811 protein-coding genes, 18 tRNA genes, 2 other RNA genes, 11 pseudogenes, 2 riboswitches and 2 other annotated features are annotated in these 885,072 nt (G+C 54.7%); of the genes and pseudogenes, 326 read left to right on the forward strand and 516 right to left on the reverse strand.

Annotation, left to right across the window (positions count from 1 at the left end; genetic code table 11):
* Window positions 1–345: 345 nt before the first annotated feature.
* From paaY to paaA, 13 genes are all read right to left on the reverse strand, one after another.
* On the reverse strand, window positions 346–942 hold the full coding sequence (gene paaY / locus B3511_RS10570; RefSeq protein ID WP_286782255.1) for a phenylacetic acid degradation protein PaaY: 597 nt from the start codon (window positions 940–942) through the stop codon (window positions 346–348).
* Window positions 943–952: 10 nt separating this feature from the next.
* A complete protein-coding gene (gene paaX / locus B3511_RS10575) occupies window positions 953–1,888 on the reverse strand; it encodes a phenylacetic acid degradation operon negative regulatory protein PaaX (protein ID WP_286782257.1) in 936 nt (311 codons plus the stop codon).
* An 87-nt stretch (window positions 1,889–1,975) separates the two neighbouring features.
* The gene (gene paaK / locus B3511_RS10580) at window positions 1,976–3,292 is read right to left on the reverse strand and encodes a phenylacetate--CoA ligase PaaK (RefSeq protein ID WP_286782259.1); all 1,317 of its coding nucleotides are present in this window, start codon (window positions 3,290–3,292) and stop codon (window positions 1,976–1,978) included.
* Window positions 3,293–3,318: 26 nt separating this feature from the next.
* Window positions 3,319–4,524 (reverse strand): 3-oxoadipyl-CoA thiolase, encoded by a 1,206-nt coding sequence (pcaF, locus tag B3511_RS10585; protein WP_286783679.1) that lies wholly within the window; start codon window positions 4,522–4,524, stop codon window positions 3,319–3,321.
* Window positions 4,524–4,946 (reverse strand): hydroxyphenylacetyl-CoA thioesterase PaaI, encoded by a 423-nt coding sequence (gene paaI / locus B3511_RS10590; RefSeq protein ID WP_286782261.1) that lies wholly within the window; start codon window positions 4,944–4,946, stop codon window positions 4,524–4,526. The genes pcaF and paaI overlap by 1 nt, the downstream gene beginning before the upstream one ends.
* Window positions 4,936–6,363: a 3-hydroxyacyl-CoA dehydrogenase PaaH gene (gene paaH, locus B3511_RS10595; RefSeq protein ID WP_286782263.1), complete on the reverse strand. Its 1,428-nt coding sequence runs from the start codon at window positions 6,361–6,363 to the stop codon at window positions 4,936–4,938. Before paaH ends, paaI begins: the two co-directional genes overlap by 11 nt.
* A 2-nt stretch (window positions 6,364–6,365) precedes the next feature.
* Window positions 6,366–7,151 carry a 2-(1,2-epoxy-1,2-dihydrophenyl)acetyl-CoA isomerase PaaG gene (gene paaG / locus B3511_RS10600; protein ID WP_286782265.1) on the reverse strand — a complete coding sequence of 262 codons (786 nt, stop codon included), beginning with the start codon at window positions 7,149–7,151 and terminating at the stop codon, window positions 6,366–6,368.
* Window positions 7,152–7,153: 2 nt separating this feature from the next.
* Window positions 7,154–7,921 (reverse strand): 2,3-dehydroadipyl-CoA hydratase PaaF, encoded by a 768-nt coding sequence (gene paaF, locus B3511_RS10605; protein WP_286782267.1) that lies wholly within the window; start codon window positions 7,919–7,921, stop codon window positions 7,154–7,156.
* The gene (gene paaE / locus B3511_RS10610) at window positions 7,918–8,988 is read right to left on the reverse strand and encodes a 1,2-phenylacetyl-CoA epoxidase subunit PaaE (RefSeq protein WP_286782269.1); all 1,071 of its coding nucleotides are present in this window, start codon (window positions 8,986–8,988) and stop codon (window positions 7,918–7,920) included. The genes paaF and paaE overlap by 4 nt, the downstream gene beginning before the upstream one ends.
* Window positions 8,989–8,995: 7 nt before the next feature.
* The gene (gene paaD / locus B3511_RS10615; protein ID WP_040075424.1) at window positions 8,996–9,493 is read right to left on the reverse strand and encodes a 1,2-phenylacetyl-CoA epoxidase subunit PaaD; all 498 of its coding nucleotides are present in this window, start codon (window positions 9,491–9,493) and stop codon (window positions 8,996–8,998) included.
* A 14-nt stretch (window positions 9,494–9,507) separates the two neighbouring features.
* The gene (gene paaC, locus B3511_RS10620; RefSeq protein ID WP_046885252.1) at window positions 9,508–10,254 is read right to left on the reverse strand and encodes a 1,2-phenylacetyl-CoA epoxidase subunit PaaC; all 747 of its coding nucleotides are present in this window, start codon (window positions 10,252–10,254) and stop codon (window positions 9,508–9,510) included.
* 8 nt (window positions 10,255–10,262) lie between these two features.
* The gene (gene paaB / locus B3511_RS10625; RefSeq protein WP_040075422.1) at window positions 10,263–10,550 is read right to left on the reverse strand and encodes a 1,2-phenylacetyl-CoA epoxidase subunit PaaB; all 288 of its coding nucleotides are present in this window, start codon (window positions 10,548–10,550) and stop codon (window positions 10,263–10,265) included.
* 11 nt (window positions 10,551–10,561) lie between these two features.
* Window positions 10,562–11,491, reverse strand: a complete 930-nt coding sequence (gene paaA, locus B3511_RS10630; RefSeq protein ID WP_040075421.1) for a 1,2-phenylacetyl-CoA epoxidase subunit PaaA — start codon at window positions 11,489–11,491, stop codon at window positions 10,562–10,564.
* A gap of 284 nt (window positions 11,492–11,775) precedes the next feature.
* Here paaA and paaZ point away from each other — a divergent pair, with 284 nt between their 5' ends.
* The 3 genes from paaZ to B3511_RS10645 all read left to right on the forward strand — a co-directional run bounded on the left by paaZ (window position 11,776) and on the right by B3511_RS10645 (window position 17,139).
* The gene (gene paaZ, locus B3511_RS10635; RefSeq protein WP_286782273.1) at window positions 11,776–13,821 is read left to right on the forward strand and encodes a phenylacetic acid degradation bifunctional protein PaaZ; all 2,046 of its coding nucleotides are present in this window, start codon (window positions 11,776–11,778) and stop codon (window positions 13,819–13,821) included.
* Between the two features lie 175 nt (window positions 13,822–13,996).
* Window positions 13,997–16,273, forward strand: coding sequence for a primary-amine oxidase (gene tynA / locus B3511_RS10640; protein WP_286782274.1), 2,277 nt, complete (start codon window positions 13,997–13,999; stop codon window positions 16,271–16,273).
* A 143-nt stretch (window positions 16,274–16,416) separates the two neighbouring features.
* Entirely contained in the window at window positions 16,417–17,139 is a 723-nt protein-coding gene (locus tag B3511_RS10645; protein WP_286782276.1) for a DUF6216 family protein, read from the forward strand.
* A 31-nt stretch (window positions 17,140–17,170) separates the two neighbouring features.
* Here B3511_RS10645 and B3511_RS10650 read toward each other — a convergent pair whose 3' ends face one another.
* Complete coding sequence (locus B3511_RS10650) at window positions 17,171–18,670, reverse strand: aldehyde dehydrogenase family protein (RefSeq protein ID WP_286782278.1); 1,500 nt, start codon at window positions 18,668–18,670, stop codon at window positions 17,171–17,173.
* 236 nt (window positions 18,671–18,906) lie between these two features.
* Here B3511_RS10650 and feaR point away from each other — a divergent pair, with 236 nt between their 5' ends.
* Window positions 18,907–19,815, forward strand: coding sequence for a transcriptional regulator FeaR (gene feaR, locus B3511_RS10655; protein WP_046885471.1), 909 nt, complete (start codon window positions 18,907–18,909; stop codon window positions 19,813–19,815).
* Here the strand turns inward: feaR and B3511_RS10660 are convergent, their stop codons facing one another.
* Genes B3511_RS10660 through B3511_RS10670 form a run of 3 tightly spaced genes read right to left on the reverse strand, consistent with a single transcriptional unit; the run spans window position 19,816 to window position 22,971 of the window.
* Window positions 19,816–20,136 (reverse strand): YdbL family protein, encoded by a 321-nt coding sequence (locus B3511_RS10660; protein ID WP_046885247.1) that lies wholly within the window; start codon window positions 20,134–20,136, stop codon window positions 19,816–19,818.
* 7 nt (window positions 20,137–20,143) lie between these two features.
* Complete coding sequence (locus B3511_RS10665; RefSeq protein WP_212475786.1) at window positions 20,144–20,335, reverse strand: YnbE family lipoprotein; 192 nt, start codon at window positions 20,333–20,335, stop codon at window positions 20,144–20,146.
* Window positions 20,332–22,971, reverse strand: a complete 2,640-nt coding sequence (locus tag B3511_RS10670) for a YdbH family protein (protein WP_286782281.1) — start codon at window positions 22,969–22,971, stop codon at window positions 20,332–20,334. Before B3511_RS10670 ends, B3511_RS10665 begins: the two co-directional genes overlap by 4 nt.
* Window positions 22,972–23,285: 314 nt before the next feature.
* Here B3511_RS10670 and B3511_RS10675 point away from each other — a divergent pair, with 314 nt between their 5' ends.
* Together B3511_RS10675 and hslJ are read left to right on the forward strand one after the other, a co-directional pair.
* Window positions 23,286–24,275 carry a 2-hydroxyacid dehydrogenase gene (locus tag B3511_RS10675; protein ID WP_040075411.1) on the forward strand — a complete coding sequence of 330 codons (990 nt, stop codon included), beginning with the start codon at window positions 23,286–23,288 and terminating at the stop codon, window positions 24,273–24,275.
* Between the two features lie 133 nt (window positions 24,276–24,408).
* Window positions 24,409–24,822 carry a heat shock protein HslJ gene (gene hslJ / locus B3511_RS10680; RefSeq protein WP_286782284.1) on the forward strand — a complete coding sequence of 138 codons (414 nt, stop codon included), beginning with the start codon at window positions 24,409–24,411 and terminating at the stop codon, window positions 24,820–24,822.
* Here hslJ and B3511_RS10685 read toward each other — a convergent pair whose 3' ends face one another.
* Window positions 24,823–25,089, reverse strand: coding sequence for a DUF333 domain-containing protein (locus B3511_RS10685; RefSeq protein WP_286782286.1), 267 nt, complete (start codon window positions 25,087–25,089; stop codon window positions 24,823–24,825). It abuts the gene before it with no gap.
* Between the two features lie 268 nt (window positions 25,090–25,357).
* Between B3511_RS10685 and nifJ the strand changes: the two genes are divergently transcribed.
* The 3 genes from nifJ to B3511_RS10700 all read left to right on the forward strand — a co-directional run bounded on the left by nifJ (window position 25,358) and on the right by B3511_RS10700 (window position 30,756).
* The gene (gene nifJ, locus B3511_RS10690; protein WP_286782288.1) at window positions 25,358–28,882 is read left to right on the forward strand and encodes a pyruvate:ferredoxin (flavodoxin) oxidoreductase; all 3,525 of its coding nucleotides are present in this window, start codon (window positions 25,358–25,360) and stop codon (window positions 28,880–28,882) included.
* Window positions 28,883–29,245: 363 nt separating this feature from the next.
* Window positions 29,246–30,355 (forward strand): porin OmpC, encoded by a 1,110-nt coding sequence (gene ompC, locus B3511_RS10695; protein ID WP_286782290.1) that lies wholly within the window; start codon window positions 29,246–29,248, stop codon window positions 30,353–30,355.
* 188 nt (window positions 30,356–30,543) lie between these two features.
* Window positions 30,544–30,756, forward strand: coding sequence for a KTSC domain-containing protein (locus tag B3511_RS10700; RefSeq protein WP_046885240.1), 213 nt, complete (start codon window positions 30,544–30,546; stop codon window positions 30,754–30,756).
* A 37-nt stretch (window positions 30,757–30,793) separates the two neighbouring features.
* On the opposite strand, the gene B3511_RS10705 is transcribed toward B3511_RS10700, so the two are convergent.
* The gene (locus tag B3511_RS10705; protein ID WP_046885239.1) at window positions 30,794–31,216 is read right to left on the reverse strand and encodes a GFA family protein; all 423 of its coding nucleotides are present in this window, start codon (window positions 31,214–31,216) and stop codon (window positions 30,794–30,796) included.
* A gap of 531 nt (window positions 31,217–31,747) precedes the next feature.
* On the opposite strand from B3511_RS10705, the pseudogene B3511_RS10710 reads away from it, so the two are divergent.
* Together B3511_RS10710 and ttcA are read left to right on the forward strand one after the other, a co-directional pair.
* Window positions 31,748–31,989, forward strand: a pseudogene (locus B3511_RS10710) (hypothetical protein); the annotation flags it as partial.
* Window positions 31,990–32,000: 11 nt separating this feature from the next.
* A complete protein-coding gene (gene ttcA / locus B3511_RS10715; RefSeq protein WP_040075403.1) occupies window positions 32,001–32,936 on the forward strand; it encodes a tRNA 2-thiocytidine(32) synthetase TtcA in 936 nt (311 codons plus the stop codon).
* A 43-nt stretch (window positions 32,937–32,979) separates the two neighbouring features.
* Here the strand turns inward: ttcA and dbpA are convergent, their stop codons facing one another.
* From dbpA to B3511_RS10735, 4 genes are all read right to left on the reverse strand, one after another.
* Complete coding sequence (gene dbpA, locus B3511_RS10720; RefSeq protein ID WP_046885238.1) at window positions 32,980–34,353, reverse strand: ATP-dependent RNA helicase DbpA; 1,374 nt, start codon at window positions 34,351–34,353, stop codon at window positions 32,980–32,982.
* Between the two features lie 28 nt (window positions 34,354–34,381).
* Window positions 34,382–34,564, reverse strand: a complete 183-nt coding sequence (locus B3511_RS10725; protein ID WP_072039506.1) for a hypothetical protein — start codon at window positions 34,562–34,564, stop codon at window positions 34,382–34,384.
* A 274-nt stretch (window positions 34,565–34,838) separates the two neighbouring features.
* Window positions 34,839–35,822: a zinc transporter ZntB gene (gene zntB, locus B3511_RS10730; protein WP_040078480.1), complete on the reverse strand. Its 984-nt coding sequence runs from the start codon at window positions 35,820–35,822 to the stop codon at window positions 34,839–34,841.
* Window positions 35,823–35,945: 123 nt separating this feature from the next.
* Window positions 35,946–37,088, reverse strand: coding sequence for a methyl-accepting chemotaxis protein (locus tag B3511_RS10735; RefSeq protein WP_286782295.1), 1,143 nt, complete (start codon window positions 37,086–37,088; stop codon window positions 35,946–35,948).
* 776 nt (window positions 37,089–37,864) lie between these two features.
* Between B3511_RS10735 and B3511_RS10740 the strand changes: the two genes are divergently transcribed.
* Entirely contained in the window at window positions 37,865–39,097 is a 1,233-nt protein-coding gene (locus B3511_RS10740; protein WP_286782297.1) for a GGDEF domain-containing protein, read from the forward strand.
* Between the two features lie 73 nt (window positions 39,098–39,170).
* Here B3511_RS10740 and B3511_RS10745 read toward each other — a convergent pair whose 3' ends face one another.
* Window positions 39,171–40,787 (reverse strand): peptide ABC transporter substrate-binding protein, encoded by a 1,617-nt coding sequence (locus B3511_RS10745; RefSeq protein ID WP_212475774.1) that lies wholly within the window; start codon window positions 40,785–40,787, stop codon window positions 39,171–39,173.
* A 185-nt stretch (window positions 40,788–40,972) separates the two neighbouring features.
* On the opposite strand from B3511_RS10745, the gene mpaA reads away from it, so the two are divergent.
* Window positions 40,973–41,686 (forward strand): murein tripeptide amidase MpaA, encoded by a 714-nt coding sequence (gene mpaA, locus B3511_RS10750; protein WP_207291833.1) that lies wholly within the window; start codon window positions 40,973–40,975, stop codon window positions 41,684–41,686.
* Here the strand turns inward: mpaA and ycjG are convergent.
* The gene (ycjG, locus tag B3511_RS10755; protein ID WP_286782300.1) at window positions 41,677–42,642 is read right to left on the reverse strand and encodes an L-Ala-D/L-Glu epimerase; all 966 of its coding nucleotides are present in this window, start codon (window positions 42,640–42,642) and stop codon (window positions 41,677–41,679) included. The genes mpaA and ycjG overlap by 10 nt on opposite strands.
* A gap of 105 nt (window positions 42,643–42,747) precedes the next feature.
* On the opposite strand from ycjG, the gene tpx reads away from it, so the two are divergent.
* Complete coding sequence (tpx, locus tag B3511_RS10760; protein WP_286782302.1) at window positions 42,748–43,254, forward strand: thiol peroxidase; 507 nt, start codon at window positions 42,748–42,750, stop codon at window positions 43,252–43,254.
* Window positions 43,255–43,298: 44 nt separating this feature from the next.
* On the opposite strand, the gene tyrR is transcribed toward tpx, so the two are convergent.
* The 7 genes from tyrR to pspA form a co-directional block, all read right to left on the reverse strand.
* The gene (gene tyrR, locus B3511_RS10765; protein ID WP_212475773.1) at window positions 43,299–44,840 is read right to left on the reverse strand and encodes a transcriptional regulator TyrR; all 1,542 of its coding nucleotides are present in this window, start codon (window positions 44,838–44,840) and stop codon (window positions 43,299–43,301) included.
* 112 nt (window positions 44,841–44,952) lie between these two features.
* Window positions 44,953–46,008, reverse strand: coding sequence for a YcjF family protein (locus B3511_RS10770; protein WP_286782305.1), 1,056 nt, complete (start codon window positions 46,006–46,008; stop codon window positions 44,953–44,955).
* A complete protein-coding gene (locus B3511_RS10775) occupies window positions 46,005–47,402 on the reverse strand; it encodes a YcjX family protein (RefSeq protein ID WP_212475769.1) in 1,398 nt (465 codons plus the stop codon). Before B3511_RS10775 ends, B3511_RS10770 begins: the two co-directional genes overlap by 4 nt.
* Window positions 47,403–47,510: 108 nt before the next feature.
* On the reverse strand, window positions 47,511–47,729 hold the full coding sequence (pspD, locus tag B3511_RS10780; protein ID WP_040075390.1) for a phage shock protein PspD: 219 nt from the start codon (window positions 47,727–47,729) through the stop codon (window positions 47,511–47,513).
* Between the two features lie 14 nt (window positions 47,730–47,743).
* Window positions 47,744–48,103: an envelope stress response membrane protein PspC gene (pspC, locus tag B3511_RS10785; protein WP_040075388.1), complete on the reverse strand. Its 360-nt coding sequence runs from the start codon at window positions 48,101–48,103 to the stop codon at window positions 47,744–47,746.
* Window positions 48,103–48,327 (reverse strand): envelope stress response membrane protein PspB, encoded by a 225-nt coding sequence (gene pspB, locus B3511_RS10790; RefSeq protein ID WP_040075387.1) that lies wholly within the window; start codon window positions 48,325–48,327, stop codon window positions 48,103–48,105. The genes pspC and pspB overlap by 1 nt, the downstream gene beginning before the upstream one ends.
* A 57-nt stretch (window positions 48,328–48,384) precedes the next feature.
* The gene (gene pspA, locus B3511_RS10795) at window positions 48,385–49,053 is read right to left on the reverse strand and encodes a phage shock protein PspA (protein ID WP_040075386.1); all 669 of its coding nucleotides are present in this window, start codon (window positions 49,051–49,053) and stop codon (window positions 48,385–48,387) included.
* Window positions 49,054–49,204: 151 nt separating this feature from the next.
* Here pspA and pspF point away from each other — a divergent pair, with 151 nt between their 5' ends.
* The 10 genes from pspF to pdeR all read left to right on the forward strand — a co-directional run bounded on the left by pspF (window position 49,205) and on the right by pdeR (window position 61,973).
* A complete protein-coding gene (gene pspF, locus B3511_RS10800; protein ID WP_286782309.1) occupies window positions 49,205–50,194 on the forward strand; it encodes a phage shock protein operon transcriptional activator in 990 nt (329 codons plus the stop codon).
* 88 nt (window positions 50,195–50,282) lie between these two features.
* Window positions 50,283–51,923: an ABC transporter substrate-binding protein SapA gene (sapA, locus tag B3511_RS10805; protein WP_286782311.1), complete on the forward strand. Its 1,641-nt coding sequence runs from the start codon at window positions 50,283–50,285 to the stop codon at window positions 51,921–51,923.
* Complete coding sequence (gene sapB, locus B3511_RS10810; RefSeq protein WP_286782312.1) at window positions 51,920–52,885, forward strand: putrescine export ABC transporter permease SapB; 966 nt, start codon at window positions 51,920–51,922, stop codon at window positions 52,883–52,885. The genes sapA and sapB overlap by 4 nt, the downstream gene beginning before the upstream one ends.
* On the forward strand, window positions 52,872–53,762 hold the full coding sequence (gene sapC / locus B3511_RS10815; RefSeq protein ID WP_046885227.1) for a putrescine export ABC transporter permease SapC: 891 nt from the start codon (window positions 52,872–52,874) through the stop codon (window positions 53,760–53,762). The genes sapB and sapC overlap by 14 nt, the downstream gene beginning before the upstream one ends.
* Window positions 53,762–54,754 (forward strand): putrescine export ABC transporter ATP-binding protein SapD, encoded by a 993-nt coding sequence (gene sapD, locus B3511_RS10820; protein WP_286782313.1) that lies wholly within the window; start codon window positions 53,762–53,764, stop codon window positions 54,752–54,754. Before sapC ends, sapD begins: the two co-directional genes overlap by 1 nt.
* A 1-nt stretch (window position 54,755) precedes the next feature.
* The gene (gene sapF, locus B3511_RS10825) at window positions 54,756–55,562 is read left to right on the forward strand and encodes a putrescine export ABC transporter ATP-binding protein SapF (protein WP_040075381.1); all 807 of its coding nucleotides are present in this window, start codon (window positions 54,756–54,758) and stop codon (window positions 55,560–55,562) included.
* 125 nt (window positions 55,563–55,687) lie between these two features.
* Complete coding sequence (fabI, locus tag B3511_RS10830) at window positions 55,688–56,476, forward strand: enoyl-ACP reductase FabI (protein ID WP_040075380.1); 789 nt, start codon at window positions 55,688–55,690, stop codon at window positions 56,474–56,476.
* Window positions 56,477–56,646: 170 nt separating this feature from the next.
* Window positions 56,647–57,636 carry a CMD domain-containing protein gene (locus tag B3511_RS10835; RefSeq protein ID WP_286782317.1) on the forward strand — a complete coding sequence of 330 codons (990 nt, stop codon included), beginning with the start codon at window positions 56,647–56,649 and terminating at the stop codon, window positions 57,634–57,636.
* An 87-nt stretch (window positions 57,637–57,723) separates the two neighbouring features.
* Window positions 57,724–59,658, forward strand: a complete 1,935-nt coding sequence (locus tag B3511_RS10840) for an exoribonuclease II (protein ID WP_046885224.1) — start codon at window positions 57,724–57,726, stop codon at window positions 59,656–59,658.
* A 323-nt stretch (window positions 59,659–59,981) separates the two neighbouring features.
* On the forward strand, window positions 59,982–61,973 hold the full coding sequence (gene pdeR, locus B3511_RS10845) for a cyclic di-GMP phosphodiesterase (protein WP_046885223.1): 1,992 nt from the start codon (window positions 59,982–59,984) through the stop codon (window positions 61,971–61,973).
* Here pdeR and B3511_RS10850 read toward each other — a convergent pair.
* The gene (locus B3511_RS10850; protein ID WP_286782318.1) at window positions 61,970–62,839 is read right to left on the reverse strand and encodes a crotonase/enoyl-CoA hydratase family protein; all 870 of its coding nucleotides are present in this window, start codon (window positions 62,837–62,839) and stop codon (window positions 61,970–61,972) included. The genes pdeR and B3511_RS10850 overlap by 4 nt on opposite strands.
* A gap of 192 nt (window positions 62,840–63,031) precedes the next feature.
* Here B3511_RS10850 and B3511_RS10855 point away from each other — a divergent pair, with 192 nt between their 5' ends.
* The 3 genes from B3511_RS10855 to osmB all read left to right on the forward strand — a co-directional run bounded on the left by B3511_RS10855 (window position 63,032) and on the right by osmB (window position 64,544).
* Entirely contained in the window at window positions 63,032–63,214 is a 183-nt protein-coding gene (locus B3511_RS10855) for a hypothetical protein (RefSeq protein WP_040075375.1), read from the forward strand.
* 88 nt (window positions 63,215–63,302) lie between these two features.
* The gene (locus B3511_RS10860; RefSeq protein ID WP_212475757.1) at window positions 63,303–64,055 is read left to right on the forward strand and encodes a DNA-binding transcriptional regulator YciT; all 753 of its coding nucleotides are present in this window, start codon (window positions 63,303–63,305) and stop codon (window positions 64,053–64,055) included.
* Between the two features lie 270 nt (window positions 64,056–64,325).
* Window positions 64,326–64,544 carry an osmotically-inducible lipoprotein OsmB gene (gene osmB, locus B3511_RS10865; RefSeq protein WP_040075373.1) on the forward strand — a complete coding sequence of 73 codons (219 nt, stop codon included), beginning with the start codon at window positions 64,326–64,328 and terminating at the stop codon, window positions 64,542–64,544.
* A 70-nt stretch (window positions 64,545–64,614) separates the two neighbouring features.
* Here osmB and yciH read toward each other — a convergent pair whose 3' ends face one another.
* The 5 genes from yciH to pgpB form a co-directional block, all read right to left on the reverse strand.
* A complete protein-coding gene (gene yciH / locus B3511_RS10870; RefSeq protein ID WP_286782321.1) occupies window positions 64,615–64,941 on the reverse strand; it encodes a stress response translation initiation inhibitor YciH in 327 nt (108 codons plus the stop codon).
* On the reverse strand, window positions 64,941–65,678 hold the full coding sequence (gene pyrF / locus B3511_RS10875; protein WP_286782322.1) for an orotidine-5'-phosphate decarboxylase: 738 nt from the start codon (window positions 65,676–65,678) through the stop codon (window positions 64,941–64,943). The genes yciH and pyrF overlap by 1 nt, the downstream gene beginning before the upstream one ends.
* Window positions 65,679–65,865: 187 nt before the next feature.
* On the reverse strand, window positions 65,866–67,035 hold the full coding sequence (gene lapB / locus B3511_RS10880; RefSeq protein WP_040075369.1) for a lipopolysaccharide assembly protein LapB: 1,170 nt from the start codon (window positions 67,033–67,035) through the stop codon (window positions 65,866–65,868).
* 6 nt (window positions 67,036–67,041) lie between these two features.
* Window positions 67,042–67,350: a LapA family protein gene (locus B3511_RS10885; RefSeq protein WP_040075368.1), complete on the reverse strand. Its 309-nt coding sequence runs from the start codon at window positions 67,348–67,350 to the stop codon at window positions 67,042–67,044.
* 151 nt (window positions 67,351–67,501) lie between these two features.
* Complete coding sequence (gene pgpB / locus B3511_RS10890; RefSeq protein ID WP_207291846.1) at window positions 67,502–68,266, reverse strand: phosphatidylglycerophosphatase B; 765 nt, start codon at window positions 68,264–68,266, stop codon at window positions 67,502–67,504.
* A gap of 176 nt (window positions 68,267–68,442) precedes the next feature.
* Between pgpB and ribA the strand changes: the two genes are divergently transcribed.
* Window positions 68,443–69,033, forward strand: coding sequence for a GTP cyclohydrolase II (ribA, locus tag B3511_RS10895; protein WP_040075365.1), 591 nt, complete (start codon window positions 68,443–68,445; stop codon window positions 69,031–69,033).
* A 49-nt stretch (window positions 69,034–69,082) separates the two neighbouring features.
* On the opposite strand, the gene acnA is transcribed toward ribA, so the two are convergent.
* From acnA to topA, 6 genes are all read right to left on the reverse strand, one after another.
* Window positions 69,083–71,758, reverse strand: coding sequence for an aconitate hydratase AcnA (acnA, locus tag B3511_RS10900; RefSeq protein ID WP_286782325.1), 2,676 nt, complete (start codon window positions 71,756–71,758; stop codon window positions 69,083–69,085).
* Window positions 71,759–71,932: 174 nt separating this feature from the next.
* Window positions 71,933–72,031, reverse strand: a complete 99-nt coding sequence (gene ymiC, locus B3511_RS10905) for a small membrane protein YmiC (RefSeq protein WP_327061775.1) — start codon at window positions 72,029–72,031, stop codon at window positions 71,933–71,935.
* Between the two features lie 133 nt (window positions 72,032–72,164).
* Entirely contained in the window at window positions 72,165–72,335 is a 171-nt protein-coding gene (locus B3511_RS10910; protein ID WP_207291848.1) for a hypothetical protein, read from the reverse strand.
* 2 nt (window positions 72,336–72,337) lie between these two features.
* Window positions 72,338–72,499 (reverse strand): YmiA family putative membrane protein, encoded by a 162-nt coding sequence (locus B3511_RS10915; protein ID WP_080346611.1) that lies wholly within the window; start codon window positions 72,497–72,499, stop codon window positions 72,338–72,340.
* Window positions 72,500–72,804: 305 nt separating this feature from the next.
* Window positions 72,805–73,779: an HTH-type transcriptional regulator CysB gene (gene cysB / locus B3511_RS10920; protein WP_040075362.1), complete on the reverse strand. Its 975-nt coding sequence runs from the start codon at window positions 73,777–73,779 to the stop codon at window positions 72,805–72,807.
* A 187-nt stretch (window positions 73,780–73,966) separates the two neighbouring features.
* Window positions 73,967–76,564 (reverse strand): type I DNA topoisomerase, encoded by a 2,598-nt coding sequence (gene topA / locus B3511_RS10925; protein ID WP_040075361.1) that lies wholly within the window; start codon window positions 76,562–76,564, stop codon window positions 73,967–73,969.
* A gap of 398 nt (window positions 76,565–76,962) precedes the next feature.
* Between topA and B3511_RS10930 the strand changes: the two genes are divergently transcribed.
* Complete coding sequence (locus B3511_RS10930; RefSeq protein WP_040075359.1) at window positions 76,963–77,214, forward strand: YciN family protein; 252 nt, start codon at window positions 76,963–76,965, stop codon at window positions 77,212–77,214.
* A 31-nt stretch (window positions 77,215–77,245) separates the two neighbouring features.
* Here B3511_RS10930 and sohB read toward each other — a convergent pair whose 3' ends face one another.
* Complete coding sequence (gene sohB / locus B3511_RS10935) at window positions 77,246–78,292, reverse strand: protease SohB (RefSeq protein WP_286782331.1); 1,047 nt, start codon at window positions 78,290–78,292, stop codon at window positions 77,246–77,248.
* A 247-nt stretch (window positions 78,293–78,539) separates the two neighbouring features.
* On the opposite strand from sohB, the gene B3511_RS10940 reads away from it, so the two are divergent.
* Window positions 78,540–79,301, forward strand: coding sequence for a YciK family oxidoreductase (locus B3511_RS10940; protein ID WP_286782333.1), 762 nt, complete (start codon window positions 78,540–78,542; stop codon window positions 79,299–79,301).
* Entirely contained in the window at window positions 79,298–79,888 is a 591-nt protein-coding gene (cobO, locus tag B3511_RS10945) for a cob(I)yrinic acid a,c-diamide adenosyltransferase (RefSeq protein WP_046885212.1), read from the forward strand. Before B3511_RS10940 ends, cobO begins: the two co-directional genes overlap by 4 nt.
* A 32-nt stretch (window positions 79,889–79,920) precedes the next feature.
* Here cobO and rluB read toward each other — a convergent pair whose 3' ends face one another.
* The 3 genes from rluB to rnm form a co-directional block, all read right to left on the reverse strand.
* Window positions 79,921–80,796: a 23S rRNA pseudouridine(2605) synthase RluB gene (gene rluB / locus B3511_RS10950; protein ID WP_040075355.1), complete on the reverse strand. Its 876-nt coding sequence runs from the start codon at window positions 80,794–80,796 to the stop codon at window positions 79,921–79,923.
* 102 nt (window positions 80,797–80,898) lie between these two features.
* Window positions 80,899–81,519 carry an L-threonylcarbamoyladenylate synthase gene (locus B3511_RS10955; protein ID WP_040075354.1) on the reverse strand — a complete coding sequence of 207 codons (621 nt, stop codon included), beginning with the start codon at window positions 81,517–81,519 and terminating at the stop codon, window positions 80,899–80,901.
* Window positions 81,516–82,397: an RNase RNM gene (gene rnm / locus B3511_RS10960; protein ID WP_263616837.1), complete on the reverse strand. Its 882-nt coding sequence runs from the start codon at window positions 82,395–82,397 to the stop codon at window positions 81,516–81,518. Before rnm ends, B3511_RS10955 begins: the two co-directional genes overlap by 4 nt.
* Window positions 82,398–82,556: 159 nt before the next feature.
* Window positions 82,557–82,652 (forward strand) — a sequence feature (Trp leader region).
* A gap of 23 nt (window positions 82,653–82,675) precedes the next feature.
* Here rnm and B3511_RS10965 point away from each other — a divergent pair.
* The 7 genes from B3511_RS10965 to yedF all read left to right on the forward strand — a co-directional run bounded on the left by B3511_RS10965 (window position 82,676) and on the right by yedF (window position 90,807).
* Window positions 82,676–84,238 carry an anthranilate synthase component 1 gene (locus tag B3511_RS10965; protein WP_286782335.1) on the forward strand — a complete coding sequence of 521 codons (1,563 nt, stop codon included), beginning with the start codon at window positions 82,676–82,678 and terminating at the stop codon, window positions 84,236–84,238.
* On the forward strand, window positions 84,238–85,833 hold the full coding sequence (gene trpD, locus B3511_RS10970; RefSeq protein ID WP_040075349.1) for a bifunctional anthranilate synthase glutamate amidotransferase component TrpG/anthranilate phosphoribosyltransferase TrpD: 1,596 nt from the start codon (window positions 84,238–84,240) through the stop codon (window positions 85,831–85,833). The genes B3511_RS10965 and trpD overlap by 1 nt, the downstream gene beginning before the upstream one ends.
* Window positions 85,834–85,836: 3 nt before the next feature.
* Entirely contained in the window at window positions 85,837–87,195 is a 1,359-nt protein-coding gene (gene trpCF / locus B3511_RS10975; protein WP_286782336.1) for a bifunctional indole-3-glycerol-phosphate synthase TrpC/phosphoribosylanthranilate isomerase TrpF, read from the forward strand.
* A 10-nt stretch (window positions 87,196–87,205) separates the two neighbouring features.
* Window positions 87,206–88,399, forward strand: coding sequence for a tryptophan synthase subunit beta (trpB, locus tag B3511_RS10980; RefSeq protein WP_040075347.1), 1,194 nt, complete (start codon window positions 87,206–87,208; stop codon window positions 88,397–88,399).
* Entirely contained in the window at window positions 88,399–89,205 is an 807-nt protein-coding gene (gene trpA / locus B3511_RS10985) for a tryptophan synthase subunit alpha (RefSeq protein WP_040075346.1), read from the forward strand. Before trpB ends, trpA begins: the two co-directional genes overlap by 1 nt.
* Window positions 89,206–89,365: 160 nt before the next feature.
* The gene (yedE, locus tag B3511_RS10990; RefSeq protein WP_212475725.1) at window positions 89,366–90,577 is read left to right on the forward strand and encodes a selenium metabolism membrane protein YedE/FdhT; all 1,212 of its coding nucleotides are present in this window, start codon (window positions 89,366–89,368) and stop codon (window positions 90,575–90,577) included.
* Complete coding sequence (yedF, locus tag B3511_RS10995; RefSeq protein WP_040075344.1) at window positions 90,574–90,807, forward strand: sulfurtransferase-like selenium metabolism protein YedF; 234 nt, start codon at window positions 90,574–90,576, stop codon at window positions 90,805–90,807. Before yedE ends, yedF begins: the two co-directional genes overlap by 4 nt.
* A gap of 31 nt (window positions 90,808–90,838) precedes the next feature.
* Here the strand turns inward: yedF and ompW are convergent, their stop codons facing one another.
* Complete coding sequence (ompW, locus tag B3511_RS11000; protein ID WP_286782340.1) at window positions 90,839–91,471, reverse strand: outer membrane protein OmpW; 633 nt, start codon at window positions 91,469–91,471, stop codon at window positions 90,839–90,841.
* Between the two features lie 219 nt (window positions 91,472–91,690).
* Here ompW and B3511_RS11005 point away from each other — a divergent pair.
* The 4 genes and pseudogenes from B3511_RS11005 to yciA form a co-directional block, all read left to right on the forward strand.
* A pseudogene (locus B3511_RS11005) lies at window positions 91,691–91,786 on the forward strand (YkgJ family cysteine cluster protein); the annotation flags it as partial.
* Window positions 91,787–91,811: 25 nt separating this feature from the next.
* Complete coding sequence (locus tag B3511_RS11010) at window positions 91,812–92,555, forward strand: YciC family protein (protein ID WP_286782342.1); 744 nt, start codon at window positions 91,812–91,814, stop codon at window positions 92,553–92,555.
* 54 nt (window positions 92,556–92,609) lie between these two features.
* Window positions 92,610–93,149: a septation protein A gene (locus B3511_RS11015; RefSeq protein ID WP_207291870.1), complete on the forward strand. Its 540-nt coding sequence runs from the start codon at window positions 92,610–92,612 to the stop codon at window positions 93,147–93,149.
* A 215-nt stretch (window positions 93,150–93,364) separates the two neighbouring features.
* Window positions 93,365–93,760 (forward strand): acyl-CoA thioester hydrolase YciA, encoded by a 396-nt coding sequence (gene yciA, locus B3511_RS11020; RefSeq protein ID WP_286782344.1) that lies wholly within the window; start codon window positions 93,365–93,367, stop codon window positions 93,758–93,760.
* Between the two features lie 38 nt (window positions 93,761–93,798).
* On the opposite strand, the gene tonB is transcribed toward yciA, so the two are convergent.
* On the reverse strand, window positions 93,799–94,524 hold the full coding sequence (gene tonB / locus B3511_RS11025; RefSeq protein ID WP_040078476.1) for a TonB system transport protein TonB: 726 nt from the start codon (window positions 94,522–94,524) through the stop codon (window positions 93,799–93,801).
* Window positions 94,525–94,745: 221 nt separating this feature from the next.
* On the opposite strand from tonB, the gene B3511_RS11030 reads away from it, so the two are divergent.
* Window positions 94,746–95,042: a YciI family protein gene (locus B3511_RS11030; RefSeq protein ID WP_040075339.1), complete on the forward strand. Its 297-nt coding sequence runs from the start codon at window positions 94,746–94,748 to the stop codon at window positions 95,040–95,042.
* Between the two features lie 31 nt (window positions 95,043–95,073).
* Here B3511_RS11030 and leuE read toward each other — a convergent pair whose 3' ends face one another.
* The 3 genes from leuE to B3511_RS11040 all read right to left on the reverse strand — a co-directional run bounded on the left by leuE (window position 95,074) and on the right by B3511_RS11040 (window position 96,231).
* Window positions 95,074–95,709: a leucine efflux protein LeuE gene (gene leuE, locus B3511_RS11035; RefSeq protein ID WP_040075279.1), complete on the reverse strand. Its 636-nt coding sequence runs from the start codon at window positions 95,707–95,709 to the stop codon at window positions 95,074–95,076.
* Between the two features lie 82 nt (window positions 95,710–95,791).
* On the reverse strand, window positions 95,792–95,923 hold the full coding sequence (locus tag B3511_RS20665; protein ID WP_212475710.1) for a KPN_01571 family protein: 132 nt from the start codon (window positions 95,921–95,923) through the stop codon (window positions 95,792–95,794).
* A gap of 134 nt (window positions 95,924–96,057) precedes the next feature.
* The gene (locus B3511_RS11040; protein ID WP_154298803.1) at window positions 96,058–96,231 is read right to left on the reverse strand and encodes a YciY family protein; all 174 of its coding nucleotides are present in this window, start codon (window positions 96,229–96,231) and stop codon (window positions 96,058–96,060) included.
* Window positions 96,232–96,372: 141 nt separating this feature from the next.
* Here B3511_RS11040 and cls point away from each other — a divergent pair, with 141 nt between their 5' ends.
* Entirely contained in the window at window positions 96,373–97,833 is a 1,461-nt protein-coding gene (cls, locus tag B3511_RS11045) for a cardiolipin synthase (protein ID WP_040075278.1), read from the forward strand.
* Window positions 97,834–97,866: 33 nt separating this feature from the next.
* Window positions 97,867–98,196 (forward strand): HI1450 family dsDNA-mimic protein, encoded by a 330-nt coding sequence (locus tag B3511_RS11050; RefSeq protein ID WP_040075277.1) that lies wholly within the window; start codon window positions 97,867–97,869, stop codon window positions 98,194–98,196.
* Between the two features lie 45 nt (window positions 98,197–98,241).
* Here B3511_RS11050 and oppF read toward each other — a convergent pair whose 3' ends face one another.
* From oppF to B3511_RS11080, 6 genes are all read right to left on the reverse strand, one after another.
* Complete coding sequence (gene oppF / locus B3511_RS11055) at window positions 98,242–99,246, reverse strand: murein tripeptide/oligopeptide ABC transporter ATP-binding protein OppF (RefSeq protein ID WP_040075276.1); 1,005 nt, start codon at window positions 99,244–99,246, stop codon at window positions 98,242–98,244.
* Window positions 99,243–100,256, reverse strand: coding sequence for an ABC transporter ATP-binding protein (locus B3511_RS11060; protein ID WP_046885200.1), 1,014 nt, complete (start codon window positions 100,254–100,256; stop codon window positions 99,243–99,245). Before B3511_RS11060 ends, oppF begins: the two co-directional genes overlap by 4 nt.
* An 11-nt stretch (window positions 100,257–100,267) precedes the next feature.
* Entirely contained in the window at window positions 100,268–101,176 is a 909-nt protein-coding gene (oppC, locus tag B3511_RS11065) for an oligopeptide ABC transporter permease OppC (protein ID WP_040075274.1), read from the reverse strand.
* Window positions 101,177–101,190: 14 nt separating this feature from the next.
* Entirely contained in the window at window positions 101,191–102,111 is a 921-nt protein-coding gene (oppB, locus tag B3511_RS11070) for an oligopeptide ABC transporter permease OppB (RefSeq protein ID WP_040075273.1), read from the reverse strand.
* 85 nt (window positions 102,112–102,196) lie between these two features.
* Window positions 102,197–103,828: an oligopeptide ABC transporter substrate-binding protein OppA gene (oppA, locus tag B3511_RS11075; protein ID WP_046885199.1), complete on the reverse strand. Its 1,632-nt coding sequence runs from the start codon at window positions 103,826–103,828 to the stop codon at window positions 102,197–102,199.
* 773 nt (window positions 103,829–104,601) lie between these two features.
* A complete protein-coding gene (locus tag B3511_RS11080; protein ID WP_046885198.1) occupies window positions 104,602–105,249 on the reverse strand; it encodes a YchE family NAAT transporter in 648 nt (215 codons plus the stop codon).
* Between the two features lie 476 nt (window positions 105,250–105,725).
* Here B3511_RS11080 and adhE point away from each other — a divergent pair, with 476 nt between their 5' ends.
* On the forward strand, window positions 105,726–108,401 hold the full coding sequence (adhE, locus tag B3511_RS11085) for a bifunctional acetaldehyde-CoA/alcohol dehydrogenase (RefSeq protein WP_046885197.1): 2,676 nt from the start codon (window positions 105,726–105,728) through the stop codon (window positions 108,399–108,401).
* A 74-nt stretch (window positions 108,402–108,475) separates the two neighbouring features.
* Here adhE and tdk read toward each other — a convergent pair whose 3' ends face one another.
* Window positions 108,476–109,090, reverse strand: a complete 615-nt coding sequence (gene tdk, locus B3511_RS11090) for a thymidine kinase (RefSeq protein ID WP_212475703.1) — start codon at window positions 109,088–109,090, stop codon at window positions 108,476–108,478.
* A gap of 523 nt (window positions 109,091–109,613) precedes the next feature.
* Between tdk and hns the strand changes: the two genes are divergently transcribed.
* Complete coding sequence (hns, locus tag B3511_RS11095) at window positions 109,614–110,027, forward strand: histone-like nucleoid-structuring protein H-NS (RefSeq protein ID WP_040075269.1); 414 nt, start codon at window positions 109,614–109,616, stop codon at window positions 110,025–110,027.
* Window positions 110,028–110,192: 165 nt separating this feature from the next.
* On the opposite strand, the gene galU is transcribed toward hns, so the two are convergent.
* From galU to rssA, 3 genes are all read right to left on the reverse strand, one after another.
* Window positions 110,193–111,101 carry a UTP--glucose-1-phosphate uridylyltransferase GalU gene (gene galU / locus B3511_RS11100; RefSeq protein WP_040075268.1) on the reverse strand — a complete coding sequence of 303 codons (909 nt, stop codon included), beginning with the start codon at window positions 111,099–111,101 and terminating at the stop codon, window positions 110,193–110,195.
* A gap of 199 nt (window positions 111,102–111,300) precedes the next feature.
* The gene (gene rssB / locus B3511_RS11105; protein WP_040075267.1) at window positions 111,301–112,314 is read right to left on the reverse strand and encodes a two-component system response regulator RssB; all 1,014 of its coding nucleotides are present in this window, start codon (window positions 112,312–112,314) and stop codon (window positions 111,301–111,303) included.
* 93 nt (window positions 112,315–112,407) lie between these two features.
* Window positions 112,408–113,310 carry a patatin-like phospholipase RssA gene (gene rssA / locus B3511_RS11110; RefSeq protein ID WP_207291874.1) on the reverse strand — a complete coding sequence of 301 codons (903 nt, stop codon included), beginning with the start codon at window positions 113,308–113,310 and terminating at the stop codon, window positions 112,408–112,410.
* Window positions 113,311–113,423: 113 nt separating this feature from the next.
* On the opposite strand from rssA, the gene B3511_RS11115 reads away from it, so the two are divergent.
* The 5 genes from B3511_RS11115 (at window position 113,424) to B3511_RS11135 (ending at window position 115,410) form a co-directional block, all read left to right on the forward strand.
* Entirely contained in the window at window positions 113,424–113,882 is a 459-nt protein-coding gene (locus tag B3511_RS11115; protein ID WP_072039561.1) for a YchJ family protein, read from the forward strand.
* A gap of 47 nt (window positions 113,883–113,929) precedes the next feature.
* Window positions 113,930–114,772, forward strand: a complete 843-nt coding sequence (gene purU / locus B3511_RS11120) for a formyltetrahydrofolate deformylase (protein ID WP_040075264.1) — start codon at window positions 113,930–113,932, stop codon at window positions 114,770–114,772.
* 156 nt (window positions 114,773–114,928) lie between these two features.
* Window positions 114,929–115,013, forward strand: a tRNA-Tyr gene (locus B3511_RS11125).
* A gap of 138 nt (window positions 115,014–115,151) precedes the next feature.
* A tRNA-Tyr gene (locus B3511_RS11130) sits at window positions 115,152–115,236 on the forward strand.
* A gap of 43 nt (window positions 115,237–115,279) precedes the next feature.
* Window positions 115,280–115,410, forward strand: a non-coding RNA gene (locus B3511_RS11135) — RtT sRNA.
* A gap of 60 nt (window positions 115,411–115,470) precedes the next feature.
* Here the strand turns inward: B3511_RS11135 and B3511_RS11140 are convergent.
* Window positions 115,471–115,914, reverse strand: coding sequence for an Lrp/AsnC family transcriptional regulator (locus tag B3511_RS11140; RefSeq protein WP_046885195.1), 444 nt, complete (start codon window positions 115,912–115,914; stop codon window positions 115,471–115,473).
* A 106-nt stretch (window positions 115,915–116,020) separates the two neighbouring features.
* Between B3511_RS11140 and B3511_RS11145 the strand changes: the two genes are divergently transcribed.
* The gene (locus tag B3511_RS11145; RefSeq protein ID WP_286782351.1) at window positions 116,021–116,917 is read left to right on the forward strand and encodes a DMT family transporter; all 897 of its coding nucleotides are present in this window, start codon (window positions 116,021–116,023) and stop codon (window positions 116,915–116,917) included.
* On the opposite strand, the gene narI is transcribed toward B3511_RS11145, so the two are convergent.
* From narI to B3511_RS11170, 5 genes are all read right to left on the reverse strand, one after another.
* Window positions 116,914–117,591 (reverse strand): respiratory nitrate reductase subunit gamma, encoded by a 678-nt coding sequence (gene narI / locus B3511_RS11150; RefSeq protein WP_286782353.1) that lies wholly within the window; start codon window positions 117,589–117,591, stop codon window positions 116,914–116,916. The two genes, B3511_RS11145 and narI, sit on opposite strands and share 4 nt — an antisense overlap.
* A complete protein-coding gene (narJ, locus tag B3511_RS11155) occupies window positions 117,591–118,301 on the reverse strand; it encodes a nitrate reductase molybdenum cofactor assembly chaperone (RefSeq protein WP_040075259.1) in 711 nt (236 codons plus the stop codon). The genes narI and narJ overlap by 1 nt, the downstream gene beginning before the upstream one ends.
* On the reverse strand, window positions 118,298–119,833 hold the full coding sequence (gene narH / locus B3511_RS11160) for a nitrate reductase subunit beta (RefSeq protein WP_040075258.1): 1,536 nt from the start codon (window positions 119,831–119,833) through the stop codon (window positions 118,298–118,300). The genes narJ and narH overlap by 4 nt, the downstream gene beginning before the upstream one ends.
* Window positions 119,830–123,573, reverse strand: coding sequence for a nitrate reductase subunit alpha (locus tag B3511_RS11165; protein ID WP_286782356.1), 3,744 nt, complete (start codon window positions 123,571–123,573; stop codon window positions 119,830–119,832). The genes narH and B3511_RS11165 overlap by 4 nt, the downstream gene beginning before the upstream one ends.
* A gap of 382 nt (window positions 123,574–123,955) precedes the next feature.
* Window positions 123,956–125,353, reverse strand: a complete 1,398-nt coding sequence (locus B3511_RS11170) for a NarK family nitrate/nitrite MFS transporter (protein ID WP_286782358.1) — start codon at window positions 125,351–125,353, stop codon at window positions 123,956–123,958.
* A 308-nt stretch (window positions 125,354–125,661) separates the two neighbouring features.
* Here B3511_RS11170 and narX point away from each other — a divergent pair, with 308 nt between their 5' ends.
* Together narX and narL are read left to right on the forward strand one after the other, a co-directional pair.
* Window positions 125,662–127,458 (forward strand): nitrate/nitrite two-component system sensor histidine kinase NarX, encoded by a 1,797-nt coding sequence (gene narX / locus B3511_RS11175; RefSeq protein WP_040075255.1) that lies wholly within the window; start codon window positions 125,662–125,664, stop codon window positions 127,456–127,458.
* Window positions 127,451–128,101 carry a two-component system response regulator NarL gene (narL, locus tag B3511_RS11180; RefSeq protein WP_040075254.1) on the forward strand — a complete coding sequence of 217 codons (651 nt, stop codon included), beginning with the start codon at window positions 127,451–127,453 and terminating at the stop codon, window positions 128,099–128,101. Before narX ends, narL begins: the two co-directional genes overlap by 8 nt.
* On the opposite strand, the gene B3511_RS11185 is transcribed toward narL, so the two are convergent.
* The 7 genes from B3511_RS11185 to nasR all read right to left on the reverse strand — a co-directional run bounded on the left by B3511_RS11185 (window position 128,102) and on the right by nasR (window position 140,462).
* Entirely contained in the window at window positions 128,102–129,508 is a 1,407-nt protein-coding gene (locus tag B3511_RS11185; protein ID WP_046885189.1) for a YchO/YchP family invasin, read from the reverse strand.
* A gap of 75 nt (window positions 129,509–129,583) precedes the next feature.
* The gene (locus B3511_RS11190) at window positions 129,584–132,133 is read right to left on the reverse strand and encodes a nitrate reductase (RefSeq protein ID WP_286782361.1); all 2,550 of its coding nucleotides are present in this window, start codon (window positions 132,131–132,133) and stop codon (window positions 129,584–129,586) included.
* Window positions 132,130–136,116 (reverse strand): nitrite reductase large subunit NirB, encoded by a 3,987-nt coding sequence (nirB, locus tag B3511_RS11195; protein WP_286782363.1) that lies wholly within the window; start codon window positions 136,114–136,116, stop codon window positions 132,130–132,132. The genes B3511_RS11190 and nirB overlap by 4 nt, the downstream gene beginning before the upstream one ends.
* Before the next feature lie 9 nt (window positions 136,117–136,125).
* Window positions 136,126–136,914, reverse strand: a complete 789-nt coding sequence (locus B3511_RS11200) for an ABC transporter ATP-binding protein (protein ID WP_040075250.1) — start codon at window positions 136,912–136,914, stop codon at window positions 136,126–136,128.
* A gap of 9 nt (window positions 136,915–136,923) precedes the next feature.
* Window positions 136,924–137,805: a nitrate ABC transporter permease gene (gene ntrB, locus B3511_RS11205; protein WP_040075249.1), complete on the reverse strand. Its 882-nt coding sequence runs from the start codon at window positions 137,803–137,805 to the stop codon at window positions 136,924–136,926.
* A gap of 1 nt (window position 137,806) precedes the next feature.
* Entirely contained in the window at window positions 137,807–139,054 is a 1,248-nt protein-coding gene (locus B3511_RS11210) for a CmpA/NrtA family ABC transporter substrate-binding protein (RefSeq protein ID WP_286782366.1), read from the reverse strand.
* 229 nt (window positions 139,055–139,283) lie between these two features.
* Window positions 139,284–140,462 (reverse strand): nitrate regulatory protein NasR, encoded by a 1,179-nt coding sequence (nasR, locus tag B3511_RS11215; protein ID WP_286782368.1) that lies wholly within the window; start codon window positions 140,460–140,462, stop codon window positions 139,284–139,286.
* Window positions 140,463–140,535: 73 nt separating this feature from the next.
* Here nasR and B3511_RS11220 point away from each other — a divergent pair, with 73 nt between their 5' ends.
* From B3511_RS11220 to B3511_RS11230, 3 genes are all read left to right on the forward strand, one after another.
* The gene (locus B3511_RS11220) at window positions 140,536–140,889 is read left to right on the forward strand and encodes a DsrE/DsrF/TusD sulfur relay family protein (protein ID WP_040075245.1); all 354 of its coding nucleotides are present in this window, start codon (window positions 140,536–140,538) and stop codon (window positions 140,887–140,889) included.
* A gap of 107 nt (window positions 140,890–140,996) precedes the next feature.
* Window positions 140,997–142,781 carry a methyl-accepting chemotaxis protein gene (locus B3511_RS11225; RefSeq protein WP_207291886.1) on the forward strand — a complete coding sequence of 595 codons (1,785 nt, stop codon included), beginning with the start codon at window positions 140,997–140,999 and terminating at the stop codon, window positions 142,779–142,781.
* A 211-nt stretch (window positions 142,782–142,992) separates the two neighbouring features.
* Window positions 142,993–143,235 carry a DUF1883 domain-containing protein gene (locus B3511_RS11230; protein WP_040075243.1) on the forward strand — a complete coding sequence of 81 codons (243 nt, stop codon included), beginning with the start codon at window positions 142,993–142,995 and terminating at the stop codon, window positions 143,233–143,235.
* A gap of 31 nt (window positions 143,236–143,266) precedes the next feature.
* Here the strand turns inward: B3511_RS11230 and B3511_RS11235 are convergent, their stop codons facing one another.
* Window positions 143,267–143,962 (reverse strand): gamma-glutamylcyclotransferase, encoded by a 696-nt coding sequence (locus tag B3511_RS11235; protein ID WP_040075242.1) that lies wholly within the window; start codon window positions 143,960–143,962, stop codon window positions 143,267–143,269.
* Between the two features lie 197 nt (window positions 143,963–144,159).
* Window positions 144,160–144,390, reverse strand: coding sequence for a putative cation transport regulator ChaB (gene chaB / locus B3511_RS11240; protein ID WP_046885183.1), 231 nt, complete (start codon window positions 144,388–144,390; stop codon window positions 144,160–144,162).
* A 270-nt stretch (window positions 144,391–144,660) separates the two neighbouring features.
* On the opposite strand from chaB, the gene chaA reads away from it, so the two are divergent.
* The gene (gene chaA, locus B3511_RS11245) at window positions 144,661–145,755 is read left to right on the forward strand and encodes a sodium-potassium/proton antiporter ChaA (protein WP_046885182.1); all 1,095 of its coding nucleotides are present in this window, start codon (window positions 144,661–144,663) and stop codon (window positions 145,753–145,755) included.
* 51 nt (window positions 145,756–145,806) lie between these two features.
* Here the strand turns inward: chaA and kdsA are convergent, their stop codons facing one another.
* From kdsA to hemA, 6 genes are read right to left on the reverse strand one after another with little or no spacing between them, the layout of a single operon-like run.
* Complete coding sequence (gene kdsA / locus B3511_RS11250) at window positions 145,807–146,661, reverse strand: 3-deoxy-8-phosphooctulonate synthase (protein ID WP_040075238.1); 855 nt, start codon at window positions 146,659–146,661, stop codon at window positions 145,807–145,809.
* Window positions 146,662–146,697: 36 nt separating this feature from the next.
* Complete coding sequence (sirB1, locus tag B3511_RS11255) at window positions 146,698–147,507, reverse strand: invasion regulator SirB1 (RefSeq protein WP_040075237.1); 810 nt, start codon at window positions 147,505–147,507, stop codon at window positions 146,698–146,700.
* 2 nt (window positions 147,508–147,509) lie between these two features.
* Window positions 147,510–147,899, reverse strand: coding sequence for an invasion regulator SirB2 (gene sirB2 / locus B3511_RS11260; protein WP_286782373.1), 390 nt, complete (start codon window positions 147,897–147,899; stop codon window positions 147,510–147,512).
* On the reverse strand, window positions 147,896–148,726 hold the full coding sequence (gene prmC, locus B3511_RS11265; RefSeq protein ID WP_286782375.1) for a peptide chain release factor N(5)-glutamine methyltransferase: 831 nt from the start codon (window positions 148,724–148,726) through the stop codon (window positions 147,896–147,898). The genes sirB2 and prmC overlap by 4 nt, the downstream gene beginning before the upstream one ends.
* Window positions 148,726–149,808 carry a peptide chain release factor 1 gene (prfA, locus tag B3511_RS11270; RefSeq protein WP_286782377.1) on the reverse strand — a complete coding sequence of 361 codons (1,083 nt, stop codon included), beginning with the start codon at window positions 149,806–149,808 and terminating at the stop codon, window positions 148,726–148,728. Before prfA ends, prmC begins: the two co-directional genes overlap by 1 nt.
* Before the next feature lie 42 nt (window positions 149,809–149,850).
* On the reverse strand, window positions 149,851–151,107 hold the full coding sequence (hemA, locus tag B3511_RS11275) for a glutamyl-tRNA reductase (protein ID WP_040075233.1): 1,257 nt from the start codon (window positions 151,105–151,107) through the stop codon (window positions 149,851–149,853).
* A gap of 200 nt (window positions 151,108–151,307) precedes the next feature.
* Here hemA and lolB point away from each other — a divergent pair, with 200 nt between their 5' ends.
* The 4 genes from lolB to dauA all read left to right on the forward strand — a co-directional run bounded on the left by lolB (window position 151,308) and on the right by dauA (window position 155,655).
* Window positions 151,308–151,919: a lipoprotein insertase outer membrane protein LolB gene (gene lolB, locus B3511_RS11280; RefSeq protein WP_040075232.1), complete on the forward strand. Its 612-nt coding sequence runs from the start codon at window positions 151,308–151,310 to the stop codon at window positions 151,917–151,919.
* Complete coding sequence (gene ispE / locus B3511_RS11285) at window positions 151,916–152,785, forward strand: 4-(cytidine 5'-diphospho)-2-C-methyl-D-erythritol kinase (protein WP_286782380.1); 870 nt, start codon at window positions 151,916–151,918, stop codon at window positions 152,783–152,785. The genes lolB and ispE overlap by 4 nt, the downstream gene beginning before the upstream one ends.
* A 125-nt stretch (window positions 152,786–152,910) precedes the next feature.
* Window positions 152,911–153,858 carry a ribose-phosphate diphosphokinase gene (gene prs, locus B3511_RS11290; RefSeq protein WP_040078464.1) on the forward strand — a complete coding sequence of 316 codons (948 nt, stop codon included), beginning with the start codon at window positions 152,911–152,913 and terminating at the stop codon, window positions 153,856–153,858.
* A 120-nt stretch (window positions 153,859–153,978) separates the two neighbouring features.
* Window positions 153,979–155,655 carry a C4-dicarboxylic acid transporter DauA gene (gene dauA, locus B3511_RS11295; RefSeq protein WP_286782383.1) on the forward strand — a complete coding sequence of 559 codons (1,677 nt, stop codon included), beginning with the start codon at window positions 153,979–153,981 and terminating at the stop codon, window positions 155,653–155,655.
* Here the strand turns inward: dauA and B3511_RS11300 are convergent.
* On the reverse strand, window positions 155,650–156,684 hold the full coding sequence (locus tag B3511_RS11300; protein WP_286782384.1) for a MerR family transcriptional regulator: 1,035 nt from the start codon (window positions 156,682–156,684) through the stop codon (window positions 155,650–155,652). The two genes, dauA and B3511_RS11300, sit on opposite strands and share 6 nt — an antisense overlap.
* A 115-nt stretch (window positions 156,685–156,799) precedes the next feature.
* Complete coding sequence (ychH, locus tag B3511_RS11305) at window positions 156,800–157,075, reverse strand: stress-induced protein YchH (RefSeq protein WP_046885176.1); 276 nt, start codon at window positions 157,073–157,075, stop codon at window positions 156,800–156,802.
* A 273-nt stretch (window positions 157,076–157,348) separates the two neighbouring features.
* On the opposite strand from ychH, the gene pth reads away from it, so the two are divergent.
* Together pth and ychF are read left to right on the forward strand one after the other, a co-directional pair.
* Complete coding sequence (pth, locus tag B3511_RS11310) at window positions 157,349–157,933, forward strand: aminoacyl-tRNA hydrolase (protein ID WP_040075229.1); 585 nt, start codon at window positions 157,349–157,351, stop codon at window positions 157,931–157,933.
* Window positions 157,934–158,059: 126 nt separating this feature from the next.
* Window positions 158,060–159,154, forward strand: a complete 1,095-nt coding sequence (ychF, locus tag B3511_RS11315; RefSeq protein WP_040075227.1) for a redox-regulated ATPase YchF — start codon at window positions 158,060–158,062, stop codon at window positions 159,152–159,154.
* 57 nt (window positions 159,155–159,211) lie between these two features.
* Here the strand turns inward: ychF and B3511_RS11320 are convergent, their stop codons facing one another.
* Together B3511_RS11320 and B3511_RS11325 are read right to left on the reverse strand one after the other, a co-directional pair.
* The gene (locus B3511_RS11320) at window positions 159,212–161,206 is read right to left on the reverse strand and encodes a TonB-dependent receptor domain-containing protein (protein ID WP_286782388.1); all 1,995 of its coding nucleotides are present in this window, start codon (window positions 161,204–161,206) and stop codon (window positions 159,212–159,214) included.
* A 10-nt stretch (window positions 161,207–161,216) separates the two neighbouring features.
* Complete coding sequence (locus tag B3511_RS11325; protein ID WP_286782389.1) at window positions 161,217–162,275, reverse strand: YncE family protein; 1,059 nt, start codon at window positions 162,273–162,275, stop codon at window positions 161,217–161,219.
* Between the two features lie 266 nt (window positions 162,276–162,541).
* Between B3511_RS11325 and B3511_RS11330 the strand changes: the two genes are divergently transcribed.
* From B3511_RS11330 to B3511_RS11340, 3 genes are all read left to right on the forward strand, one after another.
* A complete protein-coding gene (locus B3511_RS11330) occupies window positions 162,542–164,830 on the forward strand; it encodes an FdhF/YdeP family oxidoreductase (RefSeq protein ID WP_286782391.1) in 2,289 nt (762 codons plus the stop codon).
* Window positions 164,831–164,930: 100 nt separating this feature from the next.
* Window positions 164,931–165,668: an AzlC family ABC transporter permease gene (locus B3511_RS11335; protein WP_263617498.1), complete on the forward strand. Its 738-nt coding sequence runs from the start codon at window positions 164,931–164,933 to the stop codon at window positions 165,666–165,668.
* Window positions 165,669–165,723: 55 nt separating this feature from the next.
* On the forward strand, window positions 165,724–165,990 hold the full coding sequence (locus B3511_RS11340; protein WP_286783680.1) for an AzlD domain-containing protein: 267 nt from the start codon (window positions 165,724–165,726) through the stop codon (window positions 165,988–165,990).
* Here the strand turns inward: B3511_RS11340 and B3511_RS11345 are convergent.
* The 3 genes and pseudogenes from B3511_RS11345 to B3511_RS11355 all read right to left on the reverse strand — a co-directional run.
* Window positions 165,988–166,770 (reverse strand): annotated as a pseudogene (locus B3511_RS11345) (phosphate/phosphite/phosphonate ABC transporter substrate-binding protein); the annotation flags it as partial. The gene B3511_RS11340 and the pseudogene B3511_RS11345 sit on opposite strands and share 3 nt — an antisense overlap.
* Window positions 166,733–166,957, reverse strand: a pseudogene (locus B3511_RS11350) (fatty acid desaturase); the annotation flags it as partial. The pseudogenes B3511_RS11350 and B3511_RS11345, both read right to left, overlap by 38 nt.
* A gap of 30 nt (window positions 166,958–166,987) precedes the next feature.
* Window positions 166,988–168,190, reverse strand: a complete 1,203-nt coding sequence (locus B3511_RS11355) for an MFS transporter (protein ID WP_046885153.1) — start codon at window positions 168,188–168,190, stop codon at window positions 166,988–166,990.
* Window positions 168,191–168,305: 115 nt separating this feature from the next.
* Between B3511_RS11355 and B3511_RS11360 the strand changes: the two genes are divergently transcribed.
* Window positions 168,306–169,262 carry an AraC family transcriptional regulator gene (locus B3511_RS11360; protein WP_286782394.1) on the forward strand — a complete coding sequence of 319 codons (957 nt, stop codon included), beginning with the start codon at window positions 168,306–168,308 and terminating at the stop codon, window positions 169,260–169,262.
* A gap of 52 nt (window positions 169,263–169,314) precedes the next feature.
* Here the strand turns inward: B3511_RS11360 and B3511_RS11365 are convergent, their stop codons facing one another.
* On the reverse strand, window positions 169,315–170,064 hold the full coding sequence (locus B3511_RS11365) for a phage antirepressor KilAC domain-containing protein (protein WP_040075218.1): 750 nt from the start codon (window positions 170,062–170,064) through the stop codon (window positions 169,315–169,317).
* A gap of 141 nt (window positions 170,065–170,205) precedes the next feature.
* Window positions 170,206–170,991 (reverse strand): OBAP family protein, encoded by a 786-nt coding sequence (locus B3511_RS11370; RefSeq protein WP_286782396.1) that lies wholly within the window; start codon window positions 170,989–170,991, stop codon window positions 170,206–170,208.
* A gap of 227 nt (window positions 170,992–171,218) precedes the next feature.
* Between B3511_RS11370 and B3511_RS11375 the strand changes: the two genes are divergently transcribed.
* A complete protein-coding gene (locus B3511_RS11375; RefSeq protein ID WP_207291901.1) occupies window positions 171,219–172,895 on the forward strand; it encodes an alpha,alpha-trehalase in 1,677 nt (558 codons plus the stop codon).
* A 39-nt stretch (window positions 172,896–172,934) separates the two neighbouring features.
* Here B3511_RS11375 and B3511_RS11380 read toward each other — a convergent pair whose 3' ends face one another.
* Window positions 172,935–173,189 (reverse strand): GlsB/YeaQ/YmgE family stress response membrane protein, encoded by a 255-nt coding sequence (locus B3511_RS11380; RefSeq protein ID WP_040075214.1) that lies wholly within the window; start codon window positions 173,187–173,189, stop codon window positions 172,935–172,937.
* Between the two features lie 204 nt (window positions 173,190–173,393).
* Here B3511_RS11380 and ycgR point away from each other — a divergent pair, with 204 nt between their 5' ends.
* Complete coding sequence (ycgR, locus tag B3511_RS11385; protein WP_286782399.1) at window positions 173,394–174,125, forward strand: flagellar brake protein YcgR; 732 nt, start codon at window positions 173,394–173,396, stop codon at window positions 174,123–174,125.
* A 36-nt stretch (window positions 174,126–174,161) separates the two neighbouring features.
* On the opposite strand, the gene emtA is transcribed toward ycgR, so the two are convergent.
* Complete coding sequence (emtA, locus tag B3511_RS11390) at window positions 174,162–174,773, reverse strand: membrane-bound lytic murein transglycosylase EmtA (RefSeq protein WP_040075211.1); 612 nt, start codon at window positions 174,771–174,773, stop codon at window positions 174,162–174,164.
* 113 nt (window positions 174,774–174,886) lie between these two features.
* Between emtA and ldcA the strand changes: the two genes are divergently transcribed.
* Together ldcA and B3511_RS11400 are read left to right on the forward strand one after the other, a co-directional pair.
* Window positions 174,887–175,801, forward strand: coding sequence for a muramoyltetrapeptide carboxypeptidase (gene ldcA / locus B3511_RS11395; RefSeq protein ID WP_286782401.1), 915 nt, complete (start codon window positions 174,887–174,889; stop codon window positions 175,799–175,801).
* Window positions 175,802–175,898: 97 nt separating this feature from the next.
* Window positions 175,899–177,632 carry a potassium/proton antiporter gene (locus B3511_RS11400; RefSeq protein WP_286782403.1) on the forward strand — a complete coding sequence of 578 codons (1,734 nt, stop codon included), beginning with the start codon at window positions 175,899–175,901 and terminating at the stop codon, window positions 177,630–177,632.
* Window positions 177,633–178,097: 465 nt separating this feature from the next.
* Here B3511_RS11400 and dadX read toward each other — a convergent pair whose 3' ends face one another.
* Together dadX and B3511_RS11410 are read right to left on the reverse strand one after the other, a co-directional pair.
* On the reverse strand, window positions 178,098–179,168 hold the full coding sequence (gene dadX / locus B3511_RS11405; RefSeq protein ID WP_207291904.1) for a catabolic alanine racemase DadX: 1,071 nt from the start codon (window positions 179,166–179,168) through the stop codon (window positions 178,098–178,100).
* Between the two features lie 13 nt (window positions 179,169–179,181).
* On the reverse strand, window positions 179,182–180,480 hold the full coding sequence (locus tag B3511_RS11410) for a D-amino acid dehydrogenase (RefSeq protein WP_040075206.1): 1,299 nt from the start codon (window positions 180,478–180,480) through the stop codon (window positions 179,182–179,184).
* 323 nt (window positions 180,481–180,803) lie between these two features.
* On the opposite strand from B3511_RS11410, the gene B3511_RS11415 reads away from it, so the two are divergent.
* Window positions 180,804–182,336 (forward strand): SpoVR family protein, encoded by a 1,533-nt coding sequence (locus B3511_RS11415; protein WP_040075205.1) that lies wholly within the window; start codon window positions 180,804–180,806, stop codon window positions 182,334–182,336.
* Window positions 182,337–182,367: 31 nt separating this feature from the next.
* On the opposite strand, the gene fadR is transcribed toward B3511_RS11415, so the two are convergent.
* Window positions 182,368–183,087 carry a fatty acid metabolism transcriptional regulator FadR gene (gene fadR, locus B3511_RS11420; protein ID WP_040075204.1) on the reverse strand — a complete coding sequence of 240 codons (720 nt, stop codon included), beginning with the start codon at window positions 183,085–183,087 and terminating at the stop codon, window positions 182,368–182,370.
* Window positions 183,088–183,283: 196 nt separating this feature from the next.
* Here fadR and nhaB point away from each other — a divergent pair, with 196 nt between their 5' ends.
* Both nhaB and dsbB read left to right on the forward strand, forming a co-directional pair.
* Window positions 183,284–184,822: a sodium/proton antiporter NhaB gene (nhaB, locus tag B3511_RS11425; RefSeq protein WP_046885142.1), complete on the forward strand. Its 1,539-nt coding sequence runs from the start codon at window positions 183,284–183,286 to the stop codon at window positions 184,820–184,822.
* Window positions 184,823–184,966: 144 nt separating this feature from the next.
* Window positions 184,967–185,497: a disulfide bond formation protein DsbB gene (dsbB, locus tag B3511_RS11430; protein WP_040075202.1), complete on the forward strand. Its 531-nt coding sequence runs from the start codon at window positions 184,967–184,969 to the stop codon at window positions 185,495–185,497.
* A gap of 42 nt (window positions 185,498–185,539) precedes the next feature.
* Here dsbB and B3511_RS11435 read toward each other — a convergent pair whose 3' ends face one another.
* The 3 genes from B3511_RS11435 to B3511_RS11445 form a co-directional block, all read right to left on the reverse strand.
* Window positions 185,540–185,980, reverse strand: coding sequence for a YcgN family cysteine cluster protein (locus tag B3511_RS11435; protein ID WP_040075201.1), 441 nt, complete (start codon window positions 185,978–185,980; stop codon window positions 185,540–185,542).
* Between the two features lie 94 nt (window positions 185,981–186,074).
* On the reverse strand, window positions 186,075–186,734 hold the full coding sequence (locus B3511_RS11440) for a fumarylacetoacetate hydrolase family protein (protein ID WP_286782407.1): 660 nt from the start codon (window positions 186,732–186,734) through the stop codon (window positions 186,075–186,077).
* 46 nt (window positions 186,735–186,780) lie between these two features.
* The gene (locus tag B3511_RS11445) at window positions 186,781–187,056 is read right to left on the reverse strand and encodes a YcgL domain-containing protein (RefSeq protein ID WP_040075199.1); all 276 of its coding nucleotides are present in this window, start codon (window positions 187,054–187,056) and stop codon (window positions 186,781–186,783) included.
* 124 nt (window positions 187,057–187,180) lie between these two features.
* Here B3511_RS11445 and minC point away from each other — a divergent pair, with 124 nt between their 5' ends.
* From minC to minE, 3 genes are read left to right on the forward strand one after another with little or no spacing between them, the layout of a single operon-like run.
* Window positions 187,181–187,888 carry a septum site-determining protein MinC gene (gene minC, locus B3511_RS11450; RefSeq protein ID WP_286782410.1) on the forward strand — a complete coding sequence of 236 codons (708 nt, stop codon included), beginning with the start codon at window positions 187,181–187,183 and terminating at the stop codon, window positions 187,886–187,888.
* Window positions 187,889–187,911: 23 nt separating this feature from the next.
* Window positions 187,912–188,724, forward strand: a complete 813-nt coding sequence (minD, locus tag B3511_RS11455) for a septum site-determining protein MinD (protein WP_040075197.1) — start codon at window positions 187,912–187,914, stop codon at window positions 188,722–188,724.
* A gap of 3 nt (window positions 188,725–188,727) precedes the next feature.
* Window positions 188,728–188,997, forward strand: a complete 270-nt coding sequence (minE, locus tag B3511_RS11460; protein ID WP_040075196.1) for a cell division topological specificity factor MinE — start codon at window positions 188,728–188,730, stop codon at window positions 188,995–188,997.
* Between the two features lie 42 nt (window positions 188,998–189,039).
* Here minE and rnd read toward each other — a convergent pair whose 3' ends face one another.
* The 5 genes from rnd to B3511_RS11485 form a co-directional block, all read right to left on the reverse strand.
* Window positions 189,040–190,167 carry a ribonuclease D gene (gene rnd / locus B3511_RS11465; protein ID WP_286782413.1) on the reverse strand — a complete coding sequence of 376 codons (1,128 nt, stop codon included), beginning with the start codon at window positions 190,165–190,167 and terminating at the stop codon, window positions 189,040–189,042.
* Window positions 190,168–190,241: 74 nt separating this feature from the next.
* Window positions 190,242–191,927 carry a long-chain-fatty-acid--CoA ligase FadD gene (gene fadD / locus B3511_RS11470; RefSeq protein WP_154298797.1) on the reverse strand — a complete coding sequence of 562 codons (1,686 nt, stop codon included), beginning with the start codon at window positions 191,925–191,927 and terminating at the stop codon, window positions 190,242–190,244.
* Between the two features lie 203 nt (window positions 191,928–192,130).
* On the reverse strand, window positions 192,131–192,715 hold the full coding sequence (locus B3511_RS11475) for a Slp family lipoprotein (RefSeq protein ID WP_286782416.1): 585 nt from the start codon (window positions 192,713–192,715) through the stop codon (window positions 192,131–192,133).
* Between the two features lie 37 nt (window positions 192,716–192,752).
* On the reverse strand, window positions 192,753–193,448 hold the full coding sequence (tsaB, locus tag B3511_RS11480) for a tRNA (adenosine(37)-N6)-threonylcarbamoyltransferase complex dimerization subunit type 1 TsaB (RefSeq protein WP_212475639.1): 696 nt from the start codon (window positions 193,446–193,448) through the stop codon (window positions 192,753–192,755).
* 66 nt (window positions 193,449–193,514) lie between these two features.
* Entirely contained in the window at window positions 193,515–195,425 is a 1,911-nt protein-coding gene (locus B3511_RS11485) for an ATP-dependent DNA helicase (protein WP_286782418.1), read from the reverse strand.
* 126 nt (window positions 195,426–195,551) lie between these two features.
* Here B3511_RS11485 and B3511_RS11490 point away from each other — a divergent pair, with 126 nt between their 5' ends.
* Window positions 195,552–195,896, forward strand: a complete 345-nt coding sequence (locus B3511_RS11490) for a RidA family protein (protein WP_286782420.1) — start codon at window positions 195,552–195,554, stop codon at window positions 195,894–195,896.
* Between the two features lie 8 nt (window positions 195,897–195,904).
* Here B3511_RS11490 and B3511_RS11495 read toward each other — a convergent pair whose 3' ends face one another.
* Complete coding sequence (locus tag B3511_RS11495) at window positions 195,905–196,087, reverse strand: YoaH family protein (RefSeq protein ID WP_040075189.1); 183 nt, start codon at window positions 196,085–196,087, stop codon at window positions 195,905–195,907.
* A 61-nt stretch (window positions 196,088–196,148) separates the two neighbouring features.
* On the opposite strand from B3511_RS11495, the gene pabB reads away from it, so the two are divergent.
* From pabB to B3511_RS11515, 4 genes are all read left to right on the forward strand, one after another.
* Complete coding sequence (gene pabB, locus B3511_RS11500; protein WP_286782422.1) at window positions 196,149–197,510, forward strand: aminodeoxychorismate synthase component 1; 1,362 nt, start codon at window positions 196,149–196,151, stop codon at window positions 197,508–197,510.
* Between the two features lie 3 nt (window positions 197,511–197,513).
* Window positions 197,514–198,092, forward strand: coding sequence for a CoA pyrophosphatase (locus tag B3511_RS11505; protein ID WP_212475635.1), 579 nt, complete (start codon window positions 197,514–197,516; stop codon window positions 198,090–198,092).
* Between the two features lie 183 nt (window positions 198,093–198,275).
* Window positions 198,276–199,640 carry an L-serine ammonia-lyase gene (gene sdaA / locus B3511_RS11510; protein ID WP_286782424.1) on the forward strand — a complete coding sequence of 455 codons (1,365 nt, stop codon included), beginning with the start codon at window positions 198,276–198,278 and terminating at the stop codon, window positions 199,638–199,640.
* Between the two features lie 131 nt (window positions 199,641–199,771).
* Window positions 199,772–201,370, forward strand: coding sequence for an EAL domain-containing protein (locus B3511_RS11515; RefSeq protein WP_286782426.1), 1,599 nt, complete (start codon window positions 199,772–199,774; stop codon window positions 201,368–201,370).
* Here B3511_RS11515 and yoaE read toward each other — a convergent pair whose 3' ends face one another.
* Window positions 201,371–202,930 (reverse strand): CNNM family cation transport protein YoaE, encoded by a 1,560-nt coding sequence (yoaE, locus tag B3511_RS11520; protein ID WP_040075182.1) that lies wholly within the window; start codon window positions 202,928–202,930, stop codon window positions 201,371–201,373.
* Between the two features lie 463 nt (window positions 202,931–203,393).
* Between yoaE and manX the strand changes: the two genes are divergently transcribed.
* The 5 genes from manX to mntP all read left to right on the forward strand — a co-directional run bounded on the left by manX (window position 203,394) and on the right by mntP (window position 207,530).
* Complete coding sequence (gene manX / locus B3511_RS11525; RefSeq protein ID WP_286782428.1) at window positions 203,394–204,356, forward strand: PTS mannose transporter subunit IIAB; 963 nt, start codon at window positions 203,394–203,396, stop codon at window positions 204,354–204,356.
* A gap of 47 nt (window positions 204,357–204,403) precedes the next feature.
* Window positions 204,404–205,204 (forward strand): PTS mannose transporter subunit IIC, encoded by an 801-nt coding sequence (gene manY, locus B3511_RS11530; protein ID WP_040075179.1) that lies wholly within the window; start codon window positions 204,404–204,406, stop codon window positions 205,202–205,204.
* 12 nt (window positions 205,205–205,216) lie between these two features.
* Window positions 205,217–206,068, forward strand: a complete 852-nt coding sequence (locus tag B3511_RS11535) for a PTS mannose transporter subunit IID (protein WP_040075177.1) — start codon at window positions 205,217–205,219, stop codon at window positions 206,066–206,068.
* A gap of 55 nt (window positions 206,069–206,123) precedes the next feature.
* Window positions 206,124–206,582, forward strand: coding sequence for a DUF986 family protein (locus tag B3511_RS11540; protein WP_046885132.1), 459 nt, complete (start codon window positions 206,124–206,126; stop codon window positions 206,580–206,582).
* 197 nt (window positions 206,583–206,779) lie between these two features.
* Window positions 206,780–206,915: riboswitch (yybP-ykoY riboswitch) on the forward strand.
* Between the two features lie 48 nt (window positions 206,916–206,963).
* Complete coding sequence (gene mntP, locus B3511_RS11545; protein ID WP_040075175.1) at window positions 206,964–207,530, forward strand: manganese efflux pump MntP; 567 nt, start codon at window positions 206,964–206,966, stop codon at window positions 207,528–207,530.
* Here mntP and rlmA read toward each other — a convergent pair.
* The 7 genes and pseudogenes from rlmA to mgrB all read right to left on the reverse strand — a co-directional run bounded on the left by rlmA (window position 207,527) and on the right by mgrB (window position 212,755).
* Complete coding sequence (gene rlmA, locus B3511_RS11550; protein ID WP_233802935.1) at window positions 207,527–208,342, reverse strand: 23S rRNA (guanine(745)-N(1))-methyltransferase; 816 nt, start codon at window positions 208,340–208,342, stop codon at window positions 207,527–207,529. The two genes, mntP and rlmA, sit on opposite strands and share 4 nt — an antisense overlap.
* 66 nt (window positions 208,343–208,408) lie before the next feature.
* The gene (gene ftsI, locus B3511_RS11555; RefSeq protein ID WP_212475631.1) at window positions 208,409–210,127 is read right to left on the reverse strand and encodes a peptidoglycan glycosyltransferase FtsI; all 1,719 of its coding nucleotides are present in this window, start codon (window positions 210,125–210,127) and stop codon (window positions 208,409–208,411) included.
* A 219-nt stretch (window positions 210,128–210,346) separates the two neighbouring features.
* The gene (cspE, locus tag B3511_RS11560) at window positions 210,347–210,556 is read right to left on the reverse strand and encodes a transcription antiterminator/RNA stability regulator CspE (protein WP_001062678.1); all 210 of its coding nucleotides are present in this window, start codon (window positions 210,554–210,556) and stop codon (window positions 210,347–210,349) included.
* Between the two features lie 12 nt (window positions 210,557–210,568).
* Window positions 210,569–210,713: pseudogene (locus tag B3511_RS11565) on the reverse strand (DUF2627 domain-containing protein).
* 523 nt (window positions 210,714–211,236) lie between these two features.
* The gene (locus B3511_RS11570) at window positions 211,237–212,226 is read right to left on the reverse strand and encodes an MBL fold metallo-hydrolase (RefSeq protein WP_286782442.1); all 990 of its coding nucleotides are present in this window, start codon (window positions 212,224–212,226) and stop codon (window positions 211,237–211,239) included.
* A 20-nt stretch (window positions 212,227–212,246) separates the two neighbouring features.
* Complete coding sequence (locus B3511_RS11575) at window positions 212,247–212,537, reverse strand: YebO family protein (protein ID WP_046885127.1); 291 nt, start codon at window positions 212,535–212,537, stop codon at window positions 212,247–212,249.
* Window positions 212,538–212,611: 74 nt separating this feature from the next.
* Entirely contained in the window at window positions 212,612–212,755 is a 144-nt protein-coding gene (gene mgrB / locus B3511_RS11580; protein WP_046885126.1) for a PhoP/PhoQ regulator MgrB, read from the reverse strand.
* 161 nt (window positions 212,756–212,916) lie between these two features.
* Here mgrB and B3511_RS11585 point away from each other — a divergent pair, with 161 nt between their 5' ends.
* Window positions 212,917–213,156 (forward strand): YobH family protein, encoded by a 240-nt coding sequence (locus tag B3511_RS11585; protein ID WP_040078461.1) that lies wholly within the window; start codon window positions 212,917–212,919, stop codon window positions 213,154–213,156.
* Between the two features lie 50 nt (window positions 213,157–213,206).
* Here B3511_RS11585 and kdgR read toward each other — a convergent pair whose 3' ends face one another.
* Window positions 213,207–213,998 (reverse strand): DNA-binding transcriptional regulator KdgR, encoded by a 792-nt coding sequence (gene kdgR, locus B3511_RS11590; RefSeq protein WP_040075168.1) that lies wholly within the window; start codon window positions 213,996–213,998, stop codon window positions 213,207–213,209.
* 177 nt (window positions 213,999–214,175) lie between these two features.
* On the opposite strand from kdgR, the gene B3511_RS11595 reads away from it, so the two are divergent.
* Window positions 214,176–215,546 (forward strand): MFS transporter, encoded by a 1,371-nt coding sequence (locus B3511_RS11595; protein ID WP_286782444.1) that lies wholly within the window; start codon window positions 214,176–214,178, stop codon window positions 215,544–215,546.
* A 48-nt stretch (window positions 215,547–215,594) separates the two neighbouring features.
* Here the strand turns inward: B3511_RS11595 and htpX are convergent, their stop codons facing one another.
* The 4 genes from htpX to B3511_RS11615 all read right to left on the reverse strand — a co-directional run bounded on the left by htpX (window position 215,595) and on the right by B3511_RS11615 (window position 220,019).
* The gene (gene htpX, locus B3511_RS11600; protein WP_046885124.1) at window positions 215,595–216,476 is read right to left on the reverse strand and encodes a protease HtpX; all 882 of its coding nucleotides are present in this window, start codon (window positions 216,474–216,476) and stop codon (window positions 215,595–215,597) included.
* 193 nt (window positions 216,477–216,669) lie between these two features.
* Entirely contained in the window at window positions 216,670–218,718 is a 2,049-nt protein-coding gene (gene prc, locus B3511_RS11605; protein ID WP_207291951.1) for a carboxy terminal-processing peptidase, read from the reverse strand.
* Window positions 218,719–218,737: 19 nt separating this feature from the next.
* On the reverse strand, window positions 218,738–219,424 hold the full coding sequence (gene proQ / locus B3511_RS11610; RefSeq protein ID WP_040075164.1) for an RNA chaperone ProQ: 687 nt from the start codon (window positions 219,422–219,424) through the stop codon (window positions 218,738–218,740).
* 97 nt (window positions 219,425–219,521) lie between these two features.
* Window positions 219,522–220,019 carry a GAF domain-containing protein gene (locus B3511_RS11615; protein ID WP_040075162.1) on the reverse strand — a complete coding sequence of 166 codons (498 nt, stop codon included), beginning with the start codon at window positions 220,017–220,019 and terminating at the stop codon, window positions 219,522–219,524.
* Between the two features lie 131 nt (window positions 220,020–220,150).
* Between B3511_RS11615 and yebS the strand changes: the two genes are divergently transcribed.
* From yebS to B3511_RS11640, 5 genes are all read left to right on the forward strand, one after another.
* Complete coding sequence (gene yebS, locus B3511_RS11620) at window positions 220,151–221,434, forward strand: membrane integrity lipid transport subunit YebS (RefSeq protein WP_046885122.1); 1,284 nt, start codon at window positions 220,151–220,153, stop codon at window positions 221,432–221,434.
* Complete coding sequence (locus tag B3511_RS11625) at window positions 221,403–224,036, forward strand: PqiB family protein (RefSeq protein ID WP_046885121.1); 2,634 nt, start codon at window positions 221,403–221,405, stop codon at window positions 224,034–224,036. The genes yebS and B3511_RS11625 overlap by 32 nt, the downstream gene beginning before the upstream one ends.
* Before the next feature lie 76 nt (window positions 224,037–224,112).
* The gene (gene rsmF, locus B3511_RS11630) at window positions 224,113–225,555 is read left to right on the forward strand and encodes a 16S rRNA (cytosine(1407)-C(5))-methyltransferase RsmF (RefSeq protein WP_286782450.1); all 1,443 of its coding nucleotides are present in this window, start codon (window positions 224,113–224,115) and stop codon (window positions 225,553–225,555) included.
* 103 nt (window positions 225,556–225,658) lie between these two features.
* Window positions 225,659–225,898, forward strand: coding sequence for a YebV family protein (locus tag B3511_RS11635; RefSeq protein ID WP_040075156.1), 240 nt, complete (start codon window positions 225,659–225,661; stop codon window positions 225,896–225,898).
* 102 nt (window positions 225,899–226,000) lie between these two features.
* Window positions 226,001–226,192 carry a YebW family protein gene (locus B3511_RS11640; RefSeq protein WP_040075154.1) on the forward strand — a complete coding sequence of 64 codons (192 nt, stop codon included), beginning with the start codon at window positions 226,001–226,003 and terminating at the stop codon, window positions 226,190–226,192.
* Here B3511_RS11640 and pphA read toward each other — a convergent pair whose 3' ends face one another.
* The 4 genes from pphA to yobA form a co-directional block, all read right to left on the reverse strand.
* Window positions 226,193–226,837 (reverse strand): protein-serine/threonine phosphatase, encoded by a 645-nt coding sequence (gene pphA, locus B3511_RS11645; RefSeq protein WP_286782452.1) that lies wholly within the window; start codon window positions 226,835–226,837, stop codon window positions 226,193–226,195.
* A gap of 531 nt (window positions 226,838–227,368) precedes the next feature.
* Window positions 227,369–227,707: a YebY family protein gene (locus B3511_RS11650; RefSeq protein WP_040075152.1), complete on the reverse strand. Its 339-nt coding sequence runs from the start codon at window positions 227,705–227,707 to the stop codon at window positions 227,369–227,371.
* A gap of 16 nt (window positions 227,708–227,723) precedes the next feature.
* The gene (copD, locus tag B3511_RS11655) at window positions 227,724–228,596 is read right to left on the reverse strand and encodes a copper homeostasis membrane protein CopD (RefSeq protein ID WP_046885116.1); all 873 of its coding nucleotides are present in this window, start codon (window positions 228,594–228,596) and stop codon (window positions 227,724–227,726) included.
* 1 nt (window position 228,597) lies between these two features.
* Window positions 228,598–228,963 (reverse strand): CopC domain-containing protein YobA, encoded by a 366-nt coding sequence (gene yobA, locus B3511_RS11660; protein WP_207291957.1) that lies wholly within the window; start codon window positions 228,961–228,963, stop codon window positions 228,598–228,600.
* Between the two features lie 137 nt (window positions 228,964–229,100).
* On the opposite strand from yobA, the gene B3511_RS11665 reads away from it, so the two are divergent.
* Window positions 229,101–229,331 (forward strand): DNA polymerase III subunit theta, encoded by a 231-nt coding sequence (locus B3511_RS11665; RefSeq protein WP_040075148.1) that lies wholly within the window; start codon window positions 229,101–229,103, stop codon window positions 229,329–229,331.
* A 325-nt stretch (window positions 229,332–229,656) separates the two neighbouring features.
* Window positions 229,657–230,319 carry an exodeoxyribonuclease X gene (exoX, locus tag B3511_RS11670; protein ID WP_207291958.1) on the forward strand — a complete coding sequence of 221 codons (663 nt, stop codon included), beginning with the start codon at window positions 229,657–229,659 and terminating at the stop codon, window positions 230,317–230,319.
* Here exoX and ptrB read toward each other — a convergent pair.
* The 3 genes from ptrB to yebF all read right to left on the reverse strand — a co-directional run bounded on the left by ptrB (window position 230,316) and on the right by yebF (window position 233,556).
* Window positions 230,316–232,376: an oligopeptidase B gene (gene ptrB, locus B3511_RS11675; protein WP_233802921.1), complete on the reverse strand. Its 2,061-nt coding sequence runs from the start codon at window positions 232,374–232,376 to the stop codon at window positions 230,316–230,318. The genes exoX and ptrB overlap by 4 nt on opposite strands.
* Before the next feature lie 89 nt (window positions 232,377–232,465).
* Complete coding sequence (locus tag B3511_RS11680) at window positions 232,466–233,116, reverse strand: tellurite resistance TerB family protein (protein ID WP_286782457.1); 651 nt, start codon at window positions 233,114–233,116, stop codon at window positions 232,466–232,468.
* A gap of 92 nt (window positions 233,117–233,208) precedes the next feature.
* Entirely contained in the window at window positions 233,209–233,556 is a 348-nt protein-coding gene (yebF, locus tag B3511_RS11685; protein ID WP_286782458.1) for a protein YebF, read from the reverse strand.
* Between the two features lie 149 nt (window positions 233,557–233,705).
* Here yebF and purT point away from each other — a divergent pair, with 149 nt between their 5' ends.
* Window positions 233,706–234,884: a formate-dependent phosphoribosylglycinamide formyltransferase gene (purT, locus tag B3511_RS11690; RefSeq protein ID WP_286782459.1), complete on the forward strand. Its 1,179-nt coding sequence runs from the start codon at window positions 233,706–233,708 to the stop codon at window positions 234,882–234,884.
* A gap of 44 nt (window positions 234,885–234,928) precedes the next feature.
* Here the strand turns inward: purT and kdgA are convergent, their stop codons facing one another.
* From kdgA to zwf, 3 genes are all read right to left on the reverse strand, one after another.
* Window positions 234,929–235,570, reverse strand: a complete 642-nt coding sequence (gene kdgA / locus B3511_RS11695; RefSeq protein ID WP_040075141.1) for a bifunctional 4-hydroxy-2-oxoglutarate aldolase/2-dehydro-3-deoxy-phosphogluconate aldolase — start codon at window positions 235,568–235,570, stop codon at window positions 234,929–234,931.
* A 39-nt stretch (window positions 235,571–235,609) separates the two neighbouring features.
* Window positions 235,610–237,421 (reverse strand): phosphogluconate dehydratase, encoded by a 1,812-nt coding sequence (edd, locus tag B3511_RS11700; protein WP_286782461.1) that lies wholly within the window; start codon window positions 237,419–237,421, stop codon window positions 235,610–235,612.
* A gap of 232 nt (window positions 237,422–237,653) precedes the next feature.
* On the reverse strand, window positions 237,654–239,129 hold the full coding sequence (gene zwf / locus B3511_RS11705; RefSeq protein ID WP_040075139.1) for a glucose-6-phosphate dehydrogenase: 1,476 nt from the start codon (window positions 239,127–239,129) through the stop codon (window positions 237,654–237,656).
* A 360-nt stretch (window positions 239,130–239,489) separates the two neighbouring features.
* Between zwf and B3511_RS11710 the strand changes: the two genes are divergently transcribed.
* On the forward strand, window positions 239,490–240,359 hold the full coding sequence (locus B3511_RS11710; protein WP_046885109.1) for a MurR/RpiR family transcriptional regulator: 870 nt from the start codon (window positions 239,490–239,492) through the stop codon (window positions 240,357–240,359).
* A 108-nt stretch (window positions 240,360–240,467) separates the two neighbouring features.
* Window positions 240,468–241,910, forward strand: coding sequence for a pyruvate kinase (gene pyk / locus B3511_RS11715; protein WP_046885108.1), 1,443 nt, complete (start codon window positions 240,468–240,470; stop codon window positions 241,908–241,910).
* Window positions 241,911–241,956: 46 nt separating this feature from the next.
* On the opposite strand, the gene lpxM is transcribed toward pyk, so the two are convergent.
* From lpxM to znuA, 3 genes are all read right to left on the reverse strand, one after another.
* On the reverse strand, window positions 241,957–242,928 hold the full coding sequence (lpxM, locus tag B3511_RS11720; RefSeq protein ID WP_040075134.1) for a lauroyl-Kdo(2)-lipid IV(A) myristoyltransferase: 972 nt from the start codon (window positions 242,926–242,928) through the stop codon (window positions 241,957–241,959).
* 118 nt (window positions 242,929–243,046) lie between these two features.
* Entirely contained in the window at window positions 243,047–244,366 is a 1,320-nt protein-coding gene (gene mepM / locus B3511_RS11725) for a murein DD-endopeptidase MepM (protein WP_286782464.1), read from the reverse strand.
* Window positions 244,367–244,381: 15 nt separating this feature from the next.
* Window positions 244,382–245,326: a zinc ABC transporter substrate-binding protein ZnuA gene (gene znuA, locus B3511_RS11730; protein ID WP_286782466.1), complete on the reverse strand. Its 945-nt coding sequence runs from the start codon at window positions 245,324–245,326 to the stop codon at window positions 244,382–244,384.
* Window positions 245,327–245,403: 77 nt separating this feature from the next.
* Here znuA and znuC point away from each other — a divergent pair, with 77 nt between their 5' ends.
* A complete protein-coding gene (znuC, locus tag B3511_RS11735) occupies window positions 245,404–246,159 on the forward strand; it encodes a zinc ABC transporter ATP-binding protein ZnuC (protein WP_040075130.1) in 756 nt (251 codons plus the stop codon).
* Window positions 246,156–246,941 (forward strand): zinc ABC transporter permease subunit ZnuB, encoded by a 786-nt coding sequence (znuB, locus tag B3511_RS11740; protein WP_040075128.1) that lies wholly within the window; start codon window positions 246,156–246,158, stop codon window positions 246,939–246,941. The genes znuC and znuB overlap by 4 nt, the downstream gene beginning before the upstream one ends.
* 39 nt (window positions 246,942–246,980) lie before the next feature.
* On the opposite strand, the gene ruvB is transcribed toward znuB, so the two are convergent.
* The 6 genes from ruvB to aspS form a co-directional block, all read right to left on the reverse strand.
* Window positions 246,981–247,991, reverse strand: coding sequence for a Holliday junction branch migration DNA helicase RuvB (gene ruvB / locus B3511_RS11745; RefSeq protein WP_040075127.1), 1,011 nt, complete (start codon window positions 247,989–247,991; stop codon window positions 246,981–246,983).
* Window positions 247,992–247,999: 8 nt separating this feature from the next.
* On the reverse strand, window positions 248,000–248,611 hold the full coding sequence (gene ruvA / locus B3511_RS11750; RefSeq protein WP_040075126.1) for a Holliday junction branch migration protein RuvA: 612 nt from the start codon (window positions 248,609–248,611) through the stop codon (window positions 248,000–248,002).
* A gap of 81 nt (window positions 248,612–248,692) precedes the next feature.
* The gene (ruvC, locus tag B3511_RS11755; protein WP_040075124.1) at window positions 248,693–249,214 is read right to left on the reverse strand and encodes a crossover junction endodeoxyribonuclease RuvC; all 522 of its coding nucleotides are present in this window, start codon (window positions 249,212–249,214) and stop codon (window positions 248,693–248,695) included.
* Between the two features lie 34 nt (window positions 249,215–249,248).
* Window positions 249,249–249,989, reverse strand: coding sequence for a YebC/PmpR family DNA-binding transcriptional regulator (locus tag B3511_RS11760; protein ID WP_040075122.1), 741 nt, complete (start codon window positions 249,987–249,989; stop codon window positions 249,249–249,251).
* A gap of 27 nt (window positions 249,990–250,016) precedes the next feature.
* Window positions 250,017–250,460 carry a dihydroneopterin triphosphate diphosphatase gene (gene nudB / locus B3511_RS11765; protein ID WP_040075121.1) on the reverse strand — a complete coding sequence of 148 codons (444 nt, stop codon included), beginning with the start codon at window positions 250,458–250,460 and terminating at the stop codon, window positions 250,017–250,019.
* A 1-nt stretch (window position 250,461) separates the two neighbouring features.
* Window positions 250,462–252,234, reverse strand: a complete 1,773-nt coding sequence (aspS, locus tag B3511_RS11770) for an aspartate--tRNA ligase (protein ID WP_207291967.1) — start codon at window positions 252,232–252,234, stop codon at window positions 250,462–250,464.
* Between the two features lie 264 nt (window positions 252,235–252,498).
* Between aspS and B3511_RS11775 the strand changes: the two are divergent.
* From B3511_RS11775 to cmoB, 5 genes and pseudogenes are all read left to right on the forward strand, one after another.
* A pseudogene (locus B3511_RS11775) lies at window positions 252,499–253,065 on the forward strand (hydrolase).
* The gene (locus tag B3511_RS11780) at window positions 253,062–253,880 is read left to right on the forward strand and encodes a DUF72 domain-containing protein (protein WP_040075117.1); all 819 of its coding nucleotides are present in this window, start codon (window positions 253,062–253,064) and stop codon (window positions 253,878–253,880) included. The pseudogene B3511_RS11775 and the gene B3511_RS11780 overlap by 4 nt, the downstream one beginning before the upstream one ends.
* 50 nt (window positions 253,881–253,930) lie before the next feature.
* The gene (locus B3511_RS11785; protein ID WP_040075115.1) at window positions 253,931–254,326 is read left to right on the forward strand and encodes an MAPEG family protein; all 396 of its coding nucleotides are present in this window, start codon (window positions 253,931–253,933) and stop codon (window positions 254,324–254,326) included.
* A 40-nt stretch (window positions 254,327–254,366) separates the two neighbouring features.
* Window positions 254,367–255,110 carry a carboxy-S-adenosyl-L-methionine synthase CmoA gene (cmoA, locus tag B3511_RS11790; RefSeq protein WP_040075113.1) on the forward strand — a complete coding sequence of 248 codons (744 nt, stop codon included), beginning with the start codon at window positions 254,367–254,369 and terminating at the stop codon, window positions 255,108–255,110.
* Window positions 255,107–256,078 (forward strand): tRNA 5-methoxyuridine(34)/uridine 5-oxyacetic acid(34) synthase CmoB, encoded by a 972-nt coding sequence (gene cmoB / locus B3511_RS11795; protein WP_207291970.1) that lies wholly within the window; start codon window positions 255,107–255,109, stop codon window positions 256,076–256,078. The genes cmoA and cmoB overlap by 4 nt, the downstream gene beginning before the upstream one ends.
* 145 nt (window positions 256,079–256,223) lie before the next feature.
* Here cmoB and cutC read toward each other — a convergent pair whose 3' ends face one another.
* Together cutC and B3511_RS11805 are read right to left on the reverse strand one after the other, a co-directional pair.
* The gene (gene cutC / locus B3511_RS11800; protein WP_286782472.1) at window positions 256,224–256,967 is read right to left on the reverse strand and encodes a copper homeostasis protein CutC; all 744 of its coding nucleotides are present in this window, start codon (window positions 256,965–256,967) and stop codon (window positions 256,224–256,226) included.
* Window positions 256,968–257,052: 85 nt separating this feature from the next.
* Window positions 257,053–257,613, reverse strand: coding sequence for a VOC family protein (locus tag B3511_RS11805; RefSeq protein WP_286782474.1), 561 nt, complete (start codon window positions 257,611–257,613; stop codon window positions 257,053–257,055).
* 173 nt (window positions 257,614–257,786) lie between these two features.
* Between B3511_RS11805 and argS the strand changes: the two genes are divergently transcribed.
* Window positions 257,787–259,520 carry an arginine--tRNA ligase gene (gene argS / locus B3511_RS11810; RefSeq protein WP_207291972.1) on the forward strand — a complete coding sequence of 578 codons (1,734 nt, stop codon included), beginning with the start codon at window positions 257,787–257,789 and terminating at the stop codon, window positions 259,518–259,520.
* A gap of 35 nt (window positions 259,521–259,555) precedes the next feature.
* Here the strand turns inward: argS and B3511_RS11815 are convergent, their stop codons facing one another.
* From B3511_RS11815 to flhD, 24 genes are all read right to left on the reverse strand, one after another.
* Window positions 259,556–260,695: a glycoside hydrolase family 88/105 protein gene (locus tag B3511_RS11815; RefSeq protein WP_286782477.1), complete on the reverse strand. Its 1,140-nt coding sequence runs from the start codon at window positions 260,693–260,695 to the stop codon at window positions 259,556–259,558.
* A gap of 10 nt (window positions 260,696–260,705) precedes the next feature.
* Window positions 260,706–262,283: an MFS transporter gene (locus B3511_RS11820; RefSeq protein WP_286782479.1), complete on the reverse strand. Its 1,578-nt coding sequence runs from the start codon at window positions 262,281–262,283 to the stop codon at window positions 260,706–260,708.
* 257 nt (window positions 262,284–262,540) lie between these two features.
* Window positions 262,541–263,071, reverse strand: coding sequence for a DUF805 domain-containing protein (locus B3511_RS11825; protein ID WP_286782481.1), 531 nt, complete (start codon window positions 263,069–263,071; stop codon window positions 262,541–262,543).
* Between the two features lie 37 nt (window positions 263,072–263,108).
* Window positions 263,109–263,537, reverse strand: coding sequence for an arginine:ornithine antiporter (locus B3511_RS11830; protein WP_286782483.1), 429 nt, complete (start codon window positions 263,535–263,537; stop codon window positions 263,109–263,111).
* A 204-nt stretch (window positions 263,538–263,741) separates the two neighbouring features.
* On the reverse strand, window positions 263,742–264,134 hold the full coding sequence (gene flhE / locus B3511_RS11835) for a flagellar protein FlhE (protein ID WP_212475592.1): 393 nt from the start codon (window positions 264,132–264,134) through the stop codon (window positions 263,742–263,744).
* On the reverse strand, window positions 264,134–266,212 hold the full coding sequence (gene flhA, locus B3511_RS11840) for a flagellar biosynthesis protein FlhA (RefSeq protein ID WP_046885092.1): 2,079 nt from the start codon (window positions 266,210–266,212) through the stop codon (window positions 264,134–264,136). The genes flhE and flhA overlap by 1 nt, the downstream gene beginning before the upstream one ends.
* Window positions 266,205–267,353 carry a flagellar biosynthesis protein FlhB gene (flhB, locus tag B3511_RS11845; protein WP_207291976.1) on the reverse strand — a complete coding sequence of 383 codons (1,149 nt, stop codon included), beginning with the start codon at window positions 267,351–267,353 and terminating at the stop codon, window positions 266,205–266,207. Before flhB ends, flhA begins: the two co-directional genes overlap by 8 nt.
* A gap of 145 nt (window positions 267,354–267,498) precedes the next feature.
* A complete protein-coding gene (cheZ, locus tag B3511_RS11850) occupies window positions 267,499–268,143 on the reverse strand; it encodes a protein phosphatase CheZ (protein ID WP_040075096.1) in 645 nt (214 codons plus the stop codon).
* A gap of 10 nt (window positions 268,144–268,153) precedes the next feature.
* Window positions 268,154–268,543: a chemotaxis response regulator CheY gene (cheY, locus tag B3511_RS11855; RefSeq protein ID WP_046885090.1), complete on the reverse strand. Its 390-nt coding sequence runs from the start codon at window positions 268,541–268,543 to the stop codon at window positions 268,154–268,156.
* 16 nt (window positions 268,544–268,559) lie between these two features.
* Window positions 268,560–269,609 carry a protein-glutamate methylesterase/protein-glutamine glutaminase gene (locus B3511_RS11860; RefSeq protein ID WP_286782487.1) on the reverse strand — a complete coding sequence of 350 codons (1,050 nt, stop codon included), beginning with the start codon at window positions 269,607–269,609 and terminating at the stop codon, window positions 268,560–268,562.
* Window positions 269,606–270,472 carry a protein-glutamate O-methyltransferase CheR gene (gene cheR / locus B3511_RS11865; RefSeq protein ID WP_040075093.1) on the reverse strand — a complete coding sequence of 289 codons (867 nt, stop codon included), beginning with the start codon at window positions 270,470–270,472 and terminating at the stop codon, window positions 269,606–269,608. The genes B3511_RS11860 and cheR overlap by 4 nt, the downstream gene beginning before the upstream one ends.
* A gap of 19 nt (window positions 270,473–270,491) precedes the next feature.
* On the reverse strand, window positions 270,492–272,093 hold the full coding sequence (gene tap, locus B3511_RS11870) for a methyl-accepting chemotaxis protein IV (protein WP_046885089.1): 1,602 nt from the start codon (window positions 272,091–272,093) through the stop codon (window positions 270,492–270,494).
* A 44-nt stretch (window positions 272,094–272,137) separates the two neighbouring features.
* Window positions 272,138–273,805, reverse strand: a complete 1,668-nt coding sequence (gene tar / locus B3511_RS11875; RefSeq protein WP_286782489.1) for a methyl-accepting chemotaxis protein II — start codon at window positions 273,803–273,805, stop codon at window positions 272,138–272,140.
* Window positions 273,806–273,888: 83 nt separating this feature from the next.
* On the reverse strand, window positions 273,889–274,854 hold the full coding sequence (locus tag B3511_RS11880; RefSeq protein ID WP_286782491.1) for a Csu type fimbrial protein: 966 nt from the start codon (window positions 274,852–274,854) through the stop codon (window positions 273,889–273,891).
* Window positions 274,851–277,232: a fimbria/pilus outer membrane usher protein gene (locus tag B3511_RS11885; RefSeq protein WP_286782492.1), complete on the reverse strand. Its 2,382-nt coding sequence runs from the start codon at window positions 277,230–277,232 to the stop codon at window positions 274,851–274,853. Before B3511_RS11885 ends, B3511_RS11880 begins: the two co-directional genes overlap by 4 nt.
* Window positions 277,208–277,966, reverse strand: coding sequence for a fimbrial biogenesis chaperone (locus tag B3511_RS11890; protein ID WP_414671874.1), 759 nt, complete (start codon window positions 277,964–277,966; stop codon window positions 277,208–277,210). Before B3511_RS11890 ends, B3511_RS11885 begins: the two co-directional genes overlap by 25 nt.
* Window positions 277,967–277,981: 15 nt before the next feature.
* Window positions 277,982–278,530 (reverse strand): Csu type fimbrial protein, encoded by a 549-nt coding sequence (locus B3511_RS11895; protein WP_207291982.1) that lies wholly within the window; start codon window positions 278,528–278,530, stop codon window positions 277,982–277,984.
* A gap of 11 nt (window positions 278,531–278,541) precedes the next feature.
* A complete protein-coding gene (locus tag B3511_RS11900; RefSeq protein ID WP_040075084.1) occupies window positions 278,542–279,111 on the reverse strand; it encodes a Csu type fimbrial protein in 570 nt (189 codons plus the stop codon).
* 453 nt (window positions 279,112–279,564) lie between these two features.
* Window positions 279,565–280,068, reverse strand: a complete 504-nt coding sequence (cheW, locus tag B3511_RS11905; protein ID WP_040075083.1) for a chemotaxis protein CheW — start codon at window positions 280,066–280,068, stop codon at window positions 279,565–279,567.
* Between the two features lie 21 nt (window positions 280,069–280,089).
* Window positions 280,090–282,108, reverse strand: coding sequence for a chemotaxis protein CheA (cheA, locus tag B3511_RS11910; protein WP_286782495.1), 2,019 nt, complete (start codon window positions 282,106–282,108; stop codon window positions 280,090–280,092).
* 4 nt (window positions 282,109–282,112) lie between these two features.
* Window positions 282,113–283,042 (reverse strand): flagellar motor protein MotB, encoded by a 930-nt coding sequence (gene motB, locus B3511_RS11915; protein WP_046885083.1) that lies wholly within the window; start codon window positions 283,040–283,042, stop codon window positions 282,113–282,115.
* Complete coding sequence (gene motA / locus B3511_RS11920; RefSeq protein WP_040075080.1) at window positions 283,039–283,926, reverse strand: flagellar motor stator protein MotA; 888 nt, start codon at window positions 283,924–283,926, stop codon at window positions 283,039–283,041. The genes motB and motA overlap by 4 nt, the downstream gene beginning before the upstream one ends.
* Window positions 283,927–284,049: 123 nt before the next feature.
* Window positions 284,050–284,628, reverse strand: a complete 579-nt coding sequence (gene flhC / locus B3511_RS11925) for a flagellar transcriptional regulator FlhC (RefSeq protein WP_040075079.1) — start codon at window positions 284,626–284,628, stop codon at window positions 284,050–284,052.
* Window positions 284,629–284,630: 2 nt separating this feature from the next.
* Window positions 284,631–284,981 carry a flagellar transcriptional regulator FlhD gene (gene flhD / locus B3511_RS11930; RefSeq protein ID WP_040075078.1) on the reverse strand — a complete coding sequence of 117 codons (351 nt, stop codon included), beginning with the start codon at window positions 284,979–284,981 and terminating at the stop codon, window positions 284,631–284,633.
* An 803-nt stretch (window positions 284,982–285,784) separates the two neighbouring features.
* Here flhD and uspC point away from each other — a divergent pair.
* On the forward strand, window positions 285,785–286,213 hold the full coding sequence (uspC, locus tag B3511_RS11935; RefSeq protein ID WP_046885082.1) for a universal stress protein UspC: 429 nt from the start codon (window positions 285,785–285,787) through the stop codon (window positions 286,211–286,213).
* A gap of 19 nt (window positions 286,214–286,232) precedes the next feature.
* On the opposite strand, the gene otsA is transcribed toward uspC, so the two are convergent.
* From otsA to B3511_RS11965, 6 genes are all read right to left on the reverse strand, one after another.
* Window positions 286,233–287,657, reverse strand: a complete 1,425-nt coding sequence (otsA, locus tag B3511_RS11940) for an alpha,alpha-trehalose-phosphate synthase (protein WP_046885081.1) — start codon at window positions 287,655–287,657, stop codon at window positions 286,233–286,235.
* Window positions 287,632–288,438, reverse strand: a complete 807-nt coding sequence (gene otsB, locus B3511_RS11945; protein WP_207291986.1) for a trehalose-phosphatase — start codon at window positions 288,436–288,438, stop codon at window positions 287,632–287,634. The genes otsA and otsB overlap by 26 nt, the downstream gene beginning before the upstream one ends.
* 173 nt (window positions 288,439–288,611) lie before the next feature.
* Complete coding sequence (gene araH, locus B3511_RS11950; RefSeq protein WP_040075074.1) at window positions 288,612–289,592, reverse strand: arabinose ABC transporter permease AraH; 981 nt, start codon at window positions 289,590–289,592, stop codon at window positions 288,612–288,614.
* A 14-nt stretch (window positions 289,593–289,606) separates the two neighbouring features.
* Window positions 289,607–291,121: an L-arabinose ABC transporter ATP-binding protein AraG gene (araG, locus tag B3511_RS11955; protein ID WP_212475588.1), complete on the reverse strand. Its 1,515-nt coding sequence runs from the start codon at window positions 291,119–291,121 to the stop codon at window positions 289,607–289,609.
* A gap of 69 nt (window positions 291,122–291,190) precedes the next feature.
* Window positions 291,191–292,180: an arabinose ABC transporter substrate-binding protein AraF gene (gene araF / locus B3511_RS11960; protein WP_046885078.1), complete on the reverse strand. Its 990-nt coding sequence runs from the start codon at window positions 292,178–292,180 to the stop codon at window positions 291,191–291,193.
* Window positions 292,181–292,496: 316 nt separating this feature from the next.
* Window positions 292,497–293,054, reverse strand: coding sequence for a DJ-1/PfpI family protein (locus tag B3511_RS11965; RefSeq protein ID WP_212475586.1), 558 nt, complete (start codon window positions 293,052–293,054; stop codon window positions 292,497–292,499).
* Between the two features lie 534 nt (window positions 293,055–293,588).
* Here B3511_RS11965 and B3511_RS11970 point away from each other — a divergent pair.
* Window positions 293,589–294,092, forward strand: a complete 504-nt coding sequence (locus tag B3511_RS11970; RefSeq protein ID WP_040075070.1) for a non-heme ferritin-like protein — start codon at window positions 293,589–293,591, stop codon at window positions 294,090–294,092.
* A 167-nt stretch (window positions 294,093–294,259) separates the two neighbouring features.
* Entirely contained in the window at window positions 294,260–295,603 is a 1,344-nt protein-coding gene (locus B3511_RS11975; RefSeq protein ID WP_233802901.1) for an anaerobic C4-dicarboxylate transporter, read from the forward strand.
* 78 nt (window positions 295,604–295,681) lie between these two features.
* Here the strand turns inward: B3511_RS11975 and B3511_RS11980 are convergent, their stop codons facing one another.
* Window positions 295,682–295,933, reverse strand: coding sequence for a DUF2766 family protein (locus tag B3511_RS11980; RefSeq protein WP_046885075.1), 252 nt, complete (start codon window positions 295,931–295,933; stop codon window positions 295,682–295,684).
* 108 nt (window positions 295,934–296,041) lie between these two features.
* Window positions 296,042–296,125, reverse strand: a complete 84-nt coding sequence (gene azuC, locus B3511_RS11985; protein ID WP_154298819.1) for a stress response protein AzuC — start codon at window positions 296,123–296,125, stop codon at window positions 296,042–296,044.
* Between the two features lie 211 nt (window positions 296,126–296,336).
* Between azuC and B3511_RS11990 the strand changes: the two genes are divergently transcribed.
* Complete coding sequence (locus B3511_RS11990) at window positions 296,337–297,758, forward strand: MFS transporter (RefSeq protein ID WP_286782504.1); 1,422 nt, start codon at window positions 296,337–296,339, stop codon at window positions 297,756–297,758.
* Window positions 297,759–297,799: 41 nt separating this feature from the next.
* On the opposite strand, the gene B3511_RS11995 is transcribed toward B3511_RS11990, so the two are convergent.
* The gene (locus B3511_RS11995) at window positions 297,800–298,438 is read right to left on the reverse strand and encodes an RpiB/LacA/LacB family sugar-phosphate isomerase (RefSeq protein WP_286782506.1); all 639 of its coding nucleotides are present in this window, start codon (window positions 298,436–298,438) and stop codon (window positions 297,800–297,802) included.
* A 249-nt stretch (window positions 298,439–298,687) separates the two neighbouring features.
* Between B3511_RS11995 and B3511_RS12000 the strand changes: the two genes are divergently transcribed.
* From B3511_RS12000 to ftnA, 3 genes are all read left to right on the forward strand, one after another.
* Entirely contained in the window at window positions 298,688–300,865 is a 2,178-nt protein-coding gene (locus B3511_RS12000) for an HD domain-containing phosphohydrolase (RefSeq protein WP_286782508.1), read from the forward strand.
* A 97-nt stretch (window positions 300,866–300,962) separates the two neighbouring features.
* Complete coding sequence (gene yecR, locus B3511_RS12005; RefSeq protein ID WP_040075065.1) at window positions 300,963–301,301, forward strand: YecR family lipoprotein; 339 nt, start codon at window positions 300,963–300,965, stop codon at window positions 301,299–301,301.
* A gap of 208 nt (window positions 301,302–301,509) precedes the next feature.
* Window positions 301,510–302,007, forward strand: a complete 498-nt coding sequence (gene ftnA / locus B3511_RS12010) for a non-heme ferritin (protein WP_286782510.1) — start codon at window positions 301,510–301,512, stop codon at window positions 302,005–302,007.
* 38 nt (window positions 302,008–302,045) lie between these two features.
* On the opposite strand, the gene B3511_RS12015 is transcribed toward ftnA, so the two are convergent.
* Together B3511_RS12015 and B3511_RS12020 are read right to left on the reverse strand one after the other, a co-directional pair.
* Window positions 302,046–302,285, reverse strand: coding sequence for a YecH family metal-binding protein (locus B3511_RS12015; protein WP_286782512.1), 240 nt, complete (start codon window positions 302,283–302,285; stop codon window positions 302,046–302,048).
* 66 nt (window positions 302,286–302,351) lie between these two features.
* Window positions 302,352–302,693, reverse strand: a complete 342-nt coding sequence (locus B3511_RS12020; RefSeq protein ID WP_286782514.1) for a hypothetical protein — start codon at window positions 302,691–302,693, stop codon at window positions 302,352–302,354.
* A gap of 250 nt (window positions 302,694–302,943) precedes the next feature.
* Between B3511_RS12020 and tyrP the strand changes: the two genes are divergently transcribed.
* Entirely contained in the window at window positions 302,944–304,155 is a 1,212-nt protein-coding gene (tyrP, locus tag B3511_RS12025; RefSeq protein WP_286782516.1) for a tyrosine transporter TyrP, read from the forward strand.
* Window positions 304,156–304,637: 482 nt separating this feature from the next.
* On the opposite strand, the gene B3511_RS12030 is transcribed toward tyrP, so the two are convergent.
* Entirely contained in the window at window positions 304,638–305,306 is a 669-nt protein-coding gene (locus tag B3511_RS12030) for a YecA family protein (RefSeq protein ID WP_286782517.1), read from the reverse strand.
* Window positions 305,307–305,730: 424 nt separating this feature from the next.
* On the opposite strand from B3511_RS12030, the gene B3511_RS12035 reads away from it, so the two are divergent.
* The 5 genes from B3511_RS12035 to B3511_RS12055 all read left to right on the forward strand — a co-directional run bounded on the left by B3511_RS12035 (window position 305,731) and on the right by B3511_RS12055 (window position 310,731).
* Window positions 305,731–306,852 carry a branched-chain amino acid ABC transporter substrate-binding protein gene (locus tag B3511_RS12035; protein WP_286782519.1) on the forward strand — a complete coding sequence of 374 codons (1,122 nt, stop codon included), beginning with the start codon at window positions 305,731–305,733 and terminating at the stop codon, window positions 306,850–306,852.
* Between the two features lie 97 nt (window positions 306,853–306,949).
* A complete protein-coding gene (locus tag B3511_RS12040; RefSeq protein ID WP_040078459.1) occupies window positions 306,950–307,864 on the forward strand; it encodes an ABC transporter permease subunit in 915 nt (304 codons plus the stop codon).
* Between the two features lie 10 nt (window positions 307,865–307,874).
* The gene (gene livM, locus B3511_RS12045) at window positions 307,875–309,146 is read left to right on the forward strand and encodes a high-affinity branched-chain amino acid ABC transporter permease LivM (RefSeq protein WP_040075058.1); all 1,272 of its coding nucleotides are present in this window, start codon (window positions 307,875–307,877) and stop codon (window positions 309,144–309,146) included.
* Entirely contained in the window at window positions 309,143–310,018 is an 876-nt protein-coding gene (locus B3511_RS12050) for an ATP-binding cassette domain-containing protein (RefSeq protein WP_286782522.1), read from the forward strand. The genes livM and B3511_RS12050 overlap by 4 nt, the downstream gene beginning before the upstream one ends.
* Window positions 310,015–310,731, forward strand: coding sequence for an ABC transporter ATP-binding protein (locus tag B3511_RS12055; RefSeq protein WP_040075056.1), 717 nt, complete (start codon window positions 310,015–310,017; stop codon window positions 310,729–310,731). Before B3511_RS12050 ends, B3511_RS12055 begins: the two co-directional genes overlap by 4 nt.
* A 71-nt stretch (window positions 310,732–310,802) precedes the next feature.
* Here B3511_RS12055 and B3511_RS12060 read toward each other — a convergent pair.
* The 6 genes from B3511_RS12060 to uvrY form a co-directional block, all read right to left on the reverse strand.
* Window positions 310,803–310,889: transfer RNA gene (locus tag B3511_RS12060), tRNA-Leu, on the reverse strand.
* 12 nt (window positions 310,890–310,901) lie between these two features.
* Window positions 310,902–310,975: transfer RNA gene (locus B3511_RS12065), tRNA-Cys, on the reverse strand.
* Between the two features lie 50 nt (window positions 310,976–311,025).
* Window positions 311,026–311,101 (reverse strand) — tRNA-Gly (locus B3511_RS12070).
* 151 nt (window positions 311,102–311,252) lie between these two features.
* The gene (pgsA, locus tag B3511_RS12075) at window positions 311,253–311,801 is read right to left on the reverse strand and encodes a CDP-diacylglycerol--glycerol-3-phosphate 3-phosphatidyltransferase (protein ID WP_040075055.1); all 549 of its coding nucleotides are present in this window, start codon (window positions 311,799–311,801) and stop codon (window positions 311,253–311,255) included.
* Between the two features lie 56 nt (window positions 311,802–311,857).
* Window positions 311,858–313,690 (reverse strand): excinuclease ABC subunit UvrC, encoded by a 1,833-nt coding sequence (gene uvrC, locus B3511_RS12080; protein WP_040075054.1) that lies wholly within the window; start codon window positions 313,688–313,690, stop codon window positions 311,858–311,860.
* Entirely contained in the window at window positions 313,687–314,343 is a 657-nt protein-coding gene (uvrY, locus tag B3511_RS12085; RefSeq protein WP_040075052.1) for a UvrY/SirA/GacA family response regulator transcription factor, read from the reverse strand. Before uvrY ends, uvrC begins: the two co-directional genes overlap by 4 nt.
* Window positions 314,344–314,703: 360 nt before the next feature.
* On the opposite strand from uvrY, the pseudogene B3511_RS20740 reads away from it, so the two are divergent.
* Both B3511_RS20740 and B3511_RS12090 read left to right on the forward strand, forming a co-directional pair.
* Window positions 314,704–314,775: pseudogene (locus B3511_RS20740) on the forward strand (hypothetical protein); the annotation flags it as partial.
* A 35-nt stretch (window positions 314,776–314,810) separates the two neighbouring features.
* Window positions 314,811–315,035 carry a DUF2594 family protein gene (locus B3511_RS12090; RefSeq protein ID WP_040075051.1) on the forward strand — a complete coding sequence of 75 codons (225 nt, stop codon included), beginning with the start codon at window positions 314,811–314,813 and terminating at the stop codon, window positions 315,033–315,035.
* A 68-nt stretch (window positions 315,036–315,103) separates the two neighbouring features.
* On the opposite strand, the gene sdiA is transcribed toward B3511_RS12090, so the two are convergent.
* From sdiA to fliA, 7 genes are all read right to left on the reverse strand, one after another.
* A complete protein-coding gene (sdiA, locus tag B3511_RS12095; RefSeq protein WP_263616079.1) occupies window positions 315,104–315,826 on the reverse strand; it encodes a transcriptional regulator SdiA in 723 nt (240 codons plus the stop codon).
* Between the two features lie 222 nt (window positions 315,827–316,048).
* Window positions 316,049–316,801: an L-cystine ABC transporter ATP-binding protein TcyN gene (gene tcyN / locus B3511_RS12100; protein ID WP_207291998.1), complete on the reverse strand. Its 753-nt coding sequence runs from the start codon at window positions 316,799–316,801 to the stop codon at window positions 316,049–316,051.
* On the reverse strand, window positions 316,798–317,466 hold the full coding sequence (gene tcyL, locus B3511_RS12105) for a cystine ABC transporter permease (protein ID WP_046884874.1): 669 nt from the start codon (window positions 317,464–317,466) through the stop codon (window positions 316,798–316,800). Before tcyL ends, tcyN begins: the two co-directional genes overlap by 4 nt.
* Window positions 317,467–317,486: 20 nt before the next feature.
* Window positions 317,487–318,473, reverse strand: coding sequence for a D-cysteine desulfhydrase (dcyD, locus tag B3511_RS12110; protein ID WP_046884873.1), 987 nt, complete (start codon window positions 318,471–318,473; stop codon window positions 317,487–317,489).
* A gap of 104 nt (window positions 318,474–318,577) precedes the next feature.
* Window positions 318,578–319,378 (reverse strand): cystine ABC transporter substrate-binding protein, encoded by an 801-nt coding sequence (tcyJ, locus tag B3511_RS12115; RefSeq protein WP_286782528.1) that lies wholly within the window; start codon window positions 319,376–319,378, stop codon window positions 318,578–318,580.
* A gap of 87 nt (window positions 319,379–319,465) precedes the next feature.
* On the reverse strand, window positions 319,466–320,017 hold the full coding sequence (fliZ, locus tag B3511_RS12120) for a flagella biosynthesis regulatory protein FliZ (protein WP_046884871.1): 552 nt from the start codon (window positions 320,015–320,017) through the stop codon (window positions 319,466–319,468).
* A 55-nt stretch (window positions 320,018–320,072) separates the two neighbouring features.
* Complete coding sequence (fliA, locus tag B3511_RS12125) at window positions 320,073–320,792, reverse strand: RNA polymerase sigma factor FliA (protein ID WP_040075043.1); 720 nt, start codon at window positions 320,790–320,792, stop codon at window positions 320,073–320,075.
* A gap of 456 nt (window positions 320,793–321,248) precedes the next feature.
* On the opposite strand from fliA, the gene B3511_RS12130 reads away from it, so the two are divergent.
* The 10 genes from B3511_RS12130 to B3511_RS12175 all read left to right on the forward strand — a co-directional run bounded on the left by B3511_RS12130 (window position 321,249) and on the right by B3511_RS12175 (window position 330,315).
* Window positions 321,249–321,893 carry an acetyltransferase gene (locus B3511_RS12130; RefSeq protein ID WP_286782530.1) on the forward strand — a complete coding sequence of 215 codons (645 nt, stop codon included), beginning with the start codon at window positions 321,249–321,251 and terminating at the stop codon, window positions 321,891–321,893.
* 104 nt (window positions 321,894–321,997) lie between these two features.
* The gene (locus tag B3511_RS12135) at window positions 321,998–322,240 is read left to right on the forward strand and encodes a hypothetical protein (RefSeq protein ID WP_046884869.1); all 243 of its coding nucleotides are present in this window, start codon (window positions 321,998–322,000) and stop codon (window positions 322,238–322,240) included.
* Window positions 322,241–322,243: 3 nt separating this feature from the next.
* Complete coding sequence (locus B3511_RS12140) at window positions 322,244–322,987, forward strand: SDR family NAD(P)-dependent oxidoreductase (RefSeq protein WP_046884868.1); 744 nt, start codon at window positions 322,244–322,246, stop codon at window positions 322,985–322,987.
* 11 nt (window positions 322,988–322,998) lie between these two features.
* Window positions 322,999–323,742, forward strand: coding sequence for an SDR family NAD(P)-dependent oxidoreductase (locus tag B3511_RS12145; RefSeq protein ID WP_046884867.1), 744 nt, complete (start codon window positions 322,999–323,001; stop codon window positions 323,740–323,742).
* Window positions 323,739–324,566, forward strand: a complete 828-nt coding sequence (locus tag B3511_RS12150; RefSeq protein WP_286782534.1) for a transketolase — start codon at window positions 323,739–323,741, stop codon at window positions 324,564–324,566. Before B3511_RS12145 ends, B3511_RS12150 begins: the two co-directional genes overlap by 4 nt.
* Entirely contained in the window at window positions 324,559–325,521 is a 963-nt protein-coding gene (locus tag B3511_RS12155) for a transketolase family protein (protein ID WP_233802785.1), read from the forward strand. The genes B3511_RS12150 and B3511_RS12155 overlap by 8 nt, the downstream gene beginning before the upstream one ends.
* A gap of 3 nt (window positions 325,522–325,524) precedes the next feature.
* The gene (locus B3511_RS12160; RefSeq protein WP_286782536.1) at window positions 325,525–326,904 is read left to right on the forward strand and encodes an AMP-binding protein; all 1,380 of its coding nucleotides are present in this window, start codon (window positions 325,525–325,527) and stop codon (window positions 326,902–326,904) included.
* A complete protein-coding gene (locus B3511_RS12165; protein ID WP_286782538.1) occupies window positions 326,888–327,973 on the forward strand; it encodes an acyl-protein synthetase in 1,086 nt (361 codons plus the stop codon). Before B3511_RS12160 ends, B3511_RS12165 begins: the two co-directional genes overlap by 17 nt.
* 13 nt (window positions 327,974–327,986) lie before the next feature.
* Window positions 327,987–329,204 (forward strand): acyl-CoA reductase, encoded by a 1,218-nt coding sequence (locus B3511_RS12170; RefSeq protein WP_286782540.1) that lies wholly within the window; start codon window positions 327,987–327,989, stop codon window positions 329,202–329,204.
* Window positions 329,188–330,315 (forward strand): FkbM family methyltransferase, encoded by a 1,128-nt coding sequence (locus tag B3511_RS12175; RefSeq protein WP_286782542.1) that lies wholly within the window; start codon window positions 329,188–329,190, stop codon window positions 330,313–330,315. Before B3511_RS12170 ends, B3511_RS12175 begins: the two co-directional genes overlap by 17 nt.
* 35 nt (window positions 330,316–330,350) lie before the next feature.
* Here the strand turns inward: B3511_RS12175 and B3511_RS12180 are convergent, their stop codons facing one another.
* Window positions 330,351–331,490 (reverse strand): DegT/DnrJ/EryC1/StrS family aminotransferase, encoded by a 1,140-nt coding sequence (locus tag B3511_RS12180; RefSeq protein WP_286782543.1) that lies wholly within the window; start codon window positions 331,488–331,490, stop codon window positions 330,351–330,353.
* 257 nt (window positions 331,491–331,747) lie between these two features.
* On the opposite strand from B3511_RS12180, the gene B3511_RS12185 reads away from it, so the two are divergent.
* Window positions 331,748–332,572, forward strand: a complete 825-nt coding sequence (locus B3511_RS12185) for a methyltransferase domain-containing protein (RefSeq protein ID WP_233802775.1) — start codon at window positions 331,748–331,750, stop codon at window positions 332,570–332,572.
* Between the two features lie 84 nt (window positions 332,573–332,656).
* On the opposite strand, the gene B3511_RS12190 is transcribed toward B3511_RS12185, so the two are convergent.
* The 3 genes from B3511_RS12190 to B3511_RS12200 form a co-directional block, all read right to left on the reverse strand.
* Window positions 332,657–336,013 (reverse strand): methyltransferase regulatory domain-containing protein, encoded by a 3,357-nt coding sequence (locus B3511_RS12190; protein WP_286782546.1) that lies wholly within the window; start codon window positions 336,011–336,013, stop codon window positions 332,657–332,659.
* A 45-nt stretch (window positions 336,014–336,058) separates the two neighbouring features.
* The gene (locus B3511_RS12195) at window positions 336,059–337,453 is read right to left on the reverse strand and encodes a hypothetical protein (RefSeq protein ID WP_286782548.1); all 1,395 of its coding nucleotides are present in this window, start codon (window positions 337,451–337,453) and stop codon (window positions 336,059–336,061) included.
* A gap of 201 nt (window positions 337,454–337,654) precedes the next feature.
* Entirely contained in the window at window positions 337,655–338,491 is an 837-nt protein-coding gene (locus B3511_RS12200; RefSeq protein ID WP_046884856.1) for a flagellin, read from the reverse strand.
* Between the two features lie 379 nt (window positions 338,492–338,870).
* Here B3511_RS12200 and fliD point away from each other — a divergent pair, with 379 nt between their 5' ends.
* Genes fliD through amyA form a run of 4 tightly spaced genes read left to right on the forward strand, consistent with a single transcriptional unit; the run spans window position 338,871 to window position 342,627 of the window.
* Entirely contained in the window at window positions 338,871–340,289 is a 1,419-nt protein-coding gene (gene fliD, locus B3511_RS12205; RefSeq protein WP_046884855.1) for a flagellar filament capping protein FliD, read from the forward strand.
* Between the two features lie 13 nt (window positions 340,290–340,302).
* A complete protein-coding gene (fliS, locus tag B3511_RS12210) occupies window positions 340,303–340,707 on the forward strand; it encodes a flagellar export chaperone FliS (RefSeq protein ID WP_046884854.1) in 405 nt (134 codons plus the stop codon).
* 5 nt (window positions 340,708–340,712) lie between these two features.
* Window positions 340,713–341,087 carry a flagella biosynthesis regulatory protein FliT gene (gene fliT / locus B3511_RS12215; protein WP_046884853.1) on the forward strand — a complete coding sequence of 125 codons (375 nt, stop codon included), beginning with the start codon at window positions 340,713–340,715 and terminating at the stop codon, window positions 341,085–341,087.
* Between the two features lie 52 nt (window positions 341,088–341,139).
* A complete protein-coding gene (amyA, locus tag B3511_RS12220) occupies window positions 341,140–342,627 on the forward strand; it encodes an alpha-amylase (RefSeq protein WP_263616168.1) in 1,488 nt (495 codons plus the stop codon).
* 41 nt (window positions 342,628–342,668) lie between these two features.
* On the opposite strand, the gene yedD is transcribed toward amyA, so the two are convergent.
* On the reverse strand, window positions 342,669–343,082 hold the full coding sequence (yedD, locus tag B3511_RS12225) for a lipoprotein YedD (RefSeq protein WP_286783682.1): 414 nt from the start codon (window positions 343,080–343,082) through the stop codon (window positions 342,669–342,671).
* Between the two features lie 69 nt (window positions 343,083–343,151).
* Complete coding sequence (gene fliE, locus B3511_RS12230; RefSeq protein WP_040074974.1) at window positions 343,152–343,466, reverse strand: flagellar hook-basal body complex protein FliE; 315 nt, start codon at window positions 343,464–343,466, stop codon at window positions 343,152–343,154.
* Window positions 343,467–343,695: 229 nt separating this feature from the next.
* Between fliE and fliF the strand changes: the two genes are divergently transcribed.
* From fliF to rcsA, 14 genes are all read left to right on the forward strand, one after another.
* The gene (gene fliF / locus B3511_RS12235; protein WP_046884852.1) at window positions 343,696–345,378 is read left to right on the forward strand and encodes a flagellar basal-body MS-ring/collar protein FliF; all 1,683 of its coding nucleotides are present in this window, start codon (window positions 343,696–343,698) and stop codon (window positions 345,376–345,378) included.
* Window positions 345,371–346,366, forward strand: coding sequence for a flagellar motor switch protein FliG (gene fliG / locus B3511_RS12240; RefSeq protein ID WP_286782550.1), 996 nt, complete (start codon window positions 345,371–345,373; stop codon window positions 346,364–346,366). The genes fliF and fliG overlap by 8 nt, the downstream gene beginning before the upstream one ends.
* On the forward strand, window positions 346,359–347,069 hold the full coding sequence (gene fliH / locus B3511_RS12245; RefSeq protein ID WP_046884851.1) for a flagellar assembly protein FliH: 711 nt from the start codon (window positions 346,359–346,361) through the stop codon (window positions 347,067–347,069). The genes fliG and fliH overlap by 8 nt, the downstream gene beginning before the upstream one ends.
* Entirely contained in the window at window positions 347,069–348,439 is a 1,371-nt protein-coding gene (gene fliI, locus B3511_RS12250; protein ID WP_046884850.1) for a flagellar protein export ATPase FliI, read from the forward strand. Before fliH ends, fliI begins: the two co-directional genes overlap by 1 nt.
* A gap of 21 nt (window positions 348,440–348,460) precedes the next feature.
* Window positions 348,461–348,904 carry a flagellar export protein FliJ gene (fliJ, locus tag B3511_RS12255; protein ID WP_040074969.1) on the forward strand — a complete coding sequence of 148 codons (444 nt, stop codon included), beginning with the start codon at window positions 348,461–348,463 and terminating at the stop codon, window positions 348,902–348,904.
* Window positions 348,901–350,112, forward strand: a complete 1,212-nt coding sequence (gene fliK, locus B3511_RS12260) for a flagellar hook length control protein FliK (protein ID WP_286782553.1) — start codon at window positions 348,901–348,903, stop codon at window positions 350,110–350,112. Before fliJ ends, fliK begins: the two co-directional genes overlap by 4 nt.
* Window positions 350,113–350,218: 106 nt before the next feature.
* Entirely contained in the window at window positions 350,219–350,686 is a 468-nt protein-coding gene (fliL, locus tag B3511_RS12265) for a flagellar basal body-associated protein FliL (RefSeq protein WP_286782555.1), read from the forward strand.
* A 4-nt stretch (window positions 350,687–350,690) separates the two neighbouring features.
* Window positions 350,691–351,695, forward strand: coding sequence for a flagellar motor switch protein FliM (gene fliM, locus B3511_RS12270; protein ID WP_040074966.1), 1,005 nt, complete (start codon window positions 350,691–350,693; stop codon window positions 351,693–351,695).
* The gene (gene fliN / locus B3511_RS12275; protein WP_040074965.1) at window positions 351,692–352,105 is read left to right on the forward strand and encodes a flagellar motor switch protein FliN; all 414 of its coding nucleotides are present in this window, start codon (window positions 351,692–351,694) and stop codon (window positions 352,103–352,105) included. The genes fliM and fliN overlap by 4 nt, the downstream gene beginning before the upstream one ends.
* Window position 352,106: 1 nt before the next feature.
* Window positions 352,107–352,481: a flagellar biosynthetic protein FliO gene (gene fliO, locus B3511_RS12280; RefSeq protein ID WP_040074964.1), complete on the forward strand. Its 375-nt coding sequence runs from the start codon at window positions 352,107–352,109 to the stop codon at window positions 352,479–352,481.
* A complete protein-coding gene (gene fliP, locus B3511_RS12285) occupies window positions 352,481–353,218 on the forward strand; it encodes a flagellar type III secretion system pore protein FliP (protein ID WP_040074963.1) in 738 nt (245 codons plus the stop codon). Before fliO ends, fliP begins: the two co-directional genes overlap by 1 nt.
* Before the next feature lie 9 nt (window positions 353,219–353,227).
* A complete protein-coding gene (gene fliQ / locus B3511_RS12290) occupies window positions 353,228–353,497 on the forward strand; it encodes a flagellar biosynthesis protein FliQ (protein ID WP_040074962.1) in 270 nt (89 codons plus the stop codon).
* Window positions 353,498–353,505: 8 nt separating this feature from the next.
* Window positions 353,506–354,300, forward strand: coding sequence for a flagellar biosynthetic protein FliR (gene fliR / locus B3511_RS12295; RefSeq protein ID WP_286782559.1), 795 nt, complete (start codon window positions 353,506–353,508; stop codon window positions 354,298–354,300).
* Between the two features lie 283 nt (window positions 354,301–354,583).
* Window positions 354,584–355,207 (forward strand): transcriptional regulator RcsA, encoded by a 624-nt coding sequence (gene rcsA, locus B3511_RS12300; protein ID WP_046884848.1) that lies wholly within the window; start codon window positions 354,584–354,586, stop codon window positions 355,205–355,207.
* A 78-nt stretch (window positions 355,208–355,285) separates the two neighbouring features.
* Here rcsA and dsrB read toward each other — a convergent pair whose 3' ends face one another.
* A complete protein-coding gene (gene dsrB, locus B3511_RS12305) occupies window positions 355,286–355,474 on the reverse strand; it encodes a protein DsrB (protein ID WP_046884847.1) in 189 nt (62 codons plus the stop codon).
* 126 nt (window positions 355,475–355,600) lie between these two features.
* Here dsrB and yodD point away from each other — a divergent pair, with 126 nt between their 5' ends.
* Both yodD and B3511_RS12315 read left to right on the forward strand, forming a co-directional pair.
* Window positions 355,601–355,828: a YodD family peroxide/acid resistance protein gene (gene yodD, locus B3511_RS12310; protein WP_040074957.1), complete on the forward strand. Its 228-nt coding sequence runs from the start codon at window positions 355,601–355,603 to the stop codon at window positions 355,826–355,828.
* A gap of 298 nt (window positions 355,829–356,126) precedes the next feature.
* Window positions 356,127–356,939 carry a mannosyl-3-phosphoglycerate phosphatase-related protein gene (locus B3511_RS12315; RefSeq protein WP_286782561.1) on the forward strand — a complete coding sequence of 271 codons (813 nt, stop codon included), beginning with the start codon at window positions 356,127–356,129 and terminating at the stop codon, window positions 356,937–356,939.
* Here B3511_RS12315 and dgcQ read toward each other — a convergent pair.
* The 3 genes from dgcQ to B3511_RS12330 all read right to left on the reverse strand — a co-directional run bounded on the left by dgcQ (window position 356,924) and on the right by B3511_RS12330 (window position 359,890).
* Complete coding sequence (gene dgcQ / locus B3511_RS12320; protein WP_286782563.1) at window positions 356,924–358,612, reverse strand: cellulose biosynthesis regulator diguanylate cyclase DgcQ; 1,689 nt, start codon at window positions 358,610–358,612, stop codon at window positions 356,924–356,926. The genes B3511_RS12315 and dgcQ overlap by 16 nt on opposite strands.
* Before the next feature lie 116 nt (window positions 358,613–358,728).
* Window positions 358,729–358,911 (reverse strand): YodC family protein, encoded by a 183-nt coding sequence (locus B3511_RS12325; protein WP_040074953.1) that lies wholly within the window; start codon window positions 358,909–358,911, stop codon window positions 358,729–358,731.
* A 67-nt stretch (window positions 358,912–358,978) separates the two neighbouring features.
* Window positions 358,979–359,890 (reverse strand): DUF808 domain-containing protein, encoded by a 912-nt coding sequence (locus B3511_RS12330; protein WP_286782565.1) that lies wholly within the window; start codon window positions 359,888–359,890, stop codon window positions 358,979–358,981.
* A 178-nt stretch (window positions 359,891–360,068) separates the two neighbouring features.
* Between B3511_RS12330 and yedA the strand changes: the two genes are divergently transcribed.
* On the forward strand, window positions 360,069–360,983 hold the full coding sequence (gene yedA, locus B3511_RS12335) for a drug/metabolite exporter YedA (protein WP_233802756.1): 915 nt from the start codon (window positions 360,069–360,071) through the stop codon (window positions 360,981–360,983).
* On the opposite strand, the gene B3511_RS12340 is transcribed toward yedA, so the two are convergent.
* The 3 genes from B3511_RS12340 to B3511_RS12350 are packed head-to-tail and all read right to left on the reverse strand — an operon-like array spanning window position 360,943 to window position 363,606.
* Window positions 360,943–361,446, reverse strand: a complete 504-nt coding sequence (locus tag B3511_RS12340; protein WP_286782568.1) for a very short patch repair endonuclease — start codon at window positions 361,444–361,446, stop codon at window positions 360,943–360,945. The two genes, yedA and B3511_RS12340, sit on opposite strands and share 41 nt — an antisense overlap.
* On the reverse strand, window positions 361,427–362,860 hold the full coding sequence (locus B3511_RS12345; protein WP_172657807.1) for a DNA cytosine methyltransferase: 1,434 nt from the start codon (window positions 362,858–362,860) through the stop codon (window positions 361,427–361,429). The genes B3511_RS12340 and B3511_RS12345 overlap by 20 nt, the downstream gene beginning before the upstream one ends.
* A 50-nt stretch (window positions 362,861–362,910) precedes the next feature.
* Window positions 362,911–363,606: a phosphohydrolase gene (locus tag B3511_RS12350; protein WP_286782570.1), complete on the reverse strand. Its 696-nt coding sequence runs from the start codon at window positions 363,604–363,606 to the stop codon at window positions 362,911–362,913.
* A gap of 620 nt (window positions 363,607–364,226) precedes the next feature.
* Here B3511_RS12350 and B3511_RS12355 point away from each other — a divergent pair.
* The 3 genes from B3511_RS12355 to dcuR all read left to right on the forward strand — a co-directional run bounded on the left by B3511_RS12355 (window position 364,227) and on the right by dcuR (window position 367,755).
* Window positions 364,227–365,303, forward strand: a complete 1,077-nt coding sequence (locus B3511_RS12355; protein WP_046884839.1) for a porin — start codon at window positions 364,227–364,229, stop codon at window positions 365,301–365,303.
* Window positions 365,304–365,434: 131 nt separating this feature from the next.
* The gene (locus B3511_RS12360; protein ID WP_286782573.1) at window positions 365,435–367,033 is read left to right on the forward strand and encodes a sensor histidine kinase; all 1,599 of its coding nucleotides are present in this window, start codon (window positions 365,435–365,437) and stop codon (window positions 367,031–367,033) included.
* Window positions 367,030–367,755, forward strand: a complete 726-nt coding sequence (gene dcuR / locus B3511_RS12365) for a two-component system response regulator DcuR (RefSeq protein WP_286782574.1) — start codon at window positions 367,030–367,032, stop codon at window positions 367,753–367,755. The genes B3511_RS12360 and dcuR overlap by 4 nt, the downstream gene beginning before the upstream one ends.
* 519 nt (window positions 367,756–368,274) lie before the next feature.
* Here dcuR and B3511_RS12370 read toward each other — a convergent pair.
* From B3511_RS12370 to B3511_RS12380, 3 genes are all read right to left on the reverse strand, one after another.
* On the reverse strand, window positions 368,275–368,541 hold the full coding sequence (locus B3511_RS12370) for a hypothetical protein (RefSeq protein ID WP_286782575.1): 267 nt from the start codon (window positions 368,539–368,541) through the stop codon (window positions 368,275–368,277).
* Window positions 368,542–368,923: 382 nt separating this feature from the next.
* Window positions 368,924–369,538 (reverse strand): hypothetical protein, encoded by a 615-nt coding sequence (locus B3511_RS12375; RefSeq protein WP_286782577.1) that lies wholly within the window; start codon window positions 369,536–369,538, stop codon window positions 368,924–368,926.
* 849 nt (window positions 369,539–370,387) lie between these two features.
* On the reverse strand, window positions 370,388–370,828 hold the full coding sequence (locus B3511_RS12380; RefSeq protein WP_286782579.1) for a VOC family protein: 441 nt from the start codon (window positions 370,826–370,828) through the stop codon (window positions 370,388–370,390).
* Window positions 370,829–371,312: 484 nt separating this feature from the next.
* Here B3511_RS12380 and B3511_RS12385 point away from each other — a divergent pair, with 484 nt between their 5' ends.
* Window positions 371,313–372,494: a diguanylate phosphodiesterase gene (locus tag B3511_RS12385; RefSeq protein ID WP_286782582.1), complete on the forward strand. Its 1,182-nt coding sequence runs from the start codon at window positions 371,313–371,315 to the stop codon at window positions 372,492–372,494.
* A 549-nt stretch (window positions 372,495–373,043) separates the two neighbouring features.
* Here B3511_RS12385 and B3511_RS12390 read toward each other — a convergent pair.
* On the reverse strand, window positions 373,044–373,463 hold the full coding sequence (locus B3511_RS12390; protein ID WP_349676214.1) for a tail fiber assembly protein: 420 nt from the start codon (window positions 373,461–373,463) through the stop codon (window positions 373,044–373,046).
* 177 nt (window positions 373,464–373,640) lie between these two features.
* On the opposite strand from B3511_RS12390, the gene B3511_RS12395 reads away from it, so the two are divergent.
* A protein-coding gene (locus B3511_RS12395; RefSeq protein ID WP_286782584.1) for an IS3 family transposase occupies window positions 373,641–374,788 on the forward strand; the annotation gives its coding sequence in 2 pieces (ribosomal slippage) (window positions 373,641–373,878 and window positions 373,878–374,788; 1,149 coding nt in all).
* Window positions 374,789–374,944: 156 nt separating this feature from the next.
* On the opposite strand, the gene B3511_RS12400 is transcribed toward B3511_RS12395, so the two are convergent.
* From B3511_RS12400 to B3511_RS12425, 6 genes are all read right to left on the reverse strand, one after another.
* A complete protein-coding gene (locus B3511_RS12400) occupies window positions 374,945–375,166 on the reverse strand; it encodes a hypothetical protein (RefSeq protein WP_286782585.1) in 222 nt (73 codons plus the stop codon).
* Window positions 375,167–375,290: 124 nt separating this feature from the next.
* Entirely contained in the window at window positions 375,291–375,488 is a 198-nt protein-coding gene (locus tag B3511_RS12405) for a hypothetical protein (protein WP_263616120.1), read from the reverse strand.
* 2,111 nt (window positions 375,489–377,599) lie between these two features.
* On the reverse strand, window positions 377,600–377,869 hold the full coding sequence (locus tag B3511_RS12410; protein WP_286782586.1) for a hypothetical protein: 270 nt from the start codon (window positions 377,867–377,869) through the stop codon (window positions 377,600–377,602).
* 7 nt (window positions 377,870–377,876) lie between these two features.
* Complete coding sequence (locus tag B3511_RS12415; RefSeq protein ID WP_286782588.1) at window positions 377,877–378,506, reverse strand: glycoside hydrolase family 19 protein; 630 nt, start codon at window positions 378,504–378,506, stop codon at window positions 377,877–377,879.
* Window positions 378,507–378,661: 155 nt separating this feature from the next.
* Complete coding sequence (locus B3511_RS12420; RefSeq protein ID WP_286782590.1) at window positions 378,662–378,943, reverse strand: phage holin family protein; 282 nt, start codon at window positions 378,941–378,943, stop codon at window positions 378,662–378,664.
* Window positions 378,930–379,214: a putative holin gene (locus B3511_RS12425; RefSeq protein ID WP_414671875.1), complete on the reverse strand. Its 285-nt coding sequence runs from the start codon at window positions 379,212–379,214 to the stop codon at window positions 378,930–378,932. The genes B3511_RS12420 and B3511_RS12425 overlap by 14 nt, the downstream gene beginning before the upstream one ends.
* Here B3511_RS12425 and B3511_RS12430 point away from each other — a divergent pair.
* Window positions 379,128–379,679, forward strand: a pseudogene (locus tag B3511_RS12430) (tyrosine-type recombinase/integrase); the annotation flags it as partial. The gene B3511_RS12425 and the pseudogene B3511_RS12430 sit on opposite strands and share 87 nt — an antisense overlap.
* Before the next feature lie 113 nt (window positions 379,680–379,792).
* Here B3511_RS12430 and B3511_RS12435 read toward each other — a convergent pair.
* Window positions 379,793–379,882, reverse strand: a tRNA-Ser gene (locus B3511_RS12435).
* A 93-nt stretch (window positions 379,883–379,975) separates the two neighbouring features.
* On the opposite strand from B3511_RS12435, the gene mtfA reads away from it, so the two are divergent.
* Together mtfA and B3511_RS12445 are read left to right on the forward strand one after the other, a co-directional pair.
* On the forward strand, window positions 379,976–380,773 hold the full coding sequence (mtfA, locus tag B3511_RS12440) for a DgsA anti-repressor MtfA (protein ID WP_286782592.1): 798 nt from the start codon (window positions 379,976–379,978) through the stop codon (window positions 380,771–380,773).
* Window positions 380,774–380,873: 100 nt separating this feature from the next.
* Window positions 380,874–380,949, forward strand: a tRNA-Asn gene (locus B3511_RS12445).
* A 61-nt stretch (window positions 380,950–381,010) separates the two neighbouring features.
* Here the strand turns inward: B3511_RS12445 and B3511_RS12450 are convergent.
* From B3511_RS12450 to nac, 3 genes are all read right to left on the reverse strand, one after another.
* Window positions 381,011–382,018 carry a hypothetical protein gene (locus B3511_RS12450; RefSeq protein WP_286782593.1) on the reverse strand — a complete coding sequence of 336 codons (1,008 nt, stop codon included), beginning with the start codon at window positions 382,016–382,018 and terminating at the stop codon, window positions 381,011–381,013.
* Window positions 382,019–382,335: 317 nt separating this feature from the next.
* Window positions 382,336–383,286, reverse strand: a complete 951-nt coding sequence (cbl, locus tag B3511_RS12455; protein ID WP_040074944.1) for an HTH-type transcriptional regulator Cbl — start codon at window positions 383,284–383,286, stop codon at window positions 382,336–382,338.
* Window positions 383,287–383,382: 96 nt separating this feature from the next.
* A complete protein-coding gene (nac, locus tag B3511_RS12460) occupies window positions 383,383–384,300 on the reverse strand; it encodes a nitrogen assimilation transcriptional regulator NAC (protein ID WP_040074943.1) in 918 nt (305 codons plus the stop codon).
* 322 nt (window positions 384,301–384,622) lie between these two features.
* On the opposite strand from nac, the gene B3511_RS12465 reads away from it, so the two are divergent.
* A tRNA-Asn gene (locus B3511_RS12465) sits at window positions 384,623–384,698 on the forward strand.
* A gap of 116 nt (window positions 384,699–384,814) precedes the next feature.
* Here B3511_RS12465 and B3511_RS12470 read toward each other — a convergent pair.
* From B3511_RS12470 to B3511_RS12485, 4 genes are read right to left on the reverse strand one after another with little or no spacing between them, the layout of a single operon-like run.
* The gene (locus B3511_RS12470) at window positions 384,815–385,342 is read right to left on the reverse strand and encodes a fimbrial protein (RefSeq protein ID WP_046884834.1); all 528 of its coding nucleotides are present in this window, start codon (window positions 385,340–385,342) and stop codon (window positions 384,815–384,817) included.
* A gap of 42 nt (window positions 385,343–385,384) precedes the next feature.
* Window positions 385,385–386,338, reverse strand: coding sequence for a fimbrial protein (locus B3511_RS12475; RefSeq protein WP_286782595.1), 954 nt, complete (start codon window positions 386,336–386,338; stop codon window positions 385,385–385,387).
* A complete protein-coding gene (locus B3511_RS12480) occupies window positions 386,322–388,856 on the reverse strand; it encodes a fimbria/pilus outer membrane usher protein (protein ID WP_286782596.1) in 2,535 nt (844 codons plus the stop codon). Before B3511_RS12480 ends, B3511_RS12475 begins: the two co-directional genes overlap by 17 nt.
* 34 nt (window positions 388,857–388,890) lie before the next feature.
* Window positions 388,891–389,565, reverse strand: a complete 675-nt coding sequence (locus B3511_RS12485; RefSeq protein WP_286782597.1) for a fimbrial biogenesis chaperone — start codon at window positions 389,563–389,565, stop codon at window positions 388,891–388,893.
* Between the two features lie 332 nt (window positions 389,566–389,897).
* Between B3511_RS12485 and shiA the strand changes: the two genes are divergently transcribed.
* The 3 genes from shiA to B3511_RS12500 all read left to right on the forward strand — a co-directional run bounded on the left by shiA (window position 389,898) and on the right by B3511_RS12500 (window position 394,573).
* A complete protein-coding gene (shiA, locus tag B3511_RS12490; protein ID WP_286782599.1) occupies window positions 389,898–391,211 on the forward strand; it encodes a shikimate transporter in 1,314 nt (437 codons plus the stop codon).
* Between the two features lie 113 nt (window positions 391,212–391,324).
* Window positions 391,325–392,779 (forward strand): AMP nucleosidase, encoded by a 1,455-nt coding sequence (locus B3511_RS12495; protein WP_286782600.1) that lies wholly within the window; start codon window positions 391,325–391,327, stop codon window positions 392,777–392,779.
* An 18-nt stretch (window positions 392,780–392,797) separates the two neighbouring features.
* Entirely contained in the window at window positions 392,798–394,573 is a 1,776-nt protein-coding gene (locus B3511_RS12500; protein ID WP_286782602.1) for an aminopeptidase P family protein, read from the forward strand.
* 53 nt (window positions 394,574–394,626) lie between these two features.
* On the opposite strand, the gene B3511_RS12505 is transcribed toward B3511_RS12500, so the two are convergent.
* Both B3511_RS12505 and B3511_RS12510 read right to left on the reverse strand, forming a co-directional pair.
* Window positions 394,627–394,702 (reverse strand) — tRNA-Asn (locus B3511_RS12505).
* Window positions 394,703–394,782: 80 nt separating this feature from the next.
* Window positions 394,783–396,246 carry an EmmdR/YeeO family multidrug/toxin efflux MATE transporter gene (locus tag B3511_RS12510; RefSeq protein WP_212475523.1) on the reverse strand — a complete coding sequence of 488 codons (1,464 nt, stop codon included), beginning with the start codon at window positions 396,244–396,246 and terminating at the stop codon, window positions 394,783–394,785.
* Window positions 396,247–396,439: 193 nt separating this feature from the next.
* On the opposite strand from B3511_RS12510, the gene B3511_RS12515 reads away from it, so the two are divergent.
* Window positions 396,440–396,515, forward strand: a tRNA-Asn gene (locus B3511_RS12515).
* Window positions 396,516–396,632: 117 nt separating this feature from the next.
* Here the strand turns inward: B3511_RS12515 and B3511_RS12520 are convergent.
* The 4 genes from B3511_RS12520 to dacD form a co-directional block, all read right to left on the reverse strand.
* Complete coding sequence (locus B3511_RS12520) at window positions 396,633–396,968, reverse strand: DUF496 family protein (protein ID WP_040074937.1); 336 nt, start codon at window positions 396,966–396,968, stop codon at window positions 396,633–396,635.
* Window positions 396,969–397,135: 167 nt separating this feature from the next.
* A complete protein-coding gene (locus B3511_RS12525) occupies window positions 397,136–398,194 on the reverse strand; it encodes an FUSC family protein (protein WP_046884829.1) in 1,059 nt (352 codons plus the stop codon).
* A gap of 101 nt (window positions 398,195–398,295) precedes the next feature.
* The gene (sbmC, locus tag B3511_RS12530; RefSeq protein WP_286782606.1) at window positions 398,296–398,769 is read right to left on the reverse strand and encodes a DNA gyrase inhibitor SbmC; all 474 of its coding nucleotides are present in this window, start codon (window positions 398,767–398,769) and stop codon (window positions 398,296–398,298) included.
* A gap of 119 nt (window positions 398,770–398,888) precedes the next feature.
* Window positions 398,889–400,061, reverse strand: coding sequence for a serine-type D-Ala-D-Ala carboxypeptidase DacD (gene dacD / locus B3511_RS12535; RefSeq protein WP_207293849.1), 1,173 nt, complete (start codon window positions 400,059–400,061; stop codon window positions 398,889–398,891).
* A gap of 203 nt (window positions 400,062–400,264) precedes the next feature.
* Here dacD and sbcB point away from each other — a divergent pair, with 203 nt between their 5' ends.
* A complete protein-coding gene (gene sbcB / locus B3511_RS12540; RefSeq protein ID WP_286782608.1) occupies window positions 400,265–401,689 on the forward strand; it encodes an exodeoxyribonuclease I in 1,425 nt (474 codons plus the stop codon).
* 33 nt (window positions 401,690–401,722) lie between these two features.
* On the opposite strand, the gene tsuB is transcribed toward sbcB, so the two are convergent.
* The 6 genes from tsuB to B3511_RS12565 form a co-directional block, all read right to left on the reverse strand.
* Window positions 401,723–401,950, reverse strand: a complete 228-nt coding sequence (gene tsuB / locus B3511_RS12545; RefSeq protein ID WP_040074933.1) for a thiosulfate utilization sulfurtransferase TsuB/YeeD — start codon at window positions 401,948–401,950, stop codon at window positions 401,723–401,725.
* 18 nt (window positions 401,951–401,968) lie between these two features.
* The gene (tsuA, locus tag B3511_RS12550; RefSeq protein WP_286782610.1) at window positions 401,969–403,024 is read right to left on the reverse strand and encodes a thiosulfate utilization transporter TsuA/YeeE; all 1,056 of its coding nucleotides are present in this window, start codon (window positions 403,022–403,024) and stop codon (window positions 401,969–401,971) included.
* 157 nt (window positions 403,025–403,181) lie between these two features.
* On the reverse strand, window positions 403,182–404,540 hold the full coding sequence (locus B3511_RS12555) for an APC family permease (RefSeq protein ID WP_046884827.1): 1,359 nt from the start codon (window positions 404,538–404,540) through the stop codon (window positions 403,182–403,184).
* Entirely contained in the window at window positions 404,530–404,592 is a 63-nt protein-coding gene (gene yoeI, locus B3511_RS20670; RefSeq protein WP_414671879.1) for a membrane protein YoeI, read from the reverse strand. The genes B3511_RS12555 and yoeI overlap by 11 nt, the downstream gene beginning before the upstream one ends.
* A 219-nt stretch (window positions 404,593–404,811) precedes the next feature.
* Window positions 404,812–405,741 (reverse strand): LysR substrate-binding domain-containing protein, encoded by a 930-nt coding sequence (locus tag B3511_RS12560; protein ID WP_040074930.1) that lies wholly within the window; start codon window positions 405,739–405,741, stop codon window positions 404,812–404,814.
* A 38-nt stretch (window positions 405,742–405,779) separates the two neighbouring features.
* Window positions 405,780–406,604, reverse strand: coding sequence for an SDR family oxidoreductase (locus B3511_RS12565; protein WP_286782614.1), 825 nt, complete (start codon window positions 406,602–406,604; stop codon window positions 405,780–405,782).
* A gap of 174 nt (window positions 406,605–406,778) precedes the next feature.
* Here B3511_RS12565 and hisL point away from each other — a divergent pair, with 174 nt between their 5' ends.
* The 9 genes from hisL (at window position 406,779) to hisIE (ending at window position 413,994) form a co-directional block, all read left to right on the forward strand.
* Complete coding sequence (gene hisL, locus B3511_RS12570) at window positions 406,779–406,829, forward strand: his operon leader peptide (protein WP_154298781.1); 51 nt, start codon at window positions 406,779–406,781, stop codon at window positions 406,827–406,829.
* Window positions 406,805–406,927: a sequence feature (His leader region), on the forward strand. Its footprint overlaps the gene before it by 25 nt.
* A 45-nt stretch (window positions 406,928–406,972) precedes the next feature.
* Complete coding sequence (gene hisG / locus B3511_RS12575; RefSeq protein ID WP_040074928.1) at window positions 406,973–407,872, forward strand: ATP phosphoribosyltransferase; 900 nt, start codon at window positions 406,973–406,975, stop codon at window positions 407,870–407,872.
* Window positions 407,873–407,877: 5 nt separating this feature from the next.
* Complete coding sequence (gene hisD / locus B3511_RS12580) at window positions 407,878–409,182, forward strand: histidinol dehydrogenase (protein WP_286782616.1); 1,305 nt, start codon at window positions 407,878–407,880, stop codon at window positions 409,180–409,182.
* Window positions 409,179–410,240, forward strand: a complete 1,062-nt coding sequence (hisC, locus tag B3511_RS12585) for a histidinol-phosphate transaminase (RefSeq protein WP_286782617.1) — start codon at window positions 409,179–409,181, stop codon at window positions 410,238–410,240. The genes hisD and hisC overlap by 4 nt, the downstream gene beginning before the upstream one ends.
* On the forward strand, window positions 410,237–411,304 hold the full coding sequence (gene hisB / locus B3511_RS12590; RefSeq protein WP_212477803.1) for a bifunctional histidinol-phosphatase/imidazoleglycerol-phosphate dehydratase HisB: 1,068 nt from the start codon (window positions 410,237–410,239) through the stop codon (window positions 411,302–411,304). The genes hisC and hisB overlap by 4 nt, the downstream gene beginning before the upstream one ends.
* Window positions 411,304–411,894 (forward strand): imidazole glycerol phosphate synthase subunit HisH, encoded by a 591-nt coding sequence (gene hisH / locus B3511_RS12595; protein WP_286782619.1) that lies wholly within the window; start codon window positions 411,304–411,306, stop codon window positions 411,892–411,894. The genes hisB and hisH overlap by 1 nt, the downstream gene beginning before the upstream one ends.
* On the forward strand, window positions 411,894–412,631 hold the full coding sequence (gene hisA, locus B3511_RS12600; protein WP_286782620.1) for a 1-(5-phosphoribosyl)-5-[(5-phosphoribosylamino)methylideneamino]imidazole-4-carboxamide isomerase: 738 nt from the start codon (window positions 411,894–411,896) through the stop codon (window positions 412,629–412,631). The genes hisH and hisA overlap by 1 nt, the downstream gene beginning before the upstream one ends.
* A complete protein-coding gene (hisF, locus tag B3511_RS12605) occupies window positions 412,613–413,389 on the forward strand; it encodes an imidazole glycerol phosphate synthase subunit HisF (RefSeq protein ID WP_040074922.1) in 777 nt (258 codons plus the stop codon). Before hisA ends, hisF begins: the two co-directional genes overlap by 19 nt.
* Window positions 413,383–413,994 carry a bifunctional phosphoribosyl-AMP cyclohydrolase/phosphoribosyl-ATP diphosphatase HisIE gene (gene hisIE, locus B3511_RS12610; protein ID WP_286782622.1) on the forward strand — a complete coding sequence of 204 codons (612 nt, stop codon included), beginning with the start codon at window positions 413,383–413,385 and terminating at the stop codon, window positions 413,992–413,994. The genes hisF and hisIE overlap by 7 nt, the downstream gene beginning before the upstream one ends.
* A 41-nt stretch (window positions 413,995–414,035) precedes the next feature.
* Here the strand turns inward: hisIE and wzzB are convergent, their stop codons facing one another.
* From wzzB to B3511_RS12795, 37 genes are all read right to left on the reverse strand, one after another.
* Window positions 414,036–415,016 (reverse strand): LPS O-antigen chain length determinant protein WzzB, encoded by a 981-nt coding sequence (gene wzzB, locus B3511_RS12615; protein WP_286782624.1) that lies wholly within the window; start codon window positions 415,014–415,016, stop codon window positions 414,036–414,038.
* A 232-nt stretch (window positions 415,017–415,248) separates the two neighbouring features.
* Complete coding sequence (ugd, locus tag B3511_RS12620; protein ID WP_286782626.1) at window positions 415,249–416,415, reverse strand: UDP-glucose 6-dehydrogenase; 1,167 nt, start codon at window positions 416,413–416,415, stop codon at window positions 415,249–415,251.
* A 253-nt stretch (window positions 416,416–416,668) separates the two neighbouring features.
* The gene (gndA, locus tag B3511_RS12625) at window positions 416,669–418,075 is read right to left on the reverse strand and encodes an NADP-dependent phosphogluconate dehydrogenase (RefSeq protein ID WP_286782628.1); all 1,407 of its coding nucleotides are present in this window, start codon (window positions 418,073–418,075) and stop codon (window positions 416,669–416,671) included.
* 192 nt (window positions 418,076–418,267) lie between these two features.
* A complete protein-coding gene (locus tag B3511_RS12630; protein WP_286782630.1) occupies window positions 418,268–419,686 on the reverse strand; it encodes a phosphomannomutase in 1,419 nt (472 codons plus the stop codon).
* Window positions 419,687–419,691: 5 nt separating this feature from the next.
* The gene (locus B3511_RS12635) at window positions 419,692–420,438 is read right to left on the reverse strand and encodes a glycosyltransferase family 2 protein (protein WP_286782631.1); all 747 of its coding nucleotides are present in this window, start codon (window positions 420,436–420,438) and stop codon (window positions 419,692–419,694) included.
* A complete protein-coding gene (locus B3511_RS12640; RefSeq protein WP_286782633.1) occupies window positions 420,438–421,844 on the reverse strand; it encodes a mannose-1-phosphate guanylyltransferase/mannose-6-phosphate isomerase in 1,407 nt (468 codons plus the stop codon). The genes B3511_RS12635 and B3511_RS12640 overlap by 1 nt, the downstream gene beginning before the upstream one ends.
* Before the next feature lie 5 nt (window positions 421,845–421,849).
* A complete protein-coding gene (locus tag B3511_RS12645; RefSeq protein ID WP_286782635.1) occupies window positions 421,850–422,311 on the reverse strand; it encodes a GDP-mannose mannosyl hydrolase in 462 nt (153 codons plus the stop codon).
* A gap of 3 nt (window positions 422,312–422,314) precedes the next feature.
* Window positions 422,315–423,280, reverse strand: coding sequence for a GDP-L-fucose synthase (fcl, locus tag B3511_RS12650; RefSeq protein ID WP_286782637.1), 966 nt, complete (start codon window positions 423,278–423,280; stop codon window positions 422,315–422,317).
* A gap of 4 nt (window positions 423,281–423,284) precedes the next feature.
* Complete coding sequence (gene gmd, locus B3511_RS12655; RefSeq protein ID WP_286782638.1) at window positions 423,285–424,403, reverse strand: GDP-mannose 4,6-dehydratase; 1,119 nt, start codon at window positions 424,401–424,403, stop codon at window positions 423,285–423,287.
* Window positions 424,404–424,418: 15 nt separating this feature from the next.
* Window positions 424,419–424,982 carry a CatB-related O-acetyltransferase gene (locus B3511_RS12660; protein ID WP_286782640.1) on the reverse strand — a complete coding sequence of 188 codons (564 nt, stop codon included), beginning with the start codon at window positions 424,980–424,982 and terminating at the stop codon, window positions 424,419–424,421.
* On the reverse strand, window positions 424,954–426,084 hold the full coding sequence (locus tag B3511_RS12665; RefSeq protein WP_286782642.1) for a glycosyltransferase family 4 protein: 1,131 nt from the start codon (window positions 426,082–426,084) through the stop codon (window positions 424,954–424,956). The genes B3511_RS12660 and B3511_RS12665 overlap by 29 nt, the downstream gene beginning before the upstream one ends.
* Window positions 426,085–426,092: 8 nt before the next feature.
* Window positions 426,093–426,638, reverse strand: a complete 546-nt coding sequence (locus B3511_RS12670) for a hypothetical protein (protein WP_286782644.1) — start codon at window positions 426,636–426,638, stop codon at window positions 426,093–426,095.
* Between the two features lie 341 nt (window positions 426,639–426,979).
* Window positions 426,980–427,717 carry a glycosyltransferase gene (locus tag B3511_RS12675; protein ID WP_286782646.1) on the reverse strand — a complete coding sequence of 246 codons (738 nt, stop codon included), beginning with the start codon at window positions 427,715–427,717 and terminating at the stop codon, window positions 426,980–426,982.
* A gap of 5 nt (window positions 427,718–427,722) precedes the next feature.
* Window positions 427,723–428,889, reverse strand: a complete 1,167-nt coding sequence (locus tag B3511_RS12680) for an O-antigen ligase family protein (protein ID WP_286782648.1) — start codon at window positions 428,887–428,889, stop codon at window positions 427,723–427,725.
* Window positions 428,882–430,105 (reverse strand): hypothetical protein, encoded by a 1,224-nt coding sequence (locus B3511_RS12685; protein ID WP_286782650.1) that lies wholly within the window; start codon window positions 430,103–430,105, stop codon window positions 428,882–428,884. The genes B3511_RS12680 and B3511_RS12685 overlap by 8 nt, the downstream gene beginning before the upstream one ends.
* Entirely contained in the window at window positions 430,095–430,697 is a 603-nt protein-coding gene (locus B3511_RS12690; protein WP_286782652.1) for a CatB-related O-acetyltransferase, read from the reverse strand. The genes B3511_RS12685 and B3511_RS12690 overlap by 11 nt, the downstream gene beginning before the upstream one ends.
* 333 nt (window positions 430,698–431,030) lie before the next feature.
* Window positions 431,031–431,924, reverse strand: a complete 894-nt coding sequence (gene galF / locus B3511_RS12695) for a UTP--glucose-1-phosphate uridylyltransferase GalF (RefSeq protein WP_286782654.1) — start codon at window positions 431,922–431,924, stop codon at window positions 431,031–431,033.
* A gap of 169 nt (window positions 431,925–432,093) precedes the next feature.
* Window positions 432,094–433,479, reverse strand: a complete 1,386-nt coding sequence (wcaM, locus tag B3511_RS12700; protein ID WP_286782656.1) for a colanic acid biosynthesis protein WcaM — start codon at window positions 433,477–433,479, stop codon at window positions 432,094–432,096.
* A 12-nt stretch (window positions 433,480–433,491) separates the two neighbouring features.
* On the reverse strand, window positions 433,492–434,712 hold the full coding sequence (wcaL, locus tag B3511_RS12705; protein ID WP_040074903.1) for a colanic acid biosynthesis glycosyltransferase WcaL: 1,221 nt from the start codon (window positions 434,710–434,712) through the stop codon (window positions 433,492–433,494).
* Window positions 434,709–435,989 carry a colanic acid biosynthesis pyruvyl transferase WcaK gene (wcaK, locus tag B3511_RS12710; RefSeq protein ID WP_040078439.1) on the reverse strand — a complete coding sequence of 427 codons (1,281 nt, stop codon included), beginning with the start codon at window positions 435,987–435,989 and terminating at the stop codon, window positions 434,709–434,711. The genes wcaL and wcaK overlap by 4 nt, the downstream gene beginning before the upstream one ends.
* A 49-nt stretch (window positions 435,990–436,038) precedes the next feature.
* On the reverse strand, window positions 436,039–437,517 hold the full coding sequence (gene wzxC / locus B3511_RS12715; protein WP_286782659.1) for a colanic acid undecaprenyl disphosphate flippase WzxC: 1,479 nt from the start codon (window positions 437,515–437,517) through the stop codon (window positions 436,039–436,041).
* Between the two features lies 1 nt (window position 437,518).
* Window positions 437,519–438,913: an undecaprenyl-phosphate glucose phosphotransferase gene (gene wcaJ / locus B3511_RS12720; RefSeq protein ID WP_040074900.1), complete on the reverse strand. Its 1,395-nt coding sequence runs from the start codon at window positions 438,911–438,913 to the stop codon at window positions 437,519–437,521.
* Window positions 438,914–438,994: 81 nt separating this feature from the next.
* Window positions 438,995–440,365, reverse strand: a complete 1,371-nt coding sequence (gene cpsG / locus B3511_RS12725; protein ID WP_040074899.1) for a colanic acid biosynthesis phosphomannomutase CpsG — start codon at window positions 440,363–440,365, stop codon at window positions 438,995–438,997.
* A 111-nt stretch (window positions 440,366–440,476) separates the two neighbouring features.
* Window positions 440,477–441,913, reverse strand: coding sequence for a mannose-1-phosphate guanyltransferase (cpsB, locus tag B3511_RS12730; protein WP_040074898.1), 1,437 nt, complete (start codon window positions 441,911–441,913; stop codon window positions 440,477–440,479).
* Window positions 441,914–441,916: 3 nt separating this feature from the next.
* Window positions 441,917–443,140 (reverse strand): colanic acid biosynthesis fucosyltransferase WcaI, encoded by a 1,224-nt coding sequence (gene wcaI, locus B3511_RS12735; protein WP_046884803.1) that lies wholly within the window; start codon window positions 443,138–443,140, stop codon window positions 441,917–441,919.
* Window positions 443,137–443,616, reverse strand: a complete 480-nt coding sequence (locus B3511_RS12740) for a GDP-mannose mannosyl hydrolase (RefSeq protein WP_040074896.1) — start codon at window positions 443,614–443,616, stop codon at window positions 443,137–443,139. The genes wcaI and B3511_RS12740 overlap by 4 nt, the downstream gene beginning before the upstream one ends.
* Window positions 443,617–443,618: 2 nt before the next feature.
* Window positions 443,619–444,584 (reverse strand): GDP-L-fucose synthase, encoded by a 966-nt coding sequence (fcl, locus tag B3511_RS12745; RefSeq protein WP_207292053.1) that lies wholly within the window; start codon window positions 444,582–444,584, stop codon window positions 443,619–443,621.
* Between the two features lie 2 nt (window positions 444,585–444,586).
* Entirely contained in the window at window positions 444,587–445,708 is a 1,122-nt protein-coding gene (gmd, locus tag B3511_RS12750) for a GDP-mannose 4,6-dehydratase (protein ID WP_040074894.1), read from the reverse strand.
* Between the two features lie 19 nt (window positions 445,709–445,727).
* A complete protein-coding gene (gene wcaF, locus B3511_RS12755) occupies window positions 445,728–446,282 on the reverse strand; it encodes a colanic acid biosynthesis acetyltransferase WcaF (RefSeq protein WP_040074893.1) in 555 nt (184 codons plus the stop codon).
* 15 nt (window positions 446,283–446,297) lie between these two features.
* The gene (gene wcaE, locus B3511_RS12760) at window positions 446,298–447,044 is read right to left on the reverse strand and encodes a colanic acid biosynthesis glycosyltransferase WcaE (protein WP_046884800.1); all 747 of its coding nucleotides are present in this window, start codon (window positions 447,042–447,044) and stop codon (window positions 446,298–446,300) included.
* 12 nt (window positions 447,045–447,056) lie between these two features.
* Window positions 447,057–448,277: a colanic acid polymerase WcaD gene (gene wcaD / locus B3511_RS12765; RefSeq protein ID WP_040074890.1), complete on the reverse strand. Its 1,221-nt coding sequence runs from the start codon at window positions 448,275–448,277 to the stop codon at window positions 447,057–447,059.
* Entirely contained in the window at window positions 448,252–449,469 is a 1,218-nt protein-coding gene (gene wcaC, locus B3511_RS12770; RefSeq protein ID WP_212477787.1) for a colanic acid biosynthesis glycosyltransferase WcaC, read from the reverse strand. The genes wcaD and wcaC overlap by 26 nt, the downstream gene beginning before the upstream one ends.
* Window positions 449,466–449,957 carry a colanic acid biosynthesis acetyltransferase WcaB gene (gene wcaB / locus B3511_RS12775; protein WP_040074888.1) on the reverse strand — a complete coding sequence of 164 codons (492 nt, stop codon included), beginning with the start codon at window positions 449,955–449,957 and terminating at the stop codon, window positions 449,466–449,468. The genes wcaC and wcaB overlap by 4 nt, the downstream gene beginning before the upstream one ends.
* Window positions 449,957–450,799 carry a colanic acid biosynthesis glycosyltransferase WcaA gene (wcaA, locus tag B3511_RS12780; RefSeq protein WP_207292057.1) on the reverse strand — a complete coding sequence of 281 codons (843 nt, stop codon included), beginning with the start codon at window positions 450,797–450,799 and terminating at the stop codon, window positions 449,957–449,959. The genes wcaB and wcaA overlap by 1 nt, the downstream gene beginning before the upstream one ends.
* A gap of 74 nt (window positions 450,800–450,873) precedes the next feature.
* On the reverse strand, window positions 450,874–453,036 hold the full coding sequence (gene wzc, locus B3511_RS12785) for a tyrosine-protein kinase Wzc (protein ID WP_286782666.1): 2,163 nt from the start codon (window positions 453,034–453,036) through the stop codon (window positions 450,874–450,876).
* Window positions 453,037–453,038: 2 nt separating this feature from the next.
* Entirely contained in the window at window positions 453,039–453,482 is a 444-nt protein-coding gene (gene wzb / locus B3511_RS12790; protein ID WP_040074885.1) for a low molecular weight protein-tyrosine-phosphatase Wzb, read from the reverse strand.
* A gap of 6 nt (window positions 453,483–453,488) precedes the next feature.
* Window positions 453,489–454,625, reverse strand: a complete 1,137-nt coding sequence (locus tag B3511_RS12795; protein ID WP_040074884.1) for a polysaccharide export protein — start codon at window positions 454,623–454,625, stop codon at window positions 453,489–453,491.
* 691 nt (window positions 454,626–455,316) lie between these two features.
* Between B3511_RS12795 and B3511_RS12800 the strand changes: the two genes are divergently transcribed.
* Window positions 455,317–456,900, forward strand: coding sequence for a TerC family protein (locus B3511_RS12800; protein WP_233801770.1), 1,584 nt, complete (start codon window positions 455,317–455,319; stop codon window positions 456,898–456,900).
* A gap of 40 nt (window positions 456,901–456,940) precedes the next feature.
* Here the strand turns inward: B3511_RS12800 and asmA are convergent, their stop codons facing one another.
* The 3 genes from asmA to udk all read right to left on the reverse strand — a co-directional run bounded on the left by asmA (window position 456,941) and on the right by udk (window position 460,126).
* The gene (gene asmA, locus B3511_RS12805; protein WP_286782670.1) at window positions 456,941–458,785 is read right to left on the reverse strand and encodes an outer membrane assembly protein AsmA; all 1,845 of its coding nucleotides are present in this window, start codon (window positions 458,783–458,785) and stop codon (window positions 456,941–456,943) included.
* 26 nt (window positions 458,786–458,811) lie between these two features.
* The gene (gene dcd, locus B3511_RS12810; protein ID WP_040074881.1) at window positions 458,812–459,393 is read right to left on the reverse strand and encodes a dCTP deaminase; all 582 of its coding nucleotides are present in this window, start codon (window positions 459,391–459,393) and stop codon (window positions 458,812–458,814) included.
* Between the two features lie 91 nt (window positions 459,394–459,484).
* Window positions 459,485–460,126 carry a uridine kinase gene (udk, locus tag B3511_RS12815; RefSeq protein WP_040074880.1) on the reverse strand — a complete coding sequence of 214 codons (642 nt, stop codon included), beginning with the start codon at window positions 460,124–460,126 and terminating at the stop codon, window positions 459,485–459,487.
* 342 nt (window positions 460,127–460,468) lie between these two features.
* On the opposite strand from udk, the gene B3511_RS12820 reads away from it, so the two are divergent.
* A complete protein-coding gene (locus B3511_RS12820; RefSeq protein WP_286782672.1) occupies window positions 460,469–463,795 on the forward strand; it encodes a diguanylate cyclase in 3,327 nt (1,108 codons plus the stop codon).
* On the opposite strand, the gene alkA is transcribed toward B3511_RS12820, so the two are convergent.
* The gene (gene alkA / locus B3511_RS12825) at window positions 463,760–464,632 is read right to left on the reverse strand and encodes a DNA-3-methyladenine glycosylase 2 (protein WP_286782674.1); all 873 of its coding nucleotides are present in this window, start codon (window positions 464,630–464,632) and stop codon (window positions 463,760–463,762) included. The genes B3511_RS12820 and alkA overlap by 36 nt on opposite strands.
* 134 nt (window positions 464,633–464,766) lie before the next feature.
* Here alkA and yegD point away from each other — a divergent pair, with 134 nt between their 5' ends.
* The 7 genes from yegD to baeR all read left to right on the forward strand — a co-directional run bounded on the left by yegD (window position 464,767) and on the right by baeR (window position 477,292).
* The gene (gene yegD, locus B3511_RS12830; RefSeq protein WP_207292063.1) at window positions 464,767–466,119 is read left to right on the forward strand and encodes a molecular chaperone; all 1,353 of its coding nucleotides are present in this window, start codon (window positions 464,767–464,769) and stop codon (window positions 466,117–466,119) included.
* A 207-nt stretch (window positions 466,120–466,326) separates the two neighbouring features.
* Window positions 466,327–467,559 carry an MdtA/MuxA family multidrug efflux RND transporter periplasmic adaptor subunit gene (locus B3511_RS12835; RefSeq protein ID WP_286782676.1) on the forward strand — a complete coding sequence of 411 codons (1,233 nt, stop codon included), beginning with the start codon at window positions 466,327–466,329 and terminating at the stop codon, window positions 467,557–467,559.
* Window positions 467,559–470,681, forward strand: coding sequence for an MdtB/MuxB family multidrug efflux RND transporter permease subunit (locus B3511_RS12840; RefSeq protein WP_286782678.1), 3,123 nt, complete (start codon window positions 467,559–467,561; stop codon window positions 470,679–470,681). The genes B3511_RS12835 and B3511_RS12840 overlap by 1 nt, the downstream gene beginning before the upstream one ends.
* The gene (gene mdtC, locus B3511_RS12845) at window positions 470,682–473,774 is read left to right on the forward strand and encodes a multidrug efflux RND transporter permease subunit MdtC (RefSeq protein WP_046884787.1); all 3,093 of its coding nucleotides are present in this window, start codon (window positions 470,682–470,684) and stop codon (window positions 473,772–473,774) included.
* Entirely contained in the window at window positions 473,758–475,173 is a 1,416-nt protein-coding gene (locus B3511_RS12850; protein WP_286782681.1) for an MFS transporter, read from the forward strand. Before mdtC ends, B3511_RS12850 begins: the two co-directional genes overlap by 17 nt.
* Entirely contained in the window at window positions 475,170–476,573 is a 1,404-nt protein-coding gene (gene baeS / locus B3511_RS12855) for a two-component system sensor histidine kinase BaeS (RefSeq protein ID WP_286782682.1), read from the forward strand. Before B3511_RS12850 ends, baeS begins: the two co-directional genes overlap by 4 nt.
* On the forward strand, window positions 476,570–477,292 hold the full coding sequence (baeR, locus tag B3511_RS12860) for a two-component system response regulator BaeR (protein WP_046884784.1): 723 nt from the start codon (window positions 476,570–476,572) through the stop codon (window positions 477,290–477,292). The genes baeS and baeR overlap by 4 nt, the downstream gene beginning before the upstream one ends.
* 74 nt (window positions 477,293–477,366) lie before the next feature.
* On the opposite strand, the gene B3511_RS12865 is transcribed toward baeR, so the two are convergent.
* Entirely contained in the window at window positions 477,367–478,110 is a 744-nt protein-coding gene (locus tag B3511_RS12865) for a MerR family transcriptional regulator (RefSeq protein ID WP_046884783.1), read from the reverse strand.
* Between the two features lie 114 nt (window positions 478,111–478,224).
* Window positions 478,225–479,445 carry a diguanylate phosphodiesterase gene (locus B3511_RS12870; RefSeq protein ID WP_286782684.1) on the reverse strand — a complete coding sequence of 407 codons (1,221 nt, stop codon included), beginning with the start codon at window positions 479,443–479,445 and terminating at the stop codon, window positions 478,225–478,227.
* Window positions 479,446–479,771: 326 nt separating this feature from the next.
* Here B3511_RS12870 and ycgZ point away from each other — a divergent pair, with 326 nt between their 5' ends.
* The 5 genes from ycgZ to yegS all read left to right on the forward strand — a co-directional run bounded on the left by ycgZ (window position 479,772) and on the right by yegS (window position 484,023).
* Window positions 479,772–480,011 carry a regulatory protein YcgZ gene (gene ycgZ / locus B3511_RS12875; RefSeq protein WP_040074864.1) on the forward strand — a complete coding sequence of 80 codons (240 nt, stop codon included), beginning with the start codon at window positions 479,772–479,774 and terminating at the stop codon, window positions 480,009–480,011.
* 139 nt (window positions 480,012–480,150) lie between these two features.
* Complete coding sequence (locus B3511_RS12880; protein ID WP_046884781.1) at window positions 480,151–480,474, forward strand: hypothetical protein; 324 nt, start codon at window positions 480,151–480,153, stop codon at window positions 480,472–480,474.
* A 50-nt stretch (window positions 480,475–480,524) separates the two neighbouring features.
* On the forward strand, window positions 480,525–480,791 hold the full coding sequence (locus B3511_RS12885) for a biofilm development regulator YmgB/AriR family protein (protein ID WP_040078438.1): 267 nt from the start codon (window positions 480,525–480,527) through the stop codon (window positions 480,789–480,791).
* 173 nt (window positions 480,792–480,964) lie between these two features.
* Window positions 480,965–482,326 (forward strand): tRNA 5-hydroxyuridine modification protein YegQ, encoded by a 1,362-nt coding sequence (gene yegQ, locus B3511_RS12890; RefSeq protein WP_286782686.1) that lies wholly within the window; start codon window positions 480,965–480,967, stop codon window positions 482,324–482,326.
* Between the two features lie 797 nt (window positions 482,327–483,123).
* Window positions 483,124–484,023 (forward strand): lipid kinase YegS, encoded by a 900-nt coding sequence (gene yegS, locus B3511_RS12895; RefSeq protein WP_040074859.1) that lies wholly within the window; start codon window positions 483,124–483,126, stop codon window positions 484,021–484,023.
* Window positions 484,024–484,055: 32 nt separating this feature from the next.
* On the opposite strand, the gene B3511_RS12900 is transcribed toward yegS, so the two are convergent.
* From B3511_RS12900 to thiM, 9 genes are all read right to left on the reverse strand, one after another.
* Window positions 484,056–484,829 (reverse strand): ABC transporter ATP-binding protein, encoded by a 774-nt coding sequence (locus tag B3511_RS12900; RefSeq protein ID WP_286782688.1) that lies wholly within the window; start codon window positions 484,827–484,829, stop codon window positions 484,056–484,058.
* A 9-nt stretch (window positions 484,830–484,838) separates the two neighbouring features.
* A complete protein-coding gene (locus B3511_RS12905; protein WP_040074857.1) occupies window positions 484,839–485,702 on the reverse strand; it encodes an ABC transporter ATP-binding protein in 864 nt (287 codons plus the stop codon).
* The gene (locus B3511_RS12910; protein WP_286782691.1) at window positions 485,674–486,579 is read right to left on the reverse strand and encodes an ABC transporter permease; all 906 of its coding nucleotides are present in this window, start codon (window positions 486,577–486,579) and stop codon (window positions 485,674–485,676) included. Before B3511_RS12910 ends, B3511_RS12905 begins: the two co-directional genes overlap by 29 nt.
* A complete protein-coding gene (locus B3511_RS12915; RefSeq protein ID WP_046884775.1) occupies window positions 486,576–487,613 on the reverse strand; it encodes an ABC transporter permease in 1,038 nt (345 codons plus the stop codon). The genes B3511_RS12910 and B3511_RS12915 overlap by 4 nt, the downstream gene beginning before the upstream one ends.
* Window positions 487,610–489,226: an ABC transporter substrate-binding protein gene (locus tag B3511_RS12920; RefSeq protein WP_040074854.1), complete on the reverse strand. Its 1,617-nt coding sequence runs from the start codon at window positions 489,224–489,226 to the stop codon at window positions 487,610–487,612. The genes B3511_RS12915 and B3511_RS12920 overlap by 4 nt, the downstream gene beginning before the upstream one ends.
* A 33-nt stretch (window positions 489,227–489,259) precedes the next feature.
* Window positions 489,260–490,414, reverse strand: coding sequence for a mandelate racemase family protein (locus B3511_RS12925; RefSeq protein WP_263617274.1), 1,155 nt, complete (start codon window positions 490,412–490,414; stop codon window positions 489,260–489,262).
* 267 nt (window positions 490,415–490,681) lie between these two features.
* Window positions 490,682–491,734 (reverse strand): class I fructose-bisphosphate aldolase, encoded by a 1,053-nt coding sequence (fbaB, locus tag B3511_RS12930; protein WP_040074852.1) that lies wholly within the window; start codon window positions 491,732–491,734, stop codon window positions 490,682–490,684.
* Window positions 491,735–491,917: 183 nt separating this feature from the next.
* Window positions 491,918–492,718: a bifunctional hydroxymethylpyrimidine kinase/phosphomethylpyrimidine kinase gene (thiD, locus tag B3511_RS12935; RefSeq protein WP_207292076.1), complete on the reverse strand. Its 801-nt coding sequence runs from the start codon at window positions 492,716–492,718 to the stop codon at window positions 491,918–491,920.
* On the reverse strand, window positions 492,715–493,485 hold the full coding sequence (gene thiM, locus B3511_RS12940; protein ID WP_286782694.1) for a hydroxyethylthiazole kinase: 771 nt from the start codon (window positions 493,483–493,485) through the stop codon (window positions 492,715–492,717). Before thiM ends, thiD begins: the two co-directional genes overlap by 4 nt.
* Before the next feature lie 36 nt (window positions 493,486–493,521).
* Window positions 493,522–493,618, reverse strand: a riboswitch (TPP riboswitch).
* Window positions 493,619–493,972: 354 nt separating this feature from the next.
* Here thiM and B3511_RS12945 point away from each other — a divergent pair.
* Entirely contained in the window at window positions 493,973–495,358 is a 1,386-nt protein-coding gene (locus B3511_RS12945; protein WP_040074848.1) for a diaminobutyrate--2-oxoglutarate transaminase, read from the forward strand.
* Between the two features lie 18 nt (window positions 495,359–495,376).
* Window positions 495,377–496,843: a pyridoxal phosphate-dependent decarboxylase family protein gene (locus B3511_RS12950; protein ID WP_040074847.1), complete on the forward strand. Its 1,467-nt coding sequence runs from the start codon at window positions 495,377–495,379 to the stop codon at window positions 496,841–496,843.
* Window positions 496,844–496,880: 37 nt separating this feature from the next.
* Here the strand turns inward: B3511_RS12950 and B3511_RS12955 are convergent, their stop codons facing one another.
* From B3511_RS12955 to B3511_RS12985, 7 genes are all read right to left on the reverse strand, one after another.
* Complete coding sequence (locus B3511_RS12955) at window positions 496,881–497,384, reverse strand: protein disulfide oxidoreductase (protein WP_046884770.1); 504 nt, start codon at window positions 497,382–497,384, stop codon at window positions 496,881–496,883.
* Complete coding sequence (locus B3511_RS12960; protein ID WP_212477770.1) at window positions 497,374–497,973, reverse strand: DsbA family protein; 600 nt, start codon at window positions 497,971–497,973, stop codon at window positions 497,374–497,376. Before B3511_RS12960 ends, B3511_RS12955 begins: the two co-directional genes overlap by 11 nt.
* Window positions 497,973–499,979: a protein-disulfide reductase DsbD family protein gene (locus tag B3511_RS12965; protein ID WP_286782696.1), complete on the reverse strand. Its 2,007-nt coding sequence runs from the start codon at window positions 499,977–499,979 to the stop codon at window positions 497,973–497,975. Before B3511_RS12965 ends, B3511_RS12960 begins: the two co-directional genes overlap by 1 nt.
* 48 nt (window positions 499,980–500,027) lie before the next feature.
* Window positions 500,028–500,372, reverse strand: coding sequence for a copper resistance protein (locus tag B3511_RS12970; protein ID WP_212477820.1), 345 nt, complete (start codon window positions 500,370–500,372; stop codon window positions 500,028–500,030).
* A gap of 113 nt (window positions 500,373–500,485) precedes the next feature.
* Window positions 500,486–502,687 carry a polysaccharide biosynthesis tyrosine autokinase gene (locus tag B3511_RS12975; RefSeq protein ID WP_040074841.1) on the reverse strand — a complete coding sequence of 734 codons (2,202 nt, stop codon included), beginning with the start codon at window positions 502,685–502,687 and terminating at the stop codon, window positions 500,486–500,488.
* Window positions 502,669–503,145: a protein-tyrosine-phosphatase gene (locus B3511_RS12980; protein ID WP_046884766.1), complete on the reverse strand. Its 477-nt coding sequence runs from the start codon at window positions 503,143–503,145 to the stop codon at window positions 502,669–502,671. Before B3511_RS12980 ends, B3511_RS12975 begins: the two co-directional genes overlap by 19 nt.
* Entirely contained in the window at window positions 503,136–504,272 is a 1,137-nt protein-coding gene (locus tag B3511_RS12985; protein ID WP_286782699.1) for a polysaccharide export protein, read from the reverse strand. Before B3511_RS12985 ends, B3511_RS12980 begins: the two co-directional genes overlap by 10 nt.
* Before the next feature lie 456 nt (window positions 504,273–504,728).
* Between B3511_RS12985 and B3511_RS12990 the strand changes: the two genes are divergently transcribed.
* Together B3511_RS12990 and B3511_RS12995 are read left to right on the forward strand one after the other, a co-directional pair.
* Complete coding sequence (locus B3511_RS12990; RefSeq protein WP_040074836.1) at window positions 504,729–505,061, forward strand: RcnB family protein; 333 nt, start codon at window positions 504,729–504,731, stop codon at window positions 505,059–505,061.
* Window positions 505,012–505,494, forward strand: coding sequence for a GNAT family N-acetyltransferase (locus B3511_RS12995; RefSeq protein ID WP_286782702.1), 483 nt, complete (start codon window positions 505,012–505,014; stop codon window positions 505,492–505,494). The genes B3511_RS12990 and B3511_RS12995 overlap by 50 nt, the downstream gene beginning before the upstream one ends.
* 15 nt (window positions 505,495–505,509) lie before the next feature.
* Here the strand turns inward: B3511_RS12995 and apbC are convergent, their stop codons facing one another.
* The gene (apbC, locus tag B3511_RS13000; protein ID WP_286782704.1) at window positions 505,510–506,619 is read right to left on the reverse strand and encodes an iron-sulfur cluster carrier protein ApbC; all 1,110 of its coding nucleotides are present in this window, start codon (window positions 506,617–506,619) and stop codon (window positions 505,510–505,512) included.
* A gap of 166 nt (window positions 506,620–506,785) precedes the next feature.
* Between apbC and metG the strand changes: the two genes are divergently transcribed.
* Complete coding sequence (gene metG, locus B3511_RS13005) at window positions 506,786–508,819, forward strand: methionine--tRNA ligase (RefSeq protein WP_040074833.1); 2,034 nt, start codon at window positions 506,786–506,788, stop codon at window positions 508,817–508,819.
* Window positions 508,820–508,965: 146 nt separating this feature from the next.
* Complete coding sequence (locus tag B3511_RS13010) at window positions 508,966–509,421, forward strand: DUF1307 domain-containing protein (protein ID WP_040074832.1); 456 nt, start codon at window positions 508,966–508,968, stop codon at window positions 509,419–509,421.
* Window positions 509,422–509,465: 44 nt separating this feature from the next.
* On the opposite strand, the gene B3511_RS13015 is transcribed toward B3511_RS13010, so the two are convergent.
* Genes B3511_RS13015 through B3511_RS13025 form a run of 3 tightly spaced genes read right to left on the reverse strand, consistent with a single transcriptional unit; the run spans window position 509,466 to window position 512,382 of the window.
* A complete protein-coding gene (locus B3511_RS13015; RefSeq protein ID WP_286782706.1) occupies window positions 509,466–509,933 on the reverse strand; it encodes a DUF1456 family protein in 468 nt (155 codons plus the stop codon).
* Between the two features lie 47 nt (window positions 509,934–509,980).
* Complete coding sequence (btsR, locus tag B3511_RS13020) at window positions 509,981–510,700, reverse strand: two-component system response regulator BtsR (protein ID WP_040074830.1); 720 nt, start codon at window positions 510,698–510,700, stop codon at window positions 509,981–509,983.
* Window positions 510,694–512,382: a sensor histidine kinase gene (locus B3511_RS13025; RefSeq protein WP_286782707.1), complete on the reverse strand. Its 1,689-nt coding sequence runs from the start codon at window positions 512,380–512,382 to the stop codon at window positions 510,694–510,696. Before B3511_RS13025 ends, btsR begins: the two co-directional genes overlap by 7 nt.
* 219 nt (window positions 512,383–512,601) lie before the next feature.
* On the opposite strand from B3511_RS13025, the gene mlrA reads away from it, so the two are divergent.
* The gene (gene mlrA / locus B3511_RS13030) at window positions 512,602–513,336 is read left to right on the forward strand and encodes an HTH-type transcriptional regulator MlrA (protein WP_046884757.1); all 735 of its coding nucleotides are present in this window, start codon (window positions 512,602–512,604) and stop codon (window positions 513,334–513,336) included.
* Between the two features lie 59 nt (window positions 513,337–513,395).
* Complete coding sequence (locus B3511_RS13035) at window positions 513,396–513,509, forward strand: protein YohO (protein WP_072039489.1); 114 nt, start codon at window positions 513,396–513,398, stop codon at window positions 513,507–513,509.
* Here the strand turns inward: B3511_RS13035 and B3511_RS13040 are convergent.
* From B3511_RS13040 to bglX, 5 genes are all read right to left on the reverse strand, one after another.
* Window positions 513,484–514,221 (reverse strand): ABC transporter permease, encoded by a 738-nt coding sequence (locus B3511_RS13040; protein ID WP_286782708.1) that lies wholly within the window; start codon window positions 514,219–514,221, stop codon window positions 513,484–513,486. The genes B3511_RS13035 and B3511_RS13040 overlap by 26 nt on opposite strands.
* A complete protein-coding gene (locus B3511_RS13045; protein WP_286782710.1) occupies window positions 514,205–515,155 on the reverse strand; it encodes an ABC transporter ATP-binding protein in 951 nt (316 codons plus the stop codon). The genes B3511_RS13040 and B3511_RS13045 overlap by 17 nt, the downstream gene beginning before the upstream one ends.
* Window positions 515,148–516,305 carry an ABC transporter permease gene (locus tag B3511_RS13050; protein WP_040074825.1) on the reverse strand — a complete coding sequence of 386 codons (1,158 nt, stop codon included), beginning with the start codon at window positions 516,303–516,305 and terminating at the stop codon, window positions 515,148–515,150. Before B3511_RS13050 ends, B3511_RS13045 begins: the two co-directional genes overlap by 8 nt.
* Window positions 516,306–516,327: 22 nt before the next feature.
* Window positions 516,328–517,245 carry a glycine betaine ABC transporter substrate-binding protein OsmF gene (gene osmF, locus B3511_RS13055; RefSeq protein ID WP_286782713.1) on the reverse strand — a complete coding sequence of 306 codons (918 nt, stop codon included), beginning with the start codon at window positions 517,243–517,245 and terminating at the stop codon, window positions 516,328–516,330.
* A 144-nt stretch (window positions 517,246–517,389) separates the two neighbouring features.
* Window positions 517,390–519,687 carry a beta-glucosidase BglX gene (gene bglX / locus B3511_RS13060; RefSeq protein ID WP_046884753.1) on the reverse strand — a complete coding sequence of 766 codons (2,298 nt, stop codon included), beginning with the start codon at window positions 519,685–519,687 and terminating at the stop codon, window positions 517,390–517,392.
* Between the two features lie 187 nt (window positions 519,688–519,874).
* Here bglX and dld point away from each other — a divergent pair, with 187 nt between their 5' ends.
* Window positions 519,875–521,623 carry a D-lactate dehydrogenase gene (gene dld / locus B3511_RS13065; RefSeq protein ID WP_286782715.1) on the forward strand — a complete coding sequence of 583 codons (1,749 nt, stop codon included), beginning with the start codon at window positions 519,875–519,877 and terminating at the stop codon, window positions 521,621–521,623.
* A 110-nt stretch (window positions 521,624–521,733) separates the two neighbouring features.
* On the forward strand, window positions 521,734–522,288 hold the full coding sequence (locus tag B3511_RS13070) for a GNAT family N-acetyltransferase (RefSeq protein WP_207292092.1): 555 nt from the start codon (window positions 521,734–521,736) through the stop codon (window positions 522,286–522,288).
* On the opposite strand, the gene pbpG is transcribed toward B3511_RS13070, so the two are convergent.
* From pbpG to B3511_RS13085, 3 genes are read right to left on the reverse strand one after another with little or no spacing between them, the layout of a single operon-like run.
* Complete coding sequence (pbpG, locus tag B3511_RS13075; RefSeq protein ID WP_286782718.1) at window positions 522,289–523,236, reverse strand: D-alanyl-D-alanine endopeptidase; 948 nt, start codon at window positions 523,234–523,236, stop codon at window positions 522,289–522,291.
* Between the two features lie 17 nt (window positions 523,237–523,253).
* The gene (locus B3511_RS13080) at window positions 523,254–523,403 is read right to left on the reverse strand and encodes a hypothetical protein (RefSeq protein WP_154298770.1); all 150 of its coding nucleotides are present in this window, start codon (window positions 523,401–523,403) and stop codon (window positions 523,254–523,256) included.
* Complete coding sequence (locus B3511_RS13085) at window positions 523,404–523,991, reverse strand: Yip1 family protein (protein ID WP_040074817.1); 588 nt, start codon at window positions 523,989–523,991, stop codon at window positions 523,404–523,406.
* Window positions 523,992–524,107: 116 nt separating this feature from the next.
* Here B3511_RS13085 and B3511_RS13090 point away from each other — a divergent pair, with 116 nt between their 5' ends.
* On the forward strand, window positions 524,108–524,674 hold the full coding sequence (locus B3511_RS13090; protein WP_040074816.1) for a DedA family protein: 567 nt from the start codon (window positions 524,108–524,110) through the stop codon (window positions 524,672–524,674).
* A gap of 6 nt (window positions 524,675–524,680) precedes the next feature.
* Here B3511_RS13090 and B3511_RS13095 read toward each other — a convergent pair whose 3' ends face one another.
* From B3511_RS13095 to B3511_RS13125, 7 genes are all read right to left on the reverse strand, one after another.
* Complete coding sequence (locus B3511_RS13095) at window positions 524,681–525,454, reverse strand: SDR family oxidoreductase (RefSeq protein WP_286782720.1); 774 nt, start codon at window positions 525,452–525,454, stop codon at window positions 524,681–524,683.
* Window positions 525,455–525,691: 237 nt separating this feature from the next.
* Window positions 525,692–527,086, reverse strand: coding sequence for a glycoside hydrolase family 1 protein (locus tag B3511_RS13100; RefSeq protein WP_286782722.1), 1,395 nt, complete (start codon window positions 527,084–527,086; stop codon window positions 525,692–525,694).
* A gap of 14 nt (window positions 527,087–527,100) precedes the next feature.
* A complete protein-coding gene (bglF, locus tag B3511_RS13105) occupies window positions 527,101–528,957 on the reverse strand; it encodes a PTS beta-glucoside transporter subunit IIABC (protein WP_286782724.1) in 1,857 nt (618 codons plus the stop codon).
* A gap of 135 nt (window positions 528,958–529,092) precedes the next feature.
* On the reverse strand, window positions 529,093–529,926 hold the full coding sequence (gene licT / locus B3511_RS13110) for a BglG family transcription antiterminator LicT (protein ID WP_286782726.1): 834 nt from the start codon (window positions 529,924–529,926) through the stop codon (window positions 529,093–529,095).
* 248 nt (window positions 529,927–530,174) lie between these two features.
* Window positions 530,175–531,107, reverse strand: a complete 933-nt coding sequence (gene dusC / locus B3511_RS13115; protein WP_207292097.1) for a tRNA dihydrouridine(16) synthase DusC — start codon at window positions 531,105–531,107, stop codon at window positions 530,175–530,177.
* A 66-nt stretch (window positions 531,108–531,173) separates the two neighbouring features.
* Window positions 531,174–531,953, reverse strand: a complete 780-nt coding sequence (gene map, locus B3511_RS13120) for a type I methionyl aminopeptidase (RefSeq protein ID WP_286782728.1) — start codon at window positions 531,951–531,953, stop codon at window positions 531,174–531,176.
* Window positions 531,934–532,152 (reverse strand): ParD-like family protein, encoded by a 219-nt coding sequence (locus B3511_RS13125; protein WP_004868736.1) that lies wholly within the window; start codon window positions 532,150–532,152, stop codon window positions 531,934–531,936. The genes map and B3511_RS13125 overlap by 20 nt, the downstream gene beginning before the upstream one ends.
* Window positions 532,153–532,337: 185 nt before the next feature.
* Between B3511_RS13125 and B3511_RS13130 the strand changes: the two genes are divergently transcribed.
* The 4 genes from B3511_RS13130 to sanA all read left to right on the forward strand — a co-directional run bounded on the left by B3511_RS13130 (window position 532,338) and on the right by sanA (window position 535,288).
* Window positions 532,338–532,736, forward strand: a complete 399-nt coding sequence (locus tag B3511_RS13130; RefSeq protein ID WP_040074808.1) for a CidA/LrgA family protein — start codon at window positions 532,338–532,340, stop codon at window positions 532,734–532,736.
* Complete coding sequence (locus B3511_RS13135; RefSeq protein WP_040074807.1) at window positions 532,733–533,428, forward strand: CidB/LrgB family autolysis modulator; 696 nt, start codon at window positions 532,733–532,735, stop codon at window positions 533,426–533,428. Before B3511_RS13130 ends, B3511_RS13135 begins: the two co-directional genes overlap by 4 nt.
* Window positions 533,429–533,556: 128 nt before the next feature.
* A complete protein-coding gene (gene cdd, locus B3511_RS13140; protein WP_286782737.1) occupies window positions 533,557–534,441 on the forward strand; it encodes a cytidine deaminase in 885 nt (294 codons plus the stop codon).
* A 127-nt stretch (window positions 534,442–534,568) separates the two neighbouring features.
* Window positions 534,569–535,288, forward strand: a complete 720-nt coding sequence (gene sanA / locus B3511_RS13145; protein WP_046884742.1) for an outer membrane permeability protein SanA — start codon at window positions 534,569–534,571, stop codon at window positions 535,286–535,288.
* A gap of 168 nt (window positions 535,289–535,456) precedes the next feature.
* Here sanA and B3511_RS13150 read toward each other — a convergent pair.
* From B3511_RS13150 to B3511_RS13165, 4 genes and pseudogenes are all read right to left on the reverse strand, one after another.
* Window positions 535,457–535,671: pseudogene (locus B3511_RS13150) on the reverse strand (VapC toxin family PIN domain ribonuclease); the annotation flags it as partial.
* A gap of 48 nt (window positions 535,672–535,719) precedes the next feature.
* The gene (locus tag B3511_RS13155; RefSeq protein WP_286782739.1) at window positions 535,720–536,979 is read right to left on the reverse strand and encodes a glycerate kinase type-2 family protein; all 1,260 of its coding nucleotides are present in this window, start codon (window positions 536,977–536,979) and stop codon (window positions 535,720–535,722) included.
* A gap of 2 nt (window positions 536,980–536,981) precedes the next feature.
* Window positions 536,982–538,070 (reverse strand): tartrate dehydrogenase, encoded by a 1,089-nt coding sequence (locus B3511_RS13160; RefSeq protein WP_286782741.1) that lies wholly within the window; start codon window positions 538,068–538,070, stop codon window positions 536,982–536,984.
* Between the two features lie 14 nt (window positions 538,071–538,084).
* Window positions 538,085–539,395, reverse strand: a complete 1,311-nt coding sequence (locus B3511_RS13165) for an MFS transporter (protein ID WP_286782743.1) — start codon at window positions 539,393–539,395, stop codon at window positions 538,085–538,087.
* A gap of 129 nt (window positions 539,396–539,524) precedes the next feature.
* Between B3511_RS13165 and B3511_RS13170 the strand changes: the two genes are divergently transcribed.
* Window positions 539,525–540,433 carry a LysR family transcriptional regulator gene (locus B3511_RS13170; protein WP_286782744.1) on the forward strand — a complete coding sequence of 303 codons (909 nt, stop codon included), beginning with the start codon at window positions 539,525–539,527 and terminating at the stop codon, window positions 540,431–540,433.
* A 145-nt stretch (window positions 540,434–540,578) separates the two neighbouring features.
* On the opposite strand, the gene B3511_RS13175 is transcribed toward B3511_RS13170, so the two are convergent.
* From B3511_RS13175 to B3511_RS13225, 11 genes and pseudogenes are all read right to left on the reverse strand, one after another.
* A complete protein-coding gene (locus B3511_RS13175; RefSeq protein WP_286782746.1) occupies window positions 540,579–540,932 on the reverse strand; it encodes a hypothetical protein in 354 nt (117 codons plus the stop codon).
* Window positions 540,933–541,003: 71 nt separating this feature from the next.
* Complete coding sequence (locus B3511_RS13180) at window positions 541,004–542,212, reverse strand: MFS transporter (protein ID WP_286782748.1); 1,209 nt, start codon at window positions 542,210–542,212, stop codon at window positions 541,004–541,006.
* A gap of 170 nt (window positions 542,213–542,382) precedes the next feature.
* Window positions 542,383–543,285: a LysR family transcriptional regulator gene (locus tag B3511_RS13185; protein ID WP_286782750.1), complete on the reverse strand. Its 903-nt coding sequence runs from the start codon at window positions 543,283–543,285 to the stop codon at window positions 542,383–542,385.
* Between the two features lie 15 nt (window positions 543,286–543,300).
* A pseudogene (locus tag B3511_RS13190) lies at window positions 543,301–543,587 on the reverse strand (hypothetical protein); the annotation flags it as partial.
* A 273-nt stretch (window positions 543,588–543,860) separates the two neighbouring features.
* Window positions 543,861–544,871, reverse strand: coding sequence for a galactose/methyl galactoside ABC transporter permease MglC (mglC, locus tag B3511_RS13195; RefSeq protein ID WP_040074800.1), 1,011 nt, complete (start codon window positions 544,869–544,871; stop codon window positions 543,861–543,863).
* Between the two features lie 15 nt (window positions 544,872–544,886).
* A complete protein-coding gene (gene mglA, locus B3511_RS13200; RefSeq protein WP_046884740.1) occupies window positions 544,887–546,407 on the reverse strand; it encodes a galactose/methyl galactoside ABC transporter ATP-binding protein MglA in 1,521 nt (506 codons plus the stop codon).
* Between the two features lie 81 nt (window positions 546,408–546,488).
* Window positions 546,489–547,487, reverse strand: a complete 999-nt coding sequence (gene mglB / locus B3511_RS13205) for a galactose/glucose ABC transporter substrate-binding protein MglB (RefSeq protein WP_046884739.1) — start codon at window positions 547,485–547,487, stop codon at window positions 546,489–546,491.
* A gap of 295 nt (window positions 547,488–547,782) precedes the next feature.
* Window positions 547,783–548,805: an HTH-type transcriptional regulator GalS gene (gene galS, locus B3511_RS13210; protein ID WP_286782753.1), complete on the reverse strand. Its 1,023-nt coding sequence runs from the start codon at window positions 548,803–548,805 to the stop codon at window positions 547,783–547,785.
* Between the two features lie 155 nt (window positions 548,806–548,960).
* Window positions 548,961–550,118, reverse strand: coding sequence for a DUF418 domain-containing protein YeiB (yeiB, locus tag B3511_RS13215; RefSeq protein ID WP_286782755.1), 1,158 nt, complete (start codon window positions 550,116–550,118; stop codon window positions 548,961–548,963).
* Between the two features lie 17 nt (window positions 550,119–550,135).
* On the reverse strand, window positions 550,136–550,804 hold the full coding sequence (folE, locus tag B3511_RS13220; RefSeq protein ID WP_046884737.1) for a GTP cyclohydrolase I FolE: 669 nt from the start codon (window positions 550,802–550,804) through the stop codon (window positions 550,136–550,138).
* 106 nt (window positions 550,805–550,910) lie between these two features.
* Window positions 550,911–552,056, reverse strand: a complete 1,146-nt coding sequence (locus B3511_RS13225; RefSeq protein WP_286782757.1) for a YbfB/YjiJ family MFS transporter — start codon at window positions 552,054–552,056, stop codon at window positions 550,911–550,913.
* 137 nt (window positions 552,057–552,193) lie between these two features.
* Here B3511_RS13225 and fghA point away from each other — a divergent pair, with 137 nt between their 5' ends.
* Window positions 552,194–553,030: an S-formylglutathione hydrolase gene (fghA, locus tag B3511_RS13230; RefSeq protein ID WP_286782760.1), complete on the forward strand. Its 837-nt coding sequence runs from the start codon at window positions 552,194–552,196 to the stop codon at window positions 553,028–553,030.
* 255 nt (window positions 553,031–553,285) lie between these two features.
* Window positions 553,286–555,271 (forward strand): ligand-gated channel protein, encoded by a 1,986-nt coding sequence (locus B3511_RS13235; protein WP_286782761.1) that lies wholly within the window; start codon window positions 553,286–553,288, stop codon window positions 555,269–555,271.
* A gap of 54 nt (window positions 555,272–555,325) precedes the next feature.
* Here the strand turns inward: B3511_RS13235 and B3511_RS13240 are convergent, their stop codons facing one another.
* Both B3511_RS13240 and yieE read right to left on the reverse strand, forming a co-directional pair.
* Window positions 555,326–556,795 (reverse strand): amino acid permease, encoded by a 1,470-nt coding sequence (locus B3511_RS13240; protein ID WP_040074787.1) that lies wholly within the window; start codon window positions 556,793–556,795, stop codon window positions 555,326–555,328.
* Window positions 556,796–556,950: 155 nt separating this feature from the next.
* Entirely contained in the window at window positions 556,951–557,817 is an 867-nt protein-coding gene (gene yieE, locus B3511_RS13245) for a DNA-binding transcriptional regulator YeiE (RefSeq protein ID WP_212477739.1), read from the reverse strand.
* A gap of 125 nt (window positions 557,818–557,942) precedes the next feature.
* On the opposite strand from yieE, the gene B3511_RS13250 reads away from it, so the two are divergent.
* Both B3511_RS13250 and nfo read left to right on the forward strand, forming a co-directional pair.
* Complete coding sequence (locus B3511_RS13250) at window positions 557,943–558,989, forward strand: YeiH family protein (RefSeq protein ID WP_286782763.1); 1,047 nt, start codon at window positions 557,943–557,945, stop codon at window positions 558,987–558,989.
* A 76-nt stretch (window positions 558,990–559,065) separates the two neighbouring features.
* Complete coding sequence (gene nfo / locus B3511_RS13255) at window positions 559,066–559,929, forward strand: deoxyribonuclease IV (protein WP_286782765.1); 864 nt, start codon at window positions 559,066–559,068, stop codon at window positions 559,927–559,929.
* Window positions 559,930–560,008: 79 nt separating this feature from the next.
* Here nfo and B3511_RS13260 read toward each other — a convergent pair whose 3' ends face one another.
* Entirely contained in the window at window positions 560,009–561,262 is a 1,254-nt protein-coding gene (locus tag B3511_RS13260) for a NupC/NupG family nucleoside CNT transporter (RefSeq protein WP_286782767.1), read from the reverse strand.
* A 115-nt stretch (window positions 561,263–561,377) separates the two neighbouring features.
* Window positions 561,378–562,310 (reverse strand): ribosylpyrimidine nucleosidase, encoded by a 933-nt coding sequence (gene rihB, locus B3511_RS13265; RefSeq protein WP_207292115.1) that lies wholly within the window; start codon window positions 562,308–562,310, stop codon window positions 561,378–561,380.
* 126 nt (window positions 562,311–562,436) lie between these two features.
* On the opposite strand from rihB, the gene B3511_RS13270 reads away from it, so the two are divergent.
* Window positions 562,437–563,135 (forward strand): transcriptional regulator YeiL, encoded by a 699-nt coding sequence (locus tag B3511_RS13270; RefSeq protein ID WP_046884729.1) that lies wholly within the window; start codon window positions 562,437–562,439, stop codon window positions 563,133–563,135.
* Window positions 563,136–563,327: 192 nt separating this feature from the next.
* Here B3511_RS13270 and fruA read toward each other — a convergent pair whose 3' ends face one another.
* From fruA to fruB, 3 genes are read right to left on the reverse strand one after another with little or no spacing between them, the layout of a single operon-like run.
* On the reverse strand, window positions 563,328–565,013 hold the full coding sequence (gene fruA / locus B3511_RS13275) for a PTS fructose transporter subunit IIBC (protein WP_040074778.1): 1,686 nt from the start codon (window positions 565,011–565,013) through the stop codon (window positions 563,328–563,330).
* Window positions 565,014–565,029: 16 nt separating this feature from the next.
* A complete protein-coding gene (gene fruK / locus B3511_RS13280) occupies window positions 565,030–565,968 on the reverse strand; it encodes a 1-phosphofructokinase (protein ID WP_040074777.1) in 939 nt (312 codons plus the stop codon).
* Window positions 565,968–567,098, reverse strand: coding sequence for a fused PTS fructose transporter subunit IIA/HPr protein (gene fruB, locus B3511_RS13285; RefSeq protein ID WP_286782769.1), 1,131 nt, complete (start codon window positions 567,096–567,098; stop codon window positions 565,968–565,970). Before fruB ends, fruK begins: the two co-directional genes overlap by 1 nt.
* Before the next feature lie 66 nt (window positions 567,099–567,164).
* Here fruB and B3511_RS13290 point away from each other — a divergent pair, with 66 nt between their 5' ends.
* Window positions 567,165–567,377, forward strand: coding sequence for a hypothetical protein (locus B3511_RS13290; RefSeq protein ID WP_233801643.1), 213 nt, complete (start codon window positions 567,165–567,167; stop codon window positions 567,375–567,377).
* 88 nt (window positions 567,378–567,465) lie between these two features.
* Window positions 567,466–568,647 (forward strand): sugar efflux transporter SetB, encoded by a 1,182-nt coding sequence (gene setB / locus B3511_RS13295; protein WP_207292117.1) that lies wholly within the window; start codon window positions 567,466–567,468, stop codon window positions 568,645–568,647.
* On the opposite strand, the gene B3511_RS13300 is transcribed toward setB, so the two are convergent.
* Window positions 568,644–568,898, reverse strand: a complete 255-nt coding sequence (locus tag B3511_RS13300) for a YkgJ family cysteine cluster protein (RefSeq protein ID WP_046884725.1) — start codon at window positions 568,896–568,898, stop codon at window positions 568,644–568,646. The genes setB and B3511_RS13300 overlap by 4 nt on opposite strands.
* A 164-nt stretch (window positions 568,899–569,062) precedes the next feature.
* On the opposite strand from B3511_RS13300, the gene yeiP reads away from it, so the two are divergent.
* The gene (yeiP, locus tag B3511_RS13305; RefSeq protein WP_040074772.1) at window positions 569,063–569,635 is read left to right on the forward strand and encodes an elongation factor P-like protein YeiP; all 573 of its coding nucleotides are present in this window, start codon (window positions 569,063–569,065) and stop codon (window positions 569,633–569,635) included.
* A 33-nt stretch (window positions 569,636–569,668) separates the two neighbouring features.
* Here yeiP and uxuA read toward each other — a convergent pair whose 3' ends face one another.
* On the reverse strand, window positions 569,669–570,859 hold the full coding sequence (uxuA, locus tag B3511_RS13310; RefSeq protein WP_040074771.1) for a mannonate dehydratase: 1,191 nt from the start codon (window positions 570,857–570,859) through the stop codon (window positions 569,669–569,671).
* A gap of 206 nt (window positions 570,860–571,065) precedes the next feature.
* Between uxuA and B3511_RS13315 the strand changes: the two genes are divergently transcribed.
* From B3511_RS13315 to yejF, 9 genes are all read left to right on the forward strand, one after another.
* Window positions 571,066–572,538, forward strand: coding sequence for a mannitol dehydrogenase family protein (locus B3511_RS13315; protein ID WP_286782773.1), 1,473 nt, complete (start codon window positions 571,066–571,068; stop codon window positions 572,536–572,538).
* Between the two features lie 119 nt (window positions 572,539–572,657).
* A complete protein-coding gene (locus B3511_RS13320; RefSeq protein ID WP_286782775.1) occupies window positions 572,658–573,644 on the forward strand; it encodes a CobW family GTP-binding protein in 987 nt (328 codons plus the stop codon).
* Window positions 573,645–573,677: 33 nt separating this feature from the next.
* On the forward strand, window positions 573,678–574,394 hold the full coding sequence (locus B3511_RS13325; protein WP_212477817.1) for a phosphatase PAP2 family protein: 717 nt from the start codon (window positions 573,678–573,680) through the stop codon (window positions 574,392–574,394).
* 411 nt (window positions 574,395–574,805) lie between these two features.
* On the forward strand, window positions 574,806–575,375 hold the full coding sequence (gene mepS, locus B3511_RS13330; protein ID WP_040074767.1) for a bifunctional murein DD-endopeptidase/murein LD-carboxypeptidase: 570 nt from the start codon (window positions 574,806–574,808) through the stop codon (window positions 575,373–575,375).
* Window positions 575,376–575,572: 197 nt separating this feature from the next.
* Window positions 575,573–577,129, forward strand: a complete 1,557-nt coding sequence (locus tag B3511_RS13335) for a cyclic di-GMP phosphodiesterase (RefSeq protein WP_286782777.1) — start codon at window positions 575,573–575,575, stop codon at window positions 577,127–577,129.
* Between the two features lie 77 nt (window positions 577,130–577,206).
* The gene (locus B3511_RS13340; protein ID WP_286782779.1) at window positions 577,207–579,012 is read left to right on the forward strand and encodes an extracellular solute-binding protein; all 1,806 of its coding nucleotides are present in this window, start codon (window positions 577,207–577,209) and stop codon (window positions 579,010–579,012) included.
* Window positions 579,013–579,020: 8 nt separating this feature from the next.
* Window positions 579,021–580,115, forward strand: coding sequence for a microcin C ABC transporter permease YejB (locus B3511_RS13345; protein WP_040074763.1), 1,095 nt, complete (start codon window positions 579,021–579,023; stop codon window positions 580,113–580,115).
* Window positions 580,115–581,140 (forward strand): ABC transporter permease, encoded by a 1,026-nt coding sequence (locus B3511_RS13350; protein WP_233801635.1) that lies wholly within the window; start codon window positions 580,115–580,117, stop codon window positions 581,138–581,140. The genes B3511_RS13345 and B3511_RS13350 overlap by 1 nt, the downstream gene beginning before the upstream one ends.
* A gap of 1 nt (window position 581,141) precedes the next feature.
* Complete coding sequence (yejF, locus tag B3511_RS13355; protein WP_286782781.1) at window positions 581,142–582,731, forward strand: microcin C ABC transporter ATP-binding protein YejF; 1,590 nt, start codon at window positions 581,142–581,144, stop codon at window positions 582,729–582,731.
* Between the two features lie 3 nt (window positions 582,732–582,734).
* Here the strand turns inward: yejF and B3511_RS13360 are convergent, their stop codons facing one another.
* The 3 genes from B3511_RS13360 to rsuA form a co-directional block, all read right to left on the reverse strand.
* Window positions 582,735–583,079, reverse strand: coding sequence for a YejG family protein (locus B3511_RS13360; protein ID WP_040074760.1), 345 nt, complete (start codon window positions 583,077–583,079; stop codon window positions 582,735–582,737).
* 333 nt (window positions 583,080–583,412) lie between these two features.
* A complete protein-coding gene (locus B3511_RS13365) occupies window positions 583,413–584,609 on the reverse strand; it encodes a Bcr/CflA family multidrug efflux MFS transporter (RefSeq protein ID WP_046884717.1) in 1,197 nt (398 codons plus the stop codon).
* Window positions 584,610–584,623: 14 nt separating this feature from the next.
* Window positions 584,624–585,331: a 16S rRNA pseudouridine(516) synthase RsuA gene (rsuA, locus tag B3511_RS13370; RefSeq protein WP_040074757.1), complete on the reverse strand. Its 708-nt coding sequence runs from the start codon at window positions 585,329–585,331 to the stop codon at window positions 584,624–584,626.
* A gap of 150 nt (window positions 585,332–585,481) precedes the next feature.
* Here rsuA and B3511_RS13375 point away from each other — a divergent pair, with 150 nt between their 5' ends.
* On the forward strand, window positions 585,482–587,242 hold the full coding sequence (locus tag B3511_RS13375; RefSeq protein ID WP_286782784.1) for a DEAD/DEAH box helicase: 1,761 nt from the start codon (window positions 585,482–585,484) through the stop codon (window positions 587,240–587,242).
* 124 nt (window positions 587,243–587,366) lie between these two features.
* The gene (gene rplY / locus B3511_RS13380) at window positions 587,367–587,651 is read left to right on the forward strand and encodes a 50S ribosomal protein L25 (RefSeq protein WP_040074755.1); all 285 of its coding nucleotides are present in this window, start codon (window positions 587,367–587,369) and stop codon (window positions 587,649–587,651) included.
* A 53-nt stretch (window positions 587,652–587,704) separates the two neighbouring features.
* Here rplY and yejK read toward each other — a convergent pair whose 3' ends face one another.
* Window positions 587,705–588,712: a nucleoid-associated protein YejK gene (gene yejK / locus B3511_RS13385; protein ID WP_040074754.1), complete on the reverse strand. Its 1,008-nt coding sequence runs from the start codon at window positions 588,710–588,712 to the stop codon at window positions 587,705–587,707.
* A gap of 134 nt (window positions 588,713–588,846) precedes the next feature.
* On the opposite strand from yejK, the gene B3511_RS13390 reads away from it, so the two are divergent.
* The 3 genes from B3511_RS13390 to B3511_RS13400 all read left to right on the forward strand — a co-directional run bounded on the left by B3511_RS13390 (window position 588,847) and on the right by B3511_RS13400 (window position 591,003).
* The gene (locus tag B3511_RS13390) at window positions 588,847–589,074 is read left to right on the forward strand and encodes a YejL family protein (protein WP_040074752.1); all 228 of its coding nucleotides are present in this window, start codon (window positions 588,847–588,849) and stop codon (window positions 589,072–589,074) included.
* 19 nt (window positions 589,075–589,093) lie between these two features.
* Window positions 589,094–590,854: an LPS biosynthesis-modulating metalloenzyme YejM gene (gene yejM, locus B3511_RS13395; protein WP_040074751.1), complete on the forward strand. Its 1,761-nt coding sequence runs from the start codon at window positions 589,094–589,096 to the stop codon at window positions 590,852–590,854.
* Window positions 590,855–590,926: 72 nt separating this feature from the next.
* Window positions 590,927–591,003, forward strand: a tRNA-Pro gene (locus B3511_RS13400).
* Window positions 591,004–591,352: 349 nt separating this feature from the next.
* On the opposite strand, the gene B3511_RS13405 is transcribed toward B3511_RS13400, so the two are convergent.
* Window positions 591,353–591,613: a DUF2534 family protein gene (locus B3511_RS13405; protein WP_040074749.1), complete on the reverse strand. Its 261-nt coding sequence runs from the start codon at window positions 591,611–591,613 to the stop codon at window positions 591,353–591,355.
* 206 nt (window positions 591,614–591,819) lie between these two features.
* Between B3511_RS13405 and eco the strand changes: the two genes are divergently transcribed.
* Complete coding sequence (gene eco, locus B3511_RS13410; RefSeq protein ID WP_286782788.1) at window positions 591,820–592,296, forward strand: serine protease inhibitor ecotin; 477 nt, start codon at window positions 591,820–591,822, stop codon at window positions 592,294–592,296.
* Window positions 592,297–592,342: 46 nt separating this feature from the next.
* On the opposite strand, the gene B3511_RS13415 is transcribed toward eco, so the two are convergent.
* Both B3511_RS13415 and mqo read right to left on the reverse strand, forming a co-directional pair.
* The gene (locus tag B3511_RS13415; protein WP_286782790.1) at window positions 592,343–593,731 is read right to left on the reverse strand and encodes a DUF1996 domain-containing protein; all 1,389 of its coding nucleotides are present in this window, start codon (window positions 593,729–593,731) and stop codon (window positions 592,343–592,345) included.
* Window positions 593,732–593,872: 141 nt separating this feature from the next.
* Window positions 593,873–595,531, reverse strand: coding sequence for a malate dehydrogenase (quinone) (mqo, locus tag B3511_RS13420; RefSeq protein WP_046884713.1), 1,659 nt, complete (start codon window positions 595,529–595,531; stop codon window positions 593,873–593,875).
* 177 nt (window positions 595,532–595,708) lie between these two features.
* On the opposite strand from mqo, the gene B3511_RS13425 reads away from it, so the two are divergent.
* Window positions 595,709–597,007 carry a SulP family inorganic anion transporter gene (locus B3511_RS13425; protein WP_046884712.1) on the forward strand — a complete coding sequence of 433 codons (1,299 nt, stop codon included), beginning with the start codon at window positions 595,709–595,711 and terminating at the stop codon, window positions 597,005–597,007.
* On the opposite strand, the gene mgtE is transcribed toward B3511_RS13425, so the two are convergent.
* The 6 genes from mgtE to B3511_RS13455 form a co-directional block, all read right to left on the reverse strand.
* Window positions 596,970–598,406, reverse strand: a complete 1,437-nt coding sequence (gene mgtE / locus B3511_RS13430) for a magnesium transporter (protein ID WP_207292126.1) — start codon at window positions 598,404–598,406, stop codon at window positions 596,970–596,972. The two genes, B3511_RS13425 and mgtE, sit on opposite strands and share 38 nt — an antisense overlap.
* Window positions 598,407–598,546: 140 nt before the next feature.
* The gene (locus B3511_RS13435) at window positions 598,547–600,190 is read right to left on the reverse strand and encodes a multidrug ABC transporter permease/ATP-binding protein (RefSeq protein ID WP_207292127.1); all 1,644 of its coding nucleotides are present in this window, start codon (window positions 600,188–600,190) and stop codon (window positions 598,547–598,549) included.
* Between the two features lie 76 nt (window positions 600,191–600,266).
* Window positions 600,267–600,917 carry a DNA oxidative demethylase AlkB gene (alkB, locus tag B3511_RS13440; protein WP_286782793.1) on the reverse strand — a complete coding sequence of 217 codons (651 nt, stop codon included), beginning with the start codon at window positions 600,915–600,917 and terminating at the stop codon, window positions 600,267–600,269.
* A complete protein-coding gene (ada, locus tag B3511_RS13445) occupies window positions 600,917–601,981 on the reverse strand; it encodes a bifunctional DNA-binding transcriptional regulator/O6-methylguanine-DNA methyltransferase Ada (protein WP_286783684.1) in 1,065 nt (354 codons plus the stop codon). Before ada ends, alkB begins: the two co-directional genes overlap by 1 nt.
* A gap of 72 nt (window positions 601,982–602,053) precedes the next feature.
* Window positions 602,054–603,112 carry an FAD:protein FMN transferase ApbE gene (gene apbE / locus B3511_RS13450; RefSeq protein WP_286782795.1) on the reverse strand — a complete coding sequence of 353 codons (1,059 nt, stop codon included), beginning with the start codon at window positions 603,110–603,112 and terminating at the stop codon, window positions 602,054–602,056.
* Window positions 603,113–603,230: 118 nt separating this feature from the next.
* The gene (locus tag B3511_RS13455) at window positions 603,231–604,361 is read right to left on the reverse strand and encodes a porin OmpC (protein ID WP_286782797.1); all 1,131 of its coding nucleotides are present in this window, start codon (window positions 604,359–604,361) and stop codon (window positions 603,231–603,233) included.
* A 744-nt stretch (window positions 604,362–605,105) separates the two neighbouring features.
* Between B3511_RS13455 and rcsD the strand changes: the two genes are divergently transcribed.
* Both rcsD and rcsB read left to right on the forward strand, forming a co-directional pair.
* The gene (gene rcsD / locus B3511_RS13460; RefSeq protein ID WP_286782799.1) at window positions 605,106–607,778 is read left to right on the forward strand and encodes a phosphotransferase RcsD; all 2,673 of its coding nucleotides are present in this window, start codon (window positions 605,106–605,108) and stop codon (window positions 607,776–607,778) included.
* Window positions 607,779–607,794: 16 nt separating this feature from the next.
* Window positions 607,795–608,445, forward strand: a complete 651-nt coding sequence (rcsB, locus tag B3511_RS13465) for a response regulator transcription factor RcsB (RefSeq protein WP_001061917.1) — start codon at window positions 607,795–607,797, stop codon at window positions 608,443–608,445.
* 66 nt (window positions 608,446–608,511) lie between these two features.
* On the opposite strand, the gene rcsC is transcribed toward rcsB, so the two are convergent.
* Window positions 608,512–611,355, reverse strand: coding sequence for a two-component system sensor histidine kinase RcsC (gene rcsC / locus B3511_RS13470; protein ID WP_040074731.1), 2,844 nt, complete (start codon window positions 611,353–611,355; stop codon window positions 608,512–608,514).
* A gap of 135 nt (window positions 611,356–611,490) precedes the next feature.
* Window positions 611,491–614,127: a DNA topoisomerase (ATP-hydrolyzing) subunit A gene (gene gyrA, locus B3511_RS13475; RefSeq protein WP_286783219.1), complete on the reverse strand. Its 2,637-nt coding sequence runs from the start codon at window positions 614,125–614,127 to the stop codon at window positions 611,491–611,493.
* Between the two features lie 146 nt (window positions 614,128–614,273).
* Between gyrA and ubiG the strand changes: the two genes are divergently transcribed.
* The 4 genes from ubiG (at window position 614,274) to yfaE (ending at window position 619,126) form a co-directional block, all read left to right on the forward strand.
* Complete coding sequence (gene ubiG / locus B3511_RS13480) at window positions 614,274–615,002, forward strand: bifunctional 2-polyprenyl-6-hydroxyphenol methylase/3-demethylubiquinol 3-O-methyltransferase UbiG (RefSeq protein WP_040074727.1); 729 nt, start codon at window positions 614,274–614,276, stop codon at window positions 615,000–615,002.
* 348 nt (window positions 615,003–615,350) lie between these two features.
* Complete coding sequence (gene nrdA, locus B3511_RS13485) at window positions 615,351–617,636, forward strand: class 1a ribonucleoside-diphosphate reductase subunit alpha (RefSeq protein ID WP_040074725.1); 2,286 nt, start codon at window positions 615,351–615,353, stop codon at window positions 617,634–617,636.
* 105 nt (window positions 617,637–617,741) lie between these two features.
* A complete protein-coding gene (gene nrdB / locus B3511_RS13490) occupies window positions 617,742–618,872 on the forward strand; it encodes a class Ia ribonucleoside-diphosphate reductase subunit beta (RefSeq protein WP_040074723.1) in 1,131 nt (376 codons plus the stop codon).
* Window positions 618,872–619,126 carry a class I ribonucleotide reductase maintenance protein YfaE gene (yfaE, locus tag B3511_RS13495; protein ID WP_040074722.1) on the forward strand — a complete coding sequence of 85 codons (255 nt, stop codon included), beginning with the start codon at window positions 618,872–618,874 and terminating at the stop codon, window positions 619,124–619,126. Before nrdB ends, yfaE begins: the two co-directional genes overlap by 1 nt.
* A 6-nt stretch (window positions 619,127–619,132) precedes the next feature.
* Here the strand turns inward: yfaE and inaA are convergent, their stop codons facing one another.
* From inaA to glpT, 3 genes are all read right to left on the reverse strand, one after another.
* On the reverse strand, window positions 619,133–619,783 hold the full coding sequence (inaA, locus tag B3511_RS13500; RefSeq protein ID WP_286783220.1) for a lipopolysaccharide kinase InaA: 651 nt from the start codon (window positions 619,781–619,783) through the stop codon (window positions 619,133–619,135).
* Window positions 619,784–620,015: 232 nt separating this feature from the next.
* Complete coding sequence (glpQ, locus tag B3511_RS13505; RefSeq protein WP_286783221.1) at window positions 620,016–621,077, reverse strand: glycerophosphodiester phosphodiesterase; 1,062 nt, start codon at window positions 621,075–621,077, stop codon at window positions 620,016–620,018.
* A gap of 11 nt (window positions 621,078–621,088) precedes the next feature.
* Complete coding sequence (gene glpT, locus B3511_RS13510; protein WP_040074718.1) at window positions 621,089–622,441, reverse strand: glycerol-3-phosphate transporter; 1,353 nt, start codon at window positions 622,439–622,441, stop codon at window positions 621,089–621,091.
* Between the two features lie 250 nt (window positions 622,442–622,691).
* On the opposite strand from glpT, the gene glpA reads away from it, so the two are divergent.
* The 3 genes from glpA to glpC are packed head-to-tail and all read left to right on the forward strand — an operon-like array spanning window position 622,692 to window position 626,714.
* Entirely contained in the window at window positions 622,692–624,320 is a 1,629-nt protein-coding gene (glpA, locus tag B3511_RS13515; protein WP_286783224.1) for an anaerobic glycerol-3-phosphate dehydrogenase subunit A, read from the forward strand.
* Complete coding sequence (gene glpB / locus B3511_RS13520) at window positions 624,310–625,527, forward strand: glycerol-3-phosphate dehydrogenase subunit GlpB (protein WP_286783225.1); 1,218 nt, start codon at window positions 624,310–624,312, stop codon at window positions 625,525–625,527. The genes glpA and glpB overlap by 11 nt, the downstream gene beginning before the upstream one ends.
* Window positions 625,524–626,714, forward strand: coding sequence for an anaerobic glycerol-3-phosphate dehydrogenase subunit GlpC (glpC, locus tag B3511_RS13525; protein ID WP_286783226.1), 1,191 nt, complete (start codon window positions 625,524–625,526; stop codon window positions 626,712–626,714). Before glpB ends, glpC begins: the two co-directional genes overlap by 4 nt.
* A gap of 33 nt (window positions 626,715–626,747) precedes the next feature.
* Here the strand turns inward: glpC and B3511_RS13530 are convergent, their stop codons facing one another.
* From B3511_RS13530 to B3511_RS13575, 10 genes are all read right to left on the reverse strand, one after another.
* The gene (locus B3511_RS13530) at window positions 626,748–627,947 is read right to left on the reverse strand and encodes a nicotinamide mononucleotide deamidase-related protein YfaY (RefSeq protein WP_286783228.1); all 1,200 of its coding nucleotides are present in this window, start codon (window positions 627,945–627,947) and stop codon (window positions 626,748–626,750) included.
* A gap of 94 nt (window positions 627,948–628,041) precedes the next feature.
* Complete coding sequence (locus B3511_RS13535) at window positions 628,042–628,581, reverse strand: YfaZ family outer membrane protein (RefSeq protein WP_046884697.1); 540 nt, start codon at window positions 628,579–628,581, stop codon at window positions 628,042–628,044.
* A gap of 245 nt (window positions 628,582–628,826) precedes the next feature.
* Window positions 628,827–630,188, reverse strand: a complete 1,362-nt coding sequence (menE, locus tag B3511_RS13540; RefSeq protein ID WP_286783229.1) for an o-succinylbenzoate--CoA ligase — start codon at window positions 630,186–630,188, stop codon at window positions 628,827–628,829.
* Window positions 630,185–631,150, reverse strand: coding sequence for an o-succinylbenzoate synthase (menC, locus tag B3511_RS13545; protein WP_286783230.1), 966 nt, complete (start codon window positions 631,148–631,150; stop codon window positions 630,185–630,187). Before menC ends, menE begins: the two co-directional genes overlap by 4 nt.
* Window positions 631,150–632,007: a 1,4-dihydroxy-2-naphthoyl-CoA synthase gene (gene menB, locus B3511_RS13550; RefSeq protein ID WP_029740930.1), complete on the reverse strand. Its 858-nt coding sequence runs from the start codon at window positions 632,005–632,007 to the stop codon at window positions 631,150–631,152. Before menB ends, menC begins: the two co-directional genes overlap by 1 nt.
* A complete protein-coding gene (menH, locus tag B3511_RS13555; RefSeq protein WP_286783232.1) occupies window positions 632,004–632,780 on the reverse strand; it encodes a 2-succinyl-6-hydroxy-2,4-cyclohexadiene-1-carboxylate synthase in 777 nt (258 codons plus the stop codon). The genes menB and menH overlap by 4 nt, the downstream gene beginning before the upstream one ends.
* Window positions 632,777–634,447: a 2-succinyl-5-enolpyruvyl-6-hydroxy-3-cyclohexene-1-carboxylic-acid synthase gene (gene menD / locus B3511_RS13560; RefSeq protein WP_207292142.1), complete on the reverse strand. Its 1,671-nt coding sequence runs from the start codon at window positions 634,445–634,447 to the stop codon at window positions 632,777–632,779. The genes menH and menD overlap by 4 nt, the downstream gene beginning before the upstream one ends.
* Before the next feature lie 88 nt (window positions 634,448–634,535).
* A complete protein-coding gene (menF, locus tag B3511_RS13565; protein ID WP_286783233.1) occupies window positions 634,536–635,831 on the reverse strand; it encodes an isochorismate synthase MenF in 1,296 nt (431 codons plus the stop codon).
* A 92-nt stretch (window positions 635,832–635,923) separates the two neighbouring features.
* A complete protein-coding gene (gene elaB, locus B3511_RS13570; protein WP_040074693.1) occupies window positions 635,924–636,229 on the reverse strand; it encodes a stress response protein ElaB in 306 nt (101 codons plus the stop codon).
* Between the two features lie 62 nt (window positions 636,230–636,291).
* The gene (locus B3511_RS13575) at window positions 636,292–636,744 is read right to left on the reverse strand and encodes a GNAT family N-acetyltransferase (RefSeq protein WP_286783234.1); all 453 of its coding nucleotides are present in this window, start codon (window positions 636,742–636,744) and stop codon (window positions 636,292–636,294) included.
* Window positions 636,745–636,815: 71 nt separating this feature from the next.
* Here B3511_RS13575 and rnz point away from each other — a divergent pair, with 71 nt between their 5' ends.
* Both rnz and B3511_RS13585 read left to right on the forward strand, forming a co-directional pair.
* Window positions 636,816–637,733, forward strand: coding sequence for a ribonuclease Z (rnz, locus tag B3511_RS13580; protein ID WP_286783236.1), 918 nt, complete (start codon window positions 636,816–636,818; stop codon window positions 637,731–637,733).
* Between the two features lie 64 nt (window positions 637,734–637,797).
* Window positions 637,798–638,802 (forward strand): chemotaxis protein, encoded by a 1,005-nt coding sequence (locus B3511_RS13585; protein ID WP_040074689.1) that lies wholly within the window; start codon window positions 637,798–637,800, stop codon window positions 638,800–638,802.
* 172 nt (window positions 638,803–638,974) lie between these two features.
* On the opposite strand, the gene nuoN is transcribed toward B3511_RS13585, so the two are convergent.
* From nuoN to lrhA, 14 genes are all read right to left on the reverse strand, one after another.
* Window positions 638,975–640,432 carry an NADH-quinone oxidoreductase subunit NuoN gene (nuoN, locus tag B3511_RS13590; RefSeq protein ID WP_046884689.1) on the reverse strand — a complete coding sequence of 486 codons (1,458 nt, stop codon included), beginning with the start codon at window positions 640,430–640,432 and terminating at the stop codon, window positions 638,975–638,977.
* Window positions 640,433–640,438: 6 nt separating this feature from the next.
* The gene (gene nuoM / locus B3511_RS13595) at window positions 640,439–641,968 is read right to left on the reverse strand and encodes an NADH-quinone oxidoreductase subunit M (RefSeq protein WP_040074686.1); all 1,530 of its coding nucleotides are present in this window, start codon (window positions 641,966–641,968) and stop codon (window positions 640,439–640,441) included.
* A 76-nt stretch (window positions 641,969–642,044) separates the two neighbouring features.
* Window positions 642,045–643,886 carry an NADH-quinone oxidoreductase subunit L gene (gene nuoL, locus B3511_RS13600; protein WP_286783239.1) on the reverse strand — a complete coding sequence of 614 codons (1,842 nt, stop codon included), beginning with the start codon at window positions 643,884–643,886 and terminating at the stop codon, window positions 642,045–642,047.
* On the reverse strand, window positions 643,883–644,185 hold the full coding sequence (gene nuoK, locus B3511_RS13605) for an NADH-quinone oxidoreductase subunit NuoK (RefSeq protein ID WP_040074684.1): 303 nt from the start codon (window positions 644,183–644,185) through the stop codon (window positions 643,883–643,885). The genes nuoL and nuoK overlap by 4 nt, the downstream gene beginning before the upstream one ends.
* Window positions 644,182–644,736, reverse strand: a complete 555-nt coding sequence (nuoJ, locus tag B3511_RS13610; protein WP_286783241.1) for an NADH-quinone oxidoreductase subunit J — start codon at window positions 644,734–644,736, stop codon at window positions 644,182–644,184. The genes nuoK and nuoJ overlap by 4 nt, the downstream gene beginning before the upstream one ends.
* A 10-nt stretch (window positions 644,737–644,746) precedes the next feature.
* Complete coding sequence (nuoI, locus tag B3511_RS13615) at window positions 644,747–645,289, reverse strand: NADH-quinone oxidoreductase subunit NuoI (RefSeq protein ID WP_003861491.1); 543 nt, start codon at window positions 645,287–645,289, stop codon at window positions 644,747–644,749.
* A 13-nt stretch (window positions 645,290–645,302) separates the two neighbouring features.
* Complete coding sequence (nuoH, locus tag B3511_RS13620) at window positions 645,303–646,280, reverse strand: NADH-quinone oxidoreductase subunit NuoH (RefSeq protein ID WP_040074682.1); 978 nt, start codon at window positions 646,278–646,280, stop codon at window positions 645,303–645,305.
* A complete protein-coding gene (gene nuoG / locus B3511_RS13625; RefSeq protein ID WP_040074680.1) occupies window positions 646,277–649,000 on the reverse strand; it encodes an NADH-quinone oxidoreductase subunit NuoG in 2,724 nt (907 codons plus the stop codon). The genes nuoH and nuoG overlap by 4 nt, the downstream gene beginning before the upstream one ends.
* Before the next feature lie 145 nt (window positions 649,001–649,145).
* Entirely contained in the window at window positions 649,146–650,483 is a 1,338-nt protein-coding gene (gene nuoF, locus B3511_RS13630) for an NADH-quinone oxidoreductase subunit NuoF (protein WP_046884688.1), read from the reverse strand.
* Window positions 650,483–650,983 carry an NADH-quinone oxidoreductase subunit NuoE gene (gene nuoE, locus B3511_RS13635; RefSeq protein ID WP_006176513.1) on the reverse strand — a complete coding sequence of 167 codons (501 nt, stop codon included), beginning with the start codon at window positions 650,981–650,983 and terminating at the stop codon, window positions 650,483–650,485. Before nuoE ends, nuoF begins: the two co-directional genes overlap by 1 nt.
* A 2-nt stretch (window positions 650,984–650,985) precedes the next feature.
* The gene (gene nuoC / locus B3511_RS13640; protein WP_154298765.1) at window positions 650,986–652,788 is read right to left on the reverse strand and encodes an NADH-quinone oxidoreductase subunit C/D; all 1,803 of its coding nucleotides are present in this window, start codon (window positions 652,786–652,788) and stop codon (window positions 650,986–650,988) included.
* 90 nt (window positions 652,789–652,878) lie between these two features.
* Window positions 652,879–653,553 (reverse strand): NADH-quinone oxidoreductase subunit NuoB, encoded by a 675-nt coding sequence (gene nuoB, locus B3511_RS13645; protein ID WP_032612787.1) that lies wholly within the window; start codon window positions 653,551–653,553, stop codon window positions 652,879–652,881.
* A gap of 15 nt (window positions 653,554–653,568) precedes the next feature.
* Window positions 653,569–654,009 (reverse strand): NADH-quinone oxidoreductase subunit NuoA, encoded by a 441-nt coding sequence (gene nuoA, locus B3511_RS13650; RefSeq protein ID WP_032612789.1) that lies wholly within the window; start codon window positions 654,007–654,009, stop codon window positions 653,569–653,571.
* A 631-nt stretch (window positions 654,010–654,640) separates the two neighbouring features.
* Window positions 654,641–655,579: a transcriptional regulator LrhA gene (gene lrhA, locus B3511_RS13655; protein WP_286783245.1), complete on the reverse strand. Its 939-nt coding sequence runs from the start codon at window positions 655,577–655,579 to the stop codon at window positions 654,641–654,643.
* A gap of 943 nt (window positions 655,580–656,522) precedes the next feature.
* Here lrhA and alaA point away from each other — a divergent pair.
* Both alaA and yfbR read left to right on the forward strand, forming a co-directional pair.
* Window positions 656,523–657,737 (forward strand): alanine transaminase AlaA, encoded by a 1,215-nt coding sequence (gene alaA, locus B3511_RS13660; RefSeq protein ID WP_286783246.1) that lies wholly within the window; start codon window positions 656,523–656,525, stop codon window positions 657,735–657,737.
* 92 nt (window positions 657,738–657,829) lie between these two features.
* Window positions 657,830–658,429 (forward strand): 5'-deoxynucleotidase, encoded by a 600-nt coding sequence (yfbR, locus tag B3511_RS13665; RefSeq protein ID WP_040074673.1) that lies wholly within the window; start codon window positions 657,830–657,832, stop codon window positions 658,427–658,429.
* Between the two features lie 45 nt (window positions 658,430–658,474).
* Here yfbR and B3511_RS13670 read toward each other — a convergent pair whose 3' ends face one another.
* The 4 genes from B3511_RS13670 to yfbV all read right to left on the reverse strand — a co-directional run bounded on the left by B3511_RS13670 (window position 658,475) and on the right by yfbV (window position 662,097).
* On the reverse strand, window positions 658,475–660,307 hold the full coding sequence (locus B3511_RS13670; RefSeq protein ID WP_286783247.1) for an SLC13 family permease: 1,833 nt from the start codon (window positions 660,305–660,307) through the stop codon (window positions 658,475–658,477).
* A gap of 76 nt (window positions 660,308–660,383) precedes the next feature.
* Complete coding sequence (locus tag B3511_RS13675) at window positions 660,384–661,043, reverse strand: sugar phosphatase (RefSeq protein ID WP_233801585.1); 660 nt, start codon at window positions 661,041–661,043, stop codon at window positions 660,384–660,386.
* Between the two features lie 11 nt (window positions 661,044–661,054).
* Window positions 661,055–661,549: a YfbU family protein gene (locus tag B3511_RS13680; protein WP_040074667.1), complete on the reverse strand. Its 495-nt coding sequence runs from the start codon at window positions 661,547–661,549 to the stop codon at window positions 661,055–661,057.
* A 92-nt stretch (window positions 661,550–661,641) separates the two neighbouring features.
* Window positions 661,642–662,097 (reverse strand): terminus macrodomain insulation protein YfbV, encoded by a 456-nt coding sequence (gene yfbV, locus B3511_RS13685; protein ID WP_040074666.1) that lies wholly within the window; start codon window positions 662,095–662,097, stop codon window positions 661,642–661,644.
* 336 nt (window positions 662,098–662,433) lie between these two features.
* Between yfbV and ackA the strand changes: the two genes are divergently transcribed.
* Window positions 662,434–663,636 carry an acetate kinase gene (ackA, locus tag B3511_RS13690; protein WP_207292150.1) on the forward strand — a complete coding sequence of 401 codons (1,203 nt, stop codon included), beginning with the start codon at window positions 662,434–662,436 and terminating at the stop codon, window positions 663,634–663,636.
* Window positions 663,637–663,713: 77 nt separating this feature from the next.
* On the forward strand, window positions 663,714–665,858 hold the full coding sequence (gene pta, locus B3511_RS13695; protein ID WP_040074663.1) for a phosphate acetyltransferase: 2,145 nt from the start codon (window positions 663,714–663,716) through the stop codon (window positions 665,856–665,858).
* 45 nt (window positions 665,859–665,903) lie between these two features.
* Here pta and B3511_RS13700 read toward each other — a convergent pair whose 3' ends face one another.
* From B3511_RS13700 to B3511_RS13720, 5 genes are all read right to left on the reverse strand, one after another.
* Entirely contained in the window at window positions 665,904–666,857 is a 954-nt protein-coding gene (locus B3511_RS13700; RefSeq protein ID WP_286783248.1) for a transketolase family protein, read from the reverse strand.
* Window positions 666,850–667,680 carry a transketolase gene (locus tag B3511_RS13705; protein WP_286783249.1) on the reverse strand — a complete coding sequence of 277 codons (831 nt, stop codon included), beginning with the start codon at window positions 667,678–667,680 and terminating at the stop codon, window positions 666,850–666,852. The genes B3511_RS13700 and B3511_RS13705 overlap by 8 nt, the downstream gene beginning before the upstream one ends.
* Window positions 667,677–669,068, reverse strand: coding sequence for a PTS ascorbate transporter subunit IIC (locus tag B3511_RS13710; protein ID WP_040074659.1), 1,392 nt, complete (start codon window positions 669,066–669,068; stop codon window positions 667,677–667,679). The genes B3511_RS13705 and B3511_RS13710 overlap by 4 nt, the downstream gene beginning before the upstream one ends.
* 22 nt (window positions 669,069–669,090) lie before the next feature.
* Window positions 669,091–669,363 carry a PTS sugar transporter subunit IIB gene (locus B3511_RS13715; protein WP_040074658.1) on the reverse strand — a complete coding sequence of 91 codons (273 nt, stop codon included), beginning with the start codon at window positions 669,361–669,363 and terminating at the stop codon, window positions 669,091–669,093.
* Window positions 669,364–669,442: 79 nt separating this feature from the next.
* Window positions 669,443–669,886, reverse strand: coding sequence for a PTS sugar transporter subunit IIA (locus B3511_RS13720; protein ID WP_046884681.1), 444 nt, complete (start codon window positions 669,884–669,886; stop codon window positions 669,443–669,445).
* 250 nt (window positions 669,887–670,136) lie between these two features.
* Here B3511_RS13720 and B3511_RS13725 point away from each other — a divergent pair, with 250 nt between their 5' ends.
* Window positions 670,137–671,156: a LacI family DNA-binding transcriptional regulator gene (locus B3511_RS13725; protein ID WP_040074654.1), complete on the forward strand. Its 1,020-nt coding sequence runs from the start codon at window positions 670,137–670,139 to the stop codon at window positions 671,154–671,156.
* Window positions 671,157–671,159: 3 nt separating this feature from the next.
* Here the strand turns inward: B3511_RS13725 and yfcD are convergent, their stop codons facing one another.
* Genes yfcD through yfcF form a run of 3 tightly spaced genes read right to left on the reverse strand, consistent with a single transcriptional unit; the run spans window position 671,160 to window position 673,020 of the window.
* The gene (gene yfcD / locus B3511_RS13730) at window positions 671,160–671,714 is read right to left on the reverse strand and encodes an NUDIX hydrolase YfcD (RefSeq protein ID WP_040074653.1); all 555 of its coding nucleotides are present in this window, start codon (window positions 671,712–671,714) and stop codon (window positions 671,160–671,162) included.
* A gap of 56 nt (window positions 671,715–671,770) precedes the next feature.
* Window positions 671,771–672,322 (reverse strand): phosphodiesterase, encoded by a 552-nt coding sequence (yfcE, locus tag B3511_RS13735; RefSeq protein WP_286783250.1) that lies wholly within the window; start codon window positions 672,320–672,322, stop codon window positions 671,771–671,773.
* A 53-nt stretch (window positions 672,323–672,375) separates the two neighbouring features.
* On the reverse strand, window positions 672,376–673,020 hold the full coding sequence (gene yfcF / locus B3511_RS13740) for a glutathione transferase (protein WP_286783251.1): 645 nt from the start codon (window positions 673,018–673,020) through the stop codon (window positions 672,376–672,378).
* A gap of 136 nt (window positions 673,021–673,156) precedes the next feature.
* Between yfcF and yfcG the strand changes: the two genes are divergently transcribed.
* From yfcG to B3511_RS13760, 4 genes are all read left to right on the forward strand, one after another.
* Complete coding sequence (gene yfcG, locus B3511_RS13745) at window positions 673,157–673,777, forward strand: GSH-dependent disulfide bond oxidoreductase (RefSeq protein ID WP_046884677.1); 621 nt, start codon at window positions 673,157–673,159, stop codon at window positions 673,775–673,777.
* A 69-nt stretch (window positions 673,778–673,846) separates the two neighbouring features.
* Entirely contained in the window at window positions 673,847–674,209 is a 363-nt protein-coding gene (folX, locus tag B3511_RS13750; protein ID WP_040074650.1) for a dihydroneopterin triphosphate 2'-epimerase, read from the forward strand.
* Window positions 674,210–674,228: 19 nt separating this feature from the next.
* Window positions 674,229–675,122: a TIGR01777 family oxidoreductase gene (locus tag B3511_RS13755; RefSeq protein WP_233801581.1), complete on the forward strand. Its 894-nt coding sequence runs from the start codon at window positions 674,229–674,231 to the stop codon at window positions 675,120–675,122.
* A gap of 56 nt (window positions 675,123–675,178) precedes the next feature.
* Window positions 675,179–675,703, forward strand: coding sequence for a GNAT family N-acetyltransferase (locus B3511_RS13760; RefSeq protein WP_046884675.1), 525 nt, complete (start codon window positions 675,179–675,181; stop codon window positions 675,701–675,703).
* A gap of 22 nt (window positions 675,704–675,725) precedes the next feature.
* Here B3511_RS13760 and hisP read toward each other — a convergent pair whose 3' ends face one another.
* From hisP to pdxB, 15 genes are all read right to left on the reverse strand, one after another.
* Window positions 675,726–676,499: a histidine ABC transporter ATP-binding protein HisP gene (gene hisP / locus B3511_RS13765; RefSeq protein ID WP_040074647.1), complete on the reverse strand. Its 774-nt coding sequence runs from the start codon at window positions 676,497–676,499 to the stop codon at window positions 675,726–675,728.
* 7 nt (window positions 676,500–676,506) lie between these two features.
* On the reverse strand, window positions 676,507–677,223 hold the full coding sequence (gene hisM, locus B3511_RS13770) for a histidine ABC transporter permease HisM (protein ID WP_040074646.1): 717 nt from the start codon (window positions 677,221–677,223) through the stop codon (window positions 676,507–676,509).
* Window positions 677,220–677,906 carry a histidine ABC transporter permease HisQ gene (locus B3511_RS13775; RefSeq protein WP_040074645.1) on the reverse strand — a complete coding sequence of 229 codons (687 nt, stop codon included), beginning with the start codon at window positions 677,904–677,906 and terminating at the stop codon, window positions 677,220–677,222. Before B3511_RS13775 ends, hisM begins: the two co-directional genes overlap by 4 nt.
* Before the next feature lie 82 nt (window positions 677,907–677,988).
* A complete protein-coding gene (hisJ, locus tag B3511_RS13780) occupies window positions 677,989–678,771 on the reverse strand; it encodes a histidine ABC transporter substrate-binding protein HisJ (protein WP_207292154.1) in 783 nt (260 codons plus the stop codon).
* A gap of 240 nt (window positions 678,772–679,011) precedes the next feature.
* Window positions 679,012–679,794 carry a lysine/arginine/ornithine ABC transporter substrate-binding protein ArgT gene (gene argT / locus B3511_RS13785; RefSeq protein WP_286783252.1) on the reverse strand — a complete coding sequence of 261 codons (783 nt, stop codon included), beginning with the start codon at window positions 679,792–679,794 and terminating at the stop codon, window positions 679,012–679,014.
* 287 nt (window positions 679,795–680,081) lie between these two features.
* Window positions 680,082–680,651 carry a UbiX family flavin prenyltransferase gene (locus B3511_RS13790; protein ID WP_040074642.1) on the reverse strand — a complete coding sequence of 190 codons (570 nt, stop codon included), beginning with the start codon at window positions 680,649–680,651 and terminating at the stop codon, window positions 680,082–680,084.
* Between the two features lie 89 nt (window positions 680,652–680,740).
* Window positions 680,741–682,258 carry an amidophosphoribosyltransferase gene (purF, locus tag B3511_RS13795; protein WP_040074641.1) on the reverse strand — a complete coding sequence of 506 codons (1,518 nt, stop codon included), beginning with the start codon at window positions 682,256–682,258 and terminating at the stop codon, window positions 680,741–680,743.
* A 36-nt stretch (window positions 682,259–682,294) separates the two neighbouring features.
* A complete protein-coding gene (cvpA, locus tag B3511_RS13800) occupies window positions 682,295–682,783 on the reverse strand; it encodes a colicin V production protein (RefSeq protein ID WP_040074640.1) in 489 nt (162 codons plus the stop codon).
* 198 nt (window positions 682,784–682,981) lie between these two features.
* On the reverse strand, window positions 682,982–683,689 hold the full coding sequence (dedD, locus tag B3511_RS13805) for a cell division protein DedD (RefSeq protein ID WP_286783253.1): 708 nt from the start codon (window positions 683,687–683,689) through the stop codon (window positions 682,982–682,984).
* Entirely contained in the window at window positions 683,679–684,947 is a 1,269-nt protein-coding gene (gene folC / locus B3511_RS13810) for a bifunctional tetrahydrofolate synthase/dihydrofolate synthase (RefSeq protein ID WP_286783254.1), read from the reverse strand. Before folC ends, dedD begins: the two co-directional genes overlap by 11 nt.
* A 69-nt stretch (window positions 684,948–685,016) precedes the next feature.
* Complete coding sequence (gene accD, locus B3511_RS13815; RefSeq protein WP_040074637.1) at window positions 685,017–685,922, reverse strand: acetyl-CoA carboxylase, carboxyltransferase subunit beta; 906 nt, start codon at window positions 685,920–685,922, stop codon at window positions 685,017–685,019.
* A 154-nt stretch (window positions 685,923–686,076) separates the two neighbouring features.
* Entirely contained in the window at window positions 686,077–686,736 is a 660-nt protein-coding gene (locus tag B3511_RS13820; RefSeq protein WP_040074636.1) for a DedA family protein, read from the reverse strand.
* A gap of 28 nt (window positions 686,737–686,764) precedes the next feature.
* Window positions 686,765–687,577, reverse strand: a complete 813-nt coding sequence (gene truA / locus B3511_RS13825) for a tRNA pseudouridine(38-40) synthase TruA (protein WP_046884671.1) — start codon at window positions 687,575–687,577, stop codon at window positions 686,765–686,767.
* Window positions 687,577–688,590: an aspartate-semialdehyde dehydrogenase gene (locus tag B3511_RS13830; RefSeq protein ID WP_286783255.1), complete on the reverse strand. Its 1,014-nt coding sequence runs from the start codon at window positions 688,588–688,590 to the stop codon at window positions 687,577–687,579. Before B3511_RS13830 ends, truA begins: the two co-directional genes overlap by 1 nt.
* Before the next feature lie 63 nt (window positions 688,591–688,653).
* Window positions 688,654–689,790, reverse strand: a complete 1,137-nt coding sequence (pdxB, locus tag B3511_RS13835; RefSeq protein ID WP_286783256.1) for a 4-phosphoerythronate dehydrogenase PdxB — start codon at window positions 689,788–689,790, stop codon at window positions 688,654–688,656.
* A gap of 114 nt (window positions 689,791–689,904) precedes the next feature.
* Between pdxB and flk the strand changes: the two genes are divergently transcribed.
* Complete coding sequence (gene flk, locus B3511_RS13840) at window positions 689,905–690,909, forward strand: flagella biosynthesis regulator Flk (RefSeq protein WP_212477659.1); 1,005 nt, start codon at window positions 689,905–689,907, stop codon at window positions 690,907–690,909.
* A gap of 41 nt (window positions 690,910–690,950) precedes the next feature.
* Here flk and B3511_RS13845 read toward each other — a convergent pair whose 3' ends face one another.
* Complete coding sequence (locus tag B3511_RS13845) at window positions 690,951–692,126, reverse strand: MFS transporter (protein WP_263617382.1); 1,176 nt, start codon at window positions 692,124–692,126, stop codon at window positions 690,951–690,953.
* 206 nt (window positions 692,127–692,332) lie between these two features.
* Window positions 692,333–693,550, reverse strand: a complete 1,218-nt coding sequence (fabB, locus tag B3511_RS13850; RefSeq protein WP_286783257.1) for a beta-ketoacyl-ACP synthase I — start codon at window positions 693,548–693,550, stop codon at window positions 692,333–692,335.
* A gap of 158 nt (window positions 693,551–693,708) precedes the next feature.
* On the opposite strand from fabB, the gene mnmC reads away from it, so the two are divergent.
* On the forward strand, window positions 693,709–695,709 hold the full coding sequence (gene mnmC, locus B3511_RS13855) for a bifunctional tRNA (5-methylaminomethyl-2-thiouridine)(34)-methyltransferase MnmD/FAD-dependent 5-carboxymethylaminomethyl-2-thiouridine(34) oxidoreductase MnmC (RefSeq protein WP_286783258.1): 2,001 nt from the start codon (window positions 693,709–693,711) through the stop codon (window positions 695,707–695,709).
* Window positions 695,710–695,747: 38 nt separating this feature from the next.
* Here mnmC and B3511_RS13860 read toward each other — a convergent pair whose 3' ends face one another.
* The 6 genes from B3511_RS13860 to prmB form a co-directional block, all read right to left on the reverse strand.
* On the reverse strand, window positions 695,748–696,026 hold the full coding sequence (locus tag B3511_RS13860; protein ID WP_040074625.1) for a YfcL family protein: 279 nt from the start codon (window positions 696,024–696,026) through the stop codon (window positions 695,748–695,750).
* Window positions 696,027–696,035: 9 nt separating this feature from the next.
* A complete protein-coding gene (locus B3511_RS13865; protein WP_040074624.1) occupies window positions 696,036–696,584 on the reverse strand; it encodes an elongation factor P hydroxylase in 549 nt (182 codons plus the stop codon).
* The gene (locus tag B3511_RS13870) at window positions 696,584–697,393 is read right to left on the reverse strand and encodes a sulfite exporter TauE/SafE family protein (RefSeq protein WP_040074622.1); all 810 of its coding nucleotides are present in this window, start codon (window positions 697,391–697,393) and stop codon (window positions 696,584–696,586) included. The genes B3511_RS13865 and B3511_RS13870 overlap by 1 nt, the downstream gene beginning before the upstream one ends.
* Window positions 697,393–698,217, reverse strand: coding sequence for a penicillin-insensitive murein endopeptidase (mepA, locus tag B3511_RS13875; protein ID WP_286783259.1), 825 nt, complete (start codon window positions 698,215–698,217; stop codon window positions 697,393–697,395). The genes B3511_RS13870 and mepA overlap by 1 nt, the downstream gene beginning before the upstream one ends.
* Window positions 698,218–698,219: 2 nt before the next feature.
* A complete protein-coding gene (gene aroC / locus B3511_RS13880) occupies window positions 698,220–699,305 on the reverse strand; it encodes a chorismate synthase (RefSeq protein WP_040074620.1) in 1,086 nt (361 codons plus the stop codon).
* Window positions 699,306–699,366: 61 nt separating this feature from the next.
* Window positions 699,367–700,299 (reverse strand): 50S ribosomal protein L3 N(5)-glutamine methyltransferase, encoded by a 933-nt coding sequence (prmB, locus tag B3511_RS13885; RefSeq protein ID WP_286783260.1) that lies wholly within the window; start codon window positions 700,297–700,299, stop codon window positions 699,367–699,369.
* Window positions 700,300–700,456: 157 nt separating this feature from the next.
* On the opposite strand from prmB, the gene smrB reads away from it, so the two are divergent.
* Window positions 700,457–701,008, forward strand: a complete 552-nt coding sequence (gene smrB, locus B3511_RS13890) for an endonuclease SmrB (RefSeq protein WP_040074618.1) — start codon at window positions 700,457–700,459, stop codon at window positions 701,006–701,008.
* Between the two features lie 43 nt (window positions 701,009–701,051).
* On the opposite strand, the gene sixA is transcribed toward smrB, so the two are convergent.
* From sixA to B3511_RS13910, 4 genes are all read right to left on the reverse strand, one after another.
* On the reverse strand, window positions 701,052–701,537 hold the full coding sequence (gene sixA, locus B3511_RS13895; protein WP_207292163.1) for a phosphohistidine phosphatase SixA: 486 nt from the start codon (window positions 701,535–701,537) through the stop codon (window positions 701,052–701,054).
* A gap of 206 nt (window positions 701,538–701,743) precedes the next feature.
* Window positions 701,744–703,891 (reverse strand): fatty acid oxidation complex subunit alpha FadJ, encoded by a 2,148-nt coding sequence (gene fadJ / locus B3511_RS13900; protein ID WP_286783261.1) that lies wholly within the window; start codon window positions 703,889–703,891, stop codon window positions 701,744–701,746.
* The gene (fadI, locus tag B3511_RS13905) at window positions 703,891–705,201 is read right to left on the reverse strand and encodes an acetyl-CoA C-acyltransferase FadI (RefSeq protein ID WP_286783262.1); all 1,311 of its coding nucleotides are present in this window, start codon (window positions 705,199–705,201) and stop codon (window positions 703,891–703,893) included. Before fadI ends, fadJ begins: the two co-directional genes overlap by 1 nt.
* Before the next feature lie 161 nt (window positions 705,202–705,362).
* Window positions 705,363–705,647, reverse strand: a complete 285-nt coding sequence (locus B3511_RS13910) for a YfcZ/YiiS family protein (RefSeq protein ID WP_040074614.1) — start codon at window positions 705,645–705,647, stop codon at window positions 705,363–705,365.
* 371 nt (window positions 705,648–706,018) lie between these two features.
* Here B3511_RS13910 and fadL point away from each other — a divergent pair, with 371 nt between their 5' ends.
* On the forward strand, window positions 706,019–707,365 hold the full coding sequence (fadL, locus tag B3511_RS13915) for a long-chain fatty acid transporter FadL (RefSeq protein ID WP_040074613.1): 1,347 nt from the start codon (window positions 706,019–706,021) through the stop codon (window positions 707,363–707,365).
* 45 nt (window positions 707,366–707,410) lie between these two features.
* On the opposite strand, the gene mlaA is transcribed toward fadL, so the two are convergent.
* Window positions 707,411–708,163, reverse strand: a complete 753-nt coding sequence (gene mlaA, locus B3511_RS13920; protein WP_040074612.1) for a phospholipid-binding lipoprotein MlaA — start codon at window positions 708,161–708,163, stop codon at window positions 707,411–707,413.
* A gap of 314 nt (window positions 708,164–708,477) precedes the next feature.
* On the opposite strand from mlaA, the gene B3511_RS13925 reads away from it, so the two are divergent.
* The 4 genes from B3511_RS13925 to ypdK all read left to right on the forward strand — a co-directional run bounded on the left by B3511_RS13925 (window position 708,478) and on the right by ypdK (window position 711,349).
* A complete protein-coding gene (locus B3511_RS13925) occupies window positions 708,478–709,410 on the forward strand; it encodes a formate/nitrite transporter family protein (protein WP_286783263.1) in 933 nt (310 codons plus the stop codon).
* Window positions 709,411–709,494: 84 nt separating this feature from the next.
* Window positions 709,495–709,569: transfer RNA gene (locus tag B3511_RS13930), tRNA-Arg, on the forward strand.
* 431 nt (window positions 709,570–710,000) lie between these two features.
* Window positions 710,001–710,921, forward strand: coding sequence for a kdo(2)-lipid IV(A) palmitoleoyltransferase (gene lpxP, locus B3511_RS13935; RefSeq protein WP_154298761.1), 921 nt, complete (start codon window positions 710,001–710,003; stop codon window positions 710,919–710,921).
* Between the two features lie 338 nt (window positions 710,922–711,259).
* Complete coding sequence (gene ypdK, locus B3511_RS13940) at window positions 711,260–711,349, forward strand: membrane protein YpdK (RefSeq protein WP_207292170.1); 90 nt, start codon at window positions 711,260–711,262, stop codon at window positions 711,347–711,349.
* 58 nt (window positions 711,350–711,407) lie between these two features.
* Here ypdK and alaC read toward each other — a convergent pair whose 3' ends face one another.
* Window positions 711,408–712,646: an alanine transaminase gene (gene alaC / locus B3511_RS13945; protein WP_212478500.1), complete on the reverse strand. Its 1,239-nt coding sequence runs from the start codon at window positions 712,644–712,646 to the stop codon at window positions 711,408–711,410.
* A gap of 385 nt (window positions 712,647–713,031) precedes the next feature.
* Between alaC and B3511_RS13950 the strand changes: the two genes are divergently transcribed.
* Together B3511_RS13950 and B3511_RS13955 are read left to right on the forward strand one after the other, a co-directional pair.
* On the forward strand, window positions 713,032–714,729 hold the full coding sequence (locus tag B3511_RS13950; protein WP_046884659.1) for a sensor histidine kinase: 1,698 nt from the start codon (window positions 713,032–713,034) through the stop codon (window positions 714,727–714,729).
* A 12-nt stretch (window positions 714,730–714,741) separates the two neighbouring features.
* On the forward strand, window positions 714,742–715,482 hold the full coding sequence (locus B3511_RS13955; RefSeq protein WP_040074607.1) for a LytR/AlgR family response regulator transcription factor: 741 nt from the start codon (window positions 714,742–714,744) through the stop codon (window positions 715,480–715,482).
* Between the two features lie 41 nt (window positions 715,483–715,523).
* Here the strand turns inward: B3511_RS13955 and glk are convergent, their stop codons facing one another.
* Complete coding sequence (glk, locus tag B3511_RS13960; RefSeq protein WP_040074606.1) at window positions 715,524–716,489, reverse strand: glucokinase; 966 nt, start codon at window positions 716,487–716,489, stop codon at window positions 715,524–715,526.
* 204 nt (window positions 716,490–716,693) lie between these two features.
* On the opposite strand from glk, the gene B3511_RS13965 reads away from it, so the two are divergent.
* Window positions 716,694–717,929: an ion channel protein gene (locus B3511_RS13965; protein ID WP_207292171.1), complete on the forward strand. Its 1,236-nt coding sequence runs from the start codon at window positions 716,694–716,696 to the stop codon at window positions 717,927–717,929.
* Here the strand turns inward: B3511_RS13965 and ipdC are convergent, their stop codons facing one another.
* Window positions 717,930–719,585: an indolepyruvate decarboxylase gene (gene ipdC, locus B3511_RS13970; RefSeq protein WP_212478496.1), complete on the reverse strand. Its 1,656-nt coding sequence runs from the start codon at window positions 719,583–719,585 to the stop codon at window positions 717,930–717,932.
* 183 nt (window positions 719,586–719,768) lie between these two features.
* On the opposite strand from ipdC, the gene mgrA reads away from it, so the two are divergent.
* Both mgrA and ypeC read left to right on the forward strand, forming a co-directional pair.
* Window positions 719,769–720,767: an L-glyceraldehyde 3-phosphate reductase gene (gene mgrA, locus B3511_RS13975; protein WP_046884655.1), complete on the forward strand. Its 999-nt coding sequence runs from the start codon at window positions 719,769–719,771 to the stop codon at window positions 720,765–720,767.
* Between the two features lie 126 nt (window positions 720,768–720,893).
* A complete protein-coding gene (gene ypeC, locus B3511_RS13980) occupies window positions 720,894–721,235 on the forward strand; it encodes a DUF2502 domain-containing protein YpeC (RefSeq protein WP_046884654.1) in 342 nt (113 codons plus the stop codon).
* Between the two features lie 43 nt (window positions 721,236–721,278).
* Here the strand turns inward: ypeC and B3511_RS13985 are convergent, their stop codons facing one another.
* On the reverse strand, window positions 721,279–722,517 hold the full coding sequence (locus B3511_RS13985) for an Nramp family divalent metal transporter (RefSeq protein WP_286783264.1): 1,239 nt from the start codon (window positions 722,515–722,517) through the stop codon (window positions 721,279–721,281).
* Between the two features lie 348 nt (window positions 722,518–722,865).
* Here B3511_RS13985 and B3511_RS13990 point away from each other — a divergent pair, with 348 nt between their 5' ends.
* Complete coding sequence (locus B3511_RS13990; protein WP_046884653.1) at window positions 722,866–724,053, forward strand: NupC/NupG family nucleoside CNT transporter; 1,188 nt, start codon at window positions 722,866–722,868, stop codon at window positions 724,051–724,053.
* Between the two features lie 44 nt (window positions 724,054–724,097).
* Here the strand turns inward: B3511_RS13990 and B3511_RS13995 are convergent, their stop codons facing one another.
* From B3511_RS13995 to B3511_RS14005, 3 genes are all read right to left on the reverse strand, one after another.
* Complete coding sequence (locus tag B3511_RS13995; protein WP_046884652.1) at window positions 724,098–726,287, reverse strand: sensor domain-containing phosphodiesterase; 2,190 nt, start codon at window positions 726,285–726,287, stop codon at window positions 724,098–724,100.
* 212 nt (window positions 726,288–726,499) lie between these two features.
* Window positions 726,500–726,575, reverse strand: a tRNA-Ala gene (locus tag B3511_RS14000).
* A gap of 43 nt (window positions 726,576–726,618) precedes the next feature.
* Window positions 726,619–726,694 (reverse strand) — tRNA-Ala (locus tag B3511_RS14005).
* Window positions 726,695–726,913: 219 nt separating this feature from the next.
* On the opposite strand from B3511_RS14005, the gene B3511_RS14010 reads away from it, so the two are divergent.
* Both B3511_RS14010 and B3511_RS14015 read left to right on the forward strand, forming a co-directional pair.
* Window positions 726,914–727,267 (forward strand): YfeC-like transcriptional regulator, encoded by a 354-nt coding sequence (locus B3511_RS14010; protein ID WP_040074598.1) that lies wholly within the window; start codon window positions 726,914–726,916, stop codon window positions 727,265–727,267.
* 6 nt (window positions 727,268–727,273) lie between these two features.
* A complete protein-coding gene (locus B3511_RS14015) occupies window positions 727,274–727,669 on the forward strand; it encodes a YfeC-like transcriptional regulator (RefSeq protein ID WP_286783265.1) in 396 nt (131 codons plus the stop codon).
* A gap of 45 nt (window positions 727,670–727,714) precedes the next feature.
* Here the strand turns inward: B3511_RS14015 and gltX are convergent, their stop codons facing one another.
* Complete coding sequence (gltX, locus tag B3511_RS14020) at window positions 727,715–729,130, reverse strand: glutamate--tRNA ligase (RefSeq protein ID WP_212478492.1); 1,416 nt, start codon at window positions 729,128–729,130, stop codon at window positions 727,715–727,717.
* A gap of 257 nt (window positions 729,131–729,387) precedes the next feature.
* Here gltX and B3511_RS14025 point away from each other — a divergent pair.
* The 6 genes from B3511_RS14025 (at window position 729,388) to B3511_RS14050 (ending at window position 730,488) form a co-directional block, all read left to right on the forward strand.
* Window positions 729,388–729,463 (forward strand) — tRNA-Val (locus B3511_RS14025).
* A gap of 40 nt (window positions 729,464–729,503) precedes the next feature.
* A tRNA-Val gene (locus tag B3511_RS14030) sits at window positions 729,504–729,579 on the forward strand.
* A 29-nt stretch (window positions 729,580–729,608) separates the two neighbouring features.
* Window positions 729,609–729,684 (forward strand) — tRNA-Val (locus B3511_RS14035).
* A gap of 4 nt (window positions 729,685–729,688) precedes the next feature.
* Window positions 729,689–729,764 (forward strand) — tRNA-Lys (locus tag B3511_RS14040).
* A gap of 29 nt (window positions 729,765–729,793) precedes the next feature.
* Window positions 729,794–729,919, forward strand: a non-coding RNA gene (locus B3511_RS14045) — RtT sRNA.
* A 227-nt stretch (window positions 729,920–730,146) separates the two neighbouring features.
* A complete protein-coding gene (locus B3511_RS14050) occupies window positions 730,147–730,488 on the forward strand; it encodes a FlxA-like family protein (RefSeq protein ID WP_233801547.1) in 342 nt (113 codons plus the stop codon).
* Here B3511_RS14050 and B3511_RS14055 read toward each other — a convergent pair.
* Window positions 730,485–731,420 carry a LysR family transcriptional regulator gene (locus tag B3511_RS14055; RefSeq protein WP_286783266.1) on the reverse strand — a complete coding sequence of 312 codons (936 nt, stop codon included), beginning with the start codon at window positions 731,418–731,420 and terminating at the stop codon, window positions 730,485–730,487. The genes B3511_RS14050 and B3511_RS14055 overlap by 4 nt on opposite strands.
* 89 nt (window positions 731,421–731,509) lie before the next feature.
* On the opposite strand from B3511_RS14055, the gene B3511_RS14060 reads away from it, so the two are divergent.
* The gene (locus B3511_RS14060) at window positions 731,510–732,508 is read left to right on the forward strand and encodes a bile acid:sodium symporter family protein (RefSeq protein WP_046884647.1); all 999 of its coding nucleotides are present in this window, start codon (window positions 731,510–731,512) and stop codon (window positions 732,506–732,508) included.
* Here the strand turns inward: B3511_RS14060 and B3511_RS14065 are convergent.
* From B3511_RS14065 to zipA, 3 genes are all read right to left on the reverse strand, one after another.
* On the reverse strand, window positions 732,505–732,720 hold the full coding sequence (locus B3511_RS14065; RefSeq protein WP_003861328.1) for a DUF3820 family protein: 216 nt from the start codon (window positions 732,718–732,720) through the stop codon (window positions 732,505–732,507). The two genes, B3511_RS14060 and B3511_RS14065, sit on opposite strands and share 4 nt — an antisense overlap.
* A gap of 1 nt (window position 732,721) precedes the next feature.
* Window positions 732,722–734,737 (reverse strand): NAD-dependent DNA ligase LigA, encoded by a 2,016-nt coding sequence (gene ligA, locus B3511_RS14070; protein WP_286783267.1) that lies wholly within the window; start codon window positions 734,735–734,737, stop codon window positions 732,722–732,724.
* 67 nt (window positions 734,738–734,804) lie between these two features.
* Window positions 734,805–735,812 carry a cell division protein ZipA gene (zipA, locus tag B3511_RS14075; protein WP_286783268.1) on the reverse strand — a complete coding sequence of 336 codons (1,008 nt, stop codon included), beginning with the start codon at window positions 735,810–735,812 and terminating at the stop codon, window positions 734,805–734,807.
* 230 nt (window positions 735,813–736,042) lie between these two features.
* Between zipA and cysZ the strand changes: the two genes are divergently transcribed.
* The 5 genes from cysZ (at window position 736,043) to crr (ending at window position 740,888) form a co-directional block, all read left to right on the forward strand.
* Complete coding sequence (cysZ, locus tag B3511_RS14080) at window positions 736,043–736,804, forward strand: sulfate transporter CysZ (protein WP_286783269.1); 762 nt, start codon at window positions 736,043–736,045, stop codon at window positions 736,802–736,804.
* 153 nt (window positions 736,805–736,957) lie between these two features.
* A complete protein-coding gene (gene cysK, locus B3511_RS14085; protein WP_046884645.1) occupies window positions 736,958–737,929 on the forward strand; it encodes a cysteine synthase A in 972 nt (323 codons plus the stop codon).
* 379 nt (window positions 737,930–738,308) lie between these two features.
* On the forward strand, window positions 738,309–738,566 hold the full coding sequence (gene ptsH, locus B3511_RS14090; RefSeq protein WP_000487600.1) for a phosphocarrier protein Hpr: 258 nt from the start codon (window positions 738,309–738,311) through the stop codon (window positions 738,564–738,566).
* Between the two features lie 44 nt (window positions 738,567–738,610).
* Window positions 738,611–740,338, forward strand: a complete 1,728-nt coding sequence (gene ptsI, locus B3511_RS14095; RefSeq protein ID WP_286783270.1) for a phosphoenolpyruvate-protein phosphotransferase PtsI — start codon at window positions 738,611–738,613, stop codon at window positions 740,336–740,338.
* Between the two features lie 40 nt (window positions 740,339–740,378).
* Window positions 740,379–740,888, forward strand: coding sequence for a PTS glucose transporter subunit IIA (gene crr, locus B3511_RS14100; RefSeq protein ID WP_003861316.1), 510 nt, complete (start codon window positions 740,379–740,381; stop codon window positions 740,886–740,888).
* Between the two features lie 44 nt (window positions 740,889–740,932).
* Here crr and pdxK read toward each other — a convergent pair whose 3' ends face one another.
* The 10 genes from pdxK to B3511_RS14150 all read right to left on the reverse strand — a co-directional run bounded on the left by pdxK (window position 740,933) and on the right by B3511_RS14150 (window position 749,226).
* Window positions 740,933–741,769, reverse strand: coding sequence for a pyridoxine/pyridoxal/pyridoxamine kinase (pdxK, locus tag B3511_RS14105; protein WP_286783271.1), 837 nt, complete (start codon window positions 741,767–741,769; stop codon window positions 740,933–740,935).
* A 5-nt stretch (window positions 741,770–741,774) separates the two neighbouring features.
* Window positions 741,775–742,686, reverse strand: coding sequence for a cysteine synthase CysM (gene cysM, locus B3511_RS14110; protein WP_040074584.1), 912 nt, complete (start codon window positions 742,684–742,686; stop codon window positions 741,775–741,777).
* 67 nt (window positions 742,687–742,753) lie between these two features.
* Window positions 742,754–743,848: a sulfate/thiosulfate ABC transporter ATP-binding protein CysA gene (cysA, locus tag B3511_RS14115; protein WP_286783272.1), complete on the reverse strand. Its 1,095-nt coding sequence runs from the start codon at window positions 743,846–743,848 to the stop codon at window positions 742,754–742,756.
* The gene (gene cysW, locus B3511_RS14120; RefSeq protein WP_046884643.1) at window positions 743,838–744,713 is read right to left on the reverse strand and encodes a sulfate/thiosulfate ABC transporter permease CysW; all 876 of its coding nucleotides are present in this window, start codon (window positions 744,711–744,713) and stop codon (window positions 743,838–743,840) included. Before cysW ends, cysA begins: the two co-directional genes overlap by 11 nt.
* On the reverse strand, window positions 744,713–745,546 hold the full coding sequence (cysT, locus tag B3511_RS14125; protein WP_040074581.1) for a sulfate/thiosulfate ABC transporter permease CysT: 834 nt from the start codon (window positions 745,544–745,546) through the stop codon (window positions 744,713–744,715). The genes cysW and cysT overlap by 1 nt, the downstream gene beginning before the upstream one ends.
* Window positions 745,546–746,562 (reverse strand): thiosulfate/sulfate ABC transporter substrate-binding protein CysP, encoded by a 1,017-nt coding sequence (gene cysP, locus B3511_RS14130; RefSeq protein ID WP_233801539.1) that lies wholly within the window; start codon window positions 746,560–746,562, stop codon window positions 745,546–745,548. The genes cysT and cysP overlap by 1 nt, the downstream gene beginning before the upstream one ends.
* A 171-nt stretch (window positions 746,563–746,733) precedes the next feature.
* Complete coding sequence (locus B3511_RS14135) at window positions 746,734–747,633, reverse strand: Dyp-type peroxidase (RefSeq protein ID WP_286783273.1); 900 nt, start codon at window positions 747,631–747,633, stop codon at window positions 746,734–746,736.
* Window positions 747,634–747,726: 93 nt separating this feature from the next.
* Entirely contained in the window at window positions 747,727–748,302 is a 576-nt protein-coding gene (locus B3511_RS14140; protein WP_040074578.1) for an RpoE-regulated lipoprotein, read from the reverse strand.
* Window positions 748,303–748,364: 62 nt separating this feature from the next.
* The gene (locus tag B3511_RS14145; RefSeq protein ID WP_040074577.1) at window positions 748,365–748,814 is read right to left on the reverse strand and encodes a DUF2919 domain-containing protein; all 450 of its coding nucleotides are present in this window, start codon (window positions 748,812–748,814) and stop codon (window positions 748,365–748,367) included.
* On the reverse strand, window positions 748,801–749,226 hold the full coding sequence (locus tag B3511_RS14150; protein WP_040074576.1) for a GNAT family acetyltransferase: 426 nt from the start codon (window positions 749,224–749,226) through the stop codon (window positions 748,801–748,803). The genes B3511_RS14145 and B3511_RS14150 overlap by 14 nt, the downstream gene beginning before the upstream one ends.
* Window positions 749,227–749,439: 213 nt before the next feature.
* Between B3511_RS14150 and amiA the strand changes: the two genes are divergently transcribed.
* Window positions 749,440–750,312, forward strand: a complete 873-nt coding sequence (gene amiA / locus B3511_RS14155) for an N-acetylmuramoyl-L-alanine amidase AmiA (protein WP_286783274.1) — start codon at window positions 749,440–749,442, stop codon at window positions 750,310–750,312.
* Entirely contained in the window at window positions 750,312–751,211 is a 900-nt protein-coding gene (hemF, locus tag B3511_RS14160) for an oxygen-dependent coproporphyrinogen oxidase (RefSeq protein ID WP_286783275.1), read from the forward strand. The genes amiA and hemF overlap by 1 nt, the downstream gene beginning before the upstream one ends.
* A 156-nt stretch (window positions 751,212–751,367) precedes the next feature.
* Here the strand turns inward: hemF and maeB are convergent, their stop codons facing one another.
* Complete coding sequence (gene maeB, locus B3511_RS14165; RefSeq protein ID WP_286783276.1) at window positions 751,368–753,647, reverse strand: NADP-dependent oxaloacetate-decarboxylating malate dehydrogenase; 2,280 nt, start codon at window positions 753,645–753,647, stop codon at window positions 751,368–751,370.
* Window positions 753,648–753,939: 292 nt separating this feature from the next.
* On the opposite strand from maeB, the gene tal reads away from it, so the two are divergent.
* The gene (gene tal / locus B3511_RS14170) at window positions 753,940–754,890 is read left to right on the forward strand and encodes a transaldolase (protein WP_207292182.1); all 951 of its coding nucleotides are present in this window, start codon (window positions 753,940–753,942) and stop codon (window positions 754,888–754,890) included.
* A 19-nt stretch (window positions 754,891–754,909) separates the two neighbouring features.
* On the forward strand, window positions 754,910–756,898 hold the full coding sequence (gene tkt, locus B3511_RS14175; RefSeq protein WP_040074571.1) for a transketolase: 1,989 nt from the start codon (window positions 754,910–754,912) through the stop codon (window positions 756,896–756,898).
* Here tkt and B3511_RS14180 read toward each other — a convergent pair.
* The 3 genes from B3511_RS14180 to aegA all read right to left on the reverse strand — a co-directional run bounded on the left by B3511_RS14180 (window position 756,895) and on the right by aegA (window position 760,669).
* A complete protein-coding gene (locus B3511_RS14180; protein ID WP_233801532.1) occupies window positions 756,895–757,938 on the reverse strand; it encodes a DUF1176 domain-containing protein in 1,044 nt (347 codons plus the stop codon). The two genes, tkt and B3511_RS14180, sit on opposite strands and share 4 nt — an antisense overlap.
* Before the next feature lie 124 nt (window positions 757,939–758,062).
* The gene (nudK, locus tag B3511_RS14185) at window positions 758,063–758,638 is read right to left on the reverse strand and encodes a GDP-mannose pyrophosphatase NudK (protein WP_046884635.1); all 576 of its coding nucleotides are present in this window, start codon (window positions 758,636–758,638) and stop codon (window positions 758,063–758,065) included.
* Window positions 758,639–758,704: 66 nt separating this feature from the next.
* Entirely contained in the window at window positions 758,705–760,669 is a 1,965-nt protein-coding gene (gene aegA / locus B3511_RS14190) for a formate-dependent uric acid utilization protein AegA (protein ID WP_286783277.1), read from the reverse strand.
* Between the two features lie 215 nt (window positions 760,670–760,884).
* Here aegA and narQ point away from each other — a divergent pair, with 215 nt between their 5' ends.
* Both narQ and acrD read left to right on the forward strand, forming a co-directional pair.
* Complete coding sequence (narQ, locus tag B3511_RS14195; RefSeq protein WP_286783278.1) at window positions 760,885–762,558, forward strand: nitrate/nitrite two-component system sensor histidine kinase NarQ; 1,674 nt, start codon at window positions 760,885–760,887, stop codon at window positions 762,556–762,558.
* Between the two features lie 220 nt (window positions 762,559–762,778).
* A complete protein-coding gene (gene acrD / locus B3511_RS14200) occupies window positions 762,779–765,892 on the forward strand; it encodes a multidrug efflux RND transporter permease AcrD (RefSeq protein ID WP_286783279.1) in 3,114 nt (1,037 codons plus the stop codon).
* 107 nt (window positions 765,893–765,999) lie between these two features.
* Here acrD and ypfM read toward each other — a convergent pair whose 3' ends face one another.
* A complete protein-coding gene (gene ypfM, locus B3511_RS14205) occupies window positions 766,000–766,059 on the reverse strand; it encodes a protein YpfM (RefSeq protein ID WP_001386977.1) in 60 nt (19 codons plus the stop codon).
* Window positions 766,060–766,447: 388 nt separating this feature from the next.
* On the opposite strand from ypfM, the gene B3511_RS14210 reads away from it, so the two are divergent.
* The 3 genes from B3511_RS14210 to B3511_RS14220 are packed head-to-tail and all read left to right on the forward strand — an operon-like array spanning window position 766,448 to window position 768,159.
* A complete protein-coding gene (locus tag B3511_RS14210) occupies window positions 766,448–766,804 on the forward strand; it encodes an ArsC family reductase (protein WP_040074564.1) in 357 nt (118 codons plus the stop codon).
* A gap of 3 nt (window positions 766,805–766,807) precedes the next feature.
* Window positions 766,808–767,935 (forward strand): succinyl-diaminopimelate desuccinylase, encoded by a 1,128-nt coding sequence (dapE, locus tag B3511_RS14215; protein ID WP_040074563.1) that lies wholly within the window; start codon window positions 766,808–766,810, stop codon window positions 767,933–767,935.
* 26 nt (window positions 767,936–767,961) lie between these two features.
* Window positions 767,962–768,159, forward strand: coding sequence for a YpfN family protein (locus tag B3511_RS14220; RefSeq protein ID WP_040074562.1), 198 nt, complete (start codon window positions 767,962–767,964; stop codon window positions 768,157–768,159).
* A gap of 36 nt (window positions 768,160–768,195) precedes the next feature.
* Here B3511_RS14220 and ypfH read toward each other — a convergent pair whose 3' ends face one another.
* From ypfH to dapA, 6 genes are all read right to left on the reverse strand, one after another.
* Window positions 768,196–768,891: an esterase gene (ypfH, locus tag B3511_RS14225; RefSeq protein WP_286783280.1), complete on the reverse strand. Its 696-nt coding sequence runs from the start codon at window positions 768,889–768,891 to the stop codon at window positions 768,196–768,198.
* 73 nt (window positions 768,892–768,964) lie between these two features.
* Entirely contained in the window at window positions 768,965–770,980 is a 2,016-nt protein-coding gene (locus tag B3511_RS14230; RefSeq protein ID WP_286783281.1) for a tRNA(Met) cytidine acetyltransferase TmcA, read from the reverse strand.
* Window positions 770,980–771,843, reverse strand: a complete 864-nt coding sequence (locus B3511_RS14235; RefSeq protein WP_040074560.1) for a KPN_02809 family neutral zinc metallopeptidase — start codon at window positions 771,841–771,843, stop codon at window positions 770,980–770,982. The genes B3511_RS14230 and B3511_RS14235 overlap by 1 nt, the downstream gene beginning before the upstream one ends.
* A 124-nt stretch (window positions 771,844–771,967) precedes the next feature.
* Entirely contained in the window at window positions 771,968–772,681 is a 714-nt protein-coding gene (gene purC / locus B3511_RS14240) for a phosphoribosylaminoimidazolesuccinocarboxamide synthase (protein WP_046884628.1), read from the reverse strand.
* 109 nt (window positions 772,682–772,790) lie between these two features.
* A complete protein-coding gene (gene bamC, locus B3511_RS14245) occupies window positions 772,791–773,825 on the reverse strand; it encodes an outer membrane protein assembly factor BamC (protein ID WP_040074558.1) in 1,035 nt (344 codons plus the stop codon).
* Between the two features lie 16 nt (window positions 773,826–773,841).
* Window positions 773,842–774,720, reverse strand: a complete 879-nt coding sequence (gene dapA, locus B3511_RS14250) for a 4-hydroxy-tetrahydrodipicolinate synthase (protein WP_040074557.1) — start codon at window positions 774,718–774,720, stop codon at window positions 773,842–773,844.
* Between the two features lie 145 nt (window positions 774,721–774,865).
* Between dapA and B3511_RS14255 the strand changes: the two genes are divergently transcribed.
* Together B3511_RS14255 and bcp are read left to right on the forward strand one after the other, a co-directional pair.
* Window positions 774,866–775,435 (forward strand): glycine cleavage system transcriptional repressor, encoded by a 570-nt coding sequence (locus B3511_RS14255; RefSeq protein ID WP_286783282.1) that lies wholly within the window; start codon window positions 774,866–774,868, stop codon window positions 775,433–775,435.
* The gene (gene bcp / locus B3511_RS14260) at window positions 775,435–775,905 is read left to right on the forward strand and encodes a thioredoxin-dependent thiol peroxidase (RefSeq protein WP_040074555.1); all 471 of its coding nucleotides are present in this window, start codon (window positions 775,435–775,437) and stop codon (window positions 775,903–775,905) included. The genes B3511_RS14255 and bcp overlap by 1 nt, the downstream gene beginning before the upstream one ends.
* 51 nt (window positions 775,906–775,956) lie before the next feature.
* Here bcp and B3511_RS14265 read toward each other — a convergent pair whose 3' ends face one another.
* Window positions 775,957–777,018 (reverse strand): AI-2E family transporter, encoded by a 1,062-nt coding sequence (locus B3511_RS14265; protein WP_046884627.1) that lies wholly within the window; start codon window positions 777,016–777,018, stop codon window positions 775,957–775,959.
* A gap of 220 nt (window positions 777,019–777,238) precedes the next feature.
* Between B3511_RS14265 and bepA the strand changes: the two genes are divergently transcribed.
* Window positions 777,239–778,702 (forward strand): beta-barrel assembly-enhancing protease, encoded by a 1,464-nt coding sequence (gene bepA, locus B3511_RS14270; RefSeq protein ID WP_286783283.1) that lies wholly within the window; start codon window positions 777,239–777,241, stop codon window positions 778,700–778,702.
* A gap of 12 nt (window positions 778,703–778,714) precedes the next feature.
* A complete protein-coding gene (gene arsC, locus B3511_RS14275) occupies window positions 778,715–779,074 on the forward strand; it encodes an arsenate reductase (glutaredoxin) (protein ID WP_040074551.1) in 360 nt (119 codons plus the stop codon).
* Between the two features lie 29 nt (window positions 779,075–779,103).
* Here arsC and B3511_RS14280 read toward each other — a convergent pair whose 3' ends face one another.
* The 4 genes from B3511_RS14280 to B3511_RS14295 all read right to left on the reverse strand — a co-directional run bounded on the left by B3511_RS14280 (window position 779,104) and on the right by B3511_RS14295 (window position 783,501).
* Window positions 779,104–779,805 (reverse strand): DnaA inactivator Hda, encoded by a 702-nt coding sequence (locus B3511_RS14280; protein WP_216595799.1) that lies wholly within the window; start codon window positions 779,803–779,805, stop codon window positions 779,104–779,106.
* A gap of 95 nt (window positions 779,806–779,900) precedes the next feature.
* A complete protein-coding gene (gene uraA, locus B3511_RS14285; protein ID WP_040074549.1) occupies window positions 779,901–781,190 on the reverse strand; it encodes a uracil permease in 1,290 nt (429 codons plus the stop codon).
* A gap of 87 nt (window positions 781,191–781,277) precedes the next feature.
* Window positions 781,278–781,904 carry a uracil phosphoribosyltransferase gene (gene upp, locus B3511_RS14290; protein WP_040074548.1) on the reverse strand — a complete coding sequence of 209 codons (627 nt, stop codon included), beginning with the start codon at window positions 781,902–781,904 and terminating at the stop codon, window positions 781,278–781,280.
* Window positions 781,905–782,067: 163 nt separating this feature from the next.
* Window positions 782,068–783,501, reverse strand: coding sequence for a 6-phospho-beta-glucosidase (locus B3511_RS14295; RefSeq protein WP_286783284.1), 1,434 nt, complete (start codon window positions 783,499–783,501; stop codon window positions 782,068–782,070).
* 280 nt (window positions 783,502–783,781) lie between these two features.
* On the opposite strand from B3511_RS14295, the gene purM reads away from it, so the two are divergent.
* The 4 genes from purM to ppx all read left to right on the forward strand — a co-directional run bounded on the left by purM (window position 783,782) and on the right by ppx (window position 789,275).
* Window positions 783,782–784,819: a phosphoribosylformylglycinamidine cyclo-ligase gene (purM, locus tag B3511_RS14300; protein ID WP_207292193.1), complete on the forward strand. Its 1,038-nt coding sequence runs from the start codon at window positions 783,782–783,784 to the stop codon at window positions 784,817–784,819.
* A complete protein-coding gene (purN, locus tag B3511_RS14305; protein WP_046884623.1) occupies window positions 784,816–785,457 on the forward strand; it encodes a phosphoribosylglycinamide formyltransferase in 642 nt (213 codons plus the stop codon). Before purM ends, purN begins: the two co-directional genes overlap by 4 nt.
* Before the next feature lie 212 nt (window positions 785,458–785,669).
* Window positions 785,670–787,730, forward strand: a complete 2,061-nt coding sequence (gene ppk1, locus B3511_RS14310; protein ID WP_040074543.1) for a polyphosphate kinase 1 — start codon at window positions 785,670–785,672, stop codon at window positions 787,728–787,730.
* A gap of 3 nt (window positions 787,731–787,733) precedes the next feature.
* Window positions 787,734–789,275: an exopolyphosphatase gene (gene ppx, locus B3511_RS14315; protein ID WP_286783285.1), complete on the forward strand. Its 1,542-nt coding sequence runs from the start codon at window positions 787,734–787,736 to the stop codon at window positions 789,273–789,275.
* A gap of 9 nt (window positions 789,276–789,284) precedes the next feature.
* Here ppx and B3511_RS14320 read toward each other — a convergent pair whose 3' ends face one another.
* Window positions 789,285–791,525 carry an EAL domain-containing protein gene (locus B3511_RS14320; protein ID WP_286783685.1) on the reverse strand — a complete coding sequence of 747 codons (2,241 nt, stop codon included), beginning with the start codon at window positions 791,523–791,525 and terminating at the stop codon, window positions 789,285–789,287.
* 351 nt (window positions 791,526–791,876) lie between these two features.
* Between B3511_RS14320 and B3511_RS14325 the strand changes: the two genes are divergently transcribed.
* Window positions 791,877–792,065, forward strand: a complete 189-nt coding sequence (locus tag B3511_RS14325; RefSeq protein ID WP_046884620.1) for a YfgG family protein — start codon at window positions 791,877–791,879, stop codon at window positions 792,063–792,065.
* A 44-nt stretch (window positions 792,066–792,109) separates the two neighbouring features.
* Here B3511_RS14325 and B3511_RS14330 read toward each other — a convergent pair whose 3' ends face one another.
* Window positions 792,110–792,988 (reverse strand): LysR family transcriptional regulator, encoded by an 879-nt coding sequence (locus tag B3511_RS14330; protein WP_286783286.1) that lies wholly within the window; start codon window positions 792,986–792,988, stop codon window positions 792,110–792,112.
* A gap of 97 nt (window positions 792,989–793,085) precedes the next feature.
* Here B3511_RS14330 and B3511_RS14335 point away from each other — a divergent pair, with 97 nt between their 5' ends.
* The 4 genes from B3511_RS14335 (at window position 793,086) to B3511_RS14350 (ending at window position 796,078) form a co-directional block, all read left to right on the forward strand.
* On the forward strand, window positions 793,086–794,249 hold the full coding sequence (locus B3511_RS14335) for an MFS transporter (RefSeq protein ID WP_286783287.1): 1,164 nt from the start codon (window positions 793,086–793,088) through the stop codon (window positions 794,247–794,249).
* A gap of 317 nt (window positions 794,250–794,566) precedes the next feature.
* Window positions 794,567–795,028 (forward strand): DUF6130 family protein, encoded by a 462-nt coding sequence (locus B3511_RS14340; RefSeq protein WP_286783288.1) that lies wholly within the window; start codon window positions 794,567–794,569, stop codon window positions 795,026–795,028.
* Between the two features lie 35 nt (window positions 795,029–795,063).
* Window positions 795,064–795,318, forward strand: coding sequence for a DUF1471 domain-containing protein (locus B3511_RS14345; RefSeq protein WP_286783289.1), 255 nt, complete (start codon window positions 795,064–795,066; stop codon window positions 795,316–795,318).
* Between the two features lie 10 nt (window positions 795,319–795,328).
* Window positions 795,329–796,078, forward strand: coding sequence for an alpha/beta fold hydrolase (locus B3511_RS14350; protein ID WP_286783290.1), 750 nt, complete (start codon window positions 795,329–795,331; stop codon window positions 796,076–796,078).
* Window positions 796,079–796,138: 60 nt separating this feature from the next.
* Here the strand turns inward: B3511_RS14350 and guaA are convergent, their stop codons facing one another.
* Entirely contained in the window at window positions 796,139–797,716 is a 1,578-nt protein-coding gene (gene guaA / locus B3511_RS14355) for a glutamine-hydrolyzing GMP synthase (RefSeq protein WP_040074536.1), read from the reverse strand.
* A gap of 63 nt (window positions 797,717–797,779) precedes the next feature.
* The gene (gene guaB / locus B3511_RS14360; RefSeq protein ID WP_286783291.1) at window positions 797,780–799,246 is read right to left on the reverse strand and encodes an IMP dehydrogenase; all 1,467 of its coding nucleotides are present in this window, start codon (window positions 799,244–799,246) and stop codon (window positions 797,780–797,782) included.
* 158 nt (window positions 799,247–799,404) lie between these two features.
* Between guaB and xseA the strand changes: the two genes are divergently transcribed.
* Window positions 799,405–800,781: an exodeoxyribonuclease VII large subunit gene (gene xseA, locus B3511_RS14365; RefSeq protein WP_286783292.1), complete on the forward strand. Its 1,377-nt coding sequence runs from the start codon at window positions 799,405–799,407 to the stop codon at window positions 800,779–800,781.
* On the opposite strand, the gene B3511_RS14370 is transcribed toward xseA, so the two are convergent.
* Entirely contained in the window at window positions 800,778–801,920 is a 1,143-nt protein-coding gene (locus tag B3511_RS14370; protein WP_286783293.1) for an MFS transporter, read from the reverse strand. The genes xseA and B3511_RS14370 overlap by 4 nt on opposite strands.
* A 159-nt stretch (window positions 801,921–802,079) precedes the next feature.
* Here B3511_RS14370 and B3511_RS14375 point away from each other — a divergent pair, with 159 nt between their 5' ends.
* Window positions 802,080–803,099, forward strand: coding sequence for a M4 family metallopeptidase (locus tag B3511_RS14375; protein WP_286783294.1), 1,020 nt, complete (start codon window positions 802,080–802,082; stop codon window positions 803,097–803,099).
* The gene (locus B3511_RS14380; protein WP_286783295.1) at window positions 803,100–803,450 is read left to right on the forward strand and encodes a protealysin inhibitor emfourin; all 351 of its coding nucleotides are present in this window, start codon (window positions 803,100–803,102) and stop codon (window positions 803,448–803,450) included.
* Here B3511_RS14380 and B3511_RS14385 read toward each other — a convergent pair.
* From B3511_RS14385 to B3511_RS14445, 13 genes are all read right to left on the reverse strand, one after another.
* Window positions 803,447–803,668, reverse strand: coding sequence for a zinc ribbon domain-containing protein (locus tag B3511_RS14385; RefSeq protein ID WP_286783296.1), 222 nt, complete (start codon window positions 803,666–803,668; stop codon window positions 803,447–803,449). The two genes, B3511_RS14380 and B3511_RS14385, sit on opposite strands and share 4 nt — an antisense overlap.
* Before the next feature lie 50 nt (window positions 803,669–803,718).
* The gene (locus B3511_RS14390) at window positions 803,719–804,798 is read right to left on the reverse strand and encodes an oxidoreductase (RefSeq protein ID WP_286783297.1); all 1,080 of its coding nucleotides are present in this window, start codon (window positions 804,796–804,798) and stop codon (window positions 803,719–803,721) included.
* 69 nt (window positions 804,799–804,867) lie between these two features.
* Window positions 804,868–806,421 (reverse strand): peptide MFS transporter, encoded by a 1,554-nt coding sequence (locus tag B3511_RS14395; protein ID WP_212478463.1) that lies wholly within the window; start codon window positions 806,419–806,421, stop codon window positions 804,868–804,870.
* A gap of 310 nt (window positions 806,422–806,731) precedes the next feature.
* Complete coding sequence (gene der, locus B3511_RS14400) at window positions 806,732–808,204, reverse strand: ribosome biogenesis GTPase Der (RefSeq protein WP_286783298.1); 1,473 nt, start codon at window positions 808,202–808,204, stop codon at window positions 806,732–806,734.
* A 110-nt stretch (window positions 808,205–808,314) separates the two neighbouring features.
* Window positions 808,315–809,493, reverse strand: coding sequence for an outer membrane protein assembly factor BamB (gene bamB / locus B3511_RS14405; RefSeq protein ID WP_040074524.1), 1,179 nt, complete (start codon window positions 809,491–809,493; stop codon window positions 808,315–808,317).
* Window positions 809,494–809,503: 10 nt separating this feature from the next.
* Window positions 809,504–810,124: a YfgM family protein gene (locus tag B3511_RS14410; protein WP_040074522.1), complete on the reverse strand. Its 621-nt coding sequence runs from the start codon at window positions 810,122–810,124 to the stop codon at window positions 809,504–809,506.
* A gap of 13 nt (window positions 810,125–810,137) precedes the next feature.
* The gene (gene hisS / locus B3511_RS14415; protein ID WP_040074520.1) at window positions 810,138–811,412 is read right to left on the reverse strand and encodes a histidine--tRNA ligase; all 1,275 of its coding nucleotides are present in this window, start codon (window positions 811,410–811,412) and stop codon (window positions 810,138–810,140) included.
* Between the two features lie 92 nt (window positions 811,413–811,504).
* Window positions 811,505–812,623, reverse strand: a complete 1,119-nt coding sequence (gene ispG / locus B3511_RS14420) for a flavodoxin-dependent (E)-4-hydroxy-3-methylbut-2-enyl-diphosphate synthase (protein WP_286783299.1) — start codon at window positions 812,621–812,623, stop codon at window positions 811,505–811,507.
* 26 nt (window positions 812,624–812,649) lie between these two features.
* On the reverse strand, window positions 812,650–813,645 hold the full coding sequence (gene rodZ, locus B3511_RS14425; RefSeq protein WP_286783300.1) for a cytoskeleton protein RodZ: 996 nt from the start codon (window positions 813,643–813,645) through the stop codon (window positions 812,650–812,652).
* 292 nt (window positions 813,646–813,937) lie between these two features.
* Entirely contained in the window at window positions 813,938–815,104 is a 1,167-nt protein-coding gene (locus B3511_RS14430; protein WP_040074516.1) for a bifunctional tRNA (adenosine(37)-C2)-methyltransferase TrmG/ribosomal RNA large subunit methyltransferase RlmN, read from the reverse strand.
* A 169-nt stretch (window positions 815,105–815,273) separates the two neighbouring features.
* The gene (gene ndk / locus B3511_RS14435; RefSeq protein ID WP_003860625.1) at window positions 815,274–815,705 is read right to left on the reverse strand and encodes a nucleoside-diphosphate kinase; all 432 of its coding nucleotides are present in this window, start codon (window positions 815,703–815,705) and stop codon (window positions 815,274–815,276) included.
* A gap of 161 nt (window positions 815,706–815,866) precedes the next feature.
* The gene (gene pbpC / locus B3511_RS14440; protein ID WP_286783301.1) at window positions 815,867–818,191 is read right to left on the reverse strand and encodes a peptidoglycan glycosyltransferase PbpC; all 2,325 of its coding nucleotides are present in this window, start codon (window positions 818,189–818,191) and stop codon (window positions 815,867–815,869) included.
* A 1-nt stretch (window position 818,192) separates the two neighbouring features.
* Window positions 818,193–823,157, reverse strand: coding sequence for an alpha-2-macroglobulin family protein (locus tag B3511_RS14445; RefSeq protein WP_286783302.1), 4,965 nt, complete (start codon window positions 823,155–823,157; stop codon window positions 818,193–818,195).
* Window positions 823,158–823,443: 286 nt separating this feature from the next.
* Here B3511_RS14445 and B3511_RS14450 point away from each other — a divergent pair, with 286 nt between their 5' ends.
* The 4 genes from B3511_RS14450 (at window position 823,444) to B3511_RS14465 (ending at window position 828,077) form a co-directional block, all read left to right on the forward strand.
* A complete protein-coding gene (locus B3511_RS14450) occupies window positions 823,444–824,988 on the forward strand; it encodes a PTS transporter subunit EIIC (RefSeq protein WP_040074512.1) in 1,545 nt (514 codons plus the stop codon).
* A gap of 12 nt (window positions 824,989–825,000) precedes the next feature.
* A complete protein-coding gene (locus B3511_RS14455; RefSeq protein WP_046884554.1) occupies window positions 825,001–826,365 on the forward strand; it encodes a 6-phospho-alpha-glucosidase in 1,365 nt (454 codons plus the stop codon).
* A 93-nt stretch (window positions 826,366–826,458) separates the two neighbouring features.
* Window positions 826,459–827,307 (forward strand): 3-mercaptopyruvate sulfurtransferase, encoded by an 849-nt coding sequence (gene sseA / locus B3511_RS14460; RefSeq protein ID WP_040074510.1) that lies wholly within the window; start codon window positions 826,459–826,461, stop codon window positions 827,305–827,307.
* The gene (locus tag B3511_RS14465) at window positions 827,307–828,077 is read left to right on the forward strand and encodes a MurR/RpiR family transcriptional regulator (RefSeq protein ID WP_040074508.1); all 771 of its coding nucleotides are present in this window, start codon (window positions 827,307–827,309) and stop codon (window positions 828,075–828,077) included. Before sseA ends, B3511_RS14465 begins: the two co-directional genes overlap by 1 nt.
* 18 nt (window positions 828,078–828,095) lie before the next feature.
* On the opposite strand, the gene sseB is transcribed toward B3511_RS14465, so the two are convergent.
* The 11 genes from sseB to trmJ all read right to left on the reverse strand — a co-directional run bounded on the left by sseB (window position 828,096) and on the right by trmJ (window position 836,891).
* Entirely contained in the window at window positions 828,096–828,872 is a 777-nt protein-coding gene (gene sseB / locus B3511_RS14470) for an enhanced serine sensitivity protein SseB (protein ID WP_212478458.1), read from the reverse strand.
* A 112-nt stretch (window positions 828,873–828,984) separates the two neighbouring features.
* A complete protein-coding gene (gene pepB / locus B3511_RS14475; protein WP_040074503.1) occupies window positions 828,985–830,271 on the reverse strand; it encodes an aminopeptidase PepB in 1,287 nt (428 codons plus the stop codon).
* Between the two features lie 53 nt (window positions 830,272–830,324).
* Entirely contained in the window at window positions 830,325–830,525 is a 201-nt protein-coding gene (gene iscX, locus B3511_RS14480) for a Fe-S cluster assembly protein IscX (protein WP_040074502.1), read from the reverse strand.
* Window position 830,526: 1 nt separating this feature from the next.
* Window positions 830,527–830,862 (reverse strand): ISC system 2Fe-2S type ferredoxin, encoded by a 336-nt coding sequence (gene fdx / locus B3511_RS14485; protein WP_040074501.1) that lies wholly within the window; start codon window positions 830,860–830,862, stop codon window positions 830,527–830,529.
* A gap of 1 nt (window position 830,863) precedes the next feature.
* The gene (hscA, locus tag B3511_RS14490) at window positions 830,864–832,714 is read right to left on the reverse strand and encodes a Fe-S protein assembly chaperone HscA (protein WP_286783303.1); all 1,851 of its coding nucleotides are present in this window, start codon (window positions 832,712–832,714) and stop codon (window positions 830,864–830,866) included.
* 14 nt (window positions 832,715–832,728) lie between these two features.
* Window positions 832,729–833,244 (reverse strand): co-chaperone HscB, encoded by a 516-nt coding sequence (gene hscB / locus B3511_RS14495; protein ID WP_046884550.1) that lies wholly within the window; start codon window positions 833,242–833,244, stop codon window positions 832,729–832,731.
* Window positions 833,245–833,321: 77 nt separating this feature from the next.
* The gene (iscA, locus tag B3511_RS14500) at window positions 833,322–833,645 is read right to left on the reverse strand and encodes an iron-sulfur cluster assembly protein IscA (RefSeq protein WP_040074497.1); all 324 of its coding nucleotides are present in this window, start codon (window positions 833,643–833,645) and stop codon (window positions 833,322–833,324) included.
* 15 nt (window positions 833,646–833,660) lie between these two features.
* A complete protein-coding gene (gene iscU, locus B3511_RS14505; protein ID WP_004866383.1) occupies window positions 833,661–834,047 on the reverse strand; it encodes a Fe-S cluster assembly scaffold IscU in 387 nt (128 codons plus the stop codon).
* Between the two features lie 24 nt (window positions 834,048–834,071).
* The gene (locus B3511_RS14510; RefSeq protein WP_040074495.1) at window positions 834,072–835,286 is read right to left on the reverse strand and encodes an IscS subfamily cysteine desulfurase; all 1,215 of its coding nucleotides are present in this window, start codon (window positions 835,284–835,286) and stop codon (window positions 834,072–834,074) included.
* 170 nt (window positions 835,287–835,456) lie between these two features.
* Complete coding sequence (gene iscR / locus B3511_RS14515) at window positions 835,457–835,948, reverse strand: Fe-S cluster assembly transcriptional regulator IscR (protein WP_040074494.1); 492 nt, start codon at window positions 835,946–835,948, stop codon at window positions 835,457–835,459.
* Between the two features lie 214 nt (window positions 835,949–836,162).
* A complete protein-coding gene (trmJ, locus tag B3511_RS14520) occupies window positions 836,163–836,891 on the reverse strand; it encodes a tRNA (cytosine(32)/uridine(32)-2'-O)-methyltransferase TrmJ (protein ID WP_040074493.1) in 729 nt (242 codons plus the stop codon).
* Window positions 836,892–837,016: 125 nt separating this feature from the next.
* On the opposite strand from trmJ, the gene suhB reads away from it, so the two are divergent.
* Window positions 837,017–837,823 (forward strand): inositol-1-monophosphatase, encoded by an 807-nt coding sequence (suhB, locus tag B3511_RS14525; RefSeq protein ID WP_286783304.1) that lies wholly within the window; start codon window positions 837,017–837,019, stop codon window positions 837,821–837,823.
* Between the two features lie 193 nt (window positions 837,824–838,016).
* Here suhB and B3511_RS14530 read toward each other — a convergent pair whose 3' ends face one another.
* Window positions 838,017–838,997: a nickel/cobalt transporter gene (locus B3511_RS14530; RefSeq protein ID WP_286783305.1), complete on the reverse strand. Its 981-nt coding sequence runs from the start codon at window positions 838,995–838,997 to the stop codon at window positions 838,017–838,019.
* The gene (locus B3511_RS14535; protein ID WP_286783306.1) at window positions 838,988–839,626 is read right to left on the reverse strand and encodes a DUF1007 family protein; all 639 of its coding nucleotides are present in this window, start codon (window positions 839,624–839,626) and stop codon (window positions 838,988–838,990) included. Before B3511_RS14535 ends, B3511_RS14530 begins: the two co-directional genes overlap by 10 nt.
* Window positions 839,627–839,750: 124 nt before the next feature.
* Here B3511_RS14535 and csiE point away from each other — a divergent pair, with 124 nt between their 5' ends.
* A complete protein-coding gene (gene csiE, locus B3511_RS14540; RefSeq protein WP_286783307.1) occupies window positions 839,751–841,028 on the forward strand; it encodes a stationary phase inducible protein CsiE in 1,278 nt (425 codons plus the stop codon).
* Here csiE and B3511_RS14545 read toward each other — a convergent pair.
* Window positions 841,025–842,161: a 3-phenylpropionate MFS transporter gene (locus tag B3511_RS14545; protein ID WP_286783308.1), complete on the reverse strand. Its 1,137-nt coding sequence runs from the start codon at window positions 842,159–842,161 to the stop codon at window positions 841,025–841,027. The genes csiE and B3511_RS14545 overlap by 4 nt on opposite strands.
* A gap of 144 nt (window positions 842,162–842,305) precedes the next feature.
* The gene (locus B3511_RS14550) at window positions 842,306–842,803 is read right to left on the reverse strand and encodes a DUF2569 domain-containing protein (RefSeq protein WP_263616553.1); all 498 of its coding nucleotides are present in this window, start codon (window positions 842,801–842,803) and stop codon (window positions 842,306–842,308) included.
* Between the two features lie 158 nt (window positions 842,804–842,961).
* Between B3511_RS14550 and B3511_RS14555 the strand changes: the two genes are divergently transcribed.
* On the forward strand, window positions 842,962–843,384 hold the full coding sequence (locus tag B3511_RS14555; protein WP_286783309.1) for a DoxX family protein: 423 nt from the start codon (window positions 842,962–842,964) through the stop codon (window positions 843,382–843,384).
* A gap of 68 nt (window positions 843,385–843,452) precedes the next feature.
* Here B3511_RS14555 and glyA read toward each other — a convergent pair whose 3' ends face one another.
* Window positions 843,453–844,706: a serine hydroxymethyltransferase gene (glyA, locus tag B3511_RS14560; RefSeq protein ID WP_046884544.1), complete on the reverse strand. Its 1,254-nt coding sequence runs from the start codon at window positions 844,704–844,706 to the stop codon at window positions 843,453–843,455.
* A 304-nt stretch (window positions 844,707–845,010) separates the two neighbouring features.
* Here glyA and hmpA point away from each other — a divergent pair, with 304 nt between their 5' ends.
* Entirely contained in the window at window positions 845,011–846,201 is a 1,191-nt protein-coding gene (gene hmpA / locus B3511_RS14565; protein ID WP_286783310.1) for an NO-inducible flavohemoprotein, read from the forward strand.
* A gap of 64 nt (window positions 846,202–846,265) precedes the next feature.
* Here the strand turns inward: hmpA and glnB are convergent, their stop codons facing one another.
* The 5 genes from glnB to purL form a co-directional block, all read right to left on the reverse strand.
* A complete protein-coding gene (gene glnB / locus B3511_RS14570; protein ID WP_003860685.1) occupies window positions 846,266–846,604 on the reverse strand; it encodes a nitrogen regulatory protein P-II in 339 nt (112 codons plus the stop codon).
* A 79-nt stretch (window positions 846,605–846,683) separates the two neighbouring features.
* Window positions 846,684–848,018 carry a two-component system response regulator GlrR gene (glrR, locus tag B3511_RS14575; protein WP_040074483.1) on the reverse strand — a complete coding sequence of 445 codons (1,335 nt, stop codon included), beginning with the start codon at window positions 848,016–848,018 and terminating at the stop codon, window positions 846,684–846,686.
* Complete coding sequence (gene qseG, locus B3511_RS14580) at window positions 848,015–848,716, reverse strand: two-component system QseEF-associated lipoprotein QseG (protein WP_286783311.1); 702 nt, start codon at window positions 848,714–848,716, stop codon at window positions 848,015–848,017. The genes glrR and qseG overlap by 4 nt, the downstream gene beginning before the upstream one ends.
* Complete coding sequence (gene qseE / locus B3511_RS14585; RefSeq protein WP_286783686.1) at window positions 848,713–850,146, reverse strand: two component system sensor histidine kinase QseE/GlrK; 1,434 nt, start codon at window positions 850,144–850,146, stop codon at window positions 848,713–848,715. The genes qseG and qseE overlap by 4 nt, the downstream gene beginning before the upstream one ends.
* A 544-nt stretch (window positions 850,147–850,690) precedes the next feature.
* The gene (purL, locus tag B3511_RS14590) at window positions 850,691–854,578 is read right to left on the reverse strand and encodes a phosphoribosylformylglycinamidine synthase (RefSeq protein ID WP_286783312.1); all 3,888 of its coding nucleotides are present in this window, start codon (window positions 854,576–854,578) and stop codon (window positions 850,691–850,693) included.
* 36 nt (window positions 854,579–854,614) lie between these two features.
* Here purL and B3511_RS20675 point away from each other — a divergent pair.
* A pseudogene (locus B3511_RS20675) lies at window positions 854,615–854,698 on the forward strand (hypothetical protein); the annotation flags it as partial.
* 147 nt (window positions 854,699–854,845) lie between these two features.
* Window positions 854,846–856,396, forward strand: a complete 1,551-nt coding sequence (mltF, locus tag B3511_RS14595) for a membrane-bound lytic murein transglycosylase MltF (protein WP_233801473.1) — start codon at window positions 854,846–854,848, stop codon at window positions 856,394–856,396.
* On the opposite strand, the gene tadA is transcribed toward mltF, so the two are convergent.
* From tadA to murQ, 4 genes are read right to left on the reverse strand one after another with little or no spacing between them, the layout of a single operon-like run.
* Entirely contained in the window at window positions 856,284–856,823 is a 540-nt protein-coding gene (gene tadA, locus B3511_RS14600; RefSeq protein WP_046884539.1) for a tRNA adenosine(34) deaminase TadA, read from the reverse strand. The genes mltF and tadA overlap by 113 nt on opposite strands.
* A gap of 24 nt (window positions 856,824–856,847) precedes the next feature.
* The gene (yfhb, locus tag B3511_RS14605) at window positions 856,848–857,483 is read right to left on the reverse strand and encodes a phosphatidylglycerophosphatase C (protein ID WP_207292223.1); all 636 of its coding nucleotides are present in this window, start codon (window positions 857,481–857,483) and stop codon (window positions 856,848–856,850) included.
* 3 nt (window positions 857,484–857,486) lie between these two features.
* Entirely contained in the window at window positions 857,487–858,839 is a 1,353-nt protein-coding gene (locus B3511_RS14610) for a PTS transporter subunit EIIC (RefSeq protein WP_286783313.1), read from the reverse strand.
* A gap of 10 nt (window positions 858,840–858,849) precedes the next feature.
* The gene (murQ, locus tag B3511_RS14615) at window positions 858,850–859,743 is read right to left on the reverse strand and encodes an N-acetylmuramic acid 6-phosphate etherase (protein ID WP_286783314.1); all 894 of its coding nucleotides are present in this window, start codon (window positions 859,741–859,743) and stop codon (window positions 858,850–858,852) included.
* Between the two features lie 118 nt (window positions 859,744–859,861).
* Between murQ and B3511_RS14620 the strand changes: the two genes are divergently transcribed.
* On the forward strand, window positions 859,862–860,710 hold the full coding sequence (locus B3511_RS14620) for a MurR/RpiR family transcriptional regulator (RefSeq protein ID WP_046884535.1): 849 nt from the start codon (window positions 859,862–859,864) through the stop codon (window positions 860,708–860,710).
* Window positions 860,711–860,766: 56 nt separating this feature from the next.
* On the forward strand, window positions 860,767–861,027 hold the full coding sequence (locus B3511_RS14625; RefSeq protein WP_286783315.1) for a YfhL family 4Fe-4S dicluster ferredoxin: 261 nt from the start codon (window positions 860,767–860,769) through the stop codon (window positions 861,025–861,027).
* On the opposite strand, the gene acpS is transcribed toward B3511_RS14625, so the two are convergent.
* The 13 genes from acpS to B3511_RS14685 form a co-directional block, all read right to left on the reverse strand.
* Window positions 861,024–861,404, reverse strand: coding sequence for a holo-ACP synthase (gene acpS / locus B3511_RS14630; RefSeq protein WP_286783316.1), 381 nt, complete (start codon window positions 861,402–861,404; stop codon window positions 861,024–861,026). The genes B3511_RS14625 and acpS overlap by 4 nt on opposite strands.
* On the reverse strand, window positions 861,404–862,135 hold the full coding sequence (pdxJ, locus tag B3511_RS14635; protein ID WP_286783317.1) for a pyridoxine 5'-phosphate synthase: 732 nt from the start codon (window positions 862,133–862,135) through the stop codon (window positions 861,404–861,406). The genes acpS and pdxJ overlap by 1 nt, the downstream gene beginning before the upstream one ends.
* A gap of 24 nt (window positions 862,136–862,159) precedes the next feature.
* Window positions 862,160–862,870, reverse strand: a complete 711-nt coding sequence (gene recO / locus B3511_RS14640; RefSeq protein WP_046884533.1) for a DNA repair protein RecO — start codon at window positions 862,868–862,870, stop codon at window positions 862,160–862,162.
* 18 nt (window positions 862,871–862,888) lie between these two features.
* Window positions 862,889–863,794 (reverse strand): GTPase Era, encoded by a 906-nt coding sequence (gene era, locus B3511_RS14645; RefSeq protein WP_286783318.1) that lies wholly within the window; start codon window positions 863,792–863,794, stop codon window positions 862,889–862,891.
* Window positions 863,791–864,471: a ribonuclease III gene (gene rnc / locus B3511_RS14650; RefSeq protein ID WP_040074467.1), complete on the reverse strand. Its 681-nt coding sequence runs from the start codon at window positions 864,469–864,471 to the stop codon at window positions 863,791–863,793. The genes era and rnc overlap by 4 nt, the downstream gene beginning before the upstream one ends.
* A gap of 223 nt (window positions 864,472–864,694) precedes the next feature.
* Window positions 864,695–865,669 (reverse strand): signal peptidase I, encoded by a 975-nt coding sequence (gene lepB / locus B3511_RS14655; RefSeq protein ID WP_040074466.1) that lies wholly within the window; start codon window positions 865,667–865,669, stop codon window positions 864,695–864,697.
* A gap of 15 nt (window positions 865,670–865,684) precedes the next feature.
* Window positions 865,685–867,484: a translation elongation factor 4 gene (lepA, locus tag B3511_RS14660; protein ID WP_046884532.1), complete on the reverse strand. Its 1,800-nt coding sequence runs from the start codon at window positions 867,482–867,484 to the stop codon at window positions 865,685–865,687.
* Between the two features lie 186 nt (window positions 867,485–867,670).
* Window positions 867,671–868,147, reverse strand: coding sequence for a SoxR-reducing system protein RseC (gene rseC / locus B3511_RS14665; protein ID WP_046884531.1), 477 nt, complete (start codon window positions 868,145–868,147; stop codon window positions 867,671–867,673).
* A complete protein-coding gene (rseB, locus tag B3511_RS14670) occupies window positions 868,144–869,097 on the reverse strand; it encodes a sigma-E factor regulatory protein RseB (RefSeq protein WP_040074462.1) in 954 nt (317 codons plus the stop codon). The genes rseC and rseB overlap by 4 nt, the downstream gene beginning before the upstream one ends.
* Window positions 869,097–869,747 carry an anti-sigma-E factor RseA gene (gene rseA / locus B3511_RS14675; protein WP_207292227.1) on the reverse strand — a complete coding sequence of 217 codons (651 nt, stop codon included), beginning with the start codon at window positions 869,745–869,747 and terminating at the stop codon, window positions 869,097–869,099. The genes rseB and rseA overlap by 1 nt, the downstream gene beginning before the upstream one ends.
* A gap of 31 nt (window positions 869,748–869,778) precedes the next feature.
* Window positions 869,779–870,354: an RNA polymerase sigma factor RpoE gene (gene rpoE / locus B3511_RS14680; RefSeq protein WP_032613187.1), complete on the reverse strand. Its 576-nt coding sequence runs from the start codon at window positions 870,352–870,354 to the stop codon at window positions 869,779–869,781.
* Entirely contained in the window at window positions 870,351–870,419 is a 69-nt protein-coding gene (gene rseD / locus B3511_RS20625; protein WP_231313890.1) for a rpoE leader peptide RseD, read from the reverse strand. Before rseD ends, rpoE begins: the two co-directional genes overlap by 4 nt.
* Complete coding sequence (locus tag B3511_RS14685; protein ID WP_233801463.1) at window positions 870,407–870,688, reverse strand: hypothetical protein; 282 nt, start codon at window positions 870,686–870,688, stop codon at window positions 870,407–870,409. The genes rseD and B3511_RS14685 overlap by 13 nt, the downstream gene beginning before the upstream one ends.
* A gap of 86 nt (window positions 870,689–870,774) precedes the next feature.
* Between B3511_RS14685 and nadB the strand changes: the two genes are divergently transcribed.
* Entirely contained in the window at window positions 870,775–872,394 is a 1,620-nt protein-coding gene (nadB, locus tag B3511_RS14690) for an L-aspartate oxidase (protein ID WP_286783319.1), read from the forward strand.
* Here nadB and trmN read toward each other — a convergent pair.
* A complete protein-coding gene (trmN, locus tag B3511_RS14695; protein WP_263616566.1) occupies window positions 872,379–873,116 on the reverse strand; it encodes a tRNA(1)(Val) (adenine(37)-N(6))-methyltransferase TrmN in 738 nt (245 codons plus the stop codon). The genes nadB and trmN overlap by 16 nt on opposite strands.
* Before the next feature lie 132 nt (window positions 873,117–873,248).
* Between trmN and srmB the strand changes: the two genes are divergently transcribed.
* Window positions 873,249–874,577 (forward strand): ATP-dependent RNA helicase SrmB, encoded by a 1,329-nt coding sequence (srmB, locus tag B3511_RS14700; protein WP_046884527.1) that lies wholly within the window; start codon window positions 873,249–873,251, stop codon window positions 874,575–874,577.
* 48 nt (window positions 874,578–874,625) lie between these two features.
* Here srmB and grcA read toward each other — a convergent pair whose 3' ends face one another.
* Entirely contained in the window at window positions 874,626–875,009 is a 384-nt protein-coding gene (gene grcA, locus B3511_RS14705) for an autonomous glycyl radical cofactor GrcA (RefSeq protein WP_286783322.1), read from the reverse strand.
* 313 nt (window positions 875,010–875,322) lie between these two features.
* Here grcA and ung point away from each other — a divergent pair, with 313 nt between their 5' ends.
* The gene (ung, locus tag B3511_RS14710; protein ID WP_286783324.1) at window positions 875,323–876,012 is read left to right on the forward strand and encodes a uracil-DNA glycosylase; all 690 of its coding nucleotides are present in this window, start codon (window positions 875,323–875,325) and stop codon (window positions 876,010–876,012) included.
* A 47-nt stretch (window positions 876,013–876,059) separates the two neighbouring features.
* On the opposite strand, the gene B3511_RS14715 is transcribed toward ung, so the two are convergent.
* The gene (locus tag B3511_RS14715; RefSeq protein ID WP_040074454.1) at window positions 876,060–877,130 is read right to left on the reverse strand and encodes a tRNA/rRNA methyltransferase; all 1,071 of its coding nucleotides are present in this window, start codon (window positions 877,128–877,130) and stop codon (window positions 876,060–876,062) included.
* Window positions 877,131–877,335: 205 nt separating this feature from the next.
* On the opposite strand from B3511_RS14715, the gene trxC reads away from it, so the two are divergent.
* The 5 genes from trxC (at window position 877,336) to B3511_RS14745 (ending at window position 883,058) form a co-directional block, all read left to right on the forward strand.
* On the forward strand, window positions 877,336–877,755 hold the full coding sequence (gene trxC, locus B3511_RS14720; RefSeq protein ID WP_040074452.1) for a thioredoxin TrxC: 420 nt from the start codon (window positions 877,336–877,338) through the stop codon (window positions 877,753–877,755).
* Window positions 877,756–877,826: 71 nt separating this feature from the next.
* A complete protein-coding gene (locus B3511_RS14725; RefSeq protein WP_286783326.1) occupies window positions 877,827–878,525 on the forward strand; it encodes a tRNA-uridine aminocarboxypropyltransferase in 699 nt (232 codons plus the stop codon).
* 35 nt (window positions 878,526–878,560) lie between these two features.
* Window positions 878,561–881,224: a bifunctional acetate--CoA ligase family protein/GNAT family N-acetyltransferase gene (locus tag B3511_RS14730; RefSeq protein ID WP_286783327.1), complete on the forward strand. Its 2,664-nt coding sequence runs from the start codon at window positions 878,561–878,563 to the stop codon at window positions 881,222–881,224.
* 110 nt (window positions 881,225–881,334) lie between these two features.
* Window positions 881,335–882,690: a CDP-diacylglycerol--serine O-phosphatidyltransferase gene (gene pssA, locus B3511_RS14740; protein WP_040074448.1), complete on the forward strand. Its 1,356-nt coding sequence runs from the start codon at window positions 881,335–881,337 to the stop codon at window positions 882,688–882,690.
* Between the two features lie 44 nt (window positions 882,691–882,734).
* Complete coding sequence (locus B3511_RS14745; RefSeq protein ID WP_046884524.1) at window positions 882,735–883,058, forward strand: YfiM family lipoprotein; 324 nt, start codon at window positions 882,735–882,737, stop codon at window positions 883,056–883,058.
* Here B3511_RS14745 and B3511_RS14750 read toward each other — a convergent pair.
* Both B3511_RS14750 and B3511_RS14755 read right to left on the reverse strand, forming a co-directional pair.
* Entirely contained in the window at window positions 883,055–884,362 is a 1,308-nt protein-coding gene (locus tag B3511_RS14750; protein WP_212478437.1) for an MFS transporter, read from the reverse strand. The two genes, B3511_RS14745 and B3511_RS14750, sit on opposite strands and share 4 nt — an antisense overlap.
* 152 nt (window positions 884,363–884,514) lie before the next feature.
* Entirely contained in the window at window positions 884,515–884,970 is a 456-nt protein-coding gene (locus B3511_RS14755; RefSeq protein ID WP_286783328.1) for a DUF4385 domain-containing protein, read from the reverse strand.
* Window positions 884,971–885,072 lie beyond the last annotated feature (102 nt).

Below are 885,072 nucleotides of genomic sequence, written 5' to 3' on the forward strand. Positions count from 1 at the left end.
CAGTTGGTTAATTAATGAAAATATACACATACTAAACACATGGTTATTTAAACCAGCAGCTAATGAGTATAGTTGGTTTTTCAGGCGGGTGGGCTTTGGGGAGTGGCCATTCAGGGCTTGTCAGGCGGCCAGATGCCCATTCTCGCACCTGTCGCCCTCAGAGTTTACCCACGCAATCTTCTGTCATTGGCGTAAAGTGGGCGACTTCACGGGATCCAATGTCCGTTATCAGCATGAGCGTTTATTGCACTACAATTCATCGACGCGCTCAGATTTATGGTTGGGAACACCAGACGCCGACTTTCGAATAGCCGACGATGGATTCACGCGGGATAAGGGTGATCGTTAGCGGGATGATTTTGGCCGCAGGTTTTCATCAAACACCAGCCGCTGACGTCCCGGCTCCACTTCCCGCAGCGGTTCCACCTGATGCAGGGTACGCTTACAGCGATCCACCAGCACCTGATACTCCCGGGTGCCCTGCTTCTTCCAGGCCATTTCCTGCTCCGTCAGCGCGCGGATGGCTTTCGCCGGGCTGCCGATAATCAGGTGCCTGGCGGGCATTTCCGCCTTCGCTTTCACAAAGGCCGCCGCGCCGACAATGCTGTTTTCGCCAATCACCGCACCGTCCATGATCACCGCATTCATTCCCACCAGCGCATTCTTGCGGATAACGCAGCCGTGCAAAATGGCGCTGTGGCCGATATGTCCGTCCTCTTCCACAACGGTATCCTGCTCGGGAAAGCCGTGCATCACGCAGTTATCCTGCACGTTAGCCCCGTCTTTCACCACAATGCGCCCGAAGTCGCCGCGCAGGCTGGCATTGGGCCCGATATAGACCCCTTTGCCAATAATCACATCGCCAATCAATACCGCAGTCGGATGAACATAGCTCTCTTGCGCCACGACCGGCGTCAGACCATCTATTTGATATACAGGCACATAACCTCCGTTACGCGCTGGTCAGGCCGCCAAAGCGTTGCCAGTAAAGCGAACCCGGCGCAGGCAGTTCACCCACCGTGGTCTCGCCCTTTTCACTGACAAACGCCAGCGCGCCGGGCGCCACGCGTTGATAAATGTTGATGCAGAGTTGTCGCGCCGTTTGCCCCGCCCAGTGCGGTGGGAGCAACTCCTCCGGCAACAGCGGATCTTTAAGGATCACGCGACGGTAAAAATGGATCAGTAACAGCTGAATCTGAAAACAGCGCTCAGGCGTTAACGCCTCCGCAGAGGCTTCGCGCAGCAACGGCAGTAGCGGCCTGAACGAGTCGATAAAGCTTTCGTACATCAGGTTCTGTTCGCTTAAATGCCAGCACTCTTCGACACGGGCGCGCAGCGCGGCACGAGAAAGCGCCAGGGGGGTGTGCGCTTCAAAACAGATGACGTTATCTGCCACCCCCGCTTCATGCAGCAGCGACTGCACGTCGGCCAGTTGCTGGGATGGCGAGGCCATCAGGCTCGGTGCCAGCGTGCCAAACCCCTGCCAGATGAGCTGCTTTTTCACCTCATTGAGGGTGGATTTATCCAGCCCCTCCGACAACAACAGCAGCCACTTGCCATCCCAGGCGGGCTGTTCCGCCCGGTAAATTTTGTGTTCCGCGCGGCGGGTTAAACGCAGCCCCTTGTCGCTCAGTCGATAAAAACTGCGACGTCCAATGCGCGCCACGTCCAGCCAGCCCTCTTTGTTCAGGCGAAACAGCGCGGTACGCACAAAACGTTCACCAAATCCCATTCCTTCAAGCAGCGCAGCCAGGCTACCCAGCCAAATTTCCCCGCCACGATGGGAGAGCGCATCGCCATACAGGGAAGCGATCAGTGAGGTTCCGCTCACGGGTACACAACTGACCGCATGCTGGATAAAGTCGTCGAGTTTACTCATGTGATTCATTCTGCAGTTATTATGAGTGAGGATGAATCATAGCACAGCCGAAAAGCGTCTGGCCCGCCCCTAAAAGAGAGAGGGCCAGCGTCAGGATTAGCCGTTGGCGGCCATTTTCCGCAGGTCGAATACGCGACAGGCTTTTCCTTCGGAACGTGGGATGCTGCCACAGTTCACGATAGTAACATCGGTCGAGATCCCCACCATTGATTTAATACGATGGCGCAACTGGTGGCACACCTGGCAGCGCTGTTCATGGCTGAGCGTCAGACTGCTCTGTTTCAGCTCGACCTTCACGCAAAGTGAATCAAGATGGCCGTTACGGTTTACTTCCAGCTGGTAATGCGGCGAAAGATGTTCAAACTTGACGATCTCCTCTTCCAGCTGGGACGGGAAGACGTTAACGCCACGAATGATGAGCATGTCATCACTGCGTCCGCTAATGCGATCCATCCGCCGCATGGTGCGCGCCGTCCCCGGCAGCAGGCGCGTCAGGTCACGGGTGCGATAGCGAATCACTGGCAGCGCCTCTTTGGTCAGGGTAGTGAACAGCAGCTCGCCCTGCTCGCCGTCCGCCAGCGGGGTACCATCGTTCGGATTGACGATTTCGGGATAGAAATGATCTTCCCAGATGGTCGGACCGTCCGCAGTTTCAATGCACTCCATCGCCACTCCGGGCCCCATCACTTCCGACAGACCATAGATATCCAGAGCGGTAATGCCGAGGCGTTTTTCGATTTCGCAGCGCATCGCCTGCGTCCACGGCTCGGCACCAAACACCCCGACCCGCAGGGAGCACTGACTGGCGTCGCCACCCATTTGACGCTCCAGCTCTTCGATCAGATTCAGGCAGTAGGAAGGCGTGACCATAATCATATCCGGCTGGAAATCACGGATCAGCTGGGCCTGTTTTTCGGTCTGGCCGCCGGACATGGGGATCACCGTTGCCCCTAAGCGCTCGGCGCCATAATGGGCACCCAGCCCGCCGGTAAAGAGCCCGTAGCCGTAGGCGACGTGAATTTTATCTTTTGCGCTGCCGCCCGCTGCACGCAGCGAGCGCGCAACCAGGTTGGCCCAGTTATCGATGTCATTCTGCGTATAGCCCACGACCGTCGGCTTTCCGGTCGTGCCGGACGAGGCGTGGACGCGCACCACCTGCTCCATCGGCACGGCGAAGGTGTCGAACGGATAGTTATCACGCAGATCTTGTTTAGTGGTGCAGGGGAACTTGCGGATATCCGCCAGCTCTTTGAAATCATCAGGGTGAACGCCCGCCGCATCGAATTTGCGTTGATACATCGGGACGTTGTCGTAAGCGTGTTTTAGCGTCCACTTCAGACGCTGGGTTTGCAAAGCCTGCAGTTCATCAACGGAGGCGGTTTCAATCGGATCAAGCTTTGTTGTCGTTGTCATTGTAGGGTGCTCACAGTAAGAGTTGATCAAACACGCTCAAGGATCATGGCAATGCCCTGACCCACGCCGATACACATGGTGCAGAGTGCATACCGCCCGTTGCGGCGGTGCAGCTCATGAGTGGCCGCCAGCGCCAGTCTGGCCCCGCTCATCCCCAGCGGATGGCCTAACGCAATCGCCCCGCCGTTCGGGTTGACGTGGGCGGCATCATCCGCCAGACCCAGTTCACGCAGAACGCCCAGCGCCTGCGCGGCAAACGCCTCGTTTAGCTCAATCACGTCCATATCGTTGATGCTTAAACCGGCACGCTCCAGAACTTTGCGGGTGGCTGGCACCGGGCCAAGCCCCATCAGACGCGGCTCAACACCGGCGGTGGCCATCGCCACAATGCGCGCGCGCGGGGTTAAGCCCTGGCTGGCCGCCATGTCGGCGCTGGCGACGATCAGCGCCGCGGCGCCATCGTTCACCCCGGACGCGTTCCCGGCGGTCACCACCCCATCAGCACGGAAAGGGGCTTTCAGGCCAGCCAGCATCGCAGGCGTGGTGTCCGGTCGCAGGTGCTCATCGTGCTGCACTTCGGTCACGGCCCCTTTTTTGCCTTTCAGAACCACCGGCACAATCTCCTGCGCCAGAATGCCGCTGGCCTGCGCCTGGGCGGTGCGTTGTTGGCTGCGGTAGGCAAAGGCGTCTTGATCCTCACGGGAAATATTTAACAATTTGGCTACATTCTCTGCCGTTTCGGGCATGCTGTCAGTACCAAATTGCTGTGCCATGAGCGGGTTCACAAAACGCCAGCCGATGGTGGTATCAAAAATCTCGTTCTGGCGCTGAAAGGCGCTGGTGGCTTTGCCCATCACAAAGGGGGCACGGGACATCGACTCCACTCCCCCGGCGATCATCAGGTCGGCATCCCCGGCACGAATGGCGCGGGCCGCGAAGCCCAGTGCGTCAAGGCCAGATCCGCACAGCCGGTTCAGCGTCGTACCGGAGACGGTCTGGGGCAGCCCGGCCAGCAGCAGCGACATGCGCGCCACGTTGCGGTTATCTTCCCCCGCCTGGTTGGCACAGCCGTAAATCACATCATCAATACATCCGGCATCCAGACCGGGATTACGCGCCAGCAACTCGCGCAGCGGGATGGCCCCCAGATCGTCGGTGCGTACGCCTGATAAGGCGCCAGCGTAGCGGCCAATCGGAGTGCGGATCCCGTCACAAATATAGGCGTCACGCATCATGCTTCTCCTGTGATAGTGCCGCCGATGCGGTGGGATTTCCCACGGAAGAAGGCGACGGTTTTCTGTTGTTGATTAACGATTTCGATGTCGTACACGCCGGTCTGTTTGCCCTGGTGACGAACCTGCGCGGTGGCGGTCAGCCTGTCGCCGGCAAAGGCCGGGCGGATAAACTCGATGGCGCAGCCGGACGCGACCGCCACCAGCCCCTGGCTGTTACAGGCGTAGGCGAAGGCGGTATCGGCCAGGGTAAACAGCTGGCCGCCGTGGCAGCTTTGATGGCCGTTCAGCATTTGTGGCGTGACCTGCATGGTCAGTACGGCATAACCGTCATTCATCTCGATAATGTCGATGCCATACGCCTGGGCGCAGGCGTCTTTTTCATACATGGCTCGGGCGTTACGCCAGGCGTTATGACTCATAGCTACTCTCCAGAAGCGCACGCTGGCGCAGCAGGGAAGATGGGCGATAGCGCTCTTCGCCGTAGTGTCGTTGCAGGTTTTCCAGCAGGATCAGCACCCGTTGCCAGCCGAGTTGTTCACCCCAGGCCAGCGGGCCGCGCGGGTAGTTCACCCCCAGCCGCATCGCGGTATCGATATCCTCTTCCCGGGCCACCCCTTTTTGCAGCGCGTCCAGGGCTTCGTTGATGATCATCGCCAGGGTGCGCCAGATAATCAGCCCCGGATAGTCTGCGACTTGCAGGACGCGCTTGCCCCGCTGTTGCAGGTAATGCACCGCTTTACGCGTCGCCGAAGCCGGGTTGCTGGCGGCGCTGGCGATGACCGCCACGTCCCCTTCAAGACGATCAATCACCACCACCGGGCAGGCATAGCGCGCCGCTAAGGCCTGCGCCGTCTCCCCCTGCGTCTCAATGAGCAGCAGGTCGTCAATTTTAGTGACACCGTCACTTCTCTTTTCACTGTAACCGGCGCTGTCGCCATCGCTTACCGCCTCATACCAGCCCACCGTCGGCTTATCGCTGCGCCAGTTGTAGACGCCCTGTCCGCTCTTCTTGCCAAGACGGCCGCCCAGCACCAGCTCCTGCTGCATCAGCGAGGGGAGAAAACGGCGCTCTTGCCAGAAGGCGTTAAACACGGAACAGGTCACGGCAAAGTTGACGTCCTGGCCGATCATGTCGGTAAGCTCCAGCGGTCCCATGGGGAAGCCCGCCCCTTCACGCAGGGCAGCGTCCAGATCCTGCGGGGCTGCCACCTGCTCCTCCAGCGCACGCCAGGCTTCGGCGTAGTACGGACGCGCCACACGATTGACAATAAAACCCGGGGTAGACTGGCAACGCACCGGCTGTTTACCCCAGCGGATCGCCAGGTCGCACAGCTGCTCAACCACTTCGTTCGAGGTAGCCAACCCGCTTACCACCTCCACCAGCTTCATCACCGGTGCTGGGTTGAAGAAGTGCAGACCCGCCACGCGCTCGGGGTGAAGCACGCCTGCGGCAATGGCGGTAATTGAGATCGAAGAGGTGTTACTGGTCAGCAGGGTCTGCGGCGGGCAGATCTCAGCCAGCTGGGCAAACAGCGCCTTTTTCACTTCCATACGCTCGGACGCCGCTTCAATCACCAGATCGGCGGCGGCCAGCGCCTGAATATCGGTGACCGGCGTCAGTCGGGAGAGCGTCTTTTCGCTCGCTTCGGCGCTGAGCTTGCCGCGGGCCACGCGCGATGCCAGACGACTGCGGATGCCCTCAATGGCGCGGGCAATCGCCCCGGCGTCGATGTCATATACCAGCACCGGGTGGCCCTGACTGGCCGCCACTTCAGCGATCCCGGCCCCCATGATGCCGCTGCCGATGACCGCGACGGTTTGAACAGATAGCGTCATGATTATTTCCCCGTGAAGTGCGGCGCACGTTTGTTGAGAAACGCACTGACCCCTTCGCGATAGTCGGCGCTTCGGCCCGCTATGCGCTGATAATCACGCTCCAGATCGAGCTGAGCATCGAGGGAGTTGCTTTCCGAGGCGTTGATGGCCTGTTTAATTAACCCCAGCCCGAAGGTGGGCTGGGCGGCCAGATGCACCGCCAGTTGCTGTGCGGTATCCACCAGCGCGGCATCGTCCACCACCTGCCAGATCATCCCCCAGGTGTGCGCCTGCTCTGCGCTGAGCTTTTCACCCAGCAGCGCCAGCCCCATCGCCCGCGCCCGGCCCGCGACGCGCGGCAGCAGCCAGGTACCACCGCAGTCCGGCACCAGCCCCAGCTTGCTGAATGCCATGACAAAGTTTGCCGAACGCGCGGCAATCACGATGTCGCAGCCCAGCGCGAGGGTAGCGCCTGCGCCAGCGGCTACGCCGTTCACCGCGCAGATCACCGGTTTTGGCAAGGCCGCCAGACGACGAACCAGCGGGTTGTAAAAACGCTCAACAGACATCCCGAGGTCCGGCGCAGGGCCGTTCGGGTCAACGTTACGGTCGTTCAGATCCTGCCCGGCGCAAAACCCGCGTCCGGCCCCGGTGATCAGCAGGCAGCGGATAGTCTCATCGCGTTCAGCCTGCTTCAGACATTCCGCCAGCTGCTGGTGCATCACATCGTTGAAGCTGTTAAGCCGATCCGGGCGGTTGAGGGTAAGGGTCATCACCCCGTGTTCAACGTGACTAAGAATGAAATCCATGGTTAACGTCCTTTAAATTCGGGGCTGCGTTTCTGCAGGAAGGCGGCGATCCCTTCGCGACGATCTTCGGTGCCGGCCAGCAGCGTAAAGAGCTGACGCTCCTCTGCAAGCCCCGCCTGCAGAGGAACTTCCTGCGACTGGCGCAGCGCCTGTTTCGCCGCCTGCAGTGCCAGCGGCGAGTGGCGGGCCATCTGTGCGGCCTGCTGCAGGGCGTATTCCAGAGTCAGGGCATCCGGGTGAATATCACTCACCAGCCCTGCCGCCAGCGCCTGCCGGGCGGTGATGCTTTCGCCGGTCAGCACCATTTTGCTGGCCAGCGATTTGCCAACGCAGCGGATCAGACGCTGGGTGCCCCCGGCGCCCGGCATAATCCCCAGGGTGATCTCCGGCAGCCCAAAACGGGCGCTTTCACCGGCAATCACCACGTCACAGAGCAGGACCAGTTCGCAGCCAGCTCCCAGCGCGTAACCGTTCACGGCGGCAATCAACGGTTTACTGAAGGTGTTGATACGCGCCCAAAGCTGGGGGCGAACGTCGTTGAGGGTGGCGGGCAGATCTTTTTCCGCCATCTCGTTCAGGTCGGCCCCGGCGGCAAAGAAGCGGGCATCGCCGGTGATGACGCATACCGAAATCGTGTTATCTACGGCGGCGGCTTCCAGCGCCTCCGCCAGCTGGCCGAGCAGCGCATTATTCAGGGCGTTGCGCGCCGCGGGGCGGTTTAGCGTCAGCTGCAATACGTGGCCATGACGGGTCTGGATCAGTTCGCTCATGCCATCCCCTTCGCGTCGAAGTCGACTACCACGTCAGGCGTCAGCGGCAGGGCCTGGCAGCTCAGCACATAGCCTGCGGCCAGTTCGTCCGGCTCCAGGCTGTAGTTGGTGGTCATCTCGACTTTTCCGCGCACCACTTTGCACTTACAGGTGGCGCAGACGCCCCCTTTGCAGGCATACGGCAGGTCAGCACCCTGACGCAGGGCCGCATCAAGAATGCTTTCATCTTCCGCCCCGAGGGTGATTTCCCGGTCGCGGCCATCCTGGCGGACGGTCACTTTCTGTCCCTGCGCCTGTACGCTATAGGCGCGTTTGACCGCCGTACCCGGGGTGTTAAAACGCTCCAGATGGATCGCTTTTTCCGGCATTCCCAGCGCTTTCAGCGCGTTTTCAGCGTCATCCATCATCGCCGTAGGGCCGCAGATAAAGGCCTGATCAAACTGGCTGAAATCAATCAGTCGTTGTGCCAGCGCGTGCAGCTTTTCGCCGTCGATACGCCCGCTCAGCAGCGCGCTGTCCAGCGTCTCCTGGCTGAAGATATGCACCAGTTGCAGGCGCGACGGGTAGCTGTCTTTCAGGTCCGCCAGCGCCTGGCGGAACATCATGCTCTGGCTACTGCGGTTGCCGTAGATCAGCGTGAATTCGCTGTCGGGTTCGGTTTGCAGAGTCGTGGCGATAATCGCCAGCATCGGGGTGATACCGGATCCGGCGGCAATCGCCAGATAGCTCCCCTGCTGTCCCGCCTGCGGCTGATAGCCAAAGTGGCCCTGCGGGACCATCACCTCCAGCGCCATCCCCTGCTTGATCTCCCCCTGGGCATAGCGCGAGAAACGCCCGCCGTCGATGGCCTTCACCGCCACGCTGATCTCCCCCGGATGAACGCTTCGACAGATGGAGTAGCAGCGGCGCAGCTCCTCATCACCGAGGCGAGCCTTCAGGGTCAAATGTTGACCGGGACGGAAGCGATACGCCTCCTGCAGCGTGGGTGGGATAGCGAAGGTGATGGTCACCGCATCGCGGGTTTCGGGCTCCACTTTTGCCACCGTTAAGGAATGAAACGTTGTCATGGCAACCTCAAATACATTTGAAATAGTCGAAGGGTTCACGGCAGCTATCGCAGCGGTAGAGCGCCTTGCAGGCCGTGGATCCAAATTCACTGATAAGGGTGGTCGAGGTGCTGGCGCAACGCGGGCAGGTCACCTCGGCCGCCAGATGGGCGTGGCAACTGTGTCCGGCGGGTGGGCTAATGCCATACTGACGCAGACGCTCGCGGGCATCCGGGGTCATCCAGTCGGTGGTCCAGGCCGGGTCGAGCTGAATGGCGACCTGCACCGGCGCAAAGCCGTGCGCGGTCAGGGTGTCGCGGATCGCGCCGATCAGATGATCCGTTGCCGGACACCCCGAATAGGTGGGGGTGAAGCCGATCGACCAGCCGTCGCCCTGGGCTTCAACGCTGCGCACCATGCCCAGGTCAGTAATGGTTAATACCGGGATCTCCGGGTCCGGGATCTGGCTTAACAGCGACCAGATTTGCGGGACTTCGGCGGGGGCCAGTTCAGCGAAACGTTGCATAGCGTCCTCCTCTGTTACCACTGCTGACCGGGATAGACGCGTTGCAGATATTGCATCTCTGCCAGCATCGGCCCCAGATGTTCGGTATGCAGACCCTGCCTGCCGCCGCTGCGGTAGGCCGCCTCTTCTGGTACCGTAAGGGCTGCATCCTTGAGACCGGTCATGATTTCCGCTTCCCAGGCGTCGCGCAGCGTACGCGGATCGACCGCGATGCCCTCTTCGCTCAGCGCCAGGTCAACGTCGTCGGCCTCAAACAACTCCCCGGTAAAGCGCCACAGTTCGTTGATGGCCTGCTGCATTCTTTCAGCGGAGAGTGCTGTCCCGTTGCCGAGGCGCTCCAGCCAGCCGCGGCTGAAACGCAGGTGGTAGCGCACCTCTTTCAGCGACTTGGCGGCGATCGCGGCCAGCTGCGCATCGCGGCTCTGCACCAGACGGCTATACAGCGCCACGTGCCAGGCATCGATGAAATACTGGCGCGCGATGGTATCGGCAAAGTTACCGTTCGGTTGCTCCACCAGCAGCAGATTGCTGAACTGACGTTCATCTCGCCCGAAGGCCAGCGAATCTTCATCGCCGTCCCCTTCCAGCTCGGCGGCATAGGTTAAGAAGTTGCGCGCCTGCCCCAGCAGATCGAGGCCGATATTGGCCAGCGCCAGGTCGATCTCCAGCTCTGGTGCATGGCCGCACCACGCGCCAAGGCGCTGGGAGAGCACCAGCCCGTTATCACCCAGACGCAGTACATAAGCCGTTAATGTTTTCATCCCTGACCTCACATATGCTCGATGCCATCAGGGATGGTGTAGAAAGTGGGATGGCGATAGACCTTGCTCTCAGCCGGGTCGAAGAACTCGCCGCGTTCTTCCGGCTGGGAGGCGACAATTTCGCTCGCCTTCACCACCCAGATTGAGCAGCCTTCGCTGCGGCGGGTATAGGCATCGCGGGCATTCTCCAGCGCCATGCGTTCATCGGCGGCATGCAGGCTTCCCACGTGACGGTGAGACAACCCCTGTTTGGTGCGGATAAAGACTTCGTATAACGGCCAGTATGTTTTGCTCATTGTGCTACCTCCTACGCGACGTTGCGGACGTGCTGTTTTTCGGCGTGCGCCAGTGCGGCTTCGCGCACCCACGTCCCCTCTTCCCAGGCTTTACGCTTGGCGGCCAGGCGCTCGTGGTTGCACACGCCGCGGCCGTTGATCACGTCGTCAAATTCTTGCCAGTTGATTTCGCCGAAGCGGTAGTGGCCGCTCTCTTCGTCCAGATGCAGATCCGGGTCCGGCACGGTCATGCCCAGCATCTCAACCTGCGGCACGGTGTTGTCGACAAAGCGCTGACGCAGTTCATCGTTACCAAAACGTTTGATTTTCCAGGCCAGACTGCGTGCGCTGTTCGGTGAGTTATCATCGTTGGGCCCAAACATCATCAGCGCTGGCCACCAGAAGCGGTTGATGGCGTCCTGCAACATCTGCCGCTGCGCCTCGCTCCCCTGTGACAGCGCCATGCAGGCTTCAAAGCCCTGACGCTGGTGGAAGCTCTCTTCTTTACAGATTTTCACCATCGCCCGGGCGTAGGGGCCATAAGAGGTTCGGCAGAGCGCTACCTGGTTCACAATGGCCGCCCCGTCCACCAGCCAGCCAATCACCCCGATATCCGCCCAGCTCAGAGTGGGATAGTTAAAGATGGAGGAATATTTCATTTTGCCGTCGAGCATCTTTTGGTAGATGTCTTCCCGGGCGCAGCCCAGCGTTTCTGCCGCACTGTAGAGATAGAGTCCGTGACCCGCCTCGTCCTGCACTTTCGCCAGCAGAATGGCTTTGCGGCGCAGCGTTGGCGCACGGGTGATCCAGTTACCTTCCGGCAACATGCCAACAATCTCAGAGTGCGCGTGCTGGCCAATCTGACGGATCAGCGTTTTACGATAGGCTTCCGGCATCCAGTCTTGCGGCTCAATGGCCGTCTCCTGCGCGATGCGTTGCTCAAAACGTTGTTCTTCTGTCACATCATCACCTTTATGATTCGTGAATCTATCAAGTGACACCAATTAGCGAATCACTTTGTTTTCTAAAAGTTACACAAAGGTTAAATATAACCCCAAGAGTTGTTTGTCTATTTTGTGATGGCGCTCGCAACCCTTTTGTTTAACTCGCGTCACGCCTGGATCGATGCGCAGGACATTCGTCAGACAAGATCACATTGTTAACAAATCATTAAAACATTCCTTGCATTTTATGATTCGCGATCAAACTATCTATAGTGAAATCACGAAACACTTGGAGAGAAGAAATGCAGCAGTTAGCCAGCTTCTTATCCGGCACCTGGCAGTCTGGCCGGGGCCGTGAACGCAGCATTTATCACGCCATTACGGGCGAACCGCTCTGGCAGGTCACCAGCGAAGGGCTGGATATGGCCGCCGCGCGGCGCTACGCCATTGAGAAAGGCGGTGAGTCACTTCATGCGATGACCTTTATCGAGCGCGCCGCGATGATCAAAGCGGTGGCGAAGCATCTGCTAAGCCAGAAAGCGGAGTTCTATGCCCTCTCGGCACAGACCGGGGCAACCAAAGCCGATAGCTGGGTGGATATTGAAGGGGGCATCGGTACCCTTTTCACCTATGCGAGCCTGGGTAACCGCGAGCTGCCGGACGATACTCTGTGGCCGGAAGATGAACTGATACCGCTCTCTAAGGAGGGAGGCTTTGCGGCTCGTCATGTACTGACGTCGAAATCGGGCGTGGCGCTGCATATCAATGCCTTTAACTTCCCCTGCTGGGGGATGCTGGAAAAACTGGCGCCAACCTGGCTTGCCGGAATGCCCGCCATTATCAAACCGGCCACCGCTACCGCTCAGCTCACCCAGGCGATGGTAAAATCCATCGTTGAAAGCGGCCTGGTGCCCGAAGGGGCAATCAGCCTGATATGCGGCGGCGCGGGCGATCTGCTTGACCACCTGGACAGCCAGGACGTGGTGACCTTTACCGGCTCGGCAAGCACCGGCCAGATGCTGCGGGTTCACCCCAACATCGTCGCCAAATCCATCCCCTTCACCATGGAAGCCGACTCGCTAAACTGCTGCGTACTGGGGGAGGACGTTACGCCGGAGCAGCCGGAATTTGCCCTGTTTATTCGCGAAGTGGTGCGTGAAATGACCGCCAAGGCCGGACAAAAATGTACCGCCATTCGCCGTATCATCGTGCCGCAGGCTCAGATCAAGGCGGTGAGCCAGGCGCTGATCGCCCGGCTGGAAAGCGTGGTGGTCGGCGATCCGGCGCAGGAGGGGGTAAAAATGGGGGCGCTGGTCAACGCCGAACAGCGCGCCGACGTGCAGGAGAAGGTTGATGCACTGGTGACGGCAGGCTGTCAGGTGCGCCTCGGCGGCAAAGCCGATCTCAACGCGGCCGGCGCATTCTTCCCGCCGACGCTGCTCTTCTGTCCGCAGCCGGATGAAACCCCGGTGGTGCATGCCACCGAAGCCTTTGGCCCGGTCGCTACTCTGATGCCGTACCAGGATGCTGAACACGCGATGGCCCTTGCCCGGGCGGGTGAAGGGAGCCTGGCGGGCACGCTGGTAACCGCTAATCCGGCGCTGGCGCGGCAGTTTATTGCCGGCGCGGCGCGGGCGCATGGCCGTATTCAGATCCTTAACCAGGAGTCAGCCAAAGAGTCTACCGGCCACGGCTCTCCTCTGCCCCAGCTGGTTCACGGCGGGCCGGGACGTGCCGGGGGCGGCGAGGAGTTGGGCGGCCTGCGCGCGGTGAAACATTATCTGCAGCGTACGGCGATCCAGGGCAGCCCATCAATGCTGGCAGCCATCAGCAAACAGTGGGTACGCGGCGCCAGCGTGCAGGAAGATCGCGTTCATCCGTTCCGCAAATACTTTGAAGAGTTACAGCCAGGGGATAGCCTCCTGACGCCGCGCCGTACCCTGACCGAGACCGACATCGTCAATTTCGCCTGCCTGAGCGGGGATCACTTCTACGCCCACATGGATAAAATCGGTGCTGCCGAGTCGATCTTCGGCGAGCGCGTGGTGCACGGTTACTTTGTCATTTCTGCCGCTGCCGGTCTCTTTGTGGATGCGGGCGTTGGCCCGGTGATTGCCAATTACGGCATGGAAAATCTGCGCTTTATCGAACCGGTCAAACCGGGCGATACCATCCAGGTACGCCTGACCTGTAAACGTAAGACGCTCAAGAAACAGCGTACGGCGGATGAGAAACCGACGGGCGTAGTGGAATGGGCGGTGGAGATCTTCAACCAGCATCAGCAGGCCGTGGCTCTCTACTCCATTCTGACCCTGGTCGCGCGCCAGCACGGGGACATTGACCTCTGACCCTCCTCTTCCGGATAACGCAGCCTGCGTTATCCGGCTTCTGGCACATCTGACAAATAATCTGGCAAACGCAGGCAAACAGTGTCCATGGCGATATTGCTATGTTGGCGATGAGTAAACCGCGCGCAGAACAGCGGTCCCGAGTGCACAACGACACAACAATACGAGGTTAATTATGGGAAGCCCCTCTCTTTTTTCCCCGCGTAAAACGGCAGTCGCTCTGGCCGTCGCGGCCCTTTTACTTGGCCAGGCGCCGGCGATGGCGCATGGCACCGCCGCACACATGGTGCCGATGGACAAAACCCTGGCCGACTTTGGCGCGGATGTGCAATGGGATGACTACGCCCAGATGTTTACCATCAGCAAGGATGGCGCCTTTGTGAAGGTGAAACCCGGCGCGAAACAGGCGATGGTCAACGGCAAGCCGGTGACGCTTCAGGTGCCGATGGTGATGGAAGGCCAGACGGCGATGATCCCTGAAACCTTTATTAACGACGTCTTCCAGTCAGGGCTGGACCAGACTTTTCAGGTGGAAAAGACCCCGCACCCGCTGAACGCCCTCTCGGCCGACGAGATCAAGCAGGCGGTGGAAATTGTTAAAGCCGCGCCGGATTTCAAACCTAACACCCGCTTTACCCAGATTGCGCTGGTTGAGCCTGAAAAAGCCAAAGTATGGGACTTTGTCCTCAATGGCACCGCCGTTGATGCGCCTCGTCAGGCCGCCATCACCATGCTCGACGGGAAACATATCGTCGAAAGCGTGGTGGATCTGCAAGAGAAAAAAGTGGTCAGCTGGGCGGCCATTAAAGATGCGCACGGCATGGTGCTGCTGGATGACTTTATGACCGTACAAAGCATCGTCACCTCCAGCCCGGAGTTTGCGCAAGCGCTGAAAAAGCACGGCGTGGATGACCCGAGCAAGGTGGTGACTACGCCGTTGACGGTCGGTTACTTCGACGGTAAAGACGGCCTCCGGCAGGAAGATCGCCTGCTGAAGGTGGTGAGCTATCTGGATGTCGGTGACGGTAACTACTGGGCCCACCCGATTGAAAACCTGGTGGCCGTGGTCGACCTGGAGCAGAAAAAGATCCAGAAAATTGAAGAGGGTCCGGTGGTGCCAGTACCGTTGACGCCGCGTCCGTATGATGGCCGCGACCGCGTGGCGCCGAGTCTGAAACCGCTGAATATCGTGGAGCCGGAGGGTAAAAACTACACCATTACCGGCGACATGGTGCACTGGCAGAACTGGGATTTCCACCTGCGGCTGGACTCCCGCGTGGGGCCGATTTTGTCGACCATTACCTATAACGACAACGGTAAAAAACGCCAGGTTATGTACCAGGGATCGCTTGGCGGAATGATTGTGCCTTACGGCGACCCGGATGTGGGCTGGTACTTCAAGGCTTATCTGGACTCCGGCGATTACGGCATGGGCACCCTGACCTCCTCGCTGGTGCGCGGTAAAGATGTGCCTTCAAATGCGGTGATGCTCAACGAGACCATTCCGGACTATACCGGGGCACCGATGGAGATCCCCCGCGCTATCGCTATTTTCGAACGCTATGCCGGGCCAGAGTACAAGCACCAGGAGATGGGTAAACCCAACGTCAGCGCCGAGCGGCGGGAGCTGGTGGTGCGCTGGGTCAGTACCGTAGGGAACTACGACTACATCTTTGACTGGATCTTCCACCAAAATGGCACCATCGGAATTGATGCCGGGGCAACCGGTATCGAAGCGGTGAAAGGGGTGCAGGCGAAAACCATGCACGATCCGAGCGCCAAAGATGACACTAAATATGGCACGCTGATCGACCATAATATTGTTGGCACCACCCACCAGCATATCTATAACTTCCGCCTGGATATGGACGTAGATGGCACTAACAACCGCATGGTGGCCATGGATCCTGAGGTGAAGCCAAACACCGCGGGCGGCCCGCGTACCAGCACCATGCAGGTGAATCAGTACACCATTGATACTGAACAGCAAGCGGCACAGAAGTTCGACCCCGGCACCATCCGCCTGCTGAGCAACACCACTAAAGAGAACCGCATGGGTAACCCGGTGTCTTACCAAATAATCCCTTACGCCGGGGGCACCCACCCGGTCGCCACCGGAGCGAATTTCGCGAAGGATGAGTGGATCTACCATCGTCTGAGCTTTATGGATAAGCAGTTGTGGGTGACCCGCTACCATCCTAATGAGATGTACCCGGAAGGTAAATTCCCGAACCGCTCCATTCACGATGAGGGGCTGGGCAAGTACAGTAAAGATAACGAAAACCTGAACGACCAGGATAACGTGGTCTGGATGACCACCGGTACCACCCACGTGGCGCGTGCGGAGGAGTGGCCTATCATGCCAACCGAGTGGGTCCATACCCTGCTCAAACCCTGGAACTTCTTTGACGAAACCCCCACGCTTGGCAAGAAGAAAGACGGGAGTAAATAACCGTGAAGCCGGGCGTGATGCCCGGCTTTTTTTGCCATGGTTAACACGATATGACCACCGCCTCCCGGGACGTAACGCTTCCTAATTCACTATCAGGCTGCTAATAATGTGCCAGTGGATGATGATCGACCGAAGAGGACGCTATGGAAAATAATATTTCTTTCATCGACTTAATTGGCAAGGAGTTCAGCGGATCGCCAATCGGAACGCTGGCTGCATTTATCGCGATTTTTGGCGCCATCGTAGCGCTCATGAAGGTCTGTGCCAGGCGGAACCCCACTTCGGCACATGAAATTTACCAGAAGAATGGAATAAGCCGGTTTCTGTTGTTCCTCTTCGCAATCAATCTCCCTTTAAACAAAACCCCCTCGATATCCAGAACTGAGCTGATTGGATCATGCTTAATCGCCGCTATCTCGCTGAGCGCCTGCGGTTTTATGGGCAACATGCTGTTTAAGGTCGCGAATACGCCAAAAGGCGCGGCATCGCTTTTTTACAAGCCTACCGATGAGAACTTTTATCTCTCCCCGCAGGGCGGTTCAGAGGCTTTTGCAGTCATCCGTAAAGGGCGTTGGTCGATCACCCCGGCCACCTGCCAGGCTCCCGCAGAAATGCCGCTTACCCCCTCCCACGGCCTGGTACAAATGATTTGCGAGACCTTTGTTAATGAGGAATATAAGCAGTATGTGATTAAGGCGGTAAAACAGTTCGAAAAAGACAAGCCGGTTATCTACACCATGGTCACGTTGCTCAGTATGTTGCTGTTCTGGATCGCCGCAAGCCTGCTGCTCTCGCTTATCTATAAAAAGCGACTCCACAACTATGTTAAGAACGAGCACAAGATTGCTGAAAGCTACGTGATGTGAAAAAGCCCTCTGACGAGGGCTTCAGCTAACTTCAATACCGTACACAAACCGATTTGGTTTCACACCAGCCTTCCAGCCAGTCGGGGCCAAAATCACGCCCGGTGCCGGACTGCTTCATGCCACCGAACGGCAGGTTGGCGTCAATCAGGGTATGGCTGTTCACCCAGACGGTACCGGCCTGCAGTCGATCGCTGTACGAAAGCGCATGGCTGATGTTTTGCGTCCAGATGCTGGCGGTCAGGCCATATTCGGTGTCGTTCGCCAGCTTCAGCGCCTCTTCCCCGTCGGCCACCCGCACTAAATTGACGACCGGGCCAAACACCTCTTCCCGCGTCAGGCGCAGGCTGGCATCCGGGTTCACCACCAGCGTTGGCGAGACATAGTAGCCCTTACCGTCCGGCCCACGATTGCCGGTAATCAGCTCCGCGTGCCCGGATTGCGCTTCATCAAGGAAGGTCTGAACCTTGTCGCAATGGGCGCGGGAGACCAGCGGGTTGATATGTGCTTGCGGAGACATGCCCGGCCCGACGCTTAAGGACTTCACCGCCTGCTCAAACCCGCTTACCAGGGTGTCGAACAGCGGCGCTTCGATATAGATACGCGAACTGGCCGCACACACCTGGCCCTGGTTGAGGAAGCTGCCGGTCATTAACCCTTCGATAACCCAGGCCGGATCGGCATCTTTCAGCACGATGGCCGGGTTTTTGCCACCCAGCTCAAGGGTGACGCCCATCAGACGCTCCGCCGCGGCGCGGGCAATTTGCTTGCCGGTTGCGGTAGAGCCGGTAAAGCTTACCTTAGCGATATGGGGATGGCTGGTCAGGGCGGCGCCGCACACTGCCCCGCTGCCCGTGACCACGTTAAACACGCCGTCGGGAATACCCGCTTCGCTTGCCAGCTCGGCCACCCGCAGCATGGTCAGCGGCGTGGTTTCCGAAGGCTTGATCACGATCGAGCAGCCTGCCGCCAGCGCGGGCATCACTTTCCACATACCAATCATTAGCGGGAAGTTCCACGGCACGATGCCCGCCACGACGCCGACGGGCTCTTTGCGTGTCCAGGCCTGGTAACGCGCCCCCTGGGGCATTGGAATAGAGAGGTCGAGGGTCTTGCCGGTAATTTTGGTGGTAAGTCCGGCGGTATAACGCATCCAGTTCAGAGTGCATCCCACTTCAAAGGCGCGGGAGATATTAATGGATTTGCCCTGCTCCAGGGTTTCAAGCTGGGAAAGCGCCTCACTGTGCTGCTCCACCAGATCGGCAAAACGCAGCAGAATGCGTTCACGCTCGGCGGGCAATTTACCCGCCCAGCTACGGCCCACAAAGGCGCGCCACGCGGACATGACCGCGCGATCGACATCCTGGGCGCTGGCGTCGGCGGTGGTGGCAATCACCTCGCCGGTCGCCGGGTTGAACACATCCAGACGATTATCGCTATCGGAGGCAGTCTGCTCTCCCTCGATCCAGAGACCGTGCTGGCGGTCTAAAAATTGCTGCACGCTTTGCAGTACGGCGACCTGAGTATCAGACATACCTTCTCCTTATCTTTCGCAGGGTGTCACAGCAGTCTAAGGTGGCTTTGGCAAATCTGCTTTTATCTCTATGACATTCACTTTGTCACCTGTGACAGGCACCGCAATTCGTGATAATTCCCGCTTATTACACTATTCCCGGTAAGTGTTCTTTCCTATAGTCAGCGCAATGCCCGTGGAATTTGGCAACATAAATGCAACAATGCTTAAACATTAACGGCGTGACGGGAATGAATATGGCGTGCGTAAGCGAACAGGAAAGATTTCAGCACTGGCTGGCGCAAATTAACGCGGTTTGCGGCAGTTTCGCGGCCCGGCCAATGAACGGTGAATTTTTTGGCGAACTGGAATCGACCTGGACCGGTAACCTGAAGCTGAGCACCGTGACCGCCGGTGGCGTGAATCTGTTTCGCACCCGCCAGGAGATTAAGCACAGTAACGACGCCTGGTTCTATACCGTTTTCCAGCTGGAAGGCGTGGCGGGACTGGAACAGGATGACCGTCAGATCACCCTGGCAGCCGGGGATATTAGCTTAATCGACGCCTCGCGCCCCTGCTCGCTTTACTGGCAGGAGAAGTCTCGCCAAATCTCCCTGCTGCTGCCCCGACAGATCCTTGAACAGCACTTCCGTTTTCAGGAGGTGAGCTGCGCACAAAAACTCTCCCATACCCTGCCCACGGTACAATTAAGCCACCGTCTGATGCAGGAGAGCATGAGCAACCCGACGCTTAGCGAGCAAGAGAGCGAAGCGGCGCTGGAGGCGATGGTCTGCTTACTGCGCCCGGTACTACAGCAGCGTGAAAGCACCCTGCCGCGCAAGGAGCGCCAGTTCAAAAGCGTGCTGTCATTGATTGACGATCATATTCAGGCAGAACATCTGCGCCCCGAGTGGATTGCGGCAGAGAGCGGTATGTCAGTACGCAGTCTCTATCGTATGTTTGCCGATAAAGGACTGGTGGTCGCGCAGTACATTAAAAACCGTCGTCTCGATCTCTGCGCGCAAATGCTGCGCGCAACCCGCGATGAAGAGAAGCTGGCGGGCATTGGTTACAGTTGGGGCTTTACCGATCACAGCCATTTTTCTACCGCCTTTAAGCAACGATTTGGCATCTCACCCGGCGAATACCGCAAACGCCACCGTTGATCACTTCTTTAGCCACTTGCCGTTAATGCCTTTGACATACTCACCGGGGCGGGCGCGCTCCACCAGCTTGATGCCGGCCATTTTGGCCACTTCGTCTACCGGAATATTGTTACTGTCCGCCAGTTTTTGATAGCTGTCAGTACGCGCCTGGTTAATTTGCGCCACCAGCGCCAGCGTCTCGCGATCCTGAGCCACGGGCGCCAGGTAGCCGTCCAGCGTCTCCCCTACACGCCCCTGGCTGCGGGCTTCGTTCAACGTGAGCGCCGAGGCCTGCGCGCAGAGTCCCAGCGTAAGCAGAATGATGGCTAAGGATTTCTTCATGACCACCTCAGAATAGATCGCTGCGGGATTTCAGCAGCGCTTCCACGTCTTTATCCACTTTAATGTGAATTTCGTGTTCGATCTTCACGTTCATATTGATGGTGATGGGCTCTTTTGGGGCCGCCACTTCGATACGCGGCGTACAGCCCGTCAGCAGCATAACGACCACGGCGGCGACGCCACCGGCCAGTGTTCTCATTGTTGTTCCTCACATTCCTTGCCCTTCGGGCAGTGGGTTGCTGGTAAGGTGGCGTTCTGTTCAAGCCACGCTTGCAGGTTGTCGCCAAAGCGCAGGCTGCGCCAGAGAGTAAACACATTTTCCTGATGGGTGTAGTTCAGGTTAACGGCATTCGATTTGCCATCCACGCGGCTGATGCCTTTCAACGTTGACGATAGCGTCAGCTCCCCCAGGTTATCTACATTGAGTTTTGTCCACGACTGAGAAATTTCCATGTAGCGCAGCCAGTCAATAGCGACGCCGGCGGCCATGTTGTCTTTTACGATCGCGTCTGCCGTGTTTTTATCGATACGCAGGGTCATTGGCCCGGCGTTAGAGAGCCAGCCATCTTTGATAATCCACTTATCGTTATCCAGCCAGAACGGCAGCGCCCCGCTCACTGGTCCGGAGAGGGTAAACTGCTTCGGATTCACGGCGCTGATCAGCTCGCTGGAGGAGATGTTCTGCACGCGTAATAATGCCGCATCATGCTGGGGCATCCGCAGTTGCTGCATGGTGACCTTGCCCCCCAACAGTTCGACGTTGACGTCGGTCAACAGCAGCGGCGCCTCTTCGCGCCAGGGGTAATCGCCCTGCAGGTCGGCGGTGATGTGGTGCATCGTCACCTGGTTTTTCACCTCCGCGATACGCAGCGTAACCGGGCCGTGGGTGCCCAGCGACCAGACGCCCTCGCTGAAGCGGAATGGCAGGACAAAATCGACGCCGTTGATCTCGTTGTCGGGCATCCAGACGCTGCCGTTTTTTAGCACGCCATGTCCTCCCGCCTCAAAACCTTGATCCGCCGCCGCAGAAAAGGCGACCTGGGCATAGAGCTCCCCATCCCGCAGCTTCATTTTCCAGTCAGGCGGGACCAGGGGCTGAAAGACGTTTAACGACTGCTGCGGCCACCACGCCTGCCCGCGTAGACGTTCGCCATCCCAACGGCCATTCACCTGTACCGGGCCGATAGCCCCGGCGTGCAGCGCTCCTTTAAACTGGAAGAGCGTGGGATCGGTGCCATCGACGCTGAACGTCAAGGTGGAGGGCGGCAGCACGCTGCCGCCGGTAAAGGTCGTCTCTTGTGCATTGAAGGCCAGCGCGCCGCTAAAATGGGGATCGGCAGGGTCTCGCTGCCAGCGCACCGGGCTTTCCAGTACCAGCCGTGGCTTGCTGGCGAGCATAGAGCCGTATTGCAGTTTATCAAAGCCGGTGGAGAGCACGTCCAGCGCAATCACCGTGTCGCGCCATTCGCCCTTACCTGCTACATCCCAGCGCGCCTGCATGGGCAGAAAATTGCCCTCGCCCCAGTAACGCCACTGCCACAGCCCCTTATCCGGCAAAAAGTTGTTCGCCTGGCCGTCAAGATGGAGGGTGAAGTTACCCATCTCATTTTCATGCGCGCGCAAAATGGCCTGTAAACGTCCATCAATGCCATTACCGGTAAGCGTGACCCCGGCCAACGGCCACCGCACTTCATCAATATTCAGCGCGTTGATGAGACGGCCACGCGAACGTAGCAGCGCCCCGGGGGCAAAAGCCAGTTTAGGATCGGCCAGGCTGCCCGTCAGCGTTGCCGGGAGCCCGGCGTAGAAAATGAGATCATCCTGCTTGGCCTCACCGTTAAGATGCAGCGGCATATTGCTGTTATCCATACTTAACGTGCCGGGGCCAAAGCTGAGCACGGCGTTACCCTTTCCGGCATCACCGGAGGTGACCACGTTCATCCGGCCAGAAATAATGGCCTTGTCGATGCCCTGCTGCCAGTTTTCAATTCGCACCCCCAGCCGACCACCAAGCGGAATGCCCGATTGCGTCCAGCTCCAGCGGCCATCGCTGATGGAGAATTGCTCCGGGGTGATCTGCCAGGGAAGATCCAGCAACGGCTCGCCGCTTTCACGGGCAATCATCACCAGTTGGCCTCTGTTATCCTGCCACTCCAGCTCGGCATCGACCGGAGAGTTAACCTGGGGCACCGAGAAGGTGGTCACGGCATGCCCCTGTACCGGCAGGCCGTCCGGTACGAGCGGAAGCGTGAATTCGCCCACCAGCTTCACCGGCTGGGGCGAGTCTGGCAACTGGATCTCAACATCGCTGACGGTAAGATTTTGACCGCGCAGCGTACCACGCAGCTTGATTGATTCACCGTCGTAATGGATTTCCTGCACTTTCGGGGTCAGTGAAGCGGTAATTCTGCCTTGCCACTGCTGCCAGGGCGCCAGGGTCAGGCGATCAATACTCAGCCAGGTGTTGGGCAGTAATGATTGCCACTCCGCAAGGGTCTTCGGGGCGGCTGCGCTCGGCGCGCTTTGCGGAATTTTGCTGAAACAGGCGCTATTAAGCGTGACCGCAGCGGCGTCGAACTTCCAGCGGCTGGGGTGAGAGAGCGTGGCATTTTCGATGCGCGCGATTTCGCAATCTTCTACCAGATAGCGCAGATCGGGGATGACCAGGGCGTGGCGCGTCAGGTGCGGGCTTTTTTCGAAGGCAATGCGGGTCCCCACCGGCAGCCAGATCCCGGCCAAGGTCGGAACCCACTGGGCAAGGGTCATCAGCAGCGTCAATGGCAGCAGTAACAGCAGCAGAAGGAGCGCGATGGCGGCTTTGTATTTACCCTTCATGGGTAGTTAATATCCTGATTTAGCGAAAATATTTGCCGGCAATGCCGGTCATTGTGGCACGTTTAGCCGCCAGATTGAAGCCAGGTGCGTTTTAAGGATAGTTGCTCTGACCCGAAGCGGTAAACCGCGTGTGCTGATGCGTTAGGGTAAAGCGAGAGTGGTAGAATAAAACCCTGTTGTTTTAATCTGATAGAGTTCAGGCGCCAAGATGCTCTAGAATTATTCATAGAAGATATTGATTTCAATAATTTTTCATAAAATGTAAAATTATTTTAATTACGCTACTATGAAGTTAAATCACTGGAGAAAGTCCTATGAAACTCGCGGTATATAGCACAAAGCAGTACGATAAAAAGTACCTGCAACATGTTAACGAGGCGTATGGCTTCGAGCTTGAATTTTTCGACTTTCTGCTGACTGAAAAAACGGCCAAAACGGCGCACGGCTGCGAAGCCGTCTGCATTTTCGTCAATGATGACGGAAGCAGACCGGTGCTGGAAGAGCTGAAGAAACAGGGAGTGAAGTATATCGCCCTGCGCTGTGCGGGCTTCAATAATGTGGACCTCGATGCCGCCAAAGAGCTGGGGCTGAAAGTGGTTCGCGTCCCGGCCTACTCTCCGGAAGCCGTGGCTGAACATGCCATTGGCATGATGATGTCCCTCAACCGTCGTATTCACCGGGCCTATCAGCGCACCCGTGATGCGAATTTCTCCCTCGAAGGTCTGACCGGCTTTACCATGTACGGTAAAACGGCGGGGGTGGTCGGTACCGGTAAAATTGGCGTAGCGGCACTGCGTATTCTGAAAGGTTTCGGTATGCGCCTGCTGGCGTTTGATCCCTATCCGAGCGCAGCGGCGCTGGATCTCGGCGTTGAGTATGTTGATCTGCCGACGCTCTTCTCCCAGTCCGATGTGATCTCCCTGCACTGCCCGCTGACCCCGGAAAACTACCACCTGCTCAATCAGAGCGCTTTCGACCAGATGAAAGACGGGGTGATGATTATCAACACCAGCCGTGGCGGTCTGGTCGATTCTCAGGCCGCGATCGAAGCGTTGAAAACGCAGAAAATCGGTGCGCTGGGGATGGATGTTTACGAGAACGAACGCGATCTCTTCTTTGAAGACAAATCAAACGACGTGATTCAGGATGACGTGTTCCGTCGCCTGTCGGCCTGCCATAACGTGCTGTTCACCGGCCACCAGGCCTTCCTGACGGCCGAAGCCTTGATCAGCATCTCTGAGACCACCCTTGGTAACCTCAGCCAGCTGGCCAAAGGGGAAGAGAGCCCGAACGCGCTGGTATAATGTCCCGCAAGGCATTGTTCATACATAGATATGGACAATGCCTTTTCGCTTTCAGATTAAGCCCGATGATATTTTTCACATCCTTTATAGAATGTGAGTTAGGCATTTCGCAGTAATAATGTTGAGAACCAAAATGAAAACGCTCGTTGCAGTAACGCTGTTAAGCCTGACCCTGACCGGCTGTGTAAACCCAGGGAAAGCCTCAGTGCAAAAAGATCAGTTACAGAACCAACGCTTTGTGCTGGAAAGTGTTAACGGCACCGTCGTAAAGCCCTCTGCCACGCCACCTGAAATCGCGTTTGGTGAGAAAATGGCCGTATCCGGGGTGATGTGTAACCGCTTCAGCGGTGAAGGGAAGCTCTCTGAGGGCGAACTGAAGGTCAAAGAGATGGCGATGACGCGCAAACTCTGTACCGACCCTCAGCGGAATGAGCTGGATAATACGCTCAGCACTATGCTGCGCAAAGGCGCGCAGGTTGACCTCACCCAGGATCAATTAACCCTGGCGACGGCAGAAACGACGTTGATGTTTAAACGTGTGGAGTAATCAGTAACTTCCGCACGATCCGCCGGCAAGCGATTGTTCACTGCAACGTTTGCCGTTGGGCAAGGCACACATGCCGATGGCCGAGCCATCCAGTTGACGTGCAATCGAGAGCGAGCCGCCAATCATGGCGCAGTTCGCTTGTCCCGAGTTGGACATCGCCGCTCTCATCCCCGGCGCGACATGCGCGGCGGTGGCCTGCTGAACAGGTTCATTGCTACAGGCCGACAGTAACAAGGCGGCACACCCTACCCAAAATGCTGCACGCATAACTTCTCCCCACATGAATTGGCAAAACCTAACCATCATAGGCACCCACTCCGCTCGCGTCGAGACCGCATACGCGTATTTATGCGTCCGCGAAACATTTTCTCGCAATTTTTTGGCAAAACCTTGATCTGATCGGGGACGCAGCCACTCCGCAGGACACAAAAGCGAAAATTGAAAAACCCTACCTTTGCTAACATTAAAGGATAATTACAGGGCTCGTCATCGCGCGCGAGTCCCCTCTTTTTTGCGCAATGTAAGGGTGTCTCCTATGCAAACTATTGACGGTAATGGCGCAGTTGCGTCCGTCGCGTTTCGCACCAGTGAAGTGATCGCCATTTACCCTATTACCCCCAGCTCCACGATGGCTGAACAGGCCGATGCGTGGTCGGGTAATGGTTTAAAAAACGTCTGGGGCGATGTGCCCCGCGTTGTTGAGATGCAGTCAGAAGCCGGGGCGATCGCCGCGGTACACGGGGCGTTACAGACGGGGGCGCTGTCGACCTCGTTTACCTCTTCTCAGGGGCTGTTGTTGATGATCCCGACGCTTTACAAACTGGCCGGACAGTTAACACCATTTGTACTGCACGTGGCGGCCCGTACCGTCGCCACGCACGCCCTGTCGATCTTTGGCGACCACTCCGACGTTATGGCCGTACGCCAGACCGGCTGCGCCATGCTCTGCGCGGGCAGCGTCCAGGAAGCGCAGGACTTTGCCCTGATCTCACACATTGCCACCCTGAAGAGCCGCGTGCCCTTTATTCACTTCTTTGATGGGTTCCGCACTTCGCATGAGATCAACAAAATTAAGTCGATTACGGACGACACCATCCGTAGCCTGTTGCCGCAGGCAGAGATCGATGCCCACCGGGCCCGGGCGCTGAATCCGGAACACCCGGTGATTCGCGGTACATCGGCAAACCCGGATACGTATTTCCAGTCCCGGGAGGCCACCAACCCGTGGTACAACGCGGTGTACGACCACGTGGAGCAGGCGATGAACGACTTTGCCGATGCCACCGGACGGGCGTACAAGCCCTTCGAGTATTACGGTCACCCGCAGGCGGAGCGCGTGATAGTGATCATGGGATCGGCCATCGGGACCTGTGAAGAGGTGGTCGATGAGTTGCTGACCCGTGGCGAAAAAGTGGGCGTGCTAAAAGTGCGTCTTTATCGCCCCTTCTCGGCCCGACACCTGCTGGCCGCACTGCCCGAGAGCGCACGCGCCGTGGCGGTGCTGGACCGCACCAAAGAGCCCGGCGCGCAGGCGGAGCCGCTGCATCTGGATGTGATGACCGCGCTGGCGGAAGCCTTCAGCAGCGGCGAGCGCGAAACACTGCCGCGCGTCATTGGCGGGCGCTATGGCCTTTCATCAAAAGAGTTTGGCCCGGATTGCGTGCTGGCAATCTTTAACGAACTGCAGGCCAGCAAGCCGAAGCCGCGCTTTACCGTGGGGATCTACGACGACGTAACCCACCTCTCTCTGCCATTACCGGAAAACACCCTGCCCTCGCGTGCGAAGCTTGAAGCGCTGTTTTACGGTCTGGGCAGCGACGGGAGCGTGTCGGCCACCAAAAACAACATCAAAATCATTGGTAATTCCACCCCCTGGTATGCCCAGGGCTATTTTGTCTATGACTCGAAAAAAGCAGGCGGGTTAACCGTCTCGCACCTGCGCGTCAGCGAGGAGCCGATTCGCTCTGCCTATCTGGTGTCGCAGGCCGATTTTGTTGGCTGCCACCAGCTGCAGTTTATCGACAAATATCAGATGGTGGAGCGCCTGAAACCGGGCGGCATCTTCCTGCTGAATACCCCCTACAGCGCCGATGAGGTCTGGGGGCGTCTGCCGCAGGACGTGCAGGCCATGCTGAATCAGAAAAAAGCGCGCTTCTTTGTGGTGAATGCCGCAAAAATTGCCCGCGAGTGCGGTCTGGCGGCGCGCATTAACACCGTGATGCAGATGGCGTTCTTCCACCTGACAAATATTCTGCCAGGCGACAGCGCCCTGATGGAACTGCAGGGGGCGATTGCCAAAAGTTACAGCAGCAAGGGGCAGGAGCTGGTGGAGCGCAACTGGCAAGCGCTGGCGCTGGCCCGCGAATCGCTGGCGGAAGTGCCGTTGCAGGCGGTAAATGCCAGCAGTCCGCACCGTCCACCGGTGGTATCGGATGCGGCACCAGACTTTGTTAAAACCGTCACCGCCGCGATGCTGGCAGGTCTGGGTGATGCCCTGCCCGTCTCCGCGCTGCCGCCGGACGGCACCTGGCCGTTGGGCACCACCCGCTGGGAAAAACGCAATATCGCCGAAGCCATTCCGATCTGGAAAGAGGAGCTCTGTACGCAGTGCAACCACTGCGTCGCTGCCTGTCCGCATTCGGCCATCCGCGCTAAAGTGGTCTCGCCTGAGGAGATGGAAACGGCACCGACCAGCCTCCATTCACTGGATGTGAAATCCCGCGACATGCGTGGACAGAAGTATGTGCTGCAAGTCGCGCCTGAAGATTGCACCGGCTGTAATCTCTGCGTTGAGGTGTGTCCGGCTAAAGATCGCCAGAACCCGGAGATCAAGGCCATCAATATGATGTCCCGGCTGGAGCACGTCGAGGAGGAGAAAACCAACTACGACTTCTTCCTTAACCTGCCGGAAATTGATCGCAACCAGCTTGAGCGGATCGATATTCGTACCTCACAGCTTATTACGCCGCTGTTTGAATACTCCGGCGCCTGCTCCGGCTGCGGTGAAACGCCCTATATTAAGCTGTTGACCCAGCTCTACGGCGACCGGATGCTCATCGCCAATGCCACCGGCTGCTCCTCTATTTACGGGGGGAATTTGCCCTCCACGCCGTACACTACCGATGCCAATGGCCGCGGGCCGGCCTGGGCAAACTCTCTCTTTGAGGATAATGCCGAGTTTGGTCTGGGCTTCCGCCTGTCCGTAGACCAGCACCGGGTGCGGGTTATGCGCCTGCTGGAACAGTTTGCCGATAACATCCCGGCTGATCTGAACGCGGCGCTGCACGCTGACGCGACGCCAGACGTGCGTCGTGAACAGGTTACTGCGCTGCGCAGTGCGCTTCAGGGCGTTGCGGGGGCTGAACAGCTCCTTACCGATGCCGACGCGCTGGTGGAAAAATCGATCTGGCTTATCGGCGGTGATGGCTGGGCCTACGACATCGGCTTTGGCGGGCTGGATCACGTGCTCAGCCTGACGGAAAATGTGAACATTCTGGTGCTGGATACTCAGTGTTACTCCAATACCGGCGGTCAGGCATCGAAAGCGACGCCGCTGGGCGCTGTGACCAAATTTGGCGAGCATGGCAAGCGCAAAGCGCGCAAAGACCTGGGCGTCAGCATGATGATGTATGGCCATGTGTACGTGGCGCAAATTTCGCTGGGTGCCCAGCTTAACCAGACCGTGAAGGCGATTCAGGAGGCGGAAGCGTATCCAGGCCCGTCGCTGATTATCGCCTACAGCCCGTGCGAAGAGCATGGTTACGATCTGGCGCTGAGCCACGACCAGATGCGCCAGCTTACCGCAACCGGATTCTGGCCGCTGTATCGCTTTGATCCGCGTCGCGCCGATGAGGGTAAACTGCCGCTGGCGCTGGATTCACGTCCCCCGTCTGACGCGCTGGCCGAGACGCTATTGCAGGAGCAACGCTTCCGGCGTCTTAACGCACAGCAGCCGGAGGTGGCAGAGCAGCTCTGGAAAGACGCCGCCGCCGATCTACAAAAACGCTATGATTTCCTGGCGCAGATGGCCGGTAAAGCGGAGAAAGCGCCGAGCGAGTAATCCCTATTTAGCGGTATAAAAAAAGCCCGAAGATTTGTCTTCGGGCTGTTCCATTTGGAAAACGATAGGATTTAAAATTTTAAATCGTATTCTCAACGAATTGAAATAACAACGGGCATATAACGCAGCCTATTCTAATACAGTTAACGGAACAGGTATAATTCCTATTTCACATAGCTCCACTTCAATATATTCATGTAACTTATCATTATTTCCCCTGCATTATATCCTTGAGATTTTACTTACATAGTAACAATTATACTTTGTGACTCCGCAAGCGAGTGAATTAGCATGAGACACCTTTCCAGCCGGGAAGGTTCAGCACGTATTAAATAATAAAATATAGCTTGAGGATTCGTCATCATGAAAAGAAAAGTTTTGGCTTCGATCATCCCTGTCCTTTTAATGGCTAGCACAGCTCATGCGGCAGAAATATATAACAAAGATGGCAACAAATTAGATCTCTACGGCAAGGTTGATGGCCTGCACTATTTCTCTGACGATAAAGGGGCTGACGGCGATCAAACTTATATCCGTCTGGGCTTTAAAGGCGAAACCCAGATTAACGATCTGATGACTGGCTACGGTCAGTGGGAATATAACGTCCAGGCCAATAATACCGAAGGGTCTGAAAATCAGTCCTGGACGCGTCTGGCCTTTGCGGGCCTCAAGTTCGGCCAGTACGGTACCTTCGACTACGGTCGTAACTATGGCGTGCTGTACGACGTTGAGGCCTGGACCGATATGCTGCCAGAGTTCGGTGGCGACAGCTATTCCAAAGCAGATAACTTCATGACCAACCGTGCCAACGGCGTGGCGACTTATCGCAATGCGGATCTGTTTGGCCTGGTTGAAGGCCTGAACGTAGCGCTGCAGTATCAGGGTAACAACGAAGATGAGGGCAACGGGAACGAAGGCACCAATAACGGTCGCGACATTCGTCATGAAAACGGGGACGGCTTCGGTATCTCTTCTACCTACGATTTCGGGATGGGTATCAGCGCCGGCGCGGCCTACACCACCTCTGACCGTACCAACGCGCAGATTAACCGTACTACGGCGGGCGGTGACAAAGCGGATGCCTGGACCGCCGGCCTGAAATACGACGCCAACAACATTTATCTGGCGACCATGTACTCTGAAACCCGTAATATGACCCCGTATGGCAAATTTGATGACGCGGTCGCCAATAAAACCCAGAACGTCGAAGTCACTGCCCAGTATCAGTTCGATTTCGGTCTGCGTCCGGTCGTCTCTTATCTGCAGTCAAAAGGGAAAGATTTGGGCCACGGCTGGGGCGACCAGGATCTGGTGAAATATGCTGAAGTGGGTGCGGTTTACTACTTCAACAAAAATATGTCTACCTACGTTGATTATAAAATCAACCTGCTGGATGAAGACAACGCCTTCTATGCTGCCAATGGCATAGGTACCGACGATATCGTCGCCACCGGTCTGGTTTATCAGTTCTGATAACAGCCGCCCGCGTATCCTCGCGGGCGATTATTTTATAGCAGTCCATCAGTTTTGCTTATTTCACACCCACCGTTCATAACCTTATATTTAGGCTTAACACGTAAGCACTCTTTTTAGTTGCGTCAACCGGGGGAATTGAGCCAGGATTACTATCACCTCTGCCTCGAAGTAAAGGGGACCTTGCTATGAATCATCACACCGTCAAATCTTCACGCATCGCGTCTATTGCTTACGATACATTTAGCGAAACGCTGGAGATTCGTTTTCTCGATCGCAGCGCGTACCGTTATCAGCGTGTGCCGGTACGTATTTATAACGACTTTTTAAGCGTCGTCTCGAAAGGTCGCTTCTATGATGGCGTCGTAAAAGGGAAGTTTAAAGAGACGAAGCTTCGGTGAACGCACCTCCGCTGTGCGTCTGCCCTTAACCTCCAGGCTAATCCGCCAGCCTGCGGACCGGGCGATAGGTGAGTATTCCCGCCAGCCCACCGCCGCCGTCGTTCGGATGTACGGTCCCTTCCGAAACCTCCACTTCCGGGAAGTCGAACGGCGAAACATACTCAATGCAGGCCACGTTCACGCCATATTGATCGGGCCTGGAACGACGCTGATGGAAGGTGTAGATGCCGCATACTGAACAAAAATAGTGCGCCGCCGTCCGCGTGTTAAATCGGTACTCTGTCAGTTTATCTTTGCCTTTCAGCACCGTCACGCCCGACAGCGGTGCCGAGACCACTACCGCGCCGCGCATACGGCAAAAGGAGCAGTTACAGCGGCGGATGGTGTTAAACCCATCCGACAGTTCAACCGTAAATTGCACCGCGCCGCAGTGGCACTGCGCTGACACTTTATTTGCCATAGGATCCCCCTCGTTGAAACTCTGCTAAAAATGCGCACCCTGTTATGACAGGCCCCACCGGTACGGGTTAAGTGTAAGACGCGCTGGCGATTACTGCCCGCCTGCAGGGCATGACATAACGCCTTCTTGTACTTTGGCTGGGCAAGGCATTGCCGCTCAGGTGCTTAATTTGTCGTAATTAATGGGCTTGGGGGCTAATGTGTGAGGTTCTACGTAAGGAAAGTCCTAATCACCAGGCCATACGCTTGTTGTTGGTGGCCAGGCTGCCAGGCTATTGATGACTCTGATGCGGAGAATGCCAACTCCGGGGAAACATCAATAAAAAGAGCGTTAAGACTGAGACTCCTGTAGCCCTCCTTGTGGGGGCTTTTTTTTATCATGGTGCCCCTTAAAGCGCGCTTTTTAGCAGACCTCGATCACGTATTTTTACCCGCTACGCGTGAGAGAAAATAGAGGCGATGCACGCTCTTTACCCTTTATGCGTTCCTGAAGCGTTTACAAATTTTGCTGCGCAGGAAGCAAGAGTGACGTTCTGCGCTAAAACATGCTGGCATTCGTCGCCGCAATCCGTACCATACACGGCACACTTTCGCATGCTGGTGATGACCAGCAGGCGCTAACCCGTCTTTTATTGTTAATCGGATGGGGCACATTCATGCGCAGAGGGTGTACGAAATCTTTGCTTTCTTGAAGATGAGAGCAATAGCGAACAGGCGGTAATGCTGAAGACCAGACCGGCGCTTTACCCCACTGGTGCCCCATTTGATATCTGAGTAACTTTTAAATGCAACAGAATCAAGATATTAGTAAAAAAGAACAGTACAACCTGAACAAGCTGCAAAAGCGTCTGCGTCGTAACGTCGGCGAAGCCATTGCGGATTACAACATGATTGAAGAAGGCGACCGCATCATGGTCTGCCTGTCAGGTGGTAAAGACAGTTATACCCTGCTGGAGATCCTGCGAAACCTCCAGCAGAGCGCCCCGGTTAATTTCTCGCTGATCGCGGTCAACCTTGATCAGAAACAGCCGGGCTTCCCGGAGCATATCCTGCCGGAATATCTGGACCAGCAGGGTGTGGAGTATAAGATTGTTGAAGAGAATACCTACGGCATTGTGAAAGAGAAGATCCCGGAAGGCAAAACTACCTGCTCGCTCTGCTCTCGCCTGCGCCGCGGTATTCTCTACCGTACTGCCACCGAACTGGGTTGCACCAAGATTGCCCTCGGCCATCACCGCGACGACATCCTGCAAACCCTGTTCCTGAATATGTTCTACGGTGGCAAGATGAAAGGCATGCCGCCAAAATTGATGAGCGATGACGGTAAGCACATTGTGATCCGTCCGCTGGCCTACTGCCGCGAGAAAGATATCGAGCGCTTTGCCGAGGCTAAAGCCTTCCCGATTATTCCGTGTAATCTCTGCGGCTCGCAGCCTAATCTGCAACGCCAGGTGATTGCCGACATGCTGCGTGACTGGGACAAACGCTATCCAGGTCGCATTGAAACCATGTTCAGCGCCATGCAGAACGTGGTGCCGTCGCACCTTAGCGATATCAACCTGTTTGACTTTAAAGGCATTAAGCACGGTTCGGAAGTGGTGAACGGCGGCGATCTGGCCTTTGACCGCGAAGAGATTCCGATGCAGCCGGCGGGATGGCAGCCGGAAGAAGATGACGCACAGCTGGATGAGATGCGCCTGAACGTCATTGAAGTGAAATAAAAACAACGCGTCTCAGACAAGCGCTGAGACGCGATTTCCCTGCTTATTTCAGCAGGCGAACGCGGCAGGTTTTGCCTTTAATCTTTCCGTTTTGCAGCTGTTTCCAGGCTTTCTGCGCTACCGACTGACGTACTGCCACATAAACGTGAGCGGGATGGACAACGATTTTCCCGATATCGGCACCCTCCAGCCCAATGTCACCGGTTAACGCCCCCAGCACATCACCCGGACGCATCTTGGCTTTTTTCCCGCCATCAATGCACAGGGTGGCCATCTCCGCCGCCAGCGGCGTAATACTGACATTCGCCGGGGCTGTGACCCAGTTCAGTTTGATTTGCAGCATCTCCGCCAGGATGTTGGCGCGCTGCGCCTCTTCCGGTGCGCAGAAGCTGATGGCTAACCCGCTGTTTCCCGCACGCGCAGTACGCCCGATACGGTGGACATGGACTTCGGGATCCCATGCGAGCTCGTAGTTCACCACGAGCTCCAGCGATTTGATGTCCAGGCCTCGCGCCGCCACATCCGTCGCCACCAGCACGCGCGCACTACCGTTGGCAAAACGCACCAGGGTCTGGTCACGATCGCGTTGTTCTAAATCTCCATGCAGGGAGAGCGCGCTTTGGCCCGCCGCGGTCAGGGCGTCACACACCGACTGGCAATCTTTTTTAGTATTACAAAACACCACGCAGGAGGCGGGTTTGTGAATGCTCAGCAGCTTCTGGAGCAGCGGGATTTTGCCCTGCTGCGTGGTATCAAAGAACTGCTGTTCGATGGCGGGTAACGCGTCCACAGTGTCGATCTCGATCGCCAGTGGATTTTGCTGCACCCGGCCACTGATCGCCGCAATGGCTTGTGGCCAGGTCGCCGAAAAGAGAAGGGTTTGTTTAGAGGCAGGAGCAAAACGGATCACCTCGTCGATGGCCTCGCTGAATCCCATGTCCAGCATGCGGTCGGCTTCATCAAGCACCAACGTTTGCAGGGCCTCCAGCGACACCGTCCCTTTTTGCAGGTGATCCAACAGACGGCCCGGCGTGGCAACGATAATGTGCGGCGCATGCTGCAAGGAGTCGCGCTGGGCGCCGAACGGCTGACCGCCGCAGAGGGTTAAAATTTTGGTGTTAGGCAAGAAACGCGCCAGACGGCGCAGCTCGCCAGCCACCTGATCAGCCAGCTCCCGGGTCGGGCAAAGTACCAGCGACTGCGTCTGGAACAGCGAGGCATCAATGTGCTGTAACAGGCCAAGACCGAATGCAGCCGTTTTACCACTGCCGGTTTGCGCCTGCACGCGTACATCTCGTCCCTCAAGGATCGCCGGAAGCGCGGCAGCTTGTACAGGGGTCATCGTCAGGTAGCCCAACTCGTTGAGATTATCGAGTTGGGCGGCAGGCAGTACGTTCAGTGTAGAAAAGGCGGTCACAATTATTCTCGCGTTAAAAAAGTCACAGTCAGCAGGCGCGTATCCTCGCAGATCTGCCCTTACGATGCGACATTTTAATCGGAACTTCATCAGGGGGTGGATCCGGCATCGGTTGCGGACGCGGAATAGGTTCGGGCACAGGTACCGGGTCGGTAGGCACCGGGTCCGATTGTTGTGGCTGCCAGAGCAGCAGTGTTAACAGACAGGTCATTTTACCCTCCGGGCATTGGGAGTGACTCTTTTAGGGTAGACGCTGCTGTACGACAGGCAAAAAAAAGCCGACTAATTTAGTCGGCGTCGTACGAATCAATTGTGCTATGCAGTAATTCAAAAAAGGAAGTAAGACAATATGGAGCGCAACGCCCATCGCTTGACGTTGCATTCACCTGCGAAACGAATAGTGCACCTTTACGACAGGCAGTTTCTTGACCTCGCTCAAGTAAAATGGCGTTTTAAGCTTTTCACAACCTGAGAAATGCGTAAATTTACAGCCATTTACTGCGATGCAACCACCATGCAACACCGCCGATTAAAACCACTAACATGATACAAAAAACTGAAAAACCGAAGCGGTATGCCCCTCCGGGAATGCCACCCAGATTGACGCCAAACAGGCCGGTTAAAAAGGTACTGGGTAAAAAGACCATCGCCATCAGCGACATCGTGTAGGTGCGCCGGGATAGCGACTCCTGCATCACCTGCGCAATCTCATCGGACATCACCGCGGTTCGCGCGATGCAGGCGTCAATCTCATCCAGCCCGCGGCCAAGACGGTCAGCGATATCCTGCATCCGCCGGCGCTGATCGTCATTCATCCAGCTCAGGCGCTCACTCGCCAGCCGCGCATAGACATCGCGCTGCGGAGCCATATAGCGCCGCATCACAATCAGTTGCTTGCGCAGGAGCGCGAGAAAACCGCGCGGGGGAATTTGCTGATCGAGCAGATTGTCTTCCAGATCGATAATTTTATCGTGCAGCTCTTCAATAAACTCGCTGGCGTGCTCGGTCAGGGCATCGCAGACATCCACCAGCCAGCCACCACAATCTTCCGGCCCGGTCCCCTCTTTCAGATCATTAATGACATCGTCCAGCGCCAGTACCTTGCGCTGACGCGTCGAGACAATGAGCCGCTCATCCATATACACGCGCATCGCTACCAGCTGATCGGGACGTTCATCGGTGCTGCCATTAATACACCGCAGGGTGATCAGGGTACCCTCACCCATTCGCGTAACGCGCGGGCGCAGACTTTCCCCAGCCAGCGCATCGCGCACATAGTTGGGGAGTAATGGGGTCGATGCCAGCCAGTCAGCACTCTCAGGTTGCGTGTAGTTCAGGTGAAGCCAGCAAGGGTGTTCACGATCGATGATATCGTCGTTTTCCAGCGGCCTTGCTGCCCCCTTTCCGTCAAGTATCCACGCAAATACCGCGTCAGGAACGTTAACTTCAGATCCTTTAATGCCTTCCACAGCGCCTCCGCCTTTCATCTATCTTGTTGTCAGTCTAGCCACCCTGGCATGTTAAGCAACAATTTACATTGGCATCGCGCTGAATTTGCTCATAAAAAATGCCTGGCGAACCAGGCTTTATCTTTAGTAAGAGTGCCCCATTCGCGAGGTTAATCGTCGACCATCCATGCCATAGTTTTCCGTATTCTCTTGCTCGAGACGGAAGTTACGCGTGCGGGCCTGCAGCTCAATCACCTGATTTTTTAACACCGCAGAGGAGCCAGAGAGTTCATCGACCATCGCCACGTTGCTCTGGGTCACGTTCTCCAGGTCGCTCAGCGCAAGGGTGATTTGCGCAATGCCCATCTCCTGTTCGCTGGTGGAGTTCGAAATCTCATTCATTAGCTGGCTCACCTGACCCGAGCCGCTCACGATATCGCGCATGTTCTTTTCTGCCTCCGACACCACCATCGCCCCCTGGTTGACGTTATGGCTGGTCACGTCGATGAGCGATTTAATGTTTTTGGCCGCTTCCGCACTGCGATGGGCCAGGCTACGTACCTCACCCGCCACGACCGAGAAGCCTTTACCGTGGTCGCCGGCGCGTGCGGCCTCTACGGCCGCGTTCAAGGCCAGAATATTGGTCTGGAAAGCGATACCGTCAATCATGGAGATAATTTCGGTCATCTGCTGAGCGCATTCGGTTATCGAATTCATATTATTCGCCACCTGCCCCATCAACTCGCCCCCCTTTTTCGCCTGCTGTGTGGCAGCATTCGCCCGCTCGCTGGCCAGACGGGTGTTGTCTGCCGTGTTACGCGTGGTGGCGGCCATCTGCTCCATGCTGGCCGCCGTTTCTACCAGCGAGGCCGACTGCTGCTCTGTTTTGGCCGACAGGGCCGCGCTGCGCGCCGCCAGTTGATCCGACAGGCTCATCGCCGTTTGTGAAGAGGCACGAATTTCACTTACCAGCGTCGCGATATTGCCGGATAGCGTGTTAATGCCCGGGATTAATCGCCCGGCGCAATTATTACCGAACTCAGGAATGATTACGCCCAGTTTGCCCGCGGTAACTTCTTCAATACTTTTTTTCACAGTATTGATCGGCTTCACAAGAAATTGTGTCAAATAGGTGAATAACAGTAAAAAAGCGACGATGAAGAAAATGTTCAACGCGATCAGTAGAGTGAATTTACCGGGAGACACTGCAACCAGGAAATTGGATATTAAAAAGACGCCCACGAGATAAACAAGAACAAATGTTCTTACGCTAATGTTTTTAAGCATAATAGAGTCCGCAATCGATATTTTTGTCGATATTGAGTTTATAGCACCCGCCTTTTTATTTTTCATCTCAAATTTAAGGTCTTGCTTCCTTTGGTGGTCATACCAGTTAATTTGCGTTAGGTAAGAATATAATCTGTCATTAATAAATACTAACCGGCAAAAACTCCAGCACGCATGCGCTCTATATACTATATCGTTATTTTTTAACAACGTAGTTTTTAATTGTGCTACGTCTCACTGATGAAAATAATCAGGGTTGATTAAACCTAATTTAGTCACGCTTAAGTATTATCGAGACGGCGTGTTTCTTCAGTACTGCTACAAATAATGATAAAGATTTTTCGCTGAATACCGATAACGTATAGACCCAGAAATAATATTTTGACCGAATGGTCAATTATTTGCCAGACTGTTTCGACTTCTGCTGGCCAGAGATGCAATAATTTATAAAACAGTGTTTTTATTCCGGTTCTCATCCACCACCCCGTTCTATCCTGACTCCCTGCTAATCATCTCGTGATTGCGACCCTGTACGGACCCAACGTTTTACCGCGAACGCGCGTTTATTGATTAATTACGTGGCGATGGAGACCCGGTTTTCAGCTCCGATCGTGGCGACAGCAAAACGTTAGCCGTCAGTAAAATAAATAAGAATCATGCGCGGGTCTCACAAAAAAATCATGCCTGATGGTATGAAGTAGAGTATGTTGCAAAGAAACCCGTGCGTGTCGTTTCCGTTATGGTCCAGGCTGCGTGCCGATAAATGGGACTTAATTATGTCGCTACCTGAGTTTGATGCGCTTAATATTCTTAAAACGCCCGTCTGGTTGATCTCCGCGGAAACAGAAACCCTGCTTTTTGCCAATACGGTGGCGAAAACGTTTATGCAGGGGGCAACGTTTGACGCGCTGCGTAAGGGGAATTACTGCGCCCATGCGCAAACGTCGCTGGCCATGTATGTTCCAGATTTGAAAGCGCAGCAGGAGATTGTTGAGGTCTGGACTATCCTGCTTCGCGACGAACAGATCACCCTGAGCTGCCGGCTGTCGCTGGCCTTCTTTGCCCCTTATGGCGAAGTGATTGTCTTCGAAGGTCTGCCTCCCCAGCCTGCGACGGGGCTTAAAGCCACCCGCTCGGCCACCTATCAGCGCAAAAAACAGGGTTTTTATGCACGCTTTTTCCTCACTAACAGCGCGCCGATGCTGCTGATCGATCCTGCCCGTGACGGCCAGATCGTAGATGCCAACGTCGCGGCCCTCAATTTCTACGGCTATAACCATGACGAGATGTGCAGCAAACACACCTGGGAGATCAACACCCTTGGCCGGAACATCTTGCCAGTCATGAACGAAATCGCCCGCTTGCCCGGCGGACATAAGCCGCTGAATTTTGTCCATCGCCTCGCAAACGGGACCACCCGCCACGTACAGACCTACGCCGGGCCAATTGAAATCTATGGCGATAAGTTGATGCTGTGCATCATTCACGATATTACCGAGCAAAAAAGGCTGGAGCAGGAACTTGAGCATGCCGCCCTTCGCGATTCGCTCACGGGGCTGCTGAACCGCCGTCAGTTCTATAGTTTGACCGACAAAACGACCGCCGCCCAGTTGCCGCTTCAGCAGGAGTTTAGCCTGCTGCTGGTGGACACCGATCACTTCAAAGATATTAATGATATGTTCGGCCATCAAAAGGGGGATGAGGTATTGATTGCCCTTGCAAGGATGCTGGAGAGTTGTTGCCGCAAAGACGATTACGTCTTCCGCTGGGGGGGCGAAGAGTTTGTCCTGCTGCTCCCCCGCACTTCACTGGAAGCGGCGTTACAACTGGCAGAAACTCTTCGCGTCGCTATTGCTCACATCGCCCTTCCCGGCTTGCCGCGCTTTACTGTCAGTATTGGTGTCGCACGTCACAACCCGGACGAGAACATAGATGAACTTTTCAAACGGGTGGATGATGCGCTCTACCGCGCAAAAAACGATGGGCGTAACAAGGTGCTTGCCGCCTGAAGGGGTAGCCCGGTTCCACGCCCCCCTTCTGATTAGGCGCGGTTGCCTGACCTTCACAGGCAACCGCTACGCATCAGTGCTTCTCAATATACATCGTGCGGCTGTAGGCCACGTCTTCCGGGTTATTGATTGGGTAGCCCTTCACCCAGGGCTTGATCAAGCGGCCATTGGTGTATTGATAAATCGGGGCCACTGGGGCTTTTTCGGCCAGAATTTTCTCTGCGGCGTTGTAATCCGCATTCCGCGCCTTCGCGGTGGTCTCCATGGATGCCTGGTTAATCACCTTGTCATACGCCGGGTCGTTGAAGCGTGAAATATTCCCCGTGTGGGTGGAGGTCAACAGCGAGAGGAAAGTCGACGGCTCGTTATAATCCCCTACCCACGAGGCGCGGATCACATCGAAGTTGCCGGTGTTACGACTGTCGATGTAGGTTTTCCACTCCTGGTTTTGCAGCTTCACATCCACGCCGAGGTTCTTCTTCCACATCGACGCCACCGCGATGGCGATTTTCTGGTGGTTTTCAGAGGTGTTGTACAGCAGCGTCAGCTTCAAGGGGCGCTGAGGATTATAGCCTGCCGCCTGAAGCAGGGTTTTCGCCTGGGCGTTAAGCTCCTCTTGCGACATCTGCTCAAACGGCGACGGCTCCGGAGTAAAGCCCGCCGTCACATCCGGGGTGAAGTGCCAGGCGGGTTTTTCGCCCGTACCCAGGACTTTCTCGGCCATAATGCGCCGGTCGATGGTCATACTCAGCGCCAGACGCACCCGGGCATCGGCGGTCGGCCCTTTCTGGGTATTAAAGGCGTAGTAATAGGTACCTAGCTGAGGGGGCGTATAGACTTGCCCTGGAATATCTTTCAGTAACTTTTGATAGAGGTTTTTCGGGAAAGATTCAGTAATGTCGATATCGTTCGCCAGGTAGCGCTTGGTGGCAGAAGACTCCTGATTGATCGGCACAAAGGTCACCTTCTTCAGTACCGTTTTGCCATTGTCCCAGTAATGCGTATTGGGCTCGACCACCAGCTTCTCGTTCACCACCCGATCTTTCAGCACGAACGCGCCGTTGCCTACCAGCGCACCAGGGCGGGTCCACTCTTTACCGCTTTCGACGTTGGCTTTTTGTACCGGATAGAAGGCGAAACTGGCGGTAAGGTTGGCAAACCACGGCAAGGGTTTATCCAGTTGCACGCGCAGGGTGTGGTTATCTACCGCCGTCACGCCGAGCTTGTCTGGCGTGGCTTTCCCGTCAATGATCGCCTGAGCGTTGGTCACGCCCGCCAGCGCAGCAAACCATGCAAAAGGCGATGTGGTTTTCGGATCAACCAGACGCTGCCAACTGTAAACAAAATCTTGTGCCGTGACCGGGGTGCCGTCTGACCACCGGGCATTATCGCGCAGGGTGAAGGTCCAGACCCGGTTGTCATTGCTCTGCCAGCGGGTTGCAACGCCCGGTACCAGCTCGCCTTTCTCGTTCTGGTTTACCAGGCCTTCAAACAGATCGCGTATAACCTGAATTTCAGGCAGCCCCACGGCTTTGGCGGGATCGAGTGATGCAGGTTCATCTTTAATATGGCGAACCAGCTCCTGTCTCGGCGCCAGCTGCGTGCCGGAAGGAATATCCGCCGCAAAGGACCAGGATGACAGGCCGCACAGCAACAGGGCAGAAGTAAGCAGCGAAACAGGATGCTTCATGAGATCCTCTCTGGAATAGTGGCTAACAAGCAGATGGCTAATTATTTGTTTCAGAACAGTGAAATGCAAATAACTTACGCCGGAAACATGATATGCGCCAGTTTTCCCGGGCTGGCGAAACTATTTGATTAAGCGGATGTTTTGCACAACACTGCCAGTAAGCACCATTATCATCAGGATCCCCTATGACCCTTACTCGCCCCCGAACAGAACGTGGCGCTTTTCCTCCCGGCACCGAACATTATGGTCGCTCACTGCTTGGCGCGCCGCTTATCTGGTTTCCCGCGCCCAATGCCGATCGTGAAAGTGGCCTTATCATCGCCGGCACCCATGGCGATGAAAATTCCTCGATTGTCACCCTCTCCTGCGCGCTACGCACTCTGGCGCCCGAACAGCGTCGGCATCACGTGGTGTTGACGGTTAATCCGGATGGGTGTCAGTTGGGGCTGCGCGCCAACGCGCGCGGGGTGGATTTAAATCGCAACTTCCCGGCAGCAAACTGGCGCGCAGGCGAGACGGTTTATCGCTGGAACAGCGCGGCAGAAGAGCGGGATGTGGTGCTGCTAACCGGCGAAAAGCCAGGTTCAGAGCCCGAAACCCAGGGGCTGTGCAAGTTGATACACAAGCTGCACCCGGCATGGGTGGTCTCGTTTCACGATCCGCTCGCCTGTATAGAGGACCCCGGCCATACGGCGCTGGGACGCTGGCTGGCAGAGGCTTTCTCCCTGCCACTGGTCACCAGCGTCGGCTATGAAACGCCAGGCTCGTTTGGTAGCTGGTGTGCGGACCTGGGTCTGCACTGCATCACCGCAGAGTTCCCCCCCATCTCCTCTGACGAAGCCAGCGAGAAGTATCTGAAAGCGATGGTGGGCCTGCTGCGCTGGGAAGCTCAAAGATAGAGGGTACCGGCGCGAAATTGCAGGGCGGGTGAGACATCAACCGCCAGCCACGTGGGGCCATCCAGGTCGGCGAAGCTGACCTCTGGCACCAGCGGCAGCGCGGCGCCGATGGCTCTGGAGGTGCAGAGCATGCAGCCCAGCATCAGGGCGAACCCCTGCTGCTGCGCCTCAGTAGCTAACGCCAGCGCCTCGGTCAGCCCACCCGTTTTATCGAGTTTTATATTGACCATCTCATAGCGCCCTTTTAGCTCACTCAGGCTTGCGCGCGTGTGGCAGCTCTCATCGGCACAGATGGGCAGCGGATGAATAAAGTTCGCCAGCGCCGCATCTTCCCCCGCGGGGAGAGGCTGTTCAAGCATCGCCACTCCGAGGTCTGCCAACAGCTGGCAGCGCGCCGCCAGCCCTTCAACGTGCCAGGATTCATTAGCATCGACAATCAGCGTAGCCTCTGGCGCTGCCGCACGGATCGCAATCATCCGTTCGCTTATCAGGCGATCGTCCAGTTTGACCTTCAGCAATCTTGCTCCGGCCGCGCTGAGCGCCTGGGCGCTGGCGGCCATCTGCTCGGGCTCGCCAATGACCACTGTCTGAGCCGTTATGAGGCTTTGGGGGAGCGTGGCACCCGCCAGATGCGCCAGGGGCATCTCCTGCTGACGGGCAGCAAGATCCCAGAGTGCGCAGTCCACGGCATTACGAGCCGCCCCGGGGGGCAGCGCAGCCTGCAGCGCTTCGCGCGTCATACCCTGCTCGATTTCTGGCCCCAGGGCCATAATTTGCGCCATCACAGAGGCTGGCGTTTCGCCGTAGCGCGGATAAGGCGTACACTCCCCCACACCTTTAATGCCCTCCTCCTCGATTTCAACGACCACGACGCAGGCTTCGCTGCGTGCACCCCGGGAGATGACAAAGGGTGAATGCAGAGGCCAGGCTTCTTCGTAAACCTTGAGGGTTTTCATCACTCGCTCCTGTAATGCGACTTATCGTAAATAGGGTTTGCCGTGTTATTCGCTGTTGTCATACACTAGCGGCGACGTTAACTATATGTAAACAGGAAGATATCCATGTCACAACTCGTTCATTTCCAGGGCAACCCGGTTGCTGTTGCTGGTGCCATTCCGCAGGCGGGTAGCAAGGCACAGGCTTTTACTCTCGTAGCAAAAGACCTGTCCGACGTCGCGTTGAGCCAGTTTGCTGGCAAACGTAAAGTCCTGAACATTTTCCCAAGCATCGACACTGGCGTGTGTGCCGCATCAGTGCGTAAATTCAACCAACTGGCCACTGAAATGGACAACACCGTGGTGCTGTGCATTTCCGCCGATATGCCGTTTGCCCAGTCTCGCTTCTGCGGCGCAGAAGGTCTGAGCAACGTCATCACCTTGTCTACGCTGCGTAACGCAGATTTCCTGCAGAACTATGGCGTGGGCATCGCCGAAGGCGCGCTAAAAGGCCTGGCCGCACGTGCTGTTCTGGTCATTGATGAAAACGACAATGTCGTCTTCAGCCAGCTGGTGGATGAAATTACCACCGAGCCAGATTACACGGCTGCGCTGGAAAGCCTGAAAGCCTAAGCGCTACGGCAAAATAAGAAAGCCTCCGCAAGGAGGCTTTTTTGTTACTCGTCACCTTTTTTCTGGCTCAGTCCATACTCGCGCAGCTTATTGGCGATTGCGGTATGCGACACGCCCAGACGCTTCGCCAGCTTACGGGTGCTAGGGTAATCGCGATAAAGCTGGGTGAGTACCGAGCGTTCAAAACGGCTGGTGATATCATCCAGCGAACCTTCCATCGCCTCCTCACCCACTGACACCGTACCGGCGTCATAGTCCGGCAGCAGAATGTCCTGTGGGCGGAGCTCATACCCTTCCAGCTGACTGAGGGCCCGGTAGATCGCGTTTTTTAACTGCCGCACATTGCCCGGCCAGCCGTAGCGCGTCAGCACGTTACTCAGATCGGCCGAGAATTTAGGACGCGGAATGCCTTGCTCATCGGCAAAGCGAGCGACAAAGAGTTCCGTTAACGGCATGATGTCCTGCGGACAATCACGCAGCGGCGGAATATTCAGGGTCAGCACGTTCAGACGATAGTAGAGATCTTCCCGGAACAACCCTTTTTGTACCAGCTCCACCAGGTTTTTTTGGGTCGCGCAGATGACGCGCACATCCACGTGAACCTCGTGATCTTCCCCCACCCGGCGGAACGTACCGTCATTAAGGAAGCGTAGCAGTTTGGCCTGCATGCGCGGCGACATTTCGCCAATCTCATCCAGCAGGACCGAGCCGCCGTTGGCCTGCTCGAAGAACCCTTTTATCCCCTCCGGCGCGTGGCCGAACAGCTCACTCTCGACCGCATCTTCCGGAATCGAAGCGCAGTTAAGCGCAAGATAGGGTTTTGCCGCCCGCGGGCTGGCCAGGTGGACAGCATGCGCCAGCAGATCTTTACCGGTACCGGTATCGCCGGTGATCAGCAGCGGCGCGGTGAGGTTTGCCAGCTTACGGGCCTGGTCAACGACGTGACGCATCTTCGCGCTGACAGCGATGATCTGATTGAACGCACTCATATCCTGGCTGCTGAGGTCCTGCAGCTGACGTCCCATTCGCACCGTAGAGCGCAGCATAATCACCGCCCCGGTTAGCACGCTGACGTCATTTTCACCCTTCAGATAAAATGGCGTAATCTCCATCAGGAAGTTTTGCCCGTGGATCACCACGTGTTCGCTGTGGGTGGACTGCGGGTTGCTCTCGAGCCAGCGCTGGAAATTAAAACCCGGGATCAACTGGGGCGCCGTATGGTTACGCAATTTGTCTGCGTCAAGACCGAAAAGCTGACAGCCTGCCTGGTTGGCACGCTCGATTTTGCTTTTCATATCAAGGGATAAAAACGGTTCCGGCATCGCCTGCAACAAGGCGTTCAGCGCCAGATGTTCACGTTCGGAAGGCATCCACGGCACTGTGCGCACATCCGTAACGCCAGCGATACGGCGGATTTCAGCCATCAAACTGCTGAATGTATCGAATTCGATTTCGGCGAAATTGAGGTAAATCTTCCCGATGGGATCGATCTCAATGCCGCGCAGATCAATGCTACGCAAAACAAGGAGATCAAGTAACTCGCGAGTCAGGCCGAGACGGTCCTTACAAAAAACTTCCAGACGCATGGGAAAATCACTCTATAAGCCAGTAACCTACAAATGATAAGCCAGATATCGCTATTCAGGAAGATGGCTGTCAACAAATATTGACAGCCTGCGGAAATAACACGCAGTCCGACTATGACTGCGGCTTTTTATTCAACGTCTCTTTCAACTGGCCGATCAATTCGCGGCGGAAATCACCGAGCCGCGGTTTATCCCCCTCGATCCACGGCAGCGGACGGCAGAGTTCCATGGCTTTGATCCCCAAACGTGCAGTCAGTAAACCAGCGCCGATACCCTGGGCGGCGCGGGTCGAGAGACGCGCGGCCAGATCCTGAGACATCCAGTCCATACCCACCTCACGTACCAGTTCAGTGGCGCCGGCAAACGCGATGTTGAGCAGTACCAGGCGAAACAGTCGCAGCCGACTGTAGTACCCTAGCTCAATGCCGTAGAGGGTGGCGATGCGGTTGATCAGCCGTAAATTACGCCAGGCAATAAAGGCCATATCCACCAGCGCCAGCGGACTGACGGCAATCATCAGCGTGGACTCAGCGGCCGAGCGGCTGATTTCACGTCGCGCCTGCGAGTCGAGTACCGGCTGTACCAGGTGTGCGTACAGTGAAACCACTTCCCGGTCATTCTGCGTTTCGTGAATCGCGGCATACCAGCGCTGCAACGCCGGATGAGAGTGATCCAGCCCCGCCTGTTGCGCTAATTTTTCACAGAATGCACGCCCTTTGCCCGTGGCATGGCTGTGTAGCAAATCGCGGGCTTCGTCGCGCTCGTGCGCACGCTGACGCAGGCGCCAGAGTCGACGCCATTCGGTGGCCAGCGATCCGACCCCTGCGCCAATAATCAGGGCGCCCGCCGCGCAACCTCCCAGTGCCACCCAGTCTTGCGTCTGCCAGGCGTGCATCGTCCACTGAACGCCCTGGCCCACCACGCTTATACCAAAGAGCGCCAGCCCGGCGGTGACCATTTTGCGCCACAGGCTGCGTTTAGGCCGCAGGGCCTGCTCCACAACCGCTTCCGCCTGGCCCTCTTCTTCAGCGAGCAGCGTTTCTGTTAACGCCGGTGCGAAGTTGTCCGCCTGGGGGCCGTTAAAGGTCTGCGCAGAGCGAAACGCTTCGGTGCGGTCCGGCTCCAGCGGTCCGGAGAAATCAATACGGGGTTTGAGCGGTTCCGTCATCGCAATTTATCTCCAATTAAAAACTCCAGTGCAGCATCCAGGCGTATATGCGGTAGCGGTTGATCGACATTCATCGTCTGAGGACGGAATGCTTCAAACTGAAAACCCTGATTTTGCCAGAACGCCTGGCCTGGCAAGCGAGCGGGCACCTCTCCGGGATAGACCGTTAGCGGTTCGCCATCGCTCAGACGATGCCCGCGCAGCGCCGGGATTTTCTCACCGTTTACGTCAATCAGCCCACTCTGCGTAGCCTGAACCGACGCCAGCCCCAGACAATCCATGCTGATCCCCTCGAAGGCGGCGTTCTGCCAGGCATCCTGCACCAGCTGTTGCAGGAGTGAGACCATATTGGCGTGCTGATCTACCGTCACGTGATCGGCTTTGGTAGCGGCAAACAGCAGCTTATCAATGACCGGGGAGAACAAGCGCCGAAACAGCGTTCGCTGGCCGTAGTGGAAACTTTGCATGAGCTGGGTGAGCGCCAGGCGCATATCGTTGAAAGCTTGCGGGCCGCTGTTGAGGGGTTGCAGACAATCAACCAACACGATCTGGCGGTCGAAGCGCAAAAAGTGGTTGGTGTAAAAGCCCTTGACCACTTTGTCACAATAATAGTTAAACCGCTCGCGCAGCATGCCGGCGTTGGTCTGTTTATCGGCCTGCGCCAGCTTAGATTCGCCGTAGGTCTCCACATCCGGCCAGGGGAAGAACTGCAGCGCGGGTGCACCCGCCATATCCCCGGGCAGCACGAAGCGGCCCGGCTGGATAAAGTGCAGCCCCTCTTTTTTGCACTGATGCAGATAGTCGGTCCAGGCTTCGGCGATGGCGGCCAGGCGGTTTTCATCAGCCGGTGCCAGCGGATCCAGCCCTTCACAAAGGCTGCGCCATTTGGCTGACCACTCGGCCCTGTGACCCTGTAACAAACCGGTCATCTGCCGGGACCAGCTCAGGTAATCCTGGGTCAACATGGGCAGGTCCAGCAGCCATTCGCCGGGGTAATCCACGATTTCCAGATAGAGGGTAGACGTCTCTTTGAAGTGGCGCAGTAGTGAGTCATTGGAGCGAAAACGAAGCGCCAGGCGGATTTCGCTAACCCCACGGGTCGGCGTCGGCCAGGTGGGAGGCGTACCGTACAGCTGCGCCAGCCCTTCATCATAGGTAAAACGGGGGATACCGAAATCGCGTTGGGGCACGCGTTTTACGCCTAACAGACGCTCTTCGCGCACGGCGCTCAGAAGCGGCAGACGCGCCCCCGCATGAAGATTGAGCAGTTGGTTGACCATCGCCGTGATAAAGGCGGTTTTGCCGCTGCGGCTCAGTCCAGTGACCGCCAGGCGCAAATGCCGGTCAACCCCGCGGTTGACCAAAGCGTTGAGTTCATTTTTAAATCGCTTCATCGCCATCCTGTATCGTCTGAAGGAATTATTGTTCTTAAATATATGACATGGGGTTAACAAGAAGGGAATAAAAGCCCCGAAGGGCAACGGCACATCATTGATGTGCCGTTATTTTAGTTTGCCGGAAAGGCGAGTCGCCAGTTTTTTCAGTAAGGGTTCGAGGGCCACCGCCAGCAACAGTCGGACGGGTTTACGTGCGACCGACTTGATCGCCCAGCCCGCAACCCCTGCCGGGCCGTAGCGCAATGCGGTGAGTAGTACCAGCTTCCCTGCGATTTTGAGGCCTGGTTTAACACTCTGCCCGGCCTTGTGCCAGCGTTGATTCATCTCTGTTCTCTCAGTTAAAGCTGACGAAAACGGCTTCGCAGCGTAAAGGTATCGGAGGTGACATACCGTTCCATTTCGCGCAGGCGCTGTTCGCCTGACGCCAGTTCGGCATCCACCGCATCCAGTAATTCAGAACTGGTGGGGACGTTTTCCCCCTCCATCGCTCCCTCCGGCATCGGATCCAGCACGAAGGACAAAATGATATAGGCCACTAACGTAATAAAGGCCAGGCCAAAGAAGATGGAGAGCACAGTCACGACGCGCACCAGCTTAACCGGGACATCAAGGTAATGCGCAAGACCCGCACACACCCCACGAACCATCCCCTGTTGAGGAATACGCCACAACTTTTTATTCAGATTCAATCCGGCCATTAACGATCCCTCCACTGTGGATGTTCCGCATCCAGGATGGCTTCCAGCGCCTGAATACGCTCACGCATTTTTTTCGCATCGAGGGTTAGCTGACTCAGTCGCTGCTGCTCGCTTTGGGATAATTCGCTACGTGAAGAGCGGTTGCTGTAGTGAAGCCACAGCCAAATCGGCAAAACAAACAGCACGAAAATGGTCAGTGGAATGGCAAGAAAAAGCGCGCTCATGTCTACTCCTTGTCTTACGATGAGTGGCGGTGCCGCCTGTGGGCACCGCTAACGTTATTATTGATTATCGACTTTCATTTTGGCTTTCAGCGCAGCCAGCTGCTCACTGATTTCATCATCCGCTTTCAGTTCTGCAAACTCTTGATCCAGGGACTTCTGTTTGCCAAAGCTGTGGCTTTCGGCCTCGGCTTCCATTTGGTCAATGCGACGTTCGAATGATTCAAAGCGCGCCATCGCTTCATCCAGTTTTCCGCTGTCGAGTTGACGACGCACATCGCGGGAAGAGTTGGCCGCCTGATGACGCAGCGCCAGCGCCTGTTGACGGGCACGGGTTTCGCTCAGTTTGTTCTCCAGCTCAGCGATCTCTTTTTTCATGCGCACCAGGGTTTCATCAACCAGGGTCACTTCATGTTCAAGCGTCGCGACGATATCGGTCAGCTTCTGTTTTTCGATCAGTGCGGAGCGGGCCAGATCGTCTTTCTCTTTACGTAACGCCAGCTCGGCCTTCTCTTGCCACTCGCTCTGCTGTGCGGTCGCTTGCTCAATGCGGCGAGTTAACTGTTTCTTTTCTGCCAGCGCACGAGCAGAGGTGGAGCGCACTTCTACCAGCGTGTCTTCCATCTCCTGAATCATCAGACGCACCAGCTTTTGCGGATCTTCCGCTTTTTCGAGCAGTGAGTTGATGTTGGCGTTCACGATGTCGGCAAAACGAGAAAAAATACCCATAATTCAATCCTCACAATGTAGTTATCGGGCGATGCCCTGCTGAATGACTAATACAAATAGCGTGCCAGTTTTATATCTTATTGATTTTCAACATTGTGATTGCTTTTTGGTCAGTTACATCCTACTCTCGCTTAGTGAATCACACCACTAAATGGTTAATTTCATCATGGCTGAATTTAAAGACACGCTGTTGGGCGAAGCCAACAGTTTTCTCGAGGTACTTGAGCAGGTCTCGCGGCTGGCCCCTCTCAATAAACCGGTACTGATTATTGGCGAACGCGGGACCGGTAAAGAGCTGATTGCCAACCGCCTGCACTACCTTTCCGGGCGCTGGGATGGCCCCTTTATCTCGCTAAACTGCGCCGCGTTGAATGAGAACTTACTTGATACAGAACTGTTTGGGCATGAGGCTGGCGCCTTTACCGGCGCGCAAAAACGTCACCCCGGCCGCTTTGAACGTGCCGATGGTGGCACCCTGTTTCTTGACGAGCTGGCCACTGCGCCGATGCTGGTGCAGGAGAAACTGTTGCGCGTGATTGAATATGGCGAGCTGGAGCGTGTGGGTGGCAGCCAGCCCTTGCAGGTAAACGTGCGACTGGTTTGCGCCACAAACGCCGATTTGCCGGAGATGGTGGCACAAGAGAAATTCCGCGCCGACCTGCTGGACAGGCTGGCGTTTGATGTAGTGTTACTTCCGCCGCTGCGCGAACGACGCAGCGATATCATGCTGATGGCCGATCAATTTGCCATCCAGATGTGTCGCGAGCTTGGCCTGCCCCTCTTTCCCGGCTTCAGCGAGCGCGCCCGCGAAACCCTGATGGGATACCGCTGGCCAGGCAACATTCGTGAGCTGAAAAACGTGGTGGAACGTTCGGTTTATCGCCATGGCACCAGCGAGACCGAACTGGACGATATCATTCTCGATCCGTTCTTACGTACGCAGCGGTACGAGAAGGAGCCCGTTCAGCCCAGCGATCACGCTCTGCCGCTTGATTTACGCCAGTTTCAGCTTGATCAGGAAAAGCAACTGCTTGAGCAGAGCCTGAACGAGGCAAAATATAACCAGAAACGCGCCGCTGAACTGCTGGGCCTGACCTACCATCAATTAAGGGCATTGCTCAAAAAGCATCAAATGCGCTGACATTATCAGCACTTACCCGCAGACATTTTTACCTGGCAGGCGTAAGTGCGATACACTTTGCAGATTGAATCTAAAAACCCTAAAAATTATGCGTCTGGTTTTCTCGTCCCTGATTGCACTCGGCCTGTTCAGCAGCCAGGCATTCGCCGTCCCCTCCCCTGCGGATCGCACTGATATTCGCGAAAGCGGCTTTGTCTACTGCGTAAGTGGCCAGGTCAATACCTTCAATCCGCAGAAAGCGAGTAGCGGGCTGATCGTTGATACGCTCGCCGCTCAGCTCTACGATCGCCTGCTGGACGTCGATCCCTATACCTACCGGTTAGTGCCTGAACTGGCTGAAAGCTGGCAGGTGCTGGATAACGGCGCGACTTACCGTTTCCGTCTGCGCGACGACGTTGATTTCCAGACTACGCCGTGGTTTAAACCGACCCGCAAACTCAACGCGGACGACGTGGTCTTTACATTCCAGCGGATCTTTAATCGCCAGCATCCCTGGCACTATATTAACGGTGAGGCTTTCCCGTACTTCGACAGCCTGCAGTTCGCTGACACCGTTAAGGATGTGCGAAAAATCGATGCCCATACGATTGAATTTTCACTCTCCCGACCGGATGCCTCTTTCCTCTGGCATCTGGCGACGCACTACGCCTCGGTGATGTCTGCTGAATATGCCACCGTTCTGGCACAGCGCGATCAACAAGAGTTGCTGGACCGCCAGCCCGTGGGAACCGGCCCCTTCCAGTTGGAGGAGTATCGCGCTGGCCAGTATATCCGCCTGCAGCGACATGCTCACTTCTGGCGTGGGACACCACTGATGCCTCAGGTGGTGGTCGATTTGGGTTCCGGCGGTACGGGCCGACTTTCAAAATTGCTGACCGGTGAGTGTGATGTTCTGGCCTGGCCGGCCGCCAGCCAGTTAACGATTCTGCGTGATGATCCGCGCCTGCGCCTGACTCTGCGCCCCGGCATGAACATTGCCTACCTGGCCTTCAATACCAACAAACCGCCGTTGAATAACCCGGCGGTGCGTCATGCCCTGGCGCTGGCTATCAATAATCAGCGTTTAATGCAGTCTATCTATTATGGTACCGCTGAAACGGCAGCATCGATCTTACCGCGCGCCTCGTGGGCTTATGATAATGAGGCTAAAATTACGGAGTACAATCCGGCTAAATCGCGCGAGCAGTTAAAAGCGCTGGGTGCCGAGAATCTCACCCTGCAGCTGTGGGTCCCCACCAGCTCGCAGGCCTGGAACCCCAGCCCGCTGAAAACCGCCGAATTGTTGCAGGCGGATCTGGCGCAGGTGGGGGTGAAAGTGGTGATTGTGCCGGTCGAAGGGCGTTTCCAGGAGGCGCGCCTGATGGATATGAATCATGACCTCACGCTCACGGGCTGGGCGACGGACAGTAATGATCCGGACAGCTTTTTCCGCCCGCTCATGAGCTGCGCAGCGATCGATTCGCAAACCAACTACGCGCACTGGTGTAATCGGGAATTCGACGCTGTGCTGCAGAAAGCGTTAGCCACCCAGCAACTTGCGGCGCGCATTGATGCCTACGACGAAGCCCAGAGTATTCTGGCGAAAGAACTGCCGGTGTTACCGCTGGCTTCTTCCCTGCGTCTGCAGGCTTACCGCTACGATATGAAAGGTCTGGTACTCAGCCCGTTTGGCAATGCGTCCTTTGCGGGCGTCTCTCGTGAGAAACCGGAAGAGGTGAAAAAACCGTGATTATTTTTACCTTACGCCGGCTGGTATTGCTGCTTATTACCCTCTTCTTCCTGACCTTTATTGGCTTCAGCCTGAGCTATTTCACCCCTCATGCGCCGCTGCAGGGGGCATCGTTATGGAATGCCTGGCTATTCTGGTTTGACGGCTTATTGCACTGGGACTTTGGTGTCTCCAGCATTAATGGTCAGCCCATTTCCGAGCAGTTAAAAGAGGTCTTCCCGGCGACCATGGAGCTCTGTATCCTCGCTTTCGGTTTTGCGCTGATGGTTGGTATTCCCGTGGGGATGCTGGCCGGGATCACCCGCAATAAGTGGCAGGATAAGCTGATAAGCGCTTTCGCACTGCTGGGCTTTTCGGTGCCGGTCTTCTGGCTGGCTCTGTTGCTGACGCTGTTCTTCTCGCTGACCCTCGGCTGGCTGCCGGTATCAGGGCGCTTCGACCTGCTCTATAACGTGAAAACCGTCACCGGTTTTGCCATCATCGACGCCTGGTTATCTGACTCCCCGTGGCGCCACGAGATGATCGTCAGCGCCGTGAGTCATATGGTTTTACCAGTGCTGACCCTTGCCGTGGCCCCCACCACGGAGGTGATTCGCCTGATGCGTATCAGTACCATTGATGTGTTTGATCAGAACTACGTCAAAGCCGCGGCGACGCGCGGACTATCGCGCCTGACGATTCTGCGCCGCCATGTGCTGCATAATGCGCTGCCGCCGGTAATACCGCGTCTGGGCTTACAGTTTTCGACCATGTTAACGCTGGCGATGATCACCGAGATGGTCTTTAGCTGGCCGGGTCTGGGTCGCTGGCTGATTAACGCTATTCGCCAGCAAGATTACGCCGCCATTTCTGCGGGCGTGATGGTAATAGGTGCACTGGTAATTATTGTGAACGTGATCTCCGATATCCTGGGCGCTATGGCTAACCCACTGAAACATAAGGAATGGTATGCCTTACGATAGCGTTTACAGCGAAAAACGCACCCCCGGTGCGCTACGCACCGCGTGGCGTAAATTCTACGGAGACACGCCGGCAATGGTCGGCCTTTACGGCTGTGGTGGCCTGCTGCTGCTCTGTCTGTTAGGCGGCTGGTTTGCACCTTATGGTATTGATCAGCAGTTCCTCGGTTATCAGTTGTTGCCGCCGTCCTGGTCGCGCTATGGCGAGGTCTCGTTCTTCCTGGGGACCGACGATCTGGGGCGCGATCTCCTGAGCCGTTTATTAAGCGGCGCGGCCCCTACAGTGGGTGGTGCGCTTATTGTCACGCTTGCCGCCACCCTGTGCGGTCTGGCGCTGGGCATTCTGGCCGGGGCGACGCATGGCCTGCGCTCGGCGGTGATGAACCATATTCTCGACACCCTGCTGTCGATTCCGTCTCTGCTGCTGGCCATTATCGTGGTGGCCTTTTTCGGGCCTCATTTGAGCCACGCCATGTTTGCCGTCTGGCTGGCGCTGCTGCCGCGCATGGTGCGCTCGGTCTACAGCCTGGTACATGACGAACTGGAGAAAGAGTATGTTGTGGCGGCGCGTCTTGATGGCGCCACCACCCTGAACATTTTATGGTTCGCCGTGCTGCCCAACATCGCCTCGGGGATGGTGACAGAGATCACCCGCGCCCTGTCGATGGCGATTCTGGATATCGCGGCCCTCGGCTTTCTTGATCTTGGCGCGCAGCTCCCTTCACCTGAATGGGGCGCGATGCTCGGCGACGCGCTGGAGCTTATTTACGTGGCGCCCTGGACGGTGATGCTGCCCGGCGCGGCGATTATGGTTAGCGTACTGCTGGTCAACCTGCTGGGTGACGGCATTCGCCGTGCGATTGATGCGGGGGTGGAATAATGCCATTACTGGATATTCGCAATTTAACGATCGAATTCAAGACCAGCGAAGGTTGGGTCAAAGCCGTCGATCGGGTCAGCATTACCCTGAGCGAAGGCGAGATTCGCGGACTGGTAGGAGAATCCGGTTCTGGTAAAAGCCTTATTGCCAAAGCCATCTGCGGCGTGGCAAAAGACAACTGGCGGGTCACGGCCGACCGTATGCGCTTCGATGATATAGACCTGCTGCGCCTTTCCGCACGCGAGCGGCGTAAGCTGGTGGGCCATAACGTATCGATGATCTTCCAGGAGCCGCAATCCTGTCTCGATCCGTCTGAACGAGTGGGTAAACAGCTGATGCAGAACATCCCCGGCTGGACCTATAAAGGTCGCTGGTGGCAGCGTTTTGGCTGGCGCAAGCGCCGTGCCATTGAGTTACTGCACCGGGTCGGGATAAAAGATCATAATGATGCCATGCGCAGTTTTCCTTACGAGCTGACTGACGGCGAATGTCAGAAGGTGATGATTGCCATCGCGCTGGCGAACCAGCCACGTCTGGTGATTGCCGATGAACCCACCAACGCGATGGAGCCCACCACGCAGGCGCAGATTTTCCGCCTGCTGTCGCGGCTGAATCAAAATAACAACACCACCATTTTGCTGATCAGCCATGATCTGCAAATGCTGAGTAAATGGGCAGATAAAATTGGCGTGATGTACTGCGGTCAGACAGTAGAAACCGCATTCAGTGAAGATCTGGTGACCACACCGCATCACCCTTATACGCAGGCGCTGATCCGCGCGATTCCCGATTTTGGTAGTGCGATGCCGCATAAAAGCAGGCTTAACACCCTGCCCGGCGCGATTCCTCTGCTGGAGCATTTACCCATTGGCTGTCGCCTTGGGCCGCGCTGCCCCTATGCGCAGCGTAAATGTATTGAGACGCCGCGCCTGACCGGGGCCAAAAACCATCTGTTCGCCTGCCATTTCCCGCTGAACATGGAGAGAGAGTGACATGGTCGATACACTGCTGGAAGTGCGCAATCTCAGTAAAACCTTTCGCTATCGCACCGGTTTATTCCACCGCCAGAACGTTGAGGCAGTCAAGCCGCTGAGTTTCGCGCTGCGTGAAAAGCAGACGCTGGCGATTATTGGGGAGAACGGTTCGGGTAAATCGACGCTGGCAAAAATGTTGGCCGGAATGATTGAACCCACCGACGGTGAGATCCTGATTGACGATCATCTGCTGAAGTTTGGCGACTACTCTTTCCGTAGCCAGCGCATCCGCATGATTTTTCAGGATCCGTCGACCTCGCTCAACCCGCGCCAGCGCATTTCACAAATTCTGGATTTTCCGCTACGTCTGAATACCGATCTCAGTGCCGAAGCGCGGCGCAAGCAAATTATCGACACCCTGCGTATGGTGGGTCTGTTACCGGATCATGTGAGCTATTATCCACACATGCTGGCACCGGGGCAGAAACAGCGTCTGGGCCTCGCCCGCGCCCTGATCCTCCGCCCGAAGGTGATCGTTGCCGATGAAGCATTGGCCTCGCTGGATATGTCGATGCGTTCCCAACTGATTAATCTGATGCTGGAGTTACAGGAGAAACAGGGGATCGCCTATATTTATGTGACCCAACATCTGGGCATGATGAAACATATCAGCGATCAGGTGCTGGTGATGCACGAGGGCACCGTGGTTGAGCGTGGTAGCACGGCGTCGGTGCTCGCTTCTCCGCTGCATGACCTGACGAAACGGTTGATAGCCGGGCATTTTGGCGAAGCATTAACCGCCGATGCGTGGCGAAAAGACAGGTGATTCCTCCCTGTTTGAGTGGTCGGATTAACTAACTTCGCGACACATGCTATTATCGCCGCGTTTTAACGACGGTCGTCCACAAATGATGACGATCGCCACAACAATGAATATAAGGATTAAGAGCTATGGGTTTTCTTTCCGGTAAGCGCATTCTGGTCACTGGCGTTGCCAGCAAACTGTCCATCGCATACGGTATCGCACAGGCTATGCACCGTGAAGGCGCTGAGCTGGCGTTCACCTACCAGAACGAGAAGCTGAAAGGCCGTGTGGAAGAGTTTGCCGCGCAGCTGGGGTCAAGCATCGTTCTGGAATGTGACGTTGCTCAAGATGAAAGCATCGATGGCATGTTCGCTGAGCTGGCAAAAGCATGGCCGAAATTTGACGGCTTCGTGCACTCTATCGGTTTCGCACCGGGCGATCAGCTGGACGGCGACTACGTCAATGCCGTAACCCGTGAAGGCTTTAAAATCGCGCACGACATCAGCTCCTACAGCTTCGTGGCGATGGCGAAATCCTGCCGCACTATGCTGAATCCAGGCGCTGCCCTGCTGACCCTCTCTTATCTGGGCGCAGAGCGTGCAATCCCTAACTACAACGTTATGGGTCTGGCTAAAGCCTCTCTGGAAGCGAACGTACGCTACATGGCGAACGCAATGGGTCCTGAAGGCGTGCGTGTTAACGGCATCTCTGCGGGTCCAATCCGTACGCTGGCTGCCTCCGGTATCAAAGATTTCCGTAAAATGCTGGCGCACTGCGAAGCGGTTACCCCGATTCGTCGTACCGTTACCATTGAAGACGTGGGTAACTCTGCGGCCTTCCTCTGCTCTGACCTCTCTGCAGGTATCTCCGGCGAAGTGGTTCACGTTGATGGCGGTTTCAACATCGCAGCAATGAACGAGCTGGAAATCAAATAAGCTTGTCCTGTTACCCGGCGGCGCACGCCGCCGGGTGCTTCCTTCCCTTCTCCCTCGCTTCACCCCGACCTTATATACCGTTCTGCTATTTGTTATCACTTAACAATATTTTTCCCTCCGTATGGGTTACGCCAGGATATTGATCGCCATTTTGAGATCAAGGAACGCCCATGGAACAACGCCGTCTTTCTGGTAAAGGCCACTGGTATCACGAAACCCAGTCTAATCACTGTCCGGCTGATGTTCTGCCCCTGGTGCCTGAAGCCGCTTACGTCGACGACCGTTTTTTGCTCGATTTAGCCCTTTCTGAAGAGACCCTGTCCGCGCATGAAGGCTGGCTGGCGCCTGCGCGGGAGCTCTGTAGCTTGCTGTTCCCTCTGCGGGTACCGGTATCGCGATTACGAACCCTGAGCGCATATGACCGCCTGAGCACCGCCCTGACGGTCGCTCAGGTCTGTGGCGTGCAACGTTTATGCAATCACTACGCAGCCCTTCTCGCCCCGCTCCCCGGCCCGGACTCCTCGCGTGAAAGTAACCGCCGCCTTGCCGAGATTACCCAGTACGCCCGCCAGCTTGCCAGCTCGCCCGATGTCATCGACACCAAAGCCCAGCAGCAACTGGATGAAGTGGGTTTAACCACCTATGACGTGATAGTGATTAACCAGATTATCGGCTTTGTCGGCTTCCAGGCGCGCGTCGTCGCTGCGTTTCAGGCAATGCTGGGCCACCCGGTACGCTGGTTGCCAGGCCACCCTGATTCGTCGCAACCGCTGATTGAGGAGACGCAGCTGAGCGACTGGCAGGCGATTCTGCCGGTGGTGGCGCTTCCTGACGCCAGCGCACAACAGCTGGAGTCCCTGGCCCGCTGGCAAAACCAGCCCGCGTTACAACACCTGGCACCGGTGCTATGCCATGAGCCGGCGCTGCTGGAACGCACCGGTCAGATCCTGACAAGCGGAGTAGAGACCGTATCGACCTGCCCCGCCGCAGTCACCGCAGTCGAACTGCTGAGCTGCTCGCCAGACCGCTTTAGCGCTGCGCAATTCGCCCCGCTTATCCGGGAAGACGTTACCGCAACCCGGGCGATCAACCTGCTCGCCTGGAGCGCATTTTGTGGCTGGCTAAACCGCCTGAAGATCGCGCTACGTAAGGTCGAATAACCCTTCTTTTTACCGAAAGAGCGCTTGCTGAAGACCTAAGAATCGCGTAAAACTGTCAGCCGCTCATTGGCTACGAAAATAGACACTATGCTTCAGGACAACCCGCTGCTTGCGCAGCTAAAACAGCAGCTTCATTCTCAGACGCCCCGCACTGAAGGGGTTGTAAAAGCCACGGAAAAAGGCTTTGGCTTCCTCGAAGTCGATGCGCAGAAAAGCTACTTCATCCCGCCTCCGCAGATGAAGAAAGTGATGCACGGCGACCGTATCGTCGCTGTGATTCATACCGAAAAGGAACGCGAATCCGCCGAGCCGGAAGAGTTGATCGAGCCGTTCCTGACCCGTTTCGTTGGTAAGGTTCAGAGAAAAGACGACCGTCTTTCTATTACGCCGGACCATCCCCTGTTAAAAGATGCCATTCAGTGCCGTGCCGCACGGGGCGTTGAACACGATTTCAAAGAAGGCGACTGGGCCGTTGCTGAAATGCGCCGCCATCCGCTGAAAGGCGATCGCTCCTTCTATGCTGAACTGACCCACTTTATCACCTTCGGCGACGACCACTTCGTGCCGTGGTGGGTAACCCTGGCGCGCCATAATCTTGAAAAAGAGGCGCCAAACGGCGTGGCGACGGAGATGCTGGATGAAGGTCTGGAGCGTCAGGATCTGACTGCCCTGAACTTTGTCACCATTGATAGCGCCAGCACCGAAGATATGGACGATGCGCTGTACGTCGAAGAGCGTGCCGATGGCAAACTGGCGCTGACGGTGGCCATCGCCGACCCTACCGCCTGGGTTGCCGAGGGGAGCAAGCTGGATGACGCGGCCAAGATCCGTGCGTTCACCAACTATCTGCCGGGCTTTAATATCCCAATGTTGCCGCGTGAACTCTCTGATGACCTGTGCTCTCTGCGCGCCATGGAAGTTCGCCCGGTGCTGGCCTGCCGTATGACCATCGCGACGGATGGCACCATCGAAGATGACATCACCTTCTTCGCGGCAACCATCGAATCGAAAGCGAAGCTGGTATATGACAACGTCTCAGACTGGCTGGAAAATAGCGGTAGCTGGCAGCCTGAAAACGACGCCATTGCCGACCAGATTCGTCTGCTGCACCGCGTATGCCAACGCCGTAGCGAATGGCGTCAGACCCATGCGCTGGTCTTTAAAGATCGACCAGACTATCGCTTTATTCTGGGCGATAAAGGCGAAGTGCTGGATATCGTGGCAGAACCGCGCCGCATTGCTAACCGTATCGTTGAAGAGTCAATGATTGCGGCCAACATCTGTGCAGCCCGCGTATTGCGCGACAAACTTGGTTTTGGCATCTACAACGTCCATACCGGTTTCGACCCGGCCAACACCGAAGCGCTGGCGGCTCTGCTCAAAACCCACGATGTGCATGTTGATCCGCAAGAGGTGCTAACCCTCGAAGGTTTCTGCAAATTGCGTCGTGAGCTGGATGCCCAGCCGACCGGCTTCCTCGACAGCCGTATTCGTCGCTTCCAGTCATTCGCGGAAATCAGCACCGAGCCCGGTCCCCACTTTGGCCTTGGCCTGGAAGCCTACGCGACCTGGACCTCACCTATTCGTAAGTATGGCGACATGGTGAACCATCGTCTGCTGAAGGCTATCATCAAAGGCGAAACCATTGCCCGTCCCGGCGATGAGACCACCCTGCAGATGGCCGAGCGCCGCCGCCTGAACCGCATGGCCGAGCGCGATGTCGGTGACTGGCTGTATGCCCGCTTCCTCAACGATAAAGCCGGAACGGAGACGCGTTTCCCGGCCGAAATTATCGATGTCAGCCGTGGCGGCATGCGCGTACGTCTGGTGGACAATGGTGCGGTGGCGTTTATCCCTGCACCATTCCTGCACGCCGTTCGCGACGAGTTGGTCTGTAGCCAGGAAAATGGCACAGTGCAGATCAAAGGCGAAACGGTGTATAAGGTCACCGAAGTGATCGATGTCACCATTGCGGAAGTCCGTATGGAAACCCGCAGCATCATCGCCCGTCCTGCGGTCTAATATCCCGCTGAAATGTCGGCTGCACCTCTTTCAGGGCAGCCGACATTTTTTATTCTGCGTTAAACCTCGCATTCATCACTTTTCCTCGCTCTTTTCCCCCACAATCCGCCAAAAGCGATCACAATTATCTATAGCTTCGGTGCGGTAGCTTCACGATATTGTAGAATTTTCATTCACTTTTATCCCTTTTCATTATTCTCGTTCTAATATAAGAAAACAGGGAAAAAACAATAATTTCATCTCGTGAATACCTTTCTGGACTGATGGTGTACGCGAATGAAAATGCGCATTGTGAGCGCTATTAAGCGGGCCCGGGAGAGAACATGATTGACGATCTGGAGCAAAATTTGCTGTTTCGTTATATGGGCACCCTCAGTCCCTGGTGGCGCCTGACAGCCGACAGTAACGCGCTCCACCTTGCTGCCAGCGAGAGTTCCGATACCACGCAGGTGGTCGCCCTGACGGATGAACAGGCCGACAGCATTCGCGAGATGACCGTTATTACCTCCAGCATCACCATGACACTTTCGCTCTATGGCACCGACGTCCCGGTGCATCTGGTTGGCCGTAAAATCAATAAAAAAGAGTGGGCTGGCACCGCCTCTGCCTGGAATGACACCCCTTCCGTTGCGCGGGATCTGGCCCAGGGGCTCTCTTTTGCCGAGCAGGTGGTTTCTGAAGCCAACTCCGTGATTGTCATTCTTGACCGACACGGCAATATTCAGCGTTTCAATCGTCTGAGCGAAGAGTATACCGGCCTGAAAGAGCAGGAAGTCATCGGCCAGAACGTCTTTAAACTCTTTATGAGTCGCAGCGAAGCGGCTGCCTCACGGCGTAATATCAGCGGTTTTTTTCGTAACGGCAGCTCCTATGAGGTGGAACGCTGGATCAAGACCCGCAAAGGTCAGCGCCTGTTTCTTTTTCGTAATAAATTCGTCCATAGCGGTAGCGGAAAAAATGAGATCTTCTTGATCTGCTCAGGTACGGATATTACGGAGGAGCGCCGCGCCCAGGAACGACTGCGCGTGCTGGCGAATACCGATACCATTACGGGCCTGCCTAACCGAAACGCCATCCATGAAATGATCAGCGATGCTATTGCGCAGCGCGGAGAGGGTCAGGTGGGCGTGGTCTATCTCGACCTGGATAATTTCAAAAAGGTGAACGATGCCTACGGGCACATGTTTGGCGATCAGCTCCTACAGGCCGTCGCGCTGGCGATTTTAAGCTGCCTTGAAGAGGGGCAGGTTCTGGCGCGCCTGGGTGGGGATGAGTTTATTGTTCTGGCGACTGACACCTCCCAAAGCTCGCTGGAGGCGATGGCCTCACGCATTTTAACCCGTCTGCGGCAGCCCTTTCGCATCGGTCTTATCGAAGTCTACACGGGTTGCTCACTGGGTATTTCCCTTGCGCCTCAGCACGGCACCGATCGCGAGAGCGTGATCCGTAACGCCGATACAGCGATGTACACCGCCAAAGAGAGTGGCCGTGGTAAATTTACGGTCTTCTCGCCGGAGATGAATCAGCGCGTATTTGAGTACCTGTGGCTGGATACCAACCTGCGCAAAGCGCTCGATAATGACCAGTTAGTGATCCACTACCAGCCCAAGATTACCTGGCGCGGAGAAGTCCGGAGCTTGGAGGCGCTGGTGCGTTGGCAATCGCCCGAACGCGGGCTGATCCCTCCCATGGAGTTTATCTCCTACGCGGAAGAGTCCGGGCTCATTGTGCCTCTCGGGCGCTGGGTGATGCTCGATGTGGTGCGCCAGGTGGCCAAGTGGCGTGATAAGGGAATCAACTTACGGGTGGCGGTTAACGTCTCAGCGCGGCAGCTCGCGGATCAGACCATTTTCAGCGATCTGAAACAGGCCCTGAAAGATTTGAATTTCGAATACTGTCCGATTGATGTAGAACTCACCGAAAGTTGCCTGATTGAGAATGAAGAGCTGGCGTTATCAGTGATCCAACAATTCAGCAAGCTGGGATCGCAAATTCATCTGGATGACTTTGGTACTGGATACTCATCCCTCTCTCAGCTGGCGCGTTTTCCCATTGACGCTATCAAGCTCGACCAGGCCTTTGTGCGGGATATTCATAAACAGTCCGTCTCTCAATCGCTGGTACGTGCCATTGTGGCCGTGGCGCAGGCCCTGAATCTGCAGGTGATCGCTGAAGGGGTGGAGAGTGCGAAAGAAGACGCCTTTCTGACAAAGAATGGCGTCAATGAACGACAGGGATTTCATTTTGCTAAACCTATGCCCGCGACTGCCTTCGAGCGTTGGTTTAAACGCTACCAGTCACGCAATGCCCGCTAGCTCGCTTTACGCAATCCGGAGGCGGTGTGACGATCCTGCAGCTGAACCAGCCGTTCCATATAGGCGATATCTTTCGGTTGCAGGCAGAATGCGGCATCCACCCAGTCCTCGGTGATATCCATCAGTTCGCTACGGGGTAACTGCATCACGCGCTGCCGGGCCCGCAACATCGCCCGAACACCATTCATTTTGGGCTGCAGGGTATCAATAAAGGTCCGTGTCGCCACATAGCCTTGCCCCGGCTCAAAAAGCACGTCCACCAGCCCATGCTGCTGGTACCACTCCGCCGTGTGTGATTCCCCTTTGTAAATCAGCTCTTCGGCCAGTTTCATGCCGGAACGACGCGCAACCAACGAGTAGCCGCCCATCCCCGGAAAGAGGTTGAAGGCGATCTCCGGGAACCCTAAGCGCACATCTCGCTGGGCCATCAGAAAGTGATGGGCCAGCGCCGCCTCAAAGCCGCCACCCAGCGCGCTCCCTTCGACCATCGAGAGGGAAATCGCCCCAGTATCAAAGCCCCTTGAGGCCGCATGGACACAATCAACGCAGGCGCGAGCGTAAGCGCGTAAGGCTTCGCGTCGGCCATGCTGGATACACTCCACGAAGAAACGTAAATCACCTCCTGCATTGTACATATCCGGTACCAGCGAGCCGGTCACCCAAAAGTCGACGATAAAGCCCGATTGCCGCACCAGCCATGACATATTCATGATCTCTTCGATCAGCGCATGATTAAAACAGGGTCGCGGCTGAGCGCGCAGCATCATCCAGACGGTACGTCTCTCCTCCTCGTAATATCCCGCCAACTGCGTGAATCGTTCCGTATCAGTAAAGAGTTTACAGGTCACCTGATTGATAATAGTCATACTCTATTTCCTCTTGGAAAAAAGCGCGTTGCGCGCAGAGTTAGACTAATCCACTGCTAAAGTACCCATCATGTTGAGCGTTAAAAATATCACTTTCATTTATGTCATTTGGTGAGAACACATTTTCCCTTCTCTTTTGCCCTCATTTTCTGCATCATTGAATTTATTCACTTTTCATTTAAGGATGAGATTATGTCTGATATCAATGCACTGAAAGTGGCTCAACGTATTGATACCGTGCTGGATATCCTGGTCGCAGGCGATTATCACTCTGCTATTCGTAATCTCGAGATTTTAAAAAGCGAATTACTGACCCAGGCGGGGAGCGAACCCGCTTCCGATGCCCCTCAGCCGAAAGCGCCATGGGAGGTGTGAGGTATTCACGACCTCATGCGTGCTCCGTAGTGAGTTATCTCTGTTTTAACCATTAACCAACGGTGCTTACCGTTTTGATATGGATGCTATGAATTCCCGACAACAACAAATTCTGCAGATGGTGATCGACAGAGGGCGCGTCAGCGTCGTCGAGCTGGCGAAAACAACCGGCGTGTCGGAAGTGACCATCCGCCAGGATCTCAACCTGCTTGAAAAAATGAGTTATCTGCGCCGCGCGCACGGCTACGCGGTTCCGCTCGACAGTGAAGATGTTGAAACGCGGATGATGAATAACTATGCCCTGAAGCGTGAACTGGCGGAGTTTGCCGCCTCACTGGTGAATAACGGCGAAACGGTCTTCATTGAGAATGGCAGTAGCAATGCCCTGCTCGCCCGGACGCTGGCAGAGCAGAAAGAGGTGACTATCGTCACCGTCAGCAGCTATATCGCCCATCTGCTTAAGGAGACGCGCTGCGAAGTGATCCTGCTGGGCGGTATCTATCAGAAGAAGAGCGAAAGCATGGTTGGCCCGCTGACGCGGCAATATGTTCAGCAGGTGCATTTCAGTAAAGCCTTTATCGGCATCGATGGCTGGCAGCCTGAGACCGGCTTTACCGGGCGTGACATGATGCGTTCCGATGTCGTTAACGCAGTGCTGGAGAAAGGCGGCGAAGCGGTGGTACTGACCGATAGCACCAAGTTTGGTGCTGTTCACCCTTATATGATGGGCCCCATCTCGCGCTTCAGCCGGGTCATTACGGATAACGGCCTCAAAGCGGAGCATCAGCAGCAATTAGAACGTGACGGACTCATCGTCGATATCGTAAAAAAACCTGAATGACCGCCTCCTCTTCGCCCGATTATTCGGGCGAATTATCCCCTCGCGTTGTATGAGACTATTCCGACTATTTCTTTAAGACTATTTACCTGTCTGCTGAATGATTAAGACGTAAAATTAATGTTAGCGATATAACAGGAAGTAACTATCACCTGCGTGATTTTGTAACGCCTGCGCGACAAGGTTTCATGGATAACGGCAACTGAGTATGTAAATAAGCTATACTTAGATTGATTATGTGTTCCATGAATCAATAATTCAGGAGAACGTATTATGTCTTTACTTACCAGCAAGAAATTAACTGCTGCCGTGGTGGCAGTGACTCTGGCAATGTCTTTGAGCGCATGTTCAAACTGGTCCAAACGCGATCGTAACACCGCTATCGGCGCGGGTGCTGGTGCTATCGGTGGTTCAGTCCTGACCGATGGCAGCACGCTGGGTACCTTAGGTGGTGCAGCAGTGGGCGGTATTATCGGCCACCAGGTAGATTAATTAAGTTAGTCGGCTTCACGCTATTGAATTTAATGCCACGGCCAATGCCGTGGCTTATTTTTTGCCTTTTTTAACCGCCTGCCAGTTTGACTTTCATCCCTTTGGCTTCCAGCAGCGATTTAATAAGATCGCGTTTATCCCCCTGGATTTCTATTACGCCATCTTTTACTGCGCCGCCACAGCCACATTTCTTTTTTAATTCCGCGGCTATCTGCACCAGCGTAGCATCGTCGGCATCAATACCGGTAACCAGACATACGCCCTTCCCTTTCCGCCCGCTGGTCTGGCGCTGAATACGCACAATACCGTCCCCTTTCGGTCGTACTGGGGAAGATTTGGGTTCATCGATACGCCCGGTTTCAGTTGAGTAGACCAGACGACTGTTTGTATCGCGCATTACGCCCCCTTATTCAGTGATGCGTTGATGGCACGCAGGGTTTGCGCCGGATCGGCAGACTGGGTCACCGGACGCCCAATAACCATATAGTCTACGCCGGCAGTCTGCGCCTGTTCCGGCGTCATGATACGACGCTGGTCGCCCGCATCGCTGCCCACCGGACGAATCCCTGGCGTCACCAGCTTGAAGGACTGACCCAGCTCGCTCTTAAAGCGAACAGCTTCCTGAGCGGAACAGACCACGCCATCGAGGCCACAGTTTTGGGTCAGGCGTGCCAGACGTTCTGCGTGCTCCGCTGGCGTGAGCGTAATGCCCAGATCGAGCAAGTCGCTGGCTTCCATGCTGGTGAGCACGGTAACCGCAATCAAGAGCGGGGCATCGTTGCCAAACGGTATCAGCGCTTCGCGCGCTGCTGTCATCATTCGTGCACCGCCGGAGGCATGAACGTTCACCATCCATACACCCAGATCTGCAGCTGCCGCTACGGCATGCGCGGTGGTGTTAGGAATGTCGTGAAATTTAAGGTCGAGGAAGATTTCAAACCCGCGCTGCTGCAGGTCACGGACGATTTGCGGCCCGAACAGCGTAAACATCTCTTTACCCACTTTCAGACGGCAGTCGCGTGGGTCGATGCGATCAACAAAAGCCAAAGCGTTATCACGATTGTTGTAATCAAGGGCGACAACAACAGGAGAGGATGTAAATACGCGGGAAGATGATGAAGCTAAAGACGTCATGACCTGGCCTTCTCGTCGATGGGCGCCGCACCGGCGCGGGATAGATAAACGGCGAGCATTCTACCTGTGAGTGCTAAAAAATAACAGAAAGCATTTAAATCCTGTCAGGCCACAGGCCGCGCGGAGTCAAAGGGCGGCAGATGAACCGCCAATAGTATGTTGTAACTAAAGTGAGGTTTTTTAAAAATTACTGTCCATCCAGCCCGCGAATCGGCTTAATGGTATTCCATGCCCGGCACGACGGACAGTGCCAGTAAAGGGTATAGGCCGTAAAACCACACTTCTGACAGCGAAAACGCGGCTTGCTGCGTACCTGTTCACCCACCATGTCGCGCAGCACCATCAGACTCTCTTTGGCGCGCCCCTCTTCGGCATCATGAAGGTGATAGTCCATCAGTTTATGAAACACGCGCATGGTTGGATGGCGCTGTAGCTGACGGTTTATATAGAGCTGCGCAGTGTCGCTACCTTCATGCTGTTCGATGACATCTGCCAGCATCAGCTCGGCGCTGGCCCCGGTGTTCTCTTCCACGCAGCGGCGCAGGAAAGCGACCCACTCCTCGGGTTTGCCCAACTGCTGATAGCAGGTTTGCAGCATCTCTAAGGTTTCGCTAACTAACTCTTTATCTTGATCAATGACGCGCAGTAAGCTCTCTACGGCTTTGTTATATTCGCCTTTGGCCATAAACACCCGGCCGAGCATGATGGAGATACGCGCGCTATTACGATCCGCCGCGGCGCCTTTTTTCAGCAACGCAATAGCGCGATCCATGTCCTCGCTGCCCATCTGCTGCAGCGCAAGCTCGCAGTAGAAATGAGCAATTTCGCCGCGCTGTTTATCTTTACCCAATTTCACCAGCCGCTCAGCCACCTCAATCGCTTTTTGCCAGTCACTGGTGGCCTGGTAAATTTGCAATAACTGTTGCAGGGCGCTGATACGGAAATCGGTTTCGTCCACCAGTTGGTTGAACATATCTTCCGCGCGGTCATAAAGCCCGGCGGCCATGTAGTCACGACCAAGCTGTTGAACGGCAAGCAGGCGCTGGTCGTAGGTTAACGACGCGCTCTCCATTAAAGTCTGGTGAATACGAATTGCACGGTCAACTTCTCCGCGGGAGCGGAAGAGGTTACCGAGGGTGAGGTGAGCCTCAACGGTGCCAGTATCTTCTTTCAACATCTCAAGGAACAGGTCTACCGCTTTATCCTGTTGATTGCTCAGCAGGAAGTTAACCCCTGCCACATAGTCACGTGACAGGCGGTTGGCTTCATCCTGTTTTGTCTGTTGCGCACTTCTGCGGCCCATATACCAGCCATAGGCTGCGGCGACAGGCAAAAGCAGAAACAACAACTCCAGCATCTTCGATTATTCCTTCGCGACCGGCACACCTGAAGTTACCGGAACGTCGGCCGTGGGCGCGATCTGATATTCAAGACGTTTAATTTTTCGTTCAGCACGGGCCAACGAGACGCGTACTTTAAGCCAGAATAGCCCGCAAATTAGCCAGCCGATCGCAAAGCCTGCTGCAAAAAGCACCGCCAGCAGACTTGAAATTCGATACTCGCCCTGCGCCAGCAGATAATTGAAAGTTACCTGTTGATCGTTTTGCGCACCTAATGTGACGGAAATGACAAAAATCGCCAATACCAGTAAGAAAATGAGTAAATATTTCACATTACTTCCCGTTATGTGGTTTGAGCGAATAAAGTGTGTTCAACATACCGCAATCAGCCTTATAACCTATCATTTTAAGGGCTGGCGCGAAACGGAAAAAGTCGCGCGCCAGATTAGGATCTGCGGGTTAAATCGCGATTTTCAACCGCGGTCAGCTTTCCGCGTCCCGGGTGGCGATTTCTCGCTCTTCTTCTTTCGGCGGCATCAGCGGTCCACAGACTCGCTCAGCAATCCAGGTGGCAAGCGTCACCAGCAGCCATGATATAAGCGTAGCGACGATCAGATCGACCGGCCAGTGCATTCCCAGGAGCAGACGGCTGCCCATCACCCCTGTGGCCCAGGCCAGCAGAACGACGATGGTGATGGTGCGCCGGCGTGGCCATAACAGCCCAACGCCCAGCAACGCCCAACTGGCGGCAAACATGGTGTGGCCCGAAGGAAAGGCAAAACCCGTCTCTTTTTGCCAGTGCTTGCGTAAGAATTTCGGAATATCCGTCTGCTCGGCAAGCTGCTCTTTCACCAGTTCACCGCGCGCCTTACGCTTTAAATTGTAGAAGTCGTTTACCGGCACCTGGTGCTCTTTTTCGAGCCAGACAACATAAGGACGCGGTTCTTGCGCGCGTTCTTTAACCCAGGATTTCACCCCCTGCCCCACGGCAATCGATCCCCCGAGAATGGCAAACAGCATGATGGCGGCACGTAGACGAAAGCGCAGACACCATAAGAACCAGAGACAGAGTAGCGTATGGGTAATAATGCCCCAGGGTTGGGTGACGGTTTCGGTTACCCAGAACAGGGTTTTCAACCAGGCGCTGCTGCCTCCTGGCTGCCACTGCCAGCCGGAGATCCAGACGGCGGCGGGCATAATGAGCAATATCCCTGCTCCTACCGCCGTACGGCGGGCAATTGAAAGCATGTCGACTCCTTTTATCGGTAAGCCCAACAATCATAACCGAAAATTCATCGACAGGTAAAAATGTCGGATTGTGCGTTTAACGTTCGTATAGCGGGCGTGGATTAGGTGAACCTGCGCAGCTTGTGGCAAAATAAGCAGATAAAGAGAGCCGAACAGGCACATTTCTGGAGAATCACATGCAGCTTAAACGTGTGGCAGAAGCCAAACTGCCTACCCCCTGGGGCGATTTCCTGATGGTGGGTTTCGAAGAACTGGCAACCGGGCAGGATCATGTTGCGTTAGTCTACGGAGACATTTCCGGTCAGACGCCGGTACTGGCACGCGTGCACTCTGAATGTCTGACGGGCGACGCGTTGTTTAGCCTGCGTTGTGACTGCGGGTTCCAGCTCGAAGCTGCCCTCTCGCATATTGCTGAAGAGGGGCGCGGTATACTGATGTATCACCGCCAGGAAGGACGTAACATTGGCCTGCTGAATAAAATACGGGCCTATGCACTGCAGGATCAGGGTTACGATACCGTCGAAGCGAACCATCAACTGGGCTTCGCGGCCGATGAGCGTGATTTTACGCTGTGCGCGGATATGTTTAAGCTGCTGGGCGTAGACGAAGTGCGTCTGTTGACCAACAACCCACGTAAGGTCGAAATTCTGAGCGAAGCGGGCATCAATATCGTGGAGCGCGTGCCGCTGATCGTCGGACGTAACCCGAAAAACGCCCATTACCTGGATACGAAAGCCGCCAAGATGGGCCATCTCCTCGGCGAATAAACGCGATAAAAATGAATGCCCGGCCATCGCTGCCGGGCATTTTTTTGCGTTAGTTAAGCATGTTTCGAATGACGTAATGCAGGATGCCGTCGTTCTGGTAGTAGGTTAACTCGGTTGCGGTATCAATACGGCAGCGGCATTCCAGCACTTCCGTTTTGCCGTCGGCACGCGTCAGCGTAACTGGCACGTTCGCACCCGGTTTCAGATTTTGAAGATCGCGAATATCGATCTTCTCCTCACCCGTCAGCCCCAGCGTTTTCCGTGATTCGCCCTGCGGGAACTCCAGCGGCAAGATGCCCATCCCAATCAGGTTTGAACGGTGGATACGCTCGAACGACTCGGCAATCACCACCCGCACGCCTAACAGACGTGGCCCTTTCGCCGCCCAGTCACGGCTGGAGCCAGAGCCATACTCTTTCCCGGCGATAACCGCCAGCGGCGTGCCTTCCTGCTGATAGGCCATGGCCGCATCGTAGATCGACACCACCTCGCTGCCCGGCAGGTGACGGGTCATGCCCCCTTCAACGCCCGGAACCATCTCGTTACGAATGCGAATATTGGCAAAGGTACCGCGCATCATCACTTCGTGGTTACCCCTGCGCGAACCGTAGGAGTTAAAATCACGACGCTCTACACCGCGGCTTTGCAGATAACGTCCTGCCGGGCTGTCGGCCTTAATGCTGCCCGCCGGGGAGATATGGTCCGTGGTCACCGAGTCCCCCAGCATTGCCAGGATCCGGGCACCGTGGATATCCTCCAACGGTTTTGGCTCGGCACCCATATCGTCAAAGAATGGGGAGAGGCGAATATAGGTTGAGTCGCTCTGCCAGCTATAAGTATCTGAGCGTGCCACTTCGATATTTTTCCACTCGGGCGTGCCTTCAAAGACTTCAGCATACTCTTTGCGGAACATATCGGTTGAGACCTGCTCAACCGCGCGGGATATCTCCTGCGCCGATGGCCAGATATCTTTCAGGTAGACCGGGTCGCCTTTGCGGTCATGCCCCAGCGGATCGGTTGCCAGGTTGATATTCATGTTCCCCGCCAGCGCGTAAGCCACCACCAGCGGCGGCGAAGCCAGCCAGTTCGTTTTTATCAGGGGATGAATACGACCTTCAAAGTTACGGTTGCCCGACAGCACCGCACCAACGGTGAGGTCACCCTGCTTAATCGCCTGTTCGATAGGCTCCGGCAGCGGCCCCGAGTTGCCGATACAGGTCGTACAACCGTATCCCACCAGGTTAAAGCCCAGCTCATCGAGGTATGGGGTAAGTCGGGCCTGCGCCAGGTAATCTGATACCACTTTCGAACCCGGTGCCAGCGAGGCTTTGACCCACGGCTGACGCTTCAGGCCCAGCGTGACGGCTTTTTTCGCCAGCAGCCCGGCGGCCATCAGCACGCTGGGGTTGGAGGTATTAGTACAGGAGGTGATCGCCGCGATAGCCACCGCGCCGTCCGGCAGCTGATAGGCGTGGCCGTTCATGGAATAATCGACGGGACGGCGATCTTTCTGCGCCGTATTGACCTCAAGCTCGGTGCTGGCGGCAAAGGCTTTCGGTACATCCCCCAGAGCAACACGATCCTGAGGGCGTTTTGGTCCGGCCAGGCTCGCCTCTACGCTGCCCATGTCCAGCGCCAGAGTACTGGTGAAGACGGGCTCATCTCCCGCATTACGCCACATACCTTGCGCCTTAGCATAGGCTTCTACCAGTGCCACCTGCTCCTCGCTGCGGCCACTCAGACGCATATAGTCGAGGGTGACGCCATCGATAGGGAAGAAGCCGCAGGTTGCGCCATATTCTGGCGCCATATTGGCGATGGTGGCGCGGTCCGCCAGCGGAAGAGAATCCAGTCCGTCCCCATAAAATTCGACGAATTTGCCCACTACCCCGTGCTTACGCAGCATCTGAGTGACGGTCAATACAAGGTCAGTGGCGGTGATGCCCTCGCTGAGTTTGCCGGTCAGTTTGAAACCGACCACATCAGGAATAAGCATTGATACCGGTTGACCAAGCATCGCCGCTTCGGCTTCGATACCGCCGACGCCCCACCCCAATACCCCAAGGCCGTTGATCATAGTGGTATGCGAGTCCGTGCCAACCAGCGTGTCCGGATAGGCCACCCACTCTTTATCCTGAAGTTCGCTCCAGACCGCTCTGCCCAGATATTCAAGGTTTACCTGATGGCAAATCCCCGTTCCGGGCGGTACGACACTGAAGCGGCTAAATGCCTGTTGTCCCCACTTCAGGAAGACGTAGCGCTCGTGGTTGCGCTCCATTTCCAGACGCACGTTCTCTTCAAAGGCATCGTCGTCACCAAAGTGGTCAACGGTAACGGAGTGGTCGATAACAAGGTCAACGGGGGAGAGAGGATTCACTTTTGCGGTATCACCGCCCAGGCGTTTAACGGCTTCACGCATGGCGGCCAGGTCAACAACGGCAGGCACGCCCGTAAAGTCCTGCATTAAAACCCTGGCGGGGCGGTAGGCGATCTCCCGGTCAGCATGGGCGGTTTTCAACCAGCCGGCGAGCGCGCGAATATCTTCAAGCGTGACGGAAGTTTCGTCCTGCCAGCGCAGCAGGTTTTCCAGCAACACTTTTAACGACTTGGGTAGACGCGCAATATCCCCAAGTTCCCTGGCAGCCAGCGGCAGACTGTAGTAATGGTAAGTTTTATTCTCAGCCTGCAATGTGTCCTTACTGGCTTCGCGTAGGGTTAACGACATAAGCTCCTCCTTAATTACAGGGATTGCGATGTCCTGACAGTTATCAGGGCTGTAATTAAAGATAACACAAAGAGAACGTAACGTTTTGATAACAACCCAAATTGATAAATTAGCGGGATAAATCTGAATAAAGACGCATAAAAAACCCCGCACACAGGCGGGGTTTTTAAGCAATCAGTTGATTGTCATCCAGATTAGCTGGCACCAGAAAAGGATCGACAGTGAAAACGCGCCCATCCAGGACCAGTATTTGATACTGCGCATATTATTCATCATTGCGACACCAGTCATATATTTATTCGTAAGGGTTGAGGTTTTACTCAGTAATATTGCTGATGTGTATTTATTAATGAGTACAAAAGCGCGGCGAGTAATTGGACAATTACGCGGAGCGGCAAAAACTAAATTATTGTTTTTTCGGTTCGTCTTCTGCGAACGCGTCAATAAAAGCTTTCTGCTGCGGCGACAGCTTCCAGGAAGCCGGCACGTTAGCCTTTTCAGGTTTACGCGTATCGCGCGCTGTGTCACGGTGCTGACACATTAGCTTGATGGTTTCAAACCGCTCCTGAACAGCCATAGTTAACCCCAAAAGTGCCAGACGAGGAGCGCAACAACCACCCAAAACAGTGCTGAGCCAAGGAATACGGCCAGCCAGGCTTTACGCTTGAGCTGCGGGTCCCTTTGCGGTTCTTCACTTCCTGATGGCATTGCTATCCTCTTGCAATCGATTTCGCTTATCATTTCGATACCAAACAATCGGCATAAGTAATCATGGTTGAGATAAATCCTAAAAGAACTTTAGACGAAAATCCAGTGAATTTACGAATCCTAAGCCATTAAATAGTTAATCTTTTGACCGGAAATAAATAATTGAAACGAAGAATTTGCGAAGCGGGATAATATTTTCTACTTTTGTCGCAAATTTGCGACAGTTTAGTCTGGCGAAGGGTGAAATTGGGCGGGTTAAACGAAGATGATGATAATTCTAATTTAGGTTAAGCCATTAAAGACGGTATCTTTCCGCAGGGGAAAGATACCGGATGTGATTATTTTTCCGGAAGTTTAATATCTTTAAACATCGCTTCGATATCTTCATTCGAGCGTAACGCGACAGCGGTATCCACCACATCGCGCGTCAAATGCGGCGCGAAACGTTGAATGAAATCATACATGTAACTGCGCAAGAAGGTGCTTCGACGGAAACCGATTTTGGTTGTACTGTGGCTAAATACGCCCTGCGCATCCAGACGGACTAAATCCGGATCGGAGACGGGATCGACCGCCATACTGGCAATCACCCCTACCCCAAGCCCCAGACGAACGTAGGTTTTAATGACGTCGGCGTCAGTAGCGGTAAAGACGATACGCGGCGTCAGCCCGGCACGATTAAATGCGGTATCCAGCTCTGAGCGCCCGGTAAAGCCAAAGGTGTAGGTCACCAGCGGGTACTGGGCCAGTTCCTCAATAGAGACGGAGCTCTTCGCCGCTAAGGGGTGATCCGGGGTCACTACGATAGAGCGGTTCCAGTGATAGCAAGGCAGCATGACCAGATCGTCGTACAAGTGCAGGGCCTCCGTGGCAATCGCAAAGTCAGCATTGCCTTTCGATACCGCCTCAGCAATTTGCGTAGGCGACCCCTGGTGCATATGCAGTGATACGCGCGGATAACGCTCAATGAAGCCCTTAATAACGCCTGGCAGTGCATAACGCGCCTGGGTGTGGGTCGTCGCAATATAGAGCGAACCTTTATCAGGCCAGGTGTGTTCGCCCGCCACGGATTTGATGGCATCCACTTTGGATAGCACTTCGCGCGCAATACGAATAATTTCTTGCCCGGCGGGAGTGACCTGCGTCAGGTGTTTACCGCTACGGGCAAAGATTTGGATGCCCAGCTCATCTTCAAGCATACGCACCTGCTTGCTGATACCGGGCTGGGAGGTATAAAGACCTTCTGCGGTCGAAGAGACATTGAGGTTGTGATTAACGACCTCAACAATATAGCGAAGCTGCTGTAGTTTCATGCCAGACCATCCGATTTAACGCACACGGGCAATCGCTTAAGACGATTTGATAATAAGAAAGGGGTTAACTATAACCACTATATCATTTATATCATCACTGTATAGTACGGAACTAAAAATAATAAGAATGTAATAAAAAAGGGCCGGAGATCCGGCCCTTTTACAGGTAAGTTACGGTATGTAAAGGTTATTTCTTACCTTCAACCCATTTACCGTCAACGAAGAATGCAGACCAGCCAGTGGCTTTGCCCTCTTTTTCCGCTGCAACATACTGCTGTTTCGTTTTACGGCTAAAGCGGACCACGGTCTTGTTCCCTTCTGGATCCTGCTGCGGCGCATCAGCCAGATAACGCAGTTTTTCCGGCAAGCGGTCGCGGAAGCGGTACAGCTCTTCCACTAATGGCGCGCGAGTTTCGCGAGATTTCGGGAAGGTGTTAGCCGCCAGGAAGACCCCTGCAGCACCGTCGCGCAGTACGAAGTAAGCGTCCGATTTCTCGCATGGCAGTTCAGGCAGCGGAACCGGATCTTCTTTCGGCGGCGCCACTTCACCGTTACGCAGAATCTTACGCGTATTTTTACACTCGTCGTTTGTACAAGCCATGTATTTGCCAAAACGACCCATTTTCAGGTGCATTTCAGAACCACATTTTTCGCACTCTACAATCGGGCCGTCATAGCCTTTGATACGGAACTCGCCCTCTTCGATCTCGTATCCATCGCAGGTTGGGTTATTACCACACACGTGCAATTTGCGTTTCGGATCGATCAGGTAGCTGTCCATCGCCGTGCCACATTTCTGGCAACGACGTTTGGCGCGCAACGCGTTGGTCTCTGCGTCATCACCTTCCAGTACGTTAAGAACTTCGTTCTCTGGCACCAGGTTAATGGTGGTTTTGCAACGCTCTTTCGGCGTCAGCGCGTAACCGGAGCAGCCCAGGAAGACACCGGTGGTCGCAGTACGGATACCCATTTTGCGGCCACAGGTCGGGCAATCGATGCTGGTCAGCACCATCTGGTTCGGCTGCATGCCGCCCTCTTCCGGCGCCTTTTCCGCTTTATCCAACTGAAGGGTGAAGTCGCTGAAGAAGCTATCGAGCACCTTCTTCCATTCCGCCTGATGGTTCGCCACCTGATCGAGACGATCTTCCATCTGGGCGGTAAAGTCGTAGTTCATTAGCTCGCGGAAGTTGTCTTCCAGACGGTCGGTGACAATTTCTCCCATTTTCTCGGCGTAGAAACGACGACTCTCAACGCGTACATAGCCGCGGTCCTGGATGGTGGAGATGATTGACGCATAAGTCGACGGACGACCAATACCGCGTTTTTCTAACTCTTTAACCAGTGACGCTTCGCTAAAACGTGCCGGCGGCTTAGTAAAGTGCTGAGCCGGGGTTAATTCAACCAGCGAGAGTGTGTCGCCCTTATTCACTGCCGGCAGAGTGCGGTCTTCATCACCTTTACGCAGCGCAGGCATCACTTTAGTCCAGCCGTCGAAGCGCAGAATGCGACCGCGCGCTTTCAGGCGGAAATCACCCGCAGCAACGGTCAAGGTTGTGGAGTCGTACTGGGCCGGGTTCATCTGGCAGGCAACAAACTGACGCCAGATCAGTTGATAAAGTTTCTGCGCGTCTGCTTCCATATCTTTCAGCGATTCAGCGGAGACGGCTACATCAGAAGGACGAATCGCTTCGTGCGCTTCCTGAGAGTTTTCTTTGCTCGCATACTGGTTGGCACTCTCCGGCAGATATTTCTTACCGAAGTTATCGCTGATGTAATCCCGCACCATGCTCACAGCATCCTGACTGAGGTTCGTCGAGTCAGTACGCATATAGGTGATGTAGCCTGCTTCATACAGACGCTGCGCCATCATCATGGTTTTCTTCACGCCGAAGCCCAGACGGGTACTTGCCGCCTGCTGCAGGGTGGAGGTGATAAATGGTGCGCCAGGCTTGCTGGAGGTCGGTTTGTCTTCACGCTCCACCACGTCGTAACGTGCTTTTTCCAGCAGCGCCACGGCAGCCATGGTCTGGTCGCGGTTTTCCGGACGAAACGGCTTGTCGTTCTGATGCGTGACTTCCAGCGGCAGTTCATCGCCAGCCGGGGTAGTAACGTTGGCATTGATATCCCAGAACTCTTCCGGGACGAATGCTTTAATCTCACGCTCGCGCTCTACGACCAGGCGTACCGCTACTGACTGAACACGTCCGGCGGACAGCCCACGGGCAATTTTTTTCCACAGCAGCGGAGAGACCATGTAACCCACAACGCGGTCCATAAAACGACGGGCCTGTTGCGCATTTACACGATCGATATTCAGTTCGCCCGGCTTCTCAAACGCCTGACGAATCGCATTCTTGGTAATTTCGTTAAATACGACACGGCTATAGCGTGTCTCGTCGCCACCGATGATCTCCCGCAGGTGCCATGCAATGGCCTCCCCTTCGCGGTCAAGGTCGGTTGCGAGATAGATGTGGTCTGCTTTTTCAGCCAGCTGTTTCAGCTCGTTGACAACTTTCTCTTTTCCTGGCAGCACTTCATATTGTGCCTGCCAGTCATGCCAGGGATCGACCCCCATGCGGTTGACGAGCGCACTACGTTCATCCTTTTTAGGCTTTTTAGCCCCTTTGGTGGAGGTAGAGTCTGCGCTCTTTTTACTGGCTGAGCCACTGGTCGGCAAATCGCGGATATGACCGACGCTGGACTTAACCACGTAGTCACTACCCAGATACTTATTGATCGTTTTGGCTTTTGCCGGGGACTCAACGATAACGAGAGCTTTACCCATAATCACCTTTACCTAATTTGTTTCTTCCAGGAATACGTCGCACGTAATTTCACCTTCCACTGGCGACGAGCCATTTATATTGCGACATCCCCGGTGGATATCAACCCCCTGTGGTTTCCGGACGACTACGCGTCTTTCTCCAGGCGGTTGAGTTAACGGGCTTTTTCTCGCATCAACGTGACTGCACGACGAAGTTTAGGTCGAATGTCAAGCAAATCTATTGCCAGAATGACGAAAGCGCACACTCTACCTGATATAATTCGTTACGCAACTTTATTAGCATGCAAAAGCAAATCTCGCCAGCGGGGTCAGCAGGATAAACCCACTGCTAAAACAGGGAAAATTTGCCCACTTCATCGCTGCGGCGTAGACTATTGTCACTGTTTAAGGAGTGGATTATGCAGCAAACGACCCAACCTGTTGATCGAGCCACGTTGCTCGCAGAAGCAAATAAACTGATTCGTGAACATGAAGACACCCTGGCCGGCATTGAAGCCACGGGCGTCGAGCAGCGCAACGGCGTGCTGGTGTTCAGCGGTGAGTATTTCCTTGATGAACAAGGGCTTCCGACCCCAAAAAGCACCGCGGTGTTTAATATGTTTAAATACCTGGCGCATACGCTCTCGGAAAAGTATCACCTTGTTGATTAAAAAAACGCGAGGCCTGGGCCTCGCGTTTTAGTTACAGCAGCGGTTTTTGACCGCGCTGAAGCCAGCGTAGCAGAAGGCGATCGGCGCTCTCAGCCGCGCTGTTGGTGAAGCGGTCAGTCAGGCGTTTACGCTGGACAAACCGTACCCCTACCAGTTCATGGTTTTCCATCAGGCCCAGCAGCAGATCGTCGCTGTTCCCCACTTCGTCAACCAGCCCTTTCTCCTGCGCCTGGACACCGTACCAGTGCTCACCGGTTGCAACCTGGTCGATATCCAGTGATGGACGCATCTGCTTAACGAAATCTTTAAACAGATGATGGGTTTCATTAAGATCTTCGCGAAACTTCTGCCGTCCCTCTTCGGTGTTTTCACCTAACAGCGTCAGGGTACGTTTGTACTGCCCCGCCGTGTGCAACTCGATATCAATATCTTTGCTTTTCAGAAAACGGTTGAAGTTAGGGATCTGCGCTACCACGCCAATCGACCCGATAATCGAGAATGGCGCCGCGACAATTTTGTCCGCCACGCAGGCCATCATGTAGCCGCCGCTTGCCGCGACTTTGTCGACCGCAATCGTCAGAGGGATCTGCTTGTCACGTAAGCGCTGCAGCTGCGAGGCTGCCAGGCCATAACCGTGCACCACCCCACCCGGGCTTTCGAGTCGTACCACCACTTTATCTTGCGGTTTGGCAACGGCAATAACAGCAGTTACCTCTTCACGCAGGGAAGCCACCTCATGCGCATCCATACTCCCTTTAAAATCCAGCACATAGACGCGCGGTTTTGTCGGCTCGTCTCGCTGTTCCTGTTTAGCCTTCGCTTTAGCGGCTTTGGCTTCCTGCTTGTGTTTCTTCTTCTGGGCTTTATGCCACAGCTTTTGCTGATGTTTGTCGAGCAGGGAGACCGACATATCTTCCTGCATTTCGCTGTACTGCTCGCTCAAACGGGTAATACGTAACTCGCCGCGCTGACGCTTGCGCTGCGTCAGGTTAACAATGAGAACTGCGATTATCGCAATGGCAATTACCACCGTTGCGATTTTCGCCAGAAATAAACCATATTCAGAGAGTAATTCCACGCGTCCACCTTGATTTAACCACTTGTTTTCGCACCCAGTGTACAACAGCCATGGCCGGGCGTCTCGCTTGTGAAGTTACCCTTGCGATCGCGCTTCCGGAATGGTTAAACCGCCGCGAAATGTTTGCAAATTGTTAATTTCACTACCAAGTCTCCGGTAGACTGATTGAAATCACGCGCGCTTTCGGGCATAAATCCGAAAAGCGTAGAGAGCAGACGCAGAAAACATGCGTGCCAGAGGAGTTACCGTGCACTATCAACCGAAAAAAGATCTACTGCAAAACCGTATTATTTTGGTCACCGGCGCCAGCGACGGCATTGGCCTTGAAGCAGCCTTGACCTATGCCCGCCACGGCGCCAGCGTGATCCTGCTGGGTCGTAACGAAGAGAAATTACGCGCTGCGGCCGACGATGTCGCCCAGGTGAGCCCGCATCCGGTGCGCTGGTATACACTGGATCTCCTGACCTGCACCCCTGAGAGCTGTCAGGCCCTGGCGCAGCGCATTGCCGCCCGCTACCCTCGCCTCGACGGTGTGCTGCATAACGCCGGTTTACTGGGGGAAGTGCGCCCGATGGATGAACAGGATCCGGTGTTGTGGGAGCACGTGATGCAGGTCAACGTCAACGGTACTTTTTTCCTGACTCAGGCATTGCTTCCTTTATTACTGAAGTCAGACTCTGGCTCGCTGGTCTTTACCTCTTCCAGCGTTGGCCGTCAGGGGCGTGCCAACTGGGGCGCTTATGCCGTCTCGAAATTCGCTACTGAGGGGATGATGCAGGTTCTGGCAGAAGAGTATCAGAGCCGTCATCTGCGCGTGAACTGTATTAACCCAGGAGGTACGCGTACTAAAATGCGTGCCAGCGCATTCCCGACGGAAGATCCGGACAAACTCAAAACACCTGCCGACATTATGCCGCTCTATTTATGGCTGATGGGCGATGATAGCCGCCGGAAAACCGGTATGACTTTTGATGCCCAACCGGGCCGTAAACCAGGGATTTCCCAATGAGTGATGATCGTCATCAGCAGCGCCAGCAGCGGTTAAAAGAACAGGTCGATGCCCGCGTTGCCGCCGCTCAGGACGAGCGTGGAATTATTATTGTCTTTACGGGCAATGGTAAGGGTAAAACTACCGCCGCGTTTGGCACCGCCACTCGCGCGGTCGGTCACGGTCAAAAGGTCGGCGTAATCCAGTTTATTAAAGGCGAATGGCCAAACGGCGAGCGTAATCTGTTGGAACCGCATGGGGTAGAGTTTCAGGTGATGGCAACCGGGTTTACCTGGGACACGCAAAACCGGGAGACTGACACCGCCGCCTGCCTGGCGGTCTGGCAGCATGCCGAGCGGATGCTGGCTGATCCCAGCCTGAACATGGTGCTGCTGGATGAGATTACCTATATGGTGGCCTACGACTATCTGCCGCTTGAAAGGGTCATCACCGCGCTGCAAAACCGGCCAGCTCATCAGACGGTGATCGTGACCGGGCGTGGTTGTCACAGAGATATTCTGGAGATAGCAGATACCGTTAGTGAGCTACGTCCGGTCAAACATGCGTTTGATGCCGGGGTGAAAGCGCAAATCGGTATCGACTATTAAGAAAAAACCCGGCAATGCCGGGTTTGTTGTTTTTAACCGTTGTTGTTACGGCTGCCTGAGCGGCGACCGGTGCTCACCTGGCTGTGGCGCTTCACCGCACGGCGGATCTGGTTCGCCTTCATGCGACGGCGATCTTTCTCAACCGCCACCTTGGAGGTGGTTTCTGGCGTCAGCCCCACCAGCTCGCGCAGGTAGTTCGTCTGGGTTAAATCCAGCTCGGTGTAACCACCGCGAGGCAAACCTTTCGGCAGGAGGATGTCGCCGTAGCGCACGCGAATCAGGCGGCTGACCTGCACGCCCACGGCTTCCCACAGACGGCGCACTTCACGGTTACGGCCTTCGGTCAGGGTCACGTTGTACCACTGGTTGATGCCTTCACCGCCGGTGAATTTGATGGTTTTAAATGCTGCCGGACCATCTTCAAGCTGCACACCGCGCGACAGGTCGCGCACTTTATTGTCGTCGACTTCACCAAACACGCGCACCGCGTATTCACGCTCAACTTCACGACTTGGGTGCATCAGACGGTTGGCCAGTTCACCATCGGTAGTGAACAGCAGCAGCCCGCAGGTGTTAACGTCCAGACGGCCCACGGCAATCCAGCGCGCACCGCGCAATTTCGGCAGACGATCGAAGACGGTAGGACGCCCTTCAGGATCGTTACGGGTACAGAGTTCGCCTTCTGGCTTATAGTAAGCCAGCACGCGGCAGATCTGCTCCGCCGACTCTTTTACCGAGATCAGATGTCCGTCGATACGGATCTTCAGCCCCGGTACGATCTCAACGCGATCGCCCAGCGTAGCGATTTTGCCGTCTACACTGACGCGACCTGCTTCAATAATGGTTTCGATTTCACGGCGTGAACCGTGGCCAGCACGCGCCAGCACTTTCTGTAATTTCTCGCTCATTGAGCTTCCTTCAGGTGTCGCCTTCACAGGCGTCGAACAGGATTCATTATAGCGGGATAACACCGCAATAATGATGGCCGCGTAGTATAGCGGCTTACATCCTTACAAGAAAGGCTTAACGTCACCCACACCTTCACGGATAACAGTTGGCCCTTCGTCGGTTAAATCGATCACCGTTGTCGGCTGTTGACCCAGGTAACCGCCGTGAATAATCAAATCCACCACTTTCTCCAGACGGTCTTTGATCTCTTCCGGGTCTGACTCGGTAAATTCGCTACCCGGCAGCATCAGGGATGTCGAGAGCATCGGCTCGCCCAGTGTTTCAAGCAACGCCTGTGCAATGGGGTTCGACGGCACACGCATACCGATTGTTTTACGCTTCTCTTGCAGAAGACGACGGGGTACCTCTTTAGTCCCTTTCAGGATAAAGGTGTAGTTGCCCGGGGTGTTATTTTTAATCAGGCGAAACGCCACGTTGTCCACATAGGAGTAGGTGGAGAGCTCCGAGAGATCGCGACACATCAGGGTAAAATTGTGCCCGTCCGGCAGCTGGCGAATGCGGCAAATACGCTCCATCGCCCCTTTGTCTTCGATCTTGCAGCCCAGCGCGTAACCGGAGTCCGTGGGATAGACGATAACGCCGCCCTTACGCACAATCTCCACCGCCTGGTTAATCAACCGCGCCTGCGGGTTATCCGGATGGATATAGAAAAATTGACTCATACTTCCCTCTCTTTATTTGGCTCGGGCTGTTCCCAGAGCTGCCACACCGGCTCGACGCCTGCGGGTAACCACAGCTTGCGGCCCAGCTCTATCCACGGACAAGGCTGATGAAAATCGGAGCCTTGCGAGGCCAGTAAACCGAACTGTCGGGCATAAGTTGCAAGTTGTGTACGCTCATTGGGGGCTTGCTGGCACTGCGCGACTTCCATCGCATCGCCGCCCTGTTCCGCGAACCAGGCCAGCAGCCTTTTCAGCCACTTGGCGGAGAGGTTATACCGTGCCGGATGGGCCAGTACCGCCTTACCGCCAGAATGATGAATGACATCAATAGCTTGTTCTATTGTACACCACTGAGGAGGAACGTATCCGGTTTTCCCCCGCGCCAGGTATTTTTTGAAAACATCAGCGATGTTATTGGCCTTCCCCGCTTCCACCAGAAAACGGGCGAAGTGCCCCCGGGTTACTGCCCCGCCTCCCGCCAGCCGAAGCGCCCCTTCCAGGGCGCCTGGGATATGTGCTTTTTCCAGGCGTTCGGCAATCAACGCAGCCCGCTGGTTACGGCGGTTTTTTTGCTCGTCCAGAAATTCGCACATCAGCGGGTTCTCAATGTCGATATTCAGACCAACAATGTGAATCTCATGATTTTCCCAGAGAGTGGAGATCTCCACGCCTGAGATTAAGGTTAACGGCAGTTGGCTGCGGGTAATTTCCGCCCGTGCTGCCGGGATCGCCTCGGTGGTATCGTGATCGGTTATTGCCAGGGTGCCCACGCGCATCTCATGGGCGCGATGAACTAACTCTTCGGGCGTAAGCAGGCCGTCTGAGGCCTTTGTGTGGCTATGTAAATCGTAGATCACTGCATAATTCGTGTCGCTCAAAGCGGCTCCCGTCACTATTTTCATCTCTTTGCGCTCACTATGATAACGGTATGCCGTGAATAACTGAAATCGGGGGTTGACATTCAACCATCGAACTAGTTAACTAGTACGCAAGTTCACTTTTTAAGGTATCTGCAAATGACCCTCTCTTTCTCTCAGCATGGTTGGTGGCGCACTTCCTGAATTTATGGGCAGTGTCAGACGTTTGCGTCGCGCATACAGATACCAGGCCCGCCACAGAGCGGGCTTTTTATTGAACAGAATATGAGAACACACTAATGCAAACAGCCAAATCAACCCTCGAACTGCTTACCCGGGACGCAGCCTATCGCCATAACCCAACGGCCCTGTTTCATCAGCTCTGCGGCGCCCGCGCGGCCACCCTGCTGCTGGAATCTGCCGATATCGACAGCAAAGATGATCTAAAGAGTTTGCTGCTGGTAGACAGCGCTTTGCGGATCACCGCCATGGGTGACGTTGTCACTATCCAGGCGTTATCGGCTAACGGCGCGGCATTGTTACCTTTACTGGATAGCGTCCTGCCCGCTGGCATTGAAAATGAACAACGCCCGGACGCCCGCGTTCTGCACTTCCCGCCGGTAAGCCAGCTGCTGGATGAAGATGCCCGCCTCTGCTCATTATCGGTCTTTGATGCCTTCCGCCTGTTGCAAAACCTGGTCAATGTGCCGGAAGACGAGCGTGAAGCGATGTTCTTTGGCGGGCTGTTTGCCTATGACCTGGTCGCCGGTTTTGAAAATCTGCCTGACGTTGAACAGGGAAATCGCTGCCCGGATTACTGCTTCTACCTCGCAGAAACCTTACTGGTGATCGACCACCAGAAGAAAAGCACCCGTATCCAGGCCAGCCTTTTTACTCCCCTGACGGCTGAAAAAGAGCGCCTCGAGCAGCGTATCGCCCAGCTACAGCAGCAGATGACGGAAGAGCCTGCTTCTCTGCCGGTGCAACGCGTTGAGCAGATGCGCTGCGAATACAGTCAGACCGACGACGAATTTGGCGTGGTCGTACGCCAGATGCAGAAAGCGATCCGCGCAGGCGAAATTTTCCAGGTGGTGCCATCCCGTCGCTTCTCGTTGCCGTGCCCTTCTCCGCTGGCAGCCTATGATGTCCTGAAGAAGAGCAACCCGAGCCCGTACATGTTCTTCATGCAGGACAACGACTTTACGTTGTTCGGCGCCTCGCCGGAAAGCTCCCTGAAATATGACGCCACCAGCCGTCAGATTGAAATCTATCCGATCGCCGGGACTCGCCCGCGGGGTCGTCGTGCGGACGGCACGCTTGATCGCGACCTGGACAGCCGTATTGAGCTGGAGATGCGTACCGATCAAAAAGAGATGTCTGAACATTTGATGCTGGTTGATCTGGCGCGTAACGACCTGGCGCGTATCTGCACGCCGGGCAGTCGCTACGTGGCGGATTTGACCAAGGTCGACCGTTACTCTTTCGTGATGCACCTGGTCTCCCGCGTGGTCGGCGAGCTGCGGAGCGATCTGGACGTGCTGCACGCCTATCGGGCCTGCATGAACATGGGCACCCTGAGCGGCGCGCCAAAAGTCCGCGCCATGCAGCTTATCGCTCAGGCAGAGGGACGACGCCGCGGTAGCTATGGCGGCGCGGTAGGTTATTTCACGGCCCATGGCGATCTGGATACCTGCATCGTCATCCGCTCCGCTTACGTTGAAGATGGCATCGCCACCGTTCAGGCTGGCGCTGGCATCGTTCTTGATTCCGTACCGCAGTCTGAAGCCGACGAAACCCGCAATAAAGCCCGCGCCGTACTGCGCGCGATTGCCACCGCACATCACGCACAGGAGATTTTCTGATGGCTGACATTCTGCTGCTCGATAATATCGACTCCTTTACTTACAATCTGGCGGATCAGCTGCGTGCCAACGGCCACAATGTGGTGATCTACCGTAATCACGTCCCGGCTCAGACCTTAATTGAGCGCCTGGCCACCATGCAGAACCCGGTGCTGATGCTCTCTCCGGGCCCGGGTGCGCCAAGCGAAGCAGGCTGTATGCCAGAACTGCTGACCCGTATGCGCGGTAAACTACCGATTATCGGTATCTGCCTCGGCCATCAGGCGATTGTGGAAGCCTATGGCGGCTACGTCGGCCAGGCGGGCGAAATTCTGCACGGCAAGGCATCCAGTATTGAACACGACGGCCAGGCGATGTTTGCCGGGCTGATGAACCCGCTGCCGGTCGCGCGTTACCACTCGCTGGTGGGCAGCAACATTCCGGCGGGGCTGACCATCAACGCCCATTTCGAGGGAATGGTGATGGCTGTTCGTCATGACGCCGACCGCGTCTGCGGCCTGCAGTTTCACCCGGAATCCATTCTGACCTCACAGGGGGCTCGCCTGCTGGAGCAGACGCTGAACTGGGCGCTGCAAAAACTGGAGCAGACGAATACCCTGCAACCTGTTCTGGAAAAACTGTACCAGGCGCAGACCCTGAGCCAACAAGAGAGCCACCAGCTGTTCTCCGCCGTGGTACGCGGTGAGCTGAAACCCGAGCAACTGGCAGCCGCGCTGGTGAGCATGAAAGTCCGTGGTGAAAGCCCGCAGGAGATCGCTGGCGCAGCAACCGCCCTGCTGGAAAACGCTGCGCCTTTCCCGCGTCCGGATTATCGCTTTGCCGATATCGTGGGTACCGGCGGCGACGGCAGTAACAGCATCAATATCTCCACCGCCAGCGCCTTTGTGGCTGCCGCCTGTGGTATCAAGGTGGCTAAACACGGCAACCGTAGCGTCTCCAGCCGTTCCGGCTCATCCGATCTGCTGGCCGCATTTGGCATTAACCTCGACATGAATGCTGAAAAGTCTCGCGCTGCGCTGGACGAGCTGGGGGTCTGCTTCCTGTTCGCACCGAAGTACCACACCGGTTTCCGCCATGCTATGCCGGTGCGTCAGCAGCTGAAGACCCGTACCCTGTTTAACGTGCTGGGGCCGCTGATTAACCCGGCACACCCTCCGCTGGCGCTGATTGGTGTTTACAGCCCTGAACTGGTACTGCCCATAGCTGAAACACTGCGCATGCTGGGATATCAGCGTGCAGCCGTGGTTCACAGCGGCGGCATGGACGAGGTATCACTGCATGCCCCTACCCTGGTGGCAGAACTGAACGATGGCGAAATCAAGAGCTATCAGCTTGAGGCGAGCGATTTTGGCTTAACGCCTTACCATCAGGAGGCGCTGGCAGGCGGTACCCCGGAAGAAAACCGTGACATTCTCACCCGCCTGTTACAAGGTAAAGGTGAAGCCGCTCATGAGGCTGCCGTCGCCGCCAATGTCGCCATGCTGATGCGTCTGCACGGCGAGGAGGATCTTAAGGCGAATGCGCAAAAAGTTATCGACGTGTTGCGCTCTGGCGCAGCATATGACCGTGTGACCGCACTTGCGGCAAGAGGGTAATTCATGCAGACCGTTTTAGCGAAAATCGTTGCCGATAAGGCTATCTGGGTAGAAGCCCGTAAGGCGCAGCAGCCGCTCGCCAGCTTTCAGAACGAGGTGGTCCCCAGCAGCCGTCGATTCTACGAAGCCCTGCAGGGCGCACGGACGGCATTTATCCTGGAGTGCAAAAAAGCTTCTCCGTCCAAAGGGGTGATCCGCGACGACTTCGACCCGGCCACCATCGCCGGAATCTATAAACACCATGCGTCGGCGATTTCTGTTTTGACGGATGAGAAGTATTTCCAGGGCAGCTTTGATTTTCTGCCTGTCGTTAGCGGTATTGCCCCGCAGCCGATTTTGTGCAAAGACTTTATCATCGATCCTTATCAGATCTGGCTGGCGCGTTTCTATCAGGCCGACGCCTGCCTGTTGATGCTGTCGGTGCTGGATGACGAGCAGTATCGTCAACTGGCGGCCGTCGCCCACAGCCTGAACATGGGCGTGTTGACGGAAGTGAGTAATGAAGAGGAGCTGGAGCGCGCCATTGCGCTGGAGGCCAAAGTGGTGGGGATTAATAATCGCGATTTGCGCGATCTCTCCATCGACCTCAACCGTACTCGCCAGCTCGCGCCGCGCCTGGGTGCCGGGGTAACGGTCATCAGCGAATCGGGGATCAATACCTATGCCCAGGTGCGTGAGCTGAGCCACTTTGCCAACGGTTTTCTGATTGGCTCCGCCATGATGGAGCAGGCCGACCTGAGCGCCGCCGTGCGCCGGGTGCTGTTAGGTGAGAATAAGGTTTGCGGACTGACGCGCCCGGAAGATGCCGCTGCGGCACATGCTGCTGGCGCGATCTATGGCGGACTCATTTTCGTCGCCTCCTCCCCGCGGGCGGTAGATATCGCGCGCGCCCGTGACGTTATGGCCGCCGCGCCGCTGCGCTATGTTGGCGTATTCCGCGATGCCGCTATTGCCGACGTTGCCGCAACAGCCAGAGCGCTGAACCTGACCGCCGTTCAACTGCACGGCAGTGAAGATCAAGTTTATATAGACGCGCTGCGCGAATCGCTGCCCGAACAGGTCGACATCTGGAAAGCGCTGAGCGTGGGTGATGTTCTGCCCGTACGCAACCTGCAACACGTGACCAAATATGTGCTGGATAACGGCCAGGGCGGTACCGGGCAACGTTTCGACTGGTCACTGCTAACCGGCGAGAAGCTCGACAATGTTCTTCTCGCGGGGGGTTTAGGTCCGGATAACTGTGTAGAGGCCGCTAAAGCGGGCTGTGCAGGACTCGATTTCAATTCAGGCGTCGAATCGCAGCCTGGCATTAAAGATGCCAGCAAACTGGCTTCGGTGTTTAAAACGCTGCGTGCATATTAAGGAAGAGAAGATGACAACATTACTTAACCCCTATTTTGGTGAGTTCGGTGGCATGTATGTGCCACAGATCCTGATGCCCGCGCTGCGCCAGCTGGAAGAAGCCTTTGTCAGCGCGCAAAAAGATCCTGCGTTTCAGGCCGAATTTACCGACCTGCTGAAAAACTACGCCGGACGCCCGACCGCGCTGACCAAATGCCGCAACCTGACGGAAGGGACGAAGACGACCCTCTACCTGAAGCGTGAAGATCTGCTCCACGGCGGCGCGCACAAAACCAACCAGGTGCTGGGACAGGCGCTGCTGGCAAAACGGATGGGCAAAACCGAGATTATCGCCGAAACCGGTGCCGGTCAGCACGGCGTTGCCTCTGCCCTTGCCAGCGCCCTGCTCGGCCTGAAATGCCGCATCTATATGGGGGCTAAAGACGTGGAGCGCCAGTCACCGAACGTCTTCCGGATGCGTTTAATGGGTGCGGAGGTGATTCCGGTACATAGCGGCTCTGCAACCCTGAAAGATGCCTGTAACGAAGCGCTGCGCGACTGGTCTGGCAGCTACGACACCGCCCACTATATGCTGGGCACGGCGGCGGGCCCTCACCCGTTCCCGACCATTGTGCGCGAATTCCAGCGCATGATTGGCGAAGAGACCAAAGCGCAGATCCTCGAAAAAGAGGGGCGTTTGCCGGATGCGGTCATCGCCTGCGTTGGCGGTGGGTCTAATGCCATCGGCATGTTCGCCGACTTTATTGATGAAACCAGCGTCGGACTGATTGGCGTTGAACCGGCCGGGCACGGTATTGAAACCGGCGAGCACGGTGCGCCGCTGAAGCATGGCCGCGTGGGGATTTATTTCGGTATGAAGGCGCCGATGATGCAGACTGAGGAGGGGCAGATCGAAGAGTCCTATTCTATCTCTGCCGGGCTGGATTTCCCGTCCGTGGGGCCGCAGCACGCGTTCCTGAACAGTACCGGTCGTGCGGATTACGTCTCTATTACCGATGACGAAGCGCTGGAAGCTTTCAAAACGCTCTGTCGCAGCGAAGGTATTATCCCGGCACTGGAGTCCTCGCACGCGCTGGCCCATGCCCTGAAAATGATTAAGGAAAACCCGGAAAAAGAGCAGCTGCTGGTGGTTAACCTTTCCGGTCGCGGTGATAAAGATATCTTCACCGTTCACGATATTTTGAAAGCACGAGGGGAAATGTGATGGAACGTTACGATAACGTATTTGCTGAGCTCAAAGCACGCAAGGAAGGCGCATTTGTTCCCTTTGTGACCCTGGGCGATCCGTCGCCTGAACACTCTTTAAAAATTATCGACACGCTGATTGAGGCCGGTGCCGATGCGCTGGAGCTGGGGATCCCCTTCTCCGATCCGCTGGCTGATGGTCCGACCATCCAGAACGCGACTCTGCGCGCCTTTGCCGCCGGTGTCACCCCGACCCAGTGTTTTGAAATATTGGCCACCGTTCGTCAGAAATACCCGACCATTCCAATTGGCCTGCTGATGTATGCCAACCTGGTCTTTAGTCGCGGGATTGACGCGTTTTATGCCGAATGCGCTCGCGTGGGTGTGGACTCGGTACTGGTGGCAGACGTGCCGGTGGAGGAGTCTGCGCCGTTCCGTCAGGCGGCGATGCGTCATAACGTGGCGCCGATTTTTATCTGCCCGCCTAATGCCGACGACGAACTGTTGCGCCAGATTGCCTCTTATGGCCGCGGCTATACCTATCTGCTCTCTCGTGCGGGGGTAACCGGCGCAGAGAATAAAGCCGCGCTCCCTCTGCATCACCTGGTCGCAAAACTGGCCGAATATCATGCGGCACCGCCGCTGCAGGGCTTTGGCATCTCTTCACCGGACCAGGTTAAAGCGGCCATCGAGGCGAAGGCCGCAGGGGCGATCTCCGGCTCGGCGATTGTCAAAATCATCGAGAACAACCTCAACAGTCCTGACCAGATGCTCAGCGAGCTGAAAACCTTTGTTAGCAGCATGAAAGCGGCAACACGAGGCTGATAACCTCTTCGCCGTCTGAAATTTTCAGGCGGCGTTTCGCATAAATTGATCCCGTCGAGCTTTACGGCTTTTTTCTCTTTTCAAACGCCATTCCCGGCGTATCATCCCCTCTTCTTTTACGGCTAACGCCCCTAATCCTTCTGAGTTCAGAGGTTTATCCATGTCATGGCATGACTTCAAACAGGCTTATCTTATTAAGTTCTGGTCACCTGTCCCTGCGGTTATCGCAGCGGGCATTCTCTCTACCTATTATTTCGGCATCACCGGCACCTTCTGGGCCGTGACGGGTGAATTCACCCGCTGGGGCGGGCAGTTGCTCCAGTTAGCGGGGGTGCATACCGAAGAGTGGGGATATTTCAAACTGATCCATCTTGAGGGTTCGCCTCTGACCCGCATCGACGGCATGATGATTATCGGGATGTTTGGCGGCTGCTTTGCCGCCGCACTGTGGGCCAATAACGTGAAGCTGCGTATGCCGCAAAACCGGATTCGTATTGCGCAGGCCGTCGTCGGGGGCATTATCGCCGGTTTTGGGGCCCGTCTGGCGATGGGGTGTAACCTGGCGGCCTTTTTCACCGGCATTCCACAGTTTTCGCTGCACGCATGGTTCTTCGCCCTGGCCACCGCTGTCGGCTCGTACTTCGGCGCGCGCTTCACGCTGTTACCGATGTTCCGTATCCCGGTCAAAATTCAAAAAGTGAGCGCAGCCTCGCCCCTGACGCAGAAACCGGAAAAGGCTCGACGCCGCTTCCGCATGGGGATGCTGGTCTTCTTCGGCATGCTGGCCTGGGCGCTGTGCACGGCACTGAATCAACCCAAATTAGGGCTGGCGATGCTCTTCGGCGTGGGCTTTGGGTTGTTAATTGAACGCGCGCAAATCTGCTTTACCTCCGCCTTCCGTGACATGTGGATCACCGGACGGACCATGATGGCGAAAGCCATTATTGCCGGGATGGCAGTGAGCGCCATCGGCATCTTTAGCTACGTACAACTTGGCGTCGAACCGAAAATCATGTGGGCAGGCCCGAACGCCGTGATTGGCGGTTTGCTGTTTGGTTTTGGCATCGTGCTGGCCGGCGGCTGTGAAACCGGCTGGATGTATCGTGCCGTTGAAGGCCAGGTTCACTACTGGTGGGTGGGGCTGGGTAATGTTATCGGCTCAACGTTGCTGGCCTACTACTGGGATGATCTCTCGCCTGCGCTCGCGACAAACTGGGATAAAGTCAATCTGCTGAATACCTTCGGTCCGCTGGGGGGATTACTGGCAACCTATATAATGTTGCTGGCCGCCTTTTTACTGGTGCTGGCCCAGGAGAAACGCTTCTTTCGCCGCACGTCCCGGCAAACAGCAACCTGTAAGGAGATCGCATGAAACAGTTTATTCCTGATTATCGCCTGGACATGGTGGGTGAGCCCTGTCCGTATCCCGCCGTGGCCACGCTGGAGGCCATGCCGCAGCTGAAGAAAGGCGAGATCCTGGAGGTAGTGAGCGACTGTCCGCAGTCGATCAATAATATTCCGCTGGACGCTAAAAACCATGGCTATACCGTACTGGATATTCAGCAGGACGGGCCGACCATTCGCTATTTGATTCAGAAGTAAAGTGAGGGTGGCCTTGCGCCACCCTTTTCTCTTAGAAGCGATAACCCGCTGAGAACATAAACACCCACGGATCCAGACGGGCACTGATATTTTGTTGCTCGCCGCCCGCCTTGAATTTCACTTCAGTGTCGATATCCATGTACCAGACGGACATGTTGATCAGCCAGTCGCGGTTGATGAGGTAATCCACCCCCGCCTGTCCCGCCATACCCCAGGAGTCTTTCAGGCTCAGATCCGACAGACCGGCCTCTTTCCCTTTGTCATTAAACTTCTCGTCAAAGAAGGTGGTGTAGTTCACCCCGGCGCCGATATACGGGCGAACCTTGCTACCTGCATCGCCAAAATACCACTGGGCCATTAGCGTTGGCGGAAGATGGTGAACCGTGGCGATATCGCCCGTTGGCCCAAGCCCCACTTTATGACGGAACGGGGTGGCGGCCAGAAGCTCAACACCGACATTGTCGGTGGCCATCCAGGTGAAGGTCATACCCAGTTGCGTATTGTTATTGACGTTGAAGCCGCCCATTCCCAGCACGTTGTCAGAGCCTTCCGTTGGGCGAACCGTGGCGGAGCCCGCCCGGAAGAAGAATTCCCCTGCCTCATGGGCATAAGCGCCGCCTGACAGACTGCCTAAGATAAGTGCTGCAACCACTGCCTTTTTCATATCCACTCCCTCGTTATGGTTTTAACTGCGAGGGGGAATATACCTACAAATAATTACGAAGTGATCTTACTCAGATCACATTCATTTCAGTAATTTAACATTCATTGATCTACATTAATTTTTCTTGTGGTTCGTTAAAAAGAGTATTGGTAAGCAGATCAATTTTGCCGATAAATGCCAAATTCAAAAATGTGCGCGTCTTGAGGGGTAAAAACCTGTCATGGATTACTGATGCTTTACAAAGATATGCTTTTCCATACAAGCCTTGATGCTGCCACCGCAGAGTTATCCAGGGTACAATTGCCCGCTAATTAATACCTGCAATACTCAAGGAGAGTGCATGTCTATCACGGCGAAGTCTGTCTACCGTGACACGGGGAATTTTTTCCGCAATCAGTTCATTACTTTTTTACTGATTGCCTTGTTATGCGCATTTATCACGGTGGTGCTGGGTCATGCTTTTTCGCCGAGTGAGGAGCAGATTGCCAGCCTGAGTCAGGGTGACAATCTGGCCGGTAGCGTTGGGTTGTTTGAGCTTGTACAGAATATGACGCCCGAGCAGCAGCAGATTTTACTGCGCGCGTCGGCGGCCTCTACCTTCTCTGGTCTGATTGGTAATGCCATTATGGCGGGTGGCGTGCTGCTGATGATTCAGTTGGTCTCTGCTGGTCAGCGGGTGAGTGCTCTGCGCGCTATCGGGGCCAGCGCTCCGGTGCTGCCAAAACTCTTTATCCTCATCTTCTTAACGACCCTGCTGGTGCAGATGGGTATTATGCTGGTCGTGGTGCCTGGTGTGCTGCTGGCCATTGTTCTGGCCTTTGCGCCGGTCATGGTGGTACAGGATAAGATGGGCATCTTTGTCGCCATGCGCAGCAGTGTGCGTCTGGCCTGGGCGAATATGCGTCTGGTGGCGCCCGCCGTGATCGGCTGGCTGCTGGCTAAAACCGCCCTTCTGCTGTTTGCCCCCAATTTTGCTGTATTAACACCTAATGTGGGCGCCGTTGTTGCCAACACGCTGAGCAACCTGATCTCCGCGATTTTGCTGGTATACCTGTTCCGTCTGTACACGCTGATTCGCCAGTAACCTCCCTGACGGCCTGGGTCATGCTCAGGCTGTCGCAGATAATGGAATCGAAGAATGAAGCAGTTTCTTGATTTTTTACCGCTGATTGTCTTTTTTGCGTTCTATAAGCTCTACGACATCTATGCCGCTACCACGGCGTTGATTGTTGCTACCGCTGTTGTGCTTATCTACAGTTGGGTGCGCTATCGCAAAGTAGAGAAGATGGCACTCATCACTTTCATCCTGGTCGCCGTGTTTGGTGGTCTGACGGTCTTCTTCCATAACGACGAGTTTATTAAATGGAAGGTGACGGTCATTTACGGTCTGTTCGCTGGCGCACTGCTGGTTAGCCAGTTTGTCATGAAGAAGCCGCTGATCCAGCGCATGCTGGGTAAAGAACTGGCGCTGCCGCAGGAGGTCTGGTCACGCCTGAATATCGCCTGGGCGGTGTTCTTTATTCTTTGTGGGCTGGCGAATATCTATATCGCTTTCTGGTTGCCGCAAAATATCTGGGTGAACTTCAAAGTCTTTGGTCTTACCGCACTGACGCTGATTTTTACGCTGTTGAGCGGTGTCTATATTTATCGCCATATGCCGCAAGACGATCAGCAATAATCTCTGCGCCAGGCTGCTCTGCGGCCTGGCTTTCATTCTGAAACGTTATAGAACCCTTACTGCTTGTGACCCCTTCAGGGCGAGCCATTTCTGACGACATCCGTTGCTTATTCCCGCCATTCGCTCCAGCAAAATGGACGCTATCACCTGTTCTCCTCGGCTGGAAATCATAGTAGCATCCCGCCTGAAGTCCTCCGTAATGAGTAGAGTACATAATGACAACAACGAACGTCCCACAGGGCGAACTGGTTTTACGCACACTCGCCATGCCCGCAGATACCAATGCGAATGGCGATATTTTTGGCGGCTGGCTGATGTCGCAGATGGATATGGGTGGTGCAATTCTCGCGAAAGAGATTGCCCATGGCCGCGTGGTGACGGTCAGAGTCGACGGCATGACCTTTCTGCGCCCGGTCGCCGTCGGTGACGTGGTGTGCTGTTACGCGCGCTGCGTGAAGCGGGGTAATACCTCGGTGTCGATCAATATTGAAGTGTGGGTGAAGAAAGTCTCTTCCGAGCCAATTGGTCAGCGTTATAAAGCGACCGAGGCGCTGTTTATTTATGTGGCCGTAGACAACGACGGGAAACCGCGTCCTTTGCCCAAGATCTAACGAACAGACAAAAAAAAGCCTCCTTACGGAGGCTTTTTTTATTCCATCGTCGCACCGCCGTTCAGGCGGAAGACAATATTGACAATTAAACCGCTGCCCGGTTTGCCCGCTTCGTAACGCCATTTGCGCATCGCGTTTTTCACTTCGCGCTCGAACATATTTGATGGCTGGGCGGAAAGCACCTGCACATTTTCAACGCGCCCGTCAGGCGTAACGTCGAATTTCACGCGAACGCGGCCTTCAATACGCAACGCCTGTGCGCGTGCCGGATATTGCGGCTGATTACGGCTCAATGCGCGCGGCCCTGAAGGTGCAGTGACTACCGGCTTCGCGGTGCTCGGCGTGTTACTGACTAATGGCCGCGATGGGGCCGTATTCTGCAACGGTGCAGTACGTGGCTCAACCGGACGTTCTTCACGTTTCGGACGCTCTTCGACCTTCTTCACCGGTTTCGGCTTTGGCTTCGGCTTGGGTTTAGGCTTCGGCTCGGGTTTATGGATCACCACCGGTGCTTCTTTAGGTGGCTCCGGAATGGGTTCCGGTTCGGGTTCTGGCTCAACAACAGGTTCCGGTGGCGGGGGCGCAACCTGGACAGGCTCCAGCTCTGCAGGCGTAACCATGGTCACGGAAATAGGCTGCGCAGGCGCTGGCATTTCAATAACCTGATGTACCGATGTGTATAGCAGACCCGCCACGACGGCTCCGTGAATACCGACTGACAGCAATGTCGGCCAGGGAAAGCGGCGAGGTAAATCAAGGGTCATTGAAGTCATAATCGTTTCAGTTAAAAAACCAGACCTCGATTTTAAATGCAAATAGCAATCATATTCAATAAGCCAGTTCATCTTCAGGCAATTTAAGCCCACTGACGCTGAAAAAAGGCACGCATTTGTTACGGTTTTAACATTGTTTATATCTTTACATTGCAGTCATATGACGTTTCACTTAACGTAATTAACTCTTTTATCGCTTCAGGAGCTCCACCGTGCTTTACGTGATTTACGCTGAAGATATTGCTGATTCCCTGGAAAAACGTCTTTCCGTCCGCCCTGCCCATCTGGCCCGTTTGCAACTACTGCACGATGAGGGCAGATTGCTGACTGCGGGTCCACTGCCTGCTGTTGATAGTAACGATCCGGGCGCTGCAGGATTTACGGGTTCAACGGTCATTGCGGAATTCGAGTCGCTGGAGGCCGCCAAAGCCTGGGCGGAGGCGGATCCCTACGTTGCGGCGGGAGTGTATCAAAAGGTCGCGGTCACGCCTTACAAGAAAGTCTTCTAAAAGTAGTCAAGGCTCCCGAGGGAGCCTTGAATCACTGCAGCGATGCCAGCCTGGCGGCAAAACCAACAAACAACAGTCCGATTAAACCGTTGCCCAGTTTGGCCAGTTTCTTTTTGGTTTTCAGATAACGGGTGACAAATGCCCCTGAAAAGATCAAAAAGCTCATATAAATAAAGCTAATCAGCTCCAGTGTCAGTGCCAGAATCATAAAAGAGACGCCGGTATGTTTGGCGTTGACATCAATAAACTGTACAAAGAAGGAGACATAAAACAGAATCGCTTTCGGGTTGGTCATACTCAATACCAGCGAGCGTTTCATGATCATTTTTGCCGGCTCCGCGCCGCCGGATTCGCCCTGCTGCTTATGCGTAATAACTGACCAGAGGATTTTTCCACCGAGCCACAATAAATAAAAAGCGCCCAGATAGCGAACCACGTTAAAGAGAACCGGGGTCGTCTGAATCAAGGCTGCCACGCCCGCCCAGGCGAGGAACATCAGTACCGCATCACCAATAAAAACGCCACTTGCCGCAAGGTATCCCTTCTTCACACCGTGCCCAATTCCGGTTTTCAACACAAACAGCGTATTAGGCCCGGGCACCAGTACGATAAAAATCGCACCGACGACATAAGTCCAAAAATTCACCACACCAAATTCTGCAAACACCTTTCACTCCTGTTGAAATTGCATAACCCGGCTATCTCCGGGTGACACCTGACTGACGAAGAGACGTTTTTTAACAACGCGCTTATATCGTCATGCAATGCGCCGAGAGGGTCAAAATATAGTCAATAAAGGCCGGTAAAGATGGCTGTTGTGTATATTCCCTCAACGCATCCACGATAAATAACGCAATAATTACCCAGAGAAATGGATTCATTGTTGTTATATCTGCGATACGGGGGCTATATCATACAGCAGCGGGCAAGGAAATTAACCCGATTAAGCGAAACGGTGGGAAAACTTAAAGGGTGAAGAGAACATCGGGCACCGCAGAGGGTGCCCTGGTATCGTTCACTGAATCTGAACGGCGAACAACAACGAATTTCGTTGACGGTTCACACTGCATTTCCTGATGGCGTGGATACGCATATTGCGGCGGGATTGTGCTTCCAGCCACCGCGACTTGCGGCGGCTGCTCTGTCGCAACATGCGCCAGCGCCCTACTTCAGTTTTACTGCGCTTCATGTTTACAACTCTTGCCTTAACAGAGGCGCCATTATAGACCCTTACCAGACGCAAACCAGCGCTTTTATCTGCCGTTTTTATTTGCCAGAAAAATCCTGATGCGTAAACTCATAACAATACGCTTTCAAAAGGATTTTTTTTATGACGACCTTCTACACCGTGGTGAGTTGGCTGGTCATTCTGGGATACTGGCTGGTGATAGCCGGGGTAACGCTGCGCATACTGATGAAGCGCCGCGCCGTGCCGTCCGCGATGGCCTGGCTGTTGATTATCTATATTCTGCCTCTGGTGGGGATTATCGCTTATCTCTCCGTCGGGGAGCTGCACCTGGGGAAGCGTCGCGCCGAGCGTGCCCGTGCCATGTGGCCCTCGACGGCAAAATGGCTGAACGACCTTAAAGCCTGCAATCATATCTTTGCCGAAACCAACAGTGACGTGGCGTCGTCCCTGTTTAAATTGTGCGAACGTCGCCAGGGGATCGCCGGCGTCAAGGGCAATCAGCTGCAGCTGCTGACCTCTTCCGACGATGTCATGAACGCGCTAATCAGAGACATTCAGCTCGCCCGGCATAACATCGAAATGGTCTTCTATATCTGGCAACCCGGCGGTATGGCCGACCAGGTGGCGGAGTCGCTGATGGCCGCGGCCCGTCGAGGCATCCACTGCCGCCTGATGCTCGACTCCGCAGGCAGCGTCGCCTTCTTCCGTAGCCCCTGGGCTGCGATGATGCGCAATGCCGGCATCGAAGTCGTGGAGGCGCTGAAAGTCAACCTGTTGCGTGTGTTCTTACGCCGCATGGACCTTCGCCAGCATCGAAAAATGGTGCTGATCGATAATTACATCGCCTATACCGGCAGCATGAATATGGTTGATCCCCGCTTCTTTAAACAGGACGCGGGTGTCGGCCAGTGGGTCGATTTGATGGCGCGTATGGAAGGCCCCGTCTCCACGGCCATGGGGATTGTCTACTCTTGTGACTGGGAAATCGAAACCGGTAAACGTATTCTGCCCCCGCCGCCAGATGGCAACATCATGCCCTTCGAAGAGGCCAGCGGGCACACCATTCACACCATCGCCTCCGGCCCCGGCTTCCCGGAAGATCTGATTCATCAGGCCCTGCTTACCGCCGCCTACTCGGCGCGTGAGTACCTGATTATGACGACGCCCTACTTCGTGCCGAGCGACGACCTGCTGCATGCCATCTGTACCGCAGCGCAGCGCGGGGTTGATGTGAGCATTATTCTGCCGCGGAGAAACGATTCGGTTCTGGTGGGCTGGGCCAGCCGCGCCTTCTTCAGCGAACTGCTGGCCGCCGGGGTGAAAATCTATCAGTTTGAAGGCGGCTTACTGCATACCAAGAGCGTCCTGGTCGATGGCGAACTGAGCCTGGTGGGGACGGTGAACCTCGATATGCGCAGTCTGTGGCTCAATTTTGAAATCACGCTGGTCATTGATGACGCCGGTTTTGGTGGCGATCTGGCGGCTGTCCAGGACGACTACATCTCCCGCTCTCGCCTGCTGGATGCGCGCCTGTGGATGAAACGTCCGCTGTGGCAGCGAATTGCCGAACGACTGTTTTACTTCTTTAGTCCGTTGCTGTAAAACGTGCCCAACGATGTTAAACAGGTAGTCATCATGGAAATGGATCTGAACAATCGCCTGACCGAAGACGAAACGCTCGAGCAGGCTTACGATATTTTTCTCGAACTGGCGGTTGATAACCTCGATCCCGCAGACGTTATTCTTTTCAATCTGCAGTTCGAAGAGCGCGGCGGCGCAGAGCTGTTTGATCCGTCAGAAGACTGGGCCGAGCATGTCGATTACGACCTCAACCCGGACTTCTTCGCCGAAGTGGTGATTGGCCTGGCAGATGAAGACGGCGGCGAAATTAACGATATTTTTGCCCGCGTTCTGCTGTGCCGGGAAAAAGACCATAAGCTTTGCCACATTCTCTGGCGCGAATAAAAGAAAAAGGCTGCTATAGCAGCCTTTTTTATTGATGGTGTTCGCTTAGAGCGGGTCAACCTTCAGACAAGAGACCGCGTGGCGGAAGCTACCTTCCAGCACCGGGCGCGTTTTAGCACACTCCGGCCCGGCAATCGGGCAGCGCGTACGGAACACGCAGCCAGACGGCGGGTTGATCGGGGATGGCAGTTCACCTTCCAGCAACTGAATACTTTTGTTCTTCTCCAGATCCGGATCGGGTACCGGCACCGCCGACATCAGCGCTTTGGTGTAAGGGTGCAGCGGATTGTGGTACACCTCATCGTAGGTGCCCAGCTCAACGGCGTGGCCTAAATACATCACCAGAACGCGGTCAGAGATGTGCTTCACCACCGCCAGGTCGTGGGCAATGAAGATCAACGACAGCCCCATCTCGCGCTGCAGTTTTTGCAGCAGGTTAACCACCTGCGCCTGAATAGAGACGTCCAGCGCCGACACCGGTTCATCACAGATAATCAGCTTCGGCTCAAGGATCAGCGCACGGGCAATCCCGATACGCTGACACTGGCCGCCAGAAAACTCATGCGGGTAGCGGTTGATCAGGTTTGGCAGCAGCCCTACTTTCATCATCATCGCTTTTACGCGGTCACGCACTTCGGTGCGCGGCATTTTTGGATGATAAGTACGCAGCGGCTCAGCGATGATTTCGCCGATGGTCATACGCGGGTTCAGCGAGGCCAGCGGATCCTGGAAAATCATCTGGATATCGCTGCGCACATTGCGCCACTCTTCCGGCTTCATTCCCAGCAGATCTTTACCCAGCCAGGCAACCTTGCCGTCGGTAGCTTTCACCAGGCCAATGATGGCACGGGCGAACGTCGATTTACCGCAGCCCGACTCCCCTACCACGCCCAGGGTTTCGCCTTCATACAGACGCAGCGTGACGCCATCTACCGCTTTCAGCGTTTTTGGCGGCTGCCAGAACCACTGTTTGCCATCCTTGATGTCGAAGTGCACCTTCAGATCGGCGATTTCGAGCAATACGTTTCTTTTTTCGTCGATAGCGTTCATACCAGCTCCTCGTACGGCTTAAAGCAGGCGCGTAGACGGCCTGGTGCAAATTCCACCAGCGGTGGAGCGCTGTTACAGATCTCCATCGCATGCGGGCAGCGCGGCTGGAACGGACAGCCTTTCGGCAAGCGCAGCAGGTTTGGCGGGTTGCCCGGGATGGTTAACAGAGATTCACCCTCTGCATCGAGACGTGGCACAGCATTCAACAGACCGATAGAGTAAGGGTGCGCAGGTTGATAGAAGACATCGCGCGCTTTGCCATACTCCATGGTACGGCCGGCATACATCACCAGTACCTTATCGCAAATACCTGCCACAACCCCCAGGTCGTGGGTGATCATGATGATCGCGGTATTGAACTCACGCTTCAGTTCATTCAACAGGGTCATGATCTGCGCCTGCACGGTCACGTCCAGGGCTGTTGTCGGTTCATCGGCAATCAGCAGCTTAGGCCGGCAGAGCAGTGCCATAGCGATCATCACACGCTGACGCATCCCGCCAGAGAACTCGTGCGGGAACATGCGCATACGCTTACGTGCTTCGGGCATTTTCACCGCATCAAGCATTTTGACGGACTCTTCAAACGCTTCGGCTTTGCCCATCCCTTTGTGCAGCATCAGCACTTCCATCAGCTGCTCGCCCACACGCATGTAGGGGTTCAGGGAGGTCATCGGATCCTGGAAAATCATCGAAATCTGCTCGGCACGGAGCTTATTCAACTCCTGCTCTGGCAAATTCAGGATCTCCCGGCCGTTGAATTTAGCAGAACCGCCAATAACGCCGTTCGCCGCCAACAGGCCCATCAGCGCAAATGCCGTCTGGGACTTACCGGAACCCGACTCACCTACGATGCCCAGCGTCTCACCGGCGCGCAGGCTGAAATTGAGATCGTTTACTGCAGTCACATCGCCATCAGGCGTTTTGAAGGTGACGCGCAGATCTTTGACGTCCAGCAGCGCGTTATCCTGCTGCTGTGCAATGGGTGCAGATGCCGTTTCAATAATTGTCATCACGGCGCTCCTTAGCGGTCTTTCGGATCGAGGGCATCACGCAGGCCATCGCCGATAAAGTTGAAACAAAACAGCGTCACGACCAGGAAACCAGCCGGGAACAGCAGCAGCCACGGTGAAACCTCCATGGAGTTGGCGCCATCGCTAAGCAACGCGCCCCAGCTGCTAAGCGGCTCCTGGGTACCCAGGCCGAGGAAGCTCAGGAAAGATTCGAACAGAATCATGCTTGGCACCAGCAGCGAGGCGTACACCACCACCACGCCGAGCACGTTCGGCACAATGTGGCGCACCACGATGTTGCCGGTAGAAACACCGCCAACCTGGGCCGCTTCGATGAACTCTTTACGCTTCAGGCTCAGGGTCTGACCACGCACAATACGCGCCATGTCCAGCCATGACACCATTCCGATCGCCACGAAGATCAGCAGGATGTTCTGACCAAAGAAGGTCACCAGCAGGATCACGAAGAACATAAACGGGAAGGAGTTAAGAATTTCCAGCAGACGCATCATTACCGAGTCCACTTTTCCGCCAAGATAGCCAGAAAGTGAACCGTACAGGGTACCGAGGATCACCGCGACGAAGGCTGCGGCAATACCCACCATCAGCGAGATACGACCCCCGATGGCTACGCGCACCAGCAAATCTCGCCCGGAGGAGTCGGTACCAAAATAGTGGCCCGATTCCGCATCAGGGGCGCTGGACATCATGCCCCAGTCGGTATCGAAATAGGTGAATTGCGACAGCATTGGCGCCAGCGTGACGAACAGGGCAATGAGCACCAGCACAATCAGACTGGCAACCGCCGCGCGGTTGTGCATAAAGCGACGGCGAGCATCCTGCCACAGGCTGCGTCCTTCCACTTCCAGCTTCTCACTGAAGTTTTCCAGCGCCTCGCTATTTTTCTTACTTAACATCATCGCGAGCTCCAGGATCAATAGCGAATTTTCGGATCGATAACGGCATAGAGCACATCGACGATCGCGTTAAAGAGAATAGTCAGCGCACCGACGAGAATGGTCAGGCTCAGCACCAGCGAGTAGTCACGGTTAAGCGCACCGTTAACAAACAGCTGACCGATACCCGGCAGACCATAAATGGTTTCGATAACCATTGAGCCGGTAATAATGCCGACAAACGCCGGACCTAAGTAGGAGAGCACGGGCAACAGCGCAGGTTTCAAAGCGTGACGGAAAATGATCCGACGCATTGGCAGCCCTTTCGCACGCGCAGTACGGATGAAGTTAGAGTGCAGAACTTCAATCATTGAACCACGGGTGATACGCGCAATACTGGCGATATAAGCCAGTGACAACGCCACCATTGGCAAAATCATGAATTTCAGTGCCCCGCCGTTCCAGCCGCCGCCGGGCAGCCATTTCAGCGTGATAGCGAATATCATGACCAGTAACGGCGCCACGACAAAGCTCGGTATGACGACCCCGGTCATTGCCACCCCCATTACTGCATAATCCCATTTTGAGTTTTGTTTAAGCGCGGCGATGACGCCGGCAGTGACGCCGAGAACCAGAGCCAGCAAGAATGCTGCAGCGCCTAATTTAGCCGAAACGGGGAAGCTCGAGGCCACCAGATCGTTTACGGAATAGTCTTTATATTTAAATGACGGTCCAAAATCGCCGTGCGCCAGCTGCTTCAAATAATTGAAGTACTGGGTGGAGATCGGATCGTTTAAATGATATTTCGCCTCGATATTGGCCATTACCTCTGGCGGTAATGTACGTTCACCGGTAAATGGACTCCCCGGCGCGAGACGCATCATAAAGAAGGAGATCGTAATAAGAATAAATAGTGTTGGAATCGCTTCAAGACAGCGACGTAGGATAAATTTCAACATTGCCCGTACCTTCTGGCGTGTGCCTATATAGTGTCACGATGATTAGACACAGTGGGGCGAGCGCTGCCCGCCCCACTTATTGCCATTAATGCTTGATAATATACAAGTTTTTAACGTAGATATTATCCATCGGGTCTTTACCGGTATATCCACCTACCCACGGTTTCACCAGACGGGCGTTCACGTAGTAGTAGACCGGCACAATCGCGGAGTCTTTATCCAGTTGCTGTTCAGCTTTGGAGTAGAGCTCGGAACGCTGGGCTTCGTCAGTCGCTTTTAGCGTATCGCCAATCAGCTTGTCGAACGCTGGGCTCTTATAGTGCGCCGTGTTGTTCGAGCTGTCGCTCAGCATTGTGTTCAGGAAGGAAGTCGGTTCGTTGTAGTCTGCACACCAGCCAGCACGCGCCACATCGAAGGTGCCCTGATGGCGGCTATCCAGGAAGGTTTTCCACTCCTGGTTTTCCAGCTTCACGTTCGCACCCAGGTTCTTTTTCCAGATGGAAGAGACGGCGATAGCCAGTTTCTTGTGCAGGTCAGAAGTGTTGTACAGCAGGCTGAAGGACAACGGCTTGTCAGCGGTAAAGCCCGCTTCGGCCAGCAGTTTCTTCGCTTCTTCGTTACGTTTTTCCTGAGACCAGCCAAACCACTCAGGCTGAGTCAGTTTCGCGCCATCAGTATACGGAGGGGTGTAGCTGTATGCCGGCAGATCGCCCTGGTTTTTCACCTTGTTAACGATGATGTCGCGATCCAGCGCCAGTTTCAGTGCGGTACGAACACGAACGTCATTGAATGGCGCTTTCTGGTTGTTGATTTCGTAATAGTAAGTACACAGATACGGGTCAACATGGACTTCAGCCGGGATCTCTTTCTTCAGTTTCTGGAACAGTTCGATCGGCATGTTGTTATAGGTCATGTCGATTTCACCGCTGCGATAGCGGTTAACGTCAGTCACTTCTGAAGAGATTGGCAGGTAAGTTACCTGGTTAATAACGGTCTTGGCGTTATCCCAGTAGTTAGTGTTACGCACCAGGTCGATACGTTCGTTAACAACCCAGTCTTTCAGCTTATAGGCGCCGTTGGTCACGATATTTGCTGGCTGAGTCCACTTATCACCAAATTTCTCAACCGCAGCTTTTGGAACCGGGGAGACGGATGGGTGAACCAGAAGTTTGTAGAAGTAAGGAACCGGCTCGCTCAGAGTCACTTCGAAAGTATTATCATCAAGCGCTTTAACGCCCAGATCGGTGACCGGTTTTTTGCCAGTGATGATGTCATCAATGTTGGCAATATGACCGTACTGCAGATAGCTCGCATACGGAGAGGCAGTGTTTGGATCTGCCAGGCGCTGCCAGCTATAGACGAAATCGTGTGCGGTAACAGGAGAGCCATCTGACCATTTCGCATCTTTACGCAGATGGAAGGTCCAGACTTTACCGTCTTTGTTTTCCCATTTTTCAGCCACACCCGCTACCGGGTGGCCGTTTACATCAGAGACCAGCAGACCTTCGAAGAGATCGCGGTTAACGTTGGACTCAGGTACACCTTCAATTTTGTGCGGATCCAGAGACTGAACCTCGGCACCGTTGTTACGCACCAGCGTCTGTTTTTCCGCCAGTTGTACTCCAGCAGGAACGTCTGCAGCCATTGCAACGTTGCCTGCGATTAGCGCAGTCAAAATTCCCGCCGCTACCAGACTTTTTTTTGTGATGATGGACATTGTGTTGGTACTCCACTCATTATAATTACTGGTTTTTACCAGCCTGTTTAATTCCCCTGTTGGGGTTTCCTGACAACCCAGGAGTTTATGTGGCTGTCAGGTGTTTTTACTGCCTGCTATCACCGACTTTACTATTACCGGTGGTTCGTTCGACCACCTTATGTCGATTTTTCACACCCCTCTCCTGTCAGAGAGATGTATTTTTTTGTGAAAACGAAAACCTCAAATACAAATGATTCTCATCTTCGTGATATCTGCTGAAATTATAAGGCCGGAAAGTACCAAATGGCTGTAACCGGTGCCAATACATTTTGCAAATTTGTTAAGCAATTCTCTTTTACGAAAGATAATGACGCTTTGTGGGCTACCCTGCCGCGCATCGAAACCAGACAAATAATGCCAACTTTCAATGGGATAAAGAATGATGATGCACCCCGATCGTTACGAATCCAGAGGTGAGAGGAAATTTGTACAAAAAATTAACAACTGTCTATTTTTTAGCACATTCATCTACATGAATCATCAAATTACTAATATCATTTCATTAATCCCTCAGCAAGCCCCAGAGTATGGTGTGAGTAAAATAACAGGCTGGTTGCGTGCAATGTGAGCTTCAGAAGTGAGGATGTATAGACAAACTATTGAAAGTTAAGGGAACAAAATGATGAGTGGAAGTTCTTATCTTTCATGAAATTTTCAACTTTTATTATAGGATTTACTAATAATGATGAAAAAAAGCGAAGCCATTAGCTCCGCTCTTTCGTATGAAATAGTTATGACAAGAGTCCAGGGAATATCGACTTAATTCCGGTGACAATAAATTCAATACCCAGGGCCATTAACAATAACCCCATTATACGGGTGATCACGTTAATACCGGTCTGGCCCAGCAGACGAACCAGCCAGGGTGCCATGCGGAAGACGCCCCAACAACATAACGCAAACAGCGCAATGGCGAGGGAAAAGCCGATTAAGTGCATCCAATTATGGTATCGGGTTCCCCAGACTATCGTTGAACTGATTGCCCCAGGCCCCGCCATTAAGGGCAGCGCCAGCGGCACCACGCCAATACTTTCGCGTATTGCGGTTTCTGATTTCTCTTGTTTGTTCTGCTTATCTTCCCCGAGCTTGCCGCTGATCATCGACATCGCAATGGTAACCACCAGAATCCCCCCGGCGATCCTGAACGAATCGATGGAGATGCCGAAAATCTGCAATATGGAATCGCCAAGATAGAGCGAGGTCAGCAGGATGATCGCCACCGACAAGTTTGCGGTGAGGTTAGTTTTGTTCCTCGCCACGGCCGACTGGTAGCTGGTCATGCTGATAAACACGGGAATGATACCGACCGGGTTAACTAACGCGAAAAGACCAATAAAAAATTTAAAATAGGTTTGAAAATCAAAGAGCGATAGATCCACTGTTAGCTCCGGTAAAACGCAGTGCCTGATAAATAAGGGTGGGAATAATAACCGCGCTGAAGATACGCTTTTTAGACCCAGACTTCATCACAATATTGCTTAATCCCTGCATTTGGGAATGTAAAATATTTGTATACTGAATGAGTCATTATGGTTCAATAATTTACAGAACTCATTAACACCTGATGAAATCACACAAAATGCCCCTGCTGAAAGGTATCAGCTTATGGATAAATTGATTTGGATCATGATTTTCGTACTCAGAAGTGAGTAATCTTGATTACGCCACCAGGGAGTTTCAATACTACTCAATAAGGTGTTGAAAGGAGGCTCTTTTAGTAAGTCAGGGGTTGCATAAACAAGATAAACCATTGATTTCAATGTGAGTTAAGCAAGTCACTTGCGCACTGTCTATACTGTTTGTCGTGTCGAGCAGCTGATTTACTAAAAGAGTTTAACTTTATCAGGAGAGCATTATGGCTGTTACTAATGTCGCTGAACTTAACGCACTTGTAGAGCGCGTAAAAAAAGCCCAGCGTGAATATGCCAATTTCACCCAAGAACAGGTTGATAAAATCTTCCGCGCCGCCGCTCTGGCTGCTGCAGATGCTCGAATCCCTCTCGCTAAAATGGCCGTTGCCGAATCCGGTATGGGTATCGTTGAAGATAAAGTGATTAAAAACCACTTCGCTTCAGAGTATATCTACAACGCCTATAAAGATGAGAAAACCTGCGGGGTGCTGTCTGAAGATGACACCTTCGGCACCATCACTATTGCAGAACCTATCGGCATCATTTGCGGTATCGTTCCAACCACCAACCCAACCTCTACCGCTATCTTCAAATCGCTCATCAGCCTGAAGACCCGTAACGCAATTATCTTCTCTCCACATCCGCGTGCTAAAGATGCGACCAATAAAGCTGCAGATATCGTATTGCAGGCCGCTATCGCAGCGGGTGCACCGAAAGATTTAATCGGCTGGATCGATCAGCCTTCTGTTGAACTGTCCAACGCGCTGATGCACCACCCGGACATTAACCTGATCCTCGCGACCGGTGGTCCAGGTATGGTTAAAGCCGCTTACAGCTCTGGTAAACCTGCCATCGGTGTAGGTGCTGGTAATACTCCGGTCGTTATCGACGAAACAGCGGATATCAAACGTGCTGTGGCATCTGTACTGATGTCTAAAACCTTCGATAACGGTGTTATCTGTGCGTCTGAACAGTCTGTGGTTGTTGTTGATTCAGTATACGATGCCGTTCGCGAACGTTTTGCCAGCCACGGCGGCTACATGCTGCAGGGTAAAGAGCTGAAAGCCGTTCAGGACATCATCCTGAAAAATGGCGCGCTGAACGCGGCTATCGTAGGTCAGCCAGCGTATAAAATTGCTGAACTGGCAGGCTTTACCGTTCCGGCTTCTACCAAGATTTTGATTGGTGAAGTCACGGTTGTTGATGAAAGCGAGCCATTTGCGCACGAAAAACTTTCCCCTACTCTTGCCATGTACCGCGCAAAAGATTTCGACGACGCGGTAGAAAAAGCAGAGAAACTGGTGGCAATGGGCGGTATCGGTCATACCTCTTGCCTGTACACCGACCAGGATAACCAGCCAGAACGTGTTGCTCACTTCGGTCAGAAGATGAAAACCGCACGTATCCTGATCAACACCCCGGCTTCTCAGGGTGGTATCGGTGACCTGTATAACTTCAAACTCGCGCCTTCCCTGACTCTGGGTTGTGGTTCCTGGGGTGGTAACTCCATCTCTGAAAACGTTGGTCCTAAGCACCTGATCAACAAGAAAACCGTTGCTAAGCGAGCTGAGAACATGTTGTGGCATAAACTTCCGAAATCTATCTACTTCCGTCGTGGCTCACTGCCAATCGCGCTGGATGAAGTGATTACTGATGGCCACAAACGTGCGCTCATCGTGACTGACCGTTTCCTGTTCAACAACGGCTATGCAGACCAGATTACCTCGGTACTGAAAGCGTCAGGCGTTGAAACGGAAGTGTTCTTCGAAGTTGAAGCGGATCCAACGCTGAGCGTGGTTCGTAAAGGTGCTGAACTGGCCAACTCCTTCAAACCAGACGTGATTATCGCGCTGGGCGGCGGTTCCCCGATGGACGCAGCAAAAATCATGTGGGTGATGTACGAGCATCCTGAAACCCACTTTGAAGAACTGGCGCTGCGCTTTATGGATATCCGTAAACGTATCTACAAGTTCCCGAAAATGGGCGTGAAAGCGAAAATGATCGCGGTAACCACCACGTCCGGTACCGGTTCAGAAGTGACTCCGTTTGCGGTTGTTACCGACGATGCAACTGGTCAAAAATATCCACTGGCTGACTATGCCCTGACCCCGGATATGGCGATTGTTGACGCCAACCTGGTGATGGACATGCCGAAATCGCTCTGCGCATTCGGCGGTCTGGATGCGGTCACTCACGCTCTGGAAGCATATGTCTCCGTACTGGCTTCCGAGTTCTCCGACGGCCAGGCTCTGCAGGCGCTGAAACTGCTGAAAGAGAATCTGCCAGCCTCGTATAATGAAGGGTCTAAAAACCCGGTAGCGCGCGAACGTGTCCACAGTGCAGCAACCATCGCCGGTATCGCGTTTGCTAACGCCTTCCTGGGTGTTTGCCACTCTATGGCGCACAAACTGGGTTCGCAGTTCCACATTCCTCACGGTCTGGCGAACGCCCTGTTGATTGGCAACGTTATCCGCTATAACGCCAATGACAACCCAACCAAGCAGACTGCATTCAGCCAGTACGACCGCCCACAAGCGCGTCGTCGTTACGCTGAAATTGCAGACCATCTGGGTCTGAGCGCACCGGGCGACCGCACTGCCGCTAAGATCGAGAAACTGCTGGCATGGCTCGACAGCATCAAAGCTGAGCTGGGTATCCCTAAATCTATCCGCGAAGCCGGTGTTCAGGAAGCTGACTTCCTGGCTCACGTGGATAAACTGTCTGAAGATGCTTTCGATGACCAGTGTACTGGCGCTAACCCGCGTTACCCGCTGATCGCTGAGCTGAAACAGATTCTGCTGGATACTTACTATGGCCGCGAATACACCGAAGGTGAAACTGCTGCGCCTAAAGTTGAAATGCCAGTCAAGGCCGATAAGAAAGCGAAGAAAAGCGCTTAATTAACGGCCCAACAAAAAACCCGCCTTCTGGCGGGTTTTTTTATATATGGGGTTAACTGAGAATTGATTAAGTATTAACGGCGGTAGGCTTCTTGAATTGCGGTCAGGGAGCCCACTACAAGTGCATCCTTATAATGCTTGCGGCAGACCGATACGTAACGTTCGTTCCCCCCTATTACCACCTGCTCCCCTTCTGCATAAGGTTTACCATGCTGATCCAGACGCAGCACCATGCTCGCCTTACGTCCGCAGAAACAGATGGTTTTCAATTCCACCAGTTTATCTGACCATGCCAACAAATACTGACTGCCAATAAACAACTCCCCGCGGAAATCCGTACGCAGGCCATAACAGAGCACGGGAATATCCAGTTCATCGACCACTTCTGAAAGTTCATGAACCTGCTGACGGGTTAAAAATTGGCTCTCATCGACCAGCACGCAGTGGATGGGCTGACGCGCATGTTCGGCGCGGATATCTTCCAGCAGGCAGGTCTGCGGGTTATAAAGCCGGGCGGGAGAAGAGAGTCCAATTCGTGAACTGACTTTACCGCTGCCAAAGCGATCGTCAATCTCAGCGGTATAGACGACAGTCCGCATCCCACGTTCCTGGTAATTGTAGGAGGATTGCAGCAGCGCCGTCGACTTACCGGCGTTCATTGCTGAATAGTAAAAATACAGTTGTGCCATTGGCCGTAAAACCCTAATGAATGTGTATTATTCCCGATGCGGCATTGTACCATATTTTGTCGGGGCATCTGTCTGGCCTTGCAACAGGCGGCATAGCCGCGCCGCGATGGAGTTGCTATTAAAATCTAAAATAAAGCGAATGGCATGTAACAAGAACCACTGTAAGTTCTGGAAAATGCAGTTATTTATTGCTTAATGTAATGCAGAAAAAATCCGAAATTAATTAAGAATTCCTAAGGATTACTGTCTATAACGCGCTAATACAAATGGTTGATATTTATCCCTGGAAACTATAATGCTGTGGGAACCGTCACAAAAGAAAGCGATTACCGTCAGGTTAAATCCGCATCTTTTGATAACTAACGTCGCTTTCAACTGAGTAAATTTAAGTTAGCGTATTTAATAATATCGTCAGATATTGGCTATTTTTTGAATTCCTTACATTCTGCCCTATTGCACATATCAATTTATGCCTCTATTATTACCTCAACAAACCCCACAATATAAGTTTGAGATTACTACAATGAGCGAAGCACTTAAAATTCTGAACAACATCCGTACTCTTCGCGCGCAGTCAAGAGAATGCACACTTGAAACGCTTGAAGAAATGCTGGAAAAATTAGAAGTCGTAGTTAATGAGCGTCGTGAAGAAGAAAATGCTGCTGCTGCAGAAATCGAAGAGCGTACTCGTAAACTGCAACAATATCGCGAAATGCTGATTGCTGATGGTATTGATCCTAACGAATTACTGAACAGCATGGCTGCGGCTAAATCTGGCACCAAGGCTAAACGTGCAGCTCGTCCGGCTAAATATAGCTACATCGATGAGAACGGCGAATCTAAAACCTGGACTGGCCAGGGCCGTACCCCAGCTGTTATCAAGAAAGCCATGGATGAACAAGGCAAACAGCTGGACGACTTCCTGATCAAGGAATAATCCAGAACGCTTTATAAAAAATCCCGCTTAAGGCGGGATTTTTTTATGCCCCTCTTTTATTGACAGAGACATCAGGTTACAGATTGTCTTATTAAGACTCATCCTGGTGGGCATAAAAAAACCGGAGCCATGACTGGCACCGGTTTCAGAGGGGATAAAGCGAGCTTAGTTTTTAATACCCAGTGTCTCTTTCAACCAACCCTTGAATTCTTCACCCAGTGACTGGTGACGAATCCCATATTCTACAAACGCCTGCATGTAACCGAGTTTATTACCGCAGTCATGGCTCTTACCTTTCATATGGTAGGCTTCAACGGTCTCTTTCTCGATCAGCATATCGATACCGTCGGTCAGCTGAATTTCATCACCGGCGCCTGGAGGGGTTTTAGCCAGCAGCGGCCAGATTTCCGCACTCAGGACATAACGCCCTACCACCGCCAGATTAGACGGCGCTACGTCGGCTTTAGGCTTCTCTACAACGCCTACCATAGGTACGCTCTCGCCTGGCTGCAGCGCAATGCCTTTGCAGTCTACAACGCCGTATGCGGTTACGTCTTCGACAGGCTCAACCATAATCTGGCTGCTGCCGGTATCGTCGAAACGTTTGATCATTTCAGCCAGGTTATCCTGAGAAAGATCGGATTCAAATTCATCAAGGATAACGTCTGGCAGAATAACCGCGACAGGTTCATTACCTACAACCGGGTGTGCACACAGTACGGCATGACCCAGACCTTTTGCCAGACCCTGACGCACCTGCATAATAGTGACGTGAGGCGGGCAAATAGACTGAACTTCTTCCAGCAGCTGGCGCTTAACACGTTTTTCCAGCATGGCTTCAAGTTCAAAACTGGTATCGAAATGGTTTTCGATAGAGTTTTTGGATGAATGCGTTACCAGCACAATTTCAGTAATGCCAGCGGCAATACATTCATTGACCACATACTGGATTAATGGCTTATCAACGAGTGGCAGCATCTCTTTTGGAATTGCCTTCGTTGCCGGCAGCATACGGGTTCCTAACCCAGCAACCGGGATAACGGCCTTTGTGACTTTCGAATTTAGGGCAGCCATTGAAACTCTCCTGAACTGTTCAAGTTTTGAACTTATCTGCATAAATAACGCGTTTAGTATATCAGTCTCAGTTACCAGTCCGGGTCTGAAAAGGACGCGCTACCGATTAATTAGGATAAATACGAATGAAACTGGCAGTGATAGTAGCACTGCCCTTGAAACGACGGTAAAGCTATCTGTGGAGATATATTACAAATGCTTATTCCGTAGACAACATTAAGCGTAAACGGCCGCCTGCCCCCCAAATTTGACACTGCCAGGATGCGCAGCGGTGACTTATTTGGTTTAGATAGGTATTTCCTAAAGTACCTAAAGGGACGCCATTACTGACCTGAATATGATGCTCTCCAGTATTAAGCGTGGCATTAAGCCCAGCGGAGACCAAAATCAAATTTTTTAAACCGCTATGGTAATAACCTACCAGTAACGGGAATTGTCCCGGTAAATTTGCCTGCCGCAGCAGCTGATTAACCTGTTTAAGCAAGCTGCCCAACTCGGGGAGCCGCTGCCGCTGATGAGAAAGCTGCTCTTGCAATAAACCGTTAAACAATGCGCGCAACAATAAAGCGGCCAGGACGCCATTATCCCCTGCGCGGGTAACATCCAGACAATAAAATGCCAGATCGTTATCCGATAACGGTGCAATATCCAGCACCAGTCCCGGCTTGTCGGCAGCAACCAGCTGGCGATAATTAACCTTGCACTCGGCGATGGTCTGCTGAACCGGAGGCTGTAACTCTTTCAGTAATTTCGCTGCCGCATGGGGGTTATTGACCAGTGCATCCCAGTCCTGGAAGAGACGTTCTTCCTCTTCCACACGTGAATTGAACATATTGGGATAAAGGCAGGCGAAGACGGTTTCCCGCAGACGATTGAGATCTTTCACTGGTTTGAGCAGTACGTCCTGCACGCCCAGACGAAGCGCTTTCGCGATGTCAGCCATATTCTCGGTGGCTGAAATCACCAGCACGGGCGTCTGATCGCCTTCGTTGCGGAGGTGCTCGACGAGCGCCAGGCCATTCATACGCGGCATGGCGAGATCGCAGATCATCAGATCGGGCTTCATGCCCATCATAATTTCCAGTGCGTCGATACCATCACCGGCCAGTGCTGTTGTTGCACCTAACGATGAGAGCCAGGAGTCAAGCAGTGAACGGAAAACGGGCTCGTCTTCGACAATCAGGATATGTTTTCCGGCCAATGGTTGCGTCATGTTTTCTCCCCGGGCTGACAGTAGATCAATAGTGGCACGCTATCGGTACTATCGCCTGTCAGATTTTGCTGAAGTAATCAAAAAAAGGGGCGCTCAGTGTGTCGTGCGCACCAAAGGTATCAATTCATCCATTTTCTTTTCGACAGCTTGCACGCCTGCCGTAATGGCTGCTTCTGCCCGATGAAAATCGAGCGTCGAGATTTGCGGACAAAAAGGTTGAATCAGAATATCAGGTGGATCGCCCGCCATGCGGTTGCGTTTTAGGCGATTTTCTAGCACCTGGATGGAGGTCGTCATAATTTCCATTGCCGTAGGTGCCGCAACCAACTTACGCGCAGTAAAGCGTCCTAACCGTTCACGAAGGCGTTCATGCCATACTCGCTCCTCGCTACTGGTTTCATCAGAATGCGTGTTTACTGGCATCAGGTCTTGCTGCATAAGATGGGCATCATGCTGGAGATCAACGGCAATAACGATATCCGCGCCCATGGCGCGCGTCAGGGAGATAGGAATGGGGTTAACGACACCGCCATCCACCAGCCAATAACCATTGTGCGGGACCGGTGCCATTAAGCCCGGCATACTGCAGGAGGCGCGCACGGCCAGGTGGATATCCCCTTCGGTGAACCAGAGTTCCCGGCCGGTGCTAAGGTTGGTGGCAACGGCGCCGAAGGGACGTTGGCAATCGGCAAAGTCGCTCAGCGGCATAACCTGACGGTAGTGGTTGAAGACACGTTCACCGCGCAGTAACCCGCCACGCTGCCAGGAGAGATCCATCAGGCGCAGCACGTCCCAGTAACTGAAAGAACGTACCCAGGTTTCCAGCTCGGGTAATTTGCCACAGGAGTACGCAGCACCCACCAGAGAACCAATCGAACAGCCTGCAACTATATCAATTTCGATACCAAGACGTTGTAAGGCATTGATCACACCTATATGCGACCAGCCCCGGGCCGCACCCGACCCTAAAGCCAGTCCAATTTTAACCTTTCTCATTCTTACCGTTTAGCGTCCCCTGGACTCCTGACAATGGCGTCATTGCAACCGCTCAGTTAACATAGTGCCACCCTGGCGTTTTCGCCGTTATTTTAGCTTTCAGGAAGAGAATGGTGTCTCAACTCTGTCCCTGTGGTAGCGCTCTCGAGTATAGCCTATGTTGCCAGCGATATCTTTCTGGTGAACAGGTTGCTCCTGATCCGTCACACCTTATGCGTTCACGTTACAGTGCTTTTGTGAGCCGTGACGCAAACTATCTGATAAAAACCTGGCATCCATCCTGCCAGGCTGAGACTTTTCGCCAGGAGATTGAAGCCGGTTTTGCTCATACCGAATGGCGCGGCCTCACCCTTTTTGACACGGCCACAGGCCATGACGAAAACGAAGGTTTTGTCAGCTTTGTCGCCCGATTTTCCGAGCAGGGAAAAGCCGGGGCGATTATCGAGCGTTCCCGTTTCTTAAAGGAAGGGGGACAGTGGTACTATATTGATGGTACTCGTCCGCAGTTTGGCCGTAATGACCCCTGCCCCTGCGGATCAGGTAAAAAATTTAAAAAGTGCTGCGGGCAGTAGTCCCTGGCCACCTATAACAAGCCAACAATCAACAGGATTTACCGGCAATGCAATCAATTCAACGCAAAGTCTTGCGCACTATTTGTCCTGACCAGAAAGGTCTCATCGCCCGCATTACCAACATTTGTTACAAGCACGAACTGAATATTGTGCAAAATAATGAGTTTGTTGATCATCGCACCGGCCGTTTCTTTATGCGTACCGAGCTGGAAGGGATTTTTAACGACGCCACGCTGCTGGCAGATCTGGATGGTGCGTTGCCGGAAGGTTCGGTTCGCGAGTTAACCCCAGCGGGTCGTCGTCGCATTGTCATTCTGGTCACTAAAGAGGCGCATTGTCTGGGTGATCTGCTGATGAAAGCGAACTACGGCGGGCTGGATGTGGAGATCGCTGCGGTAATTGGCAACCATGATACCCTGCGCACGCTGGTTGAACGTTTTGATATTCCTTTCCAGTTGGTCAGCCACGAGGGGCATACCCGCGAAGAGCATGATGCGTTAATGGCAGATGCCATTGATGCCTATAACCCGGATTACGTGGTTCTGGCGAAATATATGCGCGTATTAACCCCCTCTTTCGTGGCGCGTTTCCCGAACAAGATTATCAATATTCACCACTCGTTCCTGCCTGCCTTTATCGGCGCGCGCCCTTATCATCAGGCCTATGAGCGTGGTGTTAAAATCATTGGCGCCACTGCACACTACGTGAACGATAACCTGGATGAAGGTCCTATCATCATGCAGGACGTGATTCATGTGAATCATACCTATACCGCAGAGGATATGATGCGTGCCGGACGCGATGTTGAGAAAAACGTCTTAAGCCGCGCGTTGTATCAGGTGCTGGCGCAACGTGTGTTCGTCTACGGTAACAGAACAATTATTCTTTAATCCTTTGGGAAATGAATTGATTAGCTTTGCACCTTTACGGATAAAAAGCAGTCAAACAATGTCATTTACCTAAAGGAATGCTTTACAGGGGCGTCTCATTTGATATGATGCGCCCCGCTTCCAACAGGAAGCAGGCCAGTAATAGCATTACCCCGTGGTGGGGTTCCCGAGCGGCCAAAGGGAGCAGACTGTAAATCTGCCGTCATCGACTTCGAAGGTTCGAATCCTTCCCCCACCACCATTATTCACCACAGCAATGTGGTAACACCGGTGAGTTAACGTAAAGTTTGCGCTTATCGGGAAGGGTGAGGAGCGAAGCGACGAATAATCCTTCCCCCACCACCATCTTCACGCAGCACCTCAAAATAGTATTACCCCTGGTGGGGTTCCCGAGCGGCCAAAGGGAGCAGACTGTAAATCTGCCGTCATCGACTTCGAAGGTTCGAATCCTTCCCCCACCACCATCACTTACCTGTCGCTACAAACTTTCTCTTAGTTCAGTGCTCCATATTCTCCGAAGCGGGAAGGATGAGAAGCTTCGACCAAGGTTCGATTCGAGCGAAGCGAGAAAGCGTTGCCGCAGGCAACGACCCGAAGGGCGAGGCGCAGCGCGCCGAGTAATCCTTCCCCCACTACCATCACTTACCTGTCGCTACAAACACTCTCTCAATTCACTGATGCACCATTAGCAGCTGCAGTTACATCGGCGGCAACCGGCGTTTCACCGGCGAACTCTTCACAATTGACGTATTGCACTGGGCATGTTCGGCCAGACCGTCCAGCAGCGTATCCAGCTGACCGATAGAGCGCACCACCAGCCTGATCACAAAGCAATCCTCCCCCGTGACCTTATCGCTTTCAATGCACTCAGGCATGGCCTGAATATATTTATCAACCTTGTGCAGTAACCCTGGCAATGGCCGCACGCGCACCAGCGCCTGCAAGGTATACCCCAACGCCGCGAGATCCACGCGTGCGCCATAACCCTGAATCACGCCACGCTCTTCGAGCCGCTTCAGACGTTCGGCCGTGCTGGGCGATGTCAGTCCAACCCGGCTGCTAAGCACCTTTAACGACATGCGCGCATCTTCAACCAGACAGGCCAGTATTTGCCGATCGATTTCATCAAGCAGGCTTTCCATCAGTTTCACCTTATTTAAAAAAGCATTTAACCCAATTCGCCTTATTTCCTCTCTGTAAAACATATCAGACTTTTTCGACAATAGAGTCTCAATCAGGAGGTGTGCGATGCAAGATATTCATAAAGGCGTCTGGCAGATGGGTCTGGCGATGCTCATTTCAGGCTCAATTGGCGCGTTTGTTCTTCTTTCTGGTCTGCCGGTGACGGACGTCGTTTTCTGGCGCTGCGCGATCGGCGCCGTAACGCTGCTGGCTTTTATTCGGATCGGCAATAAACCGTTCAGCACCCTCACCCGCACTGCACTGGCGCTGGCAGTTATCGGCGGGGTCGCCCTGGTGGTGAACTGGTTACTTCTCTTCGCGGCCTATACGCGCATCTCGATAGGGCTGTCGACCGTGGTCTATAACACTCAGCCTTTCATGCTGGTAATGATGGGGATGTTTTTAGGAGAACGCGTCAGTCTGGTGAAATGGGGGTGGCTGCTGCTCGCTTTTACGGGCGTGGTGATTTTGCTCTCCAGTGAACTTACCGGTGGCCATAACGCTGAATGGCTTACGGGCATCGGGCTGGCGCTCGGCGCGGCTTTTTTCTATGCGCTTACAGCAATCATTACCCGTAAGCTCTCCTCCGTCACGCCGCAACATATTGCCTTTATCCAGGTACTGGTGGGGGTGGTGATGCTGTTGCCGATGGCGCATATGCCAACGTTTTCGGGCGACTTCCCGTGGCCCATTTTGCTCACCCTTGGGGTCGTCCATACCGGCATCATGTATCAGTTGCTCTACAGCGCGATTCAGAAACTACCAACGCCCATCACCGGCTCCCTCTCTTTTATCTATCCGGTAGTGGCTATCCTGGTCGATAACCTGGTGTTTGGTCACTCACTGAATCTGACACAGCTGGCGGGCGGCGCACTGATACTGTTTGCGGCGGCGGGTAACAATCTGGGCTGGGGCGAAAAAAAACCCCGCGAGTGCGGGGTTGATATCAAAACGGTGGATTAGCGACGGGCACGTACCAGCTGGTATCTGCGCGTCAGATACTCAACCGGCGCGCTCCAGATGTGCACCAAACGTGAGAACGGGAACAGCACAAACAGCGTCATCCCCAGCACCAGGTGCAGGCGGAAGACAAAGGCCACGCCGTCCAGATGCTCAGAGGCCCCGCCGTGGAAGGTCACCACGGATTGGGCCCACCCCACGAGCTTCATCATCTCACTGCCGTCCATATGCTGCGCAGAGAACGGAATGGTCAGCAGGCCGAGCGCACACTGCACCATCAGCAGGGTAAGGATCAGAATATCCGCGCCGGTAGTCGTCGCACGCACGCGTGGGCTAAACAGACGGCGTTTCAGCAGTAATAAGCCCCCCACCAGGGTCATCACCCCGCAGGCGCCGCCTGCCAGCATCGCCATTTTCTGTTTCACTTCGATCGGCAACCAGGCTTCATACATCCAGTGCGGCGTTAGCATCCCCAGGAAGTGACCGGCGAAAATCCCCAGGATCCCGATGTGGAACAGGTTAGAGGCCAGGTTCATCCCTTTGCGGTCCAGCATCTGGCTGGAGGCCGCACGCCAGCTATATTGGCCATAGTCATAACGCAGCCAGCTTCCCACCAGGAATACGGTGCCCGCAATGTACGGGTAGATGTCAAAGAAGAACATATTCAGGAAGTGCATTATTGCTGTCCTCCGTTAGAGATATTCAAATATTGCGGGGCAACGGCTCCGGCAAAACGACGCTGGTGAGCCGAGATTTCAGACTCGCCGCAATTCTGGTCAGCAAAGAATTTCACCTGCTCCTCTTCCCAGACGGCATCCAGCGCCTGTGGAGTATCATCGCGGGCTTCGTCCGCGATTTTTTCCGCCACTTTCTCACTGTCGATTGCCGCTTTTGCCAGTTTCACCAGCAGTTCGAACAGAACGGCATACGCACTTTCACGCTGTTGCAGACGCGCGTTCAGCAACGCCAGAATCGGCGCGATATCCTGCAAACCGCCCAGCGCCTCTTCTTTCGGCAACTGCGCCAGATACTCCAGATAGAGCGGCAGATGATCCGGCAGCTCACGGCTGTCGAGCTGCAGGCCATGCTGCTCGTACTGCGCCATCAGATCCACCATCGCCTGACCGCGGTCGCGGGATTCACCGTGTACGTGCTCGAACAGCAGCAGCGAGGTTGCGCGGCCACGGTCGAACAGCTGGCTGTAGTCTGCCTGCGCATCAAGCAGATCGCGCGCAAGCAGATCGCGCAGGAACACGCCCAGCTTCTGGGCATCGGCTTTATCCAGATTTTCAGATGACGCGAGTGCATCGAAGAGTTCCTGTTGATGCTGCGCAAGCGCAGCATCCGGGTACTCGAGCAGACGCGAAACAATGACAAGTTCAATCATTGGTGCGGCTCCGTTTTGCTGGTCACATCCATGGCATCGATGCGGCGGCTGTTGAACAGGTTGAATTTGGTGTCAGACCCGTGGCAACCATCACCAAAGGTAAAACCACATCCGCTTTTTTCCGGGAAGGCTTCGCGCGCCTGCTCACGGTGGCTGCTCGGCACCACGAAACGGTCTTCGTAGTTCGCAATCGCCAGATAGCGGTACATCTCCTGCGCCTGCGCTTCCGTCAGACCTACCTCTTCCAGGGCACGGGTATCAATCACACCGTCCACGGTTTCAGTACGTTTGAAGTGACGCATTGCCAGCATACGTTTCAGCGCCAGCAGAACCGGCTGGGTGTCCCCTGCGGTGAGCAGGTTCGCCAGATACTGAACCGGGATACGCAGGCTTTCTACGTCCGGCAGAATGCCATTGCTGCCCAGTTCACCTGCGTCAGCCGCAGACTGAATCGGAGACAGAGGCGGAACATACCAGACCATCGGCAGCGTGCGGTATTCCGGATGCAGCGGCAGCGCCAGCTTCCAGTCCATCGCCATTTTGTACACCGGCGATTGCTGCGCCGCGTCGATCACGCTCTGCGGTACGCCATCTTTCAGCGCCTGCGCAATCACTTTCGGATCGTTCGGATCGAGGAACACATCCAGCTGGCGCTGATACAGATCTTTTTCGTTTTCGGTGCTGGCTGCAGTTTCAATCGCGTCCGCGTCGTACAGCAGCACGCCGAGGTAACGGATACGGCCCACGCAGCTTTCGGAACAGACCGTCGGCATACCGGCTTCGATACGCGGATAGCAGAAGATGCACTTCTCGGATTTACCGCTCTTCCAGTTGAAGTAGATTTTCTTGTACGGGCAACCAGTGATACACATACGCCAGCCGCGGCACTTGTCCTGGTCAATCAGTACGATGCCGTCCTCTTCACGCTTGTAGATAGCACCGCTCGGACAGGTCGCCACACATGCCGGGTTAAGGCAGTGTTCGCACAGACGCGGCAGGTACATCATGAAGGTGTTTTCAAACTGGCCGTACATCGCCTTTTGCATGTTCTCGAAGTTTTTGTCTTTCGACAGCTTCTCGAACTCACCGCCCAGATCGTCTTCCCAGTTCGGACCTTTCTCGATCTTATTCATGCGCTGCCCGGTGATCAGGGAGCGAGGGCGTGCAATCGGCTGGTGCTTACCTTCTGCGGCGTTATGCAGGTTCTGATAGTCAAAATCAAACGGCTCGTAGTAATCGTCGATGCCCGGCAGATGCGGGTTTGCGAAGATTTTACCCAGCAACATGGCACGGTTACCCATGCGCGGCTGAATTTTGCCGTTGATTTTGCGGATCCAGCCGCCCTTGTATTTTTCCTGGTCTTCCCAGTTGGTCGGGAAACCGGTGCCTGGCTTGGTTTCAACGTTGTTGAACCAGGCATATTCCGTACCTTCACGGCTGGTCCAGACGTTTTTACAGGTGACTGAGCAGGTATGACAGCCGATGCATTTATCCAGATTCAGCACCATGCCGACTTGTGAACGAATTTTCATTTTACGCTCTCCTGTACCTGGTCATTACCTTCGCCATCTAACCAGTTAATATTCTTCATCTTACGAACCACCACGAACTCATCGCGGTTAGACCCTACCGTACCGTAGTAGTTAAAGCCGTAGGCCAGCTGCGCATAGCCGCCGATCATGTGGGTTGGCTTCGGCGTAATACGGGTGACGGAGTTATGGATACCGCCGCGCTGCTCGGTAATTTCTGAGCCAGGAATGTTCACGATACGTTCCTGCGCGTGGTACATCATGGTCATACCTGCCGGTACACGCTGGCTCACTACCGCACGGGCGGTTAATGAACCGTTGCTGTTGAACACTTCGATCCAGTCGTTATCTTTAATGCCCAGATCCTTCGCATCCGCCTCGCTCATCCAGACAATTGGCCCACCACGACCCAGCGTCAGCATCAGCAGGTTGTCGCTGTAGGTGGAGTGGATACCCCATTTCTGGTGCGGCGTCAGGAAGTTCAGTGCTTTCTCAGGGTTGCCGTTGGACTTCTCACCCATCACCGCTTTTACCGAACGGGTGTCGATTGGTGGACGGTAAACCAGCAGGCTTTCACCGAAGTCGCGCATCCACTGGTGATCCTGATAGAGGGACTGACGTCCGGTCAGGGTGCGCCATGGGATCAGCTCGTGAACGTTGGTATAACCCGCGTTGTAAGAAACATGCTCATCTTCCAGGCCTGACCAGGTCGGGCTGGAGATGATTTTACGCGGCTGGGCCTGAATATCGCGGAAGCGGATTTTCTCGTCTTCTTTATTCAGCGCCAGATGAGTGTGGTCACGACCGGTGAACTCGCTGAGCGCAGCCCAGGCCTTCACGGCCACCTGACCGTTCGTTTCCGGTGCCAGCGTGAGGATCATCTCTGCAGCATCAATGGCGGTGTTAAGCATTGGCTGGCCTTTGGCCGGGCCCTCTGCTTTGGTGTAATTGAGCTTACGCAGCAGGTCCATTTCGCTCTGGGTATTCCAGGCAATCCCTTTCCCGCCGTTACCGATTTTCTCCATCAGCGGGCCGATAGAGGTAAAGCGCTCGTAAGTTGCCGGGTAGTCACGTTCCACCGGAATGATGTGCGGCGCGGTGACGCCCGGGATCAGGTCGCACTCGCCTTTTTTCCAGTCTTTTACGTCCAGCGGCTGCGCCAGTTCGGCAGCAGAGTCATGCTGGATTGGCAGCGTAACCACGTCGGTCTCTTTACCCAGATGACCCACGCACACTTCGGAGAATTTCTTCGCGATGCCTTTGTAGATTTCCCAGTCGCTTTTCGATTCCCAAGCCGGGTCAACGGCGGCAGACAGCGGATGAATAAACGGATGCATATCCGAGGTATTCATGTCGTCTTTTTCGTACCAGGTCGCGGTTGGCAGAACGATATCGGAGTACAGGCAGGTGCTCGACAGACGGAAGTCCAGGGTCACCACCAGATCCAGCTTGCCGTCCAGACCGTTATCTTTCCATTCCACTTCTTCAGGCTTCACGCCGCCCTGCTTGCCGAGATCTTTGCCCTGGATACCGTGGTCGGTACCGAGCAGGTATTTCAGCATGAACTCGTGACCTTTACCGGAAGAGCCCAGCAGGTTAGAGCGCCAGATAAACAGGTTACGCGGATGGTTTTTACCGTTTTCAGGCTGCTCCGCCGCAAAGCGGATAGCGCCCTCTTTCAGTGATTTGACGGTGTAATCCACCGGCGACATACCCGCTCTCTTCGCCTCTTCTGCGATACGCAGCGGGTTGGTACCCAGCTGTGGCGCAGACGGCAGCCAGCCCATACGCTCAGCGCGCACGTTGAAGTCGATCAGGTGGCCGCTATAACGGGATTTATCCGCCGTTGGCGACAGCAGTTCCTGCGCGGTGACCGTCTCGTAGCGCCACTGGCTGGAGTGGTTGTAGAAATAGGAGGTGCTGTTCATATGACGAGCCGGACGCTGCCAGTCGAGAGCAAACGCCAGCGGCTGCCAGCCGGTCTGCGGACGCAGTTTTTCCTGGCCAACATAGTGTGCCCAGCCGCCGCCGCTCTGACCGACACAGCCACAGAAGACCAGCATGTTGATCAGACCGCGATAGTTCATATCGAGGTGGTACCAGTGGTTCAGACCCGCACCGACGATAATCATTGAACGGCCGTGCGTTTTGTCGGCGTTCTCCGCAAATTCGCGGGCAATGCGAGTGATCTGCGCGGCTGGTACGCCGGTGATCTGTTCAGCCCAGGCCGGGGTATAGGCTTTCACTTCTTCATAGCCGGTGGCGCAGTTTTCATCGTTCAGACCGCGCTCCAGGCCATAGTTGGCCATGGTCAGATCGTAAACGGTGGTCACCAGGGCAGTTGAACCATCTGCCAGCTGCAGGCGTTTCACCGGCAGTTTGTGCATCAGGACGTTGTTCAGCTCAACCTTATTGAAATGTTCGGTGCCTTCGCCGCCAAAGTACGGGAAGCCAACGTCAGCGATCTCATCCTGGCTGCCCAGCATGCTGAGACGCAGCTGGGTTTCTTCGCCGGAGGTGCCGTCGCGCTGCTCCAGGTTCCATTTACCCTTCTCACCCCAGCGGAAACCGATAGAGCCGTTAGGTGCAACCAGCTCACCATTGCTGTTACAGGCAACGGTTTTCCACTCCGGGTTATTTTCCTGACCAAGCGCATCCACCAGATCGGCGGCGCGCAGCATGCGGCCTGCCGCATAGTAGCCATCGCGCTCTTCGAGCATCACCAGCATCGGGAAATCGGTGTAACGACGCACGTAGTCGGTGAAATACTGGCTCGGTTTATCGAGATGGAACTCACGCAGCATAACGTGGCCCATCGCCAGCGCCATCGCGGCATCGGTACCCTGCTTCGGTGCCAGCCACAGGTCGCACAGTTTAGCGATTTCTGCGTAGTCCGGCGTGATGGCAACGGTTTTGGTGCCTTTGTAACGCACTTCAGTAAAGAAGTGGGCATCCGGGGTACGGGTCTGCGGTACGTTAGAACCCCATGCCAGGATGTAGCTGGAGTTATACCAGTCAGCCGATTCAGGCACGTCGGTCTGCTCACCCCAGGTCTGCGGAGACGCTGGCGGTAAATCGCAGTACCAGTCATAGAAGCTCAGGCAGGTGCCGCCAATCAGGGAGAGGTAGCGGGCGCCGGAGGCGTAAGAGACCATCGACATCGCCGGGATCGGCGAGAAGCCAGCCACGCGGTCCGGACCGTACGTTTTCACGGTGTAGACGTTAGACGCGGCAATCAGCTCGTTCACCTCTTGCCAGGAAGAGCGAACAAACCCGCCGCGACCACGCGCCTGTTTAAAGCTTTTCGCTTTGTCAGCGTCTTCAATAATAGAGGCCCAGGCATCAACCGGATCGCTGTGCTGAACCTTCGCCTCACGCCACATTTTCATCAGGCGTTTACGCATCAGCGGGTATTTCAGACGGTTAGCACTGTAGAGGTACCAGGAGTAGCTGGCACCACGCGGGCAGCCGCGCGGCTCGTGGTTTGGCAGGTCCGGGCGGGTGCGCGGGTAATCGGTTTGCTGGACTTCCCAGGTCACCAGACCATTTTTAACGAAAATTTTCCAGCTACATGAGCCAGTGCAGTTTACGCCGTGGGTAGAACGCACAACTTTGTCATGCTGCCAGCGTTGACGGTAACCGTCTTCCCAGTCCCGGTTGGTCTCCAGAACCTGGCCGTGCCCATCGGCAAAAGTTTCGCCCTTCTGTTTGAAGTAGCGAAACCGGTCCAAAAATTTGCTCATCGGGTATCTCCTGTGTGGAGCCTGTGGCTCTCTAAATCGACATTGCTGATTTGCCGCGAAGGTAACGCTATGAAAGATGGTGAGAATTGATAACGATCAAGGCGAAGGGGGTCTGGAGCAAAGGACAAACGAAGCCATACCACCAAAGCGGTATAAAGATAAATCTATTAATTATTTGTTTTTAAAGGATATTATTTATTTATCGTACAATATGCAAGGGGTCATTTCTGCCCGGAGGTATTAAGGGGTAGGTAGCCCTGTCAGACGATGGCGATCACACTGCTGCATGGGCTACCCGACTGCCCACACCGTTAAGTATGTTGTAACTAATTACGGCTAAAAAAAAGCGCGGCATCGAGCCGCGCAAACGGATAATCAAATATTACTTATTTTTATTGGAATTACGGCCATATACCAGCCAGGTCACCAGGACGCAGACGATATAGAAAACAAGGAAGATTTTCATGGCACCGGCCGGTGAGCCGGTCAGCTCAAGGGAGATACCAAAGGCTTTAGGGATAAAGAAGCCGCCAATCGCGCCAATCGCCGAGATAAAGCCCAGCGCCGCGGCGGTGTCGGTACCCGCTTCACGCATCGCCTGCTCTTCACTGCCGCCCTGGGCTTTGACGCGATCCATGGTCAGCTTACGGAAAATAACTGAGATCATCTGGAACGTTGAAGCGCTTCCCAGTCCGGCGGTCAGGAACAGCACCATAAATACCCCAAAGAAGGCAATAAAACTGCCCCCTTCCCCGTGCGATGGCAGTGTCATGAACAGCAGCGCACAGAAGATGGCCATCACCACAAAGTTCACCAGCGTTACGCGGGTGCCGCCCAGTCGGTCAGACACCATACCGCCCAGAGAACGTGCCAGTGCGCCAATGAATGGACCAAAGAAGGCGAAGTGCAGGATCTGGACTTCCGGGAACTGCGTTTTTGACAGCATGGCAAAACCCGCAGAGAAACCGATAAAGGAGCCGAAGGTCGCCAGATACAGTAATGCCATCACCCACAGGTGCGCGCGCTTCAGCACCGGCAACTGCTCGCTCAGAGAGGCCTTCGATGCTGACAGATCGTTCATAAAGAACCACGCCGCCAGGGTAAAGACCACGAGGAAGGGTACCCAGATCCAGGCAGCATTTTCGAGGTACAGAGAGGAACCATCCGGTTGCTCAACCCCGGTTCCGCCGAAGACAGCGAAGATGGACATGGAAATAGCCAGCGGAGCAAGCAGCTGCATCACGCTCACCCCCATGTTCCCCAGTCCACCGTTAATGCCCAGCGCACCACCCTGCTTGGCTTTCGGGAAGAAGAAGCTGATATTCGCCATACTGGACGCGAAGTTTGCGCCGGCAAAGCCGCACAGCAGTGAGATGATGACAAAGACGCTAAACGGCGTAGAGGTGTCCTGCACCGCAAAACCCAGCCACACGCAAGGAATGATCATGATGCCGGTGCTGAACGCCGTCCAGCGGCGGCCACCAAACACAGGCACCATAAAGGCATAAGGAACGCGCAGCAGCGCCCCGGACAACGACGGTAAGGCCGTCAGCATAAAGAGTTGATCGGTGGTAAAATTAAAACCCACTTTGGGTAAGTTAACCGCTACCGCACTGAACAGCATCCAGACGCAGAACGCCAGCAGCAGACAAGGCACGGAAATCCATAAATTACGACTTGCAACACGTTGACCGCGCTGTTGCCAGAATGCCGGATCTTCCGGACGCCATTCTGTAATAACAGCCCCTGTTGCCCGCTTTGGGGCAGATGAGTGACTCATAGACACCTCTGATTATCAAAAGATGCTGCAAACATTAGGGTTTTAAGCTGGCGGTAAGTTGATGCAAATCAAAGGAAAAGTGGGCGAAAATTTGTTAAAAATTTCCACATCACTCGAAGTGAGTAGTATTTAACGCTTAAAAAGGTGTGGTTTTTCACGCTACTGCTCATACCGCCCTCGCGTCTCCTCCCATTCATCATACTTATGGCAATTTGTGGGTAATCCTTTAGAGGTATGGGTATACTCCAGGGTATGCCCGAGAATAAGGCTCCTCCGAGTCCAGGCATTGTCAGGAGCCACACCGCCCTATGTTTAAACGCTGTTTTTCGCCGCTCACCCTGGTTAATCAACTGGTGCTGATTGTGTTGCTGTCTACCGCTATAGGGGTGACCGGCATGGCGATCTCTGGCTGGCTGGTACAGGGCGTGCAAGGCAGTGCGCATGCGATAAACAAAGCCGGATCGTTGCGGATGCAGAGCTACCGGCTACTGGCGGCCGTACCGCTCGAAGAGAAAGATCAACCGCTACTCGACGAGATGGAGAAAACGGCCTTCAGCAAAGACCTGCAAAGAGCGGCACAACGCGACGGGCAACAAGCCCAGCTGCAGGCGCTGCAGGGTTACTGGCACGGCCAACTGGCTCCGGGGCTTAAGCAGGCGCAAAGCGCAGACAGCGTGGCCGGGGATGTCGCGACCTTTGTCGGGCGCATCGACGCTCTGGTCACCGCCATCGATCTGAGTACGGAAAAACGCATTGAGCGAGTGGTATTCCTGCACCGGCTGATGACGGTATTTATGTGTTTGCTGCTGGTCTTTACCATCATCTGGCTACGTGCAAAGTTGCTGCACCCCTGGCGGCAATTGCTGGCTATGGCGCGCGCCGTCACCGAGCGCGACTTTACTCGTCGCGCGAATATTAGCGGTCGTAACGAGATGGCGATGCTGGGCGATGCCCTGAATACCATGTCTGCTGAACTGGCAGAGAGCTATGCGGTGCTCGAACAGCGGGTACGCGAAAAGACCGCCGGCCTTGAACAAAAAAATGAGATCCTCTCTTTCCTCTGGCAGGCCAATCGCCGCCTGCACTCCCGGGTACCGCTGTGCGAACGTCTGTCGCCGGTACTGAATGGGTTACAGAATCTGACTTTGCTGCATGATATCGAACTGCGCGTCTACGACGTGGAGGATGAAGAGAATCATCAGGAGTTTACCTGCCAGTCGGACATGAGTTGCGACGAAATCGGCTGTCATCTCTGCCCGCGACATCTCCCTCCCCTGACCACCAGCGGCACCCCGCTTAAGTGGCGGCTGGCCGATAACCTCTATCAGTACGGGATCTTACTGGCGACGCTGCCCGCTGGCCGCCATCTCAGCCACGATCAGCAGCAACTGGTGGATACGCTGGTCGAGCAGCTGACGGCTACGCTGGCCCTCGACCGACATCAGGAAAAACAGCAGCAGCTTATCGTAATGGAAGAGCGCGCTACCATTGCGCGCGAACTGCACGACTCTATTGCCCAGTCGCTCTCCTGTATGAAGATGCAGGTGAGCTGCCTGCAGATGCAGGACGAGGGGCTGCCTGAGAGCAGCAAACAGCTGTTGAGCCAGATCCGCAACGAGCTGAATACCTCCTGGGTACAGCTTCGCGAGCTGCTCACTACCTTCCGCCTGCAGCTGACTGAGCCAGGCCTGCGCCCGGCGCTGGAGGCCAGCTGCCAGGAGTATAGTGCCCGACTCGGTTTCCCGGTGCAGCTCGATTACCAGTTGCCGCCGCGCTTTGTCCCCTCCCATCAGGCGATCCATCTGCTGCAAATTGCCCGGGAAGCGTTAAGCAATGCGTTGAAACATTCCGGTGCCACGGCGGTGACGCTGACCGTGAGTCAACATGAAAATCAGGTTCGACTCCGGGTCCGCGACAACGGCTGCGGCCTGCCGGAAAATGCCGAACGAAGTAACCACTACGGTTTAATCATTATGCGAGACCGTGCGCAGAGTCTGCGCGGGGATTGCCAGGTACGTCGGGTCGACACCGGCGGTACCGAAGTGGTGGTGACCTTTATTCCCGAAAAGCCCCATTTATCTTCTCAAGGAGAACATGATGACTAACCAGGAGCCAGCCACAATCCTGTTAATCGACGATCATCCGATGCTGCGCACCGGCGTGAAACAACTGATCAGCATGGCGCAGGACATTACGGTGGTCGGTGAGGCCAGCAATGGCGAGCAGGGTATTGAACTTGCCGATGCCCTCGACCCGGATCTGATCTTGCTCGATCTCAACATGCCGGGGATGAACGGTCTGGAGACGCTGGATAAGCTGCGTGAACGCTCGCTCTCAGGCCGCGTGGTGGTCTTTAGCGTCTCCAATCATGAAGAAGATGTCGTTACCGCGCTCAAGCGTGGTGCGGATGGGTATCTGCTGAAAGATATGGAGCCGGAAGATCTGCTCAAAGCGCTGCAGCAAGCCGCCGCCGGTGAAATGGTTCTGAGCGAGGCTCTTACCCCGGTGCTGGCCGCCAGCCTGCGCGCCAACCGCGCCACCTCAGATCGTGACGTCAGCCAGTTGACTCCACGTGAGCGCGATATCCTGAAGCTGATTGCCCAGGGGTTGCCGAACAAAATGATTGCTCGTCGTCTGGATATCACCGAAAGCACGGTAAAAGTGCATGTAAAACATATGCTGAAAAAGATGAAGCTGAAATCCCGCGTTGAAGCGGCGGTATGGGTCCATCAGGAGCGTATTTTCTAATCACTCTTCCGGCAGCAAGTTCCAGCGCGGGTCATCTGCAGGCGCCGCCAGCAGCGGTTCCGTCAGCGCGAGCGTGATCTCATTGGAGGAGACACGCTGCCCCTTTTCATCTTCCACCACCACTGACAACCGCCAGCGGTTACTCGCCCCTTCGCTATCATCCCAGGCGGGCATAATGATGCTCCAGCCATCGCTGTCATTCGCGTTAGCCGGCGAGGTCAGACTCAGCGCCTGAGCATCTCCCTGCCAGTGCAATTGACGCACGCCGTGAGCACTGCGTATTTGCAATTTGAGCATCACCGTCTCGCCCGGCTTCAGATCCCAGGGGGGTGTAGCCAGCCAAACGGAGAGCGTCTTACGCTGGCGAAACTCCATCACCGGCAGGTTCTGGCGCTCAACCGGATCGTAGCGACTGCCGCGTAGCGATCGGCTCGCGGCGACTTCGCTGGCCGAGAGCTGTTTTTTTAGCGGTACGCCAAAGCGATAATTTACCTTCAGCCCAAGGTTGTTCTGACTTACGCCGCTCTCGCCCTGTTTATGGGCTGCGGTAAAGGTCAACAGCGGGATGGGGGTGTAATCCAGCCCCAGGTTCACCGCCAGCGGATTATGGTAGCCGGTACCGCTGTGAAACAGATCGACGTTATCGCCAAAATATTGTTCGAAGCTGACGCTGGTATTGAGGTGATGGTAGAACGGCAGCCAGGCTCTGGCGGTCACGTCGTACCCCCGCGCCATCCGCTGCTCCTCCAGCGCAGTGGCGTTGCGCCAGCTGGCCAGCGGATGATAGTAGTTGGCTGAAAGCCGCAAATATTCACCCCACGCCTCGGCCCCCACGCCCGCACGCTGCAGGTTTTCATCCAGCAGGTTGTCATAGAAAGTGTTGTAGCCCACCAGCCAGTTGCCGGCAATCCAACGCTGCCCCACCCCCGCATTACCGACCAGCCCGTCCTCCTGCTGGGTTAAACCCATCTGGCTATAGCTCAGAAAACGGTTGTTATCCTGCCAGGGAATAAACCAGCTACCGTGGCTGCCGGTGAAATTCCCCTCCTGATCTACCAGCAGATCAACGCTGGCGTTGCCCCAGGGCTGAAGCCAGGATTCGATTTGCTGATTGACCTGCTCGCTCACCACATCCCGCACCTGGCCGAAGGCAAACAGCCGGGCCTGCTCCTCGGTTGTCAGGCCGTTGTCGGTCATGCTGGCTTCACCAAAGGCTTTTGCCATCTCCGCCAGATGTTTCTCGCCCTCACCGGTAGGACGGGCGAGGCCGAGATCGGGTAAGCCATCGTTATTGTTATCGAAAGGATTTTGTGCCTGTTCAACGAAGGTGTTAGGCGCAGCAGTAACGCTTCCAGCGAGGGAAAGAAGGATCGGGATCAGGATTCTGACGCGAGGTAACACAGCCATTAATGTCGTAAAGGGGGCCCTGTGAAAATCAAAAACACCCCCATACTTTAACGTTTTGTGACGCCTTTTGCAGCCTTAAGGGGAATTTTCAGGAATAACCTGACACTGCGCCAGCAGCCCTTTTAGCTCCGGAATGCAGGAGCCGCAGTTGGTGCCACAGCGCAGTGCGGCGCCCAGGGCAACTGCCGACTCACATCCCCCGGCAATCGCCTGACGGATCGCCTCCTCCCCGACGCTAAAACAGCTGCAGACGATGCGCCCCTGCGCGGGGCGCTCGTTCGCCCCCTGCCCGCTGAGCAGAGCATGCCGGGCATCCAGCGTCCGGGGCGGCTGGTCAAAGGCTTCGCTAATGGCCTGATGCGCCAGTTCGGGGCGTTCGGTGCCGCTCCAGAACCCCAGCATCAGCGCGCCATTGTGCCAGGCCAGCAGGTTACTCTGCGTCCCGCTCTGGGCCACCTGCAGTTGCCAGCCGCGTGCGCTGCAGTGATTCATTAATTCCTCCAGCAGCGGTCGGTCCGCGGCCAGCGTAAACCGCTGCACACCGGTTGCCGCTTTACGCCACCAGGTGACATAACCGGGCAGTTCCGGCGCCTCGCGGCTGTAGAGCTCCCCCTGCCACCCGGGCTGCCAGGGCATGACCCGAACCGCAGTCTGTTTGCACTCTGGCTGACCGGAGAGCGGATCGCGCAGCCCTTCCACCAGCGCGTTGATCTTCCCCTGACGGGCAAAGACGCTGTTCCAGTGCATGGGGGCGAAGAGCTCGCCGTCGCGCAGGGCCTTGCTGACGCGGATCCGGGCCACCATCACCCCGCGAGGGGAGCTGATGCGGGCCAGCCGATCGTCGTGCAGCCCCAGGCGCGCGGCATCGCTGACGCTTACCTCCACCGTCGGTTCGTCGCAGTGCTGCATTAATCTGGCTACGTAACCGGTACGGGTCATGGTATGCCACTGATCGCGCACCCGCCCGCTGTTAAGAATGAAGGGGTACAGCGCCTCTGGCGTGGCGCCGTGCCGCTGCGGCGTAACCGCCACCAGTTGGGCCCGTTGCAGGCGCGCCCTGTCCAGCGGCCACTGCCAGGGGGTGAGCGTATCCCACTGTTCCCGGCTCAGATTTGCCAGCGCTCCCAGATTTAGCGCCCGCGTGCCCGGGTTTTCGAATGCCGTGAGCGCGGCATGTTCACAGAAGATTTCATGGGGATGTTGCCAGCTAAAGGCCGCGCCGTGCCCAAGCTGCTCTGCGATACGGGCGATAATCCACCAGTCGGGTTTCGCCTCGCCTGGGGCGGGCAAAAACGCCCGCTGGCGCGAGATACGCCGCTCGGAGTTGGTGACGGTGCCCTCCTTTTCGCCCCAGCCCAGCGCCGGAAAGCGTACATGGGCGAAACGGCTGGTGTCGGTGTCGCGCATCACCTCAGAGACGATCACCAGCGGACAGGCAGCCAGCGCCTGGCACACCGTGTGGCTATCGGGCAGCGACACCGCCGGATTGGTGCCCATGATCCAGACCGCCTTCACCTCGCCCCGGGCGATGGCATCAAACAACTCTACCGCCATCAACCCCGGCGTTTGCGCCAGCCGCTCTGTACCCCAGAAACGGGCCACCCGGCTAAGATCGTCCGGCTCAAAATTCATGTGTGCCGCCAGCTGATTGGCCAGCCCGCCCACCTCGCGGCCTCCCATCGCATTTGGCTGCCCGGTCAGCGAAAAGGGGCCGCACCCTTCGCGATCGATTTTGCCGCTGGCAATATGGACGTTGATGATGGCATTGCATTTGTCGCTGCCGCTGGCGGACTGGTTAATGCCCATGGTGTAGAGCGTAATGGCCCGCGGGGCGGCGATAAACCACTGATAGAAGGTCTCCACGACCCTGGTGGGCAGTTCGCAGAAGGCCGCCACCCGGCTCACAGGCCAGTCGCGCGCCCGCTGTTGGGCCTCGCTATCGCCCGCGCCAAGCGCATTAAGCAAGCCGACAAAGAGTCCCGCATCGCTGCCCGGCGCCAGATTAATATGCAGGTCGGCGATATCGCAGGTGGCGGTACGACGGGGATCGATAACCACCACCTTCAGCGCCGGATTCGCTGCGCGCGCCTGCACCAGACGTTGATAGAGCACCGGATGGGTCCAGGCGGCGTTCGAGCCTGCCAGCACCACCAGATCGCTGTTTTCGATGTCCTGATAACTGCACGGCACCATATCTTCCCCAAAGGCGCGCTTGTATCCCACCACCGCTGACGACATGCAGAGCCGTGAGTTGGTGTCGATGTTGCCGGCGCCGATGAATCCCTTCATGAGCTTGTTGGCAGCGTAGTAGTCTTCCGTCAACAGCTGGCCCGAGGCATAAAACGCCACTGCCTGCGGGCCGAAGCGGTCAATAATTTCACGCAGCCGCTGACCCGCCGCATCCAGCGCCCGGGGCCAGCTCACCGGCTGGTTATCCAGCTCTGGTTGCAATAACCGGCCTGCTAATCCCGTGGTCTCCCCGAGCGCAGAACCTTTGACGCACAGTCGCCCAAAGTTGGCCGGGTGCTGCTCATCACCCCGCACGGTGACGGAACCCGCCTCAACGCGGGCCACTACGCCGCAGCCTACGCCGCAGTAGGGACAGGTGGTTCGGGTTTCACTCATGAGGCCTCCGCGCGCATGAGCAGCGCTTCGCTGCTGACCCACACCTGATTGCCTTCGATTTTAACCGGCCAGGCGCGCACGGCCTGCTCACCGGTATCACACTGGCGGCCATCGCGCAGGCGAATGCGCGTTTTATAGAGTGGCGAAATCACCACCGGCTCGCCGCCCGCGTCGCCCAGAATACCGCGCGACAGCACATTCGCGCTGCTGCCCGGCTCCAGATCGTCCAGCGCATAGACCGCTTTGCCAAAGCGGAACAGCGCAATCTGTTGTTCACCCAGTCGGGCGCCAATCCCGGCCTGCTCGGGGATCTCGTCAATCCCGCAGATCGCCTGCCAGCGTTTGTGCTGAACCGGTGCCGCCTCGTTAACCTGACTGCGGAACAACGCCAGACGGTGAGGATCCGCAAGGGTGGTTTGCCATTCGCACTGGTAGGTATCCACCACGCGCGCCATCTCTTGCTCCAGCTCCGCGGCAATACCGAGGCTGTCTTCAATGATTACCTCACGAAGATACTCCAGCCCTCCTTCAAGGTTATCCATCCAGGTACTGGTACGCTGCAGACGATCGGCGGTGCGGATATAGAACATCAGGAAGCGATCCACCAGACGGATCAGGGTCGCGTCGTCAAGATCGCTGGCGAAGAGATCGGCATGGCGCGGCTTCATGCCGCCGTTACCGCACAGATAGAGATTCCAGCCCTTATCGGTGGCAATCACCCCCACGTCTTTGCTCTGGGCTTCAGCGCACTCGCGCGTACAGCCGGAGACGGCCATTTTGATTTTGTGCGGGGCCCGCAATCCCTTGTAGCGATTCTCCAGGGTGACGGCGAGACCGGTGGAGTTCTGCACCCCGTAACGGCACCAGGTCGACCCCACGCAGGATTTGACGGTGCGCAGCGATTTACCGTAGGCATGCCCGGTTTCGAAACCCGCCGCGACCAGCTCGCGCCAGATGTCCGGTAATTGATCCAGCCGGGCACCAAAGAGATCGATACGCTGCCCGCCGGTGATTTTGCTGTAGAGTTGATAACGTTTGGCGATCTGCCCGATGGCGATCAGCCCGTCCGCGGTCACCTCTCCGGCGGCCATCCGCGGCACTACCGAGTAGGTGCCATCTTTTTGAATATTGGCGAAGTAGCGATCGTTGGTGTCCTGCAGGGGCAGATGCGCCGGCTTCAGCAGGTATTCGTTCCAGCACGATGCCAGCACCGATCCCACCAGCGGTTTACAGATTTCACACCCGTGGCCCCTGCCGTAGCGGCTAATCAGCTGATCAAAGGTATGAATGCGGTTGACGCGAACCAGGTGGTAGATCTCCTGGCGTGAGTAGGGGAAGTGTTCACAAATATCTTTTTTCACCTCCACACCCTGGGCCGCCAGTTGGTACTCCATCACCTGCTTCACCAGCGCGCTGCAGCCGCCGCAGCCGGTGGCCGCTTTGGTGCACTGCTTGATGGCCCCCATATCGCCCGCGCCGCTGCTGACCGCCTGGCAGATATCCCCTTTGCTGACGTTATGACAGGAACAGATTTGCGCGCTCTCCGGCAGGGCCGCCACGCCGAGGGCTTTCGGCGCGTTCCCGACGCTGGCGGGCAGGATCAGGGTCTCCGGATCTTTCGGCAGCGCAATGCCGTTGAGCATCATCTGCACCAGGGTGGCGTACTCTGCTGCATCGCCTACCAGCACGCCCCCCAGCAGGGTTTTGTTGTCGGCGCTGACCACGATTTTTTTATAGATCTGCTGCGGGCCGTGCGTCCACTGATAGCACAGAGCGCCCGGCGTGCGGCCATGTGCATCGCCAAACGAGGCGACATCCACCCCCAGCAGCTTGAGCTTGGTGCTCATATCCGCCCCTGTAAAACCGCTTTCTTCACCGGCAAGGGTGGCGGCGGCCACGCGGGCCATCTGATAACCCGGGGCGACCAGCCCGTAGATCTTGCCCTCCCACAGGGCGCATTCACCAATCGCATAGATATCCTTATCCGGCGTGCGGCACTGGTTATCAATGCAAATTCCGCCGCGTTCGCCGAGCTGAAGCCCGCTCGCCCGGGTCAGGGCGTCCTGGGGGCGGATCCCCGCCGAGAAGACCACCATATCGGTCGCCAGCTCGCCGCCGTCGGCAAAGCGCAGCACCAGACCGGCCTGCGTCATGGTAATTTCGCTGGTCGCTTTGCTGGTGTGTACCCCTACCCCGAGGGCTTCGATTTTGCGTCGCAGCATGGCTGCCCCGTCGTTGTCGAGCTGCACCGCCATCAGATTGGGGGCAAACTCCACTACATGCGTTTCCAGCCCCAGCTGTTTCAGGGCGTTGGCGGCTTCGAGCCCCAGCAGCCCGCCGCCAATGACCACCCCGGTACGCGAATTTTTCGCCTGTGCGGCGATCTGGTCCAGATCGTCGAGGGTACGGTAGACAAAGCAACCCGGCAGATCATGCCCCGGCACCGGCGGCACAAAGGGATAAGAGCCGGTTGCCAGGACCAGCTTGTCCCAGTGGGTTTCATGCCCCGAGGCAGACCGCACAACGCGTGCATCGCGATCGATCGCCACCACCTGCCGGGAAAGGCGCAGTTCGATCCCATGATCGGCAAAGAAATCCCCCTCAACCATCGACAGAGAGTCGGCGCTGCGTCCGGCAAAATATTCAGAAAGATGGACGCGGTCATAGGCGGCGTATCGCTCCTCGCCAAAGACTACAATCTGATATTGCTGGTGCAGATTGTGTTTTACGCACTCTTCCAGAAAATGGTGACCGACCATACCGTGCCCTACCACCACCAACGTTGGTTTTGTCATAGCGTTCTGTCCTGCAACCTGCGGCTGCGTTGTGAATCGATCGAACAGCCAGTCCGCCTGGGCGGGTTCTGACTGAGCCAGTAAGTCCGTGAAGGTTGCCGCGCTGCGGCACTCTCCCAGCAACAGCACGCCCGCAAGCCTGCCGTCGCGAATCAGTAATCGACGATAGTGCCGGGTCAGGGGATCCCAGCTGGTCCAGAGGGCATCCCCCTCTCCGGCCGCGACCTGACCGGCGCTGAAGAGCTCTATCCCTGTCACCTTCAGGCGCATCCCGCTTTCAGTGGCGGCAAAGGGTGCGCAATATTCTCCTGCCAGCCGCGCCGCCAGCACCTCCGCCTGCGCCAGACAAGGGGCGACCACTCCCCAGGTCTGGCCGTCCAGTTCGCAACATTCGCCAATGGCGCTAACGCCCTCAATGGCACTCTGCATCTGCTGGTTCACCAGGATGCCGCGCCCGCACGGGACCCCGCTCTCCTGGGCCAGCGCGATGCGGGGTTTCACTCCCGTCGCCAGTAGCACGCGGGTGGCACAGAGGTCTCGCCCGGTGCTGAGCGTGACGTGCTGGGGGTGGATCTCGCGGATGGCGCACTCCAGCTCGCTGTGAATACCGCGCTCGCACAGGGCCTCTTCCAGCAAGGCTCCGGCCTGCTGATCCAGCTGCTGATCCATCAGCCAGGGGCCGCGATGCACCAAAGTGACGTTGTCACAGCTTCGTTTCAACGCCGCAGCGGCTTCAACGCCGAGCACCCCGCCGCCCAGCACCACCGCAGGGCCAGGGGTCGAGAGAATGGCTTCAACATCGGCCTGGGTACGAAAGGTAAAAACATGCGGCTGGTGACTGCCCGGGATCGGCGGCACGATAGGCTGCGAGCCGGTGGCGAATACAAGTTCATCCCACGCCAGGCTACGCGCATCGGTATGAAGTAAACGGGCCGCGATATCGACCCGAACCACCTGCTCGCCGTTAATGACCTCGACCCCGCGCTGTTGATACCAGTCGTCATCGTGATAACCGATGTCGGCAAACGCCTTCTCGCCCCCCAGTAGGGGTGAAAGCTGAATGCGGTTATAGGCGTGACACGGCTCATCGCCGATCGCGGTGATAGCAAAGCGACCTGGAGCACGGGCTGTCAGTGCCTCAATCAGCCGCGTTGCCGCCATGCCGTTGCCGATGATGACCAGTCGCATAGAGAGTCCTCAGGCCGCTTTCGGCTGTTTTTCGTAGAGGAAGTGCAGGATCTGCTGACGCATGTGGTGATACCGGCTATCGTCCGCCAGCTGCACCCGGTTGCGCGGGCGCGGCAGGTCGACGCGCAGGATCTCCCCCACCGTCGCCGCCGGGCCGTTGGTCATCATCAGCACCCGGTCCGAGAGCAGCACCGCCTCGTCGACGTCGTGAGTAATCAACACAATGGTGGTGTTAAGCGCCTGCTGAATGTTCATCACGGAGTCCTGCAGATGGGCACGGGTCAGGGCATCAAGCGCGCCGAACGGCTCATCCATTAGCAGGACTTTTGGCTTCATGGCCAGCGCCCGGGCGATGCCGACACGCTGCTTCATGCCGCCCGAGATCTCTCCCGGGCGCTTGTGCAGGGCGTGGCCCATCTGCACGCGGTCGAGATTGTGCTCAATCCACTCTTTACGCTCAGCCTTGCTCATGGTGCGGCGAAAGACCTGATCCACCGCCAGCGCCACATTGTCGAAGCAGGTGAGCCACGGCAGCAGGGAGTGATTCTGGAAGACCACCGCCCGCTCCGGTCCCGGCCCGGCGATTTCGCGGTTATCGCAAATCAGTCCCCCTTCGGTGGGCAACGTAATCCCGGCAATCAGATTTAGCAGCGTCGATTTCCCGCAGCCGGAGTGGCCAATCAGGCTGACGGTTTCCCCTTCGTGGATATCGAACGAGACATTCTGCAGCGCCAGAAACTCGCCGCTGGCGGTGGAAAAACGCTGGCTAACGGCCTGGACCTGAATTAATGGTTTCATTTGCGCTCCTTATTTATCCTGCCAGCTGAAGCGGCGGGCGATGAGCATCAGCCCCTGCTCCAGCAGTAACCCGACCACGCCGATAATGACGATGGCGATGAGAATGTTTTCAACATTGAGGTTGTTCCACTCGTTCCAGATCCAGAAGCCGATACCCAGTCCGCCGGTTAGCATCTCGGCGGCGACAATCACCAGCCAGGCAATACCAATTGAGAGGCGCACCCCGGTGAGTACCGCAGGCAATACGGCGGGGAAGAGAATGCGGCGCATCACGGTCCACTCGGAGAGTTGCAGCACCCGCGCCACGTTGAGGTAGTCCTCCGGTATGCGGCGTACCCCCTCGGCGGTGTTGATCACCATCGGCCAGATAGAGCAGATAAAAATGGTCCAGCTGGAGGCCGGTTCGGCTTTCTGGAATAGCAGCAGACCAATCGGCAGCCAGGCCAGCGGACTGACCGGCCGCAGCAGCGCGACAAGCGGGGTGAACATGCGTGAGAAGAAGACAAAACGGCCAATCAGGAAGCCAAGAGGGATCCCCACCAGCGCGGCGAGGCCGAACCCCACCGCCACGCGCTGCAGCGAGGCCAGCACATTCCAGCCGATACCCATGTCGTTTGGCCCGTCACGATAGAACGGATCTGCAAACAGGGTTCTCGCCGACTCCAGAGTGCTGAGCGGCGTAGGGAAACCTTTACTGTTGATGGCGGCCAGCTGCCAGCAGAGCACCAGCAACCCAAGACCCAGTACGGCCGGGATAAGCTGTTGTAAAAAACCGTTCATTCGGCGGGCAAATGCCGGGGCGCGCCGACGCACCTGAACCGGCGGCAGCGTAATGACTTCCCCGGTGACGGGCGTCTCCACCGCCGCTTTGGTGTTTTGCAGATGTTTCATATCAGGCCTCCGTACGGTGAATGGCAAAATTGCGGGCATAGGCTTTCGGATCGGTTCCGTTCCAGACGGTGCCGTCCATCAGGGTGCTGCTGCGCATGGGTGAAGTGGGTGCGGTGATCCCGCCGACCGCCGTGGCGGCCTCCTGCCAGATATCAGTGCGATTGATGCGGCTGGCGAGAGCGGCATAGTCCGGGTCGCTTTTCAACAACCCCCAACGGCGGAACTGGGTCAAAAACCACATGCCATCGGAGTGCCAGGGATAGCTGACTGCCCCCTCGTCAAAAAAGCGGATCGGGTGACTGTCCTGCCAGCGGTCGCCAAGGCCGTTGTCGTACGCCCCCAACATTCGGCCCGTGAGATACTGCTCTTTCGTATTGAGCCAGGCCCGGCGGGCAAGAATTTGCGCGGTTTCGCGTTTATTCTCCGGTGAGGCGTCGATCCAGCGTTGCGCCTCCATTACGGCACAGACCAGCGCCCGGGCGGTATTGGGGTGCTGCGCTACCCATGCGCTGCGGGTACCAAGAATTTTTTCAGGGTGATCCGGCCAGATCGCCTGGCTGGTGGCGGCGGTAAAACCAATTCGGTCGTTGATGGCGCGGGCGTTCCACGGCTCGCCGACGCAAAAGCCCACCATGTTGCCGATGCGCATGTTCATCACCATCTGCGGCGGCGGCACCACCACGGTGCGCACATCGTCAAAGGGGTTAATTCCTGCGCTTGCCAGCCAGTAGTAGAGCCACATGGCATGCGTGCCAGTGGGAAAGGTATGGGCGAAGGTGTAGGTCCCCGGCGCCTGCTGAGAGGCCTGCTTGTGCAGCCCTTCGGCATCCCGTATCCCCTGCTCCGCCAGATCCATCGACAGGGTAATAGCCTGGCCGTTCTGGTTCAGGGTCATCAGGTTCGCCATCGGCGTGGCCTTACCGGCAATCCCCAGCTCCAGGCCATACAGCAGGCCATAGAGAATGTGGGCCGCGTCCAGCTCGCCGGCGACCAGCTTGTCTCGCACCGCCGCCCAGCTCGCCTCTTTGGTGGGCACGATGGTGATCCCATATTTTTTATCGAACCCTTTGAGGGCCGCGATAGCCACCGGGGCGCAGTCCGTCAGCGGAATAAATCCGACGCGTACGGTTTCCAGTTCTGGCTTATCTGAGCCTGCAGCCCAGGCCGCCTGCATGATGCCGGGTAACATCATCGCCCCGCCTGCCAGCGCGCTGGCCTGTAAAAATCGCCGTCTCGTCCACTCCACCATGCCCACTCCTGAAAAAAAGCCAAAAAAAAAGCGTCCGACAGTGCCGAAGCACTGCAGGACGCCTTTATCCCGAAGACTGACGCGCCGCCGTTGGCTCGTCGTCGAAAATGGTTAATGAGTTAATGCAAAGGTGATGCCAGCTTTTAACGGCTTCATTTGCGGGCTTTTTCACGCCAGGCGGCAGCAAAACGCACCCCAACCATGCAGCAAATGCCCACAGACCGTGCAACTACTCCTTTGGTGTTACCTGCCAGAGTGCCTTCACGGTGAGCAGCGCCCGGGCGATATCAACCATGCGCTGGTTCTTGTCCATCGCCATCTTACGCAGCTGACACCAGGCTTGATCTTCGCTCATCTGCTGATGAGTCATCAGCACGCTTTTGGCTTTATCGATGATCTTGCGCTCCTCCAGGGTGTCGCGCATCGATGCCAGCTGCTGCGATAGTTGCTCAATCTCGCGCGCCTGCTGGCGAACCAGCGGTAAGAGTGGCTGAACAGGATAGTGGCCGAGGGGCTCACCGACCGCCGCAGCTTCCGGCGGGTAGTCGTCGGCGTGGGTAATCAGCCGATCGACGGCAATCATCAGATCGGCAATGAGCAGCTCTTCCTGGCTGCGCAGGTGTTCCAGCCGCTCGGTCAGCAGTGAAAACCAGTGCAGCGCCAGCACGCCGTTGTCCGCAGCAGGCTGTCGGGTGCAGGCCTGACGACGCAGCTGTTCCGCCTCCGCGCCGGGGGTGCTTAAGGTGAAATGCTCCTGCAACTGCTGAGGGGTAAGTGAGAGAAAAACGTCAAAGCAGGCCTGCTGACCGTCGATGCGGTCCACCAGCGTCTGGCGCATCTCGTCGCTGAAGAAGCCCTGCGTAAAGCCAATGGCGCCAAGCGCCCGCTCCTGCCCGACCAGCTCTTTGCCCTGCATCAGACTATAAAGGGCAACAAAACGGCCCGCGATTTGCGGATCGTCAATGCTATCATTGAGTTGCGGCACGATACTGAGCAGGTGGCGCAGCGTGCGGCTATAGTGCTCCATGGCGCGGTCAGCCGCCAGGGTGCGGGCCATGATCTGTTCGCGCAGCGTGGGCAACTGTTCAAAATGATGCAGGGCATGGGCTACGCGCTCACAGAGCGCGGCGCTGGCCATCAGCGGTGAGCCCAGCGCCTGCTGAAAAGCGAGCAGCTGTTCATCCACCAGCGCGCGGCTGGCTTTACACTCCGGGGCATACAGCGCACCCTGTGAACAGAGCCAGATATTCGAGGCGCCGCGTTCGCACTGGAGCATATGCGCCAGATGGCTAATGCGGCTGACCAGCGTACCCAGCTGTGCCAGTTTGCACAGCTGCTGTTTACGCATCAATTTTGCGTGCTGTAACCATTCGCTGGCGCCGGGTGGACTGCCCGTTATTTTCATCATGCTTACTCTCCCGGGTCGGTGGTATCAGGATCAGTAAGCAATAACCGTGCCTTATCATTTAACAGGAGAAATTATGCAGAAGATCGTGATTATCGCCAACGGGGCGGCCTACGGAAGTGAATCCCTGTTCAACAGCCTGCGTCTGGCCATCGCCCTGCGTGAACAGGACAACGCGCCGGAGCTGAAGCTGTTTTTAATGTCTGATGCGGTCACGGCAGGGCTGCGCGGCCAGAAGCCTGCGGAGGGGTATAACATTCAGCAAATGCTGGAGATCCTGACGGCGCAAAATGTGCCGGTTAAACTCTGCAAAACTTGCACCGATGGGCGTGGCATCACGGCGCTACCGCTGATTGACGGCGTGGAGATCGGGACGCTGGTTGAGCTGGCGCAGTGGACTCTGTCCGCCGATAAAGTATTAACTTTCTAATAATAACCTTCAGTAGATATATTTTTCTTATGGACGCGGTTGCAGCATCAAGTTTGCCTCTGGGTTGCCGATAGGCTCTTTACAATCACTCAGCAGGTATTTCACTTATGTTCAGGTCAATTCGCGCACGCATTATCGCGGCGGCAGTCGGGTGTCTGTTCGTCGCGTTACTTCTTAACACCGTAATCAACTACCAGGTCACCCGCCTGGATAACCTGCAAACACAGCGCGATATGCTCGCCAGCAGCGGCTCTAGTCATAGCCTCGCCATTGGCGACTGGGTTGCGACCAAAATGACCGCGATTACCTCCCTGCAAAGCGTGGCCCTGACCGAAGATCCAGTACCGGTCTTCAAACAGCTGGCGCAGGCAGCGGGTTTTAGTAACGTCTATGTGGGCTATGCGACGAAAACCGCGAAATTTTCTGACCCGACCGGCGTGCCCGCCGATTACGACCCCACCGTACGCCCGTGGTATCAGCAGGTGCTGAATGCCGACGCACCGGCGGTAACGGCTCCCTACGTGGATGCCGGCACCGGTAAACTGGTGGTCACCTTCGCAGTACCGGTTAAAGAGAACGGGACGCTGAAAGCCGTCGTGGCGGGGGATGTGGTGATGGACAGCGTGGTGGCGAACGTGCGCGAGATCCATCCCACGCCGGCCAGCAGCGGCCTGCTGGTCAACAGCGATGGCAGCGTCATTGCCGCCAGCGATCCGGCTCTGACGCTGAAACCCTTTGCAGAAGCCATCAGCGGTGCCGACCTCAATGCCCTGAAAAAAGGGGACACCTCTACCGGCCTGCTGAAAGGTGCCGAGAAGAACTTTGCCGCCACGCCGATCCCGGGTACCCAGTGGATGCTGGTGGTGGCTTTGGATCAGCACGATGCCACCAGCGGTATGCGCTCGATGCTGAAAGCCTCCGCCCTGTCGCTGGTGATTTTGATCCTGCTCGCCGGCGCGGTAGTGCACGTCACCATTGCCCGCCTGCTTAAACGCCTGTCGGAAATTCGCGACGCCATGCACGCCATCGCCAACGGCACCAACGATCTCTCCCAGCGCCTGCCAGAGCAAGGTCAGGACGAAGTGGCCGAGATTGCCCACGCCTTTAACGCCTTTAGCGACAAGCTGTCGGTGGTGATGGCCCAGCTGCGCGACGCCAGCGCGTCGGTGAAAACCGCCGCCCAGGAGATTGCCGCCGGGAACCATGACCTTTCTGGCCGCACCGAGCAGGCGGCTTCAAGCCTGCGTGAAACCGCCAGCGCTGTCGAGCAGATCACCGCCTCGGTGGCGCAGTCGACGGAGTCGGCGGTACAAGCAAACGATCAGGCCTCCCGCGCCACCGAAGCCGCCTCGCGCGGTGGCAATGTGGTGTCTCAGGCGATCACCACCATGCAGTCTATTGAGAGCGCCTCGGCCAAAATCGGGGATATCACCAGCGTCATCGACGGTATCGCCTTCCAGACCAATATTCTGGCGCTGAATGCCTCGGTGGAAGCGGCGCGCGCCGGTGAGCAAGGGCGTGGGTTTGCTGTGGTGGCGGGCGAAGTGCGTAATCTGGCCAGCCGCAGCGCCCAGGCGGCGAAAGAGATCAAATCCCTGATCGACTCAACCACCCAGAGTGTGGCTACCGGCTCGCGTTATGTGCACCTGGCGGGTGAGAGCATGCAGGAGATCGTGGCCAGTATCGGCAGTGTGTCCGGCATCATGCACCAGATCACCGTCGCCACTCACGAGCAGATGAAAGGGATTCAGGAGATTAACCACGCGGTGAATCATCTTGACCGGATGGTGCAGCAGAACGCCGAGCTGGTTGTACAATCTGCTGCTGCCGCCAGCGCACTGCAGGGCCAGGCGGGCGAACTGGCTGAGACGGCTGGGCATTTCCGCATTTAATCTTAATCTGACGCGCATTCACCGTGAAAATGCGCGTCAGTGAAGCCCTTTCAGAAAGATTGTCATTTTTGTTTAAGGCTTATTCTTTTTTTTGATCAAAATCAGCACTCCAACCCCACCCCTTTGGTGTTATGCAGCGAGTGGATTGTGAACAACATCACGCTCAGGATTAACCGCAGGGAGCGCGTTTTTTCGCATAACGGGGTAAAAAATGGCACTGGTGAAAACAAGTTTAAAACTTTTTGGTGGGGATACGGTGGTGGTGCGCTGCTCAGAGCGTTGTCATATCCATCTGATGAACAGCAAGGCGCCGCAGAAAACGCAGGCAGATATACTCAGCGTACAAAACCGGGATAATGCCTGGCTGACGGTGCCCTATACCGGCACCTGGGAGGTGTTAATCGATAGCCATAGCCAGTCGCTGGAGCATTCGATTAGTTTTGTGGCTGCTTAAAACGAAAACGCCCGGCTTCCCGGGCGTTTTTTCAGGCGTAGCCGGGGCGCAGATGGCTCTCCGGCGGAGTACAGTCCAGTAACGCTCGCACCTTCATTACCAGCTCATTCAGACACTCATCCTGCATTCCCAGACGCGTCAGCTCCTGGTCGAGTGAGAAGAGATATTGTGCGTTAGTGCCCAGCGGCCCGCTGGCGGCTGCGATCAATGGGGCGATAACTTGCGTGCGGGTATCAGATTCATACAGAGGATGACGCGGATCCATAATGAACACCAGCGCGTTAACGGTACGACCATCGTCGAGTTCCAGTTTGCACCAGCTCGGCATATAGCAGCCGGTGATCATCTCGCGTTTCCACAGCAGCGCCAGCTCCTCTTCAAGAGCGGTATCGGGTAGACGGTAGGCCACCCCCGTGGTGCGTCCGCCCTCTTTCAGTGCAAGCATGCGTCCCGGCTGACAGGCGCTGCCGCGTCCTGCCGTCAGGCGCAGACAGAACGCACGGTGCCAGCCCGGTAGCGTACCGGTGGCCGACTCGACAAATTCCAGCGCCGGGTTCCACATTAACGAACCATAGCCGAAGATCCAGACCGGACCCGCGTCCGGACGGCAGGCCAGCGTGGCCGCAAGCGACGCCGCACGCTGTTCAGCCGACCAGAGAAGCGACTCTTCAATCGCACCGAAGGCCGTTTTGCAATCGGCCTTCATTAAGAAATCTCGCGTTAACACATTGCACCTCCGCCACTGCATGCCTCCTTGCGACAACTTTTTTTGAACCATCCAGGTCTTTTTACTGCTCATTTAGAAAGCAGTTCCAGTGACGATATGCAATTCCCTCGCCGCTTGCAACCCGGCGGTAGATTAATCGCCTTATTCGTCAAAGTTTGCAGTGTTGCGGTGTGATAGCGCTCACGCCTGACGCGCGTTTAGCGCTTTTTATGCCACTTATCGTCCTCTCCCTTCTCGTAATCCTGTTTGACGGCGGCCCAGGCGACCTTATGCGCCGTCTCCTCCCGGCTGTCATCACCCCGGCGATCATCCTTATCTTTATATTGATCCCAGGCGCTATTGAAGGCCTCTTTATAGATCTCCTGCGCATGGGCAGGAAGCACATGCTGAACGCTATCGGGTAAATCGCTTTTTGATTTATAGGGCATAGTGAACCTCTCTTTTTCTGAACTTATTAAGTGTGGTAGACAACGCCAAATGGCGCCAGAAAAAGAAAGTAACTGTTCGAAAACGATTTATAATTAATTGTTATTCATTATTTATTTAGAAAAGATGCTGAATAATAGCTTCTTTGCTCTAAATATCTTAAAAACCGTAAAATCAAGTAAAGCATCATCAGAAATTGACTGAATTCTGTTAACTTATTGACCTTCAGTTTCTATCTATAATTACAAGCACCTGCATTGATGGAGAAACACATGACAACCACACATGAGGCGGTTAAGACCCGCCACAAGGAGACGTCACTCATTTTCCCGGTGCTGGCACTGGCTGTGCTGTACTTCTGGGGAAGCACACAGTCACTGCCAGTGGTCATCGGCATTAATATCCTGGCGCTGGTGGGGATCCTTTCTAGCGCATTCAGCGTGGTGCGCCATGCGGATGTTCTGGCCCACCGTCTCGGCGAACCTTACGGCTCGCTCATTTTAAGCCTTTCCGTTGTTATTCTGGAAGTTAGCCTGATTTCCGCGCTGATGGCGACGGGCGACGCCGCGCCGACATTAATGCGCGATACGCTCTATTCCATCATCATGATTGTGACCGGCGGCCTGGTGGGCTTTTCGCTGCTGCTGGGTGGGCGCAAATTTGCCACCCAGTATATGAACCTGTTCGGAATCAAACAGTATCTGATCGCCCTCTTCCCGCTGGCGATTATTGTGCTGGTCTTTCCGATGGCGTTACCGGGCGGCAACTTCACCACCGGGCAAGCCCTGCTGGTGGCGCTGATCTCGGCGGCCATGTATGGCGTGTTCCTGCTTATTCAGACCAAAACGCACCAGAGTCTGTTCGTCTATGAACATGAAGATGACGGCGACGATCCGCACCACGGTAAGCCTTCCGCCCACAGTAGCCTGTGGCATGCCGTCTGGCTAATCGTGCACCTGATTGCCGTGATTGCGGTGACCAAAATGAATGCCAATCCGCTGGAGGCGCTGCTCACTGAGCTGAACGCGCCGGTGGCCTTTACCGGCTTCCTGGTGGCGCTGTTGATACTATCCCCGGAAGGGCTGGGTGCGCTGAAAGCGGTATTGAATAACCAGGTGCAGCGCGCCATGAATCTCTTCTTCGGTTCAGTGCTCGCCACCATCTCCCTGACGGTACCCGTGGTGACCCTGATTGCCTTTATTACCGGCAATGAGCTGCAGTTCGCTCTGGGCGCACCCGAGATGATCGTAATGGTCGCCTCGCTGCTGCTGTGCCAGATATCCTTCTCTACCGGGCGTACCAACGTGCTGAACGGTGCCGCGCATATGGCCCTGTTTGCCGCCTACCTGATGACAATATTCGCCTGAGTGCGTGTCTGGCTTCAGGCCAAAAAAAACCCGCCGAGGCGGGTTTTTTTATTAGTTGCTGGTATCCAGCTCTTCAAAGTTCTTGACCAGATCGTCAATCGCTTTGATCTGTTTCAGGAATGGCTCCAGCTTATCCAACGGCAGCGCGGACGGGCCGTCGCATTTTGCGTTGGCTGGATCCGGGTGCGCTTCGATAAACAGACCGGCCAGACCGGTTGCCATCCCGGCGCGCGCCAGTTCAGTCACCTGGGCGCGACGACCGCCAGACGCGGCACCAAACGGGTCGCGGCACTGCAGCGCGTGGGTGACGTCAAAGATTACCGGCGACTGGTTAGAGACGTTCTTCATAACGCCAAAGCCCAGCATATCGACAACCAGGTTGTCATAACCGAAGTTCGCCCCACGGTCACACAGAATAACCTTGTCGTTACCGCCTTCGATGAACTTATCGACGATATTCCCCATCTGACCAGGGCTTACGAACTGCGGCTTCTTCACGTTAATTACGGCGCCGGTCTTCGCCATCGCTTCGACCAGGTCGGTCTGACGGGCAAGGAACGCAGGCAGCTGAATGACGTCAACCACGTCTGCGACTGGCTGCGCCTGTGCGGATTCGTGTACGTCGGTAATGATCTTCACGCCGAAAGTCTGCTTCAGCTCCTGGAAAATTTTCATCCCCTCTTCCAGGCCCGGGCCACGGTAAGAGTGAATAGAGGAGCGGTTGGCTTTATCAAAAGAGGCTTTGAACACATACGGGATGCCCAGCTTCTGGGTCACGGTCACGTAGTGTTCGCAGATGCGCATGGCGAGGTCACGAGACTCCAGAACGTTCATGCCGCCGAACAGCACGAACGGCAGGTCGTTCGCTACATTAATGTCGCCAATGCTAACCACTTTTTGTTTCATAGGATTGCCTTATTCAAAGGTGAATCGGAATTATGATTAATGCAGTGTAATCGGTTTGTGCGCGATGGAGTTGATCTGCGCGCGAATCATCTCGCTGATCGGATCTTCCGGGCACTGTTCCACGAAATAGCTCAGATCGTTCAGCGCGACGTGGTCGCACTCCAGTTGAACGTAAATCAGGCCACGATCGCGGATTTCATAAGGGTCTTCCGGATTGAACTGTAACAGCACTTCACTGGCCCGTAAGGCCAGCTCCATCTGCCGCTCTTCCATCAGTGCGGACTTGAGGGTATCCAGCAATTTGCGGATCACCTCGGCGTTGTCGGCTTCGTCCAGATCTTCATTGAACAGCTCAGCCACCGGGCTGATGTTCCCCTTTAACCAGACGTCGAGGGTGTGCTCGTTGAGCGTCTCGCCGTTAAAGGGATTGATTAACCACATTTCGCCGTCCAGCCACTCGCCGCGCAGGATCATCTGCGTCGGGAAAATGACCGGCACCAGTGGAATATCCAGACGGTGGGCCACCCACAGGAAAATGGCCCCCAGCGACACCGCGCTTCCCTGGCGGTGTTTCAGAACCTGGTCCAGCCACAGGGCATCCGACAGACGATAAACGCCACGTTTATCGCCGAATCCCCATTCGCCATAGAAAAGCGAAATCAGCTTTTCCAGTTGCCACTCCTGTGGACGTGCTTCGCTAATTTCTTCACGCGCCAGGCTGGCGAGATGTTCCAGTTCATCGTAGACATACTGCGCGTTGAAATCATCGCGGATTATCTCGGATATCTGGACCATTCCATCGCACAACGGCACTTTGTTAAATTCGAAATCGGCTAAGGACTTCATACTTACCCCAGTAACGGTATTCTTGTGGTGGCGAGTTTAATGATGATGTACAGCACCACCAGCCCCAGCAAAAAGGCGATAAACCCCGCCTGCTGGCTGCGCGGACGACGTCGCCCCAGCGCAATAAAACCCAAAACGATGTAGATGATAACGCCAAACAGCTTCTCAGTCAGCCATCCCCCTTCTTGCGTAAAGGGCAGATAGCCCGTTTTCCACATTAAACCGACCCCGGAAAGAAACAGGACGGTATCAACGCAGTGCGGCGCAACGCGTACCCAGTGGGCGTTTATCAGCGCATTATTGCTGTAACGCCACCAGTACCGCAGGATGAAAAAACTGATGGTGAGTACCACGGCAGAAATATGCAGGGTGATTAACAGACTGAAACTCATGCCCGTTTTCCCAGCGTCAGGCGTTCATTGCCGCCGTAGTCACGGCAGGTCTCCACCGAGGTATAGCCTGCCGCACAAAAAAGTTCGCGTACCGCTTCGCCCTGCGTCCAGCCGTGCTCCAGTAACAGCCAGCCGTCTGGCTGCAAGTGGTGACGCGCTCTGGTAATAATGTGGTCAAGATCGGCCAGCCCCGCATTGGCCGCCACCAGCGCGGTCAGCGGCTCAAAGCGCACATCGCCCTGCGACAGATGCGGGTCGAGCTCATCGATATAGGGCGGATTGCTGACGATCATTGAGAATGTCTGGTTGCCCAGCGCACTGAACCAGCTACTGCAAAGGACGGTGACGTTGCTTAAGGCGTGGCGGGCTACATTGCGTTGTGCCAGCGCCACCGCATCGGGCATCAGGTCGACGGCGGTGATAGCGCAATCGGGCCGCTCGCTGGCCAGGGCCAACGCGATGGCACCGGTACCGGTGCCGAGATCGAGAATCTCGCAGGGAGTTGCAGGCAGACGCGCCAGCGCCTGTTCCACCAGACACTCGGTATCCGGACGCGGGATCAGCGTGGCCGCAGAGACATACAGCGGTAGCGACCAGAACTCACGTTCTCCGACCAGATGCGCCACCGGCTCGCCGGTTTTGCGTCGGGCCAGCAGTTCGTCCAGCTGCGCCTGCTGTTCGGCCGTCAGTGGCGTTTCACCGAACGCGAGAATATAGGTGCGTGCCTTACCGGTCACATGCTCCAGCAGGATCTCGGCGTCGCGGCGGGGGCTTTCGCTCTCCGCCAGCGCTGCAATAGCCTGCTGTAGCCAGTGGTGAAAATCCATTAATCCTGCTCTGCCAGCGCCGCCAGCTGATCGGCCTGGTACTCCTGCACGATGGGCTCAATCAGGGCGTCGAGCTTGCCTTCCATGGTCTCATCCAGACGGTAGATGGTGAGGTTAATACGGTGGTCAGTCACGCGGCCCTGCGGGAAGTTGTAGGTGCGGTTACGATCGCTGCGATCGCCACTACCCAGCAGGTTACGACGGGTAGAGGCTTCGGCCTGCTGGCGTTTTGCCACCTCTGCCGCATGGATACGCGCACCCAGCACCGACAGCGCTTTGGCTTTGTTTTTGTGCTGTGAACGTTCATCCTGACACTCCACCACGATCCCGGTGGGCAGGTGGGTAATACGGATTGCAGAATCGGTGGTGTTAACGTGCTGGCCACCCGCGCCGGAGGAGCGGAAGGTATCGATACGCAGATCGGCCGGGTTGATGTCCGGCAGTTCCGCTTCAGGCAGTTCCGGCATCACCGCCACGGTGCAGGCGGAGGTATGGATACGGCCCTGAGATTCAGTCGCCGGCACGCGCTGCACGCGATGGCCGCCAGATTCAAACTTCAGACGGCCATAAGCACCGTCGCCGCTGATCTTGGCGATCACCTCTTTATAGCCGCCGTGTTCGCCCTCGCTGGCGCTCATGATCTCCACGCGCCAGCGACGGGACTCCGCATAACGGCTGTACATCCGGAACAGATCGCCGGCAAAAAGCGCCGCTTCATCACCGCCGGTTCCGGCGCGCACTTCCACAAACGCATTGCGTTCGTCGTCCGGATCTTTTGGCAGCAACAGCACCTGCAGCTCTTGTTCCATCTCTTCGGAACGGGCCCTGGCCTCCTGCAGCTCTTCCTGCGCCATTTCACGCATTTCCGGATCGTCGAGCATTATCTGCGCCGTTTCAATATCTTCCTGAACCTGCTGCCAGGCGGTAAAGCAACGCGCAACATCGCTCAGCTGCGCATATTCACGCGACAGAGCGCGAAAACGCTCCTGATCGGCAATGGTCGCGGCATCGCCGAGCAGAGCCTGAACTTCTTCATGACGCTCGTGCAGAGCTTCCAGTTTGGCGACGATAGAGGGCTTCATAGGCGTAAGTGCACCTTGTAATAAAATTGGGGGTAGAGGGCGCTATTCCAGCCCGAGGCTGTCGCGCAGAATATTCAGGCGTTCGTCATCCCCGTCACGGGCGGCCTGTTGAAGTGATTTGGTTGGTGCATGGATAAGACGATTCGTCAGTTTCCACGCCAGATCCTGCATGATGACCTGCGGATCGCCGCCCTGTTCGAGGGCTGCCATCGCTTTTGCCGTCAGTTCATTGCGAACCTGTTCAGCCTGGCCACGGTATTCACGGATAGTCTGGCTGGCGCTTTGTGCCCGCAGCCAGGCCATAAATTCGCTGGTTTCTTGCTCGACAATAGTCTCTGCCTGCACCGCCGCCGCCTTACGCTGGGCAAGGTTGTGCGAAATGATGCTCTGCAGATCGTCCACGCTGTATAAATACGCGTTAGCCAGCTTGCCTACTTCCGGTTCGACATCGCGCGGGACGGCGATATCCACCAGCAGCATCGGCTGATTACGACGCGATTTTAGGGCTCGCTCCACCATGCCTTTGCCAATAATAGGCAGCGGGCTGGCGGTAGAGCTGATAATAATATCCGCCTCCTGCAGGCGCGCGTCGATATCGCTCAACGAGACCACTTCGGCCCCGACCTCCTCTGCCAGCGCTTGCGCACGTTCGCGGGTGCGGTTGGCGATAATCATCTTTTTGACTTTGTGTTCGCGCAGGTGACGGGCGACCAGTTCAATGGTCTCCCCTGCGCCAACCAGTAAAACGGTGACCGTGGAGAGCGATTCAAAGATTTGACGCGCCAGAGTACAGGCAGCAAAAGCAACAGATACCGCACTGGCACCAATGTCGGTTTCGGTTCGCACTCGCTTGGCGACAGAGAATGATTTCTGGAACATGCGCTCCAGTTCGCTGGCCTTCAGATGCCCTTTCTGGGAATCCGCAAAGGCTTTTTTAACCTGCCCGAGGATCTGCGGCTCGCCAAGCACCAGTGAATCCAGGCCGCTGGCGACGCGCATTAAATGGCTGACCGCGTCGTTGTCGTGGTGCCAGTAAAGGCTATTTCGCAGCTCATCTTCGTTCAGATTATGGTATTCACATAGCCAGCGAATGAGCGCTTCGTGCAGGTTATCCTGCTCCTCTACGCTCAGGTACAGCTCGGTACGGTTGCACGTCGACAGCACCACGCCGCCCTGCACCATCGGTTGGGCAAGGAGGCTCTCCAGCGCCTGGTCGAGATTATCCGGCGAAAACGTAACGCGTTCTCGCAGTGAAACCGGGGCTGTTTTGTGGTTAATACCGAGTGCTAAAAGGGTCATGTGAGCGGGAGTAGTACCAGCGTTAATAAGGTTAGCAGGTCGCATCATACAGGATGCGCGAGATCAATAAAAGAGACAGCCCCCTTTCGGAGTAATAGCTTAGATCGCGCTTTGAGATAATTTGAACGTAGACGCTACCACGACGGGACGCTAGCATTAACAGTTATAACTGCCACGTATCTCAAGGATTTGTCATCATTATGACCAGAATGATTCGCCTGCTGCCCCTGGCCGCGCTGGTGCTTACTGCATGTTCGATTACTCCGCCAAAAGGGCCGGGTAAAAGCCCTGATTCGCCTCAGTGGCGCCAGCATCAGCAAGAGGTGCGTTCGTTAAACCAATACCAGACTCGTGGCGCCTTCGCCTACCTGTCCGATCAGCAGAAAGTCTACGCCCGCTTCTTCTGGCAACAGACCGGCCAGGATCGCTATCGTCTGCTGCTGCTGAACCCGCTGGGCAGCACCGAAATGGAGCTGCTGGCCCAGCCCGGTACCGTGCAGATCACCGACAATAAAGGGCAGAAATATAGCGGAACGGACGCGGAAGAGATGATTGGTAAGCTGACCGGCATGCCGATCCCCATCAGCAGCCTGCGTCAGTGGATCCTGGGTCTGCCGGGCGATGCCACCGATTACAAACTCGACGACCAGTATCGCCTGAGCCAGGTAAATTACAGCCAGAACGGTAAAAACTGGAAAGTGGTTTACGGCGGCTATGACAGTAGCGGCAAAACGGCGCTACCCTCCAGCCTGGAGCTGACCGAGGGCAGCCAGCGTATCAAGCTGAAAATGGATAACTGGATTGTCAAATGATGACCCACTGGCCCTCTCCTGCAAAACTGAACCTGTTTTTATACATTACAGGACAGCGTGCCGATGGTTATCACACGCTTCAGACGTTATTCCAGTTTGTTGATTATGGCGACACGCTCTCCGTTGCGTTGCGCCAGGATGGGCAACTCAACCTGCTGACCCCTGTTGACGGGGTGGAAAACGAAGACAACCTGATTGTGCGTGCGGCGCGCCTGCTGATGAACGCGGCGCAGCAGTCCGGTCGCCTGCCCGCCGGAAGCGGCGCGGATATTCGCGTTGAGAAGCGTCTGCCGATGGGCGGTGGACTGGGCGGCGGGTCGTCTAACGCCGCCACGGTGCTGGTGGTATTGAATCATCTTTGGGGCTGCGGGCTCTCTGACGATGAGCTGGCCGAACTGGGCCTGACTCTTGGCGCCGATGTCCCGGTCTTCGTGCGGGGTCACGCGGCCTTTGCCGAAGGGGTGGGAGAAGTGCTCACGCCAGTGAATCCGCCGGAAAAGTGGTACCTGGTGGCCCACCCCGGCGTCAGCATTCCGACGCCGGTCATTTTCAAGGATCCGGGGCTAACACGTAATACGCCGGTGCGGTCAATAGAAACGTTATTAAATTGTGAATTCAGCAATGATTGCGAGGATATCGCAAGAAAACGTTTTCGCGAGGTTGATGCGGCGCTTTCCTGGCTGTTAGAATACGCGCCGTCGCGCCTGACTGGCACAGGAGCCTGTGTCTTTGCTGAATTTGACACAGAGACTGCTGCACGTCAGGTGCTCGAGCTGGCCCCGGAATGGCTGCACGGTTTTGTGGCGCGAGGTGTGAACATCTCCCCGCTACGACAGGCCATTCTGGCGCAACCTGAGTTTCGGTGACAACGTCACCCTGTTCCAGACGTTGCATCGCGCTCTTTAATACACCGCCTGGATAGCGTTCGCCTGGCCCGCACAGTTTTTGGCGAAGGTTATCCACCACTGGACGCATGCCTGAGGTTCTTCTCGTGCCTGATATGAAGCTTTTTGCTGGTAACGCCACCCCGGAACTAGCACAACGTATTGCCAACCGCCTGTACACTTCTCTCGGCGACGCCGCTGTAGGTCGCTTTAGCGACGGCGAAGTCAGCGTACAAATTAACGAAAATGTACGCGGTGGTGATATTTTCATCATCCAGTCCACCTGTGCTCCAACGAACGACAACCTGATGGAATTGGTTGTTATGGTCGATGCCCTGCGCCGTGCTTCTGCAGGCCGTATCACGGCTGTTATCCCTTACTTTGGCTATGCCCGCCAGGACCGTCGCGTCCGCTCCGCGCGTGTGCCAATTACCGCTAAAGTTGTTGCTGACTTCCTCTCCAGCGTAGGCGTTGACCGTGTTCTGACGGTTGACCTGCACGCTGAGCAGATCCAGGGCTTCTTCGACGTTCCGGTTGATAACGTATTCGGCAGCCCAATCCTGCTCGAAGATATGCTGCATCTCAACCTGGACAATCCTATTGTGGTTTCTCCGGATATCGGCGGCGTGGTTCGCGCACGTGCTATTGCCAAACTGCTGAACGACACCGACATGGCGATCATCGACAAGCGTCGTCCGCGCGCTAACGTCTCTCAGGTGATGCACATCATCGGTGACGTTGCTGGCCGCGACTGCGTGCTGGTTGATGACATGATCGATACCGGCGGCACCCTGTGCAAAGCCGCGGAAGCCCTGAAAGAGCGTGGTGCTAAGCGTGTATTTGCTTATGCAACACACCCTATCTTCTCGGGTAATGCGGTAAACAACCTGCGCAACTCCGTTATTGATGAAGTTGTGGTTTGCGACACTATCCCGTTAAGTGATGAGATCAAGGCGCTGCCAAACGTGCGCACCCTGACCCTCTCCGGGATGCTGGCCGAAGCGATTCGTCGTATCAGCAACGAAGAATCTATCTCGGCTATGTTCGAACACTAATCGGACGCAGCCTGAAAACCCGCTACGGCGGGTTTTTTTGTCTGTGAGTTTCATTTGTATGATTAATGCCTCCTTCACCTGCCATTGATATGACAGATGATGCGCACACGGATGATGATTGTGAAAAACGCTTCCTCTCATGTTCTGCCCTTTCGCGCCCTCATCGACGCTTGCTGGAAAGAGAAGTACACCCTATCGCGCCTGACGCGTGACCTGATAGCCGGGATCACCGTCGGCATTATCGCCATCCCGCTGGCGATGGCGCTGGCGATAGGCAGCGGCGTGGCACCGCAGTATGGCCTCTACACCGCCGCAGTGGCGGGGATCGTTATCGCCCTGAGCGGCGGATCGCGCTACAGCGTCTCCGGCCCCACCGCCGCCTTTGTCGTGATTCTCTATCCGGTTTCCCAGCAGTTTGGTCTTGCCGGCCTGCTGGTTGCCACCCTGATGTCAGGCGGATTTCTGATCCTGTTTGGCCTGGCGCGCTTCGGCAGGTTGATTGAGTACATCCCCCTTCCGGTGACTCTGGGCTTCACCTCCGGGATCGGGATCACTATCGGGACCATGCAGATAAAAGATTTTCTTGGCCTGCAGTTAACGCATGTGCCGGAACATTACTTGCAAAAGGTGGGCGCGCTGGCGATGGCGCTGCCGACGGTCAATCTGGGGGATGCCGCGATTGGCATCGTCACGCTCGGCACCTTAATTCTGTGGCCACGGTTAGGCATTCGCCTGCCGGGGCATCTTCCGGCGCTACTGCTGGGCTGTGGGGTCATGGGCGTAGTGAACCTGTTGGGTGGGCAGGTGGCCACCATCGGTTCGCAGTTCCACTATCTTCTGGCGGATGGCACGCAGGGCAACGGTATTCCGCAGCTGTTACCCCAGTTAGTTCTCCCCTGGGATATGCCGGGTTCTGATTTCACCCTGAGCTGGGATTCCCTGCAAGCCCTGCTTCCCGCCGCGTTTTCAATGGCGATGCTGGGTGCTATCGAATCACTCCTGTGCGCCGTGGTGCTGGACGGCATGACGGGCACCAAACACAACGCCAACAGTGAGCTGATAGGCCAGGGGCTGGGGAATATCGTTGCGCCGTTCTTTGGCGGGATCACCGCCACGGCCGCGATTGCCCGTTCTGCCGCCAACGTACGCGCCGGGGCGACGTCGCCCATCTCTGCGGTGATCCACGCCCTGTTGGTGATCCTCGCCCTGCTGGTGCTGGCACCGTTACTCTCATGGCTGCCACTCTCGGCGATGGCTGCCCTGCTGCTGATGGTGGCCTGGAACATGAGCGAGGCGCACAAGGTGGTGAACCTGCTGCGCCGGGCCCCGAAAGACGACATCATCGTGATGCTCATCTGTATGTCCCTGACCGTCTTGTTCGACATGGTGATAGCGATTAGCGTCGGGATCGTACTGGCATCCCTGCTCTTTATGCGCCGTATTGCCCGCATGACGCGACTTGCCCGGGTAAATGTCATTGTACCCGACGACGTGCTGGTGCTGCGGGTTATCGGCCCGCTGTTCTTCGCAGCGGCAGAGGGGGTGTTTAATGACCTGGAGGCACGAATCGTAGATAAACGCGTCGTGGTGCTGGAGTGGGATGCAGTGCCGGTACTGGATGCGGGCGGTCTGGACGCCTTCCAGCGCGTTGTGCAACGTCTGCCGGAAGGCTGTGAATTACGGATCTGTAACCTGGAGTTCCAGCCGTTGCGCAGTATGGCGCGTGCGGGGATCCAGCCAGTTGCTGGCCGCTTGTCATTCTATCCGACCCGCGACGCAGCGTTAGAAACGTTATGAATAGCGGCGCTGCATCATGATGCCAATCGCCTGTTGTAGCCAGCCAAGCACTTCAGGCGTCATCCAGGTCCCTTTCATCAGATGGGGCTCCTGCTCCATCGCCTGGCGAAATTTCTGCTGCGTCACCGGGTCGGTCCCTGCATAGGACTGAAACAGTTCGAGCCACGTTTGCGCCAGAGCCTGCGCCTGCGGGCTCGCGGCTGACAGCCCTTCCCGACAGGCCTGGTGCAGTTTCGCCACCAGCGAGGGCCACTCCATCATCCGATCAAAGTAGTGGGCGCGGGTAAAGGCCATCTCCTGCGGGGTGAGATAGCGCTGCCAGATGGCGAGCTTGCTCTCGGCAAAGGCCCGGGTGATAAAATCGAGGATATTGGCGTTGATACCGGTCTGTTCGCGCATCTGCGGCTCCACGCTGTGCATCTCGTTCAGCCGGGTCAGAAACTCGGGCTTGCCGGCGGTATCTTGCTCCAGCTGCGTCATCCAGCGGGTGGCTAACGCTGTCGCACGCGGATCATCCACCCCAACGTTCTCTTCCAGCAACGCCTGCGCCTCGGCAACCAGCCCGCTCCAGATAGCGGCAAGCGCCTCTCCCTGTACGGCAAACGGTAACTGCTGTAACTCTTCTTTGCTAAACCAGCGATCGTACATATTCATTAACTCCAGCGTATGTAGCCAGGACTCCAGATCGGGCTCGCCGCCGGCGGCCAGTTCGCAGCGCAGGCCAGCCAGCTGCTCTCGCAGGGTATGAATGCTGCGTAGTTGCTTATCCAGCAAGGCAATTTGCCCATCAAGCAGTTCAGCCATAGAGTGCGTATCCCGATCGAGGCAATCCTTTATCTCAGCAAGCTCCAGCCCGGCTTTAGCCAGCACCTGAATACGGTGCAGGCGCTGAACATCCGCCAGGTTATAGAGTCGGTAGCCTGCCGCACTTCTGGCGGAGGGGAGCAGTAAGCCTGTTTGTTCATAGTGGTGAAGTGTCCGGACGGTGATCCCCGCTCGCGTTGCCAACTGCCCAACCTGAATTAACATTACTGCTCCTTTTTTCGCGCCATCGGTGACACTGTGGATCCTGACGTTACGTGAGGGTCAAGGCAAGGGGCAAAAAAAACGGCTCCCGCAGGAACCGTCTTGATGGCATCCCAGATTAACTGGGCTTATGTTGATCGCGGCGACAACGTTTGTCGTAGTGGCGTACCCACCAGTATTTGTCGCAGACCTGCTCATGGCCGCTGACGCGGGCTCCTGCGAGCCAGAGAACGGCGCCCAGGAAGATGCTCAGTATCGCGCCATGCGCAAAGTATTGTGGCAGGTTAAATTGCGGAAGCTGGTTTAAAATAGAGTAACCGACGCCCCCTACCATGACGATCAATCCCAACCCCATGAGCACGTTACCGAGTAACGAAGCGTTTCTGCGTTTCATGTGTCACCTCCGGAACTTTGGGTTGCAGGGTTAACTATCCCTAATCCTGATGTGCAAAGTATAGACAGCCCCCCTTTTAGTGATTGCGGGAGCGATCACATTTATGCACTTTGAGTCAACAAAACTTTACAAATAACCTATTGAGCTACTTGAAAATCTAATGATTCAGCGGAGCAATTATTCCATTCCCAAACATCGGGCGGCAGAATTTTGTCAAGCGGCGCGGCAGACAGTACACTACGCGCCAGACTTAGAACCCTCAGGAAGTTAAACGTGACGATTAAATTGATTGTCGGCCTGGCCAACCCTGGCGCGGAATATGCGGCAACCCGCCACAATGCGGGCGCATGGTATGTCGACCTGCTGGCTGAGCGGTTACGTGCCCCCCTGCGCGAAGAGCCAAAATTCTTCGGCTATACCTCCCGCATTAACCTTGCCGGGGCAGATGTGCGTCTGCTGGTGCCGACCACCTTTATGAATTTAAGCGGCAAAGCCGTGGCGGCGATGGCCACCTTTTATCGCATCAACCCGGACGAAATCCTGGTGGCGCATGATGAGCTCGACCTGCCGCCCGGCGTGGCGAAGTTTAAACTCGGTGGCGGCCACGGTGGCCATAACGGCTTAAAAGACATTATTAGCAAACTGGGCAATAACCCGAATTTCCACCGTTTGCGCGTCGGGATAGGCCATCCGGGCGATAAAAACAAAGTTGTAGGCTTTGTGTTAGGTAAACCTCCCGCCTCCGAGCAGAAATTGATCGACGACGCGGTTGACGAAGCGGTGCGTTGTACGGAGATCTGGATTAAAGAGGGCTTAACCAAAGCCACTAATCGTCTGCACGCTTTCAAAGCGCAATAAGCGGCGTCACGCCCCTTTTTTGCCCCGCGCGCTGCGGGTTACGTGTATAATAGGCGTAGTTATTTACTTTTCTTCGACTCGTTATGCTTAACGTGTTGAATATCAAGATATTAAGGTGATTCAGAAATGGGATTCAAATGCGGTATCGTTGGTCTGCCTAACGTTGGCAAATCCACCCTGTTCAATGCGCTCACGAAAGCGGGTATCGAAGCGGCTAACTTCCCGTTCTGTACCATTGAGCCAAACACCGGTGTCGTGCCGATGCCTGACTCACGCCTGGATCAGCTGGCAGAAATTGTTAAGCCACAGCGTATTCTGCCGACGACGATGGAGTTCGTGGATATCGCGGGGCTGGTAAAAGGGGCTTCTAAAGGTGAAGGTCTGGGCAACCAGTTCCTGACTAACATCCGTGAGACCGAAGCGATTGGCCACGTTGTACGTTGCTTTGAGAACGACAACATTATCCACGTGAACAACAAAGTGGATCCGGCTGACGATATCGATGTGATCAACACCGAACTGGCGCTGGCGGATCTGGATACCTGTGAACGTGCGCTGCAGCGCGTGCAGAAGAAAGCCAAAGGCGGCGACAAAGACGCGAAAGCGGAACAGGCTGCGCTGGAAAAATGTCTGCCACAGCTGGAAAACGCCGGCATGCTGCGTGCGCTGAAAAACTTGACCGACGAAGACAAAGCGGCGATCAAATACCTGAGCTTCCTGACTTTGAAGCCAACCATGTATATCGCAAACGTCAATGAAGACGGTTTCGAGAACAACCCTTACCTGGATAAAGTACGTGAAATCGCCGCTGCGGAAGGCTCCGTTGTGGTGGCGGTCTGTGCGGCTGTTGAATCCGACATCGCTGAGCTGGACGACGCCGACCGTGAAGAGTTTATGGCCGAACTGGGTCTGGAAGAGCCGGGTCTGAACCGCGTTATCCGCGCGGGCTACCAGCTACTGAACCTGCAAACTTACTTCACCGCTGGCGTGAAAGAAGTGCGCGCATGGACCATCCCGGTAGGCGCAACGGCTCCGCAGGCAGCTGGTAAAATCCATACCGACTTCGAGAAAGGCTTTATTCGTGCACAGACCATCGCCTTCGACGACTTCATCACCTATAAGGGTGAGCAAGGGGCGAAAGAGGCCGGTAAGATGCGTGCAGAAGGGAAAGATTACGTAGTGAAAGATGGCGACGTGATGAACTTCCTGTTCAACGTCTAATCTCTCCCCTGCCCAAATGAAAATCCACGCCCCGGCGTGGATTTTTTTTAGCTGTCCTTAAAACTCTACCCTTGCCCCAAGGTTGTAGCGGCGCCCTTCCAGGACCGACGCTTCGTTATATGAGGTGGTATGAAGCGGGTTCGCATCAAACAGGTTATAAATGCCCGCCATTAACGTCAGGTTCTTATTCACCCGATACCGCGTTCCCAGGTCCATCACAGCATAGGCTTCGGTCGAGGTGGATTTACCGATATCCGGCGTGTTGCTCCGCCAGCTCGCTTTCGTCCAGAGTTCCAGATCGTTCAGCGCTTCCCAGGTCAGGGAGATATTGGCCATGCTGGTCGGGAATTCGTTCAGCGCATCCCCTTTATACTGGCCGCTCTTCTGCTCGCTGTGGGTATAGGTGTAGTTGACGTTAGCCTTCAGGGTCGGCGTGGCCTGCCAGTCACCGTTCAGCTCCAGACCATAAATTTCCGCATCACTGACGTTAAAGTACTGGGAGACCGATTCGGCTTCATAACCGTTGTAGACACACATCTGCGTCGCGGTCGCGGTACAGATGGTGTAATCGCTGATCTTGTCTTTGAATTTGGTGTGGAAGACTGTGGCATCCAGCGCCAGCGTATCCTTCTGCCAGTAAACCCCCACCTCGGTGTTGACGCTCTTCTCCGGTTTCAGGTCGTCATTACCGATACCAATCTCAGAGTAGGGATAGCTGCCATACACGCTGGTAAAGCCGGAGTTGTTCTGACGAAGATCCGGCTTTTTATAGCCCGCAGAGACGCCGCCTTTTACTGCCCAGTTTTCATCGAGCGTCCAGTTGCCGTACAGTTTTGGCGTTACGTGGTAACCGAAGTAGCTGTCGTGATCCAGACGCGCCGAGGTGGTCATCGTAAAGTCCGGCACGATCATCCAGGCATCTTCAGCGAACACCGCCCAGCCATCGCGGCTGATCTTGCTTACCGGCGTCACCCCTGGCACCTCTTTATCGGCAATACCGAAGGTGTCGTCCAGCTCATTACGCGTATAGTTCGCTCCAAGGGTTAACTGGTGATCGCCCAGGGTGAAGGTGTTGGCGCTGTTGGCCTCAAAGTTATTCTGCTTGATGAATTGCGGTGACAAATACGGCACGCGGTACTCAGTCCGTGCTTTCTCATAGCTGACAAAGTTCTTCGACTCGAGGATATCACCGTACCAGGCGTGCTGAGACAGCGAGATCGCATCGCGATCGAAGCCCCAGTACCAGGGGTTACCGTGGCGGGTTTTCTCCTGATGCCCTTTGACCGCATTCAGATCCCAGAGCTGTGTGTCGGTCGGCGACATGGAGATGGTGGCATCCAGGTTGCCCGCCTCGTGCTTTACGAAGCGCTCTTTATCGGGGCTGTCATCATCGCGACGATCCAGATAATCCGCCGCCAGGCTAACGCCAAGCTTGCCGGGAATAATGGGCCCCATCAGGAACAGATTGGTCTGGTTGGTATTACCGTATTCGCTCTTTTCCTGCAGGAAGTAGTTATCCTCCAGCACGCCGGTCCAGCTATCAAGGTTATAGCCTTTTTTGGTGATCACGTTGACCACCCCACCGATGGAGTCCGAGCCATACAGCGAAGACATAGGTCCACGAATGACCTCTATACGCTCGATGGCCGCGATTGGCGGCATAAAGGCCGCTTCGGTACCAATGTGGTGACCATATGGACGAGATTCACGGGTCCCCTGCTTGATCCCGTTCACCATATACGACGTATAGGACGAGTCCATACCGCGCATCTGCACGTCACCGGTCGCCAGGCTACCGTTGCCGCTGCCCGTTAACACACCCGGCATCTCCCGGAGTGCCTCGGTAACGTTCTGGTTCGAGCGGGTGTTCAGCTCTTTCTCGTTGACCACCGAGATGGTGGCCGGTGCTTCGCGGCGCTCCTGGCTGAAACCGGTGGCGGTTACTACCAGCTGATCTTCGTTCGCCGGATCGCTGTCGGCGGCGATGACGGCTGGCGTTATGCCGGTTAAGGCGAGCGAAATCGCCACGGCCATGCGTGTCCTGGTTATCACGACGTATTCCTTAAAGTTGGGTTAAATCGATCTTGAGAACGTAGTCAGCTTTATTCGCCTTCTCATCCTGTTTCACGCTGACATACAACGTGTTGGCATCCGGAGAGAGCACCAGGCTGTTAGGCATCGCCGCCGTTGTAATGGTGTGTTTGACGGCGTTGGTTTTCGCGTCGATGACACTAATCTGGCGATCGTTACGATGGGTGACATAGACTTCGTTGCGCACGCCGTTGTAAAGCGCAGCAATGGAGTTCGGGGTGGCGATGCGTTGCTTTAGCTTGCCGGTCGCCAGCTCGACCACCAGCACATCGCGCGTATTGGTATCTGCGATATAGCCCACGCCCGCTGCGGGGTTAAGCGCAATATTGAGGAAGTAATGGTCGGTCTCTTTGGGATCCACTTTCACGCGCGAAAGCACCTCTGAACTCCTGCCATCCAGGGTCACCAGCTCGCCGCTTCCGGTTACGGCATAGACTTTGTCCGCTGCGGCATCCACCGCAAACCCAACCGGATCCATCCCTTCGAGGGTTTTCGTCAGTGCCTGTTTTTGCGTATCCACGACCCACAGCAGCCCTTTTCCTTTGCCGCCCATGCCGGAGATATAAAGACGCTGATGCTTCTTATCCAGCACCGCTTCGCGCGGATGGATCCGTTTCTTAGGATCGCTGGCGTCACTCAGTTGCAGGGTTTTGATCGCCTTGCCGCTGCGGGTATCCAGCGCGGTGATGGAGCCATCCAGCGCATTGCCCATCCAGAGCACGTGGTTCTCCTGATCGAGCGCCAGCGCAAAGATGCGCCGTTCGGTATCAATGCTCTTTTTCACCGCCAGAGAGTCTGCAGCCAGTTCGAAAAGGATGCCGGTGGTTTTGTCGGCCGCAAAAGAGGGGGAAGAGGCGGCATAGATCGTCTGCCGGGCGTTGTCATAGGCCAGTTCGTAAACCCCGTGCCCCAGCGCCTGCGAGTGAAAATCCTTTTCGCTAAACGTTTTTGCTAACGCTGATCCAGAGTACAGGGCCAGCGCCATAGCCACTGCGCAAAATGCTTGTTTCTTACGTTGTTGAATTGTCATGTCATTTTTCTTTACACTTAATTACGTAAAGCAAATGATAATTATTATTAATATCATATTCAATTGCACTGCAAGCTTAAATACCTACCAATACCTGCCTTAATTGCGCATTAATTAACCACCTGTTGTCAAAATGCAAACCCGGTCCCGCTTTTCCTCACAAAAGTACGGCGTCAGTGACCCAATGTTTACTTTTCTCCACGACTAAAAATGCTATTACTAATAAGCAACATTTATGTAGCAATTTAGATCAGTCAGGAGTTCCAATGAATAAGAAGAGACGCTCCGTTCCCGGTATTCGTCATTACGATGGCCCCGCCGGGGGATGGGGAGCGCTGAAAGCCACCGCCATCGCCGTACGCACTCAGATGGATGCCCTGGAAGCCCCTGCTACGCTGTTACGCACTAATCAGCCCGACGGCTTTGACTGCCCCGGCTGCGCATGGCCCGATAAAGAACACAAATCCACCTTCCAGTTTTGTGAAAACGGCGCAAAAGCCGTCACCTGGGAGGCGACCACCAAACGCGTCACGCCGGAGTTTTTTGCCAATAACAGCGTCTCCTCGCTGTGGGCTAAAAGCGATTACGAGCTGGAGGGCTATGGCCGCCTGACCCACCCAATGGTGTATGACAAAGCCAGCGACACCTTCCGCCCGGTTGAGTGGCAAGAGGCATTCAGGCGAATCGGTGAGAAACTCCGTCAGCTCGACCCCGACGCCGTTGAGTTCTATACCTCTGGCCGGGCCTCGAATGAAGCGGCGTTTTTACTGCAGCTTTTTGCCCGCGAGCTGGGCACCAATAACTTCCCGGACTGCTCCAATATGTGCCACGAAGCCACCAGCACCGGCCTGCCGCGCTCAATCGGCATCGGCAAAGGCACCGTATCGCTGGAGGATTTCGATAAAACCGAGCTGGTTATCTCTATCGGCCATAACCCCGGGACTAACCACCCTCGGATGATGGGCACCCTCCATGAGCTGTCGCGCCGCGGCGTGCCGATCATCGTCTTCAACCCGCTGCGTGAACGCGCTCTGGAGCGCTTCGCCGATCCGCAAAGCGTGGTTGAGATGGCAACCCTGGGTTCAACAGACATCGCGTCAACCTACTTTCAGGTCAAAGCAGGCGGCGATGCCGCCGCGCTAAAAGGGATCGCCAAACATCTGCTGGAAAGGGAAGTCCGCGAGGGCGGGATCCTCGACCAGCCGTTTATCGACGCACATACCCAGGGATTTGCCGATTTCGCCGCGGATATCGCGGCCACGGGCTGGGAAGAGATTGAGCAAGAGTCCGGGTTAACCCGTGAGGATCTGGACGCGGTAGCGCGCGCCTACGCCAAATCGAACGCCACTATCATTACCTATGGCATGGGTGTTACTCAGCACAACAAAGGCACCGCTAACGTGCGCCTGATTGCTGACCTGCTCCTGCTGCGCGGCAATATTGGAAAGCCCGGTGCGGGCATCTGCCCCCTGCGTGGACATTCAAACGTACAGGGCAACCGCACGGTAGGCATTACCGAAAAACCGACCGCCGCGTTCCTGTCCCGTATCGAAGAGGTGTTTGGCTTTACCCCGCCGACAAAACATGGCCACGATGCGGTGATGGCCACCCAGGCAATGATCGCCGGTGAAGCCAAAGCACTGATCTGCCTGGGCGGTAACTTTGCCGTGGCGATGCCCGACCATGAACAGGCGTTTCCGGCGCTGCAGAAGCTCGATCTTAGCGTCCACGTAGGCACGAAGCTAAATCGCACCCATCTGCTGGTGGCGAAAGAGACCTGGCTCTTCCCGTGCCTGGGACGCACCGAGCTGGATATGCAGCGCACCGGGCGTCAGTCGATAACGGTTGAGGACTCCATGTCGATGGTACATGCCTCGTCGGGAAAACTGCGTCCCGCCTCGCCTCACCTGCTCTCAGAGCCGGCCATTGTGGCCGGGATGGCGAGAGCCGCCCTGCCCGACAGCAAAGTCAACTGGGAGGAGCTGGTCGCTGATTACGATCTGATCCGCGATCGTATTGAGCAGACTATTCCCGGCTTTACCGACTACAACCAGCGCATCCGCACGCCGGGCGGTTTTCGCATGCCCTTACCGCCTACCGAACGCGTCTGGCCTACCCCAAGCGGCAAAGCGGTGTTCTCGGTCTTTGAGGGGGTTGATGAGAACGCCAAAGGGGTGGGCGAGAATGTACTGCGCCTCATAACCCTGCGCAGCCATGACCAGTACAACACCACCATTTATGCCATGGATGACCGCTACCGCGGGGTCTTTGGCCGCCGCGATATTCTCTTTATGAACGAAGAGGACATGACGGAACGTGGGCTGGAGCATGGCGACAGGGTAGATATCGAAACCGCGCTGCCGGGTCACGCCCAGCGTCTGGAAGATATTACGGTGGTCGCCTACAGCATCGCCCGGGGCTCGGTTGGGGCCTATTATCCGGAAGCCAACGTGCTGGTGCCGCTGGATTATCTTGATAAAGAGAGCGGCACCCCTTCTTATAAATCGGTACCCGTTCGCCTTACGCTGCGCTCGAAAGAGATCCGCCCGCTGTAGCGTTTATCATGCCGGGCAGTACGCCCGGCATAAATTTTACTGTCGCACATTCCCCGTTTTCTGAAGATAATCACCCGGTGACGATAAAACGGGACGCGCGATGTTAATGAAAACACAACCACTTCACAGGGATGCCGTTTTGGCGTTTCGCGCAGGCGTATCGGCCTGTTTACCAACCATTCCGGGCTACTGGAGCATTGGCTTTGCCGCCGGCGCCATAGGCACCCTTTCCGGTTTCACCACCCTACAAACCGCACTGCTGGCCAGCCTGCTTTACGCCGGGTCGGCGCAGTTTCTGTTTTACTCCCTCTGGGCGACGGGGGCAGAGGTCGCCTCGGTGGTGTTCAGCGTTCTGCTGGTCAACCTGCGTTATTTACTGATGAGTTCAGCCATGAGCGTCTTTTTTCGCGAACACACTACCCTACAAAAGATCGTGAGCGGCCTGCTGTTAACGGACGAAACCTTCGGCGTGGCGGTACAACATGGCAGCCAGCAAAGCAAAGTCCGCTTTGCCTGGATGTTCGGGCTGAACGTTGCCGCCTGGCTAAACTGGATCCTGGCCTGCGTGGTAGGGGCATGGCTCGCCGCCGCGCTGCCACCGGCATTGATGGAGGGGCTGAGCTTTAGCCTGGTGTCGATGTTTATTGGCCTGGTGCTGATGCTGTGGTTTGCCAGCCAGCGCAAAATTCTGGAGACCTTCAGCATTTCGGCGGCGGTTATCGTCACCCTCTTCACCGCCGGGCAGACCGATATCAGCATTGTTATTATCATTGCCGCCTCGGTGGCCGCGACCCTGTCGACCCTGGGTCTGCGCCTGTTCTACAAAGGAGAGCGCTAATATGGAGCGAAATATTCTGCTGGCGATCGTCGCGTCCGCCCTGGTGACCGCCCTGATGCGCACTATACCGATTCTGCTGCTGTCACGTTTCCGGCTCGCCCCGGTGGTGCAACAGTGGCTGAGCTTCATCCCCGCCGCGATCATGGCGGCGATCATCACCGCCGAGCTGCTGGGCAAACCGGCGCTTACCCCCTCCGGCATGAGTCTCTCCCTCGTGGCGGCCATCGTCGCTGCGGTGGCCGGGGTGGCGACCCGGAGCCTGTTTGCCACGGTCATCGTCGGCATGATGGCCTTCACCGCACTCAATTTCTTTTTCGGATAGACGCGTGACCCCGAGCCCGGCGGCGGCATCACGCCGGGTCAACAGCACCTGCCACGCCTCGCGCGCCATTGCGCTAAATCCCCTGATCAGCACCCTTTCCGCCGTCGGGCTGCGAGCGACCTCCCCCAGAGCGCCGCGTAATGCCGACACCGTCGCATCCGGCGTGCCTGCCGGGGTGATGAGCGGCAGCCCCGGCGCGAGCGGGCTACGGCCGATAATAGATAACCCCTGCAACAACCCCGGCTCATGACGCTGTAACAGCGCCCAGGTCACACAGTCGATCGCGGCAATATCCGCCTGCCCTTCGCGTAGCGCCACCAGCGACTGGCGATGGCTGCCGCTAAAGAATGTCGCGGCGAAAAAATGCGTTTCAACGCCGAGCCCGGCGATCATGCCCAACAGCACGTTATAACCGGACCAGGAGTCGGGGGCGTTACACACCACCCGTCGGCCACGAAAATCCGCCAGGGTTTTACCCTCATCCTCTGAGCGGGCCACCAGCCAGCTGCGGTAATAAACGCCTTCGCATCCCAGCGCCGAGTAATGAAACGCCCCCACCACCTGCACATCGGGTAGTTGGGTCATTAAAGGAAAGCCGCAACTCTGGCTCAGGAGCAGATCGGGGCTGCGCCAGTGGTGAAGAAGGTCCCTGGGCAAGACGGGTTGAAGATGATCGACCGCCAGCCCCTGCTTCACCAGTTGCGTTTTTACCGCCAGCCAGAAGGCCTGGTTGTCATCCGGATTAACCGCGTACATGGGAAAGGCGAGCGGACTGCTCATCCGCGCCTTCCGGATGGGCAGTGACATCCTCCTGGCGTTTCCAGAACTGGCGTAACCATTCGCTATCCCCCCTTACCACAATTTCCTGGTTGCGCCGGTGATAACGTACCCTGTCGCGCAGCCACACCGTGCGAAGACCGTACCAGGGCACCCCTGGCAGGTCGTGATGTAGAGAATGATAGTTGAGATTAAAAACCGCAGCCGCCGGTAAAGGAACTCACTCCGCTTGCCCGGTTACCGGTTTAACCCGCACGCCGGCAAAGACCATCACCATCGCAGCGACCAGCAGCACGCCGCTGGCGGTAAAGACGCCGCTGGCACCGTTAAGATCAAATACCGCTCCGCCCCCTGCCGCACCGGCGCTGATGGCCAGTTGAATGGAGGCCACCATTAACCCGCCGGCACTTTCCGCTTCATCTGTGACCGTAGTGGCAAGCCAGGTTGACCAGCCCACCGGCACCAGCCCAAAGGCAAACCCCCACAGCGCTACCAGCAGACCATCCAGCATCGCCAGGTGCCCGAAAGCCGCCATCAGCAGTGCCAGGATACCCATGGCAAACGGCACCAGAGCCAGCGTGAGACGGAGGTTTCGCGCCAGCAGGTGTCCGGCAATCGAGGTCCCCACAAAGTTGGCAATACCAAAACCGAGCAGGATCAGAGAAATGGTCTCGACGCTCGCCTGGCCAACGGTCTCAAGGAAGGGGCGCAGATAGGTGAAGAAGGCAAAATGACCGCTGAAGATGAGGATGGTGGCCAGCAGGCCGCCGACCATTCCCGGGCGGCGGAGTACATGCAGCAACGTGCGCAGGCTGCCGCTGTTTTCCGGACGCATAGCAGGCAGCACCCACAGCTGCCAAAGCAGCGCCAGGCCGCTGGGGATCGCACAGAGGATAAAGACGTTACGCCAGCCAATCAGGCTGCCAAGATAGCTGCCGAGCGGTGCGGCGACCACCGTGGCAATCGACACGCCGGAGAAGATGATCGCCAGCGCTTTTGGTACATCGGCGGGGGGCACCAGGCGCATGGCGGTGGCCGTGGACATCGCCCAGAATCCGCCTATCGCTACACCCAGCAGCAGACGGCCTGCCAACAGTACCTCCAGCGAAGGGGCAAATGCCACCAGCAAGCTAGAGACAATCTGCATGATGGAGAAGAACATCAATACCCAGCGCCGATCGATGCTTTTGGTCGCCGGGGTGATCAGCAACCCCGTCACCAGCGCCACCAGCGCAGTGGCAGTCACGGTCTGCCCTGCCACGCCCTCGCTAACGCCCAGGCTTGCCGCCATTGGAGTGAGCAGGCTGGCAGGCAAAAACTCGGCGGTAATGAGCCCGAAGACCCCCAGCCCCAGTGACCAGACCGCACGCCAGGCGGGTCTGGCAGGGGTTAAGGCCTGGCTGGCCGCGATAGATGAATTCATCTGTTATTCTCCGGTTATTAAAATGTGACATCTGTCGCAAATAATAGAAAGTTCACCCCGGACGATCTATGACATATAATCTCCAATTATTGATTAATCGTCCGGAGTTGCCGTTATGACCCTCCATGCCCCTGATTTGATCAGCGAAATGCTGCGCGGAATGCGCCTCTCCGGGGTGAAATATCGCCGTATCGAAGCCAGCACCCCCTTTGGCGTAGCGTTCAGCCATGCGCCCGGAAAGGCGCAGTTTCACTTTATTAGCCGGGGTCCGGCGGTACTGAAAATGGAGAGCGGCGCAACCTTTGCGCTGAACAGCGGCGATGCGCTGTTTATTCCCAACGGTAATTCACATGCCCTGCTCTCTGACGAACATGCCGACGTTACGCCGGTGTCGGCCTTCCCCAGCGAGCCGATTTGCAATTCGGTATGTGATATTCACTGCGAGCCGTGCCCGGACAGTGAGAATGTGATTATTTTCAGTGGATGTATGGATTTCGAACTGGGGGGGATGCAGCCGCTGATCCGCGCCATGCCGGAGGTGATGATGGTCAGCCGACTCATGTCCACCTGGCCTGAAATTCACCCGTTACTGGCCGCGATGGAACGCGAATCGACAGCCCAGCAGGTGGGTTTTGCCGGGATACTCGCCCGTCTGGCAGACGTGGTGGCTGCGCTGATCGTGCGCGGCTGGGTTGAATCCGGCTGCGGCAAAGCCACGGGTTGGGTACAGGTGCTGCGCGACCCACGCCTGAGCCGGGCGATTTATGCCATGCACCAGCAGCCAGGCATAAACTGGAGCGTGGCGGAGCTGGCCAGAGAGGCTGGGACATCGCGCTCGGTCTTTGCTGAGCGTTTTCTCTCCGCCACCGGCACGACGCCGGCCAAATATCTGGGCGAGCTTCGGATGCGGCTGGCGATCCAGTATATCGGGCAGGAAAATCAGGCCATCGAGACCGTGGCGCTGCGCCTGGGATACAGTTCGCTGGCGGCCTTTAGCCGGGCATTTAAGCGTATCGTCGGCCATTCGCCGGGGGCGCTGCGCGAGACAAGCCAGGTGCCTGAGGAGATTTGACCCTCTCGCCCCCGGCCTGGCGCCGGGGTACGAAGGGTGATGTATGCGGGGGTTACAGCCAGTTTTGCCCTGGGGTTGCCCCCTCGCTGCGCTCATCGCGCGGTACTTCAATCAACAGCGAAGAGAGGTGTTTTGCCCACAGTCCGGCAACCCATTTCACGCCGCGCGCCGTAAAGCGAGCCTGAGACCAGCTGTGCTGGTTTTCACCCACGCCGCTGTGCAGGGTAAAATAGCCCGCCTCAATGTGATGCTGCGGTGGTACCAGGGTTCCCCCCACGCGCTGCATGATATTACGCTCCAGTAAAAATGCCCGGAACGCAGGCTCTTTCGCGTTAAGCATTTTACAAAGCTGACGAAAGCCCAGCGATGTATTCACGCTAATGAACTGATCAAAAAAGGCGGCCTTTGGGGCGGAACGGGCAAGTTCCTCCTCCGCACGCTGGCGTTTTTCGTACTGCTCGGCCCACGCGCGCGCCGCCGCTGCCGGATTAGTGAAATCAGGAAGATTGACGCTTTTCTCTCGCTCCTGCCAGCGATCCAGCATGGTGGCGGTAAAGGCCGGAGAGATGCGCGACACCGTCAGCAGGGAGTCGCGTTTGTTCAGCAAAAACTCCTGCCGCATTTCACCTTCACGCTCATACACACTCGCCGTCACCGGCTGCGAAAGACGTTGCGCCGTTTCCAGGCTTTTAACCATGCGCTTCACCTCGGTATGGGTCATACCGATCACCTTCGCGATTTCACGGCTGCTGATGGTGGCAGGCTGCTCATAGGACGGGAAACTTTCAACAGGAATTACCATAGGATTCACCCCTCACTCATACAATACTCGGGTAATTTGCTCTAATAGTATACAAATACCTGTTTAAATATCCAGTATAATTTTTGTCCATTTTACGACGCGTGCTGGCCTACCACTAACCGGATCCCATCTTTATGATCTTTAAGGTGAATGCTGTTCAGACGTGCCGAAATGCGCGGTATCACCCTTGCCATGCTCTCCACTTCCCTTCACGCGCTGGAGCTGTATGACCTCCCCGTGCTGCCAGGCATTGGCCCCCTTCGCTACCGGGTGCGCGACGATATCAACGCGCTGACGTTTAATTTCCTGCGTATTGATCTTCAGACGACGATCGCGATCCGCCAGCAGCCCAGGATCGAGTTGCCCTTCTCCCGTGAAGCCCATCATCAGTGCCGGTATACCCAGCGGCAGGTTTTTATCCCGATCGGTATGCCAGGTGTGCCAGGTTTTGCCGTAGGTGTTCACTATTTTTTTCATTAACGCCTTATCCGCGACGGCAGGCAGCCCCGGTGCCACCAGACTCCCTGATTTCACTTCGTACTGATGGCTGTGCCAGAGTTTTTTCTCTTCTGGCGGTAAGGTATTAAAGAGACGTTCGCTGATGATGTACTCCACCCCCATCAGCCGGGCATCCCGGGTATTACCATCATAAATGACCGCCTGCATGACATCGTCATTCAGTACCGTCACATAATGATGGGCCTCCATTTGCCCATTTTTATCCCCGCTATAGAAATGGAAACCATCCAGATAAGCGCTAATGGCGTCAATAGGGGGACGAGACTGAATGACTTGCGCACCCGTTTCCAGCGTACTGAGAGTCGCAGAAGTCTTCTCTCCGGGGATCGGCGTTTGCGGCGGCGTGTTATTCGCCCCGCAGCCGACAAGCATCACCATGGCTGGAACGAACAGAGACAGAAATTTCATGAGCACTCCCTTTATGTTAACCCGGTTATGAAGGTAGTGCAGGCTCGGGAATTAATCCGGTGAAAAGGCAAAAAAGCGCACTTTTACTCTGGCCACTGCGCAGCGGTAAATTGTCTGTAACTGCGCAAAATGCCGTATCCGGCACGCGAAATGTCTCAGATTCGTCTAAGGTTTTCAGGTGATTGATGACAGCGGACACGCTGCTCAGCAACTTAAGGAGAATCACCATGATAACACCTCAACTGCGCCCTGCGCTGCGGCTGGCAATGGGTGGCATATTGCTTGGTTTTAGCGCCTGTAGCCTTGCCGACGATGCCCCTGCCGGGCAGCCGCAATCCCCTGATATCCTGTTTGGTCCGCTGTTTAATGATGTACAGAGCGCCAAGCTCTTCCCCGACCAGAAGACCTTTGCCGATGCGGTACCCAAAAGCGATCCGCTGATGATCCTGGCCGATTACCGTATGCAGCGAAATCAGTCCGGCTTCGATCTGCGCCATTTTGTGGATATGAACTTCACCCTGCCCAAAGCGGGCGAAAAGTATGTTCCCCCCGCAGGACAGAGTCTGCGTGAACATATCGATGGTCTCTGGCCCGTGCTGACGCGCACCACCGATACCGCCGGCAAATGGGACTCCCTGCTTCCGCTGCCTAAGCCGTACGTAGTGCCGGGCGGCCGTTTTCGTGAGGTCTATTACTGGGATAGCTATTTCACCATGCTGGGGCTGGCGCAAAGCGGCCACTGGGATAAGATTGCCGATATGGTGGCGAACTTCGGGCATGAGATCGACGCCTGGGGACACATTCCTAACGGCAACCGCAGCTACTACCTGAGCCGCTCCCAGCCGCCTTTCTTCTCACTGATGGTAGAGTTACTGGCGACCCACGATCCCGAGGCGCTGAAGCAGTACCGTCCTCAGATGGAGAAAGAGCATGCCTACTGGATGGAGGGCGTCGATGCACTCCAGCCGGGCCAGGCTAATCAACGCGTGGTGAAACTGGAGGATGGATCCATTCTCAACCGCTACTGGGACGATCGTGACACGCCGCGTCCGGAGTCGTGGATGGATGATGTGACTACCGCCAAAAACAACCCCGATCGACCGGCGACGGAGATCTACCGGGATCTGCGTTCTGCGGCCGCTTCCGGCTGGGACTTCAGTTCGCGCTGGATGGACGACCCGAAAAAGCTGGGCACCATACGCACCACCAGCATTGTGCCGGTGGATCTTAACGCCCTGATGTTCAAGATGGAAAAACTGCTGGCAAAAGCCAGCCAGGAAGCGGGTGACAGCGCCGCGGCCAGCAAATATGACGGCCTGGCGAGCGCACGTCAGAAGGCGATGGAGAGCCACCTGTGGAATGATAAAGAGGGCTGGTATGCCGATTACGACCTGAAAACCAAAAAGGTCCGTAACCAGCTGACCGCCGCTGCACTCTTCCCGCTGTATGTGAATGCGGCTGCGCAGGATCGCGCCGATAAAGTGGCGAAGGCCACCGCGTCGCGTCTGCTGAAACCCGGTGGCATTACTACCACTACCGTTAACAGCGGTCAGCAGTGGGATGCCCCAAACGGTTGGGCGCCGCTGCAGTGGGTCGCAACCGAAGGGTTGCAGAACTACGGGCATAAAAAAGTGGCGATGGATGTGACCTGGCGCTTCCTGACCAACGTACAGCACACCTACGACCGGGAGAAAAAACTGGTGGAGAAATATGACGTCTCTACCACCGGCACGGGTGGCGGTGGCGGCGAATATCCGCTGCAGGATGGTTTCGGCTGGACTAACGGCGTGACCCTACAGATGCTGAGCCTGGTCTGTCCGAAGGAAAAACCGTGCGATAGCCTGCCCGCAAACCAACCCGCGGCAAACGATGAGCCTGCCCCGCAGGCTCAGGCCGCGCAATAAAGAAAAAGGCCCTCAGATGAGGGCCTTTTTTTTACGACGTTATGCGCGACGTACTAATCTGAAGATACCCAGCACAACGATGGCGCCAACCACGGCGACCAGGAAACTGTGCAAATTAAAACCGGATACACTGCCGCCGATACCGAACATGGTGGCCAGCCAGCCGCCCACCACAGCACCCACGACGCCCAGGACACAGGTCAGAATAAAGCCGCCGCCATCACGGCCAGGCATAATAAACTTGGCGATAACGCCAGCAACCAGACCAAATACAATCCAGGCGATGATACCCATAGCGATGCCCTCTTGCTTTGAATGGTGCGCGAGACACCTGTCCGCGCAGGTAATGTAAGTATAGGCAATGGTGAGAAAATCATTTTCTTCTCACTGACTTAATTCGCCAGGCACAACGAAAAAAATCTCTGGTTTGTATTAAGTTCTGCGCTGGTGCTGCCGATAACACAGGGATAGTCTCTCAATATCGAGGAGCCCCAGGGCGTGAGTAATTACAGTGAGCAGTTCCTGAAAAACAATCCGCTGGCTGTGTTAGGTGTATTACGGGACCTGCAAAAAAATGATGTCCCGGTGCGTATTAGCTGGGGCAACAACCAGTTTATTAGCAAGATTCTCGACCTCTCACCTGATAACGTGATTATCGACCTGGGTAGCCAGGACTATGAAAACCGCGCGGTGCTGCGCGCCGAGAGCCTCTGCGTCACGGCAGATACCAAAGGCGCCAAGGTTGAATTCACGCTGCCGGCATTTGAAGAAGGAGAGTATCAGTCGCTGCCTGCTTTCGTTGCCCCCCTGCCCGATTCCGTCTGGTTTATTCAGCGTCGCGAGTTTTTCCGTATTCCTGCACCACTGCACCCTGCTTACTACTGCAGAGCCAAAATGCCGGACAAGAGTGAACTGCGCTTTCGCCTGTATGACCTCTCGCTGGGGGGGATGGGCGCATTAATGGAGGGCGCGAAACCGGAGTCGCTGGTCGAAGGAATGCGTTTTTCGCAGCTTGAGCTGGATATGGCGAACTGGGGGGTATTTCGCGTCGATGCCCAGCTGATCTCCGTGAGCGAGCGGCAAGTGGTGGACGGTAAAAACGAGACCATTTCTACCCCGCGTCTCAGCTTCCGCTTCCTGAACGTCAGCCCGGCGGTTGAGCGCGACCTGCAACGTATCATCTTCTCACTGGAACGCGATGCGCGCGAGCGCGCGAACAAAGTGCGCTGAGGATAACCGGGCAGCGTGGGGCTGCCCGGCCTGTTTTTACATCGCGTCCATCGCTTTCTGTACTTTCCAGATATAGCGCGGTGCCTGCGGAGCCGGATGGTTTTGCACCACGTGATCGTAAAACTCCTGCTTATTAAGATCGTTGATCTCGCTTATTGCCTTTTTACGATCCGACGAGAAGGTCCGCAGTAACGCGCCTGCCCCGTTCACGTATGAGACCACCAGCGCATATTGCATCACTTCCGGATCTTCGATTCCCTTCAGAATGCCGTGTTCGAGAATACTCAGATAGGCCGTGCCCATCGAGATATTGCGCTCCGGGTTTTTCAGCTCGCTGGTAGAGGGCTCACCCTTCCAGCCCATATAGCGATACACTTCGCGCCCGGCCGTGGAGGCTTTAAGCTGCATCAGCCCAACCGCGTTGGATTTACTCACCAGCGTCGGATTACCGCCCGACTCCACCGCGATAATTGCGGTGATCAGCCGTGGGCTCACCCCCCATGCCGCACCGGCTTTTTCGGTGATAGGCATCCACTGCATAGCGCGTTTGACCGGCACTTCCGGGTTCCAGGGTTGTTGTTTGTAATCCTGCTTCGACGAACAGCCCGCCAGCAATACCATCAAAAAAGCAAACCATCTCAATTTCACGTCATCTATCCTTATGGCCAGTCATCGCAGCTGCCCTCTCATCCACTTGCTGAAGGGCAATAACAAGCGGCATGATATATACATTTGGTTTTATAAGTCAGCAAGGAAATGCCATGTCTCAGTTTCATCTTATCGCTCCGTCCGGGTACTGCATAAACCAGGAGGCGGCGCAGCGGGGAATAGCGCGTCTCATTGAGAGCGGCCATAGCGTACAAAATCAGACAATTGTACCCCGCCGCCAGCAACGTTTTGCCGGCACCGAAGCGCAGAGACTGAACGATATCAATGCGCTAGCCACGCTGCCCGGCGCTGATCAAATTGTGATGGCGGTACGCGGCGGCTACGGTGCCAGCCGCCTGCTGGAGCAGATTGACTGGGCAGGGCTGGCGAGACGTCAGCAGCAGGATCCGCTGCTCATCTGCGGCCACAGTGATTTTACTGTGATTCAGTTGGGTCTGCTGGCACTGCACAATGTCATCACCTTTAGCGGCCCCATGCTGGCGGGCAATTTCGGCGCCCCGACGCTGGATGCCTTTACCATCGACCATTTCTGGCGGGCGCTGAGAAATCCTACCTTCACCCTGCACTGGCAGGGTCAGGGCCCCCGTTGCACCTGCGAGGGTCAACTCTGGGGCGGCAACCTGGCGATGCTGGTATCGCTGATTGGCACCCCCTGGCTACCCGCCATTGAGAACGGCATCCTGGTGCTGGAAGATATCAATGAGCATCCGTTCCGCGTTGAACGCATGCTGTTGCAGCTACACCATGCGGGTATCCTCGCGCGCCAGCGGGCGATTGTGCTGGGCAGTTTTAGCGGCGCAGCGGCCAATGATTACGATGCCGGCTACGATCTGCAAACCATGATCGATTACCTTTGTAGCAGAGTAGCGGTACCGGTGATCGCCGGACTCGATTTCGGCCACGAACAGCAGACGGTCACGCTGCCGCTGGGTGCGCAGGCAGTCCTTTTAAACGATGAAAAGGGCACCTCTTTGACGGTTAGCGGCCATCCGGTCATAAAGTCATAAAAAAAGGTGCTTAACCGCCTCATTTAAACGCTGTGAGTGTCGTTAATATGTTAGGGTTTTAATAACAGTCACAGCGTCAGGCGGGAGTAAGCAAACATTGGATGCCGCAGCAATAATCAGTCTCTTTATCCTGGGTTCAATTCTTGTAACCTGTAGTATTTTATTAAGTTCGTTTTCTTCCCGTCTCGGCATACCTATTCTGGTTATTTTCCTGGCTATCGGCATGCTCGCAGGCGTTGATGGCGTGGGCGGTATTCCTTTCGATAACTACCCCATGGCGTACATGATCAGTAACCTCGCGCTGGCAGTGATCCTCCTTGACGGCGGCATGCGCACGCAGGCGAGCTCCTTTCGCGTAGCGCTGGGCCCGGCCCTGTCGCTGGCCACGGTCGGAGTGCTTATTACCTCAGGCCTGACGGGAATGATGGCGGCATGGTTATTTAAGCTGGATATCATGGAGGGGCTGCTGATTGGCGCCATTGTCGGCTCTACCGACGCCGCCGCGGTGTTTTCTCTTTTGGGAGGCAAGGGGCTTAACGAACGTGTCGGCTCCACGCTTGAGATTGAATCTGGCAGCAACGACCCCATGGCGGTATTTCTTACCATCACGCTGATTGAGATGATTCAGCAGCACGAAACCGGCCTCAGCTGGATGTTCGCCTGGCACATCATCCAGCAGTTTGGTCTGGGGATCATTATCGGTCTCGCCGGGGGGTATTTGCTCCAGCAGATGATTAACCGTATTTCGCTGCCTGGCGGTCTCTACCCCTTACTGGCGCTCAGCGGCGGGATTTTGATCTTTTCCCTTACCACCGCGCTGGATGGCAGCGGCATCCTGGCGGTTTATCTGTGCGGCTTTTTGCTGGGTAACCGGCCTATCCGTAACCGGCACGCCATTTTGCAGAACTTCGACGGGCTAGCCTGGCTGGCACAAATTGGCATGTTCCTGGTGCTGGGGCTGCTGGTGACCCCGTCCGATCTGCTGCCAATTGCCGTACCGGCGCTGCTCTTATCGGCATGGATGATCTTCTTCGCGCGTCCACTGTCGGTGTTTGCTGGCCTGCTGCCGTTCCGCGGATTTAACCTGCGCGAGCGCATCTTTATCAGTTGGGTTGGTTTACGCGGCGCGGTGCCGATCATCCTGGCCGTCTTCCCGATGATGGCGGGGCTGGATAACGCCCGGTTGTTCTTCAATGTGGCCTTCTTTGTGGTGCTGGTGTCGTTACTCTTCCAGGGGACCTCGCTGGGCTGGGCGGCCAAAAAAGCCAAAGTGGTGGTGCCGCCGATCGGCTGGCCGGTCTCCCGCGTCGGGCTGGATATTCATCCGGAGAACCCGTGGGAACAATTTGTCTACCAGCTCAGCGCCGATAAGTGGTGCGTGGGCGCGTCACTGCGCGACCTGCACATGCCCAGCGAAACACGCATCGCCGCGCTGTTTCGTGATAACGCTCTGCTGCACCCTACCGGTAGTACCCGCCTGCGCGAGAACGATATTCTCTGCGTGATTGGCCGCGAGCGAGACCTGCCTGCGCTGGGCAAGCTGTTTAGCCAGTCGCCGCCGGTGGCGCTGGATCAGCGCTTCTTCGGTGATTTTATTCTGGAGGCCAGTGCCAAGTTTGCCGACGTGGCCTTGATCTACGGTCTTGATGAAGGTCTGGAGTATCGCCAACAGCAGCAGACGCTGGGTGAGATTATTCAGCAACTGCTGGGCGCCGCGCCGGTAGTGGGTGACCAGGTGGAGTTTGCGGGGATGATCTGGACCGTCGCTGAGAAGCAAGATAACGCAGTCCTGAAGGTGGGTGTTCGCGTTGCGGAGGATGGTGAAGAGTAGCGGTCTTGCTTACGGCAACCTGAAGTTTGTAATGCCGATCAGTTAAGCAATCCGGTATTTATATGTCACTGAAGTGGAGAGGTTCCGTTCACTAAGGCATCTCTGCTTTATGCCGGTTCCTCTGCGGTGAACGTGCCAGGGGGGCTCGCCGCCTCCCCCCTGGCTACCCCGGCTCCCGGCAATGAAAATCGCCGCTTCGCGGTACCCTCGGCTTTCTCCCTCCGGCTATCGGGTCGGGCGCGATCCTACATCCCTGTAGGTCACGCCCTCTCGGCGCATCCCTGCGCCTCGCCCCGGCCTGCGGTCAACGCCTCGGCGATTTTCTGCCGGACTGGCCCTCCCTCCGGCAACTCTGCGGTCTGACCGGGACACGGGTGTTGAGTCCTTGCTAAACATGAGGTGAACGAAACCATTCCGCCATGCTTAACTGACTGGCATGAAAATCCGCGTTACCTTTTTTAATAGTTACACCGTCACGACCGGTACCCGCGGCGCCAGGGCGCACATCAACTCGTAACCAATGGTGCCTGCCGCTGCGGCGACATCATCAATTTTTATCTCGTTGCCCCAGAGCTCAACCGGTGAACCGATACCCGCCTGCGGACACGGCGTTAAATCGATGGCCATCATATCCATTGAGATAGCGCCAACCGTGCCGGTGCGTACCCCGTCCACCCATACCGGGGTGCCGTTGGGGGCGATGCGCGGATAACCGTCGGCATATCCCCCCGCCACGATGCCGATCCGCTGCTCCCCGCTGGCGCGGTAGCGGCTGCCATAACCTACGGCATCACCCGCTTTCAGGGTCTGTACGCCGATAATTTCGCTGCGCAGGGTCATCACCGGTTTTATTCCGCTATTGGCTACATCCTGCCACTGACCCGACGGCGAGGCGCCGTACAAAATGATGCCGGGGCGCACCCAGTCGAAATGGGCCTGAGGATGCCAGAGCGTGGCCGCCGAGTTAGAGAGCGAGCGCGGGCAGTTAAGCCCCTCGGCCGCCTGTTCGATACGCGCCATTGGCGCGGTAATTCCGTCGGGCAGTTCCGATTCGGCGAAGTGGGACATTAAGGTCATTTCGCCCACATTCTGCATGGCGCGCAGCTGCTGCCAGACACTGTGCACCCGCTCAGGTGGGAAGCCCAGGCGATTCATGCCGCTGTTGACCTTCACGTAAATATCCAGCGGCGCGTGCAGTTTCGCATTTTGCAGAACTTTGACCTGCCAGTTGCTGTGAATGCTGGTGGTAAGACGATATTTATCCAGCAGGGGTAACTCATCCGCATGGAAGAACCCCTCGAGCAGCAAAATCGGCCCTTTCCAGCCGCGCTCACGCAGCAGGATCGCCTCTTCAAGATTGAGCAAGGCAAAACCATCGGTAGCGCTTAAGGCGCTCCAGATGCGATCCAGACCGTGGCCATATGCATTAGCTTTGACCACCGACCAGACGCGTGAAGCTGGCGCAGCGCGACGCACAACCTGCAGGTTATCCTTCAGGGCCTGCAAATCGATCTGTGCCAGAACGGGACGGGACATGACGACTCCTTTATTAGTTATGTGCGCCGTGCAGGTGTTGTGCGCGTGACGGAGAGTACCCCGGACGATAGCGCGCCACACTTAAATCATCAAACGGAATTGCCGGCGTCCGCCCGGAGATCAAATCGCTCAGCAGTTGACCAGAGCCACACGCCATGGTCCAGCCCAGCGTGCCGTGGCCGGTATTGAGCCACAGGTTTTTAAACGGCGTGCGGCCTACCACCGGTGTACCGTCCGGCGTCATCGGACGCAACCCGGTCCAGAAAGTGGCCTGCTCGATAACACCGCCGCGTGGGAAAAGATCCCCGACGACCATCTCGAGCGTTTCACGCCGCGGCTGCAGCAGCTCGGTGTTGAAACCGACAATTTCAGCCATGCCACCCACGCGGATGCGGTTATCAAAGCGGGTGATGGCGATTTTATAAGTCTCATCCAGGATGGTCGAAACCGGGGCGCCACTCTCCTCTTTCACCGGGATGGTGAGCGAGTAGCCCTTCAGCGGATAGACCGGAATGTCGACAATGCCTTTCAGCATGGCGGTGGAGTATGAGCCAAAGGCCATAACGTAGGCATCCGCTTTGACCACCTCTTCCCCGCATTTCACGCCGTAGATTTTTTCCCCTTCGTACAGCAGCTGATCGACAGCGGTGTTATAACGGAATTTCACCCCTGCCTGCTCCGCCATCAGTGCCAGGTTCTGGGTAAAGAGCTGGCAGTCGCCGGTTTCATCGTTAGGCAGACGCAGGCCGCCGGTCAGTTTATGCGCCACGTCCGCCAGCGCAGGCTCAATCTGGGCCAGTTGACTGGCTTCCAGCAGTTGATAAGGCACGCCCGCATCCTCCAGCACCGCAATATCACGGGTGGCGTTCTCGTACTGCTGCGCCGTGCGGAACAGCTGCAGGGTGCCGCCCTGCCGTCCTTCATACTGGATATTGGTGCTGGCGCGCAGCGCTTTCAGGCAGTCGCGGCTGTATTCGGCCAGGCGCACCATGCGGCCTTTATTCTCCATATAGTGGCGCGTGTCGCAGTTACGCAGCATCTGCCACATCCACTTCAACTGAGACTGGGTGCCATCCAGGCTTATCGCCAGCGGCGCATGGCGCTGGAACATCCATTTAATCGCCTTCAACGGCACACCGGGTGCCGCCCATGGCGCCGCATAGCCTGGCGAAATCTGCCCCGCGTTCGCGGCGCTGGTCTCCAGGGCCGGGCCCGGCTCCCGATCGATGACGGTCACATCATGTCCCGCCTGACTCAGATACCAGGCGCTGGTTACGCCAACGACGCCACTTCCCAGTATGACAACACGCATAGCCACTCCGTTAATAAGCAAAAGAACAATCTTCTGATTACAGATTGATAACTCAGATGAAAATATTATTCAACATACGGCTTTTTTATGGTGACTTACCTCACACCTTCCCCATCACGCGGGGATGGGCGTTATTTGGCATCTCCTGCTGCGCGTCATTTTTAACCAGTATAAAATACTGCCGGGACCCCATTTCACCCCGTATTGAAAACGGGAAATCGCAAAGAAAAAAATCCTGCGTCAGCACGCTTTTGAATGGGGTGTTCTATGCTTGAAAAGAGGTTCTCCAGACAGAGAGAGCTAATCACAATGAGGGCGCGCTAATGGCTACTATTGATTCGATGAATAAGGACAGCACACGTCTCAACGACGGACCCGACTGGACCTTCGAGCTGCTGGATGTCTATCTGGCGGAGATCGATCGGGTGGCAAAGTTGTACCGTCTGGATACCTATCCTCATCAGATTGAGGTCATCACCTCCGAACAGATGATGGACGCCTACTCCAGCGTCGGGATGCCCATCAACTATCCGCACTGGTCATTCGGCAAAAAATTTATCGAAACTGAACGCCTCTACAAGCATGGCCAGCAAGGGCTGGCGTATGAAATTGTGATTAACTCTAACCCCTGCATTGCCTATCTGATGGAAGAAAACACCATTACCATGCAGGCGTTAGTGATGGCCCACGCCTGTTACGGACACAACTCTTTCTTCAAGAACAACTATCTGTTCCGCAGCTGGACCGACGCCAGTTCGATTGTTGATTATCTGATTTTCGCCCGAAAATACATCACCGAGTGCGAAGAGCGCTACGGCGTGGATGAGGTGGAGAAGCTGCTCGACTCTTGCCACGCGCTAATGAATTATGGTGTGGATCGTTACAAACGCCCGCAGAAAATCTCTTTGCAGGAGGAGAAAGCCCGGCAGAAAAGCCGCGAAGAGTATCTGCAAAGCCAGGTGAATACGCTGTGGCGTACCCTGCCAAGACGCGAGGAGGAGAAGGCCATGCCCGAGGCTCGCCGCTATCCCTCCGAGCCGCAGGAGAATCTGCTCTATTTTATGGAGAAAAACGCCCCGCTGCTGGAGTCCTGGCAGCGTGAGATCCTGCGCATTGTGCGCAAGGTGAGCCAGTATTTCTATCCGCAGAAACAGACCCAGGTGATGAATGAAGGCTGGGCCACCTTCTGGCACTACACCATCCTTAATCATCTGTATGACGAAGGCAAAGTGACCGAGCGCTTTATGCTGGAGTTTCTGCATAGCCACACGAATGTGGTGTTCCAGCCGCCCTATAACAGCCCCTGGTACAGTGGGATCAACCCCTACGCGCTGGGCTTTGCCATGTTCCAGGACATCAAGCGTATTTGCCAGACGCCGACCGAAGAGGACAAGTATTGGTTCCCGGACATCGCCGGTTCAGACTGGCTGACAACGCTCCACTTCGCGATGCGCGACTTTAAGGATGAGAGCTTTATCAGCCAGTTCTTGTCTCCCAAAGTGATGCGCGACTTCCGCCTGTTCACGGTCATGGATGACGACCGCAATAACTATCTGGAGATTTCCGCGATTCATAATGAAGAGGGATACCGTGAGATTCGCAATCGCCTCTCCTCTCAGTACAACCTGAGTAACCTTGAGCCGAATATTCAGGTATGGAATGTGGACCTGCGGGGCGACCGTTCATTAACGCTGCGTTATATCCCGCATAATCGCGCGCCGCTGGATAAGGGACGCAAAGAGGTGCTGAAACATGTGCATCGTCTGTGGGGATTTGACGTCACGCTGGAGCAGCAAAACGAGGATGGCAGTGTGGAGTTACTGGAACGTTGTCCTCCGCGAATGAACACGCTGTAAACAAAAAAGCCTCTCGATGAGAGGCTTTTTTTTAGTGACCGTGAATGGCCAGATCGCCGGGCAGCGTCTTCTGCATACGGTGCCAGATCTCACCACTCTCATGACCGTAGCGGCGTACGGTTTCGTATACCTGATCGTGCTGGCTTTCTGAACAGAGCTCGCTGAGCTTGTGGTAAAAACCGAGCGCCAACGCGCGGGCTTCCGGATTGGCGAAGTAGTGACGCCCAATGCGGGTATACAGACCTTTCATTCCGTTCAGGATCAGCCCGTAAATTGGGTTGCCGGAGGCAAAGGCCAGGCCGCGGAAGATGTTGTAATCCAGGGTGGCAAAGGCATCGGCATGATCTTCAACTTCGGTTGCACGGGCCAGCACTTCCAGCGCCTGGTCCGGATGCTGGCGGAATGCCGTGCGGATGAAGATAGTCGAGATGTTCGTGCGCACAGAGAGCAGGTTATCGATCAACTGCGGTACACTTTCATGATCGAGGCGCGCCAGCGTTTCGAGGATGTTCAGCCCCGATGTCTCCCAGAAGTTATTCACTTTGGTCGGTTTGCCATGCTGGATCGTCAGCCAGCCATCGCGGGCCAGACGCTGCAACACTTCACGTAAGGTAGTACGGGTAACGCCAATCAGTTCAGAGAGTTCTCGTTCAGCGGGAAGGATCGATCCAGGTGGGAAACGGTTATTCCAGATGCTTTCGATGATGTACTCTTCCGCGAAACCCGCCGGGCTTTGCGCCTTAATGACCATAGTGAGATTTCCATTACACAGCTTTTTGCTAATGGACTCATCATACCAGAGGCAGGCAGAGGCAGATAGCGCAGCGACGCGAGAAAAAAGGGATCGCTGTTCTATTTTTGTCAATTTACGTCTGCCTCCATGCCCCCTGTACAGCTCAGTTGCGTATACTTAAATTGTAATTATGTGATGGGCAAGGAAATCTGCTGTGGAAATCTCTTATGGGCGCGCTTTTTGGCGCAATTTTTTAGGTCAGTCGCCGGACTGGTACAAACTGACTCTTCTCGCGTTTTTGATTATCAACCCGGTAATCTTTTTCATTCATCCCTTCACCGCGGGCTGGCTGCTGGTGGCGGAGTTTATTTTCACCCTGGCGATGGCGCTAAAATGTTATCCGCTGTTGCCCGGTGGGCTGCTGGCCTTCGAGGCGGTCGTGATCGGCATGACCAGCGCGGACCACGTGAAAACAGAGCTGGCGAATAATCTGGAAGTCTTGCTGCTGCTGATGTTTATGGTGGCAGGGATCTTCTTTATGAAGCAGTTGCTGCTGTTTATCTTCACGCGCCTGCTGCTGAGCATTCCGTCAAAGACCCTGCTCTCCCTTGCTTTCTGCTGCGCAGCCGCATTCCTGTCGGCGTTTTTGGATGCGCTGACGGTAGTGGCGGTGGTCATCAGCGTCGCCGTGGGCTTTTACGATATTTATCACCGGTTCGCCTCCTCGCGCCCGGCAGAGACGCTACAGGATGACAGCCATGTCGATGCCCAACAGCGCGATGTGCTGGAGCAGTTTCGCGCCTTTTTACGCAGCCTGATGATGCACGCCGGGGTGGGTACCGCGCTGGGTGGCGTCATGACCATGGTCGGCGAGCCGCAGAACCTGATTATCGCTAAAGCAGTGGGCTGGGGCTTTGGTGACTTCTTCCTGCGCATTGCACCCGTTAGCGTGCCAGTTCTGGTGTGCGGGCTCTTCACTTGCTGGCTGGTGGAAAAGAGAAAATGGTTTGGCTACGGGACTGAACTGCCTGCCCCGGTGCGCCAGGTGCTGCAGGATTATGATGCGAAAAGCCGCAGCCAGCGGACTCGTCAGCAGACGCTTAACCTGATTGTCCAGGGGGTGATTGGCGTCTGGCTGATCATTGCCCTGGCGTTTCATCTTGCTGAGGTAGGCCTGATTGGCCTGTCGGTGATTATTCTCGCCACCTCGCTCACCGGCGTGACCGACGAACACGCCATCGGCAAGGCGTTTACCGAGGCGCTGCCTTTTACCGCTCTGCTGGCGGTCTTTTTTGCGGTGGTGGCGGTCATTGTTGATCAGCAACTGTTTGCGCCTATTATCCACTTTGTTCTGCAGGCCGAGCCGGACGCGCAGCTCACGCTGTTTTATCTCTTTAACGGCCTGCTGTCGTCGATTTCGGATAACGTCTTTGTAGGCTCGGTCTATATTAACGAAGCCAAAGCGGCGCTGGAGAGCGGAGCCATTGATCGCCAGCAGTTCGAGATGCTGGCGGTGGCGATCAACACCGGGACTAACCTCCCCTCGGTTGCCACTCCAAACGGCCAGGCCGCCTTCCTCTTCCTGCTCACCTCTGCGCTGGCCCCACTCATCAGGCTCTCTTATGGCCGCATGGTATGGATGGCGTTGCCCTACACTGTGGTCTTAACGCTGGTTGGTTTGTTGTGCGTCAAAATTATGTTGATTCCTCTTACCCACTGGATGATCGGGGCGGGTATACTGGCCGCGCAATAAGTCAGTCAAACCGGGCAGTCAGATGCCCGGTTTGACTTTCCGCATGATAAATATCCGATTACGTTTTATTTTTCGCTGAGCAGGTGGCGTGTGAAATGAATTCGTTTACACTGCGCTTTCTAAGCATGTCCCAGGGAAATGATTATGTTGAGATTTTTGAACCAGTGCTCGCGCGGTCGCGGAGCGTGGTTATTGATGGCGCTGACCGCCTTTGCGCTGGAAATGGTCGCGCTGTGGTTCCAGCATGTGATGCTGCTGCAACCCTGCGTGATGTGTATCTATGAGCGTTGTGCGCTATTCGGCATTATGGGTGCCGGTCTGGTCGGCGCTATCGCGCCGAAGACGCCGTTACGCTACGCGGCTATCGCCATCTGGTTATACAGCGCCTGGCAAGGCGTTGAGCTGGCCTGGCAGCACACCATGATCCAGCTGCACCCCTCGCCGTTTATGACCTGCGATTTTGCCGCTCGCTTCCCAGGCTGGCTGCCGCTGGATAAATGGCTGCCGCAGGTGTTCGTGGCATCGGGCGACTGCTCTGTGCGTCAGTGGGAGTTTCTGTCACTGGAGATGCCGCAGTGGCTGGTTGGTATTTTTGCGGCTTACTTCATCGTGGCGCTGCTGGTACTGATTGCCCAACCCTTCAAACCGAAAAAACGCGATCTGTTTGGTCGGTAATGAATGCGAATAAAAAAACCCGCCTCGGCGGGTTTTTTATGCTTAACGATTGGGATGATTCAAAATGTGGTCTTCCCAGTCGCGCACCTCAGACTCTTTCACCGCAATATGGCGTACCGAAATACGCTCGCCGTGCATCGCCGCTTTCGAACCGGTCAATAATGGGTGCCACGTCGGTAAACCTTTCCCTTCCGCCAGCAGACGATAGGCGCAGGTATGCGGCAACCATTCGAAGGTTGGCAGGTTATCGCGGGTCAATTTTATGCAGTCCGGCTCAAGCTCGAAGCGACGCTCATAATTACGACACTGACAGGTTTTAATATTGAGCTGGTTGCAGGCGACGTTAGTGAAATAGATCTCATCAGAGTCTTCATCCATCAGCTTATGCAGGCAGCACTGCCCGCAGCCATCGCACAACGATTCCCACTCCGCGTCGGTCATTTCGTCGAGAGTTTTGCTTTGCCAGAAAGGGATTTCGCTCATAAGGATGTCCACACGTCAAAAAGAAAGCGCACCTTATAACCAGTCTGGCACGGGGATGCAAGTTTTGCCGCCCATTAGCGGCGGCAAGCTGTGCTTACAGCACGCGGGTTTTCAGCGACTGGCCGTTAAAAGCCACTTCCAGTTCATCCCCGCTGTTCAACGGCCCAACCCCATCCGGGGTGCCCGTCAGGATCACATCACCCGGTTTCAGGGTGAAGAAACGACTCATATAGGCAATAAGCGGGACGATTTTATGGATCATGTCTGCCGTGGTGCCTTCCTGACGCACTTCGCCGTTCACCTTGAGGCTGAGAGGGGTATTTTGTGGATCGTCAGGAAATTCAGAAACAGGCACAAATCCGGAGATCGGGCAGGAATTATCAAAACCTTTGGCTTTCTCCCACGGCTGACCGGCTTTTTTCATTTTGCCCTGCACGTCGCGCAGCGTCAGATCCAGCGCCACACCATAACCCGCTATCGCTTTCTGGACATGCTCTTCCGAAGCCTGACGAAGCGTTGCGCCAATCAGTACCGCCAGCTCAACTTCATGATGAACTGATCCCAGCCCCTGCGGCAGGGCCAGCGGCTGGCGAATATCGCAAAGCGCTGTTTCAGGTTTAATAAACAGCACGGGTTCGTCCGGAACCGCGCTACCCATTTCCTGAATATGCTTAGCATAATTACTGCCTACGCAAACTACTTTACTTACAGGATAATCGAGTAATGCCCCTTGCCAGTTATGATGCTGATACATAATCGTCCCCTAAAAGGTTAATGTGACGCTGACAGATAATTCTGAACTACTTTTTTCCCTGCTCCGCAAGATGCTGTTTAAGTAAATTCTCCGGAGGAGGAGGAAGTTGTAAATAATAGCCTTGCTCGGCCAGTGCGGTTTTTACTTTTTCGAGGTCGGCATTGATCAATTTTTTACGGCCATCCAGCGGCAGAAGCATCGCCAGCTGGCGTGGACCAAACTGCTTCAGTAATTCTTCAGGCACACGGGAAAAATCGTCTTTTTTTTCGACATACAGATAAGCCTGGTCGCGTTTGGTACTTCTATAGATCACACAAAACATACTTTTACTCTGAATTAATGGGTGGTTGCTTGCCTCAATATAATAGTGACTATAACATGCCTGATACTCTTCGGAATATCGCGTCGGATACGTCGCGGTTCAAAGCAAATTGAGTAAGGCCAGGATGTCAAACACGCCCATCGAGCTTAAAGGCAGTAGCTTCACCTTATCAGTGGTTCATTTGCATGATGCAAAACCCGAGGTTATTCGTCAGGCGTTAGAAGACAAAATCGCTCAGGCGCCCGCATTTCTAAAACATGCTCCCGTGGTCATTAATGTCAGCGACCTTGACGCACCGATCAACTGGCAGCGCCTGCAGCAGGCGGTGACCTCTACCGGACTACGGATCGTGGGCATTAGCGGCTGCAAAGATGCCGAACTGAAAGCTGAAATCGATCGGGCTGGCCTGCCGCTGTTGAATGAAGGCAAAGAAAAAGCCCCACGCGCCGCCCCCACCGAGGCCGTTCCGCCTGCCCCGCCGGTTGAAATTGATAGCACAGTCACAAAAACGCGATTGATTGATCTGCCGGTTCGTTCCGGTCAGCGCATTTATGCGCCAAACTGTGACTTAATTGTGACCAACCACGTTAGCGCGGGCGCGGAACTGATCGCGGATGGCAATATTCATATTTATGGCAGCATGCGTGGACGCGCGCTGGCCGGCGCCAGTGGCGATCGCGACGCGCAAATTTTTTGTACCCACCTGTCGGCGGAGCTGGTTTCCATCGCAGGGGTTTACTGGCTGAGCGATAAAATCCCGGCCGAATTTTATGGCAAAGCGGCGCGTCTGCAACTGGCAGATAACGCTTTGACTGTTCAACCGTTGAATTGATCCCTTTTTAACAAGGAATTTCTATGGCACGCATTATTGTTGTTACTTCGGGTAAAGGAGGCGTTGGCAAGACCACCTCCAGCGCGGCCATCGCTACTGGTTTGGCCCAGAAGGGAAAGAAAACCGTCGTTATCGATTTTGATATCGGCCTGCGTAACCTCGACCTGATCATGGGCTGCGAGCGTCGCGTAGTGTACGACTTCGTTAACGTTATTCAGGGCGATGCCACCCTAAACCAGGCGCTGATCAAAGATAAGCGCACGGAAAACCTTTATATCCTCCCCGCGTCTCAGACGCGCGACAAAGACGCGCTGACGCGTGAAGGCGTGGAGAAAGTGCTGGATGAGCTGAAAAAGATGGAGTTTGACTTCATTGTTTGCGACTCGCCAGCAGGGATTGAAACCGGTGCATTGATGGCGCTCTACTTTGCTGATGAAGCCATCATTACCACCAACCCTGAAGTCTCGTCTGTTCGTGACTCCGACCGTATCCTGGGTATCCTGGCGTCCAAATCCCGTCGTGCGGAAAATGGACAGGATCCAATTAAAGAACACCTGCTGCTCACCCGCTACAACCCGGGCCGGGTCAACAAAGGTGACATGCTGAGCATGGAAGACGTGCTCGAAATTCTGCGCATTAAACTGGTGGGCGTTATCCCGGAAGATCAGTCCGTGCTGCGCGCGTCAAACCAGGGTGAACCTGTTATTCTCGACGCCACCGCCGACGCGGGTAAAGCTTATGCTGATACCGTGGACCGTCTGCTTGGTGAAGAACGTCCTTTCCGCTTCATTGAAGAAGAGAAGAAAGGTTTCCTCAAACGCCTGTTCGGAGGATAAGTTATGGCATTACTGGACTTTTTTCTCTCGCGGAAAAAAAGCACCGCCAACATCGCGAAAGAGCGACTGCAAATTATTGTGGCGGAACGACGCCGCAGCGACGCTGAGCCGCACTACCTGCCTCAGCTGCGTAAAGACATTCTGGAAGTGATTTGTAAATACGTGCAGATTGACCCGGAAATGGTCTCTGTACAGCTGGAGCAACGGGACGGGGATATCTCGATTCTGGAGCTCAACGTCACCCTACCAGAAGCGGAAGAGTCACGTTCCTAGTGACGTATAGCGCCGGGCAGCGCGCTGCCCGGCCTACCCTTCTTACAGCGGATAGTTTTTCAGCAGTGCGTTCAGGCGTTCAGCCATCAACTCCCCGCGCCAGCCTGCCATCAGCTCCGGCAACCCGTTCTGCGGTTTTAACTGCCAGTGCCAGTTGAGCAGCTGATTGATTTGACGACGTGACGCCAGCAGCTCTGCGCTGAGTTTGCTCTCTGTCGCCACCTCCTGGACCAGCGCCTTGATCTCTTTAAACGCTTTACGGTAGCCAGGCATGTCCATCAGGTTTAATAGCGGTTCCGGCAGTTCGTCTTCCGGGATCTCCTGCGCTTTGGCCACCAGCGCCAGTAACGTTTTGCCGTGGAAACGGATCTCGCTACCGGAGAGGCCAATGCTGTCCAGCTCACCCATGCTGCCCGGCATAAAGCGCGCCACGCCCCAGAGATGTTCTTCCCGCACCACAAAATTCACCGCCATGTCGCGGTCGCGGGCTTTACGCAGACGCCATTCCGCCAGCAACTGCAGACAAGCCAGCTGGCGCGTACGCAGCTGTGAAGCATTATTGATGTCGCGCCAGGCGTCTTTCGGGTCGACGGTCTCCTGACGACGTTGCTGTGTAATCCGGCACTCGTCCAGCGCGGCTGGCAGCCAGCCAGAGGCTTCGGCCTCTTTCATCAGCTGTCCGGCAATGGGCAGCAGATAGAAAACGTCGGCGGCGGCGTAATCAAGCTGGCGCTCGGTGAGCGGACGCGCCAGCCAGTCAGTACGGGATTCGCTCTTATCGATAGCCAGTCCGGTGTACTCTTCGACCATCGCGGCAAAGCCCCAGGAGAGCGGACGACCGGAGAAGGCGGCCAGAATCTGAGTGTCGATAAGCGGTTGCGGCATAATGCCGAAGGTATTCAGGAAGACTTCCAGATCTTCACTCCCGGCATGCAGATATTTGGTCACAGCGGTGTTCAGCATCAACTCGCGCAGCGGCGCCCAGTCGGAGATGCCCAGCGGGTCAATTAAGGCCAGCCGATTGCCATCATACATCTGGATCAGGCCCAGCTGTGGATAGTAGGTGCGGGTACGAACAAACTCGGTATCCAGGGCGATAGCGGGTGCATCACGCGTGACATCGCACAGGGAGGCCAGCTCGTCGTTGGTGGTGATCATCTGGTAATTCAAAACAAGTTCTCTTTGGTTTGCGCCCATAAAAAAACGCCGGCTTAGCCAGCGTTTTGGGGTGACTCACACGAAGCTCAGGCCTTATTGTCGCTTTTGGCGCGCGCTTCGTCACGTAATTCTCGTCGTAATATCTTGCCGACGTTGGATTTTGGCAGTTCATCACGAAACTCAACCAGTTTCGGGACTTTATACCCGGTAAGCTGGCGTCGGCAGAAGGTAATCAGCGCCTCTTCGGTCAGCGATGGATCCTTTTTCACCACGAAAATCTTTACCGTTTCGCCGCTTGTGCCGGCCGGTACGCCGACAGCGGCTACCTCCTGCACCCCGTTGTGCTGCATAACCACTTCTTCGATTTCGTTGGGATAGACGTTGAATCCGGAGACCAGAATCATATCTTTCTTACGATCGACAATACGCAGGAAACCCTCGTCATCCATCACGGCGATATCGCCGGTATGAAGCCAGCCGTCTTTGATGATCTCATCGGTGGCGTCCGGACGCTGCCAGTAACCCAGCATGACCTGAGGCCCTTTCACGCAGAGCTCACCGGGCTCGCCTGGCGCCACTTCGTTATCGTTATCATCCACCAGTTTGGCTTCCGTGGAGGGCACCGGCAGGCCAATGCTGCCGCTGTGATAGTCAATATCGTGCGGGTTGACGCTGACCAGCGGCGAGCACTCGGTGAGCCCGTAGCCTTCAAGCAGATATTGGCCGGTCAGTTTCACCCAACGTTCGGCAACCGCCTGCTGCACCGGCATACCGCCACCGGCAGAGAGGTGCAGGGTTGAGAAATCGAGTTGCTGGAACTCTTTGTTGTTCAACAGCGCATTAAACAGGGTGTTGACCCCGGTCATGGCGGTGAAGGGGTATTTCGCCAGTTCCTTCACCAGGCCTGGGATATCGCGCGGGTTGGTGATAAGCACGTTTTGTCCGCCCAGTTCAATAAAGAGCAGGCAGTTCATGGTTAGTGCAAAGATGTGATACAGCGGAAGCGCGGTGATCACCAGCTCTTTGCCACGATGGAGCAGCGGGCCGTAGGTGGCGTTTACCTGTTCGAGGTTGGCCAGCATATTTCGATGGGTCAGCATCGCCCCTTTCGCTACGCCGGTGGTGCCGCCGGTATATTGCAGAAACGCCAAATCTTCCGGGACGATTTCGGGTTTCACATACTGCATGCGGTAGCCCGTCTGCAGGGCCCGGCGGAAGGAGATAGCATCTGGCAGGTGATATTTGGGTACCAGCCGCTTAACGTATTTGACGACGAAGTTCACCAGCGTACCCTTCGCGGTGGAGAGCTGATCGCCCATCCGCGTCAGGATCACGTGTTTGACCTGAGTTTTGTCCACCACTTTTTCCAGCGTGTGGGCAAAGTTAGAGACGATAACAATCGCCGCCGCACCGCTGTCATTCAGCTGGTGCTCCAGCTCACGTGGGGTATAGAGCGGGTTGACGTTAACTACGATCATGCCTGCGCGCAAAATGCCAAACAGCGCGACCGGGTATTGCAGCAGGTTTGGCATCATCAATGCCACCCGATCCCCTTTTTGTAACCCTAAGCCTTGCTGGAGATAGGCGGCAAAAGCCCGGCTGCGCTCTTCCAGTTTGCGGAAGGTCATGACCTCGCCCATGTTCACGAACGCGGGCTGGTCGGCATAGCGCGCCACCGAATGTTCAAACAGTTCAACCAGGGATTGATAGCGGTCAGGATTGATCTCCGCAGGAACATCCGCGGGATAACGGTTTAGCCAAACCTTATTCAATGAATCACCTCTGAAATGAGTATTTGTCGTCATCACAACCCCGGTTAAATACAAAGTGTTAACATTATATTAACTCAGCGTACCAGTTTATTAATTGTCCGCTTTTCGGGTTGCGAAGCACGTCACTATTTATTTTTGTTATATCCGTATAAAACGAGAAACAGCGGCGAGGCCGCTGTTTCTTTTTCAATAATAACAGTAAGTTACTCTGTTACTACGTTCTGAACGCGAGCTGGACCGGGGTTATACCAGCCCCAGCCACCGTAGCCGCCATAACGGTACGGATGGGGTCCCCAGTACCAGGGATCGATAGGCTGCGGCGGCATCATGACCTGTTGCGTAACATGCCAGCGTTTGTAGCCGTTGGTCTGCATGGTCATAAATTTATAGGGGGTGCTGCCCACCTTGCCTTCCGCCGTACCGGTGATAGGACCCACGACGGTGACCAGTTGCCCACGGAAATCAACCGGGTCGAGGAACCCGTTCACGTCCGCATAGATACGGCCACGTGACGCTTCGCCCAGTATCGGACGCGCGCCGCTATCGAGTGCGACCGTGGCAATCTCCAGCCGGGTTTTACCCTGCTGGTTGTACACCTCGACCACCTTACCGCCAAAACGCGCTTCCTGGCCGACGTAAAGTTCAGGTGCGTTCATCACCCGGACCAGATCTTGCTGCGGCGTCGGGCTGCTGCCTTTGATGGCGTCCGGTACCGATACGCATCCACTCAATGCCAGCGCCACCGCGCCGGCCGCCAGAAGGCGTACTACATAATTATGAACCGCCATGATGCGACCCCTTTTTCTCAGTTCCTGATACTGAGATTCACTCGCGGCCTGGAAGTTTCTTCCATGCCACCTCGTTTCGTAAATAAACTGGTTCGGCCTTCTCTACCGCCACCGTTTTGCCTGCTGCCAGCAGCTGGCAGGCGATGGGGAGCATGTCTTCGGCTTCAGGCAGCAACATCTCGCCCTCTTCCAGCGTTACGCCACTCTCCTGCGCCATATCCGGCCAGGCTTTCCAGCCCGTACCCACCGTAGCCCAGACGCCGGAAAGCTGCTTCAACCGTTCGCTGACGGCTTCCGGCTTGAGCACCGCTTCACTCTCTTCACCGTGCCAGACGCCCTGTTCATCACGGGTGTACTCCGCCCAATAAACTTCACCCATGCGGGCATCTATGGCGGCCAGCACGCGGGTGGCGCCGGTTTTACGCCAGGCGCCCTGCGCCATGGTTGCCAGGGTAGAGACGCCAATCATTGGCAGCCCTGCACCCAGCGCCAGCCCTTGCGCAATACCGATACCAATACGCACGCCGGTAAAGCTCCCCGGGCCGCGGCCAAAGGCCAGCGCGTCGAGGTCGGTTAAAGTGGTGTCGCCCTGAGTCAGGATCATCTTTACCAGCGGTAAAATGCGCTGGGTGTGTTCTCGTGGGCACTCTTCGAAATGAGCAGAGATGGCACCGTCATTCCACAGGGCAACAGAACAGGCCTCTGTGGCGGTATCAATAGCCAGAATTCGCATCAGTTGTCGCGCTCTCGCAGTGGGTCAATACAAAATGGCGCGCATCTTAGCACACTCCAGGGCAAATTACTCCGCCGATGGCGCCGCCAGGAAACGCACTGCTCGATTGATGTCCCGCGTACGCGGCGCGGGCGGCAGACTGGCTATAAAGGTCGCACCGTAAGGGCGCATCACCAGCCGGTTGTCGCAGATCACCAGCACGCCCCGGTCGTCTATATCGCGGATAAGACGCCCTACCCCCTGTTTAAGGGTGATCACCGCGTCCGGTAGCTGCACATCGTCAAAGGGATCGCCTCCGCGCAGGCGGCAATCCTCCATACGGGCTTTAAGCAACGGATCGTCCGGCGAGGTAAAGGGCAGCTTATCGATAATGACCAGAGAAAGCGCATCGCCGCGGACATCCACCCCTTCCCAGAAGCTGCTGGTTGCCACCAGCAGGGCATTGCCGTGGCTAACAAACTGCTGCAACAGTTGGCCTTTACTGGTCTCACCCTGTAACAGCACCGGCAGGGTCATGGTGGCGCGGAACTGCTCTGCCAGGTCGCGCATCATGGCGTGAGAGGTGCAGAGCATAAAGCAGCGCCCATTGTTCGCCTCGATCATCGGTTTAAGCATTGCCGCCAGGTGGCGCGCCGCGCCGGGCTGATTCGGCAGCGGTAAATTACGTGGTACGCAGAGCAGCGCCTGAGTCGCGTAGTCAAACGGGCTGGGTAGCAGCAGCGACTCCGCCTCGTTAATCCCCAGTCGTTCGGTGAAGTGGTGCAGGTCATCATTTACCGAGAGGGTCGCGGAGGTGAAAATCCAGCTCCCCGGCTTGTCGGCCATGACTTCTTTGAATTTGTCCGCCACGGTAAGCGGCGTAAGGGCCAGGGTGAAATGGCGCGAGTTACATTCGTACCAGTAGCTGTATCCCGGCTGGTTGATCTCTTTCAGGCGCTTAAGACGGGCACGGTAGAGGGTGGCGCGTTCAAAGGCGGCGTCCAGTAATGCGGAGCGGCCCAGAGATAATTTCGCCACGTCATAGCAGAGCTCCAGCGCATCATCCAGCAGCAGGAGCGCGCGCTGAATGGTATTGTCTGCCAGAAGTTCACGCAGATTGCCGCGAAAACCGGGATCGCCCAGCTGCATGCGGAAATCCTGTGTACTCTGCGCCAGACGGTCAGCGCATTTTTGTAACTGCTGGGTATCCTTCAGTTCGGTGCGGTAAGCGATAGTGAAATCTTTGGCCAGATCCAGCAGCTGACGGCTGGAGAGGGACTGGCCGAAATATTGACTGGCAATATCCGGCAGTTGATGGGCCTCATCGAAGATCATCACGTCAGCCTGGGGGATCAGTTCACCAAAGCCGCTCTCTTTTACCACCATATCGGCCAGGAAGAGGTGATGGTTGACCACCACGACGTCAGCGTCCATCGCCGTCTTACGCGCTTTCACCACGAAGCAGTCTTTATAGAGCGGGCAGTCGCTACCGAGGCAGTTATCGTTGGTGCTGGTGACCAGCGGCCAGGCGGCAGAATCTTCGGCCACGCTGGCGCAGGTGCTGATATCGCCATCCTGGGTCTGGTTGGCCCAGGCGCGAAGGATGATGACATCGCTCAGCGTTTGTACCGGCAGATCGCCCCCCGCCAGCGCTTGTTGCTCCAGACGTTCGAGGCAGAGGTAGTTTGAGCGACCCTTCAGTAATGCCAGCCGGCCTTTAAATTTGAGAGCCTTGGCCACGGTGGGCAGGTCGCGGCTGTAAAGCTGATCCTGCAGCGCTTTCGAACCGGTCGAGATAATGACCTTTTTCTTCGCCCGTAGCGCAGGCGCCAGATAGGCGTAGGTTTTCCCGGTCCCGGTCCCCGCTTCCACGACCAGCGGCTGCCCGTTATCGATCGCGCGCGCGACGGCATGCGCCATCTGGCGCTGGGGCTCACGCGGTTTAAAGCCAGGAATTGCTTTTGCTAACTGCCCGTCTGCTGCGAAATCGTCTGCCACTCTGCCCCCTGTAATTTTGCACAGGGGATTATGTCAGGCTGCCGGGCCTTGCGCCAGTCGATAGTGACGGCGGCGAGACAATATGGCAGTCTTGCCCGGCAATGAAAAAATAACGAGGAGACGTTTATGACAATTGTGCGCATTGATGCCGAAGCCCGCTGGTCTGATGTGGTGATCCACAACCAGACTCTCTACTACACCGGCGTACCGGAGAATCTGGATGCCGACGCCTTTGAGCAGACGGCCAACACCCTGGCACAGATTGACGCTATCCTGCAAAAACAGGGCAGCGATAAATCGAAGATCCTGGATGCGACCATTTTTCTGACGAATAAAGATGATTTTGCAGCCATGAACAAGGCCTGGGATGCGTGGGTAGTCGCGGGCCACGCGCCGGTACGCTGCACCGTACAGGCCACGCTGATGAAACCGCAATATAAGGTTGAGATTAAGATTATCGCCGCGGTATAACGCGCCGGTTACTCTTCTTCATCATCCTCAAAACGCGCCACGATCCGCTCGCCGGTATGGGTGGCGCGAAGTTCTTCTGCCACCTGCGCAATGGCCTGGCCGCTGCTCATCCCTTCGGACATTAACGTCTGAATGCGTTCAACTGCTTTCTGCTGCTGCTCGTGGCTCAGTGAAGGTAAACCTGCAAACATCATTAACTCCTGCTAAATTATCAGCGCTAATTATTTCACGCTGCCCGGTTGTTTGCTATAGATGAACTCGTTATCCCCCACCGTTATTTCATTACCCTGGCGTCCAGACGCCGCTGAAGCATGGTTTGCGCCGCTGAGCCATCAACCCTGGGCGATGCTGCTGCATTCCGGCCACGCTGACCATCCCTATAGCCGGTTTGATATTCTGGTGGCCGATCCCGTCGCCACGCTGGTTACCGAGAGTGAGCTTACCCGAATAACGCGGGAGACGGTGTTCGAATCGTCTGGCTGCCCATTGAGCTTGCTGCAGCAGACGCTGGACGACCTGGGCCTGCCTGCGGATGCGCACCCCGATCTGCCTTTTCAGGGCGGCGCGCTGGGGCTCTTTGGCTACGATCTGGGTCGTCGCTTTGAAACGCTGCCGCAGCAGGCAGTTGACGACATCAGCCTGCCGGATATGGCGGTGGGGCTGTACGACTGGGCGGTCATTGTTGATCACCATAAACAGGCCGTATCGCTGGTCTGCCATGGCGATGCGAAGTCGCGACTGGCGTGGCTGGAAGCACAGCGTCCCCCGACCGGGCAAACCCCGTTTCGCCTCACCTCTGACTGGCGCGCAAACATGACCGCGCTGGAGTATGACGCAAAATTCCGCCAGGTGCAGGCTTATCTGCACAGTGGCGATTGCTATCAGGTGAATCTTGCCCAGCGTTTTCAGGCTCACTATCAGGGTGATGAGTGGCAGGCATTTACTCGCCTGAATGCGCAGAACCGCGCCCCCTTCAGCGCCTTTATGCGCCTTGAACAGGGGGCGATTCTGAGCCTGTCACCTGAGCGCTTTATTCATCTGGCAGAGGGCGAAATACAGACCCGCCCCATTAAAGGCACGCTACCGCGTCTTACCGATCCCGATGACGATCGCCAGCAGGCGGAAAAACTGGCCGCCTCCCCGAAAGATCGCGCCGAAAATCTGATGATCGTAGATTTGATGCGTAATGATATCGGGCGCGTGGCCGAACCCGGCAGCGTGCGGGTGCCCGAACTGTTCGTGGTGGAGCCTTTCCCGGCGGTTCACCATTTAGTCAGTACCATTACCGCGCGCCTGCCCGCATCGCGCAGCGCCTGCGATCTGCTGCGGGCGGCATTTCCGGGGGGGTCGATTACCGGTGCGCCAAAGGTGCGGGCGATGGCAATTATCGACGAACTGGAACCCCAGCGCCGTAACGCCTGGTGCGGCAGCATCGGCTATATCAGCCTCTGCGGTACCATGGATACCAGCATTACCATCCGCACCCTGACCGCCTTTGACGGGCAGCTATACTGCTCTGCAGGCGGCGGTATCGTGGCTGACAGTGAGTCGGCGGCGGAGTATCAGGAAACCTTTGATAAAGTAAACCGCATACTGCAACAACTGGAGAGTTAAAGCGTGGAGACCCGCAATCTGACCCTGGATGATTTTTTATCGCGTTTTCAGTTATTACGGCCGCAGGTCAATAGCGCCTCGCTTAATCAGCGCCAGGCCGCGGTGCTGATCCCGGTGGTACGCCGCGAAGAACCCGGACTGTTGCTCACCCAACGCTCCCCGCTGATGCGTAAACATGCCGGTCAGGTTGCCTTCCCCGGTGGCGCAGTAGACAGCAGTGATGCTTCGCTGATTGCCGCCGCGTTGCGCGAAGCGCAGGAAGAGGTGGCGATTCCGCCCGAGGTTGTGGAAGTGATTGGCGTGCTCCCGCCTGTCGACAGCGTGACCGGGTTTCAGGTTACGCCGGTGGTGGGGTTGATTCCGCCAAATCTGCACTATCACGCCAGCGAAGACGAAGTGGCGGCAGTATTTGAAATGCCACTGGCGGAGGCCCTGCGTCTGGGTCGTTATCACCCCCTCGATATTCATCGTCGCGGCCACCATCATCGGGTCTGGTTATCCTGGTACCAGCATTATTTTGTCTGGGGCATGACGGCAGGCATTATTCGTGAACTGGCGCTGCAAATTGGCCTGAAGCCTTGACTATACTTTACATTCCCGACTTTTTACTACGTTTGCGATCGCTCTCTCGCTATTAGTAAAACCGCCGTTAGCCATTAGTTTAATTCATGTGAATAGTTGAGCTGACGATCAGGTTCCCTCTTACACTATGCGCAGTTATAACATCGTTACTGGAAACCCGGTAACCCTGTCAGGAGTGTTAAAGTGATTAGTATATTCGACATGTTCAAAGTGGGTATTGGCCCCTCCTCTTCCCACACTGTCGGTCCTATGAAGGCCGGTAAACAGTTCGTCGATGACCTGGTCGAAAAAGGATTACTGGAAAGCGTTACCCGTGTTGCCGTAGATGTCTATGGCTCGCTCTCTTTAACGGGTAAAGGCCACCACACCGATATCGCCATCATAATGGGTCTGGCCGGAAATATGCCGGATACCGTTGATATTGACGCCATTCCGGCGTTTATTCGCGACGTTGAAACGCGCGGCCGCCTGCTGCTGGCTAACGGCCAGCACGAAGTCGATTTCCCGCAGGATGACGGCATGCGTTTTCGCAGCGACAACCTCTCACTGCACGAAAACGGCATGCAGATCCACGCCTTTAACGGCGATAAAGTGATTTACAGCAAAACCTATTACTCCATCGGCGGTGGTTTCATCGTTGATGAAGAGCATTTCGGCAAAGATACGGGGGGTGACGTCAATGTCCCCTATCCGTTTAAATCCGCCCAGGAGATGCTGAACTACTGCAAAGAGACCGGCCTGTCGCTTTCCGGCATGGTGATGCAGAACGAACTGGCGCTGCACAGCAAGAAAGAGATTGAAGAGTACTTTGCGAACGTATGGCAGACCATGCGTGCCTGTATCGATCGCGGTATCAATACTGAAGGCGTGTTGCCTGGCCCACTGCGCGTGCCGCGTCGTGCCTCGGCGCTGCGTCGCATGCTGGTGACCACCGACAAATACTCCAACGACCCGATGAACGTGGTGGACTGGGTAAACATGTTTGCCCTGGCCGTCAACGAAGAGAACGCAGCCGGTGGCCGCGTTGTGACAGCCCCAACTAACGGCGCCTGCGGGATCGTGCCGGCGGTACTGGCTTATTACGATCACTTTATCGAATCCGTGAGCCCGGATATCTACATTCGTTACTTCCTGGCCGCGGGTGCGGTGGGTGCGCTCTATAAGATGAACGCCTCCATTTCCGGAGCGGAAGTAGGTTGTCAGGGTGAAGTGGGCGTGGCCTGCTCAATGGCTGCTGCCGGTCTGGCTGAGCTGCTGGGTGCCAGCCCGGAACAAGTATGCGTTGCCGCAGAGATTGGCATGGAGCATAACCTCGGTCTGACCTGTGACCCGGTCGCCGGTCAGGTGCAGGTACCGTGCATTGAGCGTAACGCCATTGCGTCCGTCAAAGCGATCAATGCCTCACGTATGGCGATGCGTCGTACCAGCGAGCCGCGCGTTTCACTGGATAAGGTTATCGAAACCATGTACGAAACCGGGAAAGATATGAACGCGAAATATCGCGAAACTTCCCGCGGTGGCCTGGCTATCAAGGTGCAGTGCGACTAATACTCCCTTTCGCCCATCTGCAACGGATGGGCGAAATTTCTCCCCTCGTCTCGTCTCCTTAATATTTCCCCACTACACTTGCTGTATTGCCTGCGGCATTGGGTGCCCTTGGCTTACCGGATGACCCCTGCATGCAAACTGCGCAAAGGATAATCACCCATTATCGTCGAAAACGCCTCGCGGTTTGCGTGGTGGTTGCGGTTCTCACCCTGATTACGACGCTTGGCATCCGCTTTATTTCACAACGTAATCTCAACCAGCACCGTACTGTCGCCTTTGTCACCCACGCCGTCGAGGCGCTGGATAAAATTTTGCTGCCGTTGCAAGCCAGCCGTGAAGCGCTGCTGCCGCTGGTAGGACGTCCATGCCTTTCTACCCACTTGCTGTTGCGCCGACATGCCGCCACCCTGCAGACCGTGCGCACGATCGGGCTGGTTAAAGACGGGATCCTTTACTGTTCCAGTATTTTTGGTCAACGCGATGTACCTGTTCGCCAACTCCAACCTGCGCTTCCCTTCCCGGAACCTTTACTGGTGCTGTCGACGGATCGGTCACTGCTGCATGGTAGCCCCATTCTGATCCAGTGGTATCCGCTGCCTGGTAACAGCCAGAACGGGGTCATGGAGGGGGTCAATATCGATCTGATTGCCCGCATGATCCTCGAACCGCAAGCCCCCCTGATTAACGAAGTTACCCTGAGCGTAGGCAATAAACACCTGCGTTACGGATCGAATGTCTCTGATACCCTGACACACAATGCTGGCGACAAAATTTATCGCCAGCCGTCGGGTAATTTCCCCTTTACCATCACCGTCAGCGGCCCGGGCCCTACGGCGTTAGCGTTAAAGGATCTTCCTGGCCAGTTGCCACTGGCTCTGCTGTTAAGCCTGCTACTGGGCTATATCGCCTGGCTGGCCACCGCAAACAGGATGAGCTTTACCTGGGAGATAAATCTCGGCCTTGCCGCCCGCGAATTTGAGCTGTTCTGCCAGCCACTGATGAATGCGCGAAATCAGGAGTGCGTCGGCGTGGAGATCCTGCTGCGCTGGAATAATCCGCGCCAGGGGTGGATCTCCCCTGACGTGTTTATCCCCCTGGCTGAGGAACACAATCTGATTATTCCCCTCACCCGCTATGTCATCACGGAAACCGTACGCCAGCTGACGGTATTCCCGGCGGATCCTGGCTTCCATATCGGAATCAATGTTGCCGCCAGCCATTTCCGCCATGGCGTGCTACTGCGTGACCTGAATCACCACTGGTTTAACGCCCGCCCTGTACAACAGCTCATAATTGAACTGACCGAGCGCGATGCCCTGCTGGACGTGGATTGCCGTCTGGTACGGGAATTACACCGAAAAGAGGTCAAACTGGCGATTGATGATTTTGGCACCGGGAATTGCTCGCTCTCATGGCTGGAAAAGCTGCATCCGGATGTCCTGAAAATTGATAAGTCATTTACGGCTGCGATAGGGACGGACGCGGTGAACTCTACCGTGACCGATATCATTATTGCCCTTGCACAGCGGTTGAACATTGAACTGGTGGCAGAAGGGGTAGAAACCCCTGAACAAGCGCGTCATCTTCGCCAGCGCGGGGTGCACATTTTGCAGGGATATTTTTATGCGCGACCGATGCCGCTAAGAGACTTTCCGGAGTGGCTGGCGGGGAGTTCGCCCCCGCCAGCGCCGCATAACGGGCAGATCATGCCCGCGATGCCGCTACATTAATTACTCGTCTTCTTCGTGCTCTGACTGCTCTTTAACAATACGCACCAGATCCACACGGTAGTCGTTCGCCGTCACAATGGTGATCTTCAGCGGCGGCAGTTCCAGAACATCACCGGTACGCGGGATCTGACCATTAATGGCAATGACCAGACCGGCTACGGTGGCGATATCGTCATCATGGTTAGTCAGGTGCTCCAGCCCCAGCGTGTGTTGCAGCGCATGCAGGTCGGTGGCGCCTTTTACCAGCCAGCCGTCGTTATCGGCAACGATTTCCGGCGTTTCGTCGGCATCCGGGAACTCACCGGCAATCGCCTCCAGCACGTCCAGCGGCGTAACCAGCCCCTGAACCACACCAAACTCGTTGGTCACAATAACAAAGCTACCGCGAGCACGACGCAATACGCCCAGCAGGTTAATCGGGTCGAGCGTTTCCGGTACCACAATGGCCGGCGACGCGGCGGCTATGGCCTCGACATCTACCCCCTCTTCCAGCGCAACCAGAAGCTCTTTAGCACGTACCACACCGATAATTTCATCCAGCTCGCCGCGACACACCGGGAACAGACTGTGTGGCGAAGAGAGCAGTTGCTGGCGGATTTCATCCATGCTCAGGCTGGCGTCAACCCAACTGATTTCACCGCGGGGCGTCATGATGCCACGCAGAGAGCGGGAGGCGAGCGACAGTACGCCGTTAATCATGTAGCGCTCTTCTTCAACAAAAGCACCTTCGGGTACCGGCACCGTCACATGGTTTTCGCTCTCCGGCTGAACCGTTGCCTGGCGACGACCGCCCATCAGACGCAAGATGGCATCCGCAGTACGCGCACGCAACGGCTGGTTAGATTGCTGACGAATGAAGTTACGTCGCGCAACCTGGTTGAAGAATTCAATGATGATCGAGAAGCCAATCGCCGCGTACAGGTAACCTTTCGGAATATGGAAGCCGAAACCTTCTGCGACCAGGCTCAAACCAATCATCAGCAGGAAGCTGAGACAGAGCACCACCACCGTCGGGTGTTCGTTGACGAATCGCGTCAGCGGTTTCGAGGCCAACAACATCACCGCCATGGCAATGACCACCGCGGCCATCATGACCGGAAGATGGTTTACCATACCCACTGCGGTAATGACCGCATCCAGGGAGAAGACCGCATCCAGCACCACAATCTGCATTACCACAACCCAGAAGCTGGCGTAGCCTTTACCATGCCCGCCATCATGCTGCCGGTTTTCAAGCCGTTCGTGTAGCTCAGTCGTGGCTTTGAAGAGAAGGAATAGTCCCCCCACTAGCATGATCAGGTCGCGTCCTGAGAAGGTAAAATCCCACACGCTGAAGAGCGGTTTGGTGAGCGTAACCATCCACGAAATAACGGAAAGCAGCGCAAGACGCATAATCAGCGCCAGCGACAGGCCGATAAGGCGTGCTTTGTCACGTTGTTTAGGCGGCAGCTTGTCCGCAAGAATGGCAATAAACACCAGGTTGTCGATGCCGAGAACAATCTCGAGCACCACCAGCGTGAGAAGCCCCACCCAGATTTGCGGGTCCATTAAGAATTCCATGACAAGCTCCTGCTGAAGGAATGACAAAACGGCGCCGCGTTAGAAACGGGCGAAGCGGTAAAAGACGATTTAAGTGTGTGGCGAGAATCGCCGGTGAGGCTGATCCAAAGGGATCGGGTAGGTGACTGACGTCGGTGACGGTCCATACAGTGGGCTATAGCCCATTACTCCTGACAATTAAACGGAAGGTAAACATATCAGAGACATGAGCTTTAAGGCAAAGATTTACTTTCCTTTGCAAACAGATGTTACCGTCTCCATTTCGCGCCGCAAATTATCCAACACGCTAAAGCTAAATTACGGATCTTCATCACATAAATTATTTTTTCACTGTCTAAAATAATTCGCTGAAGTCTGAGTTAGTTCTACTCTAACCCTTATCTGAATCGATTCGCTGTAATGAACACGATTTATGATGCCCTCGTCACACAGGTGCATAAACGATAATAAATGGAGGTAGCAAGTGACCATTGCTATTGTAATAGGCACACATGGTTGGGCTGCAGAGCAGTTACTCAAAACAGCAGAGATGTTGCTTGGCGAGCAGGAAAATGTTGGCTGGATCGATTTCGTGCCCGGCGAAAATGCCGAAACATTAATCGAGAAATACACGGCTCAACTTGAAAAGCTCGATACCCGCAGCGGCGTGCTGTTTCTCGTCGATACATGGGGTGGCAGTCCGTTTAACGCCGCCAGCCGCATTGTCGTCGATAAAGAGCACCATGAAGTCGTGGCTGGCGTTAACATTCCGATGCTGGTCGAAACGCTGATGGCGCGTGACGATAACCCGAGCTTTGACGAACTGGTAGCACTGGCGGTAGAAACCGGCCGCGAAGGCGTGAAAGCGTTGAAAGCTCAGCCAGTAGAGAAACCCGCGCCGGTGGCGGCAGCGCCGAAAGCGGCAACGCCTGCCAAACCGATGGGGCCAAATGATTATATGGTTATCGGCCTTGCCCGTATCGATGACCGTTTAATTCACGGCCAGGTGGCAACGCGCTGGACTAAAGAGACCAACGTACAACGCATTATCGTCGTCAGCGATGAAGTTGCCGCAGACACCGTCCGCAAAACCCTTCTTACCCAGGTCGCTCCACCGGGCGTAACCGCTCACGTGGTGGACGTTGCCAAAATGATCCGCGTTTACAACAACCCGAAATATGCGGGTGAACGCGTCATGCTTCTGTTTACTAACCCGACAGACGTTGAGCGTCTTGTTGAAGGCGGCGTGAAAATCACCTCCGTCAACATCGGTGGTATGGCTTTCCGTCAGGGGAAAACGCAGGTCAACAACGCGATTTCAGTCGATGAAAAAGATATCGAAGCCTTCAATAAACTGAATGCACGCGGTATCGAGCTGGAAGCCCGTAAGGTTTCTACCGATCAGAGACTGAAAATGATGGACTTGATCGGCAAAGTTGGGAAATAACCCGGCGCTGATTTTTCACACAAAGCTTATGTTATAGGAGAAGTACAATGGAGATTACCACTCTTCAGATTGTGCTGGTGTTCATCGTCGCGTGTATTGCGGGTATGGAATCCGTACTTGATGAATTTCAGTTTCACCGTCCGTTGGTCGCCTGTACCTTAATTGGTGCCGTACTTGGCGATATGAAAACCGGTATTATCATCGGTGGTACCCTGGAAATGATCGCCCTGGGCTGGATGAACATCGGTGCGGCCGTTGCCCCGGATGCGGCCCTCGCCTCCATCATCTCTACCGTTCTGGTTATTGCCGGGCACCAAAGTATCGGCGCCGGTATCGCGCTGGCTATTCCACTGGCCGCGGCAGGCCAGGTTCTGACCATCATTGTTCGTACTATCACCGTTGCCTTCCAGCACGCTGCCGATAAGGCGGCCGATAACGGCAACCTGACGGCACTCTCCTGGATCCACGTTTCATCCCTGTTCCTGCAGGCGATGCGTATCGCAATCCCGGCGGTTATCGTTGCTATCTCTGTCGGTACCAGTGAAGTGCAGAGCATGCTGAACGCCATTCCAGAAGTGGTGACCGGAGGTCTGAACATCGCCGGTGGCATGATCGTTGTGGTCGGTTATGCGATGGTTATCAACATGATGCGTGCAGGCTACCTGATGCCGTTCTTCTACCTCGGCTTCGTGACCGCGGCGTTTACTAACTTCAACCTGGTTGCTCTGGGTGTGATTGGCGCCGTCATGGCGATTCTCTACATTCAGTTGAGCCCGAAATACAACCGCGTAGCGGGTGCACCAGCGCAGGCGGCTGGTACTAACGATCTCGATAACGAACTGGACTAACAGGTGAGCGACATGGTTGATATGACTAAAACTACCCCAGAGAAGAAACTGACTCCGGGCGATATTCGTGGCGTGTTCATCCGTTCAAACCTGTTCCAGGGTTCGTGGAACTTCGAACGTATGCAGGCGCTGGGCTTCTGCTTCTCAATGGTGCCGGCGATTAAACGCCTGTATCCAGAAAATAACGAAGCACGACGTCAGGCGATTAAACGTCACCTGGAATTTTTCAACACCCATCCGTATGTTGCCGCCCCGGTTCTGGGCGTGACTCTGGCGATGGAAGAGCAGCGTGCGAACGGCGCAGAGATTGACGATGGTGCCATCAACGGTATCAAAGTGGGTCTGATGGGACCGCTGGCGGGCGTGGGTGACCCGATCTTCTGGGGTACGGTGCGTCCAGTCTTCGCCGCGCTTGGCGCCGGTATTGCGATGAGCGGTAGCCTGCTTGGTCCACTGCTGTTCTTCATTCTTTTCAACCTCGTCCGCCTGGCAACCCGTTATTACGGCGTGGCTTATGGCTATCGTAAAGGCGTGGACATTGTTAAGGATATGGGCGGCGGCTTCCTGCAAAAACTGACCGAGGGGGCCTCCATTCTCGGCCTGTTTGTGATGGGCGCGCTGGTTAACAAATGGACGCACGTTAACATCCCGCTGGTGGTCTCTACCATCACCGGTCAGGATGGTCAGACGCGCGTGACTACGGTGCAAACCATCCTTGACCAGCTGATGCCTGGCCTGGTTCCGCTGCTGTTGACCTTCGCCTGTATGTGGCTGCTGCGTAAGAAAGTTAACCCACTGTGGATTATCGTTGGCTTCTTTGTCATCGGTATCGCGGGCTATGCTGTTGGCCTGCTGGGTCTGTAAGACGTTGCGTTAAACGCCGGGGGCTTGCCCCCGGCTTTTTTTATCTGGAGGATGAATGACGATCACGGACATCGTACTGGTTTTGTTTATTGTTGCCCTTCTGGCTTATGCCATTTACGACGAATGGATCATGCCGCGACGTCATGGCGCGACGCTGCTGTCTATCCCCCTGCTACGTCGCGGCCGCGTTGATGCCTTCATCTTTGCCGGCCTGCTGGTGATTCTGATTTATAACAACGTAATGAACGGCGGTGCATTATTAACCACATGGTTATTATGTGCGCTGGCATTAATGGCGATCTATCTGTTCTGGATCCGGGCGCCCAAAATCCTCTTCAAAAAGGATGGGTTCTTTTTCGCCAATGTATGGATAGAATATAACCGTATTAAAGAGATGAATTTATCGGAAGATGGCGTGCTGGTGATGCAATTAGAACAGCGGCGTCTGCTCATTCGGGTACGGAATATAGACGACCTGGAAAAGATATACAAATTACTTGTTAAAACTCAATAATTTAAAATTATAGCACTGGCTATATTTGGACTGGTTTTCTCCGCACAATTATAGCCAAAGCTATATTAGACAATAAAATCCACTTATATTTATTAACGTTATTCTCACCAATAAACCCAAATGAAAATCGTTATCAAAAAGTTAGTGAAATTATAATTCCTGAATATTGTTTTAACGGCTAAAAATATGTTAAGGTTGCGCCCGTCGTTGGGGAGTAGCCGATTTCCTTTCAAGGAAATGTACGTGTCAACATACTCGTTGCAAAACGTGGCACGTACGGACAGTTCATATCAGAACTGTCAGGCGAGACCATAGATACATCTACTGCTGTTTACTGGGGGCAGTGATGTGTCATATGGAGATCCCGGTCTGGACGCACTTATGAATCTCTCAGCAACACTTCTACTGGCCTTTGGCATGTCGATGGACGCATTTGCGGCCTCGATGGGGAAAGGCGCCACCCTGCATAAACCTAAATTCTCTGAAGCACTGCGCACTGGCCTTATCTTTGGCGCAATCGAAACCCTGACGCCGCTTATCGGCTGGGGTTTGGGTATGCTGGCAAGCCAGGTTGTGCTGGAGTGGAATCACTGGATCGCCTTTGTGCTGCTGGTCTTCCTCGGTGGGCGTATGGTCATTGAAGGTTTTCGCAACGAGCGTTGTGAAGATGACGCGCCGGTTCGCCGTCACGGCTTCTGGCTGCTGGTGACTACCGCGATTGCCACCAGCCTGGATGCGATGGCGGTGGGCGTCGGTCTGGCATTTCTGCAGGTTAATATTATCGCCACCGCCCTGGCCATTGGCTGTGCGACATTCATCATGTCAACGCTGGGGATGATGATCGGTCGGTATATTGGCCCGCTGTTGGGTAAACGGGCCGAAATTCTGGGAGGCGTTGTACTGATAGGTATTGGTGTACAAATCCTCTGGAGCCACTTCGCAGGTTAATCGACACGCTGCCAGCAGTGGATGCTGAAATCCGTCTGGCAACGGAATACCTTCTCGTTCTTCAATGCGTCCCATACCGCCGGTTTTGCCCGCCAGGCAAACGGCGTCATCTGTAACAAGGCTACCGCCTCTTCTCCGCTCAGGTTCATCTCATACCCGAGTTCTTGCTCATCAGCCAGTCGGAAACCGCTCAGTTGCTCAGAATGCGGAGCGTGAAGCTGTACCTCATCGTAAATCAGACCTTTCAGCTCCATCAGATGGCGTGGCCCTGGCGTCACGGTGATCACCCAACCCCCTGCTTTCACCACTCGCGCCAACTCTTCGCCTTTGCACGGGGCATAGATGCGGATAACCGCGTCCATGCTGTTATCGTTAAACGGCAAGCGATGGCTGGAGGCCACACAAAAAGTCACGGCAGGGTAGCGTTTGGCGGCAGCGCGAATAGCGACCTTAGAGACATCGAGGCCAAACGTGCTTGCCCCCTTTTGCCGGGCGATATCTGCAAACGCGGCGGTGTAATAGCCTTCACCACAGCCGATATCCAGAATCGTGGCGGCGTTATCTGCCAGTTTCGTTGCCAGCAAGTGCCCAACCCGGTCGCGCAGTGGCTGATAATGGCTGGCGTCCAGGAAAGCCCGGCGTGCCTGCATCATCTCTGCGCTGTCACCCGGATCTTTAGAGCGTTTATGCTGTACCGGCAGCAAGTTAACATACCCCTCTTTCGCCAAATCGTAGCGGTGCCCCTGTGGGCAGGCATAGCTTTTATCGGTTAGCACCAGCGGCGCGTGGCAAAGTGGACAACAGAAGGACATGGTAACTCCGGGCAATCGTAAAGGGCGAGAGTTTACCGCTAATTGCCCGGTTATAAAACGCCTGACTTAACGCATCACAATGAGATGGCTCGATTCCGGAGCGAGGCCATCGGGTGGAATATTTTCGAGCCGAAGCACATCTCCCATGATCTGGCTAAAGACCGGAGCCGACACCGCCCCGCCATAGTAGGCGCCGTTCTGGGGATCGTTAATTACCACCGCCAGCGCAAAGCGCGGACGACTGGCGGGCGCAACGCCGGCAGTATAGGCCACGTACTTATCGACATACTTACCGCTCTCATCAATCTTTTTCGCGGTACCGGTCTTAACGGCAACCCGGTAGTCACGTACCGCCGCTTTCACGCCGCCGCCGCCCGGCAGCGCCACGCTCTCCATCATATGCTCAACCTCTTTAACGATCTCTGTCGGCATGACCTGGGTGCCCATTACCGGAGGATCGATACGCGTGATCGACAGAGGGCGCTCTACGCCGTAGCTACCAATAGTGGCATAGACGTGTGCCAACTGCAGTGGCGTGACCATCAGTCCATAGCCAAAGGAGAACGTAGCCCGATCCAACTGACTCCAGAATTTGCGCTCAGGTAGCAGGCCGCTGCTTTCGCCGGTTAGCCCCAGCCCGGTGCTGCGTCCAAAACCAAAGCCTTTATAAGTATCCAGCAGGCGCTGAATGGGCATCGCCAGCGAAAGGCGTGATACCCCGGTATCGCTCGATTTTTGCAAAATGCCGGTCATCGTCAGCTCAGGATAGTAACCTACATCGCGGATACGGTGTCCGGCCAGCGTATAGGGATGCGTATCGATTACGCTGTCAGGCTGTACCAGCCCTTGCTTCAGAGCGGTCATCAGCACCAGCGGCTTAACGGTTGAGCCGGGTTCGAAGGTGTCGCTAATGGCGCGGTTGCGGAAATCGTTCAAGGTTGCCCCTTCACGATTATTGGGGTTGAAGTCCGGGAAGCTCGCCATGCTGAGAATTTCACCCGTCCGCACGTCAATCAGTACTGCTGCACCGGATTCCGCTTTGTTCCAGGCGACGGCATTATCCAGGGCATCCTCTGTAATCGTCTGCAATCGTGCATCAATGCTTAGGTGAATAGTATGAGCGGGGACCGGTGGCTGCTCGGTGATATTTTCAATGACATGACCATATCGGTCTTTACGTACCTTGCGCAGGCCCGGTTTGCCAGTGAGCTGTCGATTAAAGCTCTTTTCAATCCCTTCTATACCCTGCCCATCAATATTGGTAAAACCAATTAAGTTGGCCGCTACGTGTCCTGAAGGGTAAAAACGGCGCGACTCATCTCGTAGGTTAATGCCAGGCAGATGCAGTTTCTCGATCCATTGCGCCTGCGCCGGATCGATCTGTCGAGCCAGGTAAATGAAACGACCACGCGGATTACTATTGATACGCTGCGACAAGGTGTCGAGCGAGAGATGCAGTGTGTTCGCCAGGGCTTGCCAGCGGTCATCAAACCCTACGCCCCCCTTCTCCCGCACCGTTTTGGGGTCGGCCCAGACCGCCTGAACCGGCACGCTCACTGCCAGCGGCCTGCCCTCCCGGTCAACGATCATTCCGCGAGGTGCATCGATGGGTACCTCACGCAAGGAGCGCCTATCCTCCTGCGCCACCAGCGTGTCCGGCTTGATTATTTGTAACCAGGCTACGCGAGCCAGTAGAAAAACGAGGCTGCAAAGTATGACAAAGCAGAGTAAAGCAAAACGCGTCGGGGTGAAATTTGCTGCGGGGTTGAAAGGTCTTTTTTTCACCGTGGCTCCAGGGCTATTAAACAACGCCCTGATTTAACGGGAAATTTGCACGGTGCGGGTAAAAACAATGCTAATAACCTCGCAGCTTTGCAACAAACTGCGAACAGATGGCCTTGTGTTAACACTTTGAAAAGCAGGCATTAAAAAGCCCCGCATTAACGCGAGGCTTTATGTGCTCAGCTGAAACGACCTGGCGTTTCAACGTTGGCAGGGGTTCGATCAGATAGCGGTTACGTTAACAGCAGCCGGACCTTTCTGGCCGTCCTGAATTTCGAACTCAACGTTCTGGCCTTCAGCCAGAGTTTTGAAGCCATTGCCCTGGATTGCAGAGAAGTGTACGAATACATCTTTGCTGCCGTCAGCTGGGGTAATGAAACCAAAACCTTTAGACTCGTTGAACCACTTAACTTGACCTTTAATCTTTGCCATTTGCAAAATTCCTTAGAGTGTTTTCATAGCCCGCAGGCATTAACTGAGATAAAACTGAGACATTACTGCATGAGGCACTAATATAAGGTTCGGCAGAGAAGCGGTATTCAACGACAACGTGTTTACTCAGGACTTCTTTACTGAAAATGCCACACATAAACAGAACTGTACCTCGTTTGACCCAAACCGTGTTATCACATACAACGTAAATAATGGCAAGCCATTTTTAAACGTGTCTCGATCAGTCGCACAAATTCCGAAGCTAACTTGCCACAATCTGCACGGTAAGCAACGTGTGCGGTATACCGGGCCTGAGTGGTGCTTGTCCAGTCACTGTCTTCATAAGCGCTGTAATCTAAGACTTTTTTACCATAGCTCAATAACTTCCGAACGTCCAGCCAGGCTATTAATTTTTCTGGATGAGGCTATTTTGTTAGAGCTTTTTCCGAAACGTTATGCACAAATGATCGTAACGGTAAAGTGGGTTGTCTTGATAAAACATTGTATATCGCTTCGTCTCTTTCTCTATTTACATGGGCAATTCTAATTTCTCTCTGCACCAAAATAATGAAACTTTTATGATCATGCCTCAAAAAAAGGCAAGCAAAACGTTTCGATAAAAATAAAACATTAATGGTACAGGTTAATATCAGAATAATAGTAAACGAAGCGATGAATAGTCATAAGGATAAATATTGACCGATGTTTAGTATTTTGAAGTTATTGTTAATTGTGGCTGTATGATTGAGTGCTTGCCGTAGTTCAGCCACGGGTTCATCAAGCGACTCATCGGCCAGTTCGAAGACGCCCCAATGAATGGGGATGGCAAGCGGCATACCTAGCTGCTGCCAGAGGGAGACTGCCGAACGCGGGTCCATATGGTTTGTCGCCATGAACCATTCTGGTGCATATGCGCCTATCGGGAGGGCGATCGCATCGAGTTTACCGAAACGCTGCGCAATGGTGAGTAACTCTGGCGTATATCCGGTATCGCCGCTGAACCAAAATCGCCGTTCACTGCCCTCGAATACCCATCCACACCAAAGCGCACAGTTCCGATCCCAAAAGCTACGCATGCTCCAGTGCTGGGCCGGAACGGCACTGTAGGTGATGCCTTGATGCACATAGCTTTGCCACCAGTCCAGTTCAACGATGTGCTTCGCGCCCCGACGTCGAAACCAGTCCCCCAGCCCCAGAGGGACAAACAGGGTAAGCTTTGGAAATCGTTGCAATAACTGACGAACGGTAGCGGAATCGAGGTGATCATAATGATTATGAGAGATGACTAGCGCATCGATGGGAGGTAGCCCAGCCACGCTAATCACCGCAGGGGTTTTGCGCAGCGGTCCGGCAAAACTTACGGGCGAGGCACGCCGGGAGAACACCGGGTCCGTGAGAATATACTGACCACTGATTCGCAGCAATAGACTGGCATGGCCCAGCCACCAGACAGCGTCTCCTTCGGGGGTAGTAAGATCGACAGGTTGGCACCAGTCATGGATAAATTTTTCATAGCCGCCGCGAGGAGGTTTCGGTAAACCGGCAGCTTTGCGCTCTTTGCGCCAGCGCTCAACGTCTCCAGGCTGGTGCCCAGTAGCAGAAGTATTGCGAAAACCCTGCGGGGTATGGTGAGGCAGGGAGGGGTTATACCAGGGATTTTTCCGGGTCATGTTCACCTCCCCAGATGCGATTAACGCTCAGCGACCAGACGAATAAAATCGTCGCTTTCATCTTTCACGGGCGCAGCAGCGGGTTTAACCTCTTCTTCGACGTCCGGTTCATTGGCTTCACACAGACGACGAAGCAGCGCATTTTGTCTTTTCTGGAGATCAACTAACGTCTCCAGTAACTCAATTTGTTCATTTGTCCGGGAGCTGGCGCGGTTGACGAAAAACCACAGTACCAAACCCACCACCAGCAACACGACGGATATGACCAGAGATGCCATGCTAAGCACTCCAGTATTCAACAACTCACCCATTTCACCACCTCACTAAAAACGGCTATTTTACCACTCGCGTTGAGGAAGGAAATCACTTGCCATAAAAATGCCTGCTACCAGGGGATAAACTTATTGATAGAACATATACCGCTAAAAAACTGTACATCCTGATCGCACATCACATTGATCATCTGCGTCCACATAACGACGCAGGCAATCAACACTACCACCAGAATGACCCAGCGTAATTTCTTCACTACACTCTCCGTCTACTCACTTAGGCTGCCAGGTTACCATGCTTAACTTAAACCGGGGCTAACTGTAACGCCATCGTCCCGTTTTCGGAATCATGTACTTGTTTCATATAGCTAACAGGATAGGCTTAGAGGCAGGAAGAACCATTATAAAAGAGGCAATGATGCGCTTAATTATTCGCACAGTTGTGATTTTAGCCCTTATCTGGATTGGTTTATTGTTGTCAGGCTACGGTATCTTGATTGGCAGTCATGAAAACGCTGCGGGGCTGGGTATCCAGTGTAAATACCTCACTGCACGTGGCACCAGCACGGCCCAGTACATCCATTCGGATAGTGGGATTATTGGCCTGACCAACTGCCCAATTTTGCGTAAAAGCGAAACGGTCGTTGATAACGGCTAACCATCGGTATTAGTGAAAAGCCGCTAACGTAGCGGCTTTTTTTTATGTGTTCAGAACGGATAGTCGTTATAGCCCATCTGTTCAGAAATTTTTCGCGCCGCGGTATGCAGCATTTCAACGTACTCATGTAGACGCTCTTCAGAGAAGCGTAGCGTCGGGAAAGAGATACTCAGGCCAGCGATCACCACACCAAAGCGGTCAAATACCGGGACGCCAATACAGCGCAGCCCTTCTTCCTGTTCCTCGTTATCTTCACCGTAACCCTGTTCACGTACCTTATCCAGTACCGTGAGTAACCCTTCCGTGGTGGTGATCGTACGCTCAGTGCTGCGTTTGTACTCGACACCTTCCAGAATTTGCTTAACCTCTTCGCGGTCACGCCATGCCAGTAAAACCTTACCGATGGCCGTGCTGTAGAGCGGATTACGGCGACCGATACGGGAGTACATACGCAGGTTGTACATCGAGTCGATCTTATGGATATAAACAATGCTGTCTTCGTCCAGCGCCCCCAGGTGCACAGTCTCTTTCGTCAGACGCGAAAGTTCACGCATCTGAATATCTGCGCTACGAATCAGGTCGACGTTTTGCAACGCGCGCGCGCCCAGTTCAAACAGCTTCAGGGTCAGAGAGTATTTTTCGGACTCCCCTTCCTGTGCAACATAGCCCAGTGATTTCATGGTCTGCAAAAAGCGATAAACGGTGCTTTTCGACATCATCACACGCTGTGACAGCTCGGTAATACCAATTTCGCGCTCTTCCCCAAGCGCCTGCAGGATGCCAAACACCTTCAACACAGAAGAGACAGAATCTGGTTGTTTATCCAAATCTGCGATTGCCATTTATCACCTCAAAGCAAGTGTTTTATAAAAATCAGAACTGGTTTTTATTATAAATTCGTACTGGCTTCGCTGCAATCAATCCTGGCTTACCTGGTTACAAATCTGCGACATATAACCAAAATAAGCATGTTAAAATAATTACCCTGAATATAATTACCTCTGACGCAGATCGATGACATGACCACGACTCCCCCTGATGGCCTGCCCTTACCGCAGCGCTATGGCGCGATAGCCACTATTATTATTGGCATCTCCATGGCCGTACTGGACGGGGCCATTGCCAACGTCGCGCTGCCAACCATTGCCAGCGATCTGCACGCCTCTCCTGCCAGTTCTATCTGGATTGTTAACGCCTATCAAATTGCCATCGTTATCTCGCTGCTCTCGTTCTCGTTTCTCGGAGATATGTTTGGCTATCGCCGCATTTATCAATGCGGCCTGGTGGTCTTTACCATTACGTCGCTATTTTGCGCTCTCGCAGATAACCTTCAGATGTTGACGCTGGCGCGTATTGCCCAGGGCTTTGGTGGTGCGGCGCTAATGAGCGTTAATACCGCGTTAATCCGGCTCATCTTTCCGAAGCGCCAGCTTGGGCGCGGCATGGGCATTAACTCGTTTATTGTGGCGGTCTCTTCCGCCGCGGGACCGACCCTCGCAGCGGCGATCCTCTCCGTGGCCTCCTGGCAGTGGTTATTCCTCATTAACGTACCGCTGGGCGTTGTGGCGCTGCTCTTTGCGCTGCGTTTTCTTCCCGCGAATGCGGCGAAGAGCAGCATGCCGCGCTTCGATCTGCCGAGCGCCGTCATGAACGCCCTGACCTTCGGTTTGCTTATTACTGCGCTCAGCGGCTTTGCTCAGGGGCAATCGCGGCTCTTAATCGCCGGTGAAGTAATGGCATTATTGATTATCGGCTTCTTTTTTGTCCGTCGTCAGCTCGCCCTGCCGGTGCCGCTGCTGCCGGTAGACTTACTGCGTATTCCGTTATTCTCCCTCTCTATTTGCACCTCGATTTGTTCATTCTGCGCGCAAATGCTGGCCCTGGTTTCGTTGCCCTTCTTCCTGCAAAGCGTGGTGGGACGTTCGGAAGTGGAGACGGGACTGCTCCTGACCCCCTGGCCGCTGGCAACCATGGTGATGGCCCCGCTGGCAGGCTACCTGATTGAGCGTCTGCATGCCGGATTACTGGGGTCACTGGGACTGGCCGTGATGGCATCCGGCTTATTTGCCCTGGCTTTGCTGCCCGCCGCCCCGGGCGATCTGGATATCATCTGGCGTATGATTTTATGCGGCGCGGGGTTTGGACTGTTTCAGTCGCCCAATAATCACACGATCATCACCGCCGCCCCACCCCACCGCAGCGGAGGAGCCAGCGGTATGCTCGGCACGGCGCGCCTGCTGGGGCAGAGTAGTGGCGCAGCGCTGGTGGCATTAATGTTCAATATGGCCGGCGATAAGGGTACGCATGTGGCTTTGATCACCGCAGGTGCCCTCGCGACGCTTGCGGCGGTAATAAGCGGTATGCGGATCACCCAGTCTAAACGCAGCTAATAAAAAAGCGCGTCGAATGACGCGCTTTATTTGTCTGCCCGGGCGGGCTTACTTCAGATATTCCCCACTACGTAACGCTTCGATACGTTTATCCAGCGGCGGGTGAGACATGAACAGCTCGCTCAGCGATTTAGATTTACCGTTGATGCAGAATGCCATCATGGTGTTTGCTTCCTGCGGTTCGTAGCTGGTTTTCAGACGCTGCAGGGCAGCAATCATCTTCTCGCGACCCACCAGTTTTGCCGAGCCCGCATCCGCGTGGAATTCACGGTGGCGGGAGAACCACATGGTGATAATGCTTGCCAGGATACCAAACACCAGCTCCAGCACCATTGAAACAGCAAAGTAGATCAGTGGGTTGCCGTTGTTACCTTCACCTTCATCACGGTTGCCGCCCATAAATCCGGCCGCGATCTGCGCCAGAATACGTGAGATAAAGATCACGAAGGTGTTCACTACGCCCTGAATCAGGGTCATAGTCACCATATCACCATTGGCAATGTGGCTAATTTCGTGAGCGATAACCGCTTCGGCTTCGTCACGGCTCATGTTCTGCAGCAGGCCAGTGCTGACGGCAACCAGTGAGGCGTCACGACGCGCACCTGTTGCGAAGGCGTTGATATCCGGCGCGTGGTAAATAGCCACCTGTGGCATTGCGATACCTGCCTGGCGGGACTGGTTTGCCACGGTGGTCATCAGCCACTGTTCCATATCATTGCGGGGTTGCTCAATCACTTCGCCGCCCACGGATTTGAGCGCCATCCACTTCGACATCAGCAAAGATACAAAGGAGCCACCAAAACCAAACAGCAGCGCCATAATTAACAAGCCCTGAACGCTGCTCGACTGAATTCCCGTCAGGCTTAGCACGAGCCCGAAGACCACCATCACCGCAAGGTTGGTGAGCAGGAAGAGCGCGATTCGCATCATAATTTTCTTTTAACCTCAGTTTAACAAAACGCACTATGCGATTACCCACATCGTATGGGTATTGCGGCTATTTTCAAGGATTCAGGGGGCGTAAGTCACCAGAAAGACACAACTTTACATTAGAAATGGACTCGCTTACCGCAGCATGCAGAAAGCAAAAAAACGGGCACAATTTCTTGTGCCCGTGGGGGAATTATTTTGTCGGAGCGGGCTCAGCCGCGGGCCGATCTTTTTCCTGTTTCGCCAGGTCAATGGCGATTTTTACCGTCTCGTCCAGATAAGGATCGGGCTCCTGGTAATCTTTGGGTAGATCGTCCAGTTTTTTGAGCAGCGGTTTGCCTTCGCGTTTGAAACGATCGTTAATGCGCGCCAGGCGGGTTGCATCATCTTCTTCGTTCTCTTTCTCACGCTGAGCGTAGTTCAGGGAGACAATATTTCGCTTCGCCTTCAGCGCATTGAAGCGGGCAATGTCCTTCATGATGTACTGGAATTCCGGATCTTTCGCGATACGTTCGTCATGCTGTTTTAACAGCGCCGGACCAAACTGCGTCATATCACCGGACTTCACGTAGGTGGCAGCGTTAATGCTATCCCACGGCAGTGCATTATCCTCGAACTTCTCGCCGGTTTCCGTCTCTTCATTGCCGGTCGGCATGATGATATCTGGCGTCACGCCTTTACGCTGCGTACTGCCACCGTTCACGCGATAGAATTTCTGAATGGTGTACTGTACAGACCCCAGAGCCGGCCATTCCGGACGGAGCATCTGATCGTAAATACGGTTCAGGGAGCGATACTGCTGTACCGTACCTTTTCCGAAGGTTGGCTCGCCGACCACCAGGGCACGTCCATAATCCTGCATTGCCGCCGCAAAGATTTCAGAAGCAGAGGCGCTGAAGCGGTCAACCAGTACGACCAGCGGGCCTTTGTAATAGACTACGCCATCGGTATCGGCATCTTCACGCACTTTACCGTTGTTATCACGAACCTGAACGACCGGGCCGGACGGAATGAACAGACCAGAGAGCGAAACCGCTTCAGTCAAGGCACCGCCGCCGTTAGTACGCAGATCAATGATCACACTGCTGACGTTCTGTTTTTCGAGCTTCTGCAGCTGCACTTTTACGTCGTCCGTCAGGCCGACGTAGAAACCTGGGATATCCAGTACCCCAACCTTCTCTTTACCGACGGTTTTCACCGACATTTTGACCGCGCGGTCTTCCAGACGGATACGCTCGCGGGTCAACGTAATGATACGGGTTTTCGTGCCTTTCCCGGCAGGCAAGATCTCAAGGCGCACTTTGCTGCCTTTAGGCCCTTTGATCAGGGCAACAACGTCATCCAGACGCCAGCCAATCACATCGACCATATTCTGGCCCGTCTGGCCGACACCAACGATGCGATCGCCAACGCTAATGGCCTTACTCTTGGCAGCAGGGCCACCCGCAACCATAGAGTTGATCACGGTATAGTCGTCATCCATCTGCAGCACCGCGCCAATCCCCTCGAGTGAGAGGCTCATCTCGGTATTGAACTGTTCGGTGTTGCGTGGGGAAAGATAGTTGGTGTGAGGATCAATTTCGTGCGCGAAGGCAGTCATCGCCAGCGAGAACACATCTTCGCTGTTGGTCTGCGCCAGGCGGCGAATAGCAAATTTGTAGCGGCGGGTCAGCGTTTCGCGGATCTCTTTCTCATCTTTACCGGTGAGTTTGAGGCTCAGCTGATCGTACTTCACTTTACCGTCCCACAGCGCATTCAGCTCGGCTTCATCTTTAGGCCACGGCGATTTGCTGCGATCGAGATTAAAGGTGTCGTTGCCGGTAAAGTCCATCGGACGCGCCAGCACCTTGAGCGCATATTCATAACGCTCAAAACGACGCTTCTGCGCCAGATTGTACAGGTCGTAGAAGAGGTCGAGTTTACCGCTGCGCAGTTCGTCGCCCACCACCGATTTACGCTTCGCAAACTGCTCGACATCGCTGGCCAGCAGAACGTTGTGGCTATAATCCAGCAGGTTCAGATAGCGGTCAAAGATTTTGCCTGAGAAAGCCTGATCGAGGTCGAACTGACGGTAATGCGAGCGAGTGAAGCGCGATGTAACGCGCTCACTGACCGTTGCGTGCTGGGTCTCTTCCTTCAGAACCGGAATTTGATCCACCCGCGTAATCTCGTCCACCGCAAAAGCGTGGCCTGTTATAGCAAACAGGCCAGCCAGCGCGGTGAGCTTAAAAAATGTGTTCATGCCGGGCCTGGCCTCCGTTTCAGAACAACAAGTGCTCTGCGCGTACAATCATTGACATACCAGAAGTCAGCTGTACTCGTACGCCATCTTTGGTGATTTCCGTTACGGTGGCGTCCATAGCGTTATTACCCGCTTTCACCTTCAGTGCCTGACCCACGCTCAGTGCGTTGATATCAGAAACCGGGGTGTGGCGCTGCTCTTCACGAGGCGCACGAGGGGCTTTCGCTGCTGGTTTATCAGCACGAGGCTTACGCTCGGTGTTGTCGGTACGACGCTGGGCCGGACGAGGTTTACGCTCACGACGTGGCGCCTCTTCCTGACCGTTCGCCGCTGCAGCTTCGCGTTTTTTCGCCTGCTGCTCAGCACGCTGAGCCTGTACGCGTGCTTTGGCTTCTTCGAGCTGCTTACGCGCATGTTCTACGTGTTGCTCATCCAGCACACCGCATGGGTTGCCATCAAGATCAACACGCGTTGCGCCCGCTTTGATACCGTACAGGTAGCGCCAGCTCGATGTATAAAGACGTAATGCGGAACGAAGTTGGGTCTTGCTGAGATTCAGCTCGCCCTCAACACGCGATACGAGATCCTGGAAGATACCAATCTTCAGGGGGCGTGCTTCGCCTTCGGCACTGAAACAGTGAGGAAAACGTTCGGCCAGAAATGCGATAACTTCTTTACTGCTATTCAACTTAGGTTGATTTTCCATGAAATTTCCTGATTACAACGGACGTTGCCAACTCGCCGCAGGCATGAACAGGCGTCATTATAATGACGCCATCGGTAAATGCTACGTTATCCGTTGATTATCCTGCGACACTCGCAAAGAATTTTTGATAATCGGTCGCCGCCAGCACGTTTTCGAGATTCGCCACCAGCTCGCGCAGCCCCTGCTCATCCTCGTGTGAGAAGCGGCCAAAGGCCGTACTGTCGATATCCAGTACGCCAATAATCTGATTTTTGACCTGCAGAGGCAGGACGATTTCAGAATTACTGGCTGCGTCGCAGGCAATGTGCCCGTCAAATGCGTGAACATCTTCCACACGCTGCACCTGATTTTGCGCCACGGCGGTACCACACACGCCGCGCCCTACCGGGATACGCACACAGGCCAGACGGCCCTGGAACGGCCCCAACACCAGGGTTTCGCCTTCCAGTAAATAAAATCCCGCCCAGTTGACTTCACTCAGACGCTCAAACAACAATGCACTGGTATTTGCCAGGGTGGCTAAAAAACTGGTTTCACCTGCCATTAATGCCTGAAAATCACGGTTGAGATCCGTGTAGAATTCTGTTTTGTTCATTATTCAATCACTTGGTTGACTTACAAAATTACAGCATAGCCTATTAAAATAAGCATTAAATGCGTTCATGCTCAAGATGAATCCATTCATGAGTTAAGATAACTATTAACTATCCTTTTCATGCGCGACCCATGGCACTTAAAACACCGAAAATAACGCCAGTAAAAAAGATAACCGTGCATTCCGTCGGCGACGCACTGCCTCGTGCACATTATCAGCGTTGCCCGCAATGCGATACGCTTTTTACGTTGCCAAAGATGAAATCGCACCAAAGTGCTTATTGTCCTCGCTGCGACGCTAAAATTCGTGATGGACGTGACTGGTCCTTGACCCGACTGGCGGCGATGGCGGTCACCATGCTGCTGCTCATGCCGTTCGCCTGGAGCGAACCGCTGCTGCATCTGTATCTTCTCGGAGTGCGCATCGATGCCAACCTCCTGCAGGGGATTTGGCAGATGAGTCAGCAGGGCGATCCCCTCACCGCCTCCATGGTGCTGTTCTGTACCGTCGGCGCGCCAGCGGTGTTAGTAGCGGCTATCGCTTATCTCTGGCTGGGCAACATCCTGGGAATGAATTTGCGTCCGGTACTGTTAATGCTGGACAGGCTTAAAGAGTGGGTCATGCTGGATATTTATCTGGTGGGCATTGGCGTGGCCTCCATCAAGGTCCAGGATTATGCCTTCCTCCAGCCAGGCATAGGTCTTCTGGCATTTATTGCTCTGGTATTGCTGAGTATCTTGACGATGATTCACCTCAACGTTGAGCAATTGTGGGAGCGATTTTACCCACAACGCCCTGCCACCCGCTATGATCCCGCATTGCGGGCCTGTCTCGGTTGCCACTTTACCGGGTTGCCGGATGCGCGCGGACGCTGCCCGCGCTGCCATATCCCGCTACGCCTGCGTCGCCATAATAGCCTGCAAAAGTGCTGGGCTGCGCTAATTGCCTCGATGGTATTGCTGTTGCCTGCTAATCTTTTGCCCATCTCGATCATTTATGTGAACGGCGAACGGCAGGCAGATACCATCATGTCTGGGATTATTTCGCTGGCAGACAGCAACATCGCTGTCGCCGCGATTGTCTTCATCGCCAGTATTCTGGTGCCCTTTACCAAAGTTCTGGTGATGTTTACCCTACTAATCAGCATTCATTTCAAATGTGAGCAAGGGCTGAAAACCCGTATCTTATTATTACGTTTCGTCACCTGGATTGGCCGTTGGTCAATGCTCGATTTGTTTGTTATTGCCTTAATGATGTCGCTGATCAATCGCGATCAGCTCCTCGCTTTTACTATGGGACCCGCAGCGTTCTATTTCGGCTCTGCGGTGATATTGACTATTCTTGCAGTGGAATGGCTGGACAGCCGCTTACTTTGGGACGCACATGAGTCAGGAAACGCCCGCTTCGCCGACTGAAGCGAGAATTAAAACGAAACGTCGTATTTCACCGTTCTGGTTACTGCCTGTCATCGCGCTAATGATCGCGGGATGGCTGATCTGGACCAGCTACCAGGATCGCGGCAACAGCATCACCATCGACTTCCAGAATGCGGATGGCATCGTGGCTGGCCGCACCCCTGTGCGTTTTCAGGGGGTGGAAGTTGGCACCGTACAGGATATTTCGCTGGATAAAAAACTGAACAAAATTCAGGTTCGCGCCAGTATTAAATCCGACATGAAGGATGCCCTGCGCGAAGAGACCCAGTTCTGGCTGGTCACGCCAAAAGCCTCTCTGGCCGGGGTCTCCGGGCTGGATGCGCTGGTCGGCGGTAACTATATCGGCATGATGCCGGGCAAAGGCGAGCCGCAGGATCACTTTACCGCGCTGGATACTCAGCCGCGCTACCGCCTGAACAATGGCGATCTGATGATTCACCTGCATGCGCCCGATCTGGGATCGCTGAACAGCGGTTCGCTGGTCTACTTCCGTAAAATTCCCGTTGGGCGCGTTTATGACTATGCCATCACCCCTAACAAGCAGGGGGTGACGATTGACGTCCTGATCGAACGCCGCTTCACGAACCTGGTGAAAAAAGGGAGCCGCTTCTGGAATGTCTCCGGGGTAGATGCGGATATCAGCCTGAGCGGCGCAAAAGTGCAGCTCGAAAGTCTGGCCGCACTGGTTAACGGCGCTATTGCCTTTGACTCACCGGAAGACTCCAGCCCGGCCAAACCGGAAGATAACTTTGGTTTGTACGAAGATCTGGCTCACAGTCAGCGTGGGGTTATTGTGAAGCTGGCCCTTCCCTCAGCTGAAGGTTTAAAAGCCAACTCCACGCCGCTGATGTACCAGGGTCTCCAGGTCGGTCAGTTGACTAAACTGACGCTGAACCCGGGAGGTTCCGTTACCGGTGAGATGACGGTCGACCCGAGCGTGGTGGATCTGCTGCGTGAAGATACTCGCCTTGAACTGCGCAGCCCAAAACTGTCGCTGAATAATCCAAGTATTAGCACCCTGCTGACGGGCAGCACCTTTGAGCTGATCCCCGGCGGCGGTGAGCCCACCAATACTTTCGTGATTGCCCCTGCGGATAAAGCCTTGCTACAAAAACCCGGCGTTGCCACCGTAACCCTGAGTGCGCCGGAAAGCTACGGCATCGAGGCCGGACAGCCGCTGGTTTTACATGGGGTTCAGGTCGGCCAGGTACTGGAGCGTAAGTTGACCAGTAAAGGCGTCAGCTTCTCTGTCGCCATCGATCCCGAGTTCCGGGAATTGATTCACGGTGACAGCAAATTTATCGTGAACAGCCGTGTCGATGTCAAAGTCGGGCTGGATGGCATTGAGTTCCTTGCCGCCAGCGCCAGCGAATGGGTCAGCGGCGGTATTCGCATTCTGCCTGGCGCCAAAGGGGAGCTGCGTAATAGTTACCCTCTTTACGCTAATCTCGATAAAGCGCTGGAGAACAGCCTCAGCGATCTGCCGACCACGACCCTCACGCTGACTGCCGACACCCTACCGGACGTGCAGGCAGGCTCCGTGGTGCTATACCGTAAATTCGAAGTGGGTGAAGTGATTACCGTGCGGCCAAGGGCCAATGCCTTTGATATCGATCTGCATGTCAAACCGGAGTACCGCAATCTGCTAACCGCCAATAGCGTGTTCTGGGCAGAAGGCGGAGCCAAAGTTCAGCTCAACGGCAGTGGGTTAACGGTGCAAGCCTCTCCACTTTCGCGCGCCCTGAAAGGAGCCATCAGCTTTGATAACTTAAGTGGTGCAGGCGCCACACAGCGTAAGGGGGATAAACGGATACTTTATCCATCCGAAACCGCCGCGCGCGCGGTGGGCGGGCAGATTACGCTCCACACCTTCGATGCGGGCAAGCTGGCAGAAGGGATGCCGATACGCTATCTGGGCATTGATATTGGCCAGGTCCAGTCCCTGAAGCTGATTACCGCCCGTAACGAAGTGCAGGCGAAGGCGGTACTTTACCCGGAGTATGTCGACACCTTCGCCCGGGCCGGTACGCGTTTCTCGGTCATCACGCCCCAGATCTCCGCTGCCGGTGTGGAACATCTCGATACTATTCTTCAGCCTTATATCAACGTCGAGCCAGGCCGGGGTAATGCGCGTCGTGATTTTGAACTGCAGGAAGCCACCATCACCGACTCGCGCTATCTGGATGGACTAAGTATCGTTGTGGAGGTACCAGAGGCAGGTTCACTGGGCATCGGTACACCGGTCCTGTTCCGCGGCATCGAAGTGGGTACGGTTACTGGCCTGACGCTGGGGACGCTCTCCGATCGCGTTATGGTTGGCCTGCGTATCAGCGAACGTTACCAGCATCTGGTGCGCAATAACTCCGTCTTCTGGCTGGCCTCCGGCTATTCGCTTGATTTCGGCCTGGTAGGCGGCGTGGTGAAAACCGGTACCTTCAACCAGTTTATCCGGGGCGGTATTGCCTTTGCGACTCCGCCTGGCACACCGCTGGCACCGAAAGCCCAGCCGGGTAAACATTTCCTGCTGCTGGAAAAAGAGCCGAAAGAGTGGCGTGAGTGGGGAACCGCCCTGCCGCGCTAAGCTGCACGCTCCGGTGTCAATCCACCGGAGCGTTTATGGTACACTGCGCGCCTCTTTGACTCCCTGTGGTGCGCCCGTGACTCAACGTCCCGTATATCTTCCTGAAGACTTCCTGGTGCAGATGCGCCAGGCCATGCCTGAACATCTCTCTTTCGATGCGTTTATCGCTGCCTGCCAGCGCCCTCTCCGGCGCAGTATTCGCGTAAATACGCTGAAGATAAGCGTGAGCGATTTTCTCACGCTGGTCGCCCCTTACGGCTGGCAACTTACGCCGGTTCCCTGGTGTGAAGAGGGATTCTGGATCGAGCGTGATGACGAAGAGGCCTTGCCGCTGGGCAGCACCGCAGAACATCTATCCGGTCTGTTTTACATTCAGGAAGCCAGCTCCATGCTGCCGGTTGCCGCCCTGTTTGCCGATGGCGAATCACCCACGCGGGTGATGGACGTGGCCGCTGCGCCGGGCTCTAAAACGACCCAGATTGCTGCCCGAATGGGCAACCAGGGGGCTATCCTAGCCAATGAGTTTTCTGCCAGCCGGATCAAGGTGCTGCATGCCAATATCAGCCGCTGCGGTATTAGCAACGTAGCATTAACCCATTTCGATGGCCGCGTATTCGGCGCAGCCCTGCCGGAGGCTTTCGACGCCATTCTGCTCGATGCCCCCTGCTCCGGTGAAGGGGTGGTCCGTAAGGATCCGGACGCCCTGAAAAACTGGTCAGTAGAGAGTAACCAGGCGATCGCGGCGACCCAGCGTGAGCTCATTACCAGCGCGTTTCACGCCCTGCGACCTGGCGGTACGCTGGTTTACTCCACCTGTACCCTTAATCGCGACGAAAATGAAGCGGTCTGCCTGTGGCTGAAAGCGCAGTATCCGAACGAGGTCGAGTTCCTGCCGCTGGATGGACTCTTTGCCGGGGCAAAAGAGGCCACTACCCCCGAGGGCTTCCTGCACGTCTTCCCGCAGATTTTTGATTGCGAGGGTTTCTTCGTGGCTCGCCTGCGTAAAATTGCCTCTGTCGAACCACTCCCGGCCCCGACTTTTAAGCCTGGCACCTTTCCTTTCATGCCAGTAAGAAACAAAGAAGCGGCGCTCATTACCGCGGCGGCAAATCGGAGCGGCCTGAACTGGGGCGACCATCTGCGTTTATGGCAGCGTGATAAAGAGATCTGGCTCTTCCCGGTAGAGATGGAACCGCTAATTGGTAAAGTGCGTTTCTCCCGCATTGGTATACGCCTGGCAGAAGTCCATAATAAAGGCTATCGCTGGCAACACGAGGCGGTAGTTGCGCTGGCAGGTGACAGCAACTGCTTTGAACTCAGCTGGCAGGAAGCCGAGGAGTGGTATCGTGGGCGTGATGTTTACCCAGAGGTGATGCCCACCGGAGACGATGCGATTGTCACTTTCCAGGGCATTCCAATTGGTCTGGCGAAAAAAGTGGGGTCGCGCCTGAAAAATAGCTATCCACGTGAACTGGTTCGTGACGGTCGGCTCTTTACCGGTAACGCTGAAAAAGGCTAAAAAAGGCACTTTTTTACTGGCGCGATTGCTTTTCCTTTACCAGGCTAAAAGATGGGTGACCATACTGGTCGTACCAGAATTAGCCTGTATACCGGAGAGCATTATGACGAAAACCAATGTGCGCATTGGCGCATTCGAAATCGATGACGCCGAGTTGTCTGGCGAAAATCAAGGCGATCGAACGTTACGGATCCCCTGTAAATCCGACCCGGATCTCTGCATGCAGTTAGACGCATGGGATGCCGATACCAGTGTCCCAGCGATTCTCGATGGAGAACATTCAGTCCTGTACCGTGAGCACTACGATCATCAATCTGATGCCTGGATCATGCGCCTTGCCTGATTCAAAGAGAACCCGCCCACAGGCGGGTTATTTATCTCATAATTACCTCTCCCTCCAATCATCCCCTACAATATCAGTACGGTAGTTAATTTTGAGGACGTGATGTTCGCACTGGTTCTGTTTGTGTGTTACCTGGACGGTGGTTGTGACGATATTGTGGTGGATGTCTATAACACCGAAGAGCAATGCGTTGCCTCCATGGACAATCAGCGAATACGCCACGGCGGTTGCTACCCGGTAGAGGATTTTATCGATGGATTCTGGCGGCCTGCGCAGGAGTATGCCGATTTCTAATCACTGCAACTGCGCCAGCGTCAAGGTGCCGCCAAAGACCGCGCCGGTATCAATATAGTGCAGGCTGGCAAAATCGATGCGTTTTTCCAGTGGCGTGTGGCCAAACCAGAAGTGGTCGGCGCCGCCAATCCCCTCCCCTTTTCCTGCCATCAGCTTGCTAATGCGGCTGCGATCCCACAGCAAGCTATGCTTATCCACGGGTTTATCCCGCACATAACAGGAGGCAGGGTAATCTGCATGGGCAATCACGTTCAGGCCGTTTCGGCAGGTGATTTCGATTACCCAGGGTAGTTTGTCGCAAGCAGCAAAGAGGGTCAGCGCCTGAGCTTTTGAATCATCGTCCAGTTCTGCAAACCATGCACCACCATTCATCAGCCAGAGCGCATAGGTCTGAGATGCAATCGCATCCAGTGCCATCTGCTCATGGTTTCCCCGCACGGCACGAAACCATTTTTCAGTGATAAGGTGCAGGCACTTCAGGCTCTCTGGGCCGCGATCGATAAGATCCCCTACAGAAATAAGGAGATCCTGATAGGGATTAAATTTCTGGCGCTTTAGATGCTGCATCAGCAGTTGATAGCAGCCGTGAATATCGCTGACCACCCAGACGTGCCGCCAGCGATGGCCATCAAGTGAAAGATACATAACGCCTCCTCGCGCACTGTATTGGCCCGTCAGACGAAAGGGAAAAATGGCCTTTGAAATTAAATAATTACTTCAGAAAATGATAATGTCGCGTTCAGATCGTAAGGGGCTAAAATGGGTTCTCGCCAACTCGCTGCTTCCATTACTATCGAACAAAAAATTAACAAAACGACTAAAAAGCGCTGGACTCCTGCATGCCCCGTTGTGGTATGGTTTAAAGAATTATCAGGGATGAAATCGATCTGCAGAAATATGCAATGGGAAAGAGCATTTATTTCAAGCAGATAAAAAGAGACCGAATACGATTCCTGTATTCGGTCCAGGGAAATGGCTCTTGGGAGAGAGCCGTGCGCTAAAAGTTGGCATTAATGCAGGCTAAAATCGCCTTGCACTATAAGAATAGATGACAGCGCCAGGTTTTCCAGTCCGCATCAAAAGTGGTCAGAAAAAAAGCGCTCGCCTGTTCTTAAACAAAAAAAACCGCAACGCTTCCAAAGAGAAGCCTGCGGTTTTTTTACTGGAAAGGCGTTATTAGCAGAGCTTGCTGGCACGCTCAATAAACGGGGCCAGACTCATCTTCTGTCCTGGGTTAGCCGGGTCATCAACCTGAATCACGCTGATTGGCTGACCACTACTTTTACCGCTTTTCACCTGCTGCTGTGCAACCTCGTTCAGGGGATACTGCACCAGAGTGCTGGGGTTGATGGCATAGAGCGCCTGACCCGGACGGCAGGTCAGCATGACCTCTTCACGGTTAAAAGCCCATTTATCTTTACCCACTTCAAACCGGCTAACGGTAATCACCTGCGGCGCAGCCATGGCGGTGGCGGAACAGGCCAGCAATAAAAGAGTAAGTACGGTTTTTTTCATCTGTTGATTCACCTTGTCAGAAGGGCTCCCAGGTAGCAAACAGGCTGACCATCGCCAGCACCAACGCCCCCAGCACAACCTCAGTCTGCGTCATTCTGATAAAAAACTGTTGCGCAGGCCCATGATGAGCAGTAAAACGCGGAACCAGAACATACCGGTTCACTAGCGCAATTGCCACCATCAACGCCACCAGCGCACATTTCAACAAAAGCATCTTTCCCCAGTCGCTGTTCAGGGGATTGGTCCAGCCCTGGATAAGCAGTGCATTATTCACACCGCTTATCACCACCCCGGCAACGGCATAGTGGCCATAACGGGAAAAACGCATCATGGTATGGATAGCTGCATTTTGCCAGCGTCCGCGCGTCAGGCGCAGACAAAAAAGCAGCGGCAGTAAACTGCCAACCCAACTGGCGGCGCAAAGCAGATGCAGGGCATGATTAATGCGTTGCGCTAACCCTGCCGCACCGTCGTTCATCGCCGAATGACCCGTTCCGGCCAGTAACACAAACTGTGCGCAAGCCAACAGTAGCAGTAAACGTGGGCCACTTCGGGGCTCCAGCCAGGCGATACAGGCGGTAATAACGGCCAGTAGAATCTGCCATAACCAGACTCGACCAAACTGCGTGCTGGCCACAGCCTGCCAAATATCGGGACGTATCACATCTTGCCAGCCATTCCCCATTAGCCCACCCTGCAGCATCATCATGAGTAGCGCCGAAATGGCGCTGACTAATACCGCATATTTCTGCTGGCGCGCAAAGCGACGGGTCATAAGCCGACGCAGCGACGAGGGTGCCAGCCATGCACTGTAAAGCGCGTTGCCGAATAGCATCATCAATGCGGCAAAATGGATAAAGCGCAGGGTGACGTAGCAAAGCCCCAGCATCTTATTTCACGCTAAAGCGGTAGCTGCCTTTTGTCTTATGGCCATCCACCGAGACCACATGCCAGTCCACTTTATAGCTGCCGGGCTTCAGGGGGGTTTCGAGCGGCACAATCAACTGAGTGTGATCCTTCTCGTTGCGTTTGATGGCGCCGGTTTTAATAATTTGCTCTTTATCCCCCGTCACCGAGACGCCACTAAAACCGGTCTCAACCCCTTCGGAAAAGTTCAGGGTCAGGGCCTGCGGTGCGGCAGTTACGGCTGCATCGGCGGCGGGATACTGGTGTTTAAGGTGCGCGTGGGCAAAAACGGCGGGGGCCGTCAAGGCCGCGAGCAAAACCAGCGCGGTGCGAAAAGCGGTGTGTGCCATAATGAGCATTCCTTTTGGTTATGACTGTTTGATAAAGAATAACGCTCTATAATGCTTGCGTCGAGGATCATCCCTTCCGGGCTTGCCAGCAGCCCAATCTGCAGGTAACGTTGCCCCGCAATATAAAGGAGACGGATATGCAAACCAATCTCGCCGCCCTCCCGCAGGAGGAGATGGACAAAGTGAATGTCGATTTAGCTGCGGCCGGCGTCGCGTTTAAAGAGCGCTACAATATGCCTATCGTGGCCGAAGTTGTAGAGCGTGAACAACCCGCCCACCTGCGTGACTGGTTCCGTGAGCGCCTGATTGCGCACCGCTTGAGCTCTGTCAATCTCTCCCGCCTCCCCTGGGAGCCGAAAGTTAAATAAGTATTTCCTTATACTGAGTATGCAGAATACAAGCCCCCTGATGACAGAGGGGCTTACTGGATTTTTGCGGCCAGGTGCATAAGGAAATCAGGATATCTCACCGGCTAATCGCCACGACCCGGTATCCCCCTCAGCATCATCGGGGAGTGGTTACTCCCCTCGTCCGTCATCATTTAATGACCCCGCCGTTCAGGGGCGCTGCCCTCTCTGGTCTGTTTTCCATAACAGAGCCACAGGTGATGCTCTGCCCCGGCGCTTTACGGCTCAGGGTTGGCAAGGGGATATCATTCCATTACGCTAAGCGTTTTAGGGCCAGGAGAGCGCCATGTTACGCGTCATCGATACCGAAACCTGCGATTTACAGGGTGGGATAGTAGAAGTGGCTTCTGTCGACGTTGTAAACGGACAGATCGTCAACCCCATGAGCCATCTGGTGCGTCCAGACCGGCCCATCAGCCCGCAGGCCATGGCAATCCATCGCATCACGGAGTCGATGGTCGCGGATAAGCCCTGGATTGAAGAGGTGATCCCGTTTTATCACGGCAGCCCGTGGTACGTAGCGCATAACGCCAGTTTTGACCGTCGCGTATTACCGGAAATGCCCGGCGAGTGGATCTGCACCATGAAACTGGCGCGTCGCCTGTGGCCTGGTATTAAATACAGCAATATGGCGCTCTATAAATCCCGTAAGCTAAGCGTGAAAACGCCGGAAGGGTTACATCATCACCGGGCTTTATATGACTGCTATATTACGGCCGCATTGCTGATTGATATCATGAACACCACGGGCTGGACGCCGGACGAGATGGTCACCATTACCGGCCGCCCCGCCCTGTTAACCACCTTTACCTTTGGTAAATACCGTGGAAAACCGGTCGCAGAAGTGGCGGATAAAGATCCGGGCTATCTCCGCTGGTTATACAACAATCTGGATCGGATGAGCCCGGAACTGCGTCTGACCTTAAAACACTATCTTGGCGAAGCCTAATCGGCCTCCCGGCCTGTCAGCGTCCCCTGTGCCAGGCCGATAATGAAGGCATACTCCAGGGCTACCCCTTCGTACGATTTAAAGCGTCCCGATTTACCGCCATGTCCAGCGTCCATATCCGTACAGAGCAACAGCAGGTTATCGTCTGTCTTCAGCTCTCTCAGCTTCGCCACCCACTTAGCCGGCTCCCAGTACTGAACCTGAGAGTCGTGCAGCCCGGTAGTCACCAGCATATGCGGATAGGCCTTAGCCTCGACGTTGTCATAAGGGCTGTACTCTTTCATGTAACGGTAATAGGTTTCATCCTGCGGATTCCCCCACTCTTCAAATTCGCCAATCGTAAGGGGAATAGATTCATCCAGCATGGTGGTCAGCACATCAACAAACGGCACCTGCGCAACCACGCCTTTGAACAGTTCAGGGCGTTGATTAATCACGGTCCCCATTAACATACCGCCGGCGCTGCCGCCCATCGCAAAACACTGCTCCCGATCGCCGTAGCCCTGAGCCAGCAGCCCTTCGCAGACGTCCAGATAGTCATTGAAAGTGTTTTTCTTCTTCAGGAATTTGCCATCTTCATACCAGTGCTGCCCGAGCTCACCGCCACCGCGTATATGGGCGATAGCATAGACAAAGCCGCGATCGAGCAGGCTTAAGCGGCTTCCGCTGAAGTCGGCGTCGATGCTGGAGCCATACGAACCATAGCCGTAAATCAGGATAGGATTTTTACCGGGCTGGAAGTGCTGCTTATGGTAGACCAGCGATACCGGCACTTCACTGCCGTCGCGAGCCACTATCCAGACGTGTTCACTGCGGTAATTTTCTGCATTGAAGCCCTTAACTTCAGCCTGCTTAAGCACCTTGCGTTCCCCGGTATCCATATCCAGTTCAAACAGGGTGTCAGGCGTGGTCATCGATGAATAACCGTAACGCAGGCGTGAAGTCTCCGCCTCAGGGTTATAGCCGATCCAGGTCACATAGGCCGGATCGTCAAACGCAATGCCGATCACCTCGCGAGTTTTGCGGTTGATCTGGCGAATACTGGTCAGCCCACGCTGGCGCTCCTCAACGACAAGCCAGTCGGTGAAGAGGGTAAACCCTTCCAGCATCACCTGTTCCCGCGCCGGGATCAGCACCTCCCACTTACGCTCATCGCGTACCCGGGTTTTGTAGAGACCAAAGTTTTTCCCTTCCCGATTCGATCGCAAATAGAAGGTGTGCTGGAAATGGTCAAGGCTGTATTCATGATCCTTGCGTCGGGGCAGGAAGCAGAGCGGCTGCGCGTCGGGCAATTCGGCATCCAGCAGCAACACTTCTGTGGTGGTCGCGCTGGCCAGAAAGATAATGATGTAGTGCTTCGAGGTGGTTTTATGCAGGCTAACGTAAAACGTTTCGTCTTTCTCTTCATACACCAGTTCGTCAGTGGCCGCAGGTGTACCGACGGTATGACGCCACACCTGATAAGGCAGCAGCGTTGTAGCATGTTTTTTAACGTAGTACACCGTTTCGGAATCGTTCGCCCAGACAAAATCTGGCGAGACATTATCCAGCATTTCCGGATACCAGTTACCGCTCTCCAGATTGCGAAAACGCAGGCCATACTGACGCCGTGAGAGGTAATCTTCTGCCAGAGCCATAATGGTGTTGTCTGGCGAGATGCCCATGCCACCCAGGGTGTAAAACTCGCTGTGCGCCGCACGCTTGTTGGCATCCAGCAGCGTTTCCCACTCTTCCCACTCAGCGCAAAGCACCGACTGACGCTGATAAATGGCGTACTCATTGCCCGGTTCGTAGACGTGACGGTATCGGTAGCCGTTTCTGCTCCACGGCGCAGAGACATCCCGCTGCGGTACGCGTTCTACCATCTCGCTGAGAAGGCGATCCTGGAGCGCCTGTTGCGAGGCCATGACCTTACGGCCATAGTCATTCTCCTGGTGCAGGTAATCCAGCACTTCCGGTTGCGAACGACTATCGTCCCGCAACCAGTAGTAGTTGTCGATACGCGTATCACCGTGGGCGGTGATCGCGTGAGGAATACGGCGGGCTTTCGGTGGCATGACGATTTTATTCTTCTGCGATTAACACCCTATAAGGTTGGCAAATCACACGAATGATGCAAGCGAAACGCGCGGTCATGCACAAAAATTTATCCCGGTAGTGCCTGTTTCTGCTGCTTTATATCCTGTTCAATGCCCTCCCGGACCTCCTGCGGGATCTTTAACGCATCGCCCAGCGCATTCAGATAGCTGCGCTCCATAAAATGGTCGATGTCGATGGCGGCACAGCTCAGGAAGTAGATCTCCAGCGCCTCTTCCTCGTTTTTGACCCCCTGGGCCAGGCGTGCGGGATCAAGAGGTTGTTCGATGGCGCGTGCGACCAGGGCCCGGCCCTGCTCTTCCACGCCGGCTTCACGCATCTGCTGCTCGATTGCGGCACGTTCGGTCGCATCAATATGTCCGTCGCTTTTTGCGGCAAACACCAGCGCAAGAATAAGGCGCTCACTGCGTTCATCGAGGGAGGATGACTGTTGACCAAACTGCGGCTCATCCTGATGCGCCCCTCGAATTTTGTCCTTATATTTATTCCACAGCACCGTACCAGCAACCGCTCCGCCCCCGGCCAATAACGCACCGGTGCCATATTTAGTCAGCAATTTTCGGGATGATTTATTGGCGACCAGCAGGCCGGCAAGCCCGCCCAGCGCACCGGGTACAAGCAATTTACTTAGCCCTTCACCCGAGCCGTTCGATGACTTCTGACCCAACATTGACTGTATTTGATTCAACCAGTTCGACATGATTCCCCTCGCATTTTAGTTCATCAATTTCACAGCCTAAGCGAGGGGATGTCAGGAAATGTCTGCGGCATAAAAAGAAGCGAAAATTCATATTACTGCGCGACGTACTGCGCGCTGCCGGCTGCGCAATCAATTTTTACCTGATAATGAATATCGGCGCTTTTACCGCGCACCGTCAGCGGCACGGTCCAGTGGTTATCCTGACTTTTGACCTGTTGAGGATTGATCCATGCGACCGGATCGGCCTGCCCCAGCTTCTGTTGATCGTCTGCCCAGCGGACAATACGATTTTGCAGGTAATCCCGTTTTACGCTGGCGGCGATACCTTCCGCATTTTGTCCTTCACAGACAGGAAATTTCACCGTTTTCTCACTTTTTGCCTGCGCGCCGACGCTGGCGACCAGTAGCGCGGCGACCATTACGACCCCTGTTTTGTTCATGCTCTTCTCCTGTGATTTACCACATTGACAAGCATGGACTAAAAATAGTGCTTTGCCAGTAACGCGCTGTAACAGAGGCAGATTCTGTAACAGAAGACAGACGCAAACGTTTTCGTTTATACTGCGCGCAACTTTTTCAGGGGGATGTTATGACTCGTTTAGGTACTGCGCTGCGTCCGGCAGCCACGCGTGTAATGCTGTTAGGCTCCGGTGAGCTGGGAAAAGAGGTCGCCATTGAGTGCCAGCGTCTGGGAATTGAAGTAATTGCGGTCGATCGTTATCCCGATGCGCCCGCCATGCATCTCGCGCATCGCTCGCACGTCATTAACATGCTCGACGGCGATGCCCTGCGCGCCCTGATTGCTAAAGAGAAACCGCATTTTGTGGTTCCCGAGATCGAAGCCATCGCGACCGACACCCTGCTGGCGCTTGAGGCCGAAGGCCAGCGCGTGGTGCCCTGCGCCCGCGCCGCGAAGTTGACCATGAACCGTGAGGGCATCCGTCGGCTGGCCGCCGAAGAGCTGGCGATCCCCACCTCCAGCTACCGTTTTGCCGACAGCAAAGAGGCCTTTTTACAGGCGGTGAACGAGATTGGCTACCCGTGCATCATTAAGCCCGTGATGAGCTCTTCTGGCAAAGGCCAAAGCTTTATCCGAACGGCTGAACAGCTCGATGCGGCCTGGGATTACGCGCAACAGGGTGGTCGCGCGGGAGCCGGACGGGTGATTGTTGAGGGCGTTGTGAAGTTTGATTTTGAAATCACGCTGCTAACCGTCAGCGCCGTCGACGGGGTGCACTTCTGCGATCCTATTGGTCATCGTCAGGAAGACGGCGATTACCGCGAGTCCTGGCAGCCACAGCAGATGAGTCCTCTGGCGCTGGAGCGCGCGCAGGAGATCGCCCGCAAAACAGTCTTAGCCCTGGGCGGTTATGGTCTGTTTGGCGTAGAGCTGTTTGTCTGCGGCGATGAGGTGATCTTTAGCGAGGTCTCCCCTCGCCCGCATGATACCGGCATGGTGACCCTGATATCGCAAGATCTGTCCGAGTTTGCGCTGCACGTGCGTGCTTTCCTCGGCCTGCCGGTGGGCGGAATTCGTCAGTACGGCCCGGCGGCATCGGCGGTGATTTTGCCTCAGCTTACCAGCCAGAATGTCATTTTCGACCATCTCGACGACGCGGTCGGTGCCGGTTTGCAGCTTCGTCTGTTCGGCAAGCCCGACATCGACGGATCCCGTCGCCTGGGGGTGGCGCTGGCGACCGGTGAGACCCTTGACGACGCGGTTACACGGGCGAAAGCCGCTGCCAGCGCGGTCAAAGTGGAAGGATAAAAAAAACGGGCCTGATGGCCCGTTTTTTTATGCTCTGACAGCGATTACTGCTGCGCACCCTCAACGGCTTCGCGCGCCAGTTTGGTGATACGATCCCAGTCACCCGCTTCCAGTGCATCAGCAGGAACCAGCCAGGAGCCACCGATACAAAGCACGCTTTTCAGCGCCAGGTAGTCACGGTAGTTGGCTGGAGAGATACCGCCGGTTGGGCAGAAACGAACCTGAGAGAATGGACCCGCAATTGCCTGCAGCGCTTTGGTGCCGCCGTTCGCTTCCGCCGGGAAGAATTTGAACTCTTTCAGACCGTAGTCCATGCCCAGCATCAGCTCGGAGACGGTGCTGATCCCAGGAATCAGAGGAATAGTGCCTTCGGTTGCTGCTTTCAGCAGCGGCTCAGTCAGGCCCGGGCTGATAGCAAACTGCGCACCGGCTTCGGTGACGTCGGCCAGTTGCTGCGGGTTCAGTACGGTACCTGCGCCAATGATCGCCTCGGGCACTTCTTTCGCAATGGCACGGATAGCATCCATCGCGCATGCGGTACGCAGGGTCACTTCCAGCACACGTACGCCGCCCGCGACCAGGGCTTTCGCCATCGGTACTGCGTGTTCAAGCTTGTTCACCACAATTACCGGCACAACCGGGCCCGTTTTCAGGATTGCTTCTGCACTTGTTTTCCAGTTTTTCATCAGAGTTTTTCTCTCGCCAGATCGATAATTCTTGTCGTCTTAAAACGTAATACAGGTCGCGCCCTGCTCCGCGCCGGAGAGTTTCTCGCGCAGCGCGCTGAACATTTCGCGCCCTGTGCCCACGCGCGATGCGCTCAGGTCAGGAATATGCGGCTTGCGTGCGGCAAGCACGTCTTCATCCACCAATAAGGTCAACTCACCGGTCTGGCCGTTTACGCGGATGATGTCGCCATCGTAAACCTTCGCCAACAGACCACCGTCATACGCTTCCGGGGTGACGTGGATAGCTGAAGGCACTTTACCTGATGCGCCGGAGAGGCGTCCATCGGTTACTAACGCAATTTTGAAACAGCGGTCCAATAATACACCAAGTGGCGGCATAAGTTTATGTAATTCTGGCATCCCGTTCGCCTTTGGCCCCTGATGGCGTACCACCACCACGCAGTCTCTATCCAGCAGACCTGCCTCGAAAGCAGGCAATACATCATGCTGGCTTTCAAAGACCACCGCGGGGGCTTCTATGATCTGGTTTTCTACCGGCACCGCAGAGGTTTTCATCACCGCCCGGCCCAGATTCCCACTCAGCACTTTAGTACCGCCGTGGAGAGAGAACGGTTTTTCGATGGTGGCAATGACGTTTTCATCCAGCGACGCGGTTGCGCCGTCGCGCCAGTCCAGCTCGCCATTATTCAGCCAGGGCTCCAGGGTGTAGCGCGTCAGGCCAAAGCCTGCCACGGTGTTGACGTCTTCATGCAGCAGGCCACCTTTCAGCAGCTCACGCATTAGCACCGGTACGCCGCCCGCGGCCTGGAAGTGGTTAATATCTGCCGGGCCGTTCGGGTAGAGGCGAGCCATCAGCGGCACTACTTCAGAGAGTTCGGAGAAGTCATCCCAGTTAATCACGATACCTGCCGCCCGCGCCATCGCCACCAGGTGCATGGTGTGGTTGGTGGAGCCACCGGTTGCCAGCAGGGCTACGATCCCGTTCACCACCACTTTTTCATCGACCATTTTGCCCATCGGCATCCATTCGTTGCCGTTGCCGGTAAGACGCGTCACCTGACGGGCGGCGGCTTCAGTCAGAGCCTGCCGCAGAGGCGCATCCGGTTGAATGAAAGATGAGCCCGGAAGCTGCATACCCATGAACTCCACCACCATCTGGTTGGTGTTGGCGGTACCGTAGAAAGTGCAGGTCCCCGGTGCATGGTAGGAGGCCGCTTCCGCCTCCAGCAGCGCGGCACGATCGGCTTTGCCTTCTGCGTAGAGCTGACGGACGCGGACTTTTTCTTTATTAGGTAAGCCGCTGGCCATCGGGCCTGATGGCACGAAGATTGCCGGAAGGTGACCAAAAGAGAGCGCCGCCATCACCAGGCCCGGGACAATTTTATCGCACACGCCCAGATAGAGCGCGCCATCAAACATATTATGAGACAACCCTACCGCGGCGGACATGGCAATGACTTCACGGCTCAGTAGCGACAGTTCCATACCGTCCTGCCCCTGGGTTACACCATCACACATAGCCGGAACTCCGCCAGCAACCTGCCCCACCGCATTGGCGCTGTGCAGGGCTTTGCGAATGATATCCGGGTAGCGCTCGTAAGGCTGGTGAGCCGAGAGCATGTCGTTATAGGAGGTGATAATCGCGATATTGTTACGCAGCATGCTCTTCAGCGAGGCTTTGTCTTCCGGCTGGCAGGCGGCAAAGCCGTGGGCCAGGTTGCCGCAGGCTAACTGCGAACGGTGTACCGTGTCACGCTTCGCCTGCTGGATGCGCGCGAGGTAGTCTGAACGGGTCTGTTTTGAGCGCTCAGCAATGCGTTGTGTTACCCGTAACAATGTCGGATTCATAGATGCTCCTCAATATTAATCTGTCCAGGCTCTGGGATTAACAAAGTGTTTCGCACTCTATAACATCGCGGAAACGCTTTATTGCCGGAGCTCAGGGGCAAAATCGCTTCCGGCAGTGTAATAAAAAAAGCTCCGCGGGGAAATCCACGCGGAGCTTAAATGATTAAAAATTACACCGGGCCTGAGTTAGATCATGTTACCGGTAAAATAACCCTCAAGGATTATCCTGACCTTACTCAAATTCGTTCCAGGAACGGCCATCGCGCGTGATCATCGCCACAGAAGCGACCGGACCCCAGGTGCCCGCCTGATAAGGCTTCGGCGCGTCCTGATCGGCAGCCCAGGCTTCGGTGATGGAGTCGACCCACTTCCAGGCCTCTTCCACTTCATCGCGACGCACGAACAGCGCCTGGATACCCCGCATGGTTTCCAGCAGCAGACGCTCGTAAGCATCGGCCAGATGAGTTTCGTTGAAGGTTTCGGAGTAGCTCAGATCCAGCTTGGTAGTCTGCAGGTTGTGTTTGTGATCCAGACCCGGCACTTTGTTCAGAACCTGGATATCCACGCCTTCGTCCGGCTGCAGACGGATGGTCAGCTTGTTCTGCGGCAGCTCCTGCCAGGACTCTTTAAACAGGTTCAGCTCTGGGTTCTTGAAGTAAACCACCACTTCAGAACATTTGGTCGGCAGACGCTTACCGGTACGCAGGTAGAATGGCACACCCGCCCAACGCCAGTTATCGATATCAACGCGGATCGCCACAAAGGTTTCGGTATTGCTGGATTTGTTGGCACCCTCTTCTTCCAGGTAGCCCGGCACTTTTTTACCCTGCGCAAAGCCTGCAGTGTACTGACCGCGTACGGTCTTCTCACGCACATTCGAGCGATCGATACGGCGCAGGGACTTCAGCACTTTCACTTTCTCGTCGCGAATATTGTCAGCAGAGAGATCGGATGGCGGCGACATGGCGATCATGCACAGAATTTGCAGCAGGTGGTTCTGGATCATGTCACGCATCTGACCAGCCTGGTCAAAGTAACCCCAGCGGCCTTCGATACCCACCTCTTCCGCCACGGTGATTTCCACGTGATCGATGGTGCGGTTATCCCAGTTGTTCGCAAACAGTGAGTTGGCAAAACGCAGCGCCAGCAGGTTCAGAACCGTCTCTTTACCCAGATAGTGGTCAATACGGTATACCTGACACTCTTCGAAGTATTCACCTACCTGGTCGTTAATTTCGCGGGAGGTATCCAGCGACGTACCCAGGGGTTTCTCCATCACAACGCGTGCCGGTTTGGCGTTCAGCTTCGCTTCGCCCAGACCTTTGCAGATTGCACCAAAGGTGCTTGGCGGCATGGCAAAGTAGTTGATGGTAACGCGGTTTTGCTGGTCCAGCATCTCGCCCAGGCGGGTAAAGGATGCCGTGTCATTCACGTCCAGGTTGCAGAAATCAAGACGTCCGCTCAGTGTATCCCACAAACTTTCATCGATCTTCTCCTTCATGAAAGTTTCCAGCGCTTCGCGAACGACCCTGGTGTACTCCTCTTTATCCCAGTCCGCGCGACCGACGCCCAGGATACGGGTTTCCGGATGGATCTGGCCCGCTTTTTCCAGTTGATACAGGGAAGGCAGCAATTTACGGCGTGCAAGATCGCCTTTCGCGCCGAAAATGACCAGGTCACATGCCTGGGCTGTTTGCGTTACCGCCATGTCATTCTCCTCAGTTGGATATGCTGGTGCTTTTGCCAGCATATCGTTGTAATTTTATTACAATGCACTGTACTGCTTTTACGTCATTCCCGAAACCATTAGCGCTTAACGACGCGTGCGATACGCTGTTTTTTCATCGCCTGGGCACATGCAGCACGGTAACGACTTATGAAACCGTTTAAAAATCGTCCTGGCTGCGGGAGGCTAAAACCCGACAGCGATCAAGTAATGAAAAAAAACAACAACATTTCTCAGCACGATTTGCCTTTTCCGGAAGTCACAGGCGTATATTCTTGCTAATTAGATCCATGATTTCACGTATTAATGAAATCGCTTCCACCCATGGGCGCCTTGTTAACAATGAACATGCTGGAAAAAATCCAGTTCCAACTGGAACACCTTAGCAAATCCGAGCGAAAAGTGGCTGAAGTCATTCTCGCCTCCCCCGCTCAGGCCATACACTCAAGCATTGCGGCACTTGCGCAGGGATCTGGGGTCAGCGAACCGACCGTCAACCGTTTCTGCCGCAGCATGGACACTCGCGGCTTTCCTGATTTTAAACTGCATCTGGCTCAGAGTCTTGCTAACGGCACACCTTATGTAAATCGTAATGTCGATGAAGACGATAGCGTGGAAGCTTATACCGCAAAAATCTTTGAGTCGGCTATGGCAACGCTCGACCAGGTGCGCCAGTCACTGGATATGACGTCGGTAAACCGCGCTGTAGACCTGCTTACCCAGGCGAAGAAAATCGCATTTTTTGGGCTCGGCTCATCCGCTGCGGTGGCACACGATGCCATGAACAAATTTTTCCGCTTCAACGTGCCTGTTATCTATTCCGACGACATCGTGTTACAACGCATGAGCTGTATGAATTGTAACGAAGATGACGTGGTGGTGTTAATCTCGCACACCGGTCGCACTAAGAGCCTGGTTGAGCTGGCGCAACTCGCGCGCGAAAATGATGCCATGGTCATTGCTCTGACCACCGTTGGGACACCGCTGGCGCGGGAAGCCACCCTGGCGATCACCCTCGACGTCCCCGAAGATACCGACATTTATATGCCGATGGTCTCCCGTCTGGCGCAGTTAACGGTGATCGACGTTCTGGCTACCGGTTTTACCCTGCGTCGCGGTGCGAAATTCAGAGATAACTTGAAGCGGGTCAAAGAAGCGCTCAAGGAATCGCGTTTTGATAAAGAGTTACTTATAAAGGGTGATATGCCCTAATCGTTAAAACAAGGTTGTTACTTTTTTCGCTATTCGGTAAGTTTCTGCACAGAGCGCCGAATCAATGTTCACGCAACACCAAAGTTGTTTCAGTCAACGGAGTATTACATGTCCAGAAGGCTTCGCAGAACCAAGATCGTTACCACTTTAGGCCCAGCCACCGACCGCGATAATAATCTCGAGAAAATCATCGCTGCAGGTGCCAACGTGGTACGTATGAACTTCTCACACGGCACGCCAGAAGATCATAAACTTCGTGCGGACAAAGTCCGCGAGATCGCGGCTAAACTGGGACGTCATGTCGCCATCCTTGGCGATCTTCAGGGACCGAAAATTCGCGTTTCGACCTTTAAAGAAGGCAAAGTTTTCCTCAATATCGGCGATAAATTCCTGCTCGACGCCAACCTGGGTAAAGGCGAAGGCGACAAAGAGAAAGTGGGTATCGACTATAAAGGTCTGCCTGCTGATGTGGTACCGGGCGATATTCTGTTGCTCGACGATGGACGCGTTCAGCTGAAAGTGCTGGAAGTCCAGGGAATGCGCGTCTTCACCGAAGTGACCGTTGGCGGCCCGCTTTCTAACAACAAAGGGATCAACAAACTGGGCGGCGGCCTCTCTGCCGAAGCGCTGACCGAAAAAGACAAGGCCGATATTCTTACCGCGGCCCAGATCGGCGTGGATTACCTGGCCGTCTCCTTCCCGCGCTGCGGCGAAGATCTGAACTATGCTCGCCGTCTGGCGCGCGATGCCGGCTGCGATGCGAAAATCGTCGCAAAAGTTGAGCGTGCTGAGGCGGTCTGCAGCCAGGATGCGATGGATGACATCATTCTGGCCTCTGACGTGGTGATGGTGGCGCGTGGTGACCTGGGCGTGGAAATTGGCGACCCGGAACTGGTCGGTATCCAGAAAGCGCTCATCCGCCGCGCCCGTCAGCTGAACCGTTCCGTGATCACCGCGACGCAGATGATGGAGTCGATGATCACCAACCCTATGCCAACCCGTGCGGAAGTCATGGACGTCGCCAACGCCGTGCTGGATGGCACTGATGCGGTCATGCTCTCTGCCGAGACGGCGGCGGGTCAGTATCCGGCTGAAACCGTAGCGGCCATGGCGCGCGTCTGTCTGGGTGCAGAAAAGATCCCTAGCATTAACGTCTCAAAACACCGTCTGGACATTCAGTTCGACAATGTGGAAGAGGCAATTGCAATGTCCGCGATGTACGCCGCCAACCACCTGAAAGGCGTAACCGCTATCATTACCATGACCGAATCTGGTCGTACCGCGCTGATGACATCCCGTATCAGCTCTGGTCTGCCCATCTTCGCCATGTCTCGCCATGAACGTACCCTGAATCTCACCGCACTCTATCGCGGTGTAACCCCGGTCTACTTCGACAGCAATAATGACGGCGTCGCCGCAGCTAACGATGCCGTTAATCTGCTGCGTGACAAAGGCTACCTGGTTTCCGGCGATATCGTTATTGTGACCCAGGGTGATGTGATGAGCACCATCGGCTCAACCAACACCACGCGCGTCATGACCGTCGAGTAATCTGTCGCGTTATCGTGATCTAAAAAAGCCCCTGACGGGGCTTTTTTTATTTCTTGCGATAGAGGTCGTTACGTTTGTAGGGCTGTATCTCCCCCGGCTTACGCGTCTTCAGTAACTTAAGGATCCAGGTATACTGCTCCAGATGCGGTCCCACCAGCAGTTCAACCTCTTCATTCATCCGGCGGGCGATGGTGTGATCGTCAGCGGTCATCAGGTCATCCATCGGCGGGCGCACTTCTATAGTCAGACGGTGGGTCTTGCCATCGTAAATAGGGAACAGCGGCACCACACGCGCGCGACATACTTTCATCAGGCGGCCAATTGCCGGTAACGTAGCTTTATAGGTCGCAAAGAAATCGACGAACTCACTGTGCTCAGGGCCGTGATCCTGATCGGGAAGATAGTATCCCCAGTAGCCCTGACGCACGGACTGAATGAAAGGTTTGATACCATCATTACGAGCATGCAGACGCCCCCCAAAGCGGCGTCGGACGCTGTTCCAGACGTAATCAAAGACCTTGTTTCCCTGATTGTGGAACATTGCCGCCATCTTCTGCCCCTGGGATGCCATCAGCATCGCAGGAATATCGACGCCCCAGCCGTGCGGCACCAGAAAGATGACCTTTTCGTCATGACGACGCAGCTCGTCGATAATCTCCAGCCCTTTCCAGTCAACGCGCTTTTCCAGCTTTTTTGGGCCGCGCATCGCCAGCTCTGCCATCATCGCCATCGCCTGCGGAGCAGTCGTGAACATGTCGTCAATGAGGGCTTCACGCTCTGCTTCACTCTTTTCGGGGAAGCAGTAGAGCAAGTTAATCTGCGCGCGACGACGCGCGCTTTTACCAAACTTTCCCGCCAGACGCCCTACCGCTCCCAATAGCGGATCGCGAAACGCGGCCGGAGTCAGCGCCAGGCCCGCAAATGCAAAAACACCGATCCAGGCGCCCCAGTGGCGCGGATGGCGAAAGTCTTTCTCAAACTCAGGAATGTATTCAATATTGTTTTTTCTGGTTTCCATGCTTTTTCCAGTGGCGGGTGACGCTGAAAAGAATAATGAGATAGTTTAGCGAGGCAGTGCGTAACGCACAAAAGAAAAAGCCGGCACAGTCACTGTACCGGCTTTGTCAGCAGAGAAATTAATCGATGCTGAGTTGTGGCAGCACCTGTTTCACCTGCGCCAGGTAATCGGTGCGGTCTTTACCGGTCAACCCTTCGGTACGCGGCAGTTTCGCCGTTAATGGGTTAACCGCCTGCTGGTTGATCCACACTTCATAGTGCAGGTGCGGGCCAGTAGAACGACCCGTGTTACCAGAGAGCGCAATACGGTCACCGCGCTTCACTTTCTGGCCGGGTTTCACCAGCAGTTTACGCAGGTGCATATAGCGGGTGGTATAAGTACGGCCATGACGCACTGCCACGTAGTACCCTGCTGCACCGCTACGTTTAGCGATCACCACTTCGCCATCACCGACTGACAGCACAGGCGTGCCCTGCGGCATCGCGAAATCAACGCCACGGTGCGGCGCAATACGCCCAGTTACCGGGTTCAGACGGCGTGGGTTGAAGTTAGAGGAGACGCGGAACTGTTTAGCGGTCGGGAAACGCAGGAAGCCTTTCGCCAGTCCGGTACCGTTGCGGTCATAGAATTTGCCATCTTCCGCGCGAACAGCATAATAATCTTTCCCATCTGAACGCAGTCGGACACCTAAAAGCTGGCTCTGCTCACGTTTACCGTCCAGCATTTCGCGGGACATCAGTACCGAGAACGCATCGCCTTTTTTCAGTTTGCGGAAGTCCATCTGCCACTGCATGGCTTTGATCACCGAGCTGATTTCACCGCTCGTCAGGCCGGCATCACGGGCGCTGGCAACAAAGCTGCCGCCCACGGTGCCTTTAATGGCGTTATTCACCCATTCGCCCTGCTGCATCTCACTGCTCATCTTGAAACCGTTTGCAGTACGATCGTAGGTGCGGGTTTCACGACGGGACATTTCCCAGGTCAGGCGTTGTAAATCACCGTTATCGGTCAGGGTCCAGGAGAGCTGCTGGCCAATTTTCAGATTACGCAACTCTTTATCGGAGGCAGCAAGCTGGCTGATTTCGCCCATCTCAATGCCATACTGATTAAGAATGCTGCTTAAGGTATCGCCGGTCGAAACGACGTATTCATGGACACCGGCTTCGTTTGCGGTTTTGTCATCGAGCTCATCCTGCGGGATGGCTTCCTCTTCCTGGGGGGCCTGGTCAATAGGCTCACTCGCTTCCGGCAGCAAAGAACGAATTTCACTTCGTTCAAGCTCAATGGTTTTAACGATAGGTGTCGAAACCGGGTGGTAAACGTAGGGTCGCCAGACGGCGACCGCTAAGGTGAGAACGGTAAGCGACCCCAGCATGACGCGGTGGGGCCGGGGCAAATTATTAAATGCCAGGGCGACAGAGCGGGCTATCTGTTGCACGTATTCACTTCCTCGTTAATCTCCTTTCAGGCAGCTCGCATACTGGTTCGCCAGTTGGCTGAGGAACTGCGAATAGCTCGCTTTGCTCAACTGGATATTCGTTCCTAGCGGGTCAAGGGTGCCCATGCGCACGGATGTTCCCCTTGCCACGGCTTCAACGACCGCTGGCCTGAACTGTGGCTCAGCAAAAACGCAGGTCGCTTTTTGCTCAACCAACTGTGTTCTGATTTCATGTAAACGCTGCGCACCAGGCTGAATGACAGGATTCACGGTAAAATGGCCAAGCGGCGTGAGACCGTAATGTTTTTCGTAATAGCCATAGGCGTCATGAAAAACGAAATATCCTTTACCTTTCAATGGTGCGAGCTCGGTACCTACCTGCTTATCGGTTGCGGCAAGCTGTGCCTCAAAATCCTTCAGGTTGGCGTCTAGTTTGGCTCGACTTTGCGGCATAAGTTCCACTAATTTTTCGTGGATTGCAACCGCAGACAACCGCGCTATCTCGGGTGACAGCCACAGGTGCATGTTGTACTCGCCATGATGGTGATGTGCATCACTATTTTCATCGTCACCCTCGCCGTGACCATGATCGTGATCGTGGTCCTCTGCCCCTTTCATGAGCAGCGGTTTAACACCAGACAGATCGGCGATGGCAACCTGATTAGCCGCAGGGACCTGTCTGGCAGACTTCTGCATGAAAGCTTCCATCTCAGGGCCAATCCACACAACTAAGTCCGCGTTTTGTAAGCGTTTTACATCAGATGGGCGTAAGGAGTAATCGTGTTCGGAAGCGCCATCCGGCAGTAAAACCTCGGTCTCGGTCACGCCATCGGCAATGGCGGAGGCGATAAAACCGAGTGGTTTAAGCGAAGCGACAACGGCGGCGTTAACATCTTGTGCTGCGGAACCCCACAGCGCAGCGGATAATGCTGCGAAAAGAAGCGTATTTTTATGTAACATAATGCGACTACTGTTCGTAATGAGTGTGTGGAATGTGATATTATAACATTCGATGACTTCTGCAAGCTTAAATTGACATGACTAATTTAGTTTCTCTCGAAAATGTATCGGTCTCTTTCGGTCAGCGCCGCGTCCTTTCTGACGTCTCTTTGTGCCTGAAACCCGGAAGAATACTGACGTTGCTTGGCCCCAATGGCGCCGGAAAATCCACGCTGGTTCGTGTGGTCCTCGGTCTGGTAGCACCGGACGAAGGGCTCATCAAGCGTGATGGAAAGCTGCGCATTGGCTACGTACCCCAGAAATTACATCTGGACTCCACCCTGCCGCTGACCGTAAATCGCTTTTTGCGGTTGCGTCCTGATACGCGTAAAGAGGATATCCTTCCCGCTTTAAAACGCGTGCAGGCCGGACACCTCATCGACGCCCCGTTGCAAAAACTCTCTGGCGGTGAGACCCAGCGCGTCCTGCTAGCCCGCGCTCTGCTGAATAATCCGCAGCTACTGGTGCTGGATGAGCCGACGCAGGGTGTGGATGTTAACGGCCAGGTTGCGCTTTACGATCTCATCGACCAGCTGCGTAAAGAGCTGAATTGCGCCGTGTTGATGGTCTCCCACGACCTGCACCTGGTGATGGCCAAAACCGATGAGGTGCTCTGTCTCAACCACCATATCTGCTGCTCCGGTACCCCGGAAGTGGTCTCTATGCACCCGGAATTTATCTCTATGTTCGGCCCACGCGGTGCGGAACAGCTGGGTATTTATCGCCATCAACATAACCACCGCCATGATTTGCAAGGACGAATTGTTCTGCGCCGGGGAAATGGTCACTCATGATTGAATTATTACTGCCCGGCTGGCTGGCCGGGATTATGCTCGCCTGCGCCGCTGGCCCGCTGGGTTCGTTTGTTGTCTGGCGTCGAATGTCCTACTTTGGCGATACGCTGGCCCACGCCTCGCTGCTGGGGGTGGCCTTTGGCTTGCTGCTGGATGTTAATCCATTCTATGCGGTCATCGTTGTTACCCTGCTGCTGGCAGCCGGTCTGGTCTGGCTGGAGAAGCGACCTCACCTCGCGGTGGATACCCTGCTGGGAATTATGGCCCACAGCGCGCTATCCCTGGGCCTGGTCGTGGTCAGCCTGATGTCCAATATTCGTGTCGATCTGATGGCCTATCTCTTTGGCGACCTGCTGGCCGTGACGCCAGAAGACTTAATCTCCATCGCCATCGGGGTGGTTATTGTCCTCTCCATCCTCTTCTGGCAATGGCGGAATCTGCTGGCCATGACCATCAGCCCGGACCTGGCCTTTGTCGATGGCGTAAAATTGCAGCGCGTGAAGCTGTTACTGATGCTGGTCACCGCGCTTACTATTGGTGTGGCAATGAAATTTGTCGGGGCATTAATTATCACCTCGCTGCTGATCATTCCGGCGGCGACTGCGCGCCGTTTTGCCCGCACGCCGGAGCAAATGGCGGGTGTCGCCGTTGTTGTGGGGATGGTTGCGGTTACGGGCGGGTTAACGTTCTCGGCCTTTTACGACACGCCTGCCGGGCCGTCGGTGGTGCTGTGCGCGGCGCTGTTATTTATATTCAGCATGATGAAAAAACCCGCCAGCTAGGCGGGTAGGGCCCCTCTCCCGCCGGGAGAGGGAGAAGCCTCACGGCATGGCGGGTGGGGTGATACCAAAGTGATTCCACGCCCGTACCGTCGCCATTCGCCCACGCGGCGTACGCTGTAAAAAGCCCTGCTGAATCAGATAGGGCTCCAGCACGTCCTCAATCGTTTCGCGCTCTTCACCAATAGCCGCCGCCAGGTTATCCAGCCCTACCGGGCCGCCGAAGAATTTATCCAGCACCGCCAGTAGCAGCTTCCGGTCCATATAATCAAAACCTTCCGCATCGACGTTAAGCATATCCAGCGCCTGGGCAGCGATGTCGGATGAGATCGTCCCATCGTGCTTGACCTCAGCAAAGTCACGCACGCGGCGCAGCAATCGGTTGGCGATACGCGGCGTTCCGCGGGAGCGTTTGGCGACTTCGAAAGCCCCCTCCTCGCTCATCTCCAGCCCCATGTACCGCGCGCTTCGACCCACGATGTGCTGCAGATCCGCGACCTGGTAAAACTCCAGACGCTGCACAATGCCAAAGCGGTCGCGCAGTGGTGAGGTTAATGATCCCGCACGGGTGGTGGCACCAATAAGGGTAAAAGGCGGTAAATCGATTTTAATGGAGCGCGCGGCCGGGCCTTCGCCGATCATGATATCGAGTTGATAATCCTCCATCGCCGGGTAGAGCACCTCTTCTACCACAGGGGATAAGCGGTGGATCTCATCGATAAATAAGACGTCATGTGGCTCAAGGTTAGTGAGCATGGCCGCCAGATCGCCCGCTTTTTCAAGCACCGGGCCAGAGGTGGTACGCAGATTCACCCCCATTTCGTTAGCAACGATATTGGCAAGTGTGGTTTTACCTAGCCCCGGGGGACCGAAAATGAGCAGATGATCGAGGGCATCTCCGCGCAGTTTCGCCGCCTGGATAAAGATCTCCATTTGCGAACGAACCTGAGGCTGGCCAATATACTCGTCCAGTAACTTTGGGCGGATTGCGCGATCCACTGCATCTTCTGTCTGAACGCTGCCTGCCGACACCAGACGGTCTGCTTCAATCATCCTTTACCTCACAATGCCGCGCGTAGCGCTTCACGAATCAGAGTTTCACTGTTGGCGTCCGGCTTCGCGATTTTACTCACCATGCGGCTCGCTTCCTGAGGTTTATAGCCCAGCGCCACCAGCGCGGCAACCGCTTCCTGCTCGGCATCGTCGGTTACAGGTGAGCCCGGAGAAGTAAGCACCAGATCTGCCGCCGGCGTGAACAGGTCGCCATGCAGCCCTTTGAAGCGATCTTTCATCTCAACGATCAGACGCTCCGCGGTTTTCTTCCCGATGCCCGGAAGTTTAATCAGCGCCGCAGGATCTTCGCGCTCCACGGCATTCACAAACTGCTGGGCTGACATGCCGGATAAAATAGCCAGGGCCAGCTTCGGTCCGACGCCGTTGGTTTTAATCAGTTCGCGGAACAGGGTACGTTCTTGTTTGTTATTAAAGCCATACAGAAGCTGAGCGTCTTCTCGCACCACAAACTGAGTAAAGACAATCGCCTCTTTGCCTGCGTCCGGCAGTTCGTAGAAGCAGGTCATCGGCATATGGACTTCATAGCCCACGCCTCCCGCTTCGAGCAGTACTAACGGGGGTTGTTTTTCAATGATGATGCCTCTGAGTCTGCCTATCACGTGACGCTCCTGCGTTAAGGGCTAAAAATTTCTGCTGCCATAATAAAAAAAGGCTGGATAAACATCCAGCCTGATTTGTCATTATCGTAACCTGCCTCGCGCCAGATTGAGCCGCGACTCGCTCATTTGCACGGCGTTCTGGCTAATATGGCAATGCGTAATCGCAATGGCCAGCGCATCGGCGGCGTCGGCCTGCGGATTAGCGGGGAGCTTTAGCAGAGTGCGCACCATATGTTGCACCTGGCTTTTCTCCGCGCTACCTATACCCACCACCGTCTGCTTGACCTGCCTCGCCGCGTATTCAAATACCGGCAAGTCCTGGTTCACCGCCGCCACGATGGCGACACCGCGTGCCTGACCGAGCTTTAACGCCGAGTCGGCGTTTTTCGCCATAAAAACCTGCTCAATGGCGAAATAGTCGGGCTGGAACTGAGTGATGATCTCCGACACGCCTGCGTAGATCAGCTTCAGGCGTGACGGGAGATCGTCCACTTTGGTGCGGATACAACCGCTGCCGAGATAGGTTAACTGGCGTCCCACCTGACGAATAACGCCATACCCGGTGATGCGTGAGCCAGGGTCAATCCCAAGAATAATCGACATCACGCCTCTCCTGTAATGGGTTTACACGCTCTCATCAGAGCGTCGCTGCAACCTCATCAGAGATTTCACCGTTGTGATACACTTCCTGCACGTCGTCGCAGTCTTCGAGCATGTCGATCAGACGCAGCAGTTTTGGTGCAGTTTCCGCATCCATGTCGGCCTTGGTAGACGGGATCATAGAGACTTCAGCGTTGTCCGCTTTCAGGCCAGCCGCTTCCAGCGCATCGCGCACGGCACCCATCTCTTCCCACGCGGTATAAACGTCGATAGCACCGTCATCGAAGGTTACGACATCTTCCGCACCCGCTTCCAGCGCAGCTTCCATAATCACGTCTTCGTCGCCTTTTTCGAAGGAGATGACGCCTTTTTTGCTGAACAGGTAAGCCACGGAGCCGTCGGTACCCAGGTTGCCACCGGTTTTGGTGAACGCATGGCGCACTTCGGCAACGGTACGGTTACGGTTGTCGGACAGGCATTCCACCATGACCGCCGTACCGCCAGGACCGTAACCTTCATAAATGATGGTTTCCATGTTCGCGTCTTCGTCACCGCCCACGCCACGTGCAATAGCACGGTTCAGGGTGTCACGCGTCATGTTGTTGGACAGCGCTTTATCAATAGCGGCACGCAGACGTGGGTTAGAACCCGCGTCGCCACCGCCCAGACGTGCCGCTGTTACCAGCTCACGAATGATTTTGGTAAAGATCTTACCGCGTTTGGCATCCTGTGCCGCTTTACGGTGTTTGGTGTTGGCCCACTTACTATGACCTGCCATAAAAAGTTCTCCAAAAATCGCGCCTTCTCAGGCAGCGTTAATTACAAATTCTTCAATCGCCTGCCGGTTGCTCCACGACTTGGTCAGTGCAGCGGCTTCCGTCGCATTGACCCAGCGGTAGGTCAGGTGTTCGGTGAACACAATCTCCCGTTCGCGGGGGAGCGCGAGACAGAACCAGGATTCTGTATTGCGCTCGGTACCCGGCGCATAGCGATGACGTAAATGGCTAAAAATTTCAAACTCCACCGTGCGCTGACAGTCCTTCAGGGTCAGTTGCTCGCAAGCAACATCGATGGCGACCTCTTCCTTTACTTCGCGCGCGGCGGCCTGCAGCGCGGTTTCTCCCGCCTCCAGGCTGCCGGTAACCGACTGCCAAAAAGCGGGATCATCGCGCCGCTGCAACATCAGCACCCGCTTCGTGTCCTGGGCATAAATGACAACTAAGACAGAAACGGGACGCTTGTATGCCATATCAGTTTTTCTCTTCCTTTTTCACCACTTCGATGCCGAGCTCAGCCAGAGAGGTCGGGTTGGCGAAGCTTGGCGCTTCCGTCATCAGACAGGCCGCGGCGGTGGTTTTCGGGAAGGCGATAACATCACGGATGTTATCAGTACCGGTCAGCAGCATGGTCAGACGGTCGAGACCGAAGGCCAGACCTGCATGCGGCGGCGTACCGTATTTCAGGGCGTCCAGCAGGAAGCCAAACTTCTCGCGCTGCTCTTGCTCTTCAATGCCGAGGATACCGAACACCGTCTGCTGCATTTCACCGCGGTGAATACGCACGGAACCGCCGCCCACTTCATAACCGTTAATAACCATATCGTAGGCGTTGGCAATGGCCGTTTCCGGCGCAGCTTTCAGCTCGTCTGCGGTCATCTCTTTCGGTGCGGTGAACGGGTGGTGCATCGCGGTCAGGCCGCCTTCGCCGTCGTCTTCAAACATCGGGAAGTCAATTACCCACAGCGGCGCCCATTTGGATTCGTCGGTCAGGTTCAGGTCTTTGCCAACTTTCAGACGCAGTGCGCCCATCGCGTCGGCAACCACTTTCTTGTTGTCCGCGCCGAAGAAGATCATATCGCCATCTTGTGCGTCTGTACGCGCGAGGATCGCTTCCACGATGTCAGCGTTCAGGAATTTCGCCACGGGGCTTGTGATCCCTTCGATGCCTTTCGCCCGCTCGGTTACTTTGATGTACGCCAGCCCTTTGGCCCCGTAAATCTTAATAAAGTTGCCGTAATCGTCGATCTGCTTGCGGCTGAGTGCGGCACCACCTGGTACACGCAGGGCAGCCACGCGACCTTTTGCATCATTAGCCGGGCCCGCGAATACCGCAAACTCAACCTCTTTCACCAGGTCCGCCACGTCCACCAGCTCCATTGGGTTACGCAGGTCTGGCTTATCGGAACCGTAACGACGCTCTGCTTCGGCGAAGGTCATGATCGGGAAGTCGCCGAGATCGACACCTTTCACGTCCTGCCACAGACCGCGCACCAGCGCTTCCATCACTTCACGCACTTGTTCAGCCGTCATGAAGGAGGTTTCGACGTCGATCTGGGTAAATTCAGGCTGGCGGTCAGCACGCAGGTCTTCGTCGCGGAAACATTTTACAATCTGATAATAACGATCGAAGCCTGACATCATCAGCAGCTGTTTAAACAGCTGAGGGGACTGCGGCAGCGCGTAGAATTTGCCTTTATGGACGCGGGAAGGAACGAGGTAGTCACGCGCGCCTTCCGGGGTCGCTTTGGTCAGCATCGGGGTTTCGATATCGAGGAAACCGTGATCGTCCATAAAGCGACGCACCAGGCTTGTGATCTTGGCGCGCGTTTTCAGGCGCTGAGCCATCTCCGGGCGACGGAGATCCAGGTAACGGTATTTCAGACGCGCTTCTTCAGTATTGACGTGGTTGGAGTCGAGCGGCAGCGACTCTGAGCGGTTAATGATAACCAGATCGGACGCCAGCACTTCTACTGCCCCCGTTGCCATCTCCGCGTTGACGTTTTTCTCGTCGCGCGCACGCACGGTACCGGTGACCTGAATGCAGAACTCATTACGCAGTTCAGAGGCCAGTTTTAACGCATCCGCGCGATCCGGATCGAAGAACACCTGCACAATGCCTTCACGGTCGCGCAAATCGATAAAGATAAGGCTACCAAGATCACGACGACGGTTGACCCAACCACACAGGGTAACCTGCTGCCCGACATGGGTCTGACGCAGCTGCCCGCAATATTCTGTACGCATGAGATATCCCTTAACTTAGCCGACGGCTAAATGTTGCCTGTGATGCAGGCTACTATGTCGCAGCTTTTTGTATGTCACAACTGGATGAAAAAAGGCGGCTATTATACTGGAAATTCCGCCGGACGATAAGAGCGAAGCACGGCCAGAAGCGCGATTGCTGCTCGCATCTTGCATATTCTCACAAAAATTAACAAAAATATCAGACCTGGAACAGGCCTCCACAGCGTAAGGTGTAGCGAAGCTATTTATTTGACTGGAGAAATTATGTTGAATCTCGACGCCACCAAAACCGCCCTTGTCGTGATTGATTTACAGGAAGGGATCCTGCCGTTCGCCTGAGGTCCTTACACGGCGGACGATGTGGTCAGTCGTAGTGCGCGTCTGGCCGACAAGTGCCGGGCCAGCGGGTCACCGGTAGTGATGGTACGCGTCGGCTGGTCTGCCGATTTTGCCGAAGCGCTGAAACAACCGGTAGATGCGCAGGCTCCGGCGCACGCCCTGTCCGATAACTGGTGGACTTACCCGGTTGCACTGGGTAAACGTGACAGTGATATCGAGGTGACCAAACGCCAGTGGGGCGCATTCTACGGCACAGATCTGGAACTGCAGCTGCGTCGTCGCGGTATCGACACCATTATTCTGTGCGGCATCTCCACCAACATCGGAGTGGAATCAACCGCACGTCATGCCTGGGAGATGGGCTTTAACCTGATTATCGCCGAAGACGCCTGCAGTGCCGCCTCAGCAGATCAACACCAGGGCAGCATGACGAACATCTTCCCGCGCATTGGCCGCGTGCGTAGCACCGACGAGATCCTTAGCGCGTTATGATCTATCTGGGCCTGCCCCAATGGTCGCACCCGAAATGGGTGCGGCTGGGTATCACCAGCCTTGAGGAATATGCTCGCCACTTTAACTGCGTGGAGGGCAATACGACGCTATACGCCCTGCCCCGGGCGGAGATTGTTGAACGCTGGCGTGAGCAGACGACCGATGATTTCCGCTTTTGCTTCAAGTTTCCATCCACCATTTCACACACCGCTGCACTGCGCAACTGCGACGATCTTACAGCGGAATTTTTTACCCGTATGGATCCCCTGGCGAACCGTATCGGTCAATACTGGCTCCAGCTCCCGGCAACATTTGGCCCGCAGGGGCTGCCGGCGCTGTGGCACTTTCTCGATACCCTGCCCAAAGCCTTTACTTACGGAGTGGAAGTGCGCCATCCTGCGTTCTTTAATAAAGGCGAGACGGAAAAGGCGCTCAACCGGGGGTTACATGAGCGCGGCGTGAATCGCGTGATCCTCGACAGTCGTCCCGTACACAGTGCCGTACCTCACAGTGAAGCCGTTATCGACGCCCAGCGGAAAAAACCGAAGGTGCCGGTGCATGCCGTGGTGACCGCCAGCAACCCGATGGTGCGCTTTATCGGCAGCGATAATATGCAGCAAAACCAGCAGATGTTCGCCGTCTGGCTGCAAACATTAGCGAAATGGCAGCAGACCACCACCCCCTATCTGTTTCTGCATACCCCGGATATTGCCCAGGCCCCTGAACTGGTCGATGCTCTCTGGCAGGCCTTGCAGGACGCGCTTCCGGGCCTGGGTCCTGCCCCTGCCATCCCACAACAATCTTCTCTTTTCTAGCCGCACCCCCTATCATAGAAGTGCCATCTGCCAGATAACAGGGAGTTTGTATGGTCAGCGCGCTGTATGCGGTTTTGGGTGCGTTACTGTTAATTAAGTTTTCGTTCGATGTTGTGCGTCTGCGGATGATGTATCGCGTCTCCTGGGGCGACGGTGGGTTTTCTGAGCTGCAAAGCGCGATTCGTGTGCATGGGAATGCCGTGGAGTACATCCCGGTTGCCCTGATCATGCTGCTTTTTATGGAAATGAACGGCGCTGAGACGTGGATGGTGCACGTTTGCGGTTTGTTGCTGATTGCCGGTCGCCTGATGCATTACTACGGCTTTCACAATCGGTTGTTCCGCTGGCGTCGCTCAGGCATGAGCGCCACCTGGTGTTCGCTTTTGCTGATGGTGCTGGCTAACCTCTGGTATATGCCGTGGGAGTTGGTTTTCTCCCTGCATTAGCGCACAATACGCCCCTTTATTTTTCCCGGATTTTAACGTTATGTCAGATCGCGACACGCTTTTTTCTGCGCCTATCGCCAGTCTGGGCGACTGGACCTTTGATGAACGGGTGGCTGAAGTCTTCCCGGATATGATTCAGCGCTCAGTGCCCGGTTACTCTAATATCATCTCCATGATCGGCATGCTGGCGGAGCGTTTTGTTCAGCCTGACACGCAGGTATACGATCTGGGTTGCTCGCTGGGCGCGGCTACGCTGTCGGTTCGTCGTAACGTTAATCAGCCAGGCTGCAAAATTATCGCCGTGGATAATTCCCCGGCCATGGTTGAGCGCTGTCGCCGCCACATCGACGCCTGGAAAGCCTCCACGCCGGTGGAGGTCATTGAGGGCGATATCCGTGATATCGAAATTCATAATGCCTCCATGGTGGTACTGAACTTTACGCTGCAGTTTTTAGAGCCCGCCGATCGTCAGCTGCTGCTGAATAAGATCTATCAGGGGCTTAACCCGGGCGGCGCCCTGGTGCTGTCAGAGAAATTTAGCTTCGAAGATGCCAACGTCGGTGAACTGCTGTTCAACATGCACCACGATTTTAAACGTGCCAACGGCTATAGCGAGCTGGAGATCAGCCAGAAACGTAGCATGCTGGAAAATGTGATGCTGACCGATTCGGTCGAAACGCATAAGGCTCGCCTGCGCAGCGCAGGTTTTGAGCATAGCGAGCTGTGGTTCCAGTGTTTTAACTTTGGCTCTCTGGTGGCACTGAAAGGCGGCGAAGCGGCATGATTGAATTCAGTAATTTTTATCAGCTGATTGCAAAGAATCACCTTTCCCACTGGCTGGAGACCCTGCCCGCTCAAATCGCCACCTGGCAGCGCGACCAGCAGCATGGCTTGTTAAAGCAGTGGTCTAACGCGGTGGAGTTTTTGCCTGAGCTTACGCCTTACCGTCTCGACTTGCTGCACAGCGTTACGGCAGAGAGCGAAACGCCGTTAAGCGCCGGGCAGACGAACCGGATCGAAACCCTGCTCCGTAACCTGATGCCCTGGCGTAAAGGGCCCTTCTCGCTCTATGGGGTGGACATTAATACCGAATGGCGTTCTGACTGGAAGTGGGATCGCGTTTTGCCGCACCTGTCTGACCTGTCAGGCCGCACCATTCTTGACGTGGGCTGCGGTAGCGGCTATCACCTGTGGCGCATGATTGGCGCCGGCGCGCATCTTGCGGTCGGTATCGATCCTATGCAGCTGTTCCTCTGTCAGTTCGAAGCGGTGCGAAAACTGTTGGGTAACGATCAGCGCGCGCATCTGTTGCCGTTGGGTATTGAACAACTGCCTGCCCTGAAAGCCTTCGATACGGTCTTCTCGATGGGGGTGCTTTACCACCGTCGCTCCCCGCTGGAACATCTGTGGCAGCTGAAAGATCAGCTGGTCAACGGGGGTGAACTGGTGCTGGAAACACTGGTAATTGAAGGTGATGAGAACGCGGTGCTGGTGCCAGGCGACCGCTACGCACAGATGCGAAATGTCTATTTCATTCCATCCGCGCTGGCGCTGAAAAACTGGCTTGAGAAGTGCGGCTTCGTGGATGTGCGTATCGCCGACGTCTGCGTAACCTCGACCGAAGAGCAGCGTCGTACCGACTGGATGATTACTGAGTCGCTGGAGCAGTTCCTGGATCCGGCTGACCAGAGCAAAACGGTGGAAGGCTATCCTGCGCCGATGCGTGCAGTACTGATTGCAACGAAGCCGTAATCTCTCCTCAATCAGGGCAAGCGAGGCGGCTAACGCCGCTGCGGCCTGAAATATGCAGGAGAAAAAAAGGCCCCTGTGTAAAAGGCAGGGGCCTGGTACAAAGAAGCATCATATTGGGCGACATGATGCGGCGGTAAAAACGTTGCTACACGTGATAACGGTCAATAATCGCTTTCATTACCGCAACCGACTCTCCATCAACGCTATAGCGGGAGTACTCATCCGCCTCGGCATCCGTCGACATAGACAACCCTGTATTGCGATAACGCATGGGCGAGGGTATCCATTTACCCGCTGAGCTATGCAGCTCCTTCACCCCTGCGTCGAGAAACTTATGCAGATTGCCGGCGCGCACGCCTGCCCCTGCCATGATTATTGGAACACCAGATCGGCCATTAAGTTCCGTAATTAATGAAAGACCTTTTTCTGCGGATGCTTGCTGCCCCGAGGTGAGGATCCGTGTGACGCCGAGTTCCGCCAGCTTTTCATAAGCTTGTCGTGGATCGGCACACATATCGAAGGCGCGATGAAATGTTACCGCCATCCCCTTCGCAGCCGCCATCAACTGGCGCATTGCCGGCATATTGACTTCGCCATCTTCATTGAGCAGGCCAATCACCACCCCCGGAAAGCCCAGCGCGTTGATATGCGCCACATCGTCCAGCATGGCGCTCAGCTCGCCTGAGCTGTAACAGAAATCGCCGCCGCGGGGACGGACGATGGGATGAACCGGAATAGTGACGGTCTCACGCACCGATTTCAGTACGCCATAAGAGGGGGTTAAGCCCCCCTCTTTCGGTGCCGCGCAGAGTTCGATGCGATCGGCCCCCTGTTGCTGTGCGGTCACGGCGCACTCCATGCTGTAACAGCAGATCTCCAGCACTGCCATGATTCCTCCTTAAAACATCATGAATACGGCATCATGCCATGCCCGAACAGGCCGGACACGGCGGTCGCTCACAAACTTCTACGCGTTATGCTTCGCTGGCGACGATCTGCTCGATAGTCCAGGGGTGAAACTTCACCGTCACGCTACCGTCCGTCACCGCCAGGGTGGGATTCGGCAGGCGCTCGCGCTCCCCTTTGGGTGAACTGCATTTCACAAAAATCCCCGGCTGGCTTAACCCCTCGTCAGAGAGCAGCGCCAGCGCGCGGGCATTCAGGCCGTCGGGGTCGCCGGGCAGAACGATCTCAATGTGCTCCCACCCTTCATGTGGATAGCGCTTCTCACCCGGCCATGGCAGCTCCACCACCTCAAATTGCCAGTGGGCGACGCAGACGGGCTCATGCAGTTTAAACAGGCAGATTGGGCGGCCATTAATGATGTTTTCTGAGAGCAGCTCGCCGCACTGCTCAAAACCTCGACGCCAGCGCTCGGCGGTGGCATTCTGGTGACAGCGCAGGGAGATATGGTCTGCCGCCAGCGGAGCGATCTCCAGCCCCAGGCGTTGAGTCAGCGCGTGAAAATCGCGGGTAAAGCGCGGCAGGTCGGTGCGGATGTCCTGCAGTTCGTCAATGGATTGCCAGTTCGCCATTATTATTACTCGTCCTATCGTACAAAACGGTTAATTTACTCTGTTGCGCGCCGCCCACCAACCGCTGATTTGTCCGGTGCTGACGGCAAGAGGCAATTGCAGTATACTCCCGGCCTCATTCTTAAACTGGCGCGGATGGTTGGTCTGCCGCAGCAAAAAAGTAAGGTATCCAGGTGAATATTCAGGCACTTCTCTCAGATAAAGTCAGTCAGGCACTGATTGCCGCAGGCGCGCCTGCGGATTGCGAACCTCAGGTTCGTCAGTCAGCTAAAGTACAGTTTGGCGACTATCAGGCAAATGGCGTGATGGCCGTAGCTAAAAAACTGGGCATGGCGCCGCGACAACTCGCAGAGCAGGTACTCACTCATCTGGATCTTGACGGTATCGCCAGCAAAACTGAAATTGCCGGACCGGGCTTCATCAATATCTTCCTCGACCCGGCCTTCCTTGCCAGCCACGTTGACGCGGCGCTGAAATCTGACCGTCTGGGCGTAAACCAGCCGGCAGCGCAAACCATCGTGGTGGACTACTCGGCCCCTAACGTGGCGAAAGAGATGCACGTAGGCCATTTGCGCTCCACCATCATCGGTGATGCGGCCGTGCGTACGCTTGAGTTCCTGGGCCACAAGGTAATCCGCGCTAACCACGTTGGCGACTGGGGTACCCAGTTCGGGATGCTCATCGCTTATCTCGAGAAGCAGCAGCAGGAAAACGCCGGTGAAATGGCGCTGGCGGACCTGGAAGGTTTTTACCGCGAAGCGAAAAAACACTACGACGAAGACGAAGCCTTCGCCGAGCGCGCGCGTAGCTACGTTGTTAAGCTGCAGGGCGGCGACGAGTACTTCCTGCAGATGTGGCGCAAGCTGGTGGACATCACCATGTCCCAGAACCAGATCACATACGACCGCCTGAATGTGACCCTCACCCGCAAGGATGTGATGGGTGAAAGCCTCTATAACCCTATGCTGCCAGGCATTGTGGCCGATCTGAAGGCCAAAGGGCTGGCGGTCGAGAGCGAAGGTGCGACCGTGGTCTTCCTTGATGAGTATAAAAACAAGGAAGGCGAACCTATGGGCGTCATCATCCAGAAGAAGGATGGCGGCTATCTCTACACCACCACCGATATCGCCTGCGCCAAATATCGCTACGAAACGCTGCATGCGGACCGCGTTCTTTATTACATTGACTCTCGCCAGCACCAGCACCTGATGCAGGCGTGGACTATCGTGCGTAAAGCCGGTTACGTGCCGGACTCCGTACCGCTGGAACACCACATGTTCGGCATGATGCTGGGTAAAGACGGTAAGCCGTTCAAAACCCGCGCTGGCGGTACGGTGAAGCTGGCCGATCTGCTGGACGAAGCGCTGGAGCGTGCGCGCCGTCTGGTGGCGGAGAAGAACCCGGACATGGCGGCGGACGAGCTGGAAAAACTGGCTAACGCGGTCGGTATCGGCGCGGTTAAATATGCGGATCTCTCCAAGAACCGTACCACGGACTATGTGTTCGACTGGGATAACATGCTGGCCTTCGAAGGCAATACGGCTCCTTACATGCAGTACGCCTATACCCGCGTGCTCTCCGTATTCCGTAAAGCGGCAGTGGATGAAGCGGCCCTTGCCGCCGCAGCGGTAGTCATCTCTGAAGATCGTGAAGCCCAGCTGGCAGCACGCCTGCTGCAGTTTGAAGAGACGCTCTCTGTGGTCGCCCGTGACGGTACCCCGCACGTGATGTGCTCATACCTGTATGACCTGGCTGGCCTCTTCTCTGGCTTCTACGAACACTGCCCTATCCTCTCTGCCGAGAGCGAAGCCGTGCGTAACAGTCGCCTGAAGCTGGCGCAGCTTACGGCGAAGACCCTGAAGCTGGGTCTGGACACCCTGGGCATCGAAACCGTCGAGCGCATGTAAAAAAATAAACCCGGCAATCGCCGGGTTTTTTCTTATCAGAAGTATTTTCGCAAATACTCCGTCAGACAGAGTATCGCCATGGCCTGGCCATACGGCATGGAGGTGAGCGGTATCTGGCGATAGAACTCCAGATCGCTGCCCATCCCGGTACCGAATGAGGTTTGCAGCAGCTCCCCTTCCGGCGAAATGTTTTTCACAATGCCGCGAATCGCTTTTTCTGCCACCCCGGCATACTCTGCGCCGACGTACCCTTTGCGCACCGCCTTCAGGATCCCGTAAGCAAAGCCTGCCGTGGCAGAGGCCTCCATATAGGAGTCAGGATCGTCGAGCAGCGTGTGCCAAAGGCCACTCTCATCCTGGCATTTAGCCAGCGCAGCGATTTGCGCATTCAATACCTGAACCAGATAACGGCGCACCGCATTCTGTTTCGGCAGATCCACCAGCTCCAGGAAATCCGGGATCACAATGGTTAACCAGCTATTGCCACGCGCCCAGCGCGCCCTGGCAAAGTTGTGCTGGCCGTCGTAATTCCAGCCGTGGAACCAGAGGCCGGTCTCCCGATCCATCAGGTTCTGTACGTGCAGCAGGAACTGGTAAACCGCCTCTTCCACATACTCGGGACGATTGAGCAGCTTACCGATTTTTGCCAGCGGCAGCACGGTCATCATCAGAGTGTCATCCCACATCTGCTGATGGTTCTCTTCCGCCAGCGTGATGTGCTGCATGCCACCGTGATCGGTACGCGGCATCTCGTTCATCGCCCACTCCGCCCAGCTCTCCAGCCAGGGCAACCAGGCCGGATTGCGGCTCTCTTCATACCGGTAGGCCAGGGTTAAAAAGGGTGACATCGTATTGACGTTCTTGGTGGTGGCCCCTTCGTTGAAGCGGTCGCGGAACCAGCTGTCGATAATATCGCGCATCCCTTCATCACCGGTCTGGCAGTAGTACTGCCAGATACCGTAGAGACCAACGCCGTGCGTCCACTCCCACCCCGCCCAGCCTTTGGTATCGATCACGCGCCCGTCGTCCAGCCGCAGTAAAAACTCACCGGTCTTATCGTGAATGTTCACCAGGTTATGCGTCACCTTTTCAATCAGCGACTTCAGTTCATCCCGGGCGATAAACCGCTCTGGCTGACGCAGTAATGGGCTATGTTTGACAGGCCAAACCTTCATATTCTTAACCTCAGTTAAATGTCGAATTCAGTGATGCACGATGTTTCAGAGACGGCGCAGCGGGCTTGTTGCGGTTCAGATAACCGATATTGTTGTTACCCCACAGACACTCGTAAGGCATACCGGCCAGCATTTCCACGGTGGCGCGCGCTTGCGGGGTTGCCGCTTCAGGCATTGCCCTGCCACTTTCACGCATTTTTGCCGTCTCTTCCCGCAGGACACTGTGGGTCTGCAGATTGAGTTTGAAGCGCAGAGAGACCAGGAAGCCGCAGATCAACACCAGAATGGTCCCCACGCTTAAGATCATCAGAATGGTATGACTCACCCCTTCAGCCTGCACTTTCTGGCCGCTGACGAAGCCGGACATCTGCATCACAATCCCCACCAGCATGACGGCACCCGCCTGGGACGCTTTACGGGTCAGCGTCATGATGCCAGCAAAGATCCCTTCGCGGCGTTGGCCGGTCACGACCTCATCCACATCGGCGATGTAGGTATAGGTATTCCATGGCACATAGTTGATCCCGCCGCGACCCAGGCCCGCAACCGCAGAGATCAGCAGCAGCAGAGAGTAGACGTCGCTTAAGCCGGCATAATAGAGACCCGCATAGGAGAGCGAGGCCAGACCAAAGAGCACAACAACCATGCGATACGAAGGCGCCGGTCCGAAGCGGATGCAGAGCGGGATCATGGCGATAACCGCGATGAACTGGAAGATAGCCATGGTGCCCAGCAGGTTAGAGGCCATGGAGGCTTCCTGCATCAGCACAAATACGACGTAGTAGGTGAATACGGCGTTGAACACATCCTGTGCGATATACCCCCCAAGGTACATCCCCAGATGCTGGCGGAAGATCTTGATGCGCAGGGTTGAGCTCAATTCTGTGATCAGGCGGCTCAGGCTCTGGCTCAGGGTCAGGCTCTTCTTCTCTTCTTCCGCACGCAGGGCCGCTTCGCTCCACTCTTCACGCGGTCGTTCCCAGGTGAAGAACCAGACGAAGGTCAGCATCAGGGCGCAGAGCACCGAGAAGACCAGGCTGGCATAGAAGAAGGAGATCGGGTTGTCTTTGCCAAATGCGGTCAGCAGGACACCCGGCAGGAACGAGGCGAGAATCGCTGACATCTGCGCCATAGAGATACGGGCACCAGAGAATTTGGTCTTCTGTTTGAAGTCATCGGTCATCTCCGGTACCAGGGTCTCATACGGCACCAGAATCATGGTGTAGACAATATCAAACACCAGATAGGTGAGCAGGTAGTACCAGAAGCTCATGTCACCGACCCACATCAGCGAGTAGCTGAAGACGCACGGGATACCCAGCAGAATAAAGAATTTGCGACGGCCAAAGCGTTTGCCAAGCCAGGTGGTGCCGAAGTTATCGGTGAGGAAGCCCATCAGCGGACTCACCACCGCATCCAGCACCCTTGCCGCGGCAAAAATAAAGGTGGCTTCGATAGGGGTAAGGCCACAGAAGGTGGTGTAGAAGTATAAAAGCCATGCGGCCGTCAGCGCGGTGGTGCCGGCCCCAAGAAAATCGCCTGATCCGTAGGCCAGGTAGTTTGTGAGTCCAATTTTACGTGTTTTCATTGCCGTCAACCCTGTAAGTTTTGGGAGACTCCCTGACAACCACATTCTTTACGGGAGTGATTACACGGCTACAGTAAGAGTATCACCAGTGGGATACCTTTCTGTTTCTGCCACCCGGGGAAACCATCTGGCAAAAATGCAAAGAGACTCACTACGCGTGTCACTGATTTATAAAACAGTGTTTCTTTTGCTTCAAAAGAGAGGGTCAGAATTGCGAGCCAGTCATCAGATTCGCCTGATGACTGGGCAAAAAGTGATCAGAGCAGTGCGCCTGGGCGGCGGGTATCAGGGCGGGGTTCATTACCAGGAACCGTCGGTTTACAGCATAGCCAGAGGAGAACACAGGACATCACGGTCCCCGCTAAGCTCGCCATGGGGATAACCCACAGGTTGACGGCATTAACTGGCAGGAGCCGCGAAGCCAGAGTAGTCAGCAGCGGCAAGCCAGCCAGTTTGGCGAAAAGCAGCCCGCCGAACCACCAGCCCGATTTACCGATATCGTGCATCCGGCGGATCCCCGCGGCTACGATCGGCGGCAGGAGCACCAGCGGGGCAAGACCGCCAAGCGGAAGTAAGACATACCAGCCCCACACCAGCAACATACCGCCACGACCGGTCTCGTCCGTCACGCTCAGGGTCAGACCCAAATAGGTCAGCACCGCTATAAATAATAAAATGATGATATTGAAGAATATAAATAACCAGAACGCACGCCGTGTCGAACGCCCCCGGTAATCCCCTATTTTCTTCCAGCCTTCGGTGTAGCATTCCATCGCCGTTTTATTCATTTTCCTTCCTTGTTTGTGTGTTAGTAAAAGAGAGCGCTCAGGTTTCTAGCCGTTTGGTTAATAACAGTGAGGCCACCTTCAGGATCTCCGAAGCAATTAACAGACTGAGCGCGAGGGCGACGCTGTGAATATTCAGGCCGTGCATAATCCAGGGTAAAAAAGAGACCGACGGGACAACCATCAACAGCCGCAACGGCGTTTGCCCCAGCGCCAGCCAGCGAGCGTAATGCGGCCGGCAGAACCACAGGGCGGCAGAGACCCCAATGGAGAGCGTGGTGACGAACGAGAGAATAAATCCCCCTATCAGCCAGCCACCTCCCCCATGCTGCGTATAGAGGTCGCTGAAGCTCATCACATCATCCACCAGCGGGATACGCTGCTGAACAAGATTTTCCGTTAAATACCCTGCGCAATATAACGCATCCATTGCGCCCCAAAACAGAGAGACCTTAGATAAATACCGCATTCCCTGTGCCTTTTTCGTCGTGCTAATTATTTTTGTGAGTTATCAAAAACAGAATATAGATAAATAAAATACCGGAACCTTAGATCGCCAGTATATTCGCAGGGGGACAATTATCCACTTAATTGCATTATTACCAGGGGCAGGCGGGGAAGCATGACAGAGGGAAATAGCGCTGCCGCACCTGAGTGGAGCGGCAGCAGCGGATTAGCGGTAGTTGACAATCACTTCGTTACGCTGAATTTTCAGGGCCGGGATCAGGCGACCACCGCCCGGCACTTCCCAGATAAACCGCAGCGGCTCGGCAGCCGGTACGTTATTGAAGGCATGGGTGGTGCCGCTCTGTCCGTCCAGCTCGGTACAACGGGATTGCGAACAGAGACGCGCCCGCAGCCCTGCGGGAATCGGGCCATTGAGCTCATAGCGCCAGGCCACCAGCGTCATCAGACCGGAGACCGGCTCACTGGCCGACAGTGGTCTGGAAGAGGCGGCCACTCCCCGGTGGTTCAGGGTCAGACCGATACTGCTGGCCTGCCAGCTCCCCTCACCCGCCGCCTGCGCCATAAAAGGTAAAACCAACAGCCAGAGTAATTTGCGCATTACTGGCCTCCAATGGTGGCGGTCATACGAATATGACGGTTGTCCGACAGTTCGAGATTCGACAGAACCACCAGCTGCGGCAGGCTGCGACGCAGGAAGCGCGAGAGCAGTGGACGTAGCGCATGGTTGACCAGCAGCACCGGCGGTGCCCCCAGCATCTCCTGACGGCGCAACGCTTCTTGCGACTGAGCCAGCAGGCGATCTGCCAGCCCAGGCTCCAGGCCACCGCCACCCTGCAATGCCTGAAGCAACAGACGTTCAAGCGGCGTATCAAGGCCAATCACTTGCACCTCGTCGTTGCCCGGGAACCATTGTTGAGTTATGGCACGACCCAGCGCCACGCGCACCACCGCCGTCAGTTCATGCGGATCGCTTTGCAGCGGCGCGTGCTCGGCCAGGGTTTCCAGAATGGTACGCATATCGCGGATAGGCACCTTCTCTTCAAGCAGATTCTGCAGCACTTTATGCAGCGTGGTGAGGGTCACTACACCCGGTACCAGATCTTCCGTCAGCTTCGGCATCTCCTGGGTGACGCGGTCAAGCAACTGCTGCGCCTCCTGGCGGCCGAACAGCTCGGCCGAGAACTGGCCAATCAGGTGGTTAAGATGGGTTGCCACAACGGTACTGGCTTCCACCACGGTGTATCCCTGAATTTGCGCCTGCTCTTTCAGGGCGCTCTCAATCCAGATTGCCGCCAGGCCAAACGCCGGGTCAGTGGTCTGCTCCCCTGGCAGCGTCCCCGCCGCCGTGCCTGGGTTAATGGCCAGCCAGCGCCCCGGATAAGCATCACCACTGCCAATCTCTACCCCTTTCATCAGGATACGGTAGCGAGCAGGCGGCAGATCCATATTGTCGCGGATATGCACTACCGGCGGCAGGAAGCCCATATCCTGGGCAAACTTCTTACGAATACTGCGAATACGCCCCAACAGCTCACCGTCCTGCTGGAAATCAACCATCGGGATGAGGCGGTAACCCACCTCCATACCCAGGGAGTCTTCCAGTTGAACATCATTCCAGGTCGCTTCAACCGCCTGGCTGTTCTCCGGCATTTTCACCGGCGCAGGCTCCGCCTTCGGTTTGGTTTCACGTCCGCGCAGCCACCACGCCAGCCCCAACAGCGCACCGGTGAAGAGCAGGAAGACAAAGTTAGGCATGCCAGGTACCAGACCCAGCAGACCCAGAACGGCGGCGCTCAGCAACATCACGCTTGGGTTGCTGAAAAGCTGGCCAACCATCTGCTGACCCACATCCTGGTCAGTAGCCACGCGGGTAACGATAACGCCCGCGGCGGTAGAGATAACCAGCGCAGGGATCTGTGCTACCAGGCCGTCACCAATGGTCAGCAGCGTATAGCTTTCGGCGGCATGTCCCATATCCATACCGTGTTGCAGAACCCCAACCAGCAGCCCCCCCACCACGTTGATCACCATGATCAGGATCCCCGCGATGGCATCGCCGCGCACGAATTTACTCGCCCCGTCCATCGAGCCGTAGAAGTCCGCTTCCTGGGTCACTTCCGAACGACGTTTTTTCGCTTCATCTTCGGCGATCAGCCCGGCGTTCAGGTCGGCGTCGATCGCCATCTGTTTGCCCGGCATTCCGTCCAGCACGAAACGCGCGCCCACTTCGGCGATACGTCCCGCACCTTTGGTAATAACCATAAAGTTGATGATAACCAGGATCACGAACACCACGATGCCGATGGCGAAGTTGCCGCCCACCAGGAAGTGGCCAAAGGCTTCCACCACTTTACCCGCTGCCGCAGCCCCCGTATGGCCATCCATCAGGATGATACGGGTTGAGGCCACGTTCAGCGCCAGGCGCAGCAAGGTGGTAAACAGCAGAATGGTTGGAAACGCGGCAAAGTCCAGCGTGCGCTGGGTGAACATCGCCACCAGCAGCACCATAATGGACAGTGCAATGTTAAAGGTAAAAAGCAGATCGAGGATGAATGCCGGCAGCGGCAGTACCATCATCGACAGAATTAGCAGGATGAGAATCGGGCCGGCAAGGATTTGCCATTGCGTCGATTTCAGGTTGCCGGGCAGGCGCAACATTGCCACCAGATTAGCCATCAGTGTCCTTCTCGTTCAAAAAATCCAGCGCTTCAGGCACTGGCAAATTCACCGGTTTCACAGGTTGTTGACCGCCGGCCAGACGCCAGCGCTTCAACTGCCAAACCCACGCCAACACTTCCGCTACCGCGGCATAGAGCTGACCTGGGATCTGCTGTCCAATTTCAGCGTGGCGATAGAGGGCACGCGCCAGCGGTGGCGCCTCCAGCATCGGCACGCGATTTTCACTACCAATCTCACGAATTCGCAGGGCGATAAGCCCCGCCCCTTTCGCCACCACCTTCGGCGCGCTCATTTTGTTTTCGTCGTACTGCAAGGCCACGGAGTAGTGCGTCGGGTTGGTGACAATCACGTCCGCTTTTGGCACATCCTCCATCATGCGGCGTCGGGCAGCGGCGCGCTGCATTTGACGGATACGCCCCTTCACGTGCGGGTCGCCTTCCATCTGCTTATATTCGTCGCGGATATCCTGGCGGGACATCCGCAGTTTTTTGATGTGGCTGTAAATCTGGAAGATGACGTCAAAGCCCACCATCGGAATGATCGACAGCACCACCAGCAGAGCGCACAAGCCAACCAGGTTGAGGGCATTCGAGATGGCGGTGACGGGCGATTCACTGATCAGCCGCATCATGTCAGGCCAGTGCAGCCACAGATAGAAGCCTGCGGCGCTGCCCATCAACGTCGCTTTCAGAATCGCTTTCAGCAACTCGGCGCCGGTCTGGGCGGAGAACATGCGTTTAATACCGGGCAGCGGGTTAAGCTTGGAAAACTTAGGCTGCAGCGATTTACCGCTAAAGACCAGCCCGCCGAGCAGAACCGGGGAGATAAGCGCCACCAGAACCACGCCGACAATCAGCGGCAACAGCGCCACCATAGCGCCTTTAATCAGCAGAATAATCTGCCCGAGGATCAGGTTGGGGTCGTTAACCATACTGTGGTCAAAACGCAGCCCGGCCGAAAGCATCCCTGCCAGCCTGCGGGCAAGAGACTCCCCGCCAAACCAGATAATGCACACGCCTACCACTAAAATGAGCAGGGAGGTGAGTTCTCTGGATCGGGGTATTTGCCCTTCCTCACGCGCTTTATCAAGTCGGTGGGGTGTGGGGGCTTCTGTTTTGTCGTCGCTGTCGTCTGCCACGGCAAGCGTCCCGCAGGTAGAAGTTTGGCAATATCATGCCAGCCGCCTGCAAAGCTAATGGGCAGAGTAAGGGTCAAAAAGGGCAGGTTTTTCGGATATAGGCAAAAAAGCTCCGGTTTCGTTGCCAAAACCGGAGCGATTCAGATTAGAAACCTAAGCTGTCCAGCAGGTCGTCGACCTGATCCTGGCTGGCAACCACACCGGCTTTGGTGGTGTCGAGCTGCGGGCCATTGAGCAGGCTTTCGTTTTCACGCTTCGGACGGGCGGCAGGCTCTGGCATATTTTCCAGCAGTACCATCAGCAACTGACGCTCAATCTCCTGGATCACATCCATCATCCGCTTGATAACCTGACCGGTCAGGTCCTGGAAATCCTGCGCCATCATGATGTCCAGCAGCTGGGCGTTAGTGAAGCTGGTATGACCCGGCACCGCTTTCAGATACTGACGGGTGTCCGTCACCAGCTCACGCGCATCAGAGAGCTCAATCGGGTCTTCGAACCACTCATCCCAGCGTTTGGTCAGGTCTTTGGCGCCCTTCTCCATTTCGTCCTGGTGCGGCTGAGACGCTTCAACGCTGTTCAGCGCACGTTCAGCCGCCTGAGCGGTCATCTGTACCACATAATCGAGACGGTCGCGCGCATCCGGAATCGCTTCCGCGGCTTCGGCAATCGCCTGATCCAGACCCAATTCGCGCAGACTGTCGCGCAGCATGCGCGTCAGGCTACCGATACGGGCGATGATTTCGCTGGGTGAATGCTCCTCAGCGGGTTTAATTGCAGGCTGCATCATATTCACCACCTTACATGCCGAGTTTCTCGAAGATCTTGCCGAGTTTCTCTTCCAGGGTTGCAGCAGTGAACGGTTTCACCACATATCCGCTTGCCCCCGCCTGTGCGGCAGCAATAATGTTCTCTTTCTTGGCTTCTGCGGTCACCATCAGCACCGGCAGCGCAGACATATTGCTGTCGGCACGAATGGTTTTCAGCAGCTCCAGACCGTCCATGTTAGGCATGTTCCAGTCAGAGATGACAAAACCGAAGCCGCCCGCCTGCAGTTTGTTCAGCGCATCTACGCCGTCTTCTGCTTCTTCAACGTTGTTGAAGCCCAGCTCTTTCAGCAGGTTGCGCACGATGCGACGCATGGTGGAAAAGTCATCCACAACCAAAAATCTGAGCTCTTTGTCCGCCATAAAACTACACTCCTCTTTAAATACGTATTGCCTGTCCGGCACTGATTTTTGCCAGCATCTGCTGGCTTACCTGGCTAAGATCGACCACTTCGCTCACGCCACCCATATTGATGGCCTCGCGCGGCATGCCGAACACCACACAACTTGCTTCATTCTGCGCAATCGTCCAGGCGCCAGCCTGGTGCATTGCAAGCATTCCGGCGGCACCATCGTTGCCCATCCCCGTCAGGATCACCCCAACGGCGTTGCGCCCCGCATGTTTCGCCACCGAATGAAACAGCACATCCACCGACGGACGGTGCCGGTTAACCGGCGGCCCGTCATGAATTTTGATTTGATAGTTTGCGCCACTGCGCGCCAGCTCCATGTGCTTATCGCCCGGCGCGATGTAAGCATGTCCCGGCAGCACGCGCTCGCCATCTTCCGCCTCTTTCACGCTGATTTGGCACAGTTTGTTCAGCCGCTCAGCAAAAGAACGGGTGAAGCCCGGCGGCATATGCTGCGTAATCAGAATACCGGGGCTGGAGAGCGGCAATGGCTGGAGTACATGGCGAATTGCCTCTGTTCCCCCGGTTGACGCGCCAATAACCAGCAGTTTTTCCGAGCTGAGCAGCGGCCCCACTTTCAGGGTTGCCGGTGCGGCAATCGGCTTATGCGCCGCGATCTGCGCCCGGGAGGCGGTGCGGATCTTCTCCGCTATCATCTCGCTGTAGGCCAGCATGCCTTCGCGGATCCCCAGTTGCGGTTTGGTAACAAAATCTACCGCCCCCAACTCCAGGGCTCGCAGCGTAATTTCAGAGCCCTTACCCGTGAGCGAGGAGACCATCACCACCGGCATCGGGCGCAGACGCATCAATTTTTCCAGGAAATCGATGCCGTCCATCCGCGGCATTTCGACATCCAGCGTCAGCACGTCGGGATTGTATTTTTTAATTAAATCCCGGGCGACCAGCGGATCGGGAGCCGTTGCCACCATCTCCATGTCACTGTGACTGTTGATAATTTCGGTCATGATCTGGCGCATCAATGCCGAATCATCGACTGACAAGACCCTGATTTTACTCATGCTTTATCCTTACTCAGCGCATATACCGTTTGCCCACGCAGGCTAAACTCACGCACGAGGTTGCTGAAGTTCTCCGAGTGCCCGGCAAACAGTAATCCGTCCGGCTTGAGCAACGGTACAAAGCGACGCAGAATCTCCTGTTGCGTCGTTTTGTCGAAATAGATCATAACGTTACGGCAAAAAATTGCGTCAAAGGGTCCCGGCACGTTGTACTGCTTATCCAGCAGGTTCAGCTGGGTAAACTCCACGTTGTTGGCCAGCTCCTGACGCACCCGCACCAGCCCCTCGTGCGGGCCGGTACCGCGCATGAAGTATCGCTGTAGCTGCTGGGGCGACAGCGTTTTCAGCTCATCCTGACGATAGATACCGCTTTGCGCCTTCTGCAGCACTTCGGTATCGATATCGCTGGCGAACACTTTCCAGCGCCCCGGCGCGGTGCCGAGCGTATCCGCCAGCGTAATCGCCAGTGAATAGGGCTCTTCTCCGGTTGAGGCCGCCGCGCTCCAGACCCGGTACTCTCCGCTACGCCGACGAGCATGCTCCGCCAGCACCGGAAAGTGATGGCCTTCGCGGAAAAATGCCGTCAGGTTGGTGGTCAGCGAGTTGATAAACGCTTGCCACTCCGCGCTGTTCGGGTTTGCTTCGAGCATGCCCAGGTAGCGGCCAAAATCGTCCAGTTCCAGGGTCCGCAACCGCCGAACCAGGCGGTTGTAGACCATGTCGCGCTTGTGATCGGCTAGCACGATCCCGGCACGCTGGTAGATTAACTGACATATCCGACGGAAATGCGCATCGGACAGCGCGAGGCGCTGTGTCATCTGCATAAGTAATGACGATTGCCCTGAGGGCAGAGATGATGTCATAGCGCCTTCTTTATCACTTTCAGGATCCCACTGGCACGGCTTGTGACCGTCCGACTTCTGTTACTTTTACGACCTGCTCACTTACATTAAAAACGGCCACCAGCGAGGTTAGGTGATCCGCCTGGTTGGCTAACTGGTCGGTAGCGGCGGCCGCCTCTTCTACAAGGGCGGCGTTCTGTTGCGTTACCTGATCCATCTGGCTTACGGCCTGGGCAACCTGTTCAATTCCCCGGCGCTGCTCATCCGATGCGGAGGCAATCTCTCCCATAATGTCGTTCACACGCGTCACCGAACTGACGATCTCCGTCATGGTCTTCGCGGCGGTGTCTACCAGTTCGGAACCCTGCTGAACGCGGGAGACCGACTCTTCAATCAGCACTTTGATCTCTTTTGCCGCGTTGGCGCTCCGGCTGGCCAGATTACGTACCTCACCGGCGACAACGGCAAATCCCCGTCCCTGCTCCCCGGCTCGGGCAGCTTCTACCGCCGCGTTCAGCGCCAGGATGTTGGTCTGGAACGCAATACCGTCAATCACGCTAATAATGTCGCCAATTTTCTGCGAGCTGGTGGCGATATCCGACATGGTGCGCGCCACGTGGGTTGCTTGATCGCCCCCTTTTTTCGCCGTCTGCGCAGCGCTCTGCGCCAGGCCAGATGCCTGGCGAGCGTTATCGGCGTTCTGGCTGACGGTCGCCGTCAGCTGTTCCATGCTGGCTGCCGTCTGCGCCAGCGAGGCCGCCTGCTGCTCGGTGCGGGAAGAGAGATCATTGTTGCCTTCGGCGATCTCTGAAATCCCCGTGTGCATGGCATAGCTACCTTGCCGCACATTACTCACCGTTTCGCGTAACGATCCCTGCATCGCCTTCAGGCTGGCAAAGATCGCCGATATTTCGTTTTTACCGTACACCGCCACCGGACGGGCAAGATCGCCTTTGGCGATACTGTCGAAATGGCTGCTGATGATCGCCAGCGGCTGCACGATCATCCTGCGCGACCAGAACAGCGCCGCGCTGGTCAGCAGCGCGGCCAGAATCACCACGGTGGTGAAGATCACACCAGACATGTGATAACTGGTGCGGCTGTCGGCCCCCGCCTTCTCGACGAAGTGGTTAATCTCCAGCTGCCAGGCATTGAAACTCTTATCAAACGCCGCCTGCGACTCCTGCACCGGCGCGGTGAGGAAGTCCGACAGCTGATTGTTTTCAAGCCATGTGGCCTGGTGCTCCAGATCGCCGTGCCACTGGGCATACCCTTTCTGCATGTCTGTACGCAGTTTTTTACCCTGCTCACTGAGGGTATCCTGCGCGATAAAAGCCTTAAACATCGTGTCAGCCTGCTTCAGGCTGTCGCGCGCGGTTACCATCAGCGCTTTAATGTCATCCGGCGGATAACTCAGCGCGGTTAAAGTTCCCGCCTTGTTGAGCGCGGTGCTGGCCTGTAAAAGCACGGCGCGGGTCTGCGCCAGTGCGGAGCGTTGTTGATTGCTGGTCTCGACTTCCTGCAAATTCTGATAGCCATCGCGAAACGCCCAAAAAGACAACCCGTTACTGCCAACCTGCAACACACCGCAAAGGATCAGAATCAAAAACAGTGTGGTCGAGATACGAATACGATTTAACATCCACGCTCCCATTCAGCGGCCAGCAGCCGCGGTTTAAAGTTCAGTCAAAATGTTTCCCAGTTCTCTTCTTGTCCGGCTGTCGGCACGCGCAAGCTGCCTGGCGCGGCGGCGGATGCCGTCGTACCAGGGTTTCTGCGGGCTGAAACCAATTTTGTAGGTGCTGCAGTAAGACGAAACGCCGAGACGGCCATCTTCAGACGACTCGCCTGGTCTTCCAGCGCAGCGGCCGCCGCAGCGGATTCCTGCACCAGCGCGGCGTTTTGTTGTGTTACCCGATCCATCTCTGATACCGCCAGAGCGACCTGATCGATACCCCGGCTCTGTTCATCAGATGCCGAGGCGATTTCACCCATGATGTCGTTTACGCGGGTCACCGCATTCACGATGTCATTCATGGTCTCGCCGGCGGTCTCGACCAGCACCGAGCCGGTATCCACACGCGAGACGGAGTCTTCGATTAACGCTTTGATCTCTTTGGCGGCATTGGCGCTGCGGCTGGCGAGATTACGTACCTCCCCTGCTACTACAGCGAAGCCACGCCCCTGCTCACCGGCGCGGGCAGCTTCTACCGCGGCGTTGAGGGCTAAAATATTGGTCTGGAAAGCAATACCGTCGATCACGCTGATGATGTCGGCGATTTTTCGCGAACTATCGGCAATCTCGTGCATGGTTTTCACCACGCCATCCACCACTTTCCCGCCGCGCTGGGCAGTTTCCGACGCACTTTCTGCCAGTTGCGAGGCCTGACGCGCATTGTCGGCGTTTTGTTTTACCGTCGCGGTCAGCTGTTCCATGCTGGCAGCGGTCTCCTCCAGCGCGGAGGCTTGCTGCTCGGTGCGGGAGGAGAGGTCATTGTTACCCATGGCGATTTCGCTGGTGCCGTCGTAGATGGCATCAGAGCCGTGACGCACGTTGGTTACCGTTTCGCTAAGGGAGCGCTGCATATGATCCACGCTGCTGGCCAGCTCGCTGATCTCGTTGCGCCCGGAAATCACCAGCGTCTGGGTCAAATCGCCGCTGGCAATGTCACGGATGTGGGTAATGACGCGCCCCAGCGGGTTGAGCAGAATATGGCGAATGCCGTACCAGACGCCGACCAGCACAATGACCAGCGCCAGTGCCAGCGATGCCATTTGCCATTTAGCAAACTGGTAGTCATTGGCGCTTTCGCTAAAGGCGGTGTGATACTGTTCGGCGCTGGCTTTGGCGTAGTCGCCAAGCGCGGCGCCGAGCGCGTTCTGCATCCCCTGCGTCGGCTGGGCAAAGTAGGCATCCATGTTCCCGCTTTCGAGGAACTGAATCAGCTCCGCCAGCGCGGCAGCATAGTTGCGGTACTTCTCTTCAATATTGTTACTGGCATCGACCATTGTCGGTAGCGGCGCGATAGCCTTAAAGGCCTCGTAGTGTTTACCGGCTTCATCCAGCGTGGTACGCGCATTCTTCAGCAGTTCCGTTTTGGCACTGCTCTGCTGGTTATTAGGATCCATCATCATCCGGGCGGAGGAGCGGCTGAGGTTGATGCGGGTTTGCAGCATCAGATCCCAGGTGGTGGTCAGCTCGCTTTGTTGCAGGCGTAAATCATTGGATGCGGCGAAGCTCTCCTGATTTTCCTTTAACGATGAGAAAAAGAGACCGCCGGAAATCAGCTGCAGAAGTGCGAAGACAACCAGCACTAACATCAGCATTGTGACAACGCGCATACGGTTCAACATACAACACCTTCTCCTGGATTGGTTATCGGTGTTATCGGCACAGCTGACGGGAACTTTACATTTGCGAAAGGGAAAAGCGCGGCTTAGAAGGCGACATCAACAATCAGGGTATCGGTGTAACTACCGGCGGGCGGGGTGGCCTGGGTCGTCAGGACTTTGGCGGTGTAATTATAGGTACGCAGCAGGCCATCGGCGCTGACCTGTGAGGAGGTGCCGCTGGACCAGCGCTCCGAACCGCTGCTTCCCCAGCGGTTGGCGGTGGCGCCTTTATAGATGTCATAGCTCATGCGGTTACTGCCGCTGGCCATTTGCCGCACGTTGTTAAGGGCGTTAGCGCCATTGTTAATGCCAATGGTGTAAACGCTGCCCTTGGTACAGGAGACAGAGATTGCCTGCGAGACCGTGGGGAAATTTTGCACCAGCGGCGCACTGTTGAAGTTGATATCCGGCGTGGTCATGGCGCTACAGTCGTTGGTGACATTGATATCCACCGCGATGCTGGTGGTGACCGTACCGGTTTGCGGCGTAAGGCATAATCCGGCCGCCCCCACCGAGCAGACGTTGTAATAGATGCTGAAATTGAGAGTGACCCGATAGGGTCCGGCGGTGACATTCTGCCCGGCCAGGGTACGAAAATAGAGCGGAATATTATACTGCCGGCTGCCCAGCAGACCCAGCAGCGTGTTGCCGCTCCAGGTGTAGGTTCTGCCGATCTGCACTTCGTTAGCGGTATTACACCCGGAGGCGCCGCACAGCCGGACAGGGATGACGTCGGTGATTGCCGCATTATCGGTGCGTTTCAGGGTCGCGCGATTCGACGCGGCAATCGTGGCTCCGGTGTACGTTAAGGTGATGGAGTCGTTGGTCAGCAAATTCAGTATTGCATCACAGTTCACGACCAGCGTGCCGGTAGTCTGCACTTCATTGCTACCGCTCAGCGCAAAAGAGGTCACGCTGCCAAAGTTGGCGTTCAGGGTGCTGGCAGTACAGGCTCCCCAGCTGGCGCCGGAGAGCATCAGCAGCACAAAGAGCAGTAGCAGGCGTTTCATGGCGTCAGCCTGCAGGTAAGTGGACCGTATGTTTGCAGCTTATGGTCCGGGTTGGCGGCCAGTGTGAGGGTGACCTTGCAGGTTTTGCCTTCCGGGGTGCGCACCTCTAGCGGATTGACGTCGTTCAGATCCTCGAGCCAGGCGATACCGTCATACCCCACGGTAGCGTTAGAGTGCGACGCCCGTCGAACCTGACTGCCCAACGGAATAGCATGCCCTTCCCCATCGTGCAGAATCACGCTGGCGACGCGCTCCTGCTCCATCGGAAAATCAACCAGATAACCGCTATTACGGCGCAGGGCGACCCGGCGTTCGGTCTCTTTCAGCCGGGTATCGGCTGGCAGATCGAGAGTGTTAATGCTGTAGCTGGCGGGATAATAGGCCGAGACGCCGCTAACCAGCAGATAGCCATTCCTGTTCGTTTTTCCGACCGGCTGGTTTTCATAGCTGACCGGCACGTCCGGCTGCCCGTCGGTGCTGATGACCACGAAGGCGTCGTTGATCTTATTGGCGGCAAAGAGTTCGCCATCCATCAGCACCACCGAACCTAACGCTTCGCCCCACCAGGTCATCATGTCACGTTCGCCGTAACCGCCGCCCTGCACTTCAATATTGTTATTGCGCCAGCCCAGCGACGCCTGCTGATAGTTGCTGGAGCGGGACTGCCGCGCCAGCGCCATGTTCCAGCTAAAGCCGCCGTCGGTCGGCATCGAATGGTTGTAGTTGAGACGCTGGGTACTGCCCGAATCCGGCGTATTCTCCAGGGTTACCGCAGCACTGTCGCGCTCGCCAAGCGGAATTTGCAACGACATGGCCACGGTCCAGTCGCCGCGCTGCTGATCCCGGCTGGCGGCCAGATAGATACTGCTGCTGCCCCAGAGATTGCGGCTCCAGGAGAGGTTAAGCAGCTCGGTTTTCTGGCTATCAAAACTCTCTACGCCAATCCATGCCGCACCGATGTTGCCGTAATCGCCAAGGTTAACGCTCACGGAGTATTGATCCGTGTTGCGGCTGAGACTGGCAATAGGCTGGTTGTATTCGTCATAAATCGTAGGCTGATCGTACAGCGCCAGGTTACCAAAGCCGCGATCGCGGCGGCTGTGCTGGGTAGCAAGACTGAATGCGCTGGTACTGTACTGATAACCCCAGTTGATCTGCTCCCCGTCGTCGCCGCGCATCCGGCTGTGAGACAAGGCGGTATTCACTACCCCAAAGCGACCCAGTTTAACCACCGTGCCTGCCCCGCCAAGAGCCAGCTCCTCCGCCCCCTCAACGTGTCCTTCAAGAGTGAGCCAGTCGGTCAAACCATAGCGGTAGGATCCGCTGCCCGCCGCCGGGCCGTAGTCGAAATTTTCAATCCCGTAGTTACGTCGCAGGCTCCCGAGGGTTATCGCCCCGTCGCTCAGCCCCTCTTTGAGCAGTTCGCTGGTGACGTAAAACGGAAGTGTGGTGCTTACCTGGCGACCAAGCGCATCGGTGGTGACCAGAACCGCATCACCCGCGCCGTTGATATAAGGAAGGTTGGTCAGGGTGAAGGGGCCCGGCTGTAATCGGGTGGAGCCAGCCCGGTAGCCATTCACAAAGAGATCCACCGACGTTGGCACCGCCGCCTCGCCGGAAAATTCCGGCAGTGGCCAGGTCACAAGGTCCGGGCGCAGCGAGAAGTCACGGCCGTAGCTGATACCGCCCATGCGCACGCTGCTGCTCCAGCTCAGGGCATCGCTGATCACATCCCCGGCGCTCCAGGTGATGGCGTCATCTTCATTGGTCACCAGCAGCGTCGTGTCGTAGCGCACATACCCCTCCTGCTGGCCACCGCCAGAGAAGTTTTGCCGGTAATAACCGGTCGAGGATAATGAACCCCGGTCGTCAAAATAGCGGAATTCATGCCAGAGAGAGGCTTGCCCGCCCGCGTGCTCGGTTTTGCTGGAGTAGAAGTCATAGTTCAGCAGCGCCCCTCTGCCGTAACGCGGTTTGCTCTGGGCAGGCGTGCCGCCGAAAGGGGTAACTCTGGCAGAGATCCAGTCTCGCGGCACGCTCAGCAGTAGACGCTGGCCGGCGCTATCATATTCGGTTCTGACGCCGGTTAGCTGCGCCAGATTGACCTCGCCTGGCGGCACTTTTTCCGGCGGTAGTCCGGCGCGCAGCAGATCGGCGCTGGAGATCCAGAACTCACCGTTACGCTGGCTCACAGGCACTACCTGTCCGGTGTCGTAATGGTTAACGATCAACCCCAGTTGAAATACGGCTTCGTCATTTAACGACTGCGGTGCAGGCGGCGGCGGTAAAGCGTCATCGCCGGTTTCTGCCCAGCTCGCGGTCGACAGACAAAGCAGCATCATCATGGTCGGTTTCAGTTGACGGGGGCCGACTGCCATCGCGTATCCCGGGCATTAATTTCCGCACTCATCTGTCCCGGCTGGCCAATCCCGGCAGGCAACGGCCAGCTGCGTTCGCTGCCCGGTAAAACATAGCCGAGCAAACCATCCGCGATAGTTCGTTGCTGCCCGCCCTGCGAAAGGGTGACCTTGCTTAAGCGAACATGCACGTCGCTGCGGTTACGCACCTGTAGCTGCGGTTGTCCATTGTCGCGAACCACTCGCCAGCTCAGGGCATTGGTATCGACCAGAGCGTGATGCTCACCCTCTTTAATGGTCGGGATCCCCTGTCCATAAACAAACAGCGGAATGGAGTAACGCATCTGCAGTTTCAGGCCCATTTGCGGCGTCGCGTTGTCCTGAGGCTGGGGAATTTCATCGACAATAATCCGGTAGGCCTGCTCAACGCCCACCGGCACATCACCTTGTTTAATCAGACGAATCAGCTGTTTACTGCCTTTCGCGATGGTGACGATAGGAGGGCTGGCGACCACATCCTGCTGCGCGGTGTAGCGCTCAAGGCCATTCTCCTGCCGCCAGCGCACAATCCGCACCTGCATGGTGGTGGCGCTGTTTCCCTGATTCTGCACCCACAGCTCGGTCGCTTTGGTATCCGCAGAGAGCCAGGGATCGATTGGCCAGAGTAGAATGGTTGCCGCGCCGTGCGCCGTGCCTGCCGTGATGCCCAGCGCCATGGCTAACGCCAGCGCCCTGCCGGATGCAAATATCCTCATCGTCCTTCTCCCTATTCACCATGACAAGGTCACGGTGAGTTGATCTGAATAGTTTCCTGCCGGGCTAAAGCCGGTCAGAAGCGCCACGCCAAAAAGTGGCAAGGCAATGTTATTGCTATTGGTATAGGCCACAGGAATGGCCTGGTTTACGCCGATTTCACTGTTGGCCCCAAGCGAACTGCTGCTGTAGAGACGGTACGCCACGCGCTGAGTTCCTCCGCTGCGCTGCATATTCCGTACCGAGGTGTAATACTGGCCGCCGTCGATAGTCATGCTCAGCGCCACGCCGGGTGTACAGGCAATGCTGAGCGCGCCGTTAGGGACAAAACTGGTGCTGACCTGGCCTCTCTCCACCCCGGAGCGGGTACCAAAGTTGAGCGTCCCTAACACACTGCCCGTTCCAGCCATCACCGAGCATCCGGGAGTGATGGTGGCGTTAACCCTGAACTGCTGGGTGGTGATCGCCTGAGCGCTCTGTGTTACCAGCAGCGCCAGGCTTAGGCAGAAAAATGTGCGCAGCTTCCCCTTACCCCGTGGCCGGAGCGATGCACTCTCTACGCGCATTGCGGGACAGCTTAATAGGTGACGCTAACGTTGATGGTATCGGTGTAGGTGCCGGGAACAACCGTCACGCTGTTGCCACCACCGGTAATTCGGCCATACAGCGTATAGCTGTTTACGCCCCCAGCGGTGGATGCAATCGGAAGCGGTGCGTTATTGGCAATGATGTTGTTGTACCCGCTGTCGCTAAACAGACTATAAGCCACGCCCTGTGCGGCATTGGCCGTATTCACCAGATAGCGCGTTGGGGTCCCTGGCGTACCCACTACCGTACCAGGGGCCGTGGAGTTGGTGTTGCCGGTAATGGCGACCGTATAACTGTCGGTGGTGCACTGGATGGTAAAGGTATTGCCGCCGCTGGCCCCGGTAAGCTGGGTAGTCAGGGTGGAGAAAGTCGCCGGGTGAGTACCGAAGTCCAGAGTACCGAAGTTAATGCCGTTTTGCGTTGGCGATCCGTTGATCAAGCATCCGTTGGTCAACGTCAGGGTTGCGCCAATCGTCCCGCTGCTGGTTACCGCCTGCGCCGAACCGGCACTTAACGCCAACAATGAACCTGTGAATATCGTGAGAAGTTTCCTGTTCATTTTCCACCCTCCAGAAAATGTTATCAGCCGTTGTCTATTTGGCTAACGCATAATTGGTGCTGACTCATTATTGTTATTTATGAGTCACTAAAATGAATTTAGTTTACGGAACGACAATCAGCCACTTTTATTGCACTCTATCGGAAAAAACGGTTATTAATTTTAATGTGCATCAAAAACAACGACTTAAGGTAATTATACTTTTCCTGAATCGCTGTTTTTTAGCGTTTTAGCGATTTAATTTATGATCATGTTCGCAATTCAGGGCGCTGAAAGCTTTCAGGATAAATAGCCTGAAGGGGTTATATTTAAATTCTTATAATAAACAGTTAAGGATAGCTAAATAATAGGCGGGCTATTTATTCGAAATATATTTTGCAGAAGCGTTTTTTTACGAGGAAAAAGCAGAAAAGGGGATAAAAAAAACGGGAGGGATTCCCCTCCCGTTACACATCAGGCTACGTGCGTCGCGGCAATGTCCAGCAGTGCCATCTCATCGCTGTTCAGTAACTTCTCGATGTTCACCAGAATCAGCATCCGCTCACCCAGAGCACCCAAACCGGTCAGGTACTCGGTTGACAGCGTCACCGCGAATTCTGGTGCCGGGCGAATCTGATCGGCAGTCAGGGAGAGGACATCAGAGACGCCATCCACCACAATGCCCACCACACGCTGACCAAGATTCAGTACGATCACGACGGTGTTATCGTCATAATCCACGTCGCCCTGGCTGAACTTCACGCGCAGATCGACGATCGGCACGATGACGCCACGCAGGTTCGTTACGCCTTTAATGAATTCAGGCGTGTTAGCAATGCGAGTGACCTGATCATAGCCACGGATCTCCTGCACTTTCAGAATATCGATACCGTATTCTTCGTCACCTAAAGTGAATACCAGGAATTCCTGCCCTGACGGCTCGCCGGCCAGCTTGGTTACATTACTCATACCGGTCATGTTATTACCTTCTTAACAGTATCAGGCGGCTGTGTACGCCACACGTTGTTCACGATTTAAACCCTGAAGCGCCGAAACATCGACGATCAGCGCCACGCTGCCATCCCCAAGGATGGTGGCGGCTGAAATTCCAGGCACTTTGCGGTAGTTGCTTTCCAGGTTCTTCACCACGACCTGGTGCTGGCCAATCAGCTGATCGACCAGCAGCGCATAACGACGACCCGCGCTCTGCAGAATGACCACAATCCCCTGCGTCGCCTCGGTTTTGGCCCCTGCCACATCGAACACTTTCCACAATTCCACCAGCGGCAGGTACTCGCCACGCACTTCCAGTACGCGCTCGCCACCCGCCAGCGGATGCAGATCTTCTTCGCGCGGCTGCAGTGATTCCATTACTGCGTTCAACGGCAGAATGAACACTTCGCCTGCCACTTTCACCGACATACCGTCGAGGATCGCCAGAGTCAGCGGCAGCAGGATACGAATGGTGGTACCCGTGCCCTGTTTAGACTGAATCTCAACGTGGCCGCCCATCTCCTGGATGTTACGTTTCACCACGTCCATGCCCACACCGCGGCCAGAGACGTCGGTCACCTGCTCGGCGGTAGAGAAGCCAGGGGCGAAGATCAGCATGCCCACTTCTTCGTCGGTCATGTTTTCACTGACTGCCATCCCCTGGGAGATCGCCTTCGCCAGAATACGCTCGCGGTTAAGGCCTGCCCCGTCATCGGTCACTTCGATGCAGATGTTTCCGCCCTGGTGTTCCGCAGAGAGAATCAGATTTCCGACCGGTGATTTGCCTGCGTTCACGCGGGTTTCCGGCAGCTCGATCCCGTGGTCGAGGCTGTTACGCACCAGGTGAGTTAACGGATCGATAATGCGCTCGATCAGGCTCTTATCCAGCTCGGTGGAGCTGCCCATCAGAGTCAGTTCGATCTGCTTATTCAGCTTGCCCGCGAGGTCACGCACCAGACGCGGGAAGCGGCTGAAGACGTATTCCATCGGCATCATACGGATCGACATAACCGATTCTTGCAGATCACGGGCGTTGCGTTGCAGCTGGCCCATGCTGGTGATCAGGTCACCGTGGTTGACCGGATCCAGCTCGTTCGAGCGCTGGGCCAACATTGACTGGGTAATCACCAGCTCGCCCACCAGGTTGATCAGCTGATCGACTTTTTCAACCGCCACGCGGATGCTGGTCGATTCGCTGGAGCGCGCCGCCGGTTTTTCCGCGCGGTTTGGCGCGGCCGCTTCGCGAGGCGCGGCTTTTACTGCCGGTGCGGCAGGAACGACGGCCGGTGCAGCCGGGGTTTCGGCAACCGCGACCACCTCAACGGCGGCTGGCTCGACGGCAGCTGGCGTTTCAAAGCTAATCTGATCCGGTTCAATCACGAAGCAGAGCACCGCCACAACATCATCTTTACCGATGTCGCCATTCAGGGTCGCGGCAAGAGTATCTTTCCCTTTCACCACGTCGCTCAGCGTAGCGAGGTTGCTCAGCTCTTCTTCGAGAAGGTTAACTTCGCTCTCTTTCAGACCAGACAGCACGATACGCAGACGATCGTCCTGGGCTGGTGCCGCGGCAGGGGCGGTCTCTACAACGCTCAGTTTCGCCGGCGCAACGGCAGGTACCGCCGCTTCGCCTTTGGCTTCCAGCGCTAACTGGCGCAGAGCGTTGCAGATATATTCAAAGCTGGCGGCATCCGGCTCTTGCGAGCTTTTATAGGCGTCGAGCTGTTCCTGCATAATATCTTTGGTTTCCAAAAACAGGTTGATAATATCGGTATTGAGCTGCATCTCACCGCGCCGCGCTTCATCCAGCAGGTTCTCCATTAAATGGGTCGTCTCCTGCAGAATGGTGAAACCAAAGGTTCCGGCGCCTCCTTTTATAGAGTGCGCAGCACGAAAGATGGCGTTGAGCTGCTCAGAGTCCGGTGCTTCGGGCACCAGGTCCAGCAGGTGTTGCTCCATATCAGCCAACAGTTCGTCGGCTTCATCAAAAAACGTCTGGTAAAAATCGCTAATATCCATGCTCACGCTATCACCTCGGATTGGCTGGTGGCGATGTTGGAACGGCAGCCGAAGGCAAGGCGCCAGGCTGTTTCAAATCATCCAGTGACTCACTCTGACTCTCGGCGTTTTCATGCAGGATGGCCTGCTCCGCCTGGTTGTTGAGCACTAAAAGACTAATACGACGGTTAATGGCATCATCCGGGCCGCGATCGCTCATGCGCATGGTTGCGGCCATGCCGACAACCCGCAGCACTTTGCCATCGTCCAGGCCACCTATCACTAATTCGCGGCGGGAGGCGTTAGCGCGATCCGCAGAGAGCTCCCAGTTGCTATACCCTTTTTCACCGTTGGCATACGGGAAGTCATCGGTGTGGCCGGAGAGGCTAATTCGGTTCGGGATCCCGTTCAGCACCGGGGCGATCCCGCGCAGAATATCGCGCATGTAGGGCTCCACTTCGGCGCTGCCGGTTTTAAACATCGGGCGATTCTGGCTGTCGATGATTTGAATACGCAGCCCTTCCTGCACCAGATCGATCTTCAAATGCGGACGCAGCGCACGCAGTTTCGGATCTGCCTCGATCAACTGGTCGAGATCGCCGCGCAGTTTTTGCAGGCGACTGCGCTCCATGCGTTTTTTCAGCTCGTCGATGTTCGGTTCGCGTTTCACTTCGCCCTTGGACTGGGTGTAGTCATCGCCCCCGCCAGGAATCGGGCTATCGCTATTGGAGATACGCTGCCCACCGGTCACCGCCGTCGCCAGCGGGGTACGGAAGTATTCGGCAATCTGAATCAGCTCTTTCGGGCTGGAGATTGAAATCAGCCACATCACAAGGAAAAACGCCATCATCGCGGTCATAAAGTCCGCATACGCGATTTTCCACGAGCCATGGGAACCGTGCCCATGGCTTTTGTGTTTGCGTTTTTTAACTATGACGATGGGATGGGACTGGTTTTTCATGCGTCCTCAGTGGTCGTCTGTTGGTTGGGGTTTTTCACCGCACGCACGTGTTCTTCCAGTTCGATAAACGACGGACGCTCGCTGGAGTAGAGGGTCTTACGCCCAAATTCCACTGCAATTGGCGGGGCATAGCCGTTAAGGTTGGAGAGCAGCGTGATCTTGACGCACTGCATCATCTTGGTGGTTTCGGCGCTCTTCTGACGCAGTACGGAAGCCAGCGGCGAGATAAAGCCGTACGCCAGCAGGATCCCGAGGAAGGTACCCACCATGGCGTGGGCAATCAGCGCCCCCAGCTCTGCCGCGGGACGATCCGCCGAAGCCAGGGCGTGTACCACCCCCATTACCGCGGCCACGATCCCGAACGCTGGCAGGGAATCCCCCACCAATGCCAGGCTATTCGCCGGCACTTCGGATTCGCTTTCATGGGTTTCGATCTCTTCGTCCATCAGGGCTTCGATCTCGAAGGTGTTCATGTTGCCGCTGATGATCAGACGCAGGTAGTCAACGATGAAATCGAGCATGACGGTATCCGCGATAATACGTGGATAGCTCGCGAAGATTTCGCTCTCTTTCGGGTTTTCGATATCCCGTTCAAGCGAGAACATCCCCTGCTGACGCGACTTCGCCATCAGGCGATACAGCAGTGCCAGCAAGTCCATGTACATACTTTTGGTGTATTTAGAACGACGGAACAGCAAAGGTAACGCCTTCAGCGTCCCCTTGATCGCTTTACCGTTGTTACCAACGATAAAGGCCCCCACCCCTGCGCCGCCGATAATGATCAGCTCGGCCGGTTGATAGAGTGCCCCAAGGTGCCCGCCGGTCATCATGTAACCGCCGAAAACTGTACCGAGAACAACCAGGTAACCTAATAAGATAAGCACGACATCATCCTTCCGCTAGTGACTTTCGCAGGATGCGCAGCTCGGGAGGTTTAGCCAAACGGCGGGTAAAAAAAAGCAGCGGTAATCACTTACCGCTGCTGGAATCTTGCCCACACGTAAGGGTTAAACAGCCTGTTCGATCTGTTCATCCAGCAGTTGTGGAATAATATCGGCAGCCTCCCGGGAAAGTTTACGTCTTTTTACGGCTCGGGATGGAGGCTGGCACAAACTACAGGCGAAGCTGCCTGCAGGCTGATGAGCGTGGGTGATAAAGTTGCCGCCGCAGCAGTTGCAGCGAGAGAGTTCCAGCATTCCGCTTTCAACGAAACGCACCAGTGTCCAGGCACGCGTCAGTGCCAGCAAAGGCCCCTCTTCCGGCTGTGGACACTGTTCTAGATAGAGTTTGTAGGCTTTGATAACGGCATCAACGCCGCTGCATAAGCCAGTCTTCAGTAAATACTGCCAGGCATTGCAGAACATCGAAGCGTGAATGTTCTGCTCCCAGGTCATAAACCAGTCGGTTGAGAACGGCAGCATGCCTTTCGGCGGAGGGCTACCGCGCAGCTCTTTGTACAGTTTGATAAGGCGACCACGGCTCAGCTGAGTCTCGCTTTCCAGCATTTGCAAACGAGCACCAAGCGTAATCAGTTCCATCGCTAACTGAATGTCTCGCGCTTCCTGAACAATGCTTTTTTCGCTCATTATCAGGCCCTTTTTTTCCTTGCCGCATCATCAGGCTGGCTGATTTCGTTGAGCAGGCGTGTCGAGAGTAAAATACCGGTATGGACCTGTTGCAGATCGTCAACACGGGATTCTTGAGTGAGACGCGTAATAGCCTGAGGATTATCGAAGCGGAACTGGCAAACCAGCTGATTCGTCTCGGCTAATTTAACCATCTGTGGCAGTGTTAATCCGCCCAGAGAGGTCGCCATCTCTTCGTTGATACCCAGTCGGAACATAGCGGACGCCTTGTCCTGGCTAATCAAGCGCTGTGCTAGCAATAAATATGACAAGTTGATGTCATAAACGTGTTTTAGCAACTCGGATGTATGCATTTTTCCCATCCCGAATAACCAACTAATATTTTTATGCGGTGTAACCGCACCCCGTGATGTCGCCGGGAAAAACCCCGGTAAAAAAGAAGAAAAGGCTAAAATGCATAGTTGAATTAAGGTTTGTATAGAGTCCGAACGACACGAAAAAATAGATTCCTTTTCTTCGCGTTTATCATTTCTTACAAATAACTAAGATTTTTCCTAATTCGACGCAACTGTACTCGTCCGGTTTGTCACATACAATGCAGCCCTCGCTGAAATTTAAAATAAATGTGATCCACGTCACATAATTTAAGTGAATTGGAGGCAGAAATCCATCAGTATGACTTCTAATTTGCCCTCTTTTTGAACGATTAAGGGAAGAATATATTCTGAATAGACGAATACTCATGCAGAAGTGTTAATAAGTCAGGCACGCATCTTGCCGAGAGCGTCCGTCATCGCCCCCTACGCAATATCAACCATTTCTATGTTAGAAACGTTAATAAAATACTCTTTAAATACAGCTGCATGGGGCATGTCAATAGGTAAACTATTACCTTGCGTTACCATTTTTTGGGTGGTTGATTTTGTTTAAAAGAGGTTGGCCGATGTGGATTGAATTTGTATGATTTCGGTTAAGTGCATGTTTTTTGACTTGCTATGCAGTACACGGATTATTCTTTCTATAAGAATAATTAATGAATAATTAATGAATAATTATGATTAGCGTCACACAATTGACATGTCTACCCCTTGCGCTGAAAACCATTCCGCGCTAAAGCTGATGAATAGACGGCTAACGCTCTAAAAAGGAGTGTCCAATGCGTTACTCCCATCTGCTTGTTTCTGTTGCTGTTTCTCCTGAAAGCCACTATCTCCTCGCCAAAGCGGTGGCCATCGCCCGCCCTTATCAGGCCAAAATTACAGTGGTTACGCTTGGGGCTGAACCGGAAATGTATAACCAACTGGCCGCGCCAATGCTGGAAGATATTCGTGGGGTTTTACAGGAAGAAACCCAGACATTTTTGAATGAACTTGTCGCGCAGGCAGAATATCCTCTCACTCGCGCAGTGATTGCAACGGGTGAATTGAGCGAATATATTCTCGATATTTGTGAAAAGCAGCAGGTCGATTTAGTGGTATGTGGCAATCATAATCAAAACTTTTTTTCCCGGACTACCTGTTCTGCTAAAAAAATTGTTAGCAGCACTAAAGTCGACGTGCTGTTAATACCGCTCGGCGGTTTATAAAACCACCGGCGGTATGACCTCAGGCCAGTTTAGGAAAAGTTGCGACCTTTTTTTGGAGATTGCTCTCCACGCTGCGAGCGGTTATTTGATTTAAATCGTCAATAAAACGCGCCTGCCAGCGATCAATATCGTTCTCTTTAATAATTTTCATCATTTCTGCATGACGCGAAATACGTTCCGTTAACGGCATCGTTAATGCGCGGTTGAGTGCGTTCGCCACATCATCGCGGTCATAAGGATTGACGATCAACGCTGAGGTCAATTCGTTCGCCGCGCCGGCAAATTGTGATAGCACCAGCACACCGGGATCGGCAGGATCCTGCGCGGCGACATACTCTTTCGCCACCAGATTCATCCCGTCTCGCAATGGCGTAACCAGACCGACCTCCGCATAGCGGAACACCTTCATCAGAATTTTGCGATCAAAATGCTGGTTGAGGTAGTAAAGCGGGGTCCAGCCCAGCTGACCATAGCGGCCGTTAATACGCCCTGCTTCGGTCTCCAGCTGATGGCGAATGTCCTGATAAGCCTGCACCTCTCCCCGTGACGTAGGGGCAATCTGGGTGTAACGAATTTTGCCATGATGCTGCGGGAACTTGTCCAACAGGGTTTCAAAGGCAAGGAAACGCTCCGGCAACCCTTTGGAATAGTCGAGACGCTCTACGGAGAAGATATTCTTCACGTTTTTCAGTTCGTTTTTCAGCTGCGCCAGTTTTGGCGGCAGAGGTCCGGAAGCGTCGGCGGCAATCTCGTCAGGTTCAATACCAATCGGATACACTTCGGTGCGGAATCGCTTACCCCAGGCGCTGTAAGAACCATCATCGTGGCTGGTCAGGCGCGTTTTACTGGCGACACAATCCAGGAAAGCCATCTGATCGTTATCGGTCTGGAAGCCCAGAAGGTCATAATCACACAGCGCTTCCAGCAGCTCTTCTGCAGGCGGCAGCGCGTTAAAGATCTCAGGGGTCGGGAAAGGAATGTGCAGGAAAAAACCGACCCGGTTGTTTACGCCACGTTTGCGTAGCTCACCGGCGAAAGGCAGCAGATGATAATCATGTATCCACAGCCTGTCGTCCTCTTCCACCAGCGGCAGCAGTTTGTCTGCCAGCATGCTATTTACCCGGGTATACCCTTCCCAGGACTCACGCTGGAACTTAACCAGATCCAGACGATAGTGAAACGCTGGCCACAGTACGGCATTTGAAAACTGACAATAGTACTCTTCGTAATCCTGCTCGCTAAGGTTAAACGATGCCCAGGTGATGTTCCCGCGCGTCTCCTTTTTAAGCGGCTGATCCTCGTTGCCTATGTCTCCGCTCCAGCCAAACCAGAGGCCGCCTGCGGCTTTTAACGCCCCAAGTACCCCTACAGCAAGACCACCCGCACTGGCTTTTTTATCGTCCGGCGGTGCGATTCGGTTAGAGACTACGACTAAGCGACCCATAATGATTTCTCCTGTTAGTTTGCGCTATTTCTTCTTCTTGTTTCTGGTTAGCGACTTGTTTAACCCATTCCCAGACGCTGGAGACGCCCTCCAGGCGCCATTTTGCCGCGGTGTGACCCGGGCCAACCTTCACAGATAAACCCTCCGCCTGGTTTACCACATTGAATCCGTACTCATCCGTCAGGTCATCGCCGAAAAAGACCGGCGTTTTACCCAAAAACGGCGGTTCTGCCATAAATGCAGCGATGGCCTCACCTTTGTTGATGCCTTTTGGCTTCAACTCCACCACGCATTTACCCGGCTGAAGTGACAGCTGAGGGGTTTTCTCCACCATACGGGACGCCAGCGCCATGATTTCCGCCTCATACTGCGGCGCGCGCCGATAGTGCAGCGCAAAGGCCATTCCTTTCGCTTCCAGCTCGGTTCCCGGCAATGCGGCAAGCGCGATGGCCAGCTCGGCATGCAGCGATTGAATCAAGCTGGTCGGGAGGGAAATAATATGAGAGTGATCATGGATGTCGCGGCGCTCTGCCCCGTGTACGCCGGCAAGCGGGAAACGGTATGGTGCGGCCAGCTGATCAAGCTCGGCCATTGAACGCCCTGATATCAATGCCAGTGCCCCCTGATTTTGTAGCGCAAGCTGATTAAGCGCCTGCAAGACATCAGGTGGAACAACAACCTCGTCCGGATGTGGTTTTATCGTCGCCAGCGTTCCGTCGAGATCAAAAAAATAAGCAAAATTTCCAGCTAACACAGGCGGTGCAGTTAACGTATCTGCCACACTTGTCCTCCTCACAGTTAATGAGATATCAAGTAACGGATATCTCTACAGCCATGTAAGTATAGACAGTGTGACGCTGCTCGCCATTTGAAGACCCCCTTCCCGCTGCGGCTGGAAGGGGGTTTTGTAGGCAACTACACTTAAAAGTTGGGTCGCCAGAGGGGGATTTTTGCTTAAACTGTGCGCTTCGCTTTTTGTTTATAACGGTCGAAGATCACCGCTGCCAGCAGGATGAGGCCGCGAACCACGTACTGCGAGAACGGGGAGATATTCAACAGGTTCATCGCGTTTTCCACCGTGCCGAGGATCAGGATACCGGCCACGACATATGAGATTTTTCCGATGCCGCCTTTCAGTGAAACCCCGCCTAAAACGCAGGCTGAGATGACAATCAGCTCATAACCGATGGAGGTCATCGGCTGGCCGCTGGTCATACGCGATGCCAGGATAATACCCGCCGCTGCCGACACCAGCCCCGAAAGAACGAAGATAATGATTTTGGTGCGTACAACCGGCACCCCGGCCAGACGCGCCGCCTCTTCATTACCGCCAATGGCGAGGGTATTACGGCCAAAAGTGGTTCTGTTGAGCAGGAAACCAAAGATAATCAGGCACCCGACCGTCAGCCAGATAGGCGCCGGCAGCCCTAACCAGTTGGCATAGCCGAGCGTAAAGAAGCGCTCGTCTTCAATACCCACCGCTTTACCATCCGAAATGATATAGGCCAGCCCACGCACAATCTGCATGGTGGCTAGCGTCGTGATCAGGGCATTGATTTTCAGGCGGGCGATGACAAAGCCGTTCACCAGCCCACTGGCCACGCCGAGCAGCAACCCGGCCGCGACGCCAATCCACAGACTTTCGGTCATATTGATGACCACCGCCGTGGTGACCCCGGCGCAGGCGATGACAGAGGCCACTGACAGGTCAAAATCACCGGATGCCAGACAGAACAGCATCCCGCAGGCGACCATCCCGGACATAGAGATAGCCAGCCCCAGCCCCTTCATATTGATAAAGGTGGCAAAGTTGGGCACGAAAATGGCGCAGCCGAGAAACAGTACGGCGAAGACCACCAGCATGCCGTATTGATCCCAGATACGCCCAAAGCTGAAGGCCGATTTTGGCGCTCCGGAAGTTGTGACAGAGGACATCATATTCTCCTTAATCAGGCGACTGCCTGGCTAACTTTAGGCATCGCAAGGCTTAACGCCTGCTGTTCATTCGCCTGTTCATGAAGTAATTCACCGGCGATTTCACCTTCCCGCATCACCACTACGCGGTCGGCAACCCCCAGTACTTCCGGCAGATCGCTGGAGGCGAAGAGCACCGCCACTCCGCGTTTTGCCAGCGCGTAAATCACGTTGTAGATCTCATGTTTCGCCCCAACGTCAATGCCGCGGGTCGGTTCATCCAGCAAGATCACTTTCATCTCTTCCGACAGCCAACGCCCAAGAATCGCCTTCTGCTGGTTACCGCCAGAGAGGTTCATAATCAGCTGTTCGGCACCCGGCGTTTTGATATTCAGAGAACGAATGTGATGGTCGGCATTGCTCACCTCCCAGCTATCGTTAATCAGGCAGCCGGCGCGGATGGTTTTACGGCGCGCGGAGATATTGATGTTATCGCGCACTGAATGCACCGGGATGATCCCCTCGGCTTTACGATCTTCGGGGCAGAGCATCATCCCCGCACGAATGGCGTGAGCAGGCTTCTGAATATCGATCCGCTGTCCGTCGATATAGACTTGCCCTTCGGTGATACGCGTTCCACCAAACAGCCCTTTCATTAATTCACTGCGCCCTGCTCCCACCAGGCCAAACAGACCGACGATTTCGCCGCTGCGCACCGTCAGGCTAATGGGCTTGCGTACGCCAGGGGCTTTAACCTCCTCCAGACGCAGCAATTCACCGCCATACTGACGCGGCTCCCAGTGATAGATATCCCCCAGGTCGCGGCCCACCATCGCCTGCACCAGTTGATCATGATTGACCTGCTGCATATCAGAGAAGGTGCGCACATAGCGGCCATCTTTAAAGACGGTGATGGCATCGCTGAGGGCAAAAATCTCTTCCATACGGTGGGAGACATATAAAATGACGCGCCCCTCTTTGCGCAACTCGCGAATCACGCGGAAGAGGTTGTCGATTTCGCGCGCCGAGAGCGAACTGGTCGGTTCATCAAAGGCGATGACTTTGGCATTTCGCGCCAGCGCCTTGGCGATTTCAACCATCTGCCACTGGCCAATGGAGAGATACTTAAGCGGCGTCTGCGGATCAATATCCAGGCCGAGATGCTTAAGCTGCAAACCCGCTTCGTAATTGAGCAAGGAGCGGTTCACAAAACCGCCTTTATGGGGCAACTGGCCGAGATAAATGTTCTCGGCGACTGTCATCTCCGGCACCAGATGCAGTTCCTGATAAATAATCGCCACCCCGGCATTCAGCGCGGCGGTGGTGTCAGCAAACGAGACCTGCTCCCCTTTCAGGGCCAGGCTGCCCGTGGTCGGGGCGTAGTTACCGCTGAGAATTTTCAGCAGTGTGGATTTTCCGGCGCCGTTCTCCCCCATCAGGGCATGAACCTGACCGGCATAGCAATCGAAGCTGATATCGGTAAGGGCATTAACACCGGGGAAGGTTTTGCCGATGCCGCGAAAAGAGAGATAGGGTTCAGACTGTTGCATAACGTCTCCGAAGATCGAGTAGTGAACGTCTGGCCCTCTGCACAGCGCAGAGGGCGCAATCACAGTAACTTATTTACCGCCCAGCCCTTTTTTCTCCAGCTCTGCTTTGAAGTTGTCGCGGGTGATCAGCACCACGTCGGTCACTTCGGTAAACTTCGCCGGCTCTGCATCTTTGGTCACCCAGTTGTAGAGCATTTCGCTGGATTTATAGCCATGCACGTCCGGGCTTGGCAGCAGAGAACCGTAGAAGCCGGTCGCCTTCGCTTTCGACAGTTCACTTACCGCATCCACGCCATTGATACCGATACCGATAACGTCTGCGGCTTTAAAGCCCTGACCTTCTGTCGCACGCACGCCACCCAGCACGGTGTTATCGTTCATCCCTAACACCAGCCAATGCTTCACTTCCGGGTGCTGTACCAGCATGGAGTTCGCGGCATCGAATGCCCCTGGGATATCGTTAGATTTGGTTGGCACTTTAAAGATCTGTTTTTCCGGGAAGCCTGCAGCCTTCAGCGCATCCATGGAGCCTGTAGTACGACGACGCGCCGTATCCAGCTCATCTGCGGTAATCGCCATTACGCCGGTCTCTTTCACGTCCCAGCCGCGCTTTTGCATCTCTTTGTATAACTCTTGCCCCTGACGCTCACCGATTTTGGTGGCGGCCATCATCACCAGCGGTACGGTCTCCATCGGTTGACCTTTGGCGTTGACGAACTGGTCATCTACCGCGATCACTTTCATGTCGTAGCCGCGCGCTTTCGCCATGATGGCCGAGCCCAGTTTGGGATCCGGAGTACAGATGACAAACCCTTTCGCGCCGCTGGCCGCCAGGCTATCGATGGCGTTCAATGTTTTCTCACCGTCCGGCACGGCAATTTTGATCACCTCGAAACCTAAATCCTTGCCGGCTTTGTCAGCAAATTTCCATTCCGTCTGGAACCAGGGCTCCTCTGGTTGTTTCACCAGAAAACCGAGCTTCAGATTCTCTGCCATAGCGGATTGTGACATAACCGCGGCCAGACCAATGGCCGCCAGCGCTTTAGTAAATTTGTGCATGGTAAACTCCAGCTTTAATGTTCTTTTCTGTAGGGAAAACGTATTCAAATTTAATTTTATCGGACTTAAAACAAGGCATTAGCGCCAGAAGGGATTAAAGCGCGTTTGCTTGAGATAGTTTTAGCGGGAAATTAATCATCCATAAGAGAGCGCCATCACACGGCAGAATTACAGTAATTGCGTACATAAATTCAGCGAAAAATGACATAAAAAAAGGGGGTTTTGTCAGACAAATCAAGAGGGGGTAAGCAGGATAATCCATAACTTCAGCTATGATATCCTTGTGAAATGGGCGCCATAGCGCCCGTAAGAAAAATTACCAGGCGTAATAGATATGGTCGGCGTGATCGCGTACCGGAGCTTCGTCTTTTAAAAGACGCGCCGCCAGCGTCAGGGCAAAATCGAACGCATGCCCTAATCCTTTGCCGCTAAGAAGGTGGCCATCTTCTACAACCGGGGCATCAATATAGACGCCATCTTTTACGTCCTGCCAAAGATCGCCTGAACAGACATAGCGGCGCCCTTTTAATAAACCATTGCCGCCCAGTACACGTGCCGCCGCTGAGCAGATGGGGCAGATATATTTACCCATCTCATCGTGTGCCGCCACAAAGCGCACCACCTCCTCACTGGCGGCCAGATTGACACTGCCCTGCGGCCCGCCGGGCAGGACAACGGCATCGTAGCGGGTCTCGCGCTTTTCGCTCAGGGTGCTGTCTGCCACCATGGGAATATTATGGTAACTCACTACCGCACGCGACTCAGCGCACGCCAGCGTCTCGACCTCAATATGCATGCGACGCAGGATATCAATGGTAATAATCGCTTCTGCTTCTTCAAAACCGGGTGCCAGTAGCACCGCCACCTTTGCCATAAACCACTCCCGTATCCAACAAAAGATAAAACAATGTTTCATTTTTACAGAAGTTTTGCCAGCAAACCTCATGATGGATCACATAACGGGCTAAAGCAGGGAAAGGCTTTTGAAGATGGCACTTAGCCGTCGTTGTGCTGAATAAATAATCAGCGCGTGTGAACTGAGACAGGGACACTGGTTTTTATTGTTTGGATCATTTTTCTCAAGCGCATAAAAACAGGGGGGATTGATAAAGACCCATCCGGATCACTAAATGGAAATAAATTTTATATATCAACATGTTATAAGAAAAATAACTACCAACTAAATTGTCAATATCTTCCCTGCGTTAAGTTTTATAAATTAAGAGTAATGAACGGTAAGAATATATTTATAAGGATTTTCTTATAAATGCGCCAGGGGTATTATAATTTGTGTTAAGTGCATTTAATGAATATTTCTCATCTTTCATCTTCTGAAGAGCAACTATATTTATAAGCCCTTCGAGGTGAAATTTACCCCGTTCAAGACCCCAAATAAAAGGAAGTTATTATGGTTGTTCAGGTCATGATGAAGAAACTTAACACCCAGATGAATCGGGAGTATTACGCTTCTAATCTTTATCTCCGCCTCAGTGAATGGTGCTCACACAACAGTCTGAATGGTACAGCAACATTTTTGCGTACCCAGGCGCAGAGCAACGTCACGCAGATGATGCGCGTATTTGACTTTATAAAAGCCTCTGGCGCCATGCCGGTACTTGAAGCCATTGATTTGTGCGACGAAGATTACTCCACGCTGGAAGCACTCTTTCAGCGAACGCTTGAAGATTATGAACAGCGCCATCATAACCTTGCGGAATTAACGCAGGATGCCAGAGCGCTGAAAGATAGCAGCACGCTCAATTTCCTGCAGGAAATTAAACAAGAACAGCAGCAAGATGGCCTGTTATTAAAAGCGGTACTCGACGAAGTGAAGAATGCCCGCCAGGCGGGCTTATGTCAGGAACAGACCGACCGACATCTCCTGAATATTGTCAGCCATCAGCACCATTAATCCTCCTGTTGCTTAAACGCCCGGCTCCGCCGGGCTTTTTTATGTTACGCAAAAGTTACTAACGCATTGCTTTTATTAACTTTTAATAAATCCGATCCCGCTCGCAATGAATACCCACACATCATGTAATGATTTGGCAAAATCTGTTTACATTGATGAGGGCGTTCATGATTACGATGGAATTTCTGGTCATTATCCTCTGCCTGCTGGCAGGTACGCGGTTTGGCGGTATGGGGCTTGGCCTGATAAGCGGCATTGGGCTGTTTATTCTCTGCTTTATCTTTGGTCTGCAGCCCGGTAAACCCCCGGTCGATGTGATGCTCACCATCCTGGCGGTGATCGGCTGTGCGGCCACGCTGCAAACCGCAGGCGGGTTAAATGTGATGATGCAGTTTGCGGAACGGCTGCTGCGCCGACATCCTCAGCACATTACCCTGCTGGCCCCTTTTACCACCTGGATGTTGACCTTTCTCTGCGGCACAGGGCATGTGGTTTACACCATGTTTCCTATTATCGCCGACATCGCACTGAAAAAAGGGATCCGCCCCGAGCGCCCGATGGCCGTGGCCTCTGTTGCTTCGCAGATGGCGATCACCGCATCGCCAGTCTCTGTGGCGGTGGTGTCACTGATCTCTATCCTTGCCCAGCATCACGGGGGCGGTCAGGCCTGGGGCATTCTGCAGATTCTGGCCGTGTCAGTACCCGCGTCGTTAGCGGGTGTGGCGATAGCGGCGCTCTGGAGCCTGCGCCGGGGCAAAGATCTGGCCGATGATGAAGCGTTTCAGAAGCGAATCAGCGATCCTGAGCAACGAAAGTTTATTTACGGTAGCACTGAGACCCTGCTAAACCAGCAATTTCAAAAACACGCCTGGTGGTCAACGTGGATCTTCTTTGCCGGTATTGCGCTGGTGGTTCTGCTGGGGGCGTTACCTGATTTACGGCCGGCATTTGAGGTGAAAGGCAAGCTGACCCCGCTCTCAATGAACCTGGTCATTCAGATGATGATGCTGATAGCCGGTGCGGTAATGCTGGTGGTATGCAAGGTTAACCCCTCATCCATTTCCAATGGCGCGGTCTTTAAAGCGGGTATGGTGGCCATCTTCTCGGTATTTGGCGTGGCGTGGATGAGCGATACCTTTTTCCAGGCCCATCTGGAAGAGTTAAAAATGGCCCTGGAGGGGGTAGTGAAGAACCATCCCTGGACCTATGCCCTCGTGCTGTTTTTAGTCTCAAAACTGGTGAACAGCCAGGCGGCAGCCTTAACCGCCGTCGCGCCGATGGGGCTTATGCTGGGCATCGATCCCAAAATGCTGATTGCTTTCTTCCCCGCTTCGTACGGCTATTTTGTCCTGCCTACCTACCCCAGCGACCTCGCCTGTATCGGCTTTGACCGTTCCGGCACCACGCGGATTGGCAGATTCATCATCAACCACAGCTTTATCTTACCGGGGCTGATTGGGGTAAGCTGCGCCTGCGCGGTCAGTTACATGCTGGTGCAGTTGTTCTTCTAAAAACCTTTCCGGGCGGCGCGCTGCCGCCCGTTTAAAAACTTCACAAAAACGTTTCTAAATTCAAAACATCGGTTTATTTTAATGGGATTCGCCCTGCGGAGTGAACTTAAGCTCAATCAACGCAATGGCTTTCTGGATGGCGCGCAGGGTGACCGGGTCGGCGGCGGCAGGATGGCTGCTAAAATCGATGTTTTTGAGCTGGGTGGTCATCTTCTCGCGAACTTCGACCGGGGCGATGACGTCAAGCACGTCCAGAATCTGTTTAATGACCAGCTGGCAGGCGACCACGTCAGAGACCAGCTCCTGATCGGCACTCAGGTTTTGAGACATTTGGCTTCTCCTTATTGAAAGGCGGCCATAGTAGCAAAACTCCTGCCCTTGCACCTTCCCGGATGCCGTTTTCGGGCATAAAAAAACCTGCCGCAGCAGGTTTTTTTATCAGAACATCGCGCCAGGCGGGACGTCTTTGAAGGTTTTGCAGTAGGTTTCCCACATGCTCTTCAGGATTGCGCGCAGTTTCATCGGTATGCTCCGGTTGTTTTTATGTGCAGGTGTTTTGGTTGATGCGCTTATAATATGACCTGCATCACAAAAATCAATGGTTTTGTGATGCCCATCACTCATGCAAATGCCAGATAAATGGCGCATTTGACCAAAAATTTAAGCAAAAACATGAGATTAAAATTAAACAAATCTCAGTAAAATTTAAAATTTTTTTAGTGGCAGAGGACAAATGGCAGAAAACAATACCGGTAAAGCCTCCGGTGGGCTCTCGCCCGCCGCGCTGTTGGTTGCCGGCGCCTTCTTTATGGAGTTTCTCGATGGCACCGTGATCGCCACGGCGCTTCCCGATATGGCCAAAAGCTTTGGTGTTCAGGCGGTTGATCTTAACATTGGCATTAGCGCCTATCTGATTACCCTGGCCGTGCTCATTCCGGCCAGCGGCTGGATTGCAGACCGCTTTGGCGCACGCAAAGTCTTTGCGCTTGCGTTAGCCATTTTCACCCTTGCCTCGGTATTTTGCGGGCTGGCCAATAGCGTCGATCAATTTGTCGCCATGCGTATTTTGCAGGGGATGGGCGGCGCCTTGATGGTACCGGTCGGACGACTGGCCGTACTGCGCACTACGCCAAAACATCAGCTCATTACCGCTATCGCCACCCTCACCTGGCCTGCGCTGGTGGCCCCCATTATCGGACCTCCGCTCGGAGGCTTTATTACCAGCTATGCCAACTGGCGCTGGATCTTCTTTATCAATGTGCCGCTGGGCTTGATAGCTATCGCCCTGGCCCTGCGCATTATTCCCGATATTCGCGAGGAGGCCCGCCGCCCGTTTGACACGCCAGGCTTTATCGCCACCGCCATTGCGATGGTAAGCCTGGTCTATGCCATGGAGTCGCTGGGCGTCGGGCAGATTGACCTGGCGTTGACCCTGGGTTTGCTGGCACTCGGCACCGTCACGCTGGTGTGGGCTCTGCGCCACTTCCTGCGGGCACCATGGCCCATGATCCGCCTCGATGCTATGCAGGTGCCGACGTTTCGCGTCACAATGTACGGTGGCTCATTATTCCGCGCCTCTATCAGCGCGGTGCCGTTTCTGCTGCCGCTGCTGTTTCAGGTGGGGTTTGGAATGGATGCGTTTCACTCAGGACTCTTGGTGCTGGCGGTATTCGTCGGTAACCTGACCATCAAACCGGCAACCACGCCGCTGATTCGCACGCTAGGATTCAAAAAATTGCTGCTCATCAACGGGACGCTGAACGTCCTGGCGCTGTTAGCCTGTGCCTTGTTGACCCCCGAGACGCCCGTCTGGCTTATTATGCTGATTCTCTATCTCGGCGGCGTGTTTCGTTCAGTGCAGTTTACCGCAATTAGCACCCTCGCCTTTGCAGATGTCCCTTCACCACAAATGAGCTATGCCAACACCCTCTTCTCGACCGCTACCCAACTGGCCGTGGGGCTGGGCATCACGCTTGGCGCAATCGGGATCCGCATTGGCGAGCTTTTTAGCGAGATGCTGGAGATTAACGCGCTGCCCGGCATTAGCTTCCGGCTGGCGTTTGTGGTGATTGCGCTGATCTGCCTGGCAGGCATGTTCGATACGCTGCGGCTGACGAAAAACGCCGGTAGCGCCGTCTCGGGTAAGCAGGCATAAAAAAAGCCAGCTGCTGCTGGCTTTTTATTACTACCTACAAATTAGCCAACAATACCGCGAACAAAGGCTTCGATCTCTTTATCCTGGCAGTTTTCAAAGAAGCACTGCTGGAAGCGCTGACCCGTTACTGCGGTTTTCACCAGTTCCGGATCGATGGCGCGCAGCGTGTCGAGATAGTTCTCTTTGACCACCGCCGCTTTCACCTGGTTAAGAATGCCGGCATTACGCACCTGCGGCTCTTTACGCTCTGGTGGATAGCCTTCGCCTTTACGCCCCGTGAAGGCTTTTTCAAAGATAAAGCGCACGTTCAGCTCTGCACCCCAGCCGAAGCCTTTCGCAAAAGGCAGCGCCAGCGCGTTACCGTTGTTAATCTGTGCAAACAGGAACGCATCTGCCGGATCGATGCAGTAGCCGCAGTTCACCCCCGGATGGATGTTCAGGGACATCAGTGCACCCTGGCCAGTGCCGCAGCCGGCGATAACAAAATCAACTGCTTTGGAGTTGAGCAGGATGCTCGCCATGATACCGAGGTGAATATAGGTCAGATGGTGATCTTGCTCATCGCTCATGCCGACGTTAAACACCGGGAAACCTTTCTCATCGGCAACGGCGTTTAATTCATTGAGGATGATGGCGTTTTTGCTCGCCTGGCTGTTTTCCATCATCAGTGCAATTTTCATTCTTCATCTCCTGAATGCGTGGCGGGCTTTCCCGCGGTGAATAGCTAACCTTTTCAACCTTACTACTTAGCAAACAGACTTTCAAATTAACTGAAAAATAGTTTTAAAAAATAAAGATGGGCTCACAGTTTCGTCCTTTAACCGTTTTGCTGCATGGATTCACAACCTGAAAAAAAGCTTAGTCGCCCTGCTCTTCTTTTGACTAGACTGCAAGAAAAAGACGACAAACCATCAGTTCGAGGTTTAACTGTGAATTTGCGCCGCCCGACGCTTCGTTTTACCGCTTTGCGTGTCGCCATCCTGTTTATGACGACATTATGGACCCCCTGGCTACTTGCCAGCTCAGAGCCTGCCGCTGACGCAGTGCCGGTCTGGATCTACAATGCGGACAGCTTCGAATTCTGGCACACGCCGCAGGGTGAGGCGCGCGGGTTTTATCCCATACTCGTTTCCGCCCTTAATCAACGTTTTAACCTCAATCTGCAACTCCGTCCGATTTCCGGCAGTGAAATTGGCCAGCGTTTTAATACCGACGCTTATGGAGTTTATGTGGGCGTCTTGCGCACAGAACAGCGAGCCCGCACCAAACTCCTCTCCTCCCGGCTATTTGATAATGAAGTGGTAGCTGCCAGCCAGACACAGCAGATTAGTACGCTGGAGCCGTTACGCCATGCCCGCGTCCTGTTTCGTGAAAACGACGCTACCCTGGCAAGCGTGAAACAGCGCTATCCCGATCTCACCTTCCGCTCTCTGCGCGAGGTGGCCAGCAGCGATGAAGCGTTTCGACTGTTGAGCGAGAATAAAGCCGATTTTTACGTTAACGACGCCAGCGAGATGGAGAATACGGCCCGCTATTATGTTATCTCCCGCCCCTTCCCCGAACTTCGAATTCCGGTGGTCATGGCCTTCAGCCCCGATCTGCGCCCGTTACGGGAGCAGGTCAACACGTTAATTAGCGAATGGTTTCGTAGCGGAAAGATGCGCCACCTGCTCGAAGAGAGTAAACGCGATTATCTCCTGAGCCGTATCACGCTGTCTGAGGCCGAGCGCGACTGGTTACAGCAGCATCATTTACAGGTCTGGCTGCCTAAAAATGAGAACTACGCCCCGGTGATCTGGAGAGAGGGTCAGGGTTATCATGGCATCGCCCTCAATATGATTAACGACATGCGCGAACTGCTGGGGATGAAAGTGGACGTGCAGTTTATCGATGATTACGCAACTGCCCTGCGAAAGCAGCAGTGGCCGGTGCGGCTACTCAATATCACTGAGTCGAAAGGTGATAATCTCACCCAGGGGCAGATTGGGCCCACCATTCCCTGGCACAATGCGTATTACAATCTTATCGGCCACCCCTTTTTGTGGGATGAAGAGAGTATCCGTAACCAGCGTATCGGGGTACTCACGGGCTCCTTTGCTCAAACCTATCTGCAACGTCGCTTCGGCGAGGACGTGACGATCGTTAACCGCGCCTCTGTCGACCAGTTGATCGCTGCCATAGAAGATAAAGAGATAGATTATATTCTCGGGGACCTCAGTACGCTGGAGTCCGCCCTTCGCGGAAATGAACTGTTCCGCGGCGTGCTCAAAGTGGCAGGGGTAACCCGGTCAGAGTTCGAGATCGGTCCCTGGGTCGCCCCCGACCATCCGCTGCATAATCTGCTGAGCCAGGTACAGCGGCTCTCCAGTTTCCGCACGCAGCTCGAACGGCAGGAAAAACCGGATACCTTACCGGAGCTGACGAAAAACAGCTGGAAGATGATCAGCGTAATACTGCTTATCGCCTCGCTATTCAGCCTCGGGATGCTGGTGATGATGTGGCGGCACATGCAGAAAAACCGGCTGGTCAATCGCAATATCGTGCAGGCGCTGGAGAAGGTCAACCGCGCACACGATGACGAAACCGGCAGCCATATTCAGCGGGTGGCGAAATATTGCGGGATGATGGCTCGTGAACTGGGCCTGCCCCGTCGTACTGTCCACGATATCGAACACTTCGCCTCACTCCACGACGTCGGCAAAATTGCGGTGCCCGATCGTATTCTGCGTAAACAGGGCAAACTCACCCCGGAAGAGTTCAGCGAAATGAAACTGCACGTGCTGAAGGGCTGGCGCGTTATTCAGGGGCTGGGACTGGGGCCCGTGGCGGAAAACATGATCCACTTCCATCATGAGAAGTGGGATGGCAGTGGCTATCCGCAGGGGCTACGCGGCGAGGAGATTCCAGTAGAGGCGCGTATTCTGGCGCTGGCGGACGTCTACGACGCCCTTCGTCAGAAGCGGATTTATAAGCCCGCTTTCAGCCATGAAGAGGCCTGCGAGGTGATCCTCGCAGGCAACGGACGCCATTTCGATCCCATGCTGGTTCAGTTATTTCGCCGTCACCATCTGGCGTTTCAGGCCATCTTCGACAGCATGGCCGATTAACTATGGGTAAAGAAAGGGGATAAACCCCGGCTATTCAGGCCATTGCGCGCGCAGGGTCACGGTAGGATAAGCTATTTCACCTCATGCAGAGTGTTCCATGAAGAAAGTATGCCTTAGTGCCCTGCTCTTATTGCTGACGGGATGTAGCGTAACCCGGCAGGCGGAAGTGAGTCGCGTCGATGTGCCGCAGGGCCTCGTCTGGATGAATTACGGTCAGGCCGCACTGCAAAATGCCCGCTACGACGCTTATGTGACAAACGGCACCGCCACCCGCGAATGCCAGGCGATGGGCTATAACACGGCCATGGCTTACGGACAGCCGGTTAAAACCTGTAGCGTGATTAGCGGCTCGCTGTGCCTGAACGAAACGGTGACCATTCAGTATCAGTGTCAGGGCTTTGCCCCAAATCCGGTGACGGCCCCCGCTTATTATTAATCTGATTGCCAGTTTACCCGGCTGGCAATATTTCTATTAAACACGAAACAGAATAATTCTCATTAATATAATTTAATAAGCCTCAATGCGTGTTATTCCCATTCGTATTATGATCATTTAATTATTTATTTTAACTTTTGCAAATACATAAATAACAAATTATAGTGGCGTTCGCGTTGACCAATGAATAATAAAACGGAGCGACACCATGCTTAAACCTGAAATGATCGACAAGCTGAATGAGCAAATGAATCTGGAGCTTTTCTCCTCTCTGCTTTATCAACAGATGAGCGCCTGGTGTAGTTACCAAAGCTTTGAAGGCGCTGCGGCTTTCCTGCGCCGCCACGCTCAGGAAGAGATGACGCACATGCAGCGCCTGTTCGATTACCTGACCGATACCGGCAGCCTGCCACGCATCGCACCGGTCGCCTCGCCCGTCGCTGAATATGGCTCACTGGACGAATTGTTCCGTGCCACCTATGAACACGAGCAACTGATCACCCAAAAAATTAATGAGCTGGTTCACTCTGCTATGATCGGCCAGGATTATCCCACCTTTAATTTCCTGCAGTGGTATGTCGCGGAACAACACGAAGAAGAGAAACTGTTTAAATCTGTTCTCGATAAACTGTCGCTGGCGGGTAAATCGGGCGAAGGTCTGTACTTTATTGATAAAGAGCTGGCAACGCTCGACGCACAGAAATAATTATTCCGCGGCGCCTTCAATGGGCGCCGTTATTATTTTCAGTGCTTACATATCTTACTTTCGTCTGTTGTGAACCCCGCCTCCAGCGGAATAAATTTCCCTTTCTCGGCCAGAAAGGCCACCAGCTCTGCCGCGGTCATCTGCGCGGCTGAACAGGTGTGAAAACGTGCCTTATCACCAAAACGCGCAATAATGGCCGCCACCAGGCTCTGCCGGGTGTAGCGCTCGCCGGATGCTATCATCATGGTTAATACTTCGTGACCGTGTATCGATGCCATAAACCCTCCAGATTAAAGCCGCAGCCTACCCGTTTCGTCCTACGCTTGCCTTGCGCTGGCGCAGGTTTACATGCAGCCTGCACAGCTGGTGCAGCGCCAGTCATGGCGATTCACGGCCTGGTAAAACTGGCGGTATAAACGGCTTTCCAGCGGTATGCCCTGGTCGTAAAAGAGGTCGGTTAGCCACTCCACGTTTGCAATGATCCACTCATCTTCTTCCAGACCCTGCGCAAAGGTCTCGTCCTCCGGATCAATGATGGAGTAGATGCCCCAGGTCCCCATCTCTTTTTCGCGTCGCGATTCGGGCAACGTCAGGGGCTGCCCTTGCCAGAGGATGGTCCAGTGTCCGTGACAGAGCAAATTACCTGAGCGGCTCCAGGATGCCTGAAATGGGTTGCTGTCCGTCATCACTACCTCATTTTTTTGATTATTTGCGGGATTTGTTTACGTTACGCCCGATTGTGTCCGGAAAACATTGCCCTTATGAAGTAGATGGATTTACCAAATTTGTTGGGCAAATGTCCGGAAAGCATATCCGTCGAGTTTTTCCGTAAAGAAATAATTACAGAGCATGTAACGCCGGTTTGACGAGGCGGCACTTTTCCCTTACTCTGCGCCGCAGATTGGTTCGCGGTATGGCAATGCTGTAGAGGAAAGAGTGAAAAACAGAACGCTGGGAAGTATTTTTATCGTCGCCGGAACGACGATTGGCGCAGGAATGCTGGCAATGCCGCTGGCGGCTGCAGGAGTCGGGTTTGGCGTTACGCTGGCGTTGCTGGGCGGATTATGGGCGCTAATGTGTTACACCGCCTTGTTGCTGCTGGAAGTGTATCAACACGTTCCTGCCGATACCGGCCTGGGTTCGCTGGCGGGTCGCTATCTTGGCCGCTATGGTCAATGGCTTACCGGCTTTAGCATGATGTTCCTGATGTATGCCCTGACGGCGGCCTACGTGAGCGGCGCCGGCGAGCTGATTGCTTCCAGCATTAATGACTGGTTCGGTGCGGATATCGCCCCCTCTACCGGCGTGATCTTCTTTACGCTGATTGGCGGCGCGGTGGTCTGCGTGGGTACCGCCCTGGTGGATCTCTTTAACCGCTTCCTTTTTACCGCCAAAATTATCTTCCTGGTGGTCATGCTTGCCTTACTGGTACCACACATTCATCAGGTCAACCTGCTCACGTTACCGCTGGAAAAGGGGCTAGCGCTTTCGGCTATCCCGGTTATTTTTACCTCATTTGGCTTCCATGGTAGCGTACCCAGCATTGTCAGTTACATGGATGGCAACGTACGTAAGCTGCGCTGGATTTTTATCACCGGTAGCGCGATTCCGCTGATTGCCTATATTTTCTGGCAGCTGGTCACGCTGGGCAGTATTAACGCGCCTACCTTTATGGGGCTGATGGCTAACCATTCCGGGCTGAACGGTTTCCTGCAGGCACTGCGGGAAGTGGTTGCCTCACCGCACGTGGAACTGGCCGTGCATCTGTTTGCCGATCTGGCGCTGGCAACCTCGTTCCTGGGGGTGGCGCTGGGGCTGTTTGATTACCTTGCCGATCTGTTCCAGCGTAGCCGGTCCGCTGCCGGGCGGATACAGACCGGGGTCATCACTTTCCTGCCGCCGCTGGCGTTCGCCCTCTTCTATCCGCGCGGATTTGTTATGGCGCTGGGGTATGCCGGCGTCGCGCTGGCGGTGCTCGCCCTACTGCTTCCGTCGATGCTGGCATGGCAGAGCCGCAAACAACACGCTGCTGGAGGGTACCGGGTGCCAGGCGGGAAACCGGCGCTCTGTCTGGTCTTTGCCTGCGGGGTTGGCATTATTCTGGTGCAGCTGGCTATTGCTGCCGGGCTGTTACCGGAACCCGGATAAAATAAAAGGGCTCATTGTGATGAGTAATGCCGATCTGTTAAGCAATTCGGAATTTCTATGTCACTAAAGTGGAAAGGTTCCGTTCGCCAGGGCATCTCTGCTTGATGTCGGTTCCTCTGCAGTGAAGGTGCCCTCCCTCCGGCCACTCTGCGGCCTGAACGGGGCACGGGTGTTAACTCCCCGCTGAAATCGGCGAACCGGAGACCGGATGACAAGGGCTGGACGCCAGGGATGGCGGCCAGAGGCGAAGCGAGACAGGGATGTCGAGTTGAGCCGACCGCAGGCAGCCGGTCGGGAGGTGAGCGCAGTGCGAAGCACCGATTTCGTCGCGGGGCCGCGGGGATTGACAAGGGGGACCCGGCGGTCCCCCTTGTCACGTTCACGGGTGGTGTAATGCCATATTCTGCTGAACATGAGGTGAACGGAACAATTCCACCGTGCTTAATATGTCGGCATTACATCTTTACGATAAGCCCACTTTATTAATGTAAGCAGCAGCTTTTAAACTTCTTACCGCTGCCACACGGACAGGGATCGTTACGCCCGACTTTGGTGCCATTAATCACCGGCTGCTGGCTTACTGGCTGCTGCGGATTCGCTGCCCAGTACGCATACAGACGCAGCGCCGCCGGGCGAATCTGCGCTACGCTTTCGTGGAACGCCTCTTCGGTCATCTCATCCAGACGGGAGAAGTTCTCTTCTGAGCCGTGCAGAGCAATAAGATCCAGATCGGCTTTCAGCGCCTCTGGCAGGGTTGACCAGTCGGTGAGTGCCACGCCGCGCATATAGCCGAAGCACCACTCTTCCACCACGGTGTACTCCTGCCCATCCATCTCGTTAAAACCAAACATCGGCTCAAACTGATCCGGATAGTCGCTCAGCCGTTCAGCAATGTCGTTCATGTGCTTAAAGCTGAGGTTAATGAAGCGGTTCATTTCGCGCTCATTTTTCCAGCGTGGAATGTTCTTCTCACCGCCCCATACGGCCACCAGCCAGCGATCCGGTTCAACCACTACCGGGCCGGAGAGCACGGCAGTCAGCATACCGTCGAGCTCTGAGACGTCCATAATCGACTCGTCGTCATGACCATAAGCCATTAACGTCTCTTCCAGCCACTCCATTTCGGATGCATTTAATGGGCCTTCGGACATGATTGTGCTACTCCTGAATAAAAATGTATTCCCTCGATCGTAACACATAACGCCCCACTACGGGCGCACGACCTTGCCTGGCTAACAGGGCCCCAAATCGTGACCGTTGCACAACTTACGGGCATTCATGTTAATGAGATGTGATCCCCGCTGGAATTTCACCTCGCCGCCTCAGGCGGCGTAAAACGGCGCTCTATACTCAGAATTGTCGGAACCCAGACGATGGGATTACGACCTGGCAACAATTTTGCTTATTTTTTCCTCGCGGCGATCTCGCCTCAGGAAACCTCGCCGTCATAAGCAGAGCCTTGCTGGTCTGTCGTTCAGAGCTTTGTGTTCTCATTAATGTGTTGGTATTGGGTGCGCCATCCGGCGTTCGGCTACACAGGGTTGCGCAAAAACCGCTCAGAAAAGGTACATCATAATGTCGCTTAAACTAATCAGAAGTCCTCTTTCGCTGGTGTTGGCAGGTTGTCTGGTGACGGCATTTTCCGCCCAGGCAGATATCGTTATCGGTGTGGCCGGGCCCTTTACCGGCCCGAACGCAACCTATGGCGACCAATACTGGCACGGCGCAACCCAGGCCGCCGAAGATATCAATGCCGCAGGGGGGATCAACGGCGAGAAGATTAAGCTGGTACAGGGGGATGATGCCTGTGAACCCAAACAGGCCGTTGCCGTGGCTAACCGCCTCGTTGATCAGGATAAAGTGAAGGCCGTGGTAGGCCATTTCTGCTCTTCATCGACCATGCCGGCCTCCGAGGTATATAGCGATGCCGGCGTCATCGCCATCACCCCCGGCTCTACCAACCCACTCATAACTGAACGCGGCATGAGCGATATGTTCCGCATGTGCGGGCGCGATGACCAGCAGGGTCAGGTGGCGAGTGACTTTATCATCGATAAGTTGAAAGCCAAACGCGTGGTGATCATTCACGACAAAGATACCTACGGACAGGGGCTGGCGGATGCGACAAAGGCCGCGCTGGCGAAACGCGGCGTGAAGGATGTGATGTACGAAGGGCTGTCGCGCGGTGAGAAAGATTTCAACGCGCTGGTCACTAAAATTGGCGCGCAAAAGCCAGACGTTGTCTTCTTTGGCGGCTGTCATCCTGAGGCCGGGCCGCTGGTGCGCCAGATGCGCGAGCAAGGGGTTCAGGCCAAATTCTTCTCCGGCGACTGTATTGTGAATGAGGAGATGGTTACCGCTGCCGGTGGCGCGCAATATACCAATGGCATCTATATGACCTTTGGCAAAGATCCGCGTCTTATTCCGGATGGCAAAGCGGTTATCGAGAAGTTCCGTACCGCCAAATTTGAACCTGAAGGCTACACCCTCTACGCCTATGCCTCTATCCAGGCCATTGCCGCCGCCTTTAAGGCCAGCGGTGGTACCGACTCGGCCAAAGCCAGCGCCTGGCTGAAAGCGAACCCGGTGGAAACGGTCATGGGTAAAAAGGCCTGGGACGAGAAAGGCGACCTGAAGGTCTCTGACTACGTGGTCTACCAGTGGGACGATAAAGGCAAATACCAGGAAGTGCCGTAACGGGACGGCGTCACGCTCATCGTCGGCAGGAACCTCTGTCGACGCACGATAACCAGAGGGCCGCACACCCTGCGGCCTGACACACGAGCGCGCGATGATGAGTACATTCTTTTTGCAACAGCTGGTCAATGGCCTGACGCTGGGTTCGGTCTACGGATTAATCGCCATCGGCTATACCATGGTTTACGGCATTATCGGCATGATCAACTTCGCCCACGGCGAGGTGTATATGATCTCCGCCTATCTGTGCGCTATCGGTCTCGCCCTCCTCGCCTTCTTTGGGCTGGAGTCCTTTCCTTTGTTGATCCTCGGCACGCTGGTTTTCACCATTGTGGTCACGGGGGTATATGGCTGGACCATCGAACGCATTGCCTATAAGCCGCTACGTAACTCTACCCGGCTGGCCCCCCTGATCTCTGCCATCGGGATGTCATTGATCCTGCAAAACTATGCCCAGCTTAGCCAGGGGCCGCGCCAGCAAGGGGTCCCTACCATGCTGGACGGAGTCCTGCGTTTCCATATTGGCGAAGGCTTTGTGCAGATCACCTATACCAAAGTGTTTATTTTGATCGCCTCATTTGCCGGCATGGCGCTGTTAACCTGGATCATCGCCCATACCCGGCTGGGCCGGATGTGCCGGGCGGTGCAACAGGATCGTAAGATGGCCTCGATTTTGGGTATCAATACCGACCGCATCATATCGCTGGTGTTTGTGATTGGCGCCGCGATGGCCGGTCTGGCAGGGGTATTGATTACCATGAACTACGGCACCTTTGATTTCTATGCCGGCTTTGTGATTGGGATAAAAGCCTTCACTGCCGCCGTACTGGGGGGGATTGGCTCGCTGCCCGGAGCGATGCTCGGCGGACTTATTCTTGGGATTGCTGAAGCGCAGTTTTCAGGGATGGTGAACTCCGACTACAAAGATGTCTTCTCGTTTGGCTTGCTGGTGGTGATCCTGATTTTCCGTCCTCAGGGACTGCTCGGCCGCCCAGTTGTGGCTAAGGTGTGAGGGACGAACAATGGCTGATGATTTCTCACTGAAGCGCTGTCTGCTGGATAGCCTGCTGGCAGGTATGATTGCCCTGATTATTTTTGGCCCCATCGTCGGCGTGGTGCTGGATGGCTACAGCTTTAATTTTGAAGGACGGCGGCTGGCATGGATTGTGGCGACCGTGGTGCTGGGGCGATTTTTACTGAGCGCCTTTCTGATGACCGCCGCCGGCAAGCGCCTGTTAGCGCGCTTCGACACCGACAACGCCGGGGTCTATGTTCGTCCGCCGGGGTATAAAAGCCGCCTGCGCTGGATAATTCCCCTGCTGCTGGCCCTGGCCCTCTGCTTTCCCTTTATCGCAACCAAGTACCTGCTGACGGTGGCGATCCTCGGGTTGATCTACGTCCTGTTGGGGCTGGGGCTGAACATTGTGGTCGGGCTGGCGGGACTACTGGACCTGGGCTACGTGGCATTTTACGCCATCGGCGCTTATGGCCTGGCGCTGGGGTATCAATATCTGGGTCTGGGATTCTGGACGATGCTGCCGCTGGCGGCGCTGATGGCGGCCGCGGCCGGCGCGCTGCTCGGTTTCCCGGTACTGCGGATGCACGGTGACTATCTCGCCATCGTGACGCTCGGCTTCGGGGAGATTATCCGGCTTATCCTCAACAACTGGCTCAGCTTTACCGGCGGCCCAAACGGTATATCTGCCCCGCCTCCGACCCTGTTTGGCCTGGAGTTCGGACGGCGTGCAAAGGATGGCGGCGTTCCATTTCACGAGTTTTTCCACCTCACCTATAACCCCAATCTGAAGTTCATCTTTATTTATGCCGTCCTCATACTGGTGGTGATGCTGGTTCTGTACGTCAAGCATCGGCTGACCCGCATGCCGATTGGCCGGGCGTGGGAAGCGCTGCGCGAAGATGAGGTGGCCTGCCGCGCGATGGGGTTGAATCACGTGCTGGTGAAATTGTCTGCCTTTACGCTCGGCGCCTCGACTGCCGGGATCGCAGGGGTGTTTTTCGCCACCTATCAGGGTTTCGTCAACCCCACCTCCTTTACCTTCTTTGAGTCGGCCCTGATTCTCGCCATTGTTGTGCTGGGTGGGATGGGATCGACGCTGGGTGTGGTGCTGGCGGCATTTGTTCTGACCGTCACCCCTGAACTGCTGCGCAGCTTCGCCGAATATCGCGTCTTGCTGTTTGGCATGCTGATGGTGGTGATGATGATCTGGCGGCCACGGGGCCTGATTCGCATCAACCGCAGCGGTTACGCCCCGCGCAAGGGAGTAGCACCATGAACGGGACCATACTGAGCGTGGAGCACCTGATGATGCACTTTGGTGGTATCAAGGCGCTTAATGACGTGAATCTCGAGGTGCAGCGCGGATCCATCACGGCGCTTATCGGCCCCAACGGCGCCGGAAAAACCACCGTGTTTAACTGCCTCACCGGTTTTTATAAAGCATCGGGCGGGAACATTCTCTTTCATACCCGGCAGAGATCCACCAATGTGATTCAGGTGCTGGGGCAGAAGTTCCAGCCCGGCGACTGGATCAACCCGGCCCAGCTGGGACAACGGCTGTTCTTTAAAATGTTTGGTGGTACCCATCTGGTCAACCGCGCCGGACTGGCGCGTACCTTTCAAAATATTCGCCTGTTTCGGGAAATGTCAGTGGTAGAGAACCTGCTGGTCGCGCAGCATATGCGCGTTAACCGCAATCTTCTGGCGGGGGTGCTCAATACCCCTGCTTACCGCCGGGCTGAGAGCCAGGCGCTGGACCGGGCCTTTTACTGGCTGGAGGTGGTGAATTTGGTGGATTGCGCTAACCGGCTGGCGGGTGAGATGTCTTACGGCCAGCAACGGCGGCTGGAGATCGCGCGCGCCATGTGCACCGGCCCGGAACTCATCTGTCTGGATGAACCCGCTGCCGGGTTAAACCCGGTGGAAACCCGTGCGCTGAGCAAAATCATTCGCTTTTTACGCGACCATCACCACATTACGGTCCTGTTGATTGAGCATGATATGGGGATGGTGATGGAAATCTCCGATCATATTATTGTTCTGGACCATGGAGATGTGATTGCTCAGGGGAAACCTGACCAGATACAGCATGATGAGAAAGTGATTGCTGCGTATCTGGGCACCGATGAATCCGAGGTAAATCTATGAGCCTGCCGATGCTGGAGTTTCGGGAAGTCGACGTTTTCTACGGCGCGATTCAGGCGTTAAGGCAGGTGTCGCTGCAGGTTAATGCGGGGGAGACCGTGGCGCTGATAGGCGCGAACGGCGCCGGAAAGTCGACGCTGTTGATGTCCATCTTTGGCCAGCCGCGCATTCGTCAGGGGCAGATCCTCTTTTGTGGCGAGGATATCAGCCATAAATCTACACACTACGTTGCGTCGGGCGGCATCGCTCAGGCACCGGAAGGACGGCGCATATTTCCGGATATGACCGTTGAAGAGAACCTGCTGATGGGCACCATTCCGGTCGGGAATCAGTATGCGGCCGAGGATCTGCAAAGCATGTTTGACCTCTTCCCGCGCCTGAAAGAGCGGCGTAGACAGCGGGCCATGACCATGTCCGGCGGCGAACAGCAGATGCTGGCCATCGCCCGGGCGTTAATGAGTCGCCCCAAATTATTGCTGCTGGACGAGCCCAGCCTCGGCCTCGCCCCTATCGTGGTGAAACAGATATTCCAGACGCTGCGCGAGCTGGCCCGCAACGGGATGACAATCTTCCTGGTTGAACAGAATGCGCACCATGCCCTGAAGTTGTCCGATCGCGGCTATGTAATGGTTAACGGGCAGATTCGCCTGAGCGGCAGCGGTGAGGCGCTGTTAGGGGACCCGGAGGTGAGAAAAGCGTATCTGGGTGGGGTGTAACAAAAACAAAAAAACCACCCGGAGGTGGTTTCACGACACTGCTTATTGCTTTGATTATTCTTTGTATCCCATGGTACCCGGAGCGAGACTTGAACTCGCACAGCGCGAACGCCGAGGGATTTTAAATCCCTTGTGTCTACCGATTCCACCATCCGGGCTCGGGAAGAAAGTGGAGGCGCGTTCCGGAGTCGAACCGGACTAGACGGATTTGCAATCCGCTACATAACCGCTTTGCTAACGCGCCTTAAATCTTCTGTCTTTCGACGGCATCCGCAACTGCCGATGCACTTAATTTGGAGCGGGAAACGAGACTCGAACTCGCGACCCCGACCTTGGCAAGGTCGTGCTCTACCAACTGAGCTATTCCCGCAATTATCAAGTCATTCGCTAATCACTTGATTTTGCTATCGACTGGCTGGCTGTGCCGCCGTTCGATGCGTTGCATTCTACTTATATGACGTTTTGAGTCAACGTTAATTTTCGTCAGTATTGTTCGTTTGCTGAAAATTACGGCGAAACGATCACTGTTCAAGCAAATCGCCACGTGCGGCGTTCAAATACTGCAACATAGACCAGAGCGTGAGCACCGCTGCCACCCACAGCAGACCGATGCCGGCCCACTCTACCCAGGCGTTCGGACGCCACAGCATCCAGACCAGCGAGGCCATTTGCGCAGTGGTTTTCACTTTGCCAATCCAGGAGACCGCCACGCTGCTGCGCTTGCCCATCTCAGCCATCCACTCACGCAACGCCGAGATGATAATCTCGCGGGCAATCATGGTTGCGGCTGGCAAGGTCACCCACCAGCTGTGATAGTGCTCGGCGACCAGTACCATTGCAATGGCGACCATCACTTTATCAGCCACCGGGTCAAGGAACGCGCCGAAGCGGGTGCTCTGATTCCAGCGGCGCGCCAGATAGCCGTCAAACCAGTCGGTGACGGCGGCGACAAGAAAAATAAGTGCACATGCGAATGGCGCCCAAATGAAGGGCAGGTAAAACGCCACTACAAAGAACGGGATAAGTACGACACGAAAAAGCGTGAGTAGCGTTGGAATATTTAATCGCATAGTGACGGTAACTGTTTGTTGGCAGTAAATATTAGCTCTATGTTGCTACAGAGCCCTCAATGTTTCAACGAGTAGTAGATCTTTTCTGCCAACGCTTGCGAAATACCCGGCACTTTTGCAATTTCCTCAACGCTGGCGTTGAGTAAACCTTGCAATCCGCCCATATATTTCAACAACATCTGGCGACGTTTTGGCCCAACGCCCTCAATGGTCTCCAGCGTACTGGTATTTTTGACCTTCGCCCGCTTTTTACGGTGACCACCGATCGCATGATCGTGCGACTCATCGCGAATGTGCTGGATGACGTGCAGCGCCGGTGAGTCCGGCGGCAAGCTGAATCCCTCCCCTTCCGGCTCCAGGAATAGCGTCTCCAGGCCCGCCTTGCGATCGGTACCTTTAGCGACACCCAGCAGCAGAGGATGATGCTTATCCCAGCTGACGTCCAGTTCGGCAAACACCGTTTTCGCCTGGCCTAGCTGCCCTTTGCCACCGTCAATCAGGATAACATCGGGGATCTTGCTTTCTTCAATCGCTTTGCCGTAGCGGCGGCGCAGGACCTGATTCATTGCAGCGTAATCATCGCCCGGAGTGATGCCGGTAATGTTGTAGCGGCGATACTCTGCGCGCAGCGGGCCGTTGGCATCGAAGACCACACAGGATGCGACGGTCTGCTCGCCCATGGTGTGGCTGATGTCGAAACACTCCATGCGTTTCACTTCCGGCAATTTTAACACCGTCGCCAGCGCGGCAAGACGCTGATGAACTGTAGATTGCTGTGACAGTTTGGTGGTCAGCGCCGTGGCCGCGTTGGTTCGCGCCAGCTTTAGATAACGGGCCCGATCGCCGCGTGGACGGGTCTGCACATTTACGCGACGCCCGGCCAGCTCAGAGAGCGACTCTGCTAACAGCGTTTTATCGGTAAGGTTGAAATCGAGCAAGATTTCCGAGGGGAGCGTACGCATCTGGCTTCCCTGCAGATAGAACTGCCCGACAAAGGTTTCGACCACTTCACCCAGCTCGGTGCCACCCGGTACTTTGGGGAAGTAGCTCCGGCTGCCCAGCACTTTACCCTGACGAATAAACAGCACGTGGACGCAGGCCATGCCCGCATCAAACGACACGCCAATCACATCCAGATCGTCACCATTATTGGAGACGAACTGCTTCTCTGTAACCCGGCGCACGGCCTGAATTTGATCGCGAATGCGCCCTGCCTCTTCGAAGGCCAGCGCCTGGCTCGCTTTTTCCATCCGCTCAATAAGCTGCGTGAGCACCTGGTCATCTTTACCGGCCAGAAACAGCCGCACGTACTCCACCTGCTGCGCATACTCCTCTTCGCTGACCAGCCCGGCGACGCAGGGCCCCAGACAGCGGCCGATCTGATATTGCAGACACGGGCGCGAGCGGTTGCGGTAGACGCTGTTTTCGCACTGGCGAACCGGGAAGATTTTTTGCAGCAAGGCGAGCGTTTCACGCACTGCGTAACCATTCGGGAATGGACCGAAATACTCCCCTTTCGCATGCTTTGCACCGCGGTGCATCGCCAGACGCGGGTGGGTGTCGCCGCTGAGGAAAATAAACGGATAGGATTTGTCGTCACGCAGCAGTACGTTGTAGCGAGGTTGATAGAGCTTGATGTAGTTATGTTCAAGCAGCAGCGCTTCCGTCTCCGTATGGGTGACGGTTACGTCAATTTGCTGGATTTGCGCGACGAGCGCTTCCGTTTTACGGGACGCAAGATTGCTACGGAAATAGCTGGAAAGACGCTTTTTAAGGTCCTTCGCTTTACCGACATAGATAACCGTACCGCCAGCATCGTACATCCGGTAAACGCCGGGCTGGCTGGTCACGGTTTTCAGAAATGCACTGGATTCAAACACATCACTCACTGACTGGTTAAGGTCTCAGCATTACACAGACCATGGCGAATGGCCAGGTGAGTGAGTTCGACATCACCATGAATGTTCAGTTTACTGAACATGCGATAGCGGTAGCTGTTCACCGTTTTCGGGCTGAGATTAAGCTGCTCGGAAATCTCATTCACCTTCTGGCCTTTGGTTATCATCAGCATAATCTGCAATTCGCGCTCAGACAAACTGGCAAAGGGTGATTCGGTCTTTTCTGGCTCAATCTGGCTTAGCGCCATCTGTTGCGCAATGTCAGAAGCGATATAGCGCTGCCCGGCGTGAACAGAGCGAATGGCGTTGACCACCTCTTGCGGCGCAGCACCTTTGCTTAAATAACCTGCAGCGCCTGCCTGCATAACGCGGGCAGGAAGGGGGTTCTCGGTATGCACCGTCAGCATAATAACTTTGGTGTCGACAAAGGCGCGGGCGATTTTTCGGGTTGCTTCAAGCCCACCGATCCCAGGCATATTCATATCCATCAGGACAACATCGGCGGTATTGGCGCGGCACCATTTTACGGCGTCTTCACCGCAGCAGGCCTCACCGGCAACTTTAATACCCTTAATATCTTCCAGAATGCGTCGTATCCCTGCGCGCACCAGTTCGTGGTCATCAACAAGAAGGACGTTGATCAATGGAAAGTCTCCAGAATAGGGATAACGCTATGGAATGCTAATGCCGTATATATTACCGTTTTTTACCTCAACTTTAAAACGTTAAAAATGCAGATAAGCGATACCGAACAAATTTTTGGAAATTAACCTATACAGTAACTGGAAACGATAAGAAGGCGCTTCAACGCTTGTCGCTAAATTTTAGCTCCCTTTTTTCAGAAGGTTACAATTGTTCTGGCGGGGTTGCGTTCACCAATATAATTTTCAAATTTTTGTAACAATAATTAACTGCATTAAAACTGCCGGTATATGTTAATTGTCAGTAAAAGCAAGATGAAGTTTATGCTTATTGATTGTTTATTCAATTAAACTGCATGCCAAAAGTACAAAAAACAACCGCTGCATTTTTTTGTCAAGCTTGTGGTATACTCCGCCGCCTTAACTAAGGTCTAAGCGCGTATGCGCCGTTTTTATAATGAGGAAAATGAATGAGCACACCTGATTTCGCCACTGCGGAAAATAACCAGGAACTGGCGCAGGAAGTCTCCTGTCTGAAATCCCTTCTGACCCTGATGCTTCAGGCAATGGGCCAGGCTGATGCGGGTCGTGTGATCCTTAAGATGGAAAAGCAGATCGCGCAAATGGAAGACCAGGCTCAGGCCGACGTATTTTCCAGCACGGTTAAGCAGATTAAACAAGCTTACCGTCAGTAAAAACAAAAACGGCTGAACGCATTGCATTCAGCCGTTTTTTCGTCTGGCACGCAGAACGTCAGAACGCGTCAGATAATGCCCGTCGCCGCCGCATAACAGGCTATCTGCGTTTTGTTTGGCGCATTGAATTTCTTCTGCATGTTCTTCTGATGGAAGTTCACCGTATTTTCAGAAATAGAAAGAATAATCGCTATTTCCGCTGAGGTTTTACCTTCCGCCGTCCATTTCAGAATCTCTTTCTCGCGCTTGCTGAATTTCATCTCAGGCGGCATCACCATTTCATGTTCCAGACGCAACAGCGTGGTCAGGGCCATCTGCACCAGCATTTGCAGACGCAACTCCAGCTCTTCTTTGCTGAACTTATTGATGCTTTGCACCGTGCTGGAGACGGACAGAAAACCGAGCGCATGATTCGGTAACATCAGGCACTGGGTAATTCCCTTGCGCAGCCCATGCTCCCGCGCGCCATCCCATAAGGGTTGCGCATCGGCAAACAACGCGTCATTCCAGGGTAGGTGGCCGTGCACAAAATTCTCTGGTTTGAGTACCGGATCGATGGCGAAATAATTCTCCGCCTGATAATGCGATAACCATTGTGCCGGATAATTACTCTGCAATGAGAGTTTAGGCCGGGTAAACGGCACGGGATGACGGACACAAAGCGAAAAATAATCGAACTCTAGTGCCTGTGTTTGTCGCAGAAGTTCGGAATATACCTCATCGGCCGAAGTCATTTCCTGAAACCGAAGATAGCAATCCCGTCGCCATGTGAAAAAGTCTGAATCCTTCATACTTACGGAATGAAGCCCCTGTAAAAGATAATCATTATTATGGATTGATTAAACTAACACATAAATCTTATTTATATGTATAAAATATCGACCACAAGGGGAATTTGTACAGAATTTATGTGGTTACAGCAATTCAGACAGAATAAAACAATATATGTAAAGACTTTCAGGGGGAATTATTTGCTCCAGATAATGTTTCTGGAGCAAAAAAGAACAAAGATTCTACTGAAGAAGGAATTTTTCCAGGAACTGTCGGGTACGTGGCTGTTGCGGGTCAGCGAATAACGCTTTTGCCGGCCCCTGCTCAACAATACGCCCCTGATCCATAAAGATAGCCCGGTCCGCCACGTCACGGGCAAAGCTCATCTCATGGGTCACGATCACCAGCGTGCGCTTCTCCTGAGCCAGTTGACGGATGGTATTTAATACCTCCCCCACCAGCTCTGGGTCGAGTGCGGATGTGGGTTCATCAAACAGAATCACCTCCGGGCGCATTGCCAGCGCGCGGGCAATAGCCACGCGTTGCTGCTGCCCGCCGGAGAGACGGCGCGGATAACTGGTCTCTTTCCCTGATAGTCCCACCTTGGCCAGCAGTTCGCGGGCGCGGGTTGTCGCCTCCTCTTTCGGCTCACCTTTCACGATAACCGGCCCTTCAATGATGTTCTCCAGCACCGTGCGATGAGGGAACAGATTGAAGCTCTGGAAGACGAAACCCACATGCTGGCGCAGACGGCGAATTAGCCCTTTCTGTTGCCCCATGGGTTTACCGGTATCAATAGTGATATCCCCTACCCGGATGGTGCCGCCTTCTGGCTGCTCCAGCAGGTTTATGCTGCGCAGTAAGGTAGTTTTACCCGAGCCGCTGGGGCCGATAATGGCCACCACTTCGCCCTGCTGCACCTCCAGATCGATACCATGCAGTACCGTTTGACCGTGGAATTTTTTAACCAGGTTTTTGACTTCGATAGCACTCATTTCGGATCACGCTCCTGGCGGTTCAGCTGGTTTTCAAAGTAATTTTGCAGCGCGGAGAGAACCGTCGCCATCACCCAGTAAATCAGAGAGGCCGCCAGATACATGGTGAATACCTCCAGCGTACGCGACGTAATCAGCTGCGCCTGACGGAACAGTTCCGGCACCTGAATCGTGGCCGCCAGCGACGTATCCTTCACCAGGCTAATAAAACTGTTGCTAAGCGGCGGTAATGCTACGCGCGCCGCCTGCGGTAGAATCGCCCTGCGCAGCGTCTGCCACGGCGTCATCCCGATACTGGCTGCGGCTTCCCACTGCCCTTTATCAATAGACGAAATGGCGGCACGGAGTGTTTCAGAAGTATATGCCGCCGTGTTAAGCGATAACCCAATCATGGCCGCCGGGATGGGATCCAGCTCAATACCAAACTGCGGGAGACCGTAATAGATCATAAACAGCTGGGCAATCAGCGGCGTGCCGCGGAAGACTGAGATGTAAAAACGCGCCAGCCAGCGCACCGGCAGAATCGATGACATGCGCATCAACGCCAGTATAAAGCCCAGCAGCAACCCAAAGAACATGCCGCCGATACTCAGTTGCAGCGTAAATACCGCCCCTTTGAGCAAGAAGGGCAAGGAGTCGATAACCAGTTGGATACTTTCTTGCATTCGAATTTTTCTACCCGCAGTTAAACATGAGGATGGTAGGCAAAAAGAGCCGGCGCTCCGCCAGTATGGACAAACAAAATAGGCCCTTCATCCTTAAAGCGTTTCTGGCTGATCCCATCGATAAGCCCTGCCATAGCTTTGCCCGTATAGACCGGGTCGAGCAGGATACCTTCCAGGCGCGCCAGCAGTTTGACGGCTTCCATCCCCTCATCATTCGGCGTGCCATAGCCTGGCGCAAAGTAGTCATCCCAGAGCGTGATGTCCGCGCTGGCCGTGACTTCCAGCGCTTGCGCCACCGCCTGTTGCAGCGTGACCACTTTCGGTTTTTGATCCGCAATGCTGCGCGAGACCGTCACGCCAATGAGCTCAACCTGCGGCATAAGCTGTTCCAGCCCTACCGCCAGCCCGGCATGCGTGCCCGCGCTACCCGAGGCCACCACTACCGACGAAATCCCTACCGCACCTTCACATTGCTGGGCAATTTCCAGCGCGCTCTCCACATAGCCCAGCGCGCCCAGTGCGTTTGAGCCGCCAACGGGAATGACATAAGGTCGGAACCCCTGCGCTTCAACGCGGGTGGCCAGTTCATCAAGCTGCGTGACAGGGTCGTGCAGGGCATCGCACATTTCAATCTGCACATTAAACAGGTCTAGCAGCAGGCGGTTGCCGTTGGTGAGATAGTTTTCCGCGCGGGTGCCAATCGGGTTTTCCAGCAAGGCCACACAGTGCAGTCCCAGCTTCGCGGCGACGGCCGCGGTCTGACGGACGTGGTTCGACTGAATAGCGCCGGCGGTGATGAGCGTATCGGCCCCCTCACGCAGGGCTTCAGCGGCCAGAAACTCCAGTTTGCGCAGTTTATTACCGCCCATAGCCATCGGAGTCACATCGTCCCGTTTGATCAGTATGTCGCGGCCCAGGTAATCCGATAAGCGAGGTAGATACTCGAGCGGCGTCGGTGCGCCAATAAATTCCAGACGCGGATAACGCGTTAAGTTTTGCAATGACATGGATTCCCCCGGCGGGTCTGTTTGATCTGTTATTATTTATTATGCACGTAGATCGGCAGGAAATAAAAAAGGCGCTGAATAAGCGCCTTTTTCTGAGCAAAAACTTATTGGGTGACGTCTGCGCCGAACCACTTCTCAGAGAGTTTCTTCAGCGTGCCATCTTTCTGCATATCGGCAATCGCGCCATCGATGGCTTTCACGAGGTCTTCATTGTCTTTACGCACGGCAACACCGGATTCCTGACGGGAGAACGCGTCACCGGCCACTGCCAGGGTGTCTTTGGTTTTCTTCACCAGATCCAGCGCAGCAAGACGGTCAACAAGGATGGCGTCGATACGGCCTACGCGCAGATCCTGGTATTTAGTCGGGTCATCATCATAAGTGCGGATATCCACGCCCTGTACGTTCTGGCGCAGCCACTCTTCATAGTTAGTGCCCAGACCAACCCCCACTTTCTTGCCTTTCAGGTCGGCGGCGGTTTTGATGCTGCCTTCATTCCCTTTCTTCACCAGCGCCTGAATACCTGAGACGGTATAAGGCGTCGAGAAGTCATACTTCTTCTTACGCTCGTCAGAGATGGTGACCTGGTTTATCACCACGTCGATACGTATAGAGTCCAGCGATGCCAGCATTCCGTCCCACTTGGTCGGCTTCAGCGAGGCTTTGACCCCGAGATGCTTCGCCAGCTCCTCGGCAAACTCCACTTCAAACCCGGTCAGTTTACCGTCGTCACCCTGGAAGCTAAACGGAGGATAAGTACCTTCCAGCCCAACCAACAGCGTACCGCGCTCTTTGACTTTATTTAACAGACCTTCGGCGGCGAAGGTTTTGACACTCATACCCGCAACCAGCGCCACGGCCATAACACCCATCAGCGCCTGACGACCCAGAAGTGCTAATTTCATAAGTACCCCGATATAGTGGAATTTTGACTGTAGTGTAGGGCGTTTGGCCCACAGGTCAAACACGACTGCGCTACATGTTATTCATTTTTAATATATATCAGAAGTTGTCTCGAGGAGGACTTTCTGCTTCTGCACCGCCGGCATTTGCGCCTTAAACTGTGCATATTTACGCAGCGCAATTCGGTAGTTGTTGGTGCTGGTGACGGGCAGCCACGGCTCCAGATTTTCATCCAGTAAACCGCTCTTCAGCAGATCGCGAGAAATCGCTTGTGTGGTCAGATGCTGGCCAAGACGACGCAGGCGCACGACATATTCGCGGACCGTGCCGTGGCTCATCTCGGTTTGCTCAAACAGGAACTGTTTGAAGCCGATGATATCAAAAAAGTCGCTCTGTTCTTTGCAGTGAAGATCGCCGCAGAAACGACATAACGCCACCCACTCTTTCTGCTCTTCTTGCCACGCGGCTTCGTCCATCAAGGTATCGAGGCGGGAAATCGCAATCTTGTTCACGATCTCACCGCGACGAACCAGCGTGATGCGGTCGAGCAATTTATGGCAATGGGCGCAATGCGTCTGGCTGTGTTTAAAGTCTTTCAGATAGCGGCTTAAAGGCCGTCTTTTAGATTGCTGCACCGTCATGATAACTCCTGGTTGTCAATACGTTGTGCGGCACTTTTCGGATGAAATGAATCACCTATAACTTACCCAGTTTGGTACGTAAGCGTTTAATGGCCTGACTGTGCAGCTGACTTACCCGTGACTCCCCGACTTCCAGTACCGCGCCAATCTCTTTGAGATTGAGCTCTTCCTGGTAATAGAGCGTCAACACCAATTGCTCACGTTCCGGTAAAGCTTCTATCGCTTCCATTACGCGCTGGCGTAAATTGCCTTCAAGTAATTGGTGTAACGGGTTTTCCTGCTGATGATCGTCAGTCACGAGCTCGATGCTATCGCCATGCTCTTCACGCCACTCGTCATAAGAGAAGAGTTGGCTATTATTGGTATCGAGCAACATCTGGCGATATTCGACAACAGCAATACCCAGACGCTCCGCCACTTCGGTTTCGGTTGCGTTACGTCCAAGCTCCTGTTCCAGCTGTCCCATCGCCTGCGCCACTTCGCGTGCGTTACGTCGGACGCTGCGCGGCACCCAGTCCCGGCTGCGCAGTTCGTCCAGCATCGCACCACGAATACGCTGTACTGCGTAAGTAGTAAATGCCGTTCCTTGCAGAGCGTCGTACCGGTCAACTGCATTCAATAACCCGATACCGCCCGCCTGTAGCAGATCGTCCAGTTCCACGCTCGCCGGCAACCGCACCTGTAGGCGCAATGCTTCGTGACGCACTAGTGGTACATAACGCTGCCACAGCGAGTGTTTATCCATTACACCTTCAGCGGTATAGAGTGAATTCACGATAAACAGCCCTGCGTTAATTGAGTTATCGGCATGATTATCCGATTCTGCAGGGCGTTCAATTGGATGAATAGTGGGTGAAATGAGGGGTTATTTAGAGTAATAAAGATATACCAAGATAGTAAGCCATTGTTGTATATAGCTATTCTAATTTTTCAGTAACAATTCTGGCAGCAATTTGTCGCTAAAGCTGAATTCCGCTTCCAATAAACCCGTCTGTTTTGTTACGCCTCGCTTTAATATATCTCTTACAAACCTAATGCCAGCACAGGATTTATTGAAGAAAAACCCGCCTTTTCCAATCCGCTAATTAACGAGAAAAAATGACGGCTATTCCTTCCCTGAAAGGTCTCGCGCCTGGTTTATATTAGGCCCAAAGTATTAATTCAGGCATCCTGGCTGTCAGAGAGCAAGGTTGCGGCGAGGCTCACTCAGCCTTAAGGCGTTGGGGATAAGATGAAACTGGCAATTTATGGCGCAGGTGGCCTCGGCAGAGAAGTGCTTGAACTGGCACAAGAGATAAACGCTACGGAATTGCGCTGGGATGCTTTGTGTTTTATCGAGGATAATCCCCGGGCCGATCAAATAAACGGCTGTCCCGTTGCCCCCCTGCACGCGCTGATACCCGACGAATATGAAATCGTCATCGCCGTAGGCGAACCCTCATTGCGTCATACTCTGGCACAACGGGTCATTGAGAGCGGGTTCAGGTTAGCCACGCTTGTTCATCCCGGTGCCCGCCTGAGCGCCTCCTGTACCCTCGGAGAGGGATGCGTAATCAGCTATGGTGCCTTCATCTCTTGCGACACCGTCATTAGCAATAATGTGCATCTTCAGCCTAATGCCAGCCTGGGACACGATTGCCATATAGGGCAGGACTCCATTATCTCTTCTTATGCCAATCTTGCGGGTAAATGCAGGATCGGCGAACGCGTCTTTATTGGTATGAACGCCGTTATCCGTGAAACCACATCCATTGGTGATGACACTATTGTCAGTATGGGAGCCGCCGTTTTTAACGACATCGCACCCGCAATGATTGTGATGGGTAATCCGGCGCGGGCGATTCGTCCGAATATGGATAATAAAGTATTTAAGTAGACCCTATTTTCTGGCGCCCAAAATAGCCTTCCCTTTTTGGCTATAACCCGGTCGCCAAACACATTTAGCTATTAAAAATTTCCTCGCCATCCTGGAGAAAAATGATGTCAAATTTGGAAACTTATAACCGTATCTTCACTGAAACCTTTGAAGTACCAGAAGATATTTTGGTTGGCTATAAATATCAGGATACCCCATCCTGGGATTCCGTCGGTCATATGACCATGATTGCATCACTTGAAGATGCCTTTGACATCATGATGGACACGGATGACATCATTGAATTCGCGTCATGGGAAAAGGGCAAAGAGATCCTGAAAAAATACGATGTAGAAATTCAGGGCTAAGTGATGATGCTTCACGCAAAAACGGCTGTGATCACAGGGTGTTTGCAGGGTATCGGTAAAGCTACGCTGGAAACCTTCGCCCGTTCGGGTGCGACAGTATTTGCTTGCTGCCAGGCCCCCGAGCCTGCCTTTACTGATTTCATCACAGAAATTAGCGAGAAATATCAGGCGGAAATCATTCCGATCTATTTCGACCTGCAGGATAACGAGGCAATAAAACAAGCCGCAATGACCATTCAGAAGACCAAAAAAAAGGTAGATATTTTGGTCAATGTGGCTGGTGCTAATTTTGATGCCAATTTCCAGATGGTCACGCTCGAACAGTTGCAAAAGACGTTTACTATCAACTTCTTCTCGCAAATCGCTTTTACGCAATATATTGCCCGTATCATGCTGCGCCAGAAAAAGGGCAGCATTATCAATATTTCCAGTATCTCTGCCCTTGACGGAAATCCGGGTCAATTGGCTTATGCCAGCGCAAAAGCCGCGTGGATTGCAGCCACCAAAACACTGTCTGCTGAGCTCGGCCCGCAGGGCGTGCGAGTTAACGCCATCGCGCCAGGCGTGATTAGTACAGCAATGACAGCCGCACTCTCAGAAGAAGTTATGGCACGGCAAATGGCGCGTTGCGAATTAAAACGCCCGGGTTTGCCTGAAGAAGTGGCGAACACGTTGCTGTGGTTGGCGTCCGATGCCTCCAGTTATACCACCGGGCAGGTTATCCGCATCGATGGCGGAATGGGTTGAGGGAAGCAGAAATGTTGATGCAGGGTAAAACCGTTTTAATTACTGGCTGCCGCCGCGGCATGGGTCTCGCTATGGTCGAGGTATTTGCCGCCAATGGCGCAAACATTTACGCCCATGCGCGGGAAGCTGATGATGCGTTTATTGAGAACATGGCGGCTATAGCAGACCGCCACCAGGTGGCGATCTGGCCTGTCTGTTTCGATATGACCGATTATGGCGCAATGAAACTGGCCATCAAAAACATCATGTCCGACAAGCGCCCGCTGGATGCGGTGATCAATAACGCCGGCATCACGTTGAATAGTCTGTTCCAGATGACCAGTGAAGCGCAGCTCCGTGAACAGTTTGAGGTGAACTTCTTCTCTGTTTATCTTTTCAACCAGTACATCGCCAGATTGATGGTTCGCAATCAGCGCGGCAGCATAGTAAATATTGCCTCGACGGCCGGCGAAGATGGTAATCCGGGTAAATCTGCCTACGGCGCATCAAAAGCCGCGCTCATTGCGATGACAAAATCCATCGCGGCGGAGCTGGGTGAAAAAGGGATCCGCGCCAACTGTATCGCGCCCGGCATTACGGATACGGATATGCTGCTGACGATGCCCGATCACGTGGTGGAAGAGGCCAAAAATAGCGCCGATCTGCGACGCGCAGGTACTCCGGCAGAAATTGCAGAGGCTGCCCTGTTCCTGGCAAGCGATCTCTCGTCCTACATTACCGGCCAAACGATCCGCGTAGATGGCGGTTTGAAATGATACATACGCACTCAGAGACAGAAAACGCCGCGCGTCGTATTAGAGAGCAAATTTTGCGCGTGGCTCATCATGCCCCAAGCGATGGTGTGCATATCTCGCCTGCCCTTTCGATGGTGGATATCCTCAGCGTTCTGTACGGCGAAGTCATGCGCTATGAAGCCAAAGACATCACCCGCTCAGATCGCGATGTTTTTATTCTGAGTAAAGGTCACGCCGCGTTGGGGCTTTACGCCACGCTGTGTGAGTTTGGCATCATGACCGAAGAGCAGCTCAACACCTTCGAGTTGAACGGTTCTGTCCTGCAAGTGCATCCTACCAAGCACCCCGAATACGGCATCGATTTTTCCGGCGGTAGTCTGGCTCAGGGACTCTCCTTTGCCACGGGGCTGGCGCTGGGCCGCCGTCTTAAAGGCGAACCCTGGCATACTTATGCCTTAGTGGGAGATGGCGAGTGCAATGAAGGCGCCATCTGGGAATGTGCTTTCATGGCCGCGCATCATCACGTGGATAACCTGACGCTGATTGTCGATCGTAATGGTTTACAGTCTGATGGTCACACTGAAGATGTCATGCGCATGGATCTCGAAGCCCTCTGGCGCGCCTGCCACTGGGAAACCCTTGTCTGTGACGGACACGATCTGGGGGAACTGGCTGACGCTTTTGCGCAGCCGCACAACGGCAAACCCAAGGTCATTATTGCCAATACCATCAAGGGTAAGGGCGTGTCCTTCATGGAGAATAATAAAGAGTTTCACCGCAACCGCATTTCTGCACAACAGCTCAGCGATGCGCTCGTTGAACTTAATGGGGCACACCATGCTTGAGTTTAAACCTGCCACCATCCGTTCATGGTCCATGCTTGGCTCACGCGGTACCTTTGGCATGGCGCTGCTGGAACTGGCACGCGAACACGAAAACATCGTGGCCCTTTCCGGCGATCTGTGTAAGTCCTCCGGTCTTGACCGCTTCACAACCACCTTCCCTGAGCGCTTCTTCAATGCCGGGATTGCCGAACAGAATATGGTCGGTGTGGCTGCGGGTCTTGCGGCCAGCGGCTTTGTCCCCTTTGTCACCTCGTTTCCCAATTTCCTGACCCTGCGTGCAGCCGAACAGGTGCGCTTAAACCTGGGCTATATGCAGGAAAACGTGAAGCTGGTCGGTCTGGCTTCAGGATTGGCAACAGGTATGTTTGGCGCCACCCATCACGGCATTGAAGAGCTGGCGATGCTACGTTCCGTTTCGAACATCACTATTTTCTCCCCGGCGGACTGTACGGCCACGGTGAAAATGACCCAGGCGGCTTTTGAGCATGCGGGGCCGGTTTATCTGAGGCTGACGGGCGGCATGCGTGCGCCCATCGTCTATAAAGAGGACTTCGAACTGGTGCCAGGCAAAGCCAATACGTTGCGTGAAGGTGGGGATATTGCCATTATCGCCACCGGCAGCATGGTCCATACTGCGCTCACCGCAGCCGGGCATCTGGCGGACCAGGGCGTGCAGGCCACGGTGATTGACATGCACACAATCAAACCTCTGGATGTGGCGACACTGCAACAACACCTGGATAAAAAACTGCTTGTAACGGTAGAAGAGCACAGCGTGACGGGTGGTCTGGGCAGTGCCGTTGCGGAGTATATTGCCGGGGAAGAGCGTCGACCGAAACTGATGATCGCCGGTATTCCTCAGGGCTATCCCCACGCTGGGGACTATGCCTGGATGCTTGAGCAAAGCGGGCTTACTGCAGCTCAGCTGACTGCCCGGATAGTGGGTGCATTATAAATTATGGCGTTCTGGCATACTGATAAGGTTTCACCTGACCATCTCGCTTTAGTCGACGATCGAGGAGAAACCCTTAGCTGGGGTGAGCTCACAGACCGTGTTCAGACGCTGGCTGATACCATCCCGCCTCGTACACTGGTCTTTATTTTCTGCAAAAATCAGTGTGACACCGTTATTGGTTATCTGGCTTGTCTTAAGCAAAATGCCGTGGCACTGATGCTTGACAGCGAGCTTAACGACGCCCTGGTTCAGTCGCTCATCGACACTTACCATCCCACGTTTTTATGGCGCGAAGAGCACGGTACTTTCCGCCTGCATGCTACCGGTCTTACGCCATTCCCGCTGCATGATGATCTCGCCCTTTTGATGACGACCTCAGGATCCACTGGCAGTCCCAAACTGGTGCGATTAAGTCAACGCAACCTGGAAAGTAATTCCACAAGCATTGCGAACTACCTTGCTATCGACGCTAAAGAGCGCGGGCTGGTCAGCTTGCCGCTGAATTACGTGTATGGGTTATCCATCGTCAATAGCCATCTGAAGGCAGGCGCCACGTTGCTTCTGACCAGCGCAAGCGTCATGCAGCGTGAGTTCTGGACATTTGTGCGTGATGAACGTGCCACCTCGCTTGCCGGGGTCCCCTACACCTGGGAGATGCTCAAAAAATTGCGTTTTATGCGCATGGATCTTCCTGATGTACGAACGCTAACCCAGGCGGGCGGAAAACTGGCCCCTGCGCTGGTGAAAGAGTTCACCGATTATGCCGACCAGCACGGAAAACGTTTTGTGGTGATGTATGGCGCAGCTGAAGCAACCTCGCGTATGGCCTGGCTTGCCCCAGAATTTGCGCAACGTAAAAGCGGCACCATTGGTACCCCCATCCCCGGCGGCGAATTTCTACTGCTTGACGAAAATGGCGACATTATCACCGCCCCCGATATTGACGGAGAGTTGGTCTATAAGGGGGAGAACGTGGCGCTGGGTTATGCAGAGCGTGGTTGCGATTTGGCATCAGGAGATACCTTTCAGGGTACTCTGCACACCGGCGATATTGCGCGCGTAGATACCGACGGGTTTTACACCATTGTGGGTCGTAAAAAGCGTTTCCTGAAGATTTTTGGCAACCGCGTCGGCATGGACGAGATGGAAACGCTACTGAAAACCGCATTCCCGGGCCTTCACTGCGCCTGCGATGGCCGCGATGATCTACTCTGTATTTTCATTACTGATGCCGCTCTTGAAAGCGCAGTAAAACAGTATGCAGCGGCGGCAAGCCAGCTCCATCACTCCGCGTTTCGCGTTATCACTCTGGATGAGATTCCCCAAAACGCCGCGGGTAAGACGATTTATCATGAGCTGAAAAATCATGTCCCTTCCGTTTGAAGCAATACTAACGCAGGCGCCCTACTCGCTCGCACGGGATGAGAAGCATGCGCTGCAACTGGCCAGGCTGCGCGCCCTTACCGCGCACCATTATGCCCAGTGCGAACCTTATCGTCGGATGCTGGATGCGCAATCCTTTGACCCCGCGACGCTTAACGATGTGGCCTCATTGCCGTTTCTTCCTGTTTCTCTGTTCAAGACACTGAAATTACAAAGCGTACCGGATAGCGACATTGTAAAAACCATGACCTCATCCGGCACGACCGGACAGCAGGTTTCGCGTATTTATCTGGATAAGGCAACCGCCTCCCACCAGCAAAAAACGCTGGTAAAAATTGTGAGTCAATTTACCGGCTCCGGGCGTTTGCCGATGCTGATTATCGACTCTCCTGAAGTGTTAAAAGACCGCCAGCAATTCTCTGCCCGTGGCGCCGGGATTTTAGGTTTCTCGTTATTTGGCAGCGATCGTGCCTGGGCGTTAGACGAGAACATGAAGCTGAATATGCCCGTTATTGAAGCCTTCTTAGAGAAGCATCAAGGGAAGCGGATTTTGCTGTTCGGTTTCACCTTTATGGTCTGGCAGCATTTCTATCAGGCATTAAAAGCCAGCGCTCAAAAGATTGACCTCAGTAATGCCCTGTTAATCCACGGCGGCGGCTGGAAAAAACTGCAAAGTGAAGCGGTGACCCCCGAGGTCTTTGCTGAAAGCCTGCATGCGCTTTGCGCCCTGCCGGCGGTACACGATTATTACGGCATGGTCGAACAAACCGGCTGTATTTACATGCAGTGCGAGCAGGGACATTTGCATACGTCGATTTTCTCAGACGTCATTATCCGTGACCCGCGCGATTTTTCCGTCCTGCCTCACGGCCAGTCAGGCATTATCCAGGTGATCTCCCTGTTACCCGAATCCTATCCCGGACACGCTTTGCTAACCGAAGATGAAGGCGTCATCCTGGGTGAAGATGACTGTAGCTGCGGACGAAAAGGCAAATATTTGCGTATCTCAGGGCGGTTGAAGAAAGCCGAATTACGAGGGTGTAGCGATACCTATGCAGCACAATCTTAGCGGTCTGAATTTTATGCTGGGAGATGAAACGCTCCTGCACAGCATGCCTGCGCAAAAAGCGTTACCCCTTTTTGCCCCGGAGGTTATCGCTTTTCTGGACACCTTTTCCCGCCTCACGTTAGCCGATAGCGAAGCGAAAAGCTGGCCGGACGTGGTCAGTCTGGGATTCTGGTGTCGTCCCTCATCTATTGCGCGTATGCAGTCTGAAAACCGTTCCGCTGCGCACCGTTGCGGCCGTGGCGTGGCGTTTCATATTGCTCCCGGCAACGTCGCGGTCAATTTTGCCTATTCGCTTATCACTGGGCTATTAACCGGTAACGCTAATATTGTCCGTCTACCCGGACGCGAGCACCCCCAGACGGCGATCGTCGTACGGTTAATCAAAAGTGCGCTCCAAAGCCACCCCATGATGCGGCCCAGAATTATTCTTGTCCGTTATGATCGACAGCGGCACATCAATGATGCGCTGTCGGCATTATGTGACACGCGCATCATCTGGGGTGGCGACAAGACCATAGCGGATTTGCGTCACTCTTCACTGCCGCCGCGGGCACTGGATATTGCTTTCGCCGACCGTTACTCCATCGCGGCGATTAACGCTGATGCGTATCTGGCGCATCCTGAAAAGGAACAGCTTGCGCGGGCATTTTACAATGACACGCTTTTAAACGATCAGAACGCGTGTACCTCTCCGTCTCTTATCGTCTGGCTGGGTGAGAATGTTCAGCAGGGACGCGCCCTGTTCTGGCAGAATTTTGAGGCGCTTGCCACCGCGCGTTATACGCCTGAGCCCATCTCTGCGGTAAATAAACTGACGCAGTTATATTTACTCAGTGCCCAGGTGGCTGGCGTGAGAAAAGTCTCGGGAGCACAAAATACTGTCGTGCGCGTTGAGCTCTCTGATCTTGAGGAAGGGACGCTCGACTGGCGCGGCAATGGGGGTTTTTTCATGGAGTATGTGGCGCGGTCGCTTGATGAAATCAATCCAGTTTGTCACTCACGATGCCAGACAATGGCCACCTTTGGCGTCTCGTCTGACGAGCTGAATAATTGGCTTGCTTCGGGGCTCAGAGGTGTGGACCGTATCGTTCCCCTTGGCCAGACGCTTGATTTTTCACTGCAGTGGGACGGCTATGATTTGGTCGCCATGTTAACGCGGGTTATTGCTCTTCCCCCCTCTTCCCCTTCCCTTGCGCCTAATGCTGGAGAAAATATTGAACGCCGTACTTGATATGCTCAGTGAAACCCGCAATCACTTCATCGATACGATGGCGCAGATGCAAACTAACGGTCACCCCATCGTGCTTTGTGGTGCAGGTTATGTCGCGCAAATCACCTGGGATTTTATGCAGCGTCAGGGAATGTCTGTCGATTATGTGGCGATAAGTGACGCGTGGCTAAAACCCGGGGATGAATTCAATGGCCACCGCATTGTGAGTGTAGAGTCTCTCACGGCTCAGGAATCGAAATATAACTACATTATCGCTATGCAGTTTATCGATGAGCCATTACGCGTCCAGCTTGAACGTACTGCCGGCGAAATCCTCTTTTATGATCCCACCTTTGTGGGCATTAATGCGGGTGAGCACTTTACGACGGCGTGGTGTGAAACGCATCAGGAGAGGCTTAATGCGTTTTATGCCAACCTGGCTGACGAAGCGTCAAAAACCACGTTAATTGCTTATCTGAACCAGCGAATTAGCGCGCGCGAAATCTATTACCACAGCGTCTATCATCCGGAACATTACTTCCCACGTGAGTTGATTCGCTTCGGTGCCGACGAGATCTTTGTGGATGGCGGAGCCTATAATGGCGACAGCATCGCCGCTTTTGTCAGCGCCCTTGAGCAGCAAAATGTTGCCCCTGCGGCGAAAATTTTCGCGTTTGAACCGGACAAAATGACCTTCGCACTCCTGGAGCAAAACACGGCGAATTTGCCCCAGTGCGTCTGCATCAATGCTGGAATATGGAATACCAATACTACGCTGCGTTTTAATGCCGGCCTTGCCCTCTCCTCCGCCATAACGGATGCGCCTGACGGCGATGAAATTGCGCTTAACAGTATTGATAACGTGGTTGCTGGCGAGAAAGTGACTTTTATTAAGATGGATATTGAAGGATCAGAACTTGAGGCATTAAAAGGTGCTCAGGCGACGATAGCGGAACATTACCCGATACTGGCAATTAGTCTTTACCATAAGCCAGCCGATCTCATCACCATTCCACAGTTTATTCATCAGATACAGCCTGGCTATCGTTTTTACCTGCGTGCTCACCATCCCAGACTGGCCTGTGAATTAGTGCTTTACGCCATTCCTGCGCACCGGCTCCCCACCCATTAATAAAAAAAGGCTTTGGTATCCAAAGCCTTTTTACATTAAGCAACCTGACGATTTAATGACGGGATCGTAGCGTAACGCCGTAGAGTCTCTATGACCCGCATTTGATCCTCGATTTTCAGGCCGGGATAGATAGGCAGACATAGTATCTGCTCGGCAAGTCGGCTGGCGACAGGCAATTTGTCTGATACCGCAGACGGCAGGTGATTATACATCGCAAACGAGCTAATGAGCGGGTAGAAATAACGGCGGCAATAGACATCCTCCGCTTTCAATGCTTCGTAGAGCGCATCCCGACTCAGTGGAAAACTGTCGTCAATAAGGATCGGATAATAAGAGTGATTCCATTCAAAACGGTCTTTTGGATCAAAGAAGGTTACGCCAGGAATATCTTTTAACGCCTCGCTGTACCGTTTTGAAATCGCTGCTCTTTCCTGTAAAGCACTATCAATATATTGCAACTGAAGCAGACCAAAGGCCGCTTCCATCTCATTCATTTTGGCGTTGATACCCGGCGCGACAACGCGCGTTTCACCGGCGAAGCCAAAGTTTTTAAGATAATCAATACGCTGTTTAGTACGGCTGTCGTGGCAAATTATCGCCCCGCCCTCAAAGGTATTAAACACTTTGGTTGCGTGGAAGCTTAATACCGACAGATCGCCATGGTTGAGGATACTGGTCTCGTTCTGGCGAACGCCAAAAGCATGGGCCGCATCGTAGATAACTTTTAACCCATAAATATCGGCAAGCTGCTGAATCTTATCTACATTGCAAGGAATGCCATAGCAATGAACGGGCATAATTGCTGTGGTTTGAGGCGTGATCAACTCTTCAATGCGCTCAGGATCGATATTAAAGGTGTGCGGGTCGATGTCGGCAAAGACAGGCGTTAAACCATTCCATAACAGGGTGTGTGATGTCGCGACAAAGGAGTACGGGGTGGTGATCACTTCTCCGGTGACCCGCAGCGCCTGAAGCGCGGTCAGCAATGCCAGCGTACCATTAGCAAAAAGGCACACGTATTTCACACCCAGATAGCGTGCCAGGGCTTCTTCCAGTTCCTGATGAAATTCACCGCCGTTAGTAAGAATTCGGTTCTGCCAGATTTTTTGAAGATAAGGCATGAACTCCTCTAAAGGAGGCAATAAAGGGCTGGTGACGAAAATTTTATCGCCCATGTGCAAACCTGCATGTAATGAAGACGTGATTCATCATAGCGAGCAAGACCGCCAGCTTATCGGTAAAATAACCGACATTTTACAGCCTATTTGAACTCACTTTATGCAGAGCCCCTGCCATCGTGAAAACAAGGGCTGAAAAAGGCATCTGTTTTGCGCCTGATCCTTTCAAAGATGTGCGACATTTATCAAGACGAGCTTTCAATCTCATTCATCACCTGCGCTGAATGGCAGCATATTCTATAACGTGGAGCATCATGACGAACTCATGCCTCATCTGTAACAGCGAAATGAAGTTCTATTTCGAAAAAGCCAAGTATCTTGCACCTTCAGCGGAAAAATTCACGCAAAACCTGATGCCGGTGCAATATTACCAGTGTCCTGAATGCGGGTTTTTCAGTTCGAAAACGCATCAGGAACTCTCCCTGGAGGAGTGGGAAAAATTCAACACGGATTTTCACCATTACAATGAGAATGGCGGGCGCGAAACGCTGGGCTTCAATCAGCCTCCCTATGCTGAACAGGCGCTGATGATTGAGTTGCTGGCGCGTAATAATATTATCGACGACAGCCGAATTCTTGATTATGCAGCAGGCTACGGTACGCTTAGCCATCTCATCCAGAAGTATTTCAATCGCAACACCTTTTGCTACGACAAATATGTCCAGAACCCGGACTTCACCTACATTGACGAACCCGAAGACAAAGGCTGGTCTTTAGTCATCAACTCCGCCATGTTTGAGCACGTGTTAACCCGTAACGATCTGGATAACGTTAACCGGTTGGTCTCAGATGCGGGCAGTTTATTTATTCATACCGTCGTTGTTGAGAAAGTCCCTGAAGATCCAAACTGGTTTTATATCGACGTCCCGGTACATACCTGCGTGCATACCAATAAAAGTATGAGCATTTTGATGGAACAGTGGGGATATCGCTCTTCGGTCTACAGTCCTAAAAGCAAATCGTGGGTTTTCCTGCGACAGCCTTACAAGGAAGTGAAGCCTGTTATCGAACGCATCAACCAGGAGCTGCAAACAACCTGGCTTTTCGGTAAAGATGGATTTCTCGATTACTGGAAATAATATTGCCGATCTAAAAGGCAGGTAGCCTGTTATTGCCACCTGCCCTTTCACTACCGACGCATTACTCTGTCATCAGTTTCATCATCATCCGTTTAATGTCTGACTGGTAATAATCAGCTCGTGGGGTTGTTCTCCACGACAATACATATGCCATGCTTCCCTGAGCGCTTTTTCTAAATTCGCCGCAATTTCATGACCAGACGCGTTCGCTACCGGGATTCTGGCACGCATTCCCTGGCGAATGACGGCAAGCTCAGCAATGTTGTCACCCCAGGCAACGGCTTTATCGATGTAGTCCTGTTCATCAACGGCAATAAACTGTTCAAGATGATATCCCCCCATAATATCCACACCCTGCAGACAAGGGATCGTTGGCCCGCTCAGAGTCAGGGTCGGGACGCCCATCCATGCGCCATGATGAGTCGTGGTCCCTCCGGTATACGGGAAAGTATCCAGTAAAATATCGATCTCATGGTGATAAGCAAGATACTCATCCAGCTCAGCTAAACCTCTGAAAATCAGTCTATCCTCGGTAATCCCCAGTTTCTGCATGCGCTTTGTCATTGCAGCAACCATATCCGCATCCGTCATGAATCCCATCAGCAGTTTTGATTCAGGATAGGCCAGCATGATTTTCGCCCATACGCCAAGCACATGGTCATTAAGCTTTTTAGCCCGGTTGAAGCTACCAAAGGTGATATACCCATTACGTCGCGCAGGAAGTTCATTTATCTCCGGGCTTTGAGGATGCGGCTCGAAGTGCTTACGCGTCTCGACAAACATGATCTTCTCAGTGAGCTGATCTCTGAGAACCTGTGACTGAGTCAGGGTCGTCGGCAATAAAATGTAGTCCATTTGACTGATGCCCGTCGTCCCGGGATAACCTATCCAGGTCAACTGGATCGGGGCTGGACGCAGCGCAAATGCGGGTAGACGGTTATAGGCCGTATGCCCGGATAAATCGAAGAGGATATCAATTTCATCGCCGGCGATGACATTGGCCAGTTCTATATCACTGAGGGCATCAACCTGACGCCATAACGTCGCGGTATCACGAAAGTGTCGATAAACGCTGTCTTCATTCATGAAAAGCGTACTGTAGGCCACCAGTTCGAATTTTTCACGATCCAGTGCGTTCCAGGTCGGCAGCAAAAAATTGGCTACGGGATGTTTACGTAAATCGCCGGAAACGAACCCTATTCTGAGCTTTCTGTCCGGTTCTTTCGTATTTTTTAAGACGGGTTTAAATTCGCACCCTTGCGCCCATTCATCAACCCGATGACCAAACTCGCGATGTTTTCGCAGCAACTCTTCAGGGGATACCGTAGCATCATGGCTCATGACAAAGAGTAAGTTACTAAAGTACCCGAAATTGTAATTACTCATCTCAACCGCTTTTTCCATAAAATAGCGAGCCTCTGCCATTTTATGATTATCGCTCAGGATGATACCGGTCAACCCAAGCGAGTTCGCGCCCGGATGCTGGAAGCGCATTATTTCACGGCAACATTTTTCAGCCAGGGTCATATCACCATAGGCGTGGTGAAGAGAAGCGAGACTAAGCCAGTAGTCTATATTTTTAGGGTTAAGCCGCGTCAATGTACGAATAATATTCCGCGCGCAGTAAAACTCCCGTTTTTTCTGTAAGACCGTCGCTAAATCGTAGTAAATATCGAGACTGGTAAAATAATACCCCATCAATTTGCACAGCGCCGCCAGCGCGTCATCCCATGAAGACGTCAACACGCATGCCCGGGAATAACAACGAAGAATATGAATATTATCAGGATCAATTTCTATTAATCCCTGCGCATACTCTCTGGCCTTTTGAGTTTGACCTTTTCTGATGAACTCATTCACGCGTTGATAGACAGAATCGACGTTGTAATCGGCTAGCGCAGGCTCATGGACATCATCCTGCAACAAGCCCCCTCGCTGATGATTAACGCTCAGCAGCAACAGGAAAGGTATTTGGGATTTTAATACATCCGTCATGCCTGCACGTAAGAAAAGCTGTAGCTGATTTTTCCAGGCCGCAGATGACCCTATCAACAGGCCTTTCATTTTTAACGTTGAATAATGTTCCCAGGCGGTCCGGCTCGCAACATTCATCTCAGCGTGTATAAAATTCCACTCTTCAGGGGTTAACGTCACGGATTCCCCCCAAAGATTAAGCACAGGGGTATTTTCAACCGGACATGCCGAAGGTAACGCTCCTACAAATCTCAGCTGTTCGTTCTGCGCACTATTATACGCTGACGGCGAAGCACTCCAGTAAAGCCCTTCGGGGGCGCTCATAAACAGCGACTTCAGCGACTCCCATACCGTCTCATGGATATCTTCTTTTGACTCGGGCGACTGGCAATTAAAGACCAGCTGCTCAAAACTTAATGACATCGGCCAGGCGCTACCCAGCAGCTCCATAATACGTATGATTATGCCGTTATCGCTGCGTATCACCTTTCCCTTGCTAGTTTTATAGAGATGGGAAGCTTTCGCCGCATCGACTTCTACCGGTAAGAAACATCCCGCCCAGTGCAGGTTTTTCAACTCACCCAGTTCAGGTTGATTCTGAGGCGTGGTTGCAGCCTGGTGGCAGAGCAGCGTAAAGCGCTCTCGCCGCTGTACAGCATAATCGAGATACTGCTGCGCCATCAGACGACTGGCATCGGCGCTGACGGCATTTAACATCTCTTCAATGGCAGGATTGTAAAAATGGCCCATCTCATACTGGGGCATGAGATCGCCGAGATACTGTAAGCCCACCTCGTGCGCCTGCGCATTGAATGCAGTCAGATTACAAGCCCCGTCTGTTGGAGTCAGATATCGCAACGCCAGCTCAGTATCGTCCATCTTTTCAGCGCTAAGTACTTCGTTTTTTAACGCTCCCTCTTCCAGCGTCACCAGCATAAAACTTAACATCGCGCGCGCTGTGGCAAGGAGATCGCTCCCCTCTTGCGCACGTTCCAAATGAAAACGCAACGCCTCACCCAAGGATAACTGGGTAACGCTCCCTGGCAGTACCGACCATTTTATAGCGATCACGCCTGTGGCGGATAAATGCGCTTTGCTCCACTGCAGCAATGCTTCACGCTCGGTTTTGCCAAGGAATGAAAAGGTCTGGTGAATGATAATGTAATCAAACTCACCAGGATCCGCGGCCAGAAGGTCGCCTAATCCAGCGGCAAAAACTTCAACGTTAGCGCATCCCTGGCTTGTAATATGTTGTTGGCCCTGAAGAATGGCCTGCTCATCGATATCAATGCCAATGGCGATACTTTGTGGATTAGCAACGGCTTGCGTAATAAGACGCAACGCCGAACCACAACCCAGTTCGAGAATACGTGCATTCGCAGGAGAGGTTGTCGCAAGATCGTTGATCTTTGCGGCGGCATGAATGGCCTCGGGAGTAATCCGATAGCCTGGATAATTTGTTGTCACATTCTCTTCCAGATCGTCGTTATGCTATTTTCCCTTTTGAGGGAATTAGTGATGATATTTATGCTTGAGCGACGCTAAATATTCTGCACTGGCGCGGTTATTTCTCTCATTAACCCAACAGAAAGCCTCAGTTTGATTCTTGCTGCTAAGTAGAGAGTCACAATCAACCCGGGAGATTTGCATCTGTTCCGATCCCGTGAAGGTGTCGAGAACGGCAAACAGTGCCACCGGATCAAGGCCGTATGTGGCGTTACCGCTTTTAAGATTGACGTCAATAAACCCGGCGACCCGATCAAGGTAACGTTGGGTCAGCTCAACAGGATTCGCATAGATAAAGCCTGGGGAAATCTCCTCCCAAAATGGTGCGGTTTCACTGTGTAATAACATGAGTGGCGTAGTTTGAGATGCCCAGCGTTGACGCATTAATGTATTGGCATTGAGAGCAATAATCGGCGTGGCGAATTTTTGCAGCGCATGTCGCAGGAAAACGATTCGACGGCAGTCGTAGTAAACGGACATCGCCTCATGATCTGGAATCTCTTCGTGGGTGGCAGAAATATGGAGTTCAGGCAGGCGCTCACGCAGTGACATTACGCTCTGTTTGACCTCCTCATCACAGTTGAAGAGATGAAGATGGACATCCAGCACATCGCGGTTGGTTTCATAAACCGAGTACAGCAGCGGTATCGCGTGTTCAAAATAGTCATATTTATCGCAGGCTACCAGAACCGTCGTTTTACTGTTCGACGTTTTTGCGATCCATTCTGCGTAATCGCCATCCGAAATTTGATGCTCGCGCTCATTGAGGGGTCTGAAATCGATATAGGAATCGGGTATCCCCCCCAGTTTGTAGATGCCGCAGGTGATCATTAACAACGCCATTGGGTCTTCGCCAATAAGCGAAGCATCTTCAGTCAGCGCCTGAATCACCACCATCGCCTGGTTGTAATCATTTTCCATCAAACAGATCAGCAACAATATTTTCAGAACCGGCCCTGACTTACTGACTAGCGAAAGATTATTATTGATTAAGAAAAGCGCAGAAGAAATTTCGTTAATGCGGAAAAGAATCTGAATAGCGGCAACCAGATAATTTACGTTACTGTCGCCTTTCAATGCGGCAACAACAAACTCAATAATTCGGGGATTTAATTCAGCAGAGAGCCGTTGACGCTCTTCTGATTCAGCATCGTCAAGGGCATAGTTCGCCAGTACGATCGCACAGAGAAGATGCTTCAACGCCTCTTCTTTTTCTGGCTCGAGCTCCGTCCTTACTGCGCGTATCTGGGGTTCGAGGCGCTCGAAATGGGGGCTTTTGAAACTGAAGATCTCCGCGACGATATGCGTAGGCATAACGTCTGTTTCGGGCAGCTCAATCAGTCTGGTAAATAAATTGCGATAAAACTGACGCATAGCCCGGCTTCGTGCAAATTCACTCATCGTAATAACTCATCGGTAAATGTCGTCAGACGACTAAAAAGAGGGTTTTACGCAGAGTAGCACCCGGCAATACGGGCCTATGAAAGGAAAACGCTGTGAATTGCAGTCTTGTTTTGCACATTACTGAAGCGGGTATTCGGACTCAATGCAATAAAAAAAGGTTGCTGTTTCCAGCAACCTTTTTTGCACTTACCGCGTCTATTAACGCAGCAGGGACAGCATTGCCTGTGGAACCTGGTTTGCCTGAGACAGTACAGAAGTACCAGCCTGCTGCAGGATCTGCGCGCGAGACATGTTGGAAACTTCGGTAGCGTAGTCTGCGTCCTGAATACGGGACTGTGCAGCAGACAGGTTAGAGATAGAGTTGTTCAGGTTGTTGATGGTAGATTCGAAACGGTTCTGAATCGCACCCATGTTTGAACGAGCAGTATCGATTTTGCTGATTGCGTTGTCAGCTGCAGTGATGAATGCTTTAGCAGAGCTGTTGTCGGTGATGGTACCGGTCAGGCCAGCGTCGAGGCTGGTAGCTTTAGCATTGATCAGCGCGCCAGTGGTGATAGAGATGGTGTCAGTTGCACCAGTACCCGCACCCACCTGGATGTTCAGAGACTGAGTCAGGCTACCATCAAGCAGTTTTTTACCGTTGAAGTTAGCTGCGCCAGCGATACGGTCGATTTCACCCAGACGCTGAGTAATTTCAGTGCTCACAGAAGCGTAGTCAGTAGTACCGTTGGTGTCGTTCGCGGCCTGAACAGCCAGCTCACGGATACGCTGTAAGTTGCTGTTGATTTCGTTCAGGTTGCCTTCAGCAGTCTGAACCAGGGAGATACCGTCGTTGGCGTTACGCGCCGCCTGGGTCATACCCTTAACCTGAGCGGTCATACGGTTAGCAATCGCCTGACCAGCAGCGTCATCTTTAGAGCTGTTGATACGCAGACCAGAGGACAGACGCTCGATAGCAGTGCCCAGGGAAGACTGAGATTTGTTCAGGTTGTTCTGAGTGGTCAGGGACAACAGGTTAGTATTGATAACGGCCATAATTTTAATTCCTTAAACAAAAATGGTTTCTAGGTCGGTGCCTAACACTCACGGCGTCTCTCACCGTCAACAAGGTTATCGACGTCCCGGCAACAGACTTTAGAAAATATCTTATAAAAAATTCAAATTATTGTTATTTAAGGTATTTTTTTATTTTATTTCTTATGAAGCCCCGTCCGCGGACATCGCCATAGCTCAAATCGTTCATTTTTCACGCTCAGAAAAAAACCGTAAAGCAGATAACGCGCGTTAAAAAACCTGACGCTATAAAAGCGTATAGAGGTGTTTTTTTTGCCCGATTAATTTTTTCCATACAGCGTAAACTTTTCATCATTTTGGCCGATATAGGTCTGAAACAACCATTGGAAAGGAATAAATTATGGCCACTATTAGCAACCTTGGGGTGGGGATGCCAGGTTTGCAAGATCTGTACGATAAGTTACAGGCTGCGGAAGAGACGAAGTTAACGGCTATTGCCACACAGAAAACGAAATATGATGCGCAGATTACCGGTTACGGCAAACTGCAAAGCGCGCTGACCACTCTGCAAACTGCTGCGGCTAAACTGGCCAAGACAGATACATGGAACTCAACATCTGTCACCAGCACCAATACTGCCTTCGCAGCCACCACGTCAACGAATGCCAACGTTGGCGAATTTACCATTAATGTCAGCAAAATTGCCAAAGGTCAGGTACTGACTACCGCACCGGGCACCATTGATAGTAATACCAAACAGCTGGGTGCAACCACGGCCGGGAACAGTCGTACCATCACCATCACCCAGGCTGGCGCCGACAGCAAACCCTTAACCGTGACGCTGGCCGATGGCGATACCTCCCTGAATGGTATTGCTAAAGCCATTAACGCGGCCAACGGCAACGTCTCTGCAAGTATTGTGAAAGCAGATACCGGCGATTACCGTCTGATGCTGTCATCAAAAACCACGGGTACCGACTCGGACATGACGGTTACCGTCACCGGGGACGATACGCTGAATGCGGTGATTGGCGGTGCGGCACTTAATGAACAAGTAGAATCACAAAACGCCGTCGTCAACGTCAATGGCATCGATATCATCCGTCAGAGTAACACCGTAACGGACGCACTCCCTGGGGTCACCTTAACCCTGAAGGCGCCAAGTACGGCCGATGAAACGCTGTCAGTCACCCGCTCTACCGACGACAACAAAAAAGCCATAACTGAGTGGGTTACTGCTTATAACTCCCTGCAATCTACCATTACTTCTCTGACCAAGTATGTACCGCCAGCAACAGGTGCAACGGCTCAAAACTCCGGTAACGGGGTGTTGATGGGTGACAGCACTATCAGGGGAGTACAGTCAGATCTGCGTGCTTTATTGACCAATGTCCAGACAGGTTCTTATGCGATTATGGCGCAACTGGGTATCACCCAGGACCCGTTGAAGGGCGCTGACGGCACGTTTGGTAATCTGAAGATTGACGATAAAAAGTTAACTCAGGCGCTGACAGACAATCCGGCTGGCGTTCAGGCTTACTTCGTCGGGGATGGTAAAACGACCGGTTTCGCTACCCAAATGAATAACAAACTGACAGATATGCTGAGCACCTCTGTGGGTAAAGAAGGTGTTATTCAGAACGCGAAAGACGGAATCAACGCCACACTGAAAACAATTGGCCAACGTTATGACGCGATGGAACTGTCTATTGAAGCCACAATGGCCCGGTATAAAAAGCAGTTCAGTGACCTGGATTCACTGGTCACTAAATTTAACAGCACTGCGTCTTACCTGACCTCGCAGTTCAGTAGCAAATAAGAAAGGAACCGATATGTATAGCAATTCTGGTGTACAGGCCTATCAAAAGGTAGGTCTCGAATCTGCCGTTTTGAGTGCCAGCCCGCACCAGTTGGTTGTCATGCTGTTTGACGGTGCTTATAGCGCGCTTGTAAGAGCGCGCCTTTTTCTTGAGCAGGGGGATATTCCTGCGAAAGGGGAGGCGCTTTCAAAAGCCATCAACATCATCGACAATGGCTTAAAGGCTGGCCTGAACATGGAAGTCGACAGCGACTTACCGGCTAATCTCGCCGCGCTATATGACTATATGGTACGCCGCTTACTACACGCGAACTTACGTAATGATGTCGAGGCGATTGTCGAGGTTGAGGGTTTATTGAATAACATTGCGGACGCGTGGAAACAGATCGGCCCCAATGCTACCTCCATTTCAGGATAATCTTGATGAATAATCCTAGCACTGCTCTTCACAACTGGCAGGCCCTACATGCCCTGAGTATTGCCATGCTGAATCTCGCACATTCCGGCTCCTGGGATGAGCTGGTTCAAAAAGAGACAGAGTACGTTAAGTTAGTCGAAAGCATCGGACAGAATTCGATCTCCTCCTGTCCGCCAGCGCAAATTGAGCAGGCACGTTTTCTGCTGGAAAAGGTGCTGCAAAATGAAACTGAATTGAAAGAGTTGTTATCGGCAAGAATGGATGAGCTGCGCAAGTTGATCACGCAAACCGGTAAACAACAATCTATTTCTACTGCTTATGGCAAACTCTCTGGCAATATTCTTTATCCAGAAAGCCTGACCCGCGACACCCAATTATGATTTCTTCATCCATACTCCAGAGGTCTGCCTAACGGCTTCTGGAGCACGGATGATGAAAAACCCCACCCTGTTACAACTCTTTCACTGGTATTACCCCGACGGCGGAAAACTCTGGTCTGAAGTAGCCGAACGTGCTGACGGTCTCAATGACATCGGCATCAATATGGTCTGGCTGCCTCCGGCCTGTAAAGGCGCCTCTGGCGGCTATTCCGTAGGCTATGACACCTACGACCTGTTCGATCTTGGTGAGTTTGACCAGAAAGGCTCGGTCGCGACCAAATACGGTGATAAAGCCCAACTCCTCGCTGCCATCGATGCGCTGAAACGCAACGAGATTGCCGTTCTGCTTGATGTTGTGGTGAACCATAAAATGGGCGCCGACGAGAAAGAACCGGTCCGCGTGCAGCGAGTGAATGAGCAGGATCGTACCCAGATCGACGATGAGATTATTACCTGCGAAGCCTGGACCCGTTATACCTTCCCCGCACGCGCCGGGCAATACTCGCGTTTTATCTGGGATTACAAATGCTTCAGCGGCGTGGACCATATCGAAAATCCGAATGAAGACGGCATCTTCAAAATCGTTAACGACTATACCGGCGAAGGGTGGAACGACCAGGTTGACGATGAAATGGGCAACTTCGACTATTTGATGGGTGAAAACATCGATTATCGCAACCGCGCCGTGACGGAGGAGATCAAATACTGGGCGCGCTGGGTCATGGAGCAGACCGGCTGCGACGGCTTCCGGCTCGATGCGGTGAAACACATTCCGGCGTGGTTTTATAAAGAGTGGATTGAGCACGTTCAGGAAGTGGCGCCAACGCCGCTGTTCATCGTGGCGGAGTACTGGTCTCACGAGGTGGATAAACTGCAGCAATATATCGATCAGGTTGAAGGTAAGACCATGCTGTTCGATGCCCCGCTGCATATGAAATTCCACGAAGCGTCGCTTCAGGGACGGGATTACGACATGAGTCAGATCTTTACCGGCACGCTGGTGGAAGCCGATCCCTTCCACGCGGTCACGCTGGTGGCTAACCACGATACCCAACCGCTGCAGGCGCTGGAAGCCCCGGTGGAAGCCTGGTTTAAACCTCTGGCGTATGCCCTGATCCTGCTGCGGGAAAATGGCGTCCCCAGCGTCTTTTATCCGGATCTCTATGGTGCCAGTTACGACGATACCGGCGGGGATGGCGAAACCTACCATGTTGATATGCCGGTCATTGAACATCTGGATAAACTCATTCTCGCCCGTCAGCGCTATGCACATGGGATCCAGACCCTCTGGTTCGATCATCCTAACTGTATCGCCTTTAGCCGCAGCGGCACGGAAGAAGATCCCGGCTGCGTAGTGGTACTGTCCAATGGCGATGAGGGAGAGAAAACAATCACCCTCGGCGAAAATTATGGCAACAAACAGTGGAAGGATTTTCTCGGTAACCGCGACGAGACCGTCATTACCGATGAAAGCGGCACCGGGGTCTTCACCTGCCATGGAGGCAGCGTCAGCGTGTGGGTGTTAGAAGAGGTGCTGTAGTAACGAGACCGGGTAGTGCTTGTGCCCTACCCGGCGCGGTTTTATGGCAGTTGGCTGGCGAGCGGCGCTTTCTCCAGCGCGTCAGCACACTCTACGGTAGGCCGGGTCACGCGTTCCAGCGTCATCCCATCGTACTCAAGCAGGCTGCCATCGCGTTCGAGAGAATAGATATCGAGCTTGCTGGTCACGTTGTAAAAATCATCTGAACGCAGCATGACTTTTCCCGGTACCGCAATCACCCGTTGCCACTGGCGACAATCCAGCGTATCGCCCTGCGGAGTCACCACCAGGGAAGCGATGGCCTCCGGACTGACCAGTTTGCTCTGTGGCCCTTTCGTCTGCCAGTAGCCCGCCAGACTGGCCGGGACCGGATGTTTAACCACATCCTGATAGTTATCAACCTGCACACATCCGCTTAAGGCCATCAGCGCACCAATAATTGCTATTTTTTTCATCATCTTTCTCACATGAGAAGAAAAAAATATTGTGGCATTAAAGCGATGAGGCCGCCAGCCTGATAAAACCTAAACCTGCATGGACATGACGTCCTGATAGGCCTGCATCAGTTTATTACGGACCTGAATACCCATCTGCATCGACACAGAGGCTTTCTGCATATCGGTCATCACGTCATTCAATGCTACGCCTGGCTCTCCCAGGGTGAATTTCTCTGCCTGGGTGCGGGCGGCAGACTGGGTTTCGCTAATGCGGTCCAGCGCGGCATGCAGCTGACCGGCAAAGCTCACGGTTGGCTGCACATCCGCCACGTTCTGATTACGGGCCGTCATTGCCGTTGCCTGCAACTGGCTGATAACGCCTTCAATACCCTGAATTGCCATGACTCTCTCCTGGATGGATTTTTACGCGCTCAAGAGTACCAGCCTGTCAATAAGATAAAGGCGCTAAATAGCGCGAAAAAACCAGGTTATTTGACGCATAGAAAATCCCGAATCATCAAATAATGACACAGCCATCAAATATGGAATTTTTGTCGTGTTTGCCGACCCGGGAGTCTGTTTTGTTTCTCTACACGAATAATGTAATCCACGAAGAGTCACGAGGTGCGCTATGAGTGCAACAGCAACAACAGCACCTCAAACTAAACCTCTCGAGTGGATGAGTCGCCTGCGCGCGAACCCAAAAGTACCGCTGATTGTCGCCGGTGCTGCTGCTATTGCTATCATTGTCGCCATGGTCCTGTGGGCCAAAGCCCCTGACTATCGCACCCTTTATAGCAACCTCTCCGATCAGGATGGCGGTGCCATCGTCACCCAGTTGACCCAAATGAACATCCCTTACCGCTTCGCTGATAATGGCGGTGCGCTGGAAGTTCCGGCAGACAAAGTTCATGAATTGCGCCTGCGTCTGGCTCAGCAAGGTCTGCCGAAAGGCGGCGCCGTGGGCTTTGAGTTACTGGATCAGGAAAAGTTTGGCATCAGTCAGTTCAGCGAGCAGGTCAACTACCAGCGTGCGCTGGAAGGTGAACTGGCCCGCACCATCGAAACACTGGGGCCGCTGAAAAGCGCCCGCGTTCACCTGGCCATGCCGAAGCCGTCGCTGTTTGTCCGCGAGCAAAAAGCCCCTTCCGCCTCCGTTACCGTAAACCTGGAGCCTGGCCGTGCGCTGGATGAAGGCCAGATCAACGCGGTTGTGCACCTGGTTTCCAGCGCTGTCGCCGGTTTACCGCCGGGCAACGTGACCCTGGTAGACCAGAGCGGGCACCTGCTGACCCAGTCCAATACCAGCGGTCGCGATTTGAATGATGCCCAGCTGAAATACGCCAATGATGTTGAAAGCCGCGTTCAGCGCCGCATCGAATCTATCCTCGGCCCTATTGTCGGTAACAGCAATGTCCATGCGCAGGTCACCGCGCAGATCGACTTTGCTAATAAAGAGCAGACTGAAGAGCAGTATCGTCCGAACGGTGAAGCGTCGCAGGCGGTAATGCGTTCACGTCAGGTTAACGAGAGTGAGCAGATTGGCGGCCCGAATGCGGGCGGCGTGCCGGGTGCGCTCTCTAACCAGCCTGCACCGGCCAACACTGCACCGATCACTACGCCGGCTCAGAACCAGCAGGGTCAGCAGAATAATCAGCAACAGACGACGTCAACGGCGGCGAATTCCGGCCCACGCAACAGCAGCCGTAATGAAACCACCAACTACGAAGTTGACCGTACGATTCGCCACACCAAACAGAATGTGGGCGACATCGAGCGTCTCTCCGTCGCCGTGGTGGTGAACTACAAAACCCTGCCAGATGGCAAACCCCTGCCGCTCACCGCAGAGCAGATGAAACAGATTGAAAATCTGACCCGCGAGGCGATGGGCTACTCCGAGAAACGTGGCGATACGCTCAACGTGGTCAACTCACCGTTCAGCGCAACGGACGAAACAGGCGGTGAACTGCCGTTCTGGCAACAGCAGACGTTTATTGATCAGCTGATGTCTGCCGGTCGCTGGCTGCTGGTTCTGCTTGTCGCGTGGCTGCTGTGGCGTAAAGCCATTCGCCCACAGCTCAATCGCCGTGCAGAGGTTATCAAGGCACAGCAAGAGATGCTCACGCAGCGTGAAGAGACCGAAGAAGCGGTGGAAGTCCGCCTCAGCAAAGACGAGCAGCAACAGCAGCGTCGTGCTAATCAGCGCCTGAGCGCCGAGGTCATGAGCCAGCGTATTCGCGAAATGTCAGACAACGATCCGCGCGTCGTGGCGCTGGTCATTCGCCAGTGGATGAGTAACGAAGAACATGAGTAACATTTCCGGAACGGATAAAAGTGTCATCCTGCTGATGACCATTGGCGAGGATCGTGCGGCAGAGGTGTTTAAACACCTCTCCCAGCGCGAAGTTCAGATCCTCAGTTCAGCGATGGCGAATGTACGCCAGATCTCGAACAAGCAGCTGACCGACGTGCTGGCCGAGTTTGAGCAGGAAGCAGAACAGTTTGCAGCGTTGAACGTCAATGCCAACGAATACTTGCGTTCAGTGCTGGTCAAGGCACTCGGCGAAGAGCGTGCCGCCAGCCTGCTGGAAGACATTCTCGAAACCCGCGACACCGCCAGCGGTATCGAAACGCTTAACTTTATGGAGCCGCAGAGCGCCGCCGACCTTATTCGCGACGAGCATCCGCAGATCATCGCCACCATCCTGGTTCACCTCAAGCGTGGCCAGGCGGCAGATATTCTGGCGCTGTTCGACGAACGTCTGCGTCACGATGTCATGCTGCGTATCGCCACCTTCGGCGGCGTACAGCCTGCCGCGCTGGCAGAGCTGACCGAAGTGTTGAACGGCCTGCTCGATGGCCAGAACCTCAAGCGCAGCAAAATGGGCGGCGTGAGAACCGCAGCCGAAATTATCAACCTGATGAAAACGCAGCAGGAAGAGGCCGTTATTTCGGCGGTGCGCGAGTTCGATGGCGAGCTGGCACAAAAGATTATCGACGAGATGTTCCTGTTCGAAAACCTGGTCGAAGTGGACGATCGCAGTATTCAGCGCCTGCTGCAGGAAGTGGACTCCGAGTCGCTGCTTATCGCCCTCAAAGGGGCCGAACAGCCGCTGCGCGAGAAATTCCTGCGCAATATGTCCCAGCGTGCAGCCGATATCCTGCGCGACGATCTGGCCAACCGTGGTCCGGTTCGTCTGTCTCAGGTGGAGAACGAGCAGAAAGCGATCCTGCTTATTGTTCGTCGTCTGGCCGAAACCGGCGAGATGGTAATTGGCAGCGGCGAGGATACCTATGTCTAACGAACTGCCGTGGAAGGTCTGGACACCGGATGACCTCGCCCCTCCCCTCGCGGAGTTTGTGCCTGCCGTAACGGCGACAGAGACGCCCGACGGCGAAGAGACCGACGTGCCCGAGCTTAGCGAAGAAGAGCTTAAGGCGCAGCAGTTAGCGCAGATCCAGATGCAGGCCCACGAGCAGGGTTATACCGCGGGCATGAACGAAGGCCGCCAGCAAGGGCACGACAAGGGTTACCAGGAGGGTCTGGCTCAGGGGCTGGAGCAGGGTCTGGCGCAGGCGCGTCAACAGCAAGCGCCTCTTCACGCCCGTATGCAGCAGCTGGTGAGCGAATTCCAGCATACGCTGGATGCGCTGGACAGCGTCATTGCCTCACGCCTGATGCAGATGGCGCTGGAAGCCGCGCGTCAGGTTATCGGCCACACGCCGCCGGTAGACAACTCGTCGTTGATAAAACAGATCCAGGGTCTGCTCCAGCAGGAGCCGCTGTTTAGCGGTAAGCCGCAGCTGCGCGTCCATCCGGACGATCTGCAGCGAGTGGAAGAGATGCTGGGTGCCACGCTTAGCCTGCACGGCTGGCGTCTGCGTGGCGACCCGACGCTGCATCACGGGGGCTGTAAAGTCTCTGCGGATGAAGGCGATCTTGATGCCAGCGTCGCTACCCGCTGGCAGGAGCTGTGCCGTCTGGCAGCGCCGGGAGTCGTCTGATGACCGCGCGCCTCACCCGCTGGCTCACCACGCTGGATAATTTCGAAACGAAAATGGCGCAGCTGCCTTCGGTTCGTCGTTACGGTCGTCTGACCCGCGCTACCGGCCTGGTGCTGGAAGCGACCGGCCTGCAATTGCCGCTGGGCGCCACCTGTATTATTGAACGTCAGGACGGCGCCGATATCCGCGAAGTTGAAAGCGAAGTGGTCGGTTTTAACGGCCAGCGGCTATTCCTGATGCCGCTGGAAGAAGTCGAAGGCGTTCTCCCCGGCGCCCGCGTTTACGCCAAAAGTTTAACCGGTGACGGTCTGCAGAGTGGCAAACAGCTGCCGCTCGGTCCGGCGCTGCTCGGTCGCGTACTGGATGGCGCAGGTAAACCGCTCGACGGCCTGCCTGCTCCAGATACCACCGAAACCGGGGCCCTGATCACCGCCCCCTTCAACCCATTACAACGTACGGCGATCGAGCATGTGCTGGACACCGGCGTGCGTCCAATCAACGCCTTGCTGACCGTCGGCCGTGGTCAACGTATGGGGCTCTTTGCGGGCTCGGGTGTCGGTAAATCGGTGCTGCTGGGCATGATGGCCCGCTACACCCAGGCCGATGTGATCGTGGTGGGGTTAATCGGCGAGCGTGGCCGCGAAGTCAAAGATTTTATCGAGAACATTCTCGGTGCAGAGGGGCGCGCCCGCTCGGTGGTGATTGCCGCCCCGGCCGATGTGTCTCCCCTGCTACGCATGCAGGGTGCCGCCTATGCCACCCGTATCGCCGAAGATTTTCGTGACCGCGGTCAGCACGTACTGCTGATCATGGACTCCCTCACCCGCTACGCCATGGCGCAACGTGAAATCGCCCTGGCGATTGGCGAGCCGCCGGCCACTAAAGGCTATCCGCCGTCGGTGTTTGCCAAACTCCCGGCGCTGGTAGAGCGTGCCGGTAACGGCATCACCGGTGGGGGCTCCATCACCGCGTTTTATACGGTCCTCACCGAGGGTGATGACCAGCAGGACCCTATTGCCGACTCCGCGCGCGCCATCCTTGATGGGCACATCGTGCTGTCGCGCCGCCTGGCCGAGGCGGGTCACTATCCGGCCATTGATATCGAAGCGTCAATCAGCCGTGCGATGACCGCGCTGATTAGCGAGAAGCATTACGCCCGCGTGCGTAACTTCAAACAGTTGCTCTCCAGCTTCCAGCGTAACCGCGATCTGGTCAGCGTCGGCGCCTATGCCAAAGGCAGCGACCCGATGCTCGACAAGGCGATTGCGCTCTGGCCACAGCTGGAGGCCTATCTGCAACAAGGTATTTTTGAAAAAGCTGACTGGGAAGATTCGATTCAGGCTCTGGAGCATATTTTCCCGCAGGTGTAACAGAGGTAGAGGGCGAAGGTCATGGCACAAAATAGCGCATTAACGACGCTGAAAGATCTGGCCGAAAAAGAAGTTGATAACGCCGCACAACAACTCGGCGCTATGCGTCGCGGCTATCAGCAGGCTGAGGAGCAGCTAAAAATGTTGATCGACTATCAGCATGAGTATCGCTCCAACCTCAACAACGATATGACACAGGGCATCGGCAGCCAGCGGTGGATCAACTATCAGCAGTTTATCCAGACGCTGGAAAAGGCGATCGATCAGCATCGCCAGCAGCTTGACCAGTGGAACCAGAAAGTCGATACGGCGCTCAATTTCTGGCGAGAGAAAAAACAGCGGTTACAGGCCTGGCAAACCCTGCAGGAGAGACAAGTGGCCGCCGCGACTCTGGCCGAAAACCGCCTTGATCAGAAAAAAATGGATGAGTTTGCCCAGCGCGCTTCAATGAGGAAACCTGAATGATCACACTGCAACAACTGCTCTCAAGCGATACCGACCTTACCGGCGGTGCGCTGGGCGGTAAAGCCGCCGACGGCGGGCAAGATTTTCTTGCTCTGCTGGCGGGTGCATTAACCGATGCGAAAGCGCAGGGCAAAGAGACGCCGCTGACGCTTAGCGATCTGCAGGCGGCAGGCGACAAACTGTCGAAAGCAGCGCTGTTAAAAGGCGACGAAAGCCTGGATGCCAGCGCCCTGAGCGATCTGCTGGCAAGTAAAGAGATTAAATTCACTGACGATAGCGTTCAGCAGGGCACGCTGCAGGGGCTGGTCTCTGGCTTAATGCCGGCGGGTAAAACCGACGTGCTGAAGACGCTGACGCAGGCGGTTAAAGAGGCCGATAGCAAAAGCGAGCTGAGCGATGACGAGCTGGCGGGCCTGAGCGCCCTGATGGCGATGCTGCCGCATCAGCAGCAGGCCAGCACCATCGCCGCGCCGAAAGCGATGAGCAGCGACGCCATTGCTGTTCAGGTTCCGCTGACGGGAGCGAGCGCCGGACGTCAACCTGCGCTGGAGACCGACGCCCAGCGCACAGGTAAACAGGTTGCTCAGGATCCGACCGTAGCGCTTCCGGGCAATAATCAGCTCTCCCCAGCCGTAGCGGCGGTCGCTACGAAGCACGAGGTGGATAGCACCCCTTCTCCGACGGTATCTGGCACGCCAACCGCCAGCATCGCCCCCGTACTGAATACCGCCAATGCCGCACAGCCAACCCTGGTTGCCGCGCCGGTGGTCAGCGCACCGCTGGGCAGCCATGACTGGCGCCAGAGCGTCAGCCAGCACATCACCCTGTTTACCAAAGAGGGCCTGCAGAGCGCCGAGCTGCGTCTGCACCCCGAAAATCTGGGTCAGGTGCAGATTTCACTTAAACTGGATGATAACCAGGCGCAGTTGCAAATGGTGTCAGCGCACAGTCACGTGCGGGCCGCACTGGAAGCCGCCATTCCGGTTCTGCGTACCAACCTGGCTGAAAGCGGTATTCAGCTTACCCAAAGCAGCGTGAGCAGCGAGAGCTTTGCAGGACAGCAAAATGCCTCGTCGCAGCAGCAGGGACAGGCTTCCCGCTCTGGTCATCAGGGTGGTTTTAATGAAGAGAGCGATGAGATTCTGCCAACCCCGGCCGCCTTGCAGTCTGCCGCCCGCGGTAATGGTGCGGTAGACATCTTCGCCTAAACGCCAGAGGTAGCGTGATTATCCTCGTCTTTTCCACGCTTTGACGCGGTAAGGACACGGGATAATCACTTTATTAGCAGTACCCGAAACAGGAAGCTCGTATCAGATGACTGACTCCGCTATCAGCAAAAAAAGTAAGCGTTCCATCTGGATCCCGCTGCTGGTGTTGATTACCCTCGCCGCCTGCGCGACCGCCGGTTATAGCTACTGGCGCATGAACAAGGCACCGACAGAAAAAGTAAAAGAAGAGATTCCGCCGCCACCTGCGCCGGTCTTCTTTGCGCTGGATACCTTTACCGTCAATCTGGGAGAGGCAGATCGCGTCCTCTATGTCGGTATCACGCTGCGTCTGAAAGACGAAGCGACCCGCACACGTCTGAGCGAATATTTGCCAGAAGTGCGTAGCCGTCTGCTGTTGCTGTTCTCTCGTCAGGACGCATCACAGCTCGCGACCGATGAAGGTAAGCAAAAACTGGTAGACGCTATTAAGCAAACGCTGGCCGTACCGCTGGTATCTGGCCAACCTAAGCAGGAAGTCACTGACGTTCTGTATACAGCCTTCATTCTGCGGTAAAGACATGGGCGATAGTATTCTTTCTCAGGCTGAAATCGATGCGCTGCTCAATGGCGACAGCGATAAGAGCGATGATCCAACGCCAGGGATAGCGGGTGAGAGCGATATTCGCCCCTATGACCCGAATACTCAGCGTCGCGTAGTACGTGAACGTCTGCAGGCGCTGGAGATTATTAACGAACGTTTTGCACGTCAGTTCCGTATGGGGCTCTTTAACCTGCTGCGTCGTAGCCCGGATATCACCGTTGGCGCGATCCGCATTCAGCCGTATCACGAGTTTGCCCGTAACCTGCCGGTGCCGACCAACCTCAACCTGATTCATCTGAAACCGCTGCGCGGTACAGGTCTGGTGGTCTTCTCGCCGAGCCTGGTGTTTATTGCGGTCGATAACCTCTTCGGCGGTGATGGGCGTTTTCCGACGAAGGTCGAAGGTCGTGAGTTCACCCATACGGAGCAGCGGGTCATTAACCGCATGCTGAAGCTGGCGCTTGAAGGCTACAGCGATGCCTGGAAGGCGATTCACCCGCTGGAAGTGGAGTATGTGCGTTCGGAGATGCAGGTGAAATTCACCAACATCACCACCTCGCCTAACGATATCGTCGTGAATACCCCGTTCCATGTGGAGATCGGCAACCTGACCGGCGAGTTCAATATCTGTCTGCCGTTTAGCATGATTGAGCCGTTGCGCGAAGTGCTGGTCAACCCGCCGCTGGAAAACTCTCGTCATGAAGACCAGAACTGGCGTGAGAACCTGGTGCGTCAGGTGCAGCACTCACAGCTGGAGCTGGTGGCGAATTTTGCTGATATCTCAATGCGGTTATCCCAGATTCTGAAATTACAACCCGGCGATGTTCTGCCGATAGAAAAGCCCGATCGCATCATTGCCCATGTGGATGGCGTACCCGTCCTGACCAGCCAGTACGGCACAATCAACGGTCAATACGCGTTACGAGTAGAGCACTTGATCAACCCGATTTTGAATTCGCTGAATGAGGAACAGCCCAAATGAGTGATATGAACAATCCGTCCGATGAAAACAGCGGAGATATGGACGATCTGTGGGCTGAGGCGTTAAGCGAACAAAAAGCACCGGCCAGCAAAAGCGCGGCGGATGCGGTATTCCAGCAACTGGGCGGCGGCGATGTTAGCGGCACCCTGCAGGATATCGATCTGATTATGGATATCCCGGTCAAGCTGACCGTTGAGCTGGGCCGTACCCGCATGACCATCAAAGAGCTGCTGCGTCTGACGCAGGGTTCCGTCGTGGCGCTGGAAGGCCTTGCCGGTGAGCCGCTGGATATTCTGATCAACGGTTACCTGATAGCCCAGGGTGAAGTGGTGGTGGTTGCCGATAAATATGGCGTGCGTATCACCGACATCATTACCCCGTCTGAACGTATGCGTCGTTTGAGCCGTTAAGATGACGACCCAGGCCACCGTATCACAGCCCTCTGCAGTTCCAGGCTCGCCGCTGTTGCAGGTGAGCGGCGCGCTGCTGGGGATTATCGCGTTTATCCTCGTGGTGGCCTGGCTGGCAAAACGCGTGGGTCTGGCCGGTAAAAACGCCGGTGCACGTGGCCTGAAGCTCAGCGCCAGTACCTCGCTGGGTCCGCGCGAACGCGTGGTGATTGTTGAGGTTGAAGATGCCCGGCTGGTGCTGGGCGTTACGGCGTCAAACATCCAGGTTCTGCACAAATTGCCGCCTGCGCCCGTTTCCACCGACGCAGCCGCAGAAGTTCCGGCGGATTTCCAGTCCGTTATGAAGAGTTTGCTTAAGCGTTCCGGGAGATCCTGATGCGCCGTTTGTTATCCCTTACGCTTGCAGGCCTTGCGCTGTTTGCTCCTTCCGTATATGCCCAGTTGCCCGGTCTGATCTCCACCCCGATGGCAGGCGGCGGCCAGAGCTGGTCGCTACCGGTACAGACGCTGGTTTTCATCACCTCGCTGACCTTTATTCCGGCTATTTTGCTGATGATGACCAGCTTCACGCGCATCATCATCGTTTTTGGTTTACTGCGTAACGCCCTCGGCACCCCGTCGGCACCACCCAACCAGGTGCTGCTGGGGCTGGCGCTTTTCCTGACCTTTTTCATTATGTCGCCGGTCATCGACAAGATTTATACCGACGCGTATCAGCCCTTCAGCGAAGAGAAAATCTCCATGCAGGAAGCGCTGGATAAAGGCGCCCAGCCACTGCGTGAGTTTATGCTGCGTCAGACCCGTGAAGCGGATCTGGCTCTCTTTGCGCGTCTGGCTAACGCCGGCCCAATACAGGGACCAGAAGCCGTCCCTATGCGCATCCTGTTGCCAGCCTACGTGACCAGTGAGCTGAAAACGGCTTTCCAGATCGGCTTTACCATTTTTATTCCGTTCCTGATTATCGACCTGGTGATCGCCAGCGTACTGATGGCTCTGGGTATGATGATGGTGCCTCCGGCGACCATTGCCCTGCCCTTCAAGCTAATGCTGTTCGTCCTGGTGGACGGCTGGCAGCTGCTGGTGGGCTCGCTGGCACAGAGTTTCTACAGTTAAGGGGCGGCCATGACACCCGAATCGGTAATGATGATGGGCACGGAGGCGATGAAGATTGCGCTTGCCGTTGCCGCCCCACTGCTGCTGGTGGCGCTGGTAACAGGTCTGATAATCAGTATCCTGCAGGCCGCTACCCAGATTAACGAAATGACCCTCTCCTTCATCCCGAAAATCATCGCTGTCTTCGTGGCGATGATTATCGCGGGTCCGTGGATGCTAAACCTGCTGCTCGATTACATGCGTAATCTCTTCAGCAACATTCCTTACATCATCGGCTAGCACAGGCGATGCTGCACTTTACCAGCGACCAGTGGATCCACTGGCTTAGTCTCTACTTCTGGCCGCTGCTGCGGGTGCTGGCGCTGATCTCAACGGCGCCTATTCTCAGTGAACGCTATATTCCAAAGCGGGTGAAGATTGGCCTCGGGTTTATGATTACGCTTATCATCGCCCCGTCGTTGCCCCCCGTAGAGGTGCCCATTTTTTCTGCCGGGGCGCTCTGGCTGGCGTTACAACAAATTCTGATTGGCGTGGCCATCGGCTTTACGATGCAGTTTGCCTTCGCTGCGGTGCGTACCGCAGGGGAAGTTATCGGGCTGCAGATGGGGCTCTCCTTCGCTACCTTCTTCGATCCCGGTAGCCATCTGAATATGCCGGTACTGGCCCGCATTATCGATATGCTGGCGATGCTGTTGTTCCTCACCTTTGACGGGCATCTGTGGCTCATCTCGATGCTGGTAGATACCTTCCATACGCTGCCAATCGGCGGCAACCCCGTTAACAGCAACGCCTTTATGGCGCTTACCCGCGCCGCCGGGATGATCTTCCTGAACGGTCTGATGCTGGCGCTGCCTATCATTACGCTGCTGCTCACCCTTAACCTGGCGCTGGGTTTACTCAACCGTATGGCACCACAGCTGTCAGTCTTTGTGATTGGTTTTCCGCTGACGCTGACGATTGGCATACTGCTTATTTCGCTGTTAATGCCGTTTATTGCGCCATTCTGCGAACACTTATTTAGTGAAATATTCAATCTCTTAGCCGATATAGTAAGCGAAATGCCAGCAAATACTAACCCGTAATTTTTATATTGTCTTTCTGAGGATATTCCTAAAATATTTTTAGAAAAACATCTTCCAGGATATATCTGGTGCGGTTTATTTGTTTTTATGCTCCTCACATTCCTCAACATTTACTTTACTTTGAGAAGATTCCTGGCAAATTATACGTAACTTTACGAGATAGTGAGTTCGCCTGAAAGTCCTTGTAATGCTCACAGGTTATTAGTTATTTCCATCCCGTATGGCTGTTTTGAGCTCTCAGGCTGGTGGTGAATTATCGTTACGCATTGAGTGAGGGTATGCCATGTCAACGATCATTATGGATTTATGCAGTTACACCCGGCTAGGGTTAACCGGGTACCTGGCTAGCAGAGGGGTAAAAAAGAGAGAAATCAACGACGTACACTCCGTTGACGAACTTGAAGCCGCTTGTGATGAATTGAAGCCAGGTGTGGTGTTTATTAATGAGGACTGTTTCATACACGATCCCGCTAACAGTCAGCAAATAAAGCAAATCATTAATCAGCATCCGAAAACTATGTTTATAGTTTTTATGGCGATAGCCAATATTCACTTCGACGAATATTTGCTGGTACGTCAGAATCTTCTTATAAGCTCGAAATCCATTAAGCCAGAATCTCTGGATGAACTTCTTGGCGATTATTTGAATAGAGCGATTAAGAATGTAGGAACAATTAATTTACCGACTTTATCATTAAGCCGTACTGAATCAAGTATGTTAAGAATGTGGATGGCGGGTCAGGGAACCATTCAGATATCTGACCAAATGAATATCAAAGCTAAAACGGTATCGTCACATAAGGGTAATATTAAAAGGAAGATTAAGACGCATAATAAGCAAGTGATCTATCATGTGGTACGTTTAACCGACAACGTGACCAACGGAATTTTCGTCAATATGCGTTAACCCTGTGCAATCTCTGGCTATGCCAGAGATTTTTATCTCTCCCCTTATCCGGGGCGGCCTCACTCCCCCGCGCAGCCTTTACTCATCGCGTTCAACAAAGATACCGTCGGGATGTCCCATCTCATTGAAGAACCAGATACCGAGCGGGTAATCCTCCAGCGAGACCAGATACATTGTCCCTTCATTAAAGGGTTCTACCGCCAGCACCACACCCGGGCGACGCGGCCCACCGTCCGTTTTTACCGTAACCCGATCGTTGACCTTCATACAATCCTCCTCTGGTTTTGAGCCAGTGTAGAACAAATTGCGTCTACTGGCAGTGCCCCTATGCACGATTGCCGCTTTTATCGGCAGTCTATACTTACGGATGAATGCTTAAACGAGGTATATAAAATGAAGACCGCCAAAGAGTACAGCGACACTGCCAAGCGAGAAGTGAATATCGACGTCGATGCCCTGCTCGCCGCTATTAACGAGATCAGCGAAAGTGAGGTTAGCCGCATTGAGGGCGAGCCGGCACGGGTGATGGTGGATGGACGGGACTACCACACTTACCATGAACTGGCTGAAGCGTTCGAACTGGATATTCACGATTTTAGCGTGACGGAAGTGAACAGATAAAGCTGAAAAAAATCCCGGTCATGGGGTGACCGGGATTAAACTTGCTCATGCAAGAAGCACTTGAAAATTCGTTACACCAGGAAATCTGATGTCGGGGATTACCTTATCTGCAAATAATTTGCATGACAAGGAAATATCCTCTATCTGAATAGATGGTCTAAGTAACCTACATTTTGGTTATAAGTGTCAGGGCGCATGGCCTCTGGGTTTGATGGTAACGATCCCAATTACGGTCTTACGCATTGCGAATTTTTTTAAGATAAATCTTACTAACGTAGCTATTTACCCGGGAGACGCTATGCCTTCACTTCAGGATCCCTTGCTGATTTTCTCCGATCTCGACGGCACTTTGCTGGATATTCACACCTACAGCTGGGCGCCTGCCGCCGACTGGCTTGAGAAGCTGCAAGAACATCAGATCCCGGTCATTCTGTGCAGCAGTAAGACCGCTGCTGAGATGCTGGCGATTCAGAGCGATCTGGGGTTGGATGGCCTGCCGTTTATTGCTGAAAACGGTGCGGTGATACAGCTGGACACACGCTGGGATGACCACCCTGACGCGCCAAGGTTAATTAACGGCGCTCCACACGAAGAGATCGTCAGCGTCATTAATCAACTGCGCGACCAGCAAGGATTCAAATTCACCAGTTTCGATGACGTTGAGGTCAAAGTCGTGGGTGAATGGACCGGCTTAACGCGGGAGAGAGCGACGCTGGCGCGCCTGCATGAGGCCTCAGTGACTCTGATTTGGCGCGACAGCGATGAGCGGATGGCGGCATTTAGCGAGGCGCTGCACGCGGTGGGATTAAAGTTAGTCCAGGGAGCCCGCTTCTGGCACATCCTGGATGCCCGTGGTGGAAAAGATCAGGCCCTGCGCTGGCTGGCCGAACAGTACCGTTTGCGCGAAGGGGTCGCCCCCGTCACGCTGGGCCTGGGCGATGGCCCGAACGATGCTCCGCTTCTCGACAGCGTGGATTACGCGGTGGTGGTGAAAGGGATCAACCGACTTGGCGTCCCTCTGCAAAAAGATAGCCCTGAGCGGGTTTATCACACCCGTCAGGAGGGGCCGGAGGGCTGGCGCGAAGGACTGGATCACTACTTCTCGTCCTGACTGATCACCCGGTTACGCCCGCGCTGTTTCGCCTGATAGAGCCGGGCATCGGCAATGGATTGCAGTTGTTCAAATTCGTAATTGCCTTTTTCTCCGGCGCAGCTCACCCCAATCGAGATGCTAATACGTACCGTCTGACTCTTTTGCACCAGAATCTCCCGGCGGTTAACCCGCGCCCGGATCCGTTCAGCCACCTGAGATGCCTGCGCAAGCGTAGTATTGGGTAATACCACGCAAAACTCTTCGCCCCCTACCCGGCCGGCCACGTCACTCTCCCGGAGCGTGCTGACAATCAACCCTGCGGTATGGATCAGCACTTTGTCGCCGGCCTGATGCCCGTAGCGGTCGTTAATACTTTTGAAATGGTCGAGATCCATCTGGATCACCGAGAAGGGCTGATTCTGTCTCTGACAGCCGGCGGCCAGCGTTTTCGCCTGCTCAAAGAGGGCGCCCCGGTTATGCAGACGGGTCAGGGGATCATGCCACGCCTGCCACTGCAAGGTGTGTTGCAGGCTGTACATATTGCTCACCATACGGCGAATTACCAGCCATGATCCCACCAGCATGGTCGTAAATAATAGCCAGAGAAGCGCCAGTACCACCGAGATACGGCCAAAATCTCCCTGCAAACCTTCGTCCAGCCGATGCACGCGCAGCAGTACACCATCGAAATGATTCAGGCGATGCCAGCTCAGGTAACGACTCCCCAGTCGCACGCCCCCTACGTTGTCGTGCTCTAGCGCGAAGGCAAGCTGCGCCCGCTCCCGTTCATCAAACTGACTGATTCTCTCTGCCTGCTTTCCGGATGAGACGAGCAAAGTTAACTGATTATCGTAAAGCTGGTATTCACCATCTTCGTAACCGTCCAGCGCTTCGCCTAGCATCTGCCCGACAGCCGTCACGGTAAAATCGATCGCCAGAACGCCATACCAGTACTGCTGATGATCGACAGGCACACTGACGGTAACCGTCTGTTCATCGCCGGACCAGGATTGCGCGGGGCGGGTGAACCAGCGTACGCCACGGCTGCTGTTACTGGATTGCGATTGCTGCGTAAACCAGGGGCTGGTCACCAGATGATAGTAACGGGACGGGATTGCACCTCCCCAGTCGGCATTATTACTGGAGACATAAAACCCGGCGCGGGAGACATACATGATTCGCCTGGCAAGCTTTGCCAGCGGCGAGGTGATTCGCATCAGATACCCCACCTCGAAAGCCGCCCTCAGCTCGTCAGCAATAAGCATCTTATCGCGACGCAGACTGACTGTTTGCATCACAAACGCATCGGAAACACCGTTAAGCGGCAGCGTCCGATGTTCATCGAAAGTGAGTTGCCATGAAGGCTGAGCGCTGATGTCCGAAAAGCGCGCCACGCTCTGACGCAGCAAACCTGAGATCAGCGGCGTATGCAGCGCGTCGTACATTCCATTACGGAAGAAAAGGAGTTTATCGACGCTGTATTCCAGTTGCCTGTCGAGCGAGTTAGCCACCGTTTCCAGATGGTTACGTTGGCTGGAGATGTAGGCATCTTCCAGCACCACCACTTCACGCCAGGTAAGGAGTGTGGAGAAGATCAGGACGGTAACAAAACAGAGTGTCACAATCCGGCCAGGATGTAGACGCTGACGTAAGAAAAACGGGGGTTTTCTTACCCTATTCTCATGCTGCACACACTCTCCATGATAACGATCTTACGGCAACGCGCTGTCGGCGGTTTCGCGAGACTTCGCGCTTATCAGCGATTATAGCGTACGAAAACGCCCGGCATAGCCGGGCGTTGCGTGACCTAAGCCTGATCCTGGCTGCGGTAGCCGTCACCATGCTGGAGTTCGTCTTCACGAAATGCCTCCCGCTTGATGCCATAACCATCATACCAACGACACTCCACCATGCCGCTGGAATAGCCGGTCACGACCATACGCGGACCGCCGCTTTTAGGCTTAACTTCATCGCTGACCAGAAAGACCATAACTGCCTCCTTTATCAGTGCGAAACTGTTTCAATTTAGTCGAGGAATGGCGTTTCTGCGCTCTTTTTTAGTGCGCGCTACCTCGCATTTTGCCAATGCCCTTCACCAGCGCAACGACAACCGCCCCGATAATGAAGCCCAGCACCAGGTTTAATAACGTCGGCAGGATGGCCGCCATCACGCTACCCTGCGCCTCGGCAAAATGGAGAATGGCATGATGCAGCGGCGCGATGCCATGAACAACGATGCCGCCCCCAACCAAAAACATGGCCAGCGTGCCGATGACTGAGAGCGATTTCATCAGCCAGGGCGCAATGAACAGCAGGGCTTTTCCGAGCCACTGCGCCAGCGCTGCGCGTCTCTCTGCCAGCCAGTAGCCCATATCATCAAGTTTAACGATGATACCAACCAGACCATAGACGCCAATCGTTACCAGTACGGCGATACCGGAGAGCACCAGCACCTGATTCAGCAGCGGCGCGTCGGCAACAATACCCAGCGTAATCGCCACGATCTCGGCCGAGAGAATGAAATCGGTGCGCACCGCCCCTTTCACTTTATCGCGCTCAAAGGCCTTAGGGTCGGCGGCGGCCAGCGCTTCCAGACGCTGCTGACGCGCCGCCGGGCTCTCTTTCTCTTTACGCGACTCGAAGGTATGCAGCACTTTCTCTACCCCTTCGAAGCAGAGAAACGCGCCACCAATCATCAGAAGAGGGGTAATAGCCCAGGGAATAAAGGCACTGATCAGCAGTGCCAGCGGTACCAGAATCACCTTATTGAGAAGGGAACCCTTCGCCACGCTCCACACTACCGGCAGTTCACGATTGGCGCGCACGCCGGTGACCTGCTGCGCATTTAACGAGAGGTCGTCCCCCAGAACCCCGGCCGTCTTTTTCGCGGCCAGTTTACCCATCACGGAGATATCATCCAGCAAGGTGGCTATGTCATCCAGTAAAGTTAATAAGCTACTTCCCGCCACAATGAACATCCTTCTTTTATTGTTAAAAACCTAAATAGTATGGAGTAAAACCGGCAAGCCTGAAACCACCACGCCTCGTCAACAAATAATTCACATCACCTACACAATTAAAGCGCTCGCCAGCGTGATAGTTTTAACGTTAACTATACGCGACCTTTTTATTTCGCCGTGAGGGAGTATGCGTATCAGGCACTTGTTACCGCTTATTGGCGCGTTATTTGCGCTTTATATCATCTGGGGTTCCACCTATTTCGTGATCCGTATTGGCGTAGAGAGCTGGCCGCCACTGCTGATGGCCGGGGTTCGCTTCCTCTCGGCGGGTCTCTTGTTACTGGCCTTCTTATTTCTGCGTGGACACAGACTGCCGCCGCGCCGTCAGCTGCTGAATGCAGCCTTGATTGGCGTGTTATTGCTGGCGGTGGGCAACGGATTTGTCACCGTGGCGGAACACCAAAATGTGCCGTCGGGCATTGCCGCCGTGGTGGTGGCGACCGTACCGCTCTTTACGCTCTGTTTCAGCCGGCTGTTTGGCATCAAAACGCGCAAGCTGGAGTGGCTGGGAATTGGCATCGGGCTGGCGGGCATTATTCTGCTGAACAGCGGCGGTAACCTGAGCGGTAATCCCTGGGGGGCGCTGCTGATTCTGATCGGTTCCATGAGCTGGGCATTCGGCTCGGTCTATGGCTCACGTGTCGAACTCCCGTCCGGCATGATGGCCGGTGCAATCGAGATGGTGACGGCGGGGATAGTATTGCTTGTCGCGTCTCTGCTTTCCGGGGAGAAACTGACGGCCCTCCCCGACCTGTCGGGCTTCCTGGCGGTGGGATATCTCGCTATCTTCGGCTCAGTGATTGCGATTAATGCTTATATGTTCCTGATCCGCAATGTCTCACCCGCCGTGGCAACCAGCTATGCCTACGTAAACCCGGTGGTTGCAGTGCTGTTGGGGACCGGTCTTGGCGGCGAAACGCTCTCCTCCGTTGAGTGGATAGCGTTGGGCATTATCCTCATGGCCGTGGTACTGGTCACGTTGGGGAAATACCTGATCCCCGCTAAGCCGGTGGTTGCGCCGTGTCCGGCGGAAAAACCCTGAGCGGGCGAATGCCCTGAGTGTCGATCTGCGCGTTTGTCCCTTCTGCGCAGATCCACTCTTCCAGCCGCGCGTTAAGAGCGGCATCGGTTAACTTCATTTTGCCCCGCAGCGCACATTCCCATACCACGAGTACCCGCCAGCCTTGCTGGTCGAGCAACCCTAAATCGCGTCTGTCACGCGTCACGTTCTTACCAATTTTCTCCAGCCAGAAGTCGGTGCGCGTTGCCGGGACTTTAAACAGATAGCAGTTGTGGTGATGCCAGAAACAGCCGTGCGTAAAGATTACGCAGCGCCACTCATCCAGCACAAAATCGGGTCGACCGGGTAGCGAACTGTCCTGCACGCGGAAAGCAAATCCCGCCTGCGTGAGAAGCCCGGCCAGCCGCTTTTCGATTGCGGTATCACGCGTGCCAATGGCACGCATGTTTTTACTGCGGGTCGCCTTATTGTGGACATCCGTCATTGACGGCCTCATGAGTGCGATGTTGTGCCGCCTGCAATATGCGTGATTTTAAAAGCCTGGCCACAGCGGCAAAGGCAGGCACCACCACCGAATTTCCGAATTGCCGGTAGGCCTGGGTATCCGAAACCGGGATCCGGAAGCGGTAACCCTGCGGCGTTTCAAACCCCATCAGGCGCGCGCATTCGCGTGGCGTAAGGCGACGCGGACGATGACGCTGATTGTCAGGATCGTCAAAATCTTTCTCACCCAGGGCTTTATCCCAGCCCCGGTCAATCAGGATTTCGGCGCCGTCTTTGTAGTAACGCGCAGAGAGGGTGCGCGCCACACTATGGGGGTTGGTGGGATCTACCATGCCAAATCCAAAACCATTCCCTTTCGCCTGATGTTTTTTCGCATAGCGATACAGGTACTTCCACAGGACCGGGGTAAGAATGAATTTGGCATCGACGACCGGCTCCAGCAGCTCGGCAATGGTCGGACGATGTTGCGGATAATGCGCGGGCAAGTCACGCAGGGTAAAGTCGCCACGCAGGTTGAGATCGCGCCGGAACCCCACCAGCACGATGCGCTCACGATGCTGCGGCAGGAAATGTTTGCCATCGATAATTTTCGGATCGTCCGGGCCGCTCTCATCGGCATCTGAGACGTCATAACCCAGCTCATCAAGGGTTTGCATAATGATGCGGAAGGTCTTGCCGCCATCATGGCTTTTCAGATTTTTGACGTTCTCCAGCACAAAGATGGCCGGCCGGCGTGCGTCAATAATGCGCGCCACGTCAAAAAACAGCGTGCCCTGAGTATCGCAAGCAAAACCGTGTGCCCGACCGAGCGCGTTCTTTTTTGATACCCCGGCAAGGGAAAAGGGCTGGCATGGAAAGCCGGCCAGCAGCACATCATGCTGGGGGATCACGCTGCGAATATGGTCCGCAGCCTCCTGGTCCGTAACCCCTTCGTGATGGCTCAGGGTTACCTCACGAATATCCTCGTTAAAGGTGTGCGCATCAGGATCGCAGTACCAGTTGGCTTTATAGGTGCGTACCGCATGTTTGTTCCATTCGCTGGTAAAGACGCACTGCCCACCAATGGCCTCAAAGCCGTGGCGAATACCGCCGATACCGGCGAACAGATCGATAAAGCGGAAGGCCGGTCGGCTCTGCGTAGCTGGCGGACGAGGCAACAGACTGTGTAAAAAAGTAAATTCGCGATCGCTCAGGCGCTGCCCTGCCCGGTCGCTGATCAACAGGCGTTTAACAATAGCCGGGCTCCAGTGCCCCTCTCCCTGACCATTCAGAAGCGTTGCCAGGGTTCTGGCATCATAAATGTCCAGCAGCTGGCGTAACAGCGTCTGAACGGACGCGGTGGATTTTTCTGCCAGCAAAAAGGCGGAGTTCGTCACTGATAAATTTTCCTGCATACATTTAACCAGGCCTGGGAGAGAGCTGAAGAGAGTACCACATAACCGCCTTACAGCGTTGCGCGGAAACGCTGTAGCACCGTCTCGTCAACCCCGAGGCAATCGCCAGCTAACTCAGCACTCAATTTGGCCATAAACTGGATTAAAAAATCGGCATTATGGCGCGCCAGCGCTTGTCCGGCGGCAGTTTGCATGGTTTCGGGCAGGCGTAACAGCTTTGTCTGGAAATGGTCCAGGGCGTATGCCCGGTCATTCAACGCTCGGCGATCGGCGAAAGGGTCCCCGGCATCAAAAAGTGCCACGCCCAGGGCACCGGAAACGGCAAACACCCGCGCCAGGCCGATCGCCCCTAATGCCTCTAGCCGGTCAGCATCCTGAACGATTTTCGCCTCCAGCGTCCGGGGCGTAATGGCTGCGCTAAAGCTGTGCGCTTCGATCGCATGCTGAACCGCCGGATAGTGCGTGCCGGGAAAATCTGCAAAATAGTCGCGCAGAATGTCCAGCGTGCGTTCGGCCGCTAATACTGACGAGCGGCTACGCTGCGGGTGGTTTTTGGGAAGGCTCACGATGTCATGAAAATAACAGGCGGTAAGAATGACCAGCGGCTCGACCGGCTGGTTAGCCATCAGCCGCTGGGCAGTATGCCAGACGCGGCGAAAATGGGAGATATCATGTGCTGCATCATCGCTGGCGTGATGTTCCGCCAGCCACTGTTCAAAATGTTGCTGCCACTGGGCAAGTTCCATAGCCGTTTCCACAAGACTGAAACGGGTACATTAGCAATTAATCAACGCGCTGACACGCTCATCAAAGCGTTGCCACAGGCGATGCTGTCGCAATTTGCAAAGTCGAGTTTTCAGACCTTTTCGCATGACCGCCTGAGTACACCGCGGCGCCAGCCGTTACTTTTTGGGTTAATGTCATAAAATATTCCTAAAAGTTAATTTTATTCTGGCGATCGATTTTAAATAAGTAAACGCTATGCAATTATTATCCCGTTTATGCTTTTTATCGTTTAGCGCTCTCATGCCATTCATTCCTATCCGTTATGCCCAATAGCCACATTGGGCTTTTTTTTTCCACTCCCCCCCTTTTAGCCCCATAAGCGATCCAAAACCATCATCAGTAACAATCAACTTAACCAACACATAACTCACTGATATCCAAATCAATAGATATCATTTATCTTCTTTCGCGCTTGAATAGATAAATAATATAAAACACCCCTCATTAATATTTTGAAATACTTTTAATCTTTCGAATAAGATATTTTCAAAAGATCGCAATTGCGTCATGAAATAGTATTATTCCGCACCCGGAGCGGGTCGCAATTATTCATATAAACAATATATAAAGGATATATATAATGAAAAGAAAAGTTCTGGCAGTTCTGGTCCCCGTTTTATTATCCGCTGGCGCTGCCAATGCAGCAGAAATCTACAATAAAGACGGTAATAAATTTGACCTGTATGGAAAAATGGTTGGGAAACGCATCTGGAGCGAGGCCGACAGCAGCAACAGCAGCAACGCCGATGACTCCTATGCGCGTTTCGGCATCAAGGGTGAGACCGAAATTACCGATCAACTGACCGGTTTCGGTCAATTCGAATACAACCTGGAAGCCAGCAAGCCGGAAGGCGCACAGGATGAAAGCACGCGTCTTTCCTTCGCGGGTCTGAAATTCGGTGATTTTGGCTCCTTCGATTACGGCCGTAACTATGGCGTGGCTTATGACGCAGCGGCTTACACCGATATGCTGGTTGAATGGGGCGGCGACGCCTGGTCAGCAACCGACAACTTCATGACCGGCCGTACGACCGGCGTGGCCACCTACCGTAACAACGATTTCTTCGGCGCGGTTGAAGGCCTGAATTTCGCCCTCCAGTATCAGGGCAACAACCACGACAAAAACCTGCGTAAAGGTAACGGCGATGGCTACAGCACGTCCCTGAGCTATGAAATTGATGGCTTCAGCTTTGTGGGTGTCTATGGCAAATCAGATCGTACTGATACCCAGGCTGCAGACGGTTACGGCGACAACGCTGAAGTGTGGTCTCTGGCGGCAAAATATGATGCAAATAATCTTTATGCCGCGGTAATGTACGGCGAAACCCGTAACATGTCCTGGGCTGGTAGCGACATTGGCTTTGCCAATAAAACCCAGAACGTTGAAGCTGTGGTCCAGTATCAATTCGACTTTGGCCTGCGTCCATCCCTGGGTTATGTCTACTCCAAAGGCAAGGATTTGGGTGCGAAAGAGGGTGAAAAAGGGACTAATGCAGATCGTCTTAACTATGTCGAACTGGGTACCTGGTATTACTTCAACAAGAACATGAACGTCTACGCTGCTTACAAATTCAACCTGCTGGACGACCGGGATACCGCCATCACTGGCGCCGACAATGGCGACCAGATAGCGCTGGGTATCGTTTACCAGTTCTAAGGATCTCTTCCCCTTATTCAGGCCCGCCACGTTGCGGGCTTTTTTCTTTCCTGCCCCACCAGCTTAACCTGGCTTTAACAATCGTGCGGCATCGGCGATAATAGCGCTTTTCTGCCCTTTCCGGAGTTTCAATGCGCGATCTGCCCCACGTGACTATCCCGCACAAGCGCCCAATGAAACTGACGACCCTGGTGACTCTGATGGTGTACTCCGTGACGGGCTCCATTCTGTTGGTCATTTTTGCTCTCTACTTTGCGCAGATCACCAAAGCGACACGCGAAGGCGTTAAAGAGACGGCGCTGGCGGTGGCGAGAACGCTGGCCGACAGTCCTGACGTGGTGCGAGGGTTAGAGCACCCTCCTCAGAGCAACCTGATTCAGCCGATCGCCCTGGCGGTAATGCAGCGCAACAATTTGTTGTTTGCCGTCGTCACGGATATGCGCGGAATACGTTATTCCCATCCCAACCCCTCGTTGCTCGGAAAAGCCTTTATCGGGGAGGACCTGCGCCCTGCCCTGCAGGCAAAAGAGAATGTCGCCATCAACCACGGCGTGCTCGACGAGGCGCTACGGGTTTTCACGCCCGTTTATAACGCCAGCCGCCAGCAGATTGGCGTGGTGTCAGTAGGTATTTCGCTGGAAAAAGTGGAGCAACAAATCAGCCGTAACCGCTGGGATGCCATCTGGCTGGTATTGTTCAGCGCCCTTCTGGGTGCGCTGGCTGCCTGGGGGTTGGCCAGAATGCTCAAACGCGTACTCTTTGGCCTTGAGCCCTGGGAGATTTCCGCGCTCTTTGAACAGCGTCAGGCTATGTTGCAGTCACTGCGTGAAGGGGTTATTGCGGTCGATCAACAGGGGCAGATTACGATGGTCAATCTCGCCGCGCGCCAGATTCTTGCCGACGATCCCCTTAATACGCCATTACTGGTTACGCTGCGTGAAGTCTCCCGCAGCGGACAGGCGCGTGAGGATCAGGAGATCAACTGCAACGGTCGTCTGTTACTCTGCAATACCTTGCCCATCAGGGCGCATAATCAGCAGGCTGGCGCGATTACCACCTTCCGCGATAAGACCGAAATCAGCCAACTGATGCAGCGTATGGATGGTCTGGTGAGCTACCTCGATGCCCTGCGTACCCATTCTCATGAGTTTATGAATAAGCTGCATGTGATACTCGGCCTGCTGCATATGAAACGCTATGACAAACTGGAGACGTACATACTGCAAACCGCGCAAAATTATCAGCTCGATGTGGGGGCGATTCAGCGGACTATCCAGTCTCCGGTGGTAGCGGGTTTTCTGTTGGGCAAAATTACCCGCACGAAAGAGGCGGGCTTTACCTTAACCCTGGCTGAGGAGTGCCGGGTACCAGACAACCCTAATGAAGAGCAAACCGCCGTCCTGGTTACCGTCCTGGGTAACCTGATAGAGAACGCCCTGGATGCGATGGCAGCGCAGCCGGCGGGAGAAGTCAGCCTGCTGCTCCATTACCAGAACGGCATACTGAGTGGCGAAGTGAGTGACGACGGGCCAGGCATTCCGGCGCAGAACCTCTCTGCAATTTTTGATAAAGGCTTCTCGACCAAAGGTGAACACCGGGGCGTGGGGTTGTATCTTGCGCGTCAGCAACTTGAAAAGCTGGGGGGCGAATTGAGCGTGGAATCAGAGCCAGGCGTGTTTACGCAATTTTTTGTGCAAATCCCCTGGGACAGTGAAAGGAATAGCGCGTGATAAATGTTTTGATCGTCGATGACGATGCCATGGTGGCCGACCTGAACCAGATGTATGTGAACCGTGTCGAAGGATTCCACTGTAGCGGTATCGCCTCTACCCTGACGCAGGCCAGGAGGATAATCAGTGACAACACCTCGCCGATAGATCTTATTCTGCTCGACGTCTATATGCAGCAGGAGAGCGGCCTGGATCTGCTACCGGTAATACGCGCCTCTGGCCGTTCAATTGCAGTCATTATGATCTCATCGGCATCCGATGCTGCCACCGTTCAGACCTCGCTGCACTATGGCGTGGTCGATTACCTGATTAAACCCTTTCATTTTCCGCGTTTTGAAGAGGCACTCACCGGCTGGCGAGCTAAGAAACAGGCTATGGACGCGCATCAGCATTATGAGCAGGCGGACGTGGATAAGCTCCTGCACGGCAGTACCGCCGAATTTATGGAGAACAAACGGCTGCCGAAAGGGTTAACGCCCCAGACGCTACGTACGCTCTGTTTGTGGATCGATGCCAATCCAGGTATGGAATTTTCAACCGATGACCTGGCCACTGCGGTCAAAATCTCGCGGGTGTCATGCCGTAAATATTTGATATGGCTTGCGCAGATTAATCTGCTTTTTACCCGTATTCACTATGGTGCCACCGGGCGTCCGGTCTATCGCTATCGTCTGCGACCCGAGCAGGGGGCGCGGCTGAAACAGTTCTGCGAGCCGGGTTAAGAATCGACGCAACAAGACAATAGCATCGCTGAAACATCCTGATTTAGCTCACAGATATCGTGACGAAGCGGTAAAGGAATGTTACTTAACGCGATCAGAGTAATAAGGTACGCAACGCAGGAAGAGGTCGACAGCCTGAAAAGATGTGGCGGAGAGAGGGGGATTTGAACCCCCGGTAGAGTTGCCCCTACTCCGGTTTTCGAGACCGTCCCTTACGCCTTTATTTTTAAATGGTTACCTTCAATTATGAGAAAAAGGGATATTTTGGTGATCCAATTTTTTCAATAACTTGCACCCAAAGATGATTACGTTTTCTCAGTCAATGCAGGATTAACTGACTGTCGGGGCGGTGATTCAAACCCACTTATGCCGGATAAAGCGCTCAAGAAAATCCACCTATAAGTTTTTTTTCGCGAACTAGGTTCAGCCGCCGAAACCCACTTTGTGTCAAAAGCGGACCTTTCAGTGCTAATCATACTTCGGGAAAAAGCCAGCACAGGTTCTTACGCCTTAACAAGGTCATTTCTTCAAAGGAAAAATATGCAGGGTATTAGCAGCCAGAGGGTATATTCCCAGCATTCGGGTTGACGCCTTCAGCTCTTCATGAGTGGCATTCTCTAGGGGTATACGGCCACCCCATATGGTTATTCCTTCTGACAGGTGTTTGGGTCGGCCCTGTTTTTCTTCACTAATCTCTATTGTTTCACCATTGCTCAGATTTATAACAAGAGATGTTACTTCCAGAGACTGATTTTCTCCAGTAGTGTTCTTAAGTTCAACTTTCATAAAAATACTCCTGTAGTGTGTCTTTGAATGCTACTACACACATTCCAAACAGACCTTATCAACAACAAAAAACCCGCTTTGGCCTGAAGCGGATCGTTCACGGTCTCAGGTCCGCTTTTCGCTCAAAGCGGAAAACGGTAAATCAGGCCACATCCTCAACACTCAAAAAAAACCGCCCGTAGGCGGCTTTAATTATTTGCGTGGTTTACCGGCATACGAACTAATATTTACAGAGTAAGATATGTTGTTTTTAATACCGGACCAAAATCAAACTAGTTCGGATTAGCAATAAAGGAATGCACCAACCTTAATGCGTAGTTTATTCAACCCGGATTCAATCAGTAACTAAAATGAAGTGATATTGAATCCGGATTCGATTCTTTTACAACATAGGTTTGGTCTTTTTTTGTTGATCCATGTAATTTATGACGGCATTCTGCCACGCAGGATCAATCAGCTCTATTTTTGTATTCCCCATAGAAAGACTTGCCGTACCACTCACACAACCCATTCCTGAACTAGGCATAGGCTTTTCGCACCAGACAGGGAAAACACCACCAGTCGAAACCGGGCCGTATTTTTTTAAGGCTGCATCAACCATATTGTTTTCATTTTCTTTCGTCCATGGAATTTCATAGAGAACCTGCGAAACAGCCATCGGATTAGATTTGTTATAAGGAACCCGGGGTTGGAAATTCACCTGCATACGGGTTCCATTATCTTCGTATACCAGGTGCATAATTTGCTGACTCCCTGTGACGATACTCGGAGTCTGACTTTCCATCGACTTAGATGCTCTAATTTGAGAAGGTTTTATACCAAAGTTTTTTTGCATTGCAGCTTGCGCTTCTTCAATGCTCATACCCGTTTTAACACCACCAATGTCAAATGATTTAACATCTACAGCGTGTACAGGAGGTATCGCATTTGCCGATACAGACATAAGCGCAGAAGATAAAGCTACTAAATATAAGGGGTATTGCAGGTGAATTTTCATTTTCCCTCTGAATATTGCTATGAATTAAGTTTACAATTTACATGCGCGAAATTTACTTTGCAACTCAATGCAATAAATTCCTTTTAAGTTAGTTATGTATGTGCCAACAAGTAACCGTCATTGCCTTTATAGCCAGGGCATTTATTTAGAGTCCATTAAGCATCAATTTTTGTATATTAGGAATATTCCTGTTTACTTTTTAATTAACACCTAAACCATCCCATCCTAATAGTTGAAATAATGTAGATATATATGGCAAGTCTTTTTATGTTATGACATCAGCAAACGAAAGCATTTTTGTTACTAATTTTTTGTTATATACGCCGCTGGGTTTAAGCACGACGAAATACGTCGCGTAATAAAAGATAATGCTAACATTTACTTAGACTTCATGCGCATGATTAGTGATGTGGGGTCAAATAAATGATACGGATCTTGATAAATGGGGGACACCAAACCGGGCTACGAAATCAAAACGCACCGGAAAAAGATTTCAGCATTGTAATCGGAATCAGAACTAGGGCATTTTGTGATTGCAACTACGGATATCGCTATCCCATATAGTTTAAGGGCTGATGAGCTGCTTTACATTCATTTTAACATCAATGTAAGTCATGGTTTCATCAATTATAAGAACAGATGAATACGCCTGCTTATAGCGCAAAGCAACTCTAGCGACGTTTAAATGGTCCGCATTTTCCAGAAGCGAACATTACGCGCATTTGCACTATAATTATTAACAGTGCGAAAGTGTAGCATGATAGCCACACTTCCGGACATGGATAAACTACATAGCTTCTTTCTGATACCTCGTAGTCCTTTTGTACATAGACACCACTATTGCATTTCTTATTGATAAGGGGTTTTACTAATTATGGTTTGGAGACCAACCCGCTGCCCGTAAGAAAGTTCGAGCGTATTACCATCTGGATCAGCGAAAAAAACGTAATATCCCACAGGCTCGCCGGCATCTATAGGCTCTCTGCGTAAGATACCTTGAGCGCGTGCGATTTGTGTTTTCTTGTCAATTTCTTCTCGACTGGCACACGCTACGCCGAGATGGCCAAAATTACCTAATGGAGTATCCGTAACATTGTCTGACTGTACCAAAACTAGCGCAAAGGGACGAGTGTGATCACTTAGCCATGCTACTTTACGTGCATCGGGAAGGTCAGGCTCTCGTCTGTGCACAACTTCCATGCCAGCATAATAGCTATAAAAATTAATACTTTTTTCCAAATCTCTAACAACAAACGCAACGTGCGTAAAGCCGACATCAATCTCTTTCATGAGGCTAATCCTTTTGAATATCTCTAGATATTGCACCTTAATAGCTAAAGTTAACTTGAGGTCAAGAGCCTTCCAATCAATGCCTTTGATGGGTATTTGTACATTTGCTTAGTACCGTTAAGGATCTCAGCCTAAGCTAACTAACTCTAGCAAATTGAAGATAAGAGCTGATACGTACAGAAGAAAAGATAAAGTTATATCTGCAATAAAAATATTAAAAACTCCATCTGCTCATTTTTACTACCACAACCCTAAAATCTATTTTTTTCTTAGTCACGGGTGCATAACAGGTGTAGTTAGATTGCAGAAACGAATATATCTTGCGAGCTATAACCACTCAAATTTGATGGTTTTTCGTAAATCAATTTATTCTTCATAGCCTATTTTTATGTTATCGGATCATTTTTTTAAAATTTTCAGATAAATAGCACCATCTAACCTACCTCATGCTACAGTATTAGAAAATCCTTTAATGTATACAATTATGCTTACTACTCTCATCTACCGAAGCCATCTTCGAGCTACTACACCGATTCAATCCATCGTTGACATGGTCAATGAAGCTAATCATCGAAATGAACGTGCGGGGGTAACTGGTGTTTTACTTTTTAATGGGATTCATTTCTTACAGCTTCTGGAAGGCGATGAGGCAGCCGTAAGGCAAATCTTCAAAAAGATTTGTTTGGATACACTTCACTTTAACATTGTAGAACTCTTATCCGATTATGCTCCCTATCGGCGATTTGGTCGCTCAGGCATGGAATTAATTGATATCAGACTTTTTAGTAAAGATGAGTGTCTGCAAAGAGTTCTTCAACATGGGACAACCCAACATAAATTGCTATACAATGACAGAGCTTTAAGGTTTTTCCGTACATTTATAGATTCAGCTGAGACAGATAGCTATTATGAACTTCCTGATAGTTTTAATTGGTTTTTTTCATCTGATGAAATAGATGTATCATCGCTTGATGCAGCTATGGTTGAAAATATTCATGCCGTTATAGATCCTCTTGCTGGTCAGATACATTCATTTGTACTGAGTGCAAAATCAGAAAAAGAAAACTTAATAGCTAATAATTTGCTCGTTGATTTGGAGTCGAAGAGAGATTTATTAAAAACCGCAGGTAAATTAATTACCTCTTCACAACGAGTATCGATAACACTCCTGCCTTTAACTTTACTAAGGGTGCCTGATGCAATTAATCTATTACTAGACTGCATTAGAGACAGCAATTTGTACCCAGAGCAAATTATAGTTGAATTTTCAGAAAGCGAAATAATCCCTGAAATTGATGAGTTCGCTCATTCAGTGCAGATACTTAAAAGTTGCGGTTTAAGCGTAGCCATAAACGACTTTGGTGTGGGCAATGCAGGTTTATTGTTTCTTTCTAAATTCCAGCCTGAGAAGCTTAAAATACATCCTCAACTGATCAAGAATATACATAAAGACGGTTCTAAGCAGGCGATATTACAAAGTTTAATTCGCTGCTGTGAACTTTTAGAGATACGAATTTGTGCCACAGGTGTCGAGCTACCAGAAGAATGGATGTGGCTAGAATCCGCTGGGATATTTTGCTTTCAAGGAAATCTTTTTTCAAAATATGAGAAAAATGGATATTTGAAGATATTTTGGCCTGACTCAAATGAGTTAAATAGTAATTAGATAATTGAATTCCTACTGATTTAACAGACCCCTAAGAGTTATTTAAAATGACTTAAAAAGAGGTGCCCATGAGCGGCAAGCATTATTTCGCAGAGTTTAATATCGAGAAAAAAGCAGTACAACAGAGCGTTGGTAGCCTTAAGTTAATTTAAGATTAAAACGCGTCAAAACTCGCAGCGGAAGACCAATAACACCTGTTCTTCGCTCATAGCGGACCCTAGACTTTTTGAGCAAGGCCATCATGTCTTTCTTTCGAATGCGTTCAGATGCAGACCGGTTAGATCATCATTAATCTTGGCGAGGTTTCCAGGACGCGGGTTCAACTCCCGCCAACTTCACCAAGCATGGTTGGGCGGCGATAGTAAATAAACAGCAATAACAATAAGTTATCGGTATCAATAGGACACCGCCCAGATGGTGAGGGGACAAAAAAGAATACGCAAAGGAGCCGCGACTCCGAAGTGATAAGAAGCCCGCATAATAGTCAATAGCAACTAAACTAGCGATAGCCTTTGTAAAAATTACATTGGCTATCTAACTTAATTATCATTAAATCCATGCGATGTTTGACGCTTCATTTGGATCTATTCGATTTAGCTGCACTCGTTTTTTCTTTAACTCTAAAAGTACCTTTTCCTCATCGGCTGTAGATAAACCCAAATCAATCGCATCTTGTAGCACTTCTATTTCAAGTGTTACTTCCTTTAGTCTGCGTATCTTCTCTGCCTGAGCTTCACTGACAAGGGTATTTCGCTCGGCATCTACATCATGTATCCACTCTTTACCATTCCATTTTACAAACGAGTGATCAGGACGAATAGTAACTACATTATCAGGTAAAGGGCCTAAGTGAATGATGTCTAGTGCTTCACCTGTATTAACATCGTATACAGTTTCTCCACGATGGTCTTCAACAATTTCCCATTTAGCGGCCTTGGCGTCAAATACAGCAATAACCCCCTCTTCCATAGGCGGCGGAGCAATATCTGTAGAATTAGCAGGTATTCCAGTATGCGCCGGGATAAAGCCATCACATTTACCGATAAATTCGTTAGTATCAGCAGAAAGATTGTAAATAGTAATTGAATCGCCACGGGTTTAACAGACACCTCGGAGTCATTTAAGATGTCTTAAAGAGAGGTGCCCATGAGCGGTAAACGTTATCCCGAAGAGTTTAAAATTGAAGCAGTCAAACAGGTTATTGATCGCGGTCATTCTGTTTCCAGCGTTGCAACACGTCTCGATATCACCACCCACAGCCTTTACGCCTGGATAAAGAAGTACGGTCCGGACTCATCCACTAATAAAGAACAGTCAGATGCTCAGGCCGAGATCCGCCGACTCCAGAAGGAGTTGAAGCGGGTTACTGACGAACGGGACATATTAAAAAAAGCCGCGGCGTACTTCGCAAAGCTGTCCGACTGAGGTACGCCTTTATTCGTGACAACTCCCGTTGCTGGCCTGTTCGTCTGCTCTGCAGGGTGCTGGATGTTCATCCCAGTGGCTTTTACGCCTGGTTTAAGCAACCGTATTCTCAGCGCCACCAAGTAGATCTGAGACTGACGGGACAGATCAAACAGTTCTGGCTGGAGTCCGGTTGCGTTTATGGTTATCGCAAGATCCATCTGGACTTGCGGGATAGCGGGCAACAGTGCGGAGTGAACAGAGTCTGGCGACTGATGAATCGTGCCGGGATAAAGGCTCAGGTAGGATACCGTAGCCCGCGGGCACGCAAAGGCGAGGCCAGTATCGTATCGCCCAACAGGCTCCAGCGACAGTTCAATCCGGATGCTCCGGATAAGCGCTGGGTAACGGATATAACCTACGTCAGGACCTACGAAGGCTGGCTGTATCTTGCGGTGGTTGTTGATCTGTTCTCTCGCAAAATTATCGGCTGGTCAATGCAATCACGGATGACAAAGGACATTGTCCTGAACGCACTGCTGATGGCTGTATGGCGGCGTAATCCCCAAAAACAGGTGCTGGTTCACTCGGACCAGGGCAGTCAGTACACAAGCCATGAGTGGCAGTCGTTCCTGAAAGCACACGGCCTGGAGGGGAGCATGAGCCCTCGCGGTAGCTGTCACGATAATGCGGTTGCAGAAAGCTTTTTCCAGTTGCTGAAACGCGAACGGATAAAGAAAAAGATCTACGGAACGCGGGAAGAAGCCCGCAGCGATATTTTTGATTACATCGAAATGTTCTATAACAGTAAGCGTCGGCATGGTTCGAGCAATCAGATGTCACCGACAGAATATGAAAAGCAGTATTATCAACGGCTCGGAAGTGTCTAGATTATCCGTGGCGATTCAGACTGCAGCGGGACCACGTTTCAAAATTCCAATCACCGTTTTGCCTCACTAGCCGTTGAACTTGGCAACAGCTTATCAGGGATATCATTCGAGGATATTCTTTTCCTGTAAATGAGGAAGCGAACTGATTGCTTAACGTCAGCGCTTTTGGCTTTTAGCTTTGACCTCTTCTACTGACTTTTTAACGATGCCACATACTTCTTCAGCACCATCTGGACAGTAATGGTTGTACTTTCCGCCCTTACTCATTTCCCGACGTACATCATTCACAACCCCATCCAGGCTCAGACCTGAGTCCTCATTAAGAGACAGAACTACCAGTAACGCCTGCTTAAGATATTCCTCTTTGTCGCTTTGCATAATTCAGCCTCGTTCAATGTAGTAAGACTTAAACGTAGACTAAATTACCTGAAGCATTGCTACCTCATGCAGTCATACAGTTATAGACATTATCAAGCCCACCCGCAGATGAGCTTTGTAATGGTTAGTCGTCGAGTTGTAGCACACCATGTTCAAGTGAATCGGAGTACGCAATCAGTCCGGTATACTCTGGGATCATCTCACCATCATCCGCTTCGAATTCAGGAATTGTCACAGTGGTGATGGTGTAATGTGTCTGGCCATCCTCTTTGACGAAGGCAGCAAGGTTATCAATCTGTTTTACTGTTAGGACTACTGTCATGCTTATTCCTCGGTGAGTAAAAGCCTAGCAATTGCGAGACTAAGGATTTTCTATGCTTTCAGACCAGATAAAGGGACGATGCCAGATTCTCAGGGATAAGGCTTTATTCATTCAGATGACTCTACATCGGGCAAGACCGCTTAAAATATTTTAAGAATCGTCCTGGTATTGCCGCTTCCGCTTGTTAAATAAGCGATATCGTTCACACTGAAAACACCTTGATATGGCTCCTACCATCCTCAAGGCAATCTGTTCCTCAACGCAAGAAGCACTAATCCAACAATTACTCTGCATTGCCCTTCCTCACGGAGGGCTTTTTTTTGATAAAAAAAGACCAGCTCGGACAGAACTGGCCTGGGTCTGGCAGTAATGTAGCTAGCAAATCACACTAAGTTCGATGTTATGTCTGTTCCCTCAGTCTTTAGCTCAAGCTCCGGGTGCCTCCCGGTGAACTCACTCCAGTAAGCAAATTCGCATAAGTCCAACATCTACTGGATGCCCCGCCGCTGAGGGGGATTAACTTGTATGACAAAGATGTCGAATCATTTGTGCTTTTTAAAAGTAGCTGACGAAAGATTTTTTAGTGTGAGTTGCATTGGATTTTTATGCTTTAAAAAAATGATACCGAGCTGGCATTAGATAGAACCCTAATTGAAGATAAATAATTTTTTATTCTAATAGTTCGGATTTATCTCACTCTTTGCACTACTCTCTGAGCACCTTGAAACGATGACCCTTTTGGTCTCCCTTCCGAACTGCTGGATTTCATTTCGGAAGGGATTTTTTTCCCCGACAGTCGTCTGCCACGCTTTGTTATGCGCCAGGATGTCTTTCTTCGTCTGGCGGTCCAGGATGTCGATGTCGTGATCAGTCAGGTAGATTGGCTTTACCCAGTCACAGTCGGTATCAACTACCACTGGGAGCTTCCACGTGTTACGCATCTGCCTGCGTATTCACCGCAATTCTTGATTATCCCAAACGCTCAATGAATGCCTGCTGTAATGCCTATCCATTAATGAGGATATTTGGTTATTTACCCGCTGCAGGGGATATCGTTATTACGATGTGTCTGCCCGTGGTGATAAAAATAAAAAAGGCCGCCTTAGCGACCATCAATAGTAAGGTTTAAGTGGTTAGCGTCGACCATTAGCGAGTGGGCAGAAATAGCAAGTAAATTTAAAATCGAATGTGAAGAGCATTCTGAATGCAGTTTCTCAAACTTAAGCTAGCATTAATCATGAAGTTATCATCACAAATTGGAGGTTTTATTGTCTAATCTATACGACGAGAAAGGCTATGTCATAATCGGAGAAGCGGCACTCTCACTTGCACTCAAAGGTCTGGATATCACCGTTCCATCTCTTATAGGAGAACTCACCCGCATAGCTGAGGGAAGTATAAGCGATGAGCGTATTTATTCGATCTACGAGTCCAGAAACTGGCTTATTCAAGCCACCGAAAGAGATGTAGAGTCCGTGCCTTATATTAAGACTATATTGGGCCTGAACGACGAGAAGATCAGATACTCCGAAGTGTAGTCCGGCTCCGGCCGGGAAACGATGTAGAAGATAACTTTACGGTTACGCTCATGCGTTACCGGCTGGAGAAAATGTCAGGGATGACTTTACTCAAGTTCAAATCAGTTTGTAAGCCTATCTATATAAACTTCCGATTTAATAAATAGCGTTCAGAACAGGTTAACCATTCCACTCTGTACACGATTTAACCAAAAACAATGTTGCCCATAAATTTTACCAACTGGTTGCGTGTCATTGAGTATGTAATGACAAACCAAACTCTATCTTGAAATCGTCTAAAAGCACCCTAAAAAATTTTCTTATTCTGTAAATATACAGTTAATGGTTTTTTATCAATAACAGTATCTATTTGTACAGATTAGTCTAAGCTGCACTCAACTTGAAACGAAGGCTAATTGGCCACCCTTCTGATGTACTGGATTTCATTTCGGAAGGGATTTTTTTCCCTGACAGTTCGTCTGCCACGCTTTGTTATGCGCCAGGATGTCTTTCTTCGTCTGGCGGTCCATCACATCCCAGTCCTGCGCTGTGCCGTAAAGGGGTTTAACCCAGTCGCAAGCGGTGTCGACTATCTCAACCCTTACGGGTCCAGTCTGTGCGCAACTCGCTATCAACATCGTCGCCAGACATATGACTGACAGTCTGCTGAACATTGTTGGCCTCCTTCGTTGTCTCTACCCGGCGATCTGCTGCTGCGATAGCTGCCGCTGCGTTATCTTCGGTACGCTGCTGATCTGCTTTTGTCTCTGCTTTGCTGGTGCCGCGAATATGACCCAGCCCGAAAGCGCCTGCGATGGCGGCAATAACTGCTACAGCAATACCAATGAATGTTTCAAACCCCATAGTGACCTTACACCAGCACAGATTTAGCCAGGTTAAACAGCGCGCGGCGTTTATCCAGCCCGTTACGGCCTCCATTGATAAGCAGCGTGACGCGCTCCACGTCTCCGGAATAAAGCAGACAGCCGTGCGAGACATAGAACCACGCAGCTGAGCGGGCAGCATATTCATCCTGTTCGAGCAATTCAGGCTGGATTACAAGGTCCAGCTTCAGCGCGTGACCACAGTTTCGGTAATTGCTGAGCCCGGTGATTTGCTTCAGGCCGCGACCGCGATATTTCCAGCCATCACCAGCAACCTGGTTGCCCAGGTTCTTTTTGCCCCACTCCCCGCCATAGACCAGATTGGCGATTGCTTTCTGGTTAGCTGGCTGCGTGGCCGTTCTGCCGAGGGCTGCGGCCTGTTGTGCTGTGATGCGGTGCTTACCGAACACTTGTACCAGACTGTCTGCCGCATAGTTCAGGTTTTCCACCAATCGGGTGAACCTGCCAGACTCATGCCCCATTTGTGCAATGAACATGGACTGATCGAGCGGCGCGGTTATTCCATACTCTTTCATTGCGGCGTAGATAAACGGATACCAGCGCGCAGCTAATCCGGCACCAATACCTGCCGCCTGTTGAAATTTGTCTAGATTCATAAGAACACTCTGTGTACAACCGCCAGAATTGATGGGTTAAAAAAGAACAAAATGGGTGCAATAAATTGTGATATAGATCACAATCCGCCTCAAATAATGACCTGCGCCTTTATTGGCTTTAAAGAGTTGAAGTGATGTCGCTTCAGCTCTTTTTTTTAATCCATTATTGGCTTTAGCAATCTTGCCAGGTTACCGCGAGCCCAGAGAACGGCAGCGCAAATGAGTACGTTCACCAGCACCACGAACCAGTGCGATTCATGGTACAAGCCGAACAGGTAACGGAAGGGGACGCTGGCATATACCTGCACCGTGAAATAAGCCATAAGCGATATCAGTGGGCGATGTCTCGCCCCGCTGCGCTGGTAGAACATCAAAGTAACGACGATCACTCCACAGATAAGAGCATTCGCCATTGCACTCGGATCACTTGTTACCATTGCTGGCCCCTCCTCCTCGTAAGCGAGAGAGAATTCCAAACAGGCTACCCAAATCCTGACTGTTGACGAACATCAGCAGCTTAATAGCAATAGCGGCTACGATTACCGCTCCCAGCGCGTCAAGTGGCCTGTCGCTGTACCCCGTCCATTTGGAGAAGTAAGAGCCAAGTAGTGGAGCGCCGATAACCCATGCGTTGGGGTAGATAAGTTTCCTAAACCACAGAGAGATCGTTACATCACTGACGATGAATACCTGGCTATCTATAACCATGCGTCCACCCCAGTAAAAGCAGCCATGGAGATCGCCTACTTATGTGCCGCCAGGGTTTCCGATGTTCTTAAAATGAACTGGAATCAGATAATGGATAAAGGAATTTTTATTCAACAGGGCAAAAATAGAGTTAAACAAATTAAGGTCTGGTCAGATCGACTAAGGGATGCAGTAGAGCTCTGCAGAGAATGGGGAGAGGAAGGGCCTGTTATTAGAACTATGTATGGAGAGCGATATTCCTACAAAGGATTTAACGAGGCATGGAGAAAAGCCAGGACGGCTGCATCTGAACATCTCGGGGTACCACTTGACTGCACGTTTCACGATCTGAAAGCGAAAGGTATCTCTGACTATGAAGGTTCCAGCAGGGATAAGCAGCAGTTCAGTGGGCACAAGACCGAATCACAGGTTTTGGTGTACTACCGTAAGACGAAAATAAGTCCAACTCTCAACAAAAAAATGTGACTATGCGCGCGCCGTGGAAGGTGACGGTTGCGCTTTTTTTCTCAGTGGATTTTCTCAGATTTTCTCAGTGAGATTTTTGTCACTGAAATGTAATGCTGTAAGTGTTTGAATAGTGGCGGAGAGAGGGGGATTTGAACCCCCGGTAGAGTTGCCCCTACTCCGGTTTTCGAGACCGGTCCGTTCAGCCGCTCCGGCATCTCTCCGTTTTGATGGTTGCCATGATGCCAGGTAATTTGGCATTTTAACAGTCCATAACCGTTCAATTTTGTTCAAGTGACGAGTTTGCGAGCAAAGCGATGATTAAGTGGCCCTGGAAAACTAATGAATCCGCGCGTAACACGGCATTCCCCTGGGAAGAAGCGCTGGCGATCCCGGTGTTGGCCTGGCTTCCGGACGAGGATAAACATCAACTCGCTCAGCTGGCAGAACGTTTTTTACAGCAAAAACGCCTGGTTGCGCTGCAAGGTTTTGAGCTTGATGAACAGAAGAGTGCGCGTATCGCCCTGCTCTTCTGCTTACCCGTGCTTAAACTCGGTATTGAGTGGCTGGATGGTTTCCACGAAGTGCTGATCTACCCTGCCCCCTTCGTCGTCGATGACGAGTGGGAAGATGACATCGGGCTGGTGCACAATCAACGCATGGTGCAATCTGGCCAGAGCTGGCAACAGGGGCCCATTATCCTCAACTGGCTCGATATTCAGGACTCCTTCGACGCCTCCGGATTTAACCTTATCGTGCATGAGGTGGCGCATAAGCTTGACACCCGCAATGGCGATCGCGCCAGCGGTGTGCCCTTTATCCCGCTGCGGGAAGTCGCAGGCTGGGAGCACGATCTCCATGCCGCCATGAACAATATTCAGGATGAGATCGATCTGGTGGGAGAGAGTGCAGCGAGCATAGATGCTTACGCTGCAACCGATCCGGCAGAGTGTTTCGCCGTGCTGTCCGAATACTTCTTCAGCGCACCTGAACTGTTCGCCCCTCGCTTCCCGTCGCTCTGGCAACGGTTCTGCCATTTTTATCAGCAAGATCCCCTGCAGGGAATTCGTAATAACGAAGCGCGTGATGGCGATACAGGCGTTCAGGTACATTAAATCAGCGGTTTGTGGCTTAATTAATCAGTTGATTCAGTGCGTTAAATTTAGTGTTGACACAAAATAGCGAGGCCATTAACATGCGCCTCGTTCACACGATTCCTCTGTAGTTCAGTCGGTAGAACGGCGGACTGTTAATCCGTATGTCACTGGTTCGAGTCCAGTCAGAGGAGCCAAATTTGAAAAGCCTGCTTTTAAGCAGGCTTTTTGCTTTTCTGCGTCCGGGACGCATTTTTGCTATTTTTCACCGCGCTCCGGGGCGTCACGGTTGAGCACCTCACCGCAGAGGCGCATTTCTGGCGGCTCTGCAGGGGTGATAACGCCAATTCGCACTGGTAACGCATCGGCTTGCTGGCACGCTTTTTTCAGCTGTTGCCACGCCTCTGCCTCCGACTCCATGTCACTTATCAGGGTATCAAACGCCCCTTCAACGACCTCAATCTTGACAGGCTGATCGTCATGACGTTCGGTGGGTTCGCGCTCCCCTTCCCCGGTAAGGGTGCTCTCCAGCTCATTGAGCCTGCTGGTTAAGACCGCCAGGTTGTTTTCCGCCGCGTTCGGTGAATAGAAAAATAACCCGCTAATAAATAACGCTTCCATCACCTCGAAGAAGGCAAAGGTCGTGTCGCCGTAAACGTAGAGGCCTTGTTCGCTGCGCCGCACTCCCGAGATCTGTTCATTGAGCAGATCCTCTTTCTGCGAAACCGTGAGCGTCTGCTTGTTGTAGAGAATAACCGGCAAGTTTTTAATTTCGTGGATATTCTCACTCAGACTCCAGCGCTCCTTCTCGCCCTGGATAAAACCGGACGCATCGCAGACGGTTTCAATATCAAATTCATCGGTGGAGAGGCGCTCGCGATTAAAATAGTCGCTCACGTCTTCGCTCTCCTCCATGCCTTCCCGCACCCAGCAGCGATAAACTGAACTTCGGCGATCAATGCCAATCCACTCCAGATCCACGGTGCCAGGGCTTGAGGGTTTTCTTGCCTCGTCAATCCATGCGCCGACATCTCTGTCGAGATAGGCGCCAAGCAGATCTTTCCAGGGCTCAATCGCCACGAAAATATTGGCAAGGGTTGTCCCTGCTTCAATGATGACGGGATGGCGAAAAAATCTGAGGAGGAACCAGGGATCGGCAGCGGCAGTGGTGTTCTGTATTGCCAGCAAGGGCAACGCTGTTGTCTCATCGTAATGTGAGCGGAAACGCAGTACCGAATCGGTACAAAAAATTAATTCACCGTCCATCTTGTCTCTGGCTCCTGATGTTATGTTACAGCCCTGCAAACCAAACCACTCATCAAAACTGTCCGTCGTTTCGATCGCCCATACGGGATCTCCTGAACATAGAACACAAGCCTTATAGGTGTAAAGCTACAGGAGAGAGTGTGCCGGGCTGTCAGATAAAAAGGTATCTACCTTTACAGGATGTGCGAGTGAGGCTTCGCCATAAGCCTGATGGGGATGAAACCTACACTTTTGCGTGCGACCATTGTCGCAACGCGCGCCGGTGCGGGCGTAAAAAAACCTGCGCAAGGCAGGCTTTTGTCGCGGGTGCGTGGGTTCTAAATCTGATAATCAAGCGCCACCTCTTCCGGCTCCATGGCCTGGCGCTTTATTTCATCCACCGACAGGCCGGCGTTACAGAGTTCTATGAAACGCCAGACGTAGTTACGCTGCAGTTGGCCGCGCTTCAGACCAAGCCAGACCGTATTGGCATCGAAAAGGTGGCGTGTATCAAGGCGCACCAGATTACCCGGCTCGCTCTCAGTGCCGGACTGCTCGGCCACCAGCCCGATTCCCAGGCCCAGCTCAACGTAGGTACGAATCACGTCGGAGTCCTGGGCACTGAGCACAATGTCTGGCGTTAACCCTTTACGATGAAAGGCTTCATCGATGCGCGAACGCCCGGTAATACCCTGCCGATAGGTAATCAACGGCCATTTATTGATCTCTTCCAGCGTAAGTGGGTTTATCTGCGTCAGGGGATGATCTGTCGGCAGGAGGAGCGTGTGATGCCAGCGGAACCAGGGAAAAGCCACCAGCTGCGGGTCATTGCTTAAGCGCTCGCTGGCGATACCGATATCCGCCCCGCCATTTTGCAGCAGAACGTCTATCTCTTGGGGTGTCCCCTGGATCAGCTCCAGGCGCACCTGCGGAAACAGTTCGCGGAAAGCCTTAATTACCGGCGGCAGACTGTAACGTGCCTGGGTATGGGTGGTGGCGATAGTCAGCACCCCGGAGGCATCGTTGGTAAAGAGGTCGGCCAGACGGCGAACGTTACTGGCTTCGTTGAGAATACGCTCTGCGATGGTCAGCAGCGCTTTTCCCGGTTCGGTCATCCCCAGCAGACGCTTACCGCGGCGGATGAAAATCTCGATACCCAACTCCTCTTCCAGCTCACGGATATGACGGCTGACGCCGGACTGAGAGGTATAAAGCATATTGGCGACCTCGGTCAGGTTGTAATCCCGACGGGCCGCCTCGCGAATAATTTTAAGTTGCTGGAAGTTCACTGTTCGCTCCGGGACATCTGACATAGCTCTATTGTTAGAGGCTGCCTACCACGAGAACAAATAATAAAAACCCGCATCTTATGCTTTTATGGAATATTAGCTTACCAGCTGCAGTTCTCGATTCTCCAGCGATGGACGACTCACCAGCGACATCAGGATCTCTTTAACTGCCTGAGCCTGAGGTGACAACGAACCGCGGGCAGAGACATTAAGCGAGAGCGGCAAACTCATCGAAGGCGTAGTAATACGGGCCATCCAGCCGTTCGCTGCACTGCAGAGAGAACGCGCGGCAGATTCAGGCAGAACTGTCACGCCCATACCGCTGGCGATCGCCGCAGTCAGGGTCGAGATAGAGTCGATTTCACCGATGATTTTCGCCGTCAGGCGGCGCAGGGAAAAGGCCTCATCGACCCGCAGGCGTACGGCGCTGTAATCACGGGGCAGGAAGAGGTTCATTTCAGCGACGGCCGTGAGATCCACGCTCTGCCCTGGGCAATCGCGCGTTCCTACCAGGAAAAGATCTTCTTTTAGTAACGGCTGGCTGGTGATACCTGCCACCGGCGAACGATCGTAGAGCACGGCCATATCCAGCTGGCCGCTCAGTAATTTATCGTTCAGGACGGAGCCGCTGTTCTCATGCAGATAAACCAGTACTTCTGGCAGTTCGGCGCGAACAGCCTGCAGTAGCGGCATGGTCACAGAGGAGGCCGCCGTTCCGGGCGCCAGGCCAATTGAAACCTGTCCGGTTAGCGTCTGCCCGACGTTGCACACCGCCAGCTGTGCCTGTTCGCACTGACGCAGAATAGTCCGTGCATGGGTATAAAGGATCTTTCCGGCTTCCGTTGGCGTGACGCCGCGCTTGGTACGGATTAACAGTTGCTGATCCATTTCGCCTTCCAGAGTAGCAACCTGCTGGCTCAACGCGGGCTGCGCTATATGCAGCACTTCTGCGGCCTGAGTCAGGCTACCGATGTCGACGATTTTTACGAAGTATTTCAGTCGTCTTAAGTTCATTTTGCCCCCTGTACGAAATGCGTTGCCGGTTCCGGCGCGAATTGTTGTAGAGGGTTTTGCAAGATGCTTGCCAGTTTTGGAGATGAGGTCGGATATGTTCGCTAAGCGCCTGAAAATAAGAGATTCCAATTGTTAGTCGCAAAAAGAGAAGCGTAACAGTGGTTTCTGATCTGCCCCATTAGAGGTATGAGTGCACCAAATCTGTGCAATCCGTTGGCAAAATCAGCACTTTGTTGATTTTGTCAGCAAACGATACACAAGGCAGTTTTCCCCCTTTGACAAGCGCATCGGACGCCGCTAATATTCGCCCCGTTCACACGATTCCTCTGTAGTTCAGTCGGTAGAACGGCGGACTGTTAATCCGTATGTCACTGGTTCGAGTCCAGTCAGAGGAGCCAAATTTTGAAGAAACCGCTCAGGGAAACCTGCGCGGTTTTTTTACGTTTGCCCTTAAGGGTTCGGGCAGAGTGCGCATGGCCTTCTGCCCTGCCCCGATAAAACAACGCGTCCTGATTTACTGGTATTCAAACGCGGCCACAATGACCGACGAGACATCGCCAGGCATTACTGAGCCCGCTTTTGACAGCACGCGTGCCTGCAGTTTAAACGTCGTACTGCCCTCGCTGACGGCACCAATCAATGAGCTGTTATTGCTCAAAATGGTGTCGGTCGTCTGCTGCGATAACTCGACAGCGGTGTTGGCTGCCGCATTAGCGGCACTGTTTGCCCACAGGGTGCTGTCGCCAGAATCAGGTGTACCAGTAAAGGTCACCTTCACGTTGGTGGTACTTGCCGGGCAGCCCGCCACGGGGAGATCGAAGGTTTTTAACGTGGTACCTGCGCCCGCTGTTGCCAGGCTGGACGCCTGAATAGCTTGTCCTAAATCCACATTCAGCGCATTTGAACCCCCATTAATTGTTGTACACGGTGAAGCAATCACTTTTCCTGTTACGTTAATATTAACGTTATCTGCCGCATAGATATTTCCCGCAAACAGCATGGCCGAAACGGAACCCGCCACATAACATAAATATTTTTTCATTTTTAGCCTGCCTTGGCATCGGTATTTAGAGATTACATTGGATTATTGATATGTCAGCGTGAGCGTAGCTGAACTATTGGCTTCGCCGACGGATACACGGTTTTTTGTTTGATAATAACGCGCAGTAATAGGAAATGTTTCGCTCCCGCCGCTGGAGTGTTTTAATGCAAGTGTGCTGTTAATAATAAGTGGTTTCCCATCATATAATAACTGTACTCCAACGCCTTGCGCTGTATTTGCCCCTCCTTGATTATTCAGTGCCAGTACGCTGGCGTCACTTACATCTGGATTTTGCGTGCCATTTAATGTCACGTTGATATTTGCATTTCTGTCGCAATTCAGCCCGAGATTTTGGGTGCTGGTTTTCGCTGCAATAAAACCGACCGTTGTACCGAATTCTGAATTCAATACATTCCCGACAGGAAATGTTAACTGGGGCGTCGTGACAGAACAGGCGACCTGTGCAACATAGCCCCCCATCAGATTAATGGTCACCGGCGTGATACCGGAAACGGTCCAGGTGCCTAACTGTGCCACCGTAAATGATCCCGGTTGGATATCCCCTGTTTTATACAACCGATATCTTACCCACGGCATATTCACCGTGGCATCGCCCGTTTGGTCTGTTGACGCCGGGTTGTCTAATTTTCCCCAGCCCAAATCAACCTCTATGGCGACGCCTGGAATATTGGTGGCATAGGCGTGAGCAATGGAAGTGGGAACCCCGCCAAGATAGGTCATCTTGTAATAGTTGGTATTGTCGCCGGTACAGTTAAGTAATGTCGGCCCCTCTCCGGAGGTGCTGGAGTATATTACCGACCCCACCGGTGTATCCCGCTGCACAATAACCCCGCTGGGTGTGAACCCAAGTGTTTGTGGCTCCATGCCGCTGGCAAAATTACAGGTTGCGCAGGCCGGCTCGCTGATGCCAAAGATTATCACCAGCATAAAAAACCTGAGGGGGTTGTTTAACCCAATTTTATTTGCAATGTTCATTGCTTAGCACCACTCCTGATTCTGCATCCTGCTGATGAAGGGTAAAGTTCACCCGGCACTGCTCATTCTTTTCCTTGCCCCATTGCGCCAGGAGATCACCGTTATCGGGTAGCCCGGTTAAATAGACTTGCCCCGCGTCTCCCACGATGAATCCAGCCCCGTTTTGCTCGCCTCTCAGGGTGACCGTCGTGCCAAAAGGCACGGGGCGGCCATCGGTTCGGGTCAGCGTCATCAGGACGCGATTACCGACGCTGGCGATATATTGCGCGCGCACGATAGCGCCTCGCGTGGGGATCACGGTCTGCGTGGTTAACTGCAGATCAACGTCATCGGATAAGGTCGCCGGATCCAGGGAAAGGGTATTTTTACGATACGGGGAGATATTGCTGACTACGGTATAGCCGCGGTAGTCGGTCTTCACGCCGGACTGACCGGTCACGCCGACACCGGATGCGCCTGGCGCTTTGACCAGCGCCAGCGTTTCGCCGAAAGGCTGTGCCAGAGTAATGCCGTCGGCATGCGCCAGAATGCCGCCGTTCAGACCATAGTTCATGCGCTGGCGGGTTTCGTCATAGCTGTAACCGCCGATGACTTCGCCATAGGTCCCGTGGTAATCGGCGCTGACATTACCCGAATGCCCTGCACCGTCATTCCCATAGCCTTGCTGCAGGCTCCAGCTCAGCGCATCCCCCTGCATGGCTGTGCCACTCAACCCCAGCGAATGGGTGGTCTCCCCCTGTTTACTGGTATTCAGGCCGTAATTGGCCCAGGTGTGGCTCAGGAACCGGTCGAGCGGAATACTGACATTCACCGCAAAAATCTGGTCTTTCGGGTAGGTTTTCCCTTCGTTGCCGCCCCCGGCGCTGGCGTTGTTGCTGTAGGTGTAATTGATCCCCCAGGATATACCCTGCCAGGCGTTGTTATAGCTCAGGCTGTACGAGCTCATGGTCTTGCTGGCGTTCCAGTAATCCTCCCGGATTGCGCTGCCGCTGAGAGAGCCATAAGCGGGTCCCAGCGTCTGGCTTAGCGTCAGCTCGGCCCGGCTGCGGCGACGATCCTGCAGGGTATTATCGTCATTCCAGGAGTCCAGCACCTCCTGCATACCGTAATAACCTGCCGTGGAGTAGCGATAGCTGGTGGCAGAGAAGGTGGTTCCGCTATCGGTAAAATTCTTACTGAAGCGTATGCGCCAGGCTTGTCCTTTCGACGAGCTCGCCCCTTTCGGGCTTGACCAGGCCTGGGTCACATCGACAGATAGCGCACCCATTCCCCCCATGTTTTTACCCACGCCCAGAGCGTAAGCCTGGTACGGAGTGGATTGCTGCACGCCGCCGTACAAAGTAAATCCCTGAGGCAGACCATAAATAGCGGTGCCAAGAAGGAGGTTTTTTTTATCCACGTTGCTGTCGCTGGGGCGATAGTGACCGCCCGTCAGGCTGTACTTCAGCCGCCCTTCCCGCTGCAACACGGGAACCGACGCAAAAGGCACAACAAAATCCTGTTCGCTCCCGTCCGACTCTTTTACGGCGACATTGAGATCGCCCGCGCCACCGGTCGGGTACATGTCGGTAATTTCAAACGCGCCCGGCGCAACATAGGTCTGATAAATAACGTAACCATTCTGTCGCACGATGACTTGCGCATTGGTACGCGCAATACCGCGTACCACCGGCGCATAACCTTTCAGACTATCGGGCAGCATATCGTCGTCGGAAGCCAGCTGGCCGCCGCGAAAGGGCAGGCTATCAAAGACGTCGGAAGGCGAGGTGCTGTCACCGAGGGTCATCTGGCTTTTTAAGGGCACGATGTTGCGCTGGGCATAGGTATAGGCCGAATCCCACCGCGCCTTACCGTCAGAATCACGATTCCAGGTGGTGTAATTGCGCAGGCGCCACGGCCCGATATTGATCCCCGGACGCAGGTTGGCGTACTGGCTGTTGCTGTTATCAGAGGTACGGTTTCTGCTCCAGCTATTATCGCCGCTGAGACTGTAATTCAGCAAAAGGGCATTAATTCCCTCATCCCACATCTCCGGCGCAACATAGCCCCGGGCCTGCGAGGTTAATGCCGCCTGAGGAAGGGTTAACAACAGCTTTTGTGAACCGAAGATAAAATCAGCCGACGCCTCGGGGATCGCGGCTAAATTAACGCATTCGTGACCGTCATCGAGCCGGGGATAAAGCCCGGTTTTTACGCCATAGCTTTGCAGCAACCCTTCCGACAGGCAGGGCTGCAGGCTGTGATCCCCTTGCGCATTTTCTACGCGGACAAATTCAATCTCGCGGGTATCTACCGTTTGATCGTTGAGTACGACCTCCACGCGATATTTACCTGGCGCCTGAGCACCGGCCTCAAATTGTGAAAGATCGACCCCTTTCATTGAAGGGTTGTCCACTTCCAGTAATGCCGGATTAAAATACTCTTCCGCGCTGGCATTCTGCATGACCGCGGGGAGCGCCAGTGCAATCAGACAGGCGAGACGGGCCCGGGGAAACCAGGGATACATTTTCTTCTGCATAACGCGTAATACCTGTTCCCTGGTTTTATATCCGTTAAATAGCGGCGCGATGAATGGCACCCACGCCACCATAGTCATTAATCAATTTGAACGTCACCGGCCCGGTGTTAACGCCCGCGGGTAAGGCAAAAGCGGCCGATGCCCCAGGCGCAACGTAGGTGGGCTCGGGGACATTTTTCCCTGCAACCGTAATCTGGTTAAAATTCATATAATAATGAGAGGGGTTGCTGACAAGAATTTGTCCGCCGGCGATTCGCCACACCAGGTCATTGGCGAAGTTTTCCGCCCCTTTATCTCGCAGTCCTACCGGGCGATATATTAATTTGATGCGTGTTTTTATCGCGATCTGCAATGAGTTGGCTTTTTTTTCAGCCGCCGGAATTGATTTAATGTTAAGCCAGTACATCGACTCTTTATTATCCGGCAGATTTCCCGCCCGCACGATGCGCATCACGTTCTCTTGCCCGCGATCCAGTCGATAAAGCGGTGGCGTAATAATAAAAGGCACCTTCCCGGCGCTTTTATCCGGGTTATCTAGCCAGGACTGAATTAAATAGGGCACGTTATCGGGATTGGAAACGCTCAGTGCTGCCTCTTTTTTCCCGCCGTCATAAATGACGCGAGTGCCGCCGATATTTACCCCGGCGTTAACCGACGTGATATATAACAGCAGCAACAAAGTAAATAATGCCTTCTGAACACCTTTCATTAAAAATCCGTTATTTCATGTGGCTGATAACGCTATTGACATCTGCCGTACCCGGCTTATTTATTACTAACATCTATTATTTAATGCTTCGTCATAGGCAACAATCGAGGCGCGGTGTAATTTTATTCGCGTAACATCTTGCTCCTGATGGCGTGCCCGTTCAGGCTTTGGCATGGCCCGGCGGGGCGTTTTTCATCTCCGGACGATTTAATCGTTTTCTCCTGTTCGCAGTCGCGGTAGTCTCATAAGCGTTGCCAATGTTTCGGCGACGGCTATGTGAGTAATTTTTAATCGATACCTATAAAAAGAAATAAGTGACAGACAGGATAACTATGGATTCCACCCTCACCTCCCCTTGCCCCGACCCGGAGGCACCTTCGCTCAATCGCGCCCGCCGGGCAGCCCTCGGCAGCTTCGCTGGTGCCGTCGTCGACTGGTATGATTTTCTGTTATATGGCATCACCGCTGCGCTGGTCTTTAACAGTGAATTCTTTCCGCAGATAGGCCCGGCGATGGGAACGCTCGCCGCCTTTGCTACCTTTGGCGTTGGGTTCCTCTTTCGTCCGCTGGGCGGGATTATCTTCGGCCACTTCGGCGATAAGCTGGGCCGCAAGCGGATGCTGATGCTTACCGTCTGGATGATGGGGATTGCCACGGCGCTGATTGGCTTACTGCCCTCTTTTGCCGCGATTGGCTGGTGGGCTCCGGTTCTGCTGGTCACCCTGCGCGCCATTCAGGGCTTTGCCGTAGGCGGCGAATGGGGGGGGGCTGCACTGCTCTCCGTCGAGAGCGCACCTGCGAAAAAGAAAGCTTTCTACAGCAGCGGCGTACAGGTGGGTTACGGGGTGGGTCTCCTGCTCTCGACCGGCCTGGTTTCGCTGATAAGTGCCCTCACCACCAATGAGCAGTTTCTGAGCTGGGGCTGGCGCATTCCGTTTCTCTTCAGCATCGTGCTGGTGATTGCCGCACTGTGGGTGCGTAACGGGATGGAAGAGTCCGCCGAATTTGAACAGCAGCAAACCACACCGGCTGCAAAAGAGCGCTTACCAGTAATGGAGGCCCTGACTCGCCATCCGGGCGCATTCCTGAAAATTATCGGCCTTCGTCTGTGTGAGCTGTTGACGATGTATATCGTCACGGCGTTCGCGCTGAACTACTCCACGCAAAATCTGGGGCTGCCGCGCGAGCTATTTCTCAATATCGGCCTGCTGGTGGGTGGGCTGAGTTGCCTGACCATCCCCTGCTTCGCGTGGCTTGCGGATCGCTATGGTCGTCGTCGGGTCTATATCACCGGCGCGCTTATTGGCAGCCTCAGCGCCTTTCCGTTCTTTATGGCTCTGGAAGCGCAGTCCATCTTCTGGATTGTGGTTTTCTCTGTGCTACTGGCGAACGTGGCCCATGACATGGTGGTATGCGTGCAGCAGCCGATGTTCACCGGCATGTTCGGGGCCCGCTATCGCTATAGCGGCGCAGGGGTCGGTTATCAGGTCGCCAGCGTAGTCGGCGGCGGCTTCACCCCCTTTATCGCCGCCGCACTGGTGACCTTCTCCGGTGGCGACTGGCACAGCGTGGCTATCTATCTGCTGGCGGGCTGCCTGATTTCAGCCCTCACCGCCCTGCTGATGAAATCTCCCGCCCACGCATAATCTCTACAGCGAAGGCGTTTTGCCTTCGCTGCTTCGCGTTGCCTGACTTTTGTTTCATAAGACGGTGTCATACTATCGGGTATGTCGTACACCTGTGGAACAAGGAGAAAGAGATGAATAATAAGGGCTCCGGCCTGACCCCGGCTCAGGCACTGGAAAAACTGAACGCGCTGTACGAGCAGTCAGTAAGCGATTTACGTAGTGCCATCAGTGACTATATTGAAGACGGTACACTTCCTGATGTGGAAGCCAGAGCCAACGGCCTGTTTGTCTATCCATCGCTTTCCGTCACCTGGGATGGCAGCGTGACCAACTCCCCCAAAACCCGCGCCTATGGCCGGTTTACGCACGCCGGCTGCTACTCCACAACCGTGACCCGTCCGATGCTGTTTCGCCCCTATCTGGAAGAGCAGTTAACGCTGCTGTATCGGGATTATGACGCCCATATCACCATAGAGCCTTCGCGCCACGAGATCCCCTACCCCTACGTAATAGATGGCTCCGCCCTGACGCTGGATCGCTCCATGAGCGCCGGGCTGACGCGCCATTTCCCGACCACCGAGCTGTCGCAAATTGGTGATGAGACCGCTGACGGGATCTACCATCCGGCCGAGTATTCCCCCCTTTCGCACTTTGATGCGCGCCGGGTGGATTTCTCGCTGGCGCGTCTGCGTCATTACACCGGCACCCCGGCAGAACATTTCCAGCCGTTTGTGCTGTTCACCAACTACACCCGCTATGTGGATGAGTTCGTGCGCTGGGGATGCAGCCAGATCCTCGATCCGGATAGCCCGTACATTGCCCTCTCCTGCGCAGGCGGGATCTGGATAACCGCCGAGACCGAGGCGCCAGAACAGGCCATTTCTGATCTGGCGTGGAAAAAACACCAGATGCCGGCCTGGCACCTGATCACCGCCGACGGCCAGGGCATCACCCTGATTAACATCGGGGTAGGGCCGTCAAATGCCAAAACCATCTGCGATCACCTTGCGGTGCTGCGCCCGGATGTCTGGCTGATGATTGGTCACTGCGGCGGCCTGCGTGAAAGCCAGCTGATTGGCGATTACGTGCTGGCGCATGCTTATCTGCGTGATGACCACGTGCTGGATGCCGTCCTGCCTCCGGACATCCCTATTCCGAGCATCGCCGAGGTACAACGCGCGCTCTACGACGCCACGAAAGAGGTGAGCGGTATGCCGGGTGAAGAGGTTAAACAGCGCCTGCGTACCGGTACGGTGGTGACTACCGATGACCGCAACTGGGAATTGCGTTACTCCGCCTCAGCGCTGCGCTTCAACCTGAGCCGCGCGGTGGCCATTGATATGGAAAGCGCCACTATCGCTGCCCAGGGTTACCGTTTCCGCGTCCCTTACGGCACCTTGCTGTGCGTATCCGACAAGCCGTTGCACGGCGAAATTAAGCTGCCCGGGCAGGCGAACCGCTTCTACGAGGGGGCGATCTCCGAACATTTACAGATTGGCATTCGGGCCATTGATCGGCTGCGGGCCGAAGGCGATAAGCTGCACTCGCGCAAACTGCGAACCTTTAACGAGCCGCCGTTTCGCTAATCATAAAAAAGGAGCGTTATGCAAACCCCATCCCCTCTATCCGCGCTGCGCGAATGGCTTCGTGCGCAGAACCTTGACGGCATTATCGTGCCGCGGGCCGATGCCTTTCAAAGCGAATACTGCGCGCCGCACGATGACCAGCTGGCCTGGTTGACCGGCTTTGACGGCTCGGCGGGCCATGCGTTGATCCTGCAGGATCGCGCACTGATGTTCGTCGATGGCCGCTATCAGGTTCAGGTCCGTGAGCAGGTTGATTTAAACGCCTTCGAGATCCTGCATCTGCACAATGATCCGCTGGCCCCCTGGCTGCGGGAGAATCTTCGCCCCGGTGCGCGTATCGCGTTTGAAGCTATGTTGATGACCCCGGCGCAATACGACGCTCTGCGTGCTAGCCAGTGTACGCTGGTGCCGCTGAATGACTCCCCCTTTGACGACATCTGGCACGATCGCCCCCCGGCTCCGGTTGGGGCCATCCGCGAAATGCCCTATGAGTACAACGGGGAGAACAGCGCCGACAAACGCCAGCGCATTGCCGCCCTGCTTGATGCTCACAATGCGGATTACCTGGCGATTACCCAGCCGGACAACATCGCCTGGCTGCTGAATGTACGTGGCAGTGATATTCCTACCAGCCCGGTGCCCAACTCGTTTGTCCTGCTGGGACGCGATGGTCGCGTCGAGTGGTTTGTTAACGCCAACAAGACCCGCTCGCTCTCGTCTGCGCTACTGGCGAGCCTTACCCTCTCTCCAGAAGGTGATTTCCTCTCCCGGAGCCAGCATCTTTCGGCGGGCAAGCGCGTGATGATGGATGCCGATACCGCCCCCGTAGCCCTGCGTTTTGCGGTAGAAAAATCGGGTGAGATCGTCTGGAATGCCGATCCCATCACCCTGATGAAGGCACTAAAAAACCCGGTGGAACTGGCGGGCTATCGTCAGTCTCACCATTATGACGGCGCGGCATGGGTTAATTTCCTCGCCTGGCTGGCACGTGAAGTGCCCCGGCGTGAGGCGGCAGGCAATCCGCTCACCGAGCTGGAAGCGCAAGAACAGCAGTTGGCTTTCCGCGCGCAACAGCCCGGCTTTATCGAGCCCAGTTTTGCCACCATTTCAGCCTCCGCCAGTAATGCGGCAATGTGCCACTACCACTCAAGCGAAAGCACCAACAAGGCCATCACCCACCGCGACTTTTATCTGAACGACTCGGGCGGCCAGTATCATAATGGCACCACCGATGCTACGCGCACCCTGGCCTACGGCCCGCTAAGCGCTCAGTGTCGTCTGCATTATACGGCCGTGCTCAAAGGTTTTCTGTCGATGATGAGCCTGCAGTTCCCGTCCGGCACCCAGGGACACCAGATTGACGCCTTTGCCCGCAGATCTCTGTGGGAGCTGGGTCTCGATTTCGATCACGGCACCGGTCACGGCGTGGGGCATCAATTGCTAATTCATGAAAACCCGCACCGCATCGCGAAAAAGGTCAATCCATGGCCGCTGGTGGCGGGGAATATTATGACCATCGAACCGGGGTACTATCTGGCCGATGCGTATGGCATTCGTATTGAAAACCAGGTGGAAGTGGTAGAGAGTCTGCCGGGCTTTTGCAAATTCGCCTCGCTGACGCTTATCCCGATCGATCTGAGTCAGGTGGAACTGCACCTGCTGAGCGAGCAGGAAAAACAGTGGCTGGACGACTACCACCAGCAGGTGCGGGAGGTACTCATGCCGCTTGTAGAGAGTGAGGCGCAGCAGTGGCTACTTGCTGCAACCGCCCCGATTCAGCGCCAGAAGGGGTAACTTCCCGGACGCAGAAAAGCAAAAAGCCTGCTTAAAAGCAGGCTTTTTAAATTTGGCTCCTCTGACTGGACTCGAACCAGTGACATACGGATTAACAGTCCGCCGTTCTACCGACTGAACTACAGAGGAATCGTGTGAACGGGGCGCATATTATCGATGCCACCCGGCGATGTCAAAGGCAGAATGCACATTTTGAATCGATTGCCGAATTATTCTCCAGTTTGCGCATCTATAAGTCGTTCTTTTGGCGCTTCCCGGACCGGACGCGGGTATTTCCACAGCCAGCGCCCACTCACCATTCGCCAGTAGAAGAACGCGCCGCGTACCGCCCAGTCCAGGAACATCCCCAGCCAGACGCCGACCACACCCCATCCCAGCATGATACCCAGCGTGTACCCGGCCACGACACGACAGCCCCACATACCGAGCATGGAGACCCACATCGCAAAACGTGCATCACGTGCCCCCTTCAGACCGGCAGGCAACACCCAGGAGGCAGCCCAGATCGGCATAAAGGCGGCGTTAAGCCAGATCAGGATCACTACCACATCTTTTACATCCTGCTCATGGGTATAGAAGGAGGCCATCAGACTGGCAAACGGCGCGGTAACCCAGGCGATGGCGGTTAATCCTATGGTCGAGAGCCAGAAAACATGGCGGAGCTGCCGCTCGGCCTGGCCAATCTGCCCTTTGCCCAGGCGCTTACCGGTGATGATGGTGGATGCCGAGCCGAGGGCGTTCCCCGGCAGGTTAATCAGCGCCGCAATGGAAAAGGCAATAAAGTTGCCAGCGATGACGTCGGTGCCCATCCCGGCAACAAACATCTGCGTCAGTAATTTTCCGCTGTTAAACAATACGGATTCAATGCTGGCCGGCACGCCAATGCCCATCACCTCCCAGATAATGGCGAAGTTAAGCGGCCGAAAGTAGCTCTTCAGGCTGATGCGAAGCGAGGGAGTGAACCCCACCGCCAGCACAGCAATAATAGCAATCGCGCCAATATAGCGAGAGATGGTTAGCCCCAGCCCGGCGCCGATAAAGCCCAGTCCATCCCAGGAGAAAATACCGTAGATCAGCACGCTGCTGATCATGATGTTCAGTATGTTCATCCCGCCGTTAATCATCAGCGGAATTTTCGTATTTCCTGCCCCACGCAAGGCTCCGCTGCCAATCAGGGCGATGGCGGCCGCCGGATAGCTCAGCACGGTCATTTCCAGATACGAGAGCGCCAGGGCCTTAACCTCGTTTGTCGCCTCCCCCGCCACGATGTTGATGATCTCTTCACCGTAATAGTGGATCACCGCCGCCAGCACTATCGAGAACAAAGTCATGATCACCAGCGACTGGCGGGCAGCAGCGCGCGCGCGTCGCGGGTCGCGCTTTCCGAGGCTGAACGCCACCACCACCGTGGTACCCAGATCAATAGCCGCAAAGAAGGAGATGATGACCATGTTAAAGCTATCTGCCAGACCCACGCCCGCCATCGCCTCCTTGCCCAGCCAGCTGACAAGGAAGGTGCTCAGCACGCCCATCAGCAGTACACAGGTATTTTCCAGAAAGATAGGCACAGCAAGGGGGGTGATTTCACGCCAGAACAGAACCCGATAACTTTTACGTTTGGTATACCAGGGCGTACGCATGACGCGCTGGCGTAAAGCGGAAGTGACGTTCAAAATGGACCTTAGCGAGAAAGTTGAAACTCCATTTCAAATGATGAGGGAGAATAGACGATCCTGCAAAGTATTTTGCAGAAAAAAGTGTGGGTTAATGCGTCAATCTGCTGAATGAATCGTCAGTTAAACAAAATGCGTTAAGATCAGGTTTGACAAAACTTTTTTCGCCGCTAAGATAACGCTCCACAACGATTCCTCTGTAGTTCAGTCGGTAGAACGGCGGACTGTTAATCCGTATGTCACTGGTTCGAGTCCAGTCAGAGGAGCCACATTTAAGAAGCCTGCTTTCGAGCAGGTTTTTTGCTTTTCTGTGACCAGACGGCCTTATGTAAGGCGCAAAAAAAAGCCCCCCGAACGAATCGGAGGGCCTGGATAGCTGGCGGAGGTTACTCGCTTTTGGCTTCCACGTGCTTCATTTCGCCCATCACTTTCAGCTTTTTCGAGATCTCACGGCGCTCTTTGGAGATCTCAGCGTTTTTGATGATGTAATCATCTACGCGGTCTTCGTAGTCGCTCTTCATGCTGGCGATGATGCCCTGGATAGCTTCAACGCTCATACCCGGTTTGATGTAATCGCTCAGGTTGTCCAGCAGCAGTACGCGCTTCTGGTTGTCACGGATCTTTTTCTCAACGTCCTGAATTTCACGCTGCAGTTTGTTCTTACGGCGGAACAGGCGGACGAATTCCAGAACATCCTGGAACGAAGGCTTGGTAGTTTCCATTTTTACACCCCTGATAATGTGAGATTCGGATTCGTTTAAACAACCGCTATGGCAGTAACCTTACTGACAGCGATTGCGGATGACAATAATTTTTGCTTTGGTCTTATCATAACCGTAAATGGTGCTGAATCGAAGCAGCAGACATCACTCAACGTAATGGCTGCGCTTTATTTGCGCAGCGCCCGGCAGATTAAGTGCGAAAGCAGTTCTAGCTGACGCGCCATCTCCATACTCAACCATACATAGCCATGAATAGGCGTTTCCGCCACGTTTTGACTCTGATGCTCATTAATCAACTGACGCAGTTCGGCAACGATCTCATTCAGCTTTTCGGTATTGGCCAGAATCGGCTGCGGATTGCCTTCATACAGAGCGTGGGCAATAGTGAGCAGCGTTTGCTGGGTCATCTGCTGCGTCTCTTTGAGGGTACGGGCGTTGAGCATCACAAAGTGGCTCTCTCGCGATGCCCAGTGCGCATTGATTTGAAGCTCCAGCATACAGACCAGATTGCGACTGACGGTCTGGATCCCCTCAAAAATAGACTTCTGGATGTGCGTCTCTTTACTGGCGGGGGTAATAAGACCTCGCATTTTCACGACGTCATTCAGGATGGTTTGCAGGCGCTTTTCCAGGCGCGGGCGCTCAACAAGATTAGGGGAAAAACCAGCCTGATAAACGCGGTTAAAGGCTGTGACGTAGTTAGCCATCTGAATGCGCCAGTGCAAAAATGCCCGCTGCGGCCAGATACCCGTGAAGAGCATTGCCAGCAGTGAACCCAGTATCACATCGCCGCTTCGCCACAATGCCGTATTCATATCCCCCGTTGGCGCACCGACAACCACCGCCAGGGTGATGCCAATCAGCAGTGCCTGGTAAGGTTTTTTACCTAGCGCCAGCCAGCCGCAAAGGAACATCGCCGCCGCACACCAGAGCAACATCAAGGGCAGTGAATAGAGCTCCAGCTTCAGGGCAATCAGGCCCAGCGCCGAGCCTAAGATAGTGCCGCCGATACGTTCAAATGCCCTGGGTACCACATTACCCCAGAAAGAGATTGGCCCCATAATTACCACCAGGGTGATGAGCGGCCACGTCCCTTCCGGCACATGCAACAGGCGCACAAGCAGGAAAGTAAGGATAAACGCCAGCGCGATACGGCATCCATGCACCACGCGGTAATGACGATAGAGACGAATTTCAGACGAGGTTAATGGTTTATCGGGGCGCACACCCGCTCTCCAGCCATTGAATAAAGTCTGATTGTAACTGGTTTTCTGCCGTAGAGGGGTCTGCGGCAGAAAAACCCTTTGGATTCTATGCCTAAAGGTGACTAACCCGCTTTGTGCTGTACCGGAATATACATTTCGATATCCCAGTAGCCGTCGGCATTACCGTCGTTCAGGTAACGTTCGAAGCAGGGTTTTGGCGCGATCTGGTAGCGGTTGTCCTCCAGCAAACTGGCGAACAGATGATTCCAGGGCGTCGCGAAATCGTGATTTTCGACACGGGCAGTGGCAGAGGCGTATTCGCCTTCGGCGACCTCGGTCAGGATCACCCCTTCGCTATTGGCAGGCAGCGTAAAATCGTCGGCGACGCGGACGACGGTGTCGCAGCGCAGTTTTTCCGCAGGCACTTCATCAGGGTTATCGTAATAGACCGCCAGCCATTCCTGTGAGGGAATGTTATGACCGTCGACCCACATAACAAGCTGTTCGAACCCTTGTTTTACCGTCTGCTCCCACGGTCCGACCAGGTGAAAACCCGCGATTTTACGTTTAGGTTGATGCGAAATGTTATAGTCCATGCTGCCTCCTTTATCACTGTATATTCATACACTATAAAGCAGTAAAAAGCGGTGTGACAAACGTGAAGTGTTTATTATGCGAGCAGAATCGCAGAGTCGCCAGTCTGCTCGCGGGCAGGTTATATTTTGTGGTGAATATAGTCGCTCAGTCGCGAGAACATCCCCCCCTTCCCGACAGGCTCAAGGGTGACCAGCGGCCAGTGCGCCACCACTTTGTCGCGATCGTATAAAGCGATTTCGCCGACGCGCTGATGCGCAGCAATCGGCGCTTCAAGCTCTTTTTTATCCAGGACATAGCGCGCTTTAATATTGGCCACTTCCGCCTTCGGCAGCGCCAGCCAGAAGTCCTGATCGGTACCCAGCGCAATCTTCTCTTTATCGCCGTACCAGATACGCTCGGTTCCGACCTGCTTGCCGCTGCGCAGGATCTGCACAGTATCAAAGTTCTGCTGGCCCCAGTGCAGCAGCTTGCGCGCCTGATCTTCACGCGCTTTCGGGCTTTCGGCACCCATCACAACGGCAATAAGACGTCGCTGCCCATCCACCGCAGAGGCGATCAGGTTAAAGCCGGCACCGGAGGTGTGCCCGGTTTTAAGACCATCAACATCAAGATTTTTATCCCATAACAGACCGTTACGGTTTTGCTGGGTAATACCGTTCCAGGTGAGGCTCTTCTCGCTATACATGTGATAAAACGCCGGCTCACCATGAATAATCGCGCGGGAGAGTACTGCCAGGTCGTAAGCCGAGCTGTGCTGCCCCGGCGCATCCAGGCCATGCACGGTTTCGAAATGGGTGTCGCGCAGATTCAGTTTCTGCACATAGTCGTTCATCATTTTCACAAACTGCGGCTGCCCGCCTGCCACATGATCGGCCAGCGCCACGCAGGCGTCGTTTCCGGAATCGACAATCAAACCGCGGCTTAAATCCCGTACGGTAATGCGATCGCCGGGTTTGATAAACATCAGTGAGGAACCGTCGAAAACGGGATTCCCTTTGGCCCAGGCATCGCGCCCCACGGTGACCACATCGTCGGCAGAGATGCGATGACTATCAATCGCACGGTCAACAACATAGCCGGTCATCAGCTTGGTGAGGCTGGCCGGGTTACGTTGCTGATGTTCGTTGCCCGCCGTTAAAACTTGCCCGGTCGTATAATCCATCAACACCCATGATCCTGCCTGTATAGCAGGCGGTTGCGGCGCATAATCAATCGGGTCGGCAGCCAGCGCGGATGAAATACTTACAGCGAGCAAAGAAACTGCAATAAACAGACGGCGTTTCAACGGTATATCCTCAGGTCATTTAAAATCGTTGACCTTTTTACGGAAGTTCTGATGTCGATACCTGGATAAATTGCAATGAAATGTGACAGAGCGCAGATTTTTTTGCGAGGCAGGCCCGCAATTTTCACCTTTTCGACTGCTTTTTCTTCGGCGTGCCTGAGCGGATGGTTTACTATAGAGGGTGACTTACAAACAGGATGGTATTACTGGTGTCTGACTCCACCGCGCTTCCCACTTTCTTATTCCACGATTACGAAACCTTTGGCACCAGCCCGTCGCTGGACCGCCCTGCCCAGTTTGCAGCTATCCGAACCGATGCCGAGTTCAACATTATCGGCGAGCCGGAAGTGTTCTGGTGCAAACCGGCAGACGACTATCTGCCTCAACCCGGCGCAGTGATGGTGACAGGCATTACGCCGCAGGAAGCTCGCGCTAAAGGGGTTACCGAAGCGGAGTTTGCCCGCCGTATTCACGATCTGTTTACCGTACCCAATACCTGCGTGGTGGGTTATAACAACGTGCGCTTCGATGATGAAGTGACGCGCAATATCTTCTACCGCAACTTCTACGATCCCTATGCCTGGAGCTGGCAAAATCGCAACTCCCGTTGGGACCTGCTGGACGTGATGCGCGCATGCTACGCCCTGCGTCCGCAGGGAATAAACTGGCCTGAAAACAATGAAGGGCTGCCCAGTTTTCGACTTGAGCATCTGACCCGCGCTAACGGTATCGAACACAGTAATGCCCACGATGCGATGGCGGATGTTTACGCCACCATTGCCATGGCAAAGCTGGTGAAAGCGCAGCAGCCGAAGCTGTTCGATTATCTGCTGAGCCACCGCAGTAAGCAGAAACTGACCACCCTCATCGACGTCCCGCAAATGAAACCCCTGGTCCATGTCTCGGGGATGTTTGGCGCCTGGCGGGGTAATACCAGCTGGGTAGCCCCTCTGGCCTGGCACCCGGAAAACCGTAACGCGGTGATTATGGTAGACCTGGCGGGGGACATCTCTCCCCTGCTGGATCTGGATAGCGATACCCTGCGCGAGCGGCTGTATACGCCTAAAGATGCACTGGGCGACGAGTCCGCCGTGCCGGTGAAGCTACTGCACGTCAATAAATGCCCGGTACTGGCGCAGGCGAATACCCTGCGTCCAGAAGATGTTGACCGGCTGGGTATCGACCGTCAGCGCTGTCTGGATAATCTGAAGGTGCTTCGCGAGAATCCCCAGGTGCGTGAGAAAGTGGTGGCAATTTTCGCCGAAGCCGAACCTTTTACGCCATCAGATAACGTGGATGCCCAGCTTTATAACGGCTTCTTCAGCGATGCGGACCGTGCGGCAATGAACATCGTACTGCAAACCGAACCACGTAATCTGCCCGCGCTGGATTTGACCTTTGCCGATGCGCGTATAGAGAAGCTTATCTTTAATTACCGTGCCCGTAACTTTCCCGGCACGCTGGATGAAGACGAGCAGGCGCGCTGGCTGCAGCATCGTCGCAACGTCTTTACGCCTGAGTTCTTGCAGGCTTACGCCCAGGAGCTGGAGATGCTCTACGGTCAGTATGAAGGGAATAACGAGAAGCTTGGGCTACTGAAGGCGCTTTATCAATACGCCCAGGAGATCGTCTAATTACGCCCTCCCGTGGCCGGGAGGGCGTTTGGGTCAGGCCTTCTGAACGGTGATGCTCCACGCGGCATCACCCACCTGCTGATAATCTGTGATCGCGTGGCCCTCTTCTGCCGCCCATTGTGGGATGGCTTCTGTCGCCTGCGTGCAGTCGAATTCGATAATCAATTCATCACCGCTGGCCATCTCAGCCAGCGCGGCTTTTGCTTCAATCAGTGGAAACGGGCAAACCTGCGTAACCACATCCAGTTTTTTAATCGCCATAACAGCTCCTGTTATTCATCAGGCCGTCGCAACCGCAAGTTTCGCTTTGCGTTGCGGACGGACATATAAAAACCATGACGCAGTCCATACGCCAAGGATCATAAAGGCCAGACCAATCCAGCCCTGCCAGGTCATCATTGCCGTCATGACCAGGCCATTGCCGATAGAGCAACCACCGGCCATACTGGCGCCTACTCCCATCAGCATGCCACCCAGGCCGCTGCGTAGCGTGGTTTGCGCATCTGCGGCGCGTACACGAAACTCGCGGCTGGCTTTCGCGGCAATAAAGGAACCCAGGAAAATCCCCAACACCAGGAAGACGCCCCAGTTCAGGAACTTGCTCTGTCCGGCTACCAGGAACTGCAGAATATTGGCTGTCGGGGAAGTCACCCCTAAACCGAACATACGCCCTGTCGCCTCGCTCAGTGGCCACGCCAGCAGCGCGATCAAACCAATGAGAACGGCGGTGACAAAGGGATGCCAGCGCTTTTCAAACAGCAAGTGAGCAAGACCGGTACGGCGCGGCGGCAATGACGCGACCTTAAGCTTAGGTTTACGCAGTTCTTTGCTTACAGCCCAGAGCGTGACCACCAGTAACAGCGCTATCAACGGCCAGACAGAGAAACCAAAGGTCTCGGCAATAGAGTTGTGCCCGGTACTGTAAGTTTTTAGCACCTGATTAAGGCCATCCGCATGGGGTGAACGCATTACCGCGCTCAGCAGCATATAGGTGAAGAGCGCAATCCAGCTGCCGATCAACCCTTCGCCAGCGCGATACCAGGTTCCGGTGGCACAGCCGCCTGCATAGACGATACCCAGGCCAAAGATATAGCCCCCCACCACGGTACCAAGCCACGGAAAGGTGCCGGCATCATACTGCACTAGCCCCATCTGAATGAGCGCAAATACGCCCAGACTCTGGATGGAGATAGCAATTAAGAGGGCATAAAACATGCGGTTGTTTTTCGCAATGTACATGTCGCGAAAACCGCCGGTGAGACAGAACCGCCCACGCTGCATAACAAAACCCAGCAGCGCGCCGCAGAAGAGTCCGCTAAAGATCATAGAGAGCATAATTATTAATAAGCCAGCAAAACATCAGGAGGCAAATTATTAATGACTCGCCGGGCAGGGACAAATAACCAAATGTTCCTGGTTAGAACCTTTAGTTATTTCAGATATAAAAAAACCGGAGGCGATGTCTCCGGTTTTTATTATTCAACGCTATCGATTATGCAACGTCTTCGTACTGCGGTACCGGGTTGCGGAAGCTTTTGGTCACGCAAGCCAGATAAACCAGACCGATACCACCCCAGATCAGACCCAGAACCATGGAGCTCTCTTCCAGGTTAACCCACAGTGCACCCACAGTCAGGGCACCACAAACTGGCAGAATCAGGTAGTTAAAGTGGTCTTTCAACGTCTTGTTACGCTTCTCACGGATCCAGAACTGCGAGATAACCGAGAGGTTAACGAAGGTAAAGGCCACCAGCGCACCGAAGTTGATCAGCGCGGTTGCGGTTACCAGGTCAAAGTTGATGGCCAGCAGTGCGATCGCACCGACCAGCAGCACGTTCCATGCCGGGGTACGCCATTTCGGATGAACATAACCGAAGAAGCGCGTCGGGAACACGCCATCGCGGCCCATCACGTACATCAGACGAGAAACCCCTGCGTGTGCAGCCATACCGGATGCCAGAACGGTCACGCTGGAGAAGATCAGCACGCCCCACTGGAAGGTTTTACCCGCAACGTACAGCATGATTTCTGGCTGTGACGCGTCCGGATCTTTAAAGCGAGAGATATCCGGGAAGTACAGCTGCAGGAAGTAGGAAGCACCGATAAAGATCAGGCCGCCAATCAACGCTGTCAGGAAGATGGCACGCGGAATCACGCGCTCTGCGTCTTTGGTCTCTTCAGACAACGAGGAGATACCATCGAAGCCGAGGAACGAGAAGCAGAGAATGGTCGCGCCGGTAATCATCGGCACAACGTGCGCCCCTTCAGACCAGAACGGACGGGTGCTGGTGAGCGTACCTGCCCCTTCACCGTGGGAAACGCCATAAATGATCAGACCCACGATAACCGCCACAATACCCATCTGCAGAATAACGATCAGGGTATTGAAGTTAGCCACGGTTTTGATGCTGCGCAGGTTAGAGATGGTCATAAAGGCCACCAGCGCCACAACGAAAATCCACGACGGTATAGAAGGTACCAGCGCTTCGAAGTAAATTTTAGCCAGCAGAATGTTGATCATCGGCATGAACAGGTAGTCCAGCAGAGATGACCAGCCCACCATAAAGCCAACAGCCGGGCTAATGGATTTCTGAGCATAGGTGTATGCAGAGCCTGCAGACGGGAAACGGCGAACCAGTTTACCGTAGCTCAGCGCTGTAAAGAGAATCGCGACCAGCGCAAAGGCGTACGCCGTTGCAACGTGACCGTCAGTAAGGCCTGATACGATACCGAATGTATCGAACAGCGTCATTGGCTGCATGTAGGCAAGGCCCATCATAACAACCGGAATCAACGTAAGGGTTTTACGTAATTCCACGCGAGAGGTGTTTGGAGTTGCGTTATGCGACATAGTTAATCTCCTTTACGGTGATAACCGCCACGTAAGCGAAAATTTGCCCCATTTCGTTTATTCCTCAGCGACAACAACTGTCGGATTTTAGTAAATATCTATCCGGTACGAAGCCCGGCCTCTTGGTTTTAGTTTCGTTTCGTACATGCAAAAAAAAATAACCGACGCCTTTTATATCGTCGATTATTCATTTGTTTGCAGCGGCGGCATTTTGCCCCATCTGCTGGCAGTAATGCAATAGATTGCGAAGGCATGCAAAACTTTATTTGATCTAACTGGCTGATTTTTCGACGCCAGCTGCTGCATAAACTGCAGCAATAGCACTATTTGCTAAAATCTCTTGCCGCCACCATGCACTGGCAAGCCCAGCAGTTTGCTCATTCCAGCCTATCCATACCGACTCATCACTGGTCTGTGCTAAAACCTGCTTTTCTATTAGCGCTCCGCTTTCTATAAAGCGCTGGGCTAAATAGCGAGGCAGATAACCGCAACCGAGGCCGTTTATTTGCAGTTCGAGTTTAGTTTTAAAGTCAAAGACGGTGATGGCCTCTTGATCGTCGAGCAGTTGAGACGAAACCGCACAGCCAGGCAAACTATTATCTCCCACCACGATAGCGCGGTAATTTTTAATAACGCGTCGGTTAATAGGTTCGGCTTCCTGAGCAAGGGGGTGATGCGGCGCTACAACGAAGACCTGCTCCAGTTTACCAAGACAGGCAAAGCCAAAGGCACTGAGCTGGGGAGGCTCATGGAGTGCACCGACGATAATGTCCGCCCGGCCCTGAATTAGTGCCTCCCAGGACCCGGCCAGCACGCCGTTGATAAATTTCAGCCGGGTGACGCTATGGCGCGCATAAAAAGCCTCGATCAGCGGAGCCAGTAACGAAAACGGAAAGGTATCATCCACGCCAATGACCAGTTCATTTTCCCATCCCTGGTGCAGTTTAATGGCCTGTTTTTCCAGCTCACGCACGGCGTGCAGTACATCCCGCCCCTTCTCCAGCAGCATTTGCCCGGTACGGGTAAAGCGGGCGCGGTGCCCGGTACGATCGAGGATCTGGATATTGAGATCGCTTTCCAGCTTGTGCACGGTATAGCTGAGCGCCGAGGGCGTTTTAAACAGTTTTGCCGACGCAGCGGCAAAACTGCCCTCTTTTTCCAGCGCATCGAGGATGATAAGAACATCCAGCAGTGGTTTCATGCTTCCCCCTTGTGGCGCAATTGCCTCCGCGGGCTGCATCACTCCATCGGCATAACCAGCGGATCGGGAAATTGATACTCAAATCCCAGTTCGTGACAGATACGGTTACCATCAATCACTTTGCCTTTTCTTTCGCCCTGCGCATCGTGGAAATGCGGAGGTTCCAGACCAAGCTGACGCGCCATAACCGGGTAGAAGGTGCTACGAGCGGGATGAGAGGGCGCACATATATTATAGATGTGTCCGCCTTTTGGAGCCTGCAAAAGCAGGGTAATTGCCGCGATGACATCTTCAAGATGCACAAGATTAACGCCATGTTGCCCGTCCGGCGCCGTTTTCCCCGCAAAGAAACGACCCGGGTGACGCCCCGGCCCGACCAGGCCGGCAAGACGCAGGATATCAACCTGTGTACCCGGTAAATTGTGCAGCCAGTCCTCAAGGTCTTTTAATACCCGTCCGCTCGCGGTGACCGGCGCGCGCGGACTGTCCTCTTTTACCGTTCCTTCGGTATCGCCATAGACCGAGGTTGAACTGGTAAAGATAATTCGCGGAATGTGATGGGCCAGGGCGCTGTCGACAATCTCCTGCATCGCCTGCAGGTAGAATCCGTCTCCCGGTCCGGTTCGGCGGGCGGGCAGCGTAATGACCAGCGCGTCGACATTCATCAGCGTATCCAGATCGTCGGCATCGCAGATAAGCTCTGGCTCCAGGCGCAATTCGACCCCTTCGATACCACACATCCGTGCGGCTTCCACGCCGTCTGCGGTGGTTTTGCTGCCCGTCACCTGCCAGCCTCTTGCCGTTAATGACATCGCCAGCGGCATCCCTAACCACCCTAAACCGACAATTGCGACCTTTTTCATCCGTCTTCTCCTGACATTTACGCGTCTCTGTTAAGGCTACGCCAGCCGTCCGGAACTGACAATTCATAGCTACAATATGAAATGAATTAATGATTAAAAAAAGCCCTTGCTTTCAGTGACACAAGTGGTTTAGGTTAAAAGACATCACATGAATAAGCATTCATCGAGAATTTTATGACACGCGTTCCATTTAAACACCACCATCATCACCATCATCCTGACTAGTCTTTCAGGCGATGTGTGCTGGAAGACATTCAGATCTTCCAGTGGTGCATGAACGCAAGAAAAGCCCCCGGAAGATCTTCTTCCGGGGGCTTTTTTTTGGATCGTATTCAGACAGGTTAAAACAGGATCACGAGGAACCAACAATGTTAGATAATTCACGTTTACGCATAGCTATTCAGAAATCAGGCCGTTTGAGCGACGATTCACGCGAACTTCTGGCGCGCTGCGGCATTAAGATTAACCTGCACACACAGCGCCTGATCGCGCTGGCAGAGAATATGCCGATTGATATTCTGCGCGTACGTGATGACGATATTCCAGGCCTGGTGATGGATGGCGTGGTGGATCTGGGCATTATTGGCGAGAACGTGCTGGAAGAAGAGCTACTGACCCGCCGTGCGCAGGGTGAGGATCCGCGTTACTTTACGCTACGTCGTCTGGACTTCGGCGGTTGCCGCCTGTCGCTGGCAACCCCGGCTGACGAAGCTTGGGACGGCCCGGCCTCCCTCAACGGTAAGCGCATCGCCACCTCTTATCCGCACCTGCTGAAGCGTTACCTCGACCAGAAAGGGGTGCAATTTAAATCCTGTCTGTTGAATGGTTCAGTTGAGGTCGCGCCGCGCGCCGGACTGGCCGATGCCATCTGTGACCTGGTTTCCACCGGTGCGACCCTCGAGGCGAATGGCCTGCGTGAAGTGGAAGTCATGTTCCGTTCAAAAGCCTGTCTGATTCAGCGCGATGGCGAGATGCCTGATGCCAAACAACAGCTGATTGACCGCCTGCTGACCCGTATCCAGGGCGTTATCCAGGCGCGTGAATCCAAATACATCATGATGCACGCCCCGACCGAGCGTCTGGACGAAGTGATTGCCCTACTGCCGGGTGCCGAGCGCCCAACCATTCTTCCGCTGGCAGGCGATCAGCAGCGCGTAGCAATGCACATGGTGAGCAGCGAAACCCTCTTCTGGGAAACCATGGAAAAACTGAAATCGCTGGGTGCCAGCTCTATCCTGGTACTGCCTATTGAGAAGATGATGGAGTAATGGCCATGAGCTTTAACACAATCATCGACTGGAATAGCTGTAGTGCCGCGCAGCAAGGAGAATTACTGATGCGCCCGGCGATCTCCGCCTCCGACAGCATTACCCGTACCGTTGCGGAGATTCTCGAAAACGTCAAAAAACGTGGCGATGACGCACTGCGTGAATACGGTGCTAAGTTCGATAAAACCGAGGTGGGTGCCCTGAAGGTCAGTGCGGAAGAGATTGATGCCGCCAGCGCGCGCCTGAGCGATGAACTGAAGCAGGCGATGGCCGTTGCTGTAAAGAATATCGACACCTTCCACACGGCGCAGAAACTGCAAAACGTCGATATCGAAACCCTGCCAGGCGTGCGCTGCCAGCAGGTAACCCGCCCGATTGACTCTGTCGGCCTTTATATCCCGGGGGGCTCAGCCCCTCTCTTTTCTACCGTATTAATGCTGGCGACCCCGGCACGCATTGCGGGTTGCCGTAAAGTGGTGCTCTGTTCTCCTCCGCCAATTGCCGATGAGATCCTCTATGCCGCACAGCTGTGCGGCGTGCAGGATATCTTCAACGTGGGTGGCGCGCAGGCTATCGCAGCTCTGGCGCTGGGCACCGATTCGATTCCTCGCGTGGATAAGATCTTTGGCCCTGGCAATGCCTTCGTGACCGAAGCCAAGCGCCAGGTGAGCCAGCGTCTGGACGGTGCGGCCATTGATATGCCTGCCGGCCCTTCTGAAGTGCTGGTGATCGCCGACAGCGGTGCTACGCCTGACTTTGTTGCCTCCGATCTCCTGTCGCAGGCAGAGCACGGCCCCGATTCTCAGGTGATTTTACTGACGCCGGATGCGGGCATGGCACAATGCGTGGGCGAAGCCGTAGAGCGCCAGTTGGCCGATCTCCCCCGTGCAGAGACGGCCCGCCAGGCGTTATCTGCCAGCCGTCTGATTGTGGCCAGTGACCTTGCCCAGTGCGTGGCGATCTCTAACCTCTACGGACCAGAACACCTGATCATTCAGACCCGCAATGCCCGTGACCTGGTCGACAGCATTACCAGCGCTGGATCGGTGTTTCTGGGCGACTGGTCACCCGAATCCGCCGGCGATTACGCCTCGGGGACGAACCACGTGCTGCCAACCTATGGTTATACCGCTACCTGCTCCAGCCTGGGACTGGCAGATTTCCAGAAACGGATGACTGTGCAGGAACTCTCTCGTGAAGGCTTCGCCTCCCTGGCGGCGACCATCGAAACCCTGGCCGCTGCAGAACGCCTGACCGCCCATAAGAATGCCGTTACGCTGCGCGTTGCAGCCCTGAAGGAGCAAGCATGAACATTGAAGAGCTGGCCCGCGACAACATCCGCGCGCTGACCCCGTATCAGTCTGCTCGTCGTCTGGGCGGAAGCGGCGATGTCTGGCTGAATGCCAATGAATTCCCCACACCTGTGGAGTATCCCCTCACTCAACAAACGCTCAACCGCTATCCGGAATGCCAGCCAAAGGCGGTTATTGAAAATTATGCCGCTTATGCCGGCGTAAAGCCGGAGCAGGTGCTGGTTAGCCGGGGCGCTGACGAAGGCATCGAACTGCTGATTCGCGCGTTCTGTGAGCCAGGCAAGGACGCGGTGCTCTACTGCCCGCCAACCTACGGTATGTATAGCGTGAGCGCCGAAACCTTCAACGTGGAACTGCGCAAAGTGGCTGCCCGCGACGACTGGCAGCTCGATTTGCAGGCTATCGCCGATAATCTGGACGGCGTGAAGGTGGTGTTTGTCTGCAGCCCGAATAATCCGACCGGGCAACAGATCAATCCGCAGGATATCCGCACCCTGCTGGAGATGACTCGCGGGAAAGCACTGGTGGTGGCAGACGAAGCTTATATCGAGTTTTGCCCGCAGGCGACGCTGGCAGGCTGGCTGGATGAGTATCCGCACCTGGTGATCTTGCGTACATTATCGAAAGCCTTCGCCCTCGCCGGGCTGCGCTGTGGATTTACCCTGGCCAATAAACCGGTAATTGACCTGCTGATGAAGGTCATCGCGCCCTATCCGCTCTCTACGCCAGTTGCTGATATCGCGGCCCAGGCGCTGGCTCCGCGGGGCATTAACGCGATGCGTGACCGCGTGGCGCAGATCCTTGTTGAACGTCAGTACCTGGTGAACGCTTTAAAGTCCATTTCCTGCGTTGAACAGGTATTCGATTCGGAAACGAACTACATCCTGGTGCGCTTTACCGCCTCCAGCTCAGTATTTAAATCTTTGTGGGATCAGGGCATTATCTTACGGGATCAAAATAAACAACCTTCCCTGAGCGGCTGCCTGCGCATCACCATCGGCACCCGTAAAGAGAGCCAGCGCGTTATCGACGCCCTGAATGCGGAGAAAGTATGAGCCAGAAGACCCTCTTTATCGATCGTGACGGCACCCTTATTTCGGAGCCCCCCAGCGATTATCAGGTCGATCGTTTCGACAAACTGGCCTTTGAAGCCGACGTGATCCCTACTCTGCTGAAGCTGCAGAAAGCCGGTTTCAAACTGGTAATGATCACCAATCAGGATGGGCTGGGTACCGTCAGCTTCCCGCAGGCAGACTTTGACGGCCCGCATAACCTGATGATGCAGATCCTCTCCTCGCAGGGGGTGGTGTTCGATGACGTGCTTATCTGTCCGCACCTGCCGGCGGATAATTGCGAATGCCGTAAGCCGAAGGTCAAGCTGGTAGAGCAGTATCTGGCAGACGCGGTACTCGATAAGGCTAACAGCTATGTCATTGGCGACCGCCCCACCGACATTCAGTTGGCGGAGAACATGGGCATCGCTGGCCTGCGTTACAACGCTAACGACCTTAACTGGGCCATGATTGGCGAACAACTCACGAAACGCGACCGCTACTCTCACGTTGAGCGTAATACCAAAGAGACGCAAATTGATGTGAAGGTCTGGCTGGATCGCGAAGGCGGTAGCAAAATCCACACCGGCGTCGGTTTTTTTGACCATATGCTGGATCAGATCTGTACCCACGCCGGTTTTCGCATGGAGATCGCCGTTAAAGGTGACCTTTATATTGATGATCACCACACCGTCGAAGATACCGGTCTGGCGTTGGGCGAAGCCCTCAAGCTGGCGCTGGGGGACAAGCGTGGCATCAACCGCTTTGGTTTTGTGCTGCCCATGGATGAGTGCCTGGCACGCTGTGCCCTCGACATTTCGGGTCGGCCGCACCTGGAATACAAAGCCGATTTTACCTATCAGCGCGTCGGCGACCTGAGCACAGAGATGGTCGAGCACTTCTTCCGTTCACTCTCCTACACCATGGGTGTAACCCTACACCTAAAAACCAAAGGGAAGAACGATCACCACCGCGTAGAGAGCTTGTTTAAAGCCTTCGGCCGTACGTTGCGCCAGGCTATTCGTGTGGAAGGTGACGCCCTGCCGTCGTCGAAGGGAGTGCTGTAATGAATGTGGTGATCCTTGATACCGGCTGCGCCAATCTGAACTCGGTAAAATCGGCCATTGCCCGTCACGGTTATGACCCCGTGGTGAGCCGTGATGCCGATATTGTGCTGCGCGCCGACAAACTGTTTTTACCCGGCGTGGGCACCGCCCAGGCCGCGATGGACCAGATCCACGTGCGTGAGTTAGTCGAACTGATCAAAGCCTGCACCCAACCGGTATTGGGTATCTGCCTCGGCATGCAGCTTCTGGGTCGCCGTAGCGAAGAGAGTAACGGCGTGGATTTGCTGGATATTATCGAGCAGGACGTCCCCAAAATGACCGACCACGGTCTGCCGCTGCCGCATATGGGCTGGAACCGCGTCTACCCGAAAGCGGGTAATCGCCTGTTCCAGGGCATTGAGGATGGCGCCTATTTCTACTTTGTGCACAGTTACGCCATGCCAGTGAACACTTACACCATTGCCCAGTGCCAATACGGCGAAGCATTTACCGCAGCGGTGCAGAAAGATAACTTCTATGGCGTGCAGTTCCACCCGGAGCGGTCGGGTGCCGCAGGCGCACAGCTGCTGAAAAACTTCCTGGAGATGTAATGATTATTCCAGCATTAGATTTGATTGACGGCACCGTTGTTCGTCTGCACCAGGGCGACTACGGCCAGCAGCGCGATTATGGCAAGGATCCGCTGCCGCGTTTGCAAGATTATGCCGCTCAGGGGGCTGAAGTACTGCACCTTGTAGACCTTACCGGCGCAAAAGATCCCACCAAGCGCCAAATCTCCCTCCTGACAAAACTGGTTGCCGGCGTGAACGTGCCGGTGCAGGTCGGTGGTGGCGTACGTATTGAAGAAGATGTGGCGGCGTTGCTTAACGCGGGCGTGGCGCGCGTGGTGGTCGGTTCTACTGCGGTAAAAGATCCCGAAACGGTGAAAGGCTGGTTTCGTCGCTTTGGCGCTGACGCGCTGGTATTAGCGCTGGACGTACGTATTGACGACCAGGGTACGAAGCAGGTAGCAGTAAGCGGCTGGCAGGAAAACTCCGGCGTCACCCTGGAAGCACTGGTGGATACTTATCTCCCGGTTGGTCTAAAGCATGTCCTTTGCACGGATATCTCCAGGGATGGCACCCTCGCGGGCTCGAACGTCTCGCTGTACGAAGAAGTCTGTGCCCGTTATCCGCAGGTGGCGTTCCAGTCTTCAGGTGGTATTGGTGAGCTGGATGATATTGCTGCCCTGCGTGGGACAGGCGTGCGTGGCGTGATCGTAGGACGCGCCCTGCTGGAAGAGAAATTTACGGTGACGGAGGCAATTCAATGCTGGCAAAACGGATAATTCCCTGCCTCGACGTACGCGATGGTCAGGTGGTAAAGGGGGTGCAGTTCCGCAACCACGAGATCATCGGCGACATCGTCCCGCTGGCCAAACGCTATGCCGATGAAGGCGCGGATGAGCTGGTCTTTTACGATATTACGGCCTCAAGCGATGGCCGCGTGGTGGATAAAAGCTGGGTGGCACGCGTCGCAGAAGTGATTGATATTCCGTTCTGCGTGGCGGGAGGCATCAAGTCGGCAGAGGATGCTGCAAAAATCCTCTCCTTCGGCGCTGATAAAATTTCTATCAACTCCCCTGCCCTGGCAGAGCCGGAGCTAATTACCCGTCTGGCGGATCGCTTTGGTGTACAGTGCATTGTGGTGGGGATTGATACCTGGTTTGATGAAGCCACCGGCAAATATCATGTTAACCAATATACCGGCGACGAAAGCCGCACCCGGGTAACGCAGTGGGAGACCCTCGACTGGGTGCAGGAGGTACAAAAACGCGGAGCGGGCGAAATCGTACTGAATATGATGAACCAGGACGGCGTACGCAACGGGTATGACCTGGCACAGCTGAGCAAAGTTCGCGCCGTGTGCAACGTGCCGCTGATCGCTTCTGGCGGTGCCGGAACGATGGAGCATTTCCTGGAAGCCTTCCGCGACGCTAATGTCGACGGTGCGCTGGCCGCATCGGTGTTTCACAAGCAGATAATTAATATTGGTGAGTTAAAAACGTTCCTGGCGGACCAGGGCGTGGAGATACGGGTATGTTAACAGAGCAACAACGCGCGCAGCTGGACTGGGAAAAAACCGACGGCCTGATGCCGGTCGTGGTACAGCACGCGGTATCGGGCGAAGTGCTAATGCTGGGGTATATGAATCAGGATGCCCTGCAGCAGACCCTCTCCACCGGTAAAGTGACTTTTTTCTCACGTACTAAACAGCGTTTATGGACCAAAGGTGAAACCTCGGGCCATTTCCTAAATGTGGTGAGCATCACGCCGGACTGTGATAACGATACCCTGCTGGTGCTGGTTAACCCTATCGGCCCAACCTGCCATCTGGGTACCAGCAGTTGCTTTGGTGAGGCCAGCCACCAGTGGCTGTTTTTATATCAGCTGGAGCAACTTTTAGCAGAACGTAAAACGGCCGACCCGGACAGCTCATATACTGCAAAACTTTACGCCAGCGGTACCAAACGTATCGCGCAGAAAGTGGGAGAAGAAGGTGTAGAAACCGCTCTCGCTGCGACGGTAAATGACCGCGACGAACTGACCAATGAAGCCTCTGATTTGATGTATCACCTGCTGGTGCTGCTTCAGGATCAGGAGCTGGATTTAACGACGGTTATTGAAAACTTGCGTAAAAGACACAAATAAAAAAACCGGGGAAACCCGGTTTTTTTTCACTTAATGAATCATCACGCTTTCTGCTGGTAATTTCGCAGTGCGTTCCGGCCGAGGACGAAACCAGAGCCGATCAGACCGCCGAGAAGCACGGCCAGGATAACCGTAATACTGCGCTTAGGACTGTCGCGACGAATAGGCAGGTCTGGCTTCATAACGTAGCGATAGCCATGAATGGACGTCGGCTCAATCTTGAGCTTTTCAATATCCAGCAGGCGCTGCTTGTTCTGATAATAGTCATTCGCAAAGGTCAATGGGCGCGAAGACTCGCGTTGCACCATCGTCGACAAGGCATCGGTCCCCAGCAGGAACATGCTGTCCTGAGTAACATCCTGCGTCTGTTGGATCTGCGGTTTGGTTACGTTGGCCGCCTCAGCATATTTGAGCGCTTCACTAATCTGTCTGATGCGCAGGTCTTTCTGCTCTTGCGCAATCTCTTCCTGGTTTTCAATCGAGGTCTTCAGGGTCGCAACCTGCTGCTCAATGTTATCTTTGAGATCGCTGAACAACTCTTTGCCGATCTGCTCATCAATCTCCTGAATGTATACAGCGAGCTGCTTCTGCGCGGCTTTCGCGGAATCACTCACATAGCTAACCTGAAGGGGTGCAGGCTGGCCTTTTACAACCGGCTCGATGGACAATTTTTCAGGCGCGTCTTTATTTTCCAGGGTGCCAGCTAAAGCTGAAATTGCAGCATTATAGCGATTGAACACGTTAGCCTGGATATCCTGCAGGCGGGGTGCAGAATTGCCATAAAGTACGTTTAAAGCGTTGCTGTAGGGGCCAATTTGAGCGGAATCAGGCTGAGTAATGATTGAGGATGATGACCATTGTTCTTTAGCCATCATCAGATAGGCGCCAGCAATGACAATAGCAATGGCAACAAACGCAGCGATCAACCATTTTCCACGCCAGAGCTGTAATAAAAGATCAATTAAATCAATCTGTTCCGGGTCACTGCTTCGTGAGACCACGTTGTTGTTATTGTACGTCATATAATCCTTAACAATGAAAAACCACAAGGCATAAAGTTATCAATACAGTTTATCGGTTGTTGCATGAATTTCTATAGGAAATCGACGAAGCATAAAGAAATGAGTACGACATATCCAACCTAAATACGCAGTTTCGGATTGCCTTTTCAGGATGAATTTTTCCTATAGTTAGCCTGATGAAAGCTGGTGCAATATAAAAATAATGCCCGGACAAGCCGGGCATTCAAGGTTTTCAATCATTGCCAAAGAGATCGCGGGTGTAGACCTTGTCGGCAACGTCGATAAGCTCTTCTGCCATACGGTTAGAGATAATGACATCGGCTTCTTCTTTGAAAGCCGCCAGATCACGAACCACACGGGAATTGAAGAAAGAATCTTCCAGCATTACCGGCTCGTAAATGATGACCGGGATACCTTTCGCCTTGATACGTTTCATAATCCCCTGAATAGAGGACGCGCGGAAGTTATCGGAACCACTCTTCATGATCAAACGATAGATACCGACCACTTTTGGCTGGCGCGCCAGGATGGAATCGGCAATAAAGTCTTTACGTGTGCGGTTGGCATCCACGATTGCCGAAATAATGTTGTTTGGCACCGATTGGTAGTTAGCCAGCAGCTGCTTCGTATCTTTTGGCAAGCAATAACCACCGTAGCCAAAAGAGGGATTGTTATAGTGATTGCCAATCCGCGGGTCGAGACAAACCCCTTCAATGATCTGTCTGGAATTCAGCCCCAGGCTCTCGGCATAGCTATCGAGCTCGTTGAAGTAGGCAACGCGCATGGCCAGGTAAGTGTTGGCAAAGAGTTTAATGGCTTCGGCTTCGGTGGCATCTGTAAACAGCACTTCAATATCTTTCTTAATCGCCCCTTCCTGAAGCAAAGCAGCGAATCGCTCTGCACGTTCTGAACGCTCGCCAATGACGATTCGTGAAGGATGGAGATTGTCATACAACGCCCTCCCCTCACGCAGGAATTCAGGAGAAAAGATGACGTTATCAATTCCCATCTTCTCTTTAATCGACTGCGTAAAACCTACCGGGATGGTCGATTTTATGATCATTACCGCATTTGGGTTGATCGCTGTGACATCTTTAATAACCGCTTCAACGCTGGAAGTATTGAAATAGTTAGTCTTCGGGTCATAGTCAGTAGGAGTTGCAATGATGACGTAATCAGCATTTCGATAAGCATCTTGCTTGTCCGTAGTGGCACGAAAATTGAGCGGCTTAGTGGTTAAATACTCCTGAATCTCTTTATCCACGATTGGCGACACTTTTTGGTTAAGCATATCAACCTTCGCCTGCACGATATCCAGCGCTACCACTTCGTGGTGCTGCGCAATCAGAATCCCATTTGAGAGACCGACATAACCTGTTCCGGAGATAGTTATTTTCATTCGTTTAACGTCTTAATTGGTAAGAATCTGGAGGCGAAACAACGCCAGCGCAATATACAACTGTTGGGGTTTTTACCCCTTAAGCCGAGCGACTGTCAAGGAAGTTACCTCTATACATTAAGCACGAATTGCAGCGATTTTTACAGGCTCAGCGAGGCCAGAAATGATAAACCGAGTCACCATGGGCATTCTGGCGCAAAAAAAAGCCCGGTAACATATACCGGGCTCGCATAGCATGCTGACTTAAATCAGATTAATCCAGCCATTCGGTGTGGAACACACCTTCTTTATCAGTACGCTTATAAGTGTGCGCGCCGAAGTAGTCACGTTGTGCCTGAATGAGGTTTGCTGGCAGAACAGCAGCACGGTAGCTGTCGTAATATGCAACAGCAGCGGAGAATGTCGGTACCGGAATACCATTCTGAACCGCATAAGCCACAACATCACGTAATGCCTGCTGGTAGTCATCCGCGATCTGTTTGAAGTAAGGCGCCAACAACAGGTTCGCGATCCCGGCATTTTCTGCGTAAGCATCGGTGATCTTCTGCAGGAACTGAGCACGGATGATGCAGCCTGCACGGAAGATCTTCGCGATTTCGCCGTAGTTCAGATCCCAGTTGTTCTCGTCAGATGCAGCGCGCAGCTGAGAGAAGCCCTGAGCGTAGGAAACAATTTTGCCGAGGTACAGCGCACGACGCACTTTCTCAACGAATTCCGTTTTGTCACCGGCAGGTCTAGCTTGTGGACCGCTCAACACTTTAGATGCGGCGACACGCTGCTCTTTCAGGGAAGAGATATAACGCGCAAATACAGATTCGGTAATCAGAGACAGCGGCTCGCCCAGATCCAGAGAGCTCTGGCTAGTCCACTTACCGGTACCTTTGTTCGCAGCTTCATCCAGAATCACGTCAACCAGATATTTACCGTCTTCGTCTTTCTTGGTGAAGATATCTTTAGTGATGTCGATCAGGTAGCTGCTCAGCTCGCCGTTGTTCCACTCGGTGAAGGTTTCCGCAAGCTCTTCGTTGGAGAGGTTAAGGCCACGTTTCAGCAATGCGTAAGCTTCAGCGATCAGCTGCATGTCGCCGTACTCAATACCGTTGTGAACCATCTTTACATAGTGACCTGCACCGTCCGGACCGATATAGGTCACACAAGGTTCACCATCTTCAGCAACTGCGGCGATTTTGGTCAGGATTGGCGCAACCAGCTCGTATGCTTCTTTCTGGCCACCAGGCATGATAGATGGACCTTTCAGAGCGCCCTCTTCACCGCCGGATACACCTGTACCGATGAAGTTGAAGCCTTCCTCAGACAGTTCACGGTTACGACGAATGGTGTCGTGGAAGAAGGTATTACCGCCATCAATAATGATGTCGCCTTTATCCAGATATGGTTTCAGTGAATCGATAGCAGCATCTGTACCTGCACCCGCTTTCACCATTAACAGGATACGACGAGGCGTTTCCAAAGATTCAACGAACTCCTGCACCGTGTAGAACGGAACCAGTTTCTTGCCCGGGTTCTCGGCAATCACTTCTTCGGTCTTATCACGGGAGCGGTTGAAAACGGAGACGGTATAACCACGGCTTTCGATATTGAGCGCCAGGTTGCGCCCCATCACTGCCATACCGACAACGCCGATCTGTTGTTTGGACATTACATACTCCTGTCAGGTGTGGTCACCGCGACATGCGCGCGGCTTGAAATGTGTATTCGATGTTAACTCAGGTCGTATGAAGCTGTGTAGTGTAAGATGCCCTAATTCTTAGGTAATCTATTAATATTTTATAAATCATAGTGACTTATAATTATAAGACGCTGAAAAATTCATCAAGTGCCTGACGCAAAACTACATCGACTGAATTTTATTCAATATAAACGCTACTCGCCCTTTCGCCTGTTCTTCATCTGCAGCTTCTGTGTAACAACGCAACTCTGGCGCATTGCCCGATGGGCGAAGATGGACAACATCACCATTGGTGAAAGTAAATCGAACGCCATCTGTCTGATCGATGATATGATAATCGATCACCTCAGAAAAAATTTCTTTAAGAAAATCATTAGGCGTAGATAATGCCCAGGCCAATATTTTTTTGCTCTGTTCGGTTGGGAAATTCTTAATACGGTCAGACCACGTGAAGCGTTGCGGTAGATTATTAACTAACGAGGAAATGTTTTCGTTACATGATGCCACTAATAGCATTAATGCTGGTAATACTGCATCGCGCGTTGGTAAAGCAGCGAGATCATTACCATTAATGTTTAAATCGGATGCTAAAAGAAAACCCCCATTAGCTTCGAAGCCTGCTACTGATTTATAATGTTTTGATAAAGAACTGAATGCGGCAATAACGTACGGAGAGCCAATTTTGGTACGTTCAACCCTTTTGAAATTATTAGAAAGTTCTATAACAGTGTTACAACTTACTGGCACTGCCAGAGCTTCTATACCTAGTGCTTGTGCAGTTAAAAGCCCAAGTATATCCCCACGTAACCAATTCCCCATTTCGTCGGAGATCAACGGACGGTCACCATCCCCATCTGTTGAAAAAATTGCATCAAGTTTGAGTTTTTCAGCCCAATCTCTAGCTAACTTACGGTCTTCATCACTTACAGCTTCAGTATCAATAGGAACGAATTCATCACTGCGTCCCAATGAAATAACCTCAGCACCTAATTTATGAAAAAGTGGAGCATACAAATCTCTACCAGCACTTGAATGTTCATATATTCCAATGCGCTTACCTTTAAGTATCGCACTATCATATAAAGAAGTATAACGGGAAATATAAGCGTTTGCTCCATCACTATTGACAGAAAGAGATGGTAACTCACTCACTGATGAGAAAACAAAGTCGCTATTAATAATAGCTGTTTCGTCAGCTTTGGTAATTTCTCCATCAGGTCGATAAAACTTAAGTCCATTTCGATCAAACGGAATATGACTGCCTGTTACCATTATGCAAGGAATAGTGTTTTTAAGTGCATAATATGCAAGCGCAGGAGTAGGTATGACCCCATGGTAATCTACATTATACCCTAACTGTTGGATTCCAGCAGCACAGGCCTGCGCGATTTCATAGCTACTAGGTCTATTATCAATTGCTATTGCAACGGTTTTAAAATTATAATTTTTACTGATGATCTGCAGGAAAGCATGTGCAAATGCAGCGCATACATTATGAGTAAAGTCTGCTACTAATCCTCGCGCACCACTCGTACCAAACGCAATACCACTGTTAGTGATGACATTTTGTGTAGTTAACATATTCGTTACTTCTTGATAAATTGTGGTAGTTTTGAAAGGTTTTTATATGCCAGCGCCACTGGCCATAAAATTCCATTTTTTCTCATAACCTTTATATCTTCAAGAGATTTTGTAATCATCGAAGATACAGAACGGTTGCTGATACCGCCAACTCTCATTTTTACCAGCACTTTAGGTAAATAACTGATTTCGATACGCTGCTTTAGAATATAACGCAGCAAAGAGTCATAATCAGCAGATATACGATAATCAAGGCAGAAATTACCATATTCGACGTAACAAGAACGTTTCATGTAGAAAGAAGGATGAGGAGGCATCCAGCCAAGCTGCATTTTAGCGCGACTGAAAACGCCACTTTTCCAGAGTCGAACGCGTTTGCCTATATCATTTTGTGAAACGTATTCAAGATCGCCATATACGGCGTCACAACCCGTGGATTTGAAAACTTCAGCAATATCACTTATTACATCATTATATGCCAAAAGATCATCTGAATGTAAAAATCCGATAACATCGCCGGTAGCAGCATTGATACCTTTATTCAGAGCGTCATAAATACCTTTATCAGATTCACATATGATTTTTGTGACTTTCGAACAGTTATCTTTTATCAAAGATACAGTATTATCTTTTGACGCACCGTCTACAATTATATATTCGATATCATTGTAAGATTGATGTTCAAGTGAGAGAAGAGTATCAAGTAATGTTTTTTCACTATTATACGTTGCCGTAATGATCGAAATACGCATTAATAACCTACTCCAGACGAAGAAACTCTAACCACATCGTCTTCTTCTAAATACACCCCTGAACGAACCTCAATAATCTCAAGAGGTATCTTTCCGGGATTTTCAATTGCGTGGGGCACACCTACAGGTATGTAAGTAGATTCATTCTCAGACACCAGGCAGGTTTTATCTTCAAAATGTACTTTTGCAGTACCTGACACAACGACCCAATGTTCAGTACGATGGTAATGAATTTGTTTAGCTGTAATTTGACCTGGCATAACGATGACATGCTTAACTTGATAGCGCTGACCTTCTGCTATGGTGTCATGGCTTCCCCATGGGCGAAATATTTCACGATGCTGCAGATATTCACTTCTATTTTTTTCTTTTAATTGCGCAACAATGCTTTTAACCTGTTGTACAGAGTCTTTATGGGCAACAAGCACAGCATCCTTTGTTTCAACAACCACAAGATCTTTGACTCCTACCACGCCAATCAATCTATGCTGAGAGTAGAGATAACTCCCTGAGGCGTTCTGTAAAAGCACATCACCACGTATGGCATTACCATCTTTATCTTTCGGGCTAATTTCCCAAAGTGCTGACCAGGAACCGACATCACTCCATTTAGCATCTAAAGGAACAACTACAGCTTCAGCCGTATTTTCCATCACCGCATAATCAATTGAATCCTCAGGGCAGCATTGGAATTCATTATTATCTAAGCGGATGAAATCAAGATCTTGCTTTGAATTAGCCAGAGATTTTTTACATGCTGAAAGTATATCTGGACGGAATCGCCCTAACTCTTCTAAAAATACGGATGCTTTAAACATAAACATACCGCTATTCCAAAGATACCCGCCATCGGTTAAATATTCCTTAGCTAAGGTCAATTCAGGTTTTTCAATAAATGCTGCAACTCTATAACCATCGCCATTTAACTTTTCACCGGTTTTAATGTAACCATAACCTGTTTCAGGTGAAGTAGGAATAATTCCGAACGTAACCAATTTTCCTTGATTTGCAAATTTTTCTGCTTCACCAATCGCAAGCGTAAAATTTTCCTCATCCTGAATTTCGTGGTCGGCAGCAAGAACCAGCAATATGGGATCATCCCCGTCAGCTATCGCTTGCAATGCTGCTAAAGCTACTGCTGGTGCAGTGTTACGACCGTCCGGTTCAAGCAAGATACCACTATGTTGCAATCCCTCTTTACGCAATTGTTCCGCAACAATAAAACGATGAGACTCATTGCAAATTACAAGAGCTGGACTGTGCTGCACTTTCTCTAGTCGACGAAGTGTTTCTTGCAACATCGTCATACTGCTATTTAATGATAAAAACTGTTTTGGATACAGTGTGCGAGAAAGAGGCCAAAGCCTGGTTCCAGAGCCACCTGCCATAATGACGGGAAGTAACATATATATTACCTTGATAAGAAATAATTTTTGGTGTATTGATGCACTGAAGCATTAGAGAGCAAATTATCGATATCGAACCACTGATAGGCTTTATGCTGTATTTTTGGCAGTCTTAATTCATGTTCTTCAATGAGTAATGAATATCCATGCACGACATAATGCGTTGAGAAATTATCATCGAAATAATTATCATCATAAAAATGCTCATAAACACCAAGAAATGCTGAGTCACTCAAAAGAATTTCTTTTCCAAGTTCTTCCAAGCTAATTCGTTTAAATGCGCTCTCGAAAGATTCATCCTTGAAGATTCGTCCACCAGGTACAAACCAAAAATTTTGTGCAGGACGATTTTGGCGCTGGCCTAACAGCGCCTTTCCTTCACAGTTTCTTATGATGAAATCGATCGAGATTAGGGGTGTATTTGCGACAATTGTCTTAAATAGTGGTAACTCTAATCTCGCATTCATTAACTACCCTCGGAAAGTGTCAATATTATCCAGGAACCATTTATAAGTTAATGCAAGACCATCGTGCAAACTGAAATTATATTGCCACCCGAGATTCTGTAAACGTGTCACATCCATTAATTTGCGAGGCGTTCCATCCGGCTTAGAGGTATCAAAAACCACTTTACCATGGAAGCCAACTACAGCGGCCATCGTTTCAGCCATTTCGCGAATAGTACAATCAACGCCAGTACCGACATTGATGTGGGACAACATTGGCTGTGTATTATCTTGATAAGTTTTTTCATCCAAGTTCATCACATGAATAGATGCAGCAGCCATATCATCAACGTACAGAAATTCACGCATGGGTGTGCCTGTTCCCCAAACGACAACTTCTGAGGCACCACTCTCTTTAGCTTCATGGAAACGACGCATTAGCGCAGGGATCACATGTGAATTTTGAGGGTGAAAATTGTCATTCATGCCATACAAATTTGTTGGCATAACACTGCGATAATCACATCCATACTGACGATTATATGATTCGCAAAGTTTAATGCCTGCGATTTTAGCTACTGCATAAGGTTCATTAGTCGCTTCAAGCACACCAGTCAGAAGTGCTGATTCTTGCATTGGCTGTTCTGCATACTTTGGATAAATGCAGCTAGAACCCAGGAATAACAACTTATTAATTCCAACCATATGCGCAGCATGAATGATGTTACACTCAATCATTAAATTCTGGTAAATAAACTCTGCCGGGAACGTATTATTTGCATGAATACCCCCAACCTTAGCTGCAGCAAGATATACTTGGTCTATTTTTTCTTCAGCAAAAAATGCCGTAACATCTGATTGCGAGGTTAAGTCTAATTGTTCATGCGTTCTAACAACTAATTCAACATTATCTTGCTGTGATAGCTGACGGCAAATTGCAGAACCTACCATCCCGCGATGGCCAGCAACGTAGATACGTTTTTGCGACATATGCTTAACGCTCCAGTGAAACAGACACGTCATAGCCATGACTCTTGAGGAGAGCATGCTGTTTAGCTTTAGCCAAATCATTTGCTACCATTTCGGCACACATTTCCTCAACTGTGATTTCAGGAACCCAACCCAAAACATTTTTTGCTTTTGTCGGATCTCCCAGTAACGTTTCTACTTCTGCTGGACGGAAATAGCGGGGATCTACGCGGACAATTACATCTCCCACGTTTACACCAATCGCACAATCAGAAGTTTTATTACTTACAGTGCCAATTTCATCGACTCCATTTCCACTGAATTCGATTTCAAGACCAACTTCTTTAGCAGACATACGGACAAATTCCCGCACAGTGATTTGTTTGCCTGTAGCAATTACAAAATCTTCAGGATGATCTTGCTGAAGCATCATCCATTGCATACGTACATAATCTTTTGCATGGCCCCAGTCACGTAAGGAATCCATGTTGCCCAGATATAAACAATTTTCAATGCCTTGAGAAATATTGGCCATTGCACGCGTAATTTTGCGTGTTACGAATGTTTCACCCCGGCGTGGAGATTCATGGTTGAACAAAATCCCATTACATGCGTACATACCGTAAGATTCACGATAGTTGACGGTAATCCAATACGCATACAATTTCGCTACAGCATAAGGGGAGCGAGGATAGAATGGAGTTGTCTCCCGCTGAGGTATTTCCTGAACAAGCCCATACAGCTCTGAAGTAGAGGCCTGGTAAAAGCGCGTTTTTTTCTCAAGCCCACAGATACGAATTGCTTCAAGTAACCGTAAAGTCCCCATTGCATCAACATCTGCAGTGTATTCAGGAGATTCAAATGATACAGCTACGTGTGACTGTGCCCCCAAGTTATACACTTCATCGGGTTGGATTTCCTGAATCAATCTGACAAGATTTGATGTATCGGTTAAATCGCCATAATGCAAAATGAAATGTGGATCTTCGTTATGACGATCTTGATATATGTGGTCAACACGCTCAGTATTGAATGAGGACGCTCGACGTTTAATACCATGAACTTCATAACCCTTTTCTAACAAAAATTCTGCAAGATAGGAGCCATCCTGTCCAGTAACGCCTGTTATTAATGCTTTTTTCATCTTTTCCTCTTTCACTTATATACAATAATTTCTATTAACTTGTGAACTATCTGAAATTTTTTTGCTATGAGCTTCTATTTCAAATTCATCGAATCTCATTCTAATAAATTTTGCCGGATTTCCTGCAACTATTGAATAAGGTTTGACATCTTTTAAAACCACGCTGCCCATACCAATAATGGCGCCCTCACCTATAGAAACTCCTGCTTTTATACATGAATTAGCACCTATCCATACATCATTACCTATTTTGGTTTCATCAACCTCTTGACGACCAGAGAAATACATTGGTTGACCGATTACATCAAACGCATGATCGCTTCCTGCTATAACAACATATGGACCAAACATGACATAATTACCGCAACTCACTTTAGGGCCAATAAAACATCCTTTATTAATAAATGAATATTTACCCAGACAAAAATCTTTAGATAGAAACAGCGGCTTCAAGACTCGTGCGCTAGAGTCAACGCCATATACACCATATTTAATTTTAAAAATTGATGTATAAAAATGTCTTACGAATTCGTAAAATGCTTTGTTTTTTTTAAATATCCGCATCATCTTTTTTAACATTCTCCCAGATCAGGCGAGCCTGGTTTTTAGGATTATAAAATTCTAAAATTGGTCTTCTACATTTATCTCTGATTTCATTACGACCTACCTTAGCAATTATTAAGCGCCATTTTTCTATTTTATCAGCTAATGACAAAATATCATTGTCTACAAAAAAATCTCCATTTACTCCAGGTTCGATCACTTCAAATTCCGGCATTTGGTGTGAAAAATCATCATTGGTTATTACTGGGGTTCCATATACTAAAGCATGCATAGCAGTAAGCCCAACGTTGCCTGGAGAAACACAAATATCACTGCTATATATCAGCAGCGATAATTGCTTCTCATCATGAAGTGCACCTTTGAAATAGACAATATCGTTCAGACCACATTTATCAACTAGATCTTTTAAATTTTTTTCTTCAGGACCTGTACCAATTATCAATAATTCATACAACGACCTATCAAGATGATTTAATGCTTTAAGGAGAATATCTAGCTTTTTAATCTTTGTGAGCCTGCCAACAAAAAGCAATTTAGTCTTTTCAACACAATTCATATGTGGGGAATGGCATGTTTTTTCATCTAACACAAGAGTATTATAATACTTATCTTGTCGATCAACATCTAAACTATTATATATTACAGATATTTTTTTTCTGTCTGACATCAATCGTTTAGCATGTTCGCCATAAGTCATATAAATATGCGGCAAATTATTAAAGAGATCTCTTATTATTTTTTTAAGACCCGTTTCACTGCCATAAACGCCATGCCCCCAAAAAAGTATTTTTTTCCCTAATAGTTTGAAAACAATCGAGGCGATCCAAGTTGAAATAAAATTAAACTGCCCTAAAAATATAATCACATCGGGAGACTCTGAATATATTTTTTTTAAGATCCCCTTTTGCCACAAGAATTTACCGAACCAACAGTTTTTAACTTTCTTAAAATATTTATCATTATCGGAAAAATCATAAACTTTTAAATTTGGTTCATTTGCATGATTATCAGCGATAAAGATAATTGAATCATTATGATCTCTTGCTGTGTTTATTAACTCATTTATAACTGCTTTTCTATAATGTGCGAAGTAATGATAAACTATTACTAATTTCATTTCTTGCCTTATCTTTTTATCTTAATCAATCGAATAATGTTTAAAATTGATACACAAAAAAACAGTCGTCGATATTGCTTAGCTTTTGCATATTTCATAAATCTTTTAGCGCTGCCCTGCATGTGCAAAAATGCAACAGGAACAATATTGTCATTATATTTATAAAATAACTTTTTATTAATAACTTTGTATTTATGATCAAAAATAATATACTCTCGTCCGCAATTCATAGATTCATTAGTGGAGACGTTGAAGTTGAGATAATAGTTATCTATGTTAAATAAATTTAGGATATCTTTGCGGTTATGAGCAAACATATACAATAACGTCATATCACAAATGCCACCCGGGATTTTGTTCTGTATATGATAATTATATTTTTCAATAAGAACTCTTGATTTAATTTGATACTGCTCAATGAAAAATCTAATAAACTCTTCCAATACATCTAATTTCCAGTAGCATAAATGAGGAGAAGCTGTCATTCTGTTATTAGATTGTTCATGAGGAATAAAATACGCAGCGCCATAATTTTCAAAATCATCAAAAAGCATAGTACATTCATGGAGCATTAACATGTCGGAATCGCAATGTATAAATTCATCAATATTATTTTTCTTAGCGAATTCGTACATTGCAATATATCTATAAAAGCATATTTTTTCAAATAATTCAGAATTGCTAGATAGATGCAAATACACCTTATCGAACGTATTCGTATAATTATTTGAGAGAGAATTCAAATTAATCCAGTTAGAAGTTAAATTTTTATTTTCTTCATCTCCCAGAAGATAAACTTTATTAAATTGTTGTATTGACGATAAACAGGACTTTAAATAGTCTTGTCGACCTTTATGTACCACTATAAAGGGTATATTTTTTTTCATAATATTTTTTAAAGTTGCTTATTGAGAAAAGTGGTATGTTTTATATTTATAAATCGTAGAGCTTTAACAAACAAGAACCGAGTTAATTTGATGATTCCAAATTGTCTGAAAATAATTATATAAATTTCTTTTTTTGTCTTCCATTGGTGGACACTCGATAGCCCTCCTCCTTCGTAGACAGCTATGGGCATCGATATATATTTAAAAACACTATCGCACTTATAATACTGAATTGTAAAATCTAAATCTGAAAATAATTTATATCTGAGATCATATTTCATATTTTTATTTTTTTTATATATTATGCACTGATGGCAGGCATTTATAATGCCGTATTGCATACTCTCTGGTGTATAGGGCTTTTGCAAAATGCCAAACTCATCAATTTTATCGCCATAATATACGTCAGCATTTTCATCATCATTTTTGATATAATTATGTAATTCTTCTAATGTGTCTGAATTAGCTAAAATATCCCCAGAATTTAAAAACAAAAAATAATCATTGTTAGGTACGCTAGCAATACCTTTATTCATTGCATCATATACGCCATTATCTTTTTCTATTATTAACGTATCAATCCAATCTTGCTGTCCCTTTAATAATTCAGCACTACCATCTTTGGAAAAACCATCAATCGCAATAAATCGCCAGTGGTCTTTAGCCAAAGTCTGCGATTGCAGCGAATTCAATGTTTGATTCAAGCCCTTGTGGTTGTTCCAATTTACGGTAATTATATTTAACATTTGTATTATTTCACCACATTCATTTTGGTAATTACGGTCATTGTATAATAGAGTAAACCTATTCCAGCAAGAGAGGACGTAAACATATAGGATATTAATAGCATAAAGAAGATAATAATAAACTCTGAAGGAATTTTCCTTCTTATCCCATTAACCAGTTCGGTTGCGAATTTCGCAAAACATACCATATAAATTAGGAAAAGGAGAACACCACCAGTGATTAACATTTCCAATATAATATTATGCGGATAATAATAGGTAAAATGCTCAACTAAACTACCGCCTAAGAAAGGATTATCAGAAAATATCGAAAAAGCTGATTTATACTGTTCCTCTCTAATATTTACTGACAATCCGCCTTCTGTTGTCGCAAAGTTGAACCTGGACAATATAGGCAAATATTCAATTGCCGTTTGATAAAAGCTGAACAATAAACCAATGAGCAATGTCGCCAAAAAAACCAAATAAACTTTTTTTATAAAACTCATACGCAAGAACGTGAAAGTGCAGGCAACAGCGACTAAAGCGACTAGAGGCCCTCGCGACCCACTTAATATCATAATTGCTACTAGCGGTAGTACGACGAGCCAGGTTATGAATTTTGTTTTAAATATCCAAAAACACAAAATAATTGCAATGGCTGCATAAAGACTTAAAGATATAGGATTTATTTTATCAAATGACAATCGATATTCATCACTTAGTCCAGACGTATAACCGTAATAAGTCAACAAAATAAAAAATATAATTACAAGTTTTAAGTGGCTCTTCAATAATGGGTAAAACTCTTCGTTAATATTTTTAGTTAGGAATAATACTGGAATTAACGAAAACAAGATTGAGTTATTAACATAAAAAGATAGATCCAAATTTTCATTGCTATAACCGCTTGCAAAATAATAAAGAACCCAACTAATATAAATTATATGCAGTGCAACAATAAATAACTGGGTATTATTATAAGTATTTTTTCCCTTTATAGACGAACTGGGAATTATTAACGATAATGCCCCTAGTAAAAGGCAAACTCCTCTATAATAAACAGTTAAAGAGTCGTTGTTAACTATTGTTGCTAATATAGAAAATATTGGATAACCTAATAACATCAATACTATAAAAAATGAATACAGATAATCTCCAAGATTATATTTTATTTTATTGATTTTATACATTCAAACATGTTCTCTTGATTAAGCTAAAGATAAAACCATTAATGATAATCGAAGTTACTATCATCACAGAAAAAATGTAAGACAGTTCTAAATTATGTTGCGCAATGATCACAACTGATACAAAATTAATAATGGCTTCAGCAACTAATAGCTTGGAAACTTTTCCAAATAATTCAAGTCCATAATATAAGACAGAGTTTATATATGACACCATAATCACCACAACGTATATTGAAAATACAATGAGAGTGACATTATCTATATGAACACCGCCAGCCCAAATTTTTATAAAAGGTGAAAGAAAACAATAGAAAAAAAGGAAAATTATTATTGATAAGCAAGCATACAATTTTAATACTTTAAGATACTGCTTATAAATTGTTGAACCATGGCCTTTATATTTGGAGCTCGCTATAATTCCCCATAATGGATTTCGAATCATTACGACCACCCCCATTACTATTAGAATTATTTTTTGAAGTATTACAAACTCTGTCACCCCATCAAATTTTAAGTATCCAAGGATTGTCACAACACCAGCATTATTAAGGTAATATGCTATAGATATTAATACAAAGCCTAAAGCCTTTCTCATCATCTCAGTACAGCTGTGATAAGAAATCCTAACTAAAGAAAACAACCTAAAGAGTGGCAATAAATTTGCGAACTTAAATAAAGCTGTACTCCCAATTGTTATGATGAGTATTATCAGCAGATTGGTGTTGATCTTAAAATTATATAAAGCCAATATGCACGCTAAAGATAAAAGATTAGAAAATCCATTATAGATTGAGTTCTTAAAATTCTCCCCAAGGCCCTGTCGAATATTTTCAGATGTAGATGAAAATAATATCAAGAGTGTCAAAAACATCAATGTATGGTATTCAATACTTAAATCATGATATATAACGACATAAAGCAAGGCTATGACAAGGCAAAAAAGGAGCATTAATGTCAAAGCCGATGAAACTTTCTCTGAAATGCCTTCTATATTATTATCTGATCTAGCTCTCGAAATGTCGCCTACAACTGATGGAAGCAGACAACCACCAAGCGTAATAAGCCATGCAATACCGGCAGTCATAACATTATATCTTGTAAATTCACTTAAGCCGATTAATGCAATTGTTAATGGAACTGATAGTACTTGATTAAAAAAAGTTAATAATCTGGCAGCGATACCGAACAAAACGGAAAGTTTTAAATCAGTCATCATATCGACTTATAATTTTTGAAATATCACACTCATTCAATTCCCACCAGTTGATTGATCCATTAATTTTCGTTTCTAGTGGTGGATTTCTTTTTTTTATTAAACTTGCAGGAACACCAGCATATATTCCAAATGGCTCGAGGTCTTTAGTTACAACAGCTCCTGCGCCTATAATTACACCATCATTAATTGTACACCCGCCGCAAATAATAACATTGTCGCCAATCCAGACATCATTTCCAATTTTAGTACTTCGATAATCTTCCAATTTGAATAAATCTTTTTCGCTTAAACCATTAATGCCGAGAAAATTACGGCGGTATAAAAATGGACTAGTGGATATATGGTTGACAGGGTGAAAAGCTAATCCTATTTTTACATTTCTGCCGATAGAGCAAAAACCGCCAATATTACAATCTCTAACTCTCGACTCATCTGAAATATATGTGTATCTTCCCAACTGGCTATTAGTTAATGAGACATTCTTCCCTAGCCAATTATTTTTTGAAAAGGAACTATTTACTATAGTAGTACCAAAGCCAACATTTAATCCTTTTGATTTTCTGATAAAATAATTTATAAGTTTTTTTAGCATTTTCTTACCAATCAAAATATAGTTCAGCTTTCAACCACGCTACCGCCCCTGGCTTAACAGCTACCAGTACACTGCGTGATTGCAGATTGTATTGTGAGAAGGTTAATAATCGGACAAGTGCTTCATTAAAAAAACTTCAGTCTGACTATCAACTGTCGTACTTATCACGCATAGAGCCAAGTACATATCCTGTGTGAGGAAATTCAGAATTTCTGAAGTTTATCATATGAATTCCTTGAAAATAATAACAAAAGCGACAAACACCAGTGTTAGCAAAAAACTAACCTAGATGGTTGCCGCTTAGCAAAATCAATTCACTTTTATTTCAACAAACTATCTACAAAACATCTTCTGGATACTGTCCCTAAACTTCTGCCCTTCCTTCAAGTTCCGCAGCCCATACTGAACAAACGCCTGCATATACCCCATCTTCTTACCGCAGTCGTAGCTTTCGCCTGTCATCAGCATCGCATCAACAGACTGCTTCTTCGCAAGTTCAGCAATGGCATCGGTCAACTGGATACGCTCCCAGGCGCCAGGTTCTGTCTTCTCGAGCTCAGCCCAAATCTCAGCATTGAGCACATAGCGCCCTACTGCCATCAAATCAGATTCCAGGGTCTGTGGCTGATCCGGTTTCTCGATAAAATCAACGATACGGCTGACTTTACCTTCAGAATCCAACGGCTCTTTGGTTTTGATAACCGAGTATTCAGACAGATCGCCCTTCATACGCTTAGCAAGAACCTGACTACGACCAGTTTCGTTGAATCGTGCAACCATGGCAGCCAGGTTGTAGCGCAGCGGATCGGCAGTAGCGTTATCCAGAATAATGTCCGGCAGCACAACCACAAACGGGTTATCACCGACTACCGGGCGTGCGCACAGGATAGAGTGACCCAGACCTAAGGGCTGAGCCTGACGCACATTCATAATTGTCACGCCCGGCGGGCAAATGGATTGCACTTCGGCCAGGAGCTGACGTTTTACACGCTGCTCTAGCAGCGCTTCGAGTTCGTAGGAGGTGTCGAAATGGTTTTCGACGGCATTCTTGGAGGAATGCGTGACCAGAACGATTTCTTTGATCCCTGCAGCAACAATCTCGTCGACGATGTACTGAATCATCGGCTTGTCAACGATCGGCAGCATCTCTTTAGGAATTGCCTTAGTGGCTGGCAACATATGCATGCCCAGACCCGCTACCGGAATGACTGCTTTCAAATTAATCATTGTTTCTTCCACCTTAAAATGGTTGACGAATTATAGCCTTTTAGACTCATTTCGCCACTGAGAAATGCCCTGATCTGGAGATAGAATACGTAATTCTCCCCGTCAATTACAGTAGTTGTAATCCGATTCGTCACGTTTGAGATCAGGAATCATCGCAAAATACGCCACATCAATGTTGTGGCAGCGCAAAATTCAACCTATCCACATTCACCACATGTTGATCCACCCGGTCGATATCCACCGAGCTCTGCCCCTTCTCATTCACCGCCTTCACGTTCGCCAGTGACAGAAGCGTTTCCTCCTTAGCCATAAACTTGCCCCTAACGTCTTTGCGCAGGTCGAAGTTAAGCTTCAACGCCGGGCCGGTCGTCGACTCCTGCATCACGTGAATATTACGCATAAAGAGGTGTTGCGGTTTGTTGTGAAGGGTTAGAGAGGCGCGCTGAATGTTCACGTTGGTGATAGCGACAAACGACGTCGCGTTGCCTGAAGAGATTTGGATCCCGCGCAATTTTTTATCCGCACGACGATTATCCAACCGGATATCGTTCAGCTTAAAGTTTTGCGGGATGGAGAGATAATTCCCTTTGATCACGCCATAGCCAATGAGAAAGCCTGCGCTGTCGACCATTTCAACGTTATCAATGACAAAGTTATCGCAGCCATAGATTGCCACCGTTGCGTTATCAATACCCGCTTTTTTGCTGAAGTCCGGCGTGATATTACGGGCCTTAACGTTGCGAATGATAAAATGTTTACCGTTCTCAACATGCACGAGCTGGCGGCAGTTGCTGCCGGTGATGTTGGCCACGACAAAGTTTTTTACCGACTGATCTTCAGGGTACTCATTGTCGTAAGTGCTACCCGCCAGACCGATACCTATCCCCCAGTTGATCTTACCGTTGGTGCAGTCAATATGGTCGATAACGTGGTCAGAAATCAGGATGTTCTGGTCATTGATCGCCACGTTCCACTCGATGGCATCCCCCTGCAGGTAACTGAAGCGACAGTTGGTGATTTTCGCGCCATCAACCTGATTGTGGAATCCCTGCCGCAGAATGGCGTAGTTCGCTTTGGTTACCGTCAGGTTATCGATCAGCAGATTGCGCATCACCTTCGGTTTTTTACCGCCGATATAGATCTGCGTAACGGGACCATATCCACTCATGGTCAGCCCTTTGATCTCGCAGTTCGAACCGCGTACATCGAGAGTGATGTTTTCGGTTCTCCCCTCCCCTTCCCCTATAACTTTACAGCCATCCTGCAGAACGAAGCGACCGCGACCATTGCCGGTTAGCGCGCCGCGTATCAGCAAGGTTTTACCCTGGGGAATGAAAATCCCGGTGTTGATGTTCTCGCAGGTTAATCCTGCCGGAACTTCCACCGTATCGCTTTCGGCAAAGGCCTGCTTAAAGGCGGCGATCCAGTCGCGGTTGTTATAATCGCGGATATTCACCGTGCCGCTCTTTGTCGCGGCGCGCACACCTACCAGAGGCGTTACCGCCAGCAATGAACAGGTAGTGACGAACGTGCGTCGCGTCATGAATTTCGGCATAGAGCCTCCGTTTTATAGCGTTTGTAACAGACTGGCCAACTGATGATTAATGCGCTGCTGGTTAAAATCGGTCTCCACCTTACGGCGAGCGTTATGCACAACCGGCGTCAGCGTGTCGTTATCGATATCGCCAAAGGCGGCAAGCTGATCGGCCAGCGCCTGCGCATCATTTTCCGCTACCAGCCACCCGGAATGGCCGGGTTCAATCAGCTCCGGGATCCCGCTATGCACGGTGGAGACCACTGGGATCCCCACGGCCATCGCCTCCATTAAGGCCACCGGAATGCCTTCCATATCCCCGTCGGTACCGGTAATGGAGGGCAGCAGGAAGAGATCGGCTTCGTCGAGCATCGCTTTCACTTCGTGGCTGGGCTTGAAGCCCGGCATCTCAACATGAGAGTCCAGTTGATACTGCTCAATAAGCGTGCGCAGACGGCGCTCCCAGGGACCGATACCCAGAATGCGATAATGGAAATCGACACCGCGCGCTTTCAGCTGGCGGCAGGCCTCGATGGCCACGTGCAGCCCCTTCTTCTCGGTCAGGCGCGCCACGGAAATTATCTGCAACGGTTTACCCGGCACTTTGACCGGACGCTGGGTAAAGCGATCCATGTCCACGCCCATGCGGGAGACGGTAATTTTCTCTGTCGGGCATCCCATCGTTTTCAGGCGCCCAGCCCACAAGTCGCTGATGGGCAGCATCATATCGCCGCGCTTAAACAGCTGTTGGTATTCGGGCGTGTAGTGGCTGAGCACATCGCGGCTGGAGATATCGATCCCGTGAAACACGGTAGCGATTTTGCCTTCGATCACGCCCAGTTCACGCAGTTTGGCGGCCGTAACGCCCGCCGGACCAAAGTGGGCGATGAAAACATCTGCCCGATGCGGTTGCGGCGTCTGGCCGCAAATAGAAGAGAGGATAAGATTGCGCGATTCCGCGCCATAGCGGGAGACATTCAGCGCCTTCCAGGTGGCGGGGCGATGCATACCACTCAGGGTACGCAGCGCACGGTATTGCAATTTTGCCAGTCGTCCCTGCGGCTCTACCTGCAGCCAGCGCGTTTTTGCCGCAAGATTATAATCAGTCCAGGCCGCATGGGTGTTCTGCGTATCGCCCTTTTGCAGGGCGATAATCTCCACGTCATATCCCATATCAATAAACGCGGTGATCTGATTTAAGACAAAGGTTTCTGACGACAGCGGGAATTTCAGCAAGAAGAAACCAACCTTCATTTCCCCTCCCCGATGCGATCGAGAACCGATTTCACCATGCTAAGGCCATTTTCGCGCTCGGCCTTCACGGCAACCGCCAGACGTTCATTAACCGCCGGCAGCGAGCCCAGCGTATCGGCGACCATCGCCTCCAGCGAGCCATCCAGCAGGTGACGGATATCGATAGCCATCTCCGGCATCCCCAACTGCTGCATAATGCCCGCCGACTTGTGTTCATAGTTGATGGCAATGGCCGGGGTGGCAAAGTTCATAGAGATGATAGCCGAGTGCAGACGGGTTCCCACCGTCAGGTCACAGGCACCCAGCAGTTTGCCCATTTCAAGGTCATTCAGTTCATCCATCACTACGTGATAACGGGACGGATCGCTGACATGCTCGCGCAGGTTCAGCGCCACCATGCGGTCATCTTTGTTATAGCTGTCGATCCCGGTACAGGTAGAGAGCGCCAGCACCTGGTAGCCGCTCTCCAGGATACGATTTACCACGCCGGCAAAGGCTTTCTCATAAGCAGCCTGGGTTGTGCCCAGACGCTTGTCGAAAGGCGCCAGTTCGCGCAGGGTAATGGCAACGGTTTTCTGCTTCGCTGCAACGTCCAGCCAGTGCTGCACCGCGTAGCTCGGCTGGAAGTTTTCCGTCTGATGATCCACCAGCCAGGCCGTATCCACGCCATGCTCGACTTTGCTGGTGTCGATATCGCTACGTTTCATCAAATCAAGGCTCACGGATTCGCGCAGAATCAGCGCGTCACAATGGCCAAATACGTAGTTGGCTAACTGATTAAACTGCGGATCCTGGAATGGCCCCACGCTGTGACCAATCATAAACAGCGGTTTTTTCGCCATAAACGTACAGAGCGCATGTTCGAACTGCGGCACGCCATAGAGGTCGACAAAGAAGGAGCCGCCCACCTGAATAATCGCATCATAGCCCGACAGCAGGCGCACAAAATCAGTAAACCCCTGGGCAATCGCAATATTGCGCAGCTTGCCGGTGTCGGTCACACGGGATAAGAGCACCTGATGTTGATAGCGACGGCGCAGCACTTTTTTGACGCGTCCCACCACGCCCGCCGCACTGTTATGTTGCTTCATCTGTGAAAAGAGCGGATCGCCCATCACCGGGCGATTCAATAACCAGGAGGAGCTCACCGGATAGCGGCTCATTACATCCACTTCTGTCTCAGGCGCAAGCGTGTTAATAGCATCCAGAAGACCGCGCAGAATGGCGCTGTCGCCGCGGTTACCGCAGGTGTGGTTGCCAAGAATCAATAATTTCATAATGACCTCTAAAAGGGGTTCTTCATTCAGCGGATGCGGCCTTTGGCCCTCATCCTGCACGCAATAAGGTTTTCATCTTTTCGCTGCGGCAAAACTGGCGTTTCAACTCCACCACCAGCGCATTACGCGACAGCACAATCATGACCACGAACGCCAGCGCCCCTGCGGCAATCTGTGCCGCCAGCAAGGCTCCCAGCGCCAGGTGACCGCCCAGGGCAACCCCTAAGCCGTAACTCACCGCAAGCGTCGGTAACGAAAGGTAGAACGGCAGCCACAGGCTCAGGATGTATTGACGGTAGCTGGAACCCAGCACCGGTTTGATCATCACGAAATAGCTCAGAACGGTATTGATTATCTGTACCAGCAAGAAGCCCAGCGTCACGCCGATCGCACCGGCCATGTGTCCACCCACGATAATGGCGGGAATAAACAGGAATGTTTTGAACACATTGAATTTAAAGCTAATGTCCACGCGCGCTTTCGCCATCAGCAGTGAACCAATCGGATTACCTACCGAGCGCAACAGACCCACCACGCACAGCAGCTGCAGAATGGGAACGATCGAGACCCATTTCTCGCCAAAGACCAGCGGAACAAAGTTGTTGGAAACCACCATCAGCCCCAGCAACGCCGGAAAGTTGATAATCCCCACCACCGAAAGCAGCTTGTAGAAATTCACCCGCAGCTTCTCGGTATCATCCTGAATTTTGGCAAAGGCCGGGAAGAGCACGCGGGTGATGATCGGGTTGAGCTTCATCGGCGGGACCACCGCCACGTTATAAGCCAGGTTGTAGCCCCCGGCGACGCTGGCACCGAGAATACGCGCCAGCACCAGGGTTGAGAGGTTGGTATTCACATAGTTGATAATGCTGTCGGCCGTCAGCCAGGCGCCAAAGCGCAGGTTGGAGGAGACCGACTTGAGGGAGAAGTGCAAACCGGGGCGGTAAATTTTGCGGCCAAAATAGCCGAACAGCAGGGTACGCACCGCCGTGTTGACCAGATAACCCAGGATCGCGGTCATCGCCAGCGGCCAGAAATGAGCGCTAATCACGGTAAAGGTAAAGCCCGCCAGTACCGAACTGGTCTCAATCATGCCAATTTTGTTGAACTCCAGCTCCTTCTGCATCAGCGCACGGAACTGCTGCCCGTGCGGGATCAATACGAAGGCAAATGACAGCGTGCGAATCAGCGGGGCCAAATCCGGGTTGTTCAGTACATGACCAATCACATCGCTCAGCAGAAACACCACCACGAAGACCGACAGTCCCAGCCCGACGTTCAGCCAGTAAAGGGTGGTCAATTCCAGGTGGCTAATCTCCTTGCGCTGGATAATGGAGTTGGCGATGCCGAAATCCGAGAGAGTATCGGCGAGGGCGATAATCACCAGCGATACGGTCAGCAGACCAAACTGGTGATTGTCGATGATGCGCGCCAGCACCGTCATCTGCACCAGCCCAAGGCCGATGATGATGATAGTGGCCATGGCTGACCATTTGGCGCCGCTGATGGTTTTTTCTCGTAAGCTCATCTTAGTACGCCGCTTTGTTCACAAAACCTTTGAAGATCGTCAGGAAAACGATTTTGATATCGAACCAGACGCTCCATTCGCGGATGTATTCCAGGTCAAATTCAATTCGTTTTTCCATCTTCTCAAGCGTGTCGGTCTCACCGCGCCAGCCGTTAATCTGCGCCCAGCCGGTAATGCCTGGCTTCACTTTATGGCGCAGCATGTAGCCTTCAATCAGCGCACGATACTGCTCGTTGTGCGCAACCGCATGCGGTCGCGGGCCCACGATGGACATACCGCCGGTCAGCACGTTGATGAACTGTGGCAACTCATCAAGAGAGGTACGGCGCAGGAAATTGCCCACGCGGGTTACGCGCGGATCGTTCTGCGTCGCCTGGGTCACCACCGTGTCATTCTCCATCACCTTCATAGAGCGGAATTTCCAGACCTTGATAGGCTTACCGTCCATACCGTAGCGGGTCTGTCGGAAGATGATTGGCCCCGGCGAACTGAACTTCACCGCCAGCGCAATGGCGCACAGCACCGGAGAGATCAGTAACAGAATCAGGGAGGAGAGGATGATGTCCTCTACGCGCTTCAGTACCCGGTTGATACCCGAGAGCGGTGTGTCGTACAGAGGCACGACCGGCACGCCGTTAACCTCTTCAATGCGTGAATGGAGGATGTTGAAGGTAAAGACGTCCGGGATCAGGATCACCGAACAGGTGGTGTCGGCCAGCTCTCGCATCAACCTTTTAATGCAGGACTCTTCGCTCATCGGGATGGCGAGATAAACATTGTGGATTTTGCCGGCTTTGGCATCCTCAATCAGCTGCTCGTAGTTGCCTGCCCAGTCAGCGGTCACCCCGCCAGGTTTGGCGTCGTGATACACCCCTACTACGTCGAAACCCAGCCACGGCTCATTGCGAAAGCTCTCCATCAGGGCCAGCCCCACCGGGAGATCCCCTGCTACCGCCACATAACGCTTGTTATATCCCCGGTTGCGCAACCAGCCCGCGCCGAAGCGAATCAACGAGCGGCAGGTGACCATGCCGACGCTGGTCAGCAGATACCAGTAAAAATAAGTACTGAAACTGTTGTCGAAAGCGCTGCTAAAGGCCACCAGGCCTGCGCTGAAGATGAGGCTCAGCGTCCAGTTTTGCAGTAATAACATCAGCTCCGTGGTCATTTTTACGCCACGGTATGAGCGATAAAAATCGGTCATACCGCCAATCATCTGGAAAACCACCAGCGCAATCAGCGCCATCAGCAGGTGCATGTATAAAAACGAGAGCCCACTGAGCTTACACACCACCCACAGCCCACCGAACATGATGGTGATATCCGAAAAACGCTGCACCATTGAGATTAACGATGCATTCGTTCTGGCTCGCTCGCGCTTTTTTAGATTTGTCATCGTTGTTCCTTTCGTTACCTTTCCCCTCGCACCGCCCTCTCGCCAAAGGGGAGAAGGCGGGGTAAGGGGGAGGTTTTCGTATTACTGATTCAACAGCGCCAGAATGTCCTTTGTTCGTGCTTCCATCATCGCCGTGTCGGCGCGGGACTCCACGTTCAGACGCACTACCGGCTCGGTATTCGATGAACGCAGGTTGAAGCGCCACTGCGGGAAGGCCATGCTGATCCCGTCGGTGCGGTCAATCTCCAGCGCGTGGAGGGCAAAATGATGCTCCACGCGGGCAATCGCCTCGGCCGGCTGTGCCAGCTTGCTGTTAATCTCACCGCTCGCCGGGAAGGCGGCCATGCGGTCGCGCACCAGCTCACCCAGAGTCTGCCCTTTCAGGCAGAGCAGCTCAGTGACCAGCAGCCACGGGATCATCCCGCTGTCGCAGTAAGCAAAATCGCGGAAGTAGTGGTGCGCACTCATCTCGCCGCCATAAATGGCGTCTTCTTCACGCATACGCTCTTTAATAAAGGCGTGGCCGGTTTTCGACATCACCGGCGTGCCGCCTGCTGCCTTCACCACGTCCACCGTGTTCCAGGAGAGACGCGGATCGTGAATGATTTTTGCCCCCGGGTTTTTCTCGAGGAAGGCTTCCGCCAGCAGGCCGACGATGTAATACCCCTCGATAAACTGCCCTTTCTCGTCAAACAGGAAGCAGCGGTCAAAGTCGCCGTCAAAGGCGATGCCCATATCCGCGCCGTGCTCGATCACCGCGTTGCGGGTGTCGTCGCGGCACTCAGGCAGCAGCGGGTTGGGAATACCGTTCGGGAAGTTGCCATCCGGGGTGTTGTGAACCTTGATAAAGGTCACCGGCACGTTCAGCGCCTTAAAGCGGGCCTCCAGCGCATCCACCACCGGGCCGGCCGCGCCGTTGCCGGAGTTGATCACCAGCTTCAGCGGCTTCAGGTTCGCCACGTTGATGTAGCCCAGCAGGTGGTCGATATACTCGTTTTGCAGATTAATTTGTTTGTAGCTGCCGCGCCGGGCTTCATCGACCGGCGGGAAATCGTTGGCTTCCGCCAGGCGCTGCACATCACGCAGGCCGGTATCACCGCTGATAGGACGGGCGCCCTTGCGCACCAGCTTCATGCCGTTGTAGTCCATCGGGTTATGGCTGGCGGTCACTTCGATACCGCCATCCACCCCCAGGTGGAACGTCGCGAAGTAGATCTCTTCGGTACCGGACAGGCCGATATCCAGCACGTCTACGCCCGCGTCCTGCAGCCCTTTTGCCAGTGCCAGCTTCAGGGACTCGCTGGTGAGGCGCACGTCGCCGCCCAGCACGATAGTTTGCGGTTTTAAATATTCGCCGTAGGCGCGGCCAATACGCCAGGCAATGTCTTCGTTCAGCTCTTCGCCCAGCTTGCCGCGAATATCGTAGGCTTTAAAACAGGTTAACTTTTCCATGATTACCCCTTATTCAGGCAACAGTTGGCCCGACCCATACCCGGGCCAATTTCATTCTTATTTATTCACAGGCCAGGTAAGCGACGCGCTACCTGGCAAACAAGTGCGCGGTTACACCCGCCCGTAGCGATCCTGGAAGCGGACGATGTCATCCTCTTCGAGATAGGAGCCTGAGCGCACTTCAATTAAGTCGAGAGGAATTTTCCCTGGGTTTTCCAGGCAGTGGGTTGCACCCAGCGGGATGTAGATGGATTCGTTTTCACCCAGCAGTTTGATTTCGCCGTCGATGGTCACCTTGGCGGTTCCCGCCACCACTACCCAGTGCTCCGCGCGATGGTGGTGCATCTGCACCGACAGCCCCTCGCCCGGCTTCACGGTGATGCGTTTCACCTGATAGCGGTCACCGGCATCAATGGAGTCATACTTCCCCCACGGACGGTACACTTCGCGGTGGATATGGTGCTCGTGGCGGCCATCGGCTTTGATCTGCTCAACCACTTTTTTGACATCCTGAACGGCGTTGCGGTCAGCAATCAGCACGGCGTCTTTGGTCTGCACAACCACCAGGTCTTTGACCCCCACGGTAGTTACCAGGCCGGACTCGGCATACACGTAGCTGTTTTCGGTTTTATGGCTAATGACATCGCCATGATGGACATTGCCCTCTGCGGTATGCGCACTGATCTCCCACAGGGATGACCACGAACCCACATCGCTCCAGCCCGCGTCCATCGGCACGACCACCGCATCGGCGGTGCGTTCCATTACCGCGTAGTCCACGGACTCTTCCGGGCAGGCCAGGAATGCTGCTTCGTCGACGCGAATAAAATCGAGATCCGGGTCGGTGACGTTCATCGCTTTTTCACAGGCGCGCAAAATATCCGGGCGATATTTCTCCAGCTCTTCGAGGTAACGCCCCGCGCGGAACAGGAACATGCCGCTGTTCCAGTAATACTCCCCGCTGGCAACATAGGCCTGCGCGGTATCCAGATTCGGTTTTTCGACAAACTGCGCCACATCGAATGCCACGCTGTCGCCTTCGCCTGGCGTCACATCACCGCGACGAATATAGCCATAGCCGGTTTCCGGCATGTCCGGCACGATACCAAAGGTCACCAGCTTACCGTTTTCGGCATAGGGGATAGCGGCGCGAACCGCATCGCGGAAGGTCTCTTCCTGCTGGATGACATGGTCCGCCGCCAGCACCAACATCAGCGGGTCACACTCCGGGCTGCTGCGTTTTGCTGCCAGTGCCGCCAGGGCAATGGCCGGCGCGGTGTTACGTCCGGCAGGCTCCAGAATGATGTTTTCTGTCAGTTTGTTCAGCTGGCGCAGCTGCTCGGCAACAATAAAGCGATGCTGTTCGTTACAGATCACCACCGGGCTTTCACACTCCACGCCGTTCAGACGGTTCACTGTCGTCTGCAGCATGGTGAGCTCCCCTTTCAGGCAGAGGAACTGTTTTGGATAGAGCACGCGGGACAGCGGCCACAACCGGCTACCAGAGCCTCCAGCCATCACGACCGGATACAGTTTGCTTTGACTCATGATTTATCCCCGTATATCTGCAATAAATTGGCTCAGCACGTTCTCTTTTTCGAGCGTGCGTTCGGCATATTCACGTGCCACCGTGTTCTCTTTTGGCATGGCGAGTGCCTGTTCAATGCCGGCGACCAGGGCAGAGACCGACTCTGGCTCTACGCAGACGGCGATCCCTGGATAGCTGTCGCACAGCTGGCCTAATTCGGTTTCGGCTTCGGCGGTGATGACTGCGTTACCGCCGACGGCGAGTATGTTGGTCAGCTTCGACGGCAGGACGGCATCTGCCGCGCCGCGTTTCTGTACCACCAGATGGCAATCGCCCATCTTTAGCAGCGCCGGCAATGCGTCGTAGGACTGAAGCGGGAAAAATTTCACATTCGTCAGGCCGCGTTCGGTGGCCATTTTTTCCAGTCGGGCTTTGCCGCCCCCCTGGCCAACAATGACAAACTGCCATGGCTGGTCGCTAAGCTGGGTCGCAGCCTCGATCACGCTCTCCAGCCCCTGCTTTTCGCCGATGTTGCCCGAGTAAAGAATGATTTTGTGCTCGTCAGGCAAACCCAGCTGCGTGCGCAGTGCCTGAGCGTCACTTTCTGTCACGTCACGAAAGCGCGCCACTTCCGACCAGTTAGGGAAGAAGATGACTTTTTCCGCCGCCACCCCCTTCTCCTGCGCTTTGTTCATCATGGAGCGCGAGATGGTCGAGACGTAATCGACGTTGTGCAGGCCATTGCGCTCGAAGGCGCTCGCCAGCTTCGCAACGGTGCCGCCCTTCCCTTTGCCGGCCATTCCCAGGCCGAGCATGGCGTCCACTTCATAATCCTGAATATGCAGCAGGGTGCGCGCGCCGGAGAGTTTGCCCAGCAGACGCATGCCTGGTGTGCAAAAGAGCGTCGGCACGACGCCAATAATGCGATCCGGCTTCCAGCGACGCTGCGCCATCAGCGGGAAGAAACTGCTCAGGGCAAAGCTGCCCAGATGAATTAAACGTTTCAGCGTCGACGGCTGCTTCGGTACATAAAGCGGGCAGCGCCACACGGTGGCCTTGCCCTCTTCCCGACGATAACGCCAGCCGGAGTAGCGTTCGCCCACTTTCCACTCCGGGTAGTAAGGCGGTGCGGTAATGACCCGCACCTCGTGACCCTGGCTCGCCATCCACTCGACCATCTCACCGGTGTATTTTCCGATCCCGGTCAGCTCTGGGGAGTAGTTGATTCCGTAAACGAGGATTTTCATAGTCCCGGCACCCCGGCCTGACGCTCGGCAAGGAAATAGGCCCGACTGTTGTCGTGAACATTGTCGCTTGCCAGCAACGCCTCTGGCGTCAGCCAGCGGTAGTCGTCATGCTGGGCGTCAGGCAGACGCAGGTCTGCCTCACTGACCTTCAGACGGAAACCGAGCACCACGTAGTGGGTGGTGAAGTCCGGACCTGAAAAGTTATCGTCATAGAAGTGCTGCCAGACACCGTAAAACTGCCCTGCCGCCATCGGCAAACGCAGGCCCAGCTCCGCGAGAGTCAGTCGCTCAAAGGCATTCGCCAGCGTCTCATCCTTCTGTACGCGCCCACCGGGCACGAACCAGAAGCCCTGTGCAGGACGATTGGTTCGTTTCCCCAGTAAGAACTCGCCGCGTTCGTTCTCCACGATCAAATCAATAGAGATGAGCGGAGTGGAACGAACGACCGTGGCAAAATCTTCCTGACTTAAAAACATCATTACCCCCGGAAGCGGTGCTGATTTTCCAGGAACCACTGGTACGTGCTTGCCAGCCCCTGTTCCAGTGATACCTCGTGATACCAGCCCAGCTGATGCAGACGGGTCACATCCAGCAGTTTGCGCGGGGTGCCGTCCGGTTTGCTGGCGTCGAACACCACGCGACCTTTGTAGCCCACCACTTTCGCGATGGTCTGTGCCAGCTCACGAATGGTGCAGTCCACGCCGGTACCCACATTAATGTGCGACAGCATCGGCTCGGTATTCTCCTGCCATACCTCGCGATCCAGCTCCATCACGTGAATGCTGGCTGCCGCCATATCATCCACATGCAGGAACTCGCGCATCGGCGTACCGCTGCCCCACACCACCACGTCCGGTGCGTTATCCGCAGTGGCTTCGTGGAACCGACGCAGCAGCGCCGGGATCACGTGCGAATTGCTCGGGTGGAAGTTATCGTGCGGCCCGTACAGGTTGGTCGGCATCACCGAGCGATAGTCGCGGTTGTACTGACGGTTGTAGGACTCACACAGCTTAATCCCGGCAATTTTGGCAATCGCGTACGGCTCGTTGGTCGCTTCCAGCGTCCCCTGCAGCAGTTCGCTCTCAGCGATAGGCTGCTTCGCCATTTTCGGGTAGATACAGGAGGATCCGAGGAACAGCAGCTTGTTCACGTCATGCTTATGCGCCGCGTGAATGATGTTGCTCTCGATCATCATGTTCTCGTAGATGAAATCCGCCGGGTAGGTATTGTTCGCCACAATACCCCCCACTTTCGCCGCCGCCAGATAGACCTGGTCAATGCGCGTGTTGGCAAAGAAATCTTCTACCGCACGGCCATCAAGCAGATTCAGCTCGTCGCGGGTGCGAACAACCACCTCGACGTCGCCGCGCTGTTCAAGCTGGCGAACAATCGCGGAACCCACCATTCCGCGATGACCGGCGACAAAAATACGTTGTTTTGTCATTCTCAGGACTCCAGCGCGATGGCAACCTCGTAGCCATGGGACTTAAGCAGGGAGTGTTTCTTCGCGGCTTCGAGATCTTTTGCCACCATCTCTGCGACCATCTCCTGCAGCGTGGTTTCCGGCTTCCAGCCCAGTTTTTCGTGCGCTTTGGTTGGGTCGCCCAGCAGGGTTTCAACTTCAGCAGGACGGAAGTAACGCGGGTCAACCTCAACAATGACATCGCCTGGTTTCACGCCCGGTGCGTCATGACCGGTTACAGAGACCACGATACCTTTCTCTTCAACGCCAGTGCCTTCAAAGCGCAGTTTGATACCCAGCTGCGCCGCGGCCATCTCTACGAACTGACGCACGGAGTACTGCACGCCGGTAGCGATAACGAAATCTTCTGGTTTTTCCTGCTGCAGCATCATCCACTGCATTTTCACGTAATCTTTCGCATGGCCCCAGTCACGCAGGGAGTCCATGTTGCCCAGGTGCAGTTTCTTCTCCAGACCCTGCGCGATATTAGCGATAGCGCGGGTAATTTTACGGGTTACGAAGGTTTCGCCGCGACGTGGAGATTCGTGGTTGAATAGGATGCCGTTACAGGCATACATGCCATAGGATTCACGGTAGTTCACAGTGATCCAGTAGGCGTACATTTTGGCTACGGCATACGGAGAACGCGGGTAGAACGGGGTGGTCTCTTTCTGCGGGATCTCTTGCACCAGGCCGTACAGCTCAGAAGTGGATGCCTGATAGAAACGGGTTTTCTTCTCCAGGCCCAGGAAGCGAATCGCTTCCAGCAGACGCAGGGTACCGATGGCGTCAACATCTGCGGTGTATTCCGGGGATTCAAAGGAGACCGCAACGTGGCTCATTGCCCCCAGGTTGTACACCTCATCCGGCTGCACTTCCTGCAGGATACGGGTCAGGTTAGAGGTGTCGGTCAGGTCGCCGTAATGCAGATGGAATTTCGGGTTAGCCGCGTGCGGATCCTGATAGATATGGTCAACACGCTCTGTGTTAAATGAAGAGGCACGACGCTTAATACCGTGCACTTCATACCCTTTTTCCAGCAGCAGCTCTGCCAGGTAAGAACCATCTTGTCCGGTAACGCCGGTGATGAGAGCGACTTTAGACATGTTTATTTTCCTCTACTTATCAAAGTTTTTCAGTTTCTACGCGTTCGCGTATCACCACTGCGGGATTGCCACGGCAAACTGCATTTGCCGGTAGCGATTTAAAAACGCTGCTGCGGGCGCCAATAACGGTGCCATCACCAACAGTTACACCCGGTGCAACAAAAACATCTGTTGCCAGCCAGCATTTTTCACCAATCACAATAGGCGTGGCGGTAATATCAAAATGCGGGCTCATAAAATCGTGGCTGCCAGTGCACAAATAACACTTTTGCGATACCACCGCGTTTGCGCCGATGGTAATGTCGCCAAGGGTATATAACACCGCGTCATCCCCTACCCAGGCATAATCTCCGAGGGTTAATTTCCACGGGTAGGTAATTTTTACCGATGGACGAATGACTACGTTTTTTCCTATTTTTGCGCCGAAGAGTCGTAATAAAAATGCTCGCCAGCGATATAAAATCTGCGGTGACCAGGCAAATAACGTTGCCTGTACGGCCCACCACAATTGAACTTTGATTCCGTTTGCGCCGCGAAACCCCTTCGGCATGGAAAAACCACTAAGATCCTGCATAACGTTCTCTTATATTCAGGCTTTGTTATAGAGGGCTTTCGTTTTACCCGTCGTTTTCAGACGTAAAAAATAAGATAATTCCGCCCAGAACCCAGGCACTCGTAATATTTTGCGCTGGACTTTTTTGGCGTCCTGGCACAATTCCAGATTATTCGAGGTTGAAACGCCGCCCATTGAGAATTCCGACACCAACCCTTTAATGCGTTTAAACGGGAAGCCCGCTTTAAACATTCTGGCGGCAAGAGCGTAATCGGATGAAACCTTATACTGCAAATCATAGGGGTAGGTTTTTAAGCCATTGACCGGGAAGAAAATAGCCTGATGACTGGCGGGCAGGCTATGATAAATATACCAACCATGTTTTGCCGCACGTTTGACTTTATTCCCGTCGCCGAAATCGAGCAGCGCATCGCCGATATACATGGCATTCTCTTTTTCACGCATCAGCTGGCGCACAAACAACGCGACGTCTTCATGGAACACATCACCGGAGTTAAGGAAGATCGCGTAACGACCTTGCGCCATGTCGATGCCCTTATTCATGGCGTCGTAGATGCCTTTATCTTTCTCGCTGATATAACGTAAGTTGAACTCACCGTTGCGTTTTTCGAGAAACTCTGCGGTGCCATCGTCCGAGCCGCCATCGACCACGATCCATTCAAAAGTGAGGCTGGGGTCGCGTGCCAGATTGCGCAGCGAGCGCCAGGTTTTTACTACCCCATCGTAATTACGAAAGGCGACAGTAATGACGCTAAGAAACATATAACCACCTCGTTATGAATTCGTAATATTAAGCGCTTTGCGCAAAATAAACGGACAGACAATTAAGAACGCATACTCCGGGCTAAAAATTGACCCAGTAAAGAACAGTGAAACCGGCGTAAAAAGATAAAGCTGCACACGAAAATTCTGATTATCACCAAACGCGTTGATCGTCATTTTGAATACTTTGAACAGATACCACAGCGTTAACAAAACGGCGAACCAGGAAAAATAAATAATTAACAGATACAGACCATTGTCTATGGTTTTACCCACGTCCGCACCGTTAAAGATTCCGAATGATGCAACATATTCGTAAAGTGAGCCGAATCTTACTACACCATCAATATGGGTTAATGAATAACCCACCATCACCAGCGGTCCAATTATACGATAATACGATGACGAGCCTTCTGTTCCTAAATCACCCAGACGGGTAGAAATGTACGGGAACGCGAATACCAGCCCGACTAAAAACACCGCTAATGAAATGATTGCCAGGGGCAGTTTTTTCTTAATCGCCTCTTTATTCAGGTACTGAAACGCCCATTCCAGCAGGTAAAACAGGATAAATGTCATCACCCCTGAGAAGGACCCTGACAGGACAATTCCTGCAAGAATCATAGCATCGCTCTTAGGGGTTTTGATACCAAACTGTTTGATGCTGAGCCAAATTGAGATTAAAGCCAGAGCAAAAAATGCCGGTTCAAAATAGAGCGCAGTGGTTCGTTTTCCACCGAACTTAATGAAGTTCAGAACATAGCTGTTACTGTAAATCAGATATTTCGAGATTATCTCCATCAGGCTACTGCCACCGGTTAAAATAATCTGCGCCATTTCCATAGCAGCAAGCATAACAATGATGGCAATGACAATATAAAAGAACCTGAGGATCTTCCGATAATTATGTGGAGAGATGGTTTTAAACCGAATACTCCACACCATACCGATAATAATGACGATATAAACAAACAGCATGGTCGAGGTGACATATTTGCTGGCATCCAGCGACTGACCAAAGATGTAGTTAAAGGCGGTAAGCCCGGCGCCGAGCCCCAGCGCAATCATCAACTTCTTCACGCTTATCTTATCGACATACAACAACAGCAGAACCGGTAAGAAGGTGACGATGGTGATGGGGAAGCTCTCCCCCAGCTGGGCAATCTTGACGTTGACCAGCAGGTAAATCAGCGGCAGCAGCAGATAACTACAGATTCTGATAGAACGAGACATACTCCTCCAGCATCTGTTGGCCACTGTAAGCCTTGCGGCTGCGGTTGCGGAACGATTCCAGGGTGGTGCCAAAAACAGCCTGGGCAATCTCGGCCTTCGGTAGCTGGACCAGCGGCAGTACCTCCTGCTCGGAGAAGGTTTTCCCGCCCGATTTCTCCAGCACCTCTTGCGCCGCATCGCTGTGCGTTGCAATTACCGGCACGCCAATAGAGAGCGCTTCACATAAAATCAGGGGGTAGTTATCGACCCGGGAGCTGAACACCAGCGCATCCATACCGTTGAGGGCGCTCATCAGCTTGCGTTTGTCGGTTTCAAAGCCGTGGTTCACCACGTTAGCCCCTTCGAACGGCGAAAATTTACCGAAGGTGTGCAGCTCAATTTTGTCGCCGAGCGCCATCATGTCGCGCACCAGCTGCTGATTGGTTTTACCGTCGTAACGCAGGTCATGGGCGACGATAGCGATTTTCGGTTTGCCCGCTGTCGCCGCGACCGGCTCCAGCTCTGCCAGAATGGCTTCCGTGGCGACGTCGATGCCGTTATTAATGATCTTGCAGCGCCCTGCCCCATACAGGCTATTGAACGCATCGGCGACGTGCTGGCTCGGGGAGATAAACTGGCAGCCCAGCGCCAGCATGTCGCGAAACAGCTGACGTTTACCCGCCACCAGCTGATGGGCACGGTCAATTTTCACCGGCGGATAATTCTCGAGGGTCGGGCATTTCTGGCAGTTCGTTTTCCAGCCTTCACAGCCATCGGTAAACGCGCAGCGGCCGGTTACGCTCCAGTGATCATGCAGCGTCCAGACGAAGGTGGTATCGGGTTTATGCCCTTTCACCTTTTCACAAAATGCCACCACCTCTGTCAGCTTTAACCAGTAGCTGTGCAGCACATGAAAGTGCAGGACCACCGGACCCGGCGTGCGGGTTACCGTGCGATAGAGGTTATTCAGGTTGCCGAACAGATCCCGGTTAAAAAGGCGAAACAGCGCGATGTTTGCCACCGAGGTCAGGCGCGGGGTGTGCTTCACCACCTGCGGATAGTTATCGTGACTCACGCTTTTTTTACCGCCCTTGCCATAGCCGTAGACAAAACGCGACGCGAGCCCTTTTTGTAATGCGCGCTGATGCAGATCCAGCGCGACGCCTGCTGCCCCGCCCTCGGCGAGACGAACATTAAATTGCAGAATATTCATTTAATCACCTTCACGCGGGCTTTTTCACCCACCACCAGCGCGTTGTCCGGAATACTGTCGAGCACGACGCTGCCCGCACCAACGGTGACGTTATTCCCCACGGTGATTTCGCCAATCATCACCACGTTGGCTCCAAGCTCAACGTTATTGCCAATCACCGGGCAGGCAAGATTGTCCGGGCCGCGGTTACCCAGGGTGACCCCATGGCGGATGGTGAAATCATCCCCGGCGACCACAAATTTATTGATCACCACCGCATAGCCGTGGTGGATCGTAAAGCGACGACCAATGGTGGCCGCAGCCTGAATCTCATAGCCAAAAAAGCATTCGGTAATGATGCGATAGAGCACCAGTACCGGCGCCGCCCAGAGGTTATTAATCACATTCTTCTTGCGCCAGACAGAGCAAAAATGGGCGATGCGATAAGCCAGAACCATGCAGCAGGGGCGCAGGCTCCAGCCGTTTGCGCGGCAATCTTCCAGAAACATTATTTCCCCCGAAGCCCGTCAGCCAGACGCTTGGTATTACGCACAGAAAAGAGCGTCAGCAGCGTGCGCCAGTTCATGCGCTTGTTGCGGATCTGGTAGAGGGTAAAGAGCTGATACTTACGGCTCGCACGGTCGAACTTGTCTTTGTGCTTGCGGTAGAAATGGAAGTAGCCGGAGAACTTTTTCGGCGAGGAGGTAATCTGCATCTCACCGTGGTTGATGTGCAGGATCTGCGTCGCGTCCTCTACCTTCCACGGCTCACCGTACTCCACCACCATCCGCAGGAAGATGTCGTAGTCCTGCGCCGCTTTCAGGGTAGTGTCGAACAGACACTCTTTGAAACGCCATGACCAGGTAAAGACCTGATTACCAATAATGTTGCGCTTATAAAAGAGGCGACGGGAATAAGGCGATTTCGGGTAGAGCGGCAGGCTCGCCGGTTGTGAATAGACTTCGCCCTGGCAGACATAATCGTTGGCGTACAGAAACGCGTGCGTAACCAACTGCGCCTGGTGAGACAGGAAGATAGAGAGACGGTTTGGCGTCCACTCATCGTCATCGTCAATACCGGTTAAAAACTCGCCTTTAGCCTGCAAAATCGCCTGATTGCGTACCGCGCAGGCGCCGGAATTGATCGCGTTGTGCGTATACATCACTCGCGGGTCATTGAGGTCGGTAACGAAGTTCTGTAACTGCTCCCAGGAGGAGGAGCAATCATCAACAATAATCAGCTCCCAGTTATCGTAATCCTGACGTAAAACCGATTTAATCGCGCGGATCGCCAACTGCTGACGGTTCCATGTCGGCATATAGATAGAGATCAATGGGCGTTGTGTGGTCATGGTCTTCCCCGGATGAATTCGATGCCCTCACCCCTACCCTCCCCCTCTGGGAGAGTCGGGATGAGGAAAACAGGTTATTTACTGTCAGACTTATATTCGTACTCGTAGTACCCGTAATCCTGGTACCCGGTGGCGCGACGGAAGATGGAGTTAAGAATGACCCCCTTCACCTCAATGCCGTTCTGCTCGAAGCGACTGAGGCTGGTCTCCACCTCTTTAAGGGTGTTAACTGCATAACGCGCAACCATCAGGGTGGTTCCCGCATGGCGGCCGACAATGGCAGCATCCGTCACGGCAAGGATTGGCGGGGTATCGATTAACACCAGGTCATAGTGTTTGCTCGCCCATGCAATCAGCTGAGTAAAGCGCTCGCTCATCAACAGTTCAGACGGGTTTGGCGGCACCTGACCACGCGGTACGAGGTCGAAATTGGTAATAGAAGTGGGTTTGGCGCAGTTCTCAATGTCACCTTTGCCCAACAGCACTTCTGACAGGCCATTGACGTTATTGGTGCCGAGCAGCTCGTGGGTGTAGCCCTTACGCATATCACAGTCGATCAGCAGCACGCGCTTGTTGGTCTGGCTGATCACCGCCGCAAGGTTGGCACAGACAAAGGTCTTACCAATTGATGGACTAACCCCGGTCAACATCAGGACGTTATTTTTCGCCTGCATCATGGCGAAGTGGAGGCTAGTACGCAGGCTGCGCACCGCTTCAATCGCCAGATCCGTTGGGTTACCCACCGCCAGCAGCTGGCTCTGTTTGTAACGCTTAACCCCCTTCACGGTTTTGACGCTATCGCGGGATTTTTGCCATTCAGAGAGCGGGATGCTGGCATAGACGCTGATACCGTTCTCTTCCAGCACCTGCGGGCTTTCGATACCGCGGTTGAACAGAGAGCGCAGCAGTACACCCACAATCGAGAGCATCAGGCCAAGAATGATGCTGCCGAGAATAATCAGCGCTTTCTTCGGCTTCAGTACCCCTGGCTGGGTGATGGCCGGGTCGACGATACGGACATCGCCCACGGTGCTGGCCTCGGTGATCTTCAGCTCCTGCTGTTTATTCAGCAACTGCATATAGACCTGCTGACCTGACTCCACATCACGCGTCAGACGTACAATCTCTTGCTGGGTCTTCGGCATGGCGGTCACGCGGTTGTTCAGTTTGGCTTTCTCATCCTCTAAGGCCTTACGTTTTTCCAGCAGCGTGCGGTATGCCGGGTGACGTTTGGTATAGAGCTTGGAGATTTCCGCCTCTTTAAAGGTCAGCTCGTTCAGCTGGGCGTCGATATTGACCATCGAATCCAGCACCGATTTCGCCTCTAAAGGCAGGTCAACCGAGTCCTTATCCTGACGATAGGCGTTGAGTTTGTTCTCGGCTTCATCCAGGCTGGCGCGCACTTCAGGAAGCTGTTTCGCCAGGAAGGCCAGGCTCTTCGCCGCTTCTTCGGATTTACGCTCAACGTTCTGCTCGAGATAGTTGCGGGTGATGCTGTTCAGGATATCGCGGATTTTATCTTTATCTTCACCGGTAAAGGTCATGCTCAGCACGCCGGTGTCTTTACCCGTTTCCGTCACCGTGAGGTTATTTTGCAGGTTGTTAATCATCCCAAGCGTGGAGAACTTGGTGACGGTAAACTCGCTGCCCTCAGCGGCCTGAATCGCGTTCACTTTAATGCTCACGCCATCTTTGCTGAGCAACTGCCCTACTTCGCCACGGGCGCTAAAGCCGGCGTCGCTGGTCAGTTGGTACTGCTTAGGCCCCAGCACTTCGAGGGTAAAGACCTGATCGGCCGTCCCCTTTGGCAGGCTAAAGTCAGTCACTTTGACGGTATCGTTTTGCCGTCCCATCAGACGATCCCAGCCCGCACCGAAGACCGGGAAGGTATTTTTGCTAACGGCGATATCCAGACCCAGGTCGCGCACGGTTTTACCCAGCACCAGACGCGACTGCAGCAGCTGAATTTCCGCTTCTGAAGCCGGTGGCTTGTTCGCCAGCGCCGAGCCAATATCCTGCACCAGCGAGTTGCCGGTGTTTTGCTCGATCTGCACCAGCGCATCGGCGCTGTAGATGGGAGTAGCGAACAGGGTGTAGACCACCGCCGCCAGCGCAAAGACGGCGGTGGTGCCTAACACCCACCAGCGCGCCTCAACCACGGTCCCAATCAGGCGACCAATATCGATTTCATCGCTGCCCGCGGTCGAGGCGGAAGAAGCTTTTACTTTTTCTGTCATTGTTATCCCTGCTGAACGTTCAGTGCCTGCGCCCACTGACGGGCAGACTGGTCAAGTAAGGTGTAAACCGCTTCAAAGGCTTCACGGCTTTTGCGATAGGGATCGGGGATTTCGCGTTCGTTGTCCCAGTGACCAAACAGCATCACTTTGCCGCGCATCTCCGGCGCGATATCGCACAGAGCGTGAATATGGCGCTTTTCCATCGCCAGGATCAGGTCATATTCCCGACACATGGCGGCTGAAACCTGACGGGCGCAATGCCCGTCGAGAGAGAGGTTATGTTGCTCTGCCACGCTCGTTGCACGCTCGTCGGCCCCTTTGCCTACCAGCGCACCCAGGCCTGCAGAACCCACCGTCAGCCCCGGCTGATATTGCTTTAACAGCCGCTCGGCCGTGGGGGAACGGCAAATGTTCCCCACGCACACCACCAGAATTTTGTTAAACATCGCGGATTACCAGTTATGAACGTCGCTTGCCGTGTCGGTCATGTAGCGAACGCCACTGATCGTCGGCAGCAACTGGTTGATCAGGCGGTTCCAGCGAGCAACCGGTGCGGTCGTCACGTAGACCACGTCATACGGCTGGAGGCGGAACTCGGTTGCCATCACCAGAGAGGTGGCATCGGACATATCCAGCTGATAAATGTTGGCAATCTTGCCGTTGCTGCCCTGTCCTTTGAGCGGACGAATAACGAAGATGCCGCTGGCATTGGAGGTCGTCAGATCGATACCTTCCGCCGAGCCCAGCGCTTCGGTCAGCGTCATGCCGCTGAAGTCCATTTTGAGGGTGCTCTGTTTCTTCACTTCGCCCATCACGAACACTTTCAGATCGTCATTACGCGGCACAAAGAGGATGTCACCCGGATAGAGCAGTCGGTTCTGGCTCAGGTCGCCGTTTTGCATCAGCGCCTGCAAGGAGATGCGTTGTTCTTTGCCCTGATGGGTCAGTACAACATTGCGCCAGTCGGCATTTTCGGTCAGCCCGCCTGCGGCGTTGATAGCGTCAAGTACGGTCAGCGGCACGTTGGTGATCGCCTGCTGCCCCGATTTATTGACCTGCCCGGAGATATAGGCTTTTTGCGAACGGAACGCGGCGATATTAACGTCCACCTGCGGATCAGCGATGTACTGCGCTAAGCGGCTGGTAATATCACTACGGATCTCGGCCAGCGTTTTGCCAACCACGTGTACTTTGCCAATGTAGGGATAGAACATGGTGCCGTCAGGCTGTACCCAGTTGCCGGTATCGCTCGAGCTACGGTACTGACCGGCTGGCGTCGTCAACTCCGGGTGGTCCCAGACGGTAACGCTAACGACATCGCCTGGGCCGACGCGATACTGATAAGAGGAGATCTCCTGATCCAGCGAGACGTTCGGCTGGGCCACGTTCGGGCGTGGGCGTAATTGCTCCACCAGTCTTGGTGTCAGGGGATAAACATTTACCATCCGATCAAGGTCGAAATCAGCATCTTGCTGTTTAATCACATCCTTACCCATGGTCGACATATTGCTGCCAGGTAAGACGGTGCACCCACTCATCAAGGTCACAGACACCAATAATGGCATCAATTTCATTTTGGATTTCATCATTGATTATTTATCACTTTGGCAGAGTAATTATCCTGTGCGGTTTAATTAAATGCGCGGCATTTAACTTTTAGCATGCGGTTAATAAAACAGAAATATAACTGGCATCAGTCCTAAAAAAAGTTTATTCATCCGCAAGCTATTGACAGAATAATCGAGGCTGATTAACACGCTTTCAGGCACGCTACCGCCCTTGGCTTTCAGTTACCAATCCACTGTTTAAACAGTAATTTATGGATAAACACCCTCTTTGACATGGTTTAATCGAAAGATATATCGGGCAAGAAAACGCATCTCCAGATATAAACTTTCTGTTCTTTAAACCGACACTGAAATAGCAACAAGAGGCTTTAACATTTGATGCTGGAGGAATTGTTGCAGCTAACGATTTAGCAGGCAAGGAAACAACAGTCGGCGCATCGCTTTTTAAGATTAATATTAACGGCAAATTTTTAATGTTTTAGGATTTTCTTCAGGTTGACAAAAATGAATATATAACCGTTACCTGCGATATTTCTTAAATATAATTATTTAAGGGGATTCTGGTTATAACCCTAAATTAACCATGGGAATAGAATGAGCCGTATTTGCGGCGTTGCCCGAGGAAATCCCAGGCTGGCATTGCATTTTTCGCAGGCTTTATCCATGATCGAAATGTGACATTTGTCATATTACAAAAGGTATGATTCCCGCTATGGAATGGATTGCAGATCCATCAATCTGGGCCGGTCTGGTCACTCTGGTGTTACTGGAACTGGTGCTCGGCATCGACAACCTGGTCTTTATCGCCATTCTTGCCGAAAAATTGCCCCCTGCTCAGCGCGATCGCGCTCGCGTCACCGGCCTGCTTCTGGCCATGGTGATGCGCCTGCTATTACTGGCCTCTATTTCCTGGCTGGTGGGGCTCACCAAACCGCTATTTACGGTACACGGCCTGGGCTTCAGCGCACGCGACCTGATTATGCTTTTTGGCGGCCTGTTCCTGATCTTCAAAGCCACCGTCGAACTCAATGAACGGCTGGAAGGTAAGGATAATGAAAACCCCACCCAGCGCCGGGGCGCCAGATTCTGGCCGGTGGTGGCGCAAATTGTGGTGCTGGACGCCGTCTTCTCTCTTGATTCGGTGATCACCGCCGTGGGGATGGTGGACCATCTGGCCGTTATGATGGCAGCCGTCATCATTGCCATTGCGCTGATGGTGATGGGCAGTAAGGCGTTAACGCGCTTCGTTAATAGCCACCCGACAATCGTCATTCTCTGTCTTAGCTTCCTCCTGATGATCGGCTTTAGCCTGGTGGCAGACGGCTTTGGCTTCCACATTCCAAAAGGCTATCTGTACGCGGCCATAGGGTTCTCGGTCATCATCGAGGCGCTAAACCAGCTGGCCATTTTCAACCGCCGTCGCTTTCTGTCAGCCAATCAGACGCTACGTCAGCGCACAGCTGAGACGGTGATGCGTCTGCTGAGCGGAAAGAAAGAGGATGCGGAACTGGATGCGGAGTCGGCCTCCCTGCTGGCGGATCATGACAGCAGCCAGATCTTTAACCCGCAGGAACGTCGAATGATTGAGCGGGTATTAAATCTTAACCAGCGTTCTGTCAGCAGCATCATGACCTCCCGTCACGATATCGAGCATATCGACCTCAACGCCCCGGAGGCGCAAATCCGCGCGCTGCTGGAAAAAAACCAGCATACCCGCGTGGTGGTAACCGGTGGCGAGCAGGAGGAGGATCTGCTCGGCGTGGTACACGTTATCGACCTGCTCAACCAGCAGTTACAGGATGAACCGCTTGATCTGCGGGCGCTGGTGCGTCAGCCGCTGGTCTTCCCGGAGGGGCTGCCGCTGCTCTCTGCGCTGGAACAGTTCCGCAACGCCCGTACGCACTTTGCCTTTGTGGTGGATGAATTCGGCTCCGTTGAGGGGGTGGTGACCCTGAGCGACGTGATGGAAACCATTGCCGGTAACCTGCCCAATGAAGTGGAAGAGATCGACGCCCGCCATGATATTCAGAAAAACGCCGACGGAAGCTGGACGGCGAACGGTCATATGCCGCTGGAAGACCTGGTGCAGTATGTGCCACTGCCGCTGGATGAGAAGCGTGAGTATCACACCCTCGCCGGTCTGCTGATGGAATACCTGCAACGTATTCCCGCCCCTGGGGAAGAGGTCCAGGTGGGTCACTATGCTCTGAGGACGCTGGAAGTCGATCATCACCGGGTGCAGAAGGTGCAGTTAATTCCGCAGGCTGATGAAGCAGAGGAAGAGTACGAAGTGTAATAAAAAGCCGGGTAAGGCTAACCCCTACCCGGCTTAATCATTAAAGTTTTTCCAGCAGCTTTTTCACGTCTTTACTGTTTTTCGAATCCTTGTTGCGATCCGCCCAGTCGTTCAGACGCCGTTTGGCTTCATCCTGAAGATGTTTACGCATCAGCTGATCCACCTGCAGACTGTAGTTGAGCGCCTGCCACTGCCCATACACGCTAAGCGGGATCGGCGTCTGTTTCAGGAAGTCAATCAGCTTGCCTTCGCCCAACCAGCCCTCCAGCACCGTCACTTTAAAGTGGGTATCCGCCGTCTCTTTGACCAGGTCCATCGTGCCATCGCCCTCGAGCGATAACATAGGCGATTCACCCTGCATGCTCTCCAGCGAGAGCTGGCCGTTATCAAGCGAAAGCTCGGTAACGAAGCGATTCAGACGGGTGGCGTTCTCGAAGTTATCTTTGACCTTCACGTTACTGCTGCGCTCCACCGCCTGCTGCACCAGCTGCTGGAAGTTAAGCCCTTCCATACGGGTGTTGCTCATCTCAACGTGGGCCTGGCCTTGCCAGTTGCGTCGGAAGGCCTCGGCGTCGATCTTGCCGCCAGAGAAATCGCCCGCCAGCGTCAGGCTACCGGTCAGGGGGATCGGATAGTTGAAGGCTTTCAGGATGGTGCCAATCTCGACATTTTCCAGCCGCGGCTGGAATGCCGTGCGGGCCTCCGCTTTACGCACATCCAGGGTGCCTGGCAACGAGAGGCGCCCCTGCCCCATCTCACCGCTCAGATCGCTGATGGTGAGCAAACCATTTTTGTTGGTCATCTGGCTGGAGACATGGGTGAAATCCATGCCGCGCCAGTGGACGCGGTTGGCTTTTAGCATGATATCCGCGTCAAAACCGCGCAGACCGTTATAATCAGGCTGATCGAGGTTCGTCGAGATCACCGGACGCGGCTTCGGCTGAGACTGCCCCTGCTGCGCCACGTCACCCTGGGCGGCAGCGGCTTGCGCCGTAAGCAGATTTTCAAGATTTAGCGTATCAAATTGCAGGTTGATCACCCATTGCGGGGTGTCGCTCAGCATCACGCTCGCCTGGCCAGTCAACGCGCTGTCGTTCGCTTTCAGATCGAGCTGATTGAGCTCAAGCTGTTTGCGCTCTTCCCGCCAGACTGCCTGCAGTTTGCCCTGTCCGGTGATCCCCTGCGCCGGAAGATCGGCCCCGGTCAGCTGCCAGTCAAGCTGCTGAATATTGGCAATCAGCTGGTGAGGATAGTCAGACGCATCGACATTCGCATTCAGCGAGACCACCATGTCGCGCTGATTACGGTTCACGCGCCCGCTAAAGTCCATCGTCCCTTTATGGTGCTCATCCTGCTCCATCTGCAGATTGATATTACGCACCGTCACCTGTTCGTCGCTCTCATGCTGGAACACCAGCACGCTATCGGCGACCTTCAGTTTGCCAATATCAAACGACCAGCCGTTATCTTCAGCTACGTCGGGGAGCGTGTTTTCGCGCGGCGCCACCGGGGCATCGGGCTTGCGCACCGCCTCGGTCTGCGGCGTCAACTGAATTACCGCCCCTTTAAGCATCACCTGATTCACCTGCAACTGATGCGAAAGAAGCGGCATTAACGCCACGTCCAGACGCATATTGTCGGAGGTAAGCAGCGGCACGGAAGCCCCCGGCGCGGTTAACGACATCCGGCCGGAAAGAATGCTTAACTGCGGCCAGACGTGCCAGCGCAGCGGGCCGTCCAGCTTCATCACGTAGCCACTGCGCGCTTCAACCTGGCGCACCATGTAGGCACGAAAATCGTTGGGATTAACCAGCAGCACCAACGCAGTAAGACCTGCCAGCAAGACCACCAGCAAAATCATCAGCGTTGTCAGAACTCTTCTCATGGCTTCCTCGGTGGACTGGGCTGGGCTCAGTCTTTGTCAATACGACTGGCAACCGCACCCTGCTGATCGCGGTATTTCGCATCCTGGCGGCGGTTGTAAGGACGTGCAGCCGGGCCGGTCAGCGGCTCGAAACTGAGCGCGCCAATCATCATGCCTGGACGTAATGCCAGCGGCAATTTACCGGCGTTGAAGAACTCCAGCACAATGCGACCCGACCAGCCTGGATCGATACGGTGCGCGGTTACGTGCACCATCAGCCCCAGACGCGCCAGGGACGAACGTCCATCAAGCCAGCCAACCAGATCGGCAGGCAGGGTCACGGACTCAAAGGTAACCGCCAGCGCCAGTTCTCCTGGGTGCAGATAAAAGGCCTCGCCGTCCTCAAGAACAATCTCGTCGCTCATCACGCGTTCGAGTGCGGCGCTCACTTCATCTTTTGGACCGCTAAGGTCGATAAAGGGGGCGGTATGCCCGCTGAAGGTGCGGAATTTATTGCCCAGACGCACATCCACGGTCACGCCATTAATGCGCTCCACGGGCGGACGGGGTGAAATGGACAGACGGCCTTCATCGAGCCAGGCTTCAATATCTTTGTCACACAGACGCATGGCACTCTCTCCTTTCGTGCATCACTCCCTCGGGCTTATCTGCGCCGAGGGTGAACCGGGTTATCTCTGAACGGTACACAATTCGCGTGTTTTATTCAAAAAACTGGCTGATTTTCGCTTTCAGAATATCGATCGCAATACGGTTTTTACCCCCGCGCGGCACGATAATATCGGCGTACTGTTTGGACGGTTCAATAAACTGCAGGAACATTGGACGTACCGTTTTCTGATATTGCGCCATAACGGAGTCCATGGAGCGACCGCGTTCGTTAACGTCGCGCTTGATGCGGCGCATCAGGCAAATATCCAGTGGCGTATCAACAAAAATGGAGAAGTTCATCGATTCGCGCAGACGCGCGTCGGTCAGCAGCAGGATGCCTTCAAGGATAATGACCTTCTTTGGCTCAATACGGATGGTTTCCTGCGTGCGGGTATGTTCAACATAGCTGTAGACGGGTAATTCAATTGGGGCGCCATTCTTCAGAGACTGAAGATGCTGAAACAGCAGGCTGTGATCCATCGCGCTGGGATGGTCATAGTTGGTCTTAACGCGCTCTTCCATCGACAGATGACTTTGATCCTTGTAATAGCTGTCTTCCGGAATGACACCGATGTGCTCATCACCAACCTGTTCACGTAATTCACGGTAAAGCGTACTAGCAATAAGACTTTTACCTGAAGCCGATGCGCCGGCGATGCCTATAATGACGCACTGATGAGACTTATCAGTCATAAATTTAGCGACCTGAGTAACCTGGATGTAAAGGAAGGACGACGCCGAAGCGTCAAACGGCGCAATTATAGGGATTTCGCTCCCGTGATACCAGTCGAAAGCGCAGGTTATGCGTGACGCGCGAAAATAGCCTTTTTCTTCCCGCTGCGTTATTACCCTGTTCACTTTTCCATCATCAAAGATGAAATTTTTGCAGGATAACTATTTAATAACTCTATGATGTCAAATTATGAGCAGCCACCATATGAATTGTAAATTGTTTGTACTAGCATAATCCAAATTCATCATTCAACTCGTCCGGACCTCGTTCGTGACGGCATGGCGTCCCCTGGATAAGCGGTAATGAATAAACAATACCAGCGCGTTTTGGTTACCACCCCACATCCTTTACTACGGCTTGTCAGTCTTGGTCTGGTTACCTTTATCTTTACCCTTTTTTCGCTGGAGCTGACGCGTTTCGGTACATTACTGGCACCTTTATGGTTCCCGACCGCCATTATGATGGTGGCTTTTTACCGTCACGCCGGCAAAATGTGGCCCGGTATCGCGCTCGCCTGCACCTTCGGTAATATCTTTGCCACCTGGCTGCTCTTCTCCTGGGATTCCCTTAATCTGTGGTACGGGTTGATCAACACCCTCGAGGCGGTGGTCGGCGCGCTGTTGCTGCGAAAACTGCTTCCCTGGTATAACCCGCTGCAAAATCTGGGCGACTGGATCCGTCTGGCGATCGGCAGCGCCGTAATCCCGCCTCTGCTGGGCGGCATGCTGGCGTATCTGCTGGTCCCTACCGCCGAGCCGATGCGCAACTTCCTGGTCTGGGTGCTCTCGGAAACCATCGGCGCGCTGGCGCTGGTGCCGCTGGGGCTGCTGTTTAAACCCCACTACCTGCTGCGTCATCGCAATCCGCAATTACTGCTCGAAACGCTGGTCACCATGGTGGTGACGCTGGTGCTAAGCTGGATCGCCATCCGCTTTTTACCCTGGCCCTTTACCGCGATTATCGTCTTACTGATGTGGAGCGCCGTCCGATTACCACGCCTTGAGGCATTTCTGGTCTTCCTGGTCACGGTAATGATGGTATCGCTGTTGATCGCCTCTTCGCCGGTGCCGCTGGTCACTGAAAATGCCGCCATGCTCAACGCCCCCTGGCTACCATTCCTGATGATGCTGTTGCCCGCTAACGTCATGACCATGGTGATGTACGCCTTCCGCGCCGAGCGGAAACACATCACCGAGAGCGAAGAACGTTTTCGCAATGCCATGGAGTACTCCGCGATCGGCATGGCGCTGGTCGGTACCGACGGCCAGTGGCTGCAGGCCAACAAAGCGCTTTGTCAGTTCCTCGGTTACTCCCAGTCTGAGCTGCACTCCCTGACGTTCCAGCAGGTGACCTGGCCCGAAGATCTCAATCTTGACCTCGAGCAGATGGAGCAACTGATCCGCGGGGATATCAACAGCTACTCAATGGAGAAGCGTTACTACACCCGCAATGGTGAGGTGGTCTGGGCGCTGCTGGCGGTCTCGCTGGTGCGCCATGCGGACGGCAGCCCGCTCTATTTCATCGCCCAGATCGAAGACATTAACGATCTCAAACAGACCGAATGGGTTAACAAGCGCCTGATGGAGCGCATTACTCTCGCTAACGAAGCGGGGGGAATTGGTATCTGGGAGTGGGATGTTAAACCGGACATGATCAGCTGGGATAAGCGCATGTTCGAACTCTATGAAGTTCCGCCGCATATTAAACCGACCTGGCAGATGTGGCATGAATGTATGCTCCCGGAGGACCGCGCCCATGCTGAACAGGTGGTACGTGATGCCCTGGCCGCGCGCATTCCCTTCAAGCTGGAGTTTCGTATTCGGGTCAAAGAGGGGGTTCGTCACATCCGCGCGCTGGCGAATCGGGTGCTGAATAAGCAGGGCGAGGTCGAACGCCTGCTCGGCGTCAATATGGATATGACCGAGGTAAAAGAGCTTAACGAAGCGCTGTTCCAGGAAAAAGAGCGTCTGCATATTACCCTCGATTCCATCGGCGAAGCCGTGCTCTGTACCGATGTCGATATGAACGTCACCTTTATGAACCCGGTCGCCGAGAAGATGAGCGGCTGGACGCAGCAAGACGCGATGGGCCAGCCGATTTTATCGGTGCTGCATATTACCTTTGGTAATAGCGGCCCGCTGATGGAAAACATTCACAGCGGGGATATGTCCCGTACCGATATCGAACAGGATGTCGTCCTGCACAGCCGCAGTGGCGGGAGCTACGATATTCACTACAGCATCACCCCACTGAGCACTCTCGATGGACAAAACATCGGCTCGGTGCTGGTCATTCAGGATGTTACCGAGTCGCGCAAAATGCTGCGTGAACTGAGCTACAACGCCTCTCACGACGCCCTCACCCACCTGGCAAACCGCGTCAGCTTTGAAGCGCACCTGAAACGTCTGCTCCATATGGTGCAGGAGACCCGCCAGCGACATGCGCTGGTGTTTATCGATCTCGACCGTTTTAAAGCGGTGAATGACACCGCAGGCCATGCGGCGGGCGATGCCCTGCTGCGTGAGCTCTCTTCGCTGATGCTCAGCATGCTGCGTTCGACCGATGTGCTGGCGCGTCTTGGCGGGGACGAGTTTGGTTTACTGTTGCCTGAATGCAATACCGAAAGCGCCCGCTACATCGCGGGGCGTATCATTAATGCCATCAACGATTACCACTTTATGTGGGACGGCCGCCTGCACCGTATCGGCGCCAGCGCCGGGATTACGCTTATCGACGCTGTAAACCACCAGGCCGCTGAAGTGATGTCTCAGGCGGATATTGCCTGCTACGCCTCAAAAAACAGCGGGCGTGGGGTGGTCACGGTGTATGAACCGCAGCAAGAACGCATGCAGAGCAACCGCAATATGATGTCGCTCGATGAGCAGTGGCACATGATTAAAGACAACAACCTGGTGATGCTGGCGCGCAGCGTGGCGTCACCGCGTATCCCGGAGAGCAGCAATTTCTGGATGCTGTCGCTGCGCCTGTGGACCAGCGAAGGGGAAGTTCTTGAAGAGCAGACCTTCCGGGCCGGGCTGGCTGAGCCCGAGCTCCTTCACGCTCTCGACAGACGCGTGATGCAGGAGTTCTTCCGCAGCTTTGCTGCCCCGCTGGCTAAAAAAGGGACCGGCGTGGCCCTTCCGCTGTCGCTGGCTGGACTGGCCAGCGTGACCCTGGTCGACGAGCTGCTGGATATGCTGGCACAGAGCCCGCTACCGGCACGACTACTGCACCTGATGCTGCATATTGACGTACTGAGACAGCAAAATAACGCCTGTCTGCAGGGGCTGGATAAACTGCGCCGCGCCGGCTGCCGTATCATCCTCAGCCACGTCGGGCGAGATATGGACGAGTTCAACCACCTCAGTGCCCATCAGGCAGATTACCTGCTGCTGGATCCCGAGGTCGTGACCAACGTTCACGGCAACCTGATGGACGAGATGTTGGTCACCATTATCCAGGGTCATGCCCAGCGGCTGGGCATGAAAACGATCGCCGGGCCGAGCAACCAGCCGGTGGTGATGGACACGCTCTCGGGCATCGGCATCGACTATATCTACGGCAATACCATTGACGAACCGCGCCCGCTGGAACTACTGCTTAATACCAGCTACTTCGCTATCAACTGACGGCGTCCAGCCTTCGGTATACCAGATATGCAGCAGCGCGTATGAGCGCCACGGCTGCCACCGGGCGGCATAGCGCCGTATCCCGGCCGGGGTCATGCCGGCAAAGCGTTGCTTGATCAGATAATCATCCGGTAAGAACACATCTTTTGCCTGCCAGCCGCGCAGGGCGAAATAATTCGCCGTCCAGCGCCCGATGCCCGGGCGCGTTTGCAGCGCCTTCACGCCCGCCTCGATGTCATCCGGCGGCGTAAGAGGAAATGTCCCGGCCTCCACCGACTGCGCCAGGTAAATGAGCGACTCGGCGCGTTTAACTGGCATGCCGAGCGCCTTCAAGGCCAGCGGGTCGGCATTTGCCAGCGCCGCCGGGGTAGGAAAGCAGAAATAGCCAGGCGCCCCTGCGAGCGGCTCACCACACAAGGCGACCACTTTCGCGGTGAGCTTCGCCGCCATCGCTACGCTCACCAGCTGGCCGAGAATAGCGCGTACCCCCTGCTCGTAAGCATCCATCGAGCCGGGCAGTCGCAGGCCGGGCCGGGCAGCACCGAGCGCCCCGAGTACCCCGGCTATCTGCTGCGGGCGACAATCCAGGTCAAACAGCCGGGCCACGCGCGCCAGGACCGGGCCAGCGACCGGCAGCAGCCCGTCACTCAGTTCAACCTGTAGCGTGCCGTCTTGCAGGTGCGGCGTGGCGCGAATTAACCCGACATGCACCTCACAGGCGAAACTGCGCACGTAGTCAGTGGCGGTCACGGTTTCGATACCGGTGACCGCACGGGCGGCCAAAAAATCGAACATCCATTGCCAGTCGTAGGGGGGTTGCCAGTGCAGAATAAACATTACGGCTCCTTTTTTCGTTACTCCACAGCATAACGCTGCCCGGCGGTTCTTGCCTTGCTTTCATATTCCAGTTGTCGCAGGCGAGACATTTCGCTAAAGTCTCGCCCCTTCTCAATGGCATGGGGATTTCGCACGTGTTTATCGGATTTGACTATGGTACCGCCAACTGTTCTGTGGCGGTGATGCAAGACGGGCAGCCACAGCTGCTCAAAATGGAAAATAACAGCACCCTGCTGCCATCAATGATTTGCGCGCCCACGCGTGAAGCGGTAAGCGAGTGGCTCTATCGTCATCATCAGGTTCCGGCTACCGGCACGGAAACCCAGGCGCTGTTACGCCGGGCGGTAAGCTTCAATCGCGAAGAGGATATCGACGTTACCGCCACCAGCGTGCAGTTTGGACTCTCCTCGCTGGGCCACTATATTGAGGACCCGGAAGAGGTCTACTTTGTTAAATCCCCGAAATCCTTCCTCGGTGCCAGCGGACTGAAGCCGCAGCAGGTTGCTCTGTTTGAGGATCTGGTTTGCGCCATGATGCTGCATATTCGTCAGCAGGCACAGTCGCAGGTGACGGATACCATTACCCAGGCGGTGATTGGTCGCCCTATTAACTTCCAGGGGCTGGGGGGAGACGACGCGAACCAGCAGGCGCAAGGGATCCTTGAGCGTGCCGCCCACCGCGCAGGTTTTCAGGACGTGGTGTTCCAGTATGAGCCGGTTGCCGCCGGTCTGGATTTTGAAGCGACGCTTAGTGAAGAGAAACGTGTGCTGGTAGTGGATATCGGCGGCGGGACAACTGACTGCTCGCTGCTGCTGATGGGGCCACAATGGCATGTCCGCCGCGACCGTGAAAATAGCCTGCTGGGACACAGCGGGTGCCGCGTAGGCGGGAACGATCTTGATATTGCACTGGCGTTCAAAAGCCTGATGCCGCTGCTGGGCATGGGCGGCCAGACGGAAAAAGGTATCGCCCTGCCGATCCTCCCCTGGTGGAATGCGGTTGCCATTAACGACGTCCCCGCTCAGAGCGATTTCTACAGTACCGCCAACGGTCGTTTCCTTAATGACCTGGTGCGCGATGCGCAGGATGCCGACAAAGTCGCCCTGCTGTATAAGCTCTGGCGTCAGCGTCTGAGCTATCGCGTGGTGCGTAGCGCCGAAGAGAGTAAAATTGCCCTTTCAGAAGCAGCCGATCATACCGTTACGCTGCCGTTTATCGGCGATGAGCTGGCCACCGCGATTAGTCAGCAGGGGCTGGAGGCGGCACTGGCACAACCGTTGCAGCGCATTCTGGAACAGGTGCAGTTGGCGCTGGATAATGGTAAAGAGAAACCGGACGTGATCTACCTTACCGGCGGTAGCGCCAAATCGCCGTTAATTAAGCGTGCGCTGGCGGAGCAGTTGCCGGGCATCCCGATTGCTGGCGGCGATGATTTCGGCTCGGTGACGGCGGGGCTGGCGCGTTGGGCGCAGGTAGTGTTTAGCTGACATAGTTGCGGGCTGATGCTCTCACCCCACCCCTCTCCTACAGGGAGAGGGGGAAATGCCTAAAAAAGGCAACCCGTTTTGCCTTTTTGCCTTACCCTCATTCAGACAATTCCAGACAGTCTTCCATATTTCCTCCATTTTTCTGCCGTCTCCACTCACTAAACTAGTATCATTTCCCGAAATGTTTCAGGACGAGAACGTATAACGATGAAAGGCAGTCAAAAATCCCGCTGGGCAATTGCCGCAGGCCTTATTGTGGTGGTCATTGCCGCCGCGTGGTACTGGCACAGTCACTCCGCGGCACCGGCAGGTGCCACCAGCCAACAACGCCCCGCAGGCGGTGGCCGCCACGCTATGCGCGGTGGCGTGCTGGCCCCTGTCCAGGCTGCCACCGCCGTCAATAAATCCGTTCCGCTTTACCTTACGGGCCTGGGAACTATCACGGCGGCAAATACGGTGACCGTACGCAGTCGTGTTGACGGCCAGCTTATTGCGCTCCACTTCCAGGAGGGGCAACAGGTGAAAGCCGGTGATCTGCTGGCTGAAATCGATCCCAGCCAGTTTAAGGTTGCCCTCGCCCAGGCGCAGGGTCAGCTCGCAAAAGACAAAGCTACTCTCGCCAACGCACAGCGCGACCTCGCCCGCTTCCAGAAACTGGTGAAAACCAATCTGGTGTCACGCCAGGAGCTGGATACCCAGCAGTCGCTGGTCAGTGAATCACAGGGCACGATCAAAGCGGATGAAGCCGCCGTCGCCAGCGCCCAGCTCCAGCTCGACTGGAGCCGGATCACCGCCCCGATTGATGGCCGCGTGGGGCTGAAACAGGTTGATATCGGTAACCAGATCTCCAGCGGCGATACCACAGGCATCGTGGTGATCACCCAGACCCACCCCATCGATCTGGTTTTCACCCTGCCAGAAAACGACATTGCTACCGTTGTTCAGGCGCAGAAAACCGGCCAGCCGCTGGTGGTTGAAGCCTGGGATCGCGCCAACAAACAGAAACTGAGCGAAGGTACGCTGCTGAGCCTGGATAACCAGATCGACACCACCACCGGCACCATCAAGCTGAAGGCCCGATTTACTAACCAGGACGACGCGCTCTTCCCGAACCAGTTTGTTAACGCCCGGATGCTGGTCTCGACTCAGGATAACGCGGTAGTTATCCCGACCGCAGCCCTACAGATGGGCAACGAAGGCAACTTTGTGTGGGTACTGAACAGCGAGAATAAAGTGAGTAAGCATCTGGTGAAAACCGGCATCCAGGACAGCCAGACGGTGGTGATCAGCGCCGGGTTGTCCGCAGGCGATCGCGTAGTCACTGACGGTATCGACCGCCTGACCGAAGGGGCTAAAGTCGAGGTAGTGGAAGCGCACAGCGACACAGCCACCCGGAAGCAGCCTGCCCGTGAACAGGCCAAACAGAGAGAGAACGCCTGATGCAGGTGATGCCACCCAGCGCCACGGGCGGGCCGTCACGCCTGTTCATTATGCGCCCGGTCGCCACCACGCTGTTGATGGTGGCGATTTTACTGGCGGGGATTATCGGCTACCGTTTTCTGCCGGTCTCCGCCCTGCCGGAAGTCGATTATCCCACCATCCAGGTGGTGACCCTCTATCCCGGCGCCAGCCCGGATGTGGTCACCTCTGCCATAACCGCCCCGCTGGAGCGTCAGTTCGGCCAGATGTCGGGGCTGAAGCAGATGTCCTCACAAAGCTCTGGTGGCGCGTCGGTGGTTACGCTTCAGTTCCAGCTCACCCTGCCGCTGGATGTCGCCGAGCAGGAGGTGCAGGCCGCCATTAACGCCGCCACCAACCTGCTGCCGTCCGATCTGCCGAATCCGCCAGTCTACAGCAAGGTCAACCCGGCGGATCCGCCCATCATGAGCCTCGCCGTCACCTCGTCTGCCATGCCGATGACGCAGGTTGAAGATATGGTCGAAACCCGCGTGGCGCAAAAGATTTCTCAGGTATCGGGCGTCGGCCTGGTGACCCTCTCTGGCGGCCAGCGTCCGGCTGTACGCGTGAAGCTTAACGCGCAGGCCATCGCCGCGCTGGGGTTGACCAGCGAAACCATCCGTACCGCCATCAGCAACGCCAACGTCAACTCGGCGAAAGGCTCCCTGGATGGCCCCACCCGCGCGGTCACGCTGTCGGCCAACGATCAGATGCAGTCTGCCGATGAGTACCGCCAGCTGATTGTGGCTTACCAGAACGGGGCCCCTGTTCGCCTGGGCGATGTGGCCACGGTTGAACAAGGGGCGGAAAACAGCTGGCTGGGTGCCTGGGCGAATAAGCAGCAGGCCATCGTGATGAACGTGCAGCGCCAGCCGGGCGCTAACATCATTGATACCGCCGACAGCATCCGCGCCATGCTGCCGCAGCTGATAGAGAGCCTGCCGAAGTCGGTGAGCGTGAAGGTACTTTCGGATCGCACCACCAACATCCGCGCCTCGGTCAGCGACACGCAGTTTGAGCTGATGCTCGCCATCGCGCTGGTGGTGATGATCATCTATCTGTTCCTGCGCAACGTTCCCGCTACCATAATCCCCGCCGTCGCGGTGCCGTTATCGCTGGTAGGGACATTTGCGGTCATGGTGTTTCTCGATTTCTCCATCAATAACCTGACGCTAATGGCGCTGACCATCGCCACCGGTTTCGTGGTGGACGATGCCATCGTGGTGATTGAGAACATCTCGCGCTATATCGAGAAAGGCGAGAAACCGCTGGCGGCAGCGCTCAAAGGGGCTGGTGAGATCGGCTTTACCATCATCTCCCTGACCTTCTCCCTGATAGCGGTGCTGATTCCGCTGCTGTTTATGGGCGACATTGTCGGACGTCTGTTCCGCGAATTTGCGGTCACCCTGGCGGTGGCGATTCTGATCTCGGCGATAGTGTCATTAACCCTGACGCCAATGATGTGCGCGCGCATGCTGAGCCACGAGTCCCTGCGCAAACAGAACCGTTTTTCTCGCGCCTCTGAACGGATGTTCGAGCGGGTGATCGCCGCCTATGGCCGCCTGCTGACCAAAGTGCTTAACCACCCCTGGGCGACGCTGGGCGTGGCGCTGGCAACCCTGGCCCTCAGCGCCCTGCTGTGGGTCATGATTCCGAAGGGCTTCTTCCCGATTCAGGACAACGGCATTATTCAGGGAACGCTTCAGGCGCCGCAGTCGGTGTCGTTTGCCAGCATGGCCCAGCGCCAGCAGCAGGTTTCCGAAATTCTTATGAAGGATCCGGCCGTCGAGAGTCTGACCTCATTCGTGGGGGTGGACGGTACCAACCCGTCGCTAAACAGCGCTCGTCTGCAGATCAACCTCAAACCGCTCGATGAGCGTGATGACCGCGTCAATGCGGTGATTGAGCGCCTGCAGCAGGCCGTGGCGCGCGTACCGGGTATCGAACTCTATCTGCAACCGACTCAGGATCTGACGATCGATACCCAGGTCAGCCGCACTCAGTATCAGTTTACCTTGCAGGCCACCACGCTTGAGGCGCTCAGCACCTGGGTGCCGCAACTGGTGGAGAAACTGCAGGCGCTGCCCCAGCTTTCCGACGTCAGCAGCGACTGGCAGGATAAAGGGCTGGCGGCCTATATCAATGTCGATCGCGACAGCGCCAGCCGGCTGGGCATTACCATGGCGGATGTGGATAACGCCCTGTACAACGCCTTTGGTCAGCGCCTGATCTCCACCATTTATACTCAGGCAAACCAGTACCGCGTGGTGCTGGAGCACGATACGCAACAGACGCCGGGACTGGCAGGGCTGGACGCCGTGCGTCTCACCAGCAGCGAAGGCGGCAGCGTGCCGCTCAGCGCCATCGCGAAAGTGGAGGAGCGCTATACGCCGCTGGCGGTGAACCATCTGGATCAGTTCCCCTCTACCACCATCTCGTTTAACGTCCCGGACGACTACTCGCTGGGCGAGGCGGTGGAGGCGATCCTGGGTGCGGAAAAAGATCTCAGCTTCCCCACCGACATTCAGACCCAGTTCCAGGGCAGTACGCTGGCATTCCAGGCCGCGCTGGGCAGTACCATCTGGCTGATCGTGGCGGCAGTGGTGGCAATGTACATCGTGCTTGGCGTGCTGTACGAAAGCTTTATTCATCCCATCACCATCCTCTCTACCCTGCCCACCGCAGGAGTGGGGGCCCTGCTGGCGCTGATGCTGGCAGGCAGTGAACTGGATGTGATTGCCATCATTGGCATCATCTTGCTGATTGGTATCGTCAAGAAGAACGCCATCATGATGATCGACTTTGCCCTTGCCGCCGAGCGCGAGCAGGGAATGACACCGCGCGAGGCCATCTATCAGGCCTGTCTGCTGCGTTTTCGTCCGATCCTGATGACCACCCTTGCCGCCCTGCTCGGTGCCCTACCGCTGATGCTCAGCACCGGGGTTGGCGCAGAGCTGCGTCGTCCGCTGGGGATTGGCATGGTAGGCGGCCTGCTGGTCAGCCAGGTGTTAACACTCTTTACCACACCGGTGATTTACCTGCTGTTCGACAGCCTGGCACTGAAGATGAAATCCCGCTTCCCGAAGCGTACTGAGGAGGCGTAAGTGAAGTTTTTCGCCCTCTTCATTTACCGCCCGGTGGCGACGATCCTGATTTCGCTCGCCATTACGCTCTGCGGCGTGCTCGGCTTCCGGCTGCTGCCGGTGGCCCCGCTGCCGCAGGTGGATTTCCCGGTCATTATGGTCAGCGCCTCGTTGCCCGGCGCGTCGCCAGAGACCATGGCCTCGTCGGTCGCCACGCCGCTTGAGCGCTCCCTCGGACGCATCGCCGGGGTCAACGAGATGACCTCCAGCAGCTCGCTGGGCAGTACGCGCATCATTCTGGAGTTCAACTTTAACCGCGACATCAACGGCGCGGCCCGGGACGTGCAGGCAGCGATCAACGCCGCGCAAAGCTTGTTGCCAAGCGGTATGCCGAGCCGCCCGACGTACCGCAAAGCTAACCCGTCCGACTCGCCGATCATGATCCTGACGCTCACCTCGGATACCTATTCCCAGGGTGAGCTGTATGACTTTGCCTCTACCCAGCTGGCGCAGACCATTGCTCAAATCGACGGCGTGGGCGATGTGGATGTGGGCGGCAGTTCCCTGCCGGCCGTGCGCGTGGGGCTCAATCCGCAGGCGCTGTTTAACCAGGGCGTATCGCTGGATGATGTGCGCAGCGCTATCAGTAATGCTAACGTGCGCAGGCCGCAGGGAGCCATCGAAGACAGTAGCCACCGCTGGCAGATCCAGACCAACGATGAACTCAAAACCGCCGCCGAATACCAGCCACTGATTATTCACTACAACAACGGTGCGGCGGTGCGCCTCAGCGACGTGGCAAGCGTAACCGACTCGGTTCAGGATGTGCGTAACGCCGGGATGACCAACGCCAAACCGGCCATTTTGCTGATGATCCGCAAGCTGCCGGAGGCCAACATCATCGAGACGGTCAACAGCATCCGCGCCCGTCTGCCTGAGTTGCAAGAGACCATTCCGGCGGCCATCGATCTGCAGATCGCTCAGGACCGCTCCCCCACCATTCGCGCCTCGCTTGAAGAGGTTGAGCAGTCGCTGATTATCTCCGTGGCGCTGGTGATCCTCGTGGTCTTCCTGTTCCTGCGCTCCGGTCGCGCCACGCTGATCCCCGCCGTGGCGGTACCGGTGTCGCTTATCGGCACCTTCGCCGCCATGTATCTGTGCGGTTTTAGCCTCAATAACTTGTCGCTGATGGCGCTGACTATCGCCACCGGCTTCGTGGTGGATGACGCCATCGTGGTGCTGGAGAATATCTCCCGTCACCTGGAGGCGGGCATGAAGCCGCTTCAGGCGGCGCTGCAGGGGTCGCGTGAAGTGGGCTTTACGGTGCTCTCCATGAGCCTGTCGCTGGTGGCCGTGTTCTTACCGCTGCTGCTGATGGATGGCCTGCCGGGACGGCTGTTGCGCGAATTCGCCGTGACGCTCTCGGTCGCAATCGGCATTTCGCTGGCGGTCTCTCTGACCCTCACCCCGATGATGTGCGGCTGGATGTTGAAATCCGGCAAACCGCACAGCCAGCCGCGTAAACGCGGGTTTGGCCGGCTGCTGATGGCGCTGCAGGAGGGCTACGGAAAATCACTGAAGTGGGTACTTAACCATACCCGCATCGTCGGGCTGGTGCTGCTGGGCACCATTGTGCTCAATGTCTGGCTCTATATCACCATACCGAAAACCTTCTTCCCGGAGCAGGATACCGGGGTGCTGATGGGCGGCATCCAGGCTGACCAGAGCATCTCCTTCCAGGCGATGCGCGGAAAGTTGCAGGACTTTATGAAGATCATACGCGACGACCCGGCGGTGGATAATGTCACCGGCTTTACCGGCGGCTCGCGGGTCAACAGCGGGATGATGTTTATTACCCTTAAATCCCGCGATAACCGCAGCGAAACCGCCCAGCAGGTTATTGATCGTCTGCGCGGCAAGCTGGCGAAAGAGCCCGGCGCGAACCTCTTTTTGATGGCCGTTCAGGATATCCGCGTTGGCGGGCGGCAGGCCAATGCCAGCTACCAGTACACCTTGCTGTCGGACGATCTCGCCGCCCTGCGCGAATGGGAGCCGAAGATCCGCAAAGCGCTGGCGGCCTTGCCGCAGCTGGCGGATGTTAACTCAGACCAGCAGGACAACGGCGCAGAGATGAGCCTGACCTATGACCGGGAAACCATGTCGCGGCTGGGGATAGATGTCAGCGCGGCCAACAGCCTGCTGAATAATGCCTTCGGTCAGCGACAGATCTCTACCATCTACCAGCCGATGAACCAGTACAAGGTGGTAATGGAAGTCGATCCGCGCTATACCCAGGATATCAGCGCGCTGGATAAGATGTTTGTGATTAACAACGACGGCAAAGCAATTCCGCTCTCCTACTTTGCCAGTTGGCAGCCGGCGAACGCGCCGCTGTCGGTTAACCATCAGGGGCTGTCCGCGGCGTCGACCGTCTCATTCAACCTGCCTACCGGCTCTTCGCTCTCAGAGGCCAGTGAAGCCATCAACCGCGCCATGACTCAACTGGGGGTCCCTTCGACGGTGCGCGGCAGCTTTGCTGGTACGGCGCAGGTTTTCCAGGAGACGATGAATTCTCAGATCATTTTGATTCTGGCGGCGATTGCCACCGTCTATATCGTGCTGGGAGTGCTTTACGAGAGCTATGTCCATCCGCTGACGATTCTTTCCACCCTGCCGTCGGCGGGGGTGGGGGCGCTGCTGGCGCTGGAGCTATTTGGCGCGCCGTTTAGCCTCATCGCGCTTATCGGGATCATGCTATTAATAGGAATAGTGAAGAAAAACGCGATCATGATGGTCGATTTCGCCCTCGAGGCGCAGCGCAACGGCAACCTGACGCCGCAAGAGGCCATCTTCCAGGCCTGCCTGCTGCGTTTCCGCCCGATTATGATGACCACCCTGGCAGCGCTGTTTGGCGCGCTACCGCTGGTTATCTCCAGCGGGGACGGTGCCGAGCTGCGTCAGCCGCTGGGGATCACCATTGTCGGCGGTCTGGTGATGAGCCAGCTGCTTACGCTCTACACGACGCCAGTGGTTTACCTGTTCTTTGATCGTCTGCGGTTGCGTTTTTCACGGCAAAACACTAATGGTGACGGAGTAAATGACCGATCTCCCTAAGCAGGTTCGCTGGCAGCTATGGATTGTCGCCTTCGGCTTCTTTATGCAGTCGCTGGATACGACCATCGTTAACACCGCCCTCCCCTCAATGGCGAAAAGCCTGGGGGAGAGCCCGCTGCATATGCACATGGTCATCGTCGCCTATGTGCTGACGGTGGCGGTGATGCTGCCTGCCAGCGGCTGGCTGGCGGACAAAGTGGGGGTGCGCAATATTTTCTTTACCGCCATCGTGCTCTTTACCACCGGCTCGCTGTTTTGTGCTCAGGCGAACACCCTCAATGAGCTGATCATGGCGCGGGCGTTACAGGGGGTCGGCGGGGCGATGATGGTGCCGGTTGGCAGGCTGACGGTGATGAAAATCGTCCCGCGCGCGCAGTATATGGCGGCAATGACCTTCGTCACCCTACCCGGGCAGGTTGGTCCGCTGCTCGGCCCGGCGCTGGGGGGGATTCTGGTTGAGTACGCTTCCTGGCACTGGATCTTCCTGATTAACCTTCCTGTGGGGGTTATCGGCGCCATCGCCACCCTCTGGCTTATGCCCAACTACACCATGCAGACCCGACGCTTCGATCTGGTGGGCTTTTTTCTGCTGGCGGCCGGTATGGCGACCCTGACCCTGGCGCTGGATGGGCAAAAGGGGCTGGGGATCTCTTCTCTGTCGCTGGTCGCTCTGGTGGCCATCGGGGTGGTTTCGGTGCTGTGGTATCTCTGGCATGCCCGCGATAACGACCGCGCCTTATTCAGTTTGTCGTTATTTCAAAATACGACCTACCGGCTGGGGCTGCTGGGCAGCTTTGCCGGGCGCATCGGCAGCGGTATGTTGCCCTTTATGACCCCGGTCTTCTTACAGATTGGTCTGGGTTTCTCCCCGTTCCACGCCGGGCTGATGATGATCCCCATGGTGCTGGGCAGTATGGGGATGAAGCGGATCGTCGTGCAGGTGGTCAACCGCTTTGGCTATCGGCGGGTGCTGGTGACGTCCACCCTGGGGCTGGCGCTGATCAGTCTGCTGTTTATGGCCGTCGCCCTGCTGGGCTGGTACGCCGTTCTGCCGCTGGTGCTCTTCTTCCAGGGCGTCATTAACTCCACCCGCTTCTCGTCGATGAACACCCTTACCCTGAAGGATCTGCCGGATTCGCTGGCGAGCAGCGGCAACAGCCTGCTGTCGATGATCATGCAGCTCTCCATGAGCGTCGGGGTCACTGTCGCCGGGCTGCTGCTGGGGATGTATGGCCAGCACCATCTGAGCGCCGATACCGCCGTGGCCCACCAGGTCTTTTTATACACTTATTTCAGCATGGCGGTCATCATCGCTCTGCCCGCGTTGATCTTCGCCCGGGTTCCGGATGATACCAGTAAAAACGTCGTCCTCCGGCGGCGTAAAAGGAGTGAACCATGAAGTTCTGGCGTCCCGGTATTACGGGTAAGCTGTTTCTCGCCATTTTCGCCACCTGTATCGTCCTGCTTATCACAATGCACTGGGCGGTGCGGGTCAGTTTTGAACGCGGCTTTATCGATTACATTAAGCATGGCAACGAACAGCGTCTGCAGGGGTTAAGCGATGCGCTGGGCGACCAGTATGCCCTGCATGGCAACTGGCGGTTTTTACGTAATAACGATCGCTTCATTTTTCAGATCCTGCGCTCCCTCGAACATGATTCTGATGATGATCGCCCCGGTCCGGGCATGCCGCCGCACGGCTGGCGCACCCAGTTCTGGGTGATTGATCAGGATATGCGCGTGCTCGTTGGCCCGCGGGCGCCCGTGCCCCCGGACGGGACCAAACGAGCCATCATGGTCAACGGCGCCAACGTCGGCTGGGTCATTGCCTCCCCGGTGGAGCGGCTCACCCGCAATACCGATATTAATTTCGATCGCCAGCAGCGGCAGACCAGCTGGCTGATTGTGGCCCTCTCCACCCTGCTTGCCGCGCTGGCCACCTTTCCGCTGGCGCGCGGCCTGCTGGCGCCGGTCAAGCGGCTGGTTGAAGGGACGCACAAGCTGGCGGCGGGCGATTTCTCGACCCGGGTAGATACCCGCAGCGAAGACGAACTGGGCAAGCTGGCGCAAGACTTTAACCAGCTTGCCAGCACTCTGGAGAAGAACCAGCAGATGCGCCGGGACTTTATGGCCGATATCTCGCACGAACTGCGCACCCCGCTGGCGGTGCTGCGCGGCGAACTGGAGGCCATCCAGGACGGGGTGCGGCAGTTTACCCCCGAGTCGGTGGCCTCGTTGCAGGCAGAGGTGGGTACCCTCACCAAGCTGGTGGACGATCTCCACCAGCTCTCGATGTCCGACGAAGGGGCGCTGGCCTATCAGAAAGCCCCCGTCGATGTGATCAACATTCTGGAAGTGGCCAGCGGGGCGTTTCGCGAACGTTTTGCCAGCCGCGATCTGCGCATTGAACTCGCTCTGCCCGACCATGCGGTGGTCTTTGGCGATCGCGACCGCCTGATGCAGCTATTTAATAATCTGCTGGAAAACAGCCTGCGTTATACCGATGGCGGAGGGGCATTACGCCTCTCCGGCCACCTTACAGACACCCATTTTTCCCTCACCTTCGCCGACACGGCCCCCGGGGTCACGGACGCGCAGCTCACAAAACTGTTTGAGCGCTTTTACCGTACGGAAGGTTCGCGTAATCGTGCCAGCGGCGGCTCCGGGCTGGGGCTGGCGATTTGCGTGAACATTGTGGCGGCGCACGGCGGCACGCTGCGCGCCGCGCATTCGCCTTTTGGTGGGGTTAGCATTACAGTAGAGCTACCGCTGGAAAGAGAGTTATCGAGAGAAGTATGACTGAACTCCCTATTGACGAAAACACGCCACGAATTTTGATCGTGGAGGACGAGCCTAAGCTTGGGCAGCTGTTAATCGACTATCTGCGGGCGGCCAGCTATGCGCCCACCCTGATCAGCCACGGCGATCAGGTGCTGGCGTATGTGCGTCAGACTCCACCGGATCTGATCCTGCTGGATCTGATGCTGCCAGGCACCGATGGGCTGACCCTGTGCCGTGAGATCCGCCGCTTTTCCGATCTCCCCATTGTGATGGTGACGGCAAAAATCGAAGAGATCGACCGCCTGTTGGGGCTGGAAATTGGCGCCGATGATTACATCTGTAAACCCTATAGCCCGCGCGAAGTGGTCGCCAGGGTGAAAACGATTCTGCGCCGCTGCAAGCCACACCGTGAGCTTCAGGCTCTGGATGCGGTCAGCCCGCTGATTATCGACGAGAGCCGTTTTCAGGCCAGCTGGCGTAATAAGCTGCTGGATTTAACCCCCGCCGAGTTTCGCCTGCTGAAAACCCTCTCTCACGAACCGGGGAAAGTCTTCTCCCGCGAACAGTTACTTAACCACCTGTATGACGACTATCGCGTGGTTACTGACCGTACCATTGATAGCCACATTAAAAATCTGCGCCGTAAACTGGAAGCGCTGGATGCCGATCAGTCGTTTATTCGCGCGGTGTATGGTGTGGGATATCGCTGGGAAGCGGACGCATGCCGCATCGGATAGGAGAATGTGAACGCAGCTGAGGGGGGTAACAGGCTTAACCGGCCTGCGTTACCCGTGCGCGTCACGGAAGAGGATTAGCGGGCTTCGCCCAGCCCGTGCGCCATAATGGCGTAGCCCTGTTTTTGCCAGTGCTCAAGTTGTTCTGATTGTAACGCCGTTAACGTCCGGCCCGCCCACACGAGGATCTGCTGCCCCGGGAAAAACTCGGGGTGCGGCAACTCGAGCGGTTCAGCAAAGACATCGATACGCCAGCCGCGCTGTGAGAGCCGCCAGGCTTCCAGCCACAGGCTGGTGCGATCGACGATACCCCAGCCGATTAACAGCGCATCTCTGCCAGCCTTAACCCGGGACTCGCTAAGACTGGAGACCGCATGTTCAATCAAAATGCCATCGAGCAGGCTGCACATGGCTCGCGCCGTGTTTTGATCCAGGCTCAGCGTCTGGCGAACAGGTTCAAAGACATGATCAATGAGTGAATCAATGGGATGCAGATGGCAAAAGGCATTGATTTTCGCCCGCACTTTAAGCGGGTTAACCTGCCGTAAGGTGCTCATCATCTCTTCTTGCAGTGCGCGCCAGTCGCCCGGCTCAGGCGCTTTGTCCTGATCAAGCAGCGCTTTTACCTTGCCGACCGGCACACCACGCTCTATCCAGCGCTTGATCTCCTCAATGCGCTGAAGGTCTTCGTCGTCAAATTGTCGATGCCCGCCTTCACTGCGCTGCGGCTTTAGCAACCCGTACCGGCGCTGCCAGGCGCGTAATGTGACGGGATTTATGCCGCAACGTTCTGCGACATCGCCAATACTGTAAAAGGCCATCGAATCCCCATGCGTAAAACGATATATTCTGTATCCAAGGTAACCAATCTCACCAGGGTGTACAACCTGTAATATTGTACAATAAGTTTGTACTATAACCCGGTGAGAGAGGATTTAAATGTCATCGACCCGCTCAGGCCACGCGATTGCCGGGATCCCCGCCAGCTGAGGACGGGCGAAAAGATGCCCCTGGAACTGAGAAACACCTGCCGATTCAAGCCACATCCACTCTTCTGGCTTCTCAATACCTACAGCAGAGATCAAGATTTCCAGCGTTGTACAACATTTGATGATAGCCAGGACGATAGCCTGCCGTGGACCACTTTTGTGTACATCGCGAATCAGATCACGGTTAATCTTAATTCTGTCCGGCTGGAACTGCGCCAGCAGCAATAATCCGGCGAATCCGCCGCCAAAGTGGTCAATAGCCACCCCTATGCCTGCCGCCTTCAGTTCGCGCACGGCACCGGTGAACTCTTCCAGCCGGGAAATGACTTCGTTCTCAGTGAATTCCACCACGATCTGCTCTGCCACCAGCCCGTTTGCTTCTATCTCCTGGAGCAAGAAATCTACCGCGTTAGGTACCATGACCAGCGTCATCGGTAATAAATTCACTGACAAGCTCTGCTTCCCTAGCCCCAGCTGACGGGCCATAGCAAAGGCTACGCTTTTGCTCCGCAGGTCAGCTTCGTAGACCTCATCTCCTGGTCGATCGTCGAACCAGGTTTGGGCCTGTTCGCCACCCGGCGCACGGATCAAGGCTTCGAGGGAGACCATCTCGCGGGCCAGTGGGTCGATAATCGGCTGAAAAGCGAAGCTGCACGTCTCATCAGGGCTCTGCTCAAGCTGACGGATGCTACTGGCATTATCATCGACAATAAATTGCCAGGAGTCTCCCGGCGGGATCTCGAAGTAGTTCTCTTTTTCACTCTCTTCGACAAACGTCCGGAAAAACTGCAGAGCGCGATCGTTATAAATCAGTTGATAACGGCTGGTTCCTTTATCCAGCACCGTTTGTAGCACCTCGTGGCGGTCATATTTGCGCAGGTCAAACAGCTCCATGCCAACCTTGCCAAAACGCCGCGAGCGGGAGAAATCGCTAAGCAGCTCTACCACGTTGTGGTGGCGGTCATCGGCGCAGATATCGCGATAGATAGCCCGAACTGTCTCATCAGGTCCCTCGAGCAGTTGGAAAAAGAGCTTACCGTTAAACAACAGAATGCCGGTGACATTGGATTCGATGTTTTTCTTATTTGCTGCAACAACCATGTCTTCCAGCGTGCTAACCGGCAGTTCATCGCGAAGATGACTACGGTAAATGATGGTAGTGAGCATAGGGTTTCCAATAGAGGAGGTGAATGAAATGCCACGATATCAGATGGTTGCTAACGCGTCCTGTTGCAGGTCTGTAGTGGTTTTCCTGTCACGCCGTATGACCTTTTGTAGGACTAAAATTATGCCATAATGTACAAGCTTTTTTAAATACACGCTAAACATTAGTTTTATAAGTTGCTGATATTAATAATTTAGCACTTAATGATCAAAAATAAATTGATAAGTTGTACAACAGATGTGTACAGTATTTATAAATTTACATTGTGTTAACCATTTGCGTTAACGCATTTTTGAATGTTTTAAGCATTAAAAGCGAGGAGTGACATATGCGCGAGAACGGCTTTGTACCGAATACAGCGAATGCCATTACCCAATACTTCAACAAAGCAAGTCAGCCTACCCAACAAGAAGCGCTGGGACAAATTGTTGTCGAAATCCTGCGGGAGGGTAAAGTTCTTAACCGAAAAGCGATTTGCACAAAACTGCTTTCCCGGATGGAAAAGGCGTCTGATTTTGATGAGGAGAGTCGCTACCAAACTTTAATCGGCTTGCTCTTTGACCGTTAACAGATTGAGGTCAAGCGCCGCTGATTACCCGTTTTTAAGTCAGTTTTTTTGCGCCATCTTAATGCCTTATACTGGCGCAATTTACTGATGAAATGCCGCCCTTTCGCTAGCTGAATTTGGCGGCAACAGAGACGTAGTTATGAACAGAAGTGAACATGAACGACTGACTGATGAACTTATTGGCGAAGCCACCCTATCGCTGCTGAAAGATAACGGCCCTATCAGCATGAAGCTGCTGTTGGCAAGGCTGCAATCCATGCTGTCAGCAGAAAAGGATGGTGAACGACGCGCTGTACTGGCCCAGATAATCCTGGAGATTTCTAATGGGAATACCAGTACAGAAGTGCCGGCTCGTAAGCACAAAGGTGAGCAGCATGAATGGGACAAGGAGAGTCGCCAGAGCAGTAATGTTTATCCCCTGTTTGGTGATAGCCAACAATCCAGCAGCAGCAAAAAACATTAACTGCATACATTTACTCTAAACTGAACCGGTGTGACACTATGAGCCAGGCTATGCTCCAGAAATCCGACTTTTATGATGAACTGCCCGATCCTGTCCTCTCCAGCTATTTTCGCAACTCCGGCGGTTTGCTGGCAGAAGAGTGGGCATTACTCGAATCTGTTATGGGTGCCATTCTGGATGCGAAGGAACCGCTGACCAACAAAGCGATTATCTTGCGCTTGATTCAACAAATTGAATCCACGCAGGACGTGGTAAAAGCCGATATTATCCGCAAGACGCTGGAAATTATTGTCGATCACACTCAGGACGACCTCTAATACGCACCGCAAATTTTAACGCTGACGGTACACTGCTGCCGTCAGCGTTTCTCTGTAGAGTGGTTTACCTCCCTTCCCCGTAGCGTTACAATGCCCGCCCTTAAAGTAGGGGATCTCCCCCTGGCGCCCATCTTGTGAGGCGCATCTGACCTGTCATCAGAACGAGAACATACATGTTTAAACCGGAACTTCTCTCCCCGGCGGGAACGCTGAAAAATATGCGTTACGCCTTCGCCTATGGCGCCGATGCCGTTTATGCGGGCCAGCCGCGTTACTCCTTGCGCGTGCGTAATAATGAATTCAACCACGAGAATCTGCAGCAGGGCATTAATGAAGCGCATGCCCTCGGCAAGAAATTCTATGTAGTGGTCAACATCGCCCCGCACAACGCCAAGCTGAAAACCTTTATCCGCGACCTGCAGCCGGTGGTAGAGATGGGGCCGGATGCCCTGATTATGTCGGATCCCGGCCTGATCATGCTGGTACGTGAACACTTCCCGCAGATGGATATTCATCTCTCCGTGCAGGCTAACGCCGTTAACTGGGCGACGGTGAAGTTCTGGAAACAGATGGGGCTGACCCGCGTTATTCTCTCCCGCGAACTGTCGCTTGAGGAGATCGAAGAGATTCGTACCCAGGTTCCCGATATGGAACTGGAGATCTTCGTCCACGGTGCACTGTGCATGGCCTACTCTGGCCGCTGCCTGCTCTCGGGCTATATCAATAAGCGCGACCCGAACCAGGGCACCTGTACTAACGCCTGCCGCTGGGAATATAAAGTCCAGGAAGGGAAAGAGGACGATGTCGGGAATATCGTACACAAATACCAACCGATTCCCGTACAGACCGTTGAGCCGACGCTGGGTATTGGCGCTCCGACGGATAAAGTGTTCATGATTGAAGAGAACCAGCGCCCGGGCGAGTACATGACCGCCTTTGAGGACGAGCATGGCACCTACATCATGAACTCCAAAGATCTGCGGGCCATCGCTCATACCGAACGGTTGACGAAAATGGGCGTGCACTCTCTGAAGATTGAAGGTCGCACCAAATCCTACTACTACTGTGCGCGTACCGCTCAGGTCTATCGTAAAGCGATAGACGATGCCGCAGCCGGCAAGCCATTCGACACTGGGCTACTGGATACGCTGGAAGGGCTGGCCCATCGCGGCTACACCGAAGGCTTCCTGCGTCGCCATACCCACGACGATTATCAGAACTATGATTACGGCCACTCCCTTTCCGAGCGCCAGCAGTTTGTTGGGGAATTTACTGGTGAGCGTAAAGGGCCGCTGGCGGCCGTCGCCGTGAAAAACAAATTCCTCGTGGGCAACAGCATGGAACTGATGACGCCGCAGGGCAATGTTAACTTCACGCTGGAACATATGGAAAATGGCAAAGGCGAAGCCGTTTCCGTGGCGCCGGGCGATGGCCATACTGTCTGGTTGCCGGTCCCTGAAGATATCGCGCTGGAGTATGCGCTGCTGATGCGTAATTTCGACGGTGAAAACAGCCGTACGCCTTACGCGAAGTAATTTAGTGGGGTTATTTCTTCAGGGTGAGATAATTCTTAGAATCGGATCACATACCGCTGCGTTCAATACGGGTATTATCCCCAGCGCTGAAAAACATAACCCATAAATGCTAGCTGTACCAGGAACCACCTCCTTAGCCTGTGTAATCTCCCTTACGCAGGCTTATTTTTTTGCCTGCCATTCCCCGCTTCCTCTCCGCTGTTACGTAAATTTATCTCCGTTTACCTGTAGAAACGCATCGATTCGTTTGATATTGAATTTCAGTCTATTCATAGAGATACATAATGTTATTCTTTCTGCGTATATAAATTTACCTTAGGGAAAGGAGGTAATATGTATTGGGTCGTTGAAAACAGGATGGTCTGTCCTGCAACGGGAACGATTTTTGTTCATGTACTCACGGTAAAAAATATCAGGATGATAGTTTGGTATAAAGGCGATTATTTCATCAGCGTTGGTTCAATCCTCGTCACTGGCCCCTTTGGCATAGCCGTAGACGGCACCCTCAGAGAGCTACACATTCTTCGTGTATTCCCCTATAAAGACGCGCTTTGGTCTGAATTTCTCGCCGGGACCCGCTGCCCCGGCAACAGTGGCGCACTGATAACCCACTGTAAACGGCGCCCGTTCTGCGCCTTCCCCCTTTGCCCCTGGGGGGCCCGGGACTGCTAATTTATTGCCTTACGTCGCCCCCCTGCCGGGGGCGATGACGAAATTTCAACTCTTTCATCCTCTTCTTACCCGTTTTTTCTCGCGCTGCGATACACTTTTCAGAGACCCGAACAGGAGCAACGTGGATGGCAACCTATCCCGCAAGTTTATTAATTCTTAATGGCAAAGGGGCTGGCAACGATCTTTTACGCCAGGCCATCACCCTGTTACGTGAAGAGGGCGTGGTGATCCATGTCCGCGTGACCTGGGAGAAAGGCGACGCGGCGCGCTATATCGACGAAGCCTGCGCCCTGGGCGTAGAGACCGTGATCGCCGGCGGAGGCGATGGCACTATAAATGAGGTAGCAACCGGGCTGATTGCGGTACCCGAAGCCCGGCGTCCGGCGCTGGGGATCCTACCCCTGGGCACCGCTAACGACTTTGCCACCAGCGCCGGCGTGCCGGAGAGCCTGGACAAGGCCCTGCAGCTGGCGATCGCCGGTAAAGCGACGGCAATGGATATCGCCCGGGTTAACGATAAAACCTGCTTTATCAATATGGCGACCGGCGGTTTCGGCACGCGTATTACCAGCGAAACGCCGGAAAAATTAAAAGACGCACTGGGCGGCGTCTCTTATCTTCTTCACGGACTGGTCAGGATGGACCTGCTCAAGCCAGATAGTTGTGAAATCACCGGTGAGAACTTCAACTGGCAGGGAAACGCGCTGGTTATTGGCATTGGTAACGGACGCCAGGCGGGCGGCGGTCAGCAACTCTGTCCCGAGGCGCTGATCAACGACGGGCAGCTGCAACTGCGCATTTTTACCTCTGACGAGCTGCTCCCTGCCCTCTTCACCACGTTGACGCATCCGGAAGAGAGTCCGAACGTCATTGACAGCCAGTCTGCCTGGTTTGAGGTGCACGCCCCCCATGGCATGACCTTCAATCTGGACGGTGAACCGCTAAGTGGCACGCACTTCCGTATGTCGTTGCTACCGGGTGCGCTTAAGTGCCGCCTGCCGCCGGACTGCCCGCTACTGCGTTAATCTTTGCCGGTCAGGTGACTGACCGGCCTGGCTTAATACGCCGCCACCTCACGCGCCATCTCACGGCTATATTGTTGACTGGCATTGACCAGCATTCGCGTGTAATCCGTCTTTGCATTACCGGCGACCAGTTCATCCACGCTCAGCGTTTCAAGGATCTTGCCGTACTGCATTACCGCTACTTTCTGGCAGAGATGGGCAATCACCCCCAGATCATGCGTGACCATCAGATAGGTGAGATTCGACTCCCGCTGCAACTCTGCCAGCAGGTTGAGGATCTCCGCCTGTACCGATACGTCCAGTGCCGAGGTGGGCTCATCCAGCAGTAAGACCTGCGGCTCCAGTATCAACGCGCGGGCGATAGCCACACGCTGGCGTTGCCCGCCTGAAAGCTGATGCGGATAGCGATCGCGAAAAGCCCGGTTTAATCCCACCCGATCCAGCAGGGTGTGAATACGGCGATCCCGCTCTTTCATCCCATGGATTTGCAGCGGCTCTTCCAGAATATCGCCGATGGTGTGGCGCGGGTGTAGCGAACCGTACGGATCCTGGAACACCATCTGGACCCGACGACAACGCTCAGCGCTGATACTGCGTCCGAGCGCGACCCCGTCAATAGCGAGCGCCCCCTCCCAGTGGGTGAAAAGCCCCGCCAGGCACTTCAGTACCGTGGTTTTGCCGGAGCCCGACTCTCCCACCAGGCCATAAATCTCGCCTGGCTGAACATGGATATTCACGTCGTACAGCACCTGGGTGCGCTTTTCACCTTCGCCGAAAGTCAGATTAAGATTCTGTATATCGATCATGGCCCCTCCCTATTCGCTGAGCCAGCTGGCCTGACGTTGCAGCACCGGCAAGACCGGGCGGCGATGGTTAATTTCCGGCAGGGCATCGATCAGCCCCTGGGTATAAGGATGCTGTGCATTGTGCAGCTCGCTGGCGGCGATTGACTCCACCACCCGCCCGGCATACATCACCAGCACCCGATCGCAGAAGCTACGGACCAGGTTGATGTCGTGGCTGATGAATATCAGCCCCAGCCCGCGCGACTGCACCAAATCATCCAGCAACCCCAGCACCTGTAAGCGCACCGAGACGTCCAGCGCCGAGGTCGGTTCATCGGCAATCACCAGTTCGGGGTCGGTGATTAACATCATGGCAATCATGATGCGCTGCCCCTGCCCGCCGGAGATCTCGTGCGGGTAAAGGTGATAGACCCGCTCCGGCTGGCGAATACGCACGACGTCGAGCATCTCAAGCACTTTGGTTTTGGCCTCCGCCTTGCGGCCGGGGTGGTGGGTAAGCCATGCCTCAGCGATTTGATCCCCCACGCAGACCACCGGATTGAGCGAATACTTTGGGTCCTGCATGATCATTGAGATGCGTTTGCCGCGGATCGCACGCATTTGCGCCTCGCTGACGGTGCGTAAATCCACATCGCCAAACTGCATTTTTGTCGCGCTAATCCGCGCCTTTGCCGGGTGCAGACGCATCAGCGCGCGCCCAACGGTAGATTTTCCGGAGCCGGATTCGCCGACAATCGCCAGCTTCTCGCGCCCCAACTGGAAGGAGACGCCGCGCACCGCGTTGGTGACCGCACGTCCGTTGATAAAATCGACGTGCAGATCGCGCACATCTAACAGCGGCGCATCAGGCGCTGCGAGGATCGAGGATGTCACGTAAGCCATCTCCTAAGAAGTTGAACGCCAGACTGTTGATTAAAATCGCCAGCCCCGGGATCGTTACTACCCACCAGCACTCCATCATGTAGGTCCGGCCGCTGGAGATCATCGCCCCCCACTCCGGCTCTGGCGGCTGTGCCCCCAGGCCAAGGAAACCGAGCCCGGCGGCGGTCAGAATGATGCCGGCCATGTTCATGGTGATACGGATAATCACCGACGGCAGGCACAGCGGCACAATGTGACGCCAGAGGACACGCACCGGGGAAGCGCCCTGTAAACGGACGGCGGAGATGAAATCGGCCTGCCGTAAAGAGAGCGTTTCAGCCCTGGCGAGGCGGGCAATCGGCGGCCAGGCGGTGATCGTAATCGCAATGACCACGTGCTCCAGCCCAGGCCCCAGCGCGGCAACAAACGCCAGCGCCAGAACCAGGCTCGGGAAGGAGATAAAGATGTCAGTTACCCGCATCAGTACCGCATCCACCTTGCCGCCAAAATAGCCGGCGGTCACGCCCAGCAGTAGCCCCAGCGGGCCGACCGTGACCGACACCAGCAACACGATATAAAGCGTGATTCGCGCGCCATACACCAGACGGCTAAAGATATCCCGGCCAAATTCATCGGTACCGAACCAGTGCTGGCCATTAGGGGCCACCAGGGCGTTATTGAGATCCTGCACCAGCGGGTTATACGGGGCGATCCAGGGGGCAAATATCGCCACAATCAGCAGCAGCAAGATAATCCCGCCGCCGATCGCGGTAAGGGGGTTGCGCACCATCTGGCCAAGAAAGCCCACCATGCGTGAAAGTGAACGTTTGATACGCTGGCGGCTTTCCGATTGCCCCGCCCCCAGCGGCGTATCCAGAGAAACGGTCATGATTTCGTCCTCGGGTCAAAGAGTTGATACAGCATGTCGGAGAGCAGGTTGAGCATCACAAAGATTATCCCTACCAGCAGCACGCAGCCCATTACCGCATTCATATCGCCCAGCAGCAGACTGCCGGTAAGATAAGAGCCAAAGCCAGGCCAGGAGAAGACGGTCTCAATCAGGACGGCCCCTTCCAGCAGCGAACCGTAGGCCAGCGCGACCACGGTTAACAACTGCACCAGGATATTACGAAACGCGTGGTTCCAAATAACCTGCCGCTCGGTTAACCCTTTTACGCGGGCGGTGATAATGAACTCCTGCGACAGCTGCGCCAGCATAAAGCTACGGGTCATACGGCTGATGTAGGCCAGCGAATGAAAACCCAGCAGTGAGGCAGGTAGCACCAGGTGGTTAATGGCATTCCAGAATACGGCGCTGTTACCCGCCAGCAGGGCATCGATGGTCATGAGTCCGGTACGGCGCGGGACTAAACCGTCCAGCCCCAGATCCAGACGTCCGGCGCCCCCCACCCAGCCAAGCCAGGCGTAAAACAGTAGCAGCCCCATCATTCCGACCCAGAAGATGGGTGTGGAGTAACCCGCCAGGCTGATTATGCGCACCACGTAATCGGAAACACTGTTGCGCCGCGCGGCGGCCAGAACGCCCAGCGGAATACCCAGCCCTGCGCCGACAATGATCGCCATCGTCGCCAGCTCCAGCGTGGCCGGGAAGACGCGTAAAATATCGTCCAGCACCGGCTTACCGGTCAGCAGCGCATTCCCCAGGTTGCCGTGCAGCAAGTTGTTCAGGTAGATACCAAACTGCGTCAGCAGAGATTGATCAAAACCTAGCTGCTGATAAACCTGCTGATAGGTGCTGTGGTCGGCATCCGGGCCCACAATCGCCAGTACCGGGTCCACCGGCATTACCCGACCAATAAAGAAGGTGAGCACCAGCAGGCCAAACAGCGTGATCAGCACCTGAGTCACCCGCTTTGAGAAGCGCCGGGTACGGGAGCCCGACGCGAGGATCGCCACACTCATTGTTCACCTCCGGTTTTATAGACTTCACGCAGGAAGGTGGTGGCCGACGGATGCGACTGGAAGTTTTTCACTTCGTTACGCACCACTACCGAATCCACCATCTGTGACAGCGGGATCAGCGCCGGCATCAGTTGGTCATAGCGCACCTGGATCTGCTGATAGTCGGCAATCTGTTTTTGCGGATCGCGCTCCAGCAGCGCCTTGTCGATCATCGCGTTGAGCGGCTTATCGTAGAAGCTGGTGCGCCAGCCCTGGAAGTTGGTCAGCCGCGCTTCGTCGCTGTTGTCGGGGTTATAGACCAGCGCGCGCAGGCTGGAGTGTGGATGAGGCTCTACGCCGCTCCCCCCACGCCCGACCAGCATGTCGAATTTGCGCTCGCGCATGGCACCATAAATCTGGTTCCCGGTACCGGTAACGATTTTGGCGTTGATCCCCGCCTGCATCAGGGTGGACTGCACGGCGATGGCAATATTCAGGAAGGGCTGATCCGCCAGCACGCGCAGGGTAGTGTCGAATCCTTCCGGATACCCTGCCTCTGCCAGCAGTTTTTTAGCGCGCGGGATATCCAGTTTATAGCCGGGATCCGGCAGCGTGGAGGGCATCCCCGCCTTGATGGGCCGCTGATGCAGTACGCCGTAGCCCGGCATCAGCGCTTTGTTGATGCCCTGATAATCAATGAGGTAGCGCACCGCCTCGCGCACTTTCGGATTGGCGAAATGGGCCTCTTTCATGCTCATCGCTACGTAGTAAACCGTCCCTTTCTGCACGGCCTCTACCGTCAGCTGCGGATCCTTACGTAAGGCATTGATATCGGCCACCGCCATATTGTTGGCAATGTCGAGGTCGCCCTTTTCAATCATCAGACGCAGGGTTTGCGACTCCTGGAAATGGCGCAACACAATGCGATTCATTTTAGGCGCGTCTCGCCAGTAGTGCGGATTGCGCTGCATACGCAGCACATCTTTTGCCTGCCAGGTCTCCAGCATAAAGGGGCCGGAACCCGCTTCGTTCGTGGTGAGCCAGCGGTTGCCCCAGTCGTTATTCACTTCATGCTGTTGCACGGTTTTGCTGTCGAGCACGCCGAGGTTGCCTAGCGCCCCGAGAGAGTAAATCACCAGCTGCGGGTCATTGGCTTTCGGCAGGACGATTTGCACGGTGTAGGCATCTGGCGCACTCACCTGCTGATCAATGTTTTTCTTGCTAAAGCCGTAGGATTTCCACACCGAGGCCTGGGCCAGATTCAGGTGCAGCAGGCGACGCATCGACCAGACGACATCCTCGGCGGTAAGCGGGTTACCGGAATGAAAGGTGACGTTATCGCGCAGATGGAAGGTCAGGGTTTTGCCGTCCGGGGCAATATCCCAGGATTTCGCAAGGGCCGGTTTCACGTTGGTGAGTTGATTCGGATCCAGCTCCACCAGCGAATCATAGAGATTGACCACAATACCCACCACTTCGTTTCCGGTCATCGCCGCCGGATCGAGCGTCAGCAGGTTGTTCATATTCATGCCGATGATGAGCTGATCGGGCGGCGTTTTTGCGTACGCCGCCCCGCTCCCCATCATCAGCGAGAGCGCGAGCAAGCACGCGCCGGCTAAGGGAGATCGTTTCATGTATATATCGCCTGTAGGGTACGTTTTTATTTGTCAGTCGTGGCTGACGGTATTGGCTTCGATATATGCAAAATTAATGTCTTCGCCCAGTCCCGGACGGTTTGGCAGGCTGACCATGCCGTCGTCGTCCATCGGGTCGACCAGGCTGTTGAGGTACGCCGCGGGCTCCTCATAGTCGAGGAAGGGGTGCAATAAACCGCGCTCATACCAGCGGCAGTTTTTGATTGCCCCAATCACCGCCAGGCTTGCCGCCCCGTTGCCATGGACTTCGCAATCCATACCAAACGACTCGGCCAGGTGGGCCACCTTCAGGGTTGGCGTAATACCGCCCACGCCATTTGACCCGGCGCGCAGAATGTCGCACGCCCCTGCCTTCACCCAGTCGGCACGGCTGTGATGTTTACCGCCCAGGCTCTCTGGCCCGATGATGGGGATAGAGAGATTCTCTGCCAGCCAGACGTAGGAGGACATGCTCTCCTCTTCCATCGGCTCCTCAAACCAGGCGAAGTTAAGCTTTTCCAGCTCTTTACCGATGTACAGCGCTTCGGTCCGGCTATACCAGTGGTAGCCGTCGATCATCAGATCGATATCCGGCCCCACCGCCTCACGCACGGCGGCGCAGGCTTTGACATCCATTTTGGGGTTCGGGGCGAAGGAGACCGGCGGCATCCAGGTGTGTAGCTTGATCGCCTTGTAGCCGCGCGCTACCAGTTTTTCGGCAAAGCTGGCGTACTCCTCCGGGGTGGAGAGGCCACCCGGCAGGTCATCACCGCACATGGTGCTGCCGTAGGCCGGCACTTTATCGCGATAACCGCCCAGCAGTTTCCACACCGGCATATTCAGTTTGCGTCCAATCAGATCCCACAGCGCCTGTTCAACGAAGCCAAGCGCACGTTCGCTAAGCTGATGGGCACTGCCGCGCTGCCAGTGCGCCAGGTCTTGCCAGATGCGCTCGCGATTAAACGCATCCTGGCCGATCATCACCTTGCGAAAGAAGGTGTTGACCACAAAAGGGCGCACCACTTCCGGCGGTGCAAACGCGTGCCCTTGGGTGCCATCGTCTGCGGTAATCGTCAGCATTGCCATTTTTGCCAGGCTCTCTGGCCCCGGGTGCGAATGCCCGGCGGTGTCAGAGACGCGGCGCGTGGGATACTGGAAGACGGTGACATTGACAGATTCGATTTTCATTTTCAGTCCTTAAAACTACAGAGGTTCAGAGCGACTTTGTATTTTGAAAAGCTGTTTCGAAAGTAACTTTAAGCGCAAAATTCGTCCGCTGCCTTAGACAAATTCCGCTAAGCATCGGCCATTTTTTGGGCATATGCACGGCAACGAGTGACAGTTTTCACAAAAGACAGGTGAACTGTGAAGTCGATCGGGAAGGATGTTTGAATGAAATGAAAAGCAGTTTCGAGCAACCCTCTTCCCGTCGGGAAGAGGGTCTGGAGAGGGGTATCAGGCGATGGTGACCTTACTGTCCAGGTAGACATCCTGCACGGCATTAATCAGCTTCACGCCGTCGGCCATCGATTTCTTAAAGGCTTTGCGGCCCAGAATCAGCCCCATACCGCCCGCACGCTTGTTGATAACCGCCGTACGTACCGCGTCGGCCAGGTCGGTCTCGCCGCCTGCGGCACCACCGGAGTTGATCAAGCCTGCGCGGCCCATATAGCAGTTCGCCAGCTGGTAACGGACCAGATCAATCGGGTTATCGCTGGTCAGCTTGCTGTAGACCCGTTCGTCGGTATACCCGTAATTCACCGCCGTATAGCCACCGTTATTTTCGGCCATTTTCTGCTTCACGATATCCGCCCCAATGGTGGCCGCCAGGTGGTTGGCCTGGCCGGTAAGGTCGGCAGATACGTGATAGTCGGTGCCCTCTTTTTTGAACGCATTGTTACGCAGATAGGCCCACAGGACGGTGACCATCCCCAGCTCGTGCGCACGTTCAAAGGCGCTTGAGATCTCTTCGATCTGGCGACGCGACTGTTCAGAGCCAAAGTAAATGGTCGCCCCTACCGCCACGGCCCCCATATTGAAGGCTTGCTCCACGCTGGCATACAACGTCTGGTCATATTCCGTAGGATAGCTCAGGGTTTCGTTGTGGTTGAGTTTCACAAGGAAAGGAATGCGGTGCGCATAGCGGCGCGAGACGGAGGCCAGCACGCCATAGGTGGAGGCCACGCAGTTACAGCCCGCTTCGATCGCCAGTTCCACAATATTCTTCGGATCGAAATAGAGTGGATTAGCGGCAAACGACGCCCCGGCAGAGTGTTCCACCCCCTGGTCTACCGGCAGGATAGAGAGATACCCGGTGCCGCCAAGACGCCCGGTGTTATACAGCGTCTGCATATTGCGCAACACCGCAGGCGGGCGGTTGTTATCGATCATCACGCGATCGACGTAATCGTGGCCAGGCAGGTAGAGGTTGTCGGCTGGAATGGTCATACAACGGTGCTGTAACAGGCTATCGGCATCTTTGCCAAGCAGCTGCGTAATATCAGTCATAACTTTGCTCCCCTATGTGCCGACGTCATGTCGGCGCGTGTCATCCGGACCCATGTTTTTATGGGCAGGGTAAGCCTGGTCCCGACTGAACATCTTTGCCACTTTTAAGACCGATTTTCAGGACAATCTGCTGGCACGATTCGGGTACGGCAGCGTGACACGCCGCCGTTATGCACTCTCGCCCTACCACCAGGCGTGGAAATGGTGGACCGGGCCGATGCCTTGCCCGACTTCCAGGGTATCTGCCTGGGCCAGGGCGCGGGAGAGCCAGTGCTTAGCCTCCTGTACAGTGCTGGCCCAGTTCTCATGGCGGGGCCGCAAGGCCGCCAGCGCAGCCGAAAGAGTACAGCCGGTCCCGTGCGTGTTTTTGGTGTGTACCCGTGGGGCGGTGAAGCGCAGTTCGCCGTCGCGCGTAAACAACCAGTCGGGACTTTCTGCATCATCCAGATGACCGCCCTTCATTAACACGGCCTCGCAGCCCAACGCCCGTAGCGCTCTGCCCTGCTCTTTCATCTCTTGCTCGCTGCGCGCATGGGGAGCATCGAGCAGCGCCGCAGCCTCCGGCAGGTTCGGCGTAATAAGCGCGACCTGCGGCAACAATTTGTTGCGCAGGGTCGCAACCGCCGAGGGAGAGAGCAGCGGATCGCCGCTTTTCGCCAGCATTACCGTATCCAGCACCACGCTCTTGACCTGATGACGCCGGAGTTGTTCCGCCACCGCTTCCACAATATCCGTCTCTGCCAGCATGCCGATTTTGGTAGTGTCGATGCGAACATCACTGAAGACCGACTCCAGCTGCGCCGCCACAAAATCGGGTTCGATGCGGTAGACCGACTGCACCCCACGGGTGTTTTGCGCCACCAGCGCGGTAATGACCGAGCAGCCGTAAGCTCCCAGCGCCGAAAAGGTTTTCAGATCGGCCTGGATACCCGCTCCACCGCTGGGATCGGTGCCGGCGATAGTCAGTGCATTAATCCGTTTCATGCCGCCCCCTCCAGGTGCCAGATGGCATCAAGGAACGCGGTGGCGAAGCTGCCGGGCCCCTGGCTTGCCTGAGCGGCTTCGCTTCCGGCACGTTTCATCAGGCCGCAGGCCGCAGCAACGTTATCAAGCCGATCGCCAGGCAGGGCACAGCTGGCCGCCACCACCGCAGAGAGCGCGCAGCCAGTTCCCACCACGCGGGTCATTAACGGATCGCCGCCGGTGACCTCCTTCGTGCGCTGGCCATCGGTGATGTAATCCACCTCTCCGGTCACGGCCACGATGGCGTGCGTCTGCCGCGCCAGCGCCTGCGCCGCAGGCAGCGCGCTGCTGGCGGTATCGGTGGTATCGACCCCGCGTCCACCGGCGCTTATACCGGCGAGGGCCATAATCTCAGAGGCATTGCCGCGAATGGCGGCGGGTTTGAGCGCCAGCAGCTGTTGGCAAAATTGCGTGCGAAACGCCAGTGCGCCTACGGCTACGGGATCTAAGGTCCAGGGCTTACCCGCTGCCCGCGCGCTCTCGACGGCCAAACGCATCGCCTGCGCACGGGGCACCGTCAGGGTGCCGACATTGATCAGCAGCGCATCGGCAATCGCAGCGAACTGCTGGGCTTCTTCGGCCTCGATCACCATTGCGGGCGAAGCGCCAAACGCGAGCAGTACGTTGGCGGTGAAGGTTTGCACCACATCGTTCGTCATACAATGGGTCAGCGGTGCGCGGGCGCGGAAGTGGTTAATAAGAAGGTGTTCGGGCAGGTCAGGCTGCATGTTATCGCTCCTGCCTTGCGTGAAGAAGCGATAGCCGTGAAGGGCATCTGACTTCCCTACGCTGGCATTATCCAGATCAGGTGGTACGGGTATTTCTCAGCCTTCACAAAGAAGGGCACCCCGAGTCATTTAAATCATTACGTTGCAATTACTGTGCGTAAATCGCTATTCAGAATACTGCCTCTGCGGCGCTGAAATCTACTGATTTAACGTTTTCGCCTATTTCCGTTGCGCTTAACTGATTTTGTAAAGGTTCGGTAAAACTGTCAATTTGCACCTCATCAGACCACCCGACAACCCCAGGTACCATGCGGGTTTCGCGTACCTTTCTGCTATTTATGTATCCAGTAATAAAACGTTAAACAATTAACCATTGAGCCCCACGAAAAAAGGCTCTATATTGGCCGCGATTTTTGCCACGTTTCTCATTTTTCTTAACTAATGATTCAATCGGGGCCGCCTGACGTGCCGCGGTTGTAGGAGTGATATGATGACGGATAAAGTCCGTATTGATACTTTGAATGCCTCTACTTTCAATAAATCCAACGAGACCTACCTGGCCCGTCAGGCCGAAATGGAATCCAATGTCAGAAGTTATCCGCGTAAACTGCCTTTAGCGATCACAAAGGCGGACGGCGTATGGGTAACGGATGCGGATAATAAAGAGTATCTTGATTGTCTGGCAGGCGCCGGTACCCTGGCGCTGGGTCACAACCATCCTGACGTACTGAAAAGCATCCAAAGTGTTATTACCAGCGGCTTGCCGTTACATACCCTGGATCTGACAACGCCGTTGAAAGACGCGTTCTCTGAATACCTGCTCTCCCTGCTGCCGGGCGAAGGCAAAGAGTACTGCCTGCAATTTACTGGCCCATCCGGTGCCGATGCCGTTGAGGCAGCGCTGAAGCTGGCGAAAAAAGTCACCGGTCGTAGCGGCATCATTAGCTTCTCGGGCGGCTATCACGGCATGACTCACGGTGCACTGTCCGTGACCGGTAACCTCTCTCCGAAAGAAGCGGTTGACGGCATGATGCCTGAAGTTCAGTTCATGCCTTACCCGCATGAGTACCGCTGCCCGCTGGGTATTGGCGGTGAAGCTGGCGTGAAAGCACTGACCTACTACTTCGAAAACCTGATCAACGACGTTGAGAGCGGCGTGCGTAAACCTGCTGCCGTGATCCTGGAAGCCGTTCAGGGCGAAGGTGGCGTGAACCCGGCGCCGGCCGAGTGGCTGCAACGCATCCGTAAAGTGACTCAGGAACACGGTATCCTGCTGATCCTCGACGAAGTGCAGGCAGGCTTTGCCCGTACCGGTAAATTCTTCGCCTTCGAACACGCGGGTATTGAGCCAGACATCGTCGTGATGTCAAAAGCAGTGGGCGGCGGTCTGCCGCTGGCCGTGCTGGGTATCAAAAAACAGTTCGATGCCTGGGCTCCGGGTCACCATACCGGTACCTTCCGCGGTAACCAGCTGGCGATGGCAACCGGTCTCACCACCCTTAAGATCCTGAAAGAGCAAAACATCGCTGACAAAGTCGCTGCACAGGGTGAATGGCTGAAAGCGAAGCTGGTTGAGCTGCAGAAGCGTTATCCGGTTATCGGCCACGTTCGCGGCCTGGGCATGATGATCGGTATTGAGATCGTTAAGCCAAATGAAGCCGCCGATCAGCTGGGTTGCTTCCCGGGCGATGGCGAGCTCTCTGCCCTGATTCAGAAGAAGTGCTTCGAAGCGGGTCTGATTCTGGAGCGCGGTGGCCGTAACGGTAACGTTGTGCGTCTGCTGCCTTCTCTGCTGATCAGCGATCAAGAGCTGAACGTATTCCTGGATAAATTTGAGCAGGCGCTGCTTGCTGCGGGCGTTCGCCCGGCTTAACCGAAGACGAGAGATAAGATGTCAGATGTAAACCCGATTTTGTCGTCCTCGGCGCAAAGCATTGAAGCCTATCAGCAGGCGATTTCGCAGAGCACCGAAGCGGTAAAGCAGTGGCTACAGCAGCCGGAAATGTACAAAGGCAGAACGGTCGCGGAACTGCGTGACCGAATCCAGCTGGATTTCAGCCCGCAGGGGCTGGGCAACGAAGCCGCTATTGCGCGCGCCGTTGAATACTTCCTGAAGGACAGCCTGGCCGTGCATCATCCCCAGTGCGTTGCACACCTGCACTGCCCGAGCCTGGTGGTGAGCCAGGCGGCGGAGATCCTGATCAACGCCACCAACCAGAGCATGGACTCCTGGGATCAGAGCCCGTCCGCCACCATCATCGAGATGAAACTGATCGAGTGGCTGCGTACTCAGGTGGGCTACCAGGCTGGCGACGCGGGTGTCTTCACCAGCGGCGGCACCCAGAGCAACCTGATGGGGCTGATGCTGGCGCGTGATGCTTTCTTCGCGCGTCAGGGCCACTCCATTCAGCAGGATGGGTTGACAGGCGATCTGCGTAAAATTCGCGTTCTCTGCTCCGACAGCGCCCACTTCTCTGTGCAGAAGAACATGGCGCTGATGGGTCTGGGTTACCAGTCCGTACTGCAGGTGAAAACCGACCAGTACGCGCGTATGGATCTGAACGATCTGAAAGCGAAGCTGGCGCAGTGTGAAGCCAACGGCGAGCAGGTGATGGCGATTGTAGCCACCGCCGGCACCACCGATGCAGGGGCCATTGACCCGCTGCGCGAGATTGCTGAACTGGCGAAAGCACAGCAGATTTGGGTGCACGTGGATGCCGCCTGGGGCGGCGCGCTGCTGCTCTCTGAAAAGCATCGTCACTATCTCGACGGTATTGAGCTGGTTGACTCCGTCACGCTCGACTTCCATAAGCAGTACTTCCAGACCATCAGCTGCGGTGCTTTCTTGCTGAAAGAAGCGCGTCACTATGAGCTGATGCGTTACCAGGCCGCTTACCTGAACTCTGAGTTTGACGAAGAAGCAGGCGTGCCTAACCTGGTCTCTAAGTCGCTGCAGACGACCCGTCGTTTCGACGCGCTGAAGCTGTGGATGAGCCTGGAAGCGCTGGGACAGAAGACCTATGCCGCGATCATCGATCATGGCGTAACCATGGCGCAGGACGTTGCCGCCTGGGTTGATGGCCATAAAACGCTGGAGCTGGTCATGAAACCGCAGCTGGCGAGCGTGCTGTTCCGTTTCCGCCCTGAAGCGGCCATGGACGACGCGGCAATCGCGCTGCTGAACCAGAAAATCGGTGATGCGCTGCTGGAGTCTGGCCGCGCAAACGTCGGCGTGACCGAGCACAATGGCATCACCTGCCTGAAGCTGACGCTGCTGAACCCAACGGTGACGCTGGAGGATGTCAAAGTCCTGCTGTCGCTGGTTGAGCGTACAGCGCTGGAAATTCTGGCGAAGTAATCTCCGGCCCGGCAGGCATAACCTGCCGGGCTTTTTTTTAGCGCCCCGCCCACCAGAGGCGAAGCTTCATTCCCCAGTAGCTGCTCCAGCCGGTTGTCGTACCGACTACATTTCCTTTCGACACTATCACCAGCGTTGGCGTTACACTCACTTGCCACTGGCGTGATAGCGCCCCGCTCGCGTCATTCACTACCGGCATGGTCAGGCGTTTCTTTGCCATCCAGCGCGACAGTTGTCCGTCATCCCCCGAGCGCAACGCGACGCTCAGAACGTTGCCGCCCTCTTGCGTTAGCCTTTCAACCGCAGGAGTGGTGTAGCGGCAAATGGCGCACCAGGTCGCCCAGACGTAAATCAGCAAAGGGCGCTCCTCGCTGAGGGCGGCGATATTCATCTGCGCACCCTCCAGCGTCTCAACAGAGGTAGCCGAAAACCCGGCGGGCAGGACCGGCTTTCGCAGCTGATCCATCCCCCATACCGTTGCGATAACCATCAGCAGCAGAATCAGAAGCTCGCGCGCCCAGCGGCGTAGTTTACTGCGCATCGCTTTTCGCCAGCTGTTCTTTGACCAGCGCCTCCAGATCCGCCTGAGGAATCGCCCCGGCGACCATTTGATCGCCAATAATAGTGGCAGGCGTTCCCTGAATGCCCAGCACCTGCGAGAGAATCAGGTTCATTTGCAGACTCTGCTGGCTTTTCGCATCGGGGGTGATCCCCGTCGTGGCTGTCTTTTGTTGAGCAGCCAGAATGGAGGCCGCATCATGATTGCCCTTCTTCGTCATTAATCGCTGGTGTAACGCCCAGAATTTATCAGGCATCGTGCGCCAGGCCGTCAGCGCCACCCGTGCCGAGGCCATTGAGCTTTCGCCGCGGAAGGGTAAAAGCTTCACAATCAACTGCACGTCCGGGTTGTCGTGGACAATTTTCTCGAGCATCGGGTCAAATTTTTTACACCACGGACAGTTGTAATCGGTGAAGCTGACGATAGTCAGGCGGGGATGCTTTGCCCCCATTCGCGGACTGTCGGGATCGTTAAAGATCAGCTCATCCAGCTGCTGGTTGGCATCGGGTTGCTGCTCAGCCATGCTGACGGCAGAAAAACAGAACAGGAAAATCATCATCCAGTAACGCATTAGTGCTCTCCTTTAGCGGCAGACAGTGCGTTCAGCACCCCTTCGCGACTTAACAGCGCAGGCAGAATGGTGCCCTGCGGCTGAGCCGGACCATAAATCTGATTAAACGGAACCGCCGCGCTCTGACGGCGTGTCAGAAACTGCGAGACAGTATCGGATGGTCGACTCCAGTCACCGCGCAGGGCAACCACATCCGGGGCACTCAGTGCCTGTTGTACATCGTCACGCAACAACACATTGTATTTATTGGCTTTACAGGTTACGCACCAGTCAGCGGTAACATCGACAAAGACCCGTTTATTGGCCGCCAGCGCGTCGGTGATGGCCTGCTCGCTCAACGGCTGCCAGGCAATACGATCTTCCACAACGGCACCGGTCGTCTGCGAGGTCAGCCAGTATCCCGACAATGCCATCAGCAGTGCCAGCGCGGTGGCGGCAAGGGCGCCGCGTCGCTGGTAGCGTCGCCAGACTCCCACCAGCAGGAGCACTAACACCAGCGTCAGTACACCCCACGTCGCCTTACCGATATGCAGCCAGAGCAGCGAGATAAGCCACACGGCGGAGCCCAGCATCATCAGCCCCAGCACCACGCGCAGCGTATTCATCCAGCGTCCGGGGCGCGGCAGGCGGCGCGCCAGTCCCGGCCAGGCGGCAATCGCCAGCCACGGCAAGCTCATACCGATCCCCATGGCGAGGAAGATCCCCCACAACTGTACCAGCGGCGCCACCAGCGCGACCGACACGGCGGTGCCCAGGAACGGTGCGGTGCAAGGAGTGGCGAGTAAGGTGGCGAACGCCCCCTGCCAGAAATGTCCTGCCAGACCGTTGCCGCCTCGCGTGGCCAGCGAGGTGGTAATGCCAGAGGGTAAGCGGATTTCAAACAGTCCCAGCAGGCTGGCGCTGAACAGCACCATCACCAGCGCCATAGCGGCGATAAACCACGGATTCTGGAACTGAATCCCCCACCCCAGCGCCTGGTTGCTAAGACGCAGAAACGTCATCATCAGCGCCAGTGCTAAAAACGACACCACAATGCCGGCCACCGAGGCGAGAAACTGGCCGCGTACACGGCTTCTGGTCTGCCCTTCCACCTGCAATACCGAGCCCAGTTTCATAGCCAGTACCGGCAAGACGCAGGGCATCAGGTTGAGGATAAACCCGCCCAGGAGCGCCATCGCCAGTACCGGTAAGAGGGACGACGTTGTCACCTCGGCTTCACCAATGGTGGTTTGGCTCTGCTGGGCCAGACCACCGTCGGCCAGTACCAGAGATAGCGTTTTGCCACGCAGATCGGGCGCCGCCTCACCCCAGCCGTCCGTGACCGGCACGGTCGCGGTCAGCGTTTCGCCCTGAATCTTAAAGGTCGGGCGCGCAAAATCCGCGTCCTCAATCCCATCGAGATAGAGCGCGGGGGCGTGCCAGCCAGCGTCGCGGGTGGCGGTTACCGTCAGTTTGCCGGGGGCCCAGGCTGCCTTCAGCGAGGAGGTCAGCCCGTCTTCCCGCGGCAGCGTACCCATCGCTTTGGTGAAGTCATAAGTAAACTGACGCTCTGTTGGCCCACTCAGGTCGAGGGAGAAGGGATAGTCGGTCAGAATACAGACATCGCTACAGGTCGAGAGCGTCAGCACACCGGACAGGGTGTCCGGCATCTTGCCTTTCACCACCAGCGGGAAGGTCACGTTACCTTGATAGCCCTGGGTGGCGATCCCCGCCACGTCAAAGCGCTGGGGTGTGGGCCAGTACCACTGCACCGGGAGCGGCGTTTGCCAGGCAATGGAGGGGGCAATTCCGCCCTCGCCCGGGGATCGCCAGTAGGTTTTCCAGCCCTTTTCCAGGGCTACGTCCAACAGCAGGTGTGTCTCTCCCGCCTCAGCGGGTTGGGCACGTAAACGCACGCTGGCGTGATCGTTATCGGCAGCGCGCAGCCAGCCGCTATCGGCCGCCCAGCTTACGGGCAGCCACAGTAATGCCAGGCAGACTAAAAGCCGCCTGAAAACAGTCAACATAGATTTTCTCCGTAAATGATTAATTAACCTGGAACAACAGGCGATTAATCACTCACGGAAGACGCATAAGCGGAGATGCACCCTGAGCCGGGGCGGAGAGATAACGCGAGGAGGCCAACGCCGTTGATGCCTGACCGGCTGAGGAGTGAGGACGACCATCAGCAACGCCAGGGCAAAGAGCGCACCTTCAAACATAATAGGTGGCGATGCCAGCAAGGATTTGGCACTCAGTTCACAAGGGGTGACAGGCGGTTCAACGTCGGACTGCTGGGTAACGAGCGGAGCTTTCATCGCCAGCGCGTGCAGGCTTGCCATGCGCTGTGCGCTGCAAACCAGCACCACCAGACATGCCAGCACTACCAATAATATCGCTTTCCGCTGCCGCTTAATCATCATTGCCCCTTTATTCACGACGCTTATCTTAACGGGCTTAAACCATTTGGCAACGATAATGCTGTAAAGAAGTTTAGAGAACCGCTGCACCCTGTCAGGTGCAGCGGTTAGGATCAGGGATGCGCGGTTTTACTGTGCTGCGGGTCTTTACTCTTTGACGCGGTATAGGCATAGGCGTCGTAGCCGGTGCTGTAGTGGTTAACCAGAGATTTGACCACGTCGTTAAGTATCGCCCCTTTGATGTTCACCCCCATCTGTTCGAGACGACGGACGCTGGTGACCATCTCCTTCACGCTGGTGATGTTATGGCGCGCAACCAGCAGCGTCGATGCCGCCATACGCCCGACCATGGCGGCATCGGTGACCGCCAGAATCGGCGGGGTATCGACAATCACCATATCGTAATTCTCGCTGGCCCAGTGCATAAAGGCCTTGAAGCGCGAGTGCATCAACAGTTCGGAGGGGTTCGGCGGATAATACCCGCAGGTGACCACATCGAAATGACCGTCCTCGTAGGTCTGCACCGCCTCGTCGAAGGCGATTTTGCCGGACAGCAGTTCAGAGAGGCCGCGCTCGTTTTGTAGCGCAAAAATGTTATGGACATAACCCTTACGCATATCCGCATCAACGAAGAGGACACGTCCGCCAATCTGCGCCACCAGCGCCGCCAGCGAGGTACTGACCAGCGTTTTACCGCAATCCTGCGAGGGGCCACTGAACATCAGGATGTTATTATCAGCGTCCATCATTGCAAAGTGCAGGCTGGTGCGCAGACCGCGTATCGCCTCAACAAAAATGTCCAGCGGCTTGTCGACCGGCAAAAAGGGAACATTAACAATTTTATGCCGGGTACGGTTACGCCAGAAATCAAAGCTACGCAGATGCGTTTTACTGCTCAGCCATTCTGAACGGGGCAGCGTTGCGTAGACGGTAATGCCCTGGTTTTCGAGTTGCTCCGGCGAAATAATCCCCTGGCGAATTGCGCTACGTGCCAGTATCCCTCCCGAGGAGATCAGCAACCCGAGCAGGGTGGCAAGAACAACAATCAACCCTTTGCGCGGCTGCACGGGGTCAGGCTGCGCGACCGCCGAATCGATAATACGGACATTGCCGATCGTGCTGGAACGAGAGATATCCAGCTCCTGCTGACGGGTAAGCAGTTGCAGGTAGATCGCGCGCCCCGAATCCACGTCCCGACTCAGCCGTAAAATCTCCTGCTGGGTGGATGGCATCGTTCCGACCCGCTTATTCAACCGCTCACGCTCCTTTTCCAGCGTAGCCCGTTTGTCCCGTAGCGCACGATAAGTAGGGTGATCCTTTTTGAAGTGCTGTGAAACTTCCGCCTCGCGGAAGGTCAGTTCGTTCAGCTGATTATCGACATTGACAATCTGCTCAAGGACCGATTTAGCCTCCAGCGACAGATCGACCGAATCCCGCTTTTTGCGGTAGTTGTTCAGGCGACCCTCCGCTTCATCCAGCTCTCCGCGCACCTTCGGCAACTGTCGCTTCAGGAAGGCGAGACTTTGTGAATCCTGCGCGGCCTGACGGTCGATATTCTGCTGCAGATAATTATTGGCAATTTGATTAAGCGTAGCCGCAATGGCGCCTCGCTCAGGGCCGGTTAAACTGAGTTCCAGTACCCCACTCTCTTTGCCCTTTTCGACCACACTAAAGCGTTTCGACAAGACGTTGATCGCCTCAAGCTGCGTTTTCTGGCTGATTTTAAAGCGAGTACCGACCGGGGCGCGCAATTCACGCACCCGCAGCGCGACGCCCGCCTTCTGCACCAGTTTCCCCGGGGTGCCATGCACGTTGATATCAATGCCTTCGAGCAGGAACTCGCCATTTTTCCCGGCGGTCAGGGTCAGGGGGGAGTGCCTGGAGGGCAACATCAGCCAGTCGAGCTTCAGCACGGGCGTCTCCTGGCCTGTCAGCCGGGCCAGACCATTGCCAATGAGCGGGAAACGCACCGGGACGATCTCATCGCGCAGGCGTAAATCATCGACGGTTTTACCCAGAATCATCCGCGATTTCAGCAGCTGGATTTCTGCCGTCGAGTCTGGTGAGGCATCCCCCGACAGCTGAGTGATCGATTTAAGGAGATTATTTTGCTGCTTTTGTTCAATTTGAATGATCGCATCGGCGATATAGACCGGCGAGGCAAAGAGTGCATACAGCAGACCGCAGGTTGCGCAGAGCAGCGTGAAACTCAATATACAAACGCGATGATCGATCAATTCGCTGAGCAGGCGAGCCAGATCCAGCTCCTGGGTTTCCATCCCGTAGCCAGACTGATTTACTGTTTTTGACGACATGTTGGTAATCCCTTAACTGTGAGCCGGCTGGCCCATTCCTGACTCGCCTCGCTTAACAGGCGAAAAACATACTCAAACGCATCCCGGCTCTGGCCGAACGGATCCGGGATCTCCTGTCCCCCCTGCCATTTACCGTACAGTAGCGCTTTGCCGCGCACCTCCGGCGCGATTTGCGAGATGCGGTTGATTTGCGCCTGCTCCATCGCAAGAATCAGATCGTGCTGCTTAAGCATGGGGGCGGTGACTACGCGCGCGACATGGTCAGCAAGCGAAATGCCATGCGCCGCCGCCACTGCCAGCGCCTGAGGGTGAACGGGCCGTCCGTTCAATCCACTGATGCCTGCCGAGCTGACGGCGATCTCAGGCATCTTCTGCTGTAAAAGCCCCTCCCCCATCGGGGAGCGGCAGATGTTTCCTGTACACACCACCAGAATGGTTTGGATCCGCATTATGGCCACGTCCTGATGGAATGAACGGTTTCAGTCAGATCGTGGATACCGGTGATTGTCGGTACCAGCTGTTTCACGACGCGGTTCCAGCGAGCCAATGGCGCCGTAGTGACATAGACGATGTCGTAAGGCTGCAGCTCAAACTCCGTGGCCAGAACCATGGCCGACGCGTCGCGCGCTTTCAACTGATAGATATTGGCAATTTTGCTCCCGGGCTTTTTCTCAGTCGTCGAGCGAATCACAAAAATGCCGGTAGCATCCGCCAGATCCTGGTTAATACCGCCCGCATTACCCAGGGCTTCCGCCAGGGTCATACCGCTGCGATCCATCTTCAGCGTGCTCTGTTTCACCACTTCCCCCATCACAAAGACCTTGAGGGCATCATTACGTGGAATAAAGAGGATATCGCCGGCGCTAAGCAGCCGGTTCTGACTGAGATCGCCATGCTGCATTAACGCATAGAGGGAAATCACGGAATCTATGCCGTCATGGGTCAGCACCACGTTTCGCCAGTCGGCATCCACAGAGAGACCGCCTGCCGCGTTAATGGCATCCATCACGGTCAGCGGAATATTGGTGATAGGCTGTTGGCCCGATTTTGCGACTTCACCCGTGACATAGGCTTTTTGCGAGCGAAACGCCGCGACGCTGACATCAACCTGTGGGCTTTCGATAACCCGCTCCAGCCGCCGGGTGATCTCACTGCGCACCTCTGCCAGCGTTTTCCCGGCTACGTGCAGCTTGCCAACGTAGGGATAAAAGAGCGTGCCATCCGCTCCTACCCAGTTGCCGGTATCGCTGGCGCTACGATATTGCCCGGCAGGCGTGGTGAGCTCCGGGTGATCCCATACGGTGATCATCAGAATGTCACCGGTGCCGATCCGGTACTCCCACTTTTTAAGCTGTTCGTCGAGTCCAGGATTTGCCTGAGATTTCAGGCTGGCTGGACGCAACTGTTCAATCACAGAAGGGGTAAGTGGCCATATTTCGACTTTTTTGCTTATATCGTCGGAGGAATCAACGGTGTGGGCTATCTTTTTCCCATTCGTTTTAAGATGTTGCCCCGGAATATTAACGCAGCCTGTTAACAACCCTGTTGTAATAAGTAAAGTCCATATACGTATTTTAGCTTTCATTAATAATGACGCCCTGAAATTAATGTTGATACACCCGACAAGCCCGGCATTGCTGATTTGTAATAACTAATTAATATTTATAGATTTATGAGGCATCGAAACGGTATGATCCGTCCGACGAAAGTATGCTGATATTATCTGAAATATAAGCAGTGAGGAAAATCCAATAACCTTCCAGGCATTTTAAACGCTGTGCTAAAAAATTAACACAGCGTGTGCGTTCTATTACTGGCTAACGGCTTAAGATTCGGAATTCATTAATAAAGCAATACAAATAATTATTACTATTCTTAATCTAATTCATGCGACCGATAATTAGCGACCGCGCCTGGCGGCCAAAAGTACGGTTTTGTTACATTTTTTCTCGACGCGCCAGCAAGCGAAACTTGAGATAGACTGTCGGTTGAGTAATAACTGATGTCGCGTCACAGCAAAGCATTAAGAACTGGAGAAAAAATGAACAAAGGTAAAGTACTGCTTCTGGGCACATTACTGTCTCTGGCGAGCACAGCATTTATTGCGCCTCTGGCCGTTGCGGCCCCTGGTGGCATCCAGGCCTATGAGGAGCAGGAGTTTATTGCCGATTTCACCAAATACAAAATTGGCGATTTTGCCCCCGCCCAATACCAGACCCCGGAATACACCATTAAACAGTACAATCTGCGTAACTTGCCTGCGCCCGATGCCGGCACGCACTGGACTTACATGGGTGAGAACTACGTACTGATTGGCGATACCGATGGCAAAATCTACAAAGCCTACAACGGTGACATCTTCTACCATCGTTAAGCCCGTGAAAATTCGTCCCTGGCAGGAGAGTGACCGCCCTTTCCTGCGCACGCTCTACCTCCACGCCCGTCGCGCTGCCTGGCCATGGCTTGATGATAACGCCTGGCGTCTTGAGGATTTCGATGCCGCCACGCTTAATGAGCAGATTTGGGTGGCTATAGACGCGGGTCACCGGGTAGGTTTTGCCTCAGTGGCGGTCAATGACAATTTCCTGCACTGCCTCTTTGTCGATCCCCATTTCCAGGGTCAGGGGGCAGGTAAGGCCTTGCTCGAACATGTTCAGCAAAGGTTTACCAGCACCGGTGCATTGAAATGTCTGGTGAAGAACAGTCGTGCCGTGGAATTTTACCAGCGCCAGGGGTGGCATATTGAAGCGACGGGAGAGTCGCCGGACGGCGAGTATTATCTGATGCACTACAGGCTGCCCGGTTAGGGCAGCCTGCTTATTTTAGACCGCGCGGAACGCGATTTCGCTCGGGATAACATCACCCTGCCAGTAGAGCTGCGCCGCAACGCGCCCCGCCAGCTGGCGATACATATCTGCAAACTCGCTAGACGGACGGCTCACGACCGTTGGCTTGCCGCTGTCGAGATCCTCACGTAGCGTGATGTGTAACGGCATCTGTCCCAGCAGTTGAGTGTTATACTGTTCAGCCAGTTTTTCTGCGCCACCGGTTCCGAAGATAGGCTCATGATGCCCGCAGTTGCTGCAGATGTGCATGCTCATGTTCTCAACGATACCCAGCACCGGCACTTCCACTTTCTCGAACATCACGATGCCTTTTTTAGCATCGATAAGCGCGATGTCCTGCGGTGTGGTCACCACAACCGCCCCGGTGACCGGGATGTTCTGCGCCAGAGTCAACTGAATGTCCCCGGTACCCGGCGGCATATCCAGGACCAGGTAATCCAGATCCGGCCACATGGTCTCTTGTAACATCTGCATCAGAGCTTTACTGGCCATCGGACCGCGCCACACCATGGCGTTGTCGTCAGTTACCAGGTAACCGATAGAGTTTGTCGCCAGCCCGTGCGCCATGATCGGCGCCATATGGGTGCCATCCGGCGACGTTGGGCGCTGGTTTTCTGCTCCCAACATGTTCGGGATCGATGGGCCATAAATGTCCGCATCCAGGATGCCCACTTTTGCCCCTTCTGCGGCCAGCGCCAGCGCCAGGTTTACCGCGGTAGAGGATTTCCCTACCCCGCCCTTGCCGGAACTGACAGCAATGATATTTTTCACGCCGTTCACGCCCGGATGGTTTTTCACGCGCTTGAGGGTGGCGATGCTGTGCGACAACTTCCAGTCAATCGCTTTTGCGCCGGTAATGCGCAGCAGCTCAGAGCTGGTCTGCTCTTTCAGCGTTTCGAAAGCGCTGCGCCAGATAAACGGCATTTGCAGCTCAATGTGCAGCGTCTCATCCAGCCACGCTACATGGTGCAGCGCTTTCAGCGTGGTGAGATTGTGTTTCAGGGTTGGATGCTGAAAATTTGCCAGCGTCCCGGCGACCATTGCTCGTAAGGCTTCCGGTGATTTGGCCTGGGATTGAGAACTCATCCCGACTCCTTTGTTGTAGTTCTGAAATAGCATGCGTAGAGCCTAAGTTTACCCTACAGGCCACAATTATTCATTTATGGATTGATGCCCTTATTTCTTGGCGTAGTTATTCCCTTTCGGGTAACATCAAACCCCCTTTTCACAGTTAAAAGAAGTAATGCTTACTATGACTCAAGTCGCGAAAAAAATTCTGGTAACGTGCGCACTGCCGTACGCCAACGGCTCTATCCACCTCGGCCACATGCTGGAGCATATCCAGGCTGATGTCTGGGTCCGTTACCAGCGAATGCGCGGCCACGAAGTCAACTTCATCTGTGCAGACGATGCCCACGGCACGCCAATCATGCTGAAAGCGCAGCAGCTTGGCGTCAGCCCGGAGCAGATGATCGGGGAGATGAGTCAGGAACACCAGACCGACTTCGCCGGTTTCGATATCAGCTATGACAACTACCACTCGACGCACAGCGACGAGAACCGCGAGCTGTCAGAGCTTATCTATACCCGTCTGAAAGAGAACGGTTTTATTAAAAACCGCACTATTTCTCAGCTCTACGATCCGGAAAAAGGCATGTTCTTGCCAGACCGTTTCGTGAAAGGCACCTGCCCGAAATGCAAATCGCCGGATCAGTATGGCGATAACTGCGAAGTGTGCGGCGCGACCTACAGCCCGACCGAACTTATCGAGCCGAAATCCGTGGTGTCTGGCGCAACGCCTGTCATGCGTGACTCTGAGCACTTCTTCTTTGACCTGCCGTCGTTCAGCGAAATGCTGCAGGCCTGGACCCGCAGCGGTGCGCTGCAGGAGCAGGTCGCCAATAAAATGCAGGAGTGGTTCGAGTCTGGTCTGCAGCAGTGGGATATCTCCCGCGATGCGCCGTACTTTGGCTTTGAGATCCCGAACGCGCCGGGCAAATATTTCTACGTCTGGCTGGATGCGCCAATTGGCTACATGGGCTCTTTCAAGAACCTGTGCGACAAGCGCGGCGACACCACCAGCTTTGAGGAATACTGGAAGAAAGATTCCACCGCCGAGCTCTACCACTTTATCGGCAAAGACATTGTGTACTTCCACAGCCTGTTCTGGCCGGCCATGCTGGAAGGCAGCAACTTCCGCAAGCCAACCAACCTGTTCGTCCACGGCTACGTGACGGTGAACGGCGCGAAGATGTCCAAATCCCGCGGCACCTTCATTAAAGCCAGCACCTGGCTGAACCACTTCGACGCGGACAGCCTGCGCTACTACTACACCGCGAAGCTCTCTTCCCGTATCGACGATATCGACCTGAACCTGGAAGATTTCGTCCAGCGCGTCAACGCGGACATCGTTAACAAGGTGGTGAACCTGGCCTCCCGTAACGCGGGCTTCATTGCTAAGCGTTTCGACGGCGTGCTCTCTGCCGAACTGGCCGATCCTGCGCTGTACAAAACCTTCACCGACGCCGCCGCTGCGATTGGCGAGGCCTGGGAAAGCCGTGAATTCGGTAAAGCCATTCGCGAAATCATGGCGCTGGCTGACGTGGCGAACCGCTACGTTGACGAGCAGGCACCGTGGGTTGTTGCTAAGCAGGAAGGCCGCGATGCGGACCTGCAGGCTATCTGCACCATGGGCCTGAATATGTTCCGCGTGCTGATGACCTGGCTGAAGCCGGTTCTGCCGCAGCTCTCTGCCCGTGCTGAAGCATTCCTGAACACCGAACTGACCTGGGATGCCATCCAGCAGCCGCTGCTCGGCCACAAGGTGAACACCTTCAAGGCGCTCTATAACCGCATCGAAATGAAGCAGGTTGAGGCCCTGGTCGACGCCTCTAAAGAAGAGGTGAAGGCTGCCGCTGCGCCGGTAACCGGCCCGCTGGCAGACGATCCGATTCAGGAGACCATCACCTTTGATGATTTCGCCAAAGTCGACCTGCGCGTCGCGCTGATTGAAAACGCGGAATTCGTCGACGGCTCCGACAAGCTGCTGCGTCTGACGCTGGATCTGGGCGGCGAGAAGCGTAACGTCTTCTCCGGCATCCGCTCTGCCTATCCAGATCCGCAGGTGCTGATTGGTCGCCTGACGGTGATGGTGGCTAACCTTGCGCCACGCAAAATGCGCTTCGGCATCTCTGAAGGTATGGTGATGGCCGCAGGTCCTGGCGGGAAAGATATCTTCCTGTTAAGCCCTGACGACGGCGCGAAGCCGGGTCAGCAGGTGAAATAACCCCCTCCCCTTGAAAGCGCTGCACTGGCAGCGCTTTTTTTATAAATTCCGAAATCAAATCCCTTCACCACATTCCCGCTTTGGATATCACGGCGACCTGTTAGCATCGTCGCGAAAAAGGGTCTGCTTTAACAAAAGGGAATTTGATGACAGTAAACCGCCTCACCACCGCGCTGGCCGTGGTCTTGTTCGCCGCCACGGCTGTGGGCTGCGATAGCACAAGCGAAAACAGCCGCACCTTTACCAACGGCGCAAAAGAGAGTGAGATCACCTTCACCTATTACTATGAAGGGGACACCATCACTCGTCAGGATACCCAGAGTAAGATCACCTACCGATCGATGGGTGCCGCGGATGAAGCGCAGGCGCGTCAGTCCATTGAGCCCATGGTGGCCCATTACGCCGGGGTTAAAGGCGCCAAATACAGTGCAGAGTATCAGCCCGACGCCGTACTGCTACGCGTCTCGGTAAACTTTAGCGAGGTCAGCGACCGCGATCTGTGCAAATTACAGGGTAAAGAGGCCGACTGTGAAAAACCGAGCCTTTCAATGGCTGAATCGGCAGAACATCGGCTTGCGCAGGGATTTGTCGAGGTGAAATGAGTACGCGCCCCCGCAGAACGTAGCTGCCGGGGCGGTCACTGGCGTCAGGCTTTGGCGTGCACCCGGTTGGTCAGGCCGCGCAGGAAGTAACGCAAGAACTGATCGCCGCACTCACGGTAGTTCTTGTGGTCCGGCGCGCGCATCATGGCCGTGATTTCCGGCATAGAGACGCGAAACTTCTGCTCGGTCATGATCGCCAGAATATCGTCTGTTTTCAGGGAGAAGGCGATGCGCAGTTTCTTCAGCACCGTGTTATTGTTAACACGACGCTCGAGCGCCAGCTCAGGCGCGGATTCATCTTTGCCACGCTTATCGTAGATCAGCCCGTTCAGGAAGCCAGACAGAATAATGTCCGGACAACGGACAAAACCCTCTTCGTCTTCTTTGGTCATCCAGGTGTCGAAACCGGCAGAGGTGGACTCCATCTTGGAGAGCGCAAGAATGCGCACCATATCGTTATTGTTCGCTTTCAGGGTGTAGCGCAGGCTACGAAGAATGTCATTACTAAGCATGAGTGCCTTTAACTGTCGATAATGCAATGGCGCGCAGTGTAGCAGTTTTACAGACCAATCGCCTCTTTCAAACTCTTCAGATAGCGGCGGCTCACCGGCACCGTCTGCCCGGATTTTAACACCAGCTCCGCCTGACCGTTCTCCTCCAGCCGGATCTCTTCCAGGTGGGCCATGTTAACCAGGTATTGTCGATGGCAGCGCAACAGCGGCGTGCGGCTCTCCAGGGTTCGTAGCGTCAGCTCGGTAAAACCCTCTTTGCCTTCATGGCTGGTCACGAAAACCCCACTCATTCGACTGCTGACAAAGGCCACGTCATCCATCTGCAGCAGATAAATACGGCTATGGCCCGAACAGGGAATGAACTTCAGGGGCTGCTGATTTTCCGCCAGCAGCGAAACATCCTGCACGCTACGCTCTTGCCGTAAGCGGTTAAGGGTCTTTTCCAGCCGCTTCTCTTCGATGGGCTTCAGCAGATAATCAAACGCATGTTCTTCAAAGGCTTTTACTGCGTACTCATCGTAGGCGGTCAGAAAAACGATATAGGGCCGGTGCGCCGGATCGAGCATTCCCACCATCTCCAGCCCGCTGATGCGTGGCATCTGAATGTCCAGAAACAGCACATCCGGGCGCAGCGTATGGACGGCCCCGATAGCTTCGATGGCGTTGGCGCACTCCCCCACCACCTCGATATCACGCTGTTCCTGCAGGAGCACCCGCAGGTTTTCCCTCGCCAGAGGTTCATCATCAACTATCAGCACGTTCAGCATGTGCGTTCCTCCAGGGGCAGACGTAAGGTAATACGGGTAAAGCAATCCGGTTCACAGGCCACGGTAATGCCGCAGCTATCGCCGAAATGGGCACGCAATCGTTTATCGACCAGCCCCATGCCCAGTCCAGTGGATCCGGGTTTTGCGATATACAAGCCAGCGTTATCTTCAATATCAAGCACCAGATGGTGATTAAACTGGCTGGCGGTAATGGAGATCTCACCGGTGCCCAACAGCTGGGAAGTGCCATGCTTGATGGCGTTCTCGACCAGCGGCTGCAGGGTAAAAGCAGGCAGCTGTTGCCATGAGAGCTTCTCCGGCACGTTCAGCGTTACCTGTAAACGCGCCTGGAAGCGCGCCTTTTCAATTTGCAGATAGGCATTCACATGCTCTATTTCATCTGCCAGGGTGACAATCTCTGACGGCCGCTTCAGGTTCTTACGGAAGAAGGTCGATAAAAATTGCACCAGCTGCGTGGCCTGGTCGCTATCACGGCGGATCACCGCCTTAAGCGTATTCAGGGCATTGAACAGGAAATGCGGATTTACCTGAGCATGCAGCAGCTTGATCTCCGACTGCGTCAGTAACGCTTTTTGTCGCTCATACTGCCCGGCCAGAATCTGCGCCGAGAGCAGCTGGGCAATCCCCTCCCCCAGCGTGCGGTTGATGGAGCTAAAGAGTCGGTTTTTGGCTTCATAGAGCTTGATGGTGCCCATGACCCGCTGATTCTCTCCCCGCAGCGGGATCACCAGCGTCGACCCCAGCTTGCACTGGGGATGCAGCGAACAGCGGTACGGCACTTCGTTACCGTCTGCGTAGACTACCTCACCGGTCTCGATGGCGCGAAGCGTATAGCTGGACGAAATCGGTCTGCCCGGCTGGTGATGGTCGTCTCCAATACCGGTAAAGGCCAGCAACTTCTCACGATCGGTGATGGCTACCGCGCTGATGTCCAGCTCCTGATGCAGAACCAGCGCCACTTTCATGCTGTTCTCTTCGTTGAATCCCTGGCGCAAAATCCCCTCTGTCGAGGCCGCGACTTTCAGGGCGGTGGCGGAAAATGCCGAGGTATACTTTTCAAACATGGCCCGCTTATCGAGCAAGATACGCATAAAAAGTGCGGCACCGACGGTGTTCGTGACCATCATCGGTGCCGCGATGCTGCTCACCAGATGCAGCGCGCTGTCATAGGGGCGGGCAATAAGCAGGATGATCAACATTTGCACCAGTTCGGCCACAAAGGTGATGGCGCCCGCGGTCAAGGGGCTGAAAACTTTGTCCGGACGGCCACGCTTAATCATGTAGCTGTGCACCAGCCCACCCAGCAGCCCCTCAACGATGGTGGAGATCATGCAGCTTAGCGCCGTCATGCCGCCCATGGAGTAGCGGTGCAGCCCACCGGTCAACCCCACCAACCCACCTACAACCGGGCCGCCCAGCAGCCCGCCCATGACCGCGCCAATAGCGCGCGTATTGGCAATGGAGTCTTCAATATGCAGGCCGAACCAGGTGCCGAGAATACAGAAAATAGAGAATACGACGTAGCAGAGGAGTTTATGCGGCAGACGCACGGTGACCTGCATCAGGGGGATAAAGAGGCGCGTTTTGCTCATCAGCCAGGCAATGACCAGGAACACACACATCTGCTGAAGCAGTAACAACACCAGATTGAATTCGTACATACTTGAAAACCGCAAACCCTAAAAGCGCGTAACATACACCCATAAGCGTTAACTTTCTTTGTAGCAATACTTAATAAACCTCGTTTCGTGGCTGACATCACACCTTTTGCTGAACATATTCTGATCTTCGTATTGTTTGTGCAAAAAAAGGACAATTCTTCCTGGTTCGCGAAACTCGGTCTACAGTTAAGCTGGGAATGCGCAAGCCAGGGGGCTCAGATGGCGCTTTACACGATAGGGGAAGTGGCACTTCTTTGTGACATCAATCCCGTTACGTTACGGGCCTGGCAGCGTCGCTACGGATTACTGAAACCGCAGCGAACCGACGGCGGGCATCGGCTGTTTAACGATGCGGATATCGATCGGATCCGCGAAATTAAAGGCTGGATTGATAACGGCGTGCAGGTCAGCAAGGTGAAAACCCTGCTGAGCGAGCAGAATAATACTGAACAGGACATCTGGCGCGAACAACAGGAAGTGTTGCTACGCTATTTGCAGTCTGGCCATCTCAACCGCCTGCGTCTCTGGCTTAAGGAACGGGGCAGTGACTATCCCGCACAGACGTTAATTGCCCACCTTTTCATCCCCCTTCGCCGACGTCTGCAATCCCAACAACCAACCCTTCAGGCGTTACTGAGTGCACTGGATGGCGTGCTGATTAATTACATCTGCATCTGTCTGGCGACGGCGCGTAAGAAAAACAGCAAAGACGCGCTCGTCATTGGCTGGAACGTGCATGATACGACCCGCCTGTGGCTGGAAGCCTGGATCGCCGCCCAGCAGGGGTGGCGCGTCGATGTGCTGGCTCATTCGCTCGGCCAGTTGCGCCCGGAGCTGTTCGACGGCCAGACGCTGCTGGTGTGGTGCGGTGAGTCCCCCACCGAAGCACAGCAGCAGCAACTGACCCAGTGGCAAGAGCACGGATATCCAGTCTTCTCCCTTAATGGCAATTAATGGTTCATTAACAGCCTTGCTTCGCCGTATAATCGCTCTGTTAACAAAAGGAGCACAAGATGAAAGCAACCAAAGTGGCGGTAATCACCCTGTTCGCACTGATGGCCGTAAGCGGTATTGGCGGTGTGATGCTGGCTGGCTATTCCTTTATTGTTCGCGGCGGTGTCGGCTGATCCAGCCTGCCAGCCGTTCAAAGGCGCGGTCTACCACAATGGCCGCCAGCGCCACCAGAGTCGCCCCCTGAATGATATAAGCCGTATTGAATCCGCTTAAGCCGATAATAATCGGCGTTCCCAGTGTGTTCGCCCCCACCGTCGACGCGATAGCCGCCGTACCAATATTGATGATCACCGAGGTGCGGATACCGGCCATCATCACCGGCGCCGCCAGCGGCAGCTCAATACTGCGCAGTCGCTGCCAGCCGCTCATCCCCATCCCTTCCGCTACGCTGATGGCCGAGGCGGGCACTGCCGCGAGCCCTGCCAGCGTCGCCTGTAAAATCGGCAACACGCCGTAGAGGATCAGGGCGATAATCGCCGGCTGTTGCCCAAACCCCATCACGGGCACCGCAATGGCCAGTACCGCCACCGGCGGGAACGTCTGCCCGATAGCAGCCAGCGTTTCAATTAATGGGCGAAACTCCGCCCCTGCCGGACGCGTCACCGCAATGCCTGCCCCCACGCCAATCGCCACCGCAATCAGGCTCGATATCCCCACCAGCCAGAAGTGCGCCAGCGTCAGGCTCAGAAAACTCTCTTGCTGATAAACCGGACGAGGCAGTTCAGGAAACAGAGCGCTGAAAAGGGGCGCACTGTGGGGCATGAGCAGCAGCAGCGCCACGAAGAGCAGCACCAGCCACAACAGCGGATCACGCATCCACTTCATGCGCGGCCTCCCCGTTCAGCAGATCGCGAAAATGCAGCGTGCCGCAAGGCTGACCCTGGGCGTTGACGACCGGCAACCGCTCGCAGCGGCCAGTGACAAACGCCGACAGGGCATCGCGCAGGGTCATGCTGTCTTGTAAGGGCTCACCCGCCTCAGGGGTCATCTCCCGGCGCATCGACTCACCCACCGTTCGCAGGGAGAGCAACCGCACCCCCAGCTCGCTGTGGCCAAAGAACTCACGTACAAAGGGGGTGGCGGGCTGTGTTAACAGCTCCAGCGGCGAGCCTTGCTGCACGACTCTGCCGTTATCCATCAGCACCAGTCTGTCCGCCAGCCTCAGGGCCTCGTCAATATCGTGGGTCACCAGAACAATGGTGCGCCCCAGAATGCGGTGAATACGGGTCATCTCCAGCTGCAATGCGCTGCGTGTGACCGGATCCAGCGCCCCGAAGGGTTCATCCATTAATAGCACTTCTGGGTTAGCAGCCAGCGCCCGGGCAACCCCTACGCGCTGCTGCTGCCCGCCAGAAAGCTGATGCGGATAGCGTTCCCGCAGGGAGGGATCCAGACCCAGCAGCGCCATCAGCTCATCGACGCGGTCGTCGATCTGTTGTTTCGACCACTTTTGCAACTGCGGCACGGTGGCAATATTGCGCGCGACCGTCCAGTGGGGGAACAGCCCGATGGATTGAATGGCGTACCCCATACGCCGACGCAGCTCCAGCACCGGCAGGCTGCGGATCTCTTGCCCGGCGAAGCAGATGCGGCCGCTGTCATGTTCCACCAGCCGATTGATCATTTTCAGGGTGGTGGACTTCCCCGATCCGGAGGTGCCAATCAGCACTGAAAACGCCCCCTCCTCACAGGTGAGGTTCAGGTCGCTGACCGCCGGCTGACCGGCGAATACTTTATTTACATCCTGGAATTCAATCATCGCGACTCCCTTTCAGTAGCGCTATCCACAGGGCGAAGAGAGCGTCAATGACGACTGCCAGCGCAATGACCGGCACCACACCCAACAGCACAAGATCGAGGGCACTACTCAGCAGCCCCTGGAACACCAGTGCACCAAACCCGCCGGCTCCAATCAGCGCGGCAATCACCGCCATCCCGACCGTCTGTACCGCTACCACCCGTAATGCGCGTAGCAGCACCGGTAGCGCAAGGGGAAGCTGGATCTGCCAGAAGCGCTGACGGGCGTTCATGCCCATCGCATCAGCACTTTCCAGTACGTCGGCAGGCACATGGCTTAACCCCGCCACCATCCCTCGCGCCAGCGGCAGCAAGGCGTAGAGCACCAGGGCAATCAGCGCCGGGGTTAGCCCTGTCCCGGCGATACCCAGCGTCGAGAGCCACGGAAAGGCTTTGGTCAGCCCGGCCAGCGGCGCGATCAGCAGGCCAAACAGGGCCACGGAAGGGATAGTCTGGATAACATTCAACACCGCAAACACCGGCCCCTGGCGGGTGGGATGGCGATAACACCACATCCCCAGCGGCACGCCAATGACCAGCGCAGGGGCGAGAGTGCCCAGCAATAGCGTTAGATGCTGCGCCAGCGCGTTATCAAACACCTCCTGCCGATTGGCGTACTCCTTTAGCAACGATAAGCTATTCAACTCACCGCTAAAGAGCAGGGCTAACGGCAGGATCCAGATTTGCGCATGCAGCAGCCAGCGCCAGACAGGCTGAGTCGAGAGACGACGAATAGCATCGCTGCATGCCAGCAAGCACAAGGCCAGCCAGAGCCACAGACCGCTGCCAACCGACGTACGAGCCAGCGGACTCTCTGCCGTTACCAGGTGTGTGGCCGCCTGCCCTGCGCTCCAGAAAAGCACAATAAACAGCAGCTCGCATACCAGTAGCGTCAGCATCAGCGCCAGTCGGCCACGCGCCAGCGATAGCCCCGCCAGCAGGCAGAGCGGCGCCAGAAGCAGCCAGGGGGAAAAAGACCAGATTTGCCAGAGCGCACGCCCCTCTCCGGAAACCAGCCGGTTTGGGGCGAAATTGACGAAAGGCAGCGCGGCTGCCGCCACAGCCAGAATGGCCAGCAGCAACAGCACGCGGTTATGACAGGTTATCGGCACAGCAGAGTCCTGTTGCGGTGGGCTATTTCACCAGCCCTTTCGACTTAAGATAATCTGCCGCCACTTTTTTGGCATCCAGCCCCTCTACCGCAATGCTGGCATTCAGCTGCTGTAAGGTTTTCTCATCCAGGCTTTCAAAGACGGGCTTCAGCCATTCGCCGAGCTGCGGATAGGCCTTCAGCACCGCTTCCCGCACCACGGGTGCAGGCGCATAAATAGGCTGAACCCCCTTCGGATCGGTAAGGGTCTGTAGACCCAACGCCGCGACCGGGCCGTCGGTGCCGTAGGCCATAGCCGCATTCACCCCGGAAGTCTGCTGCGCCGCCGCTTTAATGGTCACAGCCGTATCGCCACCGGCCAGTGACAATAGCTGGCTCTGGTCGAGCTTGAAGCCGTAAGTTTTTTCAAACGCGGGTAACGCATCCGCACGTTCGATAAATTCTGCCGACGCGGCCAGTTTGAATTCGCCTTTCTCTTTCAGATAGCGGCTAAGATCCTCAAGCGTCGTCAGTTTGCCCTTTTCCGCCACGTCATTGCGCACCGCGATGGTCCAGGTGTTATTGGCCGGGGCCGGGGTTAACCACACCAGCTTGTTCTGTTCGGCGTCGAGTTTTTTAACTTTTTCGTAGCCCTGGCTGGCATTCTTCCATGCGGCATCGTTTTCATCTTTGAAGAAAAACGCCCCGTTGCCGGTATATTCCGGGTAGATATCCAGCTCGCCGGACGTGATGGCACCGCGCACTACCGGGGTGGTGCCAAGCTGAACTTTATTGACTGTTTTTACGCCGTGACTTTCGAGCACCTGCAAAATGATATTGCCGAGCAGCGCCCCCTCCGTATCAATTTTAGAGCCCACTTTCACAGGCTCCGCGGCCTGCAGCGGTAAACTCAACGCCGCCAAAAGTGCCGCTGAGCCTAAAATCCCCTTCGAAATCGTCATACCTCATTCCTCATTTTTTTATCGCCCTTTTCAGAGGCTTGAGTGAAAAGCGTAGTTTAAAATCGCGAAATTAACCGCCAAATTGCGTTATTTGCATCGCGTGAGAGACATCCCCCGCACGGCAGGGGATGTCTGGAGGAGGGGTTACAGCAGTTCGAACTCGCCTTTGTTTACCCGCGCAGAGTCCTGGCCAATAAAGACGTTGAATTTGCCCGGTTCAGCATCGTACTTCATGCGCTGATTCCAGAACTTAAGCGCCTCGATATCGATCGGGAAGTTAACGGTTTTGGTCTCGCCCGGCTTCAGGCTAATCTTCTCAAACCCACGCAGTTGTTTAACCGGGCGGCTGGTTGAGGCGGTAACGTCCTGAATGTACATCTGCAGCACGGTCGCACCTTCACGTTTACCGCTGTTGGTTACCTGCACGCTGGCGGTGACCTTGCCGTCACGGGCCATCGACGGGGAAGACATTTTCACCTCAGAGACGCTAAATGTGGTGTAGCTCAGGCCATAGCCAAAGGGATAAAGCGGGCCATTGGCTTCGTCGAAGTAGCGTGAGGTGTATTTGTTTGGCTTATCCGCGTTGTACGGACGGCCGGTGTTGAGGTGGCTGTAGTAAACCGGGATCTGTCCAACCGAACGCGGGAAGGACATCGGCAGCTTACCGGACGGGTTGTAATCGCCAAACAGCACATCGGCAATGGCGTTCCCGCCCTCGGTGCCGGCGAACCAGGTTTCCAGAATGGCATCCGCCTGCTGATCCTCTTTTACCAGCGCCAGCGGACGGCCATTCATCAGCACCAGCACCAGCGGTTTGCCGGTGGCTTTCAGCGCGGTAATCAGGTCACGCTGACTTTGCGGCAGGGTGATGTCAGTCCGGCTGGAGGCCTCATGGGCCATGCCCTGCGCTTCACCCACCACGGCAACGATGACGTCAGACTGCTTCGCGGTATTCACCGCTTCGTCGATCATCTCTTTTGGCGAACGCGGATCGACCTTCACCGCCTCTTCATACTGATTGAGGAAGGTGACGATGCCCTGATCGTTAGTCACGTTGGCACCTTTGGCATACTTCACGGTGGCGTTGTCGCCCAGCGCATTTTTGATACCCGTCAGCACGGTGACCGACTGGTCCGCCACCCCGGCTGCCGACCAGCTCCCCATCACGTCGCGCTTGCTGTCGGCCAGCGGCCCGATCACCGCCACGGTGCCCGATTTGGCGAGCGGCAGCGTATTGAGACGGTTTTTCAGCAGCACCAGACTTTCGCGGGCGACTTCGCGGGCTTCTTTACGATGCAGGCGGCTTTCGGCGTTCGTGTCTACCGGATCAGACTCTTTCGGCCCCAGGTGGCTGTACGGATCGTTAAACAGCCCCATGTCATATTTCACATTCAGAACGTGACGGGTCGCGTCGTCCAGCTCCGCCATGGTGACCTTGCCCGATTTGACCAGCCCCGGCAGATATTTGCTGTAATACTCGTCGCTCATGCTCATGTTAATGCCAGACTTCAGGGCGACGCGCACAGCATCTTCAGGATCGGAGGCGGTGCCGTGCTTGATCAGCTCCTTAATGGCCCCGTGATCGGAAACGGTAATGCCCTTGAAGCCCCACTCGTCACGCAGAACCTCTTTCAGCAGCCAGGCATCCGAGGTCGCCGGGGTCCCGTTCAGGGAGTTCAGGGCGACCATTACCGCGCCGCTGCCCGCGTCCAGCCCCGCTTTGTAGGGCGGCATATAGTCGTTAAACAGACGCTGCGGGCTCATGTCGACGGTGTTGTACTCTTTACCACCCTCAACGGCGCCGTAGGCTGCGAAGTGCTTTACGCTGGTCATCACCGAATAGCGATCCGCCGGGCTTTTGCCCTGCATCGCTTCCACCATGGTTTTGCCCAGGGTGGCGGTAAGGTAGGTATCTTCCCCGAAGCCTTCCGAGGCGCGGCCCCAGCGCGGATCGCGAGAGACATCGACCATTGGCGCCCAGGTCATATTCAGGCCATCGTCGGCTGCTTCATACGCCGAGACGCGCCCCACGGTTTTCACCGCATCGAGGTTAAATGAGGAGGCCAGACCCAGGCTAATCGGGAAGACGGTACGCTGGCCGTGCAGCACGTCATAGGCAAAGAACAATGGGATCTTCAGGCGACTCAACTCCATCACCTGGTCCTGCATTTTGCGGATGTCCTGGCGGGTGACGGTATTGAAAATCGCCCCAACCTGACTCTCTTTGATCATCTCACGGATGGCCTCTTTCGGGTTATCCGGGCCGACGCTGATAAGACGTAACTGACCAATTTTCTCATCGACCGTCATCTTCTTGAGCAGGTCGGTAACAAAGGCGTCACGCGCTTCCGGCGTCAGGGGATGATTGCCAAACAGCTCATCAGCCAGCGCGGGTTGCAGTGCCAGACTTACAGCGACACCTACAGAACATAGCCATTTCATGTCGTTTACTCTCTCATCAATAACCGCCGGATAATCGCGGCCAGACCGTGCGAAAAACGCAGTGTGCCATAAACCCTGCGCCGCTTGCAGGGTTTATTCTCTGATTTTTCTGGTGAATAGAGGTTCGTCTAAAGATTAATCGCGCTATGCTGTAGAGCACGAGTTTGCTTCATCACAAGGAGTGGAAATGTCTTCCGTCAACACGCACGATAACAACGCATTTATCAATGAATTGTCACGACTGGTGGGCGCGTCCCACCTGTTGACCGACGCGGCGAAGACCGCCCGCTATCGTAAAGGGTTCCGTTCCGGCCAGGGCGATGCGCTCGCGGTGGTATTCCCGGGAACCTTGCTGGAACTATGGCGCGTGCTCAGCCTCTGCGTTGAGGCCGATAAAATCATCCTGATGCAGGCAGCCAATACCGGCCTGACCGAAGGTTCTACCCCCAACGGTAACGACTACGACCGCGATATCGTGATCATCAGTACCCTGCGACTGGATAAGCTGCACCTGCTGGACAACGGCGAACAGGTTCTGGCCTATCCGGGCACCACCCTCTACTCACTGGAAAAAGCGCTTAAGCCGCTGGGACGCGAGCCGCACTCGGTGATTGGCTCCTCCTGCATTGGGGCGTCGGTAGTCGGAGGTATCTGCAATAACTCCGGTGGATCACTGGTGCAGCGCGGTCCTGCGTATACCGAGATGTCGCTCTTTGCGCGCATCGATGAAAACGGCAAGCTTCAACTGGTGAACCATCTCGGTATTGAACTGGGCGTTACGCCAGAGCAGATCCTTAGCAAGCTGGATGACGATCGGGTTAAAGATGAGGATGTGCTTCACGACGGGCGCCACGCGCACGATCATGACTACATCAGCCGCGTGCGCGAAATTGATGCCGATACGCCGGCACGTTATAACGCTGACCCGGATCGACTGTTTGAATCCTCCGGCTGTGCGGGCAAACTGGCGGTCTTTGCCGTGCGCCTGGACACCTTTGAAGCCGAGAAAAATCAGCAGGTGTTCTATATTGGCACCAACCAGCCGGAGGTCCTGACCACCCTTCGCCGTCATATCCTTGGCGAGTTCTCTCATCTGCCGGTGGCGGGTGAGTATATGCACCGGGACATTTACGATATTGCTGAGCGTTACGGCAAAGATACGTTCCTGATGATCGACAAACTCGGTACCGACAAGATGCCCTTCTTCTTTACTATGAAGGGGCGTACCGATGCGATGCTGGATAAAGTCTCGCTCTTTAAACCGCACTTTACCGACCGGTTTATGCAGAAACTGGGCAACGCCTTCCCGGCACACCTACCCCCACGTATGAAGAGCTGGCGCGATAAGTACGAGCATCACCTGTTACTGAAGATGGCGGGCGACGGTATTGCCGAAGCGCAAAGCTGGTTAAGCGAATATTTCAAAACCGCCGACGGGGATTTCTTCGCCTGTACCCCCGAAGAAGGCAGCAAAGCATTCTTGCACCGTTTTGCCGCCGCCGGCGCGGCTATCCGTTATCAGGCGGTTCATGCCGATGAAGTTGAAGATATCCTTGCGCTGGATATCGCCCTGCGCCGCAATGATACCGAGTGGTTTGAACAGCTGCCGCCGGAGATCGACAGCCAGCTGGTGCATAAGCTCTATTATGGCCACTTTATGTGTTATGTCTTCCACCAGGACTATATCGTCAAAAAAGGGGTGGATGCCCATGCGCTGAAGGAGCAAATGCTGGCGCTATTGCAGGCGCGCGGGGCGCAATATCCTGCGGAGCATAATGTCGGCCACCTCTACGAAGCGCCGGAAGCATTAAAGCAGTTTTATCGCGCAAATGACCCCACCAACAGTATGAACCCCGGCATTGGTAAAACCACTAAGCACAAAAACTGGGCTGAAGGGACTAATCCAGCGGGTGATACTTTGCAAACGACGAAATAGACCAGAAAGGGTCGCAGAAGCATTTGTTAAGCGACATGCAGCAGGACTAAAGTAGCATCACTGTGCCAGAGAAACGTTTCTCTGGCTTTTTGATGAGGAATGGGCAGACCATGTCGGCTGTAGAAATGTTAACCGAAACGGAAGTTGTGGTACGCGATGTGCTGCCCGACGATGCGCATGCCATTGCGGCAATTTACGCCTGGCATGTCCTCAATGGGCGGGCCTCGTTTGAAGAGGTTCCCCCGACGGTAGAAGAGATGCGTCAACGCATCAAGAGCGTGACCGGAGAGGGATTACCCTGGCTGGTTGCCCTCTATCGCGGCATCCTGGTGGGCTACTGCTATGCGACGCTATACCGTCCCCGCTCCGCCTATCGCTACACCCTTGAAGAGTCGATCTACGTTGACGCCAGCACGCCGGGACGGGGTTTTGGCAGCGCCCTGCTCAGCGCGTTGATTGCACGCAGCGAACAGGGGCCGTGGCGGCAGATGATCGCCATCATCGGCGATGGGCCGAATAACACCGGCTCGTTGCGCCTGCATAAAAAGCACGGATTTGAAGTGGCCGGACAGCTCAGGAGCGTGGGTTACAAGAAAGGGGACTGGCGCGATACCCTGATTTTGCAGCGTCCACTCAACGACGGTGACTGGACGCTGCCGGAGTAATTAGTCGTTCTGGGCGGTCTGTTCGCCGGCGAGAGTACCCGCCGCCGCCATCTGGGCCGCTTTTTGCTTTTTATAGCTCAGCGCCGCCGCCGGAACCGGCATCACTTTCCCCGTCTCAATCCAGGTACGCAGACGGCTGGCATCCGCGAAGTGGGTGTATTTGCCGAAAGCATCCATCACCACCAGCGCCACCGGTTTACCCTTGATCACCGTACGCATCACCAGGCAGTGGCCTGCCGCGTTGGTAAAACCAGTTTTGGTCAACTGAATATTCCAGTTATCACGGTAGACAAGATGGTTAGTATTGCGGAACGGCAAGGTATAAGCCGGGTTCGCAAAAGTTGCCATCTCTTCTCGGTTAGTGCTCAACTGGCCAATCAGCGGATACTGTTTGCTGGCGATCAACATTTTGGTCAGATCCTGCGCGGTCGAGACGTTATGGATCGACAGGCCTGTCGGCTCTACGAAGCGGGTATGGGTCATGCCCAGCGCTTTCGCCTTAGCGTTCATGGCCTTGATAAAGGCGTTATAGCCGCCCGGATAGTGGTGAGCCAGGCTCGCCGCCGCGCGGTTTTCCGAGGACATCAGTGCCAGCAACAGCATATTTTTACGGCTGATTTCGCTGTTCAGGCGCACGCGGGAGTAGATCCCTTTCATTTCAGGCGTCTGGCTGATATCGACTTTCAGTTTCTCATCCAGCGGCAGTCGTGCGTCCAGCACGACCATCGCGGTCATTAATTTGGTGATGGAAGCGATCGGGCGCACCAGATTTGGGTGGCTGGCGTAGATCACCTTATTGGTGTTCAGATCGACGATCATCGCGCTACCGGAGGCAATTTCCGGCTGGGCTGCCGTCGTCACGGCGGCGGTTTTCGCGAGGGCCGGTGTCGCAACAGGTACGGTTAGCAACAGGGCAAGGCTCAGTATAGAAACGCGGAATTTCAGCATGGGGAGACTTCGGATAATTATTCACGCACGTGATAACGTACACCGCCGATGAAGTGAGGCATCACCGGCTGGCAAACGTCATCATAGCCGCCCGGATGCCTAGCCGCCAGAAGATAATCGTGAACAGATGCTGCATTGCTGGCTATTACGCCAGCAATGCAGTGCATTCAGAACAGGCGATACCCATAACCCCAGAGAATAACAGTCAGCGCCAGCAGCGCTTCCAGCACAAGCACGCCGATAGCCAGCGTCGAGCTGGAGAAACTGAGCCCCTCCTCTTTATTGATATTGAGGAAGGTGGGAATGCCGACATACAGCAAATATCCGGTATAGAACAGCGCAACGGTGCCCACCAGCGCACAGAGCCAGACCAGCGGGTAAATCGCCACAATGCCGCTTAAAAACAGCGGAGTAGCAACATAGCCGGCGAAGATCATACAGAGCGTGAGGGAGGGACGCTGCGGGTGGTTACGCGCCATCCAGTAAATCACGCGCCCCATGATCGCCACACCGGCCAGCATCATGCCGTAAAAGATCACCGCAAGCGCCAGGCCGGTCATCCAGGAGAGTTGTATAACTGTGCCATCACCAAAATCCCAGCCAATCTGCGTGGTGCCAATAAACGCGCAAATGACGGGGATCGCCGCCATCAGCAACACATGATGGGTATAGTGATGACTGACGGTTTCGTTTTCACTTCTGATAACGTGCATTTCACGGTCGGGATGGGAAAAAAGTCCCCAGACATGGTTCATAACGCCCCCTTGTTGTCGGCCCGTACAGCGATACTTAAGTATAATCCAGGCATCAGATTATTTTGTGTACAGCATAAAAAATGCCGTTATGACCAGAGAGGAACTACGCTTATCTTATGGATATCAATGCACTGATAGAACAATACGGATATGCCGCGTTAGTGATAGGCAGCGTGGCAGAAGGGGAAACCATTACGCTTCTGGGCGGCGTGGCCGCGCACCAGGGCCTCTTGAAATTCCCGCTGGTGGTAGCTGCCGTGGCGCTGGGGGGGATGATCGGCGATCAACTGCTCTATTTTCTTGGCGTCCGCTTTGGCCCGGCGCTGTTACGGCGCTTCTCTCGCCATCAGAAAAAAATCCAGCGGGCGCAAAAACTGATTCAGCGCCACCCTTACCTGTTTGTCATCGGCACCCGCTTTATGTATGGCTTTCGCATTATCGGCCCGCTGCTCATCGGGGCCAGCCGTCTTCCGCCCAAAATCTTCCTGCCGCTAAATATCCTCGGCGCCATTCTTTGGGCGCTGATCTTCTCCACCCTGGGTTACGCGGGTGGAGAAGTGATAGGCCCGTGGCTGCATAGCTTTGACCAGCACCTGCGCCACTGGGTGTGGCTGATTGGCGTGCTGGTGCTGGTGGTGCTGATACGCCTGTGGTTAAAGCGCCGTGAGAATAAGCGCGATTAACCCCGGCTACGACTGGGGCTTGAACTGCGGATTGGCCAGCATAAAGCCCCCATCAACGATAAACGACTGGCCGGTGGTGTAACTGGCGTCGCTGTCGCATAGCCAGGCGACAAGACTGGCGATCTCTTTGGTGTGCCCAGGCCGCGCCAGCGGGATTTCGGGCATCGAACCCGGCTTCACTTCGCTGTCGTCCATGTCGTTCATCGGCGTGGCAATAGCGCCCGGTGCCACGGCATTGACCAGAATATTGTGATGGACGAGCTCCAGCGCCATCGATTTGGTTAGCCCGCCGAGGGCGTGTTTAGCCGCCGTGTAAGCGCTGGCCTCCGGTAACGGCGTATGTTCATGCACTGACGTGATGTTCACAATGCGCCCGCCCTGCCCCTGCTTCACCATCTGCTGCGCCGCAATCTGCGAACAGAGAAAGGCCCCGTCCACATCGACGGTGAGGATGCTGCGCCACTCCTCAAATTTCATCTCGAGGAACGGGGCTTTGGTCATCGCCCCGGCGTTATTGACCAGCACATCCAGACGGCCAAAGCGGGAAATCAGCATCTCGATGGCCTTTGCCCCCTCAGGAAGCGTGCTTAAATCGAGGTGAATGGACTCCGCGCGGCGGCCACGGGCTTCTACCTCCCGGCAGGTCTTCGCAGCCCCCTCTTCGTCCGAATGCCAGGTGACGCCTATATCAAATCCGCGCTCTGCCAGCATCAGTGCCGTGGTTTTACCGATGCCGGAATCGGATGCGGTCACAATCGCGACCCGTTGTGTTGCCGTCATACTCACCTCCTCAAGGACAAAGAGGTAAGTATAGATCTTGTCTAAAATCAGGCCGCTTTTGTCATGGTTGCTACACTTAAAGGGAAAATACACAGATGAGGGAACTGACAATGAAAATTTTGTTATGGGTTATTTTAGTTATATTTCTGATTGGCTTACTGGTGGTGACGGGTGTGTTTAAGATGATCTTCTAAGTAATACCCCGGCAGGCTGACCCCTGCCGGGATGTTTCCTGCGTTACCCTTTTAGCGATGCCCCGTTGGTGGCAATCACCTCCTGATACCACCAGAAGCTCTTCTTACGGCTCCGCGCCAGGGTGCCGTTACCCTTGTCGTCACGGTCAACGTAGATAAAGCCATAGCGTTTTGACAGCTCGGCCTTCGAGGCGCTGACCAGATCAATCGGCCCCCAGCTGGTATACCCCATGATCTCGACGCCGTCGTCAATCGCCTCGCGAACCTGCACCAGGTGATCGTTCAGATAACTGATGCGGTAATCATCCTGCACCACGCCGTCGGCATCCGGTTTATCCTTCGCACCAAGTCCATTTTCCACAATAAACAGCGGCTTCTGATAGCGATCCCACAGCACGTTCAGCAGCGTACGCAGGCCAATCGGGTCAATCTGCCAGCCCCATTCGGAGCTGGCCAGGTGCGGATTGGGGACCATGCTCAGGATGTTGCCGCGTGCCTGCTGGTTTAGCGCTTCATCGGTGGTCACACAGCCGGTCATGTAGTAGCTGAAAGAGATAAAATCGACGGTTGATTTCAGCGCCTCGCGATCGGCGTCGGTGATCTCCAACTGGATGCCGTTTTCGCGGAAGAAGCGCAGCATATAGCCCGGATACGCCCCGCGGCACTGTACGTCACCGAAGAACTGCCAGGCGCGGTTCTCCTGCAGCGCTTCCAGCACATCTTCAGGTTTGCAGGTCAGCGGATAGACCAGGCCGCCCAGCAGCATGTTGCCAATTTTCGCCTCCGCAATGATCTCGTGGCAGGCTTTGACCGCCAGTGCGCTGGCCACCAGTTGGTGGTGGATAGCCTGATAGACTTCGCCTTTACTGCTGCTCTCCGGCAGGCCGACGCCGGTCATCGGCGCGTGCAGGGACATGTTGATCTCATTGAACGTAAGCCACAGCTTCACCTTCTCCTTATAGCGTGTAAATACGGTGCGCGCGTACCGCTCAAAGAAGCCGATGGTCTGACGACTGCCCCAGCCGCCGTACTGTTTCACCAGGCCCCAGGGCATTTCGTAGTGGGAGAGCGTCACCAGCGGCGTGATGCCGTGGGCGGCCAGTTCGTCAAAGAGCTTGTCATAAAAGGCCAGCCCGGCTTCGTTTGGCTGCAGCTCGTCACCGTTCGGGAAGATACGCGTCCAGGCAATAGAGACGCGCAGGCAGCTGAAGCCCATTTCGGCAAACAGGCTGATATCTTCCGGATAGCGGTGATAAAAGTCGATCGCCACGTCTTTGATGCCGCTGTCGCCCGCAACCCGTTCCACTACCGGGCCAAAGACCCCCTGCGGCTGCACGTCAGAGGTGGATAACCCTTTGCCATCCTCCAGATAAGCCCCTTCTACCTGATTAGCGGCAACCGCGCCGCCCCACAAGAAATCATTCGGAAACGTTTTCATAGGTTCTCCTGTTATTAATGGCTGACGCAGAGTAGCGGCGTGCCCGCATTGACGGCTGTGGCCGCCACGGTGGATACGTCCCGGTACTCGTCGCTATTACTGATAATGATAGGGGTCGCCAGATCGTAGCCGGCATCGATAATCGCCTGGCGATCGAACTCCAGCAGCAGATCGCCCGGCTGAACTTTGTCACCCACCTTCACGTGAGCGGTAAAGGGTTTGCCGTCGAGCTTAACGGTGTCGATTCCCACATGAATCAGCACCTCAATGCCGCTGTCGCTCAGCAGGCCGATGGCATGTTTGGTGGCAAACAGCGAGGCCACCTCCCCGGCAAATGGGGCGATCACTTTGTTGTCTGAAGGAATAATTGCCGCCCCGTTGCCCAGCAGCCCGCTGGCAAAGGTGGTATCCGGCACCTGATCCAGAGCCAGTACGGTGCCGGTCATCGGCGACAGCACATCGTTTTCACCCGGGGGCACCGCCACCGGGGTGGCTTCCGCTGCCCGGCCCGGCATCCCGGCCACCAGCGTCATGACGCAGCTCAACACCAGTGCCACCAGCGTACCGATAATGCCGCCCCACAAGGTGGCATCCACGCCGCCTGGCGGGATCATCTGCGCCACGGTAAAGATGTTGGCAAAGCCGAAGGAGTAGACGTGGGTATCGCTGAAACCCACAATCGCGCCGCCGATAGCCCCCGCCACACAGCCAAAGATAAACGGACGACGCAGCGGCAAGTTCACGCCATAGACCGCCGGTTCAGTGATGCCAAAAATCCCTGCGGTGACGGACGAACCGGCCAACATTTTCTGACGGCTATCACGGGTACGCAGGAAGATACCCAGCGCGGCGCCCACCTGGCCAAACACCGCCGGCAGCAACATCGGCAGCATAGAGTCATGCCCCAGTACCGCAAGGTTGTTAATCATCAGCGGCACCAGCCCCCAGTGCAGGCCGAAGATCACGCAGACCTGCCAGAGCGCCCCCATTGCCGCCCCTGCCAGCCACGGCGCCAGCACGTAAATCCACTGGTACCCGTTTGCCAGCATCTGGCTAAGCCAGGTGGCAATCGGCCCAATGACCAGGAAGGTCAGCGGCACGGTCACGCCCAGACAGATGAGCGGGGTAAAGAAGTTTTTCACTGCAGAGGGCAGGCGTTTTACGCTCTGCTTCTCCAGCCAGCAGCTGACCCAGGCAGCGAGAATGATCGGAATCACCGATGAACTGTAGTTGAACCAGGTGACAGGGATCCCGAGGAAAGCGTCCTCCATCGCCCCTGCCTGCTGGCTGGCCTCAAAGGCCTGAATCATCATCGGATGGGTTAATGCCCCCCCGATGACCATGGTGATGAAGGGATTACCGCCAAATTTCTTACCGGCGGTGTAACCCAGTACCAGTGGGAAGAAGAAGAAGAGCGCATCGCTCGCCGCAAACCAGATTTTGTAGGTGCCGCTGTCGGTGGTCAGCCAGCCGCAGACTACTGCCAGCGCCAGCAGCCCTTTTAAAATACCGGAGGCGGCCAGTATGCCGATAAAGGGAGTGAAGATGCCCGAAACGATGTCGATCAAACGGCCAAGCAGATTACCTTTGTCGCCCGCCTCTTCCGTCACCGGCGTATCATCGGTGAGCCCGGCTTCATGACGAACGGCTTTCCACACATCGTTAACGTGGTTGCCAATCACCACCTGGAACTGGCCGCCGCTTTCGACAACCATAATCACGCCCGGATTTTTCTTCAGCCCCTCCGCATCCGCCTTTTGGCTCTCTTTCAGTTTAAAGCGAAGCCGGGTGGCGCAATGCACCAGACTGACAATGTTCTCCTTGCCCCCGACGTGGCCGAGAATATCCTTTGCCAATGCTTGATATTCCATCTCGATTTCCTTCTTCAATGCCCGCAGGCACCCGTTGACTGAGACTAAAAATAAAAAAACCCGAGAACGACCCCCATCAGGGGGCCGCGCTCAGGTTTTGCCTGCGTAATGCAGTCACAATCCAGTTGTTGAGGCTTAACGCCCCTCTTTTCTTACCCGCTCAATATGGATAGCGAGGAACATAATCTCTTCGGTTGTCAGCTCGCGCTGATAACTTTTTTGCAGATGCTGTGCGATCTTCTCGGCGCATTTCCACGCCTTCGCATAGTTATCTTTCACCGCGGTATGCAGCGAGACGTCGTCATCTTCCACGACGGTTCGCGTCAGCATGCGCTGGGCGAAGAACTTCAGGTGGGTGACGAAGCGCTGATAACTGAGCGACTCCTCGTCATACTCCAGCTGCAGTTGATACTTCACTAGCTGCAGAATTTCCTGCATCACGCGCGTAACGTGCATCACCTCCGGCATTTCGCTATTCAACTGGGCGGTGACCAGATGCAGCGCGATAAAGCCGGCCTCATCTTCGGCTAAGGCGACGTCGAGCCTTCTGGCGATGATGGCCCGGGCTTCCTGTCCCAGTTCAAACTCTCTTGGATAAAGGCGTTTGATCTCCCACAGCAGCACGTTTTTAATCGCCAGCCCCTTCTTCTGCCGCTCAATGGCGAAGTAGCAGTGGTCGGTCAGGGTGATGTATAAACTCTCCTGCAATTTACCCAGTCGCTGCGCCGCCAGCCCGATAATGCGGTCGCAGGTGGTCATCACCTCCAGAGGGATCTGACTGAGAAGCTCCCCGAGGCGATGCACCAGTTCGTCACTGTGCAGTGCGAACACTTTTTCCACTTTCTCTTTATCCAGGTTCTCACCCACGCGCTTTTGAAAGGCCAGCCCACGACCCATCACGACCTGTTCGCGCCCGTGTTCATCCTGAACAACCACCACATTATTATTAAGAATTTTGGCGATGATCATCGGAACCCCAAAAACAAAAAAACCTGACCTCCGGCGGAAGCCAGAAATCAGGTTTTGCCTGCCGCAGCAGTAACAATCCAGTTCAGGTACTCTATCACTTTCATTCGTAGCCTCAATCTGCCACGAACAGAAACGTGATGGAGATCGCTCTCGGCCACTGTACAGCCCGCAGGCGATTTGCGTACCAAAGGCCCTTTAATACTGAGCGAAAGAGGCATCTAAAAGCCCCGAGCCTGCCCGAGCGGGTATTATTTTGCCTGGATGACGCGCGCAATCTCTGCTGAGGTTTGCAGCGTGCGGATCTCCTGAAATAACGACAGCGCCTCGTCATACTCTTTGCGCAGATAACTGAGCCACTGTTTAATGCGCGCCACATGATACAACCCGGTATCACCCTGCTTTTCCAGACGACTGTATTTTTGCAGCAAGGTCACCACCTCCGCCCAGGGCATGCGCGGCGCGTTATATTTTATGACCCGGCTCAGATTGGGCACGTTCAGGGCGCCACGGCCAATCATGACCGAATCACAGCCGGTAGCGGCCATACAGGCCTGGGCACTTTCGTAATCCCAGATCTCACCGTTGGCAATAACCGGAATCGACAGGCGTTTACGGATCTCGCCGATGGCCTGCCAGTTAATGCGTTCCGCCTTGTAGCCATCTTCTTTAGTACGCCCGTGAACCACCATCTCGCTGGCCCCCGCCTGCTGCACGGCATCGGCAATCTCAAACTGGCGATCGCTGCTGTCCCATCCCAACCGCACTTTTACCGTCACCGGCAGGTGCGCGGGTACCGCTTCGCGCATCGCCTTTGCGCCACGGTAGATAAGTTCAGGATCTTTTAATAGCGTGGCCCCGCCGCCGCTGCCGTTAACCAGCTTCGAAGGGCAGCCACAGTTGAGATCTACGCCATACGAGCCCAGCTCCACCGCCCGTGCGGCGTTTTCCGCCAGCCACTCGGGATATTGCCCCAGCAACTGTACCCTTACCAGGGTGCCCGTAGAGGTGCGGCTCTGGTTGTGGAGTTCAGGGCAGAGTCTGTAAAACGACTTTACTGGCAGCAACATATCGACCACGCGCAGAAATTCGGTGATGCAGAGATCGTAATCGTTAACCTCGGTCAGCAGCTCGCGCACCAGTGAGTCGAGCACGCCTTCCATCGGCGCCAGTAATACACGCATTGTTCGTACCTGTGAAAAAAGACGCGCTATAGTAGCCGCTCTCCCGGTATGTGGAAAGCCCGGCGCTTACTCAGGCACCGTCTCTTCCGGGCGCAGCGTCAGCACTTCAAAACCCTCCGCCGTGACGGCGATGGTATGTTCCCACTGGGCCGAGAGTTTTTTGTCGCGGGTCACTACCGTCCAGCCATCTTTTTTGGTCTTGATACGGCTGTCGCCCTGGTTGATCATCGGCTCGATGGTAAAGACCATCCCTTCTTTGAGCACGGCGCCCTCACCGGGCTTTCCATAGTGCAAGACCTGCGGCTCTTCGTGCATCTCTTTGCCGATACCGTGTCCACAATATTCCCGCACCACGCTGTAGCCGTTGCTCTCAACATAAGACTGAATCGCATGACCGATGTCCCCCAGCGTCGCGCCCGGCTTCACAGCCTTAATTCCTCTCCACATCGCCTCGTACGTTTTATTAACCAGTCGACGGGCCAGCGGCGAGACGTCGCCAATGAGATACATTTTACTGGAGTCGGCAATCATGCCCGCTTTTTCGAGCGTGATATCGACATTGACGATGGACCCGGATTTCAGGTGCTCGGACGATTTCGGGATACCGTGGCAGACCACATCATTCACCGAGGTGTTAAGCACATACGGGAAATCGTACTGCCCTTTGCTGGCCGGACGGGCCTGGAGTTGATTAATAATAAAGGCTTCCACCCGGTCGTTAATCTCCATGGTGGTGACGCCTGGCTTAATAAAGGCGTCCAGCATGGTAAAGACCGAGGCCAGCAGTTCGCCCGCATGACGCTGGCGCGCCAGCTCATCTGCGCTTTTAATGAGAATTGATGGCATTGATCACCTCCAGTAAACGGTCGGAGCCGGATTTCAGCATCATCATCTTGATCTGCTGATGATTAAGTTCAGGGTAGAGCTCACTCATCATACCGAGGCGGATCCAGTATTCGGCCTGAGCATTGACCGAACGTGACATGGCTTTGCTGGCATCACGAATGTCGTCATGCAGCAGGTCGGAAATTTTTACGATACCCATTTATATACTCCGTAATGATTCATATATAAATCGTATATCGTCAGTGAAGGCTTGTCACCCGTGTTTGTGGAAATGCCCGACGTTCCAAAAAGCAATGTCTGGTATGCTCAAATTTCATGATGTGATCCGTAGCACGTTTCCGGGTTTAATTGTATGATGAATGCGTTTCTTCAAGGGCTTTCACCATGAACAAATCATTGAATAACGTCTGGCAGTATCTGCGCGCGTTCATATTTATCTATCTCTGCCTCTACGTGGGTAACTTCCTGGCATCGCTGCTGCCGATCACCATTCCGGGCAGCATCATTGGCATGCTGATCCTCTTTGTCTTACTGGCGCTGCAGATCATTCCGGCGAAGTGGGTTAAACCGGGATGCTCGGTGCTGATTCGCTATATGGCGCTGCTGTTTGTCCCCATCGGCGTGGGGGTGATGCAGTATTACGACCTGCTAAAAGCCCAGTATGGTCCGATCGTTGTTTCCTGTTTTATCAGCACTCTGGTGGTCTTCCTGGTGGTGAGCTGGAGTTCACACCTGGTTCATGGTGAGCGCAAAGTAATTGGCGAGAAGGAGAGTAAGAAATGATGGCAAATATATGGTGGTCATTGCCGTTAACCCTGGCCGTCTTCTTCGCCGCGCGTAAGCTCGCCATGCGTTTTAAGATGCCGCTGCTCAATCCGTTACTGGTGGCGATGGTGGTTATCATCCCTTTCCTGCTGGTGACCGGTATCTCGTACGAGCACTATTTCGCAGGCAGTAAAGTGCTCAACGATCTCCTGCAGCCTGCGGTCGTGGCGCTGGCTTTCCCGCTGTATGAACAGCTGCATCAAATCCGTGCGCGCTGGAAATCCATCATCACTATCTGCCTGGTGGGCAGCGTGGTGGCGATGATCACCGGTACCTCGGTTGCACTGCTGATGGGGGCATCACCGCAAATCGCCGCCTCTATTTTACCGAAATCGGTCACGACCCCTATTGCGATGGCAGTGGGCGGAAGCATTGGCGGTATCCCGGCCATTAGCGCCGTTTGCGTGATTTTTGTCGGCATCCTCGGGGCGGTGTTTGGTCACACGCTGCTGAACCTGATGCGTATTCGGACCAAAGCAGCCCGCGGCTTAGCGATGGGAACCGCGTCGCATGCCCTTGGCACCGCGCGCTGTGCCGAGCTGGATTATCAGGAAGGGGCTTTCAGTTCGCTGGCGCTGGTGATTTGCGGGATCATGACCTCGCTTCTCGCGCCGTTCCTCTTCCCGGTGATTCTGGCGGTAATGGGCTAAAATTTGCGACGCGTCGCGCATTTTTCATTTCTGTTTCATAAGTTGCACACATAATGAGATCGCCGTCACATATAAACCGGTTGCGGCTCCGTACACTACCGATCCATTAATCCTTATGAGGCAATGCCATGCACCCACGTTTTCAATCAGCTTTTGCCCAGCTTGCAGAGAATTTGCAATCAGCCCTGGCCCCGATTCTGGCAGATGCGCACTTCCCCGCCCTGCTGACGGCTGAACAGGTCACCGCACTGAAACGGGCAACCGATCTGGATGACGACGCGCTGGCCTTTGCGCTACTGCCGCTGGCCGCCGCCTGCGCACGCGCTGATCTTTCGCACTTTAACGTCGGTGCCATTGCGCGCGGCGTGAGCGGCACCTGGTATTTTGGCGGCAATATGGAGTTCCTGGGCGCCACCATGCAGCAGACGGTGCACGCCGAGCAGAGCGCCATCAGCCATGCCTGGCTGCGCGGTGAAAAAGGGTTGAGCGCCATCACCGTGAATTACACGCCGTGCGGCCACTGTCGTCAGTTTATGAATGAGCTGAATAGCGGCTTAGAGCTGCGCATTAACCTGCCGGGTCGCGCCCCACATACGCTGGCCGATTACCTGCCAGATGCCTTTGGCCCGAAAGATCTGGAGATCAAAACCCTCCTGATGGATGAGCAGAATCAGGGGTTCGCTCTGAGTGGCGACGCCTTAACTCAGGCCGCCATCGCCGCCGCCAACCAATCCCACGCCCCTTATAGTAACGCCCCGAGCGGTGTGGCCCTGGAGTGCCGGGACGGTACGATCTTCACGGGTAGCTATGCTGAGAACGCGGCATTCAACCCGACCCTGCCCCCATTGCAGGGTGCCCTGAATCTGCTGAGTCTGAATGGCTATGATTATCCGGACATTCAGCGCGCCATGCTGGCTGAAAAAGCTGATGCGTCGCTCATTCAGTGGGATGCTACGGTGGCAACCCTGAAGGCGCTGGGCTGCCAGAATATTGACCGCACCTTGCTGGCCTGATCCGCTTCGCGGGCAGGAATGCCCGCGTATCTGGTGAAAATCCCCCCAATTAAACCGCCGTTTCTTGCGCTTACCAGACGGGTAAAGTAGCCTGAGTGAAATTTCACCCACGACACGAGTCATCTCCATGTTTAAGCGCGTTTTTTACAGCCTCTTTGTCCTGACTGGCATCGTGCTGTTGACTGCGCTTGGCCTCGACCGCTGGATGAGCTGGAAAACCGCCCCTTACATCTTCGACGACCTGCAAGACTTGCCTTACCGTCAGGTGGGCGTGGTGCTGGGTACCGCCAAGTATTACCGCACCGGGGTGATCAATCAGTACTACCGCTACCGTATTCAGGGGGCGCTGAATGCCTATAACAGCGGCAAGGTAAACTACCTGCTGCTGAGCGGCGATAATGCGCTCCAGAGCTATAACGAGCCGGTCACGATGCGTAAAGATCTGATTGCCGCCGGGGTCGATCCCGCGGATATCGTGCTCGACTATGCTGGTTTTCGTACCCTGGACTCGATTGTGCGCACCCGTAAAGTCTTTGATACCAACGACTTTATCATTATCACTCAGCGCTTCCATTGCGAACGCGCGCTGTTTATTGCGCTGCATATGGGCATCCAGGCCCAGTGCTACGCGGTCCCATCCCCGAAAGATATGCTCACCGTACGGGTACGCGAATTTGGCGCACGTCTGGGTGCGATGGCCGATCTCTACCTCTTCAAACGTGAACCGCGCTTTTTAGGCCCGCTGGTGCCGATCCCCACCCAACACGAAGTGCCGGAAGATGCGCAGGGTTACCCGGCGGTCACGCCGGAGCAGTTGCTGGATTTCCAGAAAAAAGAGAAAAAGTAGCCGTTTTATTTACGGCGAAAATGAGACGGCAAGTCTGAACGTTGCACAAAGAGCCCGCTATTGGACTGACTCCCTATCGCGGGCTTTTTCATGGATACGTGCAGTCAGAGAGTTATGATAAAAGTCCTCGAACTGATGTCTGCAATGAGCGAGGAGCGGACGTTGGGCATCCGGGGTGGCGTCCAACGCAGCGCGATCCCAGGGCAGGATGGCATTTAGTCGGATGTGGTACGAGTCAACCAGCCAGACGTACCGAGGAAAGGCCTTCGGGCCGGAGGCACCTAACTGCATTTCGGCGTAGGTAATGGTCGAGACCACGATGCGGTGGCACGCGGCACCGCCTGCTCCAGGCGCTTCAGTACGACTGCTGGCTGCCCGCACATGATGAACGAGCAAATATCGCTCTCCCTGACCGCTGGAGAGCGAAACGGTCAGGCAATTAATATTGCCCGGATGTCATTTACATTTGTTAACGTTGGCCCGGTTATCACCAGGTCACTGAGTACCTGGAAATAGCTGTAACTGTCATGTACATCAAGATAATTAACAGCATTCAGACCGCTCAGCTTGCCGCGTGTCAACGTGTCCGGAAATACCAACGCACCTGCTGCATCTTCCGTTCCGTCGATGCCATCACTGTCGCCGGCGATGGCCCATATACCGCATTCCCCCTGTAACGCACAGGCCAGACTAAGCGAGAATTCAGTATTACGACCACCCTTGCCGTACTGGCCATTGTTTACCGTAACGGTGGTTTCACCACCCGACAGCAGCACTGCCGGACCGGAAACCGGATGACCATACAACTTCACGGATTTAGCAATTCCGGCCATAACGGTGGCCACTTCACGGCTTTCGCCTTCTATTGCATCGCCCAGAATAAGCGGCGTCAGCCCGTGTTTGCGCACAGCCAGCGCCGCAGCCTGCAAAGCCAGCTGCGGCGTGGCAATGAGTTTAACTTCACTGTTCGCTGCGCTTTCAACCGGGCCTGCCGGCTGGCTTAGCAGTCTATGAACAGGTTCAGGGGCCTGAATACCGTAACGCTGCAGCACCCGAAGCGCATCAGGCGGCGTGCTGTCATCGGCGACAGTAGGACCTGATGCCACATCTGTCGGATTATCCCCCGGCACATCGCTGATAATCAGTGACACAATACGAGCTGGTTGCGCCATTCTTGCCAGCTTGCCGCCTTTCACCGCGGAGAGATGACGACGTACCAGATTCATCTCTGTGATGTTGGCACCGCTGTGCAGTAGCGCACGGGTAATGGCCTGCTTGTCTTTCAATGTTAATCCTGGCGCGGGCAGCGCCATCAGCGCCGACCCGCCACCTGAAATCAGCGCCAGCACCAGGTCATCGCAGGTCAATCCGCGCAGCGCTTCCACAATCAGCATTGCGGCAACTTCGCTCATCGAATCAGATACCGGATGAGCAGCCTCGATAATCCGGATGCGGCCAGCAGGTACAGCGTAACCGTAACGCGTCACCACCACGCCAGACACATCCACATCCGGCCAGGCTGCATCTACAGCCGCTGCCATCGCCGCCGAGGCTTTACCTGCGCCGATCACTACACAGCGGCCACGTGGTTTTTCCGGCAGGTTTGACAGGATCGCTGGCCCGGCACGGGCGCTGTCGACAGCATGCTGAAAAATATCCTGCAGGATCTCTGCAGCCTGTTCATTTTTCATGGTTATACGGTCTCGGCGATATTTGCTCTGGCTTCGATAAATTCCACTACAGCGCGGGTGACGTCCGCCGTACTGGCAGTTCCACCTACATCTGGTGTCAGAATGCCTTTCTCACAGACATATTCGATACTTTCCATAATCAGCGCTGCGGCGTTACGCTCTCCCAGATGTTCAAGCATCTGTACCGCTGTCCAGAAGGTTGCTATCGGGTTAGCAATACCTTTGCCGGTAATATCAAAAGCTGAACCATGGATAGGTTCGAACATGGAAGGGAAGCGGCGTTCTGGATCAATATTGGCGGTTGGGGCCACGCCCAGACTACCTGCCAGCGCGCCGGCCAAATCGGAGAGGATATCAGCGTGCAGATTGGTGGCAACGATGGTATCCAGCGTCTGGGGATGCAGTGTCATACGGTGCGTCATGGCATCAACCAGCATCTTATCCCACTGCACATCCGGGAATTCCTGCGCGACTTCAGCAGCAATCTCATCCCACATCACCATTCCGTGGCGCTGGGCATTGGACTTGGTCACCACGGTCAGCAGTTTACGTGGACGAGACTGCGCCAGTTTGAAGGCATAGCGCATAATGCGCGTAACCCCGACGCGGGTGAAGATTGCCACCTCGGTGCCGACTTCTTCCGGTAAGCCACGGTGTGCACGACCGCCGTTGCCAGAGTATTCCCCCTCGGAGTTTTCACGCACAATGACCCAGTCAAGATCGCCCGGTCCGCGGTTCCGCAGCGGTGAGGTGACACCCGGCAGGATTTTGGTTGGACGCACGTTGGCATATTGGTCAAAGCCCTGGCAAATTGGCAGGCGCAGGCCCCAGAGCGTAATGTGGTCAGGTACATCCGGCGCGCCCACGGCACCGAAGTAAATTGCATCAAATTTTTTTAGTGTGTTAAGCCCCTCTTCCGGCATCATCACGCCATGTTTTTTGTAATAGTCCGACCCCCAGTCAAAGGTTTCCACATCAAACCTCAGCTGCGGATCGTGGCGTGTCAGCGCATGCAGCACTTCAACCCCAGCAGAGATGACTTCCGGACCGATGCCGTCGGCAGGTATGGCTGCAATTTTGTAGTTACGCATAGTTTCTTCTCCAGTCAATGAGTATGAGGATGAGGGATCTCTGCCGTATGCGATTTATTCGCTCTGGCAGAAAGAATCAGGACAACGAGGGCCGAGATCGCCAGCAATCCGGCGACAAAGTACAGGCCCCAGGTGTAGCTACCGGTTTGCTGGCGGATCACGCCAATCATCATCGGGCCTACAAAGCCGCCGAGGTTACCGATGGAGTTAATCGTGGCAATTCCCGCTGCCGCTGCCGGGCCGCTAAGGAACACTGTTGGCATACTCCAGAGTGGCGGTTTCGATGCGCTGATGCCCATGGTGACCAGCGTTAAGGCGACGATCACGGTAAAAAGTGTGCTGACGTTACCGGCGTAAATCAGACCGGCTGCCGCCAGCAGGCAGGCGCCAATCACATGCCAGCTGCGCTCTTTGGTGCGGTCGGAATGCCGTGCCCACAGGATCATAGCAATGACGCCGATGACAGCCGGAAAAGCGTTCAGGAAACCGATCTCCAGCGAGGTAGCACCGAAGCTGCGGATGATTTGCGGGGACCAGATGCCAAGCGTGTACAGGCCGGCAGAAGTACCGAAATAGACCAGCGCCAGAGCCAGTACCCGCTTATCCGCCAGTCCTTTCCATGCGCTGCTGTGGCTCTGTTTTGCCGCCCGGGCCAGCTCCTCGGCCTGCATGGTGTTTTCCAGCCACGCACGCTCTTCGTCAGTCAGCCATTTGGCTTTGGCCGGACGATCGGTAAGGAAGAACAGAACCACAACGCCAAGTATCAGCGCTGGCAAGGCTTCGAGTACAAACATCCACTGCCAGCCGGCGTAGCCGAGGAAGCCATGCATCTCCAGCAGGGCGGCAGAAATAGGCGATCCCAGTGCTGTAGAGAGCGGGGCTGCGGCCATAAAGATGGCAGTCACCTGCGCGCGTCTGGCTGCCGGGAACCAATAGCTGAGATAAAGGATAATCCCCGGGAAGAAACCGGCTTCTGCAACACCGAGCAGAAAACGCAGAATGTAGAAGCTTGTTGTACCCTGCACAAAAGCCATGCAACCAGAGACAAGGCCCCAGGTGATCATTACGCGGGCAATCCAGATGCGGGCCCCCACTTTATGCAGGATTAAGTTTGACGGGACTTCAAACAAAAAGTAGCCGAGGAAGAAAATGCCGGCACCCAGCCCGAAAACGGTGGGCGAAAACCCCAAATCCTCATTCATGGTCAGGGCGGCAAAACCAATGTTCACTCGATCGAGAAAAGCGATGAAATACAGCAGCATAATAAAAGGAATAATGCGCAGGGTAACCTTTCGCATAACCTTTTTTTCGAGGTCATTATTCATTTTCGGGATGCTCCATTGTCGTGTAGGGTTGTTATCATTTTGTAATAATCCCAGTATGGAGAGATGTGTGGTTTTATCATCAGCACTGCTTTATACAAATTATTTATATAATCTGTTTCTGAGGAAAAAATGGATATAAATCAGCTGCGTTGCTTTGTGGTATTAGGTGATGAGCTTCACTTTGGCCGGGCAGCCCGTAAACTTGAAATGATGCCTGCGTCACTCAGCCGTTTCATTAAACTACTGGAGGAAGAGCTGGCGATAAGGTTGCTGAATCGATCTACCAGGAACGTATCGCTCACGCCTGAGGGGGCTGAGTTCCTGAATGAGGCCAGGATCGTCATTGCTGACTTTGATGCATTGCGGTTACGGTTTCAAAAAAATACACCGGCGCATAAAAGAACATTGCGGATCGGTGCAATTGACAGCGCGGCCAGGGGGTTATTACCAGAATTACTTATCCTTTTCCTGCGGCAGCATCCTGATGCGGATATCCATATTACGGAAGATAAATCTCACAGTCTTATACCGCGGCTTATTTCAGGATGGCTGGATATTATTTTTGTTCGTCCGCCTGAACATGTTGATGCCACGCTGACGACGCGGTTTATCGCTAATGAAAGCTGTGTACTCGCTGTTCCTGCCGATCACCGGCTGGTTTGTTATGACAGCGTCAGTATCGGAGATTTCTTTAATGAACCCGTTATCATCCCGGAAAGACGCACCAGACCTCACAGCCATGACCTGACGATGAACGCGTTCAGGGCGGGGGGAAAATCCCCTGTCATTGCACAATATGCTGAGGAGAAACAGACGATCCTGAGCTTAGTCGCGGCGGGACTGGGTATTGCTCTGGTTCCTTCCTCCTATAAAAACATGAACGCAGACGGCGTAAAATATATCGCTCTTTCGCCGTCGGAAAGTATTAAGGGACTTCCCTTAAGCGTCATGTGGCATCAGGGAAACAATAACCTTTATGTTAATGCCTTACTGGATACGCTTGCCGGAAATATAGAAGAGCTGACCCGGAACCTTTGACATCTTCCCTGCCCTGAAGTACAGAGAGGATATTATTCTGCCATGAACCCGGCTCCACTTTCGCCACCATGCAGAATGTAGGGTGCTCCAGCGCCGGCAGCAACCTGGCGGCGCGGATGGTATCCACCTCACGCCAGAACTGCGCCTAATCCTGATACCAGAACAGATGATGGCGGAAAATCGCCTGCTGCTCGCGATCGCCGGCGACGGCCTCAATGAAGAGGGCGCAGGTTAGCGAGATCCCCTTCGGCATCAGTGAAATGCCCGCTTCGCCGATGTCCACCTGCTGCACGCACAGCGACAGCCAGGGCACGCCGGCCATCATGATGCGCTGCAGATCGGCCTCGCTGCAAATATTCAGCAGCCTGCAGTATTCCCGATTCTCGGCCAGAGGGCGCCCGGCGCCATACCAGCTTTCGGTCAGCCGGTGGTCGTATTGCCGGGTAATTATTAAACATAATGACGCCTTTGCTTTACTTTTAGGCTGAGTGATTTTCACACTTAATTACCGGCTCAGGCATACAGGAGGCTGACCGGTTAATCTTTACGTCTATGAATTTCAGTAATTACTCAATCACCCTGTAATGCTGGCTGGTTTTTCCCCGATATATAAGCTGATAAAACAGTGCAAGCACTTAAAACACTGCACAATAACAAATAGCCATTCAGGGCTGTTTTCAGGAAGAAATGATCCATCATCACACTCAGTACAAATGGCAGCCAGTTACCCACATAACCCACAATGTAAAGCAGGTTTATCAGATGATGTCGTTGACTCTGTCTGGCGACCACATTAACGATAGTGGCAGCACCAACAAGAATTGCCCCATAGGCGAACCCTTCGAGCATTACGGATGTGAAAAGAAGAGAAGGAGCGGTCGTGTACACACTACAGAGGGCCAGCAAAACTGCAGCAAGCTGGGCAATAATCCCGATCTTTAGTGACGAGTAATGGTGGTTTTTCCTCATCATTATCTGGGTGATACCTGCAACCAGCAGGAATACCGACAGGGAATAGCTTACCAGCTGCACGCTGGTAACATTGAAATAGGTGCGCGCGAGAGTGGGCCCCTGGGACATAAACGTGGACGCCATTGCCCAGGAAAGAAATATGGCCATGCAGCAGACGATGACGTCCCGGAATGAGAGCTCCTTGTAATTTTGAGTATCGACAATTTTCCTTTCAACAATTACTGACGTACTGTGCCTGTTAATCACCAGACGACTACGCCAGACTCCGAATATTGACATAACGACCAGAGTAAAAAGAATGGCGTATGGCGTCTTAAGTGCATAAAAACTACGATTCAAAATTTCTCCCGTAATCAATGGACCAATAGCCTGTCCAAGGATTAACGAGAGTGAAGCCGTCAATGCCGCGGTATTATTTACTTTTGTATCAAAGAGTTTAATAAGCGTACGGTTTATATAGGCCATTAAAATACCTGAACCCAGACCCGTAACAAATCGGCCGAGAATAAGTATCATAAAGTTATCTGCAAACATCATCAGTAGGGATGACAGCAAAACGCAGGCCAGACCTGCATAGAGAGGTCTTGTATACAGATCAGTCTTGATATTGACCTTTGCAGTAAATGCCAGCGCAAAAAGGACCCCTGCCGCATAGACGCCAAACACCGCCATTATCTGAGAAGCGCTGAAGCCATATAAACTCATGTATACGGGATAGAGAGGAGTGGGAAGACTGCTGCTCAGCATTCCGGAAAAGAAAGCAAGGGCCAGTGCCATCCCTGCCCGTGATGTTTGTTTGTCTGACATAGTAATTTCTTCTGTCTTGGAAAATGGATTCGTTCTGTAAAAATCCCTAAAACAGTAACACGATTCTTTAGCAGCGGGATTCGAGCAGCAGGAACACCCACTATGACTTAGTTTCACAGTGGGTGTTCAAATATGACCTAAGGGACAAGAAGTAACGGGCTGACAGAAACTCAAATACTCCAGGGATGAAGAGCTATCTGTTCTTCCATGAATTCAATAAAACAGCGGATGCGTGGGCTGAGATACTGTCTTTTCGCGTAAATTATATAGAGCGGCTCTCTGACAGGAGACTGGAATACCTTCAAAAGCGGGATCAATCTTCCTTCTTTGATATCCCGGTGAACGTGGAAGTCAGCCAGCCGGACTATACCTTCCCCCTGAATGGCCAGATCGCGCAGCAAATCCCCCTGCGACAGGGAGGCAACCGGTTTTACCGGGAATATGACGCTCTGATTGTCTTCGGTGAATACCCACTGGTTCCAGTGACTATCGAAATTAAAGTGAAAGCAGCGATGCTCCATTAACTCGCGAGGATGGGAGGGTATGCCGTACCTGGTGATGTAGGCCGGCGAAGCGCAGGTTATCCACTGACTCTCACCGATACGACGGGCGATACGGGAAGAACTCGCAAGTACACCACCATAAATGGCCAGATCCAGTCCTTTATCAAAGTCATCCCGGTAAACCGGCCCCGTTTCAATATCAACTTTGAGGTCAGGGTAGTCGTCAATAAATTTTGGCAACCATGGAAGTATTTGATAACGGGCAAATGTAGTCATAGTACGGATTTTCAGCTGCCCGCTGACGCGTGATGGCAAATCCTCAGCCAGTGAATCAGCCTCCGTCATTGCGTCAACGACTGCCCGGGCACTGTTAAGGTAAACGTGTCCCTCTTCGGTCAGCGTTAACGTTCTCGTCCCGCGATGGAAGAGTCTTACCTGTAACCTCGCTTCCAGCCGGCTGATGAGTTTACTCATTGCTGAAGGCGTCAATCCGTTTGCCCGTGCGGCGGCAGAAAAGTTGCCGAATTCATACGCCCATATGAATGCTAGCAACTGATTATAATTATCCATTATGTCCCCGGTCATTTATATGAAGATATTTAGAGCTTCCGAGACAAGAGCCTGAAAGTTTTTATTTGTATCGTCTGAACATCCGGTACGGCGCTGATGATCCTTCAACCGAAAGTAAGCTGTCCGTGAATGCCTGTTTTCACCATTACAATCTTAATGGGAGTATCAAGGTGATTAAGCTCCAGAGCCATTCCCGAACCTGAATGAGGTTTTCTACCAAACTTAACCCCTGCCGCCATAGCGGCCACTCTGCCCTCGTTGGTACGCTCTAATATTCGCTTGCGCTCCGCCTCTGTAACAGCGTCAGCAGTTTACTTAATCCACGTTATCCAGTCTTCTGAGGAATACTTAATTTGTTTGCAATGTCCGCTTCTGGCACAAAGCGGGCCTTTTCGATCTTTCCCTGAACGTTAACAAGACATCTGTGTCTCGCAGCTCAGGTGCCACTTCTGCTTTGCGTTGACGGTCGAACGTTGCAGGATACGTTGCGTCGCCACGAAACTAGCCCATCCTCTCTTCTTTGCTGGAAATAAAAAAGCCCGCTCACTGAGCGGGCCTGATAACAGATGGATAGATTATTTCTTACGCGCGTATTTCAGTGAATCCAGCGCAACGGCGAAGATAATAATGCCGCCCTTGATAATGTACTGCCAGTAAGGGTTCACGCCGATATAGGTTAGACCGTAGTTGATAACGGTAAAGATAATGACCCCCGTCACCACGCCGAGTACGGTACCCACACCGCCGCTGAACGAGACGCCGCCCACTACGCAGGCTGCAATCGCATCCAGTTCGTACATAAAGCCGAGGTTGTTGGTTGCCGAACCGATACGGCCCGCTTCCAGCATCCCACCGAAGGCATAGAAGACACCCGACAGCGCATAAATCATTAGCAGGTTCAGGCCAACGTTAACGCCAGACACTTTTGCCGCTTCCGGGTTGCCGCCGATAGCGAAGATGTTTTTGCCAAAACGGGTCTTGTTCCACAGGATCCAGACGAAGGCCACCGCAATCAACGCATAGAAGGTGATATACGAGAGACGGAAGCTCCCGAGTGCGATAAAGCCCTGCGTGAAGGAGGAGAATCCGCTGTCGAAGCCAGAAATAGGCGACGCGCCTACGAAGTCATAGTACAGGGAGTTGATACCGTAAACGATGATCATCGTACCCAGGGTGGTGATAAACGGCGTCACATTCAGGTAAGCGATGATAATGCCGTTAATCAGACCAATGACGGCACCCACTGCGCAGACGATGAGCATAACCACGAAAATCGGCATGGTTGCCATCTCCGGGAACACCTTGTTGGCGTTCTCCATCGACTGCAACAGCGTGGCGGCGACAACCGCAGCCAGACCCACCTGACGTCCGGCAGAGAGGTCTGTCCCCTGGGTCACAATCAGCCCGGCAACGCCGAGGGCGATGATAATACGCACGGAGGACTGGGTCAGGATGTTACTTAAGTTCAGTAAGCTTAAGAACGTGGGGTCCTGGAAAATAATAATGGCCAGTAACACTAAAAGAACAACGTAAATACCGCCTTCTTTCAGATAAGTGAGAAAACTTTTTTTATTTAACGCACTCATGAGGAGCCCCTGATCTTAAAGGTGCAAAGACGCAAGACGGAGAATTTCGTTTTGCGTTGTCGTTTTGGTGTCAACAATTCCGGCAACGAGACCATTGCTCATTACCAGAATACGGTCTGTGATCCCTAACAATTCCGGCATTTCGGAAGAAATAATAATGATCCCTTTATTCTTTTTAGCCAGTTCAGCAATCAGCTGATAGATTTCAAATTTTGCACCTACGTCAATGCCACGGGTGGGTTCGTCGAGCATTAAAATTTCGGGCTGGGTCAACAACCAGCGGCCAATAATGACTTTCTGCTGGTTACCACCAGAGAGAGAACCAATCTGGGTACGGTGTCCTGGCGTTTTAACGCGCATTGAGTCAATAACCCACTGGGTATCACTCTTCATGCGGGAATTATCCAGCAGACCGACTTTATTTTTATAGTTGCGAATATTAGAGATTAACGAGTTAAAGTTAATATCCAGATAAGCGTAAATACCGGTAGAGCGGCGCTCTTCGGTGACCAGCGCAAAACCATGGTTAATGGCTTCGTTGGCGTTATGGTTATTAATTTTTTTACCATGCAGGGTAATGGTGCCGCCCGATTTTTCACGGATACCAAACAGGGTTTCCACGATATCGGTACGCTTCGCCCCCACCAGACCGGCAATGCCCAGGATCTCGCCCTTATGCAGGTCGAAGGAGACATCACGAATCGAGGGTTGACGCAGAGAGGTCAGGTTACGGACCTCGAGGATCACTTCGCCCGGGACGTTCTCGCGGTCCGGGAAGCGCTGGTTCAGGGAGCGCCCCACCATCATGGCGATGATCTTATCCATATCCAGCCCTTCAAGAGGCTGAGTGGCAATCCACTGACCGTCACGCAGAATGGTGATTTCATCGCAGAGCTGGAAGATCTCTTCCATCTTATGCGAGATATAAACAATGCCGCAGCCACGCTCTTTCAGCTTGCGGATAATAGTAAACAGATGGTTCACCTCTTTTTCCGTTAAGGAAGAAGTCGGCTCATCCATAATGACAATCTTGGCATCATAGGAAAAGGCTTTCGCAATTTCGATCATCTGCATTTGAGAAACGGATAGCGTGCCAACGCGGGCCCGTGGATCAATATCAATATCCAGTTCATCAAATATCGCTTTGGTATCGCGATACATTTTGTCCTGATCGACAAATACGCCTTTAGTGGGGTAACGCCCCAGCCACATATTGTCCATAACAGAACGCTGGAGAACCAGGTTTAATTCCTGGTGCACCATTGAAATGCCGTTTTCCAGTGCTTCTTTGGCCGAATGGAAGTCAATCTCTTTCCCCTGAAAAAGAATGCTACCTGAATCTTTAGAATAGATTCCAAAAAGGCATTTTAATAATGTTGATTTACCTGCACCGTTCTCCCCCATCAACGCGTGAATAGAGTGAGGACGCACTTTCAAATTAACATTATCGAGAGCCTTAACGCCCGGGAAAGACTTGTTGATATTGCTCATTTCCAACAAGAATTCACCCGACGACTGAGTATTTGTGCTGACCATAATTATACCTTGTTGGCCTCGCATATCGCGTTATAAAAGGGCGCAACGAATTGCGCCCAGTGAGAACTTACAAAAAAGAACTTATTTACCGATAAACTCAGCCAGGTTGGACTGGTCTACGCCCACGTAAGGTACGCGTACGATTTTATTTTCAATTTTCCAGTTGGTGCCATCAGCGGCACCTTTACCGTCGGCCAGGTTTTTCGCCAGGTCGAAGGTGGCTTTCGCCTGGTTGTTGGCATCGTTCAGAACGGTACCGGCCATTGCGCCAGATTTAACCAGAGCCAGCGCTTCTGGCAGGGCATCAACACCGAATACCGGAACAGAGGATTTGTTGTGTGCTTTCAGCGCTTCTACCGCACCCATTGCCATCGCATCGTTGTTGGCAATGACCACTTCAATTTTGTTCGCATTCGGGCCAGAGAGCCATGCGTCCATCTTATCTTTCGCCTGAGCGGTATCCCACATTGCGGTATCTAACGCCAGCTGCTGGGTCTTCAGGCCCTTGTCATTCAGCTCTTTAATCACGTAAGAGGTACGCGCTTCTGCATCCGGGTGGCCCGGCTCGCCTTTCAGCAGCACGAACTGAATCTGACCATCTTTGTTCAGGTCCCAGTTCGGGTTAGCCGCCCAGTGTTTAGCAATCAGGTCGCCCTGGATAATGCCGGATTCTTTCGAGTCGGTGCCCACGTAGAACGCTTTGTCGTAGCTATCCAGCGCTTTACGGGAAGGTTCTTTGTTGAAGAAGACGATAGGAACGTTCTGGCCACGTGCTTTTTCAATAACGGTGCCTGCAGCAGCCGGGTCAACCAGGTTGATTGCCAGGGCTTTAACGCCCTTCGCCAGCAGAACGTCAATCTGATCGTTCTGTTTGGACTGGTCATTCTGGGAGTCATTCATCAGCAGCTGAACATCTGGCGCTGCTTTAGCATCTTTCTCGATAGCTTTACGCACAACGGACATGAAGTTGTCGTCGTATTTATAAATAGTTACACCGATACGGGTATCAGCAGCGTGCGCTGCGGCACCGAAAAGCATGCTTGCCATTACAGCAGACAGGGTCAACACCTTCTTATTCATGGTATCTCCGGTTTTTTTTATGCAGGGTAGTTCGTGTGAATAACGGTCGGCGGGCAGTGTGTTAAGAAAACGTTACTGACTACCGAAGCTCACTTATAAAATTTCTATCTTCCTTGGTCGGTAACGCTCCAGAATGCGTTTTTTTCGTTGTTTGCGGCACGTTTGCTATGGTGAAAATGAATAATCACCGTTACATAGCGTTTCAGCCCCTAAAACGCTGACATCATAGCCAGCGCCTTGTTAAGATACTGTGAATTTACTCACAGATTGAAAGCGGTTACATCACTGCAGATAATTAGTTAGTGATCGGCGCCACAATTTGCCGAATGGCTACGGAATGGCGACGCACCAGCGTTGGCATAAAACAGTGTGTCGCATCAGGATCAAGTTGCCCCGCCGCGCCCAGTAATGCCAGCTCTGTCGCCAGTTTCGCCATAGAAGCAATGGGATAACGGACGGTAGTGAGCTGCGGATCGGTGTAACGGGCAATGGGAATATCATCGAAGCCAATCAAGGAGAGATGCTGTGGCACCGCAATGCCATTATCTTTCAGCGCCGTCAGGGCGCCGGCAGCCATACTGTCGTTGTAGGCAAAAACTGCCGTCAACTGTAGGTTTCGGCCCAGCAACTCGACCATTGCCGCCTCCCCACCCTGCATATCAGGCTCTCCCGTTCCCACCCAGCTATCAGACGGCGTTATCCCCTGCTCTTTCAACGCATTTTGCCAGCCTTCGTAACGCATCACGTCATCTTCAATATGGTGGCTGGAGGCCAGATAGCCGATGCGCTGATGACCATGATTGAGCAGCATCCGGGTAGCCATCATCGCCCCGCTGACGTTATCCAGCCCCACGCAGCGATGGGCGTAGCCCGGTACAATCCGGTTAATAAGCACCATGCCCGGGATCTGATCCATAAAGTTGGCCAGTTCGTCGTCCGCAAGGGCTTTTGAGTGCACAATCAGGGCGTTACAGCGCTGACGTATCAGCACCTCAATGGCGTTACGCTCTTTCTCTGCCTCGTGATAGCTGTTACCAATCAGCACATACTTCTGATGCTGCTGCGCCACCACATCCACGGCTTTAACCAGCGCACCGAAAAAGGCATCCGACACATCCATCACCACCACGCCGATGGTATCACTGACCTGGGTGGCCAGCGCCTGGGCATTCGCGTTCGGGCGATAGCCAAGCTCGGCCACCGCTTTCAACACGGCTTCGCGTGTATCAGGGCTGACCAGCGCGCTGTTGTTTAAAACGCGGGAAACGGTGGCAACAGAAACGCCCGCGATGCGGGCCACGTCACGAATGGTGATCATATTCACCATCCTTAAAGAGATTGCAGCAACTCACAGACACCCCCTGTGTTTAGCAAGGTGTCTATTCTGGCAGCGCAAGCGCGGGGACTACGTGAAGAAGCTCACACAGATGAAAACGGTTACATCCATTTTGTTAATGATTGTGATCCAGATCGTTATCTGGATGTATCGTTCAATGAAACACCGGCAGCCCTGGCGGTCAGTTGGCGCCACAGCCATTCAACCGGACCCTGGCGGAACCGGCGCAGCCAGTAGACTGAGAAGAGAATGTTTGCGGCCCATACCGGGAGTACAAATGCCAGCAGTTGCAGGCGGTCGAACTTCATAAACAGGCCCAACCGGTAGAAGAGTGTCGTACAAATCAGGGTTTGCAAAAGATAGTTGCTTAGCGCCATGCGCCCCACGCAGGCGATGGCGGTGACCAGGCGAAAGCGGCAGAGCTGCGGCCAGTAACCATACAGTAACGCCGCGTATCCCACCGTCTGGAACGGTGCACTCAGTTCGCGCGGGGCCTGCAGGAGAAAGGCACACCAGCGATAGTCCCACCCCAACTGCCACTGGGTAATGACCGCCGGCAGATTGATGGCGATACCGGTCAGCACCAGCCACAGGCCAGTACGACGATAGTGCTTCAGGCTAAATTCACCCTTCAGCCAGCCGCTGCGCATCAGCGCGGCGCCCATTAACATCATCCCCGCCAGTTGCCATCCGTACTGTGCCCCGAGCGCCAGCAAACTATCGCCCAGCATATCAAGGCGGTTCGTTATGGCTTCACTGCCTCCGGCAAGCTTCCAGAACTGTTCATACTGTAAGTTTGCCGCATCCGGAACCCAGGAGCGGTTGGTGGAATTACCCGAGATTAACCCCAGCAATACCAACACCCCAATCCCCATGGCATACAGCACTACGCCGGTCATAAAGAGATTTTTGACGCCGTGGGCGTCGCGGATCATGCGCCAGCAAATTAACCCCACCAGCCCATACGCCAGCAGAATATCGCCATCCCAGAAAAAGAGACCGTGCAGAAAACCGAGCAGCACCAACAGCGTCAGGCGCGACTGGATCCAGCGCTTACCGCGTTTCAGTAACAGCTGTAGTCCGGCGCCGAACAGCAGGGCAAATAAGGTCAGGAATTTAACCTGAGCGAAGAGGTCCAGCACCGCCCAGGTCCAGGCGTCGCGGCGAGTGATCTCGCCATACCAGGCAGGATTAAGATAAGCGGCCTTCGGCAGACCGAAGGCGCTTATATTCAAAAGCAGGATACCGAGGATGGCAACGCCACGTACAAAATCCAGCGTGACATTCCGCTCCATATACCCTGCCCTGACGATCAGTTGTGGTGACGAACGGCGCGCAGGAACTCCTGGCGAGTGTTCTGGCTGGATTTGAAAAGACCGCCCAGCGATGTGGTGGTGGTGGCGCTGGTGGCATCGCGAATACCGCGCGCTTTAACGCAGTAATGCACGGCATCAATGGAAACGGCCACGTTGTTCGTACCCAGCAGCGTCTGCAGCGCGGTAAGGATCTGCTGCGTTAAACGCTCCTGAACCTGTGGACGCTGAGCAAAGAACTGCACGATACGGTTGATCTTGGATAGACCGATTACCGCATCTTTCGGAATGTAGGCCACCGTTGCTTTACCATCGATGGTCACGAAATGGTGTTCACAGGTGCTGGTGAGCGTGATATCACGCACGGTGACCATCTCATCTACCTTCATTTTGTTTTCGATGACGGTGATTTTCGGGAAATTGGCGTAATCCAGCCCGGAGAAGATCTCATCCACATACATTTTCGCAATGCGGCGCGGGGTCTCCATCAGACTGTCGTCACTCAGATCGAGATTCAGCAGCTGCATGATTTCCGTCATGTGGCCGGAAATAAGACGTTTACGGGTTTCATTGTCCATCTCCTGAACCGGTGGGCGTAGCGGGGTTTCAAGACCGCGCGCAACCAGCGCTTCATGGACAAGGGCAGCTTCTTTACTGAGTGATGGCATTCATTGTTCTCCTGCAGGTGTGGCTCGCTTTTGCCTCTTGGGGGCAAAATGTGCACTCATTGTGCGCGAGGCGGCGCACTTAATCCAGTATTCACAGCGATAATTATTACGATTGCTGTAGCCTTTCATCGTAACGGTGCCAGACCAGCGCGCCCGCGACGAATAGCGCGATACCCGCAAGGCCTAAAGCCGGCTCAAGCTGATGCGTGAGCCAGGTCGACAGCGCCGAGGTTACCGGCCCTACCAGCTGCCCGACCGCATAACCGGTAGTTAATAATCCGGCCATGTAGCGGGTATGACCAGGCGCCAGTTCACGGCCATATAACAGCGACAACTGCACGGCACATAAGAAACCGCCGCCGACCAGCAGCGCGCCGGTAATCAGGCCGGCCATACCGGGCATCAGCCAGGCGGCCAGCACGCCAATACCCTGTAACCAAAGCACCAGTGCCAGCCTGCGGTTTGACGTCGAAATATGACGCAGCGCGATACTCAGCGCAATACCGATCACTGCGGCAGCGCCAAATACGGGCCAGACGAACTGGGCGAAGACGCTACCCGGAAAACGCAGCGCCGCCATTTGCGACAGGAAGGTGGCCGGCAGGATATAGCCAAACCCCGCCAGACTGTAGCTCCACACCAGACGGCGGAGATCGCGCGTCAGGATCAGAGGCTCAGGCGCGCTCCCCGGACGGTGCAGCTGCCCGGCGCGGGGCAGATAGCGGGCGACCAGGACAATCAGTACCAGCGCCAGCACGCCATAAATCTGCCACGCGGCCCCTGCACTCAGGGCTCGCGACTGAATATAAACCGCCAGTAGCCCGCTGATAGCAATACCGGCTCCCGGTCCGGCGAAAACCGCCGCACTCAGCCCAGGCTTGCCGTAATGGGCCAGTCGTTCGTTGGTCCAGGCGGCAATCAGCACCATCGACCAGCCGCTCATGCAGCCAATCACGAAGCGCAACAGGCCATGAACAATGGCGTTATCTGCCACGGCAGAGAGCAGCGTCAGCGCTACGGCACCGATAATCCCCAGCCACAGCCGCCCTTCGACGAAGCGGTGGGCGCGCATGGCATCCCACGCACCGACCAGATAGCCGAGATAGTTCATCGCGGCAACCAGCCCGGCGCTGGTGAGCGTCAGTTGACCGGCCGCAATCATCAGCGGCACCTGCGGCGTGAAAGCAAACCGTCCGATACCCATCGCCACCACCAGAACCACAAAACCGCTGAGCGCGATACGCAGCGCCATGATCACTCCAGTTGTTAAAATTTAGTTAATTTATGATGCAGTATTGGGAGGCGATGCGGAAGTGAAAGTTGCTCACAGGTGAATGAATTATCTGTATTATGGGCCGAATGATTCGCCCAACCCTTAAGGAGCCCTGCATGGAACTGCTCGAAGAGCACCACTGTTATGAAGGCCGACAGCAGCGCTGGCGCCACGACTCCACGGTTCTGAACTGCGCCATGACGTTCAGCATCTTTCTGCCGCCGGTTGACGAAACCGCAAGGCCACCGGTGTTGTACTGGCTCTCCGGTCTGACCTGTAATGATGAAAACTTCACCACCAAAGCGGGCGCCCAGCGTGTTGCCGCAGAACTGGGCATCGTCCTGGTAATGCCAGACACCAGCCCGCGTGGGGACGATGTAGCGGACGATGCCGGCTACGATCTGGGTAAAGGCGCCGGCTTTTATCTCAACGCCACCGAGCAGCCCTGGGCCAGCCATTACCGCATGTACGATTACCTGCGCGATGAGCTGCCTGCCCTGATTACTCAAACCTTTGCGGTGAGCGATCGCTGCGCCATCAGCGGCCATTCTATGGGCGGCCATGGGGCATTAATCATGGCCCTGAAAAATCCGGGTCGCTTCACCAGCGTGTCGGCTTTTGCGCCGATTGTTAATCCGACACAGGTGCCCTGGGGACAAAAAGCCTTCAGCCACTATCTGGGTGATGATGCCACCTGCTGGCAGACATGGGACAGCTGCGCGTTGATGCTCGCCAGTCAGCCAGAGCATGCCATCCCTACGCTTATCGATCAGGGCGATGCGGATCAGTTCCTCGCTGGCCAACTCCAGCCTGCGGTGCTGGCCGAAGCCGCGCGTCAAACCGCCTGGCCCCTCACCCTGCGCATCCAGCCGGGATACGATCACAGCTACTACTTTATTGCTACCTTTATCGAAGACCACCTGCGTTTTCACGCCGAACACCTCTTCGCCTAGTTATTCAGGAGGGCGCTGCCCTCCTTCTTTACCTTCCCCTACCTTTACATTCCATCATCTTATTGAATCTTCTGTCATTCTTTACCCCTCCAATCAAACACAAATGATTTCAATTATCATTAGTGTTTACAAATAAACATTCTTTTGTACAATTCCAGGCTCTTCTCCATGCCAAAGAGTTCATACAAGACAAATACATAGGGTTCTCAGGGTTATCTCCATGGAGTTTTATCTTTTTTTATACGGAATGTACAAATGACAATACCTCAGATTAATCGTCTGGCTATCGCCGTTAGCATCGCCACTTTGTCCCCTCTCCTTCACGCAGCCGACCAGGACACCGTTGTTGTCACGGCGACCGGCTTTGAACAAAAAATCCAGAATGCCCCCGCCTCTATCTCCGTCATCTCTAAACAGCAGATCGAAGATAAGGCCTACCGGGACGTGACTGACGCGCTGAAAGACGTGCCGGGCGTGGTGGTGACAGGCGGTGGCAGCAGCAGCGATATCAGTATTCGCGGCATGTCTTCGCAATACACCCTCTTCCTGGTCAACGGTAAGCGAATCAGCACCCGCAGCACCCGCCCTAACAGCGATAACTCCGGCATCGAACAAGGCTGGCTGCCGCCGCTGGAGTCCATCGAACGTATCGAAGTGATCCGCGGGCCGATGTCCTCCCTGTATGGCTCCGATGCCATGGGCGGCGTGATTAACGTCATCACTAAGAAAGTATCGAACACCAAAGCCTGGACCGGCTCGCTGCATGGCGATGCCACCTTCCAGGAGAATAACGATTCTGGCGATCTGTTCCAGACCAATGCGTATGCCTCTGGCCCGCTGATTGACGGGTTGCTGGGTGCGAAGGTGACCGGCCTGCTCTCACGCCGCGCGGAAGATAAGATTGAGAACGGTTTTAACGAGCAGAAAATGCGTAACGGCGGTATCACGCTCAACTTCACGCCGGACGAGAAGAACGACATTGACCTCGATTTTGCCCGTGAGTTGCAGGATCGCAACAGCACGCCGGGGATGTCGAAAGCGGCTGAAAACTGTCGCGGTAATGTCTGTACCCCAAATACCAAAAGTGAAACCCGCTACGAGCACACCACCTGGGCTCTGACCCACAGCGGCTATTACGACGATTTCAATAGCACCAGCTACATTCAGCAGGAAGAGACCAACAACCCCGACCGCGATATGCGCTCGTACAACACCACCTTTAATAACCAGAACCAGGTTTTCCTGGGCGATCACACCCTGACGCTGGGTGGGCAGTATCGTTATGAAAAACTGCGTGATGAAGGTAACCAGCTGGCCGCGGCCGATGGGTTAAGCAAGCTGACCCGCTGGAGCTGGGCACTATTTGCCGAAGACGAGTGGGCGATGACCGAAAGCTTTACGCTGACCGGCGGCCTGCGTATGGATAAAGATGAGAACTACGGCACCAACTGGACGCCACGTGGCTACGGCGTATGGCATCTGGCGGATCAGTGGACCCTGAAGGGTGGCGTCTCGGCAGGCTATCGTGCGCCCGATCTGCGTCAGTCTTCTGCCAACTGGGGCCAGGTTACCGGCGGTGGTCGTCTGGAGGGCATTATTGTTGGCAACCCCGATTTGAAGCCGGAAAAGAGCCTGAGCGAAGAGATCGCCCTGCTGTGGGATAACAACGATAACCTCAACGCGGGCGTCACCCTGTTCAATACCGATTTCAAAGACAAGATCACGGAAGTCCGCCGGTGTAACAGCCGCACCGATCCGGCCTGTACCATCGGCAACCAAACCTATGATTTCGTCAGCGATCGTGTCAACGTCGATAAAGCCAACATGCGCGGCGTAGAGTCCACCTTCGGCTGGAAAATCACCCGGGATGTGAACTGGACGGCCAACTACACCTATACCGAATCTGAACAGAAGAGCGGCCAGTTCTCTGGCAAACCGCTGAACAAAATGCCGAAGCATATGTTCAACACCACGCTGGACTGGCAGGCGACCGAAGATGTCGGCCTCTGGAGTCGCCTCAACTTCCGCGGCAAAACGTCTGAGTACCTGAGCCGTACTTCCATGTCCCAGGGCACCCCGTCTTACACCCAGATTGATGTGGGCCTGCGTTATAACGCCAACAAAAATCTGCTGGTTTCTGCCGGGGTCTACAACGTTCTCGATAAGCAGATCGATTACGATACCTACGACACCGTGCTGGACGGACGCCGTTACACCGTGGGGATGACCTACAGCTTCTGATCCACAAACAAAAAGCCCCCGGCGGTTGCCGGGGGCTTTTTTATGGCCGGAACATTATTTCTTAACGCGTCCCGGGAATTCCATTTCGCTGTAGCGCACGAAGCGCGTTCCTTTCGCCAGTTTGTAACCAAACCAGATGATGAGGAACAGCGGGATGCCGATATAGGTCGCCATCACCCCACCCCAGTCGATAGTGTCCGACAGGAAGGCTTCGTAGTTCTGACCCAGGGTGATGATCAGGCAAAGTACGAAGGCAAAAATCGGACCCAGCGGGAAGAAGCCGGAGCGGTACGGCAGATCGTTAATATCATGACCCTGTTTCACATAGCCACGACGGAAACGGTAATGGCTAATGGCAATGCCCAGCCACGCGATAAAGCCCGTCATCCCGGAGGTATTCAGTAGCCACAGGTAGACCGTCTGGTTACCGAACATCGAGGTAAGGAAGCACAGGCTGGCAATGACGGTAGTGGCCAACAGGGCGTTACGTGGCACACCGCCGCGAGACAGTTTGGCGAAAATACGCGGCGCTTTACCGTCGCACGCCAGCGCGTAGAGCATACGGGTTGAGGCATACATGCCAGAGTTACCCGCAGAGAGCACCGCCGTCAGGATCACCGCATTCATGATTGCCGCCGCAGAGAGCAGGCCCGCATGCTGGAACACCAGGGTGAACGGGCTGACGCTGATATCTTTTACATCATTACGCAGCAGGCTTGGATCGGTATACGGAATAATCAGGCTGATGATCAGGATAGCGAACACATAGAACAGCAGGATACGCCAGAACACCTGCCGCACCGCGCGGGGAATGTTCTTCTCCGGGTCGGCAGACTCCCCCGCCGCGATACCAATCAGTTCGGTACCCTGGAAGGAGAATCCCACAATCATCGCCACGCCAATCATTGCCGAGAGGCCGCCAGCAAACGGCGCATCGCCAATCTCCCAGTTGCTCCAGCCCGCAGGCTCGCTGCCCTTGAAGATGCCGACGATCATCGCCAGACCCACAATGATAAAGATAATGACGGTCGCCACTTTGATCAGGGAGAACCAGTATTCCGCCTCACCAAAGCCGCGCACCGAGATGAAGTTCAGCAGGAAGATGACGGCCAGGAAAAGCGCACTCCAGATCCAACCTGGCGTGTCCGGGAACCACCATGTCATCACCAGCTGTGCCGCCACGAGGTCAACAGCGATGGTCACCGCCCAGTTGTACCAGTAGTTCCAGCCCAGCGCGAAGCCGAAGCCTTCCTCGACGTACTTTTGCCCATAAGTAGAGAAAGAGCCGGAAACCGGCATATAGGCCGCCAGTTCACCGAGACTGGTCATCAGGAAATAGACCATCAGGCCAATCAGAATATAAGAGAAGAGTGCCCCACCCGGGCCTGCCGCGGAAATCGTTGCGCCAGAGGCAACGAAAAGACCTGTACCGATGGAACCGCCAATGGCGATCATCGTCAGGTGACGCGCCTTGAGTTCGCGACGTAGCGCGGGCGCTTCTGTGGTTTTAGTTTCGGAAACCATATGAAAATGCTGTCCATTCAAAAAATGAGGCGCGATTGTAGCAGAGGATCCGCGTTCCTTCCGGCAGAAATACTCTGTTATAAGAGAGCTTCATGACCGGTCCAGGATTATAAGTAAAGCAGAGTTTCGACCGATTTCACCCCGGCCACTGGTGCTTACTGCTGGCAGTAGCGCAGGAAGCGCTGTAGCGAGCTGGAAAGGTGTTTTTGACGATGGCGAATGCACCATAGCGTGCGCACCAGCTTTGGCAAGGGCAGCGCAATCTCCACCAGCGAACCGCTCTCCAGTTGCTCGGCAATCACCCGCCGTGAAAGGCAGCTGATGCCCAACCCATGGCGAACCGCATGCTTGATGGCTTCCGAGTTGCCAAGCTCCATGCCCAGATGAAACTGCGGCAAATGCGACAACAGAAGATAATCGACAATTTCACGGGTACCCGAGCCATGCTCACGTAATATCCACGGCGCCTGCGCCAGCCGTTCCAGCGTTACCTCCCCCTGTAGCAGCGAAGAGGCCGGCGAAGCAAAGACCACCAGTTCATCTTCCAGCCAGGGTTCAGCAACAATATCCGCGTTATGGCATGGCCCTTCGATGAGACCGATATCGACCCGAAAGTCGATAATGGCGTTAATCACATCCTGGCTGTTCCCTACGCTCATCTCCAGCGGCAAGGTAGGGAAATCCCGGCGGTAGCGGGCGATGACCTCCGGCAGGATATAGTTGCCAATCGTACTGCTCGCCGAAACGCGAATGGCTCCGTTCTCTTCCCGGAACAACTGCTCAATCTCGACCGTCTGCTCCAGCAACGCCAGCGCCCGGGGGTAGAGCAGCCGCCCATGCTCGTTCACCACCAGCCGCTTCCCTACCCTGTCAAAAAGCTGCACGCCGAGTTGCCCTTCAAGGTCGGTGAGCGCCGCGCTGACCGCAGATTGCGATAACGCCAGCATCTGCGATGCCTGGGTCGTCGAGCCGCTTTTCAGCACTTCGGTAAAGACTTCAAGCTGGCGTAAGGTAATGTGCATAGTCGCATTCCACGGTAGGGTCAGTAGGGGGTGCTTACCACTTATAAAGATTAATTATAAATATATAATCAATTTTATTTTTAAACCAGCGCGGCGTAATCTCCAGCCAGAGAAAGGAGAAGATTATGACGACACTGATTGCACAGCATCATCGTTCTGTATGGCATTACGCCCCGGGTCTGGCCCTGAGCGCACTCATCACCGGCGCGGCACTCTGGGGTGGCAGTATCCCTGCGGTAGCGGGGGCCGGGTTTAGCGCCCTGACGCTGGCCATTTTATTCGGCATGGTGGTCGGTAATACGGTGTACCCGCGCCTCTGGCGTGCCTGTGATGGCGGCGTGATCTTTGCTAAACAGCACCTGCTACGCCTGGGGATCATTCTCTACGGTTTTCGCCTCACCTTTGCCCAGATTGCCGACGTGGGTGTCAGCGGCATCGCCATAGATGTGCTGACGCTGAGCAGCACCTTTATGCTGGCCTGCTTTATCGGACAAAAAGTGTTCGGGCTGGATAAACACACCAGCTGGTTGATTGGCGCAGGCAGCAGCATCTGCGGCGCGGCGGCGGTGCTGGCGACCGAGCCGGTAGTGAAAGCCGAGGCCAGTAAAGTGACGGTGGCCGTGGCAACCGTGGTGATATTCGGTACCCTGGCCATTTTCCTCTATCCGGCCATGTACCCCCTGCTGGCGCACTGGTTCAGCCCGGAAAACTACGGCATCTATATCGGTTCGACCATGCACGAGGTCGCTCAGGTAGTGGCTGCGGGTCATGCTATCAATCCGGAGGCGGAAAACGCGGCGGTGATCGCCAAAATGCTGCGCGTGATGATGCTGGCACCGTTCCTCATCTTCCTCGCAGCAAGGGTTAAACAGCTGGCACCGGCGGGCCAGGCGCAGAAAGGTAAAATCACCATTCCGTGGTTCGCTATCCTCTTTATCGTGGTGGCTATCTTTAACTCCTTCCACCTGCTGCCAAAAGCGGTGGTCGATATGCTAATCACCCTGGATACCGTCCTGCTGGCGATGGCGATGGCAGCACTGGGGGTCACAACCTACGTCAGTGCTCTGAAAAAGGCCGGCGTTAAGCCGCTGCTGATGGCGTTGATCCTCTTTATCTGGCTGATCGTCGGCGGGGGTGCCATCAACCTGGCGGTTCATAGCCTGATGGCATAAACCACTACATCCTTCTCCTGTTAACCCGCTATCATAAGCGTTTGCTTTCCCCGGCGGGTTAAACAGGAGTCCCTTTATGAAATATGTTGGAGCGCACGTCAGCGCAGCTGGCGGTCTTGCTAATGCTGCCATTCGCGCTGCTGAAATTGAGGCGACCGCTTTCGCCCTGTTCACCAAAAATCAGCGCCAGTGGCGCGCCGCCCCGCTCTCCACACAAGTGATTGATGATTTTAAAGCCGCATGCGAGAAATACCACTTTGGCCCCGGCCAAATTCTGCCGCATGACAGCTACCTGATTAATTTAGGTCATCCGGTCCAGGAGGCTCTCGATAAATCTCGCGACGCGTTCATTGATGAGATGCAGCGCTGCGAACAGCTTGGCCTGACCTTGCTGAACTTCCACCCTGGTAGCCACTTGTCGCAAATCGACGAATCCACCTGTCTGGCACGCATCGCTGAGTCCATTAATATCGCGCTGGACAAAACGCAAGGGGTGACCGCCGTCATCGAAAACACGGCCGGTCAGGGCAGCAACCTCGGGTTTAAATTCGAACAGCTGGCCGAGATTATCGCCGGGGTTGAGGACAAAACCCGCGTGGGGGTGTGTATCGATACCTGTCACGCCTTTGCCGCAGGCTACGATCTCCGTACTACCGAAGAGACCGAAAAAACCTTCGCAGAATTCGAGCGTATCGTCGGCTTCCAGTATTTGCACGGTATGCACCTGAACGATGCGAAAAGCGCCTTTGGTAGCCGCGTTGACCGCCATCACAGCCTGGGTGAAGGCAATATCGGCCATGATGCGTTCCGCTTTATTATGCAGGACGCCCGCTTCGACGGCATTCCCATGGTTCTGGAGACTATTAATCCGGATATCTGGGCCGAAGAGATTGCCTGGCTGAAGGCACAGCAAACGGCGGAGGCAACGGCGTCAGCTTAAGCCCCGGAGACTGCTGATAACGTCCTCTGGCCGCAGGCCCATTTCGATCGACTATCGCGCCGCTTACGCGGCGCGACTCTTACCCAGCCAGGCCAATAAAGAAACCCGCAATGGTGGCGCTCATCAGATTAGAGAGCGTGGCGGCGGCCAGTGCCCGCAACCCCAGCTGCGCAATTTCCGGCGCACGTCGGGGGGAAACGGCAGAAAACGCCCCGACCACGACCCCAATCGATCCGAAATTCGCAAACCCGCACAGCGCAAACGAGATAATGGCGATGGTTTTCACATCCAGCTGGCCGGCAGTTTGCAGCCAGGGCGAGAAGTGGAGATAAGCGACAAATTCGTTTATCGCCAGCTTCTGACCAATCAGGCTACCGGCCAGATGCGCATCGCTCCAGTCGACCCCCATCAACCATGCCAGCGGCGCCAGCGCGTAGCCAAAAATCCCCTCCAGGGTCGCCCCGCCGAAACCAAACCAACCGCCAATACCGCCAATAATCCCGTTGATCATGGCGATAATGGCCACAAAGGCCATGACCACCGTCGCCACGCCGGCGGCGATTTTCAGCCCGGTCATCGCCCCGCTGGCGGCCGCTTCAATAATGCTTTTGGGCGGCGTTTCGGTAAACGAAAGTTTATCAAACGATACTTGCGAGGCCTCCGTCGCCGGGCTCAGCAGGCGAGCAAAGAGAATGCCGCCCGGGATTGCCATCAGCGAGGCGGCCAGCAGGTAACCAATGGGTACCCCTAAAGCGGCGTAGCCAATCATTGTCGACCCCGCAATCGACGCCATCCCGCTACAGATCGCGGTAAAAAGCTCATTGCGGTTAAGACGCTCCATAAAAGGCTTCACGATCGCCGGGATCTCATTCTGCCCGAGGAAAATGGTGGTGACCGCGACAAAGGATTCGATTTTGCTGATATTAAGCGCTTTCTGGAAAATCCCTCCAAGAAGACGAATCAGGAAGCCCATCACGCCAATGTAATAGAGCAGGCTGACCAGCGCGGTGATAAAAATAATGGCGGGCAGCACGCGAAAGGCAAACACAAAGCCGGCACCATCAAAGACTTTGTCCATCTTGGGTCCGACCAGCGAGCCAAAGATAAAGGCGCTACCGGCATCGCTATAGGTCATCACTTTGTGGATGCCGTAGGCAGCCTTTTCTGCCAGCCACTTCCCGGGTGGAAAATAGAGCATGATGCCGCCGATGGCGATTTGCAGTAGCAACGCCGCCCCTACCGTGCGCAGACTAATACGCTTTTTATTCACTGACAGCAGAAACGCGATTGCCAGTAATACCACCATACCCAGAACACTTCTCATGACGTCCATAATGATTTTCTCTTACGGCCAGGTCTGATTTTGTTGCGGGCTACCGCTTGCTGCCCGTTGGGTGTGACAGCGATGGCGCTTTGCGCAATGGCTGTCACGCCGCACGCCCAGGGGATTAGTGGTACTTACGTACACACTCTTCCACTAAGTCCCAGAACCAGTGAGTGTCGATGGTGATGCCCACTTTGGTGTTCGCCGGTTTTCCGAGAACGCCCAGCTCATCGCACACTGTACGTCCATAGCAAGGGCCACTGTTGACGTCGATTTCGACGTACATCTCCTGGGTTTTAATGCCGGCAGGGTTGATGAGGTAAGCAATACAGGTGGCGTCGTGTACCGGGCCGCCCGCTAAGCCGTAGTTTTCATACTGGGTTTTGAGGGTAAAGTTCATGATGTCGCTGAAAAGCTTGCCGGCCGGTCCCCCCGCTTTTTCCATTCTGGCGATCACGTCGGCAGTGCAGACCGTCTGGTTAGTCAGATCCAGCCCCATCATCACCAGCGGCACGCCGGAGGTGAAGACAACGCGGGCCGCTTCCGGATCGGCAAAGATATTAAACTCAGCGGATGGGGTGAAATTACCGGTGCCGTAGGCCCCGCCCATCAGCACAATCTCACGGATTTTGGGCACAATGGCGGGCTGCATACGCATCGCCACCGCAATATTGCTCAGCGGACCGACGGGCACCAGGGTGATATCCCCTTCGCTTGCCATCAGCGTATCGATAATGAATTTTACGGCATGCGTATTTTCCGCTTTGCGGGTCAACGGAGCAAATACCGGGCCATCCAGACCCGTTTCGCCATGGATATTATCGGCAACGATTTGCTGGCGCATTATCGGCTGCGGCATACCCGCATAGACCGGAACATGTATATCTAATGTCTGACAGACATTTAATCCATTGACTAATGTTTTATCCAGCGTCTGATTACCGGCAACGATCGTTATCCCTAATAAATCGATAGCCGGATGCCTTGCTGCCAGCATTATCGCAATAGCATCGTCATGGCCTGGATCGCAATCAAGAATGATCTTTCTCTTTTCCATTTTTATTTCCTCGGTTCGCTGTTGCGTTAATTTCATTTCAGTCATTAAGGGGGGTGTGTCGACGATTGAATGTTAACAACGGAGAACGTATGCTAAATATGAGAAATCTCACATCAGGAATGGGCCGTGAAAGAGATCCACAATGAGGTTGTTAAACAGGAACTGATTTTGCAGTCAGGATATAAGGAACGGTTTTCCGTGGATATTTTGCGGGATACCCGCTTGTTTGAGGTCGCAGCAGGTGAGGAGATCGTGAGAGTAGGCCAACAACCTGCCTGGCTCTTCTATCTCGTGCGCGGACGCGCCAGACTGTACGCCACCTCAGCCAATGGGCGGGTGTCGCTGATCGATTTCTTTACTGCACCCTGTTTTATTGGCGAAATTGAATTAGTTGACGCGGATCACGAACCCCGGGCCGTTCAGGCCATTGAAGCGTGCTGGTGTCTGGCGTTGCCGATGAAGCAGTACCGCCCCTTATTGTTGAATGATGCAACATTTTTACGGCATTTGTGCATTGCGCTAAGCCGCAAAAATTATCGCAATATTGTTTCGCTTACCCAAAATCAGTCTTTCCCGCTGATTAATCGACTGGCGGCCTTTATTTTATTGACGCAGAATTGTGATATCTATCGCGAAAAACATACGCAGGCGGCCGAATATATGGGGGTCTCCTACCGTCATCTTCTTTATGTTATTGCGCAGTTTACTCAGGAAGGTGTACTGATAAAGCAAAAAGCGGGCTATATCATCAAAAATAAATCCCGACTGCTTAATCTGGCGCGGGAGATGGATCCCGAAAATAATTTCTCTGAATTATTACGTTAACCGCTTCACGCCTTTCTCGTTATATTACGCCGATCGACGCTGCCACCCCTACCCCAGACGGGGTGATTGCGGAATAGCGATATGTCCGGAGGGAAAATGGCCGTTTGTCAGGCCATAAAAAAACGCGGCCGACGCCGCGTTTTTGAGATGAAAAAAAGGCAGAGTCACCTCTGCCTTTATACGTGAGCGGGTTTAAGCCGCTTTGGCAACTGCTTCCGCTTCCGGGCGCTTCAGCACCGCGTAAGAGAGACCCGCCACCAGGGTACCGGCGATAATCGCCAGCAGGTAACCCAGCACCGGCGTGATCGCTCCAGGGATCAGCAGTACAAACAGACCGCCGTGCGGTGCCATCAGCTTCGCACCAATGGCCATAGAGATAGCACCGGTCACTGCACCACCCGCGATACAGCAAGGCAGAACGCGCATTGGGTCACGCGCAGCGAACGGAATGGCACCTTCGGTGATGAAGCACAGACCGAGAACCAGCGCTGCTTTGCCGCCTTCCTGTTGTGCCTTATCGAATTTACGGCGGGCAATAATAGTCGCCAGGCCCAGCGCCAGCGGTGGCACCATACCGGCAGCCATAATGGCAGCCATCGGCGCGTAAGTCTGGGTACTCAGCAGGCCAACACCAAACGCATAGGCCGCTTTATTCACCGGGCCGCCCATATCGGTACACATCATGCCACCGAGGATTGCGCCCAGCAGTACCGCATTGGCAGTGCCCATGGTTTGCAGCCAGTGGGTCAGGCCTTCGAGGATACCCGCGACCGGCTTACCAATCAGGTAGATCATTCCCAGACCCACCACCAGGCTTGAAAGCAGCGGAATGATCAGGATCGGCTTCAGAGCTTCCATACTCTGCGGCAATTTCAACTTCGAACTAATCAGCTTCGCAACATAACCGGCCAGGAAGCCCGCGATGATCCCGCCGATGAAACCTGAACCTGTGCTTACAGCCAACATACCGCCAATAAGACCTGGAGTCAGACCCGGACGATCCGCGATAGAGAAGGCGATATAACCTGCCAGGACAGGTACCATCAGCGCGAAGGCAGAACCCCCACCAATTTGCATCAGCGCCGCAGCCAGCGTGTTCGGCTCTTTAAAGGCTTCGATACCGAAAGCGAAGGAGAGTGCGATACACAGACCACCAGCTACCACCATCGGCAGCATATAGGAAACCCCGGTCAGCAGGTGACGATAAGCGCCAGCAGACTCTTTTTTGGTTTCCGTCGCGCCCTGGGCACCGCCCGCCGCCTGATACGGCTTCGCTTCTGCTACGGCCTTATCGAACTCCTGCGCGGTCTTCTTCAACGCCAGACCAGTAGAGGTACGGTACATCGGTTTTCCGGCGAATTTCGCCAGATCCACTTCGATGTCTGCCGCCACGATCACCAGATCTGCTTCAGCCACCTCTTCGGGGGTGATGGCATTGCCTGCACCCACGGAGCCGCGGGTTTCAACTTTTACCCACCAGCCACGTTTTTTGGCTTCGGTTTCAATGGCTTCAGCCGCCATGAAAGTGTGTGCCACGCCCGTTGGACAGGCTGTCACCGCCACCACGCGTTTCGGACCGCCGCTCAGGGCCGGTGCCGTTGCCGCTGGCAGGGTATAGACCGAGGCGTGATCCTTCGCTTCGCTCAGGAACAGCTCCGGGTGGGCAACCGCGCGATTGATATCGCCCAGCCACACCTTTTTGCCGTTCAGCGCGCTGTCAGCAGGAATGGTGTCGCCCAGAACGATCACCAGTTCGGCATCGTTCGGGTTGTCCAGGATATCCAGATGTGCTTTGTGTGCCGCCGCGCCCAGCAGGGTCTTTGCCATATAGGCGCGGGCCTGTCCGAGAGCAGAGTCGATAATCAGCAGCGTTTTCATTATGCCTCTCCTGCTGTTAGTTAAAGGGTTTTAAGTCAACGCGCGCCATCATCGCGGCTAACTGGGTACGATCGGTAATACCGACATTGCTCTGGCTCACGGCCAGGGCAGCAACAGCGGTAGCAAGACGTAACGTGTGTTCACTGGATTCACGCATCAGCAGGCCGTAAATCAGCCCACCTACCATGGAATCCCCTGCGCCAACGGTGCTTACCACTTCCATCGACGGCGGTTTGGCAATCCATTCGCCAGACGCGTTAACCCACAGCGCGCCTTCTGCACCCAATGAAATCACCACATGAGCGATACCCTGTTCACGCAGCGCATGGGCAGCATCAATCACATCTTTCAATTCTGGCAGCTTACGGCCAGCCCAGATTTCCAGTTCGCGACGATTTGGTTTGACTAGCCATGGTGCGGCTTTAAGGCCTGCAACCAGCGCATCACGGCTGCTGTCGAAAATAATACACGGGCACTGGCTGCGCAGACGCGTCATCCAGTCGGTAAAAGCTTCCGGGCTGACGCCCGACGGCAGGCTGCCGCTGACGCATACCATGTCGAACTGGCCCAGCCAGGAGAGCGAGTCGTTAACAAAACGTTCCCAGTCTGACTGCGTCACTTCGAAGCCGGAGAAGTTCAGGTCGGTCACTTCACCGTCTTTCTCGGTCAGCTTCACGTTGATGCGGGTACGGCCCTGCACAATCTGGAAACGGTTAGCAATGCCCAGTTCGCTGAACAGCTGCTGAAAGCCGTCCTGGTTATCTTTGCCCAGGAAGCCGCCTACGGTGACATCGATGCCCAGATCTTTCAGCACCTTCGCCACATTGATCCCTTTACCTGCCGCATGCAGGCCAGTGGTGCGCACCAGGTTGACTTCGCCGCGCTCAATCTCCGGGCAGAATCCTACCAGGTCGTAAGCCGGATTCAGCGTAATCGTTGCAACACGTCTGCTCATTATGCGCCCTCCCCCAGACCTGCCGCGATGGCATCGCCAATGGCTTTCAGCGCCTGTTCAGCATCGGCACCCTGGGCGGTGAAGCGCAGGCGATGGCCTTTTTTCACACCCAGCGCGACCACTTTCATCAGGCTACGGCCATTAGCGGGCTTACCGCTGCCGTCGAGGTTAGTGACGGTAATGTCGCTTTCAAACTGCTTGATGGTATTAACCAGCATGGTGCCCGGGCGGGCATGCAGACCGTGTTCGTTACGTACCACGTACTCTGCACTGAGCAGGTCGTCGGTCAGCGCGTCATCGCTGGTCAGCAGCGCCAGCAGGGTCGCGGCATCCGCGTTCAGCAATTTGTCAGCTTTGTTGATCAGCAGCAGATCGCTCAGGCGTTTGAGCACGGCAACCGGCTGGTCATCGGCCATCGCGACGGTCACCAGCAGGGCTGCTTTCTCACCTTCAACATCAAATGCAGAGGCCGCACGGCTGACGGCAACAGCGCTGCGCAGATTGCCTTCAGCACTGTCGTTCAGCCAGACGCCCTGGCCCAGGTTCAGCGGCTTGTCCGTTATGGTATGGGTGACGAATGCTGTGTCGACCGCGCCCGCCTCTTTCAGACGTGCGGCGTTCATCGCCTGCAGCGTCACCAGATCCGAGGCGACCACATCCAGCGACAGCGTCGCGTTATCCAGCTTCAGCGCTTCGCTCTGCTTTTCACCCATCAGCAGTGCTCGCAGCTCTTCAGCGGTGGTGGCAGTTTTCAGTTGTTCCGCCACTGCGTCATCGCTCAGTACGTGCGTCAGTTGACGCAGCAGGCCCAGATGTTCGTCACTGCTGGCGGCGATACCGATGGCGACATACGCCACCTGCCCTTCGCCCCAGAGCACGCCCTGCGGGAATTGATACACCTGCACACCGGTCTTGAGAACCTGATCGCGGGTATCGGTGGTGCCATGGGGAATGGCGATGCCATTGCCGAGGAAGGTTGAGGTCTGCTGCTCACGCGCCAGCATGCCATCAACATAGCCAGCGGCAACATTGCCAGACTGTACCAGCGTGGCAGCGATCTGCCGGATGGCCTCTTCTTTATTACCGGCCTGTTCGCCCGGATGAATGTCCTGTACGGATAACTGGAACATAGCTCTCCACTCCTGCTGAAATTGAATCGTTTCAGCTTAAATGTGAAAATAGGCGCCAATCCGTTTGTGTTAGATCAACCAATTAGCGCTGAAACGTTTCAAGAAGTCTTGCTTTTTATCGCCATCCTTGCAAGTAAAGTTACGTTTCAGCTTTCGGAATTTAGAGTTGCAGCACATTTTTGCAACATTACGTCCTCTTTGGTGGGCAATAAAAGAGACCAGCGCGCTTTACTTCAGCAGCTTCAGCAAGCGCAGCGGCAATATGAAATGCCATTTTGATTTTTTGTGGGTAATAAGAGTGCGCATCTGTTCATTTTCTGACAAGCGGCGTAAACTCCGCCTCTCTTCATATTACTGATACAGAAACATGCATACGACTCCCGCTGCCGCCAGGCAAAAATCGTTTGATTTGACGTCATCGGCGTTTTTGATTGTGGCCTTCCTCACCGGTATTGCCGGTGCACTGCAAACCCCTACGCTGAGCCTGTTCCTGACCACGGAAGTGCATGCCCGTCCGGCGATGGTTGGCTTCTTTTTTACCGGCAGCGCTATCATCGGCATTTTTGTTAGCCAGTTTCTGGCGGGCCGCTCAGACAAAAAGGGCGATCGCAAAAGCTTGATCGTCTTCTGTTGTCTGCTGGGCGTCTTCGCCTGCCTGCTATTTGCATGGAACCGTAACTACTTCATTTTGTTGTTCGTTGGCGTCTTTTTGGGGAGTTTTGGCTCTACGGCTAACCCGCAGATGTTTGCCCTCGCCCGCGAACATGCGGATCGCACCGGGCGTGAAGCGGTGATGTTCAGTTCAATATTGCGTGCCCAGGTTTCGCTGGCCTGGGTGATAGGCCCGCCGCTGGCTTACGCCCTGGCGATGGGTTTTGGCTTTACGGTGATGTATCTCAGCGCCGCAGCGGCGTACATCATTTGCGGCCTGATGGTATGGTTCTTTTTACCCTCTATGCGTAAAGAGCCGAAGCTGGCGACCGGTACGCTGGAAGCCCCGCGTCGTAACCGCCGCGACGCCCTGCTGCTGTTTATTATCTGCACATTGATGTGGGGTACCAACAGTCTGTACATCATCAATATGCCGCTGTTTATTATTAATGAACTGCATCTGTCGGAAAAACTGGCGGGCATCATGATGGGCGCGGCGGCGGGGCTGGAAATCCCGACCATGCTGATTGCCGGCTATTACGCCAGGCGCTTCGGCAAGCGCTTTCTGATGCGCATTGCCGCCGTAGCAGGACTGCTGTTCTATGTCGGGATGCTGACCGCCAGCTCACCGGCGTTGTTGCTGGGGTTACAGCTGCTCAATGCGATTTATATCGGCATTCTGGCGGGGATCGGCATGCTCTATTTTCAGGATTTAATGCCCGGCCAGGCGGGGGCAGCCACCACGCTTTATACCAATACGACGCGCGTGGGCTGGATCATCGCGGGCTCGATGGCCGGTGTGGTGGCCGAGATCTGGAGCTATCATGCGGTCTTCTGGATAGCGCTGGCGATGTGCGTGATCACCTGCGTTTGCCTGACGCGCATAAAAGACATTTAAGGCGCGGTCAGCGCCTCCAGCTCTAGCAGCCAGGTCATCGCCTGCTGGCGCGAACTGCCACACATATCGGCGGCGGGCTGCAGGCCGGCGCAGACTTTTGGGCGTAGCGGTGAGCCAAAAATCTTACAGCGCTGCTGCGCATCCAGCTGTACGCACGGTGTATTCGCCGGCTTGCCGTTGGGCATGCCGGGAATCGGGCTGGTAATGGAGGGTGCAGTGCAGCACGCTCCACAGTCTGGACGGCATTCCATAAAGGCTCTCTTACCCTGACGAGAACCCGCAGAGCGGGCGTGGCGCGCACAGTAACACCTTTTATGTATTGATAGCAAAACCCACGAATTCCTCTTGCCTGAAAGCCCGCGCGCGAGTACTTTGACGCGATATTTTTGACCTCCCCGTTAACAGGATTACTGCAATGCCAAGAGCGAACGAAATTAAAAAAGGTATGGTGCTGAACTACAACAGCAAGCTGCTGATTGTGAAGGATATTGATATCCAGGCACCGAGCGCCCGTGGCGCAGCGACGCTGTATAAAATGCGTTTCTCCGATGTCCGCACCGGTCTTAAAGTGGAAGAGCGCTTTAAAGGCGACGATATCGTCGATACCGTGACCCTGACCCGCCGCTTCGTTGACTTCTCTTATATTGATGGCAACGAATACGTGTTTATGGATAAAGAAGATTACACCCCGTATATCTTCACCAAAGATCAGATCGCAGACGAGCTGCAGTTTATGCCTGAAGGCGGCATGCCGGATATGCAGGTACTGACCTGGGACGGCCAGCTGCTGGCGCTTGAGCTGCCGCAGACCGTTGATCTGGAAATCGTTGAGACCGCACCGGGCATCAAAGGGGCTTCAGCCAGCGCCCGTAACAAACCGGCGACGCTGACCACCGGCCTGGTAGTGCAGGTTCCGGAGTACCTCTCCGCCGGTGAGAAGATCCGTATCCATATCGAAGAAAAACGCTATATGGGTCGTGCAGACTAAGACAAAAAACCCGGCTTTCGCCGGGTTTCTTTTTTACAGCAGTTCGGGATATTTGGTCATTTTTAGCGCCAGTTCCACGCCACGCACTTCCGCCATCCCCTTCAGTCGCCCAATCGCCGAATAGCCAGGATTGGTTTTCTTACGCAGGTCGTCCAGCATTTGATGGCCGTGATCGGGACGGAATGGAATCGGTCGCACATCGCCCGCTTTCTTGCGGCGTTGCTCTTCGCTGAGGATAGCGTCCACCACCGCCACCATATTCACGTCACCGCCCAAATGCGCGGCTTCGTGGAAGGTTTTTGGATTCTCTTCCCGGCAGGTAGCGCGCAGGTGAGTAAAGTGAATACGGTCACCAAAGGTTTCGATCATCCGCACCAGGTCGTTATCGGCACGCACGCCGTAGGAGCCGGTACACATAGTGAAGCCATTGTTGATGCTGTCGACGGTCTCTTTCAGCCACTGCATATCTTCAATGGTAGAGACAATACGCGGCAGACCGAGAATTGGACGCGGTGGATCGTCCGGATGGACTGCCAGACGCACGCCCGCTTCTTCTGCCACCGGGACGATAGCGCGCAGGAAGTGCGCCATGTTTTCCCGCAGCTGCGCTTTATCGATATTGCCATACTCCGCCAGACGCGCGCGGAACTGGTCGAGGGTATAGCCCTCTTCAGCGCCCGGCAGGCCGGCAATAATATTGCGGGTCAATTTTTCGATCTCTGCCGCGCTGGCCGCATTAAACCATGCCTGGGCTTGTTGCTGCTCTTCAGGGCTGTAATCGGCTGCGGCGCCTTCACGCTTCAGAATATGCAGCTCAAATGCGGCGAAGGCGATCTGATCAAAGCGCAGTGCTTTGGAGCCATCCGGCAATTCGTATTCCAGATCGGTGCGCGTCCAGTCGAGGATAGGCATAAAGTTGTAGCAGACCGTATCAATACCGCAGGCCGCCAGGTTACGAATGCTCTGCTGGTAGTTGGCGATCCAGGTCGCGCACTGCCCGGAATGGGTTTTGATCTCTTCGTGCACCGGAATGCTTTCCACGACCGACCAGGTGAGCCCTTTTTCGGCCAGCAGCTTCTGGCGCTGTTTAATCTCTTCTACCGGCCATACCTCACCGTTAGGAATATGATGCAGCGCGGTCACCACGCCGGTCGCGCCTGCCTGGCGCACGTCATCAAGAGAAACCGGATCGTTCGGGCCATACCAACGCCAGGTTTGTTCCATCGCTTCATCCTCGCAAAGTTGTTATACCAATATAATGTGACGCAATGACGACTACCATACATGTCTAACGCGCCGGGTCAACGCGCCTCGCCTCATTGATTGATCAAACTCACAGTTCCCGCATATTTACGGCTCACCAATTTAAATTGCTGTCATATAACTTTAGACTGACATTGTTAATTAACGGTTAATCAGGTGTGTATTTCATGAAGACAATTGCCTCTATTACGCTGCCCGCTAACGTTAAGCAGCCCCAGTACGATCGTCAGCAACTGCGCTCCCGCATCGTCCATTTTGGATTTGGTGCTTTTCATCGCGCGCATCAGGCGCTGTTAACCGATCGCGTGCTGAATTCCGAGGGCGGCGACTGGGGTATCTGTGAGATTAGCCTGTTTAGCGGCGATAAGCTGATGAGCCAGCTGCGCGCGCAGGATCACCTGTTTACCGTGCTGGAAAAAGGGGCGGACGGGAATCAACCCATCATCGTCGGCGCGGTGCATGAGTGCCTGAACGCGAAGCTTGATTCGCTGGCCGCCATTATTGAGAAGTTCTGTGAACCGCAGGTGGCGATCGTCTCTCTGACCATTACGGAAAAGGGTTACTGCATTGATCCGGCCACCGGCAAACTGGATGTGCAGAACGAACGTATTCTTCACGATCTGGAAAATCCCACTGAGCCACACTCGGCGCCGGGTATTTTGGTCGAAGCGTTACACCGTCGTCGCGAACGCGGCCTGACGCCGTGCAGTGTGCTCTCCTGCGATAACATCCCCGACAACGGTCATGTAGTGAAAAACGCGGTGCTGGGCATGGCGCAGAAACGCTCGCCGGAACTGGCTGAGTGGATTGCGGAACATGTTAGCTTCCCGGGGACGATGGTGGATCGCATTGTTCCTGCAGCGACCGACGCCTCCCTTGCGGAAATTGCTGACGTGCTGGGTGTGGATGATCCCTGCGCCATCAGCTGTGAGCCCTTTATCCAGTGGGTGGTTGAAGATAATTTTGTGGCCGGTCGCCCGGCGTGGGAAGCCGCGGGCGTTCAGCTTGTGCAGGATGTATTGCCCTGGGAGCAGATGAAGCTGCGAATGCTTAATGGCAGCCACTCTTTCCTCGCCTGGCTGGGTTATCTCAGCGGGTTTGCCCATATCAGCGACTGCATGCAGGACGAGGCTTTGCGCAAGGCTGCCCGTCAGCTGATGCTGACCGAACAAGCCCCTACCCTGCGCATTACCGGTGTGGATCTGGATGCGTATGCCGACAGTCTGATCGACCGTTTTACCAACCCGGCCCTGCAGCACCGTACATGGCAGATTGCGATGGATGGCAGCCAGAAGCTGCCTCAGCGCATGCTGGAAGGGATCCGCGTGCACCTGCAGCGCGGCACCCCGTGGCCACTGCTGGCGCTTGGCGTAGCGGGCTGGATGCGTTACGTCAGCGGCGTGGATGATGCGGGTCAGGCCATCGACGTACGCGATCCCCTGAGCGACAAAATCCGCGCTATCGTCGACAGCAGTACCGAGCAGACGCGCGTGCAGGCGCTGCTTGGCCTGAGCGAAATTTTTGGCGAGGATCTGCCGCAGGATGCCGGGTTTGTTGACGCCGTCAGCAACGCTTACCAGCGTATTCAGCACACCGGCGCCCGCCAGGCGATCATTGATACGCTAAACCTTTCCCAATAATGGCGGTTTACGCGGACGGAATAGGGTTCCGTTCGCGTGACCTCTTCTCATGACTGTTCTTTTCAGCCAGGATTATTGATAATTGTTATAAGATTACAGTTATCACTCCTGGAGCACATGTGACCAAGACTAACCTGATCACCGGTTTTCTCGGCAGCGGCAAAACCACCTCAATTTTGCATCTGCTGGCCAATAAAGATCCTGCCGAAAAATGGGCCGTACTGGTCAATGAATTTGGCGAAGTGGGTATCGATGGCGCGCTGCTGGCCGACAGCGGCGCGATGATCAAAGAGATACCCGGAGGCTGCATGTGTTGTGTTAATGGTCTGCCGATGCAGGTTGGCCTGAACACGCTTCTGCGAAAGGGTAAACCCGACCGCCTGCTCATCGAGCCCACTGGCCTCGGCCATCCAAAGCAGATCCTCGACCTGCTCACCTCGCCGGTTTATGAACCCTGGATCGATCTGCGTGCGACGTTGTGCGTACTCGACCCGCGTCAGTTGCTGGACGAAAAAGCGGTACAAAATGATAACTTCCGCGATCAGCTGGCTTCTGCCGATATTATCATTGCCAACAAAGAAGACCGGGCGACGCAAGAAAGCCGTGAAGCGCTTCAGATTTGGTGGCAACACGTCGGCGGGGAGCGTCAGTTGCAGTACGCAACGCAGGGCAATATCGATATCGCCTTGTTAGATCTGCCGCGCCTGAATACGGTGGAACTGCCTGCCAGCGCGGAACACAACCATTCCCATCGCGATCAGAAAGGGCTTGCCGCCCTGAGCCTGCCTGCCCACCAGCGCTGGCGGCGTAACCTCAATAGCGGCCAGGGCCATCAGGCGTGCGGATGGATTTTTGACGCTGACACCTGTTTCGACACTATCGGTCTGCTGGAATGGGCGCGACTGGCGCCGGTTGAGCGCGTTAAAGGGGTGATGCGCACGCCAGATGGCCTGGTGCGGATTAATCGCCAGGGGGAAGATTACTTCATCGAAACCCAGGGAGTGGCTCCACCGGACAGCCGTATAGAGCTAATTAGTGCGGTAAATACCGACTGGAACGCACTTCAGGCTAGTCTGTTGAAGCTTCGTTTAACTTCCGACAACTAACGTTGCCCGGACTTCTTAGCTTAGTAAACGATGATGAAAACACGATTCCCCCAGATAATACTGCTTAATGTCGCTGGCCTGGCGCTCTTCTTCTCATGGTACCTGCCGGTTAACCACGGCTTCTGGTTCCCGCTGGACAGTGGCATCTTCCACTTCTTTAACCATAAGCTGGTGGAGAGTCGTGCCTTCCTGTGGCTGGTCGCCATCACCAATAACCGTGCTTTTGACGGATGTTCGTTACTGGCGATGGGCTGTCTGCTTCTCTGGTTCTGGCGCCAGGCATCGGCAGAAGGCCGTCGGCGCATTATTATTATCGGGCTGGTGATGTTATTGATTGCTGTGGTGCTGAATCAACTGGCATCTGCCCTTATTCCGGTGAAACGTTCGAGTCCTACGCTCTGGTTTTCTGATATTTATCGCGTTAGCGAATTGCTGCATATTTCAACGAAAGACGCCTCGAAAGACAGTTTCCCTGGCGATCACGGGATGATGCTGCTTATTTTTGCGGCAGTAGTATGGCGCTATTTCGGTCGTAAAGCCTTTATGGTTGCCCTGATTATCTTTATGGTCTTTGCTTTCCCGCGGGTCATGATTGGCGCCCACTGGTTCACCGATATTGCTGTCGGGTCGCTCTCTGTGGCGCTGATTGGTCTTCCCTGGTGTCTGATGACTCCATTAAGTGATAAATTAATCGCCGTGTTCGATCGTTATTTACCTCATAAATTCAACAAAAATAAAACAAATAACTAACCGAAATTATTAAGCGCCGTCAGGGATCGTTATCGATCCCTGACGATTTAACGGCTGCTTAATTTACATTATGTCATCATGCTGTAACATTAATCGGCATACAAATGAATCAGTTGTGTGATTTTTAGCCTGATTTCTCCCCTCATTTCCCTTTCCCATCAGCCTGATTTGGCTATCACAAATACTTATAAAAAATTGGCTTTTTTTACTCGCAATGGGTTCGGCAATCGGTTACTCTCAGACTCGTTTTACCCAGCACCGTAATTATTTCTAATGCAGAAAAATTTGTGCGATTCGCCACAGATTTGACCATAAAGAATTGTCTCAAAGTGCGCAGGTAATTAGTCTCGTCACGTTTGGCATTTTTATAACGATATTGATCGTTAAGGACTTCAAGGGAAAATAAACAAAATGGTCAAATCTCAACCGATTTTGAGATATATCTTGCGGGGGATCCCGGCGATTGCAGTTGCGGTTCTGCTTTCTGCTTGTAGCACAACGAATACCGCGAAGAATATGCATCCTGAGACGCGTGTTGTGGGGTCAGAAGACGCCTCTTCACTGCAAGCCTCTCAGGATGAATTTGAAACAATGGTACGTAATCTGGATGTGAAATCCCGACTTATGGACCAGTATGCCAGCTGGAAAGGCGTTCGTTACCGCCTGGGTGGCAGCACCAAAAAAGGTATTGATTGTTCCGGTTTCGTACAGCGTACTTTCCGTGAGCAGTTTGGTTTAGAACTTCCGCGTTCAACCTATGAACAGCAGGAGATGGGCAAGTCGATTTCGCGTACCAGCTTACGCACCGGCGATTTAGTCCTGTTCCGCGCAGGTTCGACCGGCCGACACGTCGGCATCTATATCGGTAATGATCAGTTCGTCCACGCATCCACCAGCAACGGTGTGATGATCTCCAGTATGAACGAGCCTTACTGGAAGAAGCGCTACAATGAAGCGCGCCGTGTACTGACGCGGAGTTAATCGATGCGTGTTGTCCGTTACCCTTGGCTGACAACACGTTGAATAAAGCACTGCTACGGCGGTGCTTTTTTTGTTTAATCGCCAGGCAAGAGAGCGTAACCTTTCTCTGGCAAAGCCAATCCAGGCTATAGTCGTGTAACTGCATGAATTTAGCCGTCATGAAGACGGGGGCGGCAAATCAGGATCTGATAACATCAATGTTCACCCGCTACTTTTCATCCCGCCGTAAGGTGCTGATCATTAGCCTTCTTACCGGCCTGTTTATCGCCCTGCTCTGCGGCGTTTTGCAATTTTTTTCCAGTTACCATAAACGCGCGGTAAGGTTCGATAACCTGATTGTCGATCTTCGATTGTATATGGAGAGCTATTTCACCGAGCTGCGTACCTCTGTCGACCAGTTGCAACCCATGACTTTGAATAGATGTGAGGATGTGGGTTCAGAGCTGACCTCGCGCGCGGCCTTTAGCCTGAACGTTCGCGCATTTCTGCTGGTGAAAGACAAAATCGCTTTTTGCTCTTCGGCCACCGGGCCGATGAACACCCCCCTTACGGATCTGGTTCCCGAAATTGATCTGAAAAAGCCAATCGATATGGCGCTGGTCCCCGGCACCCCAATGATGCCGAATAAATCCGCCATTGTGCTGTGGTACCGTAACCCGCTGGTAAACGATGGCGGCATTTTTACCTCAATTAACCTCAACCTGACCCCTTACCTTTTATATACCGCCCGCCAGGATGAGTTTGCGGCCATTGCGCTGGTGGTAGGAAACACCGCCTTTTCAACCTATGCCGATCACCTGCTGCATGCCAACGAATTAACCACGCCACCCATACGGTCCACCCGCATTGAAGAGTTGCCGCTGCAAATAAATCTTTACGCCGAAGCCTGGACACGAGAAGACTTGCTGTTTGCATTACTGTTCGGCGTGATTTGCGGCATCAGCAGTGCGGTTGTCTGCTACTACCTGTCGATGGCGCGGGCTAACCCAAGAAAAGAGATCCTGACGGCCATTAAGCAGGATCAGTTTTATGTGGTCTATCAGCCGGTTGTAGATGCCAACGATCTAAAAATGACTGGCGTAGAGGTACTCATGCGCTGGCGTCATCCGGGTGCCGGAGAGATCCCGCCTGATGCTTTTATCAACTTTGCTGAAGCACAAAAGTTGATCGTCCCGCTGACGCTGCACCTCTTTGACCTGATACTGCGCGATGCGCCAATGTTGAAAAAACGGCTACCGCCGGGTGCAAAACTGGGGATCAATATTGCTCCAGGCCACCTGCATGCCGAAAGTTTTAAAGAAGACATGCGCAAATTTGCCGCCTCGCTACCGCCGAATCACTTCCAGGTCGTGCTTGAAATTACCGAGCGCAATATGCTGCAACACAGCGAAGCGGCCCGGCTGTTCGACTGGCTTCATCATGAAGGCTTTGAAGTGGCGATTGATGACTTTGGTACCGGGCATAGCGCGCTCATCTATCTTGAGCGCTTCTCGATGGACTATCTCAAAATCGATCGTGGGTTCGTCAACACCATCGGTATGGAAACGGTTACCTCCCCCGTCCTCGACGCGGTCATTACCCTGGCGCGCCGGCTAAATATGGTCACCGTGGCGGAAGGGGTAGAAACAGTCGAGCAGGCAAAGTGGCTGCGGGAACATGGCGTCAATTTCTTACAAGGATACTGGATTAGTCGCCCTATGCCGCTGGACGCGCTGCTGACGTGGCAAGAAGATCCCGGGCTCAGTCGTGAATAATTGCACAACGGTCGCCTCGTCACTTATTATTCAATGATCATCGGGTGGCCAGCTAATAATAAGGAATGCGTAGCGGAATGATATTGCGCGTAATGATGCTACTGCTTGTAGCGCTGAGTGGATTCTGTCAGGCGCAGACCATCAAAGAGAGCTACGCGTTCGCCGTCATCGGCGAGCCGAAATACGCCATCAATTTCGATCACTACGATTACGTCAACCCGGCGGCGCCAAAAGGGGGAAAGGCTACCCTTTCCGTTATCGGTACCTTTGATAACTTCAACCGCTATGCTCTGCGCGGCGTGGCCGCCGAACGCACTGAATCACTTTATGATCCCCTCTTCACCACCTCGGACGATGAACCCGGCAGCTACTATCCTCTGGTCGCTGAGTTTGCACGCTACGCTGATGATTATTCCTGGGTGGAGCTTACGATCAATCCGAAAGCGCGCTTTCATGATGGGACACCGGTCAGCGCCCGTGACGTCGAGTTTACCTTTCATAAATTTATGACTGAAGGGGTCCCCCAGTTCCGACTGGTCTATAAAGGCACCACCGTTAAAGCCATCGCGCCGCTTACGGTGCGTATTGAGCTGGCGAAGCCCAATAAAGAGGATATGCTGAGCCTCTTCTCCCTGCCGGTGATGCCAGAGAAATTCTGGAAAAATCATAAACTCAGCGATCCTATTTCCACGCCGCCGCTGGCCAGCGGCCCGTATCGCATTACCAGCTGGCGTATGGGGCAGTATGTCATCTGGTCACGGGTAAAAGATTACTGGGCCGCCGACCTGCCTGTTAACCGCGGCCGCTGGAACTTTGACACCCTGCGCTATGACTATTATCTGGACGATAATGTCGCCTTTGAGGCCTTCAAGGCCGGGGCATTTGATATGCGCCTTGAGAGCAGCGCCAAAAACTGGGCCACCCGCTACACCGGCAGAAATTTCGAGCGCGGCTATATCGTTAAAGATGAGTTTAAGAGCGATTCGGCGCAGGACACCCGCTGGCTGGCGTTTAATATCCAGCGCCCCGTCTTTACCGACCGACGCGTGCGCGAAGCCATTACCCTCGCCTTCGACTTTGAATGGATGAATAAAGCGCTCTTCTACGGTGCCTACAGCCGGGTGAACAGCTATTTTCAAAATACGGAGTACGCCGCAACAGGGTATCCGGACGCCGCTGAGCTGACGCTGCTCGCTCCGCTCAAGAGTGAAATCCCGCCCGAGGTCTTTACCTCCGTCTATCAGCCGCCGGTGTCAAAGGGCGACGGCTACGATCGTAACAACCTGCTTAAAGCCAGTAAATTGCTGGATGAGGCAGGCTGGACGCTGAAAAATCAGAAACGCGTTAATAACCAGACCGGGAAACCGCTCACCTTTGAGCTGCTCCTTCCCTCCGGCGGCAATAATCAGTGGGTGTTGCCGTTCCAGCACAATCTCGAACGCCTGGGCGTGACGATGACGATTCGCCAGGTCGATAATTCGCAAATCACTAACCGTATGCGTAGCCGCGATTACGATATGATGCCGCGCCTGTGGCGGGCGATGCCATGGCCAAGCTCCGATCTGCAGCTCTCCTGGGCTTCGGCATATATCGACTCCACCTATAACTCCCCGGGAGTAAAAAGCCCGGCCCTCGACGCGCTTATCGCCCGGATCATTGACGCCCAGGGCGATAAAGAGAAATTGCTGCCGCTCGGGCGGGCGCTCGACCGGGTTCTGACATGGAACTATTACATGCTGCCTATGTGGTATATGGCACAGGATCGCGTCGCCAGCTGGGACAAATTCTCTCACCCGGCGGTACGTCCGGTTTACGCCCTCGGTTTTGAAAACTGGTGGTATGACGTGAACAAAGCGGCGAAATTACCCGCCGAGCGACGGTAAGGAATGTTATGGGCGCTTATCTGATTCGTCGCTTATTACTGGTGATCCCCACCCTGTGGGCCATCATCACCATCAACTTTTTTATCGTGCAGATTGCCCCCGGTGGTCCGGTGGATCAGGCCATAGCCGCTATCGAAATGGGTAGCAGCAACAGCCTGCCCGGTGGGGGTGGCGAAGGGATGCGCGCCAGCCATGCCCGTACCGGCGTGGGTAATATCAGTGACAGTCACTATCGCGGCGGACGCGGCCTCGATCCGGAGGTGATCGCCGAGATCACTCAGCGCTACGGTTTCGATAAACCGCTGCATGAACGCTATTTCAAAATGTTGTGGGATTACGCGCGCTTCGATTTTGGTAATAGCCTGTTCCGCAGCGCCTCGGTATTGCAACTGATCAAGGAGAGTCTGCCCGTCTCCATCACGCTGGGGCTATGGGGTACCTTGATTATCTACCTGGTCTCTATCCCGCTGGGTATTCGCAAGGCGGTCTATAACGGCAGCCGTTTCGATACCTGGAGCAGTACCTTTATCATTATCGGCTATGCTATTCCGGCCTTCCTTTTCGCCGTGGTGTTGATTGTCCTCTTTGCCGGAGGCAGCTATTACGACCTTTTCCCGCTGCGCGGGCTGGTCTCGGCGGACTTTGACTCTCTGCCCTGGTACCAGAAAGTGACGGATTACCTCTGGCATATCACCTTGCCGGTGCTGGCCACGGTCATTGGCGGCTTCGCCGCGCTCACCATGCTGACCAAAAACTCGTTTCTTGATGAGATCCGCAAACAGTATGTGGTCACCGCCCGGGCGAAAGGGGTGAGCGAGCGCAAAATTCTGTGGCGGCATATATTTCGCAACGCCATGCTGCTGGTCATCGCCGGTTTTCCGGCCACCTTTATCAGCATGTTCTTCACCGGCTCGCTGCTCATAGAGGTGATGTTCTCCCTGAACGGCCTCGGCCTGCTGGGCTACGAAGCGACGCTCTCCCGTGACTACCCGGTGATGTTCGGCACGCTCTATATCTTCACCCTGATAGGCCTGCTGCTGAATATCATCAGTGATATCAGCTATACGCTGGTCGACCCACGCATCGATTTTGAGGGCCGCTGATGCTACGCCTAAGCCCCATAAACCAGGCCCGCTGGGCCCGTTTTCGCCACAACCGCCGCGGATACTGGTCGCTGTGGATCTTTGCGGTGATCTTTATTCTGAGCCTGTTCTCTGAACTGGTGGCTAACGACAAGCCACTGCTGGTCCATTTTAACGACCGCTGGTATCTGCCAGCGATAAATAACTACAGTGAGAGCGACTTCGGCGGCCCGTTCGCCACCCCGGCAGATTATCAGGATCCGTGGCTACGCGCGCAGCTCGATAACCACGGCTGGGCGCTGTGGGCGCCGGTTCGTTTTGGCGCCACCAGCATTAACTTTGCCACTACCCGTCCCTTTCCTTCTCCCCCCTCCAGTGAGAACTGGTTAGGCACCGATGCCAACGGCGGCGATGTACTGGCTCGCATTCTCTATGGCACCCGCATCTCGATTCTGTTCGGCCTGCTATTGACCCTTTTCTCTAGCGTTCTGGGGATACTGGCGGGCGCCCTTCAGGGCTATTACGGCGGCAAAATCGACCTCTGGGGACAGCGTTTTATTGAGGTGTGGTCGGGCATGCCGACCCTGTTTCTGATCATTCTGCTCTCAAGCGTAGTGCAGCCGAATTTCTGGTGGTTACTCGCCATCACCGTGCTGTTCGGCTGGATGGCGCTGGTCGGCGTAGTACGGGCTGAGTTTTTGCGTACCCGTAATTTTGATTATATCCGTGCCGCGCAGGCGCTGGGCGTGGGCGATCGGGGAATTATTTTCCGCCACATTCTGCCCAATGCGATGGTGGCTACCCTCACCTTCCTGCCGTTTATTATGTGCAGCTCCATCACTACCCTGACCTCTCTCGATTTTCTCGGTTTCGGCCTGCCGCTGGGATCGCCATCGCTGGGGGAACTGTTATTGCAGGGCAAAAATAACCTACAGGCGCCATGGCTTGGGATCACCGCGTTTATCTCGGTGGCATTGCTGCTGTCGTTACTGATCTTTATTGGCGAAGCGGTACGCGATGCCTTCGACCCTAACAAGGCGGTGTAACATGACGCAGCCCCTTCTGCATATTGATAACCTCTCCATCGCTTTTCGTCAGCAGGGCGAAACGCGTCCGGTAGTGAGCGATCTCTCGCTGCATATCGATCCGGGAGAAACGCTGGCGCTGGTGGGTGAATCCGGCTCGGGGAAGAGCGTTACGGCCCTCTCAGTGCTGCGCCTGCTGCCTTCGCCACCGGCCATCTATCCGCAGGGCGATATTCTCTTTCAGGGGCAGTCACTGCTGCATGCCGATGAACGTACCCTGCGCGGCGTGCGAGGCAATAAAATCGCGATGATCTTCCAGGAGCCGATGGTCTCGCTCAACCCACTGCATACCCTTGAAAAACAGCTGTATGAAGTGCTCTCTCTGCATCGGGGGATGCGTAAAGAGGCCGCGCGCGGCGAGATGCTCGACTGTCTGGAGCGCACCGGCATTCGTCACGCGGCCAAACGGCTCTCTGACTTCCCGCATCAGCTCTCGGGAGGAGAGCGCCAGCGCGTCATGATTGCCATGGCCCTGCTCACCCGCCCTGAACTGCTGATTGCCGATGAACCCACCACGGCGCTGGACGTCACGGTACAGGCGCAGATCCTGCAACTGCTGCGGGAACTGCGCGACGAGCTGAACATGAGCCTGCTGTTTATCACCCACAATCTCAGCATCGTTAAAAAGCTTGCCGATAGGGTCGCGGTGATGCAAAGCGGGCGTTGCGTCGAGCAGAACAGCGCCCCTGCCCTGTTTAGTGCTCCGCAACATCCCTACACGCAACGACTCCTTGATAGTGAACCCGCTGGCGGCCCTGTTCCGCTGGCAGAAAATGCCCCGACGCTACTCACCGTAAATAATTTGTCGGTGGCCTTCCCGATACGTAAGGGTCTTTTACGCCGGGAGGTGGATAGCAAACGGGTGCTGAACAAGGTCAGCTTTACCCTTCGTGCAGGTGAAACTCTGGGGCTGGTGGGGGAATCTGGTTCCGGTAAAAGCACCACCGGGCTGGCGCTACTGCGGCTGATTACCTCGCAAGGTGAGATGACTTTCGATGGTAAGACGCTGCATGACCGCAATCGCCGTCAGATGCTTCCGTTGCGCCATCGAATGCAGGTGGTTTTCCAGGATCCCAACTCCTCACTCAACCCGCGACTCAATGTCCTGCAGATTATCGAAGAGGGGTTACGCGTACACCAGCCTGCGCTCACCCCGGCGCAGCGAGAATCCGAGGTGATTCGGGTAATGGGCGAGGTGGGGCTGGATCCCGAAACCCGGCAACGTTATCCAGGGGCCTTTTCCGGCGGTCAACGACAGCGTATCGCCATTGCCCGCGCCTTGATCCTACGACCGGAGCTAATCATCCTTGATGAACCGACGTCATCGCTGGATCGCACCGTGCAGGCGCAGATTCTGGCGTTACTGAAAGATCTTCAGCAGCAGTATCGGCTGGCGTATATCTTCATTAGCCATGACCTGCAGGTCGTGCAGGCGCTTTGCCATCAGGTTATTGTTTTACGTCAGGGAGAGGTTGTCGAGCAGGGAGAGTGTCAGCGCGTGTTTGCCGCGCCGACGCAGGCATATACCCGCCAGCTATTGGCGTTACGTTGACACTCAGAAAGGATTCTGGCCAGACACCGGCTCAGCAATGGCTACGCCGAAATTTTTCAGGCGGCAGGTGGCGGCAAATTCGTCCTGACTTTTCACGAACAGGCAGGGTTCGCCCTCGCACTCCAGCACGGAGCTGTCGAGTTCAATATCCGTCAGCGCCTGGCTGAGCTTTTCCATTACCGGCCACGCGTTTTCGTCTTGCGGACTGAGCAATTTAAGCGCCACCAGGCAGTTATCGCAGTTCGTCCCGCTTTGCGGAATCGGTTCAACTTTCGAACCTGCGAAACCCGCCGACCAGCGATAGCTCTGCGGCAAGCGATGGACGATGGAGAGCTGTAATGTATCCACGTTTGTTCCCCGGAAGCAAAATATACTTCACAATCTATTTACATTTATAGTAACACATCATTACTCACCTGCCCTGTTTTTAGTGAGAAAGCGGTTACAGCCAGATATCATCGGCGTTAGCGTCTTATTTCTCAGGGCTTTTTGTATGAGTTTCAGGTTCGCAACGGCGCTATATGTACCCGTTTCTGCGATCTAACTCAACCTTTTTAACTACAACGATGTGACTTTTTACATAAATAGATTTTACATAAAAGAAACAAACAAGGAGACCGGGATGAACGTTTTGGTTGATATGTGTCAAAAAAGGGTTCCTGTGGAACCCTTTTTTGTGCGTCATTTAACCGTTTTTTTGGGTCGGCTGGCATAGAGGTAGAAAAGAATGGAGCCCGTCGCACAGAAAGCGATGGACCAGAGCATCGGCCAGGCACTGTTGAAGGTGGCCATCGACAGTAACGCACCGATAATGGCGCCAATGCCAAAGCGGAAGGTCCCGGCGAGCGACGACGCCGTGCCCGCCATGTGCGGGAACTCATCCAGAATGACCGCCATCGCGTTCGACGAGACCATGGAGACGCAACCGACAAACGCCGCCACGCCCACCACCAGCGACCAGAAGCCCACATCGAAGAATGCCGTCACCACCATCCAGATTGCCATGGCGAACTGGATCCACAGCCCGGCACGGAACATATTCAGCGCTCCAACGCGGCGGACAAAGCGGCTGTTGATCAGCGTCATCACAATCAGGAAGACGATGTTTAGTGCAAAGTAGTAGCCGAAATGCTGCGGTGAGACGTGGTTCAGTTCAATGTAAACAAAGGGCCCGGCGCTCAGGAAAGAGAACATCCCCGCGAAGCTGAATCCGCTGGCCAGCATATAGCTCAGCACCCGCTTATGACGAAACAGCGATGCGAAGTTGCCGAGCGTGGTGCGGATGTGGAACTTTTGCCGACGTTCAGGCGGCAAGGTTTCCTTGATAAAGAAGAAGATCATTGCCGACGCCAGCAGCGCCGCAAGCGCCAGGATCCAGAAGATAGCGTGCCAGCTAAACCAGACCAGCACTGCCCCACCCGCCATCGGCGCTATCAACGGCGCCACGGTGGTGACCAGCATGACGAAGGACATCATGCGCGAGAACTCTTCTTTCGGGTAGATATCGCGCATCAGGGCATTAATCACCACGCTGGCAGCGGCGGCGGCCAGCCCGTGGAAGAAACGCATGACAATCAGGTGGTCAATGGTCTGTGCCAGCGCACAGGCAACAGCCGCACCGGCAAACACCAGGGTACCGCCGAGGATAACCGGTTTGCGCCCCAGGCTATCGGCCATCGGCCCGTAGAGCAACTGCCCCACGGCAAAGCCGAGAATATAGGTGCTGAGGGTCATTTGCGCGCTGCCTGCCGGTACGCCGAACTGCTCGGAAATGACCGGCAGTGCGGGCAGGTACATATCGATAGAGAGCGGCATCAGCATGGCCAGCAGGCCAAGGATAAAGACAATGCTAAATGACGAGTGTGGCCTGTTGGTCACAATAAACTCCTGGATTAGCGTGGAGCCAGGCCAACGCTGGCAATTTCTTCATCCGTTAACGGGCGGTATTCACCGGGTTCCAGATCATCATCAAGCTCGATGGCGCCGATACGCTCCCGGTGTAAACCAATCACGTGGTTACCCACCGCGGCGAACATACGTTTCACCTGATGGTAACGCCCTTCGCTGATGGTCAGGCGCACCTCGGTCGGTGTGATCACCTCGAGCGTGGCCGGCCTGGTCAGATCTTTTTCATTATGCAGCTGTACACCCTGCGCGAACTGTTCCGCCGTATTATCGCTCACCGGCGATTCCAGCATCACCCGATACGTCTTTTCACAATGATGGCGTGGTGAGGTAATGCGGTGCGACCACTGACCGTCGTCGGTCATCAGCACCAGTCCGGTAGTGTCGATATCCAGACGCCCGGCGGCGTGTAGCTTGTGCGCCATCGGCTCATCAAGGAAATAGAGAATGGTCGGGTGATCCGGATCGTCGGTGGAGCAGACATAACCTTCCGGTTTATTGAGCATGAAATAGCGCGGGCCATTCTGCTGAGTCAGCGAATTACCGTCGTACTCAACCTGATGGTCAGGCTGGAGTTTGAACGCACTATCTTTCACAATATCGCCATCCACGGTAACGCGGCTGGCGCGAATTTCACGCCCGGCAATAGCGCGGCTTACGCCGAGTTGCTGAGCGATAAACTTATCAAGTCGCATGAAGTATTTTTAGCCTTAATGGTGCCAGGAGCCGGACAACACATCCGGAAAAGAGGCAGTCTGAAGAAGCCAGTATAACGGGCTATCTGCGCCACTCAAGGGAAAAAGTTTCGTGGCATACTATATGCGAGATAACCAAACTGAGATCCCATGACATTTACTCTTCGCCCCTATCAGCAGGAAGCGGTTGACGCGACCCTCGCCCACTTTCGCAAGCATAAAGAACCGGCGGCCATTGTGCTCCCTACCGGGGCCGGCAAGAGCCTGGTTATCGCCGAACTGGCCCGGCTGGCGCGCGGGCGCGTGCTGGTGCTGGCGCATGTGAAAGAGCTGGTGGCGCAGAACCATGCCAAGTACCTGGCCCTCGGTCTTGAGGCGGATATCTTTGCCGCCGGTCTGCAGCGTAAAGAGAGCCACGGCAAAGTGGTGTTTGGTAGCGTGCAGTCGGTGGCGCGTAATCTGGATCAATTCCGCAGCGAATTTTCGCTGTTGATCGTGGACGAGTGTCATCGCATCAGCGATGACGACGACAGCCAGTATCAGCAGATCCTTGCCCATCTGAAAAGCGTTAACCCCTCGATTCGGCTGCTGGGATTAACTGCCACGCCGTTCCGTCTGGGCAAAGGCTGGATTTATCATTTCCACTATCACGGCATGGTGCGCGGCACAGACAAAGCGCTGTTTCGCGACTGTATATACGAGTTACCCCTGCGTTACATGATAAAGCACGGTTACCTCACCCCGCCTGAGCGGCTGGATATGCCGGTGGTGCAGTACGACTTTAGCCGCCTGCAGGTGCAGAGTAATGGCCTGTTTAGCGAAGCGGATCTTAATCGCGAACTCAAAAAACAGGATCGTATTACCCCGCACATCATCAGCCAGATAATGGAATTTGCCGAAACCCGCAAAGGGGTGATGATTTTTGCCGCCACCGTGGAACACGCCCGTGAAATCACCGGGTTGTTGCCCGCTGACGATGCGGCACTGATCACCGGTGAAACGCCGGGCAGCGAACGCGATCGCTTAATTGAAGCCTTCAAAGCGCAGCAGTTTCGCTATCTGGTGAACGTAGCGGTCCTGACCACCGGTTTTGATGCTCCTCACGTGGATCTGATTGCGATTCTGCGCCCTACCGAATCGGTGAGCCTGTATCAGCAGATCGTCGGCAGGGGGTTGCGTCTGTCCCCGGGTAAAACCGACTGCCTGATTCTGGATTACGCCGGCAACCCCCACGACCTGTATGCCCCGGAAGTGGGTACGCCAAAAGGCAAAAGTGACAACGTTCCGGTGCAGGTATTTTGCCCGGGATGCGGCTTCGCCAATACCTTCTGGGGAAAGACAACGGCCGACGGCACCCTTATTGAACATTTTGGCCGGCGCTGTCAGGGCTGGCTGGAGGATGACGACGGCCATCGCGAGCAGTGCGATTATCGTTTCCGCTTCAAAAATTGTCCGCAATGCAATGCTGAAAACGACATTGCTGCCCGCCGCTGCCGCGAGTGCGATACGGTGCTGGTCGATCCGGACGATATGTTAAAAGCGGCGCTGAAGCTGAAAGATGCGCTGGTGTTGCGCTGTAGCGGCATGGTGCTGGCCCTGGGGGCGGATGAGAAAGGCGAGTGGTTAAAAATCACCTATTACGATGAAGACGGTGCCGATGTGAGTGAGCGCTTCCGTCTGCACACACCCGCCCAGCGTACCGCTTTCGAACAGCTGTTTATCCGTCCGCATACCCGTACGCCAGGGGTGCCCCTGCGCTGGATCACCGCCGGGGATATCCTTCACCAGCAGGCGTTGCTTCGCCATCCGGATTTTGTGGTGGCCCGCAAAAAAGGGCAGTTCTGGCAGGTGCGCGAGAAGGTGTTTGACTACGAAGGGCGCTACCGCCGGGCGAATGAATTGCGTGGCTAAAGGGAGTTTTCATTGATGTCAGCGCTGATTACGTATAAAATGCCGCCCGCCTCACATCCGTGAAGCAGAACACCTGCCTGCTGCTGGGTCGCCTGTAGCAGGATCTATATACAGAGAGAAATCAATGTTCACTATCAATGCAGAAGCACGTAAAGAGCAGGGTAAGGGTGCGAGCCGCCGCCTGCGCGCAGCTAACAAATTCCCGGCCATCATCTATGGCGGCGAAGCTGCTCCTGTCGCAATCGAACTGGACCACGACAAAGTGTGGAACATGCAGAACAAAGCTGAGTTCTACAGCGAAGTTCTGACTATCGTTGTTGACGGTAAAGAAGAGAAAGTTAAAGCTCAGGCGGTGCAGCGTCACCCGTTCAAGCCAAAACTGTCTCACATCGACTTCGTTCGCGCGTAATCGCTGACAAGTTGAATGAAAAAACCCCGCTCTGCGGGGTTTTTTTATGGCGCTTATTTGCCGCCGGAGGTGCGACGCTGAAGCTGGTCGCGCAGGTTTGGCGGAGTACCTTTGATCGTCAGGGTATCCGTGGCCGGGTCCCAGAAAATGCGCTCACCCAGCAGCAAAGCATCGAAGTTGATCGTCAGCCCGCCGCCGCTCCCGGCGAATTTGGTCAACTGACGCAGGGTGCTGCGATCCGCCGGGAAGCTCTCTTCCAGCTCGTAACCTTTATCAGCCGTAAATTCCTGGAAACTCACTTCACTGACGCCCGCCAGCTCTTTCGATAACGACTCAAGTTCGATCTCTTCCCCCGCCTGCAGCTGTTCGTTGCAGTAGGTGTACACCTGCTGACGCACGGTCTGACGCTCGGATTTATCGAGCTGCGCCTCTGCGGTAAAGTCGTCCACCGCCTGCAGCAAGCCTTTGTTTTGCGCTTTGGCGTTAAGCCCTTCGCTGGCGCCGAGGAAATCCATAAAGAAGTCGGCCACTTTGCGCCCTACCCGCCCTTTAAGGAAGGTGAGGTAGCGTGTGGATTCCGGATTGGTTTCCCACTCGGTAAGGTCAATACGCGCCACAATATCGGCATGATTGATGTCCAGATAGTGGGTCGAGCTGATGTCCAGCTGCTCATTTACGCGCATGCTACTTAAGTTGTTCAGCACCGTGACCAGCAGATACTCTACCGCCAGGTAGCGGTACTGACAGAACAGCACGATACCGCCGTCAGCAAAAGGATATTTTGCCAGCTCATCGCGCAGGCGTCCGGTCGCCGCCCGGCTAAAGGCGAGGAACTCCTCTTCGCCCTGACGCTGTAAGCGCAGGCTTTGCGCCAGTTCACTCTCTTCGTTGAACATGCCGTAAGCTTTATTTTTGGCGCTATAGACGCGGTGTAGCTCCGCCATCATGTCCACGACGGTTGGCGTCGGTTCAAGTAACGTATCGCGCAGCACCAGCTCAAGGGTTTGCTCATCACGCTTGATAAGCTGGTGCAGCGCAATCTGGTTGATATCCAGACTCATGATAAACTCTCCTGTTAGACCGGGCGGTATTCAACCATCCCCTGCGCATGTGCGCAATAGAAGATAAAAAAGGGGAAAAAATGCTGTTGCTACGGTACTATGTTGCCCTTTCATCAACGAAATGATTTTGATTTATGCCACAACATTCCCGCTACAGTGACGAACACGTAGAACAGCTTCTGAGTGAGCTGGTTAACGTACTGGAAAAACACAAAACGCCAACCGACCTTTCCCTGATGGTACTGGGGAATATGGTGACCAACCTGATTAATACCAGCGTTGCTCCGGCTCAACGTCAGGCCATTGCGAAATCCTTCGCACAGGCGTTGCAGTCCTCGGTTAACGACGACCCGGCACACTAAGGGAAACGAACGACAGCTTATGGTGACGAATCGTCAGCGCTACCGCGAAAAAGTGTCCCAGATGGTAAGCTGGGGGCACTGGTTTGCCCTGTTCAACATTCTGTTGGCGATGGTGCTTGGCAGCCGCTATCTGTTTGTAGCCGACTGGCCAACCACGCTGGCCGGGCGGATTTACTCCTGGATCAGCGTCATTGGCCATTTTAGCTTTCTGGTTTTCGCCACCTATCTGCTGATTCTGTTTCCACTGACCTTCGTTGTCATGTCGCAGCGGCTTATGCGGTTTATCTCCGCGATTCTGGCCACTGTAGGCATGACGCTGCTGTTAATCGACAGCGAAGTCTTTACCCGTTTCCACCTGCATCTCAATCCCATCGTCTGGGAACTGGTGATTAACCCCGACCAGAACGAAACCGCGCGTGACTGGCAGCTAATGTTTATCAGCGCGCCTATCATCCTGATGATTGAGATGCTTTTTGCCACCTGGAGCTGGCAGAAACTACGTAGCCTGACGCGTCGCCGTCATTACGCCAAACCCATTGCGGCGCTCTTCTTCGTCGCTTTTATCAGCTCACACGTTATGTATATCTGGGCTGATGCCAACTTCTATCGTCCGGTCACGATGCAGCGCGCCAACCTGCCGCTCTCTTATCCGATGACCGCGCGACGCTTTCTGGAAAAACACGGTCTGCTGGATGCGCAGGAGTATCAGCGCCGTCTTGTCGAGCAGGGCAATCCGGAAGCGGTATCCGTGCAGTATCCGCTCAGCCCGCTGCGTTTCCGCGATATGGGCCAGGGCCAGAACGTGCTGTTGATTACCGTCGACGGCCTGAACTACTCGCGCTTCGAAAAACAGATGCCGACGCTGGCCGAATTTGCGGATAAGAACATTAACTTTACGCAGCATATGAGTGCCGGTAATTCGACGGATGCGGGGATCTTTGGCCTGTTCTACGGGATTTCGCCTGCCTATATGGACGGCGTCCTGTCGGCGCGCATCCCTGCGGCCTTGATCACCGCGCTGAATCAGCAGGGTTATCAGCTGGGACTCTTCTCTTCAGACGGCTTTAGCAGTCCGCTCTATCGCCAGGCGCTGTTGTCCGATTTCTCTCTGCCTACCGCCAAAACGCAAACTGATGCGCAAACCGCCGGGCAGTGGATTAACTGGCTGCAGCGTTATGCGCAGGAAGATAACCGCTGGTTCTCGTGGGTCGCCCTGAACGGCACCGCAATCGACGACAGTCAGCAGAAGGGCTTTAACCAGCGTTACGCGCGCGCGGCTGGTGAGGTCGATGCTCAAATTGCCCGTGTGCTGAACGCCTTACGCGAGTCTGGCAAGCTGGAAAACACCGTGGTGGTGATCACGGCGGGCCATGGCGTGGCACTGGGTAGCGATCGCGACAGCATGGAGTGGTCTCGCCCTCGCCTGCAGGTACCGCTGGTTATTCACTGGCCGGGCACACCTTCCCAGCGCATCAACAGGCTTACCGATCATAAAGATGTGATGACCACGCTGATGCAGCGCTTACTGCATGTGAATACGCCAGCTAACGAGTACTCACAGGGGCAGGATCTGTTCAGCGCGACGCGTCGTCATGACTGGGTGACCGCCGCAGACGGCAATACGCTGACCGTGATGACGCCAAATCTGTCGCTGGTGCTGAATAGCAACGGCACCTATAAGACCTATACCCTGAAGGGCGAAAGAATCAACGATCAGAAACCGCAGCTCAGCCTGTTGCTGCAGGTATTGACCGATGAGAAACGCTTCATCGCTAACTGATTAATATTAAATCAGTTAGCGGTCAGGGCGCTTGCAATAGACCGTAAATTGAGTAGTATTAGCTACCAGTGTCGGCACGTAGCGCAGCCTGGTAGCGCACTGTCATGGGGTGTCAGGGGTCGGAGGTTCAAATCCTCTCGTGCCGACCAAAAATCCCAAAGAAACCAACCTTCTACGGTTGGTTTTTTTATGCCTGTAACAAACCCTGGCGTCGATGGCGAGGCTCCCTCGCTCAGAGTGAGACCAATTCTGGCGGCCTACGCAGCAGGTAAACGAGCGTTACCAGCGGTTTAAGCGCCCCGATCTGAAAGGTCTACCCCGCCCCCCCAGCTTTCCCGGATGATGCCCGCGCCAGAAGACGACGCCGCTTACCAGAGTGAACAAGCCAAAAGGGTGAGATTTGGAAACGCGACCGGGTATCGTTAATTCATCAGGCACGTTTTTCAGAGGTAAAAAAAACCAGCCCGTGGGCTGGTCTGGCGTATTACCGTGCGGGGCTTACTGTTTATTACTGCCACCGAGGAAAAAAATCCCCAGCGGGATGGCCAGCAACACGGTAAAGACGGTGCTGTAGACGAGGATCATGGCCGACTGCAAAACAAACATGCTGGTCGTCCACGAAGAGAGTGGGATATTGTACTGTTCAATGACACCAACGATGGTCGCGCGGCCGACGCAGGCCACCGCAATTGAAAATACCACCAACAATGCCAGAAGAAATTTTCTGCCCGACGGGGTGTTAAGCTTTGCGCGTACCATCGCTCTTTCCTTTACAGATGAATAACCATGATTGCCGCTAACCCTACCACGATCTTGCCGGTCACGCCATATTAGCATTTAACACTAAACAATAAGCAAACAACCAGCTGATTAAACCGGTTAAACAGAAAATTTAAGTAAATAACCCTGTCAGTGAAGGTTCAATATGCTACGCTTGCCACGATCGTTGAACAAAAGGAATGATTGTGAAAAAAGTACCGAAGATTGCTATCGCCCTGCTGGCGGCCACCTGTACCAGCGCTTTTGCCAGCAATGATATTCTGACCCCTTTCCCGCAGGCCGAAAAAGGGATGAAACGTCAGGTGATCCAGCTGCCGGAGCAGAAGGATGAGGCGCAGTACAAAGTCGAACTGCTGATTGGTAAGACGCTGGAAGTGGACTGCAATCAGCACCGACTGGGCGGCGAGGTGTCCCAAAAAACGCTGGAAGGCTGGGGTTACGACTACTACCGCTTCGATAACGTTACTTCACCGGTCTCAACGATGATGGCCTGTCCGGACGGCAAGAAAACCAAGAAATTTGTTACGGCATACCTCGGCGACCACAGCCTGCTGCGCTATAACAGCAAGCTGCCGATTGTGGTCTATACCCCGGAAAATATCGACGTGAAGTACCGCCTCTGGAAGGCAGACGAGAAAATCGACGACGCACAAGTGCGTTAAAGAGGCGATTTCAGGGTTCCAGCGCTCGCCTGGAACCCCTTCTCACCTAAATCTCTGACGTGTGTTTAAAGCCTGTCAGCATCAGCACAAGGCTCTCTTTCGACGCAGCGGTGTTGAACTGATAATGGTTACCCTGCCGATCGCCTCCGATATACCAGGAGATATCCGTTTTCCCTGCGGCCAGTGCTTTACGTACTGCGGTATCGACATCCACCATCCGGTATTCCCGGACATGATTGAGATAGAGCAACGCCTCTGAGTGATAACTGCAGGCAGGACGCTGTTTCCAGTTCACCGTGGCGGGATCCCAGTCATTGCTCGCCGGATAGAAGAAGATCTGATCGGCACCATTATTCTCTACCTTCCCGCCATAGAGGCGTATACGGTACTTAAACTGCGCAGGATCCTGCCCGGCCGGCAGCGGTGGGATGGCAAATTTCACCAGGCTCAGCGTTTCCGGGTTGCGGGTACGGCCCCCCTGTTTCCAGTTATCGCTAATCTGCAGCCCCTGCCCTGATGGAGTCTCGCTGCTGACAGTGACATTCGCCAGCGCCTTCGAATACCCGTAGGGCACGTTGGTACCGCAGTCCATCCCCTGGTTCATACAGAGATCGGTCATAAATCGCGCCCCCTCCTCTGTCCAGCCGTTCATAAAATCGGCGTGGGCCGTATAGAGGCTCCCCCAGTGCTCCTCCCGCGTATCACCATTCATCGTGGGATCGAGAGAAAGCTGCGCTTTTGCCGTATCCAGGAAGGTAATGCCCTTTAGCACATAGGCCACATTCATATTGACGGTCGGGATCTTCACCGGATACCCGGATGGACACTGCCCTTTCACGTCATAAACGGCATTTTTCATACCGTGCATCGGCTTAAGATGGATCCCATCCCAGCAGTTGGGAAACTGGATACCGATATTGAACTGCACCGCATCTTTGGCTTTACGCAGTCCGCATACCTCACCCACCTTATTGCTGTAACCTTTGCCGTTGGCGCATAAGAAGGTAATTTTGCCGTTAGGCTGCGTGCCATGGTGATCGCCCGCCAGTAGCGCCAGCCCCGCCGGAAAAGGGGTTAGTGGATATTGCGTAACATGCGAAGCCTGATAATAGGTTTTCTGATAAGCAGGCTGCACGACCGTACCATCCGGCAGACGCAGAGAAGGCGCCCAGTAAGCAGAGCTATCGGCTTTGTTATCGCAGGTGGTCTCAGGGCGCTGACGCAGCGATGAATAATCCGACCAGGCATCGGCATGGGTGTTGCCGAAAAAGTCATGCCACATGGCCTGATTGGGCATACCGTACATCATGATCGCGTCATCGCCACGCGTATGGCTCATGGCGCAAACCACGTGAGCCTGCGGGCCGGCGTGAGCACAAAGGGAGGGAAGCAGCATGGCCGACGCCATCGCGGCAGAGAGGGTGGTCCTTTTCATTATTATCTCCTGATATGAAAGGCCACATTGGTATCAAAAGCGCGTGCGCACGACTAAATATTGCCGGGGTACTTTTCCTCGCGGGTTTGCTTTACGCGTAAAAAAGGCCGGAAGAACCGGCCTTTTTCTCTCAGCGTGACATTACAGTGCGATATCTGCCACGGGCTTGTTAACTGCCGGCTGGGGCTTGCCCTGCGGCTCCGCTTTTGGCGCCACATCGGCCGCCTGCGGTTTTTCATATTTCAGCTGCAGAACGCGGCTGGTGTACTCCAGCTCCTGTTCAGTCGCTGCCACATTACCGTTCAGTTTGGTGCCGTAAGATGGAATAATGGTTTTCAGTTTGGCCTGCCATTCCGGCGTCGCGACTTTATCTTTGAACACTTTTTCCATCAGGTGCAGCATGATAGGTGCAGCGGTAGATGCGCCTGGAGAAGCGCCCAGCAGCGCCGCAATGGTGCCCTCTTTATCGCTCACCACTTCAGTGCCGAGACGCAGAACGCCGCCCTCTTTTTCATCACGTTTGATGATCTGCACGCGCTGACCTGCCTGCCACAGACGCCAGTCCTCTTTTTTCGCCTGCGGATAGTACTCTTTCAGCGCCTCGAAACGCTCTTCATCAGAGAGCATGACCTGGCTAATCAGGTATTTCACCAGATCGAAGTTATCCAGCCCGACGTTCATCATCGGCACGATGTTAGAGGTGGTGGTGGAGCTCAGCAGATCCCACAGCGAACCGTTTTTCAGGAATTTCGTGGAGAAGGTCGCGAACGGTCCGAACAGCACGACGCGTTTGCCATCCAGCATACGGGTATCGATATGGGGAACAGACATTGGCGGTGCGCCCACAGAGGCCTGGCCATACACTTTCGCCAGATGACGGTTCACCACTTCCGGATTTTCAGAGACCAGGAACTGGCCGCCCACCGGGAAACCACCGTAGTTGTCGGCTTCCGGAATACCGGTCTCCTGCAGCAGTTTTAACGCTGCGCCGCCAGCACCGATGAAGACAAACTTCGCCTTAATGACGTGCTCTTCTTCATTGTGCTTCAGGTCGGCTACGGTCACGCTCCAGGAGTTATCAGCGTTACGCTTAAAGCCACGGACTTCGGTATTCAGCGCCAGGTTGAAGTGCTCTTTCTTCTGCAAAGCGCCCACCAGCTGACGGGTGATTTCACCGTAGTTTACATCGGTGCCGATTTCGGTACGGGTTGCAGCTACCTTCTGGTTGGGATCACGCCCTTCCATCACCAGCGGCGCCCACTCTTTGATCTGTGCATGATCTTCAGAGTATTTCATGCCGCGGAACAGGGTGCTCTGCTGCAGGGCGGCATAACGTCCACGCAGGAAGTTAACGTTGTCATCGCCCCAGACAAAACTCATGTGTGGCACGGTGTTAATGAAGCTGTGTGGGTCGTGCAGCACGCCGCTGTTCACCTGATGAGACCAGAACTGACGAGAAATCTGGAACGCTTCGTTAATCTCAACCGCTTTTTCGATACTGATGGAGCCGTCCTTCTTCTGCGGCGTATAGTTCAGCTCCATCAATGCCGAGTGGCCGGTACCGGCGTTGTTCCAGCCGTTCGAACTCTCTTTCGCCACCCCATCCAGGCGCTCAACCATGGTCATTGACCAGTCTGGCTGCAGTTCTTGCAGGTAGGTTCCGAGCGTTGCGCTCATGATCCCGCCACCAATTAAAAGGACATCCGTTTGCTGCTCTTTTGGTGCGTCAGCCTTCGCCGCCATCGAGACAGCGTTCAGCCCCACGGCCAGCGAAAAGAGCACGGCAGTCATTTTTTTCATCATTTATGCCTTAAGTTATACGTGGAAATTGCAGGTGAAATAAGCTGCGGGGCAACGGTAGCAACATTTAAATATTGTTTAAAGGTTACGAAATTATTGTAATTGTGAAATTTAATGGTGGATTGTTTATACGGGAATGGCGCATCGGACTGGCAACGCGACCATTTTCTGGCTACTATGCTGCACTTTGTGATCGCGCGCACGGAAGCCCGCCCTGACCTGCGAAGCCTTATGTCTAAAATCCTGACCTCTCACCAGCCCGATGAGGGCCGTGTAGCGCATATCCTGCGCTCGCCGAATCTCTTTGTCCGCGAAATTCTGGCGGGTGTTATCACCGCCCTGGCTCTGATCCCGGAAGTGATCTCCTTCTCTGTGGTGGCCGGCGTCGACCCGAAAGTTAGCCTCTTTGCCTCGGTGGTACTCTGCCTGGGGCTCTCTGTGTTGGGCGGTCGCCCGGCGATGGTCACCGCCGCAGCCGGTTCGGTGGCGCTGGTGATTGGTCCGATGGTGGCGCAGCATGGCGTGCAGTACATCCTGCCAGCGGTACTGCTCGCCGGGTTAATTCAGATCCTCTTCGGCGCGCTGGGGATGGCACGATTGATGCGTTTTATTCCCCAGTCGGTGATGACCGGGTTTGTTAACGCCCTTGGGATATTGATCTTCTTCGCGCAGGTTCCCCACTTCTGGAGCAAAAGCCCGCTGATTGTCGGTCTGTTTGTACTGACGATACTGATTGTGCTCTGGGTGCCACGCTACATTAAGAGCGTCCCCTCCCCGCTGATTGCTATTGTGCTGCTGACCCTGTTTACCGTCACCAGCGGACAGATCCTGCCGACCGTAGGCGATGAAGGTTCCATGGGCGGCGGACTGCCAGGGCTAACTGAACTGCTGGTGCCCTTAAACCTGAACACCCTTAGCATTATCTGGCCTTGTGCGCTCAGTATCGCCTTTGTCGGACTGATGGAGTCGTTACTGACGGCAAAACTGGTGGATGAGCTGACGGCAACCCCTTCCAGCAAGCGCCGGGAAAGCATCGGGCTCGGCGTCACCAATATCCTGGCTGGTTTTTTTGGTGGGATTGCCGGTTGCGCGATGATCGGGCAAACCATCGTCAACGTCGAGATGGGCAAAGGCCGCAGTCGCGTATCCACCTTCGCTGCCGGTCTGGTGCTCCTGCTCCTGGTGACCGCGCTGAGCGAAGTGATGGCCAAAATCCCGATGGCGGTGCTGGCGGGGATCATGGCCATCGTCGCGGTGAAAACCTTCAGCTGGCATAGCATCCAGCCCGGTACGGTGAAAGGTGCGCCGGTGGCTGAAACGCTGGTGATGCTGGTGACCGTTGCGGCGACCGTTTCAACCGGTAACCTGGCCATTGGCGTGGTAGGCGGGATTATCGCCATGGCGATCATCCCGGCCCGTCTTAAGCGCAAGCACGCCGCTACAGCAGAAACAGCGTCGCAAGCCCAAGAAAAATAAAGAAGCCCCCGGTATCGGTGATGGCGGTGATCATCACGCTCGACCCCACTGCGGGGTCGCGCCCGAGACGATTCATGGTCATCGGGATAATCACCCCCATCAGCGCCGCCACCAGCAGGTTGAGCACCATTGCCAGGGTCATGACCGCGCCCAGTGCCATATCATCGTACAACCACCAAGTCACTCCGCCCATAATCCCGCCCCACACCAGACCGTTGATAAGCGCCACGCCCAGTTCGCGGAAAATCAAGAAGGTGAAGTTGCCGGGCTGGATGTTCTGCAACGCCAGCGCACGGACAATCATGGTGATGGTCTGGTTACCGGTATTGCCGCCAATCCCCGCGACAATCGGCATCAGCGAGGCCAGGGCGACCAGCTGCGAGATGGTATGTTCGAAACCATCAATCACCCGCGAGGCGATAAAGGCGGTGCAAAGGTTGATGGCTAGCCAAGCCCAGCGGGTTTTTACCGCTTTACTGACCGGCGCATAGACATCCTCTTCCGCGCTCAAGCCCCCCATGGCGCGCATATCGTTATCGGTCTCTTCATAGACCACATCAACGATTTCATCGATGGTCACACGTCCCATCAATTTGCCCGTCGAGTCCACGACGGCGGCGCTGAGCAGGTTGTCACGTTCGAAGGTGCGCGCCGCTTTTTCCGCGTCATCTTCCGGCATGAAGATCACCGGATCGGGCTCCATCACTTCACTCACTCGCCGCTTCGCGCCGTGCAGCAGAATGGTTTGCAGATCCAGCTCGCCCAGTAAGGTTTTATCCCGTGAGGTGACAAAAAGTTTGTCAGTGTTATTGGGCATTTTCCCCAGACGTCGCAGATAGCGCTGCACCGCGCCCAGAGTGACGTCCGGGCGCACGAGAATCACGCCAAACTCCATGATCGCGCCGACGCTGTTTTTCTCATAATGCATCACCTGGCGAACGCGGGCGCGTTCATCAGCCGGCATCGAGGCCAGCAGACGGCCCGTCAGATTACGCGGCAGATGCTGTACCAGGTAAATCTGCTCATCAATATCCAGGGTCCGGAGCGCGTCAAGGATAGCGTGATCGCTCATCTCCTCGATCAAGTCGTCCCAGACGTTCTCTGAGGCTTCAAGCAGCACCTGGCCGCGCTCGTGATCTTCCACCAGCCGCCACAGAGCGAGACGCTCTTCCCGGGGCAACGCTTCAAGGGTATCGGCAAGATCGGGCGGCGGCAGATGCGACACCAGTGCCCCTACCTCAGCAATATCGTCGGCTAAGGTGCCGACGTCATATTGCTCAGCCAGGGTCAGTTTACCCAGCAGCGTGGAGACCAGCGCTTTATCGGTGGTCATCAACCAGATCAGTCGCGCACGCTCTTCATCGCGCAGCCTTGCGCTGTTTTTGTTCTTTAACGGCATTGATCATAAATCCATGTAATGTGATGGCATTAAGAATAGCGGCAGGATATGTAAATAAGAATAAACGACGGGTGGAGATGAACAAAAAAAGAGCATAAAGAGGGAAAATACCCGGCCTTTGAAAGGGCCGGGCAAAGAAGTCAGGCAGTACGGGCAACCGCATCCCTGGAGGCAGCATCGCGCTCGGCACCGGTCAGCTCGCTCAGCTGGCCATTACGCATCTCCAGCAGCCGATCCGCATGAATAAAGTAGTGATCGTCATGGCTGATGGCAAAGATGGTTTTGCCCATCTGCTGCATCAGCGGTAGCAGCACCTGGTAGAAGTCGCGGCGGAAGTGGGGATCCTGATCTGCTGCCCACTCGTCGAGCAAAATGATGTCACGCTCTTCGGCCAGCGCCAGGAGTAGCGCCACGCGCTTCTTCTGCCCTTTCGACAGCTTCAGGTTGAGAATTTTGCCATTCTCCAGCTCAAGCTTATGCGACATTTGCAGATGGTCGAGCCACTTCGCGACCAGCGCCGAATCGGCCTGTTTGCCCTCTGGTCCCAGCAACTGGTCAAACAGCCAGACGTCGGTGAAGACCGCCGAGAAGAGCTTGCGGTAGTCTTCAGGCTGCTCAACGTTCATGGGTTTGCCGTCAAGCAGGATGTCGCCTGACTGAGGCTGGTAGAGGCCCGTTAACAGCATCGCCAGCGTTGATTTACCGCTACCGTTCCCGCCAATCAGAAACAGCAACTCACCGCGATGGATCGTTAAATTTACCGGCCCAATGGCGAAGGCGTTGTCCTGGTAGTGGAACGTGACATTGCGTAACTCCAGGGTCTGCCAGTTCGGGAAGGCCTGTGGACGCGGGAACGCAGGCTTGTAGGGCGCCAGCGCAAATTTGTTAAGCTTATTAAATGCCACCTGCGCGCTCAGCAGGGTTGGCAACGCGCCCACGGCAGAGAGCATCGGCGTACGCAGGAACAGCAGCGTCAAGGAGTAGGTTGCCGCCACGTTGGTATCGGCCCAACCGAGGCTGTTCGCCATCCAGAACACCAGGCCGATAGCGCCCAGCATCATAATATTCGACCAGTTTACCGCGCTCAGATGAAAGGTATCGGCGCGAATAATATGGTGGCGATACTCGCGGGCATCCGGAACATAGAGATTATTGAAGATGTGTTCAGCGCGCTCGCGATTCAGGGTCAGCTCTTTGCGCCCTTCCAGCACGGTCTGATAATCGTTGTAGAGCTTATCTTCGGTTTCACGCAGCACGGCCATATGTTTGTAGACCCGCGCCACCAGCACGAATCCGCCCCAGATGGTGATCACAATCCACAGTGCGGTAATGGCCAGCATTTTGGTAGACAAGAACGCCAGATAGGCTGCCGATCCGAAGGTCAGAATAATCCCTTGCACCAGCTCCGGCAGACGCACAAAGGCAATGGTGATGGCACGTACATCGCTGGTCAGCCCGGCCAGCAACGAAGCGCTGCCTAACTGCTCGATGCGCTCTACGTGGGTATCCAGAATACGCTTGATAAACTCGCTGCGCAGGCGATAAACGAAGTGGTGGCCCAGCGTGGTCAGCGCCAGCTGTGAGCCCAGCGTTACCGCCATCAGCAACAGCAGCAAGCCGAGAAATTCGGGTAGCACCGTCAGGGTGGTATCGACCGTTTCGATTAAACGCAGATTGATAAAGGCGATGAGCCCTATTCCCAGCGCGGCGCTGAGCAGGCTTAGCGCCATCACCGCAATAAAAGGCCAGCGATATTGTCGCCAGACCAGAAGAAGGAGTTCCATGCAGAGCTATCCGGACAAGAAAAAACAGCCAGCAGTTTAAACTGCCCGCCGCTTACATCAAGAATAATTCTTATTTTTATTCGCTCTTCGCTGCCTGGCGGAACGTAAGGTTGTAACGATACTCGCCGGTCAGGGGATGTTCGCCTGGCTTGAGCGGTTGGATCCCGTGATAAAAGAGGCGCGATGCGCCACCCCACACCACCACATCACCATGCTCCAGCAGCAGGCGTTGTAGGGGATCATTACGTTTCATTCCGCCAAACTGGAAGACGGCCGGCAATCCCAGCGAGACCGAAACAATCGGTGCCCGCAGGTCGGCTTCGTCTTTATCCTGATGCAGCGAGAGCTTTGCCCCTACGCCGTAGCGGTTGATCAGGCAGGCGTCGGGTTGAAAATCGGCGTAGCCTGCCGCGATAGCCGCCCGGTGGCAAAGCGTAGCAAAGGCGACAGGTAGCGGCGGCCAGCGATGACCGGTGAGCGGATCGTTGGGAGAGTATAGATAGCCGCGTTGGTCGGTCGTCCAGCCGAGTGGGCCGCAGTTGGTCATGGCCACTGACATGGTGTACCCGCCCGGGGTCACCATCTGGCGAAAGGGGGCATGCGTCGCCACGTCGGCAATCGCCGCCATCAGAGCGGAGTCAGAGGCGAGCGCAAAGCGGCGCAAGATCACGGCCCCCGGCGCCAGCGGCTCCACCCAGGGTTCGGCATCGGCAAAAAGATCGAGCATTACTCCTCCTCATTTCCGGCTTCACGGCGCAGAAGCGCCGCTTTTCGCGCTATTCCCCAGCGGTACCCTGAAAGCCCACCGTCGTTTCGCACTACCCGGTGACACGGAATGATAATGGCGAGCCGGTTGGCCGCACAGGCACGGGCCACTGCCCGCACCGCATTCGGTTTACCGAGGCGGGTAGCCACCTGCTGATAACTGACGGTTTCCCCGGCCGGAATAGTGCGTAATGCTTGCCAGACCTGCTGCTGGAAGGCGGTACCGCGAATATCCAGCGGCAGCGTCAGGCTCAGGGTATGGTTATCAATGCTGGCGATAACCTGCTGCACGCGTGCGGCAAATCCGGTATCTGCCTGCTCGTGGCGGGCGTGCGGGAACAACGTCTGCAGTTCGTTCAGCAGCACCGCGTCGTCATCTCCGGGCAGTATGGCACAGATCCCGCGCTCGCTCTCCGCGACCAGACAGCGGCCCAGCGCGCAGTCGCTGAGCGCGTAACGGACGGTTGTCTTATCGCCGCCCCGGCGAAACTGCTTTGCGGTCATGCCAAGCGCGGCGTCTGCGTTACGGTAGTAGCTGCTGCTGTCCGGGAAACCGGCCGCCAGCAACGAATCGGTAATCTTTTCGCCCTGCGCTAACCGGCTACGGAGACGCGCCGCGCGGGCGGCCTGCTGCCAGGCTTTGGGCGTCATCCCGGTGGCGGATTTGAACAGACGGTGCAGATGATAAGGGCTTAACGCCACCTGCTGCGCCAGTGCATCCAGCGTGAGGGACTCTTCCTGCTCCAGCAGGCGGCAGGCTTTCTCGATAAGCAATACGCGCCGCGCCTGCGGATCATGTTCATCGGGGCGACAACGTTTACAGGGACGAAAGCCGGCCTGAAGGGCGGTATCAGCATCGTCAAAGAAACGGACATTCTGGCGTAAGGCGTGGCGCGCCCGACACGACGGGCGGCAAAAGATACCGGTGGTTTGCACGGCAAAGACGAACTGGCCGTCAGCGGCGGTGTCGCGAGACAACACCGCCTGCCAGCGTGGGTCATCGTTAATCAGGGTCGTTTTGTTCATCATGCGCTCCTTCAGTAAGCATACTCCTACCCTGCCTGAGCGCCAGAGAACAAAAACCCGTAACCTTGCTTTTTAATTTTTTCCGTTAACCAGATAGCCGCTGAACTGCGGTGACATCCAGGTTTTGAACCCGTTACCTTCACGGGTGATCATATAGACCGCCAGCCCTTCCCGGCGCACAACTTCCTTCGCTTTTTCCGTCCCCAGCACCATCAGACCTGTATCCCAGGCATCGGCCTCCAGCGCCGTGGGGGCTATCACCGTCACGGACACCAGATTATGGGTGATTGGGCGCCCGGTCTGAGGATCGATCGCGTGGGAGATGCGCTTGCCGTCCAGCTCATAATAGTTACGATAGCTACCTGCCGTACTAATGCCGTGGCCGTTGATATCAACGATCGCCTGTACGGCATTCTGCTCATCGGTAGGTTTTTGGATCGCCACGCGCCACGGTTTATCGCTGGCATTCATCCCCCGACTGACCAGCGCGCCTCCTACCGACACCAGATAGCGGGGGATCCCCTCTTCGGCCATCAGCGCGGCCAGGTGATCGGCGGCATAGCCTTCGCCAACGGTAGAAAGATCAACAAACAGGTCGGGGATATTCTTTTCCAGATACTGCTGGCCGTACTGGTACAGCACCGACAGATGGTGTAGTCCGGTGAGTCCTCGCGCATCATCAATTTGTTGCTGAGTGGGTGTTTTTACGGGCTGTTTGTCGGGACCAAATCCCCACAGGTTGACCAGCGGCCCCACGGTGATATCCATCGCCCCCTGGGTTTTGTAGCCCACGCGCAGGGATTCGGTCACGATATCTGCCATCGCCTCGCTAACGGGCCACGGAGAGGTGCTTTTTGAGTGATTGAAGCGCATCAGCGCGGAGTCGTTTTTCCAGGTAGAAAGAAGCTGATCGTCGGCATCCAGCTGCGTCTGGATCTTGCCGCGTAGCGCTTCAACCCGGGCTTTGTCGACGTTGATGACGCTAACACGCCAGAAGGTGCCCATGGTTTTACCTTCTAACACCGTTGCCGCCGCGGCATTGTCACTTTCTTCCGGCGCTTTTGGAGCATCGCACGCTGTTAACATGAAGAGTGCCGACAAGACGCCGACACGAAGAAAAGTCATATCCATTATTTATTATCCTCTGGCCTGAGACCGGCAAGAGTACACCAAAAACAGGGAATTGTAAGAGTCGAATACAGGAGCGAAAAAGGGGCCATCAGGCCCCTTGTCTGATACGTCATGCGTCTTAGAACTGGTAAACCAGACCCAGCGCGACGATGTCGTCAGTGCTGATGCCAGCCTGTTCGGTGAAGTCGTTTTTATCCAGCAGGTTGATTTTGTAATCAACGTAGGTGGACATGTTTTTGTTGAAGTAGTAAGTCGCGCCAACATCAACATACTTCAGCAAATCCTGATCGCCGAAGTTGGTGGTGTTGTTACGGATATCCTTCCCTTTAGACTGCAGGTACGCCACGGACGGACGCAGACCGAAGTCGAACTGGTACTGTGCGACTACTTCGAAATTCTGCGCTTTATCAGCGAAACCGTAAGCATCGGTGATGCTGCTGCCGTTAGAAGAACCAAAACGGGTCGCGTTATAGGTCTGGGAGTATTGCGCTGCCAGGTAAACATTGTTCGCGTCATATTTCAGGCCGCCGCTGTATACGTTAGCGCGATCGCCGTCGCCGTAGACACCTGCTGCGTTCTGGTCAGCGGTACGTTTAGAGGAGGCCAGAGCGGCACCCGCACTGAAACCTTCGCCCAGATCGTAAGTCAGAGACGCGCCATAGCCATCACCGTTCTGTTTCAGCAGGCTACGGCCGCCAGCAGAGTCATTCTCGCCGCTTACGTTGTCGTTCGCGCCCTGGTACTGCAACGCAAAGTTCAGGCCTTCAACCAGACCGAAGAAGTCCTGGTTACGGTAGGTCGCAACGCCATTAGCACGGGATTGCATGAAGTTATCTGCACCGTAAGTGTCGCCGCCGAATTCTGGCAGAACGTCAGTCCAGGAGGTGACGTCGTAGATAATGCCGTAGTTACGACCGTAATCGAAAGAGCCTGCGTCGCCGAATTTCAGACCTGCAAATGCCACACGGGTCCAGGACTGGTTATCGCTTTCAGAGGTGTTGCCCTGAATCTGGTATTCCCACTGGCCGTACCCGGTCAGCTGGTCATTAACCTGCGTTTCGCCTTTAAAGCCGATACGCATATAGGTCTGATCGCCATCGCTACCGTCGTCGTCAGAGAAATAGTGCAGACCATCAACTTTACCGAAGAGATCTAATTTGTTGCCGTCTTTGTTATAAATTTCAGCCGCATTCGCTGCGCCCGCTACCAGCAGTGCTGGTACCAGGAGGGAAAGTACTTTAACTTTCATTTTTATACCCTCTGTTATATGCCTTATTTTTATTACCACTGCTTACTGATTAATCCTCTTAACCAGTCGGCAACTTCATTCTCCGCAAAAATACAGAATAATCCAACGGGAATATGATACGAAAACTTTGAAGATGTTTCATTTTTCGACCAGGATGTTTCATTTTGTAAAAAACAGGGAACTTTCTGACAGCACAAATAGTTAAAAAACAAACACACCATACAGCGCACTCAAATAAAAACCATAATTATCAATAACATAGTTAAGGCTGCGTTATAGCACTGATTGACAAAACAATTTCTTATCTCCCGTCTAAAATAACTCTCGCTATCATCATTAACTTTATTTATTACCGTCATTCAGTTTTGAATGTCTGTTTATCCCAAATTGAGCCGAATGCCCTGCATTCGGTTTTTTTTTTACACTTCTCTACACAAATAGTCATTATTTGTGCTACCGCCCTGAAACTATAACGACTATTAATTAATTGCCGTTGTGCTGAAAATTAGACAGCAAAAATGAACGGCAAATATAATTGTTTGTTTGATTGTGCTATTTTCTTTAATTATCGCTAATAATTTGTACAATACATTTCATGGTGTACAAATTTTCGCCAGAGGAACGGACGGGGTTTTCTGACGTAAAAAGTCAGCTCATCAGGTAGCGTGACGCTGGAAATTCGATTATTACCCTTTATACTGCCCATTCCGCCTGCAGCGCAGCCATAACGGGTTAAACATAGCAATGAGTCAGTCTGAAACCACAGCCGCCAGTAAATTTTCACTGCTTCCGGGCAGCATTACCCGTTTCTTTCTTCTATTGATCGTTGTGCTGTTAGTCACCCTGGGCGTGATGGTGCAGAGTGCGGTAAATGCCTGGCTAAAGGATCGCAGTTATCAGGTTGTGGATATCACCCATGCCCTTCATAAACGCATTGATACCTGGCGCTATGCCACCTGGCAGATTTACGACAATATCGCTGCAACGCCTGGTAACTCTTCGGGAGAAGGCTTGCAGGAAACCCGCCTTAAACAAGACGTTTACTATCTTGAGAAGACGCGTCGGAAAACCGAAGCCCTGATTTTTGGCTCTCACGACAGCGCCACCCTTGAGATGACGCAACGTATCTCTACGTATCTTGATACCTTGTGGGGCGCCGAAACTATTCCCTGGTCGATGTACTACCTGAACGGCCAGGATAACAGCATGATTTTAATCTCTACCCTGCCGCTAAAAGACCTCTCCTCCGGGTTTAAAGAGACCACGGTCGGCAATATCGTTGACACACGTCGGGCAGAGATGTTGCAGCAGGCCAACGCGCTGGATGAGCGCGAAAGTTTCTCTTCTCTACGCCGCCTGGCATGGCAGAACGGGCATTACTTCACGCTACGCACCACCTTTAACCAACCGGGGCATCTGGCAACGGTGGTGGCGTTCGACCTGCCGATAAACGATTTGATCCCACCGGATATGCCGCTGGATAGTTTCCGCCTCGATCCGGATACTGCCTCGCAAAATCTGCGTTCATCACAAGATAAAGAGAGCCCGGACAGCGTAAGCATCTCTTTCAACGGCTCGAAGATCGAGATCGCCTCTTCCCTGAACAGTACCGGGATGCGACTGGTCTGGCAGGTGCCTTTTGGTACCCTGCTGCTCGATACACTGCAAAACATTCTATTGCCACTGTTGCTGAACATTGGCCTGTTGGCTCTGGCGCTGTTTGGTTTCAGTACATTCCGTACGCAGTCCGGGCGTCAGAGCGATGTCCCGGTCAATACCGGAAGCAGCAATGAGCTTCGCGTCCTGCGCGCCCTGAATGAAGAAATTGTCTCGGTATTGCCCCTTGGTCTGCTGGTGCATGATCAGGAAGCAAACCGCACTATTATCAGCAATAAGATCGCCGATCACCTGCTACCGCACCTCAATTTGCAAAACATCACCACGATGGCCGATCAGCATCAGGGTGTGATTCAGGCCACCATTAATAATGAGCTGTATGAAATTCGTCAGTTCCGCAGCCAGGTGGCTTCGCGTACCCAGATCTTTATTATCCGCGACCAGGATCGCGAAGTGCTGGTGAACAAAAAGCTTAAGCAGGCGCAACGGCTGTATGAAAAAAATCAACAGGGCCGGGCGGCCTTTATGCAGAACATTGGTGAGGCGTTTAAACAGCCTCTGAAGACGTTGGCCGATGAGGCTGCACATCTCAACGGCGCGGACAGTCTGCAGCTTGCCAGACACGCCGATACGCTGGTAAGGCTGGTGGACGAGATTCAGCTGGCAAATATGCTGGAGAATGATAGCTGGAAGAGCAACGCAGAGTTGTTTTCTATTCAGGATCTGATTGATGAAGTCGTTCCGGAGGTGCTGCCTGTTGTTAAGCGCAAGGGTCTGCAGCTTCTTATTAACAACCCGTTGCCGGCTAACGATAAACGTCACGGGGATCGCGAAGCGCTGCGCCGGATCTTGCTGCTGCTGATTCAGTATGCCGTCACCACCACCCAGATCGGTAAGATCACCCTTGAAGTGAGCAATGACGAATCGGCAGACGATCGCTTGACCTTCCGCATTCTGGATACCGGTGAAGGGGTCACGCTGAGCGAAATCGATAATCTCCACTTCCCGTTCCTGAACGAGACCCAGGGGGATAGTTACGGTAAAGCCAACCCCCTCACCTTCTGGCTCTGCGATCAGCTCGCCCGTAAACTTGGCGGTCATCTGAATATTAAAGCCCGCGAATCGCTAGGAACCCGTTACTCTCTGCACGTAAAAATGGCGGCGACGGCACAAGAAGCTGAAGATGATGAACGTCTGCTCGATGACGTGGTAGCCATGATTGACGTCACCTCTAATGAGATTCGTAATATCGTGGTTCGTCAGCTGGAAAACTGGGGTGCAAGCTGCATCACGCCTGACGAAAGGCTGGTAAGTCAAGAATATGATCTGTTTTTAACTGATAATCCGTCTAATCTTACTGCCTCCGGCTTGCTTTTAAGCGATGATGAGCCAGGCGTGCGAAATATCGGCCCCGGGCAGATGCGCGTCAACTTTAATATGAGCAATGCTATGCAGGAAGCTGTACTACAACTAATAGAAGAGCAGCTGGCCCAGGAAACGATCCCGGACTCCCCGCTTGGCGGTAATGAAAATGCCGAGCTTCAGGCCAGCGGTTATTATTCGCTCTTTGTAGACACAGTACCAGATGATGTTAAGAGGCTGTATACTGAATCCGCCGCGAGCGATTTTGCGGCGCTGGCTCAGACAGCACACCGACTAAAAGGGGTGTTTGCCATGCTTAATCTGGTTCCAGGCAAGCAATTATGTGAAACGCTGGAACATCTTATTCGTGAGAAAGATGCCGCCAGCATAGAAAAATACATCAGCGACATTGACGCCTACGTCAAAAGCTTGCTGTAGCAAGGTAGCCCTATACATGAACAATATGAACGTAATTATTGCCGATGACCATCCGATTGTACTGTTCGGTATTCGCAAATCACTTGAACAGATCGAGTGGGTGAATGTTGTTGGCGAATTTGAAGACTCCACAGCACTGATTAATAACCTCCCGAAACTTGATGCGCACGTGCTCATCACCGACCTTTCCATGCCTGGAGATAAGTACGGTGACGGCATTACGCTTATCAAATACATCAAGCGCCATTTCCCAAGCCTGTCGATTATTGTTCTGACCATGAACAATAACCCGGCGATCTTAAGCGCCGTGCTGGATCTCGACATTGAAGGGATTGTCCTGAAACAGGGTGCGCCAACCGATCTGCCGAAAGCGCTGGCCGCACTGCAGAAAGGGAAGAAGTTTACCCCGGAGAGCGTCTCTCGCCTGCTGGAGAAAATCAGCGCAGGTGGCTATGGCGACAAACGTCTGTCACCGAAAGAGAGCGAAGTTCTGCGTCTGTTCGCCGAAGGTTTCCTCGTTACCGAGATCGCCAAAAAGCTGAACCGCAGTATCAAGACCATCAGTAGCCAGAAGAAATCAGCGATGATGAAACTGGGCGTGGAAAATGATATCGCACTGCTTAACTACCTCTCTTCCGTGACCCTGAGCCCGGCGGATAAAGATTAACCCCGTAAAAAAACCGGGCTACGCTTACGCGTGCCCGGCTTCTCAATAACGCCTGCGGGCGTTTTTTTATACCCGCGCTTTTCTCACCCGATCCGCGTAGACCGCCAGCGTCTGTTTTAATACATCCAGCGTGACCGGCTTGGAGAGACAGCTATCCATTCCCGACTCCAGACAGCGCTGCTTCTCTTCCGCCAGCGCGTTGGCCGTTACGCCTACGACCGGGAGCGTGAGGCCAAGCTGACGGATCCGCTGCGTGAGGCGATAACCGTCCATATTCGGCATGTTGACATCACTCAGCACGATATCAATGTGGTTTTTGCTCAGGACATTAAGGGCATCCACGCCGTCGTTCGCGGTTTTACATTGATAGCCCAGCGAGCCGAGCTGATCGGCCAGCAGACGGCGGTTGATAGGATGATCGTCCACCACCAGAATCATCATATCGTCGTTCAACTGCGCCGTTTCCGGTGACGGCAGCGCCGCCGTACCGTCGCTGGTCTCAAGCTCTACGCGCCAAATACGCGCCAGCAGCGCAATCAGCTCATGAGGAGAGGCCACGCTGTTTACCCACACGCCGTGCGCACGCTCAAGCGGAATACCAATATGACGACGGCAGAAGAGTACTGAAGCTTTGCCCTGCCACGGCTGTGCCAGTTCATCATCGGTGAGCAGCACATCTTCCGCATCCGGCGTTTGACCCTGATAGCGCGCCACGCGGATACCGCTGCGGGTCAGCAGGGATTCAAGATAGCTGTGCAGCGAGGCGTTATTAACCGCCAGCCAGCAGCGTTTATCACTCAACCCTTTCACCACCACGCTGGACGGCGACTGGGCAGCATAGAGAGGAATACGAATAGTAAACTGGCTGCCCATGCCCGGTTCGGTATCTACCGAGATATCCCCGTCCATCATGCTGATCAGTTTTTCACAGATCGCTAGCCCCAGTCCGGTGCCCTGGAAGTTACGTTGCACCCCGGTCCCCACCTGGAAGAACGGGTCGAAAAGCTTCACCACCTCTTTGGCCGGGATCCCTACCCCGGTGTCGCGCACGCGGATACTCAGATAATCACCGGCCCGGGTGACATGCAGGACGATGCAGCCGATATCGGTGAATTTAATGGCGTTACTTAACAGGTTAGAGATGACCTGCTGCAGGCGCATCGGGTCTCCCTGCAGGGTAACCGGCACATCAGGCTCGATAAAGCAGTACAGCCCCAGCTGTTTGCGCACCACCAGAGGCAGGTAGTTAGCGCTGATATGGTTCATGACCTCACGGGGAGAGAACTCACGCGGCTCAATCTTCAGCTGTTCCGACTCGATTTTAGAGAAGTCGAGAATGTCGCTGATGATTTTTAGCAGCAGGCTGGAGGAGTTGTTCATTGCCGTCACCAGACGGTCTACGCCCCGCGGCAGCTCTTTGGTTTGCAGCAGATCCAGGTTGCCGATGATGCCGTATAGCGGGGTACGCAACTCATGGCTAACGGTGGCAAGGAACATTGATTTCGACTGGCTCGCCTGCTCTGCCGACTGGGCCATGTCCTGCAACGACTCTTCCATTTTGACGCGGGCCGAGACGTCGACCAGCACGCAGATCGCCACGTTTTCATTACGGTAGCGCGAGTGGACAAAGCTAATCTGCAGATTGGTGTTATTGCTGGTGAGCACGTCCACAAAGTTAACCTGCTGTCCGCAGATAATCTGCGTCAGCCGCTGCCTGTCTTCGTGGGTAAGCATGTTCAGATAGTTATGCGCCAGCTCGTTACTCAGAATGTTAGTGCCGTCGACCGTACGCAGAATGCAGATCCCCACCGGCGCCGAAGCGACAATCTTGCGGTTGAACTGCTCGTGCTCTTCAAGACGCTGGGCGTCGGCTTCTGCCGGAATAAAGATTTTGCGTTCGTACATCCGCGCGAGGGTAAAGAGGGCAATCCCCACCAGCACGTTCAGTAGCACCGAGTTCAGGATTAACATGCGGATCCGCTCAAGCACCATATCCACCGGCACCGAATAGACGATGCTCAGCGAGGACGGCGGTAAGCTTTTCTTCAGCACCAGGTCACGGAAACCGGAGGTATAGCCAAACCATGAACGCTCCTGCATCCAGCGCGGATCGATCTTGATGCGATTTTCCGGTCCGGTCAGGGAAATAAGGGGATGACCGTTTTCGTCCAGGATGGTCACCCCAATTGGTAAGGTGCCCGGGGTAAAGAAGTTCTCCATCCGGATAGTCTGTTCAATACCCAGCAGCGCCTGCAGGCGGTTCGCCAGATACACCGGGGTCAGGGAATAGAAGTACCCTATCCCCGGACGCGGCCCCTGGCTAATCCAGAAGATGTTATTGCCCCGCTCATCCTGCGGCGCATTGCGGTATTTGACGATGCGCTCATGCAGGCTCTTCAGCGCATCATCGCGCTCGACCGGTACATCACGCAGGCCAAAATCGGCCATACAGAGATTGTCACTGCCAATTAAGAAGACGCGATTAAGATCGTAGGCGGCGGAGAAGTTATCGCGCCAGTAGCGCATAAACCAGGCCAGCGACTCCAGCGAACCGCGCCATGCACTGCCCATCGTAGAACAGTCGGAATCCGGGAAAAGCGGTTCGAAATCGGGCACTTCGGCTTTGCTATCACGCCCACGGCTGGCCATGATGCCGTTTTCTGCCGTCAGGCGGTTTTCCGCGATGTATTTCAGCTCTTTCATCACGTCTGAGGTGCGCTGAATATAACGCTGAGCCTGATCGGAGCTAAGATTGAACTCCTGACGAATCTCCGACTCCTTCTGATGCAGCGCGTTCACGATGTAAAACACCGAGAAGAGTGCGATCAATAGCCAGAGTAGCAGTGCCAGCGCCCGAAACAGATAGCGGGAGACTTTTAGCGTAGTTCGAAAGGAGACGAGGTATTTCAAGGGGGCGAGGCTCCGCCATCGGGGTAAAAAAGAATGTGGTTAAGGTAGCGGTAAACGCGCCGGGTCGCAACGTTCACTTGTCTGCTTGTGCAAAAGAAAAGGGCCGGAAACCGGCCCTTTTGCAACAGGGAGACATTACTCGTCAGCGTCGTCCGCTGCATCGTCGTCTACGTCTGCTTCCGGCGCGATTTCATCATCGCCTTCCGCTACGGTACCGTCGATAGAATCAAGCTCTTCATCATCTACCGGTTCAGCAACACGCTGCAGACCCACTACGTTTTCGTCTTCCGCAGTACGGATAAGGATCACGCCCTGCGTATTACGGCCGACGATGCTGATCTCGGAAACGCGTGTGCGCACCAGCGTACCGGCATCGGTGATCATCATAATCTGGTCAGCATCGTCTACCTGTACCGCGCCCACAACGGAACCGTTGCGCTCGGTCACTTTGATAGAGATAACGCCCTGGGTGCCGCGAGACTTGGTTGGATACTCGTTCTCCGCCGTACGTTTACCATAGCCATTCTGGGTAACGGTCAGGATTGCCCCTTCGCTACGTGGAACGATCAGGGAGACCACGGCATCTTCGCCCGCCAGTTTGATACCGCGAACGCCGGTCGCCGTACGACCCATTGCGCGCACCGCGTTCTCTTTAAAGCGCACCACTTTACCGGCGGCAGAGAAGAGCATCACTTCATCAGAACCGGAGGTCAGATCCACGCCAATCAGTTCGTCGCCTTCGTTCAGGTTCACCGCAATAATACCGGCAGAACGCGGACGGCTGAATTCGGTCAGCGCGGTTTTCTTCACGGTACCGCTGGCGGTCGCCATAAAGACGTTCACGCCCTCTTCGTACTCACGCACCGGCAGGATAGCGGTAATACGCTCGTTCGCTTCCAGCGGCAGCAGGTTGACGATTGGACGACCACGCGCGCCACGGCTCGCTTCCGGCAGCTGATAGACTTTCATCCAGTAGAGACGACCGCGGCTTGAGAAGCAGAGGATCGTGTCATGGGTGTTCGCCACCAGCAGGCGGTCGATAAAGTCTTCTTCTTTAATACGTGCGGCAGATTTGCCTTTACCGCCACGACGCTGAGCTTCGTAGTCGGTGAGCGGCTGATACTTCACATAGCCCTGGTGAGACAGGGTGACCACCACATCTTCGCGGTTGATCAGATCTTCAATGTTGATATCAGAGCTGTTAGCGGTGATTTCAGTACGACGCGCATCGCCAAACTGGTCGCGGACCAGCTCCAGCTCTTCGCGGATCACTTCCATCAGACGCTCGGCGCTGCCCAGGATGTGCAGCAGCTCAGCAATCTGTTCCAGCAGCTCTTTGTACTCGTCGAGCAGTTTTTCATGCTCAAGGCCGGTCAGTTTCTGCAGACGCAGATCCAGAATCGCCTGGGCCTGCTGCTCAGTCAGATAGTACTGACCATCGCGCACGCCGAATTCAGGATCCAGCCACTCAGGACGTGCAGCGTCATCACCCGCACGTTCGAGCATGGCAGAGACGTTACCCAGCGCCCATGGCTGAGAGACTAACGCCGCTTTCGCTTCCGCAGGGGTTGGCGCACGACGAATCAATTCAATAATCGGTTCGATGTTTGCCAGGGCCACGGCCAGCGCTTCAAGGATGTGCGCACGGTCGCGCGCTTTGCGCAGTTCGAAAATGGTACGACGCGTTACCACTTCACGGCGGTGACGCACGAACGCGCTCAGAATCTCTTTTAGGTTCATGATCTTCGGCTGGCCATGGTGCAGCGCAACCATGTTGATACCGAAGGAGACCTGCAGCTGAGTCTGGGAGTAGAGGTTGTTAAGAACCACTTCACCCACCGCGTCGCGTTTGATCTCAATCACGATGCGCATCCCGTCTTTATCAGACTCGTCACGCAGCGCGCTGATACCTTCAACACGTTTCTCTTTTACCAGCTCGGCGATTTTTTCAATCAGACGCGCTTTGTTCACCTGATACGGGATCTCGTGAACAATGATGGTTTCACGGCCGGTTTTGGCGTCCGCTTCCACTTCCGCACGGGCACGGATATAAATTTTGCCGCGACCGGTGCGATACGCTTCTTCAATACCACGACGACCATTGATGATCGCCGCTGTCGGGAAATCCGGGCCCGGGATGTGTTCCATCAGCCCTTCAATGCTGATCTCTTCATCGTCGATATAGGCCAGGCAGCCGTTGATGACTTCGGTAATATTGTGTGGCGGAATGTTGGTTGCCATACCCACGGCGATACCGGACGACCCGTTAACGAGCAGGTTCGGGATCTTGGTAGGCATAACATCTGGGATTCGCTCGGTACCGTCGTAGTTATCGACGAAATCAACGGTCTCTTTTTCCAGGTCGGCCATCAGCTCATGGGCGATTTTCGACATACGGATTTCCGTATAACGCATCGCCGCTGCGGAGTCGCCGTCAACAGAACCAAAGTTACCCTGACCATCTACCAGCATGTAACGCAAGGAGAATGGCTGCGCCATACGGACGATGGTGTCATATACGGCGGTATCACCATGGGGGTGGTATTTACCGATTACGTCACCAACGACACGGGCAGATTTTTTGTAGGCTTTATTCCAGTCATTGCCCAATACGTTCATGGCGTATAGTACGCGACGGTGTACCGGTTTAAGTCCATCGCGGACATCCGGCAGCGCACGGCCAACAATGACCGACATCGCATAGTCCAGATAGGAGCTCTTCAGCTCTTCCTCGATGTTAACCGGTGTAATTTCTCTCGCAAGGTCGCTCATCTAACCGCTATCCCTCTACTGTATCCCGGATTCAAAGGTCGCAAATTATAACACAGCCGCGGTGTAAGAGGTAAACCAATACGGTTTATTCATCCCCTTCACCTGATATACTTCCGGGTCTGACCACAAAAGGAGTAAAAGCGCCCATGAATGCCGAAAAAACGTCGGTGGGTCACAACGTTGACCATGAAGAGATCGCCAAATTCGAAGCCGTCGCCTCGCGCTGGTGGGACCTTGAAGGCGAGTTTAAACCGCTGCATCGTATTAACCCGCTACGTCTGGGCTACATCGCCGAGCGCTCCGGTGGCCTGTTTGGCAAAAAGGTGCTTGATGTCGGCTGCGGCGGCGGAATTCTGGCAGAAAGCATGGCGCGCGAAGGCGCGAACGTTACCGGGCTGGATATGGGCTTCGAGCCACTGCAGGTAGCACGACTGCATGCGCTGGAATCGGGTGTACAGGTTGAGTATGTTCAAGAGACCGTAGAAGAGCACGCCGCTAAGTATGCTCATCAGTATGACGTAGTGACCTGCATGGAGATGCTCGAGCACGTTCCTGATCCGCAGTCGGTGGTGAGCGCCTGTGCAAAACTGGTTAAGCCCGGCGGTCAGGTCTTCTTCTCTACCATCAACCGTAACGGCAAGGCCTGGCTGATGGCAGTGGTCGGGGCTGAATATGTCCTGCGCATGGTGCCGAAAGGGACCCACGACGTGAAGAAATTTATTAAGCCTGCCGAGTTACTGAGCTGGGTTGACCAGACGGGGCTTAAAGAGCAGCACATGACCGGTCTCCACTACAATCCTGTTCTGGATAAATTCAAGCTTGGGCCGGGCGTTGATGTTAATTATATGTTGCATACAACGGCAAAAAACGACTAACGACATCACGAATTCTTATAAACAATGCGCAACCCTGTGTTGCGCAATTTTGCCCGTCGTTGAAGAAATCAGCACTTGATCAAAATTTGGATTTTTTTTCTAGATTATTGACACGGGGTCCAGGCCTTATAGCACGAGGACTTACGCTTTTTTACCCTTTCACAACCTCAAATTAACGTCAAAATCAACCCTTGTACTGAAATGATTCGATACTAGAATACTCACCATATAGCGTTTCTCTTATCGCAAACCCCCTATATGTAGTATTTATCCACAGAGTTAGTCACAAGGCGAATCTGTGGATAAGCGGGGGATATTTTTTTATTTCACGGACAGGTAAAAACCCACATGAATCAGAGTCTGCTGGTGACAAAGCGCGACGGTGCAACCGAGCGTATCAATCTGGACAAAATCCATCGTGTTCTCGACTGGGCAGCAGAAGGACTGAATAACGTATCAATCTCCCAGGTCGAACTGCGATCGCACATCCAGTTCTACGATGGTATCAAAACCTCTGATATCCACGAGACCATCATCAAAGCCGCGGCAGATTTGATCTCCCGCGAAGCGCCGGATTATCAGTACCTGGCGGCACGTCTGGCCATCTTCCATCTGCGCAAAAAAGCCTACGGTCAGTTTGAACCGCCAGCCCTGTACGATCACGTCGTGAAAATGGTCGAGCTGGGCAAGTACGACACGCATCTGCTGGAAGACTACACGGAAGAAGAGTTCAAGCAGATGGACGGGTTTATCGACCACTGGCGCGACATGAACTTCTCCTATGCTGCCGTTAAGCAGCTGGAAGGCAAATACCTGGTGCAAAACCGCGTGACCGGTGAGATCTACGAAAGCGCACAGTTCCTCTATATTCTGGTTGCCGCTTGCCTGTTCTCTAACTACCCGCGTGACACCCGTCTGGAATATGTGAAGCGTTTCTATGATGCGGTCTCCACCTTTAAAATTTCGCTGCCTACGCCAATCATGTCTGGCGTGCGTACCCCAACGCGTCAGTTCAGCTCTTGCGTACTGATCGAATGCGGTGACAGCCTGGATTCCATTAACGCCACCTCCAGCGCCATTGTGAAATATGTCTCCCAGCGTGCCGGCATCGGTATCAACGCGGGCCGTATTCGTGCGCTGGGTAGCCCTATTCGCGGCGGTGAAGCGTTCCACACCGGCTGTATTCCGTTCTATAAACATTTCCAGACTGCCGTGAAGTCCTGCTCTCAGGGCGGCGTGCGCGGCGGTGCGGCTACCCTCTTCTACCCAATGTGGCACCTGGAAGTGGAAAGCCTGCTGGTACTGAAAAATAACCGTGGCGTGGAAGGTAACCGCGTGCGTCACATGGACTACGGCGTACAGATCAACAAACTGATGTACACCCGTCTGCTGAAGGGCGAAGACATCACCCTGTTTAGCCCGTCCGACGTACCGGGTCTGTACGACGCTTTCTTTGCCGATCAGGACGAGTTTGAGCGTCTGTACACCAAATACGAAAAAGATGACAGCATTCGTAAGCAGCGCGTGAAAGCGGTCGATCTCTTCTCCCTGATGATGCAGGAACGTGCTTCGACTGGCCGTATCTACATTCAGAACGTTGACCACTGTAACACCCACAGCCCGTTCGATCCGGCGATTGCCCCGGTGCGTCAGTCTAACCTGTGCCTGGAAATCGCCCTGCCGACCAAACCGCTGGACGATGTGAACGACGAAAACGGCGAGATCGCGCTCTGTACGCTTTCCGCGTTTAACCTGGGTGCGATTAAGAGCCTGTCCGAGCTGGAAGAGCTGGCGGTGCTGGCGGTTCGCGCGCTCGACGCCCTGCTCGATTACCAGGATTATCCAATCCCGGCGGCCAAACGCGGTGCAATGGGTCGTCGTACCCTGGGTATTGGTGTCATCAACTTCGCCTACTGGCTGGCGAAGAACGGTAAGCGTTACTCCGATGGCAGCGCCAACAACCTGACCCATGAGACGTTTGAAGCCATTCAGTACTACTTGCTGAAAGCCTCTAACGAACTGGCGAAAGAGCAAGGTGCCTGCCCGTGGTTCAATGAAACCACCTATGCAAAAGGCATTATGCCAATCGACACCTACAAGAAAGACCTGGATGCGATTGTCAGCGAGCCGCTGCACTTGGACTGGGACGCGCTTCGTGAGTCCATCAAGACCCACGGCCTGCGTAACTCCACGCTCTCTGCCCTGATGCCGTCCGAGACCTCTTCGCAGATCTCTAACGCCACTAATGGCATTGAGCCGCCGCGCGGCCACGTGAGCATTAAGGCGTCGAAAGATGGCATCCTGCGCCAGGTGGTGCCGGATTATGAACTGCTGAAAAACAACTACGAACTGCTGTGGGAAATGCCGAACAACGATGGCTACCTGCAACTGGTGGGTATCATGCAGAAGTTCATCGATCAGGCGATCTCGGCGAATACAAACTATGACCCGTCACGTTTCCCGTCCGGAAAAGTGCCGATGCAGCAGTTGCTGAAAGACCTGCTTACCGCTTACAAATTTGGCGTGAAAACCCTGTACTATCAAAACACCCGTGACGGTGCAGAAGATGCACAGGATGACCTGGCTCCTTCTATCCAGGATGATGGCTGCGAAAGCGGCGCATGTAAGATCTAATAAATCCCCTCACCCTAACCCTCTCCTACAAGGAGAGGGAACTCTTTCCCCCTCTCCCTGTGGGAGAGGGCCGGGGTGAGGGAAATAACACCACAGGACACATTCATGGCATACACCACCTTTTCACAGACGAAAAATGACCAGCTCAAAGAGCCGATGTTTTTCGGCCAGCCGGTCAACGTGGCACGCTACGATCAGCAAAAATATGACATCTTCGAAAAGCTGATTGAAAAGCAACTCTCCTTCTTCTGGCGTCCGGAAGAAGTGGACGTTTCACGCGATCGCATCGATTTCCAGGCATTGCCAGAGCATGAGAAGCATATCTTCCTCAGCAACCTGAAATACCAGACGCTGCTGGACTCTATTCAGGGACGTAGCCCGAACGTGGCGCTGCTGCCGTTGATCTCTATTCCGGAGCTGGAAACCTGGGTTGAGACCTGGGCGTTTTCCGAGACGATCCACTCACGCTCCTATACCCATATCATCCGTAATATCGTTAACGATCCGGCGATTGTGTTTGATGATATCGTGACGAACGACCAGATCCTGAAGCGCGCAGAGGGCATCTCTCACTTCTACGACGATCTGATTGAGATGACCAGCTACTGGCATCTGCTGGGCGAAGGTACGCACACCGTTAACGGTAAAACCGTCACCGTCAGCCTGCGCGAGCTGAAGAAAAAACTGTACTTGTGCCTGATGAGCGTGAACGCGCTGGAAGCGATCCGCTTCTACGTCAGTTTCGCCTGCTCCTTCGCCTTTGCTGAACGTGAGCTGATGGAAGGCAACGCGAAAATCATCCGCCTGATTGCCCGTGACGAAGCCCTGCATTTGACAGGTACTCAGCATATGCTGAACCTGCTGCGCAGCGGTGTAGACGATCCGGAAATGGCCGAGATCGCAGAAGAGTGCAAACAGGAGAGCTACGACCTGTTCGTTCAGGCTGCAGTGCAGGAAAAAGAGTGGGCAGAGTATCTGTTCCAGGGCGGCTCCATGATTGGCCTGAACAAAGATATTCTCTGCCAGTACGTCGAGTACATTACCAATATCCGTATGCAGGCGGTGGGCCTTGACCTGCCGTTCCAGACGCGCTCTAACCCGATTCCGTGGATCAATACCTGGCTGGTCTCTGACAATGTGCAGGTTGCGCCGCAGGAAGTGGAGGTGAGCTCTTACCTGGTCGGTCAGATTGACTCTGAAGTGAATACCGACGACCTGAGCGACTTCCAGCTCTGATGAGCCGCGTGACGCTTCGCCTTTCCGGCACAGAGGTTATGTGCCGGGATGAGCACCCCTCCCTGCTGATTGCTCTTGAGTCGCATCAGGTTGAAGTAGAGTACCAGTGTCGTGAAGGTTACTGCGGCTCTTGCCGCTGTCGCCTGGTATCCGGTCAGGTGGACTGGATTGCCGAACCGCTGGCCTTCATCAGCGAAGGGGAAATTTTGCCCTGCTGCTGCAGGGCTAAAGGGGATATTGAGATCGAGATGTAACAGCGATTACATCGCGTAGTAATACGCTTTGACCTGTTCCCAGTCACGCTTCGGAATCGGATCCAGATATTTTTCCAGCTGCCGGAAGTCGTTATTCGCAGCCTTATGGCGGCGCAGACGACGGCGGCTCTTCTCAAGATCGAGAAATCCTGCCTCGACCACCCCTTCGGTCTTCACATAGATATGACGTACATAGCAGCAACCATGCTGGCGGTTAACGCTATGCATTTTTTTGAACGCCAGGGCGACCGCTTTTAGCATGGCGTCACGCACCTCGTCCGGGAACGGCGTAATTGCGTGCTGATGATACCAGTCAGCAATACTGATAAATCCCGCCATATCTTCGGTGACCAGCAGGGCACGCCATTCACCCTCGACCTTCATCGCTTTGCCATAAACGATCTTAGGAACGATCACACCCGCTTTTTCCAGATCGTGGATAACGCTGATCTCACGAACAATGGTGGGGCGGCCAAAAGGGTAACGTAAGGAGTGGAACAGATGGTGCGTCATGCGTTTGACATACAGCTTTTTGCCGTCACGCTCGACACATTGCACGCCGCTCATTCCCTTACGCCGAAAGTTCGGTTCTTCAACCCAGTCGCCTTCTGTGGCCCACCAATGGCTAAATTCTTTATCTTTTGCAGCCATGTTCATGCTGTACCATCCGTTACTATTCACAGGTAAATAATCAGCCTTATGATAACTAGGATGATTAGGAAAAATCTCAACAATTTGTGTCGGGAAGCAGACAACGTCCCACTTAATAAAGGCTTTATTCATGGCAGGCAGGATAGGCGAACGGAGTAAGGCTGCGTAAAGGGTTAGTGGCGAGGGTTCGGCGGTCCCGGCCTGCGAAATCGCAGGCCGGATGAGGTTACGTCTGTCATTAACGCTTGTGGTTCAAAAATTCCACAGCCTTATCGGGGAAATCCGTAAACAACCCGTCGACGCCCGCCTGGTTGTACAGCACGTTGTAAAGCTGGTTCACGTCCGTCGCATAATCAGGCAGCTGGTCGGCTCGCACCGTAAAAGGATGGACCTGCATATGGTTCGCATGCGCCTCTTTGACCATCGCCGTCAGCTTTATGTGACCCGGCGTTGAGTCCTCCGCCACCAGCATGTGGTAATCCGGCCCGATGCCGTCGGCGTACTGGGCAATCTGCTTCATCGCGCCCGGCTTAAACATCCAGTCGTAGTTGTAGTTAACCCACTTGCCGTCCGGCTGCTTCTCCTGCGTTTCATTCCAGTCGGTATAGGCAATCAGCTGCACCAGGTTGAGATCCATCCCCCGCTTCGGTTCCAGCTCGGTTTTGATGCGCTTGAGTTCAGCCGCATCAAAGCACTGAAGGTAGACCTTATCCTTCTTACTGGTGTAGCCGTACTGCTTCAGCACATCCAGCGTTTTCGCCGCAATGTCCTTCCCTTCCTGATGATGGAACCACGGCGCTTTGATCTCCGGGTAGATGCCGATGTTTTTACCGGTAGAGTGGTTCAGCCCCTGCACAAACTCGATTTCCTCTTCAAAGGTATGAATGCGGAAGTCGGATTTGCCCATCGGGAAACGCCCCGGATAGACCTGTACCTTCTTGCCGTTTTCAATCTCGAAGCCTTCGGTAAATTTCAGCGATCGGATCTCAGCAAGCGTGAAGTCGATGGCGTAATAACGGCCGTCCTTGCGGGCACGGTCGGGAAAACGGTCGGCGACATCGGTAACGCGGTCAAGATAGTGGTCATGCAGGACGACCAGATGGTCGTCCCGGGTCATCACCAGATCCTGCTCGAGGTAATCCGCCCCCTGCGCGTAAGCCATCGCTTTCGCGGGCAGCGTATGCTCGGGCAGATAGCCGCTGGCGCCACGGTGGGCAATGACAATCTTATCTGCCGCCAGCGCCGAGCCTGTCATGGCACCGGCCAGCAGCAGGCCGGTCGCGAGTTGCGTCAGTTTCATCGTAATGCTCCTTATTGACGACGTGCCTGTAATTCAGCGTGATGACGTTTTTCACCAATCATGACAACAATCAGCAGCAGTACCGCCAGTACGCTACCGCCAATCATCACCATGAAGCCGCCATCCCAGCCGAAGAAGTCAACGGTATAGCCGACAATAGCGCTTGCGGCGACCGAGCCGCCAAGGTAGCCAAACAGGCCGGTAAAGCCTGCCGCCGTCCCTGCTGCTTTCTTCGGTGCCAGCTCAAGGGCATGCAGGCCAATCAGCATCACCGGGCCGTAGATCAGGAAGCCGATCACAATCATACAGGCCATGTCCACGCCCGGGTTGCCCGGTGGGTTAAGCCAGTAAACGACGGTGGCGATGGTCACCAGGGTCATAAAGAAGACGCCCGTTGCACCACGGTTGCCGCGGAAGACCTTGTCCGACATCCAGCCACAAATCAGCGTGCCCGGGATACCCGCGTATTCATACAGGAAGTAGGCCCAGGAGGATTTATCCAGCGCGAAGTGTTTAACCTCTTTCAGGTAGGTTGGCGACCAGTCGAGGATGCCGTAGCGCAGCAGGTAAACAAAGACGTTGGCGACCGCGATATACCACAGCAGTTTGTTGGGCAGCACGTATTTCATGAAGATCTGTTTGGCCGTCAGCTCCTCTTCATGCTGTTCGCTATAGTCGTCCGGATAGTCGTTTTTATACTCTTCGATTGGCGGCAGGCCGCAGGACTGCGGCGTATCGCGCATCAGGGCGAAGGCGATAATCGCTACCACGATCGCGCCAAACGCCGGCATGTAAAGCGCGGCTTTCCAGTCGTTGAACCATGCCATCCCGAGCAGGAACAGCAGCGGAGGGATACCGCCGCCCACGTTATGCGCGCAGTTCCAGACCGACACAATCCCGCCACGCTCTTTCTGCGACCACCAGTGCACCATGGTGCGTCCGCACGGCGGCCAGCCCATCCCCTGGAACCAGCCGCAGAGGAACAGCAGCACAAACATAATCGCGATACTGGAGGTCGCCCAGGGCACAAAGCCCATAAATAACATCACCGCGGCCGCCAGAATCAAACCGGCTGGCAGGAACACGCGCGGATTTGAGCGATCCGACACCGACCCCATAATGAACTTGGAAAAGCCGTAGGCGATCGAGATCCCCGAGAGCGCAAACCCTAAATCACCGCGCGAGAAGCCCTGCTCCACCAGATACGGCATGGCGAGCGCGAAGTTTTTACGTACCAGATAATACGCCGCGTACCCGAAGAAAATCCCCAGGAAGATTTGCCAACGCAGACGGCGGTAAAGCGGATCTATCTCTGCCTCTGGCAGACGCGCCCGATGCGGCGCAGGTTTAAAGATACTGAGCATGACAGCCTCCGTGGCCTTGTGATGAATGAGAAGGTGCTTCGCACCCGATTCCAGAGGCGGGGATGTTAAGAAATCACGGTGATTGTTACTGTGAATCAACGCACAGATTGTTACAGAAATATGACAGAATGCGCAAAATAGCGCATGAAATCACGTTTCACTTTCGAAAAGCGCGCGTTTATGTTCGAAATCAAACAAACCACATTTTTAGTGTGGCTAAATGATAAAAAACGAACATAGAGGGAAGACAATGACGGTTCTCGATCCTCGCTACAGCGATGTAATAATCATTGGCGGCGGCGCAACCGGGGCCGGCATCGCCCGCGACTGTGCCCTGCGTGGCTTGAGCGTGACCCTGCTGGAGCGCCATGATATTGCGACAGGCGCCACGGGCCGCAACCACGGCCTGCTGCACAGCGGCGCGCGGTACGCGGTAACCGACGGCGAGTCGGCGCGGGAGTGCATTACGGAAAACCAGATCCTGAAACGCATCGCCCGCCACTGCGTCGAGCCGACCAATGGACTGTTCATTACCCTCCCCGAAGACGATCTCGCGTTTCAGCAAACCTTTATCGCCGCCTGTACGGCCGCCGGGATCCAGGCCGAGGCCATCGACCCGGCGCTGGCGCGTCGGCTGGAGCCTTCTGTCAACCCGGCCCTCACCGGCGCGGTGAAAGTTCCCGACGGCACGGTCGATCCGTTTCGCCTGACCGCCGCCAATATGCTGGACGCACGCGAACACGGCGCGCGCATTCTGACCGGGCATGAAGTCACCGGGCTTATCCGCGACGGCAATACTGTGCGCGGCGTGCGGGTGTTCGACCCGCAATATAACGAGCGCAGCGAACTGTTCGCCGCCGTGGTTATCAATGCGGCGGGGATCTGGGGGCAGCGCATCGCGGAATACGCCGACTTATCCCTCCGCATGTTCCCGGCGAAAGGTTCACTGCTGATCCTCGACCATCGCATCAACAACCACGTCATCAACCGCTGTCGTAAGCCTTCCGACGCCGATATTCTGGTCCCGGGCGATACCATTTCGCTTATCGGCACCACCTCTACCCACATCGATTACAGCGAGATTGACGTTAACCGGGTGACGGCCGAAGAGGTGGATATTCTGCTGCGCGAAGGCGAGAAACTGGCTCCGGTGATGGCGCAAACCCGCATTCTGCGCGCCTATGCGGGCGTGCGGCCGCTGGTCGCCAGCGATAACGACCCCAGCGGGCGCAACGTCAGCCGGGGAATTGTCCTGCTCGATCATGCCCAACGTGACGGCATGGAGGGCTTTATCACCATCACCGGCGGCAAGCTTATGACCTACCGCCTGATGGCGGAGTGGGCCACGAATGCAGTCTGCCGCAAGCTTGGTAACACCACGCCGTGCGTCACGGCAGAACAGCCCCTGCCCGGCTCGCGTCAGTCCACCGAGAAAACGCTACAGAAAATCATCTCCCTTCCCGCCCCGCTGCGCGGCTCTGCTATTTATCGCCACGGCGACAGAACGCCGCAGTGGCTTGGCGAGGGGCGACTAAGCCGCAGCCTGGTATGCGAGTGCGAAGCGGTGACCGCAGGCGAGGTGCAATATGCCGTCGAGAATCTGACGGTCAATACGCTGCTCGATCTTCGCCGCCGCACGCGCGTCGGCATGGGTACCTGTCAGGGCGAGCTTTGCGCCTGTCGCGCCGCCGGGCTGCTGCAACGCTTTCACGCCACCACCTCAGCGCAGTCCCTGGCCCAGCTCAGCGATTTCCTCAATGAACGCTGGAAAGGCATTCAGCCCGTTGCCTGGGGCGATGCCCTGCGCGAAAGCGAGTTTACCCGCTGGGTTTATCAGGGACTTTGCGGCCTGGAGAAGGAGCCACATAATGAAATTTAATACCGTTATTGTCGGCGGCGGGCTGGCAGGGCTGCTGTGCGGGATCACGCTCACGCAACGTGGTCTGCGCTGCGCCATCATTACCCGCGGGCAGAGCGCTTTGCACTTCTCTTCCGGATCGCTGGATCTCCTCGACGATGCCTGTCGCGGCGCACTTGCGCCTGAGCATCCTTACACCCTGATCGGCGAGCACAACATTGCCCGCCTGGCGCAGGAAACCGAAAGGCTGCTGAGCGCCTGTGGCGCGCGGATGCAGGGCAGCGCTGAGAAAAATCACCAGCGCGTGACGCCGCTCGGCACCCTGCGTTCCGCGTGGCTCAGCCCGGAAGACGTTCCTGTCGCCCCGTTCAGCGCAGAACGCGTAATGGTGGTGGGGATTGGCGGTTTTCTTGATTTTCAGCCGCACCTGGCGGCGGCCTCGCTCTGTCAGCGCGGCATTAACGCGACGGCGGCGGAAATAGACCTTCCCGAACTGGACGTGCTGCGCGAAAACCCCAGCGAGTTTCGGGCAGTGAATATCGCGCGGCTGCTGGATAACGACGATAACTGGCCGCTGCTGTATGACGCGCTCAGGCCGCTCGCTGAACAGTGTGACGCCCTGTTGATGCCTGCGTGCTTTGGCCTCACTGACAATCGACTCTGGCGCTGGCTGTCGGACCGCCTGCCGTGCACGCTCGGCTTGCTGCCGACCCTTCCCCCTTCCGTACCGGGTATTCGGCTGCACACGCAGCTTAAGCAAAAATTTATTGCCCAGGGCGGCGTGTGGATGGCGGGTGACGAGGTGAAAAAGATCACGCTATCTGATAACGAGGTCAGCGAGGTGTGGACGCGAAACCACGGCGACATTCCGCTGCGCGCGCGCGCCGTGGTACTGGCCAGCGGCAGCTTTTTCAGTAACGGGTTACTGAGTACCCGCGAGGGGATCCGCGAAGCCATTCTGGGGCTGGATGTCCGGCAGAGCGCCTCCCGTTCGGACTGGTATCAGAGTGATTTCTTTACGCCGCAGCCCTGGCAGCAGTTTGGCGTGATTGTTGATCACCACCTGCACCCGCAGCTCAACGGCCAGTCGCTTAACGGCCTCTACGCCATCGGCTCGATTCTGGGCGGCTACGATCCGATTGCCCAGGGCTGTGGCGGCGGCGTGTGTGCTATCACGGCGCTTCATGCCGCAGAGCAGATTATTCAACGCACGGAGGCAGAACAATGAGCGATAGCCGTTTCGAAAGCTGCATAAAATGCACGGTGTGTACCACGGTCTGCCCGGTCAGCGGCGTGAACCCGCGCTATCCTGGCCCAAAACAGGCCGGGCCTGACGGCGAGCGCCTGCGTCTGAAAGACGCCGCACTCTACGATGATGCGCTGAAATACTGCATTAACTGCAAGCGCTGCGAGGTGGCCTGTCCGTCAGACGTCAAAATCGGCGACATCATCCAGCGCGCCCGGGCGCAGTACAGCAGGCAAAAACCGACGCTGCGCGATGCGATCCTCAGCCATACCGACCTGATGGGCAGCGTTTCCACGCCCTTCGCGCCGCTGGTGAATGCCGCCACCTCCCTGAAACCGGTACGCCGGCTGCTCGACGCGACGCTGAAAATTGACCACCACCGCAGCCTGCCGAAATACTCCCACGGCACCTTCCGTCGCTGGTACAAATCGGTGGCGGCAGAACAGGCCCGCTTTGCCGATCAGGTGGCGTTCTTCCATGGCTGCTACGTGAATTACAACCACCCGCAGTTGGGAAAAGACCTGCTGAAAGTGCTGAACGCGATGGGCACGGGTGTGCAGCTCCTCAGCAAGGAAAAATGCTGCGGCGTGCCGCTGATTGCCAACGGCTTTACGGATAAAGCGCGCAGGCAGGCCCGCAGCAACGTCACCTCCCTGCGCGATGCGATCGTCGGGAAAGGGATACCGGTCCTGGCTACCTCGTCTACCTGCACCTTCACCCTTCGCGATGAGTACCCCCACCTGCTGGACGTGGATAACACCGATCTGCGCGACCATATTGAACTGGCAACGCGGTTTCTGTGGCGCATGCTGGACAGCGGGAAGACCTTACCGCTGGGCACCCTGCCGCTGAAGGTGGTGTATCACACCCCGTGTCATATGGAAAAGATGGGCTGGTCGCTGTATACGCTGGAGCTGCTGCGGCTGATCCCCGGGCTGGAGCTGACGGTGCTGGATTCGCGCTGTTGCGGGATAGCGGGCACCTACGGTTTTAAGCGTGAAAACTATGACACGTCGAAGGCAATTGGCGCGCCGCTGTTCAGGCAGATAGAGGAGAGCGGCGCCGATCTGGTGGTGACCGACTGCGAAACCTGCAAATGGCAGATTGAAATGTCCACCAGCAAACGCTGCGAACATCCCATCACCCTGCTGGCAAAGGCGCTGGGCTAAGCGTTGCCGGGGCGGTTCGCCCCGGCTCATCCGTTAATCAACAAACAGCGAATCAACCACATTGATCCAGCCATGCTCGCTGGCGACCGGTTTGTCGTTCAGCCAGCGCCGCAGCATGTTGAGCGCCATCATCGCACACACCTCCTGACGCACCGCCTGGCTGTGGCGGGTGATACTCATTTTTACCTGCAGCGCATGGGTTCCTTCCGGCGTCGCGAGAGCAAAATTAAGATGCTCGTCATCCACGCCGCCGACGGCCAGCGCCAGCCCGGCGAAATGCTTAACCCTGCGCTCGGCCGCCCAGCGCGCGGTCTGTGCCAGCGTTTCCTGCTGGAACGGCACCACTTCACTGGCCAGCAGCGGCGCATCCGCCCGAGAAAGCTGCAGCGCCAGCAACCCGCCGGTGAACTGTTCGCTCAGCGTGACGCTTAGCTGGCGAGCCTTCAGGGTCCGGGCAATCTGCGCAGGCAACCCTTCCGTTCCCTCAAAGATCAGGCTCTCTCCCGCCACGCGCTGCACCTCAGGCCATAGCGCCAGCATGGCCTCCTTTTGCGTCGCCGGGCCGGTCAGCTTCAGTTCAATAATCGGTATGGAGGAGCGGTAGCCCATCGAGACGCCTGGCGGCAGCGGCAGGCTGTCGAGGCTCTGGGCAAGATCGCTTTCAGAGCGGCCAAAGGTGGTCAAACGCAGACACAGCGGCGGCTCAGGCAGAGTGAAACGCGCGCGCAGGCGCGGCAGAATTTGCTGCTCGACCATCACTTTAAATTCAGACGGCACGCCCGGGGTGAAGAACATCAGGCAGCGGTTAAGTTTAATGGCAAAGCCACAGGCAGTGCCGACGGGGTTATCCACCAGCTCGGCGCTGGCCGGGATTTCGGCCTGCTTGCGGTTGCTGGGGGCCATGACGCGACCGCGATCCGAGAAAAAGCGCTCCATCTGCGCCAGCCACGCTTCGTGGAGGACCAGCCCTTCGCCTTTCGCCGTGGCGGCGGCCAGCGCGCTAAGATCGTCTCCGGTTGGGCCAAGGCCGCCGTTCACAATCAGCACGTCAGCGTGCTCGCTGCGTTCGCGCAGAATGTTCACCAGCGACTCAAGGTCGTCGCCTACCGTATTGCGGCGCGTTAACGGTAATCCCTGTTCAAAGAATAAATCGGCGAGCCAGGCCGCATTGGTATCGATAATTTGACCATGCAGCACTTCATCGCCGGTGGATAACATCTCCACGTTAATCATTGTGTTCTCCCGCTTTAATAGTCAAAACACTATAGCGCAATTGGGAGAGGGGGGAAGCGATAAACTGGCGCGGCAGGCCGCCGCGCCGGGGGGATTAGAAGCCTGCGCTCACGCCCACGTATGGGCCGTCAGCCAGGGCGTTGTCGCGGTTGCCGTTTTTACCGGCCAGGTTCAGATAGCGGTAGCCTGCTTCGATGGTAACAGGACGCATGATGGTCCAGCGCGCACCGGCGTTAGCTTCCTGATAGCTGTCGATACCGCTGGAGAGCGAATCCGGAGAGTAGTAGTACTCGCCGAACAGGCCGAAGCTGTCGCCAATTTTCCACTGCAGCCCGCCGCCAACGGCCGCCGCGTACCCTTCATCACCGTCGTTCGGGTTGGTGTAGATACCTTTACCGCCCACGGTTGCCAGGAATGGCCCCAGCGGAACGTTCAGGCCAAGGCCGAGGCTTGCCGCATCGCCGTCGTCGTCGTTATGCGTCCAGCCGCCCGTCATCGCCAGGCCGGAGGTTTCCGTCCCCAGGCCAAAGCCCAGATGGGTGTACTCTTTACCCGCCGAGCCGTTAAAGGAAATTGCGTTTGCTGCTACTGAAACAAACATCAGGCCTGCGCCCAAAAATGCCACTTTTTTCATTGTCGTGTCCCGCACGTAATAATTAGAGATCTCCCAAAACCGCGAGATTTTAACCTGCGTGTCTTTGGGATCAAGCACTCTGTGTGCGTCAGGCAATTAGTTTGTAACGGTTTGATAATTTCGGTATTTACAGCATCAATAAAAAGCGCATTTTTACTGCGCGTTAACTGAAGGTGGGCGCGCTAATCTTCTTCAACATCTCACCGGGTCTGGCGATGTACACCGAACAACCGGATATCGGCTAACTATCTTCTCAGCAGGGCATTGACCCACTGTTTTAACGCCTGGCGGGAGATCTTTATCCCGCCATTTTTCAGCTCTGGCGGCAGCGCCAGCCAGTGGATCGGCTGCTCAAAGCGCGCCAGCTTGCCCTGAACCCACTCCGGTAACGCTGTGATGTCTGTGTCCGGCTCACATTCCATGACCGCGACCGGGCGCTGCCCGAACTCTGCGTCGTCCAGCGGGACGATAAACACCTGGTTTACCTGCGGATGGGTGACGATGATGCGCTCCAGCGATTCCGGCTGTATCCCCTCTCCGCCGCTGAAAAAGAGATTGTCCATACGGCCCAGTATGGTCAGGCGACCGTTGTGCCACTCACCGCGATCGCGGGTGGCAAACCAGCCCTGGTCGTTGACCAGCGGCAAGAGCGCGCCGTCTCGCCAGTAGCCCGCCGCCATGCTTTGCGCCCTGATCCAGACTTCACCGTTCACCACCTGCACCTCTCTGCCCGGCAGCGCGCTGCCCACATCCGGCGCGCCGTCGGCCTCTTTGGCGCAGACGGTGGAGGCGAACTCAGTGAGTCCGTAGCCACAGAAGGTCCGAATGCCCTGCTCACGCGCGCGCGCAGTCAGTTCAACGGGGATTTCCGCCCCGCCGAGCAGCACGGCTTTCAGCGCGATGCGGCACTCGCCATTAAGCAGTCGCCACAGCTGTGTCGGCACCAGCGAGGCGTGGGTGCAGCCCTGTAGCGCCTGCTCCAGAGGCTGCTTCTCACGCACCGTTAGACGCGCCCCGGCCTGGAGCCAGCGCCACAAAATCCCCTGGCCGGATACGTGAAACAGCGGCAGGGAGAGCAGCCAGTCGTCATCATCGCCGTAAGGCATCAGCGACAACACGCCTGCCGCGCTGGCAAGATGCGCCGCACAGGTGTGTACCGCCGCCTTGGGTAAGCCGGTAGAGCCGGAGGTGAGCGTCATCGACGCCAGACGCTCCGGCTGCCACGGGGCGGCATAATTACCGGGTTGGTCATCCAGTGCGAGCCGCGAAAGCCCGTCAAACGCACCGTCAAGCAACAGCGCGAAGCGCAGCGTCATCTGCGGGATCAGGACGTCAAGCAGAGGGCGCGGAAGCTGAGGATTGACCGGAAGAATACGCGCGCCGCACTGCAACAGTGCCAGCCACGCCAGCAGCGTCTGAGGATGGTTATGGGCGAGCAGCATCACGCCGTCGCCCTCACCTAGCCCCTGACGGTGGAAGCCTGTCGCCAGCCTGTCCACCCGCTCGCACAGCTGCTGCCAGCTCAGCGCGTCGTCGTTTAACCGCAGCGCGGGTTTATCCGCACGCTGCGCGCGCCAGTGTCGCCACGGCCAGTCGGTAAAGATCATAGCAATGGCTCCAGCGCCTCGACCCCGAGGCACGGCAGAGCACTGTCCGGCCACGTGCGGATCAGCTGCGCCTGCATCAGGTTCAGCGTGTCGAGACCCGGAATGGTTTCCGGTGTTAACCACGCGGCGAGGCGCGCCAGTTGAGTCAGTCCGAGGCTGGACTCAATGGACGAGCTGATCACCGCCGTCAGCCCTACGGCATGGGCCGCCGCGACCTGCTCGCGCACTTTCTCCAGGCTGCCGGTAAGCGTGGGTTTGATCACAACCGCGCTCACGCCAGCCTCGGCAATGAATGCAAAATCCGCCTCGCGCAGGCTTTCATCCCACGCAATTGCAATGCCCGTTTCACGGGCAAAGGCGCGGGAGTCATCGCGGGTTTTGCAGGGCTCTTCAAGGAAGGCGATACGGTTGCGGTACGCAGGATTAACGTACTTCGCAAACTGCTGAGCCTTGAGCGGCGTCCAGGCGCGGTTGGCGTCCAGACGCAGGTGCAAATCGGGGATCGCTTCGAGCAGCAGATTCGCCACCATGCCGTCGCGCACCGCTTCGTACAGTCCGACCTTAATTTTCGCCACTTTTTCGCCGGGCATGGCGGAGAGCAGCGCAAATAGCTCATCCGGATCGCCGGTACAGAGCGGTGCGGCGCGATAGTTCGCCGCGTCGGGCAAGCGGCCCTCAAGCTCAGCCAGCGCGCAGCTGACACCGAAGGCAGCGGAGGGGATGTCCGGCAGTGCCGGTTCGGCCCCCTCGCGCCATTCGCGCGCCCAGGCAAGCACTGCAGCCTGCGCCTCCTCCAGCGACTCCTGGCTAAAGCCCGGAAGGGGCGAAACCTCGCCCCACCCTTCGCGCTCGCCCTGCCGGAGATGCACGAACAGCCCGTCACGGGTTTTTAACCGCCGTTCACGCAGCACCACGCCCGCGTCCATGGGTATCTGCCAGCGGTAAACCTGCGCGCGACGCATTACGGGTTCCGTTTGTATTTGCTGAAGTCTGGCTGACGTTTTTCATTGAACGCGTTGCGTCCTTCCTGACCCTCTTCGGTCATGTAGAACAGCATGGTGGCGTTACCCGCCAGCTCCTGCAGACCCGCCTGGCCGTCGCAGTCGGCATTGAGTGCCGCCTTCAGGCAGCGCAGCGCCATGGGGCTGTTTTGCAGCATTTCGCGACACCAGCGGACGGTCTCCTTTTCGAGATCGGCGATAGGTACCACGGTGTTTACCAGGCCCATATCTAGCGCTTCCTGAGCGTTGTACTGACGGCACAGGAACCAGATTTCGCGCGCTTTTTTCTGACCCACGATGCGAGCCATATAGGACGCGCCCCAGCCGCCGTCGAACGAGCCGACTTTCGGGCCGGTCTGGCCGAAGATGGCGTTTTCAGCGGCAATGGTCAGGTCACACATCATGTGCAGCACGTGGCCGCCGCCGATGGAGTAGCCCGCGACCATGGCAACAACCGGTTTTGGACAGGTGCGGATCTGGCGCTGGAAATCGAGCACGTTCAGGTGGTGCGTACCGGCATCATCCTGGTATCCACCGTAATCGCCACGCACTTTCTGGTCACCGCCGGAGCAGAAGGCTTTGTCGCCTTCACCGGTCAGAACGATGACGCCGATATTGTCGTCATAGCGTGCATCCGCCAGCGCCTGAATCATCTCTTTTACGGTCAGCGGGCGAAACGCGTTGCGCACCTGCGGGCGGTTGATAGTGATTTTGGCAATGCCATCAGCTGATTTGTGGTAACGAATGTCGGTATAGCCTTCGGAGCAGTCTTGCCATTCAACCGGTGCGTAGAGCATGTTTTCATCAGGATAGATCATAGCGTTTCCTTAACGGGAAGTCGGAGTATCTGACACAGCCGGGCAGTCACCGCAGCGGGGTTATCCCGATGGGCGTTGTGTCCGGCATGAGGAATTGCGAAACAGGTGGCGGCAAGTTCACCAGCGATGTGAGCGAATTTGTTATCCCGCTCGCCAAAGAGATAATAAAAAGTGAAAGCGGGCTGACTGAGGCCCGGACGCAGGTCCGGCTGCTCTGCCAGCGAAGTGGCCTGTAACATGGCGGCCAGCGTGCGGCCATTGTTCTTACTACGCAGGGCAATGAGCTGTTGGCGCTGCCCCGCCGTGAGCGAGGCAAAAACGGGCTGCTGATACCAGTCGGCAAAGACTTCCGACAGAGGTTCATGGCGAAACCGCTCCGCCCAACCGGCATCCGACACCCTGCGCTGGTGACGTTCGTCAGGGTGGCTCAGGCCCGGATGCGCACCTTCGACAATCAGGCCCCGCAGCCCTTCCGAACCCTGGCAGGCATGATACATCGCAATGCGGCCGCCGAGAGAGTACCCCACTAGCCAGTAATCTAGTATGTTGTAACTAATTAGCGTAGCACGCAGTAGCGCATCGACCTGGGCGAAATCCGCGACCGCAATATCGGCCGACCCGCCATGGCCCGGGAGGTCAAGATAGAGCCGGGGCATAGCGCTAAGTTGCTCGCCCACCGGCTGCCACTCGGCAGCATCGCCGGAAAAACCATGCAGAAATACCAGCCAGGGTTGGCCGACTGTGCCCGCCTGCACTTCTCCGGTGAGGATCACAGGTGGCTTACCTGTGCGAGCATGTTCTGTAGCATCTGCGCGCCGTCGCTGTCATTAACAATAACCTCGATCAGCGTGGCGCCCGGCTTACTCCAGGCACTGTTAAGCGCCATATCAAGCTCGGCCCAACTTTGTGGGCGCTGGTATTTAAGGCTAAACATGGCCGCCGCATGTTCAAAGTTTATGTTCTGCGGCATGAGGTAGAACTGCTCGCGTTCGCGCGGCGGTGTGGGTAACAGAGAGAAAATTTGCCCGCCATTATTGTTCACCACCAGCAGCACAAAAGGTGCCGAAGCCTGGCGCAGCAGCGCCAGCGCATTCAAATCGTATAACGCAGAGAGATCGCCCACGATAGCCAGCGTGGCTTTGGCGGTCGCACGCTGCACCCCTGCAGCGGTCGAGATCAAACCGTCGATGCCGCTTGCTCCCCGATTACTGTAAACCGGATAGCCCGCCGGCAACCGTGAAAAGGCGTCGATCAGGCGGACAACAAGGCTATTACCGACAAAGAGCTGCCCCTGCTCGGGCAGACAGTGCCGGATACGGTGCGCCAGCTGCGCTTCACCAAACTGCTCGCTATGTTGTTCGACGAGCGCCCAGGCCTGGCGGGAGAGTTCAGGAATGGCTGTCGCCCAGGGTTTACGCTTTTCAGCCGGATGCAGGTCCAGCCACTCCGCAACCCCCGATACCAGGCGGCGCCCGCGGTGGTGGGCCGGATCGAGCCGCCCTTCGCGGTTTTCGACCAGCCAGTACTCTTCGGGTTCGCAGGTGGCCTGCCACTGCAGCAGCCGTTTGCCCGTCAGGCTACTGCCCAACTGCACAACGATTTGCGCCTGCTGGAGTTCGGTCACCGCGCGGGCATTTCCGAGCCAGAGGTCGGCGCAGGGTAACGGCTGCCCGGTCTGGGATAACACATCGCCAATCAACGGCCAACCCAGAGTCTGGGCCCATTCGGCCACCCGCTTTCCTTCGGCGGCGCTCATTCTGCCTGCCACGATCACCCCGCGTTTCTGGCGCCAGAAGAACCAGTCGCGCTGTTTCGGGCTGACAAGCTCAGCGGGGGCGCGCAGCCAGGGTTTATCGCTCTGCCACCAGTCGCCCAGCGCCTGCTGCCAGTCAAGATCGGCATTATCCATTTCGCCATACAAAGGCTCGGCGAAAGGACAGTTAATGTGCAGTGCGCCCTGACGCAGTGATCCCACGGCGTTATCGACCGTGGATACCAGCCAGCGCGCGGGGATATCCCGCGTAGGCCGAGGAAGTGAGAGCGTTTGTGTAGGGTGGGTAGCGAACATAGCCTGCTGGCGGATGGCCTGATTCGCGCCGCAGTCGATCAACTCCGGAGGACGGTCAGCGGTCAGCAGGATCAGTTTTTCCCCCGTCAGCCCGGCCTCAATCAGTGCCGGATAAAGGTTAGCCACCGCCGTGCCGGAGGTCACAATTACCGCCACCGGCTCGCGGCTCGCTTTTGCCAGCCCAAGCGCCAGATGCCCCAGACCACGCTCATCAAAATGGGTGTGATGTATAAAAGCCGGGTTGTCGGCAGCGGCCAGCGTCAGCGGCGTAGAGCGGGAACCCGGTGCGATACAAATATGCCTGACGCCATGGCGAGTCAGGGCTTCAAGAATGACCGTCGCCCAGCGCCGGTTAAAAGAACTTACTGACATGAGGTTGTCCGGTATCAAATATGCGACACAGTATAAATAATAGAAAAAATCGTAATTTTGATATGAATCGGTATTGCGCGACTTTGACTTAATCCCTAAGGAGCAAAGAGCGCAGCCCTGCGGCTTTGTTTTCTATCTCTTGCCACTCCTGTTCGGGATCGGAGCCGCTGACGATCCCCGCTCCGGCGTACAGACGGACACGGTTTGCCGCCACCCGCGCTGAACGCAGCGACACGCAAAACTCGCTCTGCTCCAGGCTGAGATACCCGGCGGAACCGGCATACCACTCCCGGTCAAAGGATTCATGACGGGCGATAAAGTCCCAGGCTGCCTGACGCGGCAACCCCGCAACGGCGGCGGTCGGCTGTAACAACATCAGGCACTGTTCATCATCCGGCTGCCGCAGTGCGGTCCAGATGCAGCGACGCAGATGCTGCACTTTACGCAGGCGCACAACCTGCGGGGGCAGCACCTCCAGCGGCTGGGTGTGATGCTGCAAGCGTTGACAGATATCTTCGACCACCAGCATATTTTCACGCTGGTTCTTGTCGTCGCTCATCAGCCAGTCGGCCAGGCGGCCCGCGCGATAATCATCGCTGTGGCTGGCAACGGTGCCTGCCAGTGCCTCGGTGCGCAGTAACTCGCCCCTGCGCCGCCACAGGCGTTCAGGCGTAGAACCGAGAAAGGCGTTATCAGCATCAAGCTGCATAAAGAAGTGGAAGCAGCGTAAGTTAACGCGCCGACTGGCAGCCATCAGGGCCGCAGGATTGACCGGGCGGTTAAACTGCAGGTCGGTGGCCCGCGCCAGCACCACTTTGTCAAAATCATGGCGGGCGATAGCCTCTGTGGCGTTGGTCACCAGCGCTAACCATGCTGCCTTGTCAGGGAGATGCGTTTCGCTCACGCTGTGCAGGGAGAGCGGAACAATCGGCCTGGCGACATTTAGCGAAAGTAAAAATGCGCGGGCGGTGTTAGCGTCGTCATGCAGAGAAGTGTCGCTCCAGAGCAGCAGGCGAAGAGTGGCGCGCCCGCCATGCCGCTGCCAGGTCAGCCGCGGCAGGAAGAGCTCGCCCTGATGCGGATCGAAGGCATTTAAGCCGACAATGCGGGTACCCGGGCTGTCGGGAAACAGATGTAAAAACTGCCGGGCGGCCGCCAGCGATGAAAAACGTTTAATAGCCCCCAGCGCCGCCAGCTCTTCATCGCCGTTGCGCTGCTGCCAGTAGAATTGCGGATAATATTGCTGCGCGTTGAGCCACGCGAGCGGGTCGAAGGCATCATTAAGCGGGAAGGTGACGTCATATTGGCGTAAGCCTGGCGTCGCGGGAATATCCTGGTCCAGCTGGCTGCAGAGTCCCTGCAGCGCGGTAGTCATTGAATGCACGCAAACCTCTCCCTGCTAAAACCCTACATTATACGGGGTACTAGCATTAAAAGGCAGTACCCCCGATTTAGCAGGGAGAAGGATGAGTGCGATTAGCGGCGAGCGAGCAGGAGACCCAGAACCAGGCCTGCGGCCGCGCCGACGCCAACGCCTTGCCACGGTTTTTCGTGCACATAGTCATCTGCGCGATAAACCGCCTGTTTCGCCCGATAGTAATAGTTATCGGAGGCATTACTGACGCGAGCCTTCACTTCGTGCAGCGCCTGCTCGGCGCGCGCTTTAAGCTCAATGTATTTTTGATCGGCCGGATCGCCAGAAGAGCGCAGTACCTCTTCCAGCGTTTCGCTTAACAGCGCCAGATCGTCATCGACACGAGAATCCCAGGATTGATATGACATAGTTATCTCCATGTAGTTGTACCAGTTCGCTAACTATAGACAATGCCTGGCGATTTCGCCTGTTACGCTTCCTTCGCCATACCGACGTGAGGAATGCCATCTTCGTCATAGATTTCGGTCACCGGGCGGAAGCCAAAGTGAGCATAGAACGGCTGAAGATGTGCCTGCGCCCCCAGATATAACGCCTTGTCAGGCCACTGTTTTTGACACGCAGCCAGCGTTTGCTCCATCAGTTGATATCCCATTTTTTCGCCCCGCGCTTTGCTGCTAACGATTACCCGCCCGATGGCCAACGGCTCCAGATCATCCTCACTTTTCAGAATCCTCGCATACGCCACCAGTTCGTTATCTCTCCAGCCCAAAATGTGGCGGTTCTCCCCCACCAGATCGTCACCGTCAATATCCAGATAGGGGCAGGTTTGCTCAACAACGAACACTTCACAGCGCAGTTTAAGCAGGGCATAGAGGGTCGAAACGGTAAGCTCGCGATGGTGTAAATCTTGCCACTGAATCATGTCAGGCTCCTTATGGGTTATCATCCCGTTATACTAAATGCTTTCGGTTCGGCAAAGGGTGTTACCGCGTTATGGAACTGCTTTTTCTGGGTACGTCTGCGGGCGTACCGACACGACAACGAAATGTGACGGCCATGCTGCTCGATTTACAGCATCCTACCCATGCAGGGTTGTGGTTATTCGACTGCGGCGAAGGCACCCAGCATCAACTGCTTGAAACGGCTTATCACCCGGGCAAACTCGATAAGATTTTCATTACCCACCTGCACGGCGATCACCTTTTCGGCCTGCCGGGTTTGCTGTGCAGTCGCTCGATGGCAGGCAATGCCCGGCCGCTGACCCTGTATGGCCCGGTGGGCATTCGCGAATTTGTCGATACCACGCTGCGTCTGAGCGGCTCCTGGACGGACTACCCTCTTGAGATCGTCGAGATAGGCGAAGGGATCGTCCTGGATGATGGGCTGTACCGCGTTACTGCCCTGCCGCTTAATCATCCCGTCGAGTGCTATGGCTACCGCATAGAGGAGCAGGATAAACCGGGCGCGCTGGATGCGGCCGCCCTGGTCGCCGAGGGTATTGTGCCCGGCCCCCTATTCCAGCGCCTGAAACGTGGCGAAACCGTGACGCTGGAAGACGGGCGCGTCGTTAACGGACAGGATTATCTCTCTGCCCCACAGCCCGGGAAGAAACTGGCCATTTTTGGGGATACCGCCCCCTGCCCTGCCGCACATCTGCTGGCAGAGAGCGTCGATTTGCTGGTGCACGAGGCCACGCTGGAAACGGCGATGGAAGAGAAAGCCAACAGTCGCGGGCACAGCTCTACCCGCCAGGCGGCGCAATTAGCGCGTCAGGCTGGGGTGAAAAAGCTGATGGTAACCCACGTCAGCTCACGCTATGACGCGCAGGGTTGCCAGGCGCTACTGGCAGAGTGTCGTGAATACTTTGCGAATACCGAGTTAGCCGACGATTTCACTCAAGTCAGCGTTTAGTCCTTCACTTTTCCCTCCGCGTGCCGATAACGATTAAAAGGCAGGCATTTCACTTGAGGGTAAAATGGATAATTTCCAGAAAGACATTGATGACAGGGCGAATCTCACCCTGTCGAACCGATTTGAGCTATTGCTGTTCCGTCTCGGCACCTCGATGCACGAAAACAAGTCCGAGCTGTTTGGCATTAACGTATTTAAGCTGCGTGAAATTGTGCCGATGCCGGAGTTCACCAAACCTGCGGGCATGAAGTCACCGCTGATGGGGATGGTGAATATTCGCGACCAGGTGATCCCGGTTATCGACCTGGCCGCCGTGGCTGGCTGTAAACCCTCCACCGGCCTCAATATCCTGCTGATTACCGAATACGCCCGTAGCGTACAGGCATTTGCGGTTGAGTCCGTCGAGAACATTATGCGTCTGGACTGGAAGCAGGTTCATGCTGCCGAAACCGCCGTCAGCGGCCGTTACATTACCAGTATTGCCTGCCTGGACGAGCAGACGGACACCAACGATCTGGCGATGGTGCTGGATGTGGAACAGATCCTGTACGATATCACCCCGGCCAATCACGATCTGCATGCCACCAACCTGAAAACCACCAAGTTCAATATCAAACCTGGTGCGGTGGCCATCGTGGCGGAAGATTCGAAGGTTGCGCGCTCAATGCTGGAGAAGGGTCTGCAGGCGATGGCTATTCCGGCACAGCTGCATATCACCGGGAAAGAGGCCTGGGAAAAAATTGGCGTGCTGGCGGCTCAGGCGCAGGCAGAAGGGGTGCCGATCACCGACAAGATCTCGCTGGTGCTGACCGACCTGGAAATGCCCGAGATGGACGGCTTTACGCTGACGCGTAAGATTAAAACCGACCCGGTGCTGAAGGACATTCCGGTGGTGATCCACTCTTCACTGTCAGGAAATGCTAACGAAGATCATATTCGTAAAGTGAAGGCCGACGGGTATGTGGCGAAGTTTGAACTAAATGAACTGTCGTCGGTGATTGAAGAGGTGCTGGACCGTTCAATGAAGAGAATTGACGGGCCGCTGATTAGCCGTAAACAATTGGCGTAAGATCGGTGCGGGCTGATGCCCTCACCCCGACCCTCTCCCACGGGGAGAGGGAGTAAACATCAAAAACCCGCCGAGGCGGGTTTTTATTTGGTGCGGGTCTGGTGCCCTTTCCGCGGCGAGAGGGTGTAAACATAAAAAAACCCGCCGGAGCGGGTTTTTGTTTTTTGCTTGCTTACATCAGCGGCATCGCGTGTTGCACGATGGTGATAAGCGGCTGCGGCCAGATACCAAAGATCAGCACCAGCAGCGCGGAGATCAGCACCACGATACCACCGGCGCTGTACTGCCAGTTAGACGGCGCATCGCGGTTGAGCTGCTGAGGCGCGCTCAGGTAAAGGCTCACGGCAACACGCAGGTAGTAGTACAGACCAATCGCGGAACCGATAACCACACCGGCGGTCAGCCACCACAGGCCAGCCTGCACACCGACGGCCAGCACGTAGAACTTACCGATAAAGCCCAGGGTCATCGGAATACCTGCCAGGGACAGCATCATCACCGTCATCACCGCAGACAGAATCGGACGGTGCCAGAACAGACCACGGTAGGAGAACAGTGAGTCGGCATCCGGGCCACGGTACGGGCTGGACATCAGGCTCACCACGCCGAAGGCGCCGAGGCTGCTGAACAGATAACCGGCCAGATAGACGCCTACAGTCTCCATCGACATTTCACCGCTCTGCAGCGCAATCAGCGCCACCAGCAGATAACCCAGATGGGAAATAGACGAGTAGCCCAGCAGACGCTTGATGTTGGTCTGGCTCAGCGCCATCAGGTTACCGAAGATAATGGAGACGAACGCAATAATGCCCAGCACCACGCGTACCGCTTCGCTATCACCCACCGGTGCGTACAGGAACAGACGCATCACCACCCCGAAGATAGCGATTTTGCTCGCCGTCGCCAGGAAGGTCGATACCGGTGCCGGAGCACCCTGGTAAACGTCTGGCGTCCACAGGTGGAACGGAACCAGAGAGAGCTTGAAGCCCAGGCCAACAATCATCATACCCAGGCCTGCCAACAGCAGCGGCTCATGCAGCATACCGTCGCCCAGGCTCTTGCCGATAGCCAGGAAGGAGAGGTTACCCGTCTGTGCGTACAGCAGTGCGATACCGAACAGCAGGAACGACGACGCGGCAGCGGACAGGATCGTGTACTTGATCGCCGCTTCCAGCGAGCGTTTCTGGCGGAAGGCGTAGCCAATCAGACCGAACAGCGGCAGCGAGATCAGCTCAATACCGAGGAACAGCGCGGCCAGGTGGTTCGCATTCGCCAGCAGAATGCCGCCCAGTGCGGCAATCAGTACCAGCAGGTAAAACTCTTCTTTGTTGTCCTTGTAACCTTCCAGCCATGGATAAGCAAAGGTACAGGTCGCCAGGCTCGCCAGCAGAACCAGACCAGTGTACAGCATGGCGTAGCCGTCAACGCGCATTAGCGGCGTGACATCCATCGCGCCCGCCTGGCCAACAAACCAGAGGGAAACCAACGCAGCGTTCATACCCAGAACCGACAGGGTCGCATTCAGGAAGTGATTGCGTCGCCACGCAATGGAGAGCATCACAACCACCACCGTCAATCCGACGATCAGCAGCGGTAGCAGCGCAATCAGTTGTTGTGGAGTTATTGTCATGGCGATTTACGGCCTTGTAGTAGAAGCAGAATTAACAAACCACTGCTGGATGTTACCCATCGCGCTGTGCGAGGTATCCAGAATCGGCTGCGGGAAGAAGCCCAACAGCACCAGCAGTACGACCAGCAGCAGGATGATGAACAGCTCACGCAGCGACATCCCCGGCAGCTCTTTGGCAGCGATTTCACTCTTCGCTTTACCGAAATAAGCGCGGTGCAGCATCGCCAGGGAGTAGACGGAAGCGAACACCAGACCAAAGGTAGAGATCACGGTAATAACCGGCACCACTTTGAAGCTGCCGAACAGAATCATAAATTCGCCGACGAAGTTACCGGTGCCAGGCATCCCAAGCGTCGCCACCGCGAAGAACATCGACATCGCCGGCAGCCACTTAATTTTGCTCCACAGACCGCCCATCTGACGCATGTCGCGGGTGTGCAGACGTTCGTACAGCTGGCCACACAGGATGAAGAGACCGGCCGCAGAGAGACCGTGCGCAATCATCTGAATCACTGCCCCCTGGTACGCCAGCTGGCTACCGGTGTAGATAGCAATCAGCACGAAGCCCATGTGGGAGACAGAGGTGTAAGCAATCAGACGCTTGATGTCGTACTGCGTGAAAGCCATCCACGCGCCGTAGAAGATACCGATCACACCGAGCCACATCGCAATCGGTGCAAATTCAGCAGAGGCGTTCGGGAACAGCGGCAGTGCGAAACGCAGCAGACCATAGGCCGCGGTTTTCAGCAGGATGCCTGCCAGGTCAACGGAACCTGCCGTCGGTGCCTGAGAGTGCGCATCCGGCAGCCAGCCGTGCAGAGGAACCACCGGCATTTTCACCGCGAAGGCAATGAAGAAGCCCAGCATCAGCAGATATTCAACACCGTGAGACATTGGCGTCTTCAGCAGATCCTGGTAGTTGAAGGTCCAGACACCGGTCGCGTTGTAGTGCACGAATACCAGCGCCAGAATCGCAATCAACATCACCAGACCGCTCGCCTGGGTATAGATGAAGAATTTGGTAGCCGCCGTGATACGCGTTTTACCGTCGGATGCCTTATGGCCCCACAGCGCGATCAGGAAGTACATCGGCACCAGCATCATCTCCCAGAAGAAGAAGAACAGGAACATGTCGATGGCAAGGAACACGCCGATAACGCCGCCCAGGATCCACATCAGGTTCAGGTGGAAGAAGCCCTGATATTTTTCGATTTCTCGCCAGGAGCAGAGCACCGCCAGAACACCGAGCAGACCCGTCAACACCACCATCAGCAGCGACAGGCCGTCAATAGCCAGGTGAATGGTTATGCCAAAGCGTGGGATCCACGGCAGAATAAACTCCGACTGCCACTGCGGAATGCCCGCAGACTGCGTCAGGGAGTAGCCACCCTGCAACCACAGTTGCAGGCCAAGCGCGAGCGTCAATCCCATGGTAATCAGCGCAATCCAGCGCGGCATCTTCACGCCAAAGCGTTCAGTCTGCCAGCACAGGAAGCCGCCGATGAAGGGAATTAATATTAGCCAGGGTAGTAACATGGCGATTTGCATTCCTTTTTAAGGCCCCCAGCAGGGGCCTGATTTTCAACGAATTCGAATAAAATTCACTTAACGATCAACGCAATACCATCAGCAGCGCCAGCACGACAACCGCACCGATGCTCATGGACGCCACATACCAGCGCAGATAACCGTTCTCGCTGAACAGCAGGCCTTTACCTGCAAAGCGAGAGAGGATTGCCGGAATGTTCATCAGTGAGTTCAGTGGATCGCGCTTAATCAGCCACGCAATGCCGAGGAACGGTTTCACGAAGATCATGTCGTACAGCCAGTCGAAGCCCCACGCGTTGTACCACCAGGTGCCCAGCAGACGGCCCGGCGCGCTGTTAGCAACCGCAGTCACCAACGTACGTTTGCCCAGCCACAGCCATGCCGCAATCAGGATGCCCGCAATCGCGACCACACCGGAGGTGATTTCGAGGGTCAGAACGCGACCGTGCTCAAGCTCGGTGGTTGCCGGCAGTACGCCCTGCAGCGGTGGCACGATCATCGCGCCAACGAAGGTGGAGAGTACCAGCAGTACAATCAGCGGCAGGTGGTGGGTAATCCCCTTCCCTGCGTGAGCGTGAATTTGTTCTTTACCGTGGAAGACGATGAAAATCATACGGAAGGTGTACAGGGAGGTCATGAATGCACCGACCAGACCCGCAACCATCAGATTGATATGACCATTCGCCATGGCGCCCGCAAGGATTTCGTCCTTACTGAAGAAGCCCGCGGTAATCAGCGGCAGTGCCGCCAGCGCCGCGCCGCCCACCAGGAAGCAAGCGTAAACCAGCGGGATGGACTTACGCAGTCCGCCCATTTTGAAGATATTCTGCTCGTGGTGGCAGGCCAGAATCACCGAACCGGATGAGAGGAACAGCAGCGCTTTAAAGAACGCGTGAGTCATCAGGTGGAAAATGGCCGCGTCCCACGCCTGAACGCCCAGCGCCAGGAACATGTAGCCGATCTGGCTCATGGTGGAATACGCGAGAACACGCTTGATGTCGGTCTGCACCAGCGCGGCGAAACCTGCCAGCACCAGCGTTACGGCACCCACGATACCCACCAGATGCAGAATTTCCGGGGTCATCAGGAACAGACCATGGGTACGCGCAATCAGATAAACCCCTGCGGTCACCATGGTTGCGGCGTGGATAAGCGCGGAGACAGGCGTTGGGCCCGCCATCGCGTCGGCCAGCCATGTCTGCAGCGGCAGCTGTGCGGATTTACCCACAGCACCACCCAGCAGCATCAGCGTCGCCCACCACAGCATGTTATTACCTGCCTCGAAGTGCGCCGGCGCCAGTTCCACCATTTCTCGGAAGTTCAGCGTGCCCAGTTCGTTGTAGAGAATGAACAGCGCGAAGGCGAGGAAGACGTCACCCACGCGGGTTACGACAAACGCTTTCATGGCCGCTGCGCCATTCTTCGGATCGGTGTAGTAGAAACCGATCAGCAGGTAAGAGCAGAGACCCACCCCTTCCCAGCCGAGATACATCAGCAGCAGGTTATCGGCCAGCACCAGGACAACCATGCTGGCGATAAACAGGTTGGTGTAGGCGAAGAAGCGGGAGTAACCCTCTTCACCGCGCATATACCAGGAGGCGAACATGTGGATCAGGAAGCCCACGCCGGTGACCACAGAGAGCATGGTCAGCGACAGTCCGTCCAGCACCAGATTAAAGCCGATGTTGAAATCACCGACCGACATCCAGGTCCACAGCGGTACGCTGAAGGCCTGACGCCCGTTATTAAAGAAGTCGATACCCGCATACGCCGTGACCAGCGCAGCCAGACCGACAGACCCCATACTAACGGTGGCAGAGAGATTCTCAGACCAGCGGCCGCGTGAGAACGACAGCAGCAGGAAGCCAATCAGCGGAAAAATAATGGTTAAGGCAAGCATGTTCATCCACGCAACTCACTTACTGAATCGATGTTCAGGTTCTGGCGGCGACGATGGAGCTGCAGCAACAGCGCCAGGCCAATACTCGCTTCGGCAGCCGCGAGGCTGATAGCAAGAATGTACATCACCTGACCATCGGCCTGGCCCCAGTAGCTCCCGGCGACCACGAAGGCCAGCGCCGAAGCGTTAATCATGATTTCCAGTCCAATCAGCATAAACAGCAGATTGCGGCGGATAACCAGACAGGTTAAGCCCAGGACGAACAAAATCGCAGCGAGGATCAGTCCATGTGTTAAGGGGATCATGCGCGCTCCTCCGTTTTTCTTTTCGCGCGGTCGTCAGTGCGGTTGCTCAGCACCTCGCCGACGCGCTCTTCGCGGCCAACGTGGAAGGCAACAACCAGGCCCGCCAGCAGCAGCATTGAGGCCAGCTCAACCGCCAGAACGTACGGGCCAAACAGGGCAATACCCACGGTTTTGGCGCTGATCGGCGTGCCGTCGATGCCCTGATCGTTCACGCCCAGAATGGCGTAAACAACCACCGCCAGCATGATGGCCGACAGAATCGCCGGGCCAATCCACACCTGCGGTTTTAACCACTGACGTTCCTGCTCAATTTCGGAGCCGCCCAGGTTCAGCATCATCACCACGAAGACGAACAGCACCATAATGGCACCGGCGTAAACGATGATTTCCAGCGCACCGGCGAAGTGCGCGCCCAGCGCAAAGAACACCCCGGAAATAGCCAGCAGCGAGATGATTAAATAGAGCAGCGCATGCACCGGGTTGGTGTGCGTAATCACTCGCAGCGTAGCCAGGATGGCGATAAGGCCACAGATATAAAAAGCGAATTCCATTGCCCTCTCCTTACGGTAACAGGCTCTTGACGTCGATAGGCTTAGCTTCGTTCTCTGCTTCGCCCTTATCTTTGCCGTCGATTGCCATACCCGCCATCCGGTAGAAGTTATATTCCGGGTATTTGCCCGGACCGGAAATCAGCAGATCCTCTTTCTCGTACACCAGATCCTGACGCTTGTACTCACCCAGCTCGAAGTCTGGAGTCAGCTGAATCGCCGTGGTTGGGCACGCTTCTTCACACAGACCGCAGAAGATGCAGCGTGAGAAGTTGATGCGGAAAAACTCCGGGTACCAGCGGCCGTCTACCGTCTCTGCTTTTTGCAAAGAGATACAGCCTACCGGACAGGCTACCGCACACAGGTTACAGGCTACGCAGCGCTCTGAACCGTCCGGATCGCGCGTCAGCACGATACGGCCACGGTAGCGCGGCGGCAGATATACCGGCTCTTCCGGGTACATCCGGGTTTCGCGTTTTGCAAACGCGTGCAGGCCGATCATCCAGATACTGCGTACCTGGGTGCCGAAACCTACCAATAATTCTTTTAAGGTCATGGTCTAAAGCCCCTTATGGCTGCTGCCAGAGAATGACAGCCGCCGTTACCAATAAATTGACGAGCGTCAGCGGCAGGCACACTTTCCAGCCGAAGGACATTACCTGGTCATAACGAGGACGCGGTAACGCTGCGCGAATCAAAATAAACATCATCATAAAGAACGCGGTTTTCAGCGCGAACCAGATGAATGGCGGTAAGAACGGGCCATGCCAGCCACCAAAGAACAGCGTTACCATCAACGCGGAAATGGTGACGATACCGATGTACTCGCCCACGAAGAACAGACCGAACTTCATACCGGAATATTCAATGTGGTAACCGTCGGCCAGTTCCTGTTCGGCTTCTGGCTGGTCAAACGGGTGACGGTGACACACCGCCACGCCTGCGATAGCAAAGGTAACAAAACCAAAGAACTGCGGGATAACGTTCCAGATGTCGGCCTGGTTGTTGACGATGTCGGTCATGTTGAATGAACCGGCCTGCGCCACCACGCCCATCAGGGAGAGCCCCAGGAACACCTCGTAGCTCAGGGTCTGCGCGGAAGCACGCATCGCACCCAGCAGTGAGTATTTGTTGTTACTGGACCAGCCTGCGAACAGTACCGCGTAAACCGCGAGGCCTGCCATCATCAGGAAGAACAGGATGCCGATGTTCAGGTCAGCCACAACCCAGGTCGGGCTGACGGGAACGATAGCAAACGCCAGCAGCAGCGAGGTAAAGGCGATCATCGGGGCCAGCGTAAAGATGACGCGATCCGAGAATTTCGGGATCCAGTCCTCTTTAAAGAACATCTTGATCATGTCCGCGACCAGCTGGAGTGAACCACCCCAGCCCACGCGGTTCGGCCCGTAACGGTTCTGGAACAGACCGAGCAGGCGACGTTCACCAAAGCTCATGAATGCACCGCAGGTGACCACCACCAGCAGAATCACAACCGCCTTCAAAATGCTCAGCAGGATGTCGATAAGATCCGGCGTTAACCAACTCATGCTTTTGCCTCCTGCAGGTTATCAAGACGCGCACCCGCCAGAACCGGCGCGATGCCAGGCATACCCATCGGCAGACCCACCTGGCCGGCGGTCAAACCTTCGGAGATAATCAGCGGCAGGCTGATCGTCTGGCCATCGTAGCTGAAAGCGATGTTCGCACCCGCGTTAACGCCAAGCTTCGCGGCGTCCGCCGGATTGAGCTTGATGTACGGCTGCGGCATACGGGTCTGGAAGACCGGAGAGCGCTGGGACATTTCATCGCTACCGAACAGATGGTAGTAAGGTGCAATACGCCAGTTACCCTCTTCCGCCTGGAAGCTCGCCGGCACGGTCGTGAAGAAGTCCAGACCGGTTTCAGAGGCTTCAATCAGGCGTACGCCCGGATCGCCGTGGCGCAGGGATCCGCCCACTTCAGCCTGGAACTTGTTCCATGCCTGCGGTGAGTTCCAGCCCGGAGCCCATGCGAATGGAATCTGTGAACGCGGTGCAGACGGCTGGTTGTTCCCTTCCATCGAGAAGGCAAACATCGTGTCTTTGTCCTGCGGCTGACGAGGCTCATGCACGCTGATGTTGGCACGCATCGCGGTACGGCCGCTGTAGCGGTGCGGCTCACGCGCCAGTTTCTGACCGCGAATACGGAAGCTCGCTTCCGGCGCCGCGTCTTTAATACCGGCCAGTTGAGGCAGTTTTTCGACTACCGCATCAATAACGTGGTCGAGCTGCGTCCAGTCCACTTCACGGCTGAGCAGGGTGCTGTGCAAGGAGTGCAGCCAGCGCCAGCTTTCCAGCATGATAATGTTGTTGTCGTAGTAAGCCGGGTCGTAAACCTGGAAGAAGCGCTGTGCGCGTCCTTCGTTGTTGATGACCGTACCGTCGCTTTCGGCGAAACTTGCCGCAGAGAGCACCAGGTGCGCTTTGTCCATAATCGCGGTGCGCTGATGGTCAATGACCATCACCAGCGGCGCTTTTGAGAGCGCTGCGTCAACGCGAGCGGCAGAGGCGTGGCGATGCAGGTCGTTTTCCAGCACCACAACGGCGTCAGCAGAACCGGATTCCAGTTCGCTTAACGCGTCTTCCAGCGAGCCGCCGCCAATCATACCCAGACCGATGCTGTTCACCGCACGGGCAATCATGGTGATACCCACGTCCGCGCCGCGGCCTTTCAGGGCTTTAGCAACGTTCGCTGCCGCCTGAACGATCTCGGCACTACCGGCGTTGGTACCGGAAATAATCAGCGGTTTCTTCGCGCCCGCCAGGGCTTGAACAATCACGTCAACCTTGTTCTGCAGGTCACGATCCAGTTCAACGGCCGGAGAGTTGCTATCGAGCGCATGCGCGATGGCGAAGCCCAGGCGTGCCTGATCTTCCACCGGTGCACAGTAGGTCCACGCGGCGATGTCGTCCAGACGGGTATTGTCGACGTTGGTTACAAACAGCGGATGCTTCGCGCGCTGACCGATGTTCAGGATCGCCGCAATCTGCCAGTCAGCCACTTTCTGGGCCGCTGCCATTTCACGCGCTTTACCTTTCACCGCCTGACGAACCGCCAGAGCCGCACGTGCGCCGGTCTGAGTCAGATCTTCACCCAGCACCAGCACCGCGTCATAAGATTCGATTTCGCGCAGCGCAGGGGTGTGAACGCCACCTTCACGCAGCACTTTCAGTACCAGCTGCAGACGTTCCTGCTCTGACTTCGCGATACCGGTATAGAAGTTTTCTGCCCCAACCAGCTCGCGCAGCGCGAAGTTGCTTTCGATGCTGGCGCGCGGGGAGCCGATACCGATCACCTTCTTCGACTGACGCAAAATATCAGCCGCGCCCTGCATCGCCTGCTCGGCGTTCAGGGTGATGACGTCATCGCCACGGCGCTGAACCGGCTGACGCGGACGGTCTTTCAGGTTCACGTAGCCATAGCCGAAACGACCGCGGTCGCAGAGGAAGTAGTGGTTAACGGTACCGTTGTAACGGTTTTCGATACGACGCAGTTCGCCGTAACGCTCACCCGGGCTGGTGTTACAGCCGAGGGAACACTGCTGGCAGATGCTTGGTGCAAACTGCATGTCCCATTTACGGTTGTAGCGCTCGGAGTGCGTTTTATCTGTGAATACGCCGGTCGGGCATATTTCTACCAGGTTACCGGAGAATTCGCTTTCCAGCACGCCATCTTCCGGACGACCGAAGTAGACGTTGTCATGCGCGCCATACACGCCCAGATCCTGACCGTCTGCGTAATCTTTGTAGTAACGCACGCAGCGGTAGCAGGCGATGCAGCGGTTCATTTCGTGAGAGATGAACGGCCCCAGGTCCTGGTTACGGTGGGTACGCTTAGTAAAGCGATAGCGACGGAAGCTGTGACCGGTCATGACGGTCATATCCTGAAGGTGGCAGTTACCGCCCTCTTCACACACCGGACAGTCGTGCGGGTGGTTGGTCATCAACCACTCCACCACGCTTTCGCGGAACTGTTTGGCTTCTTCGTCATCAATCGAAATAAACGTGCCTTCGGTGGCCGGCGTCATACAGGACATCACCAGGCGACCACGCGTGTCTTCCGCGTTTTGATATTGCTTTACCGCACACTGGCGGCAAGCACCGACGCTGCCCAGCGCCGGATGCCAGCAAAAGTACGGAATATCGAGGCCAAGAGACAGACAAGCTTCTAGCAGGTTGTCCGCCCCGTTGACTTCGTATTCTTTGCCGTCTACATGAATCGTAGCCATTAGCATGCTTCCAGTTGGCTCGAATTGCTTCGAGCGTTAATCAAAATTCTTTTTATCACCCTTACCCTACCCCTCTCCCTGAAGGAGAGGATAGAGCCCGGTTTTCTCCCTCTCCCTTAAGGAAGAGGTCCGGGGCAAGGGGGAATTACCAGCGTGCTTTGAGCAGGTTCGGCTGAATACCATTGATCGAATGGGTATTGCTGAACGGCTGCTTGATGCCCGCTTCGAATTCTTCGCGGAAATATTTAATCGCGCTCTGCAGCGGCTCGACGGCACCCGGTGCGTGGGCACAGAAGGTTTTACCTGGGCCCAGGAATCGACACAGTTGCTCAAGTGTCTCGATATCACCAGGCTGACCTTCGCCACGTTCGATAGCTCGCAGAATTTTCACGCTCCACGGCAGTCCGTCACGGCATGGCGTACACCAGCCGCAGGACTCGCGGGCAAAGAACTCTTCCAGGTTACGCACCAGCGGAACCATGCCGATCTCGTGGTCGACGGCCATCGCCAGCGCCGTACCCAGACGGCTGCCCGCTTTACCAATGCTTTCGAATTCCATCGGCAGGTCGAGGTGAGCTTCGGTCAGGAAGTCAGTTCCTGCTCCACCCGGCTGCCAGGCTTTGAACTTCAGGCCATCACGCATGCCGCCCGCGTAGTCTTCAAGAATCTCACGCGCGGTGGTACCGAACGGCAGTTCCCAGACGCCAGGATTCTTCACGCGGCCGGAGAAGCCCATCAGCTTGGTGCCGGCATCTTTGCTTGAAGAGATGCCCTGATACCACTCCACGCCATTGGCGAGGATCGCCGGAACGTTACACAGGGTTTCGACGTTGTTAACGCAGGTCGGTTTACCCCACACGCCGGAGCTTGCCGGGAACGGCGGCTTGGAACGTGGGTTCGCACGGCGACCTTCCAGGGAGTTGATCAGCGCGGTTTCTTCACCGCAGATATAACGCCCTGCCCCGGTGTGCACGAACAGTTCGAAGTCAAAACCGGTGCCCAGAATGTTTTTACCGAGCAGACCGGCTTCGGTCGCTTCGGCAATCGCGCGACGCAGGTTTTCTGCCGCTTCGATATACTCGCCGCGCAGGAAGATGTAGCCACGGTAGGCTTTCAGCGCAAACGCGGAGATCAGCATGCCTTCCACCAGCAGGTGCGGCAGCTGCTCCATCAGCAGGCGGTCTTTATAGGTACCTGGCTCCATTTCATCAGCGTTACACAGCAGGTAACGGATGTTCATGGATTCGTCTTTTGGCATCAGGCTCCACTTCAGACCGGTGGAGAAGCCCGCGCCGCCGCGCCCTTTCAGGCCAGCATCTTTAACCGCATTGACGATCTCATCCGGGGCCATACCGCCGAGCGCCTTGCGCGCGCCAGCATAGCCGTTTTTCGCCTGATACTCTTCCAGCCACACCGGCTGCTTGTCGTCGCGAAGACGCCAGGTCAGCGGATGGGTTTCGGGAGTCAGAATAATATTTTTCATTATTTATACTGCTCCAGCAGGTCAGGAATCGCTTCCGGCGTCAGATGGCTGTGAGTGTCCTCATCAATCATCATGGTCGGCCCCTTGTCGCAGTTACCCAGGCAACAGGTTGGCAGCAGGGTAAAGCGACCATCAAAGGTCGTCTGACCCGGCTTGATATTGAGTTTCTTCTCAATGGCGGCCTGAATGCCCTGATAGCCCGTGATGTGACAAACAACGCTGTCACAGTAGCGGATCACATGGCGGCCTACCGGCTGACGGAAGATCTGGCTGTAGAACGTGGCTACGCCTTCAACGTCACTTGCCGGAATACCCAGCACTTTTGCAATCTCATAGATCGCCCCATCCGGCACCCAGCCACGCTGTTTCTGAACGATTTTCAGCGCTTCAATGGACGCCGCACGCGGGTCTTCGTAGTGGTGCATCTCGTGCTCAATGGCGGCACGCTCTGCTTCACTCAGCTCAAAAGCCTCGGTCTGTGGTTGTTGATTCTCGTGCATAATTAGCGGTCCACATCTGACATAACAAAATCGATACTACCCAGATAAACAATCAGGTCGGAGACCAGACTGCCGCGAATGGCGGCCGGGATCTGTTGCAGGTGCGCAAAGCTTGGCGTACGCACGCGGGTACGGTAGCTCATGGTGCTGCCGTCGCTGGTCAGGTAGTAACTGTTGATACCCTTGGTCGCTTCAATCATCTGGAAGGATTCTTGCGCCGGCATGACCGGACCCCAGGAAACCTGCAGGAAGTGGGTGATCAGGGTTTCGATATGTTGCAGCGTGCGCTCTTTCGGCGGCGGCGTGGTCAGCGGGTGATCCGCTTTAAACGGCCCTTCCGGCATGTTGTTGAGGCACTGCTCAAGGATGCGCAGACTCTGACGCAGCTCTTCCACTTTCAGCATCACGCGGGTGTAGCAGTCGGAAACACCACCGCCAACCGGGATTTCAAAGTCGAAGTTCTCGTAGCCAGAGTATGGACGGGCTTTACGCACGTCGAAATCGATACCGGTAGCGCGCAGACCTGCACCTGTTGTGCCCCACTCCAGCGCTTCTTTCGCGCCATAGGCAGCAACGCCCTGGGAGCGGCCTTTCAGAATGGAGTTGCGCAGCGCAGCTTTCTCGTAGGAGGCGAGACGTTTCGGCATCCAGTCGAGGAACTCACGCAGCAGACGGTCCCAGCCGCGCGGCAGGTCGTGTGCGACGCCGCCAATACGGAACCAGGCCGGGTGCATACGGAAACCGGTGATTGCTTCCACCAGATCGTAAATTTTCTGACGGTCGGTAAAGGCGAAGAAGACCGGGGTCATCGCACCGACGTCCTGAATGAACGTGGAGATGTACAGCAGGTGGCTGTTGATACGGAACAGTTCAGACAGCATAACGCGGATTACGTTAACGCGATCCGGCGTGGTGATCCCTGCCAGTTTCTCAACGGCCAGCACGTATGGCATTTCGTTAACGCAGCCGCCCAGATACTCGATACGGTCGGTATACGGAATATAGCTGTGCCAGGACTGACGCTCGCCCATCTTCTCAGCACCACGGTGGTGGTAACCGATGTCCGGAACACAGTCGACAATCTCTTCGCCATCAAGCTGAAGAATAATACGGAAGGCACCGTGCGCAGACGGGTGGTTTGGACCGAGGTTGAGGAACATGAAGTCCTCGTTATCGGTACCGCGCTTCATGCCCCAGTCTTCCGGCTTGAAGGTCAGCGCTTCCATCTCCAGATCCTGCTTGGCTTTGGTCAGCTCAAACGGGTCGAATTCGGTCGCACGGGCCGGATAATCTTTACGCAGCGGGTGGCCGGTCCAGGTCTGCGGCATCATGATGCGCGTCAGATTTGGGTGGCCATCGAAAGTCATACCAAACATTTCCCAGGTTTCACGCTCATACCAGTTCGCGTTCGGGAAAATTTTGGTGATCGTCGGCAGATGCATGTCGTTTTCAGACAAGGCCACCTTGAGCATGATATCCGTGTTGCGGTCTATTGAGATCAGGTGGTAGAAAACGGAAAAATCCGCCGCGGGTAACCCGTGGCGGTGCGTACGCAGACGTTCATCCATGCCGTGTAAGTCAAACAGCATGACGTAAGGTTTTGGCAATTTCTTGAGGAAATCGACAACTTCCAGTAATTGCTCACGCTTCACCCAAACAACGGGTACCCCGGTGCGGGTGGCCTGAACAGTAAAGGCATCCGGCCCAAAACGGTTGCGCAGTTCGCCAATGACCGGGTCATCCAGGTGATCCCGTGTTTGCCATGCGGCGTCTTGCGCGGTTAAGTCGGTCATATTGTTCACCATTGCAAATGGTCCGTGGTGACTGCCAGGCGGGGCTTCGCGCTATTTGAATAGTGATGTACGAAGCTTTTCTCCACCGCCCGCAGGCGCAAATTAAATTTCGTCAGGCGTACGCAGGTTGGTCACTGCAATACGTTCGCCGCGTTTACGCTCGCGCTCAGACTGCATGTTCGCGCGATAGACACCCTGGTCGCCTACCACCCAGGAGAGCGGACGGCGTTCTTTGCCAATCGACTCCTGCAGCAGCATCAGCGCCTGCATGTAAGCTTCCGGGCGCGGCGGGCAACCTGGGATGTACACATCAACCGGGATGAACTTATCTACGCCCTGGACAACGGAGTAAATGTCGTACATTCCGCCTGAGTTTGCACAAGCGCCCATGGAAATAACCCATTTTGGCTCGAGCATCTGGTCGTACAGACGCTGAATGACCGGTGCCATTTTGGTAAAGCAGGTACCGGCCACCACCATCAGGTCAGCCTGACGCGGAGAGGCACGCAGTACTTCTGCACCAAAACGCGCAACGTCATGCACCGCAGTGAATGACGTCACCATTTCAACGTAGCAGCAAGAAAGACCAAAGTTATACGGCCAGATGGAGTTTTTACGACCCCAGTTGACCATATCGTGCATGGCATTTTCGAGTTTGCCCATGTACACGCTTTTATTGACTTCTTGCTCCAGGGGGTCGGTTACGATCTCCTGTTTTTGCAGGGGGTAACGGTCATTCTCACCGTTAGGATCTATGCGGGTGAGCGTATAATCCATCTTATTGCCTCGCTGTTACTGCTGACGATTAGAGATACTGTTTTCCGGGTTGATACGTTCACGACGTGAACGTGCAGGTGTCCAGTCCAGCGCGCCAATACGCACCAGATAAACCAGACCGGCCAGTAACACTAAAATGAAAATTGCGGCCTCGACAAAGCCCACCCAACCACTTTCACGAATGGAGGTAGACCATGCGAAAAGATAGAGCGCTTCAACGTCGAAGATGACGAAGAACATGGCTACCAGATAGAACTTGGCAGACAGGCGTAAGCGAGCAGTACCTACAGAATCAATACCTGATTCAAAAGGTGTGTTTTTGTGCCTTGCGCGGGCGCGACCGCCCAGGAACCAGCCGCCGACTAACATCAGGCAGCACAGGCCAATGGCTACAATAAGAAAGATTGCGAATGCCCAGTGATGAGCGATGACTTCTGTGGATGTTGACATACTCATTGCTTACTCATCAAAAGTGATACCGACGACACTGCTCTTGCTGGCAGATGGGCATCACATCGATTCATGGGGAGGAACAAATAACCTTACACCAACTGCCAGAAATGAGACATAGACAGCAAAATGATGTGGTTTTTTACTCCTTTCTATAACCTTTTGTCAACTTTAACAAAGGTTTCTTCACATTAAATTACATCGAACGATTCTCGTTAACATTTAATGCCCTTTAACCCTGGCGGGAACATGACATTTGGTCAACTGCATACTGTTGAATCGTGTCCGTTTTGATGTAAAAAAAAGATTACCCTCCTATTTTGACAGGATTTGTCGCTGATTCCTCCCCCCAAAGAGGAGTATTTTCTTGATCTGAGACACGCTTTTGTTAATTCAATCAAAAAAACGGCAACATCTTCGCTGTTTTTTTAACATGCAAATTGACAACCATAAGCTGTAAGAATGGGAGTAACGAATACAGCGCGTAATCCATATAATCTTGATAAACAATAAAATTAACTTTACTTAACAGAAACTTTTCAAATCGAATTGCAAAAAAAGAACCACAGCGCGCGAAAGTGGCGTCAGTGGCTCTTTTTTAACACTTACATTTTGTTACGAGGAAATTGCCGAACTTTTATTCAAAATCTCCTTCGATGACGAGAGAGTCATCCCCTCCTTCCGGGGTAACATTATTGTACTGCCATGGATTCTGATAATTTTCCATTGCCGAGAAGATGGTTTGCGCTAACTCGTTCTGACTAGTCGCGTTATGACACAGCAAATATTCCGTATCGGGCAGCATCGGCAGCCCGTCTGATTTGCCTAATACTCGCAAATCCGGGCTCATCATCTCAACCGGGCGCGCGGTGACGCCTAGTCCGGCTTTCACCGCCGCACGGACGGCTGGCAGGGTTGTCGCTACGTAGGCGAGACGCCAGGGAATATTGGCGGCATTTAATGTGGCCAGAACCATGTCGCGGAACGGGCTGGGATCATCCATCAGTACCAGCGGGATGGGCTCGCCGCGCTGCAGTTGATACTCGGCTGCACAATACCAGTGAGTAGGTGACGTACGGAGCGTCAGGCAATTGAAATGCTCCATTCGTTGGGTTGTGACAACCAGATCTACTTCCTGCTCCTGCAGCATCTCCATCATAAACGCATTGCGTTTAACCCTGACGTCCAACGCAATCTTCGGATAAACCGAACTAATCCGATTAAGCAGGAAAGGCAAAATAGTATCAGCCGACTCATCAGACGCCCCTACGGTTAAGACACCCTGTAGGTTACTAAACATTAGCGACGTGCAGGCTTCATCGTTGAAGCGAAGTATTTTTCTGGCATAGCCCAGCAGCTGAATACCATGTTCAGTCAGGAGTTTATTGCGGCCGTGGCGGGCAAAAAGCTCTTTTCCGACCAGTTGTTCCAGTCGTTGCATTTGTTGGCTAACAGCCGATTGGGTACGGCAGACTGCCGCAGCCGCAGCTGCAAATGTATTCAGATCGGCGACTGCAACAAAAGTTCTCAGCAGATCGAGATCGAGGTTCAGTATCGGACGATTTGCATTCATCATATCTTTTCACTTACAGGTGGCTCATGCGGAGCTGCCTCGGGTAGAAGCTGTGTGCGTAAAAGTAAAACAGGTCCTTCTGAACAAGAATCCTTGTAATCCCGACCGGCAGACTGCCAGACAGAAAGTTGAAGTCCAGGTATATCCGTCGTCAAACACAACGTATCTGACGATATTTTTATTGGCTTTACGTTCAGTAAATATAAATTTTTACCGGATTAGGTAATGCACGAAAGGCAGTGGCGCTTCAGGCTCAACTTTATCGTAGTCAAGCTAAAGCAGCAATGGGCGTCGCTTCGCTTCTCCGGGTAAAGATAAATCTATTAATAACAATATGCTATTAATGGAGGCACAACTAAGATTTACAACAAGCCGCAATCGCGTACTGCAGGCCTGTTGCATCATCTTAACCTAAATCCATTTTATTTATAAGTCTTATTGCATCCCAGATGATTTAACCCTGTTGATAAGAGTCTAAATTATTTTTATTAATATTAACGAAAGTTACGATTTCACCCTTATTTTGAAATACACAATAATTTAAAAAAAGATTATTCATTAATTATACTTAACATTATATTCACATGATCAACGTTTATATAAAGCGGGATTTGAATCGTGATAATCGCAATTAATTCAGCATTTACGAAAAATTGCCAGGGGAAACCTCTGTATATCGGTCTGCGAAGCCCATGCCGATTGATCCGTTAGCGTAAAATCCAGTAAAAGATGTCACTTGCAAAACTTTACACCAGATTATAACAAACCCGTGGCAGGTCTTATTCGTTGTAACGCAAATAGTAGATTAAAATTTTAATGATAGTTTTTCTTAATTAGCAAAATCTTCTTCTGCTCATGCTTTAAAAAAGGCCTTTCAAGGAGTACATTGTTTCATGCTGACTTCCACGGCAGGGAGTGGCAATAACAGTTAAAAGGTCAAAGGTTCATGTCCCCTATCGAAAAATCCAGTAAATTAGATAACGTCTGTTATGACATCCGCGGGCCCGTTCTTAAAGAGGCCAAACGCCTCGAAGAAGAAGGCAATAAAGTTCTCAAGCTCAATATCGGTAACCCGGCGCCATTTGGTTTCGATGCCCCGGATGAAATACTGGTTGATGTGATCCGAAACCTGCCTACCGCACAGGGCTACTGTGATTCGAAAGGGCTTTACTCCGCCCGTAAAGCCATTATGCAGCACTACCAGGCTCGCGGGATGCGCGATGTTACGGTAGAAGATATCTATATTGGCAACGGCGTATCAGAGCTGATCGTGCAGGCCATGCAGGCGCTGCTCAACAGCGGTGACGAAATGCTGGTGCCCGCTCCGGATTACCCACTCTGGACCGCCGCTGTCTCGCTTTCCAGTGGTAAAGCGGTGCATTACCTCTGTGATGAGTCATCCGACTGGTTCCCGGATCTAGACGATATTCGCGCTAAAATTACCCCTCGCACCCGCGGTATTGTGATCATCAACCCGAACAACCCAACGGGTGCGGTCTATTCAAAAGAGCTGTTGATGGAGATCGTTGAGATCTCCCGTCAGCATAACCTGATCATCTTCGCCGACGAAATTTACGACAAGATCCTTTACGACGAAGCGCAACACCACTCTATCGCCGCGATGGCTCCGGATCTGCTGACCGTCACGTTCAACGGCCTGTCTAAGACCTACCGCGTCGCCGGTTTCCGTCAGGGCTGGATGGTTCTGAACGGCCCGAAAAAGCACGCCAAAGGCTATATCGAAGGGCTGGAGATGTTGGCCTCGATGCGCCTGTGCGCCAACGTACCAGCCCAGCACGCTATTCAGACGGCGCTGGGTGGTTATCAGAGCATTAGCGAATTTATCGTGCCAGGCGGTCGCCTGTATGAGCAACGTAATCGCGCATGGGAGCTGATTAATGACATTCCGGGCGTCTCCTGCGTGAAGCCAAAAGGCGCGCTCTACATGTTCCCGAAAATCGACATCAAACGCTTTAACATCTTTGACGATCAAAAAATGGTGCTCGACTTCCTGCTGCAAGAAAAAGTGCTGCTGGTCCAGGGAACGGCGTTCAACTGGCCATGGCCGGATCATGTGCGCATTGTTACCCTGCCGCGTGAGGATGAACTTGAGATGGCGGTCAGTCGTTTTGGTCGATTCCTCTCTGGGTATCATCAGTAAACCTTCCGGGCTGCCAATGGCAGCCCGATTTGCATCTGCCCGCCCCTCCCCTCACAATGAAGTCTGTCGCCGTGTTAGACAAAAGGTACCCTATGAGTGAGAGTCATTTCTTTGCCCACCTTTCCCGCCTGAAACTGATTAACCGCTGGCCGCTGATGCGCAACGTGCGGACCGAGAACGTCTCAGAGCATAGTCTGCAGGTCGCCATGGTTGCCCATGCGCTGGCCGCCATTAAAAACCGCAAATTCAACGGACAGGTGAACGCAGAGCGAATCGCGCTGCTGGCGATGTATCATGATGCTTCTGAAGTGCTGACAGGGGATCTGCCCACGCCGGTGAAGTATTTCAATTCGCAGATTGCTCAGGAGTACAAAGCGATTGAAAAAATAGCTCAGCAGAAACTGGTCGACATGGTGCCTGAAGAGCTGCGCGATATTTTTGCCCCCCTGATCGACGAACACCAATACAGCGAGGAAGAGAAGTCTCTGGTTAAGCAGGCAGATGCGCTCTGTGCTTATCTGAAATGCCTTGAGGAGCTCTCGGCCGGCAATCATGAATTCTTGCTGGCGAAAACGCGCCTGGAAAAGACGCTGGAAGCCCGTCGCAGTGACGAAATGGATTACTTTATGCAGGTATTTGTCCCGAGCTTCCACCTGTCGCTGGATGAGATTAGCCAGGATTCCCCACTGTAATTTCCGGGCCGGGTGGCGCTACCGCCACCCGAATTGCGCGCGGTATTAAAATGGAAACAGCACCGGGATCAAAATGACGCACACCACCATAACCAGCACGGTAAAAGGCACGCCCAATTTTACGAAATCGCTAAACCGGTAGTTCCCGGGCCCCAGTACCAGCGTGTTAACCGGAGAAGAGACCGGGGTCATAAAGGCGGCTGAAGCGGCCATCGCCACCATCATTGCAAACGGGTAAGGCGAGACCCCCATCGATTTCGCCATCGCCAGCGCAATGGGCGCCATCAGCACAGCCGTGGCGGTATTGGAGATAAACAGACCAATGGTGGCGCACATTACAAACAGGCAGATTAGCATCATGTAAGGCCCATATCCGCCGCCGAGTTCCATCAATCCTTTAACCACCAAATCTACCCCGCCCGTTTTTTGCAGCGCCAGCGCAAAGGGCATCATCCCGACGATGAGTATGATGCTCGGCCAGTGGATTGCCTTATAGGCGCTTTGTGCATCAATACAGCGGAATTTCCCCATCAGCAGGCAGGCGATAATCGCCGCAACCGGGTTAGGGATCTCATCCGTTAACATCAGCGCGACCATCAGCACCAGACAGAAAATAGCATGTGGCGCCTGGCTGTGAGCCGGTGAGGCATCACTCACCTCAACGGGCAGGTTCATGACCACAAAGTCGCGCCCGCGCTGGCCGAGCTGGGAGATAAGTTTCCAGTTCCCCACCACCAGGAAAATGTCGCCCAGCTGTAAGGGTTCATCCACCACGGCGCCATCCATTGCCATGCCGTCACGCTTCAATCCCACTACATTGAGCCCATAGCGCGTACGAAAACCGATCTCGCGCATGGTCTTGCCCAGCAGCTCCGATTCGGGAATCAGCGATATTTCTGCCATCCCCACGTCCAGCGCCTGATCGGAGAAATACTCTCCCCGCAGCACCATCGGCTCCAGCAGCTGCTCGCTGCAAAATTCACGCAGATCGACATCGGCAGAGGACATGTCGATAAGTAATACGTCACGGGCGCGGAATTCAGATACACCGTTAACATTCACGATCACCCGCCGAAAACGGCGCCAGCGCTCTACCCCAATCACGTTCGCGCCGTAGCGTTCACGCAGTTTAAGATCGTCCAGCCGTTGACCAATCAGGGGGGAACCGGGGCGGATAGCCAGACGGCGGGCCCGCCCGGTCAGGCGATACTCTTTGATCAAATCGCGAAATGTGCGGCGCTTCCAGCCGTCCCGGGATTTATCCTGCGTTTCGCTCTTCAGGACAAAGCGAGTCAGCAGCATGTAGACAATACCCAGCACCAGAATCACCAACCCCAGCGGCGTGACGCTAAAAAAGCTAAATCCCTGCAGCCCTTCGCGCAAAAGTTCGCTGTTAACCACCAGGTTGGGTGGCGTTGCTACCAGCGTCATCATGCCGCTGATAAGCCCGGCGAAGCTGAGCGGCATCATCAGGCGTGATGGCGGGATCTGCATCCTCATGCAGACGCTTAACACCACCGGGATAAAGATGGCCACTACGCCGGTGGAGCTCATAAAGGCTCCCAACCCAGCCACGGTCAGCATCAGCAGGATAAGCATTTTGGTTTCGCTGCTGCCTGCGGCGTTTACCAGCCAGGAGCCCATACTGGTGGCGACGCCGGTGCGAACCAGCCCATCACCAATAATAAAGAGTGCGGCAATCAAAATAACGTTCGGATCGCTAAAGCCCGATAACGCTTCGGGGAGCGTGAGGGTGCCGCTTAGCACGAACGCCACTATCACCAGTAATGCCACGGCATCCATGCGCACTTTACCGGTAGCAAAGAGAATGATGGCGAAGACCAGCAGGCTCAATACCCAGATTAATTCACCGTTCACAACAGGTCCTTGTCAGAAAAGAGTGACAGCATACTGCCATAAAAAAGCCCCACAGTTGTGGGGCTAAATCATGGGATTACATTTTCTGCGTCACGGTTACCGTTCCGTCGGCCGTTTTGCTGACCTCAATGGCTGCCAGTGAAGTCAGCACAAAACCGGCTTCATTCAGGCGCGGCGCCGTGGCAGGTACATTCACGGCGATGACATGACACCCCGCCGCCAGCCCGGCAAGGACGCCGGCAGCGGCATCTTCCACCACCACGCACTGTTCTGGTGCCAGCCCTAGCAGCTCGGCGCCCAGCAAAAAGGCGTCGGGCTCCGGCTTGCCGCGAGCAACACGCTCGGCGGTGACAAAGACTTCAGGCGTTGGCAAACCCGCCGCTTTATGGCGGGCGTGCGCCACCGGAACCGAGCCGGAGGTGACGATAGCCCACGGGATTTGTGATTCATTCAGATGACGAAGCAGCGCGTGCGCGCCTGGTAGCGCGACTATGCCGTCGGTATCCTTCGCCTCTAGCTGCTCCAGCCAGCGAAACTCGGCCTGAATTTCATCTTCAGTGCTGCCCGCCATAAAGTGACGTAAAGAGGTAATGGCCTGTTTGCCATGGATGAAATGGAGGACTTCATCATGGCTAATACCGTGCCTGTCGGCCCAGCGGCACCATGAGCGCTCAACCACCGGTAAGGAATCCACCAGCGTACCGTCCAGATCAAACAGAAAACCTTTACACTGCACATCGACCTCCGTCAGGCATTAATGATTTGTTGAATTTCGTTGCTGCTCAGATGGTACTGGCGCGGGCAGGCGTGCCAGACGCTCAGCATACGTTGATATTTGTCCCACATCGGGGTCTGGGCATTAAAGCCATGCGTACCGGCATCGAAGTGGGTGTAACGCCCTTCGGTGTTAACCATAAAGCGGACGTAGCTCAGGTAACGCGCTTCGGTGGCAGCATCAAAACCGAGGAAGGTCACACGACGCTCATCAATTATCTGCGCGTCTTTCAGGTTAGCCCATGAGACGTGCAATGCGTGATACATCTCCATGATGTCAATGACAATGCGGCAGGTCTCTTCCTTTAATTCGCCAAACTCGCGATCCAGTTCGCGCATCTGCAGGCCAAAGCCACGTTCGACGATAGTCTGCAGGCGGCGATAGCGCTCTGCGTTGTCGGGATCTAGCATGGTCATCATTTTGTACTGATTAGACAAAATCAGACGTTGAGCATTAGTCATTTCCATCATTCGACTCCTGTTGCGCGAAGCAACCTAAAAAAAAGACACGGTAACTAAGGGTTACTGTGCCTTCTTTTAATGATCGTTTCGATGATCAATCACAAATCATCCAGGAATGTTTTATCAAGTTGTTTAAATGCTTTCTTTAGGGTGTCGGCCAGCGCCTGATAATCGGGCTTGCCCTCAACCGGGGCCAGGGCCTGTCCCGCCTCCTGCAACTTGCCGCGCACTTCATAGAACCACTGCAGCACGGACGGGGGGAGTGGCGTAACGGAGCGTTTACCTAACCACCAAAGCCCCTGCATCGGCAGGCTAAGCGCAAACAGCGCGGTGGCGACGGCCGGTCCAAGCTGGCCGCCAAGCGCTATCTGCCAGCAGAGGGTGAAAATGGCAATCGGGGGCATCAGACGAATGGCGTGACGGGTGGCGCGAATCACACGGTTCTCAATAAAGACAGGCGCAAGGCGTTTTTCCAGCGGCCACGTCTTCGAATAGTGCTGTCCCCGGCGAAACAGACTAAAAAAGTTCACTGAGGGGGTTTCGGGTGTCGACATGGCTTTACCTCAACTTCACATATAAAAATTAAAAAATTCGTGCAAATCCACAACTGGTCATGACATCGTTCAAAAACTTTTGTCTTAACTACCCAGTATCAGGTATCCTGTGCCGGCCTGAAAAGGCCCTGGACGATAATCGTAAATTCGTCAAGTTTAAGCACATTATGCCATTGCCGGAAAAATGCGCAAAATGGCATAAAATCTTATGTATTCCTTTCGTCATGCCAAAAAGTACTTTCGGCATGATGTTAATCATAAATGTCAGCGGATTCTTGCGCTACGCTACGATTCTCACTGACATTTTTTAGCCACGTATCAATAATAGGTACTTCCATGTCGAGTAAGTTAGTACTGGTTCTGAACTGCGGTAGCTCCTCACTGAAATTCGCCATCATCGATGCGCTCAACGGTGACGAGTACCTCTCTGGTTTGGCCGAATGTTTCCATCTGCCTGAAGCGCGTATCAAGTGGAAGATGGACGGCAGCAAACAAGAAGCGGCTTTAGGTGCAGGCGCCGCTCACAGTGAAGCGCTGAACTTTATCGTTAACACTATTCTGGCACAAAAACCAGAACTGTCTGCTCAGCTGACGGCAATCGGTCACCGTATCGTCCACGGCGGCGAAAAATACACCAGCTCTGTTGTGATCGACGACTCTGTCATCCAGGGCATCAAAGACTCCGCCTCTTTCGCGCCACTGCATAACCCGGCTCACCTGATCGGTATCGCTGAAGCACTGAAATCTTTCCCGCAGCTGAAAGACAAAAACGTGGCTGTATTTGACACGGCGTTCCATCAGACCATGCCGGAAGAGTCTTACCTGTATGCCCTGCCGTACAAACTGTACAAAGAGCATGGCGTACGTCGTTACGGCGCACACGGCACCAGCCACTTCTATGTTACTCAGGAAGCGGCCAAAGTCCTGAACAAGCCGGTAGAAGAAGTGAACATCATCACTTGCCACCTGGGCAACGGCGGTTCTGTTTCTGCTATCCGTAACGGTAAATGTGTTGATACCTCCATGGGTCTGACCCCGCTGGAAGGTCTGGTGATGGGTACCCGTTCTGGTGACATCGACCCGGCGATTATCTTCCACCTGCACGACACCCTGGGCATGAGCGTTGATGACATCAACAAAATGCTGACCAAAGAGTCTGGCCTGCTGGGTCTGACCGAAGTCACCAGCGACTGCCGTTATGTTGAAGATAACTACGAAGCCAAAGAAGATGCGAAACGTGCTATGGACGTTTACTGCCACCGTCTGGCGAAATACATCGGTTCTTACACTGCACTGATGGACGGTCGTCTGGACGCGGTTATCTTCACCGGTGGTATCGGTGAAAACGCAGCAATGGTTCGTGAACTGTCCCTGGGTAAACTGGGCGTTCTGGGCTTCGAAGTTGATCACGAGCGTAACCTGGCTGCCCGCTTCGGCAAGTCTGGCTTCATCAACAAAGAAGGCACCCGCCCTGCTATCGTTATCCCAACTAACGAAGAGCTGGTCATCGCGCAAGACGCGAACCGTCTGACTGCCTGATTCCACACCGCCAGCCTAGCTGGCGGTGCTGTTTTGAAACCCGCCTGACTTCGGCGGTAGCCAAAAGAGGATAAACCGTGTCCCGTACAATTATGCTGATCCCTACCGGAACCAGCGTCGGCCTGACCAGCGTCAGCCTCGGCGTCATCCGTGCTATGGAACGCAAAGGCGTTCGTCTGAGCGTCTTTAAACCTATCGCCCAGCCACGTGCCGGTGGCGATGCGCCAGACCAGACCACCAGCATTGTTCGTAAGAACTCTAATCTGCCCGCCGCAGAGCCGCTGAAAATGTCCCACGTTGAGTCTCTGCTCTCCAGCAATCAGAAAGACGTGCTGATGGAAGAGATCATCGCTAACTATCACGCGAACGCGCAGGACGCGGAAGTGGTACTGGTTGAAGGTTTGGTTCCGACCCGCAAACATCAGTTTGCCCAGTCGCTGAACTTTGAAATCGCCAAAACGCTGAACGCCGAGATCGTCTTCGTGATGTCTCAGGGTACCGATACCCAGGAGCAGCTGAAAGAGCGTATCGAACTGACCCGCAGCAGCTTCGGCGGCGCGAAAAACACCAGCATCACCGGCGTTATCATCAACAAGCTGAACGCACCGGTTGATGAACAAGGTCGCACCCGTCCTGACCTGTCCGAAATTTTCGATGACTCTTCCAAAGCGAAAGTCGTGAAAATCGACCCGGCAAAACTGCAGGAAACCAGCCCGCTTCCAGTGCTGGGCGCGGTGCCATGGAGCTTTGATCTGATCGCGACCCGTGCCATCGACATGGCGCGTCACCTGAACGCCACCGTGATCAACGAAGGCGATATCAATACCCGTCGCGTGAAGTCTGTCACCTTCTGTGCGCGTAGCATTCCGCACATGCTGGAACACTTCCGTGCAGGTTCCCTGCTGGTCACCTCCGCTGACCGTCCTGACGTGCTGGTTGCTGCCTGCCTGGCCGCAATGAACGGCGTTGAAATCGGCGCTATCCTGCTGACCGGTGCTTACGAGATGGACCCACGCGTGAGCAAACTGTGCGAGCGCGCCTTTGCGACTGGCCTGCCGGTATTCATGGTGAACACCAACACCTGGCAGACCTCTCTGAGCCTGCAGAGCTTCAACCTCGAAGTGCCGGTTGATGACCACGAGCGTATCGAGAAAGTTCAGGAATACGTGGCAGGTTACGTGAACGCAGACTGGATCGAATCCCTGACTGCAACCTCCGAGCGCAGCCGCCGTCTGTCTCCTCCAGCCTTCCGCTATCAGCTCACCGAGCTGGCGCGTAAAGCGGGTAAACGCGTTGTTCTGCCAGAAGGCGACGAACCACGTACCGTTAAAGCAGCCGCCATCTGTGCAGAGCGCGGTATCGCGACCTGTGTGCTGCTGGGTAACCCGGACGAGATCACCCGCGTAGCGGCATCTCAGGGCGTTGAACTGGGTGCGGGCATCGAAATCGTTGACCCGGAAGTGGTACGTGAAAGCTACGTTGCACGTCTGGTTGAGCTGCGTAAGAGCAAAGGCATGACCGAAGCCGTTGCGCGCGAACAGCTGGAAGACAACGTGGTTCTCGGTACCCTGATGCTGGAACAGGACGAAGTTGACGGTCTGGTTTCTGGTGCTGTTCACACCACCGCGAACACCATCCGTCCGCCGCTGCAGCTGATCAAAACCGCCCCAGGCAGCTCTCTGGTCTCTTCCGTGTTCTTCATGCTGCTGCCTGAACAGGTTTACGTTTACGGCGACTGTGCGATCAACCCGGATCCAACCGCAGAGCAGCTGGCTGAGATCGCTATCCAGTCCGCAGACTCCGCTATTGCCTTCGGTATCGAACCGCGCGTAGCCATGCTCTCCTACTCCACCGGCACCTCTGGTGCAGGTAGCGACGTAGAGAAAGTACGTGAAGCGACCCGTATTGCGCAGGAAAAACGCCCAGATCTGATGATCGACGGCCCGCTGCAGTACGATGCCGCCGTGATGGCAGACGTGGCGAAATCCAAAGCACCGAACTCGCCGGTTGCAGGTCGCGCTACCGTGTTCATCTTCCCGGATCTGAACACCGGTAACACCACCTACAAAGCGGTACAGCGTTCTGCAGACCTGATCTCTATCGGGCCAATGCTGCAGGGTATGCGCAAGCCGGTGAATGACCTGTCTCGTGGCGCGCTGGTAGACGACATCGTCTACACCATCGCCCTGACCGCGATCCAGTCTTCACAGCAGCAGCAGTAACTTTTAGCTGCATTAAAAAGGCGACCCGATGGTCGCCTTTTTTATTTACAGCAGTTCTCTTGCCGCCGACACAATGTCGTGCGCCGTCAGGCCATACTCGCATTGCAGGAAGTCCTGCGTGCCCACCTGGCCGTAGCGTTCTTTTACCCCCACCCGCCGCATCGGCACCGGGCACGTTTCCACTAACACTTCTGCCACCGCCGATCCCAGGCCATTGTGAATACTGTGATTTTCACAGGTAACGATACGTCCGGTTTTCTCGGCATAATTTTTCACCAGCATCCGGTCGATAGGCTTCAGAGTGAACATATCGATCACCGCCGCGCTGACGCCCTCCTGTTCAAGCTGCCGCGCCGCCTCCAGCGCTTCTGCGACCATGATGCCGTTAGCAATCAGGGTGATATCGTCTCCTTCGCGTAGCACGTTGCCCTTGCCGATGGTAAAGGTCGAGCCCGGGGCGTAGATGCTCGGGGCTTGCTTACGGATAGTTCGCACCCAGTAAAAGCCCTCGAGGTCAATCAACTGGCGCAGGACATCCTCAAACATGACCGCGTCGGTCACTTCTAGTACCACCGAATGAGCCAGCCCGCGCACAATGCCCATATCTTCAAACGACATATGCGTACCGCCGTTGTGACAAGCGGTAACGCCCGCATCCGAGGCGATGACCTTCACGTTGTTACGCTGATAATCCAGCGACATAAACAGCTGGTCGAAGCAGCGGCGGCTGGCGAAGGCGGTAAAGGTGTGCACAAACGGCTTACGCCCGGTCAGCGACAGCCCCGCTGCGGTACCGATAACGTTGGCCTCCATGATCCCGCAGTTGATGACGTGCTGGGGATAATCGCGCGCCACGCCGTCCATCGCCATGGAGCTCATCAGATCCGCTTCCAGGGCGATAATTTCACTCCCCGCTTCAATCTGGCTTGCGACGAATCCGGCATAGACTTTGCGCATCTCGACGGCATCTTTTTGTCCTGTGGGTGCAAGCTTAATCATGGTTGACCTCCAGCTGGCGAATCGTCTCGGTAAGGGCGGCTTTAACGTCATCAGTCAGTCGCAAATGGTGGGAGTTACTGAGCTGCTCCAGATACGGCACCCCCTGCCCTTTTATGCTGTCCAGGATCACGACCAGCGGTCGCGCATCCGCTTCAGGGATGAGCGATGTCACCTCAAGCAGCCCCGGAATGTCGTCCCCTTTGACCTTAACCACGTCATAGCCAAAGGCGCGGAATTTTCCTTCCAGGTCGAAGGCGCAGATGATCTCATCCAGCTCACCGTCCAGCTGTTGTTTATTCCAGTCCACGAAGACCGTCAGGTTATTCAGGCGATGGTGAGCGATAAACTGAAACGCCTCCCAGCACTGCCCTTCGTTCAACTCTCCGTCGCCCACGATGCAGAAGACGCGATTCGCGCGCCCCGCCAGTTTGTGCGACAGCGCCATACCGCCGGCAATGGAGATCCCCTGCCCCAGCGAGCCCGTGGTGGCATCCACGCCACGCGTTTTTAGCCTGTCCGGATGGCTTGGCAGCCGCGTTCCGTTCTGGTTCAGGGTGCTGAGTTCTTCAATCGGGAAGTAGCCTTTGATTGCAAGGGTGCTGTAGAGCGCCGGGCCCGCATGGCCTTTGGATAACACAAAATAGTCACGCTCAGGCCAGTCGGGATCGGCAGGATCAATCTTCATTACCGCGCCGTACAGTACCGCCAGCGTCTCTACCACCGACATACTGCCACCATAGTGCCCGAACCCCAGTTGGGTGAGCGATTTCAGGGTGGCAATACGGATTTCGCGTGCCAGTTGGGTCACTTCATTAACATTCATGATTTGGCTCCGGTATTTTCTTGCGCGCTATTACCCGCACTTTTGTTTTTAGCGAAGAGGTTCCAGGCCACCAGCAGCGCGAACACCGCCACAACCAGACCCGTAATAGCCATTGGCGACAGGTAGCGTGCCAGGTTACCCAGCACAATGCCGATGGCGCCAAAGTCCGCATCAGAGAAGGTGGTGTTGGCGAATCCAATCGCACCCAGCACAGGCAGCAGCAACACCGGCAGGAAGGTAATCAGTAAACCATTGGCAAAGGCGCCTATCATTGCCCCGCGACGTCCGCCCGTGGCGTTGCCAAACACGCCTGCGGTTGCACCGGTGAAGAAGTGCGGCACGACGCCCGGCAGGATCAGCACCCAGCTAAACTGCCCGCAGATAAAGAGTCCAACCAGACCGCCGAGGAAGCTAAACAGGAAGCCAATCAGCACGGCGTTAGGGGCATACGGGTAGACCACCGGGCAGTCCAGTGCAGGACGCGCGTTGGGCACCAGTTTTTCGGAGAAGCCGGTAAAAGCCGGAACGATTTCCGCCAGTATCAGGCGAACACCCTGCAGGATGATAAATACCCCCGCCGCGAAGGTAATGGCCATGATGATGGCGTAGACCAGATAGTTCTGTCCGCCGCTGAAGGTGGCCTCCACGTACTCACGTCCGGCACTCACCGCCATGATCAGATAGATAATCATCATGGTCAGGGAGATGGAGATAGAGCTGTCGCGCAGGAAGCTTAGGTTCTTCGGCAGGTTCATCTCTTCGGTGGAGCGAGAGCCTTTGCCCACCTTGCTGCCAATCCAGCCTGAGAGCACATAGCCCAGGGTACCGAAGTGGCCAAAGGCGATGTCATCATTACCGGTGATGCGCTTCATATAGCGCTGGGCAATGGCCGGGAAGAAGGCCATTACCAGCCCAAGGATCAACGAACCGGTGAAGACCAGTCCCACCCCTTCAAAGCCTGCCACCGTCAGGATCACGCCAATCATGCACGCCATATAAAACGTATGGTGCCCGGTCAGGAAGATGTATTTCAGGCGGGTAAAGCGGGCGACAATAATATTCGCCACCATACCGAAGGCCATGATCAGAGCCGTAGAGGCGCCATATTTTTCCAGCGCAATAGAGACGATTGCTTCGTTATTCGGAATGATGCCCTGAATATTAAAGGCATGTTCAAACATACCGCCTAACGGATTAAGCGATCCCACCAGCACGGTGGCTCCGCCACCCAGCACAATAAAACCCAGAATGGTTTTAATCGTGCCTTTCACCACATCCGAAAACCCTTTTTTCTGCGCCACCAGGCCGATTAATGCAATTAAGCCCACCAGCACCGAGGGTACTTTTAAAATATCAACAACGAAGTTCAGCGATTCAAGGATAAACATATCCACCTCGTCACAGTCAGGGTTAGTGTTTCGCGAACCAGGCGCTAAGCTGCGCTTCAAGTTCGTTGATATCAATGATGTTCTGGATCACCACTAGCTGGCTCTCCGGCACGCTGGCGCTGGCCGCGATATCTTTGGCCATCACGAACAGGTCGGCCGCGCCTGGGGTGGCTGAAGAGAGATCAGAATGCTCCACCTCGGCATCGATATTGAGTTTTTTGAGGACTTTTTTAATGTTCATTTCGACCATAAAACTACTGCCAAGCCCGGAGCCGCAAATCGCCATAATTTTCATTGTTATGCCCTTTTTTGAGTAGAGTACGTCCCCATCACGCTCGAGCGTAATGTGGTTAAAAACGATGTCGGAATTAAAACTAGAAGCGTTCGATAATGGCTTTTATTTCCTCCCGGGTCGTTGCGACATGTAATTGCGCCATATCCTCATCGCTCGAAAATAATTCTGCCAGCGCGGAGATCATTTCGATGTGGCTATGTTTGTCTGGTGCCGCGAGCATGACGATCACATCGACCGGATCAAACTCCCCCGCACCAAACGAAATCCCCTCTTTCAACTTCAGCAGCGAAAGACCTAACCCTTTTGCCCCCTCTTCCGGGCGTGCATGCGGCATTGCCAGCCCAGGCGCCAGCACATAGTAGGGGCCAAGCTTCTGGTGTTGCTCGACAATCGCCGTAATGTACTCCGGCGCAATAACGTTCATCTCCAGCAGCGGACGCGCGCAAATTTCAAGCGCCTGCGGCCAGTTTTCCACGCTGTCCTGAAGCTGGATCGTCTGTTCAAAAATCCACTTATTGAGCACGCTTGTTCCTCGTATCAGGGGCTAAGATGGGCAAACTTTATGCAAGCCTACCCAAATTGGCTGCGATCAGGATCACAAAGATAGCGCTACCAATCGTTAACATTCATAAATGTGATAGCGCTATCAAAATGCAATCAGCGCAGCAAATCACAACCAGAAAACGGGATTTAAGGCGTATACTTCGAGCACAGCACGTGACGAACGATAAGAAAAACGTGTGCCAACATGTTGTAAAACAGCAGGAATCTGTATGTCTCTGACCAGAAAAAGGCGAAGTACCGGCAAAGTCACTATTGCAGACGTGGCGCAGCTGGCAGGGGTCGGTACCATGACGGTATCGCGGGCGCTGCGTACCCCTGAACAAGTGTCTGATAAATTGCGTGAAAAGATCGACGCTGCGGTTCATGAGCTGGGCTATATGCCCAACCTGGCCGCCAGCGCGCTGGCATCGGCCTCTTCGTGGACGATCGCTATGGTGGTGCCAAACCTTGCCGAGGCGGGGTGTTCCGAAATGTTTGCCGGCCTACAGCAAGTGCTCCAGCCTGCCGGATATCAGATCATGCTGGCGGAATCACAGCATCGACTTGAGCAGGAAGAAAAATTGCTCGAGACACTGCTGGCATCGAACATTGCCGCCGCGATTTTACTCAGCGTGGAGCACAGCGAAACGGTGCGCCACTGGCTGCAGCATCGCTCTATTCCGGTGGTAGAGATGGGGGCGATGCGCGCCGACCCTATCGATATGAATATCGGTATTGATAACGTTGCCGCCATGTATGAGCTCACCGAGATGGTGATTCAGCGTGGCTATCAGAACATCGGCCTGCTGTGCGCTAACCAGGAGCAGTGGATTTTCCAGCAGCATTTGCAGGGCTGGTACAAAGCGATGCTGCGTCACCACCTGGCGCCAAACCGGGTTATCAACGCGGCGCTGCCTCCCAGTTTCTCGACCGGAGCATCACAGCTGCCGGAGTTTCTCCTGGCCTGGCCAGAGCTGGATGCGCTGGTCTGCGTCTCTGATGAGCTGGCCTGCGGGGTGCTTTATGAATGCCAACGCCGGCGAATTAAAGTGCCGGACGATCTCGCCGTTGTCGGTTTTGGCGATAGCGATGTGAGCCGCGTGTGCGTGCCGCCGTTGACCACCATGGCGGTACCGCATCGTAAAATCGGGGTTGAAGCCGGGAAAGCGTTACTGGAACGTCTGAATGACGGAGACTGGCGCGACCATAAACCTATCGCGTCCAGCCTGTGCTTGCGGGAAAGTTGCTGAGGCTTATTCCGCCTCTTCCTCTTTTTCCGGTTTAGCGGATTCGTTTTTGGCGTTGCGGGTCATCCACAGCGCCAGCGCTTTTAATGAATCCGGCGTGAACTCATCGCAACGCGCGGTGATCTCTTCCGGCGTCATCCAGCTGACTTCACTCACCTCTTCTTCCTGAAGCGCAAACGGCCCGTGAGAGACGCAGCTGAACAGCCCACCCCAGACGCGGCAGTTGTCGTCTTCGAAATAGAACTGGCCATGCTCGGCGAAGGGCACGCCCGCAATACCTAACTCCTCTTCCGCTTCACGACGTGCGGAGTCGAGCAGCACTTCATCGGCCTGAACCACGCCACCGGCGGTCGCATCAAGCATACCCGGCATAAAATCTTTCGTTTCGGTACGGCGCTGGACCAGAATTTTACCCATCCCATCATGCACGACGATGTAGGTTGCGCGATGACGCAAGCGCTGCGCCCGCATCTGTTCGCGGCTCGCCTGCGCTATCACCTCATTGTCTTCGCTGACAATATCAACCCACTCTGTACTTGCCAAATGACTCTGCTCCACCATCGGGGAAACCTTCTCTTCATAGCGCTCTCGCGGCGCGTTTACGGTTGAGGTGTAAATTACGGATTAATCGTTGTCTGCGCAATAACCTGACCATTATTCAGCGCCATAACGCACAAATGGTCTCCTTCAAGCCAGCCATAGCTCGCCGGGAATCCCCCTTTCGGGATACTAACGGAGCCGGGATTGAAATGGATGATATCCTCCCGCGCCTCCGCCACTGGAATATGAGTATGACCATAAACCAGCACATCGCCAGCGTTCAGCGGCGGCTGTTTATCGGGGCCAAAAAGGTGACCGTGGGTCAAAAACAGACGGCGATTTTCCAGCAAAATTTGCTGCCACGGGGCGGTGATGGGGAACTGGAGCAACATCTGATCGACTTCGCTGTCGCAATTGCCGCGTACGGCAATAATGCGCGAGGCAAACGCGTTCAGACGTTCGGCGACCTGCGCCGGGGCATAGCCTTCCGGCAGCGCGTTGCGCGGACCGTGGTTAAGCATATCACCCAGGATAATCAACCAGTTCGCCCCGCTTTGTGTGAAACGTTCAAGGATCTGTTCAGTTGCGGGCAGCGAGCCGTGGATATCTGAGGCAAACATCAGCTTCATTGATAACTCCTTCTAAAAACCACGGCCTATCTTACCTTATTCAGCCAGCCTTATCAGCCCGGACGCTTCGCGGAAAGGGCCACATAACGCTGCACGGACGCGCGCTGCCACTGGAACGCGGCATAGTCAGCCAGACGCGGCGGCACCTCATCACCATTCAGTATCAGACGGTTAAGCATCAGCGCCAGATCGGTATCCGCAATACACCATTCGCCAAACAAATTCTGATGCCCCTGAGCCAACAAGGTGCTCGCGGTATCGATAAGTTTACCCGCCGCGCTTTGCGCCCCGGTGCTCAGCGGCGGTTTCTTAGCCCCGGCGAACACCACATCGGTGGCGCGCTCTTCGCGTATTGGACCGAGATCGCTACGTAACCAGGCTTGAATTTGCCGCGCCCGGGCGCGTTTTTGCAGATCATGAGGATAGATTCGCTCCCACTCCGGCGGGGCAAATCGTTCCTCAAGGTATTCAGCGATGGCCGACGACTCGCTCAGCTCAAAACCGTCGATCTCCAGCACGGGTACCCGGCGGGTTAACGCATAGCCCTGCCACCGGGGATTTAAGTGCTCCCCCTTATCGAGACTCACGGTCTTCAGGGTAAACGGCAGCCCTTTCTCTGCCAGCGCAACGTAAACGCTCATCACGTAAGGGGAAAAGAAATCCGCATCGGACCATAAAGTTATTGCAGGTTGATTCATAGGATGCTCACTGGCTGTAGGGTTTTCATCCAACATATAGTCTGTCGGCCTCTCTGTCACCTGATGAAAAATCACGATGTAGCATCACCACCTATACTCGATCCAGTGCCGTAAAAATGTAGCGACAGGAGTGGAGATGATTGACCTCTATTACGCCCCGACCCCTAACGGACATAAGATCACCCTTTTTCTGGAAGAGGCGCAGCTAGATTACCAATTGATTCGGGTGGATATCAGCCGGGGAGAGCAGTTTCGCCCTGAGTTTCTGGCCCTCTCACCCAACAATAAAATCCCCGCCATCGTGGATAACGATCCCGAGGATGGTGGCCAGCCGTTAAGCCTGTTTGAATCGGGAGCGATCCTGCTCTATCTGGCAGAAAAGTCAGGCACGTTATTGAGCGGGGAGTTGCGCGAGCGGCATGTTACCTTGCAATGGCTGTTCTGGCAGATGAGCGGATTAGGGCCGATGCTGGGACAAAACCACCATTTCAACTACCATGCACCGCAGCCAATCCCCTATGCCATTGAGCGTTATCAGGTGGAAACGCAGCGGCTTTATAACGTGCTTAACAAGCGGCTGGAAAAAACACCGTGGCTGGCGGGCGATCACTATAGCATCGCCGATATCGCCTGTTGGCCCTGGGTGAACGAGCACGTACGTCAGCGCGTAGACCTGGCGACCTGGCCTGCGGTCAACAACTGGTTTGAACGCATACGTACGCGCCCGGCAACCCAACGCGCCCTGTTAAAAGCGTAATAGAAGCAGGCGTTTTCCGATGAATCCTCATGTATCATGTTGCGGAAAATGACACGGAGGAAGCCTGCAATGTCCCAACACGACGCAATAATCAGAATCAAAAATTTACGCCTGCGTACCTATATTGGTATTAAAGAGGAAGAGCGCGCTAATCGTCAGGATATCGTCATCAATGTGACCATTCACTATCCTGCCGATAAAGCGCGCGCCAGCGAAGATATTAACGACGCGCTGAACTACCGCACCATTACCAAGAGCATCATTCAGCTGGTCGAGAATAACCGCTTCTCATTGCTCGAAAAATTAACTCAGGATGTGCTCGATCTCGCACGCGAACATCACTGGGTCACCTATGCTGAAGTCGAAATCGATAAACTTCATGCGCTGCGCTACGCCGACTCCGTCTCTATGACGTTAAGCTGGCAACGCTAAGCGCAACCCTGGAGGTTGTATGCAGATTCTGTTAACCGGCGGAACCGGCCTGATTGGCCGTCATCTGATCCCCCGCTTGCGCCAGCTGGGCCATGAGATCACGGTGGTGACGCGCAGCCCGGAAAAAGCACGGCAGGTACTGGGTAGCGATATTACCCTCTGGAAAGGGCTGGCTGAACGGCAGAATCTCGACGGCTTCGACGCCGTCATCAACCTCGCGGGTGAGCCTATCGCCGACAAACGCTGGACTGAACAGCAGAAACAGCGTTTATGTAACAGTCGCTGGCAAATTACCCAGCGGCTGGTTGACCTGTTCAAGGCCAGCAATACACCGCCGTCGGTCCTGATTTCCGGGTCGGCGACGGGCTATTATGGCGATTTGGGTGAAGTGGTCGTTACCGAAGAAGAGCCCCCGCATAACGAATTTACCCACAAACTTTGCGCCCGCTGGGAACAGATAGCCTGCGGTGCGCAAAGCGATTCCACGCGCGTCTGCCTGCTTCGCACCGGCGTGGTCCTGGCACCGAAGGGTGGGATCCTGGCGAAAATGCTGCCGGTATTTAAGCTCGGCCTCGGCGGGCCGATTGGCAATGGACGGCAGTATCTGGCGTGGATCCACGTCGATGATATGGTCAACGGTATTCTGTGGCTGCTGGATAACGATCTGCGCGGCCCGTTCAATATGGTCTCGCCTTACCCGGTGCGTAATGAGCAGTTTGCCCACGCGCTCGGTCATGCGCTGCATCGCCCGGCGGTGGTTCGCGCCCCGGCCACGGCGGTGCGCCTGATGATGGGAGAGTCCTCTGTGCTGGTATTAGGCGGCCAGCGCGCTCTGCCGAAGCGGCTGGAGGCGGCTGGCTTTGCGTTCCGTTGGTTTGACTTAGAAGATGCGCTGGGAGATGTGGTAGGTTAAGCGTAGCGGCCGGTTATGGTACTGTTATTCGCCTGTTTCCCTGCAAGGGCATGACTATGGCGATCATTACCACTCCCCGGCTCTCCCTCTCCCCGTTCGAACCTTCTGACTGGCCCTTTTTTCGCGCCCTGCGTGAAGATCCGGCGATAATGCGCTACATGGCCGCCATTGCCCCTGAGAAAGAGACGCAGCGCCTGTTTGCGCTGCGCCTGACATCGAAACATCTCTTTGTGATTCGCCGCCATGACGACCCCACCCCGCTGGGGGACATCGGCCTGCAAATCAGCGACCACCATCCCGAAGAGGCGGATATCGGTTATACCATCGTGCCCCAGGCGCAAGGCCAGGGCTACGCCAGCGAGGCGCTTCAGGCGGTGTGTGACTATGGGTTTACCCAGGCCGGCGTGAAGGCGGTCAACGCTTATGTACTGGCGGATAACGGCGGTTCAGTGCGGGTGCTTGAGAAAGCCGGGTTTGTCCGTACCCAGGTGCTGGAAAAAGCTTACGAGATTGATGGCGTGCGGTATGACGATTGGGTGTATCGGCTGGAGCCTGATGCGGCCAATTCCCCTCTCCCGTAAAGAGAGAGGAGAAAGCAAAAGGCTACTTCAACGAGCCTTTCAGGAACTGCTGCAAGCGGGCGCTCTGGGGGTTACCTAATACCTCGTCCGGATGCCCCTGCTCTTCGATCTTTCCCTGATGCAGGAAGATAACGTGGTTAGAGACGTTACGCGCAAAGCCCATCTCGTGCGTCACCACCACCATCGTTTTTCCCTCTTCGGCAAGCTGCTGCATAATACGCAGCACTTCGCCTACCAGCTCTGGATCCAGCGCGGAGGTGGGTTCATCGAACAGCAGCACTTCCGGTTCCATTGCCAGCGCGCGGGCAATAGAGACACGCTGCTGTTGGCCCCCTGACAGATGTACCGGGTATTTAATTTGCTGGCGCTCGTCGATCCCCACCTTGGCGAGGTATTTTTCCGCACGCTTGCGCGCGTCTTGTTTGCTTAAGCCCAGCACCTGAATCGGCGCTTCCATCACGTTCTCGAGCACCGTCATGTGGCTCCAGAGGTTAAAGTGCTGGAACACCATCGTCAGGCGCGTACGCAGCATCCGCAGCTGATGCTTATCCGCCACCTTCAGCTGGCCGTCTTTATCACGTACCAGGTTGATGTTCTCGCCGCTGACTACAATAGAGCCTTCGCTCGGCTTTTCGAGGAAGTTGATGCAGCGCAGGAAGGTACTTTTACCCGAGCCGGATGAGCCGATAATGCTAATTACATCGCCGGCATTCGCCTGGAGCGATACCCCTTTCAGCACTTCATGTTCGCCGTAGCGTTTGTGCAAATCGGTAACGTTTAATTTGTTCTCAGCCATCATATTCTCAGTGCGTCGAAGTAGGTTTGATATGCTGTAACCAGCGCTTCTCCGCCTTGCGGAAGAGGCTAATCAGGACATACGAAATCATCAGATACAACACGGCCGCGATGCCGAACGCGGTAAAGGGCTGATAGGTCGCGGAGTTAATATCCCGGGCGATTTTCAGCAGATCCGGTACGGTGGCAGTAAATGCCAGTGCGGTGGAATGCAGCATCAGGATCACTTCGTTGCTGTAGGCAGGCAGCGCGATACGCAGGGCCGACGGCAGAATAATGCAGCGATAAAGTTTCACCGAGGAGAAGCCGTAAGCCCGCGCCGCCTCGATTTCACCATGGGGCACCGAACGGATGGCACCGGCAAAGATCTCGGTGGTGTAGGCACAGGTATTCAGCGTCAACGCCAGTACCGTACAGTTCAGGCCGCTACGGAAAAAGGCGTTTAACATTTCGGTGCCTTTTACAATCTCCAACGTATACATGCCGGAGTAGAACACCAGCAGCTGCACGTACAGCGGCGTACCACGAAAAATGTAGGTAAACAGCCAGATCGGGAAGCGGATGAATTTATTGTTTGATACCCGGCCAATGGCGAGAAACACCGCCAGGATACCGCCCATCACCACGGATGAAATCAGCAGCCACAGGGTGATGGCCACGCCGGTAAAGCGATAGCCGTCGGTCCAGAGCAGCGATTTCCAGTACTCCTGAATAATCTCGATCACAGGTCAGCCCTCTTCACACCCACGGAGTAGCGACGTTCGAGCAGCAGCAGTACACCATTGGAGACGGTGGTAAAAACCAGATAGATAACGCCACAAACAATGGCGAAGTAGAACGGCTCCCAGGTGCTTTTGCCCGCCAGCTGAGTGGCTTTCACAACGTCTTCCAGACCCAGCAACGAGACCAGCGCCGTGGCTTTGAGGATCACCTGCCAGTTGTTGCCGATGCCCGGCAGCGCAAAGCGCATCATGGCCGGAAACATAATGCGACGGAAGGTCTGAGAGGAGGTAAAGCCGAAGGCGGTGGCCGCCTCGATATGGCCTTTGGGTACCGCCAGATAGGCGCCGCGGAACGTTTCCGTAAAGTAAGCACCGTAAATGAAACCGAGGGTGATGATACCCGCCACCATAGGATCAATATCGATCTGCCCCATGCCTATGGCATCGGTCACGCCGTTTAGCGCAATCTGCAGGCCGTAGAAAATCAACAGCATCAGTACGAGGTCAGGTACACCGCGAATAAGTGTGGTATAGCCTTCGAAAATCAACGCCAGCGCGCGATTTGCCGAAAGTTTTGCCCCCGCGCCCGCCAGGCCTATCAGCACGGCCAGCACCACGGAACTGAGAGCCAGTTCCAGGGTGACCAGCGCGCCTTGTAGAATAACGCCAGAAAATCCGTACAGCATACAGCCTGCCCTGTCGTGAGTGTGGTCAACCGTGTCTTTTCCCCTCCCGAAGCGGGAGGGGGCGCACGTTATTTAGCGGGGCTTAACCGCCGTATACGTCGAAATCAAAGTACTTTTTGGCGAGTTTTTCATAGGTGCCGTCGGCACGCATCTCTGCAAAGGCTTTGTTCAGCGCTTCACGCAGCTCGTTATCTTCTTTGCGCAGCCCCATACCGGTGCCGACGCCGAAGAGCTTCTCGTCCTTAATAGACGGGCCGCCGAACTTATACTCTTTTCCGACCGGCTGCTTCAGGAAACCTTCGCTGGCCGCAACTTCATCCTGGAAGGCGGCATCGATACGGCCCGCAGTCAGGTCGGCGTAGATGTTCTCCTGGCCCTGATACGAGACGATTTCAATCCCTTTTGGCGCCCAGTGTTCGTTACCGTAGGTCTCCTGAGTGGTCCCCTGCAGCACACCTACACGTTTACCTTTCAATGACTCAACGGTCGGCTGGATATCGGAGGATTTGGCCACCACCAGACGGGAGTCGGCTGCATAGAGTTTGTCGGTAAAGGCAATCTCTTGCTGACGTTTTTCGGTGATGGAGAGTGACGACATGATGACGTCGATTTTTTTCGCTTTCAGCGACGGAATCAGCGCGTCCAGCGGGTTTTCAACATATGAACATTGTGCTTTGATCCGTTTGCACAGCTCATTCGCCAGATCGATGTCAAAACCGACCAGTTCACCCTTCGCATTCTTCGATTCGAACGGGGCATAAGTTGGGTCAGTACCGATACGAATTTTTTGCGGAATTGCTGCAAATGCCGCGGTGGCGCTGGAAAAGGCCAGAACCAGAGAAAGTGACAATACCAATTTTTTCATATCTATCCTCAACAAACTGTCTTCTTACGGGTTTTCTACGTCGACGGGGTGTAAGTAATGTGCCATTAATCCACGCGACAAGGCAAAAGAATATGCTCGCCTTGCGCCAAAAAGTGCATCATTACTGCTTAATTATTCACTTTATAACCAGCCGGGCACGGAACATGCACTCTTCTGGTTCACGCTCACCCGCCATGCACCATAATGACCCACCATTATGGTGCATTCGCTTAAAGCCGATTAATCACCGTAGACATTGAAGTCGAAGTATTTTTTCGCCAGTTTGTCGTAAGTCCCATCTTTGCGTAGGTCGTCGAAGGCTTTATCGAAGGCCGCTTTCAGTTCAGTATCGTCCTTACGCAGGCCAATACCGGTACCGTCACCAAAGTATTTTTTGTCTTTAACCGATGGGCCTGCAAAAGCAAACTCTTTGCCCGCTGGCTGTTTGAGGAAGCCTTCGCTGGCCGCAACTTCATCCTGGAATGCCGCATCAAGACGGCCCGCCGACAGGTCAGAGTAAATCAGATCCTGGTTCTGGTAGGCCACCACATCGACCCCCTTCTCACGCCAGTTGGCATTAGCGTAACCTTCCTGCGTCGAGCCCTGCAGCACGCCCACATGCTTGCCTTTCAGCGAGTCGATGGTCGGCTGTACGGGTGAGCCTTTTGCGGCAATCAGACGCGAATCTGCTGCGTAGAGTTTTTCAGAAAACGCGATCTCCTGCTGGCGCTTCTCAGTAATGGAGAGCGACGAGATAATCGCGTCAATTTTCTTGGCTTTGAGGGACGGGATCAGCGCATCGAAATCGCTGCCTACCCAGGTACATTTCACAGACATGCGTTTGCACATCTCATTCCCCAGATCGATATCAAACCCGACGAACTCCCCTTTCGCATCTTTAGATGAGAATGGCGCATAGGTCGCATCGGTACCGATACGTACGGTTTGCGGAAGCGCTGCGTAGCTCCCTGCGGCCGCGCTTAATCCCACCAGCAAAGACAGAGCCATAACCGTCTTCTTCATACATTTACCCTCAAGTATCGTGATTTTATTATCTGTTGTGTTGTGTGTTGCAGGCATTGTCTTGCAGGTCTTATGCCATTTTGACGTCGGTATAAAAATTCAACGTTTAATATGTTAATGAAAGGTTGCAAGAATGCCTTAATGGTGAAAGATAGCAGGTCTGCCAAACGAACCGCAGCGAGGAGAGGGCAAAAAAGGAATTAAATGTTGAGGATATGATCGCTGTTGCATAATTGCCCTGAAACAGGGCAACGCGGTGTTTTATCGCACTCAGCCAGTGCACATTTTTAGCTACCCTGCCAGCGGGTAAAAAGATCGGCAGGCAGTTCAATGTCGAACTGATCGATCACGCGATTAACCGTTTGATTGATCACGTCATCCAGACTTTGTGGGCGATGGTAGAACGCCGGCACCGGCGGCATAATTACTGCGCCCAGTTCTGCCGCCTGAGTCATCAGACGCAGATGCCCCAGATGTAGCGGCGTTTCACGTACGCACAACACCAACGGACGACGTTCTTTTAGCACTACATCGGCCGCACGGGTCACCAGAGTGTCGGTGTAGCTGTTCACGATGCCAGACAGGGTCTTAATCGAACAGGGCAGTATGACCATTCCCGATGTTTTAAACGAGCCGGAAGAGATGGTAGCGGCGATATCACGGGCGTCATGAATGACGTCGGCCAAAGACTGAACGTCGCGCAGAGAGAGGTCTGTTTCAAGGGAGAGGGTTTGGCGCGCCGCCTGGCTCATTACCAGATGGGTTTCCACGTCCGGCACGTTACGCAGCACCTGCAGTAAACGCACACCGTATATGGCACCGCTGGCACCTGAGATCCCTACTATCAGTCGTTTCATGATTTTCGCCCTTTCCAGTTCAGGGCTGACTGTGCAGGATTTTGCGAGGAGTTGCAAGCGAGGGCCACTGCCCTCGCTTACTTCGGCGATTAGCCTTCGTTATGCATCTCTAAGCTTTCAAGATCGTTCTGCATCTGAACCGCTTTTGCGTCGTCATTTCGCAGGGAATCGAGATAGTCGAGATACTGCTGATCGACATCTTTTGTGACGTAAATACCGTTAAATACTGAGCATTCAAACTGCTGAATATCCGGATTTTCCGCACGCACCGCCTCGATGAGATCGTTGAGATCCTGGAAAATCAGGCCGTCCGCGCCGATGATCTGGCGAATCTCGTCCACTTCACGACCATGGGCAATCAACTCGTTCGCTGTTGGCATGTCGATACCGTAGACGTTCGGGAAGCGGATTTCCGGCGCAGCAGAGGCCAGATAGACCTTCTTCGCTCCGGCTTCACGGGCCATTTCGATAATCTGCTCAGAGGTCGTGCCGCGTACAATAGAGTCATCAACCAGCAGCACGTTTTTATCGCGGAACTCAGCGCGGTTGGCGTTGAGCTTACGGCGCACGGATTTACGGCGCAGGTGCTGGCCCGGCATGATAAAGGTACGACCCACGTAGCGGTTTTTCACAAAACCCTGACGATAGGGTTTGCCCAGAATACGTGCCATCTCCAGTGCGATATCGCAGGAAGTCTCCGGGATGGGGATCACCACATCGATATCCAGGTCTTCCCACTCACGCGCAATCTTCTCGCCGAGCTTGGTTCCCATATTCACACGGGCGCTGTAGACGGAGATTTTATCGATGAAGGAGTCTGGACGCGCGAAGTAAACATACTCGAACAGACACGGATTGCTGACCGGATTATCCGCACACATGCGGGTGAACAGCTGCCCTTTCTCGGTGATATAAATCGCTTCGCCTGGCGCGACATCGCGCAGGAATTCAAAGCCCAGGGTATCCAGCGCCACGCTCTCAGAGGCCACCATGTATTCGGTACGGCCGTCGCCCATGTCACGTTTACCCAGCACCAGCGGGCGGATACCGTTCGGGTCGCGGAAGGCAACCATACCGTGGCCGATAATCATCGCTACGCAGGCATAAGCACCACGGATCAGACGGTTAGTGGCAGCCACGGCAGCAAAAATGTTATCTGCTTCAAGCGGATAGTGACGGAAGTTGTCCAGTTCACTGGCAAAAATATTCAGCAGAATTTCAGAATCAGAAGTGGTGTTAATGTGGCGACGCTTCTCTTCAAACAGCTTCTGGCGTAACTCGTGCGCGTTGGTCAGGTTGCCGTTGTGAGCAAGCGTGATGCCATACGGGGAGTTTACATAGAAAGGCTGTGCTTCAGAGGCGCTGGAACTACCAGCGGTAGGATAACGAACGTGACCAATACCCATATTACCTTGCAGACGCTGCATATGGCGGGCTTCAAACACATCGCTTACCAGGCCATTCGCCTTACGTAAACGGAAGCAGTTGTTTGCATCAATGGTGATGATACCCGCAGCATCCTGCCCACGGTGCTGAAGCACCGTTAACGCGTCATAAATCGACTGGTTTACCGGCATGAAACCGGCGATACCGACAATACCGCACATTCGTCTTTTCCTCGTTAAGCCACATCTCAGAACCGATCAGGTTCTGGGCAAGAAACTCGACGAGCTTTGCAGATAGTCAAAGAACCATCTGATGATGAAACTGAATTGTGGAATCAGCTGCGATTTCTGCCAGTCTTCACTTTTTGAGAACCCGGTAAAGGTATCAAGGAAGAACAGTATCGCCGCCACAATCAGCGCGCCTCGCAACGCCCCAAAACAGATGCCGAGCACCCTGTCCGTACCTGACAGACCGGTTTTCTCGACCAGCTGACCTATCACATAATTGACGATAGCGCCGACAATCAACGTCGCGATAAACAGTACCGCGATGGCGATTCCGTTTCGGACCAGTTCATCTTCAAAGCCCGTGAACCAGACAGACAGGTAAGTGTAGTAATGACTGGCAACGAAGAAGGCACAGCCCCAGGTTACCAGCGATAACGCTTCACGAACAAAGCCACGGATCAGGCTAACCAGACAGGAAAAACCAATCACCGCAATGATGGCGTAATCAATCCAGACCATATGTGTCCCACGATTTAACGCCCTGTCATCCAGTTCGGGGCGAATTCTAACAGAAAAAGAAAACGTTTGCGTAGGGATTTCCTTCCCATGCGTAAATAAAAAAGGCGTTGAAAAAATAGTCAACGCCTGTGGCGGGTTACGTCTCTGCGGACGGATGCCCCGGCCCTTATCGGTTAAGAAACGGGCCTATAGCGCGCGTCAGTTCGCGCTATAATTCATCACCACACCCCTCAACCCTGAGAGCTGATTGAGTTCTCCCAGCGAGCCTTTTAGCTTCTCTTTTGAGGCATCAGGCCCGACGAGAATACGGGTGATTTTACCTTGTACCGGTGTACCAGGTGAAGTGTAAGCGCGATACCCCGCGCCACGGAGTTTGGCAACGATCTCGTTAACCTTATCCGCATTTTTCAGCGCGCCGAGTTGCACCACATATGCTTTGCCAGTCGGTGCGGGCTTCTCTTCCGCTGCCGGTTTCGCTGGAGGCGTTTCCGTGGCTGCGGCCAGTTGGTCGCGAGTATTATCACGCTGCGGCTTCGGCTGCGGTTTCTCGGCAGGCTTCGGTTTTTGTACCGACTTTGGCGCAGGCTGTTCAGCCTGTACCGGCACGGGATCCAGTTCGCCATTATTACTGGCGGCCATGCGCGCAGGATCTATTGACGGCGCAGCGGCATCGCCTGCCTGCACCTCTTCAGCGGCGCCTTCAGGCGGCTGAGCAGGCAGGGCCTGCGTCGCGGCAGGCAGCATATCCGGCTCATCACGGTCGCCAGGTTTTGGTACCAGCGGGATCGCCGCGAACTCATCCTGATAATGTTTTTTCTGCCCGTCGAGCAGCCCCGGGAGGATAATCACCCCCAGCGCTACCAGCACAATGGTTCCTGCTAAACGGTTCTGAAACTTACTTGCCACCGGTTCTCCCCGCGTCCATCACTTCCATGACATGTGCCACCGTGTGGAACGACCCACACACCAGCACGGTATCTTCTGGTCTGGCATCGGCCATGGCTGCATGCCATGCCTGCTCCACGCTCTCAAAGCGTTTGCCTTCGCCGAGGTGTTCCGTCAGCTGTTCGGCAGACGCGCCGCGTGGACCTTCCAGAGGAGCACAATACCAGCTATCGACCGCACTCTCCATGCAGGCCAGCGTCCCCGCAATGTCTTTATCATGAAGCATACCGATAACCGCCAGGACACGCCCGGTTTTTGGCAAGCTTTTGAGACGTCCTGCAAGGTACGCCGCAGCGTGGGGGTTATGGGCGACGTCAAGTATCACGCGCGGTGCGTCACTGACAATCTGAAAACGTCCCGGCAGTATGGCATGCTGAACGCCCTCCCGAATCGCCTGCTCGCTAACGGCCAACCCACTGGCTCGCAGGGCAGCAAGCGCGGTGGCGGCGTTCGGCTGCGGCACCTGCGGTAGCGGCAAGTTTTCGAGCACGCCCTTCGCGTCGCTAAAGCGCCAGTCGTGTTCGCTCACGGCATAATGCCAGTCAACGTCACGGCGCAGCAGCGTGGCGCCCTTCTCCTGAGCCACATCGGCGATGGTATGCGGCATATCGGGCTCCCCCACTACGGCAGGTTTGCCGGGGCGGAAGATTCCCGCTTTTTCGCGGCCAATGCTTTCGCGATCCGGACCAAGCCAGTCGACATGGTCCAGCGCGATGCTGGTCACCACGGCCACATCCGCATCCACCATATTGGTGGCATCCAGACGGCCGCCGAGACCCACTTCCAGAATGACGACGTCAAGCTGCGCCTGCTTAAACAGCCACAGGGCCGAGAGCGTTCCGTACTCGAAGTAGGTTAATGAGATATCACCGCGCGCAGCCTCGATCTCGGCAAATGAAGCGGTGTGGGCTGCTTCGGTGAGCTCCTGATTCTGTACGCGCACGCGCTCTGTGTAACGTACCAGGTGCGGGGAGCTGTACACCCCCACTTTGTAGCCGGCGGCCATCAGCACCGCTTCCAGCGTACGGCAGGTCGTGCCCTTACCGTTAGTACCTGCGACGGTAAAGACAAAAGGGGCCGGTTTCAGAACATCAAGGCGCGCCGCCACCTGACTCACACGGGCAAGGCCCATGTCGATGGTTTTACTGTGCAGGTTTTCCAGATAAGAAAGCCACGCGGCCAGAGGCGACGTGGCTTGAGGGATTGGGTTCTTTTCCATGATGCGCACTTTTCAGTTACGGTGAGAAAGCAAAAGGGCAGCGCCGTCTGGCCCTGCCCTTTGCAGTTATCAGGCCTCGGGTTCCTGATGCGGTACGACCACGCCTTCGCGCGGCTCATCCGGAGACGGCGATGGCAGATTCATCAGCTTCGCCAGGATGCTTGCCAGTTTCAGGCGCATTTCCGGGCGGCGGACGATCATGTCGATAGCGCCTTTCTCGATGAGGAATTCACTGCGCTGGAAGCCCGGCGGCAGTTTTTCACGTACCGTTTGTTCGATAACACGCGGACCGGCAAATCCGATCAGCGCTTTAGGTTCAGCCACGTTCAGGTCGCCCAGCATGGCAAAGCTCGCTGATACGCCGCCCATGGTCGGGTCAGTCAGGACGGAGATGTACGGCAGTCCACGCTCCTGCATTTTAGCCAGTGCCGCAGAGGTTTTCGCCATCTGCATCAGTGACATCAGCGCTTCCTGCATACGCGCCCCGCCGGAGGCGGAGAAGCAGATCAGCGGGCAGTTGTCTTCCAGCGCCTGCTCAACGGCACGCACGAAGCGCGCGCCCACGACAGAACCCATCGAGCCGCCCATAAAGGCGAACTCAAACGCCGCCGCGACAACCGGCATCTCGTGCAGCGTGCCTTTCATCACAACCAGGGCGTCTTTCTCGCCGGTCTCTTTCTGTGCAGAGGCCAGACGATCTTTGTATTTCTTGGAGTCACGGAACTTCAGCACGTCTTTCGGCTCAAGTTCGCTACCCAGTTCTACCAGAGATCCCTCATCCAGCAAGCTATGCAGGCGGTTACGCGCCGACATACGCATGTGGTGGTCGCACTTCGGACAGACCTCAAGATTACGCTCGAGCTCGGCGCGGTACAGGACCTGACCGCAGCTGTCACACTTGGTCCACACCCCTTCAGGAATACTCGCCTTGCGGGTGGGGGTTATGTTGCTTTTAATTCGTTCAATCCAGCTCATTGATAACCTTTCTGCCTGAACCTGGTTCTATGCCAGTTTTGCTGTAAGGGGCGCATAATGCCATTTTTGCCCCCAACAGACCATGAATGTTGCACATTAAAACATAACAGCCCGAAACTTTGGACAAAAAAGTGGTCGAACCGCTAATGCGCCTTTACTTCGCTTGCTTTGCCGCCGCGCGTCGGTGACGAATAATCTCAATCACGCCCGGCAGGATGGACACCACAATTATCCCAACGATCAGGAGTTTAAGGTTTTCCTGAATCATCGGAATGGTGCCAAAGAAATAACCCGCGTAAGTAAAGCTGAGCACCCACAACAGGGCCCCCGTCACGTTATAGAGGGCAAAATGACGGTAGGACATATGCCCCATCCCCGCAACAAAGGGCGCAAACGTCCTGACGATAGGCACGAATCGCGCGAGGATAATGGTTTTTCCGCCGTGCTTCTCGTAAAACGCGTGGGTTTTATCCAGATAGCTGCGACGGAAAATTTTCGAGTTCGGGTTACTGAATAACCGCTCGCCGAACAACCGCCCTATAGTGTAGTTCACCGCATCGCCGACGATAGCGGCAATCAGCATTAGCACCACCATCAGGTGAACGTTCAGATCGTTGGTCTCAAGCGACGCCAGCGCGCCCGCGACAAACAGCAGCGAATCGCCCGGTAAAAACGGCGTCACCACCAGCCCGGTTTCACAAAACAGGATCACAAACAGAATGGCATACACCCAGACGCCGTATTGCGCCACCAGTTCAGCCAGGTGAACATCAATATGCAGAATGAAATCAATCAGAAAGCGAATTAAATCCATATTGTCTTAGCCTTAATTGCACATGCGCTTAGTCCGCTAAAAACAGCGGTCCCATTGGCGGCTTCGGTAGGTCAAAATGGTCCGGATAATCCACAGAGACCAGATACAGCCCTTCCGCTTTCGCCGTTGCTGCCGCCAGCGTTCTGTCCTTTGCCGCTAACAGCTCTGCAATCCAGCTCTCCGGCTGGTGTCCGGCACCCACTTCCATCAGGCTGCCTGTAATATTCCGCACCATATGATGTACAAAGGCATTGGCTTTGATGTCCACCACCACATACGCGCCATAACGACTGACGTTAATGTGCATCACGTTACGCCACGGTGTGCGCGACTGGCACTGCACCGCACGGAACGAGGTAAAATCATTTTCACCCAGCAGACTCTGGGCCGCGCGATGCATACGATCGGCATCCAGCGGCTCATAGTAATGGGTCACCCCCTGGCCTAAGACCGCGGGGCGAAGACGCTGATTGTAGATGATGTAGCGATAACGGCGCGCGGTGGCGCTAAAGCGCGCATGAAAATCATCCGGCACATCTTTGACCCAACGCACCGCGATGTCACCAGGTAAATTCGCATTTACACCCAGCGTCCATGCCGCGTCTTTACGCACAGCAGTAGTGGTGAAATGCACTACCTGGCCCGTGCCATGCACCCCCGCATCGGTACGACCGGCACAGAAGACGCTGATGGGTTCATTCGCCACCTGAGAGAGCGCTTTTTCCAGCTTTTCCTGGACGCTGCGCACCTCATTCTGGCGCTGCCAGCCATAATATTTACTGCCATCGTACTCAATGCCGAGGGCAATCTTATGTACTGGCTTGTGTTCCACTTCTGACATCAGTACAGATACTCCTGCACCAGTTTTTCGGCGATCTTCACCGCCATCAGCGCGCCGCCGAAACGGACGTTATCGGCAACCGACCAGAACTGTACCTGTTCCGGCATGCCGTAATCGTTACGCACACAGCCTACGGAAAGCTGCCCGTTGCCCGTCGCGTCGCCGACCTGCGTCGGGAACTCACTCTCTTCGCTCAGGACAATATCCTCGCCGCGCGCAAAGGCATCGCGGGCCTCTTCTGCCGCCAGCGGGCGCAGCGCTTCGAAATTCACCATCTGAGCGTGGCCGTAGAAGACCGGCGACTGCACGCAGCTGGCGGAGATCATCAGCCCTTCGTCCTGCATAATTTTGCGGGTTTCATCGACAATACGGCGCTCATCAGCCACGCTACCTTCCCGATCCGGCAGGAGTGGCAACATATTGAAAGCCAGCTGACGTCCGAAGAAATCGTCTTCGTCGACAGGAATACCATTCAGTAGCTTCGCGCTCTGCCCTGCCAGGGCATCCACCGCTTTTTTACCCCGCGCGGAGGCGGAGAGCAGGCTGGTAACGGTGATGCGCGATAAGCCGCCATCGTCGATCAGCGGTTTCAGCGCGGTAAGCAGCTGGCTGGTGAGGCTGTTCGGCACGGCAATGATGTTGCGATTGCGATAGTCGGCCAGCACAAAGGGGTTAACATCCGGCACGACCAGCGGGACATCGGGTTCAAGGGCAAACAGACCGCTCAGGTCAATGACCAGACAGCCCGCATTGGTCGCCTCTTCGGCATAGGCTGCGCTGGCTTCAACGCCCGCGGCGAAGAAGGCCAGTTGGGCCTGGGTCCAGTCGAACTGTGCGGCATCCTGTACCATCACCGATTTACCGGCAAAGCGCAGATACTCCCCCGCGCTCTCGGTACGCGCCAGGGCAAAGATCTCACCCACTGAGAACTGACGCTCGGCAAGCGTTTCAAGCAGGGCTTCGCCCACGGCACCCGTGGCGCCCAGTATGGCAATGTTCCAGCCTTCAGACATGGTGGTTTACTCCAGAAAAAAGCGTCCCTGCCGGGATCGCCGACAGGGAGCATAAAGAAGATATTAACGTACCGGATGATGAACGGCGTTGAAACCCAGCTTATGCAGCATGGACGCGGCATTGGCGTCATCACACATGATATACAGGGAAGACCATTCGCGACGTTCATGGTAATGCTTTCGCAGCTTGTCAAATTCACCCGGAATACCCGCCACTTTACGCAGCAGCGCGTCATCGCGGCGCACATCATACACTAAATGGACCAGCCTTTTTAGCGTCGACTCATCGAATGGGCCATGCAGGGTCAGGCGACCGAACTCAGGCGTCGGCAGCAGCGTGTCGAGCGCTACCTGCTGCGCCTGGCCAATGAAGGCGCTATAGGCCTCAAAGACCTGGGTGGTGCCGCGCGCTTTCCCCTCAAGGGTGTAGCCTGCAATGTGCGCGGTGCCAATATCCACCTTCGCCAGTAATTCGACGTTGAGATCCGGCTCCGGCTCCCACACGTCCAGCACCACGCTCAGATCCTGTCCGGCGTCGAGACGGTTCAGGAGCGCGGCGTTATCCACGACAGGCCCGCGACAGGCGTTAATCAGAATAGTGCCAGGCTTAAGGGCGCGGAGGAGTGCGTCGTCGACGAGGTGCAGCGATTTATAAGGACCATCTTTGAAGAGCGGGGTATGGAAAGTCAAAACGTCACACTCTGCCACCAGCTGCTCCAGCGAATGGAACTCGCCTTCGTCACCCCGATCGGCACGCGGCGGATCGCAAAGCAGCGTACGTATGCTTAGCGCCTCAAGGCGTTTTTGCAGGCGACCGCCCACATTCCCCACCCCGATAATGCCCACGGTGCGATCGCGCAGGGCAAAGCCGTCGCGTTCGGCCAGCATTAAGAGAGCGGAAAAGACATACTCCACCACTGCGATGGCATTACAGCCGGGGGCGGCAGAAAAGCCAATACCGGCCTGTTTCAGCCATGTATCATCCACATGATCGGTGCCTGCTGTTGCGGTGCCGACAAATTTCACCGGCTTACCGGCCAGTAACGCCTCATTCACCTTCGTTACCGAGCGCACCATCAGGGCATCCGCGTCGTCCAGTTCCGCGACGGGGATGGGGCGACCAGCAACCGCTTTTACATCGCCCAGACGGCTGAAAAGCTCACGCGCGTAAGGCATATTTTCATCAACGAGGATTTTCACGGCTGAGTACCTGTTTGAGAGGAAGAAAACCTGCCAAGTGTGCCATAATCTCGCCGCCAGGCATACACGTAAACCCGGTTTACGGTGAGTAATGACTTTAAGGATTGATAGACGATGCAGCCCATTTCAGGCACGCCGCCGCGCCCTCCGGGTGAAGGTCCCGTAGCCCCTTCGAACGTTGGCGAACAGCCTCTCTCCACGCAGCAGCGCACCGTGCTGGAGCGCCTTATTACGCGTCTTATTGCGCTAACGTCGCAACAAAACGCGGAGGTCTGGGCCGGGGTTAAGCATGATCTGGGGCTAAAGAACGATACTCCGTTGCAATCGCGCCACTTCCCTGCGGCCGAACAGAATCTCAACCAGCGCCTTAACGCTGCGCAGCAGAATCACACTACGCGTCAGATGGTGTCACAACTGACGGAGTTGTTAAGCCAGGGGAATAACCGCCAGGCGGTGAGTGATTTTATTCGCCATGAGTTCGGACACACGGCGCTAAGCCAGTTGACGCCGGAGCAGCTAAAGACGGTGCTGACGCTTTTACAGAACAAAGAGCTGACCATCCCTCAGCCGCAACAGCGGCCCGCGACGGAACGTCCGCTTCAGCCTGCCGAGCACAACACCCTTAAACAGATGGTCACCCGGCTGGCTGCCGCTACCGGCGAGCCAACGAAGCTTATCTGGCAGTCGATGCTGGAGCTTTCAGGGGTGAAGGCGGGAGAGCTCATCCCGGCGAAACAGTTCACCCATCTGGTTACCTGGCTGCAGGCGCGCCAGACGCTGAATGCCCAGAGTGCGCCAACGCTGCACACGGTGCAGGCCGCGCTGAAACAGCCACTGGAGCCACAGGAGTTCGAGACGATACGCGACTATGCCCAGCAGAACTGGCAGGCGACGCCGCAAACGGTGCTGACGACCGCTCAGGTGCAGGATATCCTGAACCAGATCTTCGTTCGCCGTGCCGAACGTGAGAGCGGCGTGCCAGAGGCTCGCAATATTCAGCCTATTTACAGCCCGCTGTTTGCCCCGGTTGTAGAGACATTCCGAACGCTGACTGCACGTCCGGGATTGATGTTTGTGGCGCTGATGGTCGCGCTGGCGCTGTTCTGGCTGGTGGTCTGACAGGCTTCTCCTCAAGGATGAGGAGATCCCCCGGCAGCGAGCTACCCTTTACGAAATGCCAGCAGCGTAACGACAATCCCCACGACGGCTGAAACGGCCCCTGCCAGAAATACCGACGGATAACCCATCGAGGTTGCCAGTAGCCCTGCCAGCGGGCCGGTTACGCCGTACGAGATATCCTGAAACGCCGCATAACCACCCAGTGCCGTGCCGCGCACCTGCGGCGCCACACGCTTCACCACTTCTACGCCCAGCGCCGGGAAGATGAGCGAACAACCGCAGCCGGTTAGCGCCGCCCCGAGGAGTGCAACCGAAGCCACTGGCGCTTGCCACAACATCAGCAGACCTACCGTCTCGATCGCCAGCGACGCGACGGCAACCTTTACCCCGCCAAAGCGATCCGGCATCCAGCCAAAAAGCACGCGCATCAGTACAAAAGCGCCGCCAAACGCCGTCAGGGTAAAGCCCGCCATTGCCCAGCCGCGGCTCATAAAGTAGAGCGACACGAAGGTCCCAATAACGGCGAATCCCACTCCCTGCAACGCCAGCCCCAAGCCCGGCTGCCAGATCTGCCCGACTACGCTCCATAGCGATGGTCGCTCGCCTTTATGGGCAGGCACCTTTCGTACCGGGCCATTAAAGGCCCAGGCCAGCAATGGCAGTAGCATGGTGGTGCCAGCCAGCGCAGCAAAACCAAAATGGCTGTGAATCAGCAGGCCCAGCGGCGCACCCGCCGCCAGAGCACCGTAGATAGCCATACCGTTCCAGGACATCACTTTCCCGGAGCGCGCAGGGCCAACCAGCCCCATTCCCCAGGTGAGGGTCCCGGTCAGAAGCTGGCTTTCACCAAAGCCCAGAATAAGGCGACCTACAATGAGCAGCGCGAATTTCACCACTGCATCTACCGGCAGTAGCGCCGCCAGCAGCCAGGCACCGCCGGCCAGTCCACAGGCAAACATCCCCTGTAACGCCGAACGTTTGGCGCCATGCTGATCCGCCAGTCGCCCGGCGTAGCCACGGGTTAGTACGGTAGCTAAAAACTGAACACCCACGGCAATGCCGACCAAAGTATTGCCGTAGCCCAGCTCCTGGTGAACAAACAGGGGGATCACTGGCAGCGGCAGGCCGACGGTCATGTAGGTGAGAAACACCGCGAAGGCGATGCGAAACAGCGAGACATTCGCTGAAGAGGTTTCTTGTTGGGTTACTGCTGTCATGCTTTACTCCGAAATGAAGAGTAAGGCGGGGAGAAATGCCACGCCCCCTCTACCTGACGATCAGGATTAAGGTGCGTTGGTTGACGTTAAACGCTTACGCATTACCGTGATGATAATGTTGAGCCGGGAAGTTTGCCTGTCGGATCAGCATCTTGTCAACGTAAAAAAGGGAGCCCTGAGGCTCCCTTTTTGCAAACTGCCTGAACTTACGCGTTCAGCTTACGCATCACCAGCGTGGCATTGGTACCACCAAAACCGAAGCTGTTAGACATAACAGTATTCAGTTCACGCTCGGTTGGCGCAGTTACGATGTTCAGACCCGCAGCCTGCTCGTCCATCTCCTCGATGTTGATGCTTGGGGCAATAAAGCCGTGTTCCAGCATCAGCAGAGAGTAGATAGCTTCCTGCACGCCAGCAGCACCCAGAGAGTGGCCGGTCATCGCTTTGGTTGCAGAGATAGCCGGGCTGTTGTCGCCGAAGACTTCACGAATCGCACCCAGTTCTTTCACATCGCCTACCGGCGTGGAGGTGCCGTGGGAGTTCAGGTAATCGATTGGGGTGTCAATGCCGTGCATCGCCATCTTCATGCAGCGCACTGCGCCTTCGCCAGACGGAGCAACCATATCTGCACCATCGGAAGTTGCACCGTAGCCAACGATTTCAGCGTAGATGTGAGCACCACGCGCCAGGGCGTGTTCCAGCTCTTCAACCACAACCATGCCGCCGCCGCCTGCGATAACGAAACCGTCACGGTTTGCATCATAAGTACGGGAAGCCTGGTCAGGCATTTCATTGTATTTGGTAGAGAGCGCGCCCATTGCGTCGAACTCACAGGCCATTTCCCAGCCCAGCTCTTCGCCGCCGCCAGCAAACACGATGTCCTGTTTACCTAACTGGATCTGCTCAACCGCGTTACCGATGCAGTGCGCGGAGGTCGCACAGGCAGAGCTGATGGAGTAGTTAACGCCATGGATTTTGAAAGGGGTTGCCAGGCACGCGGAGACCGCAGAACCCATTGCTTTGGTGACGACATACGGGCCAACCGCTTTCAGACCACGCGGGCTACGCATTGCGTCAGCACCAAATACCTGCGCCTTAGACGAACCACCGGAACCGGCGATCAGACCCACACGTGGGTTGTTCTGATAAACGTCTTCGCTCAGGCCAGCATCAGCAATCGCTTCCTGCATGGAGAGATAAGCATAAATAGAGGCATCGTTCATGAAACGAACCACTTTGCGGTCGATCAAACCGGTGGTGTCCAGTTTGACGTTACCCCATACGTGGCTACGCATACCTGAATCTTTAAACTCTTCAGAGAAAGTGATCCCGGAGCGTCCTTCACGCAGAGATGCCAGGACTTCCTGCTGGTTATTACCGATGCTGGAAACGATGCCCAGGCCAGTAATCACTGCACGTTTCATTCAATACCTCTGTAAGTCGCACTAAAGTAAGTTTCGAGTCGCACAATAGCGTACACTTGTACGCCGAACAAGTCCGATCAGCCAATTTCTGCGGAAATTTGCACCCTCAGGCACACATCGCTAAGATCGTGCCACTGCCTGTCAGACGAGTAACTTACGTGAAACATAACGCTATACAACCCGCCAACCTCGAATTCAACGCTGAGGGTACACCTGTTTCCCGAGATTTTGATGACGTCTACTTCTCTAATGATAACGGACTGGAGGAAACTCGTTATGTTTTCCTCAACGGAAACCACATTCTTTCGCGCTTCCCTGACCACCCGCGCAGCCAGTTTGTGGTGGCTGAGAGCGGTTTTGGTACGGGTTTAAACTTTCTTACCCTCTGGCAGGCGTTTGCGCATTTCCGCACCGCACACCCCGACGCTACCCTGCAAAGATTACATTTCATCAGTTTTGAAAAATTTCCGCTGACCCAGGACGACTTGATCCTTTCGCATCAGCACTGGCCAGAACTCGCCCCCTTTGCAGAGCAGCTGCAAAAGCAGTGGCCCCTGCCGCTGGCGGGGTGCCATCGCCTGATCATGGACGAGGGGCGCGTCACGCTCGATCTGTGGCTTGGGGACATTAACGCGCTAACCGAAACCCTGGATGACTCGCTTAATCAGAAGGTCGATGCCTGGTTTTTAGATGGCTTTGCCCCGGCGAAAAATCCGGAGATGTGGAATGACAATCTGTTTTCTGCAATGGCGCGCCTGGTGCGCCCGGGCGGGACATTTGCGACCTTTACCTGCGCCGGTTTTGTCCGTCGCGGGTTAAAAGAGGCCGGTTTCAGCGTGCAGAAGGTAAAAGGTTTTGGCCGCAAACGGGAAATGCTGGTGGGGGTGATGGAGCAGGACAACGCCTCCCCGGCTCGCGCCCCCTGGTTTGCCCGCAGCGGCAGTGAGAAACGGGAAACGGCCATTATCGGCGGCGGCGTCGCCAGTGCCCTTCTCGCGCTGGCCCTGATTCAGCGCGGCTGGCAGGTCACCTTGTACTGCGCCGACGACGGCCCGGCCGCGGGAGCGTCCGGCAATCGCCAGGGGGCGCTTTACCCGCTACTCAGCGCTCACGATCCGGCCCTGAGCCGCTTTTTCCCCGCGGCCTTTACTTTCGCCCGTCGTTTCTACGATGCCCTGCCGGTTAGCTTTGATCATGACTGGTGCGGCGTAACCCAGCTCGGCTGGGATGAAAAAAGTCAGCAAAAAATCGACCAGATGCTTTCACTGGGGCTGCCGGCTCCCCTCGCCGCAGCGGTGAACGCGGCGCAGGTGCAGGAAACAACCGGGGTGGAAACCGGCTGCGGTGGCATTCAGTACCCGCTCGGCGGCTGGCTCTGCCCGGCAGAACTCACCGCAGGCGCTATCGCCCTCGCCTGCCAGCGCGGTTTACAGGTGCACTACGCCCGCACCGCAGCATCTTTAACGCGTGAAGAGGCACAGTGGACGATTACCTTTAGCGACGGCCAGCGCGAGCAGCATCACGCGGTAGTGCTGGCCAACGGGGAAAATATCAGTGGGTTCAGTCAGACAGAGGCCCTACCGGTTTATCCGGTGAGTGGCCAGGTCAGCCATATCCCGGCGGCGCCTCGGCTCAGCCAGCTGCGCCAGGTACTCTGTTATGACGGCTACCTCACGCCACAGAATCCCTCCAACGGCCAGCACTGTATTGGCGCCAGTTATCATCGCGGCGAGACCGAGGCTCGCTATCGCGAAGAAGATCAGCAGCATAATCGTCAGCGCTTGCTGGACTGCTTCCCCGATGCTGAGTGGGCTAAAGAGGTGGATGTCAGCGGCAAGCAGGCCCGTAACGGGGTGCGCTGCGCCTCGCGCGATCATCTGCCGATGATCGGTAACGCGGCAGATTACGACGCCACGCTGGCGCGCTATGCCGATCTGGCTGGCAATAAAGAGAACGCCGACTCTGCGCCGATGTGGCCCGATCTCTATCTGCTGGGTGCGCTGGGTTCGCGTGGCCTCTGCTCCGCGCCGCTGGCGGCAGAGGTGCTGGCATCGCAAATGAGTAATGAGCCTATTCCGCTGGATGCGACGACCCTGGCGGGATTGAATCCGAACCGGCTATGGGTGAGAAAATTGCTGAAAGGAAAGCAGGTAAAATAGGGGTACCTCCCTCTCCCGCGGGAGAGGGAGGGAAATGCTTAGTGCTTGCTGGCCTGCTGGAACAGGTTGTCCCACATGCCCACCACCAGAGACTGGTCGCGTGGGTTGAGTTCACCGGCCTGAATCGCTTTTTCAAGGCTGCGGCTCACCCCCTGGTGCACGGCCTGCGGAGAGTGATCGTCACCCGCTTCCAGCTCGGCAATCGCCAGCGTCAGGTGCCCACGCAGATAACCGCTGGCAAACAGTTCATCGTCACTGGCGTGCTCTACCATGTCATCAATTAACGCCAGGATGCGTGATTCAAATTCTGCGATCATCTTCTTTCCTCAATTAAGATCTTCCGGCCACGGGAACTGCTCCGCCGTTATGGCCGGTGTGTGATAATAGTTTTGCAGCGCCTGGATAAAGCGCGCCGGGCGTTCCGGTATTCCCTTATCCAGGTACGTCATGACCTGCGCATGCACGCGACGTTGAAACGCGATACGATCCGGTTCGCACTCGCCTTCCAGATTGTCGCAGCTGACGTTAAAGGGAAAACCCGCCGCGACGCAGAACAACCATTCGAGGGACTGCGGTTTCACTTCCACATCCTCAAATTGCCCCTGCGTCGCGGCGTCGCGACCGTCCGGGCAGTACCAGTACCCGAAATCGACCTGCTCGCGGCGGGCTTTTCCGGCAATGCACCAGTGTGAGATCTCGTGCATGGCGCTGGCGTAAAATCCGTGGGCAAAGACGATCCGGTTGTACGGCACTTCCGCATCTGCAGGAAGATAGATCGGTTCGTCGTCGCCTTTAATCAGACGGGTATTAAAATCATCGGCAAAGCAGCCGTCGAAAATGGCGATCAGCTGTTCATATTTATGCGTACTGTTCATTAGTTCATCCCCAACCAGCTGAGGATCTCCTGTCCGTGGCTGTCATAAAGTAGTTTTGCACTCATCACCGCCGAGACGATCACTATCATCGGACGAATGAGCTGTTGCCCTTTGCTGAGCACCAGGCGCGACCCCATTCGCGCTCCAAGAAATTGTCCTGCCATCATGACAAAACCGGTTGCCCAGATCACCTTACCGCCGATGATAAACAGCAGCAGGCCGCCCAGGTTCGAGGTGGCGTTGAGCATTTTGGCATGGGCGGTGGATTTAGCGAGGTTAAAACCGGCCAGAGTGACAAAGGCCAGCGCGTAGAACGACCCGGCCCCCGGCCCGAAAAAGCCGTCGTAGAATCCCACGCAACCCCCGGCGATGAGGGCAAACGGCAGACCGTGCAGTCGGCGCTGGCGGTCCTCTTCGCCCAGTTTTGGCATAAGCAGGAAGTAGAGACCAATGCAGATGACCAGCAGCGGCAGGATTTGACGTAAGATGTCGGACTGAACGTGCTGCACCAGCAGCGCCCCGCTCGTTGAGCCGATAAAGGTCATCAAAATATTGAGTTTCTGATCGGCAATGCTGACCACTTTGCGGCGCACAAAATAGAGCGTGGCGGAGACGGATCCCCCGCAGGCCTGCAGCTTATTGGTCGCCAGCGCTTGCGCCGGACTCATCCCTACCGCTAACAGCGCAGGGACAGTTAACAACCCGCCGCCGCCCGCCAGGGCATCGATAAAGCCCGCCAGCATAGCGACAAAAAAAAGTGCCAGCAGCAGCAGCGGTGACACCATAAATAACTCAACGAAATTATCCATTACAGTACATGCTCGTCCAGTAGCGCCTGACAGGAAGGGGGCAGCGGAGGCGGTGTCTTCTTCTCAGGTTTAGTGGTACCCGGTTTTGGCGGTTCAAACCAGCTTTGTAACTCCATGCCACAGCCGTCGCCATCCGGAGGCAAAGGCTGATCTTCACACTCCAGGCTGTTTGCCGGGCAGCGCAGCCGAACGTGCATATGCGCGCGATGCTGGAACCACGGCCGCACTTTGCGCAGCCAGTCACGATCGCTGCCGGCATCCTGGCAAAGACGCTGTTTAATGGCCGGGTTAACAAAGATGCGCGTCACGTCGTTGTCTTTTGCCGCAAGCTTGATCAGGCTAAATACCTCTGGGGTCCAGAGCGACGGCACCACGTTTTTGCCGTCACGCGCCACCAAATCCAGCGCCTGGGGCTTCAATAATTGCGAAGACGTCCAGCGTGTTTTAGGGAGTTGCAGGAAGATATCGACATCCAGCCCGGTCTGATGGCTGGCGTGGCCGCCATTGAAGCGCCCGCCCGCTGGCATCCCCATATCGCCTATCAGCATCGTTCCCAGCCCGAGAGTGTTAACCTGGGTACCCAGACGTTCGATAAACAAGACCAGATCCGGATGGCCGAAGTAACGTCGCTGATCGGTGCGCATGACTTGATACGTGCTGGATTGCAACGGCAGCGCTTGCGCGCCGACGATACAGCCGTTCGAGAAGGCGCCAATTGACTGCGCGCTTCCCGCCACCGGATGGGTAATCTTCTGCCACGGCGTCGCTGCCAGGCTGGCTCCGCTGGCAACCAGCGCCAGCAGAGCAATTGTGGTTTTTTTCATGTTTACCAGCGTGGAATGGTGGTCGTCACATCCGCATTCTGCGCGCGCTGGCGCAGGAAGTGATCCATCAGCACGATGGCCAGCATCGCTTCTGCGATCGGCACTGCGCGGATCCCCACACAAGGATCGTGACGCCCTTTGGTGATCATCTCAACTTCTTCGCCAGAGCGGTTAATCGTGTGACCCGGCACGGTGATGCTGGAGGTCGGTTTCAGCGCAATATTGGCCACGATGTGCTGACCGCTGCTGATACCACCCAGAATGCCGCCCGCATGATTGCTCTGGAAGCCCTCTTTGGTAATTTCATCGCGATTCTGGCTACCGCGCAGCGCCACAACGCCGAAACCGTCGCCAATCTCCACCCCTTTCACGGCGTTGATGCTCATCATCGCGTGGGCGATATCAGCATCCAGGCGGTCGAAGACCGGTTCACCCCAGCCCGCAGGAACGCCCTCCGCCACAACCGTGACTTTGGCACCGATGGAGTCGCCCTCTTTTTTCAGGCCACGCATCAGTTCGTCCAGCGCCTCAAGTTTATCGGCATCGGCACAGAAGAACGGGTTTTGTTCGACCTGATCCCAGTCTTTGATGGCCAGCGGAATGTCGCCCATCTGGGTCAGGCAGCCGCGGATCACAATGCCAAATTTCTGGGCCAGATATTTCTTGGCAATCGCCCCTGCCGCCACGCGCATCGCTGTCTCACGCGCAGAAGAGCGTCCGCCGCCGCGATAGTCGCGAAAACCGTATTTTTGTTCGTACGTGTAATCGGCATGGCCCGGACGGAACACATCTTTAATGGCGCCGTAATCCTGCGAGCGCTGGTCAGTGTTTTCAATCAGCAGACCAATGCTGGTGCCGGTTGTGCGGCCTTCGAAAACACCGGAAAGGATCTTGACGCTGTCCGGCTCGCGACGCTGCGTGGTGTAGCGCGAGGTGCCCGGGCGACGACGGTCGAGGTCGTGCTGTAAATCCGCTTCTGTCAGTTCGATGCCTGGCGGCACGCCATCAACGATACAGCCCAGCGCCAGCCCGTGTGACTCACCGAACGTGGTCACACGGAATAATTGTCCAATACTGTTTCCTGCCATCACGGCTCCGTTGTCGTTGTTCTGTATTTGAGCGTTGTGAAACGGGCCGAAGCCCGCTGGATTAATCTTTGTAGATGCTGAAGTATTCACGCGCTGCGATCAGCTGCGCTTTGGTCAGCATAAAGACGCCGTCGCCACCGTTGTCAAATTCGAGCCAGTTGAACGGCACATCCGGGTACTGCTCTATCAGATGTACCATGCTGTTGCCCACTTCACAAATCAGAACGCCGTCGTCGGTCAGGTACTCTGGCGCGCAGGCCAGAATGCGGCGGGTCAGTTTCAGGCCGTCGCTACCGGAGGCAAGACCCAGCTCTGGTTCGTGGCGATACTCGTTTGGCAGATCGGACATATCTTCCGCATCGACGTACGGCGGGTTGGTGACAATCAGATCATATTGCAGCTTCGGCAAATCGCGGAACAGATCGGAGCGGATCGGCGTAACGTGATGGATCAGGCCATGCTCTTCGATGTTATGTTCCGTCACCGCCAGCGCGTCGGAAGAGATATCGACCGCGTCCACCTCCGCTTCCGGGAAGGCGTAAGCACAGGCAATGGCGATACAGCCGCTACCGGTGCACATATCCAGAATATGTTCAGGCTGATGGTCGATAAGGCCAGAGAACTGATTGTTAATCAGCTCACCAATAGGCGAACGCGGAACCAGCACGCGCTCATCTACGTAGAATTCGTGGCCGCAGAACCAGGCTTTATTGGTGAGGTAGGCTACCGGAATACGCTCGTTCACACGGCGAATGACGCGCTCAACGATACGGTGTTTCTCGCTGGAGGTCAGGCGCGCAGTGCGCATATCTTCAGGGATATCCAGTGGCAGATAGAGCGACGGCAGAACTAACTGCACCGCTTCGTCCCACGGGTTATCAGTACCGTGACCATACCAGATGTTGGCGGCGCTGAAGCGGCTAACCGACCAACGCAACATGTCCTGAATGGTATGCAGCTCATTCACTGCTTCATCGACAAATATTTTATCCACTTTTCCCTCCAGGGCATGCTCGCTAATTTTTCGGCGGCTAGTTTGCCATGAAGACGGCGATAAATCAGCATTGTCAGCAACGGCTGGCGTTTAAAAAATGCGTTTTGCGGGGCGGGTAGTCAGGTACACTGTGGCAAACAGAAGATGAGACGACCAAATGAAAAAGAAAACATCGCTCAGCGAGGAGGATCAAACGCTGTTTCGTCAGCTCATGACCGGCACGCGTAAAATTAAGCAGGACACCTTTGTCCACCGCCCGCAGCGTAAAAAAATCACCGAGCTACCGGTAAAACGCCTGATCTCAGAGCAGGCCGATGCCAGCCACTATTTCTCGGATGAATTTCAGCCGCTGCTGAATACGGAAGGGGCGATGAAGTATGTGCGCCCGGATGTGAGCCACTTCGAGCTGAAGAAATTGCGTCGGGGAGATTATTCGCCGGAGTTATTTCTCGATCTGCACGGATTAACCCAGATGCAGGCCAAACAGGAGCTGGGCGCATTGATCGCCGCCTGCCGTCGGGAGCATGTTTTCTGCGCCTGCGTGATGCACGGCCACGGAAAGCATATCCTCAAACAGCAAACCCCGCTCTGGCTTGCCCAGCATCCGCATATTATGGCTTTTCATCAGGCACCCAAAGAGTACGGTGGAGATGCCGCATTACTGGTGCTGATTGAGGTGGAAGAGTGGCAGCCGCCTGAACTGCCCTGACAGAAAGGCGGGTGCTAAGCGCCCCGCCTTAATGACATTGTCGTCAGATGGCTTTGGCCATCTTTAGATTGCAAGGGCCGATCTGCCAGTTAAATACCCCTTTACCCGACTCATCGAGGGTGACATTCGCTATCCCTGAGGTGCTGAACATCGGCGGCGTTTCGCCCGGGCAGAGTTCAGAAACCAGATAACCAACCAGTGGCAGGTGGGAGATGATCAGCGCCGAGGCGACACCTTCATTGCACAGGGCCTGAAGATAGGCACTGACCAGACCGACATCGCCGCCCGGAGTAAGCTCAGGCAGAACATCGACCTCTTTTGGCAGGTTCATACACTCCCCTACCACATCCAGCGTCTGTTCAGCTCGCAGATACGGGCTCACCAGGACACGTTCAATATCCACTTTTTGCCCTTTCAGCCAGGTAGCCATCTGACGGGATTCGTCACAGCCGCAAGGTGTAAGAGGACGGACAGAGTCACTGGCGGCTTCAAGAGCCGCGTCGCCGTGACGCATGATAAAAACTTGCATATTGCACCGCTTTTGTTGACCAGGATCATCGGCGTTCACAACCTGCAAAAATTGCAGGGTAGCAAACCCAATGGCCGGGCATTGTGCCTGATCCCATCGTTGAATGAAACGCCGTTTTTTACCTCATCGGCGTAATTATAGTCAATGCCCGTTTACAATTTGGACAGAGACCCTTCATTCAACGAAGGATTTACTCTTCTTTGACCTTAACTTACAAGATCAGTTTCTTTTGCTGGCCAGAATTTCAGCCCCTGCGCGGCCATCTGCAATAGTGCGTCGCACGGTGCGAACCGTGGGCCATATTGCGCAGCCAGACGCTGCAACGTTGCAACCACTTCACCCGCTCCCAGCGTATCCATATACCTGAACGGGCCACCCAGGAAAGGTGGAAAACCGATACCAAACACCGCACCGATATCGCCATCCCGGGCGTTTTTGATCACACCCTCGTCAAAGCAGCGCGCCGCTTCGTTAAGCATCATCATTACGCAGCGTTCTACGCACTGCGCTGCGGAGAGTTTGCTCTGCCCCTGTGACCTAATAAGCCCATAAATCGCTGGGTCAACTTGCTTCTTGCTTTTACGCCCTTTTGCAGCGTAAAGATAGAAACCACGGCCATTTTTTCTGCCTTTGCGATCGTCATTCAAAATCGCTGCAACGATGTTTGCAGGGGCAGCAAATCGTTCACCGTAAGCACTTTCCAGTACAGGAATAATTTTAGTTCCGGTATCAATTCCTACCTCATCCAAAAGTTGGATTGGGCCGACGGGGAAACCAAATTTCACCAGTGCGTCGTCGATATGCTCGACCTTTTCCCCTTCGGTGAGTAGACGCATCGCCTCATTAATGTAGGGAGCAAGAATACGGTTCACGTAGAAACCGGCTTTATCCGCCACCACGATCGGCGTTTTTCCCTGCTTTTTCGCCAGACTGACGATAGTTGCCACGGTTTGCGGACTGGTCGCAGCGTGTGGAATCACCTCCACCAGCGGCATTTTTTCAACCGGACTAAAGAAATGGAGCCCGATCACTTGCTCCGGCCGCGCAGCAAGGGCGGCAATATCACTAATCGGCAGCGAAGAGGTATTTGACGCAAAAATGGTGTGCGCCGCGCAGTGCGCTTCAACCTCTGCCACCATCTGCTGTTTAAGAGCCAGATCTTCAAACACCGCCTCGATCACCACATCCCGGTGATGAAATCCGCTGTAGTCCGTGGTGCCGGAGATCATCCCCAGGGTTTTATCGCGCTCGCTGGCTTTAATATGGCGCCGTTTGACCTTGTTATCAAGCTGCTGCCAACTGTGCTGCAGCGCATGATTGATCCCTTTTGGATTGATGTCTTTAATACGTACTGGCACTCTGGCCTTGCTGGCGCTGACAAAGGCAATTCCCCCTCCCATCAGTCCGCCCCCCAGCACGCCAACTGCATTGAGCGGACCAGATTGAGCCTCGCTGCCGGGATCTTTTTTCAGATCGGTACTGGCAAAAAAGAGACTGCGTAACGCCTGCGATTCGGGGGTCATCGCCAGTTCACCAAAGGCTTTCGCTTCAGCGGCATAACCGCTGCTGCTGCCCTGAGCAAGACCTGTCTCCACCACCTCGAGAATGCGTTTTGCCGCCGGGTAGTTTCCTTTGGTCTTCTGCTCGGTTTTTTTACCCACCATGCTGAAGAGCAAGGTGCGCCCCAGCGGCCCGGCCAGCACACGCTCGCGCACGGGCAGAAGGCGACGGGTCGTACGCCCCTGCAGGGCGCGCTCGACGGCCGCCTCAAGCAGAATGGAGTGCGGTACCACTTCATCCACCAGCCCCGCCTTCAGCGCCTGGCGCGGACGCAGTTGCTTGCCGGTGAGGATCATCTCCAGGGCCGTGCTGACACCCACCAGACGCGGCAGACGCTGCGTGCCGCCAGAGCCGGGAAGCAGGCCGAGCTGAACTTCCGGTAAACCGAGTACCGTTTTGTTGTCGTCAGTGCAGACGCGCCCATGACATGCCAGCGCCAGCTCAAGACCGCCGCCGAGACAGGCGCCGTGGATCGCGGCGATCGCCGGGATCGACAAGGCATGGATCTCGGCCATGATCTGCTGTCCCTGGCGGGCAAGATCTTCGGCAGCCTGTGCGTCAGGCGCACTGGCAATCATGTTGATATCGGCGCCGGCAATAAAGTTGTCGGGTTTTGCAGAAATGAACACCAGGCCGCGCAGCGCTTTGTTTTCACGCACCTGTTTGAGGATGGCACGCACCTGCGCGCCAAATTCGGCTTTCAGGGTATTCATCTTTTCGCCGGGGGCGTCGATGGTCACCACCGCCACGTTATCCAGCCGTACATGTAGGGTAAATGCTGTCATGTTATCCATTATTCCGCCTCCAGTACCATGGCTGCACCTAAACCACCCGCGGCGCAGGCGGTGACGAGGCCAAATCCACCACCGCGACGGTGCAGCTCGTGCAGCGTCTGGGTAATCATGCGCGCCCCGGTTGCCGCGAACGGATGTCCATAGGCAATAGATCCACCCAGCACGTTGAATTTGCTCTCATCAACCTCGCCGGTGGCATGAGAGCGGCCCAGTACATCACGGGCGAATCGTTCGCTGGCAAGCAATTGCAGGTTCGCCAGCGTCTGGGCGGCAAAAGCTTCGTGCATATCAATAAGGGTAAGATCGCCCAGGGTAAGACCCGCTCGCTCCAGCGCCAGTGGCGTGGACCAGGCAGGGCCCAGCAGCATGTCTTGCCAGACATCAATGGCGGTAAAGGCGTAGCTGCGCAGGTAGCCGAGCGGCGTGAGCCCCAGCTCTCTGGCACGAGATTCGGTCATCAGGATCACGGCGGCGGCACCATCGGTGAGCGGCGTGCTGTTTGCGGCCGTTACGGTGCCGTGTTTACGGTCAAAAGCCGGGCGCAGTTTGGCATAATCGGCAAGCGTTGATTGACCACGAATGTTGTTGTCTTCACTTAGCGGCTCACGGTATGGCGGGGTGTATGCCGTCATGACCTCCTGAGCCAGCTTTCCCTCCGCCCAGGCTTGCGCTGCGCGCTGATGGGAGCGATGAGCCAGCATATCCTGTTGCTCGCGGGTGATACCGTAGGTTTTTGCCATCTGTTCAGCGGTGTCGCCCATCCGCAGACCCGTGGAGTACTCGGCAACCGCAGGGGGCACCGGAAGCAGATCGCGCAGACGCAGCCGTGAGAAGAGTTTTAAACGTTGCCCCAGGGTCCGGGCTTTGTTGACGTCTACCAGCACCCGGGCCAGCGTTTTACTCACACCAATGGGGAGCACAGACGAGGAGTCAGCGCCGCCGGCAATACCGGCGCGAATGGTGCCCGCCATCAGGCTTTCGGCAACGTTAGCCACCGCCTGGAAGCTGGTGGCGCAGGCGCGGCTGACGCTGTAAGCATCGGTATGTACGTTCATATCCGTGCCCAGCACAATTTCACGCGCGATGTTTGGCGCTTCCGGCATTTGCACAACCTGGCCAAAGACCAGCTGTTCAATCACCTCGGGAGGTATTTCGCTGCGGGCAAGCATCTCCCCCACGACCATTTTTCCCAGATCGACAGCCGGTATCCCGTGAAACGCCGTTGCCTGGCGGGCAAAGGGGGTACGTAATCCACTGACAATGGCAATGCGATCGCCCTGACGGGTGATTAGCGGTAATGCCTGACTCATAACACTCCCCTGTAATGACAAAATTAAGCGCAAAGTGGTCTGACCTGATAACAGTCTTAACCAAATTTTTACATTAGCCAATCAGGAGGAAGAAAAATTGCGAGCGGTAACACAGAGAGGGAGAGAAAACGCCTCTGGAATCAGAGGCGTTGATGCGAATCTTAACGCAGCCCAAGCTGGAAAATCAGCGTTTCGGCTTCACAGGCAAAGACAAAATCGATATCCAGCTGCACGCCACCTTCGACTTCTTTGAAGGTAGGGGTGATCTGGCAAGGATCGGACTCCACGCCGCGCGCGCGTTCTGTTAATGCGGCAAGGGTCTCTTCAGCCTCGGCACGGGTGTCGAACACACGGCTGTATGAGGCGGTGCAATCGGAGTTGTCCATGATGGTGCCAACATCCATACAGCAGCAAACCGGGGTTTCATCAGCACTGCATTTACTCATAGTCGCTTTCCTCTCTTTTCGCGCAGGGCGCGAGCTAAACACGATGCTGATATTTTACTCCCCGGGGAATCCGCTCTCCAGTCGTTAATGGCGTAAAGCGCGACCCTGACGCTTTATCCCACTTAAAAATGATCTAAAACAAAAATCACCCATTCGGAGGAGTCCGATGGGCGGCAAAATTGCCAGCCAGATCCCGTTTCGAAAAACATGTTGTGCGAAATTAATAAACATACTTGCAACATTCCATCTGGTCAGACCTATACTCTCGCCACTGGTCTGATTTCTAAGTGTTACCTCAGACCCTACACTTCGCGCTCCTGTTACTCTATGTAACAAAAATTGCATAAAAATAACTCAATGAGGTTATGGTCATGAGCCAGAAAACCCTGTTTAAAAAAACTGCGTTAGCAGTCGCAGTGGCAATCGTCTCCACCTCCGCCTGGTCAGCGGGCTTCCAGCTTAACGAATTCTCTTCCTCGGGCCTTGGCCGTGCCTATTCCGGGGAAGGTGCAATCGCTGACGACGCAGGTAACGTGAGCCGTAACCCGGCCCTGATTACCCTGTTCGACCGTCCGACCTTCTCGATCGGTGCCGTTTATATCGATCCGGATGTTGACGTAAAAGGTAACTCAGCCCTGACGGGCAGTGCCAACCAGGACAATATTGCCCCGGTAGCCTGGGTGCCGAATATGCACTTCGTTATGCCAATCAATGAACAGTTTGGCTGGGGCGCATCCGTAACCTCTAACTATGGTCTGGCAACCGAATTTAATAATAATTATGGTGCCGGGATTTACGGCGGTAAAACCGATCTGACTACCGTTAACCTGAATCTGAGCGGTGCCTATCGTCTGAATAATAGCTGGAGCTTCGGTCTTGGTTTCGATGCCGTTTACGCGAAGGCCAAAATTGAGCGCTACGCAGGTTCCCTGGGTCCACTGCTGGCTGGCGGCTTGCAACAGCAGGGTGTCCCTTCCCAGCTGGTTGACGGTATCAACTCTCCGGACGATCAGATTGCTCACCTGAAAGGGGATGAGTGGGGCTATGGCTGGAACGCCGGTATCCTCTATGAGCTGGATAAAAACAACCGTTGGGGCCTGACCTATCGCTCTGAAGTGAAAATCGACTTCGACGGCGACTACAAGAGTTCTATCAATCCGGCGTTAAGCTCAATCTTCGCCAGCATGGGGATGACTCAGCTGCCAGCGGGCACCGGCGGCAGAACCGTTAACGGCTCCCTGACCCTGAATCTTCCGGAAATGTGGGAAGTTTCGGGTTATAACCGCGTTGCGCCGCAATGGGCGATTCACTACAGCCTGGCATACACCAGCTGGAGTCAGTTCCAGGAGCTGAAAGCGAAAGGCGACAATGGCCAGGTGCTGTTCCAGAAGGACGAAGGCTTTAAGGATGCGTATCGTATCGCGCTGGGTACCACTTATTATTACGATAAAAACTGGACCTTCCGCACCGGTATTGCCTTCGATGACAGCCCGGTTCCGGCTGACAAACGCTCTATCTCCATTCCGGACCAGGATCGTCTGTGGCTGAGTGCCGGTATGACGTATGCCTTCAACGATGATGCCTCTATCGACGTCGGTGCATCTTATATGCACGGCCAGAAAGTGAGCTTCACCGAAGGTGAAGGCGCTGCGGCTTACGACTTCAAATCTGAAGGGAAAGCCTGGCTGTTCGGTACGAACTTTAACTACGCGTTCTGATTTCGCGCAGGCAGTAAAAAAGGTGAGCTTCGCTCACCTTTTTTTTTATTCCGCATCAATCTCAGAGAGTTCGTTTTCGATCGCTTTCGCGTTCGGGTTCTCTTCCGGTTTTAACTTACCGCCGCTGGCAATAAAGTCGTGATTCTGGAAGTACGCCTCACGCACCAGAATGTACGGATCGGAAGACTGACGCAGCAGACCATCGGAGTCCAGCAATTGCGCACGGGTTTCGACCCCTTCAAGGGTCCACTTACCGATAGAGAGTGGCCAGGTTAGCCAGGAGAGCACTGGGTAAAGGGTATCGACCATATCACCGCCATCCTCACGCAGCGTAAAGCTGCCATAGAACGGCAGATGCACGTACGGGCCGTAACCCACATCGTAATGCCCAAGCGTGCTACCGAAACGGTGCGGCTGTTCACGCTGCAGTTTAGGATTAGCCATCCCCGCCACGTCAATAAAGCCCCCCATCCCCAGCAAGGTATTCAGGAAGAAGCGGGTGAAATGCACCATGCCCTGATAGGGATCGCCCTGCAGGAAATAGTTCGCCATCACGGCGGGCTCTTCAAGGTTGCTGGTGAAGTTGCTCAGACCGTTACGAGCCGGTTGAGGGACGTAATCACGCCAGGCGACCGCCACGGGACGGACGACATAAGGATCCAGCACGTTGTAGTTGAAGCTGTACATAGAGCGGTTAAACCCTTCGAACGGGTCCGAGCGCCCCTGCTGCTCTCCGGAACTGGCACACCCCACTAGCAAAGTCGTGCCCAGCGCAAGCGCCGATAGCCGAAGTTTCATAGGTTTCTCCCTGTTAAGTATGGCCATCGTTGATTGCCATCCGCAACGAAGCGTTTGCGCTCCGTCTGTAAACATGCAGGTGATTGTATCAGCACGTTTATCGATGTCCACGAACACAATTACGGGCAGGAATCATCATCTTTATGATTTCAGAATAGCCTGGCTTAGCATTTTCGATCGCCGCCGATTTTAACTCTGCTTTAAAGAAGATGTATTGGCTTTATAAGCTTTAGAAGAATTTCGGAGCTTCCCCAAGGGATACGGGCAAAAAGTCGCTACGCTTAATAGATAAGAACCCCGTCAGGAGCAGCGAAATGGATGAATTAAAAGAAGAGAAAATTGATGAGCATACCGAAGATTTGGAAGTCGAAAGTGAAGAGAAAAGTCGGGGCAAAAAAATAGAGGTCGACGAGGAGCATCTTCCGTCTCGGGCGATGGCGATTCATGAGCACATTCGCCAGGATGGTGAAAAAGAGATGGAACGCGATGCGATGGCCCTCTTCTGGTCGGCTATCGCCGCGGGGCTATCGATGGGCGCGTCTCTGCTGGCGAAAGGGATTTTCCACGTACAGCTTGACGGCGTGCCGGGTGCTTTTCTGCTGGAAAACCTCGGCTACACCTTTGGTTTTATTATCGTCATTATGGCGCGTCAGCAACTCTTTACCGAAAACACCGTCACCGCCGTTCTGCCCGTTATGCAGAGCCCGACATGGAGCAACTTTGGCCTGTTGATGCGGTTGTGGAGCGTGGTACTGCTGGGGAATATCGTCGGGACTGGGATAGCGGCCTGGGCGTTTGAATATATGCCCATTTTTGATGAAGAGACGCGAGATGCTTTTGTCAAAATTGGTATGGACGTGATGAAGAATACTCCGCTGGAGATGTTCTCCAACGCGATTATTTCCGGCTGGATCATCGCCACCATGGTGTGGATGTTTCCCTCTGCCGGCTCGGCGAAAATCGTGGTCATTATTCTGATGACCTGGCTAATTGCGCTGGCCGATACGACGCATATCGTGGTTGGCGCCGTTGAAATTCTCTACCTGGTTTTCAACGGGACAATCCCCTGGACGGAATTTTTCTGGCCATTCGCTCTGCCAACTCTGGCGGGAAATATCTGCGGCGGCACCTTTATTTTTGCTCTGCTGAGCCATGCGCAAATCCGTAACGACATGTCAAATAAGCGCAAGGCCGAAGCCAAAGCGAAAGAACAGGAGTTGCAGGAAAGCGGGAAAGACGCAAAATAATCAACCTGAATGGCGACTCTTTAAGCAGTCGGGCGGCCACGCGCTTAACGCAAAGTGTAAATGACGTTATACTCGTGCCGCCTCGTCCCCTTAGTTAAATGGATATAACGAGCCCCTCCTAAGGGCTAGTTGCAGGTTCGATTCCTGCAGGGGACACCATTAATGCACACCGCTTACGCCTCTCCCACTTACCAAAACCTCTCATTCGCTGATGCAAAGTACAGCGATACGCATAACGACGCGCCGGAGCTTTAGAGAATCGCTCTGTTCGTCGATCGCGTTCGCAAAACAGTTTCGCTCGCTACTTTTTTAAACGATCCCGACGAAAAGCAAGCTTCTTTTTACCCGTTTTTATCGTATAAAAAGCACACTGCGCAGACCTCTTTGAGATTATCTTTTTCCGTACTATAAGTAGTGTTAGTCACGTACAGTGCAAGGGTGCTACATTACGCCGCCGCCTGGTGTGCTTCAGTCGCGTCGGGTTTAATTTCCGAATTATTCAGATACCACCCATTGGTCTCTGTCTCTAAAAGCATTATGGTGTAACGTGATAATAGCGTTACCAATATCCCCTCCATAAAGGTTGTTTTATCTTGTCGCAAAGCAAATTCAAACGCTCACTTCTGCATCCTCGTTACTGGGTAACGTGGTTTGGTCTGGGTGTTTTGTGGCTGCTCGTGCAGCTCCCCTACCCTGCGATACGTTGGCTTGGCACCCGACTGGGTAGCCTGTCACGACGTTTTCTGAAACGTCGCGAGAAGATTGCACGCAGAAATCTGGAGCTCTGTTTCCCATCGTTATCTGAAAACGAGCGTGAACAGATGATCGCCGAAAATTTTAAAGCCATCGGCATGGCTTTGCTGGAGACCGGCATGGCCTGGTTCTGGCCTGACTGGCGAGTACGTAAATGGTTTGACGTTGAAGGCCTTGAGCATTTGCAGCATGCTCTGGCCAAAAATCGTGGCGTGATGGTCATCGGCGTTCACTTTATGTCGCTGGAACTCGGTGGCCGGGTCATGGGTTTATGCCAGCCGATGATGGCGACCTACCGTCAACATAATAGCCCCCTGATGGAGTGGGTTCAGACCCGCGGGCGTATGCGCTCGAATAAGGCGATGATTAACCGTAATAACCTGCGTGGCCTGGTGAGCGCCCTGAAGAAAGGCGAAGCGGTCTGGTTTGCACCGGATCAGGATTATGGGCGTAAAGGCAGTAACTTTGCCCCCTTCTTTGCCGTGAAGGATGTCGCGACCACTAACGGCACCTTTGTGATTTCTCGCCTGTCAAAAGCGGCCATGCTCACCGTCACCATGATCCGTAAAAAGGATAACTCTGGCTATCGTCTGTTTATCACACCGGTGATGGAAAACTATCCGGAAGATGAGAGTGAAGCCGCCAGCTATATCAATAAGATCATTGAGCGCGAAATCATGCGTGCTCCCGAACAGTATTTATGGGTGCATCGCCGCTTTAAAACCCGCCCTGAAGGCGAAACGTCCCTCTATTTATAATGCTGACGTCAGGTTAGTTTCACTAAGAAACTAACCTTTTCAGACATCTGCATCTTCGCCATTACCGTTTCGTTTTTGACTTCGCTCAAGTGAAATTTATTACCCGGCGAAATTAAACTGTCGCCGTTCCACGACACCCCTAAGTAACGGAAATCATTTAAAAAAATCTCACTTGTCACCCCTGATTTTTAAGCGTACATTAACGCCGTCTGGCAATGGGATGCCATAGAATTCTGAGCTGGTGTTGGGTCTATTACGGGGATAATTCTTATTTCCGCGTTGCCCTGACTTCACCTCTCTATACTCAGTTGGACTCTGTTTTTAAGGCGTGTCAGTGGATGCGCGGAGCGATGAACGTGAAATATTTCTTTATGGGTATGTCGGTGATTGTTTTAGTCTGGGCCGGTACCTTTGCCCTGATGATCTGAGCGAAGAACATGCAGTCAAAAAAGCAGGCGCCGTTGGCGCCTGCTTTTTTTGGGATGGTTAACCTGCCTGTTCCGTCGTATTTTTTGTGGCAGCCGGTAATAGCCCATCGGCGCGGAACATGCCTTTAATGCCCCTCACCGCCTGGCGGATACGGTCGCTGTTTTCGATGAGCGCAAAGCGGACATGGGTGTCACCGTAATCGCCGAAGCCAATACCCGGAGAGACACACACTTTGGCGTCCTGCAGCAGCTTTTTAGCAAACTCCAGCGATCCCATCGCCGCGTAGGGTTCAGGGATTTTTGCCCAGACGTACATAGACGCTTTTGGCATCTCAACCATCCAGCCTGCTTCGTGCAGCCCCTTCACCAGTACATCGCGGCGACGTTTATATTGTGCGGCAATGTCGCGCACACACTGCTGATCCCCCTCCAGCGCAGCGATGGCCGCAACCTGTAATGGGGTGAAGGTGCCGTAGTCGTGGTAGCTTTTAATACGCGCCAGCGCATTAACCAGCGTTTTATTACCTACCATAAATCCGATACGCCAGCCGGCCATGTTGTAGCTTTTCGACAGCGTAAAGAACTCGACGGCCACGTCGCGAGCACCGGGTACCTGCATGATGGAAGGTGCTTTCCAGCCGTCATAGACGATATCGGCGTAGGCCAGATCATGCACCACCAGCACATCGTAGCGCTTCGCCAGCGCAACGACCTTCTCAAAAAACTCGAGCTCAACGCACTGCGCGGTTGGGTTAGAGGGGAAACCGAGAATCATCATCTTCGGCTTGGGGTAGCTTTCGCGAATCGCGCGCTCCAGCTCATTGAAAAAGTCGACGCCTTCTACCAGCGGCACTGAGCGTACCTGCGCTCCGGCGATGACCGCACCGTAAATGTGGATAGGGTAGCTTGGGTTGGGCACCAGCACCGTATCCCCGTGATCGAGCGTTGCCAGCATCAGGTGCGCCAGCCCCTCTTTAGAGCCGATAGTGACGATAGCTTCGCTTTCAGGGTCGATGTCGACGTTATAACGATCCTGATACCAGCGGGAGATAGCGCGGCGCAGACGAGGAATACCGCGGGAAGTCGAGTAACCGTGCGTATCCGGGCGTTGCGCTACGGTGCAGAGTTTTTCAACGATATGGGGCGGGGTCGCACCGTCCGGGTTACCCATACTGAAATCGATAATGTCTTCGCCGCGCCGACGCGCAGCCATTTTCAGCTCAGCAGTGATGTTAAAAACATAAGGGGGGAGACGATCAATACGCGTAAAGCGGCGTTCAGGACTGGAGTCAGCCATAGATTCCTCGATTAACGTGAGCGCCCGGACCGTCCGAGCGACGCTGCCACGTGTGTGGCATGTAGAGAAAATAGCCTGAAAAAAAACAGCTTGTCGAGAGGCTGAGTGAAAAAAGTCGTCGGCCAGAAAACGGGAACAGTGCCAGAGAGAAAACAGGAACTAAAACGACCGCAAGTTCTTGAAACATGCTTTTTTGTTAACATGATGATATCAAACATTTTACCCTCAGGTTTAAACGTCCCTCTCTTTGGCGAGGCAGCCTCCCTTCACGCCCTATCCCCTTTGGATTGTATGGACTTTCCTCATTTGATAATTCTGAGTGATGGCTGGTCATTCGGCGTCAGGTTTTTTATTATGCCTTTTTCCCCGTCTTGCAGGTTTTCTCGTGCACGAAATATTCAATATGCTGCTGGCGGTCTTTGATCGTGCGGCATTGATGCTGATTTGCCTTTTCTTTCTAATCCGCATCCGCCTGTTCCGCGAACTGCTCCATAAGTCGGCGCACTCGCCGAAAGAGCTGCTGGCCGTTACCGCCATCTTTTCGATGTTTGCGCTGTTCAGTACCTGGTCCGGCGTACCGGTAGAGGGGTCGCTGGTCAATGTGCGCATTATTGCGGTGATGTCCGGCGGCATCCTGTTTGGCCCCTGGGTGGGCATTATTACCGGTCTCATCGCCGGGGTGCACCGCTATCTGATTGATATCGGAGGGGTCACGGCGATCCCCTGCTTTATCACCAGTATTATTGCCGGCATCCTGTCGGGCTGGATCAACCGCAAAGTCCCGAAAAAACAGCACTGGAAAGTTGGCATCCTGGCAGGGATGGCTTGCGAAACCCTGACCATGATCCTGGTGGTTGTCTGGGCACCTACCATTGCACTGGGCCTGGATATCGTGTCGAAAATCGGTGTGCCGATGATCCTCGGCAGCGTCTGCGTTGGCTTTATTGTGCTGCTGGTACAGAGCGTGGAAGGGGAAAAAGAGGCCAGCGCCGCCCGCCAGGCCAAGCTGGCTCTGGATATTGCCAACAAAACGCTACCGCTGTTTCGCCATATCAACGCCGAATCTCTGCGTCAGGTGTGCGACATCATCCGCCGCGATATTCATGCGGATGCCGTTGCCATTACCAATATTGACCGCGTGCTGGCCTATGTGGGTGTCGGGGAAGATAACTATCGCGACAATGACGACAACGTGAGCCCGACTACGCGTCAGGCCATCAACTACGGCAAGATCATCATCAAAAATAACGATGAGGCCTACCGTACGCCGGAAATTCACTCGATGCTGGTGATCCCCTTATGGGAAAAAGGGGTGGTCACCGGCACGCTGAAAATTTACTACTGCCACGCGCACCAGATCACCTCCTCGCTCCAGGAGATGGCCGTGGGATTATCGCAAATTATCTCCACACAACTGGAAGTCTCCCGCGCCGAGCAGCTACGTGAAATGGCCAATAAGGCTGAACTGCGTGCGTTACAGAGTAAGATTAACCCCCACTTTCTGTTTAACGCGCTGAATGCCATCTCCTCTTCGATCCGCCTTAATCCGGATACGGCGCGCCAGCTGATTTTTAATTTGTCCCGCTATTTGCGCTACAACATTGAGCTGAAAGACGATGAGCAGATCGATATCAAAAAAGAGCTGTATCAGATTAAAGATTACATCGCGATTGAGCAGGCTCGCTTCGGCGATAAATTGACGGTGATATACGACATTGATGAAGAGGTAAACTGTGTAATTCCCAGCCTGCTGATCCAGCCACTGGTGGAAAACGCGATTGTACATGGCATCCAGCCCTGCAAAGGGAAAGGAGTGGTCACCATCAGTATTGCCGAGTGCGGTAATCGGGTGCGCGTATCGGTGCGGGACACCGGACACGGTATCGATCCGAAGGTGGTTGAGCGGGTTGAAGCGAACGAAATGCCCGGCAACAAAATTGGCCTGCTTAACGTGCATCACCGGGTGAAACTCCTCTACGGAGAGGGGCTACACATCCGCCGCCTCGAACCGGGCACCGAGATCGCGTTTTATGTCCCAAATGAACGCTCAGCCGTTCATGCCCAGACGCTGTTATTACCTTAGTCCGGAGTTAGCATGAAAGTCATCATTGTGGAAGATGAGATACTCGCCCAGCAGGAGCTAAGCTGGCTCATTAAAGCGCATAGTCAGATGGAGATCGTCGGGACCTTTGACGACGGGCTGGACGTTTTAAAATTCCTGCAACATAACCGGGTCGATGCCATTTTTCTCGACATTAACATCCCGTCGCTGGATGGCGTATTGCTGGCACAAAACATCAGCCAGTTTGCCAGCAAGCCCTACATTGTGTTTGTCACGGCCTGGAAGGAGCATGCGGTTGAGGCCTTCGAACTGGAAGCGTTTGACTATATTCTGAAGCCTTACCAGGAGTCGCGTATCGTCAGCATGCTGCAAAAGCTGGAGCAGGCCTGGGCACAACAGCAATCGGGCAGCGGGCAGAGCGTTGCCTCCCCTGCCCCGCGTGAAAATGACACCATCAATCTGATCAAAGACGAACGCATCATCGTGACGCCGATGGACGATATCTACTATGCGGAAGCCCATGAAAAGATGACCTTTGTCTACACGCGGCGCGACTCCTTTGTCATGCCAATGAACATTACCGAGTTTTGTAGCAAGCTGCCGGCCAGTCGCTTTTTCCGCTGCCATCGCTCATTTTGTGTCAATCTGAACAAGATCCGCGAGATTGAACCCTGGTTTAACAATACCTATATTTTGCGTCTGAAAGATCTCGATTTTCAGGTGCCGGTCAGCCGTAGCAAGGTGAAAGAGTTTCGCCAGCTTATGCACTTGTAGGGGAGATGTCCCGGTGACCTGACAGCCACCGGGAGAGGACGTTACAGTACCTGACCCAGCGTCTGGCGCAGATGGGCGCCCGCCCCCAGCAGACCGGGGTTATCGTGGACGATCAGGAACACAGGGATATCCTGTACGTAAGCTTTGAAGCGACCTTTATCTTCAAAGCCGCCACGGAAGCCGGACGCTTTAAAGAATTCCAGAAAACGCGGTACGATGCCGCCAGCGATGTACACCCCGCCAAAGGTGCCAAGGTTCAACGCCAGGTTACCGCCGAAACGCCCCATTATGACGCAGAACAGCGACAGCGCCCGACGGCTATCAATACAGGTATCTTCCAGTGCGCGTTGAGTAACATCTTTCGGCTGCAGATTTTCCGGCAGGCGGCCATCTGATTTGACAATCGCACGGTAGAGATTCACCAGCCCAGGTCCCGAGAGGACGCGCTCTGCTGACACGTGGCCAATCTCTGCTCGCAGCTCTTCAAGGATAATGCCCTCTTCTTCGCTGTTCGGCGCGAAATCGACATGGCCCCCTTCGCCCGGAAGGCTTACCCAGCGCTTATCGACGTGCACCAGGTGCGATACCCCTAAGCCGGTGCCTGCGCCATAAACGGCAATCGGTTTGCCTTCAACCGGCTGCGTGCCGCCGAACTGGATAAGATGCTCTGGCGTTAACATCGGGATCGCCATCGATACCGCGGTGAAGTCGTTAATAATTTCCAGATGCGCAAAACCCAGGTTGTTTTTCATCTCTTCGATGGAAAAGGCCCAGGTGTGGTTGGTCATGGCCACCCAGTCACCCGTGATAGGACAGGCAATGGCGATACAGCCATCCTCGACGCTGACGTTGTGCTCCGTCAGATAGACGCGCACCACGGCTTCCAGGCTGGGATAATCCAGCCCGGAATAGGTCTTCGCCCGGGAAATCTCCCCGTTACTGACATCGCATAATGCCAGACGCGCATTCGTCCCCCCCACATCACCTACCAAAGCATACTTTGTCATTCTTCTACTGCTCCGCTAAAGTCAAAATAACTCTTTGGCACACTCTAAATTCAAGGCACCGTAACAACAACGGCCTGGGTGAAAGTGCCCCAGGATTATCGATCTACGTCACAGAATAACTTTACCGTTTCAGCACCAATTGCACTATGAGATACAAACTGATTGTGCAAAGTAACGCGTGTCATTTTCTACAAGGAAATCATCATGCTCCATCCGCGAGCCAGAACCATGCTGTTGCTGGCCCCCCCGGCGTTAATTATTGGCGTGGCATCCAGTCTGATCCTGATCGTTATTATGAAGGTCGCTTCCGTTTTACAGGCTTTCCTGTGGAAAACACTGCCTGCCGCCATGGGCTTGCGCTTTGACTCTCCCGTCTGGACGCTGGTGATGCTGACCCTCACGGGGATTGCCGTCGGTCTGGTGGTGCGCTACAGCCCTGGCCATGCCGGGCCCGATCCGGCCACCGAACCTCTGATCGGTGCACCAGTGAATGGTAGCGCACTGCCAGGGTTAATTATCGCCCTGATTATTGGCCTGGCGGGTGGCGTGAGCCTGGGGCCGGAACACCCGGTGATGGCAGTCAATATTGCGCTGGCCGTGGCCATTGGGGCACGGACTTTCCCACGCGTGGATGCGCTCGACTGGACGATCCTGGCCTCTGCCGGCACCATTGGCGCACTGTTTGGCACCCCTGTCGCTGCCGCGCTAATTTTCTCGCAAACCCTGAGCGGGAATAATGATCTCCCCCTCTGGGATCGTCTTTTTGCCCCGCTGTTAGCGGCGGCTGCCGGCGCGCTTACCACCAGCCTCTTTTATCATCCCCACTTCTCTCTCCCCATTGCGCACTATGGGCAGATGCAGCTCGTCGATCTCTTCAGCGGCGCGGTGGTCGCGGCCATCGCCATTGCTCTGGGCATGGTGGCGGTCTGGTGCCTGCCGCGTCTGCACAGGGTTATGCACCGCCTGAAAAACCCGGTGTTGATTCTGGGCGCAGGCGGTTTGCTGCTGGGGATCCTTGGCGCCATCGGCGGACCGATAACCTTATTTAAGGGGCTGGATGAGATGCAGCAGATGGCCTTTAGCCAGGTCTTCAGCGTCAGCGATTATCTGCTGTTTGCCCTGATTAAACTGGCAGCCTTAGTGGTCGCGGCCGCGTGCGGCTTTCGCGGCGGGCGTATCTTCCCTGCCGTGTTTATCGGCGCGGCGCTGGGGCTGATGCTGCACGAACACGTCGAAGCAGTGCCGGCGGCGATTACCGTTTCATGTTCGATTCTGGGACTTGTGCTGGTGGTGACGCGGGATGCGTGGCTGAGCCTGTTTATGGCTGCGGTGGTGGTGCCGGATCTTAACCTGATGCCGTTACTCTGCATCGTCATGCTGCCCGCCTGGCTGTTGCTGGCGGGCAGACCGATGATGATCGTCGGGCGTAGAGATCGCTAATCAGGCATTATTACGTGCCTCGAGCGCACGGGTGATAGCACCCAATAACGGCGGAATATCATGCTTCGGTAACATCACCTCAATTAGCGAAAGCCGCTCGCTGTGAGCCACCTTCTCCAGCACCTCGGCGAGTTGAACCGTTTCACTCACTCGCCAGCACTCAGCCTGACAATCCAGGCTGAGCGCCTGGGGAATTTTAGTCCAGTCCCACAGGGCAATATCGTTATAGCGTTGTTCGGGACCGTGAATGGCGCGCTCGACCGTATACCCTTCGTTGTTCAGCACCAGAATCAGAGGATGCTGGTTATCACGCAGCATCGACCCCAGCTCCTGAATAGTCAGCTGCGCGGCGCCATCACCGGTAATGGCAATCACTCTGCGATCCGGACACGCCGTCTGAGCGCCAAAGGCGGCGGCGAGCGTGTAGCCGATCGACCCCCAGATAGGCTGGACAATAAAATTCACCTCGTTCGGCAGGCAGAGATCTATGGCCCCAAACGCAGAGGTCCCCTGGTCGGCCAGAATAATATCCCCGGGGCGAATGAAGGTTTGCAGGGTTTTCCAGAAACTATCCTGCGTCAGGCTGCCGTGGTGCATCGCCGTCGAAGGGAGAGGCCGTTTCGGCAGATTTCTGCCATCACTCTGTTCCCGGCACAAGCGATGCAGCACCTCAATGGCCTGCGTCATGGGGATGCCGGTAAACCAGGTGTCGCCCACGCGTGACGCGTGCGGCTGCACCTCGATAGTTTGTTGCTGCGTGAGCGTGTGCGTAAAGCCCGCCGTCAGGGTGTCGGTAAAACGTGTCCCTATGCAGATCACGGTGTCTGCGCCTTCGATGGCTTCGCTTACCGCCGCGCTGCTGGCAGAGCCGCTGTATGTACCGTAAAAACCCGGTTTACGTTCATCGAATATCCCTTTCCCCATCAGCATAGTGGCATGGGCAATAGGCGTTTCGCAGACCCACTGCTGAAGCTGTTTTTGCAGGCCATAACGCAATACCAGGAAGTCAGCCAGCAGCGCGGTACGTTCGCTCATCGCCAGACGTTGTTCCGCGGCCTGGCGGAAGGCTTCGAGGCGGAAACCGTCGCTCTCATACCGCTCATCGATGAGAGCGTTTACAGGCGGCGTGGCAGGTTTTTTTGCCACATCGGCAGGCAGCATCAGATAGCCGGGACGGCGCTCGCGCAGCATGGCGATCAGCACCCTGTCGATTTCATAGCAGGCGTTTTGTTCGGTAAGTAGCGCCTGCGCCACCGTAATGGATTCACTCATATGGTAAAAATGACGGAACTCGCCGTCACCAAGGGTGTGATGGAGCAACTCCCCCTTTTTCTGCGATGCGCTGCCAGGCGCACCCACAATATGCAGAACCGGTACATGTTCTGCAAAGCTGCCCGCTACGCCGTTAATGGCGCTGAGCTCCCCCACGCCAAAGGTGGTCAGAAGAGCAGCGAAGCCTTTACAACGCGCGTAGCCGTCGGCGGCATAGGCCGCATTCAGCTCATTGGCACAGCCCACCCAACCGATATCGGGGCTGTCGATGACGTGATCAAGAAACTGCAGGTTATAGTCGCCAGGCACGCCAAACAGGTGGTCTACGCCACAATCAGTAAGACGATCCAGTAAATAATCAGCGACGCAGTAGGGGGTACGCATAGCAGGTGTCCTTATTATGATGACTTCAATTTGAGTATTGAAGAAGCGTGATGGGTGTCCAGAAACACAAACAATGAGGTTATGGAAAGAATGCTTTACAAATTTTCGCGCTGTAATCTGCCGATCTCGTTTATTGTGTAAACGTATACACTCACCTTTATTTCCGGCTCAGAGGACGTACCTATGGTTTATCAGGCGGATAAAAACCGTTACCAGTCAATGACGTATCAGCGATGCGGAAGCAGTGGCCTTAAAATGCCCGCCATCTCGCTTGGCTTATGGCATAACTTTGGTGACACCACCCTGATCGAGAACAGCCGTCAACTATTACAGCGCGCCTTCGATTTGGGCATTACGCACTTTGACCTGGCCAATAACTACGGTCCGCCACCGGGCTCCGCTGAACGTAACTTTGGACGTATTTTGCAGGAGGATTTCCTGCCCTATCGCGATGAGCTAATCATTTCCAGCAAAGCGGGATACACCATGTGGGAGGGTCCCTACGGCGACTGGGGCTCGCGCAAGTACCTTATTGCCAGCCTTGATCAGAGCCTGAAACGCATGGGTCTGGAATATGTGGATATCTTCTACCACCATCGCCCCGATCCCGAAACGCCGCTGCAAGAGACGATGAAAGCGCTTGACCATATTGTCCGCCAGGGGAAAGCCCTGTACGTCGGGCTGTCCAACTACCCGGCCGAACTTGCACGCCAGGCCATTGAGATTCTGAATGACTTAGGCACCCCCTGCCTTATCCACCAGCCGAAATACTCAATGTTCGAGCGCGCACCGGAAGCTGGCCTGCTTGAGGTGCTGCAAGAAAATGGCGTGGGCTGCATTGCCTTCTCGCCGCTGGCGGGTGGGCAATTAACCGACCGCTATCTGAATGGCATACCGGCCGATTCCCGCGCCGCAAGCGGCAGCCGTTTCCTCAATCCGGATCAGCTCACAGAAGAGACGCTGAAAAAAGTGCGGATGCTGAATGCGATAGCCGAACGCCGAGGTCAGAAGTTGTCGCAAATGGCACTCGCCTGGGTGCTGAGAAATCGTGCCGTCACCTCAGTGCTGATAGGTGCCAGTAAGACAGCACAGATTGAAGATGCGGTAGGCATGCTGGCGAACCGCCATTTTGCTGCTGAAGAGTTGAGTGAAATCGAAGCGATTCTGGACAGCGCAAAATAGCAGCATTTTTAGCAAATCGTGCTTCGCCTTCTCATTTCGGAGTTACGCGCATTAAACGCGGCTTCACAGCCCCGTAAAATTGCGTTAACAGGCCGGCTTCGGCCCCGATCGTGAAGGAGAATAACAATGTTCAGGTCCCTGATTCTGGCCGCAGTTTTACTGGCTTCAGCACCGCTGGTTGCTAATGCTGGCGAAATCACCCTGTTGCCATCGATTAAATTACAAATTGGCGATCGCGATAATTACGGTAACTACTGGGACGGCGGTGGCTGGCGTGACCGCGGCTACTGGCATCGCCATTATGAATGGCGCGGCAACCACTGGCGTAAACATGATAATGGCTATCATCGTGGCTGGGATAAGCGCAAAGCTTATGAGCGCGGCTACCGTGAAGGCTGGAGAGACCGGGATGATCATCGCGGAGGTCGTGGTCGCGGCCATGGCCATGGTCACGGACATCACCACTAATACGAAAAAGGAGCCTACCGGCTCCTTTTTTATCACTCCACGTTTATAACCCCAGCGCTGTCCCGATAAGCAACCAGATGTTAAGCGCAACCACTACCACGACGATCGCCCATCCGATTCGCTTCACCATTTTCGAGTTGACGAGCTCACCCATCAGGGATTTGTCACTGGTAAAAATCAGCAAGGGCACCAGCGCCAGCGCAATACCAAAGCTCAGCAGCACCTGGCTCATGACCAGAATCCGCGTCGGATCGAGCCCCATCAGAATCACAATGAATGAAGGCATCATCGTAATGGTACGGCGTACCCACAGTGGAATATGAAAGCGTACAAACCCCTGCATAACAACCTGCCCTGCCAGCGTGCCAACAACCGTAGAGGAGAGCCCGGCAGCCACCAGGCTCAGGCCGAAAATCGTGGCGGCAGCGTGGCTTAACAGCGGTTCAAGGGTCAGATAGGCCTGATCGAGATCGGCAATCCCGGTATGGCCATTAAAATGAAAGGCCGCTGCTGCAGTAGCCATCATGGCCAGGTTAACAAAACCGGCGATGGTCATTGCGAGCGCCACATCCCATTTCGTTGCGGAATACTGCTCCTTTGGCGATCCCTGATGCAGATGCTGGGTTAAAGAAGAGTGCAAATAAATGACGTGCGGCATAATGGTCGCCCCCAGAACCCCGGCGGCGAGGAATACCGCTTCCGATGTCGGCAGGCTCGGAATGGCCATCCCCTTCGTTAACTGCACAAAGTCCGGCTGCGAGAAGACCAGCTCGACAATGTAGGCCGCCGCCACAAATAGCAGCAGGCCGCCAATGACCAGCTCAAGTGGTTTTTGCCCACGTCGCTGAAGCATCAAAATCAGGAAAGTGGCGATACCCGTTAAGACCGCGCCCTGCAACAGTGAAATCCCAAGGATCAACTTAAATCCGATGGCCGCGCCAATGAATTCTGCCAGGTCAGTGGCCATGGCGATGATTTCTGCCTGCACCCAATAAAACCAGACCAGCGGACGCGGATAGTGGTCGCGGATCTGCTCCGCCAGATTTTTTCCGGTTGCGATACCCAGTTTGGCCGACAGCACCTGAATCAACATTGCCATCAGGTTCGCCCACACCACCACCCACAGCAATTTATAACCGAAGCTGGCGCCGGCCTGAATATTGGTCGCAAAGTTACCCGGATCGATATAACCAATCGCAGCGATGAACGCAGGTCCCATTAATGCGAAACGCATCTTGCGTGCTGCGCGGCCGCTGCTACTCTCAACGCGACTGTTCGTCATCTCTGCCTCTAAAATATAGCCTTTGCTATGTTTAATGCTATCAAAATGCGAATGATTATCAAGTTCATTTGCGATGGTTGTATTGATGACTGTGATAGCTAAGAACAATGATCAGGCTGGAAAATAAAAATAGACGTAGCGCAGATTGAATGCGCCCATATTTGTGAAGCGTAGCACACGAACTTAACTTTTAACTCATTTACATAACATAACAAAAATGTATGGTGTGTCACTATTTTTGAGTCTCGTCACAGGACGTGACTATAGTGTGGCTTTGATCTCGTTTTCTTTACTGTTGTTACATAGAATGTGCACGGAAATTAAACCTGCCTCATATTTGGAGCAAATATGGACCGCGTCCTTCATTTTGTCCTGGCACTCGTTGTCGTTACAGCGCTTGCGTTGCTGGTCAGCCATGACCGCAAAAAAATCCGCATTCGCTATGTTGTACAGTTACTCGTTATTGAAGTTTTACTCGCCTGGTTCTTCCTGAACTCCGACGTGGGTCTTGGCTTCGTAAAAGGCTTCTCCGAAATGTTTGAAAAACTGCTCGGATTCGCAAATGAAGGGACCAACTTCGTATTCGGTAAAATGAATGATGAAGGTCTGGCATTCTTCTTCCTGAAAGTTCTGTGCCCTATCGTCTTCATCTCTGCGCTGATCGGTATTCTGCAGCACATTCGCATTCTGCCCATTGTGATCCGCGCTATCGGTACAGTACTGTCCAAAGTCAATGGCATGGGCAAACTGGAATCTTTCAACGCCGTCAGCTCGCTGATCCTGGGTCAGTCTGAGAACTTTATCGCCTATAAAGATATCCTCGGCAAGATGTCCCGTAACCGCATGTACACCATGGCGGCTACCGCAATGTCGACTGTATCCATGTCTATCGTGGGCGCATATATGACAATGCTGGAACCGAAATTCGTGGTTGCGGCGCTGGTTCTGAACATGTTCAGCACCTTCATTGTTCTGTCACTGATCAACCCGTACCGCGTGGATGAGAGTGAAGAGAACCTGCAGATGGCAAATCTGCACGAAGGTCAGAGCTTCTTCGAAATGCTGGGTGAATACATCCTGGCTGGTTTTAAAGTTGCGATTATCGTTGCTGCGATGCTGATCGGCTTCATTGCCCTGATCTCCGCACTGAATGCCCTGTTTGCTGCGGTACTGGGCATCTCCTTCCAGGGGATTCTGGGTTATATCTTCTACCCGGTTGCATGGGTGATGGGTGTTCCGGCAAGCGAAGCGCTTCAGGTTGGCAGTATTATGGCCACCAAACTGGTCTCTAACGAATTCGTTGCCATGATGGACCTGCAAAAGATCGCGGGCACCCTGTCGCCGCGCGCGGAAGGCATCCTGTCTGTATTCCTGGTCTCCTTCGCTAACTTCTCTTCTATCGGCATTATCGCGGGCGCGATTAAAGGCCTGAACGAAGAGCAGGGTAACGTGGTTTCTCGCTTCGGTCTGAAGCTGGTGTACGGCTCTACGCTGGTTAGCGTCCTGTCTGCTTCTATCGCAGCACTGGTTCTGTAATACGACGCTGTAAAAGCAACCGGGAGCAAATGCTCCCGGTTTTTTTATCCCTGTAATTCCGCTAAAGGCATCGGTTTGCCTATCAAATAGCCCTGAAGATAGTCCACACCGAAACGCAGCAGCATGTCGCGCTGCTCAGGCGTTTCCACATATTCAGCTACCACAGAGAGCGCTTTCGTTTTTGCCAGATTGCAAATAGATTGCACAATCATGGCATCCATATTGTCGGTACAGATATCTTTCACAAAACAGCCATCGATCTTAATGATGTCTGCCTCCAGACGCTTAAGACGCTCATAGTTGGCGTAACCTGACCCAAAGTCATCAATCGCAATGCGGAAACCGTAGTCCCTGAGCTGCTGGATATTTTTGATGCTGCTTCCGGAGTTCGAAAAAGCCTGCTCTTCGGTTATCTCGATGACGACGGTCTGCGGGGCCACCCCGTAACGCTCAAAGAGGCCGATGATCTCTGCAGCCACCTCTTGCTGCATCAGCGTCATCGGCAGCAGATTGACGGAAAACCGTGTCCCGGCATCCGTCACGGGGTGCTGGCGTAGCCAAATGAGCAGATTCTCAACGACGTTAAGATCAAAGCGATGGCTCAAGTTAAATTGGGCAATCAGCGGAATGAAGCGATCGGGGGTGATAATCTCACCTTCACTCTCCAGACGTGAGAGGATTTCATAGTAACCTTTCCCCTCAGCATCCCGGATCGCCTGGGCGTAAAGATGTAAGCCACCCTCTTCAAGAGCGCGTTTAATGCGGCCCAGCAGCAATACCCTGTCGGTGGTTTGGCCGGAGGCATCTTCAATCCTGTTGGTGAGCGCCAGCACATTATGCGCGGCGCAGGATTGCTCAGCCAGCCAGCTCAGTTGCCCCAGCGTATGATGCAGATGCTCACCGTTCTCAACCTCTCCCCAGGAGGCGCCAAATTCAATATCCAGCCCGGTGTTGTTCCAGACAATTTTACGGCTGTTGAGTCGGTCGACCATATGCTGCAGTCGCTCGGCCGTCCCCGGCCCCAGCAACGCCAGTACCAGCTCACTTCCGGGTAGCTGGAATAGTGTCTCGTCCTTTTGCAGTAACGGCTGTAACGATGCGGTGATCCTGCGTTTGCAATGAACCCGCATTAGAATGCCGTAATGGCGACTTAGAAATTCGAGATTATCCATGCGCAGGCAACAGAGTTTCGCGCCAGGGTGAATCTGTAGAAAGTCTTCCAGTGCGCGAATGTTAGGTAAACCGGTAAGCGGATCGGTGAGCGCCCTCTCCTGCCAGCCCTGCTTAAGCCATTCACTTCGCTGGTAGATCTTCGACATGTAGAGTAAACAGATCGCAAAAGAGATCAGTACAGAAAGGATGAAGGAGAGAGAATGGCCCGACTCGACCCCTGTAAGAAAGTTGTAATTGTAGGTTAACAGCAGGAGCGCGGTTCCAGCCCAGAACAGAGAGATAAGCGCATAGCTCAGGCGACTAATACCTAACGTAAAGAGGATAAAAATAATCGGCATTAAATATCCCGCAATGATGGGTGACTCTACGGGAGCACATAAAATGGCGATAATGAGAATTAAAAGCAGTAACCAGATGACAATATATAACGATTTCTTGTGAAAAAAGACGGGCTTCACGCTCTGTAGCCAGAACGTTCTGGCGTAGCGGGGATTAATTATCATTCTTAACGGATAATAGAACATCATGGTAAAAATTAACGCTGCACAAATCAGGCTCTGAATATCCACAACGTTATATATTGCCGTTCCCTCGCCGAAAAATGTCGATATTGTTACCGGGAAAAGAAATAGATAACCAGCAAGGTACATCGATAATTTGATACCTATCGGCACCATAAAACCGAGCCAGAAAATACGTAACCCGACATATTTGTTGGGCACGCGGTAGCGCCAGCGCTTGCCTAGCATGAGACGCATCATGCCACAGACGGCAAACACCGAAAAAGTCTGACAAAACAATAATACAGCGTGTTGTAGCGGCGCTAAACTTACGCTTAATATGTTAGTAGCAATAAAACTTAAAAGAACAGGAATAACCGCCCGACGACCAAATAACAGTATAACCGCCAGCATAACGCTTAACGGTAGCCATGCTAAATAGACATCATGCCCATTAACCATAGCGCGCGGAGAAAGATATCGGGAAAAGGGCACAGTAATCAGACATAGCGTCAGCGCTGTTATAAATATCTTTACATTATTGTAAGCTTTTCTGTTCATTAAATTAAATAATCTATTAACCGTTTGCCTCATTGACCGGATGGATAATAGGTTTATTAATTGCGCGAATCAAGTTCAAGTCTATTTAGAGACCTGTTTATTGATATAGATTGAGTCAAGGTATAGAAAGCATTATTTCTGGCAACAAAAAGTGCGAATAGATGTTACATAGGCATAAAAAAACCCCCGTCTTTCGACGAGGGTCTAAATTTTGGTGGAGCTAAGCGGGATCGAACCGCTGACCTCCTGCATGCCATGCAGGCGCTCTCCCAGCTGAGCTATAGCCCCAACGCGTTGCTTATACGAACCTCACTCTGTTGGGTTCGGAGTTTGGTGGAGCTAAGCGGGATCGAACCGCTGACCTCCTGCATGCCATGCAGGCGCTCTCCCAGCTGAGCTATAGCCCCATACGTAAAGCTTGTCGTGTTGACGGGCGGCATCATATGAATTCCGCTGCGGAGTGTCAACGGCAAATTCAGCCGTCAGTGATTGATCGCCGAAAAATCAGGCAAATGAACCACATTGCGAGGAGACTCGCAGCCTGTAGTTATACTTGTCACGTTTTGACGTTAAATGATGCTATAAGATGAAACCTCAATTAACCCTGGTAATTCTCTGGAAATGGCATGATCAAGGAAAGAATGACGCCGGAGGAGTTGGCCCGACTCACTGGCTACAGTCGACAAACCATCAATAAATGGGTGCGCAAAGAGGGCTGGGCAACGTCGCCAAAGCCTGGCGTACAGGGTGGAAAAGCACGCCTGGTGCATGTGAACGATAAAGTTCGCGATTTTATCCGCAGCGCACGCAGGGCACCCGACGCCGCGACCTTACCAGAAATAGCCGGAGACAACTCGCTCTCTGCCCTGCTCCTGACGCTGGCAAATGAGATGACGCCAAAAGAGCAGAAACAGCTCTCCTCTTTATTACTCCGGGAAGGGATCTCGGGATTGTTACAACGCTTAGGGATACGTGATTAAACGCTTATGAAAAGCTTACGCAGCAAAATGACCACCGAGGAGCTGGCGGATAGTCTGGGTGTCGCCAGGCAGACCGTGAATCGCTGGATACGTAAAAACGGCTGGAAAACAGAAGGGATTAGCGGGGTAAAAGGTGGACGCGCTCGCCTGGTCTATATTGATGCTCAGGTGCGTAAACACATCATGAATATTCCGGCGATCCGTAAACGTCAAGCGCTCTACCAACTGGCGGAAAGTATCCCTCCATATGGTGATAACAGACCCACTGCTGTTTTACGGCAAATTACCGATGCGCTAGAGAAGATGACGGCAGATGAGCAAGAACGTCTGGCATTGCTGTTGGCACGGGAAGGGATAAAAGGTTTTCTCACCCGCCTCAATCTGCAGGCAAGCGGGACATAAAAAAAACGGCAGGCTTGACCCTGCCGTTTTTACATCCTGACGAGATTACTGCTGGCTTTCGCGCTCGGCGATATAGCCCAGCGCTTTATTGATACGCGCCACGCTGCGTGATTTGCCAATTGCGTGTACGGTAACGTCCAGTGCCGGAGACTGACCCGCACCGGTAACGGCTACGCGCAGCGGCATGCCCACTTTACCCATCCCCACTTCCAGCTCATCAGCAGTCGCCTGAATGGCATTATGCACAGCTTCAGCGCTCCAGTCGGTAAGGGCAGCCAGTTTATCGCGAACCACTTCCAGAGGCTGACGCGCAACCGGACGCAGGTGTTTCTTCGCCGCATCTGCATCAAACTGCTCGAAATCTTCATAGAAATAGCGGCAGCTTTCGGCAATTTCTTTCAGCGTTTTGCAGCGCTCGCCGAGCAGTTTCACCAGCTCAGCCAGCTGCGGGCCATTGCGTGTATCGATGTTAGCCTGCTCAATATGCCATTGCAGATAGGTTGCAACGTATTCTGGCTGCATCGTATTGATGTAGTGATGGTTCAGCCACAGCAGCTTATCAGTATTGAATGCACTGGCCGATTTGCTCACCGCGCCCAAAGAGAAAAGCTTAATCATCTCTTCACGGCTGAAAATTTCCTGATCGCCATTAGACCAGCCCAGACGCACCAGATAGTTCAGCAGGGCTTCCGGCAGATAACCATCATCACGGTACTGCATCACGCTAACGGCACCATGGCGTTTCGACAGTTTTTTGCCGTCGTCACCGTTGATCATAGAGACATGCGCATAGACCGGTACCGGTGCGTTCAGCGCCTTGAGGATGTTGATCTGACGTGGCGTGTTATTGATATGATCTTCACCACGGATCACGTGGGTGATCTCCATATCCCAGTCATCAACGACTACGCAGAAATTGTAGGTTGGTGAACCATCGGTACGACGGATGATCAGGTCATCAAGCTCCAGGTTACTGAACTCAATCGGACCACGGATCTGATCGTCGAAGATCACCGAGCCCTCTTCCGGGTTGGCGAAACGCACTACGCAAGGTTCATCATCTGCGTGGTGCTCATGACCGTGGCGGCAGCGGCCGTCGTAACGCGGCTTTTCATTATTTGCCATCTGCGACTCACGCAGCGCCTCAAGACGCTCTTTAGAGCAGTAGCATTTGTAGGCGGTGCCCGCTTCCAGCATCTCATCGATAACGGCGTTATAGCGGTCAAAACGTTTGGTCTGGAAGTAAGGGCCTTCATCCCACTCCAGATTCAGCCAGTTCATGCCATCCATGATGGCTTCAATTGCTTCCGGCGTAGAACGCTCAAGGTCGGTATCTTCGATACGCAGAACGAAATCACCGCCGTTGTGACGCGCAAAAAGCCAGGAATAGAGAGCAGTACGCGCACCGCCGACGTGCAGATAGCCGGTAGGGCTTGGCGCGAAGCGAGTTTTGATTTTCATGAAGTGGCCTTACAGTAATAAAGATGCCGACAACCGGCATATCCTGGAAATGAGAGTGGGCAATATTCTATCACTCCAGCCTGAATCCTCAATCTTGTTGCAGCCGGAACCGCCACCTTTGCCATTTTTGTATAGAAATCATGCTGCATGGCGCGTTTTGCGATCGTTTTGCCTAATTTTACGACGAACAAACAAAATCTTTAGAAAAGGCGTTGACTCATTTTCAACTCTCCCTATAATGCGACTCCACACAGCGGGGGTGATTAGCTCAGTTGGTAGAGCATCTCCTTTACACGGAGGGGGTCGGCGGTTCGAGCCCGTCATCACCCACCATCTTCTTCGATGGCTCGCAGTGTAGATAAGTATTGAGATTGGGCGATTAGCTCAGTTGGTAGAGCATCTCCTTTACACGGAGGGGGTCGGCGGTTCGAGCCCGTCATCGCCCACCATTCTCACCTTATCGCAGCAGTTCCGAAATGGGCGATTAGCTCAGTTGGTAGAGCATCTCCTTTACACGGAGGGGGTCGGCGGTTCGAGCCCGTCATCGCCCACCATTTCGGGTCGTTAGCTCAGTTGGTAGAGCAGTTGACTTTTAATCAATTGGTCGCAGGTTCGAATCCTGCACGACCCACCAATGTAAAAAAGCGCCCTAAAGGCGCTTTTTTGCTATCTGCGATTTGAAAGATTCGAACCTGCAGCAGGCTCGAGCCGAACGCAGTGAGGCACCGGAGCCGTTTACGGCGACGGCCCGAAGGGCGAGCGAAGCGAGTCATCCTGCACGACCCACCAATGTAAAAAAGCGCCCTAAAGGCGCTTTTTTGCTATCTGCGATTTGAACGCTCTATGCCCTTGCCCACCTCCGGTAACTCCCCTTTCTTTATCGTCTTTATCAATCGCTCAACCGAAGATTTACATGCCAATAACCTTTCGCCTCGTTACCTGTCATTTCTGGCAGGTGATCTCTAGTAGAGGCGAACTTATGCCGATAAAAGGGATTTCCGGCAAGAGATCTTTATATGACTACAATTCAGGCATCAACCCCATCAATACAGACCAGCAGTAACAGTAAAAGCGGCTCAAGCGATAACAGCATTGCTGGGCAAATCAGCCGCATCACGGCCAAAATTTCTGAACTGAGCCAGAAATTTAAGGATATTGCCCTGGGAAGCGGCACTCCCGAAGAAAAAAAGGAGCAACAAGAGATACTGAAAGCGCAGATTGACGGCCTGCAGGCACAACTGCAGATGCTGCTACGTCGTCAGGCTGAAGAGGCAAAACAAAAACAAGAACAGGCGCAAGCTAAAGTGGAAGGCGTAAACAAACCTTCCGATGAGCACGAAATTGATATTTACGTTTAACGCGCCTCAGAGTTAAACAAGGGATCGCGCATACGGGCTTGTGTGAGCTGTTCAGCCTGGATGCGCACCACCTCCCAGATCGCCTGCGCCGCGCCAGAAAGCGAACGATTTTTACGCCGCACCAGCATTAACTTACGCTCGACTGCAGGCGTAAATCGTTTCACCGTGAGCTGGCTCCCCTGCGGTAAAGGCAGAGCCAGAGCCGGGAGAACGCTGATACCAATCCCGGCTTCAACCATCGGGAAGAGCGTCGCAGGATGTCCAATTTCCTGGACTATAGTGGCATTCACCTGTTGGTCCGCAAGGGCGGCATCGATCAGCGGTCGACTTCCTGAGGCATAGTCCTGCAACACCAGTTTTGCCCCTTCCAGCGCTTGCCACGTCACGCTCGTCTGCGCTGCCAGCGGGCTATCGTTACGACAAAGCAGTAAGAATGGCTCCGAGAGCACGACTTCACACTCAAGGTCGCTTACCGGGCCAGGATCGATAACGATGCCGAAATCTACCTCTCCCTGTCGAATACTTTCCAGCACCCACTGTTGAGGCCGATCATGCAGCACAAAATTGATATCGGGGTAACATTGATTACTTTGCGCGATACAGTGCGGAATCAAATGCGCCGAAATGGTCTGACTGGCGGCTACACGTACCGTGCCTGAAAGCTGCTGCCCTACCCTTCCTACATCGCGAAGCGTGCTCGAAAGCTCATCTAACAAAAGCGCCAGCCGCGCGGCCAGCTGTTGCCCCGCCTCGGTGAGTATCACCTCACGCGTGGTTCTGTCCAGCAGGCGCACGCCCGTTTGCTGTTCCAGCTCTTTCACGCTATGACTTACAGCAGACTGGCTCAACCCAATCATCTCCCCGGCGCGGCTAAAGCTTTTCGCCTGTGCGACGGTGACAAAAACACGAAGTTGACGCAGGGAGTAATTCATCTGTTTTACTCATGAATAGATGCAATAAATCAATTTTATTTCTCAAACGGATAAAAGCACAATAGCAGCATCTGTTTTCAGGAGTGGTTATGAAAATTTTAAAGATTCTTGATCCATTTACGTTAACGCTGGTGGTCACCGTATTACTCGCCTCTTTCTTCCCGGCGAGGGGCGGTTTTGTCCCCTTCTTTGAAGGGCTGACCACCGCCGCTATCGCGCTGTTGTTCTTTATGCATGGCGCAAAGCTGTCGCGCGAAGCAATTATTGCTGGCGGTAGCCACTGGCGGCTACACCTCTGGGTGATGTGTAGCACTTTCGTTATCTTCCCTGTGCTGGGCGTGCTCTTTGCCTGGTGGGCCCCCGTTAACGTAGATCCGGCGCTCTATAGCGGCTTCCTTTATCTGTGCATTCTGCCTGCCACCGTCCAGTCCGCCATTGCCTTTACCTCACTTGCAGGGGGTAACGTTGCGGCTGCGGTCTGTTCGGCGTCGGCCTCAAGCCTGTTAGGGATCTTCGTATCGCCATTGCTGGTAGGGCTGGTCATGAATCTGCACGGCGCAGAAGGCAGCCTCGAGCAGGTGGGTAAAATCATGCTGCAACTGCTGCTGCCATTTGTGCTGGGACATCTTTCCCGCCCCTGGACTGCCGCCTTTGTGGCAAAACACAAGAAGTGGATCTCTAAAACTGACCAGACTTCCATTTTGCTGGTGGTCTACTCTGCCTTCAGTGAAGCGGTAGTCAACGGTATCTGGCATAAAGTGGGCGTGGGTTCGTTGCTGTTTATCGTGGTGGTAAGCCTGGTGCTGCTGGCGATAATTATTGGCATCAACGTGTTTGCCGCCCGCCGCTTCGGCTTCAATAAAGCGGATGAGATCACTATTGTCTTCTGTGGGTCGAAAAAGAGCCTGGCGAACGGTATCCCGATGGCCAATATCCTCTTCCCGACAGCGGCAATAGGGATGATGGTGCTGCCGCTGATGATCTTCCATCAATTGCAGCTGATGCTCTGCGCAGTGCTGGCGCGCCGTTATAAACAGCAGACCGAGAAGTTGCAGGCGCAGGAAGAGACCCGCGCCGCGAAGGCTTAAGGGCGTTTCAGGGGCTGAACCAGCTGGGTCAGCCCCTCTGTTTTGATCAGTAACGTGATAGCCATCAGCTCACCCAGTCGCCCGGCAGGGAATTCATCTTTACGGGCAAACCACAGCAGATACTCTTCCGGCAAATCAATCAGCCTGCGGCCCTTATATTTACCGAATGGCATCTCTGTATTGGCAATCTCAACAAGCTGTTCCTTCTCCACGTTACTCTCCCAGCAGACGCATCATTTCATCTTCGTCGATAACGTCAATGCCAAGCTCCTGCGCTTTCGCCAGTTTTGAGCCGGCCGCTTCGCCGGCGATCACCAGATCGGTTTTCTTTGAGACGCTACCCGCCACTTTCGCCCCCAGTGCGACCAGACGCGCTTTCGCATCATCACGTGAAAGCTGGCTAAGGCTGCCCGTCAATACCACGGTTTTACCCGCAAACGGACTGTCGATCTCCTCGGCATTGACCACCACTGGCGCAGGCCATTGAATGCCCTCTGCCAGCAGGTTGCCAATCACCTCGCGGTTGCTCTCTTCAGCAAAGAAGTTGAAGACGTGTGTCGCAACCACAATACCGACATCCGGCACCTTTTGTAGTTCGTCAATGCTGGCTTTCTCGAGCGCCTCCAGGGTACCGAAGTAGGCCGCCAGCCCGGCTGCCGTCGCTTCACCCACTTCACGGATCCCCAGTGCATAGAGGAAGCGGGCAAAGGTAGTCTGTTTCGCGGCTTCCAGAGCGTTGACCACATTCTGCGCCGATTTAGGTCCCATACGATCAAGGCCCGTCAGCTTACCGGCGGTCAGCCTGAACAGATCGGCTGGGTTATGGACGTACTCTTTCTCGACCAGTTGATCGATAATTTTGTCACCCATGCCGTCCACATCCATGGCGCGGCGGGAGACAAAATGCTTCAGCGCCTCTTTACGCTGCGCACCGCAGATCAATCCGCCGGTGCAGCGGGTAACGGCCTCACCTTCCACACGCTCTACATCAGAGCCGCACACCGGACAGTGGGAGGGGAAGACGATAGCGCGGGTATCGGCCGGTCGCTCGGACTCCACCACGTTAACGACCTGCGGAATAACGTCCCCTGCGCGCCGTATGACCACTTTGTCGCCAATGCGCAGACCCAGGCGCGCGATTTCATCGGCATTATGTAGCGTGGCGTTGCTCACCAGCACGCCAGCCACCTGGACGGGCTCAAGGCGCGCCACCGGCGTGATTGCGCCGGTACGTCCTACCTGGAACTCGACGTCCCGAACAACGGTCAGCTGTTCCTGTGCCGGGAATTTGAAAGCCACTGCCCAGCGCGGAGCGCGCGCCACAAAGCCAAGCTGCTCCTGTAACGCGAGCGAGTTGACCTTGATCACCACGCCATCAATATCGAAGCCGAGCGTTGGGCGATCCTCTTCAACCTTGCGGTAGAACGCCAGCACGGCTTCGGGAGAATCGCAAAGCTGCACGCGGTTGCTCACCGGCAGGCCCCACTCTTTAAACTGGAGTAAACGTCCCAGATGGGTATCCGGCAGTTCACCGCCCTCCAGTATTCCCACCCCATAACAGAAGAAAGTAAGTGGTCGCTTCGCGGTGATACGCGGGTCAAGCTGGCGCAATGAACCAGCCGCAGCGTTACGGGGGTTGGCGAAGACTTTTCCACCCGTACGGCGAGCTTCGTCGTTAATTTTTTCAAACCCGGCCTGCGGCAGGAACACTTCTCCGCGCACTTCCAGCCGCGCAGGGATGTTGTCGCCGTGCAGCTTCAGCGGAATGGCGCGAATGGTGCGGACGTTTGTGGTGATATCTTCACCGGTAGTGCCATCGCCGCGGGTGGCGGCACGTACCAGCACACCGTTCTCATACAGCAAGCTCACCGCCAGGCCATCGAGCTTAAGCTCACAGCACCAGGTCAGTACATCCACGCTCTTTAAACGGTCTTGCACGCGTTTATTAAAGGCGAGGAAGCTCTCTTCATCAAAAACGTTATCCAGGGACAGCATCGGCACTTCATGACGTACCTGAGTAAACGCCGTCAGCGGCGTGGCACCCACGCGCTGAGTAGGCGAGTCCGGCGTAATCAGCTCTGGATGCTGCGCTTCGAGATCGCGCAGTTGGCGCAGCAGGCGATCGTACTCCGCGTCCGGGATTTCCGGGGCATCCATCACGTGATACAGGTATTCATGATGGCGAAGCGTGGTTCGCAGTTCAGTGAGTTGTTGTTCGATAGAGTCCATGTCGCACCATCAATGAGAAAAACCCCCGACAGGCGGGGGTTGATAAGGGATGAAACGAACGCCAGGCTTAGGCGTTTGCTTCCTTAACTTCGCGGATACGGTCCTGATACTCACGCAGCTTCTGCGGCGTCATCATGCGACGCTGATCGTCAAGTACCACCCCACCCACTTCATCGGCGATATGCTGAGCGGACTGCAGCATCAGCTTAAAGTTTTGCACTTCATCACCGTAAGAGGGCACCTGCATAAAGATTGTGACGCCGGGCGTGGTGAAATCACCGGTCATTTCGGGGTCAAAGGTCCCCGGATTCACCATATTGGCCAGGCTAAAGAGGGCTGGGCCGCTGCCGTCCGGACTCAGATGACGATGGAAGATATTCATATCGCCAAACTTGAAACCGGCCTGCTGAATACTGTTCAGTAAGACATCACCGTTTAACCATGTCCCATGATGCGCAGCGACGTTCATGACGATGACCGTCTCTTTACGCTGCGGTTTTTCTACCACGGGCTCTTCAACCACAACCGGCTCTGGCTCAACTACTGGCGTAGGCTGCTGTACCTGAATAGGCTGCGGCTCTGGCTGCAGTGGCTGTTGCACAGGCTGCGGCTGATGGACAGGCTGCTGTTGCACAGGCTGAGGCTGGTGCACAGGCTGCGGTTGATGCACAGGCTGCTGTGCTGCAGGTTGCGGAGCCTCCGGCTGAGTCTGTACAGGCTGCTGCGGCTGATGAACAGGCGCTTCTACCGGTGCCGGCTTAGCGGGGCGCGGCTGAGCAGAGGCATACGGCGGCTGGTACTGGTGCTGCGAAGGACGGGGGGCTTCGTGCTCCCCAAAGCCTGCGCCGGGCGCACTGTGAGTACGATGAACGCGAACTTCACCCACGCCTTCGTCTTCAGATTCCATGTCGTCATCATCGTTCTCATCGTCACGTTGAGACTTCATGCGCTTTAGTGGGCGATCGCGAAACATAGAGGAACGCTCTTTACGGCTGGTCCAGAAACCGTGCACCAGTAAAGCGAGTATGGCGATCGCGCCAACAATGATTAATATCAGACGCAAATCCTGCATCATTATATTCTCTGTTGTTCTAACACCTTGCCACCACGGCAAACATTTACTCACTAAGAGTATTTGCCGATTACGTCAAGTGCAAGTGGATGCAGAGCATTCACCGCATAAAGATGAATTAAATCGTGCTTTTTGCTGTTTTTTCGAACATTTCCGAACTGGTCAACAGCGTGCAACTGGCTAATATAGGCAGGCAATTTCACTGGTTGCGATAAAAGGAGCTCAACCTGGTTATGGTTTCATCAAATTCTACCTCCCCTCGCAGTGGCGTCTGGTACTTTTCACAGGGCTGGAAGCTGGTCTCCCTGCCAGGCATCCGCCGTTTTGTGATCCTGCCACTGGTGATCAATATCTTACTGATGGGGGGCGCATTCTGGTGGCTGTTTCATCAGCTCGATAGCTGGATCCCATCATTGATGAGTCATGTACCCGACTGGCTACAATGGCTGAGCTATCTGTTATGGCCTATTGCAGTCATTTCCGTGTTACTGGTCTTTGGCTACTTTTTCTCAACCCTGGCGAACTGGATTGCGGCGCCGTTTAACGGTCTGCTGGCCGAACAGCTTGAAGCGCGCCTTACCGGCGCAACGCCGCCCGATACCGGTATCTTGGGCATCATGAAAGATCTGCCGCGCATCATGAAACGCGAGTGGCAAAAGCTCGCCTGGTACCTCCCCCGTGCCGTGGTGCTGCTGATTCTCTATTTTATCCCCGGTATCGGACAAACCGTGGCCCCGGTGCTCTGGTTCTTGTTTAGCGCCTGGATGCTGGCGATTCAATACTGCGACTACCCTTTCGACAACCATAAAGTGCCTTTTAAAGAGATGCGCACGGCCCTTCGTTCGCAAAAAGTTGCCAATATGCAGTTTGGTGCATTGACGAGCCTCTTTACGATGATCCCGCTGCTTAACCTCTTTATTATGCCCGTCGCCGTCTGTGGCGCGACCGCCATGTGGGTGGACTGCTACCGTTCGAAACATGCTTTGTGGAAATAAGGTCAAAAAGGAGTGGCTTATATCACTCCTTATTCCATACTGATCCCCATTATTTCCTTGTAGCATATAGATATGCGAATTCCTTACTTCCCCATACTTATTCAGCAGGTATGCTGGGTCGGTATCCCAATTTCATACAGTTAAGGACAGGCCATGAGTAAGATTTTTGAAGATAACTCGCTGACTATCGGTCATACGCCCCTGGTTCGACTGAACCGTATCGGTAATGGACGCATCCTGGCGAAGGTCGAATCACGTAACCCGAGCTTCAGCGTGAAATGCCGTATCGGTGCCAACATGATTTGGGATGCGGAAAAACGTGGCGTGTTGAAAGCGGGCGTTGAACTGGTTGAGCCAACCAGCGGGAACACCGGTATTGCTCTGGCCTACGTCGCCGCGGCGCGTGGTTATAAACTGACGTTAACCATGCCTGAAACCATGAGTATCGAACGCCGCAAACTGCTGAAAGCGCTGGGGGCGAATCTGGTGCTGACTGAAGGTGCCAAAGGGATGAAAGGTGCCATCCAGAAAGCAGAAGAAATTGTTGCCAGCGATCCGGCTAAATATTTGCTGCTTCAGCAGTTCAGCAACCCGGCAAACCCGGAAATTCACGAGAAAACCACCGGTCCGGAAATCTGGGAAGATACTGACGGCCAGGTCGATGTGTTTATCTCCGGTGTGGGTACCGGCGGTACGCTGACGGGCGTAAGCCGTTATATTAAAGGCACGAAGGGCAAAAAAGATCTCATTACCGTCGCCGTCGAGCCAACAGATTCCCCGGTCATTGCTCAGGCACTGGCAGGTGAAGAGTTAAAACCAGGCCCGCACAAAATTCAGGGCATTGGAGCAGGCTTTATCCCGGGTAACCTGGATTTGAAGCTTATTGATAAAGTGGTTGCCATCAGTAACGACGAAGCGATTTCTACCGCACGCCGCCTGATGGAAGAAGAGGGTATCCTGGCGGGTATCTCCTCTGGTGCCGCCGTGGCCGCTGCGTTAAAATTGCTTGAAGATGAAACCTTTACCAACAAGAATATCGTGGTTATCCTGCCATCTTCGGGTGAGCGTTATTTAAGTACGGCCCTGTTTGCCGATCTCTTTACTGAGAAAGAACTGCAACAGTAATGCCAGAATGTAAATAACGCGTAAAAAAGCACCCTTATGGGTGCTTTTTTGTGGCCCACGTCAAACTTTTGCCTCTATCGGCATTGCTTCACCCTGTTAGCTCTGGTATTTAAGCTGGCAATTATTTTGATGCGCGAAATTAATCAACGCACGAAATCACGCTGCTGAATCGATTTTATGATTTGGTTCAAGTCTTGCTTCCACGGCATAATGTTTAATGTGACGAAGCGTCAGTTGCAAGACATGCAGGCACCAGGTTACGTCATGCGCTAACGTATACCGCGTACCCTTAAGTCGGTGCTAACAATACAGGCTAAAGTGGAGCCGCCAGGCTAGACTTTAGTTCCACAACACTAAACCTATAAGTTGGGGAAATACAATGTTCCAGCAAGAAGTTACCATTACCGCTCCGAACGGTCTGCACACCCGCCCTGCTGCTCAGTTTGTTAAAGAAGCAAAAGGCTTCACTTCTGAGATCACTGTGACTTCCAACGGCAAAAGCGCCAGCGCAAAAAGCCTGTTTAAACTGCAAACTCTGGGCCTGACTCAGGGTACCGTCGTCACCATCTCCGCTGAAGGCGAAGACGAGCAGAAAGCAGTTGAGCATCTGGTAAAACTGATGGCTGAGCTCGAGTAAGTATCCGGGTTCTTTTCAATATCAGTCACAAGTAAGGTAGGGTTATGATTTCAGGCATTTTAGCATCCCCGGGTATCGCTTTCGGCAACGCACTTCTGCTGAAGGAAGACGAGATCGTCATCGACCGGAAAAAAGTTTCTGCCGACAAGGTTGATCAGGAAGTTGAACGTTTTCTGAGCGGTCGTGCAAAAGCATCTGCGCAGCTGGAAGCGATCAAAACAAAAGCTGGTGAAACTTTTGGCGAAGAAAAAGAAGCCATCTTCGAAGGGCATATCATGCTGCTCGAAGATGAGGAGCTGGAGCAGGAAATCATAGCCCTGATTAAAGATAAGGGCATGACGGCCGACGCGGCTGCGCATGAAGTGATCGAAGGCCAGGCAACCGCCCTGGAAGAACTGGATGATGAGTACCTGAAAGAGCGTGCGGCTGACGTACGTGACATCGGTAAGCGCCTGCTGCGCAACATCCTGGGTCTGGCAATCATCGACCTGAGCTCCATTCAGGACGAAGTTATTCTGGTTGCTGCTGACCTTACCCCGTCTGAAACCGCACAGCTGAACCTGAACAAGGTGCTGGGTTTCATCACCGATGCGGGCGGACGTACCTCCCACACCTCAATTATGGCGCGTTCTCTGGAGCTGCCAGCCATTGTGGGTACCGGTAGCGTCACTACTCAGGTGAAAAACAACGACTATCTGATTCTGGATGCCGTAAACAACAAAGTTTACGTCAACCCAACTAACGAAGAGATCGAGCAACTGCGTGCCGTTCAGGAGCAGGTTGCTACCGAAAAAGCCGAACTCGCGAAGCTGAAAGATCTGCCGGCTATCACGCTGGATGGTCACCAGGTTGAAGTTTGCGCTAACATCGGTACCGTCCGTGACGTCGATGGCGCTGAGCGCAACGGTGCGGAAGGTGTGGGTCTGTATCGTACTGAATTCCTGTTCATGGACCGTGACGCGCTGCCTACTGAAGAAGAGCAGTTCGCCGCATACAAAGCCGTTGCTGAAGCCTGTGGCTCTCAGGCGGTCATTGTCCGTACCATGGACATCGGTGGCGACAAAGAGCTGCCGTACATGAACTTCCCGAAAGAAGAGAACCCGTTCCTGGGCTGGCGTGCAGTGCGTATTGCCATGGATCGCAAAGAGATCCTGCGTGACCAGGCTCGCGCCATTCTGCGTGCTTCCGCTTTCGGTAAGCTGCGCATCATGTTCCCGATGATCATCTCCGTTGAAGAAGTGCGTGCACTGAAAAAAGAGATCGAAATCTTTAAACAGGAACTGCGTGACGAAGGTAAGGCATTTGACGAGTCAATCGAAGTGGGCGTGATGGTGGAAACACCGGCAGCGGCGACAATTGCGCGTCATTTAGCCAAAGAAGTCGACTTCTTTAGTATTGGTACCAATGATTTAACGCAGTACACCCTGGCAGTTGACCGTGGTAATGATATGATTTCACATCTCTACCAGCCAATGTCGCCGTCCGTACTGACGCTTATCAAGCAAGTTATTGATGCTTCTCATGCTGAAGGTAAATGGACAGGCATGTGTGGTGAGCTTGCAGGCGACGAACGTGCTACACTTCTGTTGCTGGGTATGGGTCTGGACGAATTCTCTATGAGCGCCATTTCCATCCCGCGCATTAAGAAGATTATCCGTAACACGAACTTCGAAGATGCGAAGGTATTAGCAGAGCAAGCTCTTGCTCAACCGACAACGGACGAGTTAATGACGCTGGTTAACAAGTTCATTGAAGAAAAAACAATCTGCTAATCCACGAGATGCGGCCCAAATTACTGCTTAGGAGAAGATCATGGGTTTGTTCGATAAACTGAAATCTCTGGTTTCTGATGATAAAAAAGACTCCGGAACTATTGAGATTGTTGCTCCGCTCTCCGGCGAGATCGTCAACATCGAAGACGTGCCGGATGTAGTGTTCGCAGAGAAAATCGTTGGTGATGGCATTGCTATCAAACCGACCGGTAACAAAATGGTTGCACCGGTTGACGGTACTATCGGTAAGATTTTTGAAACCAACCACGCGTTTTCTATCGAATCTGATAGCGGTATTGAACTGTTCGTACACTTCGGTATCGACACCGTCGAACTGAAAGGCGAAGGCTTCAAGCGCATCGCTGAAGAAGGTCAGCGTGTGAAAGTAGGCGACCCGGTCATTGAATTCGATCTGCCATTGCTGGAAGAGAAAGCCAAGTCTACCCTGACGCCGGTTGTGATCTCCAACATGGACGAAATCAAAGAACTGATCAAACTGTCTGGCAGCGTCACCGTGGGCGAAACCCCGGTTATCCGCATCAAGAAGTAATTTGCCACACAGAAAAATGGCGCCTTCGGGCGCCATTTTTGTTTCTACGCTGGGAGAATAAGCTCGTCGTAGCCCTTTTGCAGGGTATAGTCCATCACTTCAGTCACCCGATTACCGGCCAGTACTATCGCCTCTGCTACCGGCTTGCCTCGTACGATACCGCTTACCAACTCTGAGCAGAACAGATCGCCCGTCCCTTTCAGATCGGCCTGCACGCGCGGATGCGCGCTCACGCTAACGTCCCCGGCCGTCACCAGCACCACGTGAATGTGGTCGGGATCCGCCGCAACGGGTGCGCTGGTGATGGCGACCCACTTCAGCGTCTCGCTGAGCAGACTTTTCGCCGCCGCAATCGCGCTCTCCGGCGTACGACAGGACTGGCCGCTCAGCACTTCCAGTTCAAAAACGTTGGGCGTAATGCCCTGCGCTAACGGCAGCAGATACTGGCGGTAGGCTTCAGGGATCTCTGGCTTAACGTACATCCCGCTGTCCACATCGCCGATCACCGGATCGACCAGCACCAGCAGTTCGGGATGGCTGGCTTTAATCGCGCTCAGCCATTTGGCCAACAGCGCAATCTGGCTGGCGCTCCCCATATAGCCCGTGGTCACTGCCTTCAGTTCACGCAGGACGTCACGCTCTTCCAGCGCCTGCAGATAGCCGACAAACCACTCGTCAGGAATGACGCCGCCGTAGAAGGTGTCATAGTGTGGCGTATTACTGAAAAGCACCGTAGGAACGGCGGTGACGGTAAGCTGATGGCGGCGAATGTTTGGCACCGCAACGCTGTTACCCACGCTGCCATAAACGACCTGAGACTGTACCGCCACGATATCGCTCTGCTGCGCCCGGGTTTTATCCCGAAATAAAATCATCTCCATGAGGCTTAAATCCCCGCACCCTGCGAATAACTCTCTTCACCAAAGACGCCCGTAGAAAGATAACGATCGCCACGATCGCAGATAATCGCCACTACGACCGCGCCCGGATGTTGCGCGGCGACACGCAAAGCACCGGCTACTGCGCCACCCGAACTGACGCCACAGAAGATACCTTCGCGCATGGCCAGCTCACGCATCGTATTTTCCGCCTCGCGCTGATGAATATCCAGTACCTGATCCACCAGCTGTGCATTATAAATGCCCGGCATATATGCCTGCGGCCAGCGACGAATGCCCGGGATACTGCTCCCCTCTTCCGGCTGTAAGCCAACTATCGTGACCGCGCTGGGCTGCTCGCGCAGAAAGCGCGACACGCCGGTAATGGTTCCGGTGGTGCCCATACTGGAGACAAAATGGGTGATCCGCCCCCCGGTCTGCTGCCAGATTTCCGGCCCAGTGGTGGTGTAATGCGCATACGGGTTATCCGGATTATTGAATTGATCCAGCAGCTTACCCTCGCCCCGACTGGCCATCTCAAGGGCCAGGTCGCGTGCCCCTTCCATCCCCTGTTCCTTCGTGACCAGAATGAGCTCGGCGCCGTAGGCACGCATGGCAGCCCGTCGCTCCTGGCTCATGTTGTCGGGCATCAGCAGTTTCATGCGATAACCTTTCAGGGCGGCGATCATCGCCAACGCAATGCCGGTGTTGCCGCTGGTCGCTTCAATCAGCACGTCGCCGGGCTTAATCTCGCCCCGCAACTCGGCCTGCACAATCATCGACAGCGCAGCTCTGTCTTTCACCGAACCCGCAGGATTGTTGCCTTCCAGTTTGACCCAAACTTCGCTGCCATTGGCTGGCCCCATGCGCTGAAGCCTGACCAGAGGAGTGTTGCCGATGGTTTGCTCTAATGTGTTCACGATTTTTGCTCAATAAAAAGCCCGGCTAGCGCAGCGCCACCGGGCGATAAACATACTGATTAACCTATCAGGCAGATTCGGCCAGAGCAAGATCCCCACGCGTTTCGATACGCGCTTTCCCGTGATAGATACGGGCATGCTGTAGCCCGACAAATAAGCGCTCACCGCGGTGTCGCGGGGTTTCATCGCGCATGACTACCGTCAGGGGATCGGTGTACCAGCCCAGCGGTTGTACCACCAGCTGGGTATAGTGTCCTTTCGGGCTGGCCTCCAGTACCTGCACCGGCAGCGGGGAGTCGAGGCTGGTACGGCGACTGACATCCACTTCCCACGGACGCAGGAACAGATCCACCGGCCCCTGGTGCGCGGGGGTATAACCCAGCGGCCAGCGGTGCGCGCCAACGTGGAACTGCCCGCCGCGCACGATGCCATGCAGGCGGTTGACTTCGCCCATAAACTCCAGCACGAAACGGGTCGCCGGTTCACGCCAGAGCTGCTCTGGTTCGTCTACCTGTTCAATGTTCCCCTGGCTCATCACCACCACCCGGTCGGCCACTTCCATCGCCTCTTCCTGATCGTGGGTAACGAACACGCTGGTGAACTGCAGCTCTTCATGCAGTTGACGCAGCCAGCGACGCAGCTCTTTACGCACCTGTGCGTCCAGTGCGCCAAAAGGTTCATCCAGCAGCAGGATTTGCGGTTCAACGGCCAGCGCACGCGCCAGGGCGACACGCTGCTTCTGCCCGCCGGAAAGCTGAGCGGGAAAACGATCCGCCAGATGGGCGAGCTGCACCATCTCCAGCAGTTTGGTTACTTTCGCTTTGATGGCTGCCGCATTGGGACGTTCGCGGCGCGGCAGCACGGTCAGGCCGAATGCGATGTTATCGAACACCGTCATATGGCGGAACAGCGCATAGTGCTGGAACACAAAACCCACCTTACGGTCGCGGGCATGCAGGCGGCTCACGTCGGTACCGTGGAAGCGGATATGTCCGCTGGTCTGGTGCTCAAGCCCGGCGATGATGCGCAGCAGCGTGGTTTTACCAGAGCCGGACGGCCCCAGCAGCGCGACCATTTGTCCGGAAGGGATATCCAGCGAGATATCGTTCAGCACCTGGGTGCGACCAAATGACTTCTTAATATTGGCAATCTCAATGCTCATGATTTCCCTCCTGATGCTGGCGTTTTTCCTGATTTTCTAAACGCCACTGCACCACACTCTTTAAAAACAGGGTCAAAATCGCCATCAGCGTCAGCAGGGCTGCGGCGGTAAAGGAGCCGACGGTGTTATAGTCCTGCTCCAGCAATTCAATCTGTAACGGCAGCGACAGTGTTTCACCGCGAATCGAGCCGGAGACCACCGACACAGCGCCAAACTCACCAATAGCGCGGGCGTTGGTCAGTACCACGCCATAGAGCAATGCCCAGCGAATATTCGGCAAGGTGACTCGGCGGAACATTTGCCAGCCGGATGCGCCCAGCAACACCGCGGCTTCATCTTCATGGCTGCCCTGGCTTAACATCACCGGCACCAGCTCACGGACAACAAACGGACAGGTCACAAATATGGTCACCAGCACCATTCCCGGCCAGGAGAACATAATCTGCAGGTTGTGCTCATCCAGCCATTCGCCCAGCGGGCCGTTGGAGCCGTAAAAGAGCAGGTACACCAGGCCCGCCACCACCGGCGAAACGGCAAACGGGATATCCAGTAGGGTCAGCAGCAGCTGACGGCCCGGGAAGTTAAAGCGCGTGACCAGCCATGCCAGCAGGATGCCAAACACCAGGTTTACCGGAACCGTGATCAACGCGATCATCACCGTCAGCCAGATGGCGTGCAGCATGTCCGGGTCGGCGAGGTTTTGCAGCGCGGGCATAATCCCCTTGCTGAAGGCCTGCACAAAGATATAGACCATTGGCACCACGAGGATAAAGACAGACACCACCGCCCCGGTACCAATCAAAAACCATTTACCCCAGTTGATGCGGGGTGCGTCGTAGCGCTTCAATTGTGTAACTTCCGCCATCAGTGACCTACCACACGTCGCCCAAAGCGACTTTGCAGAGTGTTAATTGAGAACAGCAGCAGCAGCGATGCCGCGAGGATCACCGAGGCGATGGCGCTCGCCGCCGGGTAATCGAACTCCTGTAAGCGAACAAAAATCATCAGCGAGGTGACTTCGGTCTTCCAGGCGATGTTGCCGGCAATAAAGATTACCGCGCCAAATTCTCCCAGGCTTCGGGTAAAGGAGAGCGCTACGCCCGCCAGCAGCGCAGGAGAGAGCTCCGGCAGTACGACTTTGCGAAAACTCTGCCAGCGCGTCGCGCCCAGCGTTTCCGCCGCTTCTTCATATTCCGGCCCTAACTCTTCCAGCACCGGCTGTACAGTACGTACCACAAAAGGAATGCTGGTAAACGCCATGGCCACCGCGATGCCGAGCCAGGTATACGTCACTTTGATATCAAACTTTGCCAGCCACTCGCCGTAAAAACCGTTCACCGAGAACAGCGAGGCCAGCGTCAGGCCGGCCACCGCCGTGGGCAGCGCAAAGGGTAAATCCATCAGCGCATCCAGCAGCGTACGACCCGGAAAACGATAGCGGGTTAAGATCCACGCCATCAGCAGGCCGAACACGCCGTTAAAAATGGAGGCGACAAACGCAGAGAGCAGCGTCACTTTGTAAGCCGCCACCACCTGCGGGTTAGTGATCACTTCCCAGTACTGGGCCCAGCTCATTTCGGAGAGCTGCATGGCCAGCGCGCTAAGCGGTAATAATAAAATCAGACAGACGAACAGCAGGCTGGTCCCAAGGCTTAATGTAAAGCCCGGCAGCACGCGTCTGGAGGAGACTGCAAACATTACTTACGCCCCGCCGCCAGCAATTTGTCTAACTCGCCGCCGCTGGTGAAGTGCGTTTTCATCACCTCAGGCCAGGAGCCAAACTTCTCTTCCACACGGAACAGCTGCGTCTGCGGGAATTTGTCTTTCAGTTTGTCCATGACTTCCGGGTTATTCACACGGTAGTAGTAATCGGTAATGATGGATTGCGCCTGTGGGCTGTAGAGCCAGTTCAGGTACGCTTTCGCCGCTTTCTCAGTGCCGTTGGCCTCGACGTTTTTGTCTACCCACGCCACCGGGAATTCCGCCAGAATATTGGTCTTCGGAATCACGACCTCAAAGCCCTGAGCTTCATACTGCTTACGGATGTTGTTCACTTCCGATTCAAAGCTGATCAACACATCGCCCAGGCCACGTTCGGCAAAGGTTGTGGTCGCGCCACGTCCGCCGGTATCGAACACTTCAACGTTTTTCAGGAACTGGGTCATGAACTGCTCGGTTTTGGCTTTATCGCCACCGTCAGCGTTATCTGCCGCCCCCCAGGCTGCCAGATAGGTGTAGCGCGCGTTACCGGAGGTTTTAGGATTCGGGAAGATCAGTTTCACGTCAGAACGTACCAGATCGTTCCAGTCGTGAATATTTTTCGGGTTGCCCTTACGCACCAGGAAGCCCATGGTGGAGTAGAACGGTGAGCTGTTATTGGGCAGGCGGCTTTGCCAGTTGGCCGGGATCAGCTTGCCCTTGTCATGCAGGATCTGCACGTCTGTCACCTGGTTGTAGGTCACCACATCCGCCTTCAGACCCTGCAGGATCGCCAGCGCTTGCTTGGAAGAGCCCGCGTGGGATTGCTTAATGGTCAGCTTGTCTCCGTTGTTCTCTTTCGCCCACTGCTGTTCAAACGGCGGGTTAAGGGCGGCAAACAGCTCGCGGGAGACGTCATAGGAGCTGTTAAGCAGCTCAGTTGCCTGCGCCTGCGCCACCAGCAGCACGGAAGCAGCCAGCGTCAGATATCCTTTTTTCAGTAACGTAACGGCCATTGAGCACCCTTATAAATGTGATGACTATCTTATGGTCATAATATTTATAACGAGTACGAAAGGAGTAACGGTTTTATATACCGTTTGGTGATTTACAAGCAGAAAAGAGAATAAGGGTGCGGCCTGAAGCCCGCACCTCAGCCCTCTCCCGCGGGAGAGGGAGGAAGGCATTTACAACGCCAGCAGACGCTCGACGGAAGGGGCGAAATAGTAGCCACCGGTCACCGGTTTGGTGAAGCGCAGCATCGCGTCGCGCTTACCGTCGGTATCACCAAACATACTCATCAACTGCTGCTCAATGTTATAGAGACGCGCGCAGTAGGCACAGAAGTAAAGGCCATGCGTGCCGCTCGCCGTGCCATAGGGCAGGCTCTGGCGCACAATTTTCAGCCCTTTGCCGTCTTCTTTCAGATCGACGCGGGTCAGGTGAGAGGTCACCGGGCGATCGTCGCCGTCGATCTCTTCATTGGCCTGTTTGGTACGGCCAATCATCATCTCCTGGTCATGCACGCTCATGCGGTTAAGCTGCTTCAGGTTATGCTCCCAGCGCTGAACGAATACATAGCTGCCACCCGCATCCACGCCCTCTTTAATGACCGCTACGTCGCGGCGCGTCTCTTCCCCGGCTGGGTTTTCAGTACCGTCGACAAAGCCGCTCAGATCGCGCTCTTCAACCCAGCGGAAACCATGGACCTCGTCCTGCACCTCAATGCTGCCGCCAAAGGCTTCCAGCGCCGCCTGAGCAACAGAAAAATTCACGTCATGGCGCAGGGAAAGAATATGAATCAACACATCATACTGCGTAGCCGGTGCCAGACCTTTCCCGTAAGGGATGAAGTCTTTCAGCTCTTCTGCCCCCTCACCGCCGCTCAGCTGACGCCAGACGTTGTTCCCGAAAGCAACGACCGCGCCCAGGTGTGCCTCGGGAAATGCGGCCTGGAAAGTGGCCAGTTTATCGATAAAAATTTTGCTGGCCGCACGCAGGGCATCGACATCCCCTTTAACATTGGCTTCCATCCAAATCGCCGCGCGGCAATGTTCTGGCAAAATGCCACTCTGAACCTGAGACATCGCTCCTCCTGAAAAAAAGATGCCACGTCAGCGTGGCATTGTTGGCGGCGATTATACCCGCTTTTTCAGCAAGGCAGATTGTCCAGACGCAATTTACTGCTGCCAGATAATTTTGCTGACTTTCCAGCTCTTCAGGGTATCGTCAGAAGGCATTAACCCTTCCGGGCCGCTCCAGCTGCCGCTAAACAGGTAACGGATGTGCTGGCTCTCTTTCGCTTTACACTCAACCCCAACGCCTTCCTCTACCACGGCGCTGGTACAGTTTCCGAATGCTTTCTGATACAGGTCACTGAACGGCGTGCCGATTTTGACTCCACTGTCGGTTTCAATCTCGCTATCAAGGACTTCAACGCGTTTTACCGCACTATTATCACCGCTGATAACCAGCGCCAGCTTGTCATCTTTCAGCGCTTCGTAATAACGCACGATATTGCCATTTTCGGTTTTCATTCCGCTACGCAGGCGATAATCGCTGCTTAGCGCTGAGGCGATCGCCTCCTGCTCCATCGGCGTGGCGGAGGTGATATTGCCTACCCCCTCCTCGGTAACCTCGGTGGAGGCGCCAAACCAGTTCCAGGGATAAGCCGCAGACCAGTTAACCGACGAGAGAGTGGAACAACCCGTCAACACAACGGGGAGCGCGCAGATCAATAAACGCAGCGATTTCATGAGAGGGTCCTTTCTGGTTAATTCAACGCTTGTTGGAGTGCATCATCGGCAAAAAGTGCCGTTTAATCTTTCTCAGGTATGAAACAGGCGCGCAGACGGGGATTGGTGACCAGCCATAACAGCGCCACGATGTCCGCAATCACCAGCGTAATTCCAATGCCGCTTAACGGTTCGCCCTGCAGCCAGAGCCAGGGCTGCCAGGCCAACAGGATGAGCTGCGCCGCAATCAGCAGACTACGAAGCGCGAACCACAGGCGGGGCCAGAGATGGCGTCGTCCGCTCAGCAAAAACGCCAGCACCGCAGGCACGCCCGGTAATAGCCCGAGCCAGAAGTTATCGTGATCGGGATAAAAGAGATTTAGCAGGGTGTTGCCCTGATCGCGTGAGGCCCCTGCCAGCACAAAGAGCACCCAGGTGCGTGCCTGAAGTAGCAATACGCACCAGAACAAGAGCGGCAAGCGCATGCGTCCCTGGCTGTCGTAGTCGCCGGGGTGAAACTCAATACTCTTCATCTTCTATCAGGCGCTTGCCGAGGGTCAGCACATCGGCGTGTTCATAAGCCAGCCGTTCGTACATCCCCAGCACCACATCGTTGTCTTCGCGAACCATGATCTGAATTTTGGGACAGCCGCGGGCAATCAATTTCTTCTCGAGACGGTTGAGCAACGCATTGGCAATACCGCGTCCACGGAACTCCGGATGCACACCAAGATAGTAGGCCGAGCCGCGATGGCCATCGTAACCACCCATCACCGAGCCAACCACTTCACCGTTCACTTCCGCCACCAGGAACAGGCTGACGTCATGATTGAGCTTACGTTCAATATCCATTTCCGGATCATTCCAGGGGCGCAGAAGATCGCAACGCTCCCACAGGGTGATGACCTCTTCGAAATCTGCCTGGCGAAAAACGCGTATCTCCATGGTATTAGCCGCCTTTTTAGGTTCAAAAACAGTGATTATCGCCCGAACGCCGCGTTTAGCCAATATTCGGGGAAAATCTCACCAAAATTTGGCATAATGTCACTCTGTCACGTATTGAAATGAAAAGTAAAACAATTATTAGCAAGGACTGTCGTAACGCGAAAGACGATACGATATAACACCAGGACCCCCATTTTTTACAATTCAGGCCGCATGAGCACATTCAAACCATTAAAAACACTCACATCGCGTCGTCAGGTTCTCAAAGCGGGGCTGGCTGCCTTAACTTTATCCGGCGTTGCAAAAGCCCAGGCCAAAGAAGAGAGCACGCTTAAAACCAGTAACGGACACAGTAAACCTAAAGCTAAAAAACCGGGCGCTAAGCGCGTGGTCATGCTCGATCCGGGCCACGGCGGCATCGATACCGGTGCCATTGGCCATAACGGCTCTAAAGAGAAACATGTCGTGCTGGCGATTGCAAAAAAAGTGCGGACAATTTTACGCAGCAACGGCATTGACGCACGACTGACCCGCACCGGTGATACCTTTATTCCCCTGTACGATCGGGTGGAAATTGCCCACAAGCACGGCGCGGATCTGTTTATGTCTATCCATGCGGACGGCTTTACTAATCCGAGCGCGGCCGGTGCCTCGGTGTTCGCCCTTTCGAACCGCGGCGCCAGTAGCGCCATGGCGAAATATCTTTCGGATCGCGAAAACCGCGCCGATGAAGTGGCCGGTAAAAAAGCCACCGATAAAGATCATCTTCTCCAGCAGGTGCTGTTTGACCTGGTGCAAACCGACACCATCAAAAACAGCCTGACCCTCGGGTCGCATATTCTGAAGAAGATTCGGCCCGTGCACCGTCTGCACAGTAAAGGGACCGAGCAGGCTGCCTTTGTGGTGCTGAAATCGCCCTCCATCCCCTCTGTGCTGGTGGAGACCTCCTTTATTACTAACCCGGAAGAGGAGCGCTTACTCGGCACTACCGCGTTTCGCCAGAAGATCGCTAACGCTATCGCCTCCGGGATAATCAGTTACTTTAACTGGTTCGATAATCAAAAAGCCCACGTGAAGAGACGCTGATGAAACCAAATGCGCAACGGGTTAAAACCTTCTTGCTACAGTTGCAGGACCAGATTTGCCAGAAATTGAACGCGGTTGACGGCGGAGCGTTTCAGGAAGATGAGTGGCAGCGCGAAGGCGGCGGCGGCGGACGCAGTCGGGTGCTGCGTAACGGCGGTATCTTTGAGCAAGCCGGCGTGAATTTCTCGCACGTCCATGGCGATACAATGCCTGCCTCGGCCACCGCTCACCGTCCGGAGCTGGCAGGCCGCAGCTTCGAGGCGATGGGGGTTTCGCTGGTGGTCCATCCCCACAGTCCTTTTGTACCGACCAGCCATGCTAACGTGCGCTTTTTTATTGCCGAAAAACCCGGAGCCGAGCCGGTATGGTGGTTTGGCGGTGGCTTCGATTTAACGCCTTTTTACGGCTTTGAAGAGGATGCCGTCCACTGGCACCGTACGGCCCGCGATCTTTGCCAGCCCTTCGGTGACGAGGTGTATCCCAAATACAAAAAGTGGTGTGACGACTATTTCTATCTGAAGCACCGAGACGAGCAGCGGGGTATCGGCGGGCTCTTTTTTGACGATCTCAACACGCCGGATTTTGATACCGCTTTCGCCTTTATGCAGGCGGTGGGTAACGGCTATACCGACGCGTATCTTCCCATTGTGGAACGGCGTAAGGATACCGATTACGGCGTACGAGAGCGTGAGTTCCAGCTTTATCGCCGGGGGCGTTACGTAGAGTTTAATCTGGTGTGGGATCGCGGCACGCTGTTTGGTTTGCAGACCGGCGGGCGTACGGAGTCGATTCTGATGTCGATGCCGCCGCTGGTGCGCTGGGAGTATAATTTCGAGCCAAAAGAGGGCAGCCCGGAGGCTGCCCTGAAGGATTTTATTCGGGTTCGGGACTGGGTGTAGCCTTTATCCCCTCACCCCGGCCCTCTCCCTGAGGTAGAGGGAGAAAACGGGCGTTCCTGTCAGTCCCCTCTCCCCGTGGGAGAGGGGCAAAACAGGCATTCCCGTCAGTCCCCTCTCCCCATGGGAGAGGGTTAGGGTGAGGGGGAGAAATAAAAACTACAGCGGCTGCGTCTGCGCCTCTACCACCGCCAGCGCCACCATGTTCACAATACGACGCACAGAGGCGATCGGCGTCAGCACATGTACCGGCTTCGCCACCCCCATCAGCACGGGACCAACCGTCACCCCTTCAGAGCTGGAGACACGCAGCAGGTTGTAGCTGATACGCGCCGCTTCGACGTTCGGCATAATCAGCACGTTCGCCGAGCCTTTCAGCGGGCTGTCCGGCATACGCTCATTGCGGATATTCTCCACCAGCGCGGCATCACCGTGCATTTCACCATCAATCATCAGCTCAGGCGCTCGCGCGCGCACCCGTTCCAGCGTCTCGCGCATCTTGCTCGCCGCCGGGGATTTTGATGACCCGAAGTTAGAGTGCGACAGCAAGGCTACCTTTGGTTCGATCCCGAAACGACGCACGGTTTCTGCCGCCATCACGGTGATTTCAGCCAGCTGCTCCGGCGTCGGATCGTCATTCACATAGGTATCAGCGATAAAGGTGTTACCGCTTGGCAACAGCAGCGCGTTCATCGCCCCCGCCGTATGGACACCCTCACGATAGCCGAAGATCTCCTGCACCACGGTAAAGTGCTCGTGGTAATCCCCTACCGTGCCGCAGATCAGAGCGTCGGCTTCGCCGCGGTGGACCATGATCGCGCCGATCACCGTGGTATTGCTGATGACCGCTTTCTGCGCCTGCTCCTGGGTGATCCCGCGACGTTTCATGATCGCGTAATATTCGTTCCAGTACTCTTTAAAGCGCGGATCGGATTCGTTGTTCACGATCTCAAAATCCACGCCTGGTTTAATCTGCAGCCCCAGCTTCTGGATACGCATCTCAATCACGCTCGGACGGCCAATCAGAATCGGCTTCGCCAGACCTAAGGTGATCAACTCCTGCGTGGCATGCAGCACGCGCGCCTCCTCACCCTCTGCCAGCACCACGCGCTTCGCGTCTGCGCGTGCCTGGGAGAAGATAGGCTTCATAAACAGGTTCGTTTTGTAGACGAACTCGGTCAGTTTATCGACGTAGGCATCAAAGTCCTGAATCGGACGCATGGCTACACCGGAGTCCATCGCTGCCTTCGCCACTGCCGGAGCGATCTTCACAATCAGGCGCGGGTCGAACGGTTTCGGAATAATGTAATCCGGACCAAAGCTGAGATCCTGATCGCCGTAGGCCGAAGCTACCACTTCGCTCTGTTCGGCGTGAGCCAGTTCGGCGATGGCGTGAACGGCGGCCAGCTTCATCTCTTCGTTGATTGCCTTCGCACCCACGTCCAGTGCGCCGCGGAAGATGAACGGGAAGCAGAGCACGTTGTTCACCTGGTTTGGGTAATCAGAACGGCCGGTACAGATAATGGCGTCTTCACGCACCGCTTTCGCCAGCGGCGGCAGAATTTCCGGCTCCGGGTTGGCCAGCGCCAGAATCATCGGCGCACGAGCCATCTTCTTCACCATCTCCTGGGTCAGCACTTTCGGGCCGGAGCAGCCGAGGAAGATATCCGCGCCGTCAATCACATCATCCAGCGTGCGCTTGCCGTCATCCACGACCGCATAGGCGGCTTTGGTTTCAGCCATATTGGGTTCGCGATCTTTGTAGATAACCCCTTTTGAGTCGCAGACCACAATATTGTGCTTCTGCATACCCAGCGCCACCAGCAGGTTCATACAGGCGATGGCTGCCGCACCGGCACCGGATACCACCATACGCACGTCAGAGATGTTTTTCTCTACCACCCGCAGGCCGTTCAGAATGGCGGCTGTACTGATAATGGCAGTGCCATGCTGGTCGTCATGGAACACCGGAATATTCATCCGTTCGCGCAGTTTTTGTTCAATATAGAAACACTCTGGCGCTTTGATATCTTCGAGGTTAATACCGCCGAAGGTTGGCTCCAGCGCGGCCACCACGTTGATAAACTTATCGGGATCGAGCTCATCCACCTCGATATCAAACACGTCGATACCGGCGAATTTCTTGAACAGAACACCCTTCCCTTCCATCACCGGCTTGCCCGCCAGCGCACCGATATTGCCCAGGCCCAGCACCGCGGTACCGTTAGAAATCACCGCCACCAGGTTGCCGCGCGCGGTGTATTTGTAGGCAGCGAGCGGATCTTTCTCAATTTCCAGGCAAGGGGCGGCAACGCCCGGCGAGTAGGCTAGCGCCAGGTCACGTTGCGTGGCGAGAGGTTTGGTGGGGGAAACCTGGATTTTACCGGGAACCGGGAATTCATGAAAATCGAGGGCACTCTGTTTCAACTGATCGTCCATCTTATCCTTCCTTTAACGTATCGTTCAAAATGGGTGCTGTTTTTCTGTCCTGAGGCACACCCTGGCGTGCCGCATAGTATCGCCGCTGGCTGCGGTTCAAACTTTGAAGGCTGCCAAACTCTGACCAACAAACAACAAAATTTGTTATCAATTTATAACAAGCCTGTTACCCACCCGCCAAAGCAAGACCCTCCTCGTCTGCTATGCTTTTTTGTTAAGCACGTCGCGAATTTTCCAGAAGTGTGATCCAACGCACTCGACTAACTCTTTTGATTTCAAGGAGTCATACTTTATGAACCAACTAGACGGCATCAAACAATTTACCACCGTCGTTGCCGACAGCGGTGATATTGAATCTATCCGTAGCTACCAGCCGGAAGATGCGACCACCAACCCTTCGCTGCTGTTAAAGGCGGCGGGATTGACTCATTTCAGCCATCTTATTGACGACGCCATCGCCTATGGTAAGCAGCGCGGTAAAACGCAAGAGCAACAGGTAGCAGAGGCCAGCGACAAACTGGCGGTAAATATTGGTGCGGAAATTCTGAAAAGTATTCCCGGCCGCGTTTCAACCGAGGTTGACGCCCGCCTCTCCTTCGATAAAGAGAAGAGCATTAACAAGGCCCGTCGTCTGGTTGAGCTTTATCAGGACCAGGGCATCGATAAGTCGCGCATTTTGATCAAGCTGGCCTCGACCTGGGAGGGGATCCGGGCGGCGGAACAGCTGGAGAAAGAGGGGATCAACTGTAACCTGACGCTACTGTTCTCATTTGCTCAGGCCCGTGCCTGCGCCGAGGCCGGCGTCTATCTTGTCTCCCCGTTTGTTGGCCGCATCTATGACTGGTATCAGGCAAAAGAGCCGATGGACCCCTACGTGGTCGAGCAAGACCCCGGCGTGAAATCCGTACGTAATATCTACGATTATTACAAGCAGCACCGCTACGAAACCATCGTGATGGGTGCCAGCTTCCGCCGCACTGAACAGATCCTCGCCCTGGCCGGCTGCGACCGCCTGACCATCTCCCCGGATCTGCTGAAAAAGCTGCAGGACAAAGACGAGACCGTCATGCGTAAGCTGATCCCTACCTCAACCGTGCTGCCGAAGCCGAAAGCGATGACCGAAGCCGAATTCCGCTGGGAGCATAACCAGGATGCAATGGCAGTCGAAAAACTGGCAGACGGCATTCGTCAGTTTGCCGTTGACCAGCGCAAGCTTGAAGATCTGCTCGCCGCCAAACTTTAAATCAGCCATGGAGTGAACTATGTCCCGTAAAGAGTTAGCCAACGCCATACGCGCCCTTAGCATGGATGCCGTGCAAAAAGCCAATTCCGGCCATCCGGGGGCACCGATGGGCATGGCCGATATCGCCGAAGTGCTGTGGAACGACTTTCTGAAGCACAATCCTAACGATCCGGCCTGGTACGACCGCGATCGCTTTATTTTGTCTAACGGCCATGCCTCCATGCTCCTCTATAGCCTGCTGCACCTCTCTGGCTACGACCTGCCGCTGGAAGAGTTGAAAAACTTCCGTCAGCTGCACTCCAAAACGCCAGGCCACCCGGAGCTGGGCTACACGCCTGGCGTTGAAACCACCACCGGACCGCTGGGCCAGGGGCTGGCCAATGCCGTGGGGCTGGCCATCGCAGAGCGCACCCTGGCGGCGCAATTTAATCAGCCGGGCCATGACATCGTCGATCACTTTACCTACGTCTTTATGGGCGACGGCTGTCTGATGGAGGGGATCTCGCACGAAGTCTGCTCCCTGGCCGGTACCCTGGGGCTTGGTAAACTGATCGGTTTTTACGATCACAACGGCATCTCCATTGATGGCGAAACCGAAGGCTGGTTCACCGACGATACGGCCAAACGCTTCGAGGCGTACCACTGGCACGTTGTTCACGAAATTGACGGCCACGATCCTGAGGCGGTGAAAAAAGCGATTCAGGAAGCGCAGAGCGTGAAGGACAAACCGTCCCTGATTATCTGCCGGACCACCATCGGCTTCGGCTCGCCGAACAAAGCGGGCAAGGAAGAGTCGCACGGCGCGGCGCTGGGTGAAGAAGAGGTGGCGCTGACCCGCCAGAAACTGGGCTGGAAATATCCCGCCTTTGAGATCCCGAAAGAGATCTATAGCGCCTGGGATGCCCGCGACAAGGGGAGTAAAATCCAGGCCTCGTGGAATGAGAAATTTGCCGCGTATAAAAACGCGCATCCGGAGCTGGCCGCCGAGTTTACCCGCCGGATGAGCGGCGGTATGCCAGAAGCCTGGGAAGAGAAGACTCAGGCGCTGATTGAGGAGCTGCAAGCTAATCCGGCGAAAATCGCTACCCGTAAGGCGTCGCAAAACACCCTTAACGCGCTGGGGCCGATTCTGCCCGAGCTGCTTGGCGGTTCCGCAGACCTGGCGCCCAGCAACCTCACCATCTGGTCGGGGTCGACATCGATTAAAGAGGACCAGGCCGGTAACTACATCCACTACGGTGTACGTGAGTTCGGCATGACCGCCATCGCCAACGGTATAGCCCATCACGGCGGCTTTGTGCCTTATACCGCGACCTTCCTGATGTTTGTGGAGTACGCGCGTAATGCCGCGCGCATGGCGGCGCTGATGAAAGCGCGACAGATCATGGTGTATACCCACGACTCCATCGGGCTGGGGGAAGATGGGCCGACCCACCAGGCGGTGGAACAGCTGGCGAGCCTGCGCCTGACGCCAAACTTTAGCACCTGGCGTCCTTGCGATCAGGTCGAGGCCGCGGTGGGCTGGAAGCTGGCCATAGAGCGCCATAACGGCCCGACGGCGCTGATCCTGTCACGTCAGAATCTGGCGCAGATTGAACGTACGCCGGAGCAGGTCAAAAACATCGCCCGCGGTGGCTACATCCTGAAAGACAGCGGCGGCAAGCCGGACGTGATCCTGATTGCCACCGGCTCGGAAGTGGAGATCACCGTGAAGGCGGCAGAAAAACTTACCGCTGAAGGTCATGCGGTACGTGTAGTTTCTCTGCCTTCGACGGACATTTTTGATGCCCAGGATGAGGAATACCGTGAGTCGGTGCTGCCTTCAGATGTGAGCGCCCGCGTGGCGGTCGAGGCCGGAATTGCCGACTACTGGTATAAATATGTCGGCCTGAAGGGGGCGATTGTCGGCATGCGGGGATACGGCGAATCGGCCCCGGCTGATAAGCTCTTCCCGTACTTCGGCTTTACGGTCGAAAACGTGGTGGAAAAAGCGCAGAACCTGCTTTAACGGGTGATCCACAAGGTGGGCCAGGCATCTGGTCCATGCCAGTTATCGCAGCTTGGCTCTTCAGCATACCGCACCAGACGAAAGCGCTGGCCATTAAAACGCCAGCGCGTCTGGATGCCACAATCGGCAATACCCCGCCCTAACGCCAGGGTGGTGAGTTCGCGATTTTTCTCATCGAAGCCCGCATTCATCAGCTCCATATCGCTGCTCTCGCTTGCGGCAACAAACGGCAGACGCAGGCGGACAGGCCGTGCGGCAAAGGGTTTTTTTCGCGAAACCAGCCACGCCAGATCCACGGTATTGTAGGCCCCCGCTTCACAGCTAATCATCATCAACGCTTTATCATCGGTCAGGGCCGTTACCCGTACCTCCCGGCGCGCCGGATCGAGCGAGCACTGGCTGTTATTCATTCGCCAGGTACCGTAATCAATTAAATCGCTGCGCTCCTGGCGCGTCAGGGGCGTAGGCGTTGGATTAATTACCGCTACCTCTTTTAGCGCCGGTGCGGGTGGCACGCTGAGCGGCGGATCGTCGCCCTTTTTAATCCAGGCGGTTTCACTGCCCACACGCTTTTGCTGGCTGTCGATAAACAACAGCGTGGCCTTCAGGCCATCGAGGGAGATCTCTTGCTTGCCCCGGTTCAGGGCGATCATATGCTTTTCCTGAATGGTGGCCAGGAACGCATTAATAGTGGCGGTATCGTCAGTTGATAAACGCCAGGGGGAGAGTTGCCAGTGCCGGGTATCGAGCGCTAACGGTTCGCCATCAAGAAGTAAACGGGGGGCGATCGCCGGTTCGCCGGCAGAAGGGGTCGCCAGCCCGCCGAGTTCAATGCGCAGGACCGCATCGGTTTTGGCACCGGCGCTACGGCTCAGGGTCATCACCAGCCCTTTATGCTCGTTAATATTGCGCGCAATGCAAAAATTCTGATTATTGCAGGTCACCTGCCAGTCAGAAAAAGCTCGCTGCGCGGGGGCCGCCTGCACATAAAGTGCCGGCAGCATAGTGAGCATAAAGATAAATAAATAGCTGTGACGCATGTATGGCACGATCCCGGAAGCATGACTCAAAAAACTGGCCGTATCTTCCTGCGCAAACCGGGATGGCTCAATCGGATTTATCGGATAGATTTATTTAAAATACATCTTATTAACATTAATAAGATCAAGTCATTAAGCCGGATGTCTGAAGATACTGCAGTAATATCACCGTCTTGCCATCCCGGATTTCGCCGGTTTTAACCTTCTCCAGCGCCTCCGTGAAAGGCATCTCCAGTACCTCGATCTCTTCATCTTCAATGCCGCCGCCCGCATTGGCGCGGTGAGCGTCGCTGTATTCCGCAACAAAAAAGTGAATGAGTTCGGTGACACCGCCCGGGGACATATACAGCTCAAAGACTTTACGCACTTCGCTGACGGCGAAGCCGGTCTCTTCAATTGCCTCTTTACGGACGCAGACGTCGGGTGCATCGTCATCCAGCAGACCGGCACAGGTTTCAATCAGCATACCGTCGGGATTGCCATTAACCCAGGTCGCCACCCGGAACTGACGGATCAGCACCACGGTTTTTTTATCCCGGTTATAGAGCATCACCGTTGCGCCATTACCACGATCGTAGACCTCACGCTTATGGCGCACGACTTCGCCGTTTTCACGCGTTAGATCGTAAGTCATGTTGCGAAGCAGAAAGTAATTGTCGGAGAGGATTTTATCTTTGATTAGGTCAATTTTCAGGGTCATGCGGACTCCACAGCGCAAAATATCCTCGTCATACTACGCCGTGAAGTCCGCTTTGTCGTGGCCGGGTTAATGGATAAGATTCTGATTTACGCCCAGCCAGTCGGCGATGCCCTGCGCCGCATGCCGTCCTTCGGCCATGGCAGTCACCACCAGGTCAGCACCGCGAACCGCATCGCCACCGGCGAAAATTTGCGGGTTACTGGTCTGATAACGGTAACGGCTGTCGACGCCGGCGACAATCCGTCCCCACTCATCCACGGCCACCCCCTGCGCCTGCAGCCACGCCGCGGCATGCGGAGTAAAGCCAAAGGCCATGATTACCGCATCGGCAGGGATCACGAATTCACTGCCGGCAATCGGCACCGGACGCCGCCGCCCCTCGCCATCCGGCTCGCCAGGCTGGGTGCGCAGTAGACGAACTCCGTTGACCCGTCCGCTGTCATCCAGCGCCAGCGCCACCGGCTGGACGTTGAATTCAAAGGCGGCCCCCTCCTCTTTGGCATTTTTCACCTCTTTACGGGAACCGGGCATGTTGGCTTCGTCGCGACGGTAGGCGCAGGTGACGTTTGCCGCCCCCTGACGCAGAGCGGTACGCACACAGTCCATCGCCGTATCGCCGCCCCCCAGTACCACCACGTTGAGCCCGGCGGTATCGATAAAGGGATCGGCCACCGAGGCGGGCAGCCCCATAAGCTGACGGGTATTGCCCACCAGATACGGCAGCGCATCGTAAACACCCGGCGCCTCTTCGTTAGGGATGCCGGCTTTCATCGACCGCCAGGTGCCGACTCCGATAAAGAGCGCATCATACTCCCGCTGAAGTTCAGCCATCGACACATCCTTACCCACCTCGCAATTGAGTACAAAACGGATCCCCATCGCGGTAAAGATGTCGCGACGGCGGGCCAGCAGCGACTTATCCAGTTTGAACGCCGGAATGCCAAAGGTCAGCAAACCACCAATCTCCGGGTGACGATCGTAGACGGTCACGCTAAAGCCACGGCGCACCAGCGCGTCTGCGCAGGCTAACCCCGCAGGCCCGGCACCGATAATGGCCACACGTTTATCGACCGGCACCACCTGGCTGAGATCGGGCCGCCAGCCTTTCGCCAGCGCCTGGTCAGAAATATAACGTTCAAGGTTGCCGATGGTGACCGCGCCGGACGCCTCGCGCACCGTGCAGGCCCCTTCGCAAAGTTTGTCCTGCGGGCAGACTCGCCCGGTGATCTCCGGCAGGCAGTTGGTCTGGTGTGATAACTCGACCGCCGCCTCGATATCACCGGCTTTTACCCGCTCAATCCACTGCGGGATATGGTTGTGCAGCGGACAGGTCCATTCACAAATCGTGTGCTCGCCGCAGGTAAGACAGCGCGATGCCTCCCGCTGCGCCTGCTCTGTTCGAAATGGCAGATAAATTTCTGCAAAGTTGCCCACGCGCGCCTCAGGGCTGAGCTTATCCGGCTCGCCACGCGGGCTAAGCGCCTGCAGCTGCGCCCGCTTTCCGCCGGCTTTCACCGCCGCCGGGGCAATCCCTTTCCATGGCTGCGCCTCATGACTCGCCGTACGCAGTCTGCGCGCGCGGGAGAGTTGATTCAGTGCGTCAGGGGTGGCAAGCGTCAGGACATCTGCCGGGCAGTTTTCCACGCAGGCTGGCCCCTGCGGTCGTCCGGCACAGAGATCGCACTTCTGCGCGGTGGCTTCACCCTGGGCGGTAACCACGATGTCCATCGTGCCAAAGGGGCAAGCCACGACGCAGGCTTTGCAGCCAATACAGCGCTGTTGATCCACCTGCACGCTGTCATTTTCGCGGGCGATGGCCCCGTTCGGACAGCTCTGGATGCAGGGAGCATTTTCGCAGTGATGGCAGGTGACGGTGTTGAAGCGGCTCCCCTCTTTCACCACGGTGATTCGTGGCGTGAATTCCCGCTGACTCAGCGCATGTTGTTCATTATGATGTGCCATCACGCAGGCGACTTCGCAGGCGTGACATCCGATACATTGCTGGCTGTTGGCCATAATAAAATGATTCATAGCGACACCGGCCTGGTCATTAACCTTATTTTATACAGGGGTTAAGTATTTACGCACCGGGGCGGGTTCAGGCAATGTTCATATGCCCAGAAACGCGAACTTTCTGCCCTGAACCTGAGTGAGATCAAATATATTTTGCGTAAAGGGAATAGCGTTTCCTTCGGCTGGCGCAGTCGCGCCGGACCTTTGTTCAGACATCATTCAGGAAGCCATGTGTGATAGTAAAACGACCCGTCTCGCGAAGCCTTGCCCGGGCATTCATCTCCATTATTGTGTTATCGGTCCTGTCCAGCGCCGTGGCGCTATTGACCCTTGCCAGCAGCCAACGCGATGCAGAAGCCATTAACATTGCCGGCTCCCTGCGTATGCAGAGCTATCGTCTTGGCTACGAGCTGCAGCGTGGTGGGAGCGATCTGCATGAGCACTTGCTTACCTGGCAAAACACGCTGAATGCGCCAGCGTTAACATCGCTGGATAAGTGGTATGTGCCGGAGGAGGTAAAGCAGCGCTATCATCAGTTGCAGGCGGCATGGCAGGTGATGAATGAGCAGTTATTGCAGGGCAACGAGGCGTGGTACCAGGCGCATATCGAAGAGTATATCGGGCGAATGGATGCCTTTGTGCTTTCACTGCAACATTATGCCGAACACAAGATGCAGCTGGTGGTGATCATTTCGCTGGCGGGCGGCGGCGGGATCCTGCTGTTGGTCTTTATCACGCTGCGTCGCATTCGCCGCCAGGTCGTCGCCCCGCTCAACCATCTGGTAAGCTCCAGCCTGCAGATTGAACAAGGCCGCTTTGATACCCCCGCTCCGGACAGCGATCTGCCCAACGAGCTGGGCCTGCTGTCACGTACCTTTAACCATATGGCCGAGGAGTTGCACACTCTGTACCGCTCCCTGGAAAGCTCCGTGGAAGAGAAAACCCATCATTTGCATGAGGCCCACCAGCAGCTGGAGATGCTTTTCACCTGTTCACAGGCCCTGAATGCCAGCCAGACAGACAGCCACTGCTTTCGCCACATTTTGCAAATTGTGAAGGCGCATACCGGCATGCGCTATCTGGCGCTAAGCACCAGCGACGGCTGGCAGATGAGTGAGGGTTACAAAAGCGATCGTTTACCCATGCAGCAGTTGCCGGTGGTGATGCAGGAGACGCGATTTGGTGAACTCTGTTGGCAAAACGAGCACGGCACGGTATCAGGGCCGCTGATGAAAAGCGTGGCCACGATGCTGGGGCGCGGCATCTATGTGAACCAGTCGCAGAAGCACTTCCAGCAACTGCTGTTGATGGAGGAGCGTGCCACCATTGCCCGGGAATTGCACGACTCGCTGGCCCAGGTACTCTCTTATTTACGCATTCAGCTGACGTTGTTAAAACACGCCGTACCGGAGGAGAACCAGCCGGCGCAGACCATTATTAGCGACTTCTCGCGAGCGCTGAACGATGCCTGGCTTCAGTTACGCGAACTGCTGACCACCTTCCGCCTGACGCTCAATCATGCCAACCTCCCCGCGGCGCTCCAGGAGTCGCTGGATGGCTTACAAAGCCAGACCCGCGCGAAACTCTCTTTAGATTGTCGTCTCTCCTCTCTCGCCCTCGATGCGCAAAAGCAGGTGCACCTGCTGCAGATTGTGCGCGAAGCGGTGCTGAACGCCATTAAGCATGCGCAGGCCAGTGAGATTGCCGTCGCCTGCGTGACCACCGCCAGCGGCGAGCACATCGTTTCTATTCGCGATAACGGGATTGGGATTGGCGATGCCAGCGAACCCCCTGGCCATTACGGGCTCAATATCATGCGCGAACGCGCCCTGCGACTGGGCGGTAGCCTGCACTTCTCGCGTCCGGCGGAGGGGGGAACTCAGGTGGAGGTGCGTTTTCCGCAGTGAGCCGTGCAAAGGGTAAATAAGCGTAAATAACCCTCGCATCTCATTAGAACGCCACGTGCGTGCGTAATACTCAGCCGCACAGGAGGCGCGATTGCGCTGTAAACGCGCATGATAATTTACACTATCTCCTTATTTTCTCCACGTTTGACATCCGCCTTGCCGCTAGAGTGATGCGGGCAATGTACAATAACAATTCGACGCTAAATGAGGTCCTGGTTCAATGGCGAATTTTTTCATCGATCGCCCCATTTTTGCCTGGGTACTGGCAATCTTATTATGCCTGACCGGCACCCTGGCCATTTTTTCACTTCCTGTTGAGCAATATCCCGATCTGGCACCGCCGAATGTGCGTATTACTGCCAACTATCCGGGGGCGTCGGCACAGACGCTGGAAAATACGGTCACCCAGGTTATCGAGCAGAATATGACCGGCCTCGATAACCTGATGTATATGTCTTCCCAGAGCAGCGCTACCGGTATGGCAACGGTCACGCTGAGCTTTTCCGCCGGCAGCGATCCCGACGAAGCGGTGCAACAGGTGCAAAACCAGCTGCAGTCAGCCCTGCGTAAACTGCCCCAGGCGGTGCAGAATCAGGGGGTGACGGTGCGTAAAACCGGGGACACCAATATCCTGACCATCGCCTTCGTCTCTACCGATAACTCAATGGATAAGCAGGACATCGCCGACTACGTCGCCAGTAATATTCAGGATCCGCTGAGCCGTATTAACGGCGTGGGGGATATCGACGCCTACGGCTCACCATACTCCATGCGCATCTGGCTTGACCCGGCGAAACTGAACAGCGTTCAGATGACGGCGAAAGATGTGACCGACGCTATCGAGTCGCAAAACGCCCAGATTGCCGTTGGCCAGTTGGGCGGAACGCCCGCCATCGACAAGCAGGCGCTGAACGCCACCATCAATTCGCAATCATTACTGCAGACACCGCAGCAGTTCCGGGACATCACGCTGCGCGTGAATCAGGACGGCTCCGAGGTGCGCCTCGGCGACGTGGCGACGATTGAGATGGGTGCCGAGAAATATGACTATCTTAGCCGGTTCAACGGCAATGCGGCCTCCGGGCTGGGGGTGAAACTGGCGTCGGGGGCCAACGAAATGGCCACCGCCAAACTGGTCATCGACCGCCTCGATGAACTGTCGCATTTCTTTCCCCACGGGCTCGAATACAAGGTCGCGTACGAAACCACCTCCTTCGTAAAAGCCTCTATCGAGGACGTGGTCAAAACGCTGCTGGAAGCCATCGCGCTGGTGTTCCTCGTGATGTATCTGTTCCTGCAAAACTTCCGCGCCACCCTCATTCCAACCATCGCCGTACCTGTGGTACTGATGGGGACCTTCTCCGTGCTTTATGCCTTTGGCTACAGCATTAACACCCTGACGATGTTCGCTATGGTGCTGGCGATAGGGCTACTGGTCGATGACGCCATTGTGGTGGTGGAGAACGTCGAACGCATCATGAGCGAGGAGGGGCTCTCCCCACGGGAGGCCACCCGAAAATCGATGGGACAGATCCAGGGGGCGCTGGTGGGTATCGCCCTGGTGCTGTCGGCCGTCTTTGTGCCAATGGCCTTCTTTGGCGGCACTACGGGGGCTATCTATCGCCAGTTCTCCATTACCATTGTCTCGGCAATGGTACTGTCCGTGCTGGTGGCGATGATCCTGACCCCTGCCCTCTGCGCTACCCTGCTTAAGCCGCTACACAAAGGCGAGCATCACGGGCAAAAAGGCTTGTTCGGGTGGTTCAACCGCATGTTCAATCGCAACGCGGCACGCTATGAAGCGGGCGTGGGGCGAGTTTTGCAGCACAGTCTGCGCTGGATTGTGGTGTACGTGCTGCTGCTGGGCGGAATGGTGTTCCTGTTCCTGCGCCTGCCCACCTCATTTTTACCTCTGGAAGACCGCGGCATGTTTATTACCTCGGTGCAGCTTCCCAGCGGTGCGACGCAGCAGCAGACGCTGAAAGTGGTGCAGCAGGTCGAACAGTATTTCTTCACCAAAGAGAAAGAGAACGTCGTGTCGGTGTTTGCCACGGTCGGCTCTGGCCCTGGCGGCAACGGGCAGAACGTGGCACGTATGTTTGTACGCCTGAAAGATTGGGAGCAACGTGATGCGAAAACTGGCACCTCGTTTGCCATTATCGAGCGTGCCACCAAAGCGTTCAGTCGGATTAAAGAAGCGCGCGTCTTTGCCAGCAGCCCGCCGGCCATCAGCGGCCTGGGCAGCTCCGCCGGTTTTGATATGGAGTTGCAGGATCACGCCGGTGCAGGGCATGACGCCCTGATGGCGGCACGCGATCGCCTGCTGGAGCTGGCCGGGGAAGAGCCCAACCTGACCCGCGTACGCCACAACGGCCTTGATGACAGCCCCCAGCTGCAGATCGATATCGATCAGCGTAAAGCGCAGGCACTGGGCATCTCTATTGATGATATCAACGACACGCTGCAGACCGCGTGGGGCTCCAGCTACGTGAATGATTTTATGGATCGTGGCCGCGTGAAGAAGGTCTACGTGCAGGCGGCCGCCAAATACCGCATGCTACCGGAGGATATCAACCTCTGGTACGTACGCAATAAAGAGGGCAGCATGGTGCCCTTCTCCGCCTTCGCTACGTCACGCTGGCAAACCGGCTCGCCGCGCATGGAGCGCTACAACGGCTATGCGGCAGTGGAAATTGTCGGGGAAGCCGCGCCAGGCGTCAGTACCGGTACGGCAATGGATGTGATGGAAGGGCTGGTCAGTCAGCTTCCGGCAGGCTTCGGGCTGGAGTGGACGGCCATGTCGTATCAAGAACGCCTCTCCGGCGCGCAGGCGCCTGCGCTCTATGCGCTGTCGCTGCTGGTCGTCTTCCTCTGTCTGGCCGCGCTCTATGAGAGCTGGTCAGTTCCCTTCTCGGTCATGCTGGTGGTGCCGCTGGGGGTAATTGGCGCCCTGCTGGCCACCTGGATGCGCGGGCTGGAGAACGACGTCTACTTCCAGGTCGGGTTGCTGACGGTTATTGGGCTATCGGCGAAGAACGCCATATTGATCGTCGAATTTGCTAACGAGATGAATGAGAAGGGCCAGGATCTGGTAGCCGCTACGCTGGATGCGTGCCGTCAGCGATTGCGTCCAATTCTGATGACCTCGCTGGCGTTTGTGTTCGGCGTACTGCCGATGGCAACCAGTTCCGGTGCCGGTTCGGCAAGTCAGCATGCGGTAGGGACCGGCGTAATGGGCGGGATGATCGCGGCCACGATACTTGCCATCTACTTTGTACCGCTCTTCTTTGTACTGGTACGCCGTCGCTTCCCGCTAAAAGCGCGCCCGGAATAAGGCATTAGAAATAAAAAAGGCGGCCTCACTAGCCGCCTTTTTTGTGTGCTTTTGTGCACACTATCATTATTTTACAACCAAGTGCTTTTTGCTGTTCTTCCTGAATTTCATTTACGAAGCATGACTTCGATAAAATCTTTCCAGTTCCCCAGTTCACGTTCAATCATAACAACCTCTCTTATTATTATGGGCATTTTACGAGAATATATCGACAATGTGAAGAATCTTTAATCAATCACTGCGATTGCCCCACCCTGCTATCACAGGGCTTGTAAGTAATATGGAGGGAGAACGATAAACTTTATGTGACGTAATGCAATATTTTGAAACAACCCTGATTTAAGTCGATGAAATAAATCCAGGCCGTTTTGCCAGGCTTTTATTTGATTCTGTAGGGCTATGCAGCGGGAGTGAAAGAATATTCATTATTTCCCTTAAGCAGCGGTGCGTAGCGTGTTTAAATAAAGTCATAAACTGAATGTGTTATATTTGTGCATCACTAACATATTCGAAAATACTGTGCGTTTGAGCATAATTAATACAAAAGGATTCACCATGACCCAGCTCTATGGCATCAAAAATTGCGATACCATCAAAAAAGCACGCCGCTGGCTTGAAGATAACAATATTGACTATCGTTTTCACGACTATCGCGTGGACGGACTGGATGCAGATTTGCTGCAAAAATTTATCGCTGAACTGGGTTGGGAAGCGTTGCTGAACACCCGAGGGACGACCTGGCGTAAGCTGGATGAGAGCCTGCGCGCCAGCATTAATAACGCCGACAGCGCGGCGGCACTGATGATTGAAATGCCTGCAATCATTAAACGCCCATTGCTCTGGACGCCAGGTCAGCCTATGCTGCTGGGCTTTAGTGATTCCAGTTACCAACGCTATTTTGACGAGGTGTAGTTTATGTCATGCCCGGTCATTGAGCTGACTCAGCAGCTTATTCGCCGCCCCTCCCTCAGCCCGGACGACGCTGGTTGTCAGGCGCTAATGATAGAACGCCTGCGCGCTATCGGCTTCACCGTTGAAGCGATGGATTTTGGCGATACGCAAAACTTCTGGGCGTGGCGTGGCGAGGGCGAAACCCTGGCCTTTGCCGGACACACCGACGTGGTGCCTGCGGGCAACGCCGACCTCTGGATCAACCCGCCTTTCGAACCCACCATCCGCGACGGTATGCTGTTTGGTCGCGGCGCGGCAGACATGAAAGGCTCGCTGGCGGCCATGGTTGTGGCGGCTGAACGCTTTGTCGCTCAGCATCCGAACCATAAAGGCCGTCTGGCATTTCTGATCACCTCTGATGAAGAGGCCAGCGCTAAAAACGGCACCGTGAAGGTAGTCGAAACCCTGATGGCGCGTAATGAACGCCTGGACTACTGCCTGGTGGGTGAGCCCTCCAGCACCGAAGTGGTGGGGGATGTGGTGAAAAATGGCCGTCGGGGCTCACTCACCTGCAACCTGACCATCCACGGCGTGCAGGGCCATGTTGCCTACCCACACCTGGCCGATAACCCGGTACACCGCGCAGCCCCTATGCTCAACGAGCTGGTGGGTATCGAGTGGGACAAAGGCAATGAGTACTTCCCGCCCACCAGCATGCAGATTGCCAACATCCAGGCCGGAACCGGCAGTAACAACGTGATCCCGGGCGATCTGTTCGTTCAGTTTAACTTCCGCTTCAGCACCGAGCTGACCGACGAGATGATCAAAGCCCGCGTGGCCGCGCTGTTGGATAAATATGCGCTGCGCTACAGCGTGGATTGGTGGCTCTCAGGCCAACCTTTCCTGACCGGACGCGGCAAGCTGGTCGATGCGGTCGTTAACGCTATCGCGCACTATAATGAAATTAAACCGCAGCTACTTACCACGGGCGGCACATCCGATGGGCGCTTTATCGCCCGTATGGGTGCGCAAGTGGTAGAACTTGGGCCAGTGAACGCCACCATTCATAAAATCAATGAATGCGTGAATGCGGCTGATTTACAGCTACTGGCTCGTATGTATCAACGTATCATGGAGCAGCTCATCGCCTGATGAGTGTTCTGTAAAAGGAAAAGCGAATGGACTGGCTGGCAAAATACTGGTGGATTCTGGTGTTGGTTTTCCTGGTGGGCGTGCTGATCAATGTCATCAAAGATCTGAATCGCGTGGACCACAAGAAATTCCTCGCCAACAAACCCGACCTCCCGCCGCATCGTGATTTTAACGATAAGTGGGATGATGACGACGACTGGCCGAACAAAGACCAGAAGAAGTGAAAATCAGCCCTCTCCCCACCGGGAGAGGGCTTTTTATTACAAGAACTCTACGATGTCATCGTCGTTAGGCTTACCGCCGCTCAGCGCTTCGTCAAAATAGTGCTTCGGTACGGTAAAACGCAGATGGTCCAGTGCGAACTGCATACTGCGATCGTCGATGGCGTGACCCAGATCTTCAACGATATCCAGCGTCACATCTCCTCCCGCCCGCAGCAGTGCCTCCTGGGCGTCGACGGCGTGCGATAACTCAATGATCCGGTCTTCACCACCGTGAATCAGATGGATGGTCGTGGCGGTATCGGCATGTTGCGGCAGGGTGGCGTAGCGGCCATTAAAGGCAATCACCCGTGATGCCAGCCCCGGCTCTGCTTTTATACTTTCCAGCGACATAATTGAGCCCTGCGAGAAACCAATCAGCGCGGTGGCATTTGCTCCCACCCCACTCTGCTGTTGCCAGTAATGCACCGTTTCGAGAAATCGCGGCATGATGGCGTCCACCCGCCCCTGACGGCTCTCTTCGGTCACGCCCTGCACGGCGAACCACTGGCGGCCGTTCGGGCCGCACGGCTCTGCGCCACCGATGCTGACAATAAGCGCATCCGGGAAATGCGGCGCAAACCAGGATCCGATCTGCGCCATGTTAGCCGCGCTATCGCCTACGCCATGAAACAGCAGCAATAATTGTTTTGCCGGTTGCACCGGGCTTTGAACAACAAAATGATCATGTTTCATGGCACTCTCCTTATTTGATGAACCCGATTTTACGCCTGATGGGCATATTAACCATGCCAGTTCATTGAAGAAGTCATTGAAAAAATTGCCATTGCAATATGTCGTTTTTGAGCTGCTGGCTACGCGGCAGATCCTGCTGCGCCAGTGTCTGGCCGGTTTCGGCGCGCAACCGCGCTAACAGCGCTTTACGCCCGTTTAGCCCCAGCCTGCGGCTCATTTCGCCCTCCTCCAGCTGCAGCTCGATTTTGCCCCTTAAAGCCTCCAGCGGTGCTGAGGTGGCATTTAACAGCCGGGTGAGGCTGCCCACAGAGGCGGAAAACGGGCGATGAGCCCAGGCGAATCCCGCCAGCTCCAGCCAGTCATCATCCGTAAGGGTAGCCGACTCAAGCGTCTCTACCGGGATCTTTTCACCGTTCCAGCGCTCAATGATGCGGGCATCCCGGCGCAGGCGTTGATGCTCATGCGCGCAAAGCGCTCGCCCTGCATCGCTGAGGGGACGTATCGCCATGGCGCTGTAGCAGCCGCTGCTCGCCTCCCGGTGGCTGCCTATTCGTACCAGCACAAAACCGCAGCGCTGCCAGAAGCGCCAGAGCTCCTCGGTATAGCCGAAGCTGACCGAGAGGTAATCGACCGTTGCGCTGGCCGCCGCGCTGGCAATCAGCGCCTGACCGAGCCCCTGCCGCTGGTGGCCAGGATGGACGGCCACCCGGGTTATTCGTCTGCCGCTGAGGGTCGCGGCAAGCGGCGAACCGCCATGTGCCGCCAGAGACTGCGCCACCAGATTACCGCGCGGACGCCGGTACCCGGCCCAGACCGCCCGGCTGAGTCCCGGCCCTAAGCCGCCTTCATCGACCAGCCACACTGCCCCCGTTACGCGATCCCCCGTGCAGGCGACGGTAAAGTGTTGGCCCGGAGCATCCATCATCCGCCGTAAGTCGAGCGGCGAGGTACGATAATGGGCGGCACACAGGAGCTTATAGACCGCGGATGGCCGCGCGGGGGCAGAGAGCCAGGCTTCCGGCTCAAGGGGTAAAAAACGGACCTCGCCCTGCGCAGGCTCACTGTCAGGGCGATCGTCAAACAGCAGCACCTCATCGATAAAGCGCTCCAGAGGACAGCCGACGGCCCAGCGCATCGGCTCGGAAAGCGGGAAATAGCGCAGCCCGGCAAAGCGAGCGCAGAATTTCAGTAAAAATCCCCGGCCTGTGCCTTCGTACCCCTGTACGGTCGTGGTTAACAGTACCTGCGGAAACCGACTCACCAGCTGTTCCAGGAGCGGGCCGGGGATGGCGGCAGCTTCGTCAACAATGAGCCAGTCAGCCACTTGCCCTGAGGCCAGCAGCGCGTCCGGCGCCATAAAGTGAAAGTGCTTATCGGCGAAGTGGGCAATAACGTCCGTGGCGCCTCTGGACGGTGCCGTCACGATTGCGTTGCCGGTAATACGTTGCAGTAGCATGCCCGCCAGCGCCGATTTTCCTCGCCCGCGGGGGGCAGTGACGGCGGTGATGCCTGGGGGTTGGGTCAGTAAACGCTCGAGAATTTGCGCCTGCTCGCGCTGGGGTTCACCGCTGGCGGGTTGCCAGGGGATCGCTGACGGTAGGTCCGGAAGGATCAACGGGTCGCCCTGCTGCCACAGGAGCACCTGCGGATCGGCAGCGAGGTGGCGACAAAAGTGCTGCACGAAACGCGGTGTAGCAATTGGCTCGGCGCTGTCGCTCCAGCGCACGGCGTCTTGATCAGGTTGGGATGGCCACTGTGTTAAAGGGGGCGTCAGCAGGACCAGCAGACTGCCGGCGCGCAGTGTGCCGCAGAGCGCCGCCAGGGCGGCCACGTCAAAGCCGTAACGTGCATCAAACACGGCGTGAAGATGCTCTCGACCCAGCAGGTTGCTTAATGCCTGCGGGGCGCAGGCGTTCGGAACCGGCGCGTTATTGCCCACCCAAAGCCAGTCGCCGGCAAGCGTATCGCAAAGGGTGAGCGCCTGCTGCTGCGCCCACTCATCTTCACCGCTAACCACCAGCAGAAGCCGGTGCCCGGCACGCGTCAACTGCAGTTGAAACCGGGATAATGCCTCAACGCCCTCAGACATTACATTGCGCGGCCAAAGGTATTGCACTGCGCCGGGTCACCGCTATCGAAACCGCGTTTGAACCAGGTGTAGCGCTGCTGCGAGCTGCCGTGAGTGAAGCTATCGGGGACGACGTGCCCCTGGCTTTGCTGCTGCAGGCGATCATCACCAATGGCTTCGGCGGCGTTGAGCGCCTCTTCCAGGTCGCCCGCTTCCAGCACGCCTTGCTGCTGCATATTGTGTCCCCACACGCCGGCGTAGCAGTCGGCCTGTAGCTCCATCCGCACCGACAGCGCGTTTACTTCAGTCTGGCTGGCATTTTGCTGCAGCTGACGCACCTTTGGCTCGATACCCAGCAGCTTCTGCACGTGGTGCCCGACTTCATGGGCAATAACATAGCCCTGAGCGAAATCGCCATCGGCGCCCAGTTTTGATTTCATGTCATCATAAAAAGAGAGATCGATATAGACGGTCGAATCGGCCGGGCAGTAGAACGGCCCCATTACCGACTGGCCGGTGCCGCATCCGGTGCGCGTGGCGCCGCGATACATCACCAGTTTCGGCTGCTGATAGGTCCGGCCCATTTTGTCGAACAGCTGGCTCCAGGTGTCTTCGGTCGTGGCCAGGATCACCGAAGTGAATTTTGCCGCTTCGTCCTCATTAGGGCTAATGGAACGCTGCGACTGCTGCTGTTCCATCGGTTGGCCGGTGAGTAAACCGGTCAGGTCGACGCCGTAGTACCCTGCTACCAGCACCACCACCAGCAGAACCAGCCCCCCTTTACCGCGAGGTAAGCGAAAGCCCGGGCCGCCCATCATCGGACCGCCACCACCGCTGCGCCTGTCTTCTACATTGTCACTTTCACGACGCCCTTGCCAGCGCATATCCCACCTCAATAATATCGCATTGATAATATGTCTGATCGTAGGCGTTTAAGGGAAAGATTACCACAGGCAACACGGATGAAACGTCAGAGGCAGGTATCTACCTCTGACGGAAAAGCGGGGATTAATCGAGGTTCACACCCAGACGATGGGCAACGGCTTCATAGGCTTCAACTACGCCACCCAGGCTCTGGCGGAAGCGGTCTTTGTCCATTTTATCCAGGGTCTCTTTATCCCACAGACGGCTACCGTCTGGCGAGAATTCATCGCCCAGTACCACTTCGCCTTTATAAAGTCCGAATTCCAGTTTGAAGTCGACCAGAATCAGGCCGGCGTCATCGAAGAGTTTTTTCAACACGTCGTTGGCTTTGAAGGTCAGCTCCTGCATGCGCGCCAGATTCTCTTTGCTCACCCAGCCAAAGGTTTCGCAGTAAGACTCGTTCACCATAGGGTCGTGCATCGCATCGTTTTTCAGGAACAGGTCGAACAGTGGCGGGTTCAGTTCGATACCCTCTTCAACGCCCAGACGTTTCACCAGGGAGCCAGCGGCACGGTTACGGACTACGCACTCAACCGGAACCATATCCAGTTTCTTCACCAGACATTCCGTATCGGACAGCAACGCTTCCATCTGCGTCGGAATACCCGCTTCCGCCAGTTTGCTCATAATGAAATAGTTAAACTTGTTGTTCACCATCCCTTTACGATCGAACTGCTCAATGCGCGCGCCATCTCCTGCTGACGTATCATTGCGGAACTCGAGCACCAACAGATCGGGATTTTCCGTGCTGTATACGGTTTTCGCTTTGCCACGATACAACTCAGCTTGCTTCTGCATCTTCTCTACTCCTGGTGTGATGATTTGTGTACAAAACCCGGCGTATTATGCCACGCACACGTTTGCGTAGCACTAAAATAAAAAGGGCTGGATAAACCAGCCCCTTTTTTTATTTGCTGAATGCGGCCTGGAAGGCAGCAACCAACGCATCGTTTTGCGACTGGGTCAGCGTATGCCCTTTCGGGTCGATAAATTGCAAACTACTGCGGTTATCCAGATCCCCTACCTGCAACTTATAGTCGCCGGCTGCGAGGCCTGGGTCACGCGCGCCAAGCTCTTCCCAGCTGCTATCGGAAAGCGGCTTGTAGGTCACCGCCATGCTGCCGGTAGAGCGGGTGCTGTCGTTGACCTTCATCCCTACGCGCTCCAGCGTCGACGGCAGACGTTGCCAGACCTGGTTGAACGGACCACGTACCACGAGCATAGGCAGGCCAGTATCGTCTGCAGCGCTCTGTACATCGAAGGTGGCGCCGTTACGGCTCTGCGCCGCGTTCGCCGCGTCGGTAGCGTTTTTATCGAGGCCCGCAGAGATCACGTTCAGCATCTCGGCGCTGTAGCGCTGCAGAGAAGCAGCATCAGCAACCGGTTTACCCGCCTGCTCCAGGTTCAACAGTTTGACCACCACGGCCTGCTGATAACCCTGAGCCTTAACAGAGACTTGATAACGACCACGGTACTGCTGATCTTCATCCAGACGGTTCCATTCGATCCAGTCCGTTGTCAGCGTCTGGCTGGCATCATCACGTTTATCGATGGTGTAGTTCTTCGCCTGCAGCACGCTAACTACCTGTGGCCACAGGTTAGCGTTACGCGCGCTTTCAACCTGCAGGGTGGCGGTATCACCGGTAAACTGCGTGCGCGCACCGCTCACCAGCGCCAGCGGCTGTGCCGGCGGACGGATATCCAGCGCTTTACCCACCGCGCCACTGCCATTGGTGACAGGAATGGTGTAATCGCCATTCTCAACCGGCAGGATCATGCCCGCAGGAGCATGAAGTTCAGCAAGCGGCGTAGCATCCAGGTAGGATTCGTCACCGCTCACCTGGCGTTTATAGCGTGAATCTGAGCTACAGGCCGCAAGCAGCATAACAAGCGAAACACCCGCAACCTTCGCCAGGCGCGATTTCTGTACTGAGTAAGCCATCAAATCTCCCTAAACTTTACAGCAAACCAGCATGCTTCAACGCGCCGGTAACCACTTCACGACCATGGTCGGTGATGGGGGTCATCGGCAGACGCAGCGTGTCAGTTGCTACAAGTCCCAACTCCTTACATGCCCATTTCACTGGGATCGGATTGGGTTCGACAAATAATTTATTGTGCAGCGGCATCAGACGCTGGTTGATCAACCGTGCTTCCTGGAAATGCCCTGCGGCAGCCAGTTTGCACATTTCAGCCATATCACGGGCCGCGATGTTTGAGGTCACGGAAATGACCCCATGACCACCGAGCTGCATAAAGTCCAGCGCAGTGGCATCATCACCGCTGAGCAGGATGAAGTCGTCTGAAACCAGCTCTTTGATCTGGTGAACACGGCTTAAGTTCCCGGTCGCCTCTTTAATCGCAATAATATTTTTTACTTTGGCGAGACGGCCCACGGTTTCTGGCAGCATATCGCAGCCAGTACGCGACGGCACATTATACAGGATTTGCGGCAAGTCAGTATGTTCGGCGATAGCTTTGAAGTGCTGGAACAGACCTTCCTGGGTAGGACGGTTGTAGTATGGTGTTACCGTCAGGCAACCCACAACGCCGCTGTCGTTAAAACGCTGCGTCAGGCTGATGGCCTCAGCAGTAGCATTGGCGCCAGTTCCGGCAATGACCGGGATGCGGCCGTCAGCCAGTTCAAGGGTCATCAATACGACATCGCCATGCTCATCGTGGCTCAGCGTGGCAGATTCACCGGTAGTCCCTACCGATACAATCGCCGAGGTTCCGCTGGCGACATGATAATCAATCAGTTTCTTCAGGCTTGACCGGCAGACATTACCTTTTTCATCCATCGGTGTAACAATCGCGACAATACTTCCCGTGAACATGGGCCATCCTCAATGCGTGCAAGAGCCTCAATGGTACGTTTGGAACTGTAATAAAAGCAAGCGACCTGAGGCCCCCAGGTTGTTGTATGCCGGTTTTTTTTATGCTTTCCTTAGTAAGACTTAACCACGCAAAGGAAGAACAGGTTTGACAACCCCATCACAACATTACCTGGTTATCACTGCGCTGGGTGCCGACAGGCCTGGTATTGTGAACACCATCACCCGTCACGTCAGTAGCTGCGGCTGTAACATTGAAGATAGCCGGCTGGCGATGCTGGGCGAAGAGTTCACGTTTATTATGCTGCTTTCCGGGTCATGGAACGCCATTAACTTAATTGAGTCGACGCTGCCGATGAAAGGGGCTGAGCTGGACCTGCTCATCGTCATGAAGCGCACCACTGCACGCCCTATTCCGGCCATGCCCGCAACCGTCTGGGTGCAGGTCGAGGTGAATGACTCTCCGCATTTAATCGAACGTTTCACTGCGCTGTTCGACAGCCATCAAATGAATGTCGCAGAGCTGGTTTCTCGCACGCAGCCCGGAAAAGATGAGAATGCCCCACGGCTGTTCATTCAGATTACCGCTCATAGCCCCGCCTCGCACGATGCGTCAAATATCGAGCAAGCGTTCAAAGCCCTATGTACAGAATTGAATGCGCAAGGCAGTATAAACGTCGTCAACTATTCACAGCATGAACAGGATGGAGTTGAGTAATGAATCCACTGAAAGCCGGTGACATCGCACCGAAATTTAGCTTGCCCGATCAAGACGGTGAGCAAGTAAATTTGGCCGACTTCCAGGGACAGCGTGTTCTGGTCTATTTCTACCCGAAAGCCATGACGCCAGGCTGTACCGTACAAGCGTGCGGTTTACGCGATAACATGGACGGTTTGAAAAATGCAGGCGTTGACGTGCTGGGTATCAGCACTGACAAGCCTGAAAAGCTCTCTCGCTTCGCCGAAAAAGAGCTGTTGAACTTCACGCTGCTTTCCGACGAAGACCACAAAGTTTGCGAAAGCTTTGGCGTCTGGGGTGAGAAATCCTTTATGGGGAAAACCTATGACGGCATCCATCGTATCAGTTTCCTGATTGATGCCAACGGCAAAGTCGAACATGTGTTTGACGATTTTAAAACCAGCAATCACCATGACGTGGTGCTTAACTGGCTAAAAGAGAACGCCTGATTTAAAACAAAACGGCAACCCCGAGGTTGCCGTTTTCCATGTTGAGGCTCGCTACTCTTCTACCGCAGGAACATCTGGCCATGCGTGCACCACGGCCTTGATGAGCGTCGCCAGTGGAATTGCAAAGAACACGCCCCAGAATCCCCATAGCCCGCCAAAAATCACCACCGACAGAATAATCACCAGCGGATGCAGGTTCACCGCTTCAGAGAAGAGCACCGGGACCAGCAGATTGCCATCCAGCCCCTGGATAATCAGATACACCGCGAAGCAGCTCCAGAACTCAGTACCCAGGCCAAACTGGAATAGCGCGACCCCGACCACCGGAATCGTCACCACAAATGCCCCGATGTAGGGGATCAGCACCGAGAAGCCGACCAGCACTGCCAGCAGCAACGAATAGTTGAGCCCAAAGATGACGAAGCCAATCCAGGTCGCCACACCCACTACAATCATCTCCAGCACTTTGCCGCGAATGTAGTTCGTGATTTGCTGATTCATCTCTTGCCATACCTGCCCTGCCAGCCCGCGATTCCGCGGCAGTACGCGGCGTACCGCGTTGAGCATCTGCTCTTTATCCTTCACCAGGAAGAAGACCATCAGCGGCACCAGAACCAGATAAACCGCCAGCGTCAGCAGCCCGACCAGCGAGGCGAGGGAAAATTTCACTACCGTATCCCCCATCGTCATGATGCGGGTACGCACATTTTCCGCCATGGCATCAATGATGCCCGCGTCCATTAGCGCCGGATAGCGGCGCGGCAAGGTAGCGGCAAAATCGGAGAGCTTGCTGAGCATACCGGGCATATCACGTATCAGGTAGATGCCCTGCTGCCAGGCAATAGGCAGGACCACAAAGGACATTAGCAGTAAGATTCCGACAAAGAGCACCAGCACGATGGTGCTTGCCCAGCGGCGAGAGCAGCCGATATGTTCCAGACGAACGGTAGGCCACTCCAGAAGATAGGCCAGAACGATGGCGACCAGCAGCGGTGCTAAAAGTCCGCTAAAGAAGAAGAGAATGCCAAACCCGGCAACAAGAATAACCAACAAAGCAATGGCTTCCGGATCGCTAAAACGCCGGCGATACCACTGCATCAATAACTCAAGCATACAGTCCTTACCTGGGGAGGTGGCGAGAGAGAACAGGCGAATTGTATCGAAGAGTCGTTGAAAAGACTTTCGCTTTTTATCGTCTTGTCGCAAAACGCAAAAGCTGAGACGGGGGATTTTCTTATCGCCCCGACACGGCTACACTCGCAAAGCAGCCGCTGGTGAACGATATACGGGTTCGCCGGTCAAAATAGCACACCCAACAGACAGGACCGAGGTTATGTTCAGGCAGTTGAAAAAAACGCTGGTTGCAACGCTTATCGCTGCTCTGACCGTGGGTCAGATGACGCCAGCCTTTGCCGATTCGGCCGATTCATTGCCGGATATGGGCACCTCAGCAGGAAGCACGCTCTCCATTGGCCAGGAGATGCAGATGGGCGATTTTTATGTCCGCCAGCTTCGTGGCAGCGCGCCGTTGATCAACGATCCCCTGCTGGTGCAGTACATTAACTCACTGGGCATGCGGCTGGTCTCCCATGCTGATTCAGTGAAGACACCGTTCCACTTCTTTTTGATCAACAACGACGAGATCAACGCCTTCGCCTTCTTTGGCGGTAACGTGGTGTTGCACTCGGCGCTGTTCCGCTATGCCGATAACGAAAGCCAGCTGGCGTCGGTGATGGCGCACGAAATCTCCCACGTTACCCAGCGTCACCTGGCTCGGGCCATGGAAGATCAAAAACGTAGCGCCCCGCTGACCTGGGTTGGTGCGCTGGGTTCGATCCTGCTGGCAATGGCAAGCCCCCAGGCCGGTATGGCCGCCCTGACGGGTACGCTGGCGGGCACCCGCCAGGGGATGATCAGCTTTACCCAGCAAAACGAACAGGAAGCCGACCGTATCGGTATTCAGGTGTTACAACGCTCTGGCTTTGATCCGCAGGCTATGCCCACCTTCCTTGAAAAATTGCTCGACCAGGCGCGTTACTCCTCCCGTCCGCCCGAAATCTTGCTGACTCACCCCCTGCCTGAGAGCCGCCTCTCCGATGCCCGTAACCGTGCCAATCAGATGCGTCCGGTGGTGGTGCAGTCTTCAGAAGATTTTTACATGGCGAAGGTGAGAACGCTCGGGATGTATAACTCTGGTCGTAATCAGTTAACCAGCGATCTGCTCGACAGCTGGGCTAAAGGGAATGTGCGCGAACAGCGCGCGGCGCAGTATGGCCGGGCCCTGCAGGCGATGGAGGCGAGTAATTACGTTGAGGCACGCAAAAATCTGCAGTCTTTGCTGACGGCTGAACCGGGCAATGCCTGGTATCTCGACCTCGCCACCGACATCGATTTGGGCCAGAAACGCGCCACAGAGGCGATTAATCGCCTGAAGGGCGCCCGCGATCTGCGCAACAATCCGGTGCTGCAACTCAACCTGGCGAATGCTTACTTACAGGGTGGTCAGCCGCAGGAGGCGGTGACCATCCTCAATCGCTATACCTTCAGTTATAAAGACGACCCCAACGGCTGGGATCTGCTGGCGCAGGCCGAAGCGGCGCTGAATCATCGCGATCAGGAGCTGGCCGCGCGCGCCGAAGGTTATGCCCTTGCCGGACGCCTGGATCAGGCCATCTCGTTGCTGAGCAGCGCCAGCTCGCAGGCGAAGCTGGGGAGCCTGCAGCAGGCGCGCTACGATGCCCGTATCGATCAGTTGCGACAGTTACAACAGCGCTACCGCCCGTATGAAAAGATGTAAAAAGGAGAACAGATGACTAACGCGGTAAAGATCTACCATAACCCTCGCTGCTCCAAGAGCCGCGAAACGTTAAGCTTGCTGCAATCGAACGGTATTGAACCAGACGTGGTGCTTTATCTTGAGACGCCGCCGGATGCCGACACGATCAAGGCGCTGCTGCAAATGTTGGGAATGGGTAGCGCACGTGAACTGATGCGCCAGAAAGAGGAGCTCTATAAATCGCTCAACCTGGCTGACAGCCACCTGAGCGAAGCCGCGCTAATCCAGGCGATGGTAGAGAACCCGAAACTGATTGAGCGGCCGATTGTGGTCGCGAACGGTAAAGCGCGTATCGGACGCCCGCCGGAACAGGTACTGGATATCGTCAAGTAAGAAGAGGTCAACCCGGCAGTCGGCCGGGTTCAGAGCGCCAGAATATCTTTTACGAAAGGAATAGTCAGCTTTCGCTGGGCGGTAATAGAGGCATGATCCAGCTTGTCGAGCGTGACAAACAGCGTGCGCATTTCACGATCCAGCCGCTTCAGCAAGAAGCGCCCCACATCTTCCGGCAGTTCAAAACCTCTCAGCCGCGCCCGCAGTTGCAAAGCCTGCAGTTTGTCTTCGTCTGACAGCGGTTGCAGCTTATAGATCTGTCCCCAGTCCAGTCGCGACGCCAGATCCGCCAGCCCCAGATTCAACTGGCGCGGAGGACGATCGCCGGTGATCAACAGCCGGGTGTTACCGGATTCAAGGATGCGGTTGTAGAGATTAAAGATCGCCATCTCCCAGAGTTCATCACCCGCCACGCACTCAATATTGTCGATACAGACCAGGGAAAGCTGCTCCATACCATCAAGCACTTCGGGTACAAACCAGGTGCGTTTATCGAGCGGAACGTAACCCACGGCGTCACCACGCTGAGAGAGCTCAGCACAGGCTGCGTGCAGTAAATGGCTGCGGCCCGCACCTTCGCGCGACCAGATATAGATGTAACCGCTATGGTCCTGGCGCAGCACGTTTTGCAGTGCAGCCAGTAAAGAGGGGTTATCACCCGGCCAGAAACTGGCAAACGTTTCGTCGTCGGGTAAATAAAGTGGCAAAGAGAGCTGTGCCGGTGCGTTCAGAAATACCTCAACCAGGTCTTACTCGTAATCGGCAAAGAGTTTAGCACGGAACATGCAGGGAGAGAACCGGGCGGAACGGCCGCCCGGTTTATCGATCAATGTGCGGATTTTTCGCTCTCTTCCGCATCCAGAACTACCTCTTCTGGACGCAGAACCGAGATCGCTTTGAAGATCAGGCTCAGGGCGATGCCGACAATCGTGGCCAGCGCCATCCCTTTCAGCTCTGCGGCGCCGATGTGTACCTTCGCACCGCTCACGCCGATGATCAGAATCACGGAGGTCAGGATCAGGTTCTGCGCTTTGCTGTAATCGACTTTGGATTCGATCAGGACGCGGATACCGGATGCGCCAATCACGCCGTACAGCAGCAGCGACACGCCGCCCATTACCGGAACCGGGATAATCTGAATCGCCGCAGCCAGCTTACCCACGCATGAAAGCAGAATGGCGATGATGGCCGCGCCGCCAATTACCCAGGTGCTGTAGACGCGGGTGATCGCCATAACGCCGATATTCTCACCGTAGGTGGTGTTTGGCGTGGAGCCGAAGAATCCGGAAATCATGGTCGACAGGCCGTTCGCAAACATTGAGCGATGCAGGCCAGGGTCGCGGATAAGATCGCGCTTAACGATATTCGCCGTGACCACCAGGTGGCCGACGTGCTCCGCAATCACCACCAGCGCAGCAGGCAGGATGGTGAAGATAGCGAACCACTCGAAGCGCGGAGTATAGAAGGTTGGCAGAGCGAACCAGTGCGCCTGGGCAATAGGGGTGGTATCCACAACTCCCATTGCGAAGGAGAGCGCATAACCCGCCAGCACGCCGATCAAAATCGGGATTATGGCCATAAAGCCACGGAACAGCACGGAACCAAATACCGTTACACCCAGCGTGACCAGCGAGATGATAATGGTTTTAGAATCCGGCGATTGTCCCTCAGCAGGGAGTAATCCCGCCATATTGGCCGCCACGCCTGCCAATTCCAGACCGATGACGGCCACGATCGCCCCCATCGCCGCAGGCGGGAACATGACGTCCAGCCAGCCGGTACCGGCTTTCTTCACAATGAAAGAGACCAGACAGAACAGCACGCCACACATGATAAAGCCGCCCAGCGCCACTTCATAACCCAGCGGCAGCAACAGCAGCACCGGAGAGATAAATGCAAAGCTGGAACCCAGGTAAGCCGGGATTTTACCTTTACAGATGAAGAGGTAAAGCAAGGTGCCGACACCGTTAAACAGCAGCACGGTAGCCGGGTTAATGTGGAACAGGATGGGCACCAGCACGGTTGCGCCAAACATGGCAAACAGGTGCTGCAAACTAAGCGGGATCGTCTGTAAAAGCGGCGGTCTTTCACTCACCCCGATAGCACGGCGCGTCATAGTGTTGTCCTCTGAGTAATGATTATTGTGGGTGTTGTATTCAAAAAAAAGCCGACTATCAAAGTCGGCTTCTTTATCGTTATTCGATTACTTAGTACCAAAAATCTTGTCGCCGGCATCGCCAAGCCCCGGGATAATGTACCCGTGCTCGTTCAGCCCCTGATCAACGGACGCGGTATAGAGCTCGACGTCCGGGTGCGCTTTTTCCAGTGCCGCGATACCTTCCGGTGCCGCCACCAGAACCAGCACTTTAATGCTGCTGCAGCCCGCTTTTTTCAGCAGGTCGATAGTGGCGATCATCGAACCGCCGGTCGCCAGCATCGGGTCAACGACCAGCGCCATACGCTCGTCGATGTTGGAAACCAGCTTCTGGAAGTACGGCACGGGCTCCAGGGTCTCTTCGTCACGGTAGATACCCACTACGCTAATACGTGCGCTGGGTACGTGCTCCAGAACGCCTTCCATCATGCCCAGACCTGCGCGCAGGATCGGCACAACGGTAATTTTTTTACCTTTGATCTGCTCAACCTGCACCGGGCCGTTCCAGCCTTCGATGGTCACTTTTTCGGTTTCGAGATCGGAGGTCGCTTCGTATGTCAGTAAGCTGCCCACTTCAGAGGCCAGTTCGCGAAAACGTTTCGTGCTGATGTCATGCTCACGCATCAGGCCCAGCTTGTGTTTTACCAGCGGGTGTTTCACTTCAACAATCTTCATACTTTTCTCCTTCGGGGGTGGCAGCCACAAAAAAAATCGCCGGATTATACCGCTTTTTCGGGATTGCGCCATACCCAACTTGCTTGACGCAAATCAAGCAAAGTGTTCTGAGCATAAAAAAGCCGGAGAACAAGCTCCGGCTTTTTAACGGCATTTTGCCCGCTTATTCAATATTAGCGCCGTTGCTGGCAATTACCTGCTTATACCAGTCAAACGACTTTTTCTTACTGCGATTCAGGGTGCCATTGCCTTCGTTATCTTTATCTACAAAGATAAAGCCGTAGCGTTTTTTCATCTCACCGGTGCCAGCGGAGACCAGATCGATACAACCCCATGGGGTATAGCCCATCAGATCCACGCCATCCTCAATGACCGCTTTTTTCATTTCGCTAATGTGGGCAGAGAGATAATCAATGCGGTACTGATCGTTGACCGTGCCGTCACTCTCCTGCACGTCGATAGCCCCGAAGCCGTTCTCAACAATAAAGAGCGGTAACTGATAGTGATCCCAGAACCAGTTCAGGGAGTAACGCAGCCCCACCGGGTCAATCTGCCAGCCCCAGTCCGATTTTTGCACGTAAGGGTTGGAGACCAGACTCTTGCTCTCGTCGTAATCCAGCTGCGGGTTGTCGGGGGTCGCTTTGGTGGCAAACGACATGTAATAGCTGAAGCCGATGTAATCCACACAGCCCTGCTTCAGCGCAGCGATATCCCCGTCGGTGATATCCAGCGCGAAGCCGCGGCGCTCGAAGTAGTTGAGCAGATGTTGCGGATAGGCGCCGCGCACATGTACATCGGTAAACCAGTAGCGACGGTGCATCGCATTCATCGCCATCATCATGTCGTTTGGCGCGCAGGAGAACGGATAGATCGGGCACATGGCAATCATGCAGCCAATCTGCAGCGACGGGTTTATCTCCCGCCCTGCTTTCACCGCCAGCGCGCTGGCCACCAGCTCATAGTGCGCGGCCTGGAACATCACGGGCTCGCGCTCTTCTCCCGGCTGATATTTCAGGCCCGAGTTAGTAAAGGGGGCGAAGTCTTCATGGAAGTTAGCCTGGTTGTTGATCTCGTTGAAGGTCATCCAGTACTTCACTTTATGTTGATAACGGTCGAACACGACGCGGGCAAAGCGCACGAAGAACTCAATCAGCTTACGGTTGCGCCAGCCGCCATATTCGCTAACCAGGTGATACGGCATTTCAAAATGTGAGAGGGTAATAACCGGTTCGATGCCGTGCTTAAGGCACTCATCAAACAGATCGTCATAAAACTGCAGACCGGCCTCATTCGGGGTCTGCTCATCCCCTTTCGGGAAAATACGCGTCCAGGCGATAGAGGTGCGGAAACACGTAAAGCCCAGTTCGGCGAAGAGCTGAATATCGTCTTTATAGCGATGATAAAAATCGATGGCTTCGTGGTTAGGGTAATTTTTGCCCGGCAGCACGCCGTCGGTGATCTCACGCGGAACGCCATGCGCGCCGGCGGTCATGACATCTGCCACGCTTACGCCCTTGCCACCCTCCTGCCAGCCGCCTTCAAGTTGATGCGCCGCAACCGCGCCGCCCCACAGAAAACCCTCTTTAAATCCTGACATGCGATATCCCTCATTCAGCGTTAATTATCGGCAAAATTGAACACAGAAACCGGTTTCAGTGGAATGATGTTCATTCATCCTAACGGTTGCAAGAACAAGACTGTACCCGGTTTCATTTTCGTGAACAGTATCAACTTTGTACCGCCTCGCTGGCTGATGCAGAGCAAAAATCTTCATGCAAACTTCTGTTGCAGAATAGGCTCGCAAACGTTTGCCTGGACTGTTAGAATTGCGCCGATTTTTCTTACTATCGCAATGCAATCGCGTGGGGACTTGAGCCGTGACCAACAAAACTTCTCTCAGCTACAAAGATGCCGGTGTTGATATTGACGCAGGTAATGCGCTGGTTGACCGAATCAAAGGTGTGGTGAAAAAGACCCGCCGCCCTGAAGTGATGGGTGGTCTGGGTGGATTCGGCGCACTGTGCGCACTGCCACAAAAATATCGTGAACCGGTACTGGTCTCTGGCACCGACGGCGTAGGTACCAAATTGCGTCTGGCAATGGATCTGAAACGCCACGACACTATCGGTATCGACCTGGTCGCTATGTGCGTTAACGACCTCGTTGTCCAGGGCGCTGAGCCGCTCTTCTTCCTCGACTACTATGCGACCGGAAAACTGGATGTCGACACCGCAGCAAGCGTCATCAGCGGCATCGCTGAAGGCTGTCTGCAGTCTGGCTGTGCGCTGGTGGGCGGTGAAACCGCAGAGATGCCGGGCATGTATCACGGTGAAGATTACGACGTGGCCGGTTTTTGCGTAGGCGTGGTAGAAAAATCAGAAATTATCGACGGTAGCAAAGTTGCAGATGGCGATGTGCTGATCGCGCTGGGCTCCAGCGGCCCACACTCAAATGGCTATTCACTGGTGCGCAAAATCATTGAAGTGAGCGGCTGTGATCCTGAAACAACCGATCTGGAAGGTAAACCGCTGGCCGACCATCTGCTGGCACCGACCCGTATCTACGTGAAAAACATTCTTGAGCTGATCGAGAATGTCGATGTCCATGCTATCGCTCACCTGACCGGCGGCGGCTTCTGGGAAAACATCCCGCGCGTTCTGCCTGACAACACCCAGGCCGTGATCGACGAATCCTCCTGGCAGTGGCCGGCTGTCTTCAACTGGCTGCAGGAAGCCGGTAACGTCAGCGATCATGAGATGTATCGTACCTTCAACTGCGGCGTAGGCATGCTCATTGCCCTGCCGGCAGCCGAAGCCGATAAAGCCGTGAGCCTGATGCAGGCCAAAGGTGAAAACGCCTGGAAAATCGGTATCATCAAAGCCTCTGATTCCGAAGAGCGTGTGGTTATTGCATGAAAAACATCGTGGTGCTCATTTCCGGTAACGGAAGTAATTTGCAGGCCATTATTGATGGCTGCAAACAGAAAAGAATTAACGGCACCATCCGTGCAGTATTCAGTAACAAGGCCGACGTGTACGGCCTTGAACGCGCTCGTGAAGCCGGCATTCCGGCGCACGTCCTTGAGGCGAGCCAGTTTGCGGGCCGGGAAGCGTTTGATCGTGAGCTGGTGCAAGAGATCGACGCTTACGCCCCCGATGTCGTCGTGCTGGCAGGCTACATGCGTATTCTCAGCCCGGCGTTTGTTGCACACTATGCCGGACGCCTGCTGAACATCCACCCTTCCCTGCTGCCAAAATACCCGGGCCTGCATACCCACCGCCAGGTCCTGGAAAACGGTGACGAGGAGCACGGCACCTCCGTCCATTTTGTTACTGACGAGCTGGACGGTGGCCCGGTCATTCTGCAGGCCAAAGTCCCGGTGTTCGACGGCGACAGCGAAGAGGACATTACGCACCGCGTTCAGGCACAAGAACATGCCATCTACCCGCTGGTAGTAAGCTGGATGGTTGATGGCCGCCTCGCCATGCGTAACGGTGCGGCCTGGCTGGATGGCGTACAACTTCCCCCGGAAGGACATGCCTCCGAAGCGTAACGTGATACCGAGCCGGCGATTGCCGGCTTTTTTTTATCTGCAAATCGCAAAAACTGTAAAAAATCAGGCGTCTGATGACGGTTATGCCCCTCCTGCGGTCAGTTAACTGTCATACTTTTCTGGCACAGTTGGACATATCGTGACAATGCTCGCCATAATAAGGTTGAGACGGATTTGCCACGTCCTGTGATTGAACTGGAGTGTGAGTAGTAATGGGTCAGGAAAAGTTATACATCGAGAAAGAGTTAAGCTGGTTAGCATTCAACGAGCGTGTCCTTCAGGAAGCGGCTGACAAGAGCAATCCGCTGATTGAGCGTATGCGTTTTCTGGGGATCTATTCCAATAACCTGGATGAGTTTTATAAAGTTCGCTTCGCTGAGCTGAAGCGCAGAATCATCATTAGCGAGGAGCAGGGACTCAACTCGAATTCACGCCATCTGCTCGGTAAGATTCAATCCCGCGTTTTGAAAGCCGATCAGGAATTCGATAGCCTGTATAACGAATTGCTGCTGGAAATGGCACGCAATCAAATCTTCCTCATCAATGAACGCCAACTCTCTGTCAACCAGCAAAGCTGGCTGCGTCACTACTTCAAACAGTACCTGCGCCAACATATCACGCCCATTCTTATCAATCGTGAAACCGATCTGGTGCAGTTCCTGAAAGATGATTACACCTATCTGGCGGTAGAGATTATTCGTGGCGATAACATTCGTTATGCGCTGCTGGAGATCCCGTCAGACAAAGTGCCGCGTTTCGTTAACTTGCCGCCGGAGACCCCTCGCCGACGTAAGCCAATGATCCTGCTGGATAATATCTTGCGCTACTGTCTGGATGATATCTTTAAAGGTTTCTTCGATTACGATGCGCTGAACGCCTACTCCATGAAGATGACCCGTGATGCCGAGTACGACCTGGTACACGAAATGGAAGCCAGCCTGATGGAGCTGATGTCATCGAGCCTGAAACAGCGCCTGACGGCCGAGCCGGTACGCTTTGTCTATCAGCGCGACATGCCCGATGCCATGGTGGAGATGCTGCGCGATAAGCTCACCATCTCACGCTATGACTCCATCGTGCCCGGCGGGCGTTATCACAACTTTAAAGACTTCATTGGCTTCCCGAACGTTGGCAAAGCCAACCTGGTGAACAAACCGCTGCCGCGTCTGCGCCACCTCTGGTTCGACAAATTCCGCAACGGTTTCGATGCTATTCGCGAACGCGATGTCCTGCTTTATTATCCGTACCATACCTTCGAGCACGTGCTGGAGTTGATGCGCCAGGCCTCATTCGATCCGAACGTGCTGGCGATCAAAATCAACATCTACCGCGTAGCGAAAGACTCCCGCATTATCGATGCCATGATCCACGCCGCCCATAACGGTAAAAAAGTGACCGTAGTGGTTGAGCTGCAGGCGCGTTTTGATGAAGAGGCCAATATCCACTGGGCCCGTCGTCTGACAGAAGCCGGGGTACACGTTATCTTCTCCGCGCCGGGTCTGAAAATTCACGCCAAACTGTTCCTTATTTCGCGTAAAGAGGGTGAAGAGGTGGTGCGTTATGCCCACATCGGTACCGGCAACTTTAACGAGAAGACGGCGCGTATTTATACCGACTACTCGTTATTGACCGCCGATGCGCGTATCACCAATGAAGTGCGGCGGGTCTTTAACTTTATTGAGAACCCTTACCGTCCGGTGAGCTTCGACTATCTGCTGGTCTCTCCGCAGAATTCGCGTCGCCTGCTGTATGACATGATCGATCGTGAAATCGCCAATGCGCAGCAAGGGGTGCCAGCAGGCATTACCCTCAAGCTGAACAACCTGGTCGATAAAGGGCTTGTTGATCGTCTGTACGCGGCCTCCAGCTCCGGTGTGCAGGTGAATCTGCTGATCCGCGGTATGTGCTCTCTGATCCCGGAACTGGAAGGTATTAGCGATAATATTCGCGTTATCAGCATCGTCGACCGCTATCTGGAGCACGATCGCGTCTATATTTTTGAAAACGGCGGCGACAAACGGGTGTATCTCTCCTCCGCCGACTGGATGACTCGCAACATCGACTACCGCATCGAAGTGGCGACACCGCTGCTTGATCCGCGGTTGAAACAACGCATTCTCGATATCATTGAAATCCTGTTAAGTGATACCGTAAAAGCACGTTATATCGATAAAGAACTGAGTAATCGCTATGTGCCGCGCGGTAACCGCCGCAAAGTGCGGGCGCAGCTGGCGATTTACGACTATATCAAATCACTCGAGCAACCCGATTAACCTATGCCGATAAATGATACGACCCCACGACCGCAGGAATTTGCCGCGGTCGACCTTGGTTCTAACAGCTTCCACATGGTCATCGCCCGTGAGGTGGATGGCGCGATGCAGATCATCGGTCGCCTGAAACAGCGTGTCCATCTGGCGGATGGTCTGGATGAGAACAGCATGCTCAGCGAAGAGGCCATTGAGCGCGGGCTGAACTGCCTGTCGCTGTTTGCTGAACGCCTGCAAGGTTTCGATCCCTCAAGCGTCTGCATCGTGGGCACCCATACGCTGCGTCAGGCGCTCAACGCGTCGGAGTTCCTCAAGCGCGCAGAGAAGGTCATCCCCTACCCGATCGAGATTATCTCGGGCAATGAAGAAGCCCGACTGATCTTCATGGGCGTGGAACATACTCAGCCGGAAAAAGGACGCAAGCTGGTAATCGATATCGGCGGCGGCTCCACTGAGCTGGTGATCGGCGAAAACTTTGAACCGCATCTGGTTGAAAGCCGCCGGATGGGCTGCGTAAGCTTTGCCCAGCTCTACTTCCCGGGCGGCGCCATCAGTCGCGATAATTTCCAGCGCGCGCGCATGGCCGCCGTGCAGAAACTGGAATCGCTGGCCTGGCAGTATCGTATTCATGGCTGGAACGTAGCCCTGGGCGCCTCAGGCTCCATTAAAGCCGCCCACGAAGTGCTACTGGCGATGGGTGAAAAAGATGGGTTTATCACCCCTGAACGTCTGGTTATGCTGACGGAAGAGGTGCTCAAACATAAGAGCTTTGACGCGCTGAGTCTGCCTGGTCTCTCTGATGAGCGTAAAGCCGTGTTTGTGCCGGGCCTGGCAATTCTGTGCGGCGTTTTTGACGCGCTGGCGATTAAAGAACTCCGTCTCTCTGACGGCGCCCTGCGTGAAGGGGTGCTCTACGAGATGGAGGGCCGCTTCCGTCATCAGGATATCCGTAGTCGTACGGCTCAGAGCCTGGCCAATCAGTACAATATCGACCGCGAACAGGCGCGCCGCGTACTGGAAACCACGACCCATATGTATGAACAGTGGGAAATCCAGAATCCGAAGCTGGCGCATCCGCAATTGGCAGCCCTGCTGAAATGGGCAGCCATGCTGCACGAGGTGGGGCTGAACATCAATCACAGCGGGATGCACCGCCACTCGGCCTATATTCTGCAAAATAGCGATTTGCCCGGCTATAACCAGGAGCAGCAAACCATGATGGCCACCCTGGTGCGCTATCATCGCAAAGCGGTGAAGCTGGATGATATGCCACGCTTTACCCTGTTTAAGAAAAAGCAATTCCTGCCCATGATTCAGCTGTTACGTTTAGGCGTGCTGCTGAATAACCAGCGTCAGGCGACCACAACGCCGCCTACGCTGACGCTCACTACGGATGATAACCACTGGACCCTGAGCTTCCCGCACGACTGGTTCAGCCAGAACGCGCTGGTCTTGTTGGATCTGGAAAGAGAGCAGCAATACTGGAGCGCGGTTACCGGCTGGAACCTGAAAATCGAGGAAGAACACTCCCCGAACGTGGCAGCATAAAACCCGCGATCAGGCGCTCAGACCGGGCGCCTGATCGATGAGCAGAGTCGTCATGACTTCGGGCTTGCCGATCAAATACCCCTGCAGATAATCAATGCCCAGCGCCACTGCAGCATCGCGGATTTGTTCGTTTTCGACATATTCTGCCACCACCTGCATATTCTTCATTCGCGCCAGATGGCATATCGAGGCCACAATCTGGTAATCCAGGCTGTTACTGACAATATTACGAATAAAACTGCCATCGATTTTCAGGATATCCGCATCCACATCCTTCAGGCGAGCATAGCTGGCGTAGCCGGTACCAAAATCATCTATCGCAATCCGACAGCCCATTTTTTGCAGCTGGCCCATGATCTGGTTCGCCAGCCCCGCATTGCCGAAACTGCTGCTTTCGGTAACTTCAAAAACAAGCTGCCAGGGCTCAATGGCATATTTTTGCAGCAGTCGGTTGACCTCAAGCGGCAACGGGGCGCGGCAAATCGCGCTGGGTGAAAGATTGATCGCAAAACGCTGACCCGGCAGAGAGACGCGATTGTTGGCCATAAACTGCAAAGTCTTCTCCAGCACCCACAAGTCGATCCGCGAAGAGAGGCCAAACTCCTGGGCCACGGGTAAAAACAGATCCGGAGAGATCATTTCGCCTTTATCGTCGCGCATTCGCAGCAGCACCTCATGATAGTGATCCCCGCGAATTCCCTGAACAGGCTGCACCATCAGAACAAAGGCGTCGTTTTCCAGCGCCCGCTGCACGCGGTTCATCATCTCGACTTTATCTTTCAGGCCGCGCTGCATATTAAGGGCACCACGCTGCTGCAGATTTTCTGGATGACAGGTGGAGAGGGAGAGATCGGCGATGGTGCTCAGCTCACCCAGCAAAAGATAGAGATGGGCGACGGGCGAGCGCACGTAGCAGTAGCTCACTCCCACCTGCGGTTGTAGCGGCATCCCGTCCCAGTAGAAACGAAAGCGTTTAATTTGCTGATCCAGTTCCTCAATCCGGGTCTGGTAGGATTCGGTATTGAGGCGTAGCGCCAGATCGTGTCCGGAGAGTTGATAGACGCACTCATCAGGCTGCAGGTAACCGTTCAGCCACTCCGCCAGTTTCTGTTTGTACTGTATCCGGAGCAGGACGCCGTAATTACGCCCCAGCACTTCCAGCTCCGGTATGCGCAGGAAACAGAGCGCTGACCAGGGCCTTTCATCCAGCGCGCGGCTGAGCGCACGCAGGTTAGGCATATGGACGACCGGATCCAGAAATGCCAGACGACGAGCACGAATGCTGATGGCGCGCTGACGTGTCGCCAGCATGCCCATGTACACCACGACGAAGGTAAAGACGAGGTAGCTGGACGAGGTGATCGTGAGCTGGATGTCATACCCCTCTGACAGGGGAATATAGCGATAGAAATAGTGTATAGAGACAATGAGCACCGGCGTCCAGAGCAGTGACATCAGCTTATAACCGAAACGCATTGAGCCCCAGAGCATAACCGGCATCAGCAGTGACAGGGTATAGTTGGTGCTGAAGATAGAGCTGTTCTCGTTCATCGGCCATAACAGCATTCCCAGCAGGATGCCGTTGATGATAAGCCAGAGCACGATCTCCAGCGCGGTAACCTTCGGGTCAAATTGAGCACGAATCTGCGACACCAGGCTGCGCAGATAGCGCGGGTGGCGGATTGCGCGCAGCAGCACGTAGCAGAACGGGACCCCGGTCAGACAGCCTACCAGCAGTCCCTGGTAATTAATTAACGAGCGGATACCCGTGTCGCTGAGCCCGGCCAGGTGAAAACGAGTTTCGTAAACGCCAAAATAGACAGCGAACTGAAAAAGCAAAAAGAAAAGCGTCGCCGGGCAGAACATTTGCCAGAACAGGCGTGATGCCATTAGCCGGGTATTACCGTAGGCGACACGATTACGCCGCGGCGAAAAGACCCGGTATCCTCCCCAACTGAGTATGACCGGAATAAGAAAATGTGCGGTGGCAATGGTGGTCTCAAAACCGCCTATTGCGGGGTAGTAATAAAGTACCAGCGCCAGAATCATGCCCGGCAGCGCCGCAAGACCATAAAAGAGGGTTAGCGCCAGTAGAAAGGCCAGGGGCATATAATAAAGTACGACGATGCCGCCTTCGACCTCGGTATAGGTTGTAGCCTGGCGCACCAAAGGCATCAGCAGAAGGGGTAGGATCAGGGGCAGCGCCCACCAGCGATTTTTGTATTGTTGATATAACGCGAAAATTGTCATAGATGCCATTTAAACCCGCTCGTCCCCAAGGGTAATTTCAGACAGGCATCCAACCTGACGCTTGTTAACCGTGGAGGCTTGAAGGAGGCTCTCACGGAGGAGGTGAGATTTTATAAAGCATCCCTGCGCGGCAATTGACTTAAATCAAACTTTTTAATATCCAGAATCAATAATCACATTTTTTAACGATATTTTTGTGCGATTTATCAATGGTGTAAATTAACTGATTAATATACATAACAATGGATTATTTAAATGCTGACAGAATTTTACATAAGCATTAATTGACCCCGCTTCGCCGCTATGCCTTAATGAGCCTATCGCCCGGAAGGGTATTATCTGGATAACATTGTGAGTCAGGCTACACGTATGCGAAAACGACATCGGTTTAACACTCGGATGACGCGCATCATTTTGCTTATTAGTTTTCTCTTCTTCTTTGGCCGCTTCGTTTATTCCTCGATAGGTGCCTGGTATCATCATCAGGACAAACTCGAGTCGCAGCAATCCTCCCTCTCTGTTGATACTGCCGTTCGGTAACCCTTATTGCGGAATAAATAAAATTCCTTCATTGACCTTGCCTGCTATTTTTCCTGCTGCAGCAGTCTGATCAACCCACTTATGCCTTTGCTAAGAATTTTGTCCTGACGCATGACAATGGCCAACTGGCGATGTAATACCGGCGTTAATGACAATACGCATAACCCTACGCGATCGGCCACCTGCTCTACCGCCATACGTGGAACGATGCTGTACCCCAGCCCGGCGCGAACCATCCGTTTTATCGCTTCGATGCTACCCAGCTGCATCACCGGTTCCGGCTGTAACCCACTCGCCTGAAACCAGCCGTCAATAAGCGCACGCGTTCCACTTCCCGACTCAAACGCTATCAGCGGCAGGGTGTGTAACGAATCCGGCGTGGGCTCACACTCCTCCTCCTCCTGCGCAGAAATACAGACAAACTCCTCATCGAGAATCGGTGTAATTTCCAGCCCTCTGCCGCTGACCGGCATCGTCACCAGCCCCAGATCGAGGCGATTCTCTTCAATAGCGCGCACCACGCCGGGGGTATTGCCGGTAGTGACCCCCACCTTCAGCAGCGGGTACGTCTCGCGTAACTGCTGCAACAGCGGCGGTAGCAGATGAATACAGGCCGTCGCCCCTGTGCCAAGCGACACTGTCCCGCTCACTTCATGGCTGAACGCATCCAGCGAACGCAGGGTCTCTTCGACCGCCTGCTCAATACGTTCGCCGTGGGTCAGCAATGCCAGACCGGCGGCAGTGGCCTTTACGCCCCGTCCGGTGCGCTCGAGCAGTCGTGAACGTAAAAAATGTTCCAGTTGTCGGATTTGTAAACTGACGGCAGGCTGCGAGATCCCCAGCACGTCTGCCGCTGCGGAAAAGCTTCCCCGCTGAATAACCAGCCGGAAGGTGGCCAGATGTGCCAGGTTGAGCGTCGTCATACAAAGTTTCTCTTATACGGGTGATAACCGTCAGGACCTGCCTGCACCTTACCGCGCCCAGTATGCTCGGGACAACTGCATAACGGAATGAAAGATAATGAAAACGTCCGCCCTCCCCCGCGCATTACCTCTTGCCGCTGGCTGTAATCAACTCATCAACTGGGGGATTTCGTTTTATATGCCCGGGACCTTCGCCCGGGCGATTTCTGCCGATAAAGGCTGGTCATCTGTGCAGATCTATCTCGGACTGACCTTCGCGATGCTGGTGATGGCGAGCGTATCGCCTTTTGTTGCCCGCCTGCTGGCGCGGTTTGGCGGGCGACGGGTGGTGATGAGCGGCACCTTATTGATTGCGGCCAGCTGCGTGGGGATGGCTTCCACCCCCTCGCTCGCAGGCTGGTACGGCGCCTGGCTGCTGGCCGGCATCGGTATGCGCCTGTCGCTCTACGACGCTCTCTTCGCCTCTCTGGTTAATCTATATGGCCAACAAGCACGAAAAACGATATCACGCGTGACGCTGGCGGGTGGACTGGCCTACGCCGCCTTCTGGCCGTTCGGCGACGCCCTGCTTAACATCATGCGCTGGCAAGATGCGCTGTTGATCTATGCGCTTTGTGGCGTGCTAAGCGCCATTTTGATTCGCCAGCTTCCGTCCCAGCGCTGCCCGGTGAAGCGAACCCCGCCGGCCCGCGCCACAGGTAATGACCGACGCAACGCAGGGTGTTATGCCGCCTTCATTGCATTAATCACTTTTGTCTCTAACGGCACCTCTACCCACCTTCCGGAATTTATCGCCAGCTGTGGCTTACCCATGGCTATCGGTATGTTGTGGGGGACAGGACAAACCGGCGCACGTTTTATGGAGGTGGTGGCAGGCCAGCATCTTACGCCGCTTCGGCTCACGCTGATTACCGCCCTGGCCATGCCGCTCTGTTTTTTACTCGGGTTGAGCAGTTCATTTTTTGCCTGGTCCGCCGCTGGGTTTGTGCTGGGCTATGGGGCGATTAACGGACTGGTGACCATTGTGAAAGCCACCCTGCCGCTGCAGCTGTTTGCCCCAGAAGAGTACGCCAGACGCACCGGGGTGCTGTTGATCCCGGCCCAGCTGATGGCCGCAGTCTCTCCGCTGGCCTATGCGTGGTTTAACCGGACATTGGGGATTACCGGTGCGATGTGGCTGTCATGGGGGCTGACGCTGGTAATTACCGGGCTGGCGGTGTCTATTGTGAAAAATCAGCCGGGGCATCCCTGCCCTGCGTGATTGAAACACAACGCCACCGTCAATGGTCAGGCTTGCTCCGGTCATATAGCCGGAGGATTCCCCGGCAAGCCATGCCGCCATGTTGATAGTTATACGTCGTGGTGCCAGATCCAGGCCGGGAATGTGCACCCTCGCTGCGACAGCCGCTTTACTCATGGCATACACGTGCTGCCCGCATGCGCGGAATGTATCGCACTGTATCCACCTCTCCCTGCTTACGCAGCCATACAAAAAAGCCGCCCGCAGCAAACAGACCCGATACATAAAAATGGTCTTCTATGTCTGTCGCAAATGATTACCGAAGAGGAGTCCCCCGAATGAAGCATCGAAACTTACTGCTGGCGCTGCTCGCACTGACGTCAGGCTGCACCTGGGCCGCGCCGTTAAGCGGACTGAGTGCCGCGGAGGTTAATGGCCCCGCTGCCGTTGCGCCGCTTGAACAGCCCCAGCCTCCGGCGAAGCTGATTGTCGATCCGCCCCTGGCGGGCCCGCTGAGTAAAGGCGCGGTCTTTATTCAGTACCGCACAGAGAACATGCGCATCGAACCCGTTTTCGGGCCCGAGGCGCTGGAAGTGACGCCACGCATTGGCCATATTCACGTCATCGTCGATGACAATCCCTGGCACTGGGCCGACGCCAGCGGCGAGCCGGTCATTCTGGTGGGGCTGCCTGCTGGCCAGCACAAGGTGACGATTATTCTCGCCGACCCAACCCATAAGCCAGTTGACCGTAAAACCATTGAATTCACCGTACCGCCGCATGCTGCGGTTATGCACTGAACACAACCACTGACCTATTTTTGAGGATTTTAACCATGAAAACATTACTGATTGCTGTTCTGACCTTCTTTGCTGCCATGGCTTCTTCCGCTTTCGCTGCTCAGGAAATTAACCAGCCTCACGGGCAACAAAAGATTGGCACCATTTCCGACAGCAGCGGCGCAACGTCGCTTACGGATCTGGAGGCGAAACTGCAGGCCAAAGCCGCCGAAGCGGGCGCCAGCGCGTTCCGCATTACCTCCGCCGGGGGCAATAACACTCTGTCTGGTACCGCAGATATTTATCGCTGAGGTCGTCAAGATGAAAAAACTGTTTACGCATACGCTAGCAGCAGGCCTGCTGCTGGCCGCCGCCAGCGGCGTAGCGCTGGCGGGCAGCGATAAAACCGTGGTGTTGGTGCATGGTGCTTTTGCCGATGGCAGTAGCTGGAACTCTGTGATCAATAAATTGCATAACCAGCATACCGAGGTCATTGCCGTTCAGCTGCCGCTCACCTCGTTAAAAGATGATGTTGCCGCGACTCAGCGCGCCATCGCCCGGGCGCACGGTGATGTGGTGCTGGTGGGGCACTCCTGGGGCGGGACGGTAATTAGCGAGGCGGGCAACGATGCGCGGGTAAAAGCGCTGGTCTATGTGGCGGCATTTGCCCCGGATTCGGGCCAGTCGACGGCGGATCTGGCCGGAAGCTACCCTGCCCCACCGGGCAGCGCAGGCATAGCTAAGACCGCGGACGGTTATCTTTACCTGCCGGGCAAATCGGTACGCGAGGATTTTGCGCCGGACATTAAGGCGGGCGAGCAGTACGCGCTGACCGCCACTCAGGCCCCGATCCGTGCAGATGCCTTTGCGGAAAAGGTGACCCATGCGGCCTGGCACGACAAACCGAGCTGGTATGTGGTCAGCAAGAATGACCGGATGATCAACCCGGATCTGGAGCGCGCCATGGCGAAGGCGATTCATGCCAAAACCACCGAAGTGGCGGCAAGCCATGTCTCGATGGTGAGCCATCCGGAGGAGATTGCCCGGACGATTGAGCAAGCGGCGCAATGAGCAGGCAATAAAAAGCCCGCGGGTAGCGGGCTTCAATAAAACGCGATTATCGGGCGGGGATTATTCCCACTCGATCGTCGCCGGTGGCTTACCGCTGATGTCATACACTACGCGGGAGATACCGTTCACTTCATTGATGATACGGTTAGAGACGCGCCCCAGGAAATCATACGGCAGATGCGCCCAGTGTGCGGTCATGAAGTCGATGGTTTCCACCGCACGCAGGGAGACAACCCAGTCGTATTTACGGCCATCGCCCATTACGCCTACAGAGCGAACCGGCAGAAACACGGTGAACGCCTGGCTCACTTTGTTATACAGGTCGGCTTTGTGCAGTTCTTCAATGAAGATCGCATCGGCACGGCGCAGCAGGTCGCAGTACTCTTTCTTCACTTCTCCCAGTACGCGCACCCCGAGACCTGGCCCCGGGAACGGGTGACGGTAAAGCATATCGTACGGCAGACCCAGCTCCAGGCCGATCTTACGCACTTCGTCTTTAAACAGCTCACGCAGCGGTTCAACCAGGCCCATCTTCATCTCTTTCGGCAGGCCGCCCACGTTGTGGTGAGATTTGATGACGTGTGCTTTACCGGTGGCAGAGGCCGCTGACTCGATTACGTCAGGGTAGATCGTACCCTGCGCCAGCCATTTCACGTCTTCCAGCTTCAGCGCCTCTTCGTCGAACACTTCGACAAACACGCGACCGATGATTTTACGTTTCGCTTCCGGATCGTTTTCACCGGCCAGCGCGTCCAGGAAGCGCTTCTCGCCTTCCACGTGAACGATGTTCAGACCGAAGTGGTCGCCGAACATATCCAGCACCTGCTGGGCTTCGTTGAGACGCAGCAGACCGTTGTCCACGAAGACGCAGGTCAGATTTTTGCCGATAGCGCGGTGCAGCAGCATCGCGGTCACGGAGGAGTCCACGCCGCCGGAGAGGCCAAGAATCACTTTGTCATCGCCAACCTGCTGGCGGATGCGCTCCACGGCGTCGTCGATGATTTTTGCCGGGGTCCAGAGGGCTTCACACTGGCAGATGTCACGCACGAAGCGCTCCAGCATGCGCATACCCTGACGGGTGTGAGTCACTTCCGGGTGGAACTGCACGCCATAGAAGCGTTTTTCTTCGTTCGCCATGATCGCGAACGGGCAGCTTTCGGTGCTGGCCACGGTTACGAAGTCGGATGGGATAGCGGTAACTTTATCGCCGTGGCTCATCCATACGTCCAGCAGCGGTTTGCCGTCTGCGGTCAGGGAGTCTTCGATACCGCGCACCAGTGCGCTATCGCTCACCACTTCTACCTGCGCATAGCCGAATTCACGTTCAGTAGAGCCTTCTACGTGGCCGCCCAGCTGCATTGCCATGGTCTGCATGCCGTAGCAGACGCCGAAGACCGGCACGCCCGCTTCAAACACATACTGCGGTGCGCGTGGGCTGTTCTCTTCGGTGGTGCTTTCCGGGCCGCCAGACAAGATGATGCCGCTTGGGTTGAACTCGCGAATCTGTGCTTCCGTGACATCCCATGCCCACAGCTCACAGTAAACGCCCAGCTCACGAACGCGACGTGCCACCAGCTGCGTGTACTGAGAACCGAAATCGAGGATAAGAATGCGATGTTTATGAATGTTTTCCGTCATTGACGCTAATTCCGAGGCAAGTGAAACAAAATCGCCCGGCATATAGCCGGGCGTGGAAACTTATCAGGAGCCCATACGGTAGTTCGGGGACTCTTTGGTGATGGTCACGTCATGGACGTGACTTTCCTGAATACCCGCACCGCTGATACGCACAAATTCCGCTTTAGTACGCAGCAGGTCGATAGTACCACAGCCGGTCAGACCCATACAGGAGCGCAGGCCGCCCATCTGCTGGTGAATGATCTCTTTCAGGTAGCCTTTATAGGCTACGCGGCCTTCGATACCTTCCGGCACCAGTTTGTCTGCCGCGTTATCGGTCTGGAAGTAACGGTCAGAGGAGCCTTTAGACATCGCGCCCAGAGAGCCCATCCCACGGTAGGATTTGTAAGAACGGCCCTGGAACAGCTCGATTTCACCCGGGGACTCTTCGGTACCGGCCAGCATGGAGCCTACCATTACCGCTGCCGCACCGGCCGCGATCGCTTTGGCGATGTCGCCAGAGAAGCGGATACCGCCATCAGCGATAACCGGGATACCCGTGCCTTCCAGCGCTTCAACGGCATCGGAGACGGCAGTGATTTGTGGAACGCCCACGCCGGTGACGATACGGGTCGTACAGATGGAGCCTGGGCCGATACCCACTTTCACCGCGCTGCAGCCGGCTTCCGCCAGGGCGCGAGCGCCTGCGCCAGTCGCGACGTTACCGCCAATAATCTGCAGATCAGGATATTTTGCACGGGTTTCACGAATACGTTGCAGCACGCCTTCGGAGTGGCCATGAGAGGAGTCAATCAGCAGCACGTCAACGCCTGCGGCAACCAGCGCATCAACGCGCTCTTCGTTGCCCGCACCTGCGCCAACCGCAGCACCGACGCGCAGACGTCCATGCTCGTCTTTACAGGCGTTCGGTTTACGTTCTGCTTTCTGGAAATCTTTTACGGTGATCATGCCGCGTAGATGGAAGCTATCATCCACCACCAGCGCTTTCTCAACGCGTTTTTCGTGCATCTTCGCAAAGACCACTTCGCGGGATTCACCTTCACGCACAGTAACCAGACGCTCTTTCGGAGTCATATAAACGCTAACTGGCTGGTTCAGGTCGGTGACGAAGCGGACGTCGCGGCCAGTGATAATACCCACCAGTTCGTTATCGGAGGTGACAACCGGGTAGCCTGCAAAGCCGTTACGCTCGGTCAGCGCTTTAACTTCGTGCAGCGTGGTGGTTGGCAGAACAGATTGCGGGTCGGTAACGATGCCAGATTCATGTTTCTTCACGCGGCGAACTTCTTCTGCCTGACGCTCGATAGACATGTTTTTATGAATAAAGCCAATGCCGCCTTCCTGAGCCAGGGCAATAGCCAGGCGCGCTTCAGTCACGGTGTCCATTGCCGCGGAGAGCATAGGAATGTTCAGGCGAATGGTTTTGGTTAACTGCGTGCTGAGGTCGGCAGTATTCGGCAGAACGGTGGAGTGAGCGGGAACGAGGAGGACGTCGTCAAACGTCAGTGCTTCTTTAGCGATACGTAGCATGGGCAATATCTCTGACCTGGGTGGTTAAATATTGCCGTGGCATTATACAGAGCGTAACCGATTGCATCTACACTTTTTTAGAAAAAAGCTTGCGATCGCCTCTCAGCAGGTTACTATCGACTGAATAACTTGCTGATTTAAAATTTGATCCCGCTCACATGTTATCCTCTCAATCCCCCTCAATTTTTACTGTCAGCCGCCTTAACCAGACGGTGCGTTTGCTGCTTGAGCAGGAAATGGGGCAAGTCTGGATCAGCGGTGAGATCTCTAACTTTACCCAGCCCTCTTCCGGCCACTGGTACTTCACGCTAAAAGACGACACCGCTCAGGTGCGCTGTGCAATGTTCCGCAACAGCAACCGTCGCGTCACGTTCCGTCCTCAGCATGGCCAGCAGGTTCTGGTACGCGCCAATATTACACTGTATGAACCACGCGGTGATTATCAAATCATCGTCGAGAGCATGCAGCCTGCGGGCGAAGGGCTGTTGCAGCAAAAATATGAACAGCTAAAAGCGAAACTCTCTGCAGAGGGGCTGTTCGATCAGCAATATAAACAACCTCTGCCCGCTCCGGCTCACTGCGTTGGCGTAGTTACCTCGAAAACCGGTGCGGCCTTGCACGATATTCTCCACGTTCTGAAGCGTCGCGATCCCTCCCTGCCCGTCATCATCTACCCCACTGCGGTTCAGGGGGATGATGCCCCAGGCCAGATCGTGCGCGCCATTGAGCTGGCGAATGCGCGCCGTGAGTGTGATGTGTTAATTGTCGGGCGCGGTGGCGGTTCGCTGGAGGATCTGTGGAGCTTTAACGACGAGCGCGTAGCACGGGCCATCTTTGCCAGCGCCATCCCGGTGGTCAGCGCTGTCGGTCATGAAACAGACGTCACCATCGCCGATTTCGTGGCGGATTTACGCGCCCCGACGCCGTCCGCCGCGGCCGAGGTGGTGAGCCGCAATCAGCTGGAGCTGTTACGACAGCTTCAGAACGGGCAGCAACGCCTGGAGATGGCGATGGATTACTTCCTCGCAGAACGTACGCGTCGCTTTACCCAGCTCCAGCATCGCCTGCACCAGCAGCACCCTCAACTGCGCCTTGCGCGTCAGCAAACCGTGCTGGAACGTCTGCGCCAGCGCATGAACGTTGCGCTGGAGGGCCAGCTCAAACGGGCGACCTTGCGTCAGCAACGCGTGGCCCAGCGCCTGAACCAGCAAAACCCGCAGCCGAAAATCTACCGTGCGCAAACCCGCATTCAGCAGCTTGAGTATCGGCTGGCCGAGAACCTGCGTGCGCGGCTCAGCAGCACGCGCGAACGCTTTGGCAACGCGGTTACCCATCTGGAGGCGGTCAGCCCCCTCTCTACCCTGGCACGCGGTTATAGCGTCACCACCGCGACCGATGGCAAAGTGCTTAAACAGACCAAACAAGTCAAAGCCGGCGATGTGCTGACGACCCGCCTGTCAGACGGCTGGGTCGAGAGTGAAGTGAAAGGCGTGACGGCCGCGAAAAAACCGCGGGCCCGAAAAAAACAGCGCTAATCTGTAGGCGTATCGCCCCCCGGCGTGACGCAAAGCATCAGCCAGGATAAGACAGAAAAAGTCATCAGCGCGCCAGCCGCGCCTATCGCTCCATACAGCTGCCCGAAGACAATCGCCCCGACAATCTGCCCGACCGCCAGCATTAAAAAGGCCAAACTCACCCCCATCGCGGGTGCAGAGGCGGCAATCGCCGCCCCCTGAACTAATAGCACCCCGGAGAGGATCACATAGCCCGCGCCGTTCAATGCCACGGCGGGTATCAGCCACCCGCTAAAGCCGTGGATCAGGGCGAGCAGAATAAGCGAAACCGCCATAAAAACTTGCGATCCCCGGTAGACCACCCGCATCCCTGTGCGCTGAGCTACGCTACCGGTTAATACCGCCGCAATGCCCGCCCCCCCGCTGATCAGCCAGAGAATATTCGTGGTGCCGCTCTCCAGCCCGGTATGACGTTGAAGTAGCTCCGGACCAAAACTCCACCACGCCGCGCTGGCGATACCGCTGACAAACGCGATCAGTAATAATCGCAGCATCGCCGGTTTAGCCAGCTGGGCCCGCCACCCCTGTTGCACCGCAGCCTGGGGGGCTTTACCCGCCGGGAGAAAGCGCCAGACAGGGATCAGGCAGAGCAGAGCCAGCAGCGCAAAGGCGACACAGGCGAATCGCCATCCTCCCGGCAGAAAAAACAGTATCGGTACCGAGAGGATGATCCCTCCGCTGGTACCCGCATTGATGACCGTGTTCACTTGCGTGTTACGCTCAGGCGGTATTACCGCGCTGACCGCGCCGGCCAACGAGGGGGACGCCAGGCCTGAGCTCATTCCCGCAATAAACAGCCCGATGGCCAGACAGAGCGGCGAAGGTGAAACGGCCAGAATCAGCAGCCCGACGGCCGCGGTGATGGCCGCGAGCGACGCCGTGAACCGGGCACCGAATCGGTTGGTTAACAACGACGCAAATAATACCGACAGGCAGTATGCCGCGTAGCTACAGGCTGCAATCAGACCGGCGGTTTCCACAGAGAGCGGGATGGCCTGTTTTATATCGGGCAGCATAATGCCCCATGAAAACCTTGCCATCCCATAGGTCACGGCGATCAAGACAAAACCGCTGAAGGCGAAAGCCATGCTTTTTTTCATTATGATCCTCGTTATGTACCCCGCTAAAACCTAATCCCTGAACCAGTAGAGTGCCAGTTTTACGCTGCGCGATTTGTCCGACTTATGCCCATCCCCGTGTCGATGGCTTACACTTACACTGGTTCTTTTTTCGGCATTGCCAGAAAACAGGAGAGCAGCATGACCCAGCCTTATAGCGTTATTCCCCCCTACATCTTGCGCCGCATCATCGATCGCGGCTCTGAATTACAGCAGCAGTGTGCTCGCCAGACATTAACCCACGTGCAGACCTTAATGGCCCATATGCCCGGCAAACCCGCCGCCCCGCACGTCAACAATGCCGGTCAGCTGGAGCGTGATATCTACGATGCCCGGAATCTGCAGGAGCTACCAGGAACGCAGATTCGCTATGAAGGACAACCCTCAACCGGCGATATCGCGGTGGATGAGGCCTATGATTACCTCGGCGTCACGCATGACTTTTTCTGGGAAAACTATCAGCGCGATTCGCTGGATGGTAAGGGGCTAATATTGACCGGCACCGTACATTATGGTCGGGAATATCAAAATGCTTTCTGGAATGGCGAGCAGATGGTGTTCGGCGACGGCGACGGCGAAATATTTAACCGCTTTACCATCGCCATCGACGTGGTGGCCCATGAACTGAGTCACGGCGTGACCGAAACCGAAGCGGGATTAATTTATTACGAACAATCCGGCGCGCTGAACGAATCGCTTTCAGATGTCTTTGGCTCGCTGGTTAAGCAATACCATCTTAAACAGACCGCCCAGGAAGCCGACTGGCTTATTGGTGAAGGGTTGCTGGCATCCGGAATTAACGGGAAAGGGCTACGCTCCATGAAGGAGCCCGGTAGCGCCTATGACGACCCTCTGCTGGGTAAAGATCCGCAGCCGGGCCATATGAATGATTTCCTGAAAACCCGTGAGGATAACGGGGGCGTGCATATTAACTCCGGGATACCTAATCGCGCATTCTATCTCGCCGCGACCGCGCTGGGGGGCTATGCGTGGGAGCAGGCCGGATATGCCTGGTATGATACGGTTTGCGACCGGGCCCTCCCGCAGGATGCCGATTTCGCAACTTTCGCCCGATTGACAATCAACCACGGGGGCAAACGGTCCGGCAGCGCAGTGGCAGCAGCAATCGAGGCGGCCTGGAAAACTACAGGAGTGCTGTAAATGCAGATTCCGGAATTGACTGAAGACGCTGTCGTTGAACTGGCGCGTGAAGGCGGCGTCGCCTTTATTCCAAAGTTAAGCGGCCTGCGCAGAATCGCGCTCTCTTCATTGAATGCGCAACAGCGCCAAAAAGTGGTAGAGATTCTGGACCAGGCGCTGGAGCTGGGCCAACCGCCCGGCAAGCCTGCGTCGCCAGGCCAGGGCGATCAGCGCTACTTTCGTATTCAGATCGTCTGGACCCGGCACAATCAGGCGCAATATACGGATGTCATCTTGCTGGTACCCGAACAGGAAGCGCCGCCGTCGCTGGTGGATTTGTGGTTGAAAGGCGAAGGTTGCGTCTGCGATTAAGCCTCTGGCAGAACAAACTCCACGCGCTTTTTCGAGATCAGACCGTGGCCATTCTGGCAAAAATAATCCACTGCGCCGCAAGCTTTTAAGACCTGCAAAGGCTGATGGCACTCCGGGCAAAGGGCTTGCAGCACAATCTCTTTGTTACAGGCCGCGCAGTGCGCCAGGCCATTTTGCGGGGTTAATTCTGCATGACAATCCGGGCAGGTAACAGGCATTGTGACTCCTTAAAAGGGGTTCAGCATGGACTGATTTTACCACAGCGCGGTCAGTGGGGGCCACGTAGCCGTTGCTGTAAATTCAGGAGCAGTGTGACTTCGTCCAGTCGCCGTCGGGTAATGTGGCGCACCTCATCCGGCGCGCGGGAAAACAGGCTCGCCTCCCCAAGGATCTGTTCTGCGAGGCAGTGTTCATAGAGCGTACCGGTACGCGCCCAGCGCTGGACATGTTCACCTTCGGTGAGCGTTAGCACATCCTGCTGGCCTCGCCTGTCGTGGCTGATAATGCGGCCATCGCGAAGATGCAGCCGCAGCCCTTTTTGTCCGCCCTGAGGCCCGGCATATTTATTAAGCCAGACAGCCACCGGAATACCGCTCAGATGCCCTTCTAAATGCGCTTCACCTTCTGCCGTGCGCAGATCGCCTCTCTCGATATCGCGCCCCAGCCGATCCCTGGCGGAGATCACCTGCAACGCCATGTCGTTATTTCCCCCGAGATAGCATACCGTTTCCCGCATCATTGCCAGTACGTGGGTGCCAATATCCAGAATTACGCCGTCCGGATGGTGCAACGTACGTGGATCAGGCTCCCCAGTAGCAAAGTTAAGGGCGACAGGTTCCCCTGCCTCATTAAAACCGCTGGGTTCCAGCAAAAAGCCCTCTATTTTGACGATATCTGCAACGCCGGAAATGGCGCGCATGGAGCGTACTTCACCCTGCGGCTGCCAGCGGGGATCCGGTTGCCCCAGCGCCAGCTGCAGCGCACCGGTTCGCGCCATCCAGTGATCGAGGGCCAGTACCCGGCGGGCGACCCGGGGATCGTTCAACAGCCCGTTTAACCGGGTGGCCTGAGCGAGGGTCGCAATAATCGGTTTTTCCACCACGATACGGGGGATCGGGGAAGCCAGGGCCTGCTCGAGTACCTCAAGGTGATGGAGCGAAGAGGTGGTAATAAATAGCGTTTCCAGCGGGGAGTCCAGGAGCGTCGACAGCATGGGACAGCGAATGATCCCCTCAGGCTGGCGGTCAAGGCGAAGGTCAAAGCCGTAACAGTTTGCCCCCATCTGTCGTAGCGCAGGGAGGTAAGCCGTTTCCACCACCGCCCCCAGGCCGATAAAGCCGACATTCATATTCTGCCTCGCTCAATATAAAAAAACCGGCGTACAAGGCGCCGGTTTTGTCTGGTTATAACCCTGCCATCAGGCGGTGGTTACCGGTTTTTCCTCACTTTTCGTCTGCGCATTTTCCAGCATGCGGCGGACCGGAACAATGAGGACGATCAGTACGGCAGCACAGATCAGCAGGGCAATGGAGCAGCGTGCAAAGAGATCCGGCAGCATATCCAGCTGATCGGCCTTAACGTGGCCACCAATCAGGCCCGCCGCCAGGTTGCCCAGCGCACTGGCACAGAACCACAGGCCCATCATCTGGCCACGCATTCTTTCTGGGGCTAGCAACGTCATGGTTGCCAGGCCAATCGGACTCAGACACAGCTCACCCAGGGTCAGCATCAGGATACTGCCCACCAGCCAGAACGGCGATACACCTGCCCCACCATTTTGCAGCACGTTCTGTGCCGCCAGCATCATCAGGCCAAAACCTGCCGCTGCGCAGAGAATACCGATGACAAATTTGGTGATGCTGCCCGGACGAATGTTCATGCTCGCCATCTTCGGCCACGCCCAGCTAAAGACCGGTGCCAGCAAAATAATGAACAGAGCATTAATAGACTGGAACCATACCGCCGGAATTTCAAAGTCGCCGATCATACGATTCGTATAGTCATTGGCGAACAGGTTGAACGAGGTAGGTTTCTGTTCAAACGCAGACCAGAAGAAGGCCGCCGAAATCAGCAGAATGAAGCAGACCAGCAGGCGGGCACGCTCTTTGCGATTGAGACCGGCAAAGACGAACAGCCAGATGAAGTACAGCGCTACCGAGGCGGCAATCACGTAGACCAGCGCGCTGGCGACCGCGACCGGATTAATCACAATCACGCCCTGAGCAATCAGCGCAACGACAATCGCCACGCCCACCGCCAGCGCCACCAGCCAGGCACCGACGCCATTTTTCTTCGCCACCGGGCTGTTCCAGGTGGAGTCGAGTCCCACTTCGCGGTCATAGCGTTTCATTGATGGCACGGCGAAGAGACGGAAGATCACCAGGGCAACCAGCATCCCGATACCACCGATGCCGAAGCCCCAGTGCCAGCCATGAGATTTAATCAGCCAGCCGGAAATCAGTGGCGCGATAAATGACCCCATGTTGATGCCCATATAAAAGAGCGAGAAGCCGCCATCACGACGCGTATCGCCTTTTTTATACAGGGTCCCTACCATCACCGAGATACAGGTTTTGAACAGACCCGATCCCAGCACAATGAACATCAGGCCGATAAAGAACAAATTGTTCCCCATCACCGCCGACAGCGCAATCGACAGGTGGCCGAGCGCAATCAGAATGGAGCCGTACCATACCGCTCTCTGCTGGCCGAGCCAGTTGTCGGCCAGCCACCCACCCGGCAGGGCCGCCAGATACATGGTACCGGCGAAGATCCCGACGATAGCCGAGGCATTTTCACGTGCCAGCCCCATGCCGCCGTCATAAACGGTGGCCGCCATGAACAGAATCAGTAACGGGCGAATGCCATAGAACGAGAAACGTTCCCACATCTCTGTGAAAAAGAGCGAGCCAAGCGGATACGGGTGGCCGAAGAAGGTCCGGCTTTCTTTATTATTAACTGAGGATTGCATAGTTCTCCCGAAGAGGTGTGTCGTTGTGCTTATAAACGCGGAATTAAGGTCGGCCAGTTAGGGGTCAGGTCGATCAATACACTCCGAAAATTTTATTTAACCATTTGATAACCAGTCGCTGGTTTTGTCTAGTGCCAGATGCGGAACGTTAAGACGAAAATTCGACAGGTATCTCTTTTCGTAGATTTTATGCTGGAAAAAGCAGAATTGTGATTGACATCAGCGCACTAACGTCAGGAAGGTGAAAGAGCGTGAAAAGTAAAAAGCCCGCTAAAAGCGGGCTTGTTGAGCAACAGGTCACCTGAAACGGTTATTTGCCCTTTTTGATGTGTTTGATTAAACGCTTACGTTTACGCATCTGGTTTGGCGTCAGGGTATTGCGCTTATTGGCGAACGGGTTATCCCCTTCCTTGAACTGGATACGAATCGGCGTGCCCATTACGTCCAGAGACTTACGGAAGTAGTTCATCAGATAACGTTTGTAGGAATCCGGCAGGTCTTTTACCTGGTTACCGTGAATCACCACAATCGGTGGGTTATAACCACCGGCGTGCGCATATTTCAGCTTCACGCGACGGCCACGCACCAGCGGCGGCTGATGGTCTTCAGCGGCCATGGTCATGATGCGGGTCAGCATCGCCGTGCCTACGCGGCGGGTGGAGCTATCATAGGCTTCACGTACGGATTCAAATAGATTACCCACCCCACTGCCATGCAGAGCAGAGATGAAGTGCACGCGCGCAAAGTCGATAAAGCCCAGACGGTAGTCCAGGGTCTCTTTCACCTGCTCTCTCACTTCATTGCTCAGGCCATCCCACTTGTTAACCACAATCACCAGTGAGCGCCCACTATTCAGGATGAAGCCGAGCAGAGAGAGATCCTGATCGGAAATACCTTCACGGGCATCAATAACCAGCATAACTACGTTGGCATCTTCGATCGCTTGCAGGGTCTTAATAACCGAGAATTTTTCCACCACATCGGTAATCTTGCCGCGCTTACGCACACCTGCGGTGTCAATCAGAACGTATTCACGCTCGTCACGCTGCATCGGAATATAGATACTGTCGCGGGTGGTGCCCGGCATATCGTAAACCACCACGCGGTCTTCGCCGAGGATACGGTTAGTAAGCGTAGACTTACCTACGTTCGGACGCCCCACGATAGCCAGTTTAATCGGCAGATCCTGCGGGTTGAAGTCGTCTTCCGGCTCTTCTTCGCCCTCTTCACGCTCTTCAAACTGCGCCCAGTATTCGGCGTCTTCATCAATCTCTTCCGGCGGGCTGATTTCATCAACGAACGGCAGCAGTGCGGTTTCGAGCAGGCTGGTTACGCCACGGCCATGGGAGGCCGCGATAGGATAAATATCGCCCAGCCCCAGAGACCAGAAATCGGCCATCGCCTGGTCGACATCAATACCGTCGGTCTTGTTCGCCACCAGGAAGGTCGGCTTTTGACGCGAACGCAGGTGCTTGGCAATAGCGGAATCCGCAGGCATCAGACCCGCGCGGGCATCCACCAGGAAAAGAACGACATCGGCTTCTTCGATAGCCATCAGAGACTGCTCAGCCATACGCGTTTCAACGCCGTCTTCGGTTCCGTCGATACCGCCGGTATCAATACAGATGAATTCACGACCTTCCACTTCTGCACGACCGTACTTACGGTCACGCGTGAGCCCCGGGAAATCCGCAACCAGCGCATCACGGGTGCGTGTTAAACGGTTAAAAAGAGTGGATTTTCCAACGTTCGGGCGCCCGACAAGCGCGACCACAGGTACCATGTTTAAAGCCTCATAAAATGCATTACTACGTCGCTTTTGCGGCGTAGATAAAAAAGTCAAAACGGCCCCTGAAGAGACAGGAGCCGTTTATTATACTACAACCGCTGTGATTAACGCGTGATCGCGTACAGCGTGCCGTCTTTTGCCTGAATCAGCAGTTTGCCGTCAGCGACGACAGGTTCCGTCAGGAAGCCGGAGCTGTCGACTTTATCCTGAGCAACAAAGCGGCCGTTTGACGGGTCGATCCAGTGCATATAGCCTTCGCTATCGCCCACCACCAGGCTGCCATTATAGAGCGCCGGTGCGGTCAGCAGACGGTGCAGCAGATCGCTTTGCGTCCACAGGGTCACGCCCCCTTCGGTACTCAGCGCCAGCAGACGATCGTTCTGGTCAACCAGGTAGATACGGTCGCCATCAACGATGAAATCATTCACTGAACCCAGCTCACGTTTCCACATGATCTGGCCACTACGCAGATCCAGCGCGGTCAGGTTGCCGTTGTACGCCAGCGCGTAGACGACGCCGTTGACGATAACCGGGGTGGTATCCACGTCGCTCAGACGGTCGATCTCAGTTGGACCGGTCGCCTGCGAGATACGCTGTTGCCAAATCAACTGGCCCTGCTGCATCAGCACGGCGTTCACACGACCGTTATCACCGCCCACGATGGCTGCGCCAAAGGCGGTTGCAGGAGCGGATTCACCGCGCAGAGAGAGCGCAGGCATATCCAGGTTAACGGTCCATTTTACCGCGCCATCGGCTTCGTTAAGCGCCTGAAGCTGACCATTCGCCGTGTGAACCAGCACCATACCATCGCTCACCACCGGACGAGAAAGCGCTTCGCCTGCAACACGACTCTGCCAGACGATTGAGCCATCGCCGCTGTCCAGGGCGTAGACCTGTGCTTTTTCACTGGCCACATACACGCGTCCACCGGACACGGTTAAACCGCCAGAGAGCAGCGCTGGGTTACGGGAGAACCAGCCGCTTTTTTCTGCCAGATTGATCGACCAAATCTCTTTTCCGTCGTCGGCGTTGACCGCTTTCACGGTGCCTTTACGATCGGCCGCATAGACGACGCTGTCCGCATAGGCCGGGTGCAGGTTGGAGTAGAAATCACCGATACCGTCACCGACGGAGGTACTCCACGCAGTAGACGGGGTGAATTGATTTTCCACCGTCGGCAGCGGAGACATGGTGACAACATCTTCTTCGCCACTGAACAGTGAACAGCCACTCAATAACGTAACGGAAAGCAGTCCTGGCAGAAGTAATTTACGCAATTGCATCGGGTCCCTCTCAGACGGACAAATTATTTATTTTCATCTGCATCATTTCGCTCAGCGCTGGCGAGGCGTTGCTTTTTACGCCCGCTTCCCATGCGCTGCGCGCGCCTTGTTTATCGCCTTTGCTCAGCAGTGCTTCACCGCGCAGATCGGCAACAATAGAGGCAAAACCTTCACCTTTAATGGTGTCGAGCGTTTTCAGCGCTTCGTCAGCTTTCTTCTGCTGAACCTGAACGCGTGCCAGACGCAAGTTGATCAGCGCTTTCAGGTTATCGTCGCTGGCGGCAGCCAGACCTTGCTGAAGCTGAGCCGCTGCTTTATCCAGGTCGTTTTTATCAACGAACTGCTGCGCAACTTCCAGCGACGCCAGTGCACCATAGGTGTTTTTTGTCTCCGCGGCGAATTTCTCAGCGGCGGCCAGGGTTTGCGGCTGGTCGGCTTTGATCGCGCTGACCGTATTTTCATACTGCAGCGAGGAGCCACGCACGGAATCCACCTGATGACTGGTCCAGTAACGCCAGCCAATTAATGCGCCAACACCTAAAATAACCCCAACTGCCAGAGCCTTGCCGTTTTCAGCAAAGAAGCGCTTGATGGCATCAACCTGGTCGTTTTCGTTTTCGTACATTTCCACGCCGTCCTTCTCCTTAGAAAGTCAAAGAGCGCAAGTGCGCCGCAACGCCGTCCTGCGTTACCGTAATCTGTTCACCAGAGCGCAAGTCTTTCACCACGACGTTACCCGCAGCGACTTCAGACTCACCCAGTACCAGTGCCACCTGTGCGCCCCACTTATCGGCACGCGCAAACTGTTTTTTAAAGTTGCCGCCACCATGGTTGGTCATCAGCTTAACGCCCGGCAATTCATCACGAATGCGTTCGGCCAGCTGCATTGCCGCAGGTTGCGTATCCGCACCCGAGGCGACCAGGTATATATCGACAACGGATTCTGCTTTAAATTCCGGATTAACTGCCTGAACCAGCAAAACAAGTCGCTCAAGACCCATGGCGAAGCCCACTGCAGGCGCAGCACGCCCACCCAGTTGCTCAACCAGGCCATCGTAACGACCGCCCGCGCAGACTGTACCCTGCGAGCCCAGGCTGGTGGTTACCCACTCAAATACGGTACGGTTATAGTAGTCCAGACCACGCACCAGGCGCTGGTTCACGGTGTAGGCAATGCCCGCCGCTTCCAGTAATTTGCACAGACCGGTGAAGTGCTCACGCGACTCGTCGTCCAGATAATCACCCAGCGCAGGCGCGTCGTTCAATAGCGCCTGTACCTCGGCGTTTTTGGAGTCCAGTACGCGCAGCGGGTTGCTGTACATCCGGCGTTTGCAATCATCGTCCAGCTTCTCTTTATGCTGTTCAAGGAACGCGACCAGCGCGTCACGGTAGTTGGCTCGCGCTTCCAGAGAGCCGATAGAGTTCAGCTCCAGAGAAACGTGCTCAGCAATACCGAGTGCGCGCCACCAGCGGGCGGTCAACATAATCAGTTCGGCGTCAATGTCCGGCCCCTGCAGGCCAAAGACTTCAACACCCAGCTGGTTAAACTGACGATAGCGGCCTTTTTGAGGGCGTTCGTGGCGGAACATCGGGCCGATATACCACAGGCGCTGCTCCTGATTGTACAGGAGACCATGTTCGATGCCGGCGCGTACACAACCCGCCGTACCTTCAGGACGCAGCGTCAGGCTATCGCCGTTGCGGTCTTCAAAGGTATACATCTCTTTTTCAACCACGTCGGTTACTTCGCCGATTGCGCGCTTGAATAACGGGGTCTGCTCTACAATCGGCAAACGGATTTCGCTGTAACCGTAGCTGCCGAGCACCTGTTTCAGTGTGCCTTCAATGCGCTGCCAGATGGCGGTCTCGCCAGGCAGATAATCGTTCATGCCGCGAATGGCTTGAATGTTTTTTGCCACGTTTATTCTCTTTCTATATACAAAAATGAACCCAAAGATTCATTAACCCAAGGGTTCAATCATACACAGGAAGCGCACCGCTTCCCATCTCGTTATTTTTCGACGTGTTGCACGCTGATGCGTTGCGACTCATCTAGCATGGTTGCTTTGGCACGGATGCGGGCTTCCAGCTGATCAATCATGTCGTTATTATCCAGACGATCTTTGCGAACGCCATCTTCATAGAGACCGCTTTTCTTGTTACCGCCGGTTACGCCCAGCGTAGAGATCAGCGCTTCGCCCGGGCCATTTACCACGCAGCCAATGATAGAGACGTCCATTGGAGTGATGATATCTTCCAGACGCTGCTCCAGGGCATTAACCGTACCGATAACGTCAAACTCCTGACGTGAACAGGTTGGGCAGGCGATGAAGTTGATCCCGCGCGAGCGGATGCGCAGCGATTTAAGGATATCGAAACCGACTTTGATCTCTTCGACCGGATCCGCCGCCAGTGAAACGCGCAGCGTGTCGCCGATCCCTTCGGAGAGCAGCAGGCCCAGGCCAATGGCTGATTTCACCGATCCGCTGCGCAGTCCACCGGCTTCGGTGATCCCCAGGTGCAGCGGCTGATCGATCTGTTTTGCCAGCAGGCGATAGGACTCTACGGCAAGGAAGACGTCAGACGCTTTCACGCTGACTTTAAACTGATCGAAGTTCAGACGATCGAGGTGATCCACATGGCGCATAGCGGATTCGAGCAAAGCCTGCGGCGTTGGCTCGCCATACTTTTCCTGCAGATCTTTTTCCAGCGAACCGGCGTTCACACCGATACGGATAGGAATGTTTTTATCGCGTGCGCAGTCAACGACGGTGCGAATACGCTCTTCACTACCGATGTTACCCGGGTTGATACGCAGGCAGTCCACGCCGTATTCCGCCACTTTCAGGGCGATACGGTAGTCAAAATGGATGTCTGCAACCAGCGGAACGCTGACCTGCTGTTTGATAAGTTTGAACGCCTCAGCGGCATCCATGGTTGGCACGGAGACGCGAACAATATCGGCGCCTACGCGTTCTAACGCTTTAATCTGATTAACCGTCGCTTCCACATCCGTGGTGCGTGTGTTCGTCATGGACTGAACGGCGATAGGTGCCCCATCGCCGATTGGCACATTCCCAACGTAAATGCGTTTGGACTTTCTACGCTGAATAGGGGCCTGGTTATGCATGAAAAATCTCCCGCGTCGCCTGTCTGTTACTGTGCTGCTGATTGTTCGGCATCGAGGGTCAGACGCGCAACCTGGTTAGTTCTGATAAAACGGCTCAGATCGACAGGTTTACCCTGGAACTGAATCTGTACGGCTGATGGTGCACCGATTTTAAGTTTGTACGGTGTCTGGCCTGCCAGATTTAAACTGCCATCTTTACGCTGCAGGCCGCTGAAGAGTTTTTTGCCTGTGGCATCGGTCACTTCCAGCCAGCAATCGGCGGTGAAGTTCATGACCAGTGCATTAGGGTCAGCCGCGGGGGTAGCCACCCCTGCCGGATCGGATGGCAGAGTCTGGGCGGTATCCGTCGTCGTGGTAGCCGGGGCGCCAGAATCGACGTTCGCCTGAGACGGAGAAACCACGGCGTTATCCACCGGTGCCTGAGCAGGCTGATCGGCGGCTGGCGTCTGTGCCTGCGTTGCCGCAGGCGCAGCGGTTGCTGCTGTCTGCGGATCGGCTGAAGGCGTGCTGCTTTCGGTGTTCAGAGGAACGTTCTGCGCGCCGCTGTTTCCGGAGTTGTTAAGCTCGATAGAAGATTGATCGGCCATGGTGGTGATCTCTTCCTGCTGCGCTTTGTGGTTCTGCCACCACCATGCACCCGTCAGACCGATCACCACAAACAGCACCAGCCAGGTAAAGCTCATCAACCAGCCGTCGCGTTTTTTGCGGCGTTTACCTAAAGAAAAAGTCTGCATCGGCGCGACCTTAGCCGCTCTGACCGGCGCCTGCTTTTCCATCATAGGCAGAAGTTCTTCTTCGGGAATATGCACCAGTTTTGCATAAGAGCGGATATAACCACGCAGAAACGTTGAAGCGAGATCGGCCGGAGCCTTGTCTTCTTCAATATCGCGAACCGTGGAAACCTTCAGACATAGGCGCTCTGCAACGGCTTGCTGGCTAAGTCCGAGTTGTTCACGGGCGTTGCGGAGACGAACGCCGGTGGAAAGTGCTGCATTTTGGTCGTGAGTGGCTTCAGTATTCATTCGCTACAACTACTGGTACGTGAAAATTAAGGATCCAGGTGCCGGTGAGTCACAATGCTACCCGCACCGCGAAACTTCTGGTCAGTTAACCTTAGTAAGACAGTCCTGGACTGTCAGGTTTTTGTTGACAGAAGAGGCCTGCCCGCGAGGCTAAACTGTTGTTGCGTCGTTACATACTGCCCTAAAGTCATCAGAAACGCACCGTAATTATTTCCCCTTCACTCGCACACGGAATGATTATGCGCGTGAGACGCCGTCACCGCGCAAAACCTGCGCGGTGACGGCATAAGGATTAGACGGCTTTGACCGCAATCGACTCGCCCTGCATGCGTTTACGCAGCGTGCGTTTGGTACGGTCAATGACGTCACCCGCCAGCTGACCACAGGCGGCATCGATATCATCACCGCGAGTTTTACGCACGATAGTGGTGAAACCGTACTCCATCAGAACTTTGGAGAAACGGTCGATGCGGCTGTTAGAGCTACGGCCATACGGCGCGCCAGGGAACGGGTTCCATGGGATCAGGTTGATCTTGCATGGCGTATCTTTCAGCAGCTCGGCTAACTCATGCGCATGCTCGGTACCGTCGTTCACATGATCCAGCATCACGTACTCAATGGTCACGCGGCCCTGGTTAGCGTTGGACTTCTCCAGATAGCGGCGTACACCGGCAAGGAAAGCTTCGATATTGTACTTTTTGTTGATTGGTACAATTTCGTCACGAATTTCGTCGTTAGGTGCGTGCAGGGAGATAGCCAGCGCCACGTCGATCATGTCACCCAGTTTATCCAGCGCAGGCACAACGCCTGAGGTAGAGAGGGTAACGCGACGTTTAGACAGACCAAAGCCGAAGTCGTCGAGCATGATCTCCATAGCCGGCACAACGTTCGTCAGGTTGAGCAGCGGTTCGCCCATGCCCATCATCACAACGTTCGTAATCGGACGGGTACCGGTCACTTTTGCCGCACCGACGATTTTCGCCGCACGCCAGACCTGGCCGATAATTTCGGACACGCGCAGGTTGCGGTTAAAGCCTTGCTGAGCCGTAGAGCAGAATTTACACTCCAGCGCGCAGCCAACCTGTGAAGAGACGCACAGCGTTGCACGATCGTCTTCCGGAATGTAGACCGTTTCAACACGCTGATCGCCCACGGCGATGGCCCACTTAATGGTGCCGTCAGAAGAGCGTTGCTCTTCTACGACTTCCGGCGCGCGAATCTCAGCCACTTCTTTAAGCTTGTTACGCAGCACTTTATTGATGTCAGTCATGTCATCAAAGTTGTCGCTGCAATAGTGGTACATCCACTTCATGACCTGATCGGCACGAAATGGCTTCTCGCCCATCTCTTTAAAGAACTCGCGCATCTGCTGACGGTTCAGATCCAGCAGGTTAATTTTTCCATTTTTATTTGGAACCGCAGGCGTGGCGATTTCGGAGGTGTTCACTAATTCAGACATAATTTTTTCCGGCCTCGTTGTTACACGTTATGGCCCGTGGAGGGTTGAAAAGAAACGCCCCGGAAAGCAGTGTGCTCATCCGGGGCGTTGCATTGTACAAAGTCTGGCGCAGGGATGCCACGTTTGCACGTGGCATTTACGAAAATAATGTGTAAACGAAACCGTTAAATTAACGGGTACGTGGACACACTTCGCCTTCTGCGAAGAAGAAAGCGATTTCACGGGCTGCTGATTCAACAGAGTCGGAACCGTGGGTGCCGTTCTCGGTGAAGCTGTCTGCGTAGTCAGCGCGCAGCGTACCCGCCAGGGCGTTGTCCGGGTTGGTTGCACCCAGCAGATCGCGGTGACGCTGAACCGCGTTTTCGCCTTCCAGTACAGAGACAACGATTGGGCCAGAGGTCATGAACTCTACCAGGCCGTCGAAGAATGGGCGACCTTCATGCTCAGCGTAGAAACCGCGAGCCTGCTCTACGGTCAGATGCAGCATTTTGGTGCCAACGATTTTGAACCCTGCAGATTCAAAGCGAGCAAAGATGCTGCCAATAACGTTTTTTGCCACCGCGTTTGGTTTGATGATGGAAAAAGTACGTTCAATAGCCATGATTACCTCTGTGATTTGTTATGTGGTTTGCATACAGCGTTAGACCTGGCGCGGATTATAATGAGCAATAGCGCCATTGCCTATGGATGGATGTAACATTTTTTTAAAATAAGACGAGTTTCAACAACAGAAACGTTCAGAGACCCCTTTTCTCCGTTTACCTACTGTAGCGTAAAGTGCACAGTGGCCACCTGCCCCGCTTCATCCATCACCAGAAGTTGATACTCCCCGGCCTGTTCCAGTTTTAAGGTATAGGTCCGCCCTTGCGCATTGAGCGGTTCACCGTTTAAAAACCACCAGCGCTGCCCCGTACTGCCGCTAACCTGTAGCGGCAGCGACACGAGCGGCTCGCCCGGAAGACGCTTAACAACGGCCCCCTCCTGAATACCGGAAAGAATTAACGGCACCGGGTCGTCCTGACTCAACGGCGGGCACTGCGTCGATGACGGCGGAATACGCTCCGCCCGCCGCTCTGTTCCCGGCAGCCACGGCTCCAGCGCCAGCGGCCAGACGTCGACTGTTTTCTGCCTCGCCTGCGGGCAATCTGCCGCGACCCGTTTACCGGCGCTATCCAGCCACAGCGGGAAGCGGATCCCTCGCATCCCCTCCTGCTCGGGCAGTAAAAGCGTAGGCGGCTGGCTGCCATCGAGCAGCCAGGTTGCCAGACGTCGACGGCAGTTATCATCCCCATCAGGCAATGCCTGGCCTCCAGGCCAGCAGATGACCCCGTGCCCCACAGACGCAGGACGCGGGTCGCGTGGGAGTCGCGCTTCATCCACTACCGAGTGCGACAGCAGCAAATTATTCACCTGGTTAAGCAGCGGTACCGCGCTGGCATAGCCAAACTGCCCCGCCACCGGCGTACCGTCCGGCCGACCGGTCCAGATGCCGATGACATAGCGGGCATTAACACCGATAGCCCAGGCATCGCGATAGCCATAGCTGGTGCCGGTCTTAACCGCCAGCGGCACCACCTGAGGCAACGCGCTATCTGGCAAAGGCTGGGCCTGGTTAGCCAGTATTCGACGAATGATCCACGCCGCCCCCGGCGTCATTAACGGGCGTTCAACCAGCGGATCGCCGGGTAACAGACGCAGTCGCGCGGCATTTCCATGCCGGGCAAAAGCACTGTAGGCGGCGACAATATCCTGCAGGCGTGCCCCCGCCCCGCCCAGAATCAGCGCCAGATTGGGCTGGGCTCCGGCGGGCAAGATGAGCGGTAAGCCGACGTTACGCAGCTTCCCGGCAAATTTTTTCGGTCCGTAGGCTTCCAGCACCTGTACCGCAGGGAGATTCAGCGAGCGTAGCAGCGCCTCGCTCATACTGATTGGGCCATGGAATCCGCTGTCAAAATTGCCAGGCCGATAATCACCGGTGCGGCGAGGAACGTCCTGTAGCAGCGAGGCCGGGTGGATCAGTCCGTCGTCCATCGCCAGGCCATAAACGAAGGGCTTCAGCACCGATCCCGGGGATCGGATTGCGCTCACCATATCCACATGGCTAAAGCGACTGTCATCGTTAATGTCTACCGATCCCACCCAGCCGCGCACTTTCATCGTGGCGTGATCGACAACGATCATTGCCAGCGAGCTACGCGGTGGCAGGCGCCCTTTCCAGTTCATTGCCAGCTCTTCAAGCTGGCGCTGCAAGGCGGCATCCAGCGTGGTGACAATTTTATCGTCGCGGCTTTTGCCCAGCATCATTCGCGAGAACAGCGGCGCCAGCTGCGGCATCTGACGCGGCGCAAGCCACACCGGCTCTTCACGGGATTCCCGCACCTGCTTCGCGCTCCACACCCCCTGGGTTTCCATCCGCGCCAGCACTTTGTTGCGCGCCGCTTCGGCGCGCCCGGGCCAGCGGTCAGGACGCAGACGGCTCGGCGCCTGCGGCAATACTGCCAGCAACGCCGCCTCGGAGTAGCTGAGGTGTGCCGGTGATTTGCCCAGGTAGGCCCAGCTTGCAGCCCCTACCCCCTGCAATGTGCCGCCAAAGGGGGCGCGATTGAGGTAGAGCGTCAGGATATCGCGCTTTGACAGGTGCCACTCCAGCTGCAGGGCGCGCCAGAGTTGACGAATTTTGCCGCCAAAGGTGCGGGGATGTGGATCGAGAAGGCGCGCGACCTGCATGGTCAGGGTGCTCCCTCCGGAAACCACTCTGCCAGAGGTGAGATCTTGCCAGGCGGCACGCAGAACGGAAAAGGGGTTTACGCCCGGATGATCCCAGAACCAGCGATCTTCGTACTGGATCAGCGCTTCAAGATAGCGGGGAGAGACCTCTTCTATTGTGACCGGATAGCGCCAGATCCCTTCACTGTCGGCAAAGCGCCAGAGCGGCGTGCCCTGTTCGTCCACAACAACCCGCGCGGGATTAACCTCTTTTAACGGTAGCGGCCACAGGCGATCGGCGGCAACAACCAGCCCCCATAGCAGCAGAATCGCTCCCGCCAGCCATAGCCAGCGGGAGCGCAATGGTGAAAGAACCGGCACGTTACGGGGCTACAGTCAGCGGGCCACTTGCCGCACCCGTTGCCCGCCACTGGGGAACGTACATCGATTCAACCATGGGGACCGGCACCTGATAGGTCCCCGGCGTCACGGCACGCGCCAGGTAGACCAGCGTGACGGGCTGGCCTTCATTCACCGGTACTGCGGCCACAAAACGGTCATCGCGAAACTCCATGTGCTGGATATCCGCCTGCTGCATCTGGTTTAGCAGATTTTGCACTTCGCTACCGCTCTCCTGCAGGCTGGCGCTGCTGCTGGCCAGATTTTGATTTTCCAGTTCTAGTCCGGCAGGGAGCAGATCAACCACCAGCGCATCCGGGACGTTCTGGCTGGCCTGCACCTCGAGCCAGACCAGTACCAGCTCACCGCTCTTCAGGGTAGAGAGATCTTTGCTGCTGCCATCGGTGGCCAGAATGTGGCGCTCGATTTTCAGCACCTTCGAGGAAGGCTGCGGCGCACGCTGTGGATAGCCGCTACTGTCGAGACGTACCCACAGCGGACTGGTGCCACTGTTAGTCACCTGCAGCGCAGCCAGCCGATCGCCATCGACATTGGTTACCTGCGGTTTGTCACCGTGCGCCGGCTCTTCTGCCAGGCTGGTGGTGGCCTGCCACGCACCAGAGAGCGTTTGTTGCGAGCGTCCGGCGAGGAACAGGGCATTACTCTCCTGGGTTGATAGCCAGCGCTGGCTGAATGCCTGCTGTACCAGGGCATTCAGCAGGGTGTTTTGTGCCTGCGGTAACAGAGAATTTTCCTGCAACAGCGCGAGCATCATGGCGTTATCACGCAGCTGACTGCCGTAATCCGCGATCCAGTTTTGCGACTCGATACGCGGGGTTTGCAGCGCAGCTTCCAGCGCCTGCTGGCTTCGTGGCGCATCTCCCATCATTTTCAACGCGACGCCTAACTGCATCAGCGGCAGACCCGATTTTGCCTGCGCATGCTTTTCCCATATTTCACGCAGCGCACCCAGCGGGGCTTTTTGCTGACGCGCCAGCACCAGCGCGGCATAAGCCTGCACCGCGAACTTACTGGCCTGAGTATCGTTGCTGTAGCGGATAGAGATCATGCCCGGGTCCTGCAGATAACGCAGCAGACGGTTGTTAGCACTGTTTAGCGCCTCTGCCGGCACGCTGTAGCCCTGCTCGCCCGCCCGTACCAGGAAGTCAGTCACGTAGGCCGTCAGCCAGTACTCTTCCGGGCCGTTTTTATCCCAGAGCGCAAAACCGCCGTCATCCCGCTGCATCTGTAACAGACGCGAGATGCCTACATCAATCGCACCACGCCGTTTTTCATCGGTGTCACCTTTGATACCCAGCGCAGCCAGCTGCGCGGCGTTGGTGTAGAGCGACGGGAAGAGTCCACTGGTCGTCTGCTCCAGGCAGCCATAAGGATAGGCCTGCAGTTCACGGATATAACGCGCGAGGTTGAGCGGCGGTTTGCCGCTCAGCATCAGTTGCCCCTGCAACGTAGCAGGCGAGAAACCGGCAAGGTGTTGCCCTGGCGCAATCCAGCTCTCCCCCGGGTTGAGCATCGTACCCGAGTTAACCGTCTGTGCCGGGAAGGCCGGACGCACGCCGATTTTCCAGTTTTTAATCAACGGCGCGAAGGTTTCGCCAGGAAGCGACAGGCCATTGACCTGGGCCACTACCTCTCCGTCGCCATATCCCTCCAGCGCACGCACCGGGATGAATAGGGTGCTACGTGCACCGGGCGCCAGTTTTACGGGCTGCGGTTGCCCCCCTTCCAGCGCCAGTTTGCCGTGAACCGTTAACGCCACGTTCAGCGTCTGCGGCCGATCGGTCAGGTTAGTGAGATCCAGCGTCAGCCGCGAAATATCGCCGCTGGCGAGGAAGCGTGGGGTGTTGAGCTCAGCGATGACCGGTGCCGCGACCACGACCTTACTTTCGCCGCTGCCAAAGTCGTCGTCGGTCCAGGCTTGTGCCATCAGACGAAGCTCACCGTTAAAATCGCCGATCGGCATCGTAATGGTGCCTTCGCCGTTAGCATCCAGCTCAACCGGCTGCGCCTGCTGGGCGATGATGGTCACGTGATTAACAGGCGGTTTGCCGCCACGTTTGAGCTCATCGCCGTCGCCGCCGAAGCGCAGAGAGGCCAGACGCCCCTGCCCCTCTATGACCTGGCCGTAGATATCGTAAATATCGGCGCCGTAACGCTTCTGCCCAAAGAAGGCCTGCCAGGGATCCGGCGTGACATAGTCGGTAATATTCAGCACGCCGCTGTCCACCGCCGAGAGCAGGACATTCACTTTCTGCGGCACCGCCCCCTCTTTAACGCTGGCTTTCACCTTCACCTTCACCGTCACCGTCTGGTCAGGACGCATTTTGGGCGGGTTTTCCAGCGAAAGATTCAGACGACGGTTTTCATCCCCCATCGGCAAGTGCAGCAGGCCGACGGCGCGTTTTGGCGTGGCAGATTTAGACTTATCGCCGGGACGTACCACCAGCGTACTGAGGTAGAGGTCGTGGCGTTTCCAGGCTTTATCGACAGGAATAGAGAGCTCCAGCCCGTCGGCCGGAACATCGATCTCTTTCCACCATAGCGGCCCTTCGCTGGATTCGATCATCGCATAGCCTTTCCCGGCAGCCGGGGCGGCAATATGCAGCTTGATGGTATCGCCAGGCTGGTACGCCGGTTTGTCTATCTTCAACGTAACGCGATCCGGGCGCGCCGCGCCGCTGCCTTCACTGTTATCTTGCCAGCTATAACCGGCCCAGAAACGGACGCTGCTGACGGTGTCGTTCGGCGCTTTTACTTCCAGACGATATGATCCCCACTCCACCGGGAAGCTCACTTTACCGGTCTCATCGGCCTTCAGATCCAGCGCCTGCTCCGCTTCGATCAGATCTTTTTGATCGTACTGGGACTGCCAGCCTTCGCTCTCTGACCAGTTCCAGAAGTAGTCACGACGCTCGCGGATAAGGCGAACCTGCAGACCTGAAACTGCTTTTTTGGCGCCGCTGGCATCGGTGTAAACAATATCGAAACCGGCCTGGCTATTTTCGTCCACGATGGGCTGCGTCACGGTGGTGTCGGTGCGGTAGTCATAGACCGCTTTGCTGGCGAACTGCGGGCGAATCCCCGCCAGCGTGTCCGCCGGCCAGATAGCCTGTTCAGCGCGACGTGTCACCGGGCGGCCACCGGACTCCAGCAGGCTGGCCTGCAAAATGAGCTGCAGCGGTGAGTGCGTCTCTTTCCACTGGCTCTCCGCGCTGACCTGCCCGCGCCCCTCGTCATTTAACGTGAGTTGAACTTCATCCAGACTGCGGCTCAGGTTCTCTTCAGCGATATCGCCAAACTGGAATCCCGGCAGTGCCGCGACCGCCTCACGCAGCGGGCGCAGGAACAGCTGCCCCTGTAGACTATTGCCGTTTGCAGGCGCGCCATACAGGTAATACCCGTTCACGTCGAAGCTGACATTGTCCTGCGGTTTAACAGGCGCTTTTTGCCCGCTGATATTCAGCGCCATCCGCTCCGGCATAAAGTCTTCGACGTGGAAATCCCACATCTGCTTTTGATTATCGCCGGTGCTGGCGCGGATATGCCACATCCCGGTCTGGGCGCCGCTATCCAGCGCATAGTTAAAGCGATAGAGGCCATTTTCCGGCTGGCTCACGACGGTTCGCGCCACCTGTCCATCCGGGCGTAATACTTCCAGTTTTACCGGCTGGTCAGGCAAGGGTTTGCCATCACTGTCGCGCAGTAAGCCATTAAGAATTACCGTATCTCCCGGCCGGTAGAGGTCACGCGGGCCAAACATAAAGAACTGTTTGCTAAAACCTGGCGCACCGGCAATAGCGAATTCGGCGAGGTCGAGTGCGGGCAGATTGAGGTCGAGAAGCGTGGTTTGCCCCTCTTTACGCGCCAGAATAAGCGCCGCTTCTTTATCCGTTTGCAGCACAGCGTGACCATCGCCGTCGCTGGCGGCCTGAGCCAGCGTCTGGCCTTTGTCGTTGAGCAGCACGACATCAACGCCGGCCTGCGCGCCACCGTTTTCAATGCTCTGGGTAAAGATATCCAGCCGGTTGTGGTAGCGGTGAACCGACAGGCCAATATCGCTGAGGGTAAAGAGCGTGGCGGCATTGCTGTAATTGTAATGCCCCGCCTGGTTCATTACCGCCAGGTAAACACCGGCCTGCTGCAGCGGCGCGATATCACGCAGCGGTAACAGCAGTTTTTCACGGGTGTTACGCGCCGGGTTGAGGTCGAAGCGGCCGGTATAGACCAGCTCCGCCATTTTAAGCAAATTGTCGGATTCCCAGTTGGTCAGGGAGTTACGGTATTCCCACTGGCTGACAAATGCCGCCAGCGACTCCGGTTTCACACGATAGAAATTGACGTCAACGTTGCTGACGTTCAGCGCCATGACCGGCAGCCCCTCTACCACCTTGCCCGGCAGCAGCGAGCCGCGGCTGGCAAAGCCGACGGTAGGCTCGATATCGCGCGTGGTGATCGCTTTTTCGTAGTCGCTATCGAATGTGGCTTTATTCAGTGCCAGCAGGCCACGCTCAACGGTCACCACCAGATTGCGGTTGGGCTCCAGATGACGTAAACGGACCTCCTTCAGATTTGGCGCCAGTTCCCATGCGCCATCTACCTTGCCGCTTTTCTTGTCCACGACGTGGAGGGTTTTTGCGAAATCCTGGGAAGGATCGAGCGGCACCGAGAAGGTGAGCACCAGCGTCGATGCGCCGTCGAGCTGAATTTCCGACGCATCCAGCAGCGTCAGCGGCTTGCCCTGACTCTGTTCCGCCAGTTTTTGCAGCGTGGCGTCGTCGGGTTTGGTCGCGGCCTTCGGTTCAGCAGGCGTTGCGGCAGCGGTTGCCGGCGCTTCTGCATGGGGTTTCTCGGTGTTGTCATCACAGCCGGCAAGCGTAAAGGCTGTCAGCAGCGCTATGGACAGCGCGGCGAGGCGAAACGGTTTCATCCTGCATCCCTGGCCTGAGAGGCCTGTTGGTCGTCGTCGGGTTAAGTATTATCCGCAAGTTTCATTAATACAAAAGCCCATTTTGAGGGGGCTGGAAAGCGCCTCGCAAAATGGTATAGGGAACAGCATCCACCCTGTTATACCGATCACAACCTGCATGGTTACATGTTACCTTTCAGGTCATTTGTTTTTAAAACAATAAGATAGCTGGCTAAGCTCCGTTAGCGCCTGCTAGTTTTATGCCTAAGACGCACCCCGAGTGCGCGGTTCAATAAGAGAGATAGCCATGAAACGAGCCGTGAACGCCCTACAAAATTTCGGAAAATCATTGTACGGACCGGTACTTATCCTGCCGATCGTTGGTCTGTTTATCGCCTTTGGTAACGTGCTGGGTAATGGCGCGCTTGCCGATTACCTGCCGTTTCTTGGGCATCCGTTGGTGCAGAGCCTTGGGCAGTTAATCGCCAAGTCTGCCGTTTCGGTACTGGTAAACCTGGCGCTGGTATTCGCTGTAGGGATCCCTATCGGCCTGGCGACACGCGATAAAGGTTACGCGGCCCTGATCGGCCTGGTGACCTTTGTGGTCTTCATCAACGCCATGAACGTGACCCTGCAGCTGCAAGGCGCGCTTGCCCCTGCCGATCAGATGAAAGCTGCCGGGCAGGCGATGGTACTCGGGGTACAAGTCCTGGAGATGGGCGTTTTCGCCGGGATCCTGACTGGCGCGCTGTCGGGCTACCTCTACAACAAATATTCCGGGGTACAGTTTAACGGGGCGATGGCCATCTACTCCGGTCACTGCTTCGTCGCTATCGTGATGCTGCCCGTCTCAATGCTGCTGGGCGTGGTGATGAGTGAGCTCTGGCCGTTCGCCCAGCATGGTATTAGCGCAATGGCGCTGGCCATTAAAGGGGCAGGCCCGTTTGGGGTGGCGGTGTATGGCTTCCTTGAACGTATCCTGGTGCCGACCGGTCTTCACCATCTGGTCTATACCCCGTTCCTCTATACCGAACTGGGCGGTACCCAGGAGGTATGCGGCACCACCTACCAGGGCGCGCGCAACATCTACTTTGCCGAAATGGCCTGTCCGGACGTGAAGCAACTGAGCAGTACGGTGGTCTGGGATGCGCGCGGTATCAGCAAAATGTTTGGCCTGCCTGCAGCGGCGCTGGCGATGTACATGACCGCGAAGCCTGAGCGTAAAGCTGCGGCAAAAGCGATTCTGATCCCGGCAGCCCTCACCTCCCTGCTGGTGGGCGTGACCGAACCTATCGAGTTCTCCTTCCTGTTCGTCGCCCCGCTGCTGTTCGTGGTGCATGCGGTACTGACCGGGATTGGCATGATGCTCTTCTCCCTGTTTGGCGTTCACGCCATCGGTGCGAACGGCATTATCGATTTCATTCTTTATAACCTGCCGCTCGGCACCGAGAAGTCCAACTGGCCGATGTACATTTTGGTCGGGCTCATCATGTTTGCTCTCTACTTTGTGATTTTCCGCTTCCTGATTGTTCACTTCAACATGAAGACGCCGGGTCGGGAAGATGACGAGCAAGAGACCCGTCTCTATAGCAAGCAGGAGTATCAGGCGAAAGGCAATAACGACGGTCTGGGTGAATCCATTGTGATTGGCCTGGGCGGGCGCGAAAACATTGAAGTGGTGGATAACTGCTACACCCGCCTGCGCGTCACGGTAAAAGACGTGGCGATCATCGACGAGCCGCGACTGAAAGCGACGGGTGCGAAAGGCATTATCAAACAAGGTAACAACGTTCAGGTGGTCTACGGGCTGCATGTCAAAAAAATGCGAGAAGCCGTTGAGACGTTTCTCTGAAAGGAGCTAAAGATGTTTAAACCCCCATTCATTCTCTCTATCGCCGGCGGTGGCAGTACCTATACGCCAGGTATTGTGAAAAGCCTGATGGTGCGCCTGCAGGATTTCCCGCTGGCGGAGATTCGCCTCTACGACATCGATGAAGCACGTCAGAACACCATTGCGCCGGTGGTCGAGAAGGTGATTCGTGACCATAGCCAGAGCATCAAATTTACGGTCACCACCGACCCGGAAGTCGCCTTTAGCGGCGCCCACTTCATCTTCGCCCAGATGCGCGTCGGGCAATATAAGATGCGCGAGCAGGATGAGAAGATCCCGCTGCGCCACGGCGTGGTTGGCCAGGAGACCTGTGGACCAGGCGGGCTGGCCTATGGCTTGCGTACGATCCTGCCGATGGTTGAGCTGATCGATTTGGTAGAGCGCCACGCCCACGAGAAAGCCTGGATCGTCAACTACTCTAACCCGGCGGCGATCGTCGCCGAAGGAGTACGTCGTCTTCGTCCTAACGCGCGGGTGCTGAATATCTGCGATATGCCAGTAGCGGCTATGCGCAATATGGGGGCGATTCTGGGCGTTGATCGTCATAAGCTGGAGGTGGACTACTTTGGTCTGAACCATTTCGGCTGGTTTACCCGCGTGCTGGTAGACGGCGAAGACAGACTGCCAGAGCTGCGTCGCCATATCGCTAAATTTGGCCTGCTAACGGAAGATGCCGCCAAAACCGACCCGCAGCACTCAGATCCGTCATGGGTGAAGACCTGGCGCAACATTAAGCCAATTATGGATAACTTCCCCGAGTATTTGCCAAACCCGTATTTGCAGTATTATCTGATGCCGAACCAGATCGTCGAGCATCAAAATCCGGAGTACACGCGCGCTAACGAAGTGATGAACGGTCGTGAGAAAAAACTGTTTGCCGCCGCCGAAGAGTATCAACGTACCGGGATTTTGCCCGACGCGTTTCACGTGGGGGTGCACGGTGAGTTTATCGTTGATGTGGCCCGCTCGCTGGCGTTTAACCTGCGTCAGCGCCATCTGGTGATGGTGGAAAACCAGGGAGCGATTACCAACTTGCCGTACGATGCCGTGGTGGAAGTGCCCGCTTATATCACCTCTGAAGGGCCAGAGCCGATCCGCGTGGGGCAGGTTCCCCTGTTCCATCAGACGCTGTTGCAGCAGCAGCTCGCTTCGGAGCAGCTACTGGTGGAAGCGACCATCGAAGGCAGCTACGAAAAAGCGCTGCAGGCATTTACCCTGAACCGCACCGTGCCCACCATGGAGCACGCGAAAGCGATTCTGGATGAGATGATTGAAGCGAATCGTGAGTACTGGCCAGCGCTGCAAAAAGCCTGGCGGGATGGCGAAGCAGTGAAATAATACGGGCTTGCTCGCGAGTTGAACGTGGTTTGCTTGTCGGTGTCAGAAAAAACACCGACAATCCTCTTTTACGGAAAAGAACGGAGGCAACCCATGTCCACCTCATATTTTGTCGCCGCCGACTGGCTGATTGAGCACAGCGACGACCCGGAAATCCAGATCCTCGACGCGCGAATGGCCCCTGCAGGGCAGGAGCATCTCCGCGATATGACCGCTGAATACCGCGCCGGGCATCTGCCGGGGGCGGTATTTTTCGATATTGAAGCCTTATCCGATCACACCTCATCACTGCCACATATGCTTATCCGCCCGGAGGCGTTTTCCGTCGCAATGCGCGAGCTGGGCATCAGTCGCGACAAGCATCTGGTGATCTACGACGAGGGTAATCTCTTCTCCGCGCCGCGTGCCTGGTGGATGCTGAAAAATTACGGCGTCGAAAAAGTCTCTATTCTGGCGGGCGGGCTTGCGGGCTGGCAGCGGGATGAACTGCCGCTGCAGCAGGGCGACGTGACGCTGCCGGAAGGGGAGTTTGACGCAACCTTTGACCCGCATGTCGTAAAACGTCTGACCGACGTGCTGGTCGTCAGCCATGAAAAAACGGCGCAAATCGTCGATGCGCGCCCTGCCCCACGCTTCAATGCCGAAGCGGACGAGCCGCGGGCTGGCCTGAAGCGTGGCCATATTCCCGGCGCGCTAAACGTGCCCTGGGGCGATTTAGTGTTTGAAGGGGAGCTGAAAACCACCGACGAACTGCAGGCAATCTTTGAGCGTCAGGGTGTGGATCTGCACAAACCCATTGTTGCCAGCTGCGGCTCTGGCGTCACCGCCTGCGTGGTGATTCTTGCCCTTGCTACCCTCGGTAAAACCGACGTCACGCTTTACGACGGCGCCTGGAGCGAATGGGGTGCACGGGACGATCTGCCGATTGAACCGGCTCACTAATGGATAATCGTCTGGCGACGCTTCTCACGCGCGGGGAGTCACTGACCCGCGCGGAATACCGCGTACTTTCCCATCTGACGGAGCATCCGCTGCTAGTCGGCAACATTACGGTACGCGAGCTCGCGCAGGCGACATTCGTTTCGACCGCCACAATCATGCGGCTTTGCCAGAAGCTGGGGTTCAGCGGGTTTAGCGAATTTATCTGGCACTGTAAGCAACTGCTGTCTGACACCCCGCATATTGCCATTGAGGCCAGTGCCTCCAGCGACGTGCCCGAACTCTTCCATCGGTTTATTGCCAACTATCAGCAGACATTGCAATGGGCGACGGTGGAGAAGCGTCAGCGCTTCCGCGCACTGCTTAGCGAGAAAGAGAGCTTTTTTCTGTACGGTGCCGGGTTTTCTTATCTGTTCGCCGAGTACCTGACCAAAAAACTGCAGGTATTGGGAAAAACGGCGTTTATCTCGGGGCCGGGCGACAGCCGGAATATCTTCCTCAGTAATGCCGCCCGCTATCAGGTCTTTATCGCCGTCTCGCGCAGCGGCGAAACGGAACAGGTGCTGGATAAAGCGCGGATTGCGCAGAACGTAGGGATGGTCGTGGTGGCCTTTACGCGCGCCTCGGCAAATACGCTGGCGGGCATGGCCGATCTGCATTTCGCCCTGTATGACGAAGCGGTGCACTTTGCCGCCGAGGCCGCCGGTGTCACCTCGTTTGAGTCGAATCTGGTGTTGCTGATGGATTTACTGCTGCTGGAAGCAACGGGGTGAAAAACCACCCCGTCTTCATCAAATGATACGGGTCGTTTTGAGATCGCGAAGGAACCCGCCCCAGCGACGCTCATAAAAGGGTGTGATGTGCTCAGTAATAAAGTGGCTAATGCCCTTCTCGCCTTTCAACACCTGACAGATATCAATAGGTTCATCGCCCGGCAGCGTGTCGGTCGCCACACTGCCCGCCGCCTGGATAATCTCATCGATATCGCCGTCTGCCTCAATGCCAATCAACAGCACTGGCTGCTCGTCGGCTCGCTCTTTGATGGAGCAGAGAAACGCGCGTCTGACGGGCTTCATGGTTTTAAACAGCGTGGTTAAAGAGTCAATCATCTGCGCCGGCGGCTCGGCCACTTCTGAGAGCAGCAGCGTTTCGCCCCCTTCCAGCACCTCCTGCGTGCTGAGCGGGTTGCCTTCTTCACCCATCAGATGACTAATTTCGCGTGGGGTAAACTCTTTACCGGTCGGCAATTTGGCGTTAAGGAACAACGTCTGGCCCAGGGTCATCTCAAAAAGGGTACGTACGGGCATAACCACAAACGCCTGTTCGTCTTCTACCGCTGTCTGTAGGGCTTCAAGAGAGGTGAAGAACGGGATCACCGACGTGCCGTCGTCTTTCTCCCAGTGCAGCAGATCCAGCGCGCTGTCTTCAACAACTTGCTCACCTTCCGCCGCGGTACCGGGCACCCAGACGGTAGACTCCAGCAGCGTGCGGAAAAATGCCGGACGGTGGGCGGGCTCGGTCGCCGCCTGCTCCAGCAGGGTTTCTAATTCGTTTTTGGTTTCGGACATAATTATTCCAGATGGTGCATTCGCCCCCTCACCCCGGCCCTCTCCCTCAAGGGAGAGGGAGCAAACCATCCCCTCTCCCCCATGGGAGAGGGTTAGGGTGAAGCGGTAACAGTTACTCTGCCGTCAGCAGGTTTGCAATGGTACGCACGCCCAGCCCGGTTGCCCCTGCGGACCACTGTTCAACCGCCGCTTTGCGGTAGGTCGCAGAGCAGTCGATGTGCAGCCAGCCCTCGCGGTAGTTTTCAACAAAGTGGGACAGGAAACCTGCCGCCGTGCTTGCTCCCGCCGGGTAGGCGGCGCTGGCAGTGTTGTTCAGCTCGGCAAAGTTAGAGGGCAACTGGCTGCGGTGGAACTCGGCCAGCGGCAGACGCCAGAAGGGTTCGTTTTCTTCGGCAGCACTCGCCAGTACGCGAGCCGCCAGCTTGTCGTCGAAGCTGAACAGCGCGTGGTAGTCATTACCCAACGCGGTTTTCGCGGCTCCGGTCAGGGTCGCCATATCGATAATCAGCTCAGGTTTCTGGGCAGAGGCATCAATCAGGCCATCGGCCAGCACCAGACGGCCTTCGGCGTCGGTGTTCATCACCTCCACATTTTTACCGTTGCGGTAGCGAATAATGTCGCCCAGCTTAAAGGCATTGCCGCTAACCATGTTATCCGCGCAGCACAGGTACAGCTTCACACGCTTATTCAGACCACGGGTAATGGCGAAAGCCAGCGCACCGGTAATGGTGGCCGCGCCGCCCATATCAGACTTCATGGAGTCCATAAAGGCGCTCTGCTTCAGGCTATAACCACCGGTATCGAAGGTGATGCCTTTACCGACCAGGCAGGCAAACACGGGCGCTTCTTTATCCCCGGTTGGGTTGTAGTCCAGCGCCAGCAGCACCGGCGGACGCTCAGAGCCGCGGCCCACGGTGTGGATGCCCATATAGTTCTGCTCGCGCAGATCTTCACCCTTGGTGATGCGGTAAGACATGTTGTCCCCCGCCACGCCGCAGAGCAGGTCAACGGCACGCTGCGCCAGCTGCTCAGGACCGAGCTCTTCCGCCGGCGCGTTGATGGTGTCACGTACCCAGTCAATAATGGTCAGACGGCTTTCCAGCTCTTTCTGTCCGGCTTCGTCGAGGTTCGCCCACTCGATTTTACGGGTGCCTTTCGGCCCTTTATATCCGGCCCAGAATGCCCAGCTACGATCGATATCCCAGCCTTCACCCGCTAAAGAGACATGTTTAATGCCAAGACCGTCGATTTTACGTGCTGCGCGTTGAATCAGACCGGCGTCATCCTGGCCCGTCAGGTGCAGGGTAATACCGTCGTTATTGATACTGTAAGTGGCTTTTTCGCCCCAGCGCGCGTCGGCTGGCTGATGCGAAATCGTAATCTTCATCGCTTCGGTCATTTTATTTATCCTTATTAGCAAACGGGCCGCCTGAAGGCAGCCCGTAATGTGATTTAGCTAGCCTCATCTAACCAGACTAACAGAATCGCCTCCAGAATTTTTTCATTGGATGCGTTAGGATCATCGTCAAAATCCTCCAAATCGCAGATCCACTGGTGCATATCGGTGAATCGTACGGTCCTGGGATCAAGATCCGGGTTCGCGTCATAAAGCGCTTCGCCGATTTCACGGCTGTCTGTCCACTTCAGTCCCATATCAATGCTCGCGTGCGTGGTTAATGGTGTAACGCGGGAATTCGACCACCAAATCTTCATCGGTGACGCGCGCCTGGCAGCTTAAACGGCTGTCTGGCTCCAGACCCCATGCTTTATCCAGCATGTCATCTTCGTCTTCGGTGCTTTCGGCGAGCGAGTCAAAACCTTCACGTACGACGCAGTGGCAGGTTGTGCAGGCACAGGATTTTTCACAGGCGTGTTCCACTTCAATACCGTTACGCAGGGCAACGTCAAGGATGGTTTCGCCGGTCTCAGCTTCCAGAACTGCGCCATCCGGACAGAGGTCCGCATGAGGCAGAAAAACAATCTTTGGCATATTAAACCTCGTCCACGGAGTGGCCTTTCAGCGCGACACGGACCGACTGATCCATACGGCGAGCGGCAAACTCCTGGGTTTGTTTATCAACGTTTTTAATCGCTTGTTCTATGGCGTCAGCGTCATTGCCTTCTGCTACCGCATGCAGTTTTGCGATGGCATCGTCAATGGCCTGACGTTCTGCGGCGCTTAGCAGCGCGGCATCGGCAGTGAGCGCACCGGTCAGGCTTTCCAGCACACGTGCGGCTTCAACTTTCTGTTCAGCCAGCATACGCGCCTTCACGTCCTGTTCGGCAAAGCTCATTGAGTCCTGAATCATGGAGGCGATTTCGCCCTCGGTCAGCCCGTAAGACGGCTTAACCTGAATGGAGGATTCGACACCGGTGGATTTTTCCATCGCCGTCACGCTCAGCAGGCCATCAGCATCCACCTGGAAGGTGACACGAATATGTGCCCCGCCCGCAGGCAGCGCCGGGATCCCGCGCAGTGCAAAGCGCGCCAGCGAGCGGCAATCCTGTACCAGCTCACGTTCACCTTGCATCACGTGAATAGACATGGCGGTCTGGCCATCTTTAAAGGTGGTGAACTCCTGCGCACGCGCCACCGGAATGGTGGTATTACGCGGGATCACTTTCTCCACCAGGCCACCCATGGTTTCGAGCCCCAGGGAGAGCGGGATCACATCCAGCAACAGCATTTCGCTGTCCGGTTTGTTCCCCACCAGAATATCCGCCTGAATCGCCGCCCCGATAGCGACCACTTTGTCCGGGTCGATAGAGGTCAGTGGCGTACGGCCAAAGAACTCACCCACGCGCTCGCGCACCAGCGGTACGCGGGTTGAACCGCCCACCATGACCACTTCCAGTACGTCCTGCGCCTCTACGCCAGCATCTTTCAATGCGCGACGGCAGGCCAGCAGCGTGCGTTTAACCAGGGAGGCGATCAGGTCATTAAACTGGTCACGGGTGATCTCCCCCTTCCAGCCAGCGACCTCAACGGTGACGCTTTGCGCATCGCTGAGGGCAATTTTGGCCGCAATCGCCGCATCCAGCAGTTCACGCTGTACGCGCGCGTCGCTGCGATCGTCAATCCCCGCCTGCAGGCGGATGAAATCTGCCAGCAGGTGGTCGAAGTCATCACCGCCAAGGGCTGAATCACCACCGGTGGCCAGCACTTCAAATACGCCGCGGCTCAGGCGCAAAATAGAGATATCAAAGGTCCCACCGCCAAGATCGAAGACGGCAATGACCCCTTCCTGACCGGAGTCGAGGCCGTAGGCAATGGCGGCGGCGGTTGGTTCATTGAGCAGACGCAGAACGTGCAGGCCCGCCAGACGCGCGGCGTCTTTGGTGCCTTGACGTTGTGCATCGTCAAAATAGGCCGGAACGGTGATCACTACGCCATCCAGTTCGCCCTGCAGCGAGTCAGTGGCGCGCGCGGCCAGCGCTTTAAGAATGTCTGCAGAGACACGAATCGGGTTGAGCAAACCGGCAGCGGTGGCAATCATCGGCAGACCGTTCTCACTCGCCAGCAGCTGATACGGCAGATGCGGGTAACGGGTCTGGATGTCGGCCAGGGAACGGCCCATCATGCGCTTCACAGAGCTAATGGTATTAGCCGGATCTTTGGCAGCATTAGCACGCGCGTGGTAACCGACCGTGTGACCCTGTTGCTGGTAGTGGACCACCGACGGCAACAGGTGCTGGCCCTGTTCATCTGCCAGCGTACTGGCCTCGCCGCTACGCACGGTTGCCACCAGCGAGTTGGTGGTGCCTAAATCAATGCCCACCGCCAGACGACGCTGGTGCGGCGCAGCACTTAAACCGGGCTCACTAATTTGTAATAAGGCCATAATTGCTTCCGAAATTAAAAATCGAGCAGCTTTTCTTCGAGTTGTTCAGCACTGCTTCGCAGTTTATCGAGAAAACGGAGTTTGCGTACCGTGTCGGCCGCTACGTCCCACGTCTCATTGTTCAACTGCTCCACCATCTGCTGATGGCGGGTATCAAACATGCCCTTCACGCGGGTGATAAAACGTTCCAGACGCGCTTCGTCTTTGGCTTGTTCAATCTCATCCAACTCTTCGCGCAGTTCCAGCTGTTCCATCAGGAACGCGGTATCACGTACGGTATGCTGTTCGCTCGCCAGGTCGAAACCGTGGAGCGAGAGCAGATACTCAGCGCGGGTCAGAGGATGACGCAGCGTCTGCCAGGCCTGATTGATGGTGGCAGAGTGTGAAACGGCAGCCAACTGTTCTGACTGCGTCCCACTCGCGAATTTATCCGGATGATACTGGCGCTGCAGATCCTGAAAGCGGGTCGTTAAAGCCGGGATATCGATCGGGTATTGAGCGGGTAGTCCGAAGAGTGTGAAGTAATCCATAACAATCTCAGGGGTAGCCTGTTAGAACAAACCCCACGCGCAGGTAACTGCGGTGGGGTTATTCGGGTGACGCACAATCAAACGTGGAAGCTTTCGCCGCAGCCGCACTCATCTTTTACGTTCGGGTTGGTGAATTTAAACCCTTCGTTCAGACCTTCTTTAACAAAGTCCAGCTGAGTGCCGTTGAGGAACTGTAGGCTTTTGCCATCGACCACCACCTTCACGCCCTTGTCTTCAAACACGGTATCGTCAGACGCCGGTTCATCAACGAACTCCAGGACGTACGCCATGCCAGAGCAGCCGGAAGTCCGCACGCCCAGGCGCAGGCCAAAACCTTTACCACGGTTTGCCAGGAAGGCGCTTACGCGCGCGGCAGCGCTGTCGCTAAGGGTAATCGACATAACAACCTCAACTAATTATTTTGCTTCACGTTTACTTTTGTAATCCGCAATTGCGGCTTTGATCGCGTCTTCTGCCAGGATAGAGCAGTGAATTTTCACCGGCGGCAGTTCGAGTTCATCGGCGATATCGGTGTTTTTAATCGCCTGCGCTTCGTCCAGAGACTTGCCTTTCACCCATTCGGTGACCAGCGAGCTGGAGGCAATGGCGGAACCGCAGCCGTAAGTCTTGAAGCGCGCGTCTTCAATGATACCTTCATTGTTAACTTTGATCTGCAGCTTCATGACGTCGCCACACGCCGGTGCGCCAACCATGCCGCTACCTACGCTGTCGTCGCTGTTGTCGAAAGAGCCAACGTTGCGTGGGTTCTCGTAATGATCAATAACTTTTTCGCTGTATGCCATGATTGAATTCTCCTTATAAACCGATTAGTGATGTGACCATTCAATGCTGTTCAAATCCACGCCTTCTTTGAACATTTCCCACAGAGGAGAAAGCTCACGCAGACGGCCAATGGAGTTGCGAACCAGCTTGATGGTGTAGTCAATCTCTTCATCGGTAGTAAAACGACCTAAAGAGAAACGAATGGAGCTGTGTGCCAGCTCGTCGGTCATGCCCAGCGCGCGCAGCACGTAGGATGGCTCGAGGCTTGCAGAAGTACAGGCAGAACCGGAAGAGACCGCCAGATCTTTCAGCGCCATGATCAGCGATTCGCCTTCAACGTAGTTAAAGCTGACGTTGAGGATGTTTGGCGCGCCCTGCTCAAGATCGCCGTTCAGATACACTTCTTCCATATCTTTCACGCCATCCCACAGACGGTTACGCAGCGTACGCAGGCGTGCCATCTCGGTTTCCATCTCTTCTTTGGCGATACGATACGCTTCGCCCATGCCCACGATCTGGTGAACAGGCAGAGTACCGGAACGCATGCCGCGCTCGTGACCGCCGCCGTGCATCTGGGATTCGATACGGATACGCGGTTTACGACGCACATACAGCGCGCCAATGCCTTTCGGGCCATAGATTTTGTGGCCGGAGAAGGACATCAGATCCACTTTCAGCTGGCTCAGGTCGATAGGCAGTTTGCCCACGCTCTGGGTTGCATCCACGTGGTAGATAATACCGCGTGCACGGCACAGTTCGCCGATGGTGGCGATATCCTGAACCACGCCAATTTCGTTGTTTACGTGCATGATGGAGACCAGAATGGTGTCATCACGCATTGCCGCTTCGAGCTCTTTCAGGTCGATGATACCGTTGCTCTGCGGGGCGAGGTAGGTCACTTCAAACCCTTCACGCTCCAGCTGACGGCAGGTATCCAGCACGGCTTTGTGCTCGGTTTTGCTGGTGATGATGTGCTTGCCTTTTTTCTGATAGAAGTTGGCCGCACCTTTAATCGCCAGGTTATCGGATTCGGTGGCACCGGAGGTGAAAACAATTTCACGCGGGTCAGCGCCAACCAGCTCAGCAATCTGATTACGGGCGATATCAACCGCCTCTTCAGCATGCCAGCCAAAACGGTGTGAACGGGAGGCAGGGTTACCAAAGTTTCCGTCCAGGGTCAGACACTGCATCATTTTCTCGGCAACACGCGGGTCCACCGGCGTGGTTGCGGAGTAATCGAGATAGATCGGTAATTTCATTGCTCTTTAAACTCCGTACATCGCTTCAATGCAAGGAATCAGGCTACCGGCTGGATGTACGACCGAGTACACGGGGCGAGTTAACGCCCCGGCCTGATTCTAAAATTCTTTATAATTTTTACCCTGACTATTTTGCGGGGCTGCAACGCACCGAAAACAGGCCAGGGAAACTACGCGCGCAGTTTAACGTCGATGGCGTCTTGCGTGCGGGTATTGCGCTGTGCTTCGTGATTATGCTGACGGTCAGAGACGTCCAGCACTTCCTGGTTGTTAACCAGTTCACCGATGGTGATGTTGTTCAGGAAGCCGGTCAGACGGTCGCTCAGGTCGCGCCACAGCGCGTGCGTCAGGCATTTATCACCACCCTGACAACCCCCTTTGCCCTGGCAGCGGGTCGCGTCAACGGACTCGTCCACTGCGCTAATGACTTCGCCAACCGCAATACTGCCTGCGTCTTTACCCAGTAAATAACCACCGCCAGGACCACGGACGCTGGAAACCAGGCCATTTTTACGCAGTCTTGAAAACAGCTGTTCCAGATAAGAGAGGGAAATTCCCTGACGTTCAGAAATATCAGCCAACGGTACCGGGCCCGCTTCGGAGTTGAGCGCAACGTCCAGCATCGCGGTCACGGCATAACGCCCTTTAGATGTCAGTCTCATGTCTTACTTAACCTCAAACTCGCCCCTGCCCGGGGTTTTTTATTGTAAAATGGGGTATTGCATAGCAGGGCCAAGTCTGACATTCCCGACTAAAATGGTCAACTATTTAGTTGACTGTTTTAGTCAGGTATTTAACCTTCTGTGCCGTATCATAAAAGTGCGGCCTGATGCCCTCACCTCTCCCCTCTTCCAGGGGAAAAGGGAGAGAGTGGCGCTACTCTTTATTCTTCTGCTCAATCGACGCCAGAATGCCGCGCAGGATATTCAGCTCCTGGCTTTCCGGACGGGCGCGCGTAAACAGACGACGCAGCTTATTCATGACCTGACCCGGATGATCGGCGCGGATAAACCCGGTGCCCAGCAGCGTTTTTTCAAGGTGCCCATAGAACCGTTCCAGATCGTCCACCAGCGGGTATGGCGCCTCTTCCGGCTCGGCGACCGGCGCGTTTTCCTGGGTTGCCAGCCATGCCATACGCACTTCGTAAGCAATAACCTGTACCGCCATCGCCAGGTTCAGCGAGCTGTATTCCGGGTTCGCTGCAATGGCCACGTGATAATGGCACTTTTGCAGCTCTTCGTTAGTCAGACCGACGCGTTCACGGCCAAACACCAGCGCCACAGGAGCGTGCTGCCCTTCAGCAACGCTTTTCAGACCGCATTCGCGAGGGTCAAGCATTGGCCACGGCAGCGTGCGGGAGCGTGCACTGGTGCCAACAACCAGGCTGCAACCCGCCAGGGCTTCATCCAGGGTATCGACGATTTGCGCGTTACCGATGACATCGCTGGCACCCGCCGCGAGCGCAATGGCCTGTGAGTCGGGTTTGACCAGCGGGTTAACCAGCCAGAGGTTGGTTAAGCCCATGGTTTTCATCGCGCGGGCCACGGAGCCCATATTGCCGGTATGCGAGGTTTCGACCAGCACAATTCGAATATTTTGCAGCATAATTTTTCTGAGTCTGAAGAATATTCGGCCATGCTACCATAAACGGAAGACATATTCCGAACTCGCTGCTATACTCTGCGCCGTTTTCGTATCCCCCGTTCTTTAACATCCAGTGAGAGTAACCGATGCAACATCCAATGTTGACCATCGCCGTGCGCGCAGCGCGCAAGGCGGGTAATGTAATTGCCAAGCACTACGAGACGCCAGATTCCGTAGAAACCAGCCAGAAAGGCAGCAATGATTTTGTGACCAACGTCGATAAAGCCGCAGAAGCGATGATTATCGAAACCATTCGCAAATCTTACCCGCAACACACCATCATCACCGAAGAAAGCGGTGAGCACGTGGGCGAAGATCAGGATGTTCAATGGATTATCGATCCGCTGGATGGCACCACCAACTTCGTAAAACGTCTGCCCCACTTCGCTGTTTCTATCGCCGTACGCATTAAAGGCCGTACTGAAGTCGCCGTGGTTTACGATCCAATGCGTAACGAACTCTTCACCGCGACCCGTGGCCAGGGCGCACAGCTGAATGGCTACCGTCTGCGCGGCAGCAACGCCCGCGATCTGGATGGCACCATTCTGGCGACCGGCTTCCCGTTCAAAGCGAAACAGCACGCTCCTGCCTATATGAAGATACTGGGCAAACTCTTTACTGAATGTGCTGACTTCCGTCGCACCGGTTCTGCAGCACTGGATCTGGCATACGTTGCCGCAGCGCGCGTGGATGGCTATTTTGAAATTGGCCTTAAGCCATGGGACTTTGCCGCAGGCGAGCTGATTGCCCGTGAAGCTGGCGCGCTGGTGTGTGATTTCACCGGTGGTCATAACTACATGATGACGGGCAACCTTGTTGCCGGTAATCCGCGCGTCGTCAAAGCCATGCTGGCCAGCATGCGTGACGAACTGAGCGAAGCGCTGAAGCGCTAATCTCTGAGGGCGGGTGAGGTTCTCCTCACCCGCTACTGCCGTAAATCTCTCACGCGCTCAAGCCAACAGCGAATGCAGAGCACCGCAAAACATCCCCGCAATTTAAATCTCAGTGCCAAAAAACAGTGACAAATAAACCGCACTGTAAGATCCAGCTGCGCCCAGTCCAGCCGACCCGTTGTCGGCAGAGAGACTAAAACGGCCGCAGCCCTCGTCCTACCGGAACCGCACTGACCCACATCACTACTGCAGCCGCGAGCAACATCACCCCGCCGGCCAGGGCTAAGGTCGTCCAGCCAATTTGCTGCCACAGTACAGGGGTTTTATTGCCGCTAAGCCTGATGGCCAGCTGGCGAAAGCTATGCACCAGCAACGCCAGCGCGCTGATGGTAATAGAGGTGCCTGCCGACATCGCCAGGGCAGAGATGACGCCCCAACCGAAGACGCCGATAACCTTACTGAAGAGCAATACCATAATCGCCCCGGAGCAGGGCCGCATCCCCATAGAGAGAATGATCATCAGCTTGGCGCGCCAGTCATCGCCTTGCTGTAATTGCGCCCCGGTGGGCAGATGTTGATGGCCGCAACCACAGCGGGCATCGTGCACATGATGCGGCGCAAAACGTTTAAACGTCGGCTTACGCAGCAACGCACGTAACTTTTTTATTGCCCGCCAGCAGAGCATCACTCCCAGTACCCCCACCAGCGCATAGCTCCCCTTTTCTAGCCAGAAACTGCTGGCATGAAGCTGGCGTGCGGGCAGTTGCAGAAGCGTTAGCACCACGATCACTAACGCAATGGCCACCAGCCCCTGCAGCAGCGAGGAGGCAAGCGTCAGGCCAATACTGGATTTCAGCTTTGAGGGATGGGTTGCCAGCCATGTAGTAATAACAATCTTGCCATGCCCGGGCCCGAGCGCATGCAGCACACCATAGAGAAAGCTGAAAATCAGCAGCGAACCGCCCGCACGGGCAGGGTTATCCGCTACCGCCTTCAGCAACCCGCTCATCTGCTGGTTAACCTCACGCTGCCAGATAACGCTCTGCATCATGACCTGCGGCCAGGCCTGCCATAACCAGATTGCAGCCCCGACGGCCAGTAGCATAAAGAGTCCCAGCGGCCAGAGATGCAGCCAGCGGCGCTGTTTGGTGGGCTGAGAAAAGGTTACTGACATTGTAAGGTCACCTGTTGAGCAAACTGTTTACCGAGGTCCATGTCCTCCGGCGGCGCATCGTCCTTATCAAGAGAAATGGCAAAATTGAGCGTCTCTTCGCTGGGCTCGGGGGTATGAACCGCGAGGGAACATTTTTTCTGCAGCGCGGCTGGCAGCGTGACATCGCCATCTTCGGCATAGCTCATGTCCACATAATATGAGGGATCGAAGGTAGAGAAGGTGTAGGTCTGCCCGGCCAGCGGCTGCGGTTGCGCCAGCGGCAGCACAAAGGTCAGCACGGCCTGGTGATCCTCGCGGCTCATGCCGTACTCCCTAGGACGATTGAGAAACTTCACCTTCTGCCCGTTATGCCAGAACTCGGTGAAGTAGTGCTGGCCGAGCACATTGGCCATCACTTCTGCCGCCAGCTTTTTCCAGATCTCATCTCCCGGACGCGCATCGCCGGCGTCGTACAGCAGATCGGCGGAGGTCATTTCATCCATGGTCCAGCGCATCTTAAGCCCGGTAAGTTGACTGTCGTTAGCCACGATCTCGGTTTTGAGGGTGATAAAACTGTGAGGATGCGCGGCCACGGCAGAAGATATTACCGCCAAAAATAGCGCCGCAGCGCTTTGTTTAACTATTTGCATCTCTTCCTCACGTCAAAAATTCTGTGATGTCCGCCCGCATTCCTGAAGGAAAGAGCCCTGAACGCGCGCTATTACGCAGATCCTTTAGCTATTCTTATCAAACATTCTTACTGGAACCTTGCAGATGATGACGACTCTCGAAATGCCATCTGTGCTTTCCAGTTCGCAGCGCCGCTGCCAGGTGCTGCTGATGCTCTATCTGCCGGATTTTATCGCCACCGAGCAGCGCATCGGTGAAATCAACGGGGTGGATCACAGCATTGCCCGGCAAGATATAGCCGAGACGCGCGATGAAATCCAGCGCTATCATCGGCTCAACATTGCTACGCACCATGACGGCAGCTACCGGATTGAAGGCACCACACTTGACCAACGCTTATGCTTGCTGCACTGGCTGCGGCGTGCACTCCGACTCTGCCCGCATTTCGTCGCGCAGCAGTTTACCCCATCTCTGAAAACCGCGCTTAAACAGCATGGCATTGCGCGCACGTTGTATGACGATACCAATTTACGGGCGCTGATAAATTTCTGCTCCCGCCGCTTGCAGCGTCAATTCGAGTGCCGCGACGTGCAGTTTTTACAGCTTTACCTGCAATATTGTCTGATTCAGCACCATCTGGGCCAGACGCCGCAGTTTTCGGAGATTCAGCGCAGCTGGACGCAACAACGTGGTGAGTATCTGATGGCGCAGGAGATTGTTCGCCACTGGCAGCGCCGCGTGCTCCCCCTGCCCCATGAAGATGAGCAGCCTTTCCTGACGCTACTCTTTATGATGCTACGCACCCCGGATCCACTACGGGATATGCAAAACCAGGATGAGCTGTTACGCCAGGCAATTGGCCGGATGATTACCCGCTTTCATTGCCAGACGGGGATGCGTTTTAGTGACGAGCAAGGGCTGACCGATCAGCTCTATATTCATCTTGCCCAGGCGCTAAACCGGTCTCTGTTCGGGATTGGGATTGATAACAGCCTGGCGGAGGAGATCCAGCGTCTTTATCCACGCCTGATGCGCACCACCCGCGATGCGCTCCTGGAGCTGGAGAGCACGTTTTCGCTCTCTTTTTCCGAAGAGGAGGCCAGCCTGGTGGCGGTGATATTTGGCGCCTGGCTGATGCAGGAAAATGACCTGCATGAAAAACAGGTGGTGCTGTTAACCGGGACGGATAAAGCGAGCGAAGAGGCGATCGAGCAGCAACTTCGCGAACTGACCCTCCTGCCCTTGAACATTCGCTATGTGCCGTTACAGGCTTTTCAGAAGGAGGGCGCCCCCCGGGAAGCAGCCCTGGTAGTGACCCCCTACGCGACCGCCCTGCCGCTCTTCTCGCCGCCGCTCATCCACGCGGTAGAGACGTTGAATGCGCAGCAGCAGGAACATATTCGCGTGATGCTGGAGACCTAGCGCGCTGCCACGCGCGGTCGGAGCACCATCGCCGGCAGCGCCAGCAGCGCCATTACCCAGAAGACACCCTGACCGAGATGCTGATACAGGAAGCCAGCAAATACGGTCATAACCGCAATACTTCCCCCCATCGCCACCGCAGAATAGACCGCCTGTAGACGAATCACGTCGGCCCCATCCCGTGAAGCGATGTAGCGCATCGCCGCCAGGTGGCAGACCGTGAAAGTGCCGCAGTGCAGGATCTGGGCGACAATGAGCCACGGCAACGCTGTCGTCCAGCCCATGATCCCCCAGCGGGCCAGGCCGCAAACGGCAGAGAGCAGCAGCAGGTCCCGGGCGCCGAAGCGGCGGAACAGCCTGTTGCTTAAGGCAAAGATAATCACTTCAGCCACCACGCCCAGCGACCAGAGATACCCCACCGCCGAGGCTGAATACCCTGCCCCCTGCCAGTAGATGGCGCTAAAGCCGTAATAGGCCGCGTGCGCCCCCTGTAGCAGGCAGACGCAAGCCAGGAACCGCCAGCTCTGAGTTACCAGCGCGCGCCAGGCCGGCCAGCCTGCGCTCTCCTGATGACGGCTTTCTCCCTGCGGCATTACCGACGGGCGCAAAAGTAGCCCAAGCAGCATCGAGAAAATACCGAGGCTTAACAGCGCCAGAATCGCCTGATAGTCATACAGGCTAACCAGTTTGCCCACCAGCGCAGAGCCAATGACAAAGGCGATCGATCCCCACAGGCGCACCCGTCCATAATCCATGGTGATCTGTTTCTGCCAGGTGTTTGCCAGCGCATCGGTGAGGGGCACCAGCGGTGAGAAAAAGAGGTTAAAGCCAACCATCACCACCATTAACCACGCAAACTGCTGGCTAACCCAGAAGCCGCAGAGAAACACCAGGGTTAACAGCGCCAGGACGCGCACGGCGTTGATCAGAAGAGCGGGATCGCTCACGCGGGGGGCAATCAGCAGGCTACCGAGGAAACGCGCCACCAGACCTGCGCCCAGCAGTACTCCAATAGTCTCGGGCGTCAGGCCTATGCCTTTAAGCCAGACGCTCCAGAAAGGTAGAAAAATACCGTAGCTAAAAAAGTAGGTGAAGTAGCTGAGCGCCAGCCAGCGTGTGGAATGCAAAACCATGAATCCCTCCCGTTATGGAGGCGATAGTCTGGCGAGAAAGGCGATACTGCGCAAGTCCATAAGCTGGCTAAGCATTAACTTTTATTTAACTTTTATCACCGGCCTTCCCTTCCTGCCCCGGCTATAGTTGCGCGGTGTCAGGAGTCACTCCTGAGTGAAAACGCGCGGGATCCGTTTTGAGAAGAGAAAATACGGGATCCAGATTAGCGCGCCGACAACGGGCGTGAGCGCATTGCGAATATCCATAGTATCCAGCGTGGCCCCGAACAGCCACACGCGTAAGGCGACAAAGTACAGCATATAGAGCAGGCCAAAAAGATAGTATGGAATAATCACCTTGCGAATATTTCGCTTCCTTTTGAAGAAGTACCAGCCCGTCAGGAAAGTCAGCACAACATCAATAACAATCAGCGCCACGCCGCCTATACCGAAAGGGGTGATTGCCATTCCTTGTCGCATAAAGCCCACAATGAACGAGATAAATTCCCAGGCATTGAAGGGGGAGATGAGCATATTGATGACTAACCCGGCCGCAGGAAGATAGAGCAGGCCGTTAATTTTCTTCTCATCCAGACTTTCACACTGATGACATAACCCCGACTCTTTATTGGCCGGTTGTTCCTGACATTCAATACATTGCATCGCGATATCCTTGCCGAAAAAAGAGAATTCTACACAGCCAGCCTGTGACCCTGAAATTAAAATCACCCTAACGGCTGATTTATTGCGGGAAGGTCAATGGCAGGCGCCGATAATTTGTATTAGGGTTAAATTATGCCCCACCGAAAAGCGAGCTCATCATGAACGCACTTCGCTATTTAGATTTCGGTCAGTCACGCCCTCTGCTTCTTTTGATTGCCCGGATCGCTATCGTGCTGCTGTTTATTATTTTTGGTCTGCCGAAAATGACCGGGTTTGATGGCACCGTGCAATATATGGCGAAGCTGGGCGCCCCCATGCCGATGCTGGCCGCGATTATTGCGGTGGTGATGGAGATCCCGGCGGCTATTTTGATCGTGCTGGGTTTCTTTACCCGCCCTATCGCACTGCTGTTTGTCTTTTATACGCTGGGTACGGCAGTTATCGGCCATCCTTACTGGGAGATGAGCGGCGACGCCATCATGCCGAATATGATTAACTTTTATAAAAATATCAGTATTGCTGGGGCCTTTTTATTATTGGCCGTCACCGGGCCTGGCGCAATTTCTATTGACCGGCGCTAAACCTTCCCTTTTCGCCTCTAAATAAAAAAGGCCGCTTGCGCGGCCTTTTCTCTTTCTGCGAAGCAGAATTATGCGTATACCGGGAAGCGTGCGCAGATTTCCAGAACTTTACCTTTAACTCGCTCGATAACCGCGTCGTCATTGATATTGTCCAGTACGTCACACATCCAGCCTGCCAGCTCTTTCACTTCCGCTTCTTTAAAGCCGCGGCGAGTAACGGCCGGTGAACCGATACGGATACCGGAGGTCACGAACGGGCTCTTCGGATCGTTAGGTACGCTGTTTTTGTTTACGGTAATGTTGGCGCGGCCCAGGGCAGCGTCAGCCTCTTTACCGGTCAGGTTTTTATCGACCAGATCCAGCAGGAACAGGTGGTTTTCCGTGCCGCCAGACACCACTTTGTAGCCACGGTTCAGGAACACTTCCACCATCGCTTTAGCGTTTTTAGCAACCTGCTGCTGATACACTTTGAACTCTGGCTCCATCGCTTCTTTCAGCGCCACGGCTTTCGCTGCGATAACGTGCATCAGCGGGCCGCCCTGCGCGCTTGGGAAGACAGCAGAGTTCAGTTTTTTGTACAGATCTTCGTCGCCGCCCTTCGCCAGGATCAGGCCACCGCGTGGACCCGCCAGGGTTTTGTGAGTCGTGGTGGTGACAACGTGCGCATGTGGAACCGGGTTCGGGTAAACGCCCGCAGCAATCAGACCGGCTACGTGCGCCATATCTACAAACAGATATGCGCCGATGCTGTCTGCGATTTCGCGCATTTTAGCCCAGTCAACGATACCGGAGTAGGCAGAGAAGCCGCCGATGATCATCTTCGGCTTGTGCTCTTTGGCCTGCTTCGCCATGTCTTCGTAGTCAATTTTACCGGACTCATCAATACCATAAGGAATGATGTTGTACAGTTTGCCCGAGAAGTTAACCGGGGAGCCGTGAGTCAGGTGGCCGCCCTGCGCCAGGTTCATACCCAGAACGGTATCGCCCGGCTGCAGCAGTGCGGTGTAAACCGCGAAGTTAGCCTGAGAACCGGAGTGCGGCTGGACGTTAGCGTAGTCGGCGCCAAACAGCTCTTTCGCGCGGTCGATTGCCAGCTGCTCAACGATATCCACGTACTCGCAACCGCCGTAGTAGCGCTTGCCCGGATAACCTTCAGCGTATTTGTTGGTCAGCTGAGAGCCCTGCGCCTGCATCACACGCGGGCTGGTGTAGTTTTCGGAGGCGATCAGTTCGATGTGCTCTTCCTGACGTACTTTTTCCTGCTCCATAGCCTGCCACAGTTCGGCATCATAATCGGCAATGTTCATTTCACGCTTTAACATCCGCATCTCCTGACTCAGCTAACAATAAAATTTTGACCTGAAAAAGGCAGTCCTGTTGGACAACGCGCAACAGTATAACTGATTAGTTCTGTGATAACAGGTCTTGACAAACGATTTTACGCAAACGTTTTCCTGCCCGCCACGCAAGGGTTTGACACATAAAGCGCAGACGGCAAGTAAGGGATTTCTTTTCAGGTTTGTGATGTGAATATTTCACGTTGCAAAGAACCATTTACAACGCAGGGTTATTTTTTATAAGATGTATTTAAAATACATCATTAGAGTTACAGAAAAGGAAGCAGCCATGCTCGACGCCCAAACCATCGCAACCGTGAAAGCCACTATTCCCCTGCTGGTTGAAACAGGTCCTAAACTTACCGCCCACTTTTACGACCGGATGTTCGCCCACAATCCCGAGCTCAAAGAAATTTTTAACATGAGCAACCAGCGTAACGGCGATCAGCGCGAAGCGCTGTTTAATGCGATTGCCGCCTATGCCAGCAACATCGATAACCTGGCGGCCCTACTGCCGGCGGTAGAGAAAATTGCGCAGAAGCACACCAGCTTCCAGATCAAGCCGGAGCAGTACAACATCGTGGGTACTCACCTGCTGGCCACCCTGGATGAGATGTTCAGCCCGGGTCAGGAGGTGCTGGATGCCTGGGGTAAAGCTTACGGCGTGCTGGCTAATGTCTTTATCAACCGAGAAGCGCAGATCTACAGCGAGCATGCCAGCAAAAAGGGTGGCTGGGAGGGCACTCGCGCCTTCCGTATCGTAGAGAAAACCCCGCGCAGCGCGCTGATTACCAGCTTCGAATTCGAACCGGTGGATGGTAAACCCGTAGCGGATTATCAGCCTGGCCAGTATCTGGCCGTGTGGCTGAAACCCGAAGGCTTCCCGCATCAGGAGATCCGCCAGTATTCCCTCACCCGCAAAGCCAATGCTAAGAGCTATCGTATCGCCGTAAAACGCGAAGAGGGTGGTCAGGTCTCAACCTGGCTGCATAACGAAGCGAAAGTAGGCGACGTGGTGCACCTGGCCGCGCCGGCGGGTGATTTCTTTATGGCCGTTGACACCCACACGCCGGTTACGCTGATTTCCGCAGGCGTGGGGCAAACCCCGATGCTGGCGATGCTGGATACTCTGGCGAAATCGCAGCACAGCGCGCCGGTAAACTGGTTCCACGCCGCTGAGAACGGTGATGTGCATGCGTTTGCCGATGAAGTACAGGCTCTGGCCGCTCAGCTGCCGCACTTTACCGCACATACCTGGTACCGCCTGCCGACGGAGACCGATCGCACAGCAGCACGCTTTAATAGCGAAGGTTTGATGGATTTAGCCCAGCATAAAGGCCTATTTAACGCCCCGGAGATGCTGTTTTATGTCTGTGGCCCGGTAGCCTTTATGCAGTTCGCAGCCGCGCAGCTGGTCGAGCTGGGGGTCAATAAAGGGAACATCCATTACGAATGTTTCGGCCCGCACAAGGTGCTGTAATGCAAAAAGCCCCCGGCAATTACCGGGGGCTTTTTTTATACAGATGAGTCAGCGTGATGCGGGTTTAGATCGCCGCGTCGTCCTCTTCACCCGTACGAATACGGATCACCCGCGCGACATCAAAGACAAAGATCTTTCCGTCGCCAATTTTGCCGGTCTGAGCGGTGCGAATAATCGTATCCACGCAGGTATCGACGATATCGTCGCTGACCACGATCTCAATTTTCACCTTCGGCAGAAAGTCCACCATGTACTCTGCGCCACGATACAGCTCAGTATGGCCCTTCTGGCGACCAAAGCCTTTCACTTCAGTTACCGTCATCCCGGTGATGCCGACTTCCGCCAGCGCTTCACGCACATCGTCCAGTTTGAAAGGTTTAATAATCGCATCAATTTTTTTCATGGTGAGTCCTTGAAATCGTACCTGTCAGCAGCATCGTAATCGGTTGCTCACAGTATCATACCCGATGGATTTAGCGGTATTACTCTTTAAAGTCGTTTGCTTCCAGCTCATGGCGCGACAGCAATTTGTAAAACTCGGTGCGGTTGCGTCCAGCCATACGGGCCGCATGGGTCACGTTGCCTTTGGTAATTTGCAGCAGCTTACGCAGGTAGTTAAGTTCAAACTGATTACGCGCTTCCACAAAGGTGGGGAGCGCGGTGTTCTCCCCTTCCAGCGCCTGCTCAACCAGCGCATCGCTGATCACCGGCGAGGAGGTCAACGCTACGCACTGCTCGATCACATTCACCAGTTGGCGCACGTTGCCCGGCCAGCCGGCGGTCATCAGCCGCTTCATGGCATCGGTTGAAAAGGCACGCACAAAGGGTTTATGCCGCTCAGCCGACTGGCGCAGCAGCTGCGTCGCCAGCAGCGGGATATCTTCAGCACGCTCTGCCAGCGGCGGTATTTTCAAATTCACCACGTTAAGGCGATAGTAGAGATCTTCACGGAACTCTTTGCGCTCCATCGCTTTCGGCAGATCGCGATGGGTTGCAGAAATAATGCGGACATTGATGTCGATATCGCGGTTACTGCCCAGCGGACGTACTTTACGTTCCTGCAAGACGCGCAGGAGCTTCACCTGCAAAGGCGCGGGCATATCGCCGATCTCATCCAGAAATAGCGTGCCGCCCTCTGCGGCCTGGAACAGACCTTCGCGGCTGCTCACGGCCCCGGTAAAGGCGCCACGGGCATGACCAAAGAGCTCAGACTCCAGTAACTGTTCAGGCAAGGCGCCGCAGTTAATGGCGATAAAGGCATTTTTACTACGCGGGCTGGCGTTGTGAATGGCCTGGGCGAGGATCTCTTTCCCGGTACCACTCTGGCCGTTAATCAATACGCTGACGTCAGACTGAGCCACCATTCTCGCCTGCTCAAGCAGACGCAGCATAATGGGGCTGCGGGTCACAATCGCCTCGCGCCACTGGTCATCGCCGGACGAAGCGGTATGTTCCAGCGCATCGTCGATGGCTTTGTAGAGCGCATCTTTATCCACCGGCTTGGTGAGAAAACTGAACACCCCCTGCTGCGTGGCCGCCACGGCATCGGGAATCGATCCGTGGGCGGTAAGGATGATCACCGGCATGCCGGGCTGGACTCGCTGGATCTCGATAAAGAGCTGCATGCCATCCATCTCATCCATGCGTAGATCGCTAATCACCAGATCCACTTTTTCCCGTGCCAGCACCCGCAACCCTTCCTGTCCGCTTTCGGCGGTCACGACGCTGTAGCCTTCACTCATCAGACGCATTCCCAGCAGCTTTAGCAGCCCAGGATCATCATCTACCAGTAAAAGGTGCGCAGGTTTACGGCTCATGGCTTCACTTCCTCAGATTTTGGCATGTCGCCCACCGGTTTACGGGTGGAGAGTTGACGCTCAATATCGGTCAGGTTTTCCAGCTTGCGGGTAGTGGTCTCGAGCTCGCCACGCAAATATTGCTGCTGCTGGCGCAGTGTATCCAGCTCCTCGTCACTCGCTTGCTGAAGCTTACTGTAACGCGAACGCTCTTCGGCAAGCTGCAACTGCTGCATCTGCCCGTCACGCCAGACCTGGAATAAGGGGCGAACCTGTGCCGGGATCTGTGGGCTGAGGGCATCAAGTCGGGTGGTATAGGCGCGGCGCTCCACAGGGCTGATTTTAGCATTTGCCAGCAGGATGCCGCGTTTAAAGGTCCCTTGCCAGCTATCATCCGCCCAGTTCCTTGCCTCTGCGCGGGCCACCGACGGCGCCAGGCGTTCGGCACAGTCCATGCTGCGCAGCCAGTAAAGAGGGTTAGTCTCGGTTTCGTGTCCCTGTAATCGCCAGATATTATTGCAGTCCGTAGAGAGGAAATCGGCCAGTTGATGTTCAGGCAGCTTCTCTTCCGGCTTATTGCTAATGGCGCTGGTCGGCGCATGGGTAACACAACCGCTCAGCAGCAGACCGGCAAGGCTGATACGTAGACATTTGCTGTTAAATACCGCGTTAATGGCGCGGGAAAAGATATGTGACATACTCACCAGGCATAGATTCATTTCATTGATTTTTCCGGCTTAAGCGGCAGTTCGATGCGAAAGCAAACATCGGTACGGTCGTCAGTAATTAGGTTTAGCTCTCCGTGCATGCGGCGAATGCAGTCGCGAGCGATGCTCAGACCCAGGCCGCTCCCCTTGACCGCCCCTTTGCGCTGATGGCTCCCCTGGTAGAAGGGCTCAAAGATCATCTCCTGCTCGTCATCAGGGATAGGGCTTCCAGTATTGGCGACATCAATACAGACCCGCGAACCCTGGATAAAACTCCGAATATAAATGGTACCGGATTCAGTACCATAGTGCACCGCATTGGAATAAAGATTGTCCAGCACGCTCATTAGTAGCATTGGCTCGGCAACACAGGCTGACGCCTGCAGATCCATTTCGGTATGCATCATTTTAGCTCGCGCCGGCAAGCTATGGGCGGAGAGCACCATATCGACCAGCGGCGCAATCTCAACCCGCTCTAGCTCTGGCGCCCCATCCGCCAGTTTACGGTTGTAATCAAGCAGCTGCTCAATCAATTTTTGCAGATTGCGGCTGCTGTCATCGAGAATATCCACTATCTCTTTTTGCTCGGGGGTGAGCGGCCCGGCAACCTGATCCGCCAACAATTCGGTGCCTTCACGCATGCTGGCCAGCGGCGTTTTCAATTCATGGGATATATGGCGCAGGAACTGGTGGCGTTGTGACTCAAGCCACGCCAGCCGTTCCGAGAGCCAGATGATACGCTGCCCGACCGAACGCAGCTCGCGCGGGCCGGTAAAGACCACGGTGTTGCCCAGAGAGCGCCCTTCCCCCAGGCGGTTGATCATCCGCTCAATGCCTTTTACCGGGCCGATGATCATGCGGGTAAAGAGCAGTACCAGGATCAGGCTGACCAGGAACAGCACCAGCGCCTGCCAGCCGAAGAACTGCCCGCGTTCGGCGATCTCCTGCTGTAGCTGCTGACCACGAGAGAAGATCACCGAACGGGTAGCCTGTACCATCTCGGTATTGGCCGTGGCGAAGGCTTCCAGTCGGGAGGCGGCGTCGGCGTCCGGGCCGCTGTTATGGCATTGAAGCTGGGCAAGCGCGTTAAGATCCTGACGCAACGCCTGATAGAGTTTATCGTCCGGTAATACCCCGGCGTGGGCATCCAGCATTTCACTGTAACGCTTGCGCTGATTCTGGTACACCCGCGCCAGCGTACGGTCATCCAGTACGCAGTATTGCCGGTAGCTGCGCTCCATCTCCAGTGCGGCATTGGTCATCGCCTCACTGCGACGGGCATCAATCAGCGTGGTCCGGTTAGTCAGCGCCGCCTGGGCGCTGAGCGCGTTCAGGCTTTGCCAGGCCTGCCATGCCAGCACCAGTAACGGCAGCAGGATCAGGATAAAGGCCATCATAACTAACTGTCGCAGGGAGCGAGGAAAAACAGGCCAGCGTTTCAACGCATTACTCTCAGCTAAATAGGGGGTGAGTGGGATGCTACTGACTACGCGCTTCAGATACAACAAAGCCGGGTAAAAACCCGGCTTTGTTGTGGAATGAGGCGGTGCCTAACTCGACGTTTCGCCCTGGGTCTGATAAAGCAAAGCAATTATCAGTAGTTGGACGGCAGGCACCTTGTTGTGCGTCATTCGAAGTTTATGTAGCGCGTCCCGAAGGGGCTGACATAAGGAGGTGAATGAGCCACTGGTTATAATTATGCAACACTCGTGCCAGAATGCAAATAAATTTATTATTTATATGATTTATAAGGATTTAATATATAAAAGACGTTAGTTTGCCGCTGAATGATTTTCAGGCTAACTGTCGCCATTTAGCAACAGCTTAAAGTGCAATTATCCCACCCTATAAAAATCAATCATTTATGTGTCTCCATATAGAGACACCCGATTATTGCGCTTGTCGCAATTTCCCGACACTATCGCGTGTTCTCCATCACAAATAAAAAAGCCCGGCGTTTGCCGGGCCTTATTACTTGCCGGGGAATTAACCCAGCTGTTTACGCGCGTTGCGGAAGATACGCATCCACGGGCTATCTTCGCCCCAGTTTTCCGGGTGCCAGGAGTTGCTGACGGTACGGAAGACGCGTTCCGGGTGCGGCATCATAATGGTCGCACGGCCGCTTTCGCTGGTGACCGCGGTAATACCATTGACTGAGCCGTTCGGGTTCGCCGGGTAGGTCTGGGTGACTTTGCCGAAGTTATCCACGAAGCGCAGCGCCACCAGCCCTTTACTTTCCAGCTGAGCGAGATGCGCCGCATCACGTACTTCTACCTGCCCTTCACCGTGAGAGACGGCAATCGGCATCTGCGATCCTACCATCCCCTGCAGCAGCAGAGACGGGCTTTGGGTCACTTCAACCAGGCTGAAACGCGCTTCGAAGCGATCGGACTGGTTACGCACAAAGCGCGGCCAGGCCTCGCTACCTGGGATCAGCTCGCGCAGGTTAGACATCATCTGGCAGCCGTTACACACGCCCAGCGCCAGCGTCTGCGGACGATGGAAGAAGGTTTCGAACTCATCGCGCACGCGGCTGTTGAAGAGGATCGATTTCGCCCAGCCTTCACCGGCCCCCAGTACGTCACCGTAAGAGAAACCACCGCAGGCTACCAGCGCATGGAAATCTTCCAGACCCCTGCGTCCGCCAATCAGGTCGCTCATGTGCACATCGATGGCATCGAAGCCCGCACGGTGGAAGGCCGCTGCCATCTCAACGTGAGAGTTCACCCCCTGCTCACGCAGAACCGCCACTTTCGGGCGCGCGCCGGTCGCGATATAAGGCGCGGCGATATCCTCGTTGATATCGAAGGAGAGCTTCACATTCAGCCCTGGATCGTTATCGTTGGCCTTGGCCTCGTGTTCCTGATCGGCACATTCCGGGTTATCGCGCAGGCGCTGCATCTGCCAGGTGGTCTCTGCCCACCACATACGCAGGGTGGTACGGCTTTCGCTGAACACCGCATGTCCGTCCGCTTCAATCACGAAGCGATCGCCCTGTACGGCTTTGCCCAGATAGTGCACGCAATCTGCCAGGCCATGCTGAGCCAGCAGGGCCTCAACCGCGTCGCGATCGGCAGCACGCACCTGAATCACGGCGCCCAGCTCTTCATTGAACAGTGCGGCCAGACGATCCTCGCCCAGCGTCGCGATGTTGGCTTCCACGCCACAGTGACCGGTAAAGGCCATCTCTGCCAGAGTCACCAGCAGACCGCCGTCGGAACGGTCGTGATAAGCCAACAGTTTGCGCTGCGCCACCAGCGTCTGAATCGCATCGTAGAAGCCTTTCAGCTGCGCCACGTCACGCACGTCGGCAGGCTTATCGCCCAGTTGACGGTAAACCTGCGCCAGCGCGGTTGCCCCGAGGGCGTTCTGGCCTTTGCCGAGATCGATCAGCAACAGGGCATTATCTTCGAGAGACAGCTCAGGGGTAATGGTCTGACGCACATCTTCCACGCGGGCAAAGGCGGTAATCACCAGCGACAGCGGAGAGGTCATCTCGCGCTGTTCGTTACCTTCCTGCCAGCGGGTTTTCATCGACATGGAGTCTTTACCCACCGGAATGGTCAGCCCCAGCGCCGGACAGAGCTCTTCGCCCACGGCTTTCACCGCTTCGTACAGCCCGGCGTCTTCACCCGGATGACCCGCTGCGGCCATCCAGTTAGCAGAGAGTTTGATGCGTTTGATATCGCCAATGCGGGTAGCGGCGATGTTGGTCAACGCTTCACCCACGGCCAGACGAGCCGAAGCCCCGAAGTCCAGCAGTGCAACCGGCGCGCGCTCGCCCAATGCCATCGCTTCACCGTAGTAGCTATCGAGGCTGGCGGTGGTTACCGCGCAGTTGGCAACCGGGATCTGCCATGGCCCTACCATCTGGTCACGGGAGACCATCCCGGTCACGGTACGGTCGCCGATAGTTACCAGGAAAGTTTTTTCCGCCACGGTGGGCAGATGCAGAACGCGGTTTACCGCTTCTGCTATCGAGATGTCCTGACGTTCCAGCGCTTTGCCGGCCGCTTTACGGGTCTCGACATCGCGGGTCATCTTCGGCGTTTTGCCCAGCAGCACATCCAGCGGCAGATCGATCGGCTGGTTGTCGAAATGGGTGTCATTCAGGCTGAGGTGCATCTCTTCGGTCGCTTCACCGATCACCGCATAAGGGGCACGTTCACGACGGCACAACTCATCGAACAGCGGCAACTGGTCTGGCGAAACCGCCAGCACGTAACGCTCCTGCGATTCGTTACACCAGATTTCCTGCGGGCTCATGCCCGGTTCGTCGTTCAGGATGTCGCGCAGGTTGAAACGGCCACCGCGACCGCCATCGCTCACCAGCTCCGGCATAGCGTTGGAGAGACCGCCCGCCCCGACGTCGTGGATGAAGAGAATCGGGTTCGCATCGCCCAGCTGCCAGCAGCGGTCGATCACCTCCTGACAACGGCGCTCCATTTCCGGGTTATCACGCTGTACGGAGGCAAAATCGAGGTCCGCATCAGACTGACCGGATGCCATGGACGAGGCCGCCCCGCCGCCCAGACCGATGTTCATCGCCGGGCCGCCCAGTACGATCAGCTTCGCACCGACGACGATCTCACCTTTCTGCACGTGATCGGCGCGAATGTTGCCGATCCCGCCAGCCAGCATGATGGGTTTGTGGTAGCCGCGCAGCTCTTCGCCGTTGTGGCTCTCCACTTTCTCTTCGTAGGTACGGAAGTAACCGTTAAGCGCCGGACGACCAAATTCGTTGTTGAATGCCGCACCGCCCAGTGGGCCGTCGGTCATAATATCCAGCGCGGTGACAATACGTTCCGGCTTACCGAAATCTTCTTCCCAGGGCTGTTCAAAGCCCGGGATACGTAGGTTGGAGACGGAGAAGCCCACCAGACCCGCTTTGGGTTTTGCACCGCGACCGGTTGCCCCTTCGTCACGGATTTCACCGCCGGAGCCGGTCGCCGCACCCGGCCACGGCGAAATCGCCGTCGGGTGGTTATGCGTTTCTACTTTCATCAGGATATGCGCAGGCTCCTGATGGAAGTCATAGCGCCCTGCTTCGCGATCGGCGAAGAAGCGGCCCACCTCGGAACCCTCCATTACCGCGGCGTTGTCTTTATAGGCAGACAGCACGTGGTCAGGGGTTTGCTCCATGGTGTTTTTAATCATTTTGAACAGCGACTTCGGCTGCTGTTCGCCGTCAATCACCCAGTCGGCGTTGAAGATTTTGTGGCGGCAGTGTTCTGAGTTCGCCTGGGCGAACATATAGAGTTCGATATCGTTCGGGTTGCGATTCAGTTTAACGAACGCATCCTGCAGATAATCAATTTCATCTTCGGCCAGCGCCAGGCCGAGACGCAGGTTGGCGTCAATCAGCGCCTGACGGCCCTGCCCCAGCACATCCACGCTCTGCACGGGCGCCGGCTGATGATGGGCGAAGAGCTGCTCCGCGTCGTTTAACGCGCCGAAGACGCTCTCCATCATGCGGTCATGCAGTTCAGCGGCCACGGTCGCCCACTGGGCGTCGGTCAGCGTTGAGGCTTCAACGTAATAAGCCACGCCGCGCTCAAGGCGGTTTACCTGCGTCAGGCCACAGTTATGGGCGATGTCGGTTGCTTTAGAAGACCAGGGGGAGATGGTACCAGGGCGAGGGGTGACGAGCAGAAGTTTACCGGTTGGGGTATGGCTGCTCAGGCTCGGGCCATACTTCAGCAGGCGCTCAAGTCTCGCTCGCTCCTCTGCATCCAGAGGGGCATTCAGGTCAGCAAAATGGACATACTCAGCGTAAATATTGCTTACCGGAAGGTCGGCCGCCTGAAAACGTGCCAGCAGTTTGTTGATACGGAAGGCAGACAGTGCAGGCGAACCACGCAGAATTTCCATCATAAGTCTCTCGTCTTCGAAGCGCCGGAGGCGCTTACAGTGTGCGCAAGGGGGAAAACGGGCGTCATTATAGAGAATCCTGAGCGCAGACGAAACCGTTTGCGTCGAAATAAAATCACAGCGGAAATTTAACAATAGGTGTTGCCGTTATCTGTAATAAGTTGCCAACTGGCTTAAGTTTACGCAAAATGCCGCTCAATCAATGGCAAACCGTACGTTTAACATGGCCACTGCAGACTGAGGCAAGCGCTGACGCAGAGAATTAACTAATTGAAAAAATTAAAGATTAATTATCTGCTCATCGGCATTGTTACCTTGCTGCTGGCAGCGGCCTTATGGCCTTCTATCCCCTGGTTCGGCAAAGCCGAAAACCGTATCGCCGCGATCCAGGCGCGGGGGGAGCTGCGCGTCAGTACCATTACCTCCCCGCTGACCTACAACGCCATCAACAATAAAGTGATTGGGCTGGACTACGAGCTGGCGCAACATTTTGCTGACTACCTGGGCGTAAAGCTAAAAGTAACCGTACGCCAGAACATTAGCCAGCTTTTCGACGACCTCGATAACGGCGATGCCGATCTGCTGGCCGCCGGTCTGGTTTACAACAGCGAGCGCAGCAAAAATTATCAGCCGGGCCCAACCTACTATTCCGTTTCGCAGCAGCTGGTCTACCGCGTGGGCAGCCTGCGCCCGCGTACCCTGGCAAATCTGACCGCTGAACAGCTGGTCATTGCGCCTGGCCACGTGGCAATCGAAGACTTACGCGTCCTGAAAGAGAAAAAATATCCTGACCTTAGCTGGACGGTCGATGAAAAGCTGGGCACGACGGCCCTGCTCGAACAGGTTAAAGACGGGAAGCTGCCCTATACCATCGCCGACTCGGTTGCCATCAGCCTCTTCCAGCGTGTACATCCTGAACTGGCCGTGGCGCTGGACGTGACCGACGAGCAGCCGGTGACCTGGTTCAGTAAACTTGATGACGATCAGACCCTCTCTGCCGCAATGCTCGATTTCTTCAGCGGCCTGAATGAAGATGGCACCCTGGCACGGCTGGAGGAAAAATACCTCGGTCATGGCGATGACTTTGATTATGTGGATACCCGCAGCTTCCTGCGGGCCGTCGACAACGTGTTACCGGATCTTCAGCCGCTGTTTGAGAAATACGCTCAGGAGATCGACTGGCGGTTGCTGGCCGCGATTTCATATCAGGAGTCGCACTGGGATGCGCTGGCCACCTCGCCCACCGGCGTACGTGGATTGATGATGCTGACCAAGAATACCGCCCAGAGTCTCGGCCTTACCGACAGGACGGATGCGGAGCAGAGCATCAGCGGCGGGGCGCGCTATCTGCAGGACATGATGAGCAAAGTCCCGGAGACGGTACCGGAAGAGGAGCGGATCTGGTTTGCGCTGGCGGCGTATAACATGGGCTACGCCCATATGCTCGATGCCCGCGCCCTGACGGCCAAAACCAAAGGCAACCCGGACAGCTGGTCAGACGTGAAGCAGCGCCTGCCTCTCCTGAGCCAGAAACCCTGGTACAACAAGCTCACCTACGGGTATGCGCGCGGCCATGAGGCCTACGCCTACGTCGAAAACATTCGTAAATATCAGATAAGCCTGGTGGGTTATTTGATGGAGAAAGAGAAAGAGGCGGCGCAGGCGCGCCAGATGGCGGAAAACTATCCGGTGGTCGCCCCGGACGAACTTAACCACCCGGTAACTTCGATTCTGCCTTTTGTTGCTTTTTCTGCTGGCGACGCATTCGAAAAAAGTCACTCAGCATCGCCGAACAGGCTGGTGCAAGTACCCCACCGATGACATTAACCTGATGATTCATTCCCGGGTGTCCCAGCACGTTCATAAGAGAACCTGCTGCCCCGGTTTTTTCATCCTGCGCGCCGTACACCACGGTGCCAATGCGACTGTGGACCATCGCACCTGAGCACATGACGCACGGCTCCAGGGTGACATAAAGCGTGGTCTCCAGCAGACGGTAGTTTTGCAGTACCAGCCCCCCCTGACGCAGCGCCATAATCTCTGCATGCGCGGTAGGATCGTGGCGGCCAATCGGGCGGTTCCACCCTTCGCCAATCACCTTATTGTTGTGTACCAGCACGGCACCCACGGGCACTTCGCCCTCATCCCAGGCGCGTTGAGCCAGCGAGAGCGCGTGGCGCATCCAGTATTCATGATTAGGTTCAGGGTTAGACAACGACATGCACTCCAGTCTGTAAAGCGGGCGCATTATACACACAGCTTATGTATAACACTATTCCAGCTGCTGTAGCTCGCCCTGGGGAGTGACACGCCAGCGGTGCTGGCAGAAGTAGAGCAGCGGGTTATCTTGCTTACTGTCGCTGTAACCACTGTACAGGCGCAGCGGCGTACCGATTCTTTTCTCCAGTTGCGCCACCTTTTCATGGCCAAGACAGCGCATGGTGAGCACCCAACCGCCGTAGCGTCGCCCTGTCTGGGTGGCGATAAGGTTCACTTTCGGCAACCACGGCGTATCGAAATAGACGAGCTCCACCAACGGCTGTGGAGAGCCGGTGATTAACCAAATATCGGCATCCGACGCATCAAGATAGGCGGTGAGCCTCTGCTGCACCACCGGAAAGGCGGTAACATGTTGGCGAAACCAGTCGGCAAAATCCTGACGCAGCTGTTGCAGCCGCGCCTCGCTGTGGCCAAATGTGCATCCCCACAGCAACAGACTCATGGGCCAGCGGGCTGCGCGCCCTTTTATCAGTAACGCGCAGCCGATGACCGGCAGGAGGGGCAATACGAGCAACGCATTCAGGGGTTGTCGGCGCAATAAATAACGCATAAACGTACCGAACATATCCTGTTGATGAAGCGTTCCATCCAGATCAAAAAAGACAACCCGACGCTCGTTATTAACCAAACCTCACTCCTCTGGATCGTTGAACCCTAACAGCCAGGTAAAGAGGAACCCGGCGATCACCGCTATTAAATAGCCTAACAGATAGAGCATGACTTTTCCGGTCACGATGGTTAATGCCAGCGGTAAACCGGAAATACCAAAGGTGATGACGGTCGCCACTTTCCAGAAACTGATCAGCGCCCCACCCACGGCACCGCCCAGGCAGGCACCGATAAATGGCTTACCGAGCGGCAGCGTGACGCCAAAAATGAGCGGTTCGCCGATGCCGAGTAAGCCCACCGGCAGAGCCCCTTTAATCACTTTTTTAAGGCGTGCATTGCGGGTTTTCATCAATACCGCAATCGCCGCCCCCACCTGCCCGACACCGGCCATCGACAGAATCGGCAGCAAGGCGTTAAAGCCGTGGGCCTGCACCAACTCCACGTGGATGGGCACCAGCCCCTGATGCAGGCCAGTCAACACCAGCGGCAGGAAGGTCCCGGCCAACACCGCCCCTACCAGGAATCCACCCCGGTCGATAGCCCAGGAGGCACCGTGCGCAATCGCATCGGAGATCCAGCCGCCGAGCGGTTGCAGGGCAATAATCGCAATACTGCCCGTAATGAGCGTCGTCAGCAGCGGGTTGAGGATCAGCTCCAGCGAGCCCGGCAGGGCATTGCGCAGCTTTTTCTCGACCCAACACATCAGCACGACCACCAGCAGCACGGCAATAACCCCGCCACGGCCAGGCTGGAGCGCCTCGCCAAACAGGCTTATTTGCGCCAGCTGTGGGCTGGAGAGGATCCCGGCCATAACCCCGCCCATAGCAAGCGAGCCGCCAAATACCTTGGCGGTATTGACCCCCACCAGTATGTTCATGATCGCGAAGACGGCACTGCCAAAGATGCCCAGGATCCCCAGCAGATTGGGGTACTGCGTAGCAAAATCACCGACAATATCCGGGCGCTTCAGGATATTAATGATCCCGGTGATCAGCCCGGAGGCGATAAACGCCGGAATCAGCGGAATAAAGACGTTTGCCAGCTGGCGCAGGGCATCGCTCATCGGTGCTTTATAGCGCGCCTTCACCTGAGCTTTGGTGCGCTCGGCGTCATCCACCGCTACGCCCCCCATCAACGCGCGCATGGCATCCACGACTTGCGCAGCTTTGCCCGGCCCGACAATCAACTGGTGCTGCTCGCCCTGCTTCACATAGCCGCTGACGCCCGGCAGTTTCTTCAGATGCGGAAGATCGAGCCTGGACTCGTCTACTACCTCCACCCGCACGCGCGTCATGCAGTTTTCCAGACGCAGGATGTTTTTCTCTCCGCCAATCCCCTGCAGGATACCGCTGGCGAGCGCTGCCGTTTTTTCCATATCCGCCTCTTTAGTTTTCTAACGCCGCCCGTAAAAAACCACTGTGCTGGTCGAGTCGGGCACGCGCCGTCGTCGCATCCAGCCCGCTTAATATCATCAGAATGGCAGGCTTAACGTCATAATCGGTCTGCTGGAGCACCTTTTCGGCCTCTTCACGCGTGGTGCCGGTCGCTTCCACGACCATGCGACAAGCCCTGTCGATAAGCTTCACGTTAGTGGCCTTCATATCCACCATCAGGTTCTGGTAAACCTTGCCGAACTTCACCATCGCGCCGGTAGAGATCATGTTCAGCACCATTTTCTGCGCCGTGCCGGATTTAAGTCGCGTGGAGCCGGTCAGAGCTTCAGGCCCTACCACGGGCGAAATAGCGATATCCGCCACCTGGGCGATAGGGGATCCCGGATTACAGGAGATGGCCACCGTCGTGCAGCCGGTCTGTCTGGCATATGCCAGGCCACCCAGCACGTACGGCGTGCGCCCCGATGCCGCCAGCCCGACGACCAGATCCTGCGGTGCCAGGGCAATGTCGCGTAAATCGTCTTCACCGAGCTGCGGGCTGTCCTCCGCCCCCTCGACGGCTTTTAACAATGCCCCCGGCCCACCGGCTATCAGGCCGATCACCAGGCCGTGCGGTACGCCGAACGTAGGTGGACATTCAGAAGCATCCAGCACGCCCAGGCGCCCACTGGTCCCCGCCCCCATGTAAATAATGCGGCCGCCCGATTTCAACGAAGTGGCCGCCGCATCGACCGCTTTCGCAACCTCGGGCAATGTCTCTTTCACTGCCTGCGCGACCAGCGTATCCTGTTGATTAAAACGGCTTACAAGGTCAAAAGTGGAGAGCGCATCCAGATCCATGGTTTGCGGGTTACGGGTTTCAGAAACAAGCGATCCTAGATTCATCTTTTGTGCCTCAAGAATTTTTAATTCATAATAATCGCACTATAATGGAATATAAAATTCATTCGGGCGAGCAATATTCGCAATTTGCAACAGCTATCACATTTCGCCAGGAGACCTCATGAACTGTTTAATCCGAATTCGCCAGCGATACGCGGGCTTTGCCCAGAGCGACAAAAAACTGGCGGATTTCCTGCTGTCTCAGCCCGACCATGCCCGGCATCTGAGTTCACAGCAGCTGGCCCAGGAGGCAGGCGTCAGCCAGTCGAGCGTGGTGAAATTTGCGCAGAAGATCGGCTTCAAAGGATTTCCGGCGCTCAAACTGGCCATTAGCGAAGCGCTGGCCAGCCACCCTAACCCACAGTCGATGCCGGTACATAACCACATCCGTGGCGACGATCCGATGCGGCTGGTCGGTGAAAAACTGATCAAAGAAAAAGTGGCGGCCATGCACGCCACCCTGGATGTTAATACTGAAGAGAAGTTGCTGGAGAGCGTGACGATGTTGCGCACAGCACGTCGGGTGATCCTGACGGGTATTGGCGCGTCGGGGCTGGTAGCACGCAACTTTGGCTGGAAGCTGAATAAAATTGGCCTGACCGCTATCGTCGAGCAAGATATGCATGCCCTGCTGGCCACCGTTCAGGCTATGGAGCCCAGTGACGTGCTGCTGGCCATCTCCTATTCCGGCGAGCGCCGTGAAATCAACCTGGCAGCAGACGAAGCCCTGCGGGCGGGGGGGAAGATCCTTGCGATTACCGGTTTTACCCCTAACGCCCTACAGCAACGCGCCTCTCGCTGCCTGTATACCATTGCAGAAGAGCAAGCGACCCGGAGCGCGGCCATCTCTTCCACCAGCGCACAGATGCTGCTGACGGACCTGATGTTTATGGCGCTGGTGCAGCAAGATCTCGAACATGCGCCGGATCGTATTCGCCACAGCGAAGCGTTGGTTAAAAAACTGGTTTGAGTACGTAATGAGCGTATAATGCCCGCCCTGTTTGTGATGTTTCTGAGAATTACCTGATGGCGCTGTTAATTACCAAAAAATGTATCAATTGCGATATGTGCGAACCCGAATGTCCTAACGAGGCCATTTCCATGGGCGATAGCATTTATGAGATTAACAGCGACCGTTGCACCGAGTGTGTTGGCCATTACGAGACGCCGACCTGTCAGAAAGTGTGCCCAATCCCGAATACCATTCTCAAGGATCCGGCACACACTGAATCAGAAGAGCAGCTGTGGGATAAATTTGTCCTGATGCACCACACGGATAAGATCTAACTTTCAATAATGACCGTTGCGCAGGCGTAGTGGCGCTCATCCGCCAGCGTAACGTGCATATGCGCTACCCCCAGCTTCTCAGCCAGTTTTAACGCTTCTCCCCACAGACGCAGACGCGGCTTGCCCAGCTCATCGTTAAAAACTTCGAACTGATTGAAGGCCAGCCCGTTACGGATCCCCGTGCCGAATGCTTTCGCCGCCGCCTCTTTCACCGCAAAACGTTTAGCCAGAAAACGCACCGGCTGCTGGTGCGCCTCCCAGATGGCCCACTCGTTATTGCTAAGTACGCGACGGGCAAGGCGATCGCCACTACGGGCAATCACCGCTTCAATACGCGAAATCTCAACGATGTCCGTGCCTAAGCCAAGAATGGCCATTAGCGACGGGCTTCCAGCATCAGGCGTTTCATCTCTGCCACCGCCTCTTTCAGGCCGCTCATCACCGCACGGCCAATAATGGCGTGACCAATGTTCAGCTCGTGCATCTCCGGAATGGCGGCGATGGCTTTCACGTTGTGGTAGGTAAGGCCATGACCGGCATTGACCTTCAGTCCGAGGCTTGCGGCGTAGGTAGCGGCTTTGGCGATGCGCTCAAGCTCTTTTGCCTGGGTGACTTCGTCTTTGGCATCCGCATAGCAACCGGTGTGGATTTCGATGTAGGGCGCACCCACGTCTGCTGCGGCTTTGATTTGGGCCTCATCGGCATCAATAAATAGCGAGACCAGAATACCGGCATCTGCCAGACGTGTGCAGGCATCGCGCATTTTTTCCAGCTGGCCGGCAACGTCGAGGCCGCCTTCAGTGGTCACTTCCTGACGTTTTTCTGGTACCAGGCAGCAAAAATGAGGTTGCGTCTCAACGGCGATGTTCAGCATCTCTTCGGTCACCGCCATCTCGAGGTTCATGCGGGTATCCAGCGTTTGACGCAGCACCCGTACATCGCGATCGGTGATGTGACGGCGGTCCTCACGCAGGTGAACCGTAATGCCGTCGGCCCCCGCCTGCTCAGCAATAAACGCGGCCTGTACCGGGTCCGGATAGGCCGTGCCGCGCGCGTTACGCAGGGTGGCGATATGGTCAATATTGACGCCTAACAGTAATTCAGCCATGACAATCCTCGGTTTTCTCGTTGTTCATTTACGCTTGGGCATAAACTGCCTGAATAATTCGCGGCTCTTTAAGGGCTTGCCTCCAAGATACGGCTTCAGCGCAATACGGGTAAAGCGTTTTGCCGCCCGCAGGGTCTCTGCATCCGGAAATTCCCGCTCGGCTAACGCGCGCAGGTCACGCCCGGTAAAGGTACTATTATCAATCACAATACTGGCGATAAATCCTTTCTCTTCCCGGTAGCGGTAGGTCATGGTCTCTTCCACCGGATCGCCACTGCCTGCACAGTGAAGAAAATCTACGCCGTAACCCAGATGGCCAAGCAGCGCCAGCTCAAAACGGCGCAGGACGGGTTCAGGCGAGCCAGTTACCCCCGCCAGGGCCTGGATACAGTGCAGGTAGTCGAAGAAAAGTTCAGAGAAGCGAGTCTCATGCTCAAGCACGCGTGAGATGAGTTCGTTGACGTACAGGCCGCTATAAAGGGTGATACCAGAGAGGGGAAGTGCCAGGGAGACGGCTTCGGCGCTGCGCAGGGTTTTGACCTCCCCTCGCCCACCAAAGCGGACCAGCAGCGGTGTGAAAGGCTGTAAAGTTCCTTTCAGATTAGAACGTTTGGAACGTGCGCCTTTAGCCACAAGGCGCACGCGGCCCGACTCTTCCGTGAAGACGTCCAGTATCAGGCTGGTTTCGCTCCAGGGACGACTATGGAGAACGAAGGCACGCTGCCAACCTTCCATACTGTTCGTCGTCTTGCGTTACTGATCTTCGCCGTAACCGAGGCTGCGCAGTGCACGCTCATCATCGGCCCAGCCAGATTTCACCTTCACCCACAGCTCCAGGTGAACCGGTGCTTCGAACATCTCCTGCATATCTTTACGAGCTTCAATACCGATGGTTTTGATCTTGGCACCTTTGTTGCCAATCACCATTTTCTTCTGCCCTTCACGCTCCACGAGGATCAGGCCGTTGATATCATAGCCACCACGCTCGTTCGTCTGGAAACGTTCGATCTCGACGGTGACAGAGTACGGTAACTCCGCGCCAAGGAAACGCATCAGCTTTTCACGGATGATCTCAGAGGCCATAAAGCGCTGAGAACGATCGGTGATGTACTCTTCCGGGAAGTGATGGATCGCTTCCGGCAGATGTTTACGCACGATGCCCGCGATGGTATCCACATTCAGACCGGTCTCTGCAGACAGCGGTACGATATCGAGGAAGTTCATCTGGCTGCCCAGCCACTGCAGATGCGGCAGCAGATCGGCTTTTTCTTGCACGTTGTCAACTTTGTTGACCGCCAGGATCACCGGGGTTTTCCCATCACGCAGTTTATTGAGCACCATTTCGTCGTCAGGCGTCCAGCGGGTGCCTTCCACAACAAAAATCACCAGCTCAACGTCACCGATAGAGCTGCTCGCCGCCTTGTTCATCAGACGGTTGATCGCACGCTTCTCTTCCATGTGCAGGCCTGGGGTATCGACATAAATCGCCTGATACGAGCCTTCCGTATGGATACCGACGATGCGGTGACGCGTGGTTTGCGCCTTACGAGAGGTGATAGAAATCTTCTGCCCAAGCAGATTATTCAACAGGGTGGATTTGCCAACGTTTGGACGACCAACGATGGCAATAAATCCGCAATAGGTTTTCTCTTCGCTCATTCCAGCTCCAGCATTTTCAACGCCTGTTCGGCGGCAGCCTGTTCCGCCTTACGACGGCTAGAACCTGTGCCCACCACCGGTTCACTCAGGCCACTGACCTGGCAATGGATGGTAAATTCCTGATCGTGCGCTTCGCCACGGACCTGCACCACCAGATAAGATGGCAGCGGAAGGTGACGACCCTGCAAATATTCCTGCAGACGCGTTTTCGGATCTTTTTGTTTATCGCCTGGGCTAATTTCGTCCAGACGGGTCTGATACCAGTTCAGAATCAGTTGCTCGACGGTCTGAATATTACTGTCGAGGAAAACGCCACCGATTAAGGCTTCGACCGTGTCCGCAAGAATGGACTCACGGCGGAAACCGCCACTTTTCAGTTCGCCCGGCCCCAGACGCAGGCACTCACCTAATTCGAACTCACGCGCAATTTCTGCCAGCGTGTTACCGCGAACCAGCGTTGCACGCATGCGGCTCATATCCCCTTCGTCCACGCGTGGGAAACGGTGATAAAGCGCATTGGCAATAACGTAACTTAAAATGGAATCGCCCAAAAATTCGAGACGTTCGTTGTGTTTGCTGCTGGCACTGCGATGGGTTAATGCCTGTTGCAACAACTCCTGATGCTGAAAAGTGTAGCCCAGCTTCCGTTGAAGCCGATTAATTACGATGGGGTTCATGCGATACCAATAGAATGAATGCGTCAAAAATGCAGCACACGAAACCGACCTGAGAAAGCCAACGCGGTTTCGTGTGCCGTGGCACTGATTCAGCGCCAACCTTAAACTTCGGGGGAATATTCTATACACAACGACAGGGGTTGTCGTTAGTCTGGAGAGATTTATCGCTTAAATAATTCACATCGCCCTTAAGATAAAGGGCGATGTGTTCAGATATCACGAATTAATGGATCCCGCCGATACGATTTAGACGTACCCCGGTCGGCCATTCGCCTTCCTGCTTCTCGAAGCTCATCCAGATGGCGGTCGCTTTACCGACCAGATTCGCTTCCGGCACAAAGCCCCAGTAACGGCTGTCCGCAGAATTATCGCGGTTATCACCCATCATGAAGTATTGGCCCGGCGGCACAATCCAGGAAGCCAGCTGCTGACCGGACTGATGGTAGTACATCCCCAGTTGATCCTGCGCAATAGGCACCGTCAGAATACGGTGCGTGACGTCACCCAGCGTCTCTTTACGCTCAGTCAGGCGGATACCGTTCTCTTTGGTCTCGCCTTTTGGCATCTGGAAGAAACCGCTGGTAGCTTCACCGCCGTTACGACGGGCAAAGGTCTGCACGAAGTCACTCGGCTCTACGTTGGAGTAGGTAATGGGCAGCGCGCTTTCACAGGCCGTACCAGAACTGCAGCCAGGCTGTACCGTCACTTCTTTCGCAACTGGATCGTAAGAGACTTTATCGCCTGGCAGACCCACCGCACGTTTGATGTAATCCAGACGCGGATCGTCGGGGTATTTAAAGACCACAATATCGCCACGTTTCGGATGACCTGTTTCGATCAACGTTTTCTGGTAGATAGGATCTTTAATGCCGTAGGCAAACTTCTCGACCAGGATGAAGTCACCAATCAGCAGCGTTGGCATCATCGAACCTGATGGGATCTGGAAAGGTTCATAAATAAATGAACGTACCACCAGCACAATCGCCAGCACCGGGAAGACCGAAGCCCCTGTCTCCAGCCAGCCCGGTTTCGGGCCGACTTTTTTCAGGGTCTTCGCATCAAGCCCGTCGCCAGTGGCTGCCTGCGCGGCAGCCTGACGTTCACGACGTTTCGGGGCGAAAATAAACTTATCCAGACACCACAATAGACCCGTCACCAGCGTCGCAATGACCAGGATCAGGGCAAACATGTTCGCCATGCCAACTCCTTAGGATTATTTGCCGTCTTTACCTACGTGCAGAATGGCGAGGAACGCTTCCTGCGGCAGCTCAACGTTACCAACCTGCTTCATACGTTTCTTACCGTCTTTCTGCTTCTGCAGCAGCTTTTTCTTACGGCTGACGTCACCGCCATAGCATTTTGCCAGAACGTTTTTACGCAACTGTTTCACGGTAGAACGCGCGATGATGTGGTTGCCAATGGCCGCCTGAATCGCGATATCAAATTGCTGACGCGGGATCAGCTCTTTCATCTTCTCAACCAGCTCACGCCCGCGGTATGGTGCGTTGTCGTTATGCGTGATCAGCGCCAGCGCATCGACACGCTCGCCGTTAATCAGCACATCTACACGTACCATGTTGGAAGCCTGGAAACGTTTGAAGTTGTAATCCAGTGACGCGTAGCCACGGGACGTCGACTTCAGACGGTCGAAGAAGTCGAGTACCACTTCCGCCATCGGGATTTCGTAAGTCAGCGCCACCTGGTTACCGTGGTAAACCATGTTGGTCTGTACGCCGCGCTTCTCAATACAAAGGGTGATGACGTTGCCGAGGAACTCTTGCGGCAGCAGCATGTGACACTCTGCGATAGGCTCGCGCAGCTCAGAAATGTTGTTCAGCGGCGGCAGCTTGGACGGGCTATCGACGTAGATCACCTCTTTCGAGGTGGTTTCCACTTCGTAAACTACCGTCGGCGCGGTGGTGATCAGATCCAGATCGTACTCACGCTCCAGACGTTCCTGAATGATCTCCATGTGCAGCAGGCCGAGGAAGCCGCAGCGGAAGCCGAAGCCCAGCGCCGTGGAGCTTTCTGGCTCATAGAACAGAGAAGCATCGTTCAGGCTCAGTTTGCCAAGCGCGTCACGGAAGTTTTCATAATCATCAGAGCTGACCGGGAAGAGACCTGCATATACCTGTGGCTTCACTTTTTTGAAGCCAGGCAGTGCTTTATCAGCCGGATTACGGGCACCCGTCAAGGTATCGCCAACCGGCGCACCGAGGATGTCTTTAATTGCACAGACCAGCCAGCCTACCTCGCCGCATTTCAGCTCGGTACGGTCAACCTGTTTCGGGGTGAAGATACCCAGGCGATCGGCGTTATAGACCTGGCCGGTGCTCATAACCTTGATCTTTTCGCCTTTACGCATGGTGCCGTTTTTAATACGTACCAGCGAGACAACACCCAGATAGTTATCGAACCAGGAGTCAATGATCAGTGCCTGCAGCGGTGCATCCGGGTCGCCTTCAGGAGCAGGGATATCGCGGACCAGACGTTCCAGCACATCCGGAACACCTACGCCGGTCTTCGCGGAGCAGCGCACAGCATCGGTGGCATCAATGCCCACGATATCTTCAATCTCTTCCGCCACGCGCTCAGGATCGGCGGCGGGCAGGTCGATTTTGTTCAGTACCGGCACCACTTCCAGGTCCATTTCCATCGCGGTGTAGCAGTTCGCCAGGGTCTGGGCTTCTACGCCCTGCCCGGCATCTACCACCAGCAGCGCGCCTTCACAGGCCGCCAGCGAGCGGGAAACTTCATAAGAGAAGTCAACGTGGCCTGGGGTGTCGATAAAGTTAAGTTGATAAGTTTCACCGTCAGACGCTTTATAATCGAGCGTTACGCTCTGGGCTTTAATGGTGATACCGCGTTCGCGTTCCAGGTCCATGGAGTCCAGAACCTGGGCTGCCATTTCACGATCAGACAGGCCACCGCAAATCTGGATAATACGGTCAGACAGCGTCGACTTACCGTGGTCAATGTGAGCTATGATCGAAAAGTTACGTATGTTCTTCATATAGTTAAATAATTTTGCCTTACGAATTCCTGGAGGCCGCTGTTCTTAGCCTGACGTTTTTCAGTGCGAAAACGCAGCATTCTACACTACATCTTCGTCACCAGGAAATGCTCTTGAATTCAGGTATAGCGCTAAGTTTGAGGGTTTTGGTTTATAAGAATCAAACATAGATAAAGCCCGGTGTATTTACCGGGCCTCTGAGGATAGTGTTTCAACGCGCAGTTCGTCGGGTGGTAAGCCAACGCTGAGAATGGTTGGCTGCCAGTTATCGCGCACAGCAAGCCTGGGCGAAAGCCCCCGCGCCAGTAAAAAACCGCCTACACCGCCGAGGGCTGCCCCGCACATGGCGGCAAGATCGGTGGCAAACAGGAGCTGGAAAAGACCACCCACGGCAAACAAGCCCACCAGCGGAGAGAGATAAACCAGCATTGCCGAGCCCAGCAGGCTCGCTTCGGCAATTCCCAGCTCCACTTTTTGCCCTTTCACCAGCGGTTGCTCGCTAGGAACGGAAAGCGTGTGGGTAGTTTGCGGGCCCAGTTTATTCAGCACGCGGCTGCCGCATCCTGCGCGGGAGGCGCAGCTGCTGCAGGAGGCCTTAACGTCGCAACTCACCAGCGCGACGCCATTTTGCCATGATACGACCGTAGCCCACTCTTTAATCATTGTGCTGCCCTGAATTTGATACTGTCGGCGATACGCTTTGCAGTTTGCGGCGGAAGCTCACCCACGACCGTAATTTCGGCATTATCACGCACCGTCGTGCTCACTGTGCGACGACCGGTACGCAGCATCTGGTCGGCACTGATCGCGGTGGCGCGGTTGATATTCACCGAGAAGCTGAACAGACCATCCGAGTAGAGACGCGATTCAACCGGCGTATCAATCGTAGGAAGCTGGCGTTTGCTGCTGGAGATCTCGCTGAACCCTTGCGGGATCCAGGTCGGAGCCCAGTTAAAGTTAATGGTATCCCCTACCGGTACAGAGAGCAGCGGCGGCAGACTGGCTTTAGCAAGATTCTGCATGCTATTGCCGACCTGATCATCGACGCTGAAGGAGATCACGCGGAACTGTTCCAGCGTTTCACCATCGCGATCAAGTAGATCGACCCGCATCGGAAGCTTGGTTTCGGCATCCATCCAGACGATATAGCTGTAGCGCGTCCCGTCCCGGGCCACGACCCGGATGACTTCACATAACCGGTCTGCAATGCGCGTACGGCCAACGGAAATAAAGTCGTAGTAGGGGGCAAGACGCTTAAAGTCGGTATAAACCAGCGATGGCAGCGAATCGACGATGTAGTCGCCATTAAGGGTGAAGGGCTCAAGGCCCGGCTCAAAATAGCTGATTTCATTACCACGCTGCACAACTTCACGGCGCGGGCCATCCATCTGCAAGAGCTGAGCGAGAGGCTGTTTATCAAGACGGGCGTGGCGATAGCGTAACGACTCGACGCCCTGCTTATTGATACTGATAAAAGCCAGTTCATAGTTGAGTGACTGGCTAGCGAGGTTCATCTGCTGCAACAACGCCCCGGACGATACATCAGCCGAGGCGTTGACAGAGAAGAGCAAGCTACCCGCCATCAAAGACATGGCGCACCAAAGTTGCTTCATTACTGCGATTGCGTTCCTAAAGTTTGGTTTCCGGGCACTTGCACAGCGGCTTGCTGGGTTTGTGCCTGTTCAAACTGAAGCTGCTCTGAATGCAAACGACGTTGCAATTCATAGTCCTGCAACATCGCATTAATGCGACGACGCTGCTCCTGTACCTGCTGCTGCTGGCCAGCACCCGCCGACGCGTCGGAAGGAATACCCAGGCTAACCGGGCTGGCTTTGCCCATCATCGGCAGCGTGTTAAACACTGGCGCTTCAGGTTGCTGGTTGACTTCAGATTGGCTGTTATACTGCTGGACGCCAACGATAACCGCAAGCGACACGCAAGCTGCGACACCCATCTGGGTCAGTTGACTCGCCCACGGGCGCACTTTATTCCAGAATGGCATTTTTTGCCACAGGTGTGGTGCAGGCTGGGCTTCAGGGATCAGCGGAGTGGCCTGAGTAACAGGTTCGTTCTCTATCGCCGCCATTACGCGTGATGAGATATCGAAATGGAGGAGCTCGCTGGTATCGCCGCGCATAGAATCGCGAATAAGATGATAACTCTCCCAGGCTTTTTGCATCTCAGGAGAGCGAGAGAGCTCATTAAGCAGCTCACTGTCCAGCGTTTCACCATCCATTAAAGCGGAAAGTTGTTCTTTCTGCATGCCTAATACCTTTTCCAGTATCCCGCTATCGTCAACGCCTGATAAGCGGTTGAACTTTATTATCAATAGCTTCTCGCGCACGGAAAATACGTGAACGAACCGTACCAACCGGACAATCCATGATAGCGGCTATCTCTTCATAGCTCAGGCCATCAAGCTCCCGCAACGTAATTGCCATGCGTAAATCTTCCGGAAGCGACTCGATGGTACGAAAAACTATTTGTCTCAGTTCTTCTGACAACATTAAGTTCTCAGGGTTCGAAATTTCTTTCAACGCGCCGCCGCTTTCGAAGTTTTCTGCGTCTATCGCATCAACATCACTGGAAGGCGGACGACGGCCCTGAGCGACCAGGTAATTCTTTGCCGTATTGACAGCAATTCGGTACAGCCAGGTATAAAAAGCACTATCCCCCCGGAATGATTCCAGCGCGCGATAGGCCTTAATAAAAGATTCCTGTACGACATCAGGGACATCCCCTGAAGGTACATAGCGGGAAACCAGACTCGCCACCTTATGCTGGTAGCGCACCACCAGTAGGTTAAAAGCTTTCTGATCTCCCTTCTGGACCCGTTCAACCAGAATCTGGTCCGTTAACTGCTCGCTCATCCGAGGTAATGTCTCCCCAAACCTAAAATCCACGCGTTATCGAAACGCCACTCTAAACACTGCACTGTGAGCAAGCAGTTGTGTAGAGGGCTGTTTTCTTAAAAAGTTCCGTCACGCCTTTGTTTTTGTTAATCGCGCCGCAGACTGTTCGTTTTCTATCATTATAAGTCTGTTCACGATACGCACCCAGTTTCTGATAAGAAATGGCATTTCCGCCAGCAGAGTACCGCAACGCGGGCTTTATTTCACCACATAATCTGAAGCTAACGATCTGCTTCGCAAAATATTTCTCCCATTTTTGCCCCAGAGCGGTTCCCCAGGCTTGTTTAGTCATTGCAACACTCCGTAAAAAAAACGTGCGATTTCTCGCATTCGGGTGCTATGCTGGCCAGACACTGTTTAGTAAATTAAACAAAGATCATGAACACACTTCCAGAACTCTCTTGCGACGTCCTGATCGTCGGCAGTGGTGCAGCGGGCCTCTCTCTCGCCCTGCGGCTCGCCAAACACCAAAAAGTCATTGTCCTGAGTAAAGGACCGGTAAGCGAAGGGTCAACTTTCTACGCCCAGGGCGGTATCGCAGCCGTGTTTGACGAAACAGACAGCATAGCTTCACATGTTGAAGACACCCTGATTGCCGGGGCCGGAATTGTTGATAAACACGCCGCAGAATTTGTTGCCAGTAACGCACGCCACTGCGTCCAGTGGCTGATCGATCAGGGTGTTTTGTTTGATACCCACGTGCAGCCAAACGGGGAAGAGGGTTATCACCTGACGCGTGAAGGCGGTCATAGCCATCGCCGTATTCTGCATGCTGCCGACGCCACGGGTAAAGCGGTGGAAACCACCCTGGTGAGCCAGGCGTTGAGTCACCCAAATATCCAGGTGCTGGAGCGCAGCAACGCCGTAGATTTAATTGTCTCTGACAAAATCGGCTTGCCCGGCACGCGTCGGGTTGTCGGGGCCTGGGTCTGGAACCGTAATAAAGAGACGGTTGAAACCTGTCAGGCCAAAGCCGTTGTGCTGGCCACCGGCGGTGCGTCAAAAGTGTATCAGTACACCACTAACCCGGACATCTCCTCAGGAGATGGTATCGCCATGGCGTGGCGTGCAGGCTGCCGCGTGGCGAATCTGGAATTTAATCAGTTCCACCCGACAGCCCTCCTCCATCCGCAAGCTCGCAATTTTCTGCTAACAGAAGCCTTGCGCGGTGAAGGCGCACACCTGAAGCGGCCCGATGGCACACGCTTTATGCCCGACTTTGATCCGCGAGGCGAACTTGCCCCACGTGACATTGTTGCCCGCGCTATCGACCATGAGATGAAACGCCTGGGGGTGGACTGTATGTATCTGGACATCAGCCATAAGCCCGCCGAGTTTGTCCGTCAGCATTTCCCGACAATCTACGAAAAGCTGCTCGGCTTAGGCATTGATCTCACCCGGGATCCGGTACCCGTAGTACCTGCTGCGCACTACACGTGCGGCGGCGTGATGGTGGACGATCATGGTCGTACCGATGTGGATGGGTTGTATGCGATTGGCGAAGTGAGTTATACCGGCCTGCACGGCGCAAACCGCATGGCCTCTAACTCTCTGCTGGAGTGTCTGGTGTACGGTTGGTCGGCGGCGGAAGATATCGTTAAGCGCATGCCCTATGCGCGCCATGCCCATACCCTGCCCGCCTGGGATGAGAGCCGGGTCGAAAATCCGGATGAACTGGTCGTGATCCAGCACAACTGGCATGAGTTGCGCCTGTTTATGTGGGATTACGTCGGTATCGTACGCACCAGCAAACGTCTGGAGCGCGCCCTGCGTCGTATTACCATGTTGCAGCAAGAAATTGATGAGTACTATGCCCACTTCCGCGTCTCTAACAATTTGCTGGAGCTACGTAACCTGGTGCAGGTGGCAGAGTTGATTGTTCGCTGTGCGATGATGCGTAAAGAGAGCCGCGGATTGCACTATACGCTGGATTATCCGGAGCAACTGGAACACTCCGGGCCGTCCGTGCTCTCGCCGCTGGCTCACATAAAGAGATAGAAAGGGTGGGTCAGCGCGGTGTAATCCTCGGAATAGCGCTGGTCTGATCCACGGATAACCATTCTGTCGCTGAAGCACTCTCCCTCTTTCGGCGACAAGGCCAGCAGCACCCGGTGGGGCAACCTGCCTTCGGTATCGGCAATATCGGTGCGCAGGCGCAGATGCCAGCCCATCTCTGTCGCCATATTTATGAAATGGCTACCCGTGCTTTCCGGCAGCACGACGCAGAAAAATCCCTCTTCCGAAATAAGCGCCGCGGCACAGGCAAGCAAGGCACTGTGGCTGAGTGAACCGGTATATCGCGCTTGTTCACGCTGCGGCGTCGCACACTCGACGCCGGGTTCATAATAAGGTGGATTACTCACGATAAGATCATAACGTGCGGTTTGTTCTGGCGCCCAGCTAAGGACATCCGCACAATGAATAGTGATGCGCGAGGCCCAGGGCGATTCGGCCTGGTTTTCGCTCGCCTGCTCTGCTGCCTCGGGATCCAGCTCGACGGCATCGACGGTCGTCGACTGCTCCGTTCGCTGCGCCAGCATAAGCGCCAGCAGGCCGCTCCCGGTGCCAATATCCAGAATACGTTTAGCGCCGGCTACCGGCGCCCAGGCGCCAAGCAGGATGCCATCGGTACCCACTTTCATTGCACAGCGATCGTGTGCAACGAAAAATTGTTTAAACGTAAATCCATCGCGGCGCAATTGCGCTTTGAGTTGAGACATGTCAGAGCAACCTTCTAAACGAAACTGAAGTAGCATAGGGGAAAGCGTAACGGTGGAAAAGGGATATCCACACAAACAGATGAAGATTGCAGCGGTAACGTCTATAATCAGCGCCCCACACAGAGGTAGAACATGACTGTAACGACTTTTTCCGAACTTGAACTCGATGAAAGCCTGCTCAATGCGCTTGAGAGCAAAGGCTTCACACGCCCGACCGCCATTCAGGCTGCGGCCATTCCGCCTGCACTGGAGGGCCGTGATGTGCTCGGTTCTGCGCCAACCGGCACGGGGAAAACAGCAGCATACTTGCTGCCGGTGTTGCAGCATCTGCTCGATTTCCCCCGTAAAAAATCAGGCCCACCGCGCATTTTAATCCTGACGCCGACCCGCGAACTGGCGACACAGGTTGCCGAACATGCGCGTGAACTGGCGGCGAATACCCATCTGGACATCGCCACTATCACCGGCGGCGTAGCCTATATGAACCACGCCGAAGTATTCAGCGAAAACCAGGATATTGTGGTTGCCACAACGGGCCGTCTGCTGCAGTACATCAAAGAAGAGAACTTCGACTGCCGCGCCGTTGAGACACTCATTCTGGACGAAGCTGACCGCATGCTGGACATGGGCTTCGCGCAAGATATCGAACATATCGCCGGTGAAACTCGCTGGCGTAAACAGACCCTGCTGTTCTCCGCAACGCTGGAAGGCGATGCCATCAAAGACTTTGCAGAGCGTCTGCTGGAAGATCCCGTAGAAGTGTCAGCCACGCCATCCACCCGTGAGCGCAAGAAAATTCATCAGTGGTATTACCGCGCCGATAACCTCGAGCACAAAGTGGAGTTGCTGAAGCACCTGCTCAAACAGGACGATGCGACCCGTACCATTGTGTTTGTACGCAAGCGTGAGCGTGTGCATGAGTTAGCAGAAATGCTGCGTAACGCCGGGATTAATAACTGTTATCTCGAAGGTGAGATGGCGCAGGTCAAGCGTACTGAAGGGATTAAGCGTTTGACCGATGGCCGCGTGAATGTCCTGGTCGCCACCGACGTTGCGGCGCGTGGTATCGATATCCCTGACGTGAGCCATGTCATCAACTTCGATATGCCACGTAGCGGCGATACCTACCTGCACCGCATTGGCCGTACGGGTCGTGCTGGCCGTAAAGGTATTGCGATTTCGTTGGTCGAGGCGCATGACTACCTGCTGCTGCAGAAAATCGGCCGCTACGTCGAGGAGCCGCTGAAAGCGCGCGTTATCGATGAGCTTCGTCCGACCACGCGTGCACCGAGTGAGAAAATGACGGGTAAACCGTCCAAAAAAGCACTCGCGAAACGTGCAGAGAGAAAAGAGAAAGAAAAAGAGAAGCCGCGCGTCAAGCAGCGCCACCGCGACACCAAAAACATTGGTAAGCGTCGTAAGCCAAGCAGTTCGGCGGCCGAATCCAAAACTGAAGAGTAAAAAAAAGCCGGGTGATAACCCGGCTTTTTTTTGCCCAATAACTGAACCTTAGAGGCTTTCAGTAAAGGTACGCGCGATAACGTCGCGTTGCTGCTCTGGCGTCAGCGAGTTGAAACGCACTGCATAACCGGACACGCGAATGGTCAGTTGTGGATATTTTTCCGGATGCTTAACGGCATCTTCCAGCGTTTCACGACGCAGCACGTTCACGTTCAGGTGCTGACCGCCTTCTACGCGCACTTCTGGTTTCACTTCCATTGGAATTTCGCGATATTCGATCTCGCCCAGTTTGCAAACCGGTACGATTTCGTCTTCAGCAAAACCCGCTTTTGCTGCAACACAGCGCGCTTCGCCTTTTTCGCTGTCCAGCAGCCAGAATGAGTTCAACAGGTCATCGTTTGCTGCTTTAGTAATCTGAATACCCGTAATCATGTGGTGTCTCCCTTAGACTACATTAATATGGTGTCTGCCCGGCTTCGGGCAATTGGTAAAACCATTGTTGCTTGTGTGTATATATATCACTCACCCCCCCACCATTTATTGATGTAAATCAATAGAAACGCCAACCACACAAACTGTGTGGTCTGATTTTGTTGCTTTAGATCAATTTAACGCCTTCACCGAATCAATTTATCGCGCAGATATTCAATACAAATTGAATGACTTAACGGCATTTCAGCGTGGAATTTTGCTACTCAGGATTTAACAGGTAAGCTTAGGCGATTGAGATTTGCAGGAGAGCGAAATGACGACATCCTTAACATGGCACGACGTACTGGCAGAAGAGAAACAACAACCCTATTTTGTTAATACCCTCAGTACTGTTGCCGCTGAACGGCAGGCTGGCCAGACGATTTATCCGCCACAGAAAGATGTTTTCAACGCTTTTCGCTATACCGAACTGAGCGATGTTAAGGTGGTTATCCTTGGGCAGGATCCCTATCACGGGCCCGGACAAGCACACGGACTGGCCTTTTCCGTACGCCCTGGTATTGCGATCCCCCCTTCACTACTGAACATGTATAAAGAGCTTGAAGGGTCGAATCCCGGTTTTACCCGACCAAAACACGGTTATCTTGAAAGCTGGGCCCGCCAGGGCGTGTTGTTATTAAACACCGTGCTGACGGTACGTGCAGGCCAGGCGCATTCCCATGCCAGCCTCGGCTGGGAGACATTTACGGACAAAGTGATCGGCCTGATTAACACGCATTGCGAAGGGGTGGTGTTTTTACTCTGGGGATCGCATGCGCAGAAGAAAGGGGCGATTATCGACCCGAAGCGTCATCATGTTCTTAAAGCGCCGCACCCTTCACCGCTATCAGCACATCGCGGTTTCTTTGGCTGTAATCACTTTGTACTGGCGAATGAGTGGCTGGAAAAACGCGGCGAGAAGCCTGTTGACTGGATGCCAGTGTTACCGGCTGAAGGGGAGTAGTCTTGATTGTATGCCCGGTTAACCGGGCATACAGGTAACATCAATGCTTAGGCTTTATTCTGACGCCACCACTCTGCCAGCAGTACGCCGGTAGCCACGGAAACGTTCAGACTTTCAACATTGCCTGTTCCGTCGATAGAGACGCTCAGATCCGCACTGGACAGCGCAGCATCAGACAGACCATCTCGCTCCTGGCCTAATACCAGTACCATTTTACGTGGCAGCGTCGCTTTGAACAGCGGCGTACCAGCGTGGCTGGAGGTGGTTACGATAGCGTAACCCGCTTTGCGGAACTGCTCGAGGGCATCCAGAACGCTGTCACCCGTGATAGGCTGCACATGTTCCGCGCCGCCTTCCGCCGTGCGGATAGCCGCGCCAGATTCCAGCAGTGCGGCATCCTGCAGTAAAACACCTTTTACGCCAAAGTGAGCACAGCTGCGCATCATCGCACCGAGGTTATGCGGGTTACCCACATCCTCCAGCGCTAACACACAGTCATCGGCTTCCGCCTCGCTTACCCACTGCTGCACGGTGGTACCGTTACGTTTTTTAATCAGGAAGCAAACGCCACCGTGGTGCTCAGTACCCGATGCTTTTGTCAGCTCGGCATCATCGACCACATGGTACGCCTTGCGATTGGCCGCCATCCAGCGCAGTGCTTCTTTGAAGCGCGGCGTTACGCTCTGAATAAACCAGGCGCGAACAATACAGTCCGGACGGCTCTGGAACAGAGCCTGACATGCGTTTTCACCGTAGACGCGGGTCTCTTCAGCACGCTGACGGCGCAACACTTCCGGATCGATAAAGCTTTTTCCGCTAATACCGCCGTGATCGGTTTTTGCCGAGGTCTCTTCGCCCGGTGCACGGGATACGGTACGCCATGGCGATCCCCCGTCACGACCGGCATCGTCACGTTTACGGTCATCGCGTTTGCGGTCTTCACCGCGGTTGTTTCTTTCATCGCGGGCGGGGCGACGGCCACCGTCTGCACGAGATGGACCCGGACGTCCGCCGCCTTTTCCGGTACGCGGATTTGCGGTGCGTTTATCAGAGTCATCATCACTGCGGACATACATCACTTTGACCTTGCCGCTTTTGTTTTTCAGTTCGTCGTTCATGCTTTTCTCCACCAGCGCTGCGCGAAGCGCGCAGATTACCCGATGTATCCACTCATAGCCATTATTTCGTATCAAAGCTTATGACTATTGTTCTTATTGAATAAAACGCATTGTCGTTTCAAACAGGGTCACTGATAATATGTAACATATTAGAAACACACCGGCCCTGGGCCGTTATGTTCCACTGCTATTCCTGAGGTTAGTTATGAATACCGTATGTGCCAACTGCCAGGCCCTTAATCGCATTCCGGAAGACCGAATTGATGATGTGGCTAAATGCGGACGTTGCGGTCATGAATTGTTCGATGGTGATGTCATCAACGCTACCGGTGCAACTCTGGATAAACTGCTGAAGGACGATCTGCCGGTGGTCGTGGATTTCTGGGCGCCATGGTGCGGTCCTTGCCGTAACTTTGCCCCTATCTTTGAAGATGTGGCTGAAGAGCGTAGCGGGAAGATGCGCTTTGTGAAAGTGAACACCGAAGCGGAGCGTGAACTGAGTGCTCGATTCCGCATTCGCAGTATTCCCACCATTATGATTTTCAAGAATGGTGAAGTCATCGATATGCTGAACGGCGCGGTACCCAAAGCCCCCTTCGATAGCTGGCTGAACGAATCCCTCTGACATACCCGGGGCACACCGCTTGTGCCCCGCCCACTCCTCTGCGAAAATGGCGTTTTTTCTGCGCATCTCTCATGACTGATAACGCCGTATTGCAACTGCGTGCTGAACGCCTTGCCCGCGCAACGCGCCCTTTTCTCGCCCGTGGTAACCGCATCCGACGCTGCCAACGCTGTTTGTTACCGCTGAAACAGTGTCTGTGCGCTACCCTGACGCCAAGCCATGCTACCAGCCGCTTTTGCCTGGTGATGTTCGATACAGAACCCATGAAACCCAGCAATACCGGGCGATTGATTGCCGATATCCTGCCAGATACCGTCGCGTTTCAATGGTCGCGCACCGAGCCGCCAGAGGCACTACTTGAGCTGGTAGCCAGTGACGCTTATCAGCCGATGGTGGTGTTCCCCGCCTCTTATGCCGGCCCGGATCGCCAGGTGTTGACGACGCCGGCGTCGGGAAAACCGCCGCTGTTCATCATGCTGGACGGTACCTGGACAGAAGCGCGCAAAATGTTTCGTAAAAGCCCTTATCTTGATGCGCTGCCGGTGATCTCTGTCGATCTCTCTCGCGTCTCAGCCTACCGGCTGCGCGAAGCGCATGCGGACGGCCAGTATTGTACCGCCGAGGTTGCCATTGCCTTGCTGGATCTGGCAGGCGATCGCCAGGCGGCTGGCGCATTGGGTCAGCATTTTTCCTGTTTTCGCGAACGTTATCTGGCCGGAAAAACCGTACATAAGGGAAGCGTCACAGCAGCCGAGTCCGAAAGCGTTTAAAATCATCAGGTCACTCGTACTTTCAGGAGACCTGAATGAGCCAGCGTGGGTTAGAAGCCTTACTCCGCCCCAAATCCATCGCCGTTATCGGCGCGTCAATGAAGCCCGAACGCGCTGGCTATCTGATGATGCGCAACCTGTTGGCTGGCGGCTTCAGCGGGCCTGTGCTGCCCGTTACTCCTGCCTGGAAGGCGGTGCAGGGGGTGCTTGCCTGGCCGGATGTCGAGAGCTTGCCTTATATCCCCGACCTGGCGGTGCTCTGCACGCACGCCCGGCGCAATCTGGATCTGCTGGAAGCGCTCGGCAAGAAAGGGTGTAAAACCTGCATTATCCTCTCCTCTCCTCCTGAACAGCACAACGACCTGCTGGCCTGCGCGGCACGTTATCAGATGCGTTTGCTTGGCCCAAACAGCCTCGGCCTGCTGGCTCCCTGGCAGGGTCTGAATGCCAGTTTTTCTCCGGTGCCCATTCGTAAAGGCAAGCTGGCATTTATTTCCCAGTCGGCGGCGGTTTCCAATACTATTCTCGACTGGGCTCAGCAACGTGAGATGGGCTTTTCGTATTTTATCGCGCTGGGTGATAGCCTCGACATCGACGTGGATGAGCTGCTCGATTTTTTGGCGAGAGACAGCAAAACCAGCGCTATCCTGCTCTATCTTGAACATCTGAGTGATGCGCGGCGGTTTGTCTCTGCGGCGCGTAGCGCGTCGCGCAATAAACCTATCCTGGTGATCAAAAGCGGACGTAGTCCGGCAGCCCAGCGGTTATTGCACTCTCACTCCGGGATGGATCCGGCCTGGGATGCCGCTATTCAGCGCGCGGGTCTGTTACGCGTGCAGGACACGCATGAACTCTTCTCCGCCGTTGAAACGCTGAGCCATATGCGCCCGCTTCGTGGGGAGAGGCTGATGATTATCAGTAATGGCGCAGCCCCGGCCGCACTGGCCCTCGATGAGCTCTGGTTGCGTAATGGTAAACTCGCCACCCTTAGCGAAGAGACGTTACAACGACTGCGCGAGGCCTTGCCCGCAGGCGTTGAGCCGGGTAATCCGCTTGATCTCCGTGACGATGCCAGCAATCAGCACTATTTAACGGCCCTTAGCCTTCTGCTCGACAGTCAGGATTTCGATGCTCTGATGGTCATTCACTCGCCCAGTGCCGTGGCCCCGGGCAGCGAGAGCGCGCGGGCGCTGATTGATGGCATTAAAAATCATCCACGTGGCAAGTATGTCTCTGTACTGACCAACTGGTGCGGTGAATTTTCATCCCAAGAGGCACGCCGCCTTTTCAGTGAAGCAGGGCTGCCGACCTACCGGACCCCCGAAGGGACTATCACCGCGTTTATGCATATGGTGGAGTACCGACGTAACCAGAAACAGTTGCGTGAAACGCCCGCGCTTCCCGGCAATCTGACCGCGAACATCAGTGGTGCCCGTAACCTGTTACAGCGGGCCATTGATGAGGGCGCGCGTGCGCTGGACACCCATGAGGTGCAACCGATTCTTCAGGCGTACGGCCTGAATACCCTGCCAACCTGGATTGCCAGCGATAGCGCTGAAGCCGTACATATCGCCGAGCAGATCGGCTATCCGGTCGCCCTTAAGCTGCGCTCTCCGGATATCCCCCATAAGTCTGAAGTTCAGGGCGTCATGCTCTATCTGCGCACGGCCGCAGAGGTTCAGCAGGCGGCCGATGCCATCATCGATCGCGTTAAAATGACCTGGCCCCGGGCACGCATCCATGGCCTGTTGGTACAAAGCATGGCCAACCGCGCCGGCGCGCAAGAGTTGAGGGTGGTCGTTGAGCACGATCCGGTGTTTGGCCCGTTGATCATGCTTGGTGAAGGGGGCGTGGAATGGCATCCGGAGGAGCAGGCCGTGGTGGCTCTGCCGCCGCTGAATATGAACCTGGCACGCTATCTGGTGATCCAGGCGATCAAGAGCAAAAAGATCCGCGGGCGCAGTGCACTGCGACCTCTGGATATAGCCGGGCTGAGCCAATTCCTGGTGCAAGTCTCCAACCTGATCGTGGATACCCCAGAAATTCAGCGTCTGGATATTCATCCTCTGCTGGTATCAGGCAGTGAGATGACCGCTCTGGATGTCACCATGGATGTAGCAGCCTTCAGCGGCGATCGCGAAAGCCGGCTGGCTATTCGCCCTTACCCACAGCAGCTGGAAGAGTGGGTCGAGATGAAAAACGGTGAAAAATCGCTGTTCCGCCCTATCCTGCCGGAAGATGAACCACAGCTGCAGCGCTTTATCGCTCAGGTGACTAAAGAGGATCTCTACTATCGCTATTTCAGCGAAATCAATGAATTTACCCATGAAGATTTAGCTAACATGACGCAGATCGACTACGATCGGGAAATGGCGTTTGTTGCCGTTCGGCGAACCCCTGAAGGTGATGAGATACTCGGCGTAACGCGCGCCATTTCGGATCCTGATAACGTCGATGCTGAATTCGCCGTGCTGGTTCGCTCGGATCTGAAAGGATTAGGTCTTGGGCGACGGCTGCTGGAGAAGCTCATTAGCTATACGCGCGATCACGGATTACTGCGCCTTAATGGTATTACTATGCCCAATAATAGGGGCATGATCGCCCTGGCGCGAAAACTTGGATTTACCATAGATGTGCAGCTTGAAGAAGGCATCGTGGGGCTAACGCTGCATCTGATGCAGCAGGGTAAACAAGAGTAAGGTACTGGAAATGTTGACCACTTTCGCGGGTACTAATGATATGATTGTCCGCTTCTGTTGTCTGCTTAGTACAGATAACCCTTCAATGAACAGAGAAGAAACGCACTGTGATGTTGTCAAAATTTAAGCGCAACAAACATCAACAACACCTTGCTCAACTACCGAAGATTTCTCAGTCAGTTGATGATGTCGAGTTCTTTTACGCTCCCGCCCATTTTCGGGAAACGCTTCTGGAAAAAATTGCCAGCGCGACGCAACGTATTTGCATCGTGGCGCTTTATCTTGAACAGGATGAAGGCGGCAGCGCTATATTACACGCAATTTATGAAGCAAAGCGCCAGCGTCCGGAACTGGACGTGCGTGTACTGGTCGACTGGCATCGGGCACAGCGCGGACGCATCGGCGATGCTGCCTCTAACACCAACGCTGACTGGTATTGCCGCATGGCCCAGCAGAATCCGGGCGTTGACGTTCCGGTTTACGGTGTCCCTGTAAACACCCGTGAAGCTTTGGGCGTACTGCATTTTAAAGGTTTCATCATTGATGACAGCGTGCTCTATAGCGGCGCCAGCCTGAATGACGTTTATTTGCATCAGCTTGATAAGTACCGTTACGATCGTTACCACCTGGTACGCAATGCGCGTATGGCGGACGTGATGTTTGCATGGGTCGATCAGAACCTGGTACACGGCCGTGGCGTTAATCGCCTTGATGATCCCCATCGCCCTAAAAGCCCGGAAATCAAAAATGACATTCGCTTATTCCGTCAGGAGTTGCGTGATGCTGCATTCCATTTCCAGGGCGATGCCGATAACGACCAGCTCTCGGTTACACCGCTGGTCGGCCTTGGCAAATCGAGCCTGTTAAATAAAACCATCTTCCATTTGATGCCCTGTACAAACGAGAAACTGACGATTTGTACCCCCTACTTCAATTTGCCGGCGGTGTTGGTTCGTAGCATCATCCAGCTACTGCGTGATGGTAAAAAAGTGGAAATTATCGTTGGCGATAAAACGGCAAACGATTTTTATATCCCTGAAGATCAACCTTTTAAAATCATCGGTGCGCTGCCTTATCTTTACGAGATCAACCTGCGCCGCTTCCTGAGCCGCCTTCAGTATTATGTAAATACCGATCAGCTGATCGTGCGTCTGTGGAAGCACGAAGATAATAGCTATCACCTGAAGGGAATGTGGGTTGACGATGAATGGATGCTGCTGACGGGAAATAACCTTAACCCGCGCGCATGGCGTCTTGATCTTGAGAATGCGATCCTGATCCACGATCCGCGTAAAGAGCTATCGGTACAGCGTGAACGCGAGCTGGATCTGATCCGCACGCACACCACCATAGTGAACCACTACCGCGATCTGCAAAGTATCGCTGACTATCCGGTAAAAGTGCGTAAGCTGATACGCCGTTTACGCCGCATTCGTATTGATCGGCTTATCAGCCGTATTCTGTAATGCACCTGCCCCGTCATTGACGGGGCTTTTTTATGGAGGTTGCAATGCGATATCTCCTTCTCCTGGGCTGTTGTCTACTGTGCGGCTGTAGCCACATGGCGCAAGACAGCTGGGCGGGCCAGGATAAAGCCCAACACTTTCTGGCTTCCGCTATGCTCTCCGCCGCCGGGAATGAATATGCCCGGCACCAGGGCTATAGCCGCGATCGCAGCGCAGCTTACGGACTGATGTTTTCGGTCAGTCTGGGGGCCAGCAAGGAATTTTGGGACAGCCGCCCGGCAGGAAGCGGCTGGAGCTGGAAGGATTTTGCCTGGGATATCGCCGGCGCAACCACCGGCTATACCCTATGGCAGCTGGCTGATCACTAAAGACGAATACCTTTGCCTTTACGGTGCAGCATTAAGGAGACGATGAACGCCAGCGCGCCCATGAGCGTGACGTACCAGAAAAAGATCGTCTCGCTACCTATCGATTTCAATGAAAGCGCCACATACTCGGCCGAGCCACCAAAAAGGGCATTGGCCACCGCATAAGACAACCCAACCCCAAGCGCACGCACCTGAGCTGGAAACATTTCGGCTTTAAGAATGCCACTGATCGAGGTGTAAAAGCTGGCGATAATAAGTGCCACCATCACCAGCGCGAAGGCGGCGTAAGGTGAGGAGACATGTTGTAATGCCGTCAGGATAGGCACGGTGCATAACGTCGACATTCCCCCGAATATAAGCATTGAACTACGGCGACCAATTTTATCCGACAGCGCGCCGATTACAGGCTGGATCAGCATAAAGACAAAAAGCGCCACGGTCATAACCATACTCGCCACATTAGCGTGCATACCTGTCGTATTGACCAGATACTTCTGCATATAGGTAGTGAAGGTATAGAAGGTGAGCGATCCCCCCGCCGTAAAACCGAGCACCATCAAAAATGCCTTTCGGTTGCGCCATAGCCCCTTGAATGAACCCGCCTCTTTCAGCGAGCGCACCTCTTTCTGTGACGTTTCATCCAGTTGACGACGTAGCCACAGTGCCACTATTGCCAACACTGCACCCAGCGCAAAAGGTATGCGCCATCCCCATGCACGCAGGTCTTCATCGCTCAGCACCTGCTGCAGGATCACCACAGCCAGTATGGCTAACAGTTGACCGCCTATGAGCGTTACGTACTGGAAGGAAGCATAAAAACCTTTACGGCCTTCCACGGCAACTTCACTCATATAGGTCGCGCTCGTGCCATATTCACCGCCGACGGATAATCCCTGGAATAGACGAGCGAGCAGCAAGAGCGCCGGAGCCCAGGTGCCGATAACGGCATAGCCGGGCAGACACGCGATCACTAGCGATCCAAAGCACATCATGCAGACTGAAATCAACATAGAGGTTTTACGCCCTTTACGATCGGCAATGCGGCCAAATAGCCAGCCACCGATAGGACGCATCAAAAATCCAGCTGCAAAAACGCCTGCTGTCTGCAGCAACTGGGTCGTGGTATTACCGGATGGAAAGAAAATATGAGCAAAATAGAGTGAACAGAATGAGTAGACGTAGAAGTCAAACCACTCCACCAGGTTACCTGAAGAGGCACCAACGATTGCCCAGATTCTGCGGCGGGTATCTTGCACCGCGCTCTGTTTATGATCCGTATCTGTACTGGCTACGGTTTCTGTCATTTTAAATCCCCTGTCTTACATTGCGGGCCATTGCACCCATACCAAGTAAAACCGCATTTAAAATGTAGCGTTAGGTAAAAAACTTGTTATTTTTATGTTTCATTAAATTTTGTGAGGCAAATCATAAAAAAGATAACCTCTGGTGATGTCTGCTAGCCCCATTTCTTTTGATGCTCTTGTTTTCGTTGCAGATAGTCCTCATCTGCGCGGATTTTATCCCACCACGTTTTAAAGATTTTAGCCGCTTCGGCCTTCACCGGATCGTGATCTAATGGCTTCACGTTACGATCTTCGTCATATTTTTTTCCTCCTTTATGGTTCGCATAGCGTCTGGCACGGGTATATCCCATCTGAATGAATTTACGGGCCATGTCCATGCCGACAAAGTCATTCTTCTGCCGATATTGCTCGAACAAAGCGTAAATTTCCTGGGCAGACGTCGTGGCAACTTCAGCATTTTTATAGCGCCAGTGGGGGAGGATTTCACTTTTATAAGGTTCAACCAATAACACCCCCTGCTCTCCTCGTCCGACCTGATAGAGCTCCGGATGCTCGCGAAAGTTTATGTTGGCGAAATCTTGTTGGTAGTTAAAAGGAGGGTTCGGCAAAATAACCTCACTGCTGTGATTTATTTTATTATTTTAGCCAGAGAATAGTGAACGTGCCGTATGCGAATGCAAAGCAAAAAACCCATCCTTCCGGATGGGCTC

The organism is Leclercia sp. UBA1284, assembly GCF_002308415.1.
Classification (GTDB): Bacteria; Pseudomonadota; Gammaproteobacteria; order Enterobacterales; family Enterobacteriaceae; genus Enterobacter; species Enterobacter pneumoniae.

What these genes read in the sequence shown, in the direction of transcription:
- ntrB (WP_040075249.1), bottom strand. Translation starts at nt 137,805, where the DNA reads ATGAAACATCTGCAAAACACCAAAGCGGCGGTGGAGACGCCCGTCACC.
- folC (WP_286783254.1), bottom strand. Translation starts at nt 684,947, where the DNA reads ATGGAAAAGAACCCAATCCCTCAAGCCACGTCGCCTCTGGCCGCGTGG.
- B3511_RS12170 (WP_286782540.1), top strand. Translation starts at nt 327,987, where the DNA reads ATGCTGGGAGATGAAACGCTCCTGCACAGCATGCCTGCGCAAAAAGCG.
- ychF (WP_040075227.1), top strand. Translation starts at nt 158,060, where the DNA reads ATGGGATTCAAATGCGGTATCGTTGGTCTGCCTAACGTTGGCAAATCC.
- minE (WP_040075196.1), top strand. Translation starts at nt 188,728, where the DNA reads ATGGCATTACTGGACTTTTTTCTCTCGCGGAAAAAAAGCACCGCCAAC.
- ycjG (WP_286782300.1), bottom strand. Translation starts at nt 42,642, where the DNA reads ATGAAAACCCTCAAGGTTTACGAAGAAGCCTGGCCTCTGCATTCACCC.
- purC (WP_046884628.1), bottom strand. Translation starts at nt 772,681, where the DNA reads ATGCAGAAGCAAGCTGAGTTGTATCGTGGCAAAGCGAAAACCGTATAC.
- wcaI (WP_046884803.1), bottom strand. Translation starts at nt 443,140, where the DNA reads ATGAAAATCCTCGTTTACGGAATCAACTACTCCCCAGAGCTGACCGGG.
- rodZ (WP_286783300.1), bottom strand. Translation starts at nt 813,645, where the DNA reads ATGAATACTGAAGCCACTCACGACCAAAATGCAGCACTTTCCACCGGC.
- B3511_RS12035 (WP_286782519.1), top strand. Translation starts at nt 305,731, where the DNA reads ATGTCGCTTAAACTAATCAGAAGTCCTCTTTCGCTGGTGTTGGCAGGT.
- hisD (WP_286782616.1), top strand. Translation starts at nt 407,878, where the DNA reads ATGAGCTTTAACACAATCATCGACTGGAATAGCTGTAGTGCCGCGCAG.
- wcaM (WP_286782656.1), bottom strand. Translation starts at nt 433,479, where the DNA reads ATGCCGAAATTCATGACGCGACGCACGTTCGTCACTACCTGTTCATTG.
- otsA (WP_046885081.1), bottom strand. Translation starts at nt 287,657, where the DNA reads ATGGGTCGCTTAGTCGTAGTCTCTAACCGAATCGCACCGCCGGACGAT.
- bglF (WP_286782724.1), bottom strand. Translation starts at nt 528,957, where the DNA reads ATGGAATATCAAGCATTGGCAAAGGATATTCTCGGCCACGTCGGGGGC.
- B3511_RS12385 (WP_286782582.1), top strand. Translation starts at nt 371,313, where the DNA reads ATGCTTACTACTCTCATCTACCGAAGCCATCTTCGAGCTACTACACCG.
- pssA (WP_040074448.1), top strand. Translation starts at nt 881,335, where the DNA reads ATGTTGTCAAAATTTAAGCGCAACAAACATCAACAACACCTTGCTCAA.
- ruvB (WP_040075127.1), bottom strand. Translation starts at nt 247,991, where the DNA reads ATGATTGAAGCAGACCGTCTGGTGTCGGCAGGCAGCGTTCAGACAGAA.
- prmC (WP_286782375.1), bottom strand. Translation starts at nt 148,726, where the DNA reads ATGGATTTTCACCACTGGCTACAGCAGGCTATTGCAGCGCTGGCGGAG.
- nuoJ (WP_286783241.1), bottom strand. Translation starts at nt 644,736, where the DNA reads ATGGAATTCGCTTTTTATATCTGTGGCCTTATCGCCATCCTGGCTACG.
- nudB (WP_040075121.1), bottom strand. Translation starts at nt 250,460, where the DNA reads ATGGCATACAAGCGTCCCGTTTCTGTCTTAGTTGTCATTTATGCCCAG.
- rplY (WP_040074755.1), top strand. Translation starts at nt 587,367, where the DNA reads ATGTTCACTATCAATGCAGAAGCACGTAAAGAGCAGGGTAAGGGTGCG.
- guaB (WP_286783291.1), bottom strand. Translation starts at nt 799,246, where the DNA reads ATGCTACGTATCGCTAAAGAAGCACTGACGTTTGACGACGTCCTCCTC.
- cheW (WP_040075083.1), bottom strand. Translation starts at nt 280,068, where the DNA reads ATGACCGGTATGAGTAATGTAACCAAGCTGGCCGGCGAGCCGTCAGGG.
- amyA (WP_263616168.1), top strand. Translation starts at nt 341,140, where the DNA reads ATGAAAAACCCCACCCTGTTACAACTCTTTCACTGGTATTACCCCGAC.
- fliP (WP_040074963.1), top strand. Translation starts at nt 352,481, where the DNA reads ATGCGCCGTTTGTTATCCCTTACGCTTGCAGGCCTTGCGCTGTTTGCT.
- ligA (WP_286783267.1), bottom strand. Translation starts at nt 734,737, where the DNA reads ATGGACTCTATCGAACAACAACTCACTGAACTGCGAACCACGCTTCGC.
- B3511_RS11825 (WP_286782481.1), bottom strand. Translation starts at nt 263,071, where the DNA reads ATGAATAAAACGGCGATGGAATGCTACACCGAAGGCTGGAAGAAAATA.
- trmJ (WP_040074493.1), bottom strand. Translation starts at nt 836,891, where the DNA reads ATGCTGCAAAATATTCGAATTGTGCTGGTCGAAACCTCGCATACCGGC.
- fliF (WP_046884852.1), top strand. Translation starts at nt 343,696, where the DNA reads ATGAGTGCAACAGCAACAACAGCACCTCAAACTAAACCTCTCGAGTGG.
- dapA (WP_040074557.1), bottom strand. Translation starts at nt 774,720, where the DNA reads ATGTTCACGGGAAGTATTGTCGCGATTGTTACACCGATGGATGAAAAA.
- pspC (WP_040075388.1), bottom strand. Translation starts at nt 48,103, where the DNA reads ATGGCCGGATTGAATCTGAATAAAAAGTTGTGGCGTATTCCTCAACAG.
- sapA (WP_286782311.1), top strand. Translation starts at nt 50,283, where the DNA reads ATGCGTCTGGTTTTCTCGTCCCTGATTGCACTCGGCCTGTTCAGCAGC.
- topA (WP_040075361.1), bottom strand. Translation starts at nt 76,564, where the DNA reads ATGGGTAAAGCTCTCGTTATCGTTGAGTCCCCGGCAAAAGCCAAAACG.
- B3511_RS12380 (WP_286782579.1), bottom strand. Translation starts at nt 370,828, where the DNA reads ATGAAAGAGATTGATGTCGGCTTTACGCACGTTGCGTTTGTTGTTAGA.
- ycgZ (WP_040074864.1), top strand. Translation starts at nt 479,772, where the DNA reads ATGCGCGAGAACGGCTTTGTACCGAATACAGCGAATGCCATTACCCAA.
- kdsA (WP_040075238.1), bottom strand. Translation starts at nt 146,661, where the DNA reads ATGAAACAAAAAGTGGTTAGCATTGGCGACATTAATGTAGCGAACGAC.
- araG (WP_212475588.1), bottom strand. Translation starts at nt 291,121, where the DNA reads ATGCAACAGTCTGAACCCTATCTCTCTTTTCGCGGCATCGGCAAAACC.
- B3511_RS13585 (WP_040074689.1), top strand. Translation starts at nt 637,798, where the DNA reads ATGGATAATTTCCAGAAAGACATTGATGACAGGGCGAATCTCACCCTG.
- nuoG (WP_040074680.1), bottom strand. Translation starts at nt 649,000, where the DNA reads ATGGCTACGATTCATGTAGACGGCAAAGAATACGAAGTCAACGGGGCG.
- B3511_RS14370 (WP_286783293.1), bottom strand. Translation starts at nt 801,920, where the DNA reads ATGAAAAAAAGCATGGCTTTCGCCTTCAGCGGTTTTGTCTTGATCGCC.
- araF (WP_046885078.1), bottom strand. Translation starts at nt 292,180, where the DNA reads ATGCACAAATTTACTAAAGCGCTGGCGGCCATTGGTCTGGCCGCGGTT.
- B3511_RS11060 (WP_046885200.1), bottom strand. Translation starts at nt 100,256, where the DNA reads ATGACAATTATTGAAACGGCATCTGCACCCATTGCACAGCAGCAGGAT.
- B3511_RS14385 (WP_286783296.1), bottom strand. Translation starts at nt 803,668, where the DNA reads ATGCCTGTTACCTGCCCGGATTGTCATGCAGAATTAACCCCGCAAAAT.
- B3511_RS11200 (WP_040075250.1), bottom strand. Translation starts at nt 136,914, where the DNA reads ATGAAACCATTAATTCAGGTCCAGGCCGTTAGCCAGCGTTTTTCCACC.
- narI (WP_286782353.1), bottom strand. Translation starts at nt 117,591, where the DNA reads ATGCACTTCCTGAATATGTTCTTCTTTGACATCTACCCGTACATTGCG.
- minD (WP_040075197.1), top strand. Translation starts at nt 187,912, where the DNA reads ATGGCACGCATTATTGTTGTTACTTCGGGTAAAGGAGGCGTTGGCAAG.
- B3511_RS11640 (WP_040075154.1), top strand. Translation starts at nt 226,001, where the DNA reads ATGTTCGCACTGGTTCTGTTTGTGTGTTACCTGGACGGTGGTTGTGAC.
- cutC (WP_286782472.1), bottom strand. Translation starts at nt 256,967, where the DNA reads ATGGCAGTGCTGGAGATCTGCTGTTACAGCATGGAGTGCGCCGTGACC.
- sapC (WP_046885227.1), top strand. Translation starts at nt 52,872, where the DNA reads ATGCCTTACGATAGCGTTTACAGCGAAAAACGCACCCCCGGTGCGCTA.
- hisC (WP_286782617.1), top strand. Translation starts at nt 409,179, where the DNA reads ATGAACATTGAAGAGCTGGCCCGCGACAACATCCGCGCGCTGACCCCG.
- kdgR (WP_040075168.1), bottom strand. Translation starts at nt 213,998, where the DNA reads ATGGCAATCGCAGATTTGGATAAACAACCAGATTCTGTCTCTTCTGTG.
- iscA (WP_040074497.1), bottom strand. Translation starts at nt 833,645, where the DNA reads ATGTCGATTACCCTTAGCGACAGCGCTGCCGCGCGCGTAAGCGCCTTC.
- nuoN (WP_046884689.1), bottom strand. Translation starts at nt 640,432, where the DNA reads ATGACAATAACTCCACAACAACTGATTGCGCTGCTACCGCTGCTGATC.
- crr (WP_003861316.1), top strand. Translation starts at nt 740,379, where the DNA reads ATGGGTTTGTTCGATAAACTGAAATCTCTGGTTTCTGATGATAAAAAA.
- B3511_RS14445 (WP_286783302.1), bottom strand. Translation starts at nt 823,157, where the DNA reads ATGAAACCGTTTCGCCTCGCCGCGCTGTCCATAGCGCTGCTGACAGCC.
- mgrA (WP_046884655.1), top strand. Translation starts at nt 719,769, where the DNA reads ATGGTTTATCAGGCGGATAAAAACCGTTACCAGTCAATGACGTATCAG.
- B3511_RS11830 (WP_286782483.1), bottom strand. Translation starts at nt 263,537, where the DNA reads ATGCGGTATTTATCTAAGGTCTCTCTGTTTTGGGGCGCAATGGATGCG.
- B3511_RS10850 (WP_286782318.1), bottom strand. Translation starts at nt 62,839, where the DNA reads ATGACTATTATCAATCAGGTGACCTGTAAACTCTTTACTGATACGGAA.
- aspS (WP_207291967.1), bottom strand. Translation starts at nt 252,234, where the DNA reads ATGCGTACAGAATATTGCGGGCAGCTGCGTCAGACCCATGTCGGGCAG.
- oppB (WP_040075273.1), bottom strand. Translation starts at nt 102,111, where the DNA reads ATGTTGAAATTTATCCTACGTCGCTGTCTTGAAGCGATTCCAACACTA.
- kdgA (WP_040075141.1), bottom strand. Translation starts at nt 235,570, where the DNA reads ATGAAAAACTGGAAAACAAGTGCAGAAGCAATCCTGAAAACGGGCCCG.
- B3511_RS10705 (WP_046885239.1), bottom strand. Translation starts at nt 31,216, where the DNA reads ATGGCAAATAAAGTGTCAGCGCAGTGCCACTGCGGCGCGGTGCAATTT.
- B3511_RS10855 (WP_040075375.1), top strand. Translation starts at nt 63,032, where the DNA reads ATGTCTGATATCAATGCACTGAAAGTGGCTCAACGTATTGATACCGTG.
- paaB (WP_040075422.1), bottom strand. Translation starts at nt 10,550, where the DNA reads ATGAGCAAAACATACTGGCCGTTATACGAAGTCTTTATCCGCACCAAA.
- cdd (WP_286782737.1), top strand. Translation starts at nt 533,557, where the DNA reads ATGCACCCACGTTTTCAATCAGCTTTTGCCCAGCTTGCAGAGAATTTG.
- B3511_RS11145 (WP_286782351.1), top strand. Translation starts at nt 116,021, where the DNA reads ATGCAAGATATTCATAAAGGCGTCTGGCAGATGGGTCTGGCGATGCTC.
- mepS (WP_040074767.1), top strand. Translation starts at nt 574,806, where the DNA reads ATGGTCAAATCTCAACCGATTTTGAGATATATCTTGCGGGGGATCCCG.
- B3511_RS12055 (WP_040075056.1), top strand. Translation starts at nt 310,015, where the DNA reads ATGAGCCTGCCGATGCTGGAGTTTCGGGAAGTCGACGTTTTCTACGGC.
- fliO (WP_040074964.1), top strand. Translation starts at nt 352,107, where the DNA reads ATGACGACCCAGGCCACCGTATCACAGCCCTCTGCAGTTCCAGGCTCG.
- B3511_RS13985 (WP_286783264.1), bottom strand. Translation starts at nt 722,517, where the DNA reads ATGACGAACAGTCGCGTTGAGAGTAGCAGCGGCCGCGCAGCACGCAAG.
- B3511_RS14220 (WP_040074562.1), top strand. Translation starts at nt 767,962, where the DNA reads ATGGACTGGCTGGCAAAATACTGGTGGATTCTGGTGTTGGTTTTCCTG.
- mglC (WP_040074800.1), bottom strand. Translation starts at nt 544,871, where the DNA reads ATGAGTGCGTTAAATAAAAAAAGTTTTCTCACTTATCTGAAAGAAGGC.
- alkA (WP_286782674.1), bottom strand. Translation starts at nt 464,632, where the DNA reads ATGTTTATTCTGCACTGGCAACCCCCCTACGACTGGCAATGGATGTTC.
- B3511_RS13160 (WP_286782741.1), bottom strand. Translation starts at nt 538,070, where the DNA reads ATGCGTAACTACAAAATTGCAGCCATACCTGCCGACGGCATCGGTCCG.
- B3511_RS10700 (WP_046885240.1), top strand. Translation starts at nt 30,544, where the DNA reads ATGAATCATCACACCGTCAAATCTTCACGCATCGCGTCTATTGCTTAC.
- mgtE (WP_207292126.1), bottom strand. Translation starts at nt 598,406, where the DNA reads ATGCCGTTAAAGAACAAAAACAGCGCAAGGCTGCGCGATGAAGAGCGT.
- B3511_RS10645 (WP_286782276.1), top strand. Translation starts at nt 16,417, where the DNA reads ATGGAAAATAATATTTCTTTCATCGACTTAATTGGCAAGGAGTTCAGC.
- B3511_RS13530 (WP_286783228.1), bottom strand. Translation starts at nt 627,947, where the DNA reads ATGATTAACGTGGAGATGTTATCCACCGGCGATGAAGTGCTGCATGGT.
- B3511_RS13125 (WP_004868736.1), bottom strand. Translation starts at nt 532,152, where the DNA reads ATGGGTATCGTAAAAATTTCCGACCTGCTGCATGACGACATTCGTGAT.
- nrdB (WP_040074723.1), top strand. Translation starts at nt 617,742, where the DNA reads ATGGCATACACCACCTTTTCACAGACGAAAAATGACCAGCTCAAAGAG.
- era (WP_286783318.1), bottom strand. Translation starts at nt 863,794, where the DNA reads ATGAGCGAAGAGAAAACCTATTGCGGATTTATTGCCATCGTTGGTCGT.
- B3511_RS13015 (WP_286782706.1), bottom strand. Translation starts at nt 509,933, where the DNA reads ATGCTTAGTAATGACATTCTTCGTAGCCTGCGCTACACCCTGAAAGCG.
- rnc (WP_040074467.1), bottom strand. Translation starts at nt 864,471, where the DNA reads ATGAACCCCATCGTAATTAATCGGCTTCAACGGAAGCTGGGCTACACT.
- B3511_RS13155 (WP_286782739.1), bottom strand. Translation starts at nt 536,979, where the DNA reads ATGAAAAATGAACAGGCTGCAGAGATCCTGCAGGATATTTTTCAGCAT.
- fliK (WP_286782553.1), top strand. Translation starts at nt 348,901, where the DNA reads ATGATCACACTGCAACAACTGCTCTCAAGCGATACCGACCTTACCGGC.
- fliJ (WP_040074969.1), top strand. Translation starts at nt 348,461, where the DNA reads ATGGCACAAAATAGCGCATTAACGACGCTGAAAGATCTGGCCGAAAAA.
- B3511_RS12880 (WP_046884781.1), top strand. Translation starts at nt 480,151, where the DNA reads ATGAACAGAAGTGAACATGAACGACTGACTGATGAACTTATTGGCGAA.
- accD (WP_040074637.1), bottom strand. Translation starts at nt 685,922, where the DNA reads ATGAGCTGGATTGAACGAATTAAAAGCAACATAACCCCCACCCGCAAG.
- yejK (WP_040074754.1), bottom strand. Translation starts at nt 588,712, where the DNA reads ATGAGTCTGGATATCAACCAGATTGCGCTGCACCAGCTTATCAAGCGT.
- livM (WP_040075058.1), top strand. Translation starts at nt 307,875, where the DNA reads ATGGCTGATGATTTCTCACTGAAGCGCTGTCTGCTGGATAGCCTGCTG.
- nuoM (WP_040074686.1), bottom strand. Translation starts at nt 641,968, where the DNA reads ATGTTACTACCCTGGCTAATATTAATTCCCTTCATCGGCGGCTTCCTG.
- B3511_RS14060 (WP_046884647.1), top strand. Translation starts at nt 731,510, where the DNA reads ATGAAAATTTTAAAGATTCTTGATCCATTTACGTTAACGCTGGTGGTC.
- osmB (WP_040075373.1), top strand. Translation starts at nt 64,326, where the DNA reads ATGTCTTTACTTACCAGCAAGAAATTAACTGCTGCCGTGGTGGCAGTG.
- menB (WP_029740930.1), bottom strand. Translation starts at nt 632,007, where the DNA reads ATGATCTATCCTGATGAAAACATGCTCTACGCACCGGTTGAATGGCAA.
- lepA (WP_046884532.1), bottom strand. Translation starts at nt 867,484, where the DNA reads ATGAAGAACATACGTAACTTTTCGATCATAGCTCACATTGACCACGGT.
- ldcA (WP_286782401.1), top strand. Translation starts at nt 174,887, where the DNA reads ATGTCTCAGTTTCATCTTATCGCTCCGTCCGGGTACTGCATAAACCAG.
- B3511_RS14455 (WP_046884554.1), top strand. Translation starts at nt 825,001, where the DNA reads ATGTTTAAACCCCCATTCATTCTCTCTATCGCCGGCGGTGGCAGTACC.
- B3511_RS11680 (WP_286782457.1), bottom strand. Translation starts at nt 233,116, where the DNA reads ATGTCGAACTGGTTGAATCAAATACAGTCAATGTTGGGTCAGAAGTCA.
- B3511_RS14335 (WP_286783287.1), top strand. Translation starts at nt 793,086, where the DNA reads ATGAAAACGTCCGCCCTCCCCCGCGCATTACCTCTTGCCGCTGGCTGT.
- uxuA (WP_040074771.1), bottom strand. Translation starts at nt 570,859, where the DNA reads ATGGAACAAACCTGGCGTTGGTATGGCCCGAACGATCCGGTTTCTCTT.
- B3511_RS13955 (WP_040074607.1), top strand. Translation starts at nt 714,742, where the DNA reads ATGAAAGTCATCATTGTGGAAGATGAGATACTCGCCCAGCAGGAGCTA.
- tsuA (WP_286782610.1), bottom strand. Translation starts at nt 403,024, where the DNA reads ATGCTCTCTATGATCTTTAGCGGACTCTTCTGCGGCGCGCTGCTGGGT.
- B3511_RS12995 (WP_286782702.1), top strand. Translation starts at nt 505,012, where the DNA reads ATGGCAAAATCTACAAAGCCTACAACGGTGACATCTTCTACCATCGTT.
- B3511_RS11190 (WP_286782361.1), bottom strand. Translation starts at nt 132,133, where the DNA reads ATGAGTGAAACCCGAACCACCTGTCCCTACTGCGGCGTAGGCTGCGGC.
- fliI (WP_046884850.1), top strand. Translation starts at nt 347,069, where the DNA reads ATGACCGCGCGCCTCACCCGCTGGCTCACCACGCTGGATAATTTCGAA.
- yieE (WP_212477739.1), bottom strand. Translation starts at nt 557,817, where the DNA reads ATGCACATTACCTTACGCCAGCTTGAAGTCTTTACCGAAGTGCTGAAA.
- hisJ (WP_207292154.1), bottom strand. Translation starts at nt 678,771, where the DNA reads ATGAAAAAATTGGTATTGTCACTTTCTCTGGTTCTGGCCTTTTCCAGC.
- aegA (WP_286783277.1), bottom strand. Translation starts at nt 760,669, where the DNA reads ATGAATCATTTTATTATGGCCAACAGCCAGCAATGTATCGGATGTCAC.
- B3511_RS14340 (WP_286783288.1), top strand. Translation starts at nt 794,567, where the DNA reads ATGAAGCATCGAAACTTACTGCTGGCGCTGCTCGCACTGACGTCAGGC.
- B3511_RS13235 (WP_286782761.1), top strand. Translation starts at nt 553,286, where the DNA reads ATGACAATACCTCAGATTAATCGTCTGGCTATCGCCGTTAGCATCGCC.
- baeR (WP_046884784.1), top strand. Translation starts at nt 476,570, where the DNA reads ATGACTGAACTCCCTATTGACGAAAACACGCCACGAATTTTGATCGTG.
- B3511_RS14620 (WP_046884535.1), top strand. Translation starts at nt 859,862, where the DNA reads ATGAACTGTTTAATCCGAATTCGCCAGCGATACGCGGGCTTTGCCCAG.
- glpA (WP_286783224.1), top strand. Translation starts at nt 622,692, where the DNA reads ATGACGGTTCTCGATCCTCGCTACAGCGATGTAATAATCATTGGCGGC.
- B3511_RS12645 (WP_286782635.1), bottom strand. Translation starts at nt 422,311, where the DNA reads ATGAATGCGAGATTAGAGTTACCACTATTTAAGACAATTGTCGCAAAT.
- menD (WP_207292142.1), bottom strand. Translation starts at nt 634,447, where the DNA reads ATGTCAGTAAGTTCTTTTAACCGGCGCTGGGCGACGGTCATTCTTGAA.
- B3511_RS11380 (WP_040075214.1), bottom strand. Translation starts at nt 173,189, where the DNA reads ATGGGTATCATCGCCTGGATTGTATTTGGTCTGGTTGCTGGCGTTATC.
- B3511_RS11015 (WP_207291870.1), top strand. Translation starts at nt 92,610, where the DNA reads ATGAAGCAGTTTCTTGATTTTTTACCGCTGATTGTCTTTTTTGCGTTC.
- B3511_RS10955 (WP_040075354.1), bottom strand. Translation starts at nt 81,519, where the DNA reads ATGAGTCAATTTTTCTATATCCATCCGGATAACCCGCAGGCGCGGTTG.
- B3511_RS14055 (WP_286783266.1), bottom strand. Translation starts at nt 731,420, where the DNA reads ATGAATTACTCCCTGCGTCAACTTCGTGTTTTTGTCACCGTCGCACAG.
- nfo (WP_286782765.1), top strand. Translation starts at nt 559,066, where the DNA reads ATGAAATATGTTGGAGCGCACGTCAGCGCAGCTGGCGGTCTTGCTAAT.
- B3511_RS13045 (WP_286782710.1), bottom strand. Translation starts at nt 515,155, where the DNA reads ATGATTGAATTCCAGGATGTAAATAAAGTATTCGCCGGTCAGCCGGCG.
- B3511_RS13705 (WP_286783249.1), bottom strand. Translation starts at nt 667,680, where the DNA reads ATGAATGTTAATGAAGTGACCCAACTGGCACGCGAAATCCGTATTGCC.
- B3511_RS12965 (WP_286782696.1), bottom strand. Translation starts at nt 499,979, where the DNA reads ATGTTGACTGTTTTCAGGCGGCTTTTAGTCTGCCTGGCATTACTGTGG.
- B3511_RS11635 (WP_040075156.1), top strand. Translation starts at nt 225,659, where the DNA reads ATGACGAAAACCAATGTGCGCATTGGCGCATTCGAAATCGATGACGCC.
- bamC (WP_040074558.1), bottom strand. Translation starts at nt 773,825, where the DNA reads ATGGCTTACTCAGTACAGAAATCGCGCCTGGCGAAGGTTGCGGGTGTT.
- B3511_RS11625 (WP_046885121.1), top strand. Translation starts at nt 221,403, where the DNA reads ATGAGTCAGGAAACGCCCGCTTCGCCGACTGAAGCGAGAATTAAAACG.
- B3511_RS12030 (WP_286782517.1), bottom strand. Translation starts at nt 305,306, where the DNA reads ATGTCCGAAGGCCCATTAAATGCATCCGAAATGGAGTGGCTGGAAGAG.
- B3511_RS12180 (WP_286782543.1), bottom strand. Translation starts at nt 331,490, where the DNA reads ATGGGCGATAAAATTTTCGTCACCAGCCCTTTATTGCCTCCTTTAGAG.
- B3511_RS11365 (WP_040075218.1), bottom strand. Translation starts at nt 170,064, where the DNA reads ATGGTAATTCCTGTTGAAAGTTTCCCGTCCTATGAGCAGCCTGCCACC.
- oppA (WP_046885199.1), bottom strand. Translation starts at nt 103,828, where the DNA reads ATGTCCATCATCACAAAAAAAAGTCTGGTAGCGGCGGGAATTTTGACT.
- B3511_RS11880 (WP_286782491.1), bottom strand. Translation starts at nt 274,854, where the DNA reads ATGAAACGCCTGCTACTGCTCTTTGTGCTGCTGATGCTCTCCGGCGCC.
- fcl (WP_207292053.1), bottom strand. Translation starts at nt 444,584, where the DNA reads ATGACAAAACAACGTATTTTTGTCGCCGGTCATCGCGGAATGGTGGGT.
- csiE (WP_286783307.1), top strand. Translation starts at nt 839,751, where the DNA reads ATGATGACGACTCTCGAAATGCCATCTGTGCTTTCCAGTTCGCAGCGC.
- B3511_RS12835 (WP_286782676.1), top strand. Translation starts at nt 466,327, where the DNA reads ATGAAAGGCAGTCAAAAATCCCGCTGGGCAATTGCCGCAGGCCTTATT.
- B3511_RS10675 (WP_040075411.1), top strand. Translation starts at nt 23,286, where the DNA reads ATGAAACTCGCGGTATATAGCACAAAGCAGTACGATAAAAAGTACCTG.
- B3511_RS13040 (WP_286782708.1), bottom strand. Translation starts at nt 514,221, where the DNA reads ATGAAGTGGATGCGTGATCCGCTGTTGTGGCTGGTGCTGCTCTTCGTG.
- B3511_RS13820 (WP_040074636.1), bottom strand. Translation starts at nt 686,736, where the DNA reads ATGGATTTAATTCGCTTTCTGATTGATTTCATTCTGCATATTGATGTT.
- qseG (WP_286783311.1), bottom strand. Translation starts at nt 848,716, where the DNA reads ATGAATCTATGCCTGGTGAGTATGTCACATATCTTTTCCCGCGCCATT.
- rlmA (WP_233802935.1), bottom strand. Translation starts at nt 208,342, where the DNA reads ATGTCCTTCTGTTGTCCACTTTGCCACGCGCCGCTGGTGCTAACCGAT.
- B3511_RS13300 (WP_046884725.1), bottom strand. Translation starts at nt 568,898, where the DNA reads ATGGAATGCCGTCCAGACTGTGGAGCGTGCTGCACTGCACCCTCCATT.
- B3511_RS14750 (WP_212478437.1), bottom strand. Translation starts at nt 884,362, where the DNA reads ATGACAGAAACCGTAGCCAGTACAGATACGGATCATAAACAGAGCGCG.
- B3511_RS11535 (WP_040075177.1), top strand. Translation starts at nt 205,217, where the DNA reads ATGGTTGATATGACTAAAACTACCCCAGAGAAGAAACTGACTCCGGGC.
- mglB (WP_046884739.1), bottom strand. Translation starts at nt 547,487, where the DNA reads ATGAATAAGAAGGTGTTGACCCTGTCTGCTGTAATGGCAAGCATGCTT.
- manY (WP_040075179.1), top strand. Translation starts at nt 204,404, where the DNA reads ATGGAGATTACCACTCTTCAGATTGTGCTGGTGTTCATCGTCGCGTGT.
- B3511_RS12865 (WP_046884783.1), bottom strand. Translation starts at nt 478,110, where the DNA reads ATGGCCTTTTACAGTATTGGCGATGTCGCAGAACGTTGCGGCATAAAT.
- fliT (WP_046884853.1), top strand. Translation starts at nt 340,713, where the DNA reads ATGAATAATCCTAGCACTGCTCTTCACAACTGGCAGGCCCTACATGCC.
- nuoF (WP_046884688.1), bottom strand. Translation starts at nt 650,483, where the DNA reads ATGAAAAATATTATTCTGACTCCCGAAACCCATCCGCTGACCTGGCGT.
- B3511_RS12340 (WP_286782568.1), bottom strand. Translation starts at nt 361,446, where the DNA reads ATGACGGATGTCCACAATAAGGCGACCCGCAGTAAAAACATGCGTGCC.
- chaB (WP_046885183.1), bottom strand. Translation starts at nt 144,390, where the DNA reads ATGCCCTATAAATCAAAAAGCGATTTACCCGATAGCGTTCAGCATGTG.
- bepA (WP_286783283.1), top strand. Translation starts at nt 777,239, where the DNA reads ATGTTCAGGCAGTTGAAAAAAACGCTGGTTGCAACGCTTATCGCTGCT.
- B3511_RS13775 (WP_040074645.1), bottom strand. Translation starts at nt 677,906, where the DNA reads ATGCTGTACGGATTTTCTGGCGTTATTCTACAAGGCGCGCTGGTCACC.
- B3511_RS13165 (WP_286782743.1), bottom strand. Translation starts at nt 539,395, where the DNA reads ATGAATAATGACCTCGAAAAAAAGGTTATGCGAAAGGTTACCCTGCGC.
- fruA (WP_040074778.1), bottom strand. Translation starts at nt 565,013, where the DNA reads ATGAAAACGCTGCTGATTATCGACTCTGCTCTCGGACAGGCCCGCGCC.
- B3511_RS14140 (WP_040074578.1), bottom strand. Translation starts at nt 748,302, where the DNA reads ATGAAATCGCTGCGTTTATTGATCTGCGCGCTCCCCGTTGTGTTGACG.
- B3511_RS12040 (WP_040078459.1), top strand. Translation starts at nt 306,950, where the DNA reads ATGAGTACATTCTTTTTGCAACAGCTGGTCAATGGCCTGACGCTGGGT.
- hisB (WP_212477803.1), top strand. Translation starts at nt 410,237, where the DNA reads ATGAGCCAGAAGACCCTCTTTATCGATCGTGACGGCACCCTTATTTCG.
- B3511_RS11595 (WP_286782444.1), top strand. Translation starts at nt 214,176, where the DNA reads ATGACCACGACTCCCCCTGATGGCCTGCCCTTACCGCAGCGCTATGGC.
- inaA (WP_286783220.1), bottom strand. Translation starts at nt 619,783, where the DNA reads ATGAACATGGCTGCAAAAGATAAAGAATTTAGCCATTGGTGGGCCACA.
- B3511_RS12925 (WP_263617274.1), bottom strand. Translation starts at nt 490,414, where the DNA reads ATGAAAATCGAATCTGTCAATGTCACCGTCTTCCAGTATCCCACGCGC.
- nasR (WP_286782368.1), bottom strand. Translation starts at nt 140,462, where the DNA reads ATGATGAAAATAACGGGCAGTCCACCCGGCGCCAGCGAATGGTTACAG.
- yegQ (WP_286782686.1), top strand. Translation starts at nt 480,965, where the DNA reads ATGTTTAAACCGGAACTTCTCTCCCCGGCGGGAACGCTGAAAAATATG.
- fruK (WP_040074777.1), bottom strand. Translation starts at nt 565,968, where the DNA reads ATGAGCAGACGTGTTGCAACGATTACGCTGAATCCGGCTTACGACCTG.
- B3511_RS14150 (WP_040074576.1), bottom strand. Translation starts at nt 749,226, where the DNA reads ATGGAGATACGCGTTTTTCGCCAGGCAGATTTCGAAGAGGTCATCACC.
- rseC (WP_046884531.1), bottom strand. Translation starts at nt 868,147, where the DNA reads ATGATTAAAGAGTGGGCTACGGTCGTATCATGGCAAAATGGCGTCGCG.
- ypeC (WP_046884654.1), top strand. Translation starts at nt 720,894, where the DNA reads ATGTTCAGGTCCCTGATTCTGGCCGCAGTTTTACTGGCTTCAGCACCG.
- B3511_RS11140 (WP_046885195.1), bottom strand. Translation starts at nt 115,914, where the DNA reads ATGGAAAGCCTGCTTGATGAAATCGATCGGCAAATACTGGCCTGTCTG.
- B3511_RS11650 (WP_040075152.1), bottom strand. Translation starts at nt 227,707, where the DNA reads ATGAAAAAAACCGTACTTACTCTTTTATTGCTGGCCTGTTCCGCCACC.
- tar (WP_286782489.1), bottom strand. Translation starts at nt 273,805, where the DNA reads ATGTTGAACCGTATGCGCGTTGTCACAATGCTGATGTTAGTGCTGGTT.
- B3511_RS11010 (WP_286782342.1), top strand. Translation starts at nt 91,812, where the DNA reads ATGTCTATCACGGCGAAGTCTGTCTACCGTGACACGGGGAATTTTTTC.
- B3511_RS14450 (WP_040074512.1), top strand. Translation starts at nt 823,444, where the DNA reads ATGAAACGAGCCGTGAACGCCCTACAAAATTTCGGAAAATCATTGTAC.
- zwf (WP_040075139.1), bottom strand. Translation starts at nt 239,129, where the DNA reads ATGGCGGTAACGCAAACAGCCCAGGCATGTGACCTGGTCATTTTCGGC.
- wcaK (WP_040078439.1), bottom strand. Translation starts at nt 435,989, where the DNA reads ATGAAATTATTGATTCTTGGCAACCACACCTGCGGTAACCGCGGCGAC.
- B3511_RS12920 (WP_040074854.1), bottom strand. Translation starts at nt 489,226, where the DNA reads ATGAAACGATCTCCCTTAGCCGGCGCGTGCTTGCTCGCGCTCTCGCTG.
- ypdK (WP_207292170.1), top strand. Translation starts at nt 711,260, where the DNA reads ATGCGCGGAGCGATGAACGTGAAATATTTCTTTATGGGTATGTCGGTG.
- B3511_RS14375 (WP_286783294.1), top strand. Translation starts at nt 802,080, where the DNA reads ATGACCCAGCCTTATAGCGTTATTCCCCCCTACATCTTGCGCCGCATC.
- aroC (WP_040074620.1), bottom strand. Translation starts at nt 699,305, where the DNA reads ATGGCAGGAAACAGTATTGGACAATTATTCCGTGTGACCACGTTCGGT.
- B3511_RS12140 (WP_046884868.1), top strand. Translation starts at nt 322,244, where the DNA reads ATGATGCTTCACGCAAAAACGGCTGTGATCACAGGGTGTTTGCAGGGT.
- B3511_RS14180 (WP_233801532.1), bottom strand. Translation starts at nt 757,938, where the DNA reads ATGCGTCACAGCTATTTATTTATCTTTATGCTCACTATGCTGCCGGCA.
- B3511_RS13725 (WP_040074654.1), top strand. Translation starts at nt 670,137, where the DNA reads ATGTCTCTGACCAGAAAAAGGCGAAGTACCGGCAAAGTCACTATTGCA.
- mglA (WP_046884740.1), bottom strand. Translation starts at nt 546,407, where the DNA reads ATGGTCAGCACAAATACTCAGTCGTCGGGTGAATTCTTGTTGGAAATG.
- motB (WP_046885083.1), bottom strand. Translation starts at nt 283,042, where the DNA reads ATGAAAAACCAGTCCCATCCCATCGTCATAGTTAAAAAACGCAAACAC.
- B3511_RS11360 (WP_286782394.1), top strand. Translation starts at nt 168,306, where the DNA reads ATGACCCTCCATGCCCCTGATTTGATCAGCGAAATGCTGCGCGGAATG.
- B3511_RS11335 (WP_263617498.1), top strand. Translation starts at nt 164,931, where the DNA reads ATGTTAATGAAAACACAACCACTTCACAGGGATGCCGTTTTGGCGTTT.
- purL (WP_286783312.1), bottom strand. Translation starts at nt 854,578, where the DNA reads ATGATGGAAATTCTGCGTGGTTCGCCTGCACTGTCTGCCTTCCGTATC.
- iscR (WP_040074494.1), bottom strand. Translation starts at nt 835,948, where the DNA reads ATGAGACTGACATCTAAAGGGCGTTATGCCGTGACCGCGATGCTGGAC.
- B3511_RS14685 (WP_233801463.1), bottom strand. Translation starts at nt 870,688, where the DNA reads ATGACTAAACAAGCCTGGGGAACCGCTCTGGGGCAAAAATGGGAGAAA.
- cysT (WP_040074581.1), bottom strand. Translation starts at nt 745,546, where the DNA reads ATGTTTGCAGTCTCCTCCAGACGCGTGCTGCCGGGCTTTACATTAAGC.
- B3511_RS10670 (WP_286782281.1), bottom strand. Translation starts at nt 22,971, where the DNA reads ATGAAGGGTAAATACAAAGCCGCCATCGCGCTCCTTCTGCTGCTGTTA.
- glpC (WP_286783226.1), top strand. Translation starts at nt 625,524, where the DNA reads ATGAGCGATAGCCGTTTCGAAAGCTGCATAAAATGCACGGTGTGTACC.
- galF (WP_286782654.1), bottom strand. Translation starts at nt 431,924, where the DNA reads ATGATTAATTTGAAAGCAGTCATTCCGGTAGCGGGTCTGGGCATGCAT.
- B3511_RS12690 (WP_286782652.1), bottom strand. Translation starts at nt 430,697, where the DNA reads ATGCTAAAAAAACTTATAAATTATTTTATCAGAAAATCAAAAGGATTA.
- trpA (WP_040075346.1), top strand. Translation starts at nt 88,399, where the DNA reads ATGGAACGTTACGATAACGTATTTGCTGAGCTCAAAGCACGCAAGGAA.
- lpxM (WP_040075134.1), bottom strand. Translation starts at nt 242,928, where the DNA reads ATGGAAACCAGAAAAAACAATATTGAATACATTCCTGAGTTTGAGAAA.
- pyrF (WP_286782322.1), bottom strand. Translation starts at nt 65,678, where the DNA reads ATGACGTCTTTAGCTTCATCATCTTCCCGCGTATTTACATCCTCTCCT.
- ispE (WP_286782380.1), top strand. Translation starts at nt 151,916, where the DNA reads ATGATGACCCACTGGCCCTCTCCTGCAAAACTGAACCTGTTTTTATAC.
- B3511_RS11330 (WP_286782391.1), top strand. Translation starts at nt 162,542, where the DNA reads ATGAATAAGAAGAGACGCTCCGTTCCCGGTATTCGTCATTACGATGGC.
- B3511_RS14320 (WP_286783685.1), bottom strand. Translation starts at nt 791,525, where the DNA reads ATGACAATTTTCGCGTTATATCAACAATACAAAAATCGCTGGTGGGCG.
- B3511_RS12145 (WP_046884867.1), top strand. Translation starts at nt 322,999, where the DNA reads ATGTTGATGCAGGGTAAAACCGTTTTAATTACTGGCTGCCGCCGCGGC.
- B3511_RS12740 (WP_040074896.1), bottom strand. Translation starts at nt 443,616, where the DNA reads ATGTTTTTAAGTCAGGAAGATTTTGCCACGGTCGTTCGTTCCACTCCG.
- wzxC (WP_286782659.1), bottom strand. Translation starts at nt 437,517, where the DNA reads ATGAGCTTACGAGAAAAAACCATCAGCGGCGCCAAATGGTCAGCCATG.
- B3511_RS12050 (WP_286782522.1), top strand. Translation starts at nt 309,143, where the DNA reads ATGAACGGGACCATACTGAGCGTGGAGCACCTGATGATGCACTTTGGT.
- B3511_RS11475 (WP_286782416.1), bottom strand. Translation starts at nt 192,715, where the DNA reads ATGGCGGTTCATAATTATGTAGTACGCCTTCTGGCGGCCGGCGCGGTG.
- cysZ (WP_286783269.1), top strand. Translation starts at nt 736,043, where the DNA reads ATGGTTTCATCAAATTCTACCTCCCCTCGCAGTGGCGTCTGGTACTTT.
- B3511_RS11710 (WP_046885109.1), top strand. Translation starts at nt 239,490, where the DNA reads ATGAACATGCTGGAAAAAATCCAGTTCCAACTGGAACACCTTAGCAAA.
- gmd (WP_286782638.1), bottom strand. Translation starts at nt 424,403, where the DNA reads ATGAAAAAAGCATTAATAACAGGCGTTACTGGACAGGATGGCTCCTAT.
- B3511_RS13760 (WP_046884675.1), top strand. Translation starts at nt 675,179, where the DNA reads ATGGCGATCATTACCACTCCCCGGCTCTCCCTCTCCCCGTTCGAACCT.
- B3511_RS11050 (WP_040075277.1), top strand. Translation starts at nt 97,867, where the DNA reads ATGGAAATGGATCTGAACAATCGCCTGACCGAAGACGAAACGCTCGAG.
- adhE (WP_046885197.1), top strand. Translation starts at nt 105,726, where the DNA reads ATGGCTGTTACTAATGTCGCTGAACTTAACGCACTTGTAGAGCGCGTA.
- B3511_RS14730 (WP_286783327.1), top strand. Translation starts at nt 878,561, where the DNA reads ATGAGCCAGCGTGGGTTAGAAGCCTTACTCCGCCCCAAATCCATCGCC.
- apbC (WP_286782704.1), bottom strand. Translation starts at nt 506,619, where the DNA reads ATGAGTTCTCAATCCCAGGCCAAATCACCGGAAGCCTTACGAGCAATG.
- B3511_RS11445 (WP_040075199.1), bottom strand. Translation starts at nt 187,056, where the DNA reads ATGTTTTGTGTGATCTATAGAAGTACCAAACGCGACCAGGCTTATCTG.
- edd (WP_286782461.1), bottom strand. Translation starts at nt 237,421, where the DNA reads ATGAATCCGACATTGTTACGGGTAACACAACGCATTGCTGAGCGCTCA.
- fliQ (WP_040074962.1), top strand. Translation starts at nt 353,228, where the DNA reads ATGACACCCGAATCGGTAATGATGATGGGCACGGAGGCGATGAAGATT.
- maeB (WP_286783276.1), bottom strand. Translation starts at nt 753,647, where the DNA reads ATGGACGATCAGTTGAAACAGAGTGCCCTCGATTTTCATGAATTCCCG.
- azuC (WP_154298819.1), bottom strand. Translation starts at nt 296,125, where the DNA reads ATGAAACTGCGCGCAATCCTGAAGAGCATGTGGGAAACCTACTGCAAA.
- B3511_RS12555 (WP_046884827.1), bottom strand. Translation starts at nt 404,540, where the DNA reads ATGTCGCATAACGCAACTCCAAACACCTCTCGCGTGGAATTACGTAAA.
- B3511_RS14135 (WP_286783273.1), bottom strand. Translation starts at nt 747,633, where the DNA reads ATGTCTCAGGTTCAGAGTGGCATTTTGCCAGAACATTGCCGCGCGGCG.
- tynA (WP_286782274.1), top strand. Translation starts at nt 13,997, where the DNA reads ATGGGAAGCCCCTCTCTTTTTTCCCCGCGTAAAACGGCAGTCGCTCTG.
- B3511_RS12500 (WP_286782602.1), top strand. Translation starts at nt 392,798, where the DNA reads ATGCAAACCCCATCCCCTCTATCCGCGCTGCGCGAATGGCTTCGTGCG.
- B3511_RS12640 (WP_286782633.1), bottom strand. Translation starts at nt 421,844, where the DNA reads ATGTTACTTCCCGTCATTATGGCAGGTGGCTCTGGAACCAGGCTTTGG.
- ubiG (WP_040074727.1), top strand. Translation starts at nt 614,274, where the DNA reads ATGAATGCCGAAAAAACGTCGGTGGGTCACAACGTTGACCATGAAGAG.
- ymiC (WP_327061775.1), bottom strand. Translation starts at nt 72,031, where the DNA reads ATGAATAATATGCGCAGTATCAAATACTGGTCCTGGATGGGCGCGTTT.
- thiD (WP_207292076.1), bottom strand. Translation starts at nt 492,718, where the DNA reads ATGAAACGGATTAATGCACTGACTATCGCCGGCACCGATCCCAGCGGT.
- B3511_RS13700 (WP_286783248.1), bottom strand. Translation starts at nt 666,857, where the DNA reads ATGATTAAGCTTGCACCCACAGGACAAAAAGATGCCGTCGAGATGCGC.
- cheZ (WP_040075096.1), bottom strand. Translation starts at nt 268,143, where the DNA reads ATGATGCAGCCTGCAATTAAACCCGCTGAGGAGCATTCACCCAGCGAA.
- dadX (WP_207291904.1), bottom strand. Translation starts at nt 179,168, where the DNA reads ATGTCCCGTCCCGTTCTGGCACAGATCGATTTGCAGGCCCTGAAGGAT.
- hscA (WP_286783303.1), bottom strand. Translation starts at nt 832,714, where the DNA reads ATGGCCTTATTACAAATTAGTGAGCCCGGTTTAAGTGCTGCGCCGCAC.
- B3511_RS12660 (WP_286782640.1), bottom strand. Translation starts at nt 424,982, where the DNA reads ATGTTAAAAAAGATGATGCGGATATTTAAAAAAAACAAAGCATTTTAC.
- yecR (WP_040075065.1), top strand. Translation starts at nt 300,963, where the DNA reads ATGAAGAAAGTATGCCTTAGTGCCCTGCTCTTATTGCTGACGGGATGT.
- B3511_RS11805 (WP_286782474.1), bottom strand. Translation starts at nt 257,613, where the DNA reads ATGGCGAACTGGCAATCCATTGACGAACTGCAGGACATCCGCACCGAC.
- B3511_RS14330 (WP_286783286.1), bottom strand. Translation starts at nt 792,988, where the DNA reads ATGACGACGCTCAACCTGGCACATCTGGCCACCTTCCGGCTGGTTATT.
- B3511_RS14610 (WP_286783313.1), bottom strand. Translation starts at nt 858,839, where the DNA reads ATGGAAAAAACGGCAGCGCTCGCCAGCGGTATCCTGCAGGGGATTGGC.
- recO (WP_046884533.1), bottom strand. Translation starts at nt 862,870, where the DNA reads ATGGAAGGTTGGCAGCGTGCCTTCGTTCTCCATAGTCGTCCCTGGAGC.
- oppC (WP_040075274.1), bottom strand. Translation starts at nt 101,176, where the DNA reads ATGATGTTAAGTAAGAAAAATAGCGAGGCGCTGGAAAACTTCAGTGAG.
- rcsD (WP_286782799.1), top strand. Translation starts at nt 605,106, where the DNA reads ATGAGTCAGTCTGAAACCACAGCCGCCAGTAAATTTTCACTGCTTCCG.
- B3511_RS12375 (WP_286782577.1), bottom strand. Translation starts at nt 369,538, where the DNA reads ATGAAAATTCACCTGCAATACCCCTTATATTTAGTAGCTTTATCTTCT.
- B3511_RS12840 (WP_286782678.1), top strand. Translation starts at nt 467,559, where the DNA reads ATGCAGGTGATGCCACCCAGCGCCACGGGCGGGCCGTCACGCCTGTTC.
- B3511_RS13865 (WP_040074624.1), bottom strand. Translation starts at nt 696,584, where the DNA reads ATGAACAGTACGCATAAATATGAACAGCTGATCGCCATTTTCGACGGC.
- pspF (WP_286782309.1), top strand. Translation starts at nt 49,205, where the DNA reads ATGGTTAATTTCATCATGGCTGAATTTAAAGACACGCTGTTGGGCGAA.
- yfcD (WP_040074653.1), bottom strand. Translation starts at nt 671,714, where the DNA reads ATGGTGGAGCAGAGTCATTTGGCAAGTACAGAGTGGGTTGATATTGTC.
- B3511_RS11815 (WP_286782477.1), bottom strand. Translation starts at nt 260,695, where the DNA reads ATGAAGGTTTGGCCTGTCAAACATAGCCCATTACTGCGTCAGCCAGAG.
- rseB (WP_040074462.1), bottom strand. Translation starts at nt 869,097, where the DNA reads ATGAAGCAACTTTGGTGCGCCATGTCTTTGATGGCGGGTAGCTTGCTC.
- yobA (WP_207291957.1), bottom strand. Translation starts at nt 228,963, where the DNA reads ATGGCACACACCGCTTTTCGCACCGCGCTGGTTTTGCTCGCGGCCTTG.
- cmoB (WP_207291970.1), top strand. Translation starts at nt 255,107, where the DNA reads ATGATTGAATTCAGTAATTTTTATCAGCTGATTGCAAAGAATCACCTT.
- copD (WP_046885116.1), bottom strand. Translation starts at nt 228,596, where the DNA reads ATGCTGGGGCTTTGCTACGTCACCCTGCGCTTTATCCATTTTGCCGCA.
- rseA (WP_207292227.1), bottom strand. Translation starts at nt 869,747, where the DNA reads ATGCAGAAAGAACAACTTTCCGCTTTAATGGATGGTGAAACGCTGGAC.
- rluB (WP_040075355.1), bottom strand. Translation starts at nt 80,796, where the DNA reads ATGAGCGAGAAATTACAGAAAGTGCTGGCGCGTGCTGGCCACGGTTCA.
- hns (WP_040075269.1), top strand. Translation starts at nt 109,614, where the DNA reads ATGAGCGAAGCACTTAAAATTCTGAACAACATCCGTACTCTTCGCGCG.
- cysP (WP_233801539.1), bottom strand. Translation starts at nt 746,562, where the DNA reads ATGGCCGTTACGTTACTGAAAAAAGGATATCTGACGCTGGCTGCTTCC.
- tsaB (WP_212475639.1), bottom strand. Translation starts at nt 193,448, where the DNA reads ATGCGAATTCTGGCTATTGATACCGCCACAGAGGCCTGTTCTGTTGCC.
- B3511_RS13870 (WP_040074622.1), bottom strand. Translation starts at nt 697,393, where the DNA reads ATGGATAATTTCGTTGAGTTATTTATGGTGTCACCGCTGCTGCTGCTG.
- fliL (WP_286782555.1), top strand. Translation starts at nt 350,219, where the DNA reads ATGACTGACTCCGCTATCAGCAAAAAAAGTAAGCGTTCCATCTGGATC.
- wcaC (WP_212477787.1), bottom strand. Translation starts at nt 449,469, where the DNA reads ATGAATATTCTGCAATTTAATGTTCGTCTCGCCGAGGGCGGGGCAGCA.
- truA (WP_046884671.1), bottom strand. Translation starts at nt 687,577, where the DNA reads ATGTCAGAAGTGGAACACAAGCCAGTACATAAGATTGCCCTCGGCATT.
- der (WP_286783298.1), bottom strand. Translation starts at nt 808,204, where the DNA reads ATGGTACCTGTGGTCGCGCTTGTCGGGCGCCCGAACGTTGGAAAATCC.
- B3511_RS11995 (WP_286782506.1), bottom strand. Translation starts at nt 298,438, where the DNA reads ATGAAAATTGCACTGATGATGGAAAACAGCCAGGCGAGCAAAAACGCC.
- B3511_RS12565 (WP_286782614.1), bottom strand. Translation starts at nt 406,604, where the DNA reads ATGAAAAAGGTCGCAATTGTCGGTTTAGGGTGGTTAGGGATGCCGCTG.
- fdx (WP_040074501.1), bottom strand. Translation starts at nt 830,862, where the DNA reads ATGCCAAAGATTGTTTTTCTGCCTCATGCGGACCTCTGTCCGGATGGC.
- znuB (WP_040075128.1), top strand. Translation starts at nt 246,156, where the DNA reads ATGATTGAATTATTACTGCCCGGCTGGCTGGCCGGGATTATGCTCGCC.
- B3511_RS14395 (WP_212478463.1), bottom strand. Translation starts at nt 806,421, where the DNA reads ATGCAATCCTCAGTTAATAATAAAGAAAGCCGGACCTTCTTCGGCCAC.
- iscX (WP_040074502.1), bottom strand. Translation starts at nt 830,525, where the DNA reads ATGGGACTGAAGTGGACAGACAGCCGTGAAATCGGCGAAGCGCTTTAT.
- B3511_RS13035 (WP_072039489.1), top strand. Translation starts at nt 513,396, where the DNA reads ATGAAAGCAACCAAAGTGGCGGTAATCACCCTGTTCGCACTGATGGCC.
- cvpA (WP_040074640.1), bottom strand. Translation starts at nt 682,783, where the DNA reads ATGGTCTGGATTGATTACGCCATCATTGCGGTGATTGGTTTTTCCTGT.
- xseA (WP_286783292.1), top strand. Translation starts at nt 799,405, where the DNA reads ATGTTATCCTCTCAATCCCCCTCAATTTTTACTGTCAGCCGCCTTAAC.
- wcaB (WP_040074888.1), bottom strand. Translation starts at nt 449,957, where the DNA reads ATGTTTCTGGAAGATTGCCGCGCAAACGGCTGGAGCCTGCGCCCCTGC.
- sanA (WP_046884742.1), top strand. Translation starts at nt 534,569, where the DNA reads ATGTTTAAGCGCGTTTTTTACAGCCTCTTTGTCCTGACTGGCATCGTG.
- mepA (WP_286783259.1), bottom strand. Translation starts at nt 698,217, where the DNA reads ATGAAAAAAACCACAATTGCTCTGCTGGCGCTGGTTGCCAGCGGAGCC.
- B3511_RS12685 (WP_286782650.1), bottom strand. Translation starts at nt 430,105, where the DNA reads ATGATGACTGATTTAAAACTTTCCGTTTTGTTCGGTATCGCTGCCAGA.
- B3511_RS11185 (WP_046885189.1), bottom strand. Translation starts at nt 129,508, where the DNA reads ATGGCTGTGTTACCTCGCGTCAGAATCCTGATCCCGATCCTTCTTTCC.
- suhB (WP_286783304.1), top strand. Translation starts at nt 837,017, where the DNA reads ATGCAACATCCAATGTTGACCATCGCCGTGCGCGCAGCGCGCAAGGCG.
- nirB (WP_286782363.1), bottom strand. Translation starts at nt 136,116, where the DNA reads ATGCGACTGGTCATCATCGGCAACGGCATGGCGGCAACGCGGCTGATT.
- B3511_RS13350 (WP_233801635.1), top strand. Translation starts at nt 580,115, where the DNA reads ATGCTACGCCTAAGCCCCATAAACCAGGCCCGCTGGGCCCGTTTTCGC.
- galU (WP_040075268.1), bottom strand. Translation starts at nt 111,101, where the DNA reads ATGGCTGCCCTAAATTCGAAAGTCACAAAGGCCGTTATCCCGGTTGCT.
- folX (WP_040074650.1), top strand. Translation starts at nt 673,847, where the DNA reads ATGTCCCAACACGACGCAATAATCAGAATCAAAAATTTACGCCTGCGT.
- B3511_RS13080 (WP_154298770.1), bottom strand. Translation starts at nt 523,403, where the DNA reads ATGCACTGCATTGCTGGCGTAATAGCCAGCAATGCAGCATCTGTTCAC.
- B3511_RS11220 (WP_040075245.1), top strand. Translation starts at nt 140,536, where the DNA reads ATGCAGAAGATCGTGATTATCGCCAACGGGGCGGCCTACGGAAGTGAA.
- yejM (WP_040074751.1), top strand. Translation starts at nt 589,094, where the DNA reads ATGGTGACGAATCGTCAGCGCTACCGCGAAAAAGTGTCCCAGATGGTA.
- nuoL (WP_286783239.1), bottom strand. Translation starts at nt 643,886, where the DNA reads ATGAACATGCTTGCCTTAACCATTATTTTTCCGCTGATTGGCTTCCTG.
- tyrR (WP_212475773.1), bottom strand. Translation starts at nt 44,840, where the DNA reads ATGCGTCTGGAAGTTTTTTGTAAGGACCGTCTCGGCCTGACTCGCGAG.
- cls (WP_040075278.1), top strand. Translation starts at nt 96,373, where the DNA reads ATGACGACCTTCTACACCGTGGTGAGTTGGCTGGTCATTCTGGGATAC.
- nuoC (WP_154298765.1), bottom strand. Translation starts at nt 652,788, where the DNA reads ATGGTGAACAATATGACCGACTTAACCGCGCAAGACGCCGCATGGCAA.
- paaX (WP_286782257.1), bottom strand. Translation starts at nt 1,888, where the DNA reads ATGAATCACATGAGTAAACTCGACGACTTTATCCAGCATGCGGTCAGT.
- B3511_RS12680 (WP_286782648.1), bottom strand. Translation starts at nt 428,889, where the DNA reads ATGTATAAAATCAATAAAATAAAATATAATCTTGGAGATTATCTGTAT.
- cpsG (WP_040074899.1), bottom strand. Translation starts at nt 440,365, where the DNA reads ATGGAAAAGTTAACCTGTTTTAAAGCCTACGATATTCGCGGCAAGCTG.
- amiA (WP_286783274.1), top strand. Translation starts at nt 749,440, where the DNA reads ATGAGCACATTCAAACCATTAAAAACACTCACATCGCGTCGTCAGGTT.
- yebS (WP_046885122.1), top strand. Translation starts at nt 220,151, where the DNA reads ATGGCACTTAAAACACCGAAAATAACGCCAGTAAAAAAGATAACCGTG.
- gmd (WP_040074894.1), bottom strand. Translation starts at nt 445,708, where the DNA reads ATGTCTAAAGTCGCTCTCATCACCGGCGTTACCGGACAAGATGGTTCT.
- acnA (WP_286782325.1), bottom strand. Translation starts at nt 71,758, where the DNA reads ATGTCGTTAACCCTACGCGAAGCCAGTAAGGACACATTGCAGGCTGAG.
- B3511_RS14535 (WP_286783306.1), bottom strand. Translation starts at nt 839,626, where the DNA reads ATGCAAATAGTTAAACAAAGCGCTGCGGCGCTATTTTTGGCGGTAATA.
- smrB (WP_040074618.1), top strand. Translation starts at nt 700,457, where the DNA reads ATGAAAAAGAAAACATCGCTCAGCGAGGAGGATCAAACGCTGTTTCGT.
- elaB (WP_040074693.1), bottom strand. Translation starts at nt 636,229, where the DNA reads ATGTCATATCAATCCTGGGATTCTCGTGTCGATGACGATCTGGCGCTG.
- B3511_RS12425 (WP_414671875.1), bottom strand. Translation starts at nt 379,214, where the DNA reads ATGGTTATAGATAGCCAGGTATTCATCGTCAGTGATGTAACGATCTCT.
- nac (WP_040074943.1), bottom strand. Translation starts at nt 384,300, where the DNA reads ATGAACTTAAGACGACTGAAATACTTCGTAAAAATCGTCGACATCGGT.
- sdiA (WP_263616079.1), bottom strand. Translation starts at nt 315,826, where the DNA reads ATGAAGGATTCAGACTTTTTCACATGGCGACGGGATTGCTATCTTCGG.
- hemA (WP_040075233.1), bottom strand. Translation starts at nt 151,107, where the DNA reads ATGACCCTTTTAGCACTCGGTATTAACCACAAAACAGCCCCGGTTTCA.
- cpsB (WP_040074898.1), bottom strand. Translation starts at nt 441,913, where the DNA reads ATGAGTCAAAGCAAACTGTATCCGGTCGTGATGGCTGGAGGCTCTGGT.
- paaF (WP_286782267.1), bottom strand. Translation starts at nt 7,921, where the DNA reads ATGAGCGAACTGATCCAGACCCGTCATGGCCACGTATTGCAGCTGACG.
- narL (WP_040075254.1), top strand. Translation starts at nt 127,451, where the DNA reads ATGACTAACCAGGAGCCAGCCACAATCCTGTTAATCGACGATCATCCG.
- B3511_RS11970 (WP_040075070.1), top strand. Translation starts at nt 293,589, where the DNA reads ATGGTTGTTCAGGTCATGATGAAGAAACTTAACACCCAGATGAATCGG.
- tonB (WP_040078476.1), bottom strand. Translation starts at nt 94,524, where the DNA reads ATGACCCTTGATTTACCTCGCCGCTTTCCCTGGCCGACATTGCTGTCA.
- B3511_RS12165 (WP_286782538.1), top strand. Translation starts at nt 326,888, where the DNA reads ATGTCCCTTCCGTTTGAAGCAATACTAACGCAGGCGCCCTACTCGCTC.
- shiA (WP_286782599.1), top strand. Translation starts at nt 389,898, where the DNA reads ATGGATTCCACCCTCACCTCCCCTTGCCCCGACCCGGAGGCACCTTCG.
- B3511_RS11325 (WP_286782389.1), bottom strand. Translation starts at nt 162,275, where the DNA reads ATGACAATTCAACAACGTAAGAAACAAGCATTTTGCGCAGTGGCTATG.
- B3511_RS11300 (WP_286782384.1), bottom strand. Translation starts at nt 156,684, where the DNA reads ATGTTAATTCAGGTTGGGCAGTTGGCAACGCGAGCGGGGATCACCGTC.
- B3511_RS12560 (WP_040074930.1), bottom strand. Translation starts at nt 405,741, where the DNA reads ATGAAACCACTGCTGGATGTTCTTATCATCCTCGATGCGCTGGAAAAA.
- B3511_RS10930 (WP_040075359.1), top strand. Translation starts at nt 76,963, where the DNA reads ATGCAGCAAACGACCCAACCTGTTGATCGAGCCACGTTGCTCGCAGAA.
- B3511_RS14295 (WP_286783284.1), bottom strand. Translation starts at nt 783,501, where the DNA reads ATGTCAGGATTTAAAGAGGGTTTTCTGTGGGGCGGCGCGGTTGCGGCG.
- B3511_RS12195 (WP_286782548.1), bottom strand. Translation starts at nt 337,453, where the DNA reads ATGAGTGAATTTGCACGAAGCCGGGCTATGCGTCAGTTTTATCGCAAT.
- B3511_RS14265 (WP_046884627.1), bottom strand. Translation starts at nt 777,018, where the DNA reads ATGCTTGAGTTATTGATGCAGTGGTATCGCCGGCGTTTTAGCGATCCG.
- yoaE (WP_040075182.1), bottom strand. Translation starts at nt 202,930, where the DNA reads ATGGAATTCTTAATGGACCCGCAAATCTGGGTGGGGCTTCTCACGCTG.
- B3511_RS12450 (WP_286782593.1), bottom strand. Translation starts at nt 382,018, where the DNA reads ATGGACGGTGAATTAATTTTTTGTACCGATTCGGTACTGCGTTTCCGC.
- B3511_RS13025 (WP_286782707.1), bottom strand. Translation starts at nt 512,382, where the DNA reads ATGTACGAATTCAATCTGGTGTTGTTACTGCTTCAGCAGATGTGTGTG.
- B3511_RS13325 (WP_212477817.1), top strand. Translation starts at nt 573,678, where the DNA reads ATGAAAACACGATTCCCCCAGATAATACTGCTTAATGTCGCTGGCCTG.
- lolB (WP_040075232.1), top strand. Translation starts at nt 151,308, where the DNA reads ATGACCAGAATGATTCGCCTGCTGCCCCTGGCCGCGCTGGTGCTTACT.
- B3511_RS14555 (WP_286783309.1), top strand. Translation starts at nt 842,962, where the DNA reads ATGAACGCACTTCGCTATTTAGATTTCGGTCAGTCACGCCCTCTGCTT.
- B3511_RS11585 (WP_040078461.1), top strand. Translation starts at nt 212,917, where the DNA reads ATGCGCTTAATTATTCGCACAGTTGTGATTTTAGCCCTTATCTGGATT.
- prfA (WP_286782377.1), bottom strand. Translation starts at nt 149,808, where the DNA reads ATGAAGCCCTCTATCGTCGCCAAACTGGAAGCTCTGCACGAGCGTCAT.
- paaK (WP_286782259.1), bottom strand. Translation starts at nt 3,292, where the DNA reads ATGACAACGACAACAAAGCTTGATCCGATTGAAACCGCCTCCGTTGAT.
- flhD (WP_040075078.1), bottom strand. Translation starts at nt 284,981, where the DNA reads ATGCATACATCCGAGTTGCTAAAACACGTTTATGACATCAACTTGTCA.
- B3511_RS13435 (WP_207292127.1), bottom strand. Translation starts at nt 600,190, where the DNA reads ATGGAACTCCTTCTTCTGGTCTGGCGACAATATCGCTGGCCTTTTATT.
- upp (WP_040074548.1), bottom strand. Translation starts at nt 781,904, where the DNA reads ATGAAGATTGTTGAAGTGAAACACCCGCTGGTAAAACACAAGCTGGGC.
- B3511_RS10770 (WP_286782305.1), bottom strand. Translation starts at nt 46,008, where the DNA reads ATGACGGAACCGCTCAAACCCCGTATTGATTTCTCCGGACCGCTGGAG.
- flhC (WP_040075079.1), bottom strand. Translation starts at nt 284,628, where the DNA reads ATGAGCGAAAAAAGCATTGTTCAGGAAGCGCGAGACATTCAGTTAGCG.
- cheR (WP_040075093.1), bottom strand. Translation starts at nt 270,472, where the DNA reads ATGACATCATCTCTGCCCTCAGGGCAATCGTCATTACTTATGCAGATG.
- nuoI (WP_003861491.1), bottom strand. Translation starts at nt 645,289, where the DNA reads ATGACCTTAAAAGAATTATTGGTAGGTTTCGGCACCCAGGTACGCAGT.
- flhA (WP_046885092.1), bottom strand. Translation starts at nt 266,212, where the DNA reads ATGGCTAATCTGGTGGCAATGTTGCGCCTGCCCGGCAACCTGAAATCG.
- B3511_RS12345 (WP_172657807.1), bottom strand. Translation starts at nt 362,860, where the DNA reads ATGCAGGAAAATTTATCAGTGACGAACTCCGCCTTTTTGCTGGCAGAA.
- B3511_RS13830 (WP_286783255.1), bottom strand. Translation starts at nt 688,590, where the DNA reads ATGTCTGAAGGCTGGAACATTGCCATACTGGGCGCCACGGGTGCCGTG.
- tcyN (WP_207291998.1), bottom strand. Translation starts at nt 316,801, where the DNA reads ATGAGTGCTATCGAAGTCAAAAACCTGGTTAAAAAATTCCACGGTCAA.
- B3511_RS11410 (WP_040075206.1), bottom strand. Translation starts at nt 180,480, where the DNA reads ATGCGTGTTGTCATACTGGGAAGTGGCGTCGTTGGCGTAACCAGCGCC.
- B3511_RS12405 (WP_263616120.1), bottom strand. Translation starts at nt 375,488, where the DNA reads ATGACAGTAGTCCTAACAGTAAAACAGATTGATAACCTTGCTGCCTTC.
- B3511_RS12420 (WP_286782590.1), bottom strand. Translation starts at nt 378,943, where the DNA reads ATGGTAACAAGTGATCCGAGTGCAATGGCGAATGCTCTTATCTGTGGA.
- narX (WP_040075255.1), top strand. Translation starts at nt 125,662, where the DNA reads ATGTTTAAACGCTGTTTTTCGCCGCTCACCCTGGTTAATCAACTGGTG.
- B3511_RS11975 (WP_233802901.1), top strand. Translation starts at nt 294,260, where the DNA reads ATGATTACGATGGAATTTCTGGTCATTATCCTCTGCCTGCTGGCAGGT.
- pepB (WP_040074503.1), bottom strand. Translation starts at nt 830,271, where the DNA reads ATGACCGAAGCGATGAAGATTACGATTTCGCATCAGCCAGCCGACGCG.
- B3511_RS10685 (WP_286782286.1), bottom strand. Translation starts at nt 25,089, where the DNA reads ATGCGTGCAGCATTTTGGGTAGGGTGTGCCGCCTTGTTACTGTCGGCC.
- B3511_RS11210 (WP_286782366.1), bottom strand. Translation starts at nt 139,054, where the DNA reads ATGGTGGAGTGGACGAGACGGCGATTTTTACAGGCCAGCGCGCTGGCA.
- sseA (WP_040074510.1), top strand. Translation starts at nt 826,459, where the DNA reads ATGTCCACCTCATATTTTGTCGCCGCCGACTGGCTGATTGAGCACAGC.
- wcaL (WP_040074903.1), bottom strand. Translation starts at nt 434,712, where the DNA reads ATGAAGGTTGGTTTCTTCTTGCTGAAATTCCCGCTGTCGTCAGAAACC.
- fliN (WP_040074965.1), top strand. Translation starts at nt 351,692, where the DNA reads ATGAGTGATATGAACAATCCGTCCGATGAAAACAGCGGAGATATGGAC.
- flk (WP_212477659.1), top strand. Translation starts at nt 689,905, where the DNA reads ATGCAGCCCATTTCAGGCACGCCGCCGCGCCCTCCGGGTGAAGGTCCC.
- hslJ (WP_286782284.1), top strand. Translation starts at nt 24,409, where the DNA reads ATGAAAACGCTCGTTGCAGTAACGCTGTTAAGCCTGACCCTGACCGGC.
- B3511_RS10965 (WP_286782335.1), top strand. Translation starts at nt 82,676, where the DNA reads ATGCAAACAGCCAAATCAACCCTCGAACTGCTTACCCGGGACGCAGCC.
- yegS (WP_040074859.1), top strand. Translation starts at nt 483,124, where the DNA reads ATGGCAACCTATCCCGCAAGTTTATTAATTCTTAATGGCAAAGGGGCT.
- proQ (WP_040075164.1), bottom strand. Translation starts at nt 219,424, where the DNA reads ATGGAAAATCAACCTAAGTTGAATAGCAGTAAAGAAGTTATCGCATTT.
- B3511_RS12315 (WP_286782561.1), top strand. Translation starts at nt 356,127, where the DNA reads ATGCCTTCACTTCAGGATCCCTTGCTGATTTTCTCCGATCTCGACGGC.
- B3511_RS13130 (WP_040074808.1), top strand. Translation starts at nt 532,338, where the DNA reads ATGAACAAATCATTGAATAACGTCTGGCAGTATCTGCGCGCGTTCATA.
- B3511_RS11040 (WP_154298803.1), bottom strand. Translation starts at nt 96,231, where the DNA reads ATGAAGCGCAGTAAAACTGAAGTAGGGCGCTGGCGCATGTTGCGACAG.
- bglX (WP_046884753.1), bottom strand. Translation starts at nt 519,687, where the DNA reads ATGAAATGGCTATGTTCTGTAGGTGTCGCTGTAAGTCTGGCACTGCAA.
- B3511_RS11370 (WP_286782396.1), bottom strand. Translation starts at nt 170,991, where the DNA reads ATGAAATTTCTGTCTCTGTTCGTTCCAGCCATGGTGATGCTTGTCGGC.
- B3511_RS14625 (WP_286783315.1), top strand. Translation starts at nt 860,767, where the DNA reads ATGGCGCTGTTAATTACCAAAAAATGTATCAATTGCGATATGTGCGAA.
- nuoE (WP_006176513.1), bottom strand. Translation starts at nt 650,983, where the DNA reads ATGCACGAGAATCAACAACCACAGACCGAGGCTTTTGAGCTGAGTGAA.
- B3511_RS11225 (WP_207291886.1), top strand. Translation starts at nt 140,997, where the DNA reads ATGTTCAGGTCAATTCGCGCACGCATTATCGCGGCGGCAGTCGGGTGT.
- hisA (WP_286782620.1), top strand. Translation starts at nt 411,894, where the DNA reads ATGATTATTCCAGCATTAGATTTGATTGACGGCACCGTTGTTCGTCTG.
- B3511_RS14210 (WP_040074564.1), top strand. Translation starts at nt 766,448, where the DNA reads ATGACCCAGCTCTATGGCATCAAAAATTGCGATACCATCAAAAAAGCA.
- hemF (WP_286783275.1), top strand. Translation starts at nt 750,312, where the DNA reads ATGAAACCAAATGCGCAACGGGTTAAAACCTTCTTGCTACAGTTGCAG.
- dcyD (WP_046884873.1), bottom strand. Translation starts at nt 318,473, where the DNA reads ATGTCATTGCAAAACTTAACGCGTTATCCGCGTCTGGAATTTATTGGC.
- trpD (WP_040075349.1), top strand. Translation starts at nt 84,238, where the DNA reads ATGGCTGACATTCTGCTGCTCGATAATATCGACTCCTTTACTTACAAT.
- pabB (WP_286782422.1), top strand. Translation starts at nt 196,149, where the DNA reads ATGAACTCGTTATCCCCCACCGTTATTTCATTACCCTGGCGTCCAGAC.
- znuC (WP_040075130.1), top strand. Translation starts at nt 245,404, where the DNA reads ATGACTAATTTAGTTTCTCTCGAAAATGTATCGGTCTCTTTCGGTCAG.
- B3511_RS12370 (WP_286782575.1), bottom strand. Translation starts at nt 368,541, where the DNA reads ATGAAAGTTGAACTTAAGAACACTACTGGAGAAAATCAGTCTCTGGAA.
- B3511_RS12350 (WP_286782570.1), bottom strand. Translation starts at nt 363,606, where the DNA reads ATGGAACTTGCCCAGTGGCAGCAACATTTTGAACAGTGGCTGGCGGAA.
- B3511_RS12910 (WP_286782691.1), bottom strand. Translation starts at nt 486,579, where the DNA reads ATGACCGTTTCTCTGGATACGCCGCTGGGGGCGGGGCAATCGGAAAGC.
- yfbV (WP_040074666.1), bottom strand. Translation starts at nt 662,097, where the DNA reads ATGTCGACACCCGAAACCCCCTCAGTGAACTTTTTTAGTCTGTTTCGC.
- B3511_RS13715 (WP_040074658.1), bottom strand. Translation starts at nt 669,363, where the DNA reads ATGAAAATTATGGCGATTTGCGGCTCCGGGCTTGGCAGTAGTTTTATG.
- cysB (WP_040075362.1), bottom strand. Translation starts at nt 73,779, where the DNA reads ATGAAACTACAGCAGCTTCGCTATATTGTTGAGGTCGTTAATCACAAC.
- B3511_RS13340 (WP_286782779.1), top strand. Translation starts at nt 577,207, where the DNA reads ATGATATTGCGCGTAATGATGCTACTGCTTGTAGCGCTGAGTGGATTC.
- B3511_RS13910 (WP_040074614.1), bottom strand. Translation starts at nt 705,647, where the DNA reads ATGAGTAAATGCAGTGCTGATGAAACCCCGGTTTGCTGCTGTATGGAT.
- B3511_RS14725 (WP_286783326.1), top strand. Translation starts at nt 877,827, where the DNA reads ATGACTGATAACGCCGTATTGCAACTGCGTGCTGAACGCCTTGCCCGC.
- apbE (WP_286782795.1), bottom strand. Translation starts at nt 603,112, where the DNA reads ATGGATATGACTTTTCTTCGTGTCGGCGTCTTGTCGGCACTCTTCATG.
- narJ (WP_040075259.1), bottom strand. Translation starts at nt 118,301, where the DNA reads ATGATTGAACTTGTCATTGTTTCGCGTCTGCTCGAGTACCCGGATGCT.
- hisG (WP_040074928.1), top strand. Translation starts at nt 406,973, where the DNA reads ATGTTAGATAATTCACGTTTACGCATAGCTATTCAGAAATCAGGCCGT.
- B3511_RS11820 (WP_286782479.1), bottom strand. Translation starts at nt 262,283, where the DNA reads ATGAAAACACGTAAAATTGGACTCACAAACTACCTGGCCTACGGATCA.
- B3511_RS12090 (WP_040075051.1), top strand. Translation starts at nt 314,811, where the DNA reads ATGAGCACACCTGATTTCGCCACTGCGGAAAATAACCAGGAACTGGCG.
- B3511_RS12400 (WP_286782585.1), bottom strand. Translation starts at nt 375,166, where the DNA reads ATGCAAAGCGACAAAGAGGAATATCTTAAGCAGGCGTTACTGGTAGTT.
- B3511_RS13180 (WP_286782748.1), bottom strand. Translation starts at nt 542,212, where the DNA reads ATGTCAGACAAACAAACATCACGGGCAGGGATGGCACTGGCCCTTGCT.
- trxC (WP_040074452.1), top strand. Translation starts at nt 877,336, where the DNA reads ATGAATACCGTATGTGCCAACTGCCAGGCCCTTAATCGCATTCCGGAA.
- pdxK (WP_286783271.1), bottom strand. Translation starts at nt 741,769, where the DNA reads ATGGAGATGATTTTATTTCGGGATAAAACCCGGGCGCAGCAGAGCGAT.
- ppk1 (WP_040074543.1), top strand. Translation starts at nt 785,670, where the DNA reads ATGGGTCAGGAAAAGTTATACATCGAGAAAGAGTTAAGCTGGTTAGCA.
- sapF (WP_040075381.1), top strand. Translation starts at nt 54,756, where the DNA reads ATGGTCGATACACTGCTGGAAGTGCGCAATCTCAGTAAAACCTTTCGC.
- mlrA (WP_046884757.1), top strand. Translation starts at nt 512,602, where the DNA reads ATGGCGCTTTACACGATAGGGGAAGTGGCACTTCTTTGTGACATCAAT.
- paaI (WP_286782261.1), bottom strand. Translation starts at nt 4,946, where the DNA reads ATGAGTCATAACGCCTGGCGTAACGCCCGAGCCATGTATGAAAAAGAC.
- B3511_RS11515 (WP_286782426.1), top strand. Translation starts at nt 199,772, where the DNA reads ATGCAAACTGCGCAAAGGATAATCACCCATTATCGTCGAAAACGCCTC.
- B3511_RS12020 (WP_286782514.1), bottom strand. Translation starts at nt 302,693, where the DNA reads ATGACGGACAGCAACCCATTTCAGGCATCCTGGAGCCGCTCAGGTAAT.
- B3511_RS13100 (WP_286782722.1), bottom strand. Translation starts at nt 527,086, where the DNA reads ATGAAAACGTTTCCGAATGATTTCTTGTGGGGCGGCGCGGTTGCCGCT.
- arsC (WP_040074551.1), top strand. Translation starts at nt 778,715, where the DNA reads ATGACTAACGCGGTAAAGATCTACCATAACCCTCGCTGCTCCAAGAGC.
- B3511_RS14715 (WP_040074454.1), bottom strand. Translation starts at nt 877,130, where the DNA reads ATGAACGACGAACTGAAAAACAAAAGCGGCAAGGTCAAAGTGATGTAT.
- B3511_RS12355 (WP_046884839.1), top strand. Translation starts at nt 364,227, where the DNA reads ATGAAAAGAAAAGTTCTGGCAGTTCTGGTCCCCGTTTTATTATCCGCT.
- rcsB (WP_001061917.1), top strand. Translation starts at nt 607,795, where the DNA reads ATGAACAATATGAACGTAATTATTGCCGATGACCATCCGATTGTACTG.
- B3511_RS11860 (WP_286782487.1), bottom strand. Translation starts at nt 269,609, where the DNA reads ATGAGTAAAATCAGGGTCTTGTCAGTCGATGATTCGGCATTGATGCGC.
- B3511_RS11780 (WP_040075117.1), top strand. Translation starts at nt 253,062, where the DNA reads ATGATCTATCTGGGCCTGCCCCAATGGTCGCACCCGAAATGGGTGCGG.
- B3511_RS13345 (WP_040074763.1), top strand. Translation starts at nt 579,021, where the DNA reads ATGGGCGCTTATCTGATTCGTCGCTTATTACTGGTGATCCCCACCCTG.
- minC (WP_286782410.1), top strand. Translation starts at nt 187,181, where the DNA reads ATGTCAAACACGCCCATCGAGCTTAAAGGCAGTAGCTTCACCTTATCA.
- purN (WP_046884623.1), top strand. Translation starts at nt 784,816, where the DNA reads ATGAAAAACATCGTGGTGCTCATTTCCGGTAACGGAAGTAATTTGCAG.
- B3511_RS13425 (WP_046884712.1), top strand. Translation starts at nt 595,709, where the DNA reads ATGCTGCACTTTGTGATCGCGCGCACGGAAGCCCGCCCTGACCTGCGA.
- B3511_RS13535 (WP_046884697.1), bottom strand. Translation starts at nt 628,581, where the DNA reads ATGAAAAAAGTGGCATTTTTGGGCGCAGGCCTGATGTTTGTTTCAGTA.
- yciH (WP_286782321.1), bottom strand. Translation starts at nt 64,941, where the DNA reads ATGCGCGATACAAACAGTCGTCTGGTCTACTCAACTGAAACCGGGCGT.
- B3511_RS12360 (WP_286782573.1), top strand. Translation starts at nt 365,435, where the DNA reads ATGCGCGATCTGCCCCACGTGACTATCCCGCACAAGCGCCCAATGAAA.
- B3511_RS12520 (WP_040074937.1), bottom strand. Translation starts at nt 396,968, where the DNA reads ATGGAAACTACCAAGCCTTCGTTCCAGGATGTTCTGGAATTCGTCCGC.
- purT (WP_286782459.1), top strand. Translation starts at nt 233,706, where the DNA reads ATGACTCGTTTAGGTACTGCGCTGCGTCCGGCAGCCACGCGTGTAATG.
- dapE (WP_040074563.1), top strand. Translation starts at nt 766,808, where the DNA reads ATGTCATGCCCGGTCATTGAGCTGACTCAGCAGCTTATTCGCCGCCCC.
- ompC (WP_286782290.1), top strand. Translation starts at nt 29,246, where the DNA reads ATGAAAAGAAAAGTTTTGGCTTCGATCATCCCTGTCCTTTTAATGGCT.
- paaG (WP_286782265.1), bottom strand. Translation starts at nt 7,151, where the DNA reads ATGGATTTCATTCTTAGTCACGTTGAACACGGGGTGATGACCCTTACC.
- B3511_RS10660 (WP_046885247.1), bottom strand. Translation starts at nt 20,136, where the DNA reads ATGAAGAAATCCTTAGCCATCATTCTGCTTACGCTGGGACTCTGCGCG.
- murQ (WP_286783314.1), bottom strand. Translation starts at nt 859,743, where the DNA reads ATGAATCTAGGATCGCTTGTTTCTGAAACCCGTAACCCGCAAACCATG.
- B3511_RS13375 (WP_286782784.1), top strand. Translation starts at nt 585,482, where the DNA reads ATGACATTTACTCTTCGCCCCTATCAGCAGGAAGCGGTTGACGCGACC.
- rssB (WP_040075267.1), bottom strand. Translation starts at nt 112,314, where the DNA reads ATGACGCAACCATTGGCCGGAAAACATATCCTGATTGTCGAAGACGAG.
- purU (WP_040075264.1), top strand. Translation starts at nt 113,930, where the DNA reads ATGCAATCAATTCAACGCAAAGTCTTGCGCACTATTTGTCCTGACCAG.
- tadA (WP_046884539.1), bottom strand. Translation starts at nt 856,823, where the DNA reads ATGCGCCCGCTTTACAGACTGGAGTGCATGTCGTTGTCTAACCCTGAA.
- B3511_RS10775 (WP_212475769.1), bottom strand. Translation starts at nt 47,402, where the DNA reads ATGAAGCGATTTAAAAATGAACTCAACGCTTTGGTCAACCGCGGGGTT.
- ppx (WP_286783285.1), top strand. Translation starts at nt 787,734, where the DNA reads ATGCCGATAAATGATACGACCCCACGACCGCAGGAATTTGCCGCGGTC.
- fliM (WP_040074966.1), top strand. Translation starts at nt 350,691, where the DNA reads ATGGGCGATAGTATTCTTTCTCAGGCTGAAATCGATGCGCTGCTCAAT.
- tsuB (WP_040074933.1), bottom strand. Translation starts at nt 401,950, where the DNA reads ATGGCGATTAAAAAACTGGATGTGGTTACGCAGGTTTGCCCGTTTCCA.
- B3511_RS14550 (WP_263616553.1), bottom strand. Translation starts at nt 842,803, where the DNA reads ATGCAATGTATTGAATGTCAGGAACAACCGGCCAATAAAGAGTCGGGG.
- B3511_RS12955 (WP_046884770.1), bottom strand. Translation starts at nt 497,384, where the DNA reads ATGCGCAGTAAACTACGCCGCTGGGCGCGCGAGCTTCTGATTCTGCTG.
- araH (WP_040075074.1), bottom strand. Translation starts at nt 289,592, where the DNA reads ATGTCCTCTGTCACAACTTCCGGAGCGCCAAAATCGGCCTTCAGCTTT.
- glnB (WP_003860685.1), bottom strand. Translation starts at nt 846,604, where the DNA reads ATGAAAAAAATTGATGCGATTATTAAACCTTTCAAACTGGACGATGTG.
- chaA (WP_046885182.1), top strand. Translation starts at nt 144,661, where the DNA reads ATGACAACCACACATGAGGCGGTTAAGACCCGCCACAAGGAGACGTCA.
- yedA (WP_233802756.1), top strand. Translation starts at nt 360,069, where the DNA reads ATGCGTATCAGGCACTTGTTACCGCTTATTGGCGCGTTATTTGCGCTT.
- rcsA (WP_046884848.1), top strand. Translation starts at nt 354,584, where the DNA reads ATGTCAACGATCATTATGGATTTATGCAGTTACACCCGGCTAGGGTTA.
- B3511_RS13405 (WP_040074749.1), bottom strand. Translation starts at nt 591,613, where the DNA reads ATGGTACGCGCAAAGCTTAACACCCCGTCGGGCAGAAAATTTCTTCTG.
- pgsA (WP_040075055.1), bottom strand. Translation starts at nt 311,801, where the DNA reads ATGCGATTAAATATTCCAACGCTACTCACGCTTTTTCGTGTCGTACTT.
- znuA (WP_286782466.1), bottom strand. Translation starts at nt 245,326, where the DNA reads ATGTTACATAAAAATACGCTTCTTTTCGCAGCATTATCCGCTGCGCTG.
- baeS (WP_286782682.1), top strand. Translation starts at nt 475,170, where the DNA reads ATGAAGTTCTGGCGTCCCGGTATTACGGGTAAGCTGTTTCTCGCCATT.
- B3511_RS11230 (WP_040075243.1), top strand. Translation starts at nt 142,993, where the DNA reads ATGGCACTGGTGAAAACAAGTTTAAAACTTTTTGGTGGGGATACGGTG.
- B3511_RS12410 (WP_286782586.1), bottom strand. Translation starts at nt 377,869, where the DNA reads ATGGGGTTTGAAACATTCATTGGTATTGCTGTAGCAGTTATTGCCGCC.
- fadL (WP_040074613.1), top strand. Translation starts at nt 706,019, where the DNA reads ATGAGCCAGAAAACCCTGTTTAAAAAAACTGCGTTAGCAGTCGCAGTG.
- wcaD (WP_040074890.1), bottom strand. Translation starts at nt 448,277, where the DNA reads ATGTCTCGTTCTATCAGAATCTGTAGTTATCTGCTGCTGCCGCTGATT.
- B3511_RS13095 (WP_286782720.1), bottom strand. Translation starts at nt 525,454, where the DNA reads ATGACGGCAACACAACGGGTCGCGATTGTGACCGCATCCGATTCCGGC.
- B3511_RS11980 (WP_046885075.1), bottom strand. Translation starts at nt 295,933, where the DNA reads ATGTCTCAAAACCTGAGTGCCGATCAGGAGCTGGTCTCTGACGTGGTC.
- ada (WP_286783684.1), bottom strand. Translation starts at nt 601,981, where the DNA reads ATGAACAAAACGACCCTGATTAACGATGACCCACGCTGGCAGGCGGTG.
- wzb (WP_040074885.1), bottom strand. Translation starts at nt 453,482, where the DNA reads ATGTTTAACAAAATTCTGGTGGTGTGCGTGGGGAACATTTGCCGTTCC.
- licT (WP_286782726.1), bottom strand. Translation starts at nt 529,926, where the DNA reads ATGATCATCGCCAAAATTCTTAATAATAATGTGGTGGTTGTTCAGGAT.
- fabI (WP_040075380.1), top strand. Translation starts at nt 55,688, where the DNA reads ATGGGTTTTCTTTCCGGTAAGCGCATTCTGGTCACTGGCGTTGCCAGC.
- fliS (WP_046884854.1), top strand. Translation starts at nt 340,303, where the DNA reads ATGTATAGCAATTCTGGTGTACAGGCCTATCAAAAGGTAGGTCTCGAA.
- mtfA (WP_286782592.1), top strand. Translation starts at nt 379,976, where the DNA reads ATGATTAAGTGGCCCTGGAAAACTAATGAATCCGCGCGTAACACGGCA.
- asmA (WP_286782670.1), bottom strand. Translation starts at nt 458,785, where the DNA reads ATGAGAAGAGTTCTGACAACGCTGATGATTTTGCTGGTGGTCTTGCTG.
- rpoE (WP_032613187.1), bottom strand. Translation starts at nt 870,354, where the DNA reads ATGAGCGAGCAGTTAACGGACCAGATTCTGGTTGAACGGGTCCAGAAG.
- udk (WP_040074880.1), bottom strand. Translation starts at nt 460,126, where the DNA reads ATGACTGATAAGTCTCATCAGTGCGTCATTATAGGCATCGCCGGCGCA.
- B3511_RS11165 (WP_286782356.1), bottom strand. Translation starts at nt 123,573, where the DNA reads ATGAGCAAATTTTTGGACCGGTTTCGCTACTTCAAACAGAAGGGCGAA.
- pphA (WP_286782452.1), bottom strand. Translation starts at nt 226,837, where the DNA reads ATGTATCTTTCACTTGATGGCCATCGCTGGCGGCACGTCTGGGTGGTC.
- narH (WP_040075258.1), bottom strand. Translation starts at nt 119,833, where the DNA reads ATGAAAATTCGTTCACAAGTCGGCATGGTGCTGAATCTGGATAAATGC.
- B3511_RS11355 (WP_046885153.1), bottom strand. Translation starts at nt 168,190, where the DNA reads ATGAATTCATCTATCGCGGCCAGCCAGGCCTTAACCCCTGCCAGACCC.
- B3511_RS12475 (WP_286782595.1), bottom strand. Translation starts at nt 386,338, where the DNA reads ATGAACATTGCAAATAAAATTGGGTTAAACAACCCCCTCAGGTTTTTT.
- hisF (WP_040074922.1), top strand. Translation starts at nt 412,613, where the DNA reads ATGCTGGCAAAACGGATAATTCCCTGCCTCGACGTACGCGATGGTCAG.
- ispG (WP_286783299.1), bottom strand. Translation starts at nt 812,623, where the DNA reads ATGCATAACCAGGCCCCTATTCAGCGTAGAAAGTCCAAACGCATTTAC.
- B3511_RS13335 (WP_286782777.1), top strand. Translation starts at nt 575,573, where the DNA reads ATGTTCACCCGCTACTTTTCATCCCGCCGTAAGGTGCTGATCATTAGC.
- B3511_RS13965 (WP_207292171.1), top strand. Translation starts at nt 716,694, where the DNA reads ATGCTCCATCCGCGAGCCAGAACCATGCTGTTGCTGGCCCCCCCGGCG.
- acpS (WP_286783316.1), bottom strand. Translation starts at nt 861,404, where the DNA reads ATGGCCATTCTTGGCTTAGGCACGGACATCGTTGAGATTTCGCGTATT.
- fadR (WP_040075204.1), bottom strand. Translation starts at nt 183,087, where the DNA reads ATGGTCATTAAGGCGCAAAGCCCGGCGGGTTTCGCGGAAGAGTACATC.
- B3511_RS10835 (WP_286782317.1), top strand. Translation starts at nt 56,647, where the DNA reads ATGGAACAACGCCGTCTTTCTGGTAAAGGCCACTGGTATCACGAAACC.
- B3511_RS14390 (WP_286783297.1), bottom strand. Translation starts at nt 804,798, where the DNA reads ATGAATGTCGGCTTTATCGGCCTGGGGGCGGTGGTGGAAACGGCTTAC.
- B3511_RS13755 (WP_233801581.1), top strand. Translation starts at nt 674,229, where the DNA reads ATGCAGATTCTGTTAACCGGCGGAACCGGCCTGATTGGCCGTCATCTG.
- B3511_RS10745 (WP_212475774.1), bottom strand. Translation starts at nt 40,787, where the DNA reads ATGAAGCATCCTGTTTCGCTGCTTACTTCTGCCCTGTTGCTGTGCGGC.
- iscU (WP_004866383.1), bottom strand. Translation starts at nt 834,047, where the DNA reads ATGGCATACAGCGAAAAAGTTATTGATCATTACGAGAACCCACGCAAC.
- yfcG (WP_046884677.1), top strand. Translation starts at nt 673,157, where the DNA reads ATGATTGACCTCTATTACGCCCCGACCCCTAACGGACATAAGATCACC.
- B3511_RS10840 (WP_046885224.1), top strand. Translation starts at nt 57,724, where the DNA reads ATGCTTCAGGACAACCCGCTGCTTGCGCAGCTAAAACAGCAGCTTCAT.
- B3511_RS13085 (WP_040074817.1), bottom strand. Translation starts at nt 523,991, where the DNA reads ATGAACCATGTCTGGGGACTTTTTTCCCATCCCGACCGTGAAATGCAC.
- sirB2 (WP_286782373.1), bottom strand. Translation starts at nt 147,899, where the DNA reads ATGAGTTTCAGTCTGTTAATCACCCTGCATATTTCTGCCGTGGTACTC.
- tpx (WP_286782302.1), top strand. Translation starts at nt 42,748, where the DNA reads ATGTCACAACTCGTTCATTTCCAGGGCAACCCGGTTGCTGTTGCTGGT.
- glpT (WP_040074718.1), bottom strand. Translation starts at nt 622,441, where the DNA reads ATGCTCAGTATCTTTAAACCTGCGCCGCATCGGGCGCGTCTGCCAGAG.
- B3511_RS12990 (WP_040074836.1), top strand. Translation starts at nt 504,729, where the DNA reads ATGAACAAAGGTAAAGTACTGCTTCTGGGCACATTACTGTCTCTGGCG.
- B3511_RS13170 (WP_286782744.1), top strand. Translation starts at nt 539,525, where the DNA reads ATGGATATAAATCAGCTGCGTTGCTTTGTGGTATTAGGTGATGAGCTT.
- B3511_RS13185 (WP_286782750.1), bottom strand. Translation starts at nt 543,285, where the DNA reads ATGGATAATTATAATCAGTTGCTAGCATTCATATGGGCGTATGAATTC.
- glrR (WP_040074483.1), bottom strand. Translation starts at nt 848,018, where the DNA reads ATGAGCCGTAAACCTGCGCACCTTTTACTGGTAGATGATGATCCTGGG.
- fcl (WP_286782637.1), bottom strand. Translation starts at nt 423,280, where the DNA reads ATGTCGCAAAAACGTATCTACGTTGCTGGCCATCGCGGGATGGTAGGT.
- B3511_RS13990 (WP_046884653.1), top strand. Translation starts at nt 722,866, where the DNA reads ATGGACCGCGTCCTTCATTTTGTCCTGGCACTCGTTGTCGTTACAGCG.
- B3511_RS11615 (WP_040075162.1), bottom strand. Translation starts at nt 220,019, where the DNA reads ATGAACAAAACAGAATTCTACACGGATCTCAACCGTGATTTTCAGGCA.
- pspB (WP_040075387.1), bottom strand. Translation starts at nt 48,327, where the DNA reads ATGAGCGCGCTTTTTCTTGCCATTCCACTGACCATTTTCGTGCTGTTT.
- fadI (WP_286783262.1), bottom strand. Translation starts at nt 705,201, where the DNA reads ATGAGTCAGGCATTACCGCTAATCACCCGTCAGGGCGATCGCATTGCC.
- pcaF (WP_286783679.1), bottom strand. Translation starts at nt 4,524, where the DNA reads ATGCGTGACGCCTATATTTGTGACGGGATCCGCACTCCGATTGGCCGC.
- B3511_RS13260 (WP_286782767.1), bottom strand. Translation starts at nt 561,262, where the DNA reads ATGGACGTCATGAGAAGTGTTCTGGGTATGGTGGTATTACTGGCAATC.
- B3511_RS12185 (WP_233802775.1), top strand. Translation starts at nt 331,748, where the DNA reads ATGACGAACTCATGCCTCATCTGTAACAGCGAAATGAAGTTCTATTTC.
- gyrA (WP_286783219.1), bottom strand. Translation starts at nt 614,127, where the DNA reads ATGAGCGACCTTGCGAGAGAAATTACACCGGTTAACATCGAGGAAGAG.
- B3511_RS13070 (WP_207292092.1), top strand. Translation starts at nt 521,734, where the DNA reads ATGTCGGCTGTAGAAATGTTAACCGAAACGGAAGTTGTGGTACGCGAT.
- mlaA (WP_040074612.1), bottom strand. Translation starts at nt 708,163, where the DNA reads ATGAAACTTCGGCTATCGGCGCTTGCGCTGGGCACGACTTTGCTAGTG.
- B3511_RS13250 (WP_286782763.1), top strand. Translation starts at nt 557,943, where the DNA reads ATGACGACACTGATTGCACAGCATCATCGTTCTGTATGGCATTACGCC.
- B3511_RS12470 (WP_046884834.1), bottom strand. Translation starts at nt 385,342, where the DNA reads ATGAAAAAATATTTATGTTATGTGGCGGGTTCCGTTTCGGCCATGCTG.
- osmF (WP_286782713.1), bottom strand. Translation starts at nt 517,245, where the DNA reads ATGACGATTTCGAAGGGGATTTTAGGCTCAGCGGCACTTTTGGCGGCG.
- hmpA (WP_286783310.1), top strand. Translation starts at nt 845,011, where the DNA reads ATGCTCGACGCCCAAACCATCGCAACCGTGAAAGCCACTATTCCCCTG.
- B3511_RS12630 (WP_286782630.1), bottom strand. Translation starts at nt 419,686, where the DNA reads ATGTTAACTACACAAAATGTCATCACTAACAGTGGTATTGCGTTTGGT.
- ftnA (WP_286782510.1), top strand. Translation starts at nt 301,510, where the DNA reads ATGCTTAAACCTGAAATGATCGACAAGCTGAATGAGCAAATGAATCTG.
- mqo (WP_046884713.1), bottom strand. Translation starts at nt 595,531, where the DNA reads ATGAAAAAAATGACTGCCGTGCTCTTTTCGCTGGCCGTGGGGCTGAAC.
- fliZ (WP_046884871.1), bottom strand. Translation starts at nt 320,017, where the DNA reads ATGACGGTGCAGCAATCTAAAAGACGGCCTTTAAGCCGCTATCTGAAA.
- B3511_RS14545 (WP_286783308.1), bottom strand. Translation starts at nt 842,161, where the DNA reads ATGGTTTTGCATTCCACACGCTGGCTGGCGCTCAGCTACTTCACCTAC.
- B3511_RS14465 (WP_040074508.1), top strand. Translation starts at nt 827,307, where the DNA reads ATGGATAATCGTCTGGCGACGCTTCTCACGCGCGGGGAGTCACTGACC.
- bcp (WP_040074555.1), top strand. Translation starts at nt 775,435, where the DNA reads ATGAATCCACTGAAAGCCGGTGACATCGCACCGAAATTTAGCTTGCCC.
- sbmC (WP_286782606.1), bottom strand. Translation starts at nt 398,769, where the DNA reads ATGGACTATAACATTTCGCATCAACCTAAACGTAAAATCGCGGGTTTT.
- prc (WP_207291951.1), bottom strand. Translation starts at nt 218,718, where the DNA reads ATGAACACATTTTTTAAGCTCACCGCGCTGGCTGGCCTGTTTGCTATA.
- paaH (WP_286782263.1), bottom strand. Translation starts at nt 6,363, where the DNA reads ATGACGCTATCTGTTCAAACCGTCGCGGTCATCGGCAGCGGCATCATG.
- B3511_RS13315 (WP_286782773.1), top strand. Translation starts at nt 571,066, where the DNA reads ATGAAGACAATTGCCTCTATTACGCTGCCCGCTAACGTTAAGCAGCCC.
- B3511_RS12665 (WP_286782642.1), bottom strand. Translation starts at nt 426,084, where the DNA reads ATGAAATTAGTAATAGTTTATCATTACTTCGCACATTATAGAAAAGCA.
- fbaB (WP_040074852.1), bottom strand. Translation starts at nt 491,734, where the DNA reads ATGACTGATATTACGCAGCTGCTTGGCAAAGATGCCGATAGCCTGTTA.
- wzzB (WP_286782624.1), bottom strand. Translation starts at nt 415,016, where the DNA reads ATGACGTACAATAACAACAACGTGGTCTCACGAAGCAGTGACCCGGAA.
- B3511_RS12975 (WP_040074841.1), bottom strand. Translation starts at nt 502,687, where the DNA reads ATGTCGTCAAAAACAGTAAATCAGTCTGGCTACGGGATGGAAACCCAG.
- B3511_RS13790 (WP_040074642.1), bottom strand. Translation starts at nt 680,651, where the DNA reads ATGAAACGACTGATAGTAGGGATCTCAGGTGCCAGCGGTGCCATATAC.
- alaA (WP_286783246.1), top strand. Translation starts at nt 656,523, where the DNA reads ATGTCCCCTATCGAAAAATCCAGTAAATTAGATAACGTCTGTTATGAC.
- B3511_RS11885 (WP_286782492.1), bottom strand. Translation starts at nt 277,232, where the DNA reads ATGGCAGTCGGCCCCCGTCAACTGAAACCGACCATGATGATGCTGCTT.
- B3511_RS12950 (WP_040074847.1), top strand. Translation starts at nt 495,377, where the DNA reads ATGTCAGATGTAAACCCGATTTTGTCGTCCTCGGCGCAAAGCATTGAA.
- B3511_RS10650 (WP_286782278.1), bottom strand. Translation starts at nt 18,670, where the DNA reads ATGTCTGATACTCAGGTCGCCGTACTGCAAAGCGTGCAGCAATTTTTA.
- yfbR (WP_040074673.1), top strand. Translation starts at nt 657,830, where the DNA reads ATGAGTGAGAGTCATTTCTTTGCCCACCTTTCCCGCCTGAAACTGATT.
- B3511_RS13710 (WP_040074659.1), bottom strand. Translation starts at nt 669,068, where the DNA reads ATGTTTATCCTTGAATCGCTGAACTTCGTTGTTGATATTTTAAAAGTA.
- B3511_RS13845 (WP_263617382.1), bottom strand. Translation starts at nt 692,126, where the DNA reads ATGACAGCAGTAACCCAACAAGAAACCTCTTCAGCGAATGTCTCGCTG.
- fliH (WP_046884851.1), top strand. Translation starts at nt 346,359, where the DNA reads ATGTCTAACGAACTGCCGTGGAAGGTCTGGACACCGGATGACCTCGCC.
- B3511_RS14350 (WP_286783290.1), top strand. Translation starts at nt 795,329, where the DNA reads ATGAAAAAACTGTTTACGCATACGCTAGCAGCAGGCCTGCTGCTGGCC.
- mntP (WP_040075175.1), top strand. Translation starts at nt 206,964, where the DNA reads ATGAATCTCTCAGCAACACTTCTACTGGCCTTTGGCATGTCGATGGAC.
- guaA (WP_040074536.1), bottom strand. Translation starts at nt 797,716, where the DNA reads ATGACGGAAAACATTCATAAACATCGCATTCTTATCCTCGATTTCGGT.
- B3511_RS10860 (WP_212475757.1), top strand. Translation starts at nt 63,303, where the DNA reads ATGAATTCCCGACAACAACAAATTCTGCAGATGGTGATCGACAGAGGG.
- cobO (WP_046885212.1), top strand. Translation starts at nt 79,298, where the DNA reads ATGAGTGATGATCGTCATCAGCAGCGCCAGCAGCGGTTAAAAGAACAG.
- lrhA (WP_286783245.1), bottom strand. Translation starts at nt 655,579, where the DNA reads ATGATGAATGCAAATCGTCCGATACTGAACCTCGATCTCGATCTGCTG.
- B3511_RS11340 (WP_286783680.1), top strand. Translation starts at nt 165,724, where the DNA reads ATGCGCACTATACCGATTCTGCTGCTGTCACGTTTCCGGCTCGCCCCG.
- paaZ (WP_286782273.1), top strand. Translation starts at nt 11,776, where the DNA reads ATGCAGCAGTTAGCCAGCTTCTTATCCGGCACCTGGCAGTCTGGCCGG.
- B3511_RS11890 (WP_414671874.1), bottom strand. Translation starts at nt 277,966, where the DNA reads ATGAGGATATTTGCATCCGGCAGGGCGCTGGCGTTAGCCATGGCGCTG.
- fliR (WP_286782559.1), top strand. Translation starts at nt 353,506, where the DNA reads ATGCTGCACTTTACCAGCGACCAGTGGATCCACTGGCTTAGTCTCTAC.
- paaC (WP_046885252.1), bottom strand. Translation starts at nt 10,254, where the DNA reads ATGAAAACATTAACGGCTTATGTACTGCGTCTGGGTGATAACGGGCTG.
- nadB (WP_286783319.1), top strand. Translation starts at nt 870,775, where the DNA reads ATGAACACACTTCCAGAACTCTCTTGCGACGTCCTGATCGTCGGCAGT.
- yejF (WP_286782781.1), top strand. Translation starts at nt 581,142, where the DNA reads ATGACGCAGCCCCTTCTGCATATTGATAACCTCTCCATCGCTTTTCGT.
- sixA (WP_207292163.1), bottom strand. Translation starts at nt 701,537, where the DNA reads ATGCAAGTTTTTATCATGCGTCACGGCGACGCGGCTCTTGAAGCCGCC.
- wcaJ (WP_040074900.1), bottom strand. Translation starts at nt 438,913, where the DNA reads ATGACAAATCTAAAAAAGCGCGAGCGAGCCAGAACGAATGCATCGTTA.
- nrdA (WP_040074725.1), top strand. Translation starts at nt 615,351, where the DNA reads ATGAATCAGAGTCTGCTGGTGACAAAGCGCGACGGTGCAACCGAGCGT.
- B3511_RS11665 (WP_040075148.1), top strand. Translation starts at nt 229,101, where the DNA reads ATGCAAACCAATCTCGCCGCCCTCCCGCAGGAGGAGATGGACAAAGTG.
- hisH (WP_286782619.1), top strand. Translation starts at nt 411,304, where the DNA reads ATGAATGTGGTGATCCTTGATACCGGCTGCGCCAATCTGAACTCGGTA.
- paaE (WP_286782269.1), bottom strand. Translation starts at nt 8,988, where the DNA reads ATGACAACGTTTCATTCCTTAACGGTGGCAAAAGTGGAGCCCGAAACC.
- fabB (WP_286783257.1), bottom strand. Translation starts at nt 693,550, where the DNA reads ATGAAACGTGCAGTGATTACTGGCCTGGGCATCGTTTCCAGCATCGGT.
- gltX (WP_212478492.1), bottom strand. Translation starts at nt 729,130, where the DNA reads ATGAAAATCAAAACTCGCTTCGCGCCAAGCCCTACCGGCTATCTGCAC.
- B3511_RS11540 (WP_046885132.1), top strand. Translation starts at nt 206,124, where the DNA reads ATGACGATCACGGACATCGTACTGGTTTTGTTTATTGTTGCCCTTCTG.
- B3511_RS12415 (WP_286782588.1), bottom strand. Translation starts at nt 378,506, where the DNA reads ATGAATCTAGACAAATTTCAACAGGCGGCAGGTATTGGTGCCGGATTA.
- B3511_RS12800 (WP_233801770.1), top strand. Translation starts at nt 455,317, where the DNA reads ATGGAATGGATTGCAGATCCATCAATCTGGGCCGGTCTGGTCACTCTG.
- yebF (WP_286782458.1), bottom strand. Translation starts at nt 233,556, where the DNA reads ATGAACAAAACAGGGGTCGTAATGGTCGCCGCGCTACTGGTCGCCAGC.
- cheY (WP_046885090.1), bottom strand. Translation starts at nt 268,543, where the DNA reads ATGGCGGACAAAGAGCTCAGATTTTTGGTTGTGGATGACTTTTCCACC.
- B3511_RS14230 (WP_286783281.1), bottom strand. Translation starts at nt 770,980, where the DNA reads ATGTCTGAGGGCGTTGAGGCATTATCCCGGTTTCAACTGCAGTTGACG.
- fliD (WP_046884855.1), top strand. Translation starts at nt 338,871, where the DNA reads ATGGCCACTATTAGCAACCTTGGGGTGGGGATGCCAGGTTTGCAAGAT.
- B3511_RS14745 (WP_046884524.1), top strand. Translation starts at nt 882,735, where the DNA reads ATGCGATATCTCCTTCTCCTGGGCTGTTGTCTACTGTGCGGCTGTAGC.
- B3511_RS20665 (WP_212475710.1), bottom strand. Translation starts at nt 95,923, where the DNA reads ATGAATCCATTTCTCTGGGTAATTATTGCGTTATTTATCGTGGATGCG.
- B3511_RS11415 (WP_040075205.1), top strand. Translation starts at nt 180,804, where the DNA reads ATGGCTACTATTGATTCGATGAATAAGGACAGCACACGTCTCAACGAC.
- B3511_RS14145 (WP_040074577.1), bottom strand. Translation starts at nt 748,814, where the DNA reads ATGAAGAGTATTGAGTTTCACCCCGGCGACTACGACAGCCAGGGACGC.
- ruvC (WP_040075124.1), bottom strand. Translation starts at nt 249,214, where the DNA reads ATGTCGATTATTCTTGGGATTGACCCTGGCTCACGCATCACCGGGTAT.
- uraA (WP_040074549.1), bottom strand. Translation starts at nt 781,190, where the DNA reads ATGACGCGCCGTGCTATCGGGGTGAGTGAAAGACCGCCGCTTTTACAG.
- htpX (WP_046885124.1), bottom strand. Translation starts at nt 216,476, where the DNA reads ATGATGCGAATCGCGCTCTTCCTGCTCACCAACCTTGCGGTGATGGTG.
- fadJ (WP_286783261.1), bottom strand. Translation starts at nt 703,891, where the DNA reads ATGGATAACATGACAGCATTTACCCTACATGTACGGCTGGATAACGTG.
- pbpG (WP_286782718.1), bottom strand. Translation starts at nt 523,236, where the DNA reads ATGCTGAAATTCCGCGTTTCTATACTGAGCCTTGCCCTGTTGCTAACC.
- rihB (WP_207292115.1), bottom strand. Translation starts at nt 562,310, where the DNA reads ATGGAAAAGAGAAAGATCATTCTTGATTGCGATCCAGGCCATGACGAT.
- B3511_RS12985 (WP_286782699.1), bottom strand. Translation starts at nt 504,272, where the DNA reads ATGAAAGCTAAAATACGTATATGGACTTTACTTATTACAACAGGGTTG.
- acrD (WP_286783279.1), top strand. Translation starts at nt 762,779, where the DNA reads ATGGCGAATTTTTTCATCGATCGCCCCATTTTTGCCTGGGTACTGGCA.
- B3511_RS13390 (WP_040074752.1), top strand. Translation starts at nt 588,847, where the DNA reads ATGCCACAACATTCCCGCTACAGTGACGAACACGTAGAACAGCTTCTG.
- B3511_RS14235 (WP_040074560.1), bottom strand. Translation starts at nt 771,843, where the DNA reads ATGCGCTGGCAAGGGCGTCGTGAAAGTGACAATGTAGAAGACAGGCGC.
- B3511_RS12325 (WP_040074953.1), bottom strand. Translation starts at nt 358,911, where the DNA reads ATGGTCTTTCTGGTCAGCGATGAAGTTAAGCCTAAAAGCGGCGGTCCG.
- B3511_RS13995 (WP_046884652.1), bottom strand. Translation starts at nt 726,287, where the DNA reads ATGAACAGAAAAGCTTACAATAATGTAAAGATATTTATAACAGCGCTG.
- B3511_RS13925 (WP_286783263.1), top strand. Translation starts at nt 708,478, where the DNA reads ATGGATGAATTAAAAGAAGAGAAAATTGATGAGCATACCGAAGATTTG.
- sseB (WP_212478458.1), bottom strand. Translation starts at nt 828,872, where the DNA reads ATGTCCGAAACCAAAAACGAATTAGAAACCCTGCTGGAGCAGGCGGCG.
- pspD (WP_040075390.1), bottom strand. Translation starts at nt 47,729, where the DNA reads ATGAATCAACGCTGGCACAAGGCCGGGCAGAGTGTTAAACCAGGCCTC.
- dcd (WP_040074881.1), bottom strand. Translation starts at nt 459,393, where the DNA reads ATGCGTCTGTGTGACAAAGATATTGAAGCCTGGCTCGATGAAGGCCGT.
- B3511_RS12960 (WP_212477770.1), bottom strand. Translation starts at nt 497,973, where the DNA reads ATGCGTTACTGGATGATGATTTTCCTGTTCTGTTTTTCTGCCGTCAGC.
- pspA (WP_040075386.1), bottom strand. Translation starts at nt 49,053, where the DNA reads ATGGGTATTTTTTCTCGTTTTGCCGACATCGTGAACGCCAACATCAAC.
- wcaA (WP_207292057.1), bottom strand. Translation starts at nt 450,799, where the DNA reads ATGACCACACAACGCCCATTGATCTCTATCTATATGCCGACATGGAAC.
- B3511_RS12885 (WP_040078438.1), top strand. Translation starts at nt 480,525, where the DNA reads ATGCTCCAGAAATCCGACTTTTATGATGAACTGCCCGATCCTGTCCTC.
- ttcA (WP_040075403.1), top strand. Translation starts at nt 32,001, where the DNA reads ATGCAACAGAATCAAGATATTAGTAAAAAAGAACAGTACAACCTGAAC.
- lepB (WP_040074466.1), bottom strand. Translation starts at nt 865,669, where the DNA reads ATGGCGAACATGTTTGCCCTGATCCTGGTCATTGCGACGCTGGTGACG.
- B3511_RS12670 (WP_286782644.1), bottom strand. Translation starts at nt 426,638, where the DNA reads ATGCTTTTTGATGATTTTGAAAATTATGGCGCTGCGTATTTTATTCCT.
- fghA (WP_286782760.1), top strand. Translation starts at nt 552,194, where the DNA reads ATGGAACTGCTCGAAGAGCACCACTGTTATGAAGGCCGACAGCAGCGC.
- ypfH (WP_286783280.1), bottom strand. Translation starts at nt 768,891, where the DNA reads ATGAAACATGATCATTTTGTTGTTCAAAGCCCGGTGCAACCGGCAAAA.
- ompW (WP_286782340.1), bottom strand. Translation starts at nt 91,471, where the DNA reads ATGAAAAAGGCAGTGGTTGCAGCACTTATCTTAGGCAGTCTGTCAGGC.
- argT (WP_286783252.1), bottom strand. Translation starts at nt 679,794, where the DNA reads ATGAAGAAGACGGTTATGGCTCTGTCTTTGCTGGTGGGATTAAGCGCG.
- B3511_RS14430 (WP_040074516.1), bottom strand. Translation starts at nt 815,104, where the DNA reads ATGTCTGAATTAGTGAACACCTCCGAAATCGCCACGCCTGCGGTTCCA.
- ptsH (WP_000487600.1), top strand. Translation starts at nt 738,309, where the DNA reads ATGTTCCAGCAAGAAGTTACCATTACCGCTCCGAACGGTCTGCACACC.
- cysK (WP_046884645.1), top strand. Translation starts at nt 736,958, where the DNA reads ATGAGTAAGATTTTTGAAGATAACTCGCTGACTATCGGTCATACGCCC.
- cspE (WP_001062678.1), bottom strand. Translation starts at nt 210,556, where the DNA reads ATGGCAAAGATTAAAGGTCAAGTTAAGTGGTTCAACGAGTCTAAAGGT.
- B3511_RS14010 (WP_040074598.1), top strand. Translation starts at nt 726,914, where the DNA reads ATGATCAAGGAAAGAATGACGCCGGAGGAGTTGGCCCGACTCACTGGC.
- mpaA (WP_207291833.1), top strand. Translation starts at nt 40,973, where the DNA reads ATGACCCTTACTCGCCCCCGAACAGAACGTGGCGCTTTTCCTCCCGGC.
- B3511_RS10740 (WP_286782297.1), top strand. Translation starts at nt 37,865, where the DNA reads ATGTCGCTACCTGAGTTTGATGCGCTTAATATTCTTAAAACGCCCGTC.
- B3511_RS12200 (WP_046884856.1), bottom strand. Translation starts at nt 338,491, where the DNA reads ATGGCCGTTATCAATACTAACCTGTTGTCCCTGACCACTCAGAACAAC.
- wzc (WP_286782666.1), bottom strand. Translation starts at nt 453,036, where the DNA reads ATGACAGAAAAAGTAAAAGCTTCTTCCGCCTCGACCGCGGGCAGCGAT.
- B3511_RS11435 (WP_040075201.1), bottom strand. Translation starts at nt 185,980, where the DNA reads ATGAGCGAAATCCCTTTCTGGCAAAGCAAAACTCTCGACGAAATGACC.
- rnz (WP_286783236.1), top strand. Translation starts at nt 636,816, where the DNA reads ATGGAACTGCTTTTTCTGGGTACGTCTGCGGGCGTACCGACACGACAA.
- ribA (WP_040075365.1), top strand. Translation starts at nt 68,443, where the DNA reads ATGCAGCTTAAACGTGTGGCAGAAGCCAAACTGCCTACCCCCTGGGGC.
- ugd (WP_286782626.1), bottom strand. Translation starts at nt 416,415, where the DNA reads ATGAAAATAACTATCTCCGGAACAGGTTATGTCGGTCTCTCAAATGGG.
- yfaE (WP_040074722.1), top strand. Translation starts at nt 618,872, where the DNA reads ATGAGCCGCGTGACGCTTCGCCTTTCCGGCACAGAGGTTATGTGCCGG.
- fliG (WP_286782550.1), top strand. Translation starts at nt 345,371, where the DNA reads ATGAGTAACATTTCCGGAACGGATAAAAGTGTCATCCTGCTGATGACC.
- B3511_RS13455 (WP_286782797.1), bottom strand. Translation starts at nt 604,361, where the DNA reads ATGAAAGTTAAAGTACTTTCCCTCCTGGTACCAGCACTGCTGGTAGCG.
- glyA (WP_046884544.1), bottom strand. Translation starts at nt 844,706, where the DNA reads ATGTTAAAGCGTGAAATGAACATTGCCGATTATGATGCCGAACTGTGG.
- B3511_RS11990 (WP_286782504.1), top strand. Translation starts at nt 296,337, where the DNA reads ATGGCAGAAAACAATACCGGTAAAGCCTCCGGTGGGCTCTCGCCCGCC.
- trpB (WP_040075347.1), top strand. Translation starts at nt 87,206, where the DNA reads ATGACAACATTACTTAACCCCTATTTTGGTGAGTTCGGTGGCATGTAT.
- hisIE (WP_286782622.1), top strand. Translation starts at nt 413,383, where the DNA reads ATGTTAACAGAGCAACAACGCGCGCAGCTGGACTGGGAAAAAACCGAC.
- tdk (WP_212475703.1), bottom strand. Translation starts at nt 109,090, where the DNA reads ATGGCACAACTGTATTTTTACTATTCAGCAATGAACGCCGGTAAGTCG.
- B3511_RS12945 (WP_040074848.1), top strand. Translation starts at nt 493,973, where the DNA reads ATGATGACGGATAAAGTCCGTATTGATACTTTGAATGCCTCTACTTTC.
- B3511_RS12675 (WP_286782646.1), bottom strand. Translation starts at nt 427,717, where the DNA reads ATGTTAAATATAATTACCGTAAATTGGAACAACCACAAGGGCTTGAAT.
- B3511_RS12870 (WP_286782684.1), bottom strand. Translation starts at nt 479,445, where the DNA reads ATGCTCACTACCATCATTTACCGTAGTCATCTTCGCGATGAACTGCCG.
- ychH (WP_046885176.1), bottom strand. Translation starts at nt 157,075, where the DNA reads ATGAAACGCAGAAACGCTTCGTTACTCGGTAACGTGCTCATGGGGTTG.
- ipdC (WP_212478496.1), bottom strand. Translation starts at nt 719,585, where the DNA reads ATGCGTACCCCCTACTGCGTCGCTGATTATTTACTGGATCGTCTTACT.
- oppF (WP_040075276.1), bottom strand. Translation starts at nt 99,246, where the DNA reads ATGAACGCTATCGACGAAAAAAGAAACGTATTGCTCGAAATCGCCGAT.
- yedD (WP_286783682.1), bottom strand. Translation starts at nt 343,082, where the DNA reads ATGAAAAAAATAGCAATTATTGGTGCGCTGATGGCCTTAAGCGGATGT.
- B3511_RS12795 (WP_040074884.1), bottom strand. Translation starts at nt 454,625, where the DNA reads ATGATGAAATCCAAAATGAAATTGATGCCATTATTGGTGTCTGTGACC.
- B3511_RS11440 (WP_286782407.1), bottom strand. Translation starts at nt 186,734, where the DNA reads ATGTATCAGCATCATAACTGGCAAGGGGCATTACTCGATTATCCTGTA.
- grcA (WP_286783322.1), bottom strand. Translation starts at nt 875,009, where the DNA reads ATGATTACGGGTATTCAGATTACTAAAGCAGCAAACGATGACCTGTTG.
- cysW (WP_046884643.1), bottom strand. Translation starts at nt 744,713, where the DNA reads ATGGCGGAAGTTACACAATTGAAGCGCTACGACGCACCCCGCATCAAC.
- B3511_RS12150 (WP_286782534.1), top strand. Translation starts at nt 323,739, where the DNA reads ATGATACATACGCACTCAGAGACAGAAAACGCCGCGCGTCGTATTAGA.
- gndA (WP_286782628.1), bottom strand. Translation starts at nt 418,075, where the DNA reads ATGTCCAAACAACAGATCGGCGTTGTCGGTATGGCAGTGATGGGGCGC.
- B3511_RS14050 (WP_233801547.1), top strand. Translation starts at nt 730,147, where the DNA reads ATGACTACAATTCAGGCATCAACCCCATCAATACAGACCAGCAGTAAC.
- yedE (WP_212475725.1), top strand. Translation starts at nt 89,366, where the DNA reads ATGTCATGGCATGACTTCAAACAGGCTTATCTTATTAAGTTCTGGTCA.
- nuoB (WP_032612787.1), bottom strand. Translation starts at nt 653,553, where the DNA reads ATGGATTATACGCTCACCCGCATAGATCCTAACGGTGAGAATGACCGT.
- glpQ (WP_286783221.1), bottom strand. Translation starts at nt 621,077, where the DNA reads ATGAAACTGACGCAACTCGCGACCGGCCTGCTGCTGGCCGGTGCCATG.
- B3511_RS12485 (WP_286782597.1), bottom strand. Translation starts at nt 389,565, where the DNA reads ATGAAAGGTGTTCAGAAGGCATTATTTACTTTGTTGCTGCTGTTATAT.
- dusC (WP_207292097.1), bottom strand. Translation starts at nt 531,107, where the DNA reads ATGCGTGTATTACTGGCGCCGATGGAAGGCGTGCTCGACTCACTGGTG.
- feaR (WP_046885471.1), top strand. Translation starts at nt 18,907, where the DNA reads ATGGCGTGCGTAAGCGAACAGGAAAGATTTCAGCACTGGCTGGCGCAA.
- map (WP_286782728.1), bottom strand. Translation starts at nt 531,953, where the DNA reads ATGCCATCAATTCTCATTAAAAGCGCAGATGAGCTGGCGCGCCAGCGT.
- tkt (WP_040074571.1), top strand. Translation starts at nt 754,910, where the DNA reads ATGTCCCGTAAAGAGTTAGCCAACGCCATACGCGCCCTTAGCATGGAT.
- ung (WP_286783324.1), top strand. Translation starts at nt 875,323, where the DNA reads ATGACGACATCCTTAACATGGCACGACGTACTGGCAGAAGAGAAACAA.
- B3511_RS12160 (WP_286782536.1), top strand. Translation starts at nt 325,525, where the DNA reads ATGGCGTTCTGGCATACTGATAAGGTTTCACCTGACCATCTCGCTTTA.
- nifJ (WP_286782288.1), top strand. Translation starts at nt 25,358, where the DNA reads ATGCAAACTATTGACGGTAATGGCGCAGTTGCGTCCGTCGCGTTTCGC.
- B3511_RS13225 (WP_286782757.1), bottom strand. Translation starts at nt 552,056, where the DNA reads ATGGCGCTGCGTATCGCGCTCAGCGGTTTTGTGGTTCTGGTGGTGGCG.
- paaD (WP_040075424.1), bottom strand. Translation starts at nt 9,493, where the DNA reads ATGCAACGTTTCGCTGAACTGGCCCCCGCCGAAGTCCCGCAAATCTGG.
- dsrB (WP_046884847.1), bottom strand. Translation starts at nt 355,474, where the DNA reads ATGAAGGTCAACGATCGGGTTACGGTAAAAACGGACGGTGGGCCGCGT.
- lapB (WP_040075369.1), bottom strand. Translation starts at nt 67,035, where the DNA reads ATGCTGGAGTTGTTGTTTCTGCTTTTGCCTGTCGCCGCAGCCTATGGC.
- B3511_RS11570 (WP_286782442.1), bottom strand. Translation starts at nt 212,226, where the DNA reads ATGACCCGGAAAAATCCCTGGTATAACCCCTCCCTGCCTCACCATACC.
- ptrB (WP_233802921.1), bottom strand. Translation starts at nt 232,376, where the DNA reads ATGCCACCGAAAGCCCGCCGTATTCCTCACGCGATCACCGCCCACGGT.
- B3511_RS13090 (WP_040074816.1), top strand. Translation starts at nt 524,108, where the DNA reads ATGGATATCAATGCACTGATAGAACAATACGGATATGCCGCGTTAGTG.
- exoX (WP_207291958.1), top strand. Translation starts at nt 229,657, where the DNA reads ATGTTACGCGTCATCGATACCGAAACCTGCGATTTACAGGGTGGGATA.
- nuoA (WP_032612789.1), bottom strand. Translation starts at nt 654,009, where the DNA reads ATGAGTATGTCAACATCCACAGAAGTCATCGCTCATCACTGGGCATTC.
- B3511_RS12495 (WP_286782600.1), top strand. Translation starts at nt 391,325, where the DNA reads ATGAATAATAAGGGCTCCGGCCTGACCCCGGCTCAGGCACTGGAAAAA.
- B3511_RS10735 (WP_286782295.1), bottom strand. Translation starts at nt 37,088, where the DNA reads ATGCTTAAAAACATTAGCGTAAGAACATTTGTTCTTGTTTATCTCGTG.
- alkB (WP_286782793.1), bottom strand. Translation starts at nt 600,917, where the DNA reads ATGCTCGATCTTTTTGCCGATGCCGAACCCTGGGTGGAGCCGCTGGCG.
- purF (WP_040074641.1), bottom strand. Translation starts at nt 682,258, where the DNA reads ATGTGCGGTATTGTCGGTATCGCCGGTTTCATGCCGGTAAACCAGTCG.
- rsuA (WP_040074757.1), bottom strand. Translation starts at nt 585,331, where the DNA reads ATGCGACTTGATAAGTTTATCGCTCAGCAACTCGGCGTAAGCCGCGCT.
- menC (WP_286783230.1), bottom strand. Translation starts at nt 631,150, where the DNA reads ATGCGTCGCGCGCAGGTTTACCGCTGGCAGATACCCATGGACGCGGGC.
- thiM (WP_286782694.1), bottom strand. Translation starts at nt 493,485, where the DNA reads ATGCAGCCTGACCTGCCCGAACACCTTCTTATTAACCACTTCCGCGCC.
- cysA (WP_286783272.1), bottom strand. Translation starts at nt 743,848, where the DNA reads ATGAGCATTGAGATTGCCAATATTAAGAAGTCATTTGGTCGCACCCAG.
- flhE (WP_212475592.1), bottom strand. Translation starts at nt 264,134, where the DNA reads ATGCGCAAATTACTCTGGCTGTTGGTTTTACCTTTTATGGCGCAGGCG.
- B3511_RS12130 (WP_286782530.1), top strand. Translation starts at nt 321,249, where the DNA reads ATGAAACTGGCAATTTATGGCGCAGGTGGCCTCGGCAGAGAAGTGCTT.
- yeiB (WP_286782755.1), bottom strand. Translation starts at nt 550,118, where the DNA reads ATGGAGCGGAATGTCACGCTGGATTTTGTACGTGGCGTTGCCATCCTC.
- B3511_RS14530 (WP_286783305.1), bottom strand. Translation starts at nt 838,997, where the DNA reads ATGTCAGTAACCTTTTCTCAGCCCACCAAACAGCGCCGCTGGCTGCAT.
- yeiP (WP_040074772.1), top strand. Translation starts at nt 569,063, where the DNA reads ATGCCAAGAGCGAACGAAATTAAAAAAGGTATGGTGCTGAACTACAAC.
- metG (WP_040074833.1), top strand. Translation starts at nt 506,786, where the DNA reads ATGACTCAAGTCGCGAAAAAAATTCTGGTAACGTGCGCACTGCCGTAC.
- cmoA (WP_040075113.1), top strand. Translation starts at nt 254,367, where the DNA reads ATGTCAGATCGCGACACGCTTTTTTCTGCGCCTATCGCCAGTCTGGGC.
- B3511_RS10665 (WP_212475786.1), bottom strand. Translation starts at nt 20,335, where the DNA reads ATGAGAACACTGGCCGGTGGCGTCGCCGCCGTGGTCGTTATGCTGCTG.
- B3511_RS11495 (WP_040075189.1), bottom strand. Translation starts at nt 196,087, where the DNA reads ATGTTTGCAGGTTTACCTTCACTGAGCCACGAGCAGCAGCAGAAAGCA.
- B3511_RS12135 (WP_046884869.1), top strand. Translation starts at nt 321,998, where the DNA reads ATGTCAAATTTGGAAACTTATAACCGTATCTTCACTGAAACCTTTGAA.
- B3511_RS11575 (WP_046885127.1), bottom strand. Translation starts at nt 212,537, where the DNA reads ATGGGTGAGTTGTTGAATACTGGAGTGCTTAGCATGGCATCTCTGGTC.
- B3511_RS10725 (WP_072039506.1), bottom strand. Translation starts at nt 34,564, where the DNA reads ATGACCTGTCTGTTAACACTGCTGCTCTGGCAGCCACAACAATCGGAC.
- B3511_RS12480 (WP_286782596.1), bottom strand. Translation starts at nt 388,856, where the DNA reads ATGCAGAAGAAAATGTATCCCTGGTTTCCCCGGGCCCGTCTCGCCTGT.
- tal (WP_207292182.1), top strand. Translation starts at nt 753,940, where the DNA reads ATGAACCAACTAGACGGCATCAAACAATTTACCACCGTCGTTGCCGAC.
- glk (WP_040074606.1), bottom strand. Translation starts at nt 716,489, where the DNA reads ATGACAAAGTATGCTTTGGTAGGTGATGTGGGGGGGACGAATGCGCGT.
- sapD (WP_286782313.1), top strand. Translation starts at nt 53,762, where the DNA reads ATGCCATTACTGGATATTCGCAATTTAACGATCGAATTCAAGACCAGC.
- B3511_RS12900 (WP_286782688.1), bottom strand. Translation starts at nt 484,829, where the DNA reads ATGATCGATATACAGAATCTTAATCTGACTTTCGGCGAAGGTGAAAAG.
- B3511_RS12635 (WP_286782631.1), bottom strand. Translation starts at nt 420,438, where the DNA reads ATGCGTATTTCGATCATTACGGCAACGTATAATAGTGAAAAAACATTA.
- alaC (WP_212478500.1), bottom strand. Translation starts at nt 712,646, where the DNA reads ATGGCTGACTCCAGTCCTGAACGCCGCTTTACGCGTATTGATCGTCTC.
- B3511_RS13240 (WP_040074787.1), bottom strand. Translation starts at nt 556,795, where the DNA reads ATGGTTTCCGAAACTAAAACCACAGAAGCGCCCGCGCTACGTCGCGAA.
- B3511_RS13010 (WP_040074832.1), top strand. Translation starts at nt 508,966, where the DNA reads ATGACAGTAAACCGCCTCACCACCGCGCTGGCCGTGGTCTTGTTCGCC.
- B3511_RS11900 (WP_040075084.1), bottom strand. Translation starts at nt 279,111, where the DNA reads ATGAACAGGAAACTTCTCACGATATTCACAGGTTCATTGTTGGCGTTA.
- trmN (WP_263616566.1), bottom strand. Translation starts at nt 873,116, where the DNA reads ATGTCTCAACTCAAAGCGCAATTGCGCCGCGATGGATTTACGTTTAAA.
- folE (WP_046884737.1), bottom strand. Translation starts at nt 550,804, where the DNA reads ATGCCATCACTCAGTAAAGAAGCTGCCCTTGTCCATGAAGCGCTGGTT.
- setB (WP_207292117.1), top strand. Translation starts at nt 567,466, where the DNA reads ATGCATACGACTCCCGCTGCCGCCAGGCAAAAATCGTTTGATTTGACG.
- yedF (WP_040075344.1), top strand. Translation starts at nt 90,574, where the DNA reads ATGAAACAGTTTATTCCTGATTATCGCCTGGACATGGTGGGTGAGCCC.
- glpB (WP_286783225.1), top strand. Translation starts at nt 624,310, where the DNA reads ATGAAATTTAATACCGTTATTGTCGGCGGCGGGCTGGCAGGGCTGCTG.
- B3511_RS12015 (WP_286782512.1), bottom strand. Translation starts at nt 302,285, where the DNA reads ATGGCATCGATACACGGTCACGAAGTATTAACCATGATGATAGCATCC.
- B3511_RS14345 (WP_286783289.1), top strand. Translation starts at nt 795,064, where the DNA reads ATGAAAACATTACTGATTGCTGTTCTGACCTTCTTTGCTGCCATGGCT.
- tcyL (WP_046884874.1), bottom strand. Translation starts at nt 317,466, where the DNA reads ATGCAAGAAAGTATCCAACTGGTTATCGACTCCTTGCCCTTCTTGCTC.
- B3511_RS11375 (WP_207291901.1), top strand. Translation starts at nt 171,219, where the DNA reads ATGATAACACCTCAACTGCGCCCTGCGCTGCGGCTGGCAATGGGTGGC.
- rssA (WP_207291874.1), bottom strand. Translation starts at nt 113,310, where the DNA reads ATGAGAAAGGTTAAAATTGGACTGGCTTTAGGGTCGGGTGCGGCCCGG.
- wcaF (WP_040074893.1), bottom strand. Translation starts at nt 446,282, where the DNA reads ATGCAGGATCTTAGTGGTTTTTCCATGCCGAAGGGGTTTCGCGGCGCA.
- ackA (WP_207292150.1), top strand. Translation starts at nt 662,434, where the DNA reads ATGTCGAGTAAGTTAGTACTGGTTCTGAACTGCGGTAGCTCCTCACTG.
- B3511_RS11785 (WP_040075115.1), top strand. Translation starts at nt 253,931, where the DNA reads ATGGTCAGCGCGCTGTATGCGGTTTTGGGTGCGTTACTGTTAATTAAG.
- uspC (WP_046885082.1), top strand. Translation starts at nt 285,785, where the DNA reads ATGCGTTACTCCCATCTGCTTGTTTCTGTTGCTGTTTCTCCTGAAAGC.
- tap (WP_046885089.1), bottom strand. Translation starts at nt 272,093, where the DNA reads ATGTTAAATCGTATTCGTATCTCGACCACACTGTTTTTGATTCTGATC.
- B3511_RS12390 (WP_349676214.1), bottom strand. Translation starts at nt 373,463, where the DNA reads ATGGAAGAGGGGGTTATTGCTGTATTTGACGCCAAGGCCGCTAAATGG.
- bamB (WP_040074524.1), bottom strand. Translation starts at nt 809,493, where the DNA reads ATGCAATTGCGTAAATTACTTCTGCCAGGACTGCTTTCCGTTACGTTA.
- B3511_RS11965 (WP_212475586.1), bottom strand. Translation starts at nt 293,054, where the DNA reads ATGGCAAAGGTGGCGGTGCTACTGGCACCCGGTTTTGAAGAAGCAGAA.
- B3511_RS12970 (WP_212477820.1), bottom strand. Translation starts at nt 500,372, where the DNA reads ATGATTAAGCGGCAGCGGAAAGCGATATTATTGGTAGTGCTGGCATGT.
- pgpB (WP_207291846.1), bottom strand. Translation starts at nt 68,266, where the DNA reads ATGCTTTCAATTGCCCGCCGTACGGCGGTAGGAGCAGGGATATTGCTC.
- B3511_RS13860 (WP_040074625.1), bottom strand. Translation starts at nt 696,026, where the DNA reads ATGATCGCAGAATTTGAATCACGCATCCTGGCGTTAATTGATGACATG.
- B3511_RS14510 (WP_040074495.1), bottom strand. Translation starts at nt 835,286, where the DNA reads ATGAAATTACCGATCTATCTCGATTACTCCGCAACCACGCCGGTGGAC.
- B3511_RS14015 (WP_286783265.1), top strand. Translation starts at nt 727,274, where the DNA reads ATGAAAAGCTTACGCAGCAAAATGACCACCGAGGAGCTGGCGGATAGT.
- yodD (WP_040074957.1), top strand. Translation starts at nt 355,601, where the DNA reads ATGAAGACCGCCAAAGAGTACAGCGACACTGCCAAGCGAGAAGTGAAT.
- B3511_RS11170 (WP_286782358.1), bottom strand. Translation starts at nt 125,353, where the DNA reads ATGAGTCACTCATCTGCCCCAAAGCGGGCAACAGGGGCTGTTATTACA.
- nuoH (WP_040074682.1), bottom strand. Translation starts at nt 646,280, where the DNA reads ATGAGTTGGTTAACGCCGGATCTTATCGACATCCTGCTGAGCATTTTG.
- galS (WP_286782753.1), bottom strand. Translation starts at nt 548,805, where the DNA reads ATGATCACCATTCGTGACGTGGCCCGCATCGCGGGCGTTTCTGTTGCC.
- menE (WP_286783229.1), bottom strand. Translation starts at nt 630,188, where the DNA reads ATGATCTTTACCGACTGGCCGTGGCGACACTGGCGCGCGCAGCGTGCG.
- srmB (WP_046884527.1), top strand. Translation starts at nt 873,249, where the DNA reads ATGACTGTAACGACTTTTTCCGAACTTGAACTCGATGAAAGCCTGCTC.
- B3511_RS13415 (WP_286782790.1), bottom strand. Translation starts at nt 593,731, where the DNA reads ATGAAAAGGACCACCCTCTCTGCCGCGATGGCGTCGGCCATGCTGCTT.
- sirB1 (WP_040075237.1), bottom strand. Translation starts at nt 147,507, where the DNA reads ATGAAGTCCTTAGCCGATTTCGAATTTAACAAAGTGCCGTTGTGCGAT.
- yfcE (WP_286783250.1), bottom strand. Translation starts at nt 672,322, where the DNA reads ATGAAGCTGATGTTTGCCTCAGATATCCACGGCTCGCTGCCCGCAACT.
- B3511_RS11895 (WP_207291982.1), bottom strand. Translation starts at nt 278,530, where the DNA reads ATGCGCGTAGAGAGTGCATCGCTCCGGCCACGGGGTAAGGGGAAGCTG.
- pdeR (WP_046885223.1), top strand. Translation starts at nt 59,982, where the DNA reads ATGATTGACGATCTGGAGCAAAATTTGCTGTTTCGTTATATGGGCACC.
- pdxJ (WP_286783317.1), bottom strand. Translation starts at nt 862,135, where the DNA reads ATGGCTGAATTACTGTTAGGCGTCAATATTGACCATATCGCCACCCTG.
- B3511_RS12820 (WP_286782672.1), top strand. Translation starts at nt 460,469, where the DNA reads ATGAATAAACAATACCAGCGCGTTTTGGTTACCACCCCACATCCTTTA.
- yciA (WP_286782344.1), top strand. Translation starts at nt 93,365, where the DNA reads ATGACAACAACGAACGTCCCACAGGGCGAACTGGTTTTACGCACACTC.
- fruB (WP_286782769.1), bottom strand. Translation starts at nt 567,098, where the DNA reads ATGTTCCAGTTATCCGTACAGGACATTCATCCGGGCGAACAGGCCGGT.
- hscB (WP_046884550.1), bottom strand. Translation starts at nt 833,244, where the DNA reads ATGGATTACTTCACACTCTTCGGACTACCCGCTCAATACCCGATCGAT.
- tcyJ (WP_286782528.1), bottom strand. Translation starts at nt 319,378, where the DNA reads ATGAAATTAGCACTTCTGGGTCGTCAGGCGCTGATGGGTGTTATGGCC.
- B3511_RS13575 (WP_286783234.1), bottom strand. Translation starts at nt 636,744, where the DNA reads ATGATTCAGTGGCAAGATTTACACCATCGCGAGCTTACCGTTTCGACC.
- B3511_RS11760 (WP_040075122.1), bottom strand. Translation starts at nt 249,989, where the DNA reads ATGGCAGGTCATAGTAAGTGGGCCAACACCAAACACCGTAAAGCGGCA.
- B3511_RS12915 (WP_046884775.1), bottom strand. Translation starts at nt 487,613, where the DNA reads ATGAGTGTGGCGATCCTCGCGTCGGGCTCCCGTACCCGGCGCTTCTCA.
- B3511_RS13680 (WP_040074667.1), bottom strand. Translation starts at nt 661,549, where the DNA reads ATGGAAATGACTAATGCTCAACGTCTGATTTTGTCTAATCAGTACAAA.
- ptsI (WP_286783270.1), top strand. Translation starts at nt 738,611, where the DNA reads ATGATTTCAGGCATTTTAGCATCCCCGGGTATCGCTTTCGGCAACGCA.
- B3511_RS12155 (WP_233802785.1), top strand. Translation starts at nt 324,559, where the DNA reads ATGCTTGAGTTTAAACCTGCCACCATCCGTTCATGGTCCATGCTTGGC.
- B3511_RS10910 (WP_207291848.1), bottom strand. Translation starts at nt 72,335, where the DNA reads ATGGCTGTTCAGGAGCGGTTTGAAACCATCAAGCTAATGTGTCAGCAC.
- B3511_RS13135 (WP_040074807.1), top strand. Translation starts at nt 532,733, where the DNA reads ATGATGGCAAATATATGGTGGTCATTGCCGTTAACCCTGGCCGTCTTC.
- B3511_RS11490 (WP_286782420.1), top strand. Translation starts at nt 195,552, where the DNA reads ATGACAATTGTGCGCATTGATGCCGAAGCCCGCTGGTCTGATGTGGTG.
- B3511_RS12850 (WP_286782681.1), top strand. Translation starts at nt 473,758, where the DNA reads ATGACCGATCTCCCTAAGCAGGTTCGCTGGCAGCTATGGATTGTCGCC.
- B3511_RS10915 (WP_080346611.1), bottom strand. Translation starts at nt 72,499, where the DNA reads ATGATAAGCGAAATCGATTGCAAGAGGATAGCAATGCCATCAGGAAGT.
- dld (WP_286782715.1), top strand. Translation starts at nt 519,875, where the DNA reads ATGTCTTCCGTCAACACGCACGATAACAACGCATTTATCAATGAATTG.
- fliE (WP_040074974.1), bottom strand. Translation starts at nt 343,466, where the DNA reads ATGGCAATTCAGGGTATTGAAGGCGTTATCAGCCAGTTGCAGGCAACG.
- pyk (WP_046885108.1), top strand. Translation starts at nt 240,468, where the DNA reads ATGTCCAGAAGGCTTCGCAGAACCAAGATCGTTACCACTTTAGGCCCA.
- zipA (WP_286783268.1), bottom strand. Translation starts at nt 735,812, where the DNA reads ATGATGCAGGATTTGCGTCTGATATTAATCATTGTTGGCGCGATCGCC.
- trpCF (WP_286782336.1), top strand. Translation starts at nt 85,837, where the DNA reads ATGCAGACCGTTTTAGCGAAAATCGTTGCCGATAAGGCTATCTGGGTA.
- ndk (WP_003860625.1), bottom strand. Translation starts at nt 815,705, where the DNA reads ATGGCTATTGAACGTACTTTTTCCATCATCAAACCAAACGCGGTGGCA.
- B3511_RS14380 (WP_286783295.1), top strand. Translation starts at nt 803,100, where the DNA reads ATGCAGATTCCGGAATTGACTGAAGACGCTGTCGTTGAACTGGCGCGT.
- dsbB (WP_040075202.1), top strand. Translation starts at nt 184,967, where the DNA reads ATGTTGAGATTTTTGAACCAGTGCTCGCGCGGTCGCGGAGCGTGGTTA.
- hisP (WP_040074647.1), bottom strand. Translation starts at nt 676,499, where the DNA reads ATGGCTGAGAACAAATTAAACGTTACCGATTTGCACAAACGCTACGGC.
- wcaE (WP_046884800.1), bottom strand. Translation starts at nt 447,044, where the DNA reads ATGTTTCTTAGCGTCATTACTGTCGCCTTTCGTAATTACGATGGGGTA.
- btsR (WP_040074830.1), bottom strand. Translation starts at nt 510,700, where the DNA reads ATGCTGAACGTGCTGATAGTTGATGATGAACCTCTGGCGAGGGAAAAC.
- nuoK (WP_040074684.1), bottom strand. Translation starts at nt 644,185, where the DNA reads ATGATCCCCTTAACACATGGACTGATCCTCGCTGCGATTTTGTTCGTC.
- yfcF (WP_286783251.1), bottom strand. Translation starts at nt 673,020, where the DNA reads ATGAATCAACCTGCAATAACTTTATGGTCCGATGCGGATTTCTTTTCC.
- nudK (WP_046884635.1), bottom strand. Translation starts at nt 758,638, where the DNA reads ATGACCCTGAAAATTGACCTAATCAAAGATAAAATCCTCTCCGACAAT.